877 protein-coding genes, 38 tRNA genes, 6 rRNA genes, 38 pseudogenes, 9 riboswitches and 3 other annotated features (2 of these 971 running past the window's edge) are annotated in these 922,746 nt (G+C 35.6%); of the genes and pseudogenes, 677 read left to right on the forward strand and 282 right to left on the reverse strand.

Annotation, left to right across the window (positions count from 1 at the left end; genetic code table 11):
- Positions 1-177: the 3' portion of a signal peptidase I gene (gene lepB / locus NSQ69_RS02330; protein ID WP_002029576.1), read on the forward strand. It extends 360 nt beyond the left edge of the window; only the last 177 of its 537 coding nucleotides appear in the window; its start codon lies beyond the left edge, outside the window; it ends in the stop codon at positions 175-177.
- Positions 178-220: 43 nt separating this feature from the next.
- Here the strand turns inward: lepB (NSQ69_RS02330) and NSQ69_RS02335 are convergent, their stop codons facing one another.
- Positions 221-3,004, reverse strand: a complete 2,784-nt coding sequence (locus NSQ69_RS02335; RefSeq protein WP_002125014.1) for a tetratricopeptide repeat protein — start codon at positions 3,002-3,004, stop codon at positions 221-223.
- Between the two features lie 476 nt (positions 3,005-3,480).
- On the opposite strand from NSQ69_RS02335, the gene NSQ69_RS02340 reads away from it, so the two are divergent.
- Positions 3,481-4,074: a DedA family protein gene (locus tag NSQ69_RS02340; RefSeq protein WP_002029574.1), complete on the forward strand. Its 594-nt coding sequence runs from the start codon at positions 3,481-3,483 to the stop codon at positions 4,072-4,074.
- A 14-nt stretch (positions 4,075-4,088) separates the two neighbouring features.
- Here NSQ69_RS02340 and NSQ69_RS02345 read toward each other — a convergent pair whose 3' ends face one another.
- The 3 genes from NSQ69_RS02345 to NSQ69_RS02355 form a co-directional block, all read right to left on the reverse strand.
- Positions 4,089-4,517 (reverse strand): EamA family transporter, encoded by a 429-nt coding sequence (locus tag NSQ69_RS02345; RefSeq protein WP_002029573.1) that lies wholly within the window; start codon positions 4,515-4,517, stop codon positions 4,089-4,091.
- A 107-nt stretch (positions 4,518-4,624) separates the two neighbouring features.
- Positions 4,625-4,771, reverse strand: coding sequence for a BH0509 family protein (locus NSQ69_RS02350; RefSeq protein WP_000817786.1), 147 nt, complete (start codon positions 4,769-4,771; stop codon positions 4,625-4,627).
- A gap of 155 nt (positions 4,772-4,926) precedes the next feature.
- Positions 4,927-5,343, reverse strand: coding sequence for a pyridoxamine 5'-phosphate oxidase family protein (locus NSQ69_RS02355; RefSeq protein WP_002125015.1), 417 nt, complete (start codon positions 5,341-5,343; stop codon positions 4,927-4,929).
- A gap of 179 nt (positions 5,344-5,522) precedes the next feature.
- On the opposite strand from NSQ69_RS02355, the gene cax reads away from it, so the two are divergent.
- Positions 5,523-6,578, forward strand: coding sequence for a calcium/proton exchanger (cax, locus tag NSQ69_RS02360; RefSeq protein WP_002169228.1), 1,056 nt, complete (start codon positions 5,523-5,525; stop codon positions 6,576-6,578).
- 81 nt (positions 6,579-6,659) lie between these two features.
- Entirely contained in the window at positions 6,660-7,457 is a 798-nt protein-coding gene (locus NSQ69_RS02365; RefSeq protein ID WP_002091172.1) for a YfkD famly protein, read from the forward strand.
- Between the two features lie 37 nt (positions 7,458-7,494).
- Here NSQ69_RS02365 and yfkAB read toward each other — a convergent pair whose 3' ends face one another.
- Positions 7,495-8,622 carry a radical SAM/CxCxxxxC motif protein YfkAB gene (gene yfkAB / locus NSQ69_RS02370; protein ID WP_341098903.1) on the reverse strand — a complete coding sequence of 376 codons (1,128 nt, stop codon included), beginning with the start codon at positions 8,620-8,622 and terminating at the stop codon, positions 7,495-7,497.
- Between the two features lie 213 nt (positions 8,623-8,835).
- Here yfkAB and NSQ69_RS02375 point away from each other — a divergent pair, with 213 nt between their 5' ends.
- The 6 genes from NSQ69_RS02375 to truA all read left to right on the forward strand — a co-directional run bounded on the left by NSQ69_RS02375 (position 8,836) and on the right by truA (position 14,937).
- A complete protein-coding gene (locus tag NSQ69_RS02375) occupies positions 8,836-9,018 on the forward strand; it encodes an SE1561 family protein (protein ID WP_002010264.1) in 183 nt (60 codons plus the stop codon).
- A gap of 352 nt (positions 9,019-9,370) precedes the next feature.
- The gene (fumA, locus tag NSQ69_RS02380) at positions 9,371-10,894 is read left to right on the forward strand and encodes a class I fumarate hydratase (protein ID WP_341098904.1); all 1,524 of its coding nucleotides are present in this window, start codon (positions 9,371-9,373) and stop codon (positions 10,892-10,894) included.
- A 126-nt stretch (positions 10,895-11,020) separates the two neighbouring features.
- Positions 11,021-11,803 carry a delta-lactam-biosynthetic de-N-acetylase gene (pdaA, locus tag NSQ69_RS02385; RefSeq protein ID WP_002029593.1) on the forward strand — a complete coding sequence of 261 codons (783 nt, stop codon included), beginning with the start codon at positions 11,021-11,023 and terminating at the stop codon, positions 11,801-11,803.
- A 59-nt stretch (positions 11,804-11,862) separates the two neighbouring features.
- On the forward strand, positions 11,863-12,726 hold the full coding sequence (locus NSQ69_RS02390) for a DNA-3-methyladenine glycosylase family protein (RefSeq protein ID WP_078213813.1): 864 nt from the start codon (positions 11,863-11,865) through the stop codon (positions 12,724-12,726).
- Positions 12,727-12,736: 10 nt separating this feature from the next.
- Positions 12,737-14,116 carry a 23S rRNA (uracil(1939)-C(5))-methyltransferase RlmD gene (gene rlmD / locus NSQ69_RS02395; protein ID WP_002029595.1) on the forward strand — a complete coding sequence of 460 codons (1,380 nt, stop codon included), beginning with the start codon at positions 12,737-12,739 and terminating at the stop codon, positions 14,114-14,116.
- A gap of 83 nt (positions 14,117-14,199) precedes the next feature.
- Positions 14,200-14,937: a tRNA pseudouridine(38-40) synthase TruA gene (gene truA, locus NSQ69_RS02400; protein WP_002125027.1), complete on the forward strand. Its 738-nt coding sequence runs from the start codon at positions 14,200-14,202 to the stop codon at positions 14,935-14,937.
- 53 nt (positions 14,938-14,990) lie between these two features.
- Here truA and NSQ69_RS02405 read toward each other — a convergent pair whose 3' ends face one another.
- Together NSQ69_RS02405 and NSQ69_RS02410 are read right to left on the reverse strand one after the other, a co-directional pair.
- Complete coding sequence (locus NSQ69_RS02405; RefSeq protein ID WP_002125029.1) at positions 14,991-15,188, reverse strand: hypothetical protein; 198 nt, start codon at positions 15,186-15,188, stop codon at positions 14,991-14,993.
- An 81-nt stretch (positions 15,189-15,269) separates the two neighbouring features.
- On the reverse strand, positions 15,270-16,673 hold the full coding sequence (locus NSQ69_RS02410; RefSeq protein WP_002186862.1) for a sigma-54 interaction domain-containing protein: 1,404 nt from the start codon (positions 16,671-16,673) through the stop codon (positions 15,270-15,272).
- 301 nt (positions 16,674-16,974) lie between these two features.
- On the opposite strand from NSQ69_RS02410, the gene NSQ69_RS02415 reads away from it, so the two are divergent.
- The 3 genes from NSQ69_RS02415 to NSQ69_RS02425 all read left to right on the forward strand — a co-directional run bounded on the left by NSQ69_RS02415 (position 16,975) and on the right by NSQ69_RS02425 (position 20,127).
- On the forward strand, positions 16,975-17,229 hold the full coding sequence (locus NSQ69_RS02415; RefSeq protein ID WP_002010281.1) for a biotin/lipoyl-containing protein: 255 nt from the start codon (positions 16,975-16,977) through the stop codon (positions 17,227-17,229).
- Positions 17,230-17,335: 106 nt separating this feature from the next.
- On the forward strand, positions 17,336-18,757 hold the full coding sequence (locus NSQ69_RS02420) for an amino acid permease (RefSeq protein WP_002125032.1): 1,422 nt from the start codon (positions 17,336-17,338) through the stop codon (positions 18,755-18,757).
- A gap of 95 nt (positions 18,758-18,852) precedes the next feature.
- Positions 18,853-20,127 (forward strand): acetylornithine deacetylase, encoded by a 1,275-nt coding sequence (locus NSQ69_RS02425; RefSeq protein ID WP_002169222.1) that lies wholly within the window; start codon positions 18,853-18,855, stop codon positions 20,125-20,127.
- A gap of 97 nt (positions 20,128-20,224) precedes the next feature.
- Here NSQ69_RS02425 and NSQ69_RS02430 read toward each other — a convergent pair whose 3' ends face one another.
- Positions 20,225-20,878 (reverse strand): helix-turn-helix domain-containing protein, encoded by a 654-nt coding sequence (locus NSQ69_RS02430; protein WP_002029602.1) that lies wholly within the window; start codon positions 20,876-20,878, stop codon positions 20,225-20,227.
- Between the two features lie 137 nt (positions 20,879-21,015).
- Here NSQ69_RS02430 and ytaF point away from each other — a divergent pair, with 137 nt between their 5' ends.
- Entirely contained in the window at positions 21,016-21,627 is a 612-nt protein-coding gene (ytaF, locus tag NSQ69_RS02435; protein ID WP_002125037.1) for a sporulation membrane protein YtaF, read from the forward strand.
- 162 nt (positions 21,628-21,789) lie between these two features.
- Here ytaF and NSQ69_RS02440 read toward each other — a convergent pair whose 3' ends face one another.
- Together NSQ69_RS02440 and glsA are read right to left on the reverse strand one after the other, a co-directional pair.
- On the reverse strand, positions 21,790-22,134 hold the full coding sequence (locus NSQ69_RS02440; RefSeq protein WP_002125038.1) for a DUF3969 family protein: 345 nt from the start codon (positions 22,132-22,134) through the stop codon (positions 21,790-21,792).
- Positions 22,135-22,307: 173 nt separating this feature from the next.
- Positions 22,308-23,237, reverse strand: coding sequence for a glutaminase A (gene glsA / locus NSQ69_RS02445; RefSeq protein ID WP_002029606.1), 930 nt, complete (start codon positions 23,235-23,237; stop codon positions 22,308-22,310).
- 324 nt (positions 23,238-23,561) lie between these two features.
- On the opposite strand from glsA, the gene nagE reads away from it, so the two are divergent.
- The 12 genes from nagE (at position 23,562) to NSQ69_RS02510 (ending at position 37,797) form a co-directional block, all read left to right on the forward strand.
- Positions 23,562-25,064: an N-acetylglucosamine-specific PTS transporter subunit IIBC gene (nagE, locus tag NSQ69_RS02455; RefSeq protein ID WP_003187209.1), complete on the forward strand. Its 1,503-nt coding sequence runs from the start codon at positions 23,562-23,564 to the stop codon at positions 25,062-25,064.
- Positions 25,065-25,328: 264 nt separating this feature from the next.
- Complete coding sequence (locus tag NSQ69_RS02460) at positions 25,329-26,579, forward strand: serine hydrolase domain-containing protein (protein WP_002132176.1); 1,251 nt, start codon at positions 25,329-25,331, stop codon at positions 26,577-26,579.
- 340 nt (positions 26,580-26,919) lie between these two features.
- On the forward strand, positions 26,920-27,321 hold the full coding sequence (locus NSQ69_RS02465; RefSeq protein WP_002125041.1) for a hypothetical protein: 402 nt from the start codon (positions 26,920-26,922) through the stop codon (positions 27,319-27,321).
- Between the two features lie 16 nt (positions 27,322-27,337).
- A complete protein-coding gene (locus NSQ69_RS02470) occupies positions 27,338-27,532 on the forward strand; it encodes a hypothetical protein (protein ID WP_002029614.1) in 195 nt (64 codons plus the stop codon).
- 13 nt (positions 27,533-27,545) lie between these two features.
- Complete coding sequence (locus NSQ69_RS02475; protein WP_059037362.1) at positions 27,546-29,093, forward strand: glycosyltransferase family 2 protein; 1,548 nt, start codon at positions 27,546-27,548, stop codon at positions 29,091-29,093.
- Positions 29,083-30,327 (forward strand): nucleotide sugar dehydrogenase, encoded by a 1,245-nt coding sequence (locus NSQ69_RS02480; RefSeq protein ID WP_002125044.1) that lies wholly within the window; start codon positions 29,083-29,085, stop codon positions 30,325-30,327. Before NSQ69_RS02475 ends, NSQ69_RS02480 begins: the two co-directional genes overlap by 11 nt.
- On the forward strand, positions 30,324-31,289 hold the full coding sequence (locus NSQ69_RS02485) for an NAD-dependent epimerase/dehydratase family protein (protein WP_002166985.1): 966 nt from the start codon (positions 30,324-30,326) through the stop codon (positions 31,287-31,289). Before NSQ69_RS02480 ends, NSQ69_RS02485 begins: the two co-directional genes overlap by 4 nt.
- Complete coding sequence (locus NSQ69_RS02490) at positions 31,282-32,826, forward strand: glycosyltransferase family 2 protein (RefSeq protein ID WP_002166984.1); 1,545 nt, start codon at positions 31,282-31,284, stop codon at positions 32,824-32,826. The genes NSQ69_RS02485 and NSQ69_RS02490 overlap by 8 nt, the downstream gene beginning before the upstream one ends.
- The gene (locus NSQ69_RS02495; RefSeq protein ID WP_002125049.1) at positions 32,798-33,016 is read left to right on the forward strand and encodes a hypothetical protein; all 219 of its coding nucleotides are present in this window, start codon (positions 32,798-32,800) and stop codon (positions 33,014-33,016) included. Before NSQ69_RS02490 ends, NSQ69_RS02495 begins: the two co-directional genes overlap by 29 nt.
- A 152-nt stretch (positions 33,017-33,168) precedes the next feature.
- Positions 33,169-35,418: a formate C-acetyltransferase gene (gene pflB, locus NSQ69_RS02500; RefSeq protein ID WP_016121417.1), complete on the forward strand. Its 2,250-nt coding sequence runs from the start codon at positions 33,169-33,171 to the stop codon at positions 35,416-35,418.
- Positions 35,419-35,487: 69 nt separating this feature from the next.
- On the forward strand, positions 35,488-36,219 hold the full coding sequence (gene pflA / locus NSQ69_RS02505; RefSeq protein WP_002010313.1) for a pyruvate formate-lyase-activating protein: 732 nt from the start codon (positions 35,488-35,490) through the stop codon (positions 36,217-36,219).
- Positions 36,220-36,630: 411 nt separating this feature from the next.
- Positions 36,631-37,797 carry a diglucosyl diacylglycerol synthase gene (locus NSQ69_RS02510; RefSeq protein ID WP_341098905.1) on the forward strand — a complete coding sequence of 389 codons (1,167 nt, stop codon included), beginning with the start codon at positions 36,631-36,633 and terminating at the stop codon, positions 37,795-37,797.
- Positions 37,798-38,321: 524 nt separating this feature from the next.
- On the opposite strand, the gene NSQ69_RS02515 is transcribed toward NSQ69_RS02510, so the two are convergent.
- The 4 genes from NSQ69_RS02515 to NSQ69_RS02530 form a co-directional block, all read right to left on the reverse strand.
- Positions 38,322-38,441 (reverse strand): YfhE family protein, encoded by a 120-nt coding sequence (locus NSQ69_RS02515; RefSeq protein ID WP_000358484.1) that lies wholly within the window; start codon positions 38,439-38,441, stop codon positions 38,322-38,324.
- Positions 38,442-38,551: 110 nt separating this feature from the next.
- Positions 38,552-39,109, reverse strand: a complete 558-nt coding sequence (locus NSQ69_RS02520) for a GNAT family N-acetyltransferase (protein ID WP_002091129.1) — start codon at positions 39,107-39,109, stop codon at positions 38,552-38,554.
- Between the two features lie 240 nt (positions 39,110-39,349).
- Complete coding sequence (locus NSQ69_RS02525; RefSeq protein WP_002010318.1) at positions 39,350-40,480, reverse strand: amidohydrolase; 1,131 nt, start codon at positions 40,478-40,480, stop codon at positions 39,350-39,352.
- 147 nt (positions 40,481-40,627) lie between these two features.
- Positions 40,628-41,533 carry a TIGR01777 family oxidoreductase gene (locus NSQ69_RS02530; protein ID WP_002140287.1) on the reverse strand — a complete coding sequence of 302 codons (906 nt, stop codon included), beginning with the start codon at positions 41,531-41,533 and terminating at the stop codon, positions 40,628-40,630.
- Between the two features lie 81 nt (positions 41,534-41,614).
- Between NSQ69_RS02530 and recX the strand changes: the two genes are divergently transcribed.
- On the forward strand, positions 41,615-42,427 hold the full coding sequence (gene recX / locus NSQ69_RS02535; RefSeq protein WP_002125056.1) for a recombination regulator RecX: 813 nt from the start codon (positions 41,615-41,617) through the stop codon (positions 42,425-42,427).
- 9 nt (positions 42,428-42,436) lie between these two features.
- On the forward strand, positions 42,437-42,754 hold the full coding sequence (locus NSQ69_RS02540; RefSeq protein WP_002010323.1) for a YfhH family protein: 318 nt from the start codon (positions 42,437-42,439) through the stop codon (positions 42,752-42,754).
- Positions 42,755-42,816: 62 nt separating this feature from the next.
- On the opposite strand, the gene NSQ69_RS02545 is transcribed toward NSQ69_RS02540, so the two are convergent.
- Positions 42,817-42,969 carry a YpzG family protein gene (locus NSQ69_RS02545; protein ID WP_002010325.1) on the reverse strand — a complete coding sequence of 51 codons (153 nt, stop codon included), beginning with the start codon at positions 42,967-42,969 and terminating at the stop codon, positions 42,817-42,819.
- 32 nt (positions 42,970-43,001) lie between these two features.
- On the reverse strand, positions 43,002-43,160 hold the full coding sequence (locus NSQ69_RS02550; protein WP_002125059.1) for a small, acid-soluble spore protein K: 159 nt from the start codon (positions 43,158-43,160) through the stop codon (positions 43,002-43,004).
- A gap of 122 nt (positions 43,161-43,282) precedes the next feature.
- On the opposite strand from NSQ69_RS02550, the gene NSQ69_RS02555 reads away from it, so the two are divergent.
- Positions 43,283-43,549, forward strand: coding sequence for a YfhJ family protein (locus tag NSQ69_RS02555; protein WP_002010328.1), 267 nt, complete (start codon positions 43,283-43,285; stop codon positions 43,547-43,549).
- A 24-nt stretch (positions 43,550-43,573) separates the two neighbouring features.
- Here NSQ69_RS02555 and NSQ69_RS02560 read toward each other — a convergent pair whose 3' ends face one another.
- Complete coding sequence (locus NSQ69_RS02560) at positions 43,574-44,554, reverse strand: metal-dependent hydrolase (RefSeq protein WP_002125060.1); 981 nt, start codon at positions 44,552-44,554, stop codon at positions 43,574-43,576.
- Between the two features lie 149 nt (positions 44,555-44,703).
- Between NSQ69_RS02560 and mutY the strand changes: the two genes are divergently transcribed.
- Positions 44,704-45,801, forward strand: a complete 1,098-nt coding sequence (mutY, locus tag NSQ69_RS02565) for an A/G-specific adenine glycosylase (protein ID WP_002091125.1) — start codon at positions 44,704-44,706, stop codon at positions 45,799-45,801.
- Between the two features lie 239 nt (positions 45,802-46,040).
- Here mutY and NSQ69_RS02570 read toward each other — a convergent pair whose 3' ends face one another.
- A complete protein-coding gene (locus NSQ69_RS02570) occupies positions 46,041-46,217 on the reverse strand; it encodes a hypothetical protein (RefSeq protein WP_341098906.1) in 177 nt (58 codons plus the stop codon).
- Between the two features lie 125 nt (positions 46,218-46,342).
- Here NSQ69_RS02570 and NSQ69_RS02575 point away from each other — a divergent pair, with 125 nt between their 5' ends.
- From NSQ69_RS02575 to NSQ69_RS02590, 4 genes are all read left to right on the forward strand, one after another.
- Complete coding sequence (locus tag NSQ69_RS02575) at positions 46,343-46,624, forward strand: gamma-type small acid-soluble spore protein (RefSeq protein WP_002125062.1); 282 nt, start codon at positions 46,343-46,345, stop codon at positions 46,622-46,624.
- A gap of 188 nt (positions 46,625-46,812) precedes the next feature.
- Positions 46,813-47,067 (forward strand): YgaB family protein, encoded by a 255-nt coding sequence (locus tag NSQ69_RS02580; RefSeq protein ID WP_002010338.1) that lies wholly within the window; start codon positions 46,813-46,815, stop codon positions 47,065-47,067.
- Positions 47,068-47,386: 319 nt separating this feature from the next.
- The gene (gene ntdP / locus NSQ69_RS02585) at positions 47,387-47,917 is read left to right on the forward strand and encodes a nucleoside tri-diphosphate phosphatase (protein ID WP_000506630.1); all 531 of its coding nucleotides are present in this window, start codon (positions 47,387-47,389) and stop codon (positions 47,915-47,917) included.
- Positions 47,918-47,971: 54 nt separating this feature from the next.
- Positions 47,972-49,732: an ABC transporter ATP-binding protein gene (locus NSQ69_RS02590; RefSeq protein ID WP_002169212.1), complete on the forward strand. Its 1,761-nt coding sequence runs from the start codon at positions 47,972-47,974 to the stop codon at positions 49,730-49,732.
- 14 nt (positions 49,733-49,746) lie between these two features.
- Here the strand turns inward: NSQ69_RS02590 and NSQ69_RS02595 are convergent, their stop codons facing one another.
- The 3 genes from NSQ69_RS02595 to hemL all read right to left on the reverse strand — a co-directional run bounded on the left by NSQ69_RS02595 (position 49,747) and on the right by hemL (position 57,038).
- Positions 49,747-50,835, reverse strand: a complete 1,089-nt coding sequence (locus NSQ69_RS02595) for an aromatic acid exporter family protein (RefSeq protein ID WP_002063696.1) — start codon at positions 50,833-50,835, stop codon at positions 49,747-49,749.
- Positions 50,836-51,104: 269 nt separating this feature from the next.
- Positions 51,105-55,541, reverse strand: coding sequence for a glutamate synthase-related protein (locus NSQ69_RS02600; RefSeq protein WP_341098907.1), 4,437 nt, complete (start codon positions 55,539-55,541; stop codon positions 51,105-51,107).
- Between the two features lie 198 nt (positions 55,542-55,739).
- Positions 55,740-57,038, reverse strand: a complete 1,299-nt coding sequence (hemL, locus tag NSQ69_RS02605; RefSeq protein ID WP_002125067.1) for a glutamate-1-semialdehyde-2,1-aminomutase — start codon at positions 57,036-57,038, stop codon at positions 55,740-55,742.
- A 127-nt stretch (positions 57,039-57,165) separates the two neighbouring features.
- On the opposite strand from hemL, the gene NSQ69_RS02610 reads away from it, so the two are divergent.
- The 6 genes from NSQ69_RS02610 (at position 57,166) to perR (ending at position 61,460) form a co-directional block, all read left to right on the forward strand.
- The gene (locus tag NSQ69_RS02610; protein ID WP_000843656.1) at positions 57,166-58,179 is read left to right on the forward strand and encodes an ABC transporter ATP-binding protein; all 1,014 of its coding nucleotides are present in this window, start codon (positions 57,166-57,168) and stop codon (positions 58,177-58,179) included.
- The gene (locus NSQ69_RS02615) at positions 58,172-58,963 is read left to right on the forward strand and encodes an ABC transporter permease (RefSeq protein WP_002125069.1); all 792 of its coding nucleotides are present in this window, start codon (positions 58,172-58,174) and stop codon (positions 58,961-58,963) included. Before NSQ69_RS02610 ends, NSQ69_RS02615 begins: the two co-directional genes overlap by 8 nt.
- Positions 58,964-58,967: 4 nt before the next feature.
- Positions 58,968-59,753, forward strand: coding sequence for an ABC transporter permease (locus NSQ69_RS02620; RefSeq protein ID WP_002125070.1), 786 nt, complete (start codon positions 58,968-58,970; stop codon positions 59,751-59,753).
- Between the two features lie 72 nt (positions 59,754-59,825).
- On the forward strand, positions 59,826-60,230 hold the full coding sequence (locus NSQ69_RS02625) for a potassium channel family protein (protein ID WP_002125072.1): 405 nt from the start codon (positions 59,826-59,828) through the stop codon (positions 60,228-60,230).
- A gap of 44 nt (positions 60,231-60,274) precedes the next feature.
- Positions 60,275-60,730, forward strand: coding sequence for a thioredoxin-dependent thiol peroxidase (gene bcp, locus NSQ69_RS02630; protein ID WP_002029647.1), 456 nt, complete (start codon positions 60,275-60,277; stop codon positions 60,728-60,730).
- Positions 60,731-61,031: 301 nt separating this feature from the next.
- Positions 61,032-61,460 (forward strand): peroxide-responsive transcriptional repressor PerR, encoded by a 429-nt coding sequence (gene perR / locus NSQ69_RS02635; RefSeq protein WP_000237831.1) that lies wholly within the window; start codon positions 61,032-61,034, stop codon positions 61,458-61,460.
- Positions 61,461-61,661: 201 nt separating this feature from the next.
- On the opposite strand, the gene NSQ69_RS02640 is transcribed toward perR, so the two are convergent.
- Complete coding sequence (locus NSQ69_RS02640; RefSeq protein ID WP_002125074.1) at positions 61,662-62,018, reverse strand: YgzB family protein; 357 nt, start codon at positions 62,016-62,018, stop codon at positions 61,662-61,664.
- Between the two features lie 447 nt (positions 62,019-62,465).
- Between NSQ69_RS02640 and NSQ69_RS02645 the strand changes: the two genes are divergently transcribed.
- The 19 genes from NSQ69_RS02645 to NSQ69_RS02735 all read left to right on the forward strand — a co-directional run bounded on the left by NSQ69_RS02645 (position 62,466) and on the right by NSQ69_RS02735 (position 68,809).
- Positions 62,466-64,017, forward strand: a 16S ribosomal RNA gene (locus tag NSQ69_RS02645).
- A 146-nt stretch (positions 64,018-64,163) separates the two neighbouring features.
- Positions 64,164-67,085, forward strand: a 23S ribosomal RNA gene (locus NSQ69_RS02650).
- Between the two features lie 100 nt (positions 67,086-67,185).
- Positions 67,186-67,301 (forward strand): 5S ribosomal RNA (gene rrf / locus NSQ69_RS02655).
- The 16S, 23S and 5S rRNA genes sit together here with 16 tRNA genes alongside, the layout of an rRNA operon.
- A gap of 8 nt (positions 67,302-67,309) precedes the next feature.
- Positions 67,310-67,384 (forward strand) — tRNA-Asn (locus tag NSQ69_RS02660).
- A gap of 2 nt (positions 67,385-67,386) precedes the next feature.
- Positions 67,387-67,478: transfer RNA gene (locus tag NSQ69_RS02665), tRNA-Ser, on the forward strand.
- A gap of 19 nt (positions 67,479-67,497) precedes the next feature.
- Positions 67,498-67,572, forward strand: a tRNA-Glu gene (locus NSQ69_RS02670).
- Positions 67,573-67,577: 5 nt separating this feature from the next.
- A tRNA-Val gene (locus NSQ69_RS02675) sits at positions 67,578-67,653 on the forward strand.
- Positions 67,654-67,677: 24 nt separating this feature from the next.
- A tRNA-Met gene (locus NSQ69_RS02680) sits at positions 67,678-67,754 on the forward strand.
- 57 nt (positions 67,755-67,811) lie between these two features.
- Positions 67,812-67,888: transfer RNA gene (locus NSQ69_RS02685), tRNA-Met, on the forward strand.
- Positions 67,889-67,891: 3 nt separating this feature from the next.
- Positions 67,892-67,967, forward strand: a tRNA-Asp gene (locus NSQ69_RS02690).
- Positions 67,968-67,976: 9 nt separating this feature from the next.
- A tRNA-Phe gene (locus NSQ69_RS02695) sits at positions 67,977-68,052 on the forward strand.
- Positions 68,053-68,066: 14 nt separating this feature from the next.
- Positions 68,067-68,142 (forward strand) — tRNA-Thr (locus NSQ69_RS02700).
- 10 nt (positions 68,143-68,152) lie between these two features.
- Positions 68,153-68,236, forward strand: a tRNA-Tyr gene (locus NSQ69_RS02705).
- A gap of 8 nt (positions 68,237-68,244) precedes the next feature.
- Positions 68,245-68,318 (forward strand) — tRNA-Trp (locus tag NSQ69_RS02710).
- A 19-nt stretch (positions 68,319-68,337) separates the two neighbouring features.
- Positions 68,338-68,413 (forward strand) — tRNA-His (locus NSQ69_RS02715).
- 65 nt (positions 68,414-68,478) lie between these two features.
- Positions 68,479-68,553, forward strand: a tRNA-Gln gene (locus NSQ69_RS02720).
- 5 nt (positions 68,554-68,558) lie between these two features.
- Positions 68,559-68,633, forward strand: a tRNA-Gly gene (locus tag NSQ69_RS02725).
- A gap of 14 nt (positions 68,634-68,647) precedes the next feature.
- Positions 68,648-68,718: transfer RNA gene (locus NSQ69_RS02730), tRNA-Cys, on the forward strand.
- A gap of 9 nt (positions 68,719-68,727) precedes the next feature.
- Positions 68,728-68,809, forward strand: a tRNA-Leu gene (locus NSQ69_RS02735).
- A gap of 209 nt (positions 68,810-69,018) precedes the next feature.
- Here the strand turns inward: NSQ69_RS02735 and NSQ69_RS02740 are convergent.
- Entirely contained in the window at positions 69,019-69,339 is a 321-nt protein-coding gene (locus NSQ69_RS02740; RefSeq protein WP_002125076.1) for a DUF3884 family protein, read from the reverse strand.
- Between the two features lie 660 nt (positions 69,340-69,999).
- On the opposite strand from NSQ69_RS02740, the gene NSQ69_RS02745 reads away from it, so the two are divergent.
- The 11 genes and pseudogenes from NSQ69_RS02745 to yhbH all read left to right on the forward strand — a co-directional run bounded on the left by NSQ69_RS02745 (position 70,000) and on the right by yhbH (position 82,589).
- On the forward strand, positions 70,000-70,719 hold the full coding sequence (locus NSQ69_RS02745; protein ID WP_002113875.1) for a YebC/PmpR family DNA-binding transcriptional regulator: 720 nt from the start codon (positions 70,000-70,002) through the stop codon (positions 70,717-70,719).
- A gap of 149 nt (positions 70,720-70,868) precedes the next feature.
- Positions 70,869-71,329: pseudogene (locus tag NSQ69_RS02750) on the forward strand (NUDIX hydrolase).
- 529 nt (positions 71,330-71,858) lie between these two features.
- On the forward strand, positions 71,859-72,635 hold the full coding sequence (locus NSQ69_RS02755; RefSeq protein WP_002091102.1) for a transglycosylase domain-containing protein: 777 nt from the start codon (positions 71,859-71,861) through the stop codon (positions 72,633-72,635).
- A gap of 186 nt (positions 72,636-72,821) precedes the next feature.
- Positions 72,822-73,475, forward strand: coding sequence for a DsbA family protein (locus NSQ69_RS02760; RefSeq protein WP_002091101.1), 654 nt, complete (start codon positions 72,822-72,824; stop codon positions 73,473-73,475).
- Between the two features lie 115 nt (positions 73,476-73,590).
- Positions 73,591-73,664: transfer RNA gene (locus NSQ69_RS02765), tRNA-Gly, on the forward strand.
- 200 nt (positions 73,665-73,864) lie between these two features.
- Entirely contained in the window at positions 73,865-75,007 is a 1,143-nt protein-coding gene (gene queG, locus NSQ69_RS02770; protein WP_002115986.1) for a tRNA epoxyqueuosine(34) reductase QueG, read from the forward strand.
- 44 nt (positions 75,008-75,051) lie between these two features.
- Entirely contained in the window at positions 75,052-75,939 is an 888-nt protein-coding gene (locus tag NSQ69_RS02775; RefSeq protein WP_002029655.1) for an amidase domain-containing protein, read from the forward strand.
- A 58-nt stretch (positions 75,940-75,997) separates the two neighbouring features.
- The gene (gene trmL, locus NSQ69_RS02780) at positions 75,998-76,486 is read left to right on the forward strand and encodes a tRNA (uridine(34)/cytosine(34)/5-carboxymethylaminomethyluridine(34)-2'-O)-methyltransferase TrmL (RefSeq protein ID WP_000538149.1); all 489 of its coding nucleotides are present in this window, start codon (positions 75,998-76,000) and stop codon (positions 76,484-76,486) included.
- 124 nt (positions 76,487-76,610) lie between these two features.
- Entirely contained in the window at positions 76,611-78,680 is a 2,070-nt protein-coding gene (locus tag NSQ69_RS02785; protein WP_002125085.1) for a sensor domain-containing protein, read from the forward strand.
- Between the two features lie 403 nt (positions 78,681-79,083).
- On the forward strand, positions 79,084-80,979 hold the full coding sequence (locus NSQ69_RS02790; protein WP_002125087.1) for a PrkA family serine protein kinase: 1,896 nt from the start codon (positions 79,084-79,086) through the stop codon (positions 80,977-80,979).
- Positions 80,980-81,428: 449 nt separating this feature from the next.
- Entirely contained in the window at positions 81,429-82,589 is a 1,161-nt protein-coding gene (gene yhbH, locus NSQ69_RS02795) for a sporulation protein YhbH (protein ID WP_341098908.1), read from the forward strand.
- A gap of 72 nt (positions 82,590-82,661) precedes the next feature.
- Here the strand turns inward: yhbH and NSQ69_RS02800 are convergent.
- A pseudogene (locus NSQ69_RS02800) lies at positions 82,662-83,303 on the reverse strand (IS6 family transposase).
- A gap of 79 nt (positions 83,304-83,382) precedes the next feature.
- Here NSQ69_RS02800 and NSQ69_RS02805 point away from each other — a divergent pair.
- The 7 genes from NSQ69_RS02805 (at position 83,383) to NSQ69_RS02835 (ending at position 96,610) form a co-directional block, all read left to right on the forward strand.
- Complete coding sequence (locus tag NSQ69_RS02805; RefSeq protein ID WP_033657972.1) at positions 83,383-83,631, forward strand: Tn7-like element transposition protein TnsE; 249 nt, start codon at positions 83,383-83,385, stop codon at positions 83,629-83,631.
- Between the two features lie 131 nt (positions 83,632-83,762).
- Positions 83,763-84,245 (forward strand): BREX-3 system P-loop-containing protein BrxF, encoded by a 483-nt coding sequence (brxF, locus tag NSQ69_RS02810; RefSeq protein WP_341098909.1) that lies wholly within the window; start codon positions 83,763-83,765, stop codon positions 84,243-84,245.
- Between the two features lie 14 nt (positions 84,246-84,259).
- Positions 84,260-87,964 (forward strand): DUF6079 family protein, encoded by a 3,705-nt coding sequence (locus tag NSQ69_RS02815; RefSeq protein WP_341098910.1) that lies wholly within the window; start codon positions 84,260-84,262, stop codon positions 87,962-87,964.
- A 15-nt stretch (positions 87,965-87,979) separates the two neighbouring features.
- Positions 87,980-90,736 carry a DNA methyltransferase gene (locus NSQ69_RS02820; RefSeq protein WP_000183687.1) on the forward strand — a complete coding sequence of 919 codons (2,757 nt, stop codon included), beginning with the start codon at positions 87,980-87,982 and terminating at the stop codon, positions 90,734-90,736.
- Positions 90,737-90,755: 19 nt separating this feature from the next.
- Entirely contained in the window at positions 90,756-92,654 is a 1,899-nt protein-coding gene (pglZ, locus tag NSQ69_RS02825; RefSeq protein WP_001103896.1) for a BREX-3 system phosphatase PglZ, read from the forward strand.
- Positions 92,655-92,756: 102 nt separating this feature from the next.
- The gene (locus NSQ69_RS02830) at positions 92,757-93,401 is read left to right on the forward strand and encodes a hypothetical protein (RefSeq protein ID WP_341098911.1); all 645 of its coding nucleotides are present in this window, start codon (positions 92,757-92,759) and stop codon (positions 93,399-93,401) included.
- A 23-nt stretch (positions 93,402-93,424) separates the two neighbouring features.
- Positions 93,425-96,610 (forward strand): DEAD/DEAH box helicase, encoded by a 3,186-nt coding sequence (locus NSQ69_RS02835; protein ID WP_001165451.1) that lies wholly within the window; start codon positions 93,425-93,427, stop codon positions 96,608-96,610.
- Between the two features lie 429 nt (positions 96,611-97,039).
- Here the strand turns inward: NSQ69_RS02835 and NSQ69_RS02840 are convergent, their stop codons facing one another.
- Positions 97,040-98,587, reverse strand: coding sequence for a recombinase family protein (locus tag NSQ69_RS02840; protein WP_341098912.1), 1,548 nt, complete (start codon positions 98,585-98,587; stop codon positions 97,040-97,042).
- Between the two features lie 122 nt (positions 98,588-98,709).
- Between NSQ69_RS02840 and NSQ69_RS02845 the strand changes: the two genes are divergently transcribed.
- On the forward strand, positions 98,710-98,877 hold the full coding sequence (locus NSQ69_RS02845; RefSeq protein WP_000657777.1) for a hypothetical protein: 168 nt from the start codon (positions 98,710-98,712) through the stop codon (positions 98,875-98,877).
- A 95-nt stretch (positions 98,878-98,972) separates the two neighbouring features.
- Here NSQ69_RS02845 and NSQ69_RS02850 read toward each other — a convergent pair whose 3' ends face one another.
- Complete coding sequence (locus NSQ69_RS02850) at positions 98,973-99,350, reverse strand: helix-turn-helix domain-containing protein (protein ID WP_000606613.1); 378 nt, start codon at positions 99,348-99,350, stop codon at positions 98,973-98,975.
- A gap of 40 nt (positions 99,351-99,390) precedes the next feature.
- On the opposite strand from NSQ69_RS02850, the gene NSQ69_RS02855 reads away from it, so the two are divergent.
- From NSQ69_RS02855 to NSQ69_RS02865, 3 genes are read left to right on the forward strand one after another with little or no spacing between them, the layout of a single operon-like run.
- On the forward strand, positions 99,391-99,522 hold the full coding sequence (locus NSQ69_RS02855) for a hypothetical protein (protein ID WP_001041407.1): 132 nt from the start codon (positions 99,391-99,393) through the stop codon (positions 99,520-99,522).
- 55 nt (positions 99,523-99,577) lie between these two features.
- Complete coding sequence (locus NSQ69_RS02860; protein WP_000859340.1) at positions 99,578-101,032, forward strand: recombinase family protein; 1,455 nt, start codon at positions 99,578-99,580, stop codon at positions 101,030-101,032.
- Positions 101,029-102,597 carry a recombinase family protein gene (locus NSQ69_RS02865; protein ID WP_341098914.1) on the forward strand — a complete coding sequence of 523 codons (1,569 nt, stop codon included), beginning with the start codon at positions 101,029-101,031 and terminating at the stop codon, positions 102,595-102,597. Before NSQ69_RS02860 ends, NSQ69_RS02865 begins: the two co-directional genes overlap by 4 nt.
- 762 nt (positions 102,598-103,359) lie before the next feature.
- Here NSQ69_RS02865 and NSQ69_RS02870 read toward each other — a convergent pair.
- On the reverse strand, positions 103,360-103,551 hold the full coding sequence (locus NSQ69_RS02870; protein ID WP_341098916.1) for a hypothetical protein: 192 nt from the start codon (positions 103,549-103,551) through the stop codon (positions 103,360-103,362).
- 158 nt (positions 103,552-103,709) lie between these two features.
- Here NSQ69_RS02870 and NSQ69_RS02875 point away from each other — a divergent pair, with 158 nt between their 5' ends.
- The 16 genes and pseudogenes from NSQ69_RS02875 to NSQ69_RS02945 all read left to right on the forward strand — a co-directional run bounded on the left by NSQ69_RS02875 (position 103,710) and on the right by NSQ69_RS02945 (position 123,051).
- The gene (locus NSQ69_RS02875; RefSeq protein WP_341098917.1) at positions 103,710-104,306 is read left to right on the forward strand and encodes a helix-turn-helix domain-containing protein; all 597 of its coding nucleotides are present in this window, start codon (positions 103,710-103,712) and stop codon (positions 104,304-104,306) included.
- Between the two features lie 260 nt (positions 104,307-104,566).
- A pseudogene (locus tag NSQ69_RS02880) lies at positions 104,567-105,709 on the forward strand (IS4 family transposase); the annotation flags it as partial.
- 437 nt (positions 105,710-106,146) lie between these two features.
- Positions 106,147-106,722: a DUF6843 domain-containing protein gene (locus tag NSQ69_RS02885; RefSeq protein ID WP_341098918.1), complete on the forward strand. Its 576-nt coding sequence runs from the start codon at positions 106,147-106,149 to the stop codon at positions 106,720-106,722.
- Positions 106,723-106,884: 162 nt separating this feature from the next.
- Positions 106,885-107,100, forward strand: a pseudogene (locus NSQ69_RS02890) (transposase domain-containing protein); the annotation flags it as partial.
- A gap of 106 nt (positions 107,101-107,206) precedes the next feature.
- Positions 107,207-108,997 (forward strand): glycosyltransferase, encoded by a 1,791-nt coding sequence (locus tag NSQ69_RS02895; protein WP_341098919.1) that lies wholly within the window; start codon positions 107,207-107,209, stop codon positions 108,995-108,997.
- Between the two features lie 19 nt (positions 108,998-109,016).
- Positions 109,017-109,346 carry a hypothetical protein gene (locus NSQ69_RS02900; protein WP_341098921.1) on the forward strand — a complete coding sequence of 110 codons (330 nt, stop codon included), beginning with the start codon at positions 109,017-109,019 and terminating at the stop codon, positions 109,344-109,346.
- 80 nt (positions 109,347-109,426) lie between these two features.
- Positions 109,427-109,591, forward strand: a pseudogene (locus tag NSQ69_RS02905) (IS6 family transposase); the annotation flags it as partial.
- A 9-nt stretch (positions 109,592-109,600) separates the two neighbouring features.
- A pseudogene (locus NSQ69_RS02910) lies at positions 109,601-109,753 on the forward strand (sporulation protein YhbH); the annotation flags it as partial.
- 128 nt (positions 109,754-109,881) lie between these two features.
- Positions 109,882-112,767: a leucine-rich repeat domain-containing protein gene (locus NSQ69_RS02915; protein ID WP_341098922.1), complete on the forward strand. Its 2,886-nt coding sequence runs from the start codon at positions 109,882-109,884 to the stop codon at positions 112,765-112,767.
- A gap of 303 nt (positions 112,768-113,070) precedes the next feature.
- The gene (colA, locus tag NSQ69_RS02920) at positions 113,071-115,968 is read left to right on the forward strand and encodes a collagenase ColA (protein ID WP_078178084.1); all 2,898 of its coding nucleotides are present in this window, start codon (positions 113,071-113,073) and stop codon (positions 115,966-115,968) included.
- Positions 115,969-116,213: 245 nt separating this feature from the next.
- Positions 116,214-116,762 (forward strand): NfeD family protein, encoded by a 549-nt coding sequence (locus NSQ69_RS02925; RefSeq protein WP_078178083.1) that lies wholly within the window; start codon positions 116,214-116,216, stop codon positions 116,760-116,762.
- A 12-nt stretch (positions 116,763-116,774) separates the two neighbouring features.
- Positions 116,775-118,349 (forward strand): flotillin family protein, encoded by a 1,575-nt coding sequence (locus NSQ69_RS02930; RefSeq protein WP_002169205.1) that lies wholly within the window; start codon positions 116,775-116,777, stop codon positions 118,347-118,349.
- A gap of 260 nt (positions 118,350-118,609) precedes the next feature.
- Positions 118,610-119,644: pseudogene (locus NSQ69_RS27690) on the forward strand (HAMP domain-containing protein); the annotation flags it as partial.
- 81 nt (positions 119,645-119,725) lie between these two features.
- Positions 119,726-120,586 (forward strand): methyl-accepting chemotaxis protein, encoded by an 861-nt coding sequence (locus NSQ69_RS27695; RefSeq protein ID WP_372361859.1) that lies wholly within the window; start codon positions 119,726-119,728, stop codon positions 120,584-120,586.
- A gap of 162 nt (positions 120,587-120,748) precedes the next feature.
- Positions 120,749-122,359, forward strand: a complete 1,611-nt coding sequence (locus tag NSQ69_RS02940; RefSeq protein ID WP_003187227.1) for an ATP-binding protein — start codon at positions 120,749-120,751, stop codon at positions 122,357-122,359.
- Positions 122,359-123,051, forward strand: a complete 693-nt coding sequence (locus NSQ69_RS02945) for a response regulator (RefSeq protein ID WP_002169202.1) — start codon at positions 122,359-122,361, stop codon at positions 123,049-123,051. Before NSQ69_RS02940 ends, NSQ69_RS02945 begins: the two co-directional genes overlap by 1 nt.
- A gap of 66 nt (positions 123,052-123,117) precedes the next feature.
- Here the strand turns inward: NSQ69_RS02945 and NSQ69_RS02950 are convergent, their stop codons facing one another.
- The gene (locus NSQ69_RS02950; protein WP_002169201.1) at positions 123,118-124,422 is read right to left on the reverse strand and encodes a CitMHS family transporter; all 1,305 of its coding nucleotides are present in this window, start codon (positions 124,420-124,422) and stop codon (positions 123,118-123,120) included.
- A gap of 255 nt (positions 124,423-124,677) precedes the next feature.
- Between NSQ69_RS02950 and NSQ69_RS02955 the strand changes: the two genes are divergently transcribed.
- The 19 genes from NSQ69_RS02955 (at position 124,678) to NSQ69_RS03045 (ending at position 145,160) form a co-directional block, all read left to right on the forward strand.
- Positions 124,678-124,932, forward strand: coding sequence for a hypothetical protein (locus tag NSQ69_RS02955; RefSeq protein WP_002169200.1), 255 nt, complete (start codon positions 124,678-124,680; stop codon positions 124,930-124,932).
- Positions 124,933-125,068: 136 nt separating this feature from the next.
- Positions 125,069-125,572 (forward strand): nitrous oxide reductase accessory protein NosL, encoded by a 504-nt coding sequence (locus NSQ69_RS02960; RefSeq protein ID WP_002125106.1) that lies wholly within the window; start codon positions 125,069-125,071, stop codon positions 125,570-125,572.
- Positions 125,573-125,861: 289 nt separating this feature from the next.
- Complete coding sequence (locus NSQ69_RS02965) at positions 125,862-126,734, forward strand: ankyrin repeat domain-containing protein (RefSeq protein WP_002125108.1); 873 nt, start codon at positions 125,862-125,864, stop codon at positions 126,732-126,734.
- Between the two features lie 170 nt (positions 126,735-126,904).
- Positions 126,905-127,585: a GNAT family N-acetyltransferase gene (locus NSQ69_RS02970; protein WP_002125110.1), complete on the forward strand. Its 681-nt coding sequence runs from the start codon at positions 126,905-126,907 to the stop codon at positions 127,583-127,585.
- Between the two features lie 307 nt (positions 127,586-127,892).
- Complete coding sequence (locus NSQ69_RS02975; RefSeq protein WP_002169199.1) at positions 127,893-128,459, forward strand: glycerol-3-phosphate responsive antiterminator; 567 nt, start codon at positions 127,893-127,895, stop codon at positions 128,457-128,459.
- Positions 128,456-129,553, forward strand: a complete 1,098-nt coding sequence (locus tag NSQ69_RS02980) for an ABC transporter ATP-binding protein (protein ID WP_341098923.1) — start codon at positions 128,456-128,458, stop codon at positions 129,551-129,553. The genes NSQ69_RS02975 and NSQ69_RS02980 overlap by 4 nt, the downstream gene beginning before the upstream one ends.
- Positions 129,553-130,485: a carbohydrate ABC transporter permease gene (locus NSQ69_RS02985; RefSeq protein WP_002125116.1), complete on the forward strand. Its 933-nt coding sequence runs from the start codon at positions 129,553-129,555 to the stop codon at positions 130,483-130,485. Before NSQ69_RS02980 ends, NSQ69_RS02985 begins: the two co-directional genes overlap by 1 nt.
- Positions 130,482-131,303 (forward strand): carbohydrate ABC transporter permease, encoded by an 822-nt coding sequence (locus NSQ69_RS02990; protein WP_002125118.1) that lies wholly within the window; start codon positions 130,482-130,484, stop codon positions 131,301-131,303. The genes NSQ69_RS02985 and NSQ69_RS02990 overlap by 4 nt, the downstream gene beginning before the upstream one ends.
- Before the next feature lie 27 nt (positions 131,304-131,330).
- On the forward strand, positions 131,331-132,707 hold the full coding sequence (locus tag NSQ69_RS02995; protein WP_002134301.1) for an ABC transporter substrate-binding protein: 1,377 nt from the start codon (positions 131,331-131,333) through the stop codon (positions 132,705-132,707).
- Between the two features lie 419 nt (positions 132,708-133,126).
- A complete protein-coding gene (locus NSQ69_RS03000; protein WP_002125121.1) occupies positions 133,127-133,831 on the forward strand; it encodes a metallophosphoesterase family protein in 705 nt (234 codons plus the stop codon).
- Positions 133,832-134,043: 212 nt separating this feature from the next.
- Complete coding sequence (locus NSQ69_RS03005) at positions 134,044-134,715, forward strand: response regulator transcription factor (RefSeq protein ID WP_002091066.1); 672 nt, start codon at positions 134,044-134,046, stop codon at positions 134,713-134,715.
- A gap of 11 nt (positions 134,716-134,726) precedes the next feature.
- The gene (locus NSQ69_RS03010; protein WP_002125123.1) at positions 134,727-135,965 is read left to right on the forward strand and encodes a sensor histidine kinase; all 1,239 of its coding nucleotides are present in this window, start codon (positions 134,727-134,729) and stop codon (positions 135,963-135,965) included.
- Between the two features lie 232 nt (positions 135,966-136,197).
- A complete protein-coding gene (locus NSQ69_RS03015) occupies positions 136,198-137,019 on the forward strand; it encodes a transporter (RefSeq protein WP_341098924.1) in 822 nt (273 codons plus the stop codon).
- Positions 137,020-137,062: 43 nt separating this feature from the next.
- Positions 137,063-137,791, forward strand: a complete 729-nt coding sequence (locus tag NSQ69_RS03020; RefSeq protein WP_147740305.1) for a C39 family peptidase — start codon at positions 137,063-137,065, stop codon at positions 137,789-137,791.
- Positions 137,792-138,059: 268 nt separating this feature from the next.
- Positions 138,060-140,042, forward strand: a complete 1,983-nt coding sequence (locus NSQ69_RS03025; protein ID WP_341098925.1) for a methyl-accepting chemotaxis protein — start codon at positions 138,060-138,062, stop codon at positions 140,040-140,042.
- A gap of 78 nt (positions 140,043-140,120) precedes the next feature.
- Positions 140,121-141,725, forward strand: coding sequence for a sensor histidine kinase (locus tag NSQ69_RS03030; protein ID WP_002125131.1), 1,605 nt, complete (start codon positions 140,121-140,123; stop codon positions 141,723-141,725).
- Positions 141,722-142,429 carry a response regulator gene (locus tag NSQ69_RS03035; protein WP_002125132.1) on the forward strand — a complete coding sequence of 236 codons (708 nt, stop codon included), beginning with the start codon at positions 141,722-141,724 and terminating at the stop codon, positions 142,427-142,429. The genes NSQ69_RS03030 and NSQ69_RS03035 overlap by 4 nt, the downstream gene beginning before the upstream one ends.
- 122 nt (positions 142,430-142,551) lie before the next feature.
- The gene (locus tag NSQ69_RS03040; protein WP_016121435.1) at positions 142,552-143,898 is read left to right on the forward strand and encodes a 2-hydroxycarboxylate transporter family protein; all 1,347 of its coding nucleotides are present in this window, start codon (positions 142,552-142,554) and stop codon (positions 143,896-143,898) included.
- Positions 143,899-143,957: 59 nt separating this feature from the next.
- On the forward strand, positions 143,958-145,160 hold the full coding sequence (locus NSQ69_RS03045) for an NAD(P)-dependent malic enzyme (protein ID WP_002125135.1): 1,203 nt from the start codon (positions 143,958-143,960) through the stop codon (positions 145,158-145,160).
- A gap of 293 nt (positions 145,161-145,453) precedes the next feature.
- On the opposite strand, the gene NSQ69_RS03050 is transcribed toward NSQ69_RS03045, so the two are convergent.
- Positions 145,454-145,978, reverse strand: coding sequence for a DUF4871 domain-containing protein (locus tag NSQ69_RS03050; RefSeq protein ID WP_002010428.1), 525 nt, complete (start codon positions 145,976-145,978; stop codon positions 145,454-145,456).
- A 181-nt stretch (positions 145,979-146,159) separates the two neighbouring features.
- On the reverse strand, positions 146,160-147,086 hold the full coding sequence (locus tag NSQ69_RS03055) for a DMT family transporter (protein ID WP_002125137.1): 927 nt from the start codon (positions 147,084-147,086) through the stop codon (positions 146,160-146,162).
- Between the two features lie 120 nt (positions 147,087-147,206).
- Here NSQ69_RS03055 and pdxR point away from each other — a divergent pair, with 120 nt between their 5' ends.
- Entirely contained in the window at positions 147,207-148,607 is a 1,401-nt protein-coding gene (pdxR, locus tag NSQ69_RS03060) for a MocR-like pyridoxine biosynthesis transcription factor PdxR (protein ID WP_002169190.1), read from the forward strand.
- Positions 148,608-148,640: 33 nt separating this feature from the next.
- On the opposite strand, the gene NSQ69_RS03065 is transcribed toward pdxR, so the two are convergent.
- The 3 genes from NSQ69_RS03065 to NSQ69_RS03075 form a co-directional block, all read right to left on the reverse strand.
- Positions 148,641-149,153 (reverse strand): GNAT family N-acetyltransferase, encoded by a 513-nt coding sequence (locus tag NSQ69_RS03065; RefSeq protein WP_000351210.1) that lies wholly within the window; start codon positions 149,151-149,153, stop codon positions 148,641-148,643.
- Positions 149,154-149,299: 146 nt separating this feature from the next.
- Positions 149,300-150,763, reverse strand: a complete 1,464-nt coding sequence (locus NSQ69_RS03070) for a sensor histidine kinase (protein WP_002188251.1) — start codon at positions 150,761-150,763, stop codon at positions 149,300-149,302.
- A 65-nt stretch (positions 150,764-150,828) separates the two neighbouring features.
- Positions 150,829-151,500, reverse strand: a complete 672-nt coding sequence (locus NSQ69_RS03075) for a response regulator transcription factor (protein ID WP_000238947.1) — start codon at positions 151,498-151,500, stop codon at positions 150,829-150,831.
- A gap of 329 nt (positions 151,501-151,829) precedes the next feature.
- On the opposite strand from NSQ69_RS03075, the gene NSQ69_RS03080 reads away from it, so the two are divergent.
- Positions 151,830-151,952 (forward strand): hypothetical protein, encoded by a 123-nt coding sequence (locus NSQ69_RS03080; protein WP_002125145.1) that lies wholly within the window; start codon positions 151,830-151,832, stop codon positions 151,950-151,952.
- Positions 151,953-152,314: 362 nt separating this feature from the next.
- On the opposite strand, the gene NSQ69_RS03085 is transcribed toward NSQ69_RS03080, so the two are convergent.
- Both NSQ69_RS03085 and fdhD read right to left on the reverse strand, forming a co-directional pair.
- Positions 152,315-152,821, reverse strand: a complete 507-nt coding sequence (locus NSQ69_RS03085; protein WP_000405886.1) for a GNAT family N-acetyltransferase — start codon at positions 152,819-152,821, stop codon at positions 152,315-152,317.
- Between the two features lie 460 nt (positions 152,822-153,281).
- The gene (gene fdhD / locus NSQ69_RS03090) at positions 153,282-154,088 is read right to left on the reverse strand and encodes a formate dehydrogenase accessory sulfurtransferase FdhD (RefSeq protein WP_002125147.1); all 807 of its coding nucleotides are present in this window, start codon (positions 154,086-154,088) and stop codon (positions 153,282-153,284) included.
- A 295-nt stretch (positions 154,089-154,383) separates the two neighbouring features.
- Here fdhD and fdhF point away from each other — a divergent pair, with 295 nt between their 5' ends.
- From fdhF to NSQ69_RS03135, 9 genes are all read left to right on the forward strand, one after another.
- Complete coding sequence (gene fdhF / locus NSQ69_RS03095; protein ID WP_341098926.1) at positions 154,384-157,326, forward strand: formate dehydrogenase subunit alpha; 2,943 nt, start codon at positions 154,384-154,386, stop codon at positions 157,324-157,326.
- Between the two features lie 12 nt (positions 157,327-157,338).
- Positions 157,339-157,821: a DUF1641 domain-containing protein gene (locus tag NSQ69_RS03100; RefSeq protein WP_002169188.1), complete on the forward strand. Its 483-nt coding sequence runs from the start codon at positions 157,339-157,341 to the stop codon at positions 157,819-157,821.
- A 45-nt stretch (positions 157,822-157,866) separates the two neighbouring features.
- The gene (locus NSQ69_RS03105; RefSeq protein WP_265323977.1) at positions 157,867-157,989 is read left to right on the forward strand and encodes a hypothetical protein; all 123 of its coding nucleotides are present in this window, start codon (positions 157,867-157,869) and stop codon (positions 157,987-157,989) included.
- Positions 157,976-159,847 (forward strand): glycerophosphoryl diester phosphodiesterase membrane domain-containing protein, encoded by a 1,872-nt coding sequence (locus NSQ69_RS03110; RefSeq protein WP_002169187.1) that lies wholly within the window; start codon positions 157,976-157,978, stop codon positions 159,845-159,847. Before NSQ69_RS03105 ends, NSQ69_RS03110 begins: the two co-directional genes overlap by 14 nt.
- A gap of 370 nt (positions 159,848-160,217) precedes the next feature.
- Positions 160,218-161,351 carry an alanine dehydrogenase gene (gene ald, locus NSQ69_RS03115; RefSeq protein ID WP_002010453.1) on the forward strand — a complete coding sequence of 378 codons (1,134 nt, stop codon included), beginning with the start codon at positions 160,218-160,220 and terminating at the stop codon, positions 161,349-161,351.
- A 103-nt stretch (positions 161,352-161,454) separates the two neighbouring features.
- Positions 161,455-162,870: an amino acid permease gene (locus NSQ69_RS03120; protein WP_002063741.1), complete on the forward strand. Its 1,416-nt coding sequence runs from the start codon at positions 161,455-161,457 to the stop codon at positions 162,868-162,870.
- Positions 162,871-162,996: 126 nt separating this feature from the next.
- Positions 162,997-163,557: a class I SAM-dependent methyltransferase gene (locus NSQ69_RS03125; RefSeq protein ID WP_002186918.1), complete on the forward strand. Its 561-nt coding sequence runs from the start codon at positions 162,997-162,999 to the stop codon at positions 163,555-163,557.
- A 350-nt stretch (positions 163,558-163,907) separates the two neighbouring features.
- Positions 163,908-164,285: an ArsR/SmtB family transcription factor gene (locus NSQ69_RS03130; protein WP_002010461.1), complete on the forward strand. Its 378-nt coding sequence runs from the start codon at positions 163,908-163,910 to the stop codon at positions 164,283-164,285.
- A 20-nt stretch (positions 164,286-164,305) separates the two neighbouring features.
- Positions 164,306-166,660 (forward strand): heavy metal translocating P-type ATPase, encoded by a 2,355-nt coding sequence (locus tag NSQ69_RS03135; RefSeq protein WP_002186919.1) that lies wholly within the window; start codon positions 164,306-164,308, stop codon positions 166,658-166,660.
- Positions 166,661-166,885: 225 nt separating this feature from the next.
- On the opposite strand, the gene NSQ69_RS03140 is transcribed toward NSQ69_RS03135, so the two are convergent.
- Positions 166,886-168,349, reverse strand: coding sequence for a nicotinate phosphoribosyltransferase (locus NSQ69_RS03140; RefSeq protein WP_002169184.1), 1,464 nt, complete (start codon positions 168,347-168,349; stop codon positions 166,886-166,888).
- A 198-nt stretch (positions 168,350-168,547) separates the two neighbouring features.
- Between NSQ69_RS03140 and NSQ69_RS03145 the strand changes: the two genes are divergently transcribed.
- From NSQ69_RS03145 to NSQ69_RS03155, 3 genes are all read left to right on the forward strand, one after another.
- The gene (locus NSQ69_RS03145; protein ID WP_002010467.1) at positions 168,548-169,807 is read left to right on the forward strand and encodes a tetratricopeptide repeat protein; all 1,260 of its coding nucleotides are present in this window, start codon (positions 168,548-168,550) and stop codon (positions 169,805-169,807) included.
- A gap of 14 nt (positions 169,808-169,821) precedes the next feature.
- The gene (locus NSQ69_RS03150) at positions 169,822-169,950 is read left to right on the forward strand and encodes an NprX family peptide pheromone (RefSeq protein WP_000733136.1); all 129 of its coding nucleotides are present in this window, start codon (positions 169,822-169,824) and stop codon (positions 169,948-169,950) included.
- 165 nt (positions 169,951-170,115) lie between these two features.
- Positions 170,116-171,816: a M4 family metallopeptidase gene (locus NSQ69_RS03155; RefSeq protein ID WP_002186923.1), complete on the forward strand. Its 1,701-nt coding sequence runs from the start codon at positions 170,116-170,118 to the stop codon at positions 171,814-171,816.
- A gap of 50 nt (positions 171,817-171,866) precedes the next feature.
- Here NSQ69_RS03155 and NSQ69_RS03160 read toward each other — a convergent pair whose 3' ends face one another.
- Positions 171,867-172,427 (reverse strand): TVP38/TMEM64 family protein, encoded by a 561-nt coding sequence (locus tag NSQ69_RS03160; protein WP_002169182.1) that lies wholly within the window; start codon positions 172,425-172,427, stop codon positions 171,867-171,869.
- Positions 172,428-172,826: 399 nt separating this feature from the next.
- On the opposite strand from NSQ69_RS03160, the gene NSQ69_RS03165 reads away from it, so the two are divergent.
- Together NSQ69_RS03165 and NSQ69_RS03170 are read left to right on the forward strand one after the other, a co-directional pair.
- Positions 172,827-173,345 carry an RNase A-like domain-containing lipoprotein gene (locus tag NSQ69_RS03165; protein WP_002125157.1) on the forward strand — a complete coding sequence of 173 codons (519 nt, stop codon included), beginning with the start codon at positions 172,827-172,829 and terminating at the stop codon, positions 173,343-173,345.
- A 14-nt stretch (positions 173,346-173,359) separates the two neighbouring features.
- A complete protein-coding gene (locus tag NSQ69_RS03170; RefSeq protein ID WP_002091014.1) occupies positions 173,360-173,632 on the forward strand; it encodes a hypothetical protein in 273 nt (90 codons plus the stop codon).
- A gap of 54 nt (positions 173,633-173,686) precedes the next feature.
- Here the strand turns inward: NSQ69_RS03170 and NSQ69_RS03175 are convergent, their stop codons facing one another.
- The 3 genes from NSQ69_RS03175 to NSQ69_RS03185 all read right to left on the reverse strand — a co-directional run bounded on the left by NSQ69_RS03175 (position 173,687) and on the right by NSQ69_RS03185 (position 177,564).
- Positions 173,687-174,949 carry a VanW family protein gene (locus NSQ69_RS03175; protein WP_002125159.1) on the reverse strand — a complete coding sequence of 421 codons (1,263 nt, stop codon included), beginning with the start codon at positions 174,947-174,949 and terminating at the stop codon, positions 173,687-173,689.
- A 233-nt stretch (positions 174,950-175,182) separates the two neighbouring features.
- Positions 175,183-176,199, reverse strand: a complete 1,017-nt coding sequence (locus NSQ69_RS03180; RefSeq protein WP_002029713.1) for an LCP family glycopolymer transferase — start codon at positions 176,197-176,199, stop codon at positions 175,183-175,185.
- Between the two features lie 186 nt (positions 176,200-176,385).
- A complete protein-coding gene (locus NSQ69_RS03185) occupies positions 176,386-177,564 on the reverse strand; it encodes a NupC/NupG family nucleoside CNT transporter (protein WP_002091009.1) in 1,179 nt (392 codons plus the stop codon).
- A 91-nt stretch (positions 177,565-177,655) separates the two neighbouring features.
- On the opposite strand from NSQ69_RS03185, the gene gloA2 reads away from it, so the two are divergent.
- The 3 genes from gloA2 to aspA all read left to right on the forward strand — a co-directional run bounded on the left by gloA2 (position 177,656) and on the right by aspA (position 181,063).
- A complete protein-coding gene (gloA2, locus tag NSQ69_RS03190; protein ID WP_001017670.1) occupies positions 177,656-178,042 on the forward strand; it encodes an SMU1112c/YaeR family gloxylase I-like metalloprotein in 387 nt (128 codons plus the stop codon).
- Positions 178,043-178,149: 107 nt separating this feature from the next.
- A complete protein-coding gene (locus NSQ69_RS03195; protein WP_002125161.1) occupies positions 178,150-179,448 on the forward strand; it encodes a hemolysin family protein in 1,299 nt (432 codons plus the stop codon).
- A 181-nt stretch (positions 179,449-179,629) separates the two neighbouring features.
- Positions 179,630-181,063 carry an aspartate ammonia-lyase gene (gene aspA, locus NSQ69_RS03200; RefSeq protein WP_002029742.1) on the forward strand — a complete coding sequence of 478 codons (1,434 nt, stop codon included), beginning with the start codon at positions 179,630-179,632 and terminating at the stop codon, positions 181,061-181,063.
- Positions 181,064-181,100: 37 nt separating this feature from the next.
- Here aspA and NSQ69_RS03205 read toward each other — a convergent pair whose 3' ends face one another.
- Together NSQ69_RS03205 and NSQ69_RS03210 are read right to left on the reverse strand one after the other, a co-directional pair.
- Positions 181,101-182,720, reverse strand: a complete 1,620-nt coding sequence (locus tag NSQ69_RS03205) for a lactate permease LctP family transporter (RefSeq protein ID WP_002029741.1) — start codon at positions 182,718-182,720, stop codon at positions 181,101-181,103.
- Between the two features lie 203 nt (positions 182,721-182,923).
- Positions 182,924-183,460, reverse strand: a complete 537-nt coding sequence (locus NSQ69_RS03210) for a redoxin domain-containing protein (RefSeq protein WP_341099855.1) — start codon at positions 183,458-183,460, stop codon at positions 182,924-182,926.
- 387 nt (positions 183,461-183,847) lie between these two features.
- On the opposite strand from NSQ69_RS03210, the gene NSQ69_RS03215 reads away from it, so the two are divergent.
- Positions 183,848-184,135, forward strand: coding sequence for an ArsR/SmtB family transcription factor (locus tag NSQ69_RS03215; RefSeq protein ID WP_001075217.1), 288 nt, complete (start codon positions 183,848-183,850; stop codon positions 184,133-184,135).
- A gap of 207 nt (positions 184,136-184,342) precedes the next feature.
- Complete coding sequence (locus NSQ69_RS03220; protein ID WP_002010492.1) at positions 184,343-184,522, forward strand: acid-soluble spore protein H; 180 nt, start codon at positions 184,343-184,345, stop codon at positions 184,520-184,522.
- Positions 184,523-184,564: 42 nt separating this feature from the next.
- Here NSQ69_RS03220 and NSQ69_RS03225 read toward each other — a convergent pair whose 3' ends face one another.
- The gene (locus NSQ69_RS03225; protein WP_002125164.1) at positions 184,565-185,914 is read right to left on the reverse strand and encodes a peptide MFS transporter; all 1,350 of its coding nucleotides are present in this window, start codon (positions 185,912-185,914) and stop codon (positions 184,565-184,567) included.
- A gap of 379 nt (positions 185,915-186,293) precedes the next feature.
- The gene (locus tag NSQ69_RS03230) at positions 186,294-187,262 is read right to left on the reverse strand and encodes an ABC transporter substrate-binding protein (RefSeq protein WP_002125165.1); all 969 of its coding nucleotides are present in this window, start codon (positions 187,260-187,262) and stop codon (positions 186,294-186,296) included.
- A 172-nt stretch (positions 187,263-187,434) separates the two neighbouring features.
- Between NSQ69_RS03230 and NSQ69_RS03235 the strand changes: the two genes are divergently transcribed.
- The 3 genes from NSQ69_RS03235 to NSQ69_RS03245 are packed head-to-tail and all read left to right on the forward strand — an operon-like array spanning position 187,435 to position 190,328.
- Positions 187,435-188,439: a FecCD family ABC transporter permease gene (locus NSQ69_RS03235; RefSeq protein ID WP_002029732.1), complete on the forward strand. Its 1,005-nt coding sequence runs from the start codon at positions 187,435-187,437 to the stop codon at positions 188,437-188,439.
- Positions 188,436-189,494, forward strand: a complete 1,059-nt coding sequence (locus NSQ69_RS03240; protein WP_002125167.1) for a FecCD family ABC transporter permease — start codon at positions 188,436-188,438, stop codon at positions 189,492-189,494. The genes NSQ69_RS03235 and NSQ69_RS03240 overlap by 4 nt, the downstream gene beginning before the upstream one ends.
- Positions 189,495-189,506: 12 nt before the next feature.
- Entirely contained in the window at positions 189,507-190,328 is an 822-nt protein-coding gene (locus tag NSQ69_RS03245; protein ID WP_002167083.1) for an ABC transporter ATP-binding protein, read from the forward strand.
- 183 nt (positions 190,329-190,511) lie between these two features.
- Here NSQ69_RS03245 and NSQ69_RS03250 read toward each other — a convergent pair whose 3' ends face one another.
- Positions 190,512-191,243, reverse strand: coding sequence for a class I SAM-dependent DNA methyltransferase (locus tag NSQ69_RS03250; RefSeq protein WP_002125173.1), 732 nt, complete (start codon positions 191,241-191,243; stop codon positions 190,512-190,514).
- Positions 191,244-191,455: 212 nt separating this feature from the next.
- Between NSQ69_RS03250 and NSQ69_RS03255 the strand changes: the two genes are divergently transcribed.
- Genes NSQ69_RS03255 through NSQ69_RS03265 form a run of 3 tightly spaced genes read left to right on the forward strand, consistent with a single transcriptional unit; the run spans position 191,456 to position 194,139 of the window.
- Positions 191,456-192,646: a glycine C-acetyltransferase gene (locus NSQ69_RS03255; protein ID WP_000095918.1), complete on the forward strand. Its 1,191-nt coding sequence runs from the start codon at positions 191,456-191,458 to the stop codon at positions 192,644-192,646.
- Between the two features lie 44 nt (positions 192,647-192,690).
- Positions 192,691-193,656 carry an L-threonine 3-dehydrogenase gene (locus tag NSQ69_RS03260; protein ID WP_002125175.1) on the forward strand — a complete coding sequence of 322 codons (966 nt, stop codon included), beginning with the start codon at positions 192,691-192,693 and terminating at the stop codon, positions 193,654-193,656.
- Positions 193,657-193,716: 60 nt separating this feature from the next.
- The gene (locus NSQ69_RS03265) at positions 193,717-194,139 is read left to right on the forward strand and encodes an NUDIX hydrolase (protein WP_002090992.1); all 423 of its coding nucleotides are present in this window, start codon (positions 193,717-193,719) and stop codon (positions 194,137-194,139) included.
- A gap of 40 nt (positions 194,140-194,179) precedes the next feature.
- On the opposite strand, the gene NSQ69_RS03270 is transcribed toward NSQ69_RS03265, so the two are convergent.
- From NSQ69_RS03270 to NSQ69_RS03280, 3 genes are all read right to left on the reverse strand, one after another.
- Complete coding sequence (locus tag NSQ69_RS03270; protein WP_002029726.1) at positions 194,180-196,063, reverse strand: vWA domain-containing protein; 1,884 nt, start codon at positions 196,061-196,063, stop codon at positions 194,180-194,182.
- A gap of 3 nt (positions 196,064-196,066) precedes the next feature.
- Complete coding sequence (locus NSQ69_RS03275) at positions 196,067-196,960, reverse strand: ATP-binding protein (RefSeq protein WP_000892986.1); 894 nt, start codon at positions 196,958-196,960, stop codon at positions 196,067-196,069.
- Positions 196,961-197,087: 127 nt separating this feature from the next.
- A complete protein-coding gene (locus NSQ69_RS03280) occupies positions 197,088-198,617 on the reverse strand; it encodes a cardiolipin synthase (protein ID WP_002186930.1) in 1,530 nt (509 codons plus the stop codon).
- 380 nt (positions 198,618-198,997) lie between these two features.
- Here NSQ69_RS03280 and NSQ69_RS03285 point away from each other — a divergent pair, with 380 nt between their 5' ends.
- Complete coding sequence (locus NSQ69_RS03285; RefSeq protein WP_341098930.1) at positions 198,998-199,321, forward strand: hypothetical protein; 324 nt, start codon at positions 198,998-199,000, stop codon at positions 199,319-199,321.
- Between the two features lie 822 nt (positions 199,322-200,143).
- Positions 200,144-201,847 carry a putative bifunctional diguanylate cyclase/phosphodiesterase gene (locus NSQ69_RS03290; RefSeq protein WP_002186931.1) on the forward strand — a complete coding sequence of 568 codons (1,704 nt, stop codon included), beginning with the start codon at positions 200,144-200,146 and terminating at the stop codon, positions 201,845-201,847.
- 31 nt (positions 201,848-201,878) lie between these two features.
- Here the strand turns inward: NSQ69_RS03290 and NSQ69_RS03295 are convergent, their stop codons facing one another.
- Positions 201,879-203,276: an amino acid permease gene (locus NSQ69_RS03295; protein WP_002186932.1), complete on the reverse strand. Its 1,398-nt coding sequence runs from the start codon at positions 203,274-203,276 to the stop codon at positions 201,879-201,881.
- 450 nt (positions 203,277-203,726) lie between these two features.
- Here NSQ69_RS03295 and treR point away from each other — a divergent pair, with 450 nt between their 5' ends.
- The 3 genes from treR to treC all read left to right on the forward strand — a co-directional run bounded on the left by treR (position 203,727) and on the right by treC (position 207,681).
- Positions 203,727-204,437, forward strand: coding sequence for a trehalose operon repressor (gene treR, locus NSQ69_RS03300; RefSeq protein ID WP_002186933.1), 711 nt, complete (start codon positions 203,727-203,729; stop codon positions 204,435-204,437).
- A gap of 141 nt (positions 204,438-204,578) precedes the next feature.
- Positions 204,579-206,006: a PTS system trehalose-specific EIIBC component gene (gene treP, locus NSQ69_RS03305; RefSeq protein ID WP_341098932.1), complete on the forward strand. Its 1,428-nt coding sequence runs from the start codon at positions 204,579-204,581 to the stop codon at positions 206,004-206,006.
- A 13-nt stretch (positions 206,007-206,019) separates the two neighbouring features.
- A complete protein-coding gene (gene treC, locus NSQ69_RS03310; protein ID WP_078213700.1) occupies positions 206,020-207,681 on the forward strand; it encodes an alpha,alpha-phosphotrehalase in 1,662 nt (553 codons plus the stop codon).
- 31 nt (positions 207,682-207,712) lie between these two features.
- Here treC and gerKC read toward each other — a convergent pair whose 3' ends face one another.
- Genes gerKC through gerKA form a run of 3 tightly spaced genes read right to left on the reverse strand, consistent with a single transcriptional unit; the run spans position 207,713 to position 211,407 of the window.
- A complete protein-coding gene (gerKC, locus tag NSQ69_RS03315; RefSeq protein ID WP_002125191.1) occupies positions 207,713-208,837 on the reverse strand; it encodes a spore germination protein GerKC in 1,125 nt (374 codons plus the stop codon).
- Positions 208,818-209,924 (reverse strand): GerAB/ArcD/ProY family transporter, encoded by a 1,107-nt coding sequence (locus NSQ69_RS03320; protein ID WP_000185782.1) that lies wholly within the window; start codon positions 209,922-209,924, stop codon positions 208,818-208,820. Before NSQ69_RS03320 ends, gerKC begins: the two co-directional genes overlap by 20 nt.
- Positions 209,905-211,407, reverse strand: a complete 1,503-nt coding sequence (gene gerKA / locus NSQ69_RS03325; RefSeq protein ID WP_002125193.1) for a spore germination protein GerKA — start codon at positions 211,405-211,407, stop codon at positions 209,905-209,907. Before gerKA ends, NSQ69_RS03320 begins: the two co-directional genes overlap by 20 nt.
- Before the next feature lie 402 nt (positions 211,408-211,809).
- On the opposite strand from gerKA, the gene NSQ69_RS03330 reads away from it, so the two are divergent.
- From NSQ69_RS03330 to NSQ69_RS03390, 13 genes are all read left to right on the forward strand, one after another.
- A complete protein-coding gene (locus NSQ69_RS03330) occupies positions 211,810-213,642 on the forward strand; it encodes a GAF domain-containing sensor histidine kinase (RefSeq protein ID WP_002125196.1) in 1,833 nt (610 codons plus the stop codon).
- A 1-nt stretch (position 213,643) separates the two neighbouring features.
- Positions 213,644-214,285, forward strand: a complete 642-nt coding sequence (locus NSQ69_RS03335) for a response regulator (protein WP_002035350.1) — start codon at positions 213,644-213,646, stop codon at positions 214,283-214,285.
- Positions 214,286-214,655: 370 nt separating this feature from the next.
- The gene (locus NSQ69_RS03340; protein ID WP_002125200.1) at positions 214,656-218,897 is read left to right on the forward strand and encodes a S8 family serine peptidase; all 4,242 of its coding nucleotides are present in this window, start codon (positions 214,656-214,658) and stop codon (positions 218,895-218,897) included.
- 258 nt (positions 218,898-219,155) lie between these two features.
- Complete coding sequence (locus tag NSQ69_RS03345) at positions 219,156-219,755, forward strand: TasA family protein (RefSeq protein WP_000023369.1); 600 nt, start codon at positions 219,156-219,158, stop codon at positions 219,753-219,755.
- A gap of 200 nt (positions 219,756-219,955) precedes the next feature.
- Positions 219,956-220,642: a CPBP family intramembrane glutamic endopeptidase gene (locus NSQ69_RS03350; protein ID WP_002125203.1), complete on the forward strand. Its 687-nt coding sequence runs from the start codon at positions 219,956-219,958 to the stop codon at positions 220,640-220,642.
- A 23-nt stretch (positions 220,643-220,665) separates the two neighbouring features.
- Positions 220,666-221,637, forward strand: a complete 972-nt coding sequence (locus NSQ69_RS03355; protein ID WP_002125205.1) for a phosphotransferase enzyme family protein — start codon at positions 220,666-220,668, stop codon at positions 221,635-221,637.
- A gap of 159 nt (positions 221,638-221,796) precedes the next feature.
- Complete coding sequence (locus NSQ69_RS03360) at positions 221,797-223,257, forward strand: alanine/glycine:cation symporter family protein (RefSeq protein WP_002125208.1); 1,461 nt, start codon at positions 221,797-221,799, stop codon at positions 223,255-223,257.
- Positions 223,258-223,267: 10 nt separating this feature from the next.
- Positions 223,268-224,122, forward strand: a complete 855-nt coding sequence (locus tag NSQ69_RS03365) for an amino acid ABC transporter ATP-binding protein (RefSeq protein ID WP_307838809.1) — start codon at positions 223,268-223,270, stop codon at positions 224,120-224,122.
- Between the two features lie 12 nt (positions 224,123-224,134).
- A complete protein-coding gene (gene glnH, locus NSQ69_RS03370) occupies positions 224,135-224,965 on the forward strand; it encodes a glutamine ABC transporter substrate-binding protein GlnH (protein WP_002125212.1) in 831 nt (276 codons plus the stop codon).
- An 87-nt stretch (positions 224,966-225,052) separates the two neighbouring features.
- Positions 225,053-225,709, forward strand: coding sequence for an amino acid ABC transporter permease (locus NSQ69_RS03375; protein WP_002125214.1), 657 nt, complete (start codon positions 225,053-225,055; stop codon positions 225,707-225,709).
- On the forward strand, positions 225,710-226,354 hold the full coding sequence (locus NSQ69_RS03380) for an amino acid ABC transporter permease (protein WP_002029756.1): 645 nt from the start codon (positions 225,710-225,712) through the stop codon (positions 226,352-226,354). It abuts the gene before it with no gap.
- Between the two features lie 204 nt (positions 226,355-226,558).
- Positions 226,559-227,986: an amino acid permease gene (locus NSQ69_RS03385; protein ID WP_002125217.1), complete on the forward strand. Its 1,428-nt coding sequence runs from the start codon at positions 226,559-226,561 to the stop codon at positions 227,984-227,986.
- Positions 227,961-228,338, forward strand: coding sequence for an OsmC family protein (locus NSQ69_RS03390; RefSeq protein WP_002125220.1), 378 nt, complete (start codon positions 227,961-227,963; stop codon positions 228,336-228,338). The genes NSQ69_RS03385 and NSQ69_RS03390 overlap by 26 nt, the downstream gene beginning before the upstream one ends.
- Positions 228,339-228,396: 58 nt before the next feature.
- Here the strand turns inward: NSQ69_RS03390 and NSQ69_RS03395 are convergent, their stop codons facing one another.
- A complete protein-coding gene (locus tag NSQ69_RS03395) occupies positions 228,397-229,338 on the reverse strand; it encodes a helix-turn-helix transcriptional regulator (protein ID WP_341098933.1) in 942 nt (313 codons plus the stop codon).
- Between the two features lie 107 nt (positions 229,339-229,445).
- Here NSQ69_RS03395 and NSQ69_RS03400 point away from each other — a divergent pair, with 107 nt between their 5' ends.
- Positions 229,446-229,970: a dihydrofolate reductase family protein gene (locus NSQ69_RS03400; protein ID WP_002125224.1), complete on the forward strand. Its 525-nt coding sequence runs from the start codon at positions 229,446-229,448 to the stop codon at positions 229,968-229,970.
- A gap of 38 nt (positions 229,971-230,008) precedes the next feature.
- On the opposite strand, the gene NSQ69_RS03405 is transcribed toward NSQ69_RS03400, so the two are convergent.
- Positions 230,009-231,379 carry a sensor histidine kinase gene (locus NSQ69_RS03405; protein WP_050000774.1) on the reverse strand — a complete coding sequence of 457 codons (1,371 nt, stop codon included), beginning with the start codon at positions 231,377-231,379 and terminating at the stop codon, positions 230,009-230,011.
- A gap of 11 nt (positions 231,380-231,390) precedes the next feature.
- Positions 231,391-232,068 carry a response regulator transcription factor gene (locus NSQ69_RS03410; protein ID WP_002029819.1) on the reverse strand — a complete coding sequence of 226 codons (678 nt, stop codon included), beginning with the start codon at positions 232,066-232,068 and terminating at the stop codon, positions 231,391-231,393.
- A 174-nt stretch (positions 232,069-232,242) separates the two neighbouring features.
- Here NSQ69_RS03410 and NSQ69_RS03415 point away from each other — a divergent pair, with 174 nt between their 5' ends.
- The 4 genes from NSQ69_RS03415 to NSQ69_RS03430 all read left to right on the forward strand — a co-directional run bounded on the left by NSQ69_RS03415 (position 232,243) and on the right by NSQ69_RS03430 (position 235,914).
- The gene (locus tag NSQ69_RS03415) at positions 232,243-233,490 is read left to right on the forward strand and encodes a cell wall-binding repeat-containing protein (protein ID WP_341098934.1); all 1,248 of its coding nucleotides are present in this window, start codon (positions 232,243-232,245) and stop codon (positions 233,488-233,490) included.
- A gap of 156 nt (positions 233,491-233,646) precedes the next feature.
- Positions 233,647-235,098 carry a SulP family inorganic anion transporter gene (locus NSQ69_RS03420; RefSeq protein WP_033731007.1) on the forward strand — a complete coding sequence of 484 codons (1,452 nt, stop codon included), beginning with the start codon at positions 233,647-233,649 and terminating at the stop codon, positions 235,096-235,098.
- 65 nt (positions 235,099-235,163) lie between these two features.
- Positions 235,164-235,586 carry a universal stress protein gene (locus NSQ69_RS03425; protein ID WP_002010593.1) on the forward strand — a complete coding sequence of 141 codons (423 nt, stop codon included), beginning with the start codon at positions 235,164-235,166 and terminating at the stop codon, positions 235,584-235,586.
- Between the two features lie 211 nt (positions 235,587-235,797).
- The gene (locus tag NSQ69_RS03430) at positions 235,798-235,914 is read left to right on the forward strand and encodes a DUF4027 family protein (RefSeq protein ID WP_002125236.1); all 117 of its coding nucleotides are present in this window, start codon (positions 235,798-235,800) and stop codon (positions 235,912-235,914) included.
- A 130-nt stretch (positions 235,915-236,044) separates the two neighbouring features.
- Here NSQ69_RS03430 and glpT read toward each other — a convergent pair whose 3' ends face one another.
- Positions 236,045-237,394 carry a glycerol-3-phosphate transporter gene (gene glpT, locus NSQ69_RS03435; protein WP_002125238.1) on the reverse strand — a complete coding sequence of 450 codons (1,350 nt, stop codon included), beginning with the start codon at positions 237,392-237,394 and terminating at the stop codon, positions 236,045-236,047.
- A 271-nt stretch (positions 237,395-237,665) separates the two neighbouring features.
- Here glpT and NSQ69_RS03440 point away from each other — a divergent pair, with 271 nt between their 5' ends.
- The 12 genes from NSQ69_RS03440 to NSQ69_RS03495 all read left to right on the forward strand — a co-directional run bounded on the left by NSQ69_RS03440 (position 237,666) and on the right by NSQ69_RS03495 (position 249,933).
- A complete protein-coding gene (locus NSQ69_RS03440; protein ID WP_002125240.1) occupies positions 237,666-238,124 on the forward strand; it encodes a MarR family winged helix-turn-helix transcriptional regulator in 459 nt (152 codons plus the stop codon).
- A 19-nt stretch (positions 238,125-238,143) separates the two neighbouring features.
- Complete coding sequence (locus NSQ69_RS03445) at positions 238,144-239,757, forward strand: MDR family MFS transporter (protein WP_002125243.1); 1,614 nt, start codon at positions 238,144-238,146, stop codon at positions 239,755-239,757.
- A 138-nt stretch (positions 239,758-239,895) separates the two neighbouring features.
- The gene (rbsR, locus tag NSQ69_RS03450; protein WP_002114118.1) at positions 239,896-240,867 is read left to right on the forward strand and encodes a ribose operon transcriptional repressor RbsR; all 972 of its coding nucleotides are present in this window, start codon (positions 239,896-239,898) and stop codon (positions 240,865-240,867) included.
- A gap of 13 nt (positions 240,868-240,880) precedes the next feature.
- Positions 240,881-241,777 (forward strand): ribokinase, encoded by an 897-nt coding sequence (gene rbsK / locus NSQ69_RS03455; protein ID WP_002010585.1) that lies wholly within the window; start codon positions 240,881-240,883, stop codon positions 241,775-241,777.
- The gene (gene rbsD, locus NSQ69_RS03460; RefSeq protein ID WP_002125248.1) at positions 241,774-242,169 is read left to right on the forward strand and encodes a D-ribose pyranase; all 396 of its coding nucleotides are present in this window, start codon (positions 241,774-241,776) and stop codon (positions 242,167-242,169) included. The genes rbsK and rbsD overlap by 4 nt, the downstream gene beginning before the upstream one ends.
- Positions 242,170-242,187: 18 nt before the next feature.
- The gene (gene rbsA, locus NSQ69_RS03465; RefSeq protein WP_002125250.1) at positions 242,188-243,672 is read left to right on the forward strand and encodes a ribose ABC transporter ATP-binding protein RbsA; all 1,485 of its coding nucleotides are present in this window, start codon (positions 242,188-242,190) and stop codon (positions 243,670-243,672) included.
- 3 nt (positions 243,673-243,675) lie between these two features.
- A complete protein-coding gene (locus tag NSQ69_RS03470; RefSeq protein WP_002029798.1) occupies positions 243,676-244,611 on the forward strand; it encodes an ABC transporter permease subunit in 936 nt (311 codons plus the stop codon).
- A gap of 14 nt (positions 244,612-244,625) precedes the next feature.
- Positions 244,626-245,549, forward strand: coding sequence for a ribose ABC transporter substrate-binding protein RbsB (rbsB, locus tag NSQ69_RS03475; protein WP_002125255.1), 924 nt, complete (start codon positions 244,626-244,628; stop codon positions 245,547-245,549).
- A gap of 38 nt (positions 245,550-245,587) precedes the next feature.
- Positions 245,588-246,235, forward strand: a complete 648-nt coding sequence (gene fsa / locus NSQ69_RS03480; protein WP_000667669.1) for a fructose-6-phosphate aldolase — start codon at positions 245,588-245,590, stop codon at positions 246,233-246,235.
- 298 nt (positions 246,236-246,533) lie between these two features.
- Positions 246,534-248,927, forward strand: a complete 2,394-nt coding sequence (inhA2, locus tag NSQ69_RS03485) for a M6 family metalloprotease immune inhibitor InhA2 (RefSeq protein WP_002125257.1) — start codon at positions 246,534-246,536, stop codon at positions 248,925-248,927.
- 318 nt (positions 248,928-249,245) lie between these two features.
- A complete protein-coding gene (locus NSQ69_RS03490; protein ID WP_002125258.1) occupies positions 249,246-249,587 on the forward strand; it encodes a hypothetical protein in 342 nt (113 codons plus the stop codon).
- Positions 249,588-249,603: 16 nt separating this feature from the next.
- Positions 249,604-249,933 (forward strand): hypothetical protein, encoded by a 330-nt coding sequence (locus NSQ69_RS03495; protein WP_033733756.1) that lies wholly within the window; start codon positions 249,604-249,606, stop codon positions 249,931-249,933.
- Between the two features lie 18 nt (positions 249,934-249,951).
- Here NSQ69_RS03495 and NSQ69_RS03500 read toward each other — a convergent pair whose 3' ends face one another.
- A complete protein-coding gene (locus tag NSQ69_RS03500) occupies positions 249,952-251,106 on the reverse strand; it encodes an MFS transporter (protein ID WP_002125260.1) in 1,155 nt (384 codons plus the stop codon).
- Between the two features lie 226 nt (positions 251,107-251,332).
- Here NSQ69_RS03500 and bdhA point away from each other — a divergent pair, with 226 nt between their 5' ends.
- From bdhA to NSQ69_RS03530, 6 genes are all read left to right on the forward strand, one after another.
- Positions 251,333-252,385: a (R,R)-butanediol dehydrogenase gene (gene bdhA / locus NSQ69_RS03505; protein WP_000645834.1), complete on the forward strand. Its 1,053-nt coding sequence runs from the start codon at positions 251,333-251,335 to the stop codon at positions 252,383-252,385.
- Between the two features lie 118 nt (positions 252,386-252,503).
- Positions 252,504-252,848, forward strand: a complete 345-nt coding sequence (locus tag NSQ69_RS03510; RefSeq protein ID WP_000948238.1) for a potassium channel family protein — start codon at positions 252,504-252,506, stop codon at positions 252,846-252,848.
- A gap of 264 nt (positions 252,849-253,112) precedes the next feature.
- Positions 253,113-253,964, forward strand: a complete 852-nt coding sequence (gene cerA / locus NSQ69_RS03515) for a phospholipase CerA (RefSeq protein ID WP_002029789.1) — start codon at positions 253,113-253,115, stop codon at positions 253,962-253,964.
- 76 nt (positions 253,965-254,040) lie between these two features.
- Positions 254,041-255,042 (forward strand): sphingomyelinase C, encoded by a 1,002-nt coding sequence (gene sph, locus NSQ69_RS03520; protein WP_002125262.1) that lies wholly within the window; start codon positions 254,041-254,043, stop codon positions 255,040-255,042.
- 113 nt (positions 255,043-255,155) lie between these two features.
- Positions 255,156-256,328, forward strand: a complete 1,173-nt coding sequence (locus NSQ69_RS03525) for an amino acid deaminase/aldolase (protein ID WP_002125264.1) — start codon at positions 255,156-255,158, stop codon at positions 256,326-256,328.
- The gene (locus NSQ69_RS03530) at positions 256,316-257,629 is read left to right on the forward strand and encodes a D-arabinono-1,4-lactone oxidase (protein ID WP_341098935.1); all 1,314 of its coding nucleotides are present in this window, start codon (positions 256,316-256,318) and stop codon (positions 257,627-257,629) included. The genes NSQ69_RS03525 and NSQ69_RS03530 overlap by 13 nt, the downstream gene beginning before the upstream one ends.
- Before the next feature lie 4 nt (positions 257,630-257,633).
- Here the strand turns inward: NSQ69_RS03530 and NSQ69_RS03535 are convergent, their stop codons facing one another.
- Entirely contained in the window at positions 257,634-258,788 is a 1,155-nt protein-coding gene (locus tag NSQ69_RS03535) for a VanZ family protein (RefSeq protein WP_002125268.1), read from the reverse strand.
- Between the two features lie 171 nt (positions 258,789-258,959).
- Here NSQ69_RS03535 and NSQ69_RS03540 point away from each other — a divergent pair, with 171 nt between their 5' ends.
- Both NSQ69_RS03540 and NSQ69_RS03545 read left to right on the forward strand, forming a co-directional pair.
- Complete coding sequence (locus NSQ69_RS03540; RefSeq protein ID WP_002125270.1) at positions 258,960-259,163, forward strand: hypothetical protein; 204 nt, start codon at positions 258,960-258,962, stop codon at positions 259,161-259,163.
- Positions 259,164-259,181: 18 nt separating this feature from the next.
- A complete protein-coding gene (locus tag NSQ69_RS03545; RefSeq protein ID WP_003187247.1) occupies positions 259,182-259,310 on the forward strand; it encodes a hypothetical protein in 129 nt (42 codons plus the stop codon).
- Between the two features lie 45 nt (positions 259,311-259,355).
- On the opposite strand, the gene NSQ69_RS03550 is transcribed toward NSQ69_RS03545, so the two are convergent.
- Positions 259,356-260,168 carry an undecaprenyl-diphosphate phosphatase gene (locus tag NSQ69_RS03550; protein WP_002010553.1) on the reverse strand — a complete coding sequence of 271 codons (813 nt, stop codon included), beginning with the start codon at positions 260,166-260,168 and terminating at the stop codon, positions 259,356-259,358.
- A gap of 132 nt (positions 260,169-260,300) precedes the next feature.
- Positions 260,301-260,804: pseudogene (locus NSQ69_RS27700) on the reverse strand (methyl-accepting chemotaxis protein); the annotation flags it as partial.
- Positions 260,805-261,465: 661 nt separating this feature from the next.
- Between NSQ69_RS27700 and NSQ69_RS03560 the strand changes: the two are divergent.
- The 5 genes from NSQ69_RS03560 to NSQ69_RS03580 all read left to right on the forward strand — a co-directional run bounded on the left by NSQ69_RS03560 (position 261,466) and on the right by NSQ69_RS03580 (position 265,528).
- Positions 261,466-262,716 (forward strand): 3D domain-containing protein, encoded by a 1,251-nt coding sequence (locus NSQ69_RS03560; RefSeq protein ID WP_002186966.1) that lies wholly within the window; start codon positions 261,466-261,468, stop codon positions 262,714-262,716.
- Between the two features lie 112 nt (positions 262,717-262,828).
- Positions 262,829-263,047, forward strand: coding sequence for a helix-turn-helix transcriptional regulator (locus NSQ69_RS03565; RefSeq protein ID WP_002167109.1), 219 nt, complete (start codon positions 262,829-262,831; stop codon positions 263,045-263,047).
- A complete protein-coding gene (locus NSQ69_RS03570) occupies positions 263,040-263,513 on the forward strand; it encodes a hypothetical protein (protein WP_002090909.1) in 474 nt (157 codons plus the stop codon). Before NSQ69_RS03565 ends, NSQ69_RS03570 begins: the two co-directional genes overlap by 8 nt.
- 115 nt (positions 263,514-263,628) lie before the next feature.
- Positions 263,629-264,261, forward strand: coding sequence for a class A sortase (locus tag NSQ69_RS03575; protein ID WP_002186970.1), 633 nt, complete (start codon positions 263,629-263,631; stop codon positions 264,259-264,261).
- Positions 264,262-264,406: 145 nt separating this feature from the next.
- Positions 264,407-265,528, forward strand: a complete 1,122-nt coding sequence (locus NSQ69_RS03580) for a YHYH domain-containing protein (RefSeq protein WP_341098936.1) — start codon at positions 264,407-264,409, stop codon at positions 265,526-265,528.
- A 30-nt stretch (positions 265,529-265,558) separates the two neighbouring features.
- Here NSQ69_RS03580 and NSQ69_RS03585 read toward each other — a convergent pair whose 3' ends face one another.
- Positions 265,559-266,944, reverse strand: coding sequence for a peptide MFS transporter (locus NSQ69_RS03585; RefSeq protein WP_002090906.1), 1,386 nt, complete (start codon positions 266,942-266,944; stop codon positions 265,559-265,561).
- Positions 266,945-267,197: 253 nt separating this feature from the next.
- Here NSQ69_RS03585 and brnQ1 point away from each other — a divergent pair, with 253 nt between their 5' ends.
- Entirely contained in the window at positions 267,198-268,499 is a 1,302-nt protein-coding gene (gene brnQ1, locus NSQ69_RS03590) for a branched-chain amino acid transport system II carrier protein BrnQ1 (RefSeq protein ID WP_404468342.1), read from the forward strand.
- Positions 268,500-268,633: 134 nt separating this feature from the next.
- Positions 268,634-270,355 carry a DUF2339 domain-containing protein gene (locus NSQ69_RS03595; protein ID WP_078203677.1) on the forward strand — a complete coding sequence of 574 codons (1,722 nt, stop codon included), beginning with the start codon at positions 268,634-268,636 and terminating at the stop codon, positions 270,353-270,355.
- 35 nt (positions 270,356-270,390) lie between these two features.
- Here NSQ69_RS03595 and NSQ69_RS03600 read toward each other — a convergent pair whose 3' ends face one another.
- A complete protein-coding gene (locus tag NSQ69_RS03600) occupies positions 270,391-271,938 on the reverse strand; it encodes a hypothetical protein (protein WP_002169142.1) in 1,548 nt (515 codons plus the stop codon).
- A gap of 181 nt (positions 271,939-272,119) precedes the next feature.
- Positions 272,120-273,511 (reverse strand): amino acid permease, encoded by a 1,392-nt coding sequence (locus NSQ69_RS03605; RefSeq protein WP_002125290.1) that lies wholly within the window; start codon positions 273,509-273,511, stop codon positions 272,120-272,122.
- Between the two features lie 265 nt (positions 273,512-273,776).
- On the opposite strand from NSQ69_RS03605, the gene NSQ69_RS03610 reads away from it, so the two are divergent.
- The 3 genes from NSQ69_RS03610 (at position 273,777) to NSQ69_RS03620 (ending at position 275,848) form a co-directional block, all read left to right on the forward strand.
- Positions 273,777-275,069 carry an NCS2 family permease gene (locus NSQ69_RS03610; RefSeq protein WP_002010534.1) on the forward strand — a complete coding sequence of 431 codons (1,293 nt, stop codon included), beginning with the start codon at positions 273,777-273,779 and terminating at the stop codon, positions 275,067-275,069.
- 139 nt (positions 275,070-275,208) lie between these two features.
- Complete coding sequence (locus tag NSQ69_RS03615; RefSeq protein ID WP_000301182.1) at positions 275,209-275,409, forward strand: helix-turn-helix transcriptional regulator; 201 nt, start codon at positions 275,209-275,211, stop codon at positions 275,407-275,409.
- 4 nt (positions 275,410-275,413) lie between these two features.
- Positions 275,414-275,848 carry a hypothetical protein gene (locus tag NSQ69_RS03620; protein ID WP_002125294.1) on the forward strand — a complete coding sequence of 145 codons (435 nt, stop codon included), beginning with the start codon at positions 275,414-275,416 and terminating at the stop codon, positions 275,846-275,848.
- A gap of 33 nt (positions 275,849-275,881) precedes the next feature.
- Here the strand turns inward: NSQ69_RS03620 and NSQ69_RS03625 are convergent.
- The 8 genes and pseudogenes from NSQ69_RS03625 to NSQ69_RS03660 all read right to left on the reverse strand — a co-directional run.
- Positions 275,882-276,306 (reverse strand): annotated as a pseudogene (locus tag NSQ69_RS03625) (GNAT family N-acetyltransferase).
- A 14-nt stretch (positions 276,307-276,320) separates the two neighbouring features.
- Positions 276,321-276,611, reverse strand: coding sequence for a DUF4022 family protein (locus NSQ69_RS03630; protein ID WP_002090894.1), 291 nt, complete (start codon positions 276,609-276,611; stop codon positions 276,321-276,323).
- 18 nt (positions 276,612-276,629) lie between these two features.
- Entirely contained in the window at positions 276,630-278,459 is a 1,830-nt protein-coding gene (locus NSQ69_RS03635; protein ID WP_002169140.1) for a monovalent cation:proton antiporter family protein, read from the reverse strand.
- Positions 278,460-278,728: 269 nt separating this feature from the next.
- Positions 278,729-279,040 (reverse strand): cytochrome aa3 quinol oxidase subunit IV, encoded by a 312-nt coding sequence (gene qoxD, locus NSQ69_RS03640; protein WP_078203679.1) that lies wholly within the window; start codon positions 279,038-279,040, stop codon positions 278,729-278,731.
- The gene (gene qoxC / locus NSQ69_RS03645; RefSeq protein WP_002029841.1) at positions 279,041-279,643 is read right to left on the reverse strand and encodes a cytochrome aa3 quinol oxidase subunit III; all 603 of its coding nucleotides are present in this window, start codon (positions 279,641-279,643) and stop codon (positions 279,041-279,043) included.
- 13 nt (positions 279,644-279,656) lie between these two features.
- Complete coding sequence (gene qoxB / locus NSQ69_RS03650) at positions 279,657-281,591, reverse strand: cytochrome aa3 quinol oxidase subunit I (RefSeq protein ID WP_002063826.1); 1,935 nt, start codon at positions 281,589-281,591, stop codon at positions 279,657-279,659.
- A gap of 33 nt (positions 281,592-281,624) precedes the next feature.
- Positions 281,625-282,500 carry a cytochrome aa3 quinol oxidase subunit II gene (locus tag NSQ69_RS03655; RefSeq protein ID WP_002010605.1) on the reverse strand — a complete coding sequence of 292 codons (876 nt, stop codon included), beginning with the start codon at positions 282,498-282,500 and terminating at the stop codon, positions 281,625-281,627.
- A gap of 294 nt (positions 282,501-282,794) precedes the next feature.
- Positions 282,795-283,002: pseudogene (locus NSQ69_RS03660) on the reverse strand (amino acid permease); the annotation flags it as partial.
- Between the two features lie 410 nt (positions 283,003-283,412).
- On the opposite strand from NSQ69_RS03660, the gene NSQ69_RS03665 reads away from it, so the two are divergent.
- The 8 genes from NSQ69_RS03665 to NSQ69_RS03700 all read left to right on the forward strand — a co-directional run bounded on the left by NSQ69_RS03665 (position 283,413) and on the right by NSQ69_RS03700 (position 291,091).
- Positions 283,413-284,123 carry a C39 family peptidase gene (locus tag NSQ69_RS03665; protein WP_033708232.1) on the forward strand — a complete coding sequence of 237 codons (711 nt, stop codon included), beginning with the start codon at positions 283,413-283,415 and terminating at the stop codon, positions 284,121-284,123.
- A 129-nt stretch (positions 284,124-284,252) separates the two neighbouring features.
- Positions 284,253-285,428, forward strand: a complete 1,176-nt coding sequence (locus tag NSQ69_RS03670; RefSeq protein ID WP_002125300.1) for an amidohydrolase — start codon at positions 284,253-284,255, stop codon at positions 285,426-285,428.
- Between the two features lies 1 nt (position 285,429).
- Entirely contained in the window at positions 285,430-285,627 is a 198-nt protein-coding gene (locus tag NSQ69_RS03675) for a DUF3311 domain-containing protein (protein WP_002029838.1), read from the forward strand.
- A complete protein-coding gene (locus NSQ69_RS03680; RefSeq protein ID WP_002186976.1) occupies positions 285,624-287,096 on the forward strand; it encodes a sodium:solute symporter family protein in 1,473 nt (490 codons plus the stop codon). Before NSQ69_RS03675 ends, NSQ69_RS03680 begins: the two co-directional genes overlap by 4 nt.
- Before the next feature lie 101 nt (positions 287,097-287,197).
- Positions 287,198-288,676 (forward strand): spore germination protein GerLA, encoded by a 1,479-nt coding sequence (gerLA, locus tag NSQ69_RS03685; protein WP_003187400.1) that lies wholly within the window; start codon positions 287,198-287,200, stop codon positions 288,674-288,676.
- Positions 288,677-289,801 (forward strand): endospore germination permease, encoded by a 1,125-nt coding sequence (locus NSQ69_RS03690; RefSeq protein WP_002169135.1) that lies wholly within the window; start codon positions 288,677-288,679, stop codon positions 289,799-289,801. It abuts the gene before it with no gap.
- A complete protein-coding gene (locus NSQ69_RS03695; protein ID WP_002186981.1) occupies positions 289,785-290,951 on the forward strand; it encodes a Ger(x)C family spore germination protein in 1,167 nt (388 codons plus the stop codon). The genes NSQ69_RS03690 and NSQ69_RS03695 overlap by 17 nt, the downstream gene beginning before the upstream one ends.
- Positions 290,952-290,962: 11 nt before the next feature.
- A complete protein-coding gene (locus tag NSQ69_RS03700) occupies positions 290,963-291,091 on the forward strand; it encodes a hypothetical protein (RefSeq protein ID WP_002029830.1) in 129 nt (42 codons plus the stop codon).
- A gap of 63 nt (positions 291,092-291,154) precedes the next feature.
- On the opposite strand, the gene NSQ69_RS03705 is transcribed toward NSQ69_RS03700, so the two are convergent.
- Genes NSQ69_RS03705 through NSQ69_RS03715 form a run of 3 tightly spaced genes read right to left on the reverse strand, consistent with a single transcriptional unit; the run spans position 291,155 to position 293,509 of the window.
- The gene (locus NSQ69_RS03705) at positions 291,155-292,555 is read right to left on the reverse strand and encodes a nucleoside recognition domain-containing protein (protein ID WP_002125307.1); all 1,401 of its coding nucleotides are present in this window, start codon (positions 292,553-292,555) and stop codon (positions 291,155-291,157) included.
- Positions 292,533-293,255: a FeoB small GTPase domain-containing protein gene (locus NSQ69_RS03710; protein WP_002063836.1), complete on the reverse strand. Its 723-nt coding sequence runs from the start codon at positions 293,253-293,255 to the stop codon at positions 292,533-292,535. The genes NSQ69_RS03705 and NSQ69_RS03710 overlap by 23 nt, the downstream gene beginning before the upstream one ends.
- On the reverse strand, positions 293,252-293,509 hold the full coding sequence (locus NSQ69_RS03715) for a FeoA family protein (RefSeq protein ID WP_002134462.1): 258 nt from the start codon (positions 293,507-293,509) through the stop codon (positions 293,252-293,254). Before NSQ69_RS03715 ends, NSQ69_RS03710 begins: the two co-directional genes overlap by 4 nt.
- Positions 293,510-294,018: 509 nt before the next feature.
- Between NSQ69_RS03715 and NSQ69_RS03720 the strand changes: the two genes are divergently transcribed.
- From NSQ69_RS03720 to pstA, 3 genes are all read left to right on the forward strand, one after another.
- Entirely contained in the window at positions 294,019-294,918 is a 900-nt protein-coding gene (locus NSQ69_RS03720; protein WP_000245113.1) for a phosphate ABC transporter substrate-binding protein PstS family protein, read from the forward strand.
- A 71-nt stretch (positions 294,919-294,989) separates the two neighbouring features.
- Entirely contained in the window at positions 294,990-295,880 is an 891-nt protein-coding gene (pstC, locus tag NSQ69_RS03725; RefSeq protein WP_002063837.1) for a phosphate ABC transporter permease subunit PstC, read from the forward strand.
- A gap of 2 nt (positions 295,881-295,882) precedes the next feature.
- On the forward strand, positions 295,883-296,803 hold the full coding sequence (pstA, locus tag NSQ69_RS03730; protein WP_341098937.1) for a phosphate ABC transporter permease PstA: 921 nt from the start codon (positions 295,883-295,885) through the stop codon (positions 296,801-296,803).
- A 211-nt stretch (positions 296,804-297,014) separates the two neighbouring features.
- Here pstA and NSQ69_RS03740 read toward each other — a convergent pair whose 3' ends face one another.
- Positions 297,015-300,059, reverse strand: coding sequence for an efflux RND transporter permease subunit (locus NSQ69_RS03740; RefSeq protein WP_341098938.1), 3,045 nt, complete (start codon positions 300,057-300,059; stop codon positions 297,015-297,017).
- Between the two features lie 673 nt (positions 300,060-300,732).
- On the opposite strand from NSQ69_RS03740, the gene NSQ69_RS03745 reads away from it, so the two are divergent.
- The 25 genes from NSQ69_RS03745 to NSQ69_RS03865 all read left to right on the forward strand — a co-directional run bounded on the left by NSQ69_RS03745 (position 300,733) and on the right by NSQ69_RS03865 (position 309,530).
- Positions 300,733-302,284, forward strand: a 16S ribosomal RNA gene (locus NSQ69_RS03745).
- A 146-nt stretch (positions 302,285-302,430) separates the two neighbouring features.
- Positions 302,431-305,352 (forward strand): 23S ribosomal RNA (locus tag NSQ69_RS03750).
- Between the two features lie 100 nt (positions 305,353-305,452).
- Positions 305,453-305,568: ribosomal RNA gene (gene rrf / locus NSQ69_RS03755) — 5S ribosomal RNA — on the forward strand.
- Between the two features lie 5 nt (positions 305,569-305,573).
- Positions 305,574-305,649 (forward strand) — tRNA-Val (locus NSQ69_RS03760).
- A gap of 8 nt (positions 305,650-305,657) precedes the next feature.
- A tRNA-Tyr gene (locus NSQ69_RS03765) sits at positions 305,658-305,741 on the forward strand.
- A 12-nt stretch (positions 305,742-305,753) separates the two neighbouring features.
- Positions 305,754-305,828 (forward strand) — tRNA-Gln (locus tag NSQ69_RS03770).
- Positions 305,829-305,832: 4 nt separating this feature from the next.
- A tRNA-Lys gene (locus tag NSQ69_RS03775) sits at positions 305,833-305,908 on the forward strand.
- Positions 305,909-305,925: 17 nt separating this feature from the next.
- Positions 305,926-306,006: transfer RNA gene (locus tag NSQ69_RS03780), tRNA-Leu, on the forward strand.
- 29 nt (positions 306,007-306,035) lie between these two features.
- A tRNA-Gly gene (locus NSQ69_RS03785) sits at positions 306,036-306,110 on the forward strand.
- Positions 306,111-306,126: 16 nt separating this feature from the next.
- A tRNA-Leu gene (locus NSQ69_RS03790) sits at positions 306,127-306,215 on the forward strand.
- A gap of 5 nt (positions 306,216-306,220) precedes the next feature.
- Positions 306,221-306,294: transfer RNA gene (locus NSQ69_RS03795), tRNA-Arg, on the forward strand.
- Between the two features lie 10 nt (positions 306,295-306,304).
- Positions 306,305-306,378, forward strand: a tRNA-Pro gene (locus NSQ69_RS03800).
- Between the two features lie 15 nt (positions 306,379-306,393).
- A tRNA-Ala gene (locus NSQ69_RS03805) sits at positions 306,394-306,466 on the forward strand.
- 18 nt (positions 306,467-306,484) lie between these two features.
- Positions 306,485-306,577 (forward strand) — tRNA-Ser (locus NSQ69_RS03810).
- Positions 306,578-306,637: 60 nt separating this feature from the next.
- Positions 306,638-306,730 (forward strand) — tRNA-Ser (locus NSQ69_RS03815).
- Positions 306,731-306,754: 24 nt separating this feature from the next.
- A tRNA-Met gene (locus NSQ69_RS03820) sits at positions 306,755-306,831 on the forward strand.
- 2 nt (positions 306,832-306,833) lie between these two features.
- Positions 306,834-306,909: transfer RNA gene (locus NSQ69_RS03825), tRNA-Asp, on the forward strand.
- Between the two features lie 9 nt (positions 306,910-306,918).
- Positions 306,919-306,994: transfer RNA gene (locus NSQ69_RS03830), tRNA-Phe, on the forward strand.
- 19 nt (positions 306,995-307,013) lie between these two features.
- Positions 307,014-307,089: transfer RNA gene (locus tag NSQ69_RS03835), tRNA-Thr, on the forward strand.
- A gap of 3 nt (positions 307,090-307,092) precedes the next feature.
- A tRNA-Trp gene (locus tag NSQ69_RS03840) sits at positions 307,093-307,163 on the forward strand.
- Positions 307,164-307,173: 10 nt separating this feature from the next.
- A tRNA-Ile gene (locus NSQ69_RS03845) sits at positions 307,174-307,250 on the forward strand.
- 7 nt (positions 307,251-307,257) lie between these two features.
- Positions 307,258-307,332 (forward strand) — tRNA-Asn (locus NSQ69_RS03850).
- A gap of 1 nt (position 307,333) precedes the next feature.
- A tRNA-Glu gene (locus NSQ69_RS03855) sits at positions 307,334-307,405 on the forward strand.
- A 131-nt stretch (positions 307,406-307,536) separates the two neighbouring features.
- Positions 307,537-307,956: a CBS domain-containing protein gene (locus NSQ69_RS03860; protein ID WP_002010634.1), complete on the forward strand. Its 420-nt coding sequence runs from the start codon at positions 307,537-307,539 to the stop codon at positions 307,954-307,956.
- A gap of 422 nt (positions 307,957-308,378) precedes the next feature.
- Positions 308,379-309,530 carry a DUF3965 domain-containing protein gene (locus NSQ69_RS03865; RefSeq protein ID WP_341098939.1) on the forward strand — a complete coding sequence of 384 codons (1,152 nt, stop codon included), beginning with the start codon at positions 308,379-308,381 and terminating at the stop codon, positions 309,528-309,530.
- A gap of 241 nt (positions 309,531-309,771) precedes the next feature.
- On the opposite strand, the gene NSQ69_RS03870 is transcribed toward NSQ69_RS03865, so the two are convergent.
- Together NSQ69_RS03870 and NSQ69_RS03875 are read right to left on the reverse strand one after the other, a co-directional pair.
- On the reverse strand, positions 309,772-310,104 hold the full coding sequence (locus NSQ69_RS03870) for a hypothetical protein (RefSeq protein ID WP_002010638.1): 333 nt from the start codon (positions 310,102-310,104) through the stop codon (positions 309,772-309,774).
- Positions 310,105-310,109: 5 nt separating this feature from the next.
- Positions 310,110-311,270, reverse strand: a complete 1,161-nt coding sequence (locus NSQ69_RS03875) for an SH3 domain-containing protein (protein WP_078179810.1) — start codon at positions 311,268-311,270, stop codon at positions 310,110-310,112.
- 259 nt (positions 311,271-311,529) lie between these two features.
- Positions 311,530-311,642, forward strand: a riboswitch (TPP riboswitch).
- A gap of 60 nt (positions 311,643-311,702) precedes the next feature.
- A riboswitch (TPP riboswitch) is annotated at positions 311,703-311,806 on the forward strand.
- Positions 311,807-311,895: 89 nt separating this feature from the next.
- Here NSQ69_RS03875 and tenA point away from each other — a divergent pair.
- The 19 genes from tenA (at position 311,896) to kdpDN (ending at position 326,869) form a co-directional block, all read left to right on the forward strand.
- Positions 311,896-312,591 (forward strand): thiaminase II, encoded by a 696-nt coding sequence (gene tenA, locus NSQ69_RS03880; protein WP_002010642.1) that lies wholly within the window; start codon positions 311,896-311,898, stop codon positions 312,589-312,591.
- Positions 312,560-313,309: an ABC transporter ATP-binding protein gene (locus tag NSQ69_RS03885; protein ID WP_002134471.1), complete on the forward strand. Its 750-nt coding sequence runs from the start codon at positions 312,560-312,562 to the stop codon at positions 313,307-313,309. The genes tenA and NSQ69_RS03885 overlap by 32 nt, the downstream gene beginning before the upstream one ends.
- A complete protein-coding gene (locus tag NSQ69_RS03890; RefSeq protein WP_002063844.1) occupies positions 313,309-314,061 on the forward strand; it encodes an ABC transporter permease in 753 nt (250 codons plus the stop codon). The genes NSQ69_RS03885 and NSQ69_RS03890 overlap by 1 nt, the downstream gene beginning before the upstream one ends.
- On the forward strand, positions 314,058-315,059 hold the full coding sequence (locus NSQ69_RS03895; protein ID WP_341098940.1) for an ABC transporter substrate-binding protein: 1,002 nt from the start codon (positions 314,058-314,060) through the stop codon (positions 315,057-315,059). The genes NSQ69_RS03890 and NSQ69_RS03895 overlap by 4 nt, the downstream gene beginning before the upstream one ends.
- A 10-nt stretch (positions 315,060-315,069) precedes the next feature.
- A complete protein-coding gene (tenI, locus tag NSQ69_RS03900) occupies positions 315,070-315,690 on the forward strand; it encodes a thiazole tautomerase TenI (RefSeq protein ID WP_215574423.1) in 621 nt (206 codons plus the stop codon).
- On the forward strand, positions 315,683-316,792 hold the full coding sequence (gene thiO / locus NSQ69_RS03905) for a glycine oxidase ThiO (RefSeq protein WP_341098941.1): 1,110 nt from the start codon (positions 315,683-315,685) through the stop codon (positions 316,790-316,792). The genes tenI and thiO overlap by 8 nt, the downstream gene beginning before the upstream one ends.
- A 15-nt stretch (positions 316,793-316,807) precedes the next feature.
- Positions 316,808-317,011 carry a sulfur carrier protein ThiS gene (thiS, locus tag NSQ69_RS03910; protein WP_001049509.1) on the forward strand — a complete coding sequence of 68 codons (204 nt, stop codon included), beginning with the start codon at positions 316,808-316,810 and terminating at the stop codon, positions 317,009-317,011.
- Between the two features lie 2 nt (positions 317,012-317,013).
- Positions 317,014-317,784, forward strand: coding sequence for a thiazole synthase (gene thiG, locus NSQ69_RS03915; RefSeq protein ID WP_002134479.1), 771 nt, complete (start codon positions 317,014-317,016; stop codon positions 317,782-317,784).
- On the forward strand, positions 317,777-318,796 hold the full coding sequence (locus tag NSQ69_RS03920) for a thiazole biosynthesis adenylyltransferase ThiF (protein ID WP_215574425.1): 1,020 nt from the start codon (positions 317,777-317,779) through the stop codon (positions 318,794-318,796). The genes thiG and NSQ69_RS03920 overlap by 8 nt, the downstream gene beginning before the upstream one ends.
- 15 nt (positions 318,797-318,811) lie before the next feature.
- Positions 318,812-319,624, forward strand: coding sequence for a bifunctional hydroxymethylpyrimidine kinase/phosphomethylpyrimidine kinase (gene thiD, locus NSQ69_RS03925; RefSeq protein ID WP_341098943.1), 813 nt, complete (start codon positions 318,812-318,814; stop codon positions 319,622-319,624).
- 86 nt (positions 319,625-319,710) lie between these two features.
- Positions 319,711-319,858: riboswitch (cyclic di-AMP (ydaO/yuaA leader) on the forward strand.
- Positions 319,859-319,951: 93 nt separating this feature from the next.
- Complete coding sequence (locus NSQ69_RS03930; protein WP_002134483.1) at positions 319,952-320,338, forward strand: hypothetical protein; 387 nt, start codon at positions 319,952-319,954, stop codon at positions 320,336-320,338.
- A gap of 16 nt (positions 320,339-320,354) precedes the next feature.
- Complete coding sequence (locus NSQ69_RS03935; RefSeq protein ID WP_042889410.1) at positions 320,355-320,585, forward strand: hypothetical protein; 231 nt, start codon at positions 320,355-320,357, stop codon at positions 320,583-320,585.
- A 29-nt stretch (positions 320,586-320,614) separates the two neighbouring features.
- Positions 320,615-320,746, forward strand: a complete 132-nt coding sequence (locus NSQ69_RS03940; protein ID WP_002063853.1) for a hypothetical protein — start codon at positions 320,615-320,617, stop codon at positions 320,744-320,746.
- A 100-nt stretch (positions 320,747-320,846) separates the two neighbouring features.
- Positions 320,847-320,992, forward strand: a riboswitch (cyclic di-AMP (ydaO/yuaA leader).
- A 94-nt stretch (positions 320,993-321,086) separates the two neighbouring features.
- Positions 321,087-321,191: a SipW-dependent-type signal peptide-containing protein gene (locus NSQ69_RS03945; protein ID WP_000887888.1), complete on the forward strand. Its 105-nt coding sequence runs from the start codon at positions 321,087-321,089 to the stop codon at positions 321,189-321,191.
- The gene (gene kdpF / locus NSQ69_RS03950; protein ID WP_000972378.1) at positions 321,188-321,268 is read left to right on the forward strand and encodes a K(+)-transporting ATPase subunit F; all 81 of its coding nucleotides are present in this window, start codon (positions 321,188-321,190) and stop codon (positions 321,266-321,268) included. The genes NSQ69_RS03945 and kdpF overlap by 4 nt, the downstream gene beginning before the upstream one ends.
- A 19-nt stretch (positions 321,269-321,287) precedes the next feature.
- Entirely contained in the window at positions 321,288-322,955 is a 1,668-nt protein-coding gene (gene kdpA / locus NSQ69_RS03955; RefSeq protein ID WP_215574427.1) for a potassium-transporting ATPase subunit KdpA, read from the forward strand.
- Positions 322,956-322,968: 13 nt separating this feature from the next.
- A complete protein-coding gene (kdpB, locus tag NSQ69_RS03960) occupies positions 322,969-325,059 on the forward strand; it encodes a potassium-transporting ATPase subunit KdpB (RefSeq protein WP_341098945.1) in 2,091 nt (696 codons plus the stop codon).
- 17 nt (positions 325,060-325,076) lie between these two features.
- Positions 325,077-325,658 carry a K(+)-transporting ATPase subunit C gene (gene kdpC / locus NSQ69_RS03965; RefSeq protein WP_002125346.1) on the forward strand — a complete coding sequence of 194 codons (582 nt, stop codon included), beginning with the start codon at positions 325,077-325,079 and terminating at the stop codon, positions 325,656-325,658.
- Between the two features lie 56 nt (positions 325,659-325,714).
- Positions 325,715-326,869 carry a KdpD-like non-kinase potassium sensor gene (kdpDN, locus tag NSQ69_RS03970; protein WP_087946251.1) on the forward strand — a complete coding sequence of 385 codons (1,155 nt, stop codon included), beginning with the start codon at positions 325,715-325,717 and terminating at the stop codon, positions 326,867-326,869.
- A 19-nt stretch (positions 326,870-326,888) separates the two neighbouring features.
- Here kdpDN and NSQ69_RS03975 read toward each other — a convergent pair whose 3' ends face one another.
- Positions 326,889-328,067, reverse strand: coding sequence for an MFS transporter (locus NSQ69_RS03975; protein ID WP_002186749.1), 1,179 nt, complete (start codon positions 328,065-328,067; stop codon positions 326,889-326,891).
- A 140-nt stretch (positions 328,068-328,207) separates the two neighbouring features.
- Here NSQ69_RS03975 and NSQ69_RS03980 point away from each other — a divergent pair, with 140 nt between their 5' ends.
- The 4 genes from NSQ69_RS03980 (at position 328,208) to NSQ69_RS03995 (ending at position 330,306) form a co-directional block, all read left to right on the forward strand.
- A complete protein-coding gene (locus NSQ69_RS03980) occupies positions 328,208-328,669 on the forward strand; it encodes a MarR family transcriptional regulator (protein ID WP_078203439.1) in 462 nt (153 codons plus the stop codon).
- Between the two features lie 130 nt (positions 328,670-328,799).
- Complete coding sequence (locus tag NSQ69_RS03985; RefSeq protein ID WP_002140445.1) at positions 328,800-329,654, forward strand: patatin-like phospholipase family protein; 855 nt, start codon at positions 328,800-328,802, stop codon at positions 329,652-329,654.
- 127 nt (positions 329,655-329,781) lie between these two features.
- The gene (locus tag NSQ69_RS03990; RefSeq protein WP_000432819.1) at positions 329,782-329,985 is read left to right on the forward strand and encodes a hypothetical protein; all 204 of its coding nucleotides are present in this window, start codon (positions 329,782-329,784) and stop codon (positions 329,983-329,985) included.
- 48 nt (positions 329,986-330,033) lie between these two features.
- Positions 330,034-330,306, forward strand: a complete 273-nt coding sequence (locus NSQ69_RS03995) for a sugar ABC transporter ATPase (protein ID WP_341098947.1) — start codon at positions 330,034-330,036, stop codon at positions 330,304-330,306.
- A 27-nt stretch (positions 330,307-330,333) separates the two neighbouring features.
- Here the strand turns inward: NSQ69_RS03995 and NSQ69_RS04000 are convergent, their stop codons facing one another.
- The 4 genes from NSQ69_RS04000 to NSQ69_RS04015 all read right to left on the reverse strand — a co-directional run bounded on the left by NSQ69_RS04000 (position 330,334) and on the right by NSQ69_RS04015 (position 335,496).
- Entirely contained in the window at positions 330,334-331,329 is a 996-nt protein-coding gene (locus tag NSQ69_RS04000) for an ABC transporter permease (RefSeq protein ID WP_001054974.1), read from the reverse strand.
- Positions 331,313-332,800, reverse strand: a complete 1,488-nt coding sequence (locus NSQ69_RS04005) for a sugar ABC transporter ATP-binding protein (protein ID WP_002125354.1) — start codon at positions 332,798-332,800, stop codon at positions 331,313-331,315. Before NSQ69_RS04005 ends, NSQ69_RS04000 begins: the two co-directional genes overlap by 17 nt.
- On the reverse strand, positions 332,797-333,909 hold the full coding sequence (locus tag NSQ69_RS04010) for a sugar ABC transporter substrate-binding protein (RefSeq protein ID WP_002125355.1): 1,113 nt from the start codon (positions 333,907-333,909) through the stop codon (positions 332,797-332,799). The genes NSQ69_RS04005 and NSQ69_RS04010 overlap by 4 nt, the downstream gene beginning before the upstream one ends.
- A gap of 87 nt (positions 333,910-333,996) precedes the next feature.
- Positions 333,997-334,102, reverse strand: a riboswitch (SAM riboswitch).
- 92 nt (positions 334,103-334,194) lie between these two features.
- On the reverse strand, positions 334,195-335,496 hold the full coding sequence (locus NSQ69_RS04015) for an NCS2 family permease (RefSeq protein WP_002029878.1): 1,302 nt from the start codon (positions 335,494-335,496) through the stop codon (positions 334,195-334,197).
- A 224-nt stretch (positions 335,497-335,720) separates the two neighbouring features.
- Here NSQ69_RS04015 and NSQ69_RS04020 point away from each other — a divergent pair, with 224 nt between their 5' ends.
- The 3 genes from NSQ69_RS04020 (at position 335,721) to NSQ69_RS04030 (ending at position 337,985) form a co-directional block, all read left to right on the forward strand.
- Complete coding sequence (locus NSQ69_RS04020; protein WP_002087502.1) at positions 335,721-336,587, forward strand: SDR family oxidoreductase; 867 nt, start codon at positions 335,721-335,723, stop codon at positions 336,585-336,587.
- Between the two features lie 221 nt (positions 336,588-336,808).
- The gene (locus tag NSQ69_RS04025; protein WP_002029880.1) at positions 336,809-337,570 is read left to right on the forward strand and encodes a L,D-transpeptidase; all 762 of its coding nucleotides are present in this window, start codon (positions 336,809-336,811) and stop codon (positions 337,568-337,570) included.
- 163 nt (positions 337,571-337,733) lie between these two features.
- Positions 337,734-337,985, forward strand: coding sequence for a hypothetical protein (locus NSQ69_RS04030; protein ID WP_002125363.1), 252 nt, complete (start codon positions 337,734-337,736; stop codon positions 337,983-337,985).
- Between the two features lie 12 nt (positions 337,986-337,997).
- Here the strand turns inward: NSQ69_RS04030 and NSQ69_RS04035 are convergent, their stop codons facing one another.
- The 13 genes from NSQ69_RS04035 to NSQ69_RS04095 all read right to left on the reverse strand — a co-directional run bounded on the left by NSQ69_RS04035 (position 337,998) and on the right by NSQ69_RS04095 (position 349,736).
- Entirely contained in the window at positions 337,998-338,939 is a 942-nt protein-coding gene (locus NSQ69_RS04035) for a carbohydrate kinase family protein (RefSeq protein WP_002125364.1), read from the reverse strand.
- On the reverse strand, positions 338,936-340,411 hold the full coding sequence (locus NSQ69_RS04040; RefSeq protein ID WP_341098948.1) for a glycoside hydrolase family 32 protein: 1,476 nt from the start codon (positions 340,409-340,411) through the stop codon (positions 338,936-338,938). The genes NSQ69_RS04035 and NSQ69_RS04040 overlap by 4 nt, the downstream gene beginning before the upstream one ends.
- Before the next feature lie 17 nt (positions 340,412-340,428).
- Positions 340,429-341,805 (reverse strand): sucrose-specific PTS transporter subunit IIBC, encoded by a 1,377-nt coding sequence (locus NSQ69_RS04045; RefSeq protein WP_002125367.1) that lies wholly within the window; start codon positions 341,803-341,805, stop codon positions 340,429-340,431.
- Between the two features lie 135 nt (positions 341,806-341,940).
- On the reverse strand, positions 341,941-342,927 hold the full coding sequence (locus tag NSQ69_RS04050; protein WP_088265802.1) for a LacI family DNA-binding transcriptional regulator: 987 nt from the start codon (positions 342,925-342,927) through the stop codon (positions 341,941-341,943).
- A gap of 118 nt (positions 342,928-343,045) precedes the next feature.
- Positions 343,046-343,261: a DUF1540 domain-containing protein gene (locus NSQ69_RS04055; RefSeq protein ID WP_002029883.1), complete on the reverse strand. Its 216-nt coding sequence runs from the start codon at positions 343,259-343,261 to the stop codon at positions 343,046-343,048.
- Between the two features lie 72 nt (positions 343,262-343,333).
- Entirely contained in the window at positions 343,334-343,786 is a 453-nt protein-coding gene (locus tag NSQ69_RS04060; RefSeq protein ID WP_002029885.1) for a thioredoxin family protein, read from the reverse strand.
- Positions 343,787-343,798: 12 nt separating this feature from the next.
- Positions 343,799-344,218 (reverse strand): disulfide formation protein C, encoded by a 420-nt coding sequence (locus NSQ69_RS04065; protein WP_002125372.1) that lies wholly within the window; start codon positions 344,216-344,218, stop codon positions 343,799-343,801.
- Positions 344,219-344,383: 165 nt separating this feature from the next.
- Positions 344,384-344,632: a YhdB family protein gene (locus NSQ69_RS04070; protein ID WP_001195459.1), complete on the reverse strand. Its 249-nt coding sequence runs from the start codon at positions 344,630-344,632 to the stop codon at positions 344,384-344,386.
- A 121-nt stretch (positions 344,633-344,753) separates the two neighbouring features.
- A complete protein-coding gene (locus tag NSQ69_RS04075; protein ID WP_002125374.1) occupies positions 344,754-345,263 on the reverse strand; it encodes a PCYCGC domain-containing protein in 510 nt (169 codons plus the stop codon).
- 45 nt (positions 345,264-345,308) lie between these two features.
- Positions 345,309-346,418, reverse strand: a complete 1,110-nt coding sequence (locus NSQ69_RS04080; RefSeq protein ID WP_002029888.1) for a GerAB/ArcD/ProY family transporter — start codon at positions 346,416-346,418, stop codon at positions 345,309-345,311.
- A 12-nt stretch (positions 346,419-346,430) separates the two neighbouring features.
- Entirely contained in the window at positions 346,431-347,513 is a 1,083-nt protein-coding gene (gerYC, locus tag NSQ69_RS04085) for a spore germination protein GerYC (RefSeq protein WP_002140451.1), read from the reverse strand.
- Positions 347,510-349,015, reverse strand: a complete 1,506-nt coding sequence (locus tag NSQ69_RS04090) for a spore germination protein (RefSeq protein WP_033729732.1) — start codon at positions 349,013-349,015, stop codon at positions 347,510-347,512. Before NSQ69_RS04090 ends, gerYC begins: the two co-directional genes overlap by 4 nt.
- 124 nt (positions 349,016-349,139) lie before the next feature.
- Complete coding sequence (locus tag NSQ69_RS04095) at positions 349,140-349,736, reverse strand: hypothetical protein (RefSeq protein ID WP_002087481.1); 597 nt, start codon at positions 349,734-349,736, stop codon at positions 349,140-349,142.
- 231 nt (positions 349,737-349,967) lie between these two features.
- On the opposite strand from NSQ69_RS04095, the gene NSQ69_RS04100 reads away from it, so the two are divergent.
- From NSQ69_RS04100 to NSQ69_RS04110, 3 genes are all read left to right on the forward strand, one after another.
- Positions 349,968-350,528, forward strand: coding sequence for a nitroreductase family protein (locus tag NSQ69_RS04100; protein ID WP_002125380.1), 561 nt, complete (start codon positions 349,968-349,970; stop codon positions 350,526-350,528).
- Positions 350,529-350,645: 117 nt separating this feature from the next.
- Positions 350,646-352,061: a stage V sporulation protein SpoVR gene (gene spoVR / locus NSQ69_RS04105; protein WP_002125381.1), complete on the forward strand. Its 1,416-nt coding sequence runs from the start codon at positions 350,646-350,648 to the stop codon at positions 352,059-352,061.
- A gap of 106 nt (positions 352,062-352,167) precedes the next feature.
- Positions 352,168-353,430, forward strand: a complete 1,263-nt coding sequence (locus NSQ69_RS04110; protein WP_016126590.1) for a neutral/alkaline non-lysosomal ceramidase N-terminal domain-containing protein — start codon at positions 352,168-352,170, stop codon at positions 353,428-353,430.
- A 128-nt stretch (positions 353,431-353,558) separates the two neighbouring features.
- On the opposite strand, the gene NSQ69_RS04115 is transcribed toward NSQ69_RS04110, so the two are convergent.
- On the reverse strand, positions 353,559-354,032 hold the full coding sequence (locus NSQ69_RS04115) for a MarR family winged helix-turn-helix transcriptional regulator (RefSeq protein ID WP_016126591.1): 474 nt from the start codon (positions 354,030-354,032) through the stop codon (positions 353,559-353,561).
- A gap of 145 nt (positions 354,033-354,177) precedes the next feature.
- Here NSQ69_RS04115 and NSQ69_RS04120 point away from each other — a divergent pair, with 145 nt between their 5' ends.
- The 9 genes from NSQ69_RS04120 to NSQ69_RS04160 all read left to right on the forward strand — a co-directional run bounded on the left by NSQ69_RS04120 (position 354,178) and on the right by NSQ69_RS04160 (position 359,833).
- Positions 354,178-354,762: a DUF3238 domain-containing protein gene (locus NSQ69_RS04120; protein ID WP_341098951.1), complete on the forward strand. Its 585-nt coding sequence runs from the start codon at positions 354,178-354,180 to the stop codon at positions 354,760-354,762.
- 132 nt (positions 354,763-354,894) lie between these two features.
- Positions 354,895-355,479, forward strand: a complete 585-nt coding sequence (locus NSQ69_RS04125) for a DUF3238 domain-containing protein (RefSeq protein ID WP_002125385.1) — start codon at positions 354,895-354,897, stop codon at positions 355,477-355,479.
- A 241-nt stretch (positions 355,480-355,720) separates the two neighbouring features.
- Complete coding sequence (locus NSQ69_RS04130; protein WP_000456201.1) at positions 355,721-355,984, forward strand: metal-sensitive transcriptional regulator; 264 nt, start codon at positions 355,721-355,723, stop codon at positions 355,982-355,984.
- Positions 355,985-356,072: 88 nt separating this feature from the next.
- Entirely contained in the window at positions 356,073-356,633 is a 561-nt protein-coding gene (locus NSQ69_RS04135; protein WP_002125386.1) for a sulfurtransferase TusA family protein, read from the forward strand.
- Between the two features lie 38 nt (positions 356,634-356,671).
- Positions 356,672-357,808 carry an MBL fold metallo-hydrolase gene (locus NSQ69_RS04140; RefSeq protein WP_002125388.1) on the forward strand — a complete coding sequence of 379 codons (1,137 nt, stop codon included), beginning with the start codon at positions 356,672-356,674 and terminating at the stop codon, positions 357,806-357,808.
- Between the two features lie 21 nt (positions 357,809-357,829).
- Positions 357,830-358,060: a sulfurtransferase TusA family protein gene (locus tag NSQ69_RS04145; protein WP_002125390.1), complete on the forward strand. Its 231-nt coding sequence runs from the start codon at positions 357,830-357,832 to the stop codon at positions 358,058-358,060.
- 38 nt (positions 358,061-358,098) lie between these two features.
- Positions 358,099-358,458, forward strand: coding sequence for a rhodanese-like domain-containing protein (locus NSQ69_RS04150; RefSeq protein ID WP_002169111.1), 360 nt, complete (start codon positions 358,099-358,101; stop codon positions 358,456-358,458).
- 88 nt (positions 358,459-358,546) lie between these two features.
- Complete coding sequence (locus NSQ69_RS04155) at positions 358,547-359,026, forward strand: DsrE/DsrF/DrsH-like family protein (RefSeq protein ID WP_002029908.1); 480 nt, start codon at positions 358,547-358,549, stop codon at positions 359,024-359,026.
- Between the two features lie 33 nt (positions 359,027-359,059).
- Entirely contained in the window at positions 359,060-359,833 is a 774-nt protein-coding gene (locus NSQ69_RS04160) for a sulfite exporter TauE/SafE family protein (protein WP_002169110.1), read from the forward strand.
- Between the two features lie 33 nt (positions 359,834-359,866).
- Here NSQ69_RS04160 and NSQ69_RS04165 read toward each other — a convergent pair whose 3' ends face one another.
- Together NSQ69_RS04165 and NSQ69_RS04170 are read right to left on the reverse strand one after the other, a co-directional pair.
- Positions 359,867-360,307, reverse strand: coding sequence for a hypothetical protein (locus tag NSQ69_RS04165; RefSeq protein WP_002029912.1), 441 nt, complete (start codon positions 360,305-360,307; stop codon positions 359,867-359,869).
- A 149-nt stretch (positions 360,308-360,456) separates the two neighbouring features.
- The gene (locus tag NSQ69_RS04170; protein WP_002125398.1) at positions 360,457-361,665 is read right to left on the reverse strand and encodes an LCP family protein; all 1,209 of its coding nucleotides are present in this window, start codon (positions 361,663-361,665) and stop codon (positions 360,457-360,459) included.
- Between the two features lie 314 nt (positions 361,666-361,979).
- On the opposite strand from NSQ69_RS04170, the gene NSQ69_RS04175 reads away from it, so the two are divergent.
- Complete coding sequence (locus NSQ69_RS04175) at positions 361,980-362,978, forward strand: YhdH/YhfP family quinone oxidoreductase (RefSeq protein ID WP_016126594.1); 999 nt, start codon at positions 361,980-361,982, stop codon at positions 362,976-362,978.
- 34 nt (positions 362,979-363,012) lie between these two features.
- On the opposite strand, the gene NSQ69_RS04180 is transcribed toward NSQ69_RS04175, so the two are convergent.
- From NSQ69_RS04180 to NSQ69_RS04190, 3 genes are all read right to left on the reverse strand, one after another.
- Positions 363,013-364,668, reverse strand: coding sequence for a Na/Pi cotransporter family protein (locus NSQ69_RS04180; protein WP_341098952.1), 1,656 nt, complete (start codon positions 364,666-364,668; stop codon positions 363,013-363,015).
- Positions 364,669-365,177: 509 nt separating this feature from the next.
- Positions 365,178-366,167, reverse strand: a complete 990-nt coding sequence (locus tag NSQ69_RS04185; RefSeq protein WP_002169108.1) for an NAD(P)-dependent alcohol dehydrogenase — start codon at positions 366,165-366,167, stop codon at positions 365,178-365,180.
- Positions 366,168-366,352: 185 nt separating this feature from the next.
- Positions 366,353-367,555, reverse strand: coding sequence for an MFS transporter (locus NSQ69_RS04190; RefSeq protein WP_002169107.1), 1,203 nt, complete (start codon positions 367,553-367,555; stop codon positions 366,353-366,355).
- A gap of 476 nt (positions 367,556-368,031) precedes the next feature.
- Between NSQ69_RS04190 and NSQ69_RS04195 the strand changes: the two genes are divergently transcribed.
- The 8 genes from NSQ69_RS04195 to NSQ69_RS04230 all read left to right on the forward strand — a co-directional run bounded on the left by NSQ69_RS04195 (position 368,032) and on the right by NSQ69_RS04230 (position 375,624).
- Complete coding sequence (locus tag NSQ69_RS04195; protein WP_002169106.1) at positions 368,032-369,120, forward strand: DUF871 domain-containing protein; 1,089 nt, start codon at positions 368,032-368,034, stop codon at positions 369,118-369,120.
- A gap of 78 nt (positions 369,121-369,198) precedes the next feature.
- Positions 369,199-371,139 carry a BglG family transcription antiterminator gene (locus NSQ69_RS04200; RefSeq protein WP_002125412.1) on the forward strand — a complete coding sequence of 647 codons (1,941 nt, stop codon included), beginning with the start codon at positions 369,199-369,201 and terminating at the stop codon, positions 371,137-371,139.
- Positions 371,140-371,249: 110 nt separating this feature from the next.
- Positions 371,250-371,570, forward strand: coding sequence for a PTS lactose/cellobiose transporter subunit IIA (locus tag NSQ69_RS04205; protein WP_002125414.1), 321 nt, complete (start codon positions 371,250-371,252; stop codon positions 371,568-371,570).
- A gap of 1 nt (position 371,571) precedes the next feature.
- The gene (locus NSQ69_RS04210; RefSeq protein ID WP_002087440.1) at positions 371,572-371,877 is read left to right on the forward strand and encodes a PTS sugar transporter subunit IIB; all 306 of its coding nucleotides are present in this window, start codon (positions 371,572-371,574) and stop codon (positions 371,875-371,877) included.
- A 76-nt stretch (positions 371,878-371,953) separates the two neighbouring features.
- Complete coding sequence (locus tag NSQ69_RS04215; RefSeq protein ID WP_001013048.1) at positions 371,954-373,264, forward strand: PTS sugar transporter subunit IIC; 1,311 nt, start codon at positions 371,954-371,956, stop codon at positions 373,262-373,264.
- Positions 373,240-373,518, forward strand: a complete 279-nt coding sequence (locus tag NSQ69_RS04220; RefSeq protein ID WP_002087437.1) for a hypothetical protein — start codon at positions 373,240-373,242, stop codon at positions 373,516-373,518. Before NSQ69_RS04215 ends, NSQ69_RS04220 begins: the two co-directional genes overlap by 25 nt.
- Complete coding sequence (locus NSQ69_RS04225) at positions 373,508-374,593, forward strand: DUF871 domain-containing protein (protein ID WP_002125417.1); 1,086 nt, start codon at positions 373,508-373,510, stop codon at positions 374,591-374,593. The genes NSQ69_RS04220 and NSQ69_RS04225 overlap by 11 nt, the downstream gene beginning before the upstream one ends.
- Before the next feature lie 107 nt (positions 374,594-374,700).
- The gene (locus NSQ69_RS04230) at positions 374,701-375,624 is read left to right on the forward strand and encodes a HEAT repeat domain-containing protein (protein ID WP_341098953.1); all 924 of its coding nucleotides are present in this window, start codon (positions 374,701-374,703) and stop codon (positions 375,622-375,624) included.
- Positions 375,625-375,678: 54 nt separating this feature from the next.
- Here the strand turns inward: NSQ69_RS04230 and entC are convergent, their stop codons facing one another.
- The 4 genes from entC to NSQ69_RS04250 all read right to left on the reverse strand — a co-directional run bounded on the left by entC (position 375,679) and on the right by NSQ69_RS04250 (position 380,786).
- Positions 375,679-377,115: a cell wall-binding protein EntC gene (gene entC, locus NSQ69_RS04235; protein WP_341098955.1), complete on the reverse strand. Its 1,437-nt coding sequence runs from the start codon at positions 377,113-377,115 to the stop codon at positions 375,679-375,681.
- Between the two features lie 718 nt (positions 377,116-377,833).
- On the reverse strand, positions 377,834-378,985 hold the full coding sequence (locus NSQ69_RS04240; RefSeq protein ID WP_002029935.1) for an ABC transporter permease: 1,152 nt from the start codon (positions 378,983-378,985) through the stop codon (positions 377,834-377,836).
- 26 nt (positions 378,986-379,011) lie between these two features.
- Positions 379,012-379,686, reverse strand: a complete 675-nt coding sequence (locus NSQ69_RS04245) for an ABC transporter ATP-binding protein (RefSeq protein WP_002087431.1) — start codon at positions 379,684-379,686, stop codon at positions 379,012-379,014.
- Positions 379,683-380,786: an efflux RND transporter periplasmic adaptor subunit gene (locus tag NSQ69_RS04250; protein WP_002186682.1), complete on the reverse strand. Its 1,104-nt coding sequence runs from the start codon at positions 380,784-380,786 to the stop codon at positions 379,683-379,685. Before NSQ69_RS04250 ends, NSQ69_RS04245 begins: the two co-directional genes overlap by 4 nt.
- A gap of 215 nt (positions 380,787-381,001) precedes the next feature.
- Here NSQ69_RS04250 and NSQ69_RS04255 point away from each other — a divergent pair, with 215 nt between their 5' ends.
- The 3 genes from NSQ69_RS04255 (at position 381,002) to NSQ69_RS04265 (ending at position 383,699) form a co-directional block, all read left to right on the forward strand.
- Positions 381,002-381,736: a YwaF family protein gene (locus NSQ69_RS04255; RefSeq protein WP_002125428.1), complete on the forward strand. Its 735-nt coding sequence runs from the start codon at positions 381,002-381,004 to the stop codon at positions 381,734-381,736.
- Positions 381,737-381,826: 90 nt separating this feature from the next.
- Positions 381,827-382,693, forward strand: a complete 867-nt coding sequence (locus NSQ69_RS04260) for an ABC transporter permease subunit (RefSeq protein ID WP_016119638.1) — start codon at positions 381,827-381,829, stop codon at positions 382,691-382,693.
- A 1-nt stretch (position 382,694) separates the two neighbouring features.
- Positions 382,695-383,699 carry an ABC transporter permease gene (locus NSQ69_RS04265; RefSeq protein ID WP_033729758.1) on the forward strand — a complete coding sequence of 335 codons (1,005 nt, stop codon included), beginning with the start codon at positions 382,695-382,697 and terminating at the stop codon, positions 383,697-383,699.
- Between the two features lie 43 nt (positions 383,700-383,742).
- Here the strand turns inward: NSQ69_RS04265 and brnQ2 are convergent, their stop codons facing one another.
- The 4 genes from brnQ2 to NSQ69_RS04285 form a co-directional block, all read right to left on the reverse strand.
- A complete protein-coding gene (gene brnQ2 / locus NSQ69_RS04270) occupies positions 383,743-385,059 on the reverse strand; it encodes a branched-chain amino acid transport system II carrier protein BrnQ2 (protein ID WP_002169098.1) in 1,317 nt (438 codons plus the stop codon).
- 220 nt (positions 385,060-385,279) lie between these two features.
- A complete protein-coding gene (cotJC, locus tag NSQ69_RS04275) occupies positions 385,280-385,849 on the reverse strand; it encodes a spore coat protein CotJC (RefSeq protein WP_002010774.1) in 570 nt (189 codons plus the stop codon).
- Positions 385,850-385,861: 12 nt separating this feature from the next.
- The gene (locus tag NSQ69_RS04280) at positions 385,862-386,125 is read right to left on the reverse strand and encodes a spore coat protein CotJB (protein WP_000194952.1); all 264 of its coding nucleotides are present in this window, start codon (positions 386,123-386,125) and stop codon (positions 385,862-385,864) included.
- An 8-nt stretch (positions 386,126-386,133) separates the two neighbouring features.
- Positions 386,134-386,349: a spore coat associated protein CotJA gene (locus NSQ69_RS04285; protein ID WP_000357172.1), complete on the reverse strand. Its 216-nt coding sequence runs from the start codon at positions 386,347-386,349 to the stop codon at positions 386,134-386,136.
- A gap of 109 nt (positions 386,350-386,458) precedes the next feature.
- On the opposite strand from NSQ69_RS04285, the gene NSQ69_RS04290 reads away from it, so the two are divergent.
- From NSQ69_RS04290 to NSQ69_RS04315, 6 genes are all read left to right on the forward strand, one after another.
- Positions 386,459-386,824, forward strand: a complete 366-nt coding sequence (locus tag NSQ69_RS04290) for a VOC family protein (protein WP_000398543.1) — start codon at positions 386,459-386,461, stop codon at positions 386,822-386,824.
- A gap of 20 nt (positions 386,825-386,844) precedes the next feature.
- Positions 386,845-387,624: a DUF2935 domain-containing protein gene (locus tag NSQ69_RS04295; protein ID WP_000375642.1), complete on the forward strand. Its 780-nt coding sequence runs from the start codon at positions 386,845-386,847 to the stop codon at positions 387,622-387,624.
- A gap of 313 nt (positions 387,625-387,937) precedes the next feature.
- Positions 387,938-388,219, forward strand: coding sequence for a YkvA family protein (locus NSQ69_RS04300; RefSeq protein WP_002125440.1), 282 nt, complete (start codon positions 387,938-387,940; stop codon positions 388,217-388,219).
- 11 nt (positions 388,220-388,230) lie between these two features.
- Complete coding sequence (locus NSQ69_RS04305; protein ID WP_000435001.1) at positions 388,231-388,836, forward strand: DedA family protein; 606 nt, start codon at positions 388,231-388,233, stop codon at positions 388,834-388,836.
- Between the two features lie 185 nt (positions 388,837-389,021).
- Positions 389,022-389,390 (forward strand): DUF3992 domain-containing protein, encoded by a 369-nt coding sequence (locus NSQ69_RS04310; RefSeq protein WP_002116435.1) that lies wholly within the window; start codon positions 389,022-389,024, stop codon positions 389,388-389,390.
- Between the two features lie 20 nt (positions 389,391-389,410).
- On the forward strand, positions 389,411-389,755 hold the full coding sequence (locus NSQ69_RS04315) for a DUF3992 domain-containing protein (RefSeq protein WP_002169096.1): 345 nt from the start codon (positions 389,411-389,413) through the stop codon (positions 389,753-389,755).
- A gap of 58 nt (positions 389,756-389,813) precedes the next feature.
- On the opposite strand, the gene NSQ69_RS04320 is transcribed toward NSQ69_RS04315, so the two are convergent.
- Entirely contained in the window at positions 389,814-390,239 is a 426-nt protein-coding gene (locus tag NSQ69_RS04320) for an S-Ena type endospore appendage (protein WP_088046056.1), read from the reverse strand.
- A gap of 353 nt (positions 390,240-390,592) precedes the next feature.
- On the opposite strand from NSQ69_RS04320, the gene NSQ69_RS04325 reads away from it, so the two are divergent.
- The 3 genes and pseudogenes from NSQ69_RS04325 to NSQ69_RS04335 all read left to right on the forward strand — a co-directional run bounded on the left by NSQ69_RS04325 (position 390,593) and on the right by NSQ69_RS04335 (position 393,520).
- Entirely contained in the window at positions 390,593-393,055 is a 2,463-nt protein-coding gene (locus NSQ69_RS04325; protein WP_341098956.1) for an FN3 and LamG domain-containing metallophosphoesterase family protein, read from the forward strand.
- Between the two features lie 79 nt (positions 393,056-393,134).
- Entirely contained in the window at positions 393,135-393,338 is a 204-nt protein-coding gene (locus tag NSQ69_RS04330; protein WP_002169093.1) for a hypothetical protein, read from the forward strand.
- Positions 393,339-393,367: 29 nt separating this feature from the next.
- A pseudogene (locus tag NSQ69_RS04335) lies at positions 393,368-393,520 on the forward strand (RpiR family transcriptional regulator).
- A gap of 95 nt (positions 393,521-393,615) precedes the next feature.
- Here NSQ69_RS04335 and NSQ69_RS04340 read toward each other — a convergent pair.
- Positions 393,616-395,037 (reverse strand): amino acid permease, encoded by a 1,422-nt coding sequence (locus tag NSQ69_RS04340; RefSeq protein ID WP_002125450.1) that lies wholly within the window; start codon positions 395,035-395,037, stop codon positions 393,616-393,618.
- A 189-nt stretch (positions 395,038-395,226) separates the two neighbouring features.
- Between NSQ69_RS04340 and NSQ69_RS04345 the strand changes: the two genes are divergently transcribed.
- From NSQ69_RS04345 to NSQ69_RS04390, 10 genes are all read left to right on the forward strand, one after another.
- A complete protein-coding gene (locus NSQ69_RS04345) occupies positions 395,227-396,399 on the forward strand; it encodes a cation:proton antiporter (RefSeq protein ID WP_033708157.1) in 1,173 nt (390 codons plus the stop codon).
- 124 nt (positions 396,400-396,523) lie between these two features.
- A complete protein-coding gene (locus NSQ69_RS04350) occupies positions 396,524-396,850 on the forward strand; it encodes a hypothetical protein (RefSeq protein WP_002125452.1) in 327 nt (108 codons plus the stop codon).
- Positions 396,851-396,867: 17 nt separating this feature from the next.
- Positions 396,868-397,731 carry a MurR/RpiR family transcriptional regulator gene (locus NSQ69_RS04355; RefSeq protein ID WP_002010793.1) on the forward strand — a complete coding sequence of 288 codons (864 nt, stop codon included), beginning with the start codon at positions 396,868-396,870 and terminating at the stop codon, positions 397,729-397,731.
- Positions 397,732-397,886: 155 nt separating this feature from the next.
- Positions 397,887-398,771 (forward strand): N-acetylmuramic acid 6-phosphate etherase, encoded by an 885-nt coding sequence (gene murQ / locus NSQ69_RS04360; protein ID WP_002125454.1) that lies wholly within the window; start codon positions 397,887-397,889, stop codon positions 398,769-398,771.
- Between the two features lie 24 nt (positions 398,772-398,795).
- The gene (locus NSQ69_RS04365; RefSeq protein ID WP_002125455.1) at positions 398,796-400,160 is read left to right on the forward strand and encodes a PTS transporter subunit EIIC; all 1,365 of its coding nucleotides are present in this window, start codon (positions 398,796-398,798) and stop codon (positions 400,158-400,160) included.
- 51 nt (positions 400,161-400,211) lie between these two features.
- A complete protein-coding gene (locus tag NSQ69_RS04370) occupies positions 400,212-401,285 on the forward strand; it encodes a DUF871 domain-containing protein (protein ID WP_002169091.1) in 1,074 nt (357 codons plus the stop codon).
- Positions 401,286-401,437: 152 nt separating this feature from the next.
- A complete protein-coding gene (locus tag NSQ69_RS04375; RefSeq protein ID WP_001077751.1) occupies positions 401,438-401,842 on the forward strand; it encodes a DoxX family protein in 405 nt (134 codons plus the stop codon).
- A 182-nt stretch (positions 401,843-402,024) separates the two neighbouring features.
- The gene (locus tag NSQ69_RS04380) at positions 402,025-402,825 is read left to right on the forward strand and encodes an MBL fold metallo-hydrolase (RefSeq protein ID WP_002125460.1); all 801 of its coding nucleotides are present in this window, start codon (positions 402,025-402,027) and stop codon (positions 402,823-402,825) included.
- Positions 402,825-403,229 (forward strand): nuclear transport factor 2 family protein, encoded by a 405-nt coding sequence (locus NSQ69_RS04385; protein WP_088265927.1) that lies wholly within the window; start codon positions 402,825-402,827, stop codon positions 403,227-403,229. The genes NSQ69_RS04380 and NSQ69_RS04385 overlap by 1 nt, the downstream gene beginning before the upstream one ends.
- A gap of 87 nt (positions 403,230-403,316) precedes the next feature.
- Positions 403,317-403,799 (forward strand): PRK06770 family protein, encoded by a 483-nt coding sequence (locus NSQ69_RS04390; RefSeq protein ID WP_002125464.1) that lies wholly within the window; start codon positions 403,317-403,319, stop codon positions 403,797-403,799.
- Between the two features lie 33 nt (positions 403,800-403,832).
- Here NSQ69_RS04390 and NSQ69_RS04395 read toward each other — a convergent pair whose 3' ends face one another.
- A complete protein-coding gene (locus NSQ69_RS04395) occupies positions 403,833-404,744 on the reverse strand; it encodes a DMT family transporter (RefSeq protein WP_088265926.1) in 912 nt (303 codons plus the stop codon).
- A gap of 205 nt (positions 404,745-404,949) precedes the next feature.
- Here NSQ69_RS04395 and NSQ69_RS04400 point away from each other — a divergent pair, with 205 nt between their 5' ends.
- Together NSQ69_RS04400 and NSQ69_RS04405 are read left to right on the forward strand one after the other, a co-directional pair.
- The gene (locus tag NSQ69_RS04400) at positions 404,950-405,444 is read left to right on the forward strand and encodes an Lrp/AsnC family transcriptional regulator (protein WP_002125468.1); all 495 of its coding nucleotides are present in this window, start codon (positions 404,950-404,952) and stop codon (positions 405,442-405,444) included.
- Positions 405,445-405,582: 138 nt separating this feature from the next.
- The gene (locus tag NSQ69_RS04405; RefSeq protein ID WP_002166324.1) at positions 405,583-406,038 is read left to right on the forward strand and encodes an N-acetyltransferase; all 456 of its coding nucleotides are present in this window, start codon (positions 405,583-405,585) and stop codon (positions 406,036-406,038) included.
- Positions 406,039-406,116: 78 nt separating this feature from the next.
- Here NSQ69_RS04405 and NSQ69_RS04410 read toward each other — a convergent pair whose 3' ends face one another.
- Entirely contained in the window at positions 406,117-406,887 is a 771-nt protein-coding gene (locus NSQ69_RS04410; RefSeq protein WP_063226083.1) for an SDR family NAD(P)-dependent oxidoreductase, read from the reverse strand.
- 140 nt (positions 406,888-407,027) lie between these two features.
- Here NSQ69_RS04410 and NSQ69_RS04415 point away from each other — a divergent pair, with 140 nt between their 5' ends.
- The 5 genes from NSQ69_RS04415 (at position 407,028) to NSQ69_RS04435 (ending at position 410,683) form a co-directional block, all read left to right on the forward strand.
- The gene (locus NSQ69_RS04415; RefSeq protein ID WP_002188427.1) at positions 407,028-407,387 is read left to right on the forward strand and encodes a MerR family transcriptional regulator; all 360 of its coding nucleotides are present in this window, start codon (positions 407,028-407,030) and stop codon (positions 407,385-407,387) included.
- Between the two features lie 492 nt (positions 407,388-407,879).
- Positions 407,880-408,236 carry a DMT family transporter gene (locus NSQ69_RS04420; protein ID WP_002125474.1) on the forward strand — a complete coding sequence of 119 codons (357 nt, stop codon included), beginning with the start codon at positions 407,880-407,882 and terminating at the stop codon, positions 408,234-408,236.
- A gap of 2 nt (positions 408,237-408,238) precedes the next feature.
- The gene (locus NSQ69_RS04425; protein WP_002063959.1) at positions 408,239-408,553 is read left to right on the forward strand and encodes a DMT family transporter; all 315 of its coding nucleotides are present in this window, start codon (positions 408,239-408,241) and stop codon (positions 408,551-408,553) included.
- A gap of 138 nt (positions 408,554-408,691) precedes the next feature.
- Positions 408,692-409,270 (forward strand): TetR family transcriptional regulator, encoded by a 579-nt coding sequence (locus tag NSQ69_RS04430; protein WP_002125478.1) that lies wholly within the window; start codon positions 408,692-408,694, stop codon positions 409,268-409,270.
- 210 nt (positions 409,271-409,480) lie between these two features.
- Positions 409,481-410,683 (forward strand): MFS transporter, encoded by a 1,203-nt coding sequence (locus NSQ69_RS04435; RefSeq protein ID WP_002125479.1) that lies wholly within the window; start codon positions 409,481-409,483, stop codon positions 410,681-410,683.
- Positions 410,684-410,736: 53 nt separating this feature from the next.
- Here NSQ69_RS04435 and NSQ69_RS04440 read toward each other — a convergent pair whose 3' ends face one another.
- Positions 410,737-411,075: a winged helix-turn-helix transcriptional regulator gene (locus tag NSQ69_RS04440; RefSeq protein WP_002087382.1), complete on the reverse strand. Its 339-nt coding sequence runs from the start codon at positions 411,073-411,075 to the stop codon at positions 410,737-410,739.
- 169 nt (positions 411,076-411,244) lie between these two features.
- Here NSQ69_RS04440 and NSQ69_RS04445 point away from each other — a divergent pair, with 169 nt between their 5' ends.
- Together NSQ69_RS04445 and NSQ69_RS04450 are read left to right on the forward strand one after the other, a co-directional pair.
- Positions 411,245-411,784: an ester cyclase gene (locus NSQ69_RS04445; RefSeq protein ID WP_002125482.1), complete on the forward strand. Its 540-nt coding sequence runs from the start codon at positions 411,245-411,247 to the stop codon at positions 411,782-411,784.
- 19 nt (positions 411,785-411,803) lie between these two features.
- On the forward strand, positions 411,804-412,352 hold the full coding sequence (locus NSQ69_RS04450) for an NAD(P)H-dependent oxidoreductase (protein WP_088038590.1): 549 nt from the start codon (positions 411,804-411,806) through the stop codon (positions 412,350-412,352).
- A gap of 54 nt (positions 412,353-412,406) precedes the next feature.
- Here the strand turns inward: NSQ69_RS04450 and NSQ69_RS04455 are convergent, their stop codons facing one another.
- Positions 412,407-412,925, reverse strand: coding sequence for a hypothetical protein (locus tag NSQ69_RS04455; protein ID WP_002186656.1), 519 nt, complete (start codon positions 412,923-412,925; stop codon positions 412,407-412,409).
- A gap of 30 nt (positions 412,926-412,955) precedes the next feature.
- A complete protein-coding gene (locus NSQ69_RS04460) occupies positions 412,956-414,695 on the reverse strand; it encodes an SgrR family transcriptional regulator (RefSeq protein WP_215563997.1) in 1,740 nt (579 codons plus the stop codon).
- Positions 414,696-414,946: 251 nt separating this feature from the next.
- On the opposite strand from NSQ69_RS04460, the gene NSQ69_RS04465 reads away from it, so the two are divergent.
- Positions 414,947-416,209 carry an MDR family MFS transporter gene (locus NSQ69_RS04465; protein WP_341098957.1) on the forward strand — a complete coding sequence of 421 codons (1,263 nt, stop codon included), beginning with the start codon at positions 414,947-414,949 and terminating at the stop codon, positions 416,207-416,209.
- A gap of 51 nt (positions 416,210-416,260) precedes the next feature.
- On the opposite strand, the gene NSQ69_RS04470 is transcribed toward NSQ69_RS04465, so the two are convergent.
- From NSQ69_RS04470 to gapN, 4 genes are all read right to left on the reverse strand, one after another.
- Positions 416,261-416,464, reverse strand: coding sequence for a hypothetical protein (locus NSQ69_RS04470; RefSeq protein ID WP_002125489.1), 204 nt, complete (start codon positions 416,462-416,464; stop codon positions 416,261-416,263).
- Between the two features lie 302 nt (positions 416,465-416,766).
- Positions 416,767-417,966, reverse strand: coding sequence for an ABC transporter permease (locus NSQ69_RS04475; RefSeq protein WP_215564000.1), 1,200 nt, complete (start codon positions 417,964-417,966; stop codon positions 416,767-416,769).
- Positions 417,967-418,026: 60 nt separating this feature from the next.
- Positions 418,027-419,451: an amino acid permease gene (locus NSQ69_RS04480; RefSeq protein WP_002125494.1), complete on the reverse strand. Its 1,425-nt coding sequence runs from the start codon at positions 419,449-419,451 to the stop codon at positions 418,027-418,029.
- A 146-nt stretch (positions 419,452-419,597) separates the two neighbouring features.
- Positions 419,598-419,779, reverse strand: a riboswitch (Lysine riboswitch).
- Positions 419,780-419,956: 177 nt separating this feature from the next.
- Positions 419,957-421,396 carry an NADP-dependent glyceraldehyde-3-phosphate dehydrogenase gene (gapN, locus tag NSQ69_RS04485; RefSeq protein WP_002125495.1) on the reverse strand — a complete coding sequence of 480 codons (1,440 nt, stop codon included), beginning with the start codon at positions 421,394-421,396 and terminating at the stop codon, positions 419,957-419,959.
- 628 nt (positions 421,397-422,024) lie between these two features.
- Here gapN and NSQ69_RS04490 point away from each other — a divergent pair.
- The 5 genes from NSQ69_RS04490 (at position 422,025) to NSQ69_RS04510 (ending at position 428,331) form a co-directional block, all read left to right on the forward strand.
- Positions 422,025-423,785: an ABC transporter ATP-binding protein gene (locus tag NSQ69_RS04490; protein ID WP_002125499.1), complete on the forward strand. Its 1,761-nt coding sequence runs from the start codon at positions 422,025-422,027 to the stop codon at positions 423,783-423,785.
- Positions 423,782-425,782 carry an ABC transporter ATP-binding protein gene (locus tag NSQ69_RS04495; protein WP_002140515.1) on the forward strand — a complete coding sequence of 667 codons (2,001 nt, stop codon included), beginning with the start codon at positions 423,782-423,784 and terminating at the stop codon, positions 425,780-425,782. Before NSQ69_RS04490 ends, NSQ69_RS04495 begins: the two co-directional genes overlap by 4 nt.
- A 303-nt stretch (positions 425,783-426,085) precedes the next feature.
- Complete coding sequence (locus NSQ69_RS04500; protein WP_002010840.1) at positions 426,086-426,883, forward strand: amino acid ABC transporter substrate-binding protein; 798 nt, start codon at positions 426,086-426,088, stop codon at positions 426,881-426,883.
- Positions 426,870-427,568, forward strand: a complete 699-nt coding sequence (locus NSQ69_RS04505; RefSeq protein ID WP_033706449.1) for an amino acid ABC transporter permease — start codon at positions 426,870-426,872, stop codon at positions 427,566-427,568. The genes NSQ69_RS04500 and NSQ69_RS04505 overlap by 14 nt, the downstream gene beginning before the upstream one ends.
- A 28-nt stretch (positions 427,569-427,596) precedes the next feature.
- The gene (locus tag NSQ69_RS04510) at positions 427,597-428,331 is read left to right on the forward strand and encodes an amino acid ABC transporter ATP-binding protein (protein ID WP_002010843.1); all 735 of its coding nucleotides are present in this window, start codon (positions 427,597-427,599) and stop codon (positions 428,329-428,331) included.
- Between the two features lie 51 nt (positions 428,332-428,382).
- Here the strand turns inward: NSQ69_RS04510 and sasP are convergent, their stop codons facing one another.
- A complete protein-coding gene (gene sasP, locus NSQ69_RS04515; protein ID WP_000013349.1) occupies positions 428,383-428,586 on the reverse strand; it encodes a small acid-soluble spore protein, SasP family in 204 nt (67 codons plus the stop codon).
- Between the two features lie 489 nt (positions 428,587-429,075).
- Here sasP and NSQ69_RS04520 point away from each other — a divergent pair, with 489 nt between their 5' ends.
- Positions 429,076-429,321 carry a hypothetical protein gene (locus NSQ69_RS04520; RefSeq protein ID WP_002186650.1) on the forward strand — a complete coding sequence of 82 codons (246 nt, stop codon included), beginning with the start codon at positions 429,076-429,078 and terminating at the stop codon, positions 429,319-429,321.
- Between the two features lie 16 nt (positions 429,322-429,337).
- On the opposite strand, the gene NSQ69_RS04525 is transcribed toward NSQ69_RS04520, so the two are convergent.
- The gene (locus tag NSQ69_RS04525) at positions 429,338-430,798 is read right to left on the reverse strand and encodes a YheC/YheD family endospore coat-associated protein (protein WP_003187554.1); all 1,461 of its coding nucleotides are present in this window, start codon (positions 430,796-430,798) and stop codon (positions 429,338-429,340) included.
- Positions 430,799-430,817: 19 nt separating this feature from the next.
- Positions 430,818-431,870, reverse strand: coding sequence for a YheC/YheD family protein (locus NSQ69_RS04530; protein ID WP_002010850.1), 1,053 nt, complete (start codon positions 431,868-431,870; stop codon positions 430,818-430,820).
- Positions 431,871-431,995: 125 nt separating this feature from the next.
- Here NSQ69_RS04530 and NSQ69_RS04535 point away from each other — a divergent pair, with 125 nt between their 5' ends.
- Positions 431,996-433,141, forward strand: a complete 1,146-nt coding sequence (locus NSQ69_RS04535; protein WP_002125510.1) for a DUF445 domain-containing protein — start codon at positions 431,996-431,998, stop codon at positions 433,139-433,141.
- Between the two features lie 143 nt (positions 433,142-433,284).
- Positions 433,285-433,638 carry a YlbF/YmcA family competence regulator gene (locus NSQ69_RS04540; RefSeq protein ID WP_002125511.1) on the forward strand — a complete coding sequence of 118 codons (354 nt, stop codon included), beginning with the start codon at positions 433,285-433,287 and terminating at the stop codon, positions 433,636-433,638.
- A gap of 153 nt (positions 433,639-433,791) precedes the next feature.
- Here the strand turns inward: NSQ69_RS04540 and NSQ69_RS04545 are convergent, their stop codons facing one another.
- Both NSQ69_RS04545 and NSQ69_RS04550 read right to left on the reverse strand, forming a co-directional pair.
- Positions 433,792-434,388: an NDxxF motif lipoprotein gene (locus tag NSQ69_RS04545; RefSeq protein ID WP_033729794.1), complete on the reverse strand. Its 597-nt coding sequence runs from the start codon at positions 434,386-434,388 to the stop codon at positions 433,792-433,794.
- A 21-nt stretch (positions 434,389-434,409) separates the two neighbouring features.
- Entirely contained in the window at positions 434,410-434,970 is a 561-nt protein-coding gene (locus NSQ69_RS04550) for an HAAS signaling domain-containing protein (RefSeq protein ID WP_002125515.1), read from the reverse strand.
- A 400-nt stretch (positions 434,971-435,370) separates the two neighbouring features.
- Here NSQ69_RS04550 and alsS point away from each other — a divergent pair, with 400 nt between their 5' ends.
- From alsS to NSQ69_RS04570, 4 genes are all read left to right on the forward strand, one after another.
- A complete protein-coding gene (gene alsS, locus NSQ69_RS04555; RefSeq protein WP_002125517.1) occupies positions 435,371-437,059 on the forward strand; it encodes an acetolactate synthase AlsS in 1,689 nt (562 codons plus the stop codon).
- Positions 437,060-437,075: 16 nt separating this feature from the next.
- On the forward strand, positions 437,076-437,834 hold the full coding sequence (gene alsD / locus NSQ69_RS04560) for an alpha-acetolactate decarboxylase (protein ID WP_002125519.1): 759 nt from the start codon (positions 437,076-437,078) through the stop codon (positions 437,832-437,834).
- A gap of 218 nt (positions 437,835-438,052) precedes the next feature.
- The gene (locus NSQ69_RS04565) at positions 438,053-439,132 is read left to right on the forward strand and encodes a glycosyltransferase (RefSeq protein WP_002125520.1); all 1,080 of its coding nucleotides are present in this window, start codon (positions 438,053-438,055) and stop codon (positions 439,130-439,132) included.
- Positions 439,133-439,182: 50 nt separating this feature from the next.
- On the forward strand, positions 439,183-440,292 hold the full coding sequence (locus NSQ69_RS04570) for a glycosyltransferase (protein ID WP_087996581.1): 1,110 nt from the start codon (positions 439,183-439,185) through the stop codon (positions 440,290-440,292).
- 179 nt (positions 440,293-440,471) lie between these two features.
- On the opposite strand, the gene NSQ69_RS04575 is transcribed toward NSQ69_RS04570, so the two are convergent.
- A complete protein-coding gene (locus tag NSQ69_RS04575; protein WP_103458479.1) occupies positions 440,472-441,086 on the reverse strand; it encodes a DNA-3-methyladenine glycosylase in 615 nt (204 codons plus the stop codon).
- A 134-nt stretch (positions 441,087-441,220) separates the two neighbouring features.
- Between NSQ69_RS04575 and NSQ69_RS04580 the strand changes: the two genes are divergently transcribed.
- The 4 genes from NSQ69_RS04580 to NSQ69_RS04595 all read left to right on the forward strand — a co-directional run bounded on the left by NSQ69_RS04580 (position 441,221) and on the right by NSQ69_RS04595 (position 449,751).
- Positions 441,221-442,093, forward strand: a complete 873-nt coding sequence (locus tag NSQ69_RS04580; protein WP_000640394.1) for a Cof-type HAD-IIB family hydrolase — start codon at positions 441,221-441,223, stop codon at positions 442,091-442,093.
- Positions 442,094-442,514: 421 nt separating this feature from the next.
- Positions 442,515-446,291 carry an MSCRAMM family protein gene (locus tag NSQ69_RS04585; RefSeq protein ID WP_341098958.1) on the forward strand — a complete coding sequence of 1,259 codons (3,777 nt, stop codon included), beginning with the start codon at positions 442,515-442,517 and terminating at the stop codon, positions 446,289-446,291.
- A 141-nt stretch (positions 446,292-446,432) separates the two neighbouring features.
- Positions 446,433-447,923: a coproporphyrinogen III oxidase gene (locus tag NSQ69_RS04590; RefSeq protein ID WP_002010930.1), complete on the forward strand. Its 1,491-nt coding sequence runs from the start codon at positions 446,433-446,435 to the stop codon at positions 447,921-447,923.
- A gap of 271 nt (positions 447,924-448,194) precedes the next feature.
- Positions 448,195-449,751 carry a fatty acid--CoA ligase gene (locus NSQ69_RS04595; protein ID WP_016093234.1) on the forward strand — a complete coding sequence of 519 codons (1,557 nt, stop codon included), beginning with the start codon at positions 448,195-448,197 and terminating at the stop codon, positions 449,749-449,751.
- Positions 449,752-449,789: 38 nt separating this feature from the next.
- Here NSQ69_RS04595 and NSQ69_RS04600 read toward each other — a convergent pair whose 3' ends face one another.
- Entirely contained in the window at positions 449,790-450,260 is a 471-nt protein-coding gene (locus tag NSQ69_RS04600; RefSeq protein ID WP_002010927.1) for a hypothetical protein, read from the reverse strand.
- 233 nt (positions 450,261-450,493) lie between these two features.
- Between NSQ69_RS04600 and NSQ69_RS04605 the strand changes: the two genes are divergently transcribed.
- Positions 450,494-451,972 (forward strand): SulP family inorganic anion transporter, encoded by a 1,479-nt coding sequence (locus NSQ69_RS04605; protein WP_341098961.1) that lies wholly within the window; start codon positions 450,494-450,496, stop codon positions 451,970-451,972.
- Between the two features lie 234 nt (positions 451,973-452,206).
- Complete coding sequence (locus NSQ69_RS04610; RefSeq protein WP_002125538.1) at positions 452,207-452,578, forward strand: hypothetical protein; 372 nt, start codon at positions 452,207-452,209, stop codon at positions 452,576-452,578.
- 70 nt (positions 452,579-452,648) lie between these two features.
- Here the strand turns inward: NSQ69_RS04610 and NSQ69_RS04615 are convergent, their stop codons facing one another.
- Together NSQ69_RS04615 and secA2 are read right to left on the reverse strand one after the other, a co-directional pair.
- Positions 452,649-453,530: an accessory Sec system S-layer assembly protein gene (locus tag NSQ69_RS04615; RefSeq protein ID WP_002030040.1), complete on the reverse strand. Its 882-nt coding sequence runs from the start codon at positions 453,528-453,530 to the stop codon at positions 452,649-452,651.
- Between the two features lie 11 nt (positions 453,531-453,541).
- Complete coding sequence (secA2, locus tag NSQ69_RS04620) at positions 453,542-455,911, reverse strand: accessory Sec system translocase SecA2 (protein ID WP_002125541.1); 2,370 nt, start codon at positions 455,909-455,911, stop codon at positions 453,542-453,544.
- Positions 455,912-456,180: 269 nt separating this feature from the next.
- Between secA2 and NSQ69_RS04625 the strand changes: the two genes are divergently transcribed.
- The 4 genes from NSQ69_RS04625 to NSQ69_RS04640 all read left to right on the forward strand — a co-directional run bounded on the left by NSQ69_RS04625 (position 456,181) and on the right by NSQ69_RS04640 (position 465,478).
- Positions 456,181-457,701, forward strand: a complete 1,521-nt coding sequence (locus NSQ69_RS04625; RefSeq protein ID WP_078203454.1) for a putative polysaccharide biosynthesis protein — start codon at positions 456,181-456,183, stop codon at positions 457,699-457,701.
- A gap of 165 nt (positions 457,702-457,866) precedes the next feature.
- Positions 457,867-458,967 carry a polysaccharide pyruvyl transferase CsaB gene (csaB, locus tag NSQ69_RS04630; RefSeq protein WP_002125544.1) on the forward strand — a complete coding sequence of 367 codons (1,101 nt, stop codon included), beginning with the start codon at positions 457,867-457,869 and terminating at the stop codon, positions 458,965-458,967.
- A 727-nt stretch (positions 458,968-459,694) separates the two neighbouring features.
- Positions 459,695-462,142 (forward strand): S-layer homology domain-containing protein, encoded by a 2,448-nt coding sequence (locus tag NSQ69_RS04635; protein WP_341098963.1) that lies wholly within the window; start codon positions 459,695-459,697, stop codon positions 462,140-462,142.
- A gap of 711 nt (positions 462,143-462,853) precedes the next feature.
- Positions 462,854-465,478, forward strand: a complete 2,625-nt coding sequence (locus NSQ69_RS04640) for an S-layer homology domain-containing protein (RefSeq protein ID WP_050000867.1) — start codon at positions 462,854-462,856, stop codon at positions 465,476-465,478.
- A gap of 104 nt (positions 465,479-465,582) precedes the next feature.
- On the opposite strand, the gene patB1 is transcribed toward NSQ69_RS04640, so the two are convergent.
- Entirely contained in the window at positions 465,583-466,773 is a 1,191-nt protein-coding gene (gene patB1, locus NSQ69_RS04645; protein WP_341098964.1) for a secondary cell wall polysaccharide O-acetyltransferase PatB1, read from the reverse strand.
- 179 nt (positions 466,774-466,952) lie between these two features.
- Complete coding sequence (locus tag NSQ69_RS04650) at positions 466,953-468,368, reverse strand: MBOAT family O-acyltransferase (RefSeq protein ID WP_078206458.1); 1,416 nt, start codon at positions 468,366-468,368, stop codon at positions 466,953-466,955.
- Positions 468,369-468,595: 227 nt separating this feature from the next.
- On the opposite strand from NSQ69_RS04650, the gene NSQ69_RS04655 reads away from it, so the two are divergent.
- Complete coding sequence (locus tag NSQ69_RS04655) at positions 468,596-470,053, forward strand: MBOAT family O-acyltransferase (protein ID WP_002188488.1); 1,458 nt, start codon at positions 468,596-468,598, stop codon at positions 470,051-470,053.
- 9 nt (positions 470,054-470,062) lie between these two features.
- Positions 470,063-471,094: a hypothetical protein gene (locus tag NSQ69_RS04660; protein ID WP_078203459.1), complete on the forward strand. Its 1,032-nt coding sequence runs from the start codon at positions 470,063-470,065 to the stop codon at positions 471,092-471,094.
- A 163-nt stretch (positions 471,095-471,257) separates the two neighbouring features.
- On the opposite strand, the gene NSQ69_RS04665 is transcribed toward NSQ69_RS04660, so the two are convergent.
- Positions 471,258-472,652, reverse strand: coding sequence for an O-antigen ligase family protein (locus NSQ69_RS04665; RefSeq protein WP_341098965.1), 1,395 nt, complete (start codon positions 472,650-472,652; stop codon positions 471,258-471,260).
- A gap of 330 nt (positions 472,653-472,982) precedes the next feature.
- Between NSQ69_RS04665 and NSQ69_RS04670 the strand changes: the two genes are divergently transcribed.
- The 6 genes from NSQ69_RS04670 (at position 472,983) to NSQ69_RS04695 (ending at position 478,697) form a co-directional block, all read left to right on the forward strand.
- On the forward strand, positions 472,983-473,771 hold the full coding sequence (locus NSQ69_RS04670; RefSeq protein WP_341098966.1) for an enoyl-CoA hydratase: 789 nt from the start codon (positions 472,983-472,985) through the stop codon (positions 473,769-473,771).
- Positions 473,772-473,908: 137 nt separating this feature from the next.
- Positions 473,909-474,103 carry a hypothetical protein gene (locus NSQ69_RS04675; protein WP_341098967.1) on the forward strand — a complete coding sequence of 65 codons (195 nt, stop codon included), beginning with the start codon at positions 473,909-473,911 and terminating at the stop codon, positions 474,101-474,103.
- A gap of 17 nt (positions 474,104-474,120) precedes the next feature.
- Positions 474,121-474,447, forward strand: a complete 327-nt coding sequence (locus NSQ69_RS04680; RefSeq protein WP_002125566.1) for a nucleoside triphosphate pyrophosphohydrolase — start codon at positions 474,121-474,123, stop codon at positions 474,445-474,447.
- A gap of 277 nt (positions 474,448-474,724) precedes the next feature.
- Positions 474,725-475,774, forward strand: coding sequence for a M42 family metallopeptidase (locus NSQ69_RS04685; protein WP_061689467.1), 1,050 nt, complete (start codon positions 474,725-474,727; stop codon positions 475,772-475,774).
- A 219-nt stretch (positions 475,775-475,993) separates the two neighbouring features.
- On the forward strand, positions 475,994-477,583 hold the full coding sequence (locus NSQ69_RS04690) for an N-acetylmuramoyl-L-alanine amidase (protein WP_002125569.1): 1,590 nt from the start codon (positions 475,994-475,996) through the stop codon (positions 477,581-477,583).
- A 160-nt stretch (positions 477,584-477,743) separates the two neighbouring features.
- Complete coding sequence (locus NSQ69_RS04695) at positions 477,744-478,697, forward strand: TRM11 family SAM-dependent methyltransferase (protein ID WP_002169062.1); 954 nt, start codon at positions 477,744-477,746, stop codon at positions 478,695-478,697.
- Positions 478,698-478,898: 201 nt separating this feature from the next.
- Here NSQ69_RS04695 and NSQ69_RS04700 read toward each other — a convergent pair whose 3' ends face one another.
- Together NSQ69_RS04700 and NSQ69_RS04705 are read right to left on the reverse strand one after the other, a co-directional pair.
- Complete coding sequence (locus NSQ69_RS04700; protein ID WP_001273686.1) at positions 478,899-479,399, reverse strand: DinB family protein; 501 nt, start codon at positions 479,397-479,399, stop codon at positions 478,899-478,901.
- A gap of 462 nt (positions 479,400-479,861) precedes the next feature.
- Positions 479,862-480,077 carry a YflJ family protein gene (locus NSQ69_RS04705; RefSeq protein WP_003187606.1) on the reverse strand — a complete coding sequence of 72 codons (216 nt, stop codon included), beginning with the start codon at positions 480,075-480,077 and terminating at the stop codon, positions 479,862-479,864.
- A 241-nt stretch (positions 480,078-480,318) separates the two neighbouring features.
- Between NSQ69_RS04705 and NSQ69_RS04710 the strand changes: the two genes are divergently transcribed.
- From NSQ69_RS04710 to NSQ69_RS04745, 8 genes are all read left to right on the forward strand, one after another.
- Positions 480,319-480,672 carry a DUF3870 domain-containing protein gene (locus tag NSQ69_RS04710; protein WP_001225455.1) on the forward strand — a complete coding sequence of 118 codons (354 nt, stop codon included), beginning with the start codon at positions 480,319-480,321 and terminating at the stop codon, positions 480,670-480,672.
- Positions 480,673-480,762: 90 nt separating this feature from the next.
- The gene (locus NSQ69_RS04715) at positions 480,763-480,894 is read left to right on the forward strand and encodes a hypothetical protein (RefSeq protein WP_002125573.1); all 132 of its coding nucleotides are present in this window, start codon (positions 480,763-480,765) and stop codon (positions 480,892-480,894) included.
- Between the two features lie 299 nt (positions 480,895-481,193).
- Entirely contained in the window at positions 481,194-482,132 is a 939-nt protein-coding gene (glaH, locus tag NSQ69_RS04720) for a glutarate dioxygenase GlaH (protein WP_002125576.1), read from the forward strand.
- 58 nt (positions 482,133-482,190) lie between these two features.
- Positions 482,191-483,393 carry an L-2-hydroxyglutarate oxidase gene (gene lhgO, locus NSQ69_RS04725; protein WP_078203462.1) on the forward strand — a complete coding sequence of 401 codons (1,203 nt, stop codon included), beginning with the start codon at positions 482,191-482,193 and terminating at the stop codon, positions 483,391-483,393.
- 250 nt (positions 483,394-483,643) lie between these two features.
- Positions 483,644-484,105, forward strand: a complete 462-nt coding sequence (locus NSQ69_RS04730; protein ID WP_002010888.1) for a VOC family protein — start codon at positions 483,644-483,646, stop codon at positions 484,103-484,105.
- A 294-nt stretch (positions 484,106-484,399) separates the two neighbouring features.
- The gene (locus NSQ69_RS04735; protein ID WP_341098968.1) at positions 484,400-485,452 is read left to right on the forward strand and encodes a proline racemase family protein; all 1,053 of its coding nucleotides are present in this window, start codon (positions 484,400-484,402) and stop codon (positions 485,450-485,452) included.
- A gap of 19 nt (positions 485,453-485,471) precedes the next feature.
- Positions 485,472-486,449, forward strand: a complete 978-nt coding sequence (locus tag NSQ69_RS04740; RefSeq protein WP_341098970.1) for an ornithine cyclodeaminase family protein — start codon at positions 485,472-485,474, stop codon at positions 486,447-486,449.
- 146 nt (positions 486,450-486,595) lie between these two features.
- Entirely contained in the window at positions 486,596-487,108 is a 513-nt protein-coding gene (locus NSQ69_RS04745; protein WP_002030070.1) for a hypothetical protein, read from the forward strand.
- Between the two features lie 120 nt (positions 487,109-487,228).
- On the opposite strand, the gene NSQ69_RS04750 is transcribed toward NSQ69_RS04745, so the two are convergent.
- Complete coding sequence (locus NSQ69_RS04750; protein ID WP_341098971.1) at positions 487,229-487,555, reverse strand: hypothetical protein; 327 nt, start codon at positions 487,553-487,555, stop codon at positions 487,229-487,231.
- Positions 487,556-487,873: 318 nt separating this feature from the next.
- Here NSQ69_RS04750 and NSQ69_RS04755 point away from each other — a divergent pair, with 318 nt between their 5' ends.
- The 6 genes from NSQ69_RS04755 (at position 487,874) to NSQ69_RS04780 (ending at position 493,988) form a co-directional block, all read left to right on the forward strand.
- Complete coding sequence (locus NSQ69_RS04755; RefSeq protein ID WP_002169053.1) at positions 487,874-489,463, forward strand: ABC transporter substrate-binding protein; 1,590 nt, start codon at positions 487,874-487,876, stop codon at positions 489,461-489,463.
- Positions 489,464-489,610: 147 nt separating this feature from the next.
- A complete protein-coding gene (locus NSQ69_RS04760) occupies positions 489,611-490,561 on the forward strand; it encodes an ABC transporter permease (protein ID WP_002035186.1) in 951 nt (316 codons plus the stop codon).
- 6 nt (positions 490,562-490,567) lie between these two features.
- On the forward strand, positions 490,568-491,419 hold the full coding sequence (locus NSQ69_RS04765; RefSeq protein ID WP_002035185.1) for an ABC transporter permease: 852 nt from the start codon (positions 490,568-490,570) through the stop codon (positions 491,417-491,419).
- A 27-nt stretch (positions 491,420-491,446) separates the two neighbouring features.
- A complete protein-coding gene (locus NSQ69_RS04770; protein ID WP_341098972.1) occupies positions 491,447-492,439 on the forward strand; it encodes an ABC transporter ATP-binding protein in 993 nt (330 codons plus the stop codon).
- The gene (locus NSQ69_RS04775) at positions 492,432-493,403 is read left to right on the forward strand and encodes an ABC transporter ATP-binding protein (RefSeq protein WP_016119685.1); all 972 of its coding nucleotides are present in this window, start codon (positions 492,432-492,434) and stop codon (positions 493,401-493,403) included. The genes NSQ69_RS04770 and NSQ69_RS04775 overlap by 8 nt, the downstream gene beginning before the upstream one ends.
- Positions 493,404-493,607: 204 nt before the next feature.
- Positions 493,608-493,988, forward strand: a complete 381-nt coding sequence (locus tag NSQ69_RS04780; protein WP_002114740.1) for a BA_1872 family lipoprotein — start codon at positions 493,608-493,610, stop codon at positions 493,986-493,988.
- Positions 493,989-494,169: 181 nt separating this feature from the next.
- Here the strand turns inward: NSQ69_RS04780 and NSQ69_RS04785 are convergent.
- Positions 494,170-494,965, reverse strand: a pseudogene (locus tag NSQ69_RS04785) (ABC transporter ATP-binding protein).
- Between the two features lie 301 nt (positions 494,966-495,266).
- On the opposite strand from NSQ69_RS04785, the gene NSQ69_RS04790 reads away from it, so the two are divergent.
- The 8 genes and pseudogenes from NSQ69_RS04790 to NSQ69_RS04825 all read left to right on the forward strand — a co-directional run.
- Positions 495,267-495,896 (forward strand): hypothetical protein, encoded by a 630-nt coding sequence (locus tag NSQ69_RS04790; protein ID WP_002069205.1) that lies wholly within the window; start codon positions 495,267-495,269, stop codon positions 495,894-495,896.
- A 123-nt stretch (positions 495,897-496,019) separates the two neighbouring features.
- On the forward strand, positions 496,020-496,193 hold the full coding sequence (locus NSQ69_RS04795; RefSeq protein ID WP_341099858.1) for an ornithine cyclodeaminase: 174 nt from the start codon (positions 496,020-496,022) through the stop codon (positions 496,191-496,193).
- A 128-nt stretch (positions 496,194-496,321) separates the two neighbouring features.
- Positions 496,322-496,618 carry a WXG100 family type VII secretion target gene (locus NSQ69_RS04800; protein ID WP_002125598.1) on the forward strand — a complete coding sequence of 99 codons (297 nt, stop codon included), beginning with the start codon at positions 496,322-496,324 and terminating at the stop codon, positions 496,616-496,618.
- A 186-nt stretch (positions 496,619-496,804) separates the two neighbouring features.
- The gene (locus NSQ69_RS04805; protein WP_002125601.1) at positions 496,805-497,080 is read left to right on the forward strand and encodes a TIGR04197 family type VII secretion effector; all 276 of its coding nucleotides are present in this window, start codon (positions 496,805-496,807) and stop codon (positions 497,078-497,080) included.
- Between the two features lie 41 nt (positions 497,081-497,121).
- Positions 497,122-497,484: a DUF3958 family protein gene (locus NSQ69_RS04810; RefSeq protein ID WP_002166286.1), complete on the forward strand. Its 363-nt coding sequence runs from the start codon at positions 497,122-497,124 to the stop codon at positions 497,482-497,484.
- A complete protein-coding gene (locus tag NSQ69_RS04815) occupies positions 497,481-499,133 on the forward strand; it encodes an EndoU domain-containing protein (protein WP_341098973.1) in 1,653 nt (550 codons plus the stop codon). Before NSQ69_RS04810 ends, NSQ69_RS04815 begins: the two co-directional genes overlap by 4 nt.
- A gap of 33 nt (positions 499,134-499,166) precedes the next feature.
- Positions 499,167-499,520, forward strand: a complete 354-nt coding sequence (locus NSQ69_RS04820) for a type II toxin-antitoxin system toxin (protein WP_000877044.1) — start codon at positions 499,167-499,169, stop codon at positions 499,518-499,520.
- A 277-nt stretch (positions 499,521-499,797) separates the two neighbouring features.
- Positions 499,798-499,932, forward strand: a pseudogene (locus NSQ69_RS04825) (SMI1/KNR4 family protein); the annotation flags it as partial.
- 51 nt (positions 499,933-499,983) lie between these two features.
- Here NSQ69_RS04825 and NSQ69_RS04830 read toward each other — a convergent pair.
- The 3 genes and pseudogenes from NSQ69_RS04830 to NSQ69_RS04840 all read right to left on the reverse strand — a co-directional run.
- Positions 499,984-500,436: pseudogene (locus NSQ69_RS04830) on the reverse strand (tyrosine-type recombinase/integrase); the annotation flags it as partial.
- A gap of 215 nt (positions 500,437-500,651) precedes the next feature.
- The gene (locus NSQ69_RS04835; RefSeq protein WP_002169044.1) at positions 500,652-501,032 is read right to left on the reverse strand and encodes a hypothetical protein; all 381 of its coding nucleotides are present in this window, start codon (positions 501,030-501,032) and stop codon (positions 500,652-500,654) included.
- A 4-nt stretch (positions 501,033-501,036) separates the two neighbouring features.
- Positions 501,037-502,200, reverse strand: coding sequence for a hypothetical protein (locus NSQ69_RS04840; RefSeq protein WP_341098974.1), 1,164 nt, complete (start codon positions 502,198-502,200; stop codon positions 501,037-501,039).
- A 58-nt stretch (positions 502,201-502,258) separates the two neighbouring features.
- Here NSQ69_RS04840 and NSQ69_RS04845 point away from each other — a divergent pair, with 58 nt between their 5' ends.
- From NSQ69_RS04845 to NSQ69_RS04865, 5 genes are all read left to right on the forward strand, one after another.
- A complete protein-coding gene (locus tag NSQ69_RS04845; protein WP_341098975.1) occupies positions 502,259-502,642 on the forward strand; it encodes a DUF1433 domain-containing protein in 384 nt (127 codons plus the stop codon).
- Positions 502,643-502,723: 81 nt separating this feature from the next.
- Positions 502,724-503,164 carry a DUF1433 domain-containing protein gene (locus NSQ69_RS04850; protein ID WP_341098976.1) on the forward strand — a complete coding sequence of 147 codons (441 nt, stop codon included), beginning with the start codon at positions 502,724-502,726 and terminating at the stop codon, positions 503,162-503,164.
- Between the two features lie 328 nt (positions 503,165-503,492).
- Complete coding sequence (locus tag NSQ69_RS04855; protein WP_341098977.1) at positions 503,493-503,897, forward strand: alpha-ketoglutarate permease; 405 nt, start codon at positions 503,493-503,495, stop codon at positions 503,895-503,897.
- 288 nt (positions 503,898-504,185) lie between these two features.
- Entirely contained in the window at positions 504,186-504,347 is a 162-nt protein-coding gene (locus NSQ69_RS04860) for a hypothetical protein (RefSeq protein ID WP_002150223.1), read from the forward strand.
- A gap of 144 nt (positions 504,348-504,491) precedes the next feature.
- A complete protein-coding gene (locus NSQ69_RS04865; RefSeq protein ID WP_002087303.1) occupies positions 504,492-504,650 on the forward strand; it encodes a hypothetical protein in 159 nt (52 codons plus the stop codon).
- Positions 504,651-504,866: 216 nt separating this feature from the next.
- Here NSQ69_RS04865 and blaIII read toward each other — a convergent pair whose 3' ends face one another.
- The gene (gene blaIII, locus NSQ69_RS04870; protein ID WP_078206473.1) at positions 504,867-505,814 is read right to left on the reverse strand and encodes a class A beta-lactamase BlaIII; all 948 of its coding nucleotides are present in this window, start codon (positions 505,812-505,814) and stop codon (positions 504,867-504,869) included.
- Positions 505,815-506,484: 670 nt separating this feature from the next.
- On the opposite strand from blaIII, the pseudogene NSQ69_RS04875 reads away from it, so the two are divergent.
- The 4 genes and pseudogenes from NSQ69_RS04875 to NSQ69_RS04890 form a co-directional block, all read left to right on the forward strand.
- Positions 506,485-506,703, forward strand: a pseudogene (locus NSQ69_RS04875) (hypothetical protein); the annotation flags it as partial.
- Positions 506,704-506,950: 247 nt separating this feature from the next.
- Positions 506,951-507,145 (forward strand): hypothetical protein, encoded by a 195-nt coding sequence (locus tag NSQ69_RS04880; protein ID WP_002125620.1) that lies wholly within the window; start codon positions 506,951-506,953, stop codon positions 507,143-507,145.
- Positions 507,146-507,173: 28 nt separating this feature from the next.
- Complete coding sequence (locus tag NSQ69_RS04885; protein ID WP_002125622.1) at positions 507,174-507,458, forward strand: DUF4176 domain-containing protein; 285 nt, start codon at positions 507,174-507,176, stop codon at positions 507,456-507,458.
- Between the two features lie 21 nt (positions 507,459-507,479).
- On the forward strand, positions 507,480-507,761 hold the full coding sequence (locus NSQ69_RS04890; RefSeq protein ID WP_002125625.1) for a hypothetical protein: 282 nt from the start codon (positions 507,480-507,482) through the stop codon (positions 507,759-507,761).
- A 102-nt stretch (positions 507,762-507,863) separates the two neighbouring features.
- Here the strand turns inward: NSQ69_RS04890 and NSQ69_RS04895 are convergent.
- A pseudogene (locus NSQ69_RS04895) lies at positions 507,864-508,127 on the reverse strand (tyrosine-type recombinase/integrase); the annotation flags it as partial.
- A 133-nt stretch (positions 508,128-508,260) separates the two neighbouring features.
- Between NSQ69_RS04895 and NSQ69_RS04900 the strand changes: the two are divergent.
- From NSQ69_RS04900 to NSQ69_RS04935, 8 genes and pseudogenes are all read left to right on the forward strand, one after another.
- On the forward strand, positions 508,261-508,929 hold the full coding sequence (locus NSQ69_RS04900; RefSeq protein WP_002125629.1) for a hypothetical protein: 669 nt from the start codon (positions 508,261-508,263) through the stop codon (positions 508,927-508,929).
- Between the two features lie 13 nt (positions 508,930-508,942).
- Positions 508,943-509,035: pseudogene (locus tag NSQ69_RS04905) on the forward strand (DUF4176 domain-containing protein); the annotation flags it as partial.
- Between the two features lie 11 nt (positions 509,036-509,046).
- Complete coding sequence (locus NSQ69_RS04910; RefSeq protein ID WP_002125631.1) at positions 509,047-509,238, forward strand: hypothetical protein; 192 nt, start codon at positions 509,047-509,049, stop codon at positions 509,236-509,238.
- Between the two features lie 109 nt (positions 509,239-509,347).
- A pseudogene (locus NSQ69_RS04915) lies at positions 509,348-509,488 on the forward strand (hypothetical protein); the annotation flags it as partial.
- A gap of 29 nt (positions 509,489-509,517) precedes the next feature.
- Complete coding sequence (locus NSQ69_RS04920; protein WP_002125632.1) at positions 509,518-510,039, forward strand: SecY-interacting protein Syd; 522 nt, start codon at positions 509,518-509,520, stop codon at positions 510,037-510,039.
- 537 nt (positions 510,040-510,576) lie between these two features.
- Positions 510,577-511,248 (forward strand): annotated as a pseudogene (locus NSQ69_RS04925) (hypothetical protein).
- 412 nt (positions 511,249-511,660) lie between these two features.
- Entirely contained in the window at positions 511,661-512,311 is a 651-nt protein-coding gene (locus tag NSQ69_RS04930) for a Yip1 family protein (protein WP_002010942.1), read from the forward strand.
- 406 nt (positions 512,312-512,717) lie between these two features.
- Positions 512,718-513,194 (forward strand): DUF6985 domain-containing protein, encoded by a 477-nt coding sequence (locus tag NSQ69_RS04935; RefSeq protein WP_002125637.1) that lies wholly within the window; start codon positions 512,718-512,720, stop codon positions 513,192-513,194.
- Between the two features lie 193 nt (positions 513,195-513,387).
- Here the strand turns inward: NSQ69_RS04935 and NSQ69_RS04940 are convergent, their stop codons facing one another.
- Complete coding sequence (locus NSQ69_RS04940) at positions 513,388-514,710, reverse strand: MFS transporter (RefSeq protein WP_341098981.1); 1,323 nt, start codon at positions 514,708-514,710, stop codon at positions 513,388-513,390.
- Between the two features lie 225 nt (positions 514,711-514,935).
- Between NSQ69_RS04940 and NSQ69_RS04945 the strand changes: the two genes are divergently transcribed.
- The 16 genes from NSQ69_RS04945 to NSQ69_RS05020 all read left to right on the forward strand — a co-directional run bounded on the left by NSQ69_RS04945 (position 514,936) and on the right by NSQ69_RS05020 (position 532,548).
- Positions 514,936-516,525 carry a sensor histidine kinase gene (locus NSQ69_RS04945; protein WP_341098984.1) on the forward strand — a complete coding sequence of 530 codons (1,590 nt, stop codon included), beginning with the start codon at positions 514,936-514,938 and terminating at the stop codon, positions 516,523-516,525.
- A 19-nt stretch (positions 516,526-516,544) separates the two neighbouring features.
- Entirely contained in the window at positions 516,545-517,222 is a 678-nt protein-coding gene (locus NSQ69_RS04950; RefSeq protein ID WP_341098986.1) for a response regulator, read from the forward strand.
- The gene (locus tag NSQ69_RS04955; protein ID WP_341098988.1) at positions 517,219-518,187 is read left to right on the forward strand and encodes a tripartite tricarboxylate transporter substrate binding protein; all 969 of its coding nucleotides are present in this window, start codon (positions 517,219-517,221) and stop codon (positions 518,185-518,187) included. Before NSQ69_RS04950 ends, NSQ69_RS04955 begins: the two co-directional genes overlap by 4 nt.
- A 136-nt stretch (positions 518,188-518,323) precedes the next feature.
- Positions 518,324-520,174 carry a PDDEXK-like family protein gene (locus NSQ69_RS04960; protein WP_341098989.1) on the forward strand — a complete coding sequence of 617 codons (1,851 nt, stop codon included), beginning with the start codon at positions 518,324-518,326 and terminating at the stop codon, positions 520,172-520,174.
- A 69-nt stretch (positions 520,175-520,243) separates the two neighbouring features.
- Entirely contained in the window at positions 520,244-520,660 is a 417-nt protein-coding gene (locus NSQ69_RS04965) for a hypothetical protein (protein ID WP_341098991.1), read from the forward strand.
- Positions 520,661-520,750: 90 nt separating this feature from the next.
- Positions 520,751-521,695, forward strand: coding sequence for a helix-turn-helix transcriptional regulator (locus NSQ69_RS04970; RefSeq protein WP_340951316.1), 945 nt, complete (start codon positions 520,751-520,753; stop codon positions 521,693-521,695).
- A 211-nt stretch (positions 521,696-521,906) separates the two neighbouring features.
- Positions 521,907-522,869: a hypothetical protein gene (locus tag NSQ69_RS04975; RefSeq protein ID WP_002010959.1), complete on the forward strand. Its 963-nt coding sequence runs from the start codon at positions 521,907-521,909 to the stop codon at positions 522,867-522,869.
- A 99-nt stretch (positions 522,870-522,968) separates the two neighbouring features.
- A complete protein-coding gene (locus tag NSQ69_RS04980; RefSeq protein WP_341098992.1) occupies positions 522,969-525,503 on the forward strand; it encodes an McrB family protein in 2,535 nt (844 codons plus the stop codon).
- Entirely contained in the window at positions 525,478-527,922 is a 2,445-nt protein-coding gene (locus tag NSQ69_RS04985) for a restriction endonuclease-like protein (RefSeq protein WP_341099860.1), read from the forward strand. The genes NSQ69_RS04980 and NSQ69_RS04985 overlap by 26 nt, the downstream gene beginning before the upstream one ends.
- Before the next feature lie 352 nt (positions 527,923-528,274).
- Positions 528,275-528,613 carry a DUF4870 domain-containing protein gene (locus NSQ69_RS04990; RefSeq protein WP_016126635.1) on the forward strand — a complete coding sequence of 113 codons (339 nt, stop codon included), beginning with the start codon at positions 528,275-528,277 and terminating at the stop codon, positions 528,611-528,613.
- A gap of 3 nt (positions 528,614-528,616) precedes the next feature.
- Positions 528,617-528,868 (forward strand): hypothetical protein, encoded by a 252-nt coding sequence (locus NSQ69_RS04995; RefSeq protein ID WP_016126636.1) that lies wholly within the window; start codon positions 528,617-528,619, stop codon positions 528,866-528,868.
- Between the two features lie 8 nt (positions 528,869-528,876).
- Positions 528,877-529,620 (forward strand): MerR family transcriptional regulator, encoded by a 744-nt coding sequence (locus NSQ69_RS05000; RefSeq protein WP_016126637.1) that lies wholly within the window; start codon positions 528,877-528,879, stop codon positions 529,618-529,620.
- A 50-nt stretch (positions 529,621-529,670) separates the two neighbouring features.
- A complete protein-coding gene (locus tag NSQ69_RS05005; RefSeq protein WP_078206484.1) occupies positions 529,671-529,997 on the forward strand; it encodes a nucleoside triphosphate pyrophosphohydrolase in 327 nt (108 codons plus the stop codon).
- Between the two features lie 195 nt (positions 529,998-530,192).
- Complete coding sequence (locus NSQ69_RS05010) at positions 530,193-531,053, forward strand: DnaD domain-containing protein (RefSeq protein WP_341098993.1); 861 nt, start codon at positions 530,193-530,195, stop codon at positions 531,051-531,053.
- The gene (gene dnaB, locus NSQ69_RS05015; RefSeq protein ID WP_341098994.1) at positions 531,050-532,336 is read left to right on the forward strand and encodes a replicative DNA helicase; all 1,287 of its coding nucleotides are present in this window, start codon (positions 531,050-531,052) and stop codon (positions 532,334-532,336) included. The genes NSQ69_RS05010 and dnaB overlap by 4 nt, the downstream gene beginning before the upstream one ends.
- Before the next feature lie 44 nt (positions 532,337-532,380).
- Positions 532,381-532,548 carry a hypothetical protein gene (locus NSQ69_RS05020; protein WP_000169779.1) on the forward strand — a complete coding sequence of 56 codons (168 nt, stop codon included), beginning with the start codon at positions 532,381-532,383 and terminating at the stop codon, positions 532,546-532,548.
- A gap of 163 nt (positions 532,549-532,711) precedes the next feature.
- Here NSQ69_RS05020 and NSQ69_RS05025 read toward each other — a convergent pair whose 3' ends face one another.
- Entirely contained in the window at positions 532,712-533,497 is a 786-nt protein-coding gene (locus tag NSQ69_RS05025; RefSeq protein ID WP_341098995.1) for a TrmB family transcriptional regulator, read from the reverse strand.
- 111 nt (positions 533,498-533,608) lie between these two features.
- On the opposite strand from NSQ69_RS05025, the gene NSQ69_RS05030 reads away from it, so the two are divergent.
- Positions 533,609-534,376, forward strand: a complete 768-nt coding sequence (locus tag NSQ69_RS05030; protein WP_002087281.1) for a TSUP family transporter — start codon at positions 533,609-533,611, stop codon at positions 534,374-534,376.
- Positions 534,377-534,600: 224 nt separating this feature from the next.
- Here NSQ69_RS05030 and NSQ69_RS05035 read toward each other — a convergent pair whose 3' ends face one another.
- Positions 534,601-535,488, reverse strand: coding sequence for a DMT family transporter (locus NSQ69_RS05035; protein ID WP_341098996.1), 888 nt, complete (start codon positions 535,486-535,488; stop codon positions 534,601-534,603).
- Between the two features lie 169 nt (positions 535,489-535,657).
- On the opposite strand from NSQ69_RS05035, the gene NSQ69_RS05040 reads away from it, so the two are divergent.
- A complete protein-coding gene (locus NSQ69_RS05040; RefSeq protein ID WP_341098998.1) occupies positions 535,658-536,002 on the forward strand; it encodes a hypothetical protein in 345 nt (114 codons plus the stop codon).
- 50 nt (positions 536,003-536,052) lie between these two features.
- Here NSQ69_RS05040 and NSQ69_RS05045 read toward each other — a convergent pair whose 3' ends face one another.
- Positions 536,053-536,628, reverse strand: coding sequence for a TetR/AcrR family transcriptional regulator (locus NSQ69_RS05045; protein ID WP_002186556.1), 576 nt, complete (start codon positions 536,626-536,628; stop codon positions 536,053-536,055).
- A 142-nt stretch (positions 536,629-536,770) separates the two neighbouring features.
- Between NSQ69_RS05045 and NSQ69_RS05050 the strand changes: the two genes are divergently transcribed.
- The gene (locus NSQ69_RS05050) at positions 536,771-538,246 is read left to right on the forward strand and encodes an MDR family MFS transporter (protein ID WP_341099000.1); all 1,476 of its coding nucleotides are present in this window, start codon (positions 536,771-536,773) and stop codon (positions 538,244-538,246) included.
- A gap of 43 nt (positions 538,247-538,289) precedes the next feature.
- Here NSQ69_RS05050 and NSQ69_RS05055 read toward each other — a convergent pair whose 3' ends face one another.
- The 4 genes from NSQ69_RS05055 to NSQ69_RS05070 form a co-directional block, all read right to left on the reverse strand.
- Positions 538,290-538,817 (reverse strand): permease, encoded by a 528-nt coding sequence (locus tag NSQ69_RS05055; protein ID WP_061689512.1) that lies wholly within the window; start codon positions 538,815-538,817, stop codon positions 538,290-538,292.
- Entirely contained in the window at positions 538,814-539,296 is a 483-nt protein-coding gene (locus NSQ69_RS05060) for a hypothetical protein (protein ID WP_078203489.1), read from the reverse strand. Before NSQ69_RS05060 ends, NSQ69_RS05055 begins: the two co-directional genes overlap by 4 nt.
- On the reverse strand, positions 539,289-539,630 hold the full coding sequence (locus tag NSQ69_RS05065; protein WP_002169012.1) for a PadR family transcriptional regulator: 342 nt from the start codon (positions 539,628-539,630) through the stop codon (positions 539,289-539,291). The genes NSQ69_RS05060 and NSQ69_RS05065 overlap by 8 nt, the downstream gene beginning before the upstream one ends.
- Before the next feature lie 299 nt (positions 539,631-539,929).
- Positions 539,930-540,076, reverse strand: a complete 147-nt coding sequence (locus NSQ69_RS05070) for a YjcZ family sporulation protein (protein WP_000540380.1) — start codon at positions 540,074-540,076, stop codon at positions 539,930-539,932.
- Positions 540,077-540,276: 200 nt separating this feature from the next.
- Here NSQ69_RS05070 and NSQ69_RS05075 point away from each other — a divergent pair, with 200 nt between their 5' ends.
- Positions 540,277-540,513 (forward strand): hypothetical protein, encoded by a 237-nt coding sequence (locus tag NSQ69_RS05075; RefSeq protein ID WP_002140614.1) that lies wholly within the window; start codon positions 540,277-540,279, stop codon positions 540,511-540,513.
- 127 nt (positions 540,514-540,640) lie between these two features.
- Here NSQ69_RS05075 and NSQ69_RS05080 read toward each other — a convergent pair whose 3' ends face one another.
- Complete coding sequence (locus tag NSQ69_RS05080) at positions 540,641-541,189, reverse strand: DUF4352 domain-containing protein (protein WP_002169011.1); 549 nt, start codon at positions 541,187-541,189, stop codon at positions 540,641-540,643.
- Positions 541,190-541,738: 549 nt separating this feature from the next.
- Positions 541,739-541,840: a YjcZ family sporulation protein gene (locus tag NSQ69_RS05085; protein WP_000505688.1), complete on the reverse strand. Its 102-nt coding sequence runs from the start codon at positions 541,838-541,840 to the stop codon at positions 541,739-541,741.
- A gap of 286 nt (positions 541,841-542,126) precedes the next feature.
- Here NSQ69_RS05085 and NSQ69_RS05090 point away from each other — a divergent pair, with 286 nt between their 5' ends.
- Both NSQ69_RS05090 and NSQ69_RS05095 read left to right on the forward strand, forming a co-directional pair.
- A complete protein-coding gene (locus NSQ69_RS05090; RefSeq protein ID WP_016119728.1) occupies positions 542,127-542,327 on the forward strand; it encodes a hypothetical protein in 201 nt (66 codons plus the stop codon).
- Between the two features lie 260 nt (positions 542,328-542,587).
- On the forward strand, positions 542,588-543,046 hold the full coding sequence (locus tag NSQ69_RS05095) for a putative iron-sulfur cluster-binding metallochaperone (RefSeq protein WP_000389113.1): 459 nt from the start codon (positions 542,588-542,590) through the stop codon (positions 543,044-543,046).
- A gap of 119 nt (positions 543,047-543,165) precedes the next feature.
- On the opposite strand, the gene NSQ69_RS05100 is transcribed toward NSQ69_RS05095, so the two are convergent.
- Complete coding sequence (locus NSQ69_RS05100) at positions 543,166-543,489, reverse strand: hypothetical protein (protein WP_002064068.1); 324 nt, start codon at positions 543,487-543,489, stop codon at positions 543,166-543,168.
- Between the two features lie 999 nt (positions 543,490-544,488).
- On the opposite strand from NSQ69_RS05100, the gene NSQ69_RS05105 reads away from it, so the two are divergent.
- Positions 544,489-544,794 carry a hypothetical protein gene (locus NSQ69_RS05105; RefSeq protein ID WP_002125676.1) on the forward strand — a complete coding sequence of 102 codons (306 nt, stop codon included), beginning with the start codon at positions 544,489-544,491 and terminating at the stop codon, positions 544,792-544,794.
- A 61-nt stretch (positions 544,795-544,855) separates the two neighbouring features.
- Here NSQ69_RS05105 and NSQ69_RS05110 read toward each other — a convergent pair whose 3' ends face one another.
- Together NSQ69_RS05110 and NSQ69_RS05115 are read right to left on the reverse strand one after the other, a co-directional pair.
- Positions 544,856-545,077, reverse strand: a complete 222-nt coding sequence (locus tag NSQ69_RS05110) for a hypothetical protein (RefSeq protein WP_002125677.1) — start codon at positions 545,075-545,077, stop codon at positions 544,856-544,858.
- A 12-nt stretch (positions 545,078-545,089) separates the two neighbouring features.
- Positions 545,090-545,293, reverse strand: a complete 204-nt coding sequence (locus NSQ69_RS05115; RefSeq protein WP_078176431.1) for a hypothetical protein — start codon at positions 545,291-545,293, stop codon at positions 545,090-545,092.
- A gap of 97 nt (positions 545,294-545,390) precedes the next feature.
- Here NSQ69_RS05115 and NSQ69_RS05120 point away from each other — a divergent pair.
- Positions 545,391-545,673 (forward strand): annotated as a pseudogene (locus tag NSQ69_RS05120) (N-acetylmuramoyl-L-alanine amidase C-terminal domain-containing protein); the annotation flags it as partial.
- 36 nt (positions 545,674-545,709) lie between these two features.
- Here the strand turns inward: NSQ69_RS05120 and NSQ69_RS05125 are convergent.
- Together NSQ69_RS05125 and NSQ69_RS05130 are read right to left on the reverse strand one after the other, a co-directional pair.
- A complete protein-coding gene (locus NSQ69_RS05125) occupies positions 545,710-545,832 on the reverse strand; it encodes a hypothetical protein (protein ID WP_003187628.1) in 123 nt (40 codons plus the stop codon).
- Positions 545,833-545,925: 93 nt separating this feature from the next.
- Positions 545,926-546,267 carry a YolD-like family protein gene (locus NSQ69_RS05130; RefSeq protein ID WP_002125679.1) on the reverse strand — a complete coding sequence of 114 codons (342 nt, stop codon included), beginning with the start codon at positions 546,265-546,267 and terminating at the stop codon, positions 545,926-545,928.
- 155 nt (positions 546,268-546,422) lie between these two features.
- On the opposite strand from NSQ69_RS05130, the gene NSQ69_RS05135 reads away from it, so the two are divergent.
- Both NSQ69_RS05135 and NSQ69_RS05140 read left to right on the forward strand, forming a co-directional pair.
- Positions 546,423-546,728, forward strand: a complete 306-nt coding sequence (locus tag NSQ69_RS05135; protein WP_002064072.1) for a barstar family protein — start codon at positions 546,423-546,425, stop codon at positions 546,726-546,728.
- Positions 546,729-546,847: 119 nt separating this feature from the next.
- The gene (locus NSQ69_RS05140; RefSeq protein WP_002169007.1) at positions 546,848-547,111 is read left to right on the forward strand and encodes a DUF3937 family protein; all 264 of its coding nucleotides are present in this window, start codon (positions 546,848-546,850) and stop codon (positions 547,109-547,111) included.
- Positions 547,112-547,730: 619 nt separating this feature from the next.
- On the opposite strand, the gene NSQ69_RS05145 is transcribed toward NSQ69_RS05140, so the two are convergent.
- A complete protein-coding gene (locus tag NSQ69_RS05145) occupies positions 547,731-548,906 on the reverse strand; it encodes an MFS transporter (protein WP_002125689.1) in 1,176 nt (391 codons plus the stop codon).
- Between the two features lie 286 nt (positions 548,907-549,192).
- Positions 549,193-549,504, reverse strand: coding sequence for an ArsR/SmtB family transcription factor (locus NSQ69_RS05150; protein ID WP_002011018.1), 312 nt, complete (start codon positions 549,502-549,504; stop codon positions 549,193-549,195).
- Positions 549,505-549,698: 194 nt separating this feature from the next.
- Here NSQ69_RS05150 and NSQ69_RS05155 point away from each other — a divergent pair, with 194 nt between their 5' ends.
- Positions 549,699-550,283, forward strand: a complete 585-nt coding sequence (locus tag NSQ69_RS05155) for a CGNR zinc finger domain-containing protein (RefSeq protein ID WP_016126648.1) — start codon at positions 549,699-549,701, stop codon at positions 550,281-550,283.
- A gap of 166 nt (positions 550,284-550,449) precedes the next feature.
- Positions 550,450-551,004 (forward strand): HPP family protein, encoded by a 555-nt coding sequence (locus tag NSQ69_RS05160; RefSeq protein WP_002125693.1) that lies wholly within the window; start codon positions 550,450-550,452, stop codon positions 551,002-551,004.
- A 167-nt stretch (positions 551,005-551,171) separates the two neighbouring features.
- Here NSQ69_RS05160 and NSQ69_RS05165 read toward each other — a convergent pair whose 3' ends face one another.
- The 3 genes from NSQ69_RS05165 to dhaS form a co-directional block, all read right to left on the reverse strand.
- On the reverse strand, positions 551,172-551,279 hold the full coding sequence (locus tag NSQ69_RS05165) for a YjcZ family sporulation protein (protein WP_000505673.1): 108 nt from the start codon (positions 551,277-551,279) through the stop codon (positions 551,172-551,174).
- A 294-nt stretch (positions 551,280-551,573) separates the two neighbouring features.
- A complete protein-coding gene (gene dhaQ, locus NSQ69_RS05170) occupies positions 551,574-552,572 on the reverse strand; it encodes a DhaKLM operon coactivator DhaQ (RefSeq protein ID WP_088045982.1) in 999 nt (332 codons plus the stop codon).
- Between the two features lie 19 nt (positions 552,573-552,591).
- A complete protein-coding gene (gene dhaS, locus NSQ69_RS05175) occupies positions 552,592-553,158 on the reverse strand; it encodes a dihydroxyacetone kinase transcriptional activator DhaS (RefSeq protein WP_002125695.1) in 567 nt (188 codons plus the stop codon).
- A 178-nt stretch (positions 553,159-553,336) separates the two neighbouring features.
- On the opposite strand from dhaS, the gene dhaK reads away from it, so the two are divergent.
- Positions 553,337-555,088, forward strand: coding sequence for a dihydroxyacetone kinase subunit DhaK (gene dhaK, locus NSQ69_RS05180; RefSeq protein WP_078203494.1), 1,752 nt, complete (start codon positions 553,337-553,339; stop codon positions 555,086-555,088).
- Positions 555,089-555,143: 55 nt separating this feature from the next.
- Here dhaK and NSQ69_RS05185 read toward each other — a convergent pair whose 3' ends face one another.
- The gene (locus NSQ69_RS05185) at positions 555,144-555,695 is read right to left on the reverse strand and encodes a DUF4352 domain-containing protein (protein ID WP_341099004.1); all 552 of its coding nucleotides are present in this window, start codon (positions 555,693-555,695) and stop codon (positions 555,144-555,146) included.
- Positions 555,696-555,987: 292 nt separating this feature from the next.
- Between NSQ69_RS05185 and NSQ69_RS05190 the strand changes: the two genes are divergently transcribed.
- Positions 555,988-556,377 (forward strand): hypothetical protein, encoded by a 390-nt coding sequence (locus tag NSQ69_RS05190; protein WP_002125705.1) that lies wholly within the window; start codon positions 555,988-555,990, stop codon positions 556,375-556,377.
- Between the two features lie 229 nt (positions 556,378-556,606).
- On the opposite strand, the gene NSQ69_RS05195 is transcribed toward NSQ69_RS05190, so the two are convergent.
- A complete protein-coding gene (locus NSQ69_RS05195) occupies positions 556,607-556,813 on the reverse strand; it encodes a hypothetical protein (protein WP_002035364.1) in 207 nt (68 codons plus the stop codon).
- Positions 556,814-557,080: 267 nt separating this feature from the next.
- Positions 557,081-557,187: riboswitch (SAM riboswitch) on the forward strand.
- Positions 557,188-557,269: 82 nt separating this feature from the next.
- Between NSQ69_RS05195 and NSQ69_RS05200 the strand changes: the two genes are divergently transcribed.
- The 6 genes and pseudogenes from NSQ69_RS05200 to NSQ69_RS05225 all read left to right on the forward strand — a co-directional run.
- Positions 557,270-558,328 (forward strand): LLM class flavin-dependent oxidoreductase, encoded by a 1,059-nt coding sequence (locus NSQ69_RS05200; protein ID WP_341099006.1) that lies wholly within the window; start codon positions 557,270-557,272, stop codon positions 558,326-558,328.
- Positions 558,321-559,277 (forward strand): ATP-grasp domain-containing protein, encoded by a 957-nt coding sequence (locus NSQ69_RS05205; RefSeq protein ID WP_078203496.1) that lies wholly within the window; start codon positions 558,321-558,323, stop codon positions 559,275-559,277. Before NSQ69_RS05200 ends, NSQ69_RS05205 begins: the two co-directional genes overlap by 8 nt.
- Before the next feature lie 282 nt (positions 559,278-559,559).
- A complete protein-coding gene (locus NSQ69_RS05210) occupies positions 559,560-561,947 on the forward strand; it encodes an immune inhibitor A domain-containing protein (RefSeq protein ID WP_198957799.1) in 2,388 nt (795 codons plus the stop codon).
- 347 nt (positions 561,948-562,294) lie between these two features.
- Positions 562,295-564,034 carry an S-layer homology domain-containing protein gene (locus NSQ69_RS05215; protein ID WP_341099007.1) on the forward strand — a complete coding sequence of 580 codons (1,740 nt, stop codon included), beginning with the start codon at positions 562,295-562,297 and terminating at the stop codon, positions 564,032-564,034.
- 560 nt (positions 564,035-564,594) lie between these two features.
- Positions 564,595-565,161, forward strand: coding sequence for a hypothetical protein (locus NSQ69_RS05220; RefSeq protein ID WP_341099008.1), 567 nt, complete (start codon positions 564,595-564,597; stop codon positions 565,159-565,161).
- 248 nt (positions 565,162-565,409) lie between these two features.
- Positions 565,410-566,315: pseudogene (locus NSQ69_RS05225) on the forward strand (alpha/beta fold hydrolase); the annotation flags it as partial.
- 208 nt (positions 566,316-566,523) lie between these two features.
- Here the strand turns inward: NSQ69_RS05225 and NSQ69_RS05230 are convergent.
- The 4 genes and pseudogenes from NSQ69_RS05230 to NSQ69_RS05245 all read right to left on the reverse strand — a co-directional run bounded on the left by NSQ69_RS05230 (position 566,524) and on the right by NSQ69_RS05245 (position 568,019).
- Positions 566,524-566,733, reverse strand: a pseudogene (locus tag NSQ69_RS05230) (hypothetical protein).
- A gap of 435 nt (positions 566,734-567,168) precedes the next feature.
- The gene (locus NSQ69_RS05235; protein ID WP_000764047.1) at positions 567,169-567,378 is read right to left on the reverse strand and encodes a glycine zipper domain-containing protein; all 210 of its coding nucleotides are present in this window, start codon (positions 567,376-567,378) and stop codon (positions 567,169-567,171) included.
- A 92-nt stretch (positions 567,379-567,470) separates the two neighbouring features.
- A pseudogene (locus NSQ69_RS05240) lies at positions 567,471-567,704 on the reverse strand (DDE-type integrase/transposase/recombinase); the annotation flags it as partial.
- Positions 567,705-567,818: 114 nt separating this feature from the next.
- Entirely contained in the window at positions 567,819-568,019 is a 201-nt protein-coding gene (locus NSQ69_RS05245) for a DUF1657 domain-containing protein (RefSeq protein ID WP_000218933.1), read from the reverse strand.
- Positions 568,020-568,229: 210 nt separating this feature from the next.
- Here NSQ69_RS05245 and NSQ69_RS05250 point away from each other — a divergent pair, with 210 nt between their 5' ends.
- Complete coding sequence (locus NSQ69_RS05250; RefSeq protein ID WP_016126658.1) at positions 568,230-569,456, forward strand: phospholipase D-like domain-containing protein; 1,227 nt, start codon at positions 568,230-568,232, stop codon at positions 569,454-569,456.
- A gap of 523 nt (positions 569,457-569,979) precedes the next feature.
- On the forward strand, positions 569,980-570,180 hold the full coding sequence (locus NSQ69_RS05255) for a cold-shock protein (protein WP_000434816.1): 201 nt from the start codon (positions 569,980-569,982) through the stop codon (positions 570,178-570,180).
- 391 nt (positions 570,181-570,571) lie between these two features.
- Here NSQ69_RS05255 and NSQ69_RS05260 read toward each other — a convergent pair whose 3' ends face one another.
- A complete protein-coding gene (locus NSQ69_RS05260) occupies positions 570,572-572,002 on the reverse strand; it encodes an IS4 family transposase (protein ID WP_078206500.1) in 1,431 nt (476 codons plus the stop codon).
- A 495-nt stretch (positions 572,003-572,497) separates the two neighbouring features.
- On the opposite strand from NSQ69_RS05260, the gene NSQ69_RS05265 reads away from it, so the two are divergent.
- Entirely contained in the window at positions 572,498-574,789 is a 2,292-nt protein-coding gene (locus NSQ69_RS05265; RefSeq protein ID WP_263894637.1) for a M60 family metallopeptidase, read from the forward strand.
- Between the two features lie 545 nt (positions 574,790-575,334).
- On the opposite strand, the gene NSQ69_RS05270 is transcribed toward NSQ69_RS05265, so the two are convergent.
- Positions 575,335-576,924: a bifunctional metallophosphatase/5'-nucleotidase gene (locus tag NSQ69_RS05270; RefSeq protein WP_003193611.1), complete on the reverse strand. Its 1,590-nt coding sequence runs from the start codon at positions 576,922-576,924 to the stop codon at positions 575,335-575,337.
- Positions 576,925-577,708: 784 nt separating this feature from the next.
- On the opposite strand from NSQ69_RS05270, the gene NSQ69_RS05275 reads away from it, so the two are divergent.
- The 3 genes from NSQ69_RS05275 to NSQ69_RS05285 all read left to right on the forward strand — a co-directional run bounded on the left by NSQ69_RS05275 (position 577,709) and on the right by NSQ69_RS05285 (position 579,456).
- Positions 577,709-578,365 carry a uridine kinase family protein gene (locus NSQ69_RS05275; RefSeq protein ID WP_003193613.1) on the forward strand — a complete coding sequence of 219 codons (657 nt, stop codon included), beginning with the start codon at positions 577,709-577,711 and terminating at the stop codon, positions 578,363-578,365.
- A 75-nt stretch (positions 578,366-578,440) separates the two neighbouring features.
- Positions 578,441-578,878, forward strand: coding sequence for an NUDIX hydrolase (locus NSQ69_RS05280; RefSeq protein WP_341099861.1), 438 nt, complete (start codon positions 578,441-578,443; stop codon positions 578,876-578,878).
- Positions 578,879-579,276: 398 nt separating this feature from the next.
- A complete protein-coding gene (locus NSQ69_RS05285; RefSeq protein ID WP_002186527.1) occupies positions 579,277-579,456 on the forward strand; it encodes a DUF4177 domain-containing protein in 180 nt (59 codons plus the stop codon).
- A 267-nt stretch (positions 579,457-579,723) separates the two neighbouring features.
- Here NSQ69_RS05285 and NSQ69_RS05290 read toward each other — a convergent pair whose 3' ends face one another.
- Positions 579,724-580,053: a hypothetical protein gene (locus NSQ69_RS05290; protein WP_002186526.1), complete on the reverse strand. Its 330-nt coding sequence runs from the start codon at positions 580,051-580,053 to the stop codon at positions 579,724-579,726.
- A 151-nt stretch (positions 580,054-580,204) separates the two neighbouring features.
- On the opposite strand from NSQ69_RS05290, the pseudogene NSQ69_RS05295 reads away from it, so the two are divergent.
- Positions 580,205-580,495: pseudogene (locus NSQ69_RS05295) on the forward strand (Tn3 family transposase); the annotation flags it as partial.
- A gap of 334 nt (positions 580,496-580,829) precedes the next feature.
- On the opposite strand, the gene NSQ69_RS05300 reads toward NSQ69_RS05295, so the two are convergent.
- Together NSQ69_RS05300 and NSQ69_RS05305 are read right to left on the reverse strand one after the other, a co-directional pair.
- On the reverse strand, positions 580,830-580,937 hold the full coding sequence (locus tag NSQ69_RS05300; protein ID WP_000505670.1) for a YjcZ family sporulation protein: 108 nt from the start codon (positions 580,935-580,937) through the stop codon (positions 580,830-580,832).
- 265 nt (positions 580,938-581,202) lie between these two features.
- The gene (locus tag NSQ69_RS05305) at positions 581,203-581,673 is read right to left on the reverse strand and encodes a hypothetical protein (protein WP_016126667.1); all 471 of its coding nucleotides are present in this window, start codon (positions 581,671-581,673) and stop codon (positions 581,203-581,205) included.
- Positions 581,674-581,946: 273 nt separating this feature from the next.
- Between NSQ69_RS05305 and NSQ69_RS05310 the strand changes: the two genes are divergently transcribed.
- The 3 genes from NSQ69_RS05310 (at position 581,947) to NSQ69_RS05320 (ending at position 582,913) form a co-directional block, all read left to right on the forward strand.
- A complete protein-coding gene (locus tag NSQ69_RS05310; RefSeq protein ID WP_000448809.1) occupies positions 581,947-582,336 on the forward strand; it encodes a general stress protein in 390 nt (129 codons plus the stop codon).
- A 50-nt stretch (positions 582,337-582,386) separates the two neighbouring features.
- Entirely contained in the window at positions 582,387-582,587 is a 201-nt protein-coding gene (locus NSQ69_RS05315) for a CsbD family protein (protein ID WP_078202930.1), read from the forward strand.
- A 74-nt stretch (positions 582,588-582,661) separates the two neighbouring features.
- On the forward strand, positions 582,662-582,913 hold the full coding sequence (locus tag NSQ69_RS05320) for a GlsB/YeaQ/YmgE family stress response membrane protein (protein ID WP_000522906.1): 252 nt from the start codon (positions 582,662-582,664) through the stop codon (positions 582,911-582,913).
- Positions 582,914-583,075: 162 nt separating this feature from the next.
- Here the strand turns inward: NSQ69_RS05320 and NSQ69_RS05325 are convergent, their stop codons facing one another.
- Positions 583,076-583,276, reverse strand: a complete 201-nt coding sequence (locus NSQ69_RS05325; RefSeq protein ID WP_002140674.1) for a methyltransferase — start codon at positions 583,274-583,276, stop codon at positions 583,076-583,078.
- 197 nt (positions 583,277-583,473) lie between these two features.
- On the opposite strand from NSQ69_RS05325, the gene rsbV reads away from it, so the two are divergent.
- The 5 genes from rsbV (at position 583,474) to NSQ69_RS05350 (ending at position 586,866) form a co-directional block, all read left to right on the forward strand.
- A complete protein-coding gene (gene rsbV, locus NSQ69_RS05330) occupies positions 583,474-583,812 on the forward strand; it encodes an anti sigma b factor antagonist RsbV (RefSeq protein ID WP_002011067.1) in 339 nt (112 codons plus the stop codon).
- Between the two features lie 6 nt (positions 583,813-583,818).
- Positions 583,819-584,301 carry an anti-sigma B factor RsbW gene (gene rsbW / locus NSQ69_RS05335; protein ID WP_000970215.1) on the forward strand — a complete coding sequence of 161 codons (483 nt, stop codon included), beginning with the start codon at positions 583,819-583,821 and terminating at the stop codon, positions 584,299-584,301.
- A complete protein-coding gene (gene sigB / locus NSQ69_RS05340; RefSeq protein WP_002188580.1) occupies positions 584,264-585,040 on the forward strand; it encodes an RNA polymerase sigma factor SigB in 777 nt (258 codons plus the stop codon). Before rsbW ends, sigB begins: the two co-directional genes overlap by 38 nt.
- A 69-nt stretch (positions 585,041-585,109) precedes the next feature.
- A complete protein-coding gene (locus NSQ69_RS05345; protein ID WP_002186521.1) occupies positions 585,110-585,550 on the forward strand; it encodes a ferritin-like domain-containing protein in 441 nt (146 codons plus the stop codon).
- Positions 585,551-585,723: 173 nt separating this feature from the next.
- Positions 585,724-586,866 (forward strand): fused response regulator/phosphatase, encoded by a 1,143-nt coding sequence (locus NSQ69_RS05350; protein ID WP_341099013.1) that lies wholly within the window; start codon positions 585,724-585,726, stop codon positions 586,864-586,866.
- Positions 586,867-586,905: 39 nt separating this feature from the next.
- Here NSQ69_RS05350 and NSQ69_RS05355 read toward each other — a convergent pair whose 3' ends face one another.
- The 3 genes from NSQ69_RS05355 to NSQ69_RS05365 all read right to left on the reverse strand — a co-directional run bounded on the left by NSQ69_RS05355 (position 586,906) and on the right by NSQ69_RS05365 (position 590,928).
- A complete protein-coding gene (locus tag NSQ69_RS05355) occupies positions 586,906-587,763 on the reverse strand; it encodes a CheR family methyltransferase (protein WP_002168988.1) in 858 nt (285 codons plus the stop codon).
- Positions 587,764-587,779: 16 nt separating this feature from the next.
- Entirely contained in the window at positions 587,780-590,470 is a 2,691-nt protein-coding gene (locus NSQ69_RS05360; protein WP_087996456.1) for a response regulator, read from the reverse strand.
- A gap of 206 nt (positions 590,471-590,676) precedes the next feature.
- A complete protein-coding gene (locus NSQ69_RS05365) occupies positions 590,677-590,928 on the reverse strand; it encodes a hypothetical protein (protein WP_002011075.1) in 252 nt (83 codons plus the stop codon).
- 222 nt (positions 590,929-591,150) lie between these two features.
- Between NSQ69_RS05365 and NSQ69_RS05370 the strand changes: the two genes are divergently transcribed.
- From NSQ69_RS05370 to NSQ69_RS05380, 3 genes are all read left to right on the forward strand, one after another.
- Positions 591,151-591,291 (forward strand): hypothetical protein, encoded by a 141-nt coding sequence (locus tag NSQ69_RS05370; protein WP_002186518.1) that lies wholly within the window; start codon positions 591,151-591,153, stop codon positions 591,289-591,291.
- A gap of 36 nt (positions 591,292-591,327) precedes the next feature.
- Positions 591,328-591,858 carry a general stress protein gene (locus tag NSQ69_RS05375; RefSeq protein WP_002186517.1) on the forward strand — a complete coding sequence of 177 codons (531 nt, stop codon included), beginning with the start codon at positions 591,328-591,330 and terminating at the stop codon, positions 591,856-591,858.
- Positions 591,859-592,023: 165 nt separating this feature from the next.
- Positions 592,024-592,224: a DUF4028 family protein gene (locus NSQ69_RS05380; protein ID WP_002186515.1), complete on the forward strand. Its 201-nt coding sequence runs from the start codon at positions 592,024-592,026 to the stop codon at positions 592,222-592,224.
- A gap of 26 nt (positions 592,225-592,250) precedes the next feature.
- On the opposite strand, the pseudogene NSQ69_RS05385 reads toward NSQ69_RS05380, so the two are convergent.
- Positions 592,251-592,490, reverse strand: a pseudogene (locus NSQ69_RS05385) (helix-turn-helix domain-containing protein); the annotation flags it as partial.
- 3 nt (positions 592,491-592,493) lie between these two features.
- Positions 592,494-592,868 (reverse strand): annotated as a pseudogene (gene tnpA, locus NSQ69_RS05390) (IS200/IS605 family transposase); the annotation flags it as partial.
- Between the two features lie 223 nt (positions 592,869-593,091).
- On the opposite strand from tnpA, the gene NSQ69_RS05395 reads away from it, so the two are divergent.
- Positions 593,092-593,403, forward strand: a complete 312-nt coding sequence (locus NSQ69_RS05395; protein WP_000637510.1) for a YbjQ family protein — start codon at positions 593,092-593,094, stop codon at positions 593,401-593,403.
- 790 nt (positions 593,404-594,193) lie between these two features.
- On the opposite strand, the gene NSQ69_RS05400 is transcribed toward NSQ69_RS05395, so the two are convergent.
- From NSQ69_RS05400 to NSQ69_RS05415, 4 genes and pseudogenes are all read right to left on the reverse strand, one after another.
- Positions 594,194-594,499: a hypothetical protein gene (locus NSQ69_RS05400; protein WP_002186510.1), complete on the reverse strand. Its 306-nt coding sequence runs from the start codon at positions 594,497-594,499 to the stop codon at positions 594,194-594,196.
- A gap of 55 nt (positions 594,500-594,554) precedes the next feature.
- Positions 594,555-595,745, reverse strand: coding sequence for an MFS transporter (locus NSQ69_RS05405; RefSeq protein WP_078202933.1), 1,191 nt, complete (start codon positions 595,743-595,745; stop codon positions 594,555-594,557).
- Positions 595,746-595,815: 70 nt separating this feature from the next.
- Positions 595,816-596,496: a FadR/GntR family transcriptional regulator gene (locus tag NSQ69_RS05410; protein ID WP_002168980.1), complete on the reverse strand. Its 681-nt coding sequence runs from the start codon at positions 596,494-596,496 to the stop codon at positions 595,816-595,818.
- 342 nt (positions 596,497-596,838) lie between these two features.
- Positions 596,839-597,020 (reverse strand): annotated as a pseudogene (locus tag NSQ69_RS05415) (hypothetical protein).
- Between the two features lie 136 nt (positions 597,021-597,156).
- Here NSQ69_RS05415 and NSQ69_RS05420 point away from each other — a divergent pair.
- The 4 genes from NSQ69_RS05420 to NSQ69_RS05435 all read left to right on the forward strand — a co-directional run bounded on the left by NSQ69_RS05420 (position 597,157) and on the right by NSQ69_RS05435 (position 600,145).
- The gene (locus NSQ69_RS05420; protein ID WP_002168979.1) at positions 597,157-598,374 is read left to right on the forward strand and encodes a sensor histidine kinase; all 1,218 of its coding nucleotides are present in this window, start codon (positions 597,157-597,159) and stop codon (positions 598,372-598,374) included.
- Positions 598,364-599,008, forward strand: a complete 645-nt coding sequence (locus tag NSQ69_RS05425; RefSeq protein WP_002087211.1) for a response regulator — start codon at positions 598,364-598,366, stop codon at positions 599,006-599,008. The genes NSQ69_RS05420 and NSQ69_RS05425 overlap by 11 nt, the downstream gene beginning before the upstream one ends.
- Before the next feature lie 163 nt (positions 599,009-599,171).
- Complete coding sequence (locus tag NSQ69_RS05430; protein ID WP_078202934.1) at positions 599,172-599,606, forward strand: hypothetical protein; 435 nt, start codon at positions 599,172-599,174, stop codon at positions 599,604-599,606.
- Between the two features lie 122 nt (positions 599,607-599,728).
- Positions 599,729-600,145: a hypothetical protein gene (locus NSQ69_RS05435; protein ID WP_002168977.1), complete on the forward strand. Its 417-nt coding sequence runs from the start codon at positions 599,729-599,731 to the stop codon at positions 600,143-600,145.
- 40 nt (positions 600,146-600,185) lie between these two features.
- On the opposite strand, the gene NSQ69_RS05440 is transcribed toward NSQ69_RS05435, so the two are convergent.
- Entirely contained in the window at positions 600,186-600,326 is a 141-nt protein-coding gene (locus NSQ69_RS05440) for a YflJ family protein (RefSeq protein ID WP_000273535.1), read from the reverse strand.
- 152 nt (positions 600,327-600,478) lie between these two features.
- Here NSQ69_RS05440 and NSQ69_RS05445 point away from each other — a divergent pair, with 152 nt between their 5' ends.
- Positions 600,479-600,841: a hypothetical protein gene (locus NSQ69_RS05445; protein ID WP_002064091.1), complete on the forward strand. Its 363-nt coding sequence runs from the start codon at positions 600,479-600,481 to the stop codon at positions 600,839-600,841.
- Between the two features lie 27 nt (positions 600,842-600,868).
- Here NSQ69_RS05445 and NSQ69_RS05450 read toward each other — a convergent pair whose 3' ends face one another.
- Positions 600,869-601,054, reverse strand: a complete 186-nt coding sequence (locus tag NSQ69_RS05450) for a YhzD family protein (RefSeq protein WP_000539550.1) — start codon at positions 601,052-601,054, stop codon at positions 600,869-600,871.
- A 353-nt stretch (positions 601,055-601,407) separates the two neighbouring features.
- On the opposite strand from NSQ69_RS05450, the gene NSQ69_RS05455 reads away from it, so the two are divergent.
- The 20 genes from NSQ69_RS05455 (at position 601,408) to NSQ69_RS05550 (ending at position 623,226) form a co-directional block, all read left to right on the forward strand.
- A complete protein-coding gene (locus NSQ69_RS05455) occupies positions 601,408-602,649 on the forward strand; it encodes a metallophosphoesterase family protein (protein WP_002168976.1) in 1,242 nt (413 codons plus the stop codon).
- Positions 602,646-605,570, forward strand: a complete 2,925-nt coding sequence (locus tag NSQ69_RS05460) for an ATP-binding protein (RefSeq protein ID WP_341099014.1) — start codon at positions 602,646-602,648, stop codon at positions 605,568-605,570. Before NSQ69_RS05455 ends, NSQ69_RS05460 begins: the two co-directional genes overlap by 4 nt.
- A 41-nt stretch (positions 605,571-605,611) precedes the next feature.
- Positions 605,612-606,556 carry a 3'-5' exoribonuclease YhaM gene (gene yhaM, locus NSQ69_RS05465; protein WP_002030183.1) on the forward strand — a complete coding sequence of 315 codons (945 nt, stop codon included), beginning with the start codon at positions 605,612-605,614 and terminating at the stop codon, positions 606,554-606,556.
- Positions 606,557-606,954: 398 nt separating this feature from the next.
- Entirely contained in the window at positions 606,955-607,152 is a 198-nt protein-coding gene (locus NSQ69_RS05470) for a hypothetical protein (protein WP_002150116.1), read from the forward strand.
- Positions 607,153-607,608: 456 nt separating this feature from the next.
- A complete protein-coding gene (locus NSQ69_RS05475; protein WP_002125749.1) occupies positions 607,609-608,586 on the forward strand; it encodes a ring-cleaving dioxygenase in 978 nt (325 codons plus the stop codon).
- 256 nt (positions 608,587-608,842) lie between these two features.
- Complete coding sequence (locus NSQ69_RS05480) at positions 608,843-609,937, forward strand: response regulator aspartate phosphatase (protein WP_016119757.1); 1,095 nt, start codon at positions 608,843-608,845, stop codon at positions 609,935-609,937.
- Positions 609,937-610,182: a Phr family secreted Rap phosphatase inhibitor gene (locus NSQ69_RS05485; protein ID WP_016119758.1), complete on the forward strand. Its 246-nt coding sequence runs from the start codon at positions 609,937-609,939 to the stop codon at positions 610,180-610,182. The genes NSQ69_RS05480 and NSQ69_RS05485 overlap by 1 nt, the downstream gene beginning before the upstream one ends.
- A 238-nt stretch (positions 610,183-610,420) precedes the next feature.
- Positions 610,421-611,293 carry an alpha/beta fold hydrolase gene (locus NSQ69_RS05490; RefSeq protein WP_012260501.1) on the forward strand — a complete coding sequence of 291 codons (873 nt, stop codon included), beginning with the start codon at positions 610,421-610,423 and terminating at the stop codon, positions 611,291-611,293.
- A 77-nt stretch (positions 611,294-611,370) separates the two neighbouring features.
- The gene (locus tag NSQ69_RS05495; RefSeq protein ID WP_002087191.1) at positions 611,371-611,571 is read left to right on the forward strand and encodes a sporulation YhaL family protein; all 201 of its coding nucleotides are present in this window, start codon (positions 611,371-611,373) and stop codon (positions 611,569-611,571) included.
- A 213-nt stretch (positions 611,572-611,784) separates the two neighbouring features.
- Complete coding sequence (locus tag NSQ69_RS05500; protein ID WP_000554485.1) at positions 611,785-612,636, forward strand: DUF2935 domain-containing protein; 852 nt, start codon at positions 611,785-611,787, stop codon at positions 612,634-612,636.
- Between the two features lie 291 nt (positions 612,637-612,927).
- Positions 612,928-613,572, forward strand: a complete 645-nt coding sequence (locus tag NSQ69_RS05505; RefSeq protein WP_263894654.1) for a DUF7018 domain-containing (lipo)protein — start codon at positions 612,928-612,930, stop codon at positions 613,570-613,572.
- Between the two features lie 28 nt (positions 613,573-613,600).
- Complete coding sequence (locus tag NSQ69_RS05510; protein WP_033730928.1) at positions 613,601-614,674, forward strand: DUF3994 domain-containing protein; 1,074 nt, start codon at positions 613,601-613,603, stop codon at positions 614,672-614,674.
- Positions 614,675-615,118: 444 nt separating this feature from the next.
- On the forward strand, positions 615,119-615,568 hold the full coding sequence (locus tag NSQ69_RS05515) for a helix-turn-helix domain-containing protein (protein ID WP_002125754.1): 450 nt from the start codon (positions 615,119-615,121) through the stop codon (positions 615,566-615,568).
- Between the two features lie 90 nt (positions 615,569-615,658).
- Positions 615,659-616,219, forward strand: a complete 561-nt coding sequence (gene glpP / locus NSQ69_RS05520) for a glycerol uptake operon antiterminator GlpP (RefSeq protein WP_000394293.1) — start codon at positions 615,659-615,661, stop codon at positions 616,217-616,219.
- A 227-nt stretch (positions 616,220-616,446) separates the two neighbouring features.
- Positions 616,447-617,268: a glycerol uptake facilitator protein GlpF gene (gene glpF / locus NSQ69_RS05525; RefSeq protein WP_002030197.1), complete on the forward strand. Its 822-nt coding sequence runs from the start codon at positions 616,447-616,449 to the stop codon at positions 617,266-617,268.
- Positions 617,269-617,280: 12 nt separating this feature from the next.
- Complete coding sequence (glpK, locus tag NSQ69_RS05530; protein WP_078202939.1) at positions 617,281-618,771, forward strand: glycerol kinase GlpK; 1,491 nt, start codon at positions 617,281-617,283, stop codon at positions 618,769-618,771.
- A 133-nt stretch (positions 618,772-618,904) separates the two neighbouring features.
- On the forward strand, positions 618,905-620,587 hold the full coding sequence (gene glpD, locus NSQ69_RS05535; RefSeq protein ID WP_050001277.1) for an aerobic glycerol-3-phosphate dehydrogenase: 1,683 nt from the start codon (positions 618,905-618,907) through the stop codon (positions 620,585-620,587).
- Between the two features lie 414 nt (positions 620,588-621,001).
- Entirely contained in the window at positions 621,002-621,535 is a 534-nt protein-coding gene (locus NSQ69_RS05540) for a sigma-70 family RNA polymerase sigma factor (protein ID WP_263894655.1), read from the forward strand.
- Between the two features lie 4 nt (positions 621,536-621,539).
- Positions 621,540-621,947 carry a PadR family transcriptional regulator gene (locus tag NSQ69_RS05545; protein WP_002125765.1) on the forward strand — a complete coding sequence of 136 codons (408 nt, stop codon included), beginning with the start codon at positions 621,540-621,542 and terminating at the stop codon, positions 621,945-621,947.
- Between the two features lie 7 nt (positions 621,948-621,954).
- Positions 621,955-623,226, forward strand: coding sequence for an FtsW/RodA/SpoVE family cell cycle protein (locus tag NSQ69_RS05550; RefSeq protein ID WP_002186492.1), 1,272 nt, complete (start codon positions 621,955-621,957; stop codon positions 623,224-623,226).
- A 6-nt stretch (positions 623,227-623,232) separates the two neighbouring features.
- Here NSQ69_RS05550 and helD read toward each other — a convergent pair whose 3' ends face one another.
- From helD to NSQ69_RS05565, 3 genes are all read right to left on the reverse strand, one after another.
- Positions 623,233-625,569 carry an RNA polymerase recycling motor HelD gene (helD, locus tag NSQ69_RS05555; protein WP_341099015.1) on the reverse strand — a complete coding sequence of 779 codons (2,337 nt, stop codon included), beginning with the start codon at positions 625,567-625,569 and terminating at the stop codon, positions 623,233-623,235.
- Between the two features lie 294 nt (positions 625,570-625,863).
- On the reverse strand, positions 625,864-626,733 hold the full coding sequence (gene prsA, locus NSQ69_RS05560) for a peptidylprolyl isomerase PrsA (protein ID WP_002186490.1): 870 nt from the start codon (positions 626,731-626,733) through the stop codon (positions 625,864-625,866).
- Positions 626,734-627,180: 447 nt separating this feature from the next.
- Positions 627,181-627,375, reverse strand: a complete 195-nt coding sequence (locus NSQ69_RS05565; protein WP_000172693.1) for a hypothetical protein — start codon at positions 627,373-627,375, stop codon at positions 627,181-627,183.
- 118 nt (positions 627,376-627,493) lie between these two features.
- Here NSQ69_RS05565 and NSQ69_RS05570 point away from each other — a divergent pair, with 118 nt between their 5' ends.
- Entirely contained in the window at positions 627,494-627,829 is a 336-nt protein-coding gene (locus NSQ69_RS05570) for a YhaI family protein (RefSeq protein WP_002087170.1), read from the forward strand.
- A gap of 5 nt (positions 627,830-627,834) precedes the next feature.
- On the opposite strand, the gene NSQ69_RS05575 is transcribed toward NSQ69_RS05570, so the two are convergent.
- The 3 genes from NSQ69_RS05575 to NSQ69_RS05585 form a co-directional block, all read right to left on the reverse strand.
- Positions 627,835-628,392 (reverse strand): HTH-type transcriptional regulator Hpr, encoded by a 558-nt coding sequence (locus NSQ69_RS05575; RefSeq protein ID WP_002011118.1) that lies wholly within the window; start codon positions 628,390-628,392, stop codon positions 627,835-627,837.
- Positions 628,393-628,691: 299 nt separating this feature from the next.
- Positions 628,692-629,054 carry a YtxH domain-containing protein gene (locus NSQ69_RS05580; RefSeq protein WP_002011120.1) on the reverse strand — a complete coding sequence of 121 codons (363 nt, stop codon included), beginning with the start codon at positions 629,052-629,054 and terminating at the stop codon, positions 628,692-628,694.
- A gap of 209 nt (positions 629,055-629,263) precedes the next feature.
- Entirely contained in the window at positions 629,264-629,698 is a 435-nt protein-coding gene (locus NSQ69_RS05585) for an HIT family protein (protein WP_001016832.1), read from the reverse strand.
- A 581-nt stretch (positions 629,699-630,279) separates the two neighbouring features.
- Between NSQ69_RS05585 and ecsA the strand changes: the two genes are divergently transcribed.
- The 6 genes from ecsA (at position 630,280) to NSQ69_RS05615 (ending at position 635,929) form a co-directional block, all read left to right on the forward strand.
- Positions 630,280-631,023: an ABC transporter ATP-binding protein EcsA gene (gene ecsA / locus NSQ69_RS05590; RefSeq protein ID WP_001292616.1), complete on the forward strand. Its 744-nt coding sequence runs from the start codon at positions 630,280-630,282 to the stop codon at positions 631,021-631,023.
- Positions 631,016-632,227, forward strand: a complete 1,212-nt coding sequence (locus NSQ69_RS05595; RefSeq protein ID WP_328058770.1) for an ABC transporter permease — start codon at positions 631,016-631,018, stop codon at positions 632,225-632,227. The genes ecsA and NSQ69_RS05595 overlap by 8 nt, the downstream gene beginning before the upstream one ends.
- Positions 632,228-632,240: 13 nt before the next feature.
- Complete coding sequence (gene ecsC, locus NSQ69_RS05600) at positions 632,241-632,948, forward strand: ecs operon protein EcsC (protein WP_002186484.1); 708 nt, start codon at positions 632,241-632,243, stop codon at positions 632,946-632,948.
- A 128-nt stretch (positions 632,949-633,076) separates the two neighbouring features.
- Entirely contained in the window at positions 633,077-633,814 is a 738-nt protein-coding gene (locus NSQ69_RS05605) for a (Fe-S)-binding protein (RefSeq protein ID WP_078202943.1), read from the forward strand.
- Positions 633,815-633,816: 2 nt separating this feature from the next.
- Positions 633,817-635,247 carry a LutB/LldF family L-lactate oxidation iron-sulfur protein gene (locus tag NSQ69_RS05610; RefSeq protein WP_078178133.1) on the forward strand — a complete coding sequence of 477 codons (1,431 nt, stop codon included), beginning with the start codon at positions 633,817-633,819 and terminating at the stop codon, positions 635,245-635,247.
- Complete coding sequence (locus NSQ69_RS05615) at positions 635,228-635,929, forward strand: LutC/YkgG family protein (protein WP_341099017.1); 702 nt, start codon at positions 635,228-635,230, stop codon at positions 635,927-635,929. Before NSQ69_RS05610 ends, NSQ69_RS05615 begins: the two co-directional genes overlap by 20 nt.
- 193 nt (positions 635,930-636,122) lie before the next feature.
- Here NSQ69_RS05615 and NSQ69_RS05620 read toward each other — a convergent pair whose 3' ends face one another.
- On the reverse strand, positions 636,123-636,266 hold the full coding sequence (locus tag NSQ69_RS05620; RefSeq protein WP_103458299.1) for a sporulation protein YjcZ: 144 nt from the start codon (positions 636,264-636,266) through the stop codon (positions 636,123-636,125).
- A gap of 156 nt (positions 636,267-636,422) precedes the next feature.
- Here NSQ69_RS05620 and NSQ69_RS05625 point away from each other — a divergent pair, with 156 nt between their 5' ends.
- The 4 genes from NSQ69_RS05625 (at position 636,423) to NSQ69_RS05640 (ending at position 640,034) form a co-directional block, all read left to right on the forward strand.
- A complete protein-coding gene (locus NSQ69_RS05625) occupies positions 636,423-637,007 on the forward strand; it encodes a TetR/AcrR family transcriptional regulator (RefSeq protein ID WP_002125785.1) in 585 nt (194 codons plus the stop codon).
- 262 nt (positions 637,008-637,269) lie between these two features.
- Positions 637,270-637,746: a PH domain-containing protein gene (locus NSQ69_RS05630; protein WP_002030228.1), complete on the forward strand. Its 477-nt coding sequence runs from the start codon at positions 637,270-637,272 to the stop codon at positions 637,744-637,746.
- Positions 637,739-639,178, forward strand: coding sequence for a PH domain-containing protein (locus tag NSQ69_RS05635; protein WP_002186475.1), 1,440 nt, complete (start codon positions 637,739-637,741; stop codon positions 639,176-639,178). Before NSQ69_RS05630 ends, NSQ69_RS05635 begins: the two co-directional genes overlap by 8 nt.
- 202 nt (positions 639,179-639,380) lie before the next feature.
- Complete coding sequence (locus tag NSQ69_RS05640; protein WP_003187807.1) at positions 639,381-640,034, forward strand: DUF975 family protein; 654 nt, start codon at positions 639,381-639,383, stop codon at positions 640,032-640,034.
- Positions 640,035-640,208: 174 nt separating this feature from the next.
- Here NSQ69_RS05640 and NSQ69_RS05645 read toward each other — a convergent pair whose 3' ends face one another.
- Positions 640,209-640,592, reverse strand: coding sequence for a hypothetical protein (locus NSQ69_RS05645; protein WP_002125795.1), 384 nt, complete (start codon positions 640,590-640,592; stop codon positions 640,209-640,211).
- A 315-nt stretch (positions 640,593-640,907) separates the two neighbouring features.
- Here NSQ69_RS05645 and NSQ69_RS05650 point away from each other — a divergent pair, with 315 nt between their 5' ends.
- The 5 genes from NSQ69_RS05650 (at position 640,908) to NSQ69_RS05670 (ending at position 646,641) form a co-directional block, all read left to right on the forward strand.
- Entirely contained in the window at positions 640,908-642,500 is a 1,593-nt protein-coding gene (locus tag NSQ69_RS05650; protein ID WP_078206370.1) for an S-layer homology domain-containing protein, read from the forward strand.
- 663 nt (positions 642,501-643,163) lie between these two features.
- The gene (locus tag NSQ69_RS05655; RefSeq protein ID WP_016119773.1) at positions 643,164-644,135 is read left to right on the forward strand and encodes a hypothetical protein; all 972 of its coding nucleotides are present in this window, start codon (positions 643,164-643,166) and stop codon (positions 644,133-644,135) included.
- 247 nt (positions 644,136-644,382) lie between these two features.
- The gene (locus NSQ69_RS05660) at positions 644,383-644,679 is read left to right on the forward strand and encodes a hypothetical protein (RefSeq protein ID WP_003187801.1); all 297 of its coding nucleotides are present in this window, start codon (positions 644,383-644,385) and stop codon (positions 644,677-644,679) included.
- 74 nt (positions 644,680-644,753) lie between these two features.
- Positions 644,754-645,230, forward strand: coding sequence for a PH domain-containing protein (locus tag NSQ69_RS05665; RefSeq protein WP_002186468.1), 477 nt, complete (start codon positions 644,754-644,756; stop codon positions 645,228-645,230).
- Positions 645,223-646,641 (forward strand): PH domain-containing protein, encoded by a 1,419-nt coding sequence (locus tag NSQ69_RS05670; RefSeq protein WP_016126675.1) that lies wholly within the window; start codon positions 645,223-645,225, stop codon positions 646,639-646,641. Before NSQ69_RS05665 ends, NSQ69_RS05670 begins: the two co-directional genes overlap by 8 nt.
- A 100-nt stretch (positions 646,642-646,741) precedes the next feature.
- Here NSQ69_RS05670 and hmoB read toward each other — a convergent pair whose 3' ends face one another.
- Positions 646,742-647,257, reverse strand: coding sequence for a heme-degrading monooxygenase HmoB (gene hmoB, locus NSQ69_RS05675; RefSeq protein WP_098633014.1), 516 nt, complete (start codon positions 647,255-647,257; stop codon positions 646,742-646,744).
- A 127-nt stretch (positions 647,258-647,384) separates the two neighbouring features.
- Here hmoB and NSQ69_RS05680 point away from each other — a divergent pair, with 127 nt between their 5' ends.
- From NSQ69_RS05680 to NSQ69_RS05705, 6 genes are all read left to right on the forward strand, one after another.
- Positions 647,385-649,502, forward strand: a complete 2,118-nt coding sequence (locus NSQ69_RS05680) for a transglycosylase domain-containing protein (RefSeq protein WP_002011154.1) — start codon at positions 647,385-647,387, stop codon at positions 649,500-649,502.
- Positions 649,503-649,691: 189 nt separating this feature from the next.
- Positions 649,692-650,738 carry a uroporphyrinogen decarboxylase gene (hemE, locus tag NSQ69_RS05685; RefSeq protein WP_078202947.1) on the forward strand — a complete coding sequence of 349 codons (1,047 nt, stop codon included), beginning with the start codon at positions 649,692-649,694 and terminating at the stop codon, positions 650,736-650,738.
- A 14-nt stretch (positions 650,739-650,752) separates the two neighbouring features.
- Positions 650,753-651,688 (forward strand): ferrochelatase, encoded by a 936-nt coding sequence (gene hemH, locus NSQ69_RS05690; protein WP_078202948.1) that lies wholly within the window; start codon positions 650,753-650,755, stop codon positions 651,686-651,688.
- Positions 651,689-651,707: 19 nt separating this feature from the next.
- Positions 651,708-653,129 carry a protoporphyrinogen oxidase gene (hemY, locus tag NSQ69_RS05695; RefSeq protein ID WP_078202949.1) on the forward strand — a complete coding sequence of 474 codons (1,422 nt, stop codon included), beginning with the start codon at positions 651,708-651,710 and terminating at the stop codon, positions 653,127-653,129.
- Positions 653,130-653,346: 217 nt separating this feature from the next.
- Positions 653,347-655,713, forward strand: coding sequence for a DUF6359 domain-containing protein (locus NSQ69_RS05700; RefSeq protein WP_341099018.1), 2,367 nt, complete (start codon positions 653,347-653,349; stop codon positions 655,711-655,713).
- Between the two features lie 112 nt (positions 655,714-655,825).
- Positions 655,826-656,125: a hypothetical protein gene (locus NSQ69_RS05705; protein WP_002168944.1), complete on the forward strand. Its 300-nt coding sequence runs from the start codon at positions 655,826-655,828 to the stop codon at positions 656,123-656,125.
- 113 nt (positions 656,126-656,238) lie between these two features.
- On the opposite strand, the gene NSQ69_RS05710 is transcribed toward NSQ69_RS05705, so the two are convergent.
- Complete coding sequence (locus NSQ69_RS05710) at positions 656,239-657,093, reverse strand: hypothetical protein (protein ID WP_046956969.1); 855 nt, start codon at positions 657,091-657,093, stop codon at positions 656,239-656,241.
- A 326-nt stretch (positions 657,094-657,419) separates the two neighbouring features.
- Between NSQ69_RS05710 and NSQ69_RS05715 the strand changes: the two genes are divergently transcribed.
- Both NSQ69_RS05715 and NSQ69_RS05720 read left to right on the forward strand, forming a co-directional pair.
- Complete coding sequence (locus tag NSQ69_RS05715; protein ID WP_002168940.1) at positions 657,420-657,992, forward strand: TetR/AcrR family transcriptional regulator; 573 nt, start codon at positions 657,420-657,422, stop codon at positions 657,990-657,992.
- Between the two features lie 207 nt (positions 657,993-658,199).
- On the forward strand, positions 658,200-660,677 hold the full coding sequence (locus NSQ69_RS05720) for a YhgE/Pip domain-containing protein (RefSeq protein ID WP_078206367.1): 2,478 nt from the start codon (positions 658,200-658,202) through the stop codon (positions 660,675-660,677).
- Positions 660,678-660,715: 38 nt separating this feature from the next.
- Here NSQ69_RS05720 and NSQ69_RS05725 read toward each other — a convergent pair whose 3' ends face one another.
- Together NSQ69_RS05725 and NSQ69_RS05730 are read right to left on the reverse strand one after the other, a co-directional pair.
- Positions 660,716-661,477, reverse strand: coding sequence for a hypothetical protein (locus tag NSQ69_RS05725; RefSeq protein WP_002168938.1), 762 nt, complete (start codon positions 661,475-661,477; stop codon positions 660,716-660,718).
- Positions 661,478-661,698: 221 nt separating this feature from the next.
- A complete protein-coding gene (locus NSQ69_RS05730; RefSeq protein WP_002168937.1) occupies positions 661,699-662,064 on the reverse strand; it encodes a PH domain-containing protein in 366 nt (121 codons plus the stop codon).
- A 242-nt stretch (positions 662,065-662,306) separates the two neighbouring features.
- Between NSQ69_RS05730 and NSQ69_RS05735 the strand changes: the two genes are divergently transcribed.
- The 3 genes from NSQ69_RS05735 (at position 662,307) to NSQ69_RS05745 (ending at position 663,607) form a co-directional block, all read left to right on the forward strand.
- Positions 662,307-662,513 (forward strand): hypothetical protein, encoded by a 207-nt coding sequence (locus NSQ69_RS05735; protein WP_002125823.1) that lies wholly within the window; start codon positions 662,307-662,309, stop codon positions 662,511-662,513.
- 29 nt (positions 662,514-662,542) lie between these two features.
- On the forward strand, positions 662,543-662,845 hold the full coding sequence (locus tag NSQ69_RS05740) for a DUF2087 domain-containing protein (protein WP_002168936.1): 303 nt from the start codon (positions 662,543-662,545) through the stop codon (positions 662,843-662,845).
- A gap of 81 nt (positions 662,846-662,926) precedes the next feature.
- On the forward strand, positions 662,927-663,607 hold the full coding sequence (locus tag NSQ69_RS05745) for a Yip1 family protein (protein ID WP_002168935.1): 681 nt from the start codon (positions 662,927-662,929) through the stop codon (positions 663,605-663,607).
- A gap of 90 nt (positions 663,608-663,697) precedes the next feature.
- On the opposite strand, the gene NSQ69_RS05750 is transcribed toward NSQ69_RS05745, so the two are convergent.
- Both NSQ69_RS05750 and NSQ69_RS05755 read right to left on the reverse strand, forming a co-directional pair.
- Positions 663,698-664,216, reverse strand: a complete 519-nt coding sequence (locus tag NSQ69_RS05750; protein WP_002168934.1) for a DinB family protein — start codon at positions 664,214-664,216, stop codon at positions 663,698-663,700.
- A 91-nt stretch (positions 664,217-664,307) separates the two neighbouring features.
- A complete protein-coding gene (locus NSQ69_RS05755) occupies positions 664,308-665,249 on the reverse strand; it encodes a helix-turn-helix transcriptional regulator (RefSeq protein WP_002168933.1) in 942 nt (313 codons plus the stop codon).
- A gap of 194 nt (positions 665,250-665,443) precedes the next feature.
- Here NSQ69_RS05755 and NSQ69_RS05760 point away from each other — a divergent pair, with 194 nt between their 5' ends.
- A complete protein-coding gene (locus NSQ69_RS05760; RefSeq protein ID WP_002087115.1) occupies positions 665,444-666,457 on the forward strand; it encodes a LacI family DNA-binding transcriptional regulator in 1,014 nt (337 codons plus the stop codon).
- 39 nt (positions 666,458-666,496) lie between these two features.
- Here the strand turns inward: NSQ69_RS05760 and yhfH are convergent, their stop codons facing one another.
- Positions 666,497-666,625 carry a protein YhfH gene (gene yhfH, locus NSQ69_RS05765; RefSeq protein ID WP_016119782.1) on the reverse strand — a complete coding sequence of 43 codons (129 nt, stop codon included), beginning with the start codon at positions 666,623-666,625 and terminating at the stop codon, positions 666,497-666,499.
- Positions 666,626-666,828: 203 nt separating this feature from the next.
- On the opposite strand from yhfH, the gene NSQ69_RS05770 reads away from it, so the two are divergent.
- From NSQ69_RS05770 to NSQ69_RS05835, 14 genes and pseudogenes are all read left to right on the forward strand, one after another.
- Positions 666,829-667,563, forward strand: a complete 735-nt coding sequence (locus NSQ69_RS05770) for an MBL fold metallo-hydrolase (protein WP_063226428.1) — start codon at positions 666,829-666,831, stop codon at positions 667,561-667,563.
- Between the two features lie 9 nt (positions 667,564-667,572).
- Positions 667,573-668,562: a lipoate--protein ligase gene (locus NSQ69_RS05775; protein ID WP_078206363.1), complete on the forward strand. Its 990-nt coding sequence runs from the start codon at positions 667,573-667,575 to the stop codon at positions 668,560-668,562.
- Positions 668,563-668,708: 146 nt separating this feature from the next.
- On the forward strand, positions 668,709-669,134 hold the full coding sequence (locus NSQ69_RS05780) for a hypothetical protein (RefSeq protein WP_016119784.1): 426 nt from the start codon (positions 668,709-668,711) through the stop codon (positions 669,132-669,134).
- Positions 669,135-669,311: 177 nt separating this feature from the next.
- Positions 669,312-670,844 carry a fatty acid--CoA ligase family protein gene (locus NSQ69_RS05785; RefSeq protein WP_002011193.1) on the forward strand — a complete coding sequence of 511 codons (1,533 nt, stop codon included), beginning with the start codon at positions 669,312-669,314 and terminating at the stop codon, positions 670,842-670,844.
- A 185-nt stretch (positions 670,845-671,029) separates the two neighbouring features.
- On the forward strand, positions 671,030-671,281 hold the full coding sequence (locus tag NSQ69_RS05790; RefSeq protein ID WP_000435463.1) for a hypothetical protein: 252 nt from the start codon (positions 671,030-671,032) through the stop codon (positions 671,279-671,281).
- A 97-nt stretch (positions 671,282-671,378) separates the two neighbouring features.
- Positions 671,379-672,401 carry an S-layer homology domain-containing protein gene (locus tag NSQ69_RS05795; protein ID WP_033730696.1) on the forward strand — a complete coding sequence of 341 codons (1,023 nt, stop codon included), beginning with the start codon at positions 671,379-671,381 and terminating at the stop codon, positions 672,399-672,401.
- A 233-nt stretch (positions 672,402-672,634) separates the two neighbouring features.
- Entirely contained in the window at positions 672,635-673,690 is a 1,056-nt protein-coding gene (locus NSQ69_RS05800) for a sulfate ABC transporter substrate-binding protein (RefSeq protein WP_078202954.1), read from the forward strand.
- A 21-nt stretch (positions 673,691-673,711) separates the two neighbouring features.
- Positions 673,712-674,539, forward strand: a complete 828-nt coding sequence (gene cysT, locus NSQ69_RS05805; protein WP_002168928.1) for a sulfate ABC transporter permease subunit CysT — start codon at positions 673,712-673,714, stop codon at positions 674,537-674,539.
- Positions 674,540-674,550: 11 nt separating this feature from the next.
- Positions 674,551-675,408 carry a sulfate ABC transporter permease subunit CysW gene (cysW, locus tag NSQ69_RS05810; protein ID WP_002168927.1) on the forward strand — a complete coding sequence of 286 codons (858 nt, stop codon included), beginning with the start codon at positions 674,551-674,553 and terminating at the stop codon, positions 675,406-675,408.
- 12 nt (positions 675,409-675,420) lie between these two features.
- Positions 675,421-676,494 (forward strand): sulfate/molybdate ABC transporter ATP-binding protein, encoded by a 1,074-nt coding sequence (locus NSQ69_RS05815; protein ID WP_002125843.1) that lies wholly within the window; start codon positions 675,421-675,423, stop codon positions 676,492-676,494.
- A 123-nt stretch (positions 676,495-676,617) separates the two neighbouring features.
- A pseudogene (locus tag NSQ69_RS05820) lies at positions 676,618-676,800 on the forward strand (PD-(D/E)XK nuclease family transposase); the annotation flags it as partial.
- Between the two features lie 88 nt (positions 676,801-676,888).
- A complete protein-coding gene (locus NSQ69_RS05825) occupies positions 676,889-677,995 on the forward strand; it encodes a metallophosphoesterase (protein WP_002188705.1) in 1,107 nt (368 codons plus the stop codon).
- A 132-nt stretch (positions 677,996-678,127) separates the two neighbouring features.
- Positions 678,128-679,105, forward strand: a complete 978-nt coding sequence (locus tag NSQ69_RS05830) for an HD domain-containing protein (protein WP_002125846.1) — start codon at positions 678,128-678,130, stop codon at positions 679,103-679,105.
- 482 nt (positions 679,106-679,587) lie between these two features.
- A complete protein-coding gene (locus NSQ69_RS05835; protein WP_341099021.1) occupies positions 679,588-680,199 on the forward strand; it encodes a hypothetical protein in 612 nt (203 codons plus the stop codon).
- Between the two features lie 67 nt (positions 680,200-680,266).
- Here NSQ69_RS05835 and NSQ69_RS05840 read toward each other — a convergent pair whose 3' ends face one another.
- Both NSQ69_RS05840 and NSQ69_RS05845 read right to left on the reverse strand, forming a co-directional pair.
- Complete coding sequence (locus NSQ69_RS05840; RefSeq protein WP_341099022.1) at positions 680,267-681,388, reverse strand: anti-sigma factor; 1,122 nt, start codon at positions 681,386-681,388, stop codon at positions 680,267-680,269.
- A 5-nt stretch (positions 681,389-681,393) separates the two neighbouring features.
- A complete protein-coding gene (locus NSQ69_RS05845; protein WP_341099023.1) occupies positions 681,394-681,879 on the reverse strand; it encodes an RNA polymerase sigma factor in 486 nt (161 codons plus the stop codon).
- A gap of 136 nt (positions 681,880-682,015) precedes the next feature.
- On the opposite strand from NSQ69_RS05845, the gene NSQ69_RS05850 reads away from it, so the two are divergent.
- The gene (locus tag NSQ69_RS05850; RefSeq protein WP_002030329.1) at positions 682,016-682,918 is read left to right on the forward strand and encodes an AraC family transcriptional regulator; all 903 of its coding nucleotides are present in this window, start codon (positions 682,016-682,018) and stop codon (positions 682,916-682,918) included.
- 153 nt (positions 682,919-683,071) lie between these two features.
- Here NSQ69_RS05850 and NSQ69_RS05855 read toward each other — a convergent pair whose 3' ends face one another.
- Positions 683,072-684,814 carry an ATP-binding response regulator gene (locus tag NSQ69_RS05855; RefSeq protein WP_002168919.1) on the reverse strand — a complete coding sequence of 581 codons (1,743 nt, stop codon included), beginning with the start codon at positions 684,812-684,814 and terminating at the stop codon, positions 683,072-683,074.
- Positions 684,815-684,823: 9 nt separating this feature from the next.
- A complete protein-coding gene (locus NSQ69_RS05860) occupies positions 684,824-685,525 on the reverse strand; it encodes a response regulator transcription factor (RefSeq protein WP_002011226.1) in 702 nt (233 codons plus the stop codon).
- 139 nt (positions 685,526-685,664) lie between these two features.
- On the opposite strand from NSQ69_RS05860, the gene NSQ69_RS05865 reads away from it, so the two are divergent.
- The 11 genes from NSQ69_RS05865 to aceA all read left to right on the forward strand — a co-directional run bounded on the left by NSQ69_RS05865 (position 685,665) and on the right by aceA (position 696,106).
- Positions 685,665-686,513 carry a CPBP family intramembrane glutamic endopeptidase gene (locus tag NSQ69_RS05865; RefSeq protein WP_002125860.1) on the forward strand — a complete coding sequence of 283 codons (849 nt, stop codon included), beginning with the start codon at positions 685,665-685,667 and terminating at the stop codon, positions 686,511-686,513.
- A gap of 10 nt (positions 686,514-686,523) precedes the next feature.
- Positions 686,524-686,769 (forward strand): hypothetical protein, encoded by a 246-nt coding sequence (locus NSQ69_RS05870; protein WP_002125861.1) that lies wholly within the window; start codon positions 686,524-686,526, stop codon positions 686,767-686,769.
- A gap of 49 nt (positions 686,770-686,818) precedes the next feature.
- Positions 686,819-687,118 carry a hypothetical protein gene (locus tag NSQ69_RS05875; RefSeq protein ID WP_001006056.1) on the forward strand — a complete coding sequence of 100 codons (300 nt, stop codon included), beginning with the start codon at positions 686,819-686,821 and terminating at the stop codon, positions 687,116-687,118.
- A 220-nt stretch (positions 687,119-687,338) separates the two neighbouring features.
- Entirely contained in the window at positions 687,339-688,604 is a 1,266-nt protein-coding gene (locus tag NSQ69_RS05880) for a M48 family metallopeptidase (protein WP_002186445.1), read from the forward strand.
- 96 nt (positions 688,605-688,700) lie between these two features.
- Positions 688,701-689,609: a DMT family transporter gene (locus tag NSQ69_RS05885; RefSeq protein WP_002125864.1), complete on the forward strand. Its 909-nt coding sequence runs from the start codon at positions 688,701-688,703 to the stop codon at positions 689,607-689,609.
- A 77-nt stretch (positions 689,610-689,686) separates the two neighbouring features.
- A complete protein-coding gene (locus NSQ69_RS05890) occupies positions 689,687-690,364 on the forward strand; it encodes an S-layer homology domain-containing protein (RefSeq protein ID WP_002011235.1) in 678 nt (225 codons plus the stop codon).
- 84 nt (positions 690,365-690,448) lie between these two features.
- A complete protein-coding gene (locus tag NSQ69_RS27705) occupies positions 690,449-690,661 on the forward strand; it encodes an S-layer homology domain-containing protein (RefSeq protein ID WP_002168915.1) in 213 nt (70 codons plus the stop codon).
- A gap of 521 nt (positions 690,662-691,182) precedes the next feature.
- The gene (locus NSQ69_RS05900; RefSeq protein ID WP_088291215.1) at positions 691,183-691,833 is read left to right on the forward strand and encodes an S-layer homology domain-containing protein; all 651 of its coding nucleotides are present in this window, start codon (positions 691,183-691,185) and stop codon (positions 691,831-691,833) included.
- A 362-nt stretch (positions 691,834-692,195) separates the two neighbouring features.
- On the forward strand, positions 692,196-692,870 hold the full coding sequence (locus NSQ69_RS05905; protein WP_002064191.1) for an S-layer homology domain-containing protein: 675 nt from the start codon (positions 692,196-692,198) through the stop codon (positions 692,868-692,870).
- A gap of 343 nt (positions 692,871-693,213) precedes the next feature.
- A complete protein-coding gene (aceB, locus tag NSQ69_RS05910) occupies positions 693,214-694,803 on the forward strand; it encodes a malate synthase A (RefSeq protein WP_078177024.1) in 1,590 nt (529 codons plus the stop codon).
- A gap of 25 nt (positions 694,804-694,828) precedes the next feature.
- Positions 694,829-696,106 (forward strand): isocitrate lyase, encoded by a 1,278-nt coding sequence (gene aceA, locus NSQ69_RS05915; RefSeq protein ID WP_002125874.1) that lies wholly within the window; start codon positions 694,829-694,831, stop codon positions 696,104-696,106.
- Positions 696,107-696,242: 136 nt separating this feature from the next.
- Here aceA and NSQ69_RS05920 read toward each other — a convergent pair whose 3' ends face one another.
- On the reverse strand, positions 696,243-696,737 hold the full coding sequence (locus NSQ69_RS05920) for a DUF6584 family protein (RefSeq protein WP_002011284.1): 495 nt from the start codon (positions 696,735-696,737) through the stop codon (positions 696,243-696,245).
- Between the two features lie 276 nt (positions 696,738-697,013).
- Between NSQ69_RS05920 and cspA the strand changes: the two genes are divergently transcribed.
- Entirely contained in the window at positions 697,014-697,217 is a 204-nt protein-coding gene (gene cspA / locus NSQ69_RS05925; RefSeq protein ID WP_002011282.1) for an RNA chaperone/antiterminator CspA, read from the forward strand.
- Between the two features lie 58 nt (positions 697,218-697,275).
- A pseudogene (locus NSQ69_RS05930) lies at positions 697,276-697,493 on the forward strand (hypothetical protein).
- A 49-nt stretch (positions 697,494-697,542) separates the two neighbouring features.
- Here the strand turns inward: NSQ69_RS05930 and NSQ69_RS05935 are convergent.
- Positions 697,543-697,728, reverse strand: coding sequence for a hypothetical protein (locus NSQ69_RS05935; RefSeq protein ID WP_002011281.1), 186 nt, complete (start codon positions 697,726-697,728; stop codon positions 697,543-697,545).
- 302 nt (positions 697,729-698,030) lie between these two features.
- Between NSQ69_RS05935 and NSQ69_RS27710 the strand changes: the two are divergent.
- From NSQ69_RS27710 to NSQ69_RS05970, 8 genes and pseudogenes are all read left to right on the forward strand, one after another.
- Positions 698,031-698,108 (forward strand): annotated as a pseudogene (locus NSQ69_RS27710) (RNA-guided endonuclease TnpB family protein); the annotation flags it as partial.
- 49 nt (positions 698,109-698,157) lie between these two features.
- Complete coding sequence (locus NSQ69_RS05940) at positions 698,158-698,739, forward strand: competence protein ComK (RefSeq protein WP_002011279.1); 582 nt, start codon at positions 698,158-698,160, stop codon at positions 698,737-698,739.
- 334 nt (positions 698,740-699,073) lie between these two features.
- A complete protein-coding gene (locus tag NSQ69_RS05945) occupies positions 699,074-699,667 on the forward strand; it encodes a TVP38/TMEM64 family protein (RefSeq protein ID WP_002011278.1) in 594 nt (197 codons plus the stop codon).
- 210 nt (positions 699,668-699,877) lie between these two features.
- Complete coding sequence (lepB, locus tag NSQ69_RS05950; RefSeq protein ID WP_002011277.1) at positions 699,878-700,441, forward strand: signal peptidase I; 564 nt, start codon at positions 699,878-699,880, stop codon at positions 700,439-700,441.
- Between the two features lie 118 nt (positions 700,442-700,559).
- Positions 700,560-704,075, forward strand: a complete 3,516-nt coding sequence (addB, locus tag NSQ69_RS05955) for a helicase-exonuclease AddAB subunit AddB (protein ID WP_002125879.1) — start codon at positions 700,560-700,562, stop codon at positions 704,073-704,075.
- Complete coding sequence (gene addA / locus NSQ69_RS05960) at positions 704,072-707,797, forward strand: helicase-exonuclease AddAB subunit AddA (protein ID WP_002125881.1); 3,726 nt, start codon at positions 704,072-704,074, stop codon at positions 707,795-707,797. Before addB ends, addA begins: the two co-directional genes overlap by 4 nt.
- A 23-nt stretch (positions 707,798-707,820) precedes the next feature.
- Positions 707,821-708,099: an RNA polymerase alpha subunit C-terminal domain-containing protein gene (locus NSQ69_RS05965; protein ID WP_061675287.1), complete on the forward strand. Its 279-nt coding sequence runs from the start codon at positions 707,821-707,823 to the stop codon at positions 708,097-708,099.
- Positions 708,100-708,291: 192 nt separating this feature from the next.
- Positions 708,292-708,999 (forward strand): DNA alkylation repair protein, encoded by a 708-nt coding sequence (locus NSQ69_RS05970; RefSeq protein ID WP_002011269.1) that lies wholly within the window; start codon positions 708,292-708,294, stop codon positions 708,997-708,999.
- Positions 709,000-709,054: 55 nt separating this feature from the next.
- On the opposite strand, the gene gerPF is transcribed toward NSQ69_RS05970, so the two are convergent.
- The 7 genes from gerPF to NSQ69_RS06005 all read right to left on the reverse strand — a co-directional run bounded on the left by gerPF (position 709,055) and on the right by NSQ69_RS06005 (position 711,315).
- The gene (gerPF, locus tag NSQ69_RS05975) at positions 709,055-709,270 is read right to left on the reverse strand and encodes a spore germination protein GerPF (protein ID WP_001141570.1); all 216 of its coding nucleotides are present in this window, start codon (positions 709,268-709,270) and stop codon (positions 709,055-709,057) included.
- Between the two features lie 42 nt (positions 709,271-709,312).
- Positions 709,313-709,699 (reverse strand): spore germination protein GerPE, encoded by a 387-nt coding sequence (locus tag NSQ69_RS05980; RefSeq protein WP_002125894.1) that lies wholly within the window; start codon positions 709,697-709,699, stop codon positions 709,313-709,315.
- Between the two features lie 14 nt (positions 709,700-709,713).
- Positions 709,714-709,908, reverse strand: coding sequence for a spore germination protein GerPD (gene gerPD, locus NSQ69_RS05985; protein WP_001052805.1), 195 nt, complete (start codon positions 709,906-709,908; stop codon positions 709,714-709,716).
- Positions 709,909-709,914: 6 nt separating this feature from the next.
- Positions 709,915-710,529: a spore germination protein GerPC gene (gene gerPC, locus NSQ69_RS05990; protein WP_001070757.1), complete on the reverse strand. Its 615-nt coding sequence runs from the start codon at positions 710,527-710,529 to the stop codon at positions 709,915-709,917.
- Between the two features lie 67 nt (positions 710,530-710,596).
- Positions 710,597-710,803, reverse strand: coding sequence for a spore germination protein GerPB (gene gerPB / locus NSQ69_RS05995; RefSeq protein ID WP_001012505.1), 207 nt, complete (start codon positions 710,801-710,803; stop codon positions 710,597-710,599).
- Positions 710,804-710,817: 14 nt separating this feature from the next.
- On the reverse strand, positions 710,818-711,039 hold the full coding sequence (gerPA, locus tag NSQ69_RS06000) for a spore germination protein GerPA (RefSeq protein ID WP_001111190.1): 222 nt from the start codon (positions 711,037-711,039) through the stop codon (positions 710,818-710,820).
- Positions 711,040-711,135: 96 nt separating this feature from the next.
- Entirely contained in the window at positions 711,136-711,315 is a 180-nt protein-coding gene (locus NSQ69_RS06005; RefSeq protein ID WP_002087032.1) for an aspartyl-phosphate phosphatase Spo0E family protein, read from the reverse strand.
- Positions 711,316-711,558: 243 nt separating this feature from the next.
- Here NSQ69_RS06005 and NSQ69_RS06010 point away from each other — a divergent pair, with 243 nt between their 5' ends.
- Positions 711,559-712,461: a fumarylacetoacetate hydrolase family protein gene (locus NSQ69_RS06010; protein ID WP_078206356.1), complete on the forward strand. Its 903-nt coding sequence runs from the start codon at positions 711,559-711,561 to the stop codon at positions 712,459-712,461.
- 34 nt (positions 712,462-712,495) lie between these two features.
- Here NSQ69_RS06010 and NSQ69_RS06015 read toward each other — a convergent pair whose 3' ends face one another.
- Positions 712,496-712,780, reverse strand: a complete 285-nt coding sequence (locus NSQ69_RS06015; protein WP_000925332.1) for a hypothetical protein — start codon at positions 712,778-712,780, stop codon at positions 712,496-712,498.
- 105 nt (positions 712,781-712,885) lie between these two features.
- A complete protein-coding gene (rocD, locus tag NSQ69_RS06020; protein ID WP_000616665.1) occupies positions 712,886-714,076 on the reverse strand; it encodes an ornithine aminotransferase in 1,191 nt (396 codons plus the stop codon).
- A 150-nt stretch (positions 714,077-714,226) separates the two neighbouring features.
- Between rocD and NSQ69_RS06025 the strand changes: the two genes are divergently transcribed.
- Entirely contained in the window at positions 714,227-714,592 is a 366-nt protein-coding gene (locus NSQ69_RS06025) for a YisL family protein (protein WP_000233497.1), read from the forward strand.
- Between the two features lie 57 nt (positions 714,593-714,649).
- Here NSQ69_RS06025 and NSQ69_RS06030 read toward each other — a convergent pair whose 3' ends face one another.
- Entirely contained in the window at positions 714,650-715,204 is a 555-nt protein-coding gene (locus NSQ69_RS06030; protein WP_002125899.1) for a DUF2777 domain-containing protein, read from the reverse strand.
- Between the two features lie 242 nt (positions 715,205-715,446).
- Here NSQ69_RS06030 and asnB point away from each other — a divergent pair, with 242 nt between their 5' ends.
- From asnB to katB, 3 genes and pseudogenes are all read left to right on the forward strand, one after another.
- The gene (gene asnB, locus NSQ69_RS06035) at positions 715,447-717,294 is read left to right on the forward strand and encodes an asparagine synthase (glutamine-hydrolyzing) (RefSeq protein ID WP_002125901.1); all 1,848 of its coding nucleotides are present in this window, start codon (positions 715,447-715,449) and stop codon (positions 717,292-717,294) included.
- A gap of 189 nt (positions 717,295-717,483) precedes the next feature.
- A pseudogene (locus NSQ69_RS06040) lies at positions 717,484-717,939 on the forward strand (ferrochelatase).
- Positions 717,940-717,997: 58 nt separating this feature from the next.
- Positions 717,998-719,464, forward strand: coding sequence for a catalase KatB (gene katB / locus NSQ69_RS06045; protein ID WP_078202957.1), 1,467 nt, complete (start codon positions 717,998-718,000; stop codon positions 719,462-719,464).
- A gap of 207 nt (positions 719,465-719,671) precedes the next feature.
- On the opposite strand, the gene NSQ69_RS06050 is transcribed toward katB, so the two are convergent.
- A complete protein-coding gene (locus NSQ69_RS06050; protein ID WP_003187921.1) occupies positions 719,672-720,904 on the reverse strand; it encodes an ammonium transporter in 1,233 nt (410 codons plus the stop codon).
- Positions 720,905-721,061: 157 nt separating this feature from the next.
- Between NSQ69_RS06050 and NSQ69_RS06055 the strand changes: the two genes are divergently transcribed.
- Positions 721,062-722,423 (forward strand): alpha-amylase family glycosyl hydrolase, encoded by a 1,362-nt coding sequence (locus NSQ69_RS06055; RefSeq protein WP_002125908.1) that lies wholly within the window; start codon positions 721,062-721,064, stop codon positions 722,421-722,423.
- Between the two features lie 17 nt (positions 722,424-722,440).
- Here the strand turns inward: NSQ69_RS06055 and NSQ69_RS06060 are convergent, their stop codons facing one another.
- A complete protein-coding gene (locus tag NSQ69_RS06060; protein WP_002030284.1) occupies positions 722,441-722,932 on the reverse strand; it encodes a YajQ family cyclic di-GMP-binding protein in 492 nt (163 codons plus the stop codon).
- 284 nt (positions 722,933-723,216) lie between these two features.
- On the opposite strand from NSQ69_RS06060, the gene NSQ69_RS06065 reads away from it, so the two are divergent.
- The gene (locus NSQ69_RS06065) at positions 723,217-724,071 is read left to right on the forward strand and encodes a CvfB family protein (protein ID WP_002011240.1); all 855 of its coding nucleotides are present in this window, start codon (positions 723,217-723,219) and stop codon (positions 724,069-724,071) included.
- Positions 724,072-724,265: 194 nt separating this feature from the next.
- Here the strand turns inward: NSQ69_RS06065 and prsA (NSQ69_RS06070) are convergent, their stop codons facing one another.
- Both prsA (NSQ69_RS06070) and NSQ69_RS06075 read right to left on the reverse strand, forming a co-directional pair.
- Positions 724,266-725,123 (reverse strand): peptidylprolyl isomerase PrsA, encoded by an 858-nt coding sequence (gene prsA, locus NSQ69_RS06070; protein WP_002011303.1) that lies wholly within the window; start codon positions 725,121-725,123, stop codon positions 724,266-724,268.
- 130 nt (positions 725,124-725,253) lie between these two features.
- Positions 725,254-725,385: a DUF3941 domain-containing protein gene (locus NSQ69_RS06075; protein WP_001120851.1), complete on the reverse strand. Its 132-nt coding sequence runs from the start codon at positions 725,383-725,385 to the stop codon at positions 725,254-725,256.
- A 100-nt stretch (positions 725,386-725,485) separates the two neighbouring features.
- Here NSQ69_RS06075 and NSQ69_RS06080 point away from each other — a divergent pair, with 100 nt between their 5' ends.
- Positions 725,486-726,343, forward strand: a complete 858-nt coding sequence (locus NSQ69_RS06080; protein ID WP_002125914.1) for a YitT family protein — start codon at positions 725,486-725,488, stop codon at positions 726,341-726,343.
- 26 nt (positions 726,344-726,369) lie between these two features.
- Here the strand turns inward: NSQ69_RS06080 and NSQ69_RS06085 are convergent, their stop codons facing one another.
- The 3 genes from NSQ69_RS06085 to NSQ69_RS06095 all read right to left on the reverse strand — a co-directional run bounded on the left by NSQ69_RS06085 (position 726,370) and on the right by NSQ69_RS06095 (position 727,623).
- Positions 726,370-726,567 (reverse strand): DUF3813 domain-containing protein, encoded by a 198-nt coding sequence (locus tag NSQ69_RS06085; RefSeq protein WP_002011309.1) that lies wholly within the window; start codon positions 726,565-726,567, stop codon positions 726,370-726,372.
- On the reverse strand, positions 726,568-726,708 hold the full coding sequence (locus NSQ69_RS06090; RefSeq protein ID WP_000516816.1) for a hypothetical protein: 141 nt from the start codon (positions 726,706-726,708) through the stop codon (positions 726,568-726,570). It abuts the gene before it with no gap.
- 105 nt (positions 726,709-726,813) lie between these two features.
- The gene (locus NSQ69_RS06095; protein WP_002030271.1) at positions 726,814-727,623 is read right to left on the reverse strand and encodes a Cof-type HAD-IIB family hydrolase; all 810 of its coding nucleotides are present in this window, start codon (positions 727,621-727,623) and stop codon (positions 726,814-726,816) included.
- 490 nt (positions 727,624-728,113) lie between these two features.
- On the opposite strand from NSQ69_RS06095, the gene NSQ69_RS06100 reads away from it, so the two are divergent.
- Positions 728,114-728,293: a YjzC family protein gene (locus NSQ69_RS06100; RefSeq protein WP_000531422.1), complete on the forward strand. Its 180-nt coding sequence runs from the start codon at positions 728,114-728,116 to the stop codon at positions 728,291-728,293.
- A gap of 172 nt (positions 728,294-728,465) precedes the next feature.
- Complete coding sequence (gene clpB / locus NSQ69_RS06105) at positions 728,466-731,066, forward strand: ATP-dependent chaperone ClpB (protein ID WP_003187936.1); 2,601 nt, start codon at positions 728,466-728,468, stop codon at positions 731,064-731,066.
- Positions 731,067-731,099: 33 nt separating this feature from the next.
- Here the strand turns inward: clpB and NSQ69_RS06110 are convergent, their stop codons facing one another.
- Positions 731,100-731,282 (reverse strand): YjzD family protein, encoded by a 183-nt coding sequence (locus NSQ69_RS06110; RefSeq protein ID WP_001211111.1) that lies wholly within the window; start codon positions 731,280-731,282, stop codon positions 731,100-731,102.
- Between the two features lie 156 nt (positions 731,283-731,438).
- Between NSQ69_RS06110 and NSQ69_RS06115 the strand changes: the two genes are divergently transcribed.
- From NSQ69_RS06115 to NSQ69_RS06150, 8 genes are all read left to right on the forward strand, one after another.
- Positions 731,439-732,173, forward strand: coding sequence for a hydrolase (locus NSQ69_RS06115; protein ID WP_002030268.1), 735 nt, complete (start codon positions 731,439-731,441; stop codon positions 732,171-732,173).
- Positions 732,174-732,202: 29 nt separating this feature from the next.
- Positions 732,203-733,075: an NAD-dependent epimerase/dehydratase family protein gene (locus NSQ69_RS06120; RefSeq protein WP_002086991.1), complete on the forward strand. Its 873-nt coding sequence runs from the start codon at positions 732,203-732,205 to the stop codon at positions 733,073-733,075.
- Positions 733,076-733,139: 64 nt separating this feature from the next.
- Positions 733,140-733,316, forward strand: a complete 177-nt coding sequence (locus NSQ69_RS06125; RefSeq protein WP_002011319.1) for a ComZ family protein — start codon at positions 733,140-733,142, stop codon at positions 733,314-733,316.
- A 180-nt stretch (positions 733,317-733,496) separates the two neighbouring features.
- Complete coding sequence (locus tag NSQ69_RS06130; protein WP_033708146.1) at positions 733,497-733,757, forward strand: hypothetical protein; 261 nt, start codon at positions 733,497-733,499, stop codon at positions 733,755-733,757.
- 155 nt (positions 733,758-733,912) lie between these two features.
- Positions 733,913-734,845 carry a beta-ketoacyl-ACP synthase III gene (fabH, locus tag NSQ69_RS06135; RefSeq protein ID WP_001100550.1) on the forward strand — a complete coding sequence of 311 codons (933 nt, stop codon included), beginning with the start codon at positions 733,913-733,915 and terminating at the stop codon, positions 734,843-734,845.
- A 31-nt stretch (positions 734,846-734,876) separates the two neighbouring features.
- Positions 734,877-736,115 (forward strand): beta-ketoacyl-ACP synthase II, encoded by a 1,239-nt coding sequence (fabF, locus tag NSQ69_RS06140; RefSeq protein ID WP_002030364.1) that lies wholly within the window; start codon positions 734,877-734,879, stop codon positions 736,113-736,115.
- A 115-nt stretch (positions 736,116-736,230) separates the two neighbouring features.
- Positions 736,231-737,022 (forward strand): DUF2268 domain-containing protein, encoded by a 792-nt coding sequence (locus tag NSQ69_RS06145; RefSeq protein ID WP_002030365.1) that lies wholly within the window; start codon positions 736,231-736,233, stop codon positions 737,020-737,022.
- A 140-nt stretch (positions 737,023-737,162) separates the two neighbouring features.
- Positions 737,163-737,909: a YjbA family protein gene (locus NSQ69_RS06150; protein ID WP_002030367.1), complete on the forward strand. Its 747-nt coding sequence runs from the start codon at positions 737,163-737,165 to the stop codon at positions 737,907-737,909.
- A gap of 390 nt (positions 737,910-738,299) precedes the next feature.
- On the opposite strand, the gene trpS is transcribed toward NSQ69_RS06150, so the two are convergent.
- Positions 738,300-739,289: a tryptophan--tRNA ligase gene (trpS, locus tag NSQ69_RS06155; RefSeq protein WP_088044783.1), complete on the reverse strand. Its 990-nt coding sequence runs from the start codon at positions 739,287-739,289 to the stop codon at positions 738,300-738,302.
- A gap of 74 nt (positions 739,290-739,363) precedes the next feature.
- Positions 739,364-739,581: a binding site (T-box leader), on the reverse strand.
- A 101-nt stretch (positions 739,582-739,682) separates the two neighbouring features.
- A complete protein-coding gene (locus NSQ69_RS06160) occupies positions 739,683-740,063 on the reverse strand; it encodes a DUF3899 domain-containing protein (protein ID WP_002149831.1) in 381 nt (126 codons plus the stop codon).
- A 318-nt stretch (positions 740,064-740,381) separates the two neighbouring features.
- On the opposite strand from NSQ69_RS06160, the gene NSQ69_RS06165 reads away from it, so the two are divergent.
- From NSQ69_RS06165 to NSQ69_RS06185, 5 genes are all read left to right on the forward strand, one after another.
- The gene (locus NSQ69_RS06165) at positions 740,382-742,037 is read left to right on the forward strand and encodes a peptide ABC transporter substrate-binding protein (protein WP_088044782.1); all 1,656 of its coding nucleotides are present in this window, start codon (positions 740,382-740,384) and stop codon (positions 742,035-742,037) included.
- 126 nt (positions 742,038-742,163) lie between these two features.
- Positions 742,164-743,093 carry an oligopeptide ABC transporter permease gene (gene opp3b, locus NSQ69_RS06170; protein WP_063226144.1) on the forward strand — a complete coding sequence of 310 codons (930 nt, stop codon included), beginning with the start codon at positions 742,164-742,166 and terminating at the stop codon, positions 743,091-743,093.
- Positions 743,090-744,106 carry an oligopeptide ABC transporter permease gene (gene opp3C, locus NSQ69_RS06175; RefSeq protein ID WP_000974104.1) on the forward strand — a complete coding sequence of 339 codons (1,017 nt, stop codon included), beginning with the start codon at positions 743,090-743,092 and terminating at the stop codon, positions 744,104-744,106. Before opp3b ends, opp3C begins: the two co-directional genes overlap by 4 nt.
- A gap of 20 nt (positions 744,107-744,126) precedes the next feature.
- Entirely contained in the window at positions 744,127-745,170 is a 1,044-nt protein-coding gene (locus NSQ69_RS06180; protein WP_002011337.1) for an ABC transporter ATP-binding protein, read from the forward strand.
- The gene (locus NSQ69_RS06185; protein WP_002086978.1) at positions 745,163-746,098 is read left to right on the forward strand and encodes an ABC transporter ATP-binding protein; all 936 of its coding nucleotides are present in this window, start codon (positions 745,163-745,165) and stop codon (positions 746,096-746,098) included. Before NSQ69_RS06180 ends, NSQ69_RS06185 begins: the two co-directional genes overlap by 8 nt.
- Positions 746,099-746,289: 191 nt before the next feature.
- Here the strand turns inward: NSQ69_RS06185 and NSQ69_RS06190 are convergent, their stop codons facing one another.
- The gene (locus NSQ69_RS06190) at positions 746,290-747,735 is read right to left on the reverse strand and encodes an MATE family efflux transporter (protein ID WP_341099028.1); all 1,446 of its coding nucleotides are present in this window, start codon (positions 747,733-747,735) and stop codon (positions 746,290-746,292) included.
- 354 nt (positions 747,736-748,089) lie between these two features.
- Here NSQ69_RS06190 and NSQ69_RS06195 point away from each other — a divergent pair, with 354 nt between their 5' ends.
- Positions 748,090-749,736 (forward strand): peptide ABC transporter substrate-binding protein, encoded by a 1,647-nt coding sequence (locus NSQ69_RS06195; RefSeq protein ID WP_002125935.1) that lies wholly within the window; start codon positions 748,090-748,092, stop codon positions 749,734-749,736.
- A 30-nt stretch (positions 749,737-749,766) separates the two neighbouring features.
- Here the strand turns inward: NSQ69_RS06195 and NSQ69_RS06200 are convergent, their stop codons facing one another.
- Positions 749,767-749,970 carry a hypothetical protein gene (locus NSQ69_RS06200; RefSeq protein WP_000559981.1) on the reverse strand — a complete coding sequence of 68 codons (204 nt, stop codon included), beginning with the start codon at positions 749,968-749,970 and terminating at the stop codon, positions 749,767-749,769.
- Between the two features lie 579 nt (positions 749,971-750,549).
- Between NSQ69_RS06200 and spx the strand changes: the two genes are divergently transcribed.
- A complete protein-coding gene (spx, locus tag NSQ69_RS06205) occupies positions 750,550-750,945 on the forward strand; it encodes a transcriptional regulator Spx (protein WP_002011348.1) in 396 nt (131 codons plus the stop codon).
- A gap of 50 nt (positions 750,946-750,995) precedes the next feature.
- Here spx and NSQ69_RS06210 read toward each other — a convergent pair whose 3' ends face one another.
- Positions 750,996-751,670 (reverse strand): TerC family protein, encoded by a 675-nt coding sequence (locus NSQ69_RS06210; protein ID WP_002030376.1) that lies wholly within the window; start codon positions 751,668-751,670, stop codon positions 750,996-750,998.
- Positions 751,671-752,106: 436 nt separating this feature from the next.
- On the opposite strand from NSQ69_RS06210, the gene mecA reads away from it, so the two are divergent.
- The 4 genes from mecA to pepF all read left to right on the forward strand — a co-directional run bounded on the left by mecA (position 752,107) and on the right by pepF (position 757,611).
- On the forward strand, positions 752,107-752,790 hold the full coding sequence (gene mecA / locus NSQ69_RS06215; protein ID WP_002011351.1) for an adaptor protein MecA: 684 nt from the start codon (positions 752,107-752,109) through the stop codon (positions 752,788-752,790).
- Positions 752,791-752,862: 72 nt separating this feature from the next.
- Complete coding sequence (locus tag NSQ69_RS06220; RefSeq protein WP_002064255.1) at positions 752,863-754,407, forward strand: cardiolipin synthase; 1,545 nt, start codon at positions 752,863-752,865, stop codon at positions 754,405-754,407.
- Between the two features lie 91 nt (positions 754,408-754,498).
- A complete protein-coding gene (locus tag NSQ69_RS06225; protein WP_088044780.1) occupies positions 754,499-755,734 on the forward strand; it encodes a competence protein CoiA in 1,236 nt (411 codons plus the stop codon).
- A 50-nt stretch (positions 755,735-755,784) separates the two neighbouring features.
- Positions 755,785-757,611 (forward strand): oligoendopeptidase F, encoded by a 1,827-nt coding sequence (gene pepF / locus NSQ69_RS06230; protein WP_002134970.1) that lies wholly within the window; start codon positions 755,785-755,787, stop codon positions 757,609-757,611.
- A 133-nt stretch (positions 757,612-757,744) separates the two neighbouring features.
- On the opposite strand, the gene NSQ69_RS06235 is transcribed toward pepF, so the two are convergent.
- From NSQ69_RS06235 to NSQ69_RS06250, 4 genes are all read right to left on the reverse strand, one after another.
- Entirely contained in the window at positions 757,745-757,918 is a 174-nt protein-coding gene (locus tag NSQ69_RS06235; protein ID WP_000748141.1) for a hypothetical protein, read from the reverse strand.
- 229 nt (positions 757,919-758,147) lie between these two features.
- Entirely contained in the window at positions 758,148-759,041 is an 894-nt protein-coding gene (locus NSQ69_RS06240) for a ClpXP adapter SpxH family protein (RefSeq protein ID WP_002011359.1), read from the reverse strand.
- Positions 759,041-759,439, reverse strand: a complete 399-nt coding sequence (locus tag NSQ69_RS06245) for a globin domain-containing protein (protein ID WP_000043388.1) — start codon at positions 759,437-759,439, stop codon at positions 759,041-759,043. Before NSQ69_RS06245 ends, NSQ69_RS06240 begins: the two co-directional genes overlap by 1 nt.
- Positions 759,440-759,624: 185 nt before the next feature.
- On the reverse strand, positions 759,625-760,203 hold the full coding sequence (locus NSQ69_RS06250; RefSeq protein WP_002064261.1) for a CYTH domain-containing protein: 579 nt from the start codon (positions 760,201-760,203) through the stop codon (positions 759,625-759,627).
- Positions 760,204-760,347: 144 nt separating this feature from the next.
- On the opposite strand from NSQ69_RS06250, the gene NSQ69_RS06255 reads away from it, so the two are divergent.
- From NSQ69_RS06255 to NSQ69_RS06270, 4 genes are read left to right on the forward strand one after another with little or no spacing between them, the layout of a single operon-like run.
- Positions 760,348-760,719: a UPF0738 family protein gene (locus NSQ69_RS06255; protein WP_002011362.1), complete on the forward strand. Its 372-nt coding sequence runs from the start codon at positions 760,348-760,350 to the stop codon at positions 760,717-760,719.
- Positions 760,720-760,749: 30 nt separating this feature from the next.
- Positions 760,750-761,388, forward strand: coding sequence for a GTP pyrophosphokinase (locus tag NSQ69_RS06260; protein WP_002125951.1), 639 nt, complete (start codon positions 760,750-760,752; stop codon positions 761,386-761,388).
- Positions 761,389-761,406: 18 nt separating this feature from the next.
- Positions 761,407-762,204, forward strand: a complete 798-nt coding sequence (locus NSQ69_RS06265; RefSeq protein ID WP_002011365.1) for an NAD kinase — start codon at positions 761,407-761,409, stop codon at positions 762,202-762,204.
- Between the two features lie 15 nt (positions 762,205-762,219).
- Positions 762,220-763,113 (forward strand): RluA family pseudouridine synthase, encoded by an 894-nt coding sequence (locus tag NSQ69_RS06270; RefSeq protein WP_002125954.1) that lies wholly within the window; start codon positions 762,220-762,222, stop codon positions 763,111-763,113.
- Positions 763,114-763,158: 45 nt separating this feature from the next.
- Here NSQ69_RS06270 and NSQ69_RS06275 read toward each other — a convergent pair whose 3' ends face one another.
- From NSQ69_RS06275 to NSQ69_RS06290, 4 genes are all read right to left on the reverse strand, one after another.
- On the reverse strand, positions 763,159-764,646 hold the full coding sequence (locus NSQ69_RS06275) for a peptidase G2 autoproteolytic cleavage domain-containing protein (protein ID WP_341099030.1): 1,488 nt from the start codon (positions 764,644-764,646) through the stop codon (positions 763,159-763,161).
- A 154-nt stretch (positions 764,647-764,800) separates the two neighbouring features.
- Complete coding sequence (gene prpE, locus NSQ69_RS06280) at positions 764,801-765,541, reverse strand: bis(5'-nucleosyl)-tetraphosphatase PrpE (protein WP_341099033.1); 741 nt, start codon at positions 765,539-765,541, stop codon at positions 764,801-764,803.
- Positions 765,542-765,619: 78 nt separating this feature from the next.
- Positions 765,620-766,780: an FtsW/RodA/SpoVE family cell cycle protein gene (locus tag NSQ69_RS06285; RefSeq protein ID WP_341099035.1), complete on the reverse strand. Its 1,161-nt coding sequence runs from the start codon at positions 766,778-766,780 to the stop codon at positions 765,620-765,622.
- A 528-nt stretch (positions 766,781-767,308) separates the two neighbouring features.
- The gene (locus NSQ69_RS06290) at positions 767,309-768,331 is read right to left on the reverse strand and encodes a BclA C-terminal domain-containing protein (protein ID WP_341099036.1); all 1,023 of its coding nucleotides are present in this window, start codon (positions 768,329-768,331) and stop codon (positions 767,309-767,311) included.
- Positions 768,332-768,496: 165 nt separating this feature from the next.
- Between NSQ69_RS06290 and NSQ69_RS06295 the strand changes: the two genes are divergently transcribed.
- The 8 genes and pseudogenes from NSQ69_RS06295 (at position 768,497) to NSQ69_RS06330 (ending at position 773,799) form a co-directional block, all read left to right on the forward strand.
- Positions 768,497-769,585 (forward strand): glycosyltransferase family 2 protein, encoded by a 1,089-nt coding sequence (locus NSQ69_RS06295; RefSeq protein ID WP_341099863.1) that lies wholly within the window; start codon positions 768,497-768,499, stop codon positions 769,583-769,585.
- Between the two features lie 135 nt (positions 769,586-769,720).
- Positions 769,721-770,410 carry a class I SAM-dependent methyltransferase gene (locus NSQ69_RS06300; RefSeq protein WP_341099038.1) on the forward strand — a complete coding sequence of 230 codons (690 nt, stop codon included), beginning with the start codon at positions 769,721-769,723 and terminating at the stop codon, positions 770,408-770,410.
- A 113-nt stretch (positions 770,411-770,523) separates the two neighbouring features.
- Positions 770,524-770,631: a hypothetical protein gene (locus tag NSQ69_RS27715; RefSeq protein ID WP_445661564.1), complete on the forward strand. Its 108-nt coding sequence runs from the start codon at positions 770,524-770,526 to the stop codon at positions 770,629-770,631.
- A 65-nt stretch (positions 770,632-770,696) separates the two neighbouring features.
- On the forward strand, positions 770,697-771,377 hold the full coding sequence (locus NSQ69_RS06310) for a glycosyltransferase family protein (protein WP_341099040.1): 681 nt from the start codon (positions 770,697-770,699) through the stop codon (positions 771,375-771,377).
- A 98-nt stretch (positions 771,378-771,475) separates the two neighbouring features.
- Positions 771,476-771,740: pseudogene (locus NSQ69_RS06315) on the forward strand (dTDP-4-dehydrorhamnose 3,5-epimerase family protein); the annotation flags it as partial.
- Positions 771,741-771,860: 120 nt separating this feature from the next.
- Positions 771,861-772,100 (forward strand): annotated as a pseudogene (locus NSQ69_RS06320) (sugar nucleotide-binding protein); the annotation flags it as partial.
- 108 nt (positions 772,101-772,208) lie between these two features.
- Positions 772,209-772,979 carry an enoyl-ACP reductase FabI gene (gene fabI / locus NSQ69_RS06325; protein ID WP_341099042.1) on the forward strand — a complete coding sequence of 257 codons (771 nt, stop codon included), beginning with the start codon at positions 772,209-772,211 and terminating at the stop codon, positions 772,977-772,979.
- Positions 772,980-773,247: 268 nt separating this feature from the next.
- Positions 773,248-773,799 (forward strand): CotO family spore coat protein, encoded by a 552-nt coding sequence (locus tag NSQ69_RS06330; RefSeq protein WP_341099043.1) that lies wholly within the window; start codon positions 773,248-773,250, stop codon positions 773,797-773,799.
- A gap of 56 nt (positions 773,800-773,855) precedes the next feature.
- On the opposite strand, the gene NSQ69_RS06335 is transcribed toward NSQ69_RS06330, so the two are convergent.
- Positions 773,856-774,311, reverse strand: coding sequence for a CotY/CotZ family spore coat protein (locus NSQ69_RS06335; RefSeq protein ID WP_341099045.1), 456 nt, complete (start codon positions 774,309-774,311; stop codon positions 773,856-773,858).
- 124 nt (positions 774,312-774,435) lie between these two features.
- Between NSQ69_RS06335 and NSQ69_RS06340 the strand changes: the two genes are divergently transcribed.
- Together NSQ69_RS06340 and NSQ69_RS06345 are read left to right on the forward strand one after the other, a co-directional pair.
- Positions 774,436-774,795, forward strand: a complete 360-nt coding sequence (locus tag NSQ69_RS06340) for a DUF1360 domain-containing protein (protein WP_149175929.1) — start codon at positions 774,436-774,438, stop codon at positions 774,793-774,795.
- A 98-nt stretch (positions 774,796-774,893) separates the two neighbouring features.
- On the forward strand, positions 774,894-775,067 hold the full coding sequence (locus NSQ69_RS06345; RefSeq protein ID WP_341099864.1) for a cytochrome C oxidase subunit III: 174 nt from the start codon (positions 774,894-774,896) through the stop codon (positions 775,065-775,067).
- Positions 775,068-775,142: 75 nt separating this feature from the next.
- Here NSQ69_RS06345 and exsF read toward each other — a convergent pair whose 3' ends face one another.
- The 6 genes from exsF to NSQ69_RS06375 form a co-directional block, all read right to left on the reverse strand.
- Positions 775,143-775,649 carry an exosporium protein ExsF gene (exsF, locus tag NSQ69_RS06350; RefSeq protein WP_341099865.1) on the reverse strand — a complete coding sequence of 169 codons (507 nt, stop codon included), beginning with the start codon at positions 775,647-775,649 and terminating at the stop codon, positions 775,143-775,145.
- Positions 775,650-775,814: 165 nt separating this feature from the next.
- Positions 775,815-776,282: a CotY/CotZ family spore coat protein gene (locus tag NSQ69_RS06355; protein ID WP_341099049.1), complete on the reverse strand. Its 468-nt coding sequence runs from the start codon at positions 776,280-776,282 to the stop codon at positions 775,815-775,817.
- 143 nt (positions 776,283-776,425) lie between these two features.
- Positions 776,426-778,492 (reverse strand): ATP-dependent helicase, encoded by a 2,067-nt coding sequence (locus NSQ69_RS06360; protein WP_003188006.1) that lies wholly within the window; start codon positions 778,490-778,492, stop codon positions 776,426-776,428.
- 99 nt (positions 778,493-778,591) lie between these two features.
- A complete protein-coding gene (locus NSQ69_RS06365; RefSeq protein ID WP_002125981.1) occupies positions 778,592-779,014 on the reverse strand; it encodes a GNAT family N-acetyltransferase in 423 nt (140 codons plus the stop codon).
- Between the two features lies 1 nt (position 779,015).
- Positions 779,016-779,534 (reverse strand): YjcG family protein, encoded by a 519-nt coding sequence (locus NSQ69_RS06370; RefSeq protein WP_002011397.1) that lies wholly within the window; start codon positions 779,532-779,534, stop codon positions 779,016-779,018.
- Between the two features lie 90 nt (positions 779,535-779,624).
- Positions 779,625-780,356, reverse strand: coding sequence for an alpha/beta hydrolase (locus tag NSQ69_RS06375; RefSeq protein WP_002030493.1), 732 nt, complete (start codon positions 780,354-780,356; stop codon positions 779,625-779,627).
- A gap of 203 nt (positions 780,357-780,559) precedes the next feature.
- Here NSQ69_RS06375 and NSQ69_RS06380 point away from each other — a divergent pair, with 203 nt between their 5' ends.
- Positions 780,560-781,471 (forward strand): DMT family transporter, encoded by a 912-nt coding sequence (locus NSQ69_RS06380; protein ID WP_002030492.1) that lies wholly within the window; start codon positions 780,560-780,562, stop codon positions 781,469-781,471.
- 181 nt (positions 781,472-781,652) lie between these two features.
- The gene (locus NSQ69_RS06385; RefSeq protein WP_078178308.1) at positions 781,653-782,228 is read left to right on the forward strand and encodes a Crp/Fnr family transcriptional regulator; all 576 of its coding nucleotides are present in this window, start codon (positions 781,653-781,655) and stop codon (positions 782,226-782,228) included.
- Here the strand turns inward: NSQ69_RS06385 and NSQ69_RS06390 are convergent.
- Positions 782,218-782,889, reverse strand: coding sequence for a DUF4386 domain-containing protein (locus NSQ69_RS06390; RefSeq protein ID WP_078214013.1), 672 nt, complete (start codon positions 782,887-782,889; stop codon positions 782,218-782,220). The two genes, NSQ69_RS06385 and NSQ69_RS06390, sit on opposite strands and share 11 nt — an antisense overlap.
- Before the next feature lie 87 nt (positions 782,890-782,976).
- Here NSQ69_RS06390 and NSQ69_RS06395 point away from each other — a divergent pair, with 87 nt between their 5' ends.
- Positions 782,977-783,372: a PH domain-containing protein gene (locus NSQ69_RS06395; protein WP_215560974.1), complete on the forward strand. Its 396-nt coding sequence runs from the start codon at positions 782,977-782,979 to the stop codon at positions 783,370-783,372.
- Between the two features lie 24 nt (positions 783,373-783,396).
- On the opposite strand, the gene NSQ69_RS06400 is transcribed toward NSQ69_RS06395, so the two are convergent.
- Both NSQ69_RS06400 and putP read right to left on the reverse strand, forming a co-directional pair.
- Positions 783,397-783,795 carry an Ig-like domain-containing protein gene (locus NSQ69_RS06400; protein WP_002125992.1) on the reverse strand — a complete coding sequence of 133 codons (399 nt, stop codon included), beginning with the start codon at positions 783,793-783,795 and terminating at the stop codon, positions 783,397-783,399.
- A gap of 158 nt (positions 783,796-783,953) precedes the next feature.
- Positions 783,954-785,432, reverse strand: a complete 1,479-nt coding sequence (putP, locus tag NSQ69_RS06405) for a sodium/proline symporter PutP (protein ID WP_002125993.1) — start codon at positions 785,430-785,432, stop codon at positions 783,954-783,956.
- Positions 785,433-785,738: 306 nt separating this feature from the next.
- Positions 785,739-785,976 (forward strand) — a binding site (T-box leader).
- Positions 785,977-786,018: 42 nt separating this feature from the next.
- Positions 786,019-786,263 (forward strand) — a binding site (T-box leader).
- Between the two features lie 51 nt (positions 786,264-786,314).
- On the opposite strand from putP, the gene trpE reads away from it, so the two are divergent.
- From trpE to NSQ69_RS06455, 10 genes are all read left to right on the forward strand, one after another.
- The gene (trpE, locus tag NSQ69_RS06410) at positions 786,315-787,733 is read left to right on the forward strand and encodes an anthranilate synthase component I (protein ID WP_341099056.1); all 1,419 of its coding nucleotides are present in this window, start codon (positions 786,315-786,317) and stop codon (positions 787,731-787,733) included.
- The gene (locus tag NSQ69_RS06415) at positions 787,730-788,317 is read left to right on the forward strand and encodes an aminodeoxychorismate/anthranilate synthase component II (RefSeq protein ID WP_341099058.1); all 588 of its coding nucleotides are present in this window, start codon (positions 787,730-787,732) and stop codon (positions 788,315-788,317) included. Before trpE ends, NSQ69_RS06415 begins: the two co-directional genes overlap by 4 nt.
- Entirely contained in the window at positions 788,314-789,339 is a 1,026-nt protein-coding gene (gene trpD / locus NSQ69_RS06420; protein WP_002125997.1) for an anthranilate phosphoribosyltransferase, read from the forward strand. The genes NSQ69_RS06415 and trpD overlap by 4 nt, the downstream gene beginning before the upstream one ends.
- A gap of 1 nt (position 789,340) precedes the next feature.
- Positions 789,341-790,102 (forward strand): indole-3-glycerol phosphate synthase TrpC, encoded by a 762-nt coding sequence (trpC, locus tag NSQ69_RS06425; RefSeq protein ID WP_341099060.1) that lies wholly within the window; start codon positions 789,341-789,343, stop codon positions 790,100-790,102.
- A complete protein-coding gene (locus tag NSQ69_RS06430) occupies positions 790,099-790,713 on the forward strand; it encodes a phosphoribosylanthranilate isomerase (RefSeq protein ID WP_002186404.1) in 615 nt (204 codons plus the stop codon). The genes trpC and NSQ69_RS06430 overlap by 4 nt, the downstream gene beginning before the upstream one ends.
- Positions 790,710-791,903, forward strand: a complete 1,194-nt coding sequence (gene trpB / locus NSQ69_RS06435; RefSeq protein ID WP_002086917.1) for a tryptophan synthase subunit beta — start codon at positions 790,710-790,712, stop codon at positions 791,901-791,903. The genes NSQ69_RS06430 and trpB overlap by 4 nt, the downstream gene beginning before the upstream one ends.
- A 3-nt stretch (positions 791,904-791,906) precedes the next feature.
- The gene (gene trpA / locus NSQ69_RS06440) at positions 791,907-792,683 is read left to right on the forward strand and encodes a tryptophan synthase subunit alpha (RefSeq protein ID WP_002011422.1); all 777 of its coding nucleotides are present in this window, start codon (positions 791,907-791,909) and stop codon (positions 792,681-792,683) included.
- Between the two features lie 74 nt (positions 792,684-792,757).
- Positions 792,758-793,108 carry a DUF4029 domain-containing protein gene (locus tag NSQ69_RS06445; RefSeq protein ID WP_002126003.1) on the forward strand — a complete coding sequence of 117 codons (351 nt, stop codon included), beginning with the start codon at positions 792,758-792,760 and terminating at the stop codon, positions 793,106-793,108.
- A 127-nt stretch (positions 793,109-793,235) separates the two neighbouring features.
- Positions 793,236-794,735: an L-lactate permease gene (locus tag NSQ69_RS06450; RefSeq protein ID WP_063226134.1), complete on the forward strand. Its 1,500-nt coding sequence runs from the start codon at positions 793,236-793,238 to the stop codon at positions 794,733-794,735.
- 91 nt (positions 794,736-794,826) lie between these two features.
- Complete coding sequence (locus tag NSQ69_RS06455; RefSeq protein ID WP_328070209.1) at positions 794,827-795,510, forward strand: YukJ family protein; 684 nt, start codon at positions 794,827-794,829, stop codon at positions 795,508-795,510.
- Between the two features lie 14 nt (positions 795,511-795,524).
- Here the strand turns inward: NSQ69_RS06455 and NSQ69_RS06460 are convergent, their stop codons facing one another.
- The gene (locus NSQ69_RS06460; protein ID WP_050000085.1) at positions 795,525-796,358 is read right to left on the reverse strand and encodes a hypothetical protein; all 834 of its coding nucleotides are present in this window, start codon (positions 796,356-796,358) and stop codon (positions 795,525-795,527) included.
- Positions 796,359-796,558: 200 nt separating this feature from the next.
- Between NSQ69_RS06460 and NSQ69_RS06465 the strand changes: the two genes are divergently transcribed.
- A complete protein-coding gene (locus tag NSQ69_RS06465) occupies positions 796,559-797,341 on the forward strand; it encodes a zinc ribbon domain-containing protein (protein ID WP_050000086.1) in 783 nt (260 codons plus the stop codon).
- A gap of 19 nt (positions 797,342-797,360) precedes the next feature.
- The gene (locus NSQ69_RS06470; RefSeq protein WP_002186387.1) at positions 797,361-798,596 is read left to right on the forward strand and encodes a TcaA 3rd/4th domain-containing protein; all 1,236 of its coding nucleotides are present in this window, start codon (positions 797,361-797,363) and stop codon (positions 798,594-798,596) included.
- A 43-nt stretch (positions 798,597-798,639) separates the two neighbouring features.
- Here the strand turns inward: NSQ69_RS06470 and NSQ69_RS06475 are convergent, their stop codons facing one another.
- Positions 798,640-799,062, reverse strand: coding sequence for a hypothetical protein (locus NSQ69_RS06475; protein WP_002188801.1), 423 nt, complete (start codon positions 799,060-799,062; stop codon positions 798,640-798,642).
- A 199-nt stretch (positions 799,063-799,261) separates the two neighbouring features.
- On the opposite strand from NSQ69_RS06475, the gene NSQ69_RS06480 reads away from it, so the two are divergent.
- On the forward strand, positions 799,262-800,596 hold the full coding sequence (locus tag NSQ69_RS06480; RefSeq protein ID WP_050000088.1) for an FAD-dependent oxidoreductase: 1,335 nt from the start codon (positions 799,262-799,264) through the stop codon (positions 800,594-800,596).
- Positions 800,597-800,755: 159 nt separating this feature from the next.
- Positions 800,756-801,166 (forward strand): DUF3908 family protein, encoded by a 411-nt coding sequence (locus tag NSQ69_RS06485; protein WP_002126019.1) that lies wholly within the window; start codon positions 800,756-800,758, stop codon positions 801,164-801,166.
- A 32-nt stretch (positions 801,167-801,198) separates the two neighbouring features.
- On the opposite strand, the pseudogene NSQ69_RS06490 reads toward NSQ69_RS06485, so the two are convergent.
- From NSQ69_RS06490 to odhA, 6 genes and pseudogenes are all read right to left on the reverse strand, one after another.
- A pseudogene (locus NSQ69_RS06490) lies at positions 801,199-801,402 on the reverse strand (SAM-dependent methyltransferase); the annotation flags it as partial.
- A 74-nt stretch (positions 801,403-801,476) separates the two neighbouring features.
- Entirely contained in the window at positions 801,477-803,039 is a 1,563-nt protein-coding gene (locus NSQ69_RS06495; RefSeq protein WP_002126024.1) for a SagB family peptide dehydrogenase, read from the reverse strand.
- Between the two features lie 22 nt (positions 803,040-803,061).
- Positions 803,062-805,011, reverse strand: coding sequence for a TOMM precursor leader peptide-binding protein (locus tag NSQ69_RS06500; protein WP_002126027.1), 1,950 nt, complete (start codon positions 805,009-805,011; stop codon positions 803,062-803,064).
- Positions 805,008-806,927 carry a putative thiazole-containing bacteriocin maturation protein gene (locus NSQ69_RS06505; RefSeq protein ID WP_002126028.1) on the reverse strand — a complete coding sequence of 640 codons (1,920 nt, stop codon included), beginning with the start codon at positions 806,925-806,927 and terminating at the stop codon, positions 805,008-805,010. The genes NSQ69_RS06500 and NSQ69_RS06505 overlap by 4 nt, the downstream gene beginning before the upstream one ends.
- A 125-nt stretch (positions 806,928-807,052) precedes the next feature.
- Complete coding sequence (odhB, locus tag NSQ69_RS06510; RefSeq protein ID WP_078175527.1) at positions 807,053-808,309, reverse strand: 2-oxoglutarate dehydrogenase complex dihydrolipoyllysine-residue succinyltransferase; 1,257 nt, start codon at positions 808,307-808,309, stop codon at positions 807,053-807,055.
- A gap of 129 nt (positions 808,310-808,438) precedes the next feature.
- The gene (odhA, locus tag NSQ69_RS06515) at positions 808,439-811,306 is read right to left on the reverse strand and encodes a 2-oxoglutarate dehydrogenase E1 component (protein ID WP_002126030.1); all 2,868 of its coding nucleotides are present in this window, start codon (positions 811,304-811,306) and stop codon (positions 808,439-808,441) included.
- 825 nt (positions 811,307-812,131) lie between these two features.
- On the opposite strand from odhA, the gene NSQ69_RS06520 reads away from it, so the two are divergent.
- The 5 genes from NSQ69_RS06520 to NSQ69_RS06540 all read left to right on the forward strand — a co-directional run bounded on the left by NSQ69_RS06520 (position 812,132) and on the right by NSQ69_RS06540 (position 814,440).
- Positions 812,132-812,341 carry a helix-turn-helix transcriptional regulator gene (locus tag NSQ69_RS06520; protein ID WP_000428510.1) on the forward strand — a complete coding sequence of 70 codons (210 nt, stop codon included), beginning with the start codon at positions 812,132-812,134 and terminating at the stop codon, positions 812,339-812,341.
- A gap of 2 nt (positions 812,342-812,343) precedes the next feature.
- Positions 812,344-812,721, forward strand: coding sequence for a hypothetical protein (locus NSQ69_RS06525; protein ID WP_002117153.1), 378 nt, complete (start codon positions 812,344-812,346; stop codon positions 812,719-812,721).
- A gap of 28 nt (positions 812,722-812,749) precedes the next feature.
- Positions 812,750-812,932 carry a DUF3976 domain-containing protein gene (locus tag NSQ69_RS06530; RefSeq protein WP_002086895.1) on the forward strand — a complete coding sequence of 61 codons (183 nt, stop codon included), beginning with the start codon at positions 812,750-812,752 and terminating at the stop codon, positions 812,930-812,932.
- 134 nt (positions 812,933-813,066) lie between these two features.
- Positions 813,067-813,426: a hypothetical protein gene (locus NSQ69_RS06535; RefSeq protein WP_341099062.1), complete on the forward strand. Its 360-nt coding sequence runs from the start codon at positions 813,067-813,069 to the stop codon at positions 813,424-813,426.
- Between the two features lie 474 nt (positions 813,427-813,900).
- The gene (locus NSQ69_RS06540; protein ID WP_341099063.1) at positions 813,901-814,440 is read left to right on the forward strand and encodes a hypothetical protein; all 540 of its coding nucleotides are present in this window, start codon (positions 813,901-813,903) and stop codon (positions 814,438-814,440) included.
- Between the two features lie 314 nt (positions 814,441-814,754).
- On the opposite strand, the gene NSQ69_RS06545 is transcribed toward NSQ69_RS06540, so the two are convergent.
- Positions 814,755-815,075 carry a PadR family transcriptional regulator gene (locus NSQ69_RS06545; protein WP_341099064.1) on the reverse strand — a complete coding sequence of 107 codons (321 nt, stop codon included), beginning with the start codon at positions 815,073-815,075 and terminating at the stop codon, positions 814,755-814,757.
- A gap of 810 nt (positions 815,076-815,885) precedes the next feature.
- Between NSQ69_RS06545 and NSQ69_RS06550 the strand changes: the two genes are divergently transcribed.
- The 11 genes from NSQ69_RS06550 (at position 815,886) to NSQ69_RS06600 (ending at position 825,521) form a co-directional block, all read left to right on the forward strand.
- The gene (locus NSQ69_RS06550; protein ID WP_257204998.1) at positions 815,886-816,014 is read left to right on the forward strand and encodes a hypothetical protein; all 129 of its coding nucleotides are present in this window, start codon (positions 815,886-815,888) and stop codon (positions 816,012-816,014) included.
- A 50-nt stretch (positions 816,015-816,064) separates the two neighbouring features.
- A complete protein-coding gene (locus NSQ69_RS06555) occupies positions 816,065-816,193 on the forward strand; it encodes a hypothetical protein (protein ID WP_341099067.1) in 129 nt (42 codons plus the stop codon).
- Between the two features lie 871 nt (positions 816,194-817,064).
- Positions 817,065-817,202, forward strand: a complete 138-nt coding sequence (locus NSQ69_RS06560) for a hypothetical protein (protein WP_000853571.1) — start codon at positions 817,065-817,067, stop codon at positions 817,200-817,202.
- Between the two features lie 509 nt (positions 817,203-817,711).
- On the forward strand, positions 817,712-817,849 hold the full coding sequence (locus NSQ69_RS06565) for a hypothetical protein (RefSeq protein WP_341099068.1): 138 nt from the start codon (positions 817,712-817,714) through the stop codon (positions 817,847-817,849).
- A 667-nt stretch (positions 817,850-818,516) separates the two neighbouring features.
- A complete protein-coding gene (locus tag NSQ69_RS06570; protein ID WP_341099070.1) occupies positions 818,517-819,749 on the forward strand; it encodes a hypothetical protein in 1,233 nt (410 codons plus the stop codon).
- Positions 819,742-820,491, forward strand: coding sequence for a hypothetical protein (locus tag NSQ69_RS06575; protein ID WP_341099072.1), 750 nt, complete (start codon positions 819,742-819,744; stop codon positions 820,489-820,491). Before NSQ69_RS06570 ends, NSQ69_RS06575 begins: the two co-directional genes overlap by 8 nt.
- Before the next feature lie 49 nt (positions 820,492-820,540).
- Positions 820,541-821,716, forward strand: coding sequence for an aminotransferase class III-fold pyridoxal phosphate-dependent enzyme (locus tag NSQ69_RS06580; RefSeq protein WP_341099074.1), 1,176 nt, complete (start codon positions 820,541-820,543; stop codon positions 821,714-821,716).
- Complete coding sequence (locus NSQ69_RS06585; RefSeq protein ID WP_341099076.1) at positions 821,713-822,642, forward strand: peptidase M50; 930 nt, start codon at positions 821,713-821,715, stop codon at positions 822,640-822,642. The genes NSQ69_RS06580 and NSQ69_RS06585 overlap by 4 nt, the downstream gene beginning before the upstream one ends.
- Complete coding sequence (locus tag NSQ69_RS06590; protein ID WP_341099079.1) at positions 822,639-823,355, forward strand: SDR family oxidoreductase; 717 nt, start codon at positions 822,639-822,641, stop codon at positions 823,353-823,355. Before NSQ69_RS06585 ends, NSQ69_RS06590 begins: the two co-directional genes overlap by 4 nt.
- Positions 823,356-823,387: 32 nt before the next feature.
- Positions 823,388-824,287 (forward strand): ABC transporter ATP-binding protein, encoded by a 900-nt coding sequence (locus NSQ69_RS06595; protein WP_078202978.1) that lies wholly within the window; start codon positions 823,388-823,390, stop codon positions 824,285-824,287.
- Positions 824,280-825,521: an ABC transporter permease gene (locus tag NSQ69_RS06600; protein WP_098870523.1), complete on the forward strand. Its 1,242-nt coding sequence runs from the start codon at positions 824,280-824,282 to the stop codon at positions 825,519-825,521. The genes NSQ69_RS06595 and NSQ69_RS06600 overlap by 8 nt, the downstream gene beginning before the upstream one ends.
- Before the next feature lie 642 nt (positions 825,522-826,163).
- Here the strand turns inward: NSQ69_RS06600 and NSQ69_RS06605 are convergent.
- Positions 826,164-826,236 (reverse strand) — tRNA-Val (locus tag NSQ69_RS06605).
- 191 nt (positions 826,237-826,427) lie between these two features.
- Positions 826,428-826,652: pseudogene (locus NSQ69_RS06610) on the reverse strand (hypothetical protein).
- A 272-nt stretch (positions 826,653-826,924) separates the two neighbouring features.
- On the opposite strand from NSQ69_RS06610, the gene NSQ69_RS06615 reads away from it, so the two are divergent.
- The 6 genes from NSQ69_RS06615 to calY all read left to right on the forward strand — a co-directional run bounded on the left by NSQ69_RS06615 (position 826,925) and on the right by calY (position 832,045).
- Positions 826,925-827,152 carry a hypothetical protein gene (locus NSQ69_RS06615; RefSeq protein WP_000251865.1) on the forward strand — a complete coding sequence of 76 codons (228 nt, stop codon included), beginning with the start codon at positions 826,925-826,927 and terminating at the stop codon, positions 827,150-827,152.
- 154 nt (positions 827,153-827,306) lie between these two features.
- A complete protein-coding gene (locus NSQ69_RS06620) occupies positions 827,307-828,593 on the forward strand; it encodes a D-alanyl-D-alanine carboxypeptidase family protein (protein WP_002126097.1) in 1,287 nt (428 codons plus the stop codon).
- Positions 828,594-828,789: 196 nt separating this feature from the next.
- Positions 828,790-829,359 carry a signal peptidase I SipW gene (gene sipW, locus NSQ69_RS06625; protein ID WP_002064334.1) on the forward strand — a complete coding sequence of 190 codons (570 nt, stop codon included), beginning with the start codon at positions 828,790-828,792 and terminating at the stop codon, positions 829,357-829,359.
- Between the two features lie 66 nt (positions 829,360-829,425).
- The gene (locus tag NSQ69_RS06630) at positions 829,426-830,013 is read left to right on the forward strand and encodes a CalY family protein (protein ID WP_000172837.1); all 588 of its coding nucleotides are present in this window, start codon (positions 829,426-829,428) and stop codon (positions 830,011-830,013) included.
- A gap of 161 nt (positions 830,014-830,174) precedes the next feature.
- On the forward strand, positions 830,175-831,008 hold the full coding sequence (locus NSQ69_RS06635; RefSeq protein WP_002168858.1) for a DUF4047 domain-containing protein: 834 nt from the start codon (positions 830,175-830,177) through the stop codon (positions 831,006-831,008).
- Positions 831,009-831,451: 443 nt separating this feature from the next.
- The gene (calY, locus tag NSQ69_RS06640) at positions 831,452-832,045 is read left to right on the forward strand and encodes a biofilm matrix protein CalY (protein WP_002126106.1); all 594 of its coding nucleotides are present in this window, start codon (positions 831,452-831,454) and stop codon (positions 832,043-832,045) included.
- 82 nt (positions 832,046-832,127) lie between these two features.
- On the opposite strand, the gene NSQ69_RS06645 is transcribed toward calY, so the two are convergent.
- Both NSQ69_RS06645 and NSQ69_RS06650 read right to left on the reverse strand, forming a co-directional pair.
- A complete protein-coding gene (locus NSQ69_RS06645; protein WP_002030429.1) occupies positions 832,128-832,451 on the reverse strand; it encodes a helix-turn-helix domain-containing protein in 324 nt (107 codons plus the stop codon).
- Between the two features lie 79 nt (positions 832,452-832,530).
- Entirely contained in the window at positions 832,531-832,665 is a 135-nt protein-coding gene (locus NSQ69_RS06650; RefSeq protein ID WP_002011474.1) for an anti-repressor SinI family protein, read from the reverse strand.
- Between the two features lie 342 nt (positions 832,666-833,007).
- On the opposite strand from NSQ69_RS06650, the gene inhA1 reads away from it, so the two are divergent.
- The 11 genes from inhA1 (at position 833,008) to NSQ69_RS06705 (ending at position 846,140) form a co-directional block, all read left to right on the forward strand.
- The gene (gene inhA1, locus NSQ69_RS06655) at positions 833,008-835,395 is read left to right on the forward strand and encodes a M6 family metalloprotease immune inhibitor InhA1 (RefSeq protein ID WP_002126109.1); all 2,388 of its coding nucleotides are present in this window, start codon (positions 833,008-833,010) and stop codon (positions 835,393-835,395) included.
- Between the two features lie 170 nt (positions 835,396-835,565).
- Complete coding sequence (locus tag NSQ69_RS06660; protein WP_002126112.1) at positions 835,566-836,933, forward strand: aldehyde dehydrogenase; 1,368 nt, start codon at positions 835,566-835,568, stop codon at positions 836,931-836,933.
- A 237-nt stretch (positions 836,934-837,170) separates the two neighbouring features.
- On the forward strand, positions 837,171-838,154 hold the full coding sequence (potA, locus tag NSQ69_RS06665; RefSeq protein WP_002030425.1) for a spermidine/putrescine ABC transporter ATP-binding protein PotA: 984 nt from the start codon (positions 837,171-837,173) through the stop codon (positions 838,152-838,154).
- Positions 838,151-838,999, forward strand: coding sequence for a spermidine/putrescine ABC transporter permease PotB (gene potB / locus NSQ69_RS06670; RefSeq protein WP_002126118.1), 849 nt, complete (start codon positions 838,151-838,153; stop codon positions 838,997-838,999). Before potA ends, potB begins: the two co-directional genes overlap by 4 nt.
- Positions 839,000-839,005: 6 nt before the next feature.
- Positions 839,006-839,806 carry a spermidine/putrescine ABC transporter permease PotC gene (potC, locus tag NSQ69_RS06675; RefSeq protein WP_002011483.1) on the forward strand — a complete coding sequence of 267 codons (801 nt, stop codon included), beginning with the start codon at positions 839,006-839,008 and terminating at the stop codon, positions 839,804-839,806.
- A 38-nt stretch (positions 839,807-839,844) separates the two neighbouring features.
- Positions 839,845-840,894 (forward strand): spermidine/putrescine ABC transporter substrate-binding protein PotD, encoded by a 1,050-nt coding sequence (gene potD / locus NSQ69_RS06680; RefSeq protein WP_002011485.1) that lies wholly within the window; start codon positions 839,845-839,847, stop codon positions 840,892-840,894.
- Positions 840,895-840,953: 59 nt separating this feature from the next.
- On the forward strand, positions 840,954-841,601 hold the full coding sequence (locus NSQ69_RS06685; RefSeq protein WP_002126121.1) for a phosphatase PAP2 family protein: 648 nt from the start codon (positions 840,954-840,956) through the stop codon (positions 841,599-841,601).
- A 110-nt stretch (positions 841,602-841,711) separates the two neighbouring features.
- Entirely contained in the window at positions 841,712-843,904 is a 2,193-nt protein-coding gene (locus NSQ69_RS06690) for an MMPL family transporter (RefSeq protein ID WP_341099083.1), read from the forward strand.
- Between the two features lie 98 nt (positions 843,905-844,002).
- Positions 844,003-844,419: a hypothetical protein gene (locus tag NSQ69_RS06695; RefSeq protein ID WP_002126125.1), complete on the forward strand. Its 417-nt coding sequence runs from the start codon at positions 844,003-844,005 to the stop codon at positions 844,417-844,419.
- 100 nt (positions 844,420-844,519) lie between these two features.
- Positions 844,520-845,443, forward strand: coding sequence for an RluA family pseudouridine synthase (locus NSQ69_RS06700; RefSeq protein ID WP_002126127.1), 924 nt, complete (start codon positions 844,520-844,522; stop codon positions 845,441-845,443).
- 91 nt (positions 845,444-845,534) lie between these two features.
- On the forward strand, positions 845,535-846,140 hold the full coding sequence (locus tag NSQ69_RS06705) for a DUF1648 domain-containing protein (RefSeq protein WP_341099085.1): 606 nt from the start codon (positions 845,535-845,537) through the stop codon (positions 846,138-846,140).
- A gap of 35 nt (positions 846,141-846,175) precedes the next feature.
- Here the strand turns inward: NSQ69_RS06705 and NSQ69_RS06710 are convergent, their stop codons facing one another.
- The 4 genes from NSQ69_RS06710 to NSQ69_RS06725 all read right to left on the reverse strand — a co-directional run bounded on the left by NSQ69_RS06710 (position 846,176) and on the right by NSQ69_RS06725 (position 851,442).
- On the reverse strand, positions 846,176-847,006 hold the full coding sequence (locus tag NSQ69_RS06710; protein WP_002030537.1) for a CAP domain-containing protein: 831 nt from the start codon (positions 847,004-847,006) through the stop codon (positions 846,176-846,178).
- A 465-nt stretch (positions 847,007-847,471) separates the two neighbouring features.
- Positions 847,472-848,800: a (Fe-S)-binding protein gene (locus tag NSQ69_RS06715; RefSeq protein WP_002086860.1), complete on the reverse strand. Its 1,329-nt coding sequence runs from the start codon at positions 848,798-848,800 to the stop codon at positions 847,472-847,474.
- Positions 848,797-850,209 carry a glycolate oxidase subunit GlcD gene (glcD, locus tag NSQ69_RS06720; protein WP_341099086.1) on the reverse strand — a complete coding sequence of 471 codons (1,413 nt, stop codon included), beginning with the start codon at positions 850,207-850,209 and terminating at the stop codon, positions 848,797-848,799. Before glcD ends, NSQ69_RS06715 begins: the two co-directional genes overlap by 4 nt.
- Before the next feature lie 117 nt (positions 850,210-850,326).
- Positions 850,327-851,442, reverse strand: a complete 1,116-nt coding sequence (locus NSQ69_RS06725) for a CdaR family transcriptional regulator (RefSeq protein ID WP_002126135.1) — start codon at positions 851,440-851,442, stop codon at positions 850,327-850,329.
- Positions 851,443-851,578: 136 nt separating this feature from the next.
- On the opposite strand from NSQ69_RS06725, the gene NSQ69_RS06730 reads away from it, so the two are divergent.
- The 9 genes from NSQ69_RS06730 to NSQ69_RS06770 all read left to right on the forward strand — a co-directional run bounded on the left by NSQ69_RS06730 (position 851,579) and on the right by NSQ69_RS06770 (position 859,738).
- The gene (locus NSQ69_RS06730) at positions 851,579-852,550 is read left to right on the forward strand and encodes a YncE family protein (protein ID WP_341099088.1); all 972 of its coding nucleotides are present in this window, start codon (positions 851,579-851,581) and stop codon (positions 852,548-852,550) included.
- Positions 852,547-853,218 (forward strand): response regulator transcription factor, encoded by a 672-nt coding sequence (locus NSQ69_RS06735; RefSeq protein WP_002126137.1) that lies wholly within the window; start codon positions 852,547-852,549, stop codon positions 853,216-853,218. Before NSQ69_RS06730 ends, NSQ69_RS06735 begins: the two co-directional genes overlap by 4 nt.
- A gap of 3 nt (positions 853,219-853,221) precedes the next feature.
- Positions 853,222-854,622 (forward strand): sensor histidine kinase, encoded by a 1,401-nt coding sequence (locus NSQ69_RS06740; RefSeq protein WP_002011591.1) that lies wholly within the window; start codon positions 853,222-853,224, stop codon positions 854,620-854,622.
- 229 nt (positions 854,623-854,851) lie between these two features.
- Entirely contained in the window at positions 854,852-855,541 is a 690-nt protein-coding gene (locus NSQ69_RS06745) for a FadR/GntR family transcriptional regulator (RefSeq protein ID WP_263894884.1), read from the forward strand.
- A gap of 168 nt (positions 855,542-855,709) precedes the next feature.
- Positions 855,710-856,429: a (Fe-S)-binding protein gene (locus NSQ69_RS06750; protein WP_002011587.1), complete on the forward strand. Its 720-nt coding sequence runs from the start codon at positions 855,710-855,712 to the stop codon at positions 856,427-856,429.
- Between the two features lie 16 nt (positions 856,430-856,445).
- Complete coding sequence (locus NSQ69_RS06755; RefSeq protein ID WP_002011586.1) at positions 856,446-857,867, forward strand: LutB/LldF family L-lactate oxidation iron-sulfur protein; 1,422 nt, start codon at positions 856,446-856,448, stop codon at positions 857,865-857,867.
- A complete protein-coding gene (locus tag NSQ69_RS06760) occupies positions 857,867-858,577 on the forward strand; it encodes a LutC/YkgG family protein (RefSeq protein WP_341099090.1) in 711 nt (236 codons plus the stop codon). Before NSQ69_RS06755 ends, NSQ69_RS06760 begins: the two co-directional genes overlap by 1 nt.
- A 112-nt stretch (positions 858,578-858,689) precedes the next feature.
- Positions 858,690-859,412, forward strand: coding sequence for a prepilin peptidase (locus tag NSQ69_RS06765; protein ID WP_002086842.1), 723 nt, complete (start codon positions 858,690-858,692; stop codon positions 859,410-859,412).
- A 14-nt stretch (positions 859,413-859,426) separates the two neighbouring features.
- Positions 859,427-859,738, forward strand: coding sequence for a cyclic-phosphate processing receiver domain-containing protein (locus tag NSQ69_RS06770; RefSeq protein WP_002064363.1), 312 nt, complete (start codon positions 859,427-859,429; stop codon positions 859,736-859,738).
- A gap of 27 nt (positions 859,739-859,765) precedes the next feature.
- On the opposite strand, the gene NSQ69_RS06775 is transcribed toward NSQ69_RS06770, so the two are convergent.
- From NSQ69_RS06775 to phaQ, 7 genes are all read right to left on the reverse strand, one after another.
- On the reverse strand, positions 859,766-860,617 hold the full coding sequence (locus NSQ69_RS06775) for a formate/nitrite transporter family protein (RefSeq protein ID WP_002011581.1): 852 nt from the start codon (positions 860,615-860,617) through the stop codon (positions 859,766-859,768).
- Between the two features lie 209 nt (positions 860,618-860,826).
- On the reverse strand, positions 860,827-861,621 hold the full coding sequence (locus NSQ69_RS06780) for a TerC family protein (RefSeq protein WP_002011580.1): 795 nt from the start codon (positions 861,619-861,621) through the stop codon (positions 860,827-860,829).
- A gap of 79 nt (positions 861,622-861,700) precedes the next feature.
- Positions 861,701-861,873: riboswitch (yybP-ykoY riboswitch) on the reverse strand.
- Positions 861,874-861,911: 38 nt separating this feature from the next.
- Positions 861,912-863,231 carry a TrkH family potassium uptake protein gene (locus NSQ69_RS06785; protein ID WP_002126145.1) on the reverse strand — a complete coding sequence of 440 codons (1,320 nt, stop codon included), beginning with the start codon at positions 863,229-863,231 and terminating at the stop codon, positions 861,912-861,914.
- A gap of 113 nt (positions 863,232-863,344) precedes the next feature.
- Entirely contained in the window at positions 863,345-863,530 is a 186-nt protein-coding gene (locus tag NSQ69_RS06790; RefSeq protein ID WP_000241212.1) for an alpha/beta-type small acid-soluble spore protein, read from the reverse strand.
- A 142-nt stretch (positions 863,531-863,672) separates the two neighbouring features.
- The gene (locus tag NSQ69_RS06795) at positions 863,673-864,116 is read right to left on the reverse strand and encodes a MaoC family dehydratase (RefSeq protein WP_002186362.1); all 444 of its coding nucleotides are present in this window, start codon (positions 864,114-864,116) and stop codon (positions 863,673-863,675) included.
- Between the two features lie 101 nt (positions 864,117-864,217).
- Positions 864,218-864,742 carry a polyhydroxyalkanoic acid inclusion protein PhaP gene (gene phaP / locus NSQ69_RS06800; RefSeq protein ID WP_002011575.1) on the reverse strand — a complete coding sequence of 175 codons (525 nt, stop codon included), beginning with the start codon at positions 864,740-864,742 and terminating at the stop codon, positions 864,218-864,220.
- Positions 864,743-864,784: 42 nt separating this feature from the next.
- The gene (gene phaQ / locus NSQ69_RS06805; protein WP_002186361.1) at positions 864,785-865,237 is read right to left on the reverse strand and encodes a poly-beta-hydroxybutyrate-responsive repressor; all 453 of its coding nucleotides are present in this window, start codon (positions 865,235-865,237) and stop codon (positions 864,785-864,787) included.
- A 198-nt stretch (positions 865,238-865,435) separates the two neighbouring features.
- Between phaQ and phaR the strand changes: the two genes are divergently transcribed.
- From phaR to NSQ69_RS06830, 5 genes are all read left to right on the forward strand, one after another.
- On the forward strand, positions 865,436-865,918 hold the full coding sequence (phaR, locus tag NSQ69_RS06810; protein WP_000566956.1) for a polyhydroxyalkanoic acid synthase subunit PhaR: 483 nt from the start codon (positions 865,436-865,438) through the stop codon (positions 865,916-865,918).
- Between the two features lie 152 nt (positions 865,919-866,070).
- A complete protein-coding gene (locus NSQ69_RS06815; protein ID WP_000250406.1) occupies positions 866,071-866,814 on the forward strand; it encodes an acetoacetyl-CoA reductase in 744 nt (247 codons plus the stop codon).
- A gap of 83 nt (positions 866,815-866,897) precedes the next feature.
- Positions 866,898-867,983 (forward strand): class III poly(R)-hydroxyalkanoic acid synthase subunit PhaC, encoded by a 1,086-nt coding sequence (gene phaC / locus NSQ69_RS06820; RefSeq protein WP_002011573.1) that lies wholly within the window; start codon positions 866,898-866,900, stop codon positions 867,981-867,983.
- Positions 867,984-868,078: 95 nt separating this feature from the next.
- Entirely contained in the window at positions 868,079-869,272 is a 1,194-nt protein-coding gene (locus tag NSQ69_RS06825) for an NAD(P)/FAD-dependent oxidoreductase (RefSeq protein WP_002126152.1), read from the forward strand.
- A 23-nt stretch (positions 869,273-869,295) separates the two neighbouring features.
- Complete coding sequence (locus tag NSQ69_RS06830; RefSeq protein ID WP_002126155.1) at positions 869,296-870,645, forward strand: TrkH family potassium uptake protein; 1,350 nt, start codon at positions 869,296-869,298, stop codon at positions 870,643-870,645.
- Positions 870,646-870,683: 38 nt separating this feature from the next.
- Here NSQ69_RS06830 and NSQ69_RS06835 read toward each other — a convergent pair whose 3' ends face one another.
- Positions 870,684-871,067, reverse strand: a complete 384-nt coding sequence (locus NSQ69_RS06835; RefSeq protein WP_002011568.1) for a DUF3905 domain-containing protein — start codon at positions 871,065-871,067, stop codon at positions 870,684-870,686.
- A 100-nt stretch (positions 871,068-871,167) separates the two neighbouring features.
- Between NSQ69_RS06835 and NSQ69_RS06840 the strand changes: the two genes are divergently transcribed.
- The 11 genes from NSQ69_RS06840 to cbpA all read left to right on the forward strand — a co-directional run bounded on the left by NSQ69_RS06840 (position 871,168) and on the right by cbpA (position 883,687).
- Complete coding sequence (locus NSQ69_RS06840) at positions 871,168-871,320, forward strand: hypothetical protein (protein ID WP_000240799.1); 153 nt, start codon at positions 871,168-871,170, stop codon at positions 871,318-871,320.
- A gap of 228 nt (positions 871,321-871,548) precedes the next feature.
- On the forward strand, positions 871,549-872,625 hold the full coding sequence (locus tag NSQ69_RS06845; RefSeq protein ID WP_341099092.1) for a putative 2-aminoethylphosphonate ABC transporter substrate-binding protein: 1,077 nt from the start codon (positions 871,549-871,551) through the stop codon (positions 872,623-872,625).
- A 19-nt stretch (positions 872,626-872,644) separates the two neighbouring features.
- Positions 872,645-873,646, forward strand: coding sequence for a putative 2-aminoethylphosphonate ABC transporter ATP-binding protein (locus NSQ69_RS06850; protein WP_002086828.1), 1,002 nt, complete (start codon positions 872,645-872,647; stop codon positions 873,644-873,646).
- The gene (locus tag NSQ69_RS06855) at positions 873,647-875,404 is read left to right on the forward strand and encodes a putative 2-aminoethylphosphonate ABC transporter permease subunit (protein ID WP_341099094.1); all 1,758 of its coding nucleotides are present in this window, start codon (positions 873,647-873,649) and stop codon (positions 875,402-875,404) included. It abuts the gene before it with no gap.
- 21 nt (positions 875,405-875,425) lie between these two features.
- Entirely contained in the window at positions 875,426-876,220 is a 795-nt protein-coding gene (gene phnX / locus NSQ69_RS06860) for a phosphonoacetaldehyde hydrolase (protein ID WP_002186358.1), read from the forward strand.
- Between the two features lie 16 nt (positions 876,221-876,236).
- Complete coding sequence (gene phnW / locus NSQ69_RS06865) at positions 876,237-877,334, forward strand: 2-aminoethylphosphonate--pyruvate transaminase (protein ID WP_341099096.1); 1,098 nt, start codon at positions 876,237-876,239, stop codon at positions 877,332-877,334.
- Positions 877,331-878,515, forward strand: a complete 1,185-nt coding sequence (locus NSQ69_RS06870; RefSeq protein WP_002126167.1) for a saccharopine dehydrogenase family protein — start codon at positions 877,331-877,333, stop codon at positions 878,513-878,515. The genes phnW and NSQ69_RS06870 overlap by 4 nt, the downstream gene beginning before the upstream one ends.
- A 40-nt stretch (positions 878,516-878,555) precedes the next feature.
- Entirely contained in the window at positions 878,556-879,338 is a 783-nt protein-coding gene (locus tag NSQ69_RS06875; protein WP_002030497.1) for a DeoR/GlpR family DNA-binding transcription regulator, read from the forward strand.
- Between the two features lie 438 nt (positions 879,339-879,776).
- The gene (locus tag NSQ69_RS06880) at positions 879,777-882,059 is read left to right on the forward strand and encodes an NEAT domain-containing leucine-rich repeat protein (RefSeq protein ID WP_050000104.1); all 2,283 of its coding nucleotides are present in this window, start codon (positions 879,777-879,779) and stop codon (positions 882,057-882,059) included.
- A gap of 249 nt (positions 882,060-882,308) precedes the next feature.
- Positions 882,309-882,938, forward strand: a complete 630-nt coding sequence (locus NSQ69_RS06885) for a class II aldolase/adducin family protein (protein WP_002011549.1) — start codon at positions 882,309-882,311, stop codon at positions 882,936-882,938.
- A 125-nt stretch (positions 882,939-883,063) separates the two neighbouring features.
- Complete coding sequence (gene cbpA, locus NSQ69_RS06890) at positions 883,064-883,687, forward strand: cyclic di-AMP binding protein CbpA (protein ID WP_002126172.1); 624 nt, start codon at positions 883,064-883,066, stop codon at positions 883,685-883,687.
- A 67-nt stretch (positions 883,688-883,754) separates the two neighbouring features.
- Here the strand turns inward: cbpA and NSQ69_RS06895 are convergent, their stop codons facing one another.
- On the reverse strand, positions 883,755-884,525 hold the full coding sequence (locus NSQ69_RS06895; RefSeq protein ID WP_002011545.1) for a divergent polysaccharide deacetylase family protein: 771 nt from the start codon (positions 884,523-884,525) through the stop codon (positions 883,755-883,757).
- A 489-nt stretch (positions 884,526-885,014) separates the two neighbouring features.
- On the opposite strand from NSQ69_RS06895, the gene NSQ69_RS06900 reads away from it, so the two are divergent.
- Positions 885,015-885,296: an aspartyl-phosphate phosphatase Spo0E family protein gene (locus tag NSQ69_RS06900; protein ID WP_002011543.1), complete on the forward strand. Its 282-nt coding sequence runs from the start codon at positions 885,015-885,017 to the stop codon at positions 885,294-885,296.
- A gap of 29 nt (positions 885,297-885,325) precedes the next feature.
- Here NSQ69_RS06900 and NSQ69_RS06905 read toward each other — a convergent pair whose 3' ends face one another.
- Complete coding sequence (locus NSQ69_RS06905) at positions 885,326-886,822, reverse strand: DUF3149 domain-containing protein (protein ID WP_078202989.1); 1,497 nt, start codon at positions 886,820-886,822, stop codon at positions 885,326-885,328.
- 194 nt (positions 886,823-887,016) lie between these two features.
- Between NSQ69_RS06905 and NSQ69_RS06910 the strand changes: the two genes are divergently transcribed.
- The 4 genes from NSQ69_RS06910 to NSQ69_RS06925 all read left to right on the forward strand — a co-directional run bounded on the left by NSQ69_RS06910 (position 887,017) and on the right by NSQ69_RS06925 (position 890,213).
- A complete protein-coding gene (locus NSQ69_RS06910; RefSeq protein WP_002011538.1) occupies positions 887,017-887,463 on the forward strand; it encodes a MarR family winged helix-turn-helix transcriptional regulator in 447 nt (148 codons plus the stop codon).
- A 160-nt stretch (positions 887,464-887,623) separates the two neighbouring features.
- Positions 887,624-889,318, forward strand: a complete 1,695-nt coding sequence (locus NSQ69_RS06915; RefSeq protein WP_341058581.1) for a M3 family oligoendopeptidase — start codon at positions 887,624-887,626, stop codon at positions 889,316-889,318.
- Positions 889,319-889,457: 139 nt separating this feature from the next.
- On the forward strand, positions 889,458-889,991 hold the full coding sequence (locus tag NSQ69_RS06920) for a DinB family protein (RefSeq protein ID WP_002030551.1): 534 nt from the start codon (positions 889,458-889,460) through the stop codon (positions 889,989-889,991).
- 105 nt (positions 889,992-890,096) lie between these two features.
- Entirely contained in the window at positions 890,097-890,213 is a 117-nt protein-coding gene (locus NSQ69_RS06925; RefSeq protein ID WP_000038354.1) for a DUF6254 family protein, read from the forward strand.
- A 9-nt stretch (positions 890,214-890,222) separates the two neighbouring features.
- Here NSQ69_RS06925 and NSQ69_RS06930 read toward each other — a convergent pair whose 3' ends face one another.
- Positions 890,223-891,431, reverse strand: a complete 1,209-nt coding sequence (locus tag NSQ69_RS06930) for an ATP-binding protein (RefSeq protein ID WP_002126178.1) — start codon at positions 891,429-891,431, stop codon at positions 890,223-890,225.
- Between the two features lie 208 nt (positions 891,432-891,639).
- Positions 891,640-891,683, forward strand: a riboswitch (PreQ1 riboswitch).
- 93 nt (positions 891,684-891,776) lie between these two features.
- On the opposite strand from NSQ69_RS06930, the gene queC reads away from it, so the two are divergent.
- From queC to queF, 4 genes are read left to right on the forward strand one after another with little or no spacing between them, the layout of a single operon-like run.
- Positions 891,777-892,439, forward strand: a complete 663-nt coding sequence (queC, locus tag NSQ69_RS06935; RefSeq protein ID WP_002186352.1) for a 7-cyano-7-deazaguanine synthase QueC — start codon at positions 891,777-891,779, stop codon at positions 892,437-892,439.
- The gene (gene queD / locus NSQ69_RS06940; protein ID WP_002011526.1) at positions 892,439-892,930 is read left to right on the forward strand and encodes a 6-carboxytetrahydropterin synthase QueD; all 492 of its coding nucleotides are present in this window, start codon (positions 892,439-892,441) and stop codon (positions 892,928-892,930) included. The genes queC and queD overlap by 1 nt, the downstream gene beginning before the upstream one ends.
- The gene (queE, locus tag NSQ69_RS06945; RefSeq protein WP_002126181.1) at positions 892,923-893,639 is read left to right on the forward strand and encodes a 7-carboxy-7-deazaguanine synthase QueE; all 717 of its coding nucleotides are present in this window, start codon (positions 892,923-892,925) and stop codon (positions 893,637-893,639) included. Before queD ends, queE begins: the two co-directional genes overlap by 8 nt.
- 18 nt (positions 893,640-893,657) lie before the next feature.
- Positions 893,658-894,155: a preQ(1) synthase gene (queF, locus tag NSQ69_RS06950; RefSeq protein ID WP_002086808.1), complete on the forward strand. Its 498-nt coding sequence runs from the start codon at positions 893,658-893,660 to the stop codon at positions 894,153-894,155.
- A gap of 50 nt (positions 894,156-894,205) precedes the next feature.
- Here the strand turns inward: queF and NSQ69_RS06955 are convergent, their stop codons facing one another.
- Positions 894,206-894,391, reverse strand: coding sequence for a YkvS family protein (locus tag NSQ69_RS06955; protein WP_002064385.1), 186 nt, complete (start codon positions 894,389-894,391; stop codon positions 894,206-894,208).
- Between the two features lie 253 nt (positions 894,392-894,644).
- On the opposite strand from NSQ69_RS06955, the gene NSQ69_RS06960 reads away from it, so the two are divergent.
- Positions 894,645-894,803 (forward strand): hypothetical protein, encoded by a 159-nt coding sequence (locus tag NSQ69_RS06960; RefSeq protein ID WP_002126183.1) that lies wholly within the window; start codon positions 894,645-894,647, stop codon positions 894,801-894,803.
- Positions 894,804-894,884: 81 nt separating this feature from the next.
- Entirely contained in the window at positions 894,885-895,487 is a 603-nt protein-coding gene (locus NSQ69_RS06965; RefSeq protein WP_002126185.1) for a histidine phosphatase family protein, read from the forward strand.
- 60 nt (positions 895,488-895,547) lie between these two features.
- Here NSQ69_RS06965 and NSQ69_RS06970 read toward each other — a convergent pair whose 3' ends face one another.
- A complete protein-coding gene (locus tag NSQ69_RS06970) occupies positions 895,548-896,126 on the reverse strand; it encodes a GNAT family N-acetyltransferase (RefSeq protein ID WP_002168839.1) in 579 nt (192 codons plus the stop codon).
- A 261-nt stretch (positions 896,127-896,387) separates the two neighbouring features.
- Here NSQ69_RS06970 and NSQ69_RS06975 point away from each other — a divergent pair, with 261 nt between their 5' ends.
- The 20 genes and pseudogenes from NSQ69_RS06975 (at position 896,388) to NSQ69_RS07070 (ending at position 915,727) form a co-directional block, all read left to right on the forward strand.
- Entirely contained in the window at positions 896,388-896,582 is a 195-nt protein-coding gene (locus tag NSQ69_RS06975; protein ID WP_002011514.1) for a hypothetical protein, read from the forward strand.
- Between the two features lie 25 nt (positions 896,583-896,607).
- The gene (locus NSQ69_RS06980; RefSeq protein WP_002011512.1) at positions 896,608-896,925 is read left to right on the forward strand and encodes a hypothetical protein; all 318 of its coding nucleotides are present in this window, start codon (positions 896,608-896,610) and stop codon (positions 896,923-896,925) included.
- Between the two features lie 477 nt (positions 896,926-897,402).
- Positions 897,403-897,762 carry a class Ib ribonucleoside-diphosphate reductase assembly flavoprotein NrdI gene (nrdI, locus tag NSQ69_RS06985; RefSeq protein WP_000959445.1) on the forward strand — a complete coding sequence of 120 codons (360 nt, stop codon included), beginning with the start codon at positions 897,403-897,405 and terminating at the stop codon, positions 897,760-897,762.
- Positions 897,749-898,447: pseudogene (locus NSQ69_RS06990) on the forward strand (ribonucleotide reductase N-terminal alpha domain-containing protein); the annotation flags it as partial. The gene nrdI and the pseudogene NSQ69_RS06990, both read left to right, overlap by 14 nt.
- 401 nt (positions 898,448-898,848) lie before the next feature.
- Positions 898,849-900,234: pseudogene (locus NSQ69_RS06995) on the forward strand (ribonucleoside-diphosphate reductase subunit alpha); the annotation flags it as partial.
- Between the two features lie 94 nt (positions 900,235-900,328).
- Positions 900,329-901,297: a class 1b ribonucleoside-diphosphate reductase subunit beta gene (gene nrdF, locus NSQ69_RS07000; RefSeq protein ID WP_002011508.1), complete on the forward strand. Its 969-nt coding sequence runs from the start codon at positions 900,329-900,331 to the stop codon at positions 901,295-901,297.
- Positions 901,298-901,721: 424 nt separating this feature from the next.
- A complete protein-coding gene (locus NSQ69_RS07005; RefSeq protein ID WP_002126196.1) occupies positions 901,722-903,071 on the forward strand; it encodes an APC family permease in 1,350 nt (449 codons plus the stop codon).
- A gap of 182 nt (positions 903,072-903,253) precedes the next feature.
- Positions 903,254-904,534, forward strand: a complete 1,281-nt coding sequence (locus tag NSQ69_RS07010) for a Glu/Leu/Phe/Val family dehydrogenase (RefSeq protein ID WP_341099866.1) — start codon at positions 903,254-903,256, stop codon at positions 904,532-904,534.
- Positions 904,535-904,552: 18 nt separating this feature from the next.
- Positions 904,553-904,843, forward strand: a complete 291-nt coding sequence (locus NSQ69_RS07015; RefSeq protein ID WP_000762559.1) for an SAV0927 family protein — start codon at positions 904,553-904,555, stop codon at positions 904,841-904,843.
- 27 nt (positions 904,844-904,870) lie between these two features.
- The gene (locus NSQ69_RS07020) at positions 904,871-905,119 is read left to right on the forward strand and encodes a hypothetical protein (RefSeq protein ID WP_002011502.1); all 249 of its coding nucleotides are present in this window, start codon (positions 904,871-904,873) and stop codon (positions 905,117-905,119) included.
- Positions 905,120-905,263: 144 nt separating this feature from the next.
- Positions 905,264-907,393, forward strand: coding sequence for a sigma 54-interacting transcriptional regulator (locus tag NSQ69_RS07025; protein WP_016119865.1), 2,130 nt, complete (start codon positions 905,264-905,266; stop codon positions 907,391-907,393).
- Between the two features lie 117 nt (positions 907,394-907,510).
- The gene (locus NSQ69_RS07030) at positions 907,511-907,684 is read left to right on the forward strand and encodes a hypothetical protein (protein WP_341099098.1); all 174 of its coding nucleotides are present in this window, start codon (positions 907,511-907,513) and stop codon (positions 907,682-907,684) included.
- 99 nt (positions 907,685-907,783) lie between these two features.
- A complete protein-coding gene (locus NSQ69_RS07035; protein ID WP_033730619.1) occupies positions 907,784-909,277 on the forward strand; it encodes an aldehyde dehydrogenase family protein in 1,494 nt (497 codons plus the stop codon).
- Positions 909,278-910,651: a putrescine aminotransferase gene (locus NSQ69_RS07040; RefSeq protein ID WP_193652734.1), complete on the forward strand. Its 1,374-nt coding sequence runs from the start codon at positions 909,278-909,280 to the stop codon at positions 910,649-910,651.
- Positions 910,652-910,844: 193 nt separating this feature from the next.
- On the forward strand, positions 910,845-911,225 hold the full coding sequence (locus NSQ69_RS07045; RefSeq protein WP_060750611.1) for a GntR family transcriptional regulator: 381 nt from the start codon (positions 910,845-910,847) through the stop codon (positions 911,223-911,225).
- Positions 911,222-911,920, forward strand: coding sequence for an ABC transporter ATP-binding protein (locus tag NSQ69_RS07050; RefSeq protein ID WP_002086785.1), 699 nt, complete (start codon positions 911,222-911,224; stop codon positions 911,918-911,920). Before NSQ69_RS07045 ends, NSQ69_RS07050 begins: the two co-directional genes overlap by 4 nt.
- Positions 911,917-912,708: a hypothetical protein gene (locus tag NSQ69_RS07055; RefSeq protein ID WP_002126215.1), complete on the forward strand. Its 792-nt coding sequence runs from the start codon at positions 911,917-911,919 to the stop codon at positions 912,706-912,708. The genes NSQ69_RS07050 and NSQ69_RS07055 overlap by 4 nt, the downstream gene beginning before the upstream one ends.
- Before the next feature lie 14 nt (positions 912,709-912,722).
- Positions 912,723-913,625 carry an ABC transporter ATP-binding protein gene (locus tag NSQ69_RS07060; protein WP_002030591.1) on the forward strand — a complete coding sequence of 301 codons (903 nt, stop codon included), beginning with the start codon at positions 912,723-912,725 and terminating at the stop codon, positions 913,623-913,625.
- The gene (locus NSQ69_RS07065) at positions 913,625-914,401 is read left to right on the forward strand and encodes an ABC transporter permease (RefSeq protein WP_341099101.1); all 777 of its coding nucleotides are present in this window, start codon (positions 913,625-913,627) and stop codon (positions 914,399-914,401) included. Before NSQ69_RS07060 ends, NSQ69_RS07065 begins: the two co-directional genes overlap by 1 nt.
- 312 nt (positions 914,402-914,713) lie before the next feature.
- Positions 914,714-915,727: a CPBP family intramembrane glutamic endopeptidase gene (locus NSQ69_RS07070; protein WP_033730617.1), complete on the forward strand. Its 1,014-nt coding sequence runs from the start codon at positions 914,714-914,716 to the stop codon at positions 915,725-915,727.
- Positions 915,728-915,756: 29 nt separating this feature from the next.
- Here NSQ69_RS07070 and NSQ69_RS07075 read toward each other — a convergent pair whose 3' ends face one another.
- A complete protein-coding gene (locus tag NSQ69_RS07075) occupies positions 915,757-915,939 on the reverse strand; it encodes a DUF3913 family protein (RefSeq protein ID WP_000707108.1) in 183 nt (60 codons plus the stop codon).
- Positions 915,940-916,039: 100 nt separating this feature from the next.
- Positions 916,040-916,492, reverse strand: a complete 453-nt coding sequence (locus NSQ69_RS07080) for an Lrp/AsnC family transcriptional regulator (RefSeq protein ID WP_002030598.1) — start codon at positions 916,490-916,492, stop codon at positions 916,040-916,042.
- Positions 916,493-916,618: 126 nt separating this feature from the next.
- On the opposite strand from NSQ69_RS07080, the pseudogene NSQ69_RS07085 reads away from it, so the two are divergent.
- From NSQ69_RS07085 to NSQ69_RS07095, 3 genes and pseudogenes are all read left to right on the forward strand, one after another.
- Positions 916,619-917,028: pseudogene (locus NSQ69_RS07085) on the forward strand (carboxymuconolactone decarboxylase family protein).
- Between the two features lie 13 nt (positions 917,029-917,041).
- Positions 917,042-917,596 (forward strand): cysteine hydrolase family protein, encoded by a 555-nt coding sequence (locus tag NSQ69_RS07090; RefSeq protein WP_002126225.1) that lies wholly within the window; start codon positions 917,042-917,044, stop codon positions 917,594-917,596.
- Between the two features lie 87 nt (positions 917,597-917,683).
- On the forward strand, positions 917,684-918,082 hold the full coding sequence (locus NSQ69_RS07095) for an SseB family protein (RefSeq protein WP_002126226.1): 399 nt from the start codon (positions 917,684-917,686) through the stop codon (positions 918,080-918,082).
- 27 nt (positions 918,083-918,109) lie between these two features.
- Here the strand turns inward: NSQ69_RS07095 and NSQ69_RS07100 are convergent, their stop codons facing one another.
- Positions 918,110-919,030 carry a S66 peptidase family protein gene (locus NSQ69_RS07100; protein WP_002126227.1) on the reverse strand — a complete coding sequence of 307 codons (921 nt, stop codon included), beginning with the start codon at positions 919,028-919,030 and terminating at the stop codon, positions 918,110-918,112.
- Between the two features lie 73 nt (positions 919,031-919,103).
- Between NSQ69_RS07100 and NSQ69_RS07105 the strand changes: the two genes are divergently transcribed.
- Positions 919,104-920,240, forward strand: a complete 1,137-nt coding sequence (locus NSQ69_RS07105) for an NAD(P)H-dependent flavin oxidoreductase (protein WP_002140949.1) — start codon at positions 919,104-919,106, stop codon at positions 920,238-920,240.
- A 17-nt stretch (positions 920,241-920,257) separates the two neighbouring features.
- On the opposite strand, the gene dltD is transcribed toward NSQ69_RS07105, so the two are convergent.
- The 3 genes from dltD to dltB all read right to left on the reverse strand — a co-directional run.
- Positions 920,258-921,433 (reverse strand): D-alanyl-lipoteichoic acid biosynthesis protein DltD, encoded by a 1,176-nt coding sequence (gene dltD / locus NSQ69_RS07110; RefSeq protein ID WP_002126231.1) that lies wholly within the window; start codon positions 921,431-921,433, stop codon positions 920,258-920,260.
- On the reverse strand, positions 921,430-921,669 hold the full coding sequence (gene dltC / locus NSQ69_RS07115; protein WP_002011622.1) for a D-alanine--poly(phosphoribitol) ligase subunit DltC: 240 nt from the start codon (positions 921,667-921,669) through the stop codon (positions 921,430-921,432). Before dltC ends, dltD begins: the two co-directional genes overlap by 4 nt.
- Positions 921,670-921,737: 68 nt before the next feature.
- Positions 921,738-922,746, reverse strand: partial view of a D-alanyl-lipoteichoic acid biosynthesis protein DltB gene (dltB, locus tag NSQ69_RS07120; RefSeq protein ID WP_002126234.1) — the 3' portion only. Its footprint extends 158 nt past the window's final position; 1,009 of the gene's 1,167 nt are visible here — the last part of the coding sequence; its start codon lies beyond the right edge, outside the window; its stop codon occupies positions 921,738-921,740.

Here is a 922,746-nt window from a genome sequence, read left to right on the forward strand (position 1 = left end):
TTAACTGAAGATTTTGGACCGATTACAATTCCTAAAAATAAAATTTTTGTGATGGGAGATAATCGTTTAGTTAGTAGGGATAGTAGGAACGGCTTAGGGCTCATTGATAGAACAGAAGTATTAGGAAAGTTCATGGCGATATATTATCCATTTGAACATGTGAAAATTGTAGATTAAAAATAAGAAAAACCAAGCGAATTAGTTGCTTGGTTTTTCTTATTTAAACAGTTGGTGTTTTATTTATTGTTTCTTGTGAAGCAATATGTTCATTATTTTGGTCGATATTTAACATGAATTTTCGTTGTAACAATTGCAATTTAAAGAGTGTTAAAGGATCATGATAAGTTTCTGGGTTTGTTCTTAGCTTTGTTAATGTTTGCTCATCTTCTTGTATTTCAAGTTGGGCCGCTTCTACGGTTTGTTTCAATATGCTAAGAGGGTCTTTAAAGAACATCATGATATCCCGTTCTAGCGCACCTTCAAATACTTCAAATTGAAGGAAGAATTGTTTTGAAATCATCTGAGCAACTTCTGTATAATCTTCTGTTTCAATATATTGTTTATATTTATTTGATAGCATAGATTGATTTTTTTGCATATTACCGAATAATTTCCCTGCACTCTTTAAGAAAAATTGTGTCGGTGTAAAGCGTAATAAAATATTGATGTTAGCTACTGTAATTCTATTCGTCATTCTTGCAACATCTCTATCCCAGTCATCTAGTAATTTGAAATCACAAGGAAGTTTAATACGCTCTTCCTCATAGAGCTTATTAAAGGTATCGCTCATTTCATCTAAATAAGCTTGAGCTTGAATGAATTCATTATGAGCAGTTTCAATCCATTCTTGAATAGACCCAGTAAATTTAGGAAGAAGCACTTGCTGTACATGTTTTTGAATTCTTTCATTCATTGCTACATTTAGTTCTTCATGGACCAGTTTGAAATCACTATCTTCTTGAACGAGGTCAGAGCAACTCTGCAACAATTCAGGAATTTGAGAATGTATATCCTGCGTAATCTCTTCTTTCGTTAAGAGATAAGATTCTGTAATAGAACGAATTTTATCTTTTTGAATGGCAGTAAGATTATTAATAAAACCATCAAGTTTTACTAAAATATGTTTATTCCAGCGAACGGATTTCACTAACGTATTTTCTAATTCCACACGCTCATTTACAAGGTATGCAATTGTTTTTTGGATAAACCATAATAATTTTTCAATGCGTTCTTTTTCCACGTTACGCTTAGTAAGGTTAGAAAGAATAGAGTCTGTTACGTTACCTAGCTGTTCACTACTCTCTTGTGAAGGAGAGTAAGGGAAAAAGTGTGCTTCTGGGAAATGTACGAGTATTTTCTTTTTAATGCTGTTCGTGATATTTTCACTAGTATTCGTATCAATTGTTTGTAAGACGAATTTAATTTGTAAATTTGGTACTTGCTCACGAATATATAATAATGTATCGAGCTCTTCATCATGTAATGGTGAAGCTGAATTTAGGACATAGATGAGACTATCTGCTGCCTGTAAGTATTCAAAGTGAGAGCTGTTTTTGTCAAGTTGTCCATGCACAGTAGGTGTGACAAGGAATGAAAACTTATTTTTTCGTAAAAATCTACTTGGTAATTTAACTTCAATACATTTTCTTTCTAGTTTTGACTGAGAAGGTACCGCTAGTATGTTATGAAGTTCGTCAAAGTTTGGTATATTTCGTATATCTAGTTCTGTAAGCTCAGTTATTTCAGTTTGACTATCATCTTTAAATGTAATTGAAGTTGTTATAGCCTCATTTAATATATTTTCTCCTAGTATAGAGTTAATAAAGGCTGATTTATCATAATCGCTAGCTCCTGCTACTAGAAGTTGTGTAACAGTTAAATCGTATAACTCACGAACAAGTAGTGTGAATTGATGACCTAAATCTACATCATTCTTCTCAGCCCATACAGCAATCGTTTCAAATAATGCTGATACGTCTGCCATATCAACATTTGCATGAGCTGATGCATTTGAAAGTAAGGCACCTGCGCTTTTTACGAGTAATGATTCTAGAGTTGTCGGTGAAACTTCATTCCATGCTAATACTGCTGCGGAGACAAGTAAAGAATCTTCCGCTCTCATTAAACTAAACCAATTTGTTAATAAATCTGGTACAAGTCCTTGTAATTCGTGCATGAAATGTTGTCCAGTGATCAATTCGAAGTACGTCTCTTGATAGCGAGTAGAAATTTCATTCCAATCGTCATGAGCATCTACTTCAACATGTAAGAATAGGTGATTTATTGTTTGAATCCAAGGGAGATGGAATGATTCATTTTCATAGCTGTTCCAAAGTGAGATAACAAGCTCTTTAAATTGAACTTGATCAATTGTATATAAGGCTTTTAAAGATTCATAGAAATACTCAGGTTTAATTTTTTTAGTAAAGCCTCTGTTCACATAATTGATTAAAGTATCGAACCAGTGTAATGATTTTGTTCGAATTCCTTCTTGAACAGCGAGTTCAATAGCATTATTCCAATCTTCTTGTTTTTCATAGAACGATCGAGCGATTGCAGTAATATTTGGATAGTCTGGTTGAAATGCAACAGCCTCGCTAATCGTCTTAAATGCTAGTCCTAAACGATTTTGCTCTATATAAAGGGAAAGAAGTTGTAGGGAAACTTCCATTGTAAGAGTTGTATCTTCTGTTTGGATAGATGTATAAATTTCTTCTGCTTTTGGCAAGAAATCTAATTCGAAATAAGCATCTGCAATATTCTTCATAGCCCAGAGAGCAAGTTCATTATTTACTTTCTCCCATTTGAATATAGCGGCTTCAAAGTCGTTAGTTTGAAAATAAACTTCACCTTGTGCAAAGCGAATATTAGATATATTGGAGAATTCATTTTTTGATTCATTTATATATGCTTCACCGAGTACTTCCGCTACCGGAATGGAAGAGTCTTCTGTTAAAAATGTTTTATAGTAAATCTTTTGGATAAATTGTTTTTCAATGGTCATGTTCGTTCCCCCTGTATAATTTAGAAAAATGATGTTGTATGTAAAAGGGTGCATGTTACTCTAATAGGTAGAAGTTGCATTATATAGACCAAACTATGTTTTTGCTAGATATATCATTTTTCTTGAGAGTTAAACCGTTGCAAAAAGTAACTTCCCTTTATTGTAACAAAAAAATAAGCCTATGAATTTTTATTTTTTTATCTCGCTATTTATAGGCAGTAAGACTCCTACTCCAAAATTGAGCGAATGCAAGGAAGTTAAGTGGGAGACCTGCTGCCCGTAAAATCCCGATTGGTTCAGGCTAATAATCAGTGGGGATGGATAAAAAACCACCGATTAAATCTCTATTTAAGGAATGGAATAGAAGTAGAGTTCATTATAAAAACAATGTATAGTGAATATGTATACCATGTTTGTCTTAAAGATAGAATGGGCACAATATGGGATAACGATCGTGTATAGGATGTGTCTTCCGAATGGAACAACATATTGGCGAGTTAATCGCACATTATGGATATTTTGGAATTATTATAGCTTTAGCTGGCGGGATTGTTGGATTACCTATACCGGATGAGTTTTTATTGACTTTTATTGGATATAACATTTCAAAAGGAGTTATGTCAGGAACAGCTGCTTTTTTAAGTGGAATGGCAGGTGCAATGCTTGGCATTACATTAAGTTACATATTAGGTTTAAAACTTGGGCTCCCTGTTTTAAAAAAATATGGTCCGAAAGTTAGAATTAAGGAACATCATATTGAAAAAACACATATTTTATTTGAAAAATACGGTCCATTTCTTTTAATGATTGGCTACTTTATACCGGGAGTACGTCATTTAACAGCATATTTTGCTGGAGTTTCAAATTTAACATTGTGGCGATTTTGTTTGTATGCTTACGGTGGTGCACTAATTTGGATAAGTGTTTTTATTGGCTTAGGTTGGAAACTGGGAGAAAAGTGGCGCTTTGTTGAATATAGTTTACATCATTATGGAATATGGATTTTATTAGTTTCGGCAATTGTAATATTGATTGTGTGGATTTACATAAGGAAAAGAAAAAACCGCTAATAATAGCGGTTTTTTTAGCTGAAAGCAATAAATAATACACCAGCTGTAATAAAGACTACACCAATACCGGTCATAAAGTTTAACTTTTCACCTAATATAATCATCGCGAGAATAATGGAAAATACTACACTTAATTTATCGATAGGTGCTACTTGTGAAACTTTTCCTGTTTTTAACGCAAGAAAATAAAATAGCCATGACGAAGCACCAGCGATTCCACTTAATGTGATAAATAGCAGTGCTTTTTTATTTAGGAGGACATCACCGATATTTTGAAATTTACCTTGTATAATAATAACTCCTACCATAAATAATGCCATAATAATAGAGCGAACCGTTGTTGCGACGTTGGCATCGATTCCATCTAAGCCAATCTTTCCGAAAATAGATACGAGGGCAGCAGCAATTGCTGATAATAGTGCGAATAATAGCCATGAACTCATAGTGAAACTCCTCCAATCTTACATTATTATACATGAAAATCATTCTCATGTATAAAAACGAAATAAACCCCCGCCCTATATTTTTAATAAGGTGGGGGTTTATTATACTACTCTGCTATTTCTTCATATAAAAAGTACGTTACATTATAAATATGCTCTACTTCATCATCCGTCATAAATAATAATTCGTCACGTTCAATCCCTTTTTTCTTTTCAATAAACTCAATCATGTTTTTTCGTTCTTCTCTTTTCATCAATTTTAATTTCTCCCCTCAATCTGTTTTAATACAGTTTATTTAAGTTACTGCTATTATATAACAGAATCTTTAGAAAGTTCCACCTATTTTATTGTTTTTTTCAGAAGAATCTTTCGACAAAACAAGCCCACCTAAGGGGGCTTGTTTTTATTTTATAGTCGTAAAAACTCGGGCTCGGTCGTACCAGCACCATCGATGTAATAAATTGTATCGGGATTGATTTTTATTAGTACGTAATTAGGGTCTTCCGCACCGAGTAACCAGCGTTTTAAGCTATTAGTCCAAAATTTGTTTTTTAATGTTTGATCTTCTTCGATGGAAGCTATACCTTCAACTTCAATGTAATCCTCATCTAATTTCTTTCCTTCACGTCCAAGTAGTACATGTACATTGGGGTTTTTTTCAATATCTGTTATCTTTTTTGAATTTCGATCTGTTGCAACATATAGTACAAAATCTTCGTGGAAAAACATCATAAAGGCGCTATGTGGCTTATCGTTACGTACAGTAGATAATACACCAGTGCGTTGACCTTGAATAATAGTTGCGATTTTTTCTTTTAAGTGCATATTTTTAGCCTCTTTTCATAATTCATAATTTTTTCTGTCTGGACAAGATAATTTAAATATCTTTCATACTGTTTTCTTCAATCCGATTTTTTAAACGTAATTGTGATGAAATCGGACAAGTTAGGAGATGAATAATAATAATATCGAGGAGAAATACATACGATGGAAGGATGAAAAGCATGTTTAATAAAATATTTCTCATAGTAGCGCTTATAGGTGTACCACTTTCTGTAATCGGAAAAACACTTCATTGGCCACAAACTATTATGTTTGCTGTATACTGCATTACTATTATTGCATTAGCTGGTTTTATGGGGAGGGCGACAGAAAGTTTAGCAATTGTTTCTGGGCCTCGGATAGGTGGTTTATTAAATGCAACTTTCGGTAATGCCGTGGAACTTATCATTTCAATTTTTGCACTCCAGGCAGGATTAACAGAAGTTGTTTTAGCTTCCTTAACTGGTTCTGTACTTGGAAACTTATTACTGGTAGGAGGGTTATCCTTCTTTATAGGTGGCCTTAAGTATAAAAGACAAAGTTTCAATGTTTATGATGCAAGACATAATTCAGCTTTATTAATATTTGCTGTTGTCGTAGCCTTTGTTATTCCAGAGATTTTTTCAATGAAGATGGATGCTGGAAAGACGTATCAATTAAGTATTGGTGTTTCTATTATCATGATCATTATGTATCTTGCTGCATTGCTATTTAAGTTAGTTACGCACCGTGGTGTATATCAACATAAAAGTGATGAAGTAGCGCATGAGGAAGAGCCAGAGTGGTCCAAAGCTAAAGCGCTACTCATTTTAGCGATAGCAACACTTGCAGTTGCTTATGTGTCAGAGGCACTCGTACATACTTTTGAAACGGTTGCAAAGTCGTTTGGCTGGTCAGAGTTATTTATAGGGGTTATCATCGTTGCGATTGTTGGTAATGCAGCAGAACATGCATCTGCAATTATTATGGCGTATAAAAATAAAGTGAATATCGCCGTTGAAATTGCAGTAGGTTCTACATTACAAATCGCTATGTTTGTTGCTCCTGTATTAGTACTTCTTTCGATGCTTTTTGCACAAAAGATGCCTCTAGTATTTACAATACCAGAACTTGTTTCTATGATTACAGCTGTTTTCTTAACTATCGCCATTTCAAATGATGGGGATACAAACTGGTTTGAAGGAGGCACTTTATTAGCTGCGTATGTCATTATGGGAATTGGTTTTTATTTATTATGAAAAATAGGGATAACAATGCTTCAGAGGGAAAACACTAAATACAGTAATTTATATACCTTTACGTAGGAAGGAGCCTGACAGGTGAAACGAGTGTACAGCATATGTCTTTCAACTATGGTCTCGTTTATTTTATTATTTCCTAACAGTAGTTTTGCAAAGACGACAGTAGAAGTAAAAATGCCTTCATCTGTTTTAAATATTTCAAAAGATAATACATTTCCAAATGATGCACAAGATTTACCACGTTTACAGCCGAGTAAGTTTGCTCAAGAATTATTAAAAACAACAAATATTAAAATTGAAAACCCAGATTTAATTCGAATGTTTAATGAAACAACAATTTCGAATGCACCGCTTGCAGTAGGGTACCGAGCAAAAATTTATTTAGGGCAATGGGCATTAAATTATGAGTCAATAGACACATCGATTAATTGGGAATATAAGCAAGTAAATCGAAATGTATATGATAATCGCGGAGGGGATCGCTTATACCCACTTCGCTATAAGCAAGAAACCCAAAAGACAATCGAAGGTGATTTAACAGCAGATATGAAAGATACTACAGATGTGAAAAAAATGATGCTTCTAAAAGCGCTTGAAAAAGTACAATTGCCACTTTCATTTAAAACAACCATTGGTTATGGTACCGGACATGAGCGTGTTTATAATATTAGTCCAAGTCAACTTGGATATTTATATGCGTATACACCAGCAGTAAATGAAAAAGGAAAAGTAACATTTGGAGAAGTCTACCTTGTGTTAAAAGGGAATCAAAAAAAGCTTGTCGTGAAAAATATTACATCTCAAGGAATCGGAGCCGCTATTCCAATTCATGATCATTTATTTTTTAAATTTGTTTCTTCATCGCATGCACAATGAAATAAAAAACGTCAGCCTATAAGCTGACGTTTTTTATTTATAACATAATGTTTGATGTTTTTGATAAGAAATCTTCTTTTGGATAGTAGCTATTTTTTACAAGAACATTCGGTCCAAGGCATTTCACGGCAGGACAATGGCAACTTAATGATTTTGCTGTTTTTGAGTCACACCATTTGTCGTAAGCTTCTTGTAGTGTATTTGTTTGTACATTACCTAGAAGCGGGACATCACCGAAGTCGGTCACGATAATATTTCCATCGAAAATATTTACGTTCAAACGAGAACGACCATCTGGATCATTGCGGACAGTTACATTTTTACTTTCATGTAATTTCTTTAGTGTAGCTAAATCGTGTTCATTATCACTACATGCATAGAAAGGTAATGTTCCGAATAACATCCACACATTTTCATCACGGATCTCTAATAAATGTTCAACTGCATTTCGAATTTCTTCTTTTGTTAAAATTTCAAGTGTGCTAGCGAAGTCACTCGGATACATCGGGTGAACTTCATGACGTTTACAGCCCATTTCTTCAACGATTTGACGGTAAATATGTTCAATATGTGGTAGAGTTCGTTTGTTTAACATAGTTTCGGCTGATACGAGTACACCTGCCTCTGATAGAGCTTTACTATTTGTAATCATTCTTTCAAATAATTTAGCGCGCTGTTCATAAGTAGGCTTACGCTCCATCATTGCAAATCCGCCTTCAACGAAGTCATCGATTGTTCCCCAGTTATGTGAAATGTGCAATACATCTAAGTAGGGAATAATTTGTTCGTAACGTGCTAAATCTATAGTTAAGTTTGAGTTAATTTGAGTGCGAACGCCTCGTTCATGGGCGTATTTTAAGAGTGGTGTTACATAGTTGTCGACGGATTTTTTTGAAAGCATAGGTTCTCCGCCTGTAATACTTAAAGAACGTAAATAAGGAATCTCATCTAATCGTTTTAATAAAAGCTCCATCGGAAGCGGGTTTGGATCTTTCGGCTGTAATGTGTAACCAACAGCGCAATGCTCGCAACGCATATTGCATAACGTCGTCGTTGTAAACTCAACGTTTGTTAATAGTAGTTTGCCGTACTCTTCAAGGTCCATATACGCTTCCCATGGATCGTAAGAAGGAGTAATCGGCTTCATTATTTGTGATATCGTCATATGAAATACTCCTTTGACTATTGAAATAACAATTTGTCCATTCTCTATAATAGAAGAATATGTGCTTTTTATAAAGTGAAACTTTTTTGTGAAAAAAGAGAGAGGGCTTACATTATAATGAATTACTGTGAAAAAATTGATGAAATTACATGCCCATAGCAATCATTTTTGCGGTATAATAAAAGCAACTCGAATTAAAAGGAGAGTGCCTTCATGGGAAAAGCAATTCAAGGTAAAGATTCACAACTAGTATATTTGAAAGAACGTTTAAATATGTTCATTGAAGTAATTGATACGATTGAACCAGAAGAGGTAGAATTAGAAGATGTAGATCGTCTTCTTGCAATGTTAGATGAATTAGAACTGAAATGTGAGCAATTTAAAAAAGACGAATAATATATTAAAAAGGCTGCCACTACAAAATTGGCAGCCTTTTTCTGTACGGATAATAGAAGGAATATAGAAAAAAAGGTATAATCAAATTGTGAAAAATTTCATTTATACTTTAATAGCATGAAATAAAGTGAAACTTTACTCAGTGGGGGGCATTCCCCACTGAGTATTAGCCTTCACCAATCGGGCGTTTACGGGCAGTTGATCTCCAACCTAACTTCTTTGCTCCACCTGAATTTTGAGGTGGGAGTCTTACTGCCCGTTAATGCGGGATAAATAAAAAGCTGAAGAGCATAACAATGGAATTTTCATCTCATAACGTTTTGGTAGCGTTCACAATTGAGGGGGAAGTACAATGGAAAAGCTTCAAGAAAGCATGTATCAACTAGTTGTTGAAACGTCAACGAACTTACCGAAGGATGTTCGTCGTGCGATTCAACAAGCGAAAGAGCGAGAAAATGCAGGGACTCGTTCAGCGATGGCACTTGGCACAATTACGAATAACATTAAAATGGCAGATGATAATATCTCGCCAATTTGCCAAGATACAGGGATGCCAACGTTTAAAATTTATACACCAGTTGGTGTGAATCAATTAAAACTGAAGAAAGCTATCTATAGTGCGCTTGAGCGGGCGACAAAAGATGGTAAACTTCGTCCAAACTCTGTTGATTCTCTTTTTGGAGACAATAGCGGAAACAATTTAGGACCAGGTACACCTGTTATTAAGTTTGAACAATGGGAAAAAGATTACATTGATGCACGTTTAATTTTAAAGGGCGGCGGTTGTGAGAATAAAAATATTCAATATAGCCTGCCTTGTGAAATAGAAGGACTTGGACGAGCTGGGCGTGATTTAGAAGGAATTCGTAAATGCCTTCTTCATGCAGTATATCAAGCGCAAGGTCAAGGGTGTAGCGCAGGAGTAATCGGCGTCGGTATCGGGGGAGACCGCACATCAGGTTACGAATTAGCAAAAAATCAATTATTCCGTACATTAGATGATGTAAATCCAGTTCCAGAATTACACAAGCTTGAAGAGTATGTATTAGAGAATGCGAATAAGCTTGGCATTGGTACGATGGGATTTGGCGGAGAAACAACTTTATTAGGTTGCAAAATTGGAGTATATAATCGTTTGCCAGCGAGCTTCTACGTATCTGTTGCGTATAATTGTTGGGCATATCGTCGTCTTGGTGTAACAATTCATCCTGAAACAGGTGAAATTATGGATTGGTTGTACCAGGAAGGTGAAGATACACTTCAACAAGAAACTGCGCAAGAACAAACAGAGCAGCGTGAAATCGTATTACAAGCTCCAATTACAGAAGAGCAAATTCGTGAACTTCGTGTTGGTGATGTTGTTACAATTAACGGCATGATGTATACAGGACGTGATGCGATTCATAAACATTTAATGGATAACGATTGTCCAGTAGATTTAAAGGGACAAATTATTTATCATTGTGGTCCAGTTGTAGTGAAAGATGAAAATGATAATTGGCAAATTAAAGCGGCAGGTCCAACGACAAGTATTCGTGAAGAGCCATATCAAGGCGATATTATGAAAAAGTTCGGTATTCGTGCTGTAATTGGTAAAGGTGGTATGGGTGCTAAAACATTAGCAGCTTTAGAAGAACACGGTGGTGTGTACTTAAATGCAATTGGTGGTGCAGCGCAATATTATGCTGAATGTATTAAAGAAGTGAAAGATGTTGATTTCTTACAATTCGGTATCCCAGAGGCAATGTGGCATTTACGTATCGATGGTTTTAAAGCAGTTGTAACGATGGATTCTCATGGTAAAAGTCTACATGCTGATGTTGATAAAACATCACTTGAAAAATTGGCGAGCTTTAAAGAACCTGTATTTAAGTAAAGAGAAGTGCATCTCGAATTATTCGAGGTGCATTTTTTTGGTATATATAGAAAAACATGTTCAGCATGAAAGAAAGCAGGGAAACAGAAACTACAGGTACGATTATATATGGAAAGGAGACTATTTATGAAATATAAATGGTTATATATAGGTCTCATTTTTTCAATTATGATGGCACTTGTTCCAGTTTCAACATTTGCTTATACGAATACACCACATAACTGGGGAATCCCACGTCCTAAAAATGAAACGGTGCCAGATGCAGGGAAACTATATACAGAATTACTACAAAAAAATGGTGGGTTTTATTTAGGAGATACGAAGAAAAAAGATATTTATTTAACATTTGATAATGGATACGAAAATGGATATACAGGAAAGATTTTAGATGTACTGAAGGAGAAAAAAGTACCAGCAACTTTCTTTGTGACGGGACATTATATAAAAACACAAAAAGATTTATTATTAAGAATGAAAAATGAAGGACATATTATTGGTAATCATTCTTGGAGTCATCCAGATTTTACAACAGTAAATGATGCAAAACTTCGTGAAGAATTAACGAGCGTAACGGAAGAGATTAAAAAAGTTACTGGGCAAAAAGAAGTGAAATATGTACGCCCTCCGCGAGGCGTGTTTAGTGAAAGAACGCTAGCGCTTACGAAAGACATGGGATATTATAACGTGTTTTGGTCGCTTGCATTTCTTGATTGGAAAGTAGATCAGCAAAGAGGATGGCAATACGCTCATAATAATGTAATGACTATGATTCATCCAGGATCTGTTTTGTTACTTCATGCAATATCAAAAGATAATGCAGAAGCACTTGCGAAAATCATTGATGATTTGCGCGAGAAAGGGTATCATTTTAAAAGCCTAGATGATTTAGTAAAAAGCAATCAACCGTAAGCATGTATGCTTGCGGTTTTCTCATGCTATAATGATGTGTAAAAAGGATGGGGAAACGTATGTGGAGCGAACATGTTACGTTAGAATATCCGTACCATTTTGAGGAAGTACTAAAGCGTTTATCTTTCGACCCGTTAAACGTTATTCAATTAGACGAGAAAGTAATTTATGTCCCGCTTTTTATAGACGAAGAACAGATTGTTGTTCGTTTGCAAGGGATTGGTACTGTTCAAAATCCACAGTTTTGGATCTCTAGTCAGGCAGGAGATCAAGAGAAAGTAATGAAACGAATGAGATTCATTTTTCACTGGAATGAACCGTTTCAAAATATACAAAATCATTTTTTAAACACATCATTACGTCCACTATTTGAAACATATGCTTATACTCCAATTATTTTAGAATTTGATTATTTCGCTTGTCTTCTTCGCTGTATTATTCATCAACAAATAAATTTGAAATTTGCTACTGTGCTAACAGATCAATTTGTAAAACGATATGGGACAGAGAAGAACGGCGTTTTCTTTTTCCCAACACCAGAAAGAGTAGCAAACATTTCAATAGAAGAATTGAGAGAGCAGAAGTTTAGTCAGCGAAAAGCCGAATATATAGTAGGATTAGCAAAACATATTGTAGGCGGTAAATTAGATTTAGCAAGGATACAAAACGAAACAGAAGAAGAAGTATCGGCACAATTGTTACCAATAAGGGGTATTGGAGCATGGACAGTGCAAAACTTTTTAATGTTTGGGCTTGGTCGGAAAAATATGTTTCCAAAAGCAGACATTGGAATTCAGCGCGCAGTGCAAGGTGTATTTCAATTAGATAATAAGCCTGATGATGCATTTTTAGAAAAAGTGAAACAAGAGTGTGAACCATATTGCAGTTATGCAGCGTTATATTTATGGAAAAGTATAGAGTAGAGGTGTAATAATGATACAAAAGCAACAAGAGAGTAAGTTGGAAGTTGGTCAAACGTTTCCTGTGACAATTAAACGTCTTGGGATTAACGGAGAAGGCGTTGGTTATTTTAAGAGACAAGTTGTTTTCATTCCAGGGGCATTACCAGGAGAAGAAGTTGTTGCTGAAGCAACGAAAATTCAGCGTGGCTTCGCTGAAGCGAAAGTGAAAAAAGTTCGTAAATCCTCACCACATCGTGTGAAAGCACCATGTTCAGTATATGAGGAGTGTGGTGGCTGTCAATTGCAGCATTTAGATTATAAAGAACAATTAAATCAAAAGCGTGATATCGTTGTACAAGCATTTGAGAAGTACATGAATAACAGTCTGGAAGAGAAAATTCGTCCGACGCTTGGTATGGAAAATCCATGGCATTATCGTAATAAAAGTCAATTGCAAGTGGGGCGTAAAGACGAAAAGGTTATTACAGGGTTATATAAGCAAAACTCACATCAGTTAATTGATATTTCTCATTGCATGATTCAGCATAAAGCAACGAATGAAGCGACAAAAGTTGTAAGACGTATATTAGAAAAATTAAATGTTTCTATTTACAATGAGAAAAAACAAAAAGGTTTAGTACGCACAATTGTGACACGTACTGCAGTTCAAACAGGGGAAGTGCAAGTCACACTTATTACAACAAAAGAAGAATTACCAAATAAAGATCAATTTATCGCAGAAGTGCAAAAACAAATGCCAAGTGTTAAATCAATTATGCAAAACGTAAACTGGCGTAAAACATCTGTTATTTTCGGTGATAAAACATTTAAATTAGCTGGAAAAGAAGTAATTCAAGAAACACTAGGTGATTTATCATTTGAATTATCAGCACGCGCATTCTTCCAATTAAATCCAGAACAAACAGTTGTTTTATACGATGAAGCGAAAAAAGCAGCTGCTTTAACAGGAAACGAGAAGATTGTGGATGCGTATTGTGGTGTCGGTACGATTGGACTTTGGCTTGCGAATGATGCAGCGGAAGTACGTGGTATGGATGTAATTCCAGAAGCGATTGAAGATGCAAAGAAAAATGCAAAACGCCACGGATTCACAAATGCAAAGTATGAAGCTGGTAAAGCGGAACAATGGTTACCAAAGTGGGTAAAAGAAGGCTGGCGTCCAGATGTCATTGTTGTCGACCCACCGCGTACAGGTTGTGATGATAAATTACTTGAAACGATTTTAAAAGTGAAACCGAAACAAGTTGTTTACGTGTCTTGTAACCCTTCCTCATTAGCACGTGATGTGGAAACATTAATGGAGAGCTATGAAGTGGAGTATGTACAACCAGTTGATATGTTCCCGCATACTGCGCATGTAGAAAATGTAGTGAAACTTGTTAGAAAGTAACATTCAATAAGGATATGTCCCTCACAAAGCAGGAGCTATGTGAGGGTATATTTTATTTAGCGAATGGAAGTAAGGAGAATATAATGAACAATTATAAATTGACGATTCAATATGATGGTGCGCGTTATAAAGGGTGGCAACGTCTTGGTAATAATGACAATACGATTCAGGGGAAAATCGAAAGTATAATATCTGAAATGGTCGGAAAAGAAATTGAAATTATCGGCTGTAGTAGAACGGATGCTGGTGTACACGCTTTGAATCAAGTAGCTAACTTTCAAAGTGATGAGAAGTTAGTAGAACATAAAGTGAAAAAGTATTTAAATCAATATTTACCAAATGATATTAGTATTACGAGTGTAGAAGAAGTACCAGATCGTTTCCATGCTCGTTACAATTCTAAAGCAAAAACATATCTTTATAAAATTTGGAATGAAGAGCATACGAACCCATTTATGCGTAAATACAGCATGCACGTGAATAAACAATTAAATGTGAAAAGCATGAAAGAAGCTGCGAAACATTTAGTTGGTTCACATGACTTCACTGCCTTTTCAAATGCAAAGTCTAAGAAAAAATCTATGGTTCGAGAAGTGTATACACTTGATGTTTCCGAAGAATCAGGATTTGTACAAATTAGAGTAAGTGGTAACGGATTCCTTCATAACATGGTGCGGAAAATTGTTGGAGCATTAATTGAAGTTGGATTAGGGCAATTAGAGGCGGACGCAATTCCAAACATTTTAGAGGAAAAACAACGTAATCAAATTAATTGTCTTGCTGAGGCGAGTGGATTGTATTTGGAGAATGTTGAATTTTAATAATAAGTAAAAAAAATCGAGCTGATAAGGCTCGATTTTTTTGCACTCTGAAATTAAGAAGATTTCTCTTTCTTCATACGTAGCTTCAAATTCCAAAAAGCAGCAAGCATAATAGCTGCAAAGGAGCCGCTAATTGTGCCTAAGAGCTTTGCATGAGGAAAGCTGCTCATATCAATGAATAGTATTATACATAGAATGGTAGGGAAAAGACCTAAGTAGTGTAATAACTTCAACTTCTTATCATTACTCATATACATTGCCCCTTTCTAGCATATTATACGTTTATTATAACATATTTTACCAGTTTCTTTACGCTTGGAGAAAGATTCATTTCATATGTGTAAGTGCAATTTTTTAATTCGATATTGTAAGTTTTGTCTACTCAATCCTAAAAATTTTGCGGCTTGTGAGATATTACCTTTATTTTCTTTAAGAATTTGATGGATATATTTCTTTTCCACTTCTTCGATTATACGTTTTAAAGTTTGTGGCGTATCAGTATTGTGACTAGTTAGCGGAGTCTGCATATTCAGTTCCTTTTTTGCTAGTTCGCGAAAGTGCGTTGGCATATGGAACGCTGTAATGATATCTTCATCTTCTATTAAGTTCATGGAGCCTTCAATTATATGTTCTAGTTCTCTCACATTACCAGGCCAATCGTATTTATAGAAGAAGTTATTTACGTTTAAATCTACATCTTTTACGCTAAGATCAAATTGGATATTGTATTTTTCAATAAAGTGTTGAACAAGATATGCAATATCTTCTTTTCGTTCCCGTAAAGGTGGAAGACATAAAGTAACAACGCTTAATCGGTAATATAAGTCTTGTCTTAATCGATTGTGTGCTATGGCTTCAAGAGGATCTTCATTAATAGTTGCTATAATACGAACATCAATTTCTTTTTCTTGTGTGCCTCCGATTCTTCGTATTGTTTTTTCTTGTATAGCCCGCAGCAATTTAGCTTGAAGTGCTGGGCTTAATGAGTTGATTTCATCTAATAACAAAGTTCCCCCATTTGCCTCTTCAAATAAACCAGGTTTATCTATTGCTCCTGTAAAAGCACCTCGATTTGTACCAAATAGTAAACTTTCCATTAAGGTTTCTGGTATAGCGGCACAGTTTTGCGAAATAAATGGTTTTGTTGAACGCTGGCTTTCATTATGGATGCTTTGCGCAAATAGCTCTTTACCGGTCCCTGTTTCCCCGATGATAAGTATGGAGGATGGCGTACGTATTACTCTCTTTGCTTCTGTAATGACCGATTGAATAGCTCTAGAATCACCAATTATGTGATCAAAGGTAAACTTAGTATTTTGTTTTCGAGAAAGGTTCGTTTTCATTGTTTGCTTTAAATGACTAATCTCTTTTGAAATTTCAATAGCGCCTTTAATTTTTCCATTTTCTATTATAGGAAAAGTATCGTTAATCGTCGTAATCTCTTGTCCTTTATTGTTAAAATACGTTTGTTTTATATTTTTGTTTGTTTTTCCAAGTTTTAAAGCCTCTATAAGAGTACTATTTTTATTTTCTTCAAATGCAAATACTTCTAAAGGATTTTTATCTAGCACATCTAAGCGATCCATTGATTCAATTTCCATCATTTTACGGTTATAGATAATCGTTTTACTTTCCTCATTAATAATATGGATCCCAATATCTAGTTCATTGAGTAAAGTTTCGTATAGCACATTCATTTCAATAATCTTTTTAAAATTGATTTCTTCTGTATGCATGTATTATCTTCTCCTCGTTATACCCTATGAAGACTGACTTTTTATAATTTTATTAAAATTCTCATAAAATCGCAAAATTTTTTTGCTATTTTCTCTTAAAAATTTTCAAATGATAGAAAATTTTTGCGGTTATGCAGATTTTTTTCGTAAGAAATACTAATTTTACATAGGTATTGAGGTTGGTACGTATTTTGCATGAATAGTAGTTAAGATCTCTAAATTTAAAGAGTAGGGGGATTATGAATCTTTATAGTGTATGCAACGTTTCAGTTTCAATTAATAAGAGGGAGGAATTTATAAAGTGAAGACGGTTATAGAAGGCGTGTATAGTCCTTGTTACGGGAAAGTAGAGAAATTATTTGTTACTGAAAGTTCTTACGTATATGAGTGGGAAAAATTAGCGTTAATTGAAACAATAGATAAGCAGCAGGTGGAAATTAAAGTGGGAATCAGTGGTTATATCGAATCATTAGAAGTGGTAGAAGGACAAGCTATCGCTGATCAAAAACTATTAATAACAGTGAGGGATGACCTTTTAATAACAGGTAGTGATTAATATAAGTAGTATGTATTTTTGCTCTTTTAAATAATTATTTTTACTATGAAGAATTTTAAAAACGCTTACATTAAATGGGTTTGCAAAGTGAAAAGGGGGGATTTATATGATGGATCAAAACCAGGGATTAAAAAGAGAATTGAAAAGTCGGCACATATTTATGATTGCACTCGGAGGGGTTATTGGTACTGGGCTTTTTTTAGGATCCAGTTATACAATTCATGAAGCTGGACCTGGAGGAGCGATTGTAGCGTATCTTGTCGGTGGATTTGTTATGTATTTAACGATGCTCTGTCTTGGAGAGTTAGCGGTTGCGATGCCTGATGCAGGATCGTATCAAACATATGCTACAAAACATATTTCACCTGCAGCGGGTTATGTAGTGGGATGGATGTCGTGGCTAAACTGGACGGCTACGATAGGCATTGAATTAATTGCAGTTAGTATATTAATGAAACGTTGGTTTCCAGATGTATCATCATGGATTTGGTGCGTAGTGTTTGCCGTATTGCTCTTTGTTATTAATGCGTTATCTTCAAGAAGTTTTGCGGAGGTTGAATTCTGGTTTGCAAGTATTAAAGTAATTACAATTATTGCATTTATCATTTTGGGCGGGGCAGCAATGTTTGGTTTTTTAGATATGAAAGGAAATGAACCAGCGCCGATGTTTTCTAGCTTTACTGATTATGGTGGATTGTTCCCAAATGGGTTATCAGCCATTTTAATTACGATGATTGCAGTTAATTTTTCCTTCCAAGGAACAGAACTAGTTGGTATTGCAGCTGGTGAGAGTGAAAATCCAGAGAAAACTATCCCAAAGGCAATTAATAATACAGTTTGGCGCATACTTATTTTCTTTGTACTATCTATTTTTATTCTTGCGGGACTATTTCCTTGGCAGCAAGCAGGAGTGATAGAAAGTCCATTCGTAGTTGTATTTGATAAAATTGGTATTCCTTATGCGGCTGATATTATAAATTTCGTTATTATTACAGCTGTACTATCAGTTGCGAATTCAGGATTATATGCAACTTCCCGTATGCTATGGTCTATGTCTAATCAAGGAATGATTAGCCCGATTTTTGGTAAGTTATCTAAAAACGGTGTTCCTATTTATGCATTGATTGTAAGTACGTTTGTAGGGTGTCTCTCATTACTATCAGGTATTTATGCGGAAGATACAGTTTATTTATGGCTTCTTTCTATTGCTGGGTTTGGAGCGATATTAGTTTGGGCATCTATTGCTTTATCTAACCTATTAGCTAGAAGGACATACGTGAAGCAAGGGGGAGATATTAAGGATTTGAAATTTAAAACACCACTGTATCCATTTGTTCCAATTCTTGCTTTAGTGTTAAATTTAACAGTAATTGTAGCTATGGCTTTTATTCCAGAACAAAGAATGGCATTGTATTGTGGTATTCCATTTATGATTGTTTGTTTACTGTTTTATCGTGCTACTAGAAATAAGAGAAGTAAAGTAGAACATACTGAAAAGACAAATACAACCGAATTAGAAAGTTTATAATAGTGATTAATTTGGAGACTGTAAGATTGTAAACAGTCTCTTTTTTTGTAAAAATAAAGCTGGAAACATACTACGTATGCAAAGGGGAATTAGCAATGAATCGAGAAGTTTCACAGCTATTAGAACAGATTGATTTACGAAAAGAGGAGCTACTAGAACTTACAAAAACTTTAATTCGTTTTGAAACACCAGCACCACCAGCAAGAAATACAAATGGGGCGCAAGAATTTGTAGCGGAGTTTCTAAAAAAACGAAATTTTAGTATTGATAAATGGGATGTATATCCAAATGATCCGAATGTTGTTGGAGTGAAAAAGGGGACAGCAAGTGAGTCACATAAAAGTCTCATTATTAATGGACATATAGATGTTGCAGAAGTATCAAAGGACGAACCGTGGGAAACAAAGCCGTTTGAGCCGTTTATAAAAGATGGTTGGTTAGTTGGGAGAGGCGCGGCAGATATGAAAGGTGGACTAGCTGGAGCCTTATTTGCTATTCAGCTTTTAGAAGAAGTGGGGATTGAATTACCTGGAGATTTAATTTTTCAATCGGTAATTGGCGAAGAAGTAGGAGAAGCAGGGACACTTCAATGTTGTAAGCGTGGTTATGATGCTGATTTTGCAGTAGTAGTTGATACAAGTAATTTACATATGCAAGGGCAGGGCGGCGTAATTACTGGATGGATTACAGTGAAAAGCCCGCAAACGTTTCATGATGCAACACGTAGACAAATGATCCATGCTGGAGGACGTCTATTTGGAGCGAGTGCGATTGAGAAAATGATGAAGATTGTCCAAAGCTTACAAGAATTAGAGCGTCATTGGGCAGTCATGAAAACATATGAAGGCTATCCATCTGGAACAACAACAATTAATCCAGCTGTTATTGAAGGAGGACGTCATGCGGCATTTATTGCGGATGAGTGCCGATTGTGGATAACCGTACATTTTTATCCAAATGAAACGCATGAACAAATAATAGAAGAAATAGAAGAGTATTTAGGAAAAGTGGCAGCAGCAGATCCATGGTTAAGAGAGAACCCACCACAATTTAAGTGGGGCGGAGAATCAATGATTGTGGATCGTGGCGAAATTTTTCCTTCTTTAGAAGTAGATAGCGAACATGTTGCTGTCAAAACGCTAAGTTCAGTACATGAATCTATTTTATCTAAAAATGCAATTTTAGATATGTCAGCAACGGTAACTGATGGCGGATGGTTTAGTGAGTTTAACATTCCAGCTGTTATTTACGGACCAGGTACATTAGAAGAAGCTCATTCAATAAATGAGAAAGTTGAAGTTGAGCAGTTAATTGAATTTACAAAAGTAATAACAGCGTTCATATATGAATGGTGTCATACAAAAAAATAGATTAGTATATTGAAATTGTACAGGTATGTACTTGTACGCTTTTTTAGTGAACTATTTCAGAGTTGAACATAAACAACTGAAATAGTTCTTTATTTTTCTATGTTTTTCGTTTTATTTCAATTAATTTCTCTTTAGCTAATTCAACGGCAATCGCATCATCTAAATAGCCGATTGGAAAAAGATAATCGGGGATAATGTCTGTTGATAAAATGAAATATAGTAAGGCACCCCCAATAATTGCACGCTCTTCGGTTGAAATGGTTTCTGTACAAAATTGTTGGTACATATTTGTTAATTGCTCAATGAAAGGACCAGCACTATCAATTTGTTCTATTTTACTTTTGAAACTCTCGTGAATACGTTTTTCGCCTTCAGTAGTTTGAGCATAGCGCTCGTAATTTTCAAGTTCTTGTTTTACACGAGTTGTTGTGTATTCGAAGTCGAATAGGTTAGAGGATTGTAATGTTTGTTGAATTGTATCGAGAGATGTGTACATATCTGCTTTTTCCTTATTTATGTGTGGAGAGTTAGGGTACATTTCATCAAGTAATAATTGCGGTGGAACTTGTAGACAGTTTGCGAATTTTTGTAAATGGTTTTGCTTCGGTTGTTGTTTGCCATTAATTATTCTTGAAATTGTTGCAGGATCAATATTTGTAAGTGTTCCTAGTTGGCGCATAGATAGAGCACGCTCCTTTAACAGTTTCTTTATTAATTTACCGAGCCGCTCATTTGGATTTCCATTGGGCATAATGTAGGCACTCCTTTTCTATTGTCTATCGTTGAAAAAATGTTGAGCATTTATTACAAGTATATGAAACAGACAGGCACAGTTGCTCAACATTTTCATAATATGCAACGAAAAGTGAGAAAAGGGGTGACTGTACGATGAGTACGGCAGGTTTATTTTCAATTTTTTTAATCGGGATTGCGTCTAATTTAGATAATGCAGGTGTTGGGATTGCATATGGCATTCGTAAAATTCGAATTTCGTGGCTTAACAATTTTATCATCGCATTTTTTGGATTTTTATTTACTTTACTAGCTGGATTTTTTGGGAATTGGATCGCATTATTTATTTCAGAGTTCACAGCAAACATTATTGGAGCAGTCGTTTTAGGAATAATCGGGGTGTTTATTTTATGTCAGCCTTTCTTGAGTCAAAAAGATACCGTAGAATCTAAAGATAGTAGTGTACTTATGGGGGTTTTACGTGATCCAGAAAAAGCAGATTTTGATGGTTCTAAAACAATTAGTTTTTCTGAAGCAATTGTTTTAGGAGTTGCATTGTCCATAAACAATATTGCAGGTGGATTTGATGCTGGAGTAACAAATTTAAATCTTTGGCTTACGGCATGTATTTCTGGAGTTTTTAGTTTTATTTGTATTAGTGGTTTTACGTATGTTGGTAAAAGATTTTTAGCTGAATACTTAGGGAAATGGGCAACTATAATTGCAGGTGTGTTATTAATTCTTATTGGAATTGATCAATTGTTGTAAGAAGGATAGGGAAAACAGTATTCGAGTATTTCCTTGGAAATACACTAAAAAATTGCATATATCGACGTGAAATCTTTTCACGGTAATGAAAGATTGTAAGTATTATACAAATCTTTGGTGTAAAAAGGTTTAAAAAAGTAAAAGCACCTGCATAGGTGCTTTTTAGCGTATATCTTCAATTAGTTGTGCACATTCTTCATCATGCATACTGTACTCACTTAAAACTTGAATACAAAGCCATTTCAGTTCTTCAATACTATGCTCAAGTTCTTCGGGAAGTACATGGTAAATGTCTTCAAGTCCCATTCCGAAATGAATAAGTTCTAATACTTGATCATCGATGTTCCGATCCATTAATAGTTCAAGCACTTCTAAATTGAATATGTATCGGTGAGATTCATCGAGTGAAACAACTTTTAGTTTCAAACTTTCTACAATACTCAATATAAAAAGAAGAATTGTTTTTTCGAGAACAGGTTGTTTCTCCATTTGAAATATGAGTTTCATCTTTTACACCTCCACATACAGCGCTAGGTTGTACTATATTATTCAGGAGGGGGGAGCAAATATGCATAATAAAGAGAACTTTTATTACTGTTTTTTGAATTGTGTTGATGCCTAGTAGAACGGATTTTTTGTGAAATAAAAAATCCTGCCAATATAGCAGGATAACTTCTAAATTAAAACATACTCCAACCTTCTTGGGCAGAAAGTAATTCAAGAATTTTAAAACCAGCGATACTATTTCCGTTTGCATCTAAAGCTGGTCCGAAAATACCGATTCCCATTTCGCCTTTTACGCAGCCGAAAATGCCGCCCGCTACACCACTTTTTGCAGGGATTCCAACACGAATTGCAAATTCACCAGATTCATTATACATCCCGCAAGTAACCATAAATGTTTTACAAATTTTCGTAATATGTTTAGGGATGATCTGTTTCTTTTTATAAGGATCATATCCATCCATTGCAAAGATTAAACCAATACGTGCTAGGTCGATACAGTTAACCTCAATTGCACATTGACGCGTATATAAATCCATAAGTTCTTCAATATCGTTATCGATGATGCCATTTTGTTTCATATAGTAACAAAGAGAACGGTTTAAGTAAGCTGTTTCTAATTCAGAAGTGGCAACTTTAGAAGAATAACTAATAGTAGGATTGTCTGTTATATCACGCACAAATTGAAGAATGCGTTCCATCTTCTCCTCGTTATCATTACCAGCTAGCATACTTGTAATAGCTAATGCACCCGCATTAATCATTGGATTAAGAGGCTTGGAAGAACTTGTTGTTTCAAGCTTAATAATAGAATTAAATGGGTCACCAGTTGGTTCCATTCCAACTTTAGAAAATACATATTCTTCACCACGGTCTAAAAGGGCAAGAGCAAGTGTAATTACTTTAGAAATACTTTGAAGAGTAAATAGTGTTTGTGAGTTACCAGCATGGATATATTCTGTTTCTTTATGGAAAATGGCAATCCCTAGATCATTTGGGTTTGCATTTCCTAGTTCGGGGATATAAGTAGCAAGTTTTCCTTTTTTCGTATATGGTTTTACTTGTTCTAACAACTGCTGTAAGTTGTTTGTTTCAATGCACTGCATAGTACCAACGCTCCTATTTCGAATTAGCTAAGTTTACTTTTCCCGATATGCTCGGAAATAAATAATAACATGAAAAAGTGGAATGATAAAACGAAAGTTGAATGTTCTATAGTGAGTCTTCAGTTTCGATTATTCCGTGTTATAAAAGGAAAATTTTCCTTTTATATAACAGTTTGGAAATAGGAGATTTATCCATAAAAAGTTCGGAAATAAAAACTACACATCTATACAACTATATGTTATTATGGTTATGTAAATAGAAAGCGTTTTCTAAAGCGTACTTATAATGATAACGATTTCATAAATTTGATAGGGGGAATTAAGATGTTGCAGTTTTTACAACGTATTGGTAAAGCGTTAATGCTTCCAATCGCCGTACTACCAGCAGCAGGATTATTGCTTCGTTTAGGGCAACCAGATGTATTTAATATTCCTGTTATGGCACAGGCCGGCGCAGCGGTTTTTGATAATTTAGCACTTATTTTTGCAATTGGTATTGCAATCGGTCTTTCAGTTGATGGTAGTGGTGCAGCAGGTCTTGCAGGTGCAATTGGTTATCTAGTTATGAAAAACAGTATTGATGCACTTAGTAAGGGATATTCTACTGCAGAATTACAAGATAAATTAGGTAAAGTCCAAGATTTAATAGGAAATAGCGCAAATGTAGATCCATCTAAGCTTGCAGATACAATGACACAAGTATCTAAGGCAGCCGAATTATCGACTAAAGTGGATATGAAAGTTTTAGGTGGTATTATTGTCGGTGTTATAGCAGGATTCCTTTATAATAAATTCCATAAAATTAAACTTCCAGAATGGTTAGGTTTCTTTGCTGGAAAACGTTTTGTTCCGATTGTTACATCGGTTGTAATGCTAATATTAGGAATTCTATTCGCACAAATTTGGCCAGCAATTCAAAATGGTATCGATGCATTAGCTCATGGAATTGTTAATTTAGGTGCAGTTGGTTCAGGTCTATTTGGTTTATTAAACCGTCTATTAATCCCAATTGGTTTACACCATGTAATGAACACATATTTCTGGTTCGTATTTGGTGACTTTACAAATGCAGCAGGTAATGTTGTAAATGGTGATATCGCTCGCTTCCTTGCAGGGGATAAAACAGCAGGTATGTTTATGACTGGTTTCTTCCCAGTTATGATGTTCGGTTTACCAGCAGCATGTTTTGCAATGATTGCAGCTGCTAAACCAGAAAAACGTAAAATGGTTACAGGTATGTTAGGTGGCCTAGCATTAACTTCATTCTTAACTGGTATTACAGAACCTATTGAATTCTCATTCATGTTCTTATCACCATTATTATATGGTATTCATGCCGTGTTAACAGGTATATCTTTATTCGTAACAACATCACTTGGCATTCACGATGGTTTCACATTTAGTGCCGGTGCAATTGATTACTTCTTAAACTTTGGTATTGCAACAAAACCAGTGTTACTAGCAGGAATCGGTTTAATTTACGCAGCAATTTACTTCGTAGTATTCTACTTCTTAATTAAGAAGTTCGACTTAAAAACTCCTGGTCGTGAAGATGACGATGAGTTAGCTGAAGAGGGTGATGCACCAGTTGCAGGTTCAATTGGTGAAACTTACGTAGCAGCTTTAGGCGGAAAAGAAAACTTAACAGTTATTGATAACTGTGCAACGCGTTTACGCTTACAAGTGAAAGATGCAGGTTTAGTAAATGAACCAGCATTAAAACGCGCAGGTGCAAAAGGCGTTATGAAATTAAGTAACACAAGTGTACAAGTTATCGTAGGTACAAATGTTGAATCTGTTGCCGATGATATGAAAAAACACGTATAAATAGTTAGATAAGAGGATATCCAAAAAGATTGATAACACCAGTCTTTTACAGGATATCCTCTTTTATTATGTTGAAATTTTAAAGGGAATCTTACTTTTGTAAATTTTCTTTTTCTTTTTTATACATATAGGTTGGTAATATGTTCAGCGCATGATAAAGTAGGGATGACATAGAATGGAATGTCTATAATCTACTGAAATGATTTGGAGAAAGTCTTGTGTAGATGAATTAAATTATCGGTAAATAAGGGGAAAAAGGTAATCATGGATCAGGAAAAAAATACTGTTAATGGGAAAGTACGTCGTCCGATTGTATACATAAAAAGAACAATCATTCTCGTCCTACTATTTTCACTTGTATATTTCATGTATACAAAAATTGTTGCGCATAATAAAAAAGAAGAAACTTTAAAAGCAGCAGCAGAAATGAAGAAGCGAGAAGAGATAAAAAAGATAGAAGAAGTGAAAAGGCAAGAAGCTGAAAAACAAAGAAAACAAAAAGAACAGGAAGAACAGATAAAACAGGCGCAAGTTATAGAGAAACCTGCTGAAGGACCGCCTCAAGAAATTAATGAAAACGCTCAATTGGATCAATATTTACAGAGCATGGGATTTAGTGGGACAGCTGTTATTGTGAAGAATGGGAAAGTTCTTGTGAATAAAGGATACGGCATGGCTAATAAAGAGAAGCAAGTGCCGAATAATTCAGAGACGACCTTTTATATTGGTTCTATTTCAAAAGCATTTGTGGCGACTGCTATTATGCAATTAAAAGATCAAAATAAGTTACAAGTAGAGGATACAGTTGCAAAGTATATTCCAGACTTTCCTCAAGGTAATAGCATTCAGTTAAAACATCTATTAACACATACATCAGGCATTCCGGAATATGAGCAGGGAAAAGAAGATATTTCTCATGAAGAGTTGATAAAACGAATAGGAAACCAAAAGCGTATTGCAGGACCAGGAGAGAAATGGAAGTATTCAGATTCGAACTACTCTATACTTGCTTACATTGCTGAGAAGGTAAGTGGACAACCATTAGAAGAATATATTAAACAACATATTTTTGCTACTGCTGGTATGAAGCATTCTGGTTTCGGTAAAGCGTTAGAGCAAACAAGGTTTCCATCGACAGGTTATAAAATAGTGAATAATAACATGACAACACCTAACATTCCGAGCATGTCACAACTATATGGTTGCGGTGATATATATACAAGCGCGCATGATTTATATTTATTTAATGAAGCACTCTTTTCTGGAAAATTAATTTCAAAAGAGAGTTATGATCAAATGTTTACAGCTGTGAAAAAGGATTACGGATTTGGCTGGTATGTAGATCCAGGAAGCTATTCAAATCACGGTGTAATGCCAGGTTGGAATTGCTTAAATGGTTTTAGTAAAAATGGTAGTGTATATGTGGTTTTATTATCTAACATTCAAAATAACATTAAATCATTTGGTAAAGTGAATAACGACATTTATACGATGTTGCGGAATATTGAAGTGTAAGAGGCTATCCTTTTGGATAGTCTTTTTTGTATTGAGGAAATATATGTGCGGTTCGATGATGAAATAAATGGAAAATGGGAGGTTTATGAGTATACATAAGCATCATGCACGCAATGCGAAACGAATTTTGTGTATTACGGCGTAGCTGCCATTGTGACAATTGAAAATTAATATATATATAAAGACAGATGGGAAACTATCGATCTTTTTTTATGCTCTGAAACAATTATTTCTTTTAGAAAATGTATGCCTTACCTATCACAAAAAAAGTCTGCTTTGTATAAATTAAGATGTATGGATGTAAATTTTTATACTTTAAAAATAATAGGAGGAGAAGCATATGTGTCTGTTCAGAAAATATTGGCATAAATTATCCAGACTGTTTAATAGACAATTAGGCTATTTTTTAGATGACAAGTTACTGCCTGCTGTGGAACGACTTTTATTTTCACAAAACTTTGCGAGATTTATTCAAAGAAATTCTAAGCAAGCTACGGAAGAGTTTATAGAATCAAGTCAATTTCAATCTATTATTTGTAACATTTTAAAAGAATGCAATACATCACCTTTTAAGGAAATTGCAAAGCAATATTTAGGTAAAAACGTAGAAATTACTGTGACAGTTGGACAGTTAATAGGTGTTATTGTAGCAGTTGGTGACGATTTCTTAACGCTGCAAGAAGGAATAGGAACTGAAGTTTTATTACCATTTACAAGTATTATATCAATGAAAGAAGTGTAAGAAAGGAGACTTATATATGTTATTTACTGATGAATTGCGTAACCATGTTGGTGAATTAGTGCAAGTTGTGACAGCTGTTGAAATTGTTGCAGGTATTCTTTTATCTGTTACGGACGGGGCAGTAAGTGTTCGTACATCTCCTTCTTATGGACCACCTGAAGATGTACTTGTGCGTATTCCTATTATTGCTTATGTTCGCTTGGAAGGGTAAGAGTGATACAAGTATGAGAATATCAGTTGTTATTCCAGCGCATAATGAAGCAAGTACTTTATCACAAGTTTTAGTAGAAGTGGAGAAGCTGAAGCCGTATGAAATTATTGTAGTAGATAATGGATCGACAGATGGAACGAATGAAGTCGCATTACAGCATAGTTGCCATGTAATTTATTATAAACATTCTCTTGGTAATGATGTAGGAAGGGCAATTGGAGCTAGAGAAGCAAAAGGTGAAATTGTATTGTTTTTAGATGGTGACATCGTTATTGAGAGTAAAGAGCTACAACGTTTCGTGAAAGGAGTTCAGCAAGGGCACCAAATTGTTGTGAATAATTTAACATGGTCTGTTTATTTAAAGATGAGACCACACTATACGACAGTTGGAAAATTCATGTTGAATCGTTATTTGAATAAAAAAGAGCTTGTTGTTGGTTCTTTAATCGCAATTCCACATGCGATGAATCGGGATGTTATTGAGAATCTTGGGTGGTGGAATTTAGCAGATCCAGCACTATTTCAAGCGATGGCGATGTCTAGAGGAGTAGATATTGCCGATATGGCTTCGGTCGATGTAATTCACACGAATAAGGTTCGTCCTGTGCATACGGGTACATCACCTGGTTCTCCTTATCCGAAGGCGACTAGTCGTATTATGGGTGATCATTTGTGTGCTTTGCAATACGCAATCGAAACATATGGTAAACGTGGCGGTTTTTCGGAGGGAAACAGGGATAGAGAGTTTATAGGGAAGTATAAACCAGTTTTATTACAAAAGGAAAAAGCGAAATACAGTGCTATTATACCCGTATCAGAAGAAAAAATGACTATAAGATCTGTCATACAGGAAGTGAAAAAGGCAGGTGTAGATGAAATTATAGTTGTTGCGAATGGAGCAGATGCCGAGACAATTAAACAAGCAAAGCTAGAGAATGTTATTGTAGTTGAATTCGCGAAGGCACTTGGACATAATGTAGCACGAGCGATAGGGGCTATGCATGCTACGGCAGATATTTGTTTATTTGTTGATGGTGATTTTGCTATTCCGGCAAAAAAGCTAATTTCATTTTTGCATGCTATTGAAGACGGAAATGATGTGGCGTTAAATGATTTGCAATGTTTGTTAGATATGTTTCACCCGGCAGATCCAATTAGTATGGGGAAATATTTCGTGAATTTGGTAGCGAAACGACCAGATTTATGGAACAACTCATTAACGGCAGTGCCACATGCTATGCATAAAAAGGTAATAGAGAAAATTGGATATGATTCCCTTATCATTCCACCATTAGCTCAAATGAAAGCTATTTTAGAAGAATGCTCTATTACAGCAGTGGAATTTGTAGATGTTATAAAAACAAATCGAGTACGTCCAGAGCAACATGGGTTTGTAAATGGAAGAATTCCTGCATTCGATCGTATTTTCGGTGATCAGCTTGAGGCGATTGCTTATTTATTACAACATACGAATGGGCGCGGGAGTTTTACAGACGGAGAAAGGGATAGAGATATAATACTACAATTGAGAAGGGAAGAAGAGAATATAGATGAGTGCTAGTAGTAAAGTCACCATTATTGGATTAGGATATGTTGGCCTTCCTTTAGCGGTCCTTTTTGCAGAAAGAGGACATGCTGTACTTGGATTAGATAAAGATACTAGGAAGATAGAATCAATAATTAAAGGAGAAAGTTATATTCCTGATGTTTCTTCTAACGTATTACAAAATTTATTGAACGAGAGAAAATTAATAGTAAATACACCAGATAAAGGTGTTGCGGAGTTCCAAAATAGTGAGTATGTTATTGTGACTGTGCCAACGCCAATTAATGAGAATAAAGAACCCGATTTAAGTGCACTCGTTTCAGCCTCCCATTATATACAACAACACCTTCAAGAAGGACAAACCTTCATTTTTGAAAGCTCCACATATCCAGGTACACTGGAGGAAGTTATCATTCCGATTATTTCTCAAACAGGTAAAAAGGTAGGAGAAGATTATTATATTGGGTATTCTCCAGAGCGAATTGATCCAGCGAATAGCCAGTATTCAGTTGAAACAATTCCAAAAGTTATTAGTGGACAAACCGAGCAGTGTAAACAAAAAGTACAGGATTTGTATAGCACTATATTTGATGTAGTCGTTCCAGTTCGCTCTCCGAAAGTGGCCGAGATGTGTAAGCTATTTGAAAATATTCAGCGCTTAGTTAATATTTCATTAGTAAATGAGTTAAATATACTTTGTGAAAGTTTGAATATTAATTTTTATGAGGTGCTTGAAGCGGCATCTACAAAACCGTTTGGATTTACTCCGTATTGGCCAGGACCAGGAATAGGAGGACACTGTATTCCGGTAGATCCTTTATATTTTCAATGGAGAATAAGAAAGGCTGGAGTAATTAGTCAATTAATTGAGGCAGCACATGTAATTAATGAAGAAATGCCAGCGAAAATAATCGGGAAAGTAAAAGGTGTGGTGCAATCACCCGCAACGGTTTTAATAGTAGGGATTGCATATAAGAAAGATGTAAATGATTTGAGAGAATCACCGGCGTTGCCAATTATTCAATTATTAATAAAAGAAGGATACAAGATAGAATATCATGATCCGTATATTTCTACAGCGAAAATTGGAGATACACTATATCAATCTGTTCCATTAGATGAACAAAGAATTAAACAAGCAGATTGTATTTTAATTGTAACGGATCACTCTAGTATCGATTGGAATCTTTTTAAAGGGATTGAGCGATTAATAGATACACGTGGAATCGTAAAGAAGGTGAGTGTATGAGTGAAAAATGTTTAATTACAGGTGGAGCAGGATTTATTGGTTCGCATTTAGCTGAAGAGTTGGTGAAAAGAGGTTATGAAGTTACTATTGTGGATAACTTCTATAAAGGAAAAAATAAATATCATAATGAGTTAATGAAAGAGCTCCGGGTTATTCCAATAAGCGTTTTAGATAAAAATTCAATTTATGAATTAGTGAATCAACATGATGTGGTGTTTCATTTAGCTGCAATTTTGGGAGTCAAAACTACAATGGAAAAAAGTGTAGAGCTTATTGAAACAAATTTCGATGGAACGAGAAATATTTTACAAGCAGCGTTAAAAGGGAAGAAGAAAGTAGTATTTGCATCTACTTCTGAAGTATATGGAAAGGGAGAGCCGCCATTCTCTGAAGAAGGAGATCGTTTATACGGTGCAACTTCCAAAATACGTTGGAGTTATGCAATTTGTAAAACGTTAGAGGAAACATTATGTTTAGGGTACGCATTAGAAGGTTTACCTGTAACGATTGTTCGTTATTTTAATATTTATGGTCCAAGAGCGAAAGATGGTCCGTACGCAGGAGTAATTCCACGATTTATTCGTGCGGCTTTGCAAGGTGACGATATTCTCGTGTATGGAGATGGAAAGCAGACACGCTGCTTTACGTATGTAAGTGATGCGGTCGAGGCAACAATTCGTGCAATGGATGAGAAGGTAAATGGTGAAATTATTAATATAGGTTCTGAGAATGAAAAAAATATAAGGGTAGTAGCGGAAGATATAAAAAAATTAACGAAGTCTATTTCCAAAATTGTGCACGTTCCATTTGAGAAAGTATATCCACATGGATTTGAAGAGATTCCAAATAGAAGACCAGACGTAACGAAATTAAGAGAACTTGTTCAGTTTCAAGCGAAAGTAACGTGGGAACAAGGATTGAAAGAAACTATTAAATGGTTTCGTGAAGAAAACAATGGCTAAGTCGTTATCAGTTATTATTCCCGTATGTAATGAAGTGGATACGATTTCAGATGTGGTTCAATCGGTAAAACCATTGAATCCAGTAGAGATTATTGTAGTAGCAAATGGTTGTAATGATGGTACAGAAGCGATTGCTGAGAGCTTAGGATGTACAGTAATCCAGCATAAAGAGTCACTTGGTAACGACGTTGGACGCGCAGTTGGTGCAAAACATGCGATAGGTGATGTATTACTGTTTGTAGATGGAGATTTTGCTATTCAAACTTCAAAATTACAATTATTCCTTAATCCGATTTTACATGATCAGGCGGACATCGTTTTAAATAATTTGGACGCATTATTTTTAAAGAAACAAAAACCGCACTCCGTGACAGTATGGCGCCAAATATTAAATGCAATGTTAGAGCGTGAAGAATTAAAAATTGATTCTTTATTATCTGTACCTCATGCGCTGACGAAGGAAGTTGTGCAAAGTATTGGAGACGAATGTTTTGTTAATCCTATTGTGGCTCATCTACGCCTAGCACAAAGTAAATGGAGAATTAGTCGTCATTGTGCAATTGACGTTATTACGCCAAATAAATTTCGTCCATTCGAGCATGCTGCATATGGCACGGATCTTTCTCAATCTGAAAAACGAATGATAGGTGATCATATAGAAGCTGTAGCAGAGCGGATATTAGGCAGCGATGGGCGCGGAGGATATTATGATGGAAATAGGAAAAGAGAGAGTGTCTATCATACTCTAAATTTTGAAGATTTTTATCAAGGATGGGGCGTTACATCTAATTTGTATAAAGGAGAGCAATTATCGGTAATTATTCCTGTGCAAAATGAAGAGAAAACAATTGGAAACGTTATAGAAGAGCTTCGCAAAATTGAACCTTTTGAAATCATCGTTGTTGTAAATGGTTCGTCCGATAAAACGGCAACAATTGCAAAAGACAAGGGAGCAACAACAATTGTGTATAAAGAAGCACTTGGAAACGATGTGGGGCGTTCGCTTGGAACTTATTTTGCAAAAGGAGAAATTGTTTTATTTATAGACGGTGACTTTGTTATTCCAGCTAGTGAGCTATATCCCTTTGCAAAAGCTATTGCAGATGGAACGGATGTCGCATTAAATGATTTAAATCATTATTTAGATTTGAGAGTACCACTTCATCTTGTAACAGCATTTAAATATGCATTAAATTTAGCTTGTGATAGAAAAGATTTAGGAGTAGGCTCTCTTATTGCTGTACCTAATGCGTTTAGTCGTACTTGTTTGAAGGAAATAGGGTATAAATCATTATTGTCACCTTGTGTAGCACAAGTGAAAGCTGTACTTTCAGGTTTTGAAATCGCTTGTGTAAGTCGTGTCGATGTTGATAAGATGAACCGTATTCGTCCCAGTGAACATTTCGCAAAAATAGGTCATCCTCCAGCTGTCCTTCGAATTATTGGTGATCATATAGAAGGATTAGAGCAATTAATTGCATTAACAAACAGTCGTGGTGGATTTTACGATGGAAATAGAAAAAGAGATGTTTTATAGTGGTAACAAAAAAAGTGTACAACGTATGTACACTTTTTTGCTCTGTTATAAAAACTATAACAGATTAGGAGATAAGAGTATTACAGCTCTACAATGGGTATCGTTCTTATATTACAAAATAGGACTCGTATATAAGAATACCAAAAAAATACAATTAAAGAAAGGGTTAATTCTAAAGAGTTTTATATGAGGTTAACACTATGTATGTGGTAGTTTGCTCAATATTTCACAAACATGTCACAACTATTTCGTCCACTTCCGAAAAAAAGTAGTATTCTAAGTGTGTAAGCTGTTATATAAAAAAACGTAGTCCTGTACTAATCAAAAATGGAGGAGATTAGGATGACTCAAGTATTAGAAAATGTAAAAAGCGCGTGGGAAAACTTTAAAGGTGAAAAATGGAAAGCAGAGATTGATGTTCGCGATTTCATTTTAAATAATGTAAACGTTTACGAGGGAGAAGACTCTTTCTTAGCGGAAGCAACTGAAGCAACGAAACAACTTTGGGATCAAGTAATGGATTTAACAACAAAGGAACGTGAAAACGGTGGCGTTCTTGATATGGATACAAAAATTGTTTCTTCTATTACATCACATGAACCAGGATATTTAAATAAAGATATTGAAAAAGTGGTCGGTTTCCAAACTGATAAACCATTTAAACGTTCTTTACAACCATATGGTGGTATTCGTATGGCAGAACAAGCTTGTGAAGCGTATGGATATGAAATGGATAAAGAACTTAGCAAGATTTTCAGAGACTGGCGTAAAACTCATAATCAAGGTGTATTTGATGCATACACACCAGAAATGAAAGCGGCTCGTAAATCAGGTGTTATTACTGGTCTTCCAGATGCGTATGGACGTGGACGTATTATCGGTGACTATCGCCGCGTAGCGCTATATGGTATAGATCATTTAATTGAAGCGAAAAAAGCTGATTATAATTTAACTGGCGGTGTAATGAGCGAAGATACAATGCGTTTACGTGAAGAATTATCTGAGCAAATGCGTGCACTTCAAGAGTTAAAACAGATGGCTGCTTCTCATGGATTCGATATTTCTAAGCCAGCTACAAATGCACAAGAGGCCTTCCAATGGTTATACTTTGCTTATCTTGCAGCAATTAAAGAGCAAAACGGGGCAGCAATGAGCCTTGGACGTACCTCTACATTCTTAGATGTTTACATTGAAAGAGATTTAGTAAATGGTACTTTAACAGAAGAAAAAGCACAAGAAATTGTTGACCATTTCATTATGAAATTACGTCTTGTGAAATTTGCAAGAACACCTGATTATAATGAACTATTCTCTGGAGATCCAACTTGGGTAACTGAATCTATCGGTGGTATGGCGTTAGACGGTCGTCCGTTAGTAACAAAAAACTCATTCCGTTTCTTGCATACATTAGATAATTTAGGACCAGCACCAGAACCAAACTTAACAGTTCTTTGGTCTAAACAATTACCAGAGAACTTTAAAAACTACTGTGCAAAAATGTCTATTAAAACATCAGCAATTCAATACGAAAATGATGACATTATGCGTGCTGACTACGGTGATGACTACGGTATTGCTTGTTGTGTATCAGCAATGAGAATTGGTAAACAAATGCAGTTCTTCGGAGCACGTGCAAACTTAGCGAAAGCATTACTATATGCGGTTAACGGTGGTAAAGATGAAAAGTCAAAAGCACAAGTTGGTCCTGAATACGCACCAATTACTTCTGAAGTATTAGATTATGAAGAAGTTATGCGTAAATTCGATATGACAATGGAATGGTTAGCTGGTCTATACTTAAATACATTAAATGTAATTCACTATATGCACGATAAATATAGCTATGAACGTATTGAAATGGCACTTCACGATACAAATGTTCTTCGTACAATGGCAACAGGTATCGCTGGATTATCTGTAGTAGCAGACTCTTTAAGTGCAATTAAATATGCACAAGTAAAACCAATTCGTGATGAAAATGGTATTGCAGTTGATTTCGAAATTGAGGGAGATTTCCCTAAATACGGTAACAATGATGATCGTGTAGATGAAATCGCAGTAAATCTTGTGAAAACATTTATGAACAAGATTCGCAAACATAAAACATACCGTAATTCTGTTCATACAATGTCAATCTTAACAATCACATCTAACGTTGTATACGGTAAGAAAACTGGTAACACTCCAGATGGACGTCGTACTGGAGAACCATTTGCACCGGGCGCAAACCCAATGCATGGCCGTGATACAAAAGGTGCATTAGCATCATTATTATCTGTAGCTAAATTACCATATGAAGATGCACAAGATGGTATTTCAAATACATTCTCTATTATTCCAAAAGCACTTGGTAAAGAAGATGATGTACAAGTACGCAACTTAGTATCTATGCTTGATGGATATGCAATAAAAGAAGGACACCACTTAAATATTAACGTATTTAACCGTGAAACATTAATGGATGCAATGGAGCATCCTGAAAAATATCCACAATTAACAATTCGTGTATCTGGTTACGCTGTTAACTTTATTAAATTAACTCGTGAACAACAAATTGATGTAATAAACCGTACAATGCATGAAAGCATGTAAGTGAAAAAAGTGTCCCTCCGCTTTTAATATATAGCGGAGGGAGGCTGTTTCAATAAAGGAGGAAGTAACATGGTAAAAGGAAGAATACATTCTGTAGAGTCTTGTGGTACTGTTGATGGCCCAGGGATTCGTTATGTCATATTTACACAAGGGTGTTTATTACGTTGTCAATATTGTCATAATGCTGATACATGGGAAATCGGTAAAGGTAAAGAAATAACAGTTGAAGAAGTGATGCAGGATGTGACATGTTACCTTCCATTTATTGAAGCTTCTGGAGGCGGTATAACAGTTAGCGGTGGAGAGCCACTATTACAGCTAGACTTCTTAACCCAGTTGTTTAAAAAGTGCAAAGAAGCTGGTATCCATACAACAATCGATTCTTCTGGCGGTTGTTATTCTGAAGAACCAGAATTCCAAAATAAGCTAGATATTTTAATGGAGTATACAGATTTAGTTTTATTGGATTTGAAGCATATTGATTCAAAGAAACATCGTAAATTAACAGGGAAACCAAATGAACACATTTTACAATTTGCTCGTTATTTATCGGATAGAAAGAAACCAATTTGGGTAAGACATGTATTGGTTCCCGGTGTTACCGATGGTGAAGAGGATTTGCAAAAATTATCAAACTTTATTCAAAGTCTATCTAATGTTAAGAAAGTGGAAGTGCTGCCATATCATAAGCTCGGTGTTTATAAATGGGAGGCACTTGGACATAAGTATCCACTTGCGGATGTGAATCCACCGACAGAAGAAAATGTTGAACATGCAAAACATATTTTACAAGCAGTCTAACCTAAACATTTGGTTAGGCTTTTTGTTTCTTCATAATAAAATCTAGAGTATATATTTAGAAAAGAGTATACTGAAAAGGGAATATCCATATTTTTGTAAAGAATAAGCGGAGAAATTTACATAATTGTAAAGGGAAATCAAAATAGTAAAAAGAATTAAGAAGTAAAAGAGTGAGTATTATGGAATATAGAACATTTGTAAGTTATTGCGAAAGCTCTTATAGGAAAGTATAATGTAAAGATATGAGCACAGATAGGATTAAGGGGTCAATCTTATATGCTTTGCATATCCACGACAGATACATAGCTAACAGGAAAGTATTAGAATCCGAGTATGTAGTTTTTAAGGAAAATGTTTTTCCTATTGTCGTATATGCAATATGGAGAAACAAAAAGCTAGGAGTGGATTTGTTTGATAAAAAACCCCAAGGTTTTAATATTAACTGCACATTACGGTAACGGTCATGTGCAAGTGGCAAAAACATTAGAACAAACATTTCGCCAAAAAGGAATCGAAGATGTAATTGTATGCGACTTGTTTGGAGAATCACATCCAGTTATAACCGATATTACAAAATATTTATATTTAAAAAGCTATACGGTAGGAAAAGAATTATATCGTTTGTTTTATTATGGTGTAGAGAAAATTTATGATAAAAAAATAGCATCTTGGTATGCGAATTTTGGGAGAAAGCGTTTGAAGACGCTATTACAGGTGGAGAAACCGGATATTATTATTAATACCTTTCCAATCATCGCTGTACCAGAATTGAAAAAGCAAATAGGTATTTCTATTCCTGTTTATAACGTATTAACGGATTTTTGCGTGCATAAAATATGGATCCATCGAGAAGTAGATCGTTATTTTGTAGCAACCGATCATGTGAAAAAAGTGATGGTTGATATCGGTGTACCTGCAGAACAAATTGTTGAAACAGGGATTCCGATTCGTAGCAGTTTTGAGCTAAAGATAAATCCAGCAATTATATATAATAAATATCAGTTATGTAAGGATAAAAAGATGTTACTAATTGTAGCAGGTGCTCATGGTGTGCTAGGGAGTGTAAAAGAGCTATGCCAGTCATTTATGTCAGTACCAAACTTACAAGTAGTTGTCGTTTGTGGGAAAAACGAAGCTTTAAAGCAGGATTTAATGGAACTACAGGAACAAGGTTCTGATGCTTTAAAAGTATTTGGTTATGTTGAAAACATTGATGAATTGTTCCGTGTTACTTCTTGTATGATTACGAAGCCAGGTGGTATTACATTAAGCGAAGCAGCTGCATTACAAGTACCTGTCATTTTATATAAACCTGTCCCAGGACAAGAGAATGAAAATGCGTTGTATTTTGAAAAAAAAGGGGCTGCAGTTGTAATTCGTGATGATAGTGAAGTTTTTGCAAAAACAGAGGCGTTATTACAAGATGATATGAAGCTTCTTCAGATGAAAGAAGCAATGAAAAGTATTTATCGTCCTGAGCCAGCTGGTCATATTGTGGATACAATTTTGGCAGAAAATCATGCAGAGCCGAATCATATACCTATTAAATCACCAGTTCTTGCCGAATCTTTTACTTAATATGAAACCCTCTTTTAAGCATTTAAAGAGGGTTTTTTTATTGTTGTAAAAAAAATAAACGTGAATTATTAACTTATCCCGCTATTTGTGGGCAGTAAGACCCCTACCTCAAAATTCAGCGAAAGCAAAGAAGTTAGGTGGGGATTAACTGCCCGCAAAAGCCCGATTGGTGAGGGCTAATAATCAGTGGGGATAAACAAAACTCCCACTGATTAAAGTTTCACTTTATCCACAAAGGATTACGCTTTCATTAGACAGTAAAATCGGAATATTAACAGCTATATCCACATAATCCACAATTTTTAGAAAATTATCCACAATTCTCACGTTTAGAATTCATTTAAATAAATGAATTCGTAAAATACTTTTGTAATTTATGCACAATTCTACGGTTTTTGTGGATAAGGTTGTCCACAAAAAAGGTTCCTTATAAATAAGGAACCTTTTTTGCTAATTCATTGGAAAATCTTATGTAATGAAACTGAATAATTAGGGGGGAAACCTTCTAATTATTCAGTTTCACTTTAAATACTTTTTGAGCGATAGCCCGCTGCACGATCTGCTTTTCGAAATTCTCGCTGATAGAGAACTTCTTGTGTACTAGATAATGTGTTTTTTGCTTTATCACGTTTCTTTTTATCCATTACAAATCACCTCGTGTCCTAAAGTCACTATCTATCGTTTCCAAAGACATGGGGTGATATACATATATGTCAAACTAGTAATGATTGATTATTATTTCTGAATTTTTAGATTACGCTTCTTTTAATTGGTGTGCTTCTTGGAATGTTGTATCTCGCATTGTTGCAAGTGTATACTGATCTTTTGGAATTTCATATAAATTATATACTTCTTCATGCGCGTTAATTTCATCATAAACGGCTTTTCTTGTTTCGTTTGCTAGATTTACATATTGTAGTTTTTCGGCAGCTTTAATAGACCGAATATTTATTTTACGAATACGCATAAAAATCGTTTCAATATCTAATTCATAGAAAAGTTCGCTAAAAAATGAATCTTTCGCCAATTTATTATATCCTTTACCATGATATGGTTTGCCAAGCCAAGTTCCGAGGAATCCAGCTTTTTCTTGCACATCAAATAAAGTAATTGTGCCGATGGGGTTACCCCATTCATCTAAAATTGTGCGTGAGATTAATTCTCCACGCTCTTCGGCTTCGATTGTTTGTTTCGTTAAAAATAAATATTCTTCATAAGAATAGGCCTTTTGACGCACAAAAGGGAAGACAGCAGGATCCACCATTAATTCGTATAGAACGTGGCTGTCGTGTAAGTCGCGTTTTTTCAACACACTAACTCCTCCTCACACGAGGGTAGCATGACGAAAAAGCACCCACCCTCGAAATTTTTATATCAATCTTTAAAAAATTTCGGGGTGGGAATCGAACCCACTAGAACCAGTTTCTAACGCTGGTGGCGCACCATTTGCCTTCCCCATTCATCAATTTGAAAATGATAATCACGACACAAATTGATTATGGTTTCATTCAGTTTATAATCGTATAATACTGTATCTAGTCAAAAAAATAAACTAGTTTTTTTTATTTTTTTTGTAAATTATTTTTCCGTCAATCATAGTGAGTACAGGCTTGGCTAAATAATGGAAAGGATGATGTGTCCATAACACGAGGTCAGCATCTTTTCCAACATCAATGCTTCCAATTCTATCCTCCAAACGTAAATTTCGAGCTGGGAAAATAGTGATTCCTTCTAACGCTGTTTTCTCATCTAATCCTTCTCTTACTGCAATGGCAGCGCAAACATTTAAATATTGAATTGGTGTATAAGGGTGGTCGGTTGTAATAGAAACTTCTACTCCATTTTTCGATAAAATATGATAAGTATCCCACGTTTTGTTTTTAAGTTCGATTTTCGAACGTCGCGTAAGAGTAGGTCCAACTGAAACTTTTAAATTGTGTTTCGAAAGCTCTTCAACAATAAAGTGTCCTTCTGTACAATGTTCAATACGTAAATCAAGATTGAATTCTGTCGCAAAGCGTAAAGCTGAAGTGATATCATCTGCGCGGTGAGCGTGGATACGTACCGGTATTTCTCGGCGGAGTGCTTTTAAAATAGGTAGCATTCGAAAATCAGCTTCATGCCCGTAGTGTTGTGCGTCATAGAATGATTCACGAAGTAACCCCATAATTCCCATACGTGTTATTGATTCTTTTGTACCGTTACTATGGAACTTTTTAGGGTTTTCTCCAAAGGCAATTTTTAAACCAGCAGGTTCCTGAATAATCATATGATCTATACAAGTTCCAGCAGTTTTTATTACGCAAGTAGTACCGCCGATAATGTTTTGGCTTCCGGGCATCACGTGAACAGTCGTAACACCATTTTGTACAGCGTCTTGAAATGCAATATCAAAAGGATGAATCCCGTCTAAAGAACGGATATGTGGTGTTGAAACTTCGGATGTTTCATTTGCATCATTACCAGCCCAACCAGTACCTTCATCGTAGAGGCCAAGGTGAGTATGAACATCAATAAATCCAGGCAAGAGATGAAGAGCTCGTGCATCTATAACGGTCATATCCTGAGTAGTATCAATATGAGGTTTGACCGCGGCAATGCGTTCTCCTATAACGAGTACATCTCCTTGAAACTTTTGGGATGTAATAGGATATACAATGGCTTGTTTGAGCAATATTTTCATAGAGACCTCATTTCCGTCACCTTGTAATGTGTAGAATAGGTTTAGACAAAGTAACTGAAAGGTTTTTCGTGTAGTAATGCTCCGGTGTTTAAAAAGTAAGAAGTCTTGGAGGAGATAGACTACCCGTAAAACTGTATTTTAAAAGTACTACATTGTATGCAAGAGGATATTTTGTAATGCATGGTTAACTGTTGGAAATGTGTATTGATATCCATGTTTAATAGCTTTATTGGGTAATACATGTTGCCCTTCTAATACAAGTATACTCATCTCACCGAGTAAAGCGCGAAGTACAAATGAAGGAACAGGTAGCCAATGAGGTCGCCTAGTTATAGTGGCAATAATTTCACCGAACTCTTTCATCCGTATTGGCGTTGGCGCTGTAATATTAAAAGGTCCGTCAATTTCTTTTTTGTGAATGATGAAATCAATCATGCGAACGACATCGTCTATATGAATCCATGATAACCATTGGTTTCCAGATCCAAGTGTACCGCCGATATATAATTGATAGGGAAGTAGCATTTTTGGAAGAGCTCCTCCATCTGCGCCTAATACGACTCCAAATCTTGTGTAGACAGTTCTTATTCCAATGGAGCGGGCTTTAGATGCTTCTTGCTCCCACAAATATACTGTGTTTGCTAAAAAGTCATCTCCTGGAGTCTCTTGCTGTTCTGTAAAAGATTCGGTTTCAGATGTCCCATAGTATCCAATGGCACTTGCATTAATAAATGTGTGTGGCTTTGTTTCAAGTGTTTGTAATTGTTTAATGAGTCCTTTTGTTGTTTGAATTCTACTGTTTAAAATTGATTCTTTTTGTTTTTTTGTCCATCTACTATTAATAGATTCTCCGGCTAGATTAATAACTACATCGATAGAGGAGAGAGGGAAGGTCTGTAAATCCGGTGTCCACTGTACGTATTGAAGGTTAGTGTGTGAAGTTTCAGCAATTTTTTTTCGAGTAAGAATGTAAACAGTAAATCCCTTTTGAATAAAAAAACTAGAAAGGGATTTGCCTATAAAGCCAGAGCCACCAGAAATTGCGATTTTCACAATCATTTCCTCCTCATTATATATATTCTTGAAAAGAAAAAACGTTCCTTGACTATGTTAAAATAATAGAGAGGTGAGAGTATGACTGTCATTACAAAAATAGAAGTGCAAAAACGATCGAAAGAACGATTTAATATTTATATTGATAAAGGTCAAGGCGAAGAGTACGGGTTTAGTGTGAATCAATCAATCTTAATGAAACATGGGTTACAAAAAGGCTTAGAAATTGATGAAGTAGCGTTAGGGAATATTTTGTACAATGAAGAGGTACAAAAAGCATATTTACAAGCGATTTCCTATTTATCCTATCAAATGAGAACAAAACAAGAAATAGAAGATTTCTTACGAAAAAAAGAAGTGGGACAGGCCATCATCTCTGAAGTCGTTTCGAAATTATTACATGATCGATATATTAATGATAAAGAGTACGCTATTTCATACGTGCGAACGCAAAGTAATGTGAATCAAAAAGGTCCAACTGTTATTAGGAGAGGGCTATTAAGTAAAGGTGTTCAGGATTTAATCATTACACATAGTTTACAAGAGTATCCAAAGGAGAAGCAAATGGAGAATGCTTTGTTTCTTATAGAAAAGAAGAAAAAATCTTATCAAAAGCATTCATTTTTACAAATGAAGCTAAAGTTAGATGAAATGCTTGTTCGTAAAGGATATTCTAGAGATGTGATTCAAATTTGCTTGGAAGAATTGAAAGACGAAAAAGATGACGAACAGCAAGAAGAAGCGTTACACTATCATGGGAATAAATATTATGAGAAATATAAGAAGTATGATGGTTGGACATTCGAAAATAAGGTGAAGCAAGCGTTATATCGAAAAGGATTCTCTATTGATGAGATAGATATATTTTTACAAATGAAACGTGAAGAGGGATGAGGAAATAAGATGGGTACGCCAAAACGCTACAGTGAAATGACACCACATGAGCTAAGGGAAGAAATTGGGGTTTTGAAGGAGCAAGCAGTAAAGGCTGAGCAACTTGGAATTGTAAATGAATTCGATGTATTAATGAGAAAAATGGCTATGGCTCGTGCTTATATGATAGATATAAATAAATTCCATATTGGTGAGACATATGAATTAGTAGAAGAACCTGGTGTGGTATTTAAAATTACGTATTTCAATGGGGTATTTGCTTGGGGATATAAGCAACATGATAATGAAGAGATTGGAATACCAATTTCCTTGCTACAAGAAAAATAAAAACCAGAGAGCGAATCTCTCTGGTTTTCATCTTTGGTAGGCGTTAAAGGAGATAGGAGATTCTAAAATTGGCGTTTTTTACATTCGTTTGCCAGTATAATGAGAGACTGGGTTTGTTGCGTCTGTCCGTTAACTTGCGCCTTCGCATGTTTTGGACGAGTCCACGTATGGTTAAATAATTCAGAACGACGATCTAAATGGTCACGGTAGCTCATCTTTATCACCTCGTGTAGGAATTTAATTTGTACTACTCTTCCTGCTGATTTGCAGCACGCATACGCTCTTGTGGGTGCGTGTTAATTGTGCCGTTAGGTCGTTTCGAAGCGAAGCGTGATTTCGCTTTCGGTTGACTGTCGATTTTGCTGTTGTTTTTTGACTCAGACCAAAATTCGGCTTGTCTACCCATTAAGAACGCCCCCTCATTATCAGTTGATACCTCTTTAAGAAGTATCACTTATAGAATGTGCAAAATAGAAGAAACTATCCTTTAGAAATTAAGGGAATAAATAGGTAAAAGGAGAATAGAACATGAATGATATTTATGAAACATTAACGAAAGAATTATTAGATAAAAATGACAACCTTTCTTACGCACAAGCTCGTGCATGGGTTGAATTACTGTGGGAAGACTTCCGAACAACTTATGCTAAATCAGGTCGTTACCAAGGTGAGGAAATGACTGAACAAGTGGTACGAACATGGGTTAATAATCATGGAGGGCGCCTTCATGAAATGCGTACAAATAATCCGAAGTATAGCCATTTAATCAATCAAGAAGATCATTTGAAACATTAAAAAAAGCGACGTAGGTCGCTTTTTTTAATGTGGAAGCAATTCCAGTTTCTTTCGAAGTTTCTCTTCGCTGAAAATCCATCCTGTATATGAACTAATAATATTTAAATTTTGATCGAGCTGAACGATTGCGACGAATGGATAATAATCTTTACTTCGATACCGCAAATCAATAAATCGAACTTCATAATAGTTATCATAATCGAAAATATCCCAGCGATATACAGGCGAGAAAGATAAGAAAGCAGATATATTTTCATCTCGCACAGCGGCTTGCATAATGGCGGTATTCGGGAACGGTACGCGATTAAATTTATCGTATACAAGGATGTTACCGCGGTGCCATCTTGCTACGTAGTAATGTTCAGTTGTAACGACGGCTAAATGATAATGATAAAATTTGTAAGAAGGAGAAATAATTACTTTCTCTACATTTTTGAAACGTTTGTATACTACACTTTTAATATTTCGATGCATCATAATGCGGCCGATATAGTAAACAAACATTAATATATACGCTGCTAAAGCAGTATACCCTTTATGTGCTCCGACAAGCATACAGGCGATAGCAAGTATATGGATAAAGAAAATGACAGTATCAAACGTATTAATTATGCCGAGCGCTACCCATTTTTTTGTGAAGGGCCTTAATGCCTGTGTACCATAGGCATTGAAAATATCCACAAAGACATGAAGAAAGACGGCAATAAATGACCAAAGTAGTAGATGCAGATAGGGAGCGTCTGAAAAGAAGGCGAAAGAGATGCCACTTATAAGGAGTGACCAAAGGATCACTGCAGGGATGGAATGAGTAATCCCGCGATGATTTCTTATATATTTAGCGTTATTACGCAATTTTAAAACTGTATCGATGTCAGGAATATTGGAACCGGCAATTGTTGCAAGCATCACTGCTTGTGGCCCAATATCACTTTGTGCTATAGCTGGATCTAATGTTGCCAAACTGCCTAGAGTAACGCCCATAACAAGGTGAGTGGCTGTGTCCATAGAAATCCACCTCCGTTTTTTATTAATGTAACTCTTTTTATTCGATACCTCAAGTCCTTTGCCTTCTATTTCCTATGTCATCTTACTTAAATTTTTTCCTAAAATCTTTATAATAGTACGTATATGCAAAAAAATGAGGGGGATCAAGTTTGACACTTGAAATATTAAATGAGTTTAACATAGAACAGTTTCAAAATGATTTAATTGGTTGGTTTGAAAAAGAACAACGTGATTTACCGTGGCGAAAAAATAAAGATCCATACCGTGTTTGGGTTTCAGAAATTATGTTACAGCAAACAAGGGTAGAGGCTGTAAAACCATATTACGCAAATTTTATGGGGAAGTTTCCTACGCTTGAAGCGCTAGCAACTGCCGATGATGAAGAAGTATTAAAAGCATGGGAAGGCTTAGGTTATTATTCTAGAGCACGAAATTTACATGCTGCAGTAAAAGAGGTAAAAGAAGTATACGGCGGGACAGTACCGAGCGATGTAAAGAAAATTGAAAAATTAAAAGGAGTGGGACCATATACAAAAGGTGCCATTTTAAGTATTGCATATGGCATACCAGAGCCAGCGGTTGATGGAAATGTTATGCGCGTATTATCTCGTATTTTATCAGTGTGGGATGATATTGCAAAACCGAAAACGAGAAAAGTTTTTGAAGAGATTGTGCGTGAAATTATTTCTATAGAAAATCCATCTTATTTTAACCAAGGTTTGATGGAATTAGGGGCATTAATTTGTATACCGAAAAATCCATCTTGTTTACTTTGTCCTGTACGTGAACATTGCAGAGGGTATGCTGAAGGTGTTCAAAAAGAACTACCAGTGAAGAGTAAAGCGAAAGCACCTACAATGGTACCGCTCGTTGCGGGAGTACTTCAAACTGAAGATGGCCGTTACGTAATTAATAAACGCCCAAGTACGGGATTACTGGCTAATATGTGGGAGTTCCCGAATATTGAACTAAGTGAAGGTATTCGTAATCAAAAACAACAGCTTACGGATTATATGAAGGAGAGCTTTGATCTCTCTGTTTCTATTGATGAATACGCGATGAATGTACAACATACTTTTACACATCGTACTTGGGATATCTTCATATTTTACGGAAAAGTAACAGGTAATATTGTCGAAACGGATACATTAAAGTTTGTATCGAAAGAAGCGTTTGAACAGTTACCTTTCTCGAAATCACATCGTACAATTTACGAAAAGTGTGTTGAGAAAATTACAATGCAGTAAAGTGAAACTTTAATCAGTGGGGGGTTTCTTCATCCCCCACTGATTATTAGCCCTCACCAATCGGGCTTTTATGGGCAGCCCGACCCCAACCTAACTTCTTTGCTTTCGCTGCATTTTGAGGTGGGGTCTTACTGCCCGGCGAATAGCGGGATAAATAATAAAAACGTGTTCCAGAACTTTGGAACACGTTTTTTTATATTGAAAATAAATTTGTATTTTGAGGTTGAAAATCCACGCGTTTATAATCCGCCCCGTGACTCGATTTCTTTCACAACTTCTTTATAAATCGTTCGTCCCTCTACATTTAGATAAGGCATAATTTGCTGAAATGAATGATGAAAATAAGCTAATTCATCCTCTTTCCATTCATTTTTGGAAATCATAGTTAGCTCAGTCATATCACGTCCAGTATACATATTCCCACCTCCATCATATGTAGTTTGAATGAGTGATAAGAGATATATACGTGAATTTTTAAAAAGAAAATTAGGGATAACTTCTAAGTGAATTGGTTACATTATTGATTGTGGAGGTGAGAAAGATGAGTAAAAAACAACAAGGTTATAATAAGGCAACTTCTGGTGCTAGCATTCAAAGTACAAATGCTAGCTATGGTACAGAGTTTGCAACTGAAACGAATGTACAAGCAGTAAAACAAGCGAACGCACAATCAGAGGCACAGAAAGCACAAGCTTCTGCTGCTCAAAGTGCAAATGCTAGTTATGGTACAGAGTTTGCAACTGAAACAGATGTGCATGCAGTGAAAAAACAAAATGCACAATCAGCTGCAAAACAATCACAATCTTCTAGTTCAAACGAGTAATGAAAGAAAAACACTTCTCCAATTCGAGAGAAGTGTTTTCTTTGTGTGCGTGTCACTGTAATGAAAATAAAGGGAACGACATAACTTCTAATAAGTCAACAAATATAGTCAAAGGAGAAAGAAGTTCACGATTAGAAAATATGTAATAGGAATTATAACTGGCGAATGAATCAAAAAGGGGGTAAGTGATGAACGATTTTGATAAGTTGGTAGGAGAGCAGTTGGAAACGATGGATGAGCTTTTAAAGTTACAATCACATTTAGAGAAGTATCAGCAAATTGAAATGAGTGGAAGGGATACGTGCGATAAAAAAGAATTGCATTTTATCCGTCAAGAAATATATAGAACAGAAATAGCATTAAAACTTTTGCATGAAAAATTTGAACAGCAAACGAATAATGTGATTCAATCTTTTGAAACCGAAAAAATAATTTCAAATTAAGGGTGAGATATGTTGTTGATTTTAGGTGAAAAGTCCTTTCTTAAACAGAGGTGAGGGGGCTTTTCTTTTTGTTATACCTTCGTTTAATCTTCTAAAATACGTATTGCTAATTCATAGGAAATGTTCCTTCGTTAAAAGGGTTAGTGATGTGGTATTCAATAATACAAACTTCATTATATTCCTCATGAAAACAAGTGTCCTATCGCTTTAGTTTTAAAATTTTGACAAAAAAGTTATAATAGAAAAAAAGTGAATGCAGTTCAAGGGGTAGTTAAGACAACTTAAGAAAAGCATTTGCGGTTGAAAGAAGGGAGCATATATGGGATTTCCCAAAGAAGGAGAAAAGGTACAAATACATAGTTATAAACATAATGGCTCCATTCATAGAATGTGGGAAGAGACAACAATTTTAAAAGGGACGCAGAGCCTTGTGATCGGAGCAAATGATCGTACAGTAGTTACGGAATCAGATGGTCGAACATGGGTTACTCGCGAACCTGCGATTTGTTACTTCCATGCTAATTATTGGTTTAATGTAATTGGAATGCTGAGAGAAGAAGGAGTATATTATTATTGTAATTTAAGTTCTCCTTTTGCATATGACTCTGAAGCATTAAAGTATATTGATTACGACTTAGACATTAAAGTGTATCCAGATATGACATATACACTTTTGGATGAAGATGAGTATGAAAAGCATAGTCAAATCATGCAGTATCCACCTGTTATTGATACAATTTTAAAACGAAATGTAGCACATTTAACACAGTGGATTCATCAAAGAAAAGGTCCATTCGCACCGGATTTCGTAGATATGTGGTACGAAAGATATTTAATGTACAGAAATTAAAACAAACCTGCAGGGAATTTCCCGGCAGGTTTGTCCTATTAGAGGGGGGATTATGTGCAAGGTATAAAAAGATATTTACAATTTGTTAAACCATATCGATGGCTTATTGCTATTACAATTATTATTGGTCTTGTGAAGTTCGGTATCCCGCTTATTATGCCATGGTTATTAAAGTATATTATTGATGATGTTATTCAAGGCACGGGATCGCTTCAAGAAAAAACGTCTCAATTAATAACCGCAATTGGGATTGCTTTTTTTATTTTTGCAGTAGTAAGACCGCCGATAGAATATTATCGTCAATATTTCGCGCAGCGCATTGCCAATACAATACTATACGATTTACGAAAATACATTTTTGGGCACTTGCAAAAATTGAGCTTACGTTATTATTCGAACACAAAAACAGGGGAGCTTATTTCACGTGTAATCCATGATGTAGAACAAACGAAGGACTTTGTAATTACTGGTCTTATGAATGTCTGGTTAGATACTGCAACAATTGTTATTGCCATTATCGTTATGTTTTCTATGAATATAAAATTAACCTTTGTTGCTTTATTAATCTTACCTATTTATGTAGTTGCAGTGAAATATTTTTTCGGGCGCCTTCGAAAATTGACGAAAGAGCGCTCGCAAGCGTTAGCAACTATGCAAGGGTATTTACATGAACGTATTCAAGGGATGCAAGTGACACGTAGTTTTGCATTAGAAGAGTATGAAAGAGGACAGTTTGAAAAGAGAAACAATGAATTTTTAACGAAAGCACTAACTCATACGAGTTGGACGGCGAGAACGTTTTCGGTAGTGAATACGTTAACGGATTTAGGGCCGTTACTTGTTATTGGTTTTGCGGCATATGAGGTAATTCAAGGGTCGTTAACACTGGGTACGATGGTTGCTTTTGTTGGATATATGGATAGTTTATATAGTCCGCTTCGTCGCCTTGTTAATTCATCTACAACATTAACACAGTCTTTCGCTTCGATGGATCGAGTGTTTGAATTGTTGGATGAAAAATACGATATTGTTAATGTGCCAAATGCGGTGCAAGCGAAAAGGCTAGATGGGGAAGTTATATTTGATAATGTTTCTTTTCGTTATAATGCGGATGAAAAAGAAATATTGCATAATCTGTCATTAACTATGCGCCCGGGAGAGAAGGTTGCGCTTGTAGGGGCAAGTGGAGGAGGAAAGTCATCTCTTGCTAGTTTAATTCCGCGTTTTTACGATGTTTCTGAAGGTGCAGTTTATATAGACGGGATAGATGTAAGAAAGTATAATATGAGAAATTTACGTAGTCATATTGGAATTGTGCTACAAGATAATTTATTATTTAGCGATACAATCGGGGCTAATATTTTATATGGCAATCCGAAAGCTACAGAGGCGGAAGTGATTTCAGCTGCCAAAGCTGCACAAATTCATAATTTTATTACAGAGTTGCCAGAGGGCTATGATACTGTCGTTGGGGAACGTGGTGTGAAATTATCTGGTGGACAAAGACAGCGTGTAGCAATCGCACGGGTTTTTCTAAAGAATCCGTCTTTACTTATATTAGATGAAGCAACTTCCGCTTTAGATTTAGAAAATGAACGATATATTCAAGAGGCACTGCAAACGTTAGCTGCAGATCGGACAACAATTATTATTGCACATCGATTAGCGACGATTACGCATGTTGATACAATTATTTATGTTGAAGATGGTGAAATAAAAGAAAAGGGTTCTCATGAAGAGTTAATGAAAAAGAGGGGGTTTTATTACAATCTATATCAACTTCAGCATATAACAGAAACAGCTCCTTTAGCGTAAAAGGAGCTGTTTTTTTATTCGTCTTCTTTTTTATCTTCGATTTGGAGTTCGCTTTCTGGTTTATGGTATGTGTAGAAGCTATCCACAAGTAAATCTAAATGCTCTACTTCCTCACTGTAGTTAATAATTGAAGAAATAAGAGGGAAGAGGTGTAACCATATTTTATATGCTTCCTCATCGTCTTTATTTTGATAATCCATAAAGATATCAATCAATTCTTGTTTACCGGTTTCAACTTCATCAAGCATCTCAACGGATTGTTGTTTCTTTGCTTTACCAATAAATTTTAATAACACTTGTTCGTGATAATGCGTTAATGAATCAAGTTCGTTTTGAATAGATTCCTGAAACTCTTCTGGCATATAGCGCAGTTCATTTTCGGTGCGATGTAATGATTTTAACGTGCTTAAAGCGCGGCTTGTTGTCGCTAACATTTGTCTGAATAAAACGAGCTTACGAATTTTCGCGAATTGTATTTTTTTCGTATAGCTTCTTTCTTCTTTATACAGCAAATAGTAATGATTTAGTTTAATCATTTTTTCTTTCATGCGATCAATATCGGTTTTTAGCGTTGTAAAATCAGAAGCTTGCCTACTGTTCATACGAATCCATTTAACAATTTCCTCTGTATTATCAACGATGCGATGGTAAAGTTTTGTTTCATATTTTGGCGGCATAAATACTAAATTTACAAGCGAAGCCGCAATAATTCCAATCATAATCGTCGCGAATCGAAGTAAGGCAAAATTAAAGAAATCTTCGCCTTGATACTCCATAATGGCGATAACTGTTACTAAAGCGAGTGATATTGTTTTTTCTAAGCGTAATTGTAAAGTAAGAGCAATTACTAATATACACGTTAATCCAATAATAAAAGGATTATGTCCAAAAGCAGTAGCAAATACGATAGCGAATACAGCACCAATTACGTTTGCTTGAATTTGCTCAAGAGCAGTTAAATACGAGCGGTATACAGACGGTTGAACAGCAAAGATAGCTGAGATTCCCGCAAATACAGGACTCGGTAATTGAAGTAAAATACAAGCAAATAAAGCTAATGTAATGGCAATACCCGTTTTTAAAATGCGAGCACCAAGTTTCATACCCTTATTGATATCCTTTCTCTTGTCATAATGAATGTACAACATGATACTATACATTCATTACAATATGTTAGCAAGTGATATTTTAGTGACGTTAAAAAGTTTAATAAATAAATTACAATCAATTTATAATTTCTCCAAATTCTCTTTAAACATCTATTCTTTAATAAAAAAACCTGCTGAATTTCAGCAGGTTTCAAATTGTTATTCTAGATTACTATGCGATGTTCGCTTCGTCAATTTTTTTATGAAAATAAATATTGTACATGTCATTCAGTTGAAATAGATGGATCCGCCTGTTCTTTTTTCGGGATAATTTCATAGAAGTGAAGCTGGATATCATCTAATAATGGCGTTAACAAAGCGACTTCTTCATATTGTTCGTGCTCATTTAATACACGAATGTAGTCTAATAATAATTCATTCACATCTTGCAAACCATTTTTACTAATTGGCTGCAATGTTACATTTGCACCTTTAGCAATTCTTCTTTTTAAAGCGTGTTCTGTTAAACCTAAGTTTGGCTCATGATGTAAATAAACAACACCACCAGTCATGCCGGCACAAATCCATGGACCAGGATCTCCTAAAACAAGAGCGCGACCATTTGTCATATATTCAAAAGCAAATCCTTTTATATTAGAATATACTCCGATATTTCCTTGTTCTTTTTCGCGGAGTGGTTTTGTAATTCTGCCTCCAATTATCATATCTGCTCCAGAAAGGCGAATGCCAGCACGAGCATCAGCGTTACCTTGCACGTATAATGCACCTTTTTGAGCGCCGTATCCAAATCCTTTTCCGACAGATCCGTTATAATATGTTCCATTTTTACCTTTTGCTTTCGTTATATAAATGCCACCGCCAAATGAAGTTTTACCGATACCATCTTGCGCACCGCCATTTACGTGTATAAATAAGTTTTCGCTATTGTAAGCACCTAATCCATTTCCAGGAACAGAGCCATTTGTATACTTTAATGTAAGTGGTTCAAGCTTTGTATCTTCATATAATTTACTGCGAACGCGATAACAAGATTCTAAACCGCCCATAACTCGTTGTTCTACGCCAACTCCTACTAATTCTTTTGAGTGAGGAGAATGCACTGTTTCAAATTGTTTTTCTTTTACAGATACTGTTGTTGTAACAGTTGGATTTTCTATTGTTTGCAGTAAATTACATAACTCTAACAAATCTTGACCTCGAACTTGTTCTAATAAATCGGAACGCCCGACAATTTCTTGTAAATTTGTATAACCGAGTTGCCCTGTTAACCGTTTCAATTCTACACCGAAAGTGGTGAATAAATTTAATAGGCCAGCAACTGCGCTTTCTAATTCGCGCGGGACGAAGCGGCGTAATCCATGTTCTTTCGCTTGTGCTTCAGATTCAATTTGTGTTGCAATTCCAACATGGCAAGTATCTAGATGACAACCACGGCAAGTTGTACAGCCGATTGCAATCATTGATAATGTGCCAAACCCAATACGGTTTGCTCCAAGAAGCATGATTTTTAAGGCGTCATTTACACTTCGAATACCACCATCGGCCCAAATCTCTACTTTATGTCTCATACCTGATTCTAGTAGAGCGTTGTGAGCAGCTTTAACACCGATTTCTACTGGAAGACCTACATGTTGTAATGCATGAATACGTGCAGCACCTGTTCCGCCGTCAAATCCGCTAATGTTAATAAAATCAGCGCCAGCTTTTGCGATACCGACAGCAATTGTTCCGATGTTAGGAACGACAGGGACTTTTACGGCTACTTTTGCAAGTTGATTAGCCGTTTTAATTTCTGTAATCATTTGAGCTAAATCTTCAATCGAATAAATATCATGGTTGTTAGAAGGCGAAATTAAATCTGATCCAATTGTAGCATTACGTGCCTCAGCAATTTTTGCGGTTACTTTAGAACCTGGTAAATGTCCGCCTTCGCCAGGTTTTGCGCCTTGACCGATTTTTATTTCAATTAAATTTGATGAATTTAGTAGTTCAGCGTTTACTCCAAATCGGCCAGATGCAACTTGTTGTCCACGTGTATTTGGGTATTTGCCAATCATATCTTTAATTTCGCCGCCTTCACCGTTCAAACTAATCATATTTAGCTGATCGGCAGCTTCTGCATATGCACGAAAGGCGATTTCATTTTGAGAACCGAATGACATGGAACTAATAATAAACGGTAAATCATGATTTTGAATGCTAATAGACACTTCTTCAGCTGGAACGACATGCTTTGTTTGTTTCGTTTGAACAAGGTGTCTGATTGCAATCGGATTATTGTCTTCTAATTCACTTAACTTGTCGCGGTAATCATCATAAGAATTTCCTTTTGCAACATCTCCAATTGCTTTCCAAATCCGCGGGAATATATGAAATGATTTTCGCATTCTAATTTTAGGGTTGTTATAATCATCTGCCCGCGATTTTGCATCTTTAGCAAGCGATTCAAGTGAAAAAGCTAAATCATTTGAACCGAAGAAATTCGTAATTTGTAATATATTTGCGATTTCCTCATGTAATCCGATAGAGGAATAGAGGCGGCCGTAACCACGTAACTCATGAATTCCAATTGTTGAAATGACTTTCTCTAGTCCTTTATTAAGTGCATTATACAGATTCGTAATTGGTGTTTTTGATCCATCATTTACGGTCGCGAACAATAAATATGGATTAATACTGTCTGCTCCTAATCCATATAGCGTGACGATATCGTGTAAGGAGCGAAGAGCACCAGAACGTATAACGAGAGAACAGTTTCGGCGTAATTTATTTTCACTTAATACTTGATGTACTTTAGCGGTAACTAAATGTGGATCCATCCATAACTGTTCATTTTGATGAGCTTTTGTGTCATCTAATAATAGTAGGGAAGCACCATTGTTAACGGCAGCTATCGCTTCGGAACTAATTCGATTTAATGCGCATTGTAAAGTTTCTGACGGACTGAAGGTAGCAGAAATTGTAGCGATAGAGCTATGTGTAACAAACAACTGTATAAGTTGTTCGTACGTAATTGTGTGCAATTCCTCTGCAATAGATTGTGCAACACTTCCTTCTAAAATAATTGGTGAAAGCATCTCAACTACAAATGGCTGTTTCATCTTACTTGATAAACTTGGACGCTCTCCAAGTACAGTACGTGTAGAGAAGTGTTCAATTTCACGGTCACGGTCAATTGCTGGGTTTGTAACAACAGCTACACTTTCTTTAATAAAGTCAGCAATATTTCGTCTATCCGTATCGAGTGCAGCAAGTGGCGAGTCATGACCAAGTGAGCGAATTGGCTCAACTCCTTTTGTTGCCATCTGTTCAAGGAGCTGAATATGCTCTCGATCCCACCCGAAAGAAACGTACTGTTTCGTTTCAACTTGAACAGAATCACATAATCCCTGGATTTCTTTTGTTTCAGGGATAGATAAGTTTAAATGATAATTGCTAACATCGATTCGTTTTTGGAAACGATTATATACTTCAATTTGGTATTTGTCGTATTCATAAAGAACAAGTTCATCATGTTTATTCCATTTTAATCCAACCTTTTCTCCAGGAGCGAGTGGTTTCGGTTCTTCTACATATTCGGTTGGTGATACAACTCCAGGTTCAGAAGAGAAAATATAAGAGCTTTCTGTTTCTACTTTCCATACTGGTCGTAGGCCAAGGGAATCGACGCTGAATACAGCTTCATCTTTATAGCGTGAAACAATGCCAGCTGGTCCTTGTGCGAAGTGTCCCCAAGCTTCTCTTATATAAGTGTATAAGTTTTGTAAGTTTGTTTCGTATAGTTTTATTTCATTAATAATTGGTGGGAATAGTATATCCATCGCTTCAAATAAGCTGTAGTTATATTGAACAAGAAGAGTCTCTAAGGTGCGGTTTAAATCTTGGGAGTCACTTCCCCCTGCAGTTAGTGGTACATGAATCATTTCGGCTTGATCACGTAATTTGGCAATTGTATTAATTTCACCATTATGTCCGAGAATGCTAAATGGTTGTACACGAAAAAAATTAGATAATGTATTAGTAGAATAGCGATTATGTCCTAGTGTCATAGTTGAAGCGATAAGTGGGTGTTGTAAATCGTTGTAATAGGCAACAAGTGTATCTCCAGCACCTAGAACTTTATATACAACATGATCACGACTTAATGAAGCAACGTGAATCGCTTCGTTTTCCTCTATTTTTATCATTACAGCAAATAATGTTTGTTCAATATTTTTAACTTCACTTTCGGCGATAAGGGCAATTTGCCAAAATAAAGGTTCTTCTTGTTTACCAAGCGGACCGAGTGCATCTGAGTTTATTACATCATCATTTTCGAGAACAATTGTAAAGCTTTCATTGTTTAGTTGCGTACGAATGTAATCTTTTAACTCAGCAATGTTTTCTTTTTTGTTTAGAAAAAAATGTCCAACGATAAAGTGGGGATGATCCACAATCGTTGGATTATATCCGCTACTTTTCAATTTTTCGTTCCAAAGTGCTTTGGGTACATCAATATGGATTCCAATACCATCTCCTTCGCCATTGATGAAACCAGCTCTATGGTTCATTTTAATTAGGGATTGTATACAAAGGTCGATATTTTCTTTTGTAGGAATTTTTCTTTTTTCCATAACGGAAACGATTCCACACGCATCATGTTCTGCATTTCTATAATCTCGAAATAAAGACGGTGTCCATGTATTTTTTTTATTGAGCATCCGTCAATCCCCCCTCTTTTAAAAGATTGAATAATCTTACTATTTAAGGTGTAAATCACCTTGTACACAGAGATAATAACGATCTAAAAGAATATAAAACAGATAATTATGAATAATTATACTATTAATGTGGGATTTATGAAATAGAAAAAAGGAAAAAAGAAAGGTAAGCTTTCTTTTTTCCTTGTAATGACAGTATTATTTATTGTCTGCTAAAGCAGCAAATGCTCTTCCAACAGCTTCAATTGTATATTCGATATCTTCTTTTGTATGTTCTGTCGTTAAGAACCATGCTTCATATTTAGATGGTGCTAAATTAATACCTTCTTGAAGCATAAGTTTGAAGAATCTACCGAACATTTCACCATCTGTATTTTTGGCTGCATCGTAATCTTCAATTGTATTTGTCGTGAAGTATACAGTTAATGCACCCTTTAGGCGGTTTACTGTAATATCGATGTTATGTTTTGTAGCTTGCTCTAAAATTCCTTTTTCAAGCATTGCGCCAAGTTCATCTAATTTCTCGTATACGCCTTTTTGTTGAAGTACTTCTAAGCAAGCGATACCTGATGCCATAGAAGCAGGGTTTCCTGCCATTGTACCTGCTTGGTATGCAGGTCCTAGCGGGGCAACTTGTTCCATAATTTCTTTCTTACCACCGTAAGCGCCAATTGGAAGTCCGCCGCCAATAACTTTACCAAGTGCAGTTAAGTCTGGTGTTACACCAAGTAAGTCTTGAGCACCACCGTACATAAAGCGGAAAGCAGTAATAACTTCATCATAAATTACTAATGCGCCAGCTTCGTGAACAAGTTCGTTTACTTTTTCAAGGAATCCTGGTTTAGGCTCTACAATACCGAAGTTTCCAACGATTGGCTCTACAAGGATAGCTGCTACTTCATGTCCCCATTTATCTAACGCTTCTTTTAAGGTTTCTACATTATTAAAGGGAACGGTAATAACTTCTTGTGCAATACTTTGTGGCACACCAGCTGAATCAGGAGTTCCAAGAGTAGAAGGACCAGAACCAGCTGCTACAAGTACTAAATCGGAATGACCGTGGTAACAACCAGCGAATTTCATAATTTTTGTGCGACCAGTGTAAGCGCGGGCAACACGAATGGTTGTCATAACGGATTCTGTACCAGAGTTTACGAAGCGGACTTTATCTAATGCAGGCATTGCTTCTTTTAACATTTTTGCAAATTTTACTTCTAGTGCTGTTGGCGTTCCGTATAGTACACCATTTTCAGCAGCTGTTGTAATTGCTTTTGTTATATGCGGGTGAGCATGTCCAGTAATAATAGGACCGTATGCTGCTAAATAATCGATATATTTATTTCCATCTACATCCCAGAAATAAGCACCTTTTCCACGTTCCATTGCAACGGGAGAACCGCCTCCAACTGCTTTGAAAGAACGAGAAGGACTATTAACACCACCAACGATATGTTCTAAAGCTTCTTTATGTAATGCTTCTGATTTCGTGAAATTCACTACAATTCATCTCCTTACAAAAATCTATGTATTATTCTAACATGTTTTTAGAAAAGACGTATTGTTTGTGATAGAAGGAGCAGTTGGGTAAACTATTCGTTGTGACATTTAGGAAGGGGGTCCGATTATGAAATCGGTAATTGAGGTACAAGGGTTACGTAAAGAGTTTACAGCCTATTCAAGTCGTCCGGGATTAAAGGGTGCATTTCGCGATTTATTAAATCGTAATTATAAAATAGTACCAGCAGTAAATGATGTGTCTTTTACTGTGAAGCAAGGTGAAATGGTTGGTTATATTGGTGAGAATGGTGCTGGTAAATCAACGACGATTAAAATGCTTACAGGGATTTTGACTCCGACTTCAGGACAAATTACAGTGAATGGAATGAATCCACACAAACAGAGAGAAGAATTTGTAAGAACAATCGGCGTTGTGTTTGGTCAGCGCTCTCAGCTTTGGTGGGATATTGCGGTACAAGAATCGTTTCGTTTATTGAAGAAAGTGTACGGTGTTTCAGACGCTCAGTATAAGGAACATATGGAGCACGTAATCGAAACGTTAGATATTGGTCCTTTATTAGATAAGCCGGTCCGAAAGTTATCTCTTGGCCAAAGAATGCGCTGTGAATTAGCGGCAGCATTAATTCATAATCCACCGTTATTATTTTTAGATGAGCCAACAATAGGGCTAGATGTTCTTGTGAAATTGAAAATACGTGAATTCTTAAAAGAGATGAATGAACGTTATAAAACAACAATTTTATTAACAACACATGATATTACTGACATTGAAGCTTTATGTGAGCGCGTTATCATGCTGGATGAAGGAAATATTATGTATGACGGTTCGTTAAATAACCTTCGCACACAGTGGGGAGCAGAGAAGGAAATCCATTTTCAATTTGTCGCTCCAGTTTCTTATCAGATGTTATCGATGGTTATGCCAGATAGTCAAGTCGTTTGGTCAAAAGCGAAAGAGGAAAATGCGTGGGTTGCAAAAATCCCGAATGAAGAAATTATTATTTCAATGCTTATTTCTAAAGTAGTACAAGCTTTTCAAATTAAAGATTTAAAAATTAACGAAGTGTCTACAGAGGAAATTATTCGTAACATTTATGAAGAAGGTATTAAGCATGGGTAAGTATATTGAAATGATTCGCATTCGTTTTTTAATGATGCTTGCTTATCGTACAAATTATTACAGCGGGATATTAATTTATACAATTAATATCGGTGCGTATTATTTTTTATGGCAAGCGATTTATAGCGGGAAAGAGAATATTGAAAGTTTATCTATTTCGCAAATGACTACGTATATTGCGATCGCATGGATGGCACGTGCTTTCTATTTCAATAATATAGATAGAGAAATTGCGATGGAGATTCAAGAAGGACGTGTGGCGGTAGAACTAATTCGTCCATATAATTATTTAGGAATGAAAGTTATGCAAGGTCTTGGTGAAGGGATATTTCGTTTTGCATTCTTTTCAATCCCAGGTATGATCATCGTTACATTGTTATTTTCATTACAAATTACAACGAATTTTCAAACGTGGTTATATTTCTTCTTATCGTTAATATTTAGCTTTATCATTAATACACAAATAAATTTAATGACGGGAATGCTTACATTCTTCTTATTTAATAATAGTGGAATTATGTATGCAAAACGTGTTGTGATTGATTTATTTTCTGGTTTATTATTACCGATTAGTTTTTATCCATTATGGGCCCAAAAAGCAATGGTGTTTTTACCGTTTCAAGCAATTAGTTATATTCCGAGTATGATTTTCTCTGAAGGTATACAAGGAAGTAAGTTATATGAAGCTTTGTTATTTCAAGTGATTTGGGCAATTATACTTATTATTCCAATTGTACTGATGTGGAAAACGGCGAGAAAACGTCTAATCGTACAAGGGGGATGACGAGATGATATATATAAAATTATTTTTGCAATATGCAAGTCAATATATAAAAACAAAATTGGAGTATCGTGGCGATTTTATCGTCGGATTACTTTCAGATTTATCACTACAAGCTGTTAATTTAATCTTCATTCTCGTTGTGTTTGGGCATACCCAAGCACTAAAAGGGTGGAGCCGAGAAGAAGTGATCTTTATTTATGGGTTCTTTTTAGTACCGTTTGCCATTTTTTCAGCTTTCTTTAATATATGGGACTTTAATGATCGTTACATTATTAAAGGAGAAATGGACCGTATATTAACGAGACCGATTCATAGTTTATTTCAAATTATATTAGAAAGAATGGAACTTGAATCTTTAATTGGAGCTATTACGGGGATTATTGTGATGGGTTATGCAGCAATGGAGCTGCAATTATCTTTTTACTGGTATGATTTCTTCTTATTCCTACTCATGGTAGGGGGAGGGGCACTTGTATACGGCGGGATATTTGTTACGCTTGCAAGTTTTGGCTTTTGGTCGGATGCGAAAAGTTCCATTATGCCGCTTATGTATAACATAGGGAATTATGGACGCTACCCTGTTGATATTTATAACCGTGTTATTCGCTTTGTTTTAACGTTTGTTTTACCGTTTGCATTTGTTGGGGTATATCCAGCAGCATACTTTTTAAGAAAAACAGAGTGGAATAGCTATGCTTTCGCAACTCCAATTGTTGGTGTTATCTGTTTTACTATTGCAATTACCCTCTGGAATCAAGGGGTTAAACGATATCGTGGTGCAGGAAATTAATTATAGAAGCTTGTTCGTTTCTAAGGGATAAATCAGCTACAGTCCTCATACATATAAAACGAGGTGGAGGACATGTTATGGGGATTTATTCTATTAATTGCAGCAATCGCTATTTTGAGAAGTGTCCAATTATTATGGAGTTCATATTCAAATTCCAATCGTTTCTTTTCGCTGTACAATTTAGCTACGTTGTTTTTGATTTATACAACGGTACTGATTGCGTTTGGATTAAGTTATGTTGTGCTAGAGGAAATGGGTTTTGCAGTTTTGAAAGAAGATGGGGATAGGTTAAGTGCTCATTCCTTTCAGCTCGTTGAAATATGTTTATATTTTAGCGCGGTTACTTTATTGTCCGTTGGATATGGTGATATAGCTCCGATTGGAATCGGAAGATGGATTGCAATTGGAGAAGCGCTAATTGGATATACATTACCGTTTGCCTTTGTGATGAGATCTGTAATAGACAATGAAAAATAAGGTCGCATTTGATATAGTAAAAGAAAAGAGAAGGAGTGATAACAATGATTACAGTAGGAGAAATGGCACCAGAATTTACATTAGAAGGAAGTAACGGAGAACAAATTCGCTTAGCTGACTTTCGCGGTAAAAATGTAGTCCTATATTTTTATCCGAAAGATATGACTCCGGGATGTACAACTGAAGCATGTGATTTTCGTGATGCATATGGATTATTTCAAGAGAAGGATACGGTTATACTTGGTGTAAGTCCAGATTCAGCAAATAGACATATGAAATTCATTGAGAAGCATGAGCTTCCATTTGTACTTTTAGTAGACGAAGATCATAAAGTAGCAGAATTGTACGATGTTTGGAAGCTGAAAAAGAACTTCGGAAAAGAGTACATGGGAATTGAGCGTTCTACATTCCTTATTAATAAAGACGGTGAGCTTGTAAATGAGTGGCGTAAAGTGAAAGTGAAAGGGCATATTGAGGATGTTCTTTCTTATATAAAATAAATCTATATTAATGAGGAGAAAAAATACATATGTAAGGCATGCGTCTATACATATTTTCTTGCGATACATAAAGTGAAAGTGTAGGGCATACCTCCTCAGATGATAGTATTCCAAGTGCGATTATGTCGCACTTTTTTCTATGTAAATGTATAGGGAATGGGGGAAGATACATAAGAATAAGGCTATATACGAAAATAAACCACATACTTATAGTAGAAATATTGACGATTTATAAGAAAAAGAGTACACTCTTTATAAGAATTATAAAATAATAATCCGTATAGAATCGGGGTGCATGACGGTGGTCAAAGAAGAATTAAAAGAAGCGCTAGAAATGCTGAAAAATACGGGTGTACGCATTACTCCACAGCGTCATGCTATTTTAGAGTACCTTGTGGAATCTATGACGCACCCAACAGCGGATGACATTTATAAAGCATTAGAAGGTAAGTTTCCAAATATGAGTGTTGCAACTGTCTATAATAACTTACGTGTGTTTAAAGAAGTTGGACTTGTAAAGGAATTAACTTATGGGGATGCTTCAAGTAGATTTGATTATGTTACAAGTCAACATTATCATGTGATTTGCGAAAAATGTGGTAAGATTGTTGATTTTCCTTATGGAGGATTGGAACAGCTTGAAGAGGAAGCTGCAAAAACGACAGGCTTCGTTATTAATAGTCATCGCTTAGAAATTTATGGCGTTTGTCCAGAGTGTCATAAGGCGTAATATATAATAAAGAAAGAGGCTGACGGCTATACGTCGACCTCTTTCTTTATTATATATGGGAATCGTGTTAGACTCATGAGGATTTAAAATGTTAAGTGAAGAATCAAATTTAATAAGAACAAATACAAGAGGTGATTTCTTAGTTAAGAAATCACCTTTTTAATGAGATGAAACTTCTTTAGTTTTGTAAGCTCCATATACCTATGATTTATAACTCTTCTTATTATATTTCTCATCAAATTCTTTTCCTTCTAGATTTCGATCAAGTGTTAAAGGTTGATTGCAATGCATACATGCGTCGACACGACCGAGCATTTTTGTTGGTTTATCGCAGCTTGGACAAATAATTTGTATCGTTTTTGTAGATAACATACCAATCCAAAAGTAAACAACAGTGCTAGCGATGACAGCTAAAAAACCAACCATCATAAAGGTTGTCATAATAATGATGTTTTCGCGAAAAAAGACACCTAAGTATGCAATGAAGAGGCCGATAAATACTAAACTCAATGCAAAGGTTCGGATTTTATTAATTTTGTTCGAATATTTAATACCCATTCCCACCACACTCCTATAGGAATAATATAACACACAATTTAGAATATTTTATGAAAACGAAGGTGATGATTAAATTTATCACTTATTAAAGAACAGTAGTGCTTTCTTTTAAGATGAAATACAGAAAGAGATTAGGTGGAAGGAGCATGTCTATAAAAGAGGAGTAGTAATTTTTTTCTATAGTTAATTTAGTTTTTTAACGGGATGTGAAATTTTTTTAGAAAAAGTATTGACCCTATATATACTGCGTGATATATTAATAAACGTCGCTGATGCGGAAACGCAGTAAACGACAAAAAAGAAATTTAAAAAACTTAGTTGACATCGAAAAACGAAGATGTTAACATAAGGAAGTCGCAATTGAGTGACGAAGTAGTTCTTTGAAAACTGAACGAAACAAACAACGTGAACGTCAATTTTTATTTTTAGATGCTAGACAAACTAACTTTATTGGAGAGTTTGATCCTGGCTCAGGATGAACGCTGGCGGCGTGCCTAATACATGCAAGTCGAGCGAATGGATTAAGAGCTTGCTCTTATGAAGTTAGCGGCGGACGGGTGAGTAACACGTGGGTAACCTACCCATAAGACTGGGATAACTCCGGGAAACCGGGGCTAATACCGGATAATATTTTGAACTGCATAGTTCGAAATTGAAAGGCGGCTTCGGCTGTCACTTATGGATGGACCCGCGTCGCATTAGCTAGTTGGTGAGGTAACGGCTCACCAAGGCGACGATGCGTAGCCGACCTGAGAGGGTGATCGGCCACACTGGGACTGAGACACGGCCCAGACTCCTACGGGAGGCAGCAGTAGGGAATCTTCCGCAATGGACGAAAGTCTGACGGAGCAACGCCGCGTGAGTGATGAAGGCTTTCGGGTCGTAAAACTCTGTTGTTAGGGAAGAACAAGTGCTAGTTGAATAAGCTGGCACCTTGACGGTACCTAACCAGAAAGCCACGGCTAACTACGTGCCAGCAGCCGCGGTAATACGTAGGTGGCAAGCGTTATCCGGAATTATTGGGCGTAAAGCGCGCGCAGGTGGTTTCTTAAGTCTGATGTGAAAGCCCACGGCTCAACCGTGGAGGGTCATTGGAAACTGGGAGACTTGAGTGCAGAAGAGGAAAGTGGAATTCCATGTGTAGCGGTGAAATGCGTAGAGATATGGAGGAACACCAGTGGCGAAGGCGACTTTCTGGTCTGTAACTGACACTGAGGCGCGAAAGCGTGGGGAGCAAACAGGATTAGATACCCTGGTAGTCCACGCCGTAAACGATGAGTGCTAAGTGTTAGAGGGTTTCCGCCCTTTAGTGCTGAAGTTAACGCATTAAGCACTCCGCCTGGGGAGTACGGCCGCAAGGCTGAAACTCAAAGGAATTGACGGGGGCCCGCACAAGCGGTGGAGCATGTGGTTTAATTCGAAGCAACGCGAAGAACCTTACCAGGTCTTGACATCCTCTGAAAACTCTAGAGATAGAGCTTCTCCTTCGGGAGCAGAGTGACAGGTGGTGCATGGTTGTCGTCAGCTCGTGTCGTGAGATGTTGGGTTAAGTCCCGCAACGAGCGCAACCCTTGATCTTAGTTGCCATCATTAAGTTGGGCACTCTAAGGTGACTGCCGGTGACAAACCGGAGGAAGGTGGGGATGACGTCAAATCATCATGCCCCTTATGACCTGGGCTACACACGTGCTACAATGGACGGTACAAAGAGCTGCAAGACCGCGAGGTGGAGCTAATCTCATAAAACCGTTCTCAGTTCGGATTGTAGGCTGCAACTCGCCTACATGAAGCTGGAATCGCTAGTAATCGCGGATCAGCATGCCGCGGTGAATACGTTCCCGGGCCTTGTACACACCGCCCGTCACACCACGAGAGTTTGTAACACCCGAAGTCGGTGGGGTAACCTTTATGGAGCCAGCCGCCTAAGGTGGGACAGATGATTGGGGTGAAGTCGTAACAAGGTAGCCGTATCGGAAGGTGCGGCTGGATCACCTCCTTTCTATGGAGAATTGATGAACGCAGTTCATCAATAAACGTTGACTTGTTTTGTTTCGTTCAGTTTTGAGAGAACTATCTCTCAAGTTTAAATGTATGTTCTTTGAAAACTAGATAACAGTGTAGCTCATATTTTTTTAATTTTAGTTTGGTTAAGTTAGAAAGGGCGCACGGTGGATGCCTTGACACTAGGAGTCGATGAAGGACGGGACTAACGCCGATATGCTTCGGGGAGCTGTAAGTAAGCTTTGATCCGAAGATTTCCGAATGGGGAAACCCACTATACGTAATGGTATGGTATCCTTACCTGAATACATAGGGTATGGAAGACAGACCCAGGGAACTGAAACATCTAAGTACCTGGAGGAAGAGAAAGCAAATGCGATTTCCTGAGTAGCGGCGAGCGAAACGGAATCTAGCCCAAACCAAGAGGCTTGCCTCTTGGGGTTGTAGGACATTCTATACGGAGTTACAAAGGAACGAGGTAGACGAAGCGACCTGGAAAGGTCCGTCACAGAGGGTAATAACCCCGTAGTCGAAACTTCGTTCTCTCTTGAATGTATCCTGAGTACGGCGGAACACGTGAAATTCCGTCGGAATCTGGGAGGACCATCTCCCAAGGCTAAATACTCCCTAGTGATCGATAGTGAACCAGTACCGTGAGGGAAAGGTGAAAAGCACCCCGGAAGGGGAGTGAAAGAGATCCTGAAACCGTGTGCCTACAAATAGTCAGAGCCCGTTAATGGGTGATGGCGTGCCTTTTGTAGAATGAACCGGCGAGTTACGATCCCGTGCGAGGTTAAGCTGAAGAGGCGGAGCCGCAGCGAAAGCGAGTCTGAATAGGGCGTTTAGTACGTGGTCGTAGACCCGAAACCAGGTGATCTACCCATGTCCAGGGTGAAGTTCAGGTAACACTGAATGGAGGCCCGAACCCACGCACGTTGAAAAGTGCGGGGATGAGGTGTGGGTAGCGGAGAAATTCCAATCGAACCTGGAGATAGCTGGTTCTCCCCGAAATAGCTTTAGGGCTAGCCTTAAGTGTAAGAGTCTTGGAGGTAGAGCACTGATTGAACTAGGGGTCCTCATCGGATTACCGAATTCAGTCAAACTCCGAATGCCAATGACTTATCCTTAGGAGTCAGACTGCGAGTGATAAGATCCGTAGTCAAGAGGGAAACAGCCCAGATCGCCAGCTAAGGTCCCAAAGTGTGTATTAAGTGGAAAAGGATGTGGAGTTGCTTAGACAACTAGGATGTTGGCTCAGAAGCAGCCACCATTTAAAGAGTGCGTAATAGCTCACTAGTCGAGTGACTCTGCGCCGAAAATGTACCGGGGCTAAATACACCACCGAAGCTGCGAATTGATACCAATGGTATCAGTGGTAGGGGAGCGTTCTAAGTGCAGTGAAGTCAGACCGGAAGGACTGGTGGAGCGCTTAGAAGTGAGAATGCCGGTATGAGTAGCGAAAGACGGGTGAGAATCCCGTCCACCGAATGCCTAAGGTTTCCTGAGGAAGGCTCGTCCGCTCAGGGTTAGTCAGGACCTAAGCCGAGGCCGACAGGCGTAGGCGATGGACAACAGGTTGATATTCCTGTACCACCTCTTTATCGTTTGAGCAATGGAGGGACGCAGAAGGATAGAAGAAGCGTGCGATTGGTTGTGCACGTCCAAGCAGTTAGGCTGATAAGTAGGCAAATCCGCTTATCGTGAAGGCTGAGCTGTGATGGGGAAGCTCCTTATGGAGCGAAGTCTTTGATTCCCCGCTGCCAAGAAAAGCTTCTAGCGAGATAAAAGGTGCCTGTACCGCAAACCGACACAGGTAGGCGAGGAGAGAATCCTAAGGTGTGCGAGAGAACTCTGGTTAAGGAACTCGGCAAAATGACCCCGTAACTTCGGGAGAAGGGGTGCTTTCTTAACGGAAAGCCGCAGTGAATAGGCCCAAGCGACTGTTTAGCAAAAACACAGGTCTCTGCGAAGCCGTAAGGCGAAGTATAGGGGCTGACACCTGCCCGGTGCTGGAAGGTTAAGGAGAGGGGTTAGCGTAAGCGAAGCTCTGAACTGAAGCCCCAGTAAACGGCGGCCGTAACTATAACGGTCCTAAGGTAGCGAAATTCCTTGTCGGGTAAGTTCCGACCCGCACGAAAGGTGTAACGATTTGGGCACTGTCTCAACCAGAGACTCGGTGAAATTATAGTACCTGTGAAGATGCAGGTTACCCGCGACAGGACGGAAAGACCCCGTGGAGCTTTACTGTAGCCTGATATTGAATTTTGGTACAGTTTGTACAGGATAGGCGGGAGCCATTGAAACCGGAGCGCTAGCTTCGGTGGAGGCGCTGGTGGGATACCGCCCTGACTGTATTGAAATTCTAACCTACGGGTCTTATCGACCCGGGAGACAGTGTCAGGTGGGCAGTTTGACTGGGGCGGTCGCCTCCTAAAGTGTAACGGAGGCGCCCAAAGGTTCCCTCAGAATGGTTGGAAATCATTCGTAGAGTGCAAAGGCATAAGGGAGCTTGACTGCGAGACCTACAAGTCGAGCAGGGACGAAAGTCGGGCTTAGTGATCCGGTGGTTCCGCATGGAAGGGCCATCGCTCAACGGATAAAAGCTACCCCGGGGATAACAGGCTTATCTCCCCCAAGAGTCCACATCGACGGGGAGGTTTGGCACCTCGATGTCGGCTCATCGCATCCTGGGGCTGTAGTCGGTCCCAAGGGTTGGGCTGTTCGCCCATTAAAGCGGTACGCGAGCTGGGTTCAGAACGTCGTGAGACAGTTCGGTCCCTATCCGTCGTGGGCGCAGGAAATTTGAGAGGAGCTGTCCTTAGTACGAGAGGACCGGGATGGACGCACCGCTGGTGTACCAGTTGTTCTGCCAAGGGCATAGCTGGGTAGCTATGTGCGGAAGGGATAAGTGCTGAAAGCATCTAAGCATGAAGCCCCCCTCAAGATGAGATTTCCCATAGCGTAAGCTAGTAAGATCCCTGAAAGATGATCAGGTTGATAGGTTCGAGGTGGAAGCATGGTGACATGTGGAGCTGACGAATACTAATAGATCGAGGACTTAACCATATAATATGAAGCAACGTTATCTAGTTTTGAGAGAATATAAAAAACTTATTGACTTTCTAAGTGAATCAAGTATAATAATGTTTGTCTCAATCAAATATAGTCTGGTAATGATGGCAGAGAGGTCACACCCGTTCCCATACCGAACACGGAAGTTAAGCTCTCTAGCGCCGATGGTAGTTGGGACCTTGTCCCTGTGAGAGTAGGACGTTGCCAGGCAATATTATTCCGCAGTAGCTCAGCGGTAGAGCTATCGGCTGTTAACCGATCGGTCGTAGGTTCGATTCCTACCTGCGGAGCCATTGGAGAGCTGTCCGAGTTGGCCGAAGGAGCACGATTGGAAATCGTGTATACGTCACAAGCGTATCAAGGGTTCGAATCCCTTGCTCTCCGCCATAAGGAATTTATAATATTTGGCCCGTTGGTCAAGTGGTTAAGACACCGCCCTTTCACGGCGGTAACACGGGTTCGAATCCCGTACGGGTCACCACTTTTGGAGGATTAGCTCAGCTGGGAGAGCACCTGCCTTACAAGCAGGGGGTCGGCGGTTCGATCCCGTCATCCTCCACCATATAAATTATATGAATAATATTGTCGCGGGGTGGAGCAGTACGGTAGCTCGTCGGGCTCATAACCCGAAGGTCGCAGGTTCAAATCCTGTCCCCGCAACCAAACATTCTCGTAATGTGGTTGCTAACACTTATCATATAATTATATAAATAATATTATCGCGGGGTGGAGCAGTACGGTAGCTCGTCGGGCTCATAACCCGAAGGTCGCAGGTTCAAATCCTGTCCCCGCAACCAAATGGTCCCGTGGTGTAGTGGTTAACATGCCTGCCTGTCACGCAGGAGATCGCCGGTTCGACCCCGGTCGGGACCGCCATTTTAATAAGGCTCGGTAGCTCAGTCGGTAGAGCAGAGGACTGAAAATCCTCGTGTCGGCGGTTCGATTCCGTCCCGAGCCACCATTTTAATAAAATATGCCGGCTTAGCTCAATTGGTAGAGCAACTGACTTGTAATCAGTAGGTTGGGGGTTCAAGTCCTCTAGCCGGCACCATGTAAGTTTCGGAGGGGTAGCGAAGTGGCTAAACGCGGCGGACTGTAAATCCGCTCCTTCGGGTTCGGCAGTTCGAATCTGCCCCCCTCCACCATTTTACATAGGGGCATAGTTTAAAGGTAGAACTGAGGTCTCCAAAACCTCCAGTGTGGGTTCAATTCCTACTGCCCCTGCCAAATATATAAACACAACATGGCGGTTGTGGCGAAGTGGTTAACGCACCGGATTGTGGCTCCGGCATTCGTGGGTTCAATTCCCATCAGTCGCCCCATTTTTATTTTTTAAAAATTACAAATAAATTAATGGATACTTACATATAATTAAGTAAAACTTCGGTGGGCTATAGCCAAGCGGTAAGGCAACGGACTTTGACTCCGTCATGCGCTGGTTCGAATCCAGCTAGCCCAGCCATTTTTGCGGAAGTAGTTCAGTGGTAGAATACAACCTTGCCAAGGTTGGGGTCGCGGGTTCGAATCCCGTCTTCCGCTCCATTTTAACTTCATATGGCGGCATAGCCAAGTGGTAAGGCAGAGGTCTGCAAAACCTTTACCACCGGTTCAAATCCGGTTGCCGCCTTTCTTTTATGCCGATGTGGCGGAATTGGCAGACGCGCACGACTCAAAATCGTGTTCCTTCGGGAGTGTCGGTTCGACCCCGACCATCGGTATCACGAACGGCGTAACATCAAGGCTCTACACTAATTGTGTAGAGTTTTTTTGTGTTTTTTTTACACTACAAAATAAGCACTAATAGTGCGTTGGGGTAGTGTGCGGTGAGTAAGTGACGAACTTTAGATACAGTTGGAAGAAACTATGAAGTATTAAAAGGATAAAATTTCAGTAGAATATTACATATACAAGAATTTTTTCGAGCACTCTAGAGAGAATCTCTCCACCCTGGTGACATGAAGTTAAATCCGATACCACCAGTTGAAATTACCACATTATCAGCTGGTAATTTCGTAATTTCGAAAAACTTCTTTTCAAACTCTTCTCTGTTGTACTTGTACATAGTTGAGTGACACGACCATATTTGCGTTGAAGTACTCAACCAGTCCCCTAATTCCTTTAATTTAGGGAACGAATCAAATTGAATTGGACCATCCAATTTTATGAATCTCACTTGATAGATAGTTGGGTTTAACTTCTCTCCTATTCCTTTAAAACCATGTGATTTTTTCTCATTTGAATGTGTCATAATTCTCCCTCCATCTTTTCTTCAAATTTTTTCCTATTTTAATTATACAGCAATAGAAAGTAATTAAGGAAATATTATGGGATTAGTAGAGGAATGAAAAGGAATAACTTTAGTTTGATAATGAATAGTTCATAACATACTACATAACAAATCTTTAAAAGGACATGGCAGCTTTGCCCTGTTTCTTATTGTTTAGCGAGAAATAATAAAATAAATCATCACAGTAATAAATGAAATATGATAAATTTAATCAAGGGAGAGAAATGAAAGTAAAAGGTGTCAGTTATTTAATATGATTCCATTTTGGCCCGTTTCATTTTAATTTATCATGTTTAAAGAAGCTCAAAATTTTTAAAATGCTTTAAAAAAAAGGATTTTAAGGGTAGCGCTCTATATAAATGTCACCTAAAAAGACCCTAACAGAAATGTTAGGGTTTTTTTTGTTAAATTATGCTATGTGATTCTAAAATTCGTAATAAACTTAGGAATTCATGTATAATATAACTTGTCGAAAGAACAAAATGATAGTGATTTATATTATGTCTGTAATATGAATCAAAAATGAACTTTTTATATTTCTTTTAAAAATGTGTTGAATACACATTATATTTCATATTAATATTTTTATGTAGATTTAAAATGGGAAAGAGAGTGGAAAGTATGGGCCGTAAATGGAACAATATTAAAGAAAAAAAAGCATCAAAAGATGCAAATACAAGCCGTATATACGCGAAATTTGGACGTGAAATTTATGTGGCAGCAAAACAAGGCGAGCCAGATCCAGAATCAAACCAAACGTTAAGAGTTGTATTAGAACGTGCGAAAACATACAACGTGCCAAGAACAATTATTGACCGTGCGATTGAAAAGGCAAAAGGCGGTTCAGAAGAAAACTATGACGAGCTTCGTTATGAAGGCTTTGGACCAAACGGATCTATGGTAATTGTAGATACACTGACAAATAACGTAAACCGTACTGCAGCAGATGTACGTGCTGCATTTAGCAAAAACAGTGGTAACATGGGTGTAAACGGTTCTGTCGCTTACATGTTTGATGCGACAGCTGTTATAGGTCTTGAAGGTAAAACATCAGATGAAGTTCTTGAAATCTTAATGGAAGCAGATGTAGATGCACGTGACATTCTAGAAGAAGAAGATTCTGTTATCGTTTATGCTGAACCTGATCAGTTCCATTCAGTACAATCTGCACTTAAAGGTGCTGGTGTTGAAGAATTTACAGTTGCAGAATTAACAATGCTTGCACAAAGTGATGTAGAACTTCCTGAAGATGCTCAAGTGCAATTTGAAAAAATGGTTGATGCATTAGAAGATTTAGAAGATGTACAGCAAGTTTACCACAACGTAGACTTAGGGGAATAATATAAGACAGAAGACCCTTTCCTTTAACGGATAGGGTCTTTTTTTATGGAGTTAATTAAGGTGGTAAAGTATTAAAGGTATTTTGTAGCTGCTAGGGAATATGGTTATAGGTTTGTATTTTAAATAATCATATTTCAGGAGGTATTTCTGTGGAGCATAAAACACCAAAGCATATTGTTGCCGTAGCAGGTTATTTAACAAATGAAAAGAATGAGGTGCTTTTAACGAAAGTGCACTGGCGAGCAGATACGTGGGAAATGCCTGGAGGACAGGTAGAAGAAGGGGAAGCGCTCGATCAAGCTGTTTGCAGAGAAATAATGGAGGAAACAGGATAACTGTGAAGCCTATCGGAGTTACAGGGATTTATTATAATGCTTCTATGCATATTGTAGCTGTTGTTTTTAAAGTAGCATATGTTAGTGGTGAAATAAAAATTCAATCTGAAGAAATACAAGAGGCTAAATTTGTTGCTTTAAACGAAGAGAACATTGATGAGTATATAACGCGTCCTCATATGAAATCAAGGACACTTGATGCAATGAAAGCAATGCATTTTATTCCATACGAAACATGGGAAGTTCAGCCATATAATCTTATAGGAAGGTTGTAAAGAAAAGGTTAGTTATTTGAGGACAGCTCAAATTGCTAACCTTTTCTTTATGTATACTGTTTCAGAAAAAGGTCACAATAATAAAGTGTAGGCTAATAATTGGTGGAGGAAGCAGAACTACCACCTAATTTCCTAGCTTTAGCCAAGTTTTGAGGGAGAATTCTTACTGCACACAAATAGCGAGATAATCCGAAAGCTAGTATTGATTTGCAGAACGTTCGTTCTGTATAATAGTGATATATCGTATATAATTAGATTGCTAGATGTTTAAAAGTATAAATGTATAAACTGATATAATAAAAGAATAAAGTGAAATTAAGGAGAGTCCTACTTCCTATAAATAGTGTGATAAATAAATGTATATTCAACATTTCATATGAATAGTAGATAAAAAGGGACTGTGATACAATACATTTTTACACCTTACAATGTTGTAAGGTAGGTGTAAGAGAAATCGATGGGATATTCTTTTATAACAAGGTATTCTTAAATTAAGAGTTATATGCTGTGTGGAAAAGAGGTGTTCGAGATGAAAGAACGAGTATTATCTAGAGTGAATTATCATCAAAAAGTTGCATTAAATCCATTAACTAAATTTCTTTATAAAGCCATTATATTATTATTATTGTTAAGTTTTGCATTATTATTCGTTGGAAATGTAATGATTGAGCGAAGTGATATTAGTAAATTACATGTACCCGCTAAGTTAGAGGTGCCAGAATCATTAACACACGCATTTATTGCGACGGAAGATAAAAGGTTTTATCATCATAACGGTTTAGACTATATAGCGATTATCAGGGCGTCTATTGAAAATATAAAAGCTGGTGGTGTTGTGCAAGGAGGAAGCACGATTACACAGCAGTTATCTAAAAATGCTTTCTTATCTAATGAACGTACATTTTCCCGTAAGTGGAAAGAAATTTTTTATACGAAAAAGATTGAACGTACATTCACAAAGGATGAGATATTAAAATTGTATGTAAGTAATATTTACTACGGAGAAGGCGCATGGGGGATTGAAAAAGCAGCAAACCTTTACTTCGGTAAAAAAGTGGATCAATTAACACTGGCTGAAAGTGCAATGATGGCTGCTATAGTAAAAGCACCGGCTTATTACTCACCTGCACAAAATTATGATAAAGCAGTTGAGAGACGGAATGTAGTTTTAAGGCTAATGGAGAAAGAAGGGTATATAAATCATGATGAATATGTGCAAGCAGTTAGTGAGAAATTAGTAATTCGCCATGATATAAAAACAGAGCAATCCATGTTAAAAAATGCCCGTGAAAAAGCAGTAAGTTAAAAGAAGTTCCTACATAGGAGCTTCTTTTTTTAATAATTTGTGACAAAAGGCGACACAATATTGTCACAAACGTTGTATTTTTGTAATTTATGTGAGCGTGTTCATTGCGTGACCTATGTAAGTATTGATATTATGTGTATTGTGTACAATGATGTATACAGAATATGAAATTAAAGAGGAATGTATATGAAATCATCAAACAAACTCATGGCTCTTGGTATAGTTTTTTCTATCGCAGTATTGATTGTAATCGGGACGATTGTGTATAGCATCATAAATGACAAGAAAGATAAAGGGAATGAGATGTTTGCTTATTCTACGCAACAATCTTTAGGGAAAGATGATGCTCCAGTTAAGGTAGTTGAATTTGGAGACTTTAAATGTCCAGCTTGTCGTACTTGGGATGTAACAGTATTACCACGATTAAAAGAAGAGTATATTGATAAAGGTAAAGTGCAGTTATATTTTATTAACTTCCCGTTTATCGGAAAAGACTCTGATTTAGGTGCAGCTGCCGGTGAAGCAATTTATAAACAAGATCAAGATTCATTCTGGATTTTCTATGATGAGATTTATCAAAATCAAAAGAAAGATACGGAAGAATGGATTACAGAAGAATTACTTCTTAATATTGTGAAAGAAAAGCTTCCGAAAATTAATGTAGAACAGTTTAAAAAAGATTTACACAGTAAAGAAATGAAAGACAAAGTACGTAAAGATTCAGATCGTGCTCAAAAATTAAAAGTTCAAGGTGCTCCTTCAGTATATATAAATGGGAATCTTGCAAACCCTGATTTCGATAGTATGAAGAAGGCGATTGATAAAGAATTGAAAAAGTGATGAGGTATCTCATCACTTTTTCGACTTTTTTCGATAAATTTCTTGCTTCGATTTTTTTTACATGCTATACTACTTTACATAAGTTATTTCAATATCTTATATTTTTTTCATATTTGCGGGTGTAGTTTAGTGGTAAAACAAGAGCCTTCCAAGCTCTGGTCGAGAGTTCGATTCTCTTCACCCGCTCCAAATTTTATTTAATGTTTTTCTAATAAATTGTGATCAACGCAGTGTTTCGTTTCTAAGATAAACGAAGCATTGCGTTTTTTAATGTTTGAAAATCATAATTGTATGCGAAAATAGAAGTGAAGAATATTATTCCAAAAGTGAATTGATAACCAATATAGTCGTTACATAAGGGATGGATTCATCGGTGGAGGCGATTGAAAATGGACTTTGAACAATTAAAGCAAGATGTAATTGCGTATAGTAAAACGATTGGTATAGATAAAATAGGTTTTGCCAGTGCTTCACCATTTGAGGAATTAAAGCAGCGTCTAATCCAGCAACAACAATTGAATTATCAGTCTGGATTCGAAGAGCCTGATATAGAGAAGAGAACGAATCCACAGCTATTGTTACCTGGTGCGAAATCAATTATTGCGATTGCTTTAGCATACCCTTCAAAATTAAAAAATGCACCATTAAGTAAACGAGGGGAACGACGTGGGATTTTTTGCCGTGCTTCTTGGGGCCAAGATTATCACCTTGTTCTACGAGATCGTTTGCAAAAGTTAGAGGCGTATTTAATCGAAAAGCTGCCGGATATAGAAGTGAAATCAATGGTTGATACAGGGGAGCTAAGTGATCGAGCTGTTTCAGAGCGTGCCGGTATTGGATGGAGTGGTAAGAACTGCGCTATTATTACGCCGGAATTTGGTTCGTATGTATACTTAGGAGAAATGATTACGAATGTTCCATTCCCTCCTGATCGGCCAATAGAAGATCAATGTGGAAGTTGTACGAAATGTATTGATATTTGTCCTACAGGTGCTTTAGTACAAGGCGGGCAGTTGGACTCGAAGAAATGTATTGCATTTTTAACACAGACAAAAGGGTTTCTGCCTGAAGAATATCGCGATAAAATAGGAAACCGTATATATGGATGTGATACGTGTCAGACTGTTTGTCCGAAAAATAAAGGAATGGATTTTCATAACCATCCTGAAATGGAGCCTGACCCTGAGTTAGTTAAACCGTTATTAACACCACTTTTAACAATTAGTAATCGTGATTTTAAAGAGAAGTATGGAATTATGTCTGGTTCATGGAGAGGTAAAAAACCATTGCAACGAAATGCTATTTTAGCACTTGCACATTTCAAAGAAACAGCAGCAATTCCTGATTTAATCGGTGTTATGAAAGATGATCCAAGACCAGTACTTCGAGGAACAGCAGCATGGGCACTTGGGAAAATTGGTGGAGATGGAGTAGGAGAAGCGATTGAAAAAGCGATGGAACGTGAGAAAGATGAAGAGGTTCTTCATGAAATGAATCGTGGACTTGAATTGTTAGCACAGAAAAAAGAGTAGATAATATCTCCCTTTTTCATATTGTAATATGGGAGGGAAACGAAATGGTTGTAAAAGCGAATATTGAAAAGCAAGTGCAACAGTTTTTAGCATATATAACAGAGAAACGAACAGATGTAGATGGTATTGCAGTAGATTTGTTACAAATGGTACAGAGAAAGAAACAATTGTTTCAAAAGCGTAGTGCACATATAGTGAAAGCAACTGCAGATATTTCTTTCGTTAGACAATTAAATAGTAATGAGCATCAAGAAATTGATTATCAAATACACTTGAAATATTTAATTAAGCATAAAGAATTATTTTATATCGAAGAGGAACAATTAAAACGACGAGTTTGTTTAAAAAATAGTTGTATAATAGATGATTATGCTCTTGAAGTGTCAGAAGAAATAGGAATAGGTGAAACGTTAGAACGGGAAGTCACGAAAGAAAAATACGGTTCATATCAATATAATCGTTTAGAGGCAGTGAAATATGCAGAGCGTTGGTGGGATGATCGCAATTCTGCATACCGTAATTTTCCGGATAATTGTACAAATTTCATTTCACAATGTCTGCACACTGGAGAAGTACCGATGAATGGACATCCTAACATTCGTAAAGGGTGGTGGCAAAGGGGAAACCAGTGGAGTTGGAGCTGGGCTGTAGCACACTCTTTTTATTGGTATTTGTCAGGTGCTACAACAGGGCTTCGAGCAGAAGCAGTAGAAAGGCCAGAAGACCTTATTCTTGGCGATGTAATTGCGTATGATTTTGAGGATGATGGTAGGTGGAATCATACGACAATTGTAGTAGCAAAAGACGCAGATGGTATGCCGCTTGTAAATGCACATTCAGCGAATAGCCGCAGGCGTTATTGGAACTATGAAGATTCTAGTAAATATACACCACAAATGAAATATAAATTCTTTCATATTATTAATGGGTAGAGATTTTTCGTTCAAGTGGTATAATACGTAGTAGATAAAAAATAGAGGTGAATATCGCGTGGGAGTACATGTTGTTTTATATCAACCAGAAATTCCAGCAAATACAGGAAATATTGCACGTACTTGTGCAGCAACTGGAACAGAATTACATTTGATTAGACCGCTTGGATTTTCAACGGATGACAAAATGTTAAAGCGTGCAGGATTAGATTATTGGCAGCACGTAAAAGTTACGTATTATGATTCAATCGAAGAATTTTATGAAAAAAATAAAGATGGTGAATTCTTTTATTTAACAAAGTATGGCGAGAAAGCTCATACAGCATTTGATTATAGCAAACGTGAGAAGGATTACTATTTCGTATTTGGAAGAGAAACAAATGGATTACCAGCTAATGTAATTGAAGAAAACTTCGATCATTGTTTACGTATTCCAATGACGGATAAAGTACGTTCATTAAATTTATCTAATACAGCAGCAATTTTAATTTATGAAGCGTTCCGTCAACAAAATTATCCAGGATTAGATTTAGAAATCGTGTATTAAAAGTCGCCATTTGGCGGCTTTTTTATTTTTTAAAAAAATATGTAATCATACATTTTAAAAAAGGTACATATTCATATAGAATGAGATATATGAATAAAAATAGATAAGACGGGTTGAGATAAATATGAAGGAACAATATAATAATCAAAATACCTTTTTAAGTATGATAGATATGGATTTAGTAAGACAGGGATTGTTACATGCTATTCAAGATTTAGTGTTTATTGTGAAAGTTATTGATGATGAAACTTTTAAATATATTTATGTGAATAAAATAGGAATGAATCACGCCAGGCTAGGGAAAGAATGTTATGGGAAAACTTTTGCAGAAGTATTACCAGAAGATACGGCAAGGTTATTGCAAGGACACTATGCAAAAGTAATGAGAGAAGCGAGAGCAATTACATTTTGTGATGTAATTAGTTTGCCAACTGGTGATATACATTATGAATCTTCACTTAATCCAGTATGCGATGTAAATGGAACATGTCAGTTTATTATTTGTATTACTAGAGATATTACAGCACAGGTTAAGAAAAAAGTGGAAGTAGAAGAAAAACAAATGTTATTTAAGTCATTACTAGAATATAATAATGATTCCATTATATCTGTAGATTCTATTGGAAGAATTACATATGCAAATCCAGCGACTTATGAAATTTTTGGGTATCGATATGAAGAGTTAAAGGACCAATTTATTTGTCAGTTTATAAATAAAGAATATGAAAAAACTTTTCAAATTATATTTAAAAATGCTTTACAGGGAAGAGCAAAACAAATTGTTGCAAAGAAATATATTCATAAAGAAGGATATGAACTTTATATTTCCGTGAGGACAATCCCCATTATTGTGAATAGTGAAATCGTCGGGGTGTACATTGTTACGAGGGATGTTACGAGGCAAGTATTAAATGAGATGAAAACAGAATATTTAGCTTACTTTGATCAGTTAACGGGGTTAATGAATAGAATATCATGTACAAATAAGCTAAATGAATTTTTAGCTGAGAATAAAGAATTCGCATTGGTTTTTATAGATTTGGATGAATTTCACCTTATTAATGATACATTTGGTCATAAAGAAGGGGATCAAGTCTTAAAAAAAGTTACTGAATGCTTACGAGACCTAAAAATAGAAGATATGCATTTATTTAGAGAACATGATGATCAATTTGTTATGTTAATAGAAAATATAACGAGAGAATACGTAGAGGAAGTTGCACAAACAATATTAAAAAAAATTAGTGGGCATTTTGTAATAGAAGAAGAGGATGTTTATTTGAGTGCATCAATTGGGATTGTAATGGCCCCAGAAGATGGAATGGATGAAAAAATGCTTTTCCAAAGAGTCGACGCAGCTTTGGAAAAAGCAAAGGAAAAAGGAAAAGGGTATTATCATTTTTATTGTAGTGGATTAGATTGTGAACGTGAACAAAGGTTTATAATAGAAAATCAGTTACATCGTGCTATAGAGAAAAATGAATTTTCCCTCTATTATCAACCTCAAATTAATATTGAAACGGGAAAGATGGCCAGTATGGAAGCCTTAATAAGGTGGGAGAATAAGGAGCTAGGTTTTGTCTCGCCAAATCAATTTATCCCACTTGCTGAAAGAACAGGGTTTATTATTAAACTTGATGAATGGGTAGTACATCAAGTTTGTGAACAGATACGTGAATGGTTAAATAAAGGATATGAGGTTGTACCAATCGCAGTTAATATTTCAGCTAGACATTTTCGTTCTATTACATTAATAGAGATGATTACACGTGCTTTAAATAAGTACAACGTTCCCCCTCATTTATTAGCAATAGAAGTTACAGAAGGGGCTCTTATACATAAAGATGTATCAAAAAGAGTGTTACTGCAGTTAAAAGAACAAAATTTAAAGATTCATTTAGATGACTTTGGAACGGGATATTCATCTTTAAGTTATTTAAAAACATATCCGATTGATACGTTAAAAATTGATCGTTCTTTTATGGAAGGTATATATAAAGATGAAAGAGATACGAATATTACGGCTGCAATTATTCATTTAGCACATACTCTAGGGTTAAATGTAATTGCAGAAGGAGTAGAAAAGGCGGAACAAATACAGTTCTTAAAGGAAAAGAATGTGAAAATCGTACAAGGTTATTTTTATAATCGCCCTTTATCGATATACGATGTGGAAAATATTTATTTTAAATAGTGTATAAAAAACAAGAAAAAAAGTGATGTGCTGAAAAGCACATCACTTTTTTTGTGTACCTGGCTTATCGTTATAACCAGATGTAAAAATAGCTGTAAGAAATGTGAGTGATACACCTAAAATTAATAATAACTTCATACTAATTTCCCCCTTACTTTTTCGGTTTACGAATCCTATTTGTGAATCGAAATGTATGTAAGGTTCCCAGAAGAAAAGAATTTATTTACAATGAATAGCAGCGTGAAAACTTTAATACCTTTATTATACAGAATTTTCTTTGAATTTTGGAGAGAATTTTATAGTGCTATTATATATTTCGTTTTGATTTAAAGAATGTTTAAGGACATCCTAGCATACCTTTTATAATAATCCGATTGAACAAGGAGATGGGGGAGGAGCTATAATGGATATTCTAAAGAAAATTGAACAATATCGGGAAGCAGAAGAACGTTTACAATGGGAAGGTACGTTTGCGGAGTATTTGGAGCTTGTGAAAGAAAGACCATGGGTGGCTCAAACAGCACACTCTCGCATTTACAATATGATAAAAGATGCTGGAATTGAAGAAGTTGATGGTAGAAGAAAATATAACTTCTTTAGTAATCAGCTATTTGGATTAGAGGATGCTTTAGAACGCCTTGTGGAAGAATATTTTCATCCATCTGCAAAACGATTAGATGTTAGGAAACGTATTTTGTTATTAATGGGGCCTGTTAGTGGGGGGAAATCAACATTAGTTACGATGTTGAAACGAGGATTAGAAACATATTCACGAACAGATCGTGGAGCGATTTTTGCAATAAAAGGATGCCCAATGCATGAAGATCCACTTCATTTAATTCCGCAACATTTACGGAATGATTTCTTCGATGAATATGGAGTAAGGATTGAAGGGAATTTATCACCATTAAATGTTATGCGTCTAGAGCAAGAATATGGGGCAAGAATTGAGGATGTAGTTGTAGAGCGTATTTTCTTCTCTGAAGATCGCCGTACAGGAATTGGTACATTTAGTCCTTCTGATCCAAAATCACAAGATATTGCCGATTTAACAGGTAGTCTAGACTTTTCTACAATTGCAGAATACGGTTCGGAATCAGATCCTCGTGCATATCGATTTGATGGAGAATTAAATAAGGCGAACCGCGGCATGATGGAATTCCAAGAGATGTTAAAATGTGATGAGAAATTTTTATGGCATTTACTATCGCTTACACAAGAAGGGAATTTTAAAGCAGGAAGATTTGCGCTTATTTCAGCAGATGAATTAATTGTAGCGCATACAAATGAAACAGAGTATCGTTCCTTCATAGCAAATAAGAAAAATGAAGCATTGCATTCACGAATTATTGTAATGCCGGTTCCATATAATTTACGGGTTAGTGAAGAAGAACATATTTATGAAAAAATGATTCGTGAAAGTGATGTGTCCAATGTTCATATTGCACCGCATACACTTCGCGTTGCAGCAATGTTCACTATTTTAACTCGTTTAAAAGACCCGAAGCGTCCAGATATTGATTTAATTAAAAAGATGCGTTTATATGATGGAGAAACGGTAGAAGGATATAATACGATTGATGTAGAGGAACTGCAACGCGAATATCAAGATGAAGGTATGAAGGGGATTGACCCTCGTTATGTCATTAACCGAATTTCTTCTACAATTATTCGAAAAGAGGTACCATCTATTAATGCACTAGATGTACTGAGATCGTTAAAAGACGGATTGGATCAGCACCCGTCAATTAGTAGTGAGGACCGAGAGCGCTATATGAATTTCATCTCATTAGCGAGAAAAGAATACGATGAAATTGCTAAGAAAGAAGTACAAAAAGCATTTGTTTATTCATACGAAGAATCAGCTAAGACACTTATGGATAATTACTTAGATAACGTCGAAGCATACTGCAATAAATCAAAATTACGTGATCCGTTAACTGGTGAAGAAATGAGCCCAGATGAAAAACTTATGCGTTCGATTGAAGAGCAAATTGGAATTTCAGAAAATGCTAAAAAGGCATTTCGTGAAGAAATTTTAATTCGCATTTCTGCTTACGCACGTAAAGGGAAACGCTTTGATTATAATTCACACGAACGTCTTCGTGAAGCGATTCAGAAAAAATTATTTGCCGATTTAAAAGATATAGTGAAAATTACAACATCAACGAAAACACCAGACGAAAATCAGCTTAAGAAAATCAATGATGTTGTTGCACGCTTAATTGATGAGCATGGCTATAATTCTTCATCTGCGAATGAATTGTTACGATATGTAGGTAGTTTGTTAAATCGATAGTTTGATAACAAAACGCTGTCTCTTATTCTTGGGGCGGCGTTTTGTTATCTATTGATATTTGTAAAAAATGTCATAGCTTGTCCGAATATAATAAATTAAGATGCGATTTTATGAATTTCTTGTCAATTATTTTTACAATATGCATATGATAGAGTAACCAACCATTCATACAAAAAAGCCAACACAATACAATATGTTGCAAAACGAAAATGTGTGCAACAATGCATTGTGTTTCTTTCTTATCAACGGCTGAATGTTTCTTTCTTATTATGTGAGTGGCAAAATTTTGTTTAGGATGCTCGGAGTATTGTATGAAAAACGCTATATATGTTTATGGGATGATTTTCGATGAACAGTTATTTTTCAAATATTCTAGTTACGCACACTAGAAAACAAAATTATAGATTGCTGTTCATAGGGGAAGACAATTACAGTAAGGAGGGAAAGGAATGAGCGAAGAAAACCAACCAAATTACACGATTTCACAGGAAAACTGGTCCCTCCATCGCAAAGGATATGACGACCAACAACGCCATCAAGAAAAAGTGCAGGAGGCAATCAAAAATAATTTACCAGACCTTGTAACAGAAGAAAGTATAGTTATGTCTAATGGCAAGGATGTTGTGAAAATACCGATTCGTTCTTTAGATGAATATAAGATTAGATACAATTATGATAAAAACAAACACGTTGGGCAAGGAAACGGTGACAGCAAAGTTGGTGATGTTGTTGCAAGAGATGGATCAGGTGGTCAAAAGCAGAAGGGACCAGGAAAAGGGCAAGGGGCAGGAGATGCAGCTGGAGAAGATTATTATGAAGCAGAAGTCTCAATTTTAGAATTGGAGCAAGCGTTTTTCAAAGAGTTAGAGCTGCCTAATTTAAAGAGAAAAGAAATGGATGAAAACCGGATTGAACATATTGAATTTAATGATATTAGAAAAACAGGATTATGGGGAAATATTGATAAGAAACGGACGATGATATCTGCATATAAACGAAATGCAATGCGTGGTAAAGCATCTTTTCATCCAATTCACCAAGAAGATTTAAAGTTCCGTACTTGGAATGAAGTGTTAAAGCCAGATTCAAAAGCTGTTGTATTAGCGATGATGGATACGAGTGGATCGATGGGGATATGGGAGAAGTATATGGCACGTAGCTTCTTTTTCTGGATGACAAGATTTTTACGCACAAAGTATGAAACCGTAGACATTGAGTTTATTGCTCACCATACGGAAGCGAAGGTCGTCACAGAAGAAGAGTTTTTCTCAAAAGGGGAAAGTGGTGGAACGATCTGTTCTTCCGTATACAAAAAAGCACTTGAGTTAATCGATAATAAATATTCACCAGACCGTTATAATATTTATCCATTCCATTTTTCAGACGGTGATAATTTAACTTCGGATAATGCTAGATGCGTAAAGCTTGTGGAAGAGTTGATGAAAAAATGTAATATGTTTGGGTATGGGGAAGTGAATCAGTATAATCGTTCATCATCTACCCTTTTTTCGATTTATAAAAACATTGGGGATGAGAAGTTTAGGTATTATATATTGAAGAATAGGAAGGATGTTTTTGATTGTCTTAAAAAATTTTTGAAATCGAGTTAAATATAACTCTATCCGGTTCTGGTGCAAAAATAAAAGAGAATAAAGCACATATATTCCTAACGGAATCGTATCTTATGCTGCAAGTCCAAACAATTGATGAATGAATTCTTTCTGATTTTGGACAGACTGGTCCCGTAAAATCAATCTGTTCTTTTTTAATCATATGCATGGCTTCTACTTCAGAAAGAATAGATGTAGCTGTGTCAAAACATTTGAACCCTAGCATAGAACGGATTTGCTTCTTTATAAAGTGATGATCTTGTTCTACTATGTTATTCAATTACTTTTGTTGTCTAAGTTGCATACCATAAGGTATGCTTTTTTCTTTTTTTAACTGTTCAATTGCTATAGGATAAGACCAAAGTGCTTTGCAGCCTTCAGGCCTCTTGTTTTGCTTAGGCAAAAATCGATTGTGTTTCCTTTCGAATCAACAGCACGATATAAATATATCCATTGTCCTTTTACTTTGATATATGTTTCATCGACTCTCCAAGAGTCATTTGTTCGAGGTGACGTCGAAGCCGTTTGTCCAATTCAGGACCATACTGATGAACCCAACGCATAATCGTTGTATGGGAAATGGATAAGCCCTGTTCCTCCATCATTTCCACCAAATCACGAAAACTGAGGTTGTACCGGTAGGTACCATCTTACCGTTAACAAAATAATATCAGGCTGATAATGCTTCCATTTGAACGCATGTTCATTTTCCATACCAATCACGCACCCTTTCTAGAGTAATTGTATCAGTATGTCCAAGATTTATAGATTCATTGCACGATTCTTATAGTTTTTGCAACAGAATCAAAAATTTTATATATTTGAAATAGCAACACCTGATGATAAAACTTTATCTACATTAATTATAGATTTTACTGATGAAATAAACGAAGAATTAGGTATTTCAGGCATTATAAAAAGGCTTGTGTTTAATAGTGGTAGTTGGGATAAGAATTTTTTGGTAAATAAGCGATTTAAAAGATCGAAGTATATAAGTCAGAGTAATTATGAATGGAAAAAGCGTTTGGAATTAAATTTGTAGTAGAAATAGTGAATTCTTCGGTGATTGTAGTTAATATTTGAGGAGAATCTAGCTAGTTATAATTTTAAAAAAGCTAGGAAGTACATTATCAAGCCTTCCTGGAAATTGATAAGAAGAAAAAAACTAAGATTATGACAACTCTATTAAGAAAAGGAGCTTTTATGAACAATCATTTGCTAGAACAGATTAAGAACGGTATCTTAGATGTATCTAGGCGATACTTCAAACAAGTTTATGTATATGATTATAAAAACGGTAATTCCGTGAAAAAATTTGCGGAAAATCACTCGTTACCATATATAAATGTTAATATTGAAATGTCTCAACTAATTCGGGATGTTCCAATAAATAGCAGAACCTATCGGATTGCAGAGGCATTTCAACAACTAATTGATAAGGATCAAAATGATGTGATTTGCTTAGATTATTATGAATTACTTTTTGAACCATCTTTGGCAATCGATCCTTTGCTTCTAATAAAAAATAGTAGTCGAAATAAAACACTCATTATATCTTGGCGAGGCACAATTTCTGGTAATACATTTATCTATGCTGAACCAGGACACCCTGAATATAAAAAATACAGGGTGCAAGATGCCCTCATTATTACATAAAGGAGTTATATAATATGCTATATCAAGATTTACTACAATTTGAGCCAATCGAGTCCATCATTAAACTGACAGATGCGAATATGGAAGAACACGCAAATAATTTATTAAAAACATACGTTATCTCTGAACGAATGGCCGAGCAGTTAAATGATTTAATCATTGAGCAACTACAATTTAACCGTGTATTAGAAAATAAAGGTCTATTTATTGTTGGTAACTACGGAACGGGTAAATCGCATTTAATGAGTGTGATTTCAACGATTGCGGAACGTGAAAATGTGAGTCAATATATAACAAATCCTTCTGTTGCTGAAAAAGCTAAGGAAATCGAAGGGAAGTTTAAGGTCATCCGAATTGAATTTGGTGCTGTAAAAACACCATTGCGCGATATTTTAGTGCATGCACTAGAGGAGAACCTAGCAAAATGGGGCGTTGATTTCTGTTTCCCACCGGTTGATCAAATCATAAATAACAAAGAAGCGCTAGAAGAAATGATGGGCTTGTTCAATGAGAAATATCCTGACCATGGGCTATTATTAGTCATTGATGAGTTACTAGACTATTTACGTGGTCGAAGAGAGCAGGAACTCGCTTTGGACTTAGGTTTCCTTCGTGAAGTGGGTGAAATCTGTGCAAAAACACGTTTCCGCTTTATTGCAGGGATCCAAGAAATGCTTTTCGGTAATGCTCGTTTTAACTATGTTGCAGATTCCTTACGACGCATTAGCGAACGTTTCATACAAGTGAGTATTGTACGTGATGACATTGCTTATGTAGTTTCACAACGTCTTTTAAAGAAAACAGATGAACAAAAATCTCTAATTCGAGAACATTTAAAACAATTTGCAACGCTTTATACACGTTTAAATGAGGACATGGAGACTTATGTCAACCTATTCCCTATCCACCCAGCATATTTAACAGCATTTGAACGAGTAAACATTGCAGAAAAACGTGTCGCACTTCAAACAATTAGTAGCGAAATTAAAAAAATCATTAACACACCACTACCTGAAGGCTCACCGGGCTTAATCTCTTATGATAGCTACTGGAATTATATACAAGAGAATGCAACAAATCGCTCTGATGCCAATATTCGTGTAGTAATCGATAAACATAAAATTTTAAAAGATCGTATAGAAAATGCGTTTCCATCTAAAAAGAAACTTTATCAACCAATGGCACTTCGAATGATTAATGCATTAGCTGTTTATCGACTTTCAACAGAAGACATTCATGACAAAGTCGGTTTAACCGCGACAGAGCTACGTGATGATTTATTTTTACATCCAACAATCAGTATGGACTTTTTATTAGAAGAAGATGATGCCTCAGATTTCTTAAAAACAAGTATTGAAGCAACAATAAAAATAATTCAAGAAACTGTAAGTTATCAATATATCTCTACGAACGAATCCAATGGGCAATATTATTTAGATTTAAAGAAAGATATCGATGTCGATAGCTTAATTCAGGCACAAGCTGAAACGATTGAGGACGATAAATTAGATCACTATTACTTCAACCTTTTACAAAAAGCAATGGAACTAGATGATAATACCCATGTATCTCACGTGAAGATTTGGAAATATAATTTAGCGTGGGAAGCACATCATGTGATGCGTCCGGGTTACTTATTCTTTGGCGCACCAAATGAACGTTCAACAGCACAACCTGAACGAGATTTCTATATTTATATGCTCCGTCCATACGATAAAGTAACGTTTAAAAATGAACATAAACCTGACGAAATTTTCTTTGAATACAACCGTAGCAACGAAGATTTCGATAAGTACTTAAAACTCTATGCAGCAGCACAGGACTTAGCAATCGATGCTTCTCCAGCTACAAAGAAACTCTATACATCGAAAGTAGAAGAATATCAGAAGAAACTATTCAAATGGCTCATTGAAAACTTTGATAGTACATTTGAAATCACGTATAAAGGTAAACAATCAACTGTTGCTGACTTACGCATGTATATTTTAAGTAATCCGACGGTCAAACAAATCATCGACACAACTGCTGAATTTTATTTAACAGATTGGTTTGAACTAAAATATGAAAACTACCCTTCTTTCGGAAAAATTCAAGGAACATTAACGAAAGATAATATGGAAACATATGTCCGAAAAGCCCTTCAGTATATAAACGGTGAAGAATCGAAAATGGGTGCTGATATTTTAAATGGCTTTGTCTTATTAGATGCGAAAAATAAGGTCTCTATCAAACAATCTGGCTATACTAAATGGATTTTGAGCTTACTAGAAGCGAAAGGTCATGGACAAGTCATCAATCACAGTGAATTGATTGAGACGATTCATATCAAAGGAACGCCTGATTTACAATATACAAAGCAATTTTCTTTAGAGCCGGAACTATTTGTTGTATTACTTGGGGCAATGATTAGTGCAGGTGCCATTGAAGTAACAATTGAAGGAAAAACATATAATGCACTTAACTTGCATGAATATATCCAACTACCATTAAACATACTAACGCAGTTTAGCTATATCAAAAAACCAACTGGTTTACCAATAACTGAAATCAATGCGATTGCAGATTTGTTTAATGAACCTTTACCAAACTATGAAGAAGATACATTAACTCGTGTCATTATTCGAGTTACAGAAAAAGAAAATAACAAAATAGCTGAGACATTATCCATTCTACAGTTAGTGAAAAAAGGTATTCCAACTTGGGATGGTCAATTATTAAATAATGCTGAAATACAAGAACAGACGAAATTACTTGAAGAATTCAAAGAGTTTTGTGAGGGCTTGAAACGCTACAATACACCTGCTAAACTGCATAATTTAAAATATGATTTAGCTACGATTGAAGCACAGCGTGAAGCATTAGAAAGATTGGAAGGCTTACTAAAACTAGATAGTCAACTAAAAGATATTTCTCAACTTGCTAACTATCTACGTGTCGCACAACTAAATATGGGAAACCAATCTGATTGGTCAACACGTGTCGAAGAAGTATTAGATGAAATACAGTTTGCACTAAAACAACAGCAAGACATTTCGAAAGAACTTTCACAGCTAAATCAATTAAAACAAGAGTACATCAAGCTATATATCGAAGCGCATGATCAATCTCGTTTAAATGCAAGCGAAAACTTACGTAAAACCGCTTTTTCTAATGATCCTCGATTAAAAGCATTAAAAGAATTAGCCAGCCGTATTTCCATCTTACCGAAAGAGGAAATCCTTAAATGGGAAAAAGCGTTGGCTGAACTAAAAGCTTGCTATCATGTTTCGGAAGATAAATTACAACATACACAAATTTGTAGTGAGTGTAAATTTAGCCCAAAAGATATTACTACAAATGAAAAAGTTATTTTACAAAAACTCGAAGAAGAACTACCAGTTATCTATGAAAACTGGACAGAAACATTACTAACAAACTTTAATGATGCAGCTATAAAAGAAAACATTACATTACTAAGTGCTGAACAACAAATACTGATTGAAGAATTTATCAATCGTAAAGATTTTACATTACCAATAGATGTTCGCTTAAGCCAAGCTATTAATGATTTATTAAAAGGTATTGATAAAGTTGAACTATCCTTAACAGATATCGAACAAATGATGGCGAATGGACACCCATTAACAGTTGAAGAACTACGTAAACGTTTTGAAGACATGCTGACAAAAACAGTCGGCACCACCCCATCAAACAGAGTACGTATTATGCTAAAGAAATAACAAGGAGCGATTCCTATGACAAATAATGAACAGCTTTCTTTTTTAAACAATACTACTGAAGTAGACAACACCCCTGTTGTCTGCTTCGGCATGACGTTTGAAAATGAAGAAGCACGCAGAGAATACTTTCGTAATGAACTACGAAAAAAACTATCGGAACTAAAACAAATTGAGGGGTTCCCTATTGGTGAAGATGAAGATATTATTGCACTTTCAGATCCACCTTATTATACGGCATGTCCGAATCCGTGGATTAATAACTTCATTGCAGAATGGGAAAAAGAGAAAGTTGAAAAATATGGTCGTGATGTAAACGAAGAATATCATCGTGAACCGTTTGATGCAGATGTAAGCGAAGGAAAAAGTGACCCTATTTATAAAGCACATAGTTACCATACTAAAGTTCCTCATAAAGCAATTATGAAGTATATTCTGCATTATACTAAACCGGGGGATATTATTTTTGATGGTTTTGGCGGAACTGGAATGACTGGTGTTGCAGCACGCGAGTGTGATCTATTAAATGAAAATGATAAAAAGAAGATAATTTCTGAAATTGGTGTTGTTGAATTTGGCCCAAGGAATGTAATTCTAAATGAACTTAGTCCAGCAGCAACTTTTATACAGCAAGGGTATAATTTAAAAGCTGATGCAATGACTTTCGAATTAGAAGCTACTAAATTAATTTGGGAAGTTGAAAAAAAATATAGTTGGATGTACAAGACATTGCATACAGACGGGCAATATTATGATGTAAACTATTTTGTTTGGAGCGATGTTTACTTATGTCCACATTGTACACATGAAATTATATATTGGAATGAAGCGATTTCTCATGAGAAAGGCGAAGCTTTAAAACATTTCAATTGTAGTAATTGTGGGAAAGAATTAGAAAAAAAGGTTTTAGAAAGAGCCTGGACAAAAAGTAATGATATAATACCAGATAGATTTGATAATACTGTAAAAAAACAATTAGTTGAAATTAACTATAATGTAGGAAGTAAAAGTTTTAAGAAGAAGCCAGACATTAATGATTTAAAAATATTAGAAAAATTACGTGACATACAAATTAATAATTGGATTCCAAACAATAACCTTTTAAAAGGCGATAAAACTATGGAACCGATAAATGTAGGAATTACAAGTATCGATTTATTTTTCACTAAACGTAATCTTATTACTACTGCGGAAATTTGGGATAAATGTAAAGATAATAAAACTAAATTTTTATTTACATCTTTAATAACGAGATTAAGTAAATTAAGTAATCTACACATTTCAAATTATTTTAATGGTGGTGGTGGTGCTGCATCAGGAAATATGAAAGGAATATTACATCCACCTACTATATCTTTAGAACAAAATCCATTCAAATATTGGCCAATAAGAATTGAAGCTATAAAAAAAGTAATTAAGAATACCCAAAGTAGCCTTATATCGACTAGTTCATCCACTGATTTAAGAAATATTCCCGATGCGTCTGTAGATTATATATTTATTGATCCTCCTTTTGGTGCAAATCTTTCTTATTCAGATTTAAATACAATTTGGGAGGGTTGGTTAAAGGTTCAAACAAATGTACAAGACGAAGCTATAGTGAATAAAACTCAGATGAAGACACTTAGTGAGTATCAAGAGCTAATAACACAATGCTTAATAGAACATTATAGAATCTTAAAACCAGGTCGATGGATTACTGTTGAATTTTCAAATACTAAGGCATCAGTTTGGACAAGTTTACAACAAGCAATAGAACGAGCTGGATTTGTAGTTGCTAATGTAGCGGTGCTAGATAAAAAACAAGGTGGATATAATGCAAATGTACATGCAGTTGCTGTCAAAAAAGATTTAGCAATAACAGCATATAAACCTGTAAAGGACATTTTCACAGACATATCTCATATAAATCAATCTGAAAAAAATACTTGGGAATTTGTATGTATGCATTTAAGCAAATTACCTATTTACTCTATTTCTAATTCTGAGATAAATATAGTAGTTGAACGAACTCCGCGTGCATTATTTGATAGAATGGTTGCTTTCTATGTACAAAACGGGCTACCAGTCCCTATGTCATCTGCAGAATTCCAATCAAAAATAGAAAGAAAATTCCCTATGAGAGACGGAATGGTCTTTTTAGAAGAACAAGTCACAGAATATGATAAATATCGATTGAAAAATAGTGAATTAAAACAAATGAATCTCTTGATTTCTGACGAAAGTACTGCAATCGATTGGTTAAGACAAAAATTAGTATTCAAACCTCAAACGCGTCAAGATTTGCATCCACAGTTTATGAAGGAAATTCAGCATATTGAGAAGCATGAGCAGTTACCTGAGTTAGATGAATTACTTGCCCAAAACTTCTTACGCTTTGAAGGAGAAGAGACGGTACCAGACCAGATTGTAAGTTATTTACGTCGTAATTATCGTGATTTCCGTGGCTTGGAAAATATTGATGCTAAGCTTAAAACAAAAGCAATGAATCGTTGGTATGTACCAGATCCGAATAAACAAGCCGACCTTGAAAAACTACGTGAAAAAACATTACTGCGTGAGTTTGATAATTATGTAGAAGAACTTGGTACAAGCAAGAAAAAATTAAAACAATTCCGAACAGAGGCCATTCGTGCAGGATTTAAAAAGGCTTGGAGTGAGAAAAACTACGAGAAGATTGTAACAGTAGGCGATCGTTTACCAGAGAAAGTAATACAAGAAGATGATAAATTACTGATGTACTATGACAATGCACAGGTACGTTTAGATATGTAATGGAAAGAAGGAGATTGGATTGAATTGGGCTGATAAATTAGCAGCATATTTTACAAGCAAAGGTGCTCTATATATCGTTTCAGATGAATATGGCTTATTCCACCACCAAGCTGTTCAGCATGTAATATCTCAAAATGGTGCCATGATTCATACTTATCAAGATCCTGTTGTATTTCGTCTTCAATACGAAACCGCTTTTCGTCATGAAAAACGTGAAAATCGACCAACTTGGATTGTAACAATCGAGACAAACGAATTCAATCAATTGCCTTTTGACATACTATCTGATGCCAATCGACTGTCTGTATCATGGGAAAATATCTTTTCTTCTCTCGATCCTACTGTCATCCAGTATTGTCCAGAAGAAACATTACAGTTATTATTAGATGCTTCTATTACTCAATTCAAGCCATTAAACTATAACGAATCCATTGATTTTATATTAACGGCTGTTTATCAATTAGATGCTGCTCTATTCAGTCATGAGATTAACATTGTAAAAGCAGCTATACGTTATTATGATCAATTTAGCGAAGGTCTTCCTTCTCTATTTTTCCATCGATTAAAACAAAACTTGCAGAAAGTAGATCCGTTTACTTCAACGGATCTACTTTCTATTTTTGAATCAAAAGGTACGTTAACCCATTTATTAAATAAACAATGGCAACATTATATTCATAACTTTTTAAAGCAATGTCATGAACAAATTGCAGAAACATCACCTAATTATGGATTCTCTTATTTTGATGATCCAATGATTCGACGAAGACTTGCTCATTTTATTACACCAATTAAAGTACCTAATCATGTGCAATTTGATGAATGGATGGAACCAGGACTAGTCAGAGAAGTCTCACCTTCGATTGATGTAGAAGTTTTATTTAACCAAGACTTTACAAAACTTTCAAGACAAGAATGGAGCAATTTAGCTAGCAAAATTGGGCGAATGCAATACAATTATTTAAACAATGGAGCATTACCAACTAATTGGGGCATACAGATGCAGAAAATCAACCATCATTTTGAAAACTGGATGGTACATGAATATACAAATCTACGTACATTGCCTGTTGTACCAAAACCAAAAATGGTTCATCAAATTCCACATTATCTTGCACGAAAAATAGATAGTAAAGTGGCTTTAATTGTTATGGATGGAATGAATTTCACTCAATGGTATATAATCAAACAGCATTTAGCTAACAATGCTTGGTCCTTTGAAGAGGATGCTGTATTTGCTTGGGTACCAAGCGTGACTTCTGTTTCAAGACAAGCTATTTTCTCTGGATTAGAGCCTAGACAATTTGCTGATACCATTCAATCAACAAGAAAAGAAAAGACCTATTGGTTTAACTTTTGGGAACAAGTAGGATTTACAAAACAAAATATTGCCTATGAAAAATCACTTGGATTAAAAGTATATAACCAGTCTACCCTTGCTTATATGCAGTTTCCTTCTGTTCGTATTTATGGTGCTGTTGTAGATGTCATCGATCAATTTATGCATGGTGCTACACAAGGCCATCAAACGATGTTTTCTGAGCTCTCAACATGGCTATCTACAAACTATCTAGAACAACTGTTAACAGACTTAGTCCAACAAGGATTTGATGTGTATTTAACAGCTGATCATGGAAATGTAGAATGTTACGGTATAGGACGAATTCAGGAAGGTGTAACAGTGGATTCTAAAGGCGAACGGGCTCGCATTTATCAATCGGAAAATATTCGAAACCAAACACATCTCGACCATTCATTGACAACAATTCCTTGGGATCATCCAGGACTTCCGGATGGTTATAATGTGCTATTAGCTAAAAATAATCACGCTTTTGTAGCAAAAGATGATAAAATTGTTACTCACGGAGGCATTCATCTTGAAGAAGTGATTGTCCCCTTTGTGAAAGTGAACCGCTAGAAAGTAGGTACGAATATGAAAGCAGTCGGTTTTGATCAGAAAATCCAACTAGCTCATCTTGATATAACAGCTAATTTATTACGACAACATTCCGCTAAGGATATGTATAACCTATTGGATACAGAATTAATGACATCTATTAAAGGTGATAAATCTCGAAAAAATGCCATTACGATGTTGATGAAAACTTGGAGTTTAATTGACCCGATTATTAAAGATTTAAGGGATCAGTTGGTACTAGAGTATCCCTATTTAACAGCCTCTGAAAAACGATTAGCAAATTACTGCTTAACCTGCATTGCCTATCCATTCTTTAGAGAGCAAATGTATTACATCGGAAAACAGTTAAAGATGTCGGATGAAGTACACAGTAAACTTATTGTTTCCGAGATGAAAAACCGATATGGCGATCGCCGTCGTGTAGAAGTCGCAGCTGGTGCCGTTTTTTCTTCTGCAAAAGATTGGCAGCTACTCACAATGCGAAAACCAGGTGTATATCAAGCAAATAAATCTGAAATCGATATACAAAATCCGATACTTAAAGCTTTGATAATTGAAGTATTAATGATGCATTATGAAGCCTTTACGGTTTCTACAGATATTGTAAATAGTAGTGCAATCTTTTTCTCATTCGATTACCATATACGTATAGGGGATTTAGATCAACAACGCTTTACAATCATTAAAAATATACGTGATACGATTATCGAACGAAATCCTAAGATCCCTTACTCACATCCAGAGTAAGGGGTTTTTTTGGAGGTACAAACATGCAAATTGGAGATATTATTAATGGACCTTTCTTTCCAGAATCAATTGAAATTAAGAAATTAGACGCTTTTGGTGAAGGATACTACTTATTAGAAGGTATTGGTAGGCAAACGAATCAATACTATGAACAACTATTAACAAAATCCGATATAGAAAAAATTAATGTACTTAGTACTTCAACTACGTCTAAAGTAACGTTAACGGGACAAGCGATACAGCAACGACTTATACATTTAATGCTTGAATTAGAGGATAAGTATTCCAAAACACGTGCCTTAGGGAACCAAAAAGTCATTCCCCTACCTCACCAAATAGAGGCTGTATATAGTCGCGTGTTACAGACATCTAATATTCGATACTTATTAGCAGATGATCCAGGTGCTGGTAAAACCATTATGTCTGGTATGTTAATTAAAGAATTAAAGGCTCGTGAAAGTGTACAACGTATTTTGATTTTAGTACCACCATTAGTACTGCGACAATGGCAAGAAGAAATGGCAGAAAAATTTCAAGAATCTTTTAAAATCATTAATCGTGCTGTCTTAAATGAATATGGCAGTTCAAATCCGTTCATCGAAAACGATTGCTGTTTAGCTTCAATCTATTGGTCTACTCGCGATGATATTAAAGGGTTAATTTTAGAAGCTCAATTTGATTTAGTTATTGTGGATGAAGCGCATAAAATGGCTGCTTATTCTTACGGCAAAATTAAAAAGAAAACGTCTAAAACAAAGCTCTATCATCTTGGCGAAAAGCTATTAGCCAAAACCGAACACTGTTTATTATTAACCGCCACACCACATAAAGGTGACGTAGAAAACTTCCGTTTATTAATGAAGCTCATTGAACCGGATTTATTTAACCATGTCTCAGCAAGTGAAACGCTACGAGAGAAAACAAATCCGTTTATTATACGTCGTTTAAAAGAATCTATGGTGAATTTCGACGGTACACCGATATTTCCAAAACGGACAACCAAAACAATTCAATATGAGTTGACCAAATCAGAATTAGACTTGTACGAGGCTGTAACACAATATGTTCAAACTCATTTTAATCGTGCGATGAATGCTGGCAATAACAGTACAGCTTTTGCGATGATGCTTCTGCAACGTCGATTAAGTTCGTCTATTGAAGCTATTCATAAATCGCTAGGCCGACGTTATAAAAAGTTATTAGCGATTTTAGACAATACTGAAATGGAACGTAAGAAGTACACGCAAAAGTTAGAAAGGCTGTATGAAAATAATTTAGAAGAAAATGTAACAGAATCATCAGACATGTTTGAAAGAAAATTGGAACTATCTATTGATATAATTGATTTAGAAGTATTAAAAAAAGAAATAGCACAATTAAAAAAGCTTTTAATCATGACAACATCTTTAAAAAAATATGGCTTAGAGAAAAAATATTTAGAGCTAGAGGAAATGTTATTTGGTATAGATGGCTTAATCTATACGGGTGAAAAGATTTTAATTTTTACGGAGTCTGTAGACACACTAAAATATTTAGAAGAAAAACTAGCAACTCGTGTAGAACAAATTGCTAAAATTGTTGGAAGCTATTCAATGGATGAGCGACGCAAACAAGTGGAATTCTTCCGTCACCATGCACAAATTATGTTGGCCACAGACGCCGGTGGTGAGTCGATAAACCTTCAGTTTTGTAATCAAATGATTAACTATGATATCCCGTGGAATCCTAATCGTCTCGAACAACGTATGGGACGAATTCACCGGATAGGGCAGAAAAATGAAGTATTTATTTTTAATTTAGTAGCGGCAAATACACGTGAAGGTTATGTGATGTCTCGATTATTAGAGAAGCTAGATACGATGAAAGAAGATTTAGGAAATGACCTTGTCTACAATTTTATGGGCGATTTATTAGATGGCGATATTAATTTAGCTGATTTAATGAAGGAAGCCATTTTATCCCGTGAGCATCTAGATGATGTCATCGCCAAAATGGATAAAGAATTAAGTGATGAGCATAAAGAATTGTTAAAAACAATGAAAAAAATGCAGTTTAATTCAGAATCTATTGATATTACCGCGATCAAACAATCTCAATTCGATATTGAAATTAATAAAGTACCTAATCGATTATATATAGACTTAATGGGTTACGCCTTTACAGAATCAAATGTAAAAGTGTGTGATAGTCATGAACATCGTGTGAAGCGTATTGACCGCTTCCCCAAAATTATTCGAGATCAATTTGCAAAAGAAACAACGATGTATGATTCTTATCGATATACAGGGTTTATTGAACATAGCAATGAAGAAATCCATTATGTCACTAAGACCTATCCTTTATACACATTAGCTAAAAAGCTCTTACAAAAAAATAACGATCAATTTGCTTTTAAACGTTATTTACTAACCTATAATGTCCCTGAGCATCTAGAAATAGATATATATCGACTTGTTTATAAAGACGGCATCGGAAAAACACTGAAAAATCATTTATTCTACATTGCTAAAAGAGAAGACGGCTCAGTTATTCAATTAAATCCATATTGGCTATCACTGGAACTATTCACTTCGAATATAACTGAGTTACCTATCAATGAAAAACCTATTTTACAACAACAAATCTTGAAACTGGCTTTTGAAGATAAAAGTATACTTGAGAAAAAGCATACATCTCAATTAAACAGAATGCATGATTATTTAGTAGAGACTTTTAAACAGCAGTACAACGATGTATTAGAGCGATTATTACAGTATCAAGCAGATAATGTAGATAATAAAAATTCAGTCCTAATCAATCAAATGAATGCAAAACTAATCGATATTGAAGAACAAAAAACTAAACGTCTTGAAATTATTAATAAGCAACGAACAATTACACTGCAACCACCAAAGAAAATTGCACAATTTGAACTGATTCCGAATGGCTTATCTTATCGACTAATGGCTGTTGATTATTATGAATTAATTGAGTCCTACGAAAAATCCAATGGTCGTAAACTCTTGAAAATATACGATAATTTAGGATTAGTCGACTTTTACAGCGAACGATTTAATGGTGAAGAACGTTTTATTATTTTAACGAATAATCCAGATTTTATGATAAACGAAGCACATCTAGAAGATTTGAATAGTATCATAGACAAAACTTATGTTTATTTAATAAAAAGCGAAGGTCTTGAAGAAAGAAAACTTACAAATTATTATTAAAGGAGAACTTGGAATAAACGATAAGCCAATGATTGAACTTTTAAAATCGATTATTCAAGTAAAGTTGTAATTGAATCTACTTAGTTAATAGCGATTAGGTTTTCAAACAACCTTACTGCTCTTAAAATTGTTTACATTGAAAGAAGTAAACGGATTTTTAAATAACTTTAATAATCTCCTGCCAAGTTAACAGGCAGGAGGTTATTGTATTTCTATACTTTAAAATTAAACAATTTTATTATCTTTGCACAAAAACCTCGTGTCCTCACAGTTGATAAAAACCCAGTCTATCCAAAAGCAGATACAACTGATTAATGTTTTACCGCATAAACATTCATTCCGTTAGGAATGAATCATTATTTTTACTCTTCATTATCTTTTGGCACCAGAACTGGAAATAGGTAGCTTAGTTTTTTATTTTAAGTTGTTTTATATTTTAGTATATAATTCAACTACAAATTCATCTTTTCTTTGCCAGCTTTTTTTTCTCAAATATGTTGCCTTTTCAAGCACTGACTTAAGAAGGCGGTTTTTCTTTTCTATATCTTCAGTCGCATGGTATGCTTCTAATACATTTTTAATTTTGGGAACAAAAGCATGTATATGTTTTTCTCTTTCTAATACATGCTTAATTTCATACTCAAGTTGTTCAATTTCTTCTTGGGTAGTTTTTAAACGGATTACAATGGATTTTTGTCGTTCTAAAAAAGTCTCAATATCATATACTCCCTTTTCTAATAAATCATGGAGTCTATTTTTTTGCTTTTGTAAATCGTTAGTTTGTTGTTCTTTTTTTTCTAAAGCCTTTTGTTGTAGCAGAATATTATTTTTTGATTTCTTTTTTTGTAACATGTTCTCTTGTATTTCAAAGCTGTCAATAATTTGTTTTAAACCATCAAGTATTCGCTGTTCAACAAGTACTAAAGAGGCCCCTTTTTGAATTCCTTTACAGGATGGTTGTACACATCTTACTTGGGGATTAGGCCGATCTTTTCGAGGTTGATAAAGCATGGAATGACCACATAATCCGCATAATAAGATGCCTGCCAATGGATTGGAAAGTTTTTTTGTTTTGATTGTTGGTGGTCTCCATCGTTTACTATGGGCCATATTAGCCTTTTGAAATAATTCTTCTGATACAAGTGGAGGATGAGCATAATCGTGTCGTTGCCATCTTTCTTTCGGTACCTTTTTTCGAATGTATTTCCCGTTTTGTTTAATGTAACGTATTTTTCCCCAGATAATATGACCAAGATATACTTCATTTTTTACAATGGATGAGATAGTTGAAGGATTCCAATATTCACCTTCAGGAGGAGAAATACCTAACCTGTCTAATTCTTGTGCAATTGCCTGTCTTCCCATTCCGTTTGCCATTAATTCGAAGATTCTGGGGATAACCCAGCTTTTTTCAGGATCAGGATAAAGTTTTAAGTTATTATCTCGTAAGTATCCATAAGGTGGAACTCGAGAGATAGATTTTCCTTCTTTTGCAGACGCTCTTCTACCACGTTGCATACGTTTGACGATTGTTTTTAATTCTTCTCGAGCAATTAAAGATTTTATACTAAAGGTTAACTCTTGATTTTCATCATTGGGATCAATAATTTCTGTTGGAGTAATAATGAATGTCTCTGAATAGCGAAACACACGATAAATCGTTCCCTGATCTACCATATCACCACGACCAAGGCGATCTAGATCCATTACTAATACAGCATCAGCAATGCCTGTTTCTACTTCCCGAAGAAGCTTTTGCATTATAGGTCTTTCAGATATATATTCACCAGAAACAACTTCTTCGAAAATATCGATAATATTGTGATGCTCTTTGTGAGCGAGTTCTAATAACTGAGTCCGATGACGTTCAAGTGTATCATAATGTTGTCCATGTTCCAGCGCCTTTTTTTCTTCTTCAAGATCTTTTCGGCTTTTACGTAAATAGATGAATACATCAAGTTCTTCTGGACGATACATTCGTTTCACCTACCAGCTTGTCTATTATTATTGTTATGGATATGTATGGATAACTTGTCCTATGAAAATGATAGTTCGTCTTTTTTCTTGTCGTGCATACATATAATGCAAGGGGGGAGATGATGAAAGAATTTCAATTTGGTAATACAAAAGTCATTATTCATTCACCACTTGCATTAATGGAAAAAGAAGAACAAAAAGAATGGTTTCAACAAGAATGGGAAAAGAAAAATCCGGTGTTACGGTCTATAGTTGAAGCGGCAGTAAGTTGTCAAGAAGATGAAAAATAAAAAGAGCATTCTCTTTTCTTAAGAGGTATGCTCTTCTTTTTTGCGTTAAATTATTCATCAACATAAATAATTGTTTTTTATTGTGAATAGCTTTTTTAGTTCTGTAAATAATAATCTTGATCATTGTTATGGAAGGTAGGTGAGGCTGGAGATAGATCAATCCCTTTTTCTAAAGTTTCTAATAAGTAATATCCAAGTGCTTTATCCTGTTGTATCAAGTTATGTAATAGGGTGCTTGCGCGAGCAATTCTATATTTTGTTTCATCTTGGATTAATGAAGAATTATCTATTGTAATGAGACGAAGTTCATCTTGCAGTTTTTGTAATAATGAAAGTTGAATGGTATCTGTTTTTCCTGTCTCAAGATTACTTAAATAAGCTGGTGATACACCAAGCTGTTTTGCAAAGGTGTTTAGTCCAATGCCTTTTTGAGTACGTAGTGTACGAATGTGTTTACCAATTTCATTTATCATAAGACTAGCCTCCACGGATTTATTGAAAGGAATACATAAAATGAATAAGCAAAAGAAAATTACAATTACATCAGTAAGTTATGTTCATGATCCAGAATCAGCTCAAAAATGGTTTGAAGCGTATATCCAGATTGTTGAAAAAGAATTAGCTAAAGCAATTAATAAGGACTAGCCGCTATTTTTGATACATACAGTGTAAATAGAACATCATGAGAGGAGGTCCTGAATTGAAGACCGTTGCATATTATAGAAGTTCAATTGATTCTCAGGAAAACTCAATCGAAATGCAACAAAATTCAGTTCTTACTTGCTCCATTGATATGGCATTGATTATCGATGAAGAATATATTGATGAAGCGGTATCAGCCCGAAAAGTCAGTTTGAAAAAGCGTCCAGCCCTACAAAAATTACTACAAGATATCAACAATAACGATGTCGGAACCTTATTCTTATTTAAGCGAGATCGACTAGCTCGAAATGTGATGGAGTATTATGAAATTTATCAAATACTAAGAAACAAGAAAATAAATGTTATTTTAACTGCACCGAATGAGCCGCCAGTGTACTACACACCAATTGGTGAATATCTTGAATTAATTATGGCGGGTATGGCCCAACGTGAAGGCGAACAAATTATTGAACGTTTAAAGCAAACATTAAAGTCAAATTTCCAAAGTGGTAAAAACCCAGGACGTCTTCCGTATGGTTTCAAATGGAATAAAGAAACGAAAGAAATTGAATTGGTTGATGAACAAGTACAAATTGTTAAAAGGATTTATCAAGAACTTGTATCGGGAAAATATGAATCCTTGAAAGAACTTTGTAGTGTATTAGGCTTGAAGGGAAACGGTAAGTCTTGGACTTCGGCTGATATAAGAAAAATTGCATTAAACCCGACATATATTGGATTGCGTACTATGAATATTTTTGGTAAAGATGTTACTAGTAAATATGAAAGACTTTCCATTATTGATAAGAATACATGGGAGAAAGCATGTAGTATTGTCACTGTTTTATCTCCCAAAAAGACTCATCAAGATTATGTATTCGAACAAGTGTTTTTTTCATTGCAAGACTTACTAATTTGTTCGAAATGTAATGAACCATTACAAAAAATAAAGGCTAGAAGAAAAGAAAATTTAAAATATAAATGTTTAAACCATTCTTCAGTTTACGTTTTTAAGAGTACAATCGAACCATTAGTCTTTGAACGCTGCAAAGAATATTTTCATAGCCTACTCACTTCTCATTTCCATGAATTATTTGATCGATATGAACAGAATGCTAAGAAGCAAGTAAAACAGAAAATACAAACCATTGAAGAGAAAATCCAGCTTATGAATGAAAAGTTAATTACAAAAGTAGATACGTGGTATCACGAAACTGATGAACTTTATAAGGAACAGAAAGAAATCGAAATTATGGCGCTGTATGATGAGCTGGCAAAATATAAAAAACAAAAAGAACAGGTAATACAGGAATTAAGTGATGTAAAGCAATTACGTGAAAAGATAAGTAATTATCAATCCTCTATGTCGTTGTCCTATGACGAGATAAAGGAGAATCGACAGTTAGGTTCCTTTTTTCAAGATTTAATACAACAAGTTAAAACCGACGGAAAGAACTGCGAAATTGTTTTTAAACACCCATTCTTACGTACTCAAGAGGTGTTAACATCATGAAGCTTTCTCATATATTACAACCCAATATGAAGGCTGCTTTTTATGGCCGTCATTCTACGGATAAACAAGATATGGATATGCAATTGAATTCCGTTATGGAAGTGATTCGCAAATATGATTGCATTCATACTCATTCTTTTCTTGATAAGGCTGTTTCCGCTCGTAAAAATAAAATTACAAGTAGGAAAGAACTTGAAAATATGTTCGAAGCGGCAAAAAGAAAAGAATTTGATTTTGTCATTGTTTATAAAAGTGATCGTTTGGCCAGAGATCCTCTTGAGCATCAAACGATACGTATTGTCATGAAGACACTAGATATTCCCATCATTATTAGTTCAACCGAAAGTGTGTACAATACTGATACTGATTTGATTGTGCAACTTATGGAAGATGGTTTTACTAAATATGAAGTTGATACCATTATCGCCAGAACACGATCAGGTCTAGAAAACAAAGCAAAACAAGGGAAATGGCTTGGTGGTAAGCCCCCATTTGGTTACACATATGATAAGAATAGTGAGCAATTTATTGAACACACCGAAGAGCTTTGCTATGTAAAAGAAATCTTCAATTTATATGTAAATGGTCATGGGTTTCAGTATATTGCTAATACACTTCCTAACGGTTCCCGCCGCGGAAAAGATTGGGGGAAAGAGAATGTAAAGGCGATTGTGCTTAATCCTTTTTATTGTGGTTTATTATCATGGCGCCGACAAACAGATGGAAAGCAAAATGCAAGGGATATTTGGATTGAAGCACCAAACCACTATGTGAAGCCAATCATTTCACGAACGACATGGGAATTATGTTGGCGTATTTATTCAGAAAAACGTAATGGCAACATGGTTCCTAAACATTACAAAACAAGTTTTTTGCTACAAGGGTTGCTTTCTTGTGAAAAGTGCCATGAACTAATGAAAACAAAGAATCAACAGACAGTAAGTTCTACAAATAAACAGTATGGAGGGAAAATTTATTTTTGCACTAACTGCAAATTAAGAATAGATGCAGACCTCCTTCATGATAAAATAGTGAATCAAACACTTACTGATGTGAAAATAAGTGGATTTCACAATGTATATCATGCGATAGAACAAAAAGTTCAGTATGAGATACAAGAATTGAATAACAATATTCAAAAGCATCAGCGTCTCTTCGAAAACTACACCATCAAACTTCACAATATTACAGAAGAGCTCAAACAGCGTATGAAAAATAACGATGATAAACGTTTTTTGAAGTCCTTAGCGATTTATCGCTTGGATGTACAGAGAAAGCTAGATGGAGTCACACAACAAATCAATGACTTTAAACAGCAAATCACCCTCAAAGAAAAAGTCGAGAAAAGCAAAGAAACATGGTTACATATTTTGAATGAAGTATTTCAAGATGATGTCAAGCTTCAAGAAATAAGCGATATGGATAAAAGACGATTTTTATTACCTCTCATTCAATCTGTATCCATTAAAGAAAATAAAAAGCATAACGAATATGATATTTCATTACAGTTACGAACCGATTTTTCAAAGCGTGATGTAAAAAATCAAATCAGCTTGATTTTGTAAAACAGCTATCACATTGGTGGCTGTTTTTTAGTTATTGATGTATCGGTATTTGGGTTGAACTGCAAATGAAGATTCTTTTACTACTCGGTGATTAGGAGGGAGTGGTATACCACTCTACCCTAATCACCGAGTTTGATACTCTTGAGAAAGAGCTTGTATCTTAAGGGTAAAGGGTTTGTCTTTATTTATTATTATGGACAGTGATTTAGAGAAATAAACATACTCGGTGATTAGGGGATAGGTAACTATTTCAAACATTTGAGAGCTCGGTAATTGGGTAAATAAAAAATGCCTTATCATTCTCCCTGTAAGGAGGCATGAGGGGGCCTCTATTAGGAAAGGGATGGTGCGCTTATGTATTTTAAAAAGAAAAGACACCCTAAGGTGCCTTCCTCCGACTTGATAACCACTTTAATTTTAATAACATTGGATTCCCATCCGAATATTATTTTACCACGTTAAGTAATGTTGGTCATTGAGAAAGTCAAATACGTAGTGTTCATATATAGTGACCCCTAGGAGCATGCAAGATTTAATACAGTTTTTTGGTTGATCCAACAACAAACGAGAAACCTAAAACCGCACCAGAATAGGAATGTATAAAAAAATGCATAGGTCCATAGAACGAAAAAAGGAGGTTCCCTTGAGAGAGTAGGGTTCCTCCTTTTCCTTACTACCGATAATTAGAGCGTATGTAAACTAGATTTGTATAGAGTATTCATGAGGTACGCTCGAATCTTCTTCAACTAAAGTAAGTAATTTTTATTTATAATTTTTCAATCTTTTCGTTTTAAAATCATTTAAATTAACTAGGTTCTTTGACTTATCTATTACATCTGGTAAATCCTTTCTTTCAACTAATGGTTTAAATACATCTTTTATAAGAAAACAACTTATGGTGATGAATGTTCCCAAAGCAAGTGTTCCTAAATAATTATTTACTTCAATCTCCATAGATCCATTTTTATATAACATCTTTATCACCCTTCATATTCTTCTTATTTATTTGATTGTTGTTAAAAATCATAATGATTGTTATAATAAATTATAATTCATTTCGTTGTCCGAATCAATAACGTTCGTTATAAAAAAAAATAATAGGGTGAATTTTAATGAGCAGATATTCAGAAATCCTAAAAGAGTACATTGAAAAATCAAACTTAAGCTTAAGTGAAATAGAAAATGAGCTAAGAAAAAAAGGGTTTAATAAAAATAAATCATACTTAAGTAATCTTCAGAATGGGAAAGTTGAAGCACCTTCTGTAGAAGTTAATATTGCGTTAGCAAAAACTATTGGGGCAGATCCAATAAGGTTTGTCCTAACACCATTAATTGAACATATAAAGCAAAATAAAAATATAAATGAAAACGATTTAGTTAAAGATGTTTCTAATCTGACTTTCGGTTTTATCTCGACTATTTTTGATATGTATAAAGATGAACTTTATCCTTATTTTGTTACTTATTTTGATGAAACAATTGAAGAAGATTTGAGTCATTGTTTTAATTATGAGAACATGAGAAGCATATTTGAGAAAGAAGTAACAGAAGAAATATTCATACAAACGTTCCTTCCATTCGACCCCGTTCAAAGAAAAATAGATAGTGAAGCAGAGGAATTCCAGTTAGGGATGACGAGTGATGAAGAACAATACTTGCTTGAATGCTTAAAACTATATAGAAAAATGCAATTAAAACCAAAAAACTAAAATTACTAAAGGGCGTTAAATAAATAAGCAGTACAAAAAGAGGATCTTCTAATTCGAAGATCCTTTTTCAATGCCGATAACGAGAATTATGTAAATGAGCTGTCCATATGGACAGCTTATTGTATTTTTTGCTTAGCGTGGTTTTTTTCCGAAATGCTGGTGGTACCCCATCGCTATCAAGCTAACAAAACAAAATACCCCCTAAAATGAAAAAATACGCTATTCTTTTTGTAGAATCATAGGAAAGGATGGCGTTTTTTATGTCTGTTTCTGTGTCTGACGAATTACAATTATTTGCTCAAGAGATTCAAAGTGCCCTATCTCCAAACACCTTACGGTCTATTGCGCGAAGTGTTGGTTTTGTAAAGCGGATTAGTAAATATCAAGCACAAGATTTAGTCGCTTTATGTGTATGGATGAGTCAAAATGTCGCGACAACTTCTTTAGCTCAGCTATCTAGTTGTTTGAAATACTTATCAGTCCTGAGGGACTGAATCAACAATTTAATCCAGCCGCTGTACAACTTTTACAACACATCTTAGCTGAGCTCTTAAACAAAAAATTAACTTCATCTATGTCAATTGCTTCTCCATGTACTTCTATTTTTAAGCGTATTCGCATTCTAGATTCTACGGCTTTTCAACTTCCGAATATATTTTCTTTCGTTTATCCTGGTGCGGGAGGTTGTAGCCATACTGCAGGAATGAAAATTCAACTTGAGTATGATCTTTTAAGTGGGCATTTTCTACATATTCATACAGGACCAGGGGAAACAACATGATCGTACTTACGGTTCCCTTTGAGTACCCACTGTAAAAGAAAATGATTTGTGTATTCGGGATTTAGGCTATTTTCATCTGAAGGATCTTCAATATATACAGGATAAAAAGGCTTACTATATTTCTCGCATTAAATCTAATACACGTATTTATCAAAAAAATCCCAATCCTACTTATTATCAAAATGGAAAACTAAAGAAGGGAGCAGAATATAAACAGGTAGATATGGAGGTAGTAATGAATTCTCTTCAGCCAGGACAAATATATGAAATATCTGATGCTTATGTAGGAATGGTCGATAAAGTACCAGCTCGTGTCATTGTTCATCGACTTACAGAAGAACAGCAACAAAAACGATTGCAGGATTAAGCTATACGAGAAAAAAAGAAAGGAATGAAGTATTCTCCCCGTAGCAAACGACTCAGTGGTATCAATGTATATATGACAAACACGCCTATAGAGATTGTCCCGATGGGACAAGTGCATGATTGGTATTCTTTACGTTGGCAAATCGAGATTTTATTTAAAACATGGAAATCATTCTTTCATATTCATCATTGTAAAAAGATAAAACGAGAAAGATTGGAATGCCATTTGTATGGGCAACTGATTTCCATTCTCCTTGTTAATTAATTAAGTTACATATCCCATTATAAGTAAAAAAACGTTTTACTACTAGGAGTACAGACTTATCAACAGCAAGCTAAGGAAAGAAAATATTCAAAGACGTAGAAGATTAACACCTCAAGATGAAAATGTAGATTTTTTGTTTTGGGGCATTATAAAATTCTTAAGTTGATGGGCATGTGGCGGGCCCCCTATTAGGAAAGGGATGGTGTGCTTATATATTTTAAAAAGAAAAGACACCCTAAGGTGCCTTCCTCCGACTTGATAACCACTTTAATTTTAATAACATTGGACTCCCACCCAAATATTATTTTACCATGTTAAGTTATTTTTTTCATTTATGCTGGTTGTCTGTAGGCTGTTTTGTAGTCCATGCAGCAATTAATAATAAAATAATAGCAATAACTACACCTAAAAGTTCTTGTTTGAGCCACATGGATAAGGCGAAATTTGAAGCGATACCACTCCTCATACTGTTTATATTTTTGGCATGGTACTTTATCTGTAAGAATAGATATGCTTATGCTGGAATAGCCCTTTTTGTCTGTGCTATCATTCTAGGTACTGCCTGTGTTTGGATGCATGATATGTATAAGTCTGCCACAAATAAGGTCTATTTGATACCTGATGGTTACAAAGGATGCATAGGTGTCTTTTATAACTTCAAGGATGCACCACCCCTAAAAATTGAAGATAAGAAAATTATATATAGAGTAACTAAAGATGGAATATTGAAAACATCATTGAATAAAACGTTTGGTAAGGCAAATGAACATGATTCTGGGTGGCATAATGTAAAATACTATTATGTAGACAAAAACGGAAACCAAGTTCAGAGGTTAGAGGAAGGCAAAGATATTCACAATGCATCAGAAGTATCGGAATCGGGATTGGAATATTCACAATTCTTTATAGGAACAAAGAAAGAAGCAGAAAAACATCCAGAAAAACATCCAGAATTCTCATTTTGTTTTAACGAAGAACAACAACTGCAAATTTATCATAAGTAAGTCATTCATTTATATGGATGATTAGGAGGAAATGTAACAAGAAGCATAAGATGGCCTCTTGCTGTATTTACTTTTCACCAAATACAAGGGAATCAAGCTGTACTTGTGAGAAAGATTCTATAAAAGTCATATATGAAAAAGGAATTTGGATGATTTTGTCGAATGGATTTATCTATGAAAAATACATCTTCAAATTCAAAACAACCCATAATTGAATCACTTCAAGTTCAAGTAGAGGAACTCACGGCAAAAGTGAGATGATATGAAGAACAATTTCGTCTTAGTCAACAAAAACTGTTTAGTACGTCTAGTGAAAAAACACTTAATAATCAACTCGCTTTAGAACTGGTTAATGAGGCGGAGAAAGAAAGTGAAGCAAACAAAAAGTAACCCCCAAAAAACAACTTTTGTCGTATATTTTGGAGTTACTTGACGTTTACATTTTTATAATAAACTTTATATAGAGTATTCAGGGAGGGAATTTATGAGAAAAATAGTATTTATTGCAAGTGGATGGGGGGCGAAACATGGAGGAGTGAATGCCTTTAATTATGATCTTGTGTGTGCTGTTGGAGAACATTGTAAAGACAGCGTTTTGCCCATATGTATTGTTGAGAAGGCCACTGCTGAAGAAATAAATGATGCACAGAAAAATGGTGTGATATTGTATCAAACTGGTGAAAGATTTAACGCTGTATCCATTACTAAAGTTCTTAGGGATGATAATCATGAAGATATAAGCTTTTGGATTGGACATGATATCATTACAGGTAATGAAGCTATTGAATGTTGTAATATGTATCGAGATTATTTGGATGTAAAGGGTTTGAGTGGAGTTATCCACCATATGGATTATTTGAGTTATTATACATCTAAAACAAATGATGGAAATGCGACACTTTCTAAACATAAGCAACAAAAAAAAATCTTTACAACATGTGACTTAGTATATGCGGTGGGTCCTTTTTTAAAGAATTCCGTAGAAAATATGTTGAAAGAAGTCGAGATTGAAAAAGAAGTAATCGAGTTAATTCCAGGTTTAGCAAATCTTAAAAATGTTAATATTTCTAGTCCATTCAAGGCCATTTCATATGGTAGATTAGGTAATGAAGATGAAATCATTAAGCAAGGAAAACTGGCAGTAGCTGCTTTTTCTCAAATGTGTAAAGATGAGAAGATTAATAATTCCGAGCTCACAATTATTGGTTTAGATAATCATAAAATAAAAGAAAAGCAAACGGAATTATTTGAGATCGGGTATCAATATGGGGAGAAATTGTGTACTATAAATGGTTTACCCTATATAGATAGAAGTGAAATCTATAATCTACTAAAAACTCAATGTGCCAGTATGATGCTTTCAACCCATGAAGGTTATGGTTTAGCAGGCTGGGAAGCCATATCTGCTGAAGTCCCACTTATATTATCTATTGACACAGGGTTATATAAGTTCATAGATAATTTATTAGGTGGGGCAGGAACTGGATGCCTTTTTCCTGTGAAAATAACCGGGAATTTTGAAAAAGATCTTTCAAGAGTATCTGAAGCTTTATCAGAGATTAAACAAAATCTAAACAGAGCTAGAATGAATGCTGAAAATTTGAAAGTACAATTAAGTAAATTTAGTTGGCAGTCGACTGCTAATCAATTAATTTCAAATAGCTTAATAAATATGAAACTTGAAGGCTTAGGTTCATTGCAGAAGGTTAGGCAACCACCAAAAATTACGGATGAGATACAAACTTCTGTCCCGACGGATAAATCAACAACTACCGCTATATTAACCAAGCCTATGGTTCAACAGACGGTTTTAAAGCATGATTTGTATTATTCAACATCTACTCTAATAAGTAATATGATTGCAGGGATATATTTTAATAATTTGCATTATGTATGGTGTGCACCAAGTTTTAACCCAGCTATAACAAATCCCATTTCGGCTAATCCATATGAAATATATAAAAATTACTCTAAAGAGATACAAAAAAATGAGATGGGACCAACCATAGCAAAACATAAAGCTGGACTTATAAATGGGGCAAGTATAAATAGACAAAAAGGTATTATTACAATGGATCAAGAACAAGAAATTATTGAGATAATATATGCAGCTGAGGTGCAACACTTTAAGCCAATTATATATGTTATACCAGCAAATAAAGTCATACAGAACATTAAAATTGTTCCTCAAAGTAAAAAAGCAGGAATTTTTTCACAAGAATTTCTTATAGAGCAATTAGATGGAAACATGTTTCATTTAATTGATTTAAACTAAAAGGGGGGGTTTTTAAGGAATGTTTACAGTAATCAAAAGTCTTAAGCGAGAAGAAGCTATCAATGTCATATATCATTTAATTATGGTCCTTAATAAGGGGAAAAATGATCCCGATGACGATATTGAGTTTGAAGAGATAACATCTAAACTATCTGATAACGGAGATGCTATTTTTAATAATATTTTAGAAGATATTGATTTTATGAATATAGCTGATGATGGATTACTAGATAATTATATAGTTGAACTATATAAACTGTTAGAAGAGATAACTATTTCTGAGAAAAATCTAAATTTAGAGCGAGGAAGAGAACGTCTTCGTATATGGGATTCAAATTATAAGCATTAAGGTTCTGGTGCAAAAACTCCAGGAATCTCTAAATCTTGGACATACTGATAGTACTACTCTATAAAAGGTGTGTGATCAGTATCGAAAAGGAGAATTTATTTAAGTGGAAACATTATCAACCGGACATCATCGTGTTAACTGTACGTTGGTGCCTACGGTACAACTTAAGCTTTCGTGATTTGGTGGAAATGATGGAGGAACGAGGGTTACCCCTAGCTCATACAACTATTATGCGATGGGTACATCCCTGCTAACTAAACCAGTACAACCGCCACAGTACGCTTATGTCAGCATATAAAAATATTAAAGACGAGAATTTCAGATATTATATTTTAAAGCAAAAAGCAGATGTATTTCATGCGATGAAGAGCTTTTTTAAAGAAGAATCAGGAGAAAAAATGGCATAACCCCTTGTAAAGGGGTTATTTTTTTGTAAACTTTTTATTTTTTTAGTTGACAACGATAATGAAAATCATTATCATTCATTCGAGAAATGATTACATTTCGATTTATATATTTTGGAGGAGATGTAAAGTTGAAAAAAACTAAAAGAAAACATATAAATGCGATGATTATCGCTGCGGCGTTATCACTTCCATTTGCTACGTATTCAACGTCTGCTTTAGCAGCTGTAGCAATTGAGGCGAACAAAACTGGACATGCTTTAGAAGATGGTACATATGATGCTGTTATTAAAGCGTATAAAGATAAAACGAATGAAGAGTCTATGGCAGCTGTTTATATAAAAAATCCTAAATTAACTATTGAGAATGGGAAGAAAATTGTAACGGCAACGTTAAGTGATAGTGATTTCTTCGAATACTTGAAAACAGAGGATATTGATACTCCTGGTGTATTCCATGATGTAAAAGTCATATCAGAGGATAAAAAGAAAAATGGGACGAAGGTTATTCAATTTGAAGTTGGAGAATTAGGAAAAAGATATAATATGCAAATGCATATTTATATTCCGACAATGGCCTATGATAATAAGTACCAGGTGCAGTTTGAAGTAAATGCGTTAAATCTAGAAAACAATGTTCCAAAAGATCAAAAGGAAAATAAAGAGGATACAGTGGATCAACAAGATGGAAATGTAATAGTAGATAAGCAATTGCAAATGCATATTAATAAATATAACTTAGAGAGAAAAAATATAAATGAACCTATAACGAAGGAAGATTTATTACAAATTAAAACATTATCCATATACTCAGGTGAGGGGATAAATGAAATAGCTGGTTTAGAATATATGACAAACTTAGAGAAGTTGACATTAAGAGAGTCTAATGTAACAGACATATCTGTTATCTCGGGATTGAGACATTTGAAATATTTAGATTTATCCTCTAGTCCAATTGAAAGCATTCAACCCGTTTCTAAGCTAGAGAATCTTGACATGCTCTTTTTAAGAGATAACAAAATTGCAGATCTTACACCGTTAAGTCAAATGAAAAAGATTAAAATATTAGATTTAATTGGTAATAATATAAAGGATCTTACACCATTATTTACAGTGTTATCGTTAGAAGAAGTATACTTAGCAAATAATCAAATTAGTAATCTTTCGGGTATTGAGAAGTTAAAGAATGTGAATCTATTATGGATAGGAAATAATAAAATTAGTGATATTGAGCCTATTAGTAAAATGAGTAATCTTATTGAACTAGAAATTGCTGATAGTGAAATAAAAGATATATCATCATTATCTAAATTAGTAAAAATACAAGTATTGAATTTAGAAGAGAATTATATCTCTGATATATCGCCACTGAGTAATTTAACAAATTTACATGAGATAAATCTTGGAGCGAATGAAATTTCTGACATAAAGTCTGTTGAGGAATTGGGTAAGCGAACTTCAATAGATATTCAAAGACAAAAAATCTTTTTAGATGAAGCAAGCGTAGATGAAGAAATAAAAATTCCAGTATACAATTTTAAAGGAGAGCCACTTCAAAATATTAAATTGAAAAGTGAGGGGGCTACGCTGAGTAACGGATTTATAAAATGGAATAGTCCTGGAGAAAAAATATATGAATTTAAACTAGATACGAATCCTGCTGAAAGTAAAATAAGATTTAATGGGACGGTTATACAAAGTATAGTTGAAAAACAAACAGAAAGTAAAAATGTAATTCTTGATAAAAATTTACAACAACATATTAATAAAAAGAATTTTGGTAGAGAGAATCTAAATGCCCCTATAACAAAAGAAGATTTATTACAGATTAAAACATTAGAGATACTTAAAGAAAAAGGAAAAGAGATAAAAGATCTAACTGGTTTAGAATACATGACGAACTTAGAAAACCTCACTTTAGAAGGAGTAGGGTTGAAAAATATTGAGTTCATTTCAAACTTGAAACAATTGAAAGACGTGAATGTATCTCATAATAAAATTGAAGATATAACGCCGTTATCTTCACTGGAAAATTTACAGTGGTTAAACCTTGCGGATAATCATATTAAAGATGTATCAGTTCTTGGTTCAATGTTAGACCTACTCAGTTTAAAATTAGCTGGAAATGAGATTCGTGATGTAAGGCCGTTAATACAATTAGGTCAATGGTTTTCAATTGATGCCGGAAGACAAAAAATCATTTTAAATGAAGCGAAAGTAAATGAAGAAATTCAAGTTCCGGTATATGACTTAGAAGGAGAAACTATTGAGAATATTAAACTAACAAGTGAGGGTGGAACGTTTAATAACGGAGTAATGAAATGGAGTACTCCAGGTGAAAAGGTATATAAATTTGATTTAGATTCGGATGAAACTAGTATAAGCTTTAATGGAACAGTTATCCAGAATATAGTTGAAAAAGAAGAAGTGACAGAACCAACAAAAGAAGTTGAGGAAACAAAAGAAGAAGTAAAAGAGCCGGTAAAAGAAGTTGAAGAAACAAAAGAAGAAGTAAAAGAGCCGGTAAAAGAAGTTGAAGAAACAAAAGAAGAAGTAAAAGAGCCGGTAAAAGAAATTGAAGAAACAAAAGAAGAAGTAAAAGAGCCGGCGAAAGAAGTTGCAGGTACAAAAGAAGAGGTAAAAGAGCCGGTAAAAGAAATTGAAGAAACAAAAGAAGAAGTAAAAGAGCCGATAAAAGAAGTTGAAGAAACAAAAGAAGAAGTAAAAGAGCCGGCGAAAGAAGTTGCAGGTACAAAAGAAGAGGTAAAAGAATCAGCAACTGGATTGGATCAAGAGCCAAAAGGGAATAATCAAGTTGGTCCAGTAAAAGTGGTAGGACAAGAGAGTGCGAAAGAAAAAGATTCAAATAAACAACATGCTAATAAGCAAGAGGAAAATCAGAAGTCTTTAGCAGCAACTGGTGGTCAAGCTAACACACCGACCTTACTTTCTGGATTAGCACTTGTTCTTTCAGCATTAAGTATGTTTGTATTTAGAAAGAGATTATTTAAGAAGTGAATAACGTTTTATCTTATTATTATATAAAGTGATTATATAAGTTTTTGAGAAGCCCTTATTATAGCAATTTCATGTTGAAATATGCTTATGATAAGGGCTTTTTGAATAGGGGAAGGATATTAATACGAGGATGTTTCGATTGCTTAAATAATGGAGCAACTGTAGCGGAAACTGTAAGTCCCTTTCGTTCACTATATGTTCAAAATGTATGAAGAAATAATATGAAATATTGCATTTTATATCATTTTATCCAGATAATATGTTAATTTTTTGAATGGAATATATAAATAGGGGGGCAATAATATGAACAAGAAATCAAAGATCAATAAAGTGTTGCTTAGTATTAGTACAATGGCGCTATCGCTCGGAGCAATTCAAACGAATGTATCAGCAGAAGAAAAGGTACCGTATAATGTATTGCATTCGAAACCAGTTGGAATTGAAAAACCAGTAGATGAGATCGGACACGCTTCTAAAGCCGAGGAAACATTATCATTTCAAGAACGTTTAAAAGTAGGAGATTTTTCACAGCGACCAGCATCTATTACGAAGAACTCGGCAGTAAAGCAAGCTAAAGAAAGCTATTCAATGGCTGATTTAAACAAAATGAATGATCAAGAATTAATTGAAACGTTAGGCAGTATTAAGTGGCACCAAATTACAGACTTATTCCAGTTTAATGAAGATGCAAAAGCCTTTTATAAAGATAACGGAAAAATGCAAGTAATTATAGACGAATTAGCTCATAGAGGTAGTACATTTACGAAAGATGATTCAAAAGGAATTCAAACGTTTACTGAAGTGTTACGTTCAGCTTTTTATCTTGCATTTTATAATAATGAATTAAGCGACTTAAATGAAAGAAGCTTCCAGGACAAATGTTTACCAGCGTTAAAAGCTATTGCGAAAAATCCCAACTTTAAGCTTGGAACAAATGAGCAAGATACAGTCGTATCTGCATACGGAAAATTAATTAGTAATGCATCAAGTGATGTTGAAACGGTGCAATACGCATCGAATATTTTAAAACAATATAATGATAATTTTAATGCATATGTAGACGATCGTATGAAGGGACAAGCTGTATACGATATGATGCAAGGCATTGATTATGATATACAGTCTTACTTAAATGAGGCTCGTAAAGAAGCGAATGAAACGATGTGGTATGGAAAAGTAGATGGGTTTATTAATGAAATAAATCGTATTGCTCTTTTAAATCAAGTAACACCAGAAAATAAGTGGCTCGTTAATAATGGAATTTATTTTGCTAGTCGTTTAGGTAAGTTTCATAGTAATCCAAATAAAGGATTAGAAGTTGTTACACAGGCAATGCATATGTACCCGCGTTTAAGTGAGTCGTATTTTGTTGCAGTAGAACAAATTACAACAAACTATAATGGGAAAGATTATAGCGGGAATACGGTAGATTTAGAGAAGATACGTAAAGAAGGAAAAGAGCAATACTTACCAAAAACGTATACATTCGATGATGGATCTATTGTATTTAAAACTGGGGATAAAGTGTCAGAAGAAAAAATTAAGAGATTATATTGGGCTGCGAAGGAAGTAAAAGCGCAATATCACCGTGTGATCGGAAATGACAAAGCTTTAGAACAAGGTAATGCAGACGACGTATTAACGATAGTAATCTATAATACTCCAGACGAATACCAGTTAAATAGACAATTGTATGGATATGAAACAAACAACGGTGGAATTTATATTGAAGAGACAGGGACATTCTTTACATATGAGCGTACGCCAGAGCAAAGTATTTATAGTTTAGAAGAGTTATTCCGTCATGAGTTTACTCATTATCTTCAAGGGAGATATGAAGTTCCCGGTTTATTTGGAAGAGGAGATATGTATCAAAATGAAAGATTAACTTGGTTCCAAGAAGGGAATGCAGAATTTTTCGCAGGATCTACTCGTACAAATAACGTTGTACCAAGAAAGAGCATCATTAGTGGATTATCATCTGATCCTGCAAGCCGTTATACAGCAGAGCGTACACTATTTGCTAAATATGGTTCTTGGGATTTCTATAACTACTCGTTCGCATTGCAGTCTTACTTATATACTCATCAATTTGAAACGTTTGATAAAATTCAAGATTTAATTCGTGCGAATGATGTGGGAAATTATGATACGTATCGTGAGACTTTAAGTAAAGATTCTAAGTTAAATAAAGAGTATCAAGAGTATATGCAGCAGTTAATTGATAATCAAGATAAGTACAATGTGCCGGAAGTAGCAGATGATTATTTAGCTGAACATGCACCAAAAGCACTAACAGAAGTGAAGAAAGAAATTAGTGAAACGTTGTCTATGAAAGATACAAAAATGACAAAGCATACATCTCAATTCTTTAATACATTTACATTAGAAGGCACGTTTACAGGTAGTGTAACAAAAGGTGAGTCAGAAGACTGGAAAGCAATGAGTAAAAGAGTAAATGAGACTTTAGAACAATTGACGCAAAAAGAATGGAGTGGCTACAAAACGGTTACAGCATATTTCGTCAATTACCGTGTGAATAGCTCTAATCAATTTGAATATGATGTAGTTTTCCACGGTATCGCAAAAGATGACGGAGAAAATAAAGCCCCGACGGTTAATGTAAACGGACCTTATAACGGGCTTGTAAAAGAAGGAATTCAATTCAAAAGTGATGGATCAAACGATGAAGATGGAAAAATCGTTTCTTATTTATGGGACTTCGGGGATGGAAGAACAAGTAAAGAAGTTAATCCAGTACATGCATATGAAAGAGAAGGAACTTATAAAGTAGCGTTAGTAGTAAAAGATGATAAAGGAAAAGAGAGTAGAAGCGAAACAACTGTTACAATTAAAGATGGAAGTGTAACAGAATCAGAACCAAATAATCGTCCAGAAGAAGCAAATCGTATCGGGCTAAATACTACTATAAAAGGTAGCCTTATCGGCGGGGATCACACCGATGTTTATACATTTAATGTGGCATCAGCGAAAGATATCGATATTTCTGTTTTAAATGAGCATGGAATCGGGATGACATGGGTACTTCACCATGAATCAAATATGCAAAATTACGCAGCTTACGGTCAAGCTAATGGAAATCATATAGAAGCAAAATTTAATGCAAAACCAGGTAAGTATTACTTGTATGTATATAAATATGATAATGGCGATGGAGCGTACGCATTATCAGTAAAATAAGTGCTTTTCCAATGTATGTTTAACTTTACTTTTTGTGGAAAATAGTATATTATATAGATATACAATATATCGGTTATTTACTAGGAGGAGCCTGTCACAATAGGTTTCTCCTGTTCTTTTTTAGAGACCTGTCTATAGGTTTTTCTTTAAAAAGTAAATAACTGAAAATTAAGATTAATGATTTTTGAAAGAGGTGGGGCATACACATAACAAAAAAGGGATTGTTTAAGAAAGGGGGATAAGAAATGGTCTTGTTTGGTTATCCACTTGAAACAATTTATTTATACGGATTTATAATTGCAACTATACTTACTGTCATTTATATCTTCTTTGGAGATATATTTGAATCAATATTTAGCTTTGGTGGAGGATCTGTATCCATTTTAACTTTATTACTTAGTTTTTTTGCAATGTTATGTGGATTTAGTTATATAGGAGAATATTTATTTTCCTTTAATAGCATTATTATTTTTGGTGGCTCATTTGCTATATCCTTTATCGGTGTTTTCATAATGAAAATATTAATTTTAAAACCGATTGCAGAAGCAGAACAAAATACGGTGCAACGTATGGATGAATTCATTGGTCGCAAGGGAGAAGTCATTACGACAATTCCTACAGAAGGATTTGGAGAAGTGTTAATCTCCTCTCCATTTGGAAGTAATGCAATACCAGCGAAAACAATTGGAAAGAAAGATATTTCACAAGGAACCGAGGTCATTATTGAGGGAGTTCAAGATGGTGTTTTACTTGTACAGAACATCGCTTATTCTTTAAAAAAACCAAAATTATAAGGGGGAATTTACATGACGATTCCATTAATTATCGGTGGAGTTTTACTCGCAATTTTAATTCTACTTATTTTAGTATTCATTACGAAGTATCGAACAGTTGGCCCAGATGAAGCATTAATTGTGACAGGGAACTGGCTTGGTGGTGGAAAGAATGTTGTTATCACTGATGACGGAAAGAAGATTAAGATTATTCGCGGTGGCGGTACTTTCGTAGTTCCAATTATGCAAAGGGGAGAACCTCTTAGCTTACTAAACTACAAATTAGAAGTTGGCACACGTGATACGTATACGAAGCAAGGTGTACCGATTACAGTAAACGGTGTTTCTATTATTAAAGTAGGATCGACAATTGAAGAAGTTTCTACAGCGGCTGAACAATATTTAGGAAAAGAAACAGAAGAGTTGAAAATAGAAGCAAAAGAAGTTTTAGAAGGGCATTTACGTGCTATTTTATCTTCTATGACAGTAGAAGATGCGTATAGTAATAGAGAGCAATTCGCACAAAAGGTACATGAAGTAGCTTCTACTGATCTGAAGAAGATGGGTCTTCGTATCGTTTCCTTTACAATTAAAGAAATAATGGATAAAAACGGCTACTTAGATGCACTTGGTCAGCCGCAAATTGCAATGGTTAAGCGTGATGCAACAGTTGCGAATGCAGAGCGTGAAAAAGAGGCACGAATTGAAAAAGCTCGTGCTGAGAAAGAAGCGAAAGAAGCAGAGTACCAGCGTGATGCACAAATCGCTGAAGCTGAAAAACATAAGGAATTAAAAGTACAATCTTATAAGAGAGACCAAGAACAAGCTCGTGCAGATGCAGATCTTTCTTACGAATTACAACAAGCGAAAGCGCAACAAGGTGTTACAGAAGAGCAAATGCGAGTTAAAATCATTGAGCGTGAAAAGCAAATTGAGTTAGAAGAAAAAGAGATTGCGCGTCGTGAAAAGCAATACGATGCAGAAGTAAAGAAAAAGGCAGATGCAGATCGCTATGCTGTTGAACAATCAGCCGAAGCGGAAAAAGTAAAACAAATGAAAAAAGCAGATGCGGATCAATATAAAATTGAAGCAGAAGCAAGAGCACGTGCAGAAGAAGTACGTGTAGAAGGTTTAGCAAAAGCAGAAATTGAAAAAGCGCAAGGTCAAGCGAAAGCGGAAGTACAAAAAGCGCAAGGTACAGCGGAAGCAGATGTTATTAGGTTAAAAGGTTTAGCAGAAGCAGAAGCGAAACAAAAAATTGCAGAAGCATTTGAATTATATGGGCAAGCGGCAATTATGGATATGGTTCTAAAAATGCTTCCAAGTTATGCGAAAGAAATTGCAAGTCCACTTAGCAATATTGATAAAATTACAGTTGTTGATACAGGCGGCGGTGGTAAGAATAGCGGTGCGGGGAAGGTTGCAGGCTATGCGACTGATTTAATGGCAACAATGCAGGAAACACTAAAAGCTTCTTCTGGTATTGATTTAAAAGAGTTATTAGAAGGGTTTGCAGGAAAAGGGGCAGTACAACAATTAGCAAATGATAAACCTGTTGTATCTGTAGTAGAAGATAAGGAAAAAGAAGTAGAAAAAACTAAAGAATAGTAAGATGGAAAGAACCTCTAGTAAGTGGGATACTAGAGGTTCTTCTGTGAATTATAATATTTCGAATAATATACATTTTTATACATTGTTTTAATTATTAAATTTTTATAGAATGAAGTATGTATGCAATAATCTTTTAAATTTAGAAAGATGAGTAAAGGAGAAATAAAGAGTCTCATTAACGTATTTATATCTTATAATTTTTATAAATAGATTAATCGTAAGTTATTGCATGTAAAACGGTATGAAGGGGTAGGAATATGTTTCAAAGGAAATTAAGGAGTAGTAGTTTAAAAACAAAGTTACTTGTGTCATTTATTATTATTTTAATTCTTCCAAGTATTGTAATTGGTTGGACGTCTTATCAGCAGGCGAAAACAAATTTTAATGAAACGATTTTAAAATCGGCGAAAGATAATATAAAAATTTTGGATAATGTAATTAATAAGGAATTGGATAGTAAAAAAGTAGATGCAACTTATTTTACGAAATTATTTACACAATCAAGTTACCAAGCGGATCAAATTCAAAACATCCAAAATAAACTAGAAGAATATAATAAATTACATCCAGAAATGGAAGCGATCTATACAGGATCTAGTAATGGACAATTTATTCAATCACCAGCTATTCAAATGCCCGAAGGATATAATCCTACAGAAAGAGATTGGTATAAAGAGGCAGTGAAAAAAAGCGGAGAAGTGATTGTAACTGCTCCATATAAGTCAAAAACGACAGGGAATATTGTTATTACACTAGCAAAACAAAACGAAGATAAAAGTGGTGTTCTCGGGATTGATTTAATTATCAATGATATTGTAACTACTTCTAAGATGGTTAATATCGGTAAGGAAGGGTATGTAGCGATATTTGATCAAGATAAAAATGTAGTCGCACACCCGACACTGAAGCCAGGAGAGAAATTAGAAGAGAAACTTAGTAAGGAATTTTATAAACAGGAAGCTGGTGATTTTCATTATTCATTAGATGGTGAAGATCGTAATATTACTTTTAAAACGAGTAAGAAAACTGGATGGAAAATAGCAGGAATTATGCCTTCAAAAGAAATTATTCAAGCGGCGGAGCCTATTTTCTATAAAACGATAACTGTTATTGGTATTTCATTAATGATCGGCGGGGTTTTAATTTACTTTATAATTGCTTCTATTATTAAACCGTTAAAACAACTTGTAATATCATCGAAAAAAATTAGTGAAGGTGATTTAACAGAATCAATTACAGTTCATTCTAAAGATGAAATTGGGCAGTTAGGAGAAAGCTTTAATGAGATGGCATTATCATTACATAATGTCATTTCAAATATAAATATTTCAGCAAGTCATGTAGCAGCATCTTCAGAAGAATTAACAGCTAGCATGAAGCAGACAAGTGAAGCGACGGAACAAATTACACAGGCGATAGAGCAAGTATCGAGTGGGGCTGAAATACAAACGAGAGAAGTTGAAGAAGGAGCAACATTATTAGAAGAAGTTACAGAAGGAGTTCAGCGTGTTGCAGATAGTTCTTCATTAGTATCTACAGCCTCTATGTATACGAAGAAAAAAGCTGAAGATGGTGGAAAGTTAGTTGAGCAAACTGTGAATCAAATGCAATTAATTCATGAGTCTGTTTCAAAGTCAGATAAAGTCATTGTTTTATTAGATGATAAGTCGAAACAAATTGGAGCAATCCTTGAAGTGATTCAACATATTGCAGAGCAGACAAACTTATTAGCATTAAATGCTGCAATTGAGGCTGCAAGAGCTGGGGAACAAGGAAGAGGTTTTGCAATTGTAGCCGATGAAGTACGGAAATTAGCAGAACAATCGGGACAATCTTCTACGGAAATTGATAAGCTAGTGAAAGAGATACAATTTGATATAAAAGAAACAGTAAGCTCTATGAATCAAGTTGGGACAGAGGTACAATCAGGGCTTGTAGTTGCAAATGAAACGAAGAAAAGCTTTGTAGAAATATTGAAATCTACAAATGATACAGTAGTACAAATTGATAGTATGGTAGAAGTAGCGAAGCAAATGACGGTAGATGCAAAACAAGTAAGTGCATCTATTAATGAAATTGCAGCAACGATTGAAGAAAACGCAGCAAGCGTCCAAAATATCGCGGGCTCTTCTGAAGAGCAATTAGCTTCAGTAGATGAAATAAATGCAGCAGCAGTTCATCTATCGCAAATGGCGGAAGAATTACAAGGGATGATTGGCAAGTTTAAAGTATAAGAGGCAAGTGTTAAGAAACGAGGTAATCATTTTACTTCGTTTCTTTTTTATGGCAACGGTAATGAGATAAAGTGAAGAAATATATAGTAATCGTGTTATGATTAAATACGAAAACAAAAGACTGTATTTTCTTTAAATTCTATCTTCATTGATGTTAGGGGAATGATTTTGAAATTGAAGAAATTGAAACTGCAACCGAGAATTACATTAACTATTAGTACACTTATTCTTGTTGTACTGCTGTTAACGAGTTATTTATTTTACTACATATTATCTGAAACAGTAGAAGACCAAATCGGAAAAAGAGCGCTGTATGTTGCGAAAACAGTTGCTGCTATACCGGAAATCGGGGAAGCTTTTCAAAAAGAAAATCCAGCTTCTATTATTCAGCCAATTGCAGAAAAAATTCGAATCGAAACAGATGCTGATTTTATTGTAGTTGGAAATAAAGATGGTATTCGTTATGCGCATCCTAAGCGAGATAAAATAGGAGAGAGAATGGTTGGCGGAGATAATGAAGGGGTTCTATTAGAAGGGGAATCTTATGTTTCGAAAGCAACGGGATCATTAGGGCCTTCACTACGCGGAAAAGTCCCGATTCGTAATCAGGATAATGAAATTATTGGTGTAGTATCTGTCGGTTTTTCAATGGATGATATTCATGGAGCGATAGAAGTGTATGGAAAGCGTGTGTTTTGGATTACAATAACAGGTCTGTTAATTGGGATAATTGGCTCTGTATATTTAGCTAAAAGTATTAAGCGGATGATGTTTGGAATGGAGCCAGAAGAAATTTCATCTTTATACGAGGAGCATAGTACAGTTATTCAATCTGTACGTGAAGGAATTGTAGTAATCGATAAAAATGGTATGGTTAGTTTAGTAAATCAAGCGGCATACGATATCCTTTCTTTAGATAAACAACAAAATATAATAGGGAAATTTATTTTAGATGTTATTCCTAATTCATCGATACTGGATGTACTTCAAACTGGAGAAGAACAATTTGATCGCCAATTAAATATAAAGGGGCAGGATGTTATTGCCAATCGCCTACCTATTAAAGTTAATAATAAAGTAACTGGTGTAGTATCCAGCTTGCGCTTGAAATCTGAGATGGATCAATTAACAGCGGAATTATCTCAAACACGGCAATATACAGAGGCATTACGGGCGCAAACACACGAATATAACAATTTATTGTATACGCTTTCAGGTCTTATTCAATTAGAGTCTTATGAAGATGCTTTAGAGCTTATTCATAAGGAAACGGCAGTATATCAAGAGTTCGTTCAATTTATTATGAAACGAATTCAAAATCCATGGTTAGGTGGGATTTTAATTGGATTTTATAATAGGGCGCGAGAGTTGAAGATTGATTTTATGTTAGATCGGGAAAGTAGTTTAGAAGAGTTAAGTCCGCATATTGAGAGTAATTACGTTGTTTCTATTTTAGGGAATTTGATTACGAATGCATTTGAAGCAATTGAAAGAAATCACGAGCATAATAAGAAAGTAAGAATGTTTGTAACAGACATTGGCGAAGAAATATTAATTGAAGTGGAAGATTCAGGACAAGGTGTTCATGATGAAATAATTACAAGCATATTCTATAAAGGTTTTTCGACGAAGGCGGGCGAAAAACGTGGATATGGATTAGCGAAAGTGAAAGAGTTAGTGGAAGATTTAAATGGAAGTATTGCGATTGAAAAAGGGGATTTAGGTGGTGCTTTATTTATCATTGCATTACCGAAAGAGAGAGGCGAATTGTAATGAATGAGGGGATTGAAGTATTGATTGTAGAAGATGATATTCGGATTGCGGAAATTCATCGTCGTTTTACTGAAAAAATTGAGGGGTTTAAAGTAATTGGAACAGCAACGACTGGGGAACAGGCGAAAGAATGGCTAGAGTTTGTAAAGCCACAACTCGTTTTATTAGATGTATATTTACCTGACATGCAAGGGACAGAACTCGTCACATATATTAGGCATAATTTGCATGATACAGATATTATTATGATTACAGCCGCATCAGAGACGGATGTAGTGTGGCATGCTTTACGAGGCGGGGTAACAGATTATATTGTAAAGCCACTTACATTTGATCGGTTTAAAACAAGTTTAGAAGGTTATCAAAAGAAGATTACGAAGTTAAAGAAAAATGCTCAATTATCTTCAGAACAGATTGAACATCTATGGTCCCAAAGAGGGGTGCAGGCAAATCCAATAGAATATGCGCCAAAAGGAATCGATCCTTTAACGTTAGCAAAAATAAAAAAGCATATGTTAGCTGTTAATGAGGAGGGAATTACTGCAGAGATGCTAAGTTCAATGGTAGGTGTAAGCCGATCAACTGCGAGGCGCTATTTAGAGTATTTGATCTCTGGAAAGAAAGTGCATGCGGAGCTTATATATGGAAGTGTGGGGAGACCAGAAAGAAGGTATTTCCGCGTTTCTTCATAGGGGACTTTCACAACAATAAAAACAGTAGAGGATTACATTTCCTCTACTGTTTTTCCTAGTTGCATCTTATATTGGAATAATTCCAATTACAATTCCAGTAATCAACATAACCATTGTCGTTCCAACAGCCCAAAGTAAAGTAAATCGTTGGTGTTCACCAAAATCAACCTTGGCCATTCCGACTAATAAATAAGTGGAAGCAACGAGGGGACTCAGTAAGTGAACAGGTTGACCGAGTAACGAAGCACGTCCCATTTCTGCGGCACTAATTCCGTAAGCGGCAGCAGCTTTCGTTAAAATAGGTAATACGCCGAAGTAAAAAGCATCATTAGACATGAAAAATGTGAACGGCATACTTAGTAAAGCTGTAATAATTGGAAGCTGTGGGCCAAGTGCATCTGGTATAAGAGTAACAACACTTTGAGCCATCGCATCTACCATTTTTGTTCCAGATAGAATACCTGTGAAAATTCCAGCAGCAAAGACGAGAGAAACAACCGCTAATACGTTTCCAGCATGAGAAGCAATACGTTCTTTCTGTTGCTCTAAGTTTGGATAGTTAATCATAACGGCAATAGCAAAAGCGACTGTAAATAGAACAGGTAGCGGCATAATTTCTAGTATGAGACAGACAAGTAATGTAGCGGTCAATAAAAAGTTAATCCATAGAAGTTTAGGGCGTTTATGCACGGCAGCTTCTACTGTTGCAGCTTGCTCATCCATTGTTTGCATTTGTTTTAAATATTGTACATCCATAATTCCTAAACGTTTTCTTTCTTTTTTTCCAAGATAATAGGCAACGAAAACTACCCAAATTGCACCAGCAATCATTCCTGGTATAAGTGGTGTGAAGAGTTCTGAGGCATCAAGTCCAAGAGCACTCATAACCCGGGCAGTTGGTCCACCCCAAGGTGTAAGATTTGTCACACCTGCTCCTAACATAACAACCCCAGCTAATATAAGTGGATTCATCCCAAGACGTTTATATAGTGGATACATTGCAGAAACTGTAATCATATATGTTGTTGTTCCGTCCCCATCTAATGAAACGATAATAGTAAGGATAGCCGTACCAACAACAATTTTTAAAGGATCTCCTTTTACAAATTTTAAAATTTTACTAATGACAGGATCGAATAAACCGCTATCAATCATAATTCCGAAATATAAAATGGCGAACATAAGCATAATACCAGTAGGTGCTAGCTTTTGAATTCCTTCTAACATCATCGGGCCCATATTGGCATAAAAGCCACCAATTAATGCGAAAATAATTGGAACTAATATTAATGCTACTAAGGCTGACATACGTTTAGTCATAATCAAAAACATAAAGACGAATACCATTGCAAATCCAAGTAATGCTACCATGTAATTTCCCCCTCAGAAAATGATTGCGCTTTCAAAATGAAATGAAAATTCAGATAAAAGGTTTTTTATTTATAATAAAAGGTTCAATTCGAATGGTAAATAATTAAGAAAATAACATCATTAGAAGCATAATCTTTATTTTGATCATTTTGTTCACGAGGTAATTTTGAATTTTTAAAAAGATAAATACCTGTATACAAGAATGGTAGAATAAGGTGAAAAAGAGAAGCGCGTGAAGTAGGGAGTAGATTTTGAATGGAAACAAGAATAGAAGAGATTTATAGTTCATGTACAGGAATAGTAGAAGAGATTTGTATTAATGAATCCTCTTACGTATATGAATGGGAGAAATTAATGATGATCCGAAAAAATGACGGTGAGATTGAAAAAATCGCAGTAGGCATCAGTGGAAATATAAGATTAGTAAATGTAGAAGTTGGACAGAACATTGATGCGGACACATTATTAGTTAAGTTAGAAGATGATTTATTAATTACTGGTTGTGAATGATGAGAGATGTGTAGAAGTAACTGCACATCTCTTTTTTGTTCCATATATTACAAAAAAAACATTGTTTTTTCACAAATCTCACACAACCTTTTGATATTCTTTTCGTGGAGTAAACGGTTTTTAGGGAGGAATATTGATGAGGATAAAATATGTCGTACTTGTTATATGTTTATGTTTCGTATTTACAATAGTAGGGTGTGGAAAAAAGGAAATAGAAGTTGTTGCAGTTGATGAGAAAAACGATAAGTGTGATATTTGTCAAATAGGGGTAATGGATAATCAATTCACAACAGAAATTATTTTGGAGAGTGGAAAAGCATTAAAATTTGATGATATTGGCTGCATGTATAAATGGATGGAGATCAATTCAGGTGAAAAGACGAAAGAAAAATTTGTTCGAGATTATGATTCGAAAGATTGGGTTTCGTTAGAAGATGCTACTTACGTATATGATAAAACAATAACGACACCGATGGCTTATAATGTCATTTCATTTAAAAATAAAAAAGATGCAGAGAGTTTTGTATCTAACTATAAGGGGAAAGTTCTTTCGTATAAAGAGCTATCAGAGCATAAATGGGAAATGAATAAAGAGATGATGGGAAAACCGAAAACAGGGAATCACGGTGGGCATCATTAATAATAGAAAAAGACAACTATATAGTTGTCTTTTTCTATTATTACTCAGGTGCAAATATAGAAAAGGTGTAAAAATTTTAGAAGAACGGTTACAATGGAATATAGTAACCTAAAGCAATCATTTATGTACTTTTTAGAAATATATACAAATGCGGTAAAAACGTGCTAAACTAATTGCTTCATAATGTTAATGATGAGGCCATCAGGCGTATCATTCCAATAGGTTGAGAAACATAGTATAAGTTTAAGATAATCCGATTAAAGAAGGAATCTAAAGGGCTTATGGATAAATGTACTCAAGAAGAGTTATTGTATGTGATGGAGGAATGGTTAAGAAAACATTATCTTTCATAGGAGCTGTAGTTGTGAGAAAACAAAAAATTTTATTATGTATGTTATTAGGACTTTTAATGACGGTAGTGGCTTGCGATAAGCAAGAGGAGCCAGAATCAAAACCGGTTCATGTGAAAAACGAAAAGAAAAAAGAAAAGCATAAAGAACAGGAAGAATCTAAAGAAGAAAAAAGTATAAATTTAATGGACAAACAGTTGCTACTTTCTGCGACGCTTGGAGACACAGAAACAGCTATGAAGCTGATCCAAGATGGAGCGAATATCAATGTAGAAGGTGACAACGGAGAAACGCCTGTCCTTGCAGCGACGTATCAAAATCATGTAGAGACAGTTAAAGCATTAATTGATGCGGGTGCTGATATTGAAATTCAAGACGAAAAACAAAGTAATCCATTTCTTTATGCAAGTAGAGAAGGATATACGGATATTGTAAAAGTATTAATTAATGCAGGAGTTAATACGAAGGAAACGACTAAGTCAGGTGGAACAGCACTTATTTCTGCATCTGAGCGTGGCCATGTAGAGGTTGTTAAAGAATTATTAGAGCATACAGATATTGATGTGAATTATAAGAATGAACGTGGTGGAACAGCTTTATTAGAAGTAATTGTATTAGGAAATGGTAGTGAAAGTCATAAGAAAGTAATTCAAATGCTTATTGACCACGGGGCAGATGTAAATATGGCCAATAAGGAAAATATTACGCCGCTGCAATATGCTGAAAAAAGAGGTTTTAAAGATATTGCGAATATGTTGAGGATAGCTGGAGCGAATGAAGTAGTACAGCCGCAACCACAACTGGCGGAATAACAAGCTGAAGAAATAAAAAGCACGAAATAATCCCATTTAGATAGACAGAATGAAGAAGTCATTTTAGTATGATGGATTCAGTAATGTGTATTTAAATGGGATTTTTGTTTTGAAAAAATGGATGGATGCTATATCGAGAAGGCTACAAATAGTAATTAAGGAGGGTATAAATGCGATTTTCAGAACTTGAGTTAATAGCAATTCAGGCAGAAGTTTTATTTGTTCATAATCAAGTAGGAAGAATAAAGTGTGTAAATGAAAATGGAAATCTGAAAGCACCACGTTTTTTTCTTAGCAGAACTCGTGAAGGCAATATAACGAGGTATCATTATAAACTGCATGGTGAAATGATAAGTAAGATTGAGAAATTAATTCGAGAATGCTCAAATCACATTGAGATAGCAAAGATCATTAAAGTATTAAATGAAGAGAGAACGGTGGAGAATATTTGGGTGGGTCCTGCTTTCATGTTTCCTAATAATTTACATAAGCCAACTAGAACAATACAAATAACAGAGAAGAATAAAGAGCTTTTGCGAGAAAATTTTTCTAATCTAATAGAACAGATGGAATGGAGGCGACCTTATTTTGCAATTGTAAAAAATGAAAAGGTAGTTTCTATATGTTGCAGTGCCAGAAGTACGCCCGTAGCTGCTGAGGCAAGTGTGGAAACTTTAGTGGAGTTTCAAGGGAATGGATATGGTGCTGATGTCGTTACAGCCTGGGCACTATCAATACAAGAGGAAAAGCGCATTCCGCTTTATAGTACTTCTTGGGATAACTTTGCTTCGCAAGCAGTGGCGAGAAAACTAAAACTCATTAACTATGGAATGAATTTACATATTGATTGAATTTTAAACATTGTTGTGTTCTGTTGGGGTTTATTCGTATATCTAGATTATTGTAAAAGTAATATGGTGAATATTAACATTCGATTAACATCTAATTAACAATTTATCAAAACTGACTTAATAAATGCGTAATATAGTAAAGGTAACAAAATAACTAGGGTAGAGAACATTTGAGAACACCCGCTTACATATAACGTGCCGCTTTCTTAAGTGTGCTCTATTCCCTAGAGTTCAAATAAGGAGAAAGGTGTTCTATGTAAGTAGGTGTTTTTAGTTTGGATAAAAATAGAAAAGCTAGGTGGAATAAATGTTTAAAGAACCTTATATTGCGATGATAAAGGATTGGGAAGGGTACAAAACATACAAAAAATTACCGAAAACAGTTTTTCTTATGACTGGTTCAATGCTGGAGTTACCAGAGCGTGTATATGAACTACAGAAACATGGACACGATGTATTTCTTCATTGTGATTTTATACAAGGCTTAAATACGAACACAGAGGAAGCACTTTTATATATTCAAGATGTTATCGGAGCACAAGGTATTATTTCGACAAAGGGATCGACAATTCGAAATGCCAATAAAATTGGATTGAAAACGATTCAACGCATTTTTATTGTTGATACTTTATCTCTTACAAAATCAATTGAAAATTGTAAAACGACTAAACCGAATGCAGTAGAGATTATGCCTGGCATTATGCCTTCTATTATTAAACAGCTAGCGGAGGAAATAAAATTCCCTATTATTGCAGGTGGGCTGATTCAAACGCGAGAGGATGCAGAAATCGCAATTCGTGCAGGAGCAAGTGCAATTTCAACGAGTCATTATGAAGTGTGGATACAAGAAGAAAAAAGGAGTGCAACCTTGTGATTGAATTGAAAAATGTTTCAAAGGTATATAAAAATGCGGAAGAGACAGCAGTTAAAGACGTATCAGTTCATATTAAAAGAGGAGAATTTTTTGTTTTAGTTGGACCTTCGGGATGTGGAAAAAGTACATTATTACGAATGCTGGCTGGTTTAGAAGAAATTTCTTCGGGAGATTTAATTATTAATGAACATGTTGCAAATGATTTAGAGCCAAAAGATCGTAATCTATCAATGGTATTTCAAAATTATGCGCTATACCCACATTTATCTGTAGAAGAAAATATTTTATTTGGACTTAAGGTAAGAAAAGTACAGAAAGAAGAACGACAAAAACGATTGATGGAAGCTGTTGAGATGGTAGGGTTGAAGGAATATGTCAAAATGAAGCCTGGGCAACTATCAGGTGGACAAAGACAGCGTGTTGCACTTGCTAGGGCCATCGTCAGTCAAGCACCGATTTGTTTAATGGATGAACCACTTTCGAATTTAGATGCGAAATTACGTGCACAGATGAGGATTGAAATTAGAGAAATTCAGCAACGATTAGGAATTACGATGATTTACGTTACTCACGATCAAATAGAAGCAATGACTATGGGAGATCGTATTATGGTTTTAAATAAAGGAAGTATACAACAAGTTGGAACACCGCTTGATATATATAACGAACCAGCAAACGAATTTGTTGCAAGTTTTATAGGTTCTCCTTCTATGAATATAAATGATGGGGAAGTGGATAAAGAAAAAGGCATATTACATATAGGGCAATTGCAAATTCCATTATCTATTGGACAGTTAAAGCAATTACCAGAAGGAATAATTCGAATCGGCATGCGTCCTGAGTATATTGCATTGTCTGAGGAAGGACAAGAAGTTACGCTGCAATCTGTAGAAGTATTAGGGAATGAATCTATATTAAACTTTGCGGTAAATGGAACAACTTGGAGTGCGAAAGTCATCGGACAGTTACTCCTGAACAAAGGTGACAAAGTAAAATTATTATTCTCGCAAGAAAAACTATGCTTCTTTCACCAAAATACGAATGAACGATTAAAAGTGGTGGCTGAAGAAGAGTTGAAAGTGGTGGCGAAATAATGATTGAAGTAGGTAAGTTACCAGTTCAAACAACAGTGTCAAAAAAGAAGAGTTTATGGGGCAGAACGAAAGATTTAAGAATAGGATTATTGTTTTTGGCGCCATCTATTTTGTTATTTTCAATTTTTCTTTTCTATCCATTGTTTAGGACGATCTACTATAGCTTTTATTTAACAGATATACACGGAGAAGCTAATCTTTTCGTTGGCTTAGAAAATTATCAATATTTATTTTCGGATCCTGCTTTCTATAAAAGTATAAAGTCAACTTTATTATTTGTTTTATATACAGTGCCTACTAGTATTGTATTCGCCTTATTTCTTGCATTAATTGCAAATGAAAAAGTAAGAGGGATCGGGTTATTCCGAGTACTGTTTTCTTCAACGATGGGAATATCAGTAGCTGCTAGTGCAGTGATTTGGCTATTTTTATTTCATCCAAGTGTAGGGTTATTTAATAATATATTAGCCTCTATGAATCTTCCGGCAATCGCATGGTTAACGAGTCCGGACTGGGCACTGTTTTCTGTATCGGTTACAACGGTTTGGGTGAATACAGGATTTGCATTTTTAGTTATATTAGGTGGTTTACAAAATATTGATACGTCTTTATATGAGAGTGCATCTATAGATGGTGCTAGTTATTTACATAAGCTTCGCCGCGTCACATTACCGATGCTATCACCAACTTTATTTTTTATCGTGACAGTAACGTTAATTAGTGCATTCCAAAGCTTTGGACAAATTGATATTTTAACGCACGGTGGACCGAATGATGCAACGAATTTAATTGTGTACTCGATTTATAAAGAGGCATTTGTAAATCATCAATTTGGAACAGCAAGTGCACAAGCGATGGTATTATTTATTTTCATTTTTATTGCTACATTGATTCAATTTAAGTTTGCTGAGAGAAAGGTGCATTATAAATGATCGTTAAACAGTGGAAACAAAATTTCCTATTATACATGCTGCTCATTATTAGTGCAGTAATGGTGTTTTTTCCTGTACTGTATGCGTTTTTAATAAGCTTTATGACACCAGACGATATTCAAATGAGAAGGTTATTTCCAACTCAATTTACTTTTGATAATTTCATTAATATTTTTCAAAAAGTACCTCTTTTTACATACTTATATAACAGTTTAATTGTATCGACAGTTGTTATGCTTGGACAACTTATCGTATCCAGTTTAGCAGCTTATGCTTTTGTTTTTCTTCAGTTTAAAGGTAGAAACTTAATTTTCTTTTTGTTTATTTCAACAATGCTTATTCCGTGGGAAGCAACGATGGTACCGAACTTTTTAACGATTCAAAACTTCGGATGGATTAATAGTTTTGCTGGGATGACGGTGCCGTTTTTTGCAACAGCTTTCGGTATTTTCTTACTACGTCAACATTTTATGACACTTCCGAATGAACTGAAAGAAGCTGCTTTTATTGAAGGGATTGGAAATGTAAGGTTTTTATTCAGTGTTGTAATTCCGTATTGTAAAACGAGTTTTATTACGCTTGGAGTATATAGCTTTTTAACAACGTGGAATATGTATTTGTGGCCGCTCTTAGTAACCACTGATGAAAAAGTAAGAACGGTTCAAATTGGTGTAAAGCAGCTTCAATCTCAAGAAGTTGCAACTGATTGGGGCAGTGTAATGGCCGGTGTTACGGTTATCGTCATTCCAACGTTGATTTTACTATTTTTAGGGCAAAAGCAATTACAAAAAGGATTAACAAAAGGTGCAATTAAATAAGCATACATAGGAAAAGGTGGGATTGAGATGAGTTTATTGAAAAAAAGTGCTGCTCTTTTAATGGCAGCCACAATGGCATTAACCGGCGCAGCTTGTTCAAATAGTAAAACAGAGGGGAAACCTGAAGCACAGGCAAAGGTAGCTCCAGTTGAAAAGAATGGTGATAAAACTGTAATTCGTTTCTGGCATGCAATGGGTGGAAAAACACAAGGTGTACTAGATGGGCTTGTTGCAGACTATAATAAGTCGCAGAATAAATACGAGATAAAGGCAGAGTTCCAAGGAACATACGAAGAGTCTTTAACGAAATTTAAAACGATGTCTGCAACGAAAGAAGCGCCAGCTCTTGTTCAATCGAGTGAAATTACAACGAAGTATATGATTGATAGCAAAAAGATTACGCCTATCGATAGCTGGATTAAAAAAGATAAGTACGATACATCAAAATTAGAAAAAGCAATTACGAACTATTATTCAGTTGATGAAAAAATGTATTCTATGCCGTTTAATTCATCTACACCAGTATTAATTTATAATAAGGATGCTTTCGCGAAGGCTGGATTAGATCCAGAGAAAGCTCCGCAAACATATGATGAGTTAAAAGAAGCGGCGAAAAAGTTAACGATTAAAGAAGGCGGAAATGTAAAGCAGTATGGATTTTCAATGCTGAATTATGGTTGGTTCTTTGAAGAGTTGTTAGCGACACAAGGTGCTTTATATGTAGACAACGAAAACGGCCGTAAAGATGCTGCAAAGAAAGCGGTATTTAACGGAAAAGAAGGTCAAAAAGTATTTGGGATGTTAGATGAATTAAATAAAGCTGGTGCACTTGGAAAGTATGGAGCAAGTTGGGATGATATTCGTGCTGCGTTCCAGTCTGGACAAGTTGCTATGTATTTAGATTCTTCAGCTGGTGTTCGTGATTTAATTGATGCATCTAAGTTTAATGTAGGCGTTTCGTATATTCCGTATCCAGAAGATTCGAAACAAAATGGTGTTGTTATTGGCGGTGCTTCATTATGGATGACGAATATGGTTTCAGAAGAAACGCAGCAAGGTGCTTGGGACTTTATGAAATATTTAACGAAGCCAGATGTACAAGCAAAATGGCATACTGCAACAGGATATTTCTCAATTAATCCAGATGCATATAATGAGCCGTTAGTAAAAGAGCAGTATGAAAAGTATCCGCAGTTAAAAGTAACGGTAGAGCAATTACAAGCAACGAAGCAATCTCCAGCAACTCAAGGTGCATTAATTAGTGTATTCCCAGAATCAAGAGATGCAGTCGTAAAAGCATTAGAAGCAATGTATGACGGGAAAAATAGTAAAGAAGCGTTAGATGAAGCTGCAAAAACAACAGATAGAGCAATTAGTATTTCAGCTCGTACGAGTCAAAAATAAGAGAAAGCCGCATCCTTTTTCAGGATGCGGCTTTCTCTATTGGGAGATAAGGGATCAAAGAAATGATGAAGTCTTATCTCTTTTATATGAGTAAAGGGTCTAGAAAGAATATTGTCCTTTTCATTATTTGTTTAACTCCATTGCAACTTGTTTACCATTTACGAAAACCTCTGCCACTGCTACTACAACTTCCATCACTTTTTTCATATCTCATCTCTCCTTGTTTTTTGTTTCATTTCTTACTTTTAGTATAAAGAAATATAGTAATTGCAACTATCGAATTGGATGACAAGAGACTTACAGTGTTGTAAGGATAATAGTTTTATTTGTAATAAATGCTATTTCGAATTATGATTCAGAAATTTCTGTCGTTTTAATCTATAATTAGAAAGAGAATGGTTTAGAAAGAAGGGGAAGAAATGAAGAGAATACTTGTTATTAGTGATATTCATGGAGAAATAGAAAAGTTCGAACAGTTATTGGAAGAAGCTCAATACGATGCAGGACAGGATCAATTGATTTTATTAGGGGATTATATAGATCGTGGTCCAAATGCGCGTGCAGTAATTGAAAAGGTAAAAGAGTTAAAAGAAGCGGGAGCCCTCGTTCTAAAGGGCAATCATGAAGATATGATGATCAAGGCGTTAACGACTGATGAGGAACGTTCATGGAACCATTGGGTAAAAAGGAATGGTGGAGATAAAACGTTATATAGCTATGGATTTGTAGAAGAAGACATTGCGGTTAATGAGGAAAACTTCCAAAAACCGATTTTACAATCTCATATATTAGAGGAACATGTAACGTTTATTCAAGAATTAGATCATTACATTGAAACAGAAGAGTATATCTTTGTACATGCTGGTGTTGAGCCGATGAACCGAGTTTCTGAATCTGAACCATATACATTAATGTGGATCCGTAATGAATTTCATAATGGATATAGCGGCGAAAAGGTTGTTGTATTTGGCCATACGGAAACAAAAATGCTTCATGGTAGTGAGAATTGCGGAGTGTATTTTGGTAGTAATCGTATTATTGGAATTGATGGTGGGGCTGTGTATGGTGGTCAGTTAAATTGTTTGGAGTTGCCAAGTAAAAAGGTATATGTAGTAAAAAATTGAAAGAGATAAGAGGAATCTTATTTCTTTCAATTTTTTATTAAGCAAAATTTAAGAAAGAGCCTTTATAATAAAGGTTCAAAATTTTATATCGAGCAAAACTTTAGAAGGAAATAGTTGAAAATGAAATTACATAATATGATTACATTATTTCGTTATGAAGAGAAGAGATGCAATAATAAAGAAAGTTGAAATAGATTGTGGAAGGTGAGAATATGCGCTTACTTGTAGTAGAAGATAATGCCTCGTTATTAGAGTCTATCGTACAAATTTTACGTGATGAATTTGAAGTGGATACGGCAATGAATGGGGAAGACGGCTTGTTTTTGGCGCTGCAAAACATTTATGATGCAATTTTGCTTGATGTGATGATGCCAGAAATGGACGGATTTGAAGTGATTCAAAAAATACGTGATGAAAAGATTGAAACGCCAGTCCTGTTTTTGACAGCGAGGGATTCTTTAGAAGATCGAGTGAAAGGATTGGACTTTGGTGGAGATGATTATATTGTTAAACCGTTTCAGGCCCCTGAATTAAAAGCGAGAATTCGTGCATTACTACGCAGAAGTGGTAGTTTAACAACACAGCAGACCATTCGCTATAAAGGGATTGAATTGTTCGGAAAAGATAAAGACATTCAAGTAGATGGACAAGGTATTAAGCTGACATTAAAACAATATGAGCTACTAGAGTATCTCATTCAAAATAGCGGGAAGATTTTAATGCGTGAACAAATTTTTGATCGTGTTTGGGGATTTGATTCTGATACGACAGTAGCAATTGTAGAAGTGTATGTACATCATTTACGTAAAAAATTAGAACCATTCGGTTATCAGAAAGATATTCAAACCGTTCGTGGTATTGGATATATATTAAAAGAACAATGAGAAAGGGAAGCATGTTTCAAAAGACACGTATTCGTCTAACTATATTGAATTCGTTAGTATTTATCCTATTAATAGGTGTATTAGGTAGTATTATTTATTCGTACACATACAAGCGTACTTATAATGAAGTGGATCAATCTATAAAAATGATAACTCAGTATAGAGAAAAATTTGATGTTAAAATGCCACCACCAAGAAAACGTATAGAGAATATCAAAATTCGAGACCCACGGATAACTATAATAACTTGGAATGGAAAAATAGTGGAGATAGAAGGCGATAACCATAAATTTCGCTCTAACTTTGAAGGGGATTTGGAAAAGTTTTCTCCAAAAAAGGTAGGGGATTTGCAAGATATTGAAGTGCAAGGACGATATTTTAGAATGTTTGCGTTTCAAGAAGATGGAAAAATAGTTCAAATTGTACGTGATACAACAGCTGAAGAAGAAATGCTAAATACTTTATTTTTAATTCTCATAATAGGTTGTAGCATAGGCAGTCTATGTGCAATAGGTATCGGTTTTTTCCTAGCTGGCAGGGCACTGATACCTATTCAAAATTCATGGGAGAAACAGCAGCAATTCGTTTCCGATGCATCACATGAATTAAGAACACCGCTTGCAGTTATTCAATCAAAAACGGATGTATTATTCCAGTCCCCATCCGCTACGATAGAAGAAAAAGCCGTGGATATCTCTACAATTTCAAAAGAATGTAGGCGGCTATCGAAACTCGTTAGCAATTTATTGTTGTTAGCACGTTCGGATTCTAATCAAATTGAGATGGATAAGAAAACATTTGAACTGGATAAGTTGTTAGAAGAAATTATAAATCCATATAAAGAAATTGCCTCTTATCAAGAAAAAGCGATGATATTAAAAGTAGAACATGATATAACGTTTATGGGTGATAGAGAGAGAATCCATCAAATGATGGTCATATTGTTAGATAATGCGATGAAGTATACGAATGAAGATGGGCATATTCAAATTGATTGCACACAAACGAGTAATTCAATTCGTATACGGGTGAAAGATAATGGGATAGGAGTTAAAGAAGAAGATATTCCAAATTTATTTGATCGTTTTTATCAAGGAGACAAAGCAAGAAGTATGTCAGAAGGAGCTGGGTTAGGTCTTTCAATCGCTAATTGGATTGTAGAAAAGCATTATGGAAAAATATCGGTAGAGAGCAAATGGGGAGAAGGAACTTGTTTTGAAGTGATTTTCCCAAAAAATCAAAGATTATAAGTGAGAAGACGACCTTGTTTTTACAAGGTCGTCTTTTTTAAGGGAAAGTTAAGGAATAACTTGTAGCATGTATTACATAATGGAAACTTGTGATGGAAAGAAAAGATGTAAGTTTTTTTGAATGAACTGGATAAATCATAAGGTTATTTCTAACAGAGATGAAGTTTATGTATAGTATAAAAAAAATTATGGGAAAGCTGGAAAAAGAAAGCGTGAGAGGGAGGAAGAAGTCTTGAAAAAGAAAATGATGATGGTATTCACTATTGGAGTAATGAGTTTAAGTATATTAGGGGGTGCCTCCCCTTCTGGAATGACAAAAGGAAAGACAGATTACACGCAGCGTAGTAAAGAACAATTAAATGATGGGAAAATACATGCAATGCATACGGAAGAAAAAGCGGAAAAGTTAGGCATTGAAACGGATGGGAAAGAACAAATTACGTTAGAAAAAGAAATTCATGAGACGGAAGTAGGAAGAGAAGCTAATCAATTAGGTATCTCGGCAGAAGGGAAAGATGTTGGAATTCTTTCAGAAGAAATTTATGAAACAAAAGTGAGGAAAGAAGCGTTGAAACTAGGAATATCTATAGAGAATACGTCGATTGTAAGTTTAATTGATCAAATTAATAAGATTAAAATTAATAATGAAGCAGAAAAGCTTGGTGTTTCAACTGAAGGAAAAGAAATAGAAGAGATTGAGGAAGAAATCTACGGAACGAAAGTTAGAAAAGAAGCAGAAAAGCTAGGTATTGCTCAACAAGGAAAAGAGATGGAAGGGTTAGCACAAGAAGTGTACGAACAAAAAGTACAGGAAGAAGCAAAAAAATATCATATTGATTTATATGGCAAAGATATATATCAAGTATTAAGAGAAATAAATGAGCAAAAGGTAATAGAAATAGCAGATGAGCTAGGTATGGATAGAACGAATTTGAAGATTCAAGATTTAGCGGAGAAGATAAATCTTGAACAACCTGAAAAGGGAAAAGAGCTTAAGTTTGTTCCTATGGTTCAAACAGATGCTGATGCGTTTTATTCGTATTTAACGAATTAAAAAGGGCGTGAGAATGATACGAAAATGGAAGTGGTATATATGTATGGCCTTACTATGTATAGGGGTATGGGGTGCATATACAAATGGAATTACAAAGTATGTGGAGAAAGTAAAGGGGGTACTATTTTCAAGTGTACAAAGTCAAAAACGAATAGAGTTTAGTAATAACGATGAAAAAGTCATGTTATCAAATGTGCCTTTAATTCAGCAATTACCAGAGTTAGATAGAGGCTGCGAAGTAACAAGTTTAGCGATGATGTTACAATACGCAGGTGTTTCTGTAGATAAGATGAAATTAGCAAATGAAATAAAAAAAGTTAATTTTATGGAAGATGGTGTACGTGGGAATCCGAATGAAGGATTTGTAGGGAATATTTATACCTTTTCTGAATCCGGATACGGTGTATATCACGGACCACTTTTTCAGTTAGCAAAAAAATATTTACCGAATAAAGCTGTGGACTTAACAGGGAAGAGTATAGAAGAAATTTATAAGAGTGTAAAAGCAGGGCACCCGGTAGTCATGATTACGAATGCAACATATGCTTCTTTAGATGAAGATGAATTTACTACATGGGAAACAAATAGTGGGGATGTTTCTATTACGTATAATGAACATTGTGTTGTACTTGTTGGGTACGATAAGGAATCTGTATATATTCGAGATCCCCTCGATGATAGCTTAGATGTAAAAGTGCCAAGAGGAAAATTTGAACAGGCATGGGTGCAGATGGGGAGTCAGGCAATTAGCTATGTAAATAACTCCAAATAAATTAGGAAGAAGAGCATGAACTATATAACTATAAGGTGAAGGATAAAGATTTAAGGAATTGTAAGAGAAGCTGTTAAAAAACAAGAGAACTTTAGCTTATTATATATGCTAAAGTTCTCTTGTTTTTTAGGATTAAAATGTTTAGGAGAAGTGGATATGTAAAAATGCATAATTGACGAAAAAATTACATGTTATCATTATATATTGTTTTATACATGTTGATTGTATAAAATTACACAAGTGTTCTATTACATAAAGGAGGCTTATTATGCAAAATATATTTAACTGGGTTAAAAGTATGAGTATCAAGAAAAAATTAATCATTTCATTTTTTATTATTTTAACTATACCAGGACTTATTATCGGTGGTGTTTCATATCAAACTGCCAAAACAAATTTTGAACATCAAATGACCGATAAAGCAAAGGAGAATATTTCAGTTTTAAATACTGTTATTTCTCAAAATATAGAAGAGAAATTTGTTGATGCGACGTACTTTTCAGACATCTTAACAGAGGATACATATCCAAATGGACAAGAAGAAATAGTAAGAACGAAGTTAGCACAATATATAAAGCTTCATCCAGAAGTAGAAGGTATTTATATTGGAACGCAGACGGGTAAGTTTATAAGAGAACCATTTATTCAAATGTCTGATGGCTATAACCCAACAGATAGATCATGGTATAAAGAAGCGCATGAAAATAAGGGAAAGGTAATTGTTACTGCACCGTATCAATCAGCATCTACAAAAAATATGGTAGTGACAATTGCTAAAGAAGCAAAAGATGGTAAAGGTGTTATAGGTATTAACTTGAATTTGGATAACATCCTCAAGGTTTCAAAAATGATTAATATTGGTGAAAAAGGCTATGCAGTTATTTTAGATCAAAATAAGCAAATTGTTAGTCATCCGTCTAGAAAGCCAGGTTCAAAGGTTACTGATCCTTGGATTAAACCAATTTATGAAGACAAACAAGGAAATGTATCTTATACAGAACAAGATGATAAAAAGAATTTAATCTTTACAACAAATGAGAAAACAGGATGGAAAATAGTTGGAGTTATGTTTGACGAAGAAATTATGCAAGCTGCCAGTCCAGTGTTTTATAAGACTTTGATTGTCATAGCTATCGCTATTGCATTTGGTAGTGTATTAATTTATTTCATTACAAATTCTATTACAAGGCCATTACGACAAATAGCCGAATCGGCACATAAAATTAGTAAGGGAGATTTAACAGAAAAAATTACAATCCATTCCAAGGATGATATAGGGAAACTAGGGAATGCATTTAATGAAATGTCTACGTCTTTACAAGATGTGATCACCCAAATTAGCTTTTCAGCAGAACATGTTGCAGCATCGGCAGAAGAGTTAACAGCGAGCGTACAGCAAGCGAATGATGCGACAGATCAAATTACAATTGCAATGGAACAAGTATCAGGTGGGGCTGAATCACAAAGCCAAGGTGTTGAAGAAGGCGCGGCTACATTACAACAAGTAAATACAGCAATTCAAGATGTAACTGGAAGCGCAGAGTCAATTTCTATTTCCTCATTACATGCGCGAGAAAGAGCTGAAGAGGGAGAAGATTTAGTTGAACAAACCGCAAAACAAATGCAGTCTATTTCTAGGTCGGTATCCCAGTCAGATGCTATTATTAAACTTCTTGATGAGAAATCAAAGCAGGTAGGAGCTATTTCTGAAGCAATTCAAAACATTGCTACTCAAACGAACTTATTAGCTTTAAATGCAGCTATTGAAGCGGCAAGAGCAGGGGAACAGGGCCGAGGCTTTGCTATTGTAGCAGATGAAGTAAGAAAGTTAGCAGAGCAATCAGGAGAGTCATCCGGAGAAATCGCGAATTTAATTACGGAAATTAAGGCTGATATTGAACATACTGTTAAGGCAATGGATAATGTGAGTGGGGAAGTTCAACAAGGCTTAGATGTTGTAACAAAAACGAAAGTAAGTTTTACAGAAATTTTAAGTTCTACTACTCATATTGTTTCTCAAGTTAATCAAATGGTAGAAACAACGAAGAGTATAGCTGGAGATGCAAACGAAGTAACAAATGCTATTGATGAAATTGCAGCGGCGGCAGAAGAAAATACAGCTAGTATGCAAAGTGTTGCAGCTTCAACAGAAGAACAAGTAAATTCGATGGAAGAAATTAGTTCGGCTTCGCAAAACTTAGCTGAGATGGCCGAAGAACTACAAGCAATGACTAGTAAATTTAAAGTATAATAACAGCAAATAAGTAAGGTGAAAATAATATCATCTTACTTATTTTTATATTCAGTAATTAGGGGAGTCATTAACGGGATGAAAAAAAGAAAAAGACTATGGAATTTATGGAAAACGATTACATTGTTAGTTTGTACGGTTGTAATTTTTTCTTTACTTGTTACAGATATATTAATTAGTCATAATGTAGAGCGGACAACGGAGGATAGCCAGGCAGAGAAAGCGAAAACAATTGCACATATTGTGGCGAATGATTCAGTTGTAATCAATGGTTTGATTGGGAAAGCAGATACTTCAGCAATCCAAACGTATACAAATAGGATATTAAAAAATACAGGTGTTCAATTTATTGTAGTTATGGATATGGATGGAATAAGAAAATCTCATCCAAATCCTCAAAAAATAGGTCATCATTTTATTGGGGGAGATGAAGGACCTGCATTGAAAGGGAAGGAACATGTATCGCTAGCAGAAGGAACTTTAGGTATTTCAATGCGAGTGTTTGTACCAATATTTTCTGAAACAGGGGAACAGCTTGGAGCAGTAGCTGTCGGTATTTCAGCAGATAATGTAAAAGAAAGAGTTAAGCAAAGTAGACATATTATTTATATTGGTGTCGGAGTTGGAGTATTAGTTGGGATTATAGGAGCAATATTGCTAGCTAGACATATAAAGAAAAGTTTATTTGGTCTTGAGCCGCATAGGATAGCAAAAATTCTTGAAGAAAGAAATACGATGTTGCTTTCGGTGAAAGAAGGTATTATTGCTGTAGATAAAGAGGCGAATGTAACTTTAATAAATAATGAAGCGAAACGGCTATTTAAAAAAAGTGGACTGGAAGAAGACTTTATTGGTAAAGATGTTGAATTGTATATGCCAAATTCACGTATAAAAGAAGTGTTGCAAACAGGCGAGGTACAATTAAACGAAGAACAAAATATTTACGGAATTACGATTGTCACAAATCGTGTTCCTTTATATGTAAAAGGAGAAATAGTTGGCGCGATCGCAACATTTCGTGATAAAACAGAAATTAGAAAATTAGCAGAGGAACTAACTGGTATTAGGCTATATGCGGAAGCGTTACGGGCACAATCTCATGAATTTATGAATAAAATGCATGTCGTATTAGGGCTCACACATATGAAACAGTATGAAGAATTGCAGAAATATGTAAGTAGTATGGTATCAGAGCATCAATATGAAATTGGTGGGGTTATGAAAAGAATAAAAAGTCCAGTATTTGCTGGTTTTTTACTAGGTAAACTTAGCTATGCTAGGGAGAAAAATATAAAGTTAATTATAAGTGAAGATTCTTACTTGCCGGAAATATATGATGAAAGTATTACTCATGAACTTATTACGATTGTAGGGAACTTAATAGATAATGCATTAGAGGCAGTGATACATTGCAAAAAGAAACAAGTTGAAGTTGGGATACAATATCAGAATGCATTAACTATTACAGTGCAAGATACGGGGAAAGGTATAGAAGAAGACGCAGTGGATGCATTATTTACAAAAGGTTATTCCACAAAAGGGGATAATCGCGGTTATGGTTTGTATCTTGTAAAAGAAAGTATACAGCGAATAAATGGGGAGATTCACATTTCCTCCTTATTAGGAGAGGGAACAACGATAACAATTGAAATACCTAAAGGTAGGGATGAGAAGCAAATATGATTAAAGTTTTAATTGTAGAAGATGATCCGATGGTTGCGATGTTAAATACGCATTATTTAGAGCAAGTGGGAGGGTTTGAACTTGTCCATGCAGTTAACTCAGTTAAAGAAGCGATAGAAGTGTTAGAGAGGTCACGAGTAGACTTCATATTACTTGATATTTTTATGCCTGAGGAGACTGGATTTGAGCTTTTAATGTATATTCGAAATCAAGAAAAAGAAATTGATATTATGATGATTTCAGCTGTACATGATATGGGAAGTATTAAAAAAGCATTACAATATGGAGTTGTAGACTATCTAATTAAACCATTTACATTTGAACGCTTTAAGGAAGCATTAACGGTGTATCGAGAAAAATTTACTTTCATGAAAGAACAACAAAAAATTAGTCAATCGGAATTAGATTCGTTAATTTTACAAAAAGAAAAAAGAGAGTCCTTTGACTATAAAGAGCTTCCGAAAGGATTAACAAAGCAAACATTGCAACTCATTTGGCAGAAAATCGAATCGCTTAATGGACAAGCATTTACAACTGATGAAATGGCGCAATTAGTAGGGGTTTCGAGAGTTTCTATTCGAAAGTATGTAATGTTTTTGACTGAAATCGGAGTATTAGAGAATGAAATGGTGTATCAAAATGTGGGAAGACCGGTGAGTAAATTAAGGTGTATTGACCGGAATAAAATAGACTTTTACGTATAAGCGGCTTATTATAAGTCGCTTATACTTTTTTTAATTACAAAACCAATTACAAAACTTACAAAAACTATTTTTACTATTGAAAGCGTTTTAATATTGTTATTAAGAAAACAAGGGGGTGCCATATGGGAATTCAAAAAAATGTGGAAGCGATATCATTTTCTGAAGGCAATGAATTGAAAAGTGAATCTTTCGCTTCTAAAATTATGAACGTTAAAATCGGTGTTATACCTTTACCGTTATATGTAGTATTGGCTGCTATTATTTATGGAGCATCTGTATATAATAAATTACCAGCAGATATGATTGGTGGTTTTGCAGTTATTATGATCATGGGTATTTTCTTAGGTGATATTGGAATGAGAATTCCAATATTAAAAAATATCGGTGGTCCAGCAATTCTCTCATTATTTATTCCATCGTTACTTGTATTTTTTAACTGGATGAATCCAGCTTCAATGGAAGCTGCGACTATGTTAATGAAAAAATCGAACTTTTTATATTTATATATTTCTTGTTTAGTAGTTGGAAGTATTTTGGGAATGAACCGTAAAGTGTTAGTGCAGGGTTTCGTTCGTATGTTTATTCCTTTAGTAGTAGGAACGTTAGCTTCTGTAGCAGTGGGCTTATTAGTCGGTTCACTATTTGGATTTGAAATGAAGCAGACATTTTTCTTTATCATCGTACCAATTGTGAGTGGTGGTATCGGAGAAGGGATTTTACCATTGTCGCTAGCTTATAGTGATATTTTAAATGAATCATCAGCAACGTTTGTATCACAGCTTATTCCGGCAGCTATTATTGGGAATATGTTTGCAATCGTGAGTGCAGGGTATATGAAGCGTTTAGGTGAGAAGAGACCTGAGCTTAGTGGTAACGGTGTATTGGTAAAAACAGACAATCAAGCAGATTTATTAAAGGAGCAAAATACAGAAAAACCAATTGATTTCTCATTAATGGGAGCAGGATTATTGATTGCATGTACATTCTTTATTTTCGGAGGATTCGCTTCTAAGTTTATCGGTATTCCAGGAGCAATCATTATGATTTTTTCAGCGGCAATTGTGAAGTACTTTAATCTAATGCCAGCAAAAATGGAGCAAGGAGCATTCCATTTATATAAATTCATTTCAAAGAATTTAACATGGCCATTAATGGTCGGTTTAGGATTGCTATATATTCCGTTAAAAGACGTAGCAGCAGTTCTTTCGGTAGGATATGTTGTTGTGTGCGCATCGGTTGTTCTTACAATGGTAGCGTCAGGTTTTCTTGTAGGGAAAGTGATGAAAATGTATCCAGTTGAATCAGCGATTGTAACTGGATGTCATAGTGGTTTAGGTGGAACTGGAGATGTTGCTATTTTATCAGCTTCAAATCGTATGGAATTAATGCCGTTCGCACAAATTTCAACGCGTTTAGGTGGGGCTGCAATGGTCGTAACAGCGACAATTTTATTAAAAATGTTTTCATGATCAAACAAGCTAGCTATATTCATATAGCTAGCTTGTCAAATTAAGGGGAGATTATAAGTATGTTAGAAAAACAAATTAATGAAAGATCATTGTTATTGCATAAAGAATTAGTAGGGAAAATTGAAATTACAAGTAAAGTAGAAGTGAATACAGCGGACGATTTAAGTTTGACTTATACACCGGGGGTAGCAGAGTCTTGTAAAGCAATTGCGGCAGATGAGGAAACAGCTTATGACTATACAGCACGTGGTAATATGGTTGCAGTTGTTTCAGATGGAACTGCAGTACTTGGTTTAGGGAATATTGGACCGAAAGCGGCTATGCCTGTTATGGAAGGGAAAAGTATTTTATTTAAGACATTTGCGAATGTAGATGCTTTCCCGTTATGTTTAGGGACGACTGATGTGGATGAAATCGTTACCCTTGTTAAAAATTTAGAGCCTACATTTGCAGGAATTAATTTAGAGGATATTGCAGCACCACGTTGCTTTGAAATTGAAAGACGATTAAAAGAAGAAACGAATATTCCTGTATTTCATGATGATCAGCATGGGACGGCTATTGTTGTTTTAGCAGCTGTTATTAATGCATTAAAAGTTGTAAGTAAACAAATGGACGATGTGAAAATTGTTATTAACGGTGCGGGTTCGGCAGGAATTGCAATTGGAAAATTATTATTAAAAGCTGGCGCAAAATACATTACGTTAGTTAGTTTAGAAGGTATTGTTTGTGAAGGTGAAACATGGATGAACGAAGCGCAAATCGAAGTTTCAAAGAAGACAAATCGAGAATATGTACGTGGAACATTAAAGGAAGCGATTCATCAAGCTGATATTTTCATCGGTGTATCTGCTCCAAACGTATTAACGAAAGAACTTATACAGACGATGAACGAGAAACAAATTGTGTTTGCAATGGCGAATCCAATCCCAGAAATATTCCCAGAGGACGCATTAGCAGCTGGAGCTGCTGTAGTTGGAACTGGTCGTTCTGATTATTCAAATCAAGTAAATAATGTATTAGCGTTCCCTGGTATATTCCGTGGTGCATTAGACGTACGCGCGACTGATATTACAGAAGAGATGAAATTAGCAGCAGCATATGGGATCGCTAACATAATTACGGACGAAGAGCGTAATGCGAATTATGTAATTCCCAATCCATTAGATAAAAGAGTTGTTCCAAGTGTTGCAGAAGTAGTAGCGAAAGCAGCCATTGATTCAGGTGTGGCACAGATTACGAAAATGCCAAGTTATAAATAGTCAAAAGCAGCGCCTTAAAAAGGCACTGCTTTTTTTGAGATAAGAAATCAAAATAATGAAGAAGTGTAAATTTATTCAAGCCCCGTTCATTATTTATTTAACTCCATTGCAACTTGTTTACCATTTATTAAAACCTCAGTTACTGCTACGATCACTTCTATCATTTTTTTCATCTCTCATCTCTCCTCGCGTCATTTCTTACTTTAAGTATAAGAGAAGAGAGATAATCCACCTATCGAAGTACGTGACGTAGAAATTACATTGTTGTAAGGAAGTGTTTCAGTTTTGTCACTTTATTCGGCATTGATTACAAATTGATCATAATATCTTTCATTCACATATATGTTTAATACCCATAATCCAGATGAAGGTAGTGACATTACGAGAGGGAGTTCCTTTACGGTTGTATCGACTGTATTTGAGGTAGTCCAAGTTTGTTTGGAGGTTTCTTTTTGAAAGAGTACTGGTGTTGGAGTTGTAGTTCCTTGTTTTAACGCGATAATAGATAGTTTTCCAGTTGGCATTTCAGGATCCAGGAAGAACCACATTATTTCATTTTGCTCATTTGCGATAATAGAGCTATCAGCCATTGCAATTTTTCTTTCAATGCCTTTTAACGGTATTTTTCCTTCTACGAATGATGGTGCTTCTTCCCAATTTACATCTTTTAAGACACTAAGGTGAAAAAAGGAAGGTGCGTTAATTTGAGAGGATGACGTTTCTATTACTTCTTTTTTAGGTACATTTGAATCGGGTTGCGATTGCGCGCAGCCAGTAATGAGGAAGGAGAAAAGTAGCATAGTTCCGATTTTTTTCATGGTGCCACACTCCTAATTTTTATTGTTAGTGTAATTGTATTTGCTAGAAGACGAGACAATTCCTTTAAATCATAAAAAGAGGTCGTAAGTTTTGTACGACCTCTTTTGACATTTTCTATCCCAATTGGTGAGGGCTAATAATCAGTGGGGGATGGAACCCCCCACTGATTAAAGTTTCACTTTATATTTGTTCAGTTGAAAAGGTTGGTTCTCTCTCTTTTTGAGGCATTGTTAAGAAAATAACAGAAAGGACGATACATACTCCGCCTAATAATTGATATGCTCCAAAAGATTCATTAAGCCAAGCGATTGAAACGATGGCAGCTACAAGTGGTTCAATGCTAGATAAAATACTTGTTTCTGTTGCTGCTAAATATTTAAGACTCCCGATATAAAGAAGGAAAGAAAGAGTGCCACTTATAATGATAAGAATAAGCATAGAAAAAGTTTGAAGTGTGAAAGTTTGCGAAATCTGACTCCACCCAAAAGAACGATTACAAATAAGCAGTGCAATCCCTCCAATTAACATCCCCCAGCCAATTACTATAGTTGTTCCGCATTCTTTAATAAGGGAAGCCGGATGAAGGGTATAAAACGCAAAACCAATCGCTGTTAATAGGCCGAAAGTAATAGCTGCTTTAGATAAAACAATATTTTCAATTGAACCGTTTGTAATAATAAAGTATGTCCCTGTTAGAGCAGTTATAATTGCGAGTATTTGCATAGAAGCAGGGAATTTCTTTTGCTCAAACGCAACGTAAATTGTAATAAGAACAGGACCTAGAAATTGAAATAGTGTTGCCGTTACGGCATTACTAATATGAACTGTTTCGATAAAGGCGTATTGCGCACCGAGCATGCCAAGAATAGAGAAAATAATAAGCTGTATAGAATGTCTAGGGTGTTTCCAAATTTGAAATATGTTTTGTTTCTTTATTAGTAAGAAAGACAAAATAAATACTCCTGCAAGCAACAAGCGAATTGTTAAAAAATCAATTGATGATACGTTCGTATGTTGAAATAGCCATTGAATCATCGGTCCAGATAATCCCCATAATGTGGCTCCTGTAATAATCATAATGAGTCCGATACGTCTACTTTTGTTCATGATCATGCATCTCCTCTTTAGTATTTGATTTTTTATGTGTGACATGATAGAAGGAATTATATATAAAATCTGGTACTGTAAAAAGTATCAGATTTTAGTTTTATTAAGGGGTCAGATATTATGTTAGAATTAACGCCTAATTTAAATATGAATAGTAAGAAGGCATTGTATGTGCAGTTGTATGAGTATATAAAAAAAGAAATTAAAGATGGAACGATTCTATCTTTTACGAAATTACCGGCTAAGCGAAAGTTAGCAACACATTTACAAGTAAGTAAAAATACAGTAGAGGCGGCTTACGAGCAATTACTTGCAGAAGGTTATATTGAGTCAATTTCGAGAAAAGGTTATTTTGTATGTAAGGTTGAGCAAATGGTTCATGTAGAAGAAAACGAAGAGAGAATAGAAGAAGTATCCTTTCAGGAGAGGGATTATAAATTTGATTTCACACAAACAGGAGTCGATACAAATGCTTTTCCGTTCAATATGTATCGGAAAATTATAAATGACGTATGGCAGCCTCATAATAATGAGTTGCTCTTTCTTGGTCACCCACAAGGAGAATGGAGCTTAAGAGAAGAAATTGCGAACTATTTGTATGAATCTAGAGGTGTGCGTTGTGCAGCTAGTCAAATCGTATTAGGAGCGGGAACACAAATATTAGTGAAACTACTGTTTCAATTATTAAAGGGAAGTAATTATGCAGTTGAAAATCCAGGATATCATAGAAAAATGGTTGTTTTTGAACAGGGAGAAAAAAGAGTTCAAATGTTATCTTTGGATAGAGATGGAATTTGTATTGTAGATTTAGAGAATAGTGATGCGAACGTTGTATTTGTTACTCCTTCCCATCAGTTTCCGTACGGAATGATTATGCCTATCACGAGAAGGATGCAGCTTTTACAATGGGCGAAGAAAGAAGAAGGTAGGTATATTATTGAAGATGATTACGATAGTGAATTTCGTTATTCGGGAAAACCTATACCGGCACTGCAAGGGTTAGATACAGACGGGAAAGTTATTTATATGGGGACGCTATCTAAAGCATTGTTGCCATCATTACGGATGAGCTATATGGTGTTACCAAAGAAATTGATTAAAAAGTATCAACAACAATATTTATTTTATACACAAAGTGTTTCAAGAATGGATCAAGAAGTGATTAGAAGGTTTTTAAGTGAAGGGTATTGGGAAAAACATATTCATAAAATGCGTGTCGTCTATCGAAAGAAGAGAGATCGACTTGTTTTTGAACTAGAAAAGTACTTCTCAAATCGTGTTGAAGTGATAGGAGAAGATTCAGGATTGCACATTTTATTAAAGGTGCATAATGGAATGCGGGAAGAAGAATTAATTAAAGAAGCTGCGAAACATAGTATCAAAATATACCCTGTGTCTACGTACTATAAAGACGGTACTGCACCTGAAAATATAGTGCTACTTGGATTTGCGATTTTATCAGAAGAAGAAATTGCGAAAGCGATTCAATTATTAAATAAGGCATGGTTTATAAAAAAGTAAAAAACATCCTCATAAATGCGAGGATGTTTTTTATTATTTTTCTTCATCTAGGAAAAGAACCATATGCTCTTCATCCCAATATTGTCCGTTATATTTTAATGAACGTTCTTGCACACCAAATGTTTTAAACCCTAATGACTCGTAAAGTTTTTTTGCACCATCGTTGCCAACAACAACATCAAGCATAACTTGCTCTACTTCTAAAGATTTAGCAAGCTCAAGACATTCTTTAATAAGTGCTTTTCCCGCTCCAAGTCCGCGTGCTTTTGGAGACACGTATACTGAACCAATTTTCGCTTTATGTTCTTGTTTTACATATGGTTTCGTTTCCAGTGTTGCAACTCCGATTAATTCTCCATCTTTAAATGCACCTAGTGTATAGTTCTCATCTTGTGCTAATTTTTGGGCTTTATATTCAATAGCACACTCTTTATTAATAATATCTTCATAAGAAGAGCTGAAAGCTTCCGGGTTTTGTTTTAACCCTTCTACTCGAAGTTCTAAGTAAATTTCTGCTTCGTCTTTTGTTAATACATGGATATCCAATTATATCACCCTCCAAATCTTTGACAGTTGTACCTATATTTTATATTGAAATAAGAATAATTTCAAAAGCTTAGCTTATAATAGTTGGTTTTATAAATAAAATAGCACCAGTAGTGTTGACTACTACTGGTGATTTCACGCATATATTATACAAATGGTAATTCAATTATAAATTCTGTTCCGACTTCTAATTCGCTTTTAACTTCAATAGAACCATTATGAAGTTCTACAATTTCTTTTGCAACAGCCAGTCCGATACCTTTTCCACCTGTAGCTCGTGTTCTGGATTTATCGACACGGTAAAAGCGATCAAAAACATGTGGGATATCTTCTTTTGGAATACCTTCACCTTCATCTTGTACACTTATTGTAAAAGTATTCGCACTGGTTAGTACACGTATTATTATAGAAGTGTTTTCTGGTGAATGTTGATAAGCATTGTGTAATAAATTTAACATAACTTGTTCCATACGTCTTTCGTCTATGCAAACTTCTAAATCATCTTTGCAATGTACATGGAGTTGCATTTGTTTGTTTGTTAATGTTGTTTTTGTTTTTTCAACCATTCGTTCTAAAAATGGTTTAAGAATTACTTTTTGTTTTTTTATAACAAACTGGTGTTGCTCTAATTGTACAAGCATAAATAAATCTTGTACGAGATCGGTTACACTATCCGTTTCGTCTTCAATGATTTGTAAGTATTCTTCACGTTCTTCTTTCGTTAGAGAATCTCTTTTTGCTACCTTTGCATAACCTTTCATATAGGTTAATGGAGTTAGTAATTCATGCGCTACACTAGCGAGAAATTCGTTTCGTTCTTTTTTCATATACGTAAGTTCACTAGATAAATCTTCAATCGTTTTTGCTAAGCTTCCAAGTTCATCATTTCGTTTAATTCCTAATTGAATCGGCTTATTTAATTTTGACATTTTTTCTGTCGCCCGCTTCATTTTTATAAGCGGTTCTGTAATAACACGAGAAAAAACAAAGACAGAAATAGTAGTTAAAATAATTGTCAAAACACTAATGATAAGAAATTGATTCATGAGTTTAAGTAACATATTTTCTAAGAAAGATGTCTTTAATAACATATATAACTTACCTTGAAATCCTTGAATTTCCAGCGGGCTTACTGTTGAGATGAATTTTGATTTTTTCCAGTTTTTTTCAACGATTAATCCACCTTCTGGGATAGTCTCAGTTTTACAAGTAAGTTGTTTTTGCATTTCTTTCGTTACGGGTTCTGAGGTAGAAATAATTTTGCCGTTATTGTCTGTTATAATGATAGCTATATCAGAGTTAGCAATTAATTCTGATTCAACTAAGTGTTCAGCCTCAGTGTTGATATCAAACTCGGGGTACACAGCACGTTTAGGTCGTTTACTGTGTTCAGCGCTTTCTGTGAGTTGCCTTTCTTTAGAATATGCACCCCACTTCGCGCGGTTTTTAATCATTTTACTATAGCGATTTCCTTTCTCTAAAAGAGCAAGAGTTTCCTCTTCAATGCGTATGTTTGAAAGGTTCTTATAAAAAGATACGAAAGCGATTGTCTCAATACATAAAGCTAATATTAAAAAGTATGTCCCAACTTTAAGGGAAAGTTTGCTCATTTTCTCACCATACCTTATTTCATATAAAGGGCCAGTGGTCAACTATTGTCCACTGACCAAATTAATTATTCACTTTTCCATTTATATCCTACTTTATAGACTGTTTCTAAGTAATCTTCAACTGGAAATCCTTTTTTGCGTAACTTATCCCGTATATTACGAATATGTGAATCGATAGTTCTGTATTCGATGTCTGTTTGATAGCCCCAAATCTTTTCGATTAAATCGTCTCGGCTGTAGGCACGGTTTGTATTTTGTAAAAATAGTCCGAGCAACGAAAATTCAATAGGAGTTAGTGAGATTTTTTCATTATAAACTGTAACAGTATGTTTCGTTTTATCCCACTCAATACCATTGAAGCTAACAAAGCCATCTTTCTTTGTGCGACGTAATATAGCCTCGATTCGCGCGACTAATACATGCTCATCGAATGGTTTTGTAATGTAGTCATCTGCTCCCATAGTCAGACCTTTGACCATATCATAATTTTGGTTGCGAGCTGTTAGCATAATAATTGGAACGTTGGAAATTTGACGGATTTGATAGCAAGTATCCCACCCATCCATATTCGGCATCATAACATCTAATAAAATAATATCGAAGTCCTTCTGTTCGATTAATTCTAGTGCTTCAAGGCCAGAAGTAGCTTTCATACAAAAATAGCCGCGAGGGCTTAAGAACAAATCTAATAATCGTAACATACGTTCTTCATCGTCTACTAATAAAATTTTCACCATAATCTTGTGCACCCCAAACTATTCATTCTACTTGTATAGTTTACATGAAAATAATAAAAAACTCTTTTTATGTGATTGAATGGATGGCTGATTTTTTCAATCAGGGCAATTGACATAAAAAATGCACTAGTTTTGCACAACTATTTTTTATAATAGAAAACGTAGCGACACAAATACCCTATGTTGCGACATAACGTCATGTCATTTTATTTATAAAATGACAATTCCATTCTATTGTGTATGTGAGATAGAGAGGGTTTTCGTATTCACCTCGCATCGGATAAGAAAAATTTCCTATCTCACACTTTTTTTAAAAGGGGATTGTACACATGAGTAAAAAAGTAGAGCATTTACAAAAAGAAAAGCAAGATCGTAATGCGGTTGTAATGTGTGTTGCGGTATCTATGCTTATTATGATAAGTTGTGTAAATAAATTTTTCGGGATTTTATAATAGAAAAAAAGCTTATTGCTTCTTAAGAAGCAATAAGCTTTTTTTATGTATTCTATATAATAAACCAAGGTAAAATTGCTAATCCAGAAGTTACAATTGCTGTAGCAAATATTAAAAAGATAGCTTGTTTGTTTTGTTTCATGTTACATTCTCCTCTACATATCAATTGCTTGCTATACGTTTACTTAATAATTAGCGGGAGATGGATCCTCCTCGCTGAGTAAAGTTTCACTTTATATTTTTAGTATAACGAATGGAAAGGATTGGAACGATCGATAAAGGTGACATGAAGATTACATTGTTGTAATGAAAAAAGCATCTTAATTAATAAGAAGATGCTTTTGAAAAATTATATTTAAATGTTAATTATTTAAGAATAAAACCATATGCTCTTCGTCCCAATATTGGCCATTATGTTTTAAGGACCGTTCTTGCACGCCGTAAGTTTGGAAGCCGAGGGACTCATATAATTTTTTTGCAGCAGTGTTATCAGCAACAACATCAAGCATGAGCTGTTCTACATGTAATTTATCGGCATTTTCAATAATCGCTTTAATTAAAGCTCGTCCTGCACCGAGACCACGCGCTTTTGGAGAAACAAAAACGGAGCCGATTTTTGCCTTATGCTCTTGCTTAATAAATGGCTTTGTTTCTAGAGTAGCAATACCGACTAAATCATTATCTTTGAAGACACCTAGAGTATACTTATCCGGATTGCTTAATCGCTTTGCCATAGCAGCGACAGGGTTTTCATGTTTAAGAACATCTTCATAAGAAGAGCTAAAAGCCTCAGGGTTTTTCGTTAAACCTTCCATACAAACTTTCAAATAAATTTCTGCGTCCTCTGTTGTTAATAAGCGAATTTCCATAGTTGTAACCTCCTAGATTGATTCAAATTTAATTCATTAACTTTGTAAGATTAAGTTTAGTTAAATGTATTCTGTGACTATTCTTTCTTAATTTGTAAAAGAATGAAAAGATTATGCTACTATGTTTTCATTTTATTTATCCCGCTATTTGTGGGCAGTAAAACTCCTACCTCGAAATTCGGCTGGAGCAAAGAAGTTAGGTGGGAGTCGGGCTGCCCGTAAAAGCCCCACTGATTATAGTTTCACTTTATGTAATGAAATTATATATTAACTTTATTAACTATTCAAGGTTTTAATATGTTACATTTTTATAACTAAAATTTCCGCTTTGTAAAGGAGTCATTTTTATCCAACTATTCGTGGGAGTCAGATTGCCCGTAAAAGCCCGATTAGTTGGGCTAATAATCAGTGAGGAGGGAAAAACCCTCCACTGATTAAATTTTCACTTTCTTTTACGTATTCAATCGTTTATTTTGTAGCCATCGATTCGTTCCGGATGTGTATAAATATTGCAAGATCCATTTCGAATAAATCCTACTACGGTAATACCTAAATCGTGGGCGAGTTGCAGAGCTAGTTTAGTTGGAGCTGATTTAGATAGAACAATTTCGCAACCTATTTTTGAAACCTTTAACAAAATTTCAGATGAGATGCGTCCGCTAAACGCAATGATTTTCCCTTGAACAGAGATATTGTTTCGTAAACAATGACCGTATATTTTATCTAGCGCATTATGTCTTCCGATATCCATTCTTGATAAAAGAATGTTATTTCGATCACATAAAGCGGTATTATGCACACCACCCGTTTGGCGAAATGTAGTTGAAGATTGTTGTAAGGAAGTCATTAGGTGAAAACATTCTTCCGGAGTAATAGTTATATGTATATCATGTAACTTTTTTGCTTTTGCTGCATCGTTGACGAAAACAAAACCTTGTCTACTTTTCCCGCAACAAGAAGTTACGTACCTTTTATTATATAAAGTTTGATAGAGCGGATTAATTTTTGATGATTTTACATGGACAATTCCGTTTTCTTTTTGGATCCATAATTCTTCAATATCTTTATAAGAAGAAATAATTCCTTCAGAAATTAAAAAACCGGTTACCATATCTTCAATGTAATTAGGAGTGCATACAACTGTTACGTATTCTTCGCTATTTAATTTAATTGTAATGGGAGATTCCGTAACAACCTCATCGGTTTGTTTTGAAAATGTACCAGATTGATAACGTACAATTGTATATGTTTCTTGAATAGGCCCCATATTAAATTCCCCTTTATATGTATTTTTCCCCATATTTATCATAAAACATCGAAAAAACAAAAGCATCTACTAACAAGAAGATGGCAGATTATTTTGGTTATTATTGTATATGTACGATATAATAGATTTGTAGAATAGCGACATTTTCAAGCTTTCGTAGTTATACCTTATAACATCTAGAATCGACTTCCAAAGGAAAGTATTTCAACAGGGCGCTTCAAAAATATGTACAACACAATTATGAAAACGGATTCATAATTGTGTTGTACAGTTAGTTGTAAGGAGAGGGGAAACTATGACAGAACAGACAGTCCGTGTAACCGTTGATGGTAAAGAATTTTTCGTATCAGGTGAAAAGACGATACTCCAATTGTTTAACGAAAGTAATTTAGAACATCCTCAAATTTGTCATGTACCAGAGGTAGATCCTATTCAAACTTGTGATACATGTATTGTAGAAGTGAATGGAAGTTTACTACGTGCCTGTTCGACGAAGTTGGAAGATGGCATGCATATTGAGAGGCAATCGGAACGTGCAAAGGAAGCACAAACTGAAGCGATGGATCGAATATTAGAGAATCATTTATTGTATTGTACAGTATGTGATAACAATAATGGTAACTGTAAAGTCCATAATACAGTACATATGATGGAGATTGAAGAACAGAAATATCCATATGAACCGAAAGTAAGTGCATGCGAAGTGGATACGTCGCATCCATTCTATCGATACGATCCAAATCAATGTATTGCTTGTGGGCAGTGTGTAGAAGTATGCCAAAATTTACAAGTAAATGAAACTTTATCGATTGATTGGAGTTTAGACCGTCCACGTGTTATTTGGGACAATGGTGTGAGTATAAATGACTCGTCTTGTGTTAGCTGTGGGCAATGTGTAACAGTTTGTCCTTGTAATGCATTAATGGAAAAAACGATGCTAGGAGAAGCTGGATTTATGACTGGTTTAAAACCAGATGTGCTAAATCCAATGATTGATTTTGTAAAAGATGTAGAGCCTGGATATAGCAGTATTTTAGCAGTTTCAGAAGTAGAGTCCGCGATGCGTAAGACGAAAATTAATAAGACAAAAACAGTTTGTACATTTTGTGGTGTAGGTTGTTCATTTGAAGTATGGACGAAAGGTCGTCAAATTTTAAAAGTGCAACCTGTTTCAGATGCACCGGTTAATGGTATTTCCACATGTGTAAAAGGAAAATTCGGATGGGACTTTGTGAACAGTGAAGAGCGTATTACAAAGCCGTTAATTCGCCAAGGGGATATGTTTGTTGAGGCTTCATGGGAAGAGGCTCTTGAAGTTGTTGCATCTAATATGCAACATATTAAATCAGAGTATGGTAGCGATGCGTTTGGGTTTATTTCTTCTTCGAAAGTAACAAATGAAGAAAACTATCTTATGCAAAAACTAGCTCGTCAAATATATGGAACAAATAATGTAGATAACTGTTCCCGTTATTGCCAATCTCCAGCAACAGACGGTTTATTTAAAACTGTCGGTATGGGCGGAGATGCTGGAACAGTGAAAGATATTGCTGAGGCAGGTCTTGTTATTATTGTTGGGGCAAATCCAACAGAAGGACATCCTGTACTTGCAACTAGAGTGAAGCGTGCTCATAAATTACATGAACAAAAACTAATTGTCGCAGACCTTCGTAAACATGAAATGGCGGAGCGTGCTGATATATTTGTTCACCCGAGTCAAGGGACGGATTATGTATGGCTTGCTGGGATAACGAAATACATTATTGATCAAGATTGGCACGATAAAAAGTTCATAGCTGAAAATGTAAAGAATTTTGATGAATATAGCAAAATGCTAGAAAAATATACGCTTGATTATACTGAGGGAATTACAGGGATTTCTAAAGCTCAGTTAAAAGAAATGGCTCGTATGGTATATGAAGCAGATGGTACTTGTGTACTTTGGGGAATGGGTGTAACTCAAAATACAGGAGGAAGTACAACGTCAGCAGCAATTTCAAATTTACTTCTCGTTACAGGTAACTACCGTCGTCCTGGTGCCGGTGCGTATCCGTTACGCGGGCATAATAACGTACAAGGTGCTTGTGATATGGCGACATTACCGAACTGGCTTCCGGGTTACCAAGCTGTTTCAGATGATGTGCATCGTGCGAAATTTGAAAAAGCATACGGTACTACCATTCCGAAAGAACCGGGATTAAATAATATCGCAATGTTACTTGCGGCCGAAGAAGGAAAACTACGTGGTATGTATGTTATGGGAGAAGAAATGGCTTTAGTAGATTCAAATGCCAACCATGTACAACATATTTTAGCGAATTTAGACTTCCTTGTTGTTCAAGATATGTTCTTATCGAAAACAGCTCGTTTCGCCGATGTTATTTTACCAGCAGCACCAAGCTTAGAAAAAGAAGGAACGTTTACGAATACAGAGCGCCGTATTCAAAGATTATACGAAGTATTGAAACCGCTTGGTGATTCAAAACCAGATTGGTGGATTTTACAAAAAGTAGCTCGTGCACTGGGCGGAGACTGGAATTATGGAAGTCCAAGTGAAATTATGGACGAAATTGCATCGCTTGCACCGTTATACTCTCAAGCGACGTACGACCGTCTAGAAGGCTGGAATAGTTTATGTTGGGGTAGCCATGATGGTAGTGATACGCCATTATTATATGTAGATGGATTTAACTTCCCAGACAAACTAGCACGTTTATCACTAGATGAATGGGTTCCGCCAGTTATAGCACCAGATGAGTATGATTTACTATTAAATAATGGCCGTATGCTAGAGCATTTCCATGAAGGGAATATGACGAATAAGTCGGCTGGTATTTTATCTAAAGTGTCTGAAGTATTTGTTGAAATTTCACCTGAACTTGCTAAAGAACGCAATGTGAAAGATGGTGGTCTTGTAGAGTTAGCATCACCATTTGGAAAAATCAAAGTACAAGCGCTTGTTACAGATCGTGTAACTGGAAATGAGTTGTATTTGCCGATGCATGCGACAGTAAATGAAGAGGCAATCAATATTTTAACAGGAACAGCAACAGACATTTATACGTGTACACCAGCTTATAAACAAACAATGGTGAAACTGCGCGTATTACGTGAAAAAGGAAATCGTCCGTTACCATCTTCAAACCCGAGAGATAAAAAACGTCATCCGCAAAATGGTGTTGAAATCGAGCGAAAGTGGCAAAGAAAACAATACGTATCACTTGTGGACCAGAATTAGGGGGCGGAGATAATGGCAAAAGAGATTACTTTAATTAAAAAGAAGATTGTAACAGAAGAAGAAAAAAAACAGCAAGTAACAGATGAGTTGTTAAATGATCTAGCTGAGAATAGAGAAGCAGTAGAAGAGACGATGCGGCTATTAGCGCAGTTGCAAAAAGCAGGAATTTTAGATGCAGCAATTAGTTTACTTGCTGCAAAAGAAGATGTTTCCAAAATAGCTGTTGAACAATTGAATCGTGAACCAGTAAAAAACGCATTAAACAATATGATGGGGGCAGGAGAGGCATTATCTTCAGTGGACCCAGAAATAACGAAACAAATAACATCTAGTTTAGTCACTGGATTACAATTTGCAACAGAGGAATTAAATAGTGGTAAAAAAACAAAAGTGATGGATTTCTTTAAAGTGTTAAAAGATCCAGATATCAATAGAGCAATTACATTCGGTTTTAGCTTCTTGAAAGCATTTGGTCAAGGGTTAGAGAAAAAATAGAGTAAATGAAAAAGTGATGGCAAGTAGCCATCACTTTTTCATTGTATGTATAAGAGTGTTCATGTTAAGTGGAATATATTATTATTAAAAAGATGGGTTGGAAATGGAAATATGGAATCCATCTCAAATATCGTTTTAGAATGTGGAGGAATATATGCAACACCGTAAAAGACTATCTATACCAGGGGTAATGGGACATTCCTTTCAAACAGTTAGATTTGCTTTTTGGAATGTATTAACCTTTCAACTTGCTTATAAATTATTAGCAGCGATTGTATTTGTCCCGCTATTTGGGATCATTTTTAATAAGTTATTGTATTTTGGTGGTTATGCAAATGCGACGAATGATGAATTATTAGCGTTTTTAAAGACACCATACGGCATTTTGGCAATCGTAATTTTATCATTGTTAGCACTGTTTCTTATCTTTACGGAATTTGCGGTGCTTATTATCATTTCGTACTTCGCTCATAAAAGACAAAAGGTGAAATTACGTCCGATTTTATATAAAACCGTAACGTATTTACCTACTCTTTTCACATATTGCTTACCAGGATTTATTTTATATGCTGTCGTATTGTTACCTCTTTTAAATCTTGGATATGAAACGGCATTAATTCCGCAAATTCAAATTCCTAACTTTATTACAGGAGAACTGTTTAAGACAACGATGGGACAAGTTGGTTATTACACGTTCTTTGCTGTAGTTGCGTATTTGAACCTTCGCTGGATTTTTGTTCTACCTATTGTTGTTTTAGAGCAAAAGCCGTTTCGCACAGCAGCACGTAAAAGTGCAACGTTAGTAAAAGAAAGTTTTTTTAAAGTACTATTCTTTTTAGTAGGATTTTTTATTTCAATAGGGATTGTGTACGGGGTATTTTTTGGAATGTATTTATTGTGTCTATGGGGCATGTATGAATTTACAAATCCACAGGGAACATTTGCATTATTAGCAGAATCAACAATGTCTGTATTTTTAACGAGTACATTGTATTTATTTAGTTTTATCGTGACGCCATTTTATATTATGGCAATAACACGATTGTATTTACAAAAGGTTCCGGTTGAAGATGTTTTATTAGAAGAAGGATTAGATTATTCGAAAACAAAAGCAGATAAATGTTTCTTCCAAAAACATCGTTGGAAATTTATTGGTGTATATATTGTAGGAATTATTACTGCCGGAATGGTCGTTGCCTTCATTGTAACGTTTATTTCAAATTCATATAAAGAACCAATTATTATGGCTCATCGTGGTTATATTTCAAAAGGTGTAGAGAATACGAAAGAAGCTCTGCAGGGGGCTATTGATGCCAAAGCAGACTACGCTGAAATTGATGTACTGCAAACAAAAGACGGTGAACTAGCAGTTATACATGATTTGAAGCTAAAACGTCTTGCGAATGCTAATGTTCACGTGTCAGATTTAACGATGGAGGAGTTAAGACAGCTTACCCTTAGTCAAGATGGGTTTTCAGGACAAATAAGTACACTTGATGAGATCATTAAGCTGGCAAAAGGAAAAATCAAACTTAATATTGAAGTGAAGCTCCATGGTGGCGAAAAAGATTTCGTAAACAAAGTATTAAAAGCGATTAAAGATAATGAATTTGAGAAGCAATGTGTCATTCAAACGTTACACTATCCGCTTATTAAAGAGTTTAAACGTGCAAATCCAAATATAAAAGTAGGATACATACTGTATGCGAGTAGAGCTAACTTAAAGAATGTGAAGGCTGATTTTTATGTAGCAGAAGAATACATGTTAAATAAGAAATTAGTAAAAGAAGCAAGGAAGCTAAACAAGCCAATTTACGTATGGACAGTAAATGATATGGAAAGTTTAAAGGCATATTATAAGTTAAACGTGGATGGTATCATTACCGATTATCCTGAAGACGCACGTGAAACAATTAAGATGTTAAAAGAGCAAGAAGATCGTGAAAGTGATATGTTTGATAAAATTACCGAGACGACAGAAGATCTATTTTCAAAGTTATTTATGATCTATCCAGCTGCTGGCTAAATGCTAGTAGCTGTTTTTTTTATGGAAAGAATATATTTCTAAAGTATTGTACAAAGTAATAAGTGTATATGTATACGTAACTACTTAGTTTTTTTGCATTGTTACATTATTGTCAAATAATAAATAATTACTATGCGTTTTGAATGGATATAATGTAAATAGAGTGATAGATAATGAGATGGTACAAATAACCCAATGGAATCAATGTTTCGTATATTTACACTATTCTAAATATATAAACTTTTAAAAAATGGTATGTTAGCGTTTTCATAATTTTTAAGTTATGCTAGAATAAGGACATAAGTTATTAATTATTACAAAAAGAAAAAAGAATTCCTTTTTTCTGTTAATTATAAGGGGGCATTTCATTATGCGTATTGGGGTACCAGCAGAAATTAAAAACAACGAAAACCGTGTGGCAATGACACCAGCAGGTGTTGTACATTTAGTTCGTAACAATCACGAAGTATTCATTCAAAAGGACGCAGGTGTAGGATCTGGTTTCACAGATGCTCAGTATGTTGAAGCGGGAGCGAAAATTGTTGATACGGCTGAAGAAGCTTGGAACATGGAAATGGTTATGAAAGTTAAGGAACCAGTTGAAAGCGAATACAAACACTTCAGCGAAGGTTTAATCTTATTCACATACTTACACTTAGCTCCAGAACCAGAATTAACAAAAGCGTTAATTGAAAAGAAAGTTGTTGCTATCGCATATGAAACAGTACAATTAGAAAACCGTTCTTTACCATTACTTGCACCTATGAGTGAAGTAGCTGGTCGTATGGCTGCACAAATCGGTGCGCAATTCCTTGAGAAAAACAAAGGCGGTAAAGGTATTTTACTTGCAGGTGTTCCAGGAGTTAAACGTGGTAAAGTAACAATTATCGGTGGTGGACAAGCTGGTACAAATGCTGCTAAAATTGCAGTTGGACTAGGTGCGGATGTAACAATCATCGACTTAAGTGCAGAACGTCTTCGTCAATTAGATGACATTTTCGGAAACCAAGTAAAAACTTTAATGTCTAATCCTTACAATATTGCAGAAGCTGTAAAAGAATCTGATCTTGTAATCGGTGCAGTATTAATCCCAGGTGCAAAGGCTCCAAAACTTGTAACAGAAGAAATGATTAAATCAATGGAACAAGGTTCTGTTGTTGTAGATATCGCGATTGACCAAGGTGGTATTTTCGAAACAACTGACCGTATTACAACTCATGATAACCCAACTTATGAAAAACACGGCGTTGTTCATTATGCAGTTGCAAACATGCCAGGTGCGGTTCCACGTACATCAACTCTTGCATTAACAAACGTAACAGTACCATATGCAGTACAAATTGCTAACAAAGGCTACAAAGAAGCTTGCCTAGGCAACACTGCATTATTAAAAGGTATTAATACATTAGAAGGCTATGTAACATTCGAAGCAGTTGCAGAAGCTCACGGTGTAGAGTACAAGGGTGCTAAAGAATTATTAGAAGCAGAAACAGTATCTTGCTAATAGAAGCATTATACAAAACAAAATCGAACAATATATAAAACAACATGATAAGAGCTAAGAGATAATACCTCTTAGCTCTTCTTGGTAAAAGGGGGCATTCATCGTGGCCAACCTATTTAAAAAGAAATCCGTTACGCAATTGTTAGGGGAAAGTAAAAGTAAAACTTTGACGAAAACGCTAGGGGCATTTGACCTAACAATGCTAGGGATTGGTGCGATAATTGGTACAGGAGTTCTAGTATTAACTGGATTAGTAGCAGCAAGAGATGCTGGTCCAGCAGTTATTTTTTCATTTATGATTGCAGCAATTGTTTGTGGATTTGCAGCTTTATGTTATGCAGAGGTTGCATCTGCACTTCCTGTTTCAGGTAGTGTGTACACATATTCATATGCAACAATTGGTGAGTTTGTTGCCCATTTAATGGGATGGACATTGCTATCCGTATATGTCGTAACGACTGCCGCAGTAGCTGGCGGATGGACAGGTTATTTCAATAATTTAGTGAGTGGATTGGGACTTGAAATTCCAAAAGCGTTGTTAACGATTCCATCGCAAGGTGGTATGGTGAACTTACCCGCAGTTATCGTTACGTTGGTGATAACTTGGTTATTATCGCGAGGTACAAAAGAAAGTAAGCGTGTGAATAACATAATGGTATTAATTAAAATTGGTATTGTTGTTTTATTCATTGCAGTTGGTGTATTCTACGTGAAACCAGAAAACTGGATACCATTTGCACCGTATGGCTTAAGTGGAGTCTTTGCCGGAGGAGCAGCAGTATTCTTCGCTTTCTTAGGATTTGATGCATTAGCAACTTCTGCTGAAGAAGTGAAAAATCCACAACGTGATTTGCCGATTGGTATTATTGCTTCATTAGTCATTTGTACAATCATTTATGTTGTAGTTTGTCTCGTTATGACAGGTATGGTTTCTTATAAGGAATTAGATGTACCTGAAGCGATGGCCTATGTATTAGAAGTTGTAGGACAAGATAAAGTGGCTGGTGTAATCGCTATTGGAGCTGTAATTGGTATTATGGCTGTAATTTTCGCATACATCTACGCTACGACACGTGTATTCTTCGCTATGAGCCGTGACGGTTTATTGCCAAAATCTTTTGCGAAAATTAACAAGAAGACAGAAGCACCAACATTTTCAGTTTGGTTAACAGGAATTGGTAGTGCTTTAATTGCCGGATTTATCGATTTAAAAGAATTGTCGAATTTAGCGAATATTGGAGCGTTATTAACATTTGCGATGGTTGGTGTAACTGTCATCATTCTTCGTAAAACGCATCCGAAATTACAACGTGGATTTATGGTACCACTTGTACCAATCTTACCGATTATTTCAGTTGCAAGCTGTCTATTCTTAATGGTAAATCTACCGTTAAAAACATGGATATACTTCGGTGTTTGGTTAGCAATCGGAGTGGTTGTATACTTTGTTTATTCGAAAAAACATAGTCATTTAAAAGACGATGGAAGTTCGCAAGATAGTTTAGAAAAAGCTAATTAAAGGGATATAAAGTTAGTAAGCCTTGTGCGTCTAGGGAGCGCGCAAGGCTTTTTCTTTTGGGGAAATAAAGGAGACCAATGTTATGTTGTCGAATTTTTATGTCGGAATATAAGAAGGGGTGGAAAGATGGAGACGAAAGTTGTCGTTGGAGCAGAGGGATATAATAATAACCCAGGGTGGTTACATACGAATGAAAAAGAATTACATTTATTAAAAAGAGAAACGTGGCTTAATAAATTTCAGCCTAATTCTTTATCAGTAATTTTGGCTGAGCACGTATGGGAGCATTTATCGTATGAAGAAGGTATAGAAGCAGCTAAAGTTTGTTATGAGTTTTTAGAAGATAGTGGATATATTCGCTGTGCAGTGCCGGATGCATTTTTCCAAAATGAAGAGTATCAGCGTGGTGTGCAAGTGGGAGGACCTGGCCCGTTAGATCATCCAGCTGCAAGTCATAAAATTGTACATAACTACAAAACGATTATATCTATGTTTGAAGCAGCAGGTTTTCAAGTAAAGCTTTTAGAATACTGTGATGAGAATGGCCAGTTTCATTATAGTGATTGGGAAGAGAACGGTGGATTTATTTATCGATCGAAACGTTTTGATCATAGAAATCAAGATGGTAAATTAGGATTTGCTTCGTTAATTGTGGATGCAGTGAAAGTTAATAAAGTGAAACTTTAATCAGTGGGGGGCTTCATCCCCCACTGATTATTAGCCCTCACCAATCGGGCTTTTACGGGCAGTTAATCTCCCACCTAACTTCTTTGTTCCAGCTGCATTTTGAGGTGGGAGTCTTACTGCCTGTTAATGCGGGATAAATAAGAAGGGATGCACGGTAGTTTTCGTGCATCCTTTTTGTATGAAGGGCATGATAGATGCGGAGAATATTTATATGTTTATTTTGAAATATGAACGAAATGTTTTAAAAAATGTATGAGAATTCATTGACACATATGAATGGACGCTCATATAATAAAGGTATAAGACATATGAATAGTTGTTCATATGTTCAAATAAAGAGGTGAGCTGTGATGGCTGAAAATAAAGTAGAAACGCAACAGGAAGCATGTTCTCAAACGGTAATTCACGAGGAAATCGTGGATCAAGTAAAACAAACAATTCCGACTGATGAAAGTTTAAGTAAAGTAGCAGAATTATTTAAAGTATTAGGTGACCGTACACGTACGAGAATATTACATGCATTATTTGAAGCTGAAATGTGTGTTTGTGATTTAGCTTATTTATTAGGAATGACGCAATCTTCAATCTCACATCAGCTTCGTGTATTAAAGCAAGCAAAGCTTGTAAAGAACCGTAAAGAAGGAAAGGTAGTTTATTACTCATTAGCTGATCAACACGTAATTCATATCTTCGAGCAAGCGTTTGAACACGTAAACGAGGAAGAATAAAAAAGCGAGGAGGGAGAACGATGGCAGAAGCATTAGTGAAAAAGAAACTTATGCTAGAAGGTTTAGATTGTGCAAATTGTGCAATGAAAATTGAAAAAGGTGTTGGGAATATAGAAGGGGTAACATCTTGTTCCGTAAACTTTGCAACAAAAACGATGCTTTTAGAAACACCGCGAAATAAAGAAAATCAAGTTGTTACGGAAGCGAAGCAACTTGTTACAAAATTAGAGCCACATATTAAAGTGCAAGAAGAGCAAAAAACAAAATCAGTAAAAGAAGTATTTGTATTAGAAGGCTTAGACTGTGCAAATTGTGCAATGAAGATTGAAAATAAGGTAAAGGAAATGCCAACAATTTCAGAAGCGACTGTTGATTTCGTATCAAAGAAATTACGAGTAGAAGTTGCAAATAAACGAGAACTTGAATCGACTGTACAAAATATAAAAAATGTTGTTCAAAAGTTAGAGCCTGATGTAAAAGTTGTTCGTGAAGAGGAAAAAGGACACGACCATGATCATGGTGATGGAAATGTGAAAAAGATGATAGGACGATTAGTAGTCGGTGGAATTTTGACAGGAATTGCTGCGTTAGCCGGATTACCGCAAATGATAACAATTCCATTATTCGTCCTTGCTTATTTATTAATAGGTGGAGATATCGTTTGGAGAGCGGTAAGAAACATAACTCGCGGCCAAGTGTTCGATGAAAACTTTTTAATGGCAATTGCAACTTTAGGAGCTTTCGCGATTCAACAATATCCAGAAGCGGTAGCAGTTATGCTATTTTACCAAGTAGGGGAACTGTTCCAAAGTATTGCAGTAAATCGTTCTCGAAAATCAATTACGTCATTAATGGATATTCGTCCTGACTATGCGAATGTGAAAGTTGGAAACGAAACGAAACAAGTATCACCAGAAGATGTGCAAATTGGTGAGTATATTATCGTAAAACCAGGTGAAAAAGTACCGTTAGACGGGAAAGTAGTTGAGGGAACATCAATGATGGATACTTCAGCGTTAACAGGTGAGTCTGTACCGAGGGAAGTAGAAGTTGGTAATGACGTATTAAGTGGTTTTGTAAACCAAAATGGTGTATTAATTGTCGAAGTTACAAAAGAGTTTGGTGAATCCACTGTATCGAAAATTTTAGACTTAGTACAAAATGCAAGTAGCAAAAAAGCGCCAACAGAAAACTTTATTACAAAGTTTGCACGTTATTATACTCCTGTTGTAGTTATAACAGCAGCAATAATGGCATTTATTCCACCACTTATTTTAGAGGGTGCTACATTCTCCGATTGGATTTATAGAGCTTTAGTGTTCTTAGTAATCTCTTGTCCATGTGCGCTCGTTGTATCGATTCCTCTTGGATTCTTTGGCGGTATTGGTGGGGCATCTAAAAGTGGTATTTTAGTAAAAGGAAGTAACTATTTAGAAGCATTGAATGATGTGAAATATATCGTTTTTGATAAAACAGGAACATTAACAAAAGGTGTCTTTAAAGTTACGAAGATGGAGCCTAGTGAAGGTATCACAGCTGAAGAGCTATTAGAATATGCAGCATTTGCAGAAGTATATTCAAATCATCCGATTGCACAATCTATTCGAAATGCATATGGAAAATCAATCGATGAAAATGCTATTGAAGACTATAGTGAAATTTCTGGTCATGGTACGGTTGTAAAAGTACAAGGAAAAGAAATTTTCGCAGGTAATGCTAAATTAATGAGCAAAGAAAACATTAAATTTAAGCAACCGAATACAGTAGGTACACTAGTTCATGTTGCTGTAGATGGTAAATATGCAGGGTATATTGTTATCTCTGATGAGGTAAAAGAGGATTCAAAACAAGCAATTCAAAAGTTAAAAGAACTAGGTATTAAGAAGACAGTCATGTTAACTGGTGATGCAAAATCAGTCGGGGAAGCTGTTGGTAAAGAATTAGGTTTAGATGAAGTTCATGCCGAATTATTACCACACCAAAAAGTAGAAGAAATCGAAAAAATTGATGCAGCAAAACGCGGTAAAGAAAAGATTGCATTCGTCGGTGATGGTATTAATGATACGCCAGTACTAGCAAGGGCAGACGTTGGTATTGCGATGGGCGGCTTAGGGTCAGATGCAGCAATTGAAGCTGCTGACATCGTTATTATGACTGATGAGCCTTCAAAAATTGTGACAGCAGTAAAAATTGCAAAACGTACACGTAGCATCGTATGGCAAAATATTATATTTGCATTAGGGGTAAAAGGGTTAGTGTTATTACTCGGCGCCTTTGGTATTGCAACAATGTGGGAAGCAGTCTTCTCAGATGTTGGTGTGACGTTACTTGCAGTATTAAATGCAATGCGTGTACTACGAGTAAAAGATTTATAAAAAAGAGGACGCAATTGCGGCCTCTTTTTTATTGGTTATTTTGTTGAAATTGACTCAAGAAAATAATATCAAATATTATTTTGTTTTTAAATAATTTAATATATAAATTTACAAAAAATATAATATTCTTCCTATTATTTTAATATATTTTTTACAAATATCCATATAGTATTGAAAAATGGAGAAGTGGGGGAGGGACAAAACCCCACTGATTAAAACTTCACTTTATTTTTGTATGTTTTTTTCAACCTGTTCTCGAACAGTTTGAATATAATTCATTTTATGATCCCAACATTCTTGGCTTAAATCGACAGGGTACTCTTCTGGGTTTAAAGTTCGCATATACTCTTCCCAAAATAGTGAGAGGCTGCGTTCATTATACTTTTGAATATCTAATATATTAGGTAATTCATACGCTCTTTTACCGTTAATGAAAATATCTTGATGTAGTTCGCGTGCTTCAAAGCTTGTTACGAATTTACTTATATATGTATGAACTGGATGAAACATTTTTAAACGCTCTTCTTTTCCGGGTTCTTCTGACTCTAAAGCAATATAATCGCCCTCTGCATGATCGTTAACACGGTTAATAATACGATAAACTCGTTTAAGTCCTGGGGTTGTAATTTTTTCAGGATTAGATGAAATCTTAATCGTATCATTTAATTTTCCGTCAGTATCTTCAATAGCGACTAGTTTATAAACAGCCCCTAATGCTGGCTGCTCAAAGGATGTAATCAGCTTTGTACCAACACCCCATACATCAATTTTTGCCCCTTGAGATTTCAAGTGCATAATCGTATATTCATCTAAATCGCTAGAAGCGATAATTTTTGTGTTTGTAAATCCAGCTGCATCAAGTTGTTTTCTGGCCTCCTTTGATAAATATGCCATATCACCACTATCAAGGCGAATGCCATAAAAATCGATACGATCCCCGAACTCTTTTGCAACACGAATCGCATTTGGAACACCAGATTTTAATGTGTCGTATGTATCGACAAGAAATACACATTTTTTATGTGTTTCAGCATATTTTTTAAATGCAACATATTCATCGCGATATGCTTGAACGAAAGAATGGGCATGTGTGCCAGCTACAGGGATGCCAAATCGTTTCCCTGCGCGAACGTTACTTGTAGATGAAAAACCACCAATAAAGGCAGCTCGTGTTCCCCAAAGGGCAGCATCAAACTCATGAGCTCGTCTTGTACCGAACTCTAAAAGCTCATCATTATTTGCAGCATGCTTCATACGTGCAGCTTTTGTAGCAATTAATGTTTGGTAATTTACAATATTTAAGAGGGCGGTTTCAATTATTTGTGCCTCGCCAAGCGGTGCATCAACACGTAATAATGGTTCGTTATTAAAAACAACTTCGCCTTCTTGCATACTACGAATCGTGCCAGTAAATTTCATGTTTTGTAAATAATGAAGGAAGTCTTCTTCAAATTGCAGCTCTGCTAAATAAGCGATGTCACTTTCGGTAAAGCTGAAATTTTCTATGTACTCTACAATTTTTTCAAGACCAGCAAAAACAGCATAGCCGTTTTCGAATGGAAGCTTTCGAAAGTATAGATCAAAAACAGAACGGCGAGTATGAATACCATCTTTCCAATATGTATAAGCCATGTTGATTTGATATAAATCTGTATGTAAGGCGTAACTATCGTCTTTATAATGATTCATTGCGAAAACACCTCCGTAATTTGATTATAGTATACCAATTTTTCCCCTTTCGTAGCAAAGAAGTAATAGGGGATTGAAGTCAAGAGAGAAAAAAATGAAATAATGCATATTTTTTAGAAAATTTACATTTATCAATTTATATTTCTCTAGATTTTATGTATTATTAGAGTAGTGGGGTAATGAGAATGGAGGAGGACAATGCAACAAACATTAGAAAAAATAGGCAAGCAAGTTTTTTATAAACGGCTACAGCAAAAAATGACACAAGAAGAATTATGTCAGGGCATTTGTTCTGTCTCATACTTAAGTAAGATCGAAAATGGAAAGATTGAAGCATCAGAAGAAATTCTACAATTGCTCTGCACAAGACTAGAAATTGCTGTGACGGATTTGAGAGATGTAGAAGAAGATGTGAAAGTGAAGTTGGACGAGTGGTTGAATGCATTAGTTCATTTGGACAAGCAACAAGTAGAGCGCATATACGAAGAGTTGCAAGGTGAAATGAAGCATGTGTTGGATTTTGAAATTATAAATTATTATAAACTGCTGTATACACGTTATTTAATGATGAAGCGGGATCTCCCTGCTGTTGAAGAAGAATTGGACGGATTGAAGAAAGTGTATAAGAAATACTCGCCTTTTCAGAAGATGTTATATACGTATAATAAGGCATTATTATATTCTGTGCAGTACAAATATACGCAAGCATTAGAATATCTGTTAAAGACGGAATCGATGGCGAAAGAGTTAGGATATTATGAAACAGGAATATATTATAATTTGGCATTGACATATAGTCAGATGGAAATAGACCATATGACATTATATTTTGCTAATGTGGCATTAGAAGGTTTTAAAAGTGAATATAAATTTAGAAATATAATTAATTGTAAGTTTTTAATTGCGTTTAGTTATACTAGAAAAAAACAATATAATGAAGCTATGGAAATCTATAATCATATCATAAGAGAAGCAACTTCTTTTGCTGATAAAGATAATATTCTTTCTATTGCTTTAAATAATATTGGTTATCTATACTACCGACAAAAAAATTATGCCAAGGCGAAAGAGTATTATATAGAATGCTTAAAGTATAAAAAAGAAGAGGATATGAATTATATTGATGCCATGTATGAGCTCTCATTACAGTGTATTCAATTAGGAGAACTTGAGGAAGCGGCTGAATGGATTGAAAAAGGTATCCTTGCTGCAAGGAAAGATGATAGATACAAAGGGATGTTATATTTATTGTTAAATTTAAGATATAAATATTTTGAAGAAAGAGACCTCTATAAAAAATTTCTAGAAACAGAAGTAGTTCCTTTCTTTAAAACAGAGGAAAATATAAAAGATTTAAAGAAAGTATACTTAGAACTAGCTGAATACTTAGAAGAATGCTCAGATTTTAAAGAAAGTAATCGCTATTATAAATTAGCGATTACTTTATTAGAAGAGTAAAGAGGAGGGATAGTATGAAAAAGTTAATTGCAGGAACATTTGTGGTTATGGCAATTGCAGCTGTAGTATTGGATATTCAGTATGCTTGGAAGCCGGATACTCTAGGGCAAGAAGCTAAAACAGTTGAACAAATTAATTTATAAAAAAAACCCTTTCCCAACGGAAAGGGTTTTTTTCAATATTTGTTCCTCAAAATTCTACAACACTTGAGAAAGAAATTAATTGAATTTTTAGTATATTAATAGTGAAAACATAATGCTAATATGAAACTACTCTTTTCAAAAATTTTTTATTAGGGGGAAGGTTATATGAAAAGAAAGAGTTTAGCGTTAGTGTTAGCGACAGGAATGGCAGTTACTACGTTCGGAGGGACAGGCTCTGCATTTGCGGATTCTAAAAATGTACTCTCTACTAAGAAGTACAATGAGACGGTACAGTCACCTGAGTTTATTTCTGGTGATCTAACTGGAGCGACTGGTAAGAAAGCGGAATCTGTGGTGTTTGATTACTTAAACGCAGCAAAAGGTGATTATAAGCTAGGGGAAAAGAGTGCGCAAGATTCTTTCAAAGTGAAACAAGTGAAAAAAGATGCTGTAACTGATTCAACAGTAGTACGTATGCAACAAGTTTACGAGGGAGTACCTGTATGGGGGTCTACTCAAGTAGCTCACGTAAGTAAAGATGGTTCTTTAAAAGTATTGTCTGGAACAGTTGCGCCTGATTTAGACAAGAAGGAAAAGTTAAAAAACAAAAATAAGATTGAAGGCGCAAAAGCAATTGAAATTGCGCAACAAGATTTAGGAGTAACACCTAAATACGAAGTGGATCCAAAAGCGGATTTATATGTATATCAAAATGGTGAAGAAACGACATATGCATACGTTGTGAATTTAAACTTCTTAGAGCCCAATCCAGGAAACTATTACTATTTCATTGAAGCGGAAAGCGGTAAAGTGTTAAATAAATATAATAAACTTGATCATGTAACGAATGATGATAAGTCACCAGTTAAGCAAGATGCTCCTAAACAGGAAGCGAAAGCGGTTGTAAAGCCTGTAACAGGAACGAATAAAGTGGGAACTGGTAAAGGTGTATTAGGAGATACGAAATCGCTTAATACAACGTTATCTGGATCATCTTACTATTTACAAGATAATACGCGCGGAGCAACAATTTTCACATATGATGCGAAAAACCGCTCAACATTACCAGGAACATTATGGGCAGATGCAGATAATGTTTTCAATGCAGCGTATGATGCAGCGGCAGTAGATGCTCATTACTATGCAGGTAAAACATATGATTACTATAAAGCTACATTTAACAGAAACTCTATTAATGATGCAGGAGCACCATTAAAATCAACAGTTCATTACGGAAGTAAGTATAATAATGCATTCTGGAACGGCTCACAAATGGTATACGGAGATGGTGATGGTGTAACATTCACTTCATTATCTGGTGGCATTGATGTAATTGGCCATGAATTAACACATGCTGTTACGGAAAATAGCTCGGATTTAATTTATCAAAATGAATCAGGAGCGTTAAATGAAGCAATTTCTGATATTTTTGGTACTTTAGTAGAATTCTATGATAACCGTAACCCAGATTGGGAGATTGGTGAAGATATTTATACACCTGGTCAGGCGGGAGATGCACTTCGTTCTATGAGTGATCCAGCGAAATATGGTGACCCAGACCATTATTCTAAGCGTTACACTGGTTCAAGTGATAACGGTGGCGTTCATACAAACAGTGGTATTATTAACAAACAAGCTTATTTATTAGCAAATGGTGGTACGCATTCTGGTGTAACTGTAACTGGTATCGGTAAAGATAAATTAGGTGCGATTTACTACCGTGCAAATACACAGTATTTCACGCAATCTACTACATTTAGTCAAGCACGTGCTGGTGCAGTACAAGCTGCAGCTGATTTATATGGTGCTAGCTCTGCAGAAGTAGCAGCAGTTAAGCAATCATTTAGTGCTGTTGGTGTAAACTAAGGCTTTAAGGGATAGTTATTAATAAAATACCTCAAAAATAAAGAAGGAGCCTATGCTCCTTCTTTATTTTTTTTCCATTTTTTCCACAAATAAAATAATCCAACACAACCTGCGATTGTAATAATCCATTTCGCTTCATTTGTTCCGTTAATGACATGATATGCAGAATATACTTCAATCAATAAAGCCGGTATTTTCCCTATTGTGCTGGCAATACTGAAAGAGAGTAATGACATTTTGCCTAGAGCTGCAAATAAAGTAACGATACTGGACGGAATGAAAGGAATAAAACGAAAAGATAGGACGAGTAGAAATGCCTCTCTGCCTTCTACGTAAAGAAGGCGTTCTACCTTTGGATACGTATTTACTTTATCGTGAGTGAACTTTTGAAGGCCTATACGATAAATATAAAACGAGATAATAGCCCCTAATGCCTCACCTGCGATCGAAATGATTGTGCCATTTGTTACACCGAAGAGCTGTATATTAATGACGGTCAAAAAAATACTAGGGATAAAACCTAAAAGACTGATGATGATGTTGATTAAGATACTAAGTGGAATTGCGATTGAATAATAGTCTGTTAAGAAGTTTTGAATTGTTTCAGCCATTCTTTAAAATCCTTTATCTTTTTTTGCATTACACCATATTTACATTGTATAGGCAAGTGCAAATTTACATAATGTAGAAAACAGTTGATAGAAAGGGATTTGTATACCTTATATAGGTATTGGGTATATGAAAGTAGGGGTATATTTAGTTTGTTTAAAAAACACTCCATAAATCCTGTATTTAAAGGGTTTATGGAGTGTTTTGATTGGTGTTTTCATCTGGGAAATAATTATAAAAACATGGGGGTATATTTTAAAAAGGGCGAAAAACAGTGATTTGATGAAAGGGGGGTGGAAAATATAGCAAAATGAATGAGGATTTTAAAACTGTATACATTTTTTCTTTGTGAAATTGACTTTTAGTGGAGTTACGATAATAATCATGGAAGAGGTGATACGATGAAACGATTAAGTAGTCTTTTCTTGAGTAGTTTATTGGCACTAATGCTGATTTTAAGTGGATGTGCAGGAAAAGAACAAAAAACAGAAAAACCAAAAGAGGATCATTCTACATCAGTAGAAAAAATTAGTGATAATATTTTAGATGAAATGGAAGGGCCACCTAAAAATGGTCATACGATTGAAAGGCATGTAGGCAAATCAGAAGAGGATTTGAAGAATCGTTTGAAGACAGATAAAGTTTCAGCGGCAAGTACATACTATGATAAGGAAACAGCGACAAAGGCTGTGAAAGATAGTTTAAAACAACATGATAAAGAAATTCAGGATTGGTTGAAAAACTCTAAAGAGGCTCGTCTTGTATTGAATACAACTCATTCATTCCCAGTTGGAAAAACAGTAATAAAGAAAAATATGAATGTAAAAGACAAACTAGTAAAGACTGTTACTGTTTTAGCGAGAGATAAATCAGGAAATCTAGGATTTAAGATTATTACTTCTTATCCATCAGATAAATAAAGGGGGGAGTATATATGTATCCAACATTACAATACTTTCTTAAATCGTACTGTACGTTAAGTATTCATGAGGATGAAATAGTAAGCGTAATGGAAGAGTTTATAGAGCAAGAGGACGAAGAGATTGTTTTGAAATTACGCGATGAATTAGTAAATATGAAGAAAAAGAACGCGTGGGAAGAAGCGTGCGTATTAGCTGCGAAGCAAGGCAATCGTGTGTGGTCTTTAGAAGAAACGAAAGATCATCTGGAAATTTTTTTACTATTATTGCAAAAGAAAAAGGCGTGAGTAGATCACGCCTTTTTGTATACGCTTTTTGAAATTTGTCCGTTTGATATTATCTCATTGTTTTGGGGCACTTTTATATACGCTTTTTGAAATTTGTCCATTTGAGAGTACTTCACCGTTTTGTGTTACTTTTTTATACGTAACCGCTGTTATTTTATCACCAGTATTACTAATTACTTGAGAAGAAACTTCAACATTTTTACCAGTATTTGTACCGAAAATACGTGTAGTAATACTACCGCCATTTGAAAATGCTTGAATGTAAATATGCTTACCTGTATTGTTTTTAAATTTTAAATCCGGACCATAATCTGCCACTGCTGCATCCTGCCCAAGTGGTAAATAATTTACGGGCATAGAATGATTGCTTCGAGAAACAATTCCTAAATCTGCCCTTAAAGCTGCGCTGTATAAAGTACTACTTACTTGGCAAACGCCTCCGCCTGCACTTTGTATAACTTTACCTTGTGAATATACTGCTGCGGATTTATAACCATGTGCAGCATCAGTTACGCCAACACGGCCATTAAAACTAAACGTTTCATCAGGTGCTACAATAACTCCACTTAACGTATTAGCTGACTTATTTACGTTATAGGATTGATTTCCATTACGGCCAGCCATTGGGGTAGAATATTCAGCAATCACTTCTTTAATCCCCATTTGTTGTATATCTTCTGTAGAACGTTCAGGTTTTATTAGTGTAACTGGTAATACAACATCGGGTGCGCCAGAAGTAATAGCTGCGCTTGTTAAATCGGTTAATTTTCCTTTATCAATTTTTTCTCCATTTTGACTTTGGCTAATATTTACTGTAGAGCCTTCAACACTTAATTCGGCGTTGACAGGATTTTTTAATGTTTCATTATATTTATCCTTTATAAAGGTTTCATAAGTTGTTGTATTTAATTGTGGTGTTAATTTATAGTCACGTTTTACTTCACCGTTTTCAGCTTGCTTACGCATGTTGTAACGATTCATTACGTTCCCTTCTTGTTCTTTAAAGATATTGTCGACAATATCCTTCTCTTTATAATCTACTCCTAAATCTTTCCACGTGTAATTTTGCTTATCATTTTGGAATACGTAGTTAAGAGATTTTTGATTTAATTCATTCATCTTTTGATTAACAAGGGCTTGAATATCTGCTTTATTTTTTCCATCAAGAGAAATACCTTCAAATGTAGTGTTTGGTAGTGCAGTTGTATTTAGTTGATTATTTAATTTGGATACATATTGATATCCACCAATACCGCCAACACAAAGTAATATGCCACCAGCAATAGCGGAACCAATCAGTATTTTGCTTAGCTTCATTTATTTCCCCCCAGAAAAATTTTTATAAATATATGTATTACATTTTTTGTATAAAAATGATGAAAATAACATTATGTACGTCCTAGTATACTATTATTTTCACTACGTGTGTAATGTTTTCATAAAAAATGTTACACTGCTGTAATAATTGTCTCTTTTTGTCACAATATGCATGAGAAATATGTTGAAAATTATAATAAAAAGCTGCTTAGAAAAATCTAGCAGCCTTTTTATTATAATTTTTTATGCTCATTTTTATTCGTAACACCGAGATGTTCTTGAAGTGTTGTCGATATATCATTAACACTCTTTTCGTTTGGAACGTAATAATAAATACCACCTATATATTTATCAGTACCTTCCACTTGCAATTTATCCATTTTTAAATTTGAATCCATTGAATTTTTTGCAATAGTCATCATATCATCAAAAGTTAAATTTGTTTTTAAGTCTGTATCGACAGCATCTAATAGGCTTCCGATTTTATTAATGGAATTGAGAGATAGGGCTTTTTCAGCAATAGCCTCTAAAACAAGTTGTTGTCGTTGACCACGCATATAATCACTATCAATATGACGCGTTCTAGCTAGTGCAAGTGCTTCTTCTCCATTTAAATGTTGACGCCCTTTTTTTAGGTGAATTGCATCTGCTTCGTCGCTACTATTTTGTTCTGTGAACTCAACTGGAACGTCGACAGTTATACCACCTAGAGAATCAACAATCTTGATAAAGGATTTGAAATTAAATTTTACATAGTAATCAACTGGTACATCTAAAAATTTTTCTACTGTATCAATTGTGCTGTCTACACCACCAAATACATGTGCATGTGTAATTTTATCATATTTATCACGTGATTTAATGAAGACGCGTGAATCACGTGGAATGCTGACTAGTTTAACAGATTTATCATTTTTATTAATTGTTGCAAGTAGTAATGCATCTGTACGAGTCGCTTTTCCGTAACCTTTTTCCCTGATATCACTTTCATCAACACCCATGATCAGGACAGAAATATTATCAGTCATAGGTTTAACAGCTTTTTCACGTTTGCTGGATTTATCTCCTCGGCCGAGTTCAGAATAAGCGTTGCTTAAGACGGATTTTGCTTTACTGTATATATGGAAGGAATAGCCTCCTGCTCCCATTGCTACAATAAGTAAGGGAATAAGAATGAACCAAAGTAGGCGCTTTTTCTTTGAGCGTCCTTTTTTGGCTCGAGTTTCGTTGTTAATGTCGGATTTCATCATTTTTTCTCCTTTAAAACAATCAAAGTGTATACATTTAGAAGCGTATTAAAACACATAAAAAATATTTTACGCTAAATAAAAGGTATTGTACATGTATAAAAAATAGATGTATTGATTATTTATAAGACATCTATTCGTTATTGTATACAAAAGACAGGGATAAGAAAATGATAAAATTTTACCTAATTAAAGCATAATACTTACAATAATCGCAGATAAAATACTAACAAGAGTAGCGCCGTATAGTAATTTTAGGCCGAAGCGGGCAACAACATTTCCTTGTTCTTCGTTTAACCCTTTTACCGCACCGGAAATAATTCCAATGGAAGAAAAGTTGGCAAAAGAAACGAGGAAGACAGAAATAATACCAACTGTACGGATAGAGAGAGTGCTGGAAATTTTACTAAGATCCATCATTGCTACAAATTCATTTGTTACAAGCTTTGTTGCCATAATGCTACCCGCTGTGACAATTTCAGAACTTGGTACGCCGATAAGAAATGCAATAGGGGCGAATACATAGCCTATTAATTGTTGGAAAGTAATGCCGAATATAATGAGGAATAGGTCATTAATGCAACTCATTAATGCGACGAATCCAATGAGCATAGCACCGACGACAATTGCTACACGAAAACCATCAAGAATGTATTCTCCAAGCATTTCAAAGAAACTTTGTTTTCCCCCTTTTATTACCAAAATGTCTTCATCATCGTTAACGTCGTAAGGGTTAATAATGAGTACGATAATAAAACCACTAAATAAATTGAGAACGAGTGCGGTTACTACATATTTTGGTTCAATCATTGTCATATAGGCACCGACAATGGACATAGATACTGTTGACATAGCAGAGGCGCAAAGTGTATATAGTCGATGTTTTGGAATTTGGGCTAATTGTTTTTTAACCGTAATAAAAACTTCTGATTGGCCGACAATAGCGGAAGCGATGGCGTTGTAAGATTCTAATTTCCCAAGACCGTTTATTTTACTAAGAAAGAAACCAATCCAACGAATAAAGAATGGTAGTATTTTGAAATGTTGTAATATACCAATTAAGACGGAGATAAAGACAATCGGTAATAATACGTTAAGGAAAAATGGCATTTCCCCTTTATTTGCAAGACCGCCAAATACAAAGTTTATACCACTGGCAGCATACTCAAGTAGCCTCGTAAACAGGCTAGAAATTACCGTAATAAGTATGAGACCAATTTCTGTATTTAATAATAAATAGGTTAAAATTAATTGTATAATAAGCATGATAAAAATTGGTTTAAATTTAATATGTTTCTTATTGTTGCTAGCAATATAAGCAAGGAAGAAAACAACGATAAGTCCCACGAAAAAAGTAATAAATTTCATAGTAAGCCCCCTAAAAGAGATATTCTGCTATATATGTTTTTCATTTCAAGGGAGAATATGCATCTTTGGTAAAGAAAGGAATAGAGAGAGCATGAATATATGTAGAGTGCACCACGTTGCAATTATTTGTTCGAATTATGAACTGTCAAAGGATTTTTATACTCGGATATTAGGTTTTAAAGCGATAAATGAAGTATATAGAAAAGAACGAGATTCTTATAAGTTAGATTTATGTGTAGGGGAAGAGTATCAAATTGAATTATTTTCATTTCCTAGTCCACCTGAGCGCCCAAGTTTTCCAGAAGCAGCTGGACTTAGACATTTAGCATTTGCTGTTACAAATATAGAAGAAGCTGTAAACCATTTAAAACAATGCGGTGTGGAGACTGAAGCGATACGTATGGATGAAATTACGGATAAAAAATTTGTCTTTTTCCAAGATCCTGATGGCTTGCCTTTAGAATTGTATGAGGCTTGAAATTGGTGAATTTTATATAGGGTTGCTTTCAAATAAATGAAGAAACTAAAGTGAAACTTCTTTTTTAAAGGAGGTGTAACTTTAGCTAAGAAAGCTAAAGGACATATGTGGATATTTTAAAATTACTGATGGTAGCCATCCTTATTGCGTTAACAGCATTTTTTGTGGCTGTTGAGTTTGCAATTATTAAGGTGCGTAGCAGTCGTATTGATCAACTCGTTAGTGAAAAACGACGAGGAGCATTGGCAGCTAAAAAAGTAACTTCGAATTTAGATGAATATTTATCAGCATGTCAGTTAGGTATTACAATTACTGCTTTAGGGCTTGGGTGGTTAGGAGAGCCCACTATAAAACATATACTCGAGCCGTTGTTTTTAAAACTACACCTATCTCCTGCAATTGCAAGTACAGTTTCATTTATTATTGCCTTTGCAGTTATTACGTTTTTACATGTTGTCATTGGTGAACTTGCTCCGAAGACGCTCGCTATACAAAGGGCAGAGCAAGTTAGCTTATTATTATCGAAGCCAATTATTTACTTTTACCGAGTAATGTATCCGTTTATTTGGGCTTTAAATGGTTCTGCAAGGCTTGTAACAGGGTTATTCGGATTACATCCGGCTTCTGAACATGAAGTAGCTCATTCGGAGGAAGAATTACGATTAATCTTATCTGAGAGTTATGAGAGTGGAGAGATTAATCAAAGGGAATTTAAATATGTAAATAATATTTTTGAATTCGATAATAGAGTCGCAAAGGAAATTATGGTACCTCGTACGGAAGTTGTAGGTTTATATGAGGACGAACCATTTGAAACACATATTAAAATAATCGCACAAGAAAAGTACACGAGATATCCCGTATTTGGTGAAGATAAAGATGAAATTATTGGGATGGTTAATGTAAAGGATTTATTTATTCGTTATATGGATGGTAATCGAGAAGAGGGGTGCTCGATTACGCCATATACAAGGCCAGTTATTGAAGTGTTAGAAAATATCCCTATTCATGATTTGCTATTACAAATGCAAAGAAAACGAATTCCATTAGCTGTATTATATGATGAATATGGTGGTACAGCGGGGATCGTTACACTAGAAGATATTTTAGAAGAAATTGTTGGAGAAATCCGAGATGAATACGATGAAGATGAGCATCCACCTATAGAACATATAAGTGAAGTGTGTAAAATTGTAGAGGGGAAAGTGCTTATTAGCGAAGTAAATGATTTATTTGGCATACATTTGGTCGCTGATGATGTTGATACAATTGGTGGTTGGATTATGGTACAAAAACAGATCGTTGCTGAGGGGGATATTATTGAGAAACACGGCTTTTCTTTTAAAGTTCTTGAAAAGGATATGCATCAAATTAAGCGAGTTGAAATAAAGAAAGTAGAAGAATGAATGGATTTTCTATTATATAAACTTTAATAAAAAGTATATATAGAAAAATAAATGTTTGCGCTTTCAAAAAAGGTGCTATATAGTGAAAGTGGATACTGAAGAATTCATTTAATGATACTCGTATTTTATAGGGCGAATTCTTTAGATAAGGATTTAGAATGAAAAGTATAGGTGATGAAAAATGATAGCAACGAAGGATATACGTATAGAAAAAGATTTTTTAGGTGAAAAGGAAGTACCGAGTGTAGCTTATTATGGTGTACAAACATTACGTGCCGTAGAAAACTTTCCTATTACAGGATACCGCATTCATCCGTCACTCATTACGGCAATGGCAATTGTAAAAAAAGCGGCAGCGCTTGCGAATATAGATACAGGTTACTTAGCTAAAGATATCGGACAAGAAATTGCAGAAGCGGCACAAGAGATTGTTGATGGAAAGTTCCATGATCAATTTATCGTAGACCCGATTCAAGGCGGAGCAGGTACTTCAATTAATATGAATACTAATGAAGTAATTGCTAATAGAGCGCTAGAACGTATGGGATACGAAAAAGGTGAATATGCGAAAATTAGCCCAAACACTCATGTGAACATGGCCCAATCAACAAATGATGCGTTTCCAACTGGGATTCATATAGCAACTCTTATGATGCTGGAAGAACTTCTTGTTACAATGGAAGAACTTCACTCTGCTTTTCATGATAAAGCAAAAGAGTTCGATCACGTTATTAAAATGGGGCGTACGCATTTGCAAGATGCAGTTCCAATTCGCCTTGGACAAGAATTTGAAGCATATAGCAGAGTGCTAGAGCGTGATATAAAAAGAATTAAACAGTCTCGTCAACATTTATACGAAGTTAATATGGGTGCGACAGCTGTCGGTACGGGATTAAATGCAAACCCTACTTATATAGAACAAGTTGTGAAGCATTTACGAACTTTTAGTGGTTTCCCTCTTGTTGGTGCAGAGCACTTAGTTGATGCGACGCAAAACACAGATGCATATACAGAAGTATCTGCAGCACTAAAAGTATGTATGATGAATATGTCTAAAATTGCAAATGACCTTCGTATTATGGCGTCTGGTCCACGTGTTGGGTTGGCGGAAATTCAATTACCAGCTCGTCAACCAGGTTCATCTATTATGCCGGGGAAAGTAAATCCAGTTATGGCAGAAGTAATTAACCAAGTTGCTTTCCAAGTAATTGGAAATGACCATACAATTTGCTTAGCGTCAGAAGCTGGACAATTAGAGTTAAATGTAATGGAGCCGGTATTAGTATTTAATTTAATTCAATCCATCAGTATTATGAATAACGGTTTCCGTGTATTCCGTGAATACTGTATAAAGGGAATTACAGCGAATGAAGAGTTGCTTAAGCAATATGTTGAAAAAAGTGTTGGAGTTATTACAGCAGTGAATCCTCATATTGGTTATGAAGCAGCTTCTCGCATTGCACGTGAAGCAATTGCGACAGGAAAATCTGTTAGGGAGCTATGTTTAGAACATGGTGTACTTACAGCAGAAGAGCTTGATATTATTTTGGACCCATACGAAATGACGCATCCTGAAATTGCTGGTGCTTCTTTATTAAAGACTAAAAAAATGTAATGTAAAAAGCACCGATCCAAATGGATCGGTGCTTTTTTTAGAAGATATTAAATACAGAGTTGAGTTGAAGTAAGCTAATAATAGCTAAGAAGATTAAACTATATTTCATTACTATTTTAAATAGAGCAGATTCTTGACCAACTAGTCCAACTGCTGCACAAGCAACTGCTACAGATTGTGGTGAAACCATTTTTGCGATTGTACCACCAACTACGTTTAATGAAACGAGAGTAGATGGTACGATGTTTAACTGATCGGCAGTTACTGCTTGAAGTGGTGCGAATAATGAACCACTTGATACGACTGAACCTGTAATGAATACGCCAATCCATCCTAAGATTGGAGAAAGAACTGGGAATGCATTACCAGTAGAAGAGAATGCAAGTCCAAGTGTAGATGACATACCAGAGTAGTTTTCTACGTAAGCTAAAGCGATAACGCTACAAATTGTATATACTGGAACTTTTAGTTCTTTTATTGTTTCGATCATTAATTCTTTAATCATTTTGCCGTTTACACGGTAGACGATAAGTGAAACGATGATTGCTAATACAATCGCAGTAGTTGTAGAAGAGAATACATCTAGTTTGAAAATCGCTGCGAAAGGTGTATCAGCCTTTGTAATTGGTGCAGTTTTCATAACCGCATTATGAAGACCAGGGAATTGAATGTTAAATACTAAGTTTGCCAATGGACCATCCGGAGCAAATAAAGCTTTAATTGGTTTTAAATTAAAGATTGTTACAAATGCAGTTAAGAATACGAATGGGGACCAAGCATATAAAATTTGATTGAATGTATGAGATTCTTTTTCTTCTTGTTTTTCTTCTTTAGCAGAAGATTTTGGTTGCCAAACACGTAAGAATAATGTAAGAGCGACCATACTTACGACTGCTGCGAAAATATTAGTAAGTTCAGCGCCTAAGAAGTAAGTCACAAGGAACTGAGTAATTGCGAAAGAAACACCACTTACAAGAATACCTTGCCAAGTTTCTTTAATGCCTTTAAATCCATCTACCATTGAAACAAGTAAGAACGGTAAAACAATGCTAATGAATGGCAAAATGTAAACAGCTTGACGACCGACAGTTAATGCATCTAGCCCAGTTAATTGTGCAGGTACTGTAACTGGAATACCCATAGCACCCATAGCACCACCAGCGATATTAGCTACTAAGCAAATACCTGCTGCTTTTAATGGATTAAAGCCCATACCTACAAGTAATGCAGCTGTAATAGCAACTGGAACACCGAAACCAGCTGCGCCTTCTAAGAAAGCACCGAAAGAATAAGCGATTAATAATACTTGTAAACGCTGATCATTTGTAATACTTGAAATGCTATCACGAATGACATTGAATTGTTCTGTTTTAACAGTTAATTTGTAAAGGAAGATAGCTGCGATAACGATAGTACAAATTGGATAAAATCCAGATAAAACACCGAATCCGGCAGATGCTACAGCTACAGTTGCGGGCATTTTATAAACAAATATAGCAAGAATAATAGCGACGATCACACTATAAAGCCCAGCCATGTAACCTTTCATTTTGAATCCCACTAAACAAATAATGAAGCAAAAAATTGGGAGTGCTGCGATTAGTGCAGATAACCAAATATTGTTTAATGGGTCATAAATTTGTGTCCAAGTACTCATAATAATGACAACTCCTATCTATTATATGTGAAGAAATTCACATTATTTGTGAAACTATTCACAATCAACTTACATGCTTAGTATATTCTCCTTCAACACTATTGTCAACGTGAAAAAGTATAATTATTCCATAATAGTATTAAAAGTAACATTTTGTTCATAAAGTAGACAAAAAGCGTAATCAAATTGATTTGATTACGCTTCTATAAATTATTTACATATTCTTTCATTTTTTCATATGTCATTGGTCCTACATGCTTATATTGAATGACACCGTTTGTATCGATGACAAAAGATGTTGGAATGCTGATGATTTGATATGTGGCACTTGCCTGGCCTTTCTGATCTAATAGGACGGGGAAGGTATATTTGTTTTCTTCAAGAAATTGTTTTACATTATTCGGGTCTTTTTCAGTAGCTGTCGCATTTACAGCAACAATTTCAATCCCCATATCTTTAGTATCGTGATAAAACTTTTCCATATCAGGCATTTCTATTTTGCATGGACCACACCAGTTTGCCCAAAAATTCAATATTACTTTTTTTCCTTTATAGTCTGTAAGACGAACTTCTTGACCAGTGGTTGTTTCCAGAAGGAAATCGAGGGCAGCATTGCCAACTTCAGTTCCAATGGGGATGTTTGATTTTGAAGCTATATCTTCTTTTTTGTATAGGAAGTGATTGATAATGGTCCAGCCAACCGCAATGCTAATTAACGCAAAAATAAACCATTTTTTAATATTACATCATCCTCCTTACTTAAATTTCCTTTTTATCGTAACAAAGTGGTTAAATATGGTCAAATTACTTTACGATAGGTTATCAATTATGGACGATATTTTACAATATCATTACTGTACATTTCAGTAAGGTGAAAATATAACAAAAAGCCTGATAAAACAACGTTTGTAAGCAAAGTATTGCTAGCCCTTTGTTTTGCTTTTTTATTGTATCATATAGTATAATATTCAAAATCAGGTGGGATTTTTTCTTGAACTGTGTGCTGATAAAAGTCGGAAAATTTTCTCAGCATTATAGGTTGATAAAGTTATGTCGTAACAGGAAATATAAGAACAGATATATAAATAAATAAAGAGAAAATAAAAAATGAAAATGAGGGGAATTTTATGAACCAAAACCAATTTGACTGTCGTATTTCAGAAGAAGACGTACAGATGTTAAGAGCATTAGCTCATCCACTTCGTCTACGTTTAGTAATGGAACTGATGCAGCGTGGAACATGTAATGTAACACAATTACAAGAGGTATTAGAAATTCCGCAATCAACTGTTTCGCAGCATTTAACGAAATTAAAACAAAATAAAGTAGTACGCTTTGAGAGACGCGGGTTAGAAGTGTACTATCAAATTCATAACGATAAAGTAAGTGAAGTAGTAAAAACATTATTTTCTTAATTTTTGAATATTATGGAAAGAAGACGTGTGAAATATACGTCTTTTTTTATTTGGAAAGGATCTAATAATAGGAAGATTTGAGAGCGTATATATTAGCGCGTTAGAAAGAAACAAACTATCGGTTGAAGTGCTAAATTGACGGAATATATTCTGAAGGGATATGAAAAGATAGAAAGGAGTGTTGTAAGCCAAAGGAGGAATAATATAATGGATGTAAAACGTGTGAAACAGATATTATCTTCTTCAAGTAGAATTGATGTTACATACGAGGGAGTCCCCGTATGGATTGAGAGCTGTGATGAGCAGAAGGGTAGTGCTCAAGTGTATGACGTATCCAACCCAGGAGAGAGCGTTCACGTGGATGTCACGGCTTTAGAAGAGATGTAATAGAAAAGACGCTTCTAATTGTAGAAGCGTCTTTTTTATTTACTATTCCATCATATGTGCAATTTTCTTAGAGAACATAAGAAGTACTAATCCTAGCAAGATTACGATAACACCGATGCTTGCGAATACTTCTAAATATCCTAAAGATTGAGTGAAAGCAGCTAATTGTCCTGCTAATAAGTTTGCACAGCCAGTACCAGCTAACCATACACCCATTAATAAAGATGCTAATTTAAGAGGAGCGATTGCACTTACCATAGATAATCCGATTGGTGATAAGAATAATTCACCAATTGTATGGAACATGTAAGTGAACACAATGAACAGTAAGTTTGCTTTCATTGTAATGTTACCTTCATCGCTACCAGTTTTTAAAACAGCTAAAGTTAGAATTAAATATCCAACTCCTAGTAAAATCATACCTAATGCCATTTTTGTTGGGATTTTTAAATCACCATTTTTTGTTTTTGAAAGTTTAATCCATAATGCAGAAACAGGTAATGCTAATAAGATGATGAACAATGGGTTTACAGATTGGAACCAAGGTGTTGGAATTGTAAATCCACCAATTGTACGATCTACGAATTTATCTGTATAAAGTGTTAAAGAACTACCAGCTTGTTCAAATCCTGCCCAGAAGAATACAACGAAACAAGTTAAAATTAAAATTGCAGCTGTACGTTTTTTCTCTTGTGGTGTTAAAGGTTTTTTCTCAATTACTTTTGCGTTTTGCTCTTTAGATTGTTTACCGACAACAGTTGTTCCGATTGTACCTAAGTAACGAGGCGCTAAGAAATTAAAGGCAATCTGACCAATGATCATACCGATACAAGCTGTTAAGAATCCGTATTTATAATCTGTGAAATAACCGCAAATGAATGGAGCGATAAAAGCTCCTAAGTTAATTCCCATGTAGAAGATAGTGAAGGCACTATCACGACGAGAATCATTTTCGCTATATAATTGACCTAATAAAGTCGAAATATTTGGTTTGAAGAATCCGTTACCGATAACTAATAATCCTAAGCCTAAGAAAAGTCCAGTTTTAGTGTTCATGGAAAATAGTACAAAGTTACCAAGTGCCATAATGATACCACCGATGGTAATGGCGTGTCGTTTCGTAATGAAATGGTCAGTTAGCCAACCACCAATAATCGGTGTGAAGTATACTAACATTGTGAAAATACCGTAAATCTGTACAGCAACTGCTTTATCAAAGCCTAAACCGCCACTTACTAAGCTCGTTGTTAAATAAAGAACTAATAAGCCACGCATTCCGTAATAACTAAATCTTTCCCATGCCTCTGTAAAGAACAACAAATATAATCCTGGTGGATGTTTTTTTGGTGATTGTTGCTCTCCAGCTTTGTCTAATTTTAAAGCTGCATCCATGTTTGTTTCCCCCTAATCCTGTATAACGGATATTTATGTAATTATTTTAATTCACAAAATATTTAGAAGTCAATAGAATTATATGGAAATAGCAAGAAAATTTATGAAAAAATCTATTTTTCTTCAACCGTTATTATATTTTTCCCTGAAAACAAGATAATAAGCGTTTTCAAATGTAGTAATTGAATTCTAAAATAAAGTAAAATAGTGATAAATCAGAAAATTTAGATTAAAATATTTATTCTGATATAGAGAAAATATACTATATTTACTTTTATAATATAACATATCGGGAATAAAAATACAAAATGAAATAATGTGACACTTCAGTGAAATGAAAAAACCAGCTCCATAAAAGAGGGAGCTGGTTACAATGAAATTATTTAACAAAGCGTTTTTCAATGTCGTCTAGTAGTAAGTTAGCAGCCATTACACCGCCAGCTGTATTCCAAATAACGTCGTCAACCTTGTATGCTTTTCCGTTCTTTACTGCATTTAAGTTTTTAAAGAGAGGGTCGTTTATATATTCTTTTTCTAGTTCAGAACCTTTTTTCTCATTGCCTTTATCGAATGTGAAGTAGAATAATACATCGCCATCCATTGCCGAAATACGCTCTTTAGATACGTTACGTTCTGCGAAATCATCTTTGTTTTGATCTCCAGGACGTTTAAATCCAAGTTCTTTTAAAATAACACCAGAGAATGTATCGCCATGATAAATACGAACATCACCAGGCATAAAGCGTACCATAGAAATTTCTTGATTTACTGTATCACCAAGTTTGCCTTTTAAATCTTCCATACGTTTTCCGTAATCAGCTAAAACTTTTTGACCTTCTTTTTCCTTATTTAAAGCTTTTGCATAAAATTTGAAGTTATCTTTCCATTCACCACGTAATGTTTCCGAGAAAACAGTAGGTGCAATAGCTTTTAATTGCTCATACACTTTTTCGTGGCGCATTTTGTTACCGATAATTAAGTCTGGTTTTAAAGAAGCGATAGTTTCAACGTTAACTTGTCCTTCATCGCCAACAACTTTTACATCTTTCATTTTATCCTTAATATGCGGATACCATGGGTCACCCGTCCAAGACTTTACAGCCCCAACTGGTTTTACACCTAATTCGAGTAAAGCTTCAGTTCCTTCATTAGTTAAAATAACTACACGTTTTGGATTGGCAGGAACTTCTGTTTTACCCATTGCGTGCTCAACCGTAATCATTTCTTTTTTATTATCTTCTTTTGTTGATTCTTCTTTGTTATTTGATTTTCCACAAGCACTTAAAAGAAGTGAAAAAGCTAGTAAAAATACAAATACTGTAAACGATTTCTTTTGCATGAAATTCATTATGTACCCCCTGCATGTTGAGAATATTTTTCAATAGCAAGCATGATATTAAGCCTTTATCTTTGGATTGTCAATATATATTACTGAAAATAGTTCTCATTATCGTTGACAATGAGAATTAAGTTGAAATACACTTACAACGTATCATTATACATTGAAGGGGAAACGCTGCATGTTATTAAAAACAAATCAAGCAAAATGGATTGGATTACTTGTTGGAATCATTGCAGTCGTTATTTGTATTTGGGGAAGCATTATTTTCGGATATACAAATACGAGCTGGAAATTAGCTTTAGATGCTTTTTTCCATTTTAATGGTTCAAATGAGCATATTATTATTCAAAATGTGCGTCTACCAAGGGCGTTAATTGCAGCAAGTGTTGGTGCTAGTTTAGCCATTGCAGGTTGTTTAATGCAAACTTTAACAAAGAATCCGCTTGCTTCTCCAGATTTTATTGGATTAAATTCAGGCGCTGCGTTCTTTATAGTTGTAGCAATTGTACTCTTTTCCGTGACATCATTATCAGCTTTCACATGGATTGCCTTTTTAGGAGCGGCAGTTGCAGCAGTACTTGTATTTGCCTCTAGTTCTTTAGGAAAAGAAGGGACAACGCCTCTTAAGTTAACATTAGCAGGTGTAGCGATAAGCGCTTTATTTTCATCATTAACACAAGGGTTACTTGTATTAAATGAAAAAGCATTTGAAGAAGTGTTATTTTGGCTTGCCGGATCTGTGCAAGGAAGAAAGTTAGAGATTTTACAATCAGTATTCCCGTATTTATTAATAGGCTGGATTGCATCTTTTATGATGGCAGGGAAAGTAAATACATTAATGATGGGGGAAGATGTTGCAAAGGGGCTCGGACAACGAACGATTTTAATGAAATCATTCGTGTTACTTATTATTGTACTGTTGTCTGGTGGTTCAGTTGCGGTTGCTGGTCCAATTGGATTTATTGGCATCGTTACTCCTCATTTCGCAAGAGCTCTTGTTGGGGTAGATCACAGATGGAGAGTACCCTATAGCGGATTGTTAGGTGCAATACTATTAATCTTGGCTGATATAGCAGCAAGATATGTCATTATGCCACAAGAAGTACCAGTAGGGGTTATGACAGCATTTATCGGGGCCCCATTCTTTATTTATATTGCACGTAAGAGAGGGCTTAGCAAATGAAGAAGTATATTCCGTTTCGTATTGGAAAAGGCGAGCTCTCGTTTTTAATGTATAAACGAGCTTGTCTCGTCTTATTGAGTTTACTAGTTGTTTTAATAGGATTATTTTTTGCGAGTGCAGGTATGGGGGATATGAAAATTGCTCCTTATGATGTATGGCAAGCGATTACCGGAAATGGTGATGCGATGTCAAATATGGTTGTAAATAAATTTCGTATGCCGCGTATTTTAATTGCTATCCTCGTAGGAATTGCGCTTGCGGTAGCGGGCTGTATTTTACAAGGGCTCGTTCGAAACCCACTTGCTTCTCCTGATATCATCGGAATTACGGGCGGGGCAAGTGTTGCAGTTGTACTCTTTTTAGCTATATTTAGTGATAAAAACAATGCGTTAACAGTAAGCATTCATTATATGCCGCTAGCAGCTTTTGCTGGGGCAACAATTGTAGCGTTTTTTGTATATTTATTTGCCTGGAAAAATGATGGATTATCACCGATTAGTCTTGTTTTAATTGGTGTTGGATTTTGGGCATTAACGAAAGCAGCAACAACTTTATTTATGTTGTTAGCACCAATTTATCAAGCAAGTCAAGCGAATGTATGGATCACAGGTACTGTTTATGGCTCTTCGTGGCAAAATGTTATGGTACTTGCGCCGTGGGTTCTCATTTTAACGACAATATCATTTATCGCTGCGAGACATTTAAATGCACAAGAGCTAGGGGATGATATAGCAGTGGGACTTGGTGTTCCTTTAACGAAGTCGCGTGTATTTATGTTGTTACTTAGTACAGCTTTAATTGGCGGGGCAGTTGCCTTTGCAGGAGGAATTGGATTTGTTGGTTTAATGGCACCTCATATTTCGCGAAGATTAGTTGGTTCTTTCTACGGTGCATTGCTCCCAGTTGCGGCGATTATCGGTGCAATTCTAGTACTCGCTGCAGATTTAATTGGGCGTACAGTTTTCACACCACTTGAAATTCCAGCAGGGGTATTTACATCAGCAATTGGTGCACCTTATTTTATTTATTTACTTTATAAAAGTCGGAATTCATAAAGGGAGATGAATATGCAAAAAGCATTGGAGACGAAACGCTTGACGCTGTCGTATGGTGAAACGATTATTATTGATGAGCTGAATTTAGAAATTCCAAAAGGGGAAATTACAATCTTCATCGGTTCTAACGGTTGTGGGAAATCAACTTTATTACGTTCACTAGCTAGATTATTAAAGCCAACAACCGGTGACATTTTGTTAGATAATCAAGCAATTCAAAGTATGCAAACGAAGCAAATCGCTCGTCAAATGGCGATTTTACCGCAAGGGCCACAAGCACCGGAAGGACTTACGGTATTACAACTTGTAAAGCAAGGACGTTATCCATATCAAACATGGCTGAAGCAATGGTCCGAAAAAGATGAGGAAATGGTACAAAAAGCGCTTGCTGCAACGGGTATGACAGAATTTGCTGAGCGTGATGTTCATGCCCTTTCAGGTGGACAACGTCAACGTGCTTGGATTGCAATGACCCTTGCACAAGATACAGATATTATTTTGCTTGATGAGCCGACTACATATTTAGATATGACGCACCAAATTGAAGTGTTAGATTTATTATTCGAATTAAATGAAACAGAGCAAAGAACGATTGTTATGGTATTGCACGATTTAAATTTGGCATGTCGTTATGCAGACAACATTGTAGCTATTCAAGATAAACAAATATATGCGCAAGGTAAACCAGAAGAAGTTATTGACCAGAAGTTAGTTCGGGATGTATTCCGTATGGAGTGTCAAATAAGCGCTGATCCGTTATTTGGGACACCGCTCTGTATCCCGCATGGAAGAGGAAGACGTGTACTTAAAGAGGCTGTTCAGGCGATGAGATAACGAAAAAAGACGATGAGGATTCATCGTCTTTTTTACCCCGCATTAACGGGCAGTAAGATCCCCATCTCAAAATCCAGCGAAAGCAAAGAAGCTGGTTGGGGGATCAACTGCCCGTAAAAGCCCGATTGGTGCGGGCTAATAATCAGTGGGGGATGAACATCCCCCACTGATTAAAGTTTCACTTTATTTTCGGCAAGAAAATAATAGAAAAAGGGGAATACGTAAACGTCGTTCATATTCTTCTTCATCTTGAAAACAGTTTCGATTTGGTGTAGCTTCTTTTAAGCTTATAATCGTAAATCCGGCTTGTTGTAATAATGTAAAATATTCTTCCGTAGTCCGGTGATATTTAATAACTTCTTGATCAATCCATGGCTCAACTCGTTTTCCTGTTTCGAAATAATCATCGACGAGCCAACTAGTTCTTTTACCACTCGTTTGCAAGCTTTCAAATGAAGAGGTAATAACGGGATGTTGAACGCTAAAGGTGAAGGTTCCGTTTGTTTTTAAAGTTTGAAACACATTTTGAAAAATGATATCAAGGTGTTCAATATAATGTAAGGCGAGTCTAGATGTTACTAAATCAAAAGTAGAAGGAGGGTATGTGTAGTCTTTGAGGTTTAAAAAATGAACGGTGCCATTTTTATTTTCTAGTTGTTTTTTAGCTTTTTCATACATAAGCTCGGAGCCTTCAATACCAGTGTAAGAGTGGCATCCATGTTCTAATAATTTTTCGCCGAATTTAGCATCACCACAACCTAAATCGAGGATTTGTTTTCCTGTTACATTGCCAATGAGCTGAAAGAATGCTGGTTTTTCAAGGGATTCGTTTGGACTATTTTCTCGATATCTTCGCTGCATATATTGCTCTAAAAACGATTCGTTATTATATACATCAGATTCAGTAAATGCCATTTTAAAAGCCTCCTAAATATTTTTTTAATTCTATCAAATATGAAAAGTAAATGATAGATTTCTTGTAATGAATCATTTATAATTTAAAATTGTAAGCGGTTTCTTTAAACTATTTTTCTATAATAAATTCTGAAAACGTGTTAAGCTAGTAGAGGGATTATTAGAACTATTAAGATAATAATCCGCTTACATGAACGATGGGAGGCTTCACGATGTCTAGTAAAACACTTGCAAACTTTTTAGAAGAAAATTTAGAGGATTTAAAATCAAAGGGGCTTTATAACGTAATTGATCCGCTTGAAAGTCCAAATGGACCGATTATTACAATTGGCGGAAAAGAATATATTAACTTATCTTCAAACAACTACCTTGGATTAGCGACTGATAATCGCTTACAAGAAGCAGCAATTGGTGCAATTCATAAGTACGGTGTTGGAGCAGGAGCTGTTCGTACAATTAACGGTACTTTAGATTTGCATATTAAATTAGAAGAAACAATTGCAAAGTTTAAACATACAGAAGCAGCAATTGCTTATCAATCAGGATTTAACTGTAATATGGCAGCGATTTCAGCTGTTATGGATAAAAATGATGCGATTCTTTCAGATGAATTAAACCATGCATCTATTATTGATGGTAGTCGTCTATCAAGAGCGAAAATCATCGTTTATAAGCATTCTGATATGGAAGATTTACGCAAAAAAGCAATCGAGGCAAAAGAATCAGGTCTTTATAATAAATTAATGGTTATTACAGACGGTGTTTTCTCAATGGATGGAGATATTGCAAAATTACCAGAGATTGTTGAAATTGCAGAAGAGCTGGATTTAATGACATATGTAGATGATGCACACGGTTCAGGTGTACTTGGCAAAGGTGCAGGTACTGTAAAACATTTCGGCCTTTCTGATAAAGTTGATTTTCAAATTGGTACATTATCAAAAGCAATTGGGGTAATTGGTGGATATGTAGCTGGGAAACAAAACTTAATCGATTGGTTAAAAGTGCGTTCACGTCCATTCTTATTCTCAACAGCTTTAACACCAGCTGATGCAGCTGCTTGTATGAGATCAATTGAAATTCTAATGGAAAGCACAGAGTTACACGATCGTTTATGGGAAAATGGTCGCTATTTAAAACAAGGGTTAAAAGAACTTGGCTTTAACATTGGAGAAAGTGAAACACCAATTACACCTTGTATTATTGGTGATGAAGTATTAACACAAGAATTTAGTAAACGTCTAAATGAAGAAGGCGTTTACGCAAAATCTATCGTATTCCCAACCGTAGCAAAAGGAATGGGACGCGTTCGTAATATGCCTACAGCAGCTCATACGAAAGAAATGCTAGATGAAGCAATTCGTAAGTATGAAAAAGTAGGGAAAGAAATGGGTATCATTTAAGTAACGACATCTTTTGAATAGCTTGCAAATGGGGAGTGGGAAAAATGAAAAAAATTCTAGTAACCGGTTCTTTAGGGCAAATTGGTTCTGAACTAGTAATGAAACTTCGTGATGTATACGGCGCATCAAATGTTATTGCAACAGATATTCGTGAAACAGACAGTGAAGTAGTAACGTCTGGTCCATTTGAAACGTTAGATGTAACGGATGGACAAAAATTACATGATATTGCAAAGCGTAATGAAGTAGATACAATTATTCATTTAGCGGCTTTACTTTCAGCAACTGCAGAAAAAAATCCGTTATTTGCTTGGAATTTAAATATGGGCGGACTTGTAAATGCATTAGAAGCAGCACGTGAATTAAACTGTAAGTTTTTCACGCCAAGTTCTATCGGTGCATTTGGTCCATCAACGCCAAAAGATAATACACCACAAGATACAATTCAGCGTCCTACTACGATGTATGGGGTAAACAAAGTAGCAGGAGAATTACTATGTGATTATTATCATCAAAAGTTTGGCGTTGATACGCGCGGTGTACGTTTCCCAGGCTTAATTTCTTACGTAGCTCCTCCAGGAGGCGGAACAACTGACTATGCAGTTGAAATTTATTATGAGGCGATTAAAAAAGGTACATACACCTCATACATTGCAGAAGGAACATACATGGACATGATGTATATGCCAGATGCTTTACAAGCAATCATCTCATTAATGGAAGCTGATCCAAATAAACTAGTTCATAGAAATGCGTTTAACATTACAGCAATGAGCTTTGAACCAGAGCAAATTGCAGCATCAATCCGTAAACACATTCCGAACTTTACAATGGATTACGCAGTAGATCCAGCTCGTCAAACAATCGCTGATAGCTGGCCGAACTCTATTGATGCAACAGCCGCAATGAAAGAGTGGGGCTTTAAAGCAGAATATGATTTAGACAGAATGACAACTGATATGCTGGCTAAGTTAAAAAAAAAGCTCGCATCTGAGTTAGTAATGAATTAATAGGAAGAGCCGATTCTTAGGAATTGGCTCTTAATTATTTTAGGAAGGGAGAAAAGCAACATGCAAAGAGTTGATGTTGTATATGCATTAATACACGATAGCGAAAAAGATAAAATATTAATGGTACATAATATAGAACAAAACGTTTGGTCATTGCCAGGCGGGGCTGTTGAAAAAGGTGAAATACTAGAGGAAGCACTAGTAAGAGAAGTGAAAGAAGAGACAGGTTTAACTGCCGCACTCAGTGGACTTGTCGCATTAAATGAGAAGTTTTTTGAAGAGAAAGGACATCATGCATTATTTTTTACATTCCGAGCAAATGTAGTAACAGGTGAACTTCGTGCAGAAGATGAAGGAGAAATTTCCGCAATCGAGTGGGTAGATAGAAAAATCGCGAATGAGCGATTCCCATACTACGATGGAGGGTTCGAATTATTATTAGAAGTTTCCATTCCATACAAGTTTCAACCAGAAACAAAGTAAGTTAACGAAGAAAAACAGGAGCCTCGGGGCTCCTGTTTTTCTATTCAATCGTCTTCAGTAATAGTTTCTTCAACAATGGTTTAATCTTCAGGCGTAAATCTTCAGCATGATTTGCAACTAAGAAGTGATGGTTATAAATGTTTTTCATTAGTTGATAAGTCGCTTCTTTCGCTTCGCCTTCTTCGATAAAGATGCCGATTACTTCCATACCACTTTTACGAGCAAGTTTGACTGCTTCGTGCGTATCTAAAATTCCGTCTTGTTGATAGTCTAGTGCAGAAGGTTCACCGTCTGTAAAGACAAGTAAGAATTTATGTTTTTCTGGTCTTTTCGCAAGCTTTTCGGAAACGATACGAATAATATACCCGTCGCGGTTATCTTCTTCTTCGCGAAGTTGCATAATTTCTGGACCGACGTTTGGTAACGTTGAGTTTTTATACGTAACAACTTCATGGATAACGTTCGGTTTATCTTCAGGTTTAGCACTAGAAGCATCTTCCCAAAATCCACTAATAGCGTGCGGGATTTTTAAAGATTTTAAAGCTTCATGGAATAGGACCACACTCTTCTTCGTTTCTTCCATTTTGTTATACATAGAACCAGAGCAGTCCACTAATAGTTGGAATGCAACGTCGAGCTCTTGTGATTCTTGTCCTTTTTTATAAAACATACGCGGCTGCTTTTCAGTATAAATACGAAGGAATTTCTTACGAAGCCTTCCGTAATATTTATCACTGTTTGCATTCGTTTTGTTTTCAATTGTTTTTTCGATGATTTTCTTTAATTCTTTTACATCTTTATTAACGACTGATTTGATAGCTTGGTAATCTTTTTTCTCATCAGGATTTGATTTGCGAGCTTCTTTAAATGTATGAGAAGCTCCCACATTATACTTGCCGTATGCACCGTCGTTTTGGCTAGAAGCATGAGACGCTCTTGCTTCCTCTGTATCAGCACCATCAAAGTTAGATTGTGTACTTTTTTGGGAAGTACCTTGTACAGAACCAAGTGCTTGGTCACCATCTTCTGATTCACGAGCAGTATCACCCATCATATTTGTTTTTGTTCCGCTTTCTAAATCAAAGCGTAAAAAGTTCTCGTTTTCATTGTTTTTATTTTCACGGTGCCATGTCGAGAAGCTTTCATCCATTTTGTTTTTGTTATCATCGTCATCTAGGAGCTGCGTATCATCATTTGCTAATTTTTCAGCGCGACTGTCTTTCTCATCTGCAATCACAGATAAATAAAGCGGTGCATGTCCGAAATAATTATTAAGCATATCACTTTCAAGAAGTCCTTCTAAACGATAGCGAATTTTCTCAACAATATACATAATATCTTCCGTATTACGAGCTTGGAATGTTTCATGCAAAATTGATTCAATTTGCTCGAAATATTCATTATTAAACATTTCATATTTATCACTCGTTAATGAAAGATAGCATAGACAAAATAGACGATCACCGTGATAGTTACGAACACGATTTATTTCATTTTGTGAGCCAAAGTAATTGCGATACATTTCTTTTCGGCGTTTAAAAATATGTTTTGTGCCAGGACGTAAATTTTTGACGATTTCCTCAACACGTAAATCTTCTAATAGAACAAATAATTGTGTTAAAAACTTTTTTAGCGGCGATTCTTGTAACTCAATCGCATAAGAACGAATTAAAGTCATGTCCGAGTAATGTTTATTACCAAGTGCCTTTAAGAACACTTCGCTTTTTAATCCGATTACTGTATCCTCTTCTTTTCGATCATCCCAAAAGTGACTAATGACAACCTTTTTTTCAATTTCGTCGTAGTATGCTTTATAGCCATACTCAAGATAGGCATCGTCTTCTTTTAGAAGAGCATACATTAAATTTTCCATTTGTAGAAACAGCGACGCATCAATTTTTTTGTCACTAAAAATTTGTCTCATGAATTATCCCTCAAAGAAATAACTTTCTGCTAATTCACGGACAGTCATTTGTTCTGTTTCATCGTTTAATTTTGCGATAATACTACGTTCAATTGCACGCATAACAGGAATATATACACCTAAATCACATGCATCGATAATGCCACGAATACTAGCTGCTTCTTCACTTACGCGCCCATCACGAGCTAAAGGCATAAGATCGCTTGCGAATGCAACGAACTTTTCAATTGTTGCAACATCATTTAATTTTGATTCAGATAGTAATAGTTCTTTTAATGTATCACCTTGAATGTAAGGAACTTCAATAATAACGAAACGGTTTTTTAACGCTTCGTTTAGTTCACTTGTCCCAACATAACCTTCGTTAATCGCAGCAATTACGCGATATTCGTCATCACCGTATACAACTTCTTGTGTAAATGGGTTTGTAATCATTTTACGGTAATCTAACGCACCATGAAGAAGTGGTAACGTTTCAGGTTTTGCCATATTGATTTCATCAATATAAAGGAAATGACCGTTTTTCATTGCCTTCATAAGAGGACCGTTAACGAACGTAACTTCAGATGCGCCGTCTTTTGTTTGTAATGTGTTGTATCCTAAAATACCTTCTACATCTAAGTCGACAGAACAGTTAATGCTATGCATTGGTTTTTGGAATAAAGAAGAAAGAGTTTCCGCTAGTACTGTTTTACCACTACCAGTTGGCCCTTTTAATAGAATGTTTTTACCAAGTAAAAGTGCTGTAATGGCATCTTCAATAATGCTATTATCAGATGCTTTATATATTTTCTTGCCAATTAAATGTGCATTTTCACCAGCTTCTTGTTTATTCTTTTCATGAATTGTAGAAAGCTGCTGTTTTAAATCAGAATGTATATGAAATTGTTCTAACATGTATTTCCCACCTAACATTATTTTCATAAAGTAATACATCTTATGATAACTTGTTTTAATATGGTATGCAAAGAAAAGGAGAAGGGGGAAATATAAAAGAAAAAGCAATCAATATCACATTGATTGCTTATAGTAAAGGAGAAATGAGTCGCATAAAGGACTCTAATATTCGTTTTTTGATACTTCTTTTTTGGAACGAGTTCCATTTAATTTCAGTGGAGTGTTTAAAGTCTTCTTCAAAATCGCGTTTAATATCATGAACGGTTTCTGATTCATATAGTACGCTAATAATTTCATAATTCAATTCAAAGCTACGTACATCCATATTTGCTGTTCCGATTGTTGCAATTTTATCGTCAACGAGTACAATCTTTGCGTGCATAAATCCATCTTTATAACTGTAAATAGAAGCACCAGCTTTTAAAAGTGGAGTGAAATAGGATTGAGATGCTTGATCGCTAATAATACTATCACTCTTACCAGGATATAAAATGCGTACATCTATGCCAGATATTGCACTTAAGCGTAATAATGTTAAAGTTTCTTGATCCGGAATAAAGTATGGTGTAGCGATCCAAATAGATTTTTTGGCTGAGCCCATAACAGCTAGTAATGTATTACGAATACTTTTATCATCTGAGCTTGGTCCACTTGCTACAATTTGCACCGCACCTTCTGCATCCGGAATTTCTTTTCCTGGGAAGTAGTGTCTATTCATAAATTGATCCCAAGAATAAGTATTCAATCCACTAGACGCATAAAGCCAATCTTCTAGAAAGATGGCTTGTAATTTATACAATGCTTTTCCTTCTATTTTTAAATGACTATCACGCCAAACAGGGAATTTTTTTGAGCGACCAAGATATTCATCACCGACGTTGAGCCCTCCGGTAAAACCAATTTCTCCATCTACAATGACGATTTTACGGTGATTACGATAATTAACTGTCTCGAGTAACCAAGCTGAAAAAATAGGGTCAAATTCGACAATTTCAATTCCAGCTTTTTTCATAGGTTGTAAAAATCGTCGTCTTAACGTATTACTTCCGAGTCCATCATAAAGGAAGCGTACAATAACACCATCTTTTGCTTTTTGTATTAAAGCATCTCGTACTTTTGTACCAATCTCATCAGATTTATAAATATAGTATTGAATATGTATGTGATGTTTTGCATTCTCGATTGCGTTCAAAATTTCTGAAAAGGTTTGATCACCGTTTGTTAAAAGTTTTGTTGTCGTTCTATCTGCGGCAGGCCCGCCTCCGAATTTTTGTAGGACTTCTGTTAAATGTATAGAACGTTCATGTAATGGGACTGTGAGTGATAATTCTAGTCGTCTTCCTTCTAATATTTCGCGGAATAACTTTCTTTGTTCTTCTGAACGATGAAGATGTTTTTTTCTTCTCCAACGGCTACGCCCGAAAATAGAGTATAAAAGTACACCTATAACAGGAAGAAGTGCTAATACTAAAAACCACGCTAAGGTACTTTGGGGTGATCTATTTTCGATAAAAATAACGAATGAAATTCCTACGATTGTGATGGACCATAGAGCACCAACAAACGTATATAACGAAATAACCGATGTATTTAATAGGAAAAGAACGATAGATACGATTGTAAATATTAATAATAATTGAACGATAGGTTTCTTCATTTCTATAAAATTCCTCAAATCTTTCTTAAATATAGACTTCTTATATAAAAGGTGTAATCTGACATTCTTATTATAAAGTGTTTTGTTTTTTTTACAAAATATAGACATTTTCCCCATGCTTTCCGCATTTGTCCTACATACAGTATATTATTACATTTTTATATAGAAAAGGGGATGAATAAAATGTACGATCTTCCATTTGGTGGGTTTGTACATTCTCCATTTTTAGGAGGAGGATTCTTTCCTGGAAGGGGCTTTACTTAGTCCTGCGTTTGGTTATGGCGGATATTGCTATCCATACTATACGGATTATTAACAGTATCCTTACTATTCATACAACACATATTAAAGTAGGGAAATTGAAAAGGAGAGGAAGAGAAATGAACTATATGCTAAATCACGGAGGATATTATCGTAATCATCATGGTGGGGGAGGGCATAATCACCATGGAGGGCATAATCACCATGGAGGACACAATCATTATGATCATCATCACGGTGGTGGATGGGGCTGGGGTGGCGGCTCGTGGGGCGGAGGATTTTTCCCAGGAAGTTTTGCTGGAGGCATGTTAGGTGGGCTTACAGCTGGCGCATTAACGGGTGCGGCAGGTGGAGGCTACTATCCAGCACCGTACCCAGTAACATACCCAGCACCATATCCAATGCCATACCCGGGTTATCAGCAAATACCATATCAGTATTAAACTAAAAAAGAGGATATCCTCTTTTTTAGTTTAATAATTTATTTATAAAATATTTCCAAAAACAAGGTGAAAATATGTTAATATTTTGTTATTATGATTCAATATGTTAAATGCAAATTTTGGCTTTATCCCGCTATTTTTGGGCAGTAAAACCCCCACCTCAAAATTCAGCTGGAACAAAGAAGTTAGGTGGAAGCCCTGCTACCCGTAAAAGCCCGATTGGTGATCAGTTGGGATGAACAAAACCCCCACTGATTAAAGTTTCACTTTATATTATTATTCGTGAATCGTTGCATTTTGTATATTAATCTCTATTTCATTATGTATCGGCAGTTAGATTTACATCTTAACATTTAATGAAATAAAAGAGGTTAGGTGTGAGGTCGTATTAGTAGGGAGCAGAGGCTAATAGTGATGAAATTGTCACTTTACAAATTCAAAGAATGTAAGAGAATACTGTATAATAAGCTTAGATAAGTAGAGAGATGAGAAGCTTCTACTATAATTAAAACAGCACCATATTGCTTTTTTTTATAAATAATATTATGTTATTTTAATCGGCCTATTTAGAAAAAAATTGTGATTTATCCCGCATTAACGGGCAGTAAGACTCCCACCTCAAAATTCGGTGAATGTGAGGAAGTTAGGTGGGAGATAAAAGCCCGATTGGTGAAGGCTAATAATCAGTGGGGGATGGACAACCCCCCACTGATTAAAGTTTCATTTTATGTAAAGGCGTAGTGTTAGAAAATGAAATATCTCTATTTCTATGAAGAGAAACGAGTTGTGTTTTAGTCAGATAGGAAGCAAGGAGAGGTGCGCATGCTAGAACAAAGAGGTCATGCATTATATGACTCTTCATTGCAAGATTTAAAATTAGCATTAGATGAGTCTTCAATTGTTGCTATTACAGACCGAAATGGTCTTATTACATATGTGAATGATAAATTTTGTAAAATTTCAAAATATAAAAGAGAAGAGTTAATAGGAAAAGATCACCGTATTTTAAATTCCGGATATCATCCGAAAGCATTTTTTCAAATCCTATGGAAGCGTATTTTGAGTGGAAAAGTCTGGACAGGGGAAATTCGAAATCAAGCAAAAGATGGTACGTATTATTGGGTTAAAACAACAATTGTTCCATTTTTAAATGAAAAGGGAGAACCTTATCAATTTATTGCAATTCGAAATGATATAAGTAGTAGGAAAGAAGCAGAACAAAGATTACGATTAAGCGAAAGTCGTTATAGGGAACTTGCTTATCATGATGCGTTAACAAGTTTACCGAACCGTTTACAGTTAATTACGACTGTAAATAAGATGATTGGAGAGAAAATAGAGTTTGGCATGATTTACTTTGATTTAGATCGTTTTAAATTAGTGAATGATACGTTAGGTCATATGATAGGAGATTTACTTTTAAGCGAAGTTGCTTCACGGTTGCATTATGTGCTAGGAGAGAAAGATGTTCTGGCTAGGCTTGGTGGCGACGAATTTGTGCTGTTAACAAAAACTCATACAAATGATGAGATGAGGCAGTTAGCGACATCCGTGTTATCATGCTTTCAAGCGCCATTTATGCTTGAAGGTCATGAAGTATATATTTCAGCTAGTCTAGGACTTTGTTCCTATCCGCAAGATGGAAAAGACGTTGAAACGTTATTAAAAAATTCGGATTTAGCCATGTATAGTGCGAAAGAGCAAGGAAGAAATGCGGCGTGCTTCTTTACAGATGAATTACGTGCGAAAATAAACCGTAGAATGAAAATAGAATTTGCTTTGCAAAAAGCGATTCGTGACGAAGAATTAAAAGTGGCATTACAACCCATTATTGATTTGAAAACAAAGAAATGTACTGGTATTGAGGCTTTAGTACGCTGTAAGACAGAAGAAGGTCCTATTTCACCAAGTGAATTTATCCCTGTAGCTGAAGAGTGTGGACTTATTATAAAACTAGGAGACTGGGTACTAGAAAAGTCATGTCGACTGTTTAAAACTTTACCAGATTATCAAGAGGGACTGAAGTTATCTGTTAATTTATCAATACAACAATTGATGCAAAAGCGATTTATTTTATCTGTTCGTAGTATATTGAAGCGAACAGGGTTTCCACCAAATCGTTTAATATTAGAAATAACAGAAAGTATAGCTGTACGTCATTTTGATTATATTATTGCTACATTACAAGAATTAAGAAGTATGGGAATTTTAATCGCTTTAGACGATTTCGGAACAGGGTATTCCTCATTATATTATTTAAAACAACTACCACTTGATATTGTGAAAATTGATCGTAATTTTATTCGTGAGTTTCATTATGATCATGCACAACCAGAGCGAACGATTGTAAAATCGGTTATTGAAATCGCCCATAGTTTAAATTTATTAGTGGTTGCTGAAGGGGTAGAAACGGTAGAACAAGAAAGTTTATTAAAATCAATGAGTTGCGACTTTGTACAAGGTTTTTATTATGCGAAACCGTTAGATATAGGGGAACTAAAAGAAAAGTTATTAACTGATTTTTAATAAAAAAAGAGAAGCGAAAAGCTTCTCTTTTTTATTGTTTTTTTTGTGAATCTTTCATTAAAACTGGATAAAGAATAAGACCTAATACAAACAAACCAATGCCTAAGAAGAATGTTTTTAAATCAGCAGTTCCCGTTTTAATAACCCATATGGAATATAAAAATGCTAATGCAGTAATGATTCCATCTTTTATTCGAGATCCCGGCATTATATCATACGTTTCCCCCGTAATAACTAATTTTAACTGATACAAGGTAGAAACAAGGTACGGGATTAAATATGCTAATGTCGCTACAACAATAGCGAAATTATATGCTTCTGAAACAGTACCAGAAATCGTTGAGAATAAGAAAATTTGCGTCATCACATTTGTAATAAATAATGATTTTGAAGGACTACCTTTTTTATTTGTTTTACTGAAAAACTTAGGGAAAAGTCCATTTTTAGCAGCCTGGTAAGGTACTTCTGAGCTAACAACGATCCATCCTACAGTAGAGCCGAATAAAGATACGAGTGCAAGTAAGGCCATTATATAAGCACCTTTAGTACCAATTGCTAAATTTAATGCATCTACTAATGGTTTTTGAGACTCTTTTAAAGCGTCTTGTGGAAGAGCGCCCATTGTTAGTAGAGTAATTGCCATGTAAATAAGAAGAGCGATGATTAATCCGAAAATCGTAGCTTTCTTAACATCGTGCTGAGATTTTGCACGGTTAGAGAGCATAACTGCTGACTCAATACCGATAAACGCCCAAAGTGTTGCAATAGCAGCGGAATTTATTTGTCCACCCAACGAAATAGGTTGTCCAGCTTCATTCATAAATGTTTGACCGTCTCCGAAATTAGAGGCGTTGAAAATGAATAATGTAATCACAATAAACATTGTAAATCCGATAATTTTTGCAATGGTAGCAAGAAGATTCATATTTCCAGCTCGATCAATATTTTGAGAAAGAATATATTGAATTCCCCATAACATAAGGCTACATACTAGAAAAGTTAACCCTTTTCCTAGTTCTAGTGAAAATCCATTTATTGAAAAGAGAATTTGCTTACTTTGTAAAACTGGAAAAAATGTTGATAAATATCCAGCAAAGGAAATAATAACAGATGCTGTAGCAGCCCAGTTAGCAGCCCAGTATCCCCAAGCCATACTATATCCTGCAACTTTACCTGTCTTTTGAGAAGTAAACATTGCTTGGGCGTAACTTTGTGGTCCTGCTTTTAATTCTGGTTTACGAATTGCTAAATTTCCAAATACGAGTGCAATCATAAATACACCAAGTCCTGTAATACTCCATGCCAGTGTAGATCCCATTGGACCTGATACGTGTGCTAAATTTGCTGGGAGCATAAATACGCCACCGCCAACCATATTCCCGATAACAAAAGCTGTTAAAACCCATAATCCCCATTTTTTCGTTTCCATTTTTGTTAACTCCTTTGTAGTAAGATTTGCTTAAACATCATTTTTTACTAGCATTTTTGGCAATAAAAAAAGAGCCATGTAGATAAAAAATACCTACATGGCTCTTCGCCTAACGTAGGTACAACGGGAATAACCCTTGTACCTACGCGTAATTTTTCCGCTAGGTTTCAAGGGTTACGTATGATGATGATGTTTTTGTGCAAATGTAACTACAATTGTTGTATAAGTAAGCATAGTTCTTTGCTCCCTTTCTCCTCTGATTTTGAAGTTAGTATACTACATGTTTTTTTGAATGAAAAGAAAAATATAAAAAAATTTATAAAAATACGTTTTAGAGACTAAATATTTACCCATAGTTTTCTTGTACTGGAAAATAAGTGAGAGATTGGCAGAAGAGTATAGCGTGGTATAATACATATAGAACTAGAAGGTGACAAGGGGCTATTGTAGATGATGAGTAAGTATGAACAAATTTATACAGAAATCAGCAAGTCTATTGATAATAAACAATTAAAAGAAGGATGCAAAATTCCATCAGAAACGGAATTAATGAAGCAGTACGAGGCAAGCCGGGGTACTGTAAGAAAAGCTGTAGATTTATTGCAAGAGCGTGGATATGTTCAAAAAATACACGGAAAAGGTGTTTTTGTATTAAAGCGCAAAAACATTGAATTTAACTTTGGTGGTATTGTAAGTTTTCAAGAAGAAAATGAACGTTTAGGACGTTACTGTATTACAGAAGTCGTGGAAATAGAGAAAATGAAAGCGACGAAAGATGTAGCAAAGTTATTAAATGTGAAAGAAAAAACGGAAATAAATCATATTAAACGCGTACGAAATATTGATGGAGAAAAAGTAATTTTAGATATAAACCATTTTGTATCGGAGTATATTCCAGGATTAACGAGAGAAATTGCAACTGCATCGATTTATAAATACATTGAGAAAGAATTAGGGCTACATATTAGCTATTCACAGCGGGTAATTGAAGTGCAACCATGTACAGAGGATGACCGCAAGTATTTAGATTTAAATGGGACAGACTACGTTGTCGTTGTAAAAAACTTTACTCATTTATACGATGGGAGTCAGTTCGAATATACGGAATCACGTCACCGTTTAGATATTTTTCACTTTTCAGATGTGGCGCGAAGAAAATAAAGAGATGGAGCGAAATAATCGTTCCATCTCTTTATTTATAAAAAAATCATCAACTTATATATACGAGTGTTGACTAACTTATATATACGAGTTAATATGTAAGTGTAAACGGTATCAAAAAAAGAAAAGAGGGACGGGAATATGGGGAAAGACTATCGTAAAATAGCAGAAGAAGTGTTGCAGTATATTGGTGGGAAAGACAATATTGAACAAGCTGCGCACTGTGTAACGAGGCTCCGTATCGCTTTAAAAGATGAAAGTAAAATAGATAATGATAAATTGCAGTCTGTTTCATTAGTAAAGGGAGCGTTTCATAACGCTGGGGTATTTCAAATTGTAATTGGTCCAGGTGATGTCGATCGAGTATACGCTGAATTGATAACGCTTGCAGGTATGGAAGAATCGACAGTAGCTGATGTGAAAGACTCTGGAAACCAAAAGTTAAATCCAGCTCAAAAGTTTGTAAAAGTATTTTCGGATGTATTTATGCCGATATTACCAGCGATTGTAACAGCTGGTTTACTGATGGGGATTAACAATCTATTAGGGGCAAAGGACTTATTTTTTGAGGGTAAAAATTTATTAGATGTTTATCCGAACTTAGGCGGGCTTTGGGATTTAATTAATATGATGGCTAATACAGCATTCGTATTCTTACCGGCACTTGTTGGTTGGTCAGCAACGAAGCGCTTTGGTGGTAGTCCAATACTAGGGATTGTTATGGGATTAATGCTTGTGCATCCGGCCTTATTAAACGCGTGGGATTATGGAAAAGCAGCGACTGGTTTAGAGGGACAAAAGATTGAGTACTTCGATATTTTAGGGCTATTCCAAATTGAAAAGGTAGGGTATCAAGGTCAAATTTTACCCATTTTAGTAGCAGCATTCGTATTAAGTAAAGTTGAAATCTTCTTAAAGAAACATGTGCCAAACGCAATTCAATTATTAGTTGTACCAATTACAACAATCGTTGTAACGGGTGTGTTAGCGTTAGGAATTATCGGTCCAGTTACACGTCATATTGGCGATTTATTAACGGCTGGATTAGTTGGCGTATATGAAACGGTACCAGTACTTGGAGCAGTATTATTTGGAGCATTATATGCACCGCTCGTAATTACAGGAATGCATCATATGTTTATTGCAATTGATTTACAGCTAATTGCACAGCACGGCGGTACATTTATTTGGCCGATGATTGCTCTTTCTAACATTGCACAAGGTAGTGCGGCACTAGCGATGTTCTGGATTTCTAAAAATCAAAATGATAAAAGTATGGCATCAACATCAGCAATCTCAGCGTACTTCGGTATTACAGAGCCAGCGATGTTCGGTGTGAATTTAAGAAATAAATTCCCGTTCTATGCAGCGATTATTGGGTCTGCTATAGCAGCGATATTTATTACATTAAATGGTGTATTAGCACCAGCAATCGGAATTGGCGGATTGCCAGCATTTATTTCTATCATTCCGAAATCGATTCCAATGTTTATTGTAGGGATGATAATCGCAGTAGTAATTCCATTTACATTAACATGGTTATTTGCGAAACGAGTAAAACAGAAGTAGGAGGAAATTAAGCATGAAAGATTGGCATAAAAGTGTAGTCTATCAAATTTATCCGAAGAGCTTTAATAGTTACTATAATAAAGAAACCGGTGATATAAAGGGAGTTACAGAGAAATTAGATTATTTAAAGGAACTTGGAGTGGATTATATTTGGTTAACACCGATATACCGATCACCACAAAATGACAATGGATACGATGTAAGTGATTATTACAGCATTGATCCATCTTACGGGACGATGGAAGAGTTTGAAGAGCTTTTAAAAGAAGCGAAAGTACGTGACATTGAAATCATGCTTGATATCGTTGTAAATCATAGTTCAACGGAGCATAAGTGGTTTAAAGAAGCAAAAGAAGATAAGAATAGTCCGTATCGAAATTATTATATTTGGCGTGATGAAAAGAATAATTGGCAGTCTAAATTTGGAGGATCTGCTTGGAAATATGATGAGAAAACAGGGCAATATTTTTTACATCTATTTGATGAGACGCAAGCTGATTTAAACTGGGAAAATGAAAAGCTTCGTGAAGAAGTGTACGATATGATGCGCTTTTGGTTGGAGAAAGGTGTAAAAGGATTCCGCCTTGATGTTATTAACTTAATTTCAAAAGATCAAAGATTTTTAAGTGATGAAGGCACCACTGCTACAAGTGATGGGCGTAAATATTACACAGATGGTCCACGCGTCCATGAATATTTACAAGAGATGAGCCAAAATGTTTTTGAAGGGAAAGATGTAATTACAGTTGGAGAAATGTCATCTACGACAATTGATAATTGTATTAAATATTCGAATCCTGAGCGCAATGAACTAAGCATGACGTTTAGTTTCCATCATTTAAAAGTAGATTATCCGAATGGTGATAAGTGGACGAAAGCTGATTTTGATTTCATTAAATTAAAAGAAATTATGTCTAATTGGCAAATTGAAATGCAAAAGGGCGGAGGATGGAATGCGTTATTCTGGTGTAATCATGACCAGCCTCGTATCGTTTCACGGTTTGGTGATGATGAGAAGTACCGAAATGAATCTGCGAAAATGCTAGCGACAGCTATGCATATGTTGCAGGGCACACCTTACATTTATCAAGGCGAAGAAATCGGTATGACGAATCCTAAATTCGAGTCCATCGAGCAATATCGCGATGTGGAATCGTTAAATATATATGATATAAAGCTGGAAGAAGGATTATCAAAAGAAGATATTATCGGGATTTTAAAACAAAAATCTCGTGATAATTCCCGTACTCCGATGCAGTGGAATGAAGAGATGAACAGTGGTTTTACAACAAGTACACCTTGGATTTCAGTGGCTGAAAACTTTACAGAAATAAACGTAGAAAAAGCATTAGAAGATAAAGAGTCTGTATTTTATCATTATAAAAAGTTAATAGAACTTAGAAAAACGTATGATGTAATTACAGAAGGGAAATATGCTATTTTAGATGGAAATCATCCTAGCATTTGGGCGTATACACGTACTGTAAATAATGAAGTATTACTTGTTATAAATAACTTCTATGGAGAAGAAATAACGTATTCTGTACCAGTTCATGTTCAATTAGATGGTATGAAACAAGAAGTATTATTATCAAATTACAAAGATTCAAGTAAAGATATTACCAATCTTAACTTAAGACCGTATGAGTCAATTGTATATCGTTATATGAAATAAAAGGTTGGATGCCGGCGGGCGTCCAACCTTTTTATTTTAAGACGCCACTATATAAAATCTTTACTTCTACTTCCGGTTTAAATTTTACCTTTGCATAATCTTTATTCCAATTCTTTTTCTTCCATAACTCTGGATGATAAGCGATAAGATTTCTACCTATACCGAAAGCATCACAATTTGCTTTTTGTAACCTGTTCGTTATTTGTTTTGCTTCTTTTGTAAGTTGTTTAGATAATTTTTCATTTAATTTTTTTCTTTCTTCCATTTTGTAAATATTATCTCTTGGAGCCTCAAGGGCTATAACTTTTAGTTGAAGCTTAATGTGAGCATATACATTTCCTTTTCTATCTGTTGTTATTTTTAAGTCTCGCTTTAACTTTCGATTACTAACTTCCATTGTTAAATAATCAGATGTCTTCTCTGATTCATCGCTAGTAAGTTTTTGGGTTATACGGGCACTTGTTCCCATTTTTCCGGTTAATAATACGAATAAAACAGATTGTTTCAAAGGTAAATGCCCAGTTAATTTATCATTGTTAAATAAAGCTAACCCGTTTGTAATTACTTCTTTTCCTTTTATTTTTATAGAAGGGAGGGTAAAGTCTTTACCGGGATCTAACATTTTTGTAGCAGCTGTTTCTAAAGTTTCTTTTGGAAATACACTCATATCTTCTAAGCTTTTCACTTTTTTCTTTAGAAAATCTCCAATTAGTAAATTTCCTACCTTCTTTTTTTCTAGTATCTCGGATGTTTCACCATCTACTGCAATAAGTTTTACTAAAGCAGTTGGGTTTGTTGGGTCCCGAAAGCTGACATCTAAATAGGGGAGTATACCTTTTTTTAGAATTTTGGTTCCTAGTAATTGAACACCATATTTAAAATAGCGAATATTCCCAGTCACATTTTTTTTTAGGGCATCGCTTGTATCCCTTATGTTATGCCCGTTTGCTGAATGTATTTCATTCTCGAATGAAGATTGCTCTCCGCTGGAACTTTTTACGAGTTCAAGCGTTTGCTGAAGTTTATTTTCTTCCGTAATATCATATCCAATGCTATAAGCTAATCTCGCTTCTCTTAATGGTTCTTGATCCCAACAGCCAGAAAGGAATGCACTAGTACATAATATAAAAAGTAATTTAACTCTTTTTTGGAACATACTGTTCTCCTTTCTTATTCCTTATTACTGAATAAAGTAGAAATAAAAGAGGGAGGACAACTATGAAAATATACGTGAACTTATCAGTAAAAGTTGCAATTACTTTTAATTCTTCAGGTGTATCTATAAATAGGGCTACACTAAAAGCAATAATACCAACGATTGGAACAGCCTTTTTATGATTAGCCAGATTGAAGATATGTCCAATTCCTATAGAAGCAGCACAGTAATAACTAGCAATAGAAGCTACAACAGTTATCATCCATATTGGGATGAATAGTAAATCGGTTCGGTCTATAATCCCAATATGCAGAGAACGCAATAAGTAAGCAACTGGCTCTGGAATAAGTTCAACTTGTTTTGGACTAAATACGATAAAGCAAATCCAAACAGTAAAAGTATAAAAAAGAGTTACAAATCCATTAGCGATAGAAATTGCTTTCAGTTTTGCCACAGAACTCCCGTTTACTTTTGGGAAAGCGATAAGAATAATCTCAAAACCATACATAGCTGTAATGGTTTCTTTTGATGCTTGAATAATATTCCACCATCCGGCTTCTGTAATTGGAAAAATGTAAGAAAAATCAGCTCGTGTAAGCCCTAGGGCAATTAAAAGAGCCATTGGTAAAATGAGAATAGAAGCCATGACGTAAAACCGTACGATGACTTTGAACGTATTATAAGCTATGTAACAACAAGCTATTGTAAATAGCATGAGGGTGGCATACCAAGGAGTTGCTTGTAATATCCAAACTTTAATGACATTACAAGCATTTAACATAACCGTCATACCGATAAGGGTAAAATAAAAAACATAAGCAAAACCTAATAGTTTTCCAAACTTATTCCCAAATAGCATACAAACACTTTCATACATATCTGCATCAGGAAATCGTTTTAAGAAAAGCCACATAAGTAAAATAATAAGTTGAATTGCAAGACCAGCGATGAGAGCAGAAATCCATCCGCCACCTTTCGCTATTGGGTGAAGACGGTTTGGTAGAGAAAGTATACCAACTCCGATTTGGCATTGAATAACGAAAAAGGTAAATTGAACAAGTGAAATTTTACTTTGCGTGTTTGTCACCGTTCTCATCCTCTCTCGTTACATGTTGTCGTTGCATTTTTTTCGGTTTTGAATCATGTGGTCGTTCCCAAAACGACCAAATTGGTAGTCGTACAAAAGAGTCTTTCATATCTTTTATCCGCATCGGAGCAACAGGAGAAAGATAGGGGGTATGAAATGAATGTAACTGGCATAAATGAACGAAAGTTATAATGAGACCGAATGATATTCCTACATAGCCGAATATGGCAGCAAGGAGCATTAACGGAAAACGAAGAATCCGAACTGCGGAACTCATATCATTTGATGGAACAAGAAAAGATGAGATTGCAGTTAAAGCTACAACGATAATCATTGTATAAGAAACGAGACCGGCTTTTACAATTGCATCACCAATTACTAAACCACCTACAATACCGATTGTTTGTCCAACTCGGCTTGGCAAGCGAATACCAGCTTCCCGTAATAATTCAAAGATTAATTCCATTAAGAGAGCTTCAAAAATAGGAGGAAGTGGCACTTTTTCTAATGAAGCTTTAATCGTATAAACAAGTTCGAGCGGCAACACATCAGGATGAAAAGCAACTGTTGCGATATATATAGCGGGCAAGAGAAAGGCAATCAAGAAACTGACTAAGCGAATCATTCGGATGAAAGAACCGACAATCCAGCGGTTATTATAATCATCTGGTGATTGATAGAAAGCAAATAACGTAACAGGAACGATAAGTGCAGTTGGATCTCCATCAGATAAAATAGCAACTCGTCCTTCCATTAAATTTGCTGCGACTCTATCTGGACGCTCTGTATTTAATTGTTGCGGAAAGGGTGAGAAAGACGTATCCTCTATAAATTCTTGTATATATCCTGGAGGCATAAGTGCATCTGTCTTAATCGTTTCTAACCTTCTTTTTACTTCTGTAACTAGATCGTCATTAGCTATGTTTTGCATATAAGCAATTGCCACTTTCGTATGCATTTCTTCACCGAGTGTGAAATATTTAACGACGACATGTGGACTTTTTATGAGTTTACGAATAGAAGCTAAATTGGTTGCTAAATCTTCTACTAAACCAGTATGCGGTCCACGGACAATCCCTTCATTATCAGGTTCTGTTATATCTCTCTTTAAAGATAGAGCTGTTTCGAAAATACAAAAACTGTCGACGTGTTCATGAAAATATAAAGATTTACCTTGTAATAAAAGCTGCACACCATAATTTAAATTTGTTTCTTTTTTCATATTTAATGTGGCAAAAGCTTTATCTAAAGACAGATCCGATCGAGTTAATAATGGTTCAAGAGCTAATTGATGAATTAAATTTGGGTCTGCTAAAGATTCGATATATATAATTGTTCCTTTTCCATTTTGGAAAGGGACATCTAATTTTTTTATATCATCTGAATGACAGAGCTTATTTTCAATGTAATTAATATTTTCCGGAAGTGATGGAAACATATGCTTTTTTTTATTATCTTGTTGTGAATTTTTCTGTTCGGCCATAATTTCCATCTCCTTTACATTGAAATTGTTTCTGTTAATTTTTGTTGTTTGTGAGAAAATTATGCTTGGATTATTTGAAAAAAGTAGCTTGAAGGTTACGTTACGTCATCTTTTATACTAAAAAAAATAGGATATAGGGGATGGAAAGAAAGCGTATATTAGATTAGCGATATTAATATATATCTTTTGTACTATAGAGGATAAGCCTAGCGGTATGCATAATTACATCGTTTGATGAATAGGAAATTTATGAGAATCGATTTATACTAATATTGTGTCTTGCCTTTTTAGGTGTAGTACACAGCCGGTGATTGGCTAGTGGAGGTTTTTCCATTTTGCCAGTGCCGGTTTTTTGTTGGATAATAGAGAAAATGAAGTTTTATAAAGAAAGAAGGGGTTGTTTTGAAGGATGTAAATTCTATCTTTATGAGAGAAAAGATTGCTAGTTCTTATCTTTATTTTATTTCTTTTCTTGGCTTGATTACTATAACCATATCTTTACTTGATATTAAAATCCCTTCTTATCCAACGATATTAATATTGTTATTAATATTTATGGGGATTGCAGAGTATTTTCCTGTACGATTTTGGAGAGGAACTAGCTCGCTTACCTTTCCGATAATTTACGCTATGAGTTGGCAGTTTGGAATCCATATGACTATTATTGCTATTGTACTCGTAACGCTAATTATTCACCTGCATCGTCGTTCACCGATACAAAGAATGTTATTTAATAGTACTCAGCATGCGCTTAGTTTGATCTTGGCCGAATGGTTTTCAAATAAATGTATGTCTTTATTAATTAACAAGATAGATATGTCAGTTCTATATGAAAATTTAATATCTTTGTTGTTATTTTGCGTGTTTTTTGGCTTCTTCAACAACCGCTTTTACGATTTGTTAATGATAATTCTTCCGCAGCCATATTCAATCTATCAGTGGTATAAAAAAACTGTAACGGTATTTCTTTGCGAAACTTTTGGTTTCTCTTATGCGGCCCTGATGCATGTATTAATTAGTACATATAGTGTGGAAATAAACGAGATTACAGTACTGTTTTTCTTTTTTCCACTTGTAGCAATTTCAGTTATTAGCTCTTTTTCTGTACGGATAAGGATGGAGAAGGAACGATTATATGAGCTGTTTCTTATTACGACAGAAATTAGTCGTGGACTAACCGGAGGAAACTTGAAACATATTAAACAAGCGCTTAAAGGCTTTTTTGGCATACAAGCATATGTAATATGGACAAAAGATGATGGGAACTGGAATCTTCTATTAAAAGATGGGAAAGTTCGTCTGGATATTTCTGATCATTCAGAAATATCCAAGGCGTTTGAGGGAATCTCTAAAAATCTTGTGTTTCATGATTGGAAAACTGGTACGGCTCCTGGAGATGAAATATTTGATAGCGTCATACGCTCGCTTGTATATTTTCCTCTTATTGTAAATGATGAACTAGTCGGAATGTTTGTTGCAGGGAAAAGTAGAACTGCGGGTTTTTTTCCGGAAGATGTACAGTCGTTAGCTACGTTTTCTAACCAATTAGCTAACGTAGTTAAAACAAGAATATTGATTTCTGAACAGGAAAAAAGAATGATTTTAGAAGAAAGAAATAGAATCGCACGCGAAATTCACGATGGTATTGCACAAACATTGGCCGGGGTGATATACCAACTAGAATCCGCGCAGAAAAAATACCGTGATAAACCAATAGATATGCAGCAAATAGTAGAGAAAAGTATAAAAGATTTAAGAGGAAGCCTAGGAGAGGTTCGTTATTCTATTTATGCTTTAAAACCATATCCGACACAACAATTAGGGCTTAAGCAGGCGATAGCAAGTAAAATAAAATCTTTAAAACAAGAATATGAACTAGATATTACATATCATGAAAGAGGTCATGCACGTGCACTCAGCTTTTCAAAAGAAAGAGTTATTTTTGATACATTACAAGAGAGTTTGCAAAACATTGTAAAACATGCACAAGCAGAAAAGACTGATGTTTTACTTAGCTATCAAAGTGAGCACGTGCTTTTAAGGGTTAAGGATAATGGAGTCGGCTTTTCACTATTTGAGTCTATGGTTAAAACGAAGAATGAGCCACATTATGGTATATTACATATGAATGAACAAGCTGAACAATTAGGGGCTACTTTACAGATTGATAGTTCTGTAGGGAAAGGGACAGAAATTACACTATTAATTCCAGATTCACAAACAAGGGGTGCGTAAAATGATTAAAATATTAGTAGTGGATGATCATGCTTTTTTACGAGACGCAATTCGGAGCATACTAGAGGATGAATCTGATATGAAAGTGGTTGGAGAAGCTAGCTCTGGGGACGGAGTATTGGGAAAAGTAGAAGAATGCAGACCAGATTGTATTTTGATGGATATTAATCTTCCAGGGAAAAATGGGATTGAAGCCACAGAGTTAGTAAAAAAAAATTATCCAAATTGCCGAGTGCTTGTGTTTACAATGTATGAACATGATGAGTATTTAATGGATGCACTTCAGGCTGGTGCTGATGGTTATTTATTGAAGGATTCATCATCGGAGCAGGTAATAGCAGCAATTCGAATGTTATATCGAGGCGATTCAGTTATTCATCCGCGTATGACTAAAAAATTAATTACATATCATCAGCAAAAAATGAAATTAGAATCAAATGAAAATGAACTGACGGAACGTGAAAAGGAAATTCTTTTTGAATTAGTAAAAGGACTTAGTAATAAAGAAATTGCTGAAGCTCTATATATTAGTGATAAAACAGTTAAAATTCACATCAATAAAATTTTTAAAAAACTAAATGTAAAAAGTCGATCGCAAGCGGTGATTTATGCTGTTCGAAATCAATTGGTTCCGTTGGATTAAATAAGAGATATTTAAAAGAACTATCGTGTTTCTTTATTCTATATTACAAAGAATAAAGGGCAAGGTAGTTCTTTTGTACTATTTGGGCATAGAATCATTAGAAAAAAATTACTCCTTTTGTTCAATATTCAGAAAAATCAAAATGTGAAATAATAAAAATAGAATTATTGCTTAACGCTACTAATAATTCATGTTGTAAATCGTTGTAGTTGGAAACAATTTATGGGGGCTTTTATAGAAAGAAGATTAGTAGTGTTGGAGATTCTCGATTGTTTTAAATAGATTCAAGGTTGATAGAATTGCCAATGCTAAATAGGAGATCAGAGGATTTATTTTAGAAAAAATAATTTTAATAATAAGGAGATGCGCTATGAAGAAGGGGAAATTCGGAAAAATACTTATCGGAACGCTAACTGTTGGTATGTTAATGTCTCAAGGAATTCCATATAACGTATTGGCCGAAGAGGTAAATACAACTACTTTAACTGGGATTGATGATGCAAATGCTATATTGAAAGGTCTTACAAAGGAACAACGTAATGCCTTAAAAACGTTAAATACAAAACCAGGTTTTGTTATTTCACCAGGCATCAATACAGCAAGTCCTGATAATGTGAATGTGATTGTAGAGTTTAAGCAAGCACCTAGCAAAATCGAGATGTTAAAACAAGCAGCTAAGGGGAAAAAAATAGCCCTTTCAACTGCGGAACAAAAGGTAGAAGCATCTCATAAAGAATTTAAATCAGAGTTTGAGCAGCTTCAAAAGAATAAAGATAAAGGGACGAATTTTAAATCTGCCAAAATAACAAGAGAATATAAGAATGCTTTTAATGGTGTAGCGATTTCGTTACCTGCGAATATGATTGAAGACTTAGTTCGCACTGGTATTGTTAAGCGCGTATGGGAAGATAGTGAGGTCAAAATTGATTTACCGAAAGAAACAGCTAAGACGGCTGCCGAACCCAAAATGGCAGATAGTGTACCACAAATTGGTGTGGACAAGCTGCATGATGAAAAAATAACAGGAAAAGGAATTAAGGTAGGTGTACTGGACACAGGTATTGATTATAACCACCCTGATTTAAAAGATGCTTATAAAGGGTATCGTGCAAAGCAAGGTGAAGATGCAAGCAAAATAGATCCGAACTCAATAAAAGGATGGGATTTTGTTAATAATGATGCTGATCCAATGGAGACAACGTATAAGGATTGGCAAAATTCTGGAGGATATCCTGAAATTTATGATGGAAGTGCATACTATACATCCCACGGTACTCATGTAGCTGGGACAATTGCTGCAGACAAAAAGAATAGTGTGGATTATGCAGTTACGGGAGTCGCTCCGGATGTAGATTTATATTCATATCGTGTATTAGGTCCATATGGAAGTGGACAAACAAGCGGTATTCTTGCTGCGATTGATAAAGCAGTGAAAGACGATATGGACGTTATCAATTTATCATTAGGTGCGTCTATTAATGATCCTTTATATCCTACTTCTATTGCAGTAAACAATGCGATGTTAGCTGGTGTTGTTACAGTAGTAGCGGCAGGTAATAGTGGTCCAGAAGAAGGTACCCTTGGATCACCTAGTGCAGCAGCACTTCCAATTACAGTTGGAGCAAGTGACGCTGCGATGACTATCCCGACATTTTCCGCCGATGCAGCTGATTTACATGTGGATAAAATGATGCTACTTGGAAAAAGCTTTACTGATAAGATTGAAGATTTGAAAGGTCAATCATTATCTGTTGTATATACAGGTCTTGGGAAAATAGATGATTTTAAAGGGAAAGATGTACAAGGAAAGTTAGCGCTCATCCAGCGCGGTGAGATTACATTCGATGAAAAAATTAAAAATGCTAAGGAAGCAGGTGCAAAGGCGGTAATTGTATATAACAATGTAGATGGTGAAATTACAAGTTACCTTGGGGAAAGTACTTCATCTATTCCATCGTTCCGCTTAACAAAGGCAGATGGTGAGAAATTGCAAGCAAAAGCTGTCCAAGGAGATGTCTCTTTAACATTTGGAGAACTGAGTAACACAAAAACAGAAGGAGATCACTTAGCTGATTTCAGCTCTCGCGGTCCTGCAAGTAAAACAGATGATATTAAGCCGGATATTGTAGCGCCAGGTGTTTCTATTTTCTCAACTGTTCCTGAATATATTAATGATCCAAAGGATGGAGAAAATTATCCGGTAGCGTATGGACGTATGTCAGGTACATCTATGGCAACTCCTCATACAGCGGGGGTGGCGGCACTCATTTTACAAGAACATCCAAACTATAGTCCGTTTGAAGTAAAAGAAGCGCTTATGAATACTGCAGTTGACTTAAAAGAGGCACGCTCTGTATTTGAGGTAGGATCAGGCCGAATTGATGCGTATCGTGCAGTTCATGCAGATACAGCTATCGAGGTTATCGATAAAACATCAAACGTTGTAAATGATGAAGAAGTAGAAATTGAAGAAAAAACAGGGTCTATTGCATTCGGGTATAAAAACCAATTGGGAAATGGACCTATTAAAGATAGTCGAAAGGTCTTAATTAAGAACAGCAATAAAACAGACGAGAAAGAGTTTAAATTAGAAGTAGAGTTTTCACCAACAAGTGTAGGTGTGCAAGATGCAGCGAAGAATGGTGTGAAGCTGAACGTACAAGATTCTATTAAAGTAGCTCCTAGTACATCAGGGGAAATTAGCCCTGAAATTATCATTCCAGAAAACGCTGAATTTGGTAGATATGAGGGATATATTCATATTTCAAATAAAAAAAATGAAAAAGAAGTATATCAAGTGCCATTTGCAGTTAAATTCACAGAAAAAGGAATTGAATCTGTAGATTTGCTGAGAGATGCAATGGCAACAGATACATCTAACTTCCATCCATTTATGGAAAGGCCGAGTTCACCGCTGACATTTAAATTGAACAGTCCACTTGAAACTATCGATGCAGTGGTGAAGGATCGAAAAACAGGAAAGGCATTAGGAATTGTGGGGACAATTAATGCTAGCAGTCTAACACCAAATATTGAATATATCATGTTCGATGGTATGGGTGGCTATGTATTCCCGTTTACAGGAGATCCAAATCATCCAATTGGAGACAAGCGAGTTACGTTGCCTGATGGAGATTACCAACTTGATTTCATTGGATATGACAAAGAAGGGAAACCTTATACAAAAGGAGATAGCGTAATTATTGATAATATCAAACCTGAAATGAAATTTACCGATGTAAAACCTGGCGTTCATGAGGTAAATGAATCTATGTTCAAAGAAGAAGATGGTCAGCGTGCATTATGGGTACATGGTAACATTTATGATTCTACGATAGATGTATTAAAGGCAAAAGGCCTTCAGTATGACCAAAAAACTAATGAAATTGTATATTACCAAAACTCTGCTTTTCCGTCAGGTTGGTTGAATACAATTCAAGCCAATGGTGATTTTAAATTTGGTGTACTTCCAGAGGAAATCAATGAACCGCTTAATTTAAGGTTATTTGGATATGATCTTGCAACTGCATCAAATATGGCAAATGGATTTAAAGACTATGTCTTTGTTAAAGAGGGAACGGAATACGCTGTCCCAAGCTATGACAAGGATAAAGTTAAACTAGGAGAAAAAATTACATTAACTTTAAATCTTAATAATGTGAAACAACTTATGTCAGGTACATTTGAGATTCCTTATAGTAAACAGTTGTTTAAATTTGTAGATGTTAAACCAAATCCAGCACTTGCAGAATATGCAAAACAACATGGATTAAATATTAAATTAGAAGATCCAGTGATAAATGAAGAAGGAAACTGGGAAAACAAGGTGAAAGTTGGTGCATCTTTAGAAGGAACAGAATTTAAAGGTCTAGATGGAGACGCACCATTTGTAGATGTTACATTCGAGATGACGAGTGACGAGTATTTTAATAATTTAACAGCATTTGGAGTAGATAAATTCTCTTATACAAAAACAGGTGCATCAGAAGGCGTTGAGATTCCTGTGTTTAAAGATAAATCCTTTTCTATTATTTCGAAACATGCAATGGTTACAGGATATATTGGACCAGAAGCTTTCTTAACTGAAGAGGGGTATTTAGGTAAGAATGACTACACAAAACTAGGAGCAAAAGTGTATGCAGTTGGTAAGGATGGAAAGAAATATACAGGAACGGTTGATGATAATGGGCAATTTGAAATTCATAGTGTTCCAGTAAGTGATACAGAATATAACATTTTCGTAGAAATGCCAGGTCATTTAAATAGTAAATTAACTACAAAAATAGGGAAAATGCAGGATGGAGAATTAGTGGGACAAAACTTTAGAGCTGATATGGATGACAGCCTTGCAGGTGATGTAAACGGCGATAAAATGGTAGATATTCAAGATGCTAGAATAGCAGCTCTTTCATATGAAAAAGGAAAAGTGGCTGTAAAAGATGGAGATGTCAATCAAGATGGTGTTGTAAATGAAACAGATATTCGTTTTATTGAGAAGAATTTCTTGAAAAAGGGTCCAGATGCCAAAGAAAATCAGAAACCGAAAGAAAATGTAGGGCCAGTGACGTTAGATAAAATCTTACGTTCCATTGGATTAGAGCCAAAAAAATAAGTGGGCAAACTTCTAGAGTAAATAAAGCAATAAGACAATGAATATAAAATTAAATGAGATTGGCTAACAAATAACCGGTAATGATTTACGGTAACATTACCGGTTATTTTAAAAGTAATAGTTGTTTGGGTACATGAAGTAACTAGCTTAAAGTTAGTTCGCTTTCGTTGTGGGACAAGGTAGTTGCTTAATTATTATTGTTTGTGAGCTGGAAATAAGGTTTGTAGTTTAAACTTTAAAAATAGGGGGACTTGTGAAATGAGTATTAAGAAAAAACTTGGTATGGGTGTTGTAACTGCAGCGCTTGGCTTATCTTTAATTAGTGGGGGAACATATGCGTATTTTAGTGATAAGGAGGTATCACAAAACACGTTTGCAGCCGGTACTTTAGATTTGAGTGTTAATCCTGAAGTTGTTATTAATGTCGACAATATTAAACCAGGTGATGAAATGGAGCGTGGTTTTCAATTAGTAAACAAAGGAACCTTAGCAATAGGAGATGTGAAACTTCTGACAGATTACAGTGTAATCGATGCTAAAGGAGATAATGGAAATGCTGATTTTGGTGATCATATCCGTGTTGATTTCTTGTGGAATTTGGATAAAAATGAGGTTCCAATTTGGTCTACTACATTATCTGAATTAAAGGTAGCTACGCAAAACGGAAGTATTCCTGATCTTGTACAAAAAGGTGTTGTAGACCGAGAAGGAAATGGACTTGCTCCTGGTGATGATGATACTTTCTACGTAATGTTCACATTTGTAGATAACGATGAAGAGCAAAATGTATTTCAAGGGGATTCATTGAAGTTAAATTGGACCTTCAACTCAATGCAGACAAAAGGTGAAGAGAAATAAAGATAAATATTATATATGAGAATGAATTGATGAAGAATTGAGGAATAGAATTTTTAATAGTGTAAAGGTTGATTGAGTGAATCAACCTTTTTTTATTTTGTGAGAAAATTATGCTTAGATTATTTGAAAAAAAGTAGCTTGAAAGTTACGTTACGTCATCTTTTATACTAAAGAAAATAGGATATAGGGGGATGGTGTAGATGACTTTAAAATGTATGTGGGGATGGAAAGAAATTTTATATTTATTTGTTTTTGTATTTCTGATTGTACCAGTAATGGTTGAATCTCTTTTTTATGATTATGCTTTAAAAATAATAGGGAACTCATTATATGCTGGAGTATTAATGGGACTTATAATGGCAGTGATATTTACATTTTTAGTTTATCTTTTTTGCATAAAAAGATATAAACTGTCGTGGAAAGATATTGGAATTCGGAAGCTTTCATGGAAAGATTTATTGTGGACATTTGTAGCGGTTATTTCTTTGATTGTAGTGAGTGTTGGAGTATTAATGATAATGGAGAAACTGGGGATTTCTTTCGAAAATAGTAAAACGGAGACGATCCAAAATGATAAATCAATATATGCGTTCTGTATCGCGGTAATTGGAGCAGCAGTTATATCACCAATCTATGAAGAAATTTTATATCGAGGTGTTTTTTATACGTTTTTTCGTGATAGATATGGCATATGGGGCGGTGTGCTTATAAGTTCAATAATATTTACCGTTGTTCATATTCCAACATATAACACATTACCGGTGAATTTTTTAAGCGGTGTAGTATTCGCGTGGTTATATGAAAAAACAAATTCTATTTTATCGGCTATGATTGCACACGCACTATTTAATTTCATAGCAGTACTTCTTACATTTATGTCGAATTAAGAAGATATATAGGAGGGATACAAATGGAAATAGCGGTAGAACGTGTTTTTACGAATGAAATTTTAGCAAGAGCAGCAAAGGCATATCATGTAACGGTGGAAGAAAAGCCACTTGGTGATTTTGAAAATTATATTTTTAAGGCGAAGGATAAAAATAATGAAGATTACGTATTACGCTTAACCCATTCTTCTCATCGGTCTAAAAAAGAGGTAGAGGCCGAACTAGATTTTTTACGGTATGTTGCAGAGCATGGGGCAAAAGTGGCGGGACCTCGTAATTCAATATCTCAAAACCTTGTAGAAGAAATTGGAGCGGAAGATGGCACTTTCTTTTTCGCGTCTTTATTTACATATGCACAAGGTGAGCAAGTAAAAGGAGAAGGATCGCCTTATTGGGGAGATGCTTACTTTGAAGCGTGGGGAAAAGCGATTGGACAACTGCACCGCCTTACAATGGATTATCCTAAAACAGACTACCGTGATACGTGGGAAGAGGATGAAAGTAGCATTGTTAATGGATTAGAAGATGAGAAGGTGAAAGGGATTGCTACTGTATTAATGGATGAAATAAAGGCTCTTCCAATCGAAAGAGAAACGTTTGGCCTTATGCATGGCGATATTCATCCAGGTAATTTTCATTATGATGGAAAAGGGCTAACAATCTTTGATTTTGATGACGCTGCCTATAATTACTTCATTCATGATTTGGCAATGGTTCTTTATTACTCTGTTCTTTTTACACCGTGGACATTGGAGAAAAAGACGGAATTTGCTCGTAAACAGTTACAAGTGTTAAGAAAGGGGTACGAATATGAGCACAGGCTGGCGGATAGTTGGTATGAATCGTTACCGTTATTTTTACGGTTACGTGATATAGGCCTATACGGTACGATTCAAAAGAAATTTAAGGGGAAAGATATGCCAGAGGATTTTCAAAAGTTATCAGATGAGTTGTATGAAAGAATTATAAAGCAAGAGGCAATAGTGAATACATAATACAGAGATAAGGGAACAAAGTATATAAAATAAATATATACTTTGTTTTTTTATACAAAAATATGTTTACTTTATTAAAATAATATTGTTATAGATTCGGTATACACTTATAATTTTATATATATTCTGAATATTCTTTATAAAGAAGGAGGGGGAAAGTTGGAAGCTATCGTAAGTTGGATAAATAATATTGTTTGGAGTCCAGCACTTGTCTATTTATGTTTAGGAGTAGGTCTATATTTTTCCATTCGAACAAGGTTTTTACAAGTAAGACATGTAGGAGAAATGGTGAAACTTACATTTCAAGGGGAAAAATCGGATGCGGGTGTTTCTTCATTCCAAGCTTTAGCACTTTCATTATCAGGGCGCGTTGGAACAGGAAATATTGCAGGTGTTGCAACGGCTGTTGCCTTTGGTGGTCCAGGGGCTGTATTTTGGATGTGGGCGGTAGCCTTTCTAGGAGCTGGTTCTGCATATGTAGAATCGACGCTTGCACAAATATATAAGACGAAGCATCAAGGGCAATTCCGCGGTGGTCCTGCTTATTACATTGAAAAAGGACTAGGTGTTAAATGGTATGCTTTAGTATTCGTTGCAGCGACAATTCTTGCGACGGGGATGCTGTTACCGGGTGTTCAGGCGAATAGTATTGCTGTAAGTCTAGAAACAGCTTTTGGTATTAATACTTCTGTATCAGGAGCGGTATTAGTAGCGGCATTAGCACTTATTATATTTGGTGGAGTTAAGCGAATTGTTAACGTAGCGCAAGTTGTAGTACCGTTTATGGCGCTTGGCTATATTTTAGTAGCCTGTGTAATTGTAGCTATGAATATTGAAAAATTACCAGACGCTTTCATGTTAATTTTAAAAAGTGCATTTGCATTAGAAGCGGCTTTTGGCGGGATTATCGGTTTAGCAATTTCTTGGGGTGTAAAACGTGGTATTTATTCAAACGAAGCAGGGCAAGGAACTGGGGCCCATGCAGCAGCAGCAGCTGAAGTATCGCATCCAGCTAAACAAGGGTTAGTACAAGCATTTTCCGTTTACATTGATACATTATTTGTTTGTTCAGCAACAGCATTTATGATGATTATTACAGGCATGTATAACGTATTTGATGCAAGCGGAAAAAACTTTATCGTCAATAAATTAAATGGTGCACAACCAGGTCCTGGTTATACACAGGCTGCGGTAGAATCTGTTTTCCCTGGATTTGGAAACGGTTTCGTGGCAATCTCTCTACTATTCTTCGCATTTACAACAATTATGGCTTATTACTACATCGCAGAAACGAATATCGCTTACTTAAATCGTGATAAAGACCGCCCTTGGATGTCTATCGTACTAAAGTTTGTATTCTTAGGAGTTGTATTCTACGGTTGTGTAAAAACAGCAGCAACAGCGTGGGCTTTAGGAGATATTGGTGTAGGAATTATGGCATGGGTTAACATTATTGCGATTCTATTATTACAAAAGCCGGCATTGATTGCATTAAAGGATTATGAAAAGCAGAAAAAAGAAGGAAAAGATCCAGTATTCGATCCGCAGAAATTAGGAATTAAAAATGCTGATTTCTGGGAGCATGAATACGGGAAAGACAAGAAAGAAGAAGTATCTTAAGAGAATAGAAATGAAGGAGCAAAGGGAAATCCCTTTGCTCTTTTTTATGGACAAAATGAAGATGAAAGTTATTTTTTTGCCTATTTTTGAATATAAAAAGAATGTACATGCTTTGTTTAGGAGAGGGGGGAGTATGGTGATAGAGTTTCGTAATGTAAATAAATATTATGGTAACTTCCAAGTTTTGAAAAATATTAATGTGCAAGTGAAAAAAGGTGAAGTGGTAGTAGTTGTTGGTCCTTCAGGATCAGGAAAAAGTACATTGCTTCGGTGTATAAATCAGTTAGAGGCGATTACTGATGGAGAGTTAATCGTACAAAATACAGATGTACACAATAAAAAAACAGATATGAATGAATTACGCCGAAATATTGGTATGGTCTTCCAGCATTTTTACTTATACCCACATAAAACAGTTCTGCAAAATATTACACTAGCACCAATTAAAGTAAATAAAACTTCAAAAGAAGAAGCAGAAAAAACAGCGATGGTTTATTTAGAGAAAGTAGGAATCCCGGAGAAGGCAGGTGTATATCCTCATCAATTATCCGGAGGTCAACAGCAAAGGGTAGCTATTGCTAGAGGGCTCGCGATGCAACCGAAAATTATGCTATTTGATGAGCCTACGTCCGCTCTTGATCCAGAGATGATCGGAGAGGTGCTTGATGTTATGAAAGCGCTGGCTAAAGAAGGAATGACGATGGTCGTCGTCACACATGAGATGGGATTTGCACGTGAGGTAGCAGATAGAATTTTATTTATGGATGACGGTCAAATTATCGAAGATACAACACCATCACAATTTTTTGCAAATCCTGAACAAGAAAGAGCACGTCTATTTTTAAGCCGGGTATTAAATCATTAAAGGAGGAATTTCATGCTTAAGATGAAAAAGTTGTTTACCCTAATCGTATTCTCATGTTTATTCGTGTTTATTGTTGCTGGGTGCGGGGGGAAAAAAGACGAGGCGAAAGAAACGAATACGAAGCAAGGCGGAGCTGTTGAGCAAATTAAGAAGCGCGGGAAGTTAGTAGTTGGAGTGAAGAATGATACGAATTTATTTGGATTGAAAAACCCTTCAACAGGGCAAGTAGAAGGATTCGATATTGATATCGCGAAGGCACTTGCGAAAAAAATTCTTGGTGATGAAAAGAAACTAGAGCTGAAAGAAGTAACGTCTAAAACACGTATTCCGATGCTGAAAAATGGTGATATTGATGCAATTATTGCGACAATGACAATTACGGAAGAACGCAAAAAAGAAGTAGATTTCTCAGATGTATATTTTAAAGCAGGACAATCGTTACTTGTGAAAAAAGGAAGCAATATTAAGAGCATTGATGATATAAAACAAGGCGTTAAAGTATTAGCTGTAAAAGGATCAACATCTACAAATAACATTCGCCAAAAATCACCAGAAGCAACAGTATTAGAGTTTGAGAATTATAGTGAGGCATTTACAGCGTTAAAAGCAGGTAAAGGCGATGTTTTAACTACAGATAATGCGATTCTTTACGGAATGGCAAAACAAGATTCTAATTATGAAGTTGTAGGGAAAATTTTCACGGATGAACCGTATGGAATTGCAGTACAAAAAGGTGCAGACGATTTAACGAAAGAGATTAATAGTTTATTAAAAGATATGAAAGCGAATGGAGAATACGATAAATTGTATGAAAAATGGATTGGTCAAAAACAAGAGAAGTAAAATGAAACTTTATTTCTCGTGATAAATAGTAAGAGTGAGAGGATGAGAGTACTCATCCTCTTCTTGTAAAGAAAGAGGGGAGAATATGTGCCTGATTTTTCTATATTAACGAATAACATTGATATGTATTTAGAAGGATTTAAATATACGGTTATGTCTAGTGTAGTTGCGCTAATAGGAAGTTTTGTTTTAGGAATTGTTATGGCAGTGATGCGAATTTCACCTATTCGTATTTTGAATTGGATTGGCTCTGCCTATGTAGAGTTTGTTAGAAATATTCCACTCGTATTAATTGCATTCATTTTCTATTTTGCTTTGCCTGTAATAGGAATTACTTTCAACGGTTTTGTAGCAGGGACAGTTGCGCTTACAGTTTATACAGCGGCCTTTATTGCGGAAGTAATTCGTGCTGGTATTTTATCAGTCGCGAAAGGTCAAATGGAAGCAGCACGTTCTTCAGGATTAACTTATAAGCAAGCGATGTATCATGTCGTCTTACCTCAAGCGATGAAAATCGTCATTCCTCCTCTAGGAAATCAATTTCTCAATTTAGTAAAAAACTCTTCAATACTCGGAATTATTGCTGGAACGGATTTAATGTATCAAGGAGACTTAATTTCAACGAAGACGTTCGTTACGTTTGATGTATATATATTTGTCGGGATGTTTTATTTAGTATTAACAATACCGCTAAGTATGCTAGTGCGTTATTTAGAAAAACGCTTGGCAAAGGAGGCGGTATAAATGGATTTTAAAGGAGCGATAACAGGTGATCATATCCTCTTTTTATTAAAAGGATTACTCATAACGTTAGAGGTAGCGCTCGTAGCAATTGTACTTAGCTTTATTATTGGTAGTGTAATAGGGATATTGCGCTACATGAAAATACCTGTCGTCTCACAAGTATTAGGAATTATCGTTGAAGTGATTCGAAACTTACCACTACTTTTAATTATATTTTTCACATATTTTGCGCTTCCAGAAGCAGGCTTGAAATTAGAGATTATAACAGCTGTAATTGTTGCTTTAACAATATTTGAAGCAGCAATGATATCTGAAATTGTTCGAAGTGGTTTATTATCGATTGAAAAAGGACAGATTGAGGCCGCAAGATCTTCAGGATTAACGTATGTTCAAGCACTGTGGCATATCATTTTACCACAAGCATTAAGAAGAATGGTCCCGCCGCTTGTCAGTCAGTTTATTTCATTGCTGAAAGATACATCATTAGCAGTTGGTATATCACTGCCAGAGCTTATGCATAATGCTCAAATTATTAGCGGGCAGAATGTAAATTATATGATTCCAACGTTTATAGTAGTAGCTTGTATGTATTTTGTTGTAAACTACGGTTTATCAATTTTATCTAGAAGATTAGAAATACGTTAACTCTTACAAAAAATGTAAGAGTTTTTTCCTTATAAATCCTTTTTTGCCTCAAATTAGTATCGTGAGCTCTTAATAGTTGAATTTTTATATTGTTTTATCAGAAAAGTTTTAATTTTATATAGAAATTGTAATCGCTTTCGTGTATATTTTTATTATCAGAAAATTTTAAAAAGAGATAGGGGTACTTGTAGGGGGAGGATTAAGATGCAGCAAACAACGAATGAGCAATTACATCGTACGATGAAGAGTAGACATTTATTTATGATCGCACTAGGTGGTGTAATCGGAACTGGTTTTTTTCTAGGTTCAGGTTACACCATTAATCAGGCTGGACCAGGGGGAGCCATCCTTTCATATTTAGTGGGCGGATTTATTATGTATTTAACAATGCTTTGTCTTGGAGAGCTAACGGTAGCAATGCCAGTTTCAGGATCTTTCCAAAAGTATGCGACGAAGTTTATTGGACCAGGAACTGGATTTATGATCGGTTGGCTATACTGGATTGGATGGGCAGTAACAGTAGGATTAGAATTAACATCGATCGGTTTAATGATGAAAAGATGGTTTCCGAATGTTGATGTTTGGGTATGGTGTCTCGTATTCGGAGTTATTTTATATGCTTCAAATGCAATATCAGCGAAGAGTTATGCTGAATTAGAGTTTTGGTTCTCTAGTATTAAAGTAGTTACAATTATTGCATTCATTTTACTTGGTGGTAGTGCGTTATTAGGATTTTTACCATACGATGGAAAAGAAGCAGCGCCTCTTTTCTCTAACTTTGTAAGTGATGGCGGGCTATTCCCAAATGGACTAGCCGCAGTGCTTCTTACGATGATTACAGTTAACTTTTCCTTCCAAGGAACAGAGTTAATCGGGATTGCAGCAGGAGAGAGTCAGAATCCTGAAAAAACAATTCCACGTGCGATTCGTAATACAGTATGGCGCATTATGTTATTCTTCATTTTAACAATGACAATTTTAGTAGGGTTAATTTCTTGGAAAGAAGCAGGGATAATTGAAAGCCCATTCGTAGTTGTATTTGATAAAATCGGTATTCCATATGCAGCTGATATTATGAACTTCGTTATTATTACAGCTCTTCTATCTGTAGCGAACTCAGGGTTATATGCAGCAACGCGTATACTATGGTCACTTGCAAATGAAGGAATGGCACCAACTTCTTTCAAGAAAGTAAATAAACGTGGTATTCCGATTACAGCGTTAGTCGTAACAATTGCAGTAGCGGCGTTATCTTTATTAACAAGTTTCCTTGCAGAAGATACAGTATATATGTACTTATTATCTATAGCTGGTTTATCGGCTGTTTCAAGTTGGATCATTATTGCTTTATCACAACTTCGCTTTAGAAGTCAGTATTTAAAAGGCGGAGGAAAATTAGAGGACTTAAAGTATAGAACACCACTATACCCGCTTGTTCCAATTTTAGCTTTAATTACAAATAGCATCGTTGTTATTAGTTTAGCGTTTATTCCAGAACAACGAATGGCGTTATATTGTGGTATTCCATTTATCATTTTCTGCTACATATATTATTATATAAATAAGAAACGGCAGAAACCGATGAAAGTGGAGATGGAGACACCAAATGAAACTAACAATCAAACACGATGATATACAGGCGGATTTATCGTATGGTCAATTAGCGATTGGAAAAGAAAACGGATATTCACCGTTACAATTACTCGTTTCTTCTATCGCAGGATGTAGTGCAATTGTTTTTCGAACGATTTTAGAAAAGAAACGTATTGCATACGATACGTTTACAATTGAAACTGAAATTGGTAGAAGTGAAGCTTTATCAAAACCAGTTGAAAGTGTTCATTTGCACTATAAAATTAAAGCGCAAAACATTACAGAAGAACAATTAGACAAGGCACTGCAACTTGCGGTGAAAAATTGCACAATTGTTCAATCTGTAAAGGATAGTATAAAAGTTACAGAAACAATTGAATTAGTAAAGTGAAACATAAAAACGTGAGAATAGGGCGCTCACGTTTTTATGTTTTTAAAAGAGGGATTTTTTAGTCTTCATACATATGTAAAACTTCTTTCGCACGTATGCGTAAACCATCTATTAATTCTTTCGGTTCTAAAACTTTTGCATTTTTTCCAAGTCTATAAAATAAAGGCGTAATAAAATGGATTTCTCCTTTATCAATTGTTGAATGTATATGTCCTGTCCCGTCTTCCGTTACTACAACGAACTCTTCAAGGTAAGGAACGCTTTTACATTGACGTACGCCTTCTGTTGTCAGTAAAACATGTAACTGAGTAGGACTGTGTACTACGTTAGAGTTAGAGGCAAACCACTCTTCTAAATTCATGAATGTATCTTCATTTTCTTCCGTTGATAATATAGAAAGAATGCGATCAACACGATAAAGTAATACTTTTTTTCTACTAAATTCATAGGATGGCAAATACCATAAACCATCGTGAGCATATACACCGATAGGATGAATATGTTTTGTTTTAATCCCCGATTTAGACTCGTATTGAAAGTGTAAGTTTTTATTTTCAATAGCCGCTGTTAATACTTCGTTTAAAAAAGTTGTCTCAATTGTTCTCTTCGGATTCCAAAAAGCGATATAAGAACGTATTTTATCAACTTTAGCTTTCGCATCATTTTGTAGAGAGCTATACAGTTTATGAGTAACAGAATTGATTTCTGTATTAAAAGGCAAGTTACGATAGTAGCCTAAAGATTGGAAAGCAAAAAAGATGGAGACCGCTTCTTCTTCGGTAAATAAAATGGGGGGAAGCATGCTGCTTGTTAATACTTTATATCCCCCATTACGACCTTGTTCAGCGTAAATGGGTAATCCCATATCACTTAAATCTAAAATATATCTATGGACCGTACGAACGGAAATATTAAATTCATCAGCTATTTCTTGAGCTGTAAATGTTTTTTTCGTAGAAGCAAATATAAGAATGTCTAGTAAACGTTTTGCTTTTGACAAGGATATCACCTTTTTCTTTTTTAACATGACATAAGTTGTCATGTTTTATGGTTAGTATAGTGCTTATAAGATGATTTTATCAATAGAAGCTGTAAGGAGGAAAAGATATGTCACGTGAAATTGTTTTATTTATTGCAGCGAGCTTAGATGGATTTATCGCGAAAGAAGATGATGATTTAGAGTGGTTAATGGAAACAGAAGGTGAGGGAGACAACGGTTATACAGAAATGTACGAAACAATTGATACGATAATTATGGGAAAGAGAACGTACGATTATGTGATAGAGCATACGGAAACATTCCCGTACCTAGATAAAAAATGTTATGTTTTTTCTAATTCAGAAAAAGGTTCAAACGAACATGTAGAGTTTGTAAATGAAGATGTATTAGAGTTTACAAAAAGGTTGAAAGAGCAGGAAGGATCTAAAATATGGATGGTCGGTGGAGGGAGTCTACTGAGAGAGTTCTTTAAGAATAATTTAATTGATGAATATGTTGTTACGATTACACCTCACATATTAGGTTCTGGAGTTCCGTTATTTAAAGAAAAGAATCCAGAAATTAATTTAACTTTAACGGATACGAAACGTTTTGGCCAATTCGTAAATTTATATTATAAAGTAAAGTCCTAAAGGATAAGAAAACACGACTATTGATGATAGTCGTGTTTCTATATAGATGGCAATGAAATTGTAAAGCAAGATCCGTGATCAATTTCACTTGTGACAGTAATATTCCCGCCGTGTAGTTCTACGATTTCTTTTACGATGGAGAGCCCTAAACCAGTGCCTCCTGTAGCTCTAGAGCGCGCTTTATCAACACGGTAAAAGCGATCGAAAATGTGAGGGAGGTCTTCAGGCGGAATACCTTCGCCTTCATCTTCAATTGTAATGGAAATACGTTTATGTTCTTCTGTAACAGAAATATTTATATGAGAATGTTCTTTTGAATGTCTATACGCGTTATTTAAAATGTTAGCCATAACTTGTTCAAAGCGTTGCTCATCTAGCTTTACTAAGAGTGAGGAAGGACATGTGAAAACAACTTTAATTTGTTTTTCTCCGTACATCACATTTATTTTTTCAGTGATGCGAGTAAGGAAGATGTGTAAATGCACTTCCTGTACTTGAATGAAAAAGTTATGCTTTTCCATTTGAGCGAGTGAAAATAAATCTTGGACTAAGCTTGTAATATAATCAGACTCGTCTTTTATAATGGATAAGTATCGTAAACGTTGCTCTGGGGGTGTGTTTTCTTTTGATGCAATGTCAGCATAACCTCGTACGTACGTTAATGGTGTTCGTAATTCGTGAGCAACACTTGCTAGAAATTCACTTCGCTCCGTTTTCATATAATGTAAATCATTTGCGAGAGTTTGGATAGATTGTGCTAGTTCACCAATTTCGTCATTTCGAGTAGTTGTTAATGAAACGGATAAATCGCCCTTACTCATTTTTTCAGTCGCTTGTTTCATGTGTAACAATGGTTTTGTTAACAAACGTGATAATAGAAAAATGGTGATGGCTGTTAATAGGAAAGTAATGACTCCAGCGATAATGAATTGCCGTGTGAGCCCGTTAACCATTTCTTCGATTGATTCCGTCCCGAGAAACATATATACATAGCCTTCCGTTTTTCCTGCCACTACAATTGGGCTAACTGTACATATATAATTAGATGTTTTCCAATGATTCTCTATAATTGCTCCATCATGATCTGTTCGTGTTTGCATTCCTTCAATATGTTTTTTTATAGTAGTATTTATTTCATTGGATTTAGCTAGTATTTCCTTATTTGCATTTGTAATAATAACAGTTGTTTCAGCTTCGGATTCCATTAAAGCAACATGGGAGATTGTTTGCCTATCAAAATATTTTTCAAGGACATCTCGGTGACTATTTCCACGCTTTAATAAAGCTGTCATTTCTTCATTCACTCTATTGTTTACAAGGCTATAATAGAGCAAGACAAATAGAACACTTTCGATTAAAAGTGTAACAATTAGAAAATAAAATCCGAGTTGAATAGAAATTCGCTTCATCGTTTTGCTCCTTAGTTTTCAATATCAATCCATCGATATCCTACTCCGTAAACAGTTTTTAAATGGTGATCAATGGGGAAATTTACTTTTCGTAATTTATCACGTAAATTACGAATATGTGAATCGACTGTTCTATCTTCTGTATTTGTATTTAATCCCCAAATTCGTTCAATGAGCTGATCACGGCTTAATACGTAGTTCACATGACGTAAAAATAATCCGAGTAAAGAGAATTCGATTGGGGTGAGAAGAAGTTCTTCATTATGGACAGAAATGAAATGCTTGGCCTCATCCCATAAAATGCCGTGATATTGGATTTGTGCATGTTGATTGGTTCGGCGTAAAACAGCTTCAATTCTTGCGAAGAGCTCCTCTTCGTGGAATGGTTTCGTCACGTAATCATCTGCTCCAAGTTTTAATCCTTGAACGACATCTACCGTTTGATCACGAGCAGTTACCATAATGATAGGAACGTTACTAAATGATCGAATTCTTTTGCAAGTTTCCCACCCATCCATCTTTGGCATCATAATATCGAGTAAAACAAATTTGAAGTTTCGATTTTCTATATGTGAAATAGCTTCTTCTCCGGATACTGCACATACGCAGTTATATCCGATTGGAGTAAGATAAAGCGTTAATAATTCAAGCATTCTCGGTTCATCATCTACGAGTAGTATATCGATCATAGAGTACCTCCGCATTTGTAGTTATTACTTAAATTGTAAGTCAAAATCATGAAGAAATGGTGCAGATTATAATGCATCTGCATAATTTCTTCAGAATTGCTTGTTATTGTAAAGTTGAAATTCCATTTTAGGTAATAATATTGGCTCGAAAACGAATAATACGGAGGCGATATAGTGAAAAAGATGATCCGAATTTTGGGGATAACAATAATTGCAGCAGTCGGTCTTGCGGCATGCGGACAAACGAGTACAGATCATAAAAATCATGAATCTACAGAAGAGAAGAAAACAGAGCAAAAGGAAATGAAAATGAATCAGGAGGTAACTGCGCCGAAAGAAATGAATCAAGGTGCATCGAATGATTTATTAACGACAAGTTTAAAAAATGTAACGAGATTAAATACAAATGATCCTCTGCAAATGGCAGTATTAACTTCGCAAACGATATGGCCAGCAACGCATAAAGAGAATCAGCCAGGCGCTATTATTTTAGTGCCAGTAAGCGAGTGGCAATTAGGTATTGCAAGTGCGGATCTTATTCATCACCCGAATAACGGACCGATTTTATTTATAGAAAAAGAAAAGGTACCCGAAATGACGTTAAAAGAAATAAAACGATTAAATCCGCTCGGAACGAAAGATGGAACGCAAATTATGGTGATGGGGGATATAGGGGCATCTAGCCTAGAGCAATTAAAAGAATATAAAGTAAAGCAAATAAAAGAAACGGACCCAGCTAAATTTGCTAAAGATGTTGATAAAGAATATGCCGATATAACAGGAAATTATCCAAATAGCATTATTATCGGTTCGTCTGAAGAAGAAGGACGTTTATATACAACACCAGCTGTAAATTGGATTTCTCATATGCCAGAACCTCTTCTATATACTGAAAAAAATAAAGTGCCAGAAGCGACAATAGAGGCATTAAAGACGAGAAAAGATAAAGCGAATATATATGTGTTAGGACCAGAAAAAATCGTTTCGAAAGAAGTAGAAAAAGAGTTAAGTAAATATGGGAAAGTAACGCGTATTAGTGGGGAGACTCCAACAGAAAATTCGGTTGCATTTGCGAAATTTAAAGATGAAAAAACGAAATTTGGCTGGGGATTCACAAAACCAGGTCACGGTTTGTCATTTGTTTCAAGCAAAACACCAGACTTAGCAATTGCGGGAGCACCGTTTTCACATATGGGTAAACATGCCCCTGTTGTTTTGCTTGAGGAAGGAAAAGCTTCACAACCAGTTTATGACTTCCTTGCTACTATTCAGCCGAAGTTTAAAGATGATCCAACACTTGGACCATATAACCATGGTTTCCTATTAGGAAGTAGTAGTGATGTTTCATTTGAAACACAAGGTATATTGGATGAGAGGTTAGAAATTGTTCAGGAAAGTGGTCAAGGTCACGGTGGACATTAATGAAATGAGAAAAGACGCTGCTAAGGTAGCGTCTTTTCTTTAGGAAACTTTTACATAGCACAACATCCTTTGCTCGTTATATAATAGCCTTCGTGCAGTCGGCCTTGATTTTCTTATGGAGAAAATCAAATGATAAAAGAGTGGAGGAGTGTTACTTTGTTTCAAACTATAAAAAATGAATGGTTCTCAAATATGAGAGGGGACGTGCTATCAGGGGTTGTTGTTGCTTTAGCATTAATTCCTGAAGCGATAGCTTTTTCTGTTATTGCAGGTGTAGATCCGACGGTTGGATTGTACGCGGCCTTTTGTATTGCGGTTACAATTTCGTTTGTCGGCGGAAGACCAGGGATGATCTCGGCGGCAACGGGTGCGATGGCATTATTAATGGTCACTCTTGTGAAGGATCACGGTTTGCAATATTTATTTGCTGTGACAATAGTAACAGGTATTGTTCAAATTATTTTTGGAGTGTTCAAGCTGAGCTCATTTATGAAGTTTGTTCCTAAATCCGTTATGAGTGGTTTTTTAAATTCACTTGGAATTTTAGTTTTTACAGCGCAATTGCCGCATTTTAAAAATGCAACTTGGCAAATGTATGCACTTGTCGCATTAGGACTTGCAATTATATATTTATTTCCACGTATTACGACGGCTGTTCCGTCTACACTTATTTCAATTATTATTGTGACAAGCATTGCACTTATGAGCGGATTACAGTTAAAAACAGTAGGGGATATGGGAAGCTTACCGAAAGAATTACCGTTCTTTAGTATTCCTGATGTTCCATTTACACTTGAGACATTAGCAATTATTTTACCGTATTCAGTTATGCTAGCGGTTATAGGTTTACTAGAGTCATTATTAACGGCGTCGGTTTTAGACGATATGACACATACGGAAAGTAATAAGCATAAAGAGGCACGTGGACAAGGGATTGCGAACGTTGTTGCTGGTTTCTTCGGAGGAATGGCAGGATGTGCAATGATTGGACAATCTGTTATTAACATTAAATCAGGTGGTCGCGGGAGATTATCGACGTTTGTAGCCGGTGGTTTTTTAATCGTATTGCTATTTGTTTTAGGTGATTACGTTGTTCATATTCCGATGGCAGCTTTAGTTGCAGTTATGATTATGGTTTCGATTGGGACGTTTGATTGGAACTCTGTAGTGACGATTCATAAAGTACCAAAAGGAAACGCATTTGTTATGATTGTAACAGTTGTGATTGTCCTAATTACACATAATTTAGGATTAGGTGTAATTATCGGAACGATAATTAGTGCAGTTTTATTTGCATTCAATATGGCAAAGATTCACGTGAAACATTTGTATATTGAAAATAAGAAAATATACGAAATTCACGGCCAACTATTCTTCGCATCTACGGCAGAGTATATAAATGCTTTTTCATACAATGAAGATGTGAAAGAAATTGAGATGAACTTTACTAACGCACACGTATGGGATGATTCAGCAGTAGCGGCAATTGATAAAGTTATAATGAAGTATGAACAGAACGGTGTGAAAGTAAGGATCACAGGGTTAAATGAACGTAGCTCGAAGCTCGTTGCGAATTTAGCTACTTATAGTAAGAGAATTGCTAGTTAGAAGCCTCCTTTTTAGGGGGCTTTATTATATAATACGGGTAGGATAACGAAAAGGGGATTCAGCATATGTACAAACAAATTTTATTAGCATGCGATGGTTCTGAACATGCACTTCGAGCAGCCGAGCATGCAACATATATTGCGAAATTTAACGAAGAAACACATGTTGAAGTTGTGTACGTAGTAGATAATAGAACGGCAAAGTCAGATATTATACAAGGACAAACGGATTTAGAAACAATATCAGCTAGTCGAAAAGATAAATTAAAAGAGATTGAGGGTTTATTAAAGAAAGAGAACATTTCCTACAAAATTACGATTCTACATGGCGATCCAGGAGATACGATTGTTCAATATGTAAATACAGGAGATATAGATCTTATTATTGCTGGGAGTAGAGGGCTAAATACACTGCAAGAGATGGTGCTTGGTAGTGTAAGTCATAAAATAGCAAAGCGTGTGAAATGCCCGGTTATGATTATAAAATAAAGTGAGATATTCTGTAGTGTAAGCAGGACCTTGATATAATTCGAGGTCTTTTTTGATGTATTAAGAGGGAGAATGTGGACAGAATATATATAAGTTTAAAAAAATGTTAACTTACAAATTTGTAAGTTAGCTGTCAGCGAAATCGATGTTATGAAATTTTTCCCATTGATACAATAAGAATATCAAAGGGGATATAGGGAGGATGGAAGGTATGAAATCATTTCAAAATTTGTCTTATAGCCAAGGGGTAAGTTTAATTTGTTTAGGTGGATTTGCTGGATCTGTTATGTTAGCTGTTTTAATAAAGATGTTTCAGCAAATGTTTTAATCGTATGAATAGAAGGGAAATGATTAATATAAATAGCAAGAGAAGAACGATAAATAAAAAATAGCTCTTAGCATGTAAGTAAATGCTGAGAGCTATTTTTATGTTTATTTTTCTACACATTATATTTTGTTTAAACTTCTTTTGATTTAGCAGATCCTGTATTTAAAGTAAGAGCAAGGAAGAACATTGCAAGCACACAAGAAGCAAGGAGCAAAATGAATCCGCCGTCCCATCCGAATCCATCTACAATAAAGCCCATAGCTGCGCTAGCAAAAGTAGCTCCCCCTAGGTAACCGAAGAACCCAGTTAACCCAGCGGCAGTTCCAGCAGCTTTTTTGGGTGCTAAGTCAAGCGCGTGAAGACCAATTAGCATAACAGGTCCGTAAATTAAAAATCCAATGGAAACAAGTGCGATACTATCAATGATTGGATGCCCAGCAGGATTTAGCCAGTAAACAAGAACGGCAATGAATACACCGACCATAAATAGAATGCCAGCAGGTGCGCGGCGCCCTTTAAATAGTTTATCACTCATCCATCCGCAAAGAAGTGTACCTGGAATACCAGCCCATTCGTATAGAGCATAAGCTGTACGTGAGCTACTGTGAGTAAAGCTTTTTTCTTCTACTAAATAAGTAGGAGCCCAGTCTACAACGCCGTAACGAACGAAATAAACAAAGACATTAGCGATAGCGATGTACCATAAAAACTTATTGTTTAATATGTATGTAAATAAAATTTCCTTTACCGAAAGTTCGCGTTCACGGTCCGCTACTTTTTCATCTGATGGATATTCCCCAGTATGTTCTTCAATAGAAGGTAATCCGCAAGATTGAGGTGTATCTCTCATCGTAATTAATACATAAATCCCCACCAAAATTGAAAGAATACCTGGGAAGTAAAATATACTTTTCCAGTCATTTGCAAAGAAATATAAGCCTAATGTAACGAGAGAAGGCATAAGCGCGCCGCCGACATTATGAGCGACGTTCCAAATAGACATTTTTGTACCACGTTCACTAATGGAGAACCAGTGAACCATCGTACGACCACAAGGAGGCCATCCCATACCTTGTACCCATCCATTTAAAAACTGAAGTACAAACATAAGTATAATGCTCGTTGTAATGAAAGAAAATGAGCCGAAAATAATATTAATGATACCGGATAAAAATAGCCCAGCTGCTAAAAAGTAGCGAGGATTACAACGATCGGATACGATACCCATAAGAAATTTACTTAATCCGTAAGCGATAGATACTGCTGAAAGGATAACCCCAAGTTCCCCTTTACTAAAGCCTTGTTCGATTAAGTATGGCATTGCGAGTGAAAAGTTTTTTCGAACAAAGTAGTAACCCGCATAACCGATGAAGATGCCTAAGAATACTTGCAAACGCAATTTGCGGTATTCGCTATCAGTGCGATCAGCTGGTAAGCGTTCTGCGTGGGGCGCAGGTTTAAATAATTGTGTGAAAAACATAAAATGAAAATCCTCCCCTAATTAATTGGAAGCGTTTTAAGACAGAGAGAATACAAAAAGGCTATGAAATATAAAAAAGTTCCCTTCTTTATGATTCATAGCCATATACTCCGATTCTCCGTGACTGTCAATATTAACTTCGACGAAAATTATACAACTTTGTGACAAGAATGTAAACGTTTTTATAAAGAAAGTTGTTGACGTATTTTGTTTGTGGGATTAATATTTAAATACGTTAAATATTTTATTGCTTAAATAAGAGGTGGATAACATGCCAAATGATATGACTCATATTGATAAGATTCAAGCTCTTACATTCGCTATAGGAAAGAAAATGCAAACAGAGCTATTAGAACAAATGCAAGCATCAGGACTTACACCACCGCAGTTTTATATTTTAAAGATTTTAGATCATTACGGAGCTTCAAGAGCGACACAATTGGCGGAGAAAATGTACGTGAAACCGAGCGCGATTACAGTAATGACTGATCGTTTAATTGATCATGGGTTAGTAGAGCGCTATCACGACGATAATGATCGCCGCGTTGTTGTCATTGAGCTAACGAAGAAGGGGAAAGCTACAGTAGAAGAAGCGATGGCGGCTCGTAATGAGCATATTGCAAAGTACTTCTCACACTTAGAATTACAAGAGAGGGAAGATTTGTTGCGCCTCTTTGAAAAGCTAGAAACAATTATTTGCGGGAAACCAGAGAAAAAAGAGAAAAACTAAGAGGAATTGAGGAGATTACATGGAGCAACAAGAAAATCAGAATAGAAAGTTGTTGTTAATCGGTTTAGTAATCGCAATGCTATTTGCTGCATTGGACGGAACAATCGTTGGTACAGCAATGCCGCGTATCGTCGGTGAACTAGGTGGATTAAGTTTAATGACATGGTTAACAACAGCTTACATGTTAACATCAACAACGGTTGTACCGATTGCAGGTAAATTAGCGGATTTACTTGGGCGTCGTAACGTATATATAGCAGGATTAATTATCTTTATGGTTGGTTCAGCGTTATGTGGTATGGCAAACGGTATGACAGAATTAATTATTTTCCGTGGTATTCAAGGTCTTGGTGGCGGTATTATGATGCCAATGGCTATGATTATTATCGGAGATATGTTCACGGGAAAAGAACGTGCTAAATGGCAAGGTATTTTTGGAGCTCTATACGGTCTTGCCTCTGTAATTGGACCACAAGTTGGTGGTTGGATTGTAGACGCAGTGAACTGGAGATGGGTATTCTATATTAACTTACCAGTTGGTATTTTAGCGACAATCTTCATTGCAATGGGATTAAAAGCACATAAACAAACAGGACCAATTAAAATTGATATCGCTGGAATCTTCACGATGATTCTCGGTGTTGTAAGTTTATTACTTGCGTTAACGTTTGGCGGAAAAGATTATGCATGGGGTTCTTGGCAAATTATCGGGTTATTTGCACTAGCTGCCATTGGTATTGTTAGCTTTATTATCGTTGAAACGAAGGCTGAAGAACCAATTTTACCGATGCACTTCTTTAAAAACCGCACATTTACACTACTGAATGCGATCGGTTTCTTTATGAGTATCGGAATGTTTGGAGCAATTATGTTCGTACCGTTCTTTATGCAAGGAATTGTAGGCGTAAGTGCTGCTGAATCAGGAACGATTATGACACCGATGATGATTACAATGATCGTTATGAGTATTATTGGTGGTCAGCTTGTATTAAAAATTGGTGTGAAACCACAAATTATTACAGGGATGCTTATTATGGCTAGTGGTTTCTGGTTATTAACAACGATGGATATGCACACAACTAAGCTTACCGCTACTTCTTATATGATGGTTATCGGTTTAGGAATGGGTCTTGTTATGCCGATATTAACATTAGCATTACAAGAAAGCTTCCCGAAAAAAGATCTTGGCGTTGTAACATCATCAAGTCAATTCTTCCGTCAAATCGGTGGAACGTTTGGGATTACAATTTTAGGATCAATTATGAATAATACTTCAGGCACAACGTTAACAAATAAATTAGTACCTGTATTAGACACATTCCCAAAAGAAGCGGGACAAATGGTAACAAAATTTAAAGATATGATTCATACAGATCCACAAAGTTTATATTCTATGCTATTTAGTCCAGAGGCATTAAAACAAATGCCAGAAGCATTTTCTAATAGCATCGTACCAATTTTGAAAAGCTCTTTAGTGGACTCACTTCATACTGTATTCTTAACAGGATTGGTATTTATCGTAGTAGGTGCTATCTTTACGATTTTCTTACAGAAAATTAAACTGTCTGATCGTAAAAAAGATGCTGAAGAGCCTGCTGTAGAAGAAAAGGAAAAAACTGTATCATATTCGTGATAAAAAAGCATCGCCTTATGGCGATGCTTTTTTTGAGTATAACCTTAAAAGCTTTTTAGTTAGAAATGATTGACGTATTTTTATAAATGCGTTATATTATTTTCTGTAAACGGTTACATGAAATGAGGAGAAAAGAGAATGAGTACGATTAAAGACGTTGCAAAATTAGCAGGGGTATCTGTTGCGACCGTTTCCAGAGTGTTAAATAAAAATGGATATGTCCATGAGGATACATTAAAGAAAGTAGAGCGAGCAATTGAAATGCTAGATTATAAGCCTAGTACAGTAGCGCGTTCTTTATATAATAAAAAGTCTCGTTTAATTGGCTTAGTTGTTCCAAATATCGTGAATCCATTCTTTCCGGAAGTTGCACGTGCTGTAGAAGATGTAGCACATAAGCAAGGTTACACAGTTGTACTTTGTAACTCTGATGAAAATTTAGAAAAAGAGAAGCAATACATTGATGTGCTTAGACAAAATAATGTGGACGGATTTATTGTAGCAACGAATCCACAAAATAGTGTTAATTACATGAATTTGTCTATTCCAGTTGTTGCGATTGACCGTATGTTTAATGAGCGCATTCCTACTGTATATGCAGATAACTATGCAGGGAGCCAGGCGGCGACAAAGTTATTAATAGACAAAGGGTGTAAACATATTGCACATATTCGTGGACCGCGTGATGTGAGCACAGCTAATGAACGTTTTGAAGGTTTTGTAGACGTTATTACGCAAAATAATCTTTCTTATATGATTGCAGAGAGTACATTCGATCCAGCTAATAGTGAACGGGTAGCGGTGGAATTATTAGAAGAATATCCGCATATTGATGGAATTGTTGCTGGGAATGATTTAATTGCAATCGGCGTTGTAAAGGCTGCACTTCAAAAGGGAATTTCTATTCCAGACGATTTACAAATTATTGGATTCGATGGAATTTCTTTAACTGAAATGATGTATCCATCTATTACGACTGTTGCACAGCCAATTTATGAAATGGGGAAAATTGCAACAGAATTGTTGTTAGAGCAGATGGAAGGAAATCCATTAGAAGAGAAACACTATCGTTTACCGATTGAAATTATAGAACGAAATACAACGAAGTAAGGAGATGAGACAGATGCCAAATATTGCAGTAGTAGGTAGCATTTCAATGGACTTAGTGGCTGTTTCAAAAATACGGCCGAAAGCAGGAGAAACAGTAATTGGTGAAGCGTTTCATACGATACCAGGAGGAAAAGGGGCCAACCAAGCAGTTGCTGCAGCTAGATTAGGAGCAAATGTAGCGATGGTTGGTGCAGTAGGAAATGATGATTACGGAACAGTAGTTAGAAAAAATTTGGAGAACGAACGCATTTTTATCGACTATGTGGTACCGGTTACAGATAGGACGACAGGAATCGCTCATATCGTTTTAGCAGAAGAGGATAACAGTATTGTTGTCGTACAAGGAGCAAATGCTCTTGTAAATGAGTCGATTGTAGATCGTTCAAAAGACCTTCTTGTAAAAGCTGATATGGTTGTTCTTCAACTAGAGATTCCACTTGAAACAGTAAAATACGTTCTGTCTATTTGTGAGGAGCATAAAATTCCAGTTATGTTGAATCCGGCTCCAGCACAATTTTTATCAGAAGATATTTTAGAAAAAGCGACTTATATTACGCCGAATGAACATGAATGTCGCATCGTATTAAATGATTTCACATCACCAATTGAAGAGTTACTTGCGAAATATCCAAATAAGCTATTGATGACGGAAGGGTCTAATGGTGTTCGTTTCCATAACGGAACGGAAGTTGTTCAAGTTCCAAGTATTGCTGTAGACGTAGTAGATACGACTGGAGCAGGTGATACATTTAACGGTGCGTTAGCAGTTGCGCTTTCTGAAGGAGCAACACTTCAAAAGGCAATTCGTTTTGCAAATATTGCTGGTGGTCTTTCTGTAACGAAACTTGGGGCACAGGGCGGTATGCCAACGAGAGATAGAGTACGTGAAGTGCAGGTGATTGTCGGATGAAAAAGCACGGTGTATTAAATAGCGAAATTGCGGCAGTCCTTGCTTCACTTGGACATACAGATACGATTGTAATTGCTGATTGCGGGTTACCTATTCCTGATGGAGTAAAACGAATTGATTTAGCAGTTGAAATCGGAAAGCCTAGCTTTTTAGACGTATTACAAGTAGTTGCTGATGATATGGCAATTGAAAAAGTGATGTTAGCAGAAGAAGTTATTATAAATAATGCAGAGGTAAATAAAGAAGTTGAGATGCGATTAATAGAGCCAGCATTTGAATATGTGTCTCATAAGGAATTTAAAGAGCATACAAAGAGAGCGAAGGCGATTATTCGTACAGGAGAAGCAACGCCTTATGCGAATGTTATTTTACATGCAGGCGTGATTTTTTAATAAAGGGATGTGATGAGAATGCATATTGAAATGAAGAACATTTCAAAAGCGTTCAGTGGTAATCCTGTTCTAAAAAACGCACAGTTTATGATTGAAACAGGAGAAGTCCATGCATTGATGGGGGAAAATGGAGCGGGGAAATCGACGCTCATGAAGATTTTAACAGGTGTATATAAAAAAGACAGTGGAACAGTCATGATTGATGGGAAAGAACGAACTTTTAAAAGTGCGAAAGAAGCTGAAGAGTATGGTATTGCATTTATCCATCAAGAGTTGAACATATTACCGAATTTAACGGTAGCTGAAAATATGTTTCTTGGAAAAGAGTTAATGTATGGGAAAACGGGCATTTTACGTACGCGTCAAATGAATGCGATTGCCCAGCAACAATTAGCAGATCTTGGTCTACATGTGAGAGGTGCTATGCTAGCAGGTGAATTATCAGTTGGACAACAGCAAATTATTGAAATTGCTAAAGCATTAATGACAAAGGCGAGCGTTATTATTATGGATGAACCTACAGCAGCATTAACAGATCGCGAAATTGAAACTCTGTTTATTGTTATTAATAAATTGCGTAAAGAGGGCGTTTCATTCGTTTATATTTCACACCGGATGGAAGAAATTTTTTCAATATGTGATGCTATTACGATTTTGCGTGATGGAGAATATGTAGGGAAAAGATTAATTCCAGAAACGTCATTTGATGAAGTAGTTAGCATGATGGTGGGCCGCAGTATTGGTGAACGTTATCCAGAACGAAATAGTCAAATTGGCGAAGTGATTTTTGAAATGCGAAACGGAACGAAAAAAGGGAAATTTGAAAATGTTTCGTTTCAAGTTAGAAAAGGTGAAATCCTTGGTGTTGCGGGCTTGATGGGAGCTGGTCGCACGGATATTATGAAAGCAATATTTGGATATGAACCGCTCGATTCAGGAAAAATTTTCATGAATGGACAAGAAGTAAAAATTGATAGTCCAATTGATGCGATTAGACAACGAATTGCCTTTATTACAGAGGATAGAAAATCTGAAGGGCTTGTGTTAGATTTTTCGATTCGTGAAAATTTAGCTTTACCAAATTTAGAAAGTCTTTCAAAGGGAAGCGTGGTTAATAAAGGTTTAGAACGGCAATTTACAGAGGATATGATGAAGCTTCTTAATGTGAAAGCAGCAAACGGAGAGCAAGCTGTCAAATCTCTTTCTGGTGGAAATCAGCAAAAGATTGTAATTGCAAAATGGTTAGGTATTCATCCGCAGTTACTCATTTTAGATGAACCAACGAGAGGTGTAGATGTTGGGGCTAAAAAAGAAATTTACTCTATTATGAATAAGCTTACCGAGCAAGGAGATGCCGTTATTATGGTATCGTCTGAGCTTCCAGAAGTTTTAGGAATGAGTGATCGAGTTCTCGTCATTCATGAAGGGAAAATCGGTGGTATTTTAGAGAAAGATCAGGCATCGCAAGAGTCTATTATGGCACTAGCTACAGGGGGAGAGTAAGATATGGCTAAGAAGGGGAATGTATTACAACAACTTGGTTCTTTAATTGGATTAGTATTAATTATCGTAGTAATTACAGCTTTAAATCCAGCATTTATTGAAATTCCAAATTTATTTAATATACTGCGCCAAGTATCGATTAATGCACTCATTGCATTTGGAATGACCTTCGTTATTTTAACAGGGGGTATTGACTTATCGGTAGGTTCTATTTTAGCATTATCAAGTGCACTTGTTGCCGGAATGATGGCAAGTGGCATGGATCCGTTCCTTGCAATGGTAGTTGGATTGTTAGCAGGTCTTGCAATGGGGATTGTAAACGGTATCATTATTGCGAAGGGAAAAGTAGCTCCGTTTATTGCAACTTTAGCAACAATGACTATTTTTCGCGGGTTGACGCTTGTTTATATGGACGGACGTCCGATCACTGGTCTTGGTGATCATTTAATGTTCCAAATGTTTGGCCGTGGTTATTTCCTTGGTATTCCTGTGCCAGCCGTTACAATGATGATTGCTTTTGCAGTATTGTACTTTATTTTAAAGAAAACAACGTTTGGTCGCCGTACGTTTGCGATTGGTGGAAATGAAGAAGCGGCAGCTTTATCAGGTATTAATGTTACGAGAATTAAAGTAATGATTTACGGTCTTTCCGGAATTTTGGCAGCGCTTGCAGGTATTGTCTTAACATCAAGGTTAGATTCTGCACAGCCGACTGCTGGTACTTCTTACGAATTGGATGCAATTGCTGCAGTTGTGTTAGGAGGAACGAGTCTTTCAGGTGGAAGAGGATGGATTGTTGGTACATTCATCGGTGTGCTTATTATTGGTGTACTAAATAACGGTTTAAATTTATTAGGTGTATCTTCTTTCTTCCAACAAGTTGTAAAAGGACTTGTAATCTTACTAGCTGTACTAATTGATCGTCGAAAAGAAGCGTAATGGAGGGGCAATTCATGAAAAAATGGTTACTGATACTCGTTGCATGCATCATGGTAGTTACTGCTGGTTGTTCAATGGAACCACCAGAATGGGCAAAGGATTCTAGCGATAAAGGTCGAAATAAAACTATTAAAGTTGGATTTTCTGTTTCAACTTTAAATAATCCATTTTTCGTCACGTTGAAAAAAGGTGCAGAAAAGAAGGCAAAAGATAGCGGCATTGAATTAATTGCTGTTGATGCACAAAATGATGCGGCGAAGCAAACAAATGATGTTGAAGATTTAATTCAAAAAGGTGTCGATGTAATTGTTATTAATCCAACCGATTCAGATGCTGTTGCTTCAGCGGTAAGTGCAGCTAATGCAGCCAATGTTCCTGTTATTACAGTAGACCGGGTTGCGAATTCAGGTAAAGTTGTTTCTCATATTGCTTCCAACAATATAGAAGGTGGTCAAATGGCTAGTGATTACATTCGGGAGTTAGTTGGTGAAGGAACAAATGTTGCTGAGTTAGAAGGAATCCCTGGATCGTCTGCTGCTCGTGAGCGTGGGAAAGGATTCCATAACGTAGCTGATAAGTCTTTAAAAGTAGTAGCAAAACAAGCAGCTGATTTCGATCGTGCAAAAGGATTATCCGTTATGGAAAATATTTTGCAAGCAAATAGCGATATAAAAGCAGTGTTTGCTCATAACGATGAAATGGCATTAGGCGCAATTGAGGCATTGAAATCTGCTGGTAAAACAGATGTGGTTGTTGTTGGATTTGATGCAACAGATGATGCTGTAAAAGCGGTTAAAGATGGGCGTATGGCAGCAACAGTCGCTCAAAAACCAGAATTAATCGGAGAGAAGGCGATGGAAACAGCGAAAGAGATAACACAAGGTAAAAAAGTGGACAAATTTATTCCGATTGAATTAGAGCTTATTAAGAAAAAATAAATAAATATAAAATGAAAATTAGGAAGGAAGAATAACAAATGAAATTTTTTATTGATACAGCAAACATTAACGAAATTAAAGAGGCAAATGCATTAGGTGTAGTAGCTGGAGTAACGACAAATCCATCACTTGTAGCAAAAGAAGGCGTAGATTTCCATGAGCGTATTCGTGAAATTTGCAGCTTTATTGAAGGACCTGTAAGCGCAGAAGTAATTAGCTTAGAAGCTGATAAAATGATTGAAGAAGGAAAAGAGTTAGCAAAAATCGCTCCAAACGTTGTTGTAAAAGTTCCAATGACAACAGAAGGCTTAAAAGCAGTAAAAGCATTCTCAGATTTAGGAATTCGTACGAACGTTACATTAGTATTCTCAGCGGTGCAGGCATTACTTGCAGCTCGCGCTGGTGCGACATACGTTTCACCGTTCTTAGGTCGCCTAGATGATATCGGTCATAACGGTATGGACTTAATTCGCCAAATCGCAGAAATCTTTGCAATTCACGGCATTGAAACAGAAATCATTGCAGCATCTGTCCGTCACAGTGTTCATGTAACAGAAGCAGCATTAAACGGTTCACATATTGCAACAATCCCAGCAAACGTAATCGCTTCATTAGTGAAGCACCCATTAACAGATCAAGGAATTGAGAAATTCTTAGCTGATTGGGAAAAAACACAAGAGAAATAATACGAAATGGAGAACCCAAGTTTAATTAACTTGGGTTCTTTTTTTGTTTGAAAGAATTTTCATGCAATTGTGCATATTGTCTTTTAAATTTTTAATATAAGCTATTTAATATATACAAATCACTCTTTATTTTTCACATTTCGACATAAAAAGATAGAGGGTCTGACCAGAAAACTGGAGGACATGATTCTATAACAGAAAGCTTATTGCTTATAGAATCATGTCTTTTATTATACAAGGGAGGATAGATTACGTATTTTTATCTGAAGTTTAAGATTGATACAAGGGGATGAGTAAGATGAGAAAAAAAGCGCCATTTAAAGTGTTGTCATCGTTAACGATCGCGACAATCATCGGATGCTCAGCTGTAATGAGTGCTCCGTTAGCATACGCAGAAACGCCAGCAAAAGAAAGTGTGTCTACAACACCAATTGATTACAATTTAATTCAAGAAGATCGTTTAGCGGAAGCACTGAAGGAAAGAGGAACAATTAATCCAGCATCTTCTAAAGAAGAGACGAAAAAGGCTGTAGAGAAATATATTGAAAAGAAACAAGGGGATCAGGCAAATAAAGAAATTCTTCCAGCGGATACTGCTAAAGAGGCATCTGATTTTGTGAAAAAAGTAAAAGAGAAAAAAATGGAAGAAAAGGAGAAAGTAAAGAAACCTGAAAAAAATGTTAGCCCTGAGCAAAAACCGGAACCAAATAAAAATCAATTGAATGGGCAAGTTCCAACTTCTAAAGCAAAGCAAGCGCCATATAATGGACCGGTTCGAAATGATAAAGTATTAGTATTACTCGTTGAATTTAGTGATTATAAACATAATAATATTGATCAAACGCCAGGGTATATGTATTCGAAAGACTTTAGTAGAGAGCATTATCAAAAAATGTTATTTGGTAATGAGCCGTACAAGCTATTTGATGGTTCGAAAGTAAAAACGTTTAAACAATATTATGAAGAGCAGTCTGGCGGTAGTTATACGACGGATGGATATGTAACCGAATGGCTAACTGTGCCAGGGAAAGCGTCTGACTACGGTGCTGATGGTAGTAGTGGTCACGATAATAAAGGACCAAAAGGCGCACGTGATTTAGTGAAAGAAGCTTTACATGCAGCTGCTGAGAAAGGGTTAGATTTATCTCAATTTGATCAATTTGATAGATATGATACAAATGGTGATGGAAATCCAAATGAACCTGATGGTGTAATTGATCATTTAATGGTAATCCATGCTGGTGTTGGTCAAGAAGCTGGTGGCGGTAAATTAGGTGATGATGCAATTTGGTCACATCGTTCAAAATTAGCAATAGATCCAGTAGCGATTGAAGGTACAAAATCAAATGTAGATTACTTTGGTGGAAAAGTAGCAGCGCATGATTACACAATTGAACCAGAAGATGGAGCAGTAGGTGTATTTGCGCATGAATTTGGACATGACCTTGGTTTACCGGATGAATATGACACGAAATATACTGGAACTGGTTCACCTGTTGAAGCGTGGTCATTAATGAGTGGAGGTAGCTGGACAGGAAAAATCGCAGGAACAGAGCCAACTAGTTTCTCACCACAAAATAAAGATTTCTTACAAAAAAATATGGGTGGTAACTGGGCAAAAATTTTAGAAGTAGATTACGATAAAATTAAGCGTGGTGTAGGAGTTCCTACATATATTGATCAAAGTGTTACGAAATCCAATCGTCCAGGCGTTGTACGTGTTAACTTACCAGGTAAAAGTGTTGAAACAATTAAACCGGAGTTTGGAAAGCATGCATATTATAGTACAAGAGGAGATGATATGCATACAACATTAGAAACACCATTCTTTGATTTAACAAAAGGAACAAATGCAAAATTCGATTATAAAGCAAATTATGAGTTAGAAGCAGAGTGTGATTTCATCGAAGTACATGCTGTAACAGAAGATGGAACGAAGACGTTAATTGATAGAGTTGGAGAAAAAGTAGTACAAGGAGATAAAGACACGACAGATGGAAAATGGATTGATAAATCATACGATTTAAGTCAATTTAAAGGGAAGAAAGTGAAACTACAATTCGACTATATTACAGATCCAGCTTTAACATATAAAGGTTTCGCGATGGATAATGTAAATGTAACAGTTGATGGACAAGTAGTATTTTCTGATGATGCAGAAGGAACATCTAAAATGCAGTTAAATGGATTCGTTGTTTCTGATGGGACAGAGAAGAAACAACATTATTATTATTTAGAGTGGAGAAACTATGCTGGATCAGATAATGGATTAAAAGCAGGAAAAGGTCCGGTGTATAATACTGGTCTTGTCGTTTGGTATGCAGATGATAGTTTCAAAGATAACTGGGTTGGGGTACATCCAGGTGAAGGCTTCCTTGGTGTTGTAGACTCTCATCCAGAAGCGTTTGTTGGGAATTTAAACGGGAAACCAGCGTATGGTAATACAGGCATGCAAATTGCAGACGCTGCCTTTTCATTTGATCAAACACCCGCATGGAGTGCAAATTCATTAACACGTGGACAGTTTAACTATTCTGGATTACAAGGTGTTACAACTTTTGATGATTCAAAAGTATATAGTAACAAACAAATTGCAGACGCGGGAAGAAAAGTTCCAAACCTTGGACTTAAATTCCAAGTTGTTGGACAGGCAGAGGATAAATCGGCAGGCGCTGTTTGGATTAAACGTTAATAACATAAAAGCACATTCTTCATATGAAGAGTGTGCTTTTTAATTTGTACATTAAGTTATTATTTTAGCTTATGTAATACAATTGTCTGTTCATATGTAGTGTATCAAATTATGTGGGTAAAGGAAATATTTCCGAGGAAATTGTCGAAGTATCGTCGGTATTTATACACTTTCTTTGTAGAAGAAGAAATGTAGTATTGCCTTTACAGTTTAATTTATTTACATTGTTATTTGGCTATACACAAAAGTGATATATTCGGCAATCAAAGAGCTCTATTCGATAGGGCTCTTTTTTATGGATAGAAAGGAGTGAACTAAATGAAAGAAATAATTGAATGTCCACAGTGTGAAGGGAATATTACTGCACAACATATTATTGATCTCCCGCATCCTTTTTCATTCAGGTGTCCACACTGTAAGGTGAAATTAAAAGAAATGAGGATCACACCATGTTTAATATTAGCGGCAATTTGTATAATTCCACTGTTTATTATGATTGGAGAGAGTATTAAGGAATTACTAGTAAAATATTTTTCTATTATAGATGATGTACCAACTGTACTTATTTTCTTCTTATTTTGTTATCCGTTGTATTATCTTTATGAAAAATATAATGCCATATTGTTTATTAAATACGGCTTGTTGAAAGTCAAAAGTTGAATAGGAGCTTATCATTATGTTGTGGAAAGTTTATTTAGTAATTATAGCGATATTAACTATAACTTCGCTAGTAAGAGGCATGTTTCAAACACTAATTCAAAAGTTTGATTTTGTGGTGACTATAATCACGTGGATTGGGCTATTTGGTTTTGTCTTTGATGTAGAGATAGTAACCCCACTCGTTTGGAAATGCATCTTCCTGTTTAGTGTTATTTGGACTTTGAGTGCCGTTTTTGTTTTACGTTTATATGAAGAGAAGGATGAACCGCTACCTTTTATATTCAAATTAATTGGTATTATCCCAACGCTGCCATTATATTACGGATTATATCAATATGCATTTTAAAAAAAGACAATGATGGAATTAACCCATCATTGTCTTTTTTACTTTGCTTCTTACAAAAATCATTCCAGCAAATGTTAACAAGAATGCAGTTCCGATAACGAAGCTGACGCTAGGCGATGCCCCGATTGCTCCGACTGTAAAGGAGCCAGCAACAACTCCTAATGAGAAGAAAGCATAAAACAATCCGAATGCTTTTCCGCGCTTATCATCTGTCGTATTTTCAACAAGTAATGCATTTATCGATGGGAAAAGGATAGCGAATCCAATGCCATAAATCATCATAACGATAAAGAGCATACCTTTTGTTGCGAATAATCCAAGTAAAGATAACGCGAATGCCATTACTGCAATCCCAATTAGCATGAGTTTTGAACGATTAAATCGATCGTAAATACGGTTTGTTGGTAGCAAGAAGAAGAGGATAGCGGTAATTCCGAATACACTTAACATCATGCCTGTTGTAGATGCTTTAAGCGCTAATGCCTCAACTTTCACTGGTAGCATATAAGTGACAATTCCTTGTGAGAACATTAGTGTGAAAGCACCAATATATGCTTGCAATAACGGTTCTGATTTCAATAGTTCAATCATATCTTCTTTGTTCATCATTTGTGTTCTTGAGGTATCTTTTCTTGATACGTTATTTGGTAAGAAGAATAGAGATACGATTGTACCAAGGACCATTAAAATAGAAATGGTGATGAACACCCACTCTATACCAGCAGTTGCTTTCATAATTCCACTGAAAGCCGGTCCTACAATTGCCGCTGTTCCAACAGCAGCACCAGATAGAGCCATTGCCTTACCTTGTCTTGCTGAATTTGTTTGTTTTGATAAAAACGTAAAGGCAGCAGGAATTAAAAATCCGTCACTAAAGCCGTGCATAAAGCGCACAACTAATAGTTGTTCACCACTTTGAACAACGGTGTATAACAAGACTATGAAACTCGTAAGTCCCATGCTTATATAAAGTATTTTTTTTGCACCAAATTTATCGACAGCAGCGCCAGCAATAATATTACCGATCATATTAGCGAATGAGTACATACCGACAACTAGCCCAATAATAAGAGGAGATCCTCCAAGACTTTGAGCGAACGTACTCATAATAGGTAATTGTGAAAATGTATCTAAAAACGCTACGATAACAATAAAGTAAATAAAATATTTCAAGCGATATTCACCTCTCCTATGCTATTATGGCATAATGCTAATTTCAACCGCAATGAAATTAGCATTAACAGATGTGGAAAAAAGTACAAAGTGACAAAATATTGAACGTTATTTGTTAAAATTTAGTGGAATTGAGATTGTTTTTTTGAAATATATGGATAGAAGTATTATAATAGATTGGTAAACTTCACCAGGTTAAGTATATACGTAGAGAGGGATGTATAAAATGAAAGCATTACTTTGGCATAATCAACGCGATGTACGAGTAGAAGAAGTACCAGAACCAACTGTAAGACCAGGAGCAGTTAAGATTAAAGTGAAATGGTGTGGTATCTGCGGAACAGACTTGCATGAATATTTAGCAGGACCTATTTTTATTCCAACAGAAGAGCACCCATTAACACACGTAAAAGCACCGGTTATTTTAGGTCATGAGTTTAGTGGTGAGGTAGTTGAAATCGGTGAAGGCGTTACTTCTCATAAAGTGGGAGATCGCGTCGTTGTAGAACCAATTTATTCTTGTGGTAAATGTGAAGCTTGTAAACATGGACATTACAATGTTTGTGAACAACTTGTTTTCCACGGTCTTGGCGGAGAAGGCGGCGGTTTCTCTGAATATACAGTAGTACCAGAAGATATGGTCCACCATATTCCTGATGAAATGACGTATGAACAAGGTGCACTTGTAGAACCAGCAGCGGTAGCAGTTCATGCAGTACGTCAAAGTAAATTAAAAGAAGGGGAAGCTGTAGCAGTATTTGGTTGTGGTCCAATTGGACTTCTTGTCATTCAAGCAGCTAAAGCAGCAGGAGCAACTCCTGTTATTGCAGTAGAACTTTCTAAAGAACGTCAAGAGTTAGCAAAATTAGCAGGTGCGGATTATGTATTAAATCCAGCTACTCAAGATGTACTAGCAGAAATTCGTAACTTAACAAATGGTTTAGGTGTAAATGTGAGCTTTGAAGTAACAGGTGTCGAAGTAGTACTTCGTCAAGCGATTGAAAGTACAAGCTTTGAAGGACAAACTGTAATTGTTAGTGTGTGGGAAAAAGATGCGACAATTACGCCAAACAATCTTGTACTAAAAGAAAAAGAAGTTATCGGTATTCTTGGATACCGTCATATCTTCCCAGCTGTTATTAAATTAATTAGCTCTGGCCAAATTCAAGCAGAGAAATTAATTACGAAAAAAATCACAGTAGATCAAGTTGTTGAAGAAGGATTTGAAGCACTTGTAAAAGATAAAACACAAGTGAAAATTCTTGTTTCACCTAAATAATAGAGAATAGTAAAAAGTAGCCCTTTTCTAGAAATAGAAGAGGGCTACTTTTTTTCTATACAGAAAGGTGATAGACTTTCCTTTAACTACAGGTATTTTGTTTGGAAGGGGAAGTCTAATGCTTTCATTTATGTTGACATTGAAACGGATGCTAAAAGCTTGTTTACGAGCGTGGAAAGATAAAGAATTTCAAGTATTATTCGTATTAACATTTTTAACATTAACATCTGGTACGATTTTTTATAGTACAGTTGAAGGATTACGTCCTCTTGACGCTCTATATTTTAGTGTGGTTACGTTGACGACTGTCGGTGATGGGAATTTTAGTCCGCAAACTGATTTCGGAAAGGTATTTACAATCTTATACATATTTATTGGGATTGGATTAGTGTTTGGATTTATTCATAAATTGGCAGTTAATGTGCAACTGCCAAGTATATTATCGAAAAGAAAAAAAGAGTAAAGCGGTTAATCGCTTTACTCTTTTTTTACATTAGTTTAGACAAGTATTTGCAGTAGCTTAACAATATTTTATTACAATGTAAGTGTATTCATTCATTATATTCACTATGTATAAAGTTATAATGATATGAACATTTGCATATTTTAATTTATTGATAGAAATTTTGTGAAAGGTGGGATATTCTAGTCATAGGTTAACCGGAAGACATCGTAGGATCCTAACAAAATATGAAAAATAATTCAATTATAAAATGGAGGATTTCAGATGAAAAAGAAAGTTCTTGCTTTAGCAGCAGCTATTACATTAGTAGCTCCGTTACAAAGTGTTGCATTTGCTCATGAAAATGATGGGGGAAGTAGAATAAATATAGTTCACCGCTGGTCTGCTGAAGATAAGCATAAAGAAGGCGTAAACTCTCATTTATGGATTGTAAACCGTGCAATGGATATTATGTCTCGTAATACAACACTTGTAAAACAAGATCAAGTTGCACTATTAAATGAATGGCGTACGGAGTTAGAGAACGGTATTTATGCTGCTGACTATGAAAATCCTTATTATGATAATAGCACATTTGCTTCACACTTCTATGACCCTGACAATGGAAAAACTTATATTCCATTTGCAAAGCAGGCAAAGGAAACTGGAGCTAAATATTTCAAATTAGCAGGTGAGTCATACAAAAATAAAGATATGAAACAAGCATTCTTCTATTTGGGGTTATCTCTTCATTACTTAGGGGATGTAAATCAACCGATGCATGCGGCAAACTTTACAAATCTTTCGTATCCACAAGGGTTCCATTCTAAATATGAAAACTTTGTAGATACGATAAAAGATAATTATAAAGTAACGGATGGAAATGGATATTGGAACTGGAAAGGTACAAATCCAGAAGATTGGATTCATGGAGCGGCAGTAGCTGCGAAACAAGATTACTCTGGCATTGTAAATGATAATACGAAAGATTGGTTCGTGAAAGCAGCTGTATCACAAGAATATGCAGATAAATGGCGCGCTGAAGTTACACCAATGACAGGTACGCGATTAATGGATGCACAACGTGTTACTGCTGGATACATCCAGCTTTGGTTTGATACGTACGGAAATCGTTAAATATTTGAAAAAGGTCAAATCTCAGAATAGAGTATTTGGCCTTTTTATCACTACACAGTACATGGAGGTATGAAACGTGAAAGGTAAATTGCTAAAAGGTGTACTTAGCTTTGGGATTGGTTTAGGAGCTTTATATAGTGGATCTTCAGCTCAAGCAGAAATGTCTATAAATCAAAATAATACATTAAAAGTGATGACGCATAATGTGTACATGCTATCAACGAACTTATATCCGAACTGGGGACAAAATGAGCGTGCTGATTTAATTGGGGCAGCGGATTATATGAAAAATCAAGATGTTGTTATATTAAATGAAGTATTTGATAATAACGCTTCAAATCGCTTATTAGGAAATTTGAAGAAAGAATATCCAAATCAAACGGCAGTATTAGGTCGTAGTAACGGAAACGAATGGGATAAAACATTAGGTAACTATTCATCTTCGACCCCTGAAGATGGCGGTGTAGCTATTGTAAGTAAATGGCCAATCATTGAAAAGATTCAATATGTATTTGAAAAAGGATGTGGGCCAGATAACTTATCAAATAAAGGATTTGTATACACAAAAGTTAAGAAAAATGATCGTTTCGTTCATGTAATTGGGACACATTTACAAGCTGAAGATAATATGTGTGGACAAACTTCGCCAGCATCTGTACGTACAAAACAGCTACAAGAAATTCAAGAGTTTATTAAAAATAAAAATATACCAAATAACGAGTATGTGTTAATTGGTGGTGATATGAATGTGAATAAAATAAATGCTGAGAATAATAGTGACTCAGAGTACGCATCCATGTTCAAAACATTGCACGCTTCTATTCCATCTTATACTGGACATACTGCAACTTGGGATGCGACGACAAACAGTATTGCGAAATATAACTTCCCCGATAGCCCTGCCGAGTATTTAGATTATATTATTACAAGTAAGGACCATGCTAATCCATCGTATATAGAGAATAAGGTGTTACAGTCGAAATCGCCACAATGGACTGTTACGTCATGGCTCAAAGAATATACATATAATGATTACTCGGATCATTATCCAGTAGAGGCGACTATTTCTATGAAGTAGAGTAGCCTTGAAAAAGTTTCTTCGTAAAGAAGAAACTTTTTTTATTTGAAAACAGGAAAATCATTCTTTCTTTCCAATATGTATAAGACATATATAGAAGAGGAGAGAAAACTGTGGATAGAGGAATTTTTAAGGAAGTTCCATTACCGTGTGCATTTTTAGATGAAGTGGCTTTAGAGAGGAACATTCAATCGATTATAGAGTTAAGTGGAGATAAGAAGATTCGTATAGCGAGTAAATCATTACGCTCTGTTCCAATTATGAAAAAGATTTTGGCTGCAAATAATCGCTTTCAAGGTATTATGTGTTTTTCTCCTAGAGAAGCTTTGTTTTTAATTGAACAAGGATTTAATGATTTATTGCTCGGATATCCTGTTTATGATGAAAGAGCTTTACATGAAATTAGTTTGCTGACAAAGCAAGGGCACATTATAACTTGTATGGTGGATTGTGAAGACCATATTACTTATTTAGAAAAAATTGCTGAGAAGTCTAAAGGGTGTTTTCGCGTTTGTTTGGATATTGATATGAGTAGTCGTTTTTTGAAATTTCATTTTGGTGTAAAAAGATCCCCGGTAAAAGATGTGCAGAGCGCTTTGAAAATAGTAGAAAAGGTGAAGGACTCATCATATTTAATACTAGATGGTGTAATGGGATATGAAGCTCAAATTGCCGGGGTGGGGGATCATATACCGAATCAATGGATGAAAAGTAAAGCTGTTTCGTATTTAAAGAAGAAATCAGTGTTAGAGGTTAAAGAAAGAAGAGAACGTATCGTAAAAGAAATACAAAACCTTGGTATTGAACTAAGATTTGTAAATGGAGGAGGAACAGGAAGTATAAAAACAACTGAGCAAGATAACTCAGTTTCAGAGATTACTGTAGGATCCGCCTTTTACTCTCCTAAACTGTTTGACTATTATAAAGAAGTAAAATTTCAGCCAGCTGCCGGATTTGCTTTACCAGTTGTACGCAAACCGGCTCCTTTTATTTATACTTGCCTAGGTGGCGGATATATTGCCTCAGGTGCAGTTGGTAAAGATAAAGAGCCTGAGGTTTGGCGACCGGGTGGTGCAAAACTATTAGCTTTAGAAGGTGCTGGTGAAGTGCAAACGCCAATTTTTTATGACGGTGAGGAACGAGTAGCGATAGGAGATTCTATCTTGTTTCGTCATAGTAAAGCTGGAGAGTTATGTGAGCGTTTTCCTGTTTTGTATCTCATTAAACAAGGGGAAATCGTTGGAGAGTATTCAACATATCGGGGGGATGGACAATGCTTTCTATAAAGGGACAAAAATGGAGAAATTGGACAGGGAATGTAGAAGGAACACCGCATTATATGATGTATCCAAAAAGTATACAAGATGTAGTAGAAGTTGTGGGGCTTGCACGAAAAAAAGGAAAGAAAATTCGTGTTGTCGGTTCAGGGCATTCTTTTACACCTCTTGTGCAAACGGAAGAAATTTTAGTTTCTTTAGATGAATTGAAGGGCATTGCAAATATTGATGCAGAGAAGAAGGTTGCCGAAGTATGGGCGGGAACAAAGCTACATGATTTAGGGAAGTTACTTCAGGAAAAAGGTTATGCGCAAGAAAATTTAGGAGATATTGATTCACAATCTATTGCAGGAGCGATTAGTACGGGAACTCATGGGACGGGTGTTACATTTGGGAGTTTATCAACACAAGTTATAGAGATCACGGCAGTTTTATCAACAGGTGAGAGTATAGTTTGTTCAGAAACCGAGAACGCCGAATATTGGAAAGCATTTCAGTTGTCGCTTGGAATGCTAGGTATCATTGTAAAGATAAAATTGAAGGTTATTCCAGCGTATTCGCTTGTTTATGAAAGTGAAAAACAATCATTGTCTACTGTAATGAACAAACTAGAAGAATATAAGAAGAATCGTCATTTTGAATTTTTCGTTTTTCCTTATTCAGATGAAGTACAAGTGAAATTTACAAACGAAACAACGAGTAAAGAAAGTGATTTGAAATGGCATAAACTAAAGGTGGAGTTACTTGAAAATAGGATGTTCTCTTTATTATCTAAAGGGTGTAAATGGTTTCCTTCTATAAGTAAAGGAGTAAGCCGATTATCAGCTAAGGCTGTACCGAATACGAAAATAATTGGACCAAGCTATGAAGTGTTCGCTACATCACGTACAGTTCCATTTTATGAAATGGAGTACAGTGTCCCTTCAAAGTATATGAGGGCTGTTGTAGAAGAAATTTCAAATCTTATTGAAAAGAAAAAGTATAAGGTGCACTTCCCGATTGAATGCCGCTACGTAAGAGGTGATGATATATGGCTCAGTCCAGCATATGGAAGAGATTCAGCGTATATAGCTGTTCATATGTATAAAGGTATGAAGTATGCCGCTTATTTTGGTGAAGTGGAGAAAATTTTTTTAAAGTATGAAGGGCGCCCACATTGGGGGAAAATGCATACGTTAACGTACGAAAAATTGCAAAATATATATCCAGAATTGCATTCGTTTCTAAAAGTGAGGAAGTCACTAGATGAAACAGGAATATTTTTAAGCCCTTATACAGAAAAGTTATTTACGATTATGAAAAAAAGCTGACAAATTAGTATTTGTCAGCTTTTTTAAGTGTAATTGCATTTCTTGTATGACTAATACGCTCGTAAAATAGTAATTTATCACTGCTAAATACATGTAATAAAACATGAATAATAAATAGCCCGTTAATTACAAATTGGAATAACAGTATAACTAGTAATACTAAAGGCTCTGTATGATTTAAAATAGAGCTACTAGAAAGAATGTAATTGATTCCACCTAAAATGAAATAGAATATACCGTAACGAATGAATAATTCTTTTAGTGTAATACGCTCTGCTTGTCCTTTAATGTAAATACGAAGCAACGCTTTCCCTATTGTTCTTCCATTTGTAAAATATGGGATGATAATAAAGTAAATTAAGATTGAACATGTAATGAAAAGGAGTTCGTATACATTTGTGTAAGATTGGATATTAGAAATGAAGAAAGAATTTCCTTTGTTTTTAATGACAGGTACAACGATAGATAAGAAAATCCAATCAATTTGCATCGCGATAAGGCGACGAACGAATCCGACTGGTTTCGTTTCCAAATCAATACGACTATCTAACTCGTTTGCTTTCGGAAGGAAGTACGTAAATATTGGTGCAATGATAAAACCAATTACGCCACCTAGTGTATTTAAAAACAAATCATCGATATCAAATAAGCGATATGCACAATTATAAATACCATATAGTCCAGTCACTTGTGTTAGCTCGAAAAATAGTGAAAGACAAAAAGAAATACAAATAGTCTGTAAGAAACTACGTCGGAAATAATAACGTAAGTAAATACCAAATGGAACGGTTAATAGAACGTTAAATGCAACTTGTAAAAATGCAGATTCTTTTAATAAGTAGAAATAAGTAGCTGGTTTCGTTAAAATTGCTGATGTATGATTACCAATCTCTTGTATGAAATAAAATGGTGAGAGTTGCATGTGCTGTGTATTAGCCGGTTGTAGGCTACAAGTATCATACGTTTGTGGTAATGGCAAAATAACAAGAAAATAGGCATTTAATAAGTAGAGTAATAATGAGTATAAAATAAATGAGCGCCATTTATTTAAATAACCGTATTTTCGATAATTAAATATTAAAAAAGGAATTAAGAGAAACATTGCTAAAATAGGAAATAAAATAAATGCTGTTTTTACTGGAAATAAATATGCAGTCAAAATGAAGCTCCTTTCAATGAAAATTCGTTTATCATTATAGCGCTAAAAGGAGTTTAAAACAAAGTTAAAATATTTCGAAATAGAAAGAATTACAAATTTTATCGGAATTAAGTTATACTAAATCTAATATAAGGATATTGTGATTATATAAGTTGAGAGAGGGTACTAGATATGCAATATGAGCTTTTTTCGGTAAGCGGGGATCATATTACAACTTTTGAAAGCACATGGCGTTTTCAAGAGGGGGAACAGATTTTTGTTCATGATGATAATACAAAACGAAATTTTATTATTATTCGCTTAACACATGATTTATTTCAAAAAAATTCACATGCTATTCGCTTGTATTGTCAGGAAAAGAAAGTTTATGCATAAGGAAAAACCACTTACTGTATGAGGGCAGTAAGTGGTTTTTTATCCCGCTATTTGTGGGCAGTAAAACTCCCACCTCAAAATTCAGGTGGAGCAAAGAAGTTAGGTGGGAGCCCTGCTGTCGGTAAAAGCCCGATTGGTGAGGGCTAATAATCAGGAGGGATGAACAAAACCCCCACTGATTAAAGTTTCATTTTATAAGAAAATGATAGTTAGCACACCTACGATAATACAGTAGAAAGAGAAGTATTTTAAATTTCCTTTTGCCATAATGTTCATAAACCATTTTAATGAAATATATGTCATGACAAATGTTGCGATGAAAGCAACAATATAAGGTACAAATAATGTATCTAAATTTGGATCGTTTGCAATGTCTGTAATACTTAACAATAAACCACCTAAGCTAACAGGAATGTATAGTAAGAATGAGAAGCGAAGAGCTGTTTCTTGCTTCATACCAAGTAACATTGCTGCCACGATTGTAGCACCTGATCTGCTTATACCAGGAATTAGTGCGCAAGCTTGTGCTAGACCAATAATGATTGCATCTTTCATAGAAAGGTCGCCATCATTTTTACGTCCACGCAAGTTTCGAATAATCCAAAGGCCGATAGCAGTAATAAGAAGGGAAATCCCAACCATTTTAACACCTTTTAAATAGTGGTCGATATAATCTTTAAATAAAACTCCAATTACACCTGCTGGAATGGTTGCAATAACAAGGTAAATAATAAAGAAGAAATCTGATTTTGCATCTTCTGCTCTTGTGAATATATAAGATAGACCATTCTTTGTTAGACGAATTAAATCATTTCTATAAATAAGTAATACAGCTAATAATGAAGCTGAATTAACAAGTAGCTCAAAGCTAAACCCTTCTATTTTTAGTCCTAGCAAATGCTGTGCTAAAACGAGGTGACCGCTTGAAGAAATCGGAATTGGCTCTGTTAGCCCTTGGAACAGACCAAGAATTAAATATTTTAAAATGTAGTAAAATTGTTCCATAATAACCTCCTTGTTTATTAGTCGAAAGAAACAACTTTTCCATTATAGCAAAAGAGAGGATGAATATTGAGAAGAAATAAATATTCGAAATATAATAAAAATCCCTTATACCGGTATAAGGGATTTTTATTATTAATGAGAAGCTACTGTTTCTTGAAGACTTTTTGATAATTGAACATCGACTTTTTCAGCATCATGAATATGATTCATAATAGTAGTATTTAATTTTTGGAACATTTGCTGTGTATTTGCAAATTCTCGTAATATATCATCATTACAAGATTTTTGGTTTTCGATAGCTTTAATAACATTTGTAGCGCCACTTTGTAATGTTTGAATCATTATTAAAATATTTTCAATTCTAGCGTTAGTATCGGCGCTCATTTCTACACCTTCATCAACTAAATGCAAATTATCTTTTGTGTTATCGTATGCTTTTTCAATTTCTTCTTGAATTTTTTTCGTTAAGTTACCGATGTTTTTTGTACTTTCAGCTGTACTTTCAGCTAGTTTTCTTACTTCATTAGCAACAACAGCAAATCCTTTACCGTGTTCTCCAGCACGTGCAGCTTCAATACTTGCATTCAACGCTAGTAAATTTGTTTGTGCTGCAATGTTTTGAATCACTTCTACAATTTGTTCAATTTCTTTAGAGCGTTCGCTTAAATGATTCATACTATTAGAAGTACGTTGAGATTGTTCACCTAATCTATTAATTACAATGAGTAAGCGATGAACAGATTCTTTTCCTTCATTAGAGCAATCGATAATTTCTTCAATAGATTGAATTAAGTTTTGCTCTTTTTGTAGCATTTCGTTATTTAATTCGTTGGAATGTGTAGTACGCGTAGAAACATTTTCAAAGCATGCGTTCAATTGTTGAATTAAGTTTTGGAGTGTATGATGTTGGCTATTTACAAGTTCGTGCTCTTGCATAACGCTTTTTACACGATTATGGATAGAAGATATAATTTCTTGTTTTTCCACATCTTTTTGTTTTAATTCTGCTTCTAGTTCATGTATATGAGTTTCTAGTTGATCAATTTTATGTTGGAGTGATTTCTTTTGAGTAAACATTTTATTTAATTCAACCGCCTTTAGGATTTTTAATTTCTCTATATTTGGATTTTAGCATCTTTTATAATTTTTAAATATAGGAATTGTTAAATATTTAAGAATCTATTACATTTTGTTCACAATTCTCTTTTTTTGTCATGAAAAATAAACTGTATTTAATGGTTCTGTAAACAAACTGTAAAATAAATCATGTATAACTGTATAAGAAGGGAGTCGGATTATGAACTATTTTAAGCGAATCAGTAGTCTAGTATTAGCAGGAATTATCGTTCTTTCTAGTACAGTCGCTGTAAAAGCAGAGTCAAACGACGAGAAACTTAACAACATGCAACAGCAATTGCAGCAAAACGATGCAGATATGCAGAAGAAAGAGCAAGAGAAGCAAGCTGTTAGTAAAGAAATTCAAGGTATCGAAAATGAACTACATAATTTAAATAATACAATTGCAAAAAATAAAGAGGATCAAGCTGCTATTCAACGTAAAATCGATGAAACACATAAGCAGATTGAACAAAAAAAAGCAGATATTATCGTTTTAGAAGATAAAGTCCTTGCTCGTAAGGATATTATGAAAAAACGTATGGTTTCTGTTCAAAATAGCTCAAATACGAGTTTAGTAGTAGAAGTTGTTGTAGAATCAAAAAACTTTGCAGATTTCATACAACGTATGAACGCAGTTACTACTATTCTAGAAGCAGATAAAGAAATTTTACGTCTACAAGAACAAGATCTTCGTCAAATTGAAGAAGATAAAAAAGCAATTGACGAAAAAGAAGCATCTTTAGTAGTAGATAAGCAAAAATTAGCAAAAGCACAAGCGGATTTGCAAGATAACTTGAAAAAACGTCAAGATAACTTACAAACAGTTCAAGCTAAATATAATCAGATTGCAAGCCAACTTAATTTAGCAGCGGAAGAGAAAGCAAAAGTTGAAGCAAATATGAAAGCAGTACAAGAAACAATTGCTCGTGAACAAGAAGCAGCAAGAATTGCAGCAGAAGAGCGCGCAAAAGCTGAAGCAGCTGCAAAGGCTGAGCAAGAAGAGTTGGCAAAAGCGAAGGCAGCAGCAGCTAAGCAAAAAGAAGAACAGGCAGCTAAGCCGGCAGAGCCTGTAGCTAAAGATACAACACCAACTAAGCCGGATCCAAAACCAGCTCAAGGTGGAAAAGAATTTTATGTAACAGCAACTGCTTATACAGCTGATCCATCTGAAAATGGCTATAAACCGGGTGAAATTGTAAAGTCTAAGTTAGGACATAATTTGACTGCAAATCCAAACATGAAACTAATTGCTGTAGATCCAGCTGTGATTCCATTAGGTTCTACTGTATATGTGGAAAATTATGGTACGGCGATTGCTGGAGATACTGGTAGTGCGATTAAAGGTCATATAATTGATTTATTAATGCCAGATTCAGCTACAGCTAATAATTGGGGCAGAAGAAGTGTTAAAGTTACAATTTTAAACTAAAACGTAATCCAACTTTACAAAACGTAAAGTTGGATTTTTTTATAAAAATAATGTTAAGTTGAGTTTACATTTTGTTAAGGATATCATACAATAATAGTGAGAGGTGGTAAATTTGACCATTTTAAATAGAGTGAAGGAATTAAGAGCTCGTTTTAATTTTACACAAAGTGTATTAGCGGAAAAAGTCGGAGTGACGAGACAAACAATTGCAGCAATTGAAAAAGGGGATTACGTTCCTTCATTATTACTAGCATTGACGATTTGTGATGTATTCGAGTTAAAGATGGAAGATGTATTTGTTTTAAATAAGGAGGGGGAAGAGGATGAATAGAATTGGGGTTTCTTATATCGTAAACGTGCTTTATACTGCGCTAGCCTGCTGGACATTTGTTGAATTTTATAGTGTTATTACAGAGTTAGCAGATATAATTAAAAACGAGAAGTTCCCATTTGAAGTATGGTTTAATGGAGCACCATTCATTTTATTATTTATTGGAGCTATTATAGTTACAATTTTTTATAGAATTCAAAAGAAAAAATACAAGAATTTATCTTTTTGGATGTATCCATTATTATTTCCACTAGAAGATGAACGTGAAAAAGCGATTACGGATAAAGCCTGTCGAACAACTTTTGTTTCGTTATGGTATGTGTTACCTTGTGCAGTCGGATTTTTAACTTTTTCGCCTATTATTAATGACTATCTTCCTGGGTACCCACTGTATATTATATTCTCTATTTTCTTTATTCAAATGACGGTCTTTCACGTATCCCTATACAGAAATAAGTTAGTTTAAAAGAAACCTTCTTGCATAAGCAAGAAGGTTTCTTTTCAGCTTACACTTGTACATACAGCAATATTATCTTATCATTTTATATAGAGTAAGATTTTGTAACGGAAAGGAATTGTATATGAATAAGCAAAGAATTTATAGTATAGTAGCAATCCTTCTATTTGTTGTAGGTGGTGTATTAATCGGAAAGCCATTTTATGATGGATATAATGCAGAGAAGAAGCAGACAGCGAATGTACAAGCTGTTCAAAAGATGGAATATGAAAAGCATGATACAGAATTTGTAGATGCTTCAAAAATTAATCAACCAGACTTGGCAGAAGTAGCGAGTGCATCGTTAGATAAAAAACAAGTAATCGGTCGTATTTCAATTCCGAGCATCTCATTAGAACTTCCTGTTTTAAAAGCGTCGACTGAAAAGAATTTATTATCAGGTGCGGCAACTGTAAGAGAAAATCAAGTAATGGGACAAGGGAATTATGCACTTGCAGGGCATAATATGTCAAAAAAAGGTGTTTTATTTAGTGATGTATCAACTTTAAAGAAGAACGATAAAATTTATTTGTATGACAATGCAAATGAGTATGAGTATACTGTTACCGGTGTATCTGAAGTGACTCCTGATAAATGGGAAGTTGTAGAGGATCATGGGAAAGATGAGATAACACTTATTACATGTGTATCTGTTAAGGATAATTCTAAGCGTTTTGTTATTACGGGTGATTTAGTAGGAACAAAGGCTAAGAAATAAAGAAAAAAGAAGGTTCACTCTTTAAAGAGTGAACCTTCTTTTTTTATCCAATGTTGAGAAATAAAAGAATATTTCAGTTGGTATTTAAATATTTTTCTATTTTTATATAATAAAGTAATGATTCTAGATTTTGGGAGGAACAAAAGTGAAACAGCAAGTAAAAAAACTTCTTTTAACAACAAGTGTAGCGTTATTGGTAGCGCCAATTTCTGCTTATGCACATCCAGGACGTACAGATGCTAATGGTGGACATACGTGTCGTACAAATTGTGAAAAATGGGGATTACAGTACGGGGAATATCATTATCACAATAAACCAGCTTCTAATAGTGGTACAACGAGTCCTGTGCCTAGTCAAAATAATAATGGTGCTGTAGAAGCAGAGAAACAAGCAGAAGCACAGCGTAAGGCTGAGGCAGAGAAACAAAGAGCTGCAGAAGAACAACGTAAAGCAGAAGAAGAGAGACAACGTGCTGCAGAAGAACAGCGCAAAGTAGAGGAAGAGAGACAGCGTGCTGCAGAAGAACAACGCAAAGCAGAAGAAGCACGTAAGGCAGAGGAAGCGCAGCGTAAAGCTGAGGCTGAAAAGGGACAAGCTGAAGGTCAAAAAAGTGGAGAGACAGATTTTAAAGCAGGAAAGAATAATGCAGAAGGACATGTAGCTGGAAAGTCAGACGCATATAAACAAGCATTCACAACTGCGTATGCTGCGACGTGGTCTTTAGAAGAACAGAAAAAAGCACATTTTGAAAAAGGTAAAGAGCAAGGGTTAACACAAGAAGCAATGGACGATAGTCAAATTACTCCTGAGTTTAAGGTGAACTTTGCAGAAGGTTTCCAAGTAGGTAATAAAGAGAGAACCGAAAAGATTGAAAAAGAACAAGCGGAACTTGGTGAAAAGGCTGGTAAAGAATTAGCTGAAAAGAAACCTGGAAATACTGAAAAGGATACATATGTGAAAGTATATGAAACCGCGTATGAAAAGGGATATAAGGCTGCTAAAAAGGCAGCGGAAAAAGCTGGATATACATATGCATTTGAAAACTACGACTTAAAAGTTCCTGCTAAGTATGAAAAGAATGAAACATTAAAGAAATGGTTTACTGAAGGATTTAAATCAAATAAAAAGGCAGCGGAAATTCGAGAAGAAGGATATAAAAAAGGAGACAGCTGGCTTTCGTTCTTCTATAAGAGTTTCGTGCCAAGTGAATATAAAGAACATAAAGGCTTGTATGAACAAGCAATAGAAAAGGGAAAGAAAGCGTAAAAAAAGATGAGGAATTTTCCTCATCTTTTTTTAATCCATCCATTTCACTAATTTCTTAGAAATTGATAATAAAACACAACCTAAAACGATCGCCACAGCGCCAATAACTGTGAATACTTCAGCATATCCAAGTGAAGTTGTGAAGCTTGCAAGCTGTCCGCCTAAAATATTAGCAATACCTGAGCTTGCTAACCATACGCCCATTAATAAAGAGGCTAGTTTTACTGGAGCGAGAGCACTAACCATTGATAGCCCGACAGGTGATAAGAATAGCTCACCTAACGTATGGAAAAGATACGTAAAGACGATAAATAGTAAGTTTGCTTTTTCTGTAATGTTATGTTCGTCACTGCCTGTTTTTAATGTAGCGATAACAAGAACAATATAACCGATACCGAGTAAGATCATACCAAGTCCCATTTTTGTTGGGATTTTCATGTCACCATTTTTTCTAGTTGCCAGTTTCGCCCATAATGCTGAAATAGCTGGTGCAAGTAAAATAATAAATAACGGATTGACCGATTGGAACCAAGATGTTGGAACTTCCCATCCGAACACAGAGCGGTCTACAAATTTGTTTGTATATAATGTTAACGAACTACCAGCTTGTTCAAATCCAGCCCAGAAGAAGACAACAAAGCATGTTAAAATGACGATAACTGTTGTACGTTGTTTTTCTTTTTTTGTTAACGGTGTATTTCCTATTGTTTGTTGTCCAGCATCCGTTTGCAAATCGCGAGTTGGTTTTTTACCGATATCACCAAGGAAGCGATTTGATAGTGTTGTAAATAAAATTTGTCCAATGATCATTCCGATTGAAGCGGCTAAGAAACCGTAACGGAATCCGAAATGAGCAACGCCATCTACTGTTGTTTTGAATAAATTTTCTGATAAAAATCCGCAAACGAGTGGAGCTAAAAATGAACCGACGTTAATACCCATATAGAAAATTGTAAATGCACTATCACGTTTTGGATCATTTTCTTCGTATAATTCTCCAACAAGTGTAGAGATATTCGGTTTGAAGAATCCATTACCGATAATAATAAGCGCTAATCCGAGGTATAGACCGACTTGGTTTTGCAAGGCAAATAGTGTAAGGTTACCGATTGCCATTGTTATACCACCAATTGTGATGGCTTTTCGTTTGCCTAGAAAACGGTCCGTTAAGTATCCACCGATCAATGGTGTGAAATAACAAGCACCAGTATAAAATCCGTAAATAGAGAGTGCCCAAGCGGGACTAAACCCAAGACCACCACTTACTAAAGCTGTTGTTAAATATAATGTTAATAATCCTCGTAATCCATAGTAACTAAATCTTTCCCACATTTCTGTAAAGAAGAGTAAGTATAAACCTGGAGGATGTTTCTTTTTTCTTTGTTGTTCTCTTTCTAGTTGTATCGCTGATTCCATAATATTTTCCTCCTGACACAAGCAAAAAACAAAGTTAATAGTATTGTATGATTAATATTTTACCTTATTAACTATTATAAGTCAATAAAGGTTGATTTTTCAGAAGAAATTTGAAAAGGGAAATAGCTATAGAATGGGTGTTTCTTTTGTGATAGACTATGGACTATGTTTTCTTTGTAAGGAAGCGGATTACCGCATTTTTTTATTTGTGGAATTGATTTCATGTAAGGTGAAATTGAAGAAGGAGAAAGAAATGAAATTGTTACAGAAAAAAGAAATTTTGCTTATTAGTCTTATGTTATTCTCTATGTTCTTTGGGGCCGGAAATCTTATATTTCCACCTTTCCTTGGATATGAAGCAGGAGAACATGTATGGATTGCATTGTTAGGTTTTATTATATCAGCAACAGGGCTTCCTATATTAGGTGTTATCGCTATTGCGAAAGCAGGGAGTTTTCAAACGTTAGCGGGCAGGGTTCATTCTTCATTTGCAATTATTTTTCCGTGTATTGTGTACTTATTTATTGGACCAGGTCTTGGTATACCACGTGCAGGAAGTTTAGCTTTTGAAATGGGACCAGGTCAGTTGTTCCCAGAAGCGGGTAGCGTAGTTTTGTTATTGTACACGGCTATTTTCTTTAGTATTGTTTACTGGTTAAGTTTATCACCGTCTAAATTAATGGGCTTGTTTGGAAAGGTGTTAACGCCTTTATTATTATGTATGATTGCTATTATATTTATAAAAAGTATGTTTACATCAGTAGGCGGTGTGAAAGAGCCTGCAGGAAATTATGGACAAGCTCCTATGTTCCAAGGATTTTTAGATGGATATTTAACGATGGATGCGTTAGCAGCTTTAATATTTGGGATTGTTATTGCAAATGCTCTGCGTGCAAAAGGTGTAGCGGATGATAAAGGTTTAGCGAAATATATGAGTATTGCTGGTATTGGAGCAGGACTATTACTAACTATTATTTATGTCATTCTTGGATATGTTGGTTCAATTAGTGGTTCATTGGGTACATTTGATAACGGTGCGAAAGTGTTAGCACAAGTTATGACTACATTATTTGGACAAGGTGGGTTAGTTTTATTAGGTCTTATTTTTACTGTCGCTTGTCTATGCGTTTCCATCGGACTTGTTACGTCTTGTAGTCAATTTTTCGCAAGTGTATTTCCGAAAGTATCTTATAAAGTTTGGGCATTTATATTAAGTTTTGTTAGTATGGTTTTAGCTAATTTAGGATTAACGCAAATTTTAAAAGTATCGGTACCGATTCTTGGATTTATTTATCCAGTTGCACTAACGCTTATTATTTTAGGGTTATTCCATAAGTATATTGGAAAGTATGTATACGTATATTCGGTAACGATTGGACTCGTAGCGGTATTTAGTGCGATTGATATTTTAAACAAAAGTGTACTGATGAATAAATGGACACCACTACTAAAAATGCTTCCGTTTTATTCAGAAGGTGTAGGTTGGATTGTTCCGGCATTTGTAGGTGTCTGCCTCGGTGTAATTGTTAGTATTGCTATAAATAAGAATAAATAAGTAAGAGGTGTTTTCCTATTTCGGAAAACACCTTTCTTTTTTGGGAAAAATAGTATTGAAAATGAATAGACTAAGAGTATGATAAAGGTAATTGGTAATATATAGGTTTTACATGAATGATGAGGGGGGAGCGTATGAAGGAGGATTTGAATAAGAAAATAGAAGCACTCGAAACGGCAATTGAAACGATGCAAGAGGCACTTTATGAATTGAAAGCGAAACAAAGAAAAATAGAAGTAGATAAAGTTCAACAAAATGTTAATAAGGAAAAGAAAGAATATATTGAAGCGGTAAGTAATGAAAAGTTACAAGAAGATGTAGTTAAGACGAGGAAGTCCATGCAAGAGCCAGAGGTGAAACAAGTAGATATATCTGCATTTAAACCAGAACCATTTAATATTATAAAGTTTTGTCAAACGTGGTTACCACGCATATTTGTCGGTATTATGCTACTTGGCGTTATTTGGTTATTCAAAGCAGGGGTAGATGCCGGATTATTGACACCAGCGATACGAGTTGTGTTTGGTATAGTACTATCTGCCGGTTTGTATTACGTAGGAGATATACAAATTAAAAGAGAGCGGCAAGCGTTAGGGTTAGTATTAGCTGGAGGAAGTATTACGGGAATTATTTTAACAACGTTTGCGGCACATTATTTATATGAGTTTATTCCTGCAAGTATTGCGTTTGTTTGCAACATTATATGGGTTGTTTTAGGGATTTATTTAGCGAAAAGATATAGATCGGAATATCTCGCTATTTTCGTGGCGGTGGGAGCATTTTTTGTTCCTTTCTTGTTAAATAGTACGACTCCTAATACGTATATTTTCTTTAGTTATGAGACGATATTAACAATTAGCCTATTATGGTATGCATTGAGAAACCTTTATAAGTACTTGTATATGATTTCTTATGTTGTTGCGGCAATTGTCCTATTTGTCTTCTTTGTTGTTATGTCAATATTAGTAGAGAATGTGCAAGTACAGTTAACAGTTGTATACGGTGCAATTCATTTACTATTATTTTGGCATATGTTTTCGGAGAGAAGTTTTATACAAGAAGCACGATTGGCGATATTTAGTGCGAATGCAGTTTTCTTTATTTTAGCCATTTCTCAAATTCCTGAATTTACAACGTGGGGATTAGTTATAAGTGCATTTGTGCATGCTGTTATGTTTGTACTTGAATATAGGAAGAATAAACATTCTGTATTTTCAAATCTAATATTTGGCTTTGCAATGGGATCATTTAGTTTAGCGATTTTATACGAGTATAGTTTGGTGAATGCAGCGATCGTATTATTGTTACAAGGTTTCCTCGGTATGGTTACTGCTATTAAAGTAAAGCAAAATATTAAGTTGTATGTAGGTGCAACGATTTATGCGATTGGAATGGTACAGACGATTTTTAGCCCGTTTGATGAGTTCATTTCAGCAGGGTTTGTCGCTCATATTATTTTAATAGGAACGTTCTATTATTGCATGATACAAGCAAAAGAAGTGTTAGCGAGTTTAGGTAAATATGTTTATTCTATAGCGCTCTACTCGTTAATGGTTATTGTATTTATTACAATTACTAGGATCGGTGAAGTTCTTTCTACAGATGGAAGTATAATTAGCGTATCTGTATCATTATTATGGATGGTATATGCTTTATTTGCAGTTTGGTTTGGCCGTTATAGACAGATGAACGAAATATTATATGCTGGATTAGTCGTATTAGTAGTAACAGTAGGGAAGTTATTCCTTCTCGACCTACCAGAGGTGTCGATGATGATTAGAGCGGTGTTATTCTTAATCGTAGGTAGTATAGGTATCGTTATTTCAAGAATGTTTTTCTCAAAAGAAGAGAAGTGAAAAGAAGGCAATCCATATTCGGATTGCCTTTTTCATTATTTTTTATTAATCGTTACAGTTTCACTATATTTCGCTGTCGTATTTTGACGTAGACGAAGTGTTGCTTGTCCAGTTGTATTTGGATCAAGTTGTACATTCACAATTTTTTCAGCAGATCCTTGGTTATTTGTGATGAAAGAGAATGCACTGCTATATCCGAAAGAAGATGGCCAAGTGCCATTTGTATTTTGAACTTTTGCCACCTGTGTTCCGCCAGTTGTGAAGATACCTAAAGAATAATTATTGTACGTTGTATTTGGTAATAAGTTATTTACTTGAATCTTCATTTGGAACACTTCATTGTTTGGTAGAATGCTAGGGTGCGTAATTACGTAATCACTCGTTGTCACTGCACCGTTATAGCCGTATGAACCTGGTTTGAAAGTATTTGTATTGAACCACTGGTAACCTTGACTTGGTGCGCTCCAAGGTTCTGGTTGTGGTTCTGTTGATAAACTTGGTTGTTCAAATGTTTGTAGAGCTGTAGGTGCATCAAGCTGTAAACCACTCACTTGATCTAAGCTTGTAAATGTTTCTTGTTTCGCTAACCAATTCACGATGTTTTCTAATAGAACAGCATCGTTTTCTTCTTTATAACCATCATAAGTTTTCTTTGTTTGACCTGAGTCTTCGCGAACATATTTTGGCGAAGCATCTTCAACAGGAGAAGAATCACCAATAAAGGCAGCTTTTCCAAGACCAACTTTCGAAATAGCAGCATAAGGCCCCTCTGCAACGCCACCACCGTTATAAACGCCGCTATCAACAGCGTTATTCCATTTTGATGGATTTTCTGGAAGATATACAAGGCCTTTCGCTAGTTTTGGATTTGTAATCGCAAGGGTAGAGCCGGCATGCATTGCTACAGATGAAACGCCAGTTGTAATTCCGAATGATTGCACAGGTGAGACAATATTTTTAGCTGAAACATCACCAAGTGCATTGTAACGGAAGCGAATACCGAAATTATCGGATAGCCAATCAGAGCTTTCTACTCCTTGCATAGCTTGTGAAGTTGTTTCTTCATTAGACATTCCCTTTGCTGGATTATCCCATGCCCCGCGTCTATATCCATTGAACACTTCTGAGGAGTCCCAGCGGTTTTTATTACGATCTGCATTATAATGATCGGCAATGAAGAAAATACTGCCGCCATTTTTCACGTATTGTAACATTGCGTCTTGTTCAGATTTTTTGTAAGGAATATTTGCCTCTGGAACGATAAACACGTTGTAATTTTTTAAGTCGTCGTATGTAATAGGTGTTGATTTACGAAGTTCTTTTACATGATATCCGTTTTGGGCAATGCCGTTTCCGAAATCAGAAAAGCCGCCATCAATAACCCAGTCAGCTGTCCCAGCAGTTTGACCGTGCGTATTATCAAATAATACTTTCTTCCCATTGTTTTGATTTACAACCTTTGCAGCAATTTCAGGAGCTGGGTCTACAGAGCTTTCGGCATAAGTAGACGGTATGAACGAACTCCCCATACTAAGTGTAATTGCTGTTGCTAAAGAAAATGTAATCCATTTTTTATTCTTCATAGAAGAATCCCCCTAATAATAAATATATGTGCTTTAATAATGTAATTTATTTTTCTGAAAAAATAAAGACAGAAAACGTAAAAAATATTAAAAAATTGTAAAAATACCGTGAATTTTGTTGAGAAATATTTATATAGGCAATAAAAAATCCCTTCCAATTAATAAGGAAGGGATAGCTTGTTTAACTAATTTTTGAATTAGGTGTTTCATCGATCTTATGAAACCCTTTCATGTAATACACGATAGCTAAGCCGATAAGCCAAATTGGGCCAATGATTAATGCAATTCGTGTATCTTCTGAATACGCCATAATACCTAGTACAAGTGCGAGGAAGCCAAGTGAGAAGTAAGAGCTTAATGGATGTAAAGGCATTTTATACGTTAGCTTGTCTTTTTTCTCAGTTGGTAATCCTTTACGGAATTTAATTTGAGCGACTAATATTATACCCCAAGTCCAAATTGCCCCGAAAGTTGAAATACTAGTTAGCCATGTAAACACTTTTGCAGGAACGAGATAGTTTAATATAACGCCAACGAGTAAAACAATCGCAGTTGCTATAATACCTTGACTTGGAATGCCATTTTTATTTAAACGTCCAAATCGTTCAGGTGCTTTCTTTTGTTGTGCTAGTGTAAATAGCATACGCCCTGTACTAAATAAACCACCGTTACAAGAAGAAAGTGCAGCTGTTAATACAACAAAGTTAATAATACCTGCTGCTTTTGCAATGCCGATTTGTTGGAATGTTAATACGAATGGACTTCCTTTCTCGCCAAGTTCGTTCCATGGATAAATTGCCATCATAACGAATAATGCCCCGACGTAAAAGATTAGGATTCTCCAAAATACGTTATCGATAGCTTTTGCGAGTGTTTTCTTCGGGTTTTGAGCTTCACCAGCTGTAACACCAATTAGTTCAACGCCTAGATAAGCGAATAATACCATTTGTAAGGAAAGCAATAATCCAGAGAAGCCATTTGGGAACCAGCCCCCATGTTCCCAAAGATTTGAAATACCAGTTGCAACGCCGCCATTTCCAAATCCGAATAGAATAATACCAAAGCCAATCACTATCATACAGATAATTGTGACAATTTTAATGAGAGCAAACCAAAACTCAAGTTCTCCAAATACTTTTACTGATAAGAAGTTGAAAGCGCTCATTAATAATAGAGCGAGTAGTGCCCAAGTCCAGCGCGGGATATCTGGGAACCAGTACTGCATGTAAATTCCAGCCGCCGTAATTTCAGCCATACAAGTAACAACCCATAAGAACCAGTAGTTCCAACCAGTAATATAGCCAGCAAGTGGGCCGATATAATCATTAGCATATTTACTAAAAGAGCCGGCAACCGGTTGTTCAATTGCCATTTCTCCGAGCGCTCGCATAATGAAAAAAATAACGAGTCCAGCGATCATATAACCTAGTAAGATGGAAGGACCAGCTAGTTTAATAGCAGAAGCAGATCCTAAAAATAGCCCAACGCCAATAGCCGAACCGAGTGACATTAAAGTAATATGTCGTTCTTTTAAACCTCGATTTAAAGTTCCAGATTTGTTTGTGTGCTGCATAAGAAGAATCCCCCTTGTAGAATGAGCTACCTAAATATTTAACTATTTCAAATTATAAAACATTTCTATCTGTTATGCTACAAAAATAATCAAAATGAACTGTACTACATCTGAACTTGTCGGACTTAAACTTAAAATTCTCACTATTAGAGAATATATTGACTCTTCTTTTTATTGATTGTTAAGATTAAGTATTATATTTTCTCACATACTAGTAAGAAAAGAATGTGTGATAATAATTCAGGTGTAGGAAGGGTACATAGCCATGTTTCAATTACAAAAATATAACACTTCTGTGAAGCGAGAGCTTTTAGCGGGCATCACAACTTTTTTTACATTTGCGTATATTCTTGTCATCAATCCGAAAATATTATCTGATGCAGGTGTACCATTTGATCAAGCGTTTACGGCAACTATTATTGCGACAGTTATTGGGACGCTATGTATGGCGTTTTTAGCTAACTATCCAATTGTTATTGCTCCAGCTATGGGGATGAATGCATATTTTGCTTATTCTGTCGTTCAACAGGCAGAGGGGATTACGTATGTCATTGCGTTTTCGGCAGTATTTGTAACAGGTATCATTTTTCTTTTATTATCTTTCACTTCATTTAGGCAAAAGCTAATTATCGCAATTCCTGACAGTTTAAAACATGCAATTGCAGGTGGAATTGGACTATTTATTGCTTTTATTGGATTACGTCTATCTGGAATTATCGTGGATCATCCATCTAACTTAGTTACGATTGGTGATTTTCATTCTCCAGCCGTTATTTTAACTTTAATTGGTTTAATTTTAGCGGCAGTATTAATGGTATTACGTGTGAGTGGTGCATTATTTATTAGTATGATTGTGACAGGAATTATCGCCTTCTTTACGGGGCAACTGAAGTTTGAGGATAAAATTGTAGCGATGCCTCATTTACCAGAGGGTATTATCGTTTCAAATCCAATCAATGCTTTTTCAGATGTAATTCAGTATGGATTATATGGTGTTGTATTTTCATTTTTACTTGTACTTTTATTTGATACGACAGGTGCATTACTCGGTTTAATTAAACAAGCTGGTTTAATTACAGATAATACAGAGAAACGTTTTGGCAAAGCGTTTATTGCAGATGCGATTGGCGGAACGACAGGTTCTATCTTCGGAACAAGCCCAACAGCAGCAACGATTGAATCGTCAGCTGGTATTGCTGCAGGTGGTAAAACTGGATTAACAGGTATTGTAGTTGTTGGTCTAACGATTATAACGGCATTTTTCAGCCCTGTTATCGCGTCTTTATCAAGTGTAGCTGCTATTACAGCTCCTTCATTAATTATTGTAGGTAGTTTAATGGCACAAAGCATTCGTGATATTAATTGGAATGAATTTGAAGATGCATTACCAGCATTTTTAATTTTCGTTGGTATTCCGTTAACGTCTAGTATTGCAAATGGAATTGCAATTGGATTTTTAGTGTATCCAGTATTAAAAATTGTGAAGGGGAAAGGGATGGAAGTACATCCGTTACTATATTTATTTACAATTTTATTTGGATGTCATTTATTCTTATAGTATAGAGATAGGAAAGGGGGCTTCTTATGAGAGGCTCCTTTTTTGTGTATAATAAAGTGAAAAAAACAAATCAATTACGTAAAATATAAATTACTTAATGGAATATATATGTTACAATAAAGGCAGAGGAGGAACATGAATGGCTGTAAGTAAAATAAAAGTCGCACGTGTTCAGTTAGATTTAACACAACAACAATTAGCAGAAAAAGTAGGTGTTACAAGGCAAACGATTAGTTTAATTGAGAAGGGGAAATACAACCCGTCTTTAGATTTATGTTTGAAAATTTGTTATGCGGTAGATAAAACATTGAATGATTTGTTTTGGGAGGAAAAGGAGTGATAGGGTGAAAATCGTGAAAGATGAACGTTTAATGATTGAGGGATTAAAACATATTAGATTGGCTTTCATCTTACAAAATGTCGTCATACTAGGCATTGTTTTTTACCGTTACGTCTTGCAAGGGGCAGGGTATGAAAGTGTTTCGGATTTATTAATGGTATTTATGGGCGGGATAATAGTTATTAACTTTTTAAACTTAAAAAATTCGGTGGAAGTGTATGAGCATACAGGTGGAGTATCGCGTAGTTATTTCATGAAACTATTATTAATTCCAGTAGGGATTGTTATTGGACTGTTAGCTATTTGTATCATTGTAACACCAGGTATTTCGATAAAGGAAATTAGTATAACAGGACTTATTATCTTTGTTTGCTTTTTAATTCCTAGTTTGTTTATATACATATATATGAAAAAAATAAAAAGTGAAAATGAAATATAAGAAAAGCTTTCTGCAATATGCAGAAAGCTTTTCTTATATTTCTTTATACATTACTTTATGTAGTCCTATTGGATCAATCTCGAAGATTTCACCATGCTCATGGAAACCTAATCGTTTGTAATAATCCGCGCATTACACCATAGAATATTTGCTTCGCGTTCTTGGAGGACTTGTTCAGCTTTACGGATTAAGGAGCTGCCAGCATGCTGGTTTCGGAAATTAGGTAATGTTGCCATTTCTCGTAGACGATAGTGGGTACCAGCTTGTAAATCAGGATGTATTTCTTTAGAGAAAGAGGCGATACTAACAAGTTCATCATATAAAAATGCACCTAAATGAAAGGCGTCTGTTTCGTAATCTGAATCGTATTTACAATCTTCTAATGATTGATTGGGACGCAAAACCTTTTGACGTAATAAGTATGTTTCAGATGCATCAATATGTTTCACTGTAATCATAATATCATCCTTTCTTATAAGCCTTTTTCTATAAGTTGTAAGAAGAAATATGCGGGTGCAACGAGAAGTCCTAGTATGCTAGCTGTTCCGAGAAGGAGTGAAATTAAGAGACAAAAGTACTTAATTCCATTCGATTTTTTCCATCCATAACTACAAATTTCAATGCTAATACCGATGAGAATAATGGCGACGAGTACTTCTGCTAATAATAAGAGAGCTAAAGTTGAAATAGACATAATGTGATTCATCCCCATAATATGTGATAGTAACATTTTACCATATGAAATTGAAAAAATGCCCCTCATTTATGTGAGGGGCATTTTCTATTCTAATATGTTTTTCATTGTATCAATATGTTCTTTTGAACCCGTTACAAGTAAAGTATCGCCATGCTGTAACTTCGTATCACCATGTGGTATTAATGCTTTATTACCACGGTAAATTTGAATGACAAGTACATCACCTAGAAACGGAAGGCGACGAAGTGCTAAGCCGTTATATTTATTACTTCGTAGTTCAACCTCACGCACCGTTTCATTTGCTGTTGTAATCAAGCGAACGAGACTCGGTTTATCAATAAGTGCACGTAATAAAATACGTGTAGAGTTAATAGTCGAGAATACAGCGATATGTTCTTGAGTCGCTTTTTCTTGTAGAAGGGGATCTTCTACACTTGCGATGACGTGTTCAACACCTAATTCTTTTGCGTGTTCTGCTAATAATAAGTTTTGTTCATCATCACTTGTCGCAACAACAACACGGTCTGCTTCGAAAGCTTGTTGCTCCATTAAAGATTGAATAGTAATCTCATCTAATTTTACAATAGGGAAGTCATGAGATTTCGCTTCCTCATCATTTATTTTATTTTGACGTATCATATATAGTGTTACGTCATAATCTTCACGTTTTAAATCAAGTGATAACGGAAGGGTAATTCTGCTTGCACCAATAATAGATACTTTCGGTTTTGGTGTTTCCACTTTTGGAAACATCTTTTTAAATAATATAGGTGCAAAAATACAAGTAATAACTGCACTTAAAATAAGAGATGCTGATAAACTTGGGCTAATGATGCCTAGCTTTTCACCGATTTGTGCAGCCGCAATAACTAAAGAAAGTGTTGATGTTAACAAAATAGCACTTCCGAGTACGATATTGCGTGGGTACCATTTTCGTAAGACGAGTGATGGCAACAGTTTTGAAATAAAGAGTCCCACAATTAGAATTGGGATCATTAGCATACTAGAAGGCTCGTTAAAAATAGACCATACTTCTAGATTTACACCAACCATTACGAAGAAAATAGGAATGAAGAAGCCATATCCGATGGAATCAAGTTTTTCAACCATATCTTCATTTGGTGATAATAAAGATACGAGTACACCTGCTAAAAAGGCTCCCAAAATATTTTCTGCCCCAACAGATTCAGATAATCCAACTAATATTAAGATGAGTGCAAAAACAGCTCGTGTATCAATTTGTACACTACCGGCTTTTAAGCTTTCTAGGTATGGAATATTTTTAAACCGTCTTGCGACAAAGTAAATTACAATACCAGCACCGAATAGAAGAAGTAGAAGCCACATGCTTTGGCCACTTTCGGAATTTAATCCGACGAATATAGCGAGTAAAATCATTGTAACTAAGTCTGCAATAACAGCGACTAATAAAATGATTTGCCCGATTGCGGTTTTTCCTAAGTTATTTTCTTTCAATGTTGGTACGACAACACCTAAAGAAATAGTTGAAATAATTAAAGTCATGAACATTGCATTGTCTACGAATCCTAGCCATACGAATATTAATGATAGGGCATAAGATAAAATGAAAATAAACAAGAAGATAATGCTTGCTGCTTGGAATGTGTTCGGTTCGTTTGTCGTATTCTTTTTCCCTTTTTGTTTAAAGATCGAAAAGTCAATTTCTAAACCACTTAAAAACATTAGGAAGATAAACCCTAGTGTTGATAAGACTTGAAGCCACATATCGGGCTCAATGATGTTAAATCCACTTTTACCTACAAAGATTCCTGCGATAATTTCTGCAACAACGACAGGAAGTGCTTTTAATTTAAAGCGCTGTAACAAAAGGGGAACGAAAAACGCGATTGCGACGACAACCATAAGTGATAGAACAGAAGAATGATGTTCCATTGCGTTCTCTCCCTTCAAATAAATATAGTAACTATTTAGCCATATAATAGGAAGAAAAGCAACGGATATGGTTTCGATTTCATAAAGAAAGAGTTTTCTTAACATTTGTCATAATAAGTATATTTTTCATGATTTTGTTGTTAATTCCGTAATGTGGATGTAATAGGGGGAGGGGATAAAGTGAAACTTTAATCAGTGGGGGTCTTACTGCTCGTTAATAGGGGATAAAAAAAGACTGCTGAGGAATCCCAGCAGTCTTTTCATGCAAATTACATTGAGAAGAAGATCCATACAGTAAGTCCAACTGTTGCAGCTGCAACGAAGAAACTGTATATCATTGTAAGAACTTGAATTCTTCCTTCTCCTTCTTTTAAGTGCATGAACATAATTAATTGTAATAACGCTTGCGCAACTGCCATTATGATGATAGTTGTTAATATCGTTGAAAGTGGCAGGTTTGTGTAAAGTGCCACGTATAACGCTAGAAACGTTAGTGCAAGCGATAAAATAAATCCGAAAACGTGTGACCATGGGAATCCGCTATGCCCATGCCCGTTTGCTTGGTTGTTATTTTGACCCATTTACGCCACCATCCCGTTCAAGTAAACTAGTGTGTAAATAAAGACCCAAACAAGATCAAGGAAATGCCAGTATAAGCTGATAATAAATACTTTACGAGCTGTAACTGGTGTTAAACCTCGTTTTAAAATTTGGATAATAACACAAGTTGCCCAGATGATACCACCTGTTACGTGGGCACCATGCGTTCCAAGAAGAACGAAGAATGCCGATAAGAAAGCACTTGTTTGAATCGTTGCACCTTCACCAACGTACAAAATGAATTCTTCAATTTCAAAGAATAGGAAGCCTGCACCTAAAAGTAAAGTCAGGATAAACCAAGCTAACATTCCTTTTTGATTGTGTTTACGCATTTCGTGAATTGCGATCCCACATGTAAAGCTACTTGTTAAAAGTAACAGTGTTTGAATTAAAAGTGTTTTAACTTCAAACAATTGCGCTGGTGTTGGGCCATCAGCCGTACGACCAGCAAGGACTAGATAAGAGGCGAAAAGTGTTGCGAACAGCATAATTTCAGCCCCAAGAAAAATCCAGAATCCTAGGATATTCAATCTGCTTTGCTCGGATTGATATTCCAAAGGTAAGCTTTTATCTAAAGCCGCCATGTCATTTCACCTCTCATGCTATATGTTCTGTTTCTTTAATTTCATCAACGCTTACGTAGTAGCCATCATCATAATCGAATGAACGATAGATTAAGCAACCTAAAATACCAATACCACCGATTGCTGCAATCCAGAACCAGCTAAATACTAATGCAAAACCTGCAAGACCGAAGAATAAAGACGCAATAATAGGCACACCAGAATTACTTGGCATGTGAATTGGTTTTAATTCATCTGCTGTTGGTGTAATTGTTTCTCCACGTTTTTTCATGAACCAGAAAGCATCAGCTTCTTTAATTTCAGGAAGTTTCGCGAAGTTGTAATGTTGTACAGGAGATTGAGTTGCCCATTCAAGTGTACGGCCGTCCCATGGATCTCCAGTTGTGTCACGCTCACCGTGACGTGCACTCCAAATTACGTTATAGCAAAGGATTAGGAAGCCAATAGCCATCATTACAGCACCAACAGATGCGATTTGGTTTAGCCAGCCCCATCCAAGACTTTCAGAGTAAGTGTACATACGACGAGTCATACCGTCTAAACCTAAGAAGTACATTGGGAAGAAACAGATGTTAAATCCGCTCATAAAGATCCAGAATGTCCATTTACCTAGGCGTTCATTTAACATATGACCTGTCATTTTTGGATACCAGTATGTGAATCCAGCAAGCATAGCGAATACTGTACCTGCGATTAATACGTAGTGGAAGTGAGCAATTAGGAAGTAGCTGTTATGGTATTGATAATCAGCTGCTGCCATTCCAAGCATAACCCCTGTAACTCCACCAACTACGAAGTTTGGAATAAATGCCAATGACCAAAGCATTGGAACTGTAAAACGAATACGTCCTTTATACAGTGTAAACAACCAGTTAAAGATCTTAACACCGGTTGGAATCGAAATTGCCATTGTCGAAATCGAGAAGAATGAGTTAACCGCTGGACCTGCACCCATAGTGAAGAAATGGTGAAGCCATACGACGAAACTTAGTAAAGAAATTGCAACCATCGAGTACACCATCGCACTGTAACCGAATAGACGTTTACGTGAGAATGTACTAATGATTTCAGAGAAAATACCGAATGCCGGTAAAATAACAATATATACTTCAGGGTGACCCCATACCCAGAATAGGTTGGCCCATAACATTGGCATACCGCCGCTCGCCATCGTAAAGAAGTGAGCATCGAATAGACGGTCAAATGTCATTAATGCAAGAGCAACTGTTAATACTGGGAAAGCGAAAATAATGATAATTGTTGTAATTAAGATTGACCAAGTAAACATTGGCATTCTCATTAATTTCATACCAGGTGTACGCATTTTTAAGATAGTAACAAGGAAGTTAATACCCGTCATCAGCGTACCGAGACCTGAAATCTGTAATGCAATTGCGTAGTAGTTATTTCCTACACCAGAAGTAAACTCTGTACCTGCCATTGGGAAGTAAGAAGTCCACCCAGCGTCTGGAGAACCACCGATTACGAAAGCGATGTTGAATAACATTGCTCCGACAAAGAATAACCAGAAACTTAAAGCATTTAAGAACGGATATGCAACGTCACGAGCACCAATTTGTAATGGTACTACAAGGTTCATTAATCCCATAACGAATGGCATTGCCATGAAAAGAATCATTACCGTACCATGTGTTGTAAAGATTCCGTTATAGTGTTCAGCGTTTAAATAAGTTGTTTCCGGGAATGTTAACTGGGCACGAATCATTAAACCATCCATACCACCACGGAATAACATTATAACGGCAGAGATAATATACATGGTCCCTATTTTTTTATGGTCAACAGTTGTCAACCACTCATCCCAAAGCCATCTCCATTTTTTGTACTTTGTTAGTACGAAAAGAATCGCTAATGTCACAAGAACGATAGAAGCGTCAGCTCCGTAAATAATCGGGTCACCTGTGACAAAAAATTCATCAAGCTTCACTGTGTTCACTCCAATCTGTTGGAATAATAGCTATTATTTTTTGTTTTTGTAGTAGTTGTAATCACAATATTCAAGTGATTTTGGATCTACATAACTTAAGTGGTGACTAGAGAACGTCATACGCCCCACTACACCAGGTTTAATAATTTCGTTATATTTCTTTTCTGATAATTTAGGGGCAGTTTCTTGTACTTCTTTTACCCACTTATCATATTTCTCTTTAGTTTTTGCTTCAACTTCGAATTCCATGTGAGTAAATCCTTCACCAGAGAAGTTCGAGCTACGACCTAGGTAAGAACCTGGTTTGTCAGCTTGTAAATATAAGTCCATGATCATGCCATCCATTGTATACTTCATACCACCAAGTTCTGGTACCCAGAAAGCATTCATTGGACCTACAGAAGTCAGTTTAAATTGAATTGGTACACCAGCTGGGATGTTTAAATAGTTAACGGTTTCAATTTTTTCCTCCGGGTAACTAAATAACCATTTCCAGTTTGCAGATGTAACATAAATTTCAACTGGTTTAATATGTTTGGACTCTTGCGGAACCTCTTCCGAAGCATAAGTTGCTTTAACTGTTGGAATCGATAATGCGATAACGATAATAACAGGAATAATTGTCCAAATGATTTCTAATAATGTGTTACCATGTTGATCAGGTGGCTCATAGTCCATATTCTCTGGTTTTTCACGATAACGAATCAAGATGACTGTAAACAAGATGAATACAATTGCGATAATTAATGACATAAGCAAGAATGACCAAACAATTAAATCATACTGTGCTTTTGCAACAGGTCCTTGCGGATTTAATACTGCGAGTTTTTTATCACAGCCACCGAGGAACAGAAGTAATGATAACGGAAGAAGCGAAGCCAACTTCCAAAATGCTTTCTTTAGTTGCACGATTGAAAATCTCCTTTCTCCTTGGATTGAAACTATGCCAATAAAACAATATAAACCTATTAATTTATAGATGGCAATAGTTTTTGTTATATTGTTAAAAAATAGACACAAATGCACGCTTTTTAAGGTGAATATCATTTGTAACTTGATAACATTGTAAACTATTTTCCAGATAAAAACGTGATTGTGGGAATTTTAAGATAAATAAAGTTATACCAACATACCCAATAAATAGAAAAAAATTATCTTATCATAAGGAAAAATACTGAATTTTTAATATATTCAGTTTGTTACCTAAGTTATATTTCTTTTTTGCTCAAATGTGACAACTTTCCGAAACTTTAACTCGGTATAAAATGTAACAAATGATCATAAATGGAACCCAGCAATAAAGAGCAATTCTCTGATCTGGAATGAAAGCTAAACTAACAAATGTAAGGAAATTGAGTGAGAAAGCTACGATTGGAACTATTGGATAAAGTGGTGTGCGGTATTTTAATTCTGCTTGTTCTACTTGTTGATTCATATGTCCCTCCCCCCATATTTTTTTGTATGTTTTAACTAGATTTTATTCGGTGCTTTTAATCATTAGTGGGGGTGAAAAACATACTTGGTTTATTTTGTTGTGAACTGAGTATGTAAAGGAAAAACTAACTATGACTAAATACCTTAGAATGTTTATTAACCTAGTGAAGGAAACGTGATTCTTTCACTAGGTTAATAATTTTGTTTTTTAGTAAAAAATTCTGAAAAAAATATATTTTTTTCTTTCTATTTCAAACAATCGGAATTTTAAAAAAGGTATTTGTGAATAATAATTCACAGAATCTTTCTAGCAAACTAGTAAGAAGAAAGGTACAATGATAGGAGTTGTGCCTTTAAAATAATTGATATAATGGAGTTTGGTTTATGATGAAAAAGTTAAAATATATTTTTATTTTCGGTATTATATTTGCTGTCGTGTTCTTTTTCGAGAAAGATAAAATTATGAAAAAGGCACAAGAATTTCGGTTAGACCTTTTCTCTGAGATGAAAGAAAGTGCAATGATTACAGAGGTTCCGTTTATTAGACAGTTACCTGAATTACCTAGAGGTTGTGAAGTGACAAGTTTAACTATGCTACTACAACATAAAGGTGTACAAGTAGATAAGATGCAACTTGCTAGTGAAATTCATCGCGTTCCATTTAAACAAGATGGTTTGCATGGAAATCCGTATGAGGGATTCGTTGGAAATATTTACACGAAAGCTGAGCCGGGATACGGTGTATATAATCAACCGATTTTTAATTTAGCAGAAAAGTATGTTCCTGAAAAAGTAATTAATTTAACGGGTAGAGACGTGCAAGATCTATATAAAGTAATTAGTTCTGGTTCTCCAGTATGGGTAATTATTAATACAACGTTTAAACCATTAGCCGAAAGTAGTTTTGAAACATGGAATACGAGTTCAGGTAAAGTGAAAATTACATATTATGAGCATAGTGTTGTAGTAATTGGATATGATCAAAACTTTGTATACGTAAATGATCCTCTTGCAAACAATCCACGAAAAGCTGTTCCTCGTGCTGAATTTGAAAAGGCATGGGAGCAAATGGGGAAACAAGCAATTACTATTTTATAAAATGAAAAGTCATCTTGAGATGGCTTTTTCTTTTTGAATATTCATTATAGAAAATTCTGAAAATTCTTTCAGAAGTTAACGATTCACGCTATAATAACATTTAACTTGGTAAAGAAGGGGAGAAGAGAAATGGATGTCGCAAAGGAACTTGTTTTATCAAAGAATCAGTTGATTGAGTGGAGAAGGCATTTTCATAAGTATCCAGAGTTATCTTTTCAAGAGGAAAAAACATCTCAATTTGTATTCGACATACTTCGGGAAATCCCGTATTTAGAAGTCTCAAGGCCTACTAAATATAGTGTAATGGCAAGGTTAATTGGTAGGCAGCCTGGTAAAACTATCGCGGTTCGTGCTGATATGGATGCTCTTCCTATTCATGAAGAAAATAAGTTTGATTTTATTTCTATATATCCAGGTGTGATGCATGCGTGTGGTCACGATGGTCACATGGCAATATTGCTTGGTGTAGTACATAAGTTGGTAGAGGAAAGAGAGAAAGTTAAAGGAGAGATTCGCTTTTTATTTCAACATGCAGAAGAAAACTTTCCAGGCGGTGCAGAGGAAATGGTCGCAGCGGGAGTGATGACAGGTGTGGATTACATTATTGGTGCTCATCTTTGGGCGTCATTAGAGGTTGGAAAAGTAGGTGTAATTTATGGTCCTGCGATGGCGGCGCCGGACGTTTTTAAAATTACGATAGAGGGAAAAGGTGGGCATGCTGGAATTCCGCATGAAACAGTTGATAGTATCGCCATTGGTGCGCAAGTAGTTTCGCAAATTCAGCAAATTGTATCTCGCCTCACGAATCCGTTAGATTCTCTCGTAGTATCTGTTACGCAATTTCATTCTGGGACAACTCATAATGTTATCCCGGAACAAGCGGAGGTTGAAGGGACAGTGAGAAGTTTAAGGCATGAATTAAGAGAAGAAACAAAGAAGAAGCTTGAAAGGATTGTAAAACATATTACAGAATCCTACGGTGCTAAGTATACATTTTCTTATGAATATGGATATCGCCCAGTTGTGAACGATTATGAAGTTACAGAGCTTATTGAACATACAGCATTACAGCTGTATGGAAGAGAAAGAGTTGTTCGTTTACAGCCAACGATGGCAGGGGAAGATTTTTCAGCATTTTTACAAAAGGCACCAGGGACGTTCTTTTTTATAGGGGCAGGAAATGAAGAGAAGGGAATTATATATCCGCATCATCACCCTCGTTTTACAATTGACGAAGACGCATTACCAATTGGAGTGGAAGTCTTTGTATCATCCATTATGAATTTTATAAGTAAAGGAGAATGAGATGAAAAAAATACACGTGCTAGCACTTATTCCAGTTCTTTGTTTAGTAGTTGGACCAGTATTTGCAAATTCGGTCACTCCTTACGTATGGGGGATGCCATTTTTATTATTTTGGGTACTATTATCAGTGCTCATTACGTCTCTTTGTATGGGTCTTGTGTACGTATTCGATCCTGCTAATAAGGGGGACGTAAAATGACTGCATTATTTATCATTATTATATTTTTGTTTCTCGCACTATTTTTAGGAATTCGGGCACAACATGGAAAAGATATGAATTTAGAACAATGGTCAGTTGGAGGAAGAGGATTTGGAACTATTTTCGTTTTTCTCCTTATGGCAGGGGAAATTTATACGACGTTCACATTTTTAGGAGGAAGTGGCTGGGCTTATAGTAAAGGAGCTCCTACATTTTATATTTTAGGGTATGGTGCATTAGCTTATATTTTATCGTATTTCTTATTGCCTCCAATTTGGAAGTATGCAAAAGAACATAACCTCATTTCACAATCAGATTTCTTTGCGAAGAAATACAGGAGTAAGACGCTTGGGGTAATTGTTTCAATTATTGGTGTTATTTCGATTATCCCGTATCTTGTTTTGCAATTAAAGGGATTAGGAATTATCGTTTCGGAAGCTTCCTATGGAAGAGTGACACCTGTTATTGCGGTATGGATTGGTGCTATTGTTATAACTATTTATGTAATGGTTTCAGGTATACATGGATCGGCTTGGACAGCTGCTTTGAAGGACATTATGATACTATTTATCGTTATGTTTTTAGGTATATATTTACCGTATCACTATTACGGAGGATTTCAACCGATGTTTGAAGCTGTAGAAGCTGCAAAACCAGGTTTTTTATCTTTACCTGAAAAGGGAATGAGTATTTCTTGGTTTGTTTCTACTATTATATTAACGGCTCTCGGTTTTTATATGTGGCCTCATACATTTGCCTCAGCTTTCTCAGCGAAAAGTGAAAAAGTATTTAGGAAAAATGCAGCAATTATGCCTCTCTATTCTTTAGTTTTGCTTTTTGTGTTCTTTGCAGGTTTTGCTGCTATCTTGCAAGTTCCAGGGTTAAAGGGAGCGGATGTAGATCTTTCATTATTCCGTCTGGCTCTTCAAACGTTTGATCCATGGTTTATTGGTATTATTGGTAGTGCAGGAGTGTTAACGGCATTAGTTCCAGGTTCCATGCTTGTTATGGCGGCATCTACGTTGTTAGCAAAAAATATTTACCGAACAATGGTGCCATCTGCTTCAGATAGACAAGTTGCAAAAGTAGCTAAGTTATTTGTACCTGTTGTAACGCTTGTTGCAGTATTGTTTACATTTAAAGGGGGAGAAACGATAGGGGCTCTTCTTTTAATGGGGTACAGTATAGTTACGCAACTTTTCCCTGCACTTGTATGTAGTTTGTTTCCACGTCAAATTATTACGAAGCAAGGAGCGATTGCAGGAATGGGGATTGGGTTGTTAATTGTCGCATATATTACCTTATCTGGTTCAACTATAGCTACGATGTTTCCGAGTTTTCCGCAATATATAAAAGATTTAAATGTAGGTGTAGTCGCATTGTTAATGAATATGATTGTGATGTTTATCGTTAGTGGATTCACAAGAAATGTATCTGTAAAGACCGACAATATAATAGTAGAAAAGTAATTCGTATGTTAGAGCTATCTTCGAAAAGAGATAGCTCTTTTTTGTATATATTTTCTTCTATTAGCGGAATCTAACTAAAAACTTGTTGAAAAGGAAGTTAGGTGGGGAAATTGTTAGAGCTAAAAGGTAACTTGTTTGAAGTTATGAAGGAAATTAGAGATGAGTTAGGTTCACCTAATGATTTAACAATTAGAGAAGTTGCTCTTGCTGGTAGTTTAACCCGCTGTGCTGTTATTTTTTTATGTGGGTTAACAGATAAGGATAATGTTTATAAATATGTAGTTCGTACGCTTCAATATGAAGAAATACAAAAAGAAGCAGCTATTGTTCAAACGTTATTAGATTGTTTTATTTCTATCGCAGAAGTTGGTATGAAAACAACGTTTCCTGATATTATAAATGCGATTTTAGCGGGAGATACAGTTATATTAATTGATAATATTCAAACGGCTATTGTTGTTAATAGTAGAGCTTGGGAGAAAAGAAGTCTAGAGCCTCCAGTGACAGAAGATTTAATACGTGGACCGAGAGTTGGATTAAATGAAGATATTAATGTGAACAAAATGCTAATTCGCCGTGGTTTACGTGATCCGAAGTTACGGTTTCAATCTTATATTATGGGGAAACGATCGCAGAAAGAAGTAACCCTAGTATATATAGAGGATATTATTAACCCTTACATCGTAAACGAGCTAGATCGGCGTCTTCAATCAATAGTGACAGATGTCATTTTTGAGACAGGAACGATTGAGCAATTAATTCAAGATAATAATTTATCGCCGTTTCCGCAGTTTTTAAATACAGAAAGACCAGATAATATAGTGGCTGCATTGGCGAAAGGGAAAGCGGCCATTTTAGTAGATGGGTCACCATTTGCTCTTATAGCTCCACTAGTGTTTGTTGATATTTTTCAATCTGTAGAAGATCATTATGAGCGTTGGATAATTGGAACGTTATTAAGAATGTTACGTATGGGATCAGGTATCGCTGCTGTTTTATTACCTGCCATGTACGTAGCGCTTGTATCGTATCATCAAGGGCTTATTCCATCTAAACTAGCTTATTCCATTGCGGGAGCGAGAGAAGGAGTACCGTTTCCTGCTTATATAGAAACGTTAATGATGGCATTAACGATGGAATTAATACGAGAAGCCGGGATTAGGCTTCCGAAACCGATGGGACAAACAATTGGCATCGTAGGCGGTCTTGTAATTGGAGAAGCGGCAGTAAATGCGGGGATTGTAAATCCGTTTTTAGTAATTATTATTGCGGTTACCGCAATTGCTACATTTTCACTGCCTGTATATAGCATTACAATTACGTTCCGGATTTTACTTTTTGTCTTTGTGTTAGCGGCGACTGCTTTTGGATTGTACGGAATCATTTTAGCTCTTATTGCACTTGCGATTCATATTACGAATTTAAAGAGTGTTGGGGTGCCATATACAACGCCTATTGCTCCTGCATTTTATAAAGATTGGGAAGAAGAAATGATCCGCTTGCCAAAATCAATGTTGAAAGAAAGACCAGAGTACTTACAAACGAAAGATTCTACAATACGTCCAAAGGAGCGAGAGTAATTGAAGCCATTTGAATATGGGGATGAAGAAATTGGATCTCGGGAACTTGGTTTTGCGGTATCGTCAACAATTATCGGTATAGGTGCATTATCTATGCCGCGAGATATTGCTACGCAAACTTTATTTTCGGACGGTTGGATTATTTTGCTTTTGGGTGGATTAATATGTGCAATTTTAGGTTGGTTTGTAACGAGGGTAGCTATTTTATTCCCAAAACAAAACTTTGTTCAATATACGAGTGCACATTTGACGAAGCCTGTTGCATACACAATTAGTAGCATTTTAGTATTAACGTTTGCTGCTTTGACAGCATATGAATCGCGAATGATTGCAATTATTTCACAAACGTATTTGTTTAGTGATACACCAGTACAACTATTGTCGTTCTTTTTCCTATTAGTTGTTATTTATGGAATAGCGGGGTCGAGAGCGGCTCTATTAAGGTTAAACGTTTTATTCTTACCTATCGTTTTAATTGCAATCGTACTGCTTTCTTTATTGAATGTGAACTTAATGGAAATAGATAATTTACTACCGGCTTTTCAAACGGACGTCAGTCAATATGCTGTAGGAGTTAAAAATTCTATTTTCACATTTATCGGATTTGAGGTAGCTCTGTTTTATGCCGTGATGTTGAACGATAAGACAGCGAAAAAAGCGCCAATGGCAGTTGCAAAAGCGGTGATAGTAAACGTTTTGTCATACATTTTAATTTATGTAACTTGTATTAGTGTTTTTTCGTATATGACAACACGTGGATTGACATTTCCAACAATTGAACTAGGGAAAGAAATTGAAATTGGTGGAGGATTTTTAGAGAGATTTGATGCGATTTTTTTTACCACTTGGATTATTACTATTTATAACACTACAGCAATGTATTATGACGTCGCATCTTTATTGTTTTGTGCTATGTTTCCAAAAGTGAAGAAACACGTATTTATTTTTGTGAGTGCTCCTATTATTTTTATGGTGAATATGATACCTGGCAATTCGAATGATTTATCAAGTTATGGGACTTATTTAGCTTGGATAGATATGGGGTTTGTTGTGTCAGCACCTTTGCTAGTTTTTATTGTATATAAAATAAAAAGAAGGAATGGTGGCAATGAAACACCTTCTTAAAATTATAATAATTATGTTTTTAGCTGGATCTATTAGTGGGTGCTCTGAGCTGGAGGAGATAGAAGAAAGGGGATTTGTAGTAGGGGCGGCTTACGATATCGTGAAGGAAAAACAATCGAATCCAATTATGAAAGGGACGTATCAGATGGTGCTCCCAAGTAAATTGTCGCAACAAGGTGGACAAGGGGATGGAGATAGCGAAAATTATATTAATGTTAGTGCGAAAGCAGATAGTGTCTTTGAGCAAATACGAATTATCGCTAAAAAAATTAGTCGCTCATTATTCTTTCCGCATATACAAGTGATAATTTTTTCTAAAGATTTACTAGCGAATCCATATGTTTTACAAAATACGTTAGATGTATATATTCGCGATCATGAAATGAGAAGAAATATTCGTTTGTTCGTTTCTAAGAAAAATGCAGAAGCTATTTTAAAGCAGAGTGCCAAGCCTGAAAATTTGCCAGCGCAGTATATCGATATGTTAGCTGAACATCCTCCGAAAAATGCCCAAATGATTGAGGCTGCAAGAATTGGTGAAGTACAGGAAAAGATGATTTCTAACCAGAGTTTCGTATTACCTATTCTCGAACTAACAAAACAAGGGGTACAAATGAACGGAGCGGCGTTGTTTCGCGGGAAGGATAATAAGTGTGTAGGCATTTTGAATGGGGAAGAAACGTTAGGAATGAATTATATAATAGGTAAAAAAATTGGAGGTTTTTTTACTATCCGTAAAAAGAATCAACTTATTACATATGAAATTCATAAGCTGCATCGAAAAATTAAAGTATCTACAACGGATGCCACAAAACCAAAGTTTAATATTCACTTATCTCTGGAAGGTACATTGGCCGAGTTGCACTTTAGTGATCATAAAAAGGTTTTGAATGAAAAGCGTTTAGAGAAGGATATTTCGGAGGAAATGGAGAAACGCATCCAAAAATCGATTAAGCTTGTTCAAAAAAAATATAAGGTAGATGTATTAGCATTAGGGGAAGTATATAAGCGACATAATTATAAAGAGTGGAAGAAGATAGATAAGAATTGGGATCAAGGTGAAAAATACTTTAGTAATGCTGAAATTACTGTTCATGTTCATCCAACGATTGCACATTCAGGTTCAGCTTTACCGAAGAGAGTGAAATAAGGTGATGTAAGTTGTTTACTGGATTGGGAATTAGTTGCACGATATTAATGGCGGTTCTTCCGGGAGCCATATACTTCATTCATAAAAAAATTACAACGTATGGAGCGCAGCCGTGGAAAGAAAAAAAGAAACCTGAATAATTTCAGGTTTCTTTTGCGCAAAGCATATGTGAAGGGGGATACCTTCTATGTATGCTTTGTTTTTTATACAAGTCCTAACCAATGTACCAATTGTGTAGAGAGGAATGTAACAACAATGGCAATAACAGTAGGGATTGCGAACGATAAGAATGTCCATTTTGCACTTTTTGTTTCTTTATATATGTTAACTAGTGTTGTTCCACATGGGAAATGAAGAAGAGAGAACAACATTGTGTTTAACGCGGTTAACCAAGTCCAACCGTGTTCTAAGAATAGATTTTTAATTTGATTAAAATCATCTATTTCAGTTAAAGCACCAGTTGATAAGTAAGACATTAATAAAATCGGAATAACAATTTCATTAGCTGGTAGTCCAAGAATAAACGCTGCTAGAATAAATCCGTCAAGTCCTAACATTTTAGCAAATGGATCTAGGAAGTTTACAAAATACATAAGTAAGCTTGTGTCACCGATGAAAATATTAGCAAGTAACCAAGTTAATGCAGCTGCAGGGGCAGCTACAACTACAGCTCGTTTTAAAACATATATTGATTTATCGAGTGTTGCGCGTACAATTGTATTCCAAACTTTTGGCTTACGGTACGGTGGTAACTCAAGTGTGTAGTGAGTCGGAACACCTTTTAAAGCTGTTTTTGATAGTACCCAAGAAACGGTTAATGTCATAATGACACCAATTACAACCATTCCAACTACAACGCCAGCAGTAACAAGTGTTTGCATACTACCTGTATAACCAGCAGCCATAAATAATGAAGCCATTAAAATTAACATAGGCCAGCGACCGTTACAAGGAACGAAGTTGTTTGTTAAGATTGCAAGCATACGTTCACGTGGTGATTCAATAATACGTGTTGACATGATGGCAGCTGCATTACAACCGAATCCCATTGCCATTGTTAAAGATTGCTTGCCATGTGCACCAGATCGTTTGAATAAGCGGTCCATGTTAAATGCGACACGTGGTAAATATCCGTAGTTTTCTAATAGCGCGAACATAGGGAAAAAGATTGCCATAGGTGGTAACATAACGCTAATAACAGCACCGATACCGCGGAATAAACCAAGTATTAAAATGCCATGTAGCCATTCTGGTGCATGCATTGCTTGGAACCAAGATGTTAAATATCCTTCTACCCAGCCAAAGAACTTAGCGATCATATCAGAAGGTACGTTAGCGCCTGCAATTGTAAGATAAAAAATAATAGATAAAATACCGAGCATAATTGGGAATCCCCAGATTGGAGATGTGAAAATTTTATCTAGTTTTTCAGAACGATACAATTTATCGGTATTTGTATATTGAACAGCTTCTTTACATATACTTGCGGAGGTTCGATAAATATCTCCGACAATATCATCTCGTATATCTTCTTTTGAAAGTGTTTGTGCATGTTGAACAATATAGTCCAGCGGAAGAGCTTTACTGGCTGAGTGAGATTCCATTGATTACAACCTCCCTTACAAGTGGTTCGTTATGGTGTTTTTGAAGTGTAGTTAAGAAATTCTTATCTCCATCTAATATACGTAATGCAATCCAACGTGCTGGATACGTATCACCGAACACTTTATAAATTTGTGGTTCTAATTCCTGAATCATATTTTCGATTTTATCGTTATAAGTAATTTTAATTGGTGTTGGAATTAGTTTTTTATTTGCTACTTTAGCGATGACATTTAGCAAATGACCAATGCCTACTCGGTTGCGAGCAGAAATCTTCACTACAGGTACACCGAGGGATTTTGCTAATTTCTTTTCGTCAATAATGATTCCTTTTTTCTCCGCTTCATCAATTAAGTTAATACAAATGACCACATCGTTTGTCATTTCCATCACTTGGAGTGCTAAATTTAAATTTCTTTCCATTGCCGTTGCATCTATAACAACTACAGTTACTTCTGGCTTTTCAAATATAATATAATCTCGTGCTACTTCTTCATCTGCCGAATTTGAATATAGTGAGTAAGTTCCAGGTAAATCTATTATTGTATATATATTTCCGCCGTGCTTATATTCCCCTTCAGCCTTTAAAACAGTTTTCCCCGTCCAGTTTCCAGTATGTTGTTTTAAGCCTGTTAAAGTATTAAATAATGTACTTTTTCCGGTATTCGGGTTACCAGCTAACGCAATGCGGTGGTTACTCATCTGAAATCATCTCCTATTAATACCCCGAAAATAAGGGAGCTTTCTTCACTACGCAGTGCAATAGTTGTGTTGCTTACTTGATAAGCAACTGGGTCTCCAAGTGGGCTGCGTTGTAATACTTTAATTGTCGCTCCAGGAAAAAAGCCTAAATCTAATAAACGTCGTTTCATAGTTCCTTCTAATTGTATCTTCTCAATTTGTACAAACTCTCCTGTTTTAAATTCAGAAAGTGGTTTTGTATTAGCCGATACCATAAAAGTTACCTCATCTCTATATTGTTAGTTTAAGTTTAAAAAGTTTCCTTGGGTAAACTTTTTGATACTAATATAGTAGACTACATTTAATGATGCTGTCAATTAGTACTTTAAAAATATTCAATTATTTTTAGAATTGTTCCAATTTATTGAGTTGTACCGAAAAATATTACTGGAATTCTTCTTAATGTAAATAAAGTAAGAGTGTAAAGTTTTAAAAATATAGTGGATTTGTAAATATAGTTTTAACTTAAAGGGCAAAATAAAGAAAAATATTTACATTGGATTTACATTGTTAAGAATAAATTTACAATACTGCGTGTTTAGTGTGGGTTTTGTTGGCTTTTTCAACTGTAAATGTTGGAATGTCTAGCTTTTATGGGATGTTATCTCTATTTACTTAAACTTAAAAATTGCTTAACACTCACATAATATTGTTGTCCTACAATGAATTTGTGTTCGAAAGAAAATGAATTCGAAAAGTGATAATCCAAATGGGGGTACAAGACATGGTTATGAAAAAGGGTATTAAATTTTCTTTAGCGGCTTTAGTTGTTGCAGGTGCATTAGTTGGATGTGGAAAAGCAGAAAGTACGGATAATAAGGAAGCTGCTAAAGGTAGCGATGCAAAACAAGAATTATCAGGTACGATTGCAGCGGCTGGCTCTACAGCTCTTCAACCTCTTGCGGAGGAAGCTGGAAAGAAATTCATGGAGAAAAATTCAAAAGTTTCTATTCAAGTTCAAGGTGGCGGTAGTGGAACTGGGATTAACCAAGTAGCATCTGGTGCGGTACAAATTGGTAACTCAGATGTTCCAGCTGGAGATAAAATAAAAGATGCTGAAAAAGCAAAAGAATTAGTAGATAACAAAGTTGCGGGTATCGCATTCGCACTTGTCGTAAATAAAGATGTAAAAGTTGATAACTTAACAGTAAAACAAGTGCAAGATATCTTCACTGGAAAAGTAACGAACTGGAAAGAAGTAGGCGGAAAAGATGAAAAAATCAATGTAATTAACCGACCAGCTTCATCTGGTACACGTGCTACTTTTGAAAAGACAGTGATGAAAGACGCGAAAATTAATGATGGAACTGGTACAACACAAGATTCTAATGGTGCTGTAGAGCAAGCGATTAACTCTACTCCAGGTTCAGTTAGTTACTTAGCGATGTCTTACATGGTTGGTGAGAAAAAAGGTGCGTTACAAACGGTTAAAATTGATGGATCTGAACCGAAAGTTGAAAATATTTCTGCTGGTAAATATCCATTCTGGTCTTACGAGTACATGGTAACGAAAGGTGAGGCGAAGGAAGCAACTAAGGCTTACATCGACTATGTAAAAGGTAAAGACTTTGAAAAACAAGTAGAAGATATGGGTTACATTCCAATGTCTAAATTAAATAAGTAATAAAATTTTATGGGGCTGGCTGCAAGGCCAGTCCTGTTCAATGCAATCTATGAAGTGGGGTCTGTCCTGTGATGAAGGGGAAAAAACAAATTAATTACGTAAAGAGTGAATATATAGGTAGATCACTTGTTACGTTTTGCGGTATCTTTATTGTTTTTATTACATTAGCTATTATTGCGTTTATTTGCGGCAAAGGAATTCAATCTTTCACGCAAAGTGGTATCTCGTTTTCTGAGGTGTTAACTTCGACAAAATGGAATCCAAATGCTGATCAAGGTACGTATGGTGCTGTAATCTTTATTGTCGGTTCGACACTTGTGTCGTTAGGTGCTGTTGTCATTAGTGCACCAATTGCTATAGCTCTTGCTATATTCATGAATTTAATTTCGCCGAAGTTTGGGAATAAAGTATTAAAGCCTGTTTTAGAATTATTAGTCGGTATTCCATCAGTTGTATACGGATTATTAGGGGTTACGATTTTGGTTCCTCTATTACGTGATTCGTTCGGTGGAGTGGGCTTTAGTTTAATTGCGGGTATTATTGTCCTGAGTATTATGATTTTACCTACTATTGCTAGTATTGCCTCTGATGCGATACGCTCTGTTCCGTTTGATTACTTGGAAGCTTCTTACGGTCTAGGATCGACGAAATGGCAAGCGATTAGCCGAATTATTGTTCCTGCTGCAAAACAAGGAATTTTAACAGGTATAGTTTTAGGGTTAGCGCGTGCTTTTGGTGAAGCGTTAGCGGTTCAAATGGTAATCGGGAACACGATTAAATTACCGGAAGGAATATATAGTCCAACAGCAACGTTAACTGGTATTCTAACAATGGATATGACGAATACATTGAACGGAACAGCTTGGAACAATGCGCTATGGACGTTAGCAATGATTTTACTTGTTATTTCATTCCTGTTTATTTTAGTAATTCGAGCGATTGGTCAAAGAGGTGAGCGATAATAATGAATGCAAGAACGGTAAATAAAGTTTGGACATGTATCTTTTATGCGGTTGCAGCTTTAGTTGTAGCTTTGCTGGCTTTTTTAATGTACGAAATTCTGCAAAAGGGATGGGGATTTTGGGATCCTAGTTTCTTATTCGGAGAACCAAGCAATACAAGAGCTGGTGGGGGAATTGGTCCACAGTTATTCAATTCTTTCTACATGCTTGTTATAACACTTATTATATCTATTCCTCTTGGACTAGGGGCTGGAATATATTTAGCGGAGTATGCAAAACAAGGTCGTTTTTTAAGTTTTGTTCGTTTATGTATTGAAACAATGGCGTCTTTACCTTCTATTGTTGTTGGACTATTTGGCTTATTAGTATTTGTTACCATGACAGGCTGGGGATATACAGTAATGGGTGGAGCTCTTGCTTTAACTATTTTGAATTTGCCTGGTTTAACACGTGTTTGTGAAAATGCGATTTCTGAAGTTCCTCATAATGTAAAAGAGGCGAGTCTTGGACTAGGTGCAACGAAATGGCAAACAATTGCCCGCATCATTATCCCGTCTTCGTTACCACAAATCATTACAGGTATTATTTTAGCGGCAGGCCGTATATTCGGTGAAGCTGCGGCGTTAATTTATACAGCGGGTTTAACATCACCTATTTTAAATTCAGCAGCGGACTTCTCGAGCCCCTCGCATCCTTTAAATCCATTTAGACCAGCTGAAACGTTAGCTGTTCACATTTGGAAATTAAACTCTGAAGGGATTATCCCAGATGCGAAGTTAATTGCAACAAAATCTGCAGCTGTATTAATTATTATGGTATTACTCTTTAATATCATTTCTCGTTTCGTAGCATCTGTATTACACAAACGTTTTACAGGAGCGAAAAAAAGTCGTAAAACGACGAAGAAGGTAAAAGCGGCATAAATTGAAGGTAAGAGCTCTCTGTTTATAAACAGGGAGTTTTTTTACGGTCATTTTGTTGTTGGCAGTAAAAGGCCTTTACATGGTGAATATCTTATTGTGGATTCTGGAGAGCCGCTAGAGAAGTATGGTAAAAAAGTGATGGATTATATTATGGATAGGTAGAGGGATAAAAAAGGCGTTATCTTCATAATTGAAGATAACGCCTTTTGGTTTAAATATCAGGTGTTTCTGTTGAAGTACTTATTTTTCTGCGGGAGCGTCTTTTTCTCCCGATTTTATCTAATAGTTCATACATAACAGGAACAACTACTAATGTAAGAACGGTTGAAACGGCTAAGCCGCCAATTACAACGACAGCTAGACTTTTTGATACCATGCTGCCCGCTTGAGATTGGCCGAATAGGAGTGGTAGCATAGCGACGATTGTTGTTATAGCTGTCATAATAATTGGGCGTAATCTAGTAGATCCTGCTTCTAGTAAGGCTTCTCTTGTTTCCATACCGTTTTCCCGATTTTGTTGTACTCTTTCTATTAATACAATAGCATTTGTAACGACAATCCCGATTAACATTAATGCGCCGATTAATGAATTTACGTCAACAGGTGTTCTTGAAATGATTAATCCTAAAATACCGCCGACAGCAGCTAATGGTAAAGAGAATAAAATCGCGAAAGGAGCACGTGCTTGCCCGAATGTGATAACCATAATTAAATATACAATCCCGATTGCGATTCCCATAATTTTGAATAGATCTGTGAAGTTCTCTTGCATAGATTCAGTAGCACCTGCGACATTTACTTTTGCTCCGTTAGGTAAATCTAAGTCGGCTATAGCCTTGTTTACTTCTGCGCTTACTTTGCTTAAATCTTCACTTGAAGCTTCTGCGGTAATTTGAATCGTTTCTTTCCCATCTTTATGGAAGATTTCCGTTTGAAGTTGTTTTTCTGAAATAGTTGCAATGTCTTTTAAAGGAATTGGTCCGTTAATAGGTGATAGTATGTTTGTGTTTAAAATATCTTCTTGTTTGTTAATGGATGCCTTTTTATGTTCTATCATAATGGTTGTTTTTTCATTATTGATTGAGATTTCCCCAATAGGAGATTTCTTCATAAGGAATGATACTTGTTGTGCTACTAATTCTGGTGTTAAACCGTGTTGTTCCGCTTTTGTTTGATCGATATGAATTTGCCATTCTTTTTTAGAGTCTTCTATATTTGTTTTTACTTTAGAGAGATCGTCCATACCTTTTAGTTTTGTTTCGACGATGTTAGCGGCCTTTTTTAAATTTGTTTCGTTAGTAGCGGTTACGTTAAATTGTAAGTTGTTTCCGCCTCCAGAGTCAGAGTAACTCGTTTTTATATAATCAAGTTCAGCTGGTTCAAAAGTATTATGATCCTTTTTTAATTCTTTAATATATTGGTCGATATTAAATCCTTTTTTAAAGACTACAAATATAGTTGCAAGATTGTTTTGAGTTGTCTGTCCCCATTGTGCATCTTCTGCGCTAGATCCCATTCGCAAAATAACATCTGTTACATCAGGGTTAGAGAGTAGTTTCTTTTCGAAATCAAAGGCTTTTTGTTTTTTAGCTTCAGAATCATAATCACCTGGAAATGTCATGTTAACGGAAAGCATTGTATCGTCCTCAGACTTTATGTTCGCTTTCGGAAGTAGTATGTAGGCTGCAATTGATCCTGCAAATAATAAAAAAGAAGTGAGTAGAATGATAAACTTATGAGAAAGAGCCCACTTTAATGTAGCGACATATCGCGGTGAAGAATGTGAATTGCGACGTTTTGTTTTTTTGAGCAGTAAAAAAGCCATAAGTGGAACGACTGTTAATGCCACAATTAAGGAAGAAAGTATAGAATACACAACTGCTAACACCATAGGTAACATTAGTTTTCCGATTACTCCCGATACGAGACCGATAGGTAAAAAAACGGCGACTGTCGTTAAAGTAGAAGAGGTAATTGCGACGGCGACCTCTTTTGTTGCATCGAGAATAATATCTTTAGAGAAAGATTCTTTTTGTAAACGACGGAAAATATTCTCGATGACAACGATACTATCATCGACGAGACGTCCAACTGCAACAGCTAAGCCACCAAGAGTTAGAATGTTAAGTGTGATGTTAGATTGATGGAGTAAAAATAGTGTTAATAAAATAGATAATGGAATACTAACGACAGCGATGAGTGTTGTTCGGAAGCTGCGTAAAAAGATTAAGATAATGAGAGTTGCAGCAATTGCCCCAAGGATTACTTCTTTTCCCATACTAGTAACAGCATTTTCAACTTGCTCATGAGTTGAAGCTAAAAGTTTAATAGAGAATTGATCTTTATATTGCTTGCTTATATCTTTAATCTTTTTATCAATCTCTTTTCCGATTGCAACCGCATTTTTACTCGGCTCTTTCATGATGATTAATCCTGTTCCTTCTTCCCCGTTTATGTGCGAGATTGTATCGTAATGTTGTTTTAATTCAATTTGAGCAACATCTTGTAATTTTACTTGAGGTGTAACGGTGATGTTTTTTATGTCATTTACATTTTTTATATCCCCGATGACACGAAGATTGTATTCTGCCTTATTAACGGTAATTGCTCCGGCTGGAGTGGAAGTTTCTTTTCCTTGTAAAACTGTTAATACTTGCTGTGATGTTACGTTTTTATCTTTTAGTTGGTTAGGATCAAGTACGATGGATAATTCGGAAGTTGATTTTCCGAAAAACATAACATTGGCAACACCATCAATGCTTTCGAGTTGTGGTACGATTTCTTTCTCAATTTGTTTTTCGTCAGTTTTTGAAAATCCGTTTTGCTTCTGGATGGTAATTTGAGCGAGTGGAATCATAGAAGTGTTTAATTGGCTAACAACAGGTTTAGTTACATCTTTAGGTAATTTAATCGTATTAATTGTTTTTTCGACTTCGCGTGCCGCGTCTTTCATATTTGCCTTGGATGTATATGCAATGTCGATGCGTGATAATCCCTCATGTGTGGAAGAAGTGATGCCATCGATATGTTCTAAATTACGAAATTGTTTTTCAAGGGGATCAGTTACGTCCTTGGTCATCGTTTCAGCATCGAGCCCTTGAGATAATGTCGTAACAGTTATTGCAGGGTTATCGATGCTTGGTAAAAATTCCATAGGTAATTTAGAGCCGGAATAAACACCGAGTATGGAAATGAGAAAAACCATGATAATAATAGCGGCTCGGTTTTTTAATGAAAATTTTGTTAACCTATCCATAAAATAATTCCTCCATTAGTTTATTTATAGTTTTGTGGGCACTTTCTTACTATATAACAAAAATTGGATATCTTTCATTAATTAAATGTAAAAAAATTCTAACAATAATCTTAAGTTAATATTTCGAGGGGAAGTTTGTTATTTGTGGAAGCAAAATTCTTGATTGGAGAGAAAAATCAGGAATTAAAGTTTTGCTCTAGTATAGTGGCCTCGTTTTTTGTTACTCTACATTTAAATAATTATTTGTCCTTCTTAAGTAGAACTATGGTAATTATAAAATTAAAAAAGGAGAAGACTAAAGGTTAGGAAGTTATTGTGAAATACTGCCTGGTTGATGATAGTGTATAGTAACTTGTATACAATCAAAATGAATGTTTTTAGTAGAAAGGATAAGGGTTCTTTCTATAGAAGAAAGTAGGATAGATAACTTTTTGTATTTTTTTATAAAAAATACTTGTTATTTAAAAACCATGATGGTATATTAATAAACGTCGCTGATGCGGAAACGCAGAAAACGACAAAAAAAGAAATTAAAAAACATAGTTGACATCGAAAAATGAAGATGTTAATATGATGAAGTCGCTTTTGAAGCGGCAGACAAGTTCTTTGAAAACTGAACGAAACAAACAACGTGAACGTCAATTTTTATTTTTAGATGCTAGACAAACTAACTTTATTGGAGAGTTTGATCCTGGCTCAGGATGAACGCTGGCGGCGTGCCTAATACATGCAAGTCGAGCGAATGGATTAAGAGCTTGCTCTTATGAAGTTAGCGGCGGACGGGTGAGTAACACGTGGGTAACCTACCCATAAGACTGGGATAACTCCGGGAAACCGGGGCTAATACCGGATAATATTTTGAACTGCATAGTTCGAAATTGAAAGGCGGCTTCGGCTGTCACTTATGGATGGACCCGCGTCGCATTAGCTAGTTGGTGAGGTAACGGCTCACCAAGGCGACGATGCGTAGCCGACCTGAGAGGGTGATCGGCCACACTGGGACTGAGACACGGCCCAGACTCCTACGGGAGGCAGCAGTAGGGAATCTTCCGCAATGGACGAAAGTCTGACGGAGCAACGCCGCGTGAGTGATGAAGGCTTTCGGGTCGTAAAACTCTGTTGTTAGGGAAGAACAAGTGCTAGTTGAATAAGCTGGCACCTTGACGGTACCTAACCAGAAAGCCACGGCTAACTACGTGCCAGCAGCCGCGGTAATACGTAGGTGGCAAGCGTTATCCGGAATTATTGGGCGTAAAGCGCGCGCAGGTGGTTTCTTAAGTCTGATGTGAAAGCCCACGGCTCAACCGTGGAGGGTCATTGGAAACTGGGAGACTTGAGTGCAGAAGAGGAAAGTGGAATTCCATGTGTAGCGGTGAAATGCGTAGAGATATGGAGGAACACCAGTGGCGAAGGCGACTTTCTGGTCTGTAACTGACACTGAGGCGCGAAAGCGTGGGGAGCAAACAGGATTAGATACCCTGGTAGTCCACGCCGTAAACGATGAGTGCTAAGTGTTAGAGGGTTTCCGCCCTTTAGTGCTGAAGTTAACGCATTAAGCACTCCGCCTGGGGAGTACGGCCGCAAGGCTGAAACTCAAAGGAATTGACGGGGGCCCGCACAAGCGGTGGAGCATGTGGTTTAATTCGAAGCAACGCGAAGAACCTTACCAGGTCTTGACATCCTCTGAAAACTCTAGAGATAGAGCTTCTCCTTCGGGAGCAGAGTGACAGGTGGTGCATGGTTGTCGTCAGCTCGTGTCGTGAGATGTTGGGTTAAGTCCCGCAACGAGCGCAACCCTTGATCTTAGTTGCCATCATTAAGTTGGGCACTCTAAGGTGACTGCCGGTGACAAACCGGAGGAAGGTGGGGATGACGTCAAATCATCATGCCCCTTATGACCTGGGCTACACACGTGCTACAATGGACGGTACAAAGAGCTGCAAGACCGCGAGGTGGAGCTAATCTCATAAAACCGTTCTCAGTTCGGATTGTAGGCTGCAACTCGCCTACATGAAGCTGGAATCGCTAGTAATCGCGGATCAGCATGCCGCGGTGAATACGTTCCCGGGCCTTGTACACACCGCCCGTCACACCACGAGAGTTTGTAACACCCGAAGTCGGTGGGGTAACCTTTATGGAGCCAGCCGCCTAAGGTGGGACAGATGATTGGGGTGAAGTCGTAACAAGGTAGCCGTATCGGAAGGTGCGGCTGGATCACCTCCTTTCTATGGAGAATTGATGAACGCAGTTCATCAATAAACGTTGACTTGTTTTGTTTCGTTCAGTTTTGAGAGAACTATCTCTCAAGTTTAAATGTATGTTCTTTGAAAACTAGATAACAGTGTAGCTCATATTTTTTTAATTTTAGTTTGGTTAAGTTAGAAAGGGCGCACGGTGGATGCCTTGACACTAGGAGTCGATGAAGGACGGGACTAACGCCGATATGCTTCGGGGAGCTGTAAGTAAGCTTTGATCCGAAGATTTCCGAATGGGGAAACCCACTATACGTAATGGTATGGTATCCTTACCTGAATACATAGGGTATGGAAGACAGACCCAGGGAACTGAAACATCTAAGTACCTGGAGGAAGAGAAAGCAAATGCGATTTCCTGAGTAGCGGCGAGCGAAACGGAATCTAGCCCAAACCAAGAGGCTTGCCTCTTGGGGTTGTAGGACATTCTATACGGAGTTACAAAGGAACGAGGTAGACGAAGCGACCTGGAAAGGTCCGTCACAGAGGGTAATAACCCCGTAGTCGAAACTTCGTTCTCTCTTGAATGTATCCTGAGTACGGCGGAACACGTGAAATTCCGTCGGAATCTGGGAGGACCATCTCCCAAGGCTAAATACTCCCTAGTGATCGATAGTGAACCAGTACCGTGAGGGAAAGGTGAAAAGCACCCCGGAAGGGGAGTGAAAGAGATCCTGAAACCGTGTGCCTACAAATAGTCAGAGCCCGTTAATGGGTGATGGCGTGCCTTTTGTAGAATGAACCGGCGAGTTACGATCCCGTGCGAGGTTAAGCTGAAGAGGCGGAGCCGCAGCGAAAGCGAGTCTGAATAGGGCGTTTAGTACGTGGTCGTAGACCCGAAACCAGGTGATCTACCCATGTCCAGGGTGAAGTTCAGGTAACACTGAATGGAGGCCCGAACCCACGCACGTTGAAAAGTGCGGGGATGAGGTGTGGGTAGCGGAGAAATTCCAATCGAACCTGGAGATAGCTGGTTCTCCCCGAAATAGCTTTAGGGCTAGCCTTAAGTGTAAGAGTCTTGGAGGTAGAGCACTGATTGAACTAGGGGTCCTCATCGGATTACCGAATTCAGTCAAACTCCGAATGCCAATGACTTATCCTTAGGAGTCAGACTGCGAGTGATAAGATCCGTAGTCAAGAGGGAAACAGCCCAGATCGCCAGCTAAGGTCCCAAAGTGTGTATTAAGTGGAAAAGGATGTGGAGTTGCTTAGACAACTAGGATGTTGGCTCAGAAGCAGCCACCATTTAAAGAGTGCGTAATAGCTCACTAGTCGAGTGACTCTGCGCCGAAAATGTACCGGGGCTAAATACACCACCGAAGCTGCGAATTGATACCAATGGTATCAGTGGTAGGGGAGCGTTCTAAGTGCAGTGAAGTCAGACCGGAAGGACTGGTGGAGCGCTTAGAAGTGAGAATGCCGGTATGAGTAGCGAAAGACGGGTGAGAATCCCGTCCACCGAATGCCTAAGGTTTCCTGAGGAAGGCTCGTCCGCTCAGGGTTAGTCAGGACCTAAGCCGAGGCCGACAGGCGTAGGCGATGGACAACAGGTTGATATTCCTGTACCACCTCTTTATCGTTTGAGCAATGGAGGGACGCAGAAGGATAGAAGAAGCGTGCGATTGGTTGTGCACGTCCAAGCAGTTAGGCTGATAAGTAGGCAAATCCGCTTATCGTGAAGGCTGAGCTGTGATGGGGAAGCTCCTTATGGAGCGAAGTCTTTGATTCCCCGCTGCCAAGAAAAGCTTCTAGCGAGATAAAAGGTGCCTGTACCGCAAACCGACACAGGTAGGCGAGGAGAGAATCCTAAGGTGTGCGAGAGAACTCTGGTTAAGGAACTCGGCAAAATGACCCCGTAACTTCGGGAGAAGGGGTGCTTTCTTAACGGAAAGCCGCAGTGAATAGGCCCAAGCGACTGTTTAGCAAAAACACAGGTCTCTGCGAAGCCGTAAGGCGAAGTATAGGGGCTGACACCTGCCCGGTGCTGGAAGGTTAAGGAGAGGGGTTAGCGTAAGCGAAGCTCTGAACTGAAGCCCCAGTAAACGGCGGCCGTAACTATAACGGTCCTAAGGTAGCGAAATTCCTTGTCGGGTAAGTTCCGACCCGCACGAAAGGTGTAACGATTTGGGCACTGTCTCAACCAGAGACTCGGTGAAATTATAGTACCTGTGAAGATGCAGGTTACCCGCGACAGGACGGAAAGACCCCGTGGAGCTTTACTGTAGCCTGATATTGAATTTTGGTACAGTTTGTACAGGATAGGCGGGAGCCATTGAAACCGGAGCGCTAGCTTCGGTGGAGGCGCTGGTGGGATACCGCCCTGACTGTATTGAAATTCTAACCTACGGGTCTTATCGACCCGGGAGACAGTGTCAGGTGGGCAGTTTGACTGGGGCGGTCGCCTCCTAAAGTGTAACGGAGGCGCCCAAAGGTTCCCTCAGAATGGTTGGAAATCATTCGTAGAGTGCAAAGGCATAAGGGAGCTTGACTGCGAGACCTACAAGTCGAGCAGGGACGAAAGTCGGGCTTAGTGATCCGGTGGTTCCGCATGGAAGGGCCATCGCTCAACGGATAAAAGCTACCCCGGGGATAACAGGCTTATCTCCCCCAAGAGTCCACATCGACGGGGAGGTTTGGCACCTCGATGTCGGCTCATCGCATCCTGGGGCTGTAGTCGGTCCCAAGGGTTGGGCTGTTCGCCCATTAAAGCGGTACGCGAGCTGGGTTCAGAACGTCGTGAGACAGTTCGGTCCCTATCCGTCGTGGGCGCAGGAAATTTGAGAGGAGCTGTCCTTAGTACGAGAGGACCGGGATGGACGCACCGCTGGTGTACCAGTTGTTCTGCCAAGGGCATAGCTGGGTAGCTATGTGCGGAAGGGATAAGTGCTGAAAGCATCTAAGCATGAAGCCCCCCTCAAGATGAGATTTCCCATAGCGTAAGCTAGTAAGATCCCTGAAAGATGATCAGGTTGATAGGTTCGAGGTGGAAGCATGGTGACATGTGGAGCTGACGAATACTAATAGATCGAGGACTTAACCATATAATATGAAGCAACGTTATCTAGTTTTGAGAGAATATAAAAAACTTATTGACTTTCTAAGTGAATCAAGTATAATAATGTTTGTCTCAATCAAATATAGTCTGGTAATGATGGCAGAGAGGTCACACCCGTTCCCATACCGAACACGGAAGTTAAGCTCTCTAGCGCCGATGGTAGTTGGGACCTTGTCCCTGTGAGAGTAGGACGTTGCCAGGCAAAATGGAGGATTAGCTCAGCTGGGAGAGCACCTGCCTTACAAGCAGGGGGTCGGCGGTTCGATCCCGTCATCCTCCACCATATATGTCGGAGGGGTAGCGAAGTGGCTAAACGCGGCGGACTGTAAATCCGCTCCTTCGGGTTCGGCAGTTCGAATCTGCCCCCCTCCACCATTTCTTAATTATTGGGCTATAGCCAAGCGGTAAGGCAACGGACTTTGACTCCGTCATGCGCTGGTTCGAATCCAGCTAGCCCAGCCATTAAGAGCCATTAGCTCAGTTGGTAGAGCATCTGACTTTTAATCAGAGGGTCGAAGGTTCGAATCCTTCATGGCTCACCATTTTCTTAAAAAAATATGCGGGTGTGGCGGAATTGGCAGACGCACTAGACTTAGGATCTAGCGCCTTTGGCGTGGGGGTTCGACTCCCTTCACCCGCACTTTTAATAAAATAACTCAAACATGTCTTGCGGAAGTAGTTCAGTGGTAGAATACAACCTTGCCAAGGTTGGGGTCGCGGGTTCGAATCCCGTCTTCCGCTCCAATTTTCAGTATGACATGCCGGGGTGGCGGAACAGGCAGACGCACAGGACTTAAAATCCTGCGGTGGGTGACCACCGTGCGGGTTCGACCCCCGCCCTCGGCACCATATATGCGCCCGTAGCTCAATTGGATAGAGCGTTTGACTACGGATCAAGAGGTTAGGGGTTCGACTCCTCTCGGGCGCGCTTTTATTAACGGGAAGTGGCTCAGCTTGGTAGAGCACCTGGTTTGGGACCAGGGGGTCGCAGGTTCAAATCCTGTCTTCCCGATTTTCCCAAAAACATGGGGCCTTAGCTCAGCTGGGAGAGCGCCTGCCTTGCACGCAGGAGGTCAGCGGTTCGATCCCGCTAGGCTCCACTTTATTTTTTATATGTCGGAGGTATACCCAAGTTCGGCTGAAGGGATCGGTCTTGAAAACCGACAGGCGGCGAGAGTCGCGCGGGGGTTCGAATCCCTCTACCTCCTCCATTTTTTTAAAAAGTGGTTTAGTTACATATAAAATGAATAAGATATTAATTTTTCCTTCATGGAGGTATACCCAAGTTCGGCTGAAGGGATCGGTCTTGAAAACCGACAGGCGGCGAGAGTCGCGCGGGGGTTCGAATCCCTCTACCTCCTCCATTTATTTTTAAAACATAATATCGTCGCGGGGTGGAGCAGTACGGTAGCTCGTCGGGCTCATAATCCGAAGGTCGCAGGTTCAAATCCTGTCCCCGCAACCAATGGTCCCGTGGTGTAGTGGTTAACATGCCTGCCTGTCACGCAGGAGATCGCCGGTTCGACCCCGGTCGGGACCGCCATTTTATGTTGGCTCGGTAGCTCAGTCGGTAGAGCAGAGGACTGAAAATCCTCGTGTCGGCGGTTCGATTCCGTCCCGAGCCACCATTTTTTTGTTTTTTTTTATGCCGGCTTAGCTCAATTGGTAGAGCAACTGACTTGTAATCAGTAGGTTGGGGGTTCAAGTCCTCTAGCCGGCACCATTTAGGGGCATAGTTTAAAGGTAGAACTGAGGTCTCCAAAACCTCCAGTGTGGGTTCAATTCCTACTGCCCCTGTAAAGTATATGGGCCTATAGCTCAGCTGGTTAGAGCGCACGCCTGATAAGCGTGAGGTCGATGGTTCGAGTCCATTTAGGCCCACCATATATATTCCGCAGTAGCTCAGTGGTAGAGCTATCGGCTGTTAACCGATCGGTCGTAGGTTCGAGTCCTACCTGCGGAGCCATGGCCCGTTGGTCAAGTGGTTAAGACACCGCCCTTTCACGGCGGTAACACGGGTTCGAATCCCGTACGGGTCATAAAAAAAGAGTCAGCATATTGCTGACTCTTTTTTATTATGTATAAGCCTCTTTTTATCACCTTATTTTCCCGAAATAAATAAAGGGATTTAGGAAAAGCTATGGTATGTATTAAAAGGAGGAGATGAAAAATGACGCAAGTTAGAGAACTTATGAGTACTCATATCGTACATTGTACACCATTAGACAATGTATATGAGGCAGCTGTAAAAATGAAGGAAGAATCGGTTGGATTGATTCCTGTTATTGAAAATAAACAAGTTGTTGGGCTTGTTACTGATCGAGACTTAGTTGTTCGTGGGATTGCTGAAAAACATCCTGGATCTAATCAAATTACAAATGTAATGACAACAAACATTGTTTCAGTTTCTCCAGATGATTCTATTGAAAAAGCTACAGAATTAATGGCACAATATCAAATTAGACGGTTACCGGTAGTTGAGAGCGGTCAACTTGTTGGGATGCTAGCACTAGGTGATTTAGCTATAAGAAAATCAGCAGATGATCAAGCAGGGTTTGCTTTAAGTGAAATCTCAGAGCATATGGAATAAATTATGTATAAAGATCAGATACATTATTCTAGTATATACGGATTAAACTAATATGTTAGCGTGATGTATCTGAGACATTATATAATAAGTATAGAGTCAATATTTTTGACAGTTTTTTTAAATTTGTCATTCCTAATTTTTAATAAGAGAAAAAATGATATACTGAGAGATATAAGTATTATGATAGATTTTGAATATAACAATATTTATTGTTAATGATGTAATAATGAATTAATATTTCCTACGTAGATAAAGTGAAACTTTAATCATTGGGGGTGTCCATCCCCCAATAATTATTAGTTGAACCAATCGGGCTTTTATGGGCAGTTTTATCTCCCACCTAACTTCCTCGTATTCGCAGAATTTTGAGGTGGGAGTCTTACTGCCTGCAAATAGCGGGATAAAAAGGGAAGGGGAATTATATGAGGGCTGTACAGGGCGATCCAAATTGGAATTTGGTTACAGATACATATATAGAACCAAATAATTTCGCTGAGTTATTTTCTTTGCTTGTACCTTGTCATCCAAAAGGTGAAGGGAAAGAGCGAACTATATTAGTATGGAAAGAAAAAGAATTTTATAAAGAAGAAAATTTAGCGCCATTTATCGTATATGGCATGAATAAAGTAAAGAATTTACCGCAGTTTCATAAAGATGAAATTCCAACTCTAGTACGTATTCTTCGTTTATGCCAAGAGATTGGTTGGTATGAAGAGGCAAATGCTTTTATGATAACCCAAGGGCTAGATGAATTTGTCCGAACTTCATTGGAGTATGAAACATGGGATCTTTTGACGAAAGCAGTTGCTTTAAACTATTTAATTATTAAATATCGTATTGGTGAATTAACAGCTGAGGATGTAGAAATTTGGGATCGAGTTAAATTTAATGAGAGATGTATAACAGATTGCAAACATCTATTATCTCATAAAGAAGTATTGGAATTTACATTCTTTTATATGTGTAAGCGAGCGAAAACACTGTCAAAAGAGAAATTAAATAGTGATATGATGAGTCTGGCAATGTATTGTAATACTTTTGTGTATGATTTATATACACATGACTTATTACGAAAGTATCGTAAGTGTACAGACTTCCTATCATATTATGGACCTAGTCAAGCGGTTTTAGCTTGTCAAAGAGCTGTACTTTCACAAATTTCCGATCGATTAGACCCTTTAAAGACAACTCATGTAGATGATTATTTATATGTGATGAAAGAAATGATGGAGCATATGACGATAGGGGTAATGGATCGGTATGGTCATTTTATTGGAAAGCTACTATCATATGTACCATTTTTCGAAATGATCCAAGTTCCACAGCATGCATATTATTGTGAAGAATTACTGTATATTTGTAAGGGAATTGAATACAAAGAAGAAATACTACGCAATTATATATTTATACAATTACATGATTGTTTACCATCATTCTTTAAACTATTTCTTAAAAATAAGCGTTATGCAACGATTCATGATATTCTTTTCTATTGGTGCGACGATGAACAAAGAATGAGCTTAGAGAAAAAATATAATCTTAGTTTCATTTATGAAAAATATGCTTGTGGATAAACCATATTTTACATATTAAAAATTAATATAAATTAAAAAGGATCTCAAGTTTATGTGAGATCCTTTTTTTGTTAGTAAAGCAAGGAGAAAGTAACTAAGATAAGAAATAATATTCCATAAAGGAGAAATTGTGCAGTATAACTTCCTTGTATACCAAAAAAAGTATTCATTTTTTCATATAAATTCAATATATATTTCATTGGATTATCTTTGAAAGATTGGTACACAGTGTTTCCTCTTTCTAAGCTTCTTGTTCATGTTTTTGGTTATTAGGAACATGAACGTATCTAGCTATGAATAATAAAACACCTATAAAGAATACAGGAAGTACGGTAGATAAATAAAAACCATTACTAATTATATTTGTTATAAGAGCACTTAAAAGAAAAATTACATTATAAATATGGGCAATTTTTTGTTTTAGCCGCATTTGTAATGCTTCCATAATGATTTCTAAAGCAACAAAAGCAATAATAATAGATAAAAATACAGTGTTCGTATTATAAATGATTAAACAACAGATTAAACCTAAAAAGGCCAGGTATTCAATAAAGAGAGGTATATTGCGTGGCATATAATTTACCTAACTAAATATGGCAGTGGGTTTACTGCATTTGTTTTTTCAAAATTCCATTCCCCATTATGTAATTCAAAATGGAGATGTTGCCCGTATGAATGACCTGTGTTTCCCATATGACCTACTAATTGTCCAGTTTGTACTTGATCACCAGCTTGTACAGTGCGATCCTTCATATGAGCATAAACTGTTGTATATAATTTCCCATTTATTTGATGGGCGATGAACACGACATTGCCATAGCTAGCCGAATAATAAGATTTCACAACCTTACCCGCAGCAGCAGCTTGAATAGAGACATTTCCTTGTGCTGCTATATCTATACCATAATGCATTTGCTCCCAGCGCATATCAAAAGTGGAGCTGATTTTTCCTTGAGTAGGGAATTTGAAAACTGCTGGAATTGATGCAGGTTGAGCTGTTTTAGCTTGTGCTTGATTTTGATTTTGCACTACATAGTGTTTTGCTACATATCCGTATCCTGTGCCAAAACGAATTTTATACCAAGTACCTACCGTTTCTACTACTTGTACTTGTGTACCATTTTGTAATGAGCCAAGTAGAGTGCCACTTGTGCTAGCATTGCTACGTACATTTAATTTTGGTGTTGCAACAGTATAAGAAGGAGAACCTTGTACAGTTACACCTTTTACTAGAGGTGTGGATCCATTAGATACAAATGTTTTTTGGACGTAACCAATTTGCCCGTTATGTAATATTTTGTACCAATCTCCTTGTTCACCTTGAATGGTAATGAATTGACCATTTGGTAATATATCTAGAATAGAAGACTCTGTATTAGGTTCAGAACGAACGTTTAATGCGTTTGCATTTACGATATATTGATTCTTTGGTTGAACATTTTTTTTGAATAGAATTGCATCTTTTTTCATATAGCCTGTTTTGTTGTTAACAGATACTTTATACCAATCTTGAGTTGTCTCAAGAATAGTAACAGGGCTATTAAATCGAATGTTATCAATTATTGCACTGTCTGCATGGTTATTTTGATGTAGTGCAACGTTATCAATTTTTACATATCCAGTTTTTACTGTAGATGGTTGCTTAGCAGCTGCTGTTTGTATATCGGATTCTCCCATAGAAGGAAGTAAAGAAGCAATTGCGATAGTAGTTGCTGTTAAAGCTGTAGCTTTCATATTCATGTAATAAAGACCTCCTCTAGTTGTATAGTTGTAATTTTATTATAGTATAAAGATATAATATAGTGGGTGTATTCACATAAATGTAATATGAAATCAATATAAATAATGTTAGAAGAGAGGTTCATATATAAATATTGTATATATCATTTGTGAGGTCGCATTTATATTTGTTTAACATGTTAAGAATTAATTTTCAATTAAGAAAATTAAAACAGTTGATGATGTCTTATGGCGGTGTTATACTGACAGTGATAATTTTATAGTTTGCTAGGAGGGCTGGTGTTGCCAGCTGAGAGTAGGGCCGTAAGCCTTTGATCCTTTTTATTACCTGATCTAGATTATGCTAGCGTAGGGAAGCAATTCGGACATTAACAATGAGTCCCCGTTTCTTTGCGTATAGAAACGGGGCTTTTTTATTTGAAAATTTCATATTAACACCACTAGGGGTGCTTTTCGTGCTGAGAGAGGAATAATCCTTAACCCTTACAACACCTGATCTAGATAATACTAGCGAAGGGAAGTGGAACAACGAATAAATTATAATTTTATTTGCTGTAACCACTTCTTATATACAGAAGTGGTTTTTTTATTGAGATAAATAGATATATAGGAAGGGGAATTATTAATGAAATTTTGTGAAAGATTATTTGATACGGTGCAGCCTGTTTGGGAGAAAAGTCATAATCATCCGTTTGTAGTAGGTATGGGGGATGGTACGTTGGAAAAAGACAAATTCCAGTACTATATTATTCAAGATTATTTATATTTGTTAGATTATGCAAAGCTATATGCAATTGGGGTTGTAAAGGCAACGAATCCACAAGTTATGGCAAAATTTGCAGAGCAAATTGATGGGATTTTAAATGGTGAAATGACGATTCATAAACAGTATGCAAAAAGACTTGGCATTTCTGTACAAGAGATGGAATCTGCGAAACCATCTGCTAAAAATTTAGCATATACAAATTACATGATGTCTGTATCTCAAAATGGCACAATTGCTGAATTAATATCAGCTTTACTTCCATGTATGTGGAGTTATTGGGAGATTGGAAAGCGTTTAAATGATATTCCTGGAGCAAGAGATCATGAGTTCTTTGGAGAGTGGATTCAAGGATATAGTTCTGAAGAATACGGTAACCTTTGTATTTGGTTAATAGATTTATTAAATGAAATGGCAGTTGGAAAGTCAGAGAAAGAGCTAGACCGATTAGAGGAGATTTTCTTATATTCCAGCCGATTTGAATATTTATTCTGGGATATGGCTTATCGTAAGGAGATGTGGGGTTTTGAGGAGCAAGAACATACTACAGTTTCATAATGTTTCCTTTCATTATGATGAGAAACCAATCATCAATGAATTAAATGCTTCTATACAAGATAAAGAGTTTGTAAGTATTATCGGACCGAGTGGATGCGGGAAAAGTACTTTATTTCGCCTTATTACAGGCTTAGAAGAGGCAAGTACTGGACAGATAGAGCTGACAGAAACAAAGAGTCATTCTGTAGGGTATATGCCCCAAAAAGATATGCTCTTGCCGTGGAGGACGATTATTGAGAATGCGGCCCTGCCGCTAGAGTGCCAAGGTGTGCAGAAGAAAGAAGCGCAAGTAAAAGCGAAAGAACTGTTACATAAATTTGGTTTACAAGGGTACGAGAAAAAATATCCGAAAGATTTATCTGGTGGTATGAGGCAACGCGTATCTTTTATCCGAACTTTATTAACAGGCGGGGAGATATTATTGTTAGATGAACCGTTTAGCGCATTGGATGCTTTAACGAAGGCATCTTTGCAAGAATGGTTGTTTGAACAATGGAAAGAGTGGGAAAAAACAATTTTATTTATCACTCATGATGTTGAAGAAGCATTGTTTCTTTCTAATCGAATTTTGGTTGTAGAAAATCAACCGATAGCAACTTTAACTGAGCGAATTGTGCCGCTTGATCGTAACCGAACAAGAAAAGATTTATATAAGCCTGAAGTGTTAGCGCTTAAAGAAGAGCTCCTTAGTATGTTACAAAGGCAGGTACTCGTATGATGAATCGCTTGAAGGAGTTATTACCTGCCCTAATATTAAGTGGAATTTTACTTGCTCTGTGGGAAGTAGGAGCAAGAATTGTAGATGAGATGTACATTTTGCCATCACCTTCTGCAATTGTAATGAAGATATGGGCGCTGAAAGATATATTATTTACGGTTCATTTACCTGCAACGTTGTACGTCGTTTTAATAGGCGTTGTTATTTCTATCGTACTGGGCGTAGGGCTAGCAATGTTAATGAATGCGAGTACGTGGATGGAAAGAGCATTTTATCCGTTATTAGTTGCTTCACAAACAATCCCGATTACTGCGCTTGCGCCGCTCTTCGTTTTATGGTTTGGATATACCATCTGGAGTAAGGTTGTTGTTACCGTTTTAATTACGTTTTTCCCAATTGCGGTAAATACGTATGATGGACTGCGCAGTACGAAAAAAGAATGGGAGGAGCTATTAGTTACATATGGTGCAACGAAAAAAGATATTTTTCTAAAGCTAAAGTTTCCATCTGCTCTTCCTTACTTTTTCTCAGCGTTAAAAATTGCAGTTCCGCTTAGTGTGATTGGTGCAGCAATTGGAGAATGGCTCGGTGCACAAGCTGGGCTTGGATATTTCAGTAAAAGAATGATGACGCAGTTAGACGGAGCTGGTGTATTTGCACCCATTGTATTGTTATCATTATTAGCTATTTTCTTCGTCATACTTATTTCCATATTGGAAAAGAAATTTATTAGTTGGAGGAAACATTCATGAAATTATTAAAACGCATCTTTGTGTTTACATTATTAGTTGCAATGATTGCAGGATGTTCGAGTAATTCAGCATCAGATAAGAATAAAACAGAAAAAGAAATAACAGTAATGCTTGATTGGTACCCGAATGCGGTACATAGCTTTATTTATACGGCAATTGAAAAAGGGTATTTTAAAGAAGAAGGAGTAAAGGTGAATATTAAATTCCCTTCTAATCCGACTGATCCATTAACGCTAGCGGCGGCAGGGAAAGTGACAGTTGGTTTGTATTATCAACCAGATGTTGTCATGGCAAAAGCAAATGAACAAATTCCAGTGAAATCAATTGGAGCTGTCGTACGTTCACCGTTAAATCATGTTGTATCACTGAAATCAGCAGGCATTCAATCGCCAAAAGATTTAGAGGGGAAAACAGTTGGATATTCTGGAACACCTTTAAGTGAGATGTATTTAAAAACGATGGTAAAAGAAGCTGGTGGTAATCCAGATACAGTGAAAGTAGTCGATGTTGGCTTTGATTTAGTACCAGCATTAATTACGAAAAAAGTGGATGCGGTAACAGGGGCATACATTAACCATGAAGTACCTGTTATGCGTCATGAAGGTCATGAACCAGCATACTTTAATCCAGCAGATTATGGTGTACCGAACTATCATGAGCTTGTGTTTGTAACGGGTGATAAAACGTTGAAAAAAGATAAAGAAGCATTGCAAGCCTTTTTACGTGGTGCGAAAAAAGGATATGATTTCATGAAGAAAAATCCGGATGAAGCATTAAATATTTTATTAAATCATCAAGAAAAAGAAAACTTCCCGCTAGTACCAGAAGTTGAAAAAGAAAGTATGAAAATTTTATTAGAGAAGATGGAAACGAAAGATGAGCCATTCTTATCGGATTCAAAAGAGTCATGGGAGAAACAAAATAAATGGTTGAAAGACAAAGGAATGGCGAAAGAAATTGTTCCAGCCGATGAATTATTCGAAAACATTTTAAAGTAGGCGAATGAATATGAAAAATGAGCTTCATGTAATCTCAAATGGCCATATGCCATTTGAAGAATTAGTGAATGTAGCGATGCAAATTGAGAGTGAGATTGATTATTTGCATATTCGTGAGCGTGAGAAGAGTACGAAGGAATTGTATGAAGGTGTGGAAAGGCTTTTAAAAAAAGGCTTTCCGCCATCTAAGCTTGTTATAAATGATCGAATTGATATCGCCATTCTATTAAATATTCCTCGTGTTCAACTAGGATACAGAAGCGCAGATGTAAGGTTAGTGAAAGAAAAATTTTCTTATTTGCATGTCGGTTATTCAGTACATTCGCTAGATGAAGCGATAGTAGCATTTAAAAATGGAGCAGATTCACTCGTTTATGGTCATGTATTTCCGACAGATTGTAAAAAAGGTGTGCCAGCGAGAGGATTAGAAGAAATTACTCATATGGCAAGTTGTTTATCCATACCAATAACTGCAATTGGTGGGATTACCCCTGAAAATACAGGTGATGTTCTTGCAAATGGTGTAAGTGGCATTGCTGTTATGTCCGGGATTATAAGCAGTAGTAATCCGTATAGCAAGGCGAAATCTTATAAGGAATCAATAAGAAAGTGGGCGGAAAAACATGTGTAAGAAGTATGATGTAGCGATTATTGGCGGAGGTGTAATTGGTAGTTCAGTTGCACACTTTCTAGCAGAAAGAGGGCATAAAGTAGCGATTGTAGAGAAGCAAAGAATCGCATCTGAAGCTTCGAAAGCAGCTGCTGGTTTGCTCGGTGTTCAGGCAGAATGGGATGCATATGATCCGTTGTTTGAGCTTGCTAGAGAAAGCCGTGCTATATTTCCACAACTTGCAGAAGTTTTACGTGAAAAAACAGGCATCGATATTGGGTATGAAGAAAAGGGCATTTATCGCATCGCTCAAAATGAAGATGAGAAGAAAAGAATTCTTCATATTATGGATTGGCAGCAGAAAACAGGTGAAGATTCCCGATTTCTAACGGGGGACCATTTACGGGAAAAAGAGCCGTTTCTTTCCGAGTCAATTATAGGGGCGGTATATTATCCGAAAGATGGTCACGTTATTGCGCCAGAGCTTACGAAAGCATTCGCACATTCTGCAGCAATTTCCGGAGCTGATATATATGAACAAACAGAAGTGTTTGATATTCGTATTGAAAATAATAAAGTGACTGGAATTGTGACAAGCGAAGGTGTAATCACATGTGAAAAAGTCGTTATCGCTGGAGGCTCATGGAGTACGAAATTACTACATTATTTCCATAGTGATTGGGGCACGTATCCTGTGAAGGGTGAAGTTGTTGCAGTAAGAAGCAAGAAACCGCTCTTGAAAGCTCCTATTTTCCAAGAACGTTTTTATATTACGCCGAAACGTGGTGGCCGTTACGTAATTGGGGCAACAATGAAGCCTCATACGTTTAATAAGTCTGTACAACCAGAAAGTATTACTTCCATATTAGAGCGTGCCTACACAATATTGCCTGCTTTAAAAGAAGCAGAATGGGAAAGTACGTGGGCTGGGTTAAGACCGCAGTCTAATCATGAAGCTCCTTATATGGGAGAGCATGAAGAAATAAAAGGTTTATATGCTTGTACGGGCCATTATCGAAACGGCATTTTATTAAGTCCTGTTTCTGGTCAGTATATGGCTGATTTAATAGAAGGAAAGCAGGAGAATCACTTGCTAGATTCATTGCTTTCTAAAACGGTTTAGAAAGGGGATGGAAGTTTGAATTTAAAAATTAATGGTAACCAAATTGAAGTACCAGAGAGTGTAAAAACAGTAGCTGGGCTACTTACACATTTAGAGTTAGATAACAGAATTGTTGTAGTAGAACGTAATAAAGATATTTTACAAAAAGATGATCATAACGATACATCTGTTTTTGATGGGGATCAAATTGAGATTGTAACTTTCGTAGGAGGCGGTTGATTATGTTAAACATTGGACAATTTTCATTTCATTCTAGACTTTTATTAGGAACAGGGAAATTCCCTGATTTTGATGTGCAGCAAAAGGCAATTGATGTTTCTGAGGCTGAGATTTTAACATTCGCAGTACGTCGTATGGATATATTTGATGCGAAGCAGCCTAATTTATTAGAGAAACTTGATGTGAAAAAATATACGTTATTACCGAATACAGCAGGAGCAAAAAATGCTGAAGAAGCTGTTCGTATTGCAAAATTAGCAAAAGCTTCTGGACTTTGTGACATGATAAAAGTAGAAGTTATTGGTGATGATAGAACGTTATTACCTGATCCAGTAGAAACGTTAAAGGCATCTGAAATGTTACTAGAAGAAGGATTTATCGTTCTTCCTTACACATCTGATGATGTTGTATTAGCACGCAAACTACAAGAACTTGGTGTGCATGCGATTATGCCAGGAGCATCACCAATTGGATCAGGACTTGGTATTGTAAATCCATTAAATTTAAGCTTCATTATTGAACAAGCGACAGTACCAGTTATCGTTGACGCAGGTATTGGTAGCCCAGCTGATGCGGCATTTGCGATGGAATTAGGAGCGGATGGTGTGTTATTGAATACAGCTGTTTCGGGAGCAAAAGATCCTATTAAGATGGCACAAGCAATGAAATTAAGTATTGAGGCAGGTCGTTTAGGTTTTGAAGCAGGTCGTATTGCACGCAAGCGCTGCGCGACAGCAAGTAGTCCTTTAGAAGGAATGAGCGTAGTTGAATAATCGATATTCTCGCCAAGAGCTATTTTCTCCAATTGGGGAAGAAGGGCAACAAAAGATAAGGACAAAGCATGTACTTATTATCGGTGCAGGCGCATTAGGTAGTGCAAACGCAGAGATGTTTGTAAGAGCAGGCGTTGGTCAAGTAACAATTGTTGACCGCGATTATGTCGATTGGAGTAATTTGCAAAGACAACAATTGTATGCAGAGAGTGATGTAGAGAATAATCTTCCGAAGGCTGTAGCGGCAAAAAAACGTCTAGAAGAGGTTAATAGTGAAGTAAGAGTAGAAGCTCGCGTTCAGGATGTAACGGCTGAAGAGTTGGAAGAACTCGTTACAAATGTTGATGTAATCATCGATGCGACTGACAATTTCGAAACACGTTTCATTGTGAATGATATATCGCAAAAATATTCTATTCCATGGGTTTATGGGGCATGTGTAGGGAGTTACGGTCTTTCTTATACTATTCTTCCAGGAAAAACGCCATGTTTATCTTGTTTATTACAATCGATTCCGCTTGGCGGAGCGACATGTGACACAGCGGGGATTATATCACCTGCTGTATCTCTCGTCGTTTCTCATCAAGTAACGGAAACGCTTAAACTGTTAGTAGAAGATTATGACTCGCTTCGAGATGGGCTTGTGTCATTTGATGTATGGAAAAATGAGTATTCATGTATGAATGTGCAAAAGCTTCGTAAACATAATTGTCTATCGTGTGGTGAGCAAGCATTATATCCGTATTTAAATAAGGAAAATACTTCAAAGACAGCGGTGTTATGCGGGAGAAATACAGTTCAAATTAGACCACCTCATAAAGAGAAAATGGATTTTGAACAATATAAAAGATTGCTGAATGATCGTGTGACTGATTTGAATGTAAATCCATATTTATTATCCTTTTCTGTTGGAGAAAAGAGATTAGTTGCCTTCAAAGATGGTCGTGTACTTGTGCATGGAACGAAAGATATAAGTGAAGCGAAAACAATTTATCATCGCTATTTTGGATAGAAAAGGATGAGTGAGATGAAAGTAAATAAAGCTTTAACGATTGCAGGATCTGATAGCGGAGGCGGCGCTGGAATTCAAGCAGATTTAAAAACTTTCCAAGAGCTTGGTGTGTACGGAATGACGGCTATTACAGCAATTACTGCTCAAAATACGCTTGGCGTTCAAGGGGTATATCCTGTTTCTTTAGAAGGGATTATGGAGCAGCTGAATTCAATTGGTACGGATTTAACGCCAGATGCTGTGAAACTGGGAATGTTATTTAGTAGTGAAATTATTCAAATTGTGGCAGAGCATATTAAGAAATTTGGCTGGAATAATATTGTGCTAGATCCTGTTATGATTGCTAAAGGCGGTGCGTCATTATTACAACAAGAAGCAGTACAAGCATTAAAAGAATATTTATTGCCAGTAGCAACTGTTGTCACACCGAATGTTCCTGAAGCAGAAGTGTTAACTGGAATGGAGATTCATAATGTAGAAGATAGTAAAGAAGCTGCAAAAGTATTGCATGAATTAGGGGCTAAATATGTGCTTATGAAGGGCGGACATGCAGAATATCAAGGTAATGAAGTAATTGATTTACTCTTTGATGGTGAGCAGTTTATTGAATTTAGAAGTGAACGAATTCCTTCGAAGCAAACGCACGGAAGTGGGTGTACATTTGCTTCAGCGGTTACAGCAGGACTTGCGAAAGGCTACTTGATGGAAGAGGCAGTTCAAGAAGCAAAACGATTTATTAGTATAGCAATTGAAGAGCCATTGAATATTGGAAGTGGTCATGGGCCGACGAATCATTTTGCATATAAATTGAATAAGACGCATGTATAAAGATACGAGAAGCCAGTTTGTTAACTGGCTTTTTTTTGTGTTTACTTTTTCTAAATTCAGGAGTAATATATCAGCCAGAATACATTTTTTGTAATACGCTGAGTCCAAATGTATGGAGCGGAGGAACCAATTTGTGCGTCGTCACTAGGGGTGAATCTTTCAATTTTGAAAGTAGGGCTACTCTCAAAGCCCGAATCCGACAGCTAACTTCGTAAGCGTCTTGAGAGAGGGCGGTGCCATGATGGATATATCACTTCGTCGGTCTGATTAGTATAGGAGAATATCAATCTATGTTTGGATTCTTTTATGCTAAGGAGGATGAGGTACATGGAACTAACACTTATTTGTGTTGGAGAAGAAAATAAGGTAAAGAGTTTAAGAGAGCTAGCAGCATTTCAGCATGAGTTAATTATTTTTACAGCAAATGAAGAGATAGCAGATCAAGTTAGAAATTGTGGATTTGATTGGACTTATAGCTGTAATAAGGAGCAGGATTTTACTAGTATTTGCGAGCGTATTAAGAAGGTGATTTTACTAGGAGATGAGCTTCCGATAGTTAGTTTCTTCACAGAACGCATTCGTTTTTCTTTTCAAGCGCCTATTACTGTTGTTACAAGGAATAAACGATATCCGGCCAGGCTCTATGAAACAATTGGAGCTAAATTTGTAGTGTTTACGAACTGTGATAATATTTCTTTTTTATTTTTTGAATAAGGTGGGGGAAATGAAGATGAAAGTGTTGTTACTAGGAGATATAGCGAATCGTTGGGCGGTATCGGTAGAGAGAGTTCACGAATTGGTAGTGCTCGATCCTCTTTTTCCAGGGCCATATATTATATTACCATCAAAAGATGTTTTGTATTTAGAGGTGGATATTACCGAATATGAGCAGTTACATGCAGAATTATCACAAGTTTATATTCGAGGGAGAAATTTACGTGCTTTTTTACGAGGAGAATAAAGATTGAATGAAAAGAGAGCGAATGCTGAGTGCAACAAGCTATGCACTTCATGTCATTCGCTCTTTTTATTTCATATTTAAAAGATCATTTTTATGAAAAAGAAAGAAAAGACAAGAAAATAGATGAAAGAATATTAATAATAAGTAATGTAAGCGTTTAAATGGCGGAATTTTTTCTTATTTTAAGTAATTTGCCTCTTTACAAGTTAAATTTAGAGGAGTATATTTACTCTCATAAATCATTCATGAAATTTCCAAAAAAACCTAAAATCGCTGAGTTCCAGAAATGGAGCGGGGGAACCAATTTTGTGCATCGTCACTTGGGGTGAATCTTTCAATTTTGAAAGTAGGGCTACTCTTTAGGCCCGAATCCGACAGCTAACCTCGTAAGCGTTTAGAGAGGAGGTTTACTTTGTGTTGTTCGTTTCGAACACTAAGTAGAGCTTAGTGTTCTTTTTTTGATAATAAGATGGTAAATTTTAACAGAAGTGAGGGGTAGTTATGTTAGATGTTGTAATGATCGGGATTTTTGTTGGGTTAGTCGCATCAATGGCAAGTCTTGCAAGTTGGTCAGATAAAGTTGTGAAAGAAGGGAAGCAATCATGATGATTGCCTTATCGGTTATTGTTGCAGCGATTACGGTGTACTTAGTATACGCATTATTAAATCCAGAAAAGTTTTAATTAGGGGGAATCATTCATTATGATTTGGGTTGCAGTCATTATTACAATGCTCTTGTTTATTTTAGTAGCAAAGCCAATGGGGATTTATTTAGAGAAAGCCTTTCAAGGTAGCAAGAAGCTAGATAAAGTATTCGGGCCTTTTGAGAAACTTATTTTTAAAATTACAGGTGTAAAAGGATACAATCAAACGTGGAAACAGTATGCATTATCATTAGTTCTACTCAATGGATTTATGATTGTCGTTGTATATTTCATTTTCAGATTACAAGGTGTATTGCCATTAAATCCAGCGCATATTGAAGGGATGGAGCCTACGCTCGCTTTTAATACAGCGATTAGTTTTATGGCTGATACAAACTTACAACATTACAGCGGTGAAAATGGTTTATCATATTTATCACAATTAATCGGGATTACATTTTTAATGTTTGCGGCACCAGCAACGACGTTAGCGCTCGTTATGGCATTTATAAGAGGGCTCGCTGGAAAAGAACTTGGTAACTTTTTCGTTGATTTTACGAGAGCGTTAACGAGAGTTTTTCTTCCTATCGCATTTATTGCGGCGTTAGTCTTTGTCGCACTTGGTGTACCACAAACGTTAGATGGGGCGGTTACAGCACAAACAATTGATGGTGCGAAGCAAAGTATTTTACGTGGTCCAGTTGCATCATTCGTTTCCATTAAGGAACTTGGAAATAACGGCGGAGGATTTTTCGGAGCAAACTCTACACATCCTTTCGAAAATCCAGGACAAATGAGTAATATTTTGCAAATGATGCTTATGATGTTATTGCCAACAGCACTTCCATTTACGTACGGAAGAATGGTAGGAAATAAAAAACAAGGACGTATCCTTTTCGTTTCACTATTTATGGTGTTTTTACTCGGATTTATAACGATTACTACATCTGAATTAAATGGTAATCCGGCATTAAATGGAATGGGTATCGAACATGTACAAGGAAGTACAGAAGGAAAAGAAGTGCGATTTGGAACAGTATTTTCTTCACTATACGCAACAGTAACGACAGCTGCTGAAACAGGGGCCGTTAATACGATGCATGATACGTTAACACCAATTGGCGGATTAGTACCACTCGTAAATATGATGTTGAATACAGTATACGGTGGTGTTGGAGCGGGCTTTATTAATATTATTATGTATGCAATTATTGCAGTCTTTATATCTGGATTAATGGTCGGAAGGACACCAGAGTTTTTAGGTAAAAAGATTGAAGGTAAGGAAATGAAATTAATTGCAGTAACGATTCTATTTCATCCATTACTTATCTTAGGATTTTCAGCATTAGCTCTTTCAACAAGTTTAGGAACGGATGCAATTTCTCATTCCGGTTTCCACGGTTTAACGCAAGTTGTTTATGAGTATACATCATCAGCTGCGAATAACGGATCTGGATTTGAAGGATTAGCAGATAATACACCGTTTTGGAATATTACGACTGGTTTAGTTATGTTTTTAGGACGCTATTTCAGTTTAATTACGATGCTAGCTGTGGCAGCTTCATTGAAAGAGAAGACGGTAGTACCAGAAACAGTCGGAACGTTCCGTACGGATAATGGTTTATTTGGAGGAATCTTTATTGGAACGATTGTAATTGTTGGTGCGTTAACATTTTTCCCGATGTTAGTACTCGGCCCAATTGCAGAATTTCTTACATTGAAGTAATGGAGGGTAAATGATGAGACCGGTAGTAGTAAAAGAAAAACAAGTAAATCAGTCACAAATGCATGCTGTAGAAGATGAAGTTAGACAAGCGAAAACGATGGATCGTGATATCGTGACACATGCGATGAAACAATCCTTTGCGAAATTGAACCCGAAAGTAATGATAAAGAATCCGATTATGTTTGTTGTGGAAATTGGATTTATCATTACGTTAATTTTATCCTTTCTTCCAAGTAGTTCTAGTAGTGTACCAGGATGGTTTAATATAACAGTTTCTCTTATTCTATTATTTACAGTTTTATTTGCTAACTTTGCAGAAGCGTTGGCTGAAGGTCGTGGTAAAGCGCAAGCCGATTCTTTAAAACAATCGAAGAAAGATGTGTTTGCAAACGTTGTAAAAGAAAATGGAGACATTGTTCAAGTTTCAGCAAATGATCTGACAAAAGGTGACGTTGTTATTGTAAAACAAGGAGAAATGATTCCGAATGATGGTGAAGTAATTAAAGGTTTAGCGTCTGTAGATGAATCTGCAATAACAGGAGAATCAGCTCCTGTTATAAAAGAGGCGGGTGGTGATTTTTGTTCCGTAACAGGCGGTACGATGGTCGTAAGTGATGAAATTACAATTGTAATTACGAGTAATCCTGGTGAATCATTTATTGATAAAATGATTTCGTTAGTAGAAGGGGCTGCACGTCAAAAAACACCGAATGAGATTGCTTTAAATACAGTATTAACGAGTTTAACTCTTATTTTCTTAATCGTTGTTGTGACGTTGCCGATTTTTACAAATTATCTAGGGTTTCAAATTGATACTGCTGTACTTGTAGCGTTGTTAGTTTGTTTAATTCCAACGACAATTGGCGGGTTATTATCAGCGATTGGTATTGCCGGGATGGACCGTGTGACAAAGTTTAATGTGCTAGCAATGTCAGGGAAAGCAGTAGAAGCTGCGGGTGATATTAATACAATTATTTTAGACAAAACGGGTACGATTACTTTCGGGAACCGTATGGCACATACACTACTCCCTGTGGGAAATGAAACGATTGAACAAGTAGGAAAATGGGCTGCGATTAGCTCAGTTTTAGATGAAACACCAGAAGGTCGATCAGTTATAGAATATGTACAAACGAAATCTATATCATATAATAGAGAAATTGCAGAACAAGGTGAATTTGTTCCATTTAAAGCAGAAACGAGAATGAGTGGTGTTGATTTACAGGACGGAACGAAAGTGAGAAAAGGTGCTGTTAGTGCAGTTATTGAATGGGTTCAATCGCAAGGCGGAACAATTCCGAAAGATGTGAATCAAAAAGCAGATTTAATCTCAAAAGAGGGCGGGACACCGCTTGTAGTTGCAGTAAACGATCGTATTTACGGTTTAATTTATTTAAAGGATACAGTAAAACCTGGTATGCGTGAACGTTTTGAACAATTACGTCAAATGGGAATTAAAACAGTTATGTGTACAGGTGATAATCCATTAACAGCAGCGACAATTGCAAAAGAAGCAGGGGTAGATGAATTCGTTGCTGAGTGTAAACCAGAAGATAAAATTGCGGTTATTAAAGCAGAGCAAGATAAAGGGAAACTTGTAGCGATGACAGGTGATGGTACAAATGATGCTCCGGCATTAGCACAGGCAGACGTTGGATTAGCGATGAATAGTGGTACGACAGCTGCAAAAGAAGCAGCGAATATGATTGATTTAGATTCGAATCCAACGAAAATTATTGAGGTTGTAGGAATCGGCAAACAATTGTTAATGACGCGCGGGGCGTTAACGACGTTTAGTATTGCGAATGATATCGCGAAATATTTCGCCATCATTCCAGCGATGTTTACACTTGCGATTCCGCAAATGGAAGCTTTAAACATTATGACATTAACATCACCGCTTTCAGCAATCTTATCAGCATTAATATTTAATGCGGTTATTATTCCATTACTCATTCCGCTAGCGATGAAGGGGATTGCATATAAGCCGATGAGCTCGAATGCATTGCTTAGCCGAAACTTACTCATTTATGGGCTTGGTGGAGTTATCGTTCCATTCATTGGAATTAAAGTAATTGATATGATTGTCGGCTTGTTCATATAAGGAAGAGGGGAAAAAAGATGGCGAAAAAACAAAGTATACTTTCACCAATTATTCGTATTACTTTTACATTTCTAGTTTTGTGCGGCCTCGTATACCCGCTTATTGTAACTGGTATTGCGCAAGCGGTAATGAAGGATAATGCGGATGGAAGTCTTATATATAATGATAAAGATGAAGTAGTTGGTTCAAAATTAATCGGTCAAAATTTCACAGATCCACGTTATTTTCATGGACGTGTCTCTAGTATAGAATATAAAGCAGAAGCATCTGGTTCAAATAACTATGCACCGTCTAATCCAGATTTAGCAAAACGAGTTGAGAAAAGTATTGATGACTGGAAGAAACAAAACCGGGCCATTCCAGTTACAGAAGTACCAATAGATTTAGTGACGAATTCAGGTTCAGGGCTTGATCCTGACATTAGTCCGAAGGCGGCTTCTGTACAGGTAGATCGCATCTCGAAATTAACGAATATTCCGAAAGAAAAGCTAGATCAATTGATTAAGGATCAAACGGAAGGTGCAGCGCTTGGCTTGTTTGGAGAAGATCGCGTGAACGTTTTAAAGTTAAATTTAGAATTACAGAAACTAATGAAATAGTAACAGTGCTACCTCAATCTAACGGATTGAGGTAGCGTTGTTTCGAAAGAAAGGTTGTGAGTGTTTTGTATGCGGATGACTATAAACCGACGTTTCAAAGGCGAACGCCAGAAGAGTATTTAGAATATATTCGGCAGCAAAATCGCGGAAAGTTAAAGCTATACGTAGGGGCTGCACCTGGAGTTGGGAAAAGTTATAAAATGCTATTTGATGCAAGAGAGATGAAAAAAGACGGTATTGATATTGTAGTTGGTTTAATTGAAACACACGGTAGAAAAGAGACGGAAGAAGCAATTGCTGATTTAGAAAAAGTTCCTTTAAAAGAAATAGATTATAAAGGGAAAGTATTTTATGAACTTGATGTAGAAGAAATTATAAAGCGGGCACCACAAATTGTTGTTGTGGATGAACTTGCGCATAGTAATATTCCCGGGTCGAAAAATAAGAAACGTTACATGGATGTGCAGGAATTGTTAGATGCCGGTATATCTGTATTATCAGCGTTTAATATTCAACATTTAGAAAGCGTTCATGATATTGTAGCTCAAATTACGAATGTCAAAGTACGAGAGCGTATTCCAGACTTTATTTTACAAAAAGCAAATGAAATTCAGCTTGTTGATGCAACACCTGAGGTACTCCGGAAGAGATTAATAGATGGAAAGATATATAAGGAAGAAAAAATTCAACAAAGCTTACAAAACTTCTTTACGATAAATAATTTAGGGGCATTAAGAGAGTTATCACTTCGAGAAGTTGCAGATGATATGGATGAGAAAATTAGCCAAACAGTAATAGAACCGATCGGTGTGAAAGAAAAAATTCTCGTTTGTGTACAATACAGTTCAACAGCAGAGAAATTAATACGGAGAGGTTGGCGCATGGCTGATCGGCTAAATGCTGAATTGTATGTGTTAAACGTTGAAAGAGAAAATATAGATTCTATTTCAGCTGGCAAAAAGCAAACGATTGAAGAATGGAAATCGCTAACGAATCAATTTGATGCGAGCTTTGTATTAGAAGAAGCAAAGGGAAGAAAGCCCGCTGATGTTATTATTGAAGTTGCAAAAAGACTACAGGTGACACAAGTTTTACTCGGGCAATCGGCGAGAACACGGTGGGAAGAAATACGAAAAGGTTCTATTGTAAATGAAATTATGAGACAAACGAAGTATATTGATATTCATATCGTTGCTGATCAAAGAGCTTAAGAGACCATCTATAGGTCTCTTAAGCTCTTTGTGCAGCATGGGAATGTAGCATTTTCATTGCGTGTAAAACTATAAGTAGAAATATAATTGCCCCTAGGAAGAAAATCCAAAAGTAATTTTGATTAAATAAAAGAAACCCACCTACAATAGGCCCTGTACCCATACCAAGATAGCGAATGAAGTTGTACATACCGATGGCAGTTGCGCGTTCTTGTACGAATTCTTCCGTTAATAAAGTAGTGTGAGTCGGCATAGAAAGTCCCATACTAAAACCGTATAAAGAGGTAACGATAATTACGGATGGGATATTGATGCTATATGTGAAAGAGAATAAAGTGACACATATAATGTTGAAGAAACTAGTGATGAAGAAAGCCTGCTTTGTTGTGAAATGTTTTTGCAAAAATTTGTAGCAATAGCTTCCTAACATAAGAGAAAGTGACATCGGTACAAACATAAGACCAATTTCGCTTGCGCTTAGATGAAATATATTTGTTAATATGCTAGGTAAAAAAACGAGGAAACAGAAATATATACAAAATTGAATAAAGCCAATAAGTGTAATGGAAAATCCAGTTTTATTTTTTAAGATAAGCCAGTAATTCTTTTTTGCTTTAGGTTTCTCAATTACATTTGGTTTTGTTTCTGGAAGTAGTGAAATGTTTATAATTAATAAGATGATGCCAATTGTAGATAAAAAAAGAAATACAGATAAGTGGCCATTTATACTGCCGAGATAGCCACCTATGAGAGGACCGATTGCAGGTGCGAGAGCAAGTAACATTTGATAAAGGCTCATCGCTTCTCCGCGTTCTTTTCCTTCAAATAAATCACCGATAATCGTTGCTGCAACTACAGGTATAGCCGCTATTCCTATAGCTTGAACAGCTCTAAAAAATAGAAATAAGTAAATGTTTGGTGAGAAAGCACAACCAATTGAGCCGATTGTACTAATGATTAAACTAGGGATAAGGACAGATTTTCTTCCCTTTGTATCAATTAAAGGTCCGTATATGAGCTGCATAACCGCAAGAACGAATGTGAAAAGTGAAACGGTTAAATTTACAAGATAAAGAGAAGTATGAAACGAATTTTGAATCATCGGCAAGATAGGTGTATAAATATTTTGAGCGAAGGAACCGAGTAAGGCACTCATACAGACAACATATAAAATGAAATTCAGTTTGGTTTTTTCCATAATGTTAACCTCCTTGTCATTTGGTTTCCTTGGAAACTAAATTAATTTTAACATGATTTTCTCACTTGTAAAGATGAAAAAATGATTTTAAAATGGTATATAGTTAAATTGTTTCTTTGGAAACTTAGGAGGCGAATGGATTGGAACGTACAGCGAAACAAATGGAAATACTTTCGGATATTCGTACACTTTTTCATAAAAAAGAAGAGCATTTGAAAGAAAATAATGAGAAGTTTCTTCGTGAGACAGGTGTAAGTGGTATGTCTTTATCTGAGTTACATGTTATCGAGTGTATCGGAAAAAATGGTCTGATGAATGTAACTGCTATTGCAACAGAAATGGGAATGACGAAAGGCGCAATCTCTAAAATTTGTACAAAGTTGTTTCAAAAGCAATTCGTTGAGAAAATGCAAATGTTAGATAATCAAAAAGAAATTTTCTTCCGCTTAACGGAAAGAGGAAATGAAATATATAAAGCTCATGAAAAATTGCATAAACAAGCTGAAGAAAAGTGGCTGTTACTTTTAGATGGATATACGAAAGAAGAGCAAGATTTTATTCAAAGGCTTATAAAGGATGTCTCTGGTCATTTGGAAATATAATTGGAAGAAAAACCCCCTCCATTTCAAGCCTTTTCAATATAATTTCTGAAAGAACTCATATATAATAGAAAAAGATACTTAACATAGTGAATAATTAAAGAGTCAATATATATAAAGAGGAGAGAATAACATGCTTGAAAATACGGGGTTAGTATTAGAAGGCGGCGGTATGCGTGGTGTATATACGGGCGGGATATTAGAATATTTTATGGAACAAGATTTATATTTTCCATATGTAATTGGTGTATCAGCTGGTGCTTGTCATGCAGCGTCGTATCTTTCCAGACAAAGAAATAGAAATAAAACAGTAAATATTGATTATGCATCACATCCGCAGTATTTATCGTATAAAAACTTGTGGAAAAAACGTCAGCTATTTGATATGGAATTCATTTTTCATGAAATTCCAGAAAAGCATGTACCGTTTGATTTTGAAACATACTTTAATAGTCCAGAGCGTTTCCTTGTAGGAACAACTGATTGTGAAACAGGACAGTCTGTTTATTTTGAAAAAGAGGGAACGAATGATGATGCACTAAATTTATTGCAAGCATCTAGTTCATTACCTTTCATTGCACCGGCAGTAAACTACCGAGGTAAGCAATTGTTAGATGGCGGGATTTCAGATCCGATTCCAGTTCGTAAAGCACAGGAAGATGGATTTAAAAAATCAGTCGTTATTTTGACGAGAAATCATGGTTACGCGAAGAAAAAATCAAAATTTGGTTGGATTGCAGCAAAGGCTTATAAGAAGTATCCAAACCTTGTAAATACGATGCTGAATCGTTATGAAGTGTATAATGAAACACTTCACTACATTGAAAAAGAAGAGCAAGCTGGTAATTTATTTGTTATTCGCCCAGAAGTGCCGCTTCAAGTAGATCGTATGGAAAAGGATACGGCTAAATTACAAAGTTTATATGAGCAAGGCTATGAAGATGCAAAGAGACAATTTGCAGATTTACAGGCGTTTTTGCAAAAATAATAATTAGGCTGTGGAGAAGGAGTTCTCTGCAGCCTTTTTTATTATTGGTTTCAATACTGAATGTTGGTTATATACATTTTGGGATTATGGTATAATATGGATAAAAGTATGTAGAGAGGTGATACATATGGAAAATGTATATAAAGGGCTTAGACATACTGGATTTACAATGTTGCTTATTTTTGGTGGCGTATTTCTACTGCGCTGGTTCATTCATGATGAAATGTTATTAGATCAGCTTATTGGTTTTAGTATAGGAATGGTAATGGTTATTTCATCAGTGTTCATTCAAAAGTATAGTAAAGAATTGCAGGTAAATGAGAAATATTAAAGGTTTCTAACCTCTTTTAAGTAGTTTGGTCGTAGAGGAGGCTTTCATATGACTTTTTTATTTGTGGTATATTTTGTTTTTATTATGACATTGTTAATTACATTTCTTCTTTCTAAAAGATCATTTGAGAAGCCTTTTATTAAATATATACCAGCGTTCATTTTGTTTATTTTGGCTTTCATTTCTTCTATTATTTTTATATTTAATAACGGAATGGGAGAGCTTATGATAGCAATCTTCTTAGGTGTTACAGCAATAGCGAACGGTCTTTTGCTTTTTGCGTTGAAAGTAGTTCGTGTGATTGTTGCAAAAGGAAAGTAGCGCATCGGAATTCGATGCGCTACTTTTTTATTTACGCTTCTTTTTAATAAATGAAAAGGCTAAAGCTGCAATTAAAATACTGCCTTTAATGATATCTTGCGCATAATAAGGAACGTTCATCATTGTAAGGCCGTTTAATATGATTCCAATTAATACGGAACCAAGAAATGTTCCGATGACATTTGGTTTCTTAGCACCGAACATTGCATAACCGATATAGGCAGCTGCAACTGCATCCATTAATAATGGGGCGCCAGCTGAAACTTGTCCTGTTCCAACGCGGCTACATAGAATAATACCGCCAATAGAGGCAAGTAAACCGCTAATCATATAAGCATATACACGGTAACGATCAGTAGGAATACCAGCTAGTCTAGCAGCTTCTCGATTCCCACCTGTCATATAAAAGAAACGACCGTACGTTGTTTTTTCTAAAAATACATATGCAATTAAAACGACGATAAGCATGATAATGACAGGGACTGGAATTCCTAACACAGAACCTTGACCGATAAATAAAAAGGATGGAATAAAATGTCCTTTGGCACCAGACATTCCTTCATAAATAGAAGATCCTTTTGAAAATGTTAAGTGTAGTCCATTCACGATATACATGATACTTAATGTAGCTAGTAAATCTGGTAGTTTAATTCGGATAACGAGTAGTGCATTTAATAATCCAACTAATAGCCCACAAAGAATAGGAACAAGGAGTGTGACTAATAGTTCTTGTCGATATAAAATGAGGCAGGAAGCAGCGGCAATGGTTGCTAAACTAGCGGTAGAGCCGACTGATAAATCAAATCCATCTACAATTAATGTAAAGGTAACACCAATTGCAAGTAACGTTACGATAGAAATGGAACGTAAAATATCACTAATATTGTTGTATGTTAAAAAAGAATCGTTGACGATAGAGAAGAAAATTGTAACACCTATAATGATAGCAATCGTACTAAATTGATAAAAAAGATGAGTAGGTAAATATAGTTTCTTAGTTTTTGTTTTATGAACGAGATTCAATGGAATAACTCCCTTCAGATAAATGTAAAAGCTGTTCAGGAGATAGTTCGTCTGGTAAGTATTCACCTACAAATTCTCCGTTTGCGAGTATAAGAATGCGATCAGCGATATGTAGTGCTTCATCTTGTTCTCCTGTGAAGTAAATTACGGAACTTCCGTTTTCAGTAATGTTACGAATGAATTGAAAAATGTCTTGTTTTGCAGCTATGTCTACACCTTTAGTTGGCTCGTCCAAAAGAAATAGATTCGGTTTGAATCCATGCCACTTTGCAATGGAGACTTTTTGCTGGTTTCCACCGCTAAGTGAATGAATAAATGCTTTTGGGTCATTGGGTGAAATGCTGAAAGAAGAAATTGCTGTAGTAGCATTATTTACTTCGGTTTGCTTTCGTCTCCAACCTGATTGGTGTAAATTAGTGTGGCTTATAATATCTTCCGAAAGAAATACGCCTTGTTTTCTTCTTTCCTCTGGTACAAGTGCGATCTTTGCTTTAATCGCATCTCGCGGTGTTTTAATTGTTATTGTTTGACCATCTATTTCTGCGTGATAAGTATGACGAGTACCAAATAACGTTTCAGCAAGTGTTGTTTTGCCACTGCCAATTAATCCGTATATCACAACAGTTTCACCTTTCCGTACGGTGAGAGAAAGGGGAGAATGGTCTTTGTGTAATGGAAGTTCTTGTACTTTAAATAATTCTTCGCTCCCTCGTTTTGGCGCTGTATTAATAGGAAGTGTAAGTTGTTTTCCAGTCATCGCTTCCACAATTTGTTGATCTGTAACCTTTGTGATCGCTTCAGAAAGTGCAACTTTACCGTTATGTAATACGGTTACATCATCCGCGAAATTTCGAATCTCTGATAAACGATGAGAAATTAAGATGATGCCAATTCCTTTCAATGTTAAATCTTTTAATAGTTGCCCGAAGGTTTCAACTTCTTTCGGTCCAAGAGAAGAAGTAGGCTCATCTAATAAAAGATAATTTGTATTGTTGGATAAAGCTCTTGCGATAAGAAGTAATTGTTTTTCATGTAATGAGCAGTTTGAAACATCTTCCGAAACATTTAAATCAGCCTGTACAGTTTGCAAATGTTGTTTAGCGAGTGAGACTAATTTTGACTTTGAAAATAGTACTTTATTTTGCATTGCTAAATGATCGATTAGTACATTTTCTAATACAGATAATCCAGGAATAAGTCCGTGATCCACTTCTTGTGTTACGAAAGAAATACCATGTTTTTTTGCATCGCGTGGTGAAGTAAAGGAAATAGACTGATTATCAATTTTTATATTCCCAGCAACTGGTTGAATTTCACCAGTTGCTATTTTTAGTAAAGTACTTTTTCCTGCACCATTCATTCCTAGTAAAGCGTGAACTTTTCCTTTTTGTATGTTAATAGAAACATTTTCTAGTACAGGGGTAGAGATGTGATAAGAATGTGTAATGTTTTGAAGAGAGAATGTCATCATTTTTTCTCCTTCTCTAATTTTTTCATCCAAGGTGAATATGCATCTTTCGAGTCTCCCCAACCGTTTATATGTTTTGATAATTGATCCATCGTTATATTTTCTTGTGGCAAACTATTTTTCTTTACTAAATAAGGTTCTAGTGAATAAATATCTGGCGTTTGTTCACCAGCGATTTTCTTGTATAAGAAACGCACTTGAACTTTACCGACTTCAGCTGGATCGGTTGCAGCCGTAGCAGTCCAAGGTGAATTTTCTTTTTGCATGAGTTGTAAATCTTCATTACTTAAGTCAATGCTGTATACTTTTATATCTGTACGACCAGCTTGTTCGAGTGCTTTGACGGCCCCCTTAGCAAACTCATCCCACGAAGCGAAAATAGCTTGTAAATCACCTTTTTTCGGATATTTTTTTAGTAAAGCCTCTACTTGTGTTTGCGTATCAAGTGGTGTGTTATTACTAGCGGTACCAAAGCGTGCAACTTCTTTTATATTTGGATAACGTTTATAAAAAGCATCAATGATAACATTGCGACGTTCCATTGGAGCAAATCCGCCAACCCATACGACGGCGATATTCCCTTGTCCATTCAGATCCTCCGCTAACGTTTTTAATGATTTCCATGCAAGACTATAGTCATCTTGATCAATAATCGTTACGCCTGGTAAGCGTAGGTCGTTATCAAATGCAACTACAGGAATATTCGCTTGTAATGCTTTTTCTACTCCGGGTTTTAGTGCTTCAGAGCGACCGTGATCAATTAAAATACCATCAACTTTTGAATTAATAGCAGTATCTAGATTTGCTGCCATTTTTGCTAAATCATTATCAGAATTGTAGACTTGCACACTGCCGCCGAATAGCTCGACTTGTTTTTTGACACCCTCAATATATTGAGAGGAAAAAGTTCCGATGGACATTTGCATAATTAATGCGATTTTTAATGGCTTTTTTACTTGGCTTGGAATTTCTGTTTGTAAATGATTTGCTGCTGTAGTAGTTTCTTTCTTCACCGTTTGTTGCTTTTGTGAAGAGATAGCATCTTGTTCATTTGTGCAAGCTGTTAATGCGAGTAAGAGAATAATGAGTACGGTGGAACATAATTTTTTCATAAAAAAATCCCTCCTAAATTAAGAAAAGAGAGGAGGGAGTGAAAATAAAAACGTCTTTTCATATAGAAAAGACGTCTTATCATATTACTCTTATCTTTCAACACAATGTGTTGTAAGAATTAGCACCGTGCCCATAAATGGGTCGGTTGCCGGGCTTCGTAGGGCTCATCCCTCCACCTGCTCTTGATAAGACATCGAATATTTAACTATTTCGAATTATTCCATAAGTGTATGCTGTTGTCAAATGTTTTTTTGTAAATAAAAAATCCCTCACAACGAGGGATTTTAATGTGGTAAGAAAACTAATTGATAAGCGAACAAGATCCCGAATAAATACACAAGTGGGTGAACAGCACGGAATTGTCCTTTTGCCACTTTCATAAGTGGGTATGAAATAAATCCAAGTGCAATACCTGTTGAGATACTTGATGTAAGTGGCATGCTTAAGATTACTAAAAATGCTGGGAATGCTTCATCGAATGTATCCCAATCGATGTGGCGAACTGAGCCCATCATAAGACTACCAACGATAATTAGTGATGGTGCTGTAATAGCTGAAACGCCAGAAACAGCGCTCACTAACGGTCCGAAGAATGCTGCTAATGCAAATAGAACAGCTACTGTAACAGTTGTTAAACCAGTACGACCACCAGCTGCAACACCAGCAGATGATTCAATGTAAGCTGTTGATGGTGTTGTTCCGAACATAGCTCCAATTGTTGCTGAGAATGAGTCAGATAGAAGAGCTCGTCCTGCTTTTGGAAGCTTTCCATCTTTCATAAATCCACCTTGTTGTGCAACGCCAAGTAGTGTACCTGTTGTATCAAATAGTGTAACAAGGAAGAATGAGAAGACAACGCCGTATAATCCGTAGTTAATTACATCAGATACAGCAGTAATTGGATTTGAAACGATAATTCCTTCTGGTAATCCAGGCATTGATGTAACGCCGCTTGAGAATGTTAATTGACCTGTGAAGTAAGCGATAATACCAGTTAATAACATTCCGATAAATAGTGCCCCGTTTATATTTAAAGACATAAGGATAATTGTAATTCCAAGGCCAGCTAATGCTAGTAGAACTGGAGCAGAGTGAAGATCGCCAAGCCCAACTAAGTTTGCATCATTTTTTGTAACAATTCCCGTTAAGCGCAAACCGATAAAAGCAATAAAAAGACCGATACCAGCAGTAAGTGCATGTTTTAAGTTCTCAGGAATTACTTCCATTAATTTCGTACGGAAAGATGTGAATGATAACAAAATTAAAATCATACCTGCTACGAATACAGCAGAGAATGCAATTGCGAAAGTCATGCCTTCATGGGCTTTTACAACAGAATAAGAGAAGTAAGCATTTAATCCCATACCTGGTGCAATTGCGATTGGTAAATTAGTAAAGATCGCCATAAATAATGTTCCGACAACAGCAGCGATAATTGTAGCTGTAAATGCTTGTTCAAACGGAACACCTGCATCCCCAAGGATGACAGGGTTTACGACAATGATATATGCCATTGTTAAAAAGGTAATAATACCTGCCATAATTTCAGTTTTAATAGAAGTTTTATGTTTTGAAAGGTTAAACATATAAACATCCTTTCTTTTTACGAATAATTTTCACAACAGTTATATATAATATTCGTTTTTTAACTATTTTGCAATAGTTTTGCATAAAAACTTTAGAACAACTCATATTTTATGTCGTAAATTCGAATATTAATCGTAAAACTGTGTGTGCATTGCGGTTCTTTAATGTGTAAGTAGTTTTTTTTATTGTGCGCATTATAAGGGGAAAGGAGTTGAAGGAAGTTATGCCGCAGCAAAAAAACTTTTTAACAATGCCAGCACAACATCAAAATAAACAACCTGGTATTGAATCGTTAATGAATCCTCTTCCAAAGTTTGAAGATCCAAATTATAAAGGAAGTGAAAAGTTAAAAGGAAAGAATGTATTAATTACAGGAGGAGATAGCGGGATTGGAAGAGCTGTTTCTATCGCTTTTGCAAAAGAGGGAGCAAATATTGCGATTGCTTATTTAGATGAGGACGAAGATGCAACTGAGACGAAACAACTTGTGGAAAAAGAAGGCGTGAATTGTGTATTATTGCCGGGAGATTTGAGTAATGAACAGCATTGTAAAGAGATTGTAGAAGAGACCGCCCAGCAGCTAGGGGGGCTAAATGTTCTTGTGAATAACGTCGCACAGCAATATCCGCAGCAAGGACTAGAGTATATTACAGCGGAACAGCTAGAAAAAACGTTCCGTATTAATATTTTTTCTTATTTTCATGTTACAAAAGCAGCCCTCTCTCATTTAAAGCAAGGGGATGTAATTATAAACACGGCATCTATCGTTGCGTATGAAGGAAATGAAACGTTGATTGATTATTCTGCAACGAAAGGAGCGATTGTCGCTTTTACAAGATCGCTATCTCAGTCGTTAGTACAAAAGGGAATTCGTGTAAATGGTGTTGCACCAGGCCCAATTTGGACACCGCTTATTCCATCCAGTTTTGATGAGAAAAAAGTATCACAGTTTGGGAGTAATGTTCCTATGCAAAGGCCTGGTCAGCCGTATGAATTAGCGCCTGCATATGTATATTTAGCGTCTAGTGATTCGGCATATGTAACGGGACAGATGATGCATGTAAATGGTGGAGTAATTGTGAATGGATAGTTTTCATTTATAAGAGCAAAGTAAAGTTAATTGTATTTATCCCGCTATTTGCGGGCAGTAAGACTCCTACCTAACAATTCGGTGAATACAAGGAAGTTAGGTGGGAGATAAATGTCCGTAAATGCTCGATTGGTGAAGGCTAATCCTCAGTGGGGATGGACAAAATCCCCCAACGAGTAAAGTTTCACTTTATTATGATGTTAGTGCTAGGGAGGATTTAGATGAAGAAAGTATGGTTTATCGTAATCCTATTTTTCTGCCTGCCAGCTAGCGTTTTTGCTAATACAGATCATTTAATATTAGTTAACCTTACGACGAATCAGCTGTCTTTTTTTGAAGATGGAAACTATACTAAGACATTTCCGATAACGACAGGAAAAGACAGGACCCCGACGCCTGAGGGTAATTTTTGTATTATAACTAAATATAAAAATAAAGAATACCATCGTAAAAAAATAGCTGGGGGTGCTCCGAATAACCCTCTCGGTACGAGGTGGTTAGGTCTAGATAAAAAGGAATATGCAATTCATGGAACAAATCGGGAATGGACGATTGGAAGCAGGGAGTCGAATGGTTGTATTCGCATGCACGATCGGGACATACAATGGTTATACGACCGGGTACAATTACAGACGAAAGTAATTATTTCTCGTTTTCATACGAGTCCCGAATATGAAGCGTATAAGCTTGGTTATCGGGTTGTGAGTTGGAATGGTCGTAAAGTAGAAGAAGAACAAATTGGAATGCTTACGTTAGTAGATCGTGTAAATATATATTGGCAAGAACCAAATGGACAATTGACGAAAGTAAAAACGGTATTGCCAAATGAAAAATATACAGTGTATTCAAAACGAAAAGATGGAACCTATTATATAGGAAACAATTTGTATATTGTAGATGTAACGGGAGAAAAAATTCGTTATGAGCAATTACCTTATTCGATTTTAAGTAACATATATAAAAGGAAATATAATGTTCCATAATAGCTACCGTGTATAGGCGGTAGCTTATTTGTGATGAAGTTTAGTTGGTTTTAATGATTTCATACCAATCGCGCGCCTGTAAATAGTGAGATAAAAAAATTGAAACAGCAACTATTATGTTTTGCTGAATATAATACAGTACAGACTGGGGGGCGGTCACATTATGAAAAGTGAATTTGCATTTAAAATTTTCTTAATCACGACTTGTTTATTTATCGTGTATTTATATGCGTTACTCGTCTTCTCCTTTTATGTTCCATATATTGATTTAATATTGTTCGTTGGATTTATTTGGGCATTTGTTAAAGCGAGGGAAGGGGAGAAGAGTGTATATCGGCGCATTACTTTATGCGGGACGGTCCTTCTCGTTATTTTGTACTTTTTTATGATGCATGATGTTTGGAAAGGAATGTAAAAAAGCATACGACTAATCGTATGCTTTTACCTCTGCCAATGATGGAAGTGAAGCGATTGCTCCGTAGTTTGTACATGTTATGGCACCTACTTTATTTGCAAAAGAGACAAACTCGGCTAAATCTGTGAATTTTTGAGGAAGCGTTTGTTCATTTTTAGAAATTTGATACAACATCGCTCCGACGAAAGCATCACCAGCACCAGTTGTATCTACTTGTTTAATTGAAATAGAAGGTACAATGATTTGAGCTTCTTTTGTCGCGAGAAGAGTACCGTCTTTTCCAAGTGTGATAGCTACAACTTTAGCCCCGTAATTTAATAATTTTAGTGCTGATTGTTGTAGATTAGTTTCTTTAGAAAGCATCGTTGCTTCTTCTTGGCTTACTTTTACGAAATGTGCGTGTTTTATAAAGGATAGGCAATCTTGAGAAAATTGTTCTACATCTGTAATAAGTGCATCTCGATAATTTGGATCAAAAGAAATAAAGTGATTATTGTCTTTTGCATATTGTAATAGTTGAAAGTATGTTTCTTTTAATGGACTTGATAATAAGGCAGTTGCCGAACCGAAATGTATTAGATCATTACTTTTTATTTTTGCTAAATTAATTTTATTAAAGGTGTATTGACCATCAGCCCCACGCATAAAAATAAAATCACGTTCACCATCTTTATCGATAGATACGAAAGCAAGCGTTGTTTGTTTATCTTTTATGAGCATTGAAGTGTCAACATGAGCACGTTGTAAAGTTTGTTCTAGAAAATCACCAAATGGATCATTTCCTACTTGCCCCATAAATGTAGCATGTCCATCTAATTTTGTAATAGCAGCGGCAACGTTAGCGGGAGCTCCACCAGCTTTCTTTTCGAAATCAGTACCATCTACTAAAGAAACATTGGAGTTTCGGCAAACGAAATCAATTAATAATTCACCTATACAAAAAACATTTCTCATATAATCCCTCTTTTAAGTTTATATTGTGTAATTGTAAAGTTTAGTTTTGCATCTGAAAAGATTGCGATATGATGTGTAATGTCTTTTCGCGGAAATACTCTAGACGTAAAGACAGTGGAACCATCATATAAGAAGATTTCTACGATGCTATTATCTACAAATATTCTGAGGTCTATCGTATCTTGAATATCAATTTTTTCACAGCGTTCATATCCATATTCTCCGCCAAATTGGTGATGGAAGTTGCTTCGGTCTATGGAAACAGTTCCTTTTTCACGGTTAAATATAATCGGGAAAGAATCTTCTTCATTATGGAAGAGAGAAAGGCCAAAGTTATTCGCATCATCTGTTTTAAGATTTACAATTAATTCATATGAGCATTCATGGCCAAGGGTCGCCAGTACGTTTAATCCAGTTGATATGTCACCTGAAATCTCTTTTTTTGTTGTTCTTAGTTTTTTTAGTTCTGAAACTGGTTTTTGTTTTAATATATTATTTTCTAACGTTAGTTCTCGTGGAAGTGTTAAACAATGAGCCCACATATAATCATCAGAAGGGTATGTTATTTCGCTTGAGCCCGCCCAAGCAAATAAAAGGCGGCGTCCAGATTGATCTTCTAAAGTTTGAGGGGCATAAAAGTCGAAACCTTTATCAACTTCGTAATACGAATCAATATGGAAATATAAATTTTCAATATCGAAATTTCCGATTGCATATATGACATTATATACATTTTGAAAATTCCCCTCGTCTTTTTCGATTCCTTGTGGCGAAAAGAGTAACATATCTTTCCCTAATAATTGGAAATAGTCGGGGCACTCCCACATAAATCCGAACTCTTTTAAATTTGTTTTAACCTCGCCTTGGAAATTCCAACTGTATAGGTCTAGTGACTTATATAATAATAGAGTACCCGTTTTATTTTCACGTTGTGCTCCGAGTAACATATAGTACGTATCGTTATTTTTCCATACTTTGGGGTCACGTACATGCTTCGTATATCCGTCAGGAATCATATCAATAACAGGATTATTACTATACTTAGTCATCGTATATTGAGAATCCATCGTTACCATACATTGTTTAGCATCCCGAGAATCATTAGGTTTCTTTATATTCCCTGTATACAATAAGTGAAGAAGCCCATCTTTTATAATAGAGCTACCAGAATATGCGCCATGTGACTCATAGCTTTCGGTAGGGATAATGGCTACAGGCATTCGTTCCCAGTTAATAAGATCTTTTGATTTTACATGCCCCCAATGTTTCATTCCGTGAATCGGGCCAAATGGATACCACTGATAAAAAACATGATATTCATCATTGTAGTATGATACACCGTTAGGATCATTCATTAATCCATATGGCGGATGAATATGATAAATCGGTTTCCATGAATCTTGATTTGCAATTGTATATAAAGAATGTAATTCTTCTTTATTGGATTGCAGTATTGTTTTATATTTCGACATAGGTTTTTACCTCGTTGTTATTTACTTTCTTTATATAAAATGAGAGTGGCAACAAAAGCAGTAATAACTGCAATAGCGAAGCCGATTACATAATGAATCACATTCATCATGCCAAGCGGTGCAACAATTGTAAGCATTGGAATACCTGTTAAACCGTATGCATTGGCTGCGACTTGCATCCAAACAACGTAAGCGCCTCCAATTGCGCCACCAATAGCAGCTGCAATAAATGGTTTACCAAGTTTTAAATTGACACCAAAAATAGCTGGTTCTGTAATTCCTAAAAATGCTGACGCTGCTGCTGGAATTGCGATTTCTTTCGTTTTTTTGTTTTTTGTTTTGAAATAAACTGCTAAAGTAGCTCCGCCTTGGGCGACGTTAGCCATTGACCAAATAGGGAGTAAGAAATTGACACCGATATCTTTATTAGCAAGTAAGCCAGCTTCAATAGCGTGGAAGCTATGGTGTAAGCCAGTAAGAACGATTGTTGAATATAGACCACCGAATATAAGACCAGCCACTGGTCCTGCAAATTGATAAATAGTATTTAAAAGGTACGTAATACCGTCACCGATTTTATATCCAATTGGTCCGATAATAATAAGTGATAAAAAGCCAGTTATAATAATTGTTAAGAACGGTGTAACTAATAAATCTAAAGAGTTCGGAACTCGTTTGCGGAGTTCTTTTTCAATTGTACTCATAACGTATACGCATAATAAAATAGGTAAAACAGTGCCTTGATAGCCAATCATATCAATATCCATACCGAGGAAATGTAAAACAGTTGGTTTTGCGTTTGCAAGAGTCCAAGGATTTGTTAAGTTTGGGTGAGTTAATATACCACCAATAACGGCACCTAAGAAAATATTTCCTCCAAATTCCTTGGCTGCACTAACACCGATTAAAATAGGTAAAATAACGAAAGCTGCACTTGAGAACATATCAAGTAATTGGATAAGTGGGTGATCGCTAGGAACTAATTTAAACGCTTTCAACATTCCGAGTAGTCCCATAAGTAAACCACTTGCAACGATGGCTGGAATAATTGGAACGAAAATATTGGATAACGTTTTTGCTAGGCGAGTAATCGGATTCATTTTTTTCTTAGGAAGATCGTTTGATGCCGTAGAATCAAGTTCAGTTATTCCGATTAGTTTTGAAAACTCATCATACACTTTGTTTACTACGCCAGTGCCAAAAATAATTTGGTATTGCTCATTCGTTGCGAAAGCACCTTTAACCCCATCAATGTTTTCGATTTCTGACGTGTTTATTTTTGTTTCATCTTTTAGTACAAGACGAAGGCGAGTAGCGCAATGAGTAGCACGAATAATGTTTTCTGTTCCTCCGATGTTCTGTAAGACTTGAGCTGCAATTTGTTTCATATCCATAAAAATTCCCCCTTACTATATACTTCGAGTTTGTGGAACCGGTTCCGTTTTTGGTTAAAATAAAAAACAGGGACGTGATGTGAAAATCCTGTTTTTTAAATGTGGAACCGGTTTTAATTTTATTATAAAGCGCCTTTAAATTTTGTCAACGCTTTCTTGAATTTTTAATGTATAGCGAGAATGTAATATTTTAGGGATTGTTTTATTTTCAACAAGCTGCGAAAGGGAAGTAGCAGCAAGCTTACCAGCATGCTCATAGTCAAATGCGATTGTCGTTAAGCTAGGGTGTACCATTTCAGAAATATCATATCCACCGAATCCTACTACAGATATATGATTTGGTATGGAAAGGTGGTTAGAATGAATTACTTTCATGGCTCCAAGAGCGATATTATCTGTAGCACATACGATAATAGTAGGACGGTTGTTATCTAAAATATGTTGTACTTGTTTCATCGCATCTTCTATTTTGAAAGTTGTTTCGTAGTAAGAAGCGATGCAAGTAGGTTCTAAATTTTCAATGGCTTTTTGAAAACCATTTTTTCGATTTACACCAACAGAAATATCATCTTTTTCTACTCCTAAATAAGCGATATGGCGGTGTCCTTGTGATAATACGTATGCTCCTAGCTCATAAGCAGCGTCAAAATCATCGTGAACGAGGCAATATTGATTCTCATATTCTTGACCAACAAATAAAATAGGGGTAGTAGAATTAGCGATGATGTGTTTATGCTCTTTTGTTAAAGTTTTTGTTAATAAAATTATGCCAGCTACTTTTTGCTTTATAAAGTTTTCCATTGCTTGAATTTCTGTTTCAATTTTTTGATTCGCATTTGCAACAAGCATCTGATAGTTATTTTCCTGTAAAGCATTATCAATACCAATAAGTGTTTTTGTTGTAGCAAAGGAGTCTAATCGGGGGATAATAACGCCAATTAAATTTGTTGTTTTCGCTTTTAAACTTTGCGCAAATGTATTTGGAGAGAAATTCGTTTCTTGAATAATACTTTCAATTTTCTTTTTTGTTTTATTACTTACATAGCCACCATTTAAGTAACGAGAGACAGTACTTTTTGCAACCCCAGCTAATTTGGCGATATCTACAATTGTTTTAGCCATAGTATTCCACCTTCATATTCATAAAAAACTTTTAATTTTATTATAGGGAGAATTAAAGGTTACGTAAACAAGAAGAGAAGAAGAAAAACCACCTCACGTATATGAGGTGGAATAAGTGTTAATATTTCGGTTTAAATGTATGACAACACGTTTCTACACTCGTTGTTACAGAACTTTCAAGCGTCTCGTTTGTTAAAGTAGCGTTTGTATATGAACTGTTTTCAATTTGACCTGCTTCTTGTGCATCAGGTTGAACAACGATTGCACTTGCTTGACAAAGGTTACCTTGTCCCCAAAATGAGCAATTGGAAACAGAGCATTTCACTTCTGGCATAAAACCCCCTCCTCATACATTAGTGTGGGATTTTACGCCCATTTCATGTATAGAAGGAGTTTCCTTTTCTTATTATTTTTTCGTTTGCTCAAGCCACTCTTTTAATTTGTCTTCCGGTTGTTCGCCGCTAATACGGCTCACTTCTTTACCGTCTTTAAAATGAATGATTGTTGGAGTTCCTTTAATTTTATATTCATCCCAAGGAGCATCTAATTTTTCAATATCCATAACTTTCATATCAACATTCAAGTCTTTAGCCATTGGTACTACGATAGGAGATAATTTTTGGCAATGAACGCAAGATGTTTGATAAAAGTATACTGTTTCTTCTTTTTTCTCTTTTAAATTCTTTTGGAGATCTGAAAGAGAGATTTTATTTGTGTAGTAGTCAGAACCATCTGTTTGACTAGTAGCATTATCAATTTTTTGGCTTGTTGAAGCATTTTTTTCTTCCATTTGTGTTACAGCGAAAATTGCTGCAAACAAGGCGATAATAATACCGCCAAATATAAGCATTTTTTTCATTCTTTCATCTCCTTATTTGTTTTTAATTACGATGAAGCTACAAACAGCGATTGTGATAAAGCCGATAAGTGCTAAAAACGGGATTGTCACAAAGCCGAACCAGTTTATGTATTCTCCCGTACAAGGTACGCGGCCGCAAGCTGCCCCAGCAGCTGAAAATGCTGCGATTTTTTGAATTGCATAGTGATATAAAGAAATACAAGCACCAATACTTGCGATTGGTAAAGAATAACTTGCAATGCGATAGTCTTTCTTTACTACAGCGATACCGAGCCATAAAACAAATGGATACATAAAAATACGTTGATACCAACAAAGGACACAAGGCTCAAATTTCATAATTTCGGAAAAGTATAGACTTCCTAATGTAGCAATAAACGAAGCTCCCCATGCAGCAAATAAAGCATACTCTTGCTTTTTTTCTCGTCCCATATTTTATACCTCACTTATAATAGTTACATACTAAATTATAGTATGAAGTGGTAGGGAAAAGAAAGAAAAAATATGTTTATCAATAAAAGTTTTATAAGGAGAAACTTTTATTGATATAAACATTTTAAAAAAGCGCTATTCTCATAAAGAGAATAGCGCTATATTTTACATTTGAATTTGCTCTACTTCTTCTACATGTGACTTTTGGGATGCGTGGTCAATATATTGAAATAGGAGCTGCAATTGTTTATCAACTTCTGGTAGTTCTTTACTGTATTGATAAGCGTGTAAAAAATGCTCAATACGCTTAGAAAATAATTGATCGTTCGTTTGAACCATGAGAACGAGTAATTTATCCCAATTACAGCAATACGTGTAATAGAGAGCTTTATCATAGTCGTTATATGTTTGCACTGTGTACCCTCCTTACCGAGGAGTTATATATAGTGTGTGACAAGTAAGGAGAAATACACTTGAAAGAATTTGTTAAGAAAAAAGGTGAATGAAAAGAGAAAAACGAGGGATTTCCTCGTTTTTATGCTTTTGGCATTGGCGTAGGTGTTGGCTTGCCATACCCTTCTTTGTATTTATTGTCGATATAGTTACGAATTTCGAGCGTTGATTTTCCTTTTTGTTTCATGGAAGCCGATTCAACCGCGATTTCTAGGCAGTTGACACAAGTTGTTGCGTGGGAATCCCAAACAACTTCACCATTCTTTTTAATTTCACGAATAAAGCAGTTTTTATTGTTTTTATGTCCTACACTCTCACCGCAACCGCAGTAACATGGAATCCAATCTAATAGCTCTGCATTTTGTCCAGCGACAGTGTAGATATCTTTCATTTGCGGATCAAGCTTGTCTAGGAAGGTAGGGAGTGTGTCGACTCCTTTTGTCTTTTCTTGAATATCAGCTTGCTGAGTATGTGATGCGTGGTCATGCTCTTCTTTTGATTCAGAAGATTTTTTGTCATTTGTACTAGTACTCCCGCATCCAACAAGAATTAGGCTCAGTACTGCAAGTAAAGAAAATACATACTTTTTCATTCGCTTGTCCCCTTTACAAATGTATTAACCAAATTGTATCAAATATCATGGTGTGTCGGGTGAAGATTTTTTCGACTGATTTTTGAAGCGCCATCGTAGTGAATGGAATAGAAATAAAATTGGGATATAAGCGTATACAATATATAAACCAGCTTGAGACAGTACTGTATTTAATGTATTGATACTTTCACGGTTTGTGAAAAATAAGGATGAAATAAATATAGCTGCAATAAAAAATGGAAGTGTAATTTTAAATGGTACGTGAAAAGACCTTTTACTAATGCAACAAGAAGACCAAATTGTTAAACAAAGATTAGGTAAAATAATAAGATACCACATGAAAATAATGATGTACTCAAACCTTTGGATAAAAGGAATCTTTATGATTTTTAGCATTGTTAATGTTGGCCAAATTGTATGATGTAGTTGTCCTTGGCTATAGTACATAAGGGAAACAATGGCTAGTATTACGTATAGAATTGTTGTAAAAGCAATACCACCGTGCGCCCATTTATTTAATGATTTTTCTTTTTTTATAAATGGATAAAAAACAAGAATTGCTTCAAATCCAAGAAATTCTAATGCAGATGATTTCGCTGCAGTTAGAATTTCTAAAGGTGAATGAGTTAGAATTGGGAGAATGTTACGGACATGCGCGTATTTCATTGGGAAAACTAAGAAAAATAGGACGAAAATCGGTATTACGACGCCCCAAAAACATATTCCTGTTACAGAGCGAAAACCACCTTTAATTACGTAGTAAGTCACAAGTAAAAATAATAAAGTTAATTTCCACGGTTTAATTGTAGGGAAGACCCAAACTTGAATGACTTCAATATATGTACGAAGGACAGTAAGGCAAAATAATAGAAGGTATGCAGCAAAGCATACGGACAAAAATGTTCCAATCCACTTTCCGAAACATGTCGTATGAATATTCATTAAATCATTATCTTTTTCTAACATTTTAAGCATGCAAAATAGCACGATATGAGTTGCAATGCCCGCAACAATAAGAGAAATCCAAGAATCATAACCGGCATATTGCGCAATAATCCTTTGGTATCCTAACACACCTACTCCAATTTGAAGGGAGTGTAATAGAAGAAATGTGAAATAAGGGGAAACAGTATGTGTTTTATCTTGTCCAGCCATTACAGCACCTCACTATTCTCCGATACCAGATTGCACGACATTGATTTGCACATGAACAGCAACGTCTACATTAGGGTACATTTCTTGAATTTGTTTTATAGTCCATTTTCTTGAATGACTACGAATTTCTTCTTGTATACCTATCGGATCGATTTCTTTTTCTTGGAATTGTTTTATTAATTCGTTTAAATGCTTCTCAAGCGTTTTTTCTACATGTTTTTTTACGTAAGTTATATTTTCGTGCTTTGCTAAATCGAGCCAGTCGGGAGCATTTTTTATAAGTCCGTTTAACTTTAAGTGGATGTTAACTTTCGGAATGTCACCGTTTTGGGAAAGAGAACAAAAACTTTTCCCGGATAAGTTTTGAGTAGCGATCAATCCTTTATGCTTACCTTGACGTATCGGAACTTCGTAACGACCATTTTTAGTTGGATTAATGAGTAGTTTTAATAAAAAAGATCCTTTTTTATCTGTGTACATAACCACTTTATCCTTTTTTAAAAAAGCAATTCCTTTAATGGAAGCAGACTTGTCTTCATCAACTTTAATATAAGGAAGAAATGGATCGCATCCAGATGAATAAAAGTTATATAAAAAAATATTTAAAGCTGTCCGAGGGATTGTCTCGGTTTCTATATTTTGCTCCAGTAAATCAGATAGATATAGCGATCCATTCGTTTTGACATGTTTAAGTAATTCTTCTGTTGAACCATCTACAAGCGCTAGTTGCACATCTCGGCCAATATTAGGATCACGTTGTAAGTTGTTAATAACATCCCCAATTCCACGTTCACCAAATGATTTTCCAAATAGGACAACACGCATTTGACCTACAGCGATCGTATGTGGTGATTTGGCGTTTAGAAGTGAAGAAATTGTTTCAATTGTATCTGCGGTAGTTGACTGAGTTTCTGGTTTTGATTGAACGCCTTTTGTGTAATCGGGATATAAGATTGTCCCGCGAAATTTTTTATCTTTCGTTATATCAAATCCACCTATATGAATCATTCGCTGTGTGTCTACTATATTCGGTTGTGTACAGCCGGATTGGAAAATTAAAATGATAATGGAAAAGCATAATAAAGTATTTTTCATTTCTCTTCACCATCATGTTTTTCTTTCGCTTTGTTTGGATCATAGCGCCATTTCTTTTTTGGTCTTAGAAAAGAGGCACGTCCTGCAGTTTGACTAAATGGCAAGCGAAAGAGACCTTCTGCCGTTCCTAAACCGCGAAATGGATATAGAGGTAATAAATAAGGTGATCCAAGTGATTTTAAGCGAATTAAATGAGCTAATATGAGTACGAATCCTACAATGAGACCTAAGCCCCCAAATGCACCAGCTAAAAGAATAAGTGGAAATCGTAGTATCCGGATAGTAGAAGACATTTTTACAGTTGGTGTTGTAAAAGAAGCGAGTGCTGATAAAGCAACTGCAATTAATAAAATGGTACTCGTTAAAGCAGCCTGAACAGATGCTTGGCCAATTACAATCCCGCCAACGATGCCGATTGTTTGTCCAACTTTTGTAGGTAATCGCGCTCCAGCTTCACGGAGCAATTCGATTGTGATTTCTAAAAAAAGTGCTTCTAAAATGGGCGGAAAGGGTACATTAGCTCTTGAAAAAATAATCGGACCTAGTAAATCCGCAGGAATCATTTGATAGTGATACGTTAATACAGCTGTATAAATAGCTGATGAAAATAGCGAGAATGCTGCTCCGAAAAAGCGAACCATTCGAAGAAATGAGCCTGCTATCCATGGTAAATAATAATCTTCTGGAGAGACGAAGAAATCGAGTAATGTCGCTGGTCCAGCTAATGCGTAAGGTGAACCGTCTGTTAAAATGACGACTCCTCCATTCAATAATGCATAAACGGAGCGATCTAAACGCTCTGTAGGGAGTAAAACAGGGAAGGGAGAGTTGCTGTTATCACTAATAAACTGTTCAATCATAGTTGCATCGAAAGGAACATCAAAGTCAATGTCTTGTAGGCGCTGCATCGCAGTATTAACGTGCTGCTCATTCGTAATATCTTCGATGTAAGCAACTACGACTTTTGTTTTTGATATAGAACCAACTATAACTTCTTTGAAAACTAATTGTTCTGTGACGATATTTCGCCGAAGTAAGTGTATATTTGTATCGATATTCTCAACAAATCCGACTTTTGGACCGATGACACTATATTCATTTTCAGTATCGTTATATAGCCGTGTACCTAAAACGGAACTTTCAGCACGAATAAGTGCATATTCTGCGATTTGAGAATCATTTTTTAGTTGTATAAGTACATACCCACTTAATAATTTTTCACGAATGTCATCAATAGTAGGGCCAGTGATAATCTCCTCAAGTGTGACGATATTTGCTATATCACTTATATTTTCAATGTGATCTAATTCTCTTTTTATAGGTGTTAAAATGAATCGATTAATGAGGAGTGATTCAGCCGTAGATTTATAGTAAAACAAACATAATGTCCCATCTTCTACGATGTTATAAGAAACGAAATCACTCGATTCTTTCATAGTATGGATAAACTCTGGAATGGAACAGATTGTTTTTTTCTTCTTTTTAGACGATAAACGAAACATTTTCTCACCCCTTACTACATCATTTTCTTATGTTAGTTTTTGGGAAAGACGGGAATTTATACTTGAAAATTGAAAGTTCATAAAGAAAAGGAAGAGTATTGAATATCTCTTCCTTTTTGACAGGCTAATTTGTTTTCTTTTCTTTAATAGACTTCACTAATTTAATCATTTCTGCCCGTATATCTTCTTTTTTAACATTTAATTTTTCCGCAATTTGTTTAATATCCATCCCATCTTTTTTCATTTTTAGTACATCGTCAAGAGGGGTATTACTTTTTTGAGAGATGATTGTTAACACGGTAAGTTGGCGTAAGCCGATGTTATATTCTTTCATTTTTTGTTTCAGTCCATCTGGTGTGGACTTTTGCATATTTGCTAATTTTTGCAGTAGTGCTTTTTTCGTTTCTTTATTCATATGATGCTTTTTCAATTTACTTGGGTCTACACCGAAATGCTCGGCTGTTTTCTCCCAAGATTTATTTTGCTTATAGTAAGCTAAAACGTCCTTAATTTCTTTTTTACTTATTCTTGCAATGTGGGCAGCTTTCCAAATTTCATGTTTATTATAGCCGAGTTTTTCGAGCGACTGCATTTCTTCTTCTGAAATAGGCTTATGATGGTGCATTGTTACTTCTTTTGGCGTGGCAGCGGAAGCAGGAAAGACAGATATCCCGCACAATAATGCTGCCATAGTCATACTTACTGCGATTTTCTTGTACATATAAACTCCTCCTAGATGGGTAATGTGGAAAACTTACACATATCATTTCCATAAAATGTGAAAAACTTGTGAACAAGTTAAGTTTTTTTATTCACAGTATAAAAAGAAGTTTTTCATGGTTTTCCAACATAAAACATTGATTAATAGTGAAAAACTAGGTTATAATCGAAATTGAAAATCAATATCAATGACGGATTTATACATATAGATAAAAATAAGGGAGAGAAAAATATGACTACATATACTTCCATCGCAAACGTTATTAAAGAAAGACGTTCTGTTCGTACATTTACAAATAAAGCAGTAGAAAAAGAGCTATTAATTGAACTATTGAACGACGCAACATGGGCACCGAATCATAAACACCGTGAACCATGGAATTGTAAATTATACATTGGAGAAGGCCGTCAGAAATTAGTAGACGCAGTACTAAACTCTTTCACAGAAGAAGAAAGAGCAAAACGCGGCAAAACTTTATCTGATCGTTTCTTAAGCACACCTGCTCAAATCGTTGTTTACATTAATGAAGATCCGCGTCAAATTCAACGTGACGAAGATTACGCTGCAACATGTGCATTTATGCAAAACTTCCAATTACTTGCTTGGGAACGCGGCTTAGGGTGCGTTTGGAAATCAGGTGGATTAAACTACAATCCACTATTTATAGAAGGAATTGGTTTAACAAGAGGTCAACGCATCATTGGAATTCTTCATATCGGCTATTTCGATAAAGCACCAGAAGGAAAAGCTCGTACACCGATTACGGAGAAGATGGAGATCATTGAAGGTTAATTAGAAAGAGGCATTCTCGTTTTTTTAGAGGGTGTCTTTTTATTATGCAATCAATCCTCATGAAAGCTTGTTCCTCATCATACACTTTCTTAAGGGAAAGTGTAAGGAGGGAAAATAATGAGAGCAAGTGATGATAAAGCACTACAATATGCGATTGCTGAAATTACGGAAATTGCGACTGGATTTGGTCTTGATTTTTATCCGATGCGCTATGAAGTATGTCCAGCGGAAATTATCTATACATTTGGTGCATATGGGATGCCGACGAGGTTTTCGCATTGGAGTTTTGGAAAGCAATTTTTCAGAATGAAATTACAATACGATTTAGGACTTAGTAAAATTTATGAACTCGTTATTAACTCTAATCCATGTTACGCCTTTTTATTAGATACGAATTCTTTAATTCAAAATAAATTAATCGTGGCGCACGTTTTAGCACATTGTGATTTCTTCAAAAATAATATTCGTTTTTCTAATACGAAACGCGATATGGTTGAGAGTATGGCAGCGACAGCAGATCGTGTGAAGGCGTATGAACATAAGTATGGAAGAGAAGAGGTAGAAACATTTTTAGATGCCGTACTTGCCATTCAAGAACATATTGATCCATCGCTTATGCGTCCGAAACTTGCATGGAGTATTGAAGATTTAGAAGAGGATGTAGAAAAGAAAAAGATATCACAGTACGATGATTTATGGAATTTAGATGATCGAAACAAAAAGAGAGAACGACCTAATATGCATAAAAAGAAGAAAATCCCACCGCAGCCAGAAAAAGATTTACTCCTCTTTATTGAAGAATATAGCCGTGAGCTAGAAGAGTGGCAGCGCGACATATTAACGATGATGCGTGAAGAAATGTTATACTTCTGGCCACAGCTTGAAACGAAGATTATGAATGAAGGTTGGGCTTCCTTCTGGCATCAACGCATACTTCGTGAAATGGACTTAACATCTTCTGAAGCAATCGAATTCGCGAAGCTTAACGCAGGTGTCGTACAGCCATCAAAAACAAGTATTAATCCATACTACCTCGGTATTAAAATGTTCGAAGATATTGAAGAGCGCTATAACAACCCGACAGAAGAAATGAAACGACGCGGTGTGAAACCTGGTTCTGGTCGTGACAAAATCTTTGAAGTACGGGAAATTGAATGGGATGTATCGTTCCTAAGAAACTATTTAAATAAAAAACTTGTAATGAGAGAAGATATGTACTTATTCCAGCGCCAAGGAAAAGAATATAAAGTAATTGATAAAGAATGGGAGCATGTACGCGATCAACTCGTAAATATGCGCACAAATGGAGGTTTCCCGTACTTAGTAGTAGAAGATGGAGACTACTTAAAGAATGGGGAATTGTACATTAAACATAGCTATGAAGGAATTGAGTTAGATTTAAAATACTTAGAAAAAGTATTACCGTATCTTCATCAGCTATGGGGAAGAACAGTGCATATGGAATCGATTGTGGAGAGTAAGGGCGTTGTGTTTTCTTATGATGGGAAAATGGTGCATCGGAAGTATGTGTGATGAAAAGAACGGACATAGGATTTCTTGTCCGTTCTTTTCATTTTGAAAATGGTAAATATGCTATTCTTGAAGAGAGGGAGTTACATAGAGAAATGGAGCGATTCAAATGAGCAAAGTAGGGGTATGCAAGGTGGATATTACGCCGCCTATAGGTATTGATTTTATCGGATATCATAGAGATACAGGGATTAATAATATTGAAGAGCACATTTATGGGACAATTTTTGTATTTGAAAAAGATGAAATGAAAACTGTGTTTATAAGTATTGATAATATCGGAATGTTAGTAGAAGATACGACGATGATTCGTGAACGAGTAGCTAGTGAGCTGAATGAGCCGTTGCAGCAAATAACTGTCGTTTATACACATACTCATTCTGGTCCGGAAACAGTCGGTGATCATCCTTTAATAAAGTCGTATAAAACGATTTTACTAAATAATGTAGTGCAGGGTGCTATTACTGCGAATAATAATATGCGGTCATGTGAAGTTGGGTGGGATGTTACAACAGGTGATATTGGAGTAAACCGAAGAGAGAGGACACCTGATGGAAAAGCAAAGATGGGCATAAATATAGAGGGTATTGTAGATAAAAGAATTGGTGTTTTAGCAATGAGAAATGCTGAGTCAAAGGAGTTAGCTGGGGTCATTGTATTTTGTACTGCTCATCCGAATGTTTTAAAAGGGGATAGCGATGTATTATCAGCAGATTATCCTGGAATGACGCGAGAGATTCTGGAGAAAATAGTAAACTGTCCTGTTATTATTGTTCAAGGTGCCACTGGAAATGTGAATGCGAAGTATCGTGGTTCACAGGAAGCATTAAAACAAATGGCTTATGTACTCAGTGGACATGTGTTAACGATATTACCAACAGTTACATATAGACCAATTGTAAATCTAAGAACTATTTCGAGTACGATGCAAATGAAATTAAAGGATATTCCAGAAATTGAAGAGATAAAAAGAATGGCCCAATTAGCTGAGAAGCAGTGGGGTGTGAATACTGAAGAATGGCTTACTATCGTTTTAGAAAAGCATAGGAGAAACATTCAGCAAGTAAGTATTGATTTAGAAATTCAATTGTTTCAAATTAATGATGGGATATTCTCTGGAATACCGATGGAACCTTTTTCAGAAACCGCTTTAGAAATGAAAGAGAGTGTTCAAAATGAACTAGCTTTCTTTGGTGGCTATACGAATGGATATATTGGTTACTTACCGACAAAAGAGGAGTATGCATATGGTGGGTATGAAGTGGAATTAAATCCTGTTGTGTATGGGCCGGTTACAAATTTGTTGATGCCGCCAGAGGAGAATACGGCAGAGCTGGTCGTGCAGAGAGTTACGGAATTATATAATGTATAAAATATGGGTATCCCATATATTTAAAACAAAATTTAAAGGAATCAATGATTTTAATAAAGCTGTAAAAAACGAATCCATTTTGAAAAAGACTAATCAAAATGGATTCGTTTTTTATATGGAGTTTTTGTTTACCAAACAGGTCGTATGTTGGATGATAATTTTCCTGCATCTTCTGTGTTAACGAATGTTGTCAAATCTTCTTTTAGCAATTGCATTCGATCCGCACCTATATTTTCAATCCATCGCTGTTCTATTTCAGCTACTATTTCTTTTTTTGCTTGCATTACTGCTAAACCACGTTCGGTGAGAACAATGATTTTACCTCTTTTATCAGTAGGATGCGTTTGGCGCGCGACATAACCACTGTTCTCAAGAGAATCTACCATTTTACTCACAGCTTGCTTAGAAACCCCTAAATATTCAGCTAGTTCTATACCTGTTGCTCCATTAGGAAGGATGCGTTTGAACATAAAACCATGCACTGGCCTAATATCTTCAAATCCCAATTCACTTAATTTGTCATGTAGTTCAGTGATTAGTGTGCTGAACGATAATGATAAAAGTGAAGTGAGATCTAATTCGTTAAATGTTTGATGATCCATGTATATAACCTCCGCACTTGTAGTCAATTAAGTTGACTATCGGTAAGGTCTATTGTACTATACATAATATAGTCAATCAAATTGACTATATTATGTTGGTAGAACAAATAATGATTTATATAAATAGAATCAATGGAGGTTTCACATGGTTAATATCGTTAAAATTAGAGGGAGTGTATTTGCACCGTATGCTTTGCTGAAACCTATTCAGGATCCTGCGACGGGAAGAGTGTTTGAATATGCCGGAGATGCACGTGAATTTACACCATACGCTGTGAACACAAAGCGTTCAAGATTAGAACAAGAAGTGGTTGTTGATTTTTATAAAAGAGAAATTTTCACATATGCAGATGCTTGTATCGTTATTGTGGAAATTACAAATCCAGATGGCTCAATTGAGTATCAAAAAGGAGAAACAAGTACAGAAAACATTGCATGTACAAATATTGTATGGAGTGAAGATGAAGTTTCATTTGAAATGAGAGCAAGTGCAAGTAATCCGTTAAACGCGGCAGCACCTGCAGCTGATTATTTTTTGACTATACGAGTTAATGAAAGTGGTACTGTGCATGTTGAAGGTTTACATGATGGTTTTCCTTGCTATGAATTTTATAAACAAATAGACTTTGGTTCATTTGAATTAATATACACACATGATTTCAGAGAAACGGATGATACCCCAGCAGCACTAGCTGGAGAAATGGAATATAGCTTTAAAACGAAAATCTAATAAATATAGCGCTATTTTTCGGAAGGAAGTAGCAAATGTAAAAGAGAAAGCTACTGATTATAAGAGCGAAATTGTGATCTGTTTTACTCCATAGTATGCAGTATCTAAAATAAAATTATAGAGGTGTTTCTTATGACTAATATCGTTAAAATTAGAGCTAACGTATTTATTCCAATGTCTTGGACAGAACCGAAGAAGGATGTACAAACAGGGAAAGTAATCCAATTCGAAGGTGATTCACGTGAATTTACACCACATGCGGTAAATACTATGCGCTCTAGAGTTGAGCAAGAGGTAGTAGTGGACTTTTATAAAGAAGAAGTGTTTTCATATGCAAACACGGGTATTACGACAGAGAAGGTCACAAATCCAGATGGTTCTGTGAATAAAAGAACAGGAAAAGCGAGTACTGAAAATATTGTGTGTACGGATATTTCATGGAATTCTGACGGTGTGCAATTCAAAATGAGTGCAAGCGCTAGTAATCCGTTAAATATGTATGCCCCTCCTGTGGACTATTTATTAACTGTATGTGTGAAAAAGGATGGTAGTATTGATATTCAAGGAGAACATGATGGATTCCCTTGTTTCGAATTTTATAAGCAAGTAGATTTCGGTTCATTTGAACAAATTTATACACATGATTTTAGAGAAACTGGTGATACACCTGAAGCGTTAGGTGGAGAAATGGATTATAGTTTTACAAAGAGTTTATAAGAAGTAGGATAATAAAACGGTTGATTCCTTGATTCGTAAATGAAATGAATTAGTTGGACTACCAAGCAGTGTAGTTGAGAAATGCAAAAGCCAATGAAATCAGTGGCTTTTGCATTTTTACTATACTCTAGGATATTTCAAAAAAATAAACCACTTTACAATATACCCTTAAGGGTATATGATATTATACAAAGTTACAAAGTAATGTATAATATAGTTATAATTACGGAGGTGGTCTACAGTGGAATATAATCAAGATATGAAAAATAGATTGAAACGTATTGAAGGTCAAGTTCGTGGTGTGCTTCGCATGATGGAAGAGGGAAAAGATTGCCGAGATGTTATTACACAGTTAACTGCATCCCGTTCTGCACTTGATCGTACAATTGGACTCGTTGTTGGAACAAATTTAGAGCAATGTTTGCGCGAGCAGTTTGAAACAGGTAATGGTTCAAATGAAGAGTTAATTAAAGAAGCTGTTCAATTACTTGTAAAAAGCCGATAATCTGTCAAACATATGTGTTGACAGATTTTCAAAAACATTTTATTATACCCCTACAGGTATACGTATAATAGTTAGGGAGGAAATGATTATGAGTATAAAAGTTGATATGAATTTAGACTGTAAAGGCTTGGCTTGTCCGATGCCAATTGTGAAGACAAAAAAGGCGATGGAAGGATTGGCATCAGGACAAGTTATTGAAATAGAGGCGACGGATAAAGGATCGACGTTAGATATACAAAGTTGGTCAAATAAAGTAGGGCATCAATATATTGGAACGAAACAAGAGGGAGATATATTAAAGCATTATGTACGAAAATCCCATGAACATGAAGTAAATGAAGTTGTGAAGTATCCTCATACAATTACGAATGGGGAATTGCAAAATATATTATTAAGTGGTGAAGAGTGCACTGTATTAGATGTTCGTGAAGAAGCGGAATTCGTCTTTGGTCATATTCCATCCGCAATTTCGGTGCCGTTAGGTGAATTAGATAGTGCTATGTTAGACAGTGCGAAACCAATTTATGTCGTTTGCCGAACTGGTAACCGTAGTGATGTAGCTTGCCAAGTGTTGAAAGAGAGAGGTTTTTCAAACGTGAAAAATGTCATTCCAGGTATGTTAGAGTGGCAAGGAAATATAGAAAAATAAAATTTTTTAAATATAAATATACCTCAGGGGGTAATTGAATGAGTATTAAACTGTTACAAGCAAAAGATGTCGTAGAGAAAGTTTTATTCGGAGAATTGTTTATTTTAGATGTTCGTAATGAAACGGACTATGAAGATTGGAAAATTGAAGGGAAACAAGTTTCTTCTATAAATAAACCGTATTTTGACTTATTAGATGGTGTAGATCATATTGTAGATGAATTGCCGAGGGAGAAAGAAATTTTAGTCGTATGTGCGAAAGAAGGTTCTTCGCAGTTTGTCGCAGAGCAATTGTTACATGCCGGATTCAATGATGTTTATTATTTAGCTGGTGGTATGAAAGCTTGGAGTGAATATGTAAAGCCGTTAAAAGTAGGAGATGTACAGGGCGGAGGAAGTGTATATCAATTTAACCGTCTTGGAAAAGGCTGTTTATCTTATATGATCGTCTCAAACGGTGAAGCAGCAGTTATTGATGCAGTCAGAACGGTTGAAGCATATGAAGATTTTGCGGAAGAGCATGGTGTTACTATTACGAATGTCATGGATACACATTTACATGCAGACCATATTTCTGGAGGACGTAGGTTAGCTGAAAAAGTAGGTGGTACGTATTGGTTACCTCCAAAAGATGCGGAGGAAGTCGTTTTCTCATATAAACCGCTTGTTGAAGGATCTGTTATTACGGTGGGGGGTACCAAAATTGAAATTGACGCATTATACTCACCGGGGCATACGATTGGAAGTACATCATTTATTGTAGATGATTCCTATTTATTATCAGGTGATATTTTATTTGTAGATTCAATTGGCCGTCCAGATCTTGCTGGGAAGGCTGAAGATTGGGTGAGTGATTTACGAAATACGTTATATAAACTTTATAAGGAACTGTCTCAAGATTTAATTGTTTTACCGGCTCATTATTCAAAAATAAGTGAAATGGACGACAGAGGCATTGTGAGTGCGCATTTACAAGATTTATTTAAGGAGAATGTAGGGTTAAATATTGTTGATGAGGGAGAGTTTCGTAAAAATGTGACAGAGAACTTACCGTCTCAGCCGAATGCTTATGAAGAAATTCGTCAAACGAATATGGGTAAGATTTATCCGAGTGTGGAAGAAGAGCGTGAAATGGAGATTGGCCCAAATCGTTGTGCAGTTCATGATTCATTATAAAATAACAAACTGGAGGAATAGATGATGAATGTAAAACAAGTATTAGATGCGAAAGGTTTAGCATGTCCAATGCCAATTGTAAGAACGAAGAGAGCGATGGATGCTTTACAAACTGGAGAAGTGTTAGAAGTACATGTAACAGATAAAGGATCAGTAAAAGATATTCCAGCATGGTCAAAAACAGGCGGTCATGAAATAGTAAAGCATAATATAGAGGACGATGTACTGAAGTTTTGGATTAAGAAGGCGTAGTGAAGAACTAGTTTTGTAAAGGCGGAGAGGTTGGTTATATGAATACAATATTAAGTACGCTTTTCATTGTACTTGCTGCATGGTTTGTTATTTCGCGTTTTTTACCGGTGAAAGGTGTTCAAAATATAAATGGAAAAGAATTAAAGAGTATAGTGGGAAAACAGGGAAAACAATTTGTCGATGTTCGTACAGTAGGTGAATATAGAGGAAATCATATGAAGGGATTTCAGAATATCCCACTAAATGAGTTAGCTAGTAGAGCAAATCAATTAGATAAAAATAAGGAAGTGATTGTTATTTGTCAGAGCGGGATGAGAAGTAAGCAAGCAGCAAAAGTATTAAAGAAATTAGGATTTCAGCGCATTATAAATGTTTCAGGCGGTATGAACGCTTTGTAAGGGGAAATTAGTATCGGGTGTAGATAGATAATTTGAGCCATTTCACAATTTTTTAAATACCCCCATAGGTAATTAGGAGGAGAACAACATGGAACAACAGAAGAAAACGACGATTGTTTTATTTAGTGGAGATTATGATAAGGCGATGGCAGCTTATATTATTGCAAATGGTGCAGCGGCGTATGATCAAGAGGTGACTATTTTTCATACTTTCTGGGGCTTAAATGCCCTTAGGAAAGATGAGCATGTGAAAGTAAAGAAAACGTTCATAGAAAAAGTATTTGGAAAAATGATGCCGCGCGGCGCTGATAAGATGGGATTATCAAAAATGAATTTTGCTGGTATGGGGCCAAAAATGATTAAAGGTATTATGAAAAAACATAATGCGATGCCTTTACCAGATTTAATTGATTTGGCGAAAGAACAGGGAGTTAAACTTGTAGCTTGTCAAATGACAGTAGATTTATTAGGGTTAAAAGAGGAAGAGATTATGGAAGGGGTAGAGTTTGCAGGAGTAGGTGCATATTTAGCAGATGCTTCGGATGGGAATGTGAATTTATTTATTTAAATCACCTTCTTTTTAGAAGGCGGGGGATACAATATGAGTTTAACAGTACTGCTTTTTATTATTGGGTTTATAGGGTCATTTATTTCAGGAATGGTTGGGATTGGCGGTGCAATTATTAATTATCCGATGATCTTATACATTCCAGTATTGCTAGGATTTGCTGGATATACATCACATGAAGTGAGTGGTATTACAGCGATTCAAGTATTCTTTGCAACTTTTGCAGGCGCGTGGGCGTATAGGAAAAGTAACGATATGGATAAAACTTTAGTTGTGTATATGGGAGCTAGTATATTAATAGGAAGCTTTGTAGGTAGCTTTAGTGCGAATCTATTAAATGAGCATGCTGTAAACGTTGTTTACACATTACTAGCTACTATTGCGTCTATTATGATGTTTATACCGAAGCGAAGCAATCGTAAGGGGACAGAAGGAATTACGTACAATAAGTGGCTCGCTAGTTTGCTAGCGTTTATTGTAGGAAGTGTTTCCGGCATTATTGGGGCTGGTGGTGCATTTCTTTTAGTACCGATTATGCTAGTTGTTTTAAAACTACCGATACGTACAACAATAGCAACATCTATCGCTATTACTTTTATTTCCTCGATAGGAATTACTACTGGGAAAGTGATTACTGGACAAATAGTTGTTATTCCGGCTCTTATCGTTGCGATAGCAAGTTTATTTGCCGCTCCTCTTGGAGTGAGAGTAGGGAAGAGAGTGAATCAAAAAGTTTTGCAATACGTATTGTCTACTTTAATTGTAGGAACTGCGATAAAGATGTGGGTTGATATGATATCGAAATAAAAAGATGGTGCTCTTGTAGCACCATCTTTTTATTTACGCCCAAATAACTTTCATTAAGTTCTTATACTCATCGTTTGCCAGTTTATATAGCATTCTCGTATGTTCAAAGACAAGTGCGGGATTAAAGTTTGGTTCTGAGAATGCAAGAGATGTTGAAATATCAATTGCATTTTGTTTGTTTAGCGTGAATTTTGCAAATCGATAAGATGTGTTTAATTCATTGATGACATGTAAAATATCATTTGTTGATGTTGAATCAGGTACAAGAGCAACATTGAAGCAGTATATATCCACAGCAGGATGTTCGCTTTGGAAAGCAGCGATAAGTTGAATTTTTGCGCCAGCTTCTGTTTCTAGTCCTACTGAGAAATGTACAGAACCATCATTTTCATCTATATTTTCTTCCATATATATATCGTTTGATTTTAAGTACTCTTTAAAATCTGAAATGTTATGTTTTACTGCAGCTTTCATATGTGTGAGCCCCCTGATAATTGGAATAGATTACTATTATTTATTATAATTTAAAAATATTAAAAAAGATAGTTGGAAAGTTCTGATTTTTTTGTTTTGAAAGCATTAAAAAGAAGCAGTGCTCTACCTCCATAGAGCACTGCTTCTTTTTATTCATTGTCATTAGACGATGTTTCTGTATCTTCACTGTTATTCTTATTATTCGTTTCATTGTTACTTGATTCGCGTTCACTCGTATTTGCAGACTTAGATTCTTTTGTTTTCTCTGAGTTTGTTTTTTTCGAATCAGAATCAGAATCAGATTTTGTATATGCAGGTAGTCCAAGGTGACTACGAAGTTCGTTTGTAACATTAGCTAATTCTTTTTTATCTGGATTGTAGTAGTAAGTTCGGCCACCACCAGCTGACTTACTACATGTATCATCACCTTTTGCCATGTAACAATCTTCACCTTCAATTTGTAATTTCTCAATTGAAGAATCTGCTCCATATTTATAGAATGAAAGCATATCATCGAATGTTAAGTTTGTAACGAATTGTCCGTTAATATCATCAATGATGTTACCAACTTTTGTTACGGATCCGACGCTTGTTAGTTTCTTTAAAATTGCTTCAATAACGAGTTGCTGACGTTGTCCACGCATCGCATCACTATCAACGTGTCGTGTTCTAGCAAGAGCAAGAGCTTCTTCACTATTTAACTTTTGAACACCTTTTTTCAGGTGAATTGCATCGGCGTTATCATTACTATCTTGTTCAGTAAATTCAACTGGTACGTCAACTTCAATGCCGCCTAAATCATCAACGATTTTCATGAATGATTTAAAGTTGAATTTTACAAAGTAATCGACGGGAACATTCATTAATTTTTCAACTGCATCAATACTAGCTTGTGGTCCACCATCTTTTCCGTTTTTAGTAGAACCAAATGCATGAGCGTGTGTAATTTTATCTTTTTTCTTTTCTACTGGAATATAAGTATACGTGTCACGTGGAATACTTAATAGCTTTACAGTTTTGCTATCTTTATTAAACGTTGCAAGTAATAGTGCATCCGTTCTTATAGCTTCACCATATTCTTTCCCACGGACATCGCTTTCATCAACACCCATTATTAAGACAGAGACGTTATTTGTAATAGGTTTTACAGCTTTATCACGTAAATCAGATTTATCACCGCGCGCTAAATCGTGAGCGGCATTTCGAACAGCAGAAGATGCTTTATTTACTAAAAACCATGTATAACCGCCACCTACTATTAAAAAGAATAGAATGACGCTTATAATAATTTTTGTTTTTTTCTTACTTTTTTTCGGTTTATTGCGTGTATTTTCTTGCAAAGATGGGTTTTGCTCCATTTCTTGTACTCCTTCATTTGAATTGAAATACGACACTCATATCCACTTATTATAATGAAATTTAGCGAAAAAAAACATTACAAATCATTTACATTTCGTAAAAATTCAATTTATTTATAAAAAGTCAGATTTTCTATATTTTATTTTTAAGATGTAGAACAAGTATAATGTGTTTTAGTAGAAATGAAAATATGTAATGTGAGAAAGTGATAGAGAAGTAAGATTTGTTGAAATATAGCCAAGAAGATGTGATTAGCTGTATATATACTTCTTATATAATAAAGAAAGATTTTACGGATGAAGGAGAGAGCATAATGAATCATACATCATTCCGAGCAATTGTCGTGAACGAAAAAGAAAATAATCAATTTGAAAGAAATCTTGTTGAGAGAGAAATTAATAGTTTACCTGAAGGAGACGTATTAATACGTGTTTATTATTCTTCATTAAATTATAAAGATGCCCTTTCAGCTACTGGTAATAAAGGTGTAACGAGAACATATCCTCATACACCAGGTATCGATGCAGCGGGAGAGGTAGTTAGTAGTGAAAATAACGCCTTTCAGGAAGGCGATCAAGTTATTGTAACTGGATATGATTTAGGTATGAATACTTCTGGTGGTTTCGGAGAATATATTCGCGTGCCATCATCTTGGGTTGTTCCTTTACCGAAAGAAATGTCTTTGAAGGAAAGTATGATGTACGGGACAGCCGGTTTTACAGCTGCCTTATCGGTATATAAGCTCATTAGAGCGGGAATTACGCCTAGTATGGGAGATGTTTTAGTAACGGGTGCTACGGGCGGAGTAGGCAGTGTAGCAGTTAGCATTTTAGCGAAGCTAGGATATAACGTAGTAGGATCAACTGGGAAAATAGAAGAGGAACAGATGCTGCTACGTTTAGGTGCAAAAAAGATGATTCATCGCGCGGAGTTGAGTGATGAATCAGGAAGACCGATGCTTAAAGGAATATACGCTGGGGTTGTCGATACTGTAGGCGGAAGCATGTTAGAAAGTTCTTTAAAGGTAGTTAAGTATGGAGGCTGTGTAACAACGTGTGGTAACGTAGCAGGGCATGAATTAAATACAAGTGTATACCCATTCATATTACGAGGGATTAGCCTTTTAGGAATAGATTCAGTTCAATGTCCAGTAGATGTGAGAAGAGACGTGTGGGCATTGCTAGCAGGTGAGTGGAAAAATTCAGAGCTATTATCTTATACAGAAGAATGTACATTAAAAGAATTAGATGAGAAGTTTGCACTTATACTGCAAGGAAAGTTAAAAGGAAGAACGGTTGTAAAGATGAAATGAAAAAAGAGACGCTTAAATTAGCGTCTCTTTCCTATTATAATGATTGTTTTAAATTTACTTTTCCTTGTTCACCTAAAACACCATCAGCGATATTTACAGCGTGATCACCGATACGCTCTAAGTTACTTACCATATCAACGTAGATGATGCTTGCATCACCTGAACAGCTACGTTCGTTCAGACGTAATACGTGACGTTTACGTAGAACACGTTCCATTTGGTCAATTTTACGTTCTTTTGCAATAACCGTTTGTGCTAGTTCAGTATCGAAGTTTGTTAAAGCATTGATTGCATCTTGTAATGTTGAAATTGTTAATTCAAGCATTTCATTTAATTCAGCTAGTGCCTCATCTGATAGTGAAACGCGGTTTGAAATTTGGAAATCTACAAGTTCTACAAGGTTTTCTACATGATCACCGACACGTTCAATATCTCCAACAACACCAGCCAAAACAGAATGCTTCTCAGAATCTGTAGGTGAAAGTGGTTTTTCTGATAATAAAACTAAATACTCGGTAATTTTTTTATCTAAATTGTTAATAGCGCCTTCTAATTGAGTAGCCATGTTCGCGTGTTTTTTGTCTTGTGTATTTAAAAATTGGTTTGCTTCTTTTAATCCATCTAATGAAAACTCCGCCATACGGATAATCTCTTTTTGAGCTTCTGTTAAAGCAATAGCTGGAGATTGTTCAATAAAGATTGGATTTAAATGCTGTGGTTTGAAGTTAATAGATGCATCTTCACCACGAATAAGTTTTGTTACAATCCAGGCTAATACAGCAATGAATGGGAACTGAATGATTGTATTCGTTACGTTAAACGTCCCGTGTGCAAATGCAATTGTCATTTCTGGATTTAAGTTTAATGACGTTTGGAAATATTGAATTAAACTTGTAAATGGTATTAATATAATCGTAAAGATAATGGTACCGATAATATTAAAGATAACGTGAACTAATGCTGCACGTCTTGCTGCAATTGAAGTACCGATTGCTGCTAATATTGCTGTAATTGTCGTACCGATGTTATCACCGAATAATACAGGAAGGGCAGCTTGTAAGTCGATTGCACCTTGACCGAATAATTCTTGTAAAATACCGATTGTCGCACTTGAACTTTGTACAATTAAAGTGAAGACTGTACCAACAACAATTCCTAAAATTGGATTATCACTCATGCTAACCATTAACTCTTGGAATGACTCTAAAGAACGAAGAGGTTTCATACCTGCGCTCATTAATTCTAAACCGAAGAATAACATACCAAAACCGAATACAACTTGACCTACAGAATGTACTTTTTTATTTTTAAAGAAGAATAGTAAGATTGCTCCAACTGCCATAATTGGGAGAGCGTATTCTCCGATTTTAATTCCGATAATAAATGCAGTAACTGTCGTTCCGATGTTCGCACCCATAATAACACCAATTGCTTGTCTTAATGTCATAAATCCGGCACTTACAAGTCCGACTGTTAAAGCGGTTGTTCCTGAACTTGATTGAATTAATACAGTAACTAACATACCTGCTAGTACACCCATAAGAGGATTTGTTGTAAAACGATCTAGAATATCGCGAAGACGATCTCCAGCTGCTTGTTGCAGTCCATCGCCCATGTATTTAATCCCGAATAAGAAAATACCTAATCCACCAATGAACTGGAAGATCATATCTTGAATATTGTATTCCACGCATTCCACTCCTTAAATTTCATGTACGATGTAATTATTAACTAAACCTTGAGGCACTGTAAACGGTTTGTCTGTAAAATTTACACTAAATTTACAAAGTGATAAAAAGTTTACAATTCTTTAAAGAAACACCTGGATTTAATTGGTTTTCATGCATGGTATATGACTATTTTGTGAAGAAGTCACATTTATCACACTATTTATTGATAGTAAAAATAGGTGAAGGGAAACTACCCAACTGGGTATGCGGATTGGAATTTTATTTTGTTATGATGATGGTTCTTTGCATATTTTTTGATTAAAGTTAGAAAAATATGTAGGGAAACGGGGGAGGTTTGAAATGGATTTATTTAATGAAAGTAAAAAACGATTAAATTATTTTAAACTGTTTTCTTTTGAGATGCTCGCAACAATAAAAAAGAGCAATTCGCATATGAATTTGCTCTGCTTTTTTATGTTAAAAACTTTCGGTGCTTTGCATTTTAACAATTATGCAAAGTGTTTTTTCTTTATTTAGAATCGTCATTATGCTCCATAGTTATGACGACATTTCCCTTCTTATGTCCTTTTTCAACATATATGTGAGCTTCAATAATTTCTTCAAAAGTGTATTGCCTATCAATGACCACTTTTATTTTATCGTTCTCAACAAGTTCTTTAAGGAAATTTAATGCTTCGGAAGTTTCAGGTGCGTTTTGACTTAATATGAGTTTCATGCGACTTGTCAATTTAGTCCAGAGCATTTGAGCACTTGGTAACGGTTCAACGATATTTATATAGGTACCATCTTCCTTTAACATTTTAATACACTCTGAAAAGGAGCTCCTGTTTACCGCTTCAAAGATAACATCATAAGTTTCGTCTGTAGTAGAAAAATTTTTTGTGGTGTAATCAATTACTTCGTCAGCTCCTAGAGATTTGACCAATTCTAAATTGGAGCTACTGCACACACCTGTAACTGTTGCGCCGAAATACTTGGAAATTTGTACTGCATAACTTCCGACACTTCCAGAAGCTCCGTAAATAAGAATGTTTTGACCGCTTTGAACGTTAGCTTTCCTAAGGAAAAATAAAGCTGTACGTGCTCCAATTGGGATGGCTGCGGCTTCTTCATAGGATATGTTGGAGGGCTTTATGCACACTGCTCCACCTTCAGGTAGACAAATATACTCAGCATAAGAACCAAAATTTACTTGGGTAGCTGCAAAAACTTGGTCTCCTTTTTTAAATCGTGTGACGTCTTTTCCTACCGATTCAACTTCACCAGCCAATTCCATTCCGAGTATTTGTTTTTTCGGTTGCTTAAAGCCAAGTGCGATTCGAGCGGGTAGCCAAACAGAAGAGGGAACCGTAAAACTTCGTGAGCGAATATCTCCTGCTGTTACGGTTGTCGCTTTTATTTTTACTAGTATTTCATTGTCCTTAGGAGCAGGTTTTTCTATCTCTTTCAGTTGAAGAACGTCGGGGGGACCGTATTTTGTGTACACTATTGCTTTCATTAATATTTCCTCCAATTCGTTCTATATATTAATATCATACGAACAACATGAATAAATAGAACAGCGGTTCACTCTTCAATACAATGCAAAAAGCAGTGTGATTTTTCTTAGGAATCCACTGCTTTTTGTATTTGTGTATATATGATTTTCTTAGTCCAAGTATCTCAAAAAAGAATCAATTAGCATTACCCAACAGCTTTTTCGTTTGTTTTATCTCCCTGTTTTTGTTTCCGTAAGTTTGTGATGTAAATGAAAAGAAAAGCGATAAGTAATAGAGAGGAATATCGATATACAGTTGCATAGTTGGTAAAGTGTGCAATGAATCCAAAAATAATCGCTCCAGCACCAATTCCAAGATCAAATGCTGAGAAGAATGTTGCTGTTGCTACTCCTCTCCGGTGCGGTGCTACTCGGTCAATCATCCATGCTTGTAGTGCCGGTTGAATTGCTCCGAAACCACTGCCGTAGCACGCTGCGGCAATAATTAAACTCGGAATTGTAGTTGTATACGACAGCAAGATAATACCTGTAAACGTAATAATAACTCCTGGAATGATGACGAATGTATGGCCTTTCGTATCATATAATCTTCCAGAAAACGGGCGAGTTACAGCGATTGCAAGTGCGTTAAATAAAAAGAAGAGACTGATATCAGCAATCCCGACTTCCGTAGCAAATAATGTAATAAAGCTCCCAATTCCCCCGTACATTAATGTAATACATAATATTAATAATGAAGGAAGTAAAGCTTTACGCTCAATAAATCCATCGAGAAAGGTACCAGATGTTTGCTGTGGTGGTTGCGGCGATTTTTTGATTTGAAGTAGTTTCGTTAATATTAATGAAACTATTGTGCATGAAAGTGCACATAAAAAAAGAATCGTGAAGTTATATGCTTGCATAAGCCAAAGTCCGATAAGGGGACCGAGCGCCATGGCGATAGTTCCAGAAAGACCGAAATATCCCATGCCTTCACCGCGGCGAGCTTGCGGAATTAAATCTGAAACGACAGTTCCGTATGTAGTCGTTGTAATACCAAAACCAGCTCCGTGTAAAATTCGAACGGCAAGCAATAGGAAAACGGTTGAAGCGAAAAGATAACTGCCCATAGCGAGTAAACAAATAGCGGTACCGATCATTAAAATGATTTTTTTGTTGAATTTCTGCAAGGCATTTCCAGTTAGCGGCCTAATAAAAAGTGCTGCAACGGTAAACATGCCGACAACGAATCCGATATTTGAACTTGTGCCCCCAATTTCTTTCACATAAACAGGTAAAGTTGGAATTAACATTTGAAATCCTAAAAACATACATAAGTTTGCTAGAATTAGCGCAATAAACTCTTTTGTCCATAACGGTTCTCGTTTTACGAGTACTGCCTCTCCCATATATTCATCCCCTATATAAAAGTTTTCCCGCTATTTGCGGGCAGTAAAAATCCCACCTCAAAATCCGGCTGGAGCAAAGAAGTTAGGTGGGAGTCGTGCTGCCCGTAAACGCCCGATTGGTGAAGGCTAATAATCAGTGGGGGATGAACAAAACCCCACACTGATTAAAGTTTCACTTTATCTCTGTTCTTTCGAGTATATGTATTGGTCAACGTAACAGTCAAGGAAGGTGCCTTGAAAACGTATAACAATTTTCGAGGCAAAAAAACTGACAAATTTGTGGAAAGACTACACAACTATGAAAAAAAGATGTAAAGTATAGATGTATAGACTAGTAGTTGTTATGAATGATAGAAATTATTTTTTCTTTAAAGAAAGCGAATTCAAATGGTAGTGGACGAGAAGGGGATACATACTTTTTTCACTACAAATATTTGAAAGGGTTTACAATATGATGAAGAAAGAGGCGTGTACATATGAGACGATTAGGTATTTCTATTTATCCAGAACATTCGACAGTAGAGGAAGATAAGGAGTATTTAACATTAGCAAGTAAATACGGATTTACACGTGTATTCACATGTTTATTATCTGTAGATGGCGAAAAAGAGAAAATTGTAGAAGAGTTTAAAGAAATAATTTCTCATGCGAATGCATTAGGATTCCAAGTATTGGTTGATATTAGTCCGTCTGTTTTTGAGCAACTAGGTATTTCTTATAATGATTTATCGTTTTTCCATGAACTAGGTGCTTACGGTATTCGTTTAGATGTTGGTTTCTCAGGATTAGAAGAATCGATTATGACGTACAATCCATACGGTTTAAAAATTGAGATTAATATGAGTAACGGTACGAAGTATGTAGATAACATTATGAGTCATAGACCAAATCGTGAAAATTTAATTGGCTGTCATAATTTCTATCCGCATCGTTATTCAGGATTATCATACGATCATTTCATTAAATGCTCGAAACAATTTAAAGATTACGGTATGAGAACAGCTGCTTTTATTTCATCATTCGATGCAACATATGGACCTTGGCCAGTAACAGAAGGGTTATGTACGTTAGAGCAGCATCGCGAATTACCGATGACAACACAGGCGAAGCATTTGTTTGCAACAGAATTAATTGATGATGTTATTATTGCGAATGCTTATGCTTCAGAAGAAGAATTACAAGCACTAGGTGCGTTAAATAAAGAGAAACAAACATTTGATATAGAACTATACGATACAACAACAGATTTAGAAAGAATTATCGTATTAGAAGAACCTCATTTTTATCGCGGGGATGTATCTGAATATATGATTCGTTCTACACAAAGTCGTGTGAAATATAAAAAAGAAGAGTTTAAACCGCATAATACGCGTGAAATTAAGCGTGGCGATCTTTTAATTGATAATGAGCAATATGGCCAATATAAAGGTGAATTGCAAATTGCTTTAAAAGATATGGTGAATACAGGAAAAACAAATGTAGTTGGCCGAATTATAGAGGAAGAAATTTTCTTATTAGATTATTTACAAGCTTGGGATAAGTTTGGATTTACGCTAAAGAAATAATGAACGTGGGATAAAAGGGAAAAAACTACTGATTTCAGTGGCTTTTTCCCTTTTATATAAAGAGCGAGAGGAAGAGCTATGACAAAAGTGCATCAGCGATTAATTTCCATTTTAGAGGAGTTTTTAGAAGAGAAATCGATGTTAAATCGAGCTTTTTTAGCGAGCCGTTTACACGTATCAACGAAGACGATTCAAAAGGATATAAAATTATTAAATGATATATTGGAAGAACACGGAGCGAAAATTGAATCACAAAGAGGGAATGGGTACGAACTAGAAATTATACAAACTAAGAAGTTTGAAGATTTTTGCGTAAATGTATTTCAAAAACAGACAGAAAAGATTCCAACTTCTTATGAAGAAAGAGTAGCTTATATTTTACACCGTATTTTAACGACAGATGGGTATGTGAAGCTTTCACAGCTAGCGGAAGAGATTTATGTGAGTAAATCTACTGTAAACTTAATTATGAAAGATGTTACGGATATTTGTAGTCGCTATGAGTTACAAATTGAAAAAAGACCATATTATGGTATACGTATTGTAGGAGAAGAATTTAATATTCGTTCTTGTTTATCACAATATGGTTTACCGCGGTATGAACATACTCCGTTTCATGAGAACTATGAGCAGACGGACACATATTTATCGTTACCCCATATTTCTCTCATCCGCTCAGTTATACTAAAGTATATCGAGGGAGGAACGATATATTTATCAGATATAGAAATTGATAATTTATCAATTCATATTGCGATTGCTTTAAAGAGATGCAGGGATGATCATTACATTCAAGCACTGCATGTAGAGGAATCTGAACTTATAATAAAGAAAGAATATAAAATTGCGAAACAGATTTTAGGGAATTTAGGGGCAGAGCTAAAGCTTCAATTTCCAGAAGAAGAAATTTTATATGTGACGATGCATTTATTAAGTACTGCTGTTACAGCGAGAGATCGCTATGAAAATGTAGAAGAGCTATTAGGGAAAGACGTATATGCATTCATGCAGCATATTCTTTTCAAAGTAGCGGAAGAACGGAATCTTACTTTTTATTACGATGAAGAATTATTATTTGGTTTTGGTGTTCATTTAAAAACGTTATTAAATCGTTTGAGATATAAGTTAAATACGAGGAATCCTCTTTTGGCAGAAGTGAAAAAAAATTATCCATATGCTTTTGAAATTGCAGTTCTCGTTGGAGATATAATTGGTGAATATACGGGTGAATCCATTCCAGAGAGTGAGATTGGTTATATTGCCATTCACTTTGGTGGGGCGATGAGCCGCTTGCAGGAAAATAATCAAAAGAAAAGATGTTTATTAGTTTGTGCAACTGGTCAAGGGAGTGCACAACTACTGAAATATAAAATTCTATCACATTTCCGAGATAAACTAGAGATTGTAGGTATTACAGGGTACTATCAATTGAAAGTGGAAGATCTTTATAAAGATAAAATAGATTGTATTATTAGTACGATTCATATACCGAGTGGTTTGCCTGTTCCGGTTATAAAGGTAAACTCAATATTTGATGATAAAGAGATTAAATCAATTGGTAAGCAGTTATTTACACATGTGAATGATAGTATGCAGCAATATATTAAGGAAGATTTGATCTTCTTAAATCGTAGTGCTTCTACGAAAGAAGAGGTTATTCAGTTTTTATGTGAGAAAGCTGCTGAGAAAAACTATGTACCCGCAAACTTTTATGCTTCTGTTATGGAGAGAGAGAACACATCTCCTACAGCGGTTGGAAACTTAGTGGCAATTCCGCATCCGATGCAATTATTAAGCGATACGACATTTTTGATGTTTTGTACACTCGATAAGGCGATTGACTGGGGAGATAAAAAAGTACAAGTTATTATTTTATTTAGTGTGAAGCGCAATAATAATGAAGATTTACAAAAGCTTTATGATTTTTTATATGATATTATGTCTAATCAAACTATAATAGAAAAATTGCATCAGGCTCAAGCTGTTGATGATTTTCAAGAAATCTTACTATCATTATGAAAAAGTATATTAAAACTTCCGTTACATAACGGAAGTTTTTTATGTTTAATTGTATGCGTTTTCATAATAAGATGAAAATATAGAAAAAACATAGCTTGGAGGAATTTAAAATGACTGATATGCAAACTCCATTTGCGTTAATTTTACATGGTGGTAACGCGAGAAGCGCGGCACTTGAAGCAATTGCTTTTGCAAGACAAGGAGATTTCCAGAATGCGAGTGAAAAGATGGAACTTGCTAGTGAGGAAATATCATCCGCTCATCGTATTCAAACCGATTTAATTCAAGAGGAAGCAAGAGGCAATCATGCAGAAATAAGTTTATTATTAGTGCATGCACAAGATCATTTAATGAATGCCATTACAGTGAAAGAACTTGCTGAGGAATTTATTACTCTTCATAAACGAGTGGAAGAGAAAGTGACAGTATAATATGTACATTTTATTATGTTGTGCAGCAGGCATGTCAACGAGTATGGTTGTAAGAAAAATGCAAGAAGAGGCAAAGAAACAAGGGAAGGATTATAAAATTAAAGCAGTTGATTCGGAACTTGTGAAACTGGAAATAAAAAATGCTGATGTTGTTTTAATTGGACCACAGGTGAAGTATTTGTTTCCAGCGGTAGAGTTTCTTGCAAAGTCATACGATATACCAGTTGCAATTATAGAGCAGCGAGATTATGGTATGTGTGATGGTTTGAAAGTACTTAAGCAAGCTGAACAATTAGTTTTAGCGTAATTATATTTTTTTAAATATAAACATTATAATGTTATAACTTTTACTTTTGTCAGATTGAACATAGGGAGGGTTATCGATGAATGGTTTTATGAGTTTTATGGAACAGAAGATTATGCCAACAACGCAAAAGATTGCGGGGCAACGACATTTATTAGCAATTCGAAATGGAGTTATTTCTACATTGCCGTTAACGATTGTCGGGTCATTTTTCGTTATCTTTTTAAACTTACCAATTGATGCATATATGGAGTGGATTGCACCGTTTCGTCATATTTTAGATATTCCATTCCGATTTACAGTAGGCTTAATGGCTTTATACGCAGCATTTGGGGTAGGGGCCTCACTCGCGAACTTTTATCAGCTCAATCAATTAAGTGCAGGATTATTATCTGTACTCGCCTTTTTACTAGCATCAGTTGAACCAATTCAAATAACAAAAGCTGTACCAGGTGTTATTGATGCAGGAAGATATATTTCAGTAGGGACATTAAGTGCTACGTCTTTATTTGGAGCTATTGTGACAGCATTAATTGCAGTAGAAATTTATCACTTTATGATTAAGCATAATATTTCGATTAAATTACCAGATAGTGTACCACCAGCAGTTGCAAACTCGTTTGCAGCATTAATTCCAACTTTAGTAGTTATTCTTTTATTCTGGGGTATTCGTTACGGTTTGAAATTTGATGTAAACACAACAATCACATATTTAATCGCACCATTAAAATCAGTATTAGTAGGAAATAATTTATTCGGCGGTTTATTAACAGTATTCTTAATCGTGTTCTTCTGGTCGTTCGGTATACATGGCCCAGCGATTTTAGGACCAATCATCCGTCCGATGTGGGATTCAGCAATTCTTGAAAATATGGAAGTATTCACGGCTACAGGAAATGCACATCAGTTACCAAACTTATTTACAGAGCAATTTATTCAATGGTTCGTATGGATTGGTGGATCAGGCTCAACGTTAGCTTTAGTAATTATGTTTATGTTCTCTAAATCTAAGTTCTTAAAAGAGTTAGGTAGATTATCATTCGTACCAGGTTTATTCAATATTAACGAGCCAATTATTTTCGGGGCACCAATTGTAATGAATCCAATCTTAATTATTCCGTTCGTTATTACACCGTTAGTTACAACGACGGTATCATATTTCGCAGTTGTTTCAGGTATGATTCCGCTCATGATGGCGAAGCTGCCATTTACGATGTTAGCGCCAATTGCAGCGATTATTAGTACGGACTGGACAATTATGGCTGGTGTACTTGTACTTGTTAACTTTGTTATCTCATTCGTTATTTACTATCCATTCTTCAAAATGTATGAGAAGCAACAATTAGCAGGAGAGGAGAAAACAGAATGCTCGGAGCAATTATCATCTTAATTACATTCGTGGCGGGGCAGTGTATTGCACATTATTCAAAGTGGGTACAAAGTAAATCGCTATTAGTTTTACTACTTGTGTCGATATTATTTATTGGATGTTCAATGGGGGCTTATGTGGCATTTAGTTTAGAATCACCGTACTTTATCATCGTACCAACGATTTTATGTGCAACATGTTTATCTGCAAAATATAGATTTACGAGCATGGCATTAATACAACGTGTGAAGGAGATGCAAAAGCATGGAGCGTAAATTAGGAATTTCACTTTATCCAGAGCATTCAACGAAAGAACAAGATATGGCATACATTTCGACAGCGGCACGCCACGGTTTTTCAAGAATATTCACTTGTTTACTGTCTGTTAATCGTCCAAAAGAGGAAATTGTAGCTGAATTTAAAGAAATTATTGGGCATGCAAAAGAGTATAATATGGAAGTTATTTTAGATGTAGCTCCGGCTGTATTCGATCAACTTGGTATTAGTTATAGTGATCTATCATTCTTTGCAGAGTTAGGTGCAGATGGAATTCGTTTAGATGTAGGGTTTGACGGGTTAACAGAAGCGAAAATGACGAATAATCCATATGGCTTAAAAATTGAGCTGAATGTAAGTAATGATATTGCCTATTTAGAAAATATCCTTTCGCATCAAGCGAATAAATCAGCTTTAATTGGTTGTCACAATTTTTATCCGCAAAAATTCACTGGTCTTCCGTATGATTATTTCATTCGCTGTAGTGAACGCTTCAAAAAGCATGGTATTCGCAGTGCAGCCTTTATTACATCGCATGCAGCTGACATCGGTCCATGGGATATTAATGATGGATTATGTACGTTAGAACAACATCGTAACTTACCAATTGAAGTACAAGCGAAACATTTATGGGCAACAGGGCTTATTGATGATGTTATTATCGGGAATGCTTATGCGAATGAAGAAGAGTTAGAGAAACTAGGAAACTTAAATCGTTACATGTTACAGCTAAAGGTACAATTTGTAGACGAAGCGACTGAAGTAGAGAAGAGAGCAACACTGCAAGAATTACACGTAAGACGCGGTGACATAACAGAGTATATGGTACGTTCTACAGAAGTACGTAAAAAGTACAAAGACTATGACTTCCCAGTGCGCGAAAGTGTACGACAGGAAAGAGGGCAAGTTGTAATTGGTAATAACCTATTTGGAAAGTATAAAGGTGAACTACAAATCATTCTGAAAGAAATGCCAATAGATGAACGGAAAAATATTGTCGGTACAATTGCAGAAGAAGAGTTATTCTTACTAGATTATGTAGGAGCTTGGACACAGTTTACTTGTGTGGAATAGGGAAGGTAAGAGAGGATGCTATAGCATCCTCTTTTTTCTGTTGAAATAGTAGTCTATCGTATATAGAATTCAAAGGGATAGATTTAACTTGGACGGGGGAGAAGGAGATGGAAGAGTATATAGATGATTTATTAAGGCGGATGGCGGATGAAGAAGCAGGTATTCGGCAATGTGCGGATGAAGAAGCGAGGCAGTTAAATGATGTATCGCTTTTTTCTTGTTTCCAAGAGAAAGTAATGGAAGCACGAAAAGTATATATAAAAACAAATCTTTATTTTTTAATTACACGACTTGCAATAAATACTAAAGAGATGTATATTGCAGATTATTTGATAGATCGGTTAGAAAGTGAAGAAAGCAGGATGGTGTTAGATAGCATGCTCATAGATTTAAGTAAATTATCTGAAGCAAGCAATGCACATAAAATTATTCCTTACATATATCATAAAAATAGTGGAGTTCGTTATTCTGCTGTCATCGCTTTAAAGTTGTGTAAATCGTTGGAAGTAGAAGATGCTTTATTGAAGTTACTTACAGTGGAAGAGAATCGAGATGATATTGTAAATATATGTGCCACTTTATATGAGATTGGAACAAAGCGATCAATCTTACCTTTAACAAAGCTTTTACATTGCGATAGTGCTTATGTTCGTTCAACTGTTATTGAGGTTTTGGCGAAAATAGGGGGAGCGGACTTGCAAATAGTTTATATTGAAGCTTTAAAGGATAGAAATGTTATGGTGAAATACGAAGCTGTTCGAGCTATTTATGCATATGGAGATGAAATGGCGATTCAACCAATTAGCGAACGTGTAACTAAAGTTGTTTCTAGAAGACGTAAAAATGAAGTAGAGCCTACTGATGAATCAGAGATCGTCATTGCTCTTCGTTTCTTACATAAGTTTGCTACTCATGAAGAAGTTTTAAAGACGTTTGATAAAGTATATAAAAAACGAGGAAACTTGTTTTTGTCAGAGAGAAAATGGATTCGGGATAATATTAGTTACTTTCAAGAGAAAGAAAGAGTGTAAGAATCATAAAAAAAGAGTTAGCCTCAATAATGAGACTAACTCTTTTTTTAATAATTAGTTTAAAATTTTCACTGTAACTGTTTTACGTCCCCAGTTACTTGATGTACCTTTATCTGGCATTAAAACATCGATTTTATTTCCTTTAATAGCTCCACCAGTATCACCAGCGATTGCTACTCCGTAACCTTCAACCCATACTTTTGAACCTAATGGAATGACACTTGGATCAACTGCAATTAGTTTCATGTTTGGATTAGCTGTTAAGTTATGACCCATAGCTGATTTTACTTGGTCTCCTGCTTTGTAACCATTTTCAAGTGGATCCGCTGTGTAAGCTGTTGCTTGAACTCTTAATTCACGAGAAGAAGATGGTGCACTTGTTTCAGTTTCTTTTGCAACAGGTTGTTGTGTAGCTGGTTTTTGAGCTTTAGCCGCTTCACGAGCTTTAGCTGCCTCTTGAGCCTTAGCTGCTTCACGAGCTTCAGCTGCCTCCCCGGCTTTAGCCGCTTCACGAGCTTCAGCTGCTTCCTCGGCTTTAGCCGCTTCACGAGCCTTAGCTGCTTCTTGAGCTTTAGCCGCTTCACGAGCTTTAGCTGCCTCTTGAGCCTTAGCTTCTGCTTGAGCTTCAGCTTCTGCCTGAGCTTTAGCTGCTTCACGAGCTTTAGCTGCTTCTCGAGCTTTAGCTTCTGCTTGAGCTTTAGCTGCTTCAGTTGCTTCTTGAGCTTTAGCTGCTTCACGAGCTTTAGCCGCTTCTTGAGCCTTAGCTTCTGCTTGAGTTTCAGCTGCTTCACGAGCTTTAGTTGCTTCTTGAGCCTTAGCTTTTGCTTGAGTTTCAGCTACTTCCCCGGCTTTAACTGCTTCACGAACTTTAGCTGTATCTTGAACGTTAGTTACTTTTTCAGCTTTAACTACTGGCTGAACTTTAACTGGTGCTTTTCCTGTTAAGTAAGGAATGTGTACATAAGCTGTTTGGCCGTTATATTCAAATTGGATCCAATCATTTTGTACTTGGTGTGTTGTTTCGATTACATCATCTTTTTTCAATTTACCAAGAATCGCTGAATCTGTACTTGCTCCAGCACGTACGTTTAATACGTTTGCTGTTACGTAGTAAGTATCTTTTGTGTAGTCAGCGCTTATGAAAGCCTCTTTACCACTATTTAACTTAACTTTTGACCATCCGTTTTCTGTATGTAAAACGTTAACTTTATATCCATCTAATAACTTTCCGACAACTTGTGATTCAGTAGTTGGGTTTTCTCGTACATTTAGTACATCAGTCGTTACGATTGTTTCTGCTTTAGCAGATGTTGTGAAAATCCCAAGACCAAAAACCGCTGCTGTTGCTATACCCATAAATTTTTTCATAATAGCCTCCATTGCATTTGTTTTCGTTGACCTCATTATAGCAACCATTATTTTCTTATTTGCGGAAAACACAAAACTACAAAGCATTCGTAACGAGGCATTAATATTCTGTAATAATTCCATTAATATCCTGATAGCGTTTCCTTTGCGTTTTTGAGGGGATTAGAACATACGATTCATAAAATCAACACTTTTTTAATTACTAATAGATTAATAATGTATCAGTAGTGTTACTTGAATGTTTCTGTAACGTTACAAAAAAGGGGTATTTAACTATTTGAATCGTAATGTAGTTATGAAAATATAATCTTCTTGTGTGTGAAGTCGTATATATAGGGGGGATTTTAATGAAATAGAGATATAATTGTTACAAAATAAGTTGTAGTATGGAAAAAATTACGCCTTGAATTTGTTCTTTTACATATTATTTTTGCAATAATAGGATTGTAGGATAGTGGTAATGCGAAATGAAAGTTGCAAGGATAAAAAGATAATCGCAACATGAAACATATATAATAGAAGAAACATGATTTAAAGGGATGATATCGTTATGAGTTGGTTCGCGAGTTGCAGTAGAATTATCCCGCTATTGGCGGGCAGTAAAACCCTCACCTCAAAATTCGGCTGAAGCAAAGAAGTTAGGTGGGAGATTAACTGCCCGTAAAAGCCCGATTGGTGAAGGCTAATAATCAGTGGGGGATGAACAAAACCCCCACTGATTATAGTTTCACTTTATATAATAGAAGTTAGAGGTTCTTATTTTTGTCAAAACGTCGATGAAATTACATTTGCCTTCAACAAAATAAAAAACGTAGGAGTGTAAACTCCTACGTTTTTTTATTTACTCATATCGTAAACATTCAATTGGATCAAGTTTAGCAGCTTTGTTTGCTGGTAGTAAACCGAATGCAATACCGATTAGCATTGAGATACCTACTGAAAGAAGTCCAAGTTCTTTTGAGATAACGAGTGGCCATCCGGCAAAGATTGAGACGATCCAAGCGAAGAAAATACCAAGCATGAATCCGATGAAACCACCGAGTCCTGTTAAAATACAAGATTCAATTAAGAATTGTGTTAATACTTTACCGCGCGTTGCACCAAGTGCTTTACGAATACCGATCTCACGTGTACGTTCTGTTACAGATACAAGCATGATGTTCATTACACCGATACCACCAACAAGTAAGGAGATAGCGGCAATGCCACCGAATACCATTTTCATCATACCGATGGATTCGTCTAATTGCTTCGTAAATTCACCTAAGTCCTGTGCTTCGAATTTGTGCTCGAATTTAGGAGCTTTCATGTCGTTTAAAACAGAAACAGCTTGTTTTTCTACACTTTTACGTTCTGTTGGAGAGGTCATTGTTAATTTTACAGAGTCATACTCATTTACTCCTGAAATGACAGGCGCGTTTTCAAGAGATGTATAACCTTCAGGCATAGCCATTCCAAATTCGTTTTTCGTTTCGTATACACCGACTATTTTATACGGCTTTCCTTTTACATCTGTGTATAGATTTGATTCCCAACCACTAAATAATTTGTTGAAAGCTTCTTCATTTAATATAACAGCAGGAATTGCTTGGTTTAATTCGCTGTCGTTTAATTCACGACCGTGAACTAATTTTATTTTCGAATCTGTCATAAAGGCGCCTGTTCCACCTTTTAAATCAAGAGAGACATCTTTTGAACCAGAAGATGCTTTTACTTTCATACTTACATCTGGATAAACATCTTTAACGCCTGGTACAGTTTGAAGACGTTTTAGCATATCAGGTGTGATTTTGGCACTATCAGTTCCATAATCAGGGTTGTTGTAGTAAATCGTTACTTCAGTATCTTTTCCTTGGCCTAACTCTTTTTTAAACTTTGCATTTGTACCATCACCCATTGAAATGATAGTAATAATGGCGCTAATACCGATAATAATACCTAGCATTGTTAATATAGAACGCATTTTATGAGCAAAGATAGAGGAAAGGGCCATGCGTATATTTTCACTCGTGTTCAAAATTAACCTCTCCAATCTTGGACGATATTTCCGTCACGAATTACAATTTGACGTGCTGCCGCTTCCCCAATTTCACGATCGTGGGTAATCATAATGATTGTTGAGCCTTGTTTGTTTAATTCGTAAAAGAGATCCATAATTTGTGTACTTGTTTTCGTATCAAGTGCACCCGTCGGTTCATCTGCTAAGAGAAATTTCGGGTTATTTACGATTGCACGTGCGACTGCGACACGCTGCTTTTGTCCACCTGACAATTCATTTGGTAAGTGAGTAGCACGATCAGCTAAACTGACTTTTGTTAAAGCTGCTAATGAGCGCTCACGTCTTTCTTTTTTATCGACTCCAGCGTAAATAAGAGGTAGTTCTACATTTTGAAGTGCTGTAAGTCTCGGTAATAACATAAAGTTTTGGAATATGAATCCGATCTCTTTATTACGAACATGTGCAAGTTCTGTTTCAGACATGTTTGAAATGTTTTGACCAGCTAGTTCGTACGCACCTGTCGTTGGTTTATCTAAGCAACCGATAATGTTCATTAATGTTGATTTACCAGAACCAGATGGTCCCATAATAGAAGTGAATTCTCCTTGGTTTAGTGTTACATCAATTCCGTGTAATATTTGAACGGACTCTGCACCATTTTGGAAAGATTTCGTGATGCCTTTTAAGTTAATCATTGAGTGACAACCTCCATACCGTCTTTTAAGTCTTTTTCAGGTTTAGAGATAATTTCCTCTCCTTTTTTCACTCCAGAAACTTTTGCTTCGCTATCTGTCTCAAATTCAACAGTAACTGCTTGTTCTTTCGCTTTACCGTCTTTTACAACGAAGACAACATTTTTGTCACCTTTTTTCACAATGCTACTTTTCGGAACAATCGTACCAGTTGCTTCGCCAGATTTACTTGTTACGTAAACATGGAAGCCGTTTTGTAATTCTTCACTATTATCTAATGTGACAGTGAATTGATAATTAGAAACAGTTTTATTTTCGTCCATGCTCTTTAATGGTGTAGAACCGATTTCTGTTACTTTTCCTGTCCAAGTCTTACCAGCGACAGTTTTTGATGAAACAGTTACTTCTTGCCCAACTTTCATACTAGCAAGTTCATATTCAGAAAGTTGACCTTTTACTTTAAATTGACCAGCGTGACGAAGTGTAATGCCACTCATACCTGTTTTTTCATCAGCAGTTTTTACGATATCATCAATTACACCGTCGGCTGGACTCGTTACAGAAAGTGTGTTTACTTTCTCTTTTGCTACTTTAATCATTTCATCAGCTTTTTCTACTTCAAACTTCTTCATTTCAAGTTGTGATTCTAATTGCCCAACTTCAATTTCTGATGCTTTTAATGCTTCAGCGGGAAGGCCTGCATTTTTATCTTTTTGTAATTTTTGTTTCGCTGCATCAATTTGTTTTTGGAACAATGTTACTTCTTTTTGTGCGATTTTCTTTTGCATTTCTGCTTCTGTTACACCTTGTTTAGCAGTAGGGTCATTATATTTAAATAGAAGCTGACCTTTTTTCACTTCATCACCTTTTTTAACAGCTAATTCATACGTACCTTTTGTTGGATCGAATGAAATTGTTTCAATACCATTTGGAATAACTTCGCCGCCAAATTTTTGTGCATTTTCAATTTGTTTTTCCGTAATTTTATAACCGCTATATGCCATTGCTACTTCTGAACTACCGCCAGCAAATGCAAAATATGATCCAGCTGCAATTCCGATTGCTACTACACTAGTAATTAACACTTTATTTTTCTTCTTCATCTATTTATCACCTTTTCGTTCGTTTTAGTATCTACATTAAGTATAAAAGAGGTGAAGAATCTGACAAATCGTTTTAGCTTACAATAACCTTACAGTTTTGTAAGGTATGAATATCTAAATGTAAGGTAGAGGTTGTCCTAGCTAGTTTAAGCAAATGAATTGACTCGTTGTTTCTTTCTAACAATAATATTGTATGAAGGAGAGGAGGAAGGAAGATGGAAGCTTATTTTAGTGCGCATCCATTAAAACCATTTATTCCGTACTCGAGGCAACATGTCATTATATTATTTATTATGTTGGTGGGGATATTTTTTCTGTATCAATACCAAGATTTATTGCGTCAAAGTGAGTGGAATATAACGGTTCGATATGCAATTGCATTTCTATTTATAGGAAGTGAGATTGGACTTCATATGTGGGAATGGAAAGCTGGGATTTTTGAGCTAGGCACTTCATTACCATTTGAGTTATGTACGATTAGTTTATTGTTAGCATCGATTATGATTGTAACGAAAAGCTATCGAATATATGAGATTGTGTTTTTTACAGGGATTATTGGTGCATCGCAAGCTATTTTAACACCGAACGTGCAATATGCTTTTCCGCATTTTCGCTTTATAGAATTCTTTATCGCACATATATTGCTCATTTGGGCACCACTCTTTATGACATGGGTGGAAGGATATCGTCCGACATTACAATCTATTAAGCGTACGATGGTATTTTTAAATATATTGATTCCAATTGTTTCGTTTGTGAATTACAAAACAGGCGGTAATTATATGTTTTTAGCTCGTAAGCCAGAAACTGCTTCATTACTCGATATGTTAGGGCCGCATCCTTACTATATCATTTCATTAGAAATAGCTGCGCTTATGGGATGTTTTATTTTGTATATGCCGTTTGTGAAAAGAGAAGGGCATGCGCATAAAGAATCACTAGGATCATAACCTAGTGATTTTTTATCTTATAAATATTTACAATTCAGAAAATTAAGAATAAAATTAGAGGGTAAATTACATATAGAGAGAAGGGAAAACGTGGTCAAAAAAGTTTTTTTGAATGGGATGGAAGTGACGATTCAATTTATTATTTCGATTTTGGGTATTATTTGTTTAGGGGCACTGCCGAAGTTGTTTTATGGATTTGAGCTGCATGTATCAGAGTACATAAAGAGTTTAAAAGAAGTATTTGCGAACTTAATGGATCTCTCCAATTTGCAATATGTGAGAGATAAATTTTTATTCCCACAGTTGTTTGTCCATTATAAAGAAACGATTGTTATTTTTTTGGCCGCTTTTTTCATTTCATTATTTGTAGCATTTTGTATCGTTTATATGATTATGAGTAGTTCACCGCGTATACAACATCGAATTAAATCATTTCTCATCTTCCTAGAATCCATTCCAGACATTCTTCTTATTTTAGTATCACAAATTTTAGTTATATGGTTTTTTAAACAAACAGGTTTTTTACCTTTTCAAATTGCGTCAATTGGAGGCGAGTCGATTAGAGGATTGCCAATATTTTGTTTGAGTATACCGACTACGATTATGTTTGTAAAAATGTTAGTGCTTCGTTTTGAAAATGAGCTAGAAAAAGATTATGTACTATTTGCTAAGGCGAAAGGGCTGAATCGCTTTCATATTTTAAATCGTCATATTTTACGAAATGTGTTACTTAGTACACTTTTCTTTGCGAAAACGAATATCTTTTTTATGTTATCCAATTTATATATTATAGAATGGATTTTTAATACGGGTGGTATTTTTATGTTTTTGAAATCTTATGAAGGTATTAGGGTTGAGGTTTTCATCGTTAGTGTGCTGCTTATTTATATTCCGATTTTTATTTTATTCAAATTGTTTCATTATCTCATTCCAGCTGCGATGAAGGAGAGATTATAATATGTGGACGTATATAAAACGCGATAAAAGATTTTGGATAAGCATTGGGTTTCTTCTCATATTAGTTCTTTTGAGCATCGGAAATACGATATGGAATGGTGGGCACATTAGACAAGTTACACTGCAATATGATGCGGATGGAAATCCAGAAGTACCACCGTTTTCACCTTCATTACAATTTTTACTCGGGACAGACCGGAAAGGATATGACCTGTTACATTTAGTCATTGAAGGCGCGAAGTGGACGATTGGTATATCTATTTTAATTGCGGCACTTAGAATGGTAATAGGTGTATTTTTTGGTGTTGTACTCGGAACGTACATAAAAAGAGGGTTTTCAAAAATCGAGGCTTTTTTTGATAGTTTTACAGTTATTCCAACAGTTATGATTGCGTATTTCTTTCTCCAATCTGTGAATACCTTTGGAAGTGGAGAGGAAACAACAACTTTTTTTGAAAGGGCTTCGTTTCAAGTTGTATTACTTGTAATGCTTGTGATGCCAGTTATTGCACTGTATGTTGCGAAGGAAGTTCGTAAATTGAGAACCGAAGAATTCATTGAGGCTGCGTGTATATTAGGTGGATCAAGAAGACACATTGTTATAAAGCATCTTTTTCCACATCTCTATATGACGTTTATACTTGTATTTCTTCAGCAATTTACGCAGACTCTTACTATTTTACTCCACTTAGGGTTACTGGAAGTATTCTTTGGCGGAACTGTTAAGTTTTTAGGACCGGTAGAAGAAATAGACTCTTACACGCATGAATGGTCAGGTTTAATTGGAGTATACTTTAGATCTTTAACAGTGCATCCATGGATTCCTCTCGTCCCAATTACATTTTTTGGACTTACTATTTTTTCAGGAAATATGATTGTAAAAAGCATAGAAGAAGCGATGATGAAAGTAAGGTTAGGCGGAGTGATAAAGAAGACAGATGTAGAAAAGGAACAACCTGCTGTGCAGTCAAAAGAAGAATTATTTACTTTTAAACATACGATTTGAAAATAAAGAAGAAGCAAGCATAATCAATGCTTGCTTCTTTTCTTTATTTTGTAGAAACTTCACCTTCAGCTGCTGTTTGAGGAATAAAGTATCCGATTATACCACCAATTATTGCTGGAACGATCCAGCCGATTCCTAAGTTGTAAAAAGGAATTGTGTGTACGATATTAGCGATAAAACTTGGTATCATTCCCACATTATCAAGTGCATGAATACAGCTAATAAGGAATGCTGCAATCATCGCTCCGATATAGACAGAAGGTTTACGTTTCGTATATTTATCAATAAAGGATACGGAAATTAAAATGATTGTAATTGGATATAAAATAATTAATACAGGTAATGTAATTTTGATTAATAAACTTAATCCTAAGTTTGAAATAACGAAGCTAAAAATACAAACGTATAGTACAAGCTTCTTATATGAAACATTTGTTAATACTGTTGTGAAATAGTTGGCGAATGCACTTACAACACCGATTGCAGTCGTTAAACAAGCAAAGATAATTGCGATACTTAATAAAACATTACCGCTTGTCCCAAAAAATTGATACATAATAGTTGCTAATAGTTGACCGCCATTTTCAAATTGTCCTAAGTTTCCGTTTGAAGCGCCGATATAACCGAGTAAGAAGTAAACAATTGTTAAGAAAAGAGCCGCAATGCTTCCGCAAATAATTGTATATTTCGCAATGGATTTCTTATCTTGTATCCCGTTTTGACGAATTGCATTTACAACAATCGTTGATAATACGAGTGCTCCGATTGCATCTAATGTTAAAAAGCCTTCAAGAAATCCTTTGAAAAATGGAATTTCTTTATAGTCACCAACAGGTTCTGCAAATGATCCTGGTGAAAGAATCGCTTTTGTTGCCATAATTGCAATAATTCCAAGCAAAATTGGCGTTAATATTTTTCCGATATGATCTACTAATTTGGATGGATTTAACGATAAGAAGTAGACGACTATAAAGAAAATCGCACTAAAAACTAACATAGAGTACCATTGATCTGGGAAAAGTGGTGCAATCCCAATTTCATAAGATACAGTTCCAGTTCGTGGAATAACAAATAGTGGGCCGATGGAAAGATAAATAATGATAGCGAATACTGCTGCGAATTTTGGGTGAACACGGCTCGCTAAAGTATTAAAACTACCACCAGCAAGGGCAACAGCGACGATAGCTAGTAAAGATAAACCGACATCTGTAATAATAAATCCTGTAATGGAAACCCACATATTTTCTCCGGAAGAAAGACCGAGAAGAGGCGGGAAAATCATATTACCAGCACCGAAGAAAACTGCGAATAGTAATAAACTAATCGAAAGTATTTGCGCTGGTTTTAAAGTTGTACGCATATAAAGAAAAGCCTCCTAATGAGCGTTTTTTTGTCGAAAATTCAAATAATTTGTCGATTGACTGTTATTATTTTAAAGGTCTGATGACTAGAAAGCAAGAGGGAATTTTAAAAATATTTTAAAATAATGCGTAAAATTGAATAAATATACTATTTATATGTTAATGCAGGAAGAATTTCACTTATAACGTAAAAAAACACATATCGCTAGGATATGTGTATTAAAAATAAATTTGCCTATCACGTTCTTCTTTTAAAATTTCTACAGCCTCTCGGAAACGTTGAGAATGGACAATTTCTCGTTCGCGTAAAAAGCGTAAGCTATCATTTATATCGGGATCGTCTGATAAATCAATTAGCCATTGATAAGTCGCTCGTGCTTTTTCTTCAGCTGCAATATCCTCGTATAAATCTGCGATAGGATCTCCTTTCGCTTGAATGTAAGTGGCAGTAAAAGGAACACCACCTGCATTATGGTAAAACAAGGCGCTATCATGATTCGCATAATGCGCGTCTAATCCGGCAGCTTTCATTTGTTCAGGTGTTGCATCTTTTGTTAATTTATAAATCATTGTAGCAATCATTTCTAAATGTGCGAACTCTTCTGTACCAATATCGGTTAGTAAGCCAACGACTTTATCAGGAATTGTATAACGTTGATTTAAGTAGCGAAGAGCAGCAGCCAGTTCGCCGTCCGCACCACCGTACTGTTCAACTAATAATTTTGCGAGTGCTGGATTACAAGTACTCACTTTAACAGGATATTGTAATTTTTTTTCATAAATCCACATAGTTTCTCTCCTTTATATTTGCCATGGCCACGGTCCTTTGCTCCATTCCCATGGGGCGTTAGAATAACTGTTTCCAAACTGCTGAAGTGGTCCGTATCTTTCTTCAATTTTTTGTTTTAATACTCTTCGTTTATAAGAAAAATCGTTGAATTGATTTATAGCTGCAGTATCGTCGGGATGCGTATCTAAATAGAGAGTAAGTTCAACTAATACAAAGTCTAATTCTTGCAGTTCTTCAATCCATTTGTAATATTCATCAGGCAATGTTTGTGTCACGTTTTTATTCACCTTCCTTTTTTGTAAGGATTTTCATAATAATCATAAAAAGCAGGCCATAAAGTCCCTTTTCTTAAAGCTTCTTTTGGTGTGAATTGGGGTAAATTAGTTGGTTGAAAACCCATATATAAGTGCGGGGGAGTTGAGTAATATTTCTTTCCAATTGGAGGACAAGGATCGTTTGGACCATGATAAGGTATGTAGGATTTCATGAATTTATCCATGTTACAACCCTCCTTTATAAATGAAATATCCATTATTATGTATTGTATTCGTACATAATTGTCATTTATGACTCATATAAAAAACTAATAGAGACAGGGGGAGTTGAGGATGGAAGGCATTACAACATGTATCGTATTAGAATCAAAAAATTTAAAGGAAACATTGTATTTTTATGAAGGGATTTTAGGCTTTAAACCAAGCAAGGAGAGACCTCAACTACATGTAACAGGTGTTTGGTATGACGTTGGTTTAACGAGAATTTGTTTTGTAGTAAATCGGAATTTACGAGGGCGTGAGAAGGTTGCTAATTCTTCGTGTGAATTAATAACCTTTTCAATTTCTGATATGGAAAAAGTAAAGAGAAAATTACAGTTTTACAAAATATCTTTTGCGGAAGAACAGCATGCGGATGGGGTGGTAATTACTCTTTATGATCCAGATTGCTATAAGCTTCAAATTTCATCAGAGGCATGAGTAACCATAGGGGGGATAGCGTGGATAGAATGTATGAAGAAAGCGCACTGTTTGAACATAAATTTTGGCTCAAAGTTCTCGGGGATCATGCTCAGTTTTTACTAGATGCTTTAGCTCCACAGGAGAAAGAAGATATACAGAAAGCCACCTATTTTGTAGAAAAATTCACGAACTTTTTAAATGAAATTCATACTGTAAATTTTATTGCATTTTCAAAAGATGCAGAACAAGCTGCAGAGGAGATTCGAGCATTTAAATTAAATATTATACAAAAGCAATTGGAAGGTAAAATTGTGATTCATTTTACTCCGACTTTTATTAATCATATGGTAAATGAAGTGGAGGAATATATAACAGTATTAGAATACTTAGGGAGGGGAGAAGTCCCGCCCGTTTTTCATGAACTACACTATCATCTCGCGTGGTTAACGGATGCAGCAGGGCATGCTGGTTCTATTTCAGGCGGATTAGATGTTGTGGAAAAAGGATTGAAGGAGAAAAGTGATTTGTTTGCTAAACATTTTGAACAATTTTATTTAAAAGCAGTTGAAATGACAGGTTATTTACGGGCAGAACTGAAACATTTTCCAGCTTTGAAGAAGTTTACAAAAGACGTTTCACTAGAGCTAAAGTTATTCTCGCATTTCCTTCGAGAAGTAGAAGAATTAGAGTTGTCTGAGCAAATATTAAGTTCATTATCAGCCAGGATGGCGGATCATATGGCGAGGGAGGAGTGTTACTATTTATTGAAGTTAGCACAATCCTCAGGGTTAGAGATACCGAAATGTAATCCGCTTTAAAAATAGATTGTAGGGAAGATCAAGCAGACAAATTTTAACAGTGATAGAAGTATGTGAACAGGTTTCATTATGAAAAAAATATTGACAAGCCCCTCCAAATATCTTAATGTGATTGTATAAAATTGTGTATCTAAAGGGGAGTAACTTATTACAGTAAAGTCGTCATTACAGGGAGAAACCCTCGGCTTTATTGGCAACGTTTCGTTGTTAGTGAGACCTTTACCAGCAATGGTAAAGGCCCCTTATTGTCTTTTTTAGGACCCTTACCATATTTGGTAGGGTCCTTTTTGTATACAAAGAGAGGAGCTAGAAAATGAAAAAACTTTTTAGTAGATTAAGAGTTGTATTCCATGTCCGCCGTTTTGTTCCATTCCTATTTGACTTTTTTACTTCAAAAGAGGTTTCAATAAAGAAGAAAATTTTATCTATTGCTTTTTTAGTTGGTTATGTAGCGATGCCGCTCGATTTAATTCCAGACTTCCTACCGTTTATTGGTATTTTAGATGATATTGGAATTGTGTTATTTATTTTGAATCGAATTGTAAAGATGGCGCCAGTGCAATTACAAGAAAAGCATAACGTAAACGTAGGATAGGAGTTGAAAATATGGAGCAAATTATTTTAGATATAATCGAGTTTTTAAAGCAGTTTTCTTATTTTGGAGTTGTGTTAGCATTAACGTTTGAATTTATTCCAGCAGAAGTAGTTTTGCCCATGGTTGGGTATTGGGTATATGAGGGAGATATGAATTTTTGGCTAGCTGTATTAGCAGGGACACTTGGCGGAACTACAGGACCGTTAACGTTATATGCACTCGGTTATTACGGTGGTCGCCCTCTATTAATAAAATACGGGAAATACTTCTTTATTAAAGAAGAACAAATTCAAAAAGCAGATGATTTCTTTGCGAAGTATGGTCCAGTTGTGGCATTTGTTGGACGCTTCGTACCAGGAGTTCGAACACTTATTTCTGTACCGTGTGGTATGGCAAAAATGAACATATGGAAATTTAGCATATATACATTTGTAGCAATGTTCCCATTAACGACTTTGTATATTTATTTTGGAATGAAATTAGGTCCGCATTGGGAAAAAGCGGCGGGCGTTGTTGGACAATATATGTTACCGATATTAGGAGGCGTTCTTCTTATCGTGGCTAGTATCTTTATCTATAAATTTATGAAAAAACGAAACAAAACTGAATCTATTTAGTTTATTTCGCATTAACGGGCAGTAAGATTCCCACCTCAAAACTTAGCTGTAAAGCAAAGTATTGAGGTGGGAGTTTTACTTTAAATTATGATGTGCTTATTTTTGGAAATAGATGAATAGTACAGGCAAAAGACTCTGAAGGACATACACATATAGGGAATATAAAAGAGAGAGGGGAAACAACTATGTCTTGTGAGTGCTCAGGGTCAGCATTAACTTGCTGTCCAGATAAAAATTATGTGCAAGATAAAGTGTGTAGTCCGTGGTCTGCTACTGTAGTTGCAACAGCAATTGATAATGTTCTCTATACAAATAATATTAACCAAAACGTAATTGGTACTGGTTTTGTTAAATATGATGTTGGACCAGGCCCGATTACTGTAGAAGCACTTGATTCTGCTGGGGCTACAATTGATACACAAACATTAAACCCAGGAACGAGTATTGCTTTTACGTATCGCCGCTTTGATAGTATACAAGTTGTGTTACCTGCAACACCTGCTGGAACGTATCAGGGAGAATTTTGTATTACGACACGCTATTCACTTTCGTAGAAGAATAGGAGAGGGTTGAAATGGGAATGAGAAGTTCCAGTTTGTCTTGTTGTTCTAATAAAACGCTTGTGCAAGATCAAGTATGTGCAGACTGGTCAATTACAGGTGCGGGTACTCAAATTGTCTATACGAATAATCTTACACAAGAAATATACGGTTCAGGTTATGTAAAATATGATACAGGTGCAAATCCGATTACAGTGGATTTTTTAGTAGGTGCTACAGTAGTCGATACGATTACTGTACAACCGCAAAGTAGTGGTACTTTCACAGTGAGGCACTTTACTACTGTTCGAATTACAACGACGGGAACGACTGTTAATCAAGGAGAGTTTTGTATTACAGTACGTTACTCAATTTCATAAAAAGGCATACCTTAAATGGTATGCTTTTTTGAATAGAGGGAGTAATGAAATATTTATTTTATAAGCAACATGTAAATTGGCAACAGTACTTGCCTTCTAAATATAGTGAAGGATTATTTTGTATATTAATAATACTAACGGATTTTAAATCTTTACCTGTGTAAGATATTGTATTGCCAGGAAACACAGTGAAAATATTGGTTACTGCTCCAATGATTTGAATTGTAATTGCTTCAGTGCTGCTAGTACTATTGTAAACCGAGACAGTACCTGATATAAGCAGTATCCCATCACTTTGCCACAGTATCATTGATTGTAGTGCATCTTTGGTAGAGGGAATGGTGTCATTAGTTATGAGGAAATTCCCTGCAAATTCATTTGTTACTCGCTCACAACTTGGATTTGGAGGAGGGGGCGGTGGACAAGGGTCTGGACAAATGATAGATAAAGGAGCGAAACAGCCAATATTTTTTTTGTTCTTCAATACAACCCCTCCTTTTTAAGTTGTCTTTTACTACTATTAAATGTAGAAGCATGGCCGATGTGTTAAGAAAAGAAGAAAATTTTTAAAATTAAGATTGTCTAATAGGCTTACAGCTTAACTTATCATTAATGTTATAGAAAAGATTATATGTGAATAGACATGGGAAAAGAATGATCAGACTCTTTTAGACAAAAGGTGGTTGTATACAATAGTACGAGTAATGTTGGACTTAATACTTAATTAACTGTATATTTACAAAAATCTAATAAAATTCATTTGTTATTTAAACGATATTAATATGTTTAAGATAAAATAGCCCTTGTAATGAATCAATTATTATGAGGAGGATTCACGTGGAAAGAACTGCTTTACGAAAAGTAAAAGGTCTTATTGGATTATTAATGGTGTTTGTATTGGCATTTGTATCATTACCGTGGAGTACGTCGGTTAAAGCGGAAGAGAAAAAGCAAGAAAAGGCACCAAGTGAGAAGAAAATCGTTTTCCCAGTTGTAAGTGATGTGCATATTAAAGATAGTGGAACAGATGATACGTTCCGCTGGAAAAGAGCGATTGAGCAATTTAATACGCTTGCACCAAAGCAAGATGCGTTTGTCATTGTAGGTGATTTTACTGATTCGGGTTTAGTAAAGCAATATGATCGTTTCATGCAAGTGTATAACGAAAATGCAAATAAAGATGCGGTACGAATGAATTCTCTAGGTAATCATGATTATTGGAACGGCTTATCTGTAGAGGGAGCACAGAAGCGTTTCTTAGAAAAGACAGGAATGGAATCGGTTTATTATCATAAGGTGGTAAAAGGGTATCATTTCCTTGTTATGTCTCCAGAGGATGGGACAACACATGGCTATTATTCGGACAAGCAAATTAATTGGTTAAAAGAAGAAATGGCAAAGGCACAAAAAGATGATCCAGAAAAACCGATTTTTGTGTTTTTACATCAACATATTAAAGATACAGTGTACGGTAGCCAAGAATGGGGAACGAAAGATAGTGCGAAAATTAATGCGGTATTAAAAGAATACCCACAAGTAATTACGTTTTCAGGTCATTCACATTATCCGTTAGATGATCCAAGATCGATTCATCAAAAAGATTTTACGTCTGTTGGAACATCTTCTGTAAGCTATATGGAAGTTGAAGGCGGTAAAGTACAAGGGAATATCCCGCCAGGAGCTAGTACATTAAGCCAAGGTTTATTGGTAGAGGTAGATGACAAAGAGGTAACAATTAATCGCCGTGATTTCCATACAAACTCTTGGACAGGTGAGCCTTGGAAAATTAAATTACCAACGAAAAAAGAAGGATTCAACTATGGAGAAGATCGTGATAAAGAAAAGCCATACTTTGCGAAGGATGCAAAGCTTGCTGTATCAAATGTAACGGAAAATGCGGCAACAGTAACATTCCCGCAAGCATTGGACAACCTTCTTGTTCATTCTTATCGCTTGCAAGCAAAGGATAAACAAACAGGTGAGATTAAAAATAAGCTATTAGCATTCTCAGAGTTTTATCGAGATCCAGTGCCGAAAGAACTGACATTTACACTTGCAGGACTAGATGGCGGGAAAACATATACACTTGAAGTTGTTGCGATTGATTCATTTGGCAATGAAAGTGTACAACCATTAACGGCAGAAATTACTACGAAAAAAGATAATATTGACCCGAATGTGAAAATACCAAAGGCAGATGTTTTTGATGTAAACTTTGCAGATGGTACATTTAAAGACAGTTCATCATTTGGTACAAAAGGTGATGTTAAGGGCAATGTGACTATTGAATATGATAAAGCGTTGAAAACAAATGTAATGAAATTAAATGGAAAAGCAAATACATTTGGTTATCTTCCATTTTCAGCAGCACAAAAAGAAAAAGTAGCAAATTCATTTACGTTAGAAACTGTATTTTCGATGAATGAAATTCGTGGACAAGGAATTTTACAAAATACAGAGAGCGGCGGAATTGGTTTTGAATCTACAGGAAATGGATATGTAGAATTATGGGCTCATATTGGCGGAAGCTATAAACGTGTTGGCGTTCAATTAGCAGCAAACAAAACGTATCATTTAACAGGAACGTATAACGGAAGTGAAGTAGCAATTTATGTAGATGGTAAAAAAGTAAATAGTCAGCCGGCTCAAGGGAAAGTATATCACCCGAACGTACCATTTGCACTTGGTGCAGATCCAGACAGCAACGGAAATGGGGGTATTCCGTTAAATGGACAAATTGCGTTAGCAAAATTATATAGTAAAGCATTAAGTTCTTCAGAAGTAGTAGCAGCGTATAACGAGTTTTCTAATCGTACAAAATTAGAGCAAGTAAATACGTTATATGAAGAGATTGGAAAAGTGAAAGAAGTATTGGCAGGTACTTATGAATTTGGTGAAAAACCAGGCCAATATTCACAAGAAGCTTTCAAAGAATTACAAAAAAACTATGACAATGCTAAGAAAGTGTTTGGGAATATGACAAGTACAGGTGAGCAAGTTGTTCAAATGTATAATGAATTAAAAACAGCAAACCAAACATTCGTACAATCAAAAGTGGCAGAAGAACAACCAAAAACACCGAAAGAAAAATTACAAATCAATATTGAATCAGCCAAAGCTTTAGTGAAGAAAGCCCAATCTGCAAACGTAACGGATGGTTCAGTGAAATCATTGAGTCAAAAAATTACAGTTGCAGAAACTGTGTTAAAAGATGTGAAAGTAAAAGATGCACAGGTAGAAACGATGAATCGTACGATAGAGCATGCGATTTCACTTGTTGAGAAAAGCATAAACAAATAAGGTAGAAGAAAAGAAGCTTATCATGATAGGCTTCTTTTTTGTTATACTAAAAATAGCATGGAAAAAGGGAGCGAATAATTTGGAACAGAAAAAGATAAAAAGAATTCTTGAATATGTATGGATCGCGGTTGTGCTCCTTGTAGGATATTATTTCTTAAAAGAGAAAAGTATATGGGTTCTATTTTTAATGACATTTTTATTAGCGGGTTTAGGCACGTTATTTATTAATTTCTTCTTTGATAGTGTAAATGCGTGGAAGAAAAAAAAGAAGGAGACGAAGTAAAGGGGGAGGCTATGCAAAAGTAGAAGCTCATATATCAGGTCATTATTTTCCTATTATTTGTAGGTATTGGAGTTTTTTAATACGCTACACTGATAGGGAATTGGGCATGATTTACAGCTTGCATCTGTATATTCACCATTTTACAATCGTTAACGCAAAAATATAATAAGGTGAAACTTTAATCAGTGGGGGGTGTTCATCCCCCATTGATTATTAGCCCTCACCAATCGGGATAAAACATGAAAATAGCTCGCCGTTTCATCGGCGAGCTATTTTGTTATGCTTTTTTCGTCTCATCATTTGTTTTTTCAGTAGCTAAATGACTATGTTTTCTAGAGTAGAAGAAATAGAAGCATAAGCCGACTATAAGCCAAACTGCAAAGCTAATCCATGTCGTTGTAGACAAATTGATCATTAAATATAAACAGCAAAGAATCGCGACAACTGGCAATACAGGTACGAAAGGTGTACGGAATCCGCGTTTTAAGTCAGGATGAGTTTTCCGTAAAATAAGTACAGCAAAGCAAACGAATGCGAAGGCTGTTAACGTACCGATGTTTACTAAATTCGCTAGTAAATGTAGGTCTAAAAGTCCTGCTAATAAAGCTGCAAATACCCCAGTAATCCATGTGTTTAGTAAAGGGATTTTAACTTTTTTATTTACGCGTGATAACGCTTTTGGGAGTAAGCCGTCTCGGCTCATTGCATAAGAAACACGAACTTGTCCATACATAACGACTAAAAGAACGGTTGTCATTCCTGTCATCGCACCAACTGCAAGTAGCCCTGCAATAGTATCTTCGCCAACGAAATGTAGTGCAAATGCAACAGGGTCAGAAACGTCTAATTGCGTATAAGGAACCATACCTGTTAAAACGAAAGATACGATCATGTATAAAACTGTACAAATAAGAAGGGAACCGATAATGCCAATTGGTAAATCACGCTGCGGTTTTTTCGTTTCTTCTGCCGCAGTTGCGATTGCATCAAAACCTAAAAAGGCGAAGAAGACAGTGGCAGCGCCAGTAATAATACCGTCGTACCCGAATGGAATGAACGGTGTCCAATTTTCAGGTTTTACATATTTTGCGCCTGCTACGATAAAGGCGATAATAACTGCTAATTTTATAAGGACCATAATATTATTAATGCGTGCGCTTTCGCGTATACCAAAACTTAAAAGACCAGTAATGAGAAGTAAAATACAAACAGCGGGTAAATCAATGAGACCACCTTTTCCCGTTCCGGGGGCCGAGGAAATAATGGCGGGAAGGTGTATATTGAACCCTTGAAGCAATGATTGTAAATATCCAGACCAGCCAACAGCTACCGCTGCAACTGCGAGTAAATATTCGAGCATTAAACACCAACCAACGATGAAGGCGACAACTTCTCCGACGGTCATGTATGCATAAGTGTAAACACTTCCTGAGACTGGTATAGAAGAAGCGAATTCGGCATAACAAAAGGCTACACAAGCACAAGTAAATGCAGCAATAAGGAATGATAGCATAATACCAGGACCAGAATGTTTCGCCGCTACAATACCTGTTAATACAAAAATCCCTGTCCCAATTACGGCGCCGATTCCTAAAAACGTTAAATCGAGTGCCGTTAATGTTCGATCTAGCTGCCGTGGTGATTCAGTACTAAGCGCTTTTTTTCGTAATAATGACTTCACTTTGGACTCTCCCCCCATTTTTCATCTCCATAACTGCGAATAGTGTGAACCAATTGGAAAAGAGTACGTGAGTGAATGAAGGTACAGTTATGGTATGCAGTTTTTTGAAATTTCTGGATTAATTTTATTACAATTCAGAATATTTTGTCAAATAAAACTTTAACAAATAAAATGCTGCTTGTAAGGAGAAACTATGTGCAGAAATAGATGCAGGAACAAAAAGATTTACTTTATATAGTAGGAGAAGATGCTATGTTATTTTATTTTGAACTTGTCGTCATTTTACTTTGTACGAAATTAGCTGGTGATATTAGCGTTAGACTCGGTCAGCCTTCTGTACTTGGTAAATTAATTGTTGGTATTATTATCGGTCCTGCGGTGCTAGGTATTATTAATAGTTCAGAACTTATTGATGAGCTTAGCGAGATTGGTGTTTTGCTACTTATGTTTATGGCGGGACTTGAAACAGATTTAGAAGAGTTAAATCGGAATTTGAAATCGTCGTTTGCAGTAGCGGCTGGTGGAATTATTTTTCCTTTTATCGGTGGATATGTAACGGGATTATTGTTTGGATTAATACAATCTCATGCTATTTTTTTAGGATTATTACTTTGTGCAACATCGGTTAGTATTACGGTGCAAACGCTAAGAGATTTAGGGAAGATGAATACGAGAGAAAGTACAACGATTTTAGGTGCTGCTGTATTTGATGATGTGATAGTCGTTATTTTATTAGCATTTGTAATGAGCTTTTTAGGAACGCAAGATGTGAATATAACACTTGTTATTGCAAAGAAAATTATTTTCTTTGTAAGTATCGTTTTTATCGCATGGAAAGTTGTTCCGTGGATTATGAAAATGCTTGTCCCACTTCGTGTATCGGAAGCATTAATTAGTGCAGCTCTTATTATTTGTTTCTCTTTTTCGTATTACAGTGAAATGATGGGAATCGCAGGTATTATTGGAGCTTTTGCAGCAGGGATTGCGATTTCGCAAACAGAGTACAAGCATGAAGTAGAACATAAAATTGAACCGATTGCGTATGCGATATTTGTACCAGTTTTCTTCGTAAGTATTGGAATGGAAATTACATTTCAAGGTATCGGAAGCCAGCTTTGGTTCATTATCATTATGACGCTCATCGCAATTTTCACAAAGTTAATTGGATCAGGTTTAGGAGCAAGACTAACAGGATTTAACTTACAATCTTCTATTAGTATTGGTGCGGGGATGGTGTCGCGCGGGGAAGTAGCGCTTATTATCGCAGCAAATGGACTTACGGCAAATTTATTAGCGAAAGAAAATTTCACAGCTATTGTCATTGTTGTTATATTGACAACAATTATTACGCCGCCACTTTTGAAGAAGTATTTTGTATAGGGAGGAAGGGCTTATCTGATGTAGGTAAGCTCTTTTTTTATCGCAAAAAGCAATAGTCATGTAGCGTGAATGGTTTGTAATTATGGTAAAATCTACGTATATGCTAGGGCGAGGAGAGAAATGTGTGAAGATTACTAAGGAGAAGGTTATAGGTGTAATTATACTCCTTTTATTGTGCATACCATTTACTGCATGGAAAGAATCAAAAGTGAAAGATTTTCCGGTTTCTATTTTTTCAGAAGAAGCAGATGGTGAGTACGATCAAAAGCTGAAATATACTGCTTTTTTACCTAATGTTGCGATTTGGATGAACGGTTGGGAAAAGAAGTGGACAGAAGGGGAAAGAACTGTTTATCAAAAAGGAAATCGCATTGTAAATGTGTTTCATCCTCCTGGCGATGATGGTTTTTACCTCCTTGAAGCAAGAGAAAATAAGAGAACGCAACCGTGAGAAGTGGAGGTTAAATAGTGAAAGCTTCAACATTACTATTTAAAATTGAAAGTAATATGGATCAATTTTCACCAGCCGAAAAGAAGGTTGCCATGTACATAATGGAGAATGCAGAAATTGTTCCGAACTTAACGACGAAAGAAGTGTCAACGAATGCAGGCGCAAGTGAGGCAAGTGTTGTTCGCTTTTGTAAGTCGATTGGGATTGGGAGCTTTAAATCATTTAAAATCGCGCTCGTTCGTGAATTAACGATTGCTGATTATAATATTAATGATTTTTCAGTGATGAATACGGAAGATGGACCGTACGACTTGTTTAATAAAGTTACATATGTGAATAAAGCTGCAATTGAGGCGAGCGTTACTGCGATAGATAAAAAGGAACTTGAGAAAGCTGCAGATCGTATTGTAAATGCGGATAAAATTATATTTTACGGAGTAGGCGGATCGGCTACTCCGGCGATGGACGGGGCTTATAAATTTACAAGGCTCGGATTTACAGCGATGATGCTATCTGATTTTCATATGATGTTGCCACTCGTCACGAATTTAAAAGAGGGAGATATATTTGTGGCGATTTCAACTTCTGGGCGGACGAAAGATGTGCTCGAAATGGCGCAATATGCGAAGAAGCGAGGGGCTACAGTTATTGCGATTACGAAGCTAGACCAATCATCTCCGTTATATAAAGCGGCAGACATTCGCCTTTGTATGCCAGATGTAGAGCAAGACCATCGCATTGCGAGTATTGCTTCGAGAATGACGCAACTGAATATGATTGATGCTTTATATGTGATTACTTTCAATCGAATTGGTAATAAAGTATTAGATCAATTTATGGAGACGAGAGAAGAAGCATTACGGTTACGGAAATTGAAGTAGAAGAAAAGATGGGGAGACTCATCTTTTTTATTATCTTTGACACAAATATGTCATGTTGTGAAATTTTATTTCATAAAATAAGAAAGAGTTATTGATTTTTAGTTTCTTAAAGTTATAATAAAAGTGTGAAATATAATTTCGAAGAGGGTGGCAATATGTTAGAGAATTTATCGACAGAACACCGTAATGAGAAAACGATGAATCTAGATGAGATGAGTATAAAAGAAGTTTTACAAAGTATGAATGAAGAAGATCGAACTGTTGCGTTAGCAGTTGAAAATGAAATAGAAGAAATTGAAAAGGTTGTACAAATTGTTACTAAGTCTTTTGAAGAAGAAGGCCGTTTAATTTATATTGGGGCTGGTACGAGTGGCCGTTTAGGCATTTTAGACGCAGTAGAATGTCCCCCGACATTTGGAACAGATGATAACATGGTTCAAGGATTTATAGCAGGTGGATTGAAAGCGTTTACTAAGGCGGTCGAAGGTGCCGAAGATCGTGAAGAGTTAGCAAAAGAAGATTTAAAAAGTATTGGATTAAACGAGAAAGATACGGTTATTGGAATTGCAGCAAGTGGTAGAACACCCTATGTAATTGGCGGATTGAAATATGCAAGTAGCATGGGAGCAAGTACAGCTAGTATTTCCTGTAATAAAAATGCTGAAATAAGTAAATATGCAAAACTAAATGTGGAAGTGGAAACAGGCGCAGAAATATTAACAGGCTCAACACGGTTGAAGGCTGGCACAGCGCAAAAGTTAGTACTCAATATGATTTCTACAGCGTCTATGATTGGTGTAGGGAAAGTATATAAAAACTTAATGGTAGATGTTCAATCTACAAATGAAAAATTGGTAGAACGCTCAAAACGAATTATTGTTGAAGCGACAGGCGCTAGTTATGAAGTAGCTACAGAGTGTTATGAGAAAGCAGATCGAAATGTGAAAGCTGCAATCGTTATGATATTACTACAGTGTGAATATGGGGAAGCACTAGAAAAATTAAAAGGTGCGAAAGGATTTGTGAAGAAAGCACTTTAAACTTTGGGGAGGGGGGATTCTATTATGAAGAAAGAAGAGAGAATGGCCAAAGAAATTTCAGAGCAGCTTGGGGGAGTAAAAAATATTCGTGGCATTGCTCATTGTATGACGAGGTTACGATTAACGCTTCATGATGAAAGTAAAGTGAACATGGACCTTTTAAAAAAGGTTGAAGGTGTTATGGGAGTGATTGAAGATGAAACGCTTCAAGTTGTTGTTGGGCCAGGGACAGTAAATAAAGTAGCAGCTGAGATGGAAGATTTAACGGGACTGCGAATTGGTGAGGTGGCAGATCACCACCTTGAAGATCTTGGGCAAGAGATGAAGTCAGAGATTAAGAAGAAAAATAATACACCAGTGAAAAACTTTTTAAGAAAAATAGGAAGTATTTTCATTCCGCTAATTCCGGGACTTGTTGCGTCAGGAATTATAAATGGGGTTGCTAACTTCGCGAAAAACGCAGGTGCTGATCCGAATGCAACATGGTTACAAATGTTATTACTTATTGGCGGCGGTATCTTTACATTCTTAGGCATTTTAGTCGGTTGGAATACAGCGAAAGAATTTGGCGGGACACCAGTCCTTGGGGCAATTGCAGGTATTTTAATTTTCAACCCAGCGATGGCGAATGTAAAATTATTCGGTGAAGCGCTCGTACCCGGACGGGGCGGATTATTTGCAGTTATTTTTGCAGCATGGCTTATGGTTGTAGTTGAGAGACGAGTGCGAAAAGCTGTGCCAAATGCAGTTGATATTATTGTGACACCACTCATTACTGTATTAGCTGTAAGTATAGTAACGATGTTAGCGATTCAGCCAGTAGCAGGCTTCTTATCTGATGGTATTACAAGCGGTATTAATGCAATTTTAAATGTTGGCGGAGCATTTGCTGGAGCTGTGCTTGCCGGAACATTTTTACCTCTCGTAATGGTCGGATTACATCACGGTTTAACACCGATTCATATGGAATTTATTAATCAAACGCACGTAACGCCTTTATTACCAGTATTAGCAATGGCTGGCGCTGGGCAAGTAGGAGCAGCAATTGCGATTTATGTGAAAACAAAAAATAAACGCCTTCGTAATGTGATTAAAGGTGGATTACCAGTAGGATTTTTAGGAATTGGCGAACCGCTATTATACGGGGTTACATTGCCACTTGGGAAACCGTTTATTACTGCTTGTTTAGGAGCGGCTGTCGGTGGTGCATTCCAAGCTGTTATGAAAACGGCTTCACTCGGAATAGGTGTATCAGGATTATCATTAATTCCGTTAATTGCTGATAATAAATATTTATTATATTTCCTTGGATTAGTAGTTGCATATATTTTCGGATTCATCTTTACGTACTTCTTCGGCTTTAAAGAAGAAATGGCAGAAAACATATAGAGAAAGGGATTCCTTTCTCTTTTTTTTATATTAATAGAAGGAGAGATTTATATGATAGGAGTTTCAATTTATCTTTCAAAAGAGCGAGTAGAGAAACAAGAAGCATGGTTAAAACTAGCGAAAGAAAACGGATTTTCATCTGTTTTTACATCTCTTCACATTCCAGAAGATGATCCGAATACGTATAAGGAGTTAATTCAAATACTTGGGAAACAAGCTCTCGAAAATGAAATGGAATTAATGGTTGATGTCTCTCCAAAATCGTTAAACCATTTAGGGATGACGTATGAAAATGTGGAAGAGTTATTAGACTTTGGCATTACTGGTTTACGAATGGATTACGGTATTACGCCAAAAGAAATCGCACGTGTATCTCATAAGATGAAGGTAGCTTTAAATGCGAGTACGATTACAGAACCATTTTGGAAAGAGTTACTTGCGGAAAATATACGAGTAGATCGTGTAGAAGCGTGGCATAATTTTTATCCACGTCCAGAAACAGGACTAGCAAAGTCGTTTTTGCAAAAACAAAATAAATATTTACATGAGTGCGGAATAAAAACGATGGCATTTATTCCGGGAGATGGTGAAAAACGCGGTCCGTTATATGAGGGTTTACCAACTTTAGAAAAACATCGCAGTATGCGCCCGCTTCAAGCATATTTAGAACTTGTGCAAGATTGTGCTGTTGATAAAGTTTTAATTGGCGATATAAGCGGGAGTTTAGAAAGTGTACAAGAAATAGCAAGTGCGAGTAGAGGGATTATTCCGCTGGGATATGAGCCATTTATAAATGAAAATGAAGTATTAAAAGTGGTAGAGAAAGTGCATACGAATAGATTAGATCCAGCACGTGATGTCATTCGCTCTGTGGAATCAAGAGAAGAAAATAAAGTTGCATTACAACCGATGAATACAATTTCAAGAAAACGAGGCAGTATTACAATTGATAATGAATTGTACGGTAGATATGCTGGTGAAATGCAAATAGTTATAAATGATTTACCTGAAGATAGGAAAGTGAATGTTGTTGGAATGGTGATGGAAGAAGATGTGTCTTTATTGTCTTATATAGGTGCTGGGAAAAATTTTCAACTTTTTCTAAGTAATAGAGCGAAAGCTTGAATTAGCACTATTTTATAAAAAACATTATCTGCAAAAAGGATAATGTTTTTTGGTTTCTTTAAAAAAGCATTTGACGAATGAAAAGAAATACCGTATTGTTTTGTCTTGTGAATAAATGTTCACCATAACAAAACAAAAAAGGAGAGTTCAGAATGAATCAATATATTGGTAATTTAATTATTCGTATCGTATTAGGAGTTACTTTTTTTGCACACGGTTTAGCAAAGTTTCAATCAGGTATAGATAACGTAGCAGGATGGTTTACAAGCATCGGTTTACCAGGTGGTCTTGCATATGGCGTAGCAACAGTTGAATTAGTTGGTGGTATATTATTAATTATCGGTTTAGGCGTGAGGTATGTAGGATTGTTATTCGCTCTTATTTTGGCTGGAGCTATCGTAAAGGTAAATGGAGCAGCAGGCTTATTAGGAGATGGAAAGAATCCGGGATATGAATTAGATCTTGCATTATTATCAATGGGTGCGTATTTATTCGTTGTAAAAGCAGAAGGATATGTAGATCGCTTCTTAAAAGAGAAAGTAATGAAAACGAAGTAAATTTTATTTTTTTAGTGTTGACTTGACGACTTGGTGTAACTATAATGATTACATCAAGTCGATTAGTAATAAAATGATTCGTATATTTTTTTATTCTAGTTGTAACTAAATTAGTTACAACTAGAATAAAGCTTAAAGAATAAAGGAATATAAAAGAGTAAATAAAAAGTGGAGGAAATAACATGTCAAAATTACATTTAGAGGTTTTTACAGGATCTGAGCAAGCATTTCAAGTTACATCCACAATTGTATACGGAGAAAAAGATGCAATTCTTATCGATGCACAATTTTTATTAAGTGATGCGCACCGTTTAGCAGCTCAAATTATTGAAACAGGAAAGAATTTAACTCATATTTATGTGACTCATTTCCATCCAGATCACTATTTTGGATTAAATGTATTACATGAAGCATTTCCAGAAGCGAAGATTGTTGCATTACGGAATACTGTTGAAGATATTCGTAACACATTTGAGAAGAAAGTGGAACAGTGGAAACCATCTATTGGGCATAATGTTCCTCATCAACCAATTGTTCCAGAGGAATTAACAGAAGAGAAATTGATTTTAGAGGGAAATGATTTAATCATTAAAGGTGGTTTGCAAGGTGATACACCGAATAATAGTTATGTATGGATTCCATCATTAAAAGCCGTTGTTACAGGCGATATCGTTTATAACAATACTTTCGTATGGACGTTAGAAACAGATGCTGAAGCTCGTCATAAATGGTTAGAAACATTAAGTGAACTTGAAAATCTTCATCCTGAAATTGTTGTAGCGGGTCATCGTGATTATGACGTACCAAATACAGCAGACGCGATTAAACATACTCGTAAATATTTAGTTGCATTTGATGAAGTTCTTGCAGGAAATCCTTCAAGTGAAGAAATTCAAACGGCAATAAAGGAGCGGTTCCCGCACGTTAAAGCGTTAGAAATTGGACTTGTTTTAGCGGCAAACGCGTTTGGGGTGAAAAAATAATGAAGCAAAAAACAAATTTAGAAATTGTTCGAAGCACATATGAAGGACCATCTTCTTCAAATGCAAAACATTTAGCGGAAGCTTTCTCTGAAAAAGTAGAGTGGACAGAGGCAGCAGGTTTTCCGTACGGCGGAACGTATATAGGTACAGAAGCTATAATGGAAAATGTATTTAGTCGTTTAGGATCAGAATGGGATGATTATAAAGCGAGTGTAAATACGTACCATGAAGTAAACGGAAAAGATGTGATTATTGCTGAAGGTGTTTACTCAGGAGTTTATAAAGAGACGGGAAAATCATTTGAGGCGGAATTTGTTCATGTATGGCAGCTTGGAAATGGAAAAATAGTGAAATTTAAACAATATGTGGACAGTTACATTGTACGAGAAGCGATGAAGGTTTAAAATGAAATAAGGAAACAAATGGAATCGGCTGTGCGCAGGCGATTCCATTTGTTTATGTAATTATTAGGGGAATGGGGAGTACATAATATGAAAAAATGGATAATAGGGGCAATTACAATGATTGTAATTGCGATAGGAGCTGTATTCGGTGTTACTAAACTTCTTAATTATATAGAGGAAGAGGAGAAGAGTCTTAAAACACAAAAAGTGATGAGCCAACAGGACAAGAAAGTTGCGGAAGAGAAGCCACAATTTAGTGAGGATGAAATTATTTCTACAATGCATAGGATGGTACATCAAAAAGTGAAATCATCTGATAAATGGGGATTTATCGAAATGACAAATAAGGAAATTCGTAGTGCGAAGAACGCAGTAGAAAGCAGTACAAATTTTAAATATAAAGCAAAGCTACTTTCTACTTTGGAGCGTTGGGAGAAAGGAGACTTTTCACAAACGGTTGAGGATCATAACTTTTTGTGGGAAATTCAAGGTGGTGATACCGGAAAGGCAACAGAACGTTTATCGCCAGAAGAAGAAAAGCAGTATGTGAAAGAAATGAAAGGTAAATAAAAACATCGCCACTTTGGTGGCGATGCTTTTTCATTAAGAATGCTTTCGTACTAAAGCTCTAGTCGTCTGAGGAGAAACAGTTTTAAAATGAGAGAATAAATAGCACCCTGTAACGACGATAATTGTCCCGAAAATTTGAATCCATGTTAATTCTTCTCCAAGGAAAAGGAATGCTAAAATAGCTGTGAAAATTGGATTGAAATTTAGAAAAATCCCCGATGTAGTAGCGCCTAATTTCTGTACACCAATATTCCAAAACACCATACAAAGTACTGTTGAAATGAGTCCTGTATATAAAAGTGATGTTATGAAGGAAGAGTTGATATTGGAAACAGTGAAGCTACCTATGTTAAATGGAAGCAATAAAATAACGCCGAAAATACCAGAATATAATGTAGCCATTAGCGGTGTAACTGTTTTTGTCGCCCATTTACTACAAACAGAATAAATGCCCCAAATACAAACTGCTGCAATCATCCATAAATCCCCGCTATTAAAATGTAGTGAAAATAAAAGAGCAAAGTTTCCCTTTAAAAGAACGAGGATGACCCCAAAAAATGAAAGAATCATAGAAAGAATTTGAAGCGTATTTACTTTTTCTTTTAGAAACAGCACAGAAAATAATGCAATTGAAATAGCGTTCAATGTAGAAATAAGACCTACATTCGTTGCGGATGTTTTTTCTAATGCTAAAAATTGAAAAATGTTGAAAAGAGCGACGCCTGTAATTCCCATAATTACTAACGGGATTATAGCAGCACGCGGTGGAATAATTTTCTTCTCTTTAAACCATACGAGTGGTAATAAACAAACAATCGCAATCATCCATCTTAAACTTGTCAGTGTCATCGGAGACGCATGATCGACAAGTGATTTCCCAACGACAAAATTTCCTCCCCATAATAAGCTTGTTAATAATAGTAAAAAGACGTAAAAATAAGGCATACTAAAAACCCCTTTGTTGAAATAAGAATGAACTGTAAATAATTTTAGCATTTTTCTTTATTATCTAATATATTCTTTTGTATAATGGTAAAAACTCGATAAAATGTTTCGTTAGAAATCTTATTTACAGAAAAACATTCAGTTTTATATAAGTTATGAGATGTTTCTTCGAATAATCGTCGGTAAGAAAAAAGGGGGAATTTTGATGGAGTCATCTGTTATTAAAGTGCTTGATGATTTGGATGTGAAAATTTTAGATATATTGCAGAAAGAATCACAAGTAAGTAATGCAGAGCTTGCACGCCGTGTTAATTTATCTCCAGCTGCGATGCATGCACGAATAAAAAGGTTAGATGGGGAAGGTTTTATTGATAAGCAAGTAGCAATTTTAAATCAAGAAAAGCTTGGATTTGATTTATTATGTTTCATTTTTATGAGTACGAATATTCATCAGTATGAAAAGCTGGAAGTGTTAGAACGAGAATTAGAATCTATGCCTGAAGTGTTAGAATGTCACTGTTTAACAGGAGAGTATGATTATTTATTAAAAGTTGCGAATCGTGATCGTAAGGAACTAGAGCTTTTTATTAGGAAACTAAATAAATTAGGGATTACACGGATACAGACGAGTTTAGCACTTCGTGAAATTAAATATTCGACGGTATTGCCGATACGAAATGAGGAACCGAGCATCGATTAAGTTGCTTGGTTTTTTGTTTATGTAAAATTCAGAAAAGTGATTAACGGAGAGAAAAGAGAGATGTATTATTATATGAAATTATGAATTAAAATTCATTCATTGTTATAAATATTAATGCTGGGGGCAAGGGGATATAATATGAAAATCTTTAATGCGGTTACAAGTGATGTGAAAGAAATTTATAATCTCATTGAAATGTATGCAAAAGAAGGAGTTGTTTTGCCGCGTTCTCTTTTGTCTCTCTATCAATATTTACAATGTTTATATGTTATGAAAGAAGGAGAGGAAGTCGTTGGAGTTGCTGGTTTACATGTGTTAGGAGAGGATCTTGCAGAAGTACGATCGTTAGTAGTTTCGCATACATATGCAGGAAAAGGGATAGGGCGTATGCTCGTGAGTCATGTGATGGAGGAAGCGACGAAAATAAATGTAAAAAGAGTGATTTCTTTAACGTATGAAACAGTATTTTTTCAAAAGTGTGGATTTGATTTTGTAAATAAAGAATTGCTGCCAGAGAAAGTATGGGTTGATTGTAGACATTGTCCAAAAGTCAATTATTGTGATGAGGTGGCGATGATACGGTATGTTGGATGAAATTTTTAGAGAGAAAAAAGGCCCACTATTATTTAAGAAATAGTGGGTATCTATATTTTAATCAGAAATGAGATGTTGTTAAGAATTTGAATTCGTTTGTCTTACTGCAAAATTAAAAATGGGATTTTTAAGCTCATAGTTATAAGTAGAACCATCGACAAGTCCTACAACTTTATCGCTATCATAAAGGTCGAGCATAAATTGTGCCATTTGTTTTGCAGTGTGGAATTTCGGTACAACATTATCGTATTGGAACTCATCAATATTAAATGAACGTTTTGCGAATTCTGTTTCAGTTGCACCAGGAGCTAAAACTTTTGCTTGTAGTTTTGCACCTTGTTCTTTCAGTTCGTGAGATAGTCCTTCTGTAAATGCACTTACATAAAATTTCGTAGCGCAATACGTAACAGCATTGGCAACAATCGTGTATCCACCGCCTGATGAAACGTTAATAAGCTGTGTTCCTTCGGTCATTGAATAATCTCGAACGAAAAGGGAAGATAGTATTGTTAGTGCTTCTATATTTACATGCAACATCGTTTCTATCTTGTTTAAATTTTGTTCAGCAATTGAGGCGAAATTACCAAAACCTGCGTTGTTAATCCACGTTTCAATTTGAAAACTTTGTAGACTTTCATAAAATTTATAAACTTCTTCAGTGACTGATAAATCAGTTCTTCGAATGACAACATCCAATTCCGGATGCATTTCGTTAATTTTCAATTTTAATTCTTCTAATTCTGTTTGTCTTCGAGCTACAAGTATTAAGTTTTTTCCGCGAGATGCAAAGGCTAAAGCGGATTCATAGCCAATTCCTGAACTAGCACCAGTAATAACAGTATATTTCATATAAAAGCCTCCTAAATTCAAATTAATTTATCATGGTTAGATTGTATTTGTTAGAGTATACTCTAAGTCAAATGTTTTTTATAATTTGGATAAGGCAGTAAAATATATGAGAGTAAATGGCGTGCGGAGGGAGTATGGTTATGTATACAATTAGCGAGGTAGCTAAATTATTAGGAGTGAGCACACATACATTACGTTATTATGAAAAGGAGAACATATTAATTGCAAATCGCGATGCAAATGGGAATAGATTGTATGAAGAGTCACATATAAAGTGGTTGCAGTTTGTAATGAAGTTAAAACAAACACAAATGCCGATAGCGAAAATAAGAGAATATGCTAGATTATATTTAGAAGGGGAGCATACAACCGAAGCTCGTTTACAGCTCTTAGAAGATCATAGGAAATCTATTCAGATTCAAAGAGAAAATTTAGAAGTTACAGAGAAGATGCTCGAAAATAAAATTATTGCATACAAAGATTCGTTGAAAAGTAAATAGCGTACAAAATATTTCGTTCTTTGTTGCATGTTGAAAAGGGAGTACAGGTCTTTGTTTTGGAATTTATCTATGAGTATTTAATTATAATGTGCCGATAAATTAAAAAAGAGCAGTTAGCTAAAAGCAACTGCTCGATTCAAAGGGATCTCCAAGGGGGGAATGGAGAAAATATTATGTTACTACCATTATTGACAGATTATTAAGAAATATACATGTGGATTTAAGAAATTTAAAATATTTTTTGGTTAATAGAATCCGGGTGTTGACACTTTATCAATTGGTCATGTAGAATGTTTATGAATGACATTCAGTCATTTTTTCTGTGAAAGGGTGTAGATAAGCAACTTTTATATGTAGTTAGCTTAATAACGGAACAAATATAAGGATAAATGAGGATGATATTGGTTTTTTAAATAGTAGTTAGAGTGAGATTATATTTTTTAAATTAAAAATGACTGACGGTCAGTCAGTAAATAATAGAAGGTGAGAGATATGAAAAATAAAGCTTGGTTATATGTCATATTAACATGTATCTTTGAAATTTTTTGGGTGTTTGGTTTTAATACAGCTCATACTTGGTGGCATTGGGTCATTATTGTAGGAGTTATCGCTGTTGATTTTTACTTCCTATCGAAAGCGTGCGAACATCTTGCAACAGGGACTGTATATGCTGTGTTTGCCGGAGCTGGTACGGTTGGTACTTTCCTAATGGATGTATTCCTTTTCGGCGGCAGTTTCAGTTTAGGAAAGCTATTCTTTATCGTAATGGTCGTAGCGGGCGTGATCGGTTTAAAATTAGCTGATAATAAAGAAGAAACCGCGGAAGAAATTGTGAAAGGAGCTGCTTAAAAATGGGTTGGATTTTCGTATTTTTTGCTGCAATTAGTGAAATAGTCGGTGTGATAGGCCTTAAAATGTATAGTAAAGATAAGACGTTAACAAATGGAGCGATTTATATAGGTGGATTTGCAACTTCCTTTGCATTCTTATACACATCTTTCTTGTTCTTACAAGTAAGTGTAGCTTATGCGGTTTGGATTGGCATTGGAACAGCAGGAGCTGTTTTATTAAATATGTTTCTGTTTGGTGAATCGAAAAGTAAGGCACGTTTGATTAGTGTAGCTCTTATCGTATGTGGAGTTACGGGATTAAAGGCTCTTTCATAAGAAAAGGATATTAAAGTTAAATCTCCTAACGATTTGTTGGGAGATTTTTATTATGAAAAGTGCACGATGATTGACAGTACAGCTAGTTATTTTATAAAATGAGTGACAGTCATTCAATACGCGTGTGAAAGGGTTTAGATGATGAATAAAAAAGAAAAAATTGTCTATGCAGCTATTGAAGTGTTTCAGGAAAAGGGCGTTGAAAAAACGAAGATTTCTGATATCGTGAAATTGGCTGGCATTGCACAAGGAACTTTCTATTTATATTTTCCTTCTAAGTTATCTGTTATGCCTGCAATAGCAGAAGTGATGGTTGAGAAGATGATACTTGCAGTGAAAGAAAAAGTACAGAACGATTCACCTTTTTCAAGTAAAGTTGAGCAAGTAATAGATGCAGTATTTACCTTTATAGCTGAATATCGTGAAATACAAGCATTAATGTATGCGGGCCTTGCATCAACTGAACATATAAAAGAATGGGAAGCTGTATATGAGCCTCTTTATATATGGCTAAGTGGCTTTTTAAGTGAGGCAAAAGAATCAGGTGAAATTCGTGATTCGGTTCACGCTGAGCGAACAGCGAAGTTATTTATCGCTCTTGTTGAATCAGCAGCGGAACAAGTTTATTTATATGATCATAAAGATGATGAGCAAGTCGAGCTACAAAAGGCAGAAGTACTAGATTTTTTAACACATGCACTACATATAAAGAAGTAGTAAGATGAACCTGTCTGAAAAGGTAGGTTCATTTCTGCGGGAAACTGAATGATAGTCATTCACCCTGTGTTTATGTATGTGTGGAAGGATAGAGTGAAATTCTAATGAGTGGGGACATCTTTACTCAGTGTGAGCCCACAAATAGCAGGATAAAGAAAAAGCTTCTTGGGCATTATTTTTGAGAGGAACTGCGGGAAGAGGTGTTAAAAATTGAAGAAACCGATAAAAGAACAAAAGATGGTATTGATCATTCTTTTGAGTAATATATTTATCGCTTTTTTAGGGATTGGATTAATCATTCCGGTTATGCCGTCCTTTATGAATGATATGAATTTAACAGGAAAGACGATGGGTTATCTCGTTGCAGTGTTTGCAATGGCGCAGCTTATTACTTCACCTATTACGGGTCGTTGGGTCGACATTTACGGTAGGAAGAAAATGATAATCATTGGATTATTTATTTTTGGTGTTTCAGAGCTTCTTTTTGGATTAGGTACAGATGTGTGGATGCTTTATGCAGCGAGGGTGTTAGGCGGAATTAGTGCCGCGTTTATTATGCCGGGTGTTACGGCATATGTTGCTGATATTACTTCTATTCAAGAACGTCCAAAGGCGATGGGATATCTTTCAGCGGCTATTAGTACCGGATTTATTATAGGGCCTGGAATCGGCGGGTTTATTGCAGAATACGGTATACGTGTGCCGTTCTTTGTGGCAGCAGTGATTGCCTTTGTTGCATGCGTGATTTCTATATTTATTTTGAAAGAGCCGTTAACGAAAGAAGAACTTGCAGAGATTTCTGCTAATACGAAAGAATCCAGCTTTATCGGAGATTTAAAGAAATCATTAAATCCAATGTATGCAATCGCATTTATTATTGTATTTGTACTCGCATTTGGATTATCAGCATATGAAACTGTGTTTAGCCTGTTCTCTGATCATAAGTTTGGTTTCACACCGAAAGATATTGCTGCAATTATTACGATTAGCTCCATCTTTGGGGTAGTTGTGCAAGTATTTATGTTTGGCAAATTGGTTGACATGTTCGGTGAGAAAGTATTAATTCAAATATGTTTAATTGTAGGTGCAGTATTAGCATTCGTCTCAACTGTAGTCTTTAATTATTGGATTGTACTTCTCGTTACTTGCTTTATTTTCCTAGCATTTGATTTGCTTCGTCCAGCTTTAACGACGTTTTTATCAAAAGCAGCTGGAAAAGAGCAAGGATTCGTTGCTGGTATGAACTCAACGTATACGAGTTTAGGAAATATCGCAGGACCAGCGATGGGCGGAATATTATTTGATATAAACATTAATTATCCATATGCATTTTCAGGTGTTGTTTTAATCGTTGGTCTCGGCATTACATTTATGTGGAGAGAGAAACAACTAGCTCAAAGTTTTGCGAAGTAATGTAGTGAATAACGAAAAGCCTCTTACTATTTTTATGGTAAGGGGCTTTTCGTTTATAAACTTAATCCAAACCGCTTTAATTCAATAAATATCCCCTCTAATTGCTTTCCTTTATCCGTTAACGTGTACTCTACGCGAGGTGGAACCTCTGGATATACTTTTCGCGTTATAATCCCTTGCGTTTCCAATTCTTTTAGGCGAAGCGATAAAGTTTTCGGACTAATCCCATCCATTGATTTTTGTAAATTACTAAAGCGTAAAGTTCCTTCGATAAGAAGGTCACGAATGATTAAAAACGTCCATTTTGTACTAATTACGTCAAGCGTTTTAGCGATAGGACAAGGTATACCAGGTAAACCTTTCGTTAATACAACTGGATCTATATTGCTCATGGAAATAGCCTCCATAAAAATTTTTTGAATGAATTTGCCTTATCGTATCACAAAACTATCTTTTTGGTAACTATATGAAAAAAATATCACTACTTCCATAAAGGAAGTTAGTGCATATACAATAGCAATACGAAATACAAAGGGTTTGTATGAAGAGGAGGTGATTTCCATGGGTATGAAAAAGTTGTTTATGTTTCTTAGTTTTTTTGTCATTTGTATTGTGCTTGTAGCATGTAGTGGTGAGCAAAAAACTGAAATTCAGTTATTAAAAGAAATGCCGAAGCCAAAAGCAATGACAATTGATTCTTCATTAAGTAAAAAGGAAGCGACAGAAATCGTGCATGCAGCTCAGCGTTTTTATGCATTTTGGGATACAGGTAAAGAGGAGCTTATTCCGCAGACGGTTACTGAAAATTTTTTCGATAACACACTGCCGAAAGGTCGACCACAAGGCACTGAAGGATTAAAGCTTGCGGCGCAAAACTTTCGTAAAGTAGTTCCTGATATACATTGCGAGATTGAAGATTTATTAGTCGTTGGTGATAAAGTAACAGCTCGTCTTTCTTTTACAGGAACTCATAATGATAAGAAAATCAATTTTTTTGCAATTGATATTTTGCATGTGAAGGATGGCAAGATAACGGAAGATTGGCATTTAGAAGATAATCTTACGCTGAAACAACAACTTGGGTTAATAGCTGAGGAATAAAATAAGGGAGAGAAAAGTGATGAAAAATATATTTATTATAAATGGACATGAAAAATACGGTACGAAAGAAGGTCGATTAAATAGAACGTTAGTTGATTATATGATAACTGTATTAAGTGAGAATCATTATGTGAAAACAACGACGATTCAAGATGGATATAGTATGAAAGAAGAACAAGATAAATTTCTATGGGCTGATGTTGTAATTTATCAAACACCTATTTACTGGTTTAGTGTACCGGGATTATTTAAAACATATATGGATGAAGTGTATGAATACGGTTTGTTCTTTAAAGGTGCAGATGAATATGGAACAGGTGGTTTATTAAAAGAGAAGCAGTATATGTTTTCTACAACTTGGAACGCACCTGAAAAAGCATTTGGAGATAAGACGAAGTTCTTTGAAGGAGAAAGTTTAGAATCAGCACTTAGTCATTTACATCGTGTGCAGAAGTTTCTTGGCATGAGTCCGTTAAAGAGTTTTGCTTGTTATGATGTGGTGAAAAATCCGGATATTGAGCAATATTTATTGAACTTGAAAGATCACTTAGATAGAGTAATTAAATAATAGTTTGTATCTGTATGTGAAGAAGGTACTACTAAGGATGTAGTACCTTCTCTTTCATGAAATACGTTGAAAATCTTTACTTATACAGGACGGTTTTAGTTTTTTTGATTTGATTAAATGTTTAATATCAGAGATGTTATCGTATGAAAGCTGAGTATGATAATAGTTAATGTACTCAAGTAATGCAAAAATATAAATAAATAGAGTGAATGATACCCCGCCTAAAGGTAAGTGGGGATACCAAATTACAAAATCAATAGTAAACGTAATAAATCCCGTGACAATCAATGCTATATTTATCTTTTTAAGTACTTTTAAATATTGAATCATCCTAATAGGTGTAATAGATGTTTTCTCTTTTTTTAGTCGTTTCCGCTTTACGTACCAGTAAATTGCTCCTTGTAATAAGATAAACTCTAAAAGAAGAAATGAGATCCAAAAAGAAAATAGGGAATATAAATGTAACGTAGGATAAGCATAATTAAGTAAGTAACTTGTGAAAATAAAAGTAATGACTGAAAATAACTCACCTGTGTATAGATAGGAAAGTCTTTTTTCTAGGTTGCGTTTCATGGTTCTTCTCCTTTTATAAAAACTCATATTTTAATACATGGATGGCTGTATCCATAACTTCGCAAAATTCGCCCAACCGAATGAATCAATTGTTACGTTTTTTAAAGAAGAAGGGTATGTTTTTCTTTTTAAAACGTGATAGTTAAATAAAATGATGTTTTCAGCTTGTAAAAACTCTTCAATCTCATACATGAGCTTATACCGTTTTTCTTTATTGTCTTCTAATAAAAAGGTATCAAGTAAACAATTAATTTGTTTTGCATAGTGTGGGTCCATGAATCGATTTACGAAGCAACTTTTATTTTTAAATACATTTAAAAATGCAATTTCATGATCGGTAGCAAATACTTCCCCCATGAAAATAATATCCGCATGTTTATCAATAGAACGATTCATATAATCTGAAACGAGAAATGGGTGAAGTTCTACGTGTACTCCTAATTGTTCGCAGCGTTCTTTTAGGAAATGTGCATCATTTGCACTATCTTTAAATGCGAAGAAATAAATATGTATCGTTTCTCCATTATAGGTGCTCTTTTTTAAATAATCTTTCGCTTTTTCTAAAGAGTAGGACCTGTTAGGAACTTGGCGGCTTCTTTCAGGAAAAAAGCTTGATGCAGCAATTGTTCGTCTGCCCTCTATGCTATGAAGTATCGTTTCAACGTCATATAGTTCTCTCCAAGCTTTTCGAAAGTGAATGTCGTGATGAGGACCAGGTTTTGTAAAGTTGAAGCTAGCATAAATACAACCTATTTCTTCTATTTGTATATCATGCCTTTCATTTTCCTCTTCATTTGGTAGTTCATAATCAGCATCTATTTGCAAATGATCAGGAATACCCCAAAATTCAATACGGTCTAATAACGCACGCTCTTTAAAATAATGGGTGAACGCTTCGAGTACGATATTGTCTTCAGAGTAATGAGTAAGTTTAAAAGGTCCAGTACCTATGTAGTGATGATTTTGAATAACTGCATCATGCGGTAAAATTGCGAGTTGCATGGAACTCACATAACGTAAGAAAAAAACGTTAGGTTTTGCTAAATGAAATCGTATTTGCAGTGGTGATGGTGTTTCAATTTGAACAATTTCTTCTGTTAACCATTCGAAAGGGGAGTGGATTTGTTTTAATCTTTCAAATGAAAATTGTACATCTTTAGAAGTTAAAACTGTTTCGTTATGAAAATGTATATCCTTTCGTAAATAAAAGGTCCACGTAAGCCCGTCTGCACTTAATTCCCACGTATGTGCAATGTGTGGTTCCATTTTTTCAGTAACATCATTATAAACGACTAACGTATCAAAAATTTGACTCGTAAGATGGCTCTCCGTAGTTACAGCCACAAAAGCCGGATCTAATGGGAAGATCTTTCTTGATATAGGAATCTTCAATATGTCGTACATATCATTTGAAGGTGTGTATCCAAAATGATGATGTAGTTTATTTTCTATCTTTTTTTGAAGTGCAAGGGGTAGAGGTTCTTTTAAAAGAAGAAAAACATCCTTTAACTTTTCTTGCGCTAACAGTTCATCTGTATAGGATTCAATTGCTTCTAGGAAACTATGTGTAAATAAAATTTCCGTTTTATTTCCGCGACCACGTCCTGGAGTCCAGTGAATTAATTGCTCCTCGTTCATTTTCTTTAATAAAATCTTTACGTTTTTCGTACTGCAATATAAAACATCCGCTAATTCTTGTAAGCTATTTCGTATATGTTGTTGGTCTTGTGCATGTAATCTTAAACGAATGTAATAGTCCATAATTTTCATATATACACTTCCTTCTATAATAAAGTGAAACTTTAATCAGTGGGGGACGCCCCCCACTGATTATTAGCCTTCACCAATCGGGCTTTTACGGGCAGTTGATCCCCACCTAACTTCTTTGCTTTCGCTGAATTTTGAGGTGGGGGTCTTACTGCCCGTTAATGCGGGATAAAAGGGGAAACTCTTTAGAATATTCTAACCTTTTTCTTCCTCTTTTTCAAAGTAAAATGAATAAGCATAAGGAGGGGGAAACAATGGGATTTTGGAGTATGCACCGAAATATAAAAATCAGAATTATAACTTCGTTTTTAACACGCACTGTATCCACAATGATTTTTCCATTTATGGCGATTTATTTTTCAATAAAATTAGGTAGTGCGATTGCTGGTGCTTTATTACTCATCAATGTGCTAGCTGCATTAATTATCGGTTTATATGGTGGGTATGTTGGAGATCGGCTCGGTCGTAAAAAAGTAATGATTATCGGCCAAAGTATACAAGTCGTTTCCATTGCTTGTATGGGAATTGCAAATTCGGATTATGTAGATTCACCATGGCTAACATTTGTGTTTATGTTAGTGAATAGTTTAGGATCTGGACTTATGAATCCAGCGACGGAAGCGATGTTAATAGATGTGAGTACACCTGAAAATCGAAAAGTGATGTACAGCATTAACTACTGGGCTATTAACTTATCAATTGCGATTGGAGCAATATTTGGCGGATTACTATTTGAGAACTATAGATTGCAATTGTTTATCGGATTAACAGTTATTGCAGTTATTACTTTATATGTGATGGCTGTATATATGGAAGAAGTGTATGTGGCACGAAAAACGGTGGAGAAGAAAAATGTATTAAAAGATATGGCAGATAGTTATAAAGTCGTGATGAAAGATAGAGCGTTTTTAATTTTTTGTGCAGCAAGTATATGTACACTATCGTTAGAGTTTCAAATTAATAATTATTTAGGGATACGTTTACAGAAGGAATTTGAAACGGTGCACTTTTTCTTCGGGAATGGTTTTACATTCGATTTAACAGGTATTCGAATGCTCAGCTGGATATCGGCAGAGAATACAATTTTAGTTGTGTTATGTACAGCGCTTCTTATTAAAATGCTGAAAAGCTTCAACGATTTGAAAATTTTATATGTAGGTTTATTCATTTACACGATTGGATTTACAATACTCGGAACGAGCAATAGTTTATGGATCTTATTAATCGCAGGGCTTTTCCAAACTGTAGGAGAGATGATGTATGTGCCGGTTCGTCAATCTATAATGGCGGATATGGTGCCAAACGAGGCAAGAGGTTCATATATGGCGATTAACGGAATGGTCTTTCAATTGGCAAAAATGAATGGGGCATTAGGTGTTATGCTAGGCTCGTTTATTGCATCTTGGGGCATGAGCACTCTATATTTCATCGTTGGTATGAGCAGTATTTTATTATTTATGAAGGCGATAGGGAAAGAGAAGTATCAGAATGAAGGAAATGTTTCTCAGATTGGATGAAACTATATAAAAGCGAACCAGTTATACTGGGACTCGCTTTTTATATAATTTTTAAAACGGATCAACTTCAGCTAAATCAGGATTGGCGTTAGGGTTTGTTAATAAGGTTTTCAGCTCACCTACTTCTGAGAGAGCGACGAGGATATAACCACTAATGAGGACGATGAGTCCGATGACCCGTAATGTTTGCAATTTAATGTCACGGCTATTTTCTTCTGAGTTGTTTTGGGGCGTTGAAGGCGGATTGTTGTTCATAATAGAGCTCCTATCTTTTTTATTTACCCCGCTATTTGCGGGCAGTAAGAATCCCACCTCAAAATTCGGCGAATGCGAGGAAGTTAGGCGGGAGATAATTGCCCGATTGGTGTGGGCTAATAATCAGTGGGAATGGGTAAAACCCCCACTGATTAAAGTTTCACTTTATATGTGCGAAATCATTATTTAACGTATGGATAGGAATTGTATAGTCATTTTCACTATATGAGAAATGCCTACGAAAAGTGATTAGAAATTTTAGGACGAGAAAAAGAGGCTGTTATGTGCAGCCTCTTTTCTCGTTAAAATGAAGAAATTCGTTTCTTCGTTTTTGGTACAATAATAAACTTTATCCAAAGTACGCCGATTACCATAATAATCAAAGCATGTAGTAATTGTCTTGTAGCAATGAGTATAACACTTGAAAATACAATGAGTTGAATACTTAGCAATATGAAAATTAAGCTAAGAAATTGACTCATTCGTTCTTCAGTATCAATTGGATATAATGCTACAATAATATTTCCCGAAAAATATTTCCACAGGGAACGGAGCTGCATAGAAATCATATATAGGACGATATAAGCGATAGCACCTTTTACATATATATTCGGAATAAAATATAGAGCGAAAGCACCGATCAACCCTAAGCGAATATATATACCGAAATAATCATTACCGCGTAAAAATGCTAGTGTATGTAAATAGAAGAAAGTTGCTCGTTTTTTATGTAATAAAGGTTCAATCCAATTTGTAAGCCATTTTCTTTTATTTACTTGCTTATTCAGTTGCGGAACATCGGTGAAAATGCTAGCAAATTGATAGAAACGAACGTCCATTTTTTCTTCTTGTTCGATTATGTAATCCCACGGTATTCGTTTTGTAGGTTGTTTCTTCGTGTATAGAAGCAGGAAAGCAAGAAGTAAGAGTAGTCCGCCTAACACGATCACATTTGCAGTATAAAACAGCATGTAAATGATCAGGGCGTTACAAGCAATGCGAATGATAAACCATATGCTTTTTTCATAACTATCACGCCACATCCAATGTATGTATATGTTCCAGCCCTTTAGAATCATTAAAATTATAAAGATTGTACATAAGAAAGGTACGGTTAGTTGTAATGATTGCATGGCAAGCGGTACGATAACAAGGAACGTAAATATAAGCGGGAAAAGCTGAATGATGTAATTATATAGAAGAGATTTTTTAAAATAAGATGTTAATTTCTCTTCTAATGCAAGTAAATAGACAGCGTCCGGTTTTTGAATAAATGTGCGAACTTGGCATCTCGTTATAATGAGTGTAAGTACGATCGTGATGAGTAATAAAGATATTCCTTTAGAAGGATCCGTTTTAAGAAACTTAGCGTAATAATATGCACCTACACATGAGACGAAGATGAAGCTATATAGTAAACCGTTAATCATACGTGCAAAGTATGTGATGGCATTTTGAATATGTTGTTGAAAGCGAGAGCTCCATAGTGATTCGATTGACATGTTTTTCACCTCTTTTTTCTATTATATATGTTTTATAAAGTAAAAAACGAGCAAATTGCGTTACGCAACTTGCTCGTTTTTCTTTTCTTTATTTTTTTTCTGATCACGATTCATTAATGGATAGAAGGCAAAGCCAATTCCGAATAAACCAATTCCGAGAAGAAATGTTTTTATATCGGATGCGCCGGTTTTAATAACCCATAGTGCATAGCAAAGTGCGATAACTGCAACTACACCATCCATAATTCTTGAACCCATTTCATTCTTATATGTTTCACCAGTTGCGACTAGTTTTAACTGGAAGATTGGTGAAACGAGATATGGAATGAGGTAGGCCAGTGTTGATACGGTAATAACGAATGTATAAGCTTCCGCAATTGTTCCTGATAATGTTGAGAATAAGAACACTTGCGACATAATGTTTGTTAATCGTAGTGAATGAATTGGACTTCCTTTTTTATTCGTTTTTGCGAAGAAGGAAGGGAAGAAACCTTCTTTTGCTGCTTGATAAGGTACTTCTGAGCTTAATAAAATCCAGCCTAATATTGAACCGAATAGGGAAGTAAGAGCAAGTAATGCCATAAGTTTCCCGCCGCCATGACCCATTGCAGCGTTTAATGCATCTGCTAATGGACGTTCAGAAGCTTGTAATTTATCAACGTGAAGTACACCCATTGTTAAAATTGTAATTCCTAAGTAAATTGCAACTGTGATAAGTAATCCTGCAACAGTTGCGCGTTTTACCGTTTTTGGAGAGGTAGCTCGGTTTGATAAAAGAACGGCTGATTCAATCCCGATAAATGCCCAAAGTGTTGTAAGAGCAGCTAAGTTTACTTGTGAAAGTAGACCGTGTGATACGCCTTCTTTATCGATCATTGGTGTGTACCATTGTCCAAACTTTGAAGCTTCGAACGCAAATAACGTAACGACGATGAATAGAAGGAATCCAGTCACTTTCGTTGTTGTTGCTAAGAAGTTTAGCTTCCCAGCTCCGCTTACACCGTTTGTTAAAATTAAATGTGTTCCCCAAAGTAAGACAGAACAAATAGTAAATGTAATTAGTTTTCCAACTTCTATATTGAAAGAGCCAATTGAAAATAGTAGTCGTGTATCTTTCATAATTGGGAAGAAGAGCGATAAATATCCCGCGAAAGATGTAATAATGGCAACGTTACTTGCCCAGTTTGCAACCCAATATCCCCATACCATGCTGAAACCAGCCATTTTCTTTCTTTTTGGTGTTGAGAATAAAGCATATGCATGACTTTGTGGTCCTGTCGTTAAATCAGGACGACGAATTGCTAAATTACCGAAAACAAGAGCTAGCATTAAAACACCAAACCCTGTTGTTAACCAAGCTAAAGTGACACCGAGTGGGCTTGCTGTTTGTGCTAACGTACTTGGCACCATGAAAATACCAGCGCCAACCATGTTACCGACAACGAAAGCTGTTAGTACCCAAAAGCCCCATTTTTTTTGTTGCATAGAAAATACCTCCAAAGTTAGTATAACCAAGTCAAGCGAGGAGATATGTATGTCTTCCTGATAAGGAAGAGAAGGTCCAAACAAAACAAAAAAAGCACGTAATCTGCCGCTACATGCTTTCTATCTTATAAGAAACCCACGACATACCTCTCGATAGCTCTCCACAAACGAAACGTTTGTGACAGTTCTGCACTTATTAAATGCAGACCCAGCAAGCGTGTATGGTGGACACGACTTACTTCGGCAATCATTCCTTTCTCATTTCTTCATCAATGCCACTACATCTCCTGAAATGATACTCTTAATGACTGCAACCTCTACCTCACCGAGATACGAATGAGGATTTATGTATTAAATTAACATGTTTAAGAGTAACAAATGTATTTTTATACGTCAATGGATATAGTAATAATCAGATTATAGAGAAGAATTCGTTATTAGGTCCTGGAGGGTTTTAACTAAAAAGCAGCTGACCTAAATATTAGATCAGCTGCTACATATAAGATTAAACTAAGTTTAATACAGTTACTTTTTCACGTGTCATAGACTCAAGGCTCTTATGAATACCTTGTGCGCCCATACCTGAACCTTTTATACCGATGAATGGGAAGTGGTCAGGACCGCGCTCTGTGCGTCCGTTAATTTGAACAGAACCAGTGTCGATTTTGTTAGCAATTGCAAACGCTTTGTTAATGTCTTTTGTGAAGACACTTGCTTGCAGACCGAACTCTGATTTGTTAGCAATTTCAATCGCTTGTTCATCAGAAGAAACACGGATGATTGGAAGGATTGGGCCGAATGGCTCTTCCCAAGCAACTTTCATTTCTTCTGTTACGTTGTCAATTAATGTTGGGTAAATTAAGTTGCGCTCACGTTTGTTACCGATAACGATTGTTGCACCTTTTTCTACAGCATCATCAACTAAGCCTTGAACGAAGTCAGCAGATTTGTCGTCGATTAATGGGACGATTGTGCTGTCTTGTTCTGGAGATCCAACTGATAATTTAGCTACTTGCTCTTTTAATAAGTCAACAAGCTCGTCTGCTACATTTTCGTGTACAAGTACACGTTTAATAGCTGTACAACGTTGACCAGAGTAAGAGAATGCACCGCTTACGATATGATTTGCAGCATCTTGTAAGTCAGCATCTTCACGAACGATACCAGGGTCTTTACCACCAAGTTCTAATACAAGTGGAATCATTGCAGCTTTTTTCGCTAAGTGCTTACCTGTGTTTGTACCACCTGTGAACGATACCATATTGATGCCAGGATGTTCTACTAAGTAGTCACCAATTACAGAACCGCGTCCTGTAGCTACGTTTACAAGACCTTTTGGAAGGCCAGCTTTATGAAGTGCTTCAACCATTTTAACACCGCTAATTGCACCTTGTGTTGCTGGTTTGAAGATAACAGCGTTACCCATAATAAGTGCTGGTGCAAGTTTTGCAGCAGATAAGTTTACTGGGTAGTTAAATGGTGCGATTGCTAATACAACACCAAGTGGTGCGCGTTGGATAATCGCAAGTTTAGATTTCGTTCCGCCAGGGAAGCTATCGCCCATCATGCTTTCTCCGTGCATATGAAGAGCTTCTTCAATAGTGTAACGAATGAAGTCAGCTGTACGAACAACTTCTTTTTTCGCATCTTTATATCCTTTACCGACTTCTTTCATAATGATATCGGCAATTTCATCTTGCATATTTACGAGCTCATCAGCCCATTTATATAAATATTTTGCGCGATCTTGTAGAGAAGCTTCAGCCCATGATTTTTGAGCTTCTTTTGCAGATGCAATTGCTTCATCCACTTCTCCTTGAGTAATTGCTTGTACTTGCCCAATTACTTCGTGTAAGTATGGAGATGGAATGTCGATTGTTTGACCTGAAGAGCTTTCTCTCCATTCTCCGTTTAAATAAAATTTGTACGTATTGCTAGTTGTCATGATTAGTCCTCCTAAAATAGCAACTTGTAAGAGTGAGTATAAGGTGATTGTAGGTGGTTTGATAATATTTTTCAAATGAAATGTTTGTGAAAACGATTTCTTATTATTTTTTTATTTTGTATGCCCTTTCTTACAGAAGATTCTCTTATTTCAAACTGAATTATAAGTAGAATGCATCACTTTCATTTTTTGTGATAAAAGATGATTTTATTCTAAAGCGAAAAAAACAATTGACAGAATACTCAATAAAGTTGTAAGATTATAAATGGAAAATAAATGAAGGGGGTGTGCGTAATGATTGTAATCGTAAATGTAATGGGCTTAGCTCTGTTAAATGGCGGAAAACATTCATATCATTACGCAACCCGTGCGGATATATAGGACCTTTTTGTCTTATGAGAAGCGTACGTTGCGTATATCGTAACGTACGCTTTTATGCATTCTTTTGCATATCGTCAAGCGGCGGTATGCTTTTTTTTGTTTATTTTCCTCGTTACTATAAAAAATCAGAATTTGGAAGGTGGAAAAATGTGATGAAATTGTATGGCTTACGAAATGTAAATGTGATGGGTTTGGATAGCGGATAAAGAAATGTGAATCAAACGAGAAAGAGAAAGGAGAGGTTATATTGTTTTCAGTATTACTAAAGTTAAGCTGGTTTTTTAGAGAGCATTGGAAAAGGTATAGTATTGCAATTGGGGTACTTTTAATTGTAAACGTGATAGAGGTAATTCCACCGAAAGTGTTAGGGATTACAATTGATAATATTAAAACGGGAGCCTTAACGAATGAGGCGATTATGCAATATATTCTTATTTTACTTGGGGTAACGATTGGTGGGTATGTACTTACTTTCATTTGGCAGCACCAACTATTTGGCGGTGCGTTCGTACTTGAGAAAACGATGCGTTCAAAATTTATGGGGCATTTACTTAAGATGACACCGACGTTTTATCAAAAAAATCGTACTGGCGATTTAATGGCGAGAGCGACAAATGATTTAAAAGCAATCTCCATGACAGCTGGTTTTGGTATATTAACGCTCGTTGATTCTAGTCTATATATGCTTACAATCGTTTGTATGATGGGCTTTTCAATTAGTTGGCAGTTAACATTTGCTGCGCTTATACCGCTTCCGATTATGGCGTATGCGATGAATAGATACGGAAAGAAATTGCATGAAAGATTTACAGTCGCGCAAGATGCGTTCGGGGATATGAACGATAAAGTACTTGAATCAATTGCGGGTGTACGCGTTATTCGTGCGTATGTACAGGAGAGCGCTGATCAAGGAAGGTTTCATCATTTAGGAGATGACGTATACGAGAAAAATATGAGAGTAGCAAGAATCGATGCATTATTCCAGCCAACTGTAAAAATGCTCGTCGGTCTTAGTTATTTAATTGGTTTAGTGTACGGTGCATATCTCGTATTCCAATCAAAGGTGACACTTGGTGAGCTCGTTTCTTTTAACGTCTATTTAGGGATGATGATTTGGCCGATGTTTGCAATTGGTGAATTGATTAATGTTATGCAAAGAGGAAATGCATCGCTCGACCGTGTAAATGAAACGTTAGCTTATGAACCGGATGTAAAGAATCCGAAAGATCCAAAGGTTGTACAAGAGCCAGATTACATTCAATTTGATAATGTTACTTTTTCATATCCTTCATCAATTGAAACAAATTTAAAAAATGTTTCATTCTCATTAAAACAAGGAGAGACACTTGGAGTTGTTGGGAAAACAGGAAGCGGGAAAACGACGCTCGTTCGTCAGCTTCTTCGTCAATATCCACTTGGGGAAGGGGATATTGCGGTTTCTGATGTGAAGCTAGATAAAATTACGAATGATAACGTACTTGGCTGGATTGGGTATGTACCTCAGGAACACATTTTGTTCTCAAAAACAGCGAAGGAAAATATTTTATTCGGAAATAGAGAAGCGACTGAAGAAGAACTTGAAAAAGCGATTGAAATAGCTGCGTTTAAAAAGGATTTAGAGTTTTTACCGGAAGGTTTAGAAACGCTCGTTGGAGAGAAAGGTGTTTCTTTATCAGGTGGGCAAAAGCAAAGGATTTCGATTGCGAGGGCTGTTATTCAAAATCCGGAAATTTTAATTTTGGACGATTCTTTATCAGCTGTTGATGCTCGTACTGAAGCGGCAATTATTGAAAACATACGAACAGAAAGAAGCGGGAAGACGACGATTATAACAACGCATCGTTTGTCAGCAGTGCAGCATGCTGATTGGATTCTCGTTATGGATAACGGTGAGGTTATTGAAGAAGGTTCGCATGAAGCGCTCGTTCGAAATGGGGGCTGGTATGCAGAGCAGTTCGAAAGACAACAAGGTGAAAGTGAAAGTACGGATAGTGGGGTGAAAATATGAGTGTTTCAAAACGATTGTTTCAATACGCGATGAAAGTAAAAGGGCCGATTTTTGCAGCGATGGCGATGCTATTTGTTTTCGTTATTGCAGAACTCGCGGGTCCTTTCGTCGCAAAAACGATGATCGATGAGCATATCGTTGGAATAGAGAGACCCTGGTATGAAACAGAAAAGAGTGAGGATGCTGTTTCATATAATGGCGCCTTTTATAAGCGAAGTGATCGCTTTGAACAAGGTGAGCAAAAAGGGAAAGAAGTCCGAGTGATTCAAGTTGGTTTTCAGTACTATTTTGTACCGAATAAAATAACGCTTGAAGGAACTCGTTCTGTTAAGGGTGATGTGCTTACAGTACAAAGTGGTAAGGCAGTGCAAGTGTATAAATCGAAAGCCTTAACGAAAGAAGAAGTATTTGCGTTTTATAAACCAGAAATAAATAGGTTATTACTACTTGGCGGTGGATATTTCGCTTTATTAGTAGTCGTATCATTATTTGCATACGGAAAGCAGTTCTTCTTACAGAAGGCGGCAAACAAAATTATTCAAATTATGAGGGAAGACGTCTTTTCTCATATTCAAACGTTGCCAATTCGTTATTTTGACCATTTACCAGCAGGGAAAATTGTTTCGCGTGTAACGAATGATACAGAAGCGATTCGTGATTTATATGTAACAGTGCTTGCGACATTCGTCTCTAGTATCATCTATATTATCGGGATTTTCGCTGCGCTATTTTTACTTGATGTAAAACTGGCGGCACTATGCTTACTCATCATCCCAATTTTAATTGTTTGGGCGATTATGTATAGAAAGTATGCGTCTGTATACAATCATAAAATGCGTTCGCGTTTATCGGATATTAACGGAACAGTGAATGAATCAATTCAAGGGATGCCAATTATTCAAGCATTTCGTCAAGAACATGAAACGAAGAAGGAATTTGAAGAGTTAAATGGTGATTATTTTAAATATCAAAATAAAATTTTAAATTTAAATGCAGCAACTTCGCATAATTTAGTGTCTGTATTAAGAAACATCGCTTTTACAGGTGTAATTTGGTATTTCGGTGGTGCTTCATTAAGTGCTTCTGGCCTCCTTTCTCTAGGGATACTGTATGCTTTCGTCGATTATTTAACGAGATTGTTCTCGCCAATTACGAACATGGTGAACCAACTTGCTAACTTAGAGCAATCGCGTGTTGCATCAGAGCGCGTCTTTGAATTGCTAGAGGAAAAGGGAGAGGCAGTAGAAGAAGAACGTATGCCTCGCTTAACCGGAAATGTGAAATTCGATAATGTTTCGTTTTCTTACAATGGAAAAGATGAAGTATTAAAAAATATTTCTTTTGAAGCGAAACAAGGGGAGACAGTGGCACTTGTCGGTCATACTGGATCAGGAAAAAGTTCCATTATGAATGTGCTCTTTCAGTTTTATGAATTTCAAAAAGGGAAGCTTACGATTGATGGTCATGATGTAACAGAGATGCCGAAACAAGCAACACGTGAACATATGGGAATTGTATTGCAAGATCCGTTTTTATTTAGCGGGACAGTGGCATCCAATGTAAGCTTAGAAAATGAAAAAATTTCAAAAGATCGCATCGTGAAGGCGTTACGTGATGTTGGTGCGGAAAGGTTTGCGAACAATATAGATGAAAAAATTACGGAGAAAGGAAGTACACTTTCAACCGGAGAACGTCAGCTTATATCGTTTGCTAGGGCACTTGCTTTTGATCCTGCTATTTTAATTTTAGATGAAGCGACTTCCAGTATTGATACAGAAACAGAAGCGATGATTCAACAAGCGCTAGAAGTTGTGAAGAAAGGACGAACGACGTTTATTATCGCTCATCGTCTTTCAACAATTAAGAGCGCTGATCAAATTATTGTGCTTGATAGAGGAACGATTTTGGAAAAAGGTTCCCATGATGAATTAATGAAAAAGCGCGGGCGTTATTACGATATGTATAAAACGCAAATGGAAGGAAACCAGAGTGCTTAATTTTTAGAAGAACTTGCGATTTTCGCAAGTTCTTTTTTGATCGGATTGTCCGCTTAGAAGTTAATATATTTCACCGGCTGAAAAACTTATAAATAAGTAGGTATTGTTTTACCTTTTTCTTTATAAATGCTATATTAAAAAATGTTACTTATTTTTTGTATGTAGCGCTATTTTTCCATTTTGTTTGATTATGAAGAAAAAGGTTAAACTAAATAAGAACATTTTCATTGAAAAATTGTTCGAAATTGCATACAATCAATATAGTTTTTAAATTCCTATCAGAATACTTGGAGGACTACTATCATGAAAAAATTATTTTCAGTGCTTGCAGTAACTACATTAGCGATTGGGATTGTAGCGGGCTGCGGTAAAGAAGAGAAAAAAGATACAGCTAATCAAGATGCATTACAGAAGATAAAACAAAGCGGTGAGCTTGTAATTGGTACAGAAGGTACATATCCACCATTTACGTTCCACGATACAAACGATAAATTAACTGGGTTTGACGTTGAATTAGCAGAAGAAGTTGCAAAACGTTTAGGTGTAAAGCCTGTATTTAAAGAAACACAATGGGATAGCTTACTTGCAGGAATAGATGCAAAACGTTTCGACATGGTTGCGAACGAAGTTGGTATTCGTGAAGATCGCCAAAAGAAATATGACTTCTCTAGTCCATACATTTCTTCTTCAGCAGCATTAGTTGTTGCGAAAGATAAAGATAAACCTGCTACATTTGCTGACGTAAAAGGATTAAAAGCAGCGCAATCTTTAACGAGTAACTACGCAGATATTGCTAAGAAAAATGGTGCGGAAATCACAGGTGTAGAAGGATTTAGCCAAGCAGCAGAATTATTAAGTTCTGGCCGCGTTGATTTTACAATCAATGATAAATTATCAGTGTTAAACTATTTAGAAACGAAAAAAGATGCAAAAATTAAAATTGTAGATACAGAAAAAGAAGCGTCACAAAGTGGATTCTTATTCCGTAAAGGTAGCGACAAACTTGTACAAGAAGTAAATAAAGCGTTAGAAGATATGAAAAAAGATGGTACGTACGATAAAATAACGAAAAAATGGTTCGGTGAAAATGTATCTAAGTAGCGCATTGATGTCAGATCGATTGTCTACTTGGATAGATATTATGCAGACTTCCTTCGCGCCTATGCTGAAGGAAGCTGTCTTTACGACAATTCCGTTAACGCTTATTACATTTATTATCGGTATTATACTTGCGACGTTAACAGCGCTCGCACGTATTTCAGGTAGTCGTATTTTACAATGGATTGCTCGTATCTATGTATCTATCATTCGCGGAACGCCACTTCTTGTACAGTTATTTATTATTTTCTATGGTCTTCCAACTCTTAATATTGAAGTTGAGCCATATACAGCAGCAGTTATTGGATTTTCATTAAATGTAGGTGCATATGCATCTGAAATTATTCGTGCTTCTATCCTTTCAATCCCGAAAGGACAGTGGGAAGCGGCTTACACAATTGGGATGACATACCCGCAAGCATTGAAACGTGTTATTTTACCACAAGCAACACGCGTATCAATTCCGCCGCTTTCGAATACATTTATTAGTTTAGTGAAGGATACGTCATTAGCGTCGTTAATTTTAGTAACAGAAATGTTCCGAAAAGCGCAGGAAATTGCGGCAATGAACTATGAGTTTTTAATTGTTTATTTTGAAGCAGGTCTAATTTATTGGGTAATTTGCTTCTTATTATCTATCGTGCAACAAATATTAGAAAAACGTTCAGAACGTTATACTCTAAAATAACCCTTTCATAAAAGGAGTTTTTGTTTTTATGATTTCAATTCAACATTTACAAAAAAGTTTCGGAGATAATACCGTATTAAAACATATAGACTTATCAGTTGAGAAGGGCGAAGTGGTTGTTATTATCGGGCCATCTGGATCTGGTAAGACGACATTCTTACGTTGTCTCAACGTGTTAGAAACGCCGAACGCTGGTAACATTCGTATCGGCAATAAAGAGCTCGATTTCTCTCAAAAAGTATCGAAGAAAGATATTGTAAATCTTCGTACGCAAACAGGTATGGTATTCCAGCACCATAATCTATTTCCTCATTTAACAGCAATTCACAATGTAATGGAAGGGCTCGTTACAGTGAAAAAGATGGGGAAAGAAGAAGCGAAGAAAAAAGCAAACTATTTCCTTGAAAAAGTTGGTCTTGCGGATAAAGTAGACTTATATCCGTTCCAATTATCAGGTGGACAACAACAGCGCGTTGGAATCGCTCGTGCGCTTGCGATGGAGCCGGAAGTTTTACTATTTGATGAGCCAACGTCAGCACTTGATCCTGAGCTAGTTCAAGAAGTTTTAAAGGTTATGAAAGAACTTGCTAAAGAAGGAATGACGATGGTCATTGTAACGCATGAAATGCGCTTTGCTCATCAAATTGCGAACCGTGTTATTTTCATGGATGGCGGTGTCGTTGTCGAACAAGGTACACCGGAAGATGTATTTACAAATCCAAAAGAAGAACGAACGAAGAAGTTTTTACAAATGTTGCAATAAATTAAGGAAGGTCTCAGGGCATATGCCCTGAGACCTTTTTGCCATATATATTTATTTTTGGAATCCGCCAAGGCTTTGCTCAGCCATTGCAACTAAACGTTTTGTAATTTCTCCACCAACAGAACCGTTAGCGCGAGCCGTAGAATCTGCTCCTAATTGTACACCAAATTCTTGAGCGATTTCGTACTTCATTTGATCGATTGCTGCTGTTGCACCTGGTACTACTAATTGATTGTAAGAACTTTGGTTTGCCATAGGAATATATCCTCCTTAGAGTTATAAAAATTTTTTTGGTTGGACTAGCTGGATTTGAACCAGATTATCGCCCCGTTTGGCGCTAATCCATCGGTAATTAAGTTTGTACTCATAGTATGGATGTTACCTAGAAAGATATACAAAAAAATAATTTGTAAATTTTGTAAAAAACATTTCATCATTTCGTAAATTATGAAATAAGAGTAATCGTTGTATTTTTAAGAAAGAAGGCTAAACTAAGAGCGAAATCATATGCGTTTTTTTCTTTGTATAACCAGCTTGGCTTACTTAACTTATGATTTGTTAAAGTGAGACAAATTCCAGTTTAGTAAAATGAAAATTAAATCGGGAGCAACTGCATAGTTCTGTTTTAACCCAGGGTGGGCAGAAAAAGGAACTGACCGCGTCTATGCACGGCTAGATGCTCTCTTTAATCTAAAAAAGAGGCTTTTTAATTGTTTTTAAACGATAACGTATGGAGGAATCATGATGGGAATTTGCCCGCTTTGCAACGCGCTAGAATTACAAACATATTCTTGTCAAAATTGCCAAGGTATACTCCAAGATTATGGGAAAACTGTAGATTACATAGACGATTACAGTGCATATATGGATCAAGAATTATTAAGTGCAGTAGACGGTTTAACACATAATAATTCACAGGAGTATTGCAATCATGTTTTTTATTGCGGAGTATGTAATGTGGAAACAGAAGTTGTAGTGAAGCTCGTTTAAATAAAAAACTTCCACCTTATGAAGGAGGTGGAAGTTTTTGTTTTTGTATTTGTGAGTTAATCATAGGGGAAGGGATGTTTTCGGTATGTGACGAAGGACCTGATTTTATTTGTGACATTTTTTCTTTCGTGTCGCGCAAAGAGTGTTCAGTTAAATAGATGGCATATTCATAAAATAATTGGCGCGTAAGTTCACTTTGTTCTTTTAACTTTTCATCTTGGAATACAGTTCGCCCCGGTTTAGAATTTGCTTCAAATAGCCACGGGTTTTCCGTGGTGTCTAAACCAATGTCAAAACCAATTTCTCCAATGTTCCCGGTTACTTGCCCATCAAGTGCATAACTGATTTGTAAGGCTGTTTGTTTTAGTTTATTTTCAATTTGAACTTGCTTTGTTGAATCAGGAAATAGTTCCTGAAGTAATTTCGTATCACCGCCGCTATTTACATGAGTTGTTAAGCTACCTTTGCCGGCGATTTTTGCGACGATTGCACTGACTACCCAATTACCAAAATGGTTTTTATTTGTATGAATGCGAAAATCGACGGGTTGCCCTTCGAAGCGGAGCAGTGAGATACCTTGTTGTACGATAAACTTTTTTAAATCATGTCCTTTTAACACATGGTTAAGAAGGGCTTCTAATGATTGATACTTTCTTAGTTTGTTTTGTTCATTTTCACGATAACGACAATAGTAGCAATTATCAGTTTGAGAATAGAGTATTTGATGAATATTTCTTCCGAAGCTACCGTGTATTGGTTTCATATAAATGTACTTATACGTACCGAGAAGTCGTTCTACTTGTTCAAAATGTTGAAATACTTCTGTATTTGGTAAGAATGGTTTAATTGAATCTTCTTTCATTAAAAGTTGATGCACTTCCCATTTATTGAAAAATCCCGGATTAAACCACGGAATCCCATAGTCGCTTTCTAAACGTTTTTTTGCTCTTACGATAGGTTTGTAATTTTCTGCTTGCCGATTTGGTAATCGGTCGTAAATGACATTTGGTAAAGGGACTTTGTTTTTTACCCATTTTCCTTCTTGAAAGAAGTACCCTTCAATTGTTTCCTCTTCCCAGTTTATATGTTGAATGCCAAAGACAAATACAAATGGCTGCAATGTGAATGGTGGTGTTAATAACTCACTGAGAGAGATGGAACGACTTCCTAAAGGAGAATTAGAATCATCGTTAAAGCCAGTTGTGAAAATCCCGATTAATGGGCCGAAAACAATGGTTTGATTGTGTAAGAAGGCATGGATTGTTGCTGAATGCGGTAGTAAAAGATCGGCTGCAATCTGTTCGCCAATAATAATTTCTCGCGTGAATGAATAATGAATTTTAATATTCTCACATGTAATATAACGTAAGCCAAAGAAAAAGGATGTAATTGGTGGTGTAATAGAAAAAACGTAAGGTAAAGTAATACTATTTGGATGCTCATCTGAAATACTTAATGTATATATGTGCTCTTTCAACGGGGATTTCCTCCTTTCGTTATGGTGTAAATCGGCTAAACTTTAATGGACCATGAAAAATTTGTTCAGCCAGTTCGTCGTTGTACCTAGTATAAACATCGTAAGATGGCATCGTATTGACGTACATAAGCCAAATGGCACCTTTTTGATCCATAATGGTAGAAAGCTCTAGTTCAAATAATGAAGAATAGGACTGATCGAGTGTTTTAAACACTTCATTTACAACATCATGTAAAGCATCTTTTAATAATTGAACGCCAGTTGGAGAAAGTAAATATTTAATTTTAGAAAATGGATGTAACATAGAACGTTCTGTTGCTGAAAGTAAAAATTGTGCTGGGAATGAAGATTTTTGTATAAATTGACCGAGCACTTTCCAATTCTGTTCTTTATTTTTTTGCATAATGGTTCGAATATGAATCGGATATGATAGTTGATTTGGAGGTTGTAACATTGGATGAATCATATAACGGAATGAGTGTATGTTCGATTTGCACCATGATATAAATTTATCTGTTCGTTTGAATTGAGTAGAAGTATGATGTTGTTCATTTATTGTATCGATATGAAATGTTTTATTTTTGTAAGTGGCCCGATATAAATTTTCATTGGAGTGTATATTGATTGGTCTTATAATAATATCTCTTGTTTCTAGTAGTAATTTAAAAATTCCTTGTACTGTTCCTTTTATTATTTTTGGTACGTAAGGGGAAAGACGTTTATTAGTAAGAAAAAGATTGTGTAAATCGCTTGGGTTAATAAGTGTGTTGTTTAAAAAGGTAGTGGAAGAACGTTTGTGTAATGAATGAATAATCGCATTTGCTTGTTGGAATTCCTCATCCTCTTTGAAATGACAACGATCATATATATATGAAGGAATGGGAAAGGTTTGATCTATCCAATTTCCTGTATCTGTATCGTAAATAAGACCAGAAACAAGATCTGTCTTTGAATCAATGCTAAACGGTGTGAATTGGGCAACGACGTTATGATAAAGACGAGCTCGCTTAGCGATTTCGGTGTAATACGTTTGCTCGTGATGGAGCCCGGAAGTTAAAAGACCAAGAACCAACGAAATCACTCCTTTAGTAATAAGATGTTTGCATTATAGGCGAAGCTATATATTGCAAATACGTTTTTATACCATTATACTTTTGTCCGTATGATGATATGCTATAGTTTTGGAGAAGTGAAAGGTTGATTGTGATGAATATATGGTTAAATATGTTAATGACGACAGGGCTCGGGGCAATTATTGGAGGATACACAAATCATTTAGCGATAAAAATGTTATTTCGTCCTCATCGTCCGATTTATATTGGGAAGTTTCAGGTTCCATTTACGCCAGGGTTAATTCCGAAGCGCCGCGATGAGCTTGCTGTTCAATTAGGTAAAATGGTTGTAGACCATTTGTTAACACCAGAAGGAATCGGAAAAAAACTAACAAATAAAGATTTTCAAACCAGTTTAATTCGCTGGACACAAGTGGAAGTTGATAAAGTAATTACAAATGAACAGTCGTTACGGGATATGTTAGAAAAATGGAATTTAGAACATGTAGAAGAAGAGGCGATCGGGAAAATCGAACATGTTATTACAGAAAAAATTCATGCATTTTTAGCAGAGTACTATACATATACATGGGAACAGGCGTTACCTCATTCTGTTCATGAAAAAGTAGAGAATGCGATTCCGAATGTAGCATCTTTTATTTTAAAAAGAGGAATTAGCTTTTTGGAAAGTGAAGAAGGAAAGGAACGCCTTTCAAAAATGATTGATGACTTTTTCGCTTCCAGGGGAACGCTGCTTAACTTAGTTGGTATGTTTTTAGGGAATGTAAGTTTAGTTGATCGCGTGCAGCCGGAAGTCATTAAGTTTTTAGGACAAGATGGAACAGAGCGTCTGTTAACTGATGTACTGCAAAAAGAGTGGGAAAAGTTAAAAGGAAGAGACGTAAAAGAATTAGAAACGTTCGTAGAGAAAGAAATGATTGTGAACTCCATATTGTCAGCGGTTAAAGTAGAGGAAACAGTGAGTAGATTTTTAAATCAGTCTGTTCAGCAAGTATGTGAGCCAGTGCGAGAAACAATCGTTGGAAAAGTGGTCCCTAGCGCAGTAGAGAAAGGCTTGAAGTGGGGGACAGAAAATGTGGGAAGTATATTGGGAAATCTACAGCTTGCGGAAATTGTCCAGCAAGAAGTATCTACATTTTCAACAGAGAGACTAGAAGATCTCGTATTGTCCATTACAAAAAATGAGTTAAAAATGATTACATATTTAGGGGCGTTATTAGGAGGAACAATTGGATTTATTCAAGGGTTGTTACTCTTGTTCCTTAAGTAATAAAGATGGGTGCATAGAAATAAAAGTGAAATTTCTTCCCATCTCTTGCATAGTTTGATATGGTAGGAAGAGGTGCGTATGTAAATGCACTTAAAAGGCAGTGCGAGCGAAAAGCGCTAGCCTTCTAAAGGAGGAAAAATAAAATGACAAAAAACATTCATGATGTTGCATATGAATTACAAAAAACAATCGCTGAAAACGAAGATTTCCAAACATTAAAAGCAAGCTACGCAGCAGTACAAGGAGATGCAGAGTCAAAGAACTTATTCGAAGAGTTCCGCGCGATGCAACTTGGCTTACAACAAAAAATGATGCAAGGCCAAGAAATCACTGAAGAAGACAACCAAAAAGCACAAGAAGTTGTAGCTCGCATTCAACAAGATGCAAAAATCACAAAGTTAATGGAAACTGAGCAACGTTTAAACATCGTTATCACTGACGTTAACAAAATTATCATGAAGCCACTTGAAGAATTATATAGCGCGCAACAAGCGTAATGATAGAAGACGCTCCTAGTATGGGGGCGTTTTTTTGTGTAGGAAATTTGATAGTCCTTCCACAAAAAAATCCCCTTCAAAATAGCCATGTGTTAGTGACTGTTTTGAAGGGGATATATGATGTATCTTTCAATTTCTCTTTTACATATATAATTACTTGTTGAAATACTCAGTTCTAATATTTTTTTCTTTCAAAAACTTTTCAATTTCTTTTTGCTTCCTACCATTAACTTTCTCAAAGCGTTTTGTAAAAGAAAAATCAGTTTTGAATAAGTTACCATCTTGCGCGAGTTTGTCTAATTCGTCCTCTAGTTCTACTGAAAGTGCCGTAGATGCTGAAATAAAATCATGAATTTCCTTCGAAGGCTGTTTGTAATCATTGGGGATCGTATTGTTACTAATAAAATCATGGAAATTCGCATCATTTTGTTGCGCTAAATCTACTAGTTGCTTTAATTTCTCTCGGTCGGATTCCGTGACATTCTCGTCAGACATAGATGATGAAAGTGGAACGATGTTTTCGTCTAACTCTCCGCTATAATCTAAATAAGTTTTTATATTTTGTTTCATTTCGTTTTCGTTAATCGTTTCATTCTTTTTTGAGGAAGTGAATATAGTTTCTGGAATTTTTATCGTTACATCTTTAATAGATTGCACATCGTTTTCTTCCTTAGGTTGTGCACTGTTTGAACAAGCTGATAGAAATAAAATTGTAAGTAACATGAGTGAATATAAAGTATATTTCTTCATTTTAATCTCCTTTTTCATTCATTAGTATCTTTGTAAAACGGCTAAATTCCATTTTAAATACTTTACTAAAAGTGAGTATACATGTTTTATCATTTGGTAAGATATTACGGATATGAGTAAGCCGATGCAAAAAGCTATGAATACATTATAGACATTGGAATAACTGATTTGATGAAACCCGTTAAAAAATCCTAACCCTATTAATAAAATAGGTGAAATGATTAAGAATGGAGTGGCAATTATAAGTGCTAGAAGAATCGGTAATAGAAAGAGTAATAAGAAAAAGGCGATAATGATAAATATAAAGTTTAAAAAACTTAAGCTCATAACAGAAAATAGTGCGGTTATCATATTTTTGAAGCTTCGTTTATTGTCCGCGTTTTGTATTGCATAGGAAACATTAAGTTCTTTAGCAATAGTTTTAGGGTCTCCTAGTTTCCTGGAAATTTCTTCTTCAGATTTCCCATCCTGTTTAGCACTGATAAAATGAGTTTCATACTCTGAAATAATATCTTTCTTTTCTAAACTAGGCATATTCGGCAGGGAAGAACTAAGTTGTTCCAAAAATTCACTTTTGTTCATAACAATCACTTTCCTTTATAAAATGATGAATTACAGCTGAGAATCCTATCTTTTGAAAAGGGGGATACGAATTATAAGGTTCGTTCCAATTACTGGTTATTCCAATATTTACAAATATATCATTTAGTAGTGTTCTTTGCAAGGTACTATAATCTTATTAATACTGTGATTAGATGGAATTTTTTCGTGCATTTTTAGAGGAGATATAAAAATATTATTTTAGGATAAACAAAGGGTTGTAAGCGTATTCCTTAGAGGTTGTCAAAAAACTGTCAAATTCATATCGTTGGAAAAATAATGCATTTGTAATATAATGATAAATAATACTTCACCACATTAATTAACTAGGTGAAATTAAAAATCTTTATTACACACATTATGAAATAAAGGGATGATTAGTTTGAGTACAGGTGTAAAAGCAAACGACGTGAAAACAAAAACAAAAGGAGCAGATCTTGTTGTTGATTGTTTAATTAAACAAGGTGTTACACATGTTTTCGGTATTCCAGGAGCGAAGATTGATTCTGTATTTGATGTACTGCAAGAAAGAGGACCAGAGTTAATTGTTTGTCGTCATGAACAAAATGCAGCATTTATGGCAGCTGCCATTGGTAGATTAACAGGGAAACCGGGCGTATGTCTTGTAACTTCAGGACCAGGGACATCAAATTTAGCGACAGGTCTTGTTACTGCGAATGCGGAGAGTGATCCCGTTGTTGCTTTAGCTGGTGCAGTTCCGCGTACAGATCGATTAAAACGTACGCATCAATCTATGGATAATGCTGCATTATTCGAACCAATCACTAAATATAGCGTAGAAGTCGAGCATCCTGATAATGTACCAGAAGCACTTACTAATGCATTTCGAAGTGCTACTTCTACAAATCCAGGAGCAACACTTGTAAGTCTTCCGCAAGACGTTATGACTGCGGAAACGACAGTAGAATCTATCGGTGCGCTTTCTAAGCCACAGCTTGGAATCGCTCCCACAAATCATATTGAATACGTAGTAGAAAAAATAAAATCAGCAAAATTACCAGTTATTTTACTCGGTATGAGAGCAAGCACCAATGAAGTAACGAAAGCAGTTCGTGAGTTAATTGCTGGTACAGAACTTCCTGTTGTTGAAACGTATCAAGCAGCTGGTGCAATTTCACGTGAGTTAGAAGATCATTTCTTCGGCCGCGTTGGATTATTCCGTAACCAACCAGGTGATATTTTACTAGAAGAAGCGGATTTTGTTTTATCTATCGGCTATGACCCAATTGAGTATGATCCGAAATTCTGGAATAAACTTGGCGATAGAACAATTATTCACCTTGATGATCACCAAGCAGATATCGACCATGATTACCAACCAGAGCGTGAATTAATTGGCGATATCGCTTTAACTGTAAATAGCATTGCGGAGAAATTACCGAAGCTTGTATTAAATACGAAATCTGAAGCAGTTTTAGAACGATTACGCTCGAAATTATCAGAGCAAGCAGAAGTTCCAAATCGTGCTTCAGAAGGTGTTACGCATCCACTTCAAGTCATTCGTACACTTCGTTCTTTAATTAGTGACGATACAACCGTTACATGTGACATCGGTTCCCATTCTATTTGGATGGCAAGATGTTTCCGTTCTTATGAACCACGTAGACTATTATTTAGTAACGGTATGCAAACGTTAGGTGTTGCACTTCCTTGGGCAATTGCTGCTACTTTAGTTGAGCCGGGTAAAAAAGTTGTTTCAGTGTCAGGTGATGGTGGTTTCTTATTCTCTTCGATGGAGTTAGAAACAGCGGTACGTTTAAATGCACCGGTTGTACATCTCGTTTGGAGAGACGGTACATATGATATGGTTGCGTTCCAACAAATGATGAAATACGGTAGAACATCAGCTACAGAGTTTGGCGATGTTGATCTTGTGAAATATGCAGAAAGTTTTGGAGCAATAGGTCTTCGTGTCAATACACCAGACGAATTAGAAGGTGTATTGAGAGAAGCGTTAGAAGCAGAAGGTCCTGTCATTATTGATATTCCAATTGACTACCGTGACAACATTAAATTAAGCGAAAAATTATTACCAAACCAATTAAACTGATGGGGGCATGAGTGAGATGACTGTTGCGCAATTAATTGATATTGATGCAAAAAGAACGAAAATGAGTAATGAAGTATATCAAACATCTACAATGCTTGCGCTATTAGATGGTATATACGATGGTGTTATTAACTTTGAGGAACTGAAAGAACGTGGCGATTTTGGCATCGGTACATTTGATCAATTAGATGGTGAAATGATTGCGTTTGATAATGAGTTTTACCATTTACGTTCAGACGGTTCAGCGGAAAAAGTAGAACCGGAAGAAACAACACCTTTTGCGACTGTAACGTTTTTTGAAAAAGAAATGAGTTATACGGTAGAGCATCCGATGAATCGTGAAGAAGTGGAAGCATTATTACATGAGTTAATGCCAAGTAAAAACTTATTTTATGGTATTCGAATGGATGGAACGTTCCGTGAAGTTAGAACGAGAACTGTTCCAAGACAAGAAAAACCGTATACGCCGCTCGTTGAAGTGACGAAATCACAACCGATTTTTTCGTTTAAAGATACAGAAGGTACGCTAGCTGGATTTTGGACACCAGATTATGCGCAAGGTATTGGTGTAGCTGGTTTCCACTTACATTATATTGATGATGAAAGAAGCGGGGGAGGACATGTTTTCGACTATGTTGTAGAAAACTGTACGATCCAAATTTGTCAAAAAGCTCATATGCATTTAGCACTTCCTGAAACAGCTGATTTTATGGCGGCGGAATTATCAAGAGAAAACTTAGAGAATGATATTGCGACCGCGGAAGGTGCGGAGTAAAAAGGAATCGAAATTATGTATTCTCTATATAAAGAACCGAAGTCTTGTTCAGGCTTCGGTTTTTTTCATTGATTTGCAATCTTCGAGTGAAATTCCCCTATCCAATTTCACTGCACCGCCTCATTATGTTTCTTTTGTAAAATGAAAACTCAATTTTGAAGCAAAAGAAATATAAATTTCTCTCCAAACATATACATCAAAAGGATAGGGGGGATATGATGGAAAACTCCATTACTATTAGTTTATGCATGATTGTAAAAGATGAAGAACAAACTATATCAAAATGCTTAGAATCGGTTAAAAGTGTTGTGGATGAAATTATTATTGTAGATACAGGTTCCACAGATGCTACAAAAGAAATTGTGAAGAAGTACGACGCGAAAGTTTATGATTTTCAATGGATTGAAGATTTTTCAGCGGCACGAAACTTTGCGTTTTCTAAAGCTACAAAAGAATATATTCTTTGGCTAGACGCAGATGACATAATAGATACGGAAGATATAAAGAAATTGTTGCAGTTAAAACATACGTTAGATCGTAGTACGGATGCAGTATCTATGAAATATTATTTAACTTTTGATATAGAAGGAAATCCAACACATTCTTTAAGGAGATATCGATTAGTCAACAGAAGTAAAAATTTTCAATGGTATGGATTTGTTCATGAATATTTAGAGGTGTATGGAAATCTTATAAATAGTGACGTAGGGGTAAGTCATAAAAAGGAAAAAGCATATACTAATCGTAATTTGAAAATATATGAAAAACATCTTGAGAGTGGAAAAGAGTTTAGCCCCCGCGATGTGTACTATTATGCAAATGAATGTAAGGATCACAGATTATTTGATAAGGCTGTTAAGGGGTATTCTAGGTTTTTAGATGAAGAAAAGGGTTGGGTTGAAGATAACATTCAAGCATGTTTAAAAAGAGCCGAATGTTATTTAGAATTGGGGGACTTAAAAAAATCTATACAGTCTTGTTTGCAATCATTTACGTATGACACGCCTAGAGGAGAACTTTGTTGCCACTTAGGACGTGTATTTTTGCAACAAGGGGAATATTCTAAAGCGATATATTGGTACCATGCAGCAATTGACGGGCCACGACCAAAGGATTCGCCGTTTGTCCGAGAAGAGTGTCATACATGGTTGCCGCATATTCAACTATGTATTTGTTATGATCGAATAAAAGAATATGAAAAGGCAATTTATCATAACGAACAAGCTGCACTGTTCATACCTAATAATCCGAGCATTGAATATAATAGAAAATATTTTGATAGTTTATCGGAAAAATAATATTTAATAATACTAGATAATCATTTTGGCTGCTGAGAGGAGTTTGATTCATGCTCACAAGTATAATTATATTGACTCATAATCAATTACAGTATACAAAAGAATGCATCCAAAGTATTAGAACTTATACAGTGGAACAAGAGTATGAGTTAATAGTTGTGGACAACGCGTCAACAGATGGTACTGTAGAATGGTTACAAAAACAATCGGATATTATGCTAGTGGAAAATGCGGAGAATATGGGTTTTCCAAAGGGATGCAATCAGGGAATTAAAGAGGCAAAAGGTGACAATATTCTATTATTGAATAATGATGTGGTCGTAACTGAAAATTGGCTAAGCAACTTAATTCGGTGTTTATATGAAAGTAAGGATACTGGAGCGGTAGGGCCCATAACTAATAATGCCGCTTACTATACTGCTATACCAACCTTTTATAAAGATATTGAAGGAATGCAGAAGTTTGCAACTTTATATAATCAAAGTGATAAAAATAAATGGGAAGAACGTATGAAATTAATCGGATTCTGTATGCTTATAAAAAAATCAGTGTTAGATGAAGTTGGATTATTAGATGAACGATTTACACCGGGGAATTATGAAGATGATGATTTGTCACTAAGAATGTTTGAAAAAGGATATAAACTGTATTTATGTAAAGATACATTTATTCATCACTACGGAAGTGTCTCATGGAAAGAAGATAGTATGAAATTTTCTGTAGTTTTACATGAAAATAATATAAAATTGTATGAAAAATGGGGGTTTTATGGTGAAAGTTTATACATTCATTATGATTTACTAGCAATTGTAGATCGATTTGCGCCTGATAAAGTGAATATTCTTCATATAGGAGCTGGATGTGGTGCAACTTTATTAGAAATGAAAAGGCGTTACCCGGCAGTTTCCATATTTGGAGCAGAAATTAATGAAAAAGCAGCAGCTCTTGCAAATAGGGTAGCTCCTACAACTTCTGCTGAGTATGACAAGTTACATGAGGTATTTACAGATGAAAAATTCCAGTACATTTTGTTATCACATCCTATTGAGCCAGCGAAATTACCGCAGGTCATACAATCTATGTCACAACTTTTAACGCCAACAGGAACTTTCATTATGTCGAAATTCAATTTGGATAATTATTATGCATTAAAAAAATAATGCTTTTAAGATTTTCTCTTTGGAGATGAGCTGTATTTGGCAATGTTGGAGGAACAACGGTTTCTTTTATAGAAACAAAACCGAAATCCGAGCCCGGATTTCGGCTTTTCGACGTGTGATGAATTACGAAAAAAGAGCTATCCTATAAGTTGGTTTCACTTACTTATAGGATAGCTTCTTTATTTTGAAACAAACGGATGCTTTTCATAATAAAACCGCCATGGATAGTGAACGGCTTCTTCTGCATAATCAATATTAATACGAGGGCCAGCTATTATGTTATGTGTGGATGATAAATGGTCTTCTTCCGGAACTAGCTCAATATGTAACGTATCACTTTGAAGTGATACGCCGCGCTCTTCTAAAGTGATTCCGAGCGCGCGGCATAGTTTTCCGGGGCCATTTGTTAAGTTTTTATACTGAGCTTTCGTAATGTCAGTTTTGTTGTAGCGCGCTAGTTTCATGTCTTCGATTCCATCTACAGGTTCAAGGGCACGAATGAGAACTCCTTGCGGGGTGCCGATTGGTGCTGTAATTACGTTAAAGCAATGGTACATGCCGTAAATTAAATATACGTAAGCATGTCCGGGTGCACCGAACATTACTTCTGTTCGATCAGTCCGTCTGCCTCCGTAACTATGAGCGGCCTTATCATCTGGACCTTTGTATGCTTCTACTTCTACAATAAAACCGCTCCGCTTTATGCCGTCTACAATATGAACGAGTTTATGTCCGAGTAACTTCTTTGCGACCTCTAACGTATCGCCTTCATAAAAAGAAGGAGGTGCCTGCATTGTACTATCTCCTTTGCCAGTTGTATATGTATATAGTAAACCAAATTTTCAGTAGTAATTCTAACTCGTTCTATTTACTACATTTATTTCATAAATTATGGATAGAGTACAACAGCGAAGAGGGGGAGTGCGACATGATTTATCGCTTACTAGCTCTTAATATAGATGGGACACTACTATACAACAACGGAAAAATCGCAAAAGGGATACGAGAAACAATTGACTTTGTGAAAAGAAAAGATGTATACGTTACATTATTTACGAATCGTAATTTTCAATCTGCTCATAAAATAGCGAAGGCGTTAAAATTAGATTCTATATTAGTTACGCATGGCGGTGCTTTCGTTTCAGCATCGTTAGATAAGCCGTTCGCTCAAAGGAGATTATCTGAAGAGAAAACCTTTAATATTGTGCAAGTGTTAGAGCATTTTGATTGTAATGTTCGCATTTCTCATGAACGATATTCAATTGGGAATCGTGAGAGAAATACACCAAACTTAATTGCGCGTACTGTATTATCAAGCGCAGATCCATTATTTTATCCGGTTCAATTTGTAGATTCGCTAGGGGATGCACTGCGTGATCATCCAGTAGCTGCACCAAAAATTGATATTGTTTTCCATACGAAAGGTGAAAAAGAAAGAGGGATGAATACGTTAAAAAAGGCATTTCAAGATGTAGAGTACGTCGAGTGTGATGAAAGACATATAGAAATTCTCCCTCAAAATGTATCAAAACTACGTGGTTTACAATTACTTGGGGAGCATTTAAATATTAACCTTAGTGAAATGGTTGCGATTGGAGATAGCGTAGAAGACTTAGAGGTAATTGAAAATGTTGGGCTTGGGGTAGCGATGGGGAACGCTCCTGTAGAATTAAAGCAAGCGGCGGACTGGATTACACGTTCTAATACTGAGAACGGCGTAGAGTACATGATTAAAGAGCATTTTCGTAAGCAATTCCCGCTTCCTTTTTTAAAGAATCATAAACATACACCGAAACGATGAAAGAAAAACGTAGCTTTTTGGCTACGTTTTTTTGTCGACTTTATTTGAAAAGTTTAAATCAATATTCCAATAAGAAATGAAAGCGTTTCAGGCGAGGAATTGTGTCTGTAATCCATACAATTCACTTGAATACTTTAGAAAACTGTTGTAGAGTGGATGATGTTGCCAAAATAGTTACACCACATGAAATATTCTTCGAGTTAATTTTATTGAGCTCCCGTACGTAAAAACACTTCAGCATGTTAGTTTAGTTCACGTATTATCTCAAAAATGAATTGTAGTAGTTTCGCCAATTAGTTGTAGAGCTTCTTTGTTTTATTTAAATGGATTATTTGTAAATTAGTATGAATAGGTTTTAAGTACATCTGAAATGTACTTCTTGTTATAAGTTTTTGAAATTTGAAAAGGGGGAATGAATTTCTTGAGGAAATCATTAAGTCAAAAAGTAAAAAAGATATGCAGTAGTTTTATAATTATATTGTTAGTATGTATGAATTTTTTAATCCATTTACCGTATAAAGCGGAGGCAGCTACAACAGAATTAAAAGGTTTAGGCGATACATCTTATTATAACGCAATCATTTTTGGTGATCATAGTGCAACGAGTGCGGATATTGAGGGTGCGATGGCTGTTCAAAAGAACATGAACGCATCAAGTTATACAGTCGTAGCGGCTGCAACTGGAGCAAACAACTTAGCTGGAGCAACATGGAAAGATGAAGGATATCCATCATTATTACTAGGTGGTCAATTTACGAAAGCGGGAGCAGGACAAGTAATCATTCAAGATGGAACAGTGGCGATGACAAAAGATGGTGACCCAGAAGGTGCAATGAAGTCATCTTATGACCGTATCTCTTATAAAGAGCAAGCAGAGATTGATGCCAAGTTCAAAGAATTTAGAAAAGACGTTGATGGTGTAATTGGAAATGCGAGTCAATTACATACTGATAAACCAAAACCTAATATGAGTTTTGGCATCGGAGAGGATGTAAACAATCCTAATATTTATGTTTCTTCAGGCTTAACAGGAAAGAAAACATTTGATGTAAAAGATGTTTATCTTCCGAATGTAAATAACAAAGACTTTATTGTTATTTATTCAGACGCAGAAGAAGTGAATTTTGGTAGCGGTGCAATTTTGTACGATACGAAAAATACTGGGATGGCAACAGACTTAATTAATACATCACAAGCATATGATCCTAATTCACCTTTTACTGAGTTAGCTAGTAAAGTAATTTGGGCGTTTCCGAATGCTACAAAAATATCAACAAAAGGATATGGCGTAGTAGGAAGTGTATTTGCTCCAAATGCTGTTGTAGAGACAAAGGGTGGTTCTATTAATGGACAAGCCTATGTTGGGGGATTACACCAAAGAGATGGGTTTGAGGTTCACAATTTTAAATTTAACTGGCCGAAATGGAAAAATCCATCAGTTGAAAAAGGAAATTTACAAATTAAAAAAGTTGATGCAAACGATGAAAACATTGTTTTAAAAGATGCAAAATTTGATGTTATAGACAAAGACAATAATGTTGTAGCTACTGTTACAACGAATGAAAAGGGTATTGCTGAAGTCAAGGATTTACCACTTGGTGACTATTTTGTAAAAGAAATAAGTGCACCAGAAGGATATATAAAAGTTGATACACCAGTAAAAGTAACAATTAATGGTACAAACGTAATTGAAATTGTTATGAAGAATACGAAAAAAGTAGAGAATGGTCAATTTAAATTGTTGAAAAAAGATAGTGAATCTGGTCAACTTCTACCAGGTGCAAAATTTGATGTTATAGATAAAGATGGAAATGTTGTTGAAACAATTATTACAGATGGTAAAGGTGCAGCTTTATCAAAACAACTTCCAGTTGGAACATATACATTAAAAGAAGTTGAAGCACCAAAAGGTTATGAACTATCATCTAGCTCAGTTCGTGTTGATGTAGCTGCTAATAAAACAGTGACTGTAGATGTGTTGAATAAAAAAATCGCTGAAAAAGCTACAGGCCAATTTGAAATCGTAAAAGTAGATGCGAATGATAAAACGAAGCTATTATCGGACGCAGAGTTTGAAGTGTATAAAGATGGTGAAAAAATAGATACATTACGAACAGATAGAACAGGTAAAGTAATCTCTAAGAAATTAGAACCAGGAAAATACACGTTAAAAGAAACGAAAGCACCAAAAGGATATAAATTACTAAAAGAAGAAATTGAAGTCGTTGTGGAAGCAAACAAAGTAGTACAAGTACAAGTAGAAAATGCGAAAGAACTAGGAAGCTTACAAGTAATCAAAAAGGATGCAGAGAGTGGAAAAGTTCTAGAAGGCGCAGAATTCAGACTGAAAAACGAAAATGGTCAAGTAGTTGGAGAAGCGAAAACAACAAATAAAGATGGTGTTGTGACATTCGAAAACTTAGTGCCAGGTAAGTATACGCTAGAAGAAACGAAAGCGCCAGAAGGCTACAAAGCGGTAGAATTAAAAGTGGAAGTAAATGTTGTAGCAAATGAAGTAGTAAAACAGGAAGTAATGAACGAAAAAGTTCTGGGTCAATTTGAAATCGTAAAAGTAGATGCGAATGATAAAACGAAGCTATTATCAGATGCAGAATTTACTGTGTATAAAGATGGTAAAAAGGTAGCAGAGTTGAAAACTGATGAGAGTGGAAAAGCGATGTTACCGAAATTACCATTAGGTGAATACACAGTGAAAGAAACGAAAGCACCAGCAGGTTACAAGATTTCAAATAAAGAATGGAAAGTAACAATTCAAAATGAGAAAGAAGTAGTAAAAGTAGAGGCAGAAAATGAAAAACTCTTGGGCTCTCTACAAATTATTAAAACAGATGATAAAGATCAAGTGGAACGTTTAGCAGGCGCAGTATTTACATTGAAAGATGCTAAAGGAAATGTTGTAAAAGAAAAAATTACAACAGATAAGTCTGGAACGGTTAAAGTAGAAGGACTAGTACCGGGTGAGTATATGTTAGAAGAAACAAAAGCACCAGAAGGTTATGAGTTAACAAAACAAGTAATTCATGTAACAGTCGACGGTGAAAAAGTTGTTGATGTAAAAGTAACGAATAGTAAGAGCCTTGGTCAATTTGAAATCGTAAAAGTAGATGCAAACGATAAAACGAAGCTTTTATCAGACGCAGAATTTGAAGTGTATAAAGATGGTAAGAAAGTAGAGATGTTACAAACAGATAAAACAGGTAAAGTCATCTCTGGAAAATTAGAACCAGGAAAATACACGTTAAAAGAAACGAAAGCACCAAAAGGATATAAATTACTAAAAGAAGAAATTGAAGTCGTTGTGGAAGCAAACAAAGTAGTACAAGTACAAGTAGAAAATGCGAAAGAACTAGGAAGCTTACAAGTAATCAAAAAGGATGCAGAGAGTGGAAAAGTTCTAGAAGGCGCAGAATTCAGACTAAAAAACGAAAATGGTCAAGTAGTTGGAGAAGCGAAAACAACGAATAAAGATGGTGTTGTGACATTCGAAAACTTAGTGCCAGGTAAGTATACGTTAGAAGAAACGAAAGCGCCAGAAGGCTACAAAGCGGTAGAAGTTACAGTAAAAGTAAATGTTGTAGCAAATGAAGTAGCAAAACAAGAAGTATTGAATGAAAAAGTGAAAGAAAAAATCACAGGTCGAGTAGAAATTACAAAGATAGATGCTAATGATACAGATAAAAAATTAGAAGGTGCAGTGTTTGAAATTCTGAAAGACGGAATAAAAATAGACACATTAACATCAGATAAAAATGGTAAAGCAACTTCGAAGAAACTGGAACCAGGAGATTACGTTTTAAAAGAAGTCCAGGCTCCAGAAGGATATAATTTATCTGATAAGGGAATTGAATTTACGATTTCTAATGAGAAAGTAGAAGTTATAAAGCTTCAAATTACCAATGAAAAAGAAACAGGAAAAGGTCCAGAGAAACCAGGTGGAGAGACAGAAACACCAGGTGGAGAGACAGAAACACCAGGTGAAGGAATAGAAAAGCCAGGTGAAGGAACAGAAAGCCCAGGCGAAGAAGTAGAAAAGCCTAACTTACCAGAAAAAGAACAAGGCGGTTCTAATAATCAAAAACTTCCAGCTACAGGGCATAATACGGATTACCTTCCATTTATAGGTGTAATTCTGGTGTTATTAGGAATACGTTTAAGATTTATGATTAAAAATAGCTAATAGGTTTATAAAAGGCATAAGAGAAATGTTATCTCTTATGCCTTTAAATTTTTAATAGAAGAAATAAGGTAAAACCTTCTGTATTGACCTTCAAACGCCCTTCAAGTAAACTAAAGAGAGTTTGCAAATGAAAAGGTGATAATGTTGTTAATTTCAATTAAAACGTTACAAGATGATCGTTTTTTACGTCCGCTACAAAATATTGGCGGTTTATTTTTTGAAGAGAGCACGATAGGGTTTGAGAAAGAAGAAGCAAATCTTATCGTTGATATACAGATAGAAGGTAATGTGACAGCATCGGCTCGTTTAACAGATGTTGCAACCGGAAATGTATATGAAGAAACATTCGCAAAAGATTTATCTGCTTTCACAGAAGAAAAAGAACGTATGAAGCAAGTGAAACATGTTGTTTCTTACGTATATCTTTCTGTACTTCAACAGCTAACTGGACTTGAACAGAGCTGGGGAATATTAACTGGGGTACGCCCAACGAAACTTCTTCACAAACTACTTCAAAATGGTATGTCAAAAGAAGAAGCGCATAAAGAACTTCGTGAAAGTTATTTAATTCATGAAGAGAAAATTGAACTTCTTCAGCGTATTGTTGATTGCCAATTAGCGGTTGTTCCAGATTTATACCGCTTGAAAGAAGAAGTAAGTATTTACATCGGTATTCCGTTTTGTCCTACAAAATGTGCGTACTGTACGTTCCCGGCTTATGCAATTAACGGACGCCAAGGATCAGTTGATTCGTTCTTAGGCGGGTTACATTATGAAGTTCGTGAAATTGGTAAGTTTTTAAAAGAAAAAGGTGTTACAGTTACGACGATTTATTACGGCGGCGGTACACCGACGAGTATTACAGCAGAAGAGATGGATATGTTGTATGAAGAAATGTACCAAGCTTTCCCTGATGTGAAAGATGTACGTGAAGTAACAGTTGAGGCAGGTCGCCCAGATACGATCACACCAGCAAAGCTAGAAGTGTTAAATAAATGGAACATTGACCGTATTAGTATTAATCCGCAGTCATACCACCAAGAAACACTAAAAGCAATTGGACGTCATCACACTGTAGAAGAAACGATTGAGAAGTATCATTTAGCACGTGAAATGGGAATGAACAATATTAATATGGATTTAATTATTGGTCTTCCTGGTGAAGGATTAGACATCTTTAAGCATACGTTAGATGAAACAGAAAAGTTAATGCCAGAATCGTTAACAGTTCATACGTTATCATTTAAACGTGCTTCTGAAATGACGCAAAACAAACGTAAATATAAAGTAGCAGGTCGCGAAGAAATTACTGCGATGATGCATGAGGCGGAAGAGTGGACGAAGAACCATAATTACGTGCCATACTATTTATATCGTCAAAAAAATATTTTAGGTAACTTAGAAAACGTTGGGTATGCAATACCGACGCAAGAAAGTATCTACAATATTGTTATTATGGAAGAAGTACAATCGATTATCGGACTTGGTTGCGGGGCATCAAGTAAATTTGTTCACCCACAAACAGGAGCAATTACACACTTTGCGAATCCGAAAGATCCAAAATCATATAACGATGGCTTCGTGAAATATACAGAAGATAAACTGAAAATTTTAGAAGAGCTATTCGTGTAAGAAGAAGGGGGTTGTTCCGATTTGGAACAGCCTCTTTTTATATTGTCAGTTTTTGTCGGTAAGTCGATATATTCGAAAAATAGCTGATATAAATTGAGTTGCGTTCGATATATTCAAAAAACCGCCGATATAATTTCATTTACCATCAAACGGTCCATATGTAAAACTATGTCGATAATAATCAGAAAAATTAGTCAGATTATTAGAGGACAATGTCTACTTATAGACGAAATGATAGATTTATGAAAGAGAAAAGGGGGAAATTGTTGGCATGTACATGACGATAGGGAGAATTTTTGATTTGACAGTTGGCAAGTATCCGAATAAAGAGGCGTTAGTAGAACCAGAAAAAAATATTCGTTGGACATATAAACAGTGGGATGAGCAAATAAATAAAACGGCGCAAGCTCTATTGAAAGAAGGAGTAAGAAAGGGAGATTGTGTATCTGTTTACCTATATAACTGTCGTGAATTTGTAAACGTTTACTTAGCCTGTGCGAAAATTGGCGCGATCTTCAATCCAATTAATTTCCGCTTAAAAGCAAAAGAATTATCGTATATCCTCCAAGATGCAGCCTCGAAAGTAGTTGTCTTTGAAAAAGCAGTCGAATCAACAGTTGCTATGATTGAACGAGATTTTCCAAATTCGTCTTTTTGGTACGTGGAAGACGATGCACCTTCCTATGCTAGTTCTTACCATGAAAAAGTAAATGAAGCATCAGCTGAGAAAGTAGATATTGTAGTCGATGAAATGGATTTTTGTTCTATGCTTTATACGAGCGGAACGACTGGTCATCCGAAAGGCGTACTACATCGCCATCGTGATATGGCTGAGCATAGTATGATTTGTACGTATTTCATAAAATATAACAGGGATAGCGCCGGGCTTGTGGTAGCACCTTTATATCATTGCGGCGAGTTAAATGCTGGAATCATACCGCGCATTCAAGTTGGCGGAAAGAATGTTATTTTACATCATTTTGATACGGATAGAGTATTACATACAATTCAAGAAGAGAAGATTACGACGTTTTTTGCAGCACCAACGATGTGGAATATGTTACTGCAAAAAGATCTAACTAAGTATGATTTAACTTCGATGAAAATCGGTGTATATGGCGGGGCTGCGATGGCTCCGGCGTTAGTGAAGGAATGTAAAGAGCGTCTTTATATTGATCTTGTCCAAATTTACGGAATGACAGAAATGGGACCAGTTGTTGCGTTTCTCGTAGAAGAGGATCAAATTACGAAAGCTGGTTCAGCAGGAACACCGTGCTTTAGCCATGAAATTCGAATTGTGAAACCGAACGAAGATGGACCAGCAGAGCCAGATGATACGTTGCCTCCTTATGAAGTAGGGGAAATTATTTTGCGCGGTCCAACTATGATGGCTGGTTATCATAATCGAGAAGAAGCAAATGCAAAATCGATGTATAAAGGCTGGTATCATTCTGGTGATTTAGGATACTTCGATAAAGACGGCTATTTATTCGTTGCAGACCGCGTTGATGATATGGTAATTAGCGGTGGCGTAAATATTTATCCTCGCGAAATTGAAGATTTTCTTCATAGTCACCCTGGTGTATTAGATGTTGCAGTACTTGGTGAGCCAGATGAACTATGGGGAGAGCGTGTTGTTGCGGTCGTTGTAAAGAAAGATAAAAATATTTCAGAAGCTGATTTAGAAATGTATTGCAAAGAAAGTGATGAATTAGCAGACTATAAACGTCCGCGTCATTACTTATTTGCAGATGAACTTCCTCGTAATGCGAGTGGGAAGTTGCAAAAATTTGTGCTGAGAGAGTCGTTAAAAGGTATGAAAAAATAATGAAAAAATGCCTTTCCAAATTCGGAAAGGCATTTTTATTACTTGCGTGAGAAACCTTCTTCATCAAGGTATTCCGCAGCTTCTGGATAAGAGTTGAATGTACCGTCTAAGTTTACGCCAGCGTAAACGTTCCACATGTCATCCTCTTGAATAAGAGTTAGGATATGTCCGTCTTCGTTACGCCATTCTTCTTCCGCAGCAGGTTCCATTGGTGCTACAATTTCCTCTTGCTCCTGTGATAGACGTTCAATTACTTTTTCAATTAATGAACGCAGTTCTTCTTCTGAAAACTCACGGATGTTAATCATACCTTTATCATCTGTTCTATAACCTTTAATGAAGTTTGCATATACAAATCCGTTTCCATTTGGGTGTAAATGATATACAACGTTCTTTTTATCTAAACGACTTTCTTCAAAGTGAAAGTTTACGCGTTTTAATGATACGTTCTTTCTTTCTAATTCCGGGAAAGATTCAATAATTGATAATTTTTCTTCAAAAGTTAGCATAGTGCCTCCAAGTATATAGTAAAAGATTTAATTTGTTCATTATAGCATAGTCAAGTTTGTTTCCAAAGGTAGATTCGTCATATTGCTGTTTTTTAGTTTGACTTGGGAAGGCTATTTGTAAATGTAGACGTTTACTTCACGAGACTGTAAAGAGTTTTTTATAAATACGTTAACGAATGATTTGTTTTAGATGTACAATGGAACATGGACTTTATAAGAAGGTGGTTATTTATATGTTTCAAAAAATAGCAAAGGAATGTTTAGCAGGGTTTACTGTTGCGATTGTTGCCTTGCCGCTAGCGATTGCATTTGGTATTGCTGCAACGGGAACGTCTGAGGGAGCACTGGTCGGATTGTATGGTGCAATTTTTGCAGGTTTGTTTGCGGCGTTATTTGGCGGTACACCGGGGCAAGTAACGGGTCCTACTGGGCCGATTACAGTAATTGCAACGGGCGTTATTGCAACTCACGGATTAGAAGCAAGTTTTATTGCATTTATGATGGCGGGGTTATTTCAAATTTTATTTGGTGTATGTAAGCTCGGCTCTTACGTTCGTTACATTCCGTATCCTGTTGTTTCAGGGTTTATGAATGGGATTGCACTGATTATTATTTTAGGTGAAATGAAGCACGTACAAAATAGCTTTCTGCTTGTGTTATTAACGATCATTGTAATGATTGTTTCTGGAAAATGGATTAAGGCCATTCCATCAAGTTTAGTAGCATTAGTAGGTGTTACAGTAACGTTGCCGTTATTTTCTTCTATGCTACAAGGAATTACGGTCAACTTACCAGTTGTAGGAACTCTTTCTTTAAATAAGATGATTGAAAAAATAGGTGCAATTCCAGAGGCGATGCCATCTCTTCACGTACCGAATTTAGACGCAAATGGCATGTTAGCACTTGTATTACCAGCACTTAGTATTGCTTTACTAGGATCAATTGACTCGTTATTAACGTCTGTCGTAATGGATAATGTGACGGGGACACGTCATAAAAGTAATAAAGAGTTAATCGGACAAGGTATTGGCAATATTGCGAGTGGTTTGTTCGGTGGATTAGCAGGAGCAGGTGCAACTGTTAGATCTATCGTCAATATAAGAAGCGGGGGGAAGACGGCACTGTCGGCTTGTATGCATAGTGTCATATTATTTATTTTCATTATGGGACTCGGTTCAGTGGTACAATATATTCCGCTTGCTGTATTATCAGGTATTTTAATTTTAACTGGCATAGGGATGTTTGATTGGGAAAGCATGAAGAAAGCACATGTAGCACCAAGAGGTGATGTGATTGTTATGTTCGTGACGATGGTTGTGACAGTGAAATTCGATTTAATGGTTGCTGTTGCGTTTGGCATTATTCTTTCCTTCATTATATACATGGTGAAGTGTAAAGAACGTAAAGCTTCTATTATAAAAGAAAAAGAAGCGACGTATACGATTCAGGGACCACTTTCATTTCTATCAGTAGATCGTATTTTTGCTTCTTTACAAGATGTGAAGTCACCAGTTAGTTTGCGTATGAAAGATGTACGTTATATGGATGTATCAGGAGCTATGGCGTTATTAAACTTTGTTGAGCAATCGGATAAAGCAGGAGCGAGTGTGACACTTGAACATGTACATCCGCATGTTGAAAAGACGATAGTAATGATGGCGAATGATGAGCAAAAAGAGAAACTGCAGTTTTTAAAAGTTAAGGCAATATAACAATAAGAACCTTCACATGAATTGCGTTATAGAGTGTGAAGGTTCTTATTATTTGTATATGTGCTTACTATGTATAAAATCATTATATCTAAATGTTATACGTCTGTTGACAATTGATTTTCTACACAGTATAGTAACATCTTAGATTAGCAATGTGCTATTATAAGAAGGTATATGAATTTTGAGATTCCTTTATATTCAGAAGGAAGAGCTTTAAGCTGGAGGGAATATTTGATGTACAAACAGTTACCACATGGAGTGAAGATCGGGATTACACGATCAATTGTTGTTTCTTTTGAGAGATATATGAAAGAAATTGAATGGAATGAAGAAAAATTTGATATGCAGCAATTTGTTGAACAGTGGAAACAATATTTATACACAAAATCAACTTGGATTAATAAAGTAGATGACGAGTTGAAAGGACATCCAGATTTCCATCAAGCATTAGCGATGAAAGTAAATGAAAAAATTAATGAGCTTATTAGTGAGCAGCCGAGCGAAGAACAATTAGAGCTGTTAAACAAGAGCGAAGTAAAGCATGTAGATGAAATGTGTAAACTAGAAGCTGAGTATCATATTGAACGTTTATTAGTAACGAAGTAGATTTTACATAAAAAATAGAGCCTATCCTAAAGGTGTGATGACCATCTTTTAGGATAGGCTTTTTTGTATATTAGTCTTGTGGTACAAATGCTTTCCAGCTAGATAAATCCATATTTTGTTTCAAGATGGATGAAGCAGGGAAAACAAATGACCACGGTTTTGTAGTATTCGCTTTAATTTCAAGATTTGGTAACGTGAAAGCACCTTTAACAACGACTTCTCCAGAAGCATCTTCAATATGAAGAGGAAGTTGCTCTAGTTGAATGTTATCTTTACAGCCGTTACGAATTAGAAGTGTTGTATGTAAATCGCCGTTCTCTTTCAGTGCGGCTTGTAAACCTAGGAAGTTAATTTCACCTTCATTTGGAGGTGTTAAATTGTCTACAAAATTACGTAAAGCATCTTTGCTTGCTTCAGGTAACTGAGATTCCCAAGATGGATCTAAATCTAGTTGATGCTTACTTTCAAGTTCGAAAGCTAATTCCCAATCTGATTGAGATAGTTCAGCTTCCGTTATTGTTTCTTGCTCAAATGTAAATACGAAAGGCATATTCACGTTTTCAGGAATATCGCCAAGTGCAGATAGGTTAAATGTTTTACGTGCGCACAGCTTTTTATCTTTGTTTAATAGAAGTAATGTAACTTCTTCGAAAGAAATTGGTTTTGGGACACTGCTGCGAATGAAAGCAGCTACATCGTATGCGCCATCACGTTTTTCAATTTCAATTCCTGATAAGGAAATTTGATATTCTTGTAAACGTGGTAATTCTTTATGTAAAAATTGATAAATGTATTTTTGTTCTTGTGCTACGTCACCCCAGCTAGGATGGAAGTAAAGAACTGGCTTTACCGTTTTGTTTTGAGAAGTAGTTTCTTCTTGTCCAAATAATTGATTACTAGAAACAGTAGTATCTTTTCCTTTTTTCTTTGCCTTTTTCAGGAATGATAACATAAATTTTCACCTCATGATTGTACGTTTTCTGGAACTGCTAAATGTCTCGCGATATATCGGCACATTTCTTTTTCAAAATTACCGTAAGTGTATAAGAAAATATCCAAACCTTCTTTTTGGTAAAGGCGAGTTGGATCTTCTTGTTGATATTGTCTTAAGCCAATACCTTCTTTCAAGTGAGTCATTGCATCTAAGTGATTTACCCAGTTTTGATCTAGGAAGTGTAAACCAACGTAGCGCAGTGATTGTTGTAAATCCGCATGGTCATTTAATTCTTGTACACGTTCGATATAGCTAGAAATTGTATCTTTTAAAACGATTTGTAAATCCTCAGGCGAATGTACGTCGTTCGCAGATAATGGCGGCAAAGTTTCAACCGCTAAAACTTCTTTAATAGATGCTGTTAAACTAGTGAAATCCCATTCTTCAGGAAGCATTCCTTCGAAAAGGTGCTGCTTAGCAATTGCATCCACAGAGTGTTCAATCATTGGAATAACAAGTTCTATCATATTTGTTTCTTCTTTTAGAAGGTTGTTACGTAGTGTGTATATAACATTACGTTGATCATTAATTACGTCATCTAATTTTAAATTATATTCACGCATTGAGAAATGACCACCTTCACAAATTAATTGTGTACGGTTAATGAAATCATGAACTTTAGATGTATTAATAAGCCCCGTTTTGTCAGGTTTCAGTGATTTCTCCAGCTTTTCTACTTCTTCATGAGCAAAGCGCTTTAGCATCTCATCTTCTAAAGATAGGAAAAATTGAGAGCTTCCCGGATCACCTTGGCGACCAGCTCGTCCTTTAAGCTGGTTATCAACGCGGCGAGATTCATGACGTTCTGTTCCAATTACATGTAATCCACCAAGGGTGTGGACACCTTCACCTAGTAAAATATCAGTACCTCGGCCTGCCATATTTGTAGCGATTGTAATTTGACCTTTTTGCCCAGCAGTTGCAATTAAGTCTGCTTCTTGCTCTGCACTTTTAGCGTTTAATAATTGATACTTTATGTTTGCTTCATCTAAATAACGAGCAACAGTTTCAGATTGCAAGATAGACATCGTCCCAATTAAAATAGGGCGTCCTTGCTTATGCTGTTTTAGAACTTCTTCACGCACAGCTTTATATTTATCATCAGCTGTTACATATACTACGTCATTTTTATCTTCACGAAGAATAGGACGGTTCGTTGGAATTGGAATAACTTCCATATTATATACACGGTTGAATTCTTTTTCTTCCGTTTTTGCGGTACCTGTCATACCTGATAATGCCGGATACATACGGAAGAAGTTTTGAATTGTAATAGAAGCTTGTGTTTGGTTTTCTTCTGTAATTTCTAAACCTTCTTTTGCTTCTAGTGCTTGATGTAAGCCGTCACTTAAAGAGCGACCATCCATAACACGTCCTGTGAAAATATCTACAAGTAGTATTTTTTCATCATGCACAATATAGTCAACGTCAAGCTGGAAAGCGACATTGGCACGTAATGATTGAATCATATAATGGTATAGAGTTTGATGCTCTAAATCATATAAGTTATCGATGTCAAATAAATCTTCTATTTTTGTAATACCGTCTTCTGTAAAACTAGCTGATTTCGATTCTGCATCGTATGTATAGTGAAGGGTATCTTGGAATGATTTGATAACTTTTGCACATAAATAATGCAAATCAGAGCTACCTGATTTCTTCCCAGCAATGATAAGTGGCGTTTTCGCCTCATCAATTAAAACGCTATCAATCTCATCGATAATAGCAAAGTGATAGGGGCGCTGAACTTGATCATTTTGTGAAGCAGCCATATTATCGCGAAGATAGTCAAAGCCAAACTCTGTTCCAATACCGTATGTAATATCAGCTTTGTACGCAAGTTTCTTTTCAGAAGGATCGATTTGAGGAATATTTAATCCAACTTGTAAGCCTAGAAATTCATGGACTTGGCCAATTAACTCTTTATCACGCTTCGCTAAGTAATCGTTTACAGTAATAACATGAACGCCTTTTCCTTCAAGGGCACGTACATATGTTGGGAGAGAGGAAACTAATGTTTTCCCTTCACCAGTTGGCATCTCCGCAATATTACCTTCTAGTAATACAAGTCCTCCGATTAACTGCACATCGTAATGGCGTAATCCAAGCACACGTTTTGCGGCTTCGCGTACAACAGCGAATGCTTCTACTTTTATGTCATCAACTGTTTTACCATCCTTAAGCATACTTTTGAATGTGACAGTTTTGTGACGTAATTCTTCGTCAGGTAAATCAGCCATTTGTTTTTCCAAATCATTAATATCTTGAACGAGTTGTTCATATTTTTTTAGCTTTCTTTTTTGAGAATCTCCTAACAATTTCTTTACCGAATTCAGCATGTTGTAAACACTCCTCTTACTGACAATAGCTACATTATAGCACATGTTTATCCTGAACAAGTAGAAGTAGTAAATTGAAGAAAATACTGGATAAAAAAACATATATATGGCACATATTATATTTAAAACATAAAAAGAAAGAGAGTATTCAATATATAAGAAATTTGGTATGATAACTAAATGAGATAAAGTGATGATTCTCAAGTTGAATGAATAATATGGATTTAATATTTTATGTAGATTATATATTGAAAGAAAAGAGATAGAAGATGAATAAAAAGTTTGTAAAAGGCGCTGCGATTTTAACCGTTACAACGTTTATATCGAAAGTAGTGGGGAGTTTTTTTCAAATTCCATTGCAAAATATAGCAGGGGATGAAGTACTTGGAATTTTTCGCCTTGTTTTTCCTGTATATATGATAGCCTTAACTTTATCAGTAGCGGGAGTCCCGCTAGCAATATCCCAGTTAATAGCTGATCTTCATGAAAAGAATGATCGTGACGGAATAGCTAAATTGTTTACGTCCGCATCTATTATCGGTGTTATATTTGGGGTGCTCGGATTTTTAATTATTATCATTGGATCGAGTGGCATTGCAAATATGCTTGGTGGGCAAGAGACGAGGCTAGCATTAATTGTTACTTCGTTTGCTTTATTAATCGCACCGTATATGGCAGTGTACCGTGGATATTTCCAAGGGTTCGGAGATATGATACCTACTGGTGTATCACAAGTAATTGAACAGTTGATACGCGTATTCTTTATGCTAACAATAGCCTATATATTTGTATATTGGAATAAAGGTAGTGATATCATAACAGGCGGAGCAATGATTGGTTCTTGTTTTGGTGTTATTACGTCACTCATATATTTGCGAATGAAATATGTGAAAAGCACGTATCGCTATAAGAGCGAAACATATTCATTACAAGATTTTAAGACAAACGCGAAAAACATACTTCGTGTTTCAATTCCAATTGCAATCGGAGCGTTATCGATGCCTGTTTTAAATTTAGTTGATTCTGTAACAATTCCACATGTGCTACATGAATCTTCTACAACTATTCAGGAACAATTTGGTATATATAGCCGTGGTTTTGCATTTACGCAATTAATTGTTGTATTTGCAAGTGCGATAGTATTTCCGTTAATTCCATTATTAACAGCTGCTTTAACAAAAAAAGATATAGCTTTAGCTAAACTGACAGTAAAACGTACAAATGAATTTGCGCACGTTTTAACAATGCCGATAACGATATGGCTTATGGCGCTTGCAGTACCGCTTAATGTTGCATTATTTACAGATACAAAAGGAAGTGGCATGTTAGCTATTTTAATTGGTAGCTCGTATTTCACATCACTTATGGTATTATCAATAGGAATCTTGCAAGGGATTAATCGTTCGATGCAAGCAGCATGGATTGTCATCGGTGTAAGTTTTGTAAAAATTGTATTAAATATAGCGCTAGTAAACCAATTCGGTATAAATGGAGCAGCGTATAGTACTCTAATTATTTATATAATGATTTGTATCGCAAATCATATTTATATTAGAAAAGATCTTTCCTATCCAATAGCTATAGGGAAATTTTTGGCTGTGATTGGAGTATCTAGTATTTTAGGTATAGCATTATACTTTGGGTCTACATTAATCAATGTGACAGATTCCAGGATTTTAGCAATGATATATAGTGCTGTAGCGCTAAGTATAGCTTCAGTGTTATATGGCATATGTGCATTGAAACTAAACTGGATATCGAAAGAACAAATTCCATTTTTACGTAAATAAAATCGTTGATTATAGAAAATGAACAATATTATACATGGGTATGACTTGTTAGATGTTTGTGAAAGAAATCAATTTGAAGTTATCAAACCTTTCTCGGCAAGGAATGGATAACAATTTGTTTAATTACAAAAAGAGTTGATTGCGAAATGTTGGAGGAGATTAAGAGTGCGGTTAGTTTTATCAGGATATTATGGTTTTTATAATGTTGGGGACGAAGCAATTTTGCAATCAATTATTAAAGCGCTACATGAAGAGGATCCTACTCTTGAGCTTGTTGTACTTTCAAATGACCCCGACTATACAAGAAAAATGTACGGTGTAGAAGCAGTAAACCGATGGGATATAAGAGCGATTTACCGAGAAATAAAGAGAAGTAATGGTTTAATTAGCGGAGGCGGAAGTCTCTTACAAGATAAGACGAGTATTAAGAGTATTTTATACTATACGGGTATTATGCGGCTTGCCCGTTTTTTGAAAAAGCCGTATTATATTTACGCCCAAGGAATCGGGCCTATCACGAAGAAGCAAAATCGTTTATTAGTGAAATGGCATGTATCAAAGGCTGAATATATATCAGTACGTGATGAAGACTCTTTTTTGTACTTAAAAGAAATTGGTATTAAGAAAGACATCGAACTTGTTCCAGATCCAGTATTAGCTTGTCAGCCAGAAGAAAAGAAATCCGATTGGCTTCAAAAACATGCGCTGCAAGGAAAGGTCGTTGCGGTTAGTGTAAGGTACTGGGATGCAAAAGAAGATTATATGAAGAAGTTAGCAGATACGCTGAAAAAGCTTAAGCAAGAGGGATACCATATTTTATTTGTACCGATGCATGGACCATTTGATCAAAATGCATCAAGGGATATCATTAATTTGATGGGAGAAGAAGCACACATGCTCCCTTATAAAATGGATATTCATGAGAAAATCTCTATTTTATCAGAATGCTCTCTTTTAATAGGAATGAGACTGCATGCTCTTATATTATCGGCAGTTGCAAACACGCCTATGATTGGAATTTCATATGATCCAAAGATCGATTCGTTTTTACAACAAGTAAATCAGCCGATTATTGGGAATGTGGATGGAGACTGGACGACAGAAACATTACATAGTATGGCGATTAAGCAATTAGAGCAGACAGAATATGTACAGGAAACGTTAGGACAAAGGGTAGAGGAATTGCGAGAGCAAATTTCCATAGCGTCCAAATATATTATTAATGACTTACATGCAAAAGAGTCTATAAAAAGAGGAATGGAATAGAGGCCATTCCTCTTTTTATTCAATAATTGAGTAGAAAAAAGAACAGGGATCACCTGTTCTTTTTTGCTATGTAAGTAAAAGTTTGAAAGAGAAGCGTATTGAAGAAAAAATAAAATGTCGACAAAAAATATAAAAAATGTAGAATGATGTCGAAAAAAATAACAGATTAAAGGTTTGGTTGTTCCGGAGTAGGTATGTTTTTATCTTAAAATCTTAACATTAGCATATAAAGAATATTGATATAATACGTTTTACATGAAAATAATTGGATAATGATGTCGGTTTTGTTCAAAAAATGAATTTAAGAATAATGTCGAAAGTTATAAAAACGTCTTGTCGATTAATGTCGTAATATCTTCATAGTTAGATATTGAAATTGCAAGCGTTTTTCTGCTATAGTTGTAAATGGTTATATAAATATTGTACAAACGTAGTTCTGACGCAATGTTTCGTCCATTTTAAATATTCTGATTTTATAATCTGATTATTTAAAATAAAAGTCGAAAAAAATGAACATTAGAATTACGAAAATTCACTTTTTTGTCGAATTTAAGGATTTAAATTCAGATAAATATGGTGTAATATGTTTATTATTCTGTATTATGGAATCATTTCTATATATAGGATCTTAACTACATTTATATTTACTAGTTTCAACATTAAATAGAATATCTATTTAAAACATTATGGAACTAGTATTACATTCCTGAAGGAGGAAATATATAAAATGGCAAAGACTAACTCTTACAAAAAATTAATCGCTGGTACAATGACAGCAGCAATGGTAGCAGGTGTTGTATCTCCAGTAGCAGCAGCAGGAAAATCATTCCCAGACGTTCCAGCTGATCACTGGGGAATTGATTCTATTAACTACTTAACAGAAAAAGGCGCAATTGCAGGTAATGGCACAGGAATGTTCGAGCCTGAAAAAGAAATCACTCGTGCAGAAGCAGCTACAATGATGGCTAAAATCTTAAACTTACCAATCGAGAAAGATGCTAAACCATCTTACACTGATTCTCAAGACCACTGGGCTACTTCAATCATCGCAGCAGTTGAAAAAGCTGGCGTAGTTAAAGGTAAAGGTGAAGGTAAATTCGATCCAGACGGAAAAATCGACCGCGTTTCTATGGCAGCAATGCTTGTACCAGCTTTCAAATTAGACACTAAAGTAACTGGTACTCCAGAAACTAAATTCGACGACTTACAAGATAGCTGGGGTAAAGACAAAGCTAACATCCTAGTTGAATTAGGAATCTCTGTAGGTACTGGCGGCAAATGGGAGCCAAATAAATCTGTAACTAAAGCAGAAGCAGCTCAATTTATTGCTAAGACTGACAAGCAGTTCGGACAAAAAGAAGAAGCTAAAGTTGAGTCTATTAAAGCAATCAATGCTAAAGAGATCGAAGTTAAACTTGGCGCTACAGTGAAAGAAGAAGATGTGAAGAACGCGAAATTCACTCTTTCTCAAGGAACTAACGCAACAGCAGTTACTACAAAAATCGGTGAAGATAAAAAATCTGTAATCGTAACTTTAGATGGAGATGCAAAACTTAAAAATAAAGAAGCTTACGTTCTAACTGTTGAAGGCTTAAAAGCTGCTGATGGTAAAGAAATTCCAAAAGCATTAGAAGTTATCTTCTTTAATGACGAAGTAGCTCCAACTGTATCTACAGTATCTACTCCAGACGGAAAAGTTAAAGTAGTATTTAGTGAAAAATTAGATACAGCAAAAGCTGTAACTGTAATCGTTAATGGTCAAAAAGTAGACGGAAAAGTTGAAAATAATACTTTCACTTCTACTAACACTTTAAACCTTGAGAACGGTAAAGAATTCTCAGTTATCGTAACGGGTGCTCAAGATTTATCAGGTAACGCAATGGAAATGTACGAAGGAAAAGCTACTTACAAAGTAGAAAAAGACGTTACAGCTCCAGAAGTAAAAGAAATTAAAGTAAAAGACCTTGCTAATGGTACAGCTACATTAGAAGCTACATTTACAGAAGAACTTTCTGCACAAGGTACAGTAGTTGTGAAAAAAGGTAATACAGTAGTAAAAGAGGCTACAATTGCTCTTGATCAAGATAAAACAAAAGCGCTTGTTACAGTACCGGGTGCTCTTACAGATAAAGAAACTGCTGCAGATCTTACAGTTGAATTTGTTGGCTACAAAGATTTAGCAAACAATGTAGGTACTAAAGTATCTAAAGCAGTAAAAGTTACAAAAGATGTTGTAGCTCCTAACCTAGTTAAAGTTGTGGCAGATCAAAATAAAGAAGCTACATTTACTTTTGATAAAGATGTAACTAAACAAGACGGAAAAATTCGTGTAATCAATTTAGATACAAGCAGAGATGTAACTGGTGAAGTGACAATCGAAGCAGCAAAAGACAACAGCAAAGGTATTACATTAACATTCCCAGCAAAAGGTAACTACAAAGTAGCTGCTACAAAAGGTCTTGTAAAAGATGCAGCTGGTAATGAGTCTGCAGCATTTACTAAAGAAGTGAAAGTTGTAGAAAAAGAATCTGAAAAAGAAACAGATAAAGTAGCTCCAGCAGTAACAGGCGTGGCTTTTGATAAAGCTACAAATAAAATTACAGTAAACTTTGATAAAGAAGTAAAAGGTGGCCAAGTAGCTGAATCAGCTTCTAATGTAAACAATTACACATTAGCTGGTGCTAAATTACCAGAAGGTGCTCTAATCGTATTAGACGGTACAAATGCAGTTATTGAGTTACCATCTACATTTACTTTCGAAAAATCAGAAACAGTTAAATTTACAGTAGCTAATGTTGCAAACAAAGACGGAGTGAAAATGGGTACGAAAAACCTATTATTAAACGTTGTAGATACAAAAGCTCCTGAATTCCAGTCAGCTAAAATTACAAAAGTTGACGCTAAAGAAATTACTTTAACATTCTCTGAAGCTGTGAACGTTGATGCAACTGACTTTGTTATTGACCTAAATGGTGTAGCGTTAACAGTAGCAAAAGCTGATGACAAAGCAGCTAAAGAAGTAGTACTTAAAGTAACAGCTCCAACAGATGTTAACTTAGCAACTGGTACATTAACACTTAAAGCTAAAGAACTTAAAAATAACGATACTTTAAATACAGTTGATACAGCAGCTAACAAACTTGTTGCTTTCAAACCAGTAACAGTAGCTCGCTAATTGAAATTCATTTCAATAGAAAGAGTCCACATTATGTGGGCTCTTTTTTTATGGTCTAATTTTCATATAAAACGATCTTTGAAAAATAGATCATATTTTGAAGATTAATAGTAGGTTTTATTGAGAAATAAAATGACAGCGTTTTCAAAAATAGAAAAATACCCCATTAATATGTAAATTTTTTGTAAATTAACACCTTTTTTCGTTAAAAAAACATTCGAAAAGAAGTGGAAAATGTCGAATTACGATAATTTAAGTCGAATGTAGTCTGAAAATTGTATTTATTGTAAAAAACATTTAGGTGATGAAGTGGAAATATGTGCTATAATTCCAATTGTGTATTTGATATGAAAAATATACGAAGCGCGGTGATAGTAGTTTTTAGGAAAAAAGTTTGTTCATTTCTATATTTTAGTATTATTAATATCTTAATAATACAATAAAAAGACTGAATTATCAGAATGTGTCGAATCTTCTTTTGATAAAGTTCTTGATAACGAATAGTTTTGTATAGTATGATGAACTTGTTTCAAAAAATGGTATTTAAACCTTATATTTACATTTAACGGTTTGTATCATTTTATTATGTGAACTACTTTTCGCATGATATTTTGTATTTTTATTGTTTTATGGCTTTTTAAGTAACTAGTTTTCAAATTACATATGATATGAAACTAGTAGCACATAGTCCTAAAGGAGGAAAATAATAAAATGGCAAAGACTAACTCTTACAAAAAAGTAATCGCAGGTACAATGACAGCAGCAATGGTAGCAGGAGTTGTATCTCCAGTAGCAGCAGCAGGTAAATCATTCCCGGATGTTCCAGCTGATCATTGGGCATTAGATTCTATCAACTACTTAGTAGATAAAGGTGCAATCAAAGGTAAGCCAGACGGTACATATGGCCCAGCTGAAGCAATTGATCGCGCTTCTGCAGCTGTAATTTTCACTCAAATTTTAGGATTACCAGTTGATGAAAATGCTCAGCCATCTTTCAAAGATGCTAAAAATACATGGGCTGCTAAATATATCGCAGCAGTTGAAAAAGCAGGTATCGTTAAAGGTGACGGTAAAGATAACTTCTATCCAGAAGGAAAAATCGACCGTGCTTCTTTCGCATCTATGCTAGTAGGTGCTTATAACTTAAAAGAAAAAGTAGATGGCACATTAGTTACAACATTTGATGATTTAAGAGGACATTGGGGTGAAGAAAAAGCAAACATCCTAATTAATCTTGGAATCTCTGTAGGTACTGGTGGCAAATGGGAGCCAAATAAAACTGTATCTCGTGCAGAAGCAGCTCAATTTATCGCAGTAACAGATAAAAAATATGCAAAATCAGATAACAGTGTTGCGAAAGTAACAAACGTTACTGCTACTGAGCCAACACAATTAACGTTAACTGGTACAGGGTTAAACAATCTTACTGCTGAAGATGTTACGCTTGAAGGAAATAAAGCGATCGCACTTGAAGCGAGTAAAGATGGAAAATCTGCAGTTGTAACGTTAAGCGGAAAAATCGCTCCAAATAAAGAGCTTCCTGTTAAAGTAAAAGGCGATTCATTTAATGTGAAGTATGTATACGAAGTGAAAAAATTACGCGTAGAACAACTTACATTCGATGACGATCGTGCAGACCAAGCAGTTGTCTTCAAATTAAATGAAGAAAAAGGCAATGCTGATATCGAGTATTTAGATATCGCTGGTCATGATGTGAAATTTGTTGCGAATAAATTAGATGGTACTCCAGCAAATATCTTTGAAGGTGGTACTGCAGAGTCAACAACTGGTAAACTAGCAGTTGGTATCGACGAAGGTAAATACAAAGTTGAAGTACAAGTGACAAAACGTGGCGGCATCACAGTTTCTAACACTGGTATCATCGAAGTGAAAAATCTTGATGCAGAAGCAACAGCAATTAAAGATGTTGTGTTTGCGGTAGATACAGATAAAGCTGGTGTAAATTATGCTAAAGCTTTAAGTGGAACAGACTTCACATTAAACAGCAAAACATTAGTTGCTGGTGAAAAAGCAGGTATCCATAAAGTTGTTGCTCAAATTAACAAAGAGAACAAAGTTGTTGATCCTAGCGCGATTATCTTAAAATCATCTAACCCAGGTGTTATCTCTGTTAAAAACGGTGAAATTAAAGCAGAAGCAGCTGGTTCTGCAACAATTACTGTTAAAGTGGGCGATGTAACAAAATCATTTGATTTCGTTGTAAAAACGGATACTCGTAAACTTACAACTGTAAAAGCTAACCCAGATCAATTAAAAGTTGTAGATGGTAAAGAATTACCAGTGACATTCGTAACAACTGACCAATACGGCGATCCATTTGGTGCGAATGAAGGTGCTATTAAAGAAGTATTCCCACAAACAGGCGCTGTAACTGCATTAGAGGTTATTACGACAAATGAAGGTTCTATCGGTACATCTTCTATTAAAGTTAAAGGTGCGAAAGTTGGAGCTGGTACAATCCACTTCCAAAATCCAAATGCAAGTGGTGAAGGTTACGGATCACTTCATGTTGAAGTTACGAAGAGCAACATCGGTCATGAAGCTCCACGCTTAGAGCTTGTTTCTAAAGCTGGTCAAAAAGGTGAAGCTGCTGACACTACACTTGGTGCTGGAAATACAGTAAACTATCAATTATCTAATTACACTACAGAAGGCGTATATGCTGATGCAGCTGATTTAGCAGGATATGAATTAAGAGTAGGTAATGAAGGTATCGCTTCAGCGAAAATCGAAGGAAAAACATTAAAAGTAACAGGTAAAAAAGCAGGTGTTACAGATGTTATCTTAACTAAAGATGGCGCTACAGCTGGACACGCAACAATTACTGTTACACAAGAAAACATCCAAATTACATCTGTTAAATTTAAAGATGTAGAAGTTGAGCAATTCGAAAACCGCAAAGTTAATATCGACAGAGTACTAGACGTTGTGAAGAGTGATAAAGATGATGTTCTAAATGGCATCAAATTAAACATCTCAACAGAACATAAAGTACGTATCGTTGATGAAGGTACAGAGCAAGGTAAAGTTTACCTAGATCGTAACGACAATGCTACATTTGACGGTAACGATGTTGCGCTTGGTTATGTAACAGCTGTTAAATCAAATGATACAGTATCTAAAGAAGGAAACGAACTATTTAGCTTCTTAACTGACGAAACTGTTACTGAGAAAAATGATGTCTTCAAAGGTGTAACAACTGCGTTTGGAGATAAAGGTACAGTAATCTTTAAAGTTGTGAAAGACAGACTTGCACCAACTACCGAGTATGGTACAAAAGCTGTAACAATCAACGTTATTAAAGAAAAAATCTAATAATTAGATTTGCAATCCCCATGTCATTATGACATGGGGATTGTTTTTGGTTTCGAAAAAAATAGGTCTCTTTAGAGGATTCTAAAGAGACCTATTTTTAATAATTATTTCTTAAACTTAAACATCTCACCGCTCAAATTCGAATCACTATACACGAACAATACCATGTTAATGTTGTTGTCTTTAATGTATTGATATACATCCTTTTCGTGATAGTGACGAAGGTCGAGGATGGATGTGTGTTTGAAGCTTTGTGCTAAGTGAGGCACGATTGCGTTTGCGAATGAGTCTTTTAGGACTAAAGCTCGTACATCATTTGGTGCATTGTTATTTTCGATGACGATTTCTGGATAGTCATTTGCATAATAGCCTGCGTACGATGTTGTATCATTTTGTTTTTCTACGCCGTATAGTTCATCTAGTGTGCGATATACTGTGCCATTTACATCTTTTGCGGCTACGCTCGTAAAGTTGAAACCGTCTTTCGGTGTGTAGTAGCATAGTTTTTCTCCAGTCGCATCGATCAGTTGGTAAAGCTGGTTGTTAAAGCTTCCGACTAGATGTGTATTTGGAGCACACGTACGAGTGTAATCTTCTGTTTTTATTTCTTTTCCTTTATATATAGAAGATTGTTGCGCGATTGTGTTCATTATATATTGATAGCCTAAGAAGGCACCATCCATATTCCAGTGATGGTCTGTTTTAAAGTACATACTTTGTATTTCTTCATTTGTATAGTTTTTCTTAAAATGTTCCATGAGTTTAATTGGCTTTACGTCCGCTGGAAGTTTATTTAGAAAATAATTTAAATTTTCCTGCGCATATGTGTGAATATGAGAAGGTAATTTAAATGATAATGCATTCGTTTTGGACGGTGGTAAGGCAAAGTAAAACTCAATGTTTTGTTCTTTTAAAAACTGAGATAAGTCGTTTACAGCTGGCATAGCTTGGTCAATCTCATTATATTTTGTAGTCCAAGCAGGGTTTTTCAGAAGCCATTTATCATCAGTTAGAATAATATCGTTAATGAGAGACTTGCCCATTTTAATTTGGGTAAGTGTATAGTTTTTTATGAGATCATCTCTTCCGATTAATTGATCGTTTGTATATGTCTCAAAGTCTTTAAAGAAACTACCATTTAAGGAAACTTCTTTTGTAAGAGCTGGTTTTTGAGCGAGCGGACGATTTTCAACGGGCGAAACTGCTCGGTCAGTTTTGAGAAGCGATAATATGCCAAATGAAAAGATAATGGTGAGAAAACCGATAAATAGGACGATGTTCCCCAATTTTTTCATAATAACTTTTCCTTCCTACATAAAGTGAAACTTTAATCAGTGGGGGTTTTGTTCATCCCCCACTGATTATCAGCCTTAACCAATCGGGCTTTTCCGGGCAGCCCGACCCCAACCTAACTTCTTTGCTTTCGCTGAATTTTGAGGTGGGGGTCTTACTGCCCGGAAAATAGCGGGATAAGTTAAAACCTGAAGTAAATAAATGGATTATACGTCGAATTAATTAAATACATAATCGAAATCATAAATAATGTTAGTAATAATATAGGACGTACAACTTGCATCGTGAATGTATACGTTTTTGGTGCAAGTTCTAATATGTTTTTAACACGTTTCAAAATTGGTGTCGCTGCGATAAAGGCGATGATAAATATGACAATGTATTCATGTATATATAGCATTGTGTTGTCATCGATGAAAGATTGCCTCCCTATGCCAAACATCGCTTTTAAATATTGGAACGAGTATGCGAAGTTATCAGCTCGGAAGAAGACCCAACCAATCATAACGATGATTAGTACATATGCATGTTGCAGCGGCTTCCATAGCTTATTTAATATTTTCTCGAATCCAGCTTTTTCAATCGAGATAATAAAGCCGTAATATAATCCCCAGGCGATAAAGGTCCAGCTTGCCCCGTGCCATAAACCGGTTAATCCCCATACGATGAAGAGGTTACGGTAATTTGCTAGTTTGGATACACGGTTTCCGCCGAGCGGAATGTATATATAGTCGCGGAACCAAGAGCCTAGTGTAATATGCCATCTTCTCCAAAATTCTGAAATGGATTTCGAGATGTACGGATAATTGAAGTTTTTCGGGAAATCAAATCCGAACATTTTTCCAAGTCCAATTGCCATATCAGAGTATCCTGAGAAATCGAAATAGATTTGAAGTGTATAGGCGATAATACCAATCCAAGCCGTTCCAGCGCTCATTTCAGATGGTGGTAAGGCAAAGATTTTATCTGCGACAAATCCAACTTGATTGGCGATTAACATTTTTTTCGCTAATCCTAAAACGAAAATTTGGATACCTTCTGTAAATCGTTCAAAAGAATGGATGCGCGTTTTAATTTGATCAGCAACGATATTGTAACGAACGATTGGTCCGGCAATAAGCTGCGGGAAAATTGATATATATAGTGCTAAGTTAAGTGGATTCTTTTGAACATCCCCGTCTTTACGATATATGTCGATGACATAGGACATCGCTTGGAATGTATAAAATGAAATCCCAATTGGTAGTGGAATAGGTTCCACCTGGATAGATAAATGTAAAGTGTTGTTTAAAATGTCTGTGAAAAATGAAATATATTTAAAATAAGAAAGTAATAAAATATTTCCGACCACAGCCATAATTAAAAATGTGACTTTCATATTTTTTCGTTTATCATAATGATGCACGAGTAGGCCGAAGCAGTAGTTTAATATAATAGAAAAGAGCATTAAGAGGACGAATCGAGGTTCTCCCCATGCATAGAAAATTAAACTAAATGCAAGTAATACGAAATTACGTAGCTCGGCACGCACTATAAAATAGAAAAATAATACGAGAGGTAAAAAGATAAATAAGAAAACAGAACTACTAAATACCAAAGGACTCTCCTCACTTTTTTCAAAAATACATTTCGTGCAAAAAACCGACATTTCTATTATATATTCTTTTAAATAAAAGTGCCTTTAATATTTTATCATGTTAATAATTCGATTAAAATGATTATTATATATAATAGAAGAAAAGGGGAGCGGAATCCTTTTGACACTCACTATTTGGATAAGATAAGATGAATAAGGTGTGATTTGTTTGGAAGGGAAGAGATGGTGTGTTATTTAACTCATTTGAGTTTATTTTTTTATTTTTACCGATAGCATTTCTTTTATATTTTCTATTAAATAAATTTGGACATGCTACATTAGCGAAGGCTTGGCTTGTTGCGGCCTCTTTATTTTTCTATAGTTATTGGAATGTGAAATATTTACCGCTTATGTTAGTGTCACTCATTGTGAACTACTTTATCGGAATGAGGCTCGTAAAACATAAGAGTAAACTTCTTTTAACGGTAGGGTTAATATTTAATATAGGAATGCTTAGTTATTTCAAGTATTATGATTTCTTCTTACAAAATGTGAATTCATTATTTGGAACTCAGTTTACATTATTATCTTTAACGTTACCACTTGCGATTAGTTTCTATACGTTTCAAAAGATTGCATTTTTAGTAGATACGTATCGTGGTGAAACGAAGGCATGTCATTTTCTTGATTACGCATTGTTTGTAACGTTTTTTCCGCAGCTTATTGCAGGGCCGATTGTGCATCATGCGCAAATTATGCCGCAGTTTGCTGACGATAGTAAAAAGCGCTGGCAATCGAAGTATATCGTTCTTGGTATATTTGTATTTGCAGTTGGTATTTTCAAAAAGGTAGGTATTGCAGATGTATTATCTCCCCTTGTACATGAAGGGTTTGATGTGCAGCAATCATTAACATTTGTCGAAGCATGGCTTTCATCGTTAGCGTTTACGTTCCAATTGTATTTTGATTTTAGTGGATATAGTGATATGGCAATTGGAATCGCTTTAATGTTTAATATTAAATTACCTCAAAACTTTAATTCACCGTATAAAGCAGTGAATATACAAGATTTTTGGCATCGTTGGCATATGACGCTTAGCCAGTTTTTAACGAAGTACGTATACATTTCTCTAGGAGGAAATCGAAAAGGAATTACGCGTACATACGTAAATATTATGATTGTATTTTTAATAAGTGGACTTTGGCACGGAGCTGGTTGGACATTTGTTTTTTGGGGATTCTTGCACGGTTTGGCTTCTGTTATTCATCGCCTATGGAGTAAAGCAGGAGGGCGCATGCCAGCCTTTGCTGGTTGGTTCGTTACGTTTTTCTTCATTAATATAACGTGGGTATTCTTTAGGGCAACATCTATGCATGATGCGGTGAAAGTGTTAAAAGGAATGTTCGGACTAAATGGAATCGAATTAGCAAATAGCGTATTCCCAGCATTTATAATAGAGAAGCTGCAATTTTTAAAAGAGTACGGTGTTTCATTTAGTGAAGGGTACCATGTCTCTTTATTAGATCCAAAAATGGTAGCGTATATTTTCGGAGCGTTATGTATTAGTTTCTTCTTAAAAAATTCAATTCAGTTAAAAGATTCATTCCGTCCGAATGTATGGACTGCTTTATTTACTGCAGTATTGCTCGTATATAGCGTGTTACATTTAACGAGTATTAGTGAGTTTTTATACTTTAATTTCTAGGTGGAGAATATGAAAAACAAACATTGGCTTATTTTCGTTTTTGTATGTGTTTTTGTTCCTCTGGCAGGTGTCGGGATATTTAATAGCTATATAGATTCACTTTGGTTATTCCCGCATAAAAATAAGTGGAATGATGTTCAGTACGGGTTTAACGAGAGACAACAGAAAACAAATTATATAACGTACCGTCCGTTTACATATGATGGAGTTATACTTGGAAGTAGTAGAACGACTTTTATTAACGAGAATGACTTCACCGGGTTAAACGCATTTAATTATGCGGTAAGCAGTACAGATCCGCGTGAGTATGATGCATATATTGAATATGCAAAAGAACAAAAAGGTAGTGGACTCAAGTCTATTGTACTTGGTTTAGATTTCCTTGGAACGAACAAAAATAGGGAAATTGGTTTTGATAAACCAGAAGCGTATATTAATCAGGCGCAAAGTTTATTGTATCCGATTAAATCGTATGTAAGTATGGACGGGATTACTTATTCAAAGAATACAATTGCAAATTCCACCCATCATAGTACGAATCTTGACCGTTACAATCGAGAGAATATAAAATCGATGCGCGATTATACGAAAGAAGAACGTGATGCGCAAATAGCGGCGCAAGTAGATAAGTTTAGTAAAGAGATTTATGGTGGGAATTATGAGTATCAAAATATGAAAGAAATATTAGGAACAGTAAAGGCTCATAATCCGAACACGAAGTTTTATATTTTTACAACGCCTGTTTCAGAGCCTCTGTTCCGTACGATGATTCAATCAGGGCGATGGGAAGATTATAAAAAATGGCTTCATGACGCTGTAGATGTATTTGGAGAAGTGCACCATTTCATGTATCTTAATTCCGTTACAACGAATTTAGATAACTATATGGATGGGCATCATTTCAGACCGGAAGTTGGAAAGTTGATTGCGCATAAAGTTGTAAATGAGGAAGATAGCAACGTCCCGAAAGACTTCGGTATTGTTATTACGAAGGATAATATTGATGAGGTGTTGGAGGAGATTCGGGCGTCTTTTCAATAGGGAAATTTTGAAAAGCTAGATCATAATGTGATCTAGTCTTTTTTTGTAGATTGCTGCTTTATCAAACTTTGTCGGTAAATCGATATCTTCTGTAGAATCATTAATATAATTTCATGTATTACTTTCAAAAGAAAAAGCAGCATCCATTTGGATGCTGCTTTTTTTATTCCGCCTCTAAATCAACAATTAAGTAAGCGAGTATAACAACGAAGAAAATACTAACGGACGGCGCTGTTAATACGTGGCCGGACATAAAGCCGATTCCAAGTGATAGTACAACGGTGCTAGCTAATAGCATATATTTCACAGTTAATATTTTCTTAAAGTTTGTTATGATGCTGAGTAATAATTTAATACCGAAGTAAAGGAATGGTATGAAGTAAATAAGGAAACCGACGATTCCGAATGCGAAGAATAGATCGTGGAAGTCCATTTCGATTAATTTAATTTTAACCGTATAGTTACCAGCATAGCCCATTCCGAATAATTTTTGTGATAGTGGTGCGTCTTTATAGTATTGTTTGTATACTTTTAAAAACTTATCGCGATCACTGTAAATTAAACTTTTGACCTCAGAGTCTGTTAGTTCACCTTTTGCATGTTTTTTCTCTGCGTCAGGATCTTCTTTAATTATTTTTCCTTCTTTTCTATCCTTTTCTTCTTGTACTGATTTTTTGTATTCGTATATTTGCATGTGGATGCCCATATTTTTTGCGATAGGAGTATGCGGTGTAAGGGCAATTAAACCTCCTAGTATAATAGCGGCAACAACTGTATTTACGAGATATGTGAATCCTTTTCCTTTTTTTTTGCGATGAACCATATATTCAATGAATGAGAATAAAAGTGCCACGCCAAGCGTTAGAACAATTGCACCATATCCTACTTTTGTTCCGACCATAATACTTGCATACATCGCAAGTATTGTTGGAATCCAGTAATAGATTTTCGAGAAAGAAGTTGTTTTATGAATCGAATAGAGCACTACGATTGGGAACATAATTGCAAAAATAGAACTTAAATCATTTCCAGCAAAGAACCAACCTCTTGAACCGATCTTTGAGTGAGGGTAGCTTGGGAAATCTGTACCAGTTTGCATTGCAATAATCAGTGTGATGCTTAAAATTAAAGTTGCATATAAGAAATATGTAATGATTTTATGAAATGCATATTCTTTATTTTTTAACTCTTTAAAGACGATAATATATCCAAACAGTAGTACAATTGGATATATGCTCTTTAAAATGAATTTCACTTCTTCGCCAAATGAAACTGGGGATTTAATCATCATATTATTTACAAGACCAATTGCTAGTACGATACCGAGTAGGCATAAATAGAGAATGTACTTTTTCGCTCCATGTTGATTTCTATGAAGAAGTAGATAACCTAATGCAAGAAGCATAAAGGCGAAACGGACTACGATCCCAACTGTTGCGCTCATGTGTAATACATAGATTGAAAAAGACGTTAATAAATCTAAAATTGGTTGAAACACAATGAATAGCAATAGGAAATGCGGGAAGTAGTTATCCGTTTGTTTCAACTTATTAACCATATATTCCTCCATTTCTTCATTCCTTTAGTTCAATACCCAAGAGATGGGGATAAAAGCCTTATTTACATAATAAGGCGAATGAATTTCAATATTTGTTTTTTTGCATCAAACTTAAGAATACACCATTTCATTGTAATGGTAAATAGATGAAAAGCATTGATAAACCGACTTTAATTTCTATATTTTTTAACGAAATTGTATGTTTTATACGGAGATATATACAAATTATGAGGTTATTAGACAGAAAATTGAGAAAAAAAGAAGGATTTTTAACATGCTTTCTATAATTATATAAGTATAATCTTTATGTTGAAAAGAGGGGTATATATAATGGAAGTAACAAGTAAAACAGAATCTGTTGTTGTGAAATATGAAGGGCGCGTAGCAACGGTTATGGTCAATCGTCCAGCGGTTTTAAATGCATTAGATGAACCAACGTTAAAAGAGTTATTACAAAAGTTGAAAGAAGTGGCGGAAAGTTCTGTTCACGTTGTTGTGTTGTGCGGAAGTGGCCGTGGTTTTTCTGCGGGTGGAGATATTAAATCAATGCTTTCAAGTAATGATGAAAGTAAGTTTGAAGGCATCATGAATACAATTTCTGAAATCGTTGTGACGTTATATACGATGCCAAAGCTTGTTATTAGTGCAATTCATGGGCCGACTGCTGGACTTGGATTAAGTATTGCATTAACAGCTGATTATGTCATGGCAGATATATCATCAGTTATTGCGATGAACTTTATTGGAATCGCTTTAATTCCAGATGGTGGCGGCCATTTCTTCCTTCAAAAGCGCGTTGGTGAAAATATGACGAAGAAAATCATTTGGGAAGGGAAGAAATTATCAGCGACAGAAGCGTTAGATATCGGTTTAATTGACGAAGTAATCGGTGAGGATTTCCAAACGGCTGTGAAGCAAAAAATTAATGAATGGTTACAAAAACCAATCAAGGCAATGATTCAAACGAAACAAATTTTATGTGAAGTGAATCGTTCTAATTTAGAACAAACGCTTCAGCTCGAAAAGCGTGGTCAATATGCGATGAGACAAACAGCGGACCATAAAGAAGGTATTGCTGCTTTTCTAGAAAAACGTTTACCAGCATTTAAAGGGGAATAAAGTGAAACTTTAATCCGTGGGGATTTATTTATCCCCCGCGGATTATTAGTCTTATTGCCCGTTAATTCGAGATAAAGGGAAGAAAGTGCTAACACATTTTAGTATAATTGTGTTAGCACTTTTTTTAGGAGTAATAAATGAAGAAAATTATCGGTGTTATCGTTATTATTTTACTAACATATTATGCTTTGCATAGTACACCATCTCTTGCGGTACGGACTGCATTATTCTTTGAGGGACATCCAACTGTTGCTTTCTCTGGTGAAGTGAAGGAAGAACGGGATGTGAAAAAAGAGTGGTTTTTCTATAAAGCAGAGCTTGGGTGTTATTAAAAGTGGGAGGAAAAGTGATGTCAACTTATAACAGGTTAGTAAGAGATCGTGTCCCGGAGAAAATTTTGATGTCTGGAAAAACATATACAGCACAAAAATTAACAGGGCAAGCTTACATACAAGCGTTAGCGAAAATTGGTACAGAAGAAATTCGTGAATTTGCTTCGATGAAAGAGCGTGAACATGCGCTAGATTCACTTGCAGATGCACTTGAAATTATTATTTCATTAGCGCGTGCAGAAGGTGCAACAATGGAAGATGTAGAGCTTATTCGTAAGCAGAAAGAAGAAGAGCGCGGCGGATTTACAAGAGGGATTTATTTGATGGACGTTTCGGAAGAGTAGTTTTATCCCGCTATTTGCGGGCAGTAAGACCCCAAACTCAAAATTCGGCGAATGCGAGGGAGTCGGGCTGCCCGTAAAAGCCCGATTGATGCGGGCTGATTAAAGTTTCACTTTATAGAAAAAGCACAGTGTTAATGGAGATAATGCGGTGCTTTTTTGTCATTGAGATTAGGATAAAATGAATTTTATTATAATTTAGAAAATTAAACTATATGAGTAGAGGTTTTATCGTAATTTCGCTATACTAAATAGTAGAGAAAATGAGGAGGAAACGACAATGGCACATCATACGAAAGAAACGATGGAACTTATTAAGGAGCTTGTCTCTATTCCAAGTCCATCTGGAAACACGGCGAAAATAATTAGTTTTATTGAAAATTATGTAAGTGAGTGGAATGTAGAGACGAAGCGTAATAATAAAGGCGCTCTTATTTTAACGGTTAAAGGAAAGAATGATGAGCAGCATCGTTTATTAACTGCACACGTTGATACGTTAGGTGCGATGGTGAAAGAAATTAAGCCTGACGGTCGTCTTCGTCTATCTATGATTGGTGGATTTCGCTGGAACTCTGTAGAAGGGGAATATTGCGAAATTGAAACGTCAAGCGGTAAGAAATATACAGGTACAATTTTAATGCATCAAACTTCTGTCCATGTGTACAAAGATGCAGGGGAAGCGAAGCGCGATGAGAAAAATATTGAAGTGCGTATTGATGAGCGTGTCTTTTCAGCAGATGCAGTACGTGAGTTAGGAATTGAAGTAGGAGACTTCGTTTCATTTGATCCACGCGTTCAAATTACAGAGAGTGGATACATAAAATCACGTCATTTAGACGATAAAGTAAGTGTAGCAATTCTATTAAAATTGATTAAAAGATTGCAAGATGAAAAGGTAACATTGCCATATACAACACATTTCTTAATTTCTAATAATGAAGAAATTGGATACGGTGGAAACTCAAATATTCCAGAAGAAACGGTAGAATATTTAGCAGTTGATATGGGAGCGTTAGGTGATGGACAAGCATCTGATGAATATACAGTATCCATTTGTGCGAAAGACTCTAGCGGTCCATACCATTACGCTTTACGTAAACATTTAGTTGAACTGGCGAAAGCGAATGCTATTGAATATAAAGTGGATATTTATCCATACTACGGATCAGACGCATCAGCTGCGATTCGCGCTGGATTTGATGTGAAACATGCATTAATTGGAGCTGGTATTGATTCTTCTCACGCATTTGAGCGTACGCATGAAAGCTCGATTGCACATACAGAAGCGCTTGTTTATGCATATGTGTTATCAGAAATGATAGTAGAATAGTGAGAGGGTGGTTGATTCTATGAATCAGCCACTTTTTTGTGTATAAAAACTACTTAAATTGTATTTTATTTTACAATATTAAGAAAGTAGGTTTACTACAGAATTCTAGTATTATAAAATGATAGAGGCGCACTAATTTTTTTTGTTCGGATTTATTATGATTTGCATATTAAGATTACGCGTTATTATAAATGGTTTTTGAGAGGAGTATTATTTTTTATGAAGTATCGTGCAGTCGCGGCTGGTATTTTAGCCGCAAGTTTATTATCATCTCCAGTAAGTAGTTTCGCAGCAGGGAAAAAGTTTTCGGATGTTCCTACATGGGCGCAGGAATCGGTTGACTATTTAGTAGGGAAAAAAGCGCTTGATGGAAAACCAGACGGAACGTTTTCTCCATCTGAAGCAGTAGATAAAGGATCAGCTGCAAAAATATTAGCAGCAGTTCTTGGCTTACCAATTGATCCAAAAGCGAAACCATCTTTTAAAGATTCGCAAGATCATTGGGCAGCACCATATATTGCTGCGGTAGAAAAAGCGGGTGTAATTAATGGAGATGGTACTGGGAAATTCAATCCATCAAGCCAAATTAACCGTGCATCAATGGCATCTATGCTTGTACAAGCATATTCATTAGATAAGAAAATTATTGGAGAACTTCCAACGCAGTTTAAAGATTTGGAACCTCATTGGGGTAAGAAACAAGCTAATATTTTAGTAGCTTTAGAGATTTCAATGGGTACAGGAAATGGCTGGAATCCTGACGGTACTGTAACTCGTGCTGAAGCAGCTCAGTTCATCGCAATGGCAGATAAAAATAAAACAAATACATCGAAAAGAATGTATATGAATAGAAACTTTATTACATATCATCAAGCATCGTTATCATCAGGTATTACTGACGTTCAACATAAGCCACAAATGATTGAAGTGAAAGAGCAAAGAGCGGACGGTTGGTTGAAGGTTGTAACAAGTAAAGGTGAGAAGTGGACACCATTACAAGAAAAAACAGAGTCTATTAATCAAGAATTCACTACATATCAAGAAGCTTCACATACGTCTACAGTGGCAGGCACACATAAAGCACAACAAGTAACTGTTATTGAAGAAAAAGATAGCTGGATTCGTATCCGTATGGGGGCTGGTTTCCAATGGGTGGATAAAAATCAATTAAACCCAGTGAAGCAAGGTAACTTCCTAGAAGGTAAAGCGATTATTATTGATCCAGGTCATGGTGGAATTGATTCGGGGAACCCTGGTTATTATGAGAAAGAAAGTAAAACCGTATTAGATGTATCATTACGATTACAGAAAATATTTGAGAAAAAGACACCGTTTACTGTGTTATTCACTCGTACAGATGATACACGTCCAGGAACAAGTGGTCCTGATTCTTTAAAAAAACGTGTAGAATTTGCACAGCAAAATAATGGAGATATTTTTGTAAGTATCCATGCTAATGGTTCTGACTTGAAAAATGGACAAGGCACAGAAACATTATATTATGATTCAGCACGAGCAAGAGCAACGAATCCAAATGTAGAAGAGAGTCGTTTATTAGCAGAAAAAATTCAAAAACGTCTTGTGAATGCACTTGGAACAAAAGATCGTGGTGCGAAACATCAGGACTTATACGTAACTAGAGAAAATACAATGCCAGCTGTATTAGCAGAATTAGCATTTGTAGATAATAAAAGCGATGCTGATAAAATTGCTACACCAGAACAGAGACAAAGTGCAGCAGAAGCTATTTATCAAGGAATTTTAGATTACTACGAAGCAATGGGTAACAACGTATCTTCTTTCCGTTAATAAATAAAAGAGATTGCCATAGGCAGTCTCTTTTTATTTATAAAACAAATTATAAAGGTTTCTCTTTATTTCGGGCATGTGATATCATTTAATTTTACGTGAAAAAGTATTCGAGTAATTGTAATCATAACAATTTTAAACGATAAAGGATGATAATAGATTGAGTAATCATAGTAAAACACCTGCATGTATATATACGTATGCATTTCGCGAAGAGGAGCGTGCTTTATGTTACTTGGAAATGCGCTCGTTCTTTGGGATGGAGTCTCACGTTAATATTTTAAAAAGTGAAGTCAAGATTGCTCCGAGTAGAAGTCCGTTTATTAAAGAGCGCGTCGAGGTTATGTATGAAGGGGACGACTTAGAAAGCATTTTAGAACAAGTGGAACAAATTGATTTAGCGGGAGCGACATTCAAAGTTATCTTCGTTAAAATCAATGATCTTGGTAAAGAAAATAAAATTGAATATGGAGAAAGACGCCTTATTGAACGAGACCTCGGTATGCATATTGAAGGAGAAGCGGATGTTCGTAATCCAGAGCGTGTATTCGGAATTGTTCCTCTTGGAGGACGCTGGTACTTCGGACACTATGTAGAAAGTGATCCAGTTTGGTATCATCACATAAAAAAACCGCATAGCTATTCGACATCACTGAGCACACGTGTTGCTAGAGCTGTCGCAAATATCGCTGTACCAAACCCAGAGGGAGTACGAGCGATTGACCCGTGCTGCGGAATTGGAACAGTAGTAGTAGAAGCACTTTCTATGGGAATTAACATCGTTGGTAGAGATATAAATCCACTTGTGGTTCTTGGAACGAGAAAAAACATCGCACATTTCGGGTTTGAAGGAACAGTAACAAAAGGTCCAATCGAGGAAATTACTGAGAACTACGACGTTGCAATTATCGATATGCCCTACGACTTATTTACGCATGCAACACCAGAAGACCAGTTCTCCATTCTTTCAAGTGCACGCCGCATTGCAAAAAGGGTAGTCGTTGTCACGATGGAAACAATGGACGACATGATTCATGAAGCGGGATTTGAAATTACAGACCGCTGTATCACAAGAAAAGGATCATTTTCTAGACAAATTCTTGTTTGTGAATAGGAAAGGTCACCCGTTTATTAAATTAATAAATTACAGGATAGTTAGTCCATTATGAGGCTGATTATCCTTTTTTATTTAACAACAAATACAAAAACTCCATTTTGAATAAAGATTGATCAAAATGGAGTTACCCTTTTTAGCTAAGTATGAGATTTTTATAAAAAAGTTTGATTATTTTACTGAGCCTTAATGAATAACATTTCAAGAATACCAATAAAAAGCATAATCAGTCATAACTGAAGAATCACCCAACTGATGTAACATAGCTGAAATATTCCCTCTATGATAGGTTCCATGATTCACAACGTGTAAGACCATTTCAGATATACTTGTTTCTCTTAATCCTGCCCATGGATTATCCAACATTATTCTCTTTTCCATATCTTCCTGTCTGTTCAAAAAGGTTTTAAACCGGGATGTTAAAGTGTGAAATTCCGTTTCTAAGTCTTCAATGGGCAGTTTCTCAATCTTTTCTTGAATTTGAAATGAAGATTGCATTGCTTCATTCATACTCTGACCCTCAAGGGTATGAAGCCATCCATATTCCACCAAATAGAGATGAGATAAAACCTTTGAAACAGAAGAAAAGACACTTTTCATTTCCTTTTGATATTTCTCAGGAGAAAGTGTCTTAAGATGATCAATAATCCGTTGATTTGCCCATACATGATAGTTATATAGATTTTCTACATGATTTGCCATACAATCGCCTCCTTATCATCACGTTTTTTAATGTTCTTTATCAGAATGAATTATTCCTTTAAATATCATTACTTATTTGATGAGATCTTCAACTAAATGGCCCAATTGTTGAACAAAGGTCAAAGCAATCTTCAACTAACCTGCCCCGTTAGTTGAAGTACATTTCTTCACAATGTTTATCGTTAGATTAACATAAATATCCAACAAGAAAACATCAAACCTCTAAGAAATCTATAGAGGTTTGATGTTTTTAATCAATCTTTTTTACAAAGCTACACTTGTGACAAAAAAGCTTATTTTTTCATTTTGTGGTGATTCTGAATTCTTAAGTTGATGGGCATGCCTGTGTAGGTGACCTTTTTTTGGTTTGTATCAATGTGTGATTAGTTGGTAGTTTAGATGGGAGATTTGACGGGATTTGTTGAATAGACGATATATCTCGAGAGTTGTTTTGTTAGTAAATTACTCTTCTTTCGTTGTCTCTTGTTGTGCGATTAATAAATTGCGTAATACGTGTGCGCGGTAACTTTCTAGTTTTCGTCCCTCATGATAGCGAACACCTAATTTTTTTAGCTCAGCTACGTACCAGCCTTTCGTTCCGTAATACATGAGACCACTTCCTTTTTTCTTTTGAACAGTATATGTGCCGGGGCGAGAGAATTTTCTTTTTTTATTCATGAAATTCGCGGAATTAAACATTGAATATTCAGTTTATTTTTATTATGATTAACTTATTATCGGATGACAGTGATTAGCCCCGCTGTAAGCCCAGATTTATGTTTGAAAATGAAGAGTGTAAACTTCTTTCCACTTGAGCTTCTTTAGCAGAAGTACGAGCTATAAGGATAAGGGTAGTAAATTTCAATGCAAATGTGTACATTGTTTTTCTGGCTCTTAACATAGTAATGGAGGATGAAATATGCGTAAAGGGACTTTTTTTATGGCAGGACATTCGAGACTTCCGAAAGGTATGGCTGTTCGCAGTATGTATGAAACATTAACAATTACAATTGAGGCAGATCATAAATATCATGTCATTATTGAAGCGTCATGTACGCTTGCGACAGAGCATGGTAGAGACTTCGTCGCTCAAATGTTGAGAGGACATAGTTTGCAAGATGGTATTGAGGAAATCGTTCAAGATATTACGGACCATTATCAAGGAAAAGCGCAAAATGCTATCGTCAGTGCGGTGAAAGATTTACATCGCCAATACGTAAGTTATTTAAATGATGAACAGCCTAGAGGAGAGTACGAGGAAACAACACCATAAAAACTATCTAGTTTACAACCATAAACGAGAGCCAGTTGTATTTCTTTTAAAGAGATACGACTGGCTTTTTATATTGAGGAGGCAAGGAATATGAAAAAATTAAGTGAAGTTCAAGCTGTGAAACAAGAGAAGAAAAAAAGAGGATGTGCGGAAAGTAAGGGGATTTGTGAAATGTGTAAAGTATGTAGAGAAAAAAACGAATTGACAGTTAGAAAATTTTGAATTATTATTTAATTAACAAGATCCATACGAGAAATTAGCCTTCTCTATATTCGATCTTGCTTTCCTGTTTTACAAATATTTTCATACAAACTGTCTATTATTATTGTACTTTAAGAGATTAAAGAACACTCGTAATTATGAGCCAGTTGTACGTTTCTACGATTTTATGTCGTGGATGCGTATGACTGGCTTTTTCGATGTTAGGGCAGTAAGACCGAATCTCGGCATAAGAAGATAAGGATAACTGTCTGTAAAAAACGTCAATAAGTTCTTCATATTTAAATTAGGGAGGAATTGAAATGTCGATTATTACAGAACAAAGTACGAAGATGAAATTTGCAAAGAAATATGAGGGGTATGAAATTGTTCCTCATCCAGAGCATAAACGTTTATATCATATTACGCTAAAACAGCAATTGCTTAAGCAGTTTTTTGAAGAGGTAAAAGAGCATTCAGAGCAGTCACTGCAATACATTCCCTATTCTCGATTTAATCTTGCGGATGGAATGAGAAAGATTTTTGGGCAATCATTTATGGATAACATTCGCGGCATTGTTCATGACCGTGAAACGGGCGGATTTACAATTGGGGTGCAAGGTGAAACGGCAGATCCAGCAGACTACGTGAAATTTGCAACAGCATTAACACATTTAATCGGGGAGCCAAACTTTGATGCAATGACAGGAACGTACTATGCTAGATTTAATGTGAAAGATACGGATAGTAGTGATTCTTACCTTCGTCAAGCGTACCGATTGTTTACACTGCATACAGACGGTACATTCGTTGATGAGCCGACAGATTGGCTTCTTATGATGAAGATTGAAGAGCAAAATGCAGTAGGCGGAGAATCTCGTTTACTACATTTAGACGATTGGGAAGACCTTCATAAATTTAGAAATCATTCGCTCGCATCTGTTAAGGTTACGTATAAAGCACCACCAAGTAAAAATGCGCAAGAAATCGTCTATCGTGAAACGTTTTTTGATGTGAATAACGCACCATGTATTTGCTTTATTGATCAGTTCGCTTATCCAGATAATATTGAACAAGCAAACTATTTGAAAGACTTATCATATTCTGTTGAAAACTCACCAGCAACACATGCATTGAAATTACCAATTGGTGACTTAGTTCTTTTAAACAACTTATTTTGGATGCACGGAAGAGCTGCGTTTGAGAAAAATAAAGATTTATATAGAGAACTAATGCGTCAACGTGGTTGTTTTTCTAAATAAGTTTGTACGGCGGGTCTTAAAAAAGACCTGCCTTTCATCATATTAAGGGGGAAGTAGGATGTATGACTTTATAATTATTGGCGGAGGAATTGTTGGCCTTTCAACTGGAATGGCGTTAACGAAAAAATTCCCTCGTGCGAAAATCGCGATCATTGAAAAAGAAAAGGAACTTGCACATCATCAAACTGGACATAATAGCGGAGTAATTCACTCTGGAATTTACTATAAACCAGGGAGTTATAAAGCAAAGTTTGCTAAAGAAGGAAATGCAGCTATGGTTCAATTTTGTGAAGAAAATGACATCGCTTATGACATGTGCGGAAAAGTAATTGTCGCTACAGAAAAGGACGAACTTCCTCTTTTACATAACTTATATGAAAGAGGCTTACAAAACGATTTACATATTGAAAAGATAGGTAAGGAAGAATTAGCTGAAATTGAACCTCATGTAAAGGGACTTGGGGCAATCCGTGTTCCATCTTGCGGGATTGCTGATTATAGAGGAGTAAGTTATGCATTTGCTCGCTTAATTCAAGAAAGCGGCGGAGAAATACATTTAGGAACAACAGCGGAGCGTATTACTGAGAAGAAAGACGCTGTAACAATTGAGACAAATCAAGGTGTATTTAAAACGAAATTTCTCATTAACTGCGCTGGCTTACATAGTGACCGTATTGCGAAAAAGACAGGGATATTAACGGATATGAAAATTGTTCCGTTTCGTGGTGAATATTATGAACTTGTCCCAGAAAAACGCCATCTCGTAAAACATTTAATTTATCCAGTTCCAAATCCAGAATTTCCGTTTTTAGGTGTTCATTTCACAAGAATGATAAACGGAGACGTACATGCAGGACCAAACGCCGTATTAAGCTTTAAGCGAGAAGGCTATACGAAAACAGACTTTGATATAAAAGACTTCATGGAAACAATGACATACGCCGGCTTTTGGAAAATGGCGATGCCAAATATGAAAGAAGGCATAAAAGAAATGGTGCGCTCATTTAGTAAACAATCATTCCTAAAAAGCTTACAGCGCTTAATACCAGAGCTTACAGAGAAAGATATCGTGCCAACCCATGCAGGAGTAAGGGCACAAGCCATTTTATCAAACGGAAATATGGTTGATGACTTCTGCATTATCCCTGGTGTAAATTCTCTGCATATTTGCAATGCACCGTCTCCGGCTGCAACGGCTAGTATAAAGATAGGTGAGGAAATTGCTAAGCAAGTGCCAGATGTGGTGGCGGTTAGGGTTTGATGGGTAATGGGTCCTCCGAGTGATTTGAGTCATAAATCCGCCTCACTTTGAACGATAATATTACCGTAAATCATGAATTTGAAGAACCCCTTCTTATAAAGTAAAACTTTAATCAGTGATGGTTTTTCTTCAGCATTAGGGCTACGAAATTGAAAAATATTTAAAGAAAATACGATATCACTTCTATTTCTAGTTTATTAAAGTAGGCTTTATAGTAAGGATTTCTAAAAATATAAAGGAGGGATATGCTTTGTTTCCAGGTACTTTATATGAAACACATGTTAAAACAAAAAATTTAGAAGTGGCAAAAGAGTTTTATACTAAACTGGGATTATTTCATGCTCGCACTATTGAAGAACGCCGTGTAGCTTTCTTTTGGTTTGATAAAGAAAATAAGAAGGAACAAATGCTGGGCATTTGGGAAGTATCGGAAGAAGCATTCCATACAAGTCACTTCGCATTCAAGGTTAACTATGAAGAAATCATTCATGCAAGAGAATGGCTTCTTAATAAAGGAATAAACCCAAGGGCTGCTTTCGGTCTTGAACCTTCCGAGCCTATGGTTCAAACTTGGACACCTAGTGCAAATCTTTATTTTTACGATCCTGACGGCAATTCTTTAGAATTTCTATGTTTACTTCCTGAAAAGAAAAAAGTAAAACAAGATGTCATGTATTTGAGTGAGTGGGAAAGCTTGGGGAGTGAAGAATAAATTCGATTTTAAACTCGAATTTCGCAAAGCTATTTTAAAGGGAACCATAACCTTATCTAAGTGGCAAAGTTATGGTTTAAATCACCCCCTGAGTTTTCGGGGGATCTTTTTGTTTTGGGGCTAATAATCACCTACTGTATAAAAAAATAGACAGTAGTGTGTATTTTTCAAAAAATGTATACAGATTTATCCCGCATTAACTGCCCGTAAAAGCCCGATTGGTGTGGGCTAATAATCAGTGGGGGATGAAGCCCCCCACTGATTAAAGTTTCACTTTATACTCTATGCGTTGGCATGATACTTGCAATGAAAATAGTATTAACATATAGGGGAGAGATAGAAATGAAGGTTAGTAAAATATACACAACAATTGATGCTCACGTAGCTGGGGAACCGCTTCGAATTATTACGGGCGGAGTGCCAGAGGTAAAGGGAGAAACGCAATTAGAAAGACGCGCATACTGCATGGAACATTTGGATCATCTTCGCGAGGTTCTTATGTATGAACCGAGAGGACATCACGGAATGTACGGTTGTATCATTACTCCGCCCGCAAGTCCTCATGCTGATTTTGGCGTATTATTTATGCACAATGAAGGCTGGAGTACGATGTGTGGTCACGGAATTATCGCTGTTATTACAGTTGGAATTGAAACAGGTATGTTTGAAGTGACAGGTGAAAAACAAAAATTTATTATTGATAGCCCTGCTGGGGAAGTCATTGCGTACGCAAAATTTAACGGGAGCGAAGTAGAGTCAGTATCATTTGAAAACGTTCCTTCGTTCGTATACAAAAAAGACGTTCCTATCAAAATAGATGACTATGAATTTCAAGTAGATATCGCGTTTGGCGGAGCATTCTACGCTGTAGTGGATAGTAAAGAGTTTGGTTTGAAAGTCGATTTTAAAGATTTAGCTGCAATTCAAACGTGGGGCGGTAAAATTAAACACTACATTGAAAGTCAAATGGAAGTAAAACATCCACTTGAAGAAGATTTAAAAGGAATATACGGAGTTATTTTCTCAGATGAACCGAAAGGAAAAGACGCTACTTTAAGAAATGTAACGATCTTTGCTGATGGGCAAGTAGACCGTTCCCCTTGCGGTACAGGAACATCCGCAAGAATCGCAACTCTTTTTGAAAAAGATGCCTTACAAAAAAGAGAGATGTTCATCCACGAATGCATTACTGAAGGCCAATTTGAGGGAGAAGTATTGTCGGTAACAGCGGTAGATACATATGAAGCTGTCGTTCCGAAAGTAACGGGGAATGCATTTATTACAGGATTTCATCAGTTCGTTGTAGATCCGAGGGATGATTTGAATCGGGGATTTTTGTTAGGATAAGAGGAGGAGGTGGAAAGATATGCTAGTCATAAGCGCGAACGAACAACGAAACTTAGTAAATATGAAGGAATTCATTGAATACGCGGCGCTTGCTTTAAAAGAATTTTCAGCAGAAAGAACGATCACACCAATTCGTGGCTCATTACCATTTGCGAACGAGCAAAATACCGCATTAATTATGCCTTCAGTAGCGGAAGGGCTTGAGGCACTTGGCTTAAAAGTAGTAACGGTAGTCCCGCAGAACAAAAAGATAGGAAAGAAAACGATAAACGGAATTGTTATGCTATCAGACTTTAAAACGGGAGAACCGCTTGCGCTTTTAGAAGGATCGTACTTAACGATGATTCGAACAGGTGCCTTATCAGGAGTAGCGACAAAACATTTAGCTCGTCATAACGCAAAAAACTTATGCATTATCGGTACAGGTGAACAAGCGAAAGGAATTGCAGAAGCTGTACTCGCCGTTAGGGATATCGAAAAAATCATTCTATATAACCGAACGGAAGAAAAAGCCTATGCATTCGCGCAATATATACAAGAGAAATTAGGCAAACCGGCTTACGTTTACACAAATCCAAATGAAGCAATAAGCGAAGCAGACATCATCATCACAACAACGAATGCATCCACACCAGTCTTCTCAGAAAAACTACAAAAAGGCGTCCACATAAACGCCGTCGGTTCATTTAGACCGAGCATGCAAGAACTACCATCCCACGCCATCGCGAACGCAAACAAAGTAGTAGTCGAATCAAAAGAGGCAGCACTAGAAGAAACGGGTGACCTTCAAGTTCCTATAAAAGAAGGATTATTTGAAGCGAGCGACATCCACGCCGAACTTGGTCAGATTATAAGCGGGGAAAAAGCTGGTAGAGAGAACGATGAAGAGATTACTATTTTCAAATCAGTAGGTTTAGCAGTAGTAGATATAATTGTTGCGAAGTATTTGTATGAAAAAGCGGTGGAGAATGGAATGGGTACTATGATTCAGTTGTGAGGCTGCCTTTTGGTGGTCTTTTTGTTTATAATGCGCGTATGCATCTCAATTGTAATGTGTAGTGTTTGCAAAGAAATTATGTGATGTATTATATATTCTGTTAAAATTAAACAAAAATGCATATAAAAAATTGCAGGTGAGAAACCTTGGATTTAGTTCGAAAATTAACTCGTATTTATGGCTTAGGGCTTTGCTGTGGGTTGTGGAGTAAAGCTGAAGTAATTCAATGGTGTGATAAATTGATTGAAGCAAGTGACAGTCCGCCATATGAAATAATTGAGATATCCTTAATGTCTAAAGCAAAGATAGATGATATTGAAGGGAAGTTATTTGAGTTTAGTAGCACAGTTGATGAAGAATACACTGTTAAGTTAACTCTTTCCGTCATTCATGAAAAACTAAAAAAACATGAACTGACGATTGAAGAATCAATTAAATGCACCACTAGACTTTTAGTCAACAGGGGGGTGCATTGGGAGGCGGAATACTTTGAATTGTATAGTCTAGACGATAGCTATGACTTAGCTAAAGATGGTGTTCATTTTGATTTAAGTCAAGTTATTCATACATATATTGAAATGTTAAGTATTTATAGTAAGTATTTTAGTGGGTTTGAAAAACTGTATTTTAAAGTAATGGGAAATGAATGGAGATTTTAATGTATATCAGTATTTGATTAGCTTTGTTTGTCCCTTATTTTCCAATTGGAGAATAAGGGACAAAGTTTTATGAAGGAGTAAATTTAGATATCAAGTATGCAGATTTTTTTACCATTCCCGTCATTCTTCTGTTATATCTTCTTCGGATTCTAAGCCAGCTATTCGTGCTGCTGTATCGATAAATTCATAGAGATCTTCTCTTTCCATTGTTTCGATAAAATAGTCATGTTCGTCATTTAATTCATTTATATTAACAACTACTTCTTTAACGACTTGCATTATTTTGACTTCGGTTGGATTCTCTCCCAATAGCTCTAAATTGTTAATGTAAGTGTCGAGAACTTTATTTGTTGCACTTATATTTTCTTCAGTGAAAAACTCGCCATCTTCATCATTCTCAATCCATGGGGTTGTGGGTTTGTTTTTTTTCAATTCATCAAATGTCATAAGAGCCTCCTAAAAGTGTTTTTTATCTTTAATCCCATTCTACATTTTCAATTATATATAACAACCATTTCAGAGAAACTTTCTGTAGGTTGCTAGTTTTTCAACGCATTTTACGAGGCCATCTATTCGAGGTCTTTTTATTTTCTCCCCCGCATAAATATAGTTTATCGCAAGAATTCATTAATAGATTTCAAACTGTCTATCTTTGCGAAAAAGTTTGACAATACATACGGGTAGTGGTAATTTAAAACCTATAAGAAAACTCGGTATTAATTCCGAGTTTTCTTATAGGTGTAAATAGTCGAGAGGGGTCGAAATATGAAGAAGAAGTTGTTTGCATTACCATTTGTCCTACTATTACTTATTGCATTAGCGGCTTGCTCAGGGGAGAAAGATTCTTCGAAGCAAGCAGGAACTAGTAAATCAGGGACTCCGAAAGATGGAGGAACGTTAACAGTTGGTGTTAGTGATAATCCAGATACGATGAACCCGCTTTATGCGAATGATCGTGTGTCGTTAACGATACAGCAAGCTTTATATGCACCGCTGTATCATATGGAAGACGGTAAGAAAAAGTTTGTTCTTGCTGAGAGCTTTACGCCTTCAGAGGATCAATTAACATGGACTTTAAAATTAAAGGATAATTTGAAATGGCATGATGGTAAGAAAATTACATCAGATGATATTGTATTTACATTCAAATCTATTCTAGATGAGAAGCAAAATAGTTCAAGCCGTGAAAACTTTATTTTTAAAGGAAAGCCGCTTGAGGTGAAAAAAGTGGATGAGCTAACGACTCAATTTGTATTACCACAAGTAAGTGCATCTTTCGAAGGGGTTATGAACGATTTCTTCCCAATTCCGAAACATGTATTTGAAGGTGAAGCAGATTTAGTGAAGAGTAAGAAAAACCTACAACCTGTAGGATCAGGTCCATTTAAGTTAAAAGAGTTTAAATCAGATGAATATGTTGCGTTAGAGCGATTCGATGATTATTTTGCTGGTAAAGCGAAATTAGATTCTGTCGTGTACCGCGTTGTAAAAGACCGTAATACAGCAAACGTTTCATTGCAAAATGGTCAAATTAATATGAAGATGATCGAACCGCAAGACTTTAAGAAATTAGATAGCACTGGGAACTTCTCAATGGTGACATTCCCTGAAGGTAGATTATTCTACTTAGCTTATAACTTTAATACAGATCTTATGAAGAAAAAAGAAGTGCGCCAAGCAATTGCGCATGCATTAGATAAGAAAGAAATGATTAACTCAGCGTTCGTTTCTAGTCAATTTGCAGAACCGGCAAATTCAATCTTAACGCCAGACGCTATGTATTATGCGAAAGATATTAAAGAGTATAAGTATGATCAAAAAGAAGCGAAAGATTTATTAGCAAAAGCTGGTGTGAAAGATAAAGAAAAAATCCGCGTTATGTATGTAACGAATAATAAAATCATGGAAAGTCTAGCACTTTATACACAGCAAAAATTACAAGAAGTTGGCTTACAAGTTGAACTGAATGCATTAGATGCTAGTGCAGCAAGTGAAAAAGGCTTAGATAAAGAGAATAAAGAATATGACATTACATTCGGTGGTTACATAATGGGACCAGAGCCAGATTCATATAAGAGCTTATTCTTAAGTAATGCTGAATACAATTACGCACGTTATAAAAACGCTGATTTCGATAAATTATGGGAAGAAGCTGCAGTTGAAACAGATAAAACGAAACGCGCAGAACTATACCATAAAATTCAAGAGACAGCTAGAGAAGACTTACCTTATCTACCAATCGCATATCCGAAAGCAGTTATTGCAGTAGATAAAAAGTTTGATGGGTTAAAAGAAGCAAAAGCAATTCCAGTTACAATGTTTGAAGATCTATCGAAAATTTATGAAGTGAAATAAGAAACTGTAAAGAAGCTGGTGGAAATCAGCTTCTTTATCCCGCTTTAATGGGCAGTAAGACTCCCACCTCAAAACTTGGTGAATGCGAGGAAGTTAGGCGGGAGTAGGGCTGATTAAAGTTTCACTTTATCTTGAGGGGGGAAGTTTGTGTATAAAGTAATTGCAAAGAGGCTTTTAAATGCGATTCCGCTTTTATTTGTTATTTCTATTATTTCTTTTCTATTAATAAAACTAGCACCGGGCGATCCCGTTCGAAACTTTGTAACGCCGAATATGAGTCCGATTGACGTTGAACGTATTCGCAAAAGTTTAGGACTAGATCAGCCGATTTACGTGCAATATTTTTTATGGTTAAAAAATATTTTAACAGGGAATTTTGGGTACTCACTTCAAAACCATCGTCCTGTTTTAGAACTTATTACAGAAAGATTACCCGCAACAATCGGGTTAATGGGATCATCTTTACTCGTCTCATTTGTAATCGCAATCCCGCTTGGATTATTTACAGGTGTGAAAAAGAACTCGTTCTTTGACCGCATTGTGAACTTCATCTCCTATGTGGGAATCTCAATGCCAGTTTTTTGGTTCGCGTTACTATTAATCTACTTATTCTCTTTAAAGTTGAACATGCTTCCGAGTATGGGTATGCGCACAGTCGGTCAAGATTCCTTCTGGGATATTGTCCAGCACGGTATTTTACCTTGCATGGTGCTAGCGTTCCAAAACATCTCTGTCTATATGAGATATATTCGCTCAAGTACAATTCAGCAATTAGAAGAAGATTACGTACAAATTCAATATGCGTACGGTGCTTCACAGAAAACAGTTTTATTTAATCACGTACTTCGAAACGTATTAATACCGATCATTACAATTTTCGGATTATCTATTCCGAGTTTAGTAGGCGGAGCTTTTATTACGGAAACAGTATTCTCATGGCCGGGACTTGGTTCACTCGGGGTAAATGCTATTTTTAGGTTTGATTATCCGATTATTATGGCAATCACATTATTATCATCGTTCATGTTAATTCTCGGTAATTTAATTGCTGATATTTTATATGGCGTTGTAGATCCGCGCATTCGAATGAGGGGGTGATTTGGAATGAACAATAGGAGATTTCAAACGATAAAAAATAGTTTTACAAAAAATAAGTTTGTAGTAATGGGAGTTATTATACTGGGTGTTTTAACAATCGCGTCTCTTTTCGCATTCGTATCACCGTACGATCCTAGTAAAATGTCGATTCCAGATCGTTTACAAGAACCGAGTATGAGTCATCCGTTCGGCACAGATGATTACGGAAGGGATTACTTAACGAGAGCGTTATATGGCGGACGAGTTTCCCTTGCTGTTGGTTTTCTAGCGATGGTTGTTTCCATTACAATCGGGACCGCAGTAGGAACAATTAGCGGATATTTTGGCGGAAAGTTAGACAACTTCTTAATGCGAATTGTTGAAGTTCTTATGTCGATTCCATCATTCTTCTTAATGCTACTATTAAATGCGTATTTAAAACCAGGAATTACAACGCTTGTTCTTATTATCGGATTATTAACGTGGATGGATACCGCGCGTATCGTAAGGGCAGAAACGTTATCTGTAAAAGAGCGTGAGTACGTTTTATACGCAAAAGTGTCGGGACAAAAATCATTGATGATTATTGTAAGACACATCATTCCGAACATTTTATCAACCATTATAATCGCAGCGACATTAACAATTGCGACATCGATTTTAATGGAATCATCACTTAGCTTCTTAGGGTTAGGTATTAGAGAACCAGATTCTTCTTGGGGCAGCATGCTGAACAATGCGCAAGGATACATAGGTGAAGCTTGGTATTTAACACTCTTCCCAGGGTTCCTTATTTTATTAACTGTACTAAGTTTTAACGTAATCGGTGAAGCGTTGAAAAAAGCTTTCGCACCAAAAGGGGCTCATCATGAGAACTAATGTTTTAAGTGAGGGGGAGTGAAAAGCGTGTCTGAAAAACTATTAGAAGTGAAAAACTTAAAGACTTCTTTTTTCATAGAAGACGGCGAAGTAGAAGCTGTTCGCGGCGTTTCATTTAGTTTGAAAAAGGGTGAAGTCGTTGGGATTGTTGGCGAATCGGGAAGCGGAAAGAGCGTTATGGCGAAATCGGTTATGGCTCTCGTTACGTCGCCAGGGAAAGTGAAAGAAGGAGAGATTCTTTTTCAAAATGAAAACGTGCTTTCTAAATCGGAGAAAGAATTACGCTCTATTAGAGGAAATCAAATTTCACTTATTTCCCAAGATCCAATGTCGGCATTAAATCCAGTTGTGAAAATTGGTAAGCAAATGACAGAAGTAATTATAAGGCATCAAAAAGTGAAAAAGAAAGAAGCACAAAATATCGCGTTCAACTTACTAAAACAAGTCGGTCTTTCTTCACCGGAAGAAAGGGTAAAACAATATCCGCATGAACTAAGCGGCGGTATGAAGCAGCGGGTTATGATCGCAATGGCAATGTCTTGTAATCCAGACCTTCTCATTGCGGATGAACCGACGACTGCGCTTGATGTAACGATACAAGCGCAAATACTAGATTTAATGAAAAACTTAAAAAACGAAACGAATATGTCGTTACTTCTTATTACACATGATCTTGGAATTGTTGCGCAAAACTGTACACGCGTCATCGTTATGTACGGCGGGCTTATTATGGAAGAAGGACATGTACTTGATATTTTTCAATCGCCGAATCATCCATACACGAAAGGGTTATTAAACTCTCTGCCAAAAATATCGAACGGCGTAAAAGAAAGACTAGCACCAATTCAAGGTGTAACGCCAAACTTACTACACCCGCCGAAAGGATGCCCATTCGCAGAGCGTTGCCCACATAAAATGGACATTTGTGAAAAAGAACGTCCACCATATTTTGAAATTGGAAACGGAAGACGCTCCATGTGCTGGCTAAACGATAGGGCGGTAGGTGATTCACATGCATGAAGAAAACTTAATTGAAGTTCGGAACTTAAAAAAGTATTTTCCTATCAAAAAAGGACTATTCGGCAGAAAAACAGAGCAATTAAAAGCAGTCGATGACCTAAGCTTCACAATTAAAAAGGGTGAAACATTCGGACTAGTAGGGGAATCCGGCTGCGGGAAATCAACGACAGGAAGAAGCATCATTCGTTTACACGATGTCACTTCAGGTAACATCTTATTCGACGGAAAAGATATCGCAGATCTAAAAGAAAGTGAACTAAAAGAATACAGAAAACGAATGCAAATCATTTTCCAAGACCCATACGCATCATTAAACCCGACAATGAACGTATTCCAAATTATTAGCGAACCGATGAACATTCATGGCTCTTACACAGCGGAAGAAAGAAAAGAAATCATTCTAGACCTGCTCAAAAAAGTAGGACTAAAAGAAGAACACCTATATCGCTACCCGCACGAATTTAGCGGAGGCCAAAGACAGCGCATAAGCATCGCGCGCGCACTATCTGTAAAACCAGACTTCATCCTATGTGACGAACCAATCTCAGCACTAGATGTCTCAGTCCAAGCACAAGTCGTAAACATGCTGCAAGATATTCAAGAAGAAACAGGCGTCACATACTTATTCATCGCCCATGACCTATCCATGGTAAGACACATATCAGACCGAATTGGAGTCATGTACTTAGGAAACATAGTAGAAATTGCCGACAGCGAAGACCTATACACAAAACCGGCACATCCATACACACAAGCACTACTCTCATCCATGCCAGAACCAGATCCAACAAACACAGGCAAAGAACGGATCATCCTAGAGGGAGAAGTACCAAGCCCACTAAACTCACCATCCGGCTGCAAATTCAGAACGCGCTGCAAATTCGCCACTGAAAAATGCGCGCAGGAAGTACCGAAGATGGTCGAGATTGCGAAGGGACATGAGGTGGCTTGTCATTTGTTTTAGGGGGGGGGGAAGCATCGGGGGGACCTGGTGCTTTTTTCTTTTGTGTGGGGGTGTGGGATTAGGATTAGTTGTAGACTAATGGTCAGCGACTGTCTATATTTGCATCTCCTATCATATACTTCTCTTTATTTTTCAACTATAATTTTAATGATGTGTTAGATTGTATATTTTGTCCTTAATATATTTAAAGGAAGGGGACTCTCTATGAAATTGCTTCGTTCATTTCTCATTTTCACTCTTGTTGTATTGTTAAGCGCATGTAATACAGCAACAAAAGTCACAAAGGTTCAAAAAAATGGCGAAACGACTTTAACAATTGGTTCTTTGCAGGGGTATTACGATTTACAAACGCTTAAAGCTGAAAAAGGAAATGTGGAAATTCCTTATGAGGCAGCAGTTGAAGAAGGTACGATTTTATTGCAAGTCACAAAAGACGATAAGGTCATTTATGAAGAAGAAGTCACTTCTCAAAAAGAAGGTTTGCTTTCTTTTGAAGCGCCTAAACCCGGATCGTATGATTTAATTGTACGCGTGAAGGGTGAAGAAGAGAAAGCGAAAGGAATTCAAATACATACGAAGCTATGAAAAAACGGCAAGCGGAGTATACTCGCTTGCCGTTTCCATTTCCAGTTGGTTATGGCATAACAAATGCTCATCAATTTTAAGAAGTAAACGCAAATTAATTCCAAAATATACATTTTTTTACTTTAGTCGATGTAATCTCTAATAAAAGATTCAATAAATTTCATAATATAAATATTTAATTCTAATCATTAAAAATCCTACTTTTTCTTACTTTAATTGTTTCTAAAATATAAAGAAGAATACCTAAACCAAATATTTTTTCAGCATTAGAAATATTATTACCTAATTTAATAATCGGTACATTTAAGCCAAATCTTTCACTCCATTCTAAAGGCATATATCCCCTCTTGCAGTTTATTAATATACGATCATCCATTGTATGAAAAGAAGTTTCGAAAAAAATCAAATTCCACTTCTATCTCAGAAATTTTTATCTCTTTTTCATTCATCAAAGAACCACGTACCATTCCAAATCCTTGTATCATATTTTCTTTAAACATACCTACACAATTATAATTCGAATCATAAATAGCCCAATCATAATTTTCAACTTCACTATGAAAATATGCAAGAATTTCTCCATCACTTGCTTCCAATCCAACAACTTGTTTATTTTTTAAAGAAGATACTGTCATCATATCAGTTGAAATTAGCTTTGTTCCTGCTACATAAGCTCCATCAGGAGTATATAATCCGAAATGTTTATTACCTTCTGGTAATTCTAATAATACAAAAGTATTAGTATCCCAAAGTGTTATACTATTTTTAACAATATTTTTTTCTAATAACTTCCCTTTTCTTAATTGCAAAAAACCAATTCCTAAAAAAACAAACGAAACTATAACAATAAAAATAAACTGTCCCCAATTAATATGTCCCCACTTTTCATATACAGCACATAGTGCCAAAATAAAAACACCAATTCCAATAAAAAATTTAAATTTCCCTTTCTTTTTATAATACTCAAATAATTCCACACAAACACCTCTATCAGTTCGTCTTAATATTTCAATTATCCTTCAAATAGGGGTCACATTACCGAAAGTTAAAAATTGTACGCTAAGGGTGTAAAAACCTATTATAGCAGGTTTTATAGAGCATATAAGTCTATGTTGATGCTACCCCAATATAGACGTTATATTTACCTTTATAATAAAAGAGGACGTGGAGTAACTTGATTATTCTTAATCATTCGACAAGATGCAACAATTTAAGATGGTATTTTTTGCTATGATAAGTAAGGAATTTACATATCGTGTTATTGGGGGATAAAAAGAGATGTTGAAAAAATTTACTACATGTATTTTAGGTGGCGCTTTAGTATTCAATTTATCTGGTTGCGGCAATACATCCGACAAAACTTCTTCAGAATCTAAAGAAACCAATTCTAAACAAGAAGAAAAGAAAGTGCAAACAACTGATGAAGCGAAAACGAAAGAGAATACAAAGCAGAAAAATACAGAACAAACAAAAGAGAAATCAAAAATAAAAGAAAAAGAGTATGCTGTAAACAAGGATTTTCATACACCTAAATTTGATGTAACTGTAAAAAGAGTTGTAGAAAGAGATAAGGTTGGTAAAGAAAGTATAGGATTCCAAAAACCTGAAGATGGACATGTCTTTATTGTGGTAGAAGCAGAAGGGAAAAACATCACAAACGAACCGATGAAATTAGCCGTTTTACCATCAGTGGATTTAGTGGATGAAAATGATAATGCTTACCAAAGTGATGTGTGGGCAGCTAGTAGTTATGGGGTTGAAAAAGGCGAGACCTCTACTATTACTAAGGAATTAAAACCAGGGGAGGTAAGGAGAGAAAGTAAAGTTTACGTGATTAATAAAGAAAAATTTGATACAGGAAAATGGTATGTACTTGTTAACCATGAGTATAAGGAACAAATTAAGTAGTGTTTATTTATTAAGAGGAGATTGCTCCTCTTTTTTTGTTACAAGTTAACACAAAATTCCGTTTTGAGGACACTATTAAATTTTTAAGTTGATGGAGATAGGACGCTACCCCTAGACGAAGAGATTACTATTTTCAAATCAGTTGGTTTGGCTGTAGTAGATATTATCGTTGCGAATTATTTGTATGAGAAAGCGGTGAAGTGCGGGATAGGATTGAGTTTTGAGGGACTGCCTTTTGGTGTTCTTTTTTGCATAAAATCTTGTAAAGCAAGAAAAAGTAGAATATTTAATGATTAGAATTGATAATATTCTAATATTCAATAGAAAGATAAAACGTTTAAAAGTTCAAAATAATACATTATAATATTTTTAGTAAAATTAACCAAAATATATTTTACTTATTATGTATTAAAGGGGAAATGAAAATGGCTGGACAAATTCGTATGTCACCAGAGGAGCTTAAATCAAAAGCGACTCGATATGGACAAGGTGCAAATCAAATTGAGGATATTTTACGTCAATTACAAAACTTACAAAATGAATTAAGAGGAGAATGGGAAGGTCGTGCTTTCGAAGGTTTTGATCAACAGTTCAATGAATTAAAGCCAAAAGTACAAAGCTTTGCACAGCTATTGCAAGAAATTAATATGCAGCTGAATAAAACTGCAGAGGCTGTTGCTTCTCATGATGAAGAATTATCACGTAATTTCGGTTTGAAATAAAAATTGTTTTACTCTATATAACAAGCATTTCAAATGAGCCATACAGCTTATAATGTATGGCTCATTTGATTGCGTGCCCAGCTTAGCTGGACACACGTTTAAAAAGAGTGATATTGATAGAGAAATTTCATATATTTATTGGGATTTCTTTGGCATGTTCTGAAAATTAGAGAAAGGATTTGAGTGATGGGACAATTTCAAAGTAATTTTCAAAAGGCACAACAAATTGCTACGCAGATGAGAACAGCTTCGGATATAATCCAAAGTGCAACAAATCGTCCTATAACAAAGGCGACGCGTACAACACTATCTGTTAACTCCAAAGCACAAGAAGCGAATCAACAAATGTTAGATTTTACGAAACAATTTTCCACTGCCTTTCAACAAGCGGTCGATAATATTCATTCAGTAGCCCAAGAGTTTGAGAGAATGGATAACGAACTTCACAACACTTTTCGCTAATGTGACAACCTACGTAAAGGTAAAATGGTAGGAGGAATATGATGAGTCAAGATATTGAAAAACAAATTAATCAAGTAAATCAAAAGTTAAGAAGTGTATTTGAAGAACAAGACCGAAATCAATCCGCGATTCACATTCAGGAGCAAGCGGAAGCGGATTTTTATGAATGGAGAGGTCGAAGCCATCGTTTGTTTGATCGAATTTTAGGAACTTGGCATGGTGATAGAGAAATGTCTCAGTTTCTTATGAATACATATCAAGATGCACAACATGTTGAAAGAAAAGTCACATTTGAATTGGAAAACAAAAAAGAAACGTTGCTTAAAGAAAGACGAGACCTTAGTGATTTAGAAAACGACCTTTCCTATCAACAACAAAAATTAGCAAGGGAGGTCAATGCATGAGTTTAAATATGTATTTCGGAGAAGTACAAAGCCAAACTCAAAGCATGAATGCTGTATGTATCGCTACTATTCAAGGCATGGAACAAGCGATTCAGTCGATTGACGCTTTTGCAGTTGATACTGTGTTACAAGGGCAAACATATAGTAGTGCAAAAGCATTTTTTGTTCAAACCTTTCGTCCTTTAGCGCAAGGAATCATTTATTTATGTGAAGAATTAATCCGTCAGAATGATGCTTTTCCAAGTCAATTTCAATTACAGGTAGCTCAGGCTGATGTTATTGAACAAGAAATATTAGAACAGATTCGGGACATTGACCGAATGAAAGCAAGTATGGAAGCCATTAGTCAAGCTATGCCAATCCCGGGTATGGACGCTATGGCGAATCTTTTTACTGTCATGAGGAAAAAACTGCAAGAAAAATTAGAACATCTATATGAATTTAATTTTACTTCTAGTAGTAATTATGATACTGCACTCCAACTAGCGTCTAGCATTGCGACGGGTTTGGCGGAAGTTCAAAGTGGAAAAGGATTTAGTCCCGCAAGTGGCACATTTAGTACACAAGGGTTGAATATGGATTGGACAACTTCTATCCAATCGATTGGAGAAGAGAGGGCACGTCAGTCTGAAAATCTTCTGAAAAGTAGTTCAAGTGAAGAAGGGGCAATGTGTGGTAAGCTACCTGAAAAATCTACTTTCGAAAAAATTCGGGACGGTATTGTAGAAGGTGCAGGGGAAGCGGTTGAAGATACTATAGAAGGGTTTAAGGCACTTGGTAAATGGGAAACGTGGGGAAACATGGGGAATGCTGCGTTGCATCCTATTGATACCCTCAGTACGATGTATAATGTATTGTCAGATTCATTTATTAATGATGTAATAAATGGAGATGCTGAAAGTCGTGCTAAATGGGGAAGTTATGCTTTAACACAAGTTGGAGTAGGACTTATTGGTGATAAAGGATTAAGTAAAGCAAGTAAATTAGGTCAAGTGGGTAAAGTGACCAAACTAGCAAAAAATAAGATTCCGCAAGCTATTTCACATATTACAAGTAATTTACAATTGGGAGATCGCTTTGCTTTTGCTGGTGGAAATAGTTTGCGATTTAGATCTGATACGCCTGATTTTAAAAAAGCTGAAGAAAAGCTGTCGACCTATCAGTTTGCTAGGGGTGAAAGTGATTCCGGTGGGAGTAATTTTGTTGATGAAAATCATACATCTTCACTTTCTAATAGGGAAATTATATCTAATTTACAACATACAGAAAAATTTAGACCAAATACACTCAAACATATCCTAGAGGGTGAAATAAATTGGCGTGGTGACGCAATGGGTTATCATACTGAAGTATTGGAGAATACACCTGGAAAAATAATTAGCGGAACAGAAGAGATATTAAATGATCAAGGCATCTATAAAGCTAGGGTAGAAGTAAATGGAACCCCTAAAACTGGAAATAGAGGATTTTCCACATTTTTCCCTAAAGATTGGAGCCCACAAAAGATTGTAGATAATATAAATGAAGCATATAATAATAGAACGTATGAATTTGGTAACACATATTCTGGAATAGGTTCAGAGGGTATAAGGATTAGCATGTATATAGATGGGAATGGGAAAATTATCTCTGCTTTCCCATCGGAATAAATTTTATCTTTAGTATAAAGGAGTACAATAGTAATGAAATATCCATATAGCTTTGAAGTACTTACCAATGGAAAACTAGTTATGAGGCTTCCTCAAGAAATTAAACTTATTGAGACTTTTTTAGGCGTTGAAGTTTCTGCGTTTGGAGATTGGATTTTAGAAGAAATACATAGTGTTTTAAATGGGAAAGAAAATTACGTAGTAGTAAATGGAAACATTTGCGGTTTAGAAATTCGGAAAGATACAACTACTGTCCTAGACAATTTGGCTGAAGATGGTAAGGGAGATTTTTGTGAGATAGAAACGATTGAATTAGTAGATTTAATTCATATTTGGCTAGATAAACAAAAAGAATTTAAAAAAGGAAAAAATAAAGAATTGAAATAATAGATAGAGCTGACTTCTTATAGAAGTCAGCTCTATCTATTATTTCATATTTCTCCCATTATCTCAGGTTTTAAAGTCTTTTTTCCTAGATAATTATCAGCAATAGTCATTGCAAAAGAATCTAAAGGTATTTAGATATGATGATGGGTGGAGAGATAGTTCACATTATTAGGAAACCAAATTCTGTAGGAGTATATGTTGCAGAAGTTAAAAGTAGGGGTCTTCCAAAACAAGCGAAATCTTCGTTTTTTTCCTGAATATTGGAATGAAATTCAAAATGAAGATTAAAAATGGTAGTAAACTTCAATCACCAAATGATGAATTAATTGAATCATTTGAGGAATATTGTAAGATAAAATTACCAACTGATTTTATAGATTTTTTGAAAAAATATAATGGTTCTATTCCAATTACTAATGTTTTTTTACATGAAAAAAACGAACTTTTAATTGAACATTTCTTATGTTTGTTTATAAAACCAATAGCCGAAGGTTTTCCGCAGGTGTGAGTCCAGATGGATTCTATATCGGCAAAATCTCCGGCTTTTTGTAATTGCCGATAAGCCTGGATCTTACTAATGGATGGATCTCTTTTTCGGGATGGGAATAACCAGGTATTTTCTAGAGTTTGGTATACGAATAGACTTCATCAAAAATAGAAGTAAGATTAATCATGCGTTCTTTCTTCGTTTCCACCTCTTTGATTTTGAATTCTTTTCTCTTTTTCCGTTTTAACTTTACTATGGTTCTGTTTGAATTTGGAGTAAATCGCTGACACTGAATCCTGTATGGATCCCAATAAGGGAGAGAATATAGTCTCGTTCAGAATAATGACGTTTGAGAACCCATTTCATATCTTCAATCTGTTCTTTACTTCTGATGGGGTGAACATCAATGAGATTTGGTTTTTTGTTCATGGATTTTAGACTCTTTTATTCACAGTGTTTTGAATGTATATTTTTGTTTCGTGAACTGAGGCTTTCAGGTTATTTAGTGAGGAGTCAATGATTTAGCGGTAATGAATGCAAACTAATATTGAAAAGTTTACTTTCGAAATAACAAAAAAGTCCTATATAAGAGGACTTTTTTGTATGCATATAGATTAAAATAATAATAGCAATTCTTTATTTTTTTATTTCTTTCCACAACTATTAATTAAATCATATTGTTTAGAAATCATTTCATTCCGAATTTGATCGAGATGTTTATGTAATGTTTCTTTTATTGCATTACCCGTTTTACTTTCAAAACTTTTGTTTAATTCAATTCCTTGTTCAGATAAACTTTTGCATACATCATGAAAGGCTTCTTTATTTTTTTGAATGGCATGTTTTTGACTTGTTACTATGCTATTTGTTTTGAATGCTACATCAGTTTTTAAAAATGATTGTTGCATTTCTTTTTCTAATTGCTTTTTAACAGCTTGCAACTCATCCATAATAGTTCCAACTGTACCTACAGCAGCTTTCTCTATTTCTTTCTCTATTTTTTGAATTTCCCCTATAAAATCCATCGTATTATCTCACCGCCAGTCCTTCAAAATTTGTCCCTAATTGATTATCTTTATCTCGTAACGAATTGGCTGCATAAGCAATATCATCTCCAAAATGAATCAATTCTTTTTGTTTTTTCCGTAAAAGATGAATTAGTTCTTCTGCTAGTTGTACATCATGAAAATAATCTTTTCCATTTTGGGATATTTTCGCAACCTCTCTAATTGCCTCATCTACTTCATGTTCTTCTAATAGATGATATTTTCCTCCAGGGCCTGTCTCATGCTTCAATTGACTCTTTAATTTCGCAACTTCCTCCTCTTCTTGTTGTTGAAATCTTTCTATATTTCTAATAATATCAGATAATATATCACTTATTTTTTGTATCTCTTTTGCATGACGAATGATATCATCTGGTTCTAATTCTAGTCGAACACTACCATTATTGTGGAACATGTCTCCAAAAGTTGACATTGGATGTTGTCCCATAAATACCGCTGCGAGAACACCATCTGTTCCATTACTTTTCGTTGTAAATTGTTTACCAATCATAGGTGCTCCAAATTGATCGAAATTTCCTACAGCATCTTTTTTATGAGTATAATCTACTACTTTATTTTCCATTACGCCTTCATCTACTCGTTTTTTTGCTTTATCACTTAGTAATCTATAAATATTTGGTGCAGCATATGTTGTTGCATAACAATCCATTTCTGCTGCTACATATTGAGCCTCCGCAGCTCCCTTACTATGTCCGGTAGTGTGAATAGAAGTTGGTTTATATGTTTTCTTAATTTTTTCTGTAAATTCTAATGCACTATCAAATGATGTCGCTACCTTTCCGCCTGCTACACCAAGGTTCTTTTTCTGTCCAAGTGTAATTTGAACTACATCTGTAGTTTTATCTCCATCGAATCTATCAAATTCAGTACCACGGAATGCAACGATTACATTGTCATAATGTTTTTTATTTGGTTTATACTCATCTGCAGGCACTACAGCGATTGCTTGTAATCCATTTTTTACCTTTTCTTTATCTGCATTAAACGTTTCTATAACTTTCCATTCTTGACCATTAGATCCTTTGATTTTTGCCTTTTCATGTAAAAAATCATTATTATAAACGTTATCTGATAGTTTGAAATAATCTTCATCTGTCGCAATTGGATTCTTTTTAAATTCACTCATATGTCTCAACTCATTTCATGGTATATTTTAACTATATTCAAATGCAAGGGGATTTTAAATGAAAAAGAAATTGATAATTGTTTTATCCATTATTTGTATTATAGCAGGAGGATATTTTACTATGGAATATTTAAAACAAAAAGAAATTGAAGAAAAGTTTTGGAACGAGCAAAAAGAACGAGTAGAAAAGTATATTCACTATAATATTAAAGATGTAAAATCGATTACATTTAGAGAACATAAGGTAAGTCCAATGGGTATTCCTCATATAAGAGGGTATATAAATGGTGATAAGGCATTATGGTTTGATGCTGGTATAGGTACTACGGAAAATTTTGAAGATGATTTTGGATGTTCTGGAGAATTAGATGAAATGATAAAAAAACCTGATAAGTCAGTATCCGAAATTGAAAAAGAGGAGAAAGCAAAAAACCAAGAGTAGTTCTTGCAACTACTCTTGGCTTCTGTACCCTATTTTAGAAAGAGCATATGTTAACTAGCTTTGAATATAAGGGGAGTTCCAATGAAGAAAGTAATGATTTTGGTTGTATCTGTTGTGATGCTCATAGCAGGAGGGTATTTTACTATGGAATACTTAAAACAAAAAGAAAAAGAAGAACAATTTTGGAAAGTACAGGAAGCACGAGTAGAAAAGTATATTCGTTATAATATTAAAGATGTGCAATCGATTACTTTCACAAAACATGAAGTAAATCCGATGGGAGTTCCTTCTGTGGATGGATATATAAATAATGATAAAGAATTGAATTTCTCAGCTAGTATTAGTACTACGAAGAATTTTGAAGATAAACTTTCACGTTCTGGAAAATTAGGGGAACTTGTAAAAAAACCTGAAAAATCAGTATCTGAAATTCAAAAAGAAGAGAAGAAAAAGAAACAAGAGCAGTCTTTGCGATTACTCTTTTATTTTTATTATAGAAAAATAAAAGAGTTGAAAATATGAAAGTAAACTAATAATAAAAAGTTTGCTTTCAAATTAGAAAAGGTTAGTCCCTCATTCCACTCCAGCTAAAAACCTTACACCCAAAAACAAAGGGGAACTCAATTGTTCAAACTCATATAAAGTTTCAATCTTGTCTAAGCATCCATTAGGATATACAATTGATCATCCATTTTTCTTTACATAATCTCCAGATACAGTCCATATCAACTATAGATTCTTGTCTTATGCTAAATGTAATCAAAAAGCAAGTAGATAAAGATAATGACTAAAACATTAACTCTAGATACTTTTTTGATGAATATTACAAATAAACAGGAGGTAATGAAAAATGATTAAAACATTATTAGCAGGAGCACTTTTAAGTACAGGATTGGTAGCGGGAGGTGCAGTAGGTGCAGATGATGCGAAAATGGACAATTTAAAGTCAAATGAAAATAGTTCAAATCAAGTAATTACACAGAGTGCAGATGGAACAACGTCTTTCTCACAAAACTTTGATTTACCTAAAGATGCAGTGCCAGCAACTCCTAAAGGAGAAGCAAAAACTGTTGAAAGAACAGAAGGTACAGGTTCTCAAGAAGGAAAAATGGTACCAACAAAAGAAGGTACAGATTCTCAACCTGGATTTGAAATGGGAGCCCCTGAAAAACCAGAACATGCGAAAACTGTTGAAAGAACAGAAGGTACAGACTCTCAAGAAGGAAAAATGGTACCAACAAAAGAAGGAAATTAAATAATATATAGTTATAACGAAGAGCATCCAAAAAGTGGTGCTCTTTTTATATTATAGGGATTAACTAGTTTTACTGAATATAGAACTGTAGGAGGAATTGAGGCTAGAACATGAGGGACTATCTCTTCAAATCATGGTGTTTGAAGCACTAGTTTTGGTGGTAACGTTACAACATAAACATTTTATTAGAGATTTTTTAAATTTACATACACTCTAGATAGACTACATATCAACTTCAGATACTTGTTTTATGATACAAGTAATCAAACAAAAGGAGGGCAATACAAAATGATTACAACAGTATTAACAGGGCACTCTTTTAAGTACAGGAGATTATTAACAGGTGGAGAAAATGTTGAAGATGTACAGACAGATAAACATATTCCATATGAACAAAATGAATTACAGCAAACTCTAGAAAAGTACGATTCGAAGAAATTTGAGTTATAAAAAGAAAATAGATAAATATAGTGAAAATAGATAAATTGACAAGAGAAAAGCACTTTGTGTATATCACAGGTGCTTTTCATTTTGATATAGGGCTTGAATTAAATTTTTGCACTAAAATATATACGGCAAAAAGGGGGGAGTTCATTGCACAAAGTTATTTATGGAATATTAATTTTAATTTATACTTTGTATTCATTTTTTGTAAGTGACGGAAGTGAAGTAAGGTTTATTATGGTGTTAACTATAGTACTTATCTTTTCTGTAGTTTTAGAAAAAGGAAATGCAAACAAAACGACTGATTAAAGGTCTTTTTGTTTGCATTTTTTAGTTGGCTATTAAAGTCCAGATGTTTAGGGATAGCACGAAATCGCCATCAAGCTTAAAGAACGATTTATCCCCAAACAATAAAAATGAGCTTTTTATTACAAGTTAGCACCAAATTTCGTTTTTGGGACACTATTAAATTTTTAGTTGATGAAAACACCCGCCTAAAATAGAAAACTTTTAACCTATTATCATTTATTCCGTAGCTTTTAAGGTATTTAACACGACTTTGGTTGCGTCTGCAATAAGTTTATCATCGTATTTAGCATCTTCTTTATCATGATTAGAAAGTATAGCAAGAACAATCGGCTTTTTATTTGGTGGCCAAATAATTGCGATATCATTTCTTGTTCCGTAAGATCCCGCGCCTGTTTTATCAGCTACTTCCCATCCTTTTGGTACGCCCGCACGAATCAATTTATCTCCAGTTGTATTTCTCTTCATCCAATCTACTAATAGTTCACGTTTTTCTATTGGAAGTGCAGTTCCTAATGTAAATGATTGAAGTGTCTTAGCTATCGCTTCTGGTGTACTGGTATCATGTGTTTCTCCTGGATGCACTTCATTTAATTCGGGTTCAAATCGTTCTGAAGTAGTAACAGTATCTCCCATTTCTCTCAAGATTTTTTCAAATTCAGAGGGCCCTCCTAACTGTTTAAGAATCAAATTATGTGCTGTGCTGTCACTATATCGAACAGAAGCATCTGCAAGTTCTTTTAACGTCATGCCTGTATCAACATGCTTTTCAGTAATTGGATTATAATTAGAAAGATCTTCATGAGTATACGTAATCCTTTGATCAAGAGCTTCTAATGAGTTCTTGCGTAAAAGAGCGCCCACAGCTAATGATTTAGATGTAGATGCAAATGCAAAACGATCATCTGAATGATAAGCAACAGTTTGATTCGTACCTGTGTCCAGTGCATAAATACCAAGCTTAGCATCATATTCTTTTTCAAGTTTAGCAAAAGATTGATTACCTGTATTTTCTTGTTTAATTTGATTAGCTTGATTCGTTTGTTTAGGTGATTCAGATTGAGTGTTACTATTGGAACAGCCTATAAGTGATACATATGAAAGTAATACTACAGGCACAATCTTTTTGTAATGTAAAATGTTAAAGAACTTGTTTAAAACGAACATAAATTTTCAACCTCTTTCAAGAATATATGGATTTTGTCTAGGTATTCTAAATACCAATGCAATTAAAGATGGCATAGGGTAACAATACTACTGCAGCTAAAATTTCACAGGTTAAATGACATCCAAAACGTTTATCCCGCTATTGGCCGGGCAGTAAGAGCCCCACCTCAAAATTCAGCGGAAGCAAAGAAGTTAGGTGGGGGTCGGGCTGCCCGTAAAAGCCCGATTGGTGAGGGCTGATTAAAGTTTCACTTTATATGATTGATAAGTCACGGTTTGGGTTATTTCTTTTTTGTTTTCACTTGTAATGGTTCACCTGTGAAAGTATTAAACTTGTAATACTTAACCGTAGTATTACAATACATATTTTTTACTTTTGGGAATAATAAGTCCTTTCTTTTTTTTGTAATACATAAAAATAGATGTCAAACGGGATATGTTGTATCCAATCTGGACAACTCATATTAGAAATACACTTATTAGACACTCTAAGTAATAAATTTGTTCCACTTTAAGATGAGGAAGAATTTGGGGTTTGTAAAATAACAATGGAACTACGTGTTTTTTCGTCATACAAAAACCTCTACATATAAGTAGAGGTTTTTAAATTGTATATTAATGAATTATGCTTTTTTAGATAAAGAAAATCGAGTTCAGGTAAAAGAAGAACATAGAAGAAACGTTGTTTGATAAACTTAAAGATACTGTTGAAAATAACGTAGAAGCGATGGATCAGTTGTACGAAAAATTTATTCGCCAGATAGAAAATACTCCTATTATCGGGCAATATCATAACTAAAAAAAAGGGCAAAATGAAGCGGTGTTAGATGAACTTAAAGGAATATTAAACACAATTTTACATCCAATAGATAGTGTTGAGGGAGAAGTTAAAATACCGTTACCTTTTATTGATGATTGGAAACTAGTTGTTGGCGGAGATGTAGCTTATGGTAGTATAGGTGGAGAGGCAAAAGTTGGATTAAAAAGTGAATTAAGTGTTGGTCTTGGACCTGTTGGTTTAGGAATAAAATTTGGAGTAGAAAAGTAGAAAAGTAGAAAAGTAGAAAAGTAGAAAAGTAGAAAAGTAGAAAAGTAGAAAAGAGTTAGAATGTTATATTTATGAGGGGAAAGTTTTTTTGTTTTCATTGCAAGTGTTTAAAAAGATTTTAATTATTTTTGTTTTTATTGCTGTTCCTTCTAGTTTATTAGCCGTTTGGCTTGGAGCAGATGCTACTTTTAAAGAGAAAATGATATTATCTCTAATTTTTGGCATAGTGATGCCGCTAGCTTTTTTTATTTTTTATAAAATCACATCTTTATTTTTAAAGTAGTAATTAGTTTATTTAGGAGGAGTTTTGTATGGAAAATATAAATATACCAAAATTACCAATAGGAAGCGAATTATTACCAATTGGTTCTGTAGTTCTTGTAGAAGAAATTAATCAACTTCTTATGATTTATGGTAGAAAGCAACAACAAGATGATAATAAATTATGGGATTATGTTTCTTGTCCATATCCTCATGGTAATTTATCAAAAGAATATAATGTATTTTTTAATCATAATCAAATTGCTCATTTATTATTTAAGGGTTTTGAAACAGAGGGTGAATTAGAATTAAGAAGTAAATTATCTGAGTTTTAGTGGAAATGGAGAAAATATAATATGATTTTAGGAATTTCATATTTTGATATTTTTTGTATCATAATTATTGCTTTGTTTTTTTTCACTTTCTGGAGATTGAATGCTCGGTATAATAAGAAACATAATGTTCCTAAGGTTTTTCAATGGTTTCCTAGAAGATGGGGGAAAAGAAAAATTTCAGAGCATTTATCTCAACTAAATAAAAAGTTAGAAGCTGAAGGGAAAGGTATTTGGGTTACAATCTATGCTATAGATTTGTACATCGTAACTATCCCTTGTACAGTAAAAAAATATAAATCTTAATATATATGTTTGTAGAAGAGACCTTTTAATTTAAAATAAAAGGTCTTTCTTTATAAATTTCCACTATTTTTTATGACAGTTGAAATAGTAATTTTAAGTAAATTAAATTTGAAATGTATCAAGAATATTATCTTTTTCTTCTTTATTGATTCCAATATATTTGAGTGTAATCTTTGGTGTGCTGTGGTTTAATATCTCTTGCAACATAGCAACATCTTTAGTTTGTTTATAGAACCAATAGCCGAAGGTTTTGCGCATGGTGTGAGTCCCAATAGATTCGATACCAGCAAAATCTTTGGCTTTTTGAAATTTTTGATAAGCCTAGATCTTATTAATGGGGTGATCTTCTTTTCGAGAAGGGAATAATATTTCACAGAAGGTGTAAAATGGGATGTTGATTTAGATGGTGATGGTGATGGTGAAGATGATAGTATTAAGGATATGGTGAAAACGGGTGCGAAAAAAGCTTGGTCAACAGTAGCGGGGTGGTTTAATTAACATGAAAAAAAATACAGATTTTAATAAGAAAGCTTTTGAATATTATATGGCTCTTTACGCTGTAAATGATATAAGATCGACTATAATTACTCTTGTGATTGGGATAGCAGATATATTTGTGCTTTTACCTGCTTTTGCGAATCCTGTTCAACCAATATATATGTACATAATAGTTCCACCAGTTGCTTTTTTAAATGTATGGGCAATATGGATTGTTATAAATCCTAGGAAGCGGCAATTACAATACACTCTATTTCGTGGGGTATTTGGCATTGTATGTTCAGTAGGATTATTAGTTATAACCCAAAAGTTTGCATATGGAATGTTAGGATTACAAACTCCCATCTATTTTATTTTTTCGGTTGGTTTGTATATTTTTGCTTTGAATTATTATTATAAAAATCATATTAAAAAACTTCAGGAACCAATCAAAAAATCAAAATCATCGAAAAAAAACTCTGGTTTCGGAGTAGTGGCTTTTATAGGATTGGGTCAACTCGTTGCTAATATCAGTCTTGGTTTCGCAACACAAAAGATGGTAGCAATTGTATTAATGTGTGTATACTCCATGCTTTCGTTTATTTTGTTTCATTTCATTATGGAACTCCATAAGTATTATTATTTAAGGAAGCATATAGAAGATGGGGGTAGAACACATGAAACCTTTTAAAGAGGTTTATTGAATTTTAAGTATTGTGATTTATGGAAGGAAATAAAAACTTATGGTTAAAGAATCTGTGATGTATGACTATATTGGCTGTTTTTATCCAGAAGGAGGAAAGCTGATATGCAAGCATTTAAAGTTGGGAAATTAGTCACATTCGTTGCAATTATAATACTTCTTGTAGTTGCTATTTTATCTCCTTACAACTTATTTAAAAAGATTTATTTTATTATGGGTGTTCTTATTATTGGCGCAATTTCACTTGGTGCAAATAAATTCTTTGAACTGGTGCACAGTAAATTTAATAAGAAATGATATTACTTATGTGATAGGGGAATTCAAAATATGAATAAATCATTAAGGATTTAAAGGGAAATTTCCACAATATAATTTTACAGGATTACGTGGAACTAAATTAGTTCATCACCATATTGGTGGTGGTCAAGCTGTTGGTGTTCCGATGCCACTACATCCTGGTTTTGGAGGGGTTCATAACGTAGAAAAAGTGATTGGAGCATGGGGGGAAAGATGCAGAATATGTAGAAATGCTTCAGAAATTTATTGAACATCATACATTAGGCGGTAAATAAAAAAATGAAAAATGAAATGGAAAATTGTTTTGATAAAATAATTAGAGAGTGGCAAGAGTGTAATAATTCATTGCCAAAATCTTTATGGCTAGTAGAAGCAGATACTTTTATCTATGAAGGAGAACCAGATACAGAGGGATACGTATTCTGGAAACCTTTAGAGAAAAATATAATTCATGATTTTTCTGATATAGAAAAAGATTTGGGAATACAATTACATAATTCAATTAAAGAATATTATAATTCTTATTGGTTTTTAGACTTAGGAGGTAATTATTTAGGTTATGATTTTGATTTAAATCCTGTTATACCAGGAATTGAACTGCATGATTTTTATGTATCTTTACAAGGATACCAAGGCGCACATGATAATCAACTGAATAATATCCCTATTGGTATGGAGTTTAACGGTCTCTTGGTAGTTGTAGATAATCAAAATGGACAAGTAAAGTTAGAAGATTATGAAAGCGAAAGCTTCGAAGTTATTTGTGATAGTTTAGCAGAATTAATTTTAAATCTTTCATAAGATATATTAAAAAATAAAAAGTAAAAGTTGACTCTATGAGTCCGCTTTTATTTTTTTAAATATATAGTTTGGATTTATTTTTAAAAATTAGATAAGGAATGTATAAAGGACATTTGAAACGTTGATAGTATTGCAAACATATGAAGCGGAAATTATTAAAATTAAGATACCTGATTATATACCTGTATTAGGTGATTATGATAGAAGTGTCAAAGGTGAGATTATAATAGGTGGGTATGATTATAGATTCCGCAGGAGTTTCATTTAAGTTTGAGAAGGAAGCGAGATAATAGAATGCGAAAATTTTCAAAAATAGTTATATGTGTTGGTGCGTTAATAATGATTATACTGGGCATGATTGTACATGATACATGGAAGGATAGGATTTATTTTTCTTTAGCTGTACTTTTTGTTACCGTACTTTCTTTACTATGGAATATAGTTGCTCATAATATTATGGATAAATTTAGAAAAAAAGAGAATAAGTAGCTATGAAACTTTTACCGATTGGAACAGTAGCGGGGTGGTTTAATTAACATGAAAAAAAGTATAGATTTTAATAAGAAAGCTTTTGCACATTATATGGCCCTTTATCCTGTAAATGAAATAAGAGTCCACGTAATTGGCCTTGTCCTTTTGGGGGCAGACGTGTTTGTTCTTTTGCCTGCGTTCGCGAATCCTTTTCGATTACTCTATGTATATATAGTAACTCCGCCAGTTATTTTTTAAAATTTGTGGGCGATATGGATTGCTATCAATCCTCGGAAACGACAATTACAATACACTCTATTTCGAGGAGTATATGGCACCATATGTTCAGTCGGATTATTGGTTATAGCTCAAAAATATGCCTATGAAGTGTTACAATTACAAACTCCCATCTATTTTATTCTTTCATTTGGTTTGTATGGTTTTGCTTTGTATCATTTTTATAAAAATCATATTGAAAAACTTCAGGAACCAAGAAAAAAATCAAAATCATCGAAAGGAACTGGTGGTGTAAAAGTAGCAGCTATTGCAGCGGGATTGGGGCAGTTAATTGCTAATATAATTCTTAGCATTGCAACACAACAGATGGGGGCAATTGTATTTATGTCTGCATGCACAGTGATTTCGTTTGTTTTGTTTTATATGATTATAGAACTCCATAAGTACTATTATTTACGGAAGCATATAGAAGATGGAGGGAAAATACGTATAGGCTTTTAAAGAGAATTTGTTGCATTTCAAGTATATAAGCGCATTCTTCTTATGGAAGCCATTCACGAGGCTTATAGCAATAAAAGATGTATAAGTGGAAGATTATATTCTGGTAAAACATCTGAAGGAATGGAAATTAGGTTTGTTCTTATTAATGATAAGATTATAACTGTTTATCCAATGTATTAAAGAATGTGAGGTACTCAAAAATGAAAGTAACTACTCAGCCCATAGTTAAAAATGCAAGACAATATAGAGGTAATTGCTAAGAAGCACTCCCCCTAAGTTTCAGATGAAATTAAATGATTGAATATTTATATTTAAATAACCGACTATTTATGCCTTAATATTTCTATGTACATAACTGGGATGATTAGGAAATTATATTTAATATGTTTTAAGAAAGGGGAATGTTTTTTATATGGAAACTCCAGAAAATCAATTTAAACGTGCACTTAATCCTTGGTTCTCCATTTGGACAAAACCACGTGATACAATGAAAGAAATTTTTATATCCAAACCTAAGAATGTGTTTTTACTCATTTTATTAGGCTCATTCGTACAGACTTTAGATCGAGCATCTTCTAAAAATATGGCGGATTCAATAAGTAGTCCATTTTCAATAATCTCAATAGTTATATTCGGTACCTTCGTTGCTTTCTTAATTTATTATTTTTTGCTACCAGCGTTATTCAATTGGGTGGCAAAAAAACTTGGTGGACAAGGTACCTTTGAAAAAACACGTTACTCAGTTGCCTATTCTTATATCCCTTACGTTTACTCTCTTATATTAGTTTGGGTGCCTTCATTTTTCTTGTTTGGGATAGAAAACTTTACGAGTGAGACACCGGAAATGGATAGTAGCATAACTTTAACGATTTTGTTTCTTATTTTTGCCATAATTGATATAGTTATTGGAATTTGGACAATCATTATTTCCTTAAAATGTTTAGGAGAAGCACACCAATTTTCAGCATGGAAAGCATTATTAACAATAATAGTGTCCTTTATGATTATCATTCTTCCTTTGGTAATAATAGTATTTCTTATAGTAGGGGTTACAACCCTTTAATAATTTATTTGCTTCGTATGAACTTAGAAATTTAATTGAGGTTTGGGGACAAGCACAAAAAATGTATAAAAATAATAACTAAAAAATTAACTTTTATAAAAACATTTAAACTAAAATGCTTCTTAAGCGTGGGTCCAATAGCTCACGCTTTTTATTTTGGTTGACTATAACATTTATTTTTAAAATTTATAATCATACTATTTGTTACGAACAAACTTTCAAAGAATCTATTGGTGCTACAGCTAATTGAAGGCGTATTAACAATTTGAGAGTAGTTATTGATAAGAATGGAAATGTAATAACTTTGTTTCTAAAGAATAAGAAAAGTTTAACATGAGTTTATGTTTTTTATTCGGGGAAATATGGCGTAATTGGTTATCAAGAAAAAATTTAGGAGAATAAAATTATGAAAAAAATAAACCATGAATTATTTGGTGAAATTGTTCACGATTTATATTGGAGCGGACAACAAAAGATAACTATTTTTGGGCAGGAAAAAATAGTTTCTTTAACTATTGATGGAGAAGAAGATGATTTAATTCCTAAAGTTCAAGAAGAAGCATATAGGAAGTTCATTACTGATATGAACAAACTTACAAAAGAAGCTGAACAAGCAATATTCGAGTATTATAAAGAAGAATATATGGAATATAGAGATATGGTAGGTGATGAATCTGCTGATAAAATAGCGCCGATTATAACAACTATTCAAGAACTAGGAAAATTGGTGGAACCTGTTGGGTTAAGTATATTACCAGATTTTGAAGATGGAATTAGAAGAGTTGGATTAATATTCAATTGTACCTGGGAAGAGGACGGTGTCGGGGTGAAATTTGAAAATGAGCAAGTTGTAGAAGTTGGTTATCAAGACATCGTTATTTAAACTTCAAATTATGTGCTGTCACTATATCGAACAGAAGCTGGGTTTGTAAAATAACAATGGAACTACGTGTTTTTTCGTCATACAAAAACCTCTACATATAAGTAGAGGTTTTTAAATTATATATGAATGAATTATGCTTTCTTAGATAAAGCAAATCGAGTTCAGATAAACGAAGAACATAGAATACGTAATTTTAACTAGATTTATTATTAGCTAGTTTATCTCCACCACCAAGCTCCGCCTCAATCTGCGAAGTCTTCGATGACTCATCCATACGCCAATACGTAATAAAGCTTATCGCGATACATCCAGCTACGTAGAAGTAAAATAGTGATTCCATTCCGATACTTTTTAGCCATAATGCGATGAACTCGGCTGTTCCACCAAATATCGCAACAGTTAGTGCATATGGTAAACCTACGCCAAGTGCGCGAATTTCAGTTGGGAAGAGTTCTGCTTTTACAATTGCGTTAATGGATGTGTAACCAGTAACGATAATGAGACCGACCATCATGAGTAAAAATGCTACCATTGGGTCTGTTGTTTTTTCCATAAAGAAGAAGATTGGTGCTGTTAGTAACGTTCCGAGAATACCGAAAGCCATTAATAGTGGGCGGCGTCCAATTTTATCGGATAATAGCCCTGCAATTGGTTGAAGTACGACGAAAATAAGTAGTGCGGCAAAGTTAATCCAGCTTACAACTTCTTTCGGGAGACCGACTGTGTTTACCATGAATTTTTGTAAATATGTTGTGTACGTATAGAATGCAACAGTGCCTCCTAGTGTTAGGCCGACTACTGTTAATACTGCTTTCGGGTGTTTCATAAGAGCGCGAACGGTTCCTGCGCTTTCGCGGTTTTTCGATTCCATATTTGAGAATTGCTCCGATTCATCCATCGTACGGCGAAGCCATAATACAGCTACTGCTCCCATCGCACCAATAATGAATGGAATACGCCATCCCCAAGCTTTCATATCTGGTTCGCTTAGTAATTGCTGAAGAACAATTTGAACGCCTAACGCGACCATCTGCCCAGCGACGAGCGTTACATATTGGAAACTTGAATAAAACCCACGGCGTCCACTACTAGCCATTTCAGATAAATACGTTGCGGAAGTTCCGTACTCTCCGCCGAGTGACAACCCTTGAAGTAAACGAGCAAGAACTAAAATAATTGGTGCCATAATACCGATACTTTCGTAACTAGGTGTACAAGCGATAATTAAAGAACCACCGGCCATAACCGTAATCGAAAGAGTTAATGCTGCCCGGCGTCCGTGCCGATCTGCATAACGTCCCATTAGCAAACTGCCGATAGGGCGCATTAAAAATCCAACTGCGAAAATAGCGGCTGTGTTCAGTAATTGGCTTGTTGGATCTCCTTTAGGAAAGAACTCTGCTGAGAAGTAAACAGCGAAAGCAGAGTAAACGTACCAGTCGTACCATTCAATTAAATTGCCGACGGAACCTTTGAAGATATTGCCGGCGACTCGGCTTGATTTTGCTTGAGCCATATTAATTCCTCCTCTTACTTATAAATAAAATGATAATTATGAAAGCGTGTTCAATGTAGTTGAATTGTACTGTTCTTTAATTGAAATCTCAATATTATGACAATTTTATTCTTTTTGTACTTTATGTACATGGAGAGTTTTAATAGTTGCTTCATTATTAGTTTTGTCATAATAATAGAAAAAGGAGATTGATAGTTTTGAATATTTTATCAAAGGATATGGAGTATGAAGAAATCACGTAAAGTGTCATTACAAACGAAAATAGTAAGCTTAATTATTACATTAATTTTATTTGTCGTTCTTCTGTTAGCAGGAATATTTGTTTACATTCAGTCCGTTGATACGAAGCGGCAAGTGGAGCAGTTAGCACTGCAAACAGCTAAATCCCTTTCTTTTATGCCAGCTATAAAAGATGCTTTTCAATATAACGAGCATAAAAGTACCATTCAATCCATTGCGGAACAAGTTCGTGAGCAAGCTGGTGCAGATTATGTAATTGTAGAAGATCGCTATGGAGTTATGTATTCACATTCTAATTCTGAGTTGATTGGAACAAAGAGTAACAATCCATATAACTATGAAGCACTCACTTTTGGTGGCTATTATACGCTCGAAGGAAAGGGAGTAAGTGGTCCGGCTTTAATGGCGAAAGCACCCATTATTGTTCATAACGGAGACTACGATCAAGTTGTAGGCGTTGTGACAGTAGAGTTTTTAATAAAGGGTATTGAATCTAACATACTGAGCAGAACGAAAGAAATTATACTCTTTTCCTTAGCTGTATTATTAGCAGGCATTGTTGGTGGCATTCTTTTAGCACGTAGTATACGTAAAGATACACTCGGTTTAGAGCCGAATGAAATTGCAGCGCTATACCGGGAACGAAGCGCAATACTACTATCTATAAAAGAAGGAATTATCGCTATCGATCAAAACGGTTTTATTACGATGATGAACACGTCGGCAGAAGAGATGCTACATGTAAATGATGATTATATGCAGCAGCACATTTCAAAAGTTTTACCGGAGTTTAATATGGAGAGAGTGCTAGAAAACGATCAAGAAATCGGGTTTCAAGATAAAGTGTTTATTTTAAACATGACACCAATACTCGAAAATAACAGTACGGTAGGCGTTGTATGTAGTTTTAGAGATAAAACAGAACTGCAAAACCTTGTTAACACAATATCTGAGGTAAGGAAGTATTCAGAGGACTTACGCGCTCAAACACATGAATTTACAAATAAACTTTTCGTCTTATCAGGATTACTTCAGTTAGGACATTACAAAGAAGCGATTGAATTTATCCAACAAGAATCTAATGTTCATCAAAGCCAAAACCATATTTTATTCCATCAAATTCATGATGCGAAAGTACAAGCTATTTTATTAGGGAAAATCGGAACGGCGTCTGAGAAGAAAATCGATTTTCTTATTGAAGGAGATAGTACGCTTCATCCATTACCAGACCATATAAAAGTTTCGCACCTTATTACGATCCTTGGAAACATAATCGACAATGCATTTGATGCGGTGAGTGAACGAGAGGGAAAGAGTGTTTCCTTCTTTGTTACGGATATTGGACACGATATTGTGTTTGAAGTGATAGATAACGGGATAGGAGTACCAGCAGAAAAAATAAGTACCATTTTTCAAAAAGGATTTTCAACGAAAGGAAATGATCGTGGTTACGGACTAGCAAACATGAAAGAAATGGTAGATCTACTACAAGGAACAATTGAAATTCAAAACGAGAAAAATGGGGGAGCTATTTTTACAATTTACCTTCCGAAAACATTGAGAGAAAGTACATGACAAACAGGGGGATGGGCATATGTTGAAGGTCGCAATTGCAGAAGATGATTTCCGTGTAGCGCAAATTCAGGAGGAGTTTTTATCAAAAATAAAGGACGTAAAAGTTATCGGAAAAACTTTAAACGCAAAAGAAACGATGGAACTACTACAAAAGGAAGAAATCGATTTACTTCTATTAGATAATTATTTACCAGATGGAATTGGTACAGACTTATTGCCGAAAATCCATGCTGACTTTCCAAACGTTGACGTCATTATGGTTACAGCGGCAAATGAAAACCATATGTTAGAAAAAGCAATTCGAAACGGTGTAAGCAACTACCTTATAAAACCGGTCACGTTAGAAAAATTTGTTCGCACAATTGAAGACTATAAAAGAAAGAAGCAACTATTACATAGTAACAATGAAGTAAATCAAGCACTCATCGATAACTTCTTCGGCATTTCGCAAACACAAGACATAAAAAACTTACCGACAGGTGTAGATCCGTTAACGCTACAAAAAGTGAAAGGGATTATAAAAGGATTCGAAGAGGGCATTACAATAGAAGAAATGGGGGAACAAATGGGGGCCTCCAGAACAACCGCAAGAAGATACTTAGAATACTTAGTAGTGACAAACGAATGCACAGTAGAGTACACATATGGCATTATCGGACGACCAGAACGAAAGTATCGAATAGGACGAGGGCTATGAAAAAACGATTATTACTATGTATATGGATCATAACAGGAGTAATAGCTGGTTGTTCTTCAGAAAAATCTCAAACGAATACAGTAAACATAGACAAAGTAGAAATCGTTGCACCGAACGTTCAAGGAGCTGGATGGGACTTAACAGCACGCGCGATGCAAAAAACGCTGACAGAAGAAAAAATCTTCACAAAACCAATCACTGTCACAAACAAAGTAGGTGGCAGCGGTGATGTCGGATGGAAATATACGAAACAAAAAGGTGGTCACGTACTGGCAATTAACTCAAGCTTACTCATAACGAACAACCTACTAGGCCACAGTAAACTAACATATAAAGACTTCACCCCACTCGCAACATTAGCATCGGACTGGGAAGTCGTTGTCGTATCAAAAGACTCAAACATAGAAAACGCAAACCAACTAATGGAACAACTAAAACAAGACAAGAAAAACTTCAAAATCGGTGTTGCCCCCGGCCTAGGAAACGACGATCACCTATCATTCGTACAAGTAAGCAAAGCATTTGGCATAAACCCTGCCGAACTACAATTCTTTGTCTATGAGAACAAAGAAAAAATTATAAACGCCCTAACGAACAAACAAATCAACGCCGCAACCATGACCCTATCCGAAGCCGAAAAACAATACAAAGCCGGCAACATAAAAATACTAGCCGTATCCGCACCAAAACGCCTAGACCGACTACCAGAAATCCCAACGTGGAAAGAACAAGGAATCAACGTCATATTCCAGCACTGGAAAGGAATTATGGGGCCGAAAGATATGACTGAGGAAGAGGTTGCTTATTGGGATAGTATTATTAAGCGGATGGTGGAGAGTGATAGTTGGAAGGGGATTTTGAGGGAGAGGGGTTGGGAGAGTTTTTATAAGGGGAGTGGGGAGACGAGGGGGTTTTTGGAGGAGAGTAGTGGGTGGTATGGGGGAATGGTGAAATTTAGTGATTGATGAATGTTCATTTGTAAGAAATAGGATATGTGACATAAATAATGCCACATTATAAGTTATAATTTATTTATAACAATTTATTAAAATGATTATTCAAGAGAATTGATTCACAAATTTATAAACGGTGGTGTGGGGAATGGATTATAATTTTGAGATTTTATCACTTTTAGATAATTCAATTGAGTTTGAGAAGTTACATAGTAAGTTTAATCGTTTTAATCCTTTTAAAATATTAAAGGTGGATAAGTTTGAGATTAGGCATTCTAATATGATTGCTTGGTTACTGGATCCGACGGAGAATCATCATTTAGGTTCTATGTTTGTAAATAAGATACTTTCTAAAACGTTTGTAAAAGCAGAGAATGAGGAGTTAATTGGTCAATATAATTTTATTAAGTTACATAAGCAGTCTCTTCAAGATTTGGAAGTTTTCCGTGAGGTACAGACGAATTATAATAAACGAATTGATATTTTGGCGATATCAGAGGCACAAAAGGTTGCCATTCTTATTGAAAATAAATATAAGTCATCTGAATCGGACGGACAATTACAAAATTACATAAACTTTGTTAGTGAGAAATATGACGGATATACGATCATTCCAATCTTTTTAAGTTTAGATGGTAGTGCGCCAAGCCATGAGTTGTATCTTACTTTAGATTATGGGGATATATTAAATATTCTAAAAGGACAATTGGAGATTTATAGTGAGTATACGTCTAGTACGATAAAAGATTTCCTTTCCTATTATATCGATATATTAGAGGGAGAACTTGTTCGTGATGAGGAAGATATTGAACTAGCGTTAGCAGTGTATAAGAGCCATAAGGCCGCTGTTGATTTTCTATGCTTAAATGGTAACGGAAAAGTAGTTGGAAAGTTTGTTAATAAAGAGTTGTTATGTGCTGTAAAGAAATTGAATGCTGAAGAAAAAGAAGATCTTTGTAAAATTTATAAGAAGTATGCTGAAACGCTTCACTTTATACATGGAGCTGGAAATAGCATCATGAGAGAGGCATTTTTACAATTTGTAGAGAAAAATCAAATACAAGAAGATTGCTACCATGAACATATTCGCATTCCATCTTTCATTTTCGAAGAATGGAAACAACTTGATGAGATTGTTGGAGTTCCAAATCATGAGTGGTGGCTAAATAATGCTCTTATAACTTGGTTTGAGAGAAAAGCAGATGGGCGTATGAAACTTATCGTTGAAGTTGGGCCGTTGGAATACAAGCAGAGATTAAAGTTATTATGCAAGTTAGAGGAAAATGGAATTACTATTAAAGAAAAATCAAAAGAAGCTGGATCCAAGTATACAAGAATTTATGCTGGATATGAAAATATAAGTGATTGGGCAGATCAAGATGAAATTCTCCGTGTGATGAATGATATGTATAACAATGCTGATTTTAATCAAGTGGTGGCAGCTATAGGCGATACTATAAAAGGGCTTGTATACGGGGAAGAAGATTCTTCTGAAATTGTTGCGGTAGAGAGTAGCCAAACTGAAGACGCGGATACTTTAGCTAATGCTTTTCAATTATTTGTCCATGAACAAAAGTTCCAAGAAGGCTTTTACAATATTCATCACCGACTACCATCATTTATTATGCCGGAGTTCCGCAAGCTAGAAGAACAATTTGGAACACCGAAATGGAATTGGTGGTTAAATAACTGTGCGATTATGTGGTTTGAACGTTTGAAGGATAATAGATTGAAACTGACGCTAGAAATTGGACCACTAGAATCACAAAAGAGATTAGCATTATTAACAAGGCTTGAAAGTAAAGGGAGAAAAATAAGCGCAGCAGCGAAAAGGCCAGAAGCGTCGTATACAAGAATTTACACAAATACAAGTAATATAAGTAATTGGTCGGATGAAGATGTTGTTATACAGGCTATGAATGAGTTATTTAATGATACGGACTGTCAAAATGTTATTCAAATGTTAACAGATATCGCTAAAGAGGAAGTTCATATTTAAAAAGCATTGCCAAGTGCAGAGGGATGTACTTGGCAATTGTTTTAATGTAATAAAGGAGATTAGTCATTAATGAAATTAGCAAAAACACAGATACAACAATTTATATCAAAACAATTAGAGCGTTGTGAGTTGAAAGAACTAGATGTCGAGTTCGCAGTTCGAGGGCTGGATTTTGATCCAAACATGTTTATTCGTGCGGGAGAAATAGGATTAGAAATAGGTTTTTATAGATTGGTATGGAATAGTCCTGCTATACCAGATATGACAGGATTTACGCATCATATATTATTATGGGAACATCTAGAGGAATTAAGTGACAGTGAGAAAGCGGTGGAAATTAAAGAGAGTATTATTATGGTGGCTGATTTTAGAAAGAGGCGGTATCAGCAGTGTGAGTTTTGTAATACAAAGATTTTGCCCGAACATCTTGATAGGGATGGTGTATGTCAGGGGTGTGCTAGTGTGCATTTTGGGGTAATATATTGATATTTTAGAAGTATATATAGAAATAATTTAAAAGATGGTTCTATTCTTTTATACTTGAATGAGGATAGCTGAATAGAAACGAGGAATTATATGAGCAAATTAAGTAATTGTCTGTACATGATTGAACTCCTGCACGCGAGAGGCAAGATGAAGATTTGCGAATTAGCGGAGTTGTTAGAAGTAAAAGAGCGGATGGTCCGCATTTATCGTGATGATATTGAAATGGCTGGTATTAAAATTGATACAACTAAAGGAAGGGACGGTGGTTATTCTCTTTCAAATACATCGTTATTTCCTATTAAAAATATGTCTCAGCAAGAGATGGATGCGTTAACATTCTCTATTCAAAAACTAGTTTCAAAAGGTAATGATATTTATTCAAAGGACGCACAAGTAGCGTTAGATAAATTGAATGCAGTTCGGAAAGTTGAAACGAATAAAGATCGTCATATTTATTTTGTTCAAAGATCTAAGCCAAATTATGAGTTTTCTAATGAAAATCAAAAATATGTACAACTACAAGAAGCGTTATTTACAAGGCGTAAGGTGAAAATTCAATATGAAAAACGATTTGGTGAAAGATCAGAACGAATTATTGATCCGTACGGCTTTGTACACTACAACGAATTCTTTTATTGCTTAGCTATGTGTAATGATAAAAAGGAAAAACGTATGTTTAAACTATCTCGAATGAAAGATATTAGAATTTTGTATGATACATATAAAATACCCGATAATTTCGATATTCGAGAAGAATTTCCGAAATTCGGCCTTATGAAAGAACCATTAGAAGTAGAGTTGCTCATCTATCCGCCATTCGCTGCATCTGTACCAGAATCCATTTGGGGAGAAAATCAAAAGATAGAACATAATAATGATGGCAGTATCCTCTTTCGCGCAACGATGAGTGGGAAAGAGTCGATTAAGAAGTGGATTCTAGGTATGGGAGCGGCTGTAGAAGTAATAAAGCCTGATAGTTTCAGGGATGACATGATTAAAGAAGGAAGAAAATTGTTAAAGTTATACGAAAAGTAAACTGAAATATGTTTAAGAAAAATTTTTAAAAAATATTAATAGATTTTATAGAACTCCAATTACCTAGTGATAACTTTAGGTGATTGGAGTTTTTGTATACGAAAAAATCCATTAATAAGAAATTTTGTAATTATGTGACGTTATAATTACCGGATATGTTGTTAATATGGAGATGTATTAATGATTATATTAAGAAAAGGAGAGTAGGATTATGCAGGATGTGAGGTTATTTTTGTTTTATTTATTTTTAATTGTATTAGGAGGGGTGATATCTTACTTTCTTATAAATAAAGTGATCCTTCCGTCTTTAGAGAAAATTGGGGAAATAAGCGCAAAAAGATTAATGAGGAAGTCAAAGCGAATAATTAAACATGTTTTGCTGGTGTTTGAAGTGTTGGTTATCATAGTGACAATGGCACTAATCTATTTTGCTTTCCAGGTTATTATTGGGGCGGATATAGAAAAAATGAAATGGTCAATGTTAAGTGTAGTATGTGTTTATCCAATATTTATTGTAATAATTAGTCGGATTAAGTTGGACGTAGAAAAAGAGTTAGGTACTTTTAACAGTATTATCAAAAAAATAGTAGCAAAGATTAATAAAGAGAATTATTTAATAAATAGATTGGACATCCTATTTGGGAAAACAACACTTAGTTTAATGATTCATATCACAATAATATATGTTTTGTTCGTTGGTGCAATTAATTTTGAACATATGCCATATCAAATTTATTATATAGTAATTATTATATTGCCAGTTTCTTTAATAACTTTTATTTACTTTACCGATCGTGATTTAGTCTCACAAAATATGAGAAGAATCCTTAGTTATTTTTTATTAATGATGATAGCGCTTGGAAAAGGCTATAATGATTTTAAAATTTTGATGGGAATAGATACTCCCAATCAATTTAACGATTATTTAGTATTTCTTTTTTTAACAGTATTTATTGCAATGGATAGGTTGATAAAAAGTATTGTGGATGATTATATTGCTTATCATAAACCTGAGGGAAATACAGATTTTATTGCAATGGATAGGTTGATAAAAAGTTACTCAAAAGACCATTCAGAAGCTTCACCACTATTGTATGAGAATGGGAAGTTCCGAATGGATGTTGGGCCGAGTGAATTTAAAAATGAAGAGGATTATCAGAAGTATGTTAAATAATAGAGTAGAAAATCATACATCATGTTGTATGATTTTTCTTTTATACATAGTTTGGTAAAATAGTAGTAATTGTAATTAATTGTAACGGTGGGGATGAAAATGTTAGAGCAACTCATAATTGAATTGGCTAAATCAACGAAGCAGGTTGAAGATATAAAGGGTGATAAAACTTATTTGGTTATAAACAAAGATGATGGAGATTTAGACATTGAAATCAAATTTTCACGTGAGCAATATGAAAAGGAAACATCATCTTATTTTAAAGTGAGTTCTGAACTTCTTAAGGACGCTTGGAAAAAATTTATCGATATGCGTACGGTAAAGAGTGAGGATTTCGGACAAGCAAGTGAATGTAATGCTTTCTTAGTAGCTTTCTTTTCACAGCTTCCATTTGTGAATGTAACGGAATCAGGAGCTATTACATTTAAAGAGTTCCAAACTGATAATTTGCCATGTGAGCAGTATCATAAAGTTGTTGGATTTTTGGAAGAGGTAATAAACAATACGTACGATCCGAAGAATTTAAGTGATCAAACTAATGGTAATTTGTATAGAGTTAAATCTAAAGGAAGACAAGATTTAAGACTGCTGGGATTTTTAAATGATAATCATAATATTGATACGTCTTTATTAACCGAATATATTGAGGCGGGAAGTAAGAATGATGTTATTCGAAAGCTAGTTTTAAAGCAGGAGTATTTTCAAATTGCTCTGTTTGTACTTAATCTTTTAAAAGTGTATCCAAAGGCTGCTAAGAAAGCTACTTTAGTGGATTTAGCGATGACAATTGTCCGAAACTCTAGAGGAGATAATTTAATGGTAGAATCAGTAGCGAAAGAGCGTACGCATAATCTCTTAATGTGGTTTGAGCAATTGGAAGTAATTAATGCTGAATGGATTCCATCCGAACAATACATAAAAAAGAATGAAGAAAAGGGCGGTAATATGAGTAGTAGTTTACGTGAAGGCTTTTTAAAGATAATGAAAGAGTATTTGGATGCAAAAACAGAAAAATTTGCAGGACATAAATTAGGATTAACAGTCCGAAATGATATGGCAACAGAGATCATTCGGTTACCATTTATAAATGAGAAGCAGTACAGTGTGATAGGATCGGTTGGAAAAGGGAATTGGGCAACAGTTCCGTGGATTGCCCTAATGCATAGAGATATTACAACATCGACACAGAGAGGGTATTATATCGTCTATTTATTTAGCGAAGATATGCAACGATTATATTTGACCATTGGCCAAGGTGTAACAGAAACAACTAAAGAAGAGATGCAAAAAATTAAAGAAGAGATTCGAGAGCAAATACAAATGTCACAAAAGGTGAAAAAAGATGATGAGATCTTCCTAGGGACAAGTCCGAAAGCGAAAGGATATGCGAATTCAACAGCGGCTTATATTGCGTATGATGTTAATAAAATGCCAAGCGAATCAGAATTAGTTGAAGACTTGGAAGAAATGCTTCGTTATTATGAGGGATTTATTGCTTACAAAGAGGAAGGAACGAAATATGAAATGATCTATGAGAGGAAAGAAGTATATTTAGATCAGCAATCAATTATCGATCATGTGTCTTCTTATATTCAAAGTAAAGGTTTCTATTATGAGAAAAAGGACCTTATTAATTTCTTCCTTTCATTAAAGACGAAGCCATTTGTGATTTTATCAGGTATTTCGGGTACAGGGAAAACGAAAATTGTTCAGTGGTTTGCAGAGAGTTTAGGGGCTACGGAAGAGAATGGACAATTTACGCTTATTCCGGTTCGACCTGATTGGAGTGATAGCTCTGATTTACTTGGTTATGTGAACCTTCAAGGAGAATTCCAAGAAAGACCGCTAATTAAAGTTCTTGAAAATGCAGATGCAAATCCAAATAGGCCGTACTTTGTAGTGTTGGACGAGATGAATTTAGCTCGAGTGGAATACTACTTTAGTGATTTCTTAAGTGTAATTGAGAGTCGTAAATGGAAAGACGGAAAAATTATTACGTCACCGGTTCTTCCAGAGTCAATTACGAATAAGCATATTACGATTCCGTCAAATGTATATATTATCGGAACGGTAAACATGGACGAAACGACACATCCTTTAAGTAAGAAAGTATTAGATCGTGCGAATACAATTGAATTTAATACCGTTAACTTAGATTATTTTAATTTCTTAATGGATATAGAAGAGAAGGAACCTGAAATTGTTTCTAATAGCTCTTTAGCAACCGAGTATCTTCATTTAAAAGAATGCTTTAAAGAAAACGAAGATCTTGTGAGGAATATCTCAACTATTTTAATAGAAGTAAATAAAACGCTTGAATCAGTTGGAGCTCAAGTTGGATATCGTATACGAGATGAAATTTGTTTCTATATGGCATACAACGAAAAAGGAAAGTTATTATCATTTGATGAAGCACTTGATTATCAAATATATCAAAAGATTTTACCGCGTCTTGCAGGGAGCGATGGACGAACGGAAGAGGTATTAAAGCAGTTGTATGTATTATGTGCAAATGAAGAATACGATAGTGGCAATAATGATGCTTCCTATGCTAAGTATCCTCGTTCGGCTAACAAGTTGTCTCATATGTTAAGGAGGTTCGAGTATGATGGTTTCACCTCTTTCTGGATCTAATAATGAGATAGAGCTAGTTAAGATTGAAACAGAGGAGCTATCATTGACGATTAAAGGAAATCCTTATCATGAAAAATATGAGAGTTTAAAAGAATATCACGCTATGAACGCAGATGAAATGATGTATTTTCATGTAGATGGGAAGACGGAATCCGTTTCTGTATTTGATGCGAGATTGCAGAGGCTAGATGAATGGAACGAACATCCACCAATCTTTTTTGAAAATAGAAGTTATCAGCTTGTTGTTGTTCCGAAAAAGAATCAACAGCTGACCTTTTATCATGAACATCCGGGTTTTCGAAAGCAAGTTAGTTCCATTCAAATGGGGTCACTTCATGTGTTAATGGGAAATCTTTCGTTTCCAAATGAGGTAGGAAATACAACATTTGAAATTAAAGATGATCAAAATACTTTATTAACTGTTACATTTGAAGTTTTCCCGGCAAAACTGGATTATAAGGATGATTACAGAGCCTTATTAGATGAAGTAAATGATGAAATTTATAATTTAGCGTTTCATCTATTGAAAAGAACTTACTTAGGAGCATCTGCAATTTACGCTACAAATCCATCGAAGAGTGAATTTTATCGTATTTTAAATGATTCCTTTGAGCGATTTATGAAGTCGATCTCTCATATTAAAAGACAACCGCATCATACGCTTATGACTAGGCATCAACTAGTACGAGGAGAAAAAATTCGTAAATTGGATTCTGTCGGAATGAACTATTTGCGAAAGCGACCACACTTGCTGCAAGGAGAAAGCAGTATACCGACTAAAGGTATTACAGCTTATAAGGAAGTATCTTATGATACGCTGGAAAATCGATTTGTTAAATGGATGATTCAAAGAGTCATACATAAAATAGCTGATCTCCTTAAGGCGCTAGAGCCAAAGTCTAGATATACACGTGGTGTAACTGATGAAGATTTGCTAGAGCGTGTAAAGAATATGAAATATCGAATGAAAAATGAATTGAATGATCCATTTTGGAGAGGGATCGGAAAATTGGATCGCTCAGTCTTTTCACTCGTTATCCAGATGGCAGCAGGATATAGAGATGCGTATCAAATCTTCTTAATGCTATCGCGGGGTTTAACATTACGAGGACAAATTTTCAAAATGTCGGTAAAAGATGTTGCTAGATTATACGAATACTGGACATATTTAAAACTTGGACAAATTCTATCGAAAAAATATATACCGCTCCATCAAGATGTTATCCAAGTTAAACAAGATGGTTTATATGTAACGCTAGATGAAAGTAAAACTGCAAAAAGAACGTTCAAACACCCAGAAACAGAGGAGGTAATAGAACTTTACTTCCAGAAAAGAAACGGTGGATTGCCAACAGTTACACAAAAGCCAGATACAATGCTTGCTATTGAGAAAAAGGGAAAGAGCTATCAATATCAATACATATTTGATGCGAAATATCGAATTGATTTTGCTGAAAAAGCTCATTACAAAAGGAAGTATGGTACCCCTGGTCCAATGGAAGAAGACATTAATACAATGCACCGTTACAGAGATGCACTAGTAGTAGAACAAGAGGGGCCTTTTGAGCGAACAGCTTACGGAGCGTACGTACTATTCCCGTGGAACCAAGAGGAAGTATATGAGAATCATCCATTTTATAAAAGTATAGAAAAAGTAAATATCGGTGGCTTCCCGTTCTTACCAAACGCAACAAGACTAGTCGAACAATTTTTAGATCATCTCATTGAAAAAAGTCCGGAAGAAATTATAAAAGAAGGCATCCTTCCAAGAGGAACAAAAGAAGAATGGCACTCCTCATTAGAAGAAAAAGTATTAGTGGGCAGCGTGAAAACTGAAAAAGACTATGAAACATATAGGAAAGAAGGTTTATATCAGCTACCGGTCACGCAGTTAAAACCAGGATGGCAAGAAGCAAAGTACATAGCATTATATGCGCCGAAAAAATGGCACGGAGAAAATGGTGGAATTCAATACGTAGCAAAAATTAAACACATTCAAATGCAGCAAAATGATGAGTATGTAAATTTCGAACTAGAGCCATGGGAAAAACTAGACCACCTCATCCGCCCAGTAGGATATGGCATTCAAACATACACAATAACAACTATGTCGTTATTAAAAGAAGTACAAGAACTCCCAGAACTATTCATGAAATCAAAAGAAGAACGAACTCTTTGGAAAACGCTGCGTCGTTTTACTAAGCAAGTTAAGGTTGAGCTGGATCATCGTAATTTAGATGAGGCATCTTCTATTAAGAGTTATTATGTGCAGGATGTTCAGATTTGGGTTGATTATGAGAATGGGGTTGTTATGGTGGGGAGAGATGGGCGAGTTAAAGAGATTCCTTTGGAGTTGGTTGTTGGTAGGAGTTCGGTGTTGTTTAGGGAGGTTTTAGAAGTGCTAAATGTTAAGGAATAGCACTTAGATACAAAGGTGATTAAGTCATGGATAAAGGCCAAATTTATTTTTGCATGGAACTAATGATTTTAGGTGAAGTGGAGAAACATTTAAATATTATAGATAAATATTAGTTGGATAAAGTGTATTGTTAGCTATGGGAAGAAGAGCATATGAGGTATATGCTCTTCTTTTTATTTGTAAATAAAGTGGATGTAAAATTAAAATGATGACCTCCACCCTGTCAAGATAAAGGTCATATTTTATTTATATTGGTGTTACTAAATTTAATCTATATAATCCTCTTGCACCTCCCCCAACGTCACCCCCTAACCTAAAGAAGACAAATCAAAAAGGGGGGACCAAACCAATCATGAAAACCACCACAAAAGAAAAAAGAAATACCATCATCATGTTACTACTATCAGCCGCAATAGGAATTTTTTCACCACTACTCATGTACATTACACTGGCACGTAAAAATGAAGTGTACAAATATCATTGCCGAAAGGCGTTCAACTTTCATTTGTTAATTTTTCTTCTATTTAATATTAGTTCGCGTATTAGTGATGTTTTGTTTTGGATTGTGTTTGCTCTTGAGGTAGTTCAAGTGATCATGGTTGCGTGGAAAGTAATACGCGACGAGCCATATCGTTATTTCATTCGAATTCCGTTATTTAAAGAAGATAAGTACGCAGTGGAAGGAGAATAGGTGATGAAACAAGAAGTGGAGATAAGGAGAAAGCGAATTTTTATTATGGCCGCAGTGTTGTTTATTGCGATTTATATTATTTTACGAAAAAGAAAGTATGAGTACTTTTATGACGGTATTAGTGAGTATGAACATCGTTATAGAAGGAATGTTCCTTTTGTATTGCTTGTTGTAGGTTTGTTTCAATATTGTAGGCGGAATGAGATGAGCTTTTCTTATATGCTTCAGTATGTGAAAGAGAAGTTAGCGGAGTAGGTGATGATATGGCGTGGATGATTAGTGAGTTTGCAAGTGTTGGGGATGTTACGGTGCGGACGCTTCGTTATTATGACAAAATTAATTTATTAAAGCCGAGCGATTATACTGAGGGTGGGCATCGGTTATATACGACAGATGATTTGTATGTGCTGCAGCAAATTCAATCGTTTAAGCATCTTGGGTTTTCGCTTGGGGAAATTCAAAATATTATATTGCAGCGTGATATAGAGACAGAAGAATTTTTAAGACAAATGCATTTTCAAAGGGAAGTGCTTTTGGTAGAGCAAGAAAGAATTGCGAAGGTGCTTTCACATATGGATGAGATGACGAAGAAGTTTCAAAAGGAAGAACGCGTGGATATCGCTTTGTTTTCTTCGTTTTTGCAAACTTTCATATGGGAGAAAGAAAATAAAGAATGGTTAGAGGAACACTTTTCAACGGATAGTGTTCGAGCGTTTTATGATAATAAGGAATTAAAAGAAAAATTTGATCGGCGATTTATGGATATGATAGGGAAGTTGAAAAAGTGTAAGGTAGAAGAGAAGGATCCGAGTCATCAAGATGTTCAAGTTACCTTGAAGGAATTTTTTAATTTAATAGAAGAGGTAACGAACTATCTTGATACATCTCAAAGTGATATAGAGGACATAATTAAACAATCAAACCTCCCACTATCCGAACTCCCAGCCCTCTTCACAACCGGAGAAGAAAAATATATAAAAGAAGCAATGAAGCAGTTTAACACCTAGTTAAACTGCTTTTCCATTATAATAGAAGAAAAACTAACGGAGGAACCCACATGCCAACCTACAACAAACTAATCCGAAACAAAATCCCACAAATAATAAAAGCTAACGGAAAAACACCCACAACAAGAATTCTACCTGAAGACGAATACATAAAAGAAATCTGCAAGAAAACACAAGAAGAACTAACCGAGTATCTAGAGGCAGACACAAAAGAACATAAACTAGAAGAACTATCCGACCTGCTAGAACTAATAAACGCCCTAGCCGAATACGAAGGCACAACACTAGAAGAAATCAATACAATCCGTAAAAAGAAAGCAAAAGAAAGAGGCGGCTTCCAAAATCGAGTCTTCTTAATCGAAGTAACCGATAACTAGCCCCTCCCATACCCCTACAAAGCCCCTCCCAAGTAATAAATCACTAAGAAAAAACACAACAAAACAAAAACAACAACAAACACCGTAGTAGTAGTCAAAAAATTTTTGAAATAACACGCCAAAAACCCACCCCTCCTTCCTATATATAGTACAAAGAGGAATTTTTCATTTTGAATGAGAATGGGAGGAATTGGGATGGCGGTGTATCGTAATGTGCAGGTGAATTTTTGGCAGGATGATTTTGTTTTGGATTTGACGCCGGAGGAGCGGTATTTTTATGTGTATTTGTTAACTTGTTCGAAGACGACGCAGTGCGGGATTTTTCCGTTTCCGAAGCGGTTAGCTGAGATGGAGACTGGTTATAATCGGGAGACGGTTGATAAGTTGGTGCAGCGCTTCATTGATTATGGGAAGATTCTTTATGATGCGGATACTCGGGAGTTATTCGTTTTGAATTGGCTTCGTTATAATCCGGTGACGAATACGAATGTGGAGAAGTGTGTGCTTCGTGAGCTGAAGGGTGTGAAGAATAAGGAGTTTGTACATATGTTTCTTCAGAAGTGCGTAGAGGAGGAGCTGAATGTTCCGATGCTTTTAGCACATTTCGGTATGCCGAGTGATTTGGCTGTTGATGTGGATCCAGATCCAGTTTGTGAAGAGGCGGAAGAAGAGGTTATAGAGGAAGAGACGGGAAGTTGCGTGTTTTCTTTTTATGAGCAACATTTCGGTAGTTTGTCTCCTCATACTGTGGAGGAACTGAGTGCGTGGATGGAAGATTTGTCAGAGGAGCTTGTGCTGAAGGCTCTTCAAATTGCGTTTGAGAATAATAAGCGGACGGTTGCTTATGTGAAGGGGATTTTGAGAGGGTGGCACGGGAAAGGATTTACGAAAGTGTCTGAGGTTGAGGCGGATACGGCTAAGTTTCGGAAGAAGGAGTCGTCTGTTAGTACTGGGGAGACGGAGAGTTTTTTGGCAAAGTGTGAGGAGTGGGAGAGTAATGTGCCGTCAGAGGAAGAGTTGCAGCGCTTTTTAGCGGAACGCAGGTGGCGTCCATGAGTATTCAAAATGTGGAGGCGGAAAAGACGGTATTAGGTTCTCTTTTAATTGATGGAGAGCTTATTAAGGAGTGCCGTTTGACGGAGCATTATTTTTCTATGCCGGTGTATAAGTCTATATTTCGGTTAATGCGAAAAATTGAAGATGAAGGGCAACCAATTGATCTTGTGACGCTCGTTTCTCGGATGAATCCAAATTTTTTGGAGAATATCGGGGGAATGGAGTATTTTATAGCATTAATAGAGGGTGTGCCTACAACTGCCAACTTCTCTTATTATGAGGGGCTTGTTCGAGGTGCATGGAAAATGTATCAGGCTGGCGTTCTTGGGCGCAAGATGGGAGAGCGTCTTATTGCGGAGAAGAATGAGAAAATTATTGGTGAGACAATTACGGAACTTTGTGAGTTAGAGGAAAAGGACTGTGTATGTGAGTTTGATTTGAAGGATGCGTTAGTTGGTTTGTATGAGGAGCTTCATCAAGATACGAAAGAGAATACTGGTATTGAGACTGGTTATACATCGTTAAATAAGATGACGTGCGGATTGCAGGAAGGTGATTTTGTTGTTCTTGGTGCGCGTCCTTCTATGGGGAAGACTGCGTTTGCGCTAAATGTAGGGCTACATGCGGCGAAGTCTGGAGCGGCAGTTGGGCTGTTTTCATTAGAGATGAGTAGTAAGCAACTGCTAAAAAGGATGGCGTCTTGCGCGGGCGAAGTGTCAGGAGGTAGGCTGAAAAATCCGAAGCATCGTTTTACGATAGAGGACTGGGAAAAGGTGAGTAAGGCGTTTGCGGAGATTGGTGAGTTACCGCTTGAGATTTATGATAAAGCAGGTGTTACAATGCAGGATATTTGGATGCAGACTCGTAAGTTAAAGAGGAAGCATGGGGATAAAAAGCTTTTAGTCATTGTGGATTATTTGCAGCTTATTACGGGCGATCCAAAGCATAAGGGCAATCGATTTCAAGAGATAAGTGAAATTTCACGTAAGCTTAAGTTGTTAGCGCGTGATTTAAATGTTTGTATAGTAGCGTTGTCGCAATTGTCTCGTTCCGTAGAGTCACGGCAAGATAAGCGTCCTCTTTTATCTGATTTAAGAGAGACGGGACAAATTGAGCAAGATGCGGATGTCATTATGCTTATGTATCGTGAAGATTATTATGATAAGGAAACGATGCAGAAAGAGATGACGGAGATCCATGTGGCGAAGCATCGGAATGGGCCTGTGGGTAGTTTTAAGCTGAGGTTTTTGAAGGAGTTTGGAAGGTTTGTGGAGATTGGATGATAAAATAGAAGAAGGCATATAAAAAGGTAAAGGAGTGGTTACGGTTGACAAAAGTAGGTCGTTTATATGAACAAGAGAAGCAAGAAGAAATAGATAAAGCACTTTCGGCAGCTGGAATGCTCTTTAAGGGAATGAGTATAGAGGAAGTGGCTAAGAAATTAGATGTAACAATTGAGAAGGTGAAAGAGTGGGAGAAGCGTTTATCCCATTAATCGCTGGGTTAATGGGAATATTCCGTAAAGGGAAAATGGCAGCGTCTGTATAAATTTATATAAAAATAGCCGACTATTTACTATATAATAGTCGGCTATTTTTGTACGGAGAAGTTGTTAGGTTTAATACGCAAATTTTTTGATTTGCTCTTGAATATATTTCTTATTTTTCCATAAAGAAGGATTTTCTCTCTGTAGTAATCCATTGCTCCAAATCATCTTGGCTACGTTGTACAAGTCGATTCACTAAAACATCATGCCATACATAATCCTCTAATAGGTATATATGAACGGGATCATCTGTATAAAAAGCAATATTACGCTCCTCAAGTGATGGTCCATAAATCATCTCTTTAGAATCTATCGATAAAATAAACCAATGTTCTGTAGACAGGGTTTCTGTATAAGGTGTTATACGATGGGCTTCTAGATTTTTAATGGGATTTTCAACATGCAGGGTAATACCTTGTACTGTAACTTTATCAGCTACCTGAGATAGATCCTCTTTTAACGCTTCATACATCTCATCCCACATTGAAATGACAATACGTTGTTCTGCTTTTTTTATTAATGCCTGACAATAGCTAATGATTGTTTTATTGTCTTTTAAAGTAATCACTCGATTATCCGTTTTTTCCTCGGAAGTTTCTAGTTTTTTTAATGAATCACTGATTACTTCATAAGTAGACTGCCATTCTGATTGAGCCTTCTGTAAAAAGATTTCAACAGGTAGAGGTGAATAGCGAGTGGTGTCATTTATTTCTTCCTTCATGACAATTCCTTTTTCTACAAGGTTACCCAAAATCTCATAAATTCGCGCTCTTGGGATACCCGAATCCTTACTCACTTGGTAGGCTGTGACAGGCCCCTGTTTAACAAGAGATACATAAGATTTAGCTTCATACTCATTAAAACCAATTTTTTTAAGCTGTTGCACTATGTAGTCCACTTTTTTCGTCCTCCGATGTTTGCTTTTATATTTCAACGTTACAATAACTGTTTACATTTAGCAAATTATTAGTTACTATTCGAATAGTGACTAAAGGGGGAGGTTAATAGTATGGATTTTTATTTAGACCCATCAGTATTAATTATTTTGATTGCTTTTGGATTTTTAGCTGCATTTATTGATTCAGTTGTAGGTGGTGGAGGACTCATTGCCTTACCCGCTTTATTATTTACAGGACTGAATCCAGCGAGTGCAGTAGCTACGAATAAACTAGCGTCGACAATGGGGTGTGCAACTAGTAATATTGTGTTTTATCGTTCTGGTAATCTTGATTTGAAATCGGCGTTTAAATTATTTCCACTCACTTTCATAGGTTCCATAATAGGGGCATGGACTGTTCATTTAATGAACCCAGAAGTACTGAAGCCATTGATGCTGATCATGCTTGGTGCGGTTGCTATTTATACGATATTCAAAAAGGATTGGGGTAGTATTTCCACTCATAAAAAATTGTCTGGTCGACACGTCATTATCTTTACTTTTTTTGTTTTTGCTATTGGTTTTTATGATGGGTTTCTAGGTCCTGGCACAGGTTCGTTTTTAATGTTTTCTCTTTTATTTATTGGGTATGATTTTTTAAAAGCAGCAGGTAATGCGAAGCTTCTTAATTTAGGAAGTAATGTTGGTGCATTGTTGATGTTTATGTATGTAGGGCAAGTAAACTATGTGTATGGTTTTATAATGGGGATTGCTCAAATTGCTGGAGGGATTGTTGGCTCCAAATTTGCTATAAAAAAAGGAAGCGGGTATGTTCGTGCTCTTTTCATTACAGTAACTTGTTTATTGTTAGCGAAAAATCTGTATGACTATATTCAGTAAGTAATTTTGAACATCTTCACTTCAAAGAACGTAGAAAAGGTCAAATATGAAGGCTACATAAAATATAAGAAGATACTAGGGGCAAATTTCTTTTAACATTTTTTAGATGCTACCTTATTCGAAGATAGCATCTAAAAAAGTCTCATTTAAAAGAAAATCTAAGTGAAGAGAATGATATAAACTCATATTTTTATGGGGTATGTTTATTGATCATAGTGAAATGTTTACTCTATATTCTTCTTATAATTAGGCCGCAACAAGCTCTTAAAATCCACCTCAGCAATTAACACACTTACTAATATAAGTGTCGCCCCTAAATACCCTTTCCCTGTAAGTGTTTCACCTGTGAAAACAAAGGCAAATCCTGCTGAAAAGACAGGTTCTAATGAAAAGATAAGTCCCGTATGTGTTGGCGTCGTGTATTGCTGGGCGATAACTTGCACGATGAATGCGACCGCGGTACAAAATATGCTTAAGGCTAAGATGATTAGCCATGAGTTGATCGTGCCAGGAAGTTTTGGGGTTTCCATCACTAATGAAAAAATAAGACTAAATAGGCCGACGAAACCGAGTTGTATGACCCCGAGCGCAATCGAGTTCACATGTTTTGTTACGTTTCCGGTAATGATGACGTGAATCGCATAAAATAAGGCAGATAATATGCAAAATATATCGCCGTTACCGATCTTGAATTCACTAGTTAATGTTAATAAGCCAATTCCTATTATCGTTAACACAATTCCTAATATAACTTTCTTTTCAGGAATGTGTTTTAAAAATATAGCTGATAATATCGGAATGAAAATGACTGTGAGACATAGTAAGAAACCAGCATTAGACACACTTGTATACTTTGTACCGAATGTCGCGAAAATGTAAACGATAAATAAAACAGAAGCTAGTATAAAGGCATAATTTACAGTTTTAAAATCGACTTTGAATAAATGTTTGTAAAATATTAAACCTGATAAAAGAAAGGCAATAATAAATCGTAATGCGATTAAATTGTATTCTTCTATGCCATCAAGTCCAAGCTTTGTAAGTAGGATGGATGCACCCCAAAAAAATGTAACTAGTAGTAGCATTAAATCAGCTTTTAATTGAATTTTCATTTCTATTCCCTCGTTATGTATAATTTATGATTCCATACCCCTATCCCCATTTTTTATTTTAATATTAATTCTGAATATTTGGAACAAAAATTTATCGACGTTTTATTCTATAGTTACGTACGAATTAACGTTATCTACCGCAAAAACATTAGCGAAGTTAAATCCAAACATGACGTTCATTTACGTATCTGGTAGCGGCACAGATAGTACAGGATCAGGACGTACGATATGGGCGAGAGTGAAGGGAAGAACGGAAAATGAATTGTTGCGTTTACCTTTTAAAGCTGCGTATATGTTTAGACCAGGATTGATCATTCCGGCAAATGGTGTGAAATCAAAAACGAAATTGTACCAATTAATGTATGATGTGATGAAGCCCTTTAATCCTCTGTTGAAGCGATTCGGCAGTGTGATAACTTCTGAGCAGTTGGGAAGAGCTATGGTGCGAGTTGGGAAAGATGGATATTCTCGTTCAATTATAGAAAGTTCGGATTTGAAGAAAATCGGTAAGTAATAGTATGTAAAAAACGCCTATTTCATATAGGCGTTTTTTTGATGGTGAAGTTATTCTTCTTCAAACTGAAAAATATTCCGGTTAATAAGTTGGTGGAGATACCTATCCATTTCAGCAGCAGAAACGCTTCTTTCATTTTTAAACCACCATGCACTTAATGAGGTGATTGCCCCTGAATAAAATTCAATGATTAAATCATTTGGCATCGTATGGTTTTTGCAAAGTTGATTTAACGCTTCTATTTCTTGTTTTCTCGTTTCGTGACTTAAATACTGTGTACGGCTAATAAATTGTTCATCAGACATTTGCGTCTCTAATATTTTACCGATTTCTTCATGGTGTAGAAATTGTTCCATTACTTGAAATGGTTTACTTAATCGATCTGAAATCGGTATTTCAGCAATCATCTTGCTGTAGCGTTTAAATCCAAATGCTAATAAAGCATCTTTATCTTCAAAGTGTTTATAAAAAGTTGTTCGGTGTACCATTGCACGATCACAAATTTGGTTAATCGTGATAGTACTATATTTCTGTTTTGATTGCGTCATTAATTCAAATAAGGAATCCCATAGTAATTTATGTGTACGTCTAATACGTAAATCAAGCTGTTTTTCATTATCGTTCATCTACAATTCTCCTTTTTTGTAGATTAAATATACAATGGCTTTAAATTGATTCTCCCTTTTTAATCTACATATGTATATTATATTACATGTGTTCCGGTGTATTTAAAGATTTTCAAGTAAAAAACAGGAGGAGAATCAATACATGAATATAACAACTAAGAGCCCTGCAAGTGGCAAAGTTGATACTTCTAATATGAAACATACCCCGATTTTAATTGCATTACTTTTAGGGGCAATGGTTGCATTATTAAACGAAACATTACTTGGTAATGCGTTAACTGTATTAATGAAAGAATTCGACGTAACAGCTTCAACGATTCAATGGCTTTCTACAGCTTACATGTTAGTAGTTGGGGTTTTAGTCCCGATTACAGCGTTACTTCAGCAATGGCTCACAACGAGACAAATGTTTTTGATCGCTATGGTAACGTTTTTAGTCGGTACATTAATTGCGGGATTCGCACCGACATTTTCTATTTTATTAGTTGGCCGTATCGTCCAAGCTGTAGCGACGGGGTTAATTTCACCGTTATTAATGAATACGATTTTACTTATTTGTCCACCTGAAAAACGTGGTGCCACAATGGGATTAATCGCACTTGTGATGATGTCAGCTCCAGCAATTGGCCCTACATTATCTGGAGTAATCGTTGATTCATTGAATTGGCGCTGGTTATTCTACATTGTTATTCCTATCGTGATTATTTCGATTATGATTGGAATGAAATACATTAAAAATGTTTCAGAGTTAACAAGGCCAAAAGTAGATTATCCATCTATTCTTTTATCAACATTAGGTTTTGGCGGGATTGTGTATAGCTTTAGTGCATCAGGTGACTTAGGGTGGTCCGATCCGAAAGTGTATGGCGCCTTAATTGTTGGGCTTATATCACTATGTATTTTTGTCGTTCGACAATTAAAAATTGAGAATCCAATTTTAGAATTACGTGCATTTAAGGTTCCGATGTTTACAATATCAGTTGGATTAATCGTCATTGTGATGATGTCGTTATTTTCAACGATGACACTATTACCGATGTTCCTGCAAACAGTTTTACTCGTTACAGCCTTTAAATCAGGACTAATAATGCTTCCAGGAAGTATTATTAGCGCTATAATGGGACCAATCGCAGGTAAACTGTTTGATAAATTTAGCCCGAAAGTTGTTATCGTTCCCGGTATTGTGTTAGTAGGTATTGCAATGTTCTTATTTAAAGGCATTACTCCTGATACATCAATGGTACAAATTATTGTCATGCATAGCGTATTAATGGTCGGACTCATGTTTGTAATGACAGCACAAACATATGGATTAAATCAATTAACACCAGATTTATATCCGCACGGAACAGCGCTGTTTAATACGTTACAGCAAGTAGCTGGCGCAATTGGTACGGCTATCTTTATTTCGAAAATGTCTTCAGGAACAACTAAGTATATGGAAAGCTCAGCAAATCCAATGGATCCAGTAGAGAAGTTAAACGGTTTAACATCTGGATTCCAAGGCGCATTTACACTAGGGTTAATCTTTATCGTTATTGCTTTTATCGTATCGTTGTTCTTAAAAGAAGAGAAAAAGGAAGTAAAGGCAGCGAGGGTTTTACAGAACGAAAATTAAGGTTCATATTAAAAAGACATCTTTACAAGATAAAGATGTCTTTTTACATTTCTTTCGTAATATCATACTGCAACAACTGCCGTTGATCATAAAACTTCTCAAAAACGATGCCCATTACATAGAAGAACAACAGACCGAAGCAAATGTGAATGAGCGTAAAGGTAGCTCCGAATGAAGAAAATTCATACACCATAATCGGTAATTTCGCAGTTGTCCAAACACCTAAGAAAAATACGATGTACCTAATGCTGGCGCCTTTTTTTAATAGTAGTGCTGCAATCGGAAAGGCAACATAGAGGGGACCAGCTGCAATTCCGCCTAATAATAGAGAGAATAATATTCCATATATGCCGGACTTTTCTCCCATATATTTCATTAGCGTTTCTTTCTTCACCCACTGATCAAGTAACCCTACAAATATTAGGACAGGGGGGAGTAGAAACAACATATCTAAAATGCTATTCCCTGTTAATTGTAATGCGCTCCATCCTAAAGATTGGTTTATAAAAGTTAGAATGATAAGTCCAATCAGCAAAATGAAAAAGAAGCGATATCTTTTTAGTTCATTCATACCATCACCACCCAAATGATATATGAGAATAGGAGTGACATGAGTAATGCAGATGCATTACGAGCGTAAGCAAAGCTTCGTCCGAATATCTTTTGTTCCATCGGCAAGGTTGTAATTCCTACTGACATTAGTGTAGACATGAGTGCCGCAACTTGAGGAAGACCTGCGCCGTGCTGTACTAACGTATTACCAAGTGGGAACACGACAAAGCTTGGAATGAGTGCAACGGAGCCGAGTATTGCTGAATAAATAATACCTATGAACCCGGACTGTTCTCCAATGATGGAAGAGATGAAGGACGGCGTTAAGATAGAAAGTGATAGTCCAACGAAAAGCATAATGGAGAGCATGGCAGGGAGGAGGTTTCGAAATATTTTCCATGATTTTAATAGGGCAAATTTCGTTTTATTCCGATCCTTCATAAAAGAAATCCCCGTAAGAATAATGGCCAAAGTGTAAAGGATAGCGCCATTAATCATGATTAGATTCCTTTAAGTCTTTATATTTGTCTAAGAAAAATGATAAGTTTTTCATTTTTTCCTCAATATCCATTTGAAAATCCGCTAATTGTTCTTTTCCGGCTGTAGTAATTTTGTACATCTTTCTCGGCTTATCTGGAACTGATGTACTTACATAAGATTCAATAGCACCTTCGTTTTCTAATTTCTTCAGCGTGCGGTAAAGGATGGCACTATCGATTGGATTGACCGGAAGTTCTTCGTCACATTTCTGAAGTAGCTGCCCGCCATAGTTATCACCTTCTGCTAAAAATAACAAAAGAAATGCACCTGTATGTCTTCCTGTATGCTTCATGAATATACCTCCTAGAATGAATTGGAATGTATACTGTTAATGACAGTATACTGTTGTTAACAGTATATGGTGCATGAAGTGCTATGTCAATTTAAAAATGTTACTGAGGAGAAATGGCAATTCATGTTTTAATCTTGTTAAATAACAAAATAAAAGCCTACTGTTTTCTTGTGACAGTGGCTTTCATAGTTGGTAAACTACTATATTACGCTTAGGGAATCTCGCCTTTTGATAGTAACACATATATGTTAGCCCTATATTGAGAAATAAAAAAAAGACACTCTCAAGAGTGCCTCTTATTAGCAGCCGAATCCGCCGCCCCAACAGCTAGCTCCAACGATGATTAATAAGATAAAGAGCACAACAAGTAAGGCGAATCCACCGCCAAAACCACAGCCTCCACCACAACTACCACCATAGCCTCCACAACTACCACCATAGCCCATATTAACTCCTCCTTCCATAAACTCCATATATTAATGGATTTATATCACTTTATGTTTTTACGGATAAACTTGAGCAGGTCCTTTTGAAAAAATAAAAGTACTCGGTATTTTAAAAGAGTTGACGAACTTATTTTTGTCACGAGTATTCCGCTTATTACATATGGTATTTTATTCTGTGCATTGGGGGAAAGGAGATCGTTATGGCTAATTCTGAGATGATATTACGTTTACTTACGGATTTAAAGATTGAGCAGCAAGCTTTAAAAGAACAGCTGGAGAAAATGCAAACAGCTTTGAGTATTCTTGAAGAAAAACCAACTATTCCTGAAGAGAAATCAACTACTCTTCAAGAGAAACCAGTTGTTACAAAGCAACGTGGACATTCTGGGTTTCCAACATCTTTTCGTGATTGGAGAGCATCTTCTCAAAAGAACTAAGGAATCCTATTATAGTGAGTTATACAAAATCACAAATGAAAAAGTACAGTCTACTGTAGTTAATACAGAGGCTGTACTTTTTGTTATGTTAGTATAAGTTGTGATAGGCGGTTTGTATTTTCTTTGACTATTCCACCTTTAACTCGATCCCTTCATCCAGCATATCTCCATTAATTTTCAAAGTTAATCCTTGCGTATTTTTCGGTACATCGAATACAATGTTCCCTTCCGAATTTTCATTAGGATTAAGAACACCAAATTTAAATGTAGCAGTATTTGCAGCTTTAAGTACTAATTGAGATTCATTAGAAATGTGATATTCTCTTCCGGTTCCGTCAATTAATTTAAAGTTATTGTTATTTAGTGTAATGGGTTCCTCTTGACGATTATAAACTGCGACGTCTAATACTTTAAATACACCTTGTGCTTTAACTTCTCCATTACCTATAACATCTAATGAATCGGCAGAGTGTATTGATATGTATACATCAGAAGAATCTCCATGGGTGGGAAGTTCTTTTTGAGGATCCTTGTTGCTAAGTTCATCATTCTTTGTTTCTTTAGAAGTCTCCTGTTCGTTTTTCGTGTTACTGCTAGATGTATCATGTGAACTGCAAGCTGATAATCCAAATAAGAATGAGCTACATAATAATGATGTTAATAACTTTTTGTTCATAGTTTGTTCCTCCAAAATAAAAGTACTTTCATGGGTGCCATAATGATTTAATAAATCTATATTTTTCTTTATATGTATTAAATGTTACATTTTATTATATTGGTTTTGGGATAAAAAGGAAACTTGATGCAAATAAACAAGACACTTTGCAGTGTCTTGTTTATTTAAGTTATGCGCATTACTTAATAAGACGCTAGTTTCTCATCCTGAACATGAGTAACTATGTAGGGTGTTTTAATTATAACATTTTAACCAGTAATGGGTCTATATGGAATTTTTAATATTTATTTTTAATTATTCAGAATGATACATGTGGTGAAAGGTATATATTATCTATAATAATTGTATATATAACTAGCCTTGTAATGAGTTTCTACTATATTTTAAATTGAAATATAAATGAAAAGAAAAGCACAAAGAAGGGGCTGTGGAATATGGGCGCTTGGGGAACTGGATTATTTGTATGTCACACTAAAGACCGAAAGTGATGAAGAGCTTTTTATTACAAAGAAAAGACACCCATATAAGAGTGTCTTTTCCGATAGTTTTTTAGCAGAAGCAAGAAGCTCCAACAATGATCAATAAAATAAACAATACAACTAGTAAAGCAAAGCCGCCGCCACAACTACTACAACTACCACCAAATCCCATAATAGCTCCTCCTTTAATAAGAGGGGAAAACAAGGGGTCACTCATGTATTTTAACGGATTCAAATTACTTTATGTTTTTTACGCAATAATTGAGCAGGTCCTTTTGAAAATAAAGAAAAGACACCCTAAGGTGCCTTTCTCCGACTTGAACCATCTTAATTTTAATAATATTGGTCATTGAGAAAAAAGAAAAAGCCCTATATAGGGGTATCACCACACAACTAGCCAGCACTCACACCCAAAAACAGGATGGAATGATAAAATGCAAGTTTAAGGAGGGGGATGAATGAAAAATGTACATAGATGGTTAAATTGTTTTGGTTTTATATGTGTGTGCATGTCTAGCTTCGGTTTTGTTTCTCGTTGGATTTTTCGTGATGTGATTGCACTCGATCAATTACTTGTTTTGAGTATAGGAATTATTATTTTAATAACAGTATTTTTTGTAAAACGTTGTAGTAAAGAGTTACGAGGTGATAAAGGTTAATCGCCCTAAATGTAGTTTTAGAATTTCGCAATCGGAGTATATTGCTGAAAAAGGCTTATTGAATAATGACAGTTTATTTTAAGAAAGTAAATCGATAATATAGTAAATAATACTTTCCTTGACCCTGTACTATGGCACAGGGTTTATACTTTATATGAGGTGAGACAGATGCAATATCTTATTATCGAAACTTTAATAGATTCAGAAAAGAAAGTAGAAGAATATTTATAAAAATAATAAATTGTAAAGGTGGGAGAATAATGGAAGATTGTTGTAGTAACCTTAAAGGAATAAAAATTGAAAATAATGGTCATTGTCCATCATGTAAAAATAAAGCTAAGAATGTAAAGTTGATTACACTAAAATCATTGCTTAAACCATCGGCATTAGAAACATTAAATGCTAAAGAAAATCACTATTTTTGTTCAAACGAAGATTGTGATGTAGTCTATTTTGATACGAATAATAAAAAATACTTTGTATCGGACATAAAGGTAGCTGTAAATCAAAAAGATGACTCAGCAACTACACCAATTTGCTATTGTTTTGATTGGACAAAAGAAAAAATCAAACAATATGTAGAAAATGGACTTACTCCTAATCCAGTAGAGCATATTCGCGAAAACATAAGAGAAAATCGATGTGGTTGTGAAGTAAACAATCCACAAGGTAGTTGTTGTTTAGGCAATGTTACAACTTATATTAGAAAAATGTCATAAGGAACTTAAATGTTGCTTTTTTTCACCAAAATACTTTGGGGTATTTCAAGATCTCAAGTCGATGGGCATGTGGCGTTGCCTCATGCTCACCAAGCTAGTTAGTGTATGTTAAGTAAACCTTATGGATTTGTATATCTCATCCATCCACTTTCAGATTGTTTCGCTTTATACTTCCCATAAGACAGAAGCTTCATTGCCGAGCGATTGGCCGCATGAAAAACCAAGTTTAGCTTCAATTCTTCCTCCATTTCACTGGGATAGGTGGTAGATTCATAAACATAATAACCCGCCATGATACAGGGGATTACTTGCTCCGGTTCAAATCCATAAGCAGTTGCATCATCCACAACCAAATCAATGATGCATCGGTTTCCATCTTTAACTTTTTTCTGGAGTAATTTTTTTACCGATCCTGGTACTAATTCTAATATTTTATCCTTCATGTCAGTCACCTCATCTTTTATCATGTCCAGATAGCCTGGGGATATGTGTCAAACAGAATGAAGTTCCAACCGTAATTACACTGGTTTAACAAGATCTTAAGGACTATATCACCCTAAAAGAGAAAATGGCTTTAAATAAAAGAAACCCCGATTGTCTGCGGGGCTCCTAAGAGTAATCGTCAAGTAATGACGTACTCGACTAATTAACGATATCATGAATTTTTTGTTAAAAATAATGGTAAATGTGTCCGAATTAATGAGGGCATCATTTGGAACAAAAACGCTATTTTAATTTCAAACAAAAGAACAGTCAGCAAAAGCTAACTGCTCGGTTCTCCAAGGGGGAACAAGGAGAAAGTAACTTAATCGGTTGTCTACAGTATTGACGGAATATTGAATTTTATTCAGGGGACTATGTTATATGATTGATAAAAAATTCCTTTATTAGCAGTAAAACTCCGAGGAGAGACAAGACTTCAATTGAGAACCAAAACATGCTTTTTTGAGGTTTTTTAAACTCCATTATTATGGAAGAAAATAAAAAGGTTGCAATCATCATGATAATTAAGAGACGGATTATATCAGACATTAATAGCACTCCTAATATTTAATCAGTTTCATTATACAGTTATTTCCAATGAGATGGAATTTAAGAATTGTTTTATTGAAATTCGAACAAAAAAGGTCCTGTTGTCTCCAACAGAACCTTTTCTAAAATGGCAAAGAGTAACTCTTACCTTACTCTTCTGCTATATAATACACAAAACACGTATAGATTTGTAGAACAAGAAATTCCAATATAATTATTTGAATAAAGTGTTTAAAAGTATCTTGTCGGGGTTTAATATAAGGAATTAAATTACAAACGTTGATTTATCAATGGATATTAATGATGAACTAGAAAGTGATAGTTAATAAAGAAATATTACAATAATGAAATATGAAATATTGCATATTCAATTGAAATAGAAATTTACAAGTAGAAAGCGAGGAATAACAATGGGGCTAGGAAACCATAGAACAGAAAATAGTTTGAGTGTAAATGACAGGTGTTCCGGGTTCTACTATTTATGCGAAGAATGTCATTGGGAATTCCATAGACACTTCGAAACAGTTAAATCACACGAGTATGTTACGGAGGCACCTAAATATACAGAATTGATAGGATTATGGGAAGTATTGAATGATCCATTATCTATGAAAGATTTCAAGGAACTTGTTTATAAAGGATTGGATTTAAAAAGAAATGTACAAAAATCATTTAATGAAGAAGAAATAGAAGAAAACAACAAACAATTAAAGTAGCGAATTCGATGCTTTTTTATTTTACATAGAAAAAAGGAAACCGCAAAGGATCCTTTTTATATTAAGCTGCTTTATAATTTTTATTTTTAATCCTATTTCTAGTATCCATAAATGCGGCGAATGTCGCTATAGCACCACCTAAATCATAAACTTGGAATTTGTGGACAAAAGCAAGTCCTACAATGAAATTGTAGCTGTATATAAAGCATGTAATACCGAACAGCCATAACATGAACTTTAAATCTTTTAAGCTCAATCTATAATTCTTAATTTTTTTCCACATATGTATCAACTCCTATTGTTCTGAGGTTCTATAGTTTTTCTTGCAGATCTCTCGCATGTTTACGATAAAGAATAGAAAGAAGATAACAGCTGCGATGCCATTAACCCAGTAATACGTATGTCCCATCGTGAATCCATCATAGAAGGAATAGGCATTCCAAATTATAAGGATTATTGAGCAGATAGTAGAGATCATTAATGAGCCAAAACTTCTCATGCTTTTCACCTCGATTCAAAGTTTTAGAACTTTTCATACAATTATACATTTAAATAAAAAGATTTACAAAAGGAATTACCATAAGGAGGGGGTATGACTATACGCTCTAACGGGACAAACTGTTGGGAATTGTGAAGGAAACGGCGGTTCTAATGTGGATATCAATACGTTAAGTCAGGTGGATTCGATACTAACTCCTTAGATGAAGCTATTCAAGCTATGGCAGAACGAGGAATAAAAGGTAGCGTTAATGTTGATTCACTTTCTGGACTATGTTATATCCAAACCGATGTCCTACCTAATACAGAGTTAGATAAGATTACTTGGTGGATACTTGATCAGGTGGTAAATGGTGGTATGAATATATCAAAGTTAGATAATAGTTGAAGCCGTCCTTAATCGGGCGTTTTCAACTATTATCTAAATGCTTCTTTAGTTTTCTCTATTGTGTTCTGTTCCTCTTTTGTATTTGTAAATTCGATAACCATAACAGACAGTCCAAAACCTAAACAAACAGCCTTTATCTTGCTAATTCTCACAAGAACTTACACTTTTTCTCTATCTGTATTTAACCTAGAATACAAGATTCTTTCATTTTTATTCCTGGATATATTTGAAAAACTGTATGTTTTTTATCTCAAATCAATTACATCTATAAATTTAAGGAAAACTCTGTTATAAGATGCATCAGTGCAAGTTATTAAATTCTTTATCGGATTTATGTCAGTTACAGTCACATATCTAGTAAGTAAATGACCATCTCTATAATAAGTAATCAATACCTTCTCTTCAGAAAGAAATGAACATAGTAACTTGTTTTCAATAATTTCTTGTTTGTCTTGGGCTAATTTAGGGCGCTCCACTTTTGTTTGTTTTTTAACAATATTACCAATACCGATGAATTTCTTCGGTATTGAAGCGAATGGAGTCCGCTTAATCATTCCTATTTCTTTTGGCATATGTGTATAGTTCATGTTGTACATCTCCCTGATTGCTATAAATAACTGTATCATTATATCAATTTTTGAAGATGTTAGGATTATTTATATAATTATAAAATAAACATTTAGAGGTTTTTGACTCCTTATAAAATCAACCCAATTTAACTAAGTATGATTTATATATATAATTGAGTAATGAACATGAATCAATTATTGTCATAGATGTAAGCAACATTTATAATGCAAAAGAATTGCATTTACTTCTTAAAGAGAAGCTTGAGTTTCCTGATTTGTACGTGGAAAACTGGGATGCTTTTTGGGATTGTATTACAGGATTTGTGTGTCCTTTGCCAAACAAAATGATCTTCGACGGATGGTCAAAGTTTGAAAAAAGGTTACCGAGAGATACAAAAATAATGAAAGAGTGTCTTCTTGATTATAATGAAGAGGATAGAAAGGATCCTGAATGGAAAAGCGAATTCTTATTTAATTGAATACCGTAAATATGATATAAAAATATGCAAATATACATATTGTATTTATTTGGGTTTTTGTATGTTAAAATAAAATATGAGGATGTAAGTATATAACAAACCAAAAGTAGGAATATCCAATGAATTTTGAGAGGTGTTACATGTTTAAAAATAAGAAATTAATTCGATTTTGTCTAACATTATTTGTATGTTTATCTGTAATTAATTTTACAATCAGTTATTTTCAAACATATCTTGAAACAGCAGCAGATATTAAATGGGTAATACCAGAAATTTGGAAAACTATTTTGATAGATGCTCCTGAAAGCATACTTGTTATTTTAGGTGCAATAGCTTTATATGATTTCACAAAAGAGACATCGCCAAAAGACGCATCAATCTAAATGCGTCTTTTTTATTAAAATTTATATTTTAAAGAGTTACCTAGAAGAGAAAAATCTATTAATTAACAAAAAAGAAAAGACACCCTAAGGTGCCTTTCTCCGACTTGAACCATCTTAATTTTAATAATATTGGACTCCCGTCCGAATATTATTTTACCATGTTAAGTTGTTTTTGGAAATATGCCATATCGATACAATACACGTTTTAGTTTTTGAATTATTTATTTATTTATTTAAAAGTTGAAATTAATAAGAACCCCATAAATGATAAACCATTCCACTAACAAAAAACACTAATCCTAAAAACAAAACAATTAAAGCAAGTACTCCATTTTGATTATGTTCCATAAAATTAGCTCCTTTTAGATTTATTTTTATCCCGCTATTTGCGGGCAGTAAAACTCCCACCTCAAAATTCAGCTGGAGCAAAGAAGTTAGGTGGGAGCCCTGCTGCCCGTAAACGCCCGATTGGTGAAGGCTAATACTCAGTGGGGGGATGAACAAAACCCCCGCTGAGTAAAGTTTCACTTTATATACAAAAAAGCCTTTAGTCGTAATTATGGCTAAAGGCTTTGATCATTATACTTTTTAGTTTATAAAATTTGAAACTGAAAATGTACTAACTTGATAATGAAGCCTGGCTATTAGAATTGAAAAATTTTAGTTTTATTATAATTAACAGAAATGAGAGTAGTGTGAAAATGAATCCGCTCCAAATAAGCTGGTGAATACCTAAGTTTGAAATGAACCAGCCTCCAATAGTTGTTCCTAAAGTAATTCCGAGATTGGAGAACGAAACGAATAGACTATTACCAAATTCAGGCGCTTCTTTTGCTTCGCTTATTAACCATGTTTGACCAACAATTAATCCACCAGCATGTACGATTCCCCAAATGAATACGATAAAAATCATTGGAACAAGGTAGGAACCTAAATAATAAACCAATATGTAAACAATAGAATATAGGATAGGGAATAATATTACTGTATTTACTATACTTTTTTGCAGGAGACTACCAAATAAATGATTGCCTAAAATCATAACGATACCAAATATGAATAGCATGATACTGATGAGAGATCCGTTCATGGAAGTTACTTTTGCAAGGTACTCGGCGAAGTAGCTGTATACGGAAAACATGGCTGCAAAAAGGAATGTGACGGTTAAAATATTCAACCATAATCCTGGTTTGCCGAGTATACGAATTTGTTTGCCGAATGACATTTTTTCTTTAACAGGCATAGAAGGAAGTAGGATTAGTATTCCAATGAATGCAAGAGTGTTAACAAGCGCTCCGAATAAGAAAGCAATTTCGAGTGAAAATTGGTCTGCAAGGTAAGAGGTTAGTGGTACACCTAAAGCAAAGCCAACAGTAATTCCCATGAAAACTTTTGTAACCGCTTGACCGCTCTTTTCTGGAGGGACAAGTTTAGCAGCTGTTACAAGAGCAATTGAAAAGAAGAGTGGGTGAAGTGCTGCCGGTAAAATACGAAAAATAAGCATGATTTCAAATTGTGTTGTATAAGCGTAGATTATATTTGAAATAACAAATATGAAAATTGCTGATAATAAAATTATTTTGCGATTAATACTAGAGACGAGCAGAATTAAAAACGGACCAGAAATAGCAACAACTAGTGCAAATATACTTACTAAAAATCCAGCTTGTGTAGTTGAAATTCCAAATTTTTGAGTGATTTGTGGTAATACGCCGACAATACCCATCTCGGTAGTAATAATTCCGAACACACCTATTGCGAGTGTCAGAATAAGTAAAGGATTTACTTTTTTCATTTATAAAACTCTCCATTCGTATCAGTATTTTGAAAGTAAATTCATTAACAAAGAAGCATTATTACAAGTATGATTGGATGCCAATATTATCAGGACTATGTAATTTGAAATACAATAACAGATATCTAAATAACTAGATATGATATGTTAAAAAATTTTCTCCTTTCTATGTTTCTTGCTTTATAGGTAGTGCAATTTTATAAAAAAATAATTGCTGCCTGTAAAAAAGCAGAATGTGTGAAAGCTAATAATCAATTAGTATGCAGATTGATTATTAGCTTTCATTTTATAATTCGTTTTGAACGTATTCAGAAAACTCTCGTATTGTTTTTTCATTTCGGCGATAGTATGTCCATTTTCCAATTCGGTCAGAGTCTAGTAGTCCTGCTTTTTTCATAGTTAATAAATAACTAGAAATAACCGATTGGGCTAAGCCAGTTTTAAGCTGGATATCTCCTACACATACTCCAACTTGAAAGTTAAGGCCTTGCTCTAGATAAGGTTTTTCATCGAAATGGTTTTCTGGATTTTTCAACCATGATAAAATTTGACATCTTGTTTCATTTGACAATGCTTTATAAATTAATAAAGGTTCCATAAGGATATTATATCTACTTTTATAGATTTGTAAATGGGTTTTGGTGATTTTAAGGGGAGAAGGCGTATGTAGATTCCTTTAAATGTGGATGAGATGTTCTAGTAATAGGGCTTTTTTCTGGATGTGAATTTATAAAAAGTTGCACCGTCATATTGCTTTAGAATATGATTGGTTAAAGAGTAGGTGATGAGTACATGCAGGAAACAAAACAATTCCCGCTTATATCTGGAAATCTCTCATTAGATTTAGTGAATACAGAGTTAGTTAGGCGTGGACAACGTTATGATTTATTAATAACAGATGAAGATGTATTAGAATGGCTACATGTAATAAAGGCTAATCTTCCTTTTTGGAATGAAAAAACACTTATAGGAATTCAAGAGCGAGTGAATCAAGTTACATCTAGCATATTAGAGGTAAGAGAAGTACTGAGAAAACAGTTTGAGGCAATTGCTGATCTGCACGAAATTTCTAATGATTTTATTGCGTATTTAGAAAAACAAATTGAGAAGGCACCATTTACATATAAAGTCATTGAACAGCGTCTAGTACCTATCCCAGTTGGAGAAATTGAGGATGTACTTGTATCGTTAATTGCATTTGATGCTTTAACGTTAATAGCAGAAAATAAGCTTATTTCTCTTAAAAGGTGTTCAAACCCCGACTGTGTTTTATTATTTATAGATAAAAGTGGAAAACGAAAATGGTGTTCTATGAAAATATGTGGGAACCGGAAAAAAGTAGCAAAATTTCAGGTTCGAAAATCTGAAGAGGTTTAGGAATCAGCTTATAGCAGTTGATTCTTTTTTTTTGTATCTTTTAACTAACCTCTAAAATGAATATTTACAGGTTAGTTAATTCGGGTTATAATTATTGGTAAATAAAGTGAGACTTTAGTCAGTGGGATGTCCATCCCTGCGAATAGCGCGATAAAGGAGGAAAACGATGGATAATATAACAGCAGCTAAGCAGAAAGAGGCTCAACCAATAAGTGTACGATATTTTGCAAAAATGAAAGGGAAAGGGAGAAGTCCATTACAAGTAAATATAAAGGATTCTTTAACGGGACTACTGGGGGGATTTTTAACAATTCTCACCTTAACATATTTAACGAGTATAACTTCTACAGAATTACTAATGGCTCCATTTGGAGCGAGTTGTGTATTAGCGTTTGGAGTTTGGAATGCACCGCTATCTCAGCCGCGTAATATTATTGGAGGACATTTGATTTCAACTTTCATTGGTCTATCAATATATCATTTGTTTGGGAATGAATATTGGACAATTGCTTTAGCAGTCGGGGTGTCGATTGCTATTATGATGTTAACAAGAACAACGCATCCTCCGGCAGGGGCTGATCCAATTGTCGTTATTTTAGGAGCAAATAGTTGGAGTTATTTAGTAACGCCGGTTTTAGTTGGTTCCGTTGTTATTGTAGTTATTGCTTTATTTATTAATAATATGAGTAGTAAAAGGAACTATCCAACTTTTTGGATATAGTTTGTAAAGTGAAAAACAATTTAAGTAAGTACTTTATTTTTACTATGTTTCATTTTTTATATAGAAAAAGCCTTTAGTCGTAATTATGACCAAAGGCTTTCATTCTCATTCTTTTTAGTTTACAAAGAAAAGACACCCATATAAGAGTGTCTTTTCCGATAGTTTGTTTAGCAGAAGCAAGAAGCTCCAACTATGATTAATAAAATAAACAATACTACTAATAAAGCAAAGCCGCCAGAAAATCCACAGCCGCCACAACTACCACCAAATCCCATAATAGTTCCTCCTTTAATAAGAGGGGAAAACAAGGGGTCACTCATGTATTTTAACGGATTCAATTTACTTTATGTTTTTTACGCAATAATTGAGCAGGTCCTTTTGAAAATAAAAAAAAGACACATTAAGGTGCCTTTCTCCGACTGGATAACCGCATTTCGAAACTGGCGGATAACTTGCAAATAGTATGTATGCTTCGATTTATTTACAGATACCTAAGGTTTATACATTCTTCATATAAGTCAGTACTTTTGATTACTAAACGTTCAATCATCATAATGTTTAGTTTATTGTTACCAACCACTCGCTCTAACATCCGCCTTCAACCACTTCACCCAATCCGAATCTTCTATTTTAAGCAAACTGAGCGAAACACCTTTCATATCTAAAGAAGTGAGAAGGGTACCAACCTTTACGAGCTTCACATGTAAGCCTTCCAGCTCACATAAACGGCGAATATCGTTTGCGAAAATGTATTGTTCCATTAATGGTGTCGCACCGAGTCCGTTAATGAGGATGGCAAAGTTGTCACCTTTTCTCCAGCGATAAATGCTTTTTAGTTTGTTCATAAGTTCAATCGCTAATATTTCAGAAGAGGATAGTGCTTCTTTGCGGTAACCTTTTTCGCCATGAATACCAACGCCGTAAAAGACTTCATCGTCGTTTAATGTGAATGAAGCTTTTCCTTGTACTGGATCGTTTGCAGGTGAAAGGGCGACTCCTAATGTGTGTAAGTTTTGGATGACAGATTGGCCAAGTGCTGTTAGTTCTTCTAAAGAATGACCGCTCTCAGCGGCCGCGCCTACTATTTTTTGAATGAAAACAGTACCAGCGACGCCGCGTCTTCTTTTGTTAAAAGAAGCATCATCTTCAATTGAAACGTCGTCATTTACGATGATGTGGTCAATTTGTCTTCCTTCTTCTTTTGCGATTTGTTCTGCCGCTAAAAAGTTTTCTACGTCATCTTTAAAGTTTTTTATGATGAATAAAATACTTTTATCTTTTGGCATTAAGCGAGTTGCCGCCACAATTTGTTCCACTGTAGGGGGAGTGAAGATACTGCCGTTTACTGCCGCTGTAAGCATACCTTTTCCTACATAGCCAATATCGGCTGGTTCGTGTCCGCTACCACCACCGCTTATAATGGCGACATTTTGTTTCATTTCTGCGATATCTTTTACATAAATGATGTTATGTGTTTCGTCGTAATTTACTTTTTCGTTATGTTCAAAATAAAAGCCATGCAGCATATCTTGAACAATATTTTCTACATCATTCATAATCTTTTTCATTGCTTTTGCCACCCTTTAATTACTTTGCTGATTGCTCGAGTAATAGTAGTAATTGATTGTTTATCATATTTTTCATGAGAGAAGACATAATGGATGGATCTACTTCACATTTGCTTTCAATCCAATCTTTTATCGTCCCAACGAAGCCGTGACTATAAAAAGAGGCAATCGTATTTTTTGTCTCATTCGAAAGGCTGAATCTACAGCTCATGGATAGTTCATCAATAATCTTCATATATAAGTTTTTCGTATGCTCAAATAAATAGTGATTAAACGAATTTTGCTCAATGACTTTAAAGGCATTTCGGTAAAATTTTTGATTTTCATAAAAGTAATCAAATAATAAATCGAAAATGTTTTCCCATGTTTCATAATCAAGAAAGTCTATAATATTTTCTTTCGTTTCTTCTTTATAAATCCAGCTTAATAGTTCGAATTTATCTTTAAAATGATAATAAAAAGTTTGTCTACGCATTTGACAGTGTAACATAATATCGCTCACTGATATTTTATGAAACGACTCTGTTTCCATTAAATACTTCAATGAATTCGCGATTATCTTTTTAGAAATTATAGAAGAGGTCATCTGAATCATCCCTAGAATGTTAGTAATATGAAAATCCTACCTACAAATGAGAGCGGTGTCTTTAGACAGATTGTCCATTTTGTCCGTTTACTATAAAACGCTTTCATTTTAACATGAGTAGTAAGAAGAAGATTTCAAATATATCACAATATATTAAAGGAATTGAGGGAGAACTACAATGAAAAAGATTATAAACAAACCAGAAACATTAGTAATGGAAATGTGTAACGGAATGGTTATGGCTCATCCAGAGCTTGAGCTTTTGAAAAAATATAAAGTTATTAAGAAGAAAGAAATGAATGAAAATAAAGTAACGTTAATTAGTGGTGGCGGTAGTGGTCATGAGCCAGCGCATGCAGGGTTAGTCGGAAAAGGAATGTTAGATGCGGCAGTGTGCGGAGATGTGTTTGCTTCTCCTTCGCAAATTCAGGTCTATCAAGCAATTAAAGAAACAGCTAGTAAAAAAGGTACATTATTAATTATTAAAAATTATAGCGGCGATATTATGAATTTCAAAAACGGTGCACATTTAGCGACTGAAGATGGAATTGAAGTCGACTACGTAAAAGTAGACGATGATATTGCAGTAGAAGATAGTTTGTATACAGTAGGACGCCGCGGCGTTGCGGGAGTTATTTTAGTGCATAAAATTGCCGGCGCAGCAGCGGAAGCAGGAATGGATTTAGGAGCGGTGAAAGCTGTAGCGGAAAAAGCAGCGGCTAACGTGCGTACAATCGGTTTAGCATTAACTTCTTGTACAGTTCCAGCGAGCGGATCACCTACTTTTACACTTGCGGAAGATGAAATGGAATACGGCGTAGGTATTCACGGTGAACCAGGTATTAAACGTGAAAAAACGCTGTCAGCAGATGAATTAGCTAACCGTATGACAAATGATTTAATAAAAGATTTAGGAGTAAAAGATGGCGAGGAAATTGCGCTTCTTGTAAATGGTTTTGGCGGCACACCACTGCAAGAACTATACTTATTTAACAACGCAGTTACGAGAGAATTAGCTGCTAGAAACATTAAAATTAATAGAGTATTCGTCGGTAATTATATGACGAGTATCGATATGGCTGGTATGTCTTTAACAGTGATGAAGTTAGATGACGAGCTAAAAACGTTGTTATCGAAAGAGTGTAATACACCAGCGTTTAAAGTAGATGGACCAGTTGAAAGTGTAGAGTACGTGAATGTGCTTGAAGATGTAGAAGAGAAGGAAGTTTCCTTCGAAATAGAAACAGCGGAAGAGCACGCTGTTATTAAAGATAATGTCATTACATTAAATAACATGATTTATCTCGTTGATAAAATGAGTGACATTATTATTAAAAATGAAGTACCGTTCTGTGAGTTAGATACACATGCAGGTGACGGCGACTTCGGAATGAGTGTTGCAAAAGGATTTAAGCAATTAAAGCGTGAGTGGCATTCTATTGTAGATCAAGAGAATGTAACGATCGGATCATTCCTTGACGGTTGTTCAATGATTATTATGGAACATTGCGGCGGCGCTTCTGGTCCAATTTGGGGCGGAGCATTCCGCGCAGCTAGTAAAGCAGCAGGCGAAAAACGTGAGTTAACAGCCAAAGAGTTCGCTGAAATATTGCAAGCGGCACTTCACGGCATACAATCTATCGGTGAAAGATCGTTCGGTAGAGGAGCGGTAGTTGGTGATAAAACGCTTGTTGATGCACTTGCTCCATGTGTAGACTCTTGGTTAGACAGCGCTTCAAACGAAGTAGACGTAAAAACTGCCTTTGAAAAAGGGGCAGAAGCAGCGGTTAAAGGCGCAGAGTATACGAAAGAAATCGTCGCTCGCATGGGCCGCGCAGGTACAGTTGGTGAAAGAAGCTTAGGATACCCAGATGCAGGTGCACATGCGCTTGGAGTTATCTTTACGGAGATTGCGGGTAGTTTGAAATAGAAATTAGAAAGTCCCTCTGCCTTAGGTAGAGGGACTTTTATATTGTATTTTAGATTTAGTTTTTTTGTGATTGCAGCTTATCGATTTTCCAGTGTGCTCCTAGAGGATCTAAAGAGCTTTCAATATAAAACATATATTCATCTGTGGTACTTGGTACTTCAAAAGCTATTTTCAATTCTACTGTTTCATTTGGTTTAACTTGTATATCAGAAGGGTTTTGGTCAAGCACCTTGCCTTCATAGGCCTTTCCGTCTTTTTCATCTTTTAGGTTATATTTTAATTCTGATAGTCCAATCGTTTGACCTCGTACATTTTTTACAGAGACATTAACAACGACGGAATCGTTGTTAGCATTTAAATATGCACTTTGAACGGTGGCCAAGTAATAGCCTCCTTTAACACTCTCACCAACTAATAAAATACCTTGTTCCAAGCGGCTCATATCTTCTTTTTCTTCAAAATTTATTAATTCTTCATTTTCATTTTTTGCGGTTGGTTCTTCTATTGGACCATTTTCAACGGCACTATCTTTTTTATCTTGTGTACAAGCAGCCGTAACACTGACTAATACTAGAATTAAAGTAAGTAATATGAATGATTTTCTCATAAAATTGATCTGTCTCCTTAAGTTTCTCAATTTTGTGCAACTATACATATAAGATTAACATAATGTCTCATTATTGGCTCAAAATAGGGAATCTTTTAGACACCTTATTCTTTTTCCTTTTAATATACATTCGATTGGTTCTCACGATATTTTTTAATCTTTTAAATCATTGTCTTAGTAATACCAAGGGTTATTATAGATATATTAATCACATAATTTGTCCATATCAAAATGAACGTTTCTTGCATCTAATATATTGTAAATATATTTTATTTTGAAAGGATGTGATTATATGGCTCATAAATCTACTGGAGTGTTTCGAGTTCCAGTTTCTGAAAATGGGATTATTCCAACTGCTCTCAACATTATGTTAAACAATGATTCACGCTGCCATACTAGTAATGTAACGGTAACTGTTAAGAGAAGTCGAAACACTTTTTTCCCAACTCAAAATGAATTAGTTGAAATCTCTCGTACTTTTGTTTCTTTAGAACCAAACAGAACAACTAAGATTGTGTTGTTTACGCCAGAATTCGAAATAGAAGATTTTCTTGATGTCATCATTAGTGGAAATAAAGATGATGTTAAGGATGTTCTTGTATATTCTTTCTTAGCAGATTCAGCAGGTCACAATCTGCCATCTACTGTTTTCAGAAATGCAGAATACACTTTTGCTTGCTGACACCGTGATGATGTATTCTTTACTGTCATATATCTGAAGGGAAATGTTAAATAGGAGTCGATTTAACTTTTATTTGGGTTCTCCAAAGAAGTCTGCTTTAGCTAAAAAAACAAGGAACCAACTAATAGGTTCCTTGTTTTTTTATTAATATGATTGGTGTATTTACTCTAGTTGTAGCGAAATCGTCCGTTGTTATCATTCCTACTGTAAATATGTAATTAGTATTATTTTATTCTTTAAATATCTCCGGTTTTTCAACTCTAAATGATTGCACCTCACCGCACTCTAAACAAAATGTGGTTAATAGTTTGGAACGTTTCCCTCCTGAAAAGAATCTACTAGATTCATCCTCACAAACATATGCATGATAAGCAGATCCAACCCTTCCTTCTTTAAATGTAGTAGAACCACAATTCTCGCATCGTTTATTTTTCATGTTACTAACACCTCTTTAGGTTGATATTTATTTTGGCGTATTCTCTATCTCCTTTACGATAGAAGTAAAGCAACTTAGTTATAAATGATGTTTTCGACATGATACAACATAGCCCTTTATATATCCGCAAGTAAAACAACATAATACCCTTATAAATCTCTATAACAATATGATTTTTCATATATCATTTAATGTATATCGGAAAAATAAGTATTAAAATATTGATTTTTATTATTCTGATGATTATAATAAATGGAAATCAAACAATTCTTATGTTGAGAAGTGGAGGGACGGGCCCTATGAAACTTCGGCAACCTCGTTTTAGACGAAAGGTGCCAAATCCTGCAGGTGAAAAAAAACCTGAAAGATAAGAGCGGTTCATTTAGTCAAGAAGGCTACTCTTATTTCGTTAAGAGTAGCTTTTTTTATGGCTAAAAGATAAAGGGGGAATAGGTAGTGGAGTATGGTTTTTGGTTGCCGATTTTGGGGGGATGGCTTCGAAATGTAGATGATGAATCTATGCCGCCTACGTTTGAGTATGCAAAGCAAACAGCGCAAGCGGCAGAACAATTAGGTTTTTCAACAACTCTTATTGCAGAATTAAATTTAAATGATATAAAAGGTGTTTCAGCACCAAGTTTAGAAGCGTGGACAACTGCGGCAGCACTTGCTGCGGTAACGGATCGATTAGAGATTATGACAGCTGTAAGACCTGGCTTCCACAATCCAGCAGTTACAGCGAAAATGGCAGCAAATATCGATCAATTAAGTAATGGCCGTTTTACATTGAATGTAGTTTCAGCATGGTGGGAAGAAGAAGCGAAGCAGTACGGCGGGGTATTTACCGCACATGATGAACGGTATGATCGCACAGAGGAATTTATAACAGTTTTGAAAGAGCTTTGGAAAGAAGAAGAGTTTTCTTATAAAGGGAACTTTTATGAGCTTCATCATACACATTTAAGTCCAAAACCTGTGCAGAAACAAGGAATTAAGCTTTATGCAGGTGGTGAGAGTGAGAGAGGAAAAGAGGTCATTGTAAATCACGCGGATGCATATGTAATGCATGGGGGAACAGTGGAAGAAGTATTTGTGAAAATAGAAGATATGAAGAATCGTAGAAAGAAAGTTACAGAGGAGCCATTGCAGTCATTCGGGCTCGCGGCTTACGTCATTTGTCGTGATACAGAAGAAGAGGCGTTAGAAGAATGGAGACGTATAACGGATGTGAAAGACGATGCTCTAGGTTATGCGGGTTACCAAGATTTTATTAGTAAATCGCATTTGGAACAGCAAGTGAAGCTAAATGATTATTCCGTATCTAATCGCGGGTTACGTCCTAATTTAATCGGAACACCAGAACAAATTGCAGAAAGGATACTTGCTTTTGAAAAAGTGGGTGTTACGTTATTACTTTTACAATTTTCTCCACAGCTTGAAGAGATGAAACGATTTTCTGAAAAAGTGATGCCGTTAGTTGAAGCAAAAAGAAAGGAATTGATTACAAATGAGTAAAATTTACATATTACATGAGAATAAGGAATGGACGAATCATTTAGTGAAAAGGTTGGAAGAACTGGAGTTACCTTATGAGGAATGGTTTTTGGATGAAGGAACTGTTTCGTTAGAACAAGAACCTCCCCAAGGTGTTTTTTATAGCCGCATGAGTGCTTCTTCACATACGAGAGGGCATCGATATGCACCTGAATTGACTGAAGGGGTTCTGGCTTGGCTAGAGGGATACGGGCGAACAGTATTTAATGGGTCTCGTGCATTACGCCTTGAAGTAAGTAAATTGAATCAATATGCAGCATTAAGAAATTTTGGGATACAAGTGCCAAAAACAATTGGTACTGTTGGCCGTGATAATATAGTAAAAGCAGCAAGGGAGTTAGGGGAAGTACCGTTCATTACAAAGCATAACCGTGCAGGTAAAGGCCTTGGTGTTCAACTTTTTCATTCTATTGATGCTTTAGAACAATATTTGGATGGTCCGACATTTGAAGAACCCATTGATGGAATTACTTTAATCCAGCAATATATTGAAGCGCCAGAACCATATATTACACGTTGTGAGTTTGTAGGCGGTCAGTTTGTATATGCAGTTAAAGTAGATACATCAGAAGGATTTGAGCTTTGTCCAGCAGATGCTTGCTCTATTCACGATGCTTTTTGCCCAGTAGGAGAAGAGAGTAAGAAAGAGTCGTCAACAAAATTTGAAATTATATCGGACTTCCAAGAGCCAATTATTGAACAATACAAAGAATTTTTGAAAGAAAATGAAATTACTGTCGCTGGTATTGAATTTATTCGCAGTTCGGATGGAACAATTTATACGTATGATATTAATACAAACACAAACTATAATTCTGACGCAGAGTCTGTAGCTAATCAATTTGGTATGCTTGAGCTTGCTAAATTCCTTGGAATAAAATTAGAAAAACAAGTAGAGTCAGTTAAATAATGTTGATTAAAAAATAAGGTTCTGGTGCAAACCTTTGCTAAATTAATAGTATCAGTATGTCCAAGTTTAAGAGCGTACTTACAAGGTTTTTAGAGTTTTTGCACCAGCAAGAAAAGTATCAGTTTTTATGTTGTATTTTTTATCCTACGTATCCCACCCTGCACAAAAAAATATTTCTCAACATTTAATTGTTGAAAAACATTGAATATTCTCTATAAAGAGAATATTATGTTGCTATCGGCAAAAAAAACGATAATTCGCAGACACTGGGGAGGAAATGCATTGAAAAAGAATAAGAAGTTAAAACCATTATCAGTTTTAGCAACAGCAGCAGTACTAAGTAGTAGTTTTGCTTTTGGAAGTCATGCAGCGTATGCTGATACACCAACACCATCTCTACCAATAGATGAGCATTTAATACCGGATGAGCGTTTGGCGGAAGCACTAAAACAACGGGGTGTAATTGATCAATCTGCATCACAAGCTGAGACGTCAAAGGCTGTCGAAAAATATGTTGAGAAAAAGAAAGGGGAAAACCCTGGTAAAGAAATCTTGACAGGAGATAGTCTTACGCAAGAAGCTTCTGATTTTATGAAAAAAGTAAAAGATGCAAAAATGAAGGAAAATGAACAGGCACAGCAGCCAACAGTAGGGCCAGTAGCTGGACAAGGTGCAGGATTGAATTCTAGTAAATTAAATGGAAAAGTACCTACTGCACCAGCGAAGCAAGAAGAGTACAACGGTGCTGTTCGAAAAGATAAAGTACTTGTTTTACTTGTAGAATTTAGCGATTTTAAGCATAACAATATTGATCAAGAGCCAGGATACATGTATTCTAAGGACTTCAATCGTGAACATTATCAAAAAATGTTATTTGGTAATGAACCATTTACGTTATTTGATGGATCGAAGATTAACACATTTAAACAATATTATGAAGAACAATCTGGCGGCAGCTACACAGTGGATGGAACTGTAACGGAATGGCTTACTGTTCCAGGAAAAGCTTCAGATTATGGTGCGGATGCAGGAACTGGCCATGATAATAAGGGTCCTTTAGGGCCACGTGATTTTGTGAAAGAAGCATTAAAAGCAGCGGTAGCAAAAGGAATTAATTTAGCTGATTATGACCAATTTGATCAGTACGATCAAAATGGTGATGGAAATAAAAATGAGCCAGATGGCATTATTGATCATTTAATGGTTGTACATGCTGGCGTGGGTCAAGAAGCTGGCGGCGGTAAATTGAAAGATGATGCGATTTGGTCTCATCGTTCAAAACTTGGATCAAAACCATATGCGATTGATGGCACAAAATCTTCTGTTTCAAATTGGGGCGGAAAGATGGCTGCATACGATTATACAATCGAGCCTGAAGATGGAGCGGTTGGTGTGTTTGCGCATGAGTATGGTCATGATTTAGGATTACCAGATGAGTACGATACGAAGTACTCGGGACAAGGTGAACCTGTTGAGTCATGGTCTATTATGAGCGGCGGCAGCTGGGCTGGAAAAATTGCAGGAACAGAGCCAACAAGCTTCTCACCACAAAATAAAGAGTTTTTCCAAAAGAATATGAAGGGCAACTGGGCGAATATCGTTGAGGTAGATTATGATAAACTTCGCACAGGAGTCGGTGTTGCAACATATTTAGATCAAAGTGTTACAAAATCAAAACGACCAGGAATCGTTCGTGTTAACTTGCCGGACAAGGATATTAAAAATATCGAATCGGCATTTGGGAAGAAGTTTTATTACAGCACAAAAGGAAATGACATTCATACAACACTTGAGACACCAGTATTTGACTTAACAAATGCAAAGGATGCTAAGTTCGATTATAAGGCATTCTACGAACTTGAAGCGAAGTATGATTTCCTTGACGTATATGCGATTGCAGAAGATGGAACGAAGACACGTATTGATAGAATGGGCGAAAAAGATGTAAAAGGCGGCGTGGATACAACTGATGGTAAGTGGGTTGATAAATCATACGATTTAAGCCAATTCAAAGGGAAAAAAGTAAAACTGCAATTTGAGTATTTAACAGATATTGCAGTAGCTTATAAAGGATTTGCGTTAGATAATGCTGCATTAACTGTAGATGGCAAAGTTGTTTTCTCAGATGATGCAGAAGGCGGGCCAGCAATGACGTTAAAAGGATTTACTGTATCTAACGGATTGGAACAGAAAAAAAATAACTACTACGTAGAGTGGAGAAATTACGCTGGTTCTGACACGGCGTTAAAACATGCGCGTGGTCCAGTCTTTAATACAGGAATGGTTGTATGGTATGCGGATCAAAGCTTTACAGATAACTGGGTAGGTGTTCATCCAGGTGAAGGATTCTTAGGAGTAGTAGATTCTCATCCAGAGGCAATCGTAGGTACATTAAACGGACAACCGACTGTGAAGAGCAGTACGCGTTATCAAATTGCCGATGCGGCATTCTCATTTGATCAAGCGCCAGCATGGAGAGTAGACTCGCCAACTCGCGGTATCTTTGACTATAAAGGATTACCAGGAGTTGCAAAATTTGATGATTCTAAGCAGTACATCAACAGCGCTATTCCAGATGCAGGACGTAAGTTGCCGAAATTAGGATTGAAGTTTGAAGTAGTAGGTCAAGCTGAAGACAAATCTGCAGGTGCAGTTTGGATTCATCGATAGAATAAGGTGAAATTATGAGGGAGCTGCCCCGTAAGTTGGTGAAACTGACTTATGGACAGCTCTCTTTTTATTGTAGAAAAGGAAGATATAAAATTCATTTTCGATAAAATCTCAAAAAGCGCTATGTATAATGAATGTTACGTTAGTATTTTCCTTTTTATTTATATATTCGTAAGTAAAATAGCGTAATATTAATACGGAAAAATATAACAATATGAGTTTTTGCATATTTTAAAATTTATTATATCCTTCGAAAACTTTTAATTGTATAATGTCTTTTGTCATATTCTTTTTAGATTTTTCGACAAAAAATAACAAAAATAGAAGACGTATTGGGAGAATGCATTATGTACATAAAACTATTAAAATCAATTACATCATTATCACTTATTGGTGGTGCTTTATTATATACAAATGGCAGTGATGTGAAAGCTGCTGAAACGGGTACTTTTTCGGATGTACCTACATCGCACTGGTCCTATCCTGCGATTAAAGACTTAGCGAGTAAAAATATTATTTCAGGCTATGGAAATGGAAAGTTTGGTTTTGGTGATGTTGCGACGAGGGAGCAAGTTGCAGCTTTAATTTATCGTGTGTTAGTACCGAATAAGCAAGGCGGTACGTTTAGTAATGATGGTGCTCGTTATGTATTACAAGATGGGTCTACTTTAAATAATCCGTATGGAGATATTCGCTTAGGTTCTACAATGTTTCCGGAAGAGGTTTTAACGTTAACGAAATTGGGGATTTTTAAAGGTGATGGAAATGGCGGTTTTAGACCGAAAGATTCTGTTAGCCGCGCAGAAATGGCGCAAATTATTAAAAATGCGTTCCAAGTTTCAGCTAAACAAAAACATACATTTAATGATGTTCCAAATGGATTTTGGGCAGAAAATGCGATTAGTGCGGTGCAGTCAAACGGGATTGCATCTGGTACAGGAGACGGGAAATTTGAACCAGCTAAAACGGTAACGCGTGAACAGTATGCACAGTTTTTATATAATGCATTGAAATATAAAAAGCCTGAGGTTGCGGTGCAAGATACAGGAGATGCGACATTATTAACAGCATTCAAAAATGAAGTGCAAACACGTATTAATACGTACGAAACGAACATTACACTTCCATATAAAACGAAAAATAGTAATACAGAAGAAGTGATGAATACACTTTTCACCGCATATAAAGAAGTCGCAAGTAAAAATGAGTATACAAATTATAATAGATCGAATGTTTCATACTCACTATCTGGATCGCCAGGGAATTATACGTTTACGCTAAATATTACATATCGTGAAACGAAAGAACAAACAGAATATGTGATGAAACAAGCGAAAGCGATCGTTTCTTCTATTATTCAAGTCGGGATGGATGATCATGAAAAAGTGAAGGCGATTCATGATTATGTTGTAAAACATGTTTCTTACGATACGTCTTATAAAGCGTATACAGCATATGAGGCACTCGCGAATCGTTCTGCCGTTTGCCAAGGTTACACACTATTAACCTATCAATTATTAAAAGAAGCTGGAATTGAGAATCATTTTGTAGTAGGAACTGGAGACGGTCAGCCTCATGCTTGGAATTTAGTTAAAATCGATAGCAAGTGGTATCACCTTGATACAACATTCGATGATCCGGTGCCAGATGAACAAGGCCGCGTAACGTATTCTTATTTCAACTTATCTGACGAGCAAATTGCAAGAAATCATGAGTGGAACCGCGTGGACTATCCGCAAGCTACAACAAACTATTATAGTACATTAACAAATAAAATTGCGACAGGTGGTACGAAAACACCTGCATATCAGCAAATATTGAAAGATACAAAGTTAAATTATTTAGGAAATGAATATATCGCAAATAACTATAATGAATTCAAAAATAAAATGCAGCAACGTTATAGCACAAAGTCAGCAAAGATTGAAATTCTTTATAAACAATCAATGGATGTCGCATTGCAAGATGTGAAAAAAGTAATTGGAGAAATCGGTTATCCGCAAGGAGCGAACCGTGTTTCTTATAAAGCTGAGCCGTATAATGCGAAAGAAGGATATTCTTTAGTGACGATTACGTTTATGTATTGATAATGAAAAAAGCATCTATTTCAGATGCTTTTTTATTATTTTAGTTCGACATAATGTGATAACGGAACATAATTGCATCTGTTATGATAACTTTGGGAATTTTACATTTTGGAGGATTAGTAATGAATAAAAAGAAGATTTTTGCTATGTTTATAGGAATCGTGGTTTTACTTGCTTTTGTTATCCATCCAGGTGTCCCAGACAAGCGTGTTCCTCTAAAAATAAACTTGCAGTAATCCTTCCATTGATTGTTATATCCGGTTTAATTTCCTTGTATATATAATTAAAATAAGTACTTATCAAGTAACGTTAAGGTAGGTAGAGAAGTATATATATCTACTTTTCTACCTATGCGTAGTTTAGTAAAAAACCTCACCAGAACTTCCACTGCGGCTTCTCCTTCACGATAATTACTTACTAATTCTTTTACCATTCCCCCGACGAGAGCAAGCGCTCTTTTTTTTATTTTCGTTCGACAGAATTCGATATAATAGTTATAACCGTTTTTGTTATGCTTGGATGAGAAATTCTACATTCCCTATAATCGGAGGAAGCGAATTATGCAAAACTCGTTTTATACAAAGTGGTGGTTTTGGTTTATCATTGCCGTTGTCGTAATTGTTGTTGTTGGAGGGAAAAATAACAAAGAAGAAGCTACAACAGCTCCCGCCGAACCGAAAAAAGAAATAAAACAAGAACAACCTAAACAAGATATTCAAGCTCAACCAGAAAAGAAAGAACAACCTAAACAAGATATTCAAGCTCAACCAGAAAAGAAAGAACAACCTAAACAAGATATTCAAGCTCAACCAGAAAAGAAAGAACAGCCTAAACAAGATGTTCAACAATCTGCATCGGGATTTACAAATCCTGTAAAAAATATCGATAAAACAGCTGCTATGAATGCCGTCAAAGAAAAAGCAAAGAAAGACTTCCCAGATGATTACATGACACAGAACTACGTAGCAGAGGAACAAGCTAAGGCGTTTGACCATTTAAATGGTATTGAACTTAAATCCCAGGAAGAACTAAACGTTATGAAGAATGCAATCAGCGACTTCCCTAACGACTTCATGACTACTAAATATGTGTATGAAGAACAGATAAAAGCTATGAACAAGCAGTAATAAGATACTATGTTGTTCATATTTTCCTGATCAAAAATATGGATAAATACGGTGAAATGAAAATTGGATGGGAGTCCAATATATATTATTAAAATTAAGATGGTTCAAGTCGGAGAAAGGCACCTTAGGGTGTCTTTTCTTTTTTCTAAATGAGAATTTTGGCTTAAAGAAGATAAATTTTCAACGGATTATTGTCATGAATATATTGATAAAGTTCATCAATATATTTGTAGAAAGGAGGAATTCAAGTGAATAGAGATGATAATAGGATTGGTCACTTTACATCTGAAAAAGGAAAGGAAGACTTTCAAATTGCCTACGATGAATCAATGGCACTTCTTCCAAAACCTAACGATACGAAAGATATAAAAACTAAATACGGCACAATTCGTGCTTATTACTTTACTAAAGAGGAAAACAAACATAAGGAGCCAATACTCTTACTCCCTGGACGTGGTGCATCTACTCCAATGTGGGTACCCAATTTAGAAGGGCTAAGGGAGAAAAGGCCTGTTTACACGATAGATTTACTCGGTGAACCTGGAATGAGTGTGCAAACGAAGGTGATTGAAAACCAAAAACAACAAGCAGAATGGTTAAATGAAGTAATTGAAGAATTAAGTTTAGAAAAAGTGCATATCGTGGGTGTCTCCATTGGAGGTTGGACAACAATGAATTTGGCCAGATATAATTCAGAGCATATTGCTACGGCTAGTTTATTGGACCCAGTCTTTGTATTTGCGCAAATGCCCATAAAGATGATTCTTGCATCTATTCCAGCTGCCGTCCCTATTGTACCTAAGTTTATAAGACAAAAGATGTTAAGCTATGTATCTGGAGGAGCAGAAACAAATGACGATGAGCCTATCGCTAAGTTAATCGAGTCGGGTATGCGTAACTATAAACTTAAAACACCAGCACCTGATCTATTTAGTAAAGAAGACTTGAAAAATATCAATGTTCCAGTGCTTGCATTAATGGCTGAAAAAAGTACAAGGCACAATTCCGTAAAAGCAGTTGCAACTGGGAAAAAATACGTTAAAGATATCGATATAGTTAACTGGAAAAATGCATCTCACGCAATCAATGGTGAGTTCTCTAACGAAGTTAATGTCCGGATCCTTGATTTTGTAGAAAAACACTCTAATGACAACCAAGTTGAAAGTGGAAAATATGTTGTAATAACAACTTTATCTCTATATAGCTATTTAGGAGGATTTAGCTCATTTTTTATTTTAGGATATTAAAGTACCCCCTAAATGGAATTTTTTTATAGCACCGAAGTTCATTTTTATGATTTTTGGGGAAGAATGTGCTTCTTAACTTGATACCGCAAAAAAACAAACAGGAATGACTTAATAGTCATTCCTGTTCCTTAAAGAAACCTTCTATGGTACTAGTAACTTCCTTGAATGCTTCACCTTGGACACTAGAAATTGATAATCATCCAATTATATTTTTCCACTGTGAATTTACACTATCCCAGTTATCATCCCAATTTTCAGTAATATGCTTATAAGCTGTAAAAGGTTTATCACGACTTGGTGAAACATATTTTAAAGCATCTATCAACTCTACAAACTCCAAAACACTTCAGGCCCTTCTTTTAGAATTGGAGTTACCTCTTCGTTTCGAGATAAAACTTCCATTTAGGTGGTGCTATTAAATTTAAAAAGCTAAAACAAGCATAACCCCGTTCTAAATTTAGGACGGGGTTAAAATATAGTTGTTTAATTTCCGATATAAGATACTTCACTGTACTCAAAAATATAACAATAAAGTCGATTGATAATCTAAGGTTTATTCCGCAATAGCGCCCGATTGCGGAAGACCAAGAAAATGATTATGATTGCTGCTTATAGCTTGTTGAACTAACGCACACGTTACTTTAAGTGAATTGATTCACAATCTTACTGGGAATTTACCTAAAAAAGCTGAATTAACTTAATAAAAAAAAGGACTCCCTTTTTGGGAATCCAATTCATTCAGTGTCACTTTGGTTAAAGTCTAATCTTCTCGGTTCGCAACACTGTCATTAGCCTCATCGGCACCTTCGCCGACTTTGTTACCCATCGCTCCTCCTGCAACAGCTCCTGCAACGGTACCAAGTGGACCAAGAACAGAACCCAAAGCAGCTCCAGCGACAGCACCGACACCAGTTCCTACCGCTTCGCCAGTATCATTATCAACACGGTTACGTTCGTTTTTATCAGCCACTCATCTCACTCCTTATTTAGAATAGGCAAGTGCATTCCAGCACAATACCTTACATATTTTGACCTATAAGGACAGATTTATGCGAAGTGTTAGAATCCTGAGGATTTAGCAAACGGGCGCTTTACATAGCGATGATCTTGTTCTATGTAATTATTGAAATGTTTGATTGTAGAATGAGTAGTACTTTTATAAAAGTCATTCACCTTTAATTTTTTGAGTGAACAAAGTAAAGAAAGGGCCTTATCTGTTGTCAGAACCGTTGGTTCTCCAAAAGTTTGAACGAGTCGTTTCATAAAAGCATACGCAGATTGTGTATTCCGTTTCTTAAGTTGATGGGCATATGGCGATACCCTTTAATCGTAATCAGCATTATGATAATCGTTATTTAAGCTGGGCACTCTTCCATGGGGACGATATTCTATGTGAAAGGTATTATGTTATTACTTGTACTGAGGCTCTTCATGTTCAATTTGTTGAAGACGAGGATTTAAAGATTCAATAATTTCTTGAGTTTGTTGTGCTGCACCTTTATATAATTGTTTTGCTTGCTTGTTATCAGTATCAAGAACAAATCCTTCTAGGCATGCTTGAGCACTCTTTAATCCAGCGATAGTTTGTTTAAGTTTAGTACTTACTGTCATGTAGTATTCCTCCTTGTAAATGTACTTCAAAATATAGAATGTCTATTTTGTTATCATAGTACGATTTCTAATTTTAGGGATATGCGAATGAGAAATTGTATAGTTAATCATTCAAAGGAGAATTTTTTAGCTAATAGATGTATGGAATAGTTTTGTCCCAATAACAAAAACTAACAGAAATAAAACGATAATATATAAAGGAGATTAAATATGCTGAAAAAGATAGGAAGAATTTTCCGAGCATTCCTCTTTTTATTTATCGGTGGATGTTTAGTTCTGTTTGTTTGGGGGGAAATTGACAGAACAATAGCCGAAAAAAATGGGGTATTTAGCCAGAATTCTAGTCAATACCCTATGCGTCAAAGTGATATTACTATGTATACAGATGGGAAACAGTTAAACAATCAATTATTCTCAGATATAGAGAAAGCAAAGCATTACGTGCATATTAACTTTTTTTCTATTGCTGATGATAAAGTAAGTCATCAGTTTCTAGAGCTATTGCGGAAAAAAAGTCAGGAAGGTGTAGAAGTATACTATGCAGTGGACAGGTTAGGTGGAATTTTACTAAAGAAAAAGGAAAGAGAATTATTAGTTAAAAAAGGAGTTCATTTTACATATTACAATAAACCTGTTTTCCCTTATCTTTTTTCTTCTTTGGATCATCGGAATCATCGTCGTATTTCAGTTATTGATGGAAAGGTTGGTTACATTGGCGGATTCAACATCGGAAAGAAGTATTTGGGGGAAAAAGAAAAACTTGGTTATTGGAGAGATTATCATCTTCAAATACGAGGAGAAGGAGTTCAAGATTTAGAACACCAATTTGTATTAGACTGGAATAAAAACTCAGAGAAACCGATTCCGATACACAATGCGGTAAAGGAAAAGGGAGCAACCTCGCAACGATTTACTGCATATTATAGTGGAGAAAAACTTGGGCAAGATTATGCAATGCTGTTTCAACAAGCAAAAGAATCCATCATTATATTAACACCTTATTTTATACCAAAAGACAGAACTATTTGGAACGCATTAGTAGATGCAAGAAAGAGGGGAGTCCGTGTCAAAATTCTATTCTCACCTCATTCGGATGCACTATTAGTTAAAGAAGCAGCATATCCATATATCCGAAAAGCATTAAAACAGGGGATGGAAGTATATGGTTATAAAAATGGGGTGTTACACGGTAAAGTATTTTTGATTGATGAAAAAGTATTGATGGTTGGGACCGTGAATTTTGATTCACGCTCGTTTCATTTAAATGAAGAAATGAACTGTTATATTCATGACCCTATCTATATTTCGAGAATAAAACCAGTGATTAATGCAGACTTACAAAATTCAAAGCAAGTAACATCCTCTGACGTCAATCAATTATCTATAAAAGAAAAAATGAAAGAAAAGGTTGCAAAAATGTTTGAGTATTATTTGTAAAGACAAAGTATTTTTATATTAGGGATAGTTTCACATTGCCATCAAGATAAGAAATGCAAATACCCCATATCCATCAAGCTAACAAGGACGAGTTACTCCAAAACGATAAAAACGATCAACATGCATCAAAAAAACACGCTAAGCAAAAATACAATAAGCTGTCCATATGGACAGCTCATTTACATAATTACCGTTATCAGAAGTAAAATTTAACTCGAAAATAGCTAATTTTATCAGTTGTTGAATGTCTGAAAAAAATCAAACCAATGATATTGTTGAGATCCTTTGGAAATTTCTTGCTGTGATGACTATCATAGTGACTTTTTCTCCAGTAACAACTATTAGTAGCTAATTACCATAAGGGCTTATTTTTGAAATTTGCTATTTTTTAGAAAGTATGTTAATTTAAGAAAGACCTATTTTTGTTCGGTTTGAGATTAAGAATAAATTTTGTTTTTCGTCTAAGGTATTTGAGCAAGGGTAGTAACATATGTGTGGGTATCCACACTAGGAGGCAACAATTATGGAACAAGGTAAAGTAAAATGGTTTAATGCAGACAAAGGTTTTGGATTCATCGAGCGTGAAGGTGGAGAAGACGTATTCGTACATTTCTCAGCTATCCAAATCGACGGTTTCAAATCTTTAGACGAAGGACAAAGTGTAACATTTGAAGTAGAAAAAGGACAACGTGGCCTACAAGCTACTAATGTTCAAAAAGCTTAATATTAGCTGATGAAAGACCCTCTTGTAGGGTCTTTTTTTTATTTTTTTACAATATTCCGAATGCAACTTTTTTAAGGGGATTTGGGGTGCTTAATTTTTGATGAAAAAGAAGATGTTAGAAATCATAGTTTTAGCATAATGGGCTTTTTCTTTTAGTTATCTTGCAATTATATTAGGAATACCAAAAAACGGATTATATATAGTCGTAGGATTTTCAATCTTATTTGTTGGTGGAATTTTGATTGTGCATCTATTTTAAAATAAGAATAAAAATGGAAAAAATTTTGTTTGATTGTATATCTCATACACGTCTAGTTAACATAACGTCTCATTATCAGTAGCAAGAATAAGGAGGAGCCCTAATCTCATAAGTAAATCTCCCTTTTTTGAATTAAGCCGCTTGATTATCAGACATGGTACAATTGTAAACGACACCTAATATATCAAAGACTGTTTTCTTCTCATATCGATGAGATTTTCGCCCGTTTTGCTGTAGGAGGTTGAATAGGCGAAATAGAACCTTTGATAGTTCTTGGGTGTCTTTCTGTATAGCTTGGAAAAGAAGAAGAAAATAATCTTTAATCATATATATGGCCTTATACTCACTCAGTTCTCGTTTCTTTTTCATAAGAAGTAATTGCCGCATTTGAAACATGATAGAAGAACAGAGTAGAATGGCAATCAACTGTCCATACAAATGGCACTCCCATCTTTCTGGTTTTATCTTTTTACACTGATGAATTTGAAAGAATGACTTCCACATTTTAAATAAAATTTCGATTTGCCAACGTAAAGAATACCAATCATGTACTTGTCCCATCGGGACAATGTCTGTAGGGGTGTTTGTCATATATACATTGATGCCACTGAGTCGTTTACTACGAGGAGAATACTTCATTCCTTTCTTTTTTTCTCTTATAGTTTGATCTTGTAATCGTTTTTGTTGTTGTTCTTTCGTTAGCCGATGAACAATCACACGAGTTGGTACTTTATCAATCATTCCTACATAGGCGTCGGATATTTCACATGTTTGTCCTGGGTGAAGAGAGTTCATTAAGACCTCCATATCTATCTGTATATACTCTGTACCTTTCTTGATTCTTCCATCTTGAAAATAATCAGGGGTGGGATTTTTTTGATAAATACGTGTATTTGATTTAATACGAGAGATATAGTAAGCCTTTTTATCTTGTATATGTTGAAGATCTTTCAAGTGAAAATAACCTAAATCACGGATACATAAATCATTCGCTGTCACAGTTGGGGCACATAGAGAACCATAAGTTCGATCATGTTGTTTACCTGGACCTGTATGAATATGTAGGAACTGTCCACTTAATAGATCATACTCAAGCTGAATCTTCCCCCCCGCTGTATGGCTGCATCCTCCTGCACCTGGATAAACAGATGAAAATACATCAGGAAGTTGAAATGCAGTTGAATCTAGGATACGAATACGCTTGAAAATAGAAGCGTATGAAAAAGTGAGCAGCTTAGTTGAAGATAACTTTTGGTTGAGAAGTTCAGCTAGCACTTGTTGTAGAAATTGCACGGCTGTGGCATTAAACCGTTGATTCAGTCCTTCAGGACTGATGAGCACTTCTGTTGATGCTTCTAAACAGCTACATAACTGAGTTAAAGAGGTTTTAGCGACATTTTGACTAATCCATACACATAAAGCGACTAAATCTTTTGCTTGGTACTTACTGGTTCGTTGTACAAAACCAACATCTCTAGCAAGATCTCGTAAGAAATTCGGAGATAAGAAGCTTTGAATTTCTTGAGCAAATAGTTGTAATTCATCAGATACAGAAATAGACATACAAAAACGCCATCCTTTCCTATGATTCTACAGAAAGGATGGCGTATTTTTTCATTTTAGTGGGGATTTTGTTTTGTTAGCTTGATAGCGATGGGGTGCTACCCCTTATAAAACTTTGCAAAGGAACCTCATTTTTCGCTTTACTGATTTCAAAATTTTTTAGTTGATAGACGTGTTGTACACAGACTACTATTTTAGTAATTTGAAAAGAATAATGTCGAAAAATAGCAGAAATTGTCAGGTTTTTATTGCTATACGACCTGTTTTGATGTTAAGTTCGTAGTAATAAGCAAAAATGAAAGGGGTTCGTTTCATTCCTAAATTCTAACTTTCGTAATTATTTATTATGATCAAGGATGGGAATGTATTCCTTCGGGTATGTTTTATATTTATCAAACTATAGAAAGGTTTGCGAACGGTCAGATATTAATTTATTTAATATTCAGAAAAAAACGGAATCGAAATCAATTACATTCATTCAGCGAAAGAAATTTAATGAAACGAATTGAAAAGGAAAGGGTTATTTATATGCAGAAAAGGAATTATTACATGTTTCAAAAAACTATGAAAGTATTTGTGACGTCTGCTATTGTGACAACTACATTATTTTCACCTATAATGACAAGTGGCTTGACTGCCCATGCTGAAACAGTTGCTGAACAGACTACAAACAAATATGAACAGAGAGAGTTTGATCTTCCAGGTGTAGGTAATTTTGGGAGTGAAGCGGATAGAGAAAGAAGAAGTGCGCAAAAAACATTTATGCCAACAGGAATTTATGTAAAACCGAATGAAGAGGTTACAATTGAAGTATTGGGAACCAAAAATATTAGAGCGATTATTGGAACACATCAATATGATAAAGAATGGGGAAAAGAAATTGATCTTTCTCCTGGTATGAATAAGATTTCTTCTCCAAACGGTGGTTTATTAGGGTTTGATAACCATCAAGATACAGGGACAGTTAAGGTCAAAGTAACACAAGGTGGGAGCCCTGTTCCATTCTTCGAATTAGGAAAGCATACGAAAGCAGATTGGATTGCGATGATGGACAAGTATCCGGATGCACATGCTGTCCAACTTAAATCAGAGAAAGCAGTACTTACTGTTACGCAGGAAAGTGCCAAGAAATATATCGTGGATCAAGATCCTGTTCCTCTATTAAAAAAATATGATGAAATGATTCGAGCACAAGATAAAATATCAGGATTATCTGAAACAGACTCTAATCCGTTACATCGTCCAACTCACCGCATTTGGGCTTTTGTAGAAAATCCTCATAACAACACATCGGGTGGGTACATGTATGCAAGTCTGGATGGAGCCGTATTTCCTACTGATAATGGCGCAATTGTAAGTGCTTTAGATGTAAATAAGTTTGAATGGGGACAACTGCATGAAGCAGGACACGCAAGACAACAATACCCATGGACGTGGAATCATGATTTGAGAGGAATGACTGAAGTTACAGTTAACTTATACTCTTTAGCTGCAGAAAAGAAATTATTTCCGAATCAACCAACACGTTTAGAACGAGAGAGGGTTTACGATAAAGCTTTCGCGTACTTAAAACAAACAGACAAAGACTATAAAAATATTGATGACTTGTTTGTAAAACTTGTGATGATTTGGCAACTTCATTTAGCATATGGTGAAGATTTTTATCCAAATCTTCACAAACTATATCGAGAGTTACCAAAGGATCAACTTCCAAAGACGGATGATGAGAAAATACAAGCATTTATTTATAATACATCAAAAGTAGCGAAACAAAATGTACTTCCGTTTTTTGATCAATGGGGACTGAAAGCATCGCAAGAAATGCGGCAAAAAATAGAAGCTTTGAACTATCCAATATTAACCGCTCCTATTTGGGAAGCAACTGATTCTAAGCCTATTAAAGCGAATGTGCTCAAATTAGGTGGCCGAGTATGGAAAGATAGTAACCAAAATGGTATTCAAGATCAAAGTGAAAAAGGAATGGAAGGCGTTCGTGTTCAACTGTTAAATAAAGATGGGAATGGATTAAAAGAAGTAAAAACAGATAAAGAAGGCCATTACTTGTTTGATGGATTAATAGAAAACACATATCGTGTACAAGTAAAGAAGCCTGCCGGGTATGTCTTCATGCAAAAGCAAAGTGGACAAGATATGACAGTTGACTCTAATGTAAGTGAGACTGGGGTAACAGATGCTATTACTCTTTTACATGATGATTTAACAATTGATGCGGGAGTAAATAGAAATATATTTAAGGATGTCCCACAAGGACACTGGGCATTTAATGCAATTCATGATTTAGCTAATGAAGGAATTATTGCAGGTTATGGGAATGGAATATTTGGTATGGGTGATAATGTAACACGTGAACAAGTAGCTGCATTAATTTACCGTACTTTGCATATAGAAAAACAAGATAAATATGAAAATCCATACGGAGATATCGATAAAAATTCAACAATGTTTCCTGAGGAAATACTAGCTTTAACTAAGCTAGGGGTTTTCCAAGGAGATGATCAAGGAAACTTTAGACCGAGAGCTACATTAACACGTGCAGAAATGGCTCAAGTTATTACGAAAGCTTTTAGACTAGATGTGAAGGCTCCACATAATTTCAACGATGTTCCAGAGAACTCATGGGCAAAAGATGCGATTAGTGCCGTACAATCGAACCAAATTGCAGCAGGAGTTGGCGAAGGGAAATTTGCTCCGGATATGAAAGTAACACGTGAACAGTATGCACAGTTTTTATATAATGCAATTTTAAATGAGCGATCTCATCAATAAAAGAAAATAAAGTTGAGAGTCCTATTATATCCTTATTATAAGGGAGTAGTACTACCCGTAAAGGCTTAATTGGTGCTACCCCATACACAGCAACTTAAAAATTTTATAACGCCCCCAAAACAATAAAAAGCGGGCGAAATGTACACGTTTTTCGTTCTGAGGGTACTATAAAATTTTAGCTTGATGGCGGATGGTGTAGCACCAACAAAACGCGAATTTCGTACGTTAAGCAAAGTTTTTAAAAGAAAAAGCCGTTTTTCTGAACATGTGAGAGCTATATAGTATTGTAGGTGGAAAGTATATCCAGATAATTCAAATCGGTCCAAATTAATGTAAACGTCAAATAACCCCAAAATAAACAATAAAAGTTGATTTTGGGGTTATTTTTTGTTGGCTTTACTTTTTTTCGGTACTTTGCATATCGATGGTAAATCCGTTGACCACGGTAGGACTTTATTTCAAACCCACACAAGAAAAATTAGATTACCTGCACACTAAAAAGTATAGCGAACAGGTAATCTAGGTATTTTGAGATTAATGAAAAGCTAATTTATTTTTTGAATTCTTCCATCAATAATAGGCTGAATTGGTTCTTTTGCTTGTTTTATATAATCTACTAATGCTTCAAAATCAGTTGGTCCTGTTTCAGCATCTTTCCCATTTTTAAAGGACACAAATCCATCTCCACCTGAAGCTAGAAATGCGTTCGCAACGACGCTGTAAGTTTTAGAAGGAATAATTTCTTCTCCATTTGTTAAGCGAATACTTGTGACTTTTTCTCCATTTGGCTTGTTCGCATCCCAAGTGTATTGGATCCCTGAAATTTGAAGCATTCTTGTTATGTCTTTTTGCCATTGTTGATTTAAAATATCACGAATGTCTTGACCCGTTAAATTAACTTTTATTAATTGATTTCCGAATGGTTGAATGCCATATACCTCTCCCCATGTAATATCACCAGCATCTAAGTCATTACGAATACCACCAGGGTTCATAAGAGCAATTTGGGATTGCATTGTTGCACGCTGAGCATCAGTGATTAAATTGCCGAGAGTAGATTCGCCGGCCGTATTTTGTTTTCGATCTAGTGGAGCTGTAGATTTACCAACAACCTCATTGACAAGAGGTGCGATTTTTTCTTGATATTTCTCCATCTTTTTCTTTATTTTTTTATCAGGCTCTATGCCTTCATGGTAGGTTGTAATAATTTCTGCTTTTTTCTCAACAATATCTTTTGTCTTACGATCAATCTTTACATCAACATCAGCAAAAGCCATTCCATAAGAATTTGCTTGTACGACAAGTTTATTATTAACAGTTCCATTTACATAGGTGTGGCTATGCCCCCCAAAAATAACATCGACTTCTGGATCAGTCTCATTTGCTAGTCGGACGAGATCACCATTTGTTACGCCGTTCTCATCTGTTGTACCTCCGTTATGTGCAAGAACAACGATAGATTTAACGCCAAGTTCTTTTAATTTCTTTACGGATTTGTTAATGGCTTCAACTTCATCTGTAATTTCTACATTCTTTAGCATAGTGGGCATAACAAGGTTAGGAACATCTGTTGTTACGACTCCGATAAAGCCAACAGGAACTCCTTGTACCTTTTTTATAGTAAATGGTGGTAAAAATAGACGACCGGTGGATTTATTATAGAAATTTGCGGCAACATATGGGAATTTTGCTCCTTTAAAATTCCCTGTTTTTTCATGGTATCCACCATAAATAAGGCGGTGCATTTCTTCAATACCTTCATCAAATTCATGATTTCCTATGGTTCCAACATCAAATTTTAAATCATTTAGAAATTCAATCGTGGGTTCGTCTTGTAATAATGCTGAAACAGGAGGACTTGCTCCAACAACATCGCCAGCATGAACCTTTAATGTATTCGGATTTTGTTTTTCATGATCACGTAAATAAGCCGCTAAGTACTCGATTCCCCCTGCATCTTTATTGTTAATTTTCTTTACAGTGTCTAGTTGCCCATGAAAATCGTTAATACCGAGCATTTGTACATCTATGTAGCGGTTTGGTTCTGTAGTTGCTTGAGCTGGAGGCGCAGCAAATACACTTGAAAAAGTAACTGTACTTAATGCTAAAGCAACTGGAATGATTTTTTTCAACATAAAATTTTCTCTCCCCTTATTACAATCTGACATCATACGATACAATCTGACATCAATCGATATAATTTTAATAGATTAAGAAGATTATTTCTATAAAAATTCTACTAATTATAAAAATTAATAAGATTTTATTGTTTTCCGACAAAAGACTCATTCCTCAAAAATGTGAAGGTGTGAAATACCAATTTTAGGTAGGAGGTGAATATCGGTATGCATGAGCCTACGTTTTTTTGATTAGGATATAAAGAAAAAGTGCCACCGGCACTCCAAACATATATATATAATCAAAACGCACACCATTGGAGCCAATGGCATGCGCTACATAAATTGTTAGATATTCGCACACATCTGTTTTACAAACTATTCACAGGAAAACAGATTCATATAGATGAAATGACAGAATCAGAGTAAATGTAAAATAGGGTGAGTGCAAAATTATGGATGTTACTTTTACATTGTTCTTTGTGAGGCAGCCTTACACATCCGTCAACTTAAGAAATTGGTAGTTCTCCAAAACAAAGAAAATAAGCTAAGTTCTTATAAACAACTGTAAAATAATAAAATTTTCGTTTTGGGGACACTTCAAAATATTAGCTTGATGGACGTGTGGTACTACACCAAATAACAATAAAATCCTTTGAAAATTAATATAGTTTTTTAAAAATAGAGATGATATGATGGATAATCATACCATTTTTTTCACTTCATGCATGATTTTACAGTAGGATACCTCTATATTAAGATGATGTAAATAAGGGGGTATATTAGTAACAGGGGGAGAATAATGAAAAAGTTATTACAAGAAATTATAAATTGGATTAGTATGACCGATGAACAGATTGTTATTGGCATTTCAGGACACGGTGCTGCCGGAAAAACAACGTTCGCCAATAAGCTCATAAACCAATTAAATCAAAATAAAGTGAGTTATATTAATACAGATCCATACATTGTTAGTTCAAATGTACGAAAGTATACAAATATCCACTATACATATCAGAATGAAAATCATTATGATAAAATGACAGCTTGTCATCCATCAGCCCATCATTTGTCTGCGTTAGAAAGAGATGTTCAAATGGTAAGAGCTGGTTTAGATTTTTATACAATGGATACACATTATATAAAAAGTGAGTTAATTTCTACGAAAAATAAGGTGACGATTGTAGAAGGAATGAGTGTCGCATTTATTAATCCAAATTTATTTGATTTGAAAATTTACTTCTATACAGATGGAGAAACAGAATTAATGAGAAGGTCTAGCCGTGATATTATTGAAAGAGGAGCCGATATTAATTACTTAAGGAAGTCTCATGAAGAACGTCGGATTCAGTATGAAGTGTTTATGCATCCATATAGTCAACGTTTTGATATTATTATCAAAAATTCCAATGAAACAATATGTTTAGAAAAAAATACATTTGAGTTTTATAAAGTTTAAATGCAAATACTTTATTTACTAAAATAGCAAGTTAGTGAATAAATTGTTCATATTTTTTCGGAAGGAGGTTAAGCAATAAGAGCATCGTATCAAGTATTGATATTTCCTTATATAAAAACTGACGATTCCATTCAATATGCCATTTTTAATCGAAGTGATTATGGTTATTGGCAAGGAATAGCTGGTGGTGGAGAAGATGGTGAGACTCCTATTGAATCAGCAAAACGGGAAGCATTTGAAGAGGCTGGTATTACAAGAGAAAGTCCATATATAAAACTAGATTCTGTGTCTTCACTACCAGTAGAGGATGTAGTTGGTGAATTTCTTTGGGGCGAAGATGTTTATGTAATAAAAGAATTTTCTTTTGGAGTTAAAGTTCCTACAAAAAATATTAAATTATCTAAAGAACACTTCAATTATAAATGGCTGTGCTTTGAGGAAGCCGTAACGCTTTTAAAATGGGATAGTAACAAAACGGCTTTGTGGGAATTAAACAAAAGGCTGTTAAAATAATTAAAGTGTTAGTTAACAAAGCCGATAGTGGAGCGAGAATTAAACAACTTAAAAAAGCTTTGCTACATTACCTATGTAGCAAGGCTTTTTTCTTAGCGTACGAAATCGCGTTTTGTTGGCGGCACCCCGCTAAGAGCATGCAAGATTTTATACAGTTTTTCGGCTAATCCAATAACAAACGAGAACCCGAAAACCCGCGCCAGGATAGGAATGTATAAAAAAATGCATAGATCCATAGAACAAAAAAAGGAGATTTACTTGTGAGATTAGGGTTCCTCCTTATTCTTGCTACTGATAATGTTACGTTATGTCAACCTCACATGTATAGAGTATACAGTCAAAAAGGTACAATACATCGCTTCTTCTAAATGGTACAATTAGGAAAAGGGGGGAAGAATATGTACGATTACAAATTCGTGAAAGTCGAAATTGGTGGATGGAAAGGGCAACCTAAAGAAGATTATAAACGTATTATTACCGAACATGCTGAAGATGGTTGGGAATTTGTTCAAGTCCTTACTCTAACAATGGCAGGATACACGAGTTCTTTGGAGATTATCTTCAAACGAACCAAATAACTCCTTTCAAAAACAAGAGAGGTTTGCTTTAAATAACATACAAAAAGAACTGGAATATTTGGGGATCTAATTGTTCTCAATTTAACTTATAAGACAAATAAGCTAATATTAATCAACTTCTAATAACAAAAATTATGTGAACACTAAAGTCCTCCAGTTAAACAATCTGGAGGACTTTTAATAGTCTTCTAAATACATTGAATCCCGATAATGAGACGTTATGTTAACCTCATATGTATAGAATATACAATTAACTAAAAATGTAAATTATTTAAATTCTTGTCTATATAATTTAAACGAATAAATAGCTCCAACGAAGAATACAAAGGCTTCAAATAATATAAAGATTTGACGGAAATTCTCAATATCTTTACCAACTAAAGAAATAAATATAGCATTCATTAGAATTTGAGTAGTAAACATACGAGAAGTAATTTTTAAATAAATAGGATTTGTTCTTTCATATGGTTTACCAATTTTTTTGTAAATAATAATAAGTGCAATTACTGAACCCAAAAATAGAAGTGCTGTAAGTCCTACAACGATATTGAAATTGCCTGTACTTTCTAACATCCATTTATTTAATAGATCAATCATTATTATCTTCCTTTCCTACATAAGAGAATATTTCGTTCTTCTTTTTCACTATAATAAAAAATGAAAAAGGAAAACATCGAACTTTCTTACAAACATTCGTGCATTCTTACAGTTTTGTCACTTTGTAAATGTATTCATCGTCTTGCCTTTCGCTATTTTCTTTGAAAAACATAGTGAATTACGAGAAAGAGTGCTACAAGATCAACTTCAAAGAAGTAGTGCACTAAACCTCTTAATTAATGCAATTAGTATGTGGAATATTATTTATTTAAGTGAAGCAATAAAAGCTTTGAAGAAAAAAGAACAATTTGATGAAGAATTATTAAAACATAGTTCTCCAGTAAGGTGGGAACACATTAACTTTCTAGGAGAATACCGATTTAGCAAAAGAGAAAGTGCACCAGTAGACTCTCTACAACCACTAGAAACAACTAAACAGTAAGAAACCGATGATCTCTTAGCGTACGAAATTCGCGTTTTGTTGGTGCTCCCCCATACCCATCAACTTAAGAAATTGATTGTTCCCCAAAACGAAAAAATGAGCTGAATTCTCATAAATAACTGTAAAAAGGTGAAAATTTCGTTATGGGGGGTATCTCAAAAGCTTAGGTTGATGGCAATGTGGTGCTCCCCCTGTTAGTAGTAATTTTAATATCACTATGGATAAATTACTTTTAAAACTTTACTTCCGAGAACGATAATTATGTAAATAAGCTGTCCATATGGACAGCTTATTTTATTTTTTGTTTAGCACGGGGATCTTTTCCGATAGTTTTTTAGCAGAAGCAAGCAGCTCCAACGATGATTAATAAAATAAACAATACAACTAATAAAGCAAATCCTCCAGCGAAGCCACAGCCGCCACAACTACCACCAAAGCCCATAATAGTTCCTCCTTTAGATAGGAGGGGGAAAACAAAGGTTCACTCATGTGTTTTAACGGATTCAATTTACTTTATGCATTTATGAATGGAGCAGGTCCTTTTGTAAATAAAGAAAAGACACCTTATAAGGTGTCTTCCTTCGATTTGAAACATTTTAAGTTTAATAATATACGGTCTCGCCACTTACCTATTAGGCTGGAATTTTATAGTATTTCTGAACAAAATTTTTTGCTAAATTTGAATCCTTAAGTTGATGGGGATCCTTTTATGTTTTATCATTTTTAAAAAAATCCTTCATTAGCTTAGCGCCTTTAATATTCACCGTTACAGCTTCTACTTTATCTTTCTTCTCATCTTTAGCAATCGTAATTTGTTCCGTATTATCAACCCACACAAGAAACTCTTCTTTTGAGTCATCTTTATATGTAACGGTTATAGTAGAATGCGCAGATTGTTTCTTTTTTTGATCTAGTGTGATTGTTTTCGGTGTTCCTTTTTGGACTGCTGAAGCGATTGATTGTATCATTTCCTCGTTATCTGTTTGAGATTTGGAACTAGTATTACTTGTTGTTCTAAGCATCTCAATGTTGGTAATGTCTGCAGAGTTTAATTGAATGGCATTTTTCGTATTTTCTTGCTTAGTTGTTGGAGTATTATTTGTAGTAGAAGTGCTTGTACAGCCTATTAAAGTGAAAGATAGAGCGGTTAGAGCGCATATAGATATGATTTTTTTCATAGTATCCCTCCTCACGTTTAATTATAACAATTTTCTGTTATTTTAGGTAGTTATTGTAAGGAGATAATTTTGTAAATCATAGGGAGACATGTTTACTAGTTTTAATGATGTTCGTATGAATAATATGAAGCGTATATATGAAAAATATGCGGTTCATTCTCTATCAAAATCATAATTCACATAATTTTTTTCATATTTTATGTTTAACATTTCGAAAATGGGTGTATTACATATAATATAACAAATAATTCATTTTAGAGGAGGAAGTTAAAGATGGAAACGAAGTATAGTAAACCTTTTGTATATGAATTTATTACGGAGAAAGAGGTCATGAATGCAGCGAATGATCTAGTGAAGAAAGGAATAGACCAAAAAGATATTTACGTATTAACACATGAGAAAGAAAGGACAGATAGAATCGCAGACAATGCAGACGTGAATACAATTGGAATAAAAGAAGAGGGACTTGGGACAAGTATTATTAATGTTTTTCAAAAAACGGGAGATCAGTTAAGAAATAAGATGCAAGAGTTAGGACTTAATGAGGAAGAAGCTAACTTTTATGAAGAAAAACTGGATGAAGGGAAAATCTTGTTATTCGTTAAGGATTTAGAAAGAGTCGGTGAATGGTTACAAGAAAGAAGATGCACGTATTCTATTTAAATTCATACTCTTTAAATCTACAAATCTATTACGAAAAGGAGATTGGAAATATGAGTGAGAGCGGGCTAAAAGAACAAATTACTGGTAAAGTTGAAAAGAAAAAGGGGCAAGTAAAAGAAGGAATTGGTGAAGTTACAGAAGATAGAGAGTTGAAAAATGAAGGGAAGTGGGAGAAGACGAAGGGAACTGTAAAAGAAAAAGTCGGAAAAGTGAAACAAAAGATAAATGATGGATTGGATAACAAAGAATAATACATGTTTATCAAGCTTTGGTTAAACGCCAAAGCTTGATAAATCCATTATAAAAATATATAGGAGGTCTAATTGTGGGACTTATTATTACGTGTATTGTAGGTGGACTTATTGGTATGTTAGCTGGAATGATTACAGGAAAAGACTTTCCTTTAGGTATAGTTGGTAATGTTATTGCCGGATTAATCGGATCTTGGGTAGGTAGTGCTTTATTTGGTCACTGGGGCCCTGAATGGGGAGGCATCTTTATTCTTCCAGCTTTATTAGGTGCAATCGTCTTTATTTTAATCGTTACATTCTTTTCTAGAATGCTACGGAAAGCGTAAGTATGATAATGAATAGTAATCTTAAGTTTATTATATGTAGCTATAAAGTTAATAAACTGATAAAAATACATAAAAAAGCATCCAATTAAAATAATTTGGATGCTTTTTTATGTATTTTACATAGGAATCAGTGAGGATGTCCCCACTGATTGAGATTACATATTAAGCTATCGTTACTTTTTTACAATTATTTATTCTTACGACCTGCCTCGGTTCTATATGAGATAAGTCCTCGCTATTACCTATATCAACTACAATTGTATTCGTTAGTATGTTAATAATGGAACCAATTAATTTTGTAGCATGATCGTGTCGATAAGAAAATTGAACAAAATCTCCCTTTTTAAAGCTGTGCTCTTCCATAGATAGATCCCCCTAAAAATAATGTTTATACATTATACATACACAAATTTATAAGGTTTAAACATTTGGTAGTATTTTTTTTAGTGTTAAGCTGAGAAAGGTGTAGAAAATTTATTTATAATTAAAATGAAAAAATATGTTTAAAACTAATTTTTATGGGTAATTAAATAGTAGTAGTTTGAGATAAGGGGGCGGAAATGATGAATTTGGCAATAAATATTTTGCAAAATGATTTAGGTTATACAGTACAACTTAATGGTGAGATTGATGCGTATACGGCATCAGATTTAAAAAATAAGGTAATGCCTATTGCAAGTGAGAAAGAGGTTTATATAGTAGTAGATTTTAATAAGGTAGATTATATGGATAGTACAGGTTTAGGCGTTTTTATAGCGCTATTAAAAGCAATTAAGAAAAATGATGGAAAACTAGAGTTTATTGGTGTATCTAAAAGGTTAAAAAGATTATTCGATATTACAGGACTAACAGAAATATTAAATTTGAATTCAGATTTTGAAAAAGTAGAAAGAAGGTGACTAGGGATGATGGAGAAATTTGAAAAGATAGAAATGAAAATTCCTGCAAAAGCAGAATATGTGGCTATTATTCGTTTAACAATGGCTGGTGTTGCGAATCGAATGGGCTTTGCTTATGACGATATAGAAGATATGAAAATTGCTATTAGTGAAGCATGTACAAACATTGTACAACATGCATATAAAGAAGACGTTGGAGAAATTACAATTGTCTTTGGTCTATATGAAGATCGATTAGAAATTATGGTTGCGGATAATGGAGTTAGCTTTGATTTTAGCACCTTAAAAAGTAAAGTTGGTCCGTATGATATTAATAAACCAGTAGAACATTTGCCGGAAAATGGTTTAGGTTTATATTTAATAAATACGTTAATGGATGATATACAAATTATGCATGATGAGGGCATGACAGTTTTAATGACAAAATATATACAAAGAGAGCAGGTGGAGAATGATGGAAATCCAATCTCAACCTACAAATCTTACTAAAGAAGACGTTATTAAACTAATTGCAGAATTCCAACAAAACCAATGTGATGAAGCGCAGGAAAGGTTGGTTAATCACTATAAAAATCTCGTATATTCCATTGCATACCGCTATTCAAAAGGTGGGCCGATGCATGAGGATATTATACAAGTAGGGATGTTAGGGCTCTTAGGCGCAATAAGAAGGTATGATTATTCGATAGGGAATGCTTTTGAACCGTTTGCAATACCTACGATAGTAGGGGAAATAAAGAAGTATTTACGTGATAAAACTTGGGGCGTTCATGTTCCAAGGCGAATTAAAGATTTAGGCGGGAAAATTAAACTTGCGATAGAGGAGCTAACAGATCACCTACAACGTTCACCGAAGATTATAGAGATTGCGAATCATTTAGGACTATCCGAAGAGGAAGTTCTAGAAATTATGGATGCTAAAAATAATTATCAAGTATCTTCCTTAGATGATGTAGTTGAAAATTCATCTGATGGAAGTTCGGTAGCGAGAATTGAATCTGTAGGTGAAGTAGAGCAAGGGTATGAACAGACAGAAAGACGTCTCGTTTTAGATGATATTTTTAACGTATTAAATGATACGGAAAAGAGTGTTATTCATTATATATTTGGAGAAAATTTAAATCAAAAGGATACAGGGGAACGGTTAGGTATTTCACAAATGCACGTTTCTCGTATTAAAAGACAAGCGATAAGTAAATTGAAGCAAGCCGCGTTTTTAGATACATAAAAATTTTAAATAATTATGTTTAAAACATGAAAAAAGGGGTAGTTATTAAGTATAGGAGGAGATATTAAAATGTCACACGATGTGAAAGAACTAATCGAAGGATTGAATGAAGATTTAGCAGGAGAATACTCGGCAATTATTATGTATAACCATAATGCAGCTACGGTTTCTGGTATATATAGACAAGTGTTAAAACCTTTCTTTGAATCTGAAATTAGTGATGAACAAGGACATGCCCTATATTTAGCGGAGAAAATTAAGACGCTAGGTGGTACACCTACTACGATCCCTTTACCAGTGAAACAAGTAAAAGATGTTAGAGAAATGTTAGAATACGCTAGACAATCAGAATATGAAACAATTAAGCGTTATGAAACGAGAAAAGAACAGGCAGCGAAATTAAATATGACAGAGTTAGTTGTAAAGTTAGAAGATATGATTGCAGATGAAACAAATCATATGGAAGAATTAGATCGTCTTTTAAATGACAAAGCGATGGTGTTAAATTAATAGTGGAAATTTATAGAGTGAAAGAACAAACTCTCATTTCTAGGGGGTTTGTTCTTTTGCTGTATAGATACGTATGAGTAGGAAATTTTTATTTTATAACTGAGTATGTAATACTAGAAAAATAGAAAATGATAATAGATTTACATTTTAAATAAGAAAAGGGGAAATAACTTGTGTCCATTTTAATTGTCGATGATAATCCGGTTAACATCTTTGTAATTGAAAAAATTTTAAAACAAGCCGGATATCAGGATCTTGTATCGCTTAATTCTGCACAAGAGCTTTTCGAATACATCCATTTTGGAAAAGATTCTTCCAGGCATAATGAAATTGATTTAATACTATTAGATATCATGATGCCTGAGATTGATGGACTTGAAGTTTGTAGGCGATTACAAAACGAGGAGAAGTTTAAAGATATTCCTATTATTTTTGTAACAGCTTTAGAAGATGCGAATAAATTAGCTGAAGCGCTTGATATAGGCGCAATGGATTATATTACGAAACCTATAAATAAAGTTGAATTGTTAGCTCGTATGCGTGTGGCATTACGCTTGAAATCGGAATTGAATTGGCATAAAGAACAAGAGGAAAATCTTCGTAATGAATTAGATTTAGCTACACAAGTACAAAGAAACTTATTAAGTAGCCCATTAAGAGAAGATCATATAAAAATTGAAGCAAGTTACTTACCTTCATTCAAACTAGCTGGAGATATGTATTATTGGTATAAAATCGATGAAAACCGCTACGGTATTATATTATTAGATGTGATGGGACATGGTGTATCTGCTTCATTAGTTTGTATGTTTATTTCGTCTGTATTACGTGAATCGATTAAATGTTTAATCGATCCGGAACTTGTCATTAAAGACTTAAATAAATATATGACTCTTTTACATAATGAGAATGACAATATTCCATATTATTTTACAGCAATATACTTAGTAGTTAATACAGAAAATAGAACAATTGAATATGTAAATGCAGGACATCCTTCGGGATACGTTTTAGTTGATGAAGAGAATATAATTGAACTAGATCGTGGGAGTTGTGCGATAGGATTTTTTGATGAAATAAAAGTCGAGAAGACAGTCATACCTTTTGAGAAAAACGCTCAAATATTATTGTTTACAGATGGTGTTCTTGAATCAATTGCAAATGATGAATTTGAGTCTGAAGAGAAGTTGCGTACTTTTACAGAAAGAAAATGGAGAGATTTAGAAGAAGAGATAGAAGGATTTTATAAGGAAGAACAGAAGAAAACACAATCAGATGATATGTGTCTAATTATGATACAAACGAATGCGAAATAAAAAGCGTATGAAATCCAAACATAGGATTTCATACGCTTTTTATTGTATTTTTTGATAGATTTGTTCGTTAGGATTAAATTGGATATAATGCGGCATTATATCTGAAAAACGAAGAGTTTCTTTATTTCCTAAACATAGGAACCCATTGTGTCCTAAACTTTCATAAAATAGTTGCTGTACTTGGTTTTGAAGTTTACTCGTAAAGTAAATTAAAACGTTACGGCAAAGTATAATATGAAATTCGTTAAAAGATTGATCGGTTACTAAATTATGCTGTGCAAAAATAATGTTTTGTAAAAGGGATGGATTAAAATAAGCAAAACGATTATCTGTTGAATAATAGTTAGAAAATGCTTGTGTACCGCCAGCTTGTAAATAGTTTTTCGTATAAGTTTGCATTTTATTTAACGGAAGGATGCCTTGTTTTGCTTTTTCTAACACATTTGTATTCATATCTGTTGCGTAAATAACAGCTTTTTCACTTAATCCTTCTTCGTGAAGTAAGATGGACATTGATAACACTTCTTCACCAGTTGCGCATCCAGCATGCCAAATTCTAATTTCAGGATACTTTTTTAATTCAGGAATAACATGCTCTCTTAACGCTTTAAAAAAAGTAGGGTTACGGAACATTTCAGTTACATTAATGGAGAAATCATTTAATAACTGTTCTAAAAACCCTTCCTCATGAATTACTTTTTCAATTAATTTTGAAATGGTAGGGATATTAGAGAGCTGCATTCTATTACAAATTCTTCTATAAATAGATGTGCGAGCATATTGGCGAAAATCAAATCCTGACAGTTTAAATACCGCTTCCAATAGTAATTCAATTTCTAAGTTCGTACGCTTATCCATATCTACGGATGGATCAAAATTATAATACTTATTTTCCACTTAAACTAAACCTCACTTATTTTATTAACCATACACTCATTACCGAATAGAGTTGATGTAAATTTAATGGTTTACTTATATAATCTGAAGCGCCAGCAGATAAACATTTTTCTTTATCTTTTGGCATTGCTTTAGCAGTTAATGCGATAATAGGTATTTCATGTAACCCTAAATTCATTCGGATATGTTCCATCGTTTCATAACCGTCCATATTTGGCATCATAATATCCATTAAGATAAGGTCAATATTTGTATTGCTTTTTAGTATTTCTAAACACTCTATGCCGTTTTGTGCAGTAATAATGTTGGCATGTTGTTTTTCTAATGCATTTTGTAATGCAAATATATTTCGATGATCATCATCGACAATTAAAATAGTTTTCTCTTGGAAGACGTTATTTGTTTCTGGAGTAACTATAGTTTCCTCAATAACTTCAGCAGGAATAACATCTTCTATCGTTGCTGCGACTTCTAAATTGGATAACTGTATATCATTTAACCCATTTGGAAGGTTAGGAATATATACTGTGAAAGTACTGCCTTCTCCTAAATTACTCTCTAACGTAATCCAACCGCCTAATAATCTAGCAAACTCTTTACAGATAGATAATCCTAAGCCTGTACCACCATATTTCCGAATCGTTGCGCCATCTGCCTGTTGAAAGGCTTCGAAAATGAGTTGATGCTGTTCTGTAGCGATACCAATACCAGTATCTTTTACTGAAATTGTCATCCAATCTTTACTTATAGACTGCATATCATGACTCAAATTGGTTGTTTCTATCGAATCGAAATGTAAAGAGACGGATCCTTTTTCCGTGAATTTAAATGCATTGGATAATAAGTTTTTAATAATTTGTTCAATCCGTTTTGCATCTGTATAAAATAAATCAGGAATAATATCACTGTCTGCAATAGTAAGTTCGACATTTTTTTGTGCAGCAATATGTAAAAAGTTTTGCTGCATATTTGCTGCCATGTCACTTATGTTCGTTGCTTCAAAAATGACGTCTAGTTTTCCGGCTTCTACTTTAGATAAATCTAGTATGTCATTAATTAGAGTAAGTAAATCTTTTCCTGATGAATGAATGACGGTTGCTAATTCAATTTCATCATCGGATAAATGGTTATCATGATTTTCTCTTAACATTTCAGATAATAGTAAAATACTATTTAACGGTGTTCGTAATTCATGGGACATATTTGCTAGGAATTCTGATTTGTATTTTGAACTACGTAATATTTCGCTTGCTTTTTCTTCTAATTCTGATTTAGTAATTTCTAAATCAGTTGTCTTTTGTTCAGCCTCTTCAGTTCTAGACTCTAGTTGTTCATTAGTTGTTCGTAATTCTTCGGCTTGCATTTGTAGTTCTTCAGCTTGCGTTTGCAATTCTTCTGATTGAACTTGTAACTCCTCCGTCATTGCTTGTGATTCATGTAAAAGCGTTTGAATTCGCATACGTCCCATAATACTATGGATTGTTAGACCTAGGTTATCAACGGTTTGTTGAATTAAATCTTGATGTAAGTCTGAAATCTCAGTTACACTTACTAACTCCATTACTGCGATCACTTCATCTTCAAATAAGATAGGGATGACTAGTAGGTTTTGAGGGCGTATTTCTAATAAACCGCTAGTGACATAACGAAATTCTTCTGGTATTTCTCGAAGAATAAAGCTTTGTTTTTCTAAAGCACATTGCCCAATTAAACCTTCACCCATTTTAATGGATTGTTTTCCAATATCAGAACCTTGATCGGCGAAAGAAGCTTTCTTCACATAGTAGACAGTTTCTTCAACTTCTTCACGTACATAGAATGCACCGCAAGAGGTTTGCGTTTTTTGTATAATTCCACTAAGAATTTTTTTACCTAACATCTCAATAGAAGGTACACCTTGATACATTAAAATTAATTCTGCAAGCTCGGTTTGTAACCACTCTCTTTTAGATATTTCGTCTAGTAGGTGGTTCGTTGTATGAGCAAGCTCTTTTATTTCATCCCGCGTGTTTACATGAATTCTTTCAGTAATTTTTTCTTTAGAAGAAATGGATTTAATAGCTTGAATTACGTTTTTAATCGTTTTTGTAATGGAATTCGAAATATAGAGTGAAATGATAATAGAAATACAAGAAAGTAAGAACAATAAACTGTATAACCAAATCTCTAATTTATTATTTTCAGTATCTAATTGTGCAGCTCTTTTTTTCGTTAGTTGCTCCTCTACACCACGGAAGTTAGTTAGCTGCGATTGTAATGACTGAATTTGAGTCGTGTCGATTGCTTGTATGTTATTACTATTATGATTTGTAATTAATGGATGAATCTCTTTATTAATCCAACTATTAATATTTTCGTTAATCTGTTTTAATTTTTCTTGCTGAGAGGGGTTATCCTCTAATAGAGCCAAAAGATCTTGATAATGTTTTTCGTAATCCTTTTCCGCAGTGTTAAGGGATTGCACGTAATTTGCGTTATTAGAAGTAATAAATCCTTTCGCTTTATTTTCAATTGTTAGCAATTCTTTCTCCACTTGATTCGTTAAATTAAGAACTTTAAAATCGTGATCAATAATAAAATTACGAGATTTTTGTAAATTGGAAATCTCATTGTTTAACATAATGAAAGAAATAAGTAAGAACAAAATCATAACTAAATAACCAGCCATAATTTTGTAGCGAATACTAAATTTTGCTTTCGATTTCATTAAAAATTCCTACCTTCAAGATTATTAAAAGTTTTCTATTGTAAAGAATGAAAAACGTAATATATATTATATCAGTTTTCATAAGGCCAAACTAGAAATCCCCCTATTGTATTAGGGGGTCTCGTTTTGAATAGAGGAAATCATTTTGAAATATAAAAACATATATGAAAAGTAACGATCGAGGGAATAGGGGGATAATAAAACTTTTAAGAAGGAAAGAGTGTGCTTAAAGCTTTTTTTGCATCTATTCCTTCAAAGATAAATAATACAAGCTCTCTCTTTTTTACAGTAAGGAAAAAGGATATTAATGTGCTTAAGCTTTTAATAGAAGTAAGTGTTCCGTGTTTACTTATAAATAGATTAGTTTGAAATGTTGTCATTAAAGCATAAAAATGATGAATCTGCGTTATTGTAGGTGTTTCATTATAAAGAATAGTAGTAGATTGGATTGCATTCATCGAAATATTCCTTTCTGTATAGTAAGCATAACAATATAAACATACCCGTTTTAAAAAATGTTAAACATATAAATAAGAAAAAATATAATTATAGTTTTTTAGGTTTAGAAAGGGTTATGAAGGGTATACATATACTACAAAGAGATTGACTGAAGATGAATTATAAGATTTCTAGTCTATAAAAATATACTTTTACTTTAAATAAAAAGGAGTCTGGTATACATGAATGAAATGATGGTTGATATTACATTTGATTTAATTTACTTGTTAAGTAGTTCGCTTGTAATGCTTTTACTATTCGCTTTTTTCGTAAATGGTTATGTTAATAAGAAGGTTAGTGTATACAGAAATGAAGAAAGATAAAGATACATTATATAAAACTTTAGGAGGTTAATAGTTATGGATGTAGATAGAAAAATAGTAGGTATTTTTAGAACAATTGATGATGCGGCATTCGTTATTAATGAATTAAAAGATAAAGGATACTCGGCGGGTAACATTTCAGCTATTGCGAAGGATCAAAAGGAAATTGAACATCTGGAAGAAAAATCGGGTGAAAAAGTGAATAGTGAAACGGCACATAAAGCGGATATCTTTTCAGCGACAGGGTTTGTGGCAGGAGGAGTAGCAGGCGGACTCGGTGGTTTATTAACAGGTCTTGGTATACTTGCTGTTTCTGGAATGGGTCCAATCGTAGCAGCGGGACCTATCGCAGCAGCTATTGGAGGAGCCGGTATTGGCGGAGGAGCTGGAAGTTTAATAGGAGCATTTATCGGATTAGGAATTCCCGAAGAACATGCTAAGAAATATGAAGAATACATTTACGATGGAAATATATTAATTTTAGTAGATGCAAAATTAGATGATAAGTTAGAAATCTATAAAATATTTGATAAGCATAATGCTTATAACTCCGATTTCTTTAAATAATATTTACTTCACATATCAATGATGAAAAATGTAAACATAGTGAATATCGTTTTTGATCTTACAACTTTGGCGCGGCCGAGGAGTCGTATGACTATAAGAGAGGAAGGGCTTATAGTAAAAGATCAAGTTCTATTATGATATTAAAAAGGGAAGAGGTGTCTTTTCGTGATTGTAAAAATATTAAAGGATAGTAGTAATAGTTTCCTTTGTACAGTTCAAAATCAAAATGGGGAGAAGTATGTAAAGAAATGGTTTCATAAACAGAAAAACAAGGAAGAGTTAGGGCGACCAACTTTTAAAGAAGTAGAAAAGGATTGGAAAGAAAATAGAGAATCATTTATGTATCCTAATGTTAAAGCGCTTTAGTGAACTACTCACAACTTAACGTCCTTCATTTGAGCATTCGCCAACGCAAGACTATCGACTTCCTTTAGGAATGGAAATTCAGCCTTATATTGTGCAGGCGTAGGATATTTAACAGATTTATCAAGTTTATCCTGTGATTCTTGATAAGATTTGATTCTATCTGCAAGCATCTTGTTGTATACAAATCGAACACATCCAAATGTTTTTGAGAAAAACATTTGTTGTTCTTTATTTGGATAGATACGATATTTGTATGATTTTAACATTTCCTACACCTCACTTTTTCCTTGATTTTCAATATATTTCTTTACTACATCTATCGGTGAACCACCCGTAGTAATCAAGCAAAAGCTTTTTGACCAAAACATTTCTTTCCAAAGTTTCTTTCTCACATGTGGAAAGTCTCTCTTGATTAGTCGAGAACTTGCACTTTTATAAGCATTAATGAACTTTGTCATTTCTGTATTCGGATGTGCCTTGAATAAGATATGTACATGGTCTACATCATGATTCCATTCAACTAATGTGATGTTATAGTTTTCAGATAGTCGGACAAAAATGTCTTTTGCATAGTCCGACATATCATCATCAAATACATTTCTTCTGTATTTCACGACCAATACAAGGTGACAATAAAAGGCAAAGCCTTTTGGCTACGCCAAACCGAAATTCATCTCCCACCTATCGTTGGGCTACGCCCTTCACACACTTGAGGAAGGAGAATTCGTTAAATAGAATAGGCGCTTTATTATTACAAAATTGTCACACTCCTGTAAGGTAATTCAATAGATTAGTTGCTTGTTCCATGTCATAATAAAGACATAAGAAAGCTAATCAAAAATTATAAGTTATAGGAGAGTGTCAGTCATGATTGTAACAACAACGTCTGGAATTCAAGGTAAAGAAATTATTGAGTATATTGATATTGTAAATGGTGAAGCTATTATGGGTGCAAATATTGTCCGCGACTTATTCGCTTCCGTTCGTGATGTTGTCGGTGGTCGTGCTGGTTCTTACGAAAGCAAGCTAAAAGAAGCTCGTGATATCGCAATGGATGAAATGAAAGAACTTGCAAAACAAAAAGGTGCGAACGCTATCGTTGGTATTGACGTAGATTACGAGGTTGTTCGTGATGGAATGTTAATGGTTGCTGTCAGTGGTACAGCTGTACGTATATAAGTAAATGAAAAACAGGCTCCCCCTTGAAGTTGATGCTTTGAGGGGATTTTTTTGTTTCATGATTAAAGTTAAAATGAAGAAGAGAGGATGGATTTTTATAGTGGAAAAAATAAGATGAGGGCGAATGTACTAGCTTACTCAAATGATATAACCGTTTAAGTGATAAAGTTGAAAAGAAACTATAATTTACATATGTTTAAAGTGGCCAAAACTTTTTCGTCAAACGTTATTGTAAAAAATGCTAGGATTGCTCCTAGCATTTCGTGAGGGGATATTGCACGGGAATTTAGATAATAAGCAGACGTACCCGCTTATTTCAAATGTAGTATATATTGTTTTCAAGGAGAAAAGTAAGAAATACAACAATCTTTATATATGTTTAACGAGAGTGTTAACTTTATGATAAATAATAAAATTGTTATTTGAGGTAAGGGGAGAAATAATGGTATGAATAACTTTAGAGGATGTATAGTTTATAGAAATAAACGATTGAGCATGTAAGGCGTTGTATTACATAAAATTTATAAAGCATTGGAGGCAGTCACATTATGTTTTGGTTAGGATGTTTTTTAGGATATATTGTAGGTTCAGTTATTACATGTGCTCTACTTTACTATGGGTATAGATCCAATGAAAATAAAAAAGTGGATATACAAAAGAGGGAGGAGAGGAAAATCAATAAAAAAGGTGTATAGGATGTGAAAGGCAAGGTGATAGCATTGATGCAAAAATAAAGGACAGTACATATTGTATATGACTACTATGTACTGTCCTGATTATTCTTTTTGGATTATGAAAAATTATCTCCTGTCTTACTATAAATTTCATAGGCGAAATAACCAAATAAATAGCCTATTCCGGCCCCTAAACTAACTGAAAGCAGGGAGAAGTCCGGGAAAAACATACCGAAAATCAAACCGATCATACAGCCAACAAGCATTCCCATAGGTATGAAACTATCTAATAACAGTTGAGCTTTTTGAGATTTTTTCTTACCTAATTTTCCGTTCTTATATTTATGTTCCAATCTTTTAATTACAAATACTACAATTCCACCAACTATTACAACAGGCGCGATTGCCGAAATGAACCACATGTTAGAAGCTCCTTTCGTTTTTAATTAAATTATACCATATATTAACATTTTGAATTTAAGCGGAGACAAGATCTTCTGCATTTCTTTTCCTTTTATTCATGACTAAAGTTAATAGGAATAAAATGAAGCTTAAAAGTGCCATTATAATAAAAACTTGCGTATAACTATTAAAATAATCACGAGCGATTCCTGCTAGGACAGGAATGAATCCGCCCATAATATATCCTCCTGACTGCATCATAGCAGTCCATGCACTCGCATCTTCTGAAGTTTTTGTTTCATATAGCGGTAGCATGAGAGCGAGTGGAAATATGCCGCCGAGCCCGATACCTAGTAAAATAGAAGGGACCCATGGTGTGGTTAATGGGTAAATCATAAGCGATAAACCTACGAGTACAAAGCATATACTTCCTAATAACCAAAGTGCTCTGTTTTTATAAATATCCGCTAATGTTGGAATTAAAAAACTGCATATCATTTGAATCACTGTAAAAACAGTTATAAGAGTCCCCGCTTGTTCGCTACTCACACCCATACTTTGATTTGCCGGCGCAAGCCAAGTTGTAATAGAGTAAAATATTCCTGATTGTAGTCCGAAAAAGATTGTAAACAACCATGCTTTTTTATTTCTTAAAGGCAAGCTATTATTCTTTTTATTTTGTGTACTCGTATTCTTTTTTCGTTTCATAACGGGATACCAAAATATAATAGCGATAATAGTAAGCACACCCCAAAAAGCGAGTGCCATATTCCAATCGTCTTTTAATACATGTTGTAAAGGAATCGTTAATCCTGCACTTAAAGAAGCACCAGTTCCCATACCTACTGAATATATGCCAATCATTAAGCCGATTTTCGTAGGGGATTTTTCTTTAATAAAACCTGATAGTAACGGACCTGCAAGTGCAATTCCAATACCGATAAATAAAGAGCTCGCGAATAATGTGGAAATGGAAAAGGTAAAAGCTCTCATACATGTTGCAAAGCCGATTAAAATAAGACAAGCCATAATTGATTTTTCTGCCCCGTATTTCCTAATTACCTTCCCAGTCAGTAAGGCGAATGTCCCCATACAAAAAACAGGAATAGCTGTTAAAAAGCTAACGGAAAAATTGCTTATATTTAAGTCTTGTCGGATTGTTTCTAATACAGGTGAAACAGATGTAATTCCGATACGTAAATTAATAGAAACAAAAAATAGTGCTAGTATATACAAATAAGTTCGTTCTTGATGTTTCAATTTCATTTTCTCCTCTCTTAAACATCAGATGTTATTCAGTATATCATCTGATGTTTGTGTGTAATAGATAAGGAGCTTATTTCAGCTCCAAATTTTGAACGGCGTATGTTCGTGCCTCTTCGGTATTTTGTTTAAAAATAGCTTGGAATAACTTTTCATGAATGTCAGAGTTATCTTCATAGTCCACTGTATTTAATATGAATTGGCTTAAAATGTGGCGAAGGGCAGGTACGAAAGATTGATACAAATCGAGTAGAACTTCGTTTTTGCTCGCCTTTGCAATTGCTAAATGAAACTGAATGTCTGCATCTATGTATGCTACATAATTACCTTCTTGAAGGGCATGTTTTCTTTTATTCAAATGTCCTTTTAAGTATAAAAGATCCTCGTCGCTTCGGCGCTGTGCCGCTAACATCGCTACTTCTTTATCTAGCATATTTCGTGCTTCATACACATGATTTATATTAGCTGCTTGCAATCGTTTTTCAAATGAATCTTGCGTTGTATTGAGTGAGACAATACGAGTACCTTGTCCTTGTCGAACTTCTAATATGCCAGCATGTACTAATATCTTTATGCTTTCTCGCAATGTTGAACGTCCTACTCCTAACTCTTCCATTAATTGCGGCTCTGTAGGGAGGCGATCACCAACTTCATACTCGCCAGAAAAGATTTTTTCTTGTAGACGTTCTAGCACTTCATCGACTAATTTCCGCCGAGAAACTTTTGAAAAAGATTTCTTTTCGTTCATATTCATCTGCTCATCTCCTGTTATATTCGCTTTTATAATAACCAATTTAAGTTCGGTTGACAATGTTATTTTTTAGGTAGTTGAAGCTGGGATACTACAATAGGGTTTATAAGACATAAAAAATCTATTTTGAAAAAATCGATTTCTCCTGAATACATAGTAATATAAGAAAAAGACGCCCTTGTGAGCGTCTTTTTCCAACTTGAGATAGATGTATCATTATTGTTCTGCTAGGTGACATAGTTCTCGTATAAAGTTTTCTCACACAAATGATCTGTGTATCAATGTGTTTTTGATATACAGATCATTTGTATGATAATTCTTATAAATAATTGCTGAATGATAACCTTACATGAATGCTTTTAAAAGCTCTTGAACTAATGGAATTACTCCACCTACAAAGTTTAAAACTGCCATTGCGATTTCCATATGATTGCCTCCTTTAGTAGTAAGATGTAATAAATCTTTATAAATTCATTATAGTAAGCGCTTACAAAAACATCAATGCATTTCGATATGCAATAATTCATATTTGTATTTGGTAATGAGGATGAAGAGGAATAAGTGACTTATCCCGCTATTTGTGGGAGTCGGGCTGTATGTAAAAGCCTTCACTTTATCAAAATGTAAGCTGTATCTTGTATAATATAATGGTGGAGGTCGAATATGAAAAAAATAAATTCAAATATAGATTTGGATAAAAATGTATTGGAAGCGGTATTTATTCCAAGAAGGTTTATTGTTTTATGGATTACACTCGTATATATAGCTTCAGTACTTTTAGAGTTTCGTAATAATATTTTCTCTATGGATAGTTTTTTCTTTACAATAGTCATTGTTATTCATACTATTTTTCATTGGTATGCGAGTTCATTAAAAAATAGGCAATTGTTGTACTTCTTTTTTGTACAACTTTTCATTGTGTTTTTGGCTGCGTTTATTGCAACAAATGCTTCGATAGCGATTTTTGTTGGATTAACTCCTATTTTAATCGCCCAAAGTTTATATGTTTATAACAATATATTTAAAGTAATGGCAGTTTTTACTCTTATGTATGCAATATTTTGTGCTGCAATTAGTATCAATTATGGTGTGAATAAATTAGCTATTCTTATCTCTATGTTTCTTTTAGTGTTAGCAATTATTATTCCTTTTTCTTATATTAATAAGCAGCAATTTGATGCACGTAATCGTATACAGAGCTATATTCAAGAGTTAGAGTCTGCATATATGAGAGTGGAAGAATTGACATTAGCTAATGAAAGGCAGCGTATGGCAAGAGATTTACATGATACGTTAGCGCAAGGTTTAGCAAGCTTAATTATGCAATTGGAAGCGATAGATGCCCATATGCAAAAAGGGAATACAGGACGATCTCAAGAGATTATGAAACAAACTATGATAAGAGCGAGACAAACTTTACATGATGCAAGGTTGGTTATTGATGATTTGCGTCATACTACTAATTCATTTAATGGAGCAGTAAAAGAAGAGATTCAACGTTTTTCTGAAGCTACGTCTATACATGTGAGATTTACTATCCAAAGTCCACCGTATATTTCAAGCGTAGTAAAAGAGCACTGCTTATATGTAATTAGTGAATGTTTAACGAATATCGCAAAACATTCGCAGGCAGCAGATGTAAATTTAAATGTTGAATATATCGATGATCTTGAAAAACTTACTATTGAAGTTGAAGATAATGGAATTGGTTTTGACACTAGATATATCGGTAAGAATCCTGGACATTATGGTTTAATTGGTCTAAATGAGCGTGTTCGATTGATTAAGGGAGAAATACATATATTGAGTGAAAAGATGAAAGGTACGAAAGTGTATATTCAAGTGCCTATAAATAAAGAAGGAGATAGCCATGAAACATAACGTATTAATTGTAGATGATCATTTCGTTGTAAGAGAAGGTCTGAAATTAATAATAGAAACGAGTGATTCATTTCAAATTATAGGTGAGGCTGCAAACGGAGAAGAAGCCCTTTCTTTCATAGAAAAGAAGAAACCTGATGTCATTTTAATGGATTTGAATATGCCTAAAATGAGTGGTTTAGAAACAATTGAGGCTTTGAATGAAAAACAAAACCATACGCCGATTATTATATTAACTACTTATAACGAAGATGAATTAATGTTAAAGGGAATTGAGTTAGGGGCAAAAGGATATTTGCTAAAAGATACGGATCGAGAGAATTTGTTTCGAACATTGGAAGCGGCTATTCGAGGTGAGATTTTACTACAACCAAATATTATGGAAAAGATAGTGAAGTATAAAAGGAAAGAAGTACATGCTGATAAGGTTGCAGAAAATAACTTAACGGTTAAAGAATTGTTTGTGCTGAAAGCTATTGCGCGCGGATATAAGAATAAAGAAATTGCATTTGATATGGGAATAGCTGAGCGAACGGTAAAAGCATATTTAACAAATATATACAATAAATTAGGTGTTAATTCACGGTCAGAAGCAGTAGCTGTATCTATTGAAAGGAAGTTAATTCATTTTTAAAACATTATATATGCCCAATCGTACATTATAGGCTTGCCCTTTTGTACGATTTTTTTATTTCTTTCTCATGTTATGCTTCAGAAAGTATGAGAGATTTAAGAACAATCTAATTGCATTACAATTATAGACGTTTCTAATGTAGGAAAGGAAGAAGAATAATTAAATGGAAACTTTGTTTTTAATTCCTGTATTAATTTTCTTTATTTGGCTGCAAAGCAAACAAAGAAAATTAAACTGGATAGATATTATAACTTTTCTCATGATGATAGGGATTATTACTTATACGGCGCCGCAACAAATGACTAGGGATTTACAAGCAGAGTTACTGGCAGTTACGCTTATTTCTTTCGCTATTGGTATTTGGCAAGGTGGGGGAATTACAGTCTGTTATGAGGATGAAATTTTATATATTACAAATGGAAAACAGTATTCCATTTCATGGATTCTCTTAATAATTGGCAACATAATTATTATTAATATATTTGAAGGTGGATTTACATTTAATGGATCGTGGTTTCTTTTGTGTGGTGTTGTCATTACATCTGGGGTGAAAAACAGTATTCTATGTGTTCTGTACAAATTAACAGTGCGAAATTGAATGGAAAACCAAAGCTATTTTCTTTTACCCCAACATAAAACGTATTGCTGTAAGTTCATTAAAAGACCGTAGTTGATAAAAAATGAGATGGAAGTATTGGAAGAATGGGGGAGTTAACGTAGATGTTTCTACCTATTACTACATTTGATAGGTTTAGTTGGCTGGGGAATGTTGCTTTCTCTTCAGAAAAGACTAGTAGGAATCGAGCGCTATCGAGGGCTGAAGAAAGCAATGTTAATTTGTGTGAAAATAAATGTAGAGATTCAGTTAATAATATTCATCAAAAAATAAATGTGGATGCTTTGGACTATAGTAATAATCGTATATTGGGCCGTGCAGAACCCCATTCAACAATTGTCATAACAAGTAGTGATATGTATGTTGGAAGCGGACGAGTTAATAAGTATGGAGAATTTAAAATATATACAAATGATTATCTGGAAGAGTATTTGGTACTAGAAATTCAGTTGATAATGGGCGGTTTCTATCAAGGAAGTATAACGGTAAAGTTAAGGGATGATGATTTCCTTTTTATTTAGTAAATAAAAAGGAAGCAACCGTAGTCGCTTCCTACATCTATTAAGCCGAAGCTTTCTTCATTCTCTCAAGTAAACTAGATAAAATATGTGTACGATAAGATTCTAGTTTTTTACCTTCGTAAGTACGAATCCCTAATTTTTTAAGTTCTTTTACATACCAACCTTTGCTTCCGAAATACATGTGATCGCTCCCCTTCAACTTTGTTTATTTGTCCTGATTGTACTTGGAGGTACGGGTAATATAATGAAGGAAATGAATTTCGCGCGAAAATGGTTAACTTTGTTGCAAAAGACATATATACTAAGGGTAGTATATAACGAGGTGGGCAAGACGTGATTATAGAGAAGCACGAAATTCAAATTGACCAAATTACGAGCGGTAAAGTGAATATCTTTACTTTCTATAGAAATAGAAAGCAAGTTGATGATCATTTTTTACGATTGCAAGAACCATCGCTTACAGCAAACTACTTCTTCCATTTTCATTTTGATGCAGAGAGCTTGCATCTTCTGCAGGAAGAGTTTCCGGGCGTATATCCGTACGACCGTAGTGACACGATTCACGACTGGACGGAAAAGATGAAAGCGGAATTGCAACATCAGATCCAAACAGGTAAATGGAATAAACGCGTACGTATCGGTAATCGCATTCTAGATGTGGTGTTTACGTGGTGTGACGAAGATATAGTAGAGTGAAAAAGAAGCGGATGACGCTTCTTTTTTTTAGCGCTGGAATAAAACGAGCTTACCTGCAGAAGATGTGCAGCGATGTGTTTTTTCATGCAATCCTTTTTCTTGTAAAATAGATTCACCTTTTGCTTTCGCTTCTTTTTCAGTTGCTGCCTCGAATGATTCGTCTAATGCTTTTGAACCATCTTTTTCAAAGACTGTTAGAACGTATACTCCCATGAAAATTCCCTCCAATAATAAAAATCAGAATCTTATAACTATTTTGGCATAAATCACTAGAATATGCAAAGAAATATATGACATTGCGTGTTACAATAAAGTGAAACTTTAACTAGTGGGGAGTCTTTTCATCCCCACTAGTTATTAGCCTTCACCAATCGGGTATTTATGGGCAGTTTACTTTCAGATTGGCTTCTTTGCCTACTGCCCGTTAATACGGGGTAAAGTGAAACTTTAATCAGTGGGGGATTTTTTATTTCCTGCTTATTACTAGTTTTCGCCAATTGAGCATTTATTGTTTGTGTTCATGCGGATAAGATGAAACTTTTGAACTATAGAAAGGATCGTTATTTGTGAAACAAGTGAAGTTTATACATGCGGCTGATTTGCATTTGGATAGTCCGTTTAAAGGGATGGAGATGAATGTACCACAGTCTGTTTGGGAGAGAATGAAGCAGAGTACGTTTGAATCGTTCGAGCGTATTGTTGATAAAGCGATTCAAGAGCGCGTTGATTTCGTATTACTAGCCGGGGATTTGTATGATGCGGAGACGAGAAGTTTGAGGGCGCAAGTGTTTGTGCGTGAGCAAATGAAGAGACTTTCGCAGTACGATATTCCCGTTTTTATTATTCATGGTAACCACGATCATTTAGGGGGAAGCTGGGCAGCGATTGAGTTTCCGGAAAATGTTCACGTGTTTACGGAGCCTTATGTGGAAGAGAAGTCATTTTATAAAAATGGTGAGCTTGTAGCTTCTATTTACGGGTTTAGTTATTTGCAGCAAGCGGTAACGGATAATATGACAGCGCAGTATACGAAAATGAGTGATGCGCCTTTTCATATTGGAATGCTTCACGGAAGTGTGGAAGGGGATGCAGAGCATAATCGCTATGCACCGTTTCAAATTCGTGAGCTGAAGGAAAAGCAGTTTGATTATTGGGCTCTTGGCCATATACATAAACGTGAAATTTTATCAGAAGAGCCGTACATTATTTATCCAGGTAATATACAAGGGCGTCATCGTAAGGAGACGGGCGAGAAGGGTGCGTACCTTATTGAACTCACGAAACAAGGATCGCAGTGTTCATTTTTCCATACGGCGGATGTTGTGTGGGATGAGATAGAAGTGAATATTGATGGACTTGAAACTGTTGATGATCTTATGACGAGCGCGTCAAGTGCGATGAATGAATGCAGAAGAGAAGAGGAAGGTACGCTTTTAACTGTCATATTTACAGGACAGGGACCACTTGCTCCTTATTTGCGTGAAGACAAGCGCGTGGAAGAGATTTTTCATATTTTAGCAGCGGGAGAAGAGCGAAAAGACTTTGTATATGCGATGAAGTGGAAAAACGAGACGGTTTCTTTTGCGGAAATTGAACGTTTGAAAGAAGAAAATCATTTCGTCGGTAGTGTGCTGAAAGAGTTAGAAGCTTTCACAAATATGGACGGAGTGTTGCGCACCATTTGGACATCTCCTGTAGCGCGTAATAGCATTGAAGCTTTTACGGAAGAAGAGAAGAAAGAGATTCAAAAGGAAGCGGAAAATATTATTTTAGAGCAATTATTCCAGCAAGAGAGGGATAAAAAATGAGAATTGAAAAACTCCATATTTATGGCTATGGAAAACTAGAAAATGTGGAAATGGATCTGTCAATGCTGACGGTACTGTACGGTGAAAATGAAGCGGGGAAATCGACAATTCGCTCGTTTATGAAAAGTATTTTATTCGGTTTTCCGACGAGAGGACAGCGCCGTTATGAGCCGAAAGAAGGCGGGAAGTACGGCGGAGCGATGACTGTTCAAACAGAGAAGTACGGCCGTTTGAAAATTGAACGATTGCCAAAGACGGCAGTAGGCGCGGTGACCGTTTATTTTGAAGGCGGGAAAACTGGCGGCGAAGATATTTTAAACGATATATTAAGCGGTGTGAATGAAAGCTTATTTGATTCTGTTTTTTCATTTGATATGCATGGTCTTCAAAATATTCATCAGCTCGGCGAAGCGGATATCGGCAATTATTTATTTTCGGCCAGCGCAGTCGGAAGTGATGCGTTATTGCAGTTAGATAAAAAATTAGAAAAAGAAATGAATCAGCGCTTTAAGCCGAGTGGTCGTAATCCTGAAATTAACGTGTCACTGCAAGAGATGAAGAAAATTGAGGAAAAGATGAAAGAATGGCAAGGGAAAATTGGCACGTATGAAAAACAAGTCGAGCAGTTAAAAGAAAGTGAAGAGAAACTTGCTTCTGTTCGTGCGGAAAAAGAGTCAGCCGAAAGACGAAAGCAAGACTATGAAATATTAGTGGCGCTTGAGCCTCTTGTTATTGAAAAGAGTACGCACGAGAAAGTGTTAGAAAACGAGAACGGGCAGTTTCCTGTAAACGGAATGGCGCGCTATGAGGCGGTAAAGGCAAAGATAGAACCGCTCCAAGTACAAGTAGATTCACTTCAAAAAAAGATAGAAACAGTGCAATCAGAAATTGATTCCACAGAAATAGATGAAGCATTTTTACAAAAAGAAAGTTACGTAGAAGAACTTCGTATGCAGCATATGTCTTATGAAAATGCACGCCAAGAAATGCGTGATATGACGGGAAGTATTGCGAATATAAAAGAAGAAATCGCAGAACTACAGCAACAAATTGGCGCTACTTTTGAACAAGAGACTGTTCTTTCGTTTGATATAAGTTTAGCGACGAAAGAATTAATTATGCAAACTGTGCAAAAGGCGCGTGAATTAGAATCGCAAAAAGCACAACTAGATGAACGTTTTAAAACGGCTCAGGAGCAATTAGAAGAGCAAGAAGAAAATATAAGACAAATCGGCCAGCAAATGTTAGCTGATGAAGAAAAAAATACGTTAGTTGAGAAAGAAAAATCATTTCAGGATGCGGCATTTTTAGGAATGGGCGCAGAGAGAATGAAGCGCAAGTATGAGGAAAAAGCAGGGGCGGCTATGCAAAAGAAAAAACAGTGGCAAAGAATTTGTCTTCTGTTACTTCTTATTAACACGCTTGTTTTATTCACGAGTCTATTTATAGATAACCGCGTGCTGTTATTTATTAGTGTGATTGTGTTTGTAGGGATTGTTTTAGCACTCGTTTTATATAAAGATCCTTCGGGTGGATTACAAGAAGAGCTTCTTACTCTTCAGCAAAGTGCTGGCGGACGACAAAGTGAAGAAGCGATGTCTGTTCGGTATCAGTTAGAAAAAGATGAAGAGATTTGTAAGCTATTTGAGCGTGAGTCGTATAAGTTGCAGCAAATGGAACGTGCTTATGATAAAGTCGTTTCATCTTATGAAGAATGGGAGAGAGAAACGTTCCAAATAGGAGAACAAGTAGGTGCGTATAAAATGCGCTATATGTTCCCTGAATTTTATACGTATGCACACATATTGCCAGCGTTTGAGCGTATTGAAAAAATGCAGCAATTATATCGTGAGCTAGATAAACAAGGCGAGCGGAAATCTTCATTATATGAAATGATTTCGCACTTTGAGCATAAACTAGAAACTGTTATCGGTAGTAAAGAGTATAGTAATTTGCATGAGGCGCAAAGTCGTATGCAAAATGAAAAAGAGAAGCGTCAAACTTGTAAGCAGCTGAAAGAGAAGCTGGCGGAATGGCAAGAAGAATATGAGTTCATGCAGCAGCAATTAAAACAACTACTAGTAGAGCGAGATGGGTTATGGCATATCGCAGAATCTACAGATGAAGAGATGTTTTTAGAAGCAGGAAAATTGGCAGAGAAACGTGAAGACGCGGATAAGCAAGTGGGGCGTTTATTACCTCAAATTGATTTGTTAGAACAGCGCTTAACGAGTTTGTCATTAGCTGAGCATTATGAGGCTGACGGTTATGATGAAAAATTAAAGCAAGAAATTACAGCCGCGCAAAACTGTCTGGCGCAAGAGAAAGAACTGACAGAGCGTATTGCGAAGCATCGAATAGAAATTGCGAATTTAGAAGAAGGCAGTACGTATGGTGATTTACTACATGAGTGGGAAATGAAAAAAGCGCAAGTGCGTGAACAAGTGAAGAAGTGGGCTGCATATGCGGCCGCAAAGACAGTATTAACGAAAACGAAGCAATATTATCATGAAGTGCATTTGCCGCGTATTTTACAAAAATCCGAAGAGTATTTCGTGTATTTAACAGGCGGGAGATATAGTAAAATATTCTCACCGTCAGAAGCGGAACCGTTCATTGTCGAACGTAACGATGGTATGCGTTTTTACAGTCATGAACTAAGCCAAGCGACAGCGGAGCAGTTATATTTATCATTGCGATTCGCGCTAGCGAAAACGTTTGAGCATGACTATCCATTTATTATTGATGATAGCTTCGTACATTTTGATGCGGTAAGGACGAATCGAACGATTGAACTTATAAAAGAAATTGCGAAAGATAGACAAGTTATCTTCTTTACATGCCATGCGCATTTATTAACGTATTTTACAGAAAATGAGATTATAAAATTAACACGTAAGCGTAAAGAAAATGAGTTGTAGTATGCTATACTAAAAGTAACTGATTTGGTGGAGGAATTCGAATGAAAAAGAAAATTGTAGAATATGAAGTTGGTGAACAAGTCGATGTTTTCTTGTTAATTAAAACAGCGACAAAAGGTCTCGCAAGCAATGGCAAGCCGTTTTTAACAGTAATCTTACAAGATCCAAGTGGAGATATTGAAGCAAAGCTATGGGACGTATCGCCAGAAGTTGAGAAACAATATGTAGCGGAAACAATCGTTAAAGTAGCTGGAGATATTCTAAACTATAAAGGACGTATTCAATTACGTGTGAAACAAATTCGTGTTGCGAATGAGAATGAAGTAACAGACATCTCAGACTTTGTAGAAAAAGCTCCAATAAAAAAAGAAGATATGGTTGAGAAAATTACGCAATACATATTTGAAATGAGAAACCCGAACATACAGCGTCTAACAAGACATTTGTTAAATAAGCATCAAAATGAATTTTTAGAATATCCAGCAGCGACAAAGAACCATCACGAGTTCGTATCTGGACTAGCTTATCACGTTGTATCGATGTTAGATTTAGCGAAAGCTATCTCGGCTCTGTACCCATCGTTAGATAAAGACTTACTATATGCGGGCGTTATTTTACACGATCTTGGTAAAGTATTTGAGCTATCTGGACCAATTTCTACGACGTATACGTTAGAAGGAAATTTACTAGGCCACATTTCTATCATGGTGAACGAAATTGGTAAAGCAGCAGAGGAACTACAAATCGATGCAGAGGAAGTATTAATCCTTCAGCACATCGTCCTTTCCCATCACGGAAAAGCAGAATGGGGTAGCCCAAAACCACCATTAGTGAAAGAAGCAGAAATTCTGCACTACATCGATAACTTAGATGCAAAAATGAACATGATGGACCGCGCATTAGGACGCACAAAACCAGGCGAATACACAGAACGTGTCTTTGCGCTTGATAATCGTTCGTTCTATAAGCCAACTTTCCATAATTAAGATTGTGAATAGAATGGCCTCATTAAGTGTGGCATGACAATAAAATTGTTTAAAAAGATGGTGTGAAATTAAGTTTTCACACCATCTTTTATTGCCCTGATAAGGGAAGACACTGCAAATAGCTTTAAAAACCATTATTTATTCCTTGATGAGGAAAGAAATAATGAGAGAAAAAGATGTAAATCATACGGCAAATTTATATTCCATTAGCTCGTGTAAAGCTAATGGATGAGGATCTGTTGTCAATAAAAAAACGGATCTTAAACAAAACAACCCTTTTGCATATCATGTGATGCAAGGGAGGCAAGAGAACGTGTTCGTTGATTGAAAATCTTTTGTAGAGTATTCTAAATATAGAGTTGTATTAGGAATATTCTTTTAAGGAGAGTGATTACTTTATGCTAGGAAAATGGATGGATAAAGTAAGAGAACCTAGATGTATACACAATTATAAATTTATTAAAACTCAGGATAGTGAAAATTTTAAAACAGGGCAGATTGGGACAGCTAATATTTATAAGTGCGAAAAATGTGGTAAAGAAAAGGTTGATTATAAATATAACAGTGATATAAATAGTGATTTTTGGAATATATAAAATAAATCATTTAATGAAACAGAGAATTACTAATATTAATTATTCGCTAAAATTACAATTTATTGTAAGGATATTTGACTATTAAAGAATTTTAATAGCCTATGATTAGTTCATTGATTGTAGGCTATTTATTTTGGCGAGTGAAAAGGTTTTATTACCAGTAGATATGAAAATAATTACGCCACAAAACATATAGCATTTTAAACTAATACTGAGATATTAAAAAATATCTCGAATTCAAGATAATTTACTTGCTTTTTAATCACTTGAGTTGTAAAGTGATAGTAACGAAAGGAATTATTACTTTCGAACGAATCGTTTTACACAGTGAATTATTTTTTTAACTATCACTTGACTAGTAAAATGAATGATTACTTTTATAAACAAATGCTACGTTGACCAGCGAGCAAAAATAAAACAGTTAAATATAAATTAAAACTATTGGAGGAATATAAAATGAACCAATTAAAAGGAATACACCACGTTACAGCAATTACAAGTAGTGCAGAAAAGAACTATGAATTTTTCACTCACGTTTTAGGAATGCGTTTAGTTAAAAAAACAGTAAACCAAGATGATATTCAAACGTATCATTTATTCTTTGCAGATGATAAAGGTAGTGCAGGAACAGATATGACATTCTTTGACTTCCCAGGTGTTCCAAAAGGAGTACACGGTACAAATGAAATTTCAAAAACTTCATTCCGCGTTCCGACTGACGCAGCACTAGAGTATTGGGTGAAACGTTTTGACCGTCTTGAAGTAGAACATACAGGAATTAAAGAGCAATTTGGTAAGAAAACTCTTTCTTTCGCTGATTTTGATGATCAACACTATCAATTAATCTCAGATGAATTTGATAAAGGGGTGGAATCAGGTACACCTTGGCAAGACGGGCCAGTTCCATTAGAATATGCAATTACTGGCTTAGGACCTGTATTTATCCGTATCGCGAATTTCAGTTATTTCAAAGAAGTACTAGAAAAAGTTCTATTATTTAAAGAGATTGCTCAAGAAGGAGAATTCTACTTGTTTGAAGTAAACGAAGGTGGAAATGGTGCCTCAGTCATTGTAGAACATAATACAGTTCTTCCAGAAGCGCAACAAGGTTTTGGTACAGTGCATCATGCAGCATTCCGTGTAGAGGATCGCGCTGTATTAGAAGAGTGGATTGAGCGACTAAGTCGAGTTGGACTCCCTTCATCTGGTTATGTAAATCGTCACTTCTTTGAGTCATTATATGCAAGAGTTGCGCCGCAAATTTTATTCGAGTTTGCAACAGATGGCCCTGGTTTTATGGGAGATGAGCCTTATGAAACGCTTGGAGAGAAATTATCTTTACCTCCGTTCTTAGAGCCAAAGCGTGAAGAAATCGAAAAATTAGTTCGTCCGATTGATACAGTGAGAAGTACGAAGGAATTTATTAAAGAGTAAAGATAGAAATAATAAGTAGAAGAGCAAGTAGTTTTAGCGAATCGCTGGAATTGCTTGCTTTTTTATTTGGGCTATAAAATTTTCTGAAAAATGTTTCTCAAGTTTTTTAAATAGAAATATTTGGTATAATTCATTTAAATTATAAATTTTCTGACAATTATTTTTCAATACATAGAAAAGGGGTGGTGATATACAATTTGGATAATTGTATAAATATCCTAATTTTGTAAGTTTGGAGAAAAGGGGATGCGAAGGTATGGGAACAGATGTAGTAACGAAGGAGCAAATGAAACACTTATTGGATGATTGGTATCATTCAATGTTAAAACAAGATGTTGTTAAAGCAAAAGTGCTAAATGAAGAAATAGAGTCCAAGGTTATCTATATTAAAGAAGATCAGTATGCAGCATTTTATCATGCATTATTAAAATTCCGTTATCATGTGCTAATTGATAGTTTGAGTATTACAAAGAATAGTTTTGATGAAATTGATACTCTTATACTTCCTGATGACGCACTTTTAACACATTATTATTACTTATTCAAAGGTATTCATGCAATGTATATATCAAATTATATTGAGTCACAAAATCACTTTGAAGAGGCTGGGAAATCACTTAAACATATAACATCTTCGTTGGAACATGCTGAATTTAATTATAGATTTGCATATCTATCTTATCAAACGTATAAACCATTGATGGCGATTGATCAAATACGTTTAGCAAAAAATGAATATGAAAAACATCCTGGTTATGAAGCTTGTATTGCTTTATGTGAGAATATTTTTGCAATGGCTTGTATTGATTTAAAGCAATATGAGCAAGCCGAAGAGAAGTTTGATTTGGCATTAGATGTATTTCAAAAGATAGATAATAAAAGATTTATTACAATGGTTCGTCATAATTTAGCATGGTTATATGCAAATCAAAACCTTTCGAGTTTAGCAATTCGCCATTTAGTAGAAGTAATAAAAAGTAATCCAAAACATTTCAAAGCAATGTTTGTATTAGCACGTGAATATTACAAAATTGGACAAATCGATACTGCCGCTGAATTAATTGAAGAAGGATTAGATATATGTAATAAGATACAAAATAAAGAATTTCAGCATCGTTTTGTAATTTTAAAGGAAATGAATCAAAAGACGTCTAGTGTATCATTAGAATCCACTATTTTAAATGGGATTTCATATTTTGAGAAAGAAGGCTTGTTGGAGTGTATTCAAGAGTATACTGAGATTTTAGCTATGCAATTTTATAAAGAAGAAAACCATGTAAAGGCAAGTAAATATTTTTATATAAATAACCAAGCACAGAAAAAACATTTAAAAAAAGGGGCGTTGAAATAATGAAAAAAGTAGGCGTAATAGCAAAAGGGTTAATTTTTGCAGGGGTTCTTTCATTTGGATTTAATTTTTCTACTACTACACAGCAAGCAGTTAATATTGGTGACGGAGGAGCACCAGCAAGACCAGACTACGTTAATATAGGGGACACGGGAGGAGCACCAGCAAGACCAGACTACATTAATATAGGAGATACAGGTGGAGCACCCGCAGATAATAGAGGCGACGGCGGAGTAAGCCAACTCTAATAACAAAGAAAGGGACTTCAACATGAAGTCTCTTTCTTTGTTATTAGAGCATGTAGAGAAAAGAATTGACTTACTTTAAATATGTAACTATAATAGTTACAAAATAACCATCATTAATAGAAATGAGTTATATTTTTTAATATAATTGTAACTAAAGTGGTTACAATTAAAAACAATCATAAAACAACCAAATAATGTAAAAACTTTAAATAGCAACAAGAGAAAGGAGACGGGAATTTTGAAACGGTTTAAGTTTTATATGATTAGCGGTATTGTTCTTGTTTTATTAATAGTATGTAACTTCGTTGATAAGCCGATTGCGAAGGTTGAAGAAGTGAAAGATACTGTGATGATGAGGCTGAATACGAAAGAGAGTATGGCGCAGATTGATGGACAGACGATATACTTTAAGCAAATTGGTGAGGGGAAGCCGCCTTTACTTATGCTTCACGGGTTCGGTGGTTCTTCAGATGGGTTTAGTGATATTTATCCGGAACTTGTAAAGGACCATACGATTATTGCGGTTGATATTTTAGGGTTTGGGCGTTCTTCTAAACCAATTGATTTTCAGTATTCGTTTCCCACGCAAGTGAATTTATATTATAAGTTAATGAAGAAACTCGGATACGATCAATTCGCAGTACTTGGTCATTCGATGGGCGGAGAGATGTCTCTAAATTTAGCGTATTTATATCCGGATGCAGTAACGCATCTCGTTTTAGCGGATTCTACAGGAATAGAGTCTTTCCAGCAAAAAGAAAGTTATGAAGTGCCGCCACTATCGACAGACTTACAAACTGTAACAGAGATTACGGATTATAATAAAAATGAAGTGAAAAATAGTCGCGATGATAAAGAGCATTATGATCAGCTTACGAAAATGAGAGAGCGCCGCATTGCGATGGAAGCAGATAAAATTAAGGTACCGACTTTAATTATATGGGGACGACACGATAAGAGTGTTTCTTGGAAAAATGGTGAACTGTATCATGAGCTATTTGCAAATAGTACGTTCCATATCATTGAAAAAGGATACCACGCACCGTTTCGCCAGGAGCCAATCGAGTTTATGGAATATGTACAAGCGTTCTTCGCGAAGAATCCACAATAAAATTTTAAGCATAAATCCACTTCTTTCCTCATAAAGTGAAACTAATAAGGCTTGTCTAAGGAAAGGGATGAACGAAAGTGGAAACTTTACCATGGTGGATTTATCTTGTAATCATTGGGATCGTATTGAGTGGCTACATGGTTTTATATACTTCGAAAAAAGAGCAAGAGATGGATAATGATTTTATCGAAAAAGAAGGCGAAGTATATATGAAGCGCTTAGAAGAAGAACGAGAGAAACGGAATCAGGATAGTGATAAGGATTCGGTGTTGCTTTAATAGAAATTTTGAAAGGCTACCAACTAGGAGAACTTTATATCTAGGTGGTAGCCTTTTTTCTTTTTTGGAGCAGTATATGTTCATCAAGCTAAGCTTATATAAGCTTAATTTTACATGTATATGATATTCATCATGAAACTTTATTGATGGTATTTATATATATGTTCAATCATAAGAATGGAAATAGCGCAGTATCTACAGGGGGGATTAACAATGCATAGGGATGAAACATCATTACATCCTGATACAGGTGTTACATCTGTAATGTTTGTTGAGCGTTCATTAAATGAAATTCGTTTTTGGTCTAGAATCATGAAGGAGCATTCTTTTTTTCTTCGCTTAGGGTTTAGATGCGAGGATACTCAACTAATTGAAGAGGCTAATCAATTTTATCGATTGTTTGAACATATCGAACAAATAGCGCATTCCTATACAAATGAAACAGATCCTGAGCAAATAAAAAGATTTAATTCAGAAGTACAACAAGCCGCAACTAATATTTGGGGATTTAAAAGAAAAATTTTAGGATTAATTCTCACATGTAAATTGCCAGGACAAAATAACTTTCCACTGTTAGTTGACCATACAAGTAGGGAAGCTGACTATTTTAGAAAACGTTTAATACAATTAAATGAAGGGAAATTAGATGCCCTTCCTGATGCTATTATTAAAGAAAATGTTTTCTTTTTAAGGATTATGGCAGACCATGCTAAATTTATTGGTCATCTTCTTGATCCATCGGAAAGAAAACTTGTAGACACAGCACGGAATTTTAGCAATGATTTTGATGAATTGATGTATCAAGCAATTGACTTAGAATCTATGAAACCACAATCCCAAACAGTCCCTCTTTTAGATCAATTTTTAGATCAAAATCGTGTGTCGGTTACATCTCTTCGGGATTTTAAGAAAACAGCACGTGATTTAATTGAGCAATGTAAAATAAAGAGTATCATTCATCCATTATTAGCAGACCATGTTTTCCGTGAAGCTGATAGATTTCTTGAAATCATTGATATGTTTGATGTTCATCTTACAAATATTCAATCCCAACCTAGATATTAGAAGATAAGGAAAGATAATATTTTACTTTCGGCTGAGAAGTTAACAATTTATTGTTAGCTTCTTTTCTTTGTGATTAAAATTTCTTTTCGTTTAGTAAATTTCCCTGTGAAGACTACATAAATCCCTTTGACCAAATATGTAATTCTCTGTAAAATAATATATATGGAAAGATTATGAATATACAGGAAATCTATGGATAGTAGATTCTAATAAATTATTCGGGGGGATTTATTAGTTAAGTATATTAACTTGTTTGCACTGAATTTTACATATAAAGGGGTATTAGTAATCATGAAAGCAAAGAAATTAGTAAGTTTAGCGTTACCAGTTATGTTATTGAGTGGTTGTATTACAATTGAAACTGATGGTAAGAAAGCCGAACCAAAGAAAGAAGAAACGCAAAAGGTAGAGAAAGAGAGTAAGTCAACTGATAGCAAGAAAGAGGATAGCTTATCTGTAGCGAAAGGTGAAGATACAAACAGTAGTTCATCAAGTAGTCAACAAAGTTCTTCTTCAAATAATTCTACTTCTTCTAATTCTTCAACTGGTAAGGTAACTGGTTCAGATGTTGAAAGATACAAGGCAGATATTATAAACAGTGCCACTCAAATTGAAGATACAATGAAATTAATTGAAGGAATAGCAGATTCAGACGTAAAATCATACAAACAAAAGAAAAGTGAAGTACAACTGAGTTTAGGTGGAGCAAAGGCAACTGCAACGAAAGTGAAGAATCTACAAGCGCCTCCTGAATTACAGGGAGAACAAGCGAAGATAAAGCAATCGATGGAACTGTATGCGGATTGTTTTCAACTTCTTTTTGATGCATTAGACCAAGAAGACGAGAGTAAAATGCATCAATCATTAAGTAAAGCACAAGAAGGCTCAAAACTGTTTGAAGAAGCAGCGAAGAGTATCGGTAGCAAAACTAACTAAGAATAAATTACTTAAAGGGGTATGAGGTATGAAAGTGAAAAAACTAATAGCTGCTGCAGTTCCAGTTGCCATATTATTAAGTGGTTGTGTTACAGTAAAAGATTCGGCAAATAAAGAAGAAAAGACAGAAGAAACAAGTAAATCTAAGGCTGCTGAAACGAAAGAAAAATCAACTAATTCGAAAGAAGAAAGTAAAGATGTTCAAAAGGTTCGAGTTTTAGATGAAGATTATGCACAATATTTATTAGATATTGAACAGGATATGTTAAGACGATTTGATTACTATGATGCTTCTGTAAGAGATTTGAGAAATGGAAGTAAATCAAAAGCTGAGGTATTAGATAGTATTAAAGACATCTATAAAGTATTTGATAAGATAGAGAAGATTTACGCACCGCAAAAACATAAAGAAGAACAAAAAGAGATTGAAAAAGCGACAGGTAAACTAAGAGAAACATTCGGTGAAATAGAGAAGTTATTCAACGATAAAGGCTTCAACTTAGAGACCGATAAGGAAATCTTAAATAAAGCAAATACAAAACTAGAGGAAGCAAAACGTATTTGGAAACCTACATTCGATAAGTTAAGATCCGAAACAAAAGGTGATACAGCCACAGAAAAATCTACTAGTACAACAAGTAGTTCTACATCGACAAGCCCAACTACTGATAGTCAGGCTCAAACAGATAAAAGCCAAGCTAAAACGGGGGTATTTGTAGGTACAGTTGGTACAAGTGAAGAGTTAGGAATTAGTTATGGAAACATGGAGAAGAACATCAAAGATGGGACTGAGATTATTGGTAACTGGGGTATTGATTACGGTAGTGGCATAAAAACTACGTTAGTACTAAAAGGTGATAAAACATTTGAGTCCTATGCGAACGGTTCTTATCCGAATAAAGATAACTATTTAACAGGAACATATGCGGTAGATGTTCCATCATTCCAGTTATCCTTAAAAGTAACAAAAGCAGTTAAAGACGGTCAAGAAGTAAAGCTAACAAATGATAGTATGATGTATAAATTACAAAACTATGATGGAAACACATTACAAATTTATCATATGGATGATAACGTTCGTATTCGATATGCAAAACAATAAATAGTTGGCAAAAAACTCTGTAATAAATTTTACAGGGTTTTTTGTTCGTTCTAATTGTATTTCTTCATTAATTTCCCTGGTGCTATCCATATTAGTATAAGTTGAGAAATTAACAAAACGATTTTCTTTTTGGAGAATGATAAGGATTCGGTGTTATTATAATTAGAGGATAGTGGATAACGTATTGTTATCCACTTTTTTATTTCCTAAAATATATTAACAATTCGACATAGGATATCGACTTACCGACACAAAGCGACAATGTTAAGAAGCACGATTATTGTTCGGGAAATTATTATAGAAGAAAAGCATATGAAATCGACATGATACATAGCGTCATTTTTAGATGTAACGCACAAGTTGCACAACCTATGCAACGATAACTAGCTTTACTCTTCATCATTTATTTGACCATACTAGACATAGAGAGGTGATAAACACAGTATGATTTTTAGTGAACGTTTAAAAGAAGAAAGGGAAAAAAGAAATTGGTCGCAAAATGATTTGGCTGAAAAAATTCATGTAAGTAGGCAGTCTGTTTCGAAATGGGAGACGGGAAAGAACTATCCGAGCATTGAAATTATTATTCATTTAAGTGATCTGTTCGGTATTACAATTGATGAGTTATTGAGGAGTGATGAAGAGTTGACGCAGAAAGTAATTGAGGATAGTAAGCAATTAGCGTATCCGAAATGGAAGGTGTTTTTCGATAGTCTATTTATGATGGGCGTATTTTTATTTATTACAAAAATCGTTGTATGGGCGTTAAATAAGTTTGCAGGAGCAAGCATTACAATTGTCGCAGATGCACCATATGTAATGAATTTTTTACCGCTCCTATTAATGGTTGTAGGTGGCATGGCTTCTGATAAGTTGAAGAAAATATATAGATAAGAGAAAGATTTGTAAGAAATCCCCCACACTAGCTGTTCTTTCCACTTAAATTGTGTACTATAAAGGATAGATAGGAAGGGGACGTTTAGAATGGAATTTCATGAGCAAAAGATTTTGCCGGCAGTGAGGCAAATTAAAGATTTGGAGAAGCTATTACATAGTTCGTATGAGTATATTGTTATTTTAGATATTCATGTCGGTCAATTGAAGAGTGTTGTGTCGCTCGCGAAGCAGCATAATAAAAAAGTATTTTTACATGTGGATTTGATCCATGGATTACAAAGTGATGGGCATGCGACGGAGTTTTTATGCCAAGAATATAAACCGTACGGGTTATTATCGACAAAGGCGAGCGTAATTATGAAGGCGAAGCAAAAAGGTGTCGTCTCCATTCAACGCATCTTTTTAATTGATTCTAGCGCAATGGAAAAGAGCTGTAATTTGCTAGAAAAGACGAAGCCGGATTATATAGAGGTGCTTCCTGGTGCGTTAACGGGTGTCATTGCTGAGGTGAAAGAGCGTACAGGTGTACCAATTTTAGCAGGTGGTTTTATTCGAACGGTAGAAGACGTTGAAAGAGCGTTAAATGCTGGTGCGACAGCAATTACGACATCGAAAAAAGAACTATGGAAACATTACCAAAAAAAGTGACGAAAATGTGAAAAAATTCTGTTGACACCGCTTTCATTAAGGGTTAACATTATAGACAAGTTAATAAACGTGACGGAGAAAAGAAGAGATCCACATTTTATTGTTTCTATATATATTATATAGAAGCATGTAAGCTGTGGATCTTTTTCTTTTGAAAAAAACGAATGGCCATTCATTTTACCTCTATCACTTTTCGAAAGCATTTAAATTGATTGTGGAGGGATTTTATGTCAGCATTTTTAGGGGAATTAATAGGGACTGCGTTGTTAATCTTACTTGGTGGCGGTGTTTGCGCTGGTGTAAGTTTAAAGAAATCGTTTGCGAAAGATTCTGGTTGGATTGTAATTACAATGGGTTGGGGTCTAGCGGTTGCTATGGCAGCGTATGCAGTTGGATCAATTAGTGGGGCACATTTGAATCCGGCTTTAACGATAGGACTTGCTTTTAAGGGAGCGTTCCCATGGAGTGATGTACCTATGTATATCGCAGCACAAATGATTGGGGCAATTATCGGGGCAGTTCTTGTATATTTACATTACTTACCACACTGGAAAGAAACAGAAGATCCAGGAACAAAGTTAGGTGTATTTGCAACAGGTCCAGCAATTCCGAACACATTTACAAACCTTTTAAGTGAAATGATTGGAACATTCGTTTTAGTATTTGGTATATTAGCAATTGGAGCAAATAAATTTGCAGATGGTTTAAATCCATTTATCGTAGGTTTCTTAATTGTAAGTATTGGTTTATCATTAGGTGGAACAACAGGATACGCAATCAACCCGGCTCGTGATTTAGGTCCGCGTATTGCACACTTCTTCCTTCCGATTGCAGGAAAGGGCGGTTCAAACTGGAAGTATGCATGGATCCCAGTAGTTGGTCCAATTTTAGGTGGATCACTTGCAGGATTATTCCATCAAGTTGTATTTGAAGGAAAACAAAATTCAGCACTTATTTATGTGATTATTACAACTGTGATTGTACTAGCAATCTCTTATATGACAAGTAAAAAAAGTGGAGCTACTACAAATAGTAGAAAAGTAGCATAGGGGGAAACTGATATGAAAAAATATATTCTTTCATTAGACCAAGGAACAACAAGCTCACGCGCAATTCTTTTCAATAAAGAAGGAAAAATCGTTCATTCAGCTCAAAAAGAGTTTACACAACATTTTCCAAAGCCAGGCTGGGTTGAGCATAATGCACAAGAAATTTGGGGATCTATTTTAGCAGTTATCGCAACTTGCTTAAGTGAAGCAGATGTGAAGCCAGAACAAATCGCTGGTATCGGTATTACGAACCAACGTGAAACAGCGGTTGTATGGGATAAAACGACTGGAAAACCAATTTATAACGCAATCGTATGGCAATCTCGTCAAACAGTTGAAATTTGTGATGAGTTAAAAGAAAAAGGTTATAGCGAGATGGTTCGCGAAAAAACAGGTCTTTTAATTGATGCATACTTCTCTGGTACGAAAGTAAAATGGATTTTAGATAACGTTGAAGGTGCAAGAGAAAAAGCAGAAAACGGCGAGTTATTATTCGGAACAATTGATACATGGCTTGTATGGAAATTGTCTGGCGGTAAAGCGCACATAACAGATTACTCAAATGCATCACGCACATTAATGTTTAACATTCACGACTTACAGTGGGATGATGAGCTTCTAGACATGTTAACAGTACCAAAGAGCATGCTTCCAGAAGTACGTCAATCATCTGAAATATATGGAGAAACAATTGATTATCACTTCTTCGGTCAAAATGTACCGATCGCAGGTGTAGCTGGTGACCAGCAAGCAGCATTATTTGGACAAGCTTGTTTCGGTGAAGGTATGGCGAAGAACACTTACGGAACTGGTTGTTTCATGTTAATGAACACAGGCGAAAAAGCAGTAGCTTCTGAGCATGGCCTATTAACAACAATTGCATGGGGTTTAGATGGTAAAGTAAATTACGCATTAGAAGGAAGTATTTTCGTAGCAGGTTCTGCAATTCAATGGTTACGTGACGGAATGCGCATGTTTAAAGATGCAAGTGAGAGTGAAGTGTACGCTTCTCGCGTTGAATCAACTGACGGCGTATACGTTGTACCAGCATTCGTAGGATTAGGTACACCGTACTGGGATAGTGAAGTACGCGGCGCTATGTTTGGTGTAACGCGCGGTACGACGAAAGAGCATTTCATTCGTGCAACGCTAGAATCTTTAGCATACCAAACGAAAGATGTACTATGCGCAATGGAAGCAGATTCAGGTATTGAACTGAACACATTACGCGTTGATGGCGGGGCAGTTAAGAATAACTTCTTAATGCAGTTCCAAAGTGATATGTTAGACGTTCCTGTAGAGCGTCCAGTGATCAATGAAACGACAGCTTTAGGTGCAGCATACTTAGCAGGTCTTGCGGTTGGATACTGGAAAAACCAAGACGAAATTAAAGCACAGTGGCATATGGACAAACGCTTTGAACCAACGATGGAAGCGGAAACAAGCGAAGAGCTATATGCTGGATGGAAAAAAGCAATTGAAGCAACTAAAGCTTTCAAATAATCATAAACAGTGTTATAATGATGACAAGTTAATAATTCGGTAGGAGATTTGGAGAGACCACAACACGCTATAGAGGCGAAATCTATAGCGGAGCTTGTGGTCTCTTTTTTCGTTATCAAAGGGAGGAATTACCATGAAATTTTCAAGTAAACAACGTAAAGACGTATTAAATGGAGTAAATAAACAAGAGTTAGATGTGATCGTAATTGGTGGAGGTATTACTGGTTCTGGTATTGCATTAGATGGGGCAACACGCGGTTTATCAACGATTGTGTTTGAAATGCAGGACTTTGCAGCAGGTACATCAAGTCGTTCAACGAAACTTGTACACGGCGGTTTACGTTATTTAAAACAACTTGAAGTAAAAATGGTAGCAGAGGTGGGGAAAGAGCGTGCGATCGTATATGAGAACGGTCCCCATGTAACAACACCGGAGTGGATGTTACTTCCGTTCCATACAGGCGGCACGTTCGGGTCATTCAGTACATCAATTGGTCTTCGTGTATACGACTTCTTAGCAGGTGTAAAACGAAGCGAGCGCAGAAAGATGTTTAACCGTGAAGAAACGCTAAATAAAGAGCCTCTTGTAAAACAAGAAGGATTAAAAGGCGGCGGTTACTACGTAGAATATCGTACAGACGATGCGCGTCTTACAATTGAAGTAATGAAAGAAGCGATTGAACATGGTGCGAAAGCTGTTAACTACGCAAAAGTAGACAGTTTCTTATATAAAGATGGAAAAGTATGCGGTGTACGTGTAATCGATTTACTAGACGGAGAAGTGTATGAAGTTTACGGTAAGAAAATTGTAAACGCAGCTGGTCCTTGGGTAGATACACTTCGTGAAAAAGATAACTCTAAAAAAGGGAAAGTACTTCAGTTATCAAAAGGTGTGCATTTAGTAATTGACCAAAAACGTTTCCCATTAGGGCAAGCAATTTACTTTGATACACCAGATAAACGTATGGTGTTCGCGATTCCTCGCGAAGGAAAAACGTACGTAGGTACAACAGATACGTTCTATGATAAAGACGCAGCTGTACCGCACATGACAACAGAAGATCGCACATATATCATTAATGCGATTAATTACATGTTCCCAAGCGTGAAAATTACAGAAAAAGATGTGGAATCAAGCTGGGCTGGTGTACGTCCGCTAATTTATGAAGAAGGTAAGAATGCATCTGAAATTTCTCGTAAAGATGAAATTTGGACTTCTGAATCTGGTTTAATTACAATCGCGGGCGGTAAATTAACAGGATACCGCAAAATGGCTGAAATGGTAGTAGACTACGTAACGAATCTATTACAAAAAGAAGGCCATAGCGCATATAAGAAGAGTGATACGAAACATATGCCAATCTCTGGTGGTCATGTAAGTGGTTCACACGGATTCCCGGCATTTGTTGCGAAAAAAGCAGGCGAAGGTACGAAATATGGTTTAACGACAGCACAAGCGGAAAAATTCGCGAAATTCTACGGCTCTAACGTTGACGTACTGTTTGACTTAGCGAAAAAACATAAAGACGAAGCGAAAGAATACAACATGCCGCTAGACGTTCTAATCCCACTTGTATACGCAATGGATTACGAAATGACAGTGAAACCAGTTGACTTCTTCGTACGCCGCAGAGGCGCTGTATTCTTCAACATCCACTGGGTATACGAGTGGAAAGAAGCAGTAATCAACTACATGGCTGCGAAACTAGGCTGGAGCAAAGAAGAGCAAATGAAATACACAGCTGAATTAGAAAAAGCGTTAACAGACGCTGTCATTCCTGTAGATCAACAAGAGCAAGCAGCTGCTTTAGCTTAAAAATAAACCGCGTGAGGGAGAGCCCTCGTGCGGTTTTTTGTTTTATTATATTTGTATAGAGTGTACTGAAATTAACTGAGTGTAGATTTTTGTTGCTTAACAGGATATGAATACGAAAGGTATAATAAGTATTATTATACCGTTTGAATAACTTAACAATTGTAGTAGTGTATTGGAGTTGAAATGAATCAATTTATTAATTTGCTTCTACAATATCCTTATTTTGAAGAACTTAATAAAACAGACGTATCGCAAGCTATAAAAAGTGCGGGGAATATTAAAAGTTTTGTTTTAGAAAAAATTAAATAGTAGAGGATGAACAAAACGGTATGGACATTTCCAACCGTTTTTTTATGAATTTATAAAACTTTTCCATGGCGTGCGTCGTCTAATAAATGGGAAGGAGGAAATGATGTGGATGAATTAACGGTAGAAGCGTTTGAAATAGAAGATAAGGAACTCCTTATCGATGAAATAATGAACAAGTATGGACAAGAAGTCTTACAGCTTGTGTATTCATATGTGAATAATAAAGAAGTCGCTGAGGATTTAACGCAAGATATATTTGTGAAATGTTATAAATCTCTTCATACATACAATGGGAAATCGAATGTGAAAACGTGGTTGTGGAGAATTGCGATTAATCAATGTAAGGACTACATAAAAAGTTGGTATAACAAAAAGGTGATCGTGACAGAGGATGAAGCTGCTTATATTGGGGTTCAAAATGATAGTGTCGAACAAACTGTTATTCAAAATGCGAAGGACCGTGAACTGGCTTCTGCAGTAATGAATTTACCGATAAAATATCGAGAAGTCATTTATCTATTTTATTATGAAGAACTATCAATTAAAGAGATTGCTATTGTAATAGAAGTGAAAGAAAACACGATAAAAACGAGACTGAAAAAAGCGAAGGAGCTTTTGAAGAAAGGATTGGAGGAATAATCAAATGGAAGATCGATTAAAAGGCCTGCGAAAATCAATGGAGAATACAACGTTTAAACATTTGAGTTTTTCTGATCAACACCGAAAGCGGGTGCGCGAAAAAATCAATGCATCACACGAAAAGGAAGAGGACATCTCGTTAGCCATTTTACAACTCCTCAGTAATGAAAAAACAGGATACGAATTGTCACAGCTACTACGAGGGAGAGGGATTCGAAAATTCGAAGGAAATGAAGGTTTTTTATATACTGTATTACATCGTCTAGAACAGAATCGTTTTATCCAATCGAGTTGGGATCATGCAGGAGCGAAATATTATCAATTAAATGATAAAGGAAACAAGATGCTGCGAAAGGCAGAAAAAGATTCTACGAAGGCACGGTTTATATTAAAAGGATTAGTACAGGAGTGAGATAAAATTGAACAAAAAAGGGGAGCGTTTTTTAAGTGAAGTTACCAATCACATTAAATCAAAAGAAGCAAAGAGCTTTGTAGCAACTGAACTAGATTTTCACTTAAAACAGGCGAAGAGCACATGGATAGAAAAAGGGTTAAGTGAGGAAGTTGCTGAAAATAAAGCGGTGGAACAAATGGGAAGTCCGATTAAATTAGGGCGGGAGCTTAACAAACTTCATAAGCCAAAGGTTGATTGGTTCTTAATTATTTTATTAGTGGCTGCTATGGGGTTAGGGTTTTTGCCAGTTTTAGCTTTTGGATATACGAATGATGTAATAATGAATAAGTTGATATTTGTTATTCTGGGTGTTGTAGCAGCTCTTGGGATGATGCTGATTGATTATCGGAAGTTAGAAAGACTCGGAGGGCTGTTTTATACAATCGGAGTACTTATCCTGTTAATGCTATACTGTTTTCCAAACGCTTCGATGGCTGGCGAACCGTTAATAAAAATTGGTCCCATTGCAATTGACTGTTTAATGGCAGTGCCGTTCTTTTTTCTAGCTTGGGCTTCCATTTTCAATGGTAGTAGGATAAAGGTTATGCATCTTGTGGTTTTATATTTATTTTCTTTGTGTTTATTCTTAACTGTAGCAACTCTTTCAACGGTTTTTATCTATATCACGATGGTATTCGTTATGCTTTGGTGGAGTAATTTAGGAAAGAAAAAGGTATTGATTATTACAATTGTACCAATTTGTTTATTGATTATAAGGGTATCCTTTTCCTGGTCCTCAGTAAAAGGATATCATTTGGATAGATTTTTAGGATATTTAAACCCAGAGCGTGATGCAGGGGGCGCAGGGTTTATGTATGTACGTTTAAAAGAGGTAATGTCGTCAGCAGGTTGGTTTGGTACATCTGGAGATACAAAGTTCATCCCTGCTCCAGATACTGACTTTGTGTTTGCAAGTTTGACTTACTATTACGGGTATTTCCTTGCCTTGGTCCTTGTTTTAATTCTTTCTCTTTTTGTAGCAAGGTTAGTAATCATATCTTATAAAATAAATGATCGGTATGGTAAATTGCTTCTCGTTGGAGGAATGACTCTTTTTGTAGTTCAGTTCATTTATAACGTGGGCATGATCCTAGGCTTATTACCGATTGCTGCTATATCATTGCCTTTTATTAGTTATGGATTAACACCAACTTTATTTCATGCGCTTTTAATGGGGATCGTGCTAAGTGTATATCGACGTAAAGATATTTCATTTAGAATGAAAAAAACACCTTGATAAAAATCAAGGTGTTTTCGTTATACATTCAAAACTCTCCGAAGCAGCCCCTGTTACAAAAGGACTAACCTCACCAACGCTATAAAGCTGCAATTCATGCATCGCGCGTGTACAAGCAGTGTAGAACAATCTACGTAGGCTCTCATCGCTGTATACATCTTTAGAAGCATCGTAAATAATAACAGCATCAAATTCGATACCCTTCGCTAAATAAGCAGGGATAACGACGATGCCTTGTTCGTACTCGGCTGAGTTACTTTTCACAAGTTTAATATTCTCGATATGACTGAGTGCCTCGTATGCAGCGGCACTTTCAGCTGCGGATTTACATATAATTGCGATCGTATTGTGCTGTTGTTTTTGTAGTTCAGCAACTTTAGAAGTGATACGATCATGCAGTTCGCTATAATCAGAAACTTTCGTCACTGTAGGTTTCTCACCGTCACGTTCAAAGGCGTGAATGTTCTCTCCTTCCGGTACGAGAGCACGTGTAAATTCAATAATCGGTTTTGTTGAGCGATAGCTACGAGTTAGGTTGATACCGTTCGTTTCATCTGGTCCGTATAAGCTAGTAAGTGTATTGAAATTCACTGCTTCACTCGCATGGGCAAATATCGCTTGGTTAAAGTCTCCGAGTACAGTCATTTTTGCGGCAGGGAAGAGACGTTTTAAAAACTCGAACTGAAACGGAGAATAATCTTGCGCTTCGTCTACGAGTACGTGTTTAATCGATCTATTCGTTTGGAAGCCTTCAATTAATTCTTTTAAAAGTAAAAATGGAGTCGCATCCTCATAATATAGCTTTCCTTCATCGAGCATGTTTACTGTTAATGAGCAAATGTCATCCCACTCTTTCGGTTTTTCCCCAGTAACCCATGATGCATCTGTGAAGAGTTGTTTATATATGCCTGTGAAATTGATGAAGCGCAATGTTTGAACGCCTTTACGAAGCGGCTTCAATTTTTTACGGACAATCATCCGTCCAAGTACTTTCGTTTCTTTCTCATAATCATTAAAGGAGTTATCGTCAAACTCGCCCTTTTTCTGTAAATATTTATAAGCCTTTTGGTATTCATCTTTACTAAGTAATTCAATTTCTTCTTCTACCCAAGGCTTTTTCAGTTCTGTTTTTTCAATTGCATCTATTTGTTTATTTAGCCAATCTGTTAACTTTTCAATTCGATTATGGAAGCGGAGGGAGGAATCAGTATTATAAAATTGCTCTGTAATTTCTTTAGCAGAGGCAATCAGTTTTCCTCTAAATTTCATTCCTCTAAATAGCATGCCTGAAGATTCAAGAGATTGTCTGTATGCTCTAATCATCTCGAAAAATTGAGTAGATGCTTTAAATCGAATGCTCGCATTTCGAGTTTTATAATTTGCGCTATTCGTTTCAGTTAGCATATATTCTAATTGCTCGTAAGGATCCTCAACATCAAATGACTTACTTAGTCTATGGTTTAAATATTCTTGGAATGTAACTTGCTGCATATTTTCTTCACCGAGTTCAGGTAGTACGTTAGAAACGTAGCTGTTGAACATAGAGTTAGGGGAGAAGAGAATAATTTGATCTGCTTTTAACCATTCGCGATATTTATATAGTAAGTAGGCGATTCGCTGCAGGGCAGCTGACGTTTTACCGCTACCAGCAGCTCCTTGAACGATAAGTAGTCGCCCTTCATCGTGACGGATAATTTCATTTTGCTCGCGCTGAATAGTAGCAACGATACTTTGCATATGTTTGTTTGTTCCTTTTCCGAGCGCTTGTTGCAGAATTTCATCTCCAATTGTGAGGCTCGTATCGAACATGGAATCAATCTCGCCATTCTGAATAATATATTGTAATTTCTTCTCCACATTGCCGCAGATTACGCCTCCTGGTGTGCTGTATTCAGCCGGTCCTGGTGGATAATCGTAGTAAACACTTGAAATTGGTGCGCGCCAATCGTATATAAGAAAGTTTTCTCCACTTGCATCGGTAAGTGTAGCCACCCCGATATAAATTTGTTCTGCGCCAGATTCGCCTTCTTCTTTGAAATCAATTCGTCCGAAGTAAGGTGCTTTATGCATACGGCGTAGTGCGGCAAGTCGATTAAAGGTGTGCTTATGGGTAATTTGTGTTACGGCTAGTGACTGAGCTTGTTGTCTTAAGTTGATAACTGTTTCAAGATAATCGTCAAAAGTATCAGTGTTAACTTTAACATCATCCCAGAAGTGTTTGCGAATGTTGATTACTTCTGCCCGGCGTCTGCCAGTTTCGCTTTCCAGTTTATCAATTTGCTCCGTAATCGTTTCTATTACGTTATCCAATCGTTTTTGCTCTTGATCAAGTTTTTTGTTCATACGGTAAGCACTCCTTTAAAAGTGAAAATAGAGGTTGACTGAAGATGTGTTTTGGTGTACAATTAAGATACGGATAAATACATTCTTTTATTTTAAACGAATGCGTTTCTGTACTAATTTACCATAGTTTTTTAATTTAATCAATGATAATAAGATAAACCTTGGTTTCGTGTTGCACGAAACCAAGGTTTTTTTGTGTTGAATGGAGTAAGGTGAGGGAGTATATCGATTTATCGGCAAAAAAACTACTACAAAATAAAAAAGCTTGGGGCTACCCAAGCTTTTTTCACTTCATTATTTCTTTTCGTCTTTTTTAGCGTCAGCTTTTGGCTCTTCGAAAAGATCTTTCAAATCTTTATCGTCAACTTTTACGTCAGCTTTTTTGATTTCTTTCATCATAAGATCATTCATAAATTGAGCATCTTGTGTTTTTTCTTGAACTACTTCTTTTTTGATGTCAGCTTTTGCTTTATCGAAAGTTGCGTCAGCATGAGTCTCAGTTACTTTAATGATATGGTAACCATGCTGTGTTTTTACTGGTTCACTTACTTCATCTTTTTTCAGCTTACGAGCAGCTTCATCGAATTCTTTTACCATTTTATCTGGTCCGAAGAATCCTAAGTCGCCACCTTTTTCTTTTGAACCTGGATCTTCAGAGTACTTTTTCGCTAACTCTTCGAAAGATTTACCTTGTGCAAGTTCTTCTTTCACTTTTTTAGCAGTCTCTTCATCTTTTACAAGAATATGGCTGGCTTTAATTTCTTGCTTATAGTCCTCAAATTTTGCTTTTAAGTCTTTATCAGTAATTGCTTTTTCAATCGCTTGTTCTTGAGCTAATGAAGCGCGAACGCCATTTTTAACTGTTTCTTCTTTAAGGCCTTGTTGTTTCATTAGTGTATCGAATTGGTCACCGACTTGCTTTTTCATTTCATCGAACTTTTTGTCTACTTCTTTTTCATCGACTTTGTAGTTTTTAATAAGTACTTTTTCCATAACCATGTTATTTAGTACTTGTTTACCAGCTTGTGTCTTCATTTGATTGTAGAACTCTTCTTTAGTGATGTCACCAGCTTTAGATGTAACAATTTTGTCTGATGATGATGTTCCACATGCTGATAATGCGATTACACTTGTTGCGGCTAAGGCAAGCATAGCTTTCTTCATTCAATAAACACTCCTACTATTATGTATTTTTAATTTATCCCATACGAATGAAGAAACGCCTTATGATAGGTTATTTTCGTTCATAAGAACCTGATTAAGTCTCACTGATGTCTTTGCTTTTTTTATATGTAAAAGCACGCTTAACAGGGCTTACCGAGGCTTTAGGATAAAGTTTAGATGCGTGTCGTTTATTTCATAGTATAAGCAATATGTACAAAATTTAATATATCATATTTCGACGGGTTTTCCTATTGATAAAGAAATTTTAACCAGTTTGTGTCAGATTTTGAAAGGGTACCATATTGGGCGCATGTCGCATATACAGAAAAGAGGAGGGGATGGGGGATGAATTCAAAACTTATTTTATTACTTGTACTGTTTATTTTATTAGTTATAGTAGGTATAATTTGCTTATAGAGGAAAAAAATGAGGAAGGGGCTTCCTTCCTCACTTTCCATGAAATATAATTTCTACATAACTAGAAATTAATAGAATGGTAATACATACATTAATAACTCGAAAGACACCGGGCTGGCGGCTCGCAGATATTTGTTTTCGCTCACACAGTGTATGTGTCATGAAATTCGTGTAAAATATAACAAGAAGTGCGAATGCAACAAAAACAACGGTTATAAGAGTCATGAGGCGAGACCTCCTTTTGGCTAAAATACATATACTTTATATATTGTATCATACGATATTTTGTTCGTGTTACAAAATTCAGAAATAGAAGACTTTGTGTTAGGAAGCGAGGGAGAAAATGGACGTTGTAAGAAGACTAGAACAAGCTGAATACTACGTAGACCTACTATTTAAAATGATTGATGAAGAAAAGTGTCCATTTTATTCTTTAATCATAAAGAAAAAAGCTCGTAAAAAAGACATTGAACGTATACTAAAACTTTGTGAAAGACTGAACGAACAATATGTAGTGGAAAAAGCAGAAGGCCTTCTATTGTTTGATGCGCTATTAGATCAATTTGAAAAAGCGCTTCCACATCAGCTCGAAGTACACGAAACTGCGGAAGCGCTAGCAAAACAGGGCTTATTTGTGCCACTTATGAATGAATTCTTACGCATGATTGCGAAAGGATAAATAGATTATTTCTTAACTAATTTTTGATCGGTCTCCGTAAAGTTCTCCTCAATATTCTCTAATGATTTCTCAAAAATATCGATGAAGTCCTGTCCGTAAATATTGCGAAGGATCGCAATAAGTTCGATATTTTCTGGGAACTTACCGTAAAAATTACGAAGTTCAAGTGCCCCATTAAAAACAGAATTATTTTCAGGGTCATACTCCTCCATTAAGCGAAGTAGTAATTCTTCCCCTTTGTCTGTAATTTCAATGTACGTATTTCGTTTATCATCTTCTTTTTTAGAGAATACAAGATAGCCGCGTTCTTCTAGCTTTTTAGAGAAGTTAAACGCCGTTGATACGTGCATAACTCCAAACTTAGCAATCTCAGAAATAGAAGCCCCTTTTAAATGATAAGCGATTGATAAAATATGATGCTCGTTAATGTTTAAATCGTAAGGTTTAATCCATTGTTGCCAATCTTTCTCTACGCATTTCCATAACGCTTTCGATAATTGAGCAATACGTTGGCTGAAAATCATCGCTTCTTTTACCGAGTAATTTTTTTCTCCACTTTTCATTTACTCACCCACTTTAACATTCTTTTTTCATTATTATCTATTATGCCAGTAAAATAAAAATTAATAAAGTCTTTTTGTGAGAATTGTGAAAATTTTTCGGAAAAATAACATTCTATACAAATCATGCATAACTATGGAAGCGTTTTATGAGTCGAGAATACATGTGTTGTCTTTACATGTTAAGGGATAACATATATTGTAAATGCATAAAAACACGGCATATCTATGTGATATGCCGTGTTAAGGTCAATTCGTATGAAAAATATTTGTTATATGCAAAAAACTAAGCAGGAATATGTTTACGCTTTTTCTGGAACGGCTTCTTGTAGTTTCTCAATTGACTTTTGAATGTCTAAAATTTCTTTTTCGATATGTCGTTTGTTTTGAGAAATATCTTGTTTCCAGTTAGAAAGCGTGTCATGCATATCGTCTTTTAGTTCTTGGAATACTTCTTTACCTTCTGAAGCAGTTTCAACGATTTGACGCTTTAATAACTTCGTATCAGCTGTAATATCAGCTAATGTTTTTTTAATATCAGTTCCTTTTTCTTTCAGCTTACCGCGCATAGCTTTACCAGAAGAAGGAGTTGAGAAAAGAACGGCTAGTCCAGCAACTGCTCCGCCGCAAAGTACACCTGTAATAAAGGATTTAGCTTTTGACATAAAAGGAAACCTCCTTATTTTTCGTTCGTATTCATGATGTATAAAAGTGTGCATATCTTTAAGACAAGGGGAAGAAAAGCGAGCTTTTCTCTCTTGTACATGCTATGCACAAAAAAATCATACCCCCGGCATTTTTTGTGAAGAAAGAAGCCATACAATAAATGCCAGAGGAATAGGCTTATTATGTATTACTTCTTATTATAGTGGCACTATTTCACACTATTTGCAATTGTACTTGCGATGTTTTGTAAATTTTCCATTGTGTATTCATTTTGGTGTGATTTCCAAACAGCACCGAAACCATCGTTTTCACCGTAGCGTGGAATTAAATGAAGGTGGAAGTGGAATACAGTTTGTCCAGCTTTCTCGCCGTTATTGTTAAGTAGGTTGAAACCAACTGGATTAAATTCTGCTTTCATTGCATTTGCGATTTTTGGAACGACAGCAAAAATATGTGATGCGATTTCTGGCGTTAACGCAAAAATGTCTTGTTTGTGAACTTTCGGAATAACAAGAGTATGTCCTTTTGTTACTTGACTAATATCTAAAAATGCAAGTACATGTTCATCTTCGTATACTTTTGAGCAAGGGATTTGCCCGTCAATGATTTTACAAAAAATACAATTGTCCGCTGTATGATTCATCGATCTCATCCTTTCAAATAGTCTTAGCCGTATTTTACCATAATTACATAGGAGAACAAACACGAAAAACAGGAAGCTGACTCAGCTTCCTGTTTTCTGAAGATGGATTGAAAAAGCATTTTTTATAATTTACGGTTCGCAGACACCTCATTTATTTAAGAAATGCACGGTAAATCGGCTAAAGTTTCTGCCGTAGACACCCCATTTTCAAGTGAAATGAATTGCAATCTTTTTTTAAAATGAAATTGTTTATTTTTTAAAACAGTATATGCTCTTTCGGAGACACCCCGTTTCGAAAATGAAACAAATTATCTGGTTATGTGTAAATTTCATTGTCCAACTTGGACACCCCATTTCATGATGACTTCACTATGTTGTTGTACTCATCAATTGGTGGTTGCTTTTTCAATGTGTTCCTTCTTCACTAATTATGATGTCCGCTTTCGTAAAAATATATGCCAAGAAATTTAAATTTTTTTTTGAAGGCATCGATACTATGTAGTGCACCATGATTTTTGGTAAGATGAATATATACATTTCTTACAAAAGTGAATGAATATAAATGAAGAAAGTGGTGTCGTATGAGCGAGTTATTGCGTGTAGAAAATGTTACAGGAGGATATACGAAACGACCTGTACTGCAAAATGTTTCGTTCTCTGTTAATAAAGGCGAACTTGTCGGCTTGATCGGTTTAAATGGAGCCGGGAAAAGTACGACAATTAAACATATCATCGGTTTAATGGAGCCGAAAAAAGGAACTGTCACAATTAATGGGAAAACAATTCGTGATGATATGACAGCGTACCGTTCTAGTTTCTCCTTCATTCCAGAAACGCCAGTATTATATGATGAGTTAACGTTAGAAGAGCATTTGAAATTAACAGCGATGGCGTACGGTGTAGATGAAAAACAATATGAAGAACGCGTAGGACAACTATTACAAGAGTTTCGCATGAAAAATCGTTTGAAATGGTTTCCGTCTCATTTCTCAAAAGGGATGAAACAAAAAGTGATGATTATGAGTGCATTTTTAGTTGAACCATCACTTTACATTGTGGACGAACCTTTCGTTGGGCTTGATCCGTTAGCGATTCAATCACTTCTTCAAATGATGGATCAAATGAAAAAGAGTGGTGCGGGCATCTTAATGAGTACACATATTTTAGCGACAGCAGAGCGCTATTGTGATTCATTCATTATTTTGCATCAAGGTGAAGTGAGAGCGATGGGAACATTATCAGAACTTCAATCCGGGTTTAATATGCCTGGTGCAACGCTTGATGATATTTATATTGCGTTAACGAAGGAAGAAGATTATGAATAGCACAGCGTTATGGAAAGAACGATTTCGGCACTTTCTAAAAGAAGTTCGTACATATAGTAAATACGTATTTAATGATCATTTGAAATTTATTTTCGTATTTATCATCGGAGCAGGAGCTTATTATTACCAGCAATGGTTACAAACGTTAACACCTTCGTTTCCGACAGCGTTTGTTATGGCAGTCTTACTTGGCCTCGTATTAACAGCTGGGTCCATCCAAACGTTATTAAAAGAAGCGGATCTCGTGTATTTGCTTCCAGTTGAAGAAAAGTTAAAGCCTTACTTTACGAAGGCATTTCTCTTTACGTTTATGATTCAGTTATACATAATCGCAATGGTAGCCGCTGCGCTTGCCCCGTTATACTTCCAGCAAATGAAACAAACAGGTGCCAATTACATATGGATTGTAATCGCGTTTGTCATTGTAAAAGCGTGGAATTTATTCGTAGCGTGGGAAAAATCATTTTTAACAGATCAAAGCGTTCAAAAAGCAGATTGGTTCATTCGCTTTATCTTAAACGGCTTATTTGTGTACTTCCTTGTAGAACGTACTTCAGTCATTTTTACCGGTGTAATTGTCTTTTTAATGGCGCTATACCTTGCTGTTATGCATCAAAAGGTGAAAGGAAAGCCGCTAAACTGGGAGTATTTAATTTCTGAAGAGGGTAAAAAAATGATGCTGCTGTACCGCATTGCGAATATGTTCGTTGATGTACCAGCGTTAAAAGAGAGAGTATCACGTAGGAAATGGCTTGATTTCATTCTTTCGATGATCGGTGAGAAACGTACATATTTATACTTATATACGAGAACATTTTTAAGATCGGGTAACTATTTCGGATTATATATGCGTTTACTCGTTCTTGGGGGAATTATTCTTTACTTTATCCCATTTTTATATGGACGTTTTATCGTAAGCCTTGTTTTCTTATACTTAATCGGCTACCAGCTCTTAACCCTTTGGAAACATCACCGTATGAAAGTTTGGCTTGATTTATATCCGGTAGGGGGAGACGAGAAGAAGAGAGATTTCCTTACTTTATTAAATGCGATTCTTATCATTGGTAGCGTTGTATTTACAATTATATTTGCACTTGCGACGAAAGATTTCATAATGACCGGCATTTTATTTGTCGTAAGCATATTATTTAGTATTGGTTTCGTTTATCAATACGGTGCAAAGCGCATTGAGCGTTTAAACTGAAAGGAATGAACCTATGATTACATATGAAGAGAAGGTTAGAAAAGAATTGGAGCAGTGGAAAGCTACATTCATGAAAGATTCTTCTATGATGACACGGTTCTCTAAAAAAGTGCAGGTGAAAGTGCAACAACTAGTGCCCGCGAAAGTGCAAAAGGTACTAACAGAAACGATTCGGATGATGGTGCAAACAATTAGCGCTGGATCAAACTTCATAAAACCGAAGCTAAAAGAAACGAACTGGTCACTGCAAAGAAGAGATGATGAAGTACGTAAAAAAATGGATGAGTACAAAAAAGTTGCAGCGGCAGAAGGGGCAGGAACAGGAGCAGGTGGTATTCTCCTTGGCCTTGCCGATTTCCCGTTATTACTTACTATTAAAATAAAATTTTTATTTGATGCAGCAACATTGTACGGATTTGATACGAGTAAAAAAGAAGAGCGCCTTTTTATTCTTCACGTTTTCCAACTTGCTTTTTCAAGTGACGATCACCGAAAAGAAGTATGGAAAGCGATTGAAACGTGGGATACAGAAGAAGAAAATCATATGGACTGGGAAAAGTTCCAAACAGAATACCGAGACTATATCGATTTAGCAAAAATGCTTCAACTCGTTCCAATCATCGGTGCCCCAGTCGGCGCATATGCGAACTATCAATTACTGCAAAGACTCGGAGAAGTGACGATGAATTGTTATCGTATGCGATTGCTGAATAGAAATTAAAAAGAAAGCACCCTACATGTGTAATTTAGGGTGCTTTTTGTTATTTTTATTCATATTTTTCATCTTTTTACCAATAATATACAAATAGAGTTACTTGAGATTACTTTACTGTATTTAGGGGTGCAAATATGAAAGTATCAATTTTTATCACTTGTGTGGCAGATGTTTTTTATCCAGAGGTCGGAAGTGATGTCGTCGAAATTCTTGAAGATTTAGGCTGTGAAGTTGATTTTCCTAAAAGCCAAACTTGCTGCGGCCAACCTGCCTATAATAGCGGGTATTTGAAAGAAACGAAAACAGCGGCAAAACATATGATTGAAACCTTTGCTAGTTCAGAATATGTTGTGGCACCATCGGGTTCGTGCGCGATGATGGTTCACGAGTTTTCTACCTTATTTTCTGAAAGTGAAGCGGAGTGGAAGAAAAAAGCTACTGAACTTGGAAATAAAACATATGAATTCACACAATTTCTTGTGGAAGTATTAGGGAAAGAAGACTTAGGTGCAGAGCTTCATAAAAAAGCAACGGTTCATACATCTTGTCATATGAGCCGATTAATGGGGATTAAGGAACCACCGCAAAAACTATTAAAGTGTGTAAAGGGACTGGAAGTTGTTTCATTGCCGCATAATTATGATTGTTGCGGATTTGGAGGGACATTCTCGGTGAAAATGCCAGAAATCTCTGAGCAAATGGTTGAGGAAAAAGTAAAGCATATTATGGAAACCGGTGCGGAATTGTTAATTGGGATGGATTGTAGCTGCTTAATGAATATAAAAGGACGTTTAACACGTAATGGTTATCCAATTGATGTAAAACATATTGCTCAAGTATTAAATGAAGATCGAAAACAAGGGGGGATATAGAGATGGGAATGAAAATTGGGAACGATCCCTTTCATAAGCGTACTAAAACAGGCATTGGGGATCAATTTATGCGACAGGCTGTCAGGAAAGCGCAAGATGGTCTGAGAATCAAGAAATTAAAAGCTACTGAGAGTCTTGGGAACTGGGAAGAATGGCGAGCTTTAGGAGAAGAAATTCGAAAGCATACATTAGAAAACCTTGATTATTATTTATATGAGCTGAGTGAAAATATTGAGAAAAACGGTGGTTTCGTTTATTTCGCAAAGACTGCAGAAGACGCAAGGGAATATGTAAAAGAGATTGTAAAAAAGAAAAACGCGAAAAAAATTGTGAAATCAAAATCGATGGTAACGGAAGAGATTAGTTTAAATGAAGCGATTGAAGAAGCTGGAGCGGAAGTGTTAGAAACAGATCTTGCTGAATTTATTCTACAAGTGAACGACCACGATCCTCCATCACACATTGTTGTTCCGTGTCTTCACAAGGATAAAGAACACATTTGTGAAATATTTAAAACAAAGTTAGATTATACTGGAACATCTGATCCTACGGAAATGGCGAGGTTTGTAAGATCGTATTTACGTGATGATTTTTTTGCAGCGGATATAGGGGTGACTGGATGTAACTTTGCTGTTGCAGAGTCTGGGTCAATTTCTATCGTAGCAAACGAAGGAAATGCAAGACTTACTACGACACTTCCGAAAACGTTGATTACAGTTATGGGGATGGAACGTATTGTTCCGACATGGGAAGAACTTGATGTTTTAGTAACACTTCTATGCCGAAGTTCTGTAGGACAAAAGTTAACAAGTTATATTACAGGATTAACTGAGCCTGGCGGAACAGATGGACCTGAGGAATTTCATTTAGTTATTGTTGATAATGGTCGTTCCGATATTGTAGGAACAGAATTCCAAAGTGTTCTTCAGTGCATTCGTTGCGCGGCATGTATTAATGTGTGTCCTGTATACAGGCATATTGGTGGACATGCATATGGCTCTATTTATCCAGGACCAATTGGAGCTGTGTTGACACCGCTTTTAGGGGGATATGATGAATATAAGGATTTACCATACGCATCTAGCCTTTGTGGTGCTTGTACAGAAGCGTGTCCAGTGAAAATCCCGTTACATGACTTATTAATTAAACATCGCAGCCGCATTGTAGAAGAAAAACAATCACCTGTAGCTTGGAACGTGGCTATGAAAGGTTTTGAAAAAGCGGTGAAGAGTCCTAGACTATTTTCTTTTGCAGCGAAGAGCGCTCCGTATGCATTAAAACCTCTTGCAAAAGGGGATAAGATCGAGCGTGGAATTGGGCCGTTAAAAGCTTGGACGGATGCGAGAGATTTTCCAGTTCCGAAAAAACAACCGTTTCGAGAGTGGTTTGAAAAACACGAAAAGGAGAACAATGATGGCCATCCAAAATCGTGAGGAATTTTTACTCCAGTTATCAGAAAAGCTTGGTAGGAAACGTCCAGAAGCAGTGGAAAAACCGAACTGGTCTTTTTCCCCGCAGTGGACTGTTTTTGACGGACTGGCGCAAGACGAACTTGTATTAAAGTTAATAGAGCACTGCGAAGTCATTCATACAGAAGTAAAGCGAACAACAAAGGGAAATCTTGTTGAAACATTGGGGTCTTTTATAAAAGGTTGGAATATCAAATCTGTTATATGTTCGAATGATGAGCGCTTTAATGAGTATGGTCTTACGCCATGTTTCAGCAATAAAGGAACAACACATTTTCGTACATGGGGATTAGATCATAAAGAAGAGGACATAGCATTTGCGAAAGCTGCTGACCTTGGCATTACGTTCAGTGATATGACTTTGGCAGAATCAGGAACCGTTGTACTATTTAATGACGGGTTAAAAGGAAGACATGTTAGTTTGCTTCCAGAGTCATATATTGCAATCGTTCCTAAAAGTACGATTGTGCCAAGATTAACCCAAGCTACAAAACTGATCCATAATCAAAATAAAGCGGGAGAAAACTTGCCGGCTTGTGTGAACTTCGTTTCGGGTCCATCAAATAGCGCGGATATTGAAATGAACCTTGTCGTAGGTGTGCATGGGCCAATTAGAACAGCGTATATTATTGTGGATGATCAATAACGATTTACGTGTGCGAGTTGGAAATATAGATGAAGCATTATAAGAATACTGAAAATAGAAAGCGCTGGCTGTTAGATATAACCGGGGCTTTCTATTTTGTGTGCCCTTACTGGTGAAGAAACCTTAAGAAGGAAAATTTTAATCTCTGTTTCAGTTTTCTACGCTACTATAACTAACTGAATTGTGTCTTTTCTTAGAAGCTAAACACACTATAACTAGCTCCAATTATAATGAATACGATAAAGAGCAGAATGATTAATAAAAGCCCACTACTACCGCTCTTACCATCTTTGCCATCTTCACCGCCGCCGCTACCACCTTTACCGCCAGATCCCATATGAAAATCCTCCTTATCGTTATACATTGTTTTTACTTTATATTTTTCTAGGTTCATGAAGAAGTTCCTTTTAAAACTCTAATTAACTTGCAAATCATTCATTTTCATTTTACAATTTATTTACCGACCGGTAAGTAAAAATAGAAGAGGTACAGTATGACAAAAAATTTACAAACATCGCAGCACATTGTAGATGCATCATTTAAACTAATGGCAGAGCACGGCATTGAGAAGATGAGTCTTTCAATGATTGCGAAAGAAGTAGGTATATCAAAGCCAGCTATTTATTATCATTTTCCGTCTAAAGAAGCGCTAGTTGATTTTTTATTTGAAGAGATTTTTTCTGGATATTATTTCGTCAATTACTTCGATAAAGAACAATATACGAAAGAAAACTTTGCAGAAAAGTTAATCGCAGATGGTTTACATATGTTGTCTGAGTATAGAGGTCAAGAAGGCATATTACGCGTTATAAATGAATTCATCGTAACGGCGACGCGAAATGAAAAGTATCAGAAACGCTTATTTGAAATACAAGAAGAGTTTTTAAATGGATTCCACGATTTATTAAAGAAAGGTGTGGAACTTGGTGTTGTGTCACAACATGCAACTGAAGAAAACGCGCATACATTAGCGCTCGTTATTGATAATATGAGTAATTACATATTAATAGGATTCCAGTTAAAGTATAAAGAAATTTGGATTCAAAATGTGAAAAACGTAATGAAGGAGGGAGAATAAAAATGAAAATGCAGAAAAACTGGTGGCTCGGTTTCCTTGGATTTATTGGGAGTGTATAAAATTCCAGGTATGATTGAAGCTTTCCAAGCGGATAAAGGTTGGCTCGCATTAATTAGTTTAGTTTAGTTTGGCTCCTTTGGTTCGGATATTTTATTCCTGAGAAAAAAACGGATAAATAATAAATTTTCAATTTTATGTAAAGTTATGTAAAATATAGATTGAGACAATTCATATATTAGATTAATAGATTTGGAGTGGTTACATGGATCCATTGAAAAATGAAATTCATCCTGACATGGTCAAGGTGTGGAAAGTTCGTGCTGTAATTGAAGAAGGGATCGGTATTCTCGTCATTTTAGCTTACCTGTTCCTTATGATAAAGTTTGATTGGTGGGCGTGGATTTTGTATGTGATGGTTGGGTTAACAGTTGCGCTAGCACCATTTTCGTATTTTGTATTCCCGAAACTACGTCAGCGTTATTATAGCTATCAATTAAATGAAGAAGAGCTTGAAATTCAGCACGGTCTTTTCGTAGTAAAGCGCGTATTAGTACCGATGATTCGTGTACAGCACGTGACAATTGAACAAGGGCCAATTATGAGAAAACATGGATTAGCAGAATTACATATTGCAACGGCAGCAACTTCTCACAGCATTCCAGGCTTAACGATGTATGAAGCAGAAATGTTAAAAACGAGAATCGCAGAATTAGCGAAAGTGAGTGATGAGGATGTATAAGAGGCAGCATCCCATTACGATGTTATTAGAATTAAAAATAACAGACTTTATACCATTACTTATTTTCATGTTTAGTTTAAATGGAAAGTTTCCATTTTGGTATTTAATTCCCGCTGGATTCGGTTTACTCACCGTCTTTTCAGCGTTTGAAAAATGGTATTACACAACATACTGGGTTGAAAATAACGTATTACATGTTAAACAAGGGCTCTTTGTGAAGAAGGAGAGCTACTTAAATAAAGAACGTGTCCAAACGATTAATACAAGTTCAAACGTGTTATATCAAATGCTCGGTTTAAAGAAAATTCAAATCGAAACAGCTGGCGGAGGCGATGATGCCGAAGTAAGCCTAGCTGGTATTACAGAAGATGAGGCGAAGGAGCTTATTTCCTTACTAAATGAGCCAACTCCAGAAGTAAAAGCAGAAGAAACATCAGAAGAAGTAGTAGAAAAAGAAGTTATGACAGAGGAAAAGCAAGCGACAGAGTACAAATTAACTTTGAAAGAAATTTTATTAGCATCTGTTACATCCGGTCAATTTGGATTATTATTCTCATTAATCTTTTTCGTGTATCACCAAGTAGATGAGTACATTCCGAAATGGATAAAAAATAGCGTAGAGTCGTATGTAATGGATCATGATATATACGGCTGGATTTACATGGTAGCTATTTTACTCGTCCTTTCGTGGATTATATCTACAATTGGTTACGCGTTAAAACATGGTAATTTCACAGTAAATCGAAAAAACGATGAAGTGCGTATTTCTCAAGGATTACTTGAAAGGAAAGAACTTGTACTAAAGTTACACCGCATTCAAGGGATTACGATAAAAGAAGGTATTTTCCGTCAGATGTTCGGTTATTGTGCTGTGCAAGTCGAAGTCATTCAAAGTAAGGGATTGGGAGAAGAGAAAGACAAAGTTACGCTGCATCCGATTATTCGAAAAGATCGTGTGCAAGAGTTACTCGCTCATTTACAATTGCCATATGAACTGAATACAAATATTACTGCATTACCAAAAGCAGCCTTGCGCCGTTATTTAATTGATAGTTTCATTTTCTTCGCAATGCTAGCAGTCCCGCTTACTGGGATAAGCATATACTTTGAAAAGTATTTCATCATGTGGGCGTTGTTACCGCTAGCTATCCTCATCTTTACACTTGGATACGCAACATTTAAAACAAATGGTTACGGTGTAAACGGAGAACAAATTACGATTATACATCGTAGTATTGGGAAACATACAGGACTTGTAAGAAGAAGACACGTCCAATCAATTGAAAAAACACAATCATATTTCCAGCGCCGAGCGGATTTATGTACGTATACGTTTTCTAGTGCATCATCGAATTATAAACTAGAGCATACGAGAGTAGAAGATGCGGAGAGAATGCAGGATTGGTATAAGAAGAGAATAAGTGAGGATTAATTTAAAAAAGCTTGCCTATTATGAAAGGCAGGCTTTTTTGTTATGGAGAAATGAGTAGTTTGATTCATATATGGGTGCAAATACAGCTCACATTTCTCAATACGTATCAGAAAAAAAGTAGTACCTTTCTATTTCAGGGAAATTCGTGAAATTTTTGATATAAATGGTATACTAATATAGAAATAATATTAGGAGGTTATATATGATAAGTCAGTTGAAAAGAGAAGCACTTGATGCATTAAAAGGAAAATGGGGATTAGCGGTAGGGGCAACCTTATTACTTGGAATCCTTATTGGAGCTGTTGAACTTCTAATTACAGGTGTTTTCTCGATGTTTTGGGGTTGGGAGGAAGCAAGTGATTCGCTTATAGTAAGTATTATTGCAATGCTTGTTATTGGTCCGTTAACAATAGGCGCCTACTATCTTGTTTTAAATGTAATCCGTGAGACTAGTGCTCGCATTGGTGATTTATTTAGATGGTTTAGCGATGGAAGTAAGCTTATGAAGTCGTTTTTAACATATTTACTAATGTATGTATACTTGATGCTATGGACATTACTTCTTATTATTCCGGGTATTATTAAATCATTTTCTTATTCTATGACGTATTTTATTTTGAATGATCGTCCAGAATACACAGCGAATCAAGCAATTACCGAAAGTCGCCGTATGATGAATGGACATAAAATGGATTACTTTTTACTATGCTTAAGTTTCCTTGGCTGGTTCATTTTAAGTATTCTTACTTTAGGAATCGGTTTCTTATGGTCTGCACCTTATTTCTACGCGACATCGGCAGCATTTTATGAAGAGATTTCAAAAGAATATTATAAAAAAGAAGGTACTAGCTTCTAATAAACCACCTAAACCACTTGTCCCCTAAAGAATATAGGGAACAGACGGTTTAGGTGTTTTGATATGTGTTCTGTTTTCGGGTTCACTTCAGGATAAGGTATAGGTTTTTATATAGAAATTCTCCCCTCTATGTTTTATCATAGAGGGGTATTTTTTCATGTAATGATGAGAGAATTAACGCCGTCTTATAAGATAAAACAATAAAGATGATACAGTAATAGGAAGGCCAGTATCCAGAAAAGCTTCTAAATAAAAGGATAGAAAATCTCTGTTGTTAAACCACATAAAGAGTAAATGATTGTAAGAAATACCTAACAATATAAATAAAGGAACTCCGATCTTTAATTCGTGACTTCTTTTTATTTTTCTATAACAAAACTCGCCTAATAAACAACCGATAAGAACAGGGATGCTTCCAAGAATTGAAACCGTAATAATAGATACCAAAATCGATCCCCATGAATCTGCATAATTTGGAATGCGTGCATATGGTAAAACATTCATAACAATAGAGAAAACTAGTAAACATGCTATATAGCTAACAGTAAATCTCTTCATTATTATCCCCCGAGACTATGTAAAATAATATAAAATGGCATGTAGCAATAGAACTAGACACAAATGAAAATCTTCCGTTTCCTATATGTAATTATATCAAGTATATAAAAAACTAGCTTTATTTTTTCACTTCTAATATAAACAGTAAACTGGTAGTACATTCTTTCTTTTTAAATCACCTATTGGAATATTTAGGATAAAAGGTTATAATTAACATTTATCGATTTATGATTACGATAGATTTTGTGAAATGAATCACAAAAGGTCGTGGTACTACAATTTAGTTTAATTAAGAAGAGGGGAACATGTATAAATATGAAGCTTATAAAAATAGCAACGATAGGTATGATTGCAGTAGGATCTCTTTCTATTTCTTCAAGTTCTTTAGCTGAAATGGAAAATGTAACTAAGAATGAAGCACAAGCAGCTCCAAGTAGTTTCCCTGATGTTCCGGGGTGGGTAAAGCCATCAGTAGATTATCTTATAAATAAAAATGTATTGTCAGGTATGCCTGATGGCACGTTTTCACCAAATTTAGAGATAGATAGAGGCTCAGCCGCAAAAATGATGGCGAAAATATTGAACCTTCCTGTCGATCAATCGGCAGCGCCTACTTTTGATGACTCAAAAAAGCATTGGGCAGCTCCGTATATTGCGGCTATAGAAAAAGTGGGTGTTATTAAAGGAGATGGGAACGGGAAGTTCAATCCTACTGGAAAGTTAATGAGAGGCGCGATGGCTTCTATGTTAGTAAATGCATACAAATTACAAGAGAAAGTGACAGTGAATCCTCCAACAATATTTAACGACTTAAAAGAGCATTGGAGCGAGAAATATGTAAATATTTTAGTTGAATTAGGTATTTCAAGTGGATATGGTAATGATAATTGGAAGCCTGATCAAACGATTACTCGTGCTGAAACTGTAAGTTTAGTCGCTCGAACAGATACTTCAAAAGATAAAGAGTTCAAGCGTAAACAAATTCAGATGTCCAAAGATTTCTTTGCTTATCATGATGCATCATTATCTTCAGGAATCGCTTTTGAAGGTGCCCCGCAAACTGTCACAGTGTATGAAGAAAGAGGAGATGGCTGGGTTAAAATCCATACATATCAAGGGTTCAAATGGATCTTATTAAACGAGAAAAGAATTCATATTAATAGAGACTTTTTCACATATGATTATCCAGCGGACTCAGCGAATGTACTTGTAAAATATACATCGCAAACGGTAACAGTAGTTGAAGAAAGAGGTACGTGGTTGCGTATAAGAACTGGTTCAGGTCTACAATGGATGAATATGAATGAATCTCGAACAGTTATTGATAACTTAAAAACAATCCAAAATAATCAACAGGTTATTTTAGTTACAACAAAAGGCTATAATACGGATCAAGCTCAAGTTCGTACATTTGAAAATTCAAATGGGAAATGGAGAGAGCAAAAGAATATAAGTGGATATATTGGGAAAAAAGGTTTTGCAGTTGAGATGAGTGAAAGTGGTATGAGTTCGCCAAGAGGAAAATACACAATTGGTGCAGCTTTCGGTAGACAAGGGAATCCTGGTACGAAACTTCCCTTTATTAATTTAACGCAAAATCACGTTTGGGTAGATGATTCGACATCTCCATACTATAATACTTTACAGGAAAAGCCTGTAAGAGGTAGATGGAAATCAGCTGAAAATATGTATATTCCAGCATATGATTATGGATTCGTAATTAATTATAATACTGAATCACGTACACCATACAAAGGAAGCGCAATCTTCTTCCATGTTTCTACTTCATGGACAGAAGGGTGTACAGGTGTAGATAAACAAAATGTTATTGATATTTTAAGATGGATTGATCCAGGGAAAAACCCTGTTATTATTCAAACTCCTGAAAGTGAACTGACAAACTATTAATTTGATAACTTTAAAGATTTTCATGTCATCTTTTCGTGATAACCAATTGCACGAAAAGGTAGCATTATTTTAAGTCTACTTTAATTAGTAGGCTTTTTTTATTAGCGTATGAAATTCTCGTTTCAGAGTACTGTTTACTTTTCAACTGGATGACAATGAGGAAAGATCCCCTGTATGCTTTTATGGAGAATCCGTATTTACACTAAGGATTGGTATCTTATTGACGCTTAAAATATAGATGTCGGAAAATAATGTAAAAAACTATTGTATGTTTAAAAACCTTATGTTACATTTGTGTTACAAAAGAGTTACGAATCGTGACTTTTGTTACGGGTTGTTTTCTTTTGTTTTTCGGTATGTTACAGATTATAGTTTGTATTCCAATTAGCTGAGAATATTTAAAGCTGAAGAAATAGCAAACTATAAACGAAAAATGATTTTTCTATGTGTATAAGAGTGTGTGTAGTAAAGATTCTGAGTAAGGGCTTTATTAAAATTCCTTTCTGTCTTAAAAGAAGAAGAAAACCAACTACCAACTATTTAGGAGTTTTAAGTAATGATAGTAAATGAAATGTACAGTACATATTTACTTTCAGTCTAATTACTACACAGACTTTTATACATATGATGTTATTGTTTTAGTTATATATAGGGGGAGAGAAAATGAGAAAGTTATTAACGGTAATTGGACTTACGTTTTTAATGCTAGCTGGATGTAGTAATGGGGATTTTGACAAAGCAATGGATGAAGGGAAGACCGCGTTAACGAATAAAGAATATAAAAATGCTTTATCATCATTTGAACGAGCATTAGATGAGAAAAAAGATGATTCAGATGCAACAGTGCTTGTAGAACAAACGAAAGTAATGATTGAAGCAGTGAAGTTAAAAGAAGAAACAAAGGTAGAAGAATCAATCAAGTCATTTGGAAAAGTAGAGAACATGAAGAATGGAAATAATACGCTTATAAAACAAGCCAAGGAAGAACGAACAGCATTAGTAGCGATCTTAGAACAAAAAAAGAAGTATGAAGAGCAACTGACAAAAAGCGAAGAGTTAATAAGTAAGAAAAATTATGCAGAAGCGAAAGAGATGTTAAATAAGGTAGTTTCAGAAACAAAAGATAACAAGAACCTTGAAGAATATAATAAAAAGGCTTTAGGATTAATCACTAAAATTGGTGAAGAGGAAAAAACTGCAAAGAGTGTAACGACAGCAGCGAAGGCACAAAAAAATGATGCAGTAACGAGTCAAAAGGTAGCGACAGAAAAGAACCAAAAAGCAGAGACAGAAAAAAATCAAAAGGCAGTAACAGAAAAGAACCAAAAAACAGAGACAGAAAAGAATCAGAAGGTAGTAACAGAAAAGAACCAAAAAGTAGAGACAGAAAAGAATCAAAAGGTAGAGACAGGAAAGAATCAAGATGCATTTACTTTTGAGAAAGCTAAAGAATATATCAAAAAAGAATATAAAGAAGAATATAATTACACGCTAGAGGATACGCAAGTAGAAAATGGAAAGAAATATTATCAAATTAGAGTGCGTACGACATATAAAATAGAAGGTGCAGCTGGAGCAGGATTTACTGGAGTATTCAAGGTGTTCGAAGATGGTACAATTGTTGAAATGCACTAAATTGATGAAAAAGGTATCCTCAAAGTATTTGAGGGTACCTTTTTAGCATAAAAAAAGCATCTAGCAAAAGTACTAGATGCAAATAAAAACACAAGGGAAGACAAAATTCTTCCCTTTTCCCGTAAGTAATTATATCAAAAAAATTATAAAAAACTAGCTTTATTTTTAATATAATGAATGTGTGAGGCTATGAAAGTAAAAGATTACACTATTTTTATAGTGTTTTATTAAAAAAGAAGTTGTATAAATGATTAATTTCAAACCAGAAAATTTAAACCAACTATTAAAAGTGACGCTTATAAGTGCGAATAAGTCTTATGATGCGATTAAAGAGTATGAATTTACGGGAGAAGCAGTAGTATTCCGTGTAGACTTCGAATATATTGACGTTTCTCTAATGATTATAGATATGTTAGGAAGAACTGCTTCTAAATTTAACATTTTGCCATACGCTCGCCCTAATACGAATGAGATAGATTACATTCAGTTTCAGGTGTATTCCATTAATGAAGGGAATTTTAAAGAAATGCTCGACACAATGTAAGAAACTATAATTTTACAAAACTGTATATAACAACTAATATATAATTAATAAATTCATATAATTGGAGTGATGAGATGCAGCCGTTAGAGAGGGAGATTCATTCTAATATGCTAAAAGTGTGGAGAATTCATGCTTTAATTGGGGCGGCGGTTATACTAGCAGTCGTAATTGCGTATTTCTTTTTTATGATTAATTTTAACTGGTGGGGCTGGTTGTTTGGATTGTTAGTGACAGGAGCAGTTATATACATACCACTCGACTATTTTGTATTTCCAAATTTACGTCAACGTTATTATAGTTACAGATTAAATGAAGAAGAGATTGAGATTCAAAAGGGAATGTTCGTTGTGAAGCGCGTACTTATTCCGATGATTCGTGTGCAGCACGTAACGATTGAGCAAGGACCAATTATGAGAAAGTATAATTTAGCAGAATTACATATTTCAACAGCGGCAACTTCTCATAGTATTCCAGGTTTAACGAAAGAAGAAGCAGAACAGTTGAAAAGACAAATTGGAGAGCTTGCGAAAGTGAGTGATGAGGGTGTATAAGAGGCAACATCCGATCACGATATTGTTAGGTATTCGAATTGCGACTTTGTTGCCTTTTATTTTTCTTGTTTTATTTCGTTCAGATGGTGAAGTAAAACCTTGGTATTTCTTACATCTTGTTCTTTTGTTTGTATTATTTATTATGGCTATTTTTTCAGCTGTAAAATGGTATTTCAAAGTATACTGGGTTGAAAATAATATTTTACATATAAAACACGGTGTTTTTGTGAAGAAGGAAAGTTATTTAAATAAAGATCGTGTGCAAAACATTAGTACATCTTCTAATGTCATTTATCAAATGCTTGGGCTTACGAAATTAAATATAGAAGTAGCGGGCGGCGGTAGTGAGCCGGAAGTGATGTTAGCTGGTATTAAAGAAGATGAAGCGAAGGAACTGATTGCCTTATTAAATAAAAAAAGAAGCGCTGCGAGTGAAGAAGTACCCATGGCAGAAGAAAGTAAGACGATTTATCAGTTAACGATGAAAGAGATTTTAGTAGCTTCCATTACGTCTGGTAGATTCGGATTAGTGTTTTCTGGATTACTTCTTATTTACACAGAGTTTAATCAATTTCTTCCAGAATGGCTCATTAATAAAGTAGAAGCGTATGTGATGGATAACGGTGTATATGAATTAATCGTTATGGCCGCGATTTTAATGGCGGTTTCGTGGGTCGTTTCGACAGCTGGTTATGCGCTAAAATATGCGAACTTTAAAATAGAGCGAAACGGAAATGAAATTCGTATTGTGCAAGGGTTATTTGATAAGAAAGAGTTTGTCTTAAAGCTCCACCGCATTCAAGCAATTACTGTGAAAGAAGGAATTCTCCGCCAGCCTTTCGGTTATTGCTCTGTCGAAGTGGAAGTCATTCAAAGTATAGAAGCGGCAGGGAATGAAGTGATGTTACATCCTTTTATGAAGAAAAAAGATGTACAGCAGCTACTTGCCTATTTACAGTTGCCGTATGAAATAGAAGAGGAAATCGTTCATTTACCGAAGGCTGCATTACGCCGTTACGTCGTAATGGGCTGGATTACAAGTGCTGTGCTCGCTGTGCCAATCGCTGGTGCGAGTATATATTTTAAACAACATACTGCGTTGTTCGTTCTTATACCGCTATTTATTGTATTTACAATACTTGCATACGCTAGATATAAAAGTGGTGGATATATGATACGAGACAATCAGTTAGTAATGGTGCACCGAGGTCTCGCGAAATATACAGGGATCATGCGAAGAAGGCATATTCAAGTGGTCGGATACAATCAATCTTATTTTCAAAAGAAAGACGAGTTATGTACAGCTGCTGTAGCGGTGGCGGGACATGGTTATGAAGTGAAGCATATGCGAAAAGAAGACGCGCTTCGCATATATAATTGGTATAAAGAAAAAGGAAACACCGGTGTGTAATGGTGTTTCCTTTTTTGTGTGTCGTCATTTGTCGATAAGTCGATATATTTCGAGTTGCGCCGATATAATTTCACATACCGCTGACTCCGAACTCCGAAAATTAAACTAACACATCAAAAGTAGTCACGAACGACGGGCGAGAGAAAATGCTTTTTTGCTGTTCTGCATGTGGATGCGCCTGAGCCTGAGCCTGTGCTTGTCCTTGTCCTTCTGCTTGTGCAGGGCGTTTTTTATGAGCGTTTTCGAATGAACGTGATTCTGTCCAGTCTTTAAAGTTTTGCTCAGTTTCCCACATCGTTAAGATGACATATGTATCATTACTTAATGGGCGAAGAACACGGATTGCTTGGAAGCCAGGCTCATTTTCGATTAGACCAGCACGGTTTTTAAAACGGTTTTCAAATACAGGGCGACCTTCGTCTGTTACAGAAATGTTGTTACAAACGATGTAGCCAGATTGTCCTTTAAATTCTCCAACAGCGTCTAATACGTCATACTGAAGTGTTGATTCTACAGATTCTTCAGTATTTTCTTTATAAAACATATCTTTTTCGTTATTTTTTGCAGTGAAATGTGCTTGTTCTAGAGGTGTTTCGTATGAAATAATAGCCTTCATTTTAATGCCCCCTTTATGGTTTGTCTCTATTATATCAATTCTCTTAAAAAACTTCGAAGATTATATACATAAAGATACTTCTTTTTCAAATAATAAATGTACCATCATTTGGAAAGAAGGCCGATGTATGAAGAAAGCAAAGTGGACTTTATTAGGCGGGGTAGCAACGTTCGTAGTAGCGATTGTACTCTATAAACTTATTGTGTTAACTGGTGGCTATATGATGGATGAAAAGCAGCTTGTTTTCCACTCTTCATCACGTATCGTTGACCAGAAAGGAAAAGAAATTACGAAGTTATATGTAGAAAATAGAGAGCTCGTGCCGATTGAAGAAATTCCAAAGTACGTGCAGCAAGCATTTATTGCTGTGGAAGATTCTCGTTTTTATGAGCATCAAGGAATTGATTACCCTTCTATATTTCGGGCGCTTTATAAAGACGCGTTAGCTGGAGAGAAGGTAGAAGGCGGTAGTACGATTACGCAGCAACTAGCTAAAAACGTCTTTTTAACTCGCGAAAAAACATTTACGCGCAAATTGAAAGAGGTCGCAATTTCTCTTCAATTAGAGCAAAAATATACGAAGCAGCAAATTCTTGAAATGTATATGAACCATATTTATTTCGGTCATGGGGCATATGGTATTCAAGCGGCAGCAAAGTTGTATTTTAATAAAAATGTAGAAGATTTAACAGTGGAAGAGGGAGCTATGCTTGCAGGGCTTCCGAAAGCGCCAAATGGCTATTCACCGTACTTATCCCTAGAAAAGAGTAAAGGGCGCCGTGATCTTGTTTTGTCACTTATGCATAAACAAGGCTATTTAACAGCGGAAGATAGTGTTCGTTACCAAGGGAAAACAATAGCTCTTTATAAAAATTCAGATGAACGTGAACTCGCATATATGCCGTATATCGATATGGTTATAGATGAAGCGGCGCGTTTATATGGTTTATCGCATCAAGAAGTACTGCGCGGAGGATATACGTTTGTCGTACCGATGGATGAAAAAGTTCAAAAGGTAGCATATAACCAGTTTCAAGATGCGAGAAATTTCCCTGGTAAAGAAAACGGGGCGCAAGGTGCATTTTTATTAATGGATAATCAGACTGGCGGAATTAAAGCCGCGATTGGCGGAAGAGAGTATGTTCCGAGAGGGCTTAATCGCGTTTTTGCAAAGCGGCAGCCTGGTTCTGTTTTAAAGCCGCTTATCGTATATGGACCTGCACTTGAGACGAAGAAATATAATCCATATTCTTTATTAACGAATGAAAAAAGTTCGTTTGAAGGTTATGAACCTCGAAATTATAATCATGAGTATACGAAAGAGATGACGATGTACGATGCGGTATTAGAATCAGCAAATGTGCCAGCTGTATCTTTATTAAATGAATTAGGGGTAGATGAGGGAAAGCAATATTTAGAGAAAGGGAATGTTCATATTGCGGACTCAGGTTTAAGCACAGCACTTGGCGGGCTAAAAAATGGTGTGTCTCCATTTGATCTTGTCAAAATGTACCGATCTTTTTTAGCAAACGGGAATATTATCGAACCGCACGTTATCGATAAAGTATTAAATAGACACGGGGCGGTTATTGGAGAATCATCAAAAGCTGAAACGAAAGTCTTTTCGAAGCAAACGGCATGGTATATGACAAAGATGCTTGAAGGAGTTGTGAAAGAAGGTACGGCGAAAGCTGGCGTATATAATGGAGCTTTAGCTGGAAAAACAGGCACAACTTCATTGCCGAATGATGACAATGGTGCGCGTGATATGTGGTTCGTTGGATATACACCGAATTTAGTAGGTGCAGTTTGGATTGGCTATGACCGCACCGATAAAGAGCATCAATTACAAGATGGAAATGCATCTGCAACGATGTTATTTAAAAAGATTTTAACGAAAGCAAACATACAAGATAAAGCGAGTTTTCATAGGCCAAAAGGTGTTGAAACAATTGGACTGCCAATTCGTTTAGATAAGATTCAAAACGTGGAAGCAAAACTAGCATTTAGTCCTTTCGGTTTATTTGCAATGAAACTAAGCTGGACGCCGCTTCCTGATGAGCGAATTATGTATCGGATTTATAAAGTTGAAAAAGGAATTCATACTCACGTTGGAACGGCAAAAGGAACGGGGAAATATGAGGAGAAGTTTATTAATATATTCTCAAAACCAAGTTTTTACGTTGTGCCATATAACACACAAACGAACCGTGAAGGAGAAAAGTCAAAAGTAGCTAAACCGTAGTTTTTCTCTGTGCTATAATAAGAATGTTGTGAAAATAGTAAACGTTTTTACGAACGTTTGTGTCAATTTAATGAACAACGTACATAATGTTATGCATTTTGTTTTTACAAGCTGTATAGTAAAAAAAGATAAATATCGGAATAGAGCATATTTAAAGAAAAAGCATTGGTAAGGAAGGGAGCTAGGGTCTTGGTAAGAACTATAAATGAGACATTTTTAAAAGCATGTAGGGGGGAACGTACAGAGTATGTACCAGCATGGTATATGCGTCAAGCAGGTCGTTCACAGCCGGAATATAGAAAGATAAAAGAGAAATATTCTTTATTTGAAATTACACATAATCCAGAGTTGTGCGCTTACGTTACAAAGTTGCCAGTTGATCAATATAACGTAGACGCAGCAATTCTTTATAAAGATATTATGTCACCACTACCTGCAATTGGTGTTGATGTGGAAATTAAATCTGGCATTGGTCCAGTTATCGATAATCCAATCCGTTCTTTACAAGACGTAGAAAAATTAGGGGAAATCAATCCAGAAGATGACGTACCTTACATACTAGATACAATTCGTTTATTAACGACAGAAATGTTAGATGTACCGTTAATCGGTTTTTCAGGAGCTCCATTTACGTTAGCGAGCTATATGATTGAAGGCGGCCCTTCTCGTAACTATCATAATACGAAAGCGTTTATGTATGCAGAGCCGAAAGCTTGGTTCGCATTAATGGATAAGCTAGCAGATATGGTTATTACATATTTAAAAGCGCAAATTAATGCAGGAGCAAAAGCGGTTCAAATTTTCGATTCTTGGGTTGGAGCAGTAAATGTAGCGGATTACCGTATATTTATTAAACCAGCGATGGAGCGTATTTTTGCAGAAGTTCGCCCGATGGGTGTTCCAATGATTATGCACGGCGTAGGTGCTGCACATTTAGTGAATGAATGGCACGACTTACCGCTTGATGTAGTAGGTTTAGATTGGCGCTTACCGATTGAAGAAGCACGCGCACGTGGTGTTCACAAGGCGGTACAAGGAAATATGGATCCTTCATTCTTATTAGCACCTTGGCCTGTTATTGAAGAACATGTAAAAGGTATTTTAGATCAAGGGATGAAGCAGCCAGGTTATATCTTTAACTTAGGTCATGGCGTATTCCCAGAAGTAAATCCAGATACATTAAAACGCTTAACTACATTTATTCATGAGTACTCTAAAGAACAGTTAGCGAAGTAAAGGAGATTGTCTGTATGAAAAAGAAAATTGGTTTGCTTGTAATGGCATACGGAACGCCATATAAAGAAGAAGATATTGAACGTTACTATACACATATTCGCAGAGGAAGAAAGCCAAGTCCTGAAATGCTAGAAGATTTAACAGAGCGTTACCGTGCAATTGGTGGTATTTCTCCTTTAGCTACTATTACATTAGAGCAAGCTAAAAAGTTAGAGACACGTTTAAATGAAATACAAGATGAAGTAGAGTACCACATGTATCTTGGTTTAAAACATATTGAACCGTTCATTGAAGATGCAGTACAAGCTATGCATAAAGATGGAATAGAAGATGCAATTGCACTCGTTCTTGCCCCTCACTATTCTACTTTTAGCGTGAAGTCGTATGTAGGACGAGCGCAAGAAGAAGCAGGAAAACTTGGAAACTTAACAATTCACGGCATCGATAGCTGGTATAAAGAACCGAAATTTATTCAGTATTGGGTCGATGCAGTGAAAGGTATATATAACGGTATGTCAGAAGCAGAACGTGAAAAAGCAGTGTTAATCGTATCTGCACATAGCTTACCAGAAAAAATTATCGCACTCGGCGATCCATACCCGGATCAATTAAACGAAACAGCTGACTATATTGCACGTGGTGCTGAAGTAGCAAATTATGCAGTAGGTTGGCAAAGTGCCGGAAATACACCAGACCCTTGGATTGGTCCAGATGTACAAGATTTAACGAGAGAACTAAATGAAAAATACGGCTACAGTTCATTCGTATATGCACCAGTTGGATTTGTTGCGGAACATTTAGAAGTTTTATATGACAATGACTTTGAGTGTAAAGTTGTAACGGATGAAATTGGCGCGAAATATTATCGTCCCGAAATGCCTAATGCGTCGGACTCATTTATCGACTGTTTAGCAGATGTAGTATTAAAGAAAAAAGAATCTGTAATGTAAGTAGAAAGGGGGAGCTTACTTGAGGAAAAAAGTTGTGATCATCGGCGGTGGCATCACAGGATTAACAACAATGTATAACTTACAAAAAGAAATTCGTGAAAAAAACTTGCCGATAGATGCATTGCTTATAGAAGCGTCCGGTAAACTTGGCGGGAAAATTCAAACCGTTCAAAAAGATGGATTTACAATTGAACGTGGCCCTGATTCTTTCTTAGCAAGAAAAGAGAGTGCAGCTAAATTAGTGAAAGAATTAGGACTTGGCGATGAACTTGTAAATAATAAGGCCGGTCAATCGTTCGTTCTCGTAAACAATCGGTTACATAAAATGCCGAGCGGTTCAATGATGGGAATTCCAACGCAAATTACGCCGTTTCTATTTTCCGGATTGTTCTCCCCAATTGGTAAACTAAGAGCTGGTTTTGACTTATTAATGCCTAGATCAAAACCAGTTTCTGATCAATCACTCGGGCAGTTTTTCAGGCATCGTCTTGGAAATGAAGTCGTTGAAAATTTAATTGAGCCATTATTATCTGGTATTTATGCAGGGGATATTGATGAAATGAGTTTAATGTCAACATTCCCTCAAATTTATCAAATTGAACAGGAGCACCGTAGTATTTCACTCGGTATGCGTACGCTCGCTCCAAAGCAAGAGAAGGCTGAATTGAAAAAAGGAATATTTAAAACTGTGAAAACCGGTTTAGAATCTATAGTAGAATCTCTTGAAACGAAGATTCCTAATGATATGATAATGAAGGGAACTCGTATCGAAAAGGTTGCAAAACTTGGTGATAGTTATACGATTACGCTTAGTAACGGAAAAGAAATGGAAGCAGACGCGATTGTAGTTACGACGCCGCATAAAGTATTGCCATCTATGTTTGCGCAGTATAAGCAGTTTCGTTTCTTCCGTAACATTCCGTCTACATCAGTTGCAAACGTGGCACTTGCTTTCCAAAATTCTGCAATTCAGCGTGATATTGATGGTACCGGATTTGTCGTATCAAGAAATAGTGATTATACAATTACAGCGTGTACGTGGACACACAAAAAATGGCCACATACAACGCCAGAAGGAAAAACGCTTCTTCGCTGTTACGTCGGACGCCCAGGTGATGAAGCGATTGTCGAACAAACTGACGAAGAAATTGTGCAGCTCGTACTCGAAGACTTACAAAAGACAATGGATATTACAGAGGATCCAGAGTTTACAATTGTAAGCCGCTGGAAAGAAGCGATGCCTCAATATACAGTAGGCCATAAAGAGCGAATGAAAAAGCTCACAACATTTATGGAGGAAGAATTGCCAGGTGTGTATTTGGCAGGTAGTTCTTACGCTGGTTCTGGTCTTCCGGCTTGTATTGAGCAAGGTGAGTTAGCGGCGAAACGTGTGTTATTTCATTTAGAGAAAGTAATGGAGACTAAATTAGTCGCACATTAAAATATTTCAAACAAAACGCCTTCAATTATATTGAAGGCGTTTTGTTTATTGGATAAAATACCTTTAGTCAATAAACCTATATAAGTTATTTTGTATTATAGTTTGAAAACTTGTAAATTAAATAAATTTTGTGTAAAACTTGTCGAAATATAGTTCTATATAACGAATCATTTGATATGATAGAAATGTTGAGAAAATATGAAATAGGGAGAGGGAAATGGCTGTGAAGAAATTATTAAGTGTCTTTTTATCATTGATGTTATTGCTTTCATTTACTGGAACTTTAGCGCAGGCGGAAGAAACTACTTCTATGTCAGTAGAAAAAGCAATTCAAGTATTTAAGCAGCAAGGGAAAACGAAGGGGATAGTGGAAGGATATATCGTTGGGTATACGCAAAGTCCTTCTAAATACACGAAAGATCCGGCTAAGTTTGACGACACAAACGTGGCAATTGCCGATTCGCCAAACGAAACGAATCCAGACAAAATCATGCCTGTTCAATTGCCAAAAGGCGATGTGAGATTGGCAGTAAATGTGAAAGACCATCCTGAAAATATCGGGAAGAAAGTTAGGTTGACAGGGACGCTTGAGTTATATTTCGGTAGCCCAGGTTTAAAATCAGTAACAGCTCATAAGTTTCAAGGAGAAGAACAAAACCGCGTTAGCGATGTAGTGGCATCACCAAATGGTGGGGAAGTTGCAAAAGGAACAGCAGTAACATTAACAACGAATACAGAAGGAGCAACAATCTACTATACGTTAGATGGCTCTAATCCTACAAACAAAAGTGTTCGTTATAACGGACAAATTGTAGTGAATGAAAATAGTGTAGTGAAAGCAATCGCTGAAAAAGAAGGGCTTACTTCTTCAGCAGTTTCGACATTTTCATTTATAATCGTAACAAATGAACCAGTTCGTATTCATGATATTCAAGGGAAATCACATATTTCTCCTTACAATGGGAAGAAAGTAAACAATGTGGAAGGCGTTGTCACAGCGCTTGATAAAAATGGTTTTTATATAGAAGATAATCAGCCGGATAATGATCCAGCTACTTCTGAAGGTATTTACGTATACAAAAAAGATGTGAATGTAGCAGTAGGAGATCTTGTCCAAGTTGATGGAGAAGTAGAAGAATATGTTGGGCCTGGATATGCAGAAAGGTTTGACACAGATTTAACGACGACGGAAATTAAAGCGAGCCGCGTTGCTGTCATCGCAAAAGATCAACCTTTACCAGCGCCGATTGTACTTGGAGAAAACGGTGTGAAAATTCCTGATCAAATTATCGATAATGATGCATTCGGTTTATTTGATCCAAATGAAGATGCAATCGACTTTTATGAAAGTGTAGAAGGTATGCGCGTTACGATGCCAACGCCAAAAATTATTGCCCCTCAGAAAAACGGGAATTTATATGTAACAGTAGAAAATGGCGGGAATAAAGTCGTAACGAAATATGGCACACCTGTATTAGATGAAAATCAATTAAACCCAGAACGTCTTTCTGTAAAAGTACCTCGTGATTATGTAGCAAAAGTAGGAGATACTTTTACTGGAGATATAACAGGGGTAGTCGGATATGATTACGGTTCGTTCCGCATTGCGCCAATAACGGAATTACCATCTGTAGTGGACGGCGGATTTAAGCAAGTAGGGGCAAATATTCAGCCTCGTCTTGATAAGTTAACAGTTGCTACATATAACATTGAAAATTTCTCGGCGAATAAAAAAGAAACAACAGATGAAAAAGTAAAAGCGTTAGCGTATTCTATTAAATACAATTTAAAAATACCAGATATTATCGGTGTAGAGGAAATGCAAGATAACAATGGATCAATTAATGACGGTACAACAGATGCTTCATTAAGTGCAAAACGTATCATTGATGCAGTTCTAGAAATTCGTGGACCAAAGTATGAGTATGTAGAAATTGCTCCGAACAATAATCTAGACGGAGGAGCACCAGGAGCTAATATTCGCGTCGGTTTCTTCTACAACCCATCACGCGTGAAATTAGCAGCAGTACCGAAGTTACTTGATAAAAATGTTGTTCGCATTGGAGACGAAAGTTCATTATTTGAAAGTACACGTAAACCGCTTGCAGCAGAATTTACGTTCCAAGGACAAAACGTTGTTGTCGTTGCAAATCACTTAAACTCAAAAATAGGAGATGCAACGCCATTTGGAAAAGTGCAGCCGCTCGTATTAAAGAGTGAAGAAAAACGAATTCAGTTAGCGCAAGAAGTAAATCACTTCGTACAAGGAATTCAGAAAAAGAACACGAATGCACCAGTTGTTGTGTTAGGGGATATGAACGATTTTGAGTTCGCTAAACCACTAAAAGCACTAGAAGGAACAATCTTGAAAAATATGTTAAACACAGTGCCGAAAGAGAACCGCTACACGTACATTCATGAAGGAAATGCACAAGTGTTAGATCATATTTTAGTAACAAACAACATCGCACCATACACAATTGTAGATCCAGTGCACTTAAACTCAAACATTATGAAAGAGCATGGACGTGTAAGTGACCACGATCCAGTACTTGTTCAAATTGATTTGAAGAAGGCTTCTTAAATAGTCGAGAAAGAACGCTTAGAAATATACTAAGCGTTCTTTTACATTATTAGGGATTTTTATGATAAAATAGATTGAATATTCATTCTTTAATACAGGGAGGTGTAGACATATGGTAGCCCGAATAAACGGGAAATTAATGAATCAGCTTGCAATTTTTTTTAGTACGATCGTCATGCTTCAGTTTGTAGCTGATATAACAGGGCTTACACAGACTCTAGATAGTATGTATTATTTAATAAATACCGCAACTTCCTATATAACGTTTAGTTTGGCGGTTATTTTTACTTTAATCGGTGCAAGAAGAGAATTAAGTAAATATGCAATTATTGCATTATGTTTAGTGGTAGCTATTAAAGCGATTTATTTTGCGGCGATCGTTATTTTATGGGGATTGGCAGGTACGCCGTAAAGGGGAGAGGATTATATGAGTATTGAAAATATAAGATTGATAAATGTAAATGATAATAAGAGCGTAATTCTCTAAGCTAACTTAGGGAATTACGCTCTTATTCGTTCAATTATTTAGTCCGAAATTGCTTGAAACGCTTTTCTACACCGATCTCTTTTTTGCAGTCTTCTTCTATATTTTTTTCTATCCCGCTTTACTCCTTGTATATACATAAATAAGCTAACGAGAAGGAAGAAAGCACATTGCATCGTTAAAATGTACGGTGACATGCCTTGCAATGGTTGTTTCGGATCATATAAATGAATAGGTGCTCCGCCTATTGAAGGAAATATTGTATTTAGCAGGACGTAAGGAATGGAGGCAACTGCAAATGGAAAGAGAATTGCCATATAGTCCTTTTGTGACCATACAGATGCAGCAAGTCCTAAAAGAGCCATTAAACCTGCAAATAAAAAATTAATTCCGATATATACAGTAATGTAAGTGAGAGGCGCATCGAAATATAGGTTTGCGAACATTCCATCAGCATTTATGATGCCTGAACCAATCGTAGGTGTTCCGTCTGGAATGGTTAATTTGCAAAATAATAACGATAAGATGAATGGAAATGTATAAAGAAATCCTCCGCAAAAAAACGTAACGATATATTTCATTACTGAATAAGGAAATATAGAAATTCCCTTACTCACAAACGGTTTAAAACCATCTGACTTATCCGAATTGTAACTTGTACTAAAGGGGAAACTCGCAATAACTGGCATTAATAATAAATAAACATCCATTTCATTGTCACGAAATCCGATCCATTTTATATCTGTTGAAATAGGTCCACTCGCTGCGTCTCCTAAATAACGAATTACATAGTAATAGTGATAAATACAAATAAGAACGAATCCACTAAACATAATAATTAAAGAAATACGACTACAAAAAGCTTGCTTTATATTTAAACGAAGCGCACGCATCATGACTGAAAAAGCCTCCACTATTTTGATAAACTTGTCTATTTTCTATATTACTATTAAATGTAAAGATTTTCTTGTTTTTTTATTTGATTATTTGAAAAAAGGGAAATTTGTTGTCGTTAAGTAAGGTTTAATCATATATCTTAAGAACACCTTTTCTTTTTCTCTTTTCTTCTGATACACTATGACAGTATTATATAACTTGACTGGAATTTTTTTATACTGGAAATAATAAAAAAGAGAACTTGTCTAGAATGTAAGCGTGTGGTAATATCAAAGATGTACTGATTGACTATATTATCCAATTGGTCATTTTTGGAGGTGACGATGTGGCGATAGATCGAAAACGTTCTATTATTGAAGCTGCAACAAAGTCTTTTTCAGCATTCGGTTATAAGGCGACGACGATGGATCAAGTTGCGAAGTTAGCGAATGTAGGAAAAGGAACAATTTATACTTTTTTCAAAAATAAAGAAGAACTATTTGGTGAAATTATTTCTAATTTAATTACAGAAATGAAGCAAGTCGCAAAAGACGCAATTCGTTCAGATATTTCATTTTTTGAAAATGTACATAGAGCATTATATAGCATATTAGAATTTAGAAAAGAACATCAGCTCATGATTAAATTAATTCAAGAAGAGCGCGATATGGGAACGAAAGAAGTACAAGAAGTGATGCAACAAGTAGATGTGGAAATCGTTTCTGTTATTCAATCTTATTTAGAGATTGCAATTGAAAAAGGTGAAATTAGCAAATGTGATCCAGAAATTACAGCGTTTATTATGCTTCGCCTATACGTATCGCTTATTTTTGATTGGGAAAAAAATCATGAACCGTTAGAAAAAGAAAAAATCTCAGAATTATTCGAACTTTATTTACTAAAAGGATTGTCAAATTAAGATAATCCTTTTATTATTATAAAAAAATGACTAATTGAACAAATTGGTCAATCGTATAAGGAGGATGGTTAAATATAATCATGTAGATGAAAATGTGCATAGTATAAATTCGGGGATAAGGCATATGTATGAACAGATATAGCCTTTTTATTTGGGTAAAAATGACCATAAATGAATTTTGGTCATTTTAAAAAAGGGGGATAAATTATGAAATGGCATAAGTTGCTTAGTAAAGAATTTGCAGAGATTATAAAAAGTAAAAAAATATTAATCCCAATCATTGCGGTTTTATTTGTACCGATTTTATATGCGGGTATGTTTTTATGGGCCTTTTGGGATCCGTATGAACAGCTAGATGACTTGCCAGTTGCGGTAGTCAATTTAGATAAAGGTGCAGAACTTGATGGGAAACCAATTGAGGTCGGGAAAGGGCTCGTTGATAACTTAAAAGATAATAAAAGTTTTAAATGGGAATTTGTAAGTGAAAGAGAAGCGAAAGAGGGAATGGAAGGCAGAAAGTATTACATGTTAGTACGTATTCCAGATGACTTCTCAAGTAACGCTACAACGTTATTAAAAGACGATCCGAAACCATTAAACTTAGAATACATTCCAAATGAAAGTTTAAACTTCTTATCTTCACAAATTGGCGGAACAGCAATTGAAAAAATTAAAGGTGAAGTATCAAGCACGTTAACGAAAACATATGCAGAGAAAATGTTTGATTCCATTAAGGACGTCTCAAAAGGATTAGCAGATGGAGCGGACGGAGCAAATAAGTTACATGATGGAGCTAGTGAGTTGCATGATGGATCAAGTAAAGTGACGGATGGACTCCATACACTTCAAGGGAAGTCTGGGGAGATGAAGGATGGAGTTCAGAAATTAGCAGATGGATCTAATAAATTAGTAGATGGGTCAGGAAAAGTAACAACAGGTTTAAATACGTTAAATAGCAAAACGGGTGAAATGCAGATAGGTATAGGGAAATTGCAAGATGGGTCTCAGAAAGTAACTGATGGTTTGAATACATTAGCAAATAAATCAGGTGAATTAAAAACAGGAACGAATGAATTAGCGAACGGTATGGAAAAGCTTGTTGGAGGACAAAGTCAATTAGAAGAAGGTTCTCAAAAAATTGAAAATGGTTTGCAAGATTTAAATAGTACAGTAAAGCATTCTGTTGTAGGTTTAGAGGAAATGCAGGCGAAAGTTCCTTCTATATTAAATACTGTAAATGAGAAAATGAACGGAGCTGCAGAAAACGTAAATCAGTTAAATGAATTTACTCAATCAACAGCAGGAGATGCAAAAACTGCAGCGCAAGATGTAGCTAATTTGCAAAAGCAAATCGAGAGTTTACCAAAAGAATATCAAGAGAAGTTACAACCATATATAACAAATGCGGCGAAAAGTACAGCGACAGTTCAGCAGAAAGCTATTGGAGTAGCAGGTGGAACAAATAAATTAAATGAAGAAGTAAAACAATTAAAAGGTGAAATAACTCAAACAACAAGTGATGCGCAAAACAAACTACCGAATACAGCGAAATTGCAATCTTTAACGGAGGGTATTGAGAAATTACTGAATGCGCAAAACGAATTTGTAAGCAAATTTCATGGATTTGGTGAAGGATTAAGTAATGCCAAAGTAGGTGTAGATAAATTAAATAACGGGTCAGGTCAATTAATTGATGGAGTAACTCAATTAGCAGATGGCTCAAGTCAAGTAACAGGCGGTTTAGGTACATTATCTGTAGGAGCAAGCCAAATGACAGGAGGAATAACGCAATTAGAGGATGGCTCAAGTCAAGTAACAACAGGCATAGGTACTTTAAATGGTGGTCTAAATAAAATGTCAACTGGCTCAACCCAGCTAATCGACGGAGTAAATAAGCTAACAGACGGCTCTGGAAAAGTGACTGACGGACTCGTAAAAGTAAACGACGGTTCAGGTGAACTTGCTGAGAAACTTGGTGAAGGGGCAGAAAAAACAGGAGAAGTAAAAGGAACGGATAAAACATATGATATGTTTGCAAGCCCAGTAAAAGTGAAGACGGAGAAAATGGCGGAAGTTCCAAACTACGGAACAGGATTCACACCGTATTTCTTATCACTCGGTTTATTCGTTGGGGCATTACTATTATCTATCGTATACCCATTACGCGATACAGTCGGCGTTCCGAAATCAGGATTCAGCTGGTTTATTAGTAAGTTTGGTGTTTTACTATCAGTCGGTATTATTCAAGCAATAGTAGCAGATGTCATATTATTGTTCTGGTTAGGTGTAGAAGTACAAAGTATTCCATACTTTATACTCTTTAGTATTGTTACGAGCTTAGCGTTTATTTCATTAATTCAATGTTTAGTAACAGCATTCGGTGATGCAGGGCGTTTCATCGCCATCATCACATTAATTATTCAGCTTACAACAAGTGCTGGAACATTCCCGCTAGAGTTGATTCCGAAGTATTTACAACCATTTAATGCTTGGTTACCGATGACATATTCTGTATCAGGATTGAAAGCAGTCGTATCAAGCGGAGACTTTAACTTCATGTGGAAAAATATTGGGATACTCATGATCTTTATCGTTGTATTATCACTTGGAACAATTGCTTCATTAACTTGGATGCATAAGCGACAATTTAGAAATGTTGCTGAAAATCAATCGGTTGAAGCGTAAATAAGGAACATAAAAAAGGCACCGAAATGGTGCCTTTTTTATTGGTCTTGTTTTATTGGATGAGAAAGTTCATTTGTTTTTCTATTTTTACGGAACAAGTATATAACAATACTTATAAGAATAATTGTAGCTACAATCCAAACAAATGGACCATATCTTTCAGCAAAAGTATATAGTTTCATGTTGCTGGCAATGTCCTCTTTTGTTTTTCCTATTAGAATTTCAGAACCACTATACCCTTCAAGTGTATCTCCTTTTTTTATACCAAAAATAAGAGTGTCTGATTTGTTTTCTATTCCTGTATATCGGTATCCTTTACCTTTAATTGTTAATTGAGTATCATCCTTTTTTAGTGAGTAATCTTCGGTGGAAATATCTTTTCCTGACAGTGTAATTGGTTCCATCGAAAAACGGATTTCTTTTAATGCAGGAAGAGCCTCATTGTTTAGTAAGAGCTGCTTTGCAATATGCTGCTCGGTATCAATGTTTTTCCAATTTGCTTTTCGTCGTTTATACGTATTAATTTCAAGAAGTGCAAATTCTTTATTTTGAAGTTTTTCCTCTGTAATAGGTTGCGCGGTAGTTAATGTTCCTTTTAATAAAATCACACCGTCTTTTGCAGATTGAAATGAAGAGACCTCCTTCGTTTCTTTTAATGTATTGATAGCACCTCTATAATCTTCTTTTCCTAAAAGAACAGCTCCCGTATGTACGGTTAAAATAAGATATAGGATGCTTAATACTATAATAGCTTTTTTCACTATTTTCCCTCCAAAATATGTATAAGTTAATTGTAACATAATTTTCCATATAAAATTTTCAATTTGAATAATAGGTTACAGGAATGAGAGTGATAAGTAAATTAAGAGAAGTGTGGATGAGAGAAGTAAAAATGAAAGAGAAATACAGTTGTAAGAAAGGTGAACTGTACTTCTCTTTTAGATGAAAAGTATTTTATTCCGTAAAATCCCAATTGGTGTAGGCTAATAATCCGTGGGGGATGAACAAAATCCCCCACGGATTAAAGTTTCACTTTATTGAATTCTTTTCTCTGTATTACATTTAAAAAACCCTCAATATTCGAGCTTAAAATTTGGCCCACCGTTATATATTCGTCTTCATAGTAAAATATTAGTTTTTTATCAAAGAATGTTCTTTTCGTCTCTATGGATAGAATTTTTTTATATTCAAATTCCACAATCAATGCATTTTTACAACATTTGAATGATTGTCCATAAAAAATAACCCTCCTATTAGTGGCAAGTAACACTCCGGAACGAGGGACATTATGTGTAATAATATAGCCAGTAAGTGAACATCTTAAAGTGGATAAAATATTTTCTTCATGATGTAATAGTTGTTTTGCATCCTCTAAAATTTGATTCATTGCATATAATCCTTTTTTATTTAAAATACAATCTATATGGATATTATTATAGCAAGAAAGACCATACACCAAATATGTAACATTGCATATTTGGTGTATGGTCTTTCGAATATTATTCAGAATGGTTCTTACTTTCCAAAGAGCATCTTTTCCTTAATTTTACTATATTTTATGTGTAGCCTAAACGAAAGAAAGGAATCACAACAATTTGAATAGAATCATATTACAGGGGAGTTGATAGTATGAGACAAAAATCTCGCTTCTATTTCATCATATATCCGCTAGTCTGCTTCTTAGTTTATACACTATCTCCGATTTTGTTTCATAAAAAAGAATATACGAGTATGAAAGACATAGTGGGAATGATTGTAACCTATTATATTTTAATTGGTGGATATTACTTTATTGATTTTTTAAGTAAAAGAATAAAGAAAAACGGTAAAGTTTAATAATATAAAAACTGATGGAGGAGAACGAAATGACCGAAAGCCAAATGAAATTTCGTGATACGACCATTCGCAACTTTTTTGATAAAGAGGACCGCTTAAAATCGATTCCAGGTCAAAAAAAGAAAAAGTTAGTCTTATTGGAACATTTGATTAGAAAGCTGGATGCTGGAAACCAATATACAGAAGAAGAAATTAATGCGTTCGTAAAACAGTATCATGATGATTTTTGTACGATAAGAAGAGAATTTGTTATACATGGGTTTATGGACAGAGAAGACAATATTTATAGTGTGAATGCGAGGGAAGAGTGGACGAGGTGGGAGATGTTATAGAGAGCTCTAATTGTGTAAGAACCTGTTTTCATATCTTTGCTGTATTAAAATGATGAATGTAGCGATAAAGGAGGGATTGTCTTGCAAGCTAGCAGTCTTATGCATGAAGAATTTTCGAGGAAGCCATCGGTTTTTGGGATTTTCACTTCACCGACATTACAATTCAAAAGGATGAGGAATCAAAGAAATATATTCCTCCCATTAACTCTTTTAATTTTACTTATTATCATTTCAAGCGCCTTAATTTCCTGGAATTCTTTACATAACCCTGCACTTAGTATGTTTCATGATAAAACTGGATTTACTGTTCCAAAATACATAACTTTCTTTACTTCATTTGGAATTTCTACAGTAAGTGGAATAGTAGCTATATTTTTTGCGCCTATATTCTATAAAAACATTATGATTTTTTTTGGAGTCGATATTAACTACAAGGAAACATTTCCTATCATTATCTATGCATCTTTTGTATTAAAATTAGGGATGCTTTTAAACGGATTGATTGCGTTCTCCCTTGGTGGATATGAGTTGTCCTATACAGGTTTAGGTGCGATAGCAACAGATAATATGGTTTTACATGCAATCGCTCAAAGGATAGATATATTTAATATTTGGTATTACGTTTTATTAGGAATAGGCTTAAAAACAATTACGAATTTAAATGAAAATAAACTTGTCACTCTCATTATTGTGCTTTTCGTTTTTACTAGTGCATTAGCAAGTATATCTGGATTTATGCAAGAAATATCTAAATTACAATAAAAGTATATTGGATTATATTTTTATTCATTTGTATGAAGAAAGGTGGTTTGGCTATGTGCCAAACCACCTTCTTTCATTCTTTATGGTAAATTATGAAATACTGTGATCCAATCTTTCTTTCTGAAGAAGATGATGTGAAAAATGCATAGAAATGAGCTGGAACCACTCTGGAGCATTTAAGTACCCAAGTCCAGGATGCTCCACTTTACAATCATTTGGAATAGAAGCAAGCATTGGTTCAATGTTTTTTACAGCTGTAATTAATTTTAGAAAACGCTCCTGTATCTCTTCTTTGCATGATGGATTTTCAGGTGTGTATCCAGAGCGATTTGGCACTTTTATTTGTATAGGAGGGAAAGCACCCATTGTATATACTTTTTCACCCATATCCGTTTTTTTGTTAGCTACAGATGGTGTTTCAGTTTTACATTTCTCGATTGCATCTAATTGCATATATGTAGCAGCTAGCAGATGGTTATACATTTGACCGAGCGACCATTCTTCTTCAGAAGGTTTTTTTCTAAATTGTTCAATCGTATATTTGTCTAATTCCTTCACATAACACGTTGCTAAACTTTCGAATTTCTCTAACATAACAGTACTGTTCATATTGGTATCCCCTTTTTAAGAAAATGTATTTGTTAATACCTACAATAAAGGAGGGATGCTGACAACATTATGTCAGTAGTAAAATAAAAAATTAAAGTTTTAACATTTTTTTTACTTCATCATATATTTTCTCAGAAAGAATTTTTGGCTCTAGTACTTGCACTTGGCTCCCCCAGCTTAATACCCATTGAAATACTTCATCTATACTTCTTGATTTCAAAAAGACATGAAAACCATTATCTTTATGCTCGTATGAATCTATAAAAAAGTATCGTGACTCAACAATTTTATGTGCAATATGGGATGGGAATAATAAATGGATCGTAACAGTTCGATTGTTTTCAGGTTGATAGTCTTGTAAAGAAAAGTCTTTCGGTTTTGTAAAGAATTCTTGTTCTTGCTGTAATGTATCCATACGGTCTAAACGAAAATTACGTATTTGTTTTCGAAGTAAGCAATGAGCAACGATGTACCAAATTCCTGAAATATTGACTAAACCGTAAGGATGAACGGTCCGTTTTATTTTTGTAGTTTCTCTTGGTTTACGATAAGAAAAAGAGATAGCTTGTTCTTTTTGAATAGATTCTTGCAATAAGAAAAGTTGGTTTTCTAGTTGTTCTCGCTCGGGTTGCTGATGCGAAAATATAGGAGAAAGGAAACGGAAAGTTCCTCGCAGCTCTTCAACTTTCTTTTTTTGATCAGTAGAGAGGACAACCTCAAGTTTCTCTTTTGCCGATTGCGCATGTACAGAAAAAGAAGAAGTGAAAGTTTTCTCGATATAATCACCGCCTAATAAAAGAGTAACAGCCTCTTCCGGCGTAAGCTGAATGGGTGGCAAGAAATAACCATCCATTAATGAATAGCCGTGACCAGGCATTGAAAAAATGGGAACGCCGGATTCGCTGAGTGCGTCCATATCTCGATAAATAGTGCGTATACTTGTCTCAAATTTTTCAGCTAAGCTTTGTGCTGTAACGGTTTGTTTTCTTTGTAATTCAATTAATATAGCTAATAAACGATCCGTCCGATTCATGAAATATCATCCTTTATTTTATAAATATTCTTATTGTGAACTTCTAAAAGTAGTGTGTAATTCCCTGCCATTAACAGACTTTTCCCTATGTATAATATTAATATAGTAAAATCATAAGAACCTATATTGCAGTTTCCAATAATATACTATATAATCAGGATAAGAAAACGTTTTCATGCAAAGGGGGAAATTTCGTGTCGACTATCGAGGACGTGGCGAAATTAGCGGGGTTATCAAGGACAACGGTTTCTAGGGTGATCAATAATCATCCATATGTTTCAGATGAGAAGAAGAAAAGGGTTCAATTAGCAATGAAGCATTTAGGCTTCGTTCCTAATTCTGCGGCGAGAAGGCTTCGTAAACAAAAAACAGAAACAATTGCGGTGCTTGTTCCAAGGATTACAAATCCTTTTTTTAGTAGATTTATTGAAGCAATCGAGATTGCTGCTTCTGAACATAAATATAAACTGATTATTTGTCAAACAAGATATTTACCGGAAAAAGAGATGGAGTATTTACAATTATTATCTACGAAACAAGTAGATGGGATTATTCTATGTTCACTAGAAAATCCATGGGAGAATGTGGAGCCATACTTGCAACACGGTCCAATCGTGTTATGTAATGAATATATTGAGGAAGCAAATGTTCCAACAGTGAAGTTCGATCATGCACAGGGTGCATACATAGCTGCCAATCATGTATTAGAACAAGGATATCGTAATCTGATATTTTGCCGTGGTAACGAAACGAAAGTAGTGAGCCAACAGCGAAAAATGGGCTTTTTACGCGCTATTACTGAAAAGAGTAGAGAAGTGGAAGCGATCGATTTTCTTGAAAACGCTTTCTCTTGGGATGATGGAAAACGAATATTCAATGAAGTATTAAAGGACAAAAAAAATCCTACCGCGATTTTGGCAGGAGGCGACGAGGTTGCAGCTGGAATTATCTCAGAGGCGAAACGCCATGGTTGGAGTATTCCAGAAGATCTCGCTGTGATCGGTTTTGATAATCAAATTTTAGCGCAGATTACAGAGCCAGGTATTACGACAATTGAACAGCCAATCGACGAAATGGCCCGAAAAGTTGTTGACTTAATGATGGATAAAATCCATACGAAAAATTATCGACAAAAAGAATTGTATGAGTTTGAACTGGAGCTCTTGGTGAAAGGTTCAACGATGAAGGATACGATGTTATTAGCCTAGTAGACTATGTCTGCTAGGTTTTTTTATGTTCACAAACTACTAATCTTCGTGAACGCAATCGTCGCATTTGTTATGGTATGCTTCGTGTTGCTCATCAATTTCCTTCCCGCAGTGTGCACAAGTTTTCGTCGGTAAATTTCGGAAAAACTCCATTGGTTGATCAATCATGTCAATCCCTCCATTTCCATTTCTTACTATCATTGTATTAGTACAAAAAATAAAAGTCAACAACTGTTTTATAACAAAGTTGAAAATTAATGAAAAAGTTTAGGAAATGGATTATAGTTAACAATGTAGGATGTAAGTAAAAAACTTTCTCAAGTACGGAGAAAACCAGCATTCCTACTCGGTTTTAGAAAGGATGGATACATATGAAAATGACTGTTGTCGGCTTTTGGGGCGGCTTTCCAGAAGCGGGAGAAGCAACGTCGGGGTATTTGTTTGAACACGATGGTTTTCGTTTACTTGTAGACTGTGGTAGTGGTGTACTAGCACAGATTCAAAAATATATAACACCATCTCATATAGATGCAGTTGTATTGTCGCACTATCATCATGATCATGTTGCAGACATTGGGGTGCTGCAATATGCAAGATTAATTACGAGTGCGACAAAGGGGCAACTACCGGAACTACCAATATACGGTCATACGTTTGACGAGAATGGATTCCATTCTTTAACGCATGCACCGCATACGAAAGGAATCGCGTACAATCCAGAAGAAACACTTCAAATTGGACCGTTCTCCATTTCATTTTTAAAAACTGTTCATCCTGTTACATGCTTTGCGATGCGTATTACAGCTGGCGATGATGTTGTTGTATACAGTGCAGATTCAAGTTATATTCCTGAATTTATTCCGTTCACGAAAGATGCTGATCTTTTCATTTGTGAGTGTAATATGTATGCACATCAAGAGGCTGCAAAAGCAGGGCATATGAATAGTACAGAAGTAGCAAGTATTGCGAAAGATGCAAATGTAAAAGAACTTTTATTAACGCACTTACCGCATACAGGCAATCCATCTGATTTAGTAACAGAAGCAAAACAAATTTTCAGTGGCCATATTACGCTAGCGCATAGTGGCTACGTATGGAACTCATGAGGTGATATGATGTTATTTATTGATAATAAAGGGATTACAGATCCTAGAATAAACTTAGCGATTGAAGAATATTGTGTTAAAAATTTAGATATTAACGAAACATATTTACTGTTCTACATTAATGAGCCTTCGATTATCATTGGTAAAAACCAAAACACAGTGGAAGAAATTAATGCAGATTACGTAAAAGAAAAAGGCATTCATGTTGTTCGTCGTCTATCAGGCGGAGGCGCAGTATATCATGATTTAGGAAACTTAAACTTCAGTTTTATTACGAAAGATGATGGAGATAGTTTCAGCAACTTTAAAAAATTCACAGAGCCTGTAACGAAAGCTCTTAGTAAACTAGGCGTAAATGCAGAACTAAGTGGTCGTAACGACATTTTAGCTGAAGGTAGAAAAATTTCAGGTAACGCGCAGTTCTCAACGAAAGGTCGTATGTTTAGTCACGGTACGTTACTATTTGACTCTGAAATCGATCACGTCGTATCAGCGTTAAAAGTAAAAATGGATAAGATTCAATCAAAAGGAATTAAATCAATCCGTAGCCGCGTTGCGAATATTACAGAGTTCTTAAACGAAAAAATGACGACAGAAGAGTTTAGACAACTTCTTCTAGAAACAATTTTCGAAGGAGAAACAGAAATTCCAACGTACGAATTAACAGAAAATGATTGGAAAGAAATCCATAAACTTTCTGAAGAGCGCTACCAAAATTGGGATTGGAACTACGGAAAATCTCCGAAGTTCAACTTACAACATTCACACCGCTTCCCAGTTGGACAAGTTGACGTTCGTCTTGAAGTGAAAAAAGGAACAGTAACAGAATGTAAAATTTACGGTGACTTCTTCGGCTCACTAGATGTCCATGACATTGAAGAGCGTCTAACAGGTGTACAATTTGATAAAGATGCATTCACTGTAGCTTTAGAAGGCGTAGATATCGTACGCTATTTCGGTAATATTACAACAGAAGATTTCTTACATTTATTCTTCTAAAAGAAGAAGCCATCCCGAAATATCTTTTGGGATGGCTTTTTTTATTATGAATTCATTTACCGTTAAAAGCGTCGCTAAAAACATCTACTAGCAGGACATTCTTTTATTATAAAGGAAGTATATATAATTAAAGGAGGATGATCGAAATGAAAAGGATAATACACTTTATATTATTGATCAGCTTCGTTATAGGGATGACAGCTTGTAACGATGAAACTTCCTCTAGTCGTACACTTTTATTTATTGGAAAGCCAGCGAAGGATAATGCCATATATTATACGCATACAGATAAAAAACGAAAGATAGATGATATACAAACTATGTTTCAAAATAAGAAATGGAAAAGAAATGAAACGTTTAGTAGCGTTAATAAAACGCCAGATGTTGTCTTGTCGATAGATGAAGACAATAAAGGATTACCGACACTATATGTTACAGTCTACTTGCATGAAAATGGAGCGGACGCTCTCAATTTGTATGGAGAGTATACGGCTTTAAATAAAGAGGAAGTTGAAAAACTTAGGGGAAAGATGAGTGCATATTATCCTACAATGATTTTAGCTATAGTTTAACTATATGTTTGTACCCGTTTCTTTCACATATAATTCTCGTATCTTACTAAAGTGTTCTGGAAGAAAGTGGTCGATGTATATTCGATTAATAGAATATCACTTGCTACTTTAATTTTCTTTTAATATAATTAATTTAGAATTTTTAAATATTCTAAATTTTATAAAGGTGGGGTTTGTGTGAATCTCGTTCAATCTTTGGCTGAAACGGCAAAAAAGAAGGGGGATAAACCGGCGTACATATTTATGGATCAGTCGGTCTCTTATGACCAATTAAACAAAGTGGTCACTAGGTTTTCTAGTAATTTAGCAAAAATGGGCGTTGGAAAAGGGGACAATGTCGCATTAGCTGTAGGCAATTCACCACATTTTTTAGTAGGTTTATACGGAACGATGAAAGCCGGAGCAACTGTCATTCCGATTAATCCAATTTATACAGCAGACGAAATACATTACATATTACAAAATGGAGATGTAAAAACAATCATCGTACTCGACGTCCTTCTACCTGTTATACAATCTCTTACAACAAGACTTCCTTCACTTGAAAATATCATCATATGCGAGACCTCATCAGATTTTACTCATACAGAAACTGAAAAAATGAAAACGTTTACTAGTTGTATAGGAACTGGAGATGTAACTTACGAAGGTCCTGAACTAGATGAAGAAGATGTAGCTGTTATTTTATACACTTCAGGTACAACTGGAAAGCCAAAAGGCGCTATGTTAACACATAAAAATTTATATAGTAATGCAAGCGATGTGGCGTCGTATTTACAATATACTGCGGACGATCGCGTCGTTGCGGCACTGCCGATGTTCCATGTATTTTGCTTAACAGTGGCGGTCAATGCGCCGATTGTGAACGGGGCGACTATTTTAATGTTACCGAAATTTAGTCCGAAAGAAGTATTCCGTATTTGTCGCACGTATGAACCAACGATTTTTGCGGGTGTACCGACCATGTACAATTACTTATATTTATTTGAAGAAGCGAGCGCAGAAGATGTGAAGACACTTCGCCTTTGTATTTCAGGTGGTGCGTCAATGCCTGTTGCCCTTCTGCAAAACTTTGAAAAACGTTTTGACGTTATCGTTTCAGAAGGATACGGTTTATCAGAAGCATCACCAGTTACTTGTTTTAATCCATTAGATCGTCCTCGTAAACCAGGTTCGATTGGTACAAATATTTGGCACGTAGAAAATAAAATTGTGAACGAACTTGGGGAAGAAGTACCTGTTGGTGCAGTTGGGGAGTTAATTGTTCGCGGACCTAACGTTATGAAGGGTTACTATAATGCGCCAGAAGATACTGCGGCGACAATTAAAGATGGCTGGCTATATACAGGAGACTTAGCGAAAATGGATGAAGAAGGTTACTTCTATATCGTCGATCGCAAAAAAGATATTGTTTTAGTTGGTGGTTATAACGTATATCCTCGTGAAGTGGAGGAAGTATTATACACTCACGATTCGGTAGCTGAAGTTGTCGTAATCGGTGTTCCTGATGAAAACTTAGGAGAAGCAGTGCGAGCTTACGTCGTTCTGAAACAAACGAGCGTAACAGAAGAAGAGCTTATGCATTACTGCACGTTACATTTAGCGAAATATAAAGTGCCAATGAGCATTGAGTTTTTAACAGAATTGCCGAAGAATACAACTGGTAAGTTGTTACGAAGAGCTCTGAGAGAGAAGGCATTGCAAGTATAAAAATAAAGATATCCATCTCTATGACTACATGTTTAGAGATGGATATCTTTTTGTCCTGTAAAAGCTCGATTCGTGTGGATGGACAAAATCCCTACTGATTAAAGTCTCACTTTATTTTTTAGAATTGGTTAAGCTATAAGCCCATATATTTAAACCGTAATATGAACAATAAGGAGGAGATATACGTGGAGCAGAAGGAATTACGCTTAAGGAAAGTACAATATCTTATTTGTGACATTATGGATGAAATGAATATGGAGAGTGAAAAGAAGAACTTAGAAACATTGCAAAAGGTAATTGATCACCTTTCAGGGGCGATTGGGGATTTAGTGGATCCATCGGGTACGTATTCATTAGACTATTTAGAGAGAAAGGTGCATACTGCTCATTATTTATTGTTTAAAAATGATCGGAAAGCATATTTGTGTAATAAATAGGAGTATTTGTTTAATTTTTTTATTTGACATTGATAATCATTATCAATATGATAGTTATGTTGGGTATATTCATATAAAGGGAGATGTCATGTTGATAATGATTAAGAAAAAATATATTAATGCATTCGTTATAGCAGCAACTTTAGCAGTTCCACTAAGTGGTTTCAATGCGCCAATTGCAAAAGCAGATGTGATTGAAATGAAGGCAGCTAGTAAACTTGCAGATGGTACATATGACGTTATTTTAAAAACGTATAAAGATCAAACGAATGAAACATCTGTTGCTTCTACGTATTTAAAAAATGCAAAAGTAACAATTCAAGGTGACAAAAAAATCGTTACGTTAACAATTCAAGATAGTAGCTATTTCCAGTACCTTAGAGTAGAAGATACTAATAAAGTAGGGACATTCCATGATGTGAAAGTGATCTCTGAAGATAAAACAAATAATGGTACGAAGGTTGTTCAATTTGAAATCGATGAGTTCTCGAAAAAATATAATATGCAAATGCATATATTAATTCCAGCAATTAAATATGATCATAAATATCAAGTGCAGTTTGAAATCGATGCGAGTGCAATTGAACAGAAATCTAAGTTCTCAGATGTACCAACTTGGGCACAAGAGTCAGTTCAATATTTAGTAGACAAAGAGGCAGTACACGGTAAGCCAGATGGTACATTTGCACCAGCTGAAAATATCGATCGTGGTTCAGCAGCAAAAATATTAGCTACTGTTTTAGGATTAGAAATTAATAAAGATGCGAAGCCATCATTCTCTGACGCGCAAAATCATTGGGCTACACCATACATCGCAGCAGTTGAAAAAGCTGGCATTGTAAAAGGTGATGATAAGGGTAACTTTAATCCGAGCGGGCTAATTAACCGTGCATCAATGGCTTCTATGCTTGTGAATGCATATAAATTAGAAAGAAATGAAAATATTAAACTACCAAAAGAATTTGCTGATTTAAAAGATCATTGGGGTACGAAGTATGCGAACATTTTAATCCAAGAAAATATTTCAGTTGGAACAGATAATGGATGGGCTCCAGATAAATCGGTAAGCCGCGCAGAAGCAGCTCAATTTATTGCGAAGACAGATAAGTTAAAGAAATAAATCGAAACTAAAATCAGTGGGATTCCATTCCCGCTGATTTTTAGCTTGTATGAAGTTTTTTATATAATAATTCTAAATTCCAAGTTGACACATGTGAATTATGGAATTAAAATGGGAAGAAATCAAACAGAATACAATAGAAGCTCATCAGAGAAACTGAAGGCGCACAACGTTCACTTTTGTGAATAGATTGTGTGCCTTTTTCTATTGTACAAACTAAGGGGGCTTTATATATGAAACAGTGGGGTAAGACAGCGTTTATGAAAAGTACAGGTGTCTTATTATCAGCATTTGTTCTTTTATCAGGGTGTGGTTCGGCAACATCCACTAGTAATTCTGCAGGAGGCGGAGATAAAAAGACAGTTGAGCTTTTAAATGTTTCATATGACCCGACTCGTGAGTTATATCAAGATTTCAATAAAGACTTTGCGAAGTATTGGAAAGAGAAGCATGGTCAAACAGTAAATGTAAAGCAATCACACGGGGGATCTGGAAGTCAGGCACGCTCCGTTATTGACGGCTTAGAAGCAGACGTTGTAACACTAGCGCTCGCTTATGATATTGACGCGATTAGTAAGAAGAAGCAACTAGCAGAAGATTGGCAGAAGCGACTTGCGGATAATTCTACTCCGTATACATCAACGATTGTATTTCTTGTTAGAAAAGGAAACCCGAAAGGAATTAAAGATTGGGATGATTTAACGAAAAAAGGTGTGTCTGTCATTACACCAAACCCGAAAACATCTGGGGGAGCACGGTGGAACTATTTAGGGGCGTGGGGATATGCACTGAAGAAATATAACAATAGTGAAGATAAAGCGAAAGAGTTTGTCGGTCAAATTTATAAAAACGTGGAAGTACTAGATTCAGGAGCACGCGGGGCAACGACGACTTTCGTTGAAAAAGGAATTGGTGATGTGTTAATCGCTTGGGAAAATGAAGCGTTATTATCACAAAAAGAACTTGGAAAAGATAAATTCGAAATTGTAACACCTTCGATTAGTATACTTGCCGAGCCGCCAGTAGCAGTTGTAGACAAAGTCGTTGATAAAAAAGGAACGAAAAAAATAGCAGAAGGATATCTTGAATATTTGTATTCAGAAAAAGGGCAAGAAATTGCGGCGAAAAACTTTTATCGCCCTCGTAATGAAAAAGTAGCAGAGAAGTATGCATCACAATTTCCGAAAGTTCAATTATTTACAGTTGATGAACTATTTGGAGGCTGGAAAAAAGCACAAGAAAAGCATTTTAATGATGGCGGCGTATTCGATCAAATGTATAAAAAATAAGGGGGGATGAGGTGACGTTATATGAGGAAGAAGCGTGTCTTACCAGGGTTTGGATTATCTCTTGGATTTACAATGCTGTATATGAGCTTATTCGTACTTATACCACTTTCTATCGTATTTATTCAAACTTCGCAGCTAGGCTGGAAGAAGTTCGCACAAGTTATAACGAGTGAGCGTGTGTTGCATTCCTATCAAGTAAGTTTCACAACTTCACTTGCAGCGGCAATCGTAAATGCCATTTTCGGTTTATTAATTGCTTGGGTACTCGTTCGCTACACATTTCCAGGGAAGCGGTTATTAGACGGACTAATCGATTTACCATTCGCTCTTCCGACTGCTGTAGCTGGTATTACACTTACGACGCTTTATGCGGAAAATGGCTTTATTGGAAAAATATTTAGTGTGTTTCATATAAAAGTAGCTTTTACCCAGCTCGGCATTATTGTTGCACTTACGTTTATTGGCTTACCATTTGTCGTTCGAATGGTGCAACCAGTGCTGCAAAGTATTGATAAAGAAGTAGAAGAAGCAGCTTCTAGTTTAGGGGCATCACGCTTTCAAATATTTGTGAAAATCATTTTGCCAGAAATATTCCCGGCTCTACTTGCTGGTTTTTCACTCGCCTTTGCTCGGGCGTTAGGGGAATATGGATCTGTCGTGTTCATTGCAGGTAATATGCCGATGAAAACAGAAATCGCACCGCTTATGATTATGACGAAACTAGAACAATATGATTATGCAGGCGCAACAGCTGTAGCGGCTGTGATGCTTATTATTTCTCTCCTTTTCCTACTATTTATTAATATGATTCAAACTTGGAGCAGAAGGCATGAACTGAAAAGTGAATAGGAGGGGAGAAAATGGAACCAACATTATTAGAAAAGAAAATAGTAAAAAGCGTATCAGTTAAAAAAGAATCTAAATTTGTACCAATTCTATTCATTACGATAACAATTTTATTTTTATCTCTCTTTCTATTACTGCCGCTCGTGACAATTTTTATGAAAGCGTTCGAACGAGGAATTGATGTATATATTGCCGCTGTAACAGATCAAGAAGCATTTTTGGCAATCAGGTTAACACTTCTCGTTGCATTAATTGTTGTACCGCTGAATACGATATTCGGAATAGCAGCAGCTTGGCTTATTACGAAGTTTCAGTTTAAAGGAAAGCAAGTATTATTATCTCTTATTGAACTGCCGTTTGCTGTATCACCAGTTATCGCAGGATTAGTATTCGTTTTACTTTTCACACCTCGTGCTGCTCTTGGCGGATGGTTAATGGAACACGGGATAAAGCTCATCTTCTCTGTTCCTGGCATTATCATTGCGACGATATTTGTTACGTTTCCATTCGTTGCGCGTGAATTAATCCCAGTTATGCAGGCGCAAGGGAAAAGTGAAGAAGAAGCGGCGCTATCACTTGGCGCAAGCGGCTGGAAAATGTTTTGGCACGTCACATTGCCAAATATAAAATGGGGTCTATTATACGGCATGATTTTATGTAATGCCCGGGCCATTGGTGAATTCGGCGCCGTTTCCGTTGTATCTGGTCACGTGCGCGGCATGACAAATACGATGCCGCTTCACATTGAAATTTTGTACAATGAATATCAATTTTCAGCAGCGTTCGCTGTGGCGACTTTAATGTCACTCATCGCAGTTTTTACGCTCGTTATAAAAAACTGGATTGAATGGAGAATGGAAAAACGACAATAAGGAGTGAGTGCGGTGAGTATTCAAATTCAAAATGTATCAAAACAATATGGTACATTTCAAGCGCTGACAGACATTCATTTGGATATTCCAAAAGGAGAACTTGTTGCCTTATTAGGCCCATCAGGTTCTGGGAAAACGACGTTATTACGAATTATTGCAGGCCTAGAAGAAGCGGATGGAGGTTCGATTTCTTTTGATGGGGAAGATTTAACTGATATTCACGTGAAAAACCGGCAAGTCGGTTTCGTCTTCCAGCACTATGCACTTTTTAAACATATGAATGTATTTGAAAATGTCGCTTTCGGTTTAAAAGTAAGAAAGAAAAACTTACGACCTTCAGCTGAAGTAATAAAAGAAAAAGTAACAGAACTATTGAAACTAGTAAAAATGGATGGTTTCGCAAAACGTTATCCAGCGCAATTATCTGGCGGACAACGCCAACGTATCGCACTAGCCCGGGCACTTGCAGTCGAACCGAAAATTTTATTGCTAGATGAACCGTTCGGTGCACTTGATGCGAAAGTACGGAAAGAATTGCGAAGATGGCTCCGGAAACTACATGACGAATTTCAAATTACGAGCGTATTCGTAACGCATGACCAAGAAGAAGCGTTAGACGTTGCGGACCGCATCGTTGTAATGAATGAAGGACGCATTGAACAAATGGGAACGCCGGAAGAAGTATATGAAAAACCAGCAAGTCCGTTCGTATATGACTTTTTAGGAAACGTGAATTTATTTCACGGCCGCGTTCATAAAGGTAAACTAAATGTAGGATCGGTGGAACTAGAAGCACCAGAGCATAAGCACGTTTCAAACGTAGACGGAGTGGGATACGTAAGACCACATCACTTATCAATCGATCGTACGAAACAAAGTATAGATGCCATCCCGGCGAAAGTAACATACTCACATGCAGTTGGCCCTGTCGTATATGTAGAATTGAAGCGCGACGGAACAGATGAGTATCTAGAAGCAGAAATTAGTAAAGAACAGTTTAGACAGCTAGGCATTCAAACAGGTGAGTTTGTATACGTACATCCGAGAGAAGTGAAAGTGTTTATTCCAGAGGATTTTGTTATTTAATAATAAGGTGCGGTCCCTATATGAGTATGTATAGGGGCCGCATCTCTTTGTTTACTTGAATGTCTTATTCTTATGTACAATGTAGACGAGAGCTGGTTATAGATATAAAAGGAGAGGAATGCCATGTCCAAACAATTAGTAAATTTGCGCATTGATTTTGCCTTTAAACAGTTATTTGGTACGAGTGGTAACGAAGATATTCTTACGACTTTCTTAAATGCTATGTTATAAGAATCTTTAGAATCACCTATTACATCGTTACAGCTAAAATATCCACATTTGCACAGAGAATATGAGGATCACAAGTAAGAGGAAAATAACTTTGATTTGCTTACTATTTACGTTCTAGGCACAGAACAAGTTATAATAGAAGAAATCAATAAGGAGGCTAGCAGTGAAAAATTTTCGTTATCTCAATATATTCACTATTTTAATTGTATACACACTACTCATGTTTTACATCGGCTGGAACGGATGGGTTTGGCTCAGTACGGTGTTCGGCTGGGAATCTTGGGGATATTACGCTTTCATAGTCGGATTTATTTCATATGCGTACATTCTCGTACAAGTGTTTAAATTTCTTCCTTTCCTGCGAACGGTCGGTTCAATTTGGTTTGCGGTTATACAATACGCGCTTATGTTATTGCCGTTAGCCGATATTGCCGTCTTATTATTACAGTTTTCAGTGGAGAAAGAGACGGCAATTATTTGGACAGGAACGGTCGTTTTACTCGTATTCATCTTTATCTTTGCATATGGAGTATTCAACGCATATAGTCCAGTAGTAAGAAAGTACGAAGTGCACATACCGAAAAAAGTAGGAGGGCGTAAAAGTTTACGCATTGCGATGGCCTCTGATATGCATTTCGGTAAACTGTCTGGAGTTGCTCATTTAAAGAGACTCGTTCGTCATGTAAATGAAATGAAACCCGATATTATTTTACTGCCTGGTGATATTATCGATGATCATCCAGGTGTGTTCATTCAAAAAAATATGGGGCCAATCATGAAACAGATGAAAGCTCCATTAGGCGTATATGGTGTGTTAGGAAATCATGAATATTACGGCAGAGCTGTTCCTGAGTTTTTACAAGAGATGGATAAGATTGATATTCGTATTCTTTTAGATGAAGTCATTACAATTGAAGATGATTTTTATCTCGTCGGAAGAAGGGATAAAACAGAGCGAGATCGTCAAAGCTTTGAAAATCTAATGAGTACGGTAGATAAATCGCTTCCTGTTATCGCAATGGATCACCAACCATTTGAATTAAAACAAGCAGCGGACGCCGGCGTTGATTTATTATTATCCGGTCACACGCACCGCGGACAAATGGCGCCGAACCATATTGTGACGAGAAGAATGTACGAACTAGACTGGGGATACGCACAAAAAGGTGCATTCCACGCAATTGTTTCTTCTGGATTTGGATTCTGGGGACCACCGCTTAGACTGGGAAGTAGATCTGAGATTGTGCAGGTTGAAGTTACATTTGAATAGGGTTGTGAAATAGAGAGCTGAGTGCTCTCTATTTTTTATTTAAAGGTACAAAATATTCGATTGAGGTTCTTTATTTACTCTCTGGAAAAAGAGATACTATAAGAAGACTCTGCTTGAAAAGGGGGATTTTAAGTGATCATATTAGATGTCATATACGGTGAGTTTAAAGTAGATAAAGTGTTAGAAGAATTAATTTTAAGTAAACCTGTGCAAAGGCTGAAAGGGGTTCATCAGGCCGGAGCAAGTTACTTAATGAATGAGAAATGGAATGTAACACGTTTTGATCATTCAGTTGGTGCTATGTTGTTAATTAAAAAACTTGGTGGTTCAGTAGAAGAACAGATTGCTGGCTTACTACATGATGTATCGCATACTGCTTTTTCCCATGTGATCGATTACGTTTTTGATAACGAAAACGAAAGTTATCATGAAGAAATATTTAGTTCTGTCGTGAAAAACTCGGAAATCCCGGCGATTCTTTCAAAACATGGTTATAACTATGAAGATATTTTGTTAGATGATTCGAAGTGGACATTACTTGAAAAATCTGCGCCAGAATTATGTGCAGACCGAGTGGATTACACATTACGGGATATGTTTACATATGGATATATTTCTTTAGAAGAAGTTCATAGTTTTTTAGAGGATTTAATCGAAGTAGATGGGAAAATGGTTCTTCAAAATATTGAAATTGCAGAATGGTTTACGAAGACGTATTACAAAGAAGTAATTGATTTCTTTATGAAACCAATGAATATTTATGGAAACGATATGTTAGCTAAAACGTTAAAATTAGCTCTTCATAAAAAGATAATCCATCCAGATGATTTTCTTCTTGAAGATCATGAGCTTATTACGAAATTGCGGCTATGTAAAGATCAAGAAGTAGATGCTTTATTAAGAAAAGTTCATCCAAGTATAGAAGTAAAAGAAGATAGAAATGAGTATGATCTACATCAGAAAAATAAAGTGCGTCTTATTGATCCTCCATTACTTCGTGAAGGTGAAGTTGTTCGATCGTCTGTTGTATCGGAAAAAATAAGACAGATGAGCGATATCGCTTATGAAAAGGCGATAAGAGGGATGTATGTGAAAGTGATTTCTAATTAGTTTATTTGTAATAGGAAAAGGTGTCATCAATTATGATGACACCTTTTCGCTTTAAAGGGTTGTTCGTATGGAAATGTGTTACATTTTTACGAGACTATAATATTTTACCAGAGAAATACCTTTTATAGTAAAAAAAAAAATTATAAAGTTTTCCATCAAAAATAATTTGTGAAAAAAGTACTAATTTTTAATGTGACAAAATAATATATTTTTCAATAATCGCTTTAGAATCTTTCGTTCTTTATATATGGATTGTTATATTTTTTAAGGTAATTTAAAGATTTTTGTCGTTTTTTGTTGTAATTTTCATATTATGATAAACCTAATGTTCGGAATCAGCCATTATAACAGAAAAATTTTTAAAAAACAGAATTGAATCATATTGCTTATTTTAATATAATTTATTTGTTAATTAATAACATATTTAGGGTATGATTCTTTATTGCGGTGAGAATTCTTTTTAGCATAGGAGGATTTACAGAATGGTTAAAACGGCAAAACCTGAAATGATGAATGAATTAAAAGAAACAGTTTACAAATTCTTTCCGAAAAATATTGTGAAAGAAGAAGGATTGTACGAGGAGTCCAAAGAGCATAAAAAGTTTGTAGACTTGAAAGAGAGTTTTATAAAAAACGAAAGCTCTCAAAAGGAAGTTTTGTCTTTAATCGAGTCAACATTTTGTGATTATCACGTGTCAGACTATACAGATTTAAACCTATATAATTGTCTAGAATATAATGTGTTACTAAATGGAAAAGAACCGATGTTAAATGATGATATTGATTGGATACGAAAATCAAGAGGCGAGCGCCTTGATTTAGGGGTTTTTGTTAGCTTACTTGATAAATATTATTATTACTACGTATTAAAAACAACATATGATGAAGATGTAAGGGAATGGACTTTTGAAACAATCGATGTAGAAATGGATACCATTTGTGAATTTGAGAAACTAATGAGTACAAAAGGATTTGTAAGAGTAGAACGAGAGGTTGCTAGAACTGCAATTCCTGATATAGAAACGGAATGTTTACGTATGGGGGAAGTTAACGTATTCCACGCTTTATTCACGGATTCTGTTAGTGAAATATAGGTTTTAAATTATTAAAAAGGTTGTGTAGAAAATAGCTGCTATTTTCTGCACAACCTTTTCATTTTCACTAATCAAACCAATTCCAAACCTCAATATCTCCAAGAGTCGCATAACGTACGTGCGGGGAGTTTTGTAATTTTAATAATTCTTTCGACGGCCCCGTAATGACAATGCCGTATACTTTTACGCCGTTATCTTTTACATATTTATAACGTTTATCTAAGTTTAGTTCTTTCTCAGGAAGTGCTGCTATTTTACTTACCGTTTTTTTATGGATAGAAAGGACGTGCATCATTTCGATTACTTGATCTTCTGGCGTTTTGTACTTGTCTGCGTTACTATCTAGAAATCTTACATGTTCTGGAAATCCTATAGCTTCTCCGCCATGTAAGATATAGTCATCTACATTTTTTCTTTCTTGTCCTGTATCTAAAGCGTACCATACAGGAGTTGGAGGGAGTTCTTGTGCTTCGAATATGCTATATAAAAGCGGTTCTAATTCTTTTAAAGTGTAAGTTTTATCAAAAGAAATTGCTACTTCTGCAACTGTTCCATCATGTACTTTTGCAAGTGTATCCCATACTTTTTTTGAGGAATCCTTTAAATAATCACCCTGCTTTGTTTTGGGATGAACAAAGAAGAGTTTTGGTTGATAGAACGGATTCATCCAAGTTTGTTTCGTGACATCTACAGATGATAAGAAGCTTTTTGTTTCTACTGTACCGAGTGGCATTTCTTTTTTACCGACGGTTCTTACTAAATCGAAGCTGCTGTTCGTACGGAAAAAAGCTTCTACACTTGTTCCACCGCCCATAACGCGGCTGTTTGGGATAGTTGCTTCAAGTGCAAGCGAAGGAACTTCTCTAATTTCTTCTAGCCTTTTATCATTATTAGCTTGAAAATAAAAGGCTGATAATACCCCGCCGATTATATATATAACGATGCAAATGGATAATATAAAACCAAACGTTTGTAACCGATGTTTCCACTTAATTCTCCAAAAAGGAACTTTAAGATCTTTTGGCGGTAATTTTTTCTTTACGGGTTCACTCTTCGCAAGCAATTCATCTAAATGAGCTTCACATTCTGCACAAGTTTCTATATGACTTTCTAACCGCTCTTGCTCATCCTGTGTGAGCGTTCCTTTTTCGTATTTCTCCCACAGTTTTTTAAACTCTGCACAACCCATCTGTATCACTCCTTTATGCTTTTCGTTTCTTTTCGTCCTCGGTGTAATTCAATTTTTACTTTTGCTAACGAGAGACCAGCCATTTCTGCTATTTCCTTATAAGAGAATCCGTAGTAATCTCGTAGTAGTAACACATTTCGTCTTTCGAGCGGAAGAGGGGATATACTTTGTAACCAACTAGTAATCTCATATTTTACGAAATAAGAGTGTTCTGTACTTGGCACGTTTGGTAAATGGAATTCTTCAATTTGCGTTGTTTTATACTTCTTTTCTTTTCGGTACCAATCGATAAAGGCGTTGTAGGCGATTGTAAATAACCACGGCCTAATTTCTTCTCCTTTATAATAGTCAATATGGACGAGCATTCGGTAAAATGTTTCTTGCATGAGATCTTCAGCACTATGAGAATCTCCGGTTAGGGAGAGAAGATAGCGAAATAAATCTTGCATATGCTCTGAGTAAATTTCTTCTAATGATTGTTTGCGTTTCACTACATTTCCCTCCCTTCATACATAACAACGAAATACATATAAAAAAGTTACAATTTTTATGGAATTATAGTAAAAAACGTCAAGAATTGGATAGGATTCTCTTTTATCATAATACATATAAGGCGGGTGAACAGAGATGGAAAGCTATGAAACACAAATTCAAAGGTCAATTGATTATATTGAGGAAGATGTAATGGAAAAACAAACGCTACGTAATTTAGCACGTGTTGCAGGTTTTTCTGAGTCGCATTTTCATCGTGTATTCCAGGCGTTAGTAGGCGATACAGTAATGGAGTATGTTCGAAAGAGGAGGTTAGCCCGGGCAGCTTATCAACTTTCTCATACGGATGAAAAAGTTATTGATATCGCATTTGAGCATGGCTTTCAATCTCACGAAACGTTCACGAGAGCCTTTAAAAAATTATTTCAAATGACACCAAGTGAATATCGAAAACAAGAAATCGAAACACCAATGTATTATAGAGTGAATGTAAAACAAAGAAAATTAAATCCATATTTAGGGGGCATACAAATGGAATATCGTATTGTAAATAAACCAGAATTTTTAATGGCGGGTTATGAGCTGAAGACGACAAGTAAAGAAGGAAAAAACCACCAAGACATTCCAGCATTTTGGCAAGAATATTTACAAAAAGATCTTGGAACGACGATTCCGAATCGTAAAGATACGAGCCAATGGGTAGAACTTGGATTATGTACTGATTTTAATTTAGAAACAGGGGACTTCACTTATATTATCGGAATGGAAGTTACAGACTTTGAAAATGTACCAAATGCAGTTGCAAAGCGTACATTCCCAGCGGCGACATATGCAGTATTTACAACGCCGAAAGTTCCTCATGAAGAAATGGTATCGTCTATTCACCAAACGTGGAATGCAGTATTCTCAGAATGGTTCCCGCATTCAGGATACGAACATTGCGGCGTTAATGAGTTTGAGCTATACGATGAACGTTCCCATGCAGACAAAAGTGAGTTCGCTCAAATTGAACTTTGGATACCGGTGAAGAAGAAATAATAGAAAGAAAGACCGTTCAAAAGGTATTTTTGGACGGTCTTCTTTTATTAATAGGTTGCTACTATTGTTGTATTTTATAGTTAAGTCGATATAATTTCATTTACTAGCGCGCTGTTCCGAAAAGAGAAAGGTGCTTTATAAAAGCACCTTTTCCTACGAACTAAATGGAAACACAAGTATAATTGTCGTTCCTTTTCCAACTTCACTATCAATGAAAATCGTTCCGTTATGGGCATGAACGAGCTGTTTTGTAATGGCGAGACCAAGTCCAGTTCCGATGTTGCTTTCTTCTGTATTCGTTCCTCTGTAATATCGCTCGAATAGAAGTTCTTTCGTTTTATCATCCATACCTTTTCCATTATCTGAAATAGATAGTGTAAATGAATTTGCATTTTGCGAAAGTTTTACGATTACGTTTGTCGTTTCATTATTATGTTTTACAGCGTTTGCGAGTAAGTTTTCGATAATACGTTGGAACCATTTTTCTTCAATAAAATATTGGATTTTGCTTGAACTTGGCACGAATTCAATGTTTTGATTTTGTAGTGTCGGGTTATTAATAAATTGTAATAGTACTTTTCGGACGAACTGATTAATTTCAACATTTACGTGTTGCGCAGGCAGAGTATCATTTTTTAATTGATATGTTAAGCTTAAGTCGTCAATTAATGTAGTCATATATTGAGATTTTTCTTTCATTACATGGCCAAATTGTTGAATGTCTTGATCCGTCCAATTATATTGCTTCGATTCTAGTAATAATGCATAGCCGTATATAGAGCTAAGCGGTGTTTTTAGATCATGCGTCAGGCCGGTAATCCACTCTTCACGTGTTTGTTGCAGTACTTTTCTCATTGCATCGTTCTTTTTCAAAGTAATAGAAAGGTGCTCTAGTGAGTTTGTAACATCTTTAAATATGCGGAACGACCATTTTTCTTTACCGGAGCGCCGAAACCGAACAGGTTTGCCTTTTTTACTAACAGGTTCTTCATATTTTCCTCCGGCTATGTTTTTAAGCCAGCGCATCGTGTGTAATAAAGGCTTTCCAAACTTATTTCCATACCAAATTGAAAGAATGACTAAATAAGCAAACACAATAAGGAGGATTAAGCTGCATCCGATTAGAAGTTTCTTGGTAAATATATCATCTAATTCATCATCTGGATAATAATGAGCGTTTGGGGCGGATACAACGACGAGATGACCGCTATTTGAATCGTAAAAACTAGATGTATTTTCTTTATAATTCCACGGTTCTTTTTCATTAAGAGCCGTTTTTATAGCCGAAAATGTTTTTTTCTTCCCAGTTGGATAGGAAAAAACTTCTTCGCCATTGTTATTAAATATTTGCAGTGTTGCTTTTTCTTTAGAAAGTAATTGTTTTTCTTGTTCAGTTAATGCAAATTCATTTAATGATAAAGAAGGGTGTCCTTGTTGTATCGTTTTTAGTAATGCATTACTTTTTAGTTTGGCACCGTAAATAACGATCACTGGTTTCTTTTCTAATTTAATTTCCCAATAGTTAAATTTATAAATATTGTTGTTACTATTCTGTAAATACGTAAGTAAGGATGTCTTTGTGTAAGAGGTCGGAACATCGTTAGGCGTATTAAAGTTGTAAAGGACCTTTCCATCTTCATCTACAATTTGAAGCCAATCACTCTTTTCTGTTATTAAATCTTTTACCTTAGATTTTAAAGTAATGTTATTGTCTTCAGAAGAAATATATTCGGAGATTGTAAAGGTATCATAATCAGAAATATTAGGTTCATATAAAGTACTATTAAGAAGAAAAATTAAATAAGAAAAAGAAGCAATTACTGCGATAAGTAACGTAACTAAGACAAAAACGTGTTGTAAAATAAACTGGATTATAAGTCGTTTATTAAAATTCATATCTTTAACCTACTTTGTAATGAACTTATAGCCAAGTCCACGAACTGTTTTTATGTATTCTGGTTTACTTGGATCTTGTTCAATTTTTTCACGTAGTTTTCGAATGTGAACCATAACAGTATTATCATCTCCATTATAGGCAGGTGCTCCCCAAACTTTTTCATATAATTCTTCCTTCGAAAATACGTAGTTCGGATTCTCACAAAAGAATAGTAGTAGTTGAAAGAGTTGAGCGGAACATTCGACAACGTTTCCATCTACTGTTAGTTCCGCAGAATGTTGATCAATTTCAAATCTCCCAAAAGAAAAGGAGTATATTCTTTGTTCTTGTATGTTTTGTTTCATATGTCTTCGGAGTTGAGCTTTCATACGAGCGACTACTTCTAGTGGATTAAATGGTTTCGTAATGTAATCATCCGCACCGTATGAAAATCCGGAAATTTTATCTACATCAGATGTTTTTGCTGTTAGGAAGAAGATAGGGCAATCCGTTTTTTGGCGAAGGATTGGACAAATGTCAAAACCGGATTGTCCAGGAAGCATTACATCTAAAATAATTAAATCGTAATTGTTTTGCTCGGTGAGAGATAAGGCTATTTCCGCAGATGTTGCAGTTGTAATATGAGAAAAACCTTCTTTTTCAAGAATGGTAGTTAGTAATTGTAAAATTGCTGTTTCATCATCAATGAGTAGAATATTTGCGTGATACATATGAATCCCTCCTAATTTCCTCGAATATCATATCATCTTTTTGTAACTTATGGAATTTTTAAGGAAATTTTAAGGTTTTCTTTCACAAAAAATTAAGATTCAAATGATATGATAAAAGTAACATGGGGAGGAGATGAATGTGAATCCGTTTCAAACGATGCGAGCTAGATATTTTTTAATTGTATTTGCATTACTAATTTTAATAGCACAAAGTAGTAATGAAGTGCTAGAAAATACATTTCATATACAGAATTCATCTTTTATAAATATGCTTATATTTTATATCCTTCCAATAATATGGCTTTTTTACGGATATAGAAAGCATCGTGTTTCATTTTCATTATTTATTAATAGAAACGAAACATTTAACCTAGTGCAAGTTTTGTACATCGCGATTATGCTTTGTATGTTTAGTTACGGCTATCTTATTTTATATATGTACAGCTTTGCATGGATTACACCAGATTTTATTATGAATGCCTTGCATGAACCGATTATAGATAGTACTGGGGGATATGTATTTCAATTTATTAGGGTTGTATTTATCGCGCCTATTGTCGGAGAGTTTGTTTTTCGAGGGTTTTTACTGCAGCGTTTTGCAGCAAAATGGGGTACTAGTATAGCAATGGTCGTTGTAGCGCTTTTATTTGCTTGCTTACATGTTGATTTCCTTGGTGCAGTTGTGTTTAGCATCGTACTATCAATCGTATATATTCGTACGAAAAGCTTGCTCATGCCAATTGCTATTCATATGTTAAACAATGCGCTTGTGCTTAGTTCTTCTTTTTTAGTAAGTAGAGAAAAGATAATGAGTTTTGCCGATTTTTCGAACTATACGACATTCTTTCCAGGATTAATTATTTTTATGACAGGATTAAACTTAGTGCTCATCTTTTTATTTGTGAATCGCAAATATTGGAGTAAAGAAGTGCCTGTTATATATGCGGAGAAGGAAAAGAGCTTTTCGAGTATAGCAGGAGATAAGTAAGGTAGAGAAGATGTTTGAGAAAATATTGAAGGAAATGATAGATTATTGTACTTCTATTAGATATAAGTACTTTTCCATCAATAATGATACAGGAAATATTATTTTTCTTTTTATCGTGTTAGGGACATTAATAATAGTCAGCTTTATTATAGAAGAAATGATGAAGCGCATCTTCAGACAGTATGTAAAAAATGAAGTGAATTATGTTAGGGCTCATAAAATGTTTGAGAAAGTGATGGGGACTTTTATTTTATGAAAACTAAATCATTATTAATTCGAAATTTGAAAGGGATGTATAAAATTATATGAATGAAACAATATCATCAAATAAGTTTTTTTATTTGATTGTACTGAGTTTAGTATTGATTACGACAGTAAATGTTGTTCTTCGCTGGGAGGAAGCTTACTTTTTTATGTATTTAGCGCTCCATTTATTAGGGATTTTATGCATAACGGGCGGAGTAGTTGCTGAGAAAAAGCATGAAGAAAGTATTAATTATATGTGTGTGATGGGTCTTATTTTACTTCTAACTGTACAAGGTATTATGAAATATAGTTCTTTTTCTTTGCAAGATTTTAGTTTGTTAATAGATGTACTTCCTTAAGGAGAGGCTCTTTATTTTATCTAAAAGGCGGTTTGCCAGTGCATTTCTTATCCCATGAACCGAATAAAGTGTCTAAAGGTAGGTGAAACTCTTCTTATGTAGAAGAGTTTTTTTTATGTAAGTAGAAGGCTCTCGAGCAATTCTCATAATAAGCTTGTTCTAATTTAGCATGTACGAACTTACAATAATAATAGACAGGCAGCATAGAGGAGGGAATAGCGTGAGGAAAGTTATTGGGTGGTCGTTTTTTTTGTACGTTGGGTTTGCGTTACTTATATATTGGTATTTATTTGGATGGAATCATGAACTCATTCCGGACATGTATAAAGGAACGAGTGCAGATCCAGAAACTTTTATGAATGCGAGGGAGCTTACGCTAAGCCAAGATTATTCGCGCGTGAAAAACTTACTGTTCTTTTTAGCGACGCCTCTTGAATGGATTATTTTATTGTTTGTACTTGTGCTCGGTATTTCAAAAAAGTTTGAGAAATGGTCGAAGGAAACGACCAAAATAAATGTCTTACAAGTTGCGATTTATTTCTTTTATTTATCACTACTAACAACAGTTCTTGCATTACCGATGCAATGGATTGGGCGTAAAGTATCCGTTGATTACGGAATATCTACGCAAAGCACACAAAGCTGGATAAAAGATCATGTCATCGATTTTTGGGTGAACTATGCGACTATGTTACTCATTGTTTCGGTTCTGTTATGGCTCATCCGTAAATTTCCGAAGAGATGGTGGCTAGCAGGATGGGCGCTCTCTGTTCCGTTTACGATTTTCTTAACGTTTGTGCAACCTGTTGTAATTGATCCACTTTATAATGATTTTTCAACGCTGAAAAATAAGGAATTAGAAACGAAAATTTTAGCGATCGCAGATAAAGCTGATATTCCATCTGAACATGTATATGAAGTAAATATGTCGGAAAAAACGAATGCGTTAAATGCATATGTAACAGGAATTGGAAAAAACCTTCGTATTGTAATGTGGGATACAACACTTCAGCAATTAAAAGATAAAGAGATTTTATTTATTATGGCCCATGAAATGGGACATTACGTAATGAAACATATATATTGGGGCGTTGCGAGTTATATTTTCATATCGTTTATAGGTATGTATTTAATTAGTCGTATTTTAAATATGTGTATTCGAAAATGGGGAGATACGCTGCAAATTTCCAAAATGGCATGTTTCTCGATTTTACCTTTATTTTTCTTAATTTCTTCTGTACTATCCTTTGCGTCACAACCAGCAACAAACTACGTCTCTCGTATAGAAGAACGAGCGGCAGATCAATACGCTTTAGATATGACGAAAGATGGAAATTCAGGTGTGAAAACTTTTCAATACTTATCAAAAACAAGTTTAAGCCAAGTAAATCCACCTGCGTTAGTGAAATTTTTCTTATACACACATCCGCCAATTTTCGAAAGAATTCATACGTTTGAACAATATGAAAAACAGAAGAAGCAGTAGTGTACTGCTTCTTTTTATTGTGGATGATTCGAGTTTTGGAAAATTATAGTGTATAATACGTAGAATATTCAGTTAAATATTTAGGAGGTTAATATTTTGTTTCATTCAAAATCAATGCCGGCTATAAAAATGATCCTTTCGATGTCTATTTTCGGATCGATTGGATTTTTTTCTGTCCAAACGGGTTTACCATCTTTTGAATTAGTATTTATTCGTTGTATTTGTGCGACTTTATTTTTAACGCTATGTTGGTTTGCAACGGGACAATATAAAAATGAGAAATGGAATAAAAAAGAAATTGTGCAAATATTAGCGTGTGGCGTATTTCTCGTTTTTAACTGGGTGTTTTTATTTAAAGCGTTTGAAGTCATGTCGATTACAATTGCGATTTCTGTATATCATCTTGCACCGATCATCGTATTAATGATTGGTAGTATTGTATTTAAAGAGAGGTTAACAGCATTTGCGGTTCTGTCCATTACCATATGTTTCATCGGTACAGTTTTAGTAGCTGGGGTAGATGGAAGTATGTCGCTTGAGAAACTTATGTCGTCTGGAATGGTGTGGGCGCTTCTTGCAGCTTTATTTTATGCATTTACAACGTTGCTCGGAAAAGGAATTAAGCATACGAGTGCATATGCGATGACATTTTTACAAACTTTTTTGGGTATATTTTTATTGCTACCATTCGTAGACTTCGGGAAGTTTCAAGGATTAACAGAGATGAACTGGATGATGATCACAGCGACAGGACTTATACATACGGGATTTGTATATTACTTGTTTTTTGACAGTTTAAGAGGTTTATCGACGAGATTAATTTCGGTATTAGTGTTTTTAGATCCTGCGGTTGCAATTTTGTTAGATACGGTCTTTACCGGTTTTAGACCGACTAGTATGCAAATTGTAGGGATTATTCTTATATTTGTAGGAATGGCGTTTACTTTTCGAAAAACGAAGGATGAAAAAGTGGTGGTAAAAGAAAATACGTATTATGAAGTGTAAAAAATTACCTCCTAACGTATTGAGAATTTTCTTATTTTTTGTACAATATAAAAGTAGGAAAATAAAGGAAGAGGCGGATGAGAGAGATGAAAAAGTTATTAAAGATAGCGACATCATTAACTTTAATAGGGGGGATATTTGTTAGCGGTAATATTGTTTCAGCAAATACAGATGGAATTCAACAATCTCCACCTCCACCTGATATTATGCTAGAATTTGATGATTTAGCAAATGATCATTGGGCTTATAATGAAATTATGAATTTAGTATATCACCGTATTATGTATGGATATGGAAACGGTAAGTTTGGGGTAGAAGATAATATAACACGTGAACAAGCAGCAGCAGTACTACATCGCGCACTCAATTTAAAAAGAAGTCCATTTGAAGAGAATCCATATGGAGATATTAGTGGGAAATCAACAATGTTCCCTTACGAAATTTTACATTTAACAAGCCTTGGTATTTTTAAAGGAGACGAAAATGGGAATTTCCGTCCGAAAGCAACATTGACTCGTGCAGAATTAGCACAAATTTTAACGAAAGCATATACGTTAAAAGCAAAGCATCCGCATACATTTACAGATATACTAGAAAACTATTGGGCAAGAGATGCAATTAGTGCATTGCAGTCTAATAAAGTCGTAGTAGGAACCGGAGATGGTAAGTTCGAGCCTGAAATGCTCGTTACACGTGGGCAATTCGCTAAGTTTCTACAACAAGCAATTTATAATTCACCAGGGAAATGGGAATAAATAAGAGTATAAAAAAGTACAAGTAGATTATACTTGTACTTTTTTGTCTGAAAGGTGAAGTTTTTAGAAATAAAGGTTTTCTAAGTGAAAGAAAAACATACATTTACTGACATACCAGAAGACCATTGGGCTAAAGATGCGATAAGCACCTTACAATCTAATAAAGCTATAGTTGGAACTGGTAATGGTTTATCCCGCTATTTGTGGGCAATAAAACTCCCACCTCAAAATTTAGATGGAGCAAAGAAGTTAGGTGGAAGCCCTGCTGCCCGTAAACGCCCGATTGGTGAGAGCTAATAATCAGTGGGGGATGAACAAAACCCCAACTGATTAAAGTTTCACTTTATTCGAACCAGAAAAACTTGTAACCCGTGAACAGTATGCGAAGTTCTTAAATAATGCACTTCATAGATTCTACGTAAACGATTAATCTATGAAGCTCGAAAAAAGCGCAAATATGATATTTGCGCTTTTTTTGTCTATAAAGTGAAATTTTTATAAGTGAAGGACTTGATTAGTAGATAGTAGAATATTGTATATATAACATCTTTGCAAAAGCTTTTGTTTATCCTTTTTGAAAATTAAATAGAGAAACTAGAGCGCAAAGATAAGAATATTTCTTCAAATGATTTGCATGCAATTCAGAATACCAATTGGAATTGAGAGCGAATTGGCTCACCTAGTAATCTTCAAAATAATAGATGTTAAAAATGCAATATATTACATACGGTTTGCAAATGCAGCATATGTAATATGGGAAAAGAATTTAGTCTATTATTTTCCACTTTTAATAAAGTGGAAATGAAGGAGAGAGGACAATGAAGAAAAAAATGTTCCGTATAATGGCGGCAGCGACTATTATGAGTGGAGTATTGGTAAGCGCAAATGTTCCTAATATAAAAGCAGAAGAATATCCAGAAATGATTGTATTTGATGATGTTCCAGTAGACCATTGGGCATATGAATATATTATAGAAGTGGCGTATCATAAAGTTATGCTAGGTTATGGAAATGGAAAGTTTGGTGTAGGTGATAATGTAACCCGTGAACAAGTGGCGGCAATACTGTATCGCGCACTTAATATAAAACATGAAGGCCCATTAAAAAATCCTTATAAGGATATTTCTGAAAGATCAACAATGTTTCCAAATGAAATTTTAGCATTAACAGAGCGCGGTATTTTTAAAGGTGATGAGAAGGGGAACTTTAGACCTAGAGAAACAATAACACGTGCAGAAGTAGCGCAAGTTCTTACACAGACATATTCCTTTGAAGCGAAGCAACAGCATACATTTAAAGATGTACCAAATAATTACTGGGCAAAAAATGCAATTAGTGCTCTGCAAGCTAATAATGTCATAGCAGGAACAGGGAATGGAAAGTTTGAACCAAATAAAGTTGTAACACGTGAGCAATATGCAACATTTTTAAATAAAGCTATTATTAATTTTAATTTGAAAGATGAATAACATGAAACGGAAGTTTTTAAAAATATAGTACAAGAAAAATAAAATTATATTAATATATCATATTTCTTTTAAAAAAGCGCGGGAATTACGCGCTTTTTTCTTATTTTAAATTGTTTATCTGTATATTTATTCTGCTGTTCATAGTTCGGTGTCCAGTGTTTATGGAAAAAAAAGGTTAATTATAGTTACTTTTTGTGGGAAAAAAGTATGATTTAGTAACTTTATTGTTAATTAAGTATAAAGATAAGTATATGAAGTACAGTTCACAAATTAGACAAACATTATATGGATAAGTGTATTGTTACTTTTCCATAAATTCTTTATATTAGAAAAAAATATGTTTTTTTTAGGGAGAGAATACAGTGAAGAAAAAGATTTTAAAAGTAGCAACAGCTTTAACAATTATGGGTGGAATTGGATTAAGCGGACAAGGTACTACAGCAAATGCTGAAGTAGCTGTGAAACAACAACAAGCTGCTCCTGTTACATTTAAAGATGTACCGAAAGGGCATTGGTCTTATGGAGCGATCCAAAATCTAGCAGATTGGGGAATTATTGCTGGTTACGGAGATGGAAGATTCGGTTTTGGTGATAATGTAACACGTGAGCAAGTAGCGGCGTTAATTTACCGTACAATTGATGGGGACCAATACTTTGATGAAGATCATGAGTTTGTAAGTACATATAAAGATATCGTTGATGATAACTCAACAATGTTCCCAATTGAAATTTTAGCATTAACAGAATTAGAAATCTTTAAAGGTGATGGTAGTGGAAACTTCAGACCAAAAGATACGTTAACACGTGCAGAAATGGCACAAATTTTAACGGAAACATTTGAGTTACAAGTGAAAAGTACACCAGGATTTAAAGATGTACCAGCAGGACATTGGGCAGCTAAAGCAATTAATGCAGTAGGTTCAAATGGCATTTCAGCAGGTGATGGTTCAGGTAACTTTGCGCCAGGTATGAAAGTAACACGTGAACAATATGCACAGTTCCTATACAAAGCAATTTTAAATGATCAGCAACAATAATTTATCCCGCTATTTGAGGGCAGTAAGACTCCCACCTCAAAATTCGGCGAATGCGAGGGAGTTAGGTGGGAGATCAACTGCCCGTAAAAGCCCGATTGGTGAGAGCCAATAATCAGTGGGGGATGAACAACCCCCCCACTGATTATTAGTTTCACTTTATAAAAAAGAGCCAGTGTTATATAACACTGGCTCTTTTTTTGCTTGAAATCATAATGGATAAACACAGTTTTGTAAAAAAAATTATTAAATTTTCAAAAAAAACTTCCTTTTCCGAAGAATTGTTATATAATATAAAACATAAAATCAAATCTGTTATAAGACAGTTTTAAAAGGGGATGCTAATATGTCGACGCAAACTTCACGGGTTACACTGGCCGGAGAAATGTTACCAGCGTACAACGAAATATTGACACCTGAGGCGCTTAGTTTTTTAAAGGAACTGCATGAAAATTTCAATGAACGCCGCACGAAACTTTTAAAAAAGCGTGTGGAGAAACAAAAAAGAATTGATGCAGGGGAGTTTCCTACGTTTTTAGAAGAAACAAAGCATATACGTGAAGGGGATTGGACAATCGCCCAGCTTCCGAAAAATTTAGAGGATCGCCGCGTGGAGATTACTGGTCCGGTGGATAGAAAGATGGTCATTAACGCTTTAAATTCAGGAGCACATCTTTTTATGGCAGACTTTGAAGATTCGAATGCGCCAACTTGGAGAAATGCTGTCGAAGGTCAAATTAACTTACGAGATGCGAGTAAGGGAACGATCTCACATAAAAATGAAAACGGAAAAGAATATCGTTTAAATAGTAAAACAGCTGTATTAATTGTGCGTCCGAGAGGGTGGCATTTAGAAGAAAAACATATGCAAGTTGACGGCAAGAACATGTCTGGCAGTTTAGTAGATTTTGGTTTGTACTTTTTCCATAATGCGAAGACGCTTTTAGCAAAAGGAAGTGGCCCATACTTTTACTTACCGAAAATGGAAAGTTACTTAGAGGCAAGATTATGGAATGACGTTTTCGTATTCGCTCAAAAGTATATCGGTATTCCGAACGGAACGATTAAAGCGACTGTGTTAATAGAAACGATTCACGCTTCATTTGAAATGGATGAAATTTTGTATGAACTAAGAGATCATTCTGCTGGTTTAAACTGCGGACGATGGGATTATATATTTAGTTTCTTAAAGAGCTTCCGTAATCATAATGAATTTTTACTTCCGGATAGAGCGCAAGTCACGATGACAGCGCCGTTTATGCGCGCGTATTCTTTGAAAGTTATTCAAACGTGTCATCGTCGTAACGCGCCAGCAATCGGAGGGATGGCGGCGCAAATCCCAATTAAAAATGACCCAGAAGCAAATGAGGCAGCTTTCGAGAAAGTGCGTGCTGATAAGGAGCGCGAAGCTTTAGACGGTCATGATGGGACTTGGGTTGCCCACCCGGGACTTGTACCGGTTGCAATGGAAGTATTTAATCACATAATGAAAACGCCAAATCAAATTTTTAGAAAGCGTGAAGGAATACGTGTAACAGAAAAGGATTTATTAGAAGTACCGATGGGAACGATTACAGAAGGTGGTCTTCGCACGAATATTAACGTCGGTATTCAATATATTGCATCTTGGTTAAGCGGGCGGGGAGCAGCTCCAATTTATAACTTAATGGAAGATGCAGCAACAGCAGAAATATCAAGAGCACAAGTATGGCAGTGGATTCGTCATGAGGGTGGAAAGCTAAGTGATGGCCGTAATATCACTTTTAAATTAATGGAAGAATTGAAAGAAGAAGAACTAGCAAAAATAGAAAGAGAGATTGGTAAGGAAGCATTTAATAAGGGGAGATTTGAAGAAGCTACAAAACTGTTTACAAACCTTGTTCGTAATAACGAGTTCATGCCGTTTTTAACATTACCGGGTTATGAAATTTTATAAGAAACAAGAAAAGGGGATGGAACATATGAAAAACGAAAGAATTGATAAATTGCAGGAAAGCTGGGAATTAGATACGCGCTGGAAAGGGATAACACGTCCATATACAGCTGAAGATGTAATTCGTCTGCGCGGATCGATTGATATTGAACATACGTTAGCGCGCTGCGGTGCAGAGAAGCTTTGGAAATCACTTCATACAGAAGATTATATTAATGCACTTGGGGCATTAACAGGAAACCAAGCGATGCAACAAGTGAAGGCTGGATTAAAAGCAATTTATTTAAGCGGTTGGCAAGTAGCGGCAGATGCGAACCTTTCTGGACATATGTATCCTGACCAAAGCTTATACCCAGCGAACAGTGTGCCAGCTGTTGTAAAACGAATTAACCAAACACTTCAACGTGCTGATCAAATTCAGCATATGGAAGGTAGCGGTGATACGGATTATTTCGTTCCAATTGTGGCGGATGCTGAAGCTGGGTTTGGTGGACAGTTAAACGTATTTGAATTAATGAAAGGGATGATTGAAGCGGGTGCATCTGGCGTGCACTTTGAAGACCAATTATCTTCAGAGAAAAAATGCGGGCATTTAGGCGGAAAAGTATTATTACCGACGCAAACAGCGGTGCGTAATTTAATTTCGGCACGTCTTGCTGCGGATGTAATGGGTGTACCAACAATTATCGTCGCAAGAACAGATGCAGATGCGGCAGATTTAATTACGAGCGATATCGATCCAGTTGATCAAGAGTTTATTACAGGTGAAAGAACGCCAGAAGGGTTTTATCATACGAAAGCAGGTCTTGATCAAGCAATTGCACGTGGTTTAGCGTATGCGCCGTATGCAGATCTCGTTTGGTGTGAAACGTCGGAGCCAAATTTAGAAGATGCAAAACGCTTTGCGGACGCAATTCATAAGAAATATCCAGGGAAGCTACTTGCTTACAACTGTTCCCCTTCTTTTAACTGGAAACAAAAATTAGATGAAAAAACGATTGCAAGCTTCCAAAAAGAAATTGCATCGTACGGTTATAAATTCCAGTTCGTAACGCTTGCTGGATTCCATTCATTAAATTACGGCATGTTTGAATTAGCGCGTGGTTATAAAGAGCGCGGCATGGCAGCGTACTCTGAATTACAACAAGCAGAGTTCGCAGCAGAGAAATACGGTTACTCTGCAACGCGCCATCAACGCGAAGTAGGAACAGGATACTTTGATGAAGTAGCACAAGTGATTACAGGCGGTACTTCATCAACGACTGCTCTAAAGGGATCCACAGAAGAAGAACAGTTTACGAAATAAAGGTATAAGTAGGTGCCCCAAAAAATATTTTTGGGGCACTTTTCTTATTTATTATTACGTCGCTGCCATTGTTAAACTTTGTCGGAAAGTTGATGTAATTTTATTTGTCGTCGTATTGTGGGACGTTCACTTCTATTTAAAATATCCAATCCAATATAGTGAATATACCAACGATAGCAGTAAAAAGAAGGAATGCGAATAATGATAGACAGCCCCATGTAAATAGTTTGTCTTTCCATGTTTCTTCATAATCATCAATTAGTTCCTCTATCACTTTTTTCTGCAATGGCTGTAAGGGACGTTCGGTGTGTAGTCCTGTAATAATGTTACGATCTCCTTTGAATTTTAAAGCACGTACAATATGATAAGAGTCGTTTCCCATCGATTTTTCAAATTGTAGACATGCCGCGTGCATAACATCTGTTTTCTCTTTTTCAAGATACCAATACCGTCCAGCCATTTCTGGGTATTGTAATGTAAAGTAAATGTCACCGAGTTTTTTCCTAAGTGCTAATTCATTCGGATAAGTAGTGATTAATCCGTGTAATCTATCTCTTGCTTTTCCAAGGTTGTTATTTTCAATATCTTTTTCAATTCTCTTTAATGTTTTTTTAGGGATTATTTCTGTCATACACGCCTCCTTATTAGAATAGGTGTGGTTATATTTTATAAGAAATAATAAAATTTAGAAATTTTATTTTTAAAAAGGATTGTACATTCTATTTTAAGTATGTTATGATAATACCAGTTGAATAATTAAATTAAGCAATCCATATATTATCAAATGCCGAAAACAAACGGGAAAAAGTATGTGAGAACTAGTTTATTTTTCGAATTTGATAATGTGTGGATTCTTTTTTTATACATGAAGACTAAATAAAATGTATTTTCGTAGGAGGAAATAATTATGACAGTTACAGGACAAGTAAAATGGTTTAACAACGAAAAAGGCTTCGGTTTCATCGAAGTTCCAGGCGAAAACGATGTATTCGTACATTTCTCTGCAATCGAAACTGATGGTTTCAAATCTTTAGAAGAAGGCCAAAAAGTTAGCTTCGAAATCGAAGATGGCAACCGTGGACCTCAAGCTAAAAACGTAATCAAACTATAATTTTATAGTTTATTATAGAAAAAAGGATGGCTTATGCCATCCTTTTTTTGTTGTTGAGATATACGATATTTATATTAGTAATAAAGACAGCCTAAAAAGTACGATTGAAGAAATAAAGGCGTACTCGAAAACTTATGAAAATGATAAAGTGACGGTAATTGATTTGAGGAAGTCTCATTCTCGGTATTTAGATCAAGAACCATATTACAGGTTGAAAGAGATACAGAGAATCTTGGAAGAAAAAATAGTAGGTTTTTTGAGGATGAAGAAGAATGAAGGAAATGGCAATCAGTATGTAAAAGGGCTTTCCGTAAAGGAAGGCCTTTTAGTGTTCTTTCACAGCTTTTTTCTTTTCACGTTTCTTGCATTCTGGACATTTAGATTTACGAAAAGGCTTCGCGAAGAACAGTAAAATAAAAAATAAACCGAATATAATACTCGCTGAATTTTTTACGATAACAATGCTACTATTTTTCATTTGAATTGTTGGATGATCTTGCTTTTCTTCCATGAGAGACCTTCGTATATTTGATTTATATTTTAATTATAGCAAAATTAATTGCTGTAATTATATGAAAAGGGGAATGTGTTAAACATATTACAAATGATATAAATTCTTTTTTCGTATATAGAATCCTTTTTTTATACAGATTATTCCTTTAATATTCATATATCATTATTAACAAATTTATATTATATTTGATTTATTATAAGTATTTGTAAAGAATCGTGGAATGTAAACCATTTCCTTTTCGTAGGTGCTACTATAAAAGGGAAATGAAGAAGGGAAATTAAATAGCAATCGAAAATTAAAAAAAGAGAGGTGAAAAATCTGTTACTAACAAAAGAGCGAGTATAGATAAAAGTATTCTTAGCGTGCAAAAACTACATACTCTAAGGATATACATTTTCCTATATTTGTAGTAGCAGACAGTAGACTATGGAAAGTAAAGTAGAACGTTATGTCGAAAACTATGTTGTAAGCAAAAATACAATGGCCTTACTTCCTGTTGTTCTAGGAGAAAAGAAAGTTGTTACGCGAATTGTAGAAATGGAAGATTCTTTTTTCGTATTTCAAAAGCCTCTTGATATTATAGAGAGAAGTTGCCGGAAGCATGGTTCTAGTTTCTTTGGAAGAAAAGAAGGAACGAAGGAGTTAACGCGTATTACACATAAAGCTCCTATCGCAATTAGCCCGACAGATCAACTTTATTTTTTCCCTACGTATTCTTATTCTCGAAAAGAGTGTGCGTGGTTATCTCATTTTCATATTGAAGATAATAAAGAATTAAAAGATGGAAATCTTATTATTAGATTTATAAATGGTTTCGCTGTGAAACTAGAAATGTCAAAAAGTAGCTTTGAAAATCAGCAAAATCGTACAGCGAAATTACGGACAGAGTATGAAGATCGTAAGAAAAAACAAGGAAATCCTTGCTTTAAAGAGATTGATAAAAATGAAGAATCTAAATTAACACCAGCATATGAGAAAGTGTATTTTGTGAAGGAAGGCGAAGTGTGAGAGGGAAAGGATGGGGAGACTCATCCTTTTTATTTGTCTGTTTTTGTCGGAAAGTCGATAAAAATCAAATTGTGGTCGATGTATTCAGAAAATCACCGGTGTAATTTCATTTACCGAAAAAATCATCAAAAAATATTGTTCCTCAAACAACCAAACGTACAACAAACCTTGTCGAATATTGAAAGATTATCATAGCATAATAATGAAGGAATTCTAGCGAATGATATGGAAACTTTAATAAATACATCTCCATATGTCGTATCTACCATTTCCTCTTTCATTTAAGCAATGATACAGTAGAGGTAGTAATTAGAGTAAAGGGGTAAAGTGTAGAATGGATTTTCAAACGATCAAAGAGTATTTTTCACCAGAAAATATGGATCATATTGTTGAAAGTTATCGTGCGTTCGGACCGCTTCTCGGTATTGGCTTACCGATGATAGAGGCGCTTATTCCAGCATTGCCACTCATTGTGTTTGTGTTGGCGAATGCTGTTGCATTTGGTTTTTGGTTCGGTTTTCTTTATTCATGGATTGGGTCAGTAATTGGTGCAATGCTTGTATTTTTCATTATTCGTAGCTTTGGAAGAAGTCGTTTCTTTTCTTTTGTAAATAAGCATGAGAGAGTGCGAAAAGCGATGGGATGGATTGAAAGAAAAGGGTTCGCGCCAATCTTTGTTATATTTTGTTTTCCGTTCACACCATCTGCGCTTATAAACGTTGTAGCTGGTTTATCTCGCATTAGCGTAAAACAGTTTGGACTAGCATTAGCATTTGGAAAGCTTGTTATGATCTTTATTTTAACGTATATCGGTCATGATTTAGTGTCATTTATTCATAAGCCGGTGAAATCGGTTATTGTGGGCGTTGTTATTTTTATTTTATGGTATGTCGGTAAAAAAATTGAAGTAAAGTTAGAACTACATTAGGAAAAGTCTTCTTTGTCCCGCTATTTGAGGGCAGTAAAACTCCCACCAAAAAATTCGACTGAAGCAAAGAAGTTAGGTGGGAGATCAAACTGCCCGTAAATGCCCGATTGGTGCGGGCTAATAATCGGTGGGGGATGAACAAAACCCCCACCGATTAAGTTTCACTTTATAAATGCAAGCTTCATCATTAAAGGGCGAGGGGAGAAGCGAATGAAGAAAACTTTGAAAAAAGAAGGGCTAGAGTGGGTAAGAACAATTTTAATTGGTGTACTATTAGCTGTATTTTTTCGAACGTTTTTCTTTTCAACGTACGTTGTAGAGGGGAAGTCAATGATGCCGACATTGCAAGATGGAAATATGCTCGTTGTGAATAAGGTGAGTTATCAAGTAGGGGACTTGAATCGATTTGATGTCGTCGTTTTTCATGCGAATAAAAAAGAGGACTATGTAAAGCGAATTATCGGTTTACCTGGGGATCATATCGAATATAAGCATGATAAATTATATATAAACGGACAATTCGTGGATGAACCTTATTTAGAGACGTATAAGAAAGAGACAAATGGACGGCAATTAACAGGCGATTTTAAACTAGAAGAGTTAACGAAAGAAAAGTTTGTACCACCCGGTTCTATTTTTGTAGTTGGTGACAACCGCCTTGGTAGCTGGGATAGTAGGCACTTCGGCTTTGTGAAAGCTGATACAGTTGTCGGTAAAGTTGATTTACGATATTGGCCGATTCAAGAGGTACAAACGAATTTCTCAAAAGGCTGATATAATAAAATGAAGTATAAGGAAAAGACAAACGAGTATGTTTGTCTTTTTTATCGTCCTATAATACAATTGTGATAGCAAACTAACGTTCGTTATGTAAGTGAAAGGTGGGGGTTTCATGTCACTTCGATTTGTGATTGGTAGAGCTGGAAGTGGAAAAAGTACACTTTGTTTACACGAAGTGCAAGAAGAGTTAAAACAGCGCCCAAGAGGGAAAACAATATTATATCTTGTGCCAGAACAGATGACATTCCAAACGCAGCAGGCGTTAATTGGGAGCGAAGATGTAAGAGGTTCTATTCGGGCACAAGTTTTTAGTTTTTCGCGATTAGCGTGGAAGGTGCTGCAAGAAGTTGGCGGAGCGAGTCGTCTTCATATTGATGAAGCTGGTGTACATATGTTGCTTCGTAAAATTGTAGAATCTCGTAAAGATGGACTATCTGTGTTTCAAAAAGCAGCGGAGCAAAACGGTTTCTTTGAACATCTTGGTAGTATGATTGCTGAGTTTAAACGTTACAATGTGACGCCGTCTAACGTATATGAAATGTGGCAACAATTAGACACGCATAGCAGTAGTGCAGAGCAAAAGCTACTAGCGAATAAAGTGTATGATTTACAGTTATTATATGATGATTTTGAACGTGCTTTAATCGGAAAGTATTTAGATTCAGAAGACTACTTACAATTATTAATTGAGAAGCTTTCAGACTCTGAGTATGTAAAAGGCGCGGAAATTTATATAGATGGATTCCATTCATTTTCTCCTCAAGAGCTAGAAATCGTTAGAGGGCTAATGAGATTAGGAACAAGAGTAACAATAACATTAACGATAGATGAAAAAACGTTAGCGCAGCCAGTGAATGAACTAGATTTATTTTATGAAACGACGTTAACGTATGAAAAAATAAAACAAGTAGCGCGTGAAGAGAAAATAGAAATTGAAAAAACAATTCCACTTATGGAACAACCGCGTTTTCATTCTCCAGCATTAGCTCATTTAGAAACGCATTATGAAGCGCGTCCGAATGAAAAGTATCATGGTGAAGCGAGTGTAACAATTAGTACAGCAGCTAATTTACGAGCTGAAGTAGAAGGTGTAGCTCGTGAAATTAGAAGACTTGTGGCGGATGAAGACTATCGTTACCGAGATATCGCAGTCCTTCTTCGTAACGGAGAAAGTTATTACGACGTAATGCGAACGTTATTTACGGATTATAATATCCCGCATTTCATCGATGAAAAACGCCCAATGTCACATCATCCGCTAGTAGAATGTATTCGTTCTGCACTCGAGATTATTAGCGGGAATTGGCGTTATGATGCAGTATTCCGCTGCGTGAAAACAGAGCTTTTATATCCATTAGATGCAAGAAAAGAAGCGATGCGCGAAGAGATGGATGAGTTTGAAAACTACTGTTTAGCGTACGGTGTACAAGGGAAGAGATGGACTTCTGAAGATCCGTGGATGTATCGTCGTTATCGTTCTCTTGATGATGCGAGCGAAATGATAACAGACAGTGAGCGTGAAATGGAAGAGAAAATAAATCGACTTCGCGACGTTGTAAGAACGCCAGTTATTCGTATGCAAAAAAGACTGAAGCGTGCTGGAACAGTTATGCAAATGTGCGAAGCGGTATATTTATTTTTAGAGGAGCTTGACGTTCCGAAAAAACTAGAAGAATTACGTGTTCGTGCAGAAGAAAATGGAGATTTCTTATTTGCGACAGACCATGAGCAAGTATGGGAAGAAGTGATGAATCTTCTTGATACGTTCGTTGAGATGCTTGGCGAAGAGAAGATGTCCCTTTCAATGTTTACGGAGGTTATGTCGACAGGTCTTGAGGCACTTCAATTTGCGAACATTCCGCCGTCACTAGATCAAGTGTTAGTTGCTAATATTGATCATTCTAGATTATCAGATATTAAAGCGACATTCATTATTGGAGTAAACGAAGGTGTGATTCCAGCAGCGCCTATGGATGAAGGTATGCTTTCTGATGAGGAAAGAAATGTTCTCACCGCTGCAGGTATCGAATTAGCACCAACGACGAGACAAACTTTATTAGAAGAACAGTTCGTTATGTATCAAATGGTGACGAGAGCATCTGAGAAGTTATACATTTCTTGTCCGCTTGCGGATGAAGAAGGAAAGACGTTACTTGCGTCTAGCTTTATTAAGAAAATAAAAAGAATGTTCCCTGATGTGAAAGAATCGTTTATTACGAATGATGTAAATGACTTATCGCGTTCGGAACAAATTTCATACGTAGCAACGCCAGAAGTAACTTTGTCTTATGTCATGCAGCAACTGCAAACGTGGAAGCGATACGGATTTGAAGGGAATTTAGACTTTTGGTGGGACGTATATAACTTCTACGTTACTTCAGATGAATGGAAGCAAAAAAGTAGCCGTGTGTTATCAAGTTTATTCTACCGAAATCGTGCACAGAAACTAAGTACAGATGTAAGTAGGGATTTATATGGAGATACAATTAAGGGAAGCGTTTCTCGTATGGAACTATTTAACCGTTGTGCGTACGCTCATTTTGCCCAGCACGGTTTATCGCTAAGAGAGCGTGATATTTTCAAACTTGATGCGCCAGATATCGGTGAATTATTCCATGCAGCGCTGAAGAGAATTGCAGACAAGCTATTACGTGAAAATCGGACTTGGGCGGATTTATCAATAAAAGAGTGTGAACACCTTTCTGCTTTAGTAATAGAAGAAATTGCACCGTTATTACAAAGACAAATTTTATTAAGTTCGAACCGTCATTTCTATTTAAAGCAAAAACTACAACAAATCATTTTCCGTACGTCACTTATTCTTCGTGAACATGCGAAGTCGAGTGGATTTGTACCAGTTGATTTAGAAGTACCGTTCGGTATGGGCGGGACTGGATCTCTTCCGCCAATGGAATTTGCGTTGCCAAATGGTGTGAAGATGGAAGTAGTTGGCCGTATTGACCGTGTTGATAAGGCGGAAGATGAGAGTGGTACGTTCCTTCGTATTATTGATTATAAATCAAGTTCGAAAGCGTTAGATTTAACAGAAGTGTATTACGGACTCGCACTTCAAATGTTAACGTATTTAGATGTTGTTACTTCAAATGCACATACGTGGATGAAAAAGGGCAGTACTGCATCACCGGCGGGTGTATTGTATTTCCATATTCATAACCCGATTGTTGAGATGAAAGGCGATGCATCTGAAGAAGAAATTGAGAAAGAAATTTTAAAGAAATTTAAAATGAAAGGTCTCGTACTAGGAGATGCTGACGTTGTGCGTTTAATGGATAATAAACTTTCAACAGGAAGCTCTGATATTATTTCTGCTGGTCTGAAAAAAGATGGTAGTTTTAGTGCGCGTTCTAGCATTGCAAGTGAACAAGAGTTTAACGTACTTCAAAAATATGTACACCACTCGTTTGAAAATATCGGAAAAGACATTACAGAAGGTGTTATTGATATTGCTCCTTACAAAAAGGGGAATAAAGCGGCATGTACGTTCTGTAACTTCAAATCTGTTTGTCAATTTGATGAATCACTTGAAGATAACCAATTCCGTACGTTAAAAGATATGAAAGATAGCGAAGCGATGGAGAAAATTAGAGAGGAGGTTGGCGGAGAATGATAGAAAATTGGCCTCAGAAACCAGAAGGTAGTCAATGGACAGATGACCAGTGGAAAGCGGTTGTAGCGAACGGACGTGATATTTTAGTCGCAGCGGCAGCTGGATCAGGGAAAACAGCGGTATTAGTTGAACGTATTATTAAAAAGATTATAAGTGAGGAAAATCCAGTCGATGTCGACCGCCTGCTCGTTGTAACATTTACGAATGCAGCAGCGCAAGAAATGAAAAATCGAATTGGGGAAGCGTTAGAAAAAGTATTAATTGATGGGCCAGGTTCACAGCATATAAGAAAGCAGCTTAGCTTATTAAATAAAGCTTCCATTTCTACAATTCATTCATTTTGTTTACAAGTTATTAGAGGATATTATTACATGCTTGATGTCGATCCTCGTTTTCGTATTGCGAACCAAACAGAAAATGAGTTATTAAAAGAAGAAGTGCTAGATGACATATTAGAAGAAGAATATGGAATCGAAGATAATAGTATTTTCTTTGAACTAGTTGATCGTTATACGAGTGACCGTAGTGACGATGACTTACAACGAATGATTTTAGCGCTTCATACAGAATCAAGAGCGCATCCAAACCCGGAGAAGTGGCTTGATAAATTAGTAGAAGCATACGACGTTGAAGGAAAGACGATTGAAGATTTAGTGTACGCTTCTTACTTATTAGAAGATGTGAAGTTTCAGCTTGAAACAGCGGAAAAGCATATTCGTAAGGCGACTGAACTCGCAATGCTTCCTGATGGTCCAGCGCCTCGCGTTGAAACTTTACAAGCGGATTTAGCTTTACTTGGAACGTTATCCTCAGCAGCTCGTGGATCGTGGACAAGCGTTTATGAAGCGATGCAAAATGTATCGTGGCAAACGTTAAAGCGTATTAAAAAAAGTGATTACAACGAAGATGTTGTAAAACAAGTAGATTCTCTTCGTAATAAAGCGAAAGATGAAGTGAAGAAATTACAAGAAGAGCTATTTAGCCGCAGACCCGAAAGTTTCTTACGAGATTTTCAAGATATGCATCCTGTATTAGAAAAACTCGTGAAGCTTGTAAAAGTATTTACAGAGCGTTTCCAAGCGATTAAGCGAGATAAAGGAATGGTCGATTTCACAGATTTAGAGCATTTCTGTTTGCAAATTTTAAGCGAGCAAAGTGAAGGCGGTGAAATGAAGCCGTCAGCAGTAGCACTTCAATATCGTAATAAATTTGCTGAAGTACTAGTTGATGAATATCAAGATACGAACTTCGTACAGGAATCAATTATTAAATTCGTAACGAAAGATTCTGAGAGTGAAGGAAACTTGTTCATGGTTGGTGACGTAAAACAGTCAATCTATCGTTTCCGACTAGCAGAGCCTGGTTTATTCTTAGGAAAATATAAACGTTTCACACAAGAAGGATCGGGCGGCGGAATGAAGATTGACTTAGCGAAAAACTTCCGTAGCCGTCATGAAGTGCTAGCAGGTACGAACTTTATTTTCAAACAAATTATGGGCGAAGAAGTCGGCGAAATCGATTATGATGCTGACGCTGAATTAAAGCTAGGTGCTAGCTATCCAGAAGGTGAAGATGTAGCGGCAGAGCTATTATGTATTCAGCAAACTGAGGAAGAAGTGCAAGACGGTGAAGAAGGTGCCGAAGTAGAAAAAGCGCAGCTTGAAGCTCGTCTTATGGCGCAGCGTATTAAAGCAATGGTCGATTCAGGCTATGAAGTGTATGATCGTAAAACTGATAGTATGCGCCCAGTGCAATATCGTGATTTCGTTATTTTACTTCGCTCGATGCCATGGGCGCCGCAAATTATGGAAGAGTTAAAACTACAAGGAATTCCGGTATATGCTGACCTTGCGACTGGTTACTTTGAAGCGACAGAAGTAAATATTATGATGAACGTATTCCGCGTCATTGATAACCCGATGCAAGATATTCCGCTTGCAGCTGTACTTCGTTCACCGATCGTTGGACTAAATGACGAAGAACTTGCGACGCTTCGTGCTCATGGAAAGAAAGGCTCGTTTTATGAAGTGATGAGCTCATTCTTAAAGGGAGCGCCGCTTGAAGAAGAACAAGAACTGCATGATAAATTAGAGTGGTTTTATAACTTACTGCAAGGGTGGCGTGAATTTGCGCGTCAACAATCTCTTTCTGATTTAATTTGGAAAGTGTACGGTGAGACAGGCTATTACGACTTTGTCGGCGGTTTACCAGCCGGAAAGCAAAGGCAGGCAAACTTACGCGTACTATATGACCGTGCAAGACAATATGAAGCAACATCGTTTAGAGGATTATTCCGCTTCTTGCGCTTTATTGAGCGTATTTTAGAACGCGGAGATGATATGGGAACGGCGAGAGCCCTCGGAGAACAAGAAGATGTTGTTCGCATTATGACGATTCATAAAAGTAAAGGGCTAGAGTTCCCAGTCGTATTTGTAGCTGGACTTGGTCGCCGTTTTAATACACAAGATTTAATGAAGCGTTTCTTACTTCATAAAGATTTCGGTTTCGGTTCACAATTTATCGATCCTCGTAAACGAATTAAATATACGACATTATCGCAACTAGCGATTAAGCGTAAAATGAAGATGGAATTAATTGCGGAAGAAATGCGCGTACTATACGTAGCGTTAACACGTGCAAAAGAGAAGTTAATTTTAATTGGAACAGTTAAAGATGCCAATAAAGAAATGGAAAAATGGCTCGATGCAAGAGAGCATAGTGAATGGTTATTACCAGACCATATTCGTGCCGGAGCGTCTTGCTACTTAGACTGGATTGCACCTTCCTTATATAGACACCGTGATAGTGAAATGCTTCTTGAATTAGGACAAGGAAATATTCCAGGCGAAATTTATGAATATAGTGCTAGCTGGAAAGTGGAAGTTGTTGAAGGAAAAGATTTACTTGCACCAGAACCGGTTCAAGAAGAGAAACAAGAGTTATTAGAAGCGCTTCGCGATAAAAAAGCTGTTCCGTTAGAAAGTGAACGGAAAGAAGAAGTGTATGACAGATTGATGTGGGAATACGGGTATGCGGACGCGACATCTCACCGTGCGAAACAGTCTGTTACAGAAATAAAGAGAAATTATCAATCTGAAGAAGGTAGCGATAACGCCTTTATTAAAAAACTTCGTGCACCAATTAAAACACGTCCGCGCTTTATGGAGAAAAAAGGGCTAACATACGCAGAGCGAGGGACAGCAGTCCATGCCGTTATGCAGCATGTAGATTTGAAGAAACCAATTACGATTGAAGTTCTTCAAGAACAAATTGCAAGAATGGTAAATAAAGAACTATTAACATTTGAACAAGCTGAAGAAATAGCGATTGAAAAGGTAATTTCATTCTTTGACAGTGACTTAGGTAAAAGGGTATTAGCAGCAAAAAGTGTTGAGCGCGAAGTACCATTTACGATGATGCTTTCAGCAGAAGAAGCGTATCAAGATTGGCAAGGGAAGAAAGGCGAATCAATACTTGTCCAAGGGGTTATCGACTGCATGATCGAAGAGGAAGACGGAATTACTTTAATCGACTTTAAAACAGATACGATTGAAGGAAAGTTCCCAGGCGGATTTGATCAAGCGAAACCAATTTTAGAAGACCGATACAAAGTACAGCTTTCACTATATGCAAAAGCACTCGAGAAAAGCTTAAAACATCCTGTGAAAGAGAAATGTTTATATTTCTTTGATGGAAATCATGTTGTAAATATTGACGAATAGAGCTTAGAAAGGGGTTATGGATTATGGCGACGTTAAGAACTTGTGATCAAGGACACGAGTACTACAAAAGTAGCGATTGTCCAACTTGCCCAACCTGTGAGAAAGAGAGAAAGCCAAAAGAAGGCTTTCTTTCTCTTCTTTCAGCACCAGCAAGGCGAGCGTTAGAGCACTATGGAATAACGACTGAAGCAGAACTTTCAAAGTATAGTGAAAAAGAAATTTTGAAACTGCACGGTATAGGACCAGCATCTTTACCTAAATTGAGAGCGGCTTTAGAAGATAAGGGATTATCATTTAAATAAAAAAACTAATCATTAGCAGGGAGTAGCATCTTCATTAATGATTAGTTTTTATAATCGGTATTAATTAGCTAGATAAACGCGTATAACGAAATCCCATTTTGAAAATCGTAAATCGATGGACAAAACGATTTAAAAGATGGATCAAGAATATAAGCGGATTGATTATAATATTAAGGAAGGAAGTGCAACACGATGGATTTTGAAACAGTAATGCAAGAGCTTGAAACTCTCGGCAAGGAACGAACTAAAAAAATATACATATCCAATGGTGCAAAGGAGCCACTTTTTGGCGTAGCTACAGGTGCTATGAAACCAATCGCGAAGAAAATAAAAATCAATCAAAGTTTAGCTGAAGAGCTTTATGCTACAGGTAACTATGATGCGATGTACTTTGCAGGCATTATTGCAGATCCAAAAACTATGAAAGAATCGGATTTTGATCGTTGGATGGATGGGGCGTACTTTTATATGCTGTCCGATTATGTGGTAGCAGTAACTTTATCAGAGTCAGATTTTGCACAAGACGTTGCTGATAAATGGATTGCAAGTGGTGACGAACTAAGAATGTCAGCGGGATGGAGTTGCTACTGCTGGCTTTTAGGGAATCGAAAAGACCATGAATTTTCCGAAAGTAAGATTGCCAATATGCTAGAAGTTGTAAAAAATACAATTTATGATGCGCCAGAACGTACGAAATCCGCTATGAATAATTTTCTAAACACTGTGGGGATTTCATATGTGCCGCTACATGAAAAGGCAGTTGAAACCGCAAAGGAAGTAGGCATAGTAGAACTAAAACGGGATAACAAGAAAAGTAGTTTTCTAAATGCTTACGAAAGTATTCATAAAGAACTTGATAGAGGAAGACTCGGATTCAAACGTAAATATGTAAGATGTTAAAATTAAAAGAAACAGCCCTAGCTCTACACAAAATAGAGCTAAAGCTGTTTCTTTTTTACGCTGTTCCAATTTGATCTTGGTCTGCAACGTCCGAATCAAATGTATTTGTTGCGCTAACGCCGCTAAAAGTGTTGACGACAAATCCGACATTGGAAGCCCCAGAGCCGTTATAAGCTTTCGTATTTTCTTTCGGAGACACGTTATAAAAATCTCCTAAGTTGAAAGAGCCGTTACTGTTTTGAACGACAAGATTTCCTACAACCGAAGGCATACCATCCACCTACTTTACTAAGCTTTTTAATTACTATATGAATTATTTAGAGGAAGGTTCATCAGTAATAAATTGGCGGATTTGTAGCGTGCGAGAATTATTAAAAACATAGTCAACATTGCCGATTTGGAAGCACGCGGAATTTAAAAGGGTTCGCAAGTGAACATCATTTACTTCAATAAAAGGGCACTCATTTACAATATTTAGTTTTACATCTGTCGTTCGCTTTGGAATTGTAATGTACTCATCTGTAAAGATTTCAAACGCATCAAAACGACCTTCACCTTTTATATAACAAGGGATTTCTCGATGAACGATAAGTGCTCTATTTTTTAATTCTATTTGATTAGAATCCCCGGCCTGGAAGACAGCTGCAACCCCCATAGAAACGATAGAAACATTTTGTACAATTGAAGTATGACGGAGCATAATTTTTCCTCTCCTCAACCTGGAGTCGGAGGGACATCTGTTACTAATGGTACAAATGGTCCCTCTGTAACAGATTCGAATGGCGTATCAAGAATAGAAGAAAGGATGAGAAGGTTTGCATCTCCAATTAAAAATAATGCGGAAGAAGAAACCCCGTTCATTTTAATCTGGCCTACTTTTAACTCGCGGTTTACAACATTTAAATTCATGCATACTCACTCCTTTCGGAAATTGCCCGGTATGTGTTGAATAAAGGAAAGGAACGCCTTGTCAATATCTTGTTTCATCGCTTGAATAATGATGTCTCGTAAATAATCGGGATCTGTGGAAATACCCTCATACGATTGAACTTGTGATAAATAATATGGAAGTCTATGTTCCATCTGTTTTTTTATGTCATCCACCATCATTTGTCGATACATCTCATCAAGCGGCGTTCTCTCTTCTTGTTCAAAATGGAGAATTCGACTATATGCTTCTTCATCTAAATAGCGATGCATTTCTTGGAGGATACCTTGATAAAAGTCTGGATTTGTTTCTGTTTCAGGATTTACTTTTAATGTTTCTGTATCCACTTGAAAATCTTCAATTTGTTGCCCTTTTGTTGAAAATGGATTCAAGCCAATATTTAAAGTGCCGTTTAAATTTTCTACTTTTAATTGATCGAATTTATATTCCACTTTTCCTATAGAAGAGGAGGGACGACTTTTTAACTCATTAAGCTCTTCTTGTAGTAGGCGAACTTGCTCTTCAAGGTTTAGAATAGTTTGCTGCTGTATTTGGAGAGCTTGTTGAAGTTGGTGTAGGTAAGTATATATATCTTGATTCATTTGTGAAACCTCCTTTTCAATAGGGAGGGGAAATATATTCCTGCTATATATTTATGACAAGGATACCTTAAGAAGAACTAGTTGATGGTTTGATGGAAATAATTTGTCCTTTCGCATGTAAAGGGCGAAGCGGTTCTGTAAATCCGCCAGAATTTGAGAATTTAGAAAGAGCCTTAATACTACCTGCAGTTCCAATTTGAAAAACGGAAGAGGTCGTAATGCTATCGATTTTAATGCTGTTAATGATGATACTTTGGTTCACATAAAAATTCAATGCAATCGCCCCCTTTAGTTCGAACCAATTATTGCTTGATCAATTACATCTGAATCATTGACGGTCGTTGAGCTTTGATAATTGTAGACAGAGACGTTATCCCCAACATTAAATGAACCGGCTCCGGCAAAAGCGCGTGAATAACTAATAGGCCTAATCGCAAATACATCTCCAATATGAAAAATACCACTTGATCCAATATTAACGATACGAATATGTCCGACCATAGCTGGCATACAAAACACCTTTCGTTTTTAAAATTTTCTTTTCTACTATTGTATGGGCGTTTTCAATAAAATGTGTATTTTTTCGAAATAAAAGAAACACATACGTTATTGCGTATGTGTTTCGAACATTTGAGTATGTGTGCAATCTGTATGTATAGGCCAAACAACATTTAAGAGCCTGTCCAATTCCTGGCTACAATCTACTGTTTTTTGAGAAGTCATTCCGTAGCGTTCAGCAAAATAGATCATTTTTTCGCGTTTTTTTTCGATAGCTTGCTCAAACATTGAAATCGGCTCCATCTCTCAATAAATTTTATGTATATATGTAGTACATATTATACAAAAATCCCATAAAAAAGAAACATCTTCGCTAAAAAAAGTATAATTTCTACATTTTATGTCAAATAACGGATGAGGAACAAATGTAAGAATGGTTGAATATTGTAAAAATTAGCGTGTGTAAGAAGGTTTTTTTCTTAAGGATGCGAATACAATTATAGGGTATGAGTTTTAGGATGGAGAGTGGAAATGTTGCGTTTTGTAACGGCGAAGAAAGAAGAAAAAGTGTTTGTAGGTATTGTGGATGAAGAGGAAGAAAAGGTATTACATTTAAGAGAAGCGCAAAGACAAAAAGGGGAAAAGGTTACTATCCCAATTACCATGTTAGAGTGTATTGAAAGAGGAAGCGAATGTCTTGAGAAAGTGTACGATATTGTAAATTGGGCGAAGGAAAATGCGGGATCGGCGTATTATCCGTTAGCAGAGGTGAAAATATTAGCACCGATTCCAAGGCCGAGAAAAAATATTCTTTGTGTTGGAAAGAACTATCGTGAGCATGCGGTAGAAATGGGCGGAGTAGAGTCTATCCCTGAAAATATAATGATTTTTACAAAGGCGCCAACAACAGTGATTGGAATTGATGAGCAAATTAATGGTCACCCTCACGCGACGAATGAACTTGATTATGAAGGTGAACTAGCAATCGTTATCGGTAAGCGAGGGAAACAAATAAAAATAGAAAAAGCTCTTGATCATGTTTTTGGATATACAGTTATAAATGATGTAACTGCTCGGGATATTCAAAGAAAACATAAACAATTTTTCCTAGGGAAAAGTTTCGATACATTTTGTCCGATGGGACCGTATTTAATTCATAAATCGATGGTTAGAACGCCGAATGCATTACACATTGAAACAGTGGTAAATGGAGAAGTAAGGCAAACTTCAAATACGAGAGAAATGATTTTTTCAGTAGAAGAAATTATTTCAACTATAAGTAAAGGCATGACATTAGAGCCAGGAGATATCATTGCAACAGGGACACCAGCTGGTGTTGGTAAAGGTTTTACACCACCGAAATTTTTACATGCTGGTGATGAAGTTGTTATTACAGTAGAGGGAATTGGTACGTTAAAAAATATAGTGAAATGAAAAAAGAGCTATCTTGTGAAAAGATAGCTCTTTTCTATGGGCGTGGATTAACGGAGTAATCTATGATGGCGAAAATATACAATCCGATTAATGCTAAAGTACAAATTCCAATTAGCATAACTGCAAGTGCGCTTCTCTCACGGCCAAAACCGATAATTGTAAGGAAAACAGCAGCCCAAAATGATGTTTTGAGTAGTGTGAATGTATTAGGAGTTGAATAATGACTGAGTAAAGTTGTAGATAATATGAAGCCGATGAATGTCATAGAAATAAAAATTGTAGCTAAATTGTTAATGTGTTTACCGTATTTCAATAGCATACAGTTACCCCCTTTTTAACAAAAACAGAATATTCAATTTTATTTTACGATAAACTACTAAAAAAAGAAAGAGGTTGTCCTATATTTAGGACAACCTCACTATGATTAAGATAGTACAGCTTTAATTTTTTGGAACGCCCACTCTAAATCTTCTTCAGAGATTACTAGAGGTGGTGCAATACGAATTACGTTTTCGTGTGTTTCTTTACATAATAGCCCAGCTGCTTTTAGTTGTTCACAGTAAGGACGAGCTGGCTCGTTTAATTCGATACCGATGAATAAACCTTTACCGCGAATGTCAGTAATCATTGGGTTATCAATTTCTTTTAATTGCCCAACTAGTTTTTCTCCTAATTGAAGAGAACGCTCTGTTAATTTTTCTTCTTCTAATACTTCAAGAGCTGCAATAGAAACAGCACATGCAAGTGGGTTACCACCGAATGTAGAACCGTGAGAACCTGGCTCGAATACACCTAAAATGTCGCTGTTTGCTGCAACACAAGAGATTGGGAATACGCCGCCGCCAAGTGCTTTACCAAGTATGTACATGTCAGGAGTTACATTGTCCCAGTCACAAGCAAATACTTTACCCGTACGGCCTAAGCCTGTTTGGATTTCATCTGCTACGAATAAAACGTTTTCTTTTTTACATACTTCAAAAGCTTCTTGTAAGAAACCAGCTGGTGGAATGTTAATTCCTGCTTCACCTTGGATTGGCTCTAAAATGAATGCAGCTGTATTTGGTGTAATCGCAGCTTTTAACGCTTCTAAATCACCATAAGGAATTACAATAATGCCAGGAAGCATTGGACCGAAGCCGCGCTTGTACTCTTCGTTTGATGACATAGAAACAGCACCCATTGTACGTCCGTGGAAGTTATCTTCACAAACGATGATTTCTGCACGGTTTGCTTCTACCTTTTTCACATCATAAGCCCAGCGACGAGCTGTTTTAATTGCAGTTTCAACAGCCTCTGCGCCTGTATTCATAGGAAGTACCATATTTTTATTTGTTAGTTTCGCAACTTTTTCGTACCAAGGACCTAATTGATCGCTATGGAAAGCACGAGAAGTTAACGTCACTCGATTAGCTTGGTCAATTAAAGCGTTAATGATTTTTGGATGACGATGACCTTGGTTTACTGCAGAATATGCACTTAATAAGTCCATATAGCGGTTTCCTTCAGGATCTTCTACCCAAACGCCTTCTGCTTTAGAAATAACGATTGGAAGTGGATGGTAGTTATTTGCCCCGTATGTGTCTGTAAGTTCGATAATATCCTTAGTTTGAATCATGATTGTTCCCCCTTTTGTTATTACAAGAAGTTTGTAAATACTCTAAATATTATAGCATTTAAATATAAAAAAGCGAAACATTTCCTGAAAATATATGAACATGTTATCATATAGAGTGAAAAAGTGTGAAAAAGAGGAGGCAGGGATACGATGGTACATATGCATATTACAGCATGGGCGTTAGGATTAATTTTATTCTTCGTTGCGTATTCACTTTATTCAGCAGGAAGAAAAGGTAAAGGTGTACATATGGGGCTTCGCCTTATGTATATCATCATTATTGTGACCGGTTTCATGTTGTACATGAGTATTGTGAAGACGGCAACAGGTAGCATGCACATGTGGTACGGCATGAAAATGCTAGCTGGTATATTAGTAATCGCTGGAATGGAAATGGTTCTTGTGAAAATGAGCAAGAACAAAGCAACAGGGGCATTTTGGGGATTATTTATTGTTGCACTAGTAGCGGTATTTTACCTTGGACTGAAATTACCGATTGGTTGGCAAGTATTCTAATAAAAAATAAAACCACCTTATGATCTCAAATATTTGGGAGATAAGGTGGTTTTTATTTTATGTCGCATCAATATGCAACTCTTCTCCGTTTACTTTCGTAAATCGCAAAATATTTTTATTAGAGGAAGAGTGGCGTACAAAATGATGCTGCAATGTACAAATCATTTCGTCGTTATCGAATAAAAGAATATTTACTCCTTCGCATGCTTCCTCTTTTGGCAAGAAGGATAAATAATTATGACAATACATGCAATCATATAAAGAGTAATGAAGCGATTGTAATGCCTCAGTTAATAATGTAAAGACAGAGTCAGGTAATTCCTCAAGCCATTCATTATAGCTAAGAAGTAATTTTTTACGAATTCGTATCATTTCTCCGTTTTGGAGAGAATGTTGTTCATTTGCAATTTGTAATATGTCTTGTTCATAAAAACGAGCTGGTAGCCAATTGTTGTTATATAAAATTTCAAAACCATCTTCAGCAATATCTTCTAATAGAAAAGCCTCATCATTTTCATCATCAAAGAATACCCATTCTTTGTTTATATATTCTACATTACCGACTGTATGAGCGCGCGGTTGGTTATACAAAATATGTTTGCGTTGTATCATAGTTCATTTCTCCTTTTATAGAAATAGTTATTCTTGTTATGGACAGTTCGTACGTTCTTTATAACTAGACACACCTAAAGATAGATGGGCATACAATAAAACACGCTTTACACTGTGAAACTGCTATTCCATATATGGATAGTTAGTTATCGTCAAGTTTGTTGTTTTTATGTATCCGCACTCATAGGGTGGGGATTACTGCACGTTCAGAAACAGATATTAGATTAGGAAGGATGATTCTTATGTGCGGGATTACAGGATGGGTGGATTATAAACGCTCATTAGAAGGGGAAAGGGACATCGTGACGAAGATGGCGGAAACGCTAGCGAAACGCGGTCCAGATGATAATAAAGTTTGGATTAAAGGGAACGTCGCATTTGGGCATAAACGGTTAATCGTTGTAGATCCTGAAGGTGGTAAACAACCCATGACTTGTTTAAAAAACGAAACGAGTTATGCGATTTGCTATAACGGAGAGCTCTACAATACAGAAGATATTCGCAAAGAGTTATTAAGAAGAGGTTATACATTTAAAGGGCATTCCGATACAGAAGTACTATTGGCATCTTATATTGAATGGAAAGAAGAATGTGTCGATCATTTAAACGGTATATATGCGTTTGCAGTATGGGATGAGAAAAATGAACGAGTCTTTATTGCCAGAGATCGATTAGGTGTAAAACCGCTTTTTTATAAATATGATAGCGGACGATTATTATTTGGTTCAGAGTTAAAAGCGATACTAGTGCATCCAGATGTGAAGGCGGAAGTAACGTTAGAAGGGTTGTCAGAAATATTTGGCCTCGGACCATCTAGAACGCCTGGTCACGGTGTATATGCTGGTATTCAAGAACTGCGTCCGGGTCATGCAATGACGTTCTCAAAAGACGGTTTATGCATATGGAGATATTGGAATGTAGAAAGTAAAAAACATGAAGATTCATTTGAAGAAACAGTAGAGAAAACTCGTTTTTTATTACAAGATGCGATTACGAGACAATTAGTTTCTGACGTACCACTATGCACTTTTTTATCAGGAGGTGTAGATTCAAGTGCTATCACAGCAATTGCCGCGAAAGAGTATGAAAGATCAGGGAAAGGTCAATTGCACACGTATTCTGTTGACTATGAAGATAACGACAAATATTTTAAAGCGAATGCGTTTCAGCCGAATTCAGATGCACCATTTATTAATTTAATGACAGAGACATTTCAAACAATTCATCATCGCTGCGTCATTTCTAATGAACAACTAGCACAGTATTTAACAGAAGCAGTACTCGTTCGCGATTTGCCTGGTATGGCAGATATTGATTCTTCATTATTATGGTTTTGCCGTGAAATAAAACAAGATTTTGTCGTCGGTTTATCTGGAGAATGTGCAGATGAAATATTCGGCGGTTATCCGTGGTTTTATAGAGAAGATGATTTACAATCAAGTGCATTTCCGTGGATGCGTTCTACAGAAGCGCGTGAACAACTTCTGAAGAAAGAATGGAGAAATAAATTAAATTTACAACAATATGTACAACAACGCTATGAAGAATCCATTCAAGAAGTTCCTATTTTAGAGGGAGAAAGCCCATTAGAAGCGAAGAGACGACAATTATTTTATTTAAACATGGTATGGTTTATGACAACATTATTAGACAGAAAAGACCGTATGAGTATGGGGGCAAGCTTAGAAGTACGCGTTCCATTTGCGGACCACCGACTTGTCGAATATGCGTGGAATATTCCTTGGGAAATGAAAATGTATAAAAACCGCGAAAAAGGTCTATTGCGTAAGGCTTTAGAAGGATTACTTCCAAATGATATATTGTATAGAAAGAAAAGTCCGTATCCGAAAACGCATAACCCGCACTATACGAAAGCAGTCACAGTATGGCTCCAAGATTTATTAACGGATAAAGGCTCAATTTTGCATGAATTGTTCGATAAGGAGCAATTGAGCGGATTGATCCAGTCTGGCGGCAGTGCATTTCAAAAACCGTGGTTCGGTCAATTAATGACAGGTCCTCAACTTTTAGCTCATTTAGCACAAATTCATGTTTGGTTTAAAGAGTATGGGGTGAATATTAAGGAATAGGGAAAGAGCGGCTTATATTTATGTGAGCCGCTCTTTTTCTTAAATAAATTGTCATATAAAATTCGGAATCATATTAGAAATAATACTTATTTAGAATTATTATTTTGACATAATTATTATTGTTTGTTATAATTGGAAACAAATGTTCTTGAAAAAGATTCTCATTTCCAAAATTGAGGTGCTATATAGATGACGAAGAAGAAAATAGGTTTGCTTGTAATGGCATATGGAACACCGGAGTCATTAGATGATGTAGAAGCTTATTATACTCACATTCGTCATGGGCGTAAGCCATCTCTGAAGAAGCGCTCCAAAATTTAATCGGACGGTATAAAGCAATTAGTGGAATTTCACCGCTTGGGAAAATAATGAAAGAGCAGGCGCATAAATTAACAGATTCAATGAATAAAATGTTTACAGAGTATGAATTTGTTTGTTACTTAGGTTTAAAACACATTGCTCGATTTAGAAGTTTTATATGACACCGATTATGAATGTAAAGTTGTAACTGATGAATTAAATGGCACATATTTTAGACTAAATATGCCCAATTCACAATCTGTATTTATTGATTGTTTAGCTGAAATTGCTTCCAAAAAAATAAAGGAAATAGTTGACAAGGATTTAATTTTGAATAATAATTAGTTTATAATAATTTTAAATAAATAATAATTACTATAAAAGAAAGAGGAGGATCCCCCTGATGAATCCAAATAATCGCTTAACAACAAATCAAGGTGCTCCAGTTGGAGATAACCAAAATTCTCGTACAGCTGGTCGCCGTGGACCAGTATTGTTAGAAGACTATCATTTAGTAGAAAAACTTGCTCACTTTGATCGTGAACGTATTCCTGAGCGTGTTGTGCATGCACGTGGTGCAGGTGCTCACGGCGTATTCGTAACGAAAAACAGCATGAAGCAATATACGAAAGCAGCGTTTTTACAAAATGAAGGAACTGAAACACCTGTATTCGTTCGTTTCTCAACGGTTATTCATGGCCAAGGTTCTCCAGAGACAGCTCGTGATCCGCGTGGGTTCGCTGTTAAATTTTATACAGAAGAAGGAAACTACGATATCGTAGGTAACCATTTACCAGTTTTCTTCATTCGTGATGCAATTAAATTCCCTGACATGGTGCATTCATTAAAGCCAGCACCTGATACAAATGTTCAAACACCAGATCGTTACTGGGATTTCATGACGTTAACTCCAGAATCTACACATATGATGACGTGGGTATTTTCTGATTATGGTACACCGGCAAACTACCGTGAAATGGAAGGATTCGGCGTACATTCATTTAAATGGATTAATGCAGAAGGTAAAATTGTTTACATTAAATATCATTGGAAGCCACAGCAAGGTGTGCGTAACTTAAGTGCAAAAGAAGTCGAGCAAGTGCAAGGAAAAGACTTCAATCATGCAACTCGTGATTTATTCGATGCAATCGAAAAAGGAAATTATCCGAAGTGGGATTTACACGTACAAGTGATGCAACTAGAAGAAACGGATTCTTTAGATTTCGATCCATTAGATCCGACGAAAGTATGGCCAGAAGATCGTTTCCCATTAATTGAAGTAGGGACGATGACGTTAAATCGTAACCCGAAAAACTTCTTTGCGGAAGTAGAACAAGTGGCGTTCTCTCCAAGTGCAACTGTAAATGGTATTGAACCATCTGAAGATAAATTATTGCAAGGTCGTTTATTCTCTTACCCAGATACACAGCGTTACCGCCTTGGTGCAAACTATTTACAAATTCCTGTAAACTGCCCATACGCAGCTGTTCGTAATCAACAACGTGATGGTGCGATGCAAGTGGATCAAAACCCATCTACAATAAACTACGAACCGAGCCGTCATACTGAAAATCCAGTTGAAGACCCAACTTACCGCGATTCAACTATGAAAGTAGAAGGCTACGTATCTCGTGAAAAAATTGACAAACCAAATGATTTCAAGCAAGCGGGTGAGCGTTACCGTTCATTCTCTAAAGAAGAGCAAGAAAACTTAATTGCAAACTTAACAAATGACTTAAAAGACGTAAATGAGCGCACGAAATTATTAGCTGTTTGTAATTTCTTCCGTGCAGATCAAGAGTATGGAATACGCTTAGCGCAAGCTTTAAATGTTGATATTACGCAATATGTAGGGAATACTCCGAAATAAATAGGAAAAGACGACTGTTAAACGGTCGTCTTTTTTGTGTAAAATCATGCAGGGTATTTTTCGTTTTAGTTATGTCGGAATTTGTTGGTAAATCGATATATTTGAAAAAAACGTTGATATATTTACGAAAATACAAGGCGGGGTATGCTGCCGCCCTGTACAATAAAAAGAGAGGCAATCTACTACCAATAGATTGCCTCTCTTTTTTTAGTTCACTCGCTCAGTATACTCATAAGCTTTCTCACCATGCATCGAAATATCAAGCCCCATATGTTCCTCATGCTCATCGACTCGAACAGGGAGGAAGAAGTTGATCGCTTTAATAATGGCATACGTCATTATGATTGTGAATGCATATGTTGCTCCTATTGCTACAAGTTGTTTGAAAAGGAGAGCTGCGTTTCCGTAAAATAATCCGTTAGCGCCATCACCGTTTACAGTAGTGGTTGCAAATAGTCCAGTTGCAATACCACCCCAAGTTCCTCCGATGCCGTGGCATCCAAATGCATCGAGTGTATCGTCGTATCCGAACTTCGTTTTTAAGAAGAAGACAGCGCCAAAGCATAATATACCGCCAATTGCTCCGATAAGAAGAGCGGAGAAAGGTGTAACGAATCCGCAAGCCGGCGTAATTGCGACTAAACCAGAAACAACCCCACAAGCAGCTCCCATCGCAGTCGGCTTCGATTGGAAGAACCATTCAGAAAGCATCCAAGTTAGAGCTGAGGCAGCGGCGGCTATATTTGTATTAATAAATGCAGTTAAAGCTACGTCATTTAAAGATAATGCACTACCGACGTTAAAACCGAACCAGCCGAACCAGAGTAAGCCTGCGCCTAACATTGTAAATGGTAAATGATGAGGAGAGGTGCCGCTTATGTTTTTTCGTTTTCCTAGGAAAATAGCTAATACAAGACCGGCAACACCAGATGTGATATGAACGACATTACCGCCAGCGAAGTCTAACGCGCCGAGTTCTCTCAGCCATCCGCCAACGCCCCATACCCAATGAGCGACAGGATTGTAAACGATTGTTGTCCAAAGAAGGATGAAAATAAGAAAGGCAGAAAATCGCATTCTTTCGGCGAATGCACCTGAAATTAAAGCGGGAGTTAAAATAGCGAACATGAGTTGGAACATCATAAATAAATTGTGAGGAATAGTAGATGAGTAGTCTGGATTTGGTGCGTAGGTAACTCCGTTTAGAGCGAACCAATCGAGATTGCCGATAAGTCCGTGCCAATCTGGTCCGAATGATAAAGAATAGCCGATAACAATCCATTGAATCGAAACGATAGCCATTGCGCTATAACTATGCATTGTCGTGCTGAGTACGTTTTTACTGCGAACCATGCCCCCGTAAAAAAGTGCCAATCCTGGTGTCATCAACATGACCATTACTGTCGTTACAAACATAAAAACTGTATCTCCCGTATTCATTCTCTCTCCTCCTATGATGTTAGAAAAAATAACATCGTCTTGTTATGTTTCATATCATATTCGAAATAAAAAGAAAAATCAACTAAAAATTCAGAAAACTTTTTAAGTGATGTTAGAAAATCTAACATTAGGTATTTTGGATGGATAAAATCAACGTATGCGATTTGTTCTAATAATTGGTATAATATTCTTACAATTAGAAGTTTGGGGGATGCGTGTGAAAAAAATATGGACTAAGGAACTATTCATTTGTTTTTGTTTAGCTGTTATTTTGTTTGTACCAGTACATACTTTTGCGGAAGAAAAAAGGGAATGGCGAGATGAAGTTATATATTCCATTATGATTGATCGCTTTAATAACGGAGAACCGAAAAATGACAAACAGTTAGACGTTGGTAATTTAGAAGGGTATCAGGGCGGAGATATAAGAGGGATTATAAAAAGATTGGACTACATAAAAGAAATGGGATTTACTACTATTATGCTTTCGCCGCTTTTTGAAAGTGAAAAGTATGATGGATTAGGCGTTCGAAACTTTCAAAAAGTAAATGAACATTTCGGAACAGAAAATGATGTGAAAGAACTTGTAAAAGTGGCTCATCAAAAAGGAATGAAAGTTGTCTTTCAATTTCCGTATGCAGAAAATGAGCAACAATTAATAGACTCGATGAAATGGTGGATAAAAGAAGTTGATTTAGACGGAAGTTATGTGATACATAGTGAAAAAAAGCCGCGTGCTTTTTGGGATGAAGTGCAAAAGGATTTGCAGAAGGTAAAGAAAGATTTTCGCATTATGACAAAGGAAGATAATGAGTACTATAAAAAAATAGTAGAGTCATTTTCAAAAGCAGATATGTCTGTGAAACCTTTATATGATGTGAGCGGAAAAGAAGAGGAATTCGCTACGTTTTTAGATAATCAAGAAACAAAGAGATTTGCACGTATTGCAAAAGAAAATATGTATTACCCACCGTCTCGTTTAAAACTAGCGATCACTTACTTATTAACATCCCCGGGGATACCGAATTTTTATTACGGAACTGAAATCGCATTAGATGGGGGAGATGCTCCAGATAATAGACGATTAATGGATTTCAAATCTGATGAGAAGTTTATGCAGCACATAACGAAGCTAGGTGAACTTAGACAAGCGAGACCATCTTTACGACGTGGTACGTTTGAACTTCTATATGATAAAGATGGAATGAGTATATTAAAACGAAAGTATAAAGATGAAGTAACACTAGTAGCGATTAATAATACGAAAGAGACGAAAAAGGTTTCCTTACCTGTAAGTGCAATTGGTGAAAAACAAGAGTTAAGAGGATTGTTAGAAGACGAAATTATAAGAGAAGAAAACGGAAAGTTTTATCTTGTTTTAAAGCGCGAAGAGTCGAATGTGTATAAAGTTAGCGAAGAAACAGGTGTGAATTGGTTGTTTATCTCCTTAATAGTCGGTGTGAACGTATTATTTATTGCTTTTTTAATTGCGGTTAAAAAGAAAAGATCCTCTGTATAGATAGAGGATCTTTTTTCTTAGCGGTAGTTAATGAACTGTACGTCGATTGGTAAGTCGACGCTGCGAACGGCTGCGATTACTGCTTGTAAGTCATCACGGCTTTTCGCTGTTACGCGTACTTGGTCATCTTGTACTTGCGTTTTTACTTTTAATTTCATTTCTTTAATGATGTTGTTAATTTTTTTCGCGTTATCTTTATCGATACCTTGTTGCAGAGTTGCACGTTGGCGAACAGTATTACCAGATGCAGTTTCAACTTTTCCGTAGTCCAAGTTTTTAATTGGAACGTTACGTTTTACAAGCTTAGAAATTAGAACGTCTTTTACTTGGTCTAATTTGAACTCGTCATCAGAAGTTAAAACAAGTACTTCTTTTTCTAATTTAATATCACTTTTACTACCTTTAAAGTCATATCGGTTTTGGATTTCCTTTAATGCGATGTTAATTGCGTTTGTTACTTCAGGTAATTCTACTTTCGAAACGATGTCAAAAGAACTCTCTTTTGCCATAGTTAGCACCTCCAAATAAATTTCTATCTTTTCATGCACCTAAATAGGCTATGTAATATACATATTAAAGTATAGCGGAAAATACATCGATTAGATAGAGTGTTGCAACTTAAGTGTTTTGACGGATCATCCGTAGGGGAATATAGTCCTATAGATACAGTCTTTATTTAATTATAGTGAATTTTGGGCAGTTGGACAAATAAAGGAAAAATCGTGTTATAATTAACTTTTGTTTGGAATGATAAAAAAGATAACTTTATATATAGAGAAGGGAATTAAAAAATATGTATTTGCAATTAGGATCGATTGAACAGGTAACTGTTTTACGCGAAACGGAAATCGGATATATGGTTGGAAACGAAGAGGAAGAAATCTTCCTACATAAAAACGAATTAGCTGGAGAAATTGCAGAAGGCGATACGATTGATGTATTCTTATACCTTGATCACCAAAATCGTATTTCAGCAACAATGAAGGAACCAATTATTACAACACATGATTGGAATTGGGTAAAGGTTGTAGAAGTTATTCCTAGTTTAGGTGTGTTTGTTGATATTGGTGTATCAAAAGATATACTAATTCCACTTGATGAGTTTCCAATTTATATGCCAGTATGGCCTCAAGAAGGCGACGAATTATATTGTACGTTAAAATTAACGAATCGTGATCGTTTAATCGCTCTTCCGGCAAGAGACAGTGATATGCAAGAAATTATCGTAGATGCAACGCCATCTATGCGTAATAAAAACGTAAATGGACGTGTGTATCGCTCACTTCAAGTTGGTTCATTCATACTAACTGACGAGCATTTCCGTGCTTTCTTACACCATACAGAAAGAAAAGAACAAGTCCGCATCGGTGAGCGCGTAACAGGTCGTATTATTGACGTAAAAGATGACGGTACAATTAACATTTCACTTCTTCCTCGTAAAGAAGAAGGAATGGAAGATGATGCAGCAGTACTTTATGCATATATGGAAGAACGAGGCGGAGCGATGCCGTTTTGGGATAAGAGCAACCCAGAAGACATTAAAGAACGTTTCAATATGAGTAAAGCTGCCTTTAAGCGCGCACTTGGTAAACTGATGAAAGAAGAAAAGATTTACCAAGAAGAAGGCTGGACTTACTTTAAGAAATAAGATAAATGAAAAAGAACTATTTTTTCTCTAAGTTTATTAGGGAGGAGGTAGTTCTTTTTGCGTTCAGTAAAATAAAGACGACTTAATAGATATATTAATCGAAGTAGAGGCAGAACTAGATCACATCAATTGGCATTATAAAAGTCTGAAGAAAAAGCACGACCTTATTTGAAAAAATAAGATTGTGCTTTATTTTAGTTCTCTTTCCCAAAAAGATGAGAAAATGTATCTTTCAAGTCACTATCGTTTATTTTAATATCCGCCTTTTTTAATTCATCTTGTAATAATTTTTGACCGAAGGAAGGGTCGGCAAGACGTTCTTCTTCTAAGTCTTTACGTATAGAGTCTTTCACTTTATCGTAAGGTTGTAAATCTTTTTTATCAGTTAGTTTAATAATGTGATAGCCGTTTGGTGATTTTACGGGATTGCTAATTTGGCCGGGCTTTAATTTGTAGGCAGCTTTTTCAAATTCAGGTGTCATTTTTCCTGCCCCGAAGTATCCGAGGTCTCCGCCATTATCTTTTGATGCTAAATCTTGAGATTCTTGTTTTGCTAATTCTTCAAATGAAGTGCCGGTATCTAATTTCTTCTTTATCTCTTTCGCTTCATTTTCGTTACTTACTAAAATGTGACTAGCTTTAATTTCTGGTTTATAGTGGTCTTTCACATCTTTTTCTGTAACGCTTTGTTTAATCGCTTCATTCAATGCAAGTTTGAATTTAATTTGATTTTTGAAATCTTCTTCATCTTTTAAACGATTATTTTCTAGTGTTGCTTTGAATTGTTCTCCATATTGATCTTTTGCTTTTTCTACTTCTTTATCTACTGCATCATCAGATACTTTATATTTTTTAGTAATAACATCTTGTGCTACCATTTCGTATAGCGTGTCTTTTCCGTATCGATCTTTCAATTGTTTTTCGAAATCGCTCTTCGTAATGGTTGAGTTTGTTGTTGTAGCGATTGTGGCCGAGTCATTTTTTTGTCCGCAAGCAGATAGCATTAATATACTTATTAGTGCAGTGATAATGAATGTACTTTTTCCTTTCATGCTAACACCTCATCCGAATATGTTATCGCTATTGTAGAATATAGAAGTGAACATGAAGTGAATTTTTAATGTTTTTTCCCTGTAAAATGTAAAAAAAGTACATCAACATTAACGTTGATGTACGATGTAATCAAAGGTGATCGGTTTTCTTAGAATATGCACGTTTTCCTTGCTGAATATTTTTTTGCTCTTGTTCATTTTTTTGAGTGCGCTTTGCATTATTGTCGCGTGCTTTTTTGTCGTTATCGCTAGTATGTGGCATATGTATCAACTCCATTTCTAAACGTTGTATGTTTATCATTTCCTTTTTCGTAAAGACTATGTATAGCGGTGCATTTATGAATACTAAAGGTGGATTAGAAATGGATTTGAAGCTGAATTATACTGAACTTATTAAGAAGTTAGTCGTTGTAATTATTGCGGGTTTATTAAATGCGATTGGGATGAATTTATTTTTAACACCAGCGAAAGTGTATGCGAGTGGTTTTGCTGGATTGTCTCAATTATTGTCACAAATATTAGGTGACTTTTTATCTATTCATATATCTACGGGGGTATTGTTTAGTTTGTTTAATATTCCTGTCGTTATTTTAGCGTGGAAAAAGGTTGGGAAGGCCTTTACATTTTTTAGTTTTCTTTGTGTTGTATTTATGACTTTGTTTTTAGAAATTATCCCAGTTAGAGCGGTTTCGCACGATATTATATTGAATGCGATTTTTGGTGGGATTATTTCAGCGATTGGGGTAGGGGTTGCTTTAAAGTGGGGGGCTTCTACAGGTGGTCTAGATATTATTGCTATGATTTTATCAAAAATAAAAGATAAGCCTGTCGGCACGTATTTTTTCTTCTTTAATGCACTTATCATTATCGCTGCTGGCTACGTGTATGGATGGGAGAAGGCATTATATACTTTAGTCACTTTGTATGTATCAACGAGAATTATTGATGCGATTCATACCCGTCATGTGAAGATTACGGCATTAATTGTTACAAAGAACGGGGCAGATGTGCGAAAAGCGATTCACTCTCGCTTAGTGAGGGGGATTACAACTATACCAGCAACAGGTGCTTATACAAATGAAAATAAAGAAATGTTAATGATTGTTATTACTCGTTACGAGTTGTACGAATTAGAGAGGGTTATTAAACAAGTGGACCCAGGTGCATTTACAAATATACTGCAAACGGTCGGTGTGTTTGGATTGTTTAGAAAAGATTAAGGAGGACCAAAGCTGGTCCTCCTTTTTTAATGCGAATTCGTAATGTTTTGCAATTGCTCCTGCATTTCACGTAGCTGAACTTTTTCAGCAGTTGAAGAGTTTGCATAAGCAGAGTGCAAAGAGTTTTTTGCTCTATAAACGAGTTCCTGTTGTTCAGCGCCACTTGAACAAGAAACGGCACTTGAAACAGCGTCTCTAGCTTGTTGGAATAGTAAGTTCCCCATTTAAACCCCTCCAAATGAAGAGTTACTTCTCGCTTTTTCTGCCTCAGCTAATGTACCTCTGTACGGGAATCTTGCATCATGCTTCATAACAGCATCGGCTCCTTGCTGGATAAAACGCTTTGATTTGTTCTTTTTACCCATTCGAAAAACCCCCTTTATTTAGCTGAAAACAATTGACGCGCTTTCTCTTGCGTCTAATAATAGTATGAGCGTTTGGCGAGAAACTATAAGCAGGGAATTTTTAGATTACAATCCAAGAACCTCTTCTAAATATAGAGCGATACCATCTTCTTCATTCGTTAATGTCGTATGATTTGCAAGTGATTTTAATTCAGGAATCGCATTACCCATTGCGATTCCATGACCAGCAAATTCGATCATTTCAAAGTCGTTATCCTCATCACCAAAAGCGATAATTCGCTCTTTAGGAATATTATAATGGCCTGAAATTTTTTGTAATCCGACAGCTTTATTTAATCCGCTTTTTACAATTTCAATAATTGGCCAAGGCGCACCCCATTTTCTATGGTCGATGACTTCAGCATGCATATCTGTTAAATGTTGGCGAATTGCAGCAGAATGCTCGTCATGTGCATCGATTAATAAGCAAGTTGGATGGTCGTTTAAAATATTTAATAAATCTCCTGTGAAAATCTTTGGAGAACCGAATTCAAAAATATGTTTTTTATCTTCATCAATTTCACGGACATACACATCATCGATGACTTCAGCATAGACATTTTTCACGCCGAAATCAAAGCAAGCTCGGACGATTTCTTGCGCTGTTGAAAGTTCAAGAGGAGAGTGATGTGTTCCCCAACTTGAATCAAGAGGGTGATGCACGTAAGCTCCATTAAAGTTTACGATTGGTGTGTTAAGGCTAAGTTCTTTATAATAATCGTAACTAGCGCGGAATGGACGCCCTGTTGAAATAACGACAATATGTCCTTGTTCTTTTGCTTTTGCAATTGTGTTTTTCGTTCTTGGAGAAATTATTTTGTTGTCTGTTAATAAAGTTCCGTCTAAGTCTAATGCGATTAAATGTTGTTTGTTCATAATTTCACCTCTTATAATAAATTTTTTGATTCTATCTGTATTTCCGTTTTTTATATGCAGAAATAAGAGGTTAGACTGGGTGAAACTACTGTAGATGAAAGTTTCACTATATATCCATCTTACGTCGCGAAGCGCTGTGGTGTCTACTATTTCTCGTTGGAAATTAGGAAAAGTCAATATCTTTTTAGAAAGTTCAAACAATGTTTCTTTCATTATGTACAATTTGTGAAAAGGGTTACATTGTTTGAATGATGCGACTTATAATGAACATGTAATCTTCTCGTATATGTTTGACTCTCCTTTGAAACTGGCCTAAAGTAGGTTGGTTTCTTTTTTTTCAACAAATATGCCAATAATTCCTGCTTAAGCTTGTGTAATTATATATATGTACATGGGTAAACCGTAGTACTTGTTTCCTAAACATGACAGAAAAGCTTTCTTTTAAAATGGATATACTAATGAGGCAAGACGTCATGGAAGGAGAATGGAAATGGGACAAAATCGCAGGTTTCGTTCAGGGCAAAAGGCGCCAAATGATGGCATTTACGTAGAAATTGGTGAAACGGGAAGTATGGTGAAAAATCCGCAAATGGTACAATTAACTGCCGGTGAAAAGTTTCCAGATAACACGAATCATAACCGTCAGTGGACATATAAAAGAAAACCGTAACAGAAGCCGCAATCGTTATTGCGGCTTTTTTGATTAGGAAAATGAATGTTACTTTTTTCTTTTTCCAATAATAAGTTTGAACTACATAAGCAAAATTATTGTATAAAAAAGTCAGTTGGCGTATAATCAAATCAAAGGTCAAAGAAAGTCAAACATTTGGAGGGCTGTAAAGATGGACTTAAATCAAATGACAACGAAAACACAGGAAGCGATTATGAGTGCTCAATCTTTAGCGGTATCTCATCATCATCAAGAAGTAGATACTGTTCATCTATTGCTTACGTTATTAGAGCAGCAAGACGGATTAACAGTACGTATTTTTCAAAAAATGAATGTCGATATAGAAGCGTTAAAGCAAGGTGTAGAAAGTTTAATTAAGAAGAAGCCTTCTGTAACTGGAAGCGGGGCAGAGGCAGGGAAATTATATGTAACAGGTGCTTTGCAACAACTGCTTGTAAGAGCAGGAAAAGAAGCGGAGAAATTGCGAGATGACTACATTTCAATCGAACATGTATTACTTGCTTTTTCTGAAGAAAAAGGCGATATAAATCAATTATTCGCAAAATTTTATATTACGAAAGATAACTTATTACAGTCTTTAATGACAGTTCGGGGGAATCAAAGAGTGACTAGTCAAAATCCAGAAGCAACTTATGAAGCGTTAGAAAAATATGGCCGTGATTTAGTGGCTGAAGTAAGAGCGGGGAAAATTGATCCTGTAATTGGCAGAGATAGTGAAATTCGCCGCGTGATCCGCATTCTTTCACGCAAAACGAAAAATAACCCCGTTTTAATCGGAGAGCCAGGTGTTGGTAAAACAGCAATCGTTGAAGGATTAGCGCAGCGTATTGTGAAAAAAGATGTCCCAGAAGGATTAAAAGATAGAACAATTTTCGCTTTAGATATGAGTGCACTTGTGGCCGGAGCAAAATTCCGCGGTGAGTTTGAAGAACGTCTGCAAGCTGTATTAAATGAAATTAAAAAGAGTGAAGGTCGCATTTTATTATTCATTGATGAACTTCATACAATCGTCGGCGCTGGTAAAACAGAAGGAGCGATGGATGCGGGAAATATGTTAAAACCAATGCTAGCGCGTGGTGAACTGCATTGTATCGGGGCAACGACATTAGATGAATACCGTAAATATATTGAGAAAGATCCAGCGTTAGAAAGACGTTTCCAACAAGTGTTAGCAGAAGAGCCAACTGTTGAGGATACAATTTCCATTTTACGTGGTTTAAAAGAGCGTTTTGAAATTTATCACGGTGTAAATATTCATGATCGCGCGATTGTAGCGGCATCTGTTTTATCAGATCGATATATTTCGGATCGTTTCTTGCCCGATAAAGCAATTGATCTTGTTGATGAAGCTTGTGCAACAATTCGAACAGAAATTGATTCTATGCCAACAGAACTAGATGAAGTAACGCGCCGCATTATGCAGCTGGAAATTGAAGAAGCTGCTCTTGGGAAAGAAAAGGACTTAGGTAGTCAAGAGCGCCTAAAAACATTGCAACGTGAATTATCGGATTTAAAAGAAGTTGCAAGTAGTATGAGAGCGAAATGGGAGAAAGAAAAAGAAGACATTCATAAAGTGCGTGACTTACGTGAACATTTAGAGCGCTTGCGCCGTGAGTTAGAAGAAGCAGAAGGAAATTACGATTTAAATAAAGCAGCTGAGCTTCGCCACGGGAAAATTCCAGCTATCGAAAAAGAGTTAAAAGAAGCGGAAGAGATGGGTGCACATAATAAACAAGAGAATCGTTTATTACGCGAGGAAGTAAGTGAAGAAGAAATTGCAGACATTGTTTCAAGGTGGACTGGTATTCCTGTCGCAAAACTCGTTGAAGGTGAACGTGAGAAATTATTACGTCTTGAACAAATTTTATCAGAGCGTGTTATCGGTCAAGAGGAAGCGGTAAGCCTTGTATCAGACGCAGTACTTCGTGCTCGCGCTGGTATTAAAGATCCGAATCGTCCAATTGGTTCATTTATTTTCTTAGGCCCTACAGGTGTTGGTAAAACTGAGCTTGCAAAAACGTTAGCGCAAACATTATTTGACAGTGAAGAGCAAATGATTCGTATCGATATGTCTGAGTATATGGAGAAACACGCAGTGTCACGCTTAATTGGAGCGCCTCCTGGATATGTTGGATATGAAGAAGGTGGTCAATTAACAGAAGCAGTAAGACGTAAACCATATTCTGTTATTTTGTTAGATGAAATCGAAAAAGCACATCCAGAAGTATTCAACATTTTATTACAAATGTTAGACGATGGACGCATTACAGATTCACAAGGACGTACAGTAGACTTTAAAAATACGGTTATTATTATGACTTCAAATATTGGATCTGCTCACTTATTAGAAGGGCTAGAAGAAGATGGTTCTATTAAAGAAGAGTCAAGAGAACTTGTAATGGGACAATTAAGAGGACATTTCCGACCAGAATTCTTAAACCGTGTCGATGAAATTATTTTATTCAAACCTCTTACAAGGAATGAAATTAAAGGTATTGTTGATAAGATTGTACAAGAATTACAAGGGCGTTTAGCAGATCGCCACATATCATTAGAATTGACGGAATCTGCAAAAGAATTTGTTGTAGAAGCTGGATTCGATCCGCTGTACGGAGCTCGTCCGTTAAAACGATACGTACAGCGTCAAGTTGAGACGAAATTAGCGAGAGAATTAATTGCAGGAGTGATTACTGACAATAGTCACGTAGTGGTTGATGTAGAAAATAACGAATTAGTCGTGCGCGTGAAGTAAAAAAAGAGTTCGGATAAAATCCGGACTCTTTTTTTAGTGTTGTTCTACTGGCTCGTTTGGAATCGCAGCTGCAATCGCTAATACTAATACCGCAAGAACAACTGAGAAAATAGACGCTTGGTTAAAATCGTATGTACCGCCAGTCATAGAGCCGATTACATAGCTCATCATATGTACAAGTGCGAACGACCAAATTAATGCCCAAATGAAACGCATATTTTACACCTCTATTCGTTCAATCTGTCCTTATTGTAACACAATTGAAAAAAGAATATAGAAAAATATTTGTAGATTTTTCAACGCAAATTTGCATTCTGTTCATACATTATAAAAGAGTACTTTTATACGTTTAGAAAATAAGGCGGGGGAAAAATGAGTATTACGGAACGTTTTTTTTACTTAGAAAAAGAACCATGTGTAATTTATTTACCGGAAAAGCCAAATGGATTTTCTGTTATGCTCCTAGGAGATTATAACTATTTTATTGAGAATGGTACAAGTTTATGGACACAGCATGCAGGGAGAGCTTATTTTTTACAGGGCCTTATTGAAAAAGGCTATACGGTCTTTTCATCTAACTTATACGGAAGGCATTGGGGAAACGATCGAGCTGTTCGTCTTGCAAAACGTTTGTATGATGTCGTTCTAAGAAAAGAGACGTTGAATGCGAAAATGCACATTATGGCAGATGGTATGGGAGCGCTTGTAGCACTGGAGATGATGAACAAATACCCTGAATGTATACGTTCTGTCGTTATGTTAAATCCGTGTTTAGATTTACCAGAATATGTGGATTTTGAGAAAGAGCATAAGTTTTTTTACAAAAGATTAGTGAAGGAATTAAGTTTGGCGTATGATTCCAAAGAAGAAGAATTAGAATCAAAAATAAATAAGAAATCATTTGCGCTTCTGCCGTCTTGTGTACCTGTTAAAGTTTTTGTCTCAACACAGGAAAAAAGAGGAAGAAAACAATTGTTACGTAAATACGAGAAAATGAGGCAATTCAATCAATGCGATACTTCTGTTTTATTCCATCTGCAAGATGTGAAATATAAAATGGTTAGACAAACGACTGATTTCTTTAAAAAATATGAAGAAGAATTGTGAAGCTCCCATATACATAAATGAGGAGCTATTTGTTTCAAGGGGAAAGGGTTGGTGGTATGAAACGCGTGCTGATTATAGGTGCACTTACGTTTGTAGGTTATCACCTTGTGAATAAAATGATTGCAGAAGAAGTAGAAGTATATGGTCTTGATTTTGATGAATTTGATAGTATGACAAAAATTAATGAAGAGAAATTATTGTTGATTGGGCGGAATGCGTTATTTACGTACTATTCTATAAGGGATGAAGATGGATGGCGATCGGTAGAGGAAGAGAGTTTCGATACAGTTTATTTTTGCTTGTATGAACCGAATCAGCAAAGTGGATTTCGGAATGAAAGGGTCATATTACAATATTTAAAACGAATCGTAAGGATGTGTGAAAAAAATAAAGTAAAGTTAAATCTAATTTCTTCTATTGAAATAGGAAGCACTGAAGAATCCGAAAACAAACATCTATTTTCGAAAGTGGAAGAAGGGTTGAAAAAAGGCGAATTACAATATAGTGCATATCGAGTTCCTACATTATATGGGCCGTGGCAACCGTCGTTTATGATGTATCATCAGCTTATTTTATCAGAACTTGATGAAAAAGAGTGCCGTTGTATAAATGGAGAAAAAGGAAGTGATTTACTTTACGTTGAAGATGTATGTGAATATTTATGGGAAAATGGAATGAATGTAAAACACCTCGGTATATATAATTTACTTAGTGGAAAAGAAGAGTTATGGGAAAAAGGTATGAGTCTTTTACATGCAGATGATAAAGTAAATAACAAAAATGTGGAAGTAAGGGATGAAGCTGTAGAGGTTATTTCTATTCAAAAAAATACACCAGTAGAATTCGGTTTAAATAAACAATTGGCACATATGAAAAAATATAAAGAGTTATACGAAGGGTAGCATGCATGTTACACTATTGTATGGATAATTGATTGAAAAGCTTTAATGGAGAGGAAGAGATTACATGAACGAAAAAAGTATGCAATTTTTACAAATCGCAATGAAGCATTTACCAGAAGCAAAGGCAATTTTAGATTCTAATGGAATTGCACTTGATATGGAGAAAGCACAGCCGGTGTTAGAGCTATTGATGAAAGTAATGGGCGAAGCATATGAGCTTGGGAAAGCAGATAAAGAATAAAAAAACCCTTCTTTTTTGATGGAAGAGAGGCTCGAACCGTGGATAGAAGCGGTAAGGGCCTTTTTTTATTTCGAGCGAGGTAAGACCAGAGAGATGATGAGGTTAAAGGGAAAGGTTATGAGGAGAACGTCTTAGTTTTGAAGGAAAGCAGATAAAGAATAAAAAAACCCTTCTTTTTTGATGGAAGAGAGGCTCGAGCCGTGGATAGAAGCGGTTGGGGCCTTTTTTTGTTTCGAGTGGAGTGAAAACCAGAGGGATGATGAGGCTAAAGTGGAAGGTTATGAGGAGAAGGTCTTAGTTTTGAAGGGAAAGCAGATAAAGAATAAAACCAAATCCTTCTTTTTTGATGGGAGAGAGGCTCGAGCTGTGGATAGAAGCGGTAAGGGCTTTTTTTGTTGCGAGCGGAGTAAGGTCAAAAGTATTGGGAAGTTTATCTTTTGAAAGGATAGGGATTTTTCTGTTTCTTTTAATGAAAAATAAAGTTAGTAATACGCTGTCTTATTTTTTTAGCTGAAATATATTCTAGACAAAAGTACATTTATGTTTTAAAATTAGTACCAAGTCATAATAATTGATATAAAACGGAGGGCTGCGATGTGAACGTGGGCATTTTAGGGATCGGAAGATATGTGCCAGAAAAAGTAGTCACAAATCACGATTTAGAGAAAATCGTAGATACATCTGATGAATGGATTCGTACGAGAACGGGAATTGCAGAAAGACGCATTGCCGATGATACAATAGATACTTCATATATGGCGGTAGAGGCTTCTAAAAAAGCACTTGAAGATGCCGGGATTAGCGGAGAGGATATCGATCTTATTTTAGTGGCAACAGTAACGCCAGATCGCGCATTCCCAGCAGTAGCTTGTGTAATCCAAGAAGCAATTGGCGCAAAACACGCAGCAGCAATGGATTTAAGTGCAGCATGTGCTGGCTTTATGTACGGAATGATTACAGCGCAGCAATTTATTCAAACGGGAACTTATAAAAATGTATTAGTAGTTGGTAGTGACAAACTATCTAAAATTGTAGACTGGAACGATCGAAATACAGCAGTACTATTTGGGGACGGAGCAGGTGCTATCGTAATGGGAGCTGTTTCGGAAGGAAAAGGTGTACTTTCTTTTGAATTAGGAGCGGACGGAAGTGGCGGTAAGCATCTTTATCAAGACGAGTATGTTATGATGAACGGCAGAGAAGTCTTTAAATTTGCTGTTCGCCAACTTGGTGATTCCTGTCTTCGCGTGTTAGAAAAAGCGGGACTTACGAAAGAGGATGTGGACTTCTTAGTACCACATCAAGCGAATATTCGTATTATGGAATCTGCAAGAGAAAGATTAAATTTACCGAAAGAAAAAATGAGTATGACAATTGAAAAGTTCGGTAATACATCGGCTTCTTCAATTCCAATTGCAATGGTAGAGGAATTGCAAAATGGACGTATTCAAGATGGTGATTTAATTATACTAGTCGGTTTTGGCGGCGGGTTAACATGGGGAGCAGTAGCTCTTCGTTGGGGTAAATAAGGACTGAGAGAAAAAAAGGAGTGTATTTTGTATGGAAAAAAAGAGGGTCGTAATTACAGGGCTAGGAGCTGTTACACCGATCGGAACAGATGTTGAAACAGCTTGGGAAAACATTAAAAACGGTGTATCCGGAATCGGACGACTTACAAGAATAGATTCAGAACAAATTCCTGCAAAAGTAGCAGCAGAAATTAACGACTTTGAAGTCGAAAAATATATAGATAAAAAAGAAGCGCGCCGTATGGACCGCTTTACGCAATATGCAGTAGCAGCAGCGAAAATGGCAGTTGCGGATGCGAAGCTTGAAATTACAGAAGAAAATGCACCACGCATTGGTGTATGGGTTGGTTCTGGTATTGGTGGTATGGAAACATACGAAGAACAATTTAAGATTTTTACTGAAAAAGGTCCGCGCCGCGTGAGCCCATTCTTCGTACCAATGATGATTCCAGATATGGCAGCAGGTCAAGTGTCAATCGCTACAGGAGCGAAAGGAATTAATACTTGCTCTGTAACAGCTTGTGCATCTGGAGCAAACTCAATTGGTGATGCGTTTAAAGTAATCCAGCGCGGTGATGCTGATGCGATGATAACAGGCGGAGCAGAAGCGCCATTAACAAGTATGGCATTCGCTGGGTTTAGCTCAGCGAAAGCATTAACATTCAATGAAGATCCAGCAACGGCTTGCCGCCCATTCGATAAAAATCGTAGCGGTTTCGTAATGGGTGAAGGATCAGGAATTCTTATTCTTGAAGAATTAGAGCACGCATTAGCACGTGGTGCTCACATTTATGCGGAAATTGCTGGTTACGGTGCAACTGGTGATGCGTTCCATATTACAATGCCTGCTCCTGGCGGTGAAGGCGGAGTTCGTGCGATGCGTCAAGCTTTAGCTGATGCAGGTCTAGAGCCAAAAGATATTGATTACATTAATGCACATGGTACAAGTACAGATGCAAATGAAAAGTATGAAACGATGGCAATTAAAGAAACTTTCGGTGAGCATGCATATAAAGTAGCGATTAGCTCAACGAAATCAATGACAGGTCATTTATTAGGAGCAGCTGGTGCTGTTGAAGCGATCTTCTCTATTAAATCAATTACAGACGGAGTAATTCCTCCGACGATTAACTATGAAACACCAGATCCAGAATGTGATTTAGATTACGTACCAAATACAGCGAGGCATCAAGAAGTGCGAGCTGTATTAAGTAATTCATTAGGATTCGGTGGTCATAACGCAGTATTAGTATTTAAAGCATATAAATAATATGTACAATAAGGTGTCTTTTCGTAAAGTATTACGAAAAGACACCTTATTTATTTTTAATCACCTTTACGTTCCTTTCTTTTTTGCATATACATAAGAAAAGGAGGGATGAAGGTTGGGGGTTGTTGAAACGGCAGAATGGTTACATCTGTATTATGGACGTCCAGAGAAGCTTTGTGAGAAATTTACAAAGTATATTCCATTGCCAAAAGAGAGGCTGTATCGCTTTTTAATCTCTAAAGGTATGTATCGCCCAGTAATGCGGGGGGAGCAGGAAATTAAAGAGTTAGAGAAGAAAGAAATTTGGAAAGAACTTAGCATGGAGTATGAAAAATTGAAAGGTTGGCTAAAAGGTCCAGATGTCCCTATCTTTATTTTATTATCAGATTCATACAATCGAACTGTACAAGAGGAATATAACGGGAAGGCTGGCTTATCTATGCGTCACGTTATTTTCTTATTCGTATGTGGACGTAATTCAGTAGAGGAACTAAAAGCTTTATTAACGCATGAATACCATCATATATGTAGGTTACATCAAATTGAGACGAAAGAAACAGAGTATACATTACTTGATACGATGATTATGGAAGGGTTAGCTGAGCAAGCTGTGTATGAAAGGTATACAGAAAAAAGATGTGCACCGTGGACTACTTACATTTCAAAAGAAGATGCTATTTATTATTGGAGGAATTCAATACAAGAACGAATAGGCGTAAAGAGAGGTACGAGGGAGCATGATGTTTTATTAAATGGACTGCACTCGTATCCGAAAATGCTTGGCTATGCACTTGGATTTCATATTGTGAAAGATTGTGTAGCATTTGAAGGAGAAAATACACTTTCTTTATTATCTATAGATGCGAAAGAAATATTGAATAAAGCAAATACATTTCATGTTTCATGAAAAACAGGGGAGCTATCTCCTGTTTTTTAATATTATAGAAGAAAAAATAATAATTAGAATATATTTCCTCAAGTGGAATAAAGTTAAGCAAAACTGAACATAATGATTGGTACAAACAGTAGTGAAGTGAGGGGTAGTGAATGTTATATCTACATGATGTATGGGTAAATTGGTTTGAAGGTGAAGAGAATGGGTATAACGTTTGTCATTTTTACGAATGGCGGAAAGATGATACGATTGAGCTATTAGATCAAGTGCCATTATTAAAAGTAGATGCCACATTATATCATTACATCGAGAACGAATTATTAGAGCTTCCGCAAAAATTATTGGAAGACGTATATCATAAGGCTTATATTCGTAAAAATCACGAACGTTTGCAACAAGAATATTGTTTTGTAGTTACAGATGGAAAAGGAATTATTGCGATTGATTCAATCGGCTATAATGTGCCAATTAGAAAAAGTAGGCTTATACCGCGTCAAGAACAGATGGTATATGAGATGGTAGAGAATGTGCAAGCAGAAAAGTATGAGTTCCAAGTGGAAGAGATTGAAAAAGAACATCATATTTTATCGCCGTCGCCTTTCATTATGAACGGCCTAACTCGTAAAGAAAGACAGTTAAAACAATTATTATTTATGGCATTAGATCAATTACATACAACGAAAAATCCAGCTGAAATTCGCTATTGGTTCACAGAGTGGGATCCATCAGCGTACGGAATGGTCCAACATATGGAGTTTGAAGATGTTTGGGCTAAACTTTATGATGAAGCGAAAACTGGATGGTCTGAGAAGCACGAGCAATTATGTGAGCGCCTTGTAAAAGGACAGCCGTTTTTTGAAAAGTTATGGGAAATGGAAAATGAGCAGAAGGTAAATTAAAAAAACCGCCAATTGGCGGTTTTTTTTATGGAGGTGACCAAGAATGTTCGGTGGCTTCGCGCCTTCCTGCGAGGCAAAAAACGCCTCTGCGTCAGGAACTCCATCCTCCTCACATTCTGAACGAGCCGCTTCCGCTTTATGTGGAATCTAGCTCCGGCTCCTAGCCCTTCGCGTCTAAGAACCTTCCCCACGAGAAGGTAAAAAGCACCTTCTGTGGGGAAGAACCTTATCCGTCAGGGCTAAGCAGTCGCCTCCGCTTTATAAATAAATCCAGCTCCAGCGGCAAGCTCTTCGTGTCTAAGAACCTTCCGCATAAGAAGACAAAAAGCGTCTTCTATGCGAAAGAACCTTAGCCAGTCAGAGCTGAACGAGCTGCCTCCGCTTTATAAGTTACCTACGCTTTCTACTTAATCCCATTGCGTTTTCTACTTTACGTAGTTGTTTGAATGCAACGCGGTTCGCTTTTTCGGCACCTTTGTCTAGAATTTCGTCTAGTTCTGGTGAGTTGATTAGTTCGTTATATTTTTCTTGGATTGGACGAATTGCTTCTACGACTACTTGTGCTAGGTCGCCTTTGAAGTCTCCGTATCCTTTTCCTTCGTACATTGCTTCTATTTCTTCAACTGTTTTTCCAGAGAATGAAGAGTAGATTGTTAATAAGTTAGAGATTCCAGGTTTGTTTTCTTTATCAAATTTCACGATACCTTCAGAATCAGTTACAGCACTTTTAATTTTCTTTTCAATTGTTTTTGGTTCATCAAGCATACTGATCATTGCTTTTGGATTCGGATCAGATTTACTCATTTTTTTCGTAGGTTCTGTTAATGACATAACGCGAGCTCCTACTTTTGGAATACGAATTTCAGGAACAGTGAACACTTCACGGAAGCGTTTGTTGAAACGCTCTGCTAGGTCGCGTGTTAATTCCATATGTTGTTTTTGATCATCACCAACAGGTACGATTTCAGTGTTGTAAAGTAAAATATCAGCAGCCATTAATGGTGGATACGTTAGTAATCCAGCTGGAACTGAATCTCTACCAGAAGATTTATCTTTATATTGCGTCATACGCTCTAATTCTCCAACGTAAGCAACTGATTGCATAATCCATCCTAGTTGAGCGTGTGCTGGTACTTCTGATTGTACAAATAAAGTAGCTTTTTCAGGATCGATGCCACATGCTACATAAAGTGCAGCAAGACTGCGAATGTTTTTACGAAGTTGTACGGGATCTTGAGGTACTGTAATCGCATGTTGGTTTACAATACAGAAATAACAGTCGTGTTCATTTTGAAGCTCTGTAAATTGCTTCATAGCTCCTAAATAGTTTCCAAGTGTAATTGTTCCGCTTGGCTGAATACCAGAAAAGATAACTGACATAAGTAATTCCTCCTAAAATTGAATGTGCGATGGGGAAGAGAAGGCATACAAAAAAGCCCATTCATCCCAAATTACATAGGGACGAATGGACCGCGGTACCACCCTAATTATTTCACAGCTGTGAAATCTCTCAAGATCCATAATAACGTCTGGATATAACGCCAAAGCCTACTACTTTCGGTTCGGTTTGGTGCTCAAAAGCCCATTCCATACTGTACAATTACTTGTTCACACCACCCACAAGCTCTCTGAAATTGCCCCAATATGTACTCTTCTTTATCATCGCATACATATAAATTTATTGTTAACTGAGCCCTTTTAATATGAAAGAACTAAAGTTTTATAACAAAATGTTTTGCTGATTATTATATCATATGGAGCAGTGTTTGCAAACTACATCAAAATAGTAAAGCTAATGAGTATTGAGAACAACCCAAGTACGATGCCGGTAATACAAATCGGATACGTCCATTTGAATGAATATGTTTTATAAATACGTTCTTTCTTATCGATAGGTTCCTCTGCTTCTTCAATTAAAGAGTCAATTTTTTTATTCGTACCAAATACTCTTTGGAATGCGTAAATTGTTACGTTAAAAAATCCATTTTGAAATATGAATAAAAAACCACCTATAAGAATAAAAAACAATGCAATATAGAATGAGATGTTGACAAAATTCAACAAAAATTGAGATGAAACGAGGAATGCGCCCACACTAGAAGCGATTATCGCAACCAAAAATAGTATACAAGTATGAAAAAAAACTTTATTCAAAATATTCCCCTCCGTCAAAATATTACTAGAATTATTATACTATAAAAGCTATAATAAGTAATATAAATAATTTTTTGAAAATTATACGCAATTGCAGTCTGATTTCAAGATGATGGTAGCAATGTTAACCTATCCCTTTACGAAAAATTAAAAATATAAACATTTTATTAAAAATTTTAACAAAAAAACAAAAAACTATATTCACAATCGTCATATTATATGTATAATGAAAATTGTAGAAACTTGGAGATTATTCTTTCAATTCTGTTTTTCTACAAGTGAGGGGACAGGAAGTGCAATTAGGGGAGGCAACACTACATGAAGAAAAAGATACCGTTATTACTTGCATCAACTTTAACTGCAAGTATGTTGCTTGGCGCGTGTAGCTACCAGAAAGAGGACGCTAAAGCAAAAGGAAAAGAAAACGCTACTAGTAGTAGTAACGGAAAGCAGATTCTTAATTTAACAGAGTTATCTGAAATTCCATCAATGGATGCATCGTTAGCATCAGATTCTGCATCTTCAACAGCATTAAATAATACGATGGAAGGTTTATATCGTACTGGCAAAGATCAAAAGAGAATGCCTGGGATTGCTGAAGATGTCCAAAAGCTAGATGATGGGAAGAAATACATATTTAAATTAAGAAAAGATGCGAAATGGTCGAATGGGGAACCTGTAACAGCGAAAGACTTTGTGTATTCATGGAAAAGAGCAGTAAATCCAGATACAAAAGCGACGTATTCGTACATTATGTTCGATATTAAAAATGCAGAAAAAATTCATAAAAAAGAATTACCTGCTGACCAATTAGGTGTAAAAGCGATTGATGATTATACATTAGAAGTGGAATTAGACAATCCCGTTCCTTACTTTATTGATTTAACGGTTTATCCGGTGTTTTACCCACTAAATGAGAACTTTGTGAAATCACAAGGTGATAAGTTTGGTTTAGAGGCAAATACAACATTATATAACGGGCCATTCGTTATGAGTGATTGGAAACATGAACAAAGCTTCCAATTTAAGAAGAACCCATCATATTGGGATAACAAGACGGTTAAAATCGAAGAAATAAATTTCAATATTGTGAAAAATACATCGACTGATGTAAATTTATATGAGACAAATGCGATTGATCGTGCGGCTCTAACGTCGGAATTTGTTGATAAATTTAAAAAAACTCCAGAGTTCCAAGCACGACAAGAAGCAGGAGTTGCCTACTTAAGATTCAATCAAAATAATAAGTATTTGAGTAATAAAAACTTAAGAAAAGCAATTTCAATGTCCTTTGACCGTGATAACATTGCAAAAGTTATTTTAAACAACGGCGCAATTGGTGCTTACGGATTTGTTGGAAAAGATTTCGCTGAAGGTCCGAATAAAAAAGACTTCCGTGCTGAAAATGGAAAGCTAGTTGAAACGGATTCAAAAGAAGCGAAAAAACTTTGGGAAACAGCGAAGAAAGAGCTTGGCACTGATAAAATCGAATTAGAATTCTTAAGCTTCGATAATGAAGATGCGAAAAAAATTGGCGAATTCTTAAAAGGTGAGATGGAAAAGAACTTACCTGGTTTATCGATCAAAATTAAACAGCAGCCATTCGCACAAAAAAATAAATTAGAAGATTCTCAGCAATATGATATTGCGTTTGGTGTTTGGGGTCCAGATTTCCCAGATCCAATCTCATATTTAGATATGTTTGTTACGAATGGTTCACAAAACAAAACGGGATATTCTAATCCGAAATATGATGAACTAATTCTAAAAGCAAAAACAGATACAAAAGATTTACAGGCTCGCTGGAACAACCTTTTAGAGGTAGAGAAGATGTTAATTAAAGAGGATGCAGTTATTGCTCCAGTCTATCAAAAAGGTTCAGCGTATGTAGTAAAAGGTGCTGTAAAAGATATTATCCCGATTAACTACGGTGGTAAATTAACTTACAAATGGGCATCTGTTGAACAAAAATAATCTTTTTTCCATCGTTTACAAGGGTATATGCCTATGATGGGCATGTGCTCTTATTTTAAAAAAATAAAAGTAAGAATATTTCAAACTATCTTATTGCTTTTGAGAAAAACGGGGAGGTGCTTTACTATGGGACGTTATGTATTAAAACGTTTCGTGTACATGGCTTTGACATTATTTTTAATTACTACACTGACTTTCTTCTTGATGAAATTACTTCCGGGTTCTCCGCTTAAAAACCAGGAGAAATTATCACCGGCACAAAAAGAAATCATTCTTGAAAAATATGGTTTAAATGATCCAGTACCAGTTCAATATGCACGTTACTTAGGTAACTTAGCGCAAGGTGATTTAGGGGTATCATTCCAATATGATAACCGCCCAGTAACAGACATGATTGTGGATCGCATTGGACCATCAGCACAACTTGGTTTACAAGCGATTATATTAGGAACATTTATCGGTTTACTTTTAGGAATTGTTGCGGCACTTCGTAATAATACATGGGTCGATTATAGTGCAACAGTTATTTCGGTACTCGGGATGTCGGTACCATCGTTCGTATTCGCCGCATTACTACAATATTTCGTAGGGGTAAAACTTGGCTGGTTCCCAGTAGCGTTCTGGAAAGGACCAGAGTTTACAGTAATGCCTACAATTGCATTATCGATGGGAGTTATCGCAACAATCGCACGTTTCTCTCGTGCAGAATTAATTGAAGTTATGCAGTCTGATTATATTTTAACAGCGAAAGCAAAAGGAATTAGTCAAGGCGTTATCATTGTCAAACACGCACTTCGTAACGCGTTAATTCCAGTTGTAACAATTTTAGGACCAATGGTTGCTGCATTAATTACAGGAACACTTGTTATCGAGCAAATTTATGCTGTACCAGGACTTGGGGAACAGTTCGTTAAATCTATTACAGTGAATGACTATACAGTTATTATGGGAACTACAATTTTCTATAGTGCGATCTTCATCGTAGTTATTTTCATTGTCGATATTTTATACGGAATTATTGATCCTCGTATTCGTTTAGCGGGAGGGAAAAAATGATGAAAGATGTACAAAAATTATCTCCAGATTTATTTCAACAAGCCAATCAAAATAATGTTGATAATGAAGTCATTGCCCGTCCAAGCTTAACGTTTTGGCAAGATGTACGAAGACGCTTGTTCCAACATAAAGGCGCGATGTTGGGTTTAGTATTATTGAGCATTATTGTACTACTAGCAATTTTTGGACCGATGGTAAGTAAACATTCTTATAAAGAGCAGGATTTAGGTCGTGCGAAAATGCCACCGAAAATTCCAGTGATTGAAAATATTCATTGGTTACCATTTGACGGCACAGATCAATATGGTGTTGACCAATATGCAAAACGTGATATTAAAGAGTACTTCTGGTTTGGTACAGATGATCTTGGCCGTGACTTATGGACAAGAACATGGGAAGGTACACGCGTATCATTATATATCGCTCTTTTAGCAGCAGCAATTGACCTAGTAATTGGGGTTGCATACGGGGGTATTTCAGCATTCTACGGCGGTAGAGTAGATAATATTATGCAACGTATTATGGAGATTATTAATGGTATTCCATACTTAATCATCGTTATTTTAATGGTAATCATTATGGGATCTGGTATTTGGTCAATCACACTCGCAATGGCGATTACAGGTTGGATAGGGATGTCGCGGATTGTTCGTGGACAAATCTTAAAGTTAAAAAACCAAGAGTATGTATTAGCGTCTCGTACATTAGGTGCAACAAATACACAATTAATTGTGAAACACTTAATTCCAAACGTTATGGGACCAATTATCGTAATGACAATGTTTACAATTCCATCAGCGGTGTTTGGTGAGGCATTCTTAAGCTTCATCGGTTTAGGAATTCAGCCACCATTCGCATCACTTGGTTCTCTTGTAAATGATGGATATAAATCAATTCAAACGTATCCACACATGATGTTCATCCCTGCGGTTGTCATCAGTATGTTAATTCTAGCATTCAACTTAATGGCAGATGGATTACGCGATGCGTTAGATCCAAAAATGCGTAAGTAAACGAGGAGGGAGAAGTAAAAATGAAAACATTGTTAGAGGTAAAAGATTTACAAGTCTCCTTTGATACACATGCAGGTGAAGTACAAGCAGTGCGCGGAGTTACTTTTGATTTGAAAAAAGGGGAAACATTAGCGATTGTAGGAGAATCTGGTTCTGGTAAATCAGTTACTTCTAAAGCGTTAATGGGATTAATTCCGAATCCTCCAGGGCGTATTAAAAACGGTGAAATCGTATTTGAAGGTCGTGACTTAACGAAACTAACAGAAAAAGAAATGCAACAAGTACGCGGTAAAGATATTGCGATGATTTTCCAAGATCCAATGACATCATTAAACCCAACGATGACAATTGGAAATCAAATTATGGAAGGCCTTATTAAACACCAAGGGATGAGTAAAGCAGATGCACGTAAAGTTGCGTTAGAATTAATCGACCTTGTAGGTATTCCGAATCCAGAAGCGCGCTTAAAACAATATCCTCACCAATTCTCAGGTGGTATGAGACAGCGTGTAGTTATTGCGATGGCGTTAGCTTGTAACCCGAAATTATTAATTGCCGATGAGCCGACAACAGCGCTAGACGTTACAATTCAGGCGCAAATTTTAGAACTTATGAAGGACATTCAGCAAAAAACAGAAGCAGCAATCATTTTCATTACGCATGACTTAGGTGTAGTGGCAAACGTTGCAGACCGAGTTGCGGTTATGTACGCTGGTAAAGTTGTTGAAATTGGAACTGTTGATGAAATTTTCTACAATCCAAAACATCCATACACATGGGGCTTAATCGCATCTATGCCAAGCTTAGATGGTGCAGAGGACGAGCTATATGCGATTCCAGGAACGCCTCCAGACTTATTAAAACCGCCAAAGGGTGATGCTTTTGCACCACGTAACCCGCAGGCATTGAAAATTGATTTTGAAATGGACCCACCTTTATTTAAAGTAAGTGATACACACTATGCGGCAACTTGGTTACTTCACGAGCAAGCTCCAGAAGTAAAACCACCGGCAGTCGTTGAAAAACGCATTCTTCAAATGAAAGCAGGTGAACAACATGACTAAACAACGTGAGAAATTAATTGAAGTAAAAAATGTAAAGCAGCACTTCGACGTGAGTGGTGGTGTTGTCAAAGCGGTTAATGATATTTCATTTGATATTTACCGCGGAGAAACATTTGGTCTTGTAGGAGAATCAGGTTGTGGTAAATCGACAACTGGAAGAACGATTATTCGTTTATATGATGCAACTGCTGGTGAAGTGTTGTTCGATGGTGAAAATGTACATGGTAAAAAATCACGTGCCGAGCTGAAGAAGTTCAACCGTAAAATGCAAATGATTTTCCAAGATCCATATGCATCATTAAATCCTCGTATGACAGTAGGGGATATTATTGCAGAAGGTATTGATATTCACGGACTAGCAAAAGGCAAAAAAGAGCGTATGGACCGTGTTCATGAATTATTAAATACAGTTGGTTTAAATAAAGAGCACGCAAACCGTTTCCCGCATGAATTCTCAGGCGGACAACGTCAACGTATCGGTATCGCTCGTGCGCTAGCTGTAGAACCTGAATTTATCATTGCTGATGAACCAATCTCAGCACTTGACGTATCGATTCAGGCGCAAGTTGTAAACTTACTGAAACAGTTACAAAGAGAAAAAGGTTTAACATACTTATTCATCGCCCATGATTTATCAATGGTAAAATACATTAGTGATCGCATTGGTGTAATGTACCGTGGTCAAATCGTTGAGTTGACAACAAGTGAAGAGTTATATGCGAATCCAATGCATCCATATACAAAATCACTACTATCTGCAATTCCGCTTCCAGATCCAGATTATGAGCGCAATCGTAAACGTATCGTATACGATCCATCTCAACATCAATATGGTGAGGAAGCACCAACAATGCGTGAAATTCGCCCAGGACATTTTGTATTATGTTCTGAAGCAGAGTATAAGAAATATAAAGAAATCTATCAATAATAAAGTAGAGCCATTCTTCTATTAAAGAAGGATGGCTCTATTTTTTTATACTAATTAAACTTAATTTAGTATAAAGAGATTTTATCCAAGTTCTTTTTCGGTTTAAAGACAGCAAATTAAGAGTTTCCAAGAATGAAGAAAAGGCGACTGAAATCCAGCCGCCTTTTTCTTCATTTAGAAACACTTTTATTTTACTGCGCTTGAACAGAAACACTCTCATCTTGCTCATTTGGTTTAACAAGTGCATAATTTTCCCACGATCTACTTCTCCAGCGGAAGAACATAATAATTGCTCGCGTCCATTCGTCGATAGCAATCGCTAGCCAAATACCAACGAGCCCCATGTCTAAATGGAAGGCGAAAAAGTAACCGAGTGGTAAGCTCATTAACACCATGGAGAATGCGCCGATTAAAACAGGGTATTTTGCATCGCCAGCTGCACGAAGTGAATTAATGATGACGATGTTCATCGTCCGTCCTGTTTCAAGTAGTACACTTAGTAAAAGAACGCTTGCCCCTAGAGCGATAATATGAGGATTATCCGTAAATAGTCCCATTAATTGTGTGCGGAATGTAACAACGAGCATGACCATAAATAAAGTTACACCAATCGCCCATTGTACACTTTTCCATACGCGTGTGTAAGCTTCATCCTTTTCATTTCCGCCAACTAGGCGTCCAACGATAATAGCTGTTCCCATACCGATAGCAATGGCGAATAAATAAGTGAACATGGAAATGTTAGTAGCGTATTGTCTTGCAGCTAACGATTCCGTACCTAAGTATGTTGCGTAATATAAGAAGACAATTTGACAAGCTTGATACATGACTTGTTCGAATGCAGATGGAATGCCGATCTTTAAAATTTTGCCAACGTATTCTTTTGATAAAGTGAAGTAATATTGTAATTTCACACGGTATTCCATAACGCGGTACAGTAACCAGAAGAAAACGATAAGTGCGATTAACCGGCTGACAGCGGAAGAAATCGCGGCTCCTTGTACACCAAGTTCAGGGAAACCGAATTTCCCGAAAATAAGTACGTAGTTTCCGACGATATGAATAATATTCATTCCAAGCGAAACAAACATCGCTTGCTTTGTAAAGCCGTGAACGCGGATAATTGCGGCTAATGAGTTAATAATAGCTTGAAGGAAAATAGCTCCTCCGACGATGGATAGATAGCTTTGTGCATACGTTAGTACATCGCCTTGTAAATTCATTGCCATCATCATATGTTTTGAAAATAAAAGAAAACCAGCGCTTATAATGAGTCCGACCACTAAATTTAATGTGACGGCTAATGCTGATATTTTTGATGCTTCCATAAAGCGTTTAGAACCGAGGTATTGGGATACAACGATAGCTGCACCATTTCCTATGACTTCTAGTACTAAAATCGCGATATGAAGGTATTGATTCGCTGCACCAACCCCAGATACAGCATCGTCTGATAATGCACTTAACATGAAAGTATCAGCGATCCCCATCAGCATAAAAAGAAAAACTTCTAGAAAAATAGGCCATGTTAATAAGAATAAACTTAATTTCTCTGTTGGCCCGTTTTTTGAGCGAATTGCTGTCATGTCCGTCCCCTCTTTACCGATATCTATTTTTAGCAAAGTGTATCGTAACACACTTTCATATCCTTTGCACTTATTTTAGCCTACATATTTTCAATATGAATAAACCTTCATTTTATGACAAAAAAGGAGGAATAATTATGCACAAGATATTATAGAATATAAAATTTATTTTTCTCTGATAATTTAGAAAAGTATAAAAATGGTCATTTTTAACACTTTAGTTCAATAAAAACGCAGTGTGAAACGTTTACAAATGCACGTGGTGTTAACAGAAAATTTTAATAAAATAGAAATATAAATATACAAAGAATATATTTGTGTGTATAATACGAATTATTAGAACATATATATATTTCTTTCTGTTTGAAAATGAAAGGGCTAACATTTTTTTTGGAGGGTGGAAGTATGAAAAAAAAGATACCAGTTTTTGTAGCATCAACAGTAGCAATGAGCATGATTTTAGGGGCATGTGGCTACCAAAAAGATGAACCGCAAGCGAACGCAAAAGGGGATAGCGGGAAAAGCGGTGCGAAGCAAGTTATTAACTTAATTGAAACACAAGAAATTCCAACGATGGACCCAGCGTTATCAGCTGATGCAGTTTCTTCAAAAGTAATGAACAATACGATGGAAGGCCTATACCGCCTTGGGAAAGACGATAAATTAGTTCCAGGTGTAGCGAAGGAATTCCAAAAGTCAGAAGACGGTAAAAAGTATACATTTAAATTACGTGAAGATGCAAAATGGTCAAATGGTGAACCTGTAACGGCGAAAGATTTCGTGTATGCATGGCAAAGAGCAATTAATCCAGATACAGCTGCGAAATCGGCGTACATTATGTACGATATAAAAAATGCTGAGAAAATTAATAAAAAAGAGATGAGTCCAGACCAATTAGGTGTAAAAGCGATTGATGATCATACACTAGAAGTAGAATTAGATAATTCTATTCCATATCTTGTTGATTTAATGGTCTATCCGATCTTCTATCCTGTTAATGAAAAGTATGTGAAAGAGCAAGGGGCGAAGTTTGGTTTAGAAGCAAATACAACACTTTATAACGGACCATTTACATTAAGTGATTGGCAACATGAACGTAGCTTCAAAATGACAAAGAGCTCATCATATTGGGACAATAAAGAAGTGAAGCTTGAGGAAGTAAACTTTAATATTGTAAAAGATACGTCTACGCCAATTAATTTATATGAAACAAACGCAGTCGATCGAGCGACGTTATTAGCAGAGTTCATCGATAAATATAAAGGAAAACCAGATTTCAAAACGGTAGAAGATACATCTGTATTCTTCCTTCGCTTAAATCAAAAAGACCCAGCTTTAGCAAATAAAAATATTCGTAAAGCAATTTCTCTTGGTTTTGACCGTAAACCATTCGTTGATACATTATTAAATAACGGTTCTAAGCCAGCGACGGGATTAATTCCTGACAATTTCATTAAAGGACCGGATAAAAAAGATTTCCGTGTTGAAAATGGAGATATTGTAAAACCAAATGTAAAAGAAGCGAAAAAGTATTGGGAAGCTGGTAAAAAAGAGCTTGGTAAAAACGAAATTGAATTAGAGCTATTAAATGAAGACGTTGAATTATCGAAGAAAACTGGTGAATATTTAAAAGGTGAGTTAGAAAAGAATTTACCAGGTTTAACAGTGAAAATTAAACAACAACCATTCGCGCAAAAACTAAAATTAGAAGATGCGGGCGACTTTGTAATGTCATTCTCTGGATGGAGTGCAGACTTCCCAGATCCAGTTACATATCTTGATATGTTCGTAACTGATGGGGCACAAAATAAAATGAAGTATTCTAATCCGAAGTACGATGAGATTATTATGAAAGCGAAGAAAGATGGAAGCGACGTAAATGCTCGTTGGAAAAACTTACTTGAAGCAGAAAAAATGTTACTTGATGACGCTGCGATTGTTCCAGTATATCAACGTGGTAGAGCATATTTACAAAGAGAAACAATTAAAGATATGTACAACCATAAGTATGGTGGCGAAGTAAGCTTCAAATGGGCATCAGTAGGAAAATAACAAAAAAAAGCAGGTAATTACCTGCTTTTTTTAGTACGTACGTTTTTTATAAATGCCTTTTCCGCCAACTTGGTTCCAGCCAGATTGTACATCTAAACTTTTGTTAACAAACTTCATTTTTTCTTTCCCACCAAAGAGTTTTTCACCGATGCTATTTGTAATGACACCAATCAATGCTGTTATTCCGATGATGAGGGTAGCAACAATGATAAAATCAGTAAAAAAAGCGATCATATGCAAATTCCCCCTTTGTCTGTCTGTATTTTTATTGTATGAGATAAATGGTAAAAAAGAAAGAAATGTCAGAAAAATATTCGATTTACTTTAGAAAGCATATAGACATGAGCGGAGAGATTTGTTAAAATAAGAACAAATGTTCCTTTTGTTTCTAACCTTTAGAGTCTTACATTTCTCAATTGTTTTGTTGGGAAAAGGTAAGAAAACGCTCTCTTTTTAATGGGGAAGATTATGAAACTGTAATTGTATATCAAGTGAAGATTATTGTAGAAAGTAAGTATCAAAAGGGTTGAAGACCGTTGTTAAAGGACAGTTTTACTGAGTATAATCATGTTGCATAGCAGTGGAGTACACGGAGAAATTTTCTCAACTAGCAGTAAATTCACTGTATATTTCTTGCAAAAACTATTGTATAATGATTATAGAAGTTACTTATTAAAAGTAATTATTGTTGCTTACATGAATTGCGATTTTTTACTTTGCTATAAGACAAGTTATCGCGAAAAATTGCGGAAGTTAGAAATTTAAACTGTAATTAGTACAGAATTTGTACTCTTTAAGGAGAGTGAGCTTTGTATGGTAACATTATATAGTTCTCCAAGCTGTACGTCTTGTAGAAAGGCGAAATTATGGCTAGAGGAAAATCATATTCCTTATACAGAACGTAATATTTTCTCAGATCCATTAACGATTGATGAGATTAAAGAGATTTTACGTATGACAGAAAGCGGAACGGATGAGATTATTTCTACTCGTTCAAAAGTTTTCCAAGAATTGAATGTGAACTTAGAGTCTTTACCACTTCAAGATTTATATAAGATGATTCGTGACTATCCAGGTATTTTACGTCGTCCAATTATGATTGACGAAAAACGCCTTCAAGTAGGTTACAACGAAGATGAAATCCGTCGTTTCTTACCACGTACAGTAAGAACGTTCCAATTACGTGAAGCACAGCGTCTTGTAAATTAATTATAATAATATGAAAACCTTCTACCTATTATAGAGTAGAAGGTTTTTTTTTACTGTTTAACATTACGTAATCGCACTTGTTGAACGATAAAGCCTATGCATAAAATGGTGAAAATGAACAAATAAGGGATACTTGTGGCAAAACTAGGATTATGATGAAAAAACGTTGCAAGTCTGTCTTCATGTGTAATCATTTTTCCTGCTGTATAGGCGAGAACTGCTGCTCCGCAATAAATGAGAAATGGAAAGCGTTCCATGAGTATTAAAATAAGTTTGCTTCCCCAAATGATAATCGGGATAGAAATGAATAAACCGATAATTACGAGTGAAAGTCTTCCGTGAGCTGCTCCTGCAATGGCAATAACATTGTCAAACCCCATAACGAGATCCGCGAATACAATTGTACGCACAGCTTGGAATAAAGTCGTTTTTCCTTTGATAGAAGAAAGATCGTTGTTATTATCAGTGAGTAAATTGACCGCAATTAATGTAAGTAAAATTCCGCCGGTGAGTTGTAAAAATGGGATATCAAGTAAATAGACAGCTAGTATCGTGAGGAGAATTCGTAGCACAATTGCTAACATAGTACCAATCAAAATGGCTTTATTTCGTTTTGCTTCAGGTAAATTTCGGCTAGCTAGTGCGATGACAATTGCGTTATCGCCACCTAGTACAACATCGATACCGACAATCAGTAGTACAGATGTTAAAAACTCTAAGTCCATTCGTCTGCCTCCATTTATGATGTTTTAATAAGCGAAATATATGTATGTGGTGAAGAAAGTTTGTCTAGTTTTGATCCCGCGCTCCCAGGGACAAAATAATCACCTCTAATAGAAGTTTCACTTTATTACAGTGTACGAGGGAATATGGGAATGTATGTCCAAATTTTTTGCGAGCAGTGAATTAGTATAATGGTATATTTATTCCGATTGGTGCGAGCTAATAATCAGTGGAGGATGAAAAAAATACTGATTATTGTTTCACTTTATGTAAAAAGTCGAATACAGATAGGTATATAACTATTTTTGTAAAATAAATCGATTTTATTTCCCTTCTGGAGAATCTTATCATAAAATGAGAGTACAAGAATCTATTGTTTTGTCATATGAGTGGGGAATCCCTTCATAACAATTCTAAGCAGGAAGGGAGCGTTGTATTTTGGATATTGAAAGAATTAATGACCATACGATGAAATTTTTTATTACGTACATTGATATAGAGGATAGAGGGTTTAATCGTGAAGAAATTTGGTATGATCGCGAACGAAGTGAAGAGCTCTTTTGGGAGATGATGGACGAAGCTCGTGATCATGATGATTTCTTTATCGATGGGCCGTTATGGATCCAAGTGCAAGCAGTCGATAAAGGGATTGAAGTACTTGTAACGAAAGCGGAGCTTTCAAAGGATGGACAAAAGCTGGAACTACCAATAGGTGTAGACAAAATTATAGACATTCCTCTAGATGAAGGCATCGAATCATTATTCCAGCAAGAATTAGTGGAAGAGGTAGAAGAACAAGTAGGAACAAACTTTAATGAAGATGGTACGTTTGGCTTTTTAATTAAGTTTAATGATTTTGAAGATGTTATTTCATTAAGTCATCGTCTTATCTTTGAAGATATAAAAGATGAATTACATTCATTTGAGGACCGATATTATGTATATGTGGAATTCGATGAAGTGCTACATGATGAAGAAGAAATTGATCGTATTTTAAGTATTGTTTTAGAATATGGAGAAGAATCTACTTTAACGATTCACCGTGTAAGTGAGTATGGGAAACAGGTTGTGAAAGAGCGTGCGCTTGAGACAATTCGCAACAATTTCCCTCCTAAAATGTAGGCCGATTTCTATAGTATGAAATCGGCTTTTTTTATGAAGAATAGGAAGGCTTTCTTAGTAAGGAGGTAAGAGATGAAAAACACGTTAAAACTACTTTTCTTTTTTCTACTATTGTTCGCATTATTTGTTTCATTACGCATGTTTATTGATGTAGCATTTTATTCGGATGTCATTGGGATAAAGGATGTTTCTATTTTAGGTATTATTAGTATTTTATTTACGGTTTCCGCATTTTTAATTGGATGTGTTATTTTCTTAGAAAACCGCCATCCGTCTAAAACACTTACGTGGTTAATCGTACTAGGTATTTTTCCGGTGTTCGGTTTCTTTGCTTATCTTTTATTTGGACAAAATTTTCGTAGAAAAAGAATGTTCCAAAAGAAGGCATTACTCGATGAACAGGCGTTTTTACAATATAAGGGACACGAAGATTACGAAGAACGGATTTTACGAAATCATAAGCATCAAGAATTGTTATTTCGTTTAGCAGATCGACTAGGTGCTTTAAATATTTCATTTCAAACTGAAACGAGGACATTAACAAATGGAGACGAAACGTTTCAGGCAATTTTAGATGGGTTAAATCGAGCGAAACACCACATTCATATGGAGTATTACATTGTGCGTGATGACAAGCTCGGTACAGAAATTAAAGATATTTTAATAAAAAAATCAAAAGAAGGCGTTGTCGTTCGTTTTTTATACGACGCGGTTGGAAGCTTTAAATTATCAAATTCGTATATTGAAGAATTGAATGATGCAGGAGTAGAAATGATTCCATTTTTCCCTGTGCGCTTTCCAATTTTAAACGATAAAATTAATTATCGAAACCACCGAAAAATCGTTATTATAGATGGAAATGAAGGGTTTGTAGGTGGATTAAATATTGGTGATGAGTATTTAGGGAAGGATAAATATTTCGGTTTTTGGCGAGACACGCATTTATATTTACGCGGTGAAGCAGTTCAAAGTTTACAGCTAATTTTCCTTCAAGACTGGTTTTATATGACTGGTGAGGCGGTATTAGCACCTGAATATTTACAAGCGGAAGCAGTTGAGGGTGATCATTGGGGCGGAGTCCAACTTGTTGGAGGTGGACCGGATAATAAATGGGAAACAATTAAACATTTATATTTTGCAATGATTGCTTCAGCTAGGAAATCGATTTGGATTGCAACACCATACTTTATCCCAGATGATGATATTTTATCTGCATTAAAAGTAGCTGCACTTGCTGGTATTGATGTTCGTTTGTTAATGCCAAGTAAGCCAGATAAGCGGACTGTCTTTTATGCATCAAGATCGTACTTTCCGGAGTTATTAGATGCAGGAGTAAAAATATATGAATATGAAAAAGGTTTTCTTCATAGTAAAGTTGTCATCGTGGATTCTGATCTCGCATCAATTGGGACAGCTAATATGGATATGAGAAGTTTTCATTTAAACTTTGAAGTAAATGCCTTTTTATATGATACAGGTAGCATTCGAAAGCTCGTTCAAGATTTTAAAGACGATTTAGAAGAATCCAGTGAAATTCATGTTGACCGATTTCATAAGAGACGTCTTCATAGGCGGATTGTTGAATCGACGTATCGGTTATTATCACCTTTATTATAGAAAGAGATGTCCTAATTTAGGACATCTCTTTTTTTGAGAGGAATTTGTAGTAAATTGTAGAATACAAGAAGTTGAAAGGGTGTGATGGTGGATGTTTATTGCAAGGAGAGAAAACGGAGAGAAAATTCATCTATTATATAACCGGGATGAAGAACGTTTACGCGAAATGCGTAAACGAGAAAAATTCTTTTGTACAGCTTGCGGAAAAGAAGTGCAAATGAAATTAGGAACACAAAAGAGCTGGCATTTTGCTCATAAGAAAGTGGATTCATGTCTTACCTTTTATGAAGCAGAATCTATGTATCATATGCACGGTAAAGAATTGTTATATAGATGGTTAAAACATCAAGATTTTCATGTCGATATAGAGCATTATCTGCCAGTAATCAAGCAACGGCCAGATATTTACGTAGAGAGAGCGGATAGAAAAATTGCGATTGAATATCAATGTGCAAATCTCTCCGTAGAGCAGCTTTCTAAACGAACATACTCGTATTGGCAAGCTGGTATACAGGTCATCTGGATCATTGGTGGAAATCAATTAAAAAAGCAATCTGCATATTGGATGAAATTTTCCTCACTTCTGGCTTTCTCCTTACAATCTTATCCTCAGCCATTTCTTATTTTCTTCTGTCCGAAACAAAAATCGTTTATGAAATGCGCATTTATCACTCCGTTTTCTACAAATGTCTCTTTCTCACATACTATTTATTTACCAACTGATACGACTACTGTTGACATGCTCTTTTCCTCTGTTCCTTTCCAAAAAGAGGTATTAGGACAAGAATGGAAGAGAAAAAAGAACCATTTTCGGCAAAACGCTCTATCTATCTGGAATTATAATCATAAGTCACTACTCCGCCTCTTATATCAATATAAATGTACCCCAGCGAGCTTTCCTTCTGAAATCGGTGTTCCGCTCCCATCCGCGTTTGCTTTTCAAACAAATCCATTTACATGGCAAGCTTTTCTATACATGAAGTGTATAGGTGAGCTTGCGGTAGGGAATTGTATTTCCCTTCAATATGTGTGTAGTTATGTAAAAAAAAATACGGAAATACGCTTACTTCCGTACTTTTCACAACATATATGGAAAGTAGCGGTTACTGAATATATGACTTTTTTATGTTTTGTAGGCGTGTTGCATAAAGTAGGGACTTATACGTACCGAAAAATGAGGAATATAGTTATGTTACAGGCGGAGGAGGAAGTTAGGAAATATGATGAGATTTGCCTAACTTATGCGCTATCTCTATTTGAGACAAAGTTCAACATGAGAGAAGAAAAAGGGGATATAATAAAGAATGAACGTGAAGGAATTACATAAGAAAAACAGAATTGTACTTAAGTAGAGATATTTAAAGGAGGGCTTACAGAATGTCTGAACAAAATAAAGCAAAAACATTACCAGATCGCAATGAGATTGAAGAAGCAAGCACATGGCGATTAGAAGATATTTTCCAAACAGATGCAGAATGGGAAAAAGAATTCCAAGCTATTAAAGAGCTATTGCCAAAGTTAACTGAATTTAAAGGGAAGCTTGGCGACTCTGCAGACAATTTGCTTGAGGCATTGCAATATGAAGATGAAATTTCAATGCGATTAGGTAAGCTATATACATATGCACATATGCGTTACGATCAAGATACAACAAACTCTGTGTATCAAGCACTGAATGATCGCGCAACAAATTTATACTCACAAGTATCTAGTAGCACAGCGTATATCGTACCTGAAATTTTATCTATTTCAGAAGATACATTGCAAACATTTTTACAAGAAAATCGAGAACTAAGTGTATATGAGCATGCATTAGAAGAAATTACACGTCAACGCCCGCACGTATTATCTGAGGCAGAGGAAGCGTTATTAGCAGAAGCATCTGAAGTGATGAGTGCATCAAGTAATACATTTGGTATGTTGAATAATGCGGATTTGAAATTCCCATCTATTAAAGGTGAGGATGGAGAAGAGGTAGAAATAACACATGGCCGTTACATTCAGTTTTTAGAAAGTGATGATCGTCGTGTTCGCGAAGATGCATTTAAAGCTGTATTTGAAACGTATGGGAAATTTAAGAACACATTTGCAAGTACGTTAAGCGGGGCAGTGAAACGTAATAATTTCAATGCACGTATTCGTAAATATGACTCTGCTCGCCAAGCAGCATTAAGCAATAATAATATTCCTGAAGCAGTATACGATCAACTCGTTGAAACGGTAAATGACAACTTACATTTATTACACCGTTACATTGATATTCGTAAGCGTGCACTAGGACTTGATGAGCTTCATATGTACGATTTATATACACCACTTGTACAAGAAGTGAAAATGAATGTGAAGTATGAAGAAGCGCAAGACCTGTTATTAAAATCTTTAAACGTACTTGGTGATGAATATGTTGAAATTTTAAAAGAAGCATATGAAAATCGCTGGGTAGATGTGTACGAGAATAAAGGCAAACGAAGCGGAGCATATTCATCTGGTGCATACGGAACAAATCCGTATATTTTAATGAACTGGCATGATAATGTAAATAATTTATATACACTTGCTCATGAGTTTGGTCATTCGGTGCATAGTTATTACACAAGAAAGACACAGCCACACGTATACGGTGATTATTCAATCTTCGTTGCAGAGGTAGCATCAACTTGTAATGAAGCGCTTCTAAATGATTATTTATTAAAAACGACAGAAGATAAAAAAGAGCGTCTATATTTATTAAATCATTATTTAGAAGGATTCCGTGGTACTGTATTCCGTCAAACAATGTTTGCAGAGTTCGAGCATATCATTCATAAAAAAGTACAAGAAGGACATGCGGTTACGCCAGATATGTTAACTGAGATCTACTACGATTTAAATAAGAAATATTTCGGGGATGCTTTAGTGATCGATAAAGAAATCGGTTTAGAATGGTCTCGTATTCCGCACTTCTATTACAACTATTACGTATATCAATACGCAACAGGATTTAGTGCAGCGACTGCGTTATCTAAACAAATTTTAGAAGAAGGGCAACCAGCAGTAGAACGTTACATTAACGAATTCTTAAAAGCGGGAAGCTCCGATTATCCAATTGAAGTGTTGAAAAAAGCAGGAGTTGATATGGCATCTCCTGAACCAGTGAAAGAGGCACTTCAAGTATTTGAAGAGAAATTAAATGAATTAGAAGCGTTATTATTTGAAGAAAAGTAATGAGAAAAGACGAGGGATTTTATCCTCGTCTTTTTTGTTTGAAAATGTTTTTTGTCGATATTTGTCGATAAAATAAGGAGGATTTCCTTACTTTTTCTAAATTAGAAGGCAGTTTTACAGTTGATTTTTGTAATTAAAATCCTTTAAATCGTTTTCTATAGTTGAAATAAGAGACAGCGATGACGATAACTCCGAATAAAAGAGGAAAGGCAATAATTTTAGGGAAAGCTTGTAATAGAGAGAGGATATACAAGAAAAAAGAAACAATAACACATAGAAAGATAAGAAAAATATGAGATTTTTTCATAAGGAAACCTCCTAAATTGTTTTTTTTATAGCTTATTCAAGAATGAAAACGTTTAGAATGTGACAAAAATGTGAAATTCGACAAAAGGGGTTGTCATCTGACGTCGAATCTTGTAATATAATAAGCGTGAACGAATTCACATACAAACATATACCCCTTTGTTTGAACGTGAAAATTTCTCCCATCCCCTTTAATATTTTTATAAGCCGTAAAGAAAAAGACCTGGTGTTTACACCAGGTCTTTTTCTTTTGCTATCCATTTCCAATAACGCTCGCACTTCACTTCAATCATTTGTACTTTTCGTTTTAGTTGTAATTTTTTTAGTTCACGCTCTATTTCTTGCTGAGGGCAGTCATATATAAATGAGATTTCCTTTGAAGAAATAAATTGTGTTGCTTCTAGTAATACTTCTAAAGGAGGTAATGGTTCTGGCTCAATTTCGCATTTTACCAGTTCTTTTAATAGCTGTACGTATACATCATAGGAATAAATCCCTGTGATTTTAATACCTTCCTCATCTGAATTTGCATGAAAAAATAGGAGGGAAGGTATTTCTGTAATATGCATCTCATTTGTAAATTTTAGGTCGCATTGGAAAGCTTTTTTTGCGCTAACTGAGTGTAGGTCTTTTTTAAATTCCTCTACATCAATGCCACTATCTTTAGCACATGTAAGCAATAATTCACAGTCAGGGTTTGATACATTTTCAAGAAAAATGTATTCTTGGAGTTTTCGCAAAAACTTCGAACCTGCTTTTCGGCCTTGCAACTCCGCCGCCTTAATTGCCATCGAAACTAAATACGGTGTTGACGACGCCTCTTGCATATGTACTTTTCCATCACATGAAAAACCTTGTAAACTTGTTGTCTTTTCCCACACAAATCGAATATTAGCAGGTTTATTCCATTTGTGTGAGGAAGCGTTTGCCCCGTCCACTTTTCCTGTTACTATATGACGAATAGAGAAGTATTTCCCATACTCAAGCCATAGTTTAATAATAAATGGCTCGATATCCCAGCAATCTTTACAAAGTGGATCAATAAATAAATATGCTTCTACAGATTTATGCTCGCATGTGGAAGGAGAAGGCATATTTATATGCTTTGCTTCCTGCTTATCCATTACACTTCACCTGTTTCATTTGGAGTATTGACCATATGTTGAGCAGTTAATGCTAAACGTTCAAAAACAAACTCTCTTATATGACCGTGCACTCCTGTATCATCCATTGCTTGCTCCATACATGACAGCCAAGCTTCTGCGCGTTTTGGAGTAATCTCAAACGGAAGATGGCGTGCTCTTAGCATAGGATGCCCATGTTCTTCAGTGTATAAATTAGGACCACCTAAATATTGTGTTAAAAATTGTTTCTGCTTCCTAGCAGTTTCTGTTAAATCATCCGGGAAGATCGGAGATAAGTCAGGGTGTTCACTGACATAGGAATAAAATGTATCCACTAATGTTGCAATGCATTGTTCACCGCCAATTGCTTCAAATGGTGTCATCGGTTGCTTGCTCATCCTTTATAAACTCCTTTTTCCATGAAATGTATATCTATTGTAGCAATGGAATGTTATGAAGAGCAACTAAACAGCCTTCATAACATTCTTTGCTTATTCTATATGTTGCTAATAAATCTTTTGCTTTTCAAAAAGGTGAAATGTAGCCGTAAGTACAGCTCTTCTTCACTGATGGAAATTTTACTTTAGCGCTCTTCGTTTTGTTTGGCAAGGAAAAAGCGTTTTACTTTGTTGTTTGTATGACGAACTGGTACGTTATGTTGCTTTAATAACCTTATAAATGCTGCTTTACCGGTCTTTTCATCTTGCACTTCGTATTCAATTTCATAATCATCGTGATTGTAATAGAAACTATGATCAAAGACAAGCGTTCCGCCTTCAAATAATATTTCAGCTCTTTCTGTTGTTAAACTACCCATATAAGTTAAAGAGGAAACGGGAATTTGTAATTTGTGTAGCTGATCCATTACAGTTCCTTGAATGATTGTGTTTGTTTCCATCATAAGTTGTGCTTCTTTTTCTGTTACAGACTGATGAGTTTCTAATAAACCAATTTCAGCAGGTTGTTTTAATGTTAATGTATAAGTTCCATCTTTATGACGAATACGAAGTGCAGAGCCCGTATCTTTTAAAGAGAAGTGAGGCGTTTCAAAGTAGTGATTTACTTGTTTTGTAAATGCTTCAATAGAAAAAGATTTGCATAATGTTTGGAATTCTTCCTCTGTAACCATATTTTTAAATTCAATTTCAATTTCTTGTGTCATTGTATGCGCTCCTTTTGAAAAATAATTCTTTCCACATTATCGCTTTTTCGCAAATTTGGTTCAATGTTTTATTTGTTTGCGTCCATGTTATGATACAATAATACTGTTAAGTAAGACAGGAAGTTGAGATGGAGGAGTTCGAGTATGCAAAATAAAATTCAAGTTAAGAGCGTAGAAACGAGAGAGAATGCGCTTATTTTTTGTGCGGAAAATACTGAAATAGAGGTAAAGGAGTTAAGTGCGCGTAATCACGTACTTGTAGACTCAGACAATTTATCATTTTTATATATCTTAGAAAATGAATCATCTTTCATTTATGTAAGTATTCCGCATACATGCTGGGAAGCAATGCATGAAGCGATGAATAAAGATACAGCGATGTTTATTCGCGTGAATGATGTTGAAATAGAATTAGAAGGATTAAAAGAAGAAGTAGAATATTTAGTTGAAAATATTGAAGGTAATGCAAATTACGGAGAAGAACTAGTAACTGCTGTAGAAAAAGTGTTTCTATAAGCAAATGGATTGATTTTGGTGGTGGTTGAAATGAATCGTAATTGGGAAGAATTTTTAGCACCGTATCACCAAGCGGTGGCGGAGCTGAAAGTGAAACTAAAAGGAATGCGTACTCAATTTGCAATGTTAACGGAGCATTCTCCAATTGAGTTTGTAACAGGAAGGGTAAAGTCGGTTGCAAGTATTATTGATAAAGCGGAGAAGAGAAATGTACCGCTAGACCGAATTAGAGAAGATATGCAGGACATCGCGGGCCTTCGAATGATGTGTCAATTCGTAGATGAGATTAAGCCTGTTGTAGAATATCTTCGAAAACGAAATGATTTTGACATTGTAGAAGAACGTGATTATGTAACGCAAAAGAAAGATAGCGGCTATCGCTCTTACCACGTTGTCATTAGTTATCCTGTTCAAACGATACAGGGGGAGAAAAAAGTGTTAGTTGAAATTCAAATTCGCACGTTAGCAATGAATTTTTGGGCAACGATTGAGCATTCTTTAAATTACAAATATAGTGGACGTTTTCCTGAAGATATTAAAATACGCTTACAACGTGCAGCGGAAGCGGCGTTTTTATTAGATGAAGAAATGTCTTCCATTCGTCTTGAAATTCAAGAAGCGCAAAAGGTCTTTTCACGAAAGCAGGAAACGAAAGATTCTGAATCATAAACTAAAGGGTGTTGGGCGATGAAATTTACAATTATGTCAAAGGGAGATCAATCATCAGATACACTAGCAAGTACGATGAAAGAATACTTGTTAGATTTTGGGTTTACAATGGATGAAAAGGAACCTGATATTGTAATTTCTGTTGGGGGAGATGGAACGCTTTTATATGCATTCCATCGTTACTATAATCGATTAGATGAAACCGCATTTGTTGGTGTACATACAGGGCATTTAGGTTTCTATGCAGATTGGTTACCGACGGAAGTAGAGAAGTTGGTGATTGCAATCGCTAAAACACCGTTCCAAGTGGTGGAATATCCACTTTTAGAAGTGATTATTCGCTATGTGAATGGTAGTAAAGAGTCGCAGTATTTGGCGATGAATGAAGCGACTGTAAAAAGTGCAGAAGGTACATTAGTAACAGAAGTGGAAATACGCGGAGAGTATTTCGAAACGTTTCGCGGAGATGGTCTTTGTATTTCTACTCCTTCAGGAAGTACCGCGTATAATAAGGCGCTTGGCGGAGCAATTATTCACCCTTCTATTGAAGCGATTCAAATTGCAGAAATGGCATCTATCAACAATCGTGTATTTCGTACGGTAGGTTCGCCGCTCGTACTGCCGAAGCATCATACATGCGTTTTAAAGCCGGCTGCAGGAATGAACATGCAAATTACCGTGGATCATTTGACGATGGTTCATCAAGATGTGAAATCAATTCAGTATCGCGTTGCAAACGAGAAAGTACGATTTGTTCGTTTCCGTCCGTTCCCATTCTGGAAACGTGTTCGTGACTCGTTTGTTGCAGATAAATAGAGAGGGTTTATATATTTGAACAGATTTACATTGAAATGGGATATAGGGCTGGCTGAAGAGGGAACTTTAGTTAGAGAATTTTTGAAAACAAAAGGGATTTCGAAAGCTGCTTTAACGGATATAAAGTTCCGCGGGGGAGCAATTGAAGTAAACGGTCAACACACAAGTGTTCGTCACAAGTTACAAGCTGGTGAAGAGTTACAAATCTTTTTTCCAGTGGAGGAAAGAAGTGAAGGGATGGAAGTGGAAGATATCCCTTTATGTATCGTATATGAAGATGATGCGGTTCTTGTTATAAATAAAGAAGCAAATATGTCGACGATTCCGTCTAGGGAGCACCCGTCAGGAAGTATTGCAAACGCTCTTTTATATCATTATGATAAACAAAATCTTGCAAGTACGGTGCACATTGTGACGAGGTTAGACCGTGATACTTCAGGGCTTATGTTAATTGCGAAAAATAGATTCGTTCACCACCTTTTATCGAAGCAGCATCAACAAAAAGGGGTGAAACGAACGTATGAGGCAATCGTTCATGGGACTATTTTAGAAGAAGTAGGAACGATTGACGCGCCAATCGGACGAAAAGCGGATAGTATTATCGAGCGAACTGTCTGTGAAGATGGTCAAAGAGCTGTTACTCATTTTAGAGTGATGGAGAGTTCTTCCGATAAGACGCATGTAGCGCTTGAGCTCGAGACGGGAAGAACACATCAAATCCGTGTACATATGGCATATATAGGAAATCCGCTACTTGGGGATGATCTATACGGTGGCCGAAGAGATGTGATAAAACGTCAAGCGCTGCATAGTACATCTTTGACGTTTTATCATCCTATTTTAGAAAAGGGAATGACTTTTACCGTAAGTATCCCAGAGGATATGCAATACGCTTTACATAACAATTAAAAGGGAACAAAATTCTTATCATAAAAAGAATTTTGTTCCCTTTTTTTAGCGAAATAATATTAAAATTTGATTTTCACCAGTACGTTTTATAACGAAAAAGCCACTTTCAGCTTTTGTGGCAATGCCGTCATCATTTGGACGACAATATCCGTGTGCTTCGCAAGTGCCGTCATCACGTACTAACATTTGTCCAATTAATCCGACAGGAAGCCACTCAGTACGGTCTCTTCTTGATATATACTTACAAGCTGGATCCCATTCTGTATTTAAAAGGGGTCGTATTTCTTGCGTATCCGTACGCGTATATTGACGTTTTCCGAAGCTATCTGTTTCATAGCGTTTTTGCCAACTTAAAGCACCGCTATTTCCTATGAGAGCAGGAGTAGCGCTGGATATGCCTAATATGAATGTATCATTTGAAGTAGCTTTTCGAATTTTTTCTTCGCTACTAAATGTAATGAAATAGCCGATATCAATAGGGCTATGATCTGCTGCCTCAAACATTTGTGCAAAATCAGTACCACCTGCATTGTAAGAAGCACCATCGATATACATTTCTCCGTTATGGGCAAGCCATTTGGCACCTATATTATAATCAGTGTCATTTGTCCCATTTGCGATAAACCAGGAATAAGCTTCTTCTGCTGTACCAAATTTCCCCATAATATGGCTGCCTGCAAAATTAGCTGTTGATGTATGATTTCCTTCCGCATGAGATGAGAATCCGTTAGCGATAGTTGCGGTTCCTTCTGCATGTGCTGCTTCGCCCAAAGCAATTGCATGTTTTCCTTCTGCATGAGAATAAGAGCCGCCTGCTGTCGTTTCACTTCCTTCGCTATGCGAACTATGTCCAGTTGCCTTTGTTTTTGTGCCTTCTGCATGAGAAAAGGGACCCGTTGCATGTGTAAGAAATCCTTCTGCATGTGAGGCGATTCCGTCAGCTGTAGAGTGAAGGCCCTCCTTATATGCGTATCTGCTGGTCTCTTTTGTATTCTCTGAAGGAGTAGGTGTGATAGTAGGCTCTTCTTTATTTGTGTTATTGGTTAAAGCTAACACATCTTTTATTTTCACCATTCCCCGTATAATATTAGAAGTTATTTCGGTTTGCATTTTCTCATTCATTACCTCGGGAGTACCGGCTTGAATTTTTTCTTTTATTGCTTTAGGAATATCAGTTTGTATTTTCTCATTCATTACTTTGGGAATATCAGCTTGAATTTTTTCTTTTATTGCTTCAGGAATTTCTTTTTTTATATTCTCTTGCACACTGCCTGACTCAAGTATAGGCTTATTGTTATGAGAAAGATGTTTCTTTTTTCGTAGTGCTTTTATTTTTCTATTCTCTATAATTCGCTTCATAACAGCACTCTCTAAAGAAATATACATTTCTCTTGTTTTAGCTTTTTTTATTTCCTCTCGTTCTTCCATCTTTTCAATAGCCGCAGCTCGTATGTTGCACCAGTTGTTAATTCCGTACAAGGGCTGGTATAAAGGGAAAAAGTTTCTGTTTTGTTTAGATGATTTTTTCTTCATTCCGTCACCTCCTGCGACAGTATATGCTGCATAATAAAAAAAAGATGCACTTTATGGCATCTTTTTTTACTGTATTACCGATTTTTAAAGAGAAATCCGCCTAGAAATCTTACTTTATACGTATTGGAAATGAATTGTATAAAGGTAAAGGGAATTATGAAATTGGGCGGAATTTTTCAGGAACATAAGGTAGGGAAGAAGGGACAGAAACGGTCTCCAACTCAGGGTAACGTATTCCGGTCAGCTTACCACCAAAAACCGCACCGGTATCAATATTGACTGTATGATTCACAAAGCGAGGTTCATTGACAGGTGTATGTCCATATATAATCCATGTTGCACCTGTATACTCTTTCGCCCAATCTCGGCGGACAGGTGAGCCGTCAGGATGTTTTTCTCCTGTAATATCACCATATAATACAAATGTTTGTACTTTTTTATCTTGTCTTCCTATGTAATCTTGCCGAATGCCAGCGTGACATACGATTAATTTCTTTTCATCCAGTATGTGGTATAGCGGTGATTGTTCGTAAAGAGTGATGAATTTTTCTTTTATTATTTGTTGCTTATGAGAAGGTAACGCTTCATACTCGGCAACAGTCGTTTCGAGCCCATGAGCGATTGTAACATTACGTCCGAGGAAAAATCGATATAGTTTATTGCAATGATTTCCAGGAGCATAATAAGCTTCTTTTTTATTTATAACGAGCTCCCATACAATTTCAATCATACGTAAGGAGTCAGGACCGCGGTCTGTAATATCACCAACAAATGCCAGATTTCGTTTGGCGTTATGTATAGGAAGACCACTAGCCCAGTTATATCCTAGTTTCGTTGTTAAATCTTGAAACTCTTGGAAGCATCCGTGAATATCACCTATAATGTCATATTTCATATGTAAACCTCCAGTTCATTTTTTCATTAGTATATCTAAAATGGATATAGAAAAAACCATACCGTTTTCCGATATGGTTCATTTAAACATAAAGACTTGCGTTCTTGAACGTACGTTTAAAATAAATCCAATAGCAATCATGTATGTGAGTAGTGAACTCCCGCCATAGCTCATAAGAGGTAACGTTATTCCTGTAATAGGGAGTAAACCGATTGTCATCCCGATATTTTGGAATACTTGGAAGGTAAACATTCCAATTGTACCGGCGCAAATATAACTACCGAAAGGTTCATTGCTTTCTAAAGCGATATGGATCATTCGGTAAATGAGTAAGAAAAAAAGTGAAATAATAACACTTGCTCCTAAAAAACCGAATTGTTCAGCGATATTTGTAAAAATAAAATCTGTATGTGGCTCTGGAAAATATACTTGTCCATTTTCCCATCCTTTTCCTTGCATCTCTCCTGATCCAGTAGCTAAAAATGCTTGTCTTAATTGGTATCCTTGTGCGTCATATTCATAAGGTGCAAGCCAACCATAGAAGCGATTTAATTGATATCTTTTTAGAATGTGCTCTTTAAAGAACTCTGTATGAGTGAAATAAATATATGTTAAGGTAGAGACTATGGCGAAAACACCAGAGGTTAATCCGAGGATAAAGCGCCAACGTATACCAGAAACTAAAACCATTGTTGTAAGCATCGCTGAAATGACCATTGTGTTTCCTAAATCAGGTTCTTTTGCGATTAGAAGTAATGGAGGTAAACTAGCAGCGATGATTTTTCCGAGTAAAATAAAATCTTCACGAGTTGTCCGGAGAAAGTACTTTTCATTATGATTTGCTATAATTCGTCCAATGACGATGAGTAAGAATGATTTCATAATTTCAGAAGGTTGAAAATTTCCGATGCCTGGAAGGCTGTACCATGCGGTAGCCCCTTTAATTGTAACGGCACCTGAAACTTGAAGTTCTAGGCCAATAAGAAGTAAGATTGCAAACCCATACAAATACCACGCAATTTGTTTATAGCGATCAAAATCGATAATCATAATGACAGCAATTGCAACAAATCCAATGATGTACCATTGGATTTGTTTTAGTGCAAAGTTTACGTTTTGCAAAATTGATGGTAAAGAAGGTTGCGCACTTGCAATAGCGAAGCAACTAACAGTCCCAATGGCAAATAAAATAAATATTAATATGTAGTCTATTTGATATTGAGGATTCGTGTCTTTCACTGTATGTATTCCTTTCTAATGCTCTTTATATTAGTGGATTTTAGTTGGTGTATCGCAGAGTTTAAAATGAATATATGATCGATACGTGGATTCACATATCGATCATATATTTTTATTTTCGTGGAATAGGCTAATGATTTAGCTCTTTTATAATTATATCCAAATAATGAGAAAGAAGTACATGTGCATCAGGAATGATATTTGAAATAGTACGGTATGTAAAGGACTCCTTAAAATATATGAAAATGGTGCTGAAAGATCTTCAATTGAATGAGCAAATGAGGCGGAAGTTCTATAGATATATGTAATGAAGTAGGGAGATATGGATCATACGCTACTCATGTTTCAAACAAATCCGGTCTTTTTGGCAATTCGGGGGAAAGTTGAAACGCAGATTTGTTTTCTATATGTGAGTTCCCTACAAAAAAGTCATACGACATTATGGTTATGTAGAAGAGAAGAAATAATGATTGAATACATAATAGAAAAAGCAGTAAAACTTATATCAGTTTTACTGCTTAGTAAAAATTAAACGATTTTTTCAATAGTAATTGATGCACTCGTACCAAGAGCTAGTGATAATGAAAGGCCTGTAACAACGACTTCAACAGATGCAGGAAGTCCTCCTGAAATTTGTGTAATTGCTTGGATAACGATAGGTGCGCCAGCTGAAATTAAACTTGTTCCGGAACCTGGTATATTTGTACCATTCACTCTAATTGCAAGGCCACCCAATAAACTTAATTGTGCAGTATATGCGATAACCGTGATTTTATAGAATCCATTTTGGCTTATGGAGAAAGTGTCAGCATCCAATTGAGTAATTATTGCACCAAACTGTGACGGAACGGTATTAAATGGTACAAGTGAGCCAACCCCAAGTGTGATAATTGAAGCAGAGTTAAATGCGTACAATCCTGCTGGAAGTCCTAATCCAGATGGCCCAGTCGGCCCGGTATCGCCAGTGGCGCCGATAGGCCCAGTCGGTCCAGTATCGCCAGTCGGTCCGGTATCGCCGGTAGGTCCAGTATCGCCAGTCGGTCCGGTATCGCCGGTAGGTCCGGTATCGCCGGTAGGTCCAGTATCGCCAGTCGGTCCGGTATCGCCAGTGGCGCCGGTAGGCCCAGTCGGTCCAGTGGATCCAGTATCGCCGGTAGGCCCAGTCGGTCCGGTGGATCCAGTATCGCCGGTAGGTCCAGTAGGTCCGGTGGATCCAGTATCGCCGGTAGGTCCGGTAGGTCCAGTAGGTCCGGTGGATCCAGTATCGCCGGTAGGCCCAGTCGGTCCGGTGGATCCAGTATCGCCGGTAGGTCCAGTAGGTCCGGTGGATCCAGTATTGCCAGTGGCCCCAGTAGGTCCAGTAGGTCCGGTGGATCCAGTATCACCGGTAGGTCCAGTAGGTCCGGTGGATCCAGTATTGCCAGTAGGTCCAGTAGGCAAAGTAAATGGTGGAATTGGCGGTAATGTTGGTCCTATGAGGTTAGGATCAAATGCGCTGGCGGACAAAGATTCATCCGGATTTAAACCATCTGAATAATTATGTTTAGACATAAAGTCACCTCCATAAAGCTCTCATTATATAGTAGGTGGAAATCAGTGAGAAAATGACAGCGACATTGGAATGCTTGAAAAGAAATCTTGAATATATTGAATAATATAAAAAAAAGGAAAGTTTTGTGCGTGTATAACATATGATTGAGTTGGGAGCGGGTGAGTATATTGAACAAGTATGGAATTACAATTAGCTTATGTATGATTGTTCGTGATGAAGAAAATACAATAGCTCGATGCTTAGAAGCAGTGGAAAACATAGTGGATGAAATTATTATAGTTGATACAGGTTCTGTGGATCAAACGAAAGAAATTGTGGGGAAATATTCTTCTAATATATACAAATTTTCATGGATTGATGATTTTGCGGCAGCTAGAAATTTTTCTTTTTCAAAAGCAACGCAAGAATATATATTGTGGTTGGATGCTGATGATGTGTTATTAGAGGAGTCACAAGAAGCTTTGAAAGTATTAAAACGAGATTTAGATCCTAAAGTTGATGCTGTTTCTATGCCTTATTATCTTGTGATGGATTCTAATGGAAAACCATTATACTGCACAAGGAGATATAGACTTGTGAAACGTGAGAAACAATTTCAATGGTATGGAAAGGTACATGAATATTTAGCTGTTTCAGGTGAACTTTATAACAGTGATGTTGCTGTTACGCATAAGAAAGAAAAAGAAGTAACTAATCGTAATTTGAAAATTTTTCAAAATATAGTAGCTGCTGGAGAAGAGATGAGTCCAAGGGATCTCTTTTATTATGCAAATGAATCTATGGATAATAAAAAGTATGAAGATGCTGTTCTTTTATATGAGACCTTTCTGAATCAAAAGGAAGGCTGGTATGAGGAAAAAATTTATGCTTGTGGTAAATTGGGAGATTGTTATGCGAAGTTAGGGGAGTGGGAGAAAGCAACTAAATCCTGTATAGATTCGTTTCGTTACGATATTCCTCGAGGGGAGAATTGTACTAGATTAGGATACATATATATGGAACAGAGTAAATATAACGAAGCGATATTTTGGTTTAAGCTAGCAACTGAAGTACCGATAGCTGCGGCAACTCCATTTCATAGTCCAGCAAGTTATACGTGGCTTCCTTATTTACAAATGTGCATTTGTTATAGCAGATTAGGAAATCAGGAAAAAGCATACTATTACAATGAATTAGCGGCTTCTTATGTGCCTAATAATTCTGTTATTGAGTATAACCGTAAATATTTTCGAGGTGTATTTGATGCTCAATAAGAAGAGGGAGATTCTCGCGTTTTATAAATATAGTCTTCATAGTCTATTTAAGATAAATCTGGATATATATTAAAGTATTAGGAGACAAATCGTGTATATATGTTTTTAAATTAATTTATATAAGGAGAGTGTAAAATGCATCGAGCAAATAAAACTTTATATGGAGAAAAAAAGGGGCATTATTATAATTCTACCAATCCTTATTTATTAAAACATATAAAAAAAGAATGGAAAGAAGTTCTTGATATTGGCTGTTCTAATGGAACGTTAGGTGCAGCTATAAAAGAAAATGGAGCACGTGTTTTTGGAATTGAAGTATTTCCAGAAGCCGCAGAAAAAGCAAAAGAAAAACTAGATCATGTTTTATTAGGTGATATAGAAACATTGGAACTTCCTTATGAGAAAGAACAATTTGATTGTGTCATATTTGGAGATGTGTTAGATCGTTTATTGGATCCATGGGCGGTTGTCGAAAAAGTAAAGCCATATATAAAGAAAGAGGGTGTTATTTTAGCGAGTATACCTAACGTTTCACATATTTCCGTACTGAGTTCTTTACTGGCTGGAAATTGGACTTATACGGAGTATGGGTCAGTAGATAAAACTCATATTCGCTTTTTTACATTTAATGAGATGATACGAATGTTTTTTAAAGCTGGTTATTCAATTAGTAAAGTTGACCGTGTATATGTAGATTACAAAACATACCAGCCACTCATTGGTGAGTTGCATGAAGTTTGTCAAAAATATAACCTTGGTAGTGGTTTTCTGGCTGAAACGGTTGTTTTTCAATACATTATTGAAGCTGAGAAAACAGACATATAAATGTTTGAAAAATGTATGCACAATTTGTAGATGGCCAATGGATAGCTGCATAGTATGACTTTCCATGGCGGAATGATTTATTTGCCAGGTTTGATTTTTATGACGCATCTCAATTGTTTGAGTATAGAAAAGTAGGATATAGGGTCGATGTACCCTGTGTAGCGAGATGTTTGGTGTATTCATTATCATATCGATTTGAATATGACGAGTTACGAGATTGATCGGTAAATTTTTGTAGAGAACTATAAGTCGGTGGTAAATAAAGAAGAATAAAGGGGCTACACAGATGAAAGATAATACAATATTAGTCGTTGTTTGTGTAAATGATGAAGAACTTTTTCAGCAATGTGAAAGACAAATACGAAATATTTTTGTCCCTCCTGGCTATGTAGTGCAAATCTTTCCGATTCGAGATGCAAAAAGTATGGCAAGTGCATATAATCAAGTTATTTCTTATCCTGCGAAATATAAAGTGTATATACACCAAGATACATTCCTTATTAATCGTGATATGTTTTATACACTTATCGCTCTTTTTGAAGAAAATGAAAAGTTGGGATTAATTGGAGTAGCTGGAGCTCAATATTTACCGAGCAATGGGATATGGTGGGAAGGAAGAAATTTAGCGGGGCAAGTGATTGAGTTAAAAAGACGGAATTATCAATTATTAAATTTGGACTGTGATTTTTATGAAAATAAGTCATTTATTTCAGTTCAAGCAATTACTGGTTTATTGATGGCGACGCAATATGACCTTCCGTGGCGAGATGATTTATTTCAAGGGTTTCATTTCTATGACGTATCGCAGTCTTTAGAGTTTCAAAAAGCGGGATATTTAATCGGTATCCCAAATCAAACAAACTTATGGTGTATTCATTACAACGGAGATGAGTTTGATGCGGATACATATGAGAAGTACCGGAAAATTTTTGTAGAACATTATAAAGATATACTCTCTCCATCATAAGGGAGAGGTGAAGTATGAAAGGGTCGAGATTACACCAAATAACGAAAGTAACATAAACATTTACTTCCCGTTGAACGGTATCCGATGATTTAAAATTACCTACATTTAAAAAGTGAGAGGTTATATTTTAAATGCGGATAATCATAGGCAATCATTAGTGCCGAAAGGATTTGCTCATGGATTTTGTACGCTTGTTCCGCATACAATTGTTATGTATAAAGTAGATGAGTATTATAGTGCTGAGCATGATTCAGGGTTGCTTTGGGAAGATAAAGAACTAGCAATTCCATGGCCGGTAACCCTATTTTGCCTGATAAAGATCGAATATTACCGTTACTTCAGGAATATGAAGATAGCTTTTAAGTAGGAGAGTTGTTTATGAATATACTAGCAACAGGTTGAATGGGGTTTATTGGAATCTGCTTTATTCACTATATGTTAAAGAGCTATGAAACATATAAAATTATTAATTACGATGCATGTACGTATCACGTATCCAATAGAGGATCATGTTCTTGGTTTGAATTTGCCCAAAAAATATTTTCGTATGCAAATATGAAAGTGAATGTATTACCTGTTTCAAATGAAGAATTCGGATCGGCGGCTGCGAGACCAAAATATTCTATCTTTCAACATAACATGCTACGATTAAATAGTTTTTTACAAATGCCTTCTTGGGAAGAAGGATTAGAACGGTTTTTTATAGAAACAAAAAGTCATTAACAAATTTATGTTAATGACTTTTTTGTTTGCCTTTAAGCCGTTTTATGATACTATAATTATAGTATCAGGTACTAATAACAAGTATAAGTATTTCTGGGAGGATATATCATGGAACTATTACAAGGGAAAACATTTGTTGTTATGGGCGTTGCGAACCAAAGAAGTATTGCGTGGGGAATTGCTCGTTCTTTGCATAATGCAGGTGCAAAATTAATATTCACATATGCAGGAGAACGTTTAGAAAGAAATGTTCGTGAATTAGCGGACACATTAGAAGGACAAGAATCACTTGTATTACCTTGTGATGTAACGAATGATGAAGAACTTACAGCTTGCTTTGAAACGATTAAGCAAGAAGTTGGTAAAATTCACGGTGTAGCACATTGTATTGCTTTTGCAAATCGTGACGATTTAAAAGGTGAATTTGTAGATACTTCTCGCGATGGATTTTTACTTGCACAAAATATTAGTGCATTCTCTTTAACAGCTGTAGCAAGAGAAGCGAAGAAAGTAATGACAGAAGGCGGAAATATTTTAACTTTAACATACCTTGGCGGCGAGCGCGTTGTGAAAAACTATAACGTTATGGGTGTTGCGAAGGCTTCATTGGAAGCGAGCGTGAAATATTTAGCGAACGATTTAGGCCAACATGGCATTCGCGTTAACGCTATTTCTGCAGGACCAATTCGTACGTTATCTGCAAAAGGTGTAGGCGACTTTAACTCAATCTTAAGAGAAATCGAGGAGCGCGCACCACTTCGTCGCACAACAACTCCAGAAGAAGTTGGGGATACAGCAGTATTCTTATTCAGTGATTTAGCACGTGGAGTAACAGGTGAGAATATTCATGTTGATTCAGGATATCATATTTTAGGATAAATATGATATCGATTATAACTTTTTAAGGGCAGTCTCTATATAGTGAGACTGCCCTTTTGATGTTTTAGAGAAAGAAAGAATTTTAACGAAAGTTATTGCGTTAGGATGAATATAACTATAATAGTACACGATTTATTCAACAGTAGAGGAAAATCAGGTTTTTCCCTTTAGATTTAGTAAGTGTAAAGAATTTTGGTGGACGTTAGCCTAATTTGTTCAATTAATAATTAAATAGGGAAAAATTCCTCGTTGATGAAAGATTCATTTTATGGAAGTGGGAGGGACGAGTGTGGAGAATAGAAATAAAAGCTCAACAGTTGGAAAACCGTTGCTATATATAACGCAAGTAAATTTAGAACTTGATACACCAAAAATAAAAAGAATTCTCCTTACAAACTTTGAAAATGATAATAGGCAGGAGAAAGGGGATAGAGAGCAAGCAAGTGTAAGTAGTGCGGTGGAAGAAAAGATAAAACAAAAAGAAATTGAGAAGGCGATAGAACCAAAAGAAATTGAGAACACAGAGAAACAAGAGGAAGTGGAACAAATAGAAGTTGAGGAACAACGAAAGCAAGTGACGACAGTACCACATAATAAATCATTTAAAGATATGAACAATGAAGAGAAAATTTATTTCTTATTAAACCGCCCTCATTACATTCCGAAAATAAGATGTAGAATAAAAACAGCGACAGTCTCATATGTCGGATCAATTATTTCGTATCGAAATGGAGTTTTGTCAATTATGCCACCAAATAGTATGAGAGAGATTCGATTATCTATAGAAGAGATAAAATCAATTGATATGGCTGTTTTTTAAATTATGTAAAGGTGGTAGGTCAATTCTACCACCCCAATAGTTTTTTAGTTTACTTATTAAATGGTAACATCGCGTAAGCACTGAATAGCACAGAAACAGCTTAAGTCAACGGTAATACAAGTATTTGTACCGCGTAAAGTTGAACTTGGTATATTCAAAAACGTACAAATTGGATCGTCACCAGGTGGAACAGGATCTCCGCCGATAGTTACAGATAATACACGTAATACAGCACAGCTATCATCATCTACGCTCTCGACACGGAAAATCGGAGATCTACAGCTAATAAGACTTCCTGATGGTGCAAATGCTTCAAAAACTTCTCCATTTTTTTTGTATAAAATAAAAGGACGTGTATTTGCTACTGATGAACTGCTGTGTGCTCCTAAAAATGGAATTTCGCAACCAGATCCGCATGTTGTAGTAGAACAATCTTGTAATTCATTGATAAATTTTACAACATCAGCTACGCAATGAGAAGAGCTATGGTGTTTATTTTCGTTACAACTCATTAATGTCACTCCTTATCTTCTTGTTTGTATTTACATTAATAAGATATTGGAGAAAAGGGGAATCGGTCACACTCTAAAGCGCTTTTTTTTTAAATAGGCTAAAGAAGGTAAGGAAGGTGAAGTTATGTTATTTACGAGCTGGCTTTTATTTTTTATTTTTGCGCTAGCTGCTTTTCGATTAACACGCCTTATCGTTTATGACAAAATTACAGGCTTTTTGCGAAGGCCGTTTATTGAAGAATTAGAAATTACGGAATCTGACGGAAGTGTATCAACTTATACGAAGGTGAAAGGAGAAGGGATCAGGAAGTGGATTGGAGAATTATTAAGTTGTTATTGGTGTACAGGTGTATGGGTTAGTGCTTTTTTATTAGTCTTATATAATTGGATACCTATCGTCGCGGAGCCGCTACTTGCATTATTAGCTATTGCAGGAGCAGCGGCGATTATTGAAACAATTACAGGACACTTTATGGAAGAATAATAAATTTTTATGCTAGAAAAAGCGGAGTTTAAAAGAATGAGGGAACGGAAATAAGGAGTTGTTCATATAGTAAATAGACAGAATTGACAGTAGAGGAGATGTTTGCTGTGAGCAATAATCCAAGGCCAAATTCATATGATCTTCAGCAGTGGTACTACCTACAGCAACAGCAACAGACACATCAAGAACAATTACAGCAACAAGGCTTTGTGAAGAAAAAGGGATGTAATTGCGGGAAGAAGAAAAATATAATAAAACAATATGAAGAATGAAACACTCATGTTAATGTGAGTGTTTTTCATTTAATAATTAAAAGTGGTATCTCAAATAAGAAATACCACTTTTAGTTAACCAATTTGTAAGACTGTTAATGCTGCAGCACGAACATCTATACTGCCTTGTAATTCAACAGGTACGATTTGAATGAGATTACCAGGGTTTAAGTTAATAAGAATAACACCGCTGGATATGTCTACTTCACCAGTGCCAATAATGTTAGAACGGACTGCTGTACCTGATCCAGGAATAATATTCTGGGGTGTATTTAATGATAAAAAGAAACGAGCCAGGCTGGGTGTAATAGTAGGATCACTTAAAGATATTGATAAGGTATAGCTGATTTGATAAATGCCAATTTTTTGGATTTTAATTCCATTTCCAGTGCTTACGGTATCATTTATTACTGGAACAGTGAGATCTGGGTTAGGACTTGTACTAGGTAATAGTAGTGGTGTGAACAATGAAGCGAATTGAGCGGCAGTAGCGTTGAATGCAAAGCCGAAAGCTGGTAATGTACTTGCGGCTGTTGGAATGCAATCAATTTTATTATATTTACAATCATCAGAAGGGAACATGTTTTTCACTCCTTTATTTCTCCTACTATCAGTTAATGTAAGGGACAAGTTTGTTGCTCTAGACAAGTTCCTAGATTTATAAAAAAATATGATAGTGCTTTTTAAGCATGGATTGGGTGACAGAATTTTCTGCCACCCAATCCATGCTTAAATCATTATTTACTTTTAAATAGAAACATCACGTAAGCATTGAATAGCGCAGAAGCAGCTTAAATCAACAGTAAGGCAAGTCGTTGTTGTTCGTAAAGTCGCATTTGGTAAATTTAAAAACGTGCAAATTGGATCATCGCCAGGTGATACAGGATCTCCGCCTATAGTTACGGTTAGTACACGTAATACAGCACAGTCATCATCATCTATACTCTCTACACGGAAAATTGGAGATTGGCAGCTAGTAAGGCTTGCAGATGGTGCAAATGCTTCAAAAGGTGTTCCAGCTTTTGTGTATAAAATAAAAGGACGTGTATTCGCTACTGATGCAGTGTTATGTGCTCCTAAAAATGGAACTTCGCAACCAGATCCACATGTTGTGGTTGCACATTCTTGTAGTTCATGTATAAAACGAACGACATTAGATACACAGTTGAAATCACAATCATGGTGTTGATGATCTTCATTACAATTGCAGCTCATTATGTTCACTCCTTATCGTGAGTTCTGACATACACTATTACAATATGAACGGGATATGGTTGATATTACGTTAATTCTCAGGATAGAAACAGGGAATTTATATAGAGGGGATGTACATATCGTGATATGGAAAAAGACACCCATTATTTAATGGATGTCTTTTCAGGTAAATCTTTTTGCGTAGTATATAGAAAACGAGATATATCTAGTTTCTTTCCTCTGAAAAATTGCGGGGAGGAAATGTAAAGTTCTTCTTTTGCGCGTGTAATGGCGACATAGAGTAATCGTCGTTCTTCTTCTAATGCTTCAGAAGTCTCCGTCACACGGTCATTTGCATCTTTTAAAGAAGAAGTATGCGGCAATATACCATCGCTTGCTCCGAGTAAAAAGACGCATGGAAACTCAAGGCCTTTCGCGTTATGAATTGACATAAGCGATACAGCATCTTTTTGCGGCATTGTTTTTAATGCTTCCATTTCTTTTTGACCTTGAATGGCCTCGTTAATAAATTGTAAGTAAGCTGGAATATCCGTAAAGCGAGTTGCTGATTCCATTAATTCTTCTAACATTTCTTCTTGTATGTCCTTATGCATCGTAAAGGAAGAACGATCATTACTTTGTAAGTACTCTAAATACTTTCCTTTACCATGAATAATTTCTTTCAATGCTTTTTTAGGTTCAAGTTCTTTTATAAACTTAATAAAATCGATTCGCTCATTTACTTTTTTAACTTGAAAAGGTTTCAAGCTTGGGTTTAGTAATAGAAAATGAAGAAGAGAAGGGAAACGGCCCTCACCATATTTCCATTGTTCACGTTCAATAAATGAAATGCACTCATCACGGCCAATATACATTGTTGGTAATATATTTGAAAGTGATTCGAGGCGGAACGGTTCAAGCACGAGTCGTAAGTGATCTAATACGGGCCTAATTAAAGAATGTTCGTAGAACGATTGGCTCGCTCCATGTTTAATAAATGGAATCTTATGAATTGTAAGCTGATCAAGTAAAGAACGGCTTACAGAATGTGTACGATATAATAAACAAAAATCTTTATAATTTCGTTCACCACTATCTACTTTTTCCTGAATGAGTTGCAAAATTTGATTTGCTTCATCAAGAGTTGTCGCAGGTCGTGCATAAAACGGCTGTATGCCATCGTTACGAACAGAATATAGCTCTTTATCAAAACGTTCTTGATTGAGCTTAATAACTTCATTTCCAAGTCCTACGATAAATGGATTAGATCGATAATTCGTATTAAGTGCGATAATCGTAGTATTATCAAATTCCTTTGGAAAAGATAAAATAATTTGGTGACTTGCCCCTCGCCAGCCGTAAATCGCTTGATCGTCATCACCTGCGATAAATAAATTATTTCTCGGCGTGGCTAACAATTTTACAATTTCATATTGTGCATACGACGTATCTTGAAACTCATCTACTTCAATGTAATGAAAACGCTCTTGTAATTGAGTAAGCAGGGGAGCGTTATTTTCTAACATATAATACATTTCTAATAAGATGTCGTCAAAATCGATATAATTGTGTCGTTGTTTTACCTCTTCGAAACGTTCGTATACTTCTTTGAACTCTTGTTCAACCGGTGTTTTCGCTTTTACATCTTTCGGACGATTCAATTTGTTTTTCTCAAGTGAAATCATAGCGAGTATCGTTTCGGCATCATAATCGTCTTTTAAGCGCAATTCTTTCAAAATTTTCTTTATCATAATTTGTTTATGTTTTTCATTTGCTAAAATTTGCTGATTATATCCTTGACTACGAAGCAATTTTAAAAAGACAGAGTGGAATGTACCAGCAACGACATAGCTACTTGCGGCATGATTCATACCAGGTAAATTCGCTACACGGCTTCGAATTTCTTCAGCTGCTTTTTGTGTAAACGTCAGCAGCAAAATATTTCGCGGATGGACATGTTTTACATTAACTAAATAACCAACGCGAGTTGTTAAAACAGATGTTTTACCACTTCCAGCACCAGCTAGTGTAAGGACAGGTCCTTCTGTCGTTTGCACTGCTTCTAACTGTTTTTCATTTAAATAAACACCTTGCTGTTCTAAAGCGCGGAAATACGCCGCATCTGCATCTTCTTCCATAATTAAATGGATAGATGTTTTCGGAATATGATACGCCGCTTGCGGAATGCCAGCGTGTGTTAACGGTTTTTGTGAAAATTTTTCTTGTGTCATATATTCACCTTCAAAACTATAGCATCAACATTTAACTTTAGCGGAAGAAAAAGAAAATAGCAATGTAAAAAACAGGAGGGGCTACCTCCTGCTACAAAATTATAATTCTTTTATCATTACGACGTGCGGGATATTTGCTTCCATAAACACATCAGAAGCCGTCACGTATCCTAGCTTCTTATAGAAAACTTCAGCATGTGTTTGAGCATGGAGTTTCAATTTCGGTAGAGACTCTTCTTTTGCATGCGCTTCAAGTGCATCCATAATGATTTTGCCAATGCCTTTTTGGCGATGGGAAGCTAGTACGCAAATGCGCTCCATTTTTCCTATTCCATCAACGATGCGGAAGCGACCAGCACCAACTGGAACATCATTATCATATATAACAACGTGTGTTGAAATCTCTTCAAACTCATCATACTCTTCTTCTGCAGAAACCTGTTGTTCATTTACAAATACTTGCTTACGTACAGAGAATGCATCACTTAGTTGTTCGTCCGTTTGTACGATTTGTGCGTGCAAATTAGTTGTTCTCCTTTCCGAGGTGGAATGTTTCATGTACAGTCCACGTTCCATTTTCTAATTGGTATAGAAGGTGGAAACGATCGATTGGTTGCTCATAATAGAAATCTTTCATACGTAATCGACCTAATACATCAGCGTGCTCTGCGTCTGATAAGTCTTGACCGATTGTTAAATGAGGTACGAAAGAGTACTCGCGCTCTTGTGTAAAGAAACCATTATGCATTTCTTCATTTAAGAAAGTAAGTTCAGGTGTTTTTTCTACTTTAAAATAAAGAACATTATTAACAGGTGCGAATGAACCGACTTTCCCAACATGAAGGGTGAAAGGGTTCGTTTTATTTGCGATTGTATGTAACTCATTCACAATCGATTCTAATTGTTCATCTTGCGTCTCAAAGGGTGTTTTCAATGTAATATGTGGCGGAACTAATGCGTAATGCGGATCATAACGTTTACGTAATCCGTTCGCTTTATCTTGAATCATTTTTGATGGAAAAATTACAATTCCTAATTTCATGTTCCAATTCCTCCCTTTGCAAGTCTAGTTAGATTTTGAGAATAAATCTCTTTATCTATTATATCAAATTATTCTGAATACCGCTCTCTATTATTTCATTGATAGAATATGAGAAAATGCTTTTGGTAAATCTGCTTGCCAATATTTCCATGTGTGATTCCCTTCAAACTCTTCATAATGCGTGATGAAATTTCTATCTGTAAGTAGTTTATTTAACTCGCGATTTGGTTCTACGAAATCAGATACTTGTCCGTCTGTACGCTTGACAGCTGTTTCTTCGGTCCCAATTACGTGATAAAGATCTAGCGCCCCCGGATTTTTGAAATCTTTTGCTAAGTTCATGACTGTTTCATCAACAAATGGTGATTGCATAACGACCTTACCAAATGTATGCGGATACATAAGTGCGGTCATGAAGGAAACTGTACCGCCGAGAGAATCTCCAATTAAAACGCGTCCTTTACCCATTTGATACGTTGGATAATTTGCATCAATATATGGAGCAAGCTCGTGAGCAAGGAAGCGAATGTAAGCAGCATTCTTTACATCATTTGGGAAATATTTTTCCTTACGATCGTGTACATTTTTATATGGAATACCGACAATAATTGTGCGGTCAATTTCTTCAGTTTCGCGAAGGCGCTCAATTACACGGTGCGCTTTACCAAGCTGAAAATAATCTCTACCATCTTGTGCAATAACAACCGTATGCTTATGGAGAGGTGTGTAATTTACTGGTAAATAAACAAGAAGTGTAAGCTCCTCTTGAAGTGATGTACTAAAAAATGAAATTTCTTCAATTCTCCCTATTGTTTGATTCATGTATATCCCCCTAAATAAAAATTTACTGTAATGATTGTAAGAGCGACGCTTGTAGTGAAAAGGAAAGAAATAATCACTAATAGGTGCCTTAATTTCTATTTTACCATAATGGTACGAAGAATCTAAAAAATTAGTATTTAAGTTGTGAAAGAAAACGGATATAATGAAGTGGGATTTTTTACAGGTGAGAGGGGAGACAGGATTTGAAACAAGAAAGATCAATCGCACTACCACTAGCAATTTCCATTATAGCAATTTCATTCGCAGCTGTTTTTGCAAAGATGTCCTCAGCACCATCTTCCGTTTTAAGTATGTATCGATTATGGATTATCGTACTTATTATGCTGCCGATCGTTTGGAAAAAACGGGAAGAGTTTAGTAGGATTCAAATAAAAGATTGGGGATTTTTAATTGGATCTGGTTTCTTTTTAGCTCTTCATTTTCTTCTATGGTTTGAATCCTTAAAGCATACGACAGTTGCTAGTTCGACGATTATTTTAGCACTTCAACCGATCGTATCTTTAGTGGGAGGTTTTTTCTTATTTAAAGAAAGAACAACCTATTCAGCAATTGCGACGATGGGAATTGCGATACTAGGCGTAATGTGTATTGGCTGGGGAGATTTAGGGCTAAGTGAGCAAGCAATTTATGGGGATATATTATCCTTTTTAAGTGTAATAGCAGTTGTCGGTTATTTATTTATCGGACAAACGACAGTAAAGAAAGTATCTCATTGGATTTATAGTTTTACTGTATTTGCCTTCGCTGGTATATTTATAGCGATTTATAACGTTATACTTCAAGTGCCATTTACAGGCTATACGAAGTGGGATTGGAGTATTTTTCTTTTACTTGCGATTGTACCGACAGTGTCACACGTCATTAATAATTGGTTATTAAATTACGTAAATGCAACAACGATTTCAATGAGCATTTTAGGAGAACCAGTTGGGGCATCTATACTAGCGTTCTTCTTACTTGGAGAAAAATTAAATGCAATGCAAATTATCGGTAGCATGCTCGTATTGTTTGGTGTATCTGTTTTCTTACTACAGCAACAAAAGCGAACAGCAAAAAATGTGGTGAACGAACCGGCTTATACACAGGAATTATAACGAGTTTATTCTAATATACGAAAAGAGAAGTTATTGGTAACTTCTCTTTTTTTTGTTCCATGCAGAAAATAAAACAGATTAATAGGGGGAATTCCCGCCATGTAGCATGAAAAAAGATAATATATAGTGGAGTTACATCATACGTTTCTCATACAAATATAGAGGGGGAAGGAGAGACCAAATGAAAGAGACTTTAATGAAATACATGACAAATCTTACAACATTAAGTGAAGAGCAGCAGCGCATGATCGTAGAAGAATTACAAATTGAAGAGTATAAAAAAGGAACAGTGCTCTTAAGACAAGGAGATGTTCCGTCTAAATGTTATTTTGTATTAAAAGGATGCGTGAGGCAACATTGTATAGATGAATCTGGAAAAGAAGTTACATCAAATTTTTATACAGAAGAACAAGCAATCGCAAATTTCAATCATCATAAACAAGATAAATTATCCCCACATACGTTAACGTGCCTAGAAGATTGTCTAGTTGTAGTTGGCGATCTGTATAGTGAAAAGGACATGTATAAGAAATATTCACAGTTAGAAGAAATGACGCGCCAAATGATTGAATACAATTTTGGTGAAGTACAAGAAGAACTTACATTATTTATTACATCGACACCAGAAGAGCGCTACAAATCATTATTACAAAAACGACCGCATTTAATCGATCGTGTTCCTCAATATCAATTGGCAAGTTATCTAGGTATTACGCCAGAATCATTAAGCAGAATTAAGAAACGACTCAAACAGTAGAGTTTTTTCCACCTCTAAGCAATAGCCATATACTAAATCCTAGTTCACCTGTGATCATCGGTAGTTGAAAGACAACGTTAAGAATGGAAATAATCGCATCATATTGTGAAAACATCGTATTCATTACGTTAATGATGATATAGCCGATTGCAGCAATGAGCAGTAATATACTAATAGTCTTCGGTATGTTTTTAGATTGAAAGGTTACGTATCCTAAGGTGAGAAGATGTAAGCCGAAAATGATTAATCCTACAGACCAAATGTATTCAAAAGCTTCTAGAAATAACATTGTATATGCTTCTGAATTAGCAACTGTGCTTTTTGAAAGAAGTAATACAAATATTAAATTGAATATAGCAATCCCAAGTATAGCTGTATACATAAGACGAAGACAGGCAGCTAGTAATGAGAGGCTAGTATGGATAGGTTTTAGAAAGAAATAAAGAGCCCACGAGGCGATAATATCCGTAATAAAAATGATAATCCATCCGAAAATTTCTGCTTTGAAAAGTGAACTTGAAGTTTGAATATTATGGAGTGTCGTGCTCGCATTACTTGGTACAACGAGATTTCCGTGAACAAAACCGTAAGAAAAAAATGCAGTGAATGCCATGATAAGAAGAGAAGTGCCTGCAAATAAGGCAAAATTTCGCTCAGTCATAATACGTCCTCCTATTCTAATGTTGTTTTCATTGTAATAGGGAAGAGGAGGAGATTCATTGACTTAAATCAAGGGAGAGGAAGTTTAGTGGAATTTCCATCAAAAAAAGATGTATGGTTATATCCGATTTTTTTCGTTGTCATTGGAGCGTGTTTTGCTCCCATATTTGCAGGGAGAGAATATTTTCTTTTATTTTTTACAATTCCGTTGGCTATACTGTTTAGTTGGAGTTGGTTTTCAACAAAATATATCGTTAAGGAAGAAATAATTATAATTACATCAGGTCCCGTTAAAAAACGTATATTTATACGAGACATAAAACGAATTTCCAATACAAAAAATCCAATCGCAGCTCATGCACTATCATTCGATCGATTAGAAATTGTTTACGGATCATATGAAACTGAGATTATTTCTCCTAAAAATAAAGAACAATTTATTAATCTTGTGAAAAGTAAAAATCCGCACATTGAAATAAAGTAAAAGAGTGGCTACGAAGCCACTCTTTTACTTTGGATTTGTCATATAAGGTTGTACATGAATGACGCATAGGTCACGAAATTTTCCTTCAGCAGTTGTAACAATTACGACTGCTCTTCCCGCACTTTGTCCAGTAATCGTCACAGTTTCACCTTTTGGATATATTGTGATGACATCAGAATTCATATTGGTCCAAATAAGTTCTTTATTCGTCGCTTGCATTGGTAAAACGGAAGCTGATAACTCAGTACTTTGCCCAGTTTTTATTTTTAACTTATTTTTTTCCATATGAACACCGATAACTGAAATAACAGAAGGAGCAATTGAAATTTTGGGTGGATTAGGTTGAATGTTTAAACGAGAAGCAGAAGTATTTGTAATAGGTGAAAATTTTCTTATGTGTTGTTGCTGGAAAGCTGCTAACATGTTGGAGTCCCCTTTCTGTATAAGTGCTAATACTAATACTATAAAGGAGTAGTGTTATGTTAAATTTAACGAAACATAAAGAATTTGTTAAATTTGAGAAGAAGATTGTCGAACTGTAATAAAAAAAGCTCTGCTGTTACGATAACAGCAAAGCTTTTTTATAGACTATGACTATGTTGTTTTTCGAAATCCTCAAATTGCTCTTCAACCTCTTTTGAAGGTTGAGTTAGTAAACTAACGATTATGATTGCTAGTAAACTAATTGTGAAACCAGGAATCATTTCATATAAGAAGTTTGTTAAGAATTTAAATTGAGTCCATATAATAACAGTCGCGGCACCAGAAATCATACCAGCAAGCGCGCCCCATTTCGTCATACGTTTCCAATATAGACTTAATAAAATAGCTGGTCCGAATGAAGAACCAAATCCAGCCCAAGCGTATCCAACAAGAGCTAAAATCGTATCATTTTGTTTAAACGCTAATGCGCACCCAACTAAGGCGATACCAAGAACAGCCATACGACCGACAAATACAAGCTCTTTATCAGAAGCAGAACGTTTAAAGAATGTATGATATAAGTCTTCTGTTACAGCACTTGAAGTAACGAGAAGCTGAGATGAGATTGTACTCATAATTGCAGCTAAAATCGCTGCTAATAAAAATCCAGTAATAAGTGGATGGAATAAAATTTTTCCAAGCTCAAGGAAAATTGTCTCTGGGTTAGATAATGTCAAATCTTGTTGTGAATAGTAGGCAATACCGATAAGACCAGTAAACATAGCTCCGACAACAGAGAAAATCATCCAGCTCATACCAATTCTTCGTGCGCTTTTAAGTTCTTTTACAGAAGAAATTGCCATAAAGCGTACGATAATATGAGGTTGTCCAACATAACCAAGGCCCCATGCGAATAAGGAAACAATTCCTAAAGTGGAGGCACCTTTAAAAATATCTAAACGTGTTGGATCTACAGATCGAATTGTATCAAATGCAGGTCCAAGTCCGTTTGCATTCATAATTGTTACGATAGGAACAAGAATAAGAGCAACTACCATAATGATTCCTTGCACGAAGTCTGTCCAACTTACAGCTAAGAAACCACCAAATAATGTGTAAGCTACAACAACGCCTGCTACAATGAATAATCCAATATGATAGTTCATACCAAATGAATTTTCAAATAATACAGCGCCTGAAACTAGTCCTGAAGCTACATAAAAAGTAAAGAAAATCATAATAACAAGTCCGGATACTAAGCGTAGCATGTGAGATTTGTCGTGGAAACGGTGTTCCAAAAATTCTGGAATAGTAATAGAGTTGTTTGCAATTTCAGAGTAGGTACGTAAGCGAGGAGCGACATAAAGCCAGTTTGCGTATGCGCCTAATGTTAGGCCGATCGCAATCCAACTACTACTTAATCCAACGCTAAACATTGCACCGGGTAATCCCATTAAAAGCCAACCACTCATATCAGATGCTCCAGCACTTAATGCTGTTACTGCGGGGCCTAGTGTACGCCCGCCAAGCATATAATCTGTTAAGTTGGACGTTCGTTTGTAGGCGAAATAGCCGATTACTAACATCCCGAGCATGTAAATAGAGATAGAAGTTAAAGTTAACATCTGCGTACTCATGTAATTCCCCTTCCTTTTGTCATGTCTTTTGATGCGTTATGCATATTTATAATCTATCATGATTATTCAGAAAAATCCATTCAGAAATATGAATTTTCTGAAATGTAAGCGTTTTTTGACAATGTTTCGCTTTTGTAATATATGATTTTCTGACAAAAAACCTTAATTTTAATAGAGTATTTATTATATTTACATAAAAACAGGTTGTTTTGTCAATATAATATCGAACGAAGAAAAAATATTTTTTCCGAAAAAAGTATTGACTTTTTAGAAACGTGAGGAATATAATGAGTGCAACTTAAAAAAATGCAAGCGTTGATGAAGAAGAGTACACATGATGAACATGTCAGAGAGCTGATGGTTGGTGCGAATCAGTATGGAATTGATGTGGAATGGGCTTCGGAGCTTCCAAACCGAAACGAAAGAAGTAGGCTTTGGCGACATGATCTCATCGATATAAGAGACACGTATTGTTTTTGATACGGTAAAGTGCGTTACGTTTGTAACGAATTAAGGTGGCACCACGGGAGTACCCGTCCTTTCTATAGGATGAGTACTCCCTTTTTGTGTATAAAAAATTAAATATGTTAAATCGTTTAAGTAAGAAGAGTACGTATATTGGAGACGTTACAGAGAGCCGGGAATAGGTGGGAGCCCGGTGCGGTGCCATATACGGAATGGGCTTACGAGAGGTATGCTGAACAATTGTTTTCAGTAGGCAACCCGGGTTCCGCCGTTACAAGGATAAGGTATATATTTTGTACCTGAATAAAGCGGGATGCTTTTGCGTCCAACCTGAGGTGGTACCACGGTAAATTTATCGTCCTCTACATATTTCGATATGTAGGGGACTTTTTTATTTTTCAGAGTGAGGTGAAAGGCATGATGACAAAAGAGGAATTTATGAAGCAAAAAGAACAAAGAAAAACATTTTTAGTAATCGCTGAAGAAGAAGGAGATAGCATTACGCCAATTTCTTTATATAGACGTATGAAGGGAAAGAAAAAGTTTTTACTAGAAAGCTCACAGCTTCATCCAGATAAAGGGCGCTATTCTTACTTAGGGTGTAATCCATATGGAGAAGTGAAAAGCGTCGGTATAGAAGTAGAACGAACGATGTATGGGCAAACAGAAAAGTTGCAAGGTAACGTATTGCAAGTGTTAGAAGAGGTAATCGCACCATCGCTAGTAGAGAGTCCATTCCCATTTTGCGGAGGAGCAGTTGGTTATATTGGTTATGACGTCATTCGGCAGTATGAAAACATTGGAGCAGATTTACACGATCCATTAAATATTCCAGAAGTACACCTTTTACTATATCGTGAGTTTACCGTTTACGATCATTTACGCCAAAAGTTTTCATTTGTATATGTATGCAGGGAAGACGATTCAGCTTCTTATGAAGAAGTATACGAAAGATTGCAAGTATACAAAGAGGAAGTGCTAAAGGGAGAAGAAGCGGAAGTAAATGAAATACAATCAACATTATCATTCACTTCTTCCATAACGGAAAAAGAGTTTTGCGAAATGGTAGAAACGGCGAAAGAACATATACGAGCCGGGGACATATTCCAAGTCGTATTATCTCAGCGTTTGAAAAGTGAGTGTAAAGGCGATCCATTTGCACTATACCGAAAACTTCGCATTGCAAACCCGTCGCCATATATGTTTTATATCGACTTTCAAGATTACGTTGTACTCGGTTCTTCGCCGGAAAGTTTGTTATCAGTTAGAGAGGATAAAGTGATGACGAACCCAATTGCGGGTACGAGACCGAGAGGGAAAACGGAGCAGGAAGATGAGGAAATCGAAAAAGAACTGTTAGGAAATGAGAAAGAGCGGGCGGAGCATATGATGCTTGTGGACCTAGGGCGAAATGATATTGGCAGAGTAAGTGAAATTGGATCTGTGATTATAGATAAATATATGAAAGTAGAAAAATACTCTCACGTTATGCACATTGTATCTGAAGTTTACGGAACATTGCGAAAACTAATAAGTGGATTTGATGCATTAGCGTATTGTTTACCAGCGGGTACAGTATCAGGTGCTCCGAAAATTAGAGCGATGGAAATTATTAATACGTTAGAGCATGAAAAAAGAAATGTATACGCCGGAGCAGTTGGATATATTTCATTCTCAGGAAATCTTGATATGGCGCTAGCAATTCGAACGATGGTTGTAAAAGACGAGAAAGCGTACGTTCAGGCAGGAGCGGGTATCGTCTACGATTCAGACCCGGTTGCTGAATATGAAGAAACATTAAATAAAGCGAGAGCGCTTTTGGAGGTTATGAAATGATTGTACTTATCGATAATTATGATTCGTTCACATATAACTTGTATCAACTATTAGGCGAGTACGAGAAAGAAATTGTTGTCGTAAGAAATGATCAAATAACAATTGAACAATTAGAGGAGATGAAGCCGAAAGGAATTGTGCTCTCACCAGGACCTGGGAAACCAGAAGATGCTGGAATTTGTATCGATGTTATTCGTCATTTTTATAAGAACGTTCCCATCTTAGGAATTTGCCTTGGCCATCAAGCAATCATATCCGCATTTGGAGGAGAAATTGTTAGAGCAGAGCGCATTAAACACGGAAAAACATCGCGTGTGAAACATAACGGAACGTCAATCTTTTCGTACGTAACGCAGCCGTTAACAGCAATGCGTTACCATTCACTCGTCGCAGTGCAAAATAGTTTGCCGCAGTGTTTTGACATACTTGCGACAGCGATGGATGACAGAGAAATCATGGCAGTTCGTCACAACTATTATCCGCTCTTCGGATTACAGTTTCACCCAGAATCAATTGCAACAGAAGAAGGCGGAAAGTTAATACGTGCCTTTTTAGCAGAAGTGAAAGAGGAGGAGAGAGTATGAACAGTTATCTTCGAAAATTAGTAGAGGGACAACATTTAACAGAAGAAGAAATGTATGAAGCTGGACTTCTTTTATTAAGTGACAACATATTGGAAAGTGAAGTTGCAGCTTTCTTAGTATTGCTGAAAGCGAAAGGCGAAACAGCAGAAGAAATATACGGTCTCGTTCGTGCTCTTCGCGAAAAGGCATTACCGTTTTCAAATCATATAAAAGGCGCGATGGACAATTGTGGAACGGGTGGTGACGGTGCGCAAACATTCAATATTAGTACAACATCGGCATTTGTACTTGCCGGAGCTGGTGTAAAGGTTGCGAAACATGGAAACCGCGCTGTTTCTAGTAAAACAGGAAGTGCTGATTTATTAGAAGAACTCGGTGTAAACATTAGTTGTACGCCAGGTGAAATTGACTACTTATTAGAAATTGTAGGGATTGCCTTCTTATTCGCACCAGCGATGCATCCAGCATTAAGACGCATTATGAAAATAAGAAAAGAATTAAACGTTCCGACGATCTTTAACTTAATTGGACCGTTGACGAATCCGGTTAATTTAGAAACACAATTTGTCGGTATTTATAAGCGAGATATGTTATTGCCGGTAGCGGAAGTATTGCAGAAACTTGGCAGAAAACAAGCGCTCGTCGTAAACGGAAGTGGCTTTTTAGATGAAGCATCATTACAGGGAGAAAATCATGTCGTCGTTTTAAAAGATAATGAAATAGTAGAAATGAGTATTGATCCAGAAAAGTATGGTTTTTCAAGAGTGAAAAATGAAGAAATTAGAGGTGGGAATTCAAAAGAAAATGCAAAGATTACACTCGGAGTATTAAGCGGAGAAAAGAGTGTCTATCGCGATACTGTTTTATTAAATGCAGGTCTAGCCCTTTTCGCAAATGGAAGAGCAGAAACGATTGAAGAAGGAATTACACTAGCGGCACATAGCATTGACTCTGGAAAAGCATTAGCCAAACTAAACTTATTAATTGCAGCAAGCCATGAAAAATTAGAAAGGGTGAATTAAAATGGGGACGATTTTAGACAAAATTTTAGAGCAAAAGAAAGTAGAAGTTGCGGAGTTATATGAAACATATTCACCAGTGAAAGAAAAAAGGAAAACACACTCACTTGTAAAAGCTTTAGAGCAGTTTACTGTAATAGCAGAGGTAAAGCGAGCGTCTCCATCAAAAGGTGATATTAATTTACACGTTGATGTGCCAAAACAAGTGAAAACATATGAAGAATGCGGTGCTGGAGCAGTTTCGGTTTTAACAGACGGTCAATTTTTTAAAGGGTCGTTTCACGACTTAGAAACGGCAAGAGCAGAAAGTAACATTCCGCTTTTATGTAAAGATTTTATAATCGATAAAATCCAAATTGATAGAGCGTATGAAGCAGGAGCAGATCTTATTTTATTAATTGTTGCAGCATTGTCAAAAGAGAAATTAAACGAGCTTTATAACTACGTGCTAGAAAAAGGATTAGAAGCGATTGTTGAAGTTCATGATGAACAGGAATTAGAAATTGCAATCCGATTAAATCCGCACGTTATCGGTATTAACAACCGTAATTTAAAAACATTTGAAGTAGATTTAAGCCAAACTGAAAAGCTCGGAAAACGACTGAATGAGGAAAACCTACTTTGGATTAGTGAAAGCGGCATTCATTCAAAAGAAGATATTATTCGCGTCAAACGAGCTGGTGCAAAAGGTGTATTAGTTGGAGAAGCACTTATGACATCATCTTCTATAAGTAACTTTTTCGAAGACTGTAAGGTGAACATATGAAAGTGAAAATTTGCGGCATCACTGATGTTGAAACAGCAAAACATGCTTGCGAATACGGAGCAGATGCAATTGGATTTGTTTTTGCAGAAAGTAAGCGGAAAATCACCCCAGGGCTAGCGAAAGAAATTATTGGGGAAATTCCAGTCCACGTTTTCAAGGTAGGTGTTTTCGTAAATGAATCAGTAGAAGTGATCCAGAAAATTGCAGAGGAGTGCGGGTTAACGCATGTGCAACTACATGGGGATGAAGACAATCATCAAATTAGGAGATTGAATATTCCGTCTATAAAAGCAGTAGGAGTAGCTTTAGAGAAAGATATTGAATGTGCGAAAAAATACGATACAGATTATCTGTTATTTGATAGCCCGAAAGAAAAGTTCCACGGAGGAAACGGAAAGACATTCTCATGGGAGTTACTCGCACATATGCCAAACGAGTTGCGAGAGAAAACGATATTAGCTGGCGGATTAAACATCCTTAATATAGAAGAAGCAATTCGAACCGTTCAGCCATATATGATCGATGTGAGCAGCGGAGTAGAGACAGAAGGAAAGAAAGATCTAAAGAAAATAAAACAATTTATTAAAAAAGCGAAGGAGTGTTCAAAATGAACTACGCATATCCAGATGAAAAAGGTCATTACGGTATATACGGAGGACGATACGTTCCAGAAACGTTAATGCAATCCGTATTAGAATTAGAAGAAGCATATAAAGAAGCGATGCAAGATGAAGCGTTTCAAAAGGAATTAGATCATTATTTACAAACGTATGTTGGAAGAGAAACACCGCTTTATTTCGCTGAAAATATGACGAAGTATTGCGGCGGAGCAAAAATCTATTTGAAACGTGAAGATTTGAACCATACGGGAGCTCATAAAATTAACAATACAATCGGTCAGGCACTTCTTGCGGTAAGAATGGGTAAGAAGAAAGTTGTCGCTGAAACAGGAGCAGGACAACACGGAGTTGCAACAGCTACTGTATGTGCACTTTTCGGTTTAGAATGCGTCATCTTCATGGGAGAAGAAGATGTGAGACGACAAAAATTAAACGTGTTTCGAATGGAATTACTCGGAGCAAAAGTAGAAAGCGTTGCGGCAGGTAGCGGCACGTTAAAAGATGCGGTGAACGAGGCGCTTCGTTACTGGGTTTCACATGTACACGATACGCACTACATTATGGGATCAGTTCTCGGGCCACATCCATTCCCGCAAATTGTTCGTGATTTCCAAAGTGTAATTGGGAAAGAAACGAAAAAGCAATACGAAGCGTTAGAAGGGAAATTACCAGAAGCAGTCGTTGCTTGTATTGGCGGTGGTAGTAATGCAATGGGAATGTTTTATCCGTTCGTACACGATGAAGAAGTTGCTCTTTACGGTGTTGAAGCAGCTGGAAAAGGTGTTCACACAGAAAAGCACGCAGCCACTTTAACGAAAGGAAGTGTCGGTGTTTTACACGGATCGATGATGTACCTTCTGCAAAATGAAGAAGGGCAAATTCAAGAAGCGCACTCTATTTCGGCAGGGCTGGATTACCCAGGTGTTGGGCCAGAACATAGCTTGCTAAAAGATATTGGCCGCGTTTCTTATCATTCCATTACAGATGAAGAAGCGTTAGAAGCATTTCAATTATTAACGAAAAAAGAAGGGATTATCCCGGCATTAGAAAGTTCACATGCTGTTGCATACGCTTTAAAACTAGCGCCGCAAATGAAGAAAGACGAAGGACTTGTCATTTGTTTATCCGGCCGCGGTGATAAAGATGTAGAGAGTATAAAACGTTATATGGAAGAGGTGTAAAAAATGGGAGTAGAAAAAATTATAGCAGCGTTTGAAAATGGCAAGAAAGCATTTATTCCGTATGTAATGGGCGGAGATGGTGGACTTGAAAAGTTAAAAGAAAGAATTCGTTTTCTTGATGAAGCAGGAGCAAGCATCGTTGAAATTGGTATCCCATTTTCAGATCCAGTCGCAGACGGTCCAACTATTCAAAGGGCAGGAAAAAGAGCATTAGATAGCGGTGTAACATTGAAAGGTATTTTTCAAGCATTAATAGAGGTCAGGCAAGAAGTTCAAATTCCATTTGTACTTATGACATATTTAAATCCAGTACTCGCATTCGGAAAGGAACGTTTCATTGAGAGCTGTCTTGAAGCAGGGGTGGACGGTATTATCGTTCCAGACTTACCGTATGAAGAACAAGACATTATTGCACCGCTCCTTCGCGTGGCGAATATCGCTTTAATTCCACTCGTTACCGTAACGAGCCCTATTGAACGAATCGAAAAAATCACGAGTGAATCACAAGGATTCGTCTACGCCGTTACAGTAGCGGGCGTAACGGGAGTACGTCAAAACTTTAAAGATGAGATTCGTAGTTACTTAGAAAAAGTAAAAGCACACGTCCACTTACCAGTAGTCGCAGGATTCGGTATTTCAACACGAGAGCAAATTGAAGAAATGATTACAATATGTGACGGCGTTGTCGTTGGAAGTAAAGTCATTGAGCTGTTAGAAAATGAAAAGCGAGAAGAAATTTGTGAGTTAATACATGCAGTAAAAGAAACAGAAGAGGCTTAAGTCTCTTCTGTTTCTTTTGTGTAATAAATGTTAAAATATACAGAAAATACTTATAACTTAGAGGGTGAGAAGGCATGCTAAGACGTAAACTATTATATCTTTTTTTAACTGTACCATTATACGCTTGGCTCATTAGCATGACGAAAATAGAGTTGATGGCTCTGTTTTTAGGATATGTATTCATCTTTTCCCAATTAAATCGAATACAAGAGCAATCTATTTTAGAAGTATGTATATTTTCGGTTAGTATAGAACTATTTAGTATCGTTTCGATTGTATTATTAAGTGAATTATTCCAATGGATCCATTCATTTGAATTAATAAAACTTGGGAATATTGTATTGCAAGTAATATGTGCTTATATTGTGTTTGTTGTACTAGAAAAAATGATTGGACAGCAGACGGTTTTTCAGGATAAAAGATAAAATATTAGTTATTCAAAAAAGGAGCCCAGCGGCTCCTTTTTTAAATCTGTTATAAAAATAATTGAAAATCATAACATCTGTTATATAATAGTTAAAAATTGCAATTTTTACGAAAAGAGATGATAGCATGGCCATATTGTTGGCACTTATCCCAATTATGATGATTTTTATTTGTTTATTTTTGTTTAAACAAACGTCATTAAGGGCTTCATTAATTTCTTATGCCGTTTCTGTCGGAATCGTTTTACTTTCGCCAACGTTCCAATTAGGGATAAGTGAAACTGTGCACGCAACGATTAAAGGTTGGTTAATTTGTTTTATTGTCGGATACGTTTTATTTTTCGGTATTTTTTTATTTCACCTCATGAACAAAATGGGGTACATCGATCAAGTAGCGCGTTTTCTAGAAGAAGTTACGCACGATCGCTTACTACAAATGCTTCTTATGTGCTTTGGCATTTGTCCACTTATTGAATCAGTAAGTGGATTCGGAATTGGTTTTATGGTCGCAGCACCTATTTTTCTTTCGCTCGGTTATAAACCGTTTCAAGCTGTGCTACTATCGTTTATCGGTTTACTTGCAAGTTCATGGGGCGCGATGGCAACGGGTACGATTATCGGTTCTCAGCTTATTAACATGCCGCTCACAACTCTTGGTACAAATACAGCATTATTAAGCATCCCGATTTTCGCATATTTTATCTTCCTTTCTTTATACGTTGTCGGTGGCTGGCAGGCAGTTATAGAAAAGTGTAAGGAAGGAGTAGGATTCTTTCTATTATTTTCTCTCGGAATCTATCTTTCTAACGCATACGTAAGTGTTGAACTTGCAGGGATATTAAGTTCTATCGTTACCATTACATTTGGCTTTCTAATCATTAAATTAAAAGGCAAAAGTGAGCAAAACTTTATAACAGAACATGCTGCGGCTGTAGAGAGAGAAGTATCTATTATAAAAATTATTAGCCCTTATATATTCTTAACAGTTTGTATTTTACTTTCTCGCCTCGTTCCAGCATTACATGATTTTCTTAGGTCATATGCAGTTCTCGATTTAAAATCATACTCTTACAAACTAGAGTTACTATATTCGCCAGGGTTTTGGCTCGCCATGACTTGTTTATTTACAATTATTTTCTTCCGCATTCCATCCAATATTATGAAACAATCACTCTCGCAAACGATAAGACAATGGATTCCATTCGCAATTACAACGACGATGTTTATCGCCATTTCAGAACTAATGGGCGCATCTGGTATGCATTCATTACTCGCAAAAACAGCTGGTGAAACATTTGGTACGTTTTTCGTTTTCGTTGCTCCTTTCATAGGCGGAATCGGAGGCTTTTTAACAGGTAGTAACGCAGGATCAAATGCGATGTTTATAAAGCTACAAATGCAAACAGCGCAAAACGTAGCACTCCCGTGGCAATACGTCACAACGCTCCAAAACACCGCATCATCAGTAGCCACAATCGCTTGTCCATCACGGATTACACTAGGCGCGTATTTATGTAATATCCCTTATCGTGAAAATGAACTATTAAAGAAGACGACGTTAATGATTTTTGGTGCGGTGTTGCTTGTAGTGGTGGAGGTTATTGTTTGGTATATGTTGAGAAAATAAGAAATCCTCCTGGGAAAGGAGGATTTTCTTTTTATATGGATAATGCCTAAAGTATGAACAGCTTCTACTAAATGAATAGGAGATGAAAGAGATGCCCTTAAAAAACTACGGTGTATTAAAAGGTACAGTTGTACAATCTAAGATTGGAAAAGGGAAAACACCTCATTATCAAGTTCATTTACAAGGCGAAGCAGAAGTAGATTATCGTATTGCAATTAACGTGAAATCGCAAAGCTATCCGTCGGAAGTTTTATATTTTGCGAGTAACAATATTCGATCAGAGGCGATTCATATTTTACCGACATTACCGTTCGGTTTTACGGAAGTGAAAAACAATGAGCCGAAAGTAGCTTTAGATTATGTAAGAGGTAATTTATTTGATTCAAAGCAAATGATTCCTTTACCTGCTGAAAAATCGGGATCTGATAATGATTTAAATGAGAAAATAGAACATTATATAAAAAGAGCAATAGATGAGAAAGCAATTATTTATGCGTTTGGTGAAAGGTGGGGACCAGAAGAAAAGGTTCCGGATGCGTATTTCCACTTTACACCTGGAAACGGTATACACGATATTCATATGAATCAAGGGAATGTAGAGAAATGGCAAGGTGATGATGGCAAATGGCAAGACGGTGGGATATTGATTCACTTTGAGAAGAAGGAAGAGTGGATTGGTATTTTTCTTGCCTTTCAGTCACAGTCATGGTGTACCGATGAAGAAGGGCACGCTCGTGTTCCGGTTGAGCATTGTGATTATAAGAGAAATAATTGATGAGAAGAGGGCGTTCACAATGAACGCCCTCTTCTTATTTTATAAAACACAAAACTCACAAGTGTAGAAATACAAGAGAAAAGAAGCGCCACACTAGAAAACGCGATGAAATACATATTATACTTCATCATTTTACCGATTAGTTGGTTACTATCGTACTGAAATAGTCCCGCTATTATATTGAATAAAAATAATACGATAAACATGACGATAACACCGTCTATTGATCCTTTAATGTCTGGTTTACTTAAAGCGATATGTGCGGAAATGCAAATAGCGATAAATAAAAATAACCAAAATGAAGGATTCAATAAATTGCTAAATGTAAATAAGCTTTTCAATAATACAAACGTCGATAGTAGCATGTTTTGGATCATGTCTAAGTTAATAGAAGTCGATGTAACAGTTTTTTCCAGATTCGTATTAAATAAAGAATATGAATCTGGTACGAAATAGCGCATTAAAAGTATTAAGGCAGTAATCCCAGAAATAATAGGACCGATGCCGATAAAGAAATTACCGATTCGTTGGTATACGCTTTTTTGATTGTATTGATGTTGTACGTAACCTAAAGCCCCCTGACTTGTATCTGTTGGGAAAAACTGCGTTGCTACAATTTTATGACGAAATAATAGACACATAATTGCATGTCCAAGCTCATGAACGGGAACACCAATCCACGCGGTTAAAAGAAAACCTTTCCTACCAAAAGCTCTCGACCAATACGTTCGTGTGAGAGATTCTAAATAACCTAATATAAATCCAATTACAATGATGACACCAATTAAAGAAAATAATTGGATCACACTTGTAAGGAGTGTTTGAAAAATCGAGTTTACAAATTCCACTGTCTTCATCCAATCTGTTTAAAGTTTCACTTTATTTGCTCTGTTTCATAATAACATTATTTTTCTATATTACTAGCACACATAGTTTCGTTTAAAAGAAGGATTTCATATTCTTTTTCTTGTAGTCATGTTTTATGTACAAAGTCATATATTGAATTTGTAACACCCTATAAGGTATATGCTTAAGGAGGGATGAGAGAATGAAATGTCCGGCATGTAATACTGAAAATGCAGCGGAAGCAAGGTTTTGCGGAAATTGTGGACATTCGTTAACGGAAGAAGTGGTAGCGAGTGGTGGGCAGGAAGAAGGGCAGCTATCGCGCCCGGCACGAGTAAAGGAAACTCGTCCGAATGAAACGGTAGAGCAAGTGAAACAATTTGCAAGTGGCTATTTTCAGTTCTTTAAAAATGCTTTTAAATCACCATCGGTCATTATGGAAAGTGGAAATATTGAAGTGCGAAATGGAATTGTAAGTCTTGTGCTTATTTGCTTTTTAGGAGCATGTATTTTTTATAGAATGATGAGCGCAGCGGCGACTGTTACGAGGACATTAGTGCCAGATATAGCTACTCCTACTTTCTTTGGAGAATCTGTAATGGTCTTTTTCTTTTTATTAATTTTAACTTTATTTGTCGGATTTATTATTTTTGTAAGTGGTAAGATGATGAAATCATCTTTTTCTTTTCTTGAATCATTCGGTATATGGGGGACGATAGCGACGCCAGCTATTGCTATACTAGTTCTTTCTTTTCTATTTAGTTTCCTATTGATCTTTTTTTTACCAATCTTATTAGGGCTGGCTACAACGTATATGGGAATTAGTATAATTGTAGCTATATTAAAACTAGACAACGGCGGAGTAGATCCTGTTTACACACTTATTATCGCAAATGTTTTAATCGGAATTGCAACGTTTATCGTGTTTTGGTCTTACATTAAAACGATAATCCAAACCTTTATCGGGGGATTAACAGGCTTCTAACGAAAAGGTGGTTGAATGGATGAATGTATGTACAAAATGCGGAGCTCAGTATGAAGATGGAGTGCAATTTTGCCAAAACTGCGGGATGAAGAGGGAAAGTCTTGTAGTAAAGAAGAAAATGAGCGGTGGTACAAAAGTTGGCATTACACTCTTAACATTACTTGTTATAGTAATTGTTGGATTGTATTTGTATGGATCATCGTATTATAAGCAGACGGCACAAGTAGACCGAATGATTACTATTTTACAAGAGAGGGACGGGGAGAAATTAGCTGAGATCATCACGGCAGATGATCCAACCGTTATTGTAACGAGAGAGAGTTTAACGCCTCTATTTTCATATATAAAAGAAAATCCATTTTACGTGAATGAATTGAAAGAATATTTGAGGCAAGGTGAAAAACAAGGGGATGGAATAGAAAGAGCAGATTTTTCTTTAACGAAAGATGGGAAACATTTCTTTTTATTTGATCGGTATAAATTGAAAGCGAAGACGTATTATACGACTCTGCTTACAAATGAAAAAGGTACATCTTTAAAATTGAACGGAAAAGAAATTGATAAGACAAATGACAAAAAGTTTGAGAAGCAATATGGACCGTTTCTTCCTGGAACTCAAGTATTTCAATCTGAATATAAAAATGACTATGTAAAACTATCACGTGAGGAAAAGGTTGTACTTATGAAACAAAGTCAAAATAATGTAACGGTAGATTTAACGTTGCAAGGGCAATATATTACAGTTCAAACGAATGCGTCTGGTGCAACATTGTACGTGAATCAAAAGCCAGTTACTGCGTTGACTGGAGAAGAAATTACGTGGGGACCGATAGCGACTGATGGAAGTGCGGCGATTTATTTAGAACGAAATGGAGAAAACGGAAGGGAAACGACAAAGGTAGAAACGGTAACGGCACTTTCGGCTTATAATCTTCCATTTCAAAAGAAAAGTGTAGAAAAAACAGTTGTTTACAATGTTACTCCACCGCCTACGACTCATTATGTATATAATGGTTTCATCTTCCCTGATAGTGATATTCGAAAATTAACGAGTACGGACTTAACATATTTATCGAAAGAACAATTGAAAATAGCAAGAAACGAAATATACGCAAGACATGGACATATGTTTCAAACGAAAGATATGCAAGCGTATTTTTCAAAACAGTCTTGGTATAGAGAAAATCCGTATTTTACAGGAAAGCTAACAGATATTGAAACTTATAATGTTGAATTGATCAAATCAAGAGAATAAACGCGTGAAAAAGGTACAGTGCATAGCTGTACCTTTTCTATGGTTATTTAGCTGGACCAGGATCCCTTGAGAAAAAGATATGAAAGAGGAATGTGACTTTGCTTGCTCCTCCTGATGTACTTGCTTGCACATCAGATAATGCACTAGATGTTAAAACACCTTCAGAACGAGGGGGTACGACTATTTTGAGAGTATCATCTTTTTCTGATGAGGCAGTAACTGTTATTGTATCATCAGATAAGTTTACAATTTTAACAGTACCGATTGGTAAGATGGACTTGCCAGCGTGTGATGCTGAAGAGAAGCGAGAGCCTTTCCAAATCGTTTGTGCGAAAGTCTCATCATTAGATAACCAAGCACGAGCGCTGTATAATGTTACGTTAATAGAAAATTCTTGATCAAGTGGCATGGCGGCTTTCGGTTCTTGCGGTTCCTCTGGAGTTTGAGCGAGAAGGCCGGCGCACATGTATGTTTCACCTACTTTCAATAGTTACTGTTATAGCATATTAAACATCTTGTTTATAAGACACGACGGATACCTATTCATGCATAGGTTTGTGCACCAAATTTGTAGATAGAATTCTATTTCTTTACAATGGAAGTAGGTGTTATTTCTATAAAATATGGAAATCGTAAAGAGTATGTAAAAAAGAAGGAGTGGTAAAGTGAACTATGTCATTATTGGCGGAGATGCAGCAGGTATGAGTGCAGCAATGCAAATTGTTAGAAACGATGAAACTGCAAATGTTGTAACGTTAGAAAAAGGTGAAATCTATTCATACGCTCAGTGCGGATTACCGTATGTGATTAGTGGTGTTATTGCTTCTACTGAAAAGTTAATTGCACGCGATGTAAAGACGTTTCGTGATAAATATGGAATTGATGCGAAAGTACGTCATGAAGTAACGAAAGTAGATACGGAAAAGAAAATGGTGTACGCAGAGCATACGGAGACGAAAGATGTTTTTGAATTTCCGTATGACCGTTTATTAATTGCGACTGGAGTGCGTCCTGTTATGCCAGAATGGGAAGGGCGAGATTTGCAAGGCGTTCATCTTTTAAAAACAATTCCGGATGCTGAGCGCATATTAAAAACGCTAGAAACGAATAAAGTTGAGGCTGTAACTATTATTGGCGGCGGTGCAATTGGACTAGAGATGGCAGAAACATTCGTCGAACTTGGTAAGAAAGTAAGAATGATTGAGCGAAACGATCATATTGGCACAATTTATGATGCCGATATGGCGGAATATATACATAAAGAAGCAGATAAACATAATATTGAAATTTTAACGAATGAAAATGTAAAAGCGTTTAAAGGAAAAGAAAGAGTAGAACAACTGGAGACGGATAAAGGGACGTATAAAACTGATCTCGTTTTAGTATCTGTCGGTGTACAGTCAAATACTGATTTTCTTGAGGGGACAAATATACGTAAAAACCATAAAGGTGCAATTGAAGTAAATGCTTATATGCAAACGAATGTGAAAGACGTATATGCTGCTGGTGATTGTGCAACACATTACCATGTTATAAAGGAAATTCATGACCATATCCCGCTCGGAACGACTGCGAATAAACAAGGGCGACTTGCCGGACTCAACATGGTTGATAAACGCAGAGCATTCAAAGGTACGTTAGGTACAGGCATTATTAAATTTATGAATCTGACGCTCGCAAGAACAGGCTTAAATGAAAAAGAAGCGAAAGGGCTAAACATCCCGTATAAGACGGTCAAAGTAGATTCAACAAATATGGCGGGCTATTACCCGAGTGCTTTGCCACTTCACTTGAAATTACTATATCACGCCGATACGAAACAATTATTAGGCGGTCAAGTAATTGGAGAAGAGGGCGTAGATAAACGTATTGATGTTATCGCGATGGCACTTTTCAATAAAATGAGTATTCACGATTTAGAAGATGTCGACTTAAGTTACGCACCACCATATAACAGCGTTTGGGATCCAATTCAACAAGCAGCAAGGAGAGCGGAATAGCACTTTTTTAAGTGCTATTTTTTTTGTGAAAGGGGAATAAATAAAGTTTCACTTTATTTTGAATATACCGTTCACCCTTGAAAACATAGTTCGTATCGCTTATATTGTCATATAGTATTTGTTTTTTAATAAAGCAATGAACGAACCAGGGGGCACAGTATGGCAATTAACATGAATACAATCGAAGAATGGATTGCTGAATCAAATGCAAGAAACGAAGAAGACTTAGGAAACGTTGTTGAAGAGATGAAAGAAGTATGTGTCGGACTTGATAACGCGACATTAATTTATACGAAAAACATATTTTGTTTCGGTAAGAAAGTAGAAGTATTCTTCTTCTTCCAAGATCACGTCGTTATCGGAGAAGAGAAGGAAGAGTATATTGAGATTGAAAAATTAAAGTATGATGACATTACAAATAGCAACTTAAAAACAAATGACAAAAATACAACGTTAGAACTAAAGTTTTCTAACGGGAAAGCTATTAATTTAGATAGTCTAAATGATAACTACGGTACGAAAAACTGGTTATTTGCAAGACAAATTAAGAGTATTTTTAAAGTAATCTAGTAAAAAAGGCAGACCTTGAAAGGTCTGCTTTTTTACTTATTTCCTATTAAATAAAGGCACCCTCTTTCTTCATAACATTTCACGCTTGTAAATCCCGTCTCATAAAAAAGGTTTACTAATTCTTCGGTCGTCTTAAATTTATCCATATGATATTGGATTTTGAAAGTTTCAGCGACTAGTAAAAAGGATCCATTCGGTTTTAAGACGCGAAATACTTCTTTCATATCATTTTTTATATAAGAATATGTATTTATTTCGCTTTTAATAATTTAACTCCTTTAAAAAAAGCACGCCATTAATCGGCGTGCTTCTAATTATGCAAGGACCCTTTTAGCCAATTTCGCGCTCGATACGCCCCAACCGGAATTTGAATGAGTGAAGTTTCATTTCCGGCATCAATCCCGTACAATTGATCGCATGAATTTGTATCAAAACTTAGTAACGGATGCCCGCCCATCCCCATAGCGGTCGCAGCTAAAACGAGTTTATGAACGAGCATGCCAGCTTCCATTTGATGAATTCGATATCCTCTATAACCTAATTTATTTTTATAGTAATCTTTATTTCCGATTACATGTAGACAAAGTGGTACTTGAAAAAGGTTTACGTTATCCATCGTCATACTGGATTGCAGAGAATAACGAAGGTCTCCGTACCGAATTGGCTGTATGGAATGTGTCCTACTGTTATAAGCGTAAGCGCCGTTTTCTATGTCTTTTACGTTATAAAAACATCCATATAGTGAGACTCGTGCGTTTTCATTTAAATATTTGCCATCAAGGTCGTTGTAATAAGGGAAGGAGAGGCTCGCTGCTTGTAGTAGAGTAGCGAGCTCGGCTGCATCCCATTTCGTTAAAATGAAGTCAGAATCAGGTGAATATCGTTTTTTACAAAGTTGTAAAAAATCATATGATAAACGTTCCACTTTAGGTAGCTGCATAGCGTGTGCACTATATTGTTGTCGTTCTTCACGGGTAAATGTTTGGAAGTGTTCTGTTGATTCAATCATAGAAGCTGCGTTTATTTTTTTTATCATCGGATATTCATCTACATATTTTGAGCGAACGAAATGCTCATGTGTTAACGGCGGGATTTGCTGCAACAAGTCATGAGAAGTAATAGTTTTATTTTCGTGATGATCATCATGAAACCAATCTGTATTCGGTTCTGTACTTAAAGGAATAACAGCATACACACTTTCTTCACCTTCTGACAGTCCAAGTAAATGATTCATTGCCCGATCTAGAAACTGAAAATATACACCATTTGTATAACCAAATTGTTTTGCGCATTCAAGTAATTGACCGATTAGAACACCACTATCTAATCCTTGCAGACGATACGAAAAGTTATTGTATTTAAAGAAGTTTTTCCAAAACATAGTGGATACAAATGCAGCACCAAAACAAGAATGTATGTTACAACGATTGCCGAGTGCTTCTGTAAGATAAGAATCAAAATTTCCTTCACGAAGTAAGATAAGACGGTGGTGCGCGGCGTCGTAATGGTAAATGCCGTCTGGATAATGATCAATTTTTAAATACATATATAATTCATTTGGATATAAAGCACCCCCAGAAGGGATGAATCTTCGAAATAGAGTCGTTGTTTTATTATTTTCTAGGTTAGTAGTAGGCTGACATAATTGTGTTAAACCAAATGAGTACCAAAGATAATGACCGATTTCCTCTAAGTTAGGTTTAGTAGAAGAATTCCGCAAAGTTAATGGGATTTCTAAAGAGAGAGGGATTACTGGTAAATTTCGATATAATTTATAAGGAAGTGGTGCGTCTTCCCAGTCAATCTCTTTATCGGATGACATAATTTCATTAATAGAAAAATGGAGATGATGTAAAAAAGTATCAGGTTGCATCAAATTTCCCCCTCACTATGAATTATGGAAACGGATGCGGATGTGGATTTAAACTTTCATTCGTTAAAGGCTCAGCCCAATATCCAAGTGTCATCGGTACGGTATACACTCTATCCAGTCCTGTAACCCGAGTGAGATGGTGACCGAACGTCATCGGTAACATGCCTGGAATAATTACTTTTACACAATGTAAGCCGTTCTTTTCTATAAGGGGGACCGTTTGATCTACAACAATTACTTCAAGTCCAGATTGATGTAACCTGTTTAAAAGTTGATGAAGATCAGATGTTAAATCCATATCAAATGATTGTAATACCTTCATTTCTTGGAACGTTTGCACTGGAGCATCATCACGTAAAAGGAAGTGAAGACGTTCTTCCGCTTCTTTCAATCCGTACAGCATACTATGATCTTCCATTTGCGAAACAAGATATGGATCTTGTAAACAGTTTTCATATTTCTCTCTTTTTTGTTCAAGCTCTTCATCTGTTATAAGTAACATGCCCGCTATTTCATGAATTGCATTTTTTACAGCTCGAATTGGTTCCATATGTGCGCCGCCAGCACAGACGAGATTCATACCATCTTGCCTTGTATTTTTCGCAATGACCCATATGCTCGGAATACCATGTTCCATCGTCGCGTTGAAAACGTATAATTCATATCCAGTAATTGTGCGTAAGCGTTCCAACATTAGTTGCAATTCAGTATCATTGGCTGAACTAAGATCGAGACGGGGAAGAGGTAATTCGGCATACCAAGTGAGCAAAAAGGCGTCACGCTCTACAATTTCTAAAATGCCGTGAAAAATTGCTTCTTCTAAACTACCACCAATTGCACATCCATTTGATGTTTCATACACGAAAGCATCTCTATGACCAAGGCTATAATAAGCGATTGATTCTGGAACTAGAAGGGGCCTGCTTTGTAATAAAGAATATCCCCATACCCAGTTTTGCTCATAATCAGGATCAAACGGCTTAAATGGAAAACTATCACGATTGTAATGTTCATTTGTATGCACACCAAGTGTGAGGGGATTCAGTGCAATATCTTCTAGCTCACGAAAACTGCCATGTACATTTGTTTTTTTTCCACGAGGCGACATACCGCAATAGCGTTCTAATCCTTCTAAAATAGCGGTTGCTTCACTAAGTGCAAATGAATGAGTCCGGCCCGCGACACCTTCATTTCCAAACAGTAACGGCATGTTTATAATGACATCAGCAAACGGTAATAAAGAATGTTGCATTTGGCCGTTTAAAATACCAGTCCGGTAATCTAAATAGTCTCTCGTTAAAAATGTGTTTAGCTCATGAATGGAACGACAGCGATACGTTTCAGTACTCGTTTTCAAACTTGGTTGTAAAGAAATTTGCGCTGCATCTGCTGTATCGTCAGGCAAATTGCTGCATACCGGACAGAGAGGGTCTGGAAGAAACGAATTCCGGGTACATTGTAACGTTTGTAAGTCCAGTAAAATGAGTTCGTTTTCTAAAGAAGAATATCCATGAGCTAATATTTTCTCTGTTTCAGCATGAATGAGCTGGCACATTTGTAACATTCCATTTTGGGTGGCGCGTACATCACGCCTCGTCACGTTCTCTGCTTTTAATGCATATTTTCGTTGTAGTTCCCACATTTCTTTTTGATCAAAGCCAGCTATAAACCGGCGTCCATCAGCGCAGTGGGAACATCCAGTTGTAAGAGGCTTCACGTAAGGACCGATAATACCTTCACCAAACGAAGTAAACGCGCGAAGCCACGGAATATTATTTGAGCGAAAGATAAGCTCAGCATCATGATGTACGGAAGAAGGAGACCCGTCATGTAAAACGAGAGCAAGATGAATGTTTTCAGGGAGAGCTTCTGTAATTGTATGCTGGCGGATGAGTGAATATTGCTTACACAATTGCTCATGTACATAGTCTGTGAGTAGGCCATCTCCTATAAGTAGTATGTTTTGAGTCATTGGTCATCCTCCTTTGCAATTAATACTCCATATACACCGTCTAAGTTGTCTCTTAAAAATGACTCAATAGCTAAATCAAAAACGAATGGATACAAGTTGTTTTCCGTTAAATTTTGCAAAGCAACTTGTAAAGACTGTACGCCTGGAATTTCTTCCTCTTCTTGTATTGCTACTCTAACAGGATCCGTACTATATAAAACAATGGATGATTCCGGTAACATATTAGCTTTATAAGGAATCTCTTCATTTTGAATATGAAGGAGTGCTTGTTGCAGAGCATTTCTTAATGCGAGTGTTATATTAATATTTGCCGCACCATACCATCTATCATTAATACCGATCCAAACGACAGGAAAACCAAGTAACTCCTCACTCATTCCTACTTTAGGTATTTCATGAATTGTAGAGAGAGCATCGTAGTAAAACCTACAATGTTTATCATGAATTTCGGTTAAATAAAGCTCTGTAATCTCTTCTAGCATATGTGATTGGCGTTCATATAACTTATTATTTAAATGTTTTTGGAGTGCTCGGTATACACCTTCTGTCATCGTTTCCCCAGCACCAATACCGATATCAGTATGTTCGGGGATAAGACGATGAATCATTTCAGCTACATATGTTTCAACTCCTGTTAAGCCAGCTTCGCGGCGTGCTTCATTATGAGTTAATCCACCGCAAGTTATAGTAGGAAGGGGAGAGGTAGGTCCGTCTGATAATGGATTTGCAACTTGAATATTGCACTGTGATAAAGGCAATTGGTGTAAATCTTGTTCATCCCACATGTGGAATATGCCAGCTTCTTTAGAAGTTAACGTATCAAAAAAACGAAAAAGTTCAGTTGAAGTATATTGTCCGGAACGTTGGGCAAGGTTTTCTTGAAGATATTGCACCGTATCAATTGTAAAGATTTCATCGGTTGCGAGAAGATGTTTTATGAAAGGGTGCCACTTTCCTTCAAGTGTTTCCAAGTTTAATAAAAAGAATTGAGGATTATGCTGCCTATGTGAATCTTCAGCGACAAGTTTAAATAACTCAAAAACGATAACATTTGCTAACATTGCAGATGCAATTGGTGAGAAAGGTTCAGGTGGATTTTCACTTTGTAAAGTAGTTTCGTGTAGACGATGCCAAGCTGATTCCCAGCATTCTTCACGGTCTGCGGTTACGACGGGTCCAGCTAAACCAATTCTTGATAAGCACATAGCTGGTATGAAATTTTTCTTAAATTCTCTACAAATAGTATGGATTGCTCTTAAACTTTCAATATCTCCATTTTGGGAAACGTATAAAATCCAGTCGAAAGGCTCGAATACTTCATGTAAAGGGCGATCAATTGTAATATCTATTTCTTGAATAAGTACATTGTCATCATTTGCATATGCACGTTCGCTTAGTTCATGAATTCGATCGTAGTTTGTTTCAGCACGATCTGTAACAAGATAATGGAATGTAGGTAAACCAGATTCTAATAAAGAAGAAACTAGGGAAGTAAGCATATCACCAGAACCAATTATAAGCACATTTGCTGCGCGGTACCTTTCGAATTTTAAAGCGCCTGAATGGGAATCAGCTTCTAGAAACTCAATTTGCGAAGCGTATCTGTCGAGTAATGCACTGTTTAATTCGTGGGGAGCATCTTGGCTTACATCACGAATGAAACCATTTTCATATAAAATCTCTCCAATTTCAAATACACGATTTTGATAGGGGAGAGGGAGACCATCGGTTATTTCTGTCAAAGAATGATTACCGTTAAACATAGGCATTAATTTCTCAATCCAGTCATAAATTCCATCACCATCCATACGGAATGAACTGGAGTTATTTCGAAAGTAAACACCCCCGTTTGAATCGGGGAGGAAGAAAGTATCCTTATTTGCTTTAAGTTTTGCATGAACTGGAAGGTTATTCATGTTTATCCCCCTTACGTTTTAGGCATACATTGTTAGTCTATGTAGTGTGATTTGTCCCGTATGAACATAATGAAAAAAGGCTGTAGAATGATTCATTCTACAGCCTTTAATAGATTAATAATCTATCAACCTTCTAATAATAATGATTTTGGATCTTCAAGCATATCTTTAACAGCAACAAGGAAGCTAACTGCTTCTTTACCATCAACAATACGGTGATCGTAAGATAGTGCAAGGTACATCATTGGACGGTTTTCCATACGCTCTGCATCAATTGCAACTGGACGTACTTGGATTTTATGCATCCCTAGAATACCTACTTGTGGACTATTTAGGATTGGTGTCGACATTAGAGAACCGAACACGCCACCGTTTGTAATTGTAAATGTACCACCTTGTAGCTCTTTTAATGAAAGTTTATTATCGCGTGCTTTCAGACCTAAATTACGAATCTCGCTTTCAATTTCAGCGAAGTTCAATTGGTTAGCATCGCGTACAACTGGAACAACTAATCCATCTGGAGCTGCTACTGCAATACCGATATCATAGAATTTTTTAATGATAAGCTCATCGCCTTGAATTTCAGCATTTAATAATGGGAACTGTTTTAATGCTGCAACAACTGCTTTTGTGAAGAATGACATAAAGCCAAGACGTACATCATGTTTTTTCTCGAAAGCATCTTTGCGTTCTTTACGTAATTCCATGATTGCACTCATATCAACTTCGTTAAATGTAGTTAACATTGCAGATGTTTGTTGAACTTCTACAAGACGTTTTGCAATTGTTTGACGGCGGCGGGACATTTTCACACGCTCAACTGGTTTTTCAAATTCAGTTTTTGCAACTGGAGCCGGGCTTTGTTTTGGAGCAGCTGGTGATTCTTTTGGCGCTGCAGCGTGAGCTTGTACATCATGTGGTCTCACACGTCCAAGTGGATCTGTGCTACGTACTTCGTTTAAATCGATTCCTAATTCACGAGCCATTTTGCGAGCAGCTGGTGATGCGATAGGACGATTTGTATTTGGTAAACCTTGCAACGCTTTATTTTGTTCAGCACTTGGAGCTGCTGCTTTCGGTGCTTCAGTAGTTTCTTGTTTTGGTTGCTCATTAGCCGGAGCAGGTGTGCTTACTTCAACCGCTGCGCCGTTTGCATCTAAAATTGCGATAGTAGCACCAACTTCAACTGTATCTCCAGGTTCGCCTAGTAACTTCGATACAATACCTGAATCCTCTGCAATGATTTCTACATTGACTTTGTCAGTCTCAAGCTCAACAACGCTGCCACCTTTCTCAACTTTGTCGCCTACGTTGATAAGCCATTGTGAAATAGTTCCTTCTGAAATAGATTCTGCAAGCTCAGGTACTTTAATTTCGATCATTTTAAATGTCCTCCCCTTATTTGCCTAACGGTGTGTTTTATCTTCTTTAATCTTCGGTAATCTCCATTTGTTAGCCTGGCTGTGGCAGACTATCTGCCACAGCCAAGCCTGAAAAACTCATTGTTACTTTCAGTTGCTGAAAACTTCAATTTCTTGTTTATCTTGACGGAAGTTGTACTTCACATCTAAAGCGTGTGCAACGATTAATTCTTGCTCAGCTTTGTGAGCGAATGGATCGCCACCAGATGGGCTAGAACGATCCGGGCGTCCAATGTAACCTGTTTTCACTTTATCCCCAGCTAGTTCGAACAGAATTGGAGCCATGTAATGCCATGCGCCCATATTACGAGGTTCTTCTTGAACCCAAATGATTTCTTCTAAGTTTTTAAAGCGTTTAATAATAGATTGAACTTTTTCAGCAGGGAATGGGTACAACTGCTCGATACGAACCATATGAACTTCATCTAGGCTGTACTCATGCTTACCACTTTCGATTTCTGCTGCTAAGTCAATTGCCATTTTACCTGTACTTAAAACAAGACGTTTTACTTTATTTGGTTTCGCACCAAGGTTTCCTTGTTCTAAAGCAGGTTGGAAACGTCCTTCACTTAACTCACTACCTGTAGAAAGTGTAAGTGGGTGACGTAATAAGCTTTTCGGCGTCATAATTACTAATGGTCGAACAGCTTCTGTTCCTAAGATAGATGCTTGACGGCGCAAGATATGGAAGTATTGTGCCGCGCTCGTTAAGTTTGCAACTGTCCAGTTGTTCTCCGCAGCTAATTGTAAGAAACGTTCTGGACGTGCACTAGAGTGTTCTGGCCCTTGACCTTCATAACCGTGTGGTAATAGAAGAACTAAACCAGATTTTTGACCCCATTTTGCTCTTCCTGCTGAAACATATTGATCAAATAATGCTTGCGCAGTATTTGAGAAGTCACCGTATTGAGCTTCCCACATCACAAGAGTTTCTGGAGCAAATACGTTGTAACCATATTCGTAACCAACAACAGCAGCTTCTGATAACGGACTGTTATGAACAGAGAATGATGCGTTAATGTTCGGTAAACGGTGTAATGGTGAATATGTTTCGTTTGTATCAGTATCGTGTAATACGATATGACGGTGCGCGAATGTACCACGCTGTGAATCTTGACCAGTTAAACGAATTGGCGTACCTTCTTGCAAAATAGAAGCGAATGCTAACGATTCAGCAAGTGCCCATTCAATTTTACCGTTCTCTTCAAGAGCATCTTTACGGCGCTCAAGAATTTTCTTCACTTTTGGATATACGTTAAAGCCTTCAGGCCAAGATAATAGTCCTTCATTAATTGCACGAAGTGATTCAATTGAAACACCAGTGTCAATCGGTTGAATTCCTTTTGCAACAACCTCTGGAACTTTAACGTGAATTGTTGCAGCACTCGTATCAGCTGGTGGCACTTGTGCGTATTCAGCCTTTAATTCCTCTTGTATAAACTGAGTAATTGTTTCAACCTCATCTGCATTCAGAACGCCAGCAGATTGTAATTGATCTGCATAAATTGCTCTTACAGTTGGGTGATTTTTAATTTTTTTGTACACTTGTGGTTGCGTAACTGCTGGATCATCCATTTCGTTATGACCATATCGGCGGTAACCGATTAAATCGATTAAGAAGTCCTTTTTGAACAGCGTACGATATTGGATCGCAAGGTTTGCAGCAGCAAGACAAGCTTCCGGATCATCAGCATTCACGTGAACAATCGGAATATCGAAACCTTTTGCAAGGTCGCTTGAATATTTAGTAGAACGAGAATCATAGCTATCAGTCGTAAAGCCGACTGCATTATTTGCGATAACATGAATAGTTCCGCCAGTTTGGTATGCATTCAATCTACTTAAGTTGAGTGTCTCAGACACAACACCTTGACCAGGGAATGCAGCATCACCATGAACTAAAATTACGAATGATTTTGTAGTATCTTGTTCTGGAAGACCAGATTTTTTACGATTCTCTTGAGCTGCACGTGCGAAACCTTCAACAACAGGGTTAACGAACTCAAGATGACTCGGATTATTTGCTAATGTAACACGAGTGCTAACCTCTTCATTACCAACGACTTGTTCTCTACCTAAATGGTATTTCACGTCGCCAGTCCAGCCAGCATTTGCCACTGCACCTTCTATTTTTGCATGTTTGAATTCTGCAAACATGTGATTATATGGCTTTTCTAATACGTGAGCGAGTACGCTTAGACGACCACGGTGAGCCATACCAATCATGACATCTTCAACGCCGCCTTTAGCACCTTCTGAAACAATTTCATCTAGTACAGGTACAAGCATATCAACGCCCTCTATTGAGAAACGCTTTTGACCAACGAATGTTTTATGCAAGAATTGCTCGAAACCTTCAACAGCAGTTAAACGTTTTAAAAGAGCAGTTCGTTTTTTATTTGATAATGGTTGACGCAATGAATTTGATTCCACCATTTGATGCAACCACGCGCGTTCTTCACTATCTTGTATATGTGAGAATTCATAAGCTAAAGATTTTGTATAAACGTCTTTTAATCTATGAATTACATCAAGTGCAGTGTGAATACCCTCTGGTGCATCTTGCCATACTGTTTTTGCTGGAATCGCTTTCAAGTCAGCATCGCTCAGTTCGTTCATTGTTTTCTCGATAAGAGATTGTCCGTTTGCAGCATCTTCCATCGGATTAATGTGAGCCAATGTATGCCCGAAAGAACGGATCTGTTCAACAAGTTGAACGACTTTAAGAATCTTTTCAATGTTCCCTGTGTTTTGAGGAGAAAAATGTGTTGCTGTGTTGTCCCCTGTTACGACATCATCTTGAAACGAAGGAGCTCCAAAAATTTCAAAAAGCTCTTGTAATTCCGGATCAACAGAACCTGCTCCAGTTACGTAAAGATCATACTGTTCAATAACATAACCAAGGTTCGGACCATGGAACTTGGCCCAAGGGTTTGTCGTTGTATTCTTCCTCGTCATTTGTTTAAACCTCCCAATGCATATAATCCTTTTTCCATACAAAAAGGTGCATTTTGCTCTTTTCAATAATTGATGAACCAATAATCAATGTAAATGTTTTTCTTTACTCTTATGTTATTACAATAATTTACATAATACCAAACACTATTACTTATCTGTTTTGTAAAAAAACATTCACAATAACTTATCACCCAAGTTAATCTTTCATGTTATAAAGTAATTTCACGGGAAAACGGGGTGGATATATTTGGTATACCTACATTAATACCTATAATTGTTGCATTTAAATATAAGTATAACTATCAGAATGTTTCGATAAAGTTCAGTTCGAATTATGTATATTGGAATAATAAGCGCTTTCATTGATATTATACAACAATATAACGGAATATAGTATAAAAAATAAAAAATTATGAATTTACCATAAACTTTATCTCGATAGTGTTAAATATCGAAAGGAAAATGAAGGATTTCTACAAAAAAAGTGGCTATACATAAAAAATGCTTCATAAACCGTTAGTTTCTATAAATATGGCGAAAAATAACGTAAAAACAATAGCGTATTTCACCCGATAAAGAGCAGAATGAAACATTTTAAAAGGATAAAACAAATATGGAGATATTAAATTTTCATAAAAACGGAGAGGAGATATAGTAACGGCTATATACATTGTTCCATGTTTCATTTCAAAATAGACGTGCTGAATTTGAAAAGTTTCTTCTATATAAATAGAATGAAAAATAGACGAAATGAATGTAAAGGAAACTTGACGTAAAGTTTCCTTTACATATATACTCGGTATAAGGAAGGAGGGAGAAATTTCCTTGGAAAATAAAATGGTTGAATACCGAAAAAAATTTGGACTATCTCAAGAAAAATTGGCTGAGAAACTTGGAGTTTCCAGACAAACCATCATTTCAATTGAAAAGGGAAAATATGATCCATCACTTCCGTTAGCATTTGAAATAGCAAAAACATTTCAGACAACGATAGAACATGTATTTATTTATGAAGGAAAAGAAGGGGAGGAATAGAGATGAATTATTCACAAAAGTACTTTGTAATTATGGGAATTATCTTTTTAATTATGAGTGGAACTATGATATTAGCAGGTATAATGACACATTCCGCGCCGCCAATTCCAACCTATACAGTACTTGCAATGATGATCATGTGTTTTTGCCTAAGCTACTTGCACCCGCAATTTAAAGAAAAAGATGAGCGAATGAAACTCATTCGTTATAAAGGAATGTTCTTCAGTTTTTTTGCACTAACGGCATACTATCTTCTTTTCTCTATTGGCTTAAACTTAAAAGTAATTACGCTATCTGCGGTTGAACTATTGAATATATTAATGGCACTTACGATGAGTACAGTTTTTATATCGTTTGTTGTTTTATCGAAAAGATATTAAGATGTAAAAGAGAAAGGAAGATTAACATATGCAAATGATGTATGCTTTTGGCATGGGGCTTGTATTATTTTTAGCCGTATTCTTATTTATTCGGAAAGACGTTCAAGGCGGGACGTTAACGAAAAGAGGCTTTTATAAAATGATCGGCTGTTTAGTTGTTATGTTTATAGCGATTATCGTAATGATCGTTTTAATAAATCAGTCACTATAGAATATAAAAATGGAACCTTACATCAGTAAGGTTTTTCTTTTTTATATAAAAACAGAAAATTCCTATAATATCCATTTACTGAATATAATGGATATTATATAATTTAATAAAATGATAGATAGGATGAATAGTATATGAATAAAAAAACTATCTTGTTTTTATTAACATGTCTACTACTTATAGCTAGTATTACTTATATAATATGTAACAAACGAGAACAAGTGCCACCTATGTTAGTATGGGAGGATCAAGAATACTACGTTACGAATGAACCTGCCGAAGCTGAAAAAGTTGGACAAAGGCTCGGAGAAGTAACGAAGAAAATTGAAACAAGTAAAAAACCTACTAAAAATAGTGAATCCAACACATTACAAGAAAAAACAGAAGTATTCATAATGATAGAAGAAGAAAAAAATCCTCACTCACCTTTAATCATAAAGGAGCCTCATAGTGACGAATATAGGGTAGTAAGACCGATGTTAAAGGTACTATAAAGTGAATAGGAGATTCATATGTAGACAGTAACTTCATATCCATGGTCGTTAAGAAAAATGTTTGTTTTTTCCTTTGCTTCATCCTTCCGCCAATCGGTGCAATTTATCCCGCATTAACGGGCTGTAAGACCCTCACCTCAAAATTCAGCGGAAGCAAAGAAGTTAGGTGGGGGATCAACTGCCCGTAAAAGCCCGATTGGTTCAACTAATAATCAGTGGGGGATGAACAAAAGCCCCACTGATTAAAGTTTCACTTTATATGTATGATTTGCTGCTATTAATATATCACTTTGGTTATCGCTTATGATCTTTGATCGGAGTATTTGGATGGTAGCAGGGCATTATGTACTTGGAGCAATTGTTATTGTTTTTTCGAATAGGAATAAGAGATAAGCCAGCAACCTTAAAGTTGCTGGCTTTTATTTTGCTATTTATAATGAGGAAACAAATTTTTAATAGAGAGTAGTGGGCGTTATGAGATGGAAAGAGGGAACATTTGAAAAAATAGAAACGAATGACTCATCTGTTGAGCAACTTATAAACACGTTTAAGGAACAAAACATAATTGGTGGCGCAATAATAAGCTGTTTTAAAGTGCATAACGAAAATTTTTTCAAAGAAATACCACATTCGAAAGATGGGCACGAGCACTTCTTTAGAAGAATCTTCAACTCTTTAGATATAATGCATAACTTAGAAGAGTTAAAAATACATACATCAGAAAAATATAAGTTTCATTTTGAAGAACATCTGGCAGTCATGCTTGATGGTAGCATTGCCGCGCAAATTTTGTGGGGCGGAGCATATGAAGGGTTTAAGGAACGACCAGTTATCGCCAAGCAATTAGCGGTCAGTGTATGTCAATATATGTTTCAAGATCGATATGAAGATATTAAAGTGTTCGAAAGCTATCGCCCTTGGACAGATTGGTTTTACGATGTTGTCTGGGATGCTACTTGGATGGTGTTAGATAGTAGGGAGCGTAAAGTGTGGTTCATTTGTGTTACGGATTGATGGGGGGATGGACAAACAATGACATCAGTTGTCATCAAGCAACTATAAGATAGCAACTTGTGAAATTGAATTTAAATAAAGACAAGGAGTGCGACTGTGACATCTTTGGGGAAGCTGTTTGGTTGGAAGTGATTGACTTGTATAAAGAAGAGAAACCATATCACGTAGAAGGTTGATATGGTTTCTATATTTATGAACCCGGAGAGGCTCGAACTTACGATGTTCTTCATTTTGACACATATATTAAATTACATGGGCATATACGGAGTATCTCGTATAGTTTTTAATTTTAATTTTCTTGTAAAGCTCCTTTGTTACTCCCCATAAAATAAACTCAGACCATTTTGAACAGAGCGTTGTAATCGTTTAAGTTCAAGTTCTAATACCTCTTTGCCTAAAGGGGTAAGCACGTAACACTTCTTTCTATCTATCGATGCTACCTCATCAATTAGTTCTTCGGTTAATAGCTTTTTAATAATCCCATACAATGTGCCTGGTCCAAGTTTGACTTCTCCATGGGTAAGGTTTTCAACTTCTTGCATAATTCCATAACCATGTATAGGTTTTAGTAATGACAGTAAAATATAGTATTGTGGTTCTGTTAATGGAATGTATTGTTCTACTGCGGGTTTCATTATAACTACCTCCGATATATCGTATATCGATATCTTAAGCCATTTTTTCAATAAATGCAACCAAAGAAATGGACTTATATATAAGAAGAAAGTTGAATAGAAGTGTACAATATGTGTAGTCAATTTCAAAAAAAATTGGATTTTTTTTGAAATATGCAGTATTGCATATTTATACTTCGTAATCTTATGTTATCCTGAAATTGTTAGATATGGTATATATTTTATTTTCCTCAATGCCAGTTGAAACGTAGTAAATAATAGTCATATCTAATATCGCTTATTCTGTTTATTTATATAGTATGTATAAGTGATTTTTTAAATAATTGAGTAGACATAATGAAAGGAGATGAAAACATAATGTTAAATTTAAAATTCATGGAAATCGAAAATGAAGAATTAAACTGCGGATGGTGTATGGCAGGTGGCGCGGTTGTAGGTGGCGGTGCAGCAGTTGGGATTGGCATTTTATTAACTTAATAAATGGGGTTTCTTCATATGAAACAGTTATTCTATACAGAAGTTGAATTAGAAGAATTGAACTCGGCAACTAGTTGGGCTCAATCGGTAACTATGGGCAGCATTGGAATTTACGTTATTTTAACTTGATGATATAAAATTTCATTGTTTTAGAAGGTGAAAAGCATGAAAACATTATCTTTCAAAACGGTTGAATTAGAAGAATTAAACTCAATACCGTGGACTGCGATAGCGGCTGGCGTCGGTGCAGCGTCAGGTGTTACGGCAGTAATTATTATTACTTGATCTTTGTACAAATAACGTATTTGTATGAAAAAAAAGGTGGTGAAAAGCATGAAAGCATTATCTTTCAAAGAGGTTGAATTAGAAGAATTAAACTCTATGCCATCGTATTTTAAATATGTGTTGATGGGAAGCGCAGCTACAGCAACAGGTGTAGCTGGAGTGATTATTATTACCTGATTATAAAAACGTATTAACTACTTGAATGTTGAAACAAGAAGGTGAAAAGCTTGAAAACATTATCTTTTAAAGAAGTTCAGTTAGAAGAACTAAACTCAGCACCGTGGAATGTAAAAATCGCGGTAGCGGGTGGCGTAGGTGCAGTATCAGGTGTTGCGGCATTTATTATTATTACTTGATTTTTGTACAAATTAGCTATTTGTATGAAAAAAAAGGAGGTGAAAATTATGAAAACATTATCTTTTAAAGAGGTTGAATTAGAAGATTTAAACGTGTGGGACATGATTGGTTATGGTCTTGGTGCTGGTGCACTAGCAGGTGGAGCAATACTTGTACTTACGTGATTTTAGCTATGAGATTAGTTTTTTGAAAATTAAACAAGGAGGTGAAAATTATGAAAACATTATCTTTTAAAGAGGTTGAATTAGAAGATTTAAACGTGTGGGACATGATTGGTTACGGTCTTGGTGCTGGTGCACTAGCAGGCGGAGCAATACTTGTACTTACATGATTGTAACTGTAGGGAATTGTATTTTGAAAATGTAATAAGGCGGTGCAAAACATGAAAACATTATCTTTTAAAGAGGTTGAATTAGAAGATTTAAACGTGTGGGACATGGTCGCTTTAGGTCTTGGTGCTGGCGGACTAGCAGGTGGAGCACTAATTATACTTACATGATTGTAACTGTAGGGAATTGTATTTTGAAAATGTAATAAAGAGGTGAAAAAAGTGAATACATTATACTTCAAAGAAGTTGAATTAGAAGAAGTAAACTCTTATACAGATGCTGCTGGATTTGCGATTGGATTTGGTATTGGAGTAGGTCTAGTATTAACTTGATCTTAAATAATATTAACGTAAATAATTTAAAAAGGAGGTAAACAAATGAATACATTATACTTCAAAGAAGTTGAGTTAGAAGAAGTAAACTCTTATACAGATGCTGCTGGATTTGCGATTGGATTTGGTATTGGAGTAGGTCTTGTACTAACTTGATCTAAAATAATGATGGTAATAAACTAAAAAATTCAAGGAAGGAGGCGAAAAAGATGAAAACATTATTCTTTAAAGAAGTTGCATTAGAAGAATTAAATTCACATGGTACAGATTTCTGGACTGGAGCAGGTATTGGAGCAGGTGTTGTTGCTGCTGGAGCTGCCGTAGCTGGTGTACTAATTGTAACATGATGAATGTGGAGTGTTTAATATCAATTTTGATATTGTAGCCTACGATTACATGCTATTTTTTGTATATTAAGTTATTAAACGAATATGCAACATTGCATATTCGTTTTTCTTTATTTCATGTTATTCTCAAATAGTTATATATGGTATTTAATGGTACCCCGTATTTCTAAGACATAAAAGTTATTAAAACCATCTATAATTTCATTCATTTAGTATTTTTATATCTATATATATAGTGATGATTTTCTAGTTGATACCTCTGAAGACTTTATGGAAGGAGATGAAAACACAATGTTAAATTTAAAATTCTTAGAAATTGAAAGTGAAGAATTAAACTGTGGCTGGTGTATGGCAGGTGGCGCGGTTGTAGGTGGCGGCGCAGCAGTTGGAATTGGTTTTATTTTAACTTAATAGGGTAGTGAACGATCAATGCTGTAAAGATAGGCACATACTAACCTGATTATATATCCAAATAAATTTTGGGAAGATTAAAACAGGAGGCGGAAAAAATGAAAAAATTATTCTTTAAAGAACTTACATTAGAAGAATTAAATTCACATGGTACAGATTTTTGGGTTGGAGCAGGTATTGGAGCAGGCGTAGTCGCAGCTGGAGCAGGCGTGGCTAGCGTACTGATTTTAACGTGATGGATATGAATAAAAATCTACTTTTTATTATAATCCCAGCTTTAATAGTGTTTGGTTTAATTGTTCTTGTTAATAGTAGTAATTTATATATGAATATTGCTTTAGCAACTACAATAACGCTAGCTTCTGGAATTTTAGTGGGCAGAGTACTACAATTACGAAAAAATTAAATAGTAACGCACTATAACATAATACCTTCCAAATATTTACTGTATAATCAGTGGTTTAAAGTGCCTGTTTCGTTACTTTAACAAAATTCACATGATTTCATCCGTAAGAATTTTTATATTCAAAAACGAGGGATGAAGAGCATGAAGAAATTATTTTTTAAAGAAATTAAAGTAGCAGAGTTAAATTCATTCTGGGCTGTCGCTGCTGCTGGAGCTTTAATTTCTGCTAGTGGAGTAATTTTACTTACATGATCTCAGCCGTAAAAATAGAATTTTCAAAATGAAAAACGTGAGGTTAAAACATGAACAAATTACACTTTAAAGAAGTTGAATTAGCAGAATTAAATTCAAAAACTGACATCATTTACTGGGCTACAGGAGCAGTTCTTGTTGCTGGTCAAGTAATAGTAATTACTTGATTACTGTAGTTAAATATTGATGATTTATAAAATAATAATTTTCAGAGGTATCAACTAGAAAACCAGGGGGACGAACTAATGATTGGAATTTCGTGCATAATTGAAGAAAACGGCTTATTTAAAAATATCAATGAAGGTGACGCAAAGGAGCTATTTTCTGCTGAAGCCAAAGATATACACTTTGATAAATTTGATTTTGAAAATAACACATTTATTGATTTTGTGGACTATCTAGACTTTCAAGAATACCAAAAGTACATTTTTTTCGTTGGTGGTAGCTTGCAAAGAATATATAAACTAGTTCAATTTTTAGAAACTGAGTTAGAAGAAACAGATTTTTGTATAGTAGATGATAACTTAGAAGTAAAACATGGGGATTTTGAATTGATAGACATGTTACAGCCGTTAAAAGATATATTACAAATAGAGAAAGAAAAGGCTAAGTTGTCTCACATGCAATATTTAAGAAATGGTTTAATGACATTATTTTCAGGCGTATATCCAGCTGTTATTAATAAAAGAACGCTAAAACATCTCTATGTAGAAAATTGTAATGTCATTCAGAATATTGAACCAGATGTGTATTATAACATGGCTGTAAACAGTTCAGTTTTTATAGATCAATCTAGTGAAGAAATTGAACTAAATAGCAATGACTTGAAAGACATACCAAACATTATATTATTAAATAGTTCTGTTCCAAGTTTTCAAAAAGAAGATTTGACGTCATTAGATGTAGAAGAGTTAGAAGAATTAATAAGCAAGTTTAAAAATTCAGGTGTTATTGATAACAAAGAAAGTAAAAAAGCGATTTTTGATTACGCAACTATGACAAAGACTAGTACAAATAATAGATTGTTTGTATATTCTGATGGGATTTTCAATGATTACTTGAAAGAAAATATAATTTCAAAAAACATTAAGCTAAATTATTTTGATATTGTTTCAAAATATCAAAATAATGAAGAACAAGATAAAGTAGAGGCGATGATTAAGAACATCATTCCGATGATGTTTAATTTGGCAGCATCATTTAAAGGTGGGGCAACTACTTTTACTACGCCTTATACGAAGAACAAACTGGATCTAGTAGTAGATTCAATCGTTGAATTCAAATTAATTGGAATTCAAAATAATAGAGGTTGTTTTGTTTATAATATCCGCACTAATAAAGTTTTTGAAACGGATGAAACGTTCCTTGAAATTTTAGAAGCCGATCTTAAAAATAACCAAAGCTACCTAAAAGATCGCTTCAAAGATCAATATGATGCAATTATGAATGAATATAAGGGGTTGGTGGAACATGCATAGTAAGTATATATTTGGCCCCTTTTTACGAAAAGTTAAAAGAGGAAACGTGGAAATTTCGGATGATATTTATTCAGATACCCACTTTGCTGATTTTTATAACCGCTCGATAAATGAAAAATTTGAAATAAATGATTTAGATTTCTATAGAGAGAAAATCAATAATGAAGAGGTAGTACTAGAAATAGGATCAGGTAATGGTAGGGTATTTAATGTTCTTTCTAGAGAAGGTTTCAATATTTACGGGATTGAACCACAATTGGAAATGATTAAATATATCGACACTAGTTACAGGGATAAGATTTTTAATATTGGTATAGAGGACCTGGAAACGATTAAAGGTATTAAATTTACAAAAATTATTATACCAGCCACGACTGTTTCTTTATTTTCAGAAGAACAATTTAAAAGCTTTTTAATTAAAACAAAAGATTTATTGGATATTCATGGCTCCATCATTTTTGATTTCCTTAAACCTTCTTGTATAAAAGATAATTGTGATAAAGTTTTGAATTTTAAAACAAATGATAGTGTGTTTTTTGTAAGTAATGCCATTATAGAAAATAAATATGTTTTAAATATATTTATGGAAGGCAATGGTGTTAAAAAAGTGGGATATTCAGTGAAAAATCTACACACTATTGAATATTTTGAGAAAGTCTCTGAAGAGTTACATTATAAATCAAATATATTATATAGCGGAGAAAATATATATTTCTTGGAGTTGGAAAATTGTGAAGAATAATACCTATGTTGTTCCAATGGGGGAGATTACGCAATCCCCCTTTTATAATATGATTATCGAAGAAGCTAAAGATAGTTTTTTACTAGATACAAATGGAAAAAAATATTTAGATTTAAGAAGCGGTCTATGGAATGTTTCATTGGGATACAAGGAAGAGCTATACCAAAGAATTTCATCTCAATTTAATGAGTATTTACAAAAATCATTAACTTTTTTAGATATCCATGCGTATAATCATCCTTTGTATAATGATTATAGTAATACCTTGCTACATTTCATTAATGAAAAAGACTCTGTATATAATAAAGTCTTTTTCACAAATAGCGGTTCGGAAGGAACAGAGTTAGCAACAAAGGTTGTAAGACATTTAAACACCAAAGATAAAAAAATTATTACGTATGATAAAAGTTATCATGGAACCTTTTTTGCAGGGGTATCAGCTAGTGGATTAGATGAGAAAATTACAGAAGATTATCAACCAAAATTAGATGGATTCTTAAGTATAAAAACTCCTCAAAATCGTGATGATGAAGATCATGTGTTGAATTTTATAGAGGAAAATCATCAAAATATATCTGCTTTTTTATTTGAACCTATTATTGGTTCAGGCGGAGTGTATATTTTTAATAAAGAATTTATTCAGAAACTACACAACACATTAAAAAAATTCAACATACTACTAATTTTTGATGAGGTGGCAACTGGTTTTTATAGAACGGGCAATCGCTTTTTCTTTAAAGAATTAGGGGTGACTCCAGATATTTTAATTTTGAGTAAATCAATTAACAATGGAATTCTCCCATTTGGAGCAGTAGTAATTTCAAAAGAAATTGAAGACGCTCTCAAAGGTAAGCATATCGAGCATTTCTCTACTCAAAATGGAAATCTGTTAGGGGTACTATCAGCAAAAGTTACATTAGATTACATTTTAGAAAATGAAACAAGTATTATTAACAATGTTCGAGAAATCGAAAATATAGTAACCAATACGCTAAAGATGAAAAATATTGCTTACACGGGTGTTGGGGGAATGTATTCGATTCCTGTGAATGATCCAATTAAAACTATGGAAATAGTTAACGGATTAAAAGAGCTCGGTATTTTAGTCTATCATTATATGGATAATGAAGAAGGTAATGGTATTACACTATTTCCTACCCTTTTAATAGATACGAAAGCATTTTCAAAAGCTATGAAAATAATTGCAAAGAGGGTATTGGTTTGAAAGAAGTAAATAACTTAAATGTTTGCAATGTAAACCTTGAATACCACATAGACGACTATGTTTATATATATAACCCTAAGAATGAGAGAATGATACAAGCGGATCAGAATACACTAGAGTATCTTAGGAGCTATAATACTGAAACTAGCGAAAAAGTAGAAGGTTTAGAAAGATTTTTACATGGCAAAAAAAAATACAATCTATTAAATTTTAAATTGCTAAAATTAAGTGTAAGTACAAAGGGATTTGAGACGTTATATAAAATCGAAAACATGAAGATTTTCAAATACTTATTCGTCTGTTTACTTTTATTTTTTGCAATTACATTTCCTGTTGTAGTGAAAAAGGGTTATACGATCTTCAATAGTGGTGCAATGAACTTTAATGTATATCATTTGATATACATATACGTAGCACAGTTATTTATCGTTTCGTTCCATGAATTTTCGCATTATTATACTTACAGGAAATATATTAGATCTGACAAAATGCGTTTTGGAATAATAATTCGATATTTCTTTTTATTATTATTCTTTACAAATGTTAACTATATGAGGACGCTCGATAAGAGGAAAAAAATAGAAATCATGTTATCAGGTGTTATGGGACAAATGATTTTAGGAAGTCTATTAGCTATAATGTATCTTTTGTCAAGTTCTGACGTGATATTATACATATATATTACTAATTGTATAATTATATTTACTAATATGATGCCATTTTTAAAGTTAGATGGTTATTGGATTATAAATCAAATGATAGGTTCAGAAGATTATATGAATAGTTTCAAACAATTTATATTCAAACGACAAAAGATAAAATCTTCTGAGTTACTACTCGGACTAGTAAATTGTATTCTCATAGCCACAGTTATTTTAAGTGGTGTTTATTGGGTATTCGATGTTGTAAGGAGAGGAATAATTTGAGTGGTAATATACTGATACTAGGCGCAGATGGATATATTGGTAAAGACTTACAAACGGTAATGGATGATACAAAAAATATATACTGTATCGATAAAACGTATAAAGAAAAAGTAATGAAAGATTCCAATAAAGTCTATTTCAATTTAGATGTTAGCCAGGAAGAAGATATTAGATTTTTATCAGATTACTTAGAAGAGAACAATGTAACAATAGATGGTATTATCAACCTAATCGGGGTTAATACTTTATCTAATTTTTATAATGTGACAAATGAAGCGTGGGATAAAACATTTGATATAAACATTAAGAGTTTTGTATTTTTACTCAAGTCCATCTATAGCTCACTTTCACACCGCGTTTCAATTGTAAGTGTAGCTTCACAAAATGGTATAGTGGCACATGAGGATAGAATTGCTTATGGTACATCAAAGGCAGCGCTGATTCACTTAACAAAAAATTTAAGTATTGATTTTTTGAAGGATCAACAGAGAGATATTAAGGTGAATTGTGTGTCGCCGTCCTATATTATCAACGATAATAATGAAAGCTATTTGAAGTCTTTTGAAGGAAATAAGTTATTAAAAAAAATTCCATATAGGAAATTTGTTGAAATTTCAGATGTAACAAATGTCATTTTATTTTTAATGTCTGATAAAAGCGATGCCATTAGAGGGCAAAATATTGTGGTTGACTATGGATATACAATTGTATAAATAAATCATCTTGGGAATTAAGGGTGTGGATAATGAGTTTACTAATTAAAGATTTAACAAAGAAATTTGACGAGCATGTTGCAGTGAATAATTTGAATATCGAGATACCAAAAGGTGAAATTTTTGGATTCTTGGGCGGGAATGGAGCAGGTAAAACGACTACATTTCGAATGATACTTGGACTTTTATCGAAATCGAGCGGAACCATTTCATGGAATGGTAAACCTATAAATTATGGTGTTACAGATAAGATTGGGTATTTACCAGAAGAACGTGGTCTTTATGCGAAAATGACTGTCAAAGAACAAGTTAACTTTTTTGCAAAACTAAAGAACATGAAAAGTAAAGATGCAGAAAAAGAACTTCACTATTGGCTGGAGCGTTTTAATATAACTGAGCATCTGAACAAGAAGGTAGGAGAACTTTCTAAAGGGAATCAGCAAAAAATCCAGCTGATAACAGCGATTATACATAAGCCTGAACTCTTAATTTTAGATGAACCATTTAGTGGTTTAGACCCAGTAAATGTTGAAATGTTAAAAGACGCTGTTCTTGATATGCAAAAACAAGGGTCGTCAATTCTTTTTAGTTCACATCGTATGGAACATGTGGAAGAGTTATGCCAACACATTTGTATTATGCACAAAGGAGTACCTGTTGTTCAGGGTGACATTGCCAAAATTAAAAGTGATTTTGGTAAAAAGAACGTTGTAATCGTTGGCGATCATGACTTTGACCATTTGAAAAAAATAAAAGGTGTAGAAAGTATGAAGAAACGTAAAAATGCAGTTACTCTTAAAATTTCATATGAAGAAGTTTCACATGTTTTATTTAAAGAGATAACAAAATTAGGATATGTTAAAAAGTTTGTAGTAGAAGAGCCTACATTAAATGATATCTTTATTGCGAAAGTAGGTGCACAAAATGAGTAGTTTCTGGACAATCTTTTTACAAAACTATAAATCTAAAGTGAAATCAAAATCATATTTTGCTATTACAATAATAGTCTCTATGTTCATTATAGGATTGATGAATTTTGACAAGATTTATAACTATTTCGTAGGTAACGAGGACGATCAAGTTGTTGTTGTTACAGAAAAAGAAGAATTATATTCAACCATTCATCAAGTGTTTAAAAATGTCGATAGTAAGATACAAGTTAAACGTAGCACGGATAAACAAAAAGCAGAATCAGGTGTTAAAAATGGTGATTATACATATGCAATCGTTGTAGAGGAATTGGATAATAAACAATTAAAGGCTACGTATATAACTGAGACGGATGTAAATCAGCAAGATGTTAGCAAGGTTCAAACGGTTTTATCTCAAATACAATCTTCTAATTTCGCCCAGCAATTGAATCTATCGCAAAATGAATTAAAGGTGTTAACAACGCCAGTAGAAATTCATACCAAAACGGTTTCAGATAAGGTTAAAGATGGAGAACATACTGAGGGTGTAGGGATTTTAATTAATGTCTTTATCATACTAAATTATGTAATGATATTAATGTATGCTGCACAATTAGCAACAGATGTTGCAACAGAGAAATCTTCTCGTGTTATGGAGTTAGTTGTTTCAAGTATTTCGCCTACAAAACATTTATATGCGAAACTTTTTTCAACATTATTGGCAGGTATTACGCAAATCATAATTTGGGGCTTGGTCGCAACTGTTGGATATAAAACAGCAATTAATGATTCGAAAAATGATATTTTAAATAGTATTGATTTAAATTCTGTTGCTCCTACTCTAGTGTTTTATGGGATTCTATTCTTCACATTAGGATTCTTATTATATGGCTCATTATCTTGTCTATTTGGCTCTATCATTACTCGTATAGAGGAATCTTCTCAAGCTGTTATGCCGCTGATGTTTATGTTACTTGCTGCTTTGTATATCGCAATTTATGGAATGTCAAATCCAAGCAGCACGGTTGTTACCGTTACTAGTTATATACCTTTCTTTACTCCTATTGTTATGCTCGTACGAATTGGATTCCTCAATATCCCAGTATGGGAGATTGCGCTTGCATTAGCGATTCTAATAGCAACAATATGTATGATGATTGGTTTAACGAGTCGTGTTTACCGCGGTGGCGTATTATTATATGGTAAAGGTGCATTTAGTAATATCAAAAAGGCAATCAAGTTAGGGAAAAAATAAGATTGGCTTATTCATATTTAAAAAGACTACATAGTTAATCTATGTAGTTCTTTGTTGTTACAATAATTTTTATATATAAATTATTGTATTAGGATATTTTTTAAAGAAAACTTTAAAAAGCTCCCCAGAAGAAAGTGAAGAATTGAGTTCTGGCGAACAACGCAGAGCTATGATTGATATAATTTATGTCTTTCTCAAAAATTGAGGAAAAGAAGTAGGGGAAATGGTATAAATATAATATTAGCGATTGATGAACTGGAAGTTTCACAGAATCTTACGCAATGTTTCAATCGAAATGAATATAAGTTGAAAGAAGTGGATGTATTTACTGTTTTTTTGAAGATATGTTGAATATTACAAGTTTGGAATCGCACTTTACTATATCACGGTGAACGATATTACAAATAGCAGTAAATCAAATAAAATAAAGCTAGCTAAGATTGAACTTTTTTGTCTAAAATATGGACTCAAATCTAATAAGAGATTTAAAAACATAAGTTTATTTTCATATGAAAAATTAATCGTTAACCAAAAGAGAGCTATTGATCAAATCTTGAACAGTATATAAAAAATTTATTATAAAAATAATATATTGATTTGCTACATAAAGAAAGCCCCGTGACTATCAAGGGGTTTCTCATATGATCCCGACTGGCCTCGAACCAGCGACCTCCACCCTGTCAAGGTGGCGCTCTCCCTGCTGAGCTACGGGATCTTCAATAAATGCTTATGTAACAGCATCTTTAATCATTATGCTAAAGCAATTATATATAATTAACTGAAATTTTACAATATTTTCGCGGTAATCTTTTAAAGGTAAAGTATTTGGAATCACGCTAGTAGTGTATTAAGGAATATATAAGAAGAACATTTAATTGAAAGTGGATTTTGAATAAACCGGTTATATTATGATTTCCGATACCAATCCAAAGGACTTTTATCACTTAAATCAACAAGAAAAGGGAATAAGAAGTGTAAAGGTAAGCTTATAAATTCTGGCATAGCGCTCAATGTTTTCTTTGATAGATATTGCCGTCCGAAGCAATACGGATAATCTTTTTCAAATGTTATGAGAAGCGACCATACATCTTTTACTTTTCACTTCGTTTTACAATACGTACAACGCGCCATGGAGTTCCTCCTCATTTTAAAGTGTTTTCTAATATATCCCATTCTATTGTGCTAAAGTCAAGTGTATTTGGTGTGATAGAATGTAAGTTGGTTTGTTTTTTTATATGGATGTATTCCGTAATTTATGACCAAATGAATGTTATATAATAAGAGATTTTCATTTCCAGTATTCGAATTGGCCAATATATCCTTTTTACAATTTTCAAGAAATCATGTATAAAAGAAGTACAAGATATTTATAAATATTCAGAAGTAGAGGGAGAATTATTGTAATGGTAAGAAAAACGTTCAAGATGCGCGTATCTAGAAATAGAACGATTTCGATTAATGGCTCAATTCTTGATGTGGATGTTACACATGATGAGTTTTTACAAGAGTTTGTTGAGTGGGTCGATTCTAAAGGTTGGTCGTTTATGGGGATGACAGATGAGATTACACCTGAGGAAGCTAGTCAAAATTTAATAGACTCATTGATTGATGAGAAGGATAAGAAAGAGTAATTCCTTCTTATTTTTTGTTGTATATTTATGTTCCTAATCGTAAAAGTGTGATATAGTAAAAAAAGTGAATATTCTTCCAAATTAATACAAATTACATATAGGTTGGTAGAGGTATTTTATAGAATGTGAAAGTAAAGGGAAAAGGGAGAGTCATATGGTAAATTTTAAGAAAATTTCGGTTTTTGTTATGGTTATTTGTTTATTTTTTTTGACACCTATGACGTTATATGCTGAGACGAATATTGGAGTAAATCCGGAGCAAGTGGCACCTCCACCTGCGGAAGGGCCGAATGTTTTTAGTCAGTTTGCGACTACGATTGATGCGAAAACAGGAGATATGTTGTACGACAAAAATGCACATCATCGTGCGTTCCCTGCTAGTATGACGAAAGTGTTAACGGCGATTTTACTGATGGAGCATACGAAGCCAGAGGATCAATTTACGTTTTCACAATTAGCATTAGATCAAGAGAAGAGTAATTATCAAATTGAGTTTCACCCTGGTGAGACTATTAATAGAAATACTGCACTTATGATTTTAATGGTGCTGAGTGCGAATGATGTGTCGTATGCGATTGCGGAGCGTATTGGAGGAAGTGTTGAAAACTTCGCCAATATGATGAATGAAAGGGCGAAGCAATTAGGGGCTAAAGATAGTCATTTTGTAACGCCAAATGGATTGCATGATCCAAATCATTATACGACGCCATATGATATGGCCATGATTACGAGAGGTGTGCAAAAGTATCCTGAAATTTTACAAGCGATGAATACGAAAAGAACGACGGTTACGACATCTACGCAAACAGTTTCTATTTTTAATAAGTCTACTTATTTTGAAAATCCATATAGTATGGGTGGTAAGACAGGATTTACGAATGAAGCACGCAATACGCTCGTTTTATTAAATGAGAAGGATGGTAATCGTATTATAAATGTAGTAATGGCTTCTCAAAGACCTGAAATTTATGAAGATTTGAAGCAGATGGCGGAATATTCTTTTGGGCAATTTACGAAGCAAACTGTACTAGATAAACATAGTTGGCACCAAAAGGCAAAGTATTTAAATAAAGATGTTGATTCTGAGCTGGAAAAAAGTGCAGAGCTTATGCTAAAGAAAGATGAAGGGAAAAATATAAAAACGGCTTTTCGGGTTAATTCAGTGGATAAAGAATCTTTGTATCAAAAAGGAATTCATCGCGGTGAAGTAGTTGGTGCGGTAGATATTATAAAGAATAATCAAACGATTGCGACTATAAATGTTCTTTCAAAAGAAGATGTTACTTTTGCGATGCCTAAAAAAGATACAGTTGCACCTGAAGTAAAGGAATCGAATGTGAAAGTGATAAGTGTTGGAATAGGTGCGATTTTATTATTTGGAGCGATTTTATATGTAGTGCTGCGCCGAAATAACCAAGGGATGAAATCAGAAGAAAAATAAATTGCTAGTAGACCGTGATGAGATTTTGTTACGGTCTTTTTTGTATGCATTTCAAAAATGATTTAACTAATAATTGTAAATTTTCTTATTGCATTTCCAAATCGTTCGTTATATTATTTACTTGTGTTCTTGTTAGAGAACTAAATGAATATTGTATACTTCAAATAACATAAAACAACGGAGAGGGAGAGAGACGATGAAATTAATTTGGAAGGTGATTAGCAACGTTATCTCATTTGTTTTATTTGCGGTAATGGTTTGTTTAGCTTTTGTAGTTATTTCTTCAAAAGCGAGTGGCGGGGATCCAACAGTGATGGGATATCAGTTTAAGAGCGTTCTTTCAGGATCGATGGAACCAACATTTTTAACAGGATCAATCATTGCGATAGAGCCAACGAAAGATGGTTCTAAATATAAAAAAGGTGATGTTATTACGTTTAAAGAGAAAGATGACAAAATTATCACTCACCGTATTATCGGTGTGAAAGATACAAATGGAAAAGTAATGTATGAAACAAAAGGGGATAACAACAACGGACCAGATTTAGCACCAGTACTTGCAGAGAATGTAATTGGAAAGTATGCAGATATTACAGTTCCATACGTTGGTTATGGACTGAATTATGCGAGTTCAAAAGCGGGAGCAGCATTACTTCTCATTATTCCTGGAGTCTTTTTACTTGGCTATTCCGCAATTTCTATTTTTGGCGCTATTCGTAGCATTGACGGAGAAAAGAAAGATAAAAAAGTAGAACAATCCGTCTAGTTCGTTTGGTTATACTTTCCGTTTAGGAAGTTAACAAATATATATATATATTAAGGGGATATGGACATGACTTTAAAGAAAAAATTAGGAATGGGTATCGCATCAGCAGTATTAGGAGCAGCATTAGTTGGTGGAGGAACATTTGCATTCTTTAGCGATAAAGAAGTGTCAAATAATACATTTGCGGCTGGTACGCTTGATTTATCATTAAATCCATCAACAGTTGTTAATGTATCGAATTTAAAACCTGGTGATACAATTGAAAAAGAATTTAAACTAGAAAATAAAGGCTCTTTAGATATTAAAAAGGTTCTATTAAAAACAGACTATAATGTAGAAGATACGAAGAAAGATAATAAAGATGATTTTGGTAAACATATTAAAGTAACATTCTTAAAAAATGTAGATAAGCATGAGACGATTGTGAAAGAAACTACATTAGATAAATTGAAGGGTGATACACTTACAGCAGTAAATAATGATTTAGCTGCTTGGTTCTGGGATGAAAAAGGTATTTCTGCAGGTAAATCTGATAAATTCAAAGTGAAATTTGAATTCGTTGATAATAAAAAAGACCAAAATGAATTCCAAGGCGATAAGTTACAATTAACTTGGACGTTTGATGCACAGCAAGGCGATGGTGAAACGAAATAATAATGACAACAAAAAGAGACTATCAAAAGTGGTAGTCTCTTTTTGTGTTAAAAGAGAAATGTAAAAAGAAACATAATTTTTATATCATTTTGTAATTCACTTTATTATAATAAAGGTATAGTTCTTGATAAAGAACAAGTTGTTCGATAGGAGAGATTAAAATGCTGAAGGCACCTCGCAAATTCAAAAAGATGCTTATATTGCCATGTTTGTGCTCTATTACTTTTTATTTAGGTTCTCAAATGATGACTTATACAGAGGCAGCTTTCATTCATGAGACGAAAGTGCAGGCTACTATTTCTACAGCAAGTATTTTTCCAAAAACAGTTGATCAGTTGACAGAACAAGCTAAGCAACATAAGGAAGTAATTTTGCATGAGTATGAAGAGATGAAATCGAAAGTAACTTTCACTTCCACTCAAGAATTAGAACAGGCGCTTGTTACGTGGAAGCAAGGACGTGAGAAAATTGTTACTGAGAGGGAACTGTTACAAAAGGTATATGCATCAATAGAAAATCCTTATAACAAAGTGAAAGAAGAGTTAAAGGGAAATAAAAGTGAATCTAATAAGCAAGTATTCTCGTATGTGAATGCTGGTTTTCATATAGTTAAAGAGCACTGTGAGTATGTTGATAAAGAGGTTAATTTACAGGTGATTGATAAACAAATTCAAGCTTTTGAAAAATTATTAGTAGATGAAACAGCAAAGCAAGTGAGTGAGGCTGAGAAGCAAAAGAAATTAGAAGAGAGTAAGAAGCAAGAAGAAGCGAAAAAGCTAGAAGAGAGCAAGAAACAAGAAGAGGCGAAAAAGTTAGAAGAGAGTAAGAAGCAAGAAGAAGCGAAAAAGCTAGAAGAGAGCAAGAAACAAGAAGAGGCGAAAAAGCTAGAAGAGAGTAAGAAACAAGAAGAGGCGAAAAAACTAGAAGAGAGTAAGAAGCAGGAAGAGGCGAAAAAACTAGAAGAGAGTAAGAAGCAAGAAGAAAAGAAGGAATAGTAAGTAAAATACAGCAGCATTTCGGAAGGAATAAATACAATGATAAGACAAATAGGTGAGAGAGCCCTACGACTCACCTATTTGCTTTGTTTTTCTTATTTCACTATTCGTGGGTATAAGGTCTTCACCTAAAAATTTAACGAATGCGAGGAAGTTAGTTGGCAGCCCACCGCTAGGTGAAGGTTAATGATCAGTGGGGATGGATAGAAAAACTCTGATTAAAGTTTCACTTTATTTCTCAATACTTTTCTGAAAAAAAGGAAAAAATGTTGAGAAATAAAAATAATCAAAATATATATTGTATTTATATAGTCTTGTTCGTTATAATGAACTTAAGGTTTTAAAAAAAGAACAAATATTAGCTAAGCTAATATAGTTTTAGTTACACCTCTTATTTTGAAATAAGAGATAAAAATACAAAAAACAGCTAGGGGGAATTGATTGTGAGTCTGAAAAAGAAATTAGGTATGGGAGTTGCATCAGCAGCATTGGGGTTATCTTTAATTGGTGGAGGAACATTCGCTTACTTTAGCGATAAAGAAGTATCAAACAATACATTTGCAGCTGGGACGTTAGATCTTACATTAAACCCTAAAACGCTTGTAGATATTAAAGATTTAAAACCAGGGGATTCTGTTAAGAAAGAGTTCTTATTAAAGAACGACGGTACGTTAGCAATTAAAGATGTTAAATTAGCTACAAAGTACACTGTTGCAGATGCAAAGGGCGATAATGCTGGTGAAGACTTCGGTAAGCATATTAAAGTGAAATTCCTTTGGAACTGGGATAAACAAAGCGAGCCTGTATATGAAACAACTTTAGCTGATTTACAAAATGCTGATCCAGATCTTTTAGCTAAAGACATCTTTGCTCCTGAGTGGGGAGAAAAAGGTGGCTTAGAAGCTGGTACAGAGGACTATCTATGGGTACAATTTGTATTCGAAGAGAATGGTCAAGATCAAAACAAATTCCAAGGCGATTCATTGAACTTAGAATGGACATTCAATGCTAACCAAACAGATGGAGAAGAAAAATAATAAATAAAAAAAGCGGGGGATTCCCCGCTTTTTTTTATAAAGAAAAAAAGAAGTGCCCGTTTTAAGCACTCTTTTATATGTATTATTGTTGATTTTTCTTCCATTGTGTAAATTCGAGAAATTCACGAAACTGTTCTTTTGAGACACCAGAGCTCATCGCATCTTTAACGAGCTGTGTCCATTCGGAGTCTAGGTGACCCTCCGTTGTTGTTTCATCGTGAAGTAAAGTATCAACTGGAATTTGTAGAACAGCTGCAATTTTTTCAAGAAACTGAATAGAAGGGTTTTTTTGTAAATTTCGTTCTATAGAACTAATGTAAGATTTAGCGACACCAGCTTTTTCGGCGAGTTCTGTTAATGAAATGCCTTTTTGTAAACGAAGGCGTTTTATACGTTCTCCTATCATATTTGCGCACCTTTCTATCAATATGTAGTCGTCTTATGATGTGATTATTATAACATAAACTTCGTTAAAAAGAACGAGGCTATTGAGCCTGGCTCGTATGCTTCATACGTTGAAAAAAGTGTTCAATATCTTGCAGGGCAATGCCAGCATCTAGAGCTTCAAGTATTAAATCAATCCATTCTTGATCTAGTGAGTCAGCCTTATCTTTGTACAAATGTAATTCCTCCCTAATTAGTGGTCATAATTGCTGCTACAGAATATATGATAATGCAATCGGATTTTGTATTTTATATAGTGAATTATCAAATATTTTGTAGATGAAACAAAGATAAAATCCCCATTAAATTCCCTCTATGGCGATTATAAAGTTTCTGACAAATATTTTCAATATTTTCTGAAAACATTGTTGAATTGTGATATATTCGTATACTAACTATGAAATTTTTACAAATATATTAAAAAAATTACATAATATAACTAAATATTGAAAATATATTGAATTTTTAATAATATAGAGTGTGTAATACATATTTTATATTAGGGGAGGCAATAAGGGATGAAAAAGAAACCATTTAAAGTGTTATCATCAATTGCTTTGACAGCTGTTCTAGGCTTGTCGTTTGGTGCTGGAAGCCAGTCTGTATATGCTGAAACGCCGGAGAACAAGACAGCTACAAGCCCAGTTGATGATCACTTAATCCCAGAAGAGAGATTAGCAAATGCGCTAAAAAAACGTGGGGTAATTGATTCATCTGCTTCAGGGACAGAAACAAAGAAAGCTGTCGAAAAGTATGTAGAGAAAAAGAAGGGTGAAAATCCTGGGAAAGAAGCGGCAAGTGGGGACCAACTTACGAAAGATGCATCTGACTTTTTAAAGAAAGTGAAAGATGCAAAGGCAGATACGAAAGAAAAATCAGAGCAGCCAGCAAACGGGACTACAGCAGGAACAGGTCCAGTTAGAGGAGGCTTAAATGGGAAAGTACCAACTTCACCTGCTAAGCAAAAAGAGTATAACGGTGAAGTTCGTAAAGATAAAGTACTTGTTTTACTTGTAGAGTACGCTGATTTCAAGCATAACAATATTGATAAAGAGCCTGGCTACATGTATTCTAACGATTTTAACAAAGAACATTATGAAAAAATGTTATTCGGTAATGAGCCATTCGCGTTAGAGGATGGAAGCAAAATCGAAACGTTTAAACAATATTACGAAGAGCAATCAGGTGGTAGTTACACAGTGGACGGAACAGTCACAAAATGGTTAACAGTTCCAGGTAAAGCTGCTGATTACGGTGCAGATGCTGGTACAGGTCATGATAATAAAGGACCAAAAGGACCACGTGATCTAGTAAAAGATGCATTAAAAGCGGCTGTAGATAGCGGACTTGATTTATCACAGTTTGATCAGTTCGATCAATATGATGTAAATGGTGATGGGAATCAAAATCAACCGGACGGTTTAATCGATCACTTAATGATTATTCATGCGGGTGTTGGACAAGAAGCTGGCGGTGGTAAATTAGGTGATGATGCAATTTGGTCACATCGCTGGACAGTTGGACCAAAACCATTCGCAATTGAAGGTACACAAGCGAAAGTTCCATATTGGGGCGGAAATATGGCAGCATTCGACTACACAATTGAACCAGAAGATGGCGCGGTTGGTGTATTCGCACATGAATATGGCCATGATTTAGGTCTTCCAGATGAGTATGATACACAGTATAGCGGTGATGGTGAACCGGTTGAAGCTTGGTCTATTATGAGTGGCGGAAGCTGGGCTGGTAAAATCGCAGGAACAACGCCAACGAGTTTATCACCACAAAATAAAGAGTTTTTCCAAAAAACAATCGGTGGTAACTGGGCGAATATCGTAGAAGTAGATTACGAGAAATTAAATAAAGGTATCGGTCTGGCAACATACTTAGACCAAAGTGTTACGAAGTCAGATCGTCCAGGTCTGATTCGTGTTAACTTACCAGATAAAGATGTAAAAGGAATTCAGCCTGCATTTGGTAAACAGTATTACTACAGCACAAAAGGTGATGACCTTCATACAACGATGGAAACGCCACTATTCGATTTAACGAAAGCAACGACTGCAAAATTCGATTATAAGTCATTGTATGAAATCGAAGCAGAGTACGATTTCCTTGAAGTACACGCTGTAACAGAAGATGGACAAAAAACGTTGATTGAAAGAATTGGTGAGAAAGCAAATAGTGGAAATGCAGCTACGACAAATGGAAAATGGGTTGATAAATCATATGATTTAAGTCAATTCAAAGGTAAGAAAGTGAAACTAGTATTTGAATATATTACAGACGGTGGATTGGCGTTAAATGGATTTACACTTGATAATGCGTCACTAACTGTAGATGGAAATGTTGCATTCTCTGATGATGCAGAAGGTACACCACAATTCAAATTGGACGGTTTCGTTGCATCTAACGGAATGGATAAGAAAAAGCATAACTACTATGTAGAGTGGAGAAACTATGCGGGTTCAGATAACGCATTGAAATTTGCTCGCGGTCCAGTATATAACACTGGTATGGTTGTATGGTATGCGGATTCAGCTTACACAGATAACTGGGTTGGCGTACATCCAGGACATGGTTTCCTTGGTGTAGTTGACTCTCATCCAGAAGCAATTGCAGGAACTTTAAATGGCAAACCAACATTTACAAGCAGTACACGATTCCAAATTGCTGATGCGGCGTTCTCATTCGACAAAACGCCAGCTTGGAAAGTTGTATCTCCAACGCGTGGAACATTCGTATACGATGGATTACCAGGGGTACCGAAGTTCGATGACTCTAAAAAGTATATTAATGAGCAGATTCCAGATGCAGGACGTATTTTACCGAAGCTTGGTCTGAAGTTTGAAGTAGTAGGACAAGCTGATGATAATTCTGCAGGTGCTGTTCGTTTATACCGTTAATACAGTAAAACTACCGGGAGATTTTCTTTCGGTAGTTTTTTGTGAGCAATGAATTTTATATAAAGGGAAAAGTTATATATAATGTAACTTTAAGAATAGAAATTTGTTACATATGAAGTCTATATAAATAATGAAAGAATTGGATAAAAATAGTGGGAGAAGGTGAGTGCATGAGTATTTCCTCTATTGTAAATAAACAAAAGGAATATTTTTATAAAGGACATACGAGGAGTCTAGAGACGAGAAAGAATAATTTGAAGAAGCTTTATGAAGGAATTCAGCGTTTTGAGGATGAGATTTTTCAAGCGTTGAAATTAGATTTGAATAAATCAGTTCACGAATCATTTACAACAGAAATTGGATATGTACTAAAAGAGATTTCTTTTCAAATGAAGCATATTTCATCTTGGAGTAAACCAAAGCGTGTTCGCACAGCTCTTACTCATTTTGGATCGAAGGGGAAAGTGGTGCCAGAACCGTATGGTGTGACGCTTATTATCGCACCGTGGAACTATCCGTTTCAATTAGCGATTGCACCACTCGTAGGAGCATTGGCAGCTGGCAATACAGTCGTTTTAAAGCCGTCAGAGTTAACGCCAAACGTTTCAAAAGTGCTTACGAGAATGTTAGGTGAATTATTCCCAGAAGAGCTTGTATCGGTAGTAGAAGGCGGTGCTGAGGAAAGCACTGCACTTTTAAAGGAACCGTTTGACTATATTTTCTTTACAGGTAGTGTTGGTATCGGAAAAGTTGTGATGGAAGCAGCGGCGAAAAAATTAACGCCTCTTACGTTAGAGCTTGGCGGGAAAAGCCCATGTATTGTACATAAAGATGCAAAGCTAGATGTAACCGCAAGACGTATCGTTTGGGGCAAGTTTTTGAATGCTGGGCAGACGTGTGTAGCGCCTGATTATATGTACGTTCATTCTTCAGTGAAAGAGCAGTTAATCGAGGCATTAAGACATGAAATCGCAGAGCAATATGGAAAAGATGCTTTGCAAAATGACAATTATGTGCGAATTGTGAGTGAGCGTCATTTTGAACGTTTATGTACATTTTTGCAAGATGGTAAACCTGTGATTGGCGGGAATTATACGAAAGAAACATTACACATCGAACCGACAGTGTTAACGAATGTTACATGGCAAAGTGCTGTTATGGAAGATGAAATTTTTGGGCCGATTTTACCAATTATAGAATATGACAAAATAGAAGAGGTAATTGAAACGATTCAGCACCATCCAAAGCCGTTAGCACTATATGTATTTTCTGAAGATAGAAAAGTGCAAGAGAAAGTGACGAGTAATATTTCATATGGCGGAGGATGTATAAATGATGTCGTATATCATCTTGCAACGCCATATTTACCTTTTGGGGGCGTTGGAAGTAGTGGATTAGGCAGCTATCATGGTGAACAAAGTTTTCGGACTTTTTCCCATTATAAAAGCATTTTGTCCCAATCTACAGCATTCGACATGAAAATTCGTTACTCTTCTACAAAAAGTGCTTTAAAATTCATACGAAAGTTGTTAAAATGATGATGGTGTTTATCAGTAGGCGTAGCCGTATGATAAAAACCCCTTCGCAACTGAAGGGGTTTTTCTGTTCGACATATGTATCATGCGAAAATGAATCAAACATACTACATAAAGAATAGAAGAGAACGCTGCTAAACAACCATTTTTGTTTGGATCGAAACAAAAAAATAGTCTATAGAACATAAATATTTATTCATGAATATAAAAATTAAAATTTAAGGTAGATAGGACGGGAAAATGAAAAAGATTATTAAAGTTGAAGCAGTAGAAAAACATTTTGGAAATCAAGTGATTATCCCCCCTCTTTCTTTAGATATTAAAGAAGGAGAATTTTTAACAATTTTAGGACCGAGTGGTTGCGGGAAAACGACTTTACTTCGTATGATCGCAGGATTTGAAACCCCAACTAAAGGGAATCTTTTATTAGATGATGAAAAGATTAACGATTTGCCGCCATACAAGCGTCATATGAATTTAGTGTTCCAACATTACGCACTATTCCCACATATGAATGTTGAAAAAAATATTTGTTTCGGTATGAAAATGCAAAAAGTATCAGCAGCAGAACAGAAAGAACGTGCGGAAGAGGCAATGCGTTTAACGCAGTTACTTGAGTTCCGTAATCGTAAACCTTCGAAGCTTTCTGGTGGACAGCAGCAGCGTGTAGCAATTGCAAGAGCAATTGTAAACAACCCACGTGTATTACTATTAGATGAGCCACTTGGAGCGCTTGACTTTAAGTTAAGAAAAGATTTGCAACGTGAATTGAAAAACTTACAACGTAATTTAGGAATTACGTTCATATATGTAACGCACGATCAAGAAGAAGCGATGAGTATGAGTGATCGTATTGTCGTTATGAATAAAGGGCATATCGAACAAGTCGGCACGCCTAAGGAAATTTACAATAAGCCGAAAACATTGTTTGTTGCGACGTTTATCGGTGAAAATAATATCGTGAAAAATGGGGAAAACTACGTAGCAGTTCGCCCTGAAAATGTAAAAGTTCGCTCGGTTGAAGAGCCAATTTTAAAAGAATACCATCTTGGACATATTGAAGATATTGAATTTGTTGGAAATATGGAAAAGCTATATGTACGTGAGGAGAAAACAGCGGAATTACTAATGGCATACCAAACTGCTGAAGAAGCAACGCAGTGGAGCATTGGAGATAATGTATATGTAGGCTGGGAGCAAGAGGACGAGGTGACCTTAAATTGAAGAAAGGGAAATTACTCGCATTACCTACAGTCGTATGGCTGTTACTCTTCTTCCTAATTCCACTTCTGTTCGTATTAGCATTTGCCTTCATGCAGCGCGGAGCATACGGGACAGTGGAAATGAAATTTACATTAGATAACATAGCACGTGTGTTTGATCCATTATATATGGGGACGTTATGGGAAACAGTGAAGATAGCTGTTATTACGACAGTACTATGTTTATTAATCGGTTATCCATTCGCCTATACAATTACAATTGTTGATCGTAAATATCGTTCTATCCTTCTATTATTGGCAACGATTCCGTTCTGGATTAACTTTCTTGTTCGTTCATACGCATGGATTGTTATTTTACGTTCACAAGGTCTTGTAAACACATTGCTATTGAAACTAGGTATTATTAGTGAACCTTTAAATCTGCTATATAATACGCCTTCTGTAATACTCGGAATGGTATATTCTTTATTACCATTTATGATTTTACCAGTGTATGCAGCAATTGAGCAGCTTGATAAGCGTAAGCTAGAGGCGGCTTATGATTTAGGAGCAACACCAGTAAAGGCATTTTGGAATGTAACAGTACCGATGACGATGTCAGGGATTACAACTGGTTCTATTTTAGTATTCGTTTCTTCTATCGGAATGTTTGTTGTATCAGACGTTATGGGTGGATCGAAAGTAGCATTAATCGGAAACGTAATTCAAAACCAATTCTTAGGTTCACGTGACTGGCCATTTGGTTCCGCGTTATCTATGATTGTTGTTCTATTCTCTGTTCTGTTAATTTACTTATATTATCGTGCAACGAAAGTATATAAATATGATGGAAACGGAGGGGAATAGGCAAAAATGAAGAAGTTTTTAGTTTCTTATTCTTGGTTAATCTTATTGTTTTTGTATTTTCCAATGATGGTTTTAATGGTATATTCCTTCAACGATTCTCGCATTAATGCGGAATGGGAGGGCTTTACACTCCATTGGTATACAGATTTATTTCAAAAACAAGATGTTATTGATGCGTTTGTAAATAGTATGACGATTGCTGTTATAACGACAATTGTGACGACAGTTCTTGGTGTGATTTTTGCTATTGCATTACACCGTTACAAATATCGTTTTGAAGGGGCCATTAACGGTCTTGTATATTTACCAATTTTAATTCCTGATATTTTAATGGGATTATCTTTACTTATCCTATTTAGTCAATTAGGTATGGAACTTGGAAAAACAACAATTATTATTGCACACATTACATTCAGTATTTCATTTGTTGTTGTTATTTTAGCGGCACGTCTTTCTGGTATGGGACGTGATTTAGAAGAGGCTGCAAACGATTTAGGAGCAACGCCGTGGCAAACGTTTCGTTATGTAACGTTTCCAGCAATTGCACCAGGAGTTATTTCAGCCGCATTATTAACATTCACATTATCGATTGATGATTTTGTAATTAGTTTCTTCGTATCAGGACCAGGATCAACAACATTGCCATTATACATTTATAGTATGGTTAAGCGTGGAGTATCGCCTGAAATTAATGCTCTTTCTACAATATTAATTGTTGTAATTGTAGGATTAATGGTGCTATCAGAAATTTTCCGTAATAAAGGTGCAGACGGTGAAGAGAACTCTGGAGGACACCTTCCTTTATAATACGAATGATATAGAAAGAACGAGGAGGTAATAAACCGATGAAATTAGTGAAGAGATTAGCTGGTATAGCAATTAGCTTCAGTCTTGCTGCAGGTGTACTTGCTGGTTGTGGTGAGAAAAAAGAAGAATTAAACATTTATAGCTGGGCGGACAATTTTGATGAGCAAGTTTTAAAAGATTTTGAAAAGAAATATAACGTGAAAATTAACTACGATAAATATGCAAGTAATGAAGAAATGCTTGCGAAATTACAAGCTGGTGGCGCGACATATGATTTAATTCAGCCATCTGATTACATGGTGAAAACGATGGCGAAGATGGACTTATTAGCGCCTTTAGATAAGAAGAATATCCCGAACATCGAGAACCTTGTGTCTAACTTTAAAACACCTGCGTTTGATCCAGAGAATAAGTATTCTCTAGTATATACTTGGGGTGTAACAGGAATTGCATACAATAAAAAGTATGTGAAAGAAACACCTACAAGCTGGAATGATTTATGGAACGAGAAATATAAAGGACATGTTACTTTATTAAACGATTCTCGTGAAGTATTAGGAATGGGACTTAAGAAAAACGGTTTCTCTAATAGCACGAAAGAGGATGCACAGTTAAAGACAGCGTCTGCTGATTTGCAGAAGCTACTTCCAAACTTATTAGCATTCGATACAGATAATATTAAACAAAAATTCATTACAGAAGATGCTTGGATCGGGACAGTTTGGTCTGGAGACGCAGCATTCATTGCGAAAGACAATAAAGATGTAGGATACGTTGTACCAAAAGAAGGTGGCACAATTTGGGCTGATACGTTAGCAATTCCAAAAGGTGCGAAAAATAAAGAACTTGCAGAGAAGTTTATGAACTACTTATTAGATGAAAAAGTAAGTGTGAAAAACTACGAGTCAATTGGTTACAGTAATCCAAATGAAAAAGCTCATCCTCTTCATAGTAAAGAATATCGTGATAATCACATGATCTTCTTAACAAAAGAAGAATTAGATCGTACAGAGTGGCTTGTTGATGTAGACGATAAGTTAAAAGACTACGATCGCTACTGGACAGAGCTGAAAACAAAAGGTAAATAAGTAAGAAAATGCGGTTTCTAAAGTAGAAATCGCATTTTTTCATAGTAGGAGGAAGTCGATTGAAGAAAAAGTTACATCAGTATGAGTTAATGTGTATCATTTTATTGTTTGTTCTATTTAGCATCATCGCTTGGAGGGTACATGTAGGTGGTGTTACAATGATGGATACATACGTACGTGATATGGTAAAAGGATTACAAACGGAAAGCTCACTTACATTCTTCTCATACTTTACAAAGCTAGGATCTGCAATTGGAGTTATAACGACACTAATTATAAGTTTGCTCGTTTTTTGGAAAAAGCGTTATTATGCTGCTATGATCGTGTATCCAATGGCTATATTAACGACACACCTTGTTAATAAGGGAATAAAAGAAATTGCAAAAAGAGACCGCCCATCATTAAATGAGGCACTTGACGCACTTGGGTATAGCTTCCCAAGCGGACATGCAATGCTATCTATTATAACATTCGGTTTTCTTGCCTATATCATTGCTGCCAATTTGAAGAGTGTAGCTGGAAAATGTGGTATTACGATTTCGATGGGCATATTAATTATATTGATTGGATTAAGTAGAGTTATTTTAAATGTTCATTACCCGACTGATATTTTAGCTGGTTACTGTGCAGGTGGCATTTTGTTAATCATCGCAATTTATTGTCATCGTTTACTTACCGAGAGATTGGGACTTAATAACGAGAGATAAAAAAACGTCTAGAAAAACTAGTATTATAGTTTTTCTAGACGTTTTTTGTTTATGGGGAGATGTGATAAAGTATAAATGACAAGTGAATTATATAAAGTAGGTGAAAATGTGTGAAGACAAATGTACATAAAATTGATAAGTGGGGGAAGTTAGGAACTTTTTTGTATCAATTTCGTTATACAGTAATTGTAGCATTACTACTACTTGCGATAGTGCTCGGTATTTTTGCTCCAAAACTTCCAGGAGTATTGGGCGGTGATGGTTTCCAAACAGAAGGGGATTATCAAAAGACGAAAGAAATTTTAGATAAGGATTTTAAGCAGTCTCAAGATACACTTTTACTCGTTTTTGAGAAGGAAAAGGATACTTCGCATGAGGAGTTCCAAAATCGTATAGAGGGGATAATAAATCAAATTGAAGAGAAAGAAAAATACGAATCTTTCCATCATCCAATGCAAAATAAAGAGATGTTACAAGATGATATCGGTTATGCGACGATTTTATTTTCCGGGAAAACAAATAAAGAACGAATGGAAAAGACATTACAATTTGCCGGGAAAATCGAGAAGGAAAGTAATAGCGTATTAAAAGTAACACCGACAGGATATCCGAAAATTAATCAAGAGATTAATGAAAGAACGCAAAATGATTTAAAAGTAGCAGAGATGATTGGATTACCTATTGCTTTTCTCGTACTATTATTCTCATTTGGTAGTCTGATTGCGTCTATTTTACCGATTGTAAATGGCGCGCTTAGTGTCATTAGTACGATGGGGATTTTATATTTTATAGGTAGTGATAAAGAGCTATCTATTTTCGTGTTAAATGTTGCACCGATGATTGGGCTCGCATTATCAATTGATTTCGCACTGTTATTTGTAAATCGTTTTCGAGAGGAAGTTGCGAAGAGAACAGTGAAAGAAGCGATAGCGATTACGTATCAAACGGCAGGGCGTGCTATCGTATTTTCAGGGTTATGTGTATTCGTCGGTTTATCAGGCTTATTTTTCTTTAAGATAGATTATATTCAGTCTGTTGCTATTAGCGGGATGATTGTCGTTATTATGAGCATTTTGTTTTCGCTCACACTTCTTCCGGCGCTATTATCTTTAATTGGTAAAAGGATATTAAAAAAGAATCAGGCGGCGCCTACGCCATCAAATGTATGGCGTAAATTTGCACAGTTTGTAATGAAACATCCAATCGTCATGATTATTGTTGTTACAACATTTATTGTTATTTGTTTATTACCGCTACGTACAGCTAACTTGCAGTTTCCTGGTGTTGAAGCGTTACCTGAAAAGAGTGATACGAGAGTTGCATTTGAGAAGTATGAAGAAGCCTTTAATAAAACTGTCCAAACACACGCTGATGTGACATTAGTAGTAGAGACGAAGAAAGATATAACAGAAAAAGAAAGTTTACAAAAGATAGAAGCAGTTGTTCAAAAGTTAAAAGACGATAAGCAAGTATATAAGGTGAAAAGTGTATATGACGGGCTAAATGGAATGAAAGCAGATCAAGTTGCTGGAATGTTACAGTCGCCAGAGGCTGCGAAAATAGCTCCTGTATTTGAAGCGTATACGAAAGGGAATAAAACAACAATGGAAGTCTTTTTGGATACGAAGCCAAGTACAGAAACCGCAAAACAATGGGTTCGTGATTTCAAAAAGAATTATAAAGAAAATGATGTTACTTATTATTTGGGCGGTATGACGACGTTCCAGCAAGAGTTAGAAGATGAAATTAAAGATAAAGTTGCAATTGGTATGTCTGTTATATTTGGATCAACCTTTGTCATTTTATTATTAGCATTCCGCTCTATACTCATTCCAATTAAAGCTATTATTATGAACGTACTTAGTTTAAGTGCAACAATTGGAATTGTAATTTGGTTATTTGAAGGTGGTCATTTCGGATTAGAAGAGAGTTCAGTTTTATTTGTATTACCAATCTTTATTTTCGGCCTCGTATTTGGGCTTAGCATGGATTATGAAGTATTTCTTATTTCACGTATTCATGAGCTCTATGAAGAAACAGGGGATAACGATCAAGCAACGTTAGAAGGGCTTGTTTCGACAAGTAGGATTATTACGTCCGCCGCTTTAATTATGATTGTTGTTACCGGTGCGTTCGCCTTTACTGATATTTTACCAGTAAAGCAGATGGGGCTTGGGGTTGCATTAGCAATATTTCTTGATGCAACAATTATCCGTCTTATGCTCGTACCAAGTTTAATGAAATTGTTTGGGGATTGGAACTGGTGGCTACCATTTCGAAAGAAAAGAGAAAAATCATCATAAAAAAACTCATCTATAAGATGAGTTTTTTTATGAATAGCAGGGCCCATATTTTGCGCATAGTATGTGATAAGAACATTACATACAAGTAGGTGAAGGCAATGTTTCGTTATTTTAAGTTTAAGCTAAATGATACAGTACAGTTTGCTGAAAACGATGGGCATATGTATCGCATTGTCGGTTATCGGTTGGAAAAAGGGTTTTACCCAAAAGATGAATGGACTCATATTATTTATGAACTGCTTAGAGACTTTGACGGGTATACGATGGATGCGGAAGAAGAGGAACTTGTAAAAGTCATTCAAGTAGAGGATGAGTATTACAAAATACAAGAAGTATCGGGGTATCGCTATCCAGTAAAAATGAAGCAAAAGCAACAGGTTATGAAAGGAGAGAAAATAGACGACTTATTAGATACGTACAACGACTATAAACGATTGGCGGATTTCTTTAAAGATTTATTGTATGAACAAAAAGCTGAAGAAGTGTTGCAGGAAATGAAAAGGCTTAGAGCGTGAGGGGACAGTCGATTATAAGGCTGTCCTCTATTTTTGACGGTGCATCAAATTATGTTTTCCGTTACAATGAGAGAATCAATAGAAATAAGGTGATTATAGTATGGAAACAAAGAAAAAGGGCGAATGGTGCGAAATTACGGTTCCAGCGACGTGGAATGGTATAAGTATTGAGTCGTTGTTAAAAGTAGAATGGGAAGTACCAAAAAAGTTATTACATCAGCTTCGTATGGAAAAAGGTGTTACGGTTAACGGAGAACAAAGGAGATGGAATGAACTTTTAAAAGAAGGAGATAAGTTACAAGTTCATATGTTTATGGAGGAGGAGTACGGCGTAGAGCCGGAATATGGTGAATTAAATGTAGTGTTTGAAGACGATCACGTACTCATTGTAAATAAGCAGGGGCAAATGGATACACATCCTTCTGAAAAAAATGGGACGGGAACACTTGCCAATCTTGTTGCTTTTCATTTTCAAATGCAAGGTTTAGAGACGAAGGTTCGGCATATCCATAGATTAGATAAAGATACGACAGGTGGTGTTGTATTCGCAAAACATAGAATTGCGGGTGCAATTATGGATCGTTTATTAATGGAACGGAAAATCAAAAGAACGTATATGGCACTTGTTGAAGGAAAAGTAAAAAAGAAGCAGGGGACAATTGATGCAGCTATCGGAAGAGATCGACATCATGCTACAAGGCGTCGTGTTTCTCCAAAGGGAGACCAAGCTATAACGTATTATAAAGTAGAGAAATATTTTAAAAAACAAAATGCGACGCTCGTAACGTTACAGTTAGAAACTGGTAGAACGCATCAAATTCGCGTTCATATGAGCTATAATGGAAATCCATTAGTTGGGGATGTATTATATGGTGGGCAAACAACATATATGTCCGGGCAAGCGTTACATGCGATGAAGATTAATTTTTTGCATCCGATTACGAAAGAAGAGATCGTTGTTGACGTACCTTTCCCTACAAATTTAAACGATACAATGAAAAAATTTGAAAGAGAAAATAGGTAAAGTGTAGGTTTAAAGTTGAAAAAGGTAGATTTTTGCAGGGATTTCTCTGAAAGAGGCGAAGCCGTTAAGAGAAAAGAGAGGTGAGAATTACTTGATCAAATATAAATATATGCTAGGGATATTTTTCGCTTGTCTTTTACTTACTCTATGTATTTATCCATATTTACCAACTCGTATGGCAGTGCATTGGAACGAGAATGGTGGAGCGAACGAGGTTATGAGTAAACAAGTTGTCGTATTATTTATCCCTGTCCTTATTATTATTTTACATGGATTAGTATATGTTATTTTACATAATATATATAAGTTTAATGAAGGAGAGTATTTCATTATAAATGGATTTATAAAGAGTATTACTTTATTTATGATGTTTGTCCATATACTAATTCTCTTTATTAATTTGGGAAGTATTATATCCTTTCAGACAGGACTAACGATTGGAATTAGTATGTTTCTTTTTATGTTTAGTAAAGTGTTTAAAAAGGTGAAGGATAGAGAGAAAGAACCGATCAAATTACAAAAAATCCGTTTAGTTAGTAGGCGAATCTTTCAAGTGATGGCATGCAGCATATTATTTTCGTTGCTTTTGAGCCTGAAGTGGGGATTTTACTTGTTAATTAGTGTAATAAGCTGCGGGTCTATTTTGTTTATGTTCTATATTTTATACGCATACATATTAGAAAGCTATGAAACATAAAAAAAGAGTCTTCTTCTAGAAGACTCTCTTTTTATTTACTTCGTAATAAATTGTTGTGTCCAGTAGTTGCCGCTTTCTACATAGCCAACACCGATATGAGTGAAGCCACTATTTAAGATGTTTGCACGGTGTCCGGCACTGTTCATCCAAGCTTGTACAACTTCTTCTGGAGTACGTTGTCCTTGGGCGATGTTTTCACCTGCAGATTTATAAGAAATACCAAATTTTTTCATCATGTCAAACGGAGACCCGTATGTAGGGCTGTTATGATCAAAGTAGTTGTTTTTTTGCATATCTTCAGACTTAATGCGTGCTACTTTGCTTAATTCAGTATCGATTTGTAATGCTGATAAGCCTTGTTTTGTACGCTCTGCGTTTGTTAATTCAACAACGCGTTGTTCGAATTCGCTTAAAGATTTTGCTTCTTCAGCAGGCTTTTGCTCAGCTGGTTTTTGTGTTTCGTTTTGAGTATTGTTGTTTTCAGCTGGTTTTTGAGCTTCTGGTTTAGCAACTTCTTCAGCAGGCTTTTGTTCAGCTGGTTTTTGAGTTTCCTCAGCAGGCTTTTGAGCTTCTGGCTTAGCTGTTGGTTGTTCAGTAACAACATTTTCAGTAGGCTGTTGACCAGGAATGAAGCAATCTTGTTGGAATTGTCCTTGGTTCCATTGTGCTAATGATTCAACTCCCATAGATTGTAAGAATGCTTGTAATTCTTGTTGGCTCATTTGCTTCATCATCATTTTTGAATGCTGAATATTTTGAACCTTTATGTTAGATGGTTGTACTGTTGCAGCTTGTGCATCTAAAGAAGATACTCCTAAAGTAAGAGCTGTTGCAGCAGCTACAGATAATAAAACACGCTTTTTCATGATGTGTGTCCCCCTATATAAAGTTTTAATTTGTTTTCACACGATTTGTTTTTGACAGCCTGTCTGACTGACCAATTCATCGTAGCATACAATTTGCGAGAAAAAAGATGGAAAAAAATTCATAGACTTAAAAATTTCCTAATTTATCCTAAGAGGAGGAAAGGGATGAAATAAGAGAAACATAGAGTATAAAAGGAATTTTTAGCATTTTTATACTTGGTTTTAAGAGGGGGTTTTTGGATAAATGTACCTATATTAAAAATGAAGAATCCTATTGTATCAATGATTTTAGCATTTTTTTGAGGAATATACTGGATGTATTTTTACAAAACTGTAATGTTTCTGTTGTTCTTTTTTATAATAAAGTAACATATTTTTAATGTTGTAGCGGACAAAAAAGCGGCTATCTCTTTACGTAGACGAAGGAGATAGCCGTTTTCCTATTATTACGTATGTTACGAGTTATTACGAGTTGGTTTCAATTGCTTCTAATAATAGATCAACAATGTGAATTCCTCTCATTTTATGAGAAAGACCTTCACGTTCAATACCTAGTTTCATTTGTAATAGACATCCAGGGTTTGCAGTAACAATTGTCGCTGCATCTGTTTCATGTACACGGTCCATTTTGTAATCTAGAAATTCCATTGATAACTCCGAATGGACAATATTATAAATACCAGCAGAACCACAGCAACGGTCCGCATCTTTCATTTCGCGGTATGTTGCGCCTTGAATGGCCTCTAGTAACATACGAGGTTCCGAAGATGTTCGCATAACATTGCGTAAATGACAAGAGTCTTGATACGTAATGATTTGCGGCGTGAGTCGTAAGTCATTACGTTTATGGAAATCTAGTTCTACTAGTATAGCAGTAATATCTTTAATTTTAGAAACAAATTGCTTTGCGCGTTCAGCCCATTTGGGATCATCTTTTAACAGATAATCATAGTCTACGAGGTAAGCTCCGCAACCACCTGCATTCGTAATAATATAGTCGATGTTTAAATCTTCGAATGCTTCTATATTTCGTTTTGCTAATTCTTTTGCTCCACTCTTTTCACCAGCATGCCCATGTAATGCCCCGCAGCAACTTTGTGTTTTCGGAATAACGATATCACAACCAGCTAACTGAAGAAGTTTCATCGTTGCGTTATTTGTTTCTAAAAACATCGTATCCATTAAACAGCCTGTGAAGAATGCAACTTGTTTCTTCTTTGCCACCTCAGCAGGTAAAAATTCAGGACGATCTTTCATTGCTTTCATTTTAGGGACTTTTGGCAAAACGAGGTCCATCGTTGCAAGTGTTTCAGGGAATAACTTCATAATACCTGTTTTATGTGTTAGCGTTTGTAAACCAGAACGCTGGTAAAATCCGATTAGTCCTGTTAATGTTCGCATTCGGTTTTGATGCGGGAATAGTCCTTCAAAAACAACTTTACGAACAGCTCTCACGGGCATGGAGAACTTTTTATTTTGATTAATAATATCACGAGCTTCTTCTAATAAATGTCCATAATTCACACCAGATGGACAAACAGGTTCACAAGCGCGGCAGCCAAGGCAAACATTTAATGTATCTTCAACATCTTCATCCGGCTCAATTAAACCATCAACGACGGCTTTCATTAAGGCGATACGTCCGCGTGGGGAATGTGATTCTTTATACCCAGATTGAATGTAAGTAGGGCAAGTTGGTAAACAAAAGCCGCATCGCATACAGTTTAGTAGTTCATCTTCACTTAATCGTTCTTTAAATTCCTTTTGAATGTTTTCTTTATTTAATGTGGTCATCGCTCAACCACCACTCTTTTACGAGAGTCTTTCGCGAACATCTTTCCAGGATTCATAATGTTGTTTGGGTCGAAGGCTTGTTTAATCCCTTGCATAGCAGCAATACCTTCTTTACCTAATTTCATTTCTAAATACGGAGCTTTCATTGCGCCAACACCATGTTCACCAGTAATCGTACCACCAAGCTCAATCGCTTTCGCAAATATTTCAGCAAAAGCTTGTTCGGCACGATGCATTTCTTCTTCATTACGGGCATCTGTCATACAAGTCGGATGCAAATTACCATCACCAGCATGACCAAAAGTACAAATAGGAATATTATATTTCTTTGCAATTGCATTAATTGCTTCAACCATTGGAGCGATTTGTGAACGTGGTACAGTTGCATCTTCTAATATTGTTGTCGGTTTTAGTCTTGCAAGTGCTGATAGTGCACTACGGCGTGCTGTACGAAGCGCATCTGCTTCGGCTTCATCTTTTGCAACGCGAACATCGACCGCATTCATAGCACGGCAAACGTTAGCCATTTTTTCGATATCGCGATTGACAACCTCGGGCGGGCCATCTTGTTCAATTAATAAAATTGCTTTAACGTCAGTTGGTAAACCGATTTGTGCAAACTCTTCTACAACTTCAATTGTTGGTTGGTCTAAAAACTCAAGTGTCGCCGGAATAATTTTATTTGCAATAATAGCAGAAACAGCTCGAGCAGCTTCGTTAATATCTTCATATAGCGCAAGCATCGTTTTCTTCGTTTCAGGCATAGGGACAAGTTTTAATATAGCTTCCGTAACAACACCAAGTGTTCCTTCAGAACCAATAAATAAACGAGTTAAATCATAACCAGCTACATCTTTTGCTAATTTACCGCCAGTACGAATGATATCGCCGTTCGGTAAGACAAGTTCAAGCCCCATTACATAATCACGTGTTACGCCATATTTTAAACCACGTAATCCGCCGGAGTTTTCATTAATGTTACCGCCGATTGTAGAAATTTTCATAGAGCTTGGATCTGGTGGATAAAATAAAGCTTTTTCTTCTACTGTTTTAATAATATCAAGTGTAATAACACCAGCTTGTACAGTAATTGTTAAATTCTCTTCGTCAATTTCTAAAATATTGTTCATATGGCGGAAAATAAGGACGATACCACCTTCAAGTGGACACGTTCCAGCGCAAAGATTTGTTCCAGACCCGCGAACGTATACTGGGATTTTATGAGTGTTACACACTTTTAACACGTCTGCTATTTCATTTGTATTACGAGGAGCGATGACTGCATCAGGCATCGCTTGGAAGTTTGGAGTGGCATCATAACTATAAGTTAAACGCCCCATATTGGATGTATCTACATTATCTTCGCCAACAATAGATACGAATGAATCAATAATTTGCTTTTCTAACATTGGAAATCCCCCTCAAACTGTTAACGTATTTCGTCATAATAAAAAACGTTGTAACAGTGCTTTCATTATAATGATAAAAAAGTTGGAGGATTCTTTCTATGTACAATCATCTAAAGATTAATCTATTTTATCGTTATTTTTTGTGTGCTTATCTAATAAGAGGAGTGCGAAGTATAAAACATTTAAATCTTTGAATTGTTTCGGGTCAAGTCCTGTATGTTCTTCAATCTTTTTTAGCCTGTAATGCAATGTGTTAATGTGTATATGTAATTGCTCAGCTGTCTGCTTATAAGATTGGTTATAATCGATAAATAAACGTAAAGTGTGCATAAGCTCAGGAGATGATACTAAGTTTTCAATGGTACGCTCTAGAAACTGTTCTCGAGTTTCAGTAGAAATATCTTGTAAGCACATCTCTAAACGTAAATCTTCATTAAATACAATTTTTTTCGTTTCAAGTGATACTGAAAGGGCGCGTAATGCTTGTTCGTACGATAAGTTCATATTGCTTGGCGTAACTGTTTGTCCAATCCCGATATATAAAGTAATAGAAAATAAAGTTTCACAGTCTTGTTTTAACCGTTTTAAAAATTGAAAGGTTTGCTCTTTGGATTGGATTGTTGTAAACAAAATAAACCGATCATTTCCCCAGCGAACAAATAAATTTTCTTTTGCTAAAATGTTGCGCATATGTTGCCAAATTTTACGCTGGAGCATCGTATTATCTTGGGCGATTGATAATAAAATAAGTTGTTTCTTCTTATATAAATCAATGCCAAGCGTTTTTGCACGATCGAGAAAACTTGGAGACCAGTCTGTATTTTGAAGCCAATCAAAGACAAATGCTTCATAAGAACGGTGCTCAAGTTCTAGTTGTTCTAAAAAGTAGTTTTCATGAATTAATAATTCGGTCATCTTACGTAATATTTCTCCGTATTGTGAAATATTTTCAGGTTCTCCTGTAATTCCAATCACGCCGATTACTTCGTCATGGAATAGTAAAGGAAGGTTCATCCCAGCTTTTACACCTTGCAGTCGTCGTTCATCGTCTTTTGTAATAATGACAGTTTTCTTTTGTTTCGCACAGCGGAGTGCACCTTCATGAAATTGACCGATTCTTTCCGCATCTGTACTTGCGATAATAACGCCTTGTATATTAATAATAATAATGTTTTCAGTAATTAATCTGCGTACTTCACGTACAATTTTATTCGCTAAATCAGGAAAAAGCATAATTTACACACCTCAAATTCTATTTGTTGTACATTATATATGTAAGTTTATTAATAAAGGAAGATTTCACATTTTCCACACATTTATTTGTTATTTTACAATTATAACGAAATCATCTGAAGATGGAGGGAATCTTTTGAGAAAGTATGTTTTTCTTCTCTGTTTTTTATTTCTATTAGTAGGGTGTCAAGGAAGTTCGTATACACCGATTGCTAAAGATAAAAGTGTTATTATAACAACGAATGTAAAGGAAGGTAGTATTAGTTTTATTGATAAAAAAACAAAGAAGCTATTAACAACATGGGAATTAAATGAGCCGATTGCGGGGGTTACGCTACTTCCAAATGGCGAGGAAATACTTGTTTATGGTAAGCAATTAGAATATATGTATGTATATTCACTAGCAGAAGGAAGACAAGTGGACAAATATAAGATTGGAAAAGGAATTGCTAATGTTATCGCATCAGATGATGGAACACAATTATTTGCTGCCGATCAAAATGAACAAAAGGTAAGGTTCTTTACGATAAAAGGAAAAGAGACAGGGAGTGTTTCAACAGGAAAAGGGCCGATAACGATGGTAGAGCATCATAATCAGTTATCTGTACTAAATTTTTATGATACGAAACTAACAACAATTGATACAAAGAAAAAAGAGGTTATCCAATCCTTTATGATTCCCCCAGCATCAACAGGAGCGACGATTAGTCCTGATGGGAAAGAAATATGGATTGGTGGACATGGTGATGGAAGTCAAGTGAATGAGAAAGTATTAGTGTATTCTTTACAGAGCGGAGAGATGATGCGTTCTTTACATGCTCCGTTTATGCCTGTGAATATAACAAAGGATGATAAGTATGTATATGCGCTAAGTCACGGTTCAAATACGCTTAGAAAGTTTGATGCAAGTACGTATCAAGAGGTAGGATTTGCAGAAGTAGGATCTAATCCATTTGCATTTTTGAAAAGCGGTGCAGAAGGATATGTAGCTAGTTATGATAGCGATGAAGTATGCGTAATGGATATGAAGAATATGAAAATAAAACAAACAATTAAAGTCGGAAAAGGACCGTTTCAACTCATAGAGAGAGAAGGGGAAGGACAATGAGTAAATATAACGTGCTAGTCGTAGATGACGAAAGTGATATGAGGCAACTTGTCGGAATGTACTTAGATAACTTCGGATACGAGTGGGGAGAAGCTGAAAATGGAAAAGAGGCACTTCGAAAATTAGAGACGGATCATTACGATTTCGTTGTACTAGATATTATGATGCCTGAGATGGATGGGCTTTCAGTTTGTAAAGAGATTCGAAAAACGTCGGATGTACCTATTATATTTTTAACAGCAAAAGGTGAAGAGTGGAATAGGGTGAACGGCTTACGTATGGGAGCAGATGATTATATTGTAAAGCCATTTAGTCCCGGGGAACTAATTGCTCGTATGGAAGCTGTTTTAAGACGATATACAAAGCAAGAACAGCAAGAAGAGATTCAATTTGGACCGATTCTTATTAATGAAAAAAGTAGGAGGGTCGAGACGAATGGTGAGACGATTCCTCTTACGGTAAAAGAGTTCGATTTACTATATTTTCTTTGCCAACATAATGGACAAGTATTTAGCCGGGAACAATTGCTTGAAAAGGTGTGGGGATATGATTATGCAGGAAGTACAAGAACGGTAGATACGCATGTGAAAACGATGCGTCTAAAGCTAGGAGAAAGTGGAAACTACATTCAAACCGTTTGGGGTGTAGGTTATAAATTTGAGGTGTAACGTATGTTTACGATGGTACAAAAGCTTTGGCTTACAGTAGTATGTGCAGTATGTGTAACAGTTTCCTTTCTTTATTTTGTATCTTTATACTCATATGAAAAGTTATACGTTGATAATTTAAAAGATTCATTAGTAATGGAAGGGAAACGTCTTGCCACGCAATATGATAAACGTGAAGGAGTATCCACTTTTGAAGAGAAAGTAAGGGCATATGATCAAATATCTAGTTCAGATGTCCTTTTCGTATACAATCCGCGTGATTTAAGCGCATGTTTGCCTTTTGATGTTCACCATCATTCTCTTATAAGTGAAGGGGATAGACAGGCGCTATTAGATGGGAAAACTGTGACAAAGATAGGGTATGAAGAACATTTTGATCGTAATATTATGGGTGTTGTCATCCCTGTTTTAGATAATAAAAAATTAGTTGGTATTGTATACTCTTATATTCCTTTAAAAAGTATAAAAGACTTAATATTTGATATGGGTCTTATTTTAGCGCCGTTAGCACTTGCAATGATTTTAATTACAATATGGATTGGTAGAAAAATTATTATCGCCATTACGAGACCGCTTTCGCAAATGGAACGAGTTGCAAATCATTTGGCTACTGGAGATTTCTCAGAGCGGATTACAATTTCTTCAGAAGATGAAATTGGACGATTGGGAAAAGCCTTTAATAAAATGGCAAATTCCTTAGAAACAGAAGATGTAAAGCGTAAGGAATTTTTAGCTAATGTTTCGCATGAACTTAGAACACCGCTTAGTTATATTAAAGGATATAGTGAAGCTATTTTAGACGGTGTAGCGAAGGGGCCGCAGCAGGAAAAAGTAACGCAACTTATTCATAAAGAAGCAGGTCGCATGCAGCGCCTCGTTCATGATTTATTAGATCTAGCGCAGCTAGAAGGTGAACACTTTCCCTTAAAGAAACAACCTATCGTTTTTTCACAGCTTATTGAAGATGTACTAAATACGTACGAGTTACAGTTTGTAGAAAAAAACCTTCGTATTTCAACGAATTTAAATCCTGAAATTATCGTAATGATTGATGAGGATCGTATGCAACAAGTACTTCATAATGTATTAGATAATGCGATACGTTATACAAATCAAAACGGGGATATCATAATAACATTAAAGCAAATCGATGATTATTGTGAATTGCACATAAAAGATACAGGAATAGGTATTGATAGAGAGCATTTAGAAAATCTGGGGGAACGCTTTTACCGAGTAGATAAAGCGAGAAGTCGTCAACACGGTGGAACAGGTTTAGGTCTTGCAATTGTAAGGCAAATTGTTCATATACATGACGGTGAGTGGAGAATAGAAAGTGAAAAAGGTAAGGGCACGACAGTTAGTATTAAATTAAAAGCACAAGATGAGGAGAGCATATTCTAACTTTTGGAATATGCTCTTCATATTGAAGGTAAATAGTTACGCGTAAATGTATTAATTAATATCAAACAAATATCAAAAATTTGACTATTTTATGAACAAAACATTTGTACTTCTTACTAATTCGTTCTAAAATAGTTATGGATGCTAAGTTCTTATAAAACGTTACAATTGTTGTTTGGAAGATACTGAGGTGATTTAACTGGAGTACAAATCTATTAAACCGAAAAAAATTTACGAAGAAGTATCTGAAGCTATTTTAACAATGATTAAAAATGGTACGTTAAAACCTGGTGACAAACTACTTCCTGTTCATCAATTAGCTGAGCAGTTTCAAGTTGGCAGATCTGCTGTTCGTGAAGCGCTAAGTGCGCTAAGAGCAATGGGCTTAATTGAAATGAAACAAGGAGAAGGTACATATGTAAGGAATTTCGATCCTTCTTCATTAACAAAATCACTAAATAACAAGTTATTAATGAAGAAAGAGGATATTTTGAATTTATTAGAAGTACGGAAGGTGCTCGAAGTGGGGGCAGTTCGAGCGGCAGCGGCAAAACGTACGGAAGCTAATTTGCAAAATATGAAGCAGTGGTTAGATGAAATGGCAAAGAGCATTGGAGATGAGAATGCTGGCGAAAAAGCAGACTTTCATTTTCATATGGGAATTGCAGAATCTTCGCATAATAACATCTTGCTTGAGCTCATGAATCATGTTTCAGAGATGATTGCTGAAACGATTGGTGAATCAAGACGCATTATTTTATATGGTGAACAAACAACATCAGAACGACTTTTAGAAGAGCATCAATCTATATATGATGCGGTGTTAAAGCAAGATGTGGAATTAGCGCAGCAAGCGATGCTAGATCATTTAACAAATGTAGAACATATTGTCACAGGTAAAAGCGATATAAATTCGTAATTTAATCTTTTAAAAATCTAATTTTCTGATAAAATAGAGAGAGATTAAGTAAGCGTTTTCTTTAGAAGAGGGAGAGGATAGGCCATGGTTGAGCCTACTTCTTCTAATCTTAGTCATCTGATGACCATATGATTTTTGGCGGAGTTGTAATGAGGGGGAATTATAGTTATGAAAGTTACTTTATTTGTTACTTGTTTAGTCGATATGTTTGAAACAAACGTCGGTAAAGCAACAGTTGAAGTATTGGAGCGTTTAGGTTGTGAAATTGAATTTCCAGAAGCACAAGTTTGTTGTGGTCAGCCTGCTTATAATAGCGGCCATGTAGAAGCAGCAAAAGAAGCGATGAAACATATGATTGAAACTTTCGAAGATGCAGAATATATTGTTACGCCATCTGGATCTTGTGCGACAATGTTTCATGAGTATCCGCATGTTTTTAAAGATGATCCGAAGTGGGCTAAACGTGCACAAAAGGTTGCTGATAAAACATATGAATTTACACAATTTATTGTAGATGTTTTAAAAGTTACAGATGTTGGTGCAAGTTTACCAGGGATAGCTACTATTCATAAATCTTGTCATATGACACGCCTGCTTGGAGTAAAAGAGGCACCAGGAATTTTATTATCAAGCGTAAAAGGATTAATTGTGAGAGAACTGCCGAACGTGCAAAATTGTTGTGGGTTTGGGGGAACGTTTTCAGTTAAGATGACTCCAATTTCTGAGCAAATGGTAGATGAAAAAGTAGATAGTGTAATGGAAACAGGTGCTGATTATTTAATCGGTGCAGATTGTGGGTGTTTGTTAAACATTGGCGGACGTATTGAGCGTTTAGGAAAAGAAGTAAAAGTAATGCATATTGCTGAGGTCTTGAATAGTCGCTCATGAAGGGGGAACATAAGCTATGTCTATGAAAATCAGTGAGAAAAAATTTAATGATCGCGTTGGCGATGGAATTCAAGATTCGTTTATGCGCGGAGCGGTATCTTCTGCACAAACGCGTTTATATACAAATCGATTAAAAGCAGCTGACGAGTTGGGAAACTGGGAAGAGTGGCGTGAACTAGGTGAACAAATTCGTCAACATACGTTAGAAAATCTTGATTATTATTTAATGCAGTTAAGTGAAAATGTATCAAAAAGAGGCGGTCACGTTTACTTTGCGAAAACGAAAGAGGATGCAGCAAAGTATATTCAAGACGTTGCAAAAAAGAAACAAGCGAAGAAAGTTGTAAAATCAAAATCAATGGTAACTGAAGAAATTAGTATGAATCATGCCCTTGAAGAGATTGGTTGTGAAGTGTTAGAGAGTGACTTGGGAGAGTATATCTTGCAAGTAGATAACGATCCACCATCACATATTATTGCGCCTGCACTTCATAAAAACAGAACGCAAATTCGTGATGTATTTAAAGAAAAACTTGGATATGAAAATTCTGATGATCCATACGAAATGACAAAGTTTGTTCGTAAACAACTTCGTGAGAAATTTATGGATGCAGAAATTGGTGTGACAGGTTGTAACTTCGCTGTTGCAAATACTGGCTCTCTTTGTTTAGTGACGAACGAAGGTAATGCCGATCTTGTCATGTCGATTCCGAAAACACAAATTGCAGTAATGGGTATGGAACGTATGGTTCCGACAATGGAAGAATTAGATGTTTTAGTTGGTTTACTATGTCGTAGTGCGGTAGGTCAAAAATTAACAAGTTATGTAACAGTAGCAGGACCAATTCAAGAGGAAGAGGTAGATGGACCAGAAGAGTTTCATTTAGTCGTTGTTGATAATGGCCGCTCTCAAATTCTTGGATCGGAATTCCGTTCAATATTGCAATGTATTCGTTGTGCCGCTTGTGTTAACGTATGTCCCGTATATCGTCACGTTGGTGGACATTCGTATGGATCTATTTATTCAGGACCAATCGGTGCGGTATTAACACCACTTTTAGGTGGGTATGACGATTACAAAGAGCTTCCTTATGCATCTAGTTTATGCGGAGCATGTACAGAAGCTTGTCCAGTAAAAATTCCATTACATGATTTATTATTAAAACATCGTCAAGTCATCGTTGAGCAAGAAGGTCGTGCCCCACTTGCAGAAAAATTAGCAATGAAAATGTTTAGTATGGGTGCTTCTTCAGCAGCTTTATATAAAATGGGATCGAAAATGGCACCGGCAGCAATGAGTCCATTTACATCTGGTAACCGTGTATCAAAAGGTGTTGGACCACTTAAAAACTGGACGGATATTCGTGAATTCCCAGCTCCAAGTAAAGAACGATTCCGTGATTGGTATAAAGATCATAAGAAAGGCGGGGACAAATAATGACAGGATTAATTCAAAACCGTGAGTCCTTTCTAGATAATATAGCAAAAGAACTTGGGCGCGCGCGTAAAACAGAAGGCGTAGAACGTCCAGCATGGAAAAGTAATGTGAATGTTGAAACGTTAAAAGAGTATTCACAAGAAGAATTGTTAGAAGTATTTAAAAAGCAATGTACAAACATTCATACAACTGTTGTGGAAACGACAAACGACCGCTTACGTGAAGATATTCAAAAAGTAATCGTTGAAAACGGCGGAGGACCTATTATATTATCAGCAGATGAACGTTTTGATTCCTATGGATTGACTTCTTTATTTAAAGAAGAGCTTCCAAAGCAAAATGTTGAGGTAAATGTATGGGATCCTGAGAAAAAAGAAGAGAATATGCGTATAGCGGAAAAAGCGAATATCGGTATTGCATTTAGTGATTATACTTTAGCTGAATCTGGTACGATTGTTGTACAAAGTCATAAAGGACAAGGGCGTTCTTTACACTTTTTACCGACTGTATACTTTGCTATTATTCCACGTGAAACACTTGTGCCGCGTATTACACAGGCAGTTCAACATATGAACTCTCGTGTGGAAAAAGGTGAAGCAGTCGCATCTTGTATTAACTTTATTACAGGACCAAGTAACTCTGCGGATATTGAAATGAATCTTGTTGTCGGAGTACACGGGCCGTTAAAAGCAGTATATTTCATCGTATAAAATAGGGGAAAGCAGGCCGGAAAACGGCCTGCTTTTTTAATAGAATAAAGATAATATGAAGTAGAAGTTCTCTCCTTTTTTTGTTATGTTCTTTTGGAAAGGAGAGGAAGGGATGTTCACTTATTTATATGCATTGTTAATAGGTATGGTGTTTGGTTCTTTTTTTATGGTGATTGCGATGAGAGTTCCAGTAGGGGAATCTATTATTACACCGCGTTCGTACTGTCATTACTGCAAGTATACGTTACAGCCGAAAGAACTTATTCCAATCATTTCATTTTGTATACAAAAAGGGCGTTGTACGAATTGTAAGAGCAAAATCTCAAGTTTGTACATAGTATTTGAATTTGTTACAGGCAGTTTATTTTTTCTTACTGTATATGTAATTGGAATGGAAAGAGAGCTCATCATCATTTTATCGCTTTTTTCGTTACTTCTAATTATTTCAGTTACAGATTTAGTATATATGCTAATACCTAATCGTATTTTAATTTGGTTTGCGCTTTTGCTTATTTTAGAATGTATTTTTGTACCGTTAGTTACTTGGATAGATAGTTTAGCTGGTAGTGGAACTATATTCATTTTGTTATATTGCATGCAAAAGATTTATCCAGATGGTCTTGGCGGAGGTGATGTGAAATTACTTTCGTTACTCGGATGTATAGTCGGAGTGAAAGGGGTCTTTATAACTTTATTTTTAGCATCTTGCTTTAGTCTTTGTTTTTTCGGGATAGGTATAGCGCTAAAACGTATAAACATAAGAACTCCAATTCCGTTCGGACCCTTTATTAGCCTTGGAGCAATATGTTATGTGTTGGTCACATATGCAAAATAGAGAGGAGATAGAAAATGAATGTATATATGGATGATCAAAGAAGTTGCCCATACGGATATGTTTTGGCAACTACAGTAGAATCTGCCTTGCAAATTGTTAGGGATAATGAGGTGAATATTATTTCCCTCGATTATAATATGGGATGGCGACAAAAAAGTGGGTTAGATTTCGTAGAAGCTTTCTGCAACGAAGGTTTATATGTTAATGAAATTCACCTTCATACAAATGATGTCATCGGTATGCATCAGATGAAAAAGAGCATAGAGAGAGGGAAGGAAAACGGGGAAATTAATCCTTATATTGCCTTGAAATATGTAGGGAGCTAAAAACTCCAAAGTAAAACTTTGGAGTTTTTAATGTTTCATATGTGCTTGTAAAGGAATAATTTCCTCCGTTTGAGCTCCAACTAATTGAGTTTTCTCTTGTTCAACAACAGGTGCTTTCTTTGTTAAGTAATGATATACCATACCGACAAATACGGATCCGCCAATAATGTTACCGATTGTAACTGGAATTAAGTTATGAATAGCGCCCGCAAAAGAAATTGTCTCAGGATGTGGTGATACTAAAGATAAAGCAAACAGTGATAAGTTTGCAATGCTATGCTCATAACCAGATAAAAAGAAAGTGAAAACGAGCATCATCATCATTAATATTTTTGCTGTGTCACCTTTCACTTGAGAAGGTAAGAAGCAGGCAAGACATACGAGCCAGTTACATAAAATCGCTTTAAAGAATAATTGCATTGTAGGTGTATTCATCTTTCCTTCAACAACTTTATTCATTAAATGACTGTGATCAATTGCTTCGAAAATTCCAGTTGCGTAAAATAGTAAGGCAAAGAATAAAGCGCCAGCTAAGTTACCTGCATAACAAGCAACCCAGTTGCGAAGTGTATCAGAAATCGTTGTTTCTTTTCTTAAAGTTGCCACTGTGAAGTACATCGTATTGCCAGTAAATAATTCAGCGCCGCCATATATAATAAGTACGAGAGCAATTCCGAAAAACATGGAGGAAGCTAAATATGTTGCTGGTGAATCTGCAATATGAAAAAAGTTACCTAATTTAAAACATAGTACAATAATAAAACCGATATAAATGCCCGCAAGTGCAGCACGAATGAAATATTGCATTGGATTTATATCTAGCATTTGTTTTTTGCTCTTAGCCAGTTTTACAACGTAATCTAATCCTTGTTCTAGCATGAGTAATACGCTCCTTTAATACATCGTCTATAAATACTCCTTATATGAATAAGGTACATGGATTTGTTCATAGTTTCAATAAGTTTGTGCAATATTTCACAAAAAGGACATACATCTAGAAAGGAAGCGTTTACAAAAGGTAGTATAATGGAATTTTTTCTGAAAATAGAGAGGGGAATTGAAACGAGAAAAAAGAAAAAGCGCTGTAATTACAGCGCTTTTTCGTCTAAATTCTTTTCTACTTTTACTTCTACTTCTTTCGAGAAGAACCAACCGCAAACTGCGATTCCAACTAATACAATCCAGAATGTAAGCTTCCACGGAGTGGATTCTGGGAATGAATGCGGAAGGACATTTAAAGCAGGGTGTGCTAGCGTATAAACTGTTAATTTCACACCAACCCAACCTACAATTAAAAATGCTGCAGTTTCAAGTCCTGGTTTACGTTTTAATATTTGTACGAAAGCAGTTGCTGCAAATCGCATTATAACTAATCCGATAAGTCCACCTGTAAAGATAACGATAAATTGACCTGTATCAAGACTACCAATCGTACCTAATCCTGTTTTCGGTAAAGTCACTGCTAATGCAACAGCAGCTAAAATTGAATCAACTGCGAAGGCGATATCAGCAACTTCGACTTTAAATACAGTCCACCAAAAGTTCTCTTGTTTTTTCTTTGCTTCTTTTTCTTCTGTTTCTTCATGTGTATTCTTTTTAACATACGTTTTAAATAAGTGATTCCCCGCGATAAACATAAGATAAATCGCACCAATTGCTTGCACTTGCCATACATCTACTAGGAACGAAATCATAAATAGTGATCCGAAGCGGAAAACGAACGCTCCTGCTAATCCATAAAATAGTGCTTTCTTTCGTTTTTCTTCTGGTAAATGTTTTACCATAATTGCGAGAACGAGAGCGTTATCAGCCGCTAAAATCCCCTCTAGTGCAATTAGGATGAGTAATACCCAACCATACTCCAATAATAATGATACATCCATGTACATTCTCCTCTCATTTCTATAAAGACTAAACAAGTGAAGAAGTTCCCCACTGTTTAGTTTCCCCATACTCCTGCGTATCAACGGTGGAAGGAATTTGAAAACAAAAAAGACCTCTGCCGTTGATAGGCAAAGGTCTTGCTAGACATATGTAATGAAAATGCCAACAAAGCCGGAAGAACTAAGTTCTACGTAATGACGACTTTGTTTCCAAGAAATAGTTCTTGGACGCTACTCCCCTTTGGAGATATGCTATTGTACTCTCATTATATGGATAATTTATACGGTTGTCAACCTGTTAAAATATCTTCGTTGGGATATTTTATTTTTCTTTGTTTTTTACGTGCAAATGAAAAGGCTAATGTTAAAGGCCCCATCTTTCCAAAAAACATCATAAAGATAATAATTGTTTTGCCGATGATTGTTAAGTGTGGCGTCAAATTCATGCTAAGGCCGACAGTTCCAAATGCTGAAAATACTTCAAAAGCACTCATTAATAAAGGAACCTTCTCAGTGATGCTTAAAATTAAAATGGAAAGAAAAATAAAAGAAATTGAAATAATAGTAATCGTTAATGATTTGACAATGAGCGTATCTTTAATGGATTTTTTAAACACGACAATATCATCTTGTTCTTGCAAAAATTTAAATACGCCGAAAAACATAATCAAAAAAGTCGTTAACTTAATCCCACCACCAGTTGAAGCACTGCCAGCACCAATAAACATAAGAAGCATCATTAATAAAAGTGAAGGTTTTGATAATGCAGAGATATCAACAGTATTAAACCCGGCAGTACGTGTTGAAACCGCTTGAAAATAAGCAGCCATACCTTCTTCAAATGGTGTAAAACCTCTCATGGAAATTGAATTATGGAACTCAAATATAAAGATAAAAGCTGTAGCAATAATATTGACGATTAGAGTAGAAGAGAGCATAAGCTTTGAGTGCAAAGTAAGGTTTTTAAAGTTTTTCTTTCTTTTTATATCTACGATAACCGTAAAACCAATCCCACCTAAAATAATGAGGGAAGAAATAACGAGATTGACGAGAATGCTATGGGAGTATGGCATTAAATTATCGCTCCACACAGAAAACCCAGCATTGTTAAAGGCTGAGATAGAATGAAAAAAGCTATAATATATACCTTTGGCAACCCCGTATTTTGGTACCCATTCAAAAGAGAGAAGTAAAGTAGCGATACATTCTACAGTAAAAGAAAATAAAAATAATGCTTTTGCAAGACGAATGATTCCGCCGACATTTGTTTGGTTTAATGCTTGTTGTAATAAAATCCGGTTTTGAAGGCCGATTTTTCTGCCGAGCATAATTGCGATTAAAACAGCAAAGCTCATAATGCCAAGCCCGCCAACTTGTATAAGTGTTAAAATGACACATTGGCCAAATAAGGTAAATACTTTACCAGTGTCCACAACACCAAGCCCTGTAACCGTACAAGCAGAAACCGTTGTAAATAAAGCATCGAGCCATGAAATAGACGTTGTTGTAGCAATTGGCAATTTCAATAGGCATGTACCGATAATTGATAGCATAATAAAAGATACAGTAAGAACACGGGGAGGACTCATGCTAATGTTAATCCGTTTCATTTCACATATCGTTCCTTTCGATTTGCTCTTACTAGTATGTGAAGAAGCACTATTATGTATGTTAAAAAAGAAAGAGGCAGAGAATATCTGCCTCTAAGCCATAGGTTATATAGTTATCCGCGTAATTGTTGTTGAGCTAAAGCAACAAGACGTTTCGTTACTTCACCGCCAACTGATCCGTTAGAACGAGATGCTGTATTAGATCCTAAGCTTACACCGAATTCTTGTGCGATTTCATATTTGAATTGTTCAAGTGCTTGCTCTGCACCCGGAACTAGTAATTTGTTTGTTTTCACCATGTTGATACACATCCTTAAAGAGTAATCCAGTTTAGCTAAGTGCTATCTGGTAATGTTATTTTATGTGTAAACGACGTACTCATACACGGAAGTAAACGGTGTGATTAGAAGTTCTTGGATAGAAAAAAGAGTAGCAAATTTGCTACTCTTTTTTCAGTATTGTCGCTGTACCTTCTACGACAATATCATCAGATTGATTATATATGTTTGTTTGCAATGTGATAATTTTTTTATCGTCCCGTTTTTTAATAACTTCTGCCACAACGCGAATTGTATCACCGATTTTGACAGGAGCACGGAATGAAACGTTTTGTGATAAATAAATCGTATTTTTGCCAGGAAGTTTCGTTCCAAGAATGGTAGAAATAAAACTTGAAACGAGCATGCCATGGGCAATACGTTCTTTGAACATTGTCGTTTTTGCAAAAGAGTCTAGAATGTGAATAGGATTTACATCTCCAGTCAATTTTGCAAAATTGATAACGTCCTCATCCGTAATTTTTTTTGTAAGTGATGCTTGATCACCGACTTGAATCTCATCGTAACGAAGCTCCGGAACAGTTTGTGCTTCTTGAAATGGATTCATTTTGTCCTCCTTCTTTTCCATATCGAAAAATGTAAGCCATCTTGATGTAGTAGGAGGAAGAAAGAGTTTTGTTTGTGCTGCAGTTAGTTGCCACATTTTTCTTACTTGATGGAAGTAAATAGATTTTTTGAGTTTTCCTCGAACTGCTTTGCGAGTTCTAGTTGTTTGGACTTGAACTCTCCCAAAAAAACTTCTAACTGTTTTTGAACCTCTTCACGTTGCGACTGTTGTTGTTCGATAAAGTGTTTTGTTGTTTCTTCAAATTGGCCGCTAGTTTGAGTAAGAATAGACAAAGATGTTTTCGTAGGCGAAACAGTAAGTTGGTGCATTTGATTAGAAAGCTCATTCCACTTTTCTTGCCACTCGTTAATTTGATCATTTAAGGAGTTTCCAGTTAATTGCTTCACATAGTCTGTATATTGGTTATTGAACTGAGCAGTGAATTGGTGTAGTTCTTTTTCTAGTTCATCTACTCCTGATGTTAATTTATGCAAAGCGTCTTGTTGTTGTTTTAACGTTTCTAAAGTAAGTTGCTCTAATTGTTTCCCAGCTGAAGAGAAGAGGGAAAGAGATTGAGACCAGTTTTTCCAAAATGCATCGACTAATTCGTATGGCTTAGTTTCCATTGTTTGACCTCCAAATGTTTTTTTGCATATTGTGAACGCAGATTACTCTGCTGTACCACCAGGTGAAGATGAAGAATCCTTTTCATCCTTGTCTGGAGAAGTAGAAAATGGAAAGAATGCATTGGTGTATAACGTGAAAAACGTCCGCAACATATTTTGATAATGTTCAAAAGAAGTCGCACATGTTGTTAAATATTGCTCTCCATATTCTGTTAAAGAATAAATTCGTTTCGCTGGCCCGCCTTCGCTTGTATCCCAAGTAGAAGAAATAAGATTTTCTTTTTCTAATTTGCGTAGTGTCCTATACACATTACCTTGGTCAACAGAAGAAAAGCCGATGTCCATTAGCATTTGAATAAGTTTGTAACCATGAAGACTCCAGTCTTTTAGACAGAGAAGTAAGAAAGGAACTAAGAAGTTTTTTGGCATGGAGTTTGGTTGTTTCGCTTGGTTTTTTTCCAAACTTTCTGGGTGTTCTGGTTCATTATGTAGCATGATTGTGCATCACCTCATGAATCAGTTAGATGGAATTTTTTGCTTATAAGTGCAATTTACACCTATCTGTTTTTAATGTCAATACATTTGTTAGAAAATAAAGAAAAATAAAATATATACTTGAAGTTTTATTCGGAATATTAGAAAATAGTGAATAGGTTGAATTGTTTCAAAAACGAAAAAGGGAGTGTAGTCGAAGTGATTGATCAAAAATTCGATCCATTGCAAGCATGGAAAAATGCTTATGAACAAACCGAAACATTTTGGGGAAAAGCGCTCAATGAAACAATTAAAACAGAAGAATATTCTGCTTGGATGGGCAGCGTTCTAGATTTGAATTTGTTTTATCAAAAAGCATTAAATGATACGACAAAAAATTATTTAGAACAGGTGAATGTGCCGACGAGAGAGGATATCGCTAGAGTAGCTACGCTTGTTATTAACTTAGAAAATAAAGTTGATAACATCGAGGAAATTCTAGAAGAGAAAGTGGATTCATTAGGACAAGCTCCTACATTAAAGCGTGATGTTACGAAAGTAAAACAAGATATGCGCACGTTAGAAACGAAAGTTGATCAAATTTTAGAATTGCTAGAAAAGCAAAATGCAGTACTAGCTAAACTACAAGTACCTGTAAAAGAAGAAGTAAAGCCTGTAAATAAGCCAGAAAATAAAAAATGATAATCGCGTTTGTTTATAACTTGTAAAAGAGAGAGGGAGAATCTCTTTTCATGTATAAACAACGAAACATAATTAATATATGGACTCAATTAGTATGAGTACCAAAATGATTCATAACAATCGTTCACAAATTCATTTAAGGGGGAAAAGAAATGGTTCAATTAAATGGCAAAGTAGCAATCGTAACAGGTGGGGCAAAAGGAATTGGAAAAGCAATTACAGTAGCATTAGCAGAAGAGGGAGCAAAAGTAGTTATTAACTATAACAGCAGTAAAGAAGCAGCTGAAAACTTAGTAAATGAATTAGGAAAAGAAGGACATGACGTTTATGCAGTTCAAGCGGATGTTTCTAAAGTAGAAGATGCAAACAGACTTGTAGAAGAAGCTGTGAATCATTTTGGTAAAGTTGATATTCTTGTTAATAATGCTGGTATTACAAGAGATCGTACATTCAAGAAGTTAAATCGTGAAGATTGGGAGCGCGTAATTGACGTGAACTTAAGCAGTGTATTTAATACGACAAGTGCGGTACTTCCATACATATCGGAAGCAGAAGAAGGAAGAATCATTAGTATTTCTTCTATTATTGGCCAAGCTGGTGGATTTGGACAAACAAACTACTCAGCAGCAAAAGCAGGTATGCTAGGATTTACAAAATCATTAGCGTTAGAACTTGCAAGAACAAATGTAACTGTAAACGCAATTTGCCCAGGATTTATTGATACTGAAATGGTAGCAGAAGTACCAGAAGAAGTGCGTCAAAAAATCGTTGCGAAAATCCCGAAAAAACGTTTTGGTCAAGCTGATGAAATTGCAAAAGGTGTAGTATATCTATGCCGTGACGGTGCGTATATCACAGGTCAGCAATTAAACATTAACGGCGGATTATACATGTAATGAAGTAAGAAAAAAGTGCATATCCATAGCAGGAATGCACTTCTTTTTTTAGAAAGAAATTGACCAAAAAGGAGATAGGAAAAATGACTACATTCGTAACGGAATGGGAAAAGCAATTGGAGTTGTACCCAGAAGAATATCGTAAAGCATATCGCCGTGTGAAAAGAGCGAGCGAAGTTTTATTACGCGAACCAGAACCACAAGTTGGTTTAACACCGAAAGAGGTTATTTGGACGAAGAATAAAACGAAGCTGTATCGTTACATTCCAAAACAAGAAAAAACACAGAGAGTTCCAATCTTATTAATATACGCTCTTATTAATAAACCGTATATTATGGATTTAACTCCAGGAAATAGTTTAGTGGAATATTTAGTAGATCGTGGTTTTGATGTGTATATGCTTGATTGGGGCACATTCGGTTTAGAAGATAGTCATTTGAAGTTTGATGATTTCGTGTTCGATTATATTGCAAAAGCAGTGAAAAAAGTAATGAGAACTGCAAAATCGGACGAGATTTCTTTACTTGGTTATTGCATGGGTGGAACGTTAACATCTATTTATGCAGCGCTTCATCCGGACATGCCAATTCGTAACTTGATTTTTATGACAAGTCCTTTTGATTTCTCTGAAACAGGATTATACGGTCCTTTATTAGATGAGAAATATTTCAATTTAGATAAAGCGGTTGATACATTCGGAAATATTCCGCCAGAAATGATTGATTTCGGAAATAAGATGTTAAAACCAATTACAAACTTTGTCGGTCCATATGTTGCTTTAGTCGATCGTTCAGAAAATGAGCGCTTCGTCGAAAGTTGGAAATTAGTTCAAAAGTGGGTAGGCGATGGTATTCCGTTCCCAGGTGAATCGTATAGACAATGGATTCGTGATTTTTATCAAAATAATAAATTAGTGAAGGGTGAACTCGTTATTCGCGGACAAAAGGTAGACCTTGCAAATATTAAGGCGAATGTCTTAAATATTTCTGCGAAGCGTGATCATATCGCTCTGCCATGTCAAGTAGAAGCTTTACTTGATCATATTTCTAGCACAGATAAAGAGTATGTATGTTTACCGACAGGACATATGTCTATTGTGTATGGTGGAACGGCTGTAAAGCAAACATATCCGACGGTTGGAAATTGGCTTGAAGAGCGTTCTAATTAAAGAGAAGAAATCCAACTAGCGTATGTTAGTTGGATTTTTTTATGGAAAATGACGAAACATAGAAAGGAGAAAATTACATGGTAGGAGTATAATATATGAAGCTTATGACTGGTAAGTTGTTTTGGAGTGCTGGAGTTTCTGTACCTTGTTATCCAACGTTAGAAAATGATATGATATGTGATGTACTAGTAATTGGAAGTGGAGAAGCAGGTGCTCATATAGCGTATTCGTTAGCTAAAATTGGAATGCGTGTTATGCTCATTGAAAAAAGAGCAATTGCATGTGGTAGCACAGCTGCAAATACAGGATTATTACAATTTGTTCATGATAAATCGTTAACCTCTCTTATTCATACATTTGGTGAAGAGAAAGGGGTACGAGCATATAGACTTTGTTATGAAGCGCTGCAAACAATGGAGAAGGTTGTGCCAACTCTCGATATTGATCCCCATTTTATTCCGCGAAATAGTTTGTATTATGCAAGTAGAGATGAGGATGTTTCATTTTTACAAGAAGAATATAATACGTTACGCCATTATGGATTTCCGGTTGAATATTTTACAGAGTCTGATATTAAGAAACGTTATTCATTTGCAAAACAAGCAGCGTTATATACAAGCGGTGATGCAGAAGTGAATCCGTATTTATTAGCGCATAGTCTTTTGCATAAAGCGAAACAAATGGGCGCTACTATATACAAACATACAGAGGCATTACATATTAAACAAATCCAAAATGATTTAATTTGTTACACGAAAACAGGAAATAAAATTGTAGCAAAGAATATTATTATGGCGACAGGTTATGAAGCAATTTTTGGAAAGAAAGAAAAAAATACAACAGTAGAAACGTCTTATGCCGTTGTGACAAATAAGATAGATTATTTTGAAGGCTGGCATGAGCAATCGTTAATTTGGGAAACAGCACGTCCGTATTTGTATAGTCGAACGTATCAAAATCGCATTGTTATAGGCGGATTAGATGAGGCGCTGAAAATTCAAAAAATCGGCGATACGAAATTATTGCATAAGCGTGATCTTCTTATTAACATTGTAAAAGAAATGTTCCCGCAGTATAAAAATATACGGGCAGAGTACTATTGGGCAGCAGCATTTGGTGGCAGTCATGACGGTCTTCCTATTTTAAAAGAAGATAAAAAAATACATAATTTATATTACGCACTGCCGTATGGGGGAAATGGAACTGTATACGGAATGGTATTTGCGAAACTATTTCAGCAGTTATTTACAAATGAAGAAAGTGATGATTTTTCTTTATTTAATCGATAGAAAAAAGGTAGCGAAGTGATGGAATGAGAGATATAAAAAAGTTTTTACAAAAGTTACGTCCCGTACAACTTATCGTTGTATTTTATTTACTAGCAGTAGTCGTATCGGTAATTTTGCTTAGTTTACCATTTGTTACGAAGCCTGAAGTGAAATGGACATTTATCGATGCACTATTTACATCTGTTAGTGCGGTAAGTGTTACAGGACTGTCTGTTGTTACGATTTCAGATACGTTTACAACGGCAGGAATTATTGTTTTAGCCCTTATTTTACAATTAGGCGGATTAGGAATTATGGCGCTTGGTACATTCGTCTGGATTATAACGGGGAAAAAGATTGGTTTGCAAAGAAGAAGATTAATTATGGCAGACCATAACCAAGGGAATTTATCGGGCCTTGTAGAATTGATGCGTTCTATTTTAATTGTAATTATTTCGATAGAACTCATTGGAGCAATACTGTTAGGTACAAGGTTCTTACTATATTTCCCGACTTGGCAAGAAGCTTATTTTCACGGTTTCTTTGCCGCTGTGAGCGCAACAACGAACGGAGGATTTGATTTAACAGGACAATCACTTATTCCGTACAAAAAAGATTATATTGTTCAAATGATTCATATGTTGCTTATTATTTTAGGAGCTATCGGTTTCCCAGTGTTAATGGAAGTAAAACAATTCCTTAGTAAAAGGCGACAACAACTATTTCGCTTTTCGTTATTTACAAAATTGACGACAACGACATTTTTTGTACTCGTTATTGTTGGAACAATTATGATTTTTCTATTAGAACGAAATCATTTTTTAGTAGGAAAGTCATGGCATGAAACTGTATTTTATACATTATTCCAATCTGTGACGACGCGAAGTGGAGGACTCGCTACAATGGACATACGTGAATTATCACAACCAACGCTTTTATTTATGAGTATATTAATGTTCATTGGGGCATCTCCAAGTTCAGTTGGGGGCGGAATACGTACAACAACATTTGCAGTTAGTATATTATCGTTATATACATTTGCAAGAGGCGGGAGAACAGTCCGAGTTTTCAAACGTCAGCTACATGAAGAGGACGTGTTGAAAGCATCTGTCGTTATGACGATGGGGATTTTATTATGTGCCTCAGCGCTATTCATTTTATCTATTACGGAAAATGTACCGCTTATGAGCTTAATCGTTGAAGTTTGTTCTGCTTTCGGAACGACGGGACTATCAACAGGTGTTACTCCTGATTTAACAACTGTTGGTAAACTTGTACTCATTGTACTTATGTTTATCGGACGCGTCGGTATTTTAACATTTATATTAGCTAGTGGCGGAAGAGAGCAACCGCCTCGCTATAAATATCCGAAAGAGAGAATTATTATTGGATAGTATGAAACCATTCTACCTATGTTAGGTAGAATGGTTTTTTAGTCGTTAATTCCGAATTGGGGATGCATAAAAGCATCATTTTTATTATCAACTTCGTTTTTAAGTAATTCTTGATTTTCTTCTGCAATCCATCCGATATCATTTGTAGGATGGATCCATTCTTCCCCAGCCATAATGGCAGGATCTACCTCATCACTCCAATTATTAAGAGGACTGTTAGTGGAATCGTATTTACTGTCTCCAATTACAACATCATATTGATTTATAAAAGGTTGTTGCATCTTTTTGCCTGTGCCTTTAAAAGAAGGAAAGTTCATTTGATGAGGGAGCGTCTCGTCTAAAATTGGCGATTGTATCGTTTCTTTTTCTTTCAAAGTAATCGCTCCTTTTTGTAATGGCTTGTTCGTATGTAGTATTTCCATCTATAAGCTCTTATGTACTTGTTAACACTTCCCAGTAATAATTACTGTAAGTTGTTTCAAACTAGAATAGAAAGTTATTTCGTGAGAGCAGGTGAATATGTTGGTAAAAAGAAAAGTAAAACAAAATGCAGCAATTAATAATAATAAAACTCCGAAAGAAAGCTTACCAGATGCAGAATTTGCATTAGAGTATGAAGGAGAAAATAGTGCGAAGTATGCAAATCGTAATTCAAAAAAAGGTAAACAAAAGTGAGGCGTTTTTTACAAACGCCTCATTTTTTTGTGGGATTATAAAGGTTTTTTTAATTATTTGTAAATTTCACGTTTGATATTAGCAGAAAAATGCGAAAAAACATAGAAGTAGCAACGTATTACACAAAAACAAACAACAAACAAAAGATTAATGTTGGTTTAATACTGCTTTTACACTAGTTGTTTATATTAGAGTTGTACATAAGATTTGTAAAAGGAGAGAGAGACAGTGAAAAAAACAATCTTTAAAGCTGTAGCAACTGGAATGGTATTTTCGTTATTAATGGGGTGTGGTGCAAAGAAAGAAGAAAGTGCTGGAGCAAAAGTAAAAGATGATAAATTATCTGGATCATTAACTGTTTACACAGCGATTGAAGAAGAGCTTGTACCGATTTATCTTGATTCTTTTAAACAGAAGTACCCAGACGTGAAGTTGAACATTGTTCGTGATTCAACAGGAGTTATTACAGCGAAATTGCTAGCTGAAGGAAAAAATACACAAGCAGATGTTGTATGGGGAACTGCAGCGTCTAGTCTATTAGCTTTAGAGAAAAAAGATATGTTAAAAGGATACTCTCCAAAAGGAGCAGATCGTGTCCTTTCGCAATTTAAAGACGATAAGAAACCAGAAAAATGGGTAGGAAATACTGCATTTATGACGGGGATTGCTGTAAATAAAGAAGAATTGAAGAAGAAAAATTTACCGATGCCAGAATCATATGAAGATTTAACGAAACCAGAATATAAAGGAACGCTAGTTATGCCGCATCCGGCTTCTTCTGGAACAGGATTTTTAACAGTTTCTGCATGGCTACAAATTATGGGAGAAGATAAGGGCTGGGATTACATGAAGAAACTTCATGATAATATGGCAACTTATACTCATTCAGGTTCAAAACCAGCGAAATTAGCAGGTGCAGGTGAATATCCAGTTGGTGTATCAATGGTTTATAGTGCTTTGAAAGAGAAACAAAAAGGTGCACCAGTTGAAGTTGTACTGCCGAAAGAAGGATTAGGCTGGGAAGTAGAAGCGAACGCACTTATTAAAAAAGATAATGCTAAAAATGATAAATTAGTGCAAGCATTTTTAGATTGGGCAATTACAGATGATGTAATGAAGTTATACTTCGAGAAAAATGGATTTGCGACAATTAAAAATGATTATAAACTTCCAGATGGATTCCCTAAAGATGTGACAGAAAAGTTATATAAAAAGAATGACTTTAAATGGGCAGCAGAAAATCGTGACAAAATTTTAGAAAAATGGGAAAAAGAGTTTGGCCAAAAAGCAGAACCGAAAAAGTAAGTGAGTGGGAGAGAGAAAAATGAGCGAATATTTATCAATTCAACACATCCAAAAACAGTTTGATGCATTTACAGCGTTAAAGGATATTTCTTTTACTGTGAAAAAAAATGAGTTTGTTTGTTTATTAGGCCCAAGTGGTTGTGGGAAAACGACATTGCTCCGAATTTTAGCGGGGCTAGAAGAGGCAACAACAGGTAGTATTGCTGTGAATGGAAAAGATATTACAGCATTACCACCTGGAAAGAGGAACTTCGGAATGGTTTTTCAATCGTATGCATTATTTCCGAATTTAACTGCACTTGAAAACATTGAATACGGCTTAAAAACAAAAAAATATGGAAAAGCAGAAGTAAAAGAAAAAGCGCTATCGGCGTTAGAACTTGTGGATTTGCTGAATGTAAAAGATAAATATCCTGCTCAAATGTCTGGTGGACAACAGCAGCGAGTAGCACTTGCACGTGCGCTCGCTCTGTCTCCCGATATTTTGTTACTTGATGAGCCGTTATCTGCTTTAGATGCAAAAGTGCGTGAAAAGTTGCGCAGAGAAATGCGTGATTTGCAAGAAAAAGTGGGAGTAACAACTATTATGGTAACGCATGATCAAGAAGAGGCATTAACGATGGCTGATAAAATTGTTGTAATGAATCATGCGGAAATTATGCAGATTGGAACACCAGAGGAGATTTATCAAAGACCAGCCAATCCGTTTGTGGCAGATTTTATTGGTTCTATTAATTTCTTTTCGAAAAATAACGAAGAACATGCGATTCGTCCTGAACATGTAACAGTTGTACAAAATAATGGTATTAAAACAGTTGTAGAAAGCATGGAATTTCGCGGTTCTGTATACCGGACGGAAGTGCGGGTCATAGAAGAGAAAACACACCTTTATAATGAGAAAATTGTAGTGGATATATTGGCATCAGAAGTAGAGGAAACTGCTATTAGAAAAGGAAAGCCAATTCAAATCTCTTTCTCAGAAAATCATATGTTGTCATATGGAAAGAAGGTCATTGTATAGATGGAGATGTTAGAAAACTTTAAGGCAGAAAGTACAAAAAAAAAGATTAAGAGACGTATCGGTAAAGAAGAGTGGATACAAAGACTATTAATTATTGGTATGCTTCTTTCATTTTTTATCATGCTTGTATTGCCTTTATTACAACTGTTTACACAAGCCTTTTATGATAAAGATGGAGTTTTTGTTGGTGTTGCGAATTTCAGTAAATATTTCACAACACCAACGCTAGTTCAATCACTACAAAATACGATATGGATTTCGGGCGCTACAACAATTATTTCGGTTACACTTGCTTTCGCTTACGCATATGCGATCGCTCGTACAAATGTTTTTGGAAAGCGCGTATTTCAATACATAGCATTATTACCATTATTCGCACCAACGATGATGCACGGTATTGCGCTTACATATTTATTTGGTAATCAAGGGTTAATAACAAAAGGAATGTTTGGTTTATTTGAAGGAATACAAATACCGTTATACGGACCAGTAGGAATTGTAATGGCTGAAGTTATGTATACATTTCCGCAAGCATTCCTTATTTTATTAATTGCTCTCCAAGGTTCTGATTATCGTTTATATGAAGCTTCTAATATGTTGGGTGCAAGTAAAGTGAAACAGTTTTTTACGGTTACTTTACCTAGTGTGAAATACGGATTAATTAGTGCGATGTTCGTTGTATTTACACTTAGTTTCACTGATTTTGGGGCACCTAAAATTGTTGGAGGACAATATAACGTACTTGCTACTGACGTATATAAGCAAGTAATTGGACAGCAAAATATGTCCATGGGCGCAACTGTCGGAATGATTTTATTGATCCCAGCTATTTTCGCATTTGCAGTTGATCGTATTACGCAAAGAAAACAGGCGAATCTCTTATCTTCAAAAGCAGTACCTTACAGAATAATAAATAATAAGAAAAGAGATGTTATTTCATTCGTATATTGTAGCATAGTCACGTTTATGATCATTCTTTTATTTGTGGCAGTTGGTATTGCTGCAAGTGTGAAAGTATGGCCATATAATATGAGTTTTACACTTGAGCATTTTAATTTTTCAAGTTTGACAGGAGACGGAATTGAAGCATTTAAAAATAGTGTAATTGTCTCAGCTATTACGGCAGTTATCGGGGCGATTTTAACATTTGTGTTCGCTTATGCGATTGAAAAAATAGAACAGCTACAGTTTTTCAGAAAAGTAGGCTACTTTTTCTCTATTGTACCGTTAGCGATTCCTGGATTAGTACTTGGATTAGGATATGTCTTTTTCTTTAGTCAACCAACAATTCAAATTCTAGGACTTTCAGTAACAAATCCGTTTCATTCCTTATATGGCACAATTGCTGTTTTAGTATTAGTAAATATCATTCATTTTTACTCTGTAACGTTTGTTACCGCAACGACTGCTTTAAAGAAACTAGACCGAGAGTTTGAACTTGTTTCACAGTCGATGAGCGTACCGTTTTATAAAACTTTCTTTCGAGTAACAGTACCGATGTGTTTACCAGCTATTTTAGAAATGGTTATGTACTATTTCGTAAATTCAATGGTGACTGTATCGGCAGTAGTGTTCTTATATGCGGCTGATTTTAAACTAGCTGCTGTATCAATTGTAAATATGGACGATGCAGGAAATGTAGCACCAGCAGCTGCAATGAGTGTACTTATTGTTGTTACAAATATTGTAGTGAGGGTTGTATATGAATGGGGAACGAAAGCACTTCGTAACCGAACGTCACAATGGCAAAAAAGATAAGTAAGAAGGGTGATGGATAGAATGAAAATTGAAGCAGTTATTTTTGATTGGGCAGGTACGACAGTTGATTACGGATGTTTTGCACCATTAGAAGTATTCATGAAGATTTTTCATAAACGCGGTGTTGAAATTACAGCAGAAGAAGCTCGCAAACCAATGGGGTTATTGAAGATTGATCATGTTAGGGTATTAACGGAAATGCCCCGTATTTCGAATGAGTGGAAGCATGTCTTCGGACAATTACCAACAGAAGAAGATATTCATGAGATGTATGAAGAGTTTGAAGAAATTCTCTTTGCTATTTTACCGTACTATGCCACGCCAATTGATGGGGTAAAAGAAGTGGTTTCTTCACTACGTGAAAGAGGTATTAAAATTGGATCAACAACTGGTTATACGAGAGAAATGATGGACATTGTTGCAAAAGAAGCAGAAATACAAGGGTATAAACCTGATTTTCTTGTGACGCCAAATGATGTTCCAGCAGGTCGTCCATATCCGTGGATGTGTTATAAAAATGCGATGGAACTCTGTGTATACCCAATGAATCATATGATAAAAGTTGGAGACACCGTGTCAGATATGAAAGAGGGCAGAAATGCTGGAATGTGGACAGTTGGTGTAATCCTCGGTAGTAGTGAGCTCGGTTTAACGGAAGAGGAAGTTGAGAATATGGATCCGTTAGATCTTCGTGAAAAAATAGAAGTAGTTCGTAATCGTTTCGTTGAAAATGGGGCTCATTTTACAATTGAAACGATGCAGGAGCTCGAAAACGTAATTGAACATATCGAGAAACAAGAACTTATTATTTCATAAAGGGGGGCACACGATCATGAATGAAAATCACTATTTATTATTAACACCAGGACCATTAACGACAACAAAAACTGTAAAAGAAGTTATGTTATACGATTGGTGTACGTGGGATGTTGAATATAACACTATGGTGCAAGATGTAAGAAATAGGCTTGTATCGTTAGCGACAAAGGAAGAAGAAAAGTACACAACAGTTTTAATGCAGGGAAGCGGTACGTTTGCGGTTGAAGCAGTAATTGGTTCTGTTATTCCTAGAAACGGAAAGCTGCTAGTTTGTACAAATGGTGCGTATGGTAAGCGGATTGTACAAATGGCAGAGATGTTACATATAGATGTGGTGGTCAGTCAAACAGAAGAGTGGGAGCCTACTAATATTGCAGAAGTAGAACAGTTATTACAACAAGATAAAGAGATTACGCATATTGTAGTTGTTCATTGTGAAACAACTACAGGTATTATTAATCCAATTGTAGACGTATGTAAATTGGGAAAACAATACGGAAAAGTTACACTGGTTGACGCAATGAGTAGTTTCGGTGGTATTGAAATAGATATCGCTGAGTTGCAAATTGACTTTCTAATTAGTAGTGCGAATAAATGTATTCAAGGTGTTCCCGGATTCGGTTTTGTCATCGCAAATCGTGATGAACTATTGAAATGTAAAGGGCAAGCTCGTTCTTTATCATTAGATTTATATGATCAGTGGGAAACGATGGAAGAGCAAAATGGGAAATGGCGCTTTACTTCACCTACACATGTTGTACATGCTTTTTATCAGGCATTACTTGAATTAGAAGAAGAAGGCGGGATAAGAGCCCGTTACAATCGATATTATAGCAATCAAAAACTACTAGTGCACAAAATGAAAGAAATGGGCTTTAAGCCATTATTAGATGAAAAATATCAATCTCCTATTATTACATCTTTCATTTATCCAGAAGCAGGATTTGAATTTTTGCAGCTATATAATGAATTAAAGCGATATGGATTTGTTATTTATCCAGGTAAAATTTCGAAAGTAGATACGTTCCGCATTGGAAATATCGGTGATGTATATGAAGACGATATTAATCGCTTAGTTGATAGTATTGCTAAAGGGGTTGTTATAGGGTGAAAGTATTTTGCTTAGGTGGAGCAGGTAAAATTTGTCGTGAAGCAATTTTAGATTTAGTTCAATTTTCATCTTTTGAGACGATTACGGTAGCCGATTTTAATGAAGAGGAAGGCCGAAAAGTAGTAGAGTGGTTAAATGATCCTCGTGTTGATTTTGTGAAAGTCGATGTGACAAATCATGAGGATACGGTCGCAAAAATGAAGGGCTATAACATTGTAATGGATGGTACGACGATAAAGTTAAATGGATTGTCTACTCGCTGTATCGCAGATGCCGGTTGTCACGGTGTGAACTTAAATGGATTTGGTGAAGAAAATGAATCCCACTCCAAATTTGTTCAACATGGAACAACATGTTTACCTGGGTTTGGTATGACACCAGGTGTAACGCAAATGATGGCCATGTATGCAGCAAATCAGTTAGATACTGTAGAGTCAGTTCGAGTAAGTCATGGCTCGTATCGTCCAATTGCTTTTTCTGCATCAATTACAGAGACAACGACATATGAATATGATCCACATTTGCCGACGCGTACAGTGTATGAGGAAGGTGAATTTAAGCAAGTACCTCCGTTTGCGCGCCCGAGAGAAATTGAATTACCAGCACCTTACGGAAAAACAATGCAGTATATAATCCCGCATTCAGAAACGATTACGTTAGCGAAGGCACTGGAAGATAAAGGTGTACAGCTTATTGAAACAAGAGGAACTTGGCCAGAGCAAAATATGCAGCTCGTTCGTGCTTTATATGATTATGGTATATTGCGTAATGATCAAATTGAAATAAACGGTAAAGAAATTGGTATTATGGATTGTATTTCGAAGTATCTATTAAAATCGAAAGAAGGACAAGCAACAGAGCTTTATGGTTATGCACTTCATGTAGAAGTAGTAGGTATGAAAAATAATCAAGAACAAAGGCATGTGTTATACCATACGCATCCGCTATCTGACGGTTCTGTAGTAGGTTGGGAGAAATTAAGGGCCTATACAAGAAATGTTGGTATCCCATTTGGAATCGCTACAGAGTTAATTGCAAAAGGAGTAGTTAATAAAGTCGGTGTTATTACTCCTGAAGAAGCTTTCGAAAATCCACAAATTATTTTTGACGAACTAGAAAAGCGCGGTATTTATATTCATGAAGAGATTTTCACTGAAAAAGAAAATTATAACTTTGTATAAGTAAGACAGTTTATGAGGTAGATATAAATGGGGTGAGGCTATGTCTGTAGTAGGTGAAGAGAGAAAGAGGACAATTCTTGAGAAGGTAGAGTTTAAAGGAAAAGTAAAAGTTTCAGAATTAGCGAGAGAGTTCGCAGTATCAACAGAGACGATTCGTCGGTATTTAGAAGAATTAGATCGTGAAAAAAAATTGAAGAAAGTGTACGGTGGAGCCGTTCAACTTCCGGGAGCTGGGATAGAGGCACCGATGTTAGAACGAGAGATGCTGCATATAGAAGAGAAGAAAAGAATTGGGTATAAAGCAGCAACGTTTGTGGAAGATGGAGATGTTATTGCGATTGATGATGGAAGTACACCACTTCAAATGGTGCCATATCTTGTTCATCGTAAAAATTTAACGATTGTAACAAGTTCATTTCCAGTAGCAACACAATTAATTTCTTCTATTAATAAAAAGATGTTTCACGGTGAAGTTTTATTTATAGGCGGGAAAGTATCTCCAAAACATTCACGTGTGTCGGGGTCTATTTCACAGCAAGTAATTCATCAATTTCATTTTCATAAAGCATTCGTTTCGATTGATGGGTTGTTGCAAGGTTTTGGGGTTTCTAGCTTTGAATTAGAAAAGGCGAAACTGTCAGAAGCGATGATGAAATTAGCTGAGAAAACGTATATTTTATGCGATCATACAAAGGTAGGCGTCAAAGGGAACTACCGAATAGCAGGATTTTCTCGTATTCAACATATTATTTGTGATAAGAAAATGCCCTATAGTTTTGAAGAAGAAGTCAAAAAGCATAATATTCAATGGACAGTTTGCTAAATGAATTGAATACGTTTAGACTCCCACCTAATTTTTAGGTGGGAGTTTTACTATCAGCAAGTAAAAAAATAAAAGCTTTGTATTTATGCAAAAAGTGGACACATTTTCTCATCTCGTTCATATAATTTACCAATACAAAAAAAGTTGGTCGAAGGAAAGAAGGGAAAGTATGTCGGAACGGATATATAATAAACTTGTATTGTATGCAAACATTTTGCAAAAAATTGGTGTTATTAATGAAAAAGAAAAAAGTGAAATCCTTCATACGATAGGCAAAAAAGCCCTTTGAGTAAAGGGTTTTTTATTTTTTATCTATGGAAATATAAACGTAATGTAATATTCTTATTGACAATGATAATGAGATTCATTATCATTTATTATGTTAGCAATTGATAGTAATTATCAATTGAAATATATATAAGATAAGGGGATATTATTTTGAAAAAAAGTTATATTAAAGCTCTAGTAGTAGCAACAACATTAGCTATTCCATTTGCTGCGTATTCTACTCCAGCGTTAGCAGCAATAAAAATTGAAGCAAACCAGTCGGTAGCAGCAGCCAGTGATCGCACGTATGATACTGAGATTAAAATATATAAGGATCAAAAAGATGAGCCATCTATGGTTTCTCAGTACATAAAAAATCCTAAAGTAGCAATTGAAGATGGGAAAAAAATCGTTACTGTAACAATACAAGATAGCGATTATTTTCAATATCTTAGAATAGAAGATAGAAATCAACCTGGTGTATTTCATGATGTGAAAGTTCTGTCAGAAGATAAAAGAAAAAATGGAACGAAAGTAGTCCAATTTGAAATTGGCGAATTTGAGCAGAAGCACAATATGCAAATGCATATATTTATTCCGGCTATTGGATATGATCACAAATATCAAGTTCAATTTGAAATTAAAGATCCAACTGTAGGTGAAAAAGAAACAGAGAAACCAGATGATAACTCTAATTCAGGCAATACGGAAACAGATAATCCAGTTGATAATCAAAATATGATAACAGATAACAAATTAAGAGAACTTGTTAATAAAAAAGTATTTAATAGAAAAGATTTAAATACACCAATTACGAAAGAAGAGTTATTACAAGTAAAGGACTTGTTTTTAAACACGAATGAGATTCTGGATTATAGTGCATTAAAATATATGCCAAATTTAAAATCTTTAACAGTTGCGAATGCGAAGATAACAGATCCGTCGTTCTTTGCGAATTTAAAGCAATTAAATCATTTAGCTTTGCGTGGTAATGAATTTTCAGATGTAACACCACTTGTTAAGATGGAAAATTTAGAATCTCTTGATTTGAGTAATAATAAAATTACAAACGTTGCACCACTAATTGAAATGAAAAATGTAAAAAGTTTATATCTATCAGGCAACCAAATAGAAGATGTAACAGCATTAGCGAAAATGGAACAGCTAGATTACTTGAATTTAGCAAATAATAAAATTACGGATGTTGCTCCATTAAGCGCATTGAAAAATGTAACATACTTAACTTTAGCAGGTAATCAAATTGAAGATATTAAACCGTTATATTCATTACCTTTAAAGGACTTAGTATTAACGCGTAATAAGGTTAAAGATTTATCGGGTATTGATCAAATGAATCAATTAAATAAATTATTTATCGGTAAAAATCAAATTGAAGATGTAACACCACTTGCTAAAATGACTCAGCTTACAGAATTAGATTTACCTAATAATGAGTTAAAGGATATTACTCCATTATCAAATCTAGTAAACTTACAAAAACTTGATTTAGAAGCAAATTATATTTCAGACTTATCGCCAGTTAGTAAGTTGAATAAGTTAGTATATTTAAGTTTTGTTGCAAATGAAATCCGCGATGTTAGACCAGTAATAGAACTAAGTAAGAAAGCTTATATTAATGTCCAAAACCAAAAAGTCTTTTTAGAGGATACAGAAGTAAATAAAGAAGTAAAAGTACCTATATACGAAAAAGACGGCGAGGTATCTACAAAAATCCGTCTGAAGAGTGATGGTGGTACGTATAGTAATGGTGTAGTGAAATGGAGTACACCAGGTGAGAAAGTATATGAATTTGGAGTGAAAGATCCATTTGCGGATACAGGAATCTTCTTTACAGGATCTGTAATTCAAAATGTAGTAGAAAGTAAAGGGGACAACAATTCTAAAGAAGATGAGAAAGTAGAGGTAGTAGAATTTAAAGATGTACCAAAAGGACATTGGTCAGAAGAAGCAATTCATTATTTAGCGAAAGAAAATATTTTCAAGGGATATGGAAATGGACAATTTGGATTTGGGGATAATATTACTCGTGGACAAGTTGCATCTTTAGTACAAAGGTACTTGAAATTAGAAAGTAAAGTAGAGCAGAAAGAGATGTTTACTGATACGAAAGGGCATATGTTTGAGCAAGATATTGCTACAGTTGCACAAGCTGGAATTATGCAAGGAGATGGTACAGGTAAGTTTCGTCCAGAAGGAGTATTAACTAGGTACGAGATGTCAGTAGTATTACAAAAAGTATTTCAGTTAAATGAAACTGAAAATAATTTGGAGAACTTTACAGACGTACCAACAGGTCATTGGGCAGAAGGATATGTGAAAGCATTAGTGGATAATAATATATCAAAAGGTGACGGGAATGGGAACTTTTTAGGGGATGATTTCGTAACACGTGAGCAATATGCGCAATTTCTGTATAAAGCAATAAAAAAATAATAAATGAGAAAAATACGTTATTCTTTAATAAGAAGAATAACGTATTTTTTATATGTACAAAATCAAGTGCTAAATAGATAGGAGTGTTTACATGTGATAGGCCTATTTTTCCGATAGGTGCTGAAACCATATTGACAAAAAGGCATTCTCGTGTGATAATTCAATTAAATTTTTAGAATAATCAAAAAACATTCCTTTTATATAGAAAGGATTTGAATATTATATTAATATTACGCCGGGGGTGACGAAATGTTATTTTTTCTGAAAAAATGGAACGAATTAAAAGATGTGAAAGCAGAATTGGCACTTCGCGATTGGTTTTATGGTACGAAAATTAGTTTATCGATGTGTACGTCAAAAGAGCCATTAACATTTTTAGTGAATGTAGAGGGAAGAGATAAAGGGGTATTTTCTGAAGAAGATTTTATTGTCGTAAATTGCATGTGTGAGCCAGTATTTGAAAACGAAGAAAAACCAGCTATAGAGTCATTTATGCATGCGGATATTTATAAAAAAAGTAGTGCAGAATGCATTTTACAAGTCCAGACTGTAGATAGTCATTTAATGTCAGAGCTATATGGGAAAGAAGGAGAAGTAACATTCGAAAAACGTAGTGTGGAACGTGTTTTTGGAAAAGACGGTATTACAGAAATGACAATTCCAATTGTAGAAGATGAAAAGAAATTCGCTAATTTATTAGAAAATAATGTTCCGAATTTTATTGAAGGTGGAGGAGTAGTCCTTGTTCATAATTACGGAATGATCGTGTGGGGGAAAACTCCAGAAGAAGCGAAAAAATGGTTGGAAGGTATAGAGTATTTAATGAACTATCACGTAAAGCTTTTAATGATAAAAGGGGCAAAAAGTTCTGTTATATAAAGATGTATTCACAGAGATTACCATCCCTTAAAAATGAAAGCGTTTTAAAAAGAGATTTTACTCATAAAATATAGGTCTCCTTATTATATATAGATTACATGTTGACATGTAAGGAGGAACATATTTTGCGAGTTAAATATCATTTTCTGCCAAAACAGCAGGTGACATTTTGCAAAACGAATGATTCTGGTGAAAAGGCGTTACAAATTATGAATGAAACGGGATTTCGCGCAATTCCTGTATTAGCAGAAAATGAGAAGGAATTCACGGGGATTATTTATAAAGTAGATCTTTTAGAAAAGAAGTGTAATAGCAGATTAGAGGATGTAAGTATAGAAGATGTACTGGAAAGTCCAAATTCGTTTATTTTTGAAAAGGATTCTTTTTTTAGAGCTTTTTACGTTATTCGTCGTCTCCCGTTTTTAGCGGTTTTAAATGAGTATAATGAATTTGTCGGCATTTTAACACATTCTAATGTATTTGATGTCATTGAGGATTCGTTCGGTATGCGGACGGGTGGTTATATATTAACAATTGCAACACAAGATTGTAAGGGAACAATTAAAGAGCTTGGGACATTATTAAAAGCATATAATATCGGTGGACTGTTTACGCTTGATAACGGTGATCAATATATTCGCCGTGTTATCGTAAATATATCGGATGAGTTAAATGAAAAAAAATTAAAGCAATTAATTGAAAAGATAGAGAAAAAGGGATTCAGGGTGAGTCATGTAGATTATATTTAAGTTGAAAAGGAAAGGTACCTATCTGCTATGTGTAGATAGGTATCTTTTTTAGTGCGAGAAATGAATTTTATTTTGAAACAGAAGGTGGAGATAATGCTAAATCAGATAAAAAAATAAAGTCTGCATGCTCACGAATTTTAGGAATAGAAGTTTCGATAATACGTGATGTAATTTCACCTGGAGCCCCAACGTGTCCTATAGCTACCATAATGGGTTTGTCTTGGATTTTTTTTATGAGTAATTGTGCTTGTTTTGAAATGTGACTTACCGTATATACATCATCAAAAAATAATTGGTTTTCAATAATAGGAACGCCTAATTCTTTACCGATTTTTGGGACAACACTATTAGGGTTTGTTTTACTATCTAAATAAAATAAACCGTGTTTTTTACAGGCAGAAAGTATAAGACGTACAATCCTTTCATCAGCGGTTACTTTTGATCCCATATGATTGTTCATTCCTATTGCATGAGGTATTTCTTGAATTGCTTGTTCGAGTCGGTTGTTTATTTCTTCATCGCTTAAATCTGTTGTAATCGCTTTTGGTCCAAGCCACTCTTTTTTTCCTCTAATTGGTTCCATTGGCATATGTATAATAACTTCATGCCCTTTTTTATGGGCAGCTATTGCATCTTGTTTAGTAGAAGGAAGAAATGGCATAACAGCAACAGTGAGTGGAATAGGAAGTGATAACATCTTATCTGTGCCTTTCATATTATTGCCGAAATCATCGATGACAATAGCAACTTTATTCGTATGAGCGTTTGCTTGAATAGGAAAGAGGAAGAATGGTATGAACAGGGTGAAGATAAGAACTGTAATAGTATATTTGCGCATATAAATATTTCCTTTCTATTTTATCCCGCTATTTGCGGGCAGTAAGACTCCCACCTCAAAATTTGGCTGGAGTAAAGAAGTTAGGTGGAAAATCCACTGCCCATAAACGCCCGATTGGTGAAGGCTAATAATTAGTGGAGGATGGACAAAACCCCCACTGATTAAAGTTCACTTTATCAATCATCATTATGTTTTGCGTTTTTACATAAATTAAACAAAAAATGTCGAAGAAAAGTACATTGAAAATAGAGAATCCACTGTTTACTGAGTATTTACAAAAAAGAAGATGAAAAAAATGTCTATTATTGCGAATGTATTTACAAAGATAGAATAATTTGTAATAATTCTCAAAGTGAGGGTAAGGATTTGTAAATTACAGGGGAAAAATGTTAAATTTTCTGATTCTTCAATTTTAAATAGAATTAAGTGTTTAAAGGGCTAAAGTAGAAGAGGCGTTGAGAGTATGGAAGAAAAATAAGGGGGATATGGATGTTTACTGTAAAAAGGAAGTACACATTAGAAAAGCTTTCGCATGATATTCATATGAAACGTGAAGAAATGATTCATTTAGGATTAACAAGTGGGTTAAATAGTATGGAGACAATTCAAGTTAGTCAAGAATTGGACAAGCTTATCGTACAGTATCAGCGTTACAAAGAAAAACAAACACCGAAATGGTTTTCAATTATAAAGGTTCCTATTTTTCAAATTGGGTATGAAGGGAAATCAAACAATTTTTGGAGAATGTTTGTAGCTGGTTTTATGAAATAAGTATAATTACCCTTTTAGGATAAGGATAATTATACTATGTGTAATGGAATCTCTATATGAACTGTCGTTCCTTTGTTTTCTTTACTATCAATAAATATATGCCCATTGTACATCTCTACAATTCGTTTACATATAACAAGCCCAAGACCTGTTCCAGTATCTTTATTAGTAAAGAACGGATGAAAGAGGTGTTTTTGAATATGTTTAGGAATCCCTTTTCCAGTATCAATAATTTGCAAGTGTGCGTGTTTTTCGTTGTTTGTTACTACAATGGTTAATGTATCACCAGAAGCCATAGCTTCAATTGCATTTTTTGTAATGTTTAAAACCACTTGTTTCATATGGTCTTTTGAGCAACGTATATGAACAGGGTGGTCTGGCAAATGTAAATGAAATACAATGTTATGTAGATTCGCTTCAGATTGGATAATTAATGCGACCTCATTAAGAATCGTTCTTACATCATATGTTTGTTCAATGATGGCAGTTGGTTTTCCAAGAATAAGAAATTCGCTTACAATTTCATTAATCCGCTCTATTTCTTGTTCGATTACGGAAAAGTAGAACTGATCCTGTTCATCTTTATATTTCTCTTTTAACAGAGCAACGAGTCCTTTAATTCCAGTAAGAGGGTTACGGATTTCATGAGCTGTACTAGCTGCAAAAGTTCCAACCAATTCAATTTTTTGTAGTTCATTTTGTTGTCTTTCTAGTTTTGTTTGACGTTTTAATAACATATATTGAGCAAGTAAAAATAAAATAGACATTAAAAATAAAGTAGCTATACACTCTATTGAAACTAACTGGTATAAAGTTTGTTGATGAATAGGTAACGGAGAAACAGAGACTTTCCAATTTAATCTTTGGAGTGGGGTAGTAAGCATGTTAGAATGCCCATCGCTTGTTTCGTTATTATCATCGGTTAGAAAAACTACATCATGTTTATCAGTCACTTCGAAATGATATTGTGGTTTAATAGCATTTAAAGAGGCTGAAATGTAGTCAAAGCGTAAACTTGCTAATAATAATCCTGAGAGTTCCTTTTGTCTATTAAATATTGGAGACGCAATCATAATAGCTTGATGTCCAAGAACGCGATCTGTAATAACTGATGATACAGTTGTTTTCTTAGATTGCAATGCATCTTGGATGTATTGGCGGTCAGAAACGTCAATAGGCGGCGAATCGCCTTGGGATGCGAGTGTAATCATCCCATCTGTCGTAGCGTAATATAGACCGGAAAAACGTTGATCATTTCCATCGGTATCATGTACAATCTGTTTAATCCCATTGATGTTGCCAGTTTCGGTCCCTATGACTTTTGCGAGCATTTCTAAGGCAGATATAGCTTCACCAAGGTGATGGTCTAAATAGTCTCTATATAAAAAGAGAACAGTGTGAGCAGATAGTTTGTTTGCCTGTTTCATTTGATAAGTGTGATATGAAAAAAATGTGGCACCAATCCCTATCGTTGGCAGTATAACAAGCAGTATGTAAAAAACTATGCTTTGTAATTTGACTTTCAAATTTGGTACTCCTTCTTTTTTTATTATCATTATATATAAACTATGTTAAAATTGTCATGTTTTTATTCAAGAATCATTTGCATTACATTAGGGAAAGGAAAAGGAATGAGTGAATATTCATTCGGAAGTTGTAATGAGGTGCTACGTTGCTTTTCTTTTTGTTGCGGAGAATTTAAGTGAAGGGTTGAAATGGTATGACATCAAATAATGAGCGAGAAGACATTTCTCAATCTTTAAAAGTATTTATTGCATTATCCCGTGTACATCGTTCTGTTATGGATACTACAAATAAATCCATACAAAGTAACGGATTAAATCCAACTGAGTTTGCTGTATTAGAATTACTATATCATAAAGGAGGCCAACCACTTCAGCAAATCGGTGAGCGTATTTTAATAGCTAGTGGCAGCATTACATACGTTGTAGATAAGCTAGAGAAAAAAGGGCTTGTAAAACGAATTCCATGTCCAAATGACAGGCGTGTTATTTATGCACAATTAACGGAGTCTGGAGAGAGCTTTATTGCTTCTATTTTTCCAGGTCATGAGCAAGTTATATATCAGTCTTTTGAAATGTTAACGAAGGATGAGAAGGATGAATTACTCGAGCTATTGAAAAAAATTGGAAAGTATGAAAAATGATGATATGTTCCAAAGGAGCTTTGGATAAAGAAATCCAAGGCTTTTTTGTGTGCATGTATTTATGACATCATCTACCGCATTTTGCTGAAGAATAAGAGGAGATTTGTAAGTAAGAATTGAATTATAATAATGATGCATATAATGGAGAGGGGGCTCGTTCATGTCATTTAAGGACTATGAATATAAACGGCCAAATATTGAAGAATTAAAAGGGAAATTTACTGTTGCTTTAGAGAAGTTTGATAACGCAAAAACTGTAGAAGAACAAAAACAAGTTATCAATTCAATTAATGAAATTCGTAATGACTTTGGTACAATGGGTAACCTTTGTTACATTCGTCATTCTGTTGATACGACAGATGCCTTTTATAAGGATGAGCAGGATTTCTTTGATGAATTCTCTCCAGTTGTACAAGGGCATGGTACAAAGTATTATAATGCGTTAATTCATTCTCCATTCCGCGAAGAATTAGAGGCGTATTATGGAAAGCAATTATTTGCTCTAGCTGAATGTGATTTAAAAACATATTCAGATGAAGTAGTGAAAGATTTACAATTAGAGAATAAATTGTCTTCACAATATACGCAGTTATTAGCATCTGCAAAAATTGACTTTGCAGGAGAAGAAAGAACGTTATCGCAACTTATTCCGTTTATGCAAGGAAAAGAAAGAAGTGAACGTAAAGCAGCAAGTGAAGCATACTACGGATTTTTAGCTGAGAACGAGGAAGAGTTAGATCGTATTTATGATGAGCTTGTTAAAGTGAGAACGAAAATCGCAAAAACACTTGGTTTTAAAAACTTTGTTGAATTAGGATATGCAAGAATGTATCGTACAGATTATAATGCTGAAATGGTAGCGAACTATCGTCAGCAAGTATTAGATTATATCGTTCCAGTTGCAACCGAGTTAAGAAATAGACAAAAAGCACGCATTGGTGTAGAAAAGCTCGCTTATTATGATGAAAACTTTGAGTTTGCTACAGGTAATCCAACTCCAAAAGGCGATGCCGATTGGATTATTAATCACGGGAAAACGATGTATAAAGAATTATCAGCTGAAACAGATGAGTTTTTTAATTTCATGCTCGATAATGATTTATTAGATTTAGTTGCGAAAAAAGGAAAAGCGGGTGGTGGATATTGTACATATATCGAGAATTATAAAGCGCCATTCATCTTCTCAAACTTTAATGGAACGTCTGGGGACATTGATGTATTAACACATGAAGCTGGTCATGCTTTCCAAGTATATGAAAGTCGTAAGTATGAAATTCCAGAATATAATTGGCCAACATATGAAGCATGTGAAATCCATTCAATGAGTATGGAATTCTTTACATGGCCATGGATGAAGTTATTCTTTGAAGAAGATGCGGATAAATATTATTTCTCACACTTAAGTTCAGCACTTCTATTTTTACCGTACGGTGTATCTGTAGATGAATATCAACATTATGTATATGAAAATCCAGAAGCATCGCCAGCAGAGCGTAAGTCAGCATGGCGTAACATAGAGAAGAAGTATTTACCACATCGTGATTATGAAGATAATGATTATTTAGAGCGTGGTGGTTTCTGGCAACGTCAAGGTCATATTTATAGCTCACCTTTCTATTATATTGACTACACGTTAGCTCAAATTTGTGCACTGCAATTTTGGAAACGTGCAAGAGATAATAGACAAGAGGCTTGGGAAGATTATGTGAATCTTTGTCAACAAGGTGGAAGTAAATCATTCTTAGAATTAGTAGAAGTTGCAAATTTAACATCACCATTCGCTGAAGGGTGTGTAAAAAGTGTAATTACAGAAATTGAAGCGTGGTTACGTGCTGTTGACGACACAAAATTGTAAAAAAACATGCACTTTTTTCCTATGTTTAACATCGACATAATAGAAAAATGATGAGATAATAAAAGAAAATTCAGAATTATTTTAGGGGTGTTTCTAATGGGGAGCGCCCCTTTTCACCAACAAAAGGGGGGAAAGCACTATGCTTCAATCTAATATGGATGTTAGTTTAGAAACTTTAGTCCACTCATTACAGTCTACACGAAGCACGCTGTTATCAGAAATTGAAATGTTAAATGATACGGAGGTGAATGTAAAGCCACGCCGTGATAAATGGAGTATTATTCAAATTTTGCATCATTTGCATTTAGTTGAACAGTCTGTCACATCTGCCCTTGTATATGCTTTGCAAAAAAAAGAAAGAAAACTTGCTCCATTTAAAGACCTCCAACTTACGCTTGATCGCACACATAAAAGGGAAGCTCCTCAACAAATGAAACCAACAGAAACATTAATGAAAAAGCTGCAAGGAATTCAATTACTAGAACATTCACGACAAGAATTATTACATGCCCTTCATAGTGTAATAGATGAAAAAGAATTATTTGAAAATGGATTAAAACATCCTATTTTTAATGATTTGAATTTATATCAATGGGTTCAATTTCTAGATTTACACGAACAAAGACATCTTACACAGCTAAAAGAAGCGAAACATGCAATTTTACAGCGTTAAAATGAAAGAAGTGGGGAACCGCTTCTTTTCTTTTTTACTCATGCATAGTTTTCTTTCTCATTTTGGAATACTACATGGAGAAAAGAAAAGAAGGAGTTGAAAAGCATGTCAAAGAAAAAGAGAGAAGAAGAGCGCGCCTGGAAAGCTCGGAAAGAAAATCAAAAGCCACATGGGAAAGTGAAAGCTTTTGCAGAATTAGTTGAAGGAACAGAAAAAACGTGATGAAGTTCATCACGTTTTTTGTATGAGTGGGAAAGTTAATAAGAAGGTTGTACCTGTCCCTTTTTCGCTTATAATATCAATCTTTCCATCCATTGCTTGAATGACGCTGAAGACGACCATCATTCCGAGTCCGGTCCCTTTTTCTTTCGTTGAGTAGAAAGGTGATCCAAGGCGTTTTATTTGTTCTTGATCCATACCAACTCCTGTATCTTTTATATATAATTGTATATGTTTATGGTCTGGAACTAATGTAAGAATAAGGTCGCCACCTGTAGGCATAGCCTCAATACAATTTTTGAAAATATTTAATAAACATTGGTTCAGTTTTTGCTTTTCGCCAGCGATAAAGAAAGATGTACTTTGTTTTATATAATTTATACGAACATTTGCTAAATTGGCGAGAGGTGTGATCAAAGACAACGCATGAAGTAATTCTTCCTCTACTTGTAATTGTTGTTCTTTTTCAATACTCGGTTTTGCAAAAGTTAAGTAGTCTGTAAGAACGTGATTTGCTTGCTCGATACCATTAATGGCTATGTCGATATATAATTTTCGTTCTTTCTCAGAACATGTATCTGACTGTAAAAGTTGTAAAAAACCTTTCGTTGCAGTTAAAGGATTACGAATTTCATGAGAGATAGAAGCTGCCATTTCGCCGATTAAATGAAATTTCTCAGCGTTCATAAGTTCATTTTGGAGACGAACTTGCATTTGTAATATGTGTAGTAAATATAAAATAAGGATCGTGCCAATCATCGTACATAGTTCGTACACAATGATATGTGGTATATAATCTGCCTCATTTGTAACACTTGCAAGGAAAAATGGTATCCAACCAAATCCATAAGTAAGACTGTAAAAAATAGCAAGTGTTATTTTTATATGATTAGAACTTCGATTAAAAAATTTGTATGTTAATAGTAGAACAATAAATAGGAGAATAGAAGCGATAAAGGATGGAAACGCACCTATTCCTCCCAATAAAAAGCGATAAATGTTTAATACAGCTAAAATAGAACCACCAGCAATAGGCCCTCCCGTTAACGTGCCGACAATTAATACGATATGTCGCATGTCGAACTGAAAACCATTATTTGTTTTTGCTGCGAAAGTGATACATAGTATGGTAGCGAGGCAACACAATACAATAAATATGGCTGAATTTAATTTAGGAGATCGTTTCCCTTTCTGATTCCAAAATAAATGATATACGAGCATTGTAACGAGAATAGATAATATATTTAAAAAGAGGTAAATAATAAAGAGTTCCAGTGGGATGCCTCCTCTCTTCTAACATTAAATTAATCATACTATAAAATGAAATAAATGAAATGCGAAATAGCGGAAAAAATCAGAAATTTTTTCTGGTAGTATACAATATGTTACAATAATCTTTGTCAATGAAAGAAGAAATTCCGTGCACTGCACGGGAGAGGTTCGCGAACTCCCTCTATAAAAAACTATGGAAACAACAATATCATTAGGTATTGTTTTGTTTTTTTATTGTGACAGTTCAAGAACGTTCTTTCTTCTTATTCGTAGTAGAGAAGGAGAATGAGTGAAATGAAAAAAGAAAAAGCAGTTGTTGTTTTTAGTGGTGGACAAGATAGTACAACATGTTTATTTTGGGCGATACAGCAGTTTGAAGAAGTGGAAGCTGTAACATTTAACTACAATCAACGTCATAAATTAGAAATTGATTGTGCAGTGGAAATTGCGAAAGAGCTAGGAATTAAACATACGATACTAGATATGAGCCTATTAAATCAACTTGCTCCAAATGCGTTAACGAGAACGGATATGGAGATTACACATGAAGAAGGTGAATTGCCATCAACATTTGTAGATGGACGAAATTTACTATTTTTATCATTTGCGGCTGTATTAGCAAAACAAGTTGGAGCACGTCATATTGTAACGGGTGTATGTGAAACTGATTTCAGTGGTTATCCAGATTGTCGTGACGTGTTTGTGAAATCATTAAACGTTACATTAAATTTATCTATGGATTATCCGTTTATTATTCATACACCACTTATGTGGATTGATAAAGCAGAGACATGGAAATTATCTGATGAACTTGGAGCATTTGAGTTTGTTAGAGAAAAAACATTAACATGTTATAACGGAATCATTGGTGATGGTTGCGGTGAATGTCCAGCATGTCAACTTCGTAAAGCGGGATTAGATACGTATCTACAAGAACGCGAAGGAGCGAGCAACTAATGGATAACTTTTTTGGATTTCGCATCGTAGAAAATTTGCAAAAAATGGACAAGGATATTCAGCGTGAACAACTCAAATATCATAATAAAAGAGTAATGGTCAGCAAGGAATTTACATTTGACGCAGCGCACCATTTACACTGCTATGAAGGGAAATGTAAAAATTTACATGGACACACATATAAAGTCGTATTTGGAATTAGCGGATATGTAAATGAAATAGGCCTTGCAATTGACTTTGGAGATATAAAAGAGATTTGGAAAAATGAAATAGAAATTTATTTAGATCATCGCTATTTAAACGAAACATTGCCAGAAATGAATACGACTGCTGAAAATATGGTCGTTTGGATTTATGAAAAGATGGCAGAAGCATTAACGAAAGATAATCGTGCGAACGAATATAAGGGAGCCCGTGTTGAATTTGTTCGTCTTTTTGAGACGCCGACTAGTTATGCGGAAGTAAGACGGGAGTGGATGCTCGATGAGTAAAATCCCCGTCTTAGAAATATTTGGTCCAACCATTCAAGGAGAAGGGATGGTTGTAGGACAAAAGACAATGTTTATCCGTACAGCGGGCTGTGATTATAGCTGTGCTTGGTGTGATTCTGCTTTTACATGGGATGGATCGGCCAAAGATCAAATTAAACAAATGACACCGGAAGACATTTGGAATGAGCTTGTAGAAATTGGTGGAGAAAATTTTTCTCATGTTACGATTTCGGGTGGAAATCCTGTTTTGCTGAAAAATATGCAATTTCTTCTTTCTATATTAAAGGAGAATGGAATGCGAACAGCGGTAGAAACGCAAGGGAGTAAATGGCAAGATTGGTTGCTTCAAATTGATGAGGTAACGATTTCTCCAAAACCACCAAGTTCAACTATGAAAACAGATTTTCATATGTTAGATTCTGTTATTCATAAACTAGCAGGGAAAGATTTTAGTTTAAAAGTAGTAGTATTCGATGATCAAGATTTTGAATATGCAGTTAAGATGCACGAGCGTTATCCGAATGTACCATTTTTCTTACAAGTAGGGAATGATGATACGAAAACAGTGGATGATGCGGTGCTTATAAAAAAACTATTAGAAAAATATGAGTGGCTTATTGAAAAAGCTGTGAATTGTAAAGAAATGAATGATGCGAAAGTACTGCCTCAGCTTCATGCGTTAGTATGGGGAAATAAACGAGGGGTATAATGAGAAGGGATGTTTAAAATGGCAGGAAGATTAGATGAAGATTTAAAAGATGTAACATTATTAGGAAATCAAAATACAAAATATTTATTTGAATATAGCCCGGAAATTTTAGAGGTATTTGATAATAACCATCCAAACCGTGATTACTTTGTAAAATTCAATTGTCCTGAATTTACAAGTTTATGTCCGAAAACAGGACAACCAGATTTTGCAACAATTTATATTAGCTACATTCCAGAACAAAGAATGGTAGAGAGTAAATCTTTAAAGCTATATTTATTTAGCTTCCGAAATCATGGTGACTTCCACGAAGATTGCATGAACGTTATTATGAATGATTTAATTAAATTAATGGATCCACGCTATATTGAGGTATGGGGGAAATTTACACCACGTGGTGGTATTTCAATCGATCCTTACTGTAACTACGGCCGCCCAGGAACTAAGTATGAGAAAATGGCAGACTACCGCATGATGAATCACGATTTATATCCAGAAAAGATCGATAATCGTTAATATAGAAAGAAAGGATCTGTATGATATACAGATCCTTTCTTTCTATTATATTATGCATGTTGATTAATGACAGTATAGTTTTTATGGCTTACAACTGTAAGAGGTTCCATATCTAGTTCTCTAAAATTCTCCATAATTGTTATATCAACAATAACGGAGTTTTGATTTACCTTTTGAACACGGCCTTGCATTCCACCTTTAAATTCAATGATATCTCCAGTTTCTGCGATCTGCATAAGCAACTCTCCTTGTTCCAGTTTTCCCAAAAAAAGAATAATTTGGGCTTTTTTATTTCTTCTTATTTTGAACTATATTTACTACTTTGTAAATGTTTCCAAAGTAAAAATTCGAAAAATATTCACTTTTTGTAAGAAAATATGTAAAAAATATTGTTTAGGAGAAGAATGATGAAAATGCATACATCTTTATACGGGAGTATAATAAAAGATACAATGACCTACTAAAGTGGGAGAAATTAGGGGCTGGAAAATGATGTTTGAAATTGTGGGGAGCTTTATAGCGATTTTATTATTTTTATTTTCATATATACAGTTGAAGAAAGTGCGTCATCATGAAACAACTACATATTTTGATGGACTGGATGGTGTGCACAACTCGATAACACATGATAGTGGTGGGGATATATAACTTTCTTTTTATGCATGGTATGATGGCAAGAAGAAATAGTACGTAATATAGTTCGTAAGTGATGAATGGGGAGTGGAAAGAATGCGAATTTCTTTTATTCGTCATGGTCGTTTGGACAGTACTATAGAGCCAATGACAATTATTTTATTTCGTGAATGGATGAAGCAATATGATTTAGGGACTACAGTAAAAGAAACTCCTATACCAATTGAAACAATTGAGGCGATTGAATCAGCGAAACTGGTTGTAACGAGTGATCAAAGGCGCGCTGTACAGTCAGCGGCTGAGTTATTGGATTCCCTATCTTTTGTGCAAAATCCTCTTTTTAGGGAAGCGGAAGTTCCAACGAGTTTTTATGCTCCAAAATGGTTGAAATGTAAACCGAATGTATGGATGTTTATTGGACGTACACGATGGATAGTTGGTTATAGTAAAGAGGTTGAGTCTTATAAGGAAGTACGAGAAAGAGCAAGGCAAGCCGCTAATATGTTGCACCGCTATGCGCTCGTACATGGACATATTGCCCTTGTAGGTCATAGTTATTTTAATGCGATGATTGGGACTGAACTGAGGGCAATGGGGTGGTCTGGTTCGCCTATTTTTCATAGGAAGCCATGGGGATGTACAACGTATACATTTCATGAGGCGATGGATGGAAATGTATTAAATACAAAATTAATTTAAAAGAGGCTGTCCCTTTGGCAGCCTCTTTCTCTACATAACAAGTAAAAAAGAATTGTCCTTTTAAGATATAGAAACCAATGACCGTAATGGTTTTATTAGATGGGCATACGATTCACCGACGAGCATAACGGTTTTATCTTCTTTGTAACCAAGTTTTTCATATAGTGAAAAAGCGCGTTTGTTTTCTAAATTAACAAGTAAGGCGATTTTTTCATGCCCTTTTTCAGTTGCATGAAGTTCAGCTGCATCGATTAATTTAGAGCCAATACCACGTCCACTGTACATACTTGAAACTGACAACGTGTCAATATAATACTCATCAAGTTCAGCTTCTTTTTCTAACGTAATGGATTCGTCTTCATGTAGTTCTCTTAAGTAGTGTATGATTGGTGCATCAAGTTGTTCAGCGTCACTACCGTGATAAACGACAATAACCCCAACTACCTTTCCACCTTGTTCAGCCACTAAACAGTTTTCATAGCTCAATCGATTATTTTCTTTTACGAACCATGTTTCAAGTCCTAGTATTACTTTTGCTTCAACTGTGCTACCTGTGATTTTTTCAGCAATTTCGTGCAGAGCGTTATACAATAAAGGTGCTACTTCTACCGCATCTGTCTTTTTTGCTTTCCGAATCATAGTATCCCTCCTAGTTCTAAATGTATATTGTAGCATAAAATAAAATATCAAACAGTGATTTGGAACTTTGTTATACAGGGTATCAAAAAGTTTGATATAGAGAAGTAGCTATGTTAGTATATGATATTTAGTGCGAATATAATAAAGTGATATAGATATAAAAATAATGAAAGTGAATTACATAATAGTAACGGGATAATTTTACCGTTGTCGACCTATAGAAGATGCGATAGAATAAAATATTGCAGAGAGGTGAAATACATGGATAAACAATTAGCAAATACAATTTTGGATCAGCTGAAAAATGATGAAATAAAGGAGTATGTTGCGACGAAAGATGTATTTTATACGTTCAGAGAAGTTGTTGTAAATCGAGAAGATTTTAAACATATTATCGGGAACGCACAGCGCGGTGGACAGGTAATTTATACATATTCAGAAACACCACGTTCATAAATAGAAGATAAAGGAGAGGGGAATTATGGGGGATTTTAAACAAGGCATATTGCCACATTGGGATTATATGTGGAAAGATAGAGCTGGGAATAGGTTTATGGGAATGGTTATGTATCCAGAGAAACGAAAATGTTCAGCAAAAATGCTTCAGAAAATAAAAAGGGCGTATGAACAAGCAGTAGAAATTAAAGTAACGGTACAAGTTCAACATACATATCAGTACGTAGAAGGAATGATCGTATACTTTGATGAAGAAGCTCCTGTATGTACAATGCTCGATAAAGATGAGAATCCACATCATATATTTGTAAGAGATATTTTGCGTATTGAGCACCCTGAATAATTTTTTTCATAAATAAATTGAAGTTCCATAATAATAATCTTTTTCTATAATAGTTATCTTTTAGTATGTAACGAGGAACGAAAGAATATGTATAATATTTAATAAAGTAAAATTGATAAATGTAATCGTTTGTTAGAACAGATTATCGTTTAATATCTGTTCTTTTTTGCGTGATGCTGGAGAAATATATTACTCCAGCATTTACTGTTTTATGACAAAAAATATTGGTAACTTTTTTAAAAATAAGGTTAAATTCGTTGACAACTTTTTTGAAAAGCACTTTATTGACATGAGTTTTAGAATGTTGTTTCATAGTCTTTGTATTGAAAAAAATCGACGGTCATGTCGAAAAGTAAAAGTTAAAAAAAGAAAGAATTTATACATATATCTTGTGTCTTATTTTGAAACGTAATACAATATATAGAGAAATCAAGAAACGACATACAGAGAATATAGATTGGAGAGGGAGGGTCGGAAATGTTAGTTGCATATGATTCTATGACAGGAAACGTGAAGCGTTTCATTCACAAATTAAATATGCCGGCCGTTCAAATTGATGAAGCTCTAGTATTAGATGAAGACTTTATTCTTATTACGTATACAACAGGTTTTGGAAATGTACCGGAACGTGTTTTAGACTTTTTAGAACGCAATAATGAAAAATTAAAAGGCGTATCTGCAAGTGGCAATCGTAATTGGGGAGACATGTTTGGTGCAAGTGCTGACAAAATCTCTACTAAATATGAAGTGCCTATTGTATCAAAATTTGAGTTATCTGGAACAAATAATGATGTAGAATATTTTAAAGAAAGGGTGCGGGAGATTGCGACACATTGAACTGAATAATGAAATCACGCAAATGCAGGACGGTTTTTATCAGCTTCATAAAGATAAAGAGGCGTTAGAAGTCTTTATGGAAGAAGCTAGAGAGAATACCGTTCATTTTAATAGCGTGGCAGAGCGAATGGAGTATATGAAAGAACATGATTACTATTACAACGTTCTGGACGAGTATAGCTTGGAGGAAGTAGAAGGAGTTTATAACATCGCTTATGGTGAAAACTTCGAGTTCCAATCTTATATGGCAGCATCTAAGTTCTATAAAGATTATGCGTTAAAAACGAATGATCAAAAACAATACTTAGAAAGCTATGAAGATCGTGTAGCAATTGTGTCATTATACTTAGGACGCGGTGATGTTGCGAAGGCAAAACACTTCGCAAGCATGATTGTAAAACAAAACTACCAACCAGCGACACCAACCTTTTTAAATGCGGGAAGAAGCAGAAGAGGAGAAATGGTGTCTTGTTTCTTGTTAGAGATGGATGATAGCTTAAATTCAATCGGCTTTAACATTAATACTGCAATGCAATTATCGAAAATCGGTGGTGGAGTAGCTTTAAACTTATCTAAGCTACGCGCACGTGGTGAGCAAATTAAAGGTATTGATAACGCCGCAAGTGGTGTAGTACCTGTTATGAAATTACTTGAAGATTCGTTTTCGTATGCGAATCAGTTGGGTTAACTTTATGGCTCAACTATAAAACCAGGTCAATTGCTGGAACGCCTGAGTATATCAAGGTAGGATACTACGAAGAAATTACGTAGCGAACCCTGAAAATCCAAGATTGCAGGAAATCAGCAGCCGAGCTCCTAAATTTATTAGATAAGGAGAAGGTTCAACGACCAAGTGGCTATGTAGGTGACTAAGTAGCTCGAACCTGGCTTCTCAAAACAACCAAATTCAAAGGGTGTATACAGTTATTATAGTTTATGCCATATTCATGTGCATCAAACATATGATAAATGGTTAAATGAAGAATTTGGCGAGAAGAAGATATGGTCTGAACTCTATAGCGATATAGAGAGGATAGCAGAAATGACTATCCCCCATACGTTTTGACGATATGGAGTAACAATATGCAACGAAAAGGTGCAGGTGCAGTATACTTAAACATTTTCCATTGGGATATTATTGAATTCCTTGATACCAAAAAAATAAATGCCGATGAGAAGAGCCGTATTCAGTCTCTATCAATCGGAATTATCGTTCCAAGTAAGTTCTTTGAGCTTGCTGAGAAAAACGAACCTTTCCATGTTTTCGCGCCTTATACAGTATTTAAAGAGTACGGAAAACATTTAGATGATATAGATATCGACGAAATGTACGATGAATTAATGAGCAATCCGAAAGTGAAGAAGAAGCCATTAGATATTAGTGCGCGTGATATGCTGATTAAAATTGCTATGATTCAGCTTGAGTCTGGTTACCCATACTTAATGTTTAAATCAAATGCAAATAACCAGCATCCACTGAAGGATATTGGAACTGTGAAGATGTCGAACTTATGTACAGAAATCTTCCAGCTACAAGAAACTTCTGAAATAAATGATTACGGTACAGAAGACATTATCCGCCGTGATATTAACTGTAACTTAGGATCGTTAAATATCGTAAACGTAATGGAAAATAAAGAAATTCGTGAAGCAGTTCATGCGGGAATGGAAGCTTTAACAGCTGTTTCTGATATGACGATCATTCCGAATGCCCCAACTGTGAAAAAAGCAAATGATGAGCTTCATTCAGTTGGACTTGGAGCAATGAACTTACATGGATATTTAGCAAAAAATAAAATCGCTTATGAAAGTGCTGAAGCGAAAGAATTCGCTCGTACATTCTTTATGATGTTAAATTACTACTCGATTGAGAAAAGTATGGAGATCGCTAAAGAAAAAGGCGAAACATTTAAAGACTTCGATAAGTCTGATTATGCAAACGGCACATACTTTGAAAAGTATGAAACGACAGATTACAGCCCAGTAACTGAAAAAATTCAGCAATTATTTGAAGGAATTCATATTCCAACAAAAGAAGATTGGACAAGTTTAAAAGAGCAAGTACAGAAGAATGGTTTATACAACTCATATCGTCTTGCAATCGCTCCGACACAATCGATCAGTTACGTTCAAAATGCAACTTCAAGCGTAATGCCAATCGTAAGTCAAATTGAATCAAGAACGTATGCGAATGCGACAACATATTATCCAATGCCGTATTTATCAAAAGATACGTTTTGGTACTATAAATCTTCTTATGATATGAATCAGTTTAAATTAATTGATTTAATCGCAGAAGTTCAAGAACATATTGACCAAGGAATTAGTACAATTCTTTATGTTAATAGTGATATTTCAACACGTGAGTTAGCACGTTACTACATTTATGCACATAAAAAAGGCTTGAAGAGTCTTTATTATACGAGAACACGTAAATTAAGCGTGGAAGAGTGCGTGGCTTGTACCGTTTAATATAAAAAGTGAGACATTATGAGCAGGGTTTTTCTGAACCCTGCTCATGCTTAGTTATCAATTTTTTATGTTTATTTAGAGAAGGGGCGATTTAATGCGTGCGGTAAACTGGAACAAAAAAGAAGATGATTTTAGTTTAATGTTTTGGAAGCAAAACATCGCTCAGTTTTGGACAGAAGAAGAAATCGCAGTATCTTCTGACAAAAATACTTGGGCACAATTATCAAAAGAAGAGCAAATTGCTTATAAGCGTGTATTAGGTGGTTTAACACTTTTAGATACGAAACAAGGTGGCGAAGGGATGCCTCTTGTACTTGTTCATCTTGAAAATTTACAAGCGAAAAGTGTATTAGCTTTCATGGGCGCTATGGAAGAAGTACATGCGAAGAGTTACAGTCATATTTTCACAACATTAGCTACTGAAGAAGAAATTGATGATATTTTTGAATGGGTAGATAACCATCCATTACTTGAGAAAAAAGCTGGTATTGTTACTAGTTACTATCGTCGCTTATTAAAGCCTGAAGTAACGAAAAAAGAGTTATACATGGCAATGGTAGCAAGTGTGTTCTTAGAAAGTTACTTATTCTATAGTGGATTCTTCTATCCACTTTACTTAGCGGGTCAAGGTAAATTGACGGCAAGTGGTGAGATTATTAACCTAATAATTCGTGACGAGTCAATTCACGGCGTATTCGTTGGTATTTTAGCACAACAAATCTTCACAGAACTTTCTGCAGAAGAGCAACAAGAAGTACAAACGGAAACGCAAGAGTTATTAATGGAACTGTATGAAATTGAATTGGCATATACAGAAGAAATTTACACTTCTATCGGTCTTGTAGAGGATGTAAATCGTTTCGTTCGTTACAATGCGAATAAAGGACTTATGAACTTAGGACTTGAGCCGAAGTTTGAGGAAGAAGAAATTAACCCAATCGTTTTAAATGGTTTACGTACAGATACGAAAAACCATGACTTCTTCTCTGTAAAAGGAAATGGTTACGTAAAAGCAACGAATGTTGAAAAGTTAGCAGACGATGACTTCGTATTCAATTTTTAATATAGTGTTATAGAAAAAGCTGTCTTTATAGAAAAGACAGCTTTTTTGCTATGAATAGTTTACATAATGTTATTATTTCGTGGAAATATTTTAATCTTGTAAAAGCCCAATTTTTGAGGAAGTGGGAATCAAGAAAAAACACGGATTAAGGTTTTATTTTCATATTTAGTCGTATGAGAGATTGAATAATTTATGTCAAAATGAATAAAAAATGAGAAGAAATGAGGTCTAATTCCACCTATACGTTCTTTTTAATATTGAATTTTTAAACTCTAGAAATTTTGGCTTGAAAATTGCATGAATATTTAAAAAACAACAAAAAGGGAGGTAGTACTCGGTGTGATATATGGTTATTTGAAAACGCTTCCTTTTGATTGTCGATTTTTAAATGGAAATTAGATAGAGAAAGTAGGAGGAATGATAGGTGGGGAAAGTAGTTGGTTTAAAACGTTCATTAGGGCTTTGGTCAATTGTTATGCTAGGGGTCGGGTATATGACACCGATGGTTGGGTTTGACACATTTGGAATCGTTTCTGAAAAAACGGGTGGTCATGTTCCAGGAGCTTATCTTATTGCATTAGCGGGGATGTTGTTTACCGCTGCAAGCTACGGAAAAATGGTAAAGGCTTTTCCTACCGCAGGATCTGCTTATACGTATACACAGAAGACAATTAGTGCAAGGCTTGGGTTTCTTGTTGGATGGTCCGCGTTATTGGATTATTTGTTTCTACCAATGGTGAACGCACTATTAACGAGAATTTATATGTCAGCATTTTTCCCAAGTGTTCCTAGTTGGGTATGGGTCATTGGCTTTGTTCTCCTGGTTACATTAATAAATATGATTAGCGTAAATGTTACTGCTAATTTCAATACGTTCTTAGTAATATTTCAAGTGTTAGTAATGGCCGTATTTGTTTTTCTAGTTATAAAAGGCTTATTAGCGGGAGAGGGAACAGGAGAAGTTTTTTCCATTCAGCCGTTTTTTCAATCAGATATACAAATATCACCGTTAGTTGCAGGTGCAACAATTCTTTGTTTCTCATTTTTAGGTTTTGATGCAGTAACTACATTTTCAGAAGAGACACCAAACGCCAAAAAAACAATTCCTCGAGCTATTTTTCTTACTGCTTTAATCGGCGGAGTTTTATTCATTACTACAACGTATTTTACACAATCTATTTTTCCAGATACATCTGTATTTAAAAATCAAGAATCAGCATCCCCAGAAATTGCGCTATATGTTGGCGGGAAATTATTTCAAGCTTTCTTTTTAGTAGGAACCCTTATGGGGACACTTGCGTCTGGTTTAGCTTCTCATACAAGTGTATCCAGGTTATTATACGTAATGGGGCGAGATAATGTAATTCCGAAGAAAATATTCGGATACATTCATCCTCGCTGGAGAACCCCAGTATATAATATTATTTTTGTAGGAATTATTTCGCTCTTCGCTATATTCATTGATTTAGAAACAGCAGCATCTCTTATTAACTTTGGAGCGCTTATTGCATTTACATTTGTTAATTTGTCTGTAATTTCTTACTATATAATCAAGAAAAAAAGATATAAGACGATAAAAGATTTCTTAAATTACTTAGTTATGCCTATTTTGGGTGCTGCTACTGTAGCCGTACTATGGTTTAATCTCAATATCCATTCACTTATTTTGGGACTTTGCTGGGCTGCTATTGGAATTGGGTACCTTCTATATGTTACAAATATGTTCCGTTCAGCTCCTCCGCAAATGCATTTTGAAGAAGCACAGGAAATATAAAAAGAAAAAGGCATCGGATAAGTTCCGATGTCTTTTTTTATATTTGATAATCATGCAGCATTGCATAAGTCACTCAAAGATTCATAAGTAAAGGGGATTACACGATATGATTAACGTAGTATTTTCACTTGGCACGATTATTGCTTTGTACAATTAGTAAAAGTATAAAGAGGGGTGTTATCGTGCCGATTCAATCAGAAAAACATACAAATACAGTTGAAGTTGAAAATCCTTTAGAGGAATTTCAAGCTATATTAAAAGAGGCGCTTCATTTTTTAAGTTATCCAGACGAAGTATTCGAATTTCTGAAAAAACCAATGCGTTTTTTAGAAGTAAGCATTCCTGTTCGAATGGATGATGGAACAACAAAGGTATTTCAAGGGTATCGCGCTCAGCATAACGACGCAGCAGGGCCAACAAAAGGTGGTAGTAGATTTCATCCAGATGTTACGGCAGAAGAAGTAAAAGCACTTGCTGGCTGGATGAGCTTGAAATGTGGAGTGACAGGACTGCCATATGGAGGCGCAAAGGGCGGGATTATTTGTAATCCACAGGAGTTGAGTTTTAGAGAACTAGAGTTACTGAGTCGTGGGTATGTAAGAGCAGTAAGTCAAATTGTGGGGCCGACGAAAGATATTCCAGCACCTGATATGTATACAAATGCGCAAATTATGGCTTGGATGCTAGATGAATATGACCATATCAGGGAGTTTGACTCTCCAGGCTTTATAACCGGGAAGCCATTAATGCTAGGAGGATCACAAGGGCGGGAAACAGCAACGTCTAAAGGTGTATTGTATACACTTCAGTTAGTAAGTGAGTTAAAACAAATTCCGCTACAAAATATGCGAGTTATTATTCAAGGGTTTGGGAATGTTGGAGGTTATTTGGCAAAATATTTATATGATATTGGTGTGAAAGTAGTCGGGGTATCAGATGCTATAGGAGGAATTTATAATCCAGACGGTCTAGATGTTCCTTATTTACTAGAAAACAGAGATTCTTTCGGTGTAGTATCGAATCTCTTTAGTAAAACAATTTCTAATCAGGAGTTGTTAGAAAAAGAATGTGATGTACTCATTCCGGCGGCAATTGGAGGAGTCATTACAAAACATAATGCAGGAAAGCTTGGATGTAAGATTATCATTGAGGCTGCAAATGGACCAACAACAAAAGAGGCGATAACCATGTTAGAAGAAAAGGGAATTTTGGTTGTTCCAGATATTTTAGCAAACTCTGGTGGCGTGATTGTTTCATATTTTGAATGGTGTCAAAATAACCAAGGATATTACTGGACGGAGCAATATGTTGATCAATGTTTAAAGGAGAAAATTACATCTAGTTTTTCTAACGTACTTGATACTTCTAAACGCTTTGGAGTAAATATGAAAATTGCTGCCTATATGGAAGGGGTTCGCAAGATTGTAGAAGCATCGCGCCTAAGAGGTTGGTTGCATTTTTAACCTAAAGGGAGGGCTAAAATGAAACTGGATATTTTATTAGAAGAAGTGGAGAGACAACAAATCGGTTATTACTGTATTGTGTCGAATAGTCATCGTTACGATATAGCTGTTACGTATTCGCAACAGTTTCTTGGAAAAGCAATGGTTACCTCAATTCAAAATGGGAGAATGGTTTTATTAAGCCAAGAAGATATTGGAGAGGAACAATATTGGGCAACAAGGCTAGGCATTGAGGTAGAGGACATAGAAGAGTTTCAAAGCTTTTTCTATATGATTCTTCAGTCACAAAGGTTAGAAGAACAATATTAATAGAATAAAAGAAAGGGATGATTGATTATGTATTATGATATTATTACGAGTCCGTGTTATGGAATAATTGAAAAAGTGTCTATCGATAAGGATTCTCGAATTTATGAATGGGAGCCATTATTCGCTATTAAAGATATGAATGGTAAACTGGAAGTAATTAAGATGGGATGTAGTGGAGAAGTTCAATCTTTAGAAGTAGAAGCGGGAGATAAAGTAATTCCAGGTATGGTATTAGCTTATATTCAAGAAGATCTTTTCGTTAGTGGTAGTGATTAATGATAGAACTATGAGGAAGATGGAGGCACTCATCTTCCTTTTTTTATTAAATAAAGAAAGAAATGTTTTATTTTCAGATTAATTAAAAAAATCTATATTTAATGATACAATACAAATTAAATAGTTCAAAGGAGGAATAGCAGAATGTTTTCCATCGCTCATACAAAAATTAGACCCATAGTTTCTCTACCTATCGATCAATCTGAAAAGGAATGGAATATAGATGTTAAAAATATAAAAGAATCGTTTCTATTTTTAAAAAGAGGAGAGAAATTATTTGCATACGTTCATGTGAAGGATCTGCTATCAAATAGTAAGGAATTAACTTCTAAGCTATTACTTTCAAATGCTGTTTCACTAGATACAATATGTCATCTTAGTAAAGATATTTCTTTAACAGCTCTTTTTCAAATTATTGGAGCGCCGATTGCCATAGTAAAAAATGAAGTGGATGAGCTAACAGGATATATAAGAAGAGAGGATGTTTTTGCAGAACTATTTAAACAAGAAAATCAGAGTGTTGATATATTGAAAATTATTTTAACGTCTATTCCAATGGGGATTTTTGTAGTAGATCGAGAAAAGAAAATTGTAAATTGTAATGAATCTGGTTTGAAGATGATTAAATCGACTCCTGAAAAAGTTATGAATGTACCAGCAGAACTGATTTTTAATGGAGAACACATTAATAACGTATTTACAAAGGGAAAAACGATTTTGAATCAATTACAAATCACAAATGAGATGGGTGTATTAGTTGACTATAGTCCGATTCCAAACTTTGATCAAAGTATTGAAGGAATGGTTATTATTGTGCAAGATTTGCCGATGGTCGAGGACATGGCGATGGAAATTGAATATATAAAGGATTTAAATAAAGATTTACATGCAATTTTGTCTAGCATTTATGATGAAATATTAGTTGTTAATCATAAAGGGGAATTAATTCGTTATAGTGAAACTGTTATCAATGATTTTTGGGGGAGTAATTTGAAGGACTTGTTAGGAAAAAATCTTTTAGACCTAGAAAAGAAAGGATTATTTAGTCCATCGGTTACGCGATTAGTGTTGGAAAAACAAAAAAAGGTATCAGTTGTACAAGAAACAAAAAGCGGAAGAAAAATATTAGCAGTTGGAAACCCTGTATTTAATGAAAACGGAGAGCTTCATCGTATTATTATTGCCTCCAGGGATATTACCGAAGCAACGAGATTGAAGACGGAATTACATGAAATAAAGAAGATATCAGAGCAATATAAGAAGGAGTTAGATGACTTTAAAAATAAAGATCGTTTTCTTAAGAAGCTTATTTACTGTAGTCCGAAAATGGAGCAAATTATTAACCAAGCTAAAAAAATAGCAGATTTTTCTTCCAATGTTCTTATTTCTGGAGAATCTGGCGTCGGAAAAGAAGTAATTGCTCAGGCAATTCATCAACTTGGAAACCGATCTTCAAAGCCATTTTTAAAATTAAATTGTGGTGCAATTCCAGAAACTTTGCTAGAAAGTGAACTATTTGGTTATACGAAAGGTGCTTTTACAGGAGCCGATAAAAATGGAAAAGAAGGATATTTTAAGCGAGCTGATCAAGGTATTTTATTTTTAGATGAAATTGGAGAAATGCCTTTACATTTGCAAGTAAAATTGCTTAGAGTCCTGCAGGAACAAGAAGTAATTCCTATTGGAAGTACAACACCTATGAAAATAAATGTACAAATTATTGCTGCTACAAATAAGAGCCTTGAAAAGATGGTCGAATCTGGAACATTCCGTGAAGATTTATTTTATCGCCTCAATGTAATTCCACTGCGAGTTCCTTCTTTACGAGAGCGAATGGAAGATGTTCCGGTACTTGCCTTTCATTTCTTACAACAGTTAAATGAAAAATATAATAAAAATTATCATTTAACTCCAGATGCACTTAATTTACTAGAGTTCTATTCATGGCCAGGAAATGTCCGTGAATTACAAAATATGATTGAACGTTTAGTAGTATCAGCAGACGATCCAGTAATTGAAGCGGAGTTTGTTAGTAAGTTTTTAACACCCGGTTATGACTTTAATAAATCAAAACCAGTTATTACAAGAGTATTACCATTACAAGAAGCACTACATTCTGTAGAAGAACAATTGATTTTGCTTGCAATGAAGCAGTATAAAACAACGACTAAGGCTGCAAAAGCTCTTGGAATCAGCCAATCTTCAGTGAGTCGTAAATATCAAAAGATTGTTAGTGAAAAAGAGATAGCGGCTGATATCATCTCATATTCCTAAAAAAGGAGAAGGTCACATAGACTTCTCCTTTTTGTGTGCGCTCAGCATGTACATATTCTCTGGGATTCAAGTCCGGAGTGGTGAAGGCGGTAGCGGAAATGATTAAAGTTTCACTTTATGCAAAATGGAATAGTGTATGCGGAAATGCATAAAATGTTTGTTGTTTTTAAGAAAATAGTCAGTTTATCCCGATATTTGTGGGCAGTAAAACTCCCACCTCAAAATTCAGGTAGAGCAAAGAAGTTAGGTGGAAGCCCTGCTGTCCGTAAACGCCCGATTGGTGAGAGCTAATTAAAGTTTCACTTTATGTATGATTCTTTTGAATTTTAAATATTGGCATGGAAATTGCTTATAAATATATAAACGATCGATGAAGGGGGATTCAATATAGTGCTAGATTTAAAAATGTATGTAAACGGTGAATGGAGAGAGTCTAGTAATCAAGAGAAAAGAACGATTATTAACCCTGCGAATGGCAAGGGTATAGCATATGCACCTGAGGGAACGATTGAGGATGCAAAATACGCGATAGAAGTGGCAAGAACGGCTTTCGATAGCGGAATTTGGTCAGCAACATCCACTGCTGAAAGGGCATCATATTTATTTAAAATAGCAGATGAAATTGATAAAAATATGGAAGAATTAGTGTACCTTGAAACAATGGATAATGGAAAAATGTACCGTGAGGCAGAAGGAGATATTGGAGATGCAGCGGCTTGTTTTCGCTATTATGCCGGATTGATTACAAAGCCAGATGGTCAAACATATCATGTAGCCGATCCGATGCAAGCGATGGTTGTAAGAGAGCCAGTTGGTGTTTGTGGATTAATTGTTCCATGGAATTATCCGCTATTGATGAGTGTATGGAAAATTGCACCTGCTTTAGCAGCTGGAAATACAATTGTGTTTAAACCTTCTGAAGTGACACCAATCACTGCAACAAAGCTATTCGAAATCCTTGAAAAAGTAGGGCTACCAAAAGGTGTTGCCAATATGGTAATGGGGGCTGGTCCAATAGTAGGAAATGAAATTGCAGCGAGTAATAAAGTGGATATGATTTCCTTTACAGGTGGAACAAAAACAGGTAAGCACATTATGAGAACAGCGGCTGATAATATGAAAAAGATTTCGTTAGAACTTGGAGGGAAATCTCCAAATATTATTTTTGCAGATGCAGATTTTGAGACCGCTATTGATTATGCTCTATTCGGTATTTATGCAGGTAGCGGACAAGTATGTTCAGCAGGATCAAGAATCCTTGTAGAAGAAAAGATTTATGATAAATTTGTTAATAGTTTTGTAGAGCGAGCACAGCAAATTAACGTTGGGCCTGGTGATAATCCAGAATCAGAAATGGGGCCACTTGTAAGTCAAGAACATATGGAAAAAGTATTACGTTATATTGAAATTGGGAAAGACGAAGGTGCAAACGTTGCTTGCGGAGGTAGACGAATAATGGAGGATGGAAAAGGTGATGGTTTCTTTATTGAACCAACAGTCTTTGTCAATGTAAAACCTGATATGCGTATTGTCCAGGAAGAAATCTTCGGTCCTGTTGTAGTAATTCAAAAGTTTAAAGACGAACAGGAAGCAATTGAGTTGGCAAACGGTACAGACTATGGTTTGGCTGGAGGAGTATTTACAGTCGATGGTGCAAAAGCAATGCGTGTGATTCGCAAACTTCGCGCAGGAATTACGTGGATTAATAGCTATCACCCAACATACAATGAGGCGCCTTGGGGCGGATATAAGCAGAGTGGTATAGGTCGTAGTCTAGGAACGTTTGGTTTAGAAGAATTTCAAGAAATTAAGCAGATTAATATAAATCTAGAAGTAGAACCTATTGGTTGGTTTGCAAATAAAAAAAATGTAGAGGTGAATTAGATGGAAACGAACGTGAAAAATAAATTGAATGAGAAAGAATCAAATGTAAATGAGTATATTACGAAAGTACTACAGTTAATTGAAAAAGAAAAGGTTACTGAAGAAGAGGCAAACTGGATTCAAAAAGAAACAGTAGATGGATTTAGAGAGCATGTAAACCCTGGTTTTCTTGCTTATAGAAAAACAGTAACAAAAGATGGACAATTTGCAGCAGTAGAATGGTCAGATGAAGGATCTTGCTTCATGGATATTAATGGTAAAAAGTATATTGACTGTTTAGGTGGATTTGGAATTTATAATGTTGGTCACCGTAATCCGAAAGTGGTAAAAGCTGTAACGGATCAATTAAAGCGTCAAGCATTGCACAGTCAGGATTTACTAGATCCACTTCGAGCAATGCTTGCAAAGATTTTAGCGGATATTACACCTGGTGATTTGAAATACGCCTTCTTTACAAACAGTGGTACAGAAAGTGTGGAGGCAGCACTAAAACTAGCAAAAATGTATAGTGAACGAACAACGTTCATTGCTACAACGCGTGCTTTCCATGGTAAGAGCCTTGGTGCTTTATCTGGGACGGCAAAAGGAATGTTCCGTAAGCCATTTTTACCATTAATTCCGGGTTTCCGTCATGTTCCGTTTGGCGATATTGATATGATGAGAAAAACATTTGAGACATGTGCATTAGTGGGAGAAGATGTTGCAGCAGTTATTTTAGAACCAATTCAAGGAGAGGGCGGTATTATTTTACCTCCAGAAAATTATTTGAAACAAGTACGAGAGCTTTGTGATGAGTTTGGATCACTCCTTATCTTTGATGAAGTACAAACTGGAATGGGACGTACAGGAAAAATGTTTGCTGCAGAATTATATGATGTCGTGCCGGATATTATTTGTCTTGCGAAGGCGTTTGGTGGAGGTGTAATGCCAGCGGGAGCTATTGTTGCGAAAGAAACAGTATTCAAAAGTTGGTTTGAAAATCCATTTATGCACACAACAACATTTGGAGGAAATCCACTTGCATGTGCTGCTGCAATTGCAACAATCCATGTTTTATTGGAAGAGAAATTACCGGAACGAGCTATGGAAGTTGGGGAGTATTTCTTAAATGGATTGAAACAAGCAGCAGAAGGACACGAAGATAAAATCTTTGAAATTCGTGGTCAAGGTTTAATGATTGGGATTGAATTCCATAAAGACGAGATTGGTTATGAAGTGTCAAAGGCGATGTTTGATCAAGGAATTCTTGTTGCGGGAACATTAATTAACTCAAAAACAATTCGTATTGAACCATCCCTTACAATTAGTTATGAAGAAGTAGATACAGTTATTAATACGTTTAAATCTGTGCTAAATCAAGTAAAAGTAAAATAAATTTTGTATAAGGTTATATGTGAATTCAAACGATTGAAACTAAAATTAGAATAGATTTACCTGTATGTTATTACAGGAAGGCAGTGTAACGAAAAGTTACACTGCCTTTTTATTACATTTTTTGTTGTAAGTATTTACATGTAATTTGTCTTAGTGTACTATTTAACTAACACACTAAGACAGGAGGGGAGAAATGAAAATTGAGTTTTCTCCAAATACACCAATTTACATTCAGGTAATGGAATACATAAAGAAAGAAATTGTAACGGGTCATTTATTGCCTGGCGATAAAATTCCCTCCGTACGTGAATTAGCGAGTGATTTACAAGTAAATCCAAATACGATTCAACGTACATTTCAAGAGTTAGAGCGGGATGGAGTTGTTGTAACACGTAGAGGAATGGGGCGATATGTAACGAATGAAGGGGAGAAAATTATGGAGCTGCGAAAAGATATGGCGAAAGAATTACTTCATTCTTTTATAGATGGAATGGACAATTTAGGTTTTTCAGAAGAAGAAATTCTTACAATCCTTCGTTCTTCATTACATGAGAAAAGGGAGGAGAGCGAATGACAGAGTTATTAAAAATAGAAAATCTATGGAAGCGGTACGGATTAAAAGCAGTGATCCGTGAGTTAAACATAGAGATTACAGAAGGAAAAATCGTTGGGCTTGTTGGAGATAACGGGAGCGGGAAAACGACGTTATTGAAAATGATTGCAGGCCTGCAGCATCCTTCTGAAGGTAGTATTACAATAGATGGTAAAAAGGTAGGATTAGAGACGAAAAAAATCGTTTCATTTATGTCCGATAAGCCGGTCTTTGATGATTGGATGACTGTAAAAGATGCTTTATTTTTCTATAGAGATTTTTATAAAGACTTCGATATTCAAAAAGCAGTAGATACGATTGTGGAATTCAAAATACCGTTAGAAGAAAAAATTAAAGCATTGTCAAAAGGGATGATTGAGAAGCTGCAAATCATTTTAACATTTTCTCGAAAAGCGAAGTTATACGTACTGGATGAACCGCTTGGCGGGATTGATCTCGTTTCTAGGGAGCATGTACTTGAGTTAATCCTTAAATTTTATCGTGAAGATTGTACGCTGCTTATATCAACTCATTTAATAAGAGAAATCGAAAATATATTTGATGAAGTAATCTTTTTGAAAGATGGAGAAATAATATTGCATGAAAATGTGGAAGAACTAAGATTTCAAAAGGGGAAAGCAGTACATGAGCTGTTTAAGGAGGCCTATGAGAAATGAGTCAGCTTTTTCTTTATCTGTATAATTGTAATAAGAGAAAAATAGCCATTATTTACTTCGGATTTATTACAGTTTCATTAATTCTTTTATTTAATATGAAAGGAGTTTCAGGAGCTAGAATTTCAGGTAGGCAAGATATAATCATTATTATATTTTTTATCGTACTAGGTATAAATGGATTCGCAATTCTTCTAACAGGTATATCGTCTTTTCGAAAAATGCTAAAAAACTCTATGCTACGTTGTACTTCTATTTCAGCACAAAAGTATATATGTGCAAATGTTTTATTTTGTGTACTACTCTTTATGATTTTGCTAGGAATAGGAATCATTTTTCTATACTATTTTTCTTTAAATATTTACAATGGAAAAACAGATTTAGGTGTTCAGCAAGCAATCCACAGTTTATATGATTATGGAATATTACATCATATGTTATCTATTTTCTTATGGGGACTAGATTTTGTTAATATGCTAGTTTCTATTTATTTAATTATAGTAATTACGAAGCTATTCAATGTGAAATCATCGATGAGTAAGATTGTTTGCGTAATCTTATTCGTTGTTTTTATCGCATTTAATGGGGGAATAACATATATCTTTCAGCAAATAGAAAAGTATGTGTTTGCCATAAATAATATTGGATTTATAGATCAAAACGGCTTTTTAAATACATCATTTTATTCTGGTACAGATATTACAGTTTTAAATCTATGTTTTAACTGTTTATTAACAATTATATTATTAGTAGTTACAGGGCGCATCATCGACAAAAAACTAGAAGTTTAAAGGAGGAATCATCATTGGGAAATGTAGTAGTGAAATTAGAAAATGTCCGAAAAAAAATCGGTAGAACAGAAATTATCCGCGGTTTATCATTTGAAGTTCGTGAAGGGGAAGTGTACGGGTTTCTTGGACCGAACGGTAGCGGTAAGACGACGACAATTCGTATGATGACAGGTCTTATTTCTATGACAGAAGGCGATATTACAATTTGTGGTCATAGTATTCGCACAGAGCGTGAAAAGGCGCTAGAGCAAATTGGAGCGATTGTAGAAAATCCCGAGCTATATGATTATATGACTGGAATGCAAAATTTAAAGCATTTTGCGAACATGGCGATTACCCCAATTAGTAAAGAGCGCATCGCTGAAATTGTAAAGCTTGTTGAATTAGAGCATGCGATTCATAAAAAGGTGAAAACATACTCACTTGGTATGAAACAGCGTTTAGGAATTGCGCAGGCGTTACTTCATCAGCCGAAAATCTTAATTTTAGATGAACCGACAAATGGATTAGATCCAGCTGGTATTCGCCAAATTCGTGATTATTTACAACGATTAGCGAAAGAAGAAAATATTGCAGTCATTGTATCAAGTCATTTATTAAGTGAAATTGAATTAATGTGTGATCGCGTAGTTATTATAAAGCAAGGTGAGTTTGTACAAGAGTATAACTTACATGAACAAGCGAAGCATGATGAAACAGTTGTAGTTGCATTTGAAGTAGATCAAGTTCAAAAAGCGAACGAAATTATTAAAGGTAAAGTACAAGGAAATGTAGCTGTGGCATCTGTAATGAAAGAAGAGATTCCGCAAATTGTAAAACAGTTAGTGAATGCTGATGTACTCGTATACGGTGTTACTGTTCAAAATAAAACGTTAGAGGATGAGTTCTTAGCGATTACAGGGGGAGTGAAAGCGTAATGTTTAAATTAATTCAAAATGAATTTTTAAAGTTACATGCGAAAAAAGGTATGTACATTTTAATAGGTGTAATTGCAGTATTGGAGATTTTGGGAGTTTTAGCGATGCTGAAATGGGGAGGAGGAAATGAGTTTAAAGGATCATATTTAGATTTTGTAAGTTCAGAGATTGGTTTAATTACCTTATTTGCAACAATTTTTGGAATTACGATTGCGTCTCGTACAATTACTGATGAGTTCCAAAAAGGTACAATTAAGCAGCTATTAATCCGTCCGAGAAAACGAATTACAGTTTTGTTCTCTAAATATATTACAGTGTTACTTACTATATTATTTATCATATTTGCTAGCACGTTAATCGCAATGATTATTGGCGGGATTGTAATGGATGGTAGTAAAACAGGAGTAACGTTAGGAATCGTAATGAAGTCCATTTTATATCAAGTACTTTCACCGTTCTTCTTTGCAACTCTTTCATTTTGCTTAGCTAATGTATTTAGAAATTCTGTATTACCATTAATTATTTCGTTGTTCTTATTCTTCTTACAAAGTGCAATTACAATGGTGCTTATGATGTTTGCAAAAGGTGCAGCGAAATTTGTGGTGTTTTTCCATTTAAATTTAAGTGTTTACGACAGTAATAAATTAGTAAGCGGTGGAATGGAACCACCATTTACAGAATTTACGTTTACAACTTCATTATTACTTGTAGTTGCATATTTTGCTGTATTACTTGTAGCATCAAGTGTATTATTCCAAAAACGTGACGTATTATAGTAGAAAAATCCCCGTGTTAACGGGGATTTTTATTAACCAGCTTTTTTGATTTATGTAGCTTTTAAGTGTGGCAGATACATATTTACTTAGGAACATAATTGTAACTAAGTTGAAGAACATTGATATGGTATATCAAATAGGATTGTTATTATGTAATTTAATACGTATATTATTCGGAATAAAGTGAGAAAAATAGGAAGATTTTCAACTATATTCATATTATAATTTAGTTATCCGGCCATTTGTGGAGAAGGGCTACCCATAAAATACTGATTAAAGTTTCACTTTATATCATCTCTGGAGGTGTTCAATATGCAACATGCATTTTCACGTATAAGGCTACGTAGTTTTTTTGGATGGACGATTATAGGGATGTTCCTGACGATGATTCCATTAAATTTATCAGGTGCTTCTGACAATACGATAGAGTTGCTGTCACAAATATCAATATTTTTTGCATTTCCACTATTGTGGCTATATTTAAAAACAAGTAAAAATAATGTTGTTTTTAAAAGTTTTTTTGATAAGCCTGGACGTTTACATTGGGGGTTAATTGTATTAGCAACGATCATGGGAATGATTTTTGCAGTCGGTATATCCCAAATTCAATTTTATATTTTAGCACATACTTTACCTAATTTCTTAGTTACCATGTTAGAAGATGGAAATGTAATTAATACGAGTAACATATACATGACGATATTTACTTTCATTTCAGCATGTGTATTAGCCCCAATAATGGAAGAGGTTATTTTTAGAGGGTTTTTCTTACAGCGAATGGCTTACAAATGGGGGATTAAACGAGCGGTTATTATATCCTCTCTTATTTTTGGACTAGGACATTTTGATGTTATCGGTGCTTTCATGTTCGGTGTTATTATGTGCCTTCTATACATAAAGACAAAAAATATATGGACGAATATTGCTGTGCATGCTCTAAATAATTTGATTGCAACGAGTATGCAATTTGTAGGTGGAGATGGAAGTGACGCAATCTCGATTACTGAATTACAAGCACAAAGTAATTTATGGATCGGCATTGGTCTTGTGATTATCGGTTTATTATGGTTCATTCCTTTTACTTGGAACCAATGGCGTACAGTAAAAGAAGTTGGTGTGCCACCGATTCGTTTCATAAATGAAGAAAAAGTAGTGAATACATCAGAAGAAAATGAAATATATAGCCAAGTGATAGTAACAGATAGATTGATGGCTGTAGAACTACCTGATGAAGCTGTAAATAAGCTTCGGTTAGAAGAAAATGATTATGTAACAGTTTCTGTAGAAGAAGATAAAATTGTTATAAAGAAAGCGCATAATAGATAATTAAAAAGTAGCTCCTAAAGAGCTACTTTTTAATTTGTAATAATCTCTACACGAAAATTATTACCGTTCTTTACATATTTAATATCTGTAACGATCCGAACGGTTTTTAGAAGTTCAACTTTTTCACCAATTCGAGGGATGGTCGGAACATTGTCCCAAATACCAAGCAAGTCATCTAATTGTGCCGTTTTTTCATAAAACCAGATTTTCAATGTAAAGCCCCTTTCTCGAACTTTATGTATTTTAATACATGATATATCATTTTTATTCTTAATGTAAGGGGTTTTTACTCTTTTTGTGAATAAAGATGAATTAAACTTCTGGGAATATATGTTCAATGTCCGGAGTAAGAGCTACTTCTGATAATACGATATGAGAAACTGTCGTTGCATATGAAGAAACATCATTGATAAATTCTTCAAGTTCAACGAGTGAAGGAACAGAGATTTTTACAATGTAGCATAAGCTTCCTGTTACTCGGTAACAAAAACTTGCAGATGGATAAGACTGAATAAACTGTTGCATACGTGTTGTATCACCATTTTTTAAAGTGATTTCTAAAATACAATCTAAAACAAGTCCTGCTTTTTTATAATTGATATCGATTGTGTATTTTTGAATAATCCCCTCACTTTCAAGTTTACGTACACGTTCTGTAGTAGACGGAGCCGATAAGTTTACTCGTTTTGCTAATTCACGCATCGAAAGGCGGCTATCATTATATAATTCATTTAAAATTTTTCGATCAACACGGTCTAATTGCATTTGTAAATATACCTCCAGTAAAATGATAATTTTTGTAAAGAAAAATTTAAAATTAAGATTCATATGAAATGTAAAGTGAACTTTATTTATTTTACAATAAAAAAGAAGGAAATAGGAGGGGAAATGATGGAGAGAATTACATTATTAAATGTAGGAGATACAAAGTTTCAAAAATTATTAGGTCATAATCCAGATATATTAAATTCGTGGAGTACGTTAGAGAATACACTGTATAGTACAGGGACCCTTTCCGTAGAGTTAAAGGAGCAAGTAAGAAGAACATTAGCGTTTGGGAATGAATGTCCGTACTGTATGGCAAAGGGAAAGCCGGATGATATACAAAAATAGAAGAAATTAGCGTAGCCGTTACTTTTGCGCATGCATTTGTTCATGACCAAAAGGCGATAGATGATAATATGTTTCATATATTAAAACAATATTGGACTGAAAAAGAAATTGTAGAGCTTTGTGCCTATATTTGTTTTATTACTGCTTCGCAGCAACTTGGTTTTCTGTTTCAATTACAGCCCAATTAATTAGGAGGATATTATGCTTAATCAAGCAGCACTTATAATCATTGATGTACAGGAAGCATTCAACTTACCATACTGGGGCGTGAGGAATAACCTTTTGGCGGAAGAAAATATGAAAAGTTTGTTAGAAGAATGGAGAAAAAGAAAACTACCAGTTTTTCATATTCAACATGTAAATAAAGAAAATGTTCAATCGATGTTTTATCAACATGCGGAAACGGTAAACTTTAAAGAAGAAGTGCAACCAATGCCAGATGAAATAATTATCCAGAAATCCGTTAATAGCGCGTTCATTGGGACAAATTTGGAAGAACAATTAAGAGAACAAAATTGTAATACGGTAGTGATTGTAGGATTAACAACAAATCATTGTGTGGAGACTACAACACGGATGGCAGGTAATTTAGGGCTTACAACGTATTTAGTGAGCGATGCGACGGCTACATTCAATCGTAAAGGTCTGGACGGGACAGAGTATAGTGCAGAGGACATTCACAATATGACACTTGTAAACTTACATGATGAATTTGCCAAAATCGTTACGACTGAAGGTGTTTTAAAATTATTTTAAGAAAATAATTGTGGAATTATGTAGAAAAAAATAAGAATATTTCGTATAATCTAAGTATAATCATTTTGAAAATAGGGGTGGCATCATATGGAGCAAATTCCAGTAAAGAAAATAGAAGAAGTACTCGTTTTAGCAGGAGATGATAAACAAAAGCAAAAGGAATTTTATGAATTGCTCTTATCAACGGAGTTTTATGTTGCTGGTTCACTTGAAGCAGAAGACGGGGCAACGGAAGGAACACTTCGTTTGCGTCATTTCCAAGGAGAGGGTAGATGGATCGTTCCGTTCTTTACACAATTGAAATTTGTAAAAGATGTGTTGCCAGAAGGTACACCCCTTATTACGATACGTGGAAAAGAATTATTGGGTAGCATCGAGAAAGATGCGACAGCTGTATTAAATGTTGGAACAGATATGAGTAAAACATTTATTCCAGAAGAAATTGCAGAGATAGCATCAGGACGAATCTTTAATTATTATAAGTAAAAGGAAAAGCTTAGCAGCTTTTCCTTTTTAATTTGAACATGGAGTGGCTATACCAGAAGAAATAGAAACAGTTTTGTTAGTTGTATTTATTGTTGCTGTAGCTCCGAGGGGAATACCGATATTTGGACTTATATGTCCAATCGGTAAACCGAATAACACAGGTATATTATATGGCTTGAAATATTCATATAATATTGTTTGCAATGATTGAGATGGCTTAGAAGGGTTGCAGTCGTGACAACTTGTAAAAATAACGCCGCTGCATTCATTAAACTGTCCAGATAAAAGTAGTTGATTTAACATCCGGTCAATGCGGTACGGTTCTTCACCAATATCTTCAAGCAATAAAAGTTTATTTGACGTATTTATCTCATAGGGCGAGCCAATTATACTTGTTAACACAGTTAAATTCCCTCCAACTAATGTGCCTGTAACTGTACATGGAGAGGTAGGTACGATACATTCTGATGCATATAAGATAGATGAATACGGATGGAATAGTTGATTGAAAGAAGATAAAGAGAGAGAATCTATACCTTTTCCTAATTCTTCAATCATTGGACCATGAAAAGTAACCAGCTCCGCATAACGTGAAAAGGCAGTATGTAAAGCCGTAATATCACTATATCCCCAAAAAATCTTTGGATTCCGTTGAATGATTTCATATTGAATGTAAGGGAGGAGACGAGCGCTGCCGTAACCACCTCGTGCACAAAAGACTGCTTTGACCTCAGTATTTGTAAATGCTTCATGTATATCATCAAGACGAACTTGATCACTTCCAGCTAAATATCCATATTTTTCATAAACACTCTTTCCAATTATTACGGATAATCCCATCTCTTGTAATACGTTCACACCTTTTAATATATTCTCAAGTGTTGGTGGGCCAGACGGTGCAATAATCATTACTGTATCACCTTTTTGCAACGCATTTGGATAAATCATTGTTCTCAGCCTCCTTCTCTTTCAATATATTCGCTTGAGCGAAAGTTCAATCCTTGTAAAAGAAGGGGAAAGCATGTCATATAAAGAAGGTATAGGGAAAGTAGGAGGGAAAATGATGTTTACAAGTCGAGTAATAGATATATTACAAATTAAGTATCCGATCATTCAAGCAGGTATGGCAGGAGCGATTACAACGTCAGAACTTGTTGCAGCTGTGAGTAATAGCGGAGGATTAGGTACGCTTGGAGCAGGGTATATGAGCCCAGAACAAATCCGTGAAGCGATTTATAAAATAAGGGAACTAACAAATAAGCCTTTCGGTGTTAATTTACTTTTAACGAAAGAGATACAGATAGAAGAAGAGAAGGTAAACGAGGCGAAAGTATTACTTAGTGGAGTGAATAGAGAATTAGGTATAGAGGAAGAAAAGACTTTAAAACTTCCAAAAAGCTATAAAGAACAATTACAAGTATTATTAGAGGAAAAGGTACCAGTCGTTAGTTTTGCATTTCAAACGTTAGAAAAAGAAGAAATAGATGATTTGAAAAAGGAAGGGATAAAAGTTATCGGAACAGCTACCCATGTAGCGGAAGCGAAAGCACTTGCTAAGTTAGGGGTAGATATTATTGTCGGGCAAGGTAGCGAGGCAGGAGGGCATAGAGGAACGTTTATTGGGAAAGAACAAGATGCGATGATTGGTACATTTGCATTAATCCCGCAATTAGTAGCGGAAGTACCTCATATCCCGATTGTTGCAGCAGGTGGTGTAATGAATGGGCAAGGGCTTGTTGCGGCATTTGCGTTAGGGGCAGAAGCTGTTCAAATGGGATCAGCCTTTTTAACGAGTGAAGAAAGTATTACGCATGACGTGTATAAAGAGGCGATTTTACATAGTACAGATACGAGTACAACGGTAACCCGTGCGTTTTCCGGGAAATATGCACGGGGTATTCGTAATGAATTTATAGAGAAACATGAAGGAAGAGAAGAGAATTTACCGATGTATCCAGTGCAAAACGTATTAACTTCAAAAATACGTCAAGAAGCAGCGAAGCAAAATAAGGAAGAGTATATGTCGCTTTGGGCGGGACAAGCATCATCATTAGCACGAACGGAATCAGCTCAGCACGTAGTGAAACGTGTCATGAAAGAAGCAGAGAACGTAATTGAACAATTACAAGATGTATATAAAAAAAGACCACTTGAATAATTCAAGCGGTCTTTTCGTTAGTTTGCTTTATAAAATTGTTGGATAGCTTCGTCGATGTAAACCCAGCCTTTCCAACCTAAGTGCATATGATCTTTTAAGAAGTACTTATCATATTCATGATTTGAGAAATCAGCAATTGGATAGCCAGCTTGCTTAATTTGCTCATGAACTTTATTGTAGTATAATTCGCGTTTTTCTTTCGGGAAGCCAGCGTAATCATACCAAGGACCTTTTACAGGAACAGAAATGAAGAGCGGTTTTGCGCCAGATTGTTTTAATAAATCAAGTACAATTTGTAAATCTTCATATTCTGGTGATTGGTCATAAGCATCATTTTTTAAGTAACCTTCACGTTGTTTTAATTTCTTCTTAATTTTGCTATTGAAGTAATCATCTTCGATACCATATTCGTTAGAGCTTGATTCTACTGCACCTGTTTGATCAGCATGCTTACGAGCTTCTTCCCAGTTCATTTGTTTCAATGATGGATCAAGCTGTTCTTTATGCGGCTTAATATTAAACATAACTGTAAATAAATCTTTACGATCTAGAATGTTACGATAAATATAAGCGAAAGGTTTAGCAGCAAGTGCTTTTACTTTATACTTTGTATCATCGTAGGCGATACCTTCAAGCGAAATTTTTAATAAAGTTTCTTTTTTAACAATCTCAAAGTTTAATAAGCGTTTTGCAATTTGTTTTTTCATTTCAGGTTTTAAATCATCGTTGAAAATGAAGTGGTAACCTTGTTGTTTTGAAAAGTTAGGTGCAAAGTGTGTCTCATCAATACCTTGTGGTACAAACCATTGCGGAGAAAGAACGAATATCATTTTCTTATCTTTCAATTGATCCATTGTAGATGTGAAGTTTAATACATGTACAAGGTCTTGTGTTCCACCGCGCCCAAGTAGGAATGGTGTGAATCCTTCAGGCTTTACTTTGAAATAATTCGATGGATGGAAAGCATCCATACGTGCGAATTCCGATGAACCGTACATCGGAAGATATTTCGGGTCTGCTAACATCTTTTGCTGTAAAATCATACTTTGAATCTTTTCTTCTTTTAAAGAAGTCGCAGCTTGTTCTACTTTCTCATCACTTAAAAGTGGGAGTAGGAAGCGCGTAGGAATAAGTAAGAATACAGCAAAAAGGGCCAATGCTAAAAGCATCGGACCAAATTTCACTTTGTTCATCGGATTTCTTCTAACTTTTTAATAACCATATTTGGTGTAGCCCACTCATCGCGGTCAAAATCAGAAATAGAAACTTCAATCTCTAAACGCTCTTGGAATTCTACTAATAAAGATACTACAGCGAAAGAATCAAGAATACCTTCTTCAAATAATTGAACATCTAAGTTTTCTTTCACAATATCGTTTTCACATACTTCTTCTAAAATATCTAATACTTGCTCTTTGAATTCTGCCATTTTTAAAATCTCCTTTATATCCGAAATATATTATATGTGCAACTTCTTAATAGTATAAGAAGGGTGCATTAAAAGTATCTGTTAAGGTGTCCAGAGAAGATCAGGAAACCGAAACATACAACGTGGAACGTAATTACAATCGCAAGGACGTGTGTAAATTTATTGTTTGGCCAAAACTTATGCTTCTTGTTTTTTCGTTCGAAAATATCGAATAAAATAAACAGTGCGGCATGATATAGACCATAAATAACATACTGCGCAACAGCGCTTCCTTGGATGTGCCAAATTCCCATAATGAAAAAGTTTAAAAATGCACCGATATACGAAATTGTGTAACGGTTCTTAATTAACTTTTTCTTCGTTGCAAAAAAGACGAAACGCATGTAAATAAAATCACGGAACCAGAATGATAAACTCATATGCCAGCGGTTCCAGAAGTCTTTAATGTTACGACTAAGGAAGGGCTTATTAAAGTTTTCTGGAGTTTTAATTCCCATCATGTAACTGATACCAATTACGAACGCACTATAACCTGCAAAGTCAAAGAATAACTGCATGCTAGTAGCGTACATAAAAATCACATTAGATAAAAGTGTATCTTGATTGGCGAATACTGCCTTTACAAGATATGTTGTTATCAAGTGCGCGATTATAAATTTATACAGAAAACCTTGGAAAATACGGTTAATCCCTGTATATAGTAACTTTTGATATTCCTCAGCACTAGGCGGCTTTTGAATATCTTTTTGGAATCTACGGTAACGATCGATAGGTCCACTTGAAATCGCAGGGAAGAATAAAACGAATTCCCAGAAATTAAAGAAGGAAAGTTCTTTAATTAAATTATCACGAACTTCAAAGACCATCTGTACAGCTCTAAATGTTACGTAAGACATACCTGCGAAAACAATAAAATGCAATTCAGGTACAAACGGTGCGATTTTTGCCAAAATAAGCGGTAAAATCGATAAAATAACAGCTATACAAAACGTGAATGTACTATTATTTTGTTTTCTTAAAATTAAATAGCCTTTAATAAGGGCATATTGCCAAATAATAAATGCGGCTAACATGATT

Origin of the sequence: Bacillus sp. FSL R10-2201 (assembly GCF_038008665.1) — a bacterium.
Lineage (GTDB): Bacteria > Bacillota > Bacilli > Bacillales > Bacillaceae_G > Bacillus_A > Bacillus_A mycoides.

Bases quoted from the DNA above. Each gene is read 5' to 3' on its own strand.
- NSQ69_RS04310 (WP_002116435.1), top strand. From the start codon at position 389,022: ATGTCTTGTGAGTGCTCAGGGTCAGCATTAACTTGCTGTCCAGATAAA.
- queE (WP_002126181.1), top strand. From the start codon at position 892,923: ATGAGTAAAATCCCCGTCTTAGAAATATTTGGTCCAACCATTCAAGGA.
- NSQ69_RS07025 (WP_016119865.1), top strand. From the start codon at position 905,264: ATGTTTTCCATCGCTCATACAAAAATTAGACCCATAGTTTCTCTACCT.
- sigB (WP_002188580.1), top strand. From the start codon at position 584,264: ATGATGGAAATCCAATCTCAACCTACAAATCTTACTAAAGAAGACGTT.
- NSQ69_RS04550 (WP_002125515.1), bottom strand. From the start codon at position 434,970: ATGAACAAAAGTGAATTTTTGGAACAACTTAGTTCTTCCCTGCCGAAT.
- NSQ69_RS02620 (WP_002125070.1), top strand. From the start codon at position 58,968: ATGATATATATAAAATTATTTTTGCAATATGCAAGTCAATATATAAAA.
- NSQ69_RS03220 (WP_002010492.1), top strand. From the start codon at position 184,343: ATGGATGTAAAACGTGTGAAACAGATATTATCTTCTTCAAGTAGAATT.
- NSQ69_RS05090 (WP_016119728.1), top strand. From the start codon at position 542,127: ATGAAAAATGTACATAGATGGTTAAATTGTTTTGGTTTTATATGTGTG.
- NSQ69_RS04250 (WP_002186682.1), bottom strand. From the start codon at position 380,786: ATGAAGAAGAAAAATAAAGTGTTAATTACTAGTGTAGTAGCAATCGGA.
- NSQ69_RS06330 (WP_341099043.1), top strand. From the start codon at position 773,248: ATGGAAGTGGGAGGGACGAGTGTGGAGAATAGAAATAAAAGCTCAACA.
- NSQ69_RS05185 (WP_341099004.1), bottom strand. From the start codon at position 555,695: ATGAGAAAATCATTCATATTACTTACTTTAATTCTAGTATTAGTCAGT.
- NSQ69_RS04025 (WP_002029880.1), top strand. From the start codon at position 336,809: ATGAAGAAAGTATGGTTTATCGTAATCCTATTTTTCTGCCTGCCAGCT.
- rbsD (WP_002125248.1), top strand. From the start codon at position 241,774: ATGAAAAAGCACGGTGTATTAAATAGCGAAATTGCGGCAGTCCTTGCT.
- NSQ69_RS04570 (WP_087996581.1), top strand. From the start codon at position 439,183: ATGCTCACAAGTATAATTATATTGACTCATAATCAATTACAGTATACA.
- NSQ69_RS07065 (WP_341099101.1), top strand. From the start codon at position 913,625: ATGTTTAAATTAATTCAAAATGAATTTTTAAAGTTACATGCGAAAAAA.
- NSQ69_RS04545 (WP_033729794.1), bottom strand. From the start codon at position 434,388: ATGAAGAAATATACTTTATATTCACTCATGTTACTTACAATTTTATTT.
- NSQ69_RS05710 (WP_046956969.1), bottom strand. From the start codon at position 657,093: ATGATGCGTGCGCTTCGTTTAAATATAAAGCAAGCTTTTTGTAGTCGT.
- NSQ69_RS05300 (WP_000505670.1), bottom strand. From the start codon at position 580,937: ATGGGCTTTGGTGGTAGTTGTGGCGGCTGTGGCTTCGCTGGAGGATTT.
- NSQ69_RS02460 (WP_002132176.1), top strand. From the start codon at position 25,329: ATGGATCAGGAAAAAAATACTGTTAATGGGAAAGTACGTCGTCCGATT.
- colA (WP_078178084.1), top strand. From the start codon at position 113,071: ATGAACAAGAAATCAAAGATCAATAAAGTGTTGCTTAGTATTAGTACA.
- NSQ69_RS06850 (WP_002086828.1), top strand. From the start codon at position 872,645: ATGAGCGAATATTTATCAATTCAACACATCCAAAAACAGTTTGATGCA.
- NSQ69_RS03250 (WP_002125173.1), bottom strand. From the start codon at position 191,243: ATGGCATTTACTGAATCTGATGTATATAATAACGAATCGTTTTTAGAG.
- NSQ69_RS05040 (WP_341098998.1), top strand. From the start codon at position 535,658: ATGACGTTCATTTACGTATCTGGTAGCGGCACAGATAGTACAGGATCA.
- brnQ2 (WP_002169098.1), bottom strand. From the start codon at position 385,059: ATGCGTACAACTTTAAAACCAGCGCAAATACTTTCGATTAGTTTATTA.
- NSQ69_RS06475 (WP_002188801.1), bottom strand. From the start codon at position 799,062: ATGTGCGCCGGCCTTCTCGCTCAAACTCCAGAGGAACCGCAAGAACCG.
- NSQ69_RS05205 (WP_078203496.1), top strand. From the start codon at position 558,321: ATGAGTAAAATTTACATATTACATGAGAATAAGGAATGGACGAATCAT.
- NSQ69_RS05475 (WP_002125749.1), top strand. From the start codon at position 607,609: ATGAACCAATTAAAAGGAATACACCACGTTACAGCAATTACAAGTAGT.
- NSQ69_RS06310 (WP_341099040.1), top strand. From the start codon at position 770,697: ATGAAAGATAATACAATATTAGTCGTTGTTTGTGTAAATGATGAAGAA.
- NSQ69_RS05005 (WP_078206484.1), top strand. From the start codon at position 529,671: ATGCCAACCTACAACAAACTAATCCGAAACAAAATCCCACAAATAATA.
- NSQ69_RS04775 (WP_016119685.1), top strand. From the start codon at position 492,432: ATGCATGAAGAAAACTTAATTGAAGTTCGGAACTTAAAAAAGTATTTT.
- NSQ69_RS06390 (WP_078214013.1), bottom strand. From the start codon at position 782,889: ATGACTGAGCGAAATTTTGCCTTATTTGCAGGCACTTCTCTTCTTATC.
- NSQ69_RS04095 (WP_002087481.1), bottom strand. From the start codon at position 349,736: ATGTACAAGAAAATCGCAGTAAGTATGACTATGGCAGCATTATTGTGC.
- truA (WP_002125027.1), top strand. From the start codon at position 14,200: ATGAACAATTATAAATTGACGATTCAATATGATGGTGCGCGTTATAAA.
- NSQ69_RS05155 (WP_016126648.1), top strand. From the start codon at position 549,699: ATGCAGGAAACAAAACAATTCCCGCTTATATCTGGAAATCTCTCATTA.
- NSQ69_RS06015 (WP_000925332.1), bottom strand. From the start codon at position 712,780: ATGCTATTGAAATACGGTAAACACATTAACAATTTAGCTACAATTTTT.
- NSQ69_RS03540 (WP_002125270.1), top strand. From the start codon at position 258,960: ATGCAATATGAGCTTTTTTCGGTAAGCGGGGATCATATTACAACTTTT.
- NSQ69_RS06415 (WP_341099058.1), top strand. From the start codon at position 787,730: ATGATTGTACTTATCGATAATTATGATTCGTTCACATATAACTTGTAT.
- NSQ69_RS06060 (WP_002030284.1), bottom strand. From the start codon at position 722,932: ATGGCAAAAGAGAGTTCTTTTGACATCGTTTCGAAAGTAGAATTACCT.
- asnB (WP_002125901.1), top strand. From the start codon at position 715,447: ATGTGCGGGATTACAGGATGGGTGGATTATAAACGCTCATTAGAAGGG.
- NSQ69_RS05400 (WP_002186510.1), bottom strand. From the start codon at position 594,499: ATGTGGTTCATTTCGGCAATCGCGCCTGTTGTAATAGTTGGTGGAATT.
- NSQ69_RS04445 (WP_002125482.1), top strand. From the start codon at position 411,245: ATGGGTATGAAAAAGTTGTTTATGTTTCTTAGTTTTTTTGTCATTTGT.
- NSQ69_RS06535 (WP_341099062.1), top strand. From the start codon at position 813,067: ATGAATAAAAAAACTATCTTGTTTTTATTAACATGTCTACTACTTATA.
- NSQ69_RS06965 (WP_002126185.1), top strand. From the start codon at position 894,885: ATGCGAATTTCTTTTATTCGTCATGGTCGTTTGGACAGTACTATAGAG.
- NSQ69_RS06400 (WP_002125992.1), bottom strand. From the start codon at position 783,795: ATGTTAGCAGCTTTCCAGCAACAACACATAAGAAAATTTTCACCTATT.
- NSQ69_RS03995 (WP_341098947.1), top strand. From the start codon at position 330,034: ATGACTTTTTTATTTGTGGTATATTTTGTTTTTATTATGACATTGTTA.
- NSQ69_RS04115 (WP_016126591.1), bottom strand. From the start codon at position 354,032: ATGGATCATCAAACATTTAACGAATTAGATCTCACTTCACTTTTATCA.
- NSQ69_RS06620 (WP_002126097.1), top strand. From the start codon at position 827,307: ATGGTAAATTTTAAGAAAATTTCGGTTTTTGTTATGGTTATTTGTTTA.
- gerPA (WP_001111190.1), bottom strand. From the start codon at position 711,039: ATGCCAGCTATGGTCGGACATATTCGTATCGTTAATATTGGATCAAGT.
- NSQ69_RS05570 (WP_002087170.1), top strand. From the start codon at position 627,494: ATGGACGTTGTAAGAAGACTAGAACAAGCTGAATACTACGTAGACCTA.
- potD (WP_002011485.1), top strand. From the start codon at position 839,845: ATGAAATTAGTGAAGAGATTAGCTGGTATAGCAATTAGCTTCAGTCTT.
- NSQ69_RS03080 (WP_002125145.1), top strand. From the start codon at position 151,830: ATGAGTAAAAAAGTAGAGCATTTACAAAAAGAAAAGCAAGATCGTAAT.
- NSQ69_RS04750 (WP_341098971.1), bottom strand. From the start codon at position 487,555: ATGACATTTGATGAATTGAAAAAAAACAAACCCACAACCCCATGGATT.
- NSQ69_RS02820 (WP_000183687.1), top strand. From the start codon at position 87,980: ATGACAAATAATGAACAGCTTTCTTTTTTAAACAATACTACTGAAGTA.
- NSQ69_RS06125 (WP_002011319.1), top strand. From the start codon at position 733,140: ATGAACGAAAAAAGTATGCAATTTTTACAAATCGCAATGAAGCATTTA.
- NSQ69_RS04950 (WP_341098986.1), top strand. From the start codon at position 516,545: ATGTTGAAGGTCGCAATTGCAGAAGATGATTTCCGTGTAGCGCAAATT.
- NSQ69_RS06075 (WP_001120851.1), bottom strand. From the start codon at position 725,385: ATGCCACATACTAGCGATAACGACAAAAAAGCACGCGACAATAATGCA.
- NSQ69_RS02845 (WP_000657777.1), top strand. From the start codon at position 98,710: ATGAAAGAATTTCAATTTGGTAATACAAAAGTCATTATTCATTCACCA.
- NSQ69_RS05730 (WP_002168937.1), bottom strand. From the start codon at position 662,064: ATGAATCAAATTTTAGAGGATGCAAAACAACTATTACATCATGAAGAA.
- NSQ69_RS03490 (WP_002125258.1), top strand. From the start codon at position 249,246: ATGAAAGAAATAATTGAATGTCCACAGTGTGAAGGGAATATTACTGCA.
- NSQ69_RS02465 (WP_002125041.1), top strand. From the start codon at position 26,920: ATGTGTCTGTTCAGAAAATATTGGCATAAATTATCCAGACTGTTTAAT.
- NSQ69_RS04465 (WP_341098957.1), top strand. From the start codon at position 414,947: ATGGGATTTTGGAGTATGCACCGAAATATAAAAATCAGAATTATAACT.
- pflB (WP_016121417.1), top strand. From the start codon at position 33,169: ATGACTCAAGTATTAGAAAATGTAAAAAGCGCGTGGGAAAACTTTAAA.
- NSQ69_RS02900 (WP_341098921.1), top strand. From the start codon at position 109,017: ATGTTTACAGTAATCAAAAGTCTTAAGCGAGAAGAAGCTATCAATGTC.
- NSQ69_RS05360 (WP_087996456.1), bottom strand. From the start codon at position 590,470: ATGAAATCGAAAGCAAAATTTAGTATTCGCTACAAAATTATGGCTGGT.
- NSQ69_RS03400 (WP_002125224.1), top strand. From the start codon at position 229,446: ATGTCACGTGAAATTGTTTTATTTATTGCAGCGAGCTTAGATGGATTT.
- NSQ69_RS05265 (WP_263894637.1), top strand. From the start codon at position 572,498: ATGAAACGAATTGAAAAGGAAAGGGTTATTTATATGCAGAAAAGGAAT.
- sipW (WP_002064334.1), top strand. From the start codon at position 828,790: ATGAAATTAATTTGGAAGGTGATTAGCAACGTTATCTCATTTGTTTTA.
- NSQ69_RS03430 (WP_002125236.1), top strand. From the start codon at position 235,798: ATGAAATCATTTCAAAATTTGTCTTATAGCCAAGGGGTAAGTTTAATT.
- NSQ69_RS04705 (WP_003187606.1), bottom strand. From the start codon at position 480,077: ATGAATAAAAAAAGAAAATTCTCTCGCCCCGGCACATATACTGTTCAA.
- NSQ69_RS04960 (WP_341098989.1), top strand. From the start codon at position 518,324: ATGGATTATAATTTTGAGATTTTATCACTTTTAGATAATTCAATTGAG.
- NSQ69_RS03585 (WP_002090906.1), bottom strand. From the start codon at position 266,944: ATGGAATCAGCGATACAACTAGAAAGAGAACAACAAAGAAAAAAGAAA.
- NSQ69_RS05290 (WP_002186526.1), bottom strand. From the start codon at position 580,053: ATGATTGATCTATTAAATAAATGGATGTTAGAAAGTACAGGCAATTTC.
- NSQ69_RS06825 (WP_002126152.1), top strand. From the start codon at position 868,079: ATGAAGCTTATGACTGGTAAGTTGTTTTGGAGTGCTGGAGTTTCTGTA.
- NSQ69_RS05750 (WP_002168934.1), bottom strand. From the start codon at position 664,216: ATGAACAGTACTGTTATGTTAGAGAAATTCGAAAGTTTAGCAACGTGT.
- NSQ69_RS05160 (WP_002125693.1), top strand. From the start codon at position 550,450: ATGGATAATATAACAGCAGCTAAGCAGAAAGAGGCTCAACCAATAAGT.
- aspA (WP_002029742.1), top strand. From the start codon at position 179,630: ATGATAGCAACGAAGGATATACGTATAGAAAAAGATTTTTTAGGTGAA.
- NSQ69_RS04740 (WP_341098970.1), top strand. From the start codon at position 485,472: ATGCTAGTCATAAGCGCGAACGAACAACGAAACTTAGTAAATATGAAG.
- NSQ69_RS03355 (WP_002125205.1), top strand. From the start codon at position 220,666: ATGGAAATAGCGGTAGAACGTGTTTTTACGAATGAAATTTTAGCAAGA.
- NSQ69_RS02790 (WP_002125087.1), top strand. From the start codon at position 79,084: ATGGATATTCTAAAGAAAATTGAACAATATCGGGAAGCAGAAGAACGT.
- NSQ69_RS05270 (WP_003193611.1), bottom strand. From the start codon at position 576,924: ATGTTGAAAAAAATCATTCCAGTTGCTTTAGCATTAAGTACAGTTACT.
- ntdP (WP_000506630.1), top strand. From the start codon at position 47,387: ATGGGATTTCCCAAAGAAGGAGAAAAGGTACAAATACATAGTTATAAA.
- NSQ69_RS05755 (WP_002168933.1), bottom strand. From the start codon at position 665,249: ATGAATCGGACGGATCGTTTATTAGCTATATTAATTGAATTACAAAGA.
- NSQ69_RS03185 (WP_002091009.1), bottom strand. From the start codon at position 177,564: ATGAAATTTATTACTTTTTTCGTGGGACTTATCGTTGTTTTCTTCCTT.
- spoVR (WP_002125381.1), top strand. From the start codon at position 350,646: ATGAGAGCAAGTGATGATAAAGCACTACAATATGCGATTGCTGAAATT.
- NSQ69_RS02335 (WP_002125014.1), bottom strand. From the start codon at position 3,004: ATGACCATTGAAAAACAATTTATCCAAAAGATTTACTATAAAACATTT.
- NSQ69_RS06340 (WP_149175929.1), top strand. From the start codon at position 774,436: ATGTTATTTACGAGCTGGCTTTTATTTTTTATTTTTGCGCTAGCTGCT.
- NSQ69_RS06695 (WP_002126125.1), top strand. From the start codon at position 844,003: ATGTTTCGTTATTTTAAGTTTAAGCTAAATGATACAGTACAGTTTGCT.
- NSQ69_RS05440 (WP_000273535.1), bottom strand. From the start codon at position 600,326: ATGTATTTCGGAAGCAAAGGTTGGTATGTAAAAGAACTTAAAAAATTA.
- NSQ69_RS04940 (WP_341098981.1), bottom strand. From the start codon at position 514,710: ATGGCTCAAGCAAAATCAAGCCGAGTCGCCGGCAATATCTTCAAAGGT.
- NSQ69_RS02930 (WP_002169205.1), top strand. From the start codon at position 116,775: ATGACGATTCCATTAATTATCGGTGGAGTTTTACTCGCAATTTTAATT.
- fdhF (WP_341098926.1), top strand. From the start codon at position 154,384: ATGACAGAACAGACAGTCCGTGTAACCGTTGATGGTAAAGAATTTTTC.
- NSQ69_RS02410 (WP_002186862.1), bottom strand. From the start codon at position 16,673: ATGCATACAGAAGAAATCAATTTTAAAAAGATTATTGAAATGAATGTG.
- NSQ69_RS05630 (WP_002030228.1), top strand. From the start codon at position 637,270: ATGGATCCATTGAAAAATGAAATTCATCCTGACATGGTCAAGGTGTGG.
- aceB (WP_078177024.1), top strand. From the start codon at position 693,214: ATGTCGACGCAAACTTCACGGGTTACACTGGCCGGAGAAATGTTACCA.
- NSQ69_RS04615 (WP_002030040.1), bottom strand. From the start codon at position 453,530: ATGTTATCATTCCTGAAAAAGGCAAAGAAAAAAGGAAAAGATACTACT.
- NSQ69_RS04575 (WP_103458479.1), bottom strand. From the start codon at position 441,086: ATGCAGGCACCTCCTTCTTTTTATGAAGGCGATACGTTAGAGGTCGCA.
- NSQ69_RS06970 (WP_002168839.1), bottom strand. From the start codon at position 896,126: ATGATTCGGAAAGCAAAAAAGACAGATGCGGTAGAAGTAGCACCTTTA.
- NSQ69_RS05510 (WP_033730928.1), top strand. From the start codon at position 613,601: ATGAAAGTGAAAAAACTAATAGCTGCTGCAGTTCCAGTTGCCATATTA.
- NSQ69_RS06770 (WP_002064363.1), top strand. From the start codon at position 859,427: ATGAATGTATATATGGATGATCAAAGAAGTTGCCCATACGGATATGTT.
- NSQ69_RS04170 (WP_002125398.1), bottom strand. From the start codon at position 361,665: ATGGAGCAAAACCCATCTTTGCAAGAAAATACACGCAATAAACCGAAA.
- NSQ69_RS02995 (WP_002134301.1), top strand. From the start codon at position 131,331: ATGAGTTTATTGAAAAAAAGTGCTGCTCTTTTAATGGCAGCCACAATG.
- NSQ69_RS02625 (WP_002125072.1), top strand. From the start codon at position 59,826: ATGTTATGGGGATTTATTCTATTAATTGCAGCAATCGCTATTTTGAGA.
- NSQ69_RS07070 (WP_033730617.1), top strand. From the start codon at position 914,714: ATGCAACATGCATTTTCACGTATAAGGCTACGTAGTTTTTTTGGATGG.
- NSQ69_RS06260 (WP_002125951.1), top strand. From the start codon at position 760,750: ATGAATCGTAATTGGGAAGAATTTTTAGCACCGTATCACCAAGCGGTG.
- NSQ69_RS02525 (WP_002010318.1), bottom strand. From the start codon at position 40,480: ATGAAAATATTGCTCAAACAAGCCATTGTATATCCTATTACATCCCAA.
- NSQ69_RS04580 (WP_000640394.1), top strand. From the start codon at position 441,221: ATGATTTATCGCTTACTAGCTCTTAATATAGATGGGACACTACTATAC.
- cerA (WP_002029789.1), top strand. From the start codon at position 253,113: ATGAAAAAGAAAGTTCTTGCTTTAGCAGCAGCTATTACATTAGTAGCT.
- NSQ69_RS06370 (WP_002011397.1), bottom strand. From the start codon at position 779,534: ATGAAATTAGGAATTGTAATTTTTCCATCAAAAATGATTCAAGATAAA.
- NSQ69_RS05345 (WP_002186521.1), top strand. From the start codon at position 585,110: ATGTCACACGATGTGAAAGAACTAATCGAAGGATTGAATGAAGATTTA.
- NSQ69_RS05980 (WP_002125894.1), bottom strand. From the start codon at position 709,699: ATGCTCCGTCATACTTCAATTGTACAAAATGTTTCTATCGTTTCTATG.
- NSQ69_RS05620 (WP_103458299.1), bottom strand. From the start codon at position 636,266: ATGGGATCTGGCGGTAAAGGTGGTAGCGGCGGCGGTGAAGATGGCAAA.
- NSQ69_RS06085 (WP_002011309.1), bottom strand. From the start codon at position 726,567: ATGGGGAACTTACTATTCCAACAAGCTAGAGACGCTGTTTCAAGTGCC.
- NSQ69_RS03875 (WP_078179810.1), bottom strand. From the start codon at position 311,270: ATGAATATGAAAGCTACAGCTTTAACAGCAACTACTATCGCAATTGCT.
- NSQ69_RS05045 (WP_002186556.1), bottom strand. From the start codon at position 536,628: ATGAACGATAATGAAAAACAGCTTGATTTACGTATTAGACGTACACAT.
- NSQ69_RS06570 (WP_341099070.1), top strand. From the start codon at position 818,517: ATGATTGGAATTTCGTGCATAATTGAAGAAAACGGCTTATTTAAAAAT.
- NSQ69_RS02555 (WP_002010328.1), top strand. From the start codon at position 43,283: ATGAATGATATTTATGAAACATTAACGAAAGAATTATTAGATAAAAAT.
- NSQ69_RS04595 (WP_016093234.1), top strand. From the start codon at position 448,195: ATGTACATGACGATAGGGAGAATTTTTGATTTGACAGTTGGCAAGTAT.
- NSQ69_RS05130 (WP_002125679.1), bottom strand. From the start codon at position 546,267: ATGAACTATACACATATGCCAAAAGAAATAGGAATGATTAAGCGGACT.
- nrdF (WP_002011508.1), top strand. From the start codon at position 900,329: ATGCGTGCGGTAAACTGGAACAAAAAAGAAGATGATTTTAGTTTAATG.
- NSQ69_RS02960 (WP_002125106.1), top strand. From the start codon at position 125,069: ATGAGGATAAAATATGTCGTACTTGTTATATGTTTATGTTTCGTATTT.
- NSQ69_RS05890 (WP_002011235.1), top strand. From the start codon at position 689,687: ATGAGAGAGATGAAAAAGTTATTAAAGATAGCGACATCATTAACTTTA.
- sasP (WP_000013349.1), bottom strand. From the start codon at position 428,586: ATGGCAAACCAAAGTTCTTACAATCAATTAGTAGTACCAGGTGCAACA.
- NSQ69_RS04410 (WP_063226083.1), bottom strand. From the start codon at position 406,887: ATGAAATATACTGTTATTACTGGTGCTAGTTCAGGAATTGGCTATGAA.
- NSQ69_RS04370 (WP_002169091.1), top strand. From the start codon at position 400,212: ATGATAGGAGTTTCAATTTATCTTTCAAAAGAGCGAGTAGAGAAACAA.
- NSQ69_RS04715 (WP_002125573.1), top strand. From the start codon at position 480,763: ATGAAAAAATTAAGTGAAGTTCAAGCTGTGAAACAAGAGAAGAAAAAA.
- NSQ69_RS03025 (WP_341098925.1), top strand. From the start codon at position 138,060: ATGCAAAATATATTTAACTGGGTTAAAAGTATGAGTATCAAGAAAAAA.
- NSQ69_RS07040 (WP_193652734.1), top strand. From the start codon at position 909,278: ATGGAAACGAACGTGAAAAATAAATTGAATGAGAAAGAATCAAATGTA.
- kdpB (WP_341098945.1), top strand. From the start codon at position 322,969: ATGAGACCGGTAGTAGTAAAAGAAAAACAAGTAAATCAGTCACAAATG.
- NSQ69_RS03105 (WP_265323977.1), top strand. From the start codon at position 157,867: ATGTATAAGAGTGTTCATGTTAAGTGGAATATATTATTATTAAAAAGA.
- NSQ69_RS03020 (WP_147740305.1), top strand. From the start codon at position 137,063: ATGGCCTTACTATGTATAGGGGTATGGGGTGCATATACAAATGGAATT.
- NSQ69_RS06795 (WP_002186362.1), bottom strand. From the start codon at position 864,116: ATGAATCCATTTCAAGAAGCACAAACTGTTCCGGAGCTTCGTTACGAT.
- NSQ69_RS04040 (WP_341098948.1), bottom strand. From the start codon at position 340,411: ATGTCGAAATATAAAACAATACTGCAATCCAATAAAGAAGAATTACAT.
- NSQ69_RS05775 (WP_078206363.1), top strand. From the start codon at position 667,573: ATGTTATTTATTGATAATAAAGGGATTACAGATCCTAGAATAAACTTA.
- NSQ69_RS05935 (WP_002011281.1), bottom strand. From the start codon at position 697,728: ATGGAAGAAAAGCAAGATCATCCAACAATTCAAATGAAAAATAGTAGC.
- rocD (WP_000616665.1), bottom strand. From the start codon at position 714,076: ATGATTCAAACTAAGGATATTATCGAACTTACAGACACATACGGGGCA.
- glnH (WP_002125212.1), top strand. From the start codon at position 224,135: ATGCTTAAGATGAAAAAGTTGTTTACCCTAATCGTATTCTCATGTTTA.
- queF (WP_002086808.1), top strand. From the start codon at position 893,658: ATGGCAGGAAGATTAGATGAAGATTTAAAAGATGTAACATTATTAGGA.
- NSQ69_RS03445 (WP_002125243.1), top strand. From the start codon at position 238,144: ATGGAGCAACAAGAAAATCAGAATAGAAAGTTGTTGTTAATCGGTTTA.
- NSQ69_RS06495 (WP_002126024.1), bottom strand. From the start codon at position 803,039: ATGCAACCTGATACTTTTTTACATCATCTCCATTTTTCTATTAATGAA.
- NSQ69_RS04810 (WP_002166286.1), top strand. From the start codon at position 497,122: ATGAGTCAAGATATTGAAAAACAAATTAATCAAGTAAATCAAAAGTTA.
- NSQ69_RS02375 (WP_002010264.1), top strand. From the start codon at position 8,836: ATGGGAAAAGCAATTCAAGGTAAAGATTCACAACTAGTATATTTGAAA.
- NSQ69_RS03530 (WP_341098935.1), top strand. From the start codon at position 256,316: ATGCTTTCTATAAAGGGACAAAAATGGAGAAATTGGACAGGGAATGTA.
- NSQ69_RS05840 (WP_341099022.1), bottom strand. From the start codon at position 681,388: ATGGGTTGTGCAGAGTTTAAAAAACTGTGGGAGAAATACGAAAAAGGA.
- NSQ69_RS03180 (WP_002029713.1), bottom strand. From the start codon at position 176,199: ATGATGAAATCCGACATTAACAACGAAACTCGAGCCAAAAAAGGACGC.
- NSQ69_RS03570 (WP_002090909.1), top strand. From the start codon at position 263,040: ATGAATAGAATTGGGGTTTCTTATATCGTAAACGTGCTTTATACTGCG.
- NSQ69_RS03285 (WP_341098930.1), top strand. From the start codon at position 198,998: ATGAACTATATGCTAAATCACGGAGGATATTATCGTAATCATCATGGT.
- pstC (WP_002063837.1), top strand. From the start codon at position 294,990: ATGAAGGGGAAAAAACAAATTAATTACGTAAAGAGTGAATATATAGGT.
- NSQ69_RS06960 (WP_002126183.1), top strand. From the start codon at position 894,645: ATGATGTTTGAAATTGTGGGGAGCTTTATAGCGATTTTATTATTTTTA.
- rsbW (WP_000970215.1), top strand. From the start codon at position 583,819: ATGATGGAGAAATTTGAAAAGATAGAAATGAAAATTCCTGCAAAAGCA.
- NSQ69_RS03260 (WP_002125175.1), top strand. From the start codon at position 192,691: ATGAAAAAAATTCTAGTAACCGGTTCTTTAGGGCAAATTGGTTCTGAA.
- NSQ69_RS02600 (WP_341098907.1), bottom strand. From the start codon at position 55,541: ATGCTCAATAAAAAAAATACATGGACACCGTCTTTATTTCGAGATTAT.
- dltC (WP_002011622.1), bottom strand. From the start codon at position 921,669: ATGGCAGAATTCAAAGAGCAAGTATTAGATATTTTAGAAGAAGTATGT.
- NSQ69_RS03990 (WP_000432819.1), top strand. From the start codon at position 329,782: ATGGAAAATGTATATAAAGGGCTTAGACATACTGGATTTACAATGTTG.
- NSQ69_RS06975 (WP_002011514.1), top strand. From the start codon at position 896,388: ATGGATAAACAATTAGCAAATACAATTTTGGATCAGCTGAAAAATGAT.
- NSQ69_RS02355 (WP_002125015.1), bottom strand. From the start codon at position 5,343: ATGCACTTAAAAGAAAAAATCGCAACTATTATTCAAGGTCAACGCACT.
- potC (WP_002011483.1), top strand. From the start codon at position 839,006: ATGAAGAAGTTTTTAGTTTCTTATTCTTGGTTAATCTTATTGTTTTTG.
- NSQ69_RS03495 (WP_033733756.1), top strand. From the start codon at position 249,604: ATGTTGTGGAAAGTTTATTTAGTAATTATAGCGATATTAACTATAACT.
- dnaB (WP_341098994.1), top strand. From the start codon at position 531,050: ATGAGTATTCAAAATGTGGAGGCGGAAAAGACGGTATTAGGTTCTCTT.
- NSQ69_RS04365 (WP_002125455.1), top strand. From the start codon at position 398,796: ATGAAGAAAGAAGAGAGAATGGCCAAAGAAATTTCAGAGCAGCTTGGG.
- NSQ69_RS04990 (WP_016126635.1), top strand. From the start codon at position 528,275: ATGAAAACCACCACAAAAGAAAAAAGAAATACCATCATCATGTTACTA.
- NSQ69_RS03605 (WP_002125290.1), bottom strand. From the start codon at position 273,511: ATGCAGCACACAAACAAATCTGGAACTTTAAATCGAGGTTTAAAAGAA.
- NSQ69_RS02755 (WP_002091102.1), top strand. From the start codon at position 71,859: ATGAAAGAACGAGTATTATCTAGAGTGAATTATCATCAAAAAGTTGCA.
- cysW (WP_002168927.1), top strand. From the start codon at position 674,551: ATGGAACCAACATTATTAGAAAAGAAAATAGTAAAAAGCGTATCAGTT.
- NSQ69_RS05795 (WP_033730696.1), top strand. From the start codon at position 671,379: ATGATTAAGAAAAAATATATTAATGCATTCGTTATAGCAGCAACTTTA.
- yfkAB (WP_341098903.1), bottom strand. From the start codon at position 8,622: ATGACGATATCACAAATAATGAAGCCGATTACTCCTTCTTACGATCCA.
- NSQ69_RS04675 (WP_341098967.1), top strand. From the start codon at position 473,909: ATGAAGAAAATTATCGGTGTTATCGTTATTATTTTACTAACATATTAT.
- NSQ69_RS03170 (WP_002091014.1), top strand. From the start codon at position 173,360: ATGTATCCAACATTACAATACTTTCTTAAATCGTACTGTACGTTAAGT.
- opp3b (WP_063226144.1), top strand. From the start codon at position 742,164: ATGGGACGTTATGTATTAAAACGTTTCGTGTACATGGCTTTGACATTA.
- trpE (WP_341099056.1), top strand. From the start codon at position 786,315: ATGATGACAAAAGAGGAATTTATGAAGCAAAAAGAACAAAGAAAAACA.
- NSQ69_RS05450 (WP_000539550.1), bottom strand. From the start codon at position 601,054: ATGGGAGTATACGTTCTAACAGTCTTTGAAAAAGATGGTTCAAAAGCA.
- NSQ69_RS05055 (WP_061689512.1), bottom strand. From the start codon at position 538,817: ATGAATGAACTAAAAAGATATCGCTTCTTTTTCATTTTGCTGATTGGA.
- NSQ69_RS06755 (WP_002011586.1), top strand. From the start codon at position 856,446: ATGTCTATGAAAATCAGTGAGAAAAAATTTAATGATCGCGTTGGCGAT.
- NSQ69_RS04480 (WP_002125494.1), bottom strand. From the start codon at position 419,451: ATGCAACAAAAAAAATGGGGCTTTTGGGTACTAACAGCTTTCGTTGTC.
- NSQ69_RS04790 (WP_002069205.1), top strand. From the start codon at position 495,267: ATGTTGAAAAAATTTACTACATGTATTTTAGGTGGCGCTTTAGTATTC.
- cax (WP_002169228.1), top strand. From the start codon at position 5,523: ATGTTTAATAAAATATTTCTCATAGTAGCGCTTATAGGTGTACCACTT.
- NSQ69_RS05605 (WP_078202943.1), top strand. From the start codon at position 633,077: ATGAAAGTATCAATTTTTATCACTTGTGTGGCAGATGTTTTTTATCCA.
- NSQ69_RS07095 (WP_002126226.1), top strand. From the start codon at position 917,684: ATGGAGCAAATTCCAGTAAAGAAAATAGAAGAAGTACTCGTTTTAGCA.
- NSQ69_RS05215 (WP_341099007.1), top strand. From the start codon at position 562,295: ATGTACATAAAACTATTAAAATCAATTACATCATTATCACTTATTGGT.
- NSQ69_RS02610 (WP_000843656.1), top strand. From the start codon at position 57,166: ATGAAATCGGTAATTGAGGTACAAGGGTTACGTAAAGAGTTTACAGCC.
- NSQ69_RS06110 (WP_001211111.1), bottom strand. From the start codon at position 731,282: ATGCGTTTCATTTGGGCATTAATTTGGTCGTTCGCACTTGTACATATG.
- phnX (WP_002186358.1), top strand. From the start codon at position 875,426: ATGAAAATTGAAGCAGTTATTTTTGATTGGGCAGGTACGACAGTTGAT.
- NSQ69_RS02865 (WP_341098914.1), top strand. From the start codon at position 101,029: ATGAAGCTTTCTCATATATTACAACCCAATATGAAGGCTGCTTTTTAT.
- NSQ69_RS03070 (WP_002188251.1), bottom strand. From the start codon at position 150,763: ATGAGCAAACTTTCCCTTAAAGTTGGGACATACTTTTTAATATTAGCT.
- NSQ69_RS03945 (WP_000887888.1), top strand. From the start codon at position 321,087: ATGTTAGATGTTGTAATGATCGGGATTTTTGTTGGGTTAGTCGCATCA.
- NSQ69_RS04900 (WP_002125629.1), top strand. From the start codon at position 508,261: ATGAAAAAAAATACAGATTTTAATAAGAAAGCTTTTGAATATTATATG.
- trpA (WP_002011422.1), top strand. From the start codon at position 791,907: ATGGGAGTAGAAAAAATTATAGCAGCGTTTGAAAATGGCAAGAAAGCA.
- NSQ69_RS04685 (WP_061689467.1), top strand. From the start codon at position 474,725: ATGGCACATCATACGAAAGAAACGATGGAACTTATTAAGGAGCTTGTC.
- NSQ69_RS03050 (WP_002010428.1), bottom strand. From the start codon at position 145,978: ATGAAAAAAATCGGAACTATGCTACTTTTCTCCTTCCTCATTACTGGC.
- NSQ69_RS04055 (WP_002029883.1), bottom strand. From the start codon at position 343,261: ATGCCAGAAGTGAAATGCTCTGTTTCCAATTGCTCATTTTGGGGACAA.
- NSQ69_RS03140 (WP_002169184.1), bottom strand. From the start codon at position 168,349: ATGAATCATTATAAAGACGATAGTTACGCCTTACATACAGATTTATAT.
- NSQ69_RS05410 (WP_002168980.1), bottom strand. From the start codon at position 596,496: ATGAATATGAACGAAAAGAAATCTTTTTCAAAAGTTTCTCGGCGGAAA.
- NSQ69_RS03550 (WP_002010553.1), bottom strand. From the start codon at position 260,168: ATGGAACAATTTTACTACATTTTAAAATATTTAATTCTTGGTCTGTTC.
- NSQ69_RS04190 (WP_002169107.1), bottom strand. From the start codon at position 367,555: ATGGGAGAGGCAGTACTCGTAAAACGAGAACCGTTATGGACAAAAGAG.
- NSQ69_RS03390 (WP_002125220.1), top strand. From the start codon at position 227,961: ATGAAACTAACAATCAAACACGATGATATACAGGCGGATTTATCGTAT.
- NSQ69_RS03440 (WP_002125240.1), top strand. From the start codon at position 237,666: ATGCCAAATGATATGACTCATATTGATAAGATTCAAGCTCTTACATTC.
- NSQ69_RS06915 (WP_341058581.1), top strand. From the start codon at position 887,624: ATGTCATTTAAGGACTATGAATATAAACGGCCAAATATTGAAGAATTA.
- NSQ69_RS06595 (WP_078202978.1), top strand. From the start codon at position 823,388: ATGAGTTTACTAATTAAAGATTTAACAAAGAAATTTGACGAGCATGTT.
- NSQ69_RS03545 (WP_003187247.1), top strand. From the start codon at position 259,182: ATGAGGGCAGTAAGTGGTTTTTTATCCCGCTATTTGTGGGCAGTAAAA.
- NSQ69_RS05405 (WP_078202933.1), bottom strand. From the start codon at position 595,745: ATGAAATTGAAACATCAAGAACGAACTTATTTGTATATACTAGCACTA.
- NSQ69_RS05260 (WP_078206500.1), bottom strand. From the start codon at position 572,002: ATGTCTATTTCTGTATCTGATGAATTACAACTATTTGCTCAAGAAATT.
- NSQ69_RS02350 (WP_000817786.1), bottom strand. From the start codon at position 4,771: ATGAAAAGAGAAGAACGAAAAAACATGATTGAGTTTATTGAAAAGAAA.
- NSQ69_RS03740 (WP_341098938.1), bottom strand. From the start codon at position 300,059: ATGGATAGGTTAACAAAATTTTCATTAAAAAACCGAGCCGCTATTATT.
- NSQ69_RS04010 (WP_002125355.1), bottom strand. From the start codon at position 333,909: ATGAAAAAATTATGTTCCACCGTACTCATTATTCTCTTACTCGCATTA.
- alsD (WP_002125519.1), top strand. From the start codon at position 437,076: ATGACTGTTGCGCAATTAATTGATATTGATGCAAAAAGAACGAAAATG.
- NSQ69_RS03075 (WP_000238947.1), bottom strand. From the start codon at position 151,500: ATGGTGAAAATTTTATTAGTAGACGATGAAGAACGTATGTTACGATTA.
- NSQ69_RS05370 (WP_002186518.1), top strand. From the start codon at position 591,151: ATGAATGAAATGATGGTTGATATTACATTTGATTTAATTTACTTGTTA.
- NSQ69_RS04980 (WP_341098992.1), top strand. From the start codon at position 522,969: ATGTTAGAGCAACTCATAATTGAATTGGCTAAATCAACGAAGCAGGTT.
- murQ (WP_002125454.1), top strand. From the start codon at position 397,887: ATGTTAGAGAATTTATCGACAGAACACCGTAATGAGAAAACGATGAAT.
- NSQ69_RS02885 (WP_341098918.1), top strand. From the start codon at position 106,147: ATGGATAAGGCGAAATTTGAAGCGATACCACTCCTCATACTGTTTATA.
- NSQ69_RS04050 (WP_088265802.1), bottom strand. From the start codon at position 342,927: ATGGCTAAAACAATTGTAGATATCGCCAAATTAGCTGGGGTTGCAAAA.
- NSQ69_RS04195 (WP_002169106.1), top strand. From the start codon at position 368,032: ATGAGACGATTAGGTATTTCTATTTATCCAGAACATTCGACAGTAGAG.
- NSQ69_RS06645 (WP_002030429.1), bottom strand. From the start codon at position 832,451: ATGATAGGAGAACGTATAAAACGCCTTCGTTTACAAAAAGGCATTTCA.
- NSQ69_RS05315 (WP_078202930.1), top strand. From the start codon at position 582,387: ATGAGTGAGAGCGGGCTAAAAGAACAAATTACTGGTAAAGTTGAAAAG.
- NSQ69_RS05100 (WP_002064068.1), bottom strand. From the start codon at position 543,489: ATGAAGGATAAAATATTAGAATTAGTACCAGGATCGGTAAAAAAATTA.
- NSQ69_RS02595 (WP_002063696.1), bottom strand. From the start codon at position 50,835: ATGAAACTTGGTGCTCGCATTTTAAAAACGGGTATTGCCATTACATTA.
- NSQ69_RS04035 (WP_002125364.1), bottom strand. From the start codon at position 338,939: ATGAGAAATGTTTTTTGTATAGGTGAATTATTAATTGATTTCGTTTGC.
- NSQ69_RS06445 (WP_002126003.1), top strand. From the start codon at position 792,758: ATGCTAAGACGTAAACTATTATATCTTTTTTTAACTGTACCATTATAC.
- NSQ69_RS05420 (WP_002168979.1), top strand. From the start codon at position 597,157: ATGAAAAAAATAAATTCAAATATAGATTTGGATAAAAATGTATTGGAA.
- NSQ69_RS05965 (WP_061675287.1), top strand. From the start codon at position 707,821: ATGGCGACGTTAAGAACTTGTGATCAAGGACACGAGTACTACAAAAGT.
- NSQ69_RS02895 (WP_341098919.1), top strand. From the start codon at position 107,207: ATGAGAAAAATAGTATTTATTGCAAGTGGATGGGGGGCGAAACATGGA.
- NSQ69_RS06895 (WP_002011545.1), bottom strand. From the start codon at position 884,525: ATGCGCAAATATACTATTACAGTTCTTATCTTCACCCTGTTCATACCA.
- NSQ69_RS07055 (WP_002126215.1), top strand. From the start codon at position 911,917: ATGAGTCAGCTTTTTCTTTATCTGTATAATTGTAATAAGAGAAAAATA.
- NSQ69_RS04755 (WP_002169053.1), top strand. From the start codon at position 487,874: ATGAAGAAGAAGTTGTTTGCATTACCATTTGTCCTACTATTACTTATT.
- prsA (WP_002011303.1), bottom strand. From the start codon at position 725,123: ATGAAAGGAAAAAGTACATTCATTATCACTGCACTAATAAGTATATTA.
- pdxR (WP_002169190.1), top strand. From the start codon at position 147,207: ATGTTAGAATTAACGCCTAATTTAAATATGAATAGTAAGAAGGCATTG.
- NSQ69_RS06910 (WP_002011538.1), top strand. From the start codon at position 887,017: ATGACATCAAATAATGAGCGAGAAGACATTTCTCAATCTTTAAAAGTA.
- NSQ69_RS03280 (WP_002186930.1), bottom strand. From the start codon at position 198,617: ATGAAGAAACCTATCGTTCAATTATTATTAATATTTACAATCGTATCT.
- NSQ69_RS05635 (WP_002186475.1), top strand. From the start codon at position 637,739: ATGTATAAGAGGCAGCATCCCATTACGATGTTATTAGAATTAAAAATA.
- NSQ69_RS04305 (WP_000435001.1), top strand. From the start codon at position 388,231: ATGGAGCAAATTATTTTAGATATAATCGAGTTTTTAAAGCAGTTTTCT.
- NSQ69_RS02485 (WP_002166985.1), top strand. From the start codon at position 30,324: ATGAGTGAAAAATGTTTAATTACAGGTGGAGCAGGATTTATTGGTTCG.
- NSQ69_RS06210 (WP_002030376.1), bottom strand. From the start codon at position 751,670: ATGGACTTAGAGTTTTTAACATCTGTACTACTGATTGTCGGTATCGAT.
- NSQ69_RS06025 (WP_000233497.1), top strand. From the start codon at position 714,227: ATGGTACATATGCATATTACAGCATGGGCGTTAGGATTAATTTTATTC.
- recX (WP_002125056.1), top strand. From the start codon at position 41,615: ATGACTGTCATTACAAAAATAGAAGTGCAAAAACGATCGAAAGAACGA.
- NSQ69_RS04470 (WP_002125489.1), bottom strand. From the start codon at position 416,464: ATGAACAACAATCCGCCTTCAACGCCCCAAAACAACTCAGAAGAAAAT.
- NSQ69_RS07090 (WP_002126225.1), top strand. From the start codon at position 917,042: ATGCTTAATCAAGCAGCACTTATAATCATTGATGTACAGGAAGCATTC.
- opp3C (WP_000974104.1), top strand. From the start codon at position 743,090: ATGATGAAAGATGTACAAAAATTATCTCCAGATTTATTTCAACAAGCC.
- NSQ69_RS04400 (WP_002125468.1), top strand. From the start codon at position 404,950: ATGGAGTCATCTGTTATTAAAGTGCTTGATGATTTGGATGTGAAAATT.
- glpT (WP_002125238.1), bottom strand. From the start codon at position 237,394: ATGTTTTTCACACAATTATTTAAACCTGCGCCCCACGCAGAACGCTTA.
- pdaA (WP_002029593.1), top strand. From the start codon at position 11,021: ATGAAATATAAATGGTTATATATAGGTCTCATTTTTTCAATTATGATG.
- NSQ69_RS05900 (WP_088291215.1), top strand. From the start codon at position 691,183: ATGAAGAAAAAAATGTTCCGTATAATGGCGGCAGCGACTATTATGAGT.
- NSQ69_RS05740 (WP_002168936.1), top strand. From the start codon at position 662,543: ATGACCGAAAGCCAAATGAAATTTCGTGATACGACCATTCGCAACTTT.
- NSQ69_RS05655 (WP_016119773.1), top strand. From the start codon at position 643,164: ATGAGAAAGTTATTAACGGTAATTGGACTTACGTTTTTAATGCTAGCT.
- NSQ69_RS06575 (WP_341099072.1), top strand. From the start codon at position 819,742: ATGCATAGTAAGTATATATTTGGCCCCTTTTTACGAAAAGTTAAAAGA.
- NSQ69_RS02470 (WP_002029614.1), top strand. From the start codon at position 27,338: ATGTTATTTACTGATGAATTGCGTAACCATGTTGGTGAATTAGTGCAA.
- NSQ69_RS06165 (WP_088044782.1), top strand. From the start codon at position 740,382: ATGAAGAAAAAGATACCGTTATTACTTGCATCAACTTTAACTGCAAGT.
- NSQ69_RS04625 (WP_078203454.1), top strand. From the start codon at position 456,181: ATGAATAAAAAGTTTGTAAAAGGCGCTGCGATTTTAACCGTTACAACG.
- NSQ69_RS06225 (WP_088044780.1), top strand. From the start codon at position 754,499: ATGTTTATTGCAAGGAGAGAAAACGGAGAGAAAATTCATCTATTATAT.
- NSQ69_RS03205 (WP_002029741.1), bottom strand. From the start codon at position 182,720: ATGAGTACTTGGACACAAATTTATGACCCATTAAACAATATTTGGTTA.
- NSQ69_RS05140 (WP_002169007.1), top strand. From the start codon at position 546,848: ATGAATTTTGAGAGGTGTTACATGTTTAAAAATAAGAAATTAATTCGA.
- trpD (WP_002125997.1), top strand. From the start codon at position 788,314: ATGAACAGTTATCTTCGAAAATTAGTAGAGGGACAACATTTAACAGAA.
- NSQ69_RS06920 (WP_002030551.1), top strand. From the start codon at position 889,458: ATGCTTCAATCTAATATGGATGTTAGTTTAGAAACTTTAGTCCACTCA.
- NSQ69_RS03510 (WP_000948238.1), top strand. From the start codon at position 252,504: ATGCTTTCATTTATGTTGACATTGAAACGGATGCTAAAAGCTTGTTTA.
- NSQ69_RS02480 (WP_002125044.1), top strand. From the start codon at position 29,083: ATGAGTGCTAGTAGTAAAGTCACCATTATTGGATTAGGATATGTTGGC.
- NSQ69_RS06180 (WP_002011337.1), top strand. From the start codon at position 744,127: ATGAAAACATTGTTAGAGGTAAAAGATTTACAAGTCTCCTTTGATACA.
- NSQ69_RS04765 (WP_002035185.1), top strand. From the start codon at position 490,568: ATGAACAATAGGAGATTTCAAACGATAAAAAATAGTTTTACAAAAAAT.
- hemH (WP_078202948.1), top strand. From the start codon at position 650,753: ATGAAAAAGAAAATTGGTTTGCTTGTAATGGCATACGGAACGCCATAT.
- lhgO (WP_078203462.1), top strand. From the start codon at position 482,191: ATGTATGACTTTATAATTATTGGCGGAGGAATTGTTGGCCTTTCAACT.
- fumA (WP_341098904.1), top strand. From the start codon at position 9,371: ATGGAAAAGCTTCAAGAAAGCATGTATCAACTAGTTGTTGAAACGTCA.
- spx (WP_002011348.1), top strand. From the start codon at position 750,550: ATGGTAACATTATATAGTTCTCCAAGCTGTACGTCTTGTAGAAAGGCG.
- gerPC (WP_001070757.1), bottom strand. From the start codon at position 710,529: ATGAATCAAGATATATATACTTACCTACACCAACTTCAACAAGCTCTC.
- hmoB (WP_098633014.1), bottom strand. From the start codon at position 647,257: ATGAAGGCTATTATTTCATACGAAACACCTCTAGAACAAGCACATTTC.
- NSQ69_RS05395 (WP_000637510.1), top strand. From the start codon at position 593,092: ATGATTGTAACAACAACGTCTGGAATTCAAGGTAAAGAAATTATTGAG.
- NSQ69_RS04065 (WP_002125372.1), bottom strand. From the start codon at position 344,218: ATGGGACGAGAAAAAAAGCAAGAGTATGCTTTATTTGCTGCATGGGGA.
- NSQ69_RS06300 (WP_341099038.1), top strand. From the start codon at position 769,721: ATGCATCGAGCAAATAAAACTTTATATGGAGAAAAAAAGGGGCATTAT.
- NSQ69_RS06700 (WP_002126127.1), top strand. From the start codon at position 844,520: ATGGAAACAAAGAAAAAGGGCGAATGGTGCGAAATTACGGTTCCAGCG.
- NSQ69_RS06780 (WP_002011580.1), bottom strand. From the start codon at position 861,621: ATGGATGTATCATTATTATTGGAGTATGGTTGGGTATTACTCATCCTA.
- NSQ69_RS04920 (WP_002125632.1), top strand. From the start codon at position 509,518: ATGAAAAATGAAATGGAAAATTGTTTTGATAAAATAATTAGAGAGTGG.
- NSQ69_RS06275 (WP_341099030.1), bottom strand. From the start codon at position 764,646: ATGAAGAAAAAATCATCTAAACAAAACAGAAACTTTTTCCCTTTATAC.
- NSQ69_RS03265 (WP_002090992.1), top strand. From the start codon at position 193,717: ATGCAAAGAGTTGATGTTGTATATGCATTAATACACGATAGCGAAAAA.
- NSQ69_RS04415 (WP_002188427.1), top strand. From the start codon at position 407,028: ATGTATACAATTAGCGAGGTAGCTAAATTATTAGGAGTGAGCACACAT.
- rlmD (WP_002029595.1), top strand. From the start codon at position 12,737: ATGATACAAAAGCAACAAGAGAGTAAGTTGGAAGTTGGTCAAACGTTT.
- bdhA (WP_000645834.1), top strand. From the start codon at position 251,333: ATGAAAGCATTACTTTGGCATAATCAACGCGATGTACGAGTAGAAGAA.
- tenI (WP_215574423.1), top strand. From the start codon at position 315,070: ATGAAAAATGAGCTTCATGTAATCTCAAATGGCCATATGCCATTTGAA.
- NSQ69_RS07100 (WP_002126227.1), bottom strand. From the start codon at position 919,030: ATGATTTATCCAAATGCGTTGCAAAAAGGTGATACAGTAATGATTATT.
- NSQ69_RS04390 (WP_002125464.1), top strand. From the start codon at position 403,317: ATGAAAAAATGGATAATAGGGGCAATTACAATGATTGTAATTGCGATA.
- NSQ69_RS05275 (WP_003193613.1), top strand. From the start codon at position 577,709: ATGAAAAAGTTATTACAAGAAATTATAAATTGGATTAGTATGACCGAT.
- NSQ69_RS02740 (WP_002125076.1), bottom strand. From the start codon at position 69,339: ATGACACATTCAAATGAGAAAAAATCACATGGTTTTAAAGGAATAGGA.
- NSQ69_RS04945 (WP_341098984.1), top strand. From the start codon at position 514,936: ATGAAGAAATCACGTAAAGTGTCATTACAAACGAAAATAGTAAGCTTA.
- NSQ69_RS02955 (WP_002169200.1), top strand. From the start codon at position 124,678: ATGGAAACAAGAATAGAAGAGATTTATAGTTCATGTACAGGAATAGTA.
- NSQ69_RS03610 (WP_002010534.1), top strand. From the start codon at position 273,777: ATGTTTCAATTACAAAAATATAACACTTCTGTGAAGCGAGAGCTTTTA.
- yhfH (WP_016119782.1), bottom strand. From the start codon at position 666,625: ATGATTGATCAACCAATGGAGTTTTTCCGAAATTTACCGACGAAAACT.
- NSQ69_RS04910 (WP_002125631.1), top strand. From the start codon at position 509,047: ATGCAAGCATTTAAAGTTGGGAAATTAGTCACATTCGTTGCAATTATA.
- NSQ69_RS04780 (WP_002114740.1), top strand. From the start codon at position 493,608: ATGAAATTGCTTCGTTCATTTCTCATTTTCACTCTTGTTGTATTGTTA.
- NSQ69_RS05610 (WP_078178133.1), top strand. From the start codon at position 633,817: ATGGGAATGAAAATTGGGAACGATCCCTTTCATAAGCGTACTAAAACA.
- NSQ69_RS06775 (WP_002011581.1), bottom strand. From the start codon at position 860,617: ATGCTAGAACAAGGATTAGATTACGTTGTAAAACTGGCTAAGAGCAAA.
- NSQ69_RS06635 (WP_002168858.1), top strand. From the start codon at position 830,175: ATGCTGAAGGCACCTCGCAAATTCAAAAAGATGCTTATATTGCCATGT.
- NSQ69_RS04375 (WP_001077751.1), top strand. From the start codon at position 401,438: ATGAATCAATATATTGGTAATTTAATTATTCGTATCGTATTAGGAGTT.
- NSQ69_RS05075 (WP_002140614.1), top strand. From the start codon at position 540,277: ATGGCTAATTCTGAGATGATATTACGTTTACTTACGGATTTAAAGATT.
- NSQ69_RS03865 (WP_341098939.1), top strand. From the start codon at position 308,379: ATGAGGGCTGTACAGGGCGATCCAAATTGGAATTTGGTTACAGATACA.
- NSQ69_RS05585 (WP_001016832.1), bottom strand. From the start codon at position 629,698: ATGAATCATACAGCGGACAATTGTATTTTTTGTAAAATCATTGACGGG.
- brnQ1 (WP_404468342.1), top strand. From the start codon at position 267,198: ATGAAATTGTTACAGAAAAAAGAAATTTTGCTTATTAGTCTTATGTTA.
- NSQ69_RS02990 (WP_002125118.1), top strand. From the start codon at position 130,482: ATGATCGTTAAACAGTGGAAACAAAATTTCCTATTATACATGCTGCTC.
- NSQ69_RS05150 (WP_002011018.1), bottom strand. From the start codon at position 549,504: ATGGAACCTTTATTAATTTATAAAGCATTGTCAAATGAAACAAGATGT.
- trpS (WP_088044783.1), bottom strand. From the start codon at position 739,289: ATGTCAGTTATCTTTTCTGGTATTCAGCCAAGCGGAACAATTACACTT.
- NSQ69_RS04405 (WP_002166324.1), top strand. From the start codon at position 405,583: ATGAAAATCTTTAATGCGGTTACAAGTGATGTGAAAGAAATTTATAAT.
- NSQ69_RS05145 (WP_002125689.1), bottom strand. From the start codon at position 548,906: ATGAAAAAAGTAAATCCTTTACTTATTCTGACACTCGCAATAGGTGTG.
- NSQ69_RS05800 (WP_078202954.1), top strand. From the start codon at position 672,635: ATGAAACAGTGGGGTAAGACAGCGTTTATGAAAAGTACAGGTGTCTTA.
- NSQ69_RS03870 (WP_002010638.1), bottom strand. From the start codon at position 310,104: ATGCCACGCAATATACCTCTCTTTATTGAATACCTGGCCTTTTTAGGT.
- NSQ69_RS03150 (WP_000733136.1), top strand. From the start codon at position 169,822: ATGAAAAAGTTAATTGCAGGAACATTTGTGGTTATGGCAATTGCAGCT.
- NSQ69_RS06735 (WP_002126137.1), top strand. From the start codon at position 852,547: ATGAGTAAATATAACGTGCTAGTCGTAGATGACGAAAGTGATATGAGG.
- NSQ69_RS03275 (WP_000892986.1), bottom strand. From the start codon at position 196,960: ATGTTAGAACAATTTCATATACATTCTGATTTAAAACAGCAGCTTTCT.
- NSQ69_RS06485 (WP_002126019.1), top strand. From the start codon at position 800,756: ATGGCAATTAACATGAATACAATCGAAGAATGGATTGCTGAATCAAAT.
- NSQ69_RS04265 (WP_033729758.1), top strand. From the start codon at position 382,695: ATGTGGACGTATATAAAACGCGATAAAAGATTTTGGATAAGCATTGGG.
- NSQ69_RS04245 (WP_002087431.1), bottom strand. From the start codon at position 379,686: ATGATTAACTTAAAAGGCATCACGAAATCTTTCCAAAATGGTGCAGAG.
- NSQ69_RS03615 (WP_000301182.1), top strand. From the start codon at position 275,209: ATGGCTGTAAGTAAAATAAAAGTCGCACGTGTTCAGTTAGATTTAACA.
- NSQ69_RS07105 (WP_002140949.1), top strand. From the start codon at position 919,104: ATGTCATATAAAGAAGGTATAGGGAAAGTAGGAGGGAAAATGATGTTT.
- NSQ69_RS05850 (WP_002030329.1), top strand. From the start codon at position 682,016: ATGGAAAGCTATGAAACACAAATTCAAAGGTCAATTGATTATATTGAG.
- NSQ69_RS04450 (WP_088038590.1), top strand. From the start codon at position 411,804: ATGAAAAATATATTTATTATAAATGGACATGAAAAATACGGTACGAAA.
- NSQ69_RS06885 (WP_002011549.1), top strand. From the start codon at position 882,309: ATGTTATTTTTTCTGAAAAAATGGAACGAATTAAAAGATGTGAAAGCA.
- NSQ69_RS02855 (WP_001041407.1), top strand. From the start codon at position 99,391: ATGAATAAGCAAAAGAAAATTACAATTACATCAGTAAGTTATGTTCAT.
- aceA (WP_002125874.1), top strand. From the start codon at position 694,829: ATGAAAAACGAAAGAATTGATAAATTGCAGGAAAGCTGGGAATTAGAT.
- NSQ69_RS05770 (WP_063226428.1), top strand. From the start codon at position 666,829: ATGAAAATGACTGTTGTCGGCTTTTGGGGCGGCTTTCCAGAAGCGGGA.
- NSQ69_RS04440 (WP_002087382.1), bottom strand. From the start codon at position 411,075: ATGAGCAATATAGATCCAGTTGTATTAACGAAAGGTTTACCTGGTATA.
- qoxC (WP_002029841.1), bottom strand. From the start codon at position 279,643: ATGGCGGCTTTAGATAAAAGCTTACCTTTGGAATATCAATCCGAGCAA.
- NSQ69_RS06765 (WP_002086842.1), top strand. From the start codon at position 858,690: ATGTTCACTTATTTATATGCATTGTTAATAGGTATGGTGTTTGGTTCT.
- NSQ69_RS02425 (WP_002169222.1), top strand. From the start codon at position 18,853: ATGAATCGAGAAGTTTCACAGCTATTAGAACAGATTGATTTACGAAAA.
- NSQ69_RS05485 (WP_016119758.1), top strand. From the start codon at position 609,937: ATGAAAAAAGTAGGCGTAATAGCAAAAGGGTTAATTTTTGCAGGGGTT.
- NSQ69_RS04380 (WP_002125460.1), top strand. From the start codon at position 402,025: ATGTCAAAATTACATTTAGAGGTTTTTACAGGATCTGAGCAAGCATTT.
- gerKA (WP_002125193.1), bottom strand. From the start codon at position 211,407: ATGGCCGAACAGAAAAATTCACAACAAGATAATAAAAAAAAGCATATG.
- NSQ69_RS06565 (WP_341099068.1), top strand. From the start codon at position 817,712: ATGAAAAAATTATTCTTTAAAGAACTTACATTAGAAGAATTAAATTCA.
- NSQ69_RS04045 (WP_002125367.1), bottom strand. From the start codon at position 341,805: ATGGATATGAAACAAATTGCAGCTCAAGTCTTACAGAACATCGGAGGA.
- NSQ69_RS06930 (WP_002126178.1), bottom strand. From the start codon at position 891,431: ATGCTCGTATATCATTTATTTTGGAATCAGAAAGGGAAACGATCTCCT.
- NSQ69_RS07050 (WP_002086785.1), top strand. From the start codon at position 911,222: ATGACAGAGTTATTAAAAATAGAAAATCTATGGAAGCGGTACGGATTA.
- kdpC (WP_002125346.1), top strand. From the start codon at position 325,077: ATGGCGAAAAAACAAAGTATACTTTCACCAATTATTCGTATTACTTTT.
- NSQ69_RS03575 (WP_002186970.1), top strand. From the start codon at position 263,629: ATGAATAAGCAAAGAATTTATAGTATAGTAGCAATCCTTCTATTTGTT.
- NSQ69_RS05860 (WP_002011226.1), bottom strand. From the start codon at position 685,525: ATGTATCACGCAAATATTCTACTCATTGATGATGAAACAGCAATTTTA.
- queD (WP_002011526.1), top strand. From the start codon at position 892,439: ATGGATAACTTTTTTGGATTTCGCATCGTAGAAAATTTGCAAAAAATG.
- NSQ69_RS02575 (WP_002125062.1), top strand. From the start codon at position 46,343: ATGAGTAAAAAACAACAAGGTTATAATAAGGCAACTTCTGGTGCTAGC.
- prpE (WP_341099033.1), bottom strand. From the start codon at position 765,541: ATGAAATATGACATTATAGGTGATATTCACGGATGCTTCCAAGAGTTT.
- NSQ69_RS03255 (WP_000095918.1), top strand. From the start codon at position 191,456: ATGTCTAGTAAAACACTTGCAAACTTTTTAGAAGAAAATTTAGAGGAT.
- NSQ69_RS06875 (WP_002030497.1), top strand. From the start codon at position 878,556: ATGTCTGTAGTAGGTGAAGAGAGAAAGAGGACAATTCTTGAGAAGGTA.
- trpB (WP_002086917.1), top strand. From the start codon at position 790,710: ATGAACTACGCATATCCAGATGAAAAAGGTCATTACGGTATATACGGA.
- NSQ69_RS05245 (WP_000218933.1), bottom strand. From the start codon at position 568,019: ATGACAGTAAGTACTAAACTTAAACAAACTATCGCTGGATTAAAGAGT.
- NSQ69_RS04125 (WP_002125385.1), top strand. From the start codon at position 354,895: ATGACTAATATCGTTAAAATTAGAGCTAACGTATTTATTCCAATGTCT.
- NSQ69_RS04965 (WP_341098991.1), top strand. From the start codon at position 520,244: ATGAAATTAGCAAAAACACAGATACAACAATTTATATCAAAACAATTA.
- yhaM (WP_002030183.1), top strand. From the start codon at position 605,612: ATGAAAAAGAAAATTGTAGAATATGAAGTTGGTGAACAAGTCGATGTT.
- dhaS (WP_002125695.1), bottom strand. From the start codon at position 553,158: ATGACCTCTTCTATAATTTCTAAAAAGATAATCGCGAATTCATTGAAG.
- NSQ69_RS02875 (WP_341098917.1), top strand. From the start codon at position 103,710: ATGAGCAGATATTCAGAAATCCTAAAAGAGTACATTGAAAAATCAAAC.
- NSQ69_RS06710 (WP_002030537.1), bottom strand. From the start codon at position 847,006: ATGAAAAAGCGTGTTTTATTATCTGTAGCTGCTGCAACAGCTCTTACT.
- clpB (WP_003187936.1), top strand. From the start codon at position 728,466: ATGGACTTAAATCAAATGACAACGAAAACACAGGAAGCGATTATGAGT.
- NSQ69_RS02550 (WP_002125059.1), bottom strand. From the start codon at position 43,160: ATGGGTAGACAAGCCGAATTTTGGTCTGAGTCAAAAAACAACAGCAAA.
- secA2 (WP_002125541.1), bottom strand. From the start codon at position 455,911: ATGCTGAATTCGGTAAAGAAATTGTTAGGAGATTCTCAAAAAAGAAAG.
- NSQ69_RS05115 (WP_078176431.1), bottom strand. From the start codon at position 545,293: ATGAGAAGTTTTGGCTCATTAATGATCTCTACTATCTGCTCAATAATC.
- NSQ69_RS06750 (WP_002011587.1), top strand. From the start codon at position 855,710: ATGAAAGTTACTTTATTTGTTACTTGTTTAGTCGATATGTTTGAAACA.
- NSQ69_RS02840 (WP_341098912.1), bottom strand. From the start codon at position 98,587: ATGTATCGTCCAGAAGAACTTGATGTATTCATCTATTTACGTAAAAGC.
- NSQ69_RS04020 (WP_002087502.1), top strand. From the start codon at position 335,721: ATGCCGCAGCAAAAAAACTTTTTAACAATGCCAGCACAACATCAAAAT.
- trpC (WP_341099060.1), top strand. From the start codon at position 789,341: ATGGGGACGATTTTAGACAAAATTTTAGAGCAAAAGAAAGTAGAAGTT.
- NSQ69_RS04860 (WP_002150223.1), top strand. From the start codon at position 504,186: ATGATTACAACAGTATTAACAGGGCACTCTTTTAAGTACAGGAGATTA.
- NSQ69_RS04495 (WP_002140515.1), top strand. From the start codon at position 423,782: ATGAGTGTTTCAAAACGATTGTTTCAATACGCGATGAAAGTAAAAGGG.
- NSQ69_RS04315 (WP_002169096.1), top strand. From the start codon at position 389,411: ATGGGAATGAGAAGTTCCAGTTTGTCTTGTTGTTCTAATAAAACGCTT.
- NSQ69_RS06240 (WP_002011359.1), bottom strand. From the start codon at position 759,041: ATGGATAAGCAGGAAGCAAAGCATATAAATATGCCTTCTCCTTCCACA.
- NSQ69_RS06335 (WP_341099045.1), bottom strand. From the start codon at position 774,311: ATGAGTTGTAACGAAAATAAACACCATAGCTCTTCTCATTGCGTAGCT.
- tenA (WP_002010642.1), top strand. From the start codon at position 311,896: ATGAAATTTTGTGAAAGATTATTTGATACGGTGCAGCCTGTTTGGGAG.
- NSQ69_RS05870 (WP_002125861.1), top strand. From the start codon at position 686,524: ATGTTTGAGAAAATATTGAAGGAAATGATAGATTATTGTACTTCTATT.
- NSQ69_RS02405 (WP_002125029.1), bottom strand. From the start codon at position 15,188: ATGAGTAATGATAAGAAGTTGAAGTTATTACACTACTTAGGTCTTTTC.
- NSQ69_RS02985 (WP_002125116.1), top strand. From the start codon at position 129,553: ATGATTGAAGTAGGTAAGTTACCAGTTCAAACAACAGTGTCAAAAAAG.
- NSQ69_RS03345 (WP_000023369.1), top strand. From the start codon at position 219,156: ATGAGTATTAAGAAAAAACTTGGTATGGGTGTTGTAACTGCAGCGCTT.
- dhaK (WP_078203494.1), top strand. From the start codon at position 553,337: ATGAAAAAGATTATAAACAAACCAGAAACATTAGTAATGGAAATGTGT.
- treP (WP_341098932.1), top strand. From the start codon at position 204,579: ATGGGGAAAGACTATCGTAAAATAGCAGAAGAAGTGTTGCAGTATATT.
- NSQ69_RS02970 (WP_002125110.1), top strand. From the start codon at position 126,905: ATGCGATTTTCAGAACTTGAGTTAATAGCAATTCAGGCAGAAGTTTTA.
- NSQ69_RS06100 (WP_000531422.1), top strand. From the start codon at position 728,114: ATGGGACAAAATCGCAGGTTTCGTTCAGGGCAAAAGGCGCCAAATGAT.
- NSQ69_RS05305 (WP_016126667.1), bottom strand. From the start codon at position 581,673: ATGAAAAAAATCATATCTATATGCGCTCTAACCGCTCTATCTTTCACT.
- NSQ69_RS06055 (WP_002125908.1), top strand. From the start codon at position 721,062: ATGCGATTTGTTCTAATAATTGGTATAATATTCTTACAATTAGAAGTT.
- NSQ69_RS04165 (WP_002029912.1), bottom strand. From the start codon at position 360,307: ATGAAAGCTGCAGTAAAACATAACATTTCAGATTTTAAAGAGTACTTA.
- NSQ69_RS06505 (WP_002126028.1), bottom strand. From the start codon at position 806,927: ATGAATAACCTTCCAGTTCATGCAAAACTTAAAGCAAATAAGGATACT.
- NSQ69_RS06090 (WP_000516816.1), bottom strand. From the start codon at position 726,708: ATGGGTAAAAAGAACAAATCAAAGCGTTTTATCCAGCAAGGAGCCGAT.
- NSQ69_RS06235 (WP_000748141.1), bottom strand. From the start codon at position 757,918: ATGAAAAAATCTCATATTTTTCTTATCTTTCTATGTGTTATTGTTTCT.
- NSQ69_RS03055 (WP_002125137.1), bottom strand. From the start codon at position 147,086: ATGAACAAAAGTAGACGTATCGGACTCATTATGATTATTACAGGAGCC.
- NSQ69_RS05700 (WP_341099018.1), top strand. From the start codon at position 653,347: ATGGCTGTGAAGAAATTATTAAGTGTCTTTTTATCATTGATGTTATTG.
- NSQ69_RS03235 (WP_002029732.1), top strand. From the start codon at position 187,435: ATGTTATTAAAAACAAATCAAGCAAAATGGATTGGATTACTTGTTGGA.
- NSQ69_RS06855 (WP_341099094.1), top strand. From the start codon at position 873,647: ATGGAGATGTTAGAAAACTTTAAGGCAGAAAGTACAAAAAAAAAGATT.
- NSQ69_RS02420 (WP_002125032.1), top strand. From the start codon at position 17,336: ATGATGGATCAAAACCAGGGATTAAAAAGAGAATTGAAAAGTCGGCAC.
- NSQ69_RS06785 (WP_002126145.1), bottom strand. From the start codon at position 863,231: ATGAAACGGATTAACATTAGCATGAGTCCTCCCCGTGTTCTTACTGTA.
- NSQ69_RS04230 (WP_341098953.1), top strand. From the start codon at position 374,701: ATGGAAGAGTATATAGATGATTTATTAAGGCGGATGGCGGATGAAGAA.
- NSQ69_RS06265 (WP_002011365.1), top strand. From the start codon at position 761,407: ATGAAATTTACAATTATGTCAAAGGGAGATCAATCATCAGATACACTA.
- NSQ69_RS04840 (WP_341098974.1), bottom strand. From the start codon at position 502,200: ATGAGTGAATTTAAAAAGAATCCAATTGCGACAGATGAAGATTATTTC.
- NSQ69_RS04995 (WP_016126636.1), top strand. From the start codon at position 528,617: ATGAAACAAGAAGTGGAGATAAGGAGAAAGCGAATTTTTATTATGGCC.
- NSQ69_RS05920 (WP_002011284.1), bottom strand. From the start codon at position 696,737: ATGACAGAAATAATCCCTAAAAAAACATTAAAGAGAATTGAAAAAGAT.
- NSQ69_RS03680 (WP_002186976.1), top strand. From the start codon at position 285,624: ATGACTGCATTATTTATCATTATTATATTTTTGTTTCTCGCACTATTT.
- NSQ69_RS06005 (WP_002087032.1), bottom strand. From the start codon at position 711,315: ATGTTTGAGCAAGCTATCGAAAAAAAACGCGAAAAAATGATCTATTTT.
- ald (WP_002010453.1), top strand. From the start codon at position 160,218: ATGCGTATTGGGGTACCAGCAGAAATTAAAAACAACGAAAACCGTGTG.
- odhA (WP_002126030.1), bottom strand. From the start codon at position 811,306: ATGACGAGGAAGAATACAACGACAAACCCTTGGGCCAAGTTCCATGGT.
- NSQ69_RS06900 (WP_002011543.1), top strand. From the start codon at position 885,015: ATGTTTACTGTAAAAAGGAAGTACACATTAGAAAAGCTTTCGCATGAT.
- NSQ69_RS02570 (WP_341098906.1), bottom strand. From the start codon at position 46,217: ATGTATACTGGACGTGATATGACTGAGCTAACTATGATTTCCAAAAAT.
- NSQ69_RS04135 (WP_002125386.1), top strand. From the start codon at position 356,073: ATGAGTATAAAAGTTGATATGAATTTAGACTGTAAAGGCTTGGCTTGT.
- NSQ69_RS06065 (WP_002011240.1), top strand. From the start codon at position 723,217: ATGTATTTGCAATTAGGATCGATTGAACAGGTAACTGTTTTACGCGAA.
- NSQ69_RS03675 (WP_002029838.1), top strand. From the start codon at position 285,430: ATGAAAAAAATACACGTGCTAGCACTTATTCCAGTTCTTTGTTTAGTA.
- fabI (WP_341099042.1), top strand. From the start codon at position 772,209: ATGGAACTATTACAAGGGAAAACATTTGTTGTTATGGGCGTTGCGAAC.
- NSQ69_RS04805 (WP_002125601.1), top strand. From the start codon at position 496,805: ATGGGACAATTTCAAAGTAATTTTCAAAAGGCACAACAAATTGCTACG.
- NSQ69_RS05195 (WP_002035364.1), bottom strand. From the start codon at position 556,813: ATGAAAAATAAACGATGCGAGAATTGTGGTTCTACTACATTTAAAGAA.
- NSQ69_RS02440 (WP_002125038.1), bottom strand. From the start codon at position 22,134: ATGAAACTCATATTTCAAATGGAGAAACAACCTGTTCTCGAAAAAACA.
- NSQ69_RS04080 (WP_002029888.1), bottom strand. From the start codon at position 346,418: ATGGCTGGACAAGATAAAACACATACTGTTTCCCCTTATTTCACATTT.
- NSQ69_RS06290 (WP_341099036.1), bottom strand. From the start codon at position 768,331: ATGTCTAAACATAATTATTCAGATGGTTTAAATCCGGATGAATCTTTG.
- treC (WP_078213700.1), top strand. From the start codon at position 206,020: ATGAAAGATTGGCATAAAAGTGTAGTCTATCAAATTTATCCGAAGAGC.
- NSQ69_RS05580 (WP_002011120.1), bottom strand. From the start codon at position 629,054: ATGTCAAAAGCTAAATCCTTTATTACAGGTGTACTTTGCGGCGGAGCA.
- lepB (WP_002011277.1), top strand. From the start codon at position 699,878: ATGAAGAAAACTTTGAAAAAAGAAGGGCTAGAGTGGGTAAGAACAATT.
- NSQ69_RS04240 (WP_002029935.1), bottom strand. From the start codon at position 378,985: ATGGCCCTTTCCTCTATCTTTGCTCATAAAATGCGTTCTATATTAACA.
- ecsA (WP_001292616.1), top strand. From the start codon at position 630,280: ATGAGCGAGTTATTGCGTGTAGAAAATGTTACAGGAGGATATACGAAA.
- NSQ69_RS03705 (WP_002125307.1), bottom strand. From the start codon at position 292,555: ATGGAATCTCACTCAGCCAGTAAAGCTCTTCCGCTGGACTATATTGTT.
- NSQ69_RS03410 (WP_002029819.1), bottom strand. From the start codon at position 232,068: ATGATCGATATACTACTCGTAGATGATGAACCGAGAATGCTTGAATTA.
- NSQ69_RS04300 (WP_002125440.1), top strand. From the start codon at position 387,938: ATGAAAAAACTTTTTAGTAGATTAAGAGTTGTATTCCATGTCCGCCGT.
- NSQ69_RS03895 (WP_341098940.1), top strand. From the start codon at position 314,058: ATGAAATTATTAAAACGCATCTTTGTGTTTACATTATTAGTTGCAATG.
- NSQ69_RS05480 (WP_016119757.1), top strand. From the start codon at position 608,843: ATGGGAACAGATGTAGTAACGAAGGAGCAAATGAAACACTTATTGGAT.
- NSQ69_RS04185 (WP_002169108.1), bottom strand. From the start codon at position 366,167: ATGAAAGCAATAGTGTACACAAAATACGGTCCCCCCGACGTTCTTCAA.
- NSQ69_RS03165 (WP_002125157.1), top strand. From the start codon at position 172,827: ATGAAACGATTAAGTAGTCTTTTCTTGAGTAGTTTATTGGCACTAATG.
- NSQ69_RS05110 (WP_002125677.1), bottom strand. From the start codon at position 545,077: ATGTGGAAAAAAATTAAGAATTATAGATTGAGCTTAAAAGATTTAAAG.
- NSQ69_RS05430 (WP_078202934.1), top strand. From the start codon at position 599,172: ATGGAAACTTTGTTTTTAATTCCTGTATTAATTTTCTTTATTTGGCTG.
- glpP (WP_000394293.1), top strand. From the start codon at position 615,659: ATGGAATTTCATGAGCAAAAGATTTTGCCGGCAGTGAGGCAAATTAAA.
- NSQ69_RS06500 (WP_002126027.1), bottom strand. From the start codon at position 805,011: ATGACTCAAAACATACTACTTATAGGAGATGGCCTACTCACAGACTAT.
- NSQ69_RS03240 (WP_002125167.1), top strand. From the start codon at position 188,436: ATGAAGAAGTATATTCCGTTTCGTATTGGAAAAGGCGAGCTCTCGTTT.
- NSQ69_RS05060 (WP_078203489.1), bottom strand. From the start codon at position 539,296: ATGATTAATGGCGCTATCCTTTACACTTTGGCCATTATTCTTACGGGG.
- NSQ69_RS02965 (WP_002125108.1), top strand. From the start codon at position 125,862: ATGTACTCAAGAAGAGTTATTGTATGTGATGGAGGAATGGTTAAGAAA.
- NSQ69_RS05285 (WP_002186527.1), top strand. From the start codon at position 579,277: ATGTACGATTACAAATTCGTGAAAGTCGAAATTGGTGGATGGAAAGGG.
- cysT (WP_002168928.1), top strand. From the start codon at position 673,712: ATGAGGAAGAAGCGTGTCTTACCAGGGTTTGGATTATCTCTTGGATTT.
- NSQ69_RS05875 (WP_001006056.1), top strand. From the start codon at position 686,819: ATGAATGAAACAATATCATCAAATAAGTTTTTTTATTTGATTGTACTG.
- cspA (WP_002011282.1), top strand. From the start codon at position 697,014: ATGACAGTTACAGGACAAGTAAAATGGTTTAACAACGAAAAAGGCTTC.
- NSQ69_RS03985 (WP_002140445.1), top strand. From the start codon at position 328,800: ATGCTTGAAAATACGGGGTTAGTATTAGAAGGCGGCGGTATGCGTGGT.
- NSQ69_RS04075 (WP_002125374.1), bottom strand. From the start codon at position 345,263: ATGAAAAAGTATGTATTTTCTTTACTTGCAGTACTGAGCCTAATTCTT.
- NSQ69_RS04600 (WP_002010927.1), bottom strand. From the start codon at position 450,260: ATGCTAACTTTTGAAGAAAAATTATCAATTATTGAATCTTTCCCGGAA.
- NSQ69_RS03560 (WP_002186966.1), top strand. From the start codon at position 261,466: ATGAACTATTTTAAGCGAATCAGTAGTCTAGTATTAGCAGGAATTATC.
- NSQ69_RS04520 (WP_002186650.1), top strand. From the start codon at position 429,076: ATGGGAATTTGCCCGCTTTGCAACGCGCTAGAATTACAAACATATTCT.
- NSQ69_RS05105 (WP_002125676.1), top strand. From the start codon at position 544,489: ATGGGGCTAGGAAACCATAGAACAGAAAATAGTTTGAGTGTAAATGAC.
- NSQ69_RS04060 (WP_002029885.1), bottom strand. From the start codon at position 343,786: ATGAAAAAAATGCTTATATTTGGCGGTATTATTATCGCCTTGTTTGCA.
- NSQ69_RS03110 (WP_002169187.1), top strand. From the start codon at position 157,976: ATGCAACACCGTAAAAGACTATCTATACCAGGGGTAATGGGACATTCC.
- NSQ69_RS06815 (WP_000250406.1), top strand. From the start codon at position 866,071: ATGGTTCAATTAAATGGCAAAGTAGCAATCGTAACAGGTGGGGCAAAA.
- NSQ69_RS06540 (WP_341099063.1), top strand. From the start codon at position 813,901: ATGAGATGGAAAGAGGGAACATTTGAAAAAATAGAAACGAATGACTCA.
- NSQ69_RS02515 (WP_000358484.1), bottom strand. From the start codon at position 38,441: ATGGATAAAAAGAAACGTGATAAAGCAAAAAACACATTATCTAGTACA.
- NSQ69_RS05365 (WP_002011075.1), bottom strand. From the start codon at position 590,928: ATGAATGCAATCCAATCTACTACTATTCTTTATAATGAAACACCTACA.
- NSQ69_RS06980 (WP_002011512.1), top strand. From the start codon at position 896,608: ATGGGGGATTTTAAACAAGGCATATTGCCACATTGGGATTATATGTGG.
- queG (WP_002115986.1), top strand. From the start codon at position 73,865: ATGGACTTTGAACAATTAAAGCAAGATGTAATTGCGTATAGTAAAACG.
- NSQ69_RS02540 (WP_002010323.1), top strand. From the start codon at position 42,437: ATGGGTACGCCAAAACGCTACAGTGAAATGACACCACATGAGCTAAGG.
- glpK (WP_078202939.1), top strand. From the start codon at position 617,281: ATGAAAAAATATATTCTTTCATTAGACCAAGGAACAACAAGCTCACGC.
- NSQ69_RS04290 (WP_000398543.1), top strand. From the start codon at position 386,459: ATGGAAGGCATTACAACATGTATCGTATTAGAATCAAAAAATTTAAAG.
- NSQ69_RS05250 (WP_016126658.1), top strand. From the start codon at position 568,230: ATGCTGAAAAAGATAGGAAGAATTTTCCGAGCATTCCTCTTTTTATTT.
- NSQ69_RS05575 (WP_002011118.1), bottom strand. From the start codon at position 628,392: ATGAAAAGTGGAGAAAAAAATTACTCGGTAAAAGAAGCGATGATTTTC.
- NSQ69_RS03335 (WP_002035350.1), top strand. From the start codon at position 213,644: ATGATTAAAATATTAGTAGTGGATGATCATGCTTTTTTACGAGACGCA.
- NSQ69_RS04855 (WP_341098977.1), top strand. From the start codon at position 503,493: ATGATTAAAACATTATTAGCAGGAGCACTTTTAAGTACAGGATTGGTA.
- NSQ69_RS04845 (WP_341098975.1), top strand. From the start codon at position 502,259: ATGAAAAAGAAATTGATAATTGTTTTATCCATTATTTGTATTATAGCA.
- NSQ69_RS06835 (WP_002011568.1), bottom strand. From the start codon at position 871,067: ATGGAAATACTACATACGAACAAGCCATTACAAAAAGGAGCGATTACT.
- NSQ69_RS03145 (WP_002010467.1), top strand. From the start codon at position 168,548: ATGCAACAAACATTAGAAAAAATAGGCAAGCAAGTTTTTTATAAACGG.
- NSQ69_RS06525 (WP_002117153.1), top strand. From the start codon at position 812,344: ATGAATTATTCACAAAAGTACTTTGTAATTATGGGAATTATCTTTTTA.
- NSQ69_RS04510 (WP_002010843.1), top strand. From the start codon at position 427,597: ATGATTTCAATTCAACATTTACAAAAAAGTTTCGGAGATAATACCGTA.
- NSQ69_RS04955 (WP_341098988.1), top strand. From the start codon at position 517,219: ATGAAAAAACGATTATTACTATGTATATGGATCATAACAGGAGTAATA.
- NSQ69_RS04820 (WP_000877044.1), top strand. From the start codon at position 499,167: ATGAAATATCCATATAGCTTTGAAGTACTTACCAATGGAAAACTAGTT.
- NSQ69_RS04455 (WP_002186656.1), bottom strand. From the start codon at position 412,925: ATGAAACGCAACCTAGAAAAAAGACTTTCCTATCTATACACAGGTGAG.
- NSQ69_RS04255 (WP_002125428.1), top strand. From the start codon at position 381,002: ATGGAAGCTTATTTTAGTGCGCATCCATTAAAACCATTTATTCCGTAC.
- NSQ69_RS02835 (WP_001165451.1), top strand. From the start codon at position 93,425: ATGCAAATTGGAGATATTATTAATGGACCTTTCTTTCCAGAATCAATT.
- NSQ69_RS04385 (WP_088265927.1), top strand. From the start codon at position 402,825: ATGAAGCAAAAAACAAATTTAGAAATTGTTCGAAGCACATATGAAGGA.
- NSQ69_RS02640 (WP_002125074.1), bottom strand. From the start codon at position 62,018: ATGGGTATTAAATATTCGAACAAAATTAATAAAATCCGAACCTTTGCA.
- NSQ69_RS02815 (WP_341098910.1), top strand. From the start codon at position 84,260: ATGCTATATCAAGATTTACTACAATTTGAGCCAATCGAGTCCATCATT.
- rbsB (WP_002125255.1), top strand. From the start codon at position 244,626: ATGAAAAAATGGTTACTGATACTCGTTGCATGCATCATGGTAGTTACT.
- NSQ69_RS04150 (WP_002169111.1), top strand. From the start codon at position 358,099: ATGAATACAATATTAAGTACGCTTTTCATTGTACTTGCTGCATGGTTT.
- NSQ69_RS04975 (WP_002010959.1), top strand. From the start codon at position 521,907: ATGCAGGATGTGAGGTTATTTTTGTTTTATTTATTTTTAATTGTATTA.
- NSQ69_RS06010 (WP_078206356.1), top strand. From the start codon at position 711,559: ATGTTGCGTTTTGTAACGGCGAAGAAAGAAGAAAAAGTGTTTGTAGGT.
- NSQ69_RS03175 (WP_002125159.1), bottom strand. From the start codon at position 174,949: ATGAAGCTAAGCAAAATACTGATTGGTTCCGCTATTGCTGGTGGCATA.
- NSQ69_RS04160 (WP_002169110.1), top strand. From the start codon at position 359,060: ATGAGTTTAACAGTACTGCTTTTTATTATTGGGTTTATAGGGTCATTT.
- NSQ69_RS05000 (WP_016126637.1), top strand. From the start codon at position 528,877: ATGGCGTGGATGATTAGTGAGTTTGCAAGTGTTGGGGATGTTACGGTG.
- NSQ69_RS05460 (WP_341099014.1), top strand. From the start codon at position 602,646: ATGAGAATTGAAAAACTCCATATTTATGGCTATGGAAAACTAGAAAAT.
- NSQ69_RS03935 (WP_042889410.1), top strand. From the start codon at position 320,355: ATGAAAGTGTTGTTACTAGGAGATATAGCGAATCGTTGGGCGGTATCG.
- glpD (WP_050001277.1), top strand. From the start codon at position 618,905: ATGAAATTTTCAAGTAAACAACGTAAAGACGTATTAAATGGAGTAAAT.
- NSQ69_RS04670 (WP_341098966.1), top strand. From the start codon at position 472,983: ATGGAAGTAACAAGTAAAACAGAATCTGTTGTTGTGAAATATGAAGGG.
- NSQ69_RS02390 (WP_078213813.1), top strand. From the start codon at position 11,863: ATGTGGAGCGAACATGTTACGTTAGAATATCCGTACCATTTTGAGGAA.
- NSQ69_RS02830 (WP_341098911.1), top strand. From the start codon at position 92,757: ATGTATAACCTATTGGATACAGAATTAATGACATCTATTAAAGGTGAT.
- NSQ69_RS04610 (WP_002125538.1), top strand. From the start codon at position 452,207: ATGTACAAACAGTTACCACATGGAGTGAAGATCGGGATTACACGATCA.
- pflA (WP_002010313.1), top strand. From the start codon at position 35,488: ATGGTAAAAGGAAGAATACATTCTGTAGAGTCTTGTGGTACTGTTGAT.
- NSQ69_RS03365 (WP_307838809.1), top strand. From the start codon at position 223,268: ATGAAGGAGCAAAGGGAAATCCCTTTGCTCTTTTTTATGGACAAAATG.
- NSQ69_RS07045 (WP_060750611.1), top strand. From the start codon at position 910,845: ATGAAAATTGAGTTTTCTCCAAATACACCAATTTACATTCAGGTAATG.
- NSQ69_RS03405 (WP_050000774.1), bottom strand. From the start codon at position 231,379: ATGAAGCGAATTTCTATTCAACTCGGATTTTATTTTCTAATTGTTACA.
- NSQ69_RS05595 (WP_328058770.1), top strand. From the start codon at position 631,016: ATGAATAGCACAGCGTTATGGAAAGAACGATTTCGGCACTTTCTAAAA.
- NSQ69_RS05325 (WP_002140674.1), bottom strand. From the start codon at position 583,276: ATGGAAGAGCACAGCTTTAAAAAGGGAGATTTTGTTCAATTTTCTTAT.
- NSQ69_RS04175 (WP_016126594.1), top strand. From the start codon at position 361,980: ATGAATCATACATCATTCCGAGCAATTGTCGTGAACGAAAAAGAAAAT.
- thiG (WP_002134479.1), top strand. From the start codon at position 317,014: ATGTTAAACATTGGACAATTTTCATTTCATTCTAGACTTTTATTAGGA.
- kdpA (WP_215574427.1), top strand. From the start codon at position 321,288: ATGATTTGGGTTGCAGTCATTATTACAATGCTCTTGTTTATTTTAGTA.
- inhA1 (WP_002126109.1), top strand. From the start codon at position 833,008: ATGAAAAAGAAACCATTTAAAGTGTTATCATCAATTGCTTTGACAGCT.
- NSQ69_RS04735 (WP_341098968.1), top strand. From the start codon at position 484,400: ATGATACTTGCAATGAAAATAGTATTAACATATAGGGGAGAGATAGAA.
- NSQ69_RS05625 (WP_002125785.1), top strand. From the start codon at position 636,423: ATGACAAAAAATTTACAAACATCGCAGCACATTGTAGATGCATCATTT.
- NSQ69_RS04340 (WP_002125450.1), bottom strand. From the start codon at position 395,037: ATGGGGGGAGAGTCCAAAGTGAAGTCATTATTACGAAAAAAAGCGCTT.
- NSQ69_RS06200 (WP_000559981.1), bottom strand. From the start codon at position 749,970: ATGATCGCTTTTTTTACTGATTTTATCATTGTTGCTACCCTCATCATC.
- NSQ69_RS04110 (WP_016126590.1), top strand. From the start codon at position 352,168: ATGAGCAAAGTAGGGGTATGCAAGGTGGATATTACGCCGCCTATAGGT.
- NSQ69_RS06220 (WP_002064255.1), top strand. From the start codon at position 752,863: ATGAAAAACACGTTAAAACTACTTTTCTTTTTTCTACTATTGTTCGCA.
- NSQ69_RS05565 (WP_000172693.1), bottom strand. From the start codon at position 627,375: ATGACTCTTATAACCGTTGTTTTTGTTGCATTCGCACTTCTTGTTATA.
- gerPF (WP_001141570.1), bottom strand. From the start codon at position 709,270: ATGCCTTCGGTTGTAGGAAATCTTGTCGTTCAAAACAGTAACGGCTCT.
- entC (WP_341098955.1), bottom strand. From the start codon at position 377,115: ATGGAATTATTACAGAATATTAATGCCTCGTTACGAATGCTTTGTAGT.
- NSQ69_RS05970 (WP_002011269.1), top strand. From the start codon at position 708,292: ATGGATTTTGAAACAGTAATGCAAGAGCTTGAAACTCTCGGCAAGGAA.
- putP (WP_002125993.1), bottom strand. From the start codon at position 785,432: ATGAGTACGCAGATGTTAACTTTAACTTCTATCTCTATTTACATGCTC.
- NSQ69_RS06115 (WP_002030268.1), top strand. From the start codon at position 731,439: ATGAGTATTACGGAACGTTTTTTTTACTTAGAAAAAGAACCATGTGTA.
- NSQ69_RS04505 (WP_033706449.1), top strand. From the start codon at position 426,870: ATGTATCTAAGTAGCGCATTGATGTCAGATCGATTGTCTACTTGGATA.
- katB (WP_078202957.1), top strand. From the start codon at position 717,998: ATGAATCCAAATAATCGCTTAACAACAAATCAAGGTGCTCCAGTTGGA.
- nrdI (WP_000959445.1), top strand. From the start codon at position 897,403: ATGTTAGTTGCATATGATTCTATGACAGGAAACGTGAAGCGTTTCATT.
- NSQ69_RS06560 (WP_000853571.1), top strand. From the start codon at position 817,065: ATGAAAACATTATTCTTTAAAGAAGTTGCATTAGAAGAATTAAATTCA.
- NSQ69_RS04100 (WP_002125380.1), top strand. From the start codon at position 349,968: ATGACTACATATACTTCCATCGCAAACGTTATTAAAGAAAGACGTTCT.
- NSQ69_RS05190 (WP_002125705.1), top strand. From the start codon at position 555,988: ATGGCTCATAAATCTACTGGAGTGTTTCGAGTTCCAGTTTCTGAAAAT.
- NSQ69_RS04835 (WP_002169044.1), bottom strand. From the start codon at position 501,032: ATGGATTTTATAGGGGAAATTCAAAAAATAGAGAAAGAAATAGAGAAA.
- NSQ69_RS06660 (WP_002126112.1), top strand. From the start codon at position 835,566: ATGAGTATTTCCTCTATTGTAAATAAACAAAAGGAATATTTTTATAAA.
- NSQ69_RS03270 (WP_002029726.1), bottom strand. From the start codon at position 196,063: ATGAGACAAATTTTTAGTGACAAAAAAATTGATGCGTCGCTGTTTCTA.
- NSQ69_RS05050 (WP_341099000.1), top strand. From the start codon at position 536,771: ATGAATATAACAACTAAGAGCCCTGCAAGTGGCAAAGTTGATACTTCT.
- NSQ69_RS02430 (WP_002029602.1), bottom strand. From the start codon at position 20,878: ATGCCCAATGGAAATCCAAATGAGCGGCTCGGTAAATTAATAAAGAAA.
- NSQ69_RS03380 (WP_002029756.1), top strand. From the start codon at position 225,710: ATGGATTTTAAAGGAGCGATAACAGGTGATCATATCCTCTTTTTATTA.
- NSQ69_RS06080 (WP_002125914.1), top strand. From the start codon at position 725,486: ATGGATTTGAAGCTGAATTATACTGAACTTATTAAGAAGTTAGTCGTT.
- NSQ69_RS02495 (WP_002125049.1), top strand. From the start codon at position 32,798: ATGGAAATAGAAAAAGAGATGTTTTATAGTGGTAACAAAAAAAGTGTA.
- NSQ69_RS04120 (WP_341098951.1), top strand. From the start codon at position 354,178: ATGGTTAATATCGTTAAAATTAGAGGGAGTGTATTTGCACCGTATGCT.
- helD (WP_341099015.1), bottom strand. From the start codon at position 625,569: ATGAACAAAAAACTTGATCAAGAGCAAAAACGATTGGATAACGTAATA.
- NSQ69_RS03470 (WP_002029798.1), top strand. From the start codon at position 243,676: ATGGCTAAGAAGGGGAATGTATTACAACAACTTGGTTCTTTAATTGGA.
- dltD (WP_002126231.1), bottom strand. From the start codon at position 921,433: ATGAACAAAGTGAAATTTGGTCCGATGCTTTTAGCATTGGCCCTTTTT.
- NSQ69_RS03045 (WP_002125135.1), top strand. From the start codon at position 143,958: ATGTTAGAAAAACAAATTAATGAAAGATCATTGTTATTGCATAAAGAA.
- NSQ69_RS04420 (WP_002125474.1), top strand. From the start codon at position 407,880: ATGAAAAATAAAGCTTGGTTATATGTCATATTAACATGTATCTTTGAA.
- NSQ69_RS05035 (WP_341098996.1), bottom strand. From the start codon at position 535,488: ATGAAAATTCAATTAAAAGCTGATTTAATGCTACTACTAGTTACATTT.
- NSQ69_RS03350 (WP_002125203.1), top strand. From the start codon at position 219,956: ATGACTTTAAAATGTATGTGGGGATGGAAAGAAATTTTATATTTATTT.
- NSQ69_RS06470 (WP_002186387.1), top strand. From the start codon at position 797,361: ATGAATGTATGTACAAAATGCGGAGCTCAGTATGAAGATGGAGTGCAA.
- NSQ69_RS06385 (WP_078178308.1), top strand. From the start codon at position 781,653: ATGAAAGAGACTTTAATGAAATACATGACAAATCTTACAACATTAAGT.
- phaQ (WP_002186361.1), bottom strand. From the start codon at position 865,237: ATGCTACATAATGAACCAGAACACCCAGAAAGTTTGGAAAAAAACCAA.
- rbsK (WP_002010585.1), top strand. From the start codon at position 240,881: ATGCCAAATATTGCAGTAGTAGGTAGCATTTCAATGGACTTAGTGGCT.
- addA (WP_002125881.1), top strand. From the start codon at position 704,072: ATGATAGAAAATTGGCCTCAGAAACCAGAAGGTAGTCAATGGACAGAT.
- pepF (WP_002134970.1), top strand. From the start codon at position 755,785: ATGTCTGAACAAAATAAAGCAAAAACATTACCAGATCGCAATGAGATT.
- NSQ69_RS06580 (WP_341099074.1), top strand. From the start codon at position 820,541: ATGATTATCGAAGAAGCTAAAGATAGTTTTTTACTAGATACAAATGGA.
- NSQ69_RS05435 (WP_002168977.1), top strand. From the start codon at position 599,729: ATGTTTCTACCTATTACTACATTTGATAGGTTTAGTTGGCTGGGGAAT.
- NSQ69_RS06450 (WP_063226134.1), top strand. From the start codon at position 793,236: ATGGCCATATTGTTGGCACTTATCCCAATTATGATGATTTTTATTTGT.
- NSQ69_RS05945 (WP_002011278.1), top strand. From the start codon at position 699,074: ATGGATTTTCAAACGATCAAAGAGTATTTTTCACCAGAAAATATGGAT.
- NSQ69_RS04690 (WP_002125569.1), top strand. From the start codon at position 475,994: ATGAAGTATCGTGCAGTCGCGGCTGGTATTTTAGCCGCAAGTTTATTA.
- brxF (WP_341098909.1), top strand. From the start codon at position 83,763: ATGACAACTCTATTAAGAAAAGGAGCTTTTATGAACAATCATTTGCTA.
- glpF (WP_002030197.1), top strand. From the start codon at position 616,447: ATGTCAGCATTTTTAGGGGAATTAATAGGGACTGCGTTGTTAATCTTA.
- NSQ69_RS06255 (WP_002011362.1), top strand. From the start codon at position 760,348: ATGCAAAATAAAATTCAAGTTAAGAGCGTAGAAACGAGAGAGAATGCG.
- NSQ69_RS02760 (WP_002091101.1), top strand. From the start codon at position 72,822: ATGAAATCATCAAACAAACTCATGGCTCTTGGTATAGTTTTTTCTATC.
- NSQ69_RS05940 (WP_002011279.1), top strand. From the start codon at position 698,158: ATGGAAAGTAAAGTAGAACGTTATGTCGAAAACTATGTTGTAAGCAAA.
- NSQ69_RS06360 (WP_003188006.1), bottom strand. From the start codon at position 778,492: ATGACACAAGAAAAATTTTCACAAAAACCGTTAACACACGCTGGCATT.
- glsA (WP_002029606.1), bottom strand. From the start codon at position 23,237: ATGCAGTGCATTGAAACAAACAACTTACAGCAGTTGTTAGAACAAGTA.
- glcD (WP_341099086.1), bottom strand. From the start codon at position 850,209: ATGTTAGAAAAGCAAATTATTGATTCATTCGTATCTATTGTTGGCGAA.
- NSQ69_RS06550 (WP_257204998.1), top strand. From the start codon at position 815,886: ATGAAAGCATTATCTTTCAAAGAGGTTGAATTAGAAGAATTAAACTCT.
- NSQ69_RS03595 (WP_078203677.1), top strand. From the start codon at position 268,634: ATGAAGGAGGATTTGAATAAGAAAATAGAAGCACTCGAAACGGCAATT.
- NSQ69_RS03670 (WP_002125300.1), top strand. From the start codon at position 284,253: ATGGATGTCGCAAAGGAACTTGTTTTATCAAAGAATCAGTTGATTGAG.
- bcp (WP_002029647.1), top strand. From the start codon at position 60,275: ATGATTACAGTAGGAGAAATGGCACCAGAATTTACATTAGAAGGAAGT.
- NSQ69_RS05030 (WP_002087281.1), top strand. From the start codon at position 533,609: ATGGATTTTTATTTAGACCCATCAGTATTAATTATTTTGATTGCTTTT.
- nagE (WP_003187209.1), top strand. From the start codon at position 23,562: ATGTTGCAGTTTTTACAACGTATTGGTAAAGCGTTAATGCTTCCAATC.
- NSQ69_RS04430 (WP_002125478.1), top strand. From the start codon at position 408,692: ATGATGAATAAAAAAGAAAAAATTGTCTATGCAGCTATTGAAGTGTTT.
- NSQ69_RS03425 (WP_002010593.1), top strand. From the start codon at position 235,164: ATGTACAAACAAATTTTATTAGCATGCGATGGTTCTGAACATGCACTT.
- NSQ69_RS06185 (WP_002086978.1), top strand. From the start codon at position 745,163: ATGACTAAACAACGTGAGAAATTAATTGAAGTAAAAAATGTAAAGCAG.
- NSQ69_RS02345 (WP_002029573.1), bottom strand. From the start codon at position 4,517: ATGAGTTCATGGCTATTATTCGCACTATTATCAGCAATTGCTGCTGCC.
- NSQ69_RS06455 (WP_328070209.1), top strand. From the start codon at position 794,827: ATGCCCTTAAAAAACTACGGTGTATTAAAAGGTACAGTTGTACAATCT.
- NSQ69_RS05615 (WP_341099017.1), top strand. From the start codon at position 635,228: ATGGCCATCCAAAATCGTGAGGAATTTTTACTCCAGTTATCAGAAAAG.
- NSQ69_RS04205 (WP_002125414.1), top strand. From the start codon at position 371,250: ATGACTGATATGCAAACTCCATTTGCGTTAATTTTACATGGTGGTAAC.
- NSQ69_RS06545 (WP_341099064.1), bottom strand. From the start codon at position 815,075: ATGAAACCCGCAGTAGAACAATACATTCCATTAACAGAACCACAATAC.
- NSQ69_RS05085 (WP_000505688.1), bottom strand. From the start codon at position 541,840: ATGGGATTTGGTGGTAGTTGTAGTAGTTGTGGCGGCGGCTTTGCTTTA.
- NSQ69_RS04640 (WP_050000867.1), top strand. From the start codon at position 462,854: ATGGCAAAGACTAACTCTTACAAAAAAGTAATCGCAGGTACAATGACA.
- NSQ69_RS06050 (WP_003187921.1), bottom strand. From the start codon at position 720,904: ATGAATACGGGAGATACAGTTTTTATGTTTGTAACGACAGTAATGGTC.
- NSQ69_RS03710 (WP_002063836.1), bottom strand. From the start codon at position 293,255: ATGAGTAACCACCGCATTGCGTTAGCTGGTAACCCGAATACCGGAAAA.
- NSQ69_RS04140 (WP_002125388.1), top strand. From the start codon at position 356,672: ATGAGTATTAAACTGTTACAAGCAAAAGATGTCGTAGAGAAAGTTTTA.
- NSQ69_RS06715 (WP_002086860.1), bottom strand. From the start codon at position 848,800: ATGACCACATTAAATAAAGAAAACATTCAAAAGGAATTTAAAGAACGA.
- NSQ69_RS03005 (WP_002091066.1), top strand. From the start codon at position 134,044: ATGCGCTTACTTGTAGTAGAAGATAATGCCTCGTTATTAGAGTCTATC.
- NSQ69_RS06195 (WP_002125935.1), top strand. From the start codon at position 748,090: ATGAAAAAAAAGATACCAGTTTTTGTAGCATCAACAGTAGCAATGAGC.
- NSQ69_RS05425 (WP_002087211.1), top strand. From the start codon at position 598,364: ATGAAACATAACGTATTAATTGTAGATGATCATTTCGTTGTAAGAGAA.
- NSQ69_RS05545 (WP_002125765.1), top strand. From the start codon at position 621,540: ATGGAAGATCGATTAAAAGGCCTGCGAAAATCAATGGAGAATACAACG.
- NSQ69_RS03040 (WP_016121435.1), top strand. From the start codon at position 142,552: ATGGGAATTCAAAAAAATGTGGAAGCGATATCATTTTCTGAAGGCAAT.
- NSQ69_RS06530 (WP_002086895.1), top strand. From the start codon at position 812,750: ATGCAAATGATGTATGCTTTTGGCATGGGGCTTGTATTATTTTTAGCC.
- NSQ69_RS03635 (WP_002169140.1), bottom strand. From the start codon at position 278,459: ATGGAACATCATTCTTCTGTTCTATCACTTATGGTTGTCGTCGCAATC.
- NSQ69_RS07080 (WP_002030598.1), bottom strand. From the start codon at position 916,492: ATGCAATTAGACCGTGTTGATCGAAAAATTTTAAATGAATTATATAAT.
- NSQ69_RS03215 (WP_001075217.1), top strand. From the start codon at position 183,848: ATGAACCAAAACCAATTTGACTGTCGTATTTCAGAAGAAGACGTACAG.
- NSQ69_RS05505 (WP_263894654.1), top strand. From the start codon at position 612,928: ATGAAAGCAAAGAAATTAGTAAGTTTAGCGTTACCAGTTATGTTATTG.
- NSQ69_RS05080 (WP_002169011.1), bottom strand. From the start codon at position 541,189: ATGAACAAAAAGTTATTAACATCATTATTATGTAGCTCATTCTTATTT.
- NSQ69_RS04815 (WP_341098973.1), top strand. From the start codon at position 497,481: ATGAGTTTAAATATGTATTTCGGAGAAGTACAAAGCCAAACTCAAAGC.
- NSQ69_RS03130 (WP_002010461.1), top strand. From the start codon at position 163,908: ATGGCTGAAAATAAAGTAGAAACGCAACAGGAAGCATGTTCTCAAACG.
- NSQ69_RS05720 (WP_078206367.1), top strand. From the start codon at position 658,200: ATGAAATGGCATAAGTTGCTTAGTAAAGAATTTGCAGAGATTATAAAA.
- kdpF (WP_000972378.1), top strand. From the start codon at position 321,188: ATGATGATTGCCTTATCGGTTATTGTTGCAGCGATTACGGTGTACTTA.
- NSQ69_RS05645 (WP_002125795.1), bottom strand. From the start codon at position 640,592: ATGAAGAGATTTACTGTTAGCTATATAGCATGTTTACTAGTTTTCTCT.
- NSQ69_RS04030 (WP_002125363.1), top strand. From the start codon at position 337,734: ATGAAAAGTGAATTTGCATTTAAAATTTTCTTAATCACGACTTGTTTA.
- NSQ69_RS04885 (WP_002125622.1), top strand. From the start codon at position 507,174: ATGGAAAATATAAATATACCAAAATTACCAATAGGAAGCGAATTATTA.
- NSQ69_RS03035 (WP_002125132.1), top strand. From the start codon at position 141,722: ATGATTAAAGTTTTAATTGTAGAAGATGATCCGATGGTTGCGATGTTA.
- NSQ69_RS05725 (WP_002168938.1), bottom strand. From the start codon at position 661,477: ATGTTACAATTAACTTATACATATTTTGGAGGGAAAATAGTGAAAAAA.
- NSQ69_RS04710 (WP_001225455.1), top strand. From the start codon at position 480,319: ATGCGTAAAGGGACTTTTTTTATGGCAGGACATTCGAGACTTCCGAAA.
- NSQ69_RS04285 (WP_000357172.1), bottom strand. From the start codon at position 386,349: ATGGATAAATTCATGAAATCCTACATACCTTATCATGGTCCAAACGAT.
- NSQ69_RS06345 (WP_341099864.1), top strand. From the start codon at position 774,894: ATGTTTGCTGTGAGCAATAATCCAAGGCCAAATTCATATGATCTTCAG.
- NSQ69_RS02785 (WP_002125085.1), top strand. From the start codon at position 76,611: ATGAAGGAACAATATAATAATCAAAATACCTTTTTAAGTATGATAGAT.
- NSQ69_RS04425 (WP_002063959.1), top strand. From the start codon at position 408,239: ATGGGTTGGATTTTCGTATTTTTTGCTGCAATTAGTGAAATAGTCGGT.
- NSQ69_RS06250 (WP_002064261.1), bottom strand. From the start codon at position 760,203: ATGACACAAGAAATTGAAATTGAATTTAAAAATATGGTTACAGAGGAA.
- NSQ69_RS05515 (WP_002125754.1), top strand. From the start codon at position 615,119: ATGATTTTTAGTGAACGTTTAAAAGAAGAAAGGGAAAAAAGAAATTGG.
- NSQ69_RS05310 (WP_000448809.1), top strand. From the start codon at position 581,947: ATGGAAACGAAGTATAGTAAACCTTTTGTATATGAATTTATTACGGAG.
- NSQ69_RS05165 (WP_000505673.1), bottom strand. From the start codon at position 551,279: ATGGGATTTGGTGGTAGTTGTGGCGGCTGTGGATTTTCTGGCGGCTTT.
- fabF (WP_002030364.1), top strand. From the start codon at position 734,877: ATGGAAAAAAAGAGGGTCGTAATTACAGGGCTAGGAGCTGTTACACCG.
- NSQ69_RS05680 (WP_002011154.1), top strand. From the start codon at position 647,385: ATGAAGAAAGCAAAGTGGACTTTATTAGGCGGGGTAGCAACGTTCGTA.
- NSQ69_RS05665 (WP_002186468.1), top strand. From the start codon at position 644,754: ATGCAGCCGTTAGAGAGGGAGATTCATTCTAATATGCTAAAAGTGTGG.
- NSQ69_RS04890 (WP_002125625.1), top strand. From the start codon at position 507,480: ATGATTTTAGGAATTTCATATTTTGATATTTTTTGTATCATAATTATT.
- NSQ69_RS03295 (WP_002186932.1), bottom strand. From the start codon at position 203,276: ATGGAAACGAAAAAATGGGGATTATGGGTTTTAACAGCTTTTGTTATC.
- NSQ69_RS02340 (WP_002029574.1), top strand. From the start codon at position 3,481: ATGGAACAACATATTGGCGAGTTAATCGCACATTATGGATATTTTGGA.
- NSQ69_RS06630 (WP_000172837.1), top strand. From the start codon at position 829,426: ATGACTTTAAAGAAAAAATTAGGAATGGGTATCGCATCAGCAGTATTA.
- NSQ69_RS04210 (WP_002087440.1), top strand. From the start codon at position 371,572: ATGTACATTTTATTATGTTGTGCAGCAGGCATGTCAACGAGTATGGTT.
- NSQ69_RS05640 (WP_003187807.1), top strand. From the start codon at position 639,381: ATGATAAGTCAGTTGAAAAGAGAAGCACTTGATGCATTAAAAGGAAAA.
- NSQ69_RS02545 (WP_002010325.1), bottom strand. From the start codon at position 42,969: ATGAGCTACCGTGACCATTTAGATCGTCGTTCTGAATTATTTAACCAT.
- NSQ69_RS04345 (WP_033708157.1), top strand. From the start codon at position 395,227: ATGCAGGAACAAAAAGATTTACTTTATATAGTAGGAGAAGATGCTATG.
- NSQ69_RS03975 (WP_002186749.1), bottom strand. From the start codon at position 328,067: ATGGAAAAAACCAAACTGAATTTCATTTTATATGTTGTCTGTATGAGT.
- NSQ69_RS04800 (WP_002125598.1), top strand. From the start codon at position 496,322: ATGGCTGGACAAATTCGTATGTCACCAGAGGAGCTTAAATCAAAAGCG.
- NSQ69_RS02475 (WP_059037362.1), top strand. From the start codon at position 27,546: ATGAGAATATCAGTTGTTATTCCAGCGCATAATGAAGCAAGTACTTTA.
- NSQ69_RS06355 (WP_341099049.1), bottom strand. From the start codon at position 776,282: ATGAGCTGCAATTGTAATGAAGATCATCAACACCATGATTGTGATTTC.
- gloA2 (WP_001017670.1), top strand. From the start codon at position 177,656: ATGAATATATGTAGAGTGCACCACGTTGCAATTATTTGTTCGAATTAT.
- NSQ69_RS04700 (WP_001273686.1), bottom strand. From the start codon at position 479,399: ATGGCAAATCATGTAGAAAATCTATATAACTATCATGTATGGGCAAAT.
- NSQ69_RS05835 (WP_341099021.1), top strand. From the start codon at position 679,588: ATGGTTAAAACGGCAAAACCTGAAATGATGAATGAATTAAAAGAAACA.
- NSQ69_RS05010 (WP_341098993.1), top strand. From the start codon at position 530,193: ATGGCGGTGTATCGTAATGTGCAGGTGAATTTTTGGCAGGATGATTTT.
- NSQ69_RS04970 (WP_340951316.1), top strand. From the start codon at position 520,751: ATGAGCAAATTAAGTAATTGTCTGTACATGATTGAACTCCTGCACGCG.
- NSQ69_RS06830 (WP_002126155.1), top strand. From the start codon at position 869,296: ATGAGAGATATAAAAAAGTTTTTACAAAAGTTACGTCCCGTACAACTT.
- NSQ69_RS05220 (WP_341099008.1), top strand. From the start codon at position 564,595: ATGCAAAACTCGTTTTATACAAAGTGGTGGTTTTGGTTTATCATTGCC.
- NSQ69_RS03160 (WP_002169182.1), bottom strand. From the start codon at position 172,427: ATGGCTGAAACAATTCAAAACTTCTTAACAGACTATTATTCAATCGCA.
- NSQ69_RS07020 (WP_002011502.1), top strand. From the start codon at position 904,871: ATGTATTATGATATTATTACGAGTCCGTGTTATGGAATAATTGAAAAA.
- NSQ69_RS02745 (WP_002113875.1), top strand. From the start codon at position 70,000: ATGGGCCGTAAATGGAACAATATTAAAGAAAAAAAAGCATCAAAAGAT.
- NSQ69_RS06150 (WP_002030367.1), top strand. From the start codon at position 737,163: ATGTTATATCTACATGATGTATGGGTAAATTGGTTTGAAGGTGAAGAG.
- NSQ69_RS05095 (WP_000389113.1), top strand. From the start codon at position 542,588: ATGGAAGATTGTTGTAGTAACCTTAAAGGAATAAAAATTGAAAATAAT.
- NSQ69_RS03000 (WP_002125121.1), top strand. From the start codon at position 133,127: ATGAAGAGAATACTTGTTATTAGTGATATTCATGGAGAAATAGAAAAG.
- NSQ69_RS03010 (WP_002125123.1), top strand. From the start codon at position 134,727: ATGTTTCAAAAGACACGTATTCGTCTAACTATATTGAATTCGTTAGTA.
- gapN (WP_002125495.1), bottom strand. From the start codon at position 421,396: ATGACAACTAGCAATACGTACAAATTTTATTTAAACGGAGAATGGAGA.
- NSQ69_RS04475 (WP_215564000.1), bottom strand. From the start codon at position 417,966: ATGTCAATCGAATCACTATGGAGCTCTCGCTTTCAACAACATATTCAA.
- NSQ69_RS04680 (WP_002125566.1), top strand. From the start codon at position 474,121: ATGTCAACTTATAACAGGTTAGTAAGAGATCGTGTCCCGGAGAAAATT.
- NSQ69_RS02775 (WP_002029655.1), top strand. From the start codon at position 75,052: ATGGTTGTAAAAGCGAATATTGAAAAGCAAGTGCAACAGTTTTTAGCA.
- thiO (WP_341098941.1), top strand. From the start codon at position 315,683: ATGTGTAAGAAGTATGATGTAGCGATTATTGGCGGAGGTGTAATTGGT.
- NSQ69_RS06375 (WP_002030493.1), bottom strand. From the start codon at position 780,356: ATGAATCAAACAATAGGGAGAATTGAAGAAATTTCATTTTTTAGTACA.
- NSQ69_RS06095 (WP_002030271.1), bottom strand. From the start codon at position 727,623: ATGAACAAACAACATTTAATCGCATTAGACTTAGACGGAACTTTATTA.
- NSQ69_RS04395 (WP_088265926.1), bottom strand. From the start codon at position 404,744: ATGCCTTATTTTTACGTCTTTTTACTATTATTAACAAGCTTATTATGG.
- NSQ69_RS04155 (WP_002029908.1), top strand. From the start codon at position 358,547: ATGGAACAACAGAAGAAAACGACGATTGTTTTATTTAGTGGAGATTAT.
- NSQ69_RS05070 (WP_000540380.1), bottom strand. From the start codon at position 540,076: ATGGGCTATGGTGGTAGTTGTGGAGGCTATGGTGGTAGTTGTGGTGGA.
- NSQ69_RS05705 (WP_002168944.1), top strand. From the start codon at position 655,826: ATGGTAGCCCGAATAAACGGGAAATTAATGAATCAGCTTGCAATTTTT.
- NSQ69_RS02975 (WP_002169199.1), top strand. From the start codon at position 127,893: ATGTTTAAAGAACCTTATATTGCGATGATAAAGGATTGGGAAGGGTAC.
- NSQ69_RS03695 (WP_002186981.1), top strand. From the start codon at position 289,785: ATGAAACACCTTCTTAAAATTATAATAATTATGTTTTTAGCTGGATCT.
- cotJC (WP_002010774.1), bottom strand. From the start codon at position 385,849: ATGTGGATTTATGAAAAAAAATTACAATATCCTGTTAAAGTGAGTACT.
- NSQ69_RS04460 (WP_215563997.1), bottom strand. From the start codon at position 414,695: ATGAAAATTATGGACTATTACATTCGTTTAAGATTACATGCACAAGAC.
- ytaF (WP_002125037.1), top strand. From the start codon at position 21,016: ATGAGTACGGCAGGTTTATTTTCAATTTTTTTAATCGGGATTGCGTCT.
- NSQ69_RS02615 (WP_002125069.1), top strand. From the start codon at position 58,172: ATGGGTAAGTATATTGAAATGATTCGCATTCGTTTTTTAATGATGCTT.
- NSQ69_RS04930 (WP_002010942.1), top strand. From the start codon at position 511,661: ATGGAAACTCCAGAAAATCAATTTAAACGTGCACTTAATCCTTGGTTC.
- NSQ69_RS07030 (WP_341099098.1), top strand. From the start codon at position 907,511: ATGCAAAATGGAATAGTGTATGCGGAAATGCATAAAATGTTTGTTGTT.
- NSQ69_RS04605 (WP_341098961.1), top strand. From the start codon at position 450,494: ATGTTTCAAAAAATAGCAAAGGAATGTTTAGCAGGGTTTACTGTTGCG.
- gerPD (WP_001052805.1), bottom strand. From the start codon at position 709,908: ATGAATTTAAATGTTGTAAACCGCGAGTTAAAAGTAGGCCAGATTAAA.
- NSQ69_RS03245 (WP_002167083.1), top strand. From the start codon at position 189,507: ATGCAAAAAGCATTGGAGACGAAACGCTTGACGCTGTCGTATGGTGAA.
- NSQ69_RS03230 (WP_002125165.1), bottom strand. From the start codon at position 187,262: ATGAATTTCATGCAAAAGAAATCGTTTACAGTATTTGTATTTTTACTA.
- NSQ69_RS02580 (WP_002010338.1), top strand. From the start codon at position 46,813: ATGAACGATTTTGATAAGTTGGTAGGAGAGCAGTTGGAAACGATGGAT.
- NSQ69_RS04565 (WP_002125520.1), top strand. From the start codon at position 438,053: ATGGAAAACTCCATTACTATTAGTTTATGCATGATTGTAAAAGATGAA.
- NSQ69_RS02490 (WP_002166984.1), top strand. From the start codon at position 31,282: ATGGCTAAGTCGTTATCAGTTATTATTCCCGTATGTAATGAAGTGGAT.
- NSQ69_RS06925 (WP_000038354.1), top strand. From the start codon at position 890,097: ATGTCAAAGAAAAAGAGAGAAGAAGAGCGCGCCTGGAAAGCTCGGAAA.
- NSQ69_RS05375 (WP_002186517.1), top strand. From the start codon at position 591,328: ATGGATGTAGATAGAAAAATAGTAGGTATTTTTAGAACAATTGATGAT.
- NSQ69_RS02925 (WP_078178083.1), top strand. From the start codon at position 116,214: ATGGTCTTGTTTGGTTATCCACTTGAAACAATTTATTTATACGGATTT.
- dhaQ (WP_088045982.1), bottom strand. From the start codon at position 552,572: ATGAAAAAGATTATGAATGATGTAGAAAATATTGTTCAAGATATGCTG.
- NSQ69_RS03665 (WP_033708232.1), top strand. From the start codon at position 283,413: ATGAAAAAGTTAAAATATATTTTTATTTTCGGTATTATATTTGCTGTC.
- NSQ69_RS04590 (WP_002010930.1), top strand. From the start codon at position 446,433: ATGTTGTTAATTTCAATTAAAACGTTACAAGATGATCGTTTTTTACGT.
- NSQ69_RS04635 (WP_341098963.1), top strand. From the start codon at position 459,695: ATGGCAAAGACTAACTCTTACAAAAAATTAATCGCTGGTACAATGACA.
- NSQ69_RS06740 (WP_002011591.1), top strand. From the start codon at position 853,222: ATGTTTACGATGGTACAAAAGCTTTGGCTTACAGTAGTATGTGCAGTA.
- NSQ69_RS02870 (WP_341098916.1), bottom strand. From the start codon at position 103,551: ATGGAGATTGAAGTAAATAATTATTTAGGAACACTTGCTTTGGGAACA.
- NSQ69_RS06245 (WP_000043388.1), bottom strand. From the start codon at position 759,439: ATGAGCAAGCAACCGATGACACCATTTGAAGCAATTGGCGGTGAACAA.
- NSQ69_RS04665 (WP_341098965.1), bottom strand. From the start codon at position 472,652: ATGGTTAATAAGTTGAAACAAACGGATAACTACTTCCCGCATTTCCTA.
- gerYC (WP_002140451.1), bottom strand. From the start codon at position 347,513: ATGAAAAATACTTTATTATGCTTTTCCATTATCATTTTAATTTTCCAA.
- NSQ69_RS04500 (WP_002010840.1), top strand. From the start codon at position 426,086: ATGAAAAAATTATTTTCAGTGCTTGCAGTAACTACATTAGCGATTGGG.
- NSQ69_RS04220 (WP_002087437.1), top strand. From the start codon at position 373,240: ATGCTCGGAGCAATTATCATCTTAATTACATTCGTGGCGGGGCAGTGT.
- NSQ69_RS04985 (WP_341099860.1), top strand. From the start codon at position 525,478: ATGGTTTCACCTCTTTCTGGATCTAATAATGAGATAGAGCTAGTTAAG.
- NSQ69_RS03225 (WP_002125164.1), bottom strand. From the start codon at position 185,914: ATGGATGCAGCTTTAAAATTAGACAAAGCTGGAGAGCAACAATCACCA.
- qoxD (WP_078203679.1), bottom strand. From the start codon at position 279,040: ATGGGTCAAAATAACAACCAAGCAAACGGGCATGGGCATAGCGGATTC.
- NSQ69_RS06465 (WP_050000086.1), top strand. From the start codon at position 796,559: ATGAAATGTCCGGCATGTAATACTGAAAATGCAGCGGAAGCAAGGTTT.
- NSQ69_RS04215 (WP_001013048.1), top strand. From the start codon at position 371,954: ATGAATGGTTTTATGAGTTTTATGGAACAGAAGATTATGCCAACAACG.
- NSQ69_RS04015 (WP_002029878.1), bottom strand. From the start codon at position 335,496: ATGTTTAACCTTTCAAAACATAAAACTTCTATTAAAACTGAAATTATG.
- NSQ69_RS05780 (WP_016119784.1), top strand. From the start codon at position 668,709: ATGAAAAGGATAATACACTTTATATTATTGATCAGCTTCGTTATAGGG.
- NSQ69_RS04540 (WP_002125511.1), top strand. From the start codon at position 433,285: ATGACAAAAAACATTCATGATGTTGCATATGAATTACAAAAAACAATC.
- blaIII (WP_078206473.1), bottom strand. From the start codon at position 505,814: ATGTTCGTTTTAAACAAGTTCTTTAACATTTTACATTACAAAAAGATT.
- NSQ69_RS06130 (WP_033708146.1), top strand. From the start codon at position 733,497: ATGGAAGAGAGGCTCGAGCCGTGGATAGAAGCGGTTGGGGCCTTTTTT.
- NSQ69_RS05500 (WP_000554485.1), top strand. From the start codon at position 611,785: ATGCATAGGGATGAAACATCATTACATCCTGATACAGGTGTTACATCT.
- pstA (WP_341098937.1), top strand. From the start codon at position 295,883: ATGAATGCAAGAACGGTAAATAAAGTTTGGACATGTATCTTTTATGCG.
- rbsA (WP_002125250.1), top strand. From the start codon at position 242,188: ATGCATATTGAAATGAAGAACATTTCAAAAGCGTTCAGTGGTAATCCT.
- NSQ69_RS04660 (WP_078203459.1), top strand. From the start codon at position 470,063: ATGAAAAACAAACATTGGCTTATTTTCGTTTTTGTATGTGTTTTTGTT.
- patB1 (WP_341098964.1), bottom strand. From the start codon at position 466,773: ATGAAAAAATTGGGGAACATCGTCCTATTTATCGGTTTTCTCACCATT.
- NSQ69_RS03155 (WP_002186923.1), top strand. From the start codon at position 170,116: ATGAAAAGAAAGAGTTTAGCGTTAGTGTTAGCGACAGGAATGGCAGTT.
- NSQ69_RS04850 (WP_341098976.1), top strand. From the start codon at position 502,724: ATGAAGAAAGTAATGATTTTGGTTGTATCTGTTGTGATGCTCATAGCA.
- yhbH (WP_341098908.1), top strand. From the start codon at position 81,429: ATGAGCGAAGAAAACCAACCAAATTACACGATTTCACAGGAAAACTGG.
- NSQ69_RS04005 (WP_002125354.1), bottom strand. From the start codon at position 332,800: ATGATGACATTCTCTCTTCAAAACATTACACATTCTTATCACATCTCT.
- NSQ69_RS04935 (WP_002125637.1), top strand. From the start codon at position 512,718: ATGAAAAAAATAAACCATGAATTATTTGGTGAAATTGTTCACGATTTA.
- fdhD (WP_002125147.1), bottom strand. From the start codon at position 154,088: ATGGGGCCTATTCAAGAAACATATACAATTGTACGTTATCAATCTGGT.
- NSQ69_RS06760 (WP_341099090.1), top strand. From the start codon at position 857,867: ATGACAGGATTAATTCAAAACCGTGAGTCCTTTCTAGATAATATAGCA.
- addB (WP_002125879.1), top strand. From the start codon at position 700,560: ATGTCACTTCGATTTGTGATTGGTAGAGCTGGAAGTGGAAAAAGTACA.
- phaC (WP_002011573.1), top strand. From the start codon at position 866,898: ATGACTACATTCGTAACGGAATGGGAAAAGCAATTGGAGTTGTACCCA.
- NSQ69_RS03030 (WP_002125131.1), top strand. From the start codon at position 140,121: ATGAAAAAAAGAAAAAGACTATGGAATTTATGGAAAACGATTACATTG.
- NSQ69_RS03290 (WP_002186931.1), top strand. From the start codon at position 200,144: ATGCTAGAACAAAGAGGTCATGCATTATATGACTCTTCATTGCAAGAT.
- odhB (WP_078175527.1), bottom strand. From the start codon at position 808,309: ATGATCGAAATTAAAGTACCTGAGCTTGCAGAATCTATTTCAGAAGGA.
- prsA (WP_002186490.1), bottom strand. From the start codon at position 626,733: ATGAAGAAAGCTATGCTTGCCTTAGCCGCAACAAGTGTAATCGCATTA.
- treR (WP_002186933.1), top strand. From the start codon at position 203,727: ATGATGAGTAAGTATGAACAAATTTATACAGAAATCAGCAAGTCTATT.
- queC (WP_002186352.1), top strand. From the start codon at position 891,777: ATGAAAAAAGAAAAAGCAGTTGTTGTTTTTAGTGGTGGACAAGATAGT.
- NSQ69_RS02560 (WP_002125060.1), bottom strand. From the start codon at position 44,554: ATGGACACAGCCACTCACCTTGTTATGGGCGTTACTCTAGGCAGTTTG.
- fsa (WP_000667669.1), top strand. From the start codon at position 245,588: ATGAAATTTTTTATTGATACAGCAAACATTAACGAAATTAAAGAGGCA.
- NSQ69_RS03630 (WP_002090894.1), bottom strand. From the start codon at position 276,611: ATGAGGGGCATTTTTTCAATTTCATATGGTAAAATGTTACTATCACAT.
- glaH (WP_002125576.1), top strand. From the start codon at position 481,194: ATGTCGATTATTACAGAACAAAGTACGAAGATGAAATTTGCAAAGAAA.
- NSQ69_RS02945 (WP_002169202.1), top strand. From the start codon at position 122,359: ATGAATGAGGGGATTGAAGTATTGATTGTAGAAGATGATATTCGGATT.
- NSQ69_RS03720 (WP_000245113.1), top strand. From the start codon at position 294,019: ATGGTTATGAAAAAGGGTATTAAATTTTCTTTAGCGGCTTTAGTTGTT.
- NSQ69_RS27695 (WP_372361859.1), top strand. From the start codon at position 119,726: ATGAAGCAGACAAGTGAAGCGACGGAACAAATTACACAGGCGATAGAG.
- NSQ69_RS03085 (WP_000405886.1), bottom strand. From the start codon at position 152,821: ATGGAAATTCGCTTATTAACAACAGAGGACGCAGAAATTTATTTGAAA.
- potA (WP_002030425.1), top strand. From the start codon at position 837,171: ATGAAAAAGATTATTAAAGTTGAAGCAGTAGAAAAACATTTTGGAAAT.
- NSQ69_RS06955 (WP_002064385.1), bottom strand. From the start codon at position 894,391: ATGCAGATCGCAGAAACTGGAGATATCATTGAATTTAAAGGTGGAATG.
- NSQ69_RS03385 (WP_002125217.1), top strand. From the start codon at position 226,559: ATGCAGCAAACAACGAATGAGCAATTACATCGTACGATGAAGAGTAGA.
- NSQ69_RS02940 (WP_003187227.1), top strand. From the start codon at position 120,749: ATGATTTTGAAATTGAAGAAATTGAAACTGCAACCGAGAATTACATTA.
- inhA2 (WP_002125257.1), top strand. From the start codon at position 246,534: ATGAGAAAAAAAGCGCCATTTAAAGTGTTGTCATCGTTAACGATCGCG.
- NSQ69_RS06430 (WP_002186404.1), top strand. From the start codon at position 790,099: ATGAAAGTGAAAATTTGCGGCATCACTGATGTTGAAACAGCAAAACAT.
- NSQ69_RS04090 (WP_033729732.1), bottom strand. From the start codon at position 349,015: ATGTTTCGTTTATCGTCTAAAAAGAAGAAAAAAACAATCTGTTCCATT.
- NSQ69_RS03600 (WP_002169142.1), bottom strand. From the start codon at position 271,938: ATGAAGAATAAAAAATGGATTACATTTTCTTTAGCAACAGCAATTACA.
- phnW (WP_341099096.1), top strand. From the start codon at position 876,237: ATGAATGAAAATCACTATTTATTATTAACACCAGGACCATTAACGACA.
- NSQ69_RS02850 (WP_000606613.1), bottom strand. From the start codon at position 99,350: ATGATAAATGAAATTGGTAAACACATTCGTACACTACGTACTCAAAAA.
- NSQ69_RS07015 (WP_000762559.1), top strand. From the start codon at position 904,553: ATGAAACTGGATATTTTATTAGAAGAAGTGGAGAGACAACAAATCGGT.
- phaP (WP_002011575.1), bottom strand. From the start codon at position 864,742: ATGGAAACTAAGCCATACGAATTAGTCGATGCATTTTGGAAAAACTGG.
- NSQ69_RS06725 (WP_002126135.1), bottom strand. From the start codon at position 851,442: ATGCTTTTTCCTGATTTAGCGAATAAAATTGTACGTGAAGTACGCAGA.
- NSQ69_RS06030 (WP_002125899.1), bottom strand. From the start codon at position 715,204: ATGATACAACGCAAACATATTTTGTATAACCAACCGCGCGCTCATACA.
- NSQ69_RS05470 (WP_002150116.1), top strand. From the start codon at position 606,955: ATGCTAGGAAAATGGATGGATAAAGTAAGAGAACCTAGATGTATACAC.
- NSQ69_RS05735 (WP_002125823.1), top strand. From the start codon at position 662,307: ATGAGACAAAAATCTCGCTTCTATTTCATCATATATCCGCTAGTCTGC.
- NSQ69_RS03135 (WP_002186919.1), top strand. From the start codon at position 164,306: ATGGCAGAAGCATTAGTGAAAAAGAAACTTATGCTAGAAGGTTTAGAT.
- rsbV (WP_002011067.1), top strand. From the start codon at position 583,474: ATGATGAATTTGGCAATAAATATTTTGCAAAATGATTTAGGTTATACA.
- NSQ69_RS02950 (WP_002169201.1), bottom strand. From the start codon at position 124,422: ATGGTAGCATTACTTGGATTTGCAATGGTATTCGTCTTTATGTTTTTG.
- NSQ69_RS05660 (WP_003187801.1), top strand. From the start codon at position 644,383: ATGATTAATTTCAAACCAGAAAATTTAAACCAACTATTAAAAGTGACG.
- NSQ69_RS06615 (WP_000251865.1), top strand. From the start codon at position 826,925: ATGGTAAGAAAAACGTTCAAGATGCGCGTATCTAGAAATAGAACGATT.
- NSQ69_RS05255 (WP_000434816.1), top strand. From the start codon at position 569,980: ATGGAACAAGGTAAAGTAAAATGGTTTAATGCAGACAAAGGTTTTGGA.
- NSQ69_RS06600 (WP_098870523.1), top strand. From the start codon at position 824,280: ATGAGTAGTTTCTGGACAATCTTTTTACAAAACTATAAATCTAAAGTG.
- rbsR (WP_002114118.1), top strand. From the start codon at position 239,896: ATGAGTACGATTAAAGACGTTGCAAAATTAGCAGGGGTATCTGTTGCG.
- NSQ69_RS03340 (WP_002125200.1), top strand. From the start codon at position 214,656: ATGAAGAAGGGGAAATTCGGAAAAATACTTATCGGAACGCTAACTGTT.
- NSQ69_RS03125 (WP_002186918.1), top strand. From the start codon at position 162,997: ATGGAGACGAAAGTTGTCGTTGGAGCAGAGGGATATAATAATAACCCA.
- ecsC (WP_002186484.1), top strand. From the start codon at position 632,241: ATGATTACATATGAAGAGAAGGTTAGAAAAGAATTGGAGCAGTGGAAA.
- NSQ69_RS03100 (WP_002169188.1), top strand. From the start codon at position 157,339: ATGGCAAAAGAGATTACTTTAATTAAAAAGAAGATTGTAACAGAAGAA.
- NSQ69_RS04225 (WP_002125417.1), top strand. From the start codon at position 373,508: ATGGAGCGTAAATTAGGAATTTCACTTTATCCAGAGCATTCAACGAAA.
- gerKC (WP_002125191.1), bottom strand. From the start codon at position 208,837: ATGTTCCAAAAAAGAGTTAAATTACTTTTTATATTATGTACTAGTGCA.
- exsF (WP_341099865.1), bottom strand. From the start codon at position 775,649: ATGTTCCCTTCTGATGATTGTAAATATAATAAAATTGATTGCATTCCA.
- NSQ69_RS05855 (WP_002168919.1), bottom strand. From the start codon at position 684,814: ATGAATTTTAATAAACGACTTATAATCCAGTTTATTTTACAACACGTT.
- NSQ69_RS06790 (WP_000241212.1), bottom strand. From the start codon at position 863,530: ATGGTGAAAACAAACAAATTACTAGTTCCGGGTGCAGAGCAAGCACTT.
- NSQ69_RS05065 (WP_002169012.1), bottom strand. From the start codon at position 539,630: ATGAAGCATACAGGAAGACATACAGGTGCATTTCTTTTGTTATTTTTA.
- thiD (WP_341098943.1), top strand. From the start codon at position 318,812: ATGAAAGTAAATAAAGCTTTAACGATTGCAGGATCTGATAGCGGAGGC.
- NSQ69_RS04200 (WP_002125412.1), top strand. From the start codon at position 369,199: ATGACAAAAGTGCATCAGCGATTAATTTCCATTTTAGAGGAGTTTTTA.
- NSQ69_RS05650 (WP_078206370.1), top strand. From the start codon at position 640,908: ATGAAGCTTATAAAAATAGCAACGATAGGTATGATTGCAGTAGGATCT.
- NSQ69_RS03715 (WP_002134462.1), bottom strand. From the start codon at position 293,509: ATGGTATCGGCTAATACAAAACCACTTTCTGAATTTAAAACAGGAGAG.
- NSQ69_RS03930 (WP_002134483.1), top strand. From the start codon at position 319,952: ATGGAACTAACACTTATTTGTGTTGGAGAAGAAAATAAGGTAAAGAGT.
- NSQ69_RS03860 (WP_002010634.1), top strand. From the start codon at position 307,537: ATGACGCAAGTTAGAGAACTTATGAGTACTCATATCGTACATTGTACA.
- NSQ69_RS03890 (WP_002063844.1), top strand. From the start codon at position 313,309: ATGAATCGCTTGAAGGAGTTATTACCTGCCCTAATATTAAGTGGAATT.
- NSQ69_RS04145 (WP_002125390.1), top strand. From the start codon at position 357,830: ATGATGAATGTAAAACAAGTATTAGATGCGAAAGGTTTAGCATGTCCA.